The sequence below is a fragment of the Pseudomonas sp. LFM046 genome (assembly GCF_000949385.2).
In the GTDB taxonomy this organism is placed as follows: domain Bacteria; phylum Pseudomonadota; class Gammaproteobacteria; order Pseudomonadales; family Pseudomonadaceae; genus Metapseudomonas.
Map to the genome: position 1 here is coordinate 2,364,659 of NZ_JYKO02000001.1, position 922,746 is coordinate 3,287,404.

General features: G+C 62.4%; 795 protein-coding genes, 4 tRNA genes and 17 pseudogenes (2 of these 816 only partly in view). 395 read left to right on the top strand and 421 right to left on the bottom strand.

Features of this window, described 5'->3' with window-relative positions:
• Window positions 1–297, bottom strand: partial view of a LysR family transcriptional regulator gene (locus tag TQ98_RS10960; protein WP_044872872.1) — the start only. The gene continues 627 nt to the left of window position 1, outside the view; the window shows 297 of its 924 coding nt (coding positions 1–297); the start codon lies at window positions 295–297; its stop codon lies off the left edge, out of view.
• Between the two features lie 153 nt (window positions 298–450).
• Here TQ98_RS10960 and TQ98_RS10965 point away from each other — a divergent pair, with 153 nt between their 5' ends.
• On the top strand, window positions 451–1,680 hold the full coding sequence (locus TQ98_RS10965; protein ID WP_044872873.1) for an acyl-CoA dehydrogenase: 1,230 nt from the start codon (window positions 451–453) through the stop codon (window positions 1,678–1,680).
• A gap of 138 nt (window positions 1,681–1,818) precedes the next feature.
• Here TQ98_RS10965 and TQ98_RS27895 read toward each other — a convergent pair whose 3' ends face one another.
• The 3 genes from TQ98_RS27895 to TQ98_RS10975 all read right to left on the bottom strand — a co-directional run bounded on the left by TQ98_RS27895 (window position 1,819) and on the right by TQ98_RS10975 (window position 4,698).
• Window positions 1,819–1,992, bottom strand: a complete 174-nt coding sequence (locus TQ98_RS27895; protein ID WP_177410168.1) for a hypothetical protein — start codon at window positions 1,990–1,992, stop codon at window positions 1,819–1,821.
• Window positions 1,985–2,995, bottom strand: a complete 1,011-nt coding sequence (locus TQ98_RS10970; RefSeq protein WP_044872874.1) for a TerC family protein — start codon at window positions 2,993–2,995, stop codon at window positions 1,985–1,987. Before TQ98_RS10970 ends, TQ98_RS27895 begins: the two co-directional genes overlap by 8 nt.
• A 335-nt stretch (window positions 2,996–3,330) precedes the next feature.
• Entirely contained in the window at window positions 3,331–4,698 is a 1,368-nt protein-coding gene (locus tag TQ98_RS10975) for a phosphate ABC transporter substrate-binding/OmpA family protein (protein ID WP_044872875.1), read from the bottom strand.
• A 275-nt stretch (window positions 4,699–4,973) separates the two neighbouring features.
• On the opposite strand from TQ98_RS10975, the gene TQ98_RS10980 reads away from it, so the two are divergent.
• Entirely contained in the window at window positions 4,974–5,303 is a 330-nt protein-coding gene (locus TQ98_RS10980; protein WP_044872876.1) for a YegP family protein, read from the top strand.
• 70 nt (window positions 5,304–5,373) lie between these two features.
• Here TQ98_RS10980 and xthA read toward each other — a convergent pair whose 3' ends face one another.
• Window positions 5,374–6,186, bottom strand: coding sequence for an exodeoxyribonuclease III (gene xthA, locus TQ98_RS10985; RefSeq protein WP_044872877.1), 813 nt, complete (start codon window positions 6,184–6,186; stop codon window positions 5,374–5,376).
• A 188-nt stretch (window positions 6,187–6,374) separates the two neighbouring features.
• Between xthA and TQ98_RS10990 the strand changes: the two genes are divergently transcribed.
• The 3 genes from TQ98_RS10990 to TQ98_RS11000 are packed head-to-tail and all read left to right on the top strand — an operon-like array spanning window position 6,375 to window position 12,448.
• On the top strand, window positions 6,375–7,028 hold the full coding sequence (locus TQ98_RS10990) for a GNAT family N-acetyltransferase (RefSeq protein ID WP_044872878.1): 654 nt from the start codon (window positions 6,375–6,377) through the stop codon (window positions 7,026–7,028).
• A 48-nt stretch (window positions 7,029–7,076) separates the two neighbouring features.
• Window positions 7,077–8,807, top strand: coding sequence for an autotransporter assembly complex family protein (locus TQ98_RS10995; RefSeq protein ID WP_044872985.1), 1,731 nt, complete (start codon window positions 7,077–7,079; stop codon window positions 8,805–8,807).
• A complete protein-coding gene (locus TQ98_RS11000) occupies window positions 8,804–12,448 on the top strand; it encodes a translocation/assembly module TamB domain-containing protein (RefSeq protein ID WP_044872879.1) in 3,645 nt (1,214 codons plus the stop codon). Before TQ98_RS10995 ends, TQ98_RS11000 begins: the two co-directional genes overlap by 4 nt.
• A gap of 186 nt (window positions 12,449–12,634) precedes the next feature.
• Here TQ98_RS11000 and TQ98_RS11005 read toward each other — a convergent pair whose 3' ends face one another.
• The 4 genes from TQ98_RS11005 to TQ98_RS11020 all read right to left on the bottom strand — a co-directional run bounded on the left by TQ98_RS11005 (window position 12,635) and on the right by TQ98_RS11020 (window position 17,622).
• Window positions 12,635–14,137, bottom strand: coding sequence for an aldehyde dehydrogenase (locus TQ98_RS11005; protein ID WP_044872880.1), 1,503 nt, complete (start codon window positions 14,135–14,137; stop codon window positions 12,635–12,637).
• 27 nt (window positions 14,138–14,164) lie between these two features.
• Window positions 14,165–15,493 carry an FAD-binding oxidoreductase gene (locus tag TQ98_RS11010; RefSeq protein ID WP_044872881.1) on the bottom strand — a complete coding sequence of 443 codons (1,329 nt, stop codon included), beginning with the start codon at window positions 15,491–15,493 and terminating at the stop codon, window positions 14,165–14,167.
• A gap of 23 nt (window positions 15,494–15,516) precedes the next feature.
• Window positions 15,517–16,407, bottom strand: coding sequence for a dihydrodipicolinate synthase family protein (locus TQ98_RS11015; protein ID WP_044872882.1), 891 nt, complete (start codon window positions 16,405–16,407; stop codon window positions 15,517–15,519).
• A gap of 264 nt (window positions 16,408–16,671) precedes the next feature.
• On the bottom strand, window positions 16,672–17,622 hold the full coding sequence (locus TQ98_RS11020; protein WP_044872883.1) for a LysR family transcriptional regulator: 951 nt from the start codon (window positions 17,620–17,622) through the stop codon (window positions 16,672–16,674).
• 235 nt (window positions 17,623–17,857) lie between these two features.
• On the opposite strand from TQ98_RS11020, the gene TQ98_RS11025 reads away from it, so the two are divergent.
• The 8 genes from TQ98_RS11025 (at window position 17,858) to tpx (ending at window position 26,820) form a co-directional block, all read left to right on the top strand.
• Complete coding sequence (locus TQ98_RS11025; protein WP_103102941.1) at window positions 17,858–19,072, top strand: aromatic ring-hydroxylating dioxygenase subunit alpha; 1,215 nt, start codon at window positions 17,858–17,860, stop codon at window positions 19,070–19,072.
• Window positions 19,073–19,165: 93 nt separating this feature from the next.
• Window positions 19,166–20,095: a DMT family transporter gene (locus TQ98_RS11030; RefSeq protein ID WP_044872886.1), complete on the top strand. Its 930-nt coding sequence runs from the start codon at window positions 19,166–19,168 to the stop codon at window positions 20,093–20,095.
• A gap of 240 nt (window positions 20,096–20,335) precedes the next feature.
• Window positions 20,336–21,508 carry a glycine betaine/L-proline ABC transporter ATP-binding protein ProV gene (gene proV / locus TQ98_RS11035; RefSeq protein WP_044872887.1) on the top strand — a complete coding sequence of 391 codons (1,173 nt, stop codon included), beginning with the start codon at window positions 20,336–20,338 and terminating at the stop codon, window positions 21,506–21,508.
• Window positions 21,509–21,561: 53 nt separating this feature from the next.
• Window positions 21,562–22,515 carry a glycine betaine/L-proline ABC transporter permease ProW gene (proW, locus tag TQ98_RS11040; RefSeq protein ID WP_044872888.1) on the top strand — a complete coding sequence of 318 codons (954 nt, stop codon included), beginning with the start codon at window positions 21,562–21,564 and terminating at the stop codon, window positions 22,513–22,515.
• Between the two features lie 55 nt (window positions 22,516–22,570).
• Window positions 22,571–23,605, top strand: a complete 1,035-nt coding sequence (gene proX / locus TQ98_RS11045; protein WP_044872889.1) for a glycine betaine/L-proline ABC transporter substrate-binding protein ProX — start codon at window positions 22,571–22,573, stop codon at window positions 23,603–23,605.
• Window positions 23,606–23,679: 74 nt separating this feature from the next.
• The gene (locus TQ98_RS11050; RefSeq protein WP_044872890.1) at window positions 23,680–25,032 is read left to right on the top strand and encodes an MmgE/PrpD family protein; all 1,353 of its coding nucleotides are present in this window, start codon (window positions 23,680–23,682) and stop codon (window positions 25,030–25,032) included.
• Between the two features lie 86 nt (window positions 25,033–25,118).
• Window positions 25,119–26,156: a GlxA family transcriptional regulator gene (locus TQ98_RS11055; protein WP_044872891.1), complete on the top strand. Its 1,038-nt coding sequence runs from the start codon at window positions 25,119–25,121 to the stop codon at window positions 26,154–26,156.
• 166 nt (window positions 26,157–26,322) lie between these two features.
• A complete protein-coding gene (gene tpx / locus TQ98_RS11060; RefSeq protein ID WP_044872892.1) occupies window positions 26,323–26,820 on the top strand; it encodes a thiol peroxidase in 498 nt (165 codons plus the stop codon).
• Between the two features lie 194 nt (window positions 26,821–27,014).
• On the opposite strand, the gene TQ98_RS11065 is transcribed toward tpx, so the two are convergent.
• Window positions 27,015–28,343, bottom strand: a complete 1,329-nt coding sequence (locus TQ98_RS11065) for a metallopeptidase TldD-related protein (protein WP_044872893.1) — start codon at window positions 28,341–28,343, stop codon at window positions 27,015–27,017.
• Window positions 28,343–29,776, bottom strand: a complete 1,434-nt coding sequence (locus TQ98_RS11070) for a TldD/PmbA family protein (protein ID WP_044872894.1) — start codon at window positions 29,774–29,776, stop codon at window positions 28,343–28,345. The genes TQ98_RS11065 and TQ98_RS11070 overlap by 1 nt, the downstream gene beginning before the upstream one ends.
• Before the next feature lie 171 nt (window positions 29,777–29,947).
• On the opposite strand from TQ98_RS11070, the gene TQ98_RS11075 reads away from it, so the two are divergent.
• From TQ98_RS11075 to TQ98_RS11090, 4 genes are all read left to right on the top strand, one after another.
• Window positions 29,948–31,216 (top strand): MdtA/MuxA family multidrug efflux RND transporter periplasmic adaptor subunit, encoded by a 1,269-nt coding sequence (locus tag TQ98_RS11075; protein ID WP_044872895.1) that lies wholly within the window; start codon window positions 29,948–29,950, stop codon window positions 31,214–31,216.
• Entirely contained in the window at window positions 31,213–34,305 is a 3,093-nt protein-coding gene (locus tag TQ98_RS11080) for an MdtB/MuxB family multidrug efflux RND transporter permease subunit (protein ID WP_044872896.1), read from the top strand. The genes TQ98_RS11075 and TQ98_RS11080 overlap by 4 nt, the downstream gene beginning before the upstream one ends.
• Window positions 34,306–34,435: 130 nt before the next feature.
• The gene (locus TQ98_RS11085) at window positions 34,436–37,543 is read left to right on the top strand and encodes a multidrug efflux RND transporter permease subunit (protein WP_044872897.1); all 3,108 of its coding nucleotides are present in this window, start codon (window positions 34,436–34,438) and stop codon (window positions 37,541–37,543) included.
• Window positions 37,540–39,039: an efflux transporter outer membrane subunit gene (locus TQ98_RS11090; protein ID WP_044872898.1), complete on the top strand. Its 1,500-nt coding sequence runs from the start codon at window positions 37,540–37,542 to the stop codon at window positions 39,037–39,039. The genes TQ98_RS11085 and TQ98_RS11090 overlap by 4 nt, the downstream gene beginning before the upstream one ends.
• Window positions 39,040–39,179: 140 nt before the next feature.
• On the opposite strand, the gene TQ98_RS11095 is transcribed toward TQ98_RS11090, so the two are convergent.
• Window positions 39,180–40,037, bottom strand: a complete 858-nt coding sequence (locus TQ98_RS11095; RefSeq protein ID WP_044872899.1) for a LysR substrate-binding domain-containing protein — start codon at window positions 40,035–40,037, stop codon at window positions 39,180–39,182.
• Window positions 40,038–40,142: 105 nt separating this feature from the next.
• Here TQ98_RS11095 and TQ98_RS11100 point away from each other — a divergent pair, with 105 nt between their 5' ends.
• The 6 genes from TQ98_RS11100 (at window position 40,143) to TQ98_RS11125 (ending at window position 44,069) form a co-directional block, all read left to right on the top strand.
• Window positions 40,143–40,811 (top strand): ankyrin repeat domain-containing protein, encoded by a 669-nt coding sequence (locus tag TQ98_RS11100; RefSeq protein ID WP_044872900.1) that lies wholly within the window; start codon window positions 40,143–40,145, stop codon window positions 40,809–40,811.
• A 16-nt stretch (window positions 40,812–40,827) separates the two neighbouring features.
• Window positions 40,828–41,289, top strand: a complete 462-nt coding sequence (locus TQ98_RS11105) for a nucleoside deaminase (protein ID WP_044872901.1) — start codon at window positions 40,828–40,830, stop codon at window positions 41,287–41,289.
• Complete coding sequence (locus tag TQ98_RS11110) at window positions 41,276–42,472, top strand: CynX/NimT family MFS transporter (protein WP_044872902.1); 1,197 nt, start codon at window positions 41,276–41,278, stop codon at window positions 42,470–42,472. Before TQ98_RS11105 ends, TQ98_RS11110 begins: the two co-directional genes overlap by 14 nt.
• A 176-nt stretch (window positions 42,473–42,648) precedes the next feature.
• On the top strand, window positions 42,649–43,392 hold the full coding sequence (locus TQ98_RS11115) for an SDR family oxidoreductase (RefSeq protein WP_052659212.1): 744 nt from the start codon (window positions 42,649–42,651) through the stop codon (window positions 43,390–43,392).
• A gap of 69 nt (window positions 43,393–43,461) precedes the next feature.
• On the top strand, window positions 43,462–43,788 hold the full coding sequence (locus tag TQ98_RS11120) for a DUF190 domain-containing protein (protein ID WP_044872904.1): 327 nt from the start codon (window positions 43,462–43,464) through the stop codon (window positions 43,786–43,788).
• A gap of 50 nt (window positions 43,789–43,838) precedes the next feature.
• The gene (locus TQ98_RS11125) at window positions 43,839–44,069 is read left to right on the top strand and encodes a DUF3820 family protein (protein ID WP_044872905.1); all 231 of its coding nucleotides are present in this window, start codon (window positions 43,839–43,841) and stop codon (window positions 44,067–44,069) included.
• 6 nt (window positions 44,070–44,075) lie between these two features.
• Here TQ98_RS11125 and TQ98_RS11130 read toward each other — a convergent pair whose 3' ends face one another.
• Together TQ98_RS11130 and TQ98_RS11135 are read right to left on the bottom strand one after the other, a co-directional pair.
• Window positions 44,076–45,260: an MFS transporter gene (locus TQ98_RS11130; protein WP_044872906.1), complete on the bottom strand. Its 1,185-nt coding sequence runs from the start codon at window positions 45,258–45,260 to the stop codon at window positions 44,076–44,078.
• A gap of 145 nt (window positions 45,261–45,405) precedes the next feature.
• A complete protein-coding gene (locus TQ98_RS11135; protein WP_044872907.1) occupies window positions 45,406–46,089 on the bottom strand; it encodes a response regulator transcription factor in 684 nt (227 codons plus the stop codon).
• 117 nt (window positions 46,090–46,206) lie between these two features.
• On the opposite strand from TQ98_RS11135, the gene TQ98_RS11140 reads away from it, so the two are divergent.
• Window positions 46,207–46,932, top strand: a complete 726-nt coding sequence (locus tag TQ98_RS11140) for a phosphatase PAP2 family protein (RefSeq protein ID WP_044872908.1) — start codon at window positions 46,207–46,209, stop codon at window positions 46,930–46,932.
• Here TQ98_RS11140 and TQ98_RS11145 read toward each other — a convergent pair.
• The 13 genes from TQ98_RS11145 to TQ98_RS11205 all read right to left on the bottom strand — a co-directional run bounded on the left by TQ98_RS11145 (window position 46,919) and on the right by TQ98_RS11205 (window position 62,551).
• Window positions 46,919–47,878, bottom strand: coding sequence for an SdiA-regulated domain-containing protein (locus TQ98_RS11145; protein WP_082073238.1), 960 nt, complete (start codon window positions 47,876–47,878; stop codon window positions 46,919–46,921). The genes TQ98_RS11140 and TQ98_RS11145 overlap by 14 nt on opposite strands.
• Window positions 47,879–47,951: 73 nt before the next feature.
• Window positions 47,952–49,475: a glycosyltransferase family 39 protein gene (locus TQ98_RS11150; RefSeq protein ID WP_044872909.1), complete on the bottom strand. Its 1,524-nt coding sequence runs from the start codon at window positions 49,473–49,475 to the stop codon at window positions 47,952–47,954.
• Between the two features lie 45 nt (window positions 49,476–49,520).
• The gene (locus TQ98_RS11155) at window positions 49,521–50,261 is read right to left on the bottom strand and encodes a glycosyltransferase family 2 protein (protein ID WP_044872910.1); all 741 of its coding nucleotides are present in this window, start codon (window positions 50,259–50,261) and stop codon (window positions 49,521–49,523) included.
• A gap of 140 nt (window positions 50,262–50,401) precedes the next feature.
• Window positions 50,402–51,172, bottom strand: a complete 771-nt coding sequence (locus tag TQ98_RS11160) for a VTT domain-containing protein (RefSeq protein WP_242443087.1) — start codon at window positions 51,170–51,172, stop codon at window positions 50,402–50,404.
• Between the two features lie 6 nt (window positions 51,173–51,178).
• Entirely contained in the window at window positions 51,179–52,171 is a 993-nt protein-coding gene (locus TQ98_RS11165) for an NAD-dependent epimerase (RefSeq protein ID WP_044872911.1), read from the bottom strand.
• Window positions 52,171–53,511 carry a UDP-glucose/GDP-mannose dehydrogenase family protein gene (locus TQ98_RS11170; protein WP_044872912.1) on the bottom strand — a complete coding sequence of 447 codons (1,341 nt, stop codon included), beginning with the start codon at window positions 53,509–53,511 and terminating at the stop codon, window positions 52,171–52,173. The genes TQ98_RS11165 and TQ98_RS11170 overlap by 1 nt, the downstream gene beginning before the upstream one ends.
• A gap of 215 nt (window positions 53,512–53,726) precedes the next feature.
• Window positions 53,727–54,659 (bottom strand): hypothetical protein, encoded by a 933-nt coding sequence (locus TQ98_RS11175; RefSeq protein ID WP_082073239.1) that lies wholly within the window; start codon window positions 54,657–54,659, stop codon window positions 53,727–53,729.
• Window positions 54,660–54,810: 151 nt separating this feature from the next.
• Window positions 54,811–56,085 (bottom strand): HAMP domain-containing sensor histidine kinase, encoded by a 1,275-nt coding sequence (locus TQ98_RS11180; protein ID WP_044872913.1) that lies wholly within the window; start codon window positions 56,083–56,085, stop codon window positions 54,811–54,813.
• A gap of 9 nt (window positions 56,086–56,094) precedes the next feature.
• Window positions 56,095–57,738 (bottom strand): phosphoethanolamine--lipid A transferase, encoded by a 1,644-nt coding sequence (locus TQ98_RS11185; protein ID WP_044872914.1) that lies wholly within the window; start codon window positions 57,736–57,738, stop codon window positions 56,095–56,097.
• 254 nt (window positions 57,739–57,992) lie between these two features.
• The gene (locus TQ98_RS11190; RefSeq protein ID WP_044872915.1) at window positions 57,993–59,570 is read right to left on the bottom strand and encodes a malate:quinone oxidoreductase; all 1,578 of its coding nucleotides are present in this window, start codon (window positions 59,568–59,570) and stop codon (window positions 57,993–57,995) included.
• Between the two features lie 184 nt (window positions 59,571–59,754).
• Window positions 59,755–60,369, bottom strand: coding sequence for an HTH domain-containing protein (locus tag TQ98_RS11195; RefSeq protein ID WP_044872916.1), 615 nt, complete (start codon window positions 60,367–60,369; stop codon window positions 59,755–59,757).
• A 24-nt stretch (window positions 60,370–60,393) separates the two neighbouring features.
• A complete protein-coding gene (locus tag TQ98_RS11200) occupies window positions 60,394–61,026 on the bottom strand; it encodes a hypothetical protein (RefSeq protein WP_044872917.1) in 633 nt (210 codons plus the stop codon).
• Window positions 61,027–61,123: 97 nt separating this feature from the next.
• Entirely contained in the window at window positions 61,124–62,551 is a 1,428-nt protein-coding gene (locus tag TQ98_RS11205; RefSeq protein WP_044872989.1) for a mechanosensitive ion channel domain-containing protein, read from the bottom strand.
• A gap of 229 nt (window positions 62,552–62,780) precedes the next feature.
• Here TQ98_RS11205 and TQ98_RS11210 point away from each other — a divergent pair, with 229 nt between their 5' ends.
• Complete coding sequence (locus TQ98_RS11210) at window positions 62,781–63,272, top strand: DUF4157 domain-containing protein (protein ID WP_242443089.1); 492 nt, start codon at window positions 62,781–62,783, stop codon at window positions 63,270–63,272.
• Window positions 63,273–63,327: 55 nt separating this feature from the next.
• On the opposite strand, the gene TQ98_RS11215 is transcribed toward TQ98_RS11210, so the two are convergent.
• The 3 genes from TQ98_RS11215 to TQ98_RS11225 all read right to left on the bottom strand — a co-directional run bounded on the left by TQ98_RS11215 (window position 63,328) and on the right by TQ98_RS11225 (window position 65,435).
• Window positions 63,328–64,032, bottom strand: a complete 705-nt coding sequence (locus TQ98_RS11215) for a glutathione S-transferase N-terminal domain-containing protein (protein WP_044872918.1) — start codon at window positions 64,030–64,032, stop codon at window positions 63,328–63,330.
• A gap of 98 nt (window positions 64,033–64,130) precedes the next feature.
• On the bottom strand, window positions 64,131–64,790 hold the full coding sequence (locus TQ98_RS11220; RefSeq protein WP_044872919.1) for a glutathione S-transferase family protein: 660 nt from the start codon (window positions 64,788–64,790) through the stop codon (window positions 64,131–64,133).
• Between the two features lie 303 nt (window positions 64,791–65,093).
• Window positions 65,094–65,435, bottom strand: a complete 342-nt coding sequence (locus TQ98_RS11225; protein WP_044872920.1) for an FKBP-type peptidyl-prolyl cis-trans isomerase — start codon at window positions 65,433–65,435, stop codon at window positions 65,094–65,096.
• Window positions 65,436–65,705: 270 nt separating this feature from the next.
• Here TQ98_RS11225 and TQ98_RS11230 point away from each other — a divergent pair, with 270 nt between their 5' ends.
• A complete protein-coding gene (locus tag TQ98_RS11230; protein ID WP_044872921.1) occupies window positions 65,706–66,059 on the top strand; it encodes a DUF3509 domain-containing protein in 354 nt (117 codons plus the stop codon).
• Window position 66,060: 1 nt separating this feature from the next.
• On the opposite strand, the gene TQ98_RS11235 is transcribed toward TQ98_RS11230, so the two are convergent.
• From TQ98_RS11235 to TQ98_RS11260, 6 genes are all read right to left on the bottom strand, one after another.
• Complete coding sequence (locus TQ98_RS11235) at window positions 66,061–66,531, bottom strand: hypothetical protein (protein ID WP_052659214.1); 471 nt, start codon at window positions 66,529–66,531, stop codon at window positions 66,061–66,063.
• Window positions 66,532–66,703: 172 nt separating this feature from the next.
• A complete protein-coding gene (locus tag TQ98_RS11240) occupies window positions 66,704–66,898 on the bottom strand; it encodes a hypothetical protein (RefSeq protein ID WP_044872922.1) in 195 nt (64 codons plus the stop codon).
• 210 nt (window positions 66,899–67,108) lie between these two features.
• Window positions 67,109–68,503, bottom strand: coding sequence for a TolC family protein (locus tag TQ98_RS11245; protein ID WP_044872923.1), 1,395 nt, complete (start codon window positions 68,501–68,503; stop codon window positions 67,109–67,111).
• Entirely contained in the window at window positions 68,500–71,688 is a 3,189-nt protein-coding gene (locus TQ98_RS11250) for an efflux RND transporter permease subunit (RefSeq protein WP_044872924.1), read from the bottom strand. Before TQ98_RS11250 ends, TQ98_RS11245 begins: the two co-directional genes overlap by 4 nt.
• Before the next feature lie 11 nt (window positions 71,689–71,699).
• The gene (mexE, locus tag TQ98_RS11255) at window positions 71,700–72,941 is read right to left on the bottom strand and encodes a multidrug efflux RND transporter periplasmic adaptor subunit MexE (RefSeq protein WP_044872925.1); all 1,242 of its coding nucleotides are present in this window, start codon (window positions 72,939–72,941) and stop codon (window positions 71,700–71,702) included.
• Window positions 72,942–73,219: 278 nt separating this feature from the next.
• Window positions 73,220–74,137, bottom strand: coding sequence for a LysR substrate-binding domain-containing protein (locus TQ98_RS11260; protein ID WP_044872926.1), 918 nt, complete (start codon window positions 74,135–74,137; stop codon window positions 73,220–73,222).
• A gap of 162 nt (window positions 74,138–74,299) precedes the next feature.
• Here TQ98_RS11260 and TQ98_RS11265 point away from each other — a divergent pair, with 162 nt between their 5' ends.
• The 4 genes from TQ98_RS11265 to TQ98_RS11280 all read left to right on the top strand — a co-directional run bounded on the left by TQ98_RS11265 (window position 74,300) and on the right by TQ98_RS11280 (window position 79,259).
• The gene (locus TQ98_RS11265) at window positions 74,300–75,322 is read left to right on the top strand and encodes a zinc-dependent alcohol dehydrogenase family protein (RefSeq protein WP_044872927.1); all 1,023 of its coding nucleotides are present in this window, start codon (window positions 74,300–74,302) and stop codon (window positions 75,320–75,322) included.
• 197 nt (window positions 75,323–75,519) lie between these two features.
• Window positions 75,520–76,449 (top strand): AraC family transcriptional regulator, encoded by a 930-nt coding sequence (locus TQ98_RS11270; protein ID WP_082073240.1) that lies wholly within the window; start codon window positions 75,520–75,522, stop codon window positions 76,447–76,449.
• A gap of 99 nt (window positions 76,450–76,548) precedes the next feature.
• Complete coding sequence (locus tag TQ98_RS11275) at window positions 76,549–77,007, top strand: (2Fe-2S)-binding protein (protein ID WP_044872928.1); 459 nt, start codon at window positions 76,549–76,551, stop codon at window positions 77,005–77,007.
• Window positions 77,008–77,018: 11 nt separating this feature from the next.
• Entirely contained in the window at window positions 77,019–79,259 is a 2,241-nt protein-coding gene (locus tag TQ98_RS11280) for a xanthine dehydrogenase family protein molybdopterin-binding subunit (protein ID WP_044872929.1), read from the top strand.
• 1 nt (window position 79,260) lies between these two features.
• Here the strand turns inward: TQ98_RS11280 and ptrC are convergent, their stop codons facing one another.
• On the bottom strand, window positions 79,261–79,455 hold the full coding sequence (gene ptrC, locus TQ98_RS11285; RefSeq protein ID WP_044872930.1) for a type III secretion system co-regulatory protein PtrC: 195 nt from the start codon (window positions 79,453–79,455) through the stop codon (window positions 79,261–79,263).
• Window positions 79,456–79,695: 240 nt separating this feature from the next.
• The gene (locus TQ98_RS11290; protein ID WP_044872931.1) at window positions 79,696–79,926 is read right to left on the bottom strand and encodes a DUF2789 domain-containing protein; all 231 of its coding nucleotides are present in this window, start codon (window positions 79,924–79,926) and stop codon (window positions 79,696–79,698) included.
• A 187-nt stretch (window positions 79,927–80,113) separates the two neighbouring features.
• Between TQ98_RS11290 and TQ98_RS11295 the strand changes: the two genes are divergently transcribed.
• Both TQ98_RS11295 and TQ98_RS11300 read left to right on the top strand, forming a co-directional pair.
• Window positions 80,114–80,437, top strand: coding sequence for a hypothetical protein (locus tag TQ98_RS11295; protein WP_146036005.1), 324 nt, complete (start codon window positions 80,114–80,116; stop codon window positions 80,435–80,437).
• 85 nt (window positions 80,438–80,522) lie between these two features.
• Window positions 80,523–80,813: a hypothetical protein gene (locus TQ98_RS11300; RefSeq protein ID WP_044872933.1), complete on the top strand. Its 291-nt coding sequence runs from the start codon at window positions 80,523–80,525 to the stop codon at window positions 80,811–80,813.
• 246 nt (window positions 80,814–81,059) lie between these two features.
• Here TQ98_RS11300 and TQ98_RS11305 read toward each other — a convergent pair whose 3' ends face one another.
• Window positions 81,060–81,407 carry a hypothetical protein gene (locus TQ98_RS11305; RefSeq protein WP_044872934.1) on the bottom strand — a complete coding sequence of 116 codons (348 nt, stop codon included), beginning with the start codon at window positions 81,405–81,407 and terminating at the stop codon, window positions 81,060–81,062.
• Between the two features lie 377 nt (window positions 81,408–81,784).
• On the opposite strand from TQ98_RS11305, the gene TQ98_RS11310 reads away from it, so the two are divergent.
• Together TQ98_RS11310 and TQ98_RS11315 are read left to right on the top strand one after the other, a co-directional pair.
• The gene (locus TQ98_RS11310; protein WP_044872935.1) at window positions 81,785–82,444 is read left to right on the top strand and encodes a DUF480 domain-containing protein; all 660 of its coding nucleotides are present in this window, start codon (window positions 81,785–81,787) and stop codon (window positions 82,442–82,444) included.
• Between the two features lie 106 nt (window positions 82,445–82,550).
• A complete protein-coding gene (locus TQ98_RS11315; protein WP_044872936.1) occupies window positions 82,551–83,681 on the top strand; it encodes a M14-type cytosolic carboxypeptidase in 1,131 nt (376 codons plus the stop codon).
• Between the two features lie 157 nt (window positions 83,682–83,838).
• Here the strand turns inward: TQ98_RS11315 and epsC are convergent, their stop codons facing one another.
• Both epsC and rhtA read right to left on the bottom strand, forming a co-directional pair.
• The gene (gene epsC / locus TQ98_RS11320; protein WP_044872937.1) at window positions 83,839–84,780 is read right to left on the bottom strand and encodes a serine O-acetyltransferase EpsC; all 942 of its coding nucleotides are present in this window, start codon (window positions 84,778–84,780) and stop codon (window positions 83,839–83,841) included.
• A gap of 91 nt (window positions 84,781–84,871) precedes the next feature.
• A complete protein-coding gene (gene rhtA, locus TQ98_RS11325; RefSeq protein WP_044872938.1) occupies window positions 84,872–85,765 on the bottom strand; it encodes a threonine/homoserine exporter RhtA in 894 nt (297 codons plus the stop codon).
• A gap of 59 nt (window positions 85,766–85,824) precedes the next feature.
• Between rhtA and TQ98_RS11330 the strand changes: the two genes are divergently transcribed.
• Window positions 85,825–86,415: an XRE family transcriptional regulator gene (locus TQ98_RS11330; RefSeq protein WP_082073241.1), complete on the top strand. Its 591-nt coding sequence runs from the start codon at window positions 85,825–85,827 to the stop codon at window positions 86,413–86,415.
• Between the two features lie 54 nt (window positions 86,416–86,469).
• Here the strand turns inward: TQ98_RS11330 and TQ98_RS11335 are convergent, their stop codons facing one another.
• Both TQ98_RS11335 and TQ98_RS11340 read right to left on the bottom strand, forming a co-directional pair.
• Window positions 86,470–86,799: a DUF5629 family protein gene (locus TQ98_RS11335; RefSeq protein WP_044872940.1), complete on the bottom strand. Its 330-nt coding sequence runs from the start codon at window positions 86,797–86,799 to the stop codon at window positions 86,470–86,472.
• A gap of 55 nt (window positions 86,800–86,854) precedes the next feature.
• Window positions 86,855–87,955, bottom strand: a complete 1,101-nt coding sequence (locus TQ98_RS11340; RefSeq protein WP_044872941.1) for a 2OG-Fe(II) oxygenase — start codon at window positions 87,953–87,955, stop codon at window positions 86,855–86,857.
• 130 nt (window positions 87,956–88,085) lie between these two features.
• On the opposite strand from TQ98_RS11340, the gene TQ98_RS11345 reads away from it, so the two are divergent.
• Window positions 88,086–89,066 (top strand): magnesium transporter CorA family protein, encoded by a 981-nt coding sequence (locus TQ98_RS11345; RefSeq protein WP_044872942.1) that lies wholly within the window; start codon window positions 88,086–88,088, stop codon window positions 89,064–89,066.
• A gap of 139 nt (window positions 89,067–89,205) precedes the next feature.
• Here TQ98_RS11345 and TQ98_RS11350 read toward each other — a convergent pair whose 3' ends face one another.
• Genes TQ98_RS11350 through TQ98_RS11360 form a run of 3 tightly spaced genes read right to left on the bottom strand, consistent with a single transcriptional unit; the run spans window position 89,206 to window position 91,124 of the window.
• Entirely contained in the window at window positions 89,206–89,463 is a 258-nt protein-coding gene (locus TQ98_RS11350) for a DUF2790 domain-containing protein (RefSeq protein WP_044872943.1), read from the bottom strand.
• 45 nt (window positions 89,464–89,508) lie between these two features.
• Window positions 89,509–90,069: a cytochrome b/b6 domain-containing protein gene (locus TQ98_RS11355; protein WP_044872944.1), complete on the bottom strand. Its 561-nt coding sequence runs from the start codon at window positions 90,067–90,069 to the stop codon at window positions 89,509–89,511.
• Entirely contained in the window at window positions 90,066–91,124 is a 1,059-nt protein-coding gene (locus TQ98_RS11360; RefSeq protein WP_044872945.1) for a catalase family peroxidase, read from the bottom strand. The genes TQ98_RS11355 and TQ98_RS11360 overlap by 4 nt, the downstream gene beginning before the upstream one ends.
• 141 nt (window positions 91,125–91,265) lie before the next feature.
• On the opposite strand from TQ98_RS11360, the gene TQ98_RS11365 reads away from it, so the two are divergent.
• Both TQ98_RS11365 and TQ98_RS11370 read left to right on the top strand, forming a co-directional pair.
• A complete protein-coding gene (locus TQ98_RS11365) occupies window positions 91,266–91,775 on the top strand; it encodes a sigma-70 family RNA polymerase sigma factor (RefSeq protein ID WP_044872946.1) in 510 nt (169 codons plus the stop codon).
• On the top strand, window positions 91,772–92,515 hold the full coding sequence (locus tag TQ98_RS11370) for an anti-sigma factor (protein ID WP_044872947.1): 744 nt from the start codon (window positions 91,772–91,774) through the stop codon (window positions 92,513–92,515). Before TQ98_RS11365 ends, TQ98_RS11370 begins: the two co-directional genes overlap by 4 nt.
• A gap of 226 nt (window positions 92,516–92,741) precedes the next feature.
• Here the strand turns inward: TQ98_RS11370 and TQ98_RS11375 are convergent, their stop codons facing one another.
• Complete coding sequence (locus TQ98_RS11375; protein WP_044872948.1) at window positions 92,742–92,999, bottom strand: hypothetical protein; 258 nt, start codon at window positions 92,997–92,999, stop codon at window positions 92,742–92,744.
• Window positions 92,996–93,463: a BRO family protein gene (locus TQ98_RS11380; protein WP_044872949.1), complete on the bottom strand. Its 468-nt coding sequence runs from the start codon at window positions 93,461–93,463 to the stop codon at window positions 92,996–92,998. Before TQ98_RS11380 ends, TQ98_RS11375 begins: the two co-directional genes overlap by 4 nt.
• A gap of 1,139 nt (window positions 93,464–94,602) precedes the next feature.
• On the opposite strand from TQ98_RS11380, the gene TQ98_RS11390 reads away from it, so the two are divergent.
• Entirely contained in the window at window positions 94,603–95,001 is a 399-nt protein-coding gene (locus tag TQ98_RS11390) for a DoxX family protein (protein ID WP_044872951.1), read from the top strand.
• A gap of 317 nt (window positions 95,002–95,318) precedes the next feature.
• Here the strand turns inward: TQ98_RS11390 and TQ98_RS11395 are convergent, their stop codons facing one another.
• Entirely contained in the window at window positions 95,319–95,606 is a 288-nt protein-coding gene (locus TQ98_RS11395; RefSeq protein WP_044872952.1) for a hypothetical protein, read from the bottom strand.
• 414 nt (window positions 95,607–96,020) lie between these two features.
• Between TQ98_RS11395 and TQ98_RS11400 the strand changes: the two genes are divergently transcribed.
• The 5 genes from TQ98_RS11400 (at window position 96,021) to TQ98_RS11420 (ending at window position 101,420) form a co-directional block, all read left to right on the top strand.
• Window positions 96,021–98,255 carry a multicopper oxidase domain-containing protein gene (locus tag TQ98_RS11400; RefSeq protein ID WP_044872953.1) on the top strand — a complete coding sequence of 745 codons (2,235 nt, stop codon included), beginning with the start codon at window positions 96,021–96,023 and terminating at the stop codon, window positions 98,253–98,255.
• Window positions 98,256–98,396: 141 nt separating this feature from the next.
• Window positions 98,397–98,927, top strand: a complete 531-nt coding sequence (locus TQ98_RS11405) for a hypothetical protein (RefSeq protein WP_044872954.1) — start codon at window positions 98,397–98,399, stop codon at window positions 98,925–98,927.
• Window positions 98,928–99,116: 189 nt separating this feature from the next.
• Window positions 99,117–99,869 carry a helix-turn-helix domain-containing protein gene (locus TQ98_RS11410; protein ID WP_044872955.1) on the top strand — a complete coding sequence of 251 codons (753 nt, stop codon included), beginning with the start codon at window positions 99,117–99,119 and terminating at the stop codon, window positions 99,867–99,869.
• 170 nt (window positions 99,870–100,039) lie between these two features.
• Window positions 100,040–100,813, top strand: coding sequence for an SDR family oxidoreductase (locus tag TQ98_RS11415; RefSeq protein WP_044872956.1), 774 nt, complete (start codon window positions 100,040–100,042; stop codon window positions 100,811–100,813).
• 10 nt (window positions 100,814–100,823) lie between these two features.
• Window positions 100,824–101,420, top strand: a complete 597-nt coding sequence (locus tag TQ98_RS11420; protein WP_052659215.1) for a nuclear transport factor 2 family protein — start codon at window positions 100,824–100,826, stop codon at window positions 101,418–101,420.
• Between the two features lie 104 nt (window positions 101,421–101,524).
• Here the strand turns inward: TQ98_RS11420 and TQ98_RS11425 are convergent, their stop codons facing one another.
• The 3 genes from TQ98_RS11425 to TQ98_RS11435 all read right to left on the bottom strand — a co-directional run bounded on the left by TQ98_RS11425 (window position 101,525) and on the right by TQ98_RS11435 (window position 105,256).
• Window positions 101,525–102,541 (bottom strand): alpha/beta hydrolase, encoded by a 1,017-nt coding sequence (locus TQ98_RS11425; RefSeq protein WP_242443195.1) that lies wholly within the window; start codon window positions 102,539–102,541, stop codon window positions 101,525–101,527.
• A 282-nt stretch (window positions 102,542–102,823) separates the two neighbouring features.
• Entirely contained in the window at window positions 102,824–104,224 is a 1,401-nt protein-coding gene (gene lpdA, locus TQ98_RS11430; RefSeq protein ID WP_103102942.1) for a dihydrolipoyl dehydrogenase, read from the bottom strand.
• A 150-nt stretch (window positions 104,225–104,374) separates the two neighbouring features.
• Entirely contained in the window at window positions 104,375–105,256 is an 882-nt protein-coding gene (locus TQ98_RS11435; protein ID WP_044872960.1) for a pseudouridine synthase, read from the bottom strand.
• A 171-nt stretch (window positions 105,257–105,427) separates the two neighbouring features.
• Here TQ98_RS11435 and TQ98_RS11440 point away from each other — a divergent pair, with 171 nt between their 5' ends.
• Window positions 105,428–105,766: an I78 family peptidase inhibitor gene (locus tag TQ98_RS11440; protein WP_044872961.1), complete on the top strand. Its 339-nt coding sequence runs from the start codon at window positions 105,428–105,430 to the stop codon at window positions 105,764–105,766.
• A 255-nt stretch (window positions 105,767–106,021) separates the two neighbouring features.
• Here TQ98_RS11440 and ald read toward each other — a convergent pair whose 3' ends face one another.
• From ald to TQ98_RS11475, 7 genes are all read right to left on the bottom strand, one after another.
• The gene (ald, locus tag TQ98_RS11445; protein ID WP_044872962.1) at window positions 106,022–107,143 is read right to left on the bottom strand and encodes an alanine dehydrogenase; all 1,122 of its coding nucleotides are present in this window, start codon (window positions 107,141–107,143) and stop codon (window positions 106,022–106,024) included.
• Between the two features lie 134 nt (window positions 107,144–107,277).
• Window positions 107,278–108,045 (bottom strand): slipin family protein, encoded by a 768-nt coding sequence (locus TQ98_RS11450; protein WP_044872963.1) that lies wholly within the window; start codon window positions 108,043–108,045, stop codon window positions 107,278–107,280.
• A 2-nt stretch (window positions 108,046–108,047) separates the two neighbouring features.
• The gene (locus TQ98_RS11455) at window positions 108,048–109,427 is read right to left on the bottom strand and encodes a nodulation protein NfeD (RefSeq protein ID WP_103102943.1); all 1,380 of its coding nucleotides are present in this window, start codon (window positions 109,425–109,427) and stop codon (window positions 108,048–108,050) included.
• A gap of 226 nt (window positions 109,428–109,653) precedes the next feature.
• Entirely contained in the window at window positions 109,654–110,613 is a 960-nt protein-coding gene (locus tag TQ98_RS11460; protein WP_044872966.1) for a homocysteine S-methyltransferase family protein, read from the bottom strand.
• A gap of 298 nt (window positions 110,614–110,911) precedes the next feature.
• The gene (locus tag TQ98_RS11465; RefSeq protein ID WP_044872967.1) at window positions 110,912–112,063 is read right to left on the bottom strand and encodes a catalase family protein; all 1,152 of its coding nucleotides are present in this window, start codon (window positions 112,061–112,063) and stop codon (window positions 110,912–110,914) included.
• 41 nt (window positions 112,064–112,104) lie between these two features.
• Window positions 112,105–113,979 carry a di-heme-cytochrome C peroxidase gene (locus TQ98_RS11470; RefSeq protein WP_044872968.1) on the bottom strand — a complete coding sequence of 625 codons (1,875 nt, stop codon included), beginning with the start codon at window positions 113,977–113,979 and terminating at the stop codon, window positions 112,105–112,107.
• 84 nt (window positions 113,980–114,063) lie between these two features.
• The gene (locus TQ98_RS11475) at window positions 114,064–115,161 is read right to left on the bottom strand and encodes a peptidase C39 family protein (RefSeq protein ID WP_044872969.1); all 1,098 of its coding nucleotides are present in this window, start codon (window positions 115,159–115,161) and stop codon (window positions 114,064–114,066) included.
• A 223-nt stretch (window positions 115,162–115,384) separates the two neighbouring features.
• On the opposite strand from TQ98_RS11475, the gene TQ98_RS11480 reads away from it, so the two are divergent.
• Complete coding sequence (locus tag TQ98_RS11480; protein ID WP_044872970.1) at window positions 115,385–116,671, top strand: sigma-54 dependent transcriptional regulator; 1,287 nt, start codon at window positions 115,385–115,387, stop codon at window positions 116,669–116,671.
• A gap of 48 nt (window positions 116,672–116,719) precedes the next feature.
• On the opposite strand, the gene TQ98_RS11485 is transcribed toward TQ98_RS11480, so the two are convergent.
• Window positions 116,720–117,316 (bottom strand): NAD(P)H-dependent oxidoreductase, encoded by a 597-nt coding sequence (locus TQ98_RS11485; RefSeq protein WP_044872971.1) that lies wholly within the window; start codon window positions 117,314–117,316, stop codon window positions 116,720–116,722.
• Between the two features lie 422 nt (window positions 117,317–117,738).
• On the bottom strand, window positions 117,739–119,883 hold the full coding sequence (locus TQ98_RS11490; RefSeq protein ID WP_103102945.1) for a methyl-accepting chemotaxis protein: 2,145 nt from the start codon (window positions 119,881–119,883) through the stop codon (window positions 117,739–117,741).
• A gap of 241 nt (window positions 119,884–120,124) precedes the next feature.
• Here TQ98_RS11490 and TQ98_RS11495 point away from each other — a divergent pair, with 241 nt between their 5' ends.
• Window positions 120,125–121,444 carry a Na+/H+ antiporter NhaC family protein gene (locus TQ98_RS11495; RefSeq protein WP_044872865.1) on the top strand — a complete coding sequence of 440 codons (1,320 nt, stop codon included), beginning with the start codon at window positions 120,125–120,127 and terminating at the stop codon, window positions 121,442–121,444.
• Window positions 121,445–121,637: 193 nt separating this feature from the next.
• Here the strand turns inward: TQ98_RS11495 and nuoN are convergent, their stop codons facing one another.
• From nuoN to TQ98_RS11620, 25 genes are all read right to left on the bottom strand, one after another.
• The gene (nuoN, locus tag TQ98_RS11500) at window positions 121,638–123,113 is read right to left on the bottom strand and encodes an NADH-quinone oxidoreductase subunit NuoN (RefSeq protein ID WP_044872864.1); all 1,476 of its coding nucleotides are present in this window, start codon (window positions 123,111–123,113) and stop codon (window positions 121,638–121,640) included.
• 7 nt (window positions 123,114–123,120) lie between these two features.
• A complete protein-coding gene (gene nuoM, locus TQ98_RS11505) occupies window positions 123,121–124,647 on the bottom strand; it encodes an NADH-quinone oxidoreductase subunit M (protein ID WP_044872863.1) in 1,527 nt (508 codons plus the stop codon).
• Between the two features lie 25 nt (window positions 124,648–124,672).
• The gene (nuoL, locus tag TQ98_RS11510) at window positions 124,673–126,520 is read right to left on the bottom strand and encodes an NADH-quinone oxidoreductase subunit L (protein ID WP_103102946.1); all 1,848 of its coding nucleotides are present in this window, start codon (window positions 126,518–126,520) and stop codon (window positions 124,673–124,675) included.
• Window positions 126,517–126,825, bottom strand: a complete 309-nt coding sequence (gene nuoK, locus TQ98_RS11515) for an NADH-quinone oxidoreductase subunit NuoK (RefSeq protein WP_044872859.1) — start codon at window positions 126,823–126,825, stop codon at window positions 126,517–126,519. The genes nuoL and nuoK overlap by 4 nt, the downstream gene beginning before the upstream one ends.
• A 4-nt stretch (window positions 126,826–126,829) precedes the next feature.
• On the bottom strand, window positions 126,830–127,330 hold the full coding sequence (gene nuoJ, locus TQ98_RS11520; protein ID WP_044872858.1) for an NADH-quinone oxidoreductase subunit J: 501 nt from the start codon (window positions 127,328–127,330) through the stop codon (window positions 126,830–126,832).
• 10 nt (window positions 127,331–127,340) lie between these two features.
• Window positions 127,341–127,889: an NADH-quinone oxidoreductase subunit NuoI gene (gene nuoI / locus TQ98_RS11525; protein ID WP_044872857.1), complete on the bottom strand. Its 549-nt coding sequence runs from the start codon at window positions 127,887–127,889 to the stop codon at window positions 127,341–127,343.
• An 11-nt stretch (window positions 127,890–127,900) separates the two neighbouring features.
• A complete protein-coding gene (nuoH, locus tag TQ98_RS11530) occupies window positions 127,901–128,893 on the bottom strand; it encodes an NADH-quinone oxidoreductase subunit NuoH (protein ID WP_044872856.1) in 993 nt (330 codons plus the stop codon).
• On the bottom strand, window positions 128,890–131,598 hold the full coding sequence (gene nuoG, locus TQ98_RS11535; RefSeq protein ID WP_103102947.1) for an NADH-quinone oxidoreductase subunit NuoG: 2,709 nt from the start codon (window positions 131,596–131,598) through the stop codon (window positions 128,890–128,892). The genes nuoH and nuoG overlap by 4 nt, the downstream gene beginning before the upstream one ends.
• Window positions 131,599–131,697: 99 nt before the next feature.
• Window positions 131,698–133,044 (bottom strand): NADH-quinone oxidoreductase subunit NuoF, encoded by a 1,347-nt coding sequence (nuoF, locus tag TQ98_RS11540; protein ID WP_044872853.1) that lies wholly within the window; start codon window positions 133,042–133,044, stop codon window positions 131,698–131,700.
• Window positions 133,041–133,535, bottom strand: a complete 495-nt coding sequence (gene nuoE, locus TQ98_RS11545; RefSeq protein WP_044872852.1) for an NADH-quinone oxidoreductase subunit NuoE — start codon at window positions 133,533–133,535, stop codon at window positions 133,041–133,043. Before nuoE ends, nuoF begins: the two co-directional genes overlap by 4 nt.
• A 1-nt stretch (window position 133,536) precedes the next feature.
• On the bottom strand, window positions 133,537–135,318 hold the full coding sequence (nuoC, locus tag TQ98_RS11550) for an NADH-quinone oxidoreductase subunit C/D (RefSeq protein WP_044872851.1): 1,782 nt from the start codon (window positions 135,316–135,318) through the stop codon (window positions 133,537–133,539).
• A gap of 62 nt (window positions 135,319–135,380) precedes the next feature.
• Window positions 135,381–136,058 carry an NADH-quinone oxidoreductase subunit B gene (locus tag TQ98_RS11555; RefSeq protein ID WP_044872850.1) on the bottom strand — a complete coding sequence of 226 codons (678 nt, stop codon included), beginning with the start codon at window positions 136,056–136,058 and terminating at the stop codon, window positions 135,381–135,383.
• A 10-nt stretch (window positions 136,059–136,068) separates the two neighbouring features.
• Window positions 136,069–136,482, bottom strand: a complete 414-nt coding sequence (locus tag TQ98_RS11560; protein ID WP_044872849.1) for an NADH-quinone oxidoreductase subunit A — start codon at window positions 136,480–136,482, stop codon at window positions 136,069–136,071.
• 490 nt (window positions 136,483–136,972) lie between these two features.
• Window positions 136,973–138,967 carry a PhoX family phosphatase gene (locus TQ98_RS11565; RefSeq protein ID WP_044872848.1) on the bottom strand — a complete coding sequence of 665 codons (1,995 nt, stop codon included), beginning with the start codon at window positions 138,965–138,967 and terminating at the stop codon, window positions 136,973–136,975.
• Window positions 138,968–139,086: 119 nt separating this feature from the next.
• A complete protein-coding gene (locus TQ98_RS11570; RefSeq protein ID WP_044872847.1) occupies window positions 139,087–139,686 on the bottom strand; it encodes a murein L,D-transpeptidase catalytic domain-containing protein in 600 nt (199 codons plus the stop codon).
• 153 nt (window positions 139,687–139,839) lie between these two features.
• A complete protein-coding gene (locus TQ98_RS11575) occupies window positions 139,840–141,435 on the bottom strand; it encodes an isocitrate lyase (protein WP_044872846.1) in 1,596 nt (531 codons plus the stop codon).
• A gap of 509 nt (window positions 141,436–141,944) precedes the next feature.
• A complete protein-coding gene (locus tag TQ98_RS11580; protein WP_044872845.1) occupies window positions 141,945–142,754 on the bottom strand; it encodes a secretin N-terminal domain-containing protein in 810 nt (269 codons plus the stop codon).
• Complete coding sequence (locus tag TQ98_RS11585; protein ID WP_044872844.1) at window positions 142,751–143,380, bottom strand: hypothetical protein; 630 nt, start codon at window positions 143,378–143,380, stop codon at window positions 142,751–142,753. Before TQ98_RS11585 ends, TQ98_RS11580 begins: the two co-directional genes overlap by 4 nt.
• Window positions 143,381–143,388: 8 nt before the next feature.
• Complete coding sequence (locus tag TQ98_RS11590; RefSeq protein ID WP_044872843.1) at window positions 143,389–143,814, bottom strand: GNAT family N-acetyltransferase; 426 nt, start codon at window positions 143,812–143,814, stop codon at window positions 143,389–143,391.
• Complete coding sequence (locus TQ98_RS11595; RefSeq protein ID WP_044872842.1) at window positions 143,807–144,973, bottom strand: cupin domain-containing protein; 1,167 nt, start codon at window positions 144,971–144,973, stop codon at window positions 143,807–143,809. Before TQ98_RS11595 ends, TQ98_RS11590 begins: the two co-directional genes overlap by 8 nt.
• Before the next feature lie 60 nt (window positions 144,974–145,033).
• Window positions 145,034–146,404, bottom strand: coding sequence for an adenylosuccinate lyase (gene purB, locus TQ98_RS11600; protein WP_103103139.1), 1,371 nt, complete (start codon window positions 146,402–146,404; stop codon window positions 145,034–145,036).
• Between the two features lie 110 nt (window positions 146,405–146,514).
• The gene (gene hflD, locus TQ98_RS11605) at window positions 146,515–147,135 is read right to left on the bottom strand and encodes a high frequency lysogenization protein HflD (RefSeq protein WP_044872839.1); all 621 of its coding nucleotides are present in this window, start codon (window positions 147,133–147,135) and stop codon (window positions 146,515–146,517) included.
• A complete protein-coding gene (gene mnmA / locus TQ98_RS11610) occupies window positions 147,132–148,250 on the bottom strand; it encodes a tRNA 2-thiouridine(34) synthase MnmA (protein ID WP_044872838.1) in 1,119 nt (372 codons plus the stop codon). Before mnmA ends, hflD begins: the two co-directional genes overlap by 4 nt.
• A 54-nt stretch (window positions 148,251–148,304) precedes the next feature.
• Window positions 148,305–148,748 carry an NUDIX hydrolase gene (locus TQ98_RS11615; RefSeq protein ID WP_044872837.1) on the bottom strand — a complete coding sequence of 148 codons (444 nt, stop codon included), beginning with the start codon at window positions 148,746–148,748 and terminating at the stop codon, window positions 148,305–148,307.
• A 100-nt stretch (window positions 148,749–148,848) separates the two neighbouring features.
• Window positions 148,849–151,077, bottom strand: a complete 2,229-nt coding sequence (locus TQ98_RS11620) for an NADP-dependent isocitrate dehydrogenase (protein WP_044872836.1) — start codon at window positions 151,075–151,077, stop codon at window positions 148,849–148,851.
• Between the two features lie 355 nt (window positions 151,078–151,432).
• Between TQ98_RS11620 and icd the strand changes: the two genes are divergently transcribed.
• Window positions 151,433–152,689: an NADP-dependent isocitrate dehydrogenase gene (icd, locus tag TQ98_RS11625; protein WP_044872835.1), complete on the top strand. Its 1,257-nt coding sequence runs from the start codon at window positions 151,433–151,435 to the stop codon at window positions 152,687–152,689.
• 68 nt (window positions 152,690–152,757) lie between these two features.
• Here icd and cspD read toward each other — a convergent pair whose 3' ends face one another.
• On the bottom strand, window positions 152,758–153,021 hold the full coding sequence (gene cspD, locus TQ98_RS11630) for a cold shock domain-containing protein CspD (protein WP_044872984.1): 264 nt from the start codon (window positions 153,019–153,021) through the stop codon (window positions 152,758–152,760).
• Window positions 153,022–153,252: 231 nt separating this feature from the next.
• On the opposite strand from cspD, the gene clpS reads away from it, so the two are divergent.
• Both clpS and clpA read left to right on the top strand, forming a co-directional pair.
• Window positions 153,253–153,615 (top strand): ATP-dependent Clp protease adapter ClpS, encoded by a 363-nt coding sequence (clpS, locus tag TQ98_RS11635; protein WP_044872983.1) that lies wholly within the window; start codon window positions 153,253–153,255, stop codon window positions 153,613–153,615.
• 28 nt (window positions 153,616–153,643) lie between these two features.
• A complete protein-coding gene (clpA, locus tag TQ98_RS11640) occupies window positions 153,644–155,914 on the top strand; it encodes an ATP-dependent Clp protease ATP-binding subunit ClpA (protein WP_044872834.1) in 2,271 nt (756 codons plus the stop codon).
• A gap of 53 nt (window positions 155,915–155,967) precedes the next feature.
• Here the strand turns inward: clpA and infA are convergent, their stop codons facing one another.
• The 4 genes from infA to trxB all read right to left on the bottom strand — a co-directional run bounded on the left by infA (window position 155,968) and on the right by trxB (window position 158,718).
• A complete protein-coding gene (infA, locus tag TQ98_RS11645; protein WP_016492441.1) occupies window positions 155,968–156,186 on the bottom strand; it encodes a translation initiation factor IF-1 in 219 nt (72 codons plus the stop codon).
• A 101-nt stretch (window positions 156,187–156,287) separates the two neighbouring features.
• Window positions 156,288–156,995: an arginyltransferase gene (locus TQ98_RS11650; protein WP_044872833.1), complete on the bottom strand. Its 708-nt coding sequence runs from the start codon at window positions 156,993–156,995 to the stop codon at window positions 156,288–156,290.
• A 54-nt stretch (window positions 156,996–157,049) separates the two neighbouring features.
• A complete protein-coding gene (aat, locus tag TQ98_RS11655) occupies window positions 157,050–157,730 on the bottom strand; it encodes a leucyl/phenylalanyl-tRNA--protein transferase (protein ID WP_044872832.1) in 681 nt (226 codons plus the stop codon).
• 37 nt (window positions 157,731–157,767) lie between these two features.
• Complete coding sequence (trxB, locus tag TQ98_RS11660) at window positions 157,768–158,718, bottom strand: thioredoxin-disulfide reductase (RefSeq protein ID WP_044872831.1); 951 nt, start codon at window positions 158,716–158,718, stop codon at window positions 157,768–157,770.
• Window positions 158,719–158,985: 267 nt separating this feature from the next.
• On the opposite strand from trxB, the gene ftsK reads away from it, so the two are divergent.
• From ftsK to cysG, 6 genes are all read left to right on the top strand, one after another.
• Window positions 158,986–161,394 carry a DNA translocase FtsK gene (ftsK, locus tag TQ98_RS11665; protein ID WP_044872830.1) on the top strand — a complete coding sequence of 803 codons (2,409 nt, stop codon included), beginning with the start codon at window positions 158,986–158,988 and terminating at the stop codon, window positions 161,392–161,394.
• A gap of 29 nt (window positions 161,395–161,423) precedes the next feature.
• Window positions 161,424–162,050 (top strand): outer membrane lipoprotein chaperone LolA, encoded by a 627-nt coding sequence (gene lolA, locus TQ98_RS11670; RefSeq protein WP_044872829.1) that lies wholly within the window; start codon window positions 161,424–161,426, stop codon window positions 162,048–162,050.
• An 11-nt stretch (window positions 162,051–162,061) separates the two neighbouring features.
• Complete coding sequence (locus TQ98_RS11675) at window positions 162,062–163,387, top strand: replication-associated recombination protein A (RefSeq protein WP_044872828.1); 1,326 nt, start codon at window positions 162,062–162,064, stop codon at window positions 163,385–163,387.
• Window positions 163,384–163,758 (top strand): fluoride efflux transporter CrcB, encoded by a 375-nt coding sequence (gene crcB, locus TQ98_RS11680; protein WP_044872827.1) that lies wholly within the window; start codon window positions 163,384–163,386, stop codon window positions 163,756–163,758. The genes TQ98_RS11675 and crcB overlap by 4 nt, the downstream gene beginning before the upstream one ends.
• A gap of 16 nt (window positions 163,759–163,774) precedes the next feature.
• Complete coding sequence (serS, locus tag TQ98_RS11685) at window positions 163,775–165,055, top strand: serine--tRNA ligase (RefSeq protein WP_044872826.1); 1,281 nt, start codon at window positions 163,775–163,777, stop codon at window positions 165,053–165,055.
• A gap of 124 nt (window positions 165,056–165,179) precedes the next feature.
• Window positions 165,180–166,574, top strand: coding sequence for a siroheme synthase CysG (cysG, locus tag TQ98_RS11690; RefSeq protein ID WP_044872825.1), 1,395 nt, complete (start codon window positions 165,180–165,182; stop codon window positions 166,572–166,574).
• Here the strand turns inward: cysG and TQ98_RS11695 are convergent.
• From TQ98_RS11695 to TQ98_RS11725, 7 genes are all read right to left on the bottom strand, one after another.
• Window positions 166,559–167,572, bottom strand: coding sequence for a glutathione S-transferase family protein (locus TQ98_RS11695; protein WP_044872824.1), 1,014 nt, complete (start codon window positions 167,570–167,572; stop codon window positions 166,559–166,561). The two genes, cysG and TQ98_RS11695, sit on opposite strands and share 16 nt — an antisense overlap.
• A gap of 85 nt (window positions 167,573–167,657) precedes the next feature.
• On the bottom strand, window positions 167,658–168,641 hold the full coding sequence (locus TQ98_RS11700; RefSeq protein ID WP_044872823.1) for a glycosyl transferase family protein: 984 nt from the start codon (window positions 168,639–168,641) through the stop codon (window positions 167,658–167,660).
• Window positions 168,638–168,973 (bottom strand): TusE/DsrC/DsvC family sulfur relay protein, encoded by a 336-nt coding sequence (locus TQ98_RS11705; protein WP_044872822.1) that lies wholly within the window; start codon window positions 168,971–168,973, stop codon window positions 168,638–168,640. Before TQ98_RS11705 ends, TQ98_RS11700 begins: the two co-directional genes overlap by 4 nt.
• Window positions 168,970–169,272, bottom strand: a complete 303-nt coding sequence (gene tusB / locus TQ98_RS11710) for a sulfurtransferase complex subunit TusB (protein ID WP_044872821.1) — start codon at window positions 169,270–169,272, stop codon at window positions 168,970–168,972. Before tusB ends, TQ98_RS11705 begins: the two co-directional genes overlap by 4 nt.
• The gene (gene tusC, locus TQ98_RS11715; protein ID WP_044872820.1) at window positions 169,272–169,628 is read right to left on the bottom strand and encodes a sulfurtransferase complex subunit TusC; all 357 of its coding nucleotides are present in this window, start codon (window positions 169,626–169,628) and stop codon (window positions 169,272–169,274) included. Before tusC ends, tusB begins: the two co-directional genes overlap by 1 nt.
• 1 nt (window position 169,629) lies before the next feature.
• Window positions 169,630–170,022: a sulfurtransferase complex subunit TusD gene (tusD, locus tag TQ98_RS11720; protein ID WP_044872819.1), complete on the bottom strand. Its 393-nt coding sequence runs from the start codon at window positions 170,020–170,022 to the stop codon at window positions 169,630–169,632.
• Between the two features lie 115 nt (window positions 170,023–170,137).
• Complete coding sequence (locus TQ98_RS11725; protein ID WP_044872818.1) at window positions 170,138–170,806, bottom strand: Bax inhibitor-1/YccA family protein; 669 nt, start codon at window positions 170,804–170,806, stop codon at window positions 170,138–170,140.
• 127 nt (window positions 170,807–170,933) lie between these two features.
• Between TQ98_RS11725 and TQ98_RS11730 the strand changes: the two genes are divergently transcribed.
• A tRNA-Ser gene (locus TQ98_RS11730) sits at window positions 170,934–171,023 on the top strand.
• A gap of 240 nt (window positions 171,024–171,263) precedes the next feature.
• Here TQ98_RS11730 and TQ98_RS11735 read toward each other — a convergent pair.
• Window positions 171,264–171,626: a hypothetical protein gene (locus TQ98_RS11735; protein ID WP_242443196.1), complete on the bottom strand. Its 363-nt coding sequence runs from the start codon at window positions 171,624–171,626 to the stop codon at window positions 171,264–171,266.
• Window positions 171,627–172,045: 419 nt separating this feature from the next.
• Between TQ98_RS11735 and TQ98_RS11745 the strand changes: the two genes are divergently transcribed.
• Complete coding sequence (locus TQ98_RS11745; RefSeq protein WP_044872816.1) at window positions 172,046–172,297, top strand: hypothetical protein; 252 nt, start codon at window positions 172,046–172,048, stop codon at window positions 172,295–172,297.
• Window positions 172,298–172,560: 263 nt separating this feature from the next.
• Window positions 172,561–173,325: a membrane protein gene (locus TQ98_RS11750; protein WP_044872815.1), complete on the top strand. Its 765-nt coding sequence runs from the start codon at window positions 172,561–172,563 to the stop codon at window positions 173,323–173,325.
• A 167-nt stretch (window positions 173,326–173,492) separates the two neighbouring features.
• Here TQ98_RS11750 and TQ98_RS27755 read toward each other — a convergent pair whose 3' ends face one another.
• Window positions 173,493–173,669, bottom strand: a complete 177-nt coding sequence (locus tag TQ98_RS27755) for a hypothetical protein (protein ID WP_158249352.1) — start codon at window positions 173,667–173,669, stop codon at window positions 173,493–173,495.
• A 592-nt stretch (window positions 173,670–174,261) separates the two neighbouring features.
• Between TQ98_RS27755 and TQ98_RS11755 the strand changes: the two genes are divergently transcribed.
• From TQ98_RS11755 to galU, 12 genes are all read left to right on the top strand, one after another.
• Complete coding sequence (locus TQ98_RS11755; protein WP_044872814.1) at window positions 174,262–176,052, top strand: multicopper oxidase domain-containing protein; 1,791 nt, start codon at window positions 174,262–174,264, stop codon at window positions 176,050–176,052.
• A gap of 39 nt (window positions 176,053–176,091) precedes the next feature.
• The gene (locus TQ98_RS11760; RefSeq protein ID WP_044872813.1) at window positions 176,092–176,718 is read left to right on the top strand and encodes an SCO family protein; all 627 of its coding nucleotides are present in this window, start codon (window positions 176,092–176,094) and stop codon (window positions 176,716–176,718) included.
• Window positions 176,719–177,014: 296 nt separating this feature from the next.
• Window positions 177,015–177,659 carry a UvrY/SirA/GacA family response regulator transcription factor gene (gene uvrY / locus TQ98_RS11765; RefSeq protein ID WP_044872812.1) on the top strand — a complete coding sequence of 215 codons (645 nt, stop codon included), beginning with the start codon at window positions 177,015–177,017 and terminating at the stop codon, window positions 177,657–177,659.
• 1 nt (window position 177,660) lies between these two features.
• Window positions 177,661–179,484, top strand: a complete 1,824-nt coding sequence (gene uvrC, locus TQ98_RS11770; protein ID WP_044872811.1) for an excinuclease ABC subunit UvrC — start codon at window positions 177,661–177,663, stop codon at window positions 179,482–179,484.
• Between the two features lie 32 nt (window positions 179,485–179,516).
• Entirely contained in the window at window positions 179,517–180,077 is a 561-nt protein-coding gene (gene pgsA, locus TQ98_RS11775; RefSeq protein WP_044872810.1) for a CDP-diacylglycerol--glycerol-3-phosphate 3-phosphatidyltransferase, read from the top strand.
• Window positions 180,078–180,147: 70 nt separating this feature from the next.
• A tRNA-Gly gene (locus TQ98_RS11780) sits at window positions 180,148–180,223 on the top strand.
• A 41-nt stretch (window positions 180,224–180,264) separates the two neighbouring features.
• Window positions 180,265–180,338 (top strand) — tRNA-Cys (locus tag TQ98_RS11785).
• A 289-nt stretch (window positions 180,339–180,627) separates the two neighbouring features.
• Window positions 180,628–180,843 (top strand): hypothetical protein, encoded by a 216-nt coding sequence (locus TQ98_RS11790; RefSeq protein WP_044872809.1) that lies wholly within the window; start codon window positions 180,628–180,630, stop codon window positions 180,841–180,843.
• Between the two features lie 894 nt (window positions 180,844–181,737).
• A tRNA-Leu gene (locus TQ98_RS11795) sits at window positions 181,738–181,823 on the top strand.
• Between the two features lie 583 nt (window positions 181,824–182,406).
• Window positions 182,407–182,691, top strand: a complete 285-nt coding sequence (locus TQ98_RS11800; protein WP_044872808.1) for a hypothetical protein — start codon at window positions 182,407–182,409, stop codon at window positions 182,689–182,691.
• Entirely contained in the window at window positions 182,688–184,154 is a 1,467-nt protein-coding gene (locus TQ98_RS11805; protein ID WP_146036006.1) for a UDP-glucose/GDP-mannose dehydrogenase family protein, read from the top strand. Before TQ98_RS11800 ends, TQ98_RS11805 begins: the two co-directional genes overlap by 4 nt.
• Window positions 184,155–184,201: 47 nt before the next feature.
• Window positions 184,202–185,041, top strand: a complete 840-nt coding sequence (gene galU, locus TQ98_RS11810; protein ID WP_028628025.1) for a UTP--glucose-1-phosphate uridylyltransferase GalU — start codon at window positions 184,202–184,204, stop codon at window positions 185,039–185,041.
• 219 nt (window positions 185,042–185,260) lie between these two features.
• Here galU and TQ98_RS11815 read toward each other — a convergent pair whose 3' ends face one another.
• On the bottom strand, window positions 185,261–185,683 hold the full coding sequence (locus tag TQ98_RS11815) for a VOC family protein (RefSeq protein WP_044872806.1): 423 nt from the start codon (window positions 185,681–185,683) through the stop codon (window positions 185,261–185,263).
• Window positions 185,684–185,777: 94 nt separating this feature from the next.
• Between TQ98_RS11815 and gorA the strand changes: the two genes are divergently transcribed.
• The 6 genes from gorA to TQ98_RS11845 all read left to right on the top strand — a co-directional run bounded on the left by gorA (window position 185,778) and on the right by TQ98_RS11845 (window position 191,970).
• The gene (gene gorA / locus TQ98_RS11820; RefSeq protein WP_044872805.1) at window positions 185,778–187,136 is read left to right on the top strand and encodes a glutathione-disulfide reductase; all 1,359 of its coding nucleotides are present in this window, start codon (window positions 185,778–185,780) and stop codon (window positions 187,134–187,136) included.
• 6 nt (window positions 187,137–187,142) lie between these two features.
• Complete coding sequence (locus tag TQ98_RS11825; protein WP_044872804.1) at window positions 187,143–187,766, top strand: trimeric intracellular cation channel family protein; 624 nt, start codon at window positions 187,143–187,145, stop codon at window positions 187,764–187,766.
• Window positions 187,767–187,918: 152 nt separating this feature from the next.
• Window positions 187,919–188,725, top strand: coding sequence for a dienelactone hydrolase family protein (locus tag TQ98_RS11830; protein WP_044872803.1), 807 nt, complete (start codon window positions 187,919–187,921; stop codon window positions 188,723–188,725).
• Between the two features lie 44 nt (window positions 188,726–188,769).
• Window positions 188,770–190,161 (top strand): aldehyde dehydrogenase family protein, encoded by a 1,392-nt coding sequence (locus TQ98_RS11835; RefSeq protein ID WP_044872802.1) that lies wholly within the window; start codon window positions 188,770–188,772, stop codon window positions 190,159–190,161.
• An 8-nt stretch (window positions 190,162–190,169) separates the two neighbouring features.
• Entirely contained in the window at window positions 190,170–191,339 is a 1,170-nt protein-coding gene (locus tag TQ98_RS11840) for an iron-containing alcohol dehydrogenase (RefSeq protein ID WP_044872801.1), read from the top strand.
• A 172-nt stretch (window positions 191,340–191,511) separates the two neighbouring features.
• Window positions 191,512–191,970, top strand: a complete 459-nt coding sequence (locus TQ98_RS11845) for a GFA family protein (protein WP_052659210.1) — start codon at window positions 191,512–191,514, stop codon at window positions 191,968–191,970.
• A gap of 15 nt (window positions 191,971–191,985) precedes the next feature.
• Here the strand turns inward: TQ98_RS11845 and TQ98_RS11850 are convergent, their stop codons facing one another.
• Window positions 191,986–192,861, bottom strand: a complete 876-nt coding sequence (locus tag TQ98_RS11850; protein ID WP_044872800.1) for a LysR family transcriptional regulator — start codon at window positions 192,859–192,861, stop codon at window positions 191,986–191,988.
• Window positions 192,862–192,955: 94 nt separating this feature from the next.
• On the opposite strand from TQ98_RS11850, the gene TQ98_RS11855 reads away from it, so the two are divergent.
• Window positions 192,956–194,005: a nitronate monooxygenase gene (locus tag TQ98_RS11855; protein ID WP_044872799.1), complete on the top strand. Its 1,050-nt coding sequence runs from the start codon at window positions 192,956–192,958 to the stop codon at window positions 194,003–194,005.
• 159 nt (window positions 194,006–194,164) lie between these two features.
• Here the strand turns inward: TQ98_RS11855 and TQ98_RS11860 are convergent, their stop codons facing one another.
• Both TQ98_RS11860 and TQ98_RS11865 read right to left on the bottom strand, forming a co-directional pair.
• Window positions 194,165–194,371 (bottom strand): 4-oxalocrotonate tautomerase family protein, encoded by a 207-nt coding sequence (locus TQ98_RS11860; protein WP_044872798.1) that lies wholly within the window; start codon window positions 194,369–194,371, stop codon window positions 194,165–194,167.
• A 13-nt stretch (window positions 194,372–194,384) separates the two neighbouring features.
• Window positions 194,385–195,122 carry an SDR family oxidoreductase gene (locus tag TQ98_RS11865; RefSeq protein ID WP_044872797.1) on the bottom strand — a complete coding sequence of 246 codons (738 nt, stop codon included), beginning with the start codon at window positions 195,120–195,122 and terminating at the stop codon, window positions 194,385–194,387.
• A 244-nt stretch (window positions 195,123–195,366) separates the two neighbouring features.
• Here TQ98_RS11865 and TQ98_RS11870 point away from each other — a divergent pair, with 244 nt between their 5' ends.
• On the top strand, window positions 195,367–195,867 hold the full coding sequence (locus TQ98_RS11870) for a VOC family protein (RefSeq protein WP_044872796.1): 501 nt from the start codon (window positions 195,367–195,369) through the stop codon (window positions 195,865–195,867).
• A gap of 163 nt (window positions 195,868–196,030) precedes the next feature.
• On the opposite strand, the gene TQ98_RS11875 is transcribed toward TQ98_RS11870, so the two are convergent.
• The 3 genes from TQ98_RS11875 to TQ98_RS11885 all read right to left on the bottom strand — a co-directional run bounded on the left by TQ98_RS11875 (window position 196,031) and on the right by TQ98_RS11885 (window position 198,680).
• On the bottom strand, window positions 196,031–197,014 hold the full coding sequence (locus tag TQ98_RS11875; RefSeq protein WP_044872795.1) for an MDR family oxidoreductase: 984 nt from the start codon (window positions 197,012–197,014) through the stop codon (window positions 196,031–196,033).
• Between the two features lie 48 nt (window positions 197,015–197,062).
• Entirely contained in the window at window positions 197,063–197,695 is a 633-nt protein-coding gene (locus TQ98_RS11880; RefSeq protein WP_044872794.1) for a TetR/AcrR family transcriptional regulator, read from the bottom strand.
• Between the two features lie 97 nt (window positions 197,696–197,792).
• The gene (locus TQ98_RS11885; RefSeq protein WP_044872793.1) at window positions 197,793–198,680 is read right to left on the bottom strand and encodes an alpha/beta hydrolase; all 888 of its coding nucleotides are present in this window, start codon (window positions 198,678–198,680) and stop codon (window positions 197,793–197,795) included.
• 177 nt (window positions 198,681–198,857) lie between these two features.
• Here TQ98_RS11885 and TQ98_RS11890 point away from each other — a divergent pair, with 177 nt between their 5' ends.
• Window positions 198,858–199,436 carry an ABATE domain-containing protein gene (locus tag TQ98_RS11890; protein ID WP_044872792.1) on the top strand — a complete coding sequence of 193 codons (579 nt, stop codon included), beginning with the start codon at window positions 198,858–198,860 and terminating at the stop codon, window positions 199,434–199,436.
• 267 nt (window positions 199,437–199,703) lie between these two features.
• The gene (locus tag TQ98_RS27760) at window positions 199,704–199,847 is read left to right on the top strand and encodes a hypothetical protein (protein WP_158249353.1); all 144 of its coding nucleotides are present in this window, start codon (window positions 199,704–199,706) and stop codon (window positions 199,845–199,847) included.
• A 37-nt stretch (window positions 199,848–199,884) separates the two neighbouring features.
• Here the strand turns inward: TQ98_RS27760 and TQ98_RS11895 are convergent, their stop codons facing one another.
• Window positions 199,885–200,418 carry an Rrf2 family transcriptional regulator gene (locus TQ98_RS11895; RefSeq protein ID WP_044872791.1) on the bottom strand — a complete coding sequence of 178 codons (534 nt, stop codon included), beginning with the start codon at window positions 200,416–200,418 and terminating at the stop codon, window positions 199,885–199,887.
• 328 nt (window positions 200,419–200,746) lie between these two features.
• Between TQ98_RS11895 and TQ98_RS11900 the strand changes: the two genes are divergently transcribed.
• Complete coding sequence (locus tag TQ98_RS11900) at window positions 200,747–201,949, top strand: NAD(P)/FAD-dependent oxidoreductase (protein WP_044872790.1); 1,203 nt, start codon at window positions 200,747–200,749, stop codon at window positions 201,947–201,949.
• Window positions 201,950–202,122: 173 nt separating this feature from the next.
• A complete protein-coding gene (locus TQ98_RS11905) occupies window positions 202,123–203,004 on the top strand; it encodes a helix-turn-helix domain-containing protein (RefSeq protein ID WP_044872789.1) in 882 nt (293 codons plus the stop codon).
• A 211-nt stretch (window positions 203,005–203,215) separates the two neighbouring features.
• Here TQ98_RS11905 and TQ98_RS11910 read toward each other — a convergent pair whose 3' ends face one another.
• The 9 genes and pseudogenes from TQ98_RS11910 to TQ98_RS11950 form a co-directional block, all read right to left on the bottom strand.
• Window positions 203,216–204,511, bottom strand: coding sequence for an FAD-binding oxidoreductase (locus TQ98_RS11910; RefSeq protein ID WP_044872788.1), 1,296 nt, complete (start codon window positions 204,509–204,511; stop codon window positions 203,216–203,218).
• Window positions 204,512–204,525: 14 nt separating this feature from the next.
• Window positions 204,526–205,611: a polyamine ABC transporter substrate-binding protein gene (locus tag TQ98_RS11915; RefSeq protein WP_044872787.1), complete on the bottom strand. Its 1,086-nt coding sequence runs from the start codon at window positions 205,609–205,611 to the stop codon at window positions 204,526–204,528.
• Between the two features lie 45 nt (window positions 205,612–205,656).
• Window positions 205,657–207,015, bottom strand: coding sequence for a glutamine synthetase family protein (locus TQ98_RS11920; RefSeq protein WP_044872786.1), 1,359 nt, complete (start codon window positions 207,013–207,015; stop codon window positions 205,657–205,659).
• Window positions 207,016–207,330: 315 nt separating this feature from the next.
• A complete protein-coding gene (locus TQ98_RS11925) occupies window positions 207,331–208,893 on the bottom strand; it encodes a DHA2 family efflux MFS transporter permease subunit (protein WP_044872785.1) in 1,563 nt (520 codons plus the stop codon).
• Window positions 208,890–210,014 carry an HlyD family secretion protein gene (locus tag TQ98_RS11930; protein WP_044872784.1) on the bottom strand — a complete coding sequence of 375 codons (1,125 nt, stop codon included), beginning with the start codon at window positions 210,012–210,014 and terminating at the stop codon, window positions 208,890–208,892. Before TQ98_RS11930 ends, TQ98_RS11925 begins: the two co-directional genes overlap by 4 nt.
• Before the next feature lie 285 nt (window positions 210,015–210,299).
• Complete coding sequence (locus TQ98_RS11935) at window positions 210,300–210,794, bottom strand: helix-turn-helix domain-containing protein (protein ID WP_044872783.1); 495 nt, start codon at window positions 210,792–210,794, stop codon at window positions 210,300–210,302.
• A gap of 511 nt (window positions 210,795–211,305) precedes the next feature.
• Window positions 211,306–211,686 (bottom strand): annotated as a pseudogene (locus TQ98_RS11940) (alpha/beta hydrolase); the annotation flags it as partial.
• Window positions 211,687–211,729: 43 nt separating this feature from the next.
• The gene (locus tag TQ98_RS11945) at window positions 211,730–211,981 is read right to left on the bottom strand and encodes a hypothetical protein (RefSeq protein WP_044872782.1); all 252 of its coding nucleotides are present in this window, start codon (window positions 211,979–211,981) and stop codon (window positions 211,730–211,732) included.
• Between the two features lie 122 nt (window positions 211,982–212,103).
• Window positions 212,104–212,346, bottom strand: a complete 243-nt coding sequence (locus TQ98_RS11950; protein ID WP_044872781.1) for a hypothetical protein — start codon at window positions 212,344–212,346, stop codon at window positions 212,104–212,106.
• Between the two features lie 590 nt (window positions 212,347–212,936).
• Here TQ98_RS11950 and TQ98_RS11955 point away from each other — a divergent pair.
• Complete coding sequence (locus tag TQ98_RS11955) at window positions 212,937–213,707, top strand: enoyl-CoA hydratase (RefSeq protein ID WP_044872780.1); 771 nt, start codon at window positions 212,937–212,939, stop codon at window positions 213,705–213,707.
• A gap of 56 nt (window positions 213,708–213,763) precedes the next feature.
• Here the strand turns inward: TQ98_RS11955 and TQ98_RS11960 are convergent, their stop codons facing one another.
• Window positions 213,764–214,189, bottom strand: a complete 426-nt coding sequence (locus TQ98_RS11960; protein ID WP_044872779.1) for a MarR family winged helix-turn-helix transcriptional regulator — start codon at window positions 214,187–214,189, stop codon at window positions 213,764–213,766.
• Window positions 214,190–214,542: 353 nt separating this feature from the next.
• On the opposite strand from TQ98_RS11960, the gene TQ98_RS11965 reads away from it, so the two are divergent.
• The 16 genes from TQ98_RS11965 (at window position 214,543) to TQ98_RS12040 (ending at window position 230,409) form a co-directional block, all read left to right on the top strand.
• Window positions 214,543–215,538, top strand: a complete 996-nt coding sequence (locus tag TQ98_RS11965; RefSeq protein ID WP_044872778.1) for a catalase family peroxidase — start codon at window positions 214,543–214,545, stop codon at window positions 215,536–215,538.
• 460 nt (window positions 215,539–215,998) lie between these two features.
• The gene (locus TQ98_RS11970) at window positions 215,999–217,348 is read left to right on the top strand and encodes an outer membrane beta-barrel protein (protein ID WP_044872777.1); all 1,350 of its coding nucleotides are present in this window, start codon (window positions 215,999–216,001) and stop codon (window positions 217,346–217,348) included.
• 81 nt (window positions 217,349–217,429) lie between these two features.
• Window positions 217,430–218,740, top strand: coding sequence for an ABC transporter substrate-binding protein (locus TQ98_RS11975; RefSeq protein WP_044872776.1), 1,311 nt, complete (start codon window positions 217,430–217,432; stop codon window positions 218,738–218,740).
• 70 nt (window positions 218,741–218,810) lie between these two features.
• The gene (locus TQ98_RS11980) at window positions 218,811–219,533 is read left to right on the top strand and encodes an ABC transporter ATP-binding protein (RefSeq protein WP_044872775.1); all 723 of its coding nucleotides are present in this window, start codon (window positions 218,811–218,813) and stop codon (window positions 219,531–219,533) included.
• A gap of 4 nt (window positions 219,534–219,537) precedes the next feature.
• Window positions 219,538–220,239: an ABC transporter ATP-binding protein gene (locus tag TQ98_RS11985; RefSeq protein WP_044872774.1), complete on the top strand. Its 702-nt coding sequence runs from the start codon at window positions 219,538–219,540 to the stop codon at window positions 220,237–220,239.
• 2 nt (window positions 220,240–220,241) lie between these two features.
• A complete protein-coding gene (locus tag TQ98_RS11990) occupies window positions 220,242–221,105 on the top strand; it encodes a branched-chain amino acid ABC transporter permease (protein ID WP_044872773.1) in 864 nt (287 codons plus the stop codon).
• Window positions 221,105–222,121, top strand: coding sequence for a branched-chain amino acid ABC transporter permease (locus TQ98_RS11995; RefSeq protein ID WP_044872772.1), 1,017 nt, complete (start codon window positions 221,105–221,107; stop codon window positions 222,119–222,121). Before TQ98_RS11990 ends, TQ98_RS11995 begins: the two co-directional genes overlap by 1 nt.
• A 119-nt stretch (window positions 222,122–222,240) precedes the next feature.
• Window positions 222,241–223,170, top strand: coding sequence for a LysR family transcriptional regulator (locus TQ98_RS12000; RefSeq protein WP_044872771.1), 930 nt, complete (start codon window positions 222,241–222,243; stop codon window positions 223,168–223,170).
• Between the two features lie 450 nt (window positions 223,171–223,620).
• Window positions 223,621–224,115, top strand: a complete 495-nt coding sequence (locus tag TQ98_RS12005; RefSeq protein ID WP_044872770.1) for a hypothetical protein — start codon at window positions 223,621–223,623, stop codon at window positions 224,113–224,115.
• 38 nt (window positions 224,116–224,153) lie between these two features.
• Window positions 224,154–225,173, top strand: a complete 1,020-nt coding sequence (locus TQ98_RS12010; protein WP_044872769.1) for a hydroxyquinol 1,2-dioxygenase — start codon at window positions 224,154–224,156, stop codon at window positions 225,171–225,173.
• 101 nt (window positions 225,174–225,274) lie between these two features.
• The gene (locus TQ98_RS12015) at window positions 225,275–226,738 is read left to right on the top strand and encodes an aldehyde dehydrogenase family protein (RefSeq protein WP_044872768.1); all 1,464 of its coding nucleotides are present in this window, start codon (window positions 225,275–225,277) and stop codon (window positions 226,736–226,738) included.
• An 8-nt stretch (window positions 226,739–226,746) separates the two neighbouring features.
• Window positions 226,747–227,814, top strand: a complete 1,068-nt coding sequence (locus TQ98_RS12020; protein WP_044872767.1) for a maleylacetate reductase — start codon at window positions 226,747–226,749, stop codon at window positions 227,812–227,814.
• 74 nt (window positions 227,815–227,888) lie between these two features.
• Window positions 227,889–228,764: a dioxygenase gene (locus TQ98_RS12025; RefSeq protein ID WP_044872766.1), complete on the top strand. Its 876-nt coding sequence runs from the start codon at window positions 227,889–227,891 to the stop codon at window positions 228,762–228,764.
• On the top strand, window positions 228,761–229,072 hold the full coding sequence (locus TQ98_RS12030; protein ID WP_044872765.1) for a YciI family protein: 312 nt from the start codon (window positions 228,761–228,763) through the stop codon (window positions 229,070–229,072). Before TQ98_RS12025 ends, TQ98_RS12030 begins: the two co-directional genes overlap by 4 nt.
• A complete protein-coding gene (locus tag TQ98_RS12035; RefSeq protein WP_044872764.1) occupies window positions 229,069–229,398 on the top strand; it encodes a Rieske 2Fe-2S domain-containing protein in 330 nt (109 codons plus the stop codon). Before TQ98_RS12030 ends, TQ98_RS12035 begins: the two co-directional genes overlap by 4 nt.
• A 111-nt stretch (window positions 229,399–229,509) precedes the next feature.
• Window positions 229,510–230,409, top strand: a complete 900-nt coding sequence (locus tag TQ98_RS12040; protein WP_044872763.1) for a LysR family transcriptional regulator — start codon at window positions 229,510–229,512, stop codon at window positions 230,407–230,409.
• 140 nt (window positions 230,410–230,549) lie between these two features.
• Here TQ98_RS12040 and TQ98_RS12045 read toward each other — a convergent pair whose 3' ends face one another.
• Complete coding sequence (locus TQ98_RS12045; RefSeq protein WP_044872762.1) at window positions 230,550–230,963, bottom strand: cupin domain-containing protein; 414 nt, start codon at window positions 230,961–230,963, stop codon at window positions 230,550–230,552.
• Between the two features lie 98 nt (window positions 230,964–231,061).
• Window positions 231,062–231,811, bottom strand: a complete 750-nt coding sequence (locus TQ98_RS12050; protein ID WP_044872761.1) for an SDR family oxidoreductase — start codon at window positions 231,809–231,811, stop codon at window positions 231,062–231,064.
• Window positions 231,812–232,076: 265 nt separating this feature from the next.
• Between TQ98_RS12050 and TQ98_RS12055 the strand changes: the two genes are divergently transcribed.
• Window positions 232,077–233,675, top strand: coding sequence for a winged helix-turn-helix domain-containing tetratricopeptide repeat protein (locus TQ98_RS12055; protein WP_044872760.1), 1,599 nt, complete (start codon window positions 232,077–232,079; stop codon window positions 233,673–233,675).
• Window positions 233,676–233,971: 296 nt separating this feature from the next.
• On the opposite strand, the gene TQ98_RS12060 is transcribed toward TQ98_RS12055, so the two are convergent.
• From TQ98_RS12060 to speB, 6 genes are all read right to left on the bottom strand, one after another.
• Complete coding sequence (locus TQ98_RS12060) at window positions 233,972–234,916, bottom strand: transporter (RefSeq protein ID WP_044872759.1); 945 nt, start codon at window positions 234,914–234,916, stop codon at window positions 233,972–233,974.
• A 230-nt stretch (window positions 234,917–235,146) separates the two neighbouring features.
• A complete protein-coding gene (locus tag TQ98_RS12065; protein WP_044872758.1) occupies window positions 235,147–236,040 on the bottom strand; it encodes a LysR family transcriptional regulator in 894 nt (297 codons plus the stop codon).
• Between the two features lie 55 nt (window positions 236,041–236,095).
• A complete protein-coding gene (locus tag TQ98_RS12070) occupies window positions 236,096–236,821 on the bottom strand; it encodes an SDR family NAD(P)-dependent oxidoreductase (RefSeq protein ID WP_052659207.1) in 726 nt (241 codons plus the stop codon).
• A 14-nt stretch (window positions 236,822–236,835) separates the two neighbouring features.
• On the bottom strand, window positions 236,836–237,759 hold the full coding sequence (locus tag TQ98_RS12075) for an NAD(P)-dependent oxidoreductase (protein ID WP_044872756.1): 924 nt from the start codon (window positions 237,757–237,759) through the stop codon (window positions 236,836–236,838).
• 11 nt (window positions 237,760–237,770) lie between these two features.
• Window positions 237,771–238,601 carry a polysaccharide deacetylase gene (locus TQ98_RS12080; protein WP_044872755.1) on the bottom strand — a complete coding sequence of 277 codons (831 nt, stop codon included), beginning with the start codon at window positions 238,599–238,601 and terminating at the stop codon, window positions 237,771–237,773.
• A 93-nt stretch (window positions 238,602–238,694) separates the two neighbouring features.
• On the bottom strand, window positions 238,695–239,648 hold the full coding sequence (speB, locus tag TQ98_RS12085) for an agmatinase (protein WP_044872754.1): 954 nt from the start codon (window positions 239,646–239,648) through the stop codon (window positions 238,695–238,697).
• A gap of 361 nt (window positions 239,649–240,009) precedes the next feature.
• Between speB and TQ98_RS12090 the strand changes: the two genes are divergently transcribed.
• Entirely contained in the window at window positions 240,010–241,440 is a 1,431-nt protein-coding gene (locus TQ98_RS12090) for an APC family permease (protein WP_044872753.1), read from the top strand.
• 576 nt (window positions 241,441–242,016) lie between these two features.
• Complete coding sequence (locus TQ98_RS12100) at window positions 242,017–242,748, top strand: transporter substrate-binding domain-containing protein (protein WP_044872752.1); 732 nt, start codon at window positions 242,017–242,019, stop codon at window positions 242,746–242,748.
• Between the two features lie 158 nt (window positions 242,749–242,906).
• Here the strand turns inward: TQ98_RS12100 and TQ98_RS12105 are convergent, their stop codons facing one another.
• Window positions 242,907–243,698, bottom strand: coding sequence for an SDR family oxidoreductase (locus tag TQ98_RS12105; protein ID WP_044872751.1), 792 nt, complete (start codon window positions 243,696–243,698; stop codon window positions 242,907–242,909).
• A 123-nt stretch (window positions 243,699–243,821) separates the two neighbouring features.
• Between TQ98_RS12105 and TQ98_RS12110 the strand changes: the two genes are divergently transcribed.
• The 6 genes from TQ98_RS12110 to TQ98_RS27605 all read left to right on the top strand — a co-directional run bounded on the left by TQ98_RS12110 (window position 243,822) and on the right by TQ98_RS27605 (window position 250,916).
• Window positions 243,822–244,718 carry a LysR substrate-binding domain-containing protein gene (locus TQ98_RS12110; protein ID WP_044872750.1) on the top strand — a complete coding sequence of 299 codons (897 nt, stop codon included), beginning with the start codon at window positions 243,822–243,824 and terminating at the stop codon, window positions 244,716–244,718.
• Between the two features lie 139 nt (window positions 244,719–244,857).
• Window positions 244,858–245,868, top strand: coding sequence for an aldo/keto reductase (locus TQ98_RS12115; protein ID WP_044872749.1), 1,011 nt, complete (start codon window positions 244,858–244,860; stop codon window positions 245,866–245,868).
• 83 nt (window positions 245,869–245,951) lie between these two features.
• Complete coding sequence (locus TQ98_RS12120) at window positions 245,952–246,368, top strand: SRPBCC family protein (RefSeq protein WP_044872748.1); 417 nt, start codon at window positions 245,952–245,954, stop codon at window positions 246,366–246,368.
• 800 nt (window positions 246,369–247,168) lie between these two features.
• Window positions 247,169–249,016 (top strand): Mu transposase C-terminal domain-containing protein, encoded by a 1,848-nt coding sequence (locus TQ98_RS12130; protein ID WP_158249354.1) that lies wholly within the window; start codon window positions 247,169–247,171, stop codon window positions 249,014–249,016.
• Window positions 249,009–249,869, top strand: coding sequence for a TniB family NTP-binding protein (locus TQ98_RS12135; RefSeq protein ID WP_158249355.1), 861 nt, complete (start codon window positions 249,009–249,011; stop codon window positions 249,867–249,869). Before TQ98_RS12130 ends, TQ98_RS12135 begins: the two co-directional genes overlap by 8 nt.
• A 15-nt stretch (window positions 249,870–249,884) precedes the next feature.
• Window positions 249,885–250,916, top strand: coding sequence for a TniQ family protein (locus tag TQ98_RS27605; protein ID WP_146036007.1), 1,032 nt, complete (start codon window positions 249,885–249,887; stop codon window positions 250,914–250,916).
• 648 nt (window positions 250,917–251,564) lie between these two features.
• Here the strand turns inward: TQ98_RS27605 and TQ98_RS12140 are convergent.
• Both TQ98_RS12140 and TQ98_RS12145 read right to left on the bottom strand, forming a co-directional pair.
• On the bottom strand, window positions 251,565–252,398 hold the full coding sequence (locus TQ98_RS12140; protein ID WP_044872746.1) for an inositol monophosphatase family protein: 834 nt from the start codon (window positions 252,396–252,398) through the stop codon (window positions 251,565–251,567).
• Between the two features lie 28 nt (window positions 252,399–252,426).
• The gene (locus TQ98_RS12145; RefSeq protein WP_044872745.1) at window positions 252,427–253,416 is read right to left on the bottom strand and encodes a DNA-binding protein; all 990 of its coding nucleotides are present in this window, start codon (window positions 253,414–253,416) and stop codon (window positions 252,427–252,429) included.
• Between the two features lie 179 nt (window positions 253,417–253,595).
• Between TQ98_RS12145 and TQ98_RS12150 the strand changes: the two genes are divergently transcribed.
• From TQ98_RS12150 to TQ98_RS12165, 5 genes are all read left to right on the top strand, one after another.
• Window positions 253,596–253,985 (top strand): hypothetical protein, encoded by a 390-nt coding sequence (locus TQ98_RS12150; RefSeq protein WP_082073235.1) that lies wholly within the window; start codon window positions 253,596–253,598, stop codon window positions 253,983–253,985.
• Window positions 253,976–254,122, top strand: a complete 147-nt coding sequence (locus TQ98_RS27765; RefSeq protein ID WP_158249356.1) for a hypothetical protein — start codon at window positions 253,976–253,978, stop codon at window positions 254,120–254,122. The genes TQ98_RS12150 and TQ98_RS27765 overlap by 10 nt, the downstream gene beginning before the upstream one ends.
• A gap of 458 nt (window positions 254,123–254,580) precedes the next feature.
• Window positions 254,581–255,855 carry an acyl-CoA dehydrogenase family protein gene (locus TQ98_RS12155; RefSeq protein ID WP_044872744.1) on the top strand — a complete coding sequence of 425 codons (1,275 nt, stop codon included), beginning with the start codon at window positions 254,581–254,583 and terminating at the stop codon, window positions 255,853–255,855.
• 117 nt (window positions 255,856–255,972) lie between these two features.
• A complete protein-coding gene (locus tag TQ98_RS12160; protein WP_044872743.1) occupies window positions 255,973–257,541 on the top strand; it encodes an AMP-binding protein in 1,569 nt (522 codons plus the stop codon).
• A gap of 165 nt (window positions 257,542–257,706) precedes the next feature.
• Complete coding sequence (locus tag TQ98_RS12165) at window positions 257,707–258,732, top strand: AraC family transcriptional regulator (protein ID WP_044872742.1); 1,026 nt, start codon at window positions 257,707–257,709, stop codon at window positions 258,730–258,732.
• A gap of 49 nt (window positions 258,733–258,781) precedes the next feature.
• Here the strand turns inward: TQ98_RS12165 and TQ98_RS12170 are convergent, their stop codons facing one another.
• Window positions 258,782–259,969 carry a lipid-transfer protein gene (locus TQ98_RS12170; RefSeq protein WP_044872741.1) on the bottom strand — a complete coding sequence of 396 codons (1,188 nt, stop codon included), beginning with the start codon at window positions 259,967–259,969 and terminating at the stop codon, window positions 258,782–258,784.
• Window positions 259,970–260,227: 258 nt separating this feature from the next.
• Here TQ98_RS12170 and TQ98_RS12175 point away from each other — a divergent pair, with 258 nt between their 5' ends.
• The 7 genes from TQ98_RS12175 to TQ98_RS12205 all read left to right on the top strand — a co-directional run bounded on the left by TQ98_RS12175 (window position 260,228) and on the right by TQ98_RS12205 (window position 272,471).
• Window positions 260,228–260,986: an SDR family NAD(P)-dependent oxidoreductase gene (locus TQ98_RS12175; protein ID WP_052659206.1), complete on the top strand. Its 759-nt coding sequence runs from the start codon at window positions 260,228–260,230 to the stop codon at window positions 260,984–260,986.
• A 429-nt stretch (window positions 260,987–261,415) separates the two neighbouring features.
• Entirely contained in the window at window positions 261,416–264,019 is a 2,604-nt protein-coding gene (locus TQ98_RS12180; protein WP_242443095.1) for a LuxR C-terminal-related transcriptional regulator, read from the top strand.
• A gap of 383 nt (window positions 264,020–264,402) precedes the next feature.
• Window positions 264,403–265,572 carry an acetyl-CoA acetyltransferase gene (locus tag TQ98_RS12185; protein WP_044872739.1) on the top strand — a complete coding sequence of 390 codons (1,170 nt, stop codon included), beginning with the start codon at window positions 264,403–264,405 and terminating at the stop codon, window positions 265,570–265,572.
• Window positions 265,573–265,631: 59 nt separating this feature from the next.
• Window positions 265,632–267,470 (top strand): DUF1302 domain-containing protein, encoded by a 1,839-nt coding sequence (locus TQ98_RS12190; protein ID WP_044872738.1) that lies wholly within the window; start codon window positions 265,632–265,634, stop codon window positions 267,468–267,470.
• Window positions 267,471–267,502: 32 nt separating this feature from the next.
• Window positions 267,503–268,864: a DUF1329 domain-containing protein gene (locus tag TQ98_RS12195; RefSeq protein WP_044872737.1), complete on the top strand. Its 1,362-nt coding sequence runs from the start codon at window positions 267,503–267,505 to the stop codon at window positions 268,862–268,864.
• A 73-nt stretch (window positions 268,865–268,937) separates the two neighbouring features.
• Window positions 268,938–270,011 (top strand): YCF48-related protein, encoded by a 1,074-nt coding sequence (locus TQ98_RS12200; protein WP_044872736.1) that lies wholly within the window; start codon window positions 268,938–268,940, stop codon window positions 270,009–270,011.
• 30 nt (window positions 270,012–270,041) lie between these two features.
• Entirely contained in the window at window positions 270,042–272,471 is a 2,430-nt protein-coding gene (locus tag TQ98_RS12205; RefSeq protein ID WP_044872735.1) for an MMPL family transporter, read from the top strand.
• 87 nt (window positions 272,472–272,558) lie between these two features.
• Here the strand turns inward: TQ98_RS12205 and TQ98_RS12210 are convergent, their stop codons facing one another.
• From TQ98_RS12210 to TQ98_RS12235, 7 genes are all read right to left on the bottom strand, one after another.
• The gene (locus TQ98_RS12210) at window positions 272,559–273,833 is read right to left on the bottom strand and encodes an anaerobic sulfatase maturase (protein ID WP_052659205.1); all 1,275 of its coding nucleotides are present in this window, start codon (window positions 273,831–273,833) and stop codon (window positions 272,559–272,561) included.
• Between the two features lie 151 nt (window positions 273,834–273,984).
• Window positions 273,985–276,357, bottom strand: coding sequence for an arylsulfatase (locus TQ98_RS12215; protein ID WP_044872734.1), 2,373 nt, complete (start codon window positions 276,355–276,357; stop codon window positions 273,985–273,987).
• Window positions 276,358–276,429: 72 nt separating this feature from the next.
• A complete protein-coding gene (locus tag TQ98_RS12220; RefSeq protein WP_044872733.1) occupies window positions 276,430–276,906 on the bottom strand; it encodes a 2,4'-dihydroxyacetophenone dioxygenase family protein in 477 nt (158 codons plus the stop codon).
• Window positions 276,907–277,050: 144 nt separating this feature from the next.
• Window positions 277,051–277,455: a hypothetical protein gene (locus tag TQ98_RS12225; protein ID WP_044872732.1), complete on the bottom strand. Its 405-nt coding sequence runs from the start codon at window positions 277,453–277,455 to the stop codon at window positions 277,051–277,053.
• 56 nt (window positions 277,456–277,511) lie between these two features.
• Window positions 277,512–278,645: a DUF5938 domain-containing protein gene (locus tag TQ98_RS12230; protein ID WP_044872731.1), complete on the bottom strand. Its 1,134-nt coding sequence runs from the start codon at window positions 278,643–278,645 to the stop codon at window positions 277,512–277,514.
• A 62-nt stretch (window positions 278,646–278,707) separates the two neighbouring features.
• A complete protein-coding gene (locus TQ98_RS27770) occupies window positions 278,708–278,869 on the bottom strand; it encodes a hypothetical protein (RefSeq protein WP_158249357.1) in 162 nt (53 codons plus the stop codon).
• A 231-nt stretch (window positions 278,870–279,100) separates the two neighbouring features.
• Complete coding sequence (locus TQ98_RS12235; RefSeq protein WP_052659204.1) at window positions 279,101–280,123, bottom strand: AraC family transcriptional regulator; 1,023 nt, start codon at window positions 280,121–280,123, stop codon at window positions 279,101–279,103.
• A 540-nt stretch (window positions 280,124–280,663) separates the two neighbouring features.
• Here TQ98_RS12235 and TQ98_RS12240 point away from each other — a divergent pair.
• The 6 genes from TQ98_RS12240 to TQ98_RS12270 all read left to right on the top strand — a co-directional run bounded on the left by TQ98_RS12240 (window position 280,664) and on the right by TQ98_RS12270 (window position 288,337).
• The gene (locus TQ98_RS12240; RefSeq protein WP_242443097.1) at window positions 280,664–281,950 is read left to right on the top strand and encodes an OmpP1/FadL family transporter; all 1,287 of its coding nucleotides are present in this window, start codon (window positions 280,664–280,666) and stop codon (window positions 281,948–281,950) included.
• 97 nt (window positions 281,951–282,047) lie between these two features.
• Window positions 282,048–282,710, top strand: a complete 663-nt coding sequence (locus TQ98_RS12245; protein WP_197708594.1) for a DUF3313 domain-containing protein — start codon at window positions 282,048–282,050, stop codon at window positions 282,708–282,710.
• 95 nt (window positions 282,711–282,805) lie between these two features.
• Window positions 282,806–284,215, top strand: coding sequence for a DUF1254 domain-containing protein (locus tag TQ98_RS12250; RefSeq protein WP_052659203.1), 1,410 nt, complete (start codon window positions 282,806–282,808; stop codon window positions 284,213–284,215).
• Window positions 284,216–284,415: 200 nt separating this feature from the next.
• A complete protein-coding gene (locus TQ98_RS12255; protein WP_174688561.1) occupies window positions 284,416–284,688 on the top strand; it encodes a hypothetical protein in 273 nt (90 codons plus the stop codon).
• Between the two features lie 124 nt (window positions 284,689–284,812).
• Window positions 284,813–286,375, top strand: coding sequence for a DUF1254 domain-containing protein (locus TQ98_RS12260; protein WP_044872727.1), 1,563 nt, complete (start codon window positions 284,813–284,815; stop codon window positions 286,373–286,375).
• Between the two features lie 972 nt (window positions 286,376–287,347).
• Window positions 287,348–288,337, top strand: coding sequence for a tyrosine-type recombinase/integrase (locus TQ98_RS12270; RefSeq protein WP_044872725.1), 990 nt, complete (start codon window positions 287,348–287,350; stop codon window positions 288,335–288,337).
• Here the strand turns inward: TQ98_RS12270 and TQ98_RS12275 are convergent.
• The 5 genes from TQ98_RS12275 to otsB all read right to left on the bottom strand — a co-directional run bounded on the left by TQ98_RS12275 (window position 288,309) and on the right by otsB (window position 293,477).
• Window positions 288,309–288,500 carry a hypothetical protein gene (locus tag TQ98_RS12275; protein ID WP_044872724.1) on the bottom strand — a complete coding sequence of 64 codons (192 nt, stop codon included), beginning with the start codon at window positions 288,498–288,500 and terminating at the stop codon, window positions 288,309–288,311. The two genes, TQ98_RS12270 and TQ98_RS12275, sit on opposite strands and share 29 nt — an antisense overlap.
• Window positions 288,501–288,957: 457 nt before the next feature.
• The gene (locus TQ98_RS27610) at window positions 288,958–289,455 is read right to left on the bottom strand and encodes a hypothetical protein (RefSeq protein ID WP_146036008.1); all 498 of its coding nucleotides are present in this window, start codon (window positions 289,453–289,455) and stop codon (window positions 288,958–288,960) included.
• A gap of 7 nt (window positions 289,456–289,462) precedes the next feature.
• On the bottom strand, window positions 289,463–290,875 hold the full coding sequence (gene otsA / locus TQ98_RS12285; RefSeq protein ID WP_044872722.1) for an alpha,alpha-trehalose-phosphate synthase (UDP-forming): 1,413 nt from the start codon (window positions 290,873–290,875) through the stop codon (window positions 289,463–289,465).
• Entirely contained in the window at window positions 290,860–292,656 is a 1,797-nt protein-coding gene (locus tag TQ98_RS12290) for a glycoside hydrolase family 15 protein (protein ID WP_044872721.1), read from the bottom strand. Before TQ98_RS12290 ends, otsA begins: the two co-directional genes overlap by 16 nt.
• Window positions 292,653–293,477, bottom strand: coding sequence for a trehalose-phosphatase (gene otsB, locus TQ98_RS12295; protein ID WP_082073232.1), 825 nt, complete (start codon window positions 293,475–293,477; stop codon window positions 292,653–292,655). The genes TQ98_RS12290 and otsB overlap by 4 nt, the downstream gene beginning before the upstream one ends.
• Window positions 293,478–293,748: 271 nt before the next feature.
• On the opposite strand from otsB, the gene nhaA reads away from it, so the two are divergent.
• Window positions 293,749–295,116, top strand: coding sequence for a Na+/H+ antiporter NhaA (gene nhaA, locus TQ98_RS12300; protein WP_177410216.1), 1,368 nt, complete (start codon window positions 293,749–293,751; stop codon window positions 295,114–295,116).
• Window positions 295,117–295,521: 405 nt separating this feature from the next.
• On the top strand, window positions 295,522–295,932 hold the full coding sequence (locus TQ98_RS27615; RefSeq protein WP_146036009.1) for a hypothetical protein: 411 nt from the start codon (window positions 295,522–295,524) through the stop codon (window positions 295,930–295,932).
• A gap of 251 nt (window positions 295,933–296,183) precedes the next feature.
• Here TQ98_RS27615 and TQ98_RS27620 read toward each other — a convergent pair whose 3' ends face one another.
• Window positions 296,184–296,453, bottom strand: coding sequence for a hypothetical protein (locus TQ98_RS27620; RefSeq protein WP_146036010.1), 270 nt, complete (start codon window positions 296,451–296,453; stop codon window positions 296,184–296,186).
• A gap of 135 nt (window positions 296,454–296,588) precedes the next feature.
• On the opposite strand from TQ98_RS27620, the gene TQ98_RS12305 reads away from it, so the two are divergent.
• The 4 genes from TQ98_RS12305 (at window position 296,589) to TQ98_RS12320 (ending at window position 301,599) form a co-directional block, all read left to right on the top strand.
• The gene (locus TQ98_RS12305; protein ID WP_044872720.1) at window positions 296,589–298,478 is read left to right on the top strand and encodes a multicopper oxidase domain-containing protein; all 1,890 of its coding nucleotides are present in this window, start codon (window positions 296,589–296,591) and stop codon (window positions 298,476–298,478) included.
• A 22-nt stretch (window positions 298,479–298,500) separates the two neighbouring features.
• Complete coding sequence (locus TQ98_RS12310) at window positions 298,501–299,142, top strand: SCO family protein (protein WP_044872719.1); 642 nt, start codon at window positions 298,501–298,503, stop codon at window positions 299,140–299,142.
• A gap of 143 nt (window positions 299,143–299,285) precedes the next feature.
• Window positions 299,286–300,473, top strand: a complete 1,188-nt coding sequence (locus tag TQ98_RS12315; protein WP_044872718.1) for a cation:proton antiporter — start codon at window positions 299,286–299,288, stop codon at window positions 300,471–300,473.
• Between the two features lies 1 nt (window position 300,474).
• Window positions 300,475–301,599 (top strand): YbdK family carboxylate-amine ligase, encoded by a 1,125-nt coding sequence (locus TQ98_RS12320; protein ID WP_044872717.1) that lies wholly within the window; start codon window positions 300,475–300,477, stop codon window positions 301,597–301,599.
• Window positions 301,600–301,783: 184 nt separating this feature from the next.
• On the opposite strand, the gene TQ98_RS12325 is transcribed toward TQ98_RS12320, so the two are convergent.
• From TQ98_RS12325 to TQ98_RS12360, 8 genes are all read right to left on the bottom strand, one after another.
• Window positions 301,784–302,194 (bottom strand): DUF1850 domain-containing protein, encoded by a 411-nt coding sequence (locus TQ98_RS12325; RefSeq protein WP_044872716.1) that lies wholly within the window; start codon window positions 302,192–302,194, stop codon window positions 301,784–301,786.
• Window positions 302,191–304,218: a TRAP transporter permease gene (locus tag TQ98_RS12330; protein WP_044872715.1), complete on the bottom strand. Its 2,028-nt coding sequence runs from the start codon at window positions 304,216–304,218 to the stop codon at window positions 302,191–302,193. Before TQ98_RS12330 ends, TQ98_RS12325 begins: the two co-directional genes overlap by 4 nt.
• Window positions 304,219–304,264: 46 nt before the next feature.
• Window positions 304,265–305,218 carry a TAXI family TRAP transporter solute-binding subunit gene (locus TQ98_RS12335; RefSeq protein ID WP_044872714.1) on the bottom strand — a complete coding sequence of 318 codons (954 nt, stop codon included), beginning with the start codon at window positions 305,216–305,218 and terminating at the stop codon, window positions 304,265–304,267.
• Between the two features lie 243 nt (window positions 305,219–305,461).
• Window positions 305,462–306,745, bottom strand: a complete 1,284-nt coding sequence (dctM, locus tag TQ98_RS12340; protein ID WP_044872713.1) for a C4-dicarboxylate TRAP transporter large permease protein DctM — start codon at window positions 306,743–306,745, stop codon at window positions 305,462–305,464.
• Window positions 306,742–307,389, bottom strand: coding sequence for a TRAP transporter small permease (locus TQ98_RS12345; RefSeq protein ID WP_044872712.1), 648 nt, complete (start codon window positions 307,387–307,389; stop codon window positions 306,742–306,744). The genes dctM and TQ98_RS12345 overlap by 4 nt, the downstream gene beginning before the upstream one ends.
• A gap of 71 nt (window positions 307,390–307,460) precedes the next feature.
• Window positions 307,461–308,456, bottom strand: a complete 996-nt coding sequence (gene dctP / locus TQ98_RS12350; RefSeq protein ID WP_044872711.1) for a C4-dicarboxylate TRAP substrate-binding protein DctP — start codon at window positions 308,454–308,456, stop codon at window positions 307,461–307,463.
• Between the two features lie 454 nt (window positions 308,457–308,910).
• On the bottom strand, window positions 308,911–310,647 hold the full coding sequence (gene ngg, locus TQ98_RS12355) for an N-acetylglutaminylglutamine synthetase (protein ID WP_044872710.1): 1,737 nt from the start codon (window positions 310,645–310,647) through the stop codon (window positions 308,911–308,913).
• Between the two features lie 6 nt (window positions 310,648–310,653).
• Window positions 310,654–312,423, bottom strand: coding sequence for an N-acetylglutaminylglutamine amidotransferase (locus TQ98_RS12360; RefSeq protein WP_044872709.1), 1,770 nt, complete (start codon window positions 312,421–312,423; stop codon window positions 310,654–310,656).
• Window positions 312,424–312,561: 138 nt separating this feature from the next.
• On the opposite strand from TQ98_RS12360, the gene TQ98_RS12365 reads away from it, so the two are divergent.
• Complete coding sequence (locus TQ98_RS12365; protein WP_044872708.1) at window positions 312,562–313,041, top strand: MarR family transcriptional regulator; 480 nt, start codon at window positions 312,562–312,564, stop codon at window positions 313,039–313,041.
• 136 nt (window positions 313,042–313,177) lie between these two features.
• On the opposite strand, the gene TQ98_RS12370 is transcribed toward TQ98_RS12365, so the two are convergent.
• Window positions 313,178–313,423 (bottom strand): hypothetical protein, encoded by a 246-nt coding sequence (locus TQ98_RS12370; RefSeq protein ID WP_082073231.1) that lies wholly within the window; start codon window positions 313,421–313,423, stop codon window positions 313,178–313,180.
• Window positions 313,424–313,714: 291 nt separating this feature from the next.
• On the opposite strand from TQ98_RS12370, the gene TQ98_RS12375 reads away from it, so the two are divergent.
• The gene (locus TQ98_RS12375; RefSeq protein ID WP_044872706.1) at window positions 313,715–314,542 is read left to right on the top strand and encodes a universal stress protein; all 828 of its coding nucleotides are present in this window, start codon (window positions 313,715–313,717) and stop codon (window positions 314,540–314,542) included.
• A 219-nt stretch (window positions 314,543–314,761) separates the two neighbouring features.
• Window positions 314,762–315,529 carry a thiol:disulfide interchange protein DsbG gene (gene dsbG / locus TQ98_RS12380; protein ID WP_044872705.1) on the top strand — a complete coding sequence of 256 codons (768 nt, stop codon included), beginning with the start codon at window positions 314,762–314,764 and terminating at the stop codon, window positions 315,527–315,529.
• A gap of 339 nt (window positions 315,530–315,868) precedes the next feature.
• On the opposite strand, the gene TQ98_RS12385 is transcribed toward dsbG, so the two are convergent.
• The 11 genes and pseudogenes from TQ98_RS12385 to TQ98_RS12430 all read right to left on the bottom strand — a co-directional run bounded on the left by TQ98_RS12385 (window position 315,869) and on the right by TQ98_RS12430 (window position 327,144).
• Window positions 315,869–316,105, bottom strand: coding sequence for a potassium-transporting ATPase subunit C (locus TQ98_RS12385; protein WP_044872974.1), 237 nt, complete (start codon window positions 316,103–316,105; stop codon window positions 315,869–315,871).
• Between the two features lie 10 nt (window positions 316,106–316,115).
• Window positions 316,116–318,194, bottom strand: a complete 2,079-nt coding sequence (gene kdpB / locus TQ98_RS12390; RefSeq protein WP_044872704.1) for a potassium-transporting ATPase subunit KdpB — start codon at window positions 318,192–318,194, stop codon at window positions 316,116–316,118.
• Complete coding sequence (locus TQ98_RS12395; RefSeq protein ID WP_044872703.1) at window positions 318,191–318,589, bottom strand: potassium-transporting ATPase subunit KdpA; 399 nt, start codon at window positions 318,587–318,589, stop codon at window positions 318,191–318,193. Before TQ98_RS12395 ends, kdpB begins: the two co-directional genes overlap by 4 nt.
• A gap of 744 nt (window positions 318,590–319,333) precedes the next feature.
• Window positions 319,334–320,161 (bottom strand): potassium transporter TrkG, encoded by an 828-nt coding sequence (locus tag TQ98_RS28080; RefSeq protein WP_242443100.1) that lies wholly within the window; start codon window positions 320,159–320,161, stop codon window positions 319,334–319,336.
• Complete coding sequence (locus TQ98_RS28085; protein WP_242443102.1) at window positions 320,079–320,795, bottom strand: potassium transporter TrkG; 717 nt, start codon at window positions 320,793–320,795, stop codon at window positions 320,079–320,081. Before TQ98_RS28085 ends, TQ98_RS28080 begins: the two co-directional genes overlap by 83 nt.
• A 326-nt stretch (window positions 320,796–321,121) precedes the next feature.
• Window positions 321,122–323,044, bottom strand: a complete 1,923-nt coding sequence (locus tag TQ98_RS12405; RefSeq protein WP_044872702.1) for a potassium transporter Kup — start codon at window positions 323,042–323,044, stop codon at window positions 321,122–321,124.
• Window positions 323,045–323,795: 751 nt separating this feature from the next.
• Window positions 323,796–323,939, bottom strand: a pseudogene (locus TQ98_RS28300) (DUF2933 domain-containing protein); the annotation flags it as partial.
• Window positions 323,940–323,963: 24 nt separating this feature from the next.
• Complete coding sequence (locus TQ98_RS12415; protein ID WP_044872701.1) at window positions 323,964–324,428, bottom strand: hypothetical protein; 465 nt, start codon at window positions 324,426–324,428, stop codon at window positions 323,964–323,966.
• A 54-nt stretch (window positions 324,429–324,482) separates the two neighbouring features.
• The gene (locus tag TQ98_RS12420; protein WP_082073230.1) at window positions 324,483–325,607 is read right to left on the bottom strand and encodes a YncE family protein; all 1,125 of its coding nucleotides are present in this window, start codon (window positions 325,605–325,607) and stop codon (window positions 324,483–324,485) included.
• A 168-nt stretch (window positions 325,608–325,775) separates the two neighbouring features.
• The gene (locus tag TQ98_RS12425) at window positions 325,776–326,519 is read right to left on the bottom strand and encodes a cytochrome c biogenesis protein CcdA (RefSeq protein ID WP_044872700.1); all 744 of its coding nucleotides are present in this window, start codon (window positions 326,517–326,519) and stop codon (window positions 325,776–325,778) included.
• Complete coding sequence (locus TQ98_RS12430; protein ID WP_082073229.1) at window positions 326,509–327,144, bottom strand: TlpA disulfide reductase family protein; 636 nt, start codon at window positions 327,142–327,144, stop codon at window positions 326,509–326,511. The genes TQ98_RS12425 and TQ98_RS12430 overlap by 11 nt, the downstream gene beginning before the upstream one ends.
• A gap of 178 nt (window positions 327,145–327,322) precedes the next feature.
• Between TQ98_RS12430 and TQ98_RS12435 the strand changes: the two genes are divergently transcribed.
• The gene (locus TQ98_RS12435; protein WP_044872699.1) at window positions 327,323–330,007 is read left to right on the top strand and encodes an AAA family ATPase; all 2,685 of its coding nucleotides are present in this window, start codon (window positions 327,323–327,325) and stop codon (window positions 330,005–330,007) included.
• A gap of 60 nt (window positions 330,008–330,067) precedes the next feature.
• On the opposite strand, the gene TQ98_RS12440 is transcribed toward TQ98_RS12435, so the two are convergent.
• Complete coding sequence (locus tag TQ98_RS12440; RefSeq protein ID WP_177410169.1) at window positions 330,068–330,271, bottom strand: hypothetical protein; 204 nt, start codon at window positions 330,269–330,271, stop codon at window positions 330,068–330,070.
• Window positions 330,272–330,341: 70 nt separating this feature from the next.
• Between TQ98_RS12440 and TQ98_RS12445 the strand changes: the two genes are divergently transcribed.
• Window positions 330,342–330,605, top strand: a complete 264-nt coding sequence (locus tag TQ98_RS12445) for a type II toxin-antitoxin system Phd/YefM family antitoxin (protein WP_044872698.1) — start codon at window positions 330,342–330,344, stop codon at window positions 330,603–330,605.
• Window positions 330,606–330,889: 284 nt separating this feature from the next.
• Here TQ98_RS12445 and TQ98_RS12450 read toward each other — a convergent pair whose 3' ends face one another.
• Entirely contained in the window at window positions 330,890–331,177 is a 288-nt protein-coding gene (locus tag TQ98_RS12450) for a helix-turn-helix transcriptional regulator (RefSeq protein WP_044872697.1), read from the bottom strand.
• A gap of 85 nt (window positions 331,178–331,262) precedes the next feature.
• Here TQ98_RS12450 and TQ98_RS12455 point away from each other — a divergent pair, with 85 nt between their 5' ends.
• Both TQ98_RS12455 and TQ98_RS28305 read left to right on the top strand, forming a co-directional pair.
• On the top strand, window positions 331,263–331,691 hold the full coding sequence (locus tag TQ98_RS12455) for a hypothetical protein (protein ID WP_044872696.1): 429 nt from the start codon (window positions 331,263–331,265) through the stop codon (window positions 331,689–331,691).
• Between the two features lie 43 nt (window positions 331,692–331,734).
• On the top strand, window positions 331,735–332,115 hold the full coding sequence (locus tag TQ98_RS28305) for a BPSL0761 family protein (RefSeq protein ID WP_082073228.1): 381 nt from the start codon (window positions 331,735–331,737) through the stop codon (window positions 332,113–332,115).
• A 1,391-nt stretch (window positions 332,116–333,506) separates the two neighbouring features.
• Here TQ98_RS28305 and TQ98_RS12465 read toward each other — a convergent pair.
• From TQ98_RS12465 to TQ98_RS12480, 4 genes and pseudogenes are all read right to left on the bottom strand, one after another.
• Complete coding sequence (locus TQ98_RS12465) at window positions 333,507–334,349, bottom strand: DNA-binding protein (protein WP_044872695.1); 843 nt, start codon at window positions 334,347–334,349, stop codon at window positions 333,507–333,509.
• A gap of 330 nt (window positions 334,350–334,679) precedes the next feature.
• A complete protein-coding gene (locus tag TQ98_RS28095) occupies window positions 334,680–335,354 on the bottom strand; it encodes a hypothetical protein (protein WP_044872694.1) in 675 nt (224 codons plus the stop codon).
• Between the two features lie 349 nt (window positions 335,355–335,703).
• A pseudogene (locus TQ98_RS12475) lies at window positions 335,704–336,115 on the bottom strand (DDE-type integrase/transposase/recombinase); the annotation flags it as partial.
• A 73-nt stretch (window positions 336,116–336,188) separates the two neighbouring features.
• A pseudogene (locus TQ98_RS12480) lies at window positions 336,189–337,364 on the bottom strand (IS3 family transposase).
• 131 nt (window positions 337,365–337,495) lie between these two features.
• On the opposite strand from TQ98_RS12480, the gene TQ98_RS12485 reads away from it, so the two are divergent.
• The 3 genes from TQ98_RS12485 to TQ98_RS27625 all read left to right on the top strand — a co-directional run bounded on the left by TQ98_RS12485 (window position 337,496) and on the right by TQ98_RS27625 (window position 340,818).
• Entirely contained in the window at window positions 337,496–338,785 is a 1,290-nt protein-coding gene (locus tag TQ98_RS12485) for a TOPRIM nucleotidyl transferase/hydrolase domain-containing protein (RefSeq protein ID WP_242443104.1), read from the top strand.
• A complete protein-coding gene (locus TQ98_RS12490) occupies window positions 338,778–339,845 on the top strand; it encodes a UvrD-helicase domain-containing protein (protein WP_044872480.1) in 1,068 nt (355 codons plus the stop codon). Before TQ98_RS12485 ends, TQ98_RS12490 begins: the two co-directional genes overlap by 8 nt.
• A gap of 349 nt (window positions 339,846–340,194) precedes the next feature.
• Window positions 340,195–340,818, top strand: a complete 624-nt coding sequence (locus tag TQ98_RS27625; protein WP_052659194.1) for a competence protein CoiA family protein — start codon at window positions 340,195–340,197, stop codon at window positions 340,816–340,818.
• A gap of 141 nt (window positions 340,819–340,959) precedes the next feature.
• On the opposite strand, the gene TQ98_RS12495 is transcribed toward TQ98_RS27625, so the two are convergent.
• Window positions 340,960–341,253: a Dabb family protein gene (locus TQ98_RS12495; protein WP_044872481.1), complete on the bottom strand. Its 294-nt coding sequence runs from the start codon at window positions 341,251–341,253 to the stop codon at window positions 340,960–340,962.
• A gap of 10 nt (window positions 341,254–341,263) precedes the next feature.
• Complete coding sequence (locus TQ98_RS12500; RefSeq protein WP_044872482.1) at window positions 341,264–342,322, bottom strand: NAD(P)-dependent alcohol dehydrogenase; 1,059 nt, start codon at window positions 342,320–342,322, stop codon at window positions 341,264–341,266.
• 250 nt (window positions 342,323–342,572) lie between these two features.
• Between TQ98_RS12500 and TQ98_RS12505 the strand changes: the two genes are divergently transcribed.
• Complete coding sequence (locus TQ98_RS12505) at window positions 342,573–343,484, top strand: AraC family transcriptional regulator (RefSeq protein WP_044872483.1); 912 nt, start codon at window positions 342,573–342,575, stop codon at window positions 343,482–343,484.
• 4 nt (window positions 343,485–343,488) lie between these two features.
• On the opposite strand, the pseudogene TQ98_RS28310 reads toward TQ98_RS12505, so the two are convergent.
• The 6 genes and pseudogenes from TQ98_RS28310 to TQ98_RS12535 form a co-directional block, all read right to left on the bottom strand.
• Window positions 343,489–343,593: pseudogene (locus TQ98_RS28310) on the bottom strand (DNA repair protein RadC); the annotation flags it as partial.
• Between the two features lie 125 nt (window positions 343,594–343,718).
• The gene (locus TQ98_RS12515) at window positions 343,719–346,142 is read right to left on the bottom strand and encodes an MMPL family transporter (protein WP_044872484.1); all 2,424 of its coding nucleotides are present in this window, start codon (window positions 346,140–346,142) and stop codon (window positions 343,719–343,721) included.
• Window positions 346,132–347,250, bottom strand: coding sequence for a YCF48-related protein (locus tag TQ98_RS12520; protein WP_044872485.1), 1,119 nt, complete (start codon window positions 347,248–347,250; stop codon window positions 346,132–346,134). The genes TQ98_RS12515 and TQ98_RS12520 overlap by 11 nt, the downstream gene beginning before the upstream one ends.
• Before the next feature lie 64 nt (window positions 347,251–347,314).
• Window positions 347,315–348,667: a DUF1329 domain-containing protein gene (locus TQ98_RS12525; RefSeq protein WP_044872486.1), complete on the bottom strand. Its 1,353-nt coding sequence runs from the start codon at window positions 348,665–348,667 to the stop codon at window positions 347,315–347,317.
• 24 nt (window positions 348,668–348,691) lie between these two features.
• Window positions 348,692–350,344, bottom strand: a complete 1,653-nt coding sequence (locus tag TQ98_RS12530) for a DUF1302 domain-containing protein (protein WP_103102951.1) — start codon at window positions 350,342–350,344, stop codon at window positions 348,692–348,694.
• A 107-nt stretch (window positions 350,345–350,451) separates the two neighbouring features.
• The gene (locus tag TQ98_RS12535) at window positions 350,452–350,859 is read right to left on the bottom strand and encodes a heme-binding protein (RefSeq protein ID WP_044872487.1); all 408 of its coding nucleotides are present in this window, start codon (window positions 350,857–350,859) and stop codon (window positions 350,452–350,454) included.
• Window positions 350,860–351,029: 170 nt separating this feature from the next.
• Here TQ98_RS12535 and TQ98_RS12540 point away from each other — a divergent pair, with 170 nt between their 5' ends.
• Window positions 351,030–352,970: a methyl-accepting chemotaxis protein gene (locus TQ98_RS12540; RefSeq protein WP_242443106.1), complete on the top strand. Its 1,941-nt coding sequence runs from the start codon at window positions 351,030–351,032 to the stop codon at window positions 352,968–352,970.
• Between the two features lie 80 nt (window positions 352,971–353,050).
• Window positions 353,051–353,737: an FCD domain-containing protein gene (locus tag TQ98_RS12545; protein WP_044872488.1), complete on the top strand. Its 687-nt coding sequence runs from the start codon at window positions 353,051–353,053 to the stop codon at window positions 353,735–353,737.
• 157 nt (window positions 353,738–353,894) lie between these two features.
• On the opposite strand, the gene TQ98_RS12550 is transcribed toward TQ98_RS12545, so the two are convergent.
• From TQ98_RS12550 to TQ98_RS12565, 4 genes are read right to left on the bottom strand one after another with little or no spacing between them, the layout of a single operon-like run.
• A complete protein-coding gene (locus TQ98_RS12550; protein WP_044872489.1) occupies window positions 353,895–355,457 on the bottom strand; it encodes a bifunctional 3-(3-hydroxy-phenyl)propionate/3-hydroxycinnamic acid hydroxylase in 1,563 nt (520 codons plus the stop codon).
• Between the two features lie 44 nt (window positions 355,458–355,501).
• Complete coding sequence (locus TQ98_RS12555) at window positions 355,502–356,932, bottom strand: aldehyde dehydrogenase family protein (RefSeq protein WP_044872490.1); 1,431 nt, start codon at window positions 356,930–356,932, stop codon at window positions 355,502–355,504.
• A gap of 54 nt (window positions 356,933–356,986) precedes the next feature.
• The gene (locus TQ98_RS12560; RefSeq protein WP_044872491.1) at window positions 356,987–357,544 is read right to left on the bottom strand and encodes a VOC family protein; all 558 of its coding nucleotides are present in this window, start codon (window positions 357,542–357,544) and stop codon (window positions 356,987–356,989) included.
• 37 nt (window positions 357,545–357,581) lie between these two features.
• Entirely contained in the window at window positions 357,582–358,433 is an 852-nt protein-coding gene (locus TQ98_RS12565; RefSeq protein ID WP_044872492.1) for a fumarylacetoacetate hydrolase family protein, read from the bottom strand.
• Between the two features lie 123 nt (window positions 358,434–358,556).
• On the opposite strand from TQ98_RS12565, the gene TQ98_RS12570 reads away from it, so the two are divergent.
• From TQ98_RS12570 to TQ98_RS12595, 6 genes are all read left to right on the top strand, one after another.
• Window positions 358,557–359,138, top strand: a complete 582-nt coding sequence (locus tag TQ98_RS12570) for an amino acid synthesis family protein (protein ID WP_044872493.1) — start codon at window positions 358,557–358,559, stop codon at window positions 359,136–359,138.
• Window positions 359,139–359,222: 84 nt separating this feature from the next.
• Window positions 359,223–360,335, top strand: coding sequence for an alcohol dehydrogenase catalytic domain-containing protein (locus TQ98_RS12575; RefSeq protein WP_044872494.1), 1,113 nt, complete (start codon window positions 359,223–359,225; stop codon window positions 360,333–360,335).
• Between the two features lie 279 nt (window positions 360,336–360,614).
• On the top strand, window positions 360,615–360,929 hold the full coding sequence (locus TQ98_RS28100; protein WP_242443200.1) for a cupin domain-containing protein: 315 nt from the start codon (window positions 360,615–360,617) through the stop codon (window positions 360,927–360,929).
• A 62-nt stretch (window positions 360,930–360,991) separates the two neighbouring features.
• Window positions 360,992–362,173, top strand: coding sequence for an acetyl-CoA C-acetyltransferase (locus TQ98_RS12585; RefSeq protein WP_044872495.1), 1,182 nt, complete (start codon window positions 360,992–360,994; stop codon window positions 362,171–362,173).
• A 12-nt stretch (window positions 362,174–362,185) separates the two neighbouring features.
• Window positions 362,186–362,743 carry an NADPH-dependent FMN reductase gene (locus TQ98_RS12590; RefSeq protein ID WP_044872496.1) on the top strand — a complete coding sequence of 186 codons (558 nt, stop codon included), beginning with the start codon at window positions 362,186–362,188 and terminating at the stop codon, window positions 362,741–362,743.
• 52 nt (window positions 362,744–362,795) lie between these two features.
• The gene (locus TQ98_RS12595) at window positions 362,796–363,455 is read left to right on the top strand and encodes a hypothetical protein (protein ID WP_044872497.1); all 660 of its coding nucleotides are present in this window, start codon (window positions 362,796–362,798) and stop codon (window positions 363,453–363,455) included.
• Window positions 363,456–364,378: 923 nt separating this feature from the next.
• Here the strand turns inward: TQ98_RS12595 and TQ98_RS12600 are convergent.
• The 4 genes from TQ98_RS12600 to TQ98_RS12615 all read right to left on the bottom strand — a co-directional run bounded on the left by TQ98_RS12600 (window position 364,379) and on the right by TQ98_RS12615 (window position 368,963).
• Window positions 364,379–365,212 carry an SDR family oxidoreductase gene (locus TQ98_RS12600; protein WP_044872498.1) on the bottom strand — a complete coding sequence of 278 codons (834 nt, stop codon included), beginning with the start codon at window positions 365,210–365,212 and terminating at the stop codon, window positions 364,379–364,381.
• A gap of 150 nt (window positions 365,213–365,362) precedes the next feature.
• Window positions 365,363–366,679, bottom strand: coding sequence for a Bcr/CflA family multidrug efflux MFS transporter (locus TQ98_RS12605; RefSeq protein ID WP_082073206.1), 1,317 nt, complete (start codon window positions 366,677–366,679; stop codon window positions 365,363–365,365).
• Between the two features lie 49 nt (window positions 366,680–366,728).
• Window positions 366,729–367,781 (bottom strand): NAD(P)-dependent alcohol dehydrogenase, encoded by a 1,053-nt coding sequence (locus TQ98_RS12610; protein ID WP_044872499.1) that lies wholly within the window; start codon window positions 367,779–367,781, stop codon window positions 366,729–366,731.
• Between the two features lie 288 nt (window positions 367,782–368,069).
• A complete protein-coding gene (locus tag TQ98_RS12615) occupies window positions 368,070–368,963 on the bottom strand; it encodes a LysR family transcriptional regulator (RefSeq protein ID WP_044872500.1) in 894 nt (297 codons plus the stop codon).
• A gap of 244 nt (window positions 368,964–369,207) precedes the next feature.
• On the opposite strand from TQ98_RS12615, the gene TQ98_RS12620 reads away from it, so the two are divergent.
• The gene (locus TQ98_RS12620; protein WP_197708608.1) at window positions 369,208–372,408 is read left to right on the top strand and encodes an efflux RND transporter permease subunit; all 3,201 of its coding nucleotides are present in this window, start codon (window positions 369,208–369,210) and stop codon (window positions 372,406–372,408) included.
• A gap of 1 nt (window position 372,409) precedes the next feature.
• Window positions 372,410–373,555, top strand: a complete 1,146-nt coding sequence (locus tag TQ98_RS12625) for an efflux RND transporter periplasmic adaptor subunit (RefSeq protein ID WP_044872501.1) — start codon at window positions 372,410–372,412, stop codon at window positions 373,553–373,555.
• 21 nt (window positions 373,556–373,576) lie between these two features.
• On the opposite strand, the pseudogene TQ98_RS12630 reads toward TQ98_RS12625, so the two are convergent.
• Window positions 373,577–374,471 (bottom strand): annotated as a pseudogene (locus tag TQ98_RS12630) (LysR family transcriptional regulator).
• A 97-nt stretch (window positions 374,472–374,568) separates the two neighbouring features.
• Here TQ98_RS12630 and TQ98_RS12635 point away from each other — a divergent pair.
• From TQ98_RS12635 to TQ98_RS12710, 16 genes are all read left to right on the top strand, one after another.
• On the top strand, window positions 374,569–375,051 hold the full coding sequence (locus TQ98_RS12635; RefSeq protein ID WP_242443107.1) for a cupin domain-containing protein: 483 nt from the start codon (window positions 374,569–374,571) through the stop codon (window positions 375,049–375,051).
• A 446-nt stretch (window positions 375,052–375,497) separates the two neighbouring features.
• The gene (locus tag TQ98_RS12640) at window positions 375,498–375,965 is read left to right on the top strand and encodes a (2Fe-2S)-binding protein (RefSeq protein WP_044872503.1); all 468 of its coding nucleotides are present in this window, start codon (window positions 375,498–375,500) and stop codon (window positions 375,963–375,965) included.
• Window positions 375,966–375,975: 10 nt separating this feature from the next.
• Window positions 375,976–378,177, top strand: coding sequence for a molybdopterin cofactor-binding domain-containing protein (locus TQ98_RS12645; RefSeq protein ID WP_044872504.1), 2,202 nt, complete (start codon window positions 375,976–375,978; stop codon window positions 378,175–378,177).
• Window positions 378,178–378,499: 322 nt separating this feature from the next.
• Window positions 378,500–379,339, top strand: coding sequence for an SDR family oxidoreductase (locus tag TQ98_RS12650; RefSeq protein ID WP_044872505.1), 840 nt, complete (start codon window positions 378,500–378,502; stop codon window positions 379,337–379,339).
• A gap of 311 nt (window positions 379,340–379,650) precedes the next feature.
• On the top strand, window positions 379,651–381,408 hold the full coding sequence (locus TQ98_RS12655; RefSeq protein WP_044872506.1) for a monovalent cation:proton antiporter-2 (CPA2) family protein: 1,758 nt from the start codon (window positions 379,651–379,653) through the stop codon (window positions 381,406–381,408).
• Window positions 381,409–381,900: 492 nt separating this feature from the next.
• Entirely contained in the window at window positions 381,901–383,481 is a 1,581-nt protein-coding gene (locus TQ98_RS12660; RefSeq protein ID WP_052659195.1) for an ABC transporter substrate-binding protein, read from the top strand.
• A gap of 14 nt (window positions 383,482–383,495) precedes the next feature.
• Entirely contained in the window at window positions 383,496–384,500 is a 1,005-nt protein-coding gene (locus TQ98_RS12665) for a flavin reductase (protein ID WP_052659196.1), read from the top strand.
• Window positions 384,501–384,512: 12 nt separating this feature from the next.
• A complete protein-coding gene (locus TQ98_RS12670) occupies window positions 384,513–385,565 on the top strand; it encodes an LLM class flavin-dependent oxidoreductase (RefSeq protein WP_044872507.1) in 1,053 nt (350 codons plus the stop codon).
• Window positions 385,556–385,765: a 4-oxalocrotonate tautomerase family protein gene (locus tag TQ98_RS12675; RefSeq protein WP_044872508.1), complete on the top strand. Its 210-nt coding sequence runs from the start codon at window positions 385,556–385,558 to the stop codon at window positions 385,763–385,765. The genes TQ98_RS12670 and TQ98_RS12675 overlap by 10 nt, the downstream gene beginning before the upstream one ends.
• 12 nt (window positions 385,766–385,777) lie before the next feature.
• A complete protein-coding gene (locus TQ98_RS12680) occupies window positions 385,778–386,557 on the top strand; it encodes an alpha/beta fold hydrolase (protein WP_044872509.1) in 780 nt (259 codons plus the stop codon).
• A 93-nt stretch (window positions 386,558–386,650) separates the two neighbouring features.
• Window positions 386,651–387,607 carry an ABC transporter permease gene (locus TQ98_RS12685; RefSeq protein WP_044872510.1) on the top strand — a complete coding sequence of 319 codons (957 nt, stop codon included), beginning with the start codon at window positions 386,651–386,653 and terminating at the stop codon, window positions 387,605–387,607.
• A 10-nt stretch (window positions 387,608–387,617) separates the two neighbouring features.
• Window positions 387,618–388,433 carry an ABC transporter permease gene (locus TQ98_RS12690; RefSeq protein ID WP_044872511.1) on the top strand — a complete coding sequence of 272 codons (816 nt, stop codon included), beginning with the start codon at window positions 387,618–387,620 and terminating at the stop codon, window positions 388,431–388,433.
• Between the two features lie 35 nt (window positions 388,434–388,468).
• Entirely contained in the window at window positions 388,469–390,082 is a 1,614-nt protein-coding gene (locus TQ98_RS12695; protein WP_044872512.1) for an ABC transporter ATP-binding protein, read from the top strand.
• A 27-nt stretch (window positions 390,083–390,109) separates the two neighbouring features.
• Window positions 390,110–391,600, top strand: coding sequence for an aldehyde dehydrogenase (locus TQ98_RS12700; protein ID WP_044872513.1), 1,491 nt, complete (start codon window positions 390,110–390,112; stop codon window positions 391,598–391,600).
• 23 nt (window positions 391,601–391,623) lie between these two features.
• On the top strand, window positions 391,624–392,316 hold the full coding sequence (locus tag TQ98_RS12705; RefSeq protein WP_082073208.1) for a TetR family transcriptional regulator C-terminal domain-containing protein: 693 nt from the start codon (window positions 391,624–391,626) through the stop codon (window positions 392,314–392,316).
• Window positions 392,317–392,319: 3 nt separating this feature from the next.
• A complete protein-coding gene (locus TQ98_RS12710; RefSeq protein WP_044872515.1) occupies window positions 392,320–392,670 on the top strand; it encodes a cupin domain-containing protein in 351 nt (116 codons plus the stop codon).
• A gap of 418 nt (window positions 392,671–393,088) precedes the next feature.
• On the opposite strand, the gene TQ98_RS12715 is transcribed toward TQ98_RS12710, so the two are convergent.
• From TQ98_RS12715 to TQ98_RS12750, 8 genes are all read right to left on the bottom strand, one after another.
• On the bottom strand, window positions 393,089–393,766 hold the full coding sequence (locus tag TQ98_RS12715; RefSeq protein ID WP_242443109.1) for a hypothetical protein: 678 nt from the start codon (window positions 393,764–393,766) through the stop codon (window positions 393,089–393,091).
• On the bottom strand, window positions 393,763–394,749 hold the full coding sequence (locus TQ98_RS28260) for a methyl-accepting chemotaxis protein (RefSeq protein ID WP_277949288.1): 987 nt from the start codon (window positions 394,747–394,749) through the stop codon (window positions 393,763–393,765). The genes TQ98_RS12715 and TQ98_RS28260 overlap by 4 nt, the downstream gene beginning before the upstream one ends.
• 327 nt (window positions 394,750–395,076) lie before the next feature.
• The gene (locus tag TQ98_RS12725; RefSeq protein WP_044872516.1) at window positions 395,077–396,324 is read right to left on the bottom strand and encodes a hypothetical protein; all 1,248 of its coding nucleotides are present in this window, start codon (window positions 396,322–396,324) and stop codon (window positions 395,077–395,079) included.
• Window positions 396,325–396,672: 348 nt separating this feature from the next.
• The gene (locus TQ98_RS12730) at window positions 396,673–397,464 is read right to left on the bottom strand and encodes an ABC transporter ATP-binding protein (protein WP_044872517.1); all 792 of its coding nucleotides are present in this window, start codon (window positions 397,462–397,464) and stop codon (window positions 396,673–396,675) included.
• A 14-nt stretch (window positions 397,465–397,478) separates the two neighbouring features.
• Window positions 397,479–398,336: a nitrate ABC transporter permease gene (gene ntrB / locus TQ98_RS12735; RefSeq protein WP_044872518.1), complete on the bottom strand. Its 858-nt coding sequence runs from the start codon at window positions 398,334–398,336 to the stop codon at window positions 397,479–397,481.
• A gap of 14 nt (window positions 398,337–398,350) precedes the next feature.
• A complete protein-coding gene (locus tag TQ98_RS12740; RefSeq protein WP_044872519.1) occupies window positions 398,351–399,634 on the bottom strand; it encodes a CmpA/NrtA family ABC transporter substrate-binding protein in 1,284 nt (427 codons plus the stop codon).
• 502 nt (window positions 399,635–400,136) lie between these two features.
• On the bottom strand, window positions 400,137–400,715 hold the full coding sequence (locus TQ98_RS12745; protein WP_044872520.1) for an ANTAR domain-containing protein: 579 nt from the start codon (window positions 400,713–400,715) through the stop codon (window positions 400,137–400,139).
• Window positions 400,716–400,735: 20 nt separating this feature from the next.
• The gene (locus tag TQ98_RS12750) at window positions 400,736–401,950 is read right to left on the bottom strand and encodes a CmpA/NrtA family ABC transporter substrate-binding protein (protein ID WP_082073210.1); all 1,215 of its coding nucleotides are present in this window, start codon (window positions 401,948–401,950) and stop codon (window positions 400,736–400,738) included.
• A gap of 694 nt (window positions 401,951–402,644) precedes the next feature.
• Here TQ98_RS12750 and TQ98_RS12755 point away from each other — a divergent pair.
• Window positions 402,645–403,820 (top strand): annotated as a pseudogene (locus TQ98_RS12755) (IS3 family transposase).
• A gap of 5 nt (window positions 403,821–403,825) precedes the next feature.
• Here the strand turns inward: TQ98_RS12755 and TQ98_RS12760 are convergent.
• Together TQ98_RS12760 and TQ98_RS12765 are read right to left on the bottom strand one after the other, a co-directional pair.
• Entirely contained in the window at window positions 403,826–404,323 is a 498-nt protein-coding gene (locus TQ98_RS12760) for a thiamine pyrophosphate-binding protein (protein ID WP_206781051.1), read from the bottom strand.
• Window positions 404,324–404,389: 66 nt separating this feature from the next.
• Entirely contained in the window at window positions 404,390–405,055 is a 666-nt protein-coding gene (locus TQ98_RS12765; RefSeq protein WP_044870858.1) for a ThuA domain-containing protein, read from the bottom strand.
• A 1,122-nt stretch (window positions 405,056–406,177) separates the two neighbouring features.
• On the opposite strand from TQ98_RS12765, the gene TQ98_RS12775 reads away from it, so the two are divergent.
• From TQ98_RS12775 to TQ98_RS12800, 6 genes are all read left to right on the top strand, one after another.
• The gene (locus TQ98_RS12775; protein ID WP_197708595.1) at window positions 406,178–407,482 is read left to right on the top strand and encodes an ABC transporter substrate-binding protein; all 1,305 of its coding nucleotides are present in this window, start codon (window positions 406,178–406,180) and stop codon (window positions 407,480–407,482) included.
• 68 nt (window positions 407,483–407,550) lie between these two features.
• Window positions 407,551–408,462, top strand: a complete 912-nt coding sequence (locus TQ98_RS12780) for a sugar ABC transporter permease (RefSeq protein ID WP_242443203.1) — start codon at window positions 407,551–407,553, stop codon at window positions 408,460–408,462.
• Complete coding sequence (locus tag TQ98_RS12785) at window positions 408,452–409,327, top strand: carbohydrate ABC transporter permease (protein ID WP_044870861.1); 876 nt, start codon at window positions 408,452–408,454, stop codon at window positions 409,325–409,327. Before TQ98_RS12780 ends, TQ98_RS12785 begins: the two co-directional genes overlap by 11 nt.
• A gap of 6 nt (window positions 409,328–409,333) precedes the next feature.
• Entirely contained in the window at window positions 409,334–410,434 is a 1,101-nt protein-coding gene (ugpC, locus tag TQ98_RS12790; protein ID WP_044870862.1) for a sn-glycerol-3-phosphate ABC transporter ATP-binding protein UgpC, read from the top strand.
• A gap of 67 nt (window positions 410,435–410,501) precedes the next feature.
• Window positions 410,502–411,302, top strand: coding sequence for a histidinol-phosphatase (gene hisN / locus TQ98_RS12795; RefSeq protein ID WP_044870872.1), 801 nt, complete (start codon window positions 410,502–410,504; stop codon window positions 411,300–411,302).
• Window positions 411,303–411,541: 239 nt separating this feature from the next.
• Window positions 411,542–412,648: a LacI family DNA-binding transcriptional regulator gene (locus TQ98_RS12800; RefSeq protein ID WP_044870863.1), complete on the top strand. Its 1,107-nt coding sequence runs from the start codon at window positions 411,542–411,544 to the stop codon at window positions 412,646–412,648.
• Window positions 412,649–413,019: 371 nt separating this feature from the next.
• On the opposite strand, the gene TQ98_RS12805 is transcribed toward TQ98_RS12800, so the two are convergent.
• Window positions 413,020–415,131, bottom strand: coding sequence for a methyl-accepting chemotaxis protein (locus TQ98_RS12805; RefSeq protein ID WP_044870864.1), 2,112 nt, complete (start codon window positions 415,129–415,131; stop codon window positions 413,020–413,022).
• 494 nt (window positions 415,132–415,625) lie between these two features.
• Here TQ98_RS12805 and TQ98_RS12810 point away from each other — a divergent pair, with 494 nt between their 5' ends.
• From TQ98_RS12810 to TQ98_RS12890, 16 genes are all read left to right on the top strand, one after another.
• The gene (locus tag TQ98_RS12810) at window positions 415,626–416,318 is read left to right on the top strand and encodes a dienelactone hydrolase family protein (protein ID WP_044870865.1); all 693 of its coding nucleotides are present in this window, start codon (window positions 415,626–415,628) and stop codon (window positions 416,316–416,318) included.
• A 77-nt stretch (window positions 416,319–416,395) separates the two neighbouring features.
• Window positions 416,396–417,265 carry a DMT family transporter gene (locus tag TQ98_RS12815; protein ID WP_052659148.1) on the top strand — a complete coding sequence of 290 codons (870 nt, stop codon included), beginning with the start codon at window positions 416,396–416,398 and terminating at the stop codon, window positions 417,263–417,265.
• Window positions 417,266–417,287: 22 nt separating this feature from the next.
• On the top strand, window positions 417,288–417,659 hold the full coding sequence (locus tag TQ98_RS12820; protein WP_044870866.1) for a CidA/LrgA family protein: 372 nt from the start codon (window positions 417,288–417,290) through the stop codon (window positions 417,657–417,659).
• Window positions 417,649–418,365 carry an LrgB family protein gene (locus TQ98_RS12825; RefSeq protein ID WP_044870867.1) on the top strand — a complete coding sequence of 239 codons (717 nt, stop codon included), beginning with the start codon at window positions 417,649–417,651 and terminating at the stop codon, window positions 418,363–418,365. Before TQ98_RS12820 ends, TQ98_RS12825 begins: the two co-directional genes overlap by 11 nt.
• A 299-nt stretch (window positions 418,366–418,664) precedes the next feature.
• The gene (locus TQ98_RS12830; RefSeq protein ID WP_197708596.1) at window positions 418,665–420,320 is read left to right on the top strand and encodes a choline dehydrogenase; all 1,656 of its coding nucleotides are present in this window, start codon (window positions 418,665–418,667) and stop codon (window positions 420,318–420,320) included.
• An 82-nt stretch (window positions 420,321–420,402) separates the two neighbouring features.
• On the top strand, window positions 420,403–421,596 hold the full coding sequence (locus TQ98_RS12835) for an MFS transporter (protein ID WP_052659150.1): 1,194 nt from the start codon (window positions 420,403–420,405) through the stop codon (window positions 421,594–421,596).
• A gap of 105 nt (window positions 421,597–421,701) precedes the next feature.
• Complete coding sequence (locus TQ98_RS12840) at window positions 421,702–422,223, top strand: cupin domain-containing protein (protein ID WP_103102952.1); 522 nt, start codon at window positions 421,702–421,704, stop codon at window positions 422,221–422,223.
• Between the two features lie 14 nt (window positions 422,224–422,237).
• Complete coding sequence (locus TQ98_RS12845) at window positions 422,238–423,005, top strand: alpha/beta hydrolase (RefSeq protein WP_044870868.1); 768 nt, start codon at window positions 422,238–422,240, stop codon at window positions 423,003–423,005.
• Window positions 423,002–423,814: an aspartate dehydrogenase gene (locus TQ98_RS12850; protein WP_044870869.1), complete on the top strand. Its 813-nt coding sequence runs from the start codon at window positions 423,002–423,004 to the stop codon at window positions 423,812–423,814. The genes TQ98_RS12845 and TQ98_RS12850 overlap by 4 nt, the downstream gene beginning before the upstream one ends.
• A gap of 12 nt (window positions 423,815–423,826) precedes the next feature.
• Window positions 423,827–424,579 carry an SDR family oxidoreductase gene (locus tag TQ98_RS12855; RefSeq protein WP_103102953.1) on the top strand — a complete coding sequence of 251 codons (753 nt, stop codon included), beginning with the start codon at window positions 423,827–423,829 and terminating at the stop codon, window positions 424,577–424,579.
• A gap of 6 nt (window positions 424,580–424,585) precedes the next feature.
• Complete coding sequence (locus tag TQ98_RS12860) at window positions 424,586–425,149, top strand: NIPSNAP family protein (RefSeq protein WP_044870086.1); 564 nt, start codon at window positions 424,586–424,588, stop codon at window positions 425,147–425,149.
• Window positions 425,150–426,022: 873 nt separating this feature from the next.
• Window positions 426,023–426,832 carry a transporter substrate-binding domain-containing protein gene (locus TQ98_RS12870; RefSeq protein WP_044870087.1) on the top strand — a complete coding sequence of 270 codons (810 nt, stop codon included), beginning with the start codon at window positions 426,023–426,025 and terminating at the stop codon, window positions 426,830–426,832.
• A 46-nt stretch (window positions 426,833–426,878) separates the two neighbouring features.
• A complete protein-coding gene (locus TQ98_RS12875) occupies window positions 426,879–427,550 on the top strand; it encodes an amino acid ABC transporter permease (protein ID WP_242443111.1) in 672 nt (223 codons plus the stop codon).
• Window positions 427,547–428,203: an amino acid ABC transporter permease gene (locus tag TQ98_RS12880; RefSeq protein WP_044870088.1), complete on the top strand. Its 657-nt coding sequence runs from the start codon at window positions 427,547–427,549 to the stop codon at window positions 428,201–428,203. The genes TQ98_RS12875 and TQ98_RS12880 overlap by 4 nt, the downstream gene beginning before the upstream one ends.
• A complete protein-coding gene (locus TQ98_RS12885; RefSeq protein WP_044870089.1) occupies window positions 428,200–428,925 on the top strand; it encodes an amino acid ABC transporter ATP-binding protein in 726 nt (241 codons plus the stop codon). The genes TQ98_RS12880 and TQ98_RS12885 overlap by 4 nt, the downstream gene beginning before the upstream one ends.
• Window positions 428,926–429,467: 542 nt before the next feature.
• On the top strand, window positions 429,468–430,844 hold the full coding sequence (locus tag TQ98_RS12890; protein WP_044870090.1) for a cytosine permease: 1,377 nt from the start codon (window positions 429,468–429,470) through the stop codon (window positions 430,842–430,844).
• A 120-nt stretch (window positions 430,845–430,964) separates the two neighbouring features.
• On the opposite strand, the gene TQ98_RS12895 is transcribed toward TQ98_RS12890, so the two are convergent.
• Together TQ98_RS12895 and TQ98_RS12900 are read right to left on the bottom strand one after the other, a co-directional pair.
• The gene (locus TQ98_RS12895) at window positions 430,965–431,993 is read right to left on the bottom strand and encodes a LacI family DNA-binding transcriptional regulator (protein ID WP_044870146.1); all 1,029 of its coding nucleotides are present in this window, start codon (window positions 431,991–431,993) and stop codon (window positions 430,965–430,967) included.
• A 507-nt stretch (window positions 431,994–432,500) separates the two neighbouring features.
• The gene (locus tag TQ98_RS12900; protein WP_044870091.1) at window positions 432,501–432,722 is read right to left on the bottom strand and encodes a helix-turn-helix transcriptional regulator; all 222 of its coding nucleotides are present in this window, start codon (window positions 432,720–432,722) and stop codon (window positions 432,501–432,503) included.
• A gap of 104 nt (window positions 432,723–432,826) precedes the next feature.
• Here TQ98_RS12900 and TQ98_RS12905 point away from each other — a divergent pair, with 104 nt between their 5' ends.
• The 3 genes from TQ98_RS12905 (at window position 432,827) to TQ98_RS12915 (ending at window position 436,084) form a co-directional block, all read left to right on the top strand.
• Window positions 432,827–433,417 (top strand): hypothetical protein, encoded by a 591-nt coding sequence (locus TQ98_RS12905; protein WP_044870092.1) that lies wholly within the window; start codon window positions 432,827–432,829, stop codon window positions 433,415–433,417.
• The gene (locus TQ98_RS12910) at window positions 433,414–434,814 is read left to right on the top strand and encodes a DEAD/DEAH box helicase family protein (protein ID WP_044870093.1); all 1,401 of its coding nucleotides are present in this window, start codon (window positions 433,414–433,416) and stop codon (window positions 434,812–434,814) included. The genes TQ98_RS12905 and TQ98_RS12910 overlap by 4 nt, the downstream gene beginning before the upstream one ends.
• 325 nt (window positions 434,815–435,139) lie before the next feature.
• Window positions 435,140–436,084 carry a tyrosine-type recombinase/integrase gene (locus TQ98_RS12915; protein ID WP_044870094.1) on the top strand — a complete coding sequence of 315 codons (945 nt, stop codon included), beginning with the start codon at window positions 435,140–435,142 and terminating at the stop codon, window positions 436,082–436,084.
• A gap of 128 nt (window positions 436,085–436,212) precedes the next feature.
• Here TQ98_RS12915 and TQ98_RS28315 read toward each other — a convergent pair whose 3' ends face one another.
• The 4 genes and pseudogenes from TQ98_RS28315 to TQ98_RS12935 form a co-directional block, all read right to left on the bottom strand.
• The gene (locus TQ98_RS28315; RefSeq protein WP_347337824.1) at window positions 436,213–436,629 is read right to left on the bottom strand and encodes a BPSL0761 family protein; all 417 of its coding nucleotides are present in this window, start codon (window positions 436,627–436,629) and stop codon (window positions 436,213–436,215) included.
• Between the two features lie 660 nt (window positions 436,630–437,289).
• A pseudogene (gene tatA / locus TQ98_RS12925) lies at window positions 437,290–437,418 on the bottom strand (twin-arginine translocase TatA/TatE family subunit); the annotation flags it as partial.
• 154 nt (window positions 437,419–437,572) lie between these two features.
• Entirely contained in the window at window positions 437,573–438,430 is an 858-nt protein-coding gene (locus tag TQ98_RS12930; RefSeq protein ID WP_044870097.1) for a GNAT family N-acetyltransferase, read from the bottom strand.
• Window positions 438,431–438,961: 531 nt separating this feature from the next.
• Window positions 438,962–440,296 (bottom strand): OprD family porin, encoded by a 1,335-nt coding sequence (locus TQ98_RS12935; RefSeq protein WP_044870098.1) that lies wholly within the window; start codon window positions 440,294–440,296, stop codon window positions 438,962–438,964.
• A 432-nt stretch (window positions 440,297–440,728) separates the two neighbouring features.
• Here TQ98_RS12935 and TQ98_RS12940 point away from each other — a divergent pair, with 432 nt between their 5' ends.
• Entirely contained in the window at window positions 440,729–441,436 is a 708-nt protein-coding gene (locus TQ98_RS12940; RefSeq protein WP_044870099.1) for a cupin domain-containing protein, read from the top strand.
• Between the two features lie 352 nt (window positions 441,437–441,788).
• On the opposite strand, the gene TQ98_RS12945 is transcribed toward TQ98_RS12940, so the two are convergent.
• Window positions 441,789–443,114, bottom strand: coding sequence for an FAD-binding oxidoreductase (locus TQ98_RS12945; protein WP_044870100.1), 1,326 nt, complete (start codon window positions 443,112–443,114; stop codon window positions 441,789–441,791).
• Between the two features lie 609 nt (window positions 443,115–443,723).
• Between TQ98_RS12945 and TQ98_RS12950 the strand changes: the two genes are divergently transcribed.
• The 8 genes from TQ98_RS12950 to TQ98_RS12985 all read left to right on the top strand — a co-directional run bounded on the left by TQ98_RS12950 (window position 443,724) and on the right by TQ98_RS12985 (window position 451,981).
• On the top strand, window positions 443,724–444,713 hold the full coding sequence (locus TQ98_RS12950; protein ID WP_044870101.1) for an ornithine cyclodeaminase family protein: 990 nt from the start codon (window positions 443,724–443,726) through the stop codon (window positions 444,711–444,713).
• A gap of 38 nt (window positions 444,714–444,751) precedes the next feature.
• A complete protein-coding gene (locus tag TQ98_RS12955) occupies window positions 444,752–445,723 on the top strand; it encodes a threonine/serine dehydratase (RefSeq protein ID WP_044870102.1) in 972 nt (323 codons plus the stop codon).
• Between the two features lie 33 nt (window positions 445,724–445,756).
• Entirely contained in the window at window positions 445,757–446,494 is a 738-nt protein-coding gene (locus TQ98_RS12960) for a pyridoxine 5'-phosphate synthase (RefSeq protein ID WP_044870103.1), read from the top strand.
• Window positions 446,495–446,886: 392 nt separating this feature from the next.
• Window positions 446,887–447,699 carry a DMT family transporter gene (locus TQ98_RS12965; RefSeq protein ID WP_044870104.1) on the top strand — a complete coding sequence of 271 codons (813 nt, stop codon included), beginning with the start codon at window positions 446,887–446,889 and terminating at the stop codon, window positions 447,697–447,699.
• Window positions 447,700–448,290: 591 nt separating this feature from the next.
• Window positions 448,291–449,043 (top strand): haloacid dehalogenase type II, encoded by a 753-nt coding sequence (locus tag TQ98_RS12970; RefSeq protein ID WP_242443113.1) that lies wholly within the window; start codon window positions 448,291–448,293, stop codon window positions 449,041–449,043.
• Window positions 449,043–450,107 (top strand): phosphotransferase, encoded by a 1,065-nt coding sequence (locus TQ98_RS12975; protein ID WP_044870105.1) that lies wholly within the window; start codon window positions 449,043–449,045, stop codon window positions 450,105–450,107. Before TQ98_RS12970 ends, TQ98_RS12975 begins: the two co-directional genes overlap by 1 nt.
• The gene (locus TQ98_RS12980) at window positions 450,104–451,456 is read left to right on the top strand and encodes an aspartate aminotransferase family protein (RefSeq protein WP_044870106.1); all 1,353 of its coding nucleotides are present in this window, start codon (window positions 450,104–450,106) and stop codon (window positions 451,454–451,456) included. Before TQ98_RS12975 ends, TQ98_RS12980 begins: the two co-directional genes overlap by 4 nt.
• Window positions 451,457–451,477: 21 nt before the next feature.
• Complete coding sequence (locus tag TQ98_RS12985) at window positions 451,478–451,981, top strand: Lrp/AsnC family transcriptional regulator (RefSeq protein ID WP_044870107.1); 504 nt, start codon at window positions 451,478–451,480, stop codon at window positions 451,979–451,981.
• A 567-nt stretch (window positions 451,982–452,548) separates the two neighbouring features.
• On the opposite strand, the gene TQ98_RS12990 is transcribed toward TQ98_RS12985, so the two are convergent.
• Window positions 452,549–453,226, bottom strand: a complete 678-nt coding sequence (locus TQ98_RS12990; protein WP_044870108.1) for a haloacid dehalogenase type II — start codon at window positions 453,224–453,226, stop codon at window positions 452,549–452,551.
• An 898-nt stretch (window positions 453,227–454,124) separates the two neighbouring features.
• On the opposite strand from TQ98_RS12990, the gene TQ98_RS12995 reads away from it, so the two are divergent.
• The 4 genes from TQ98_RS12995 to acs all read left to right on the top strand — a co-directional run bounded on the left by TQ98_RS12995 (window position 454,125) and on the right by acs (window position 460,366).
• The gene (locus tag TQ98_RS12995) at window positions 454,125–455,882 is read left to right on the top strand and encodes a dihydroxy-acid dehydratase (RefSeq protein WP_044870109.1); all 1,758 of its coding nucleotides are present in this window, start codon (window positions 454,125–454,127) and stop codon (window positions 455,880–455,882) included.
• Window positions 455,883–455,890: 8 nt separating this feature from the next.
• On the top strand, window positions 455,891–456,817 hold the full coding sequence (locus TQ98_RS13000; RefSeq protein WP_044870110.1) for a glyoxylate/hydroxypyruvate reductase A: 927 nt from the start codon (window positions 455,891–455,893) through the stop codon (window positions 456,815–456,817).
• A gap of 13 nt (window positions 456,818–456,830) precedes the next feature.
• Window positions 456,831–458,135 carry an FAD-binding oxidoreductase gene (locus tag TQ98_RS13005; protein ID WP_044870111.1) on the top strand — a complete coding sequence of 435 codons (1,305 nt, stop codon included), beginning with the start codon at window positions 456,831–456,833 and terminating at the stop codon, window positions 458,133–458,135.
• 275 nt (window positions 458,136–458,410) lie between these two features.
• The gene (gene acs, locus TQ98_RS13010) at window positions 458,411–460,366 is read left to right on the top strand and encodes an acetate--CoA ligase (RefSeq protein WP_044870112.1); all 1,956 of its coding nucleotides are present in this window, start codon (window positions 458,411–458,413) and stop codon (window positions 460,364–460,366) included.
• Window positions 460,367–460,689: 323 nt separating this feature from the next.
• On the opposite strand, the gene TQ98_RS13015 is transcribed toward acs, so the two are convergent.
• Window positions 460,690–461,403 carry a cupin domain-containing protein gene (locus TQ98_RS13015; RefSeq protein ID WP_044870113.1) on the bottom strand — a complete coding sequence of 238 codons (714 nt, stop codon included), beginning with the start codon at window positions 461,401–461,403 and terminating at the stop codon, window positions 460,690–460,692.
• Between the two features lie 40 nt (window positions 461,404–461,443).
• Window positions 461,444–461,988 (bottom strand): annotated as a pseudogene (locus tag TQ98_RS13020) (GNAT family N-acetyltransferase); the annotation flags it as partial.
• 252 nt (window positions 461,989–462,240) lie between these two features.
• On the opposite strand from TQ98_RS13020, the gene TQ98_RS13025 reads away from it, so the two are divergent.
• From TQ98_RS13025 to TQ98_RS13095, 15 genes are all read left to right on the top strand, one after another.
• On the top strand, window positions 462,241–463,713 hold the full coding sequence (locus tag TQ98_RS13025) for an aldehyde dehydrogenase family protein (protein WP_044870114.1): 1,473 nt from the start codon (window positions 462,241–462,243) through the stop codon (window positions 463,711–463,713).
• Window positions 463,714–464,082: 369 nt separating this feature from the next.
• Window positions 464,083–464,751 carry a haloacid dehalogenase type II gene (locus TQ98_RS13030; protein ID WP_044870115.1) on the top strand — a complete coding sequence of 223 codons (669 nt, stop codon included), beginning with the start codon at window positions 464,083–464,085 and terminating at the stop codon, window positions 464,749–464,751.
• A 26-nt stretch (window positions 464,752–464,777) separates the two neighbouring features.
• Window positions 464,778–466,052, top strand: a complete 1,275-nt coding sequence (locus TQ98_RS13035; RefSeq protein WP_044870116.1) for an FAD-binding oxidoreductase — start codon at window positions 464,778–464,780, stop codon at window positions 466,050–466,052.
• 127 nt (window positions 466,053–466,179) lie between these two features.
• Window positions 466,180–467,829 (top strand): ABC transporter substrate-binding protein, encoded by a 1,650-nt coding sequence (locus TQ98_RS13040; RefSeq protein ID WP_044870117.1) that lies wholly within the window; start codon window positions 466,180–466,182, stop codon window positions 467,827–467,829.
• A 71-nt stretch (window positions 467,830–467,900) separates the two neighbouring features.
• Complete coding sequence (locus TQ98_RS13045) at window positions 467,901–468,854, top strand: ABC transporter permease (protein WP_044870118.1); 954 nt, start codon at window positions 467,901–467,903, stop codon at window positions 468,852–468,854.
• A 47-nt stretch (window positions 468,855–468,901) separates the two neighbouring features.
• The gene (locus TQ98_RS13050; RefSeq protein ID WP_242443115.1) at window positions 468,902–469,729 is read left to right on the top strand and encodes an ABC transporter permease; all 828 of its coding nucleotides are present in this window, start codon (window positions 468,902–468,904) and stop codon (window positions 469,727–469,729) included.
• Window position 469,730: 1 nt separating this feature from the next.
• Window positions 469,731–471,554 carry an ABC transporter ATP-binding protein gene (locus TQ98_RS13055; protein WP_044870120.1) on the top strand — a complete coding sequence of 608 codons (1,824 nt, stop codon included), beginning with the start codon at window positions 469,731–469,733 and terminating at the stop codon, window positions 471,552–471,554.
• Window positions 471,551–471,859 (top strand): (2Fe-2S)-binding protein, encoded by a 309-nt coding sequence (locus tag TQ98_RS13060; protein ID WP_044870121.1) that lies wholly within the window; start codon window positions 471,551–471,553, stop codon window positions 471,857–471,859. The genes TQ98_RS13055 and TQ98_RS13060 overlap by 4 nt, the downstream gene beginning before the upstream one ends.
• Window positions 471,841–473,265, top strand: a complete 1,425-nt coding sequence (locus TQ98_RS13065; RefSeq protein ID WP_044870122.1) for an FAD-dependent oxidoreductase — start codon at window positions 471,841–471,843, stop codon at window positions 473,263–473,265. The genes TQ98_RS13060 and TQ98_RS13065 overlap by 19 nt, the downstream gene beginning before the upstream one ends.
• Window positions 473,262–474,416: an FAD-binding oxidoreductase gene (locus tag TQ98_RS13070; protein ID WP_044870123.1), complete on the top strand. Its 1,155-nt coding sequence runs from the start codon at window positions 473,262–473,264 to the stop codon at window positions 474,414–474,416. The genes TQ98_RS13065 and TQ98_RS13070 overlap by 4 nt, the downstream gene beginning before the upstream one ends.
• Window positions 474,413–475,570 carry an acetylornithine deacetylase gene (gene argE, locus TQ98_RS13075; protein ID WP_044870124.1) on the top strand — a complete coding sequence of 386 codons (1,158 nt, stop codon included), beginning with the start codon at window positions 474,413–474,415 and terminating at the stop codon, window positions 475,568–475,570. Before TQ98_RS13070 ends, argE begins: the two co-directional genes overlap by 4 nt.
• Window positions 475,571–475,676: 106 nt before the next feature.
• Window positions 475,677–477,743 (top strand): methyl-accepting chemotaxis protein, encoded by a 2,067-nt coding sequence (locus TQ98_RS13080; protein ID WP_044870125.1) that lies wholly within the window; start codon window positions 475,677–475,679, stop codon window positions 477,741–477,743.
• Window positions 477,744–477,875: 132 nt separating this feature from the next.
• Window positions 477,876–479,351, top strand: coding sequence for an NAD-dependent succinate-semialdehyde dehydrogenase (locus tag TQ98_RS13085; protein WP_044870126.1), 1,476 nt, complete (start codon window positions 477,876–477,878; stop codon window positions 479,349–479,351).
• Window positions 479,352–479,363: 12 nt separating this feature from the next.
• Window positions 479,364–480,443 (top strand): tartrate dehydrogenase, encoded by a 1,080-nt coding sequence (locus tag TQ98_RS13090; protein ID WP_044870127.1) that lies wholly within the window; start codon window positions 479,364–479,366, stop codon window positions 480,441–480,443.
• Window positions 480,444–480,558: 115 nt separating this feature from the next.
• Window positions 480,559–481,398, top strand: a complete 840-nt coding sequence (locus tag TQ98_RS13095; protein ID WP_044870128.1) for a transporter substrate-binding domain-containing protein — start codon at window positions 480,559–480,561, stop codon at window positions 481,396–481,398.
• Between the two features lie 118 nt (window positions 481,399–481,516).
• Here TQ98_RS13095 and TQ98_RS13100 read toward each other — a convergent pair whose 3' ends face one another.
• Complete coding sequence (locus TQ98_RS13100; RefSeq protein ID WP_347337826.1) at window positions 481,517–481,915, bottom strand: OprD family outer membrane porin; 399 nt, start codon at window positions 481,913–481,915, stop codon at window positions 481,517–481,519.
• 150 nt (window positions 481,916–482,065) lie between these two features.
• The gene (locus TQ98_RS13105) at window positions 482,066–482,992 is read right to left on the bottom strand and encodes a glyoxylate/hydroxypyruvate reductase A (protein ID WP_044870130.1); all 927 of its coding nucleotides are present in this window, start codon (window positions 482,990–482,992) and stop codon (window positions 482,066–482,068) included.
• Window positions 482,993–483,264: 272 nt separating this feature from the next.
• Between TQ98_RS13105 and gabT the strand changes: the two genes are divergently transcribed.
• The 3 genes from gabT to TQ98_RS13120 all read left to right on the top strand — a co-directional run bounded on the left by gabT (window position 483,265) and on the right by TQ98_RS13120 (window position 485,845).
• Complete coding sequence (gene gabT, locus TQ98_RS13110; RefSeq protein WP_044870131.1) at window positions 483,265–484,554, top strand: 4-aminobutyrate--2-oxoglutarate transaminase; 1,290 nt, start codon at window positions 483,265–483,267, stop codon at window positions 484,552–484,554.
• Between the two features lie 96 nt (window positions 484,555–484,650).
• Entirely contained in the window at window positions 484,651–485,307 is a 657-nt protein-coding gene (locus TQ98_RS13115; protein WP_044870132.1) for a 2-haloalkanoic acid dehalogenase, read from the top strand.
• A 46-nt stretch (window positions 485,308–485,353) separates the two neighbouring features.
• On the top strand, window positions 485,354–485,845 hold the full coding sequence (locus TQ98_RS13120) for an Lrp/AsnC ligand binding domain-containing protein (RefSeq protein ID WP_044870133.1): 492 nt from the start codon (window positions 485,354–485,356) through the stop codon (window positions 485,843–485,845).
• Between the two features lie 28 nt (window positions 485,846–485,873).
• Here TQ98_RS13120 and TQ98_RS13125 read toward each other — a convergent pair whose 3' ends face one another.
• The 3 genes from TQ98_RS13125 to TQ98_RS13135 all read right to left on the bottom strand — a co-directional run bounded on the left by TQ98_RS13125 (window position 485,874) and on the right by TQ98_RS13135 (window position 488,528).
• Entirely contained in the window at window positions 485,874–486,695 is an 822-nt protein-coding gene (locus TQ98_RS13125; protein ID WP_052659128.1) for a transporter substrate-binding domain-containing protein, read from the bottom strand.
• Between the two features lie 129 nt (window positions 486,696–486,824).
• The gene (locus TQ98_RS13130) at window positions 486,825–487,268 is read right to left on the bottom strand and encodes a TonB-dependent receptor (RefSeq protein ID WP_082073122.1); all 444 of its coding nucleotides are present in this window, start codon (window positions 487,266–487,268) and stop codon (window positions 486,825–486,827) included.
• Window positions 487,269–487,529: 261 nt separating this feature from the next.
• Entirely contained in the window at window positions 487,530–488,528 is a 999-nt protein-coding gene (locus tag TQ98_RS13135) for a transposase (RefSeq protein ID WP_044870135.1), read from the bottom strand.
• A 597-nt stretch (window positions 488,529–489,125) separates the two neighbouring features.
• Between TQ98_RS13135 and gcvA the strand changes: the two genes are divergently transcribed.
• The 10 genes from gcvA (at window position 489,126) to TQ98_RS13185 (ending at window position 503,779) form a co-directional block, all read left to right on the top strand.
• Window positions 489,126–490,049 (top strand): transcriptional regulator GcvA, encoded by a 924-nt coding sequence (gcvA, locus tag TQ98_RS13140; protein WP_044870136.1) that lies wholly within the window; start codon window positions 489,126–489,128, stop codon window positions 490,047–490,049.
• Between the two features lie 216 nt (window positions 490,050–490,265).
• Window positions 490,266–492,764 carry a CoA transferase gene (locus tag TQ98_RS13145; protein ID WP_044870137.1) on the top strand — a complete coding sequence of 833 codons (2,499 nt, stop codon included), beginning with the start codon at window positions 490,266–490,268 and terminating at the stop codon, window positions 492,762–492,764.
• Between the two features lie 140 nt (window positions 492,765–492,904).
• The gene (locus tag TQ98_RS13150; RefSeq protein WP_044870138.1) at window positions 492,905–494,062 is read left to right on the top strand and encodes an iron-containing alcohol dehydrogenase; all 1,158 of its coding nucleotides are present in this window, start codon (window positions 492,905–492,907) and stop codon (window positions 494,060–494,062) included.
• Window positions 494,063–494,110: 48 nt separating this feature from the next.
• Entirely contained in the window at window positions 494,111–495,607 is a 1,497-nt protein-coding gene (locus TQ98_RS13155; protein WP_044870139.1) for a CoA-acylating methylmalonate-semialdehyde dehydrogenase, read from the top strand.
• 100 nt (window positions 495,608–495,707) lie between these two features.
• Window positions 495,708–497,357 carry a BCCT family transporter gene (locus tag TQ98_RS13160; RefSeq protein ID WP_044870140.1) on the top strand — a complete coding sequence of 550 codons (1,650 nt, stop codon included), beginning with the start codon at window positions 495,708–495,710 and terminating at the stop codon, window positions 497,355–497,357.
• A 503-nt stretch (window positions 497,358–497,860) separates the two neighbouring features.
• Window positions 497,861–498,916: an ABC transporter substrate-binding protein gene (locus TQ98_RS13165; RefSeq protein WP_044870074.1), complete on the top strand. Its 1,056-nt coding sequence runs from the start codon at window positions 497,861–497,863 to the stop codon at window positions 498,914–498,916.
• 247 nt (window positions 498,917–499,163) lie between these two features.
• Window positions 499,164–500,246: an ABC transporter ATP-binding protein gene (locus TQ98_RS13170; RefSeq protein ID WP_052659123.1), complete on the top strand. Its 1,083-nt coding sequence runs from the start codon at window positions 499,164–499,166 to the stop codon at window positions 500,244–500,246.
• Between the two features lie 41 nt (window positions 500,247–500,287).
• Entirely contained in the window at window positions 500,288–501,562 is a 1,275-nt protein-coding gene (locus TQ98_RS13175; protein WP_044870075.1) for an ABC transporter permease, read from the top strand.
• A gap of 5 nt (window positions 501,563–501,567) precedes the next feature.
• On the top strand, window positions 501,568–502,416 hold the full coding sequence (locus tag TQ98_RS13180; protein WP_044870076.1) for an ABC transporter permease: 849 nt from the start codon (window positions 501,568–501,570) through the stop codon (window positions 502,414–502,416).
• A 140-nt stretch (window positions 502,417–502,556) separates the two neighbouring features.
• A protein-coding gene (locus tag TQ98_RS13185; protein ID WP_197708597.1) for an IS3 family transposase occupies window positions 502,557–503,779 on the top strand; the annotation gives its coding sequence in 2 pieces (ribosomal slippage) (window positions 502,557–502,902 and window positions 502,902–503,779; 1,224 coding nt in all).
• A 376-nt stretch (window positions 503,780–504,155) separates the two neighbouring features.
• On the opposite strand, the gene TQ98_RS13190 is transcribed toward TQ98_RS13185, so the two are convergent.
• Both TQ98_RS13190 and umuD read right to left on the bottom strand, forming a co-directional pair.
• The gene (locus TQ98_RS13190; protein ID WP_044870078.1) at window positions 504,156–505,454 is read right to left on the bottom strand and encodes a Y-family DNA polymerase; all 1,299 of its coding nucleotides are present in this window, start codon (window positions 505,452–505,454) and stop codon (window positions 504,156–504,158) included.
• Window positions 505,441–505,872 carry a translesion error-prone DNA polymerase V autoproteolytic subunit gene (gene umuD / locus TQ98_RS13195; protein ID WP_044870079.1) on the bottom strand — a complete coding sequence of 144 codons (432 nt, stop codon included), beginning with the start codon at window positions 505,870–505,872 and terminating at the stop codon, window positions 505,441–505,443. Before umuD ends, TQ98_RS13190 begins: the two co-directional genes overlap by 14 nt.
• Window positions 505,873–505,968: 96 nt before the next feature.
• Here umuD and TQ98_RS13200 point away from each other — a divergent pair, with 96 nt between their 5' ends.
• The 3 genes from TQ98_RS13200 (at window position 505,969) to TQ98_RS13210 (ending at window position 508,822) form a co-directional block, all read left to right on the top strand.
• A complete protein-coding gene (locus TQ98_RS13200; RefSeq protein ID WP_044870080.1) occupies window positions 505,969–506,691 on the top strand; it encodes an SOS response-associated peptidase in 723 nt (240 codons plus the stop codon).
• Window positions 506,692–507,032: 341 nt separating this feature from the next.
• The gene (locus TQ98_RS13205; protein ID WP_044870081.1) at window positions 507,033–507,950 is read left to right on the top strand and encodes an SH3 domain-containing protein; all 918 of its coding nucleotides are present in this window, start codon (window positions 507,033–507,035) and stop codon (window positions 507,948–507,950) included.
• A gap of 68 nt (window positions 507,951–508,018) precedes the next feature.
• On the top strand, window positions 508,019–508,822 hold the full coding sequence (locus tag TQ98_RS13210) for a hypothetical protein (protein ID WP_044870082.1): 804 nt from the start codon (window positions 508,019–508,021) through the stop codon (window positions 508,820–508,822).
• Between the two features lie 150 nt (window positions 508,823–508,972).
• Here TQ98_RS13210 and TQ98_RS13215 read toward each other — a convergent pair whose 3' ends face one another.
• Together TQ98_RS13215 and TQ98_RS13220 are read right to left on the bottom strand one after the other, a co-directional pair.
• Complete coding sequence (locus TQ98_RS13215; protein ID WP_242443117.1) at window positions 508,973–509,806, bottom strand: C1 family peptidase; 834 nt, start codon at window positions 509,804–509,806, stop codon at window positions 508,973–508,975.
• Between the two features lie 36 nt (window positions 509,807–509,842).
• Entirely contained in the window at window positions 509,843–511,480 is a 1,638-nt protein-coding gene (locus tag TQ98_RS13220; protein ID WP_044870083.1) for a hypothetical protein, read from the bottom strand.
• A gap of 286 nt (window positions 511,481–511,766) precedes the next feature.
• On the opposite strand from TQ98_RS13220, the gene TQ98_RS28320 reads away from it, so the two are divergent.
• Window positions 511,767–512,006, top strand: coding sequence for a hypothetical protein (locus TQ98_RS28320; RefSeq protein ID WP_158249358.1), 240 nt, complete (start codon window positions 511,767–511,769; stop codon window positions 512,004–512,006).
• 230 nt (window positions 512,007–512,236) lie between these two features.
• Here TQ98_RS28320 and TQ98_RS13230 read toward each other — a convergent pair whose 3' ends face one another.
• Complete coding sequence (locus TQ98_RS13230) at window positions 512,237–512,773, bottom strand: WYL domain-containing protein (protein ID WP_146036012.1); 537 nt, start codon at window positions 512,771–512,773, stop codon at window positions 512,237–512,239.
• Window positions 512,774–512,924: 151 nt separating this feature from the next.
• On the opposite strand from TQ98_RS13230, the gene TQ98_RS27905 reads away from it, so the two are divergent.
• The 5 genes from TQ98_RS27905 to TQ98_RS13255 all read left to right on the top strand — a co-directional run bounded on the left by TQ98_RS27905 (window position 512,925) and on the right by TQ98_RS13255 (window position 518,594).
• Window positions 512,925–513,215, top strand: a complete 291-nt coding sequence (locus TQ98_RS27905; protein ID WP_044870084.1) for a hypothetical protein — start codon at window positions 512,925–512,927, stop codon at window positions 513,213–513,215.
• 73 nt (window positions 513,216–513,288) lie between these two features.
• Window positions 513,289–514,944 (top strand): choline dehydrogenase, encoded by a 1,656-nt coding sequence (locus TQ98_RS13240; protein WP_044870144.1) that lies wholly within the window; start codon window positions 513,289–513,291, stop codon window positions 514,942–514,944.
• 128 nt (window positions 514,945–515,072) lie between these two features.
• Window positions 515,073–515,825, top strand: a complete 753-nt coding sequence (locus TQ98_RS13245; protein WP_044870085.1) for an SDR family oxidoreductase — start codon at window positions 515,073–515,075, stop codon at window positions 515,823–515,825.
• A 157-nt stretch (window positions 515,826–515,982) separates the two neighbouring features.
• On the top strand, window positions 515,983–517,467 hold the full coding sequence (locus TQ98_RS13250; RefSeq protein ID WP_044871381.1) for an aldehyde dehydrogenase family protein: 1,485 nt from the start codon (window positions 515,983–515,985) through the stop codon (window positions 517,465–517,467).
• Between the two features lie 92 nt (window positions 517,468–517,559).
• Window positions 517,560–518,594, top strand: a complete 1,035-nt coding sequence (locus tag TQ98_RS13255) for a proline racemase family protein (RefSeq protein ID WP_044871380.1) — start codon at window positions 517,560–517,562, stop codon at window positions 518,592–518,594.
• A 91-nt stretch (window positions 518,595–518,685) separates the two neighbouring features.
• On the opposite strand, the gene glcC is transcribed toward TQ98_RS13255, so the two are convergent.
• Window positions 518,686–519,450 carry a transcriptional regulator GlcC gene (glcC, locus tag TQ98_RS13260; protein ID WP_177410217.1) on the bottom strand — a complete coding sequence of 255 codons (765 nt, stop codon included), beginning with the start codon at window positions 519,448–519,450 and terminating at the stop codon, window positions 518,686–518,688.
• Between the two features lie 242 nt (window positions 519,451–519,692).
• On the opposite strand from glcC, the gene glcD reads away from it, so the two are divergent.
• Genes glcD through TQ98_RS13285 form a run of 5 tightly spaced genes read left to right on the top strand, consistent with a single transcriptional unit; the run spans window position 519,693 to window position 526,105 of the window.
• The gene (gene glcD / locus TQ98_RS13265) at window positions 519,693–521,192 is read left to right on the top strand and encodes a glycolate oxidase subunit GlcD (protein ID WP_044871378.1); all 1,500 of its coding nucleotides are present in this window, start codon (window positions 519,693–519,695) and stop codon (window positions 521,190–521,192) included.
• Window positions 521,189–522,244, top strand: coding sequence for a glycolate oxidase subunit GlcE (gene glcE, locus TQ98_RS13270; protein WP_177410218.1), 1,056 nt, complete (start codon window positions 521,189–521,191; stop codon window positions 522,242–522,244). The genes glcD and glcE overlap by 4 nt, the downstream gene beginning before the upstream one ends.
• Before the next feature lie 8 nt (window positions 522,245–522,252).
• Window positions 522,253–523,470, top strand: coding sequence for a glycolate oxidase subunit GlcF (gene glcF / locus TQ98_RS13275; RefSeq protein ID WP_044871375.1), 1,218 nt, complete (start codon window positions 522,253–522,255; stop codon window positions 523,468–523,470).
• Between the two features lie 40 nt (window positions 523,471–523,510).
• Window positions 523,511–523,912: a heme-binding protein gene (locus TQ98_RS13280; protein WP_044871374.1), complete on the top strand. Its 402-nt coding sequence runs from the start codon at window positions 523,511–523,513 to the stop codon at window positions 523,910–523,912.
• A gap of 18 nt (window positions 523,913–523,930) precedes the next feature.
• Window positions 523,931–526,105, top strand: coding sequence for a malate synthase G (locus tag TQ98_RS13285; RefSeq protein WP_044871373.1), 2,175 nt, complete (start codon window positions 523,931–523,933; stop codon window positions 526,103–526,105).
• Window positions 526,106–527,209: 1,104 nt separating this feature from the next.
• Here TQ98_RS13285 and TQ98_RS13295 read toward each other — a convergent pair.
• The gene (locus tag TQ98_RS13295) at window positions 527,210–528,130 is read right to left on the bottom strand and encodes a LysR substrate-binding domain-containing protein (RefSeq protein WP_044871372.1); all 921 of its coding nucleotides are present in this window, start codon (window positions 528,128–528,130) and stop codon (window positions 527,210–527,212) included.
• A 195-nt stretch (window positions 528,131–528,325) separates the two neighbouring features.
• Here TQ98_RS13295 and TQ98_RS13300 point away from each other — a divergent pair, with 195 nt between their 5' ends.
• From TQ98_RS13300 to TQ98_RS13315, 4 genes are all read left to right on the top strand, one after another.
• The gene (locus TQ98_RS13300; protein ID WP_044871371.1) at window positions 528,326–529,075 is read left to right on the top strand and encodes an SDR family NAD(P)-dependent oxidoreductase; all 750 of its coding nucleotides are present in this window, start codon (window positions 528,326–528,328) and stop codon (window positions 529,073–529,075) included.
• A 95-nt stretch (window positions 529,076–529,170) separates the two neighbouring features.
• Window positions 529,171–530,469, top strand: coding sequence for an MFS transporter (locus tag TQ98_RS13305; protein ID WP_044871370.1), 1,299 nt, complete (start codon window positions 529,171–529,173; stop codon window positions 530,467–530,469).
• A gap of 19 nt (window positions 530,470–530,488) precedes the next feature.
• The gene (locus TQ98_RS13310) at window positions 530,489–531,337 is read left to right on the top strand and encodes a transketolase (protein WP_044871369.1); all 849 of its coding nucleotides are present in this window, start codon (window positions 530,489–530,491) and stop codon (window positions 531,335–531,337) included.
• Window positions 531,334–532,332 carry a transketolase family protein gene (locus TQ98_RS13315; RefSeq protein WP_044871368.1) on the top strand — a complete coding sequence of 333 codons (999 nt, stop codon included), beginning with the start codon at window positions 531,334–531,336 and terminating at the stop codon, window positions 532,330–532,332. Before TQ98_RS13310 ends, TQ98_RS13315 begins: the two co-directional genes overlap by 4 nt.
• Before the next feature lie 750 nt (window positions 532,333–533,082).
• On the opposite strand, the gene TQ98_RS13320 is transcribed toward TQ98_RS13315, so the two are convergent.
• The 5 genes from TQ98_RS13320 to TQ98_RS13335 all read right to left on the bottom strand — a co-directional run bounded on the left by TQ98_RS13320 (window position 533,083) and on the right by TQ98_RS13335 (window position 539,073).
• A complete protein-coding gene (locus TQ98_RS13320) occupies window positions 533,083–535,023 on the bottom strand; it encodes a TniQ family protein (protein ID WP_082073160.1) in 1,941 nt (646 codons plus the stop codon).
• The gene (locus TQ98_RS13325) at window positions 535,011–535,961 is read right to left on the bottom strand and encodes a TniB family NTP-binding protein (protein ID WP_082073159.1); all 951 of its coding nucleotides are present in this window, start codon (window positions 535,959–535,961) and stop codon (window positions 535,011–535,013) included. Before TQ98_RS13325 ends, TQ98_RS13320 begins: the two co-directional genes overlap by 13 nt.
• A 73-nt stretch (window positions 535,962–536,034) precedes the next feature.
• Window positions 536,035–538,002: a DDE-type integrase/transposase/recombinase gene (locus tag TQ98_RS13330; RefSeq protein WP_044871367.1), complete on the bottom strand. Its 1,968-nt coding sequence runs from the start codon at window positions 538,000–538,002 to the stop codon at window positions 536,035–536,037.
• Between the two features lie 35 nt (window positions 538,003–538,037).
• The gene (locus TQ98_RS27630; RefSeq protein WP_146036013.1) at window positions 538,038–538,427 is read right to left on the bottom strand and encodes a DDE-type integrase/transposase/recombinase; all 390 of its coding nucleotides are present in this window, start codon (window positions 538,425–538,427) and stop codon (window positions 538,038–538,040) included.
• Window positions 538,417–539,073 carry a TnsA endonuclease N-terminal domain-containing protein gene (locus tag TQ98_RS13335; protein ID WP_044871366.1) on the bottom strand — a complete coding sequence of 219 codons (657 nt, stop codon included), beginning with the start codon at window positions 539,071–539,073 and terminating at the stop codon, window positions 538,417–538,419. The genes TQ98_RS27630 and TQ98_RS13335 overlap by 11 nt, the downstream gene beginning before the upstream one ends.
• A 551-nt stretch (window positions 539,074–539,624) precedes the next feature.
• Here TQ98_RS13335 and TQ98_RS27635 point away from each other — a divergent pair.
• Window positions 539,625–540,413: a hypothetical protein gene (locus TQ98_RS27635; protein ID WP_146036014.1), complete on the top strand. Its 789-nt coding sequence runs from the start codon at window positions 539,625–539,627 to the stop codon at window positions 540,411–540,413.
• Between the two features lie 203 nt (window positions 540,414–540,616).
• Here the strand turns inward: TQ98_RS27635 and TQ98_RS13340 are convergent, their stop codons facing one another.
• On the bottom strand, window positions 540,617–541,597 hold the full coding sequence (locus TQ98_RS13340; protein ID WP_044871365.1) for a DNA-binding protein: 981 nt from the start codon (window positions 541,595–541,597) through the stop codon (window positions 540,617–540,619).
• 177 nt (window positions 541,598–541,774) lie between these two features.
• Between TQ98_RS13340 and TQ98_RS13345 the strand changes: the two genes are divergently transcribed.
• The 3 genes from TQ98_RS13345 (at window position 541,775) to TQ98_RS13355 (ending at window position 544,032) form a co-directional block, all read left to right on the top strand.
• Window positions 541,775–542,686: a site-specific integrase gene (locus TQ98_RS13345; protein WP_044871364.1), complete on the top strand. Its 912-nt coding sequence runs from the start codon at window positions 541,775–541,777 to the stop codon at window positions 542,684–542,686.
• Window positions 542,687–542,898: 212 nt separating this feature from the next.
• Window positions 542,899–543,105, top strand: a complete 207-nt coding sequence (locus TQ98_RS13350) for an antitoxin Xre/MbcA/ParS toxin-binding domain-containing protein (RefSeq protein WP_052659160.1) — start codon at window positions 542,899–542,901, stop codon at window positions 543,103–543,105.
• Window positions 543,106–543,234: 129 nt separating this feature from the next.
• On the top strand, window positions 543,235–544,032 hold the full coding sequence (locus tag TQ98_RS13355) for an inositol monophosphatase family protein (protein ID WP_044871363.1): 798 nt from the start codon (window positions 543,235–543,237) through the stop codon (window positions 544,030–544,032).
• Between the two features lie 239 nt (window positions 544,033–544,271).
• Here TQ98_RS13355 and TQ98_RS27640 read toward each other — a convergent pair whose 3' ends face one another.
• The 3 genes from TQ98_RS27640 to TQ98_RS13370 form a co-directional block, all read right to left on the bottom strand.
• A complete protein-coding gene (locus TQ98_RS27640; RefSeq protein ID WP_146036015.1) occupies window positions 544,272–545,132 on the bottom strand; it encodes a DUF6615 family protein in 861 nt (286 codons plus the stop codon).
• Window positions 545,133–545,208: 76 nt separating this feature from the next.
• Window positions 545,209–545,739 carry a hypothetical protein gene (locus tag TQ98_RS13365; protein ID WP_044871361.1) on the bottom strand — a complete coding sequence of 177 codons (531 nt, stop codon included), beginning with the start codon at window positions 545,737–545,739 and terminating at the stop codon, window positions 545,209–545,211.
• 70 nt (window positions 545,740–545,809) lie between these two features.
• Complete coding sequence (locus TQ98_RS13370) at window positions 545,810–546,742, bottom strand: hypothetical protein (RefSeq protein WP_052659159.1); 933 nt, start codon at window positions 546,740–546,742, stop codon at window positions 545,810–545,812.
• Between the two features lie 236 nt (window positions 546,743–546,978).
• Between TQ98_RS13370 and TQ98_RS13375 the strand changes: the two genes are divergently transcribed.
• Entirely contained in the window at window positions 546,979–547,320 is a 342-nt protein-coding gene (locus TQ98_RS13375) for a multidrug effflux MFS transporter (RefSeq protein ID WP_146036016.1), read from the top strand.
• A gap of 394 nt (window positions 547,321–547,714) precedes the next feature.
• On the opposite strand, the gene TQ98_RS13380 is transcribed toward TQ98_RS13375, so the two are convergent.
• The 8 genes and pseudogenes from TQ98_RS13380 to TQ98_RS13420 all read right to left on the bottom strand — a co-directional run bounded on the left by TQ98_RS13380 (window position 547,715) and on the right by TQ98_RS13420 (window position 556,046).
• On the bottom strand, window positions 547,715–548,218 hold the full coding sequence (locus TQ98_RS13380) for a DUF6602 domain-containing protein (RefSeq protein WP_177410170.1): 504 nt from the start codon (window positions 548,216–548,218) through the stop codon (window positions 547,715–547,717).
• 13 nt (window positions 548,219–548,231) lie between these two features.
• Window positions 548,232–548,894: pseudogene (locus TQ98_RS13385) on the bottom strand (CBASS oligonucleotide cyclase); the annotation flags it as partial.
• Entirely contained in the window at window positions 548,894–549,397 is a 504-nt protein-coding gene (locus TQ98_RS13390; RefSeq protein ID WP_044871359.1) for an HORMA domain containing protein, read from the bottom strand. The gene TQ98_RS13390 and the pseudogene TQ98_RS13385, both read right to left, overlap by 1 nt.
• On the bottom strand, window positions 549,394–551,292 hold the full coding sequence (locus tag TQ98_RS13395; protein WP_044871358.1) for a TniQ family protein: 1,899 nt from the start codon (window positions 551,290–551,292) through the stop codon (window positions 549,394–549,396). The genes TQ98_RS13390 and TQ98_RS13395 overlap by 4 nt, the downstream gene beginning before the upstream one ends.
• Entirely contained in the window at window positions 551,289–552,233 is a 945-nt protein-coding gene (locus TQ98_RS13400; protein WP_044871357.1) for a TniB family NTP-binding protein, read from the bottom strand. The genes TQ98_RS13395 and TQ98_RS13400 overlap by 4 nt, the downstream gene beginning before the upstream one ends.
• A complete protein-coding gene (locus TQ98_RS13405) occupies window positions 552,230–553,867 on the bottom strand; it encodes a DDE-type integrase/transposase/recombinase (protein ID WP_177410171.1) in 1,638 nt (545 codons plus the stop codon). Before TQ98_RS13405 ends, TQ98_RS13400 begins: the two co-directional genes overlap by 4 nt.
• Window positions 553,830–554,354, bottom strand: a complete 525-nt coding sequence (locus TQ98_RS13410; protein ID WP_177410172.1) for a TnsA endonuclease N-terminal domain-containing protein — start codon at window positions 554,352–554,354, stop codon at window positions 553,830–553,832. The genes TQ98_RS13405 and TQ98_RS13410 overlap by 38 nt, the downstream gene beginning before the upstream one ends.
• Window positions 554,355–555,692: 1,338 nt before the next feature.
• Window positions 555,693–556,046 (bottom strand): hypothetical protein, encoded by a 354-nt coding sequence (locus TQ98_RS13420; protein ID WP_082073155.1) that lies wholly within the window; start codon window positions 556,044–556,046, stop codon window positions 555,693–555,695.
• A gap of 182 nt (window positions 556,047–556,228) precedes the next feature.
• Between TQ98_RS13420 and TQ98_RS13425 the strand changes: the two are divergent.
• The 3 genes and pseudogenes from TQ98_RS13425 to TQ98_RS13435 all read left to right on the top strand — a co-directional run.
• Window positions 556,229–556,924: pseudogene (locus tag TQ98_RS13425) on the top strand (recombinase family protein); the annotation flags it as partial.
• On the top strand, window positions 556,887–557,651 hold the full coding sequence (locus TQ98_RS27985; protein WP_044871354.1) for a hypothetical protein: 765 nt from the start codon (window positions 556,887–556,889) through the stop codon (window positions 557,649–557,651). The pseudogene TQ98_RS13425 and the gene TQ98_RS27985, both read left to right, overlap by 38 nt.
• A 113-nt stretch (window positions 557,652–557,764) precedes the next feature.
• On the top strand, window positions 557,765–558,043 hold the full coding sequence (locus TQ98_RS13435) for a hypothetical protein (protein WP_044871353.1): 279 nt from the start codon (window positions 557,765–557,767) through the stop codon (window positions 558,041–558,043).
• A 355-nt stretch (window positions 558,044–558,398) separates the two neighbouring features.
• On the opposite strand, the gene TQ98_RS13440 is transcribed toward TQ98_RS13435, so the two are convergent.
• The 3 genes from TQ98_RS13440 to TQ98_RS13450 all read right to left on the bottom strand — a co-directional run bounded on the left by TQ98_RS13440 (window position 558,399) and on the right by TQ98_RS13450 (window position 560,132).
• Entirely contained in the window at window positions 558,399–559,109 is a 711-nt protein-coding gene (locus TQ98_RS13440) for a TetR/AcrR family transcriptional regulator (protein WP_052659158.1), read from the bottom strand.
• Window positions 559,110–559,541: 432 nt separating this feature from the next.
• Entirely contained in the window at window positions 559,542–559,745 is a 204-nt protein-coding gene (locus TQ98_RS28115; protein ID WP_082073154.1) for a GDCCVxC domain-containing (seleno)protein, read from the bottom strand.
• A gap of 39 nt (window positions 559,746–559,784) precedes the next feature.
• Window positions 559,785–560,132 carry a mercuric transporter MerT family protein gene (locus TQ98_RS13450; RefSeq protein WP_044871352.1) on the bottom strand — a complete coding sequence of 116 codons (348 nt, stop codon included), beginning with the start codon at window positions 560,130–560,132 and terminating at the stop codon, window positions 559,785–559,787.
• 74 nt (window positions 560,133–560,206) lie between these two features.
• Here TQ98_RS13450 and TQ98_RS13455 point away from each other — a divergent pair, with 74 nt between their 5' ends.
• Window positions 560,207–560,605, top strand: a complete 399-nt coding sequence (locus TQ98_RS13455) for a MerR family transcriptional regulator (protein WP_044871351.1) — start codon at window positions 560,207–560,209, stop codon at window positions 560,603–560,605.
• Between the two features lie 675 nt (window positions 560,606–561,280).
• On the opposite strand, the gene TQ98_RS13465 is transcribed toward TQ98_RS13455, so the two are convergent.
• From TQ98_RS13465 to TQ98_RS13490, 5 genes and pseudogenes are all read right to left on the bottom strand, one after another.
• Window positions 561,281–561,559, bottom strand: a complete 279-nt coding sequence (locus TQ98_RS13465) for a DNA binding protein (protein WP_044871349.1) — start codon at window positions 561,557–561,559, stop codon at window positions 561,281–561,283.
• Between the two features lie 336 nt (window positions 561,560–561,895).
• Window positions 561,896–562,141: a hypothetical protein gene (locus TQ98_RS13470; protein WP_044871348.1), complete on the bottom strand. Its 246-nt coding sequence runs from the start codon at window positions 562,139–562,141 to the stop codon at window positions 561,896–561,898.
• Between the two features lie 219 nt (window positions 562,142–562,360).
• Window positions 562,361–564,663 (bottom strand): annotated as a pseudogene (locus TQ98_RS13475) (EAL domain-containing protein).
• Window positions 564,660–566,333, bottom strand: coding sequence for an ATP-binding protein (locus TQ98_RS13480; protein ID WP_052659156.1), 1,674 nt, complete (start codon window positions 566,331–566,333; stop codon window positions 564,660–564,662). Before TQ98_RS13480 ends, TQ98_RS13475 begins: the two are co-directional and overlap by 4 nt.
• 606 nt (window positions 566,334–566,939) lie before the next feature.
• The gene (locus TQ98_RS13490) at window positions 566,940–569,510 is read right to left on the bottom strand and encodes an EAL domain-containing protein (RefSeq protein WP_044871346.1); all 2,571 of its coding nucleotides are present in this window, start codon (window positions 569,508–569,510) and stop codon (window positions 566,940–566,942) included.
• Between the two features lie 540 nt (window positions 569,511–570,050).
• Between TQ98_RS13490 and TQ98_RS13495 the strand changes: the two genes are divergently transcribed.
• The 5 genes from TQ98_RS13495 (at window position 570,051) to TQ98_RS13520 (ending at window position 576,965) form a co-directional block, all read left to right on the top strand.
• Window positions 570,051–571,931, top strand: a complete 1,881-nt coding sequence (locus TQ98_RS13495) for an EAL domain-containing protein (RefSeq protein ID WP_044871345.1) — start codon at window positions 570,051–570,053, stop codon at window positions 571,929–571,931.
• Between the two features lie 68 nt (window positions 571,932–571,999).
• Entirely contained in the window at window positions 572,000–572,938 is a 939-nt protein-coding gene (locus tag TQ98_RS13500) for a cytochrome c peroxidase (protein WP_242443204.1), read from the top strand.
• The gene (locus tag TQ98_RS13505) at window positions 572,935–574,755 is read left to right on the top strand and encodes a DAHL domain-containing protein (RefSeq protein WP_044871343.1); all 1,821 of its coding nucleotides are present in this window, start codon (window positions 572,935–572,937) and stop codon (window positions 574,753–574,755) included. The genes TQ98_RS13500 and TQ98_RS13505 overlap by 4 nt, the downstream gene beginning before the upstream one ends.
• Window positions 574,736–576,118 carry an ATP-binding protein gene (locus TQ98_RS13510; protein ID WP_103102955.1) on the top strand — a complete coding sequence of 461 codons (1,383 nt, stop codon included), beginning with the start codon at window positions 574,736–574,738 and terminating at the stop codon, window positions 576,116–576,118. Before TQ98_RS13505 ends, TQ98_RS13510 begins: the two co-directional genes overlap by 20 nt.
• A 613-nt stretch (window positions 576,119–576,731) precedes the next feature.
• Entirely contained in the window at window positions 576,732–576,965 is a 234-nt protein-coding gene (locus TQ98_RS13520) for a hypothetical protein (protein WP_146036017.1), read from the top strand.
• A gap of 352 nt (window positions 576,966–577,317) precedes the next feature.
• On the opposite strand, the gene TQ98_RS13530 is transcribed toward TQ98_RS13520, so the two are convergent.
• The 5 genes from TQ98_RS13530 to TQ98_RS13550 all read right to left on the bottom strand — a co-directional run bounded on the left by TQ98_RS13530 (window position 577,318) and on the right by TQ98_RS13550 (window position 583,325).
• Complete coding sequence (locus TQ98_RS13530; protein WP_044871338.1) at window positions 577,318–579,387, bottom strand: EAL domain-containing protein; 2,070 nt, start codon at window positions 579,385–579,387, stop codon at window positions 577,318–577,320.
• Window positions 579,371–580,336: an ATP-binding protein gene (locus tag TQ98_RS13535; RefSeq protein WP_052659155.1), complete on the bottom strand. Its 966-nt coding sequence runs from the start codon at window positions 580,334–580,336 to the stop codon at window positions 579,371–579,373. Before TQ98_RS13535 ends, TQ98_RS13530 begins: the two co-directional genes overlap by 17 nt.
• Window positions 580,333–580,878: a heme NO-binding domain-containing protein gene (locus TQ98_RS13540; RefSeq protein WP_044871337.1), complete on the bottom strand. Its 546-nt coding sequence runs from the start codon at window positions 580,876–580,878 to the stop codon at window positions 580,333–580,335. The genes TQ98_RS13535 and TQ98_RS13540 overlap by 4 nt, the downstream gene beginning before the upstream one ends.
• An 808-nt stretch (window positions 580,879–581,686) precedes the next feature.
• Window positions 581,687–582,298: a glutathione transferase GstA gene (gene gstA, locus TQ98_RS13545; protein ID WP_044871336.1), complete on the bottom strand. Its 612-nt coding sequence runs from the start codon at window positions 582,296–582,298 to the stop codon at window positions 581,687–581,689.
• 100 nt (window positions 582,299–582,398) lie between these two features.
• The gene (locus TQ98_RS13550; RefSeq protein WP_044871335.1) at window positions 582,399–583,325 is read right to left on the bottom strand and encodes a LysR family transcriptional regulator; all 927 of its coding nucleotides are present in this window, start codon (window positions 583,323–583,325) and stop codon (window positions 582,399–582,401) included.
• 115 nt (window positions 583,326–583,440) lie between these two features.
• Here TQ98_RS13550 and TQ98_RS28265 point away from each other — a divergent pair, with 115 nt between their 5' ends.
• Window positions 583,441–584,079 (top strand): MFS transporter, encoded by a 639-nt coding sequence (locus tag TQ98_RS28265; protein ID WP_277949289.1) that lies wholly within the window; start codon window positions 583,441–583,443, stop codon window positions 584,077–584,079.
• 70 nt (window positions 584,080–584,149) lie between these two features.
• On the opposite strand, the gene TQ98_RS13560 is transcribed toward TQ98_RS28265, so the two are convergent.
• Window positions 584,150–584,980 (bottom strand): S24 family peptidase, encoded by an 831-nt coding sequence (locus tag TQ98_RS13560; RefSeq protein ID WP_044871334.1) that lies wholly within the window; start codon window positions 584,978–584,980, stop codon window positions 584,150–584,152.
• A 100-nt stretch (window positions 584,981–585,080) separates the two neighbouring features.
• Between TQ98_RS13560 and TQ98_RS13565 the strand changes: the two genes are divergently transcribed.
• A complete protein-coding gene (locus tag TQ98_RS13565; protein WP_044871382.1) occupies window positions 585,081–585,869 on the top strand; it encodes a LuxR C-terminal-related transcriptional regulator in 789 nt (262 codons plus the stop codon).
• A 90-nt stretch (window positions 585,870–585,959) separates the two neighbouring features.
• Here the strand turns inward: TQ98_RS13565 and TQ98_RS13570 are convergent, their stop codons facing one another.
• Complete coding sequence (locus TQ98_RS13570) at window positions 585,960–586,169, bottom strand: hypothetical protein (RefSeq protein WP_044871333.1); 210 nt, start codon at window positions 586,167–586,169, stop codon at window positions 585,960–585,962.
• A gap of 264 nt (window positions 586,170–586,433) precedes the next feature.
• Between TQ98_RS13570 and TQ98_RS13575 the strand changes: the two genes are divergently transcribed.
• The 9 genes and pseudogenes from TQ98_RS13575 to TQ98_RS13620 all read left to right on the top strand — a co-directional run.
• Window positions 586,434–586,604 carry a YhfG family protein gene (locus TQ98_RS13575; RefSeq protein WP_103103148.1) on the top strand — a complete coding sequence of 57 codons (171 nt, stop codon included), beginning with the start codon at window positions 586,434–586,436 and terminating at the stop codon, window positions 586,602–586,604.
• Complete coding sequence (locus TQ98_RS13580; RefSeq protein ID WP_044871331.1) at window positions 586,604–586,948, top strand: hypothetical protein; 345 nt, start codon at window positions 586,604–586,606, stop codon at window positions 586,946–586,948. Before TQ98_RS13575 ends, TQ98_RS13580 begins: the two co-directional genes overlap by 1 nt.
• A 195-nt stretch (window positions 586,949–587,143) precedes the next feature.
• On the top strand, window positions 587,144–588,610 hold the full coding sequence (locus TQ98_RS13585) for an aldehyde dehydrogenase family protein (protein ID WP_044871330.1): 1,467 nt from the start codon (window positions 587,144–587,146) through the stop codon (window positions 588,608–588,610).
• Window positions 588,611–588,750: 140 nt separating this feature from the next.
• Window positions 588,751–589,116, top strand: a complete 366-nt coding sequence (locus TQ98_RS13590; protein ID WP_044871329.1) for an STAS/SEC14 domain-containing protein — start codon at window positions 588,751–588,753, stop codon at window positions 589,114–589,116.
• Between the two features lie 397 nt (window positions 589,117–589,513).
• The gene (locus tag TQ98_RS13595) at window positions 589,514–590,254 is read left to right on the top strand and encodes a hypothetical protein (RefSeq protein ID WP_044871328.1); all 741 of its coding nucleotides are present in this window, start codon (window positions 589,514–589,516) and stop codon (window positions 590,252–590,254) included.
• A 138-nt stretch (window positions 590,255–590,392) separates the two neighbouring features.
• Entirely contained in the window at window positions 590,393–593,809 is a 3,417-nt protein-coding gene (recC, locus tag TQ98_RS13600) for an exodeoxyribonuclease V subunit gamma (RefSeq protein WP_044871327.1), read from the top strand.
• Complete coding sequence (gene recB, locus TQ98_RS13605; protein WP_044871326.1) at window positions 593,806–597,438, top strand: exodeoxyribonuclease V subunit beta; 3,633 nt, start codon at window positions 593,806–593,808, stop codon at window positions 597,436–597,438. The genes recC and recB overlap by 4 nt, the downstream gene beginning before the upstream one ends.
• A complete protein-coding gene (recD, locus tag TQ98_RS13610) occupies window positions 597,435–599,462 on the top strand; it encodes an exodeoxyribonuclease V subunit alpha (protein WP_103102956.1) in 2,028 nt (675 codons plus the stop codon). Before recB ends, recD begins: the two co-directional genes overlap by 4 nt.
• 532 nt (window positions 599,463–599,994) lie before the next feature.
• A pseudogene (locus TQ98_RS13620) lies at window positions 599,995–600,252 on the top strand (integrase core domain-containing protein); the annotation flags it as partial.
• Here TQ98_RS13620 and TQ98_RS28120 read toward each other — a convergent pair.
• The 8 genes from TQ98_RS28120 to TQ98_RS13670 all read right to left on the bottom strand — a co-directional run bounded on the left by TQ98_RS28120 (window position 600,140) and on the right by TQ98_RS13670 (window position 616,878).
• A complete protein-coding gene (locus TQ98_RS28120; protein WP_242443119.1) occupies window positions 600,140–600,577 on the bottom strand; it encodes an AAA family ATPase in 438 nt (145 codons plus the stop codon). The pseudogene TQ98_RS13620 and the gene TQ98_RS28120 sit on opposite strands and share 113 nt — an antisense overlap.
• Before the next feature lie 437 nt (window positions 600,578–601,014).
• Window positions 601,015–605,574, bottom strand: a complete 4,560-nt coding sequence (locus tag TQ98_RS13630) for an ATP-binding protein (RefSeq protein WP_146036018.1) — start codon at window positions 605,572–605,574, stop codon at window positions 601,015–601,017.
• A 64-nt stretch (window positions 605,575–605,638) separates the two neighbouring features.
• Window positions 605,639–606,502 carry an HNH endonuclease gene (locus TQ98_RS13640; protein WP_044872475.1) on the bottom strand — a complete coding sequence of 288 codons (864 nt, stop codon included), beginning with the start codon at window positions 606,500–606,502 and terminating at the stop codon, window positions 605,639–605,641.
• Window positions 606,499–608,061 carry an AAA family ATPase gene (locus TQ98_RS13645; RefSeq protein WP_044872474.1) on the bottom strand — a complete coding sequence of 521 codons (1,563 nt, stop codon included), beginning with the start codon at window positions 608,059–608,061 and terminating at the stop codon, window positions 606,499–606,501. Before TQ98_RS13645 ends, TQ98_RS13640 begins: the two co-directional genes overlap by 4 nt.
• A gap of 106 nt (window positions 608,062–608,167) precedes the next feature.
• Window positions 608,168–609,403 carry an RES family NAD+ phosphorylase gene (locus TQ98_RS13650; protein ID WP_044872473.1) on the bottom strand — a complete coding sequence of 412 codons (1,236 nt, stop codon included), beginning with the start codon at window positions 609,401–609,403 and terminating at the stop codon, window positions 608,168–608,170.
• 495 nt (window positions 609,404–609,898) lie between these two features.
• On the bottom strand, window positions 609,899–611,341 hold the full coding sequence (locus TQ98_RS13655; protein WP_044872472.1) for a hypothetical protein: 1,443 nt from the start codon (window positions 611,339–611,341) through the stop codon (window positions 609,899–609,901).
• Window positions 611,341–615,762 carry an ATP-binding protein gene (locus tag TQ98_RS13660; protein WP_044872471.1) on the bottom strand — a complete coding sequence of 1,474 codons (4,422 nt, stop codon included), beginning with the start codon at window positions 615,760–615,762 and terminating at the stop codon, window positions 611,341–611,343. Before TQ98_RS13660 ends, TQ98_RS13655 begins: the two co-directional genes overlap by 1 nt.
• 249 nt (window positions 615,763–616,011) lie before the next feature.
• A complete protein-coding gene (locus TQ98_RS13670; protein ID WP_044872469.1) occupies window positions 616,012–616,878 on the bottom strand; it encodes a DNA-binding protein in 867 nt (288 codons plus the stop codon).
• Between the two features lie 87 nt (window positions 616,879–616,965).
• Between TQ98_RS13670 and TQ98_RS13675 the strand changes: the two genes are divergently transcribed.
• Window positions 616,966–618,090, top strand: a complete 1,125-nt coding sequence (locus TQ98_RS13675) for a tyrosine-type recombinase/integrase (protein ID WP_044872468.1) — start codon at window positions 616,966–616,968, stop codon at window positions 618,088–618,090.
• 162 nt (window positions 618,091–618,252) lie between these two features.
• Here TQ98_RS13675 and TQ98_RS13680 read toward each other — a convergent pair whose 3' ends face one another.
• From TQ98_RS13680 to TQ98_RS13715, 8 genes are all read right to left on the bottom strand, one after another.
• Window positions 618,253–619,644 (bottom strand): hypothetical protein, encoded by a 1,392-nt coding sequence (locus TQ98_RS13680; RefSeq protein WP_158249359.1) that lies wholly within the window; start codon window positions 619,642–619,644, stop codon window positions 618,253–618,255.
• On the bottom strand, window positions 619,595–620,518 hold the full coding sequence (locus TQ98_RS13685) for an AAA family ATPase (RefSeq protein ID WP_044872466.1): 924 nt from the start codon (window positions 620,516–620,518) through the stop codon (window positions 619,595–619,597). Before TQ98_RS13685 ends, TQ98_RS13680 begins: the two co-directional genes overlap by 50 nt.
• Complete coding sequence (locus TQ98_RS13690; RefSeq protein WP_044872465.1) at window positions 620,515–622,422, bottom strand: hypothetical protein; 1,908 nt, start codon at window positions 622,420–622,422, stop codon at window positions 620,515–620,517. The genes TQ98_RS13685 and TQ98_RS13690 overlap by 4 nt, the downstream gene beginning before the upstream one ends.
• The gene (locus TQ98_RS13695) at window positions 622,419–623,099 is read right to left on the bottom strand and encodes a hypothetical protein (RefSeq protein ID WP_146036019.1); all 681 of its coding nucleotides are present in this window, start codon (window positions 623,097–623,099) and stop codon (window positions 622,419–622,421) included. Before TQ98_RS13695 ends, TQ98_RS13690 begins: the two co-directional genes overlap by 4 nt.
• Window positions 623,100–624,875: 1,776 nt before the next feature.
• Complete coding sequence (locus tag TQ98_RS13700; RefSeq protein WP_044872463.1) at window positions 624,876–626,090, bottom strand: pyridoxal phosphate-dependent aminotransferase; 1,215 nt, start codon at window positions 626,088–626,090, stop codon at window positions 624,876–624,878.
• Window positions 626,090–626,722: a dimethylmenaquinone methyltransferase gene (locus tag TQ98_RS13705; protein WP_044872462.1), complete on the bottom strand. Its 633-nt coding sequence runs from the start codon at window positions 626,720–626,722 to the stop codon at window positions 626,090–626,092. Before TQ98_RS13705 ends, TQ98_RS13700 begins: the two co-directional genes overlap by 1 nt.
• Window positions 626,719–627,384: an RraA family protein gene (locus tag TQ98_RS13710; protein WP_044872461.1), complete on the bottom strand. Its 666-nt coding sequence runs from the start codon at window positions 627,382–627,384 to the stop codon at window positions 626,719–626,721. Before TQ98_RS13710 ends, TQ98_RS13705 begins: the two co-directional genes overlap by 4 nt.
• Window positions 627,384–628,046, bottom strand: coding sequence for an RraA family protein (locus TQ98_RS13715; protein WP_044872460.1), 663 nt, complete (start codon window positions 628,044–628,046; stop codon window positions 627,384–627,386). The genes TQ98_RS13710 and TQ98_RS13715 overlap by 1 nt, the downstream gene beginning before the upstream one ends.
• Window positions 628,047–628,151: 105 nt before the next feature.
• On the opposite strand from TQ98_RS13715, the gene TQ98_RS13720 reads away from it, so the two are divergent.
• From TQ98_RS13720 to TQ98_RS13730, 3 genes are all read left to right on the top strand, one after another.
• The gene (locus tag TQ98_RS13720) at window positions 628,152–629,051 is read left to right on the top strand and encodes a LysR family transcriptional regulator (protein ID WP_044872459.1); all 900 of its coding nucleotides are present in this window, start codon (window positions 628,152–628,154) and stop codon (window positions 629,049–629,051) included.
• Window positions 629,052–629,188: 137 nt separating this feature from the next.
• Window positions 629,189–630,007: an alpha/beta hydrolase gene (locus TQ98_RS13725; protein ID WP_044872458.1), complete on the top strand. Its 819-nt coding sequence runs from the start codon at window positions 629,189–629,191 to the stop codon at window positions 630,005–630,007.
• Between the two features lie 127 nt (window positions 630,008–630,134).
• Window positions 630,135–631,580, top strand: a complete 1,446-nt coding sequence (locus TQ98_RS13730) for an alanine/glycine:cation symporter family protein (protein WP_044872457.1) — start codon at window positions 630,135–630,137, stop codon at window positions 631,578–631,580.
• A gap of 582 nt (window positions 631,581–632,162) precedes the next feature.
• On the opposite strand, the gene TQ98_RS13735 is transcribed toward TQ98_RS13730, so the two are convergent.
• The 9 genes from TQ98_RS13735 to TQ98_RS13775 all read right to left on the bottom strand — a co-directional run bounded on the left by TQ98_RS13735 (window position 632,163) and on the right by TQ98_RS13775 (window position 640,452).
• Entirely contained in the window at window positions 632,163–632,897 is a 735-nt protein-coding gene (locus tag TQ98_RS13735) for a lipoate--protein ligase family protein (protein WP_044872456.1), read from the bottom strand.
• Window positions 632,894–633,598 (bottom strand): 2-oxo acid dehydrogenase subunit E2, encoded by a 705-nt coding sequence (locus TQ98_RS13740; protein WP_044872455.1) that lies wholly within the window; start codon window positions 633,596–633,598, stop codon window positions 632,894–632,896. Before TQ98_RS13740 ends, TQ98_RS13735 begins: the two co-directional genes overlap by 4 nt.
• Window positions 633,599–633,601: 3 nt before the next feature.
• The gene (locus tag TQ98_RS13745; RefSeq protein WP_044872454.1) at window positions 633,602–633,835 is read right to left on the bottom strand and encodes a lipoyl domain-containing protein; all 234 of its coding nucleotides are present in this window, start codon (window positions 633,833–633,835) and stop codon (window positions 633,602–633,604) included.
• A gap of 4 nt (window positions 633,836–633,839) precedes the next feature.
• The gene (locus tag TQ98_RS13750) at window positions 633,840–634,865 is read right to left on the bottom strand and encodes an alpha-ketoacid dehydrogenase subunit beta (protein WP_082073202.1); all 1,026 of its coding nucleotides are present in this window, start codon (window positions 634,863–634,865) and stop codon (window positions 633,840–633,842) included.
• Between the two features lie 24 nt (window positions 634,866–634,889).
• The gene (locus tag TQ98_RS13755; RefSeq protein WP_044872586.1) at window positions 634,890–635,969 is read right to left on the bottom strand and encodes a 2,3-butanediol dehydrogenase; all 1,080 of its coding nucleotides are present in this window, start codon (window positions 635,967–635,969) and stop codon (window positions 634,890–634,892) included.
• A 56-nt stretch (window positions 635,970–636,025) separates the two neighbouring features.
• Window positions 636,026–637,015, bottom strand: a complete 990-nt coding sequence (locus tag TQ98_RS13760) for a thiamine pyrophosphate-dependent dehydrogenase E1 component subunit alpha (protein WP_044872453.1) — start codon at window positions 637,013–637,015, stop codon at window positions 636,026–636,028.
• A 12-nt stretch (window positions 637,016–637,027) separates the two neighbouring features.
• Window positions 637,028–638,608 carry a GMC family oxidoreductase gene (locus TQ98_RS13765; protein ID WP_044872452.1) on the bottom strand — a complete coding sequence of 527 codons (1,581 nt, stop codon included), beginning with the start codon at window positions 638,606–638,608 and terminating at the stop codon, window positions 637,028–637,030.
• 51 nt (window positions 638,609–638,659) lie between these two features.
• Complete coding sequence (locus tag TQ98_RS13770) at window positions 638,660–639,178, bottom strand: transcriptional initiation protein Tat (RefSeq protein WP_044872451.1); 519 nt, start codon at window positions 639,176–639,178, stop codon at window positions 638,660–638,662.
• A 350-nt stretch (window positions 639,179–639,528) separates the two neighbouring features.
• A complete protein-coding gene (locus TQ98_RS13775) occupies window positions 639,529–640,452 on the bottom strand; it encodes a transporter (protein ID WP_052659193.1) in 924 nt (307 codons plus the stop codon).
• 329 nt (window positions 640,453–640,781) lie between these two features.
• On the opposite strand from TQ98_RS13775, the gene TQ98_RS13780 reads away from it, so the two are divergent.
• Entirely contained in the window at window positions 640,782–642,731 is a 1,950-nt protein-coding gene (locus TQ98_RS13780; RefSeq protein ID WP_044872450.1) for a sigma-54-dependent Fis family transcriptional regulator, read from the top strand.
• A gap of 61 nt (window positions 642,732–642,792) precedes the next feature.
• On the opposite strand, the gene TQ98_RS13785 is transcribed toward TQ98_RS13780, so the two are convergent.
• Complete coding sequence (locus TQ98_RS13785) at window positions 642,793–643,344, bottom strand: VOC family protein (protein WP_044872449.1); 552 nt, start codon at window positions 643,342–643,344, stop codon at window positions 642,793–642,795.
• Between the two features lie 263 nt (window positions 643,345–643,607).
• On the opposite strand from TQ98_RS13785, the gene lipA reads away from it, so the two are divergent.
• Window positions 643,608–644,582: a lipoyl synthase gene (gene lipA, locus TQ98_RS13790; RefSeq protein ID WP_044872448.1), complete on the top strand. Its 975-nt coding sequence runs from the start codon at window positions 643,608–643,610 to the stop codon at window positions 644,580–644,582.
• Window positions 644,583–644,602: 20 nt separating this feature from the next.
• Window positions 644,603–644,797 (top strand): twin-arginine translocase TatA/TatE family subunit, encoded by a 195-nt coding sequence (gene tatA, locus TQ98_RS13795; RefSeq protein WP_044872447.1) that lies wholly within the window; start codon window positions 644,603–644,605, stop codon window positions 644,795–644,797.
• A gap of 588 nt (window positions 644,798–645,385) precedes the next feature.
• Here the strand turns inward: tatA (TQ98_RS13795) and TQ98_RS13800 are convergent.
• Genes TQ98_RS13800 through TQ98_RS13810 form a run of 3 tightly spaced genes read right to left on the bottom strand, consistent with a single transcriptional unit; the run spans window position 645,386 to window position 646,188 of the window.
• Window positions 645,386–645,742 carry a YkgJ family cysteine cluster protein gene (locus tag TQ98_RS13800; protein ID WP_082073201.1) on the bottom strand — a complete coding sequence of 119 codons (357 nt, stop codon included), beginning with the start codon at window positions 645,740–645,742 and terminating at the stop codon, window positions 645,386–645,388.
• Complete coding sequence (locus tag TQ98_RS13805) at window positions 645,739–645,930, bottom strand: hypothetical protein (RefSeq protein WP_044872446.1); 192 nt, start codon at window positions 645,928–645,930, stop codon at window positions 645,739–645,741. Before TQ98_RS13805 ends, TQ98_RS13800 begins: the two co-directional genes overlap by 4 nt.
• Before the next feature lie 27 nt (window positions 645,931–645,957).
• Window positions 645,958–646,188: a hypothetical protein gene (locus TQ98_RS13810; protein WP_044872445.1), complete on the bottom strand. Its 231-nt coding sequence runs from the start codon at window positions 646,186–646,188 to the stop codon at window positions 645,958–645,960.
• A 176-nt stretch (window positions 646,189–646,364) separates the two neighbouring features.
• Here TQ98_RS13810 and TQ98_RS13815 point away from each other — a divergent pair, with 176 nt between their 5' ends.
• A complete protein-coding gene (locus TQ98_RS13815) occupies window positions 646,365–648,023 on the top strand; it encodes a SulP family inorganic anion transporter (RefSeq protein ID WP_044872444.1) in 1,659 nt (552 codons plus the stop codon).
• A 41-nt stretch (window positions 648,024–648,064) separates the two neighbouring features.
• Here the strand turns inward: TQ98_RS13815 and TQ98_RS13820 are convergent, their stop codons facing one another.
• From TQ98_RS13820 to TQ98_RS13830, 3 genes and pseudogenes are all read right to left on the bottom strand, one after another.
• Complete coding sequence (locus TQ98_RS13820; RefSeq protein WP_044872443.1) at window positions 648,065–648,253, bottom strand: ribbon-helix-helix protein, CopG family; 189 nt, start codon at window positions 648,251–648,253, stop codon at window positions 648,065–648,067.
• Window positions 648,254–648,384: 131 nt separating this feature from the next.
• A pseudogene (locus TQ98_RS13825) lies at window positions 648,385–649,073 on the bottom strand (malic enzyme-like NAD(P)-binding protein); the annotation flags it as partial.
• Between the two features lie 382 nt (window positions 649,074–649,455).
• A complete protein-coding gene (locus TQ98_RS13830; protein WP_044872442.1) occupies window positions 649,456–649,797 on the bottom strand; it encodes a hypothetical protein in 342 nt (113 codons plus the stop codon).
• A 250-nt stretch (window positions 649,798–650,047) separates the two neighbouring features.
• Between TQ98_RS13830 and TQ98_RS13835 the strand changes: the two genes are divergently transcribed.
• A complete protein-coding gene (locus TQ98_RS13835) occupies window positions 650,048–650,605 on the top strand; it encodes an AtpZ/AtpI family protein (RefSeq protein ID WP_044872441.1) in 558 nt (185 codons plus the stop codon).
• Between the two features lie 19 nt (window positions 650,606–650,624).
• Here the strand turns inward: TQ98_RS13835 and TQ98_RS13840 are convergent, their stop codons facing one another.
• The 5 genes from TQ98_RS13840 to TQ98_RS13860 are packed head-to-tail and all read right to left on the bottom strand — an operon-like array spanning window position 650,625 to window position 655,612.
• A complete protein-coding gene (locus tag TQ98_RS13840; protein WP_044872440.1) occupies window positions 650,625–650,942 on the bottom strand; it encodes a cytochrome C oxidase subunit IV family protein in 318 nt (105 codons plus the stop codon).
• An 18-nt stretch (window positions 650,943–650,960) separates the two neighbouring features.
• Entirely contained in the window at window positions 650,961–651,647 is a 687-nt protein-coding gene (locus TQ98_RS13845) for a heme-copper oxidase subunit III family protein (protein WP_044872439.1), read from the bottom strand.
• 4 nt (window positions 651,648–651,651) lie between these two features.
• Window positions 651,652–652,341 (bottom strand): cytochrome c oxidase subunit 3, encoded by a 690-nt coding sequence (locus tag TQ98_RS13850; RefSeq protein WP_044872438.1) that lies wholly within the window; start codon window positions 652,339–652,341, stop codon window positions 651,652–651,654.
• Window positions 652,338–654,113 carry a cytochrome c oxidase subunit I gene (ctaD, locus tag TQ98_RS13855; protein ID WP_044872437.1) on the bottom strand — a complete coding sequence of 592 codons (1,776 nt, stop codon included), beginning with the start codon at window positions 654,111–654,113 and terminating at the stop codon, window positions 652,338–652,340. Before ctaD ends, TQ98_RS13850 begins: the two co-directional genes overlap by 4 nt.
• A 35-nt stretch (window positions 654,114–654,148) precedes the next feature.
• Entirely contained in the window at window positions 654,149–655,612 is a 1,464-nt protein-coding gene (locus TQ98_RS13860; protein WP_044872436.1) for a cytochrome c oxidase subunit II, read from the bottom strand.
• A gap of 293 nt (window positions 655,613–655,905) precedes the next feature.
• Here TQ98_RS13860 and TQ98_RS13865 point away from each other — a divergent pair, with 293 nt between their 5' ends.
• The 3 genes from TQ98_RS13865 to TQ98_RS13875 all read left to right on the top strand — a co-directional run bounded on the left by TQ98_RS13865 (window position 655,906) and on the right by TQ98_RS13875 (window position 658,133).
• Window positions 655,906–656,469, top strand: coding sequence for a TetR/AcrR family transcriptional regulator (locus TQ98_RS13865; protein WP_044872584.1), 564 nt, complete (start codon window positions 655,906–655,908; stop codon window positions 656,467–656,469).
• Window positions 656,470–656,528: 59 nt separating this feature from the next.
• Entirely contained in the window at window positions 656,529–657,008 is a 480-nt protein-coding gene (locus TQ98_RS13870) for a nuclear transport factor 2 family protein (RefSeq protein WP_044872435.1), read from the top strand.
• A 225-nt stretch (window positions 657,009–657,233) separates the two neighbouring features.
• Entirely contained in the window at window positions 657,234–658,133 is a 900-nt protein-coding gene (locus TQ98_RS13875) for a bestrophin family protein (RefSeq protein ID WP_044872434.1), read from the top strand.
• A gap of 6 nt (window positions 658,134–658,139) precedes the next feature.
• Here the strand turns inward: TQ98_RS13875 and TQ98_RS13880 are convergent, their stop codons facing one another.
• The 3 genes from TQ98_RS13880 to TQ98_RS13890 all read right to left on the bottom strand — a co-directional run bounded on the left by TQ98_RS13880 (window position 658,140) and on the right by TQ98_RS13890 (window position 660,890).
• On the bottom strand, window positions 658,140–659,033 hold the full coding sequence (locus TQ98_RS13880) for a hypothetical protein (RefSeq protein ID WP_044872433.1): 894 nt from the start codon (window positions 659,031–659,033) through the stop codon (window positions 658,140–658,142).
• Window positions 659,034–659,196: 163 nt separating this feature from the next.
• On the bottom strand, window positions 659,197–659,997 hold the full coding sequence (locus tag TQ98_RS13885; protein ID WP_044872432.1) for a lipase family protein: 801 nt from the start codon (window positions 659,995–659,997) through the stop codon (window positions 659,197–659,199).
• 62 nt (window positions 659,998–660,059) lie between these two features.
• Window positions 660,060–660,890 carry an oxidoreductase gene (locus TQ98_RS13890; RefSeq protein WP_044872431.1) on the bottom strand — a complete coding sequence of 277 codons (831 nt, stop codon included), beginning with the start codon at window positions 660,888–660,890 and terminating at the stop codon, window positions 660,060–660,062.
• Between the two features lie 126 nt (window positions 660,891–661,016).
• Here TQ98_RS13890 and TQ98_RS13895 point away from each other — a divergent pair, with 126 nt between their 5' ends.
• Window positions 661,017–661,916, top strand: a complete 900-nt coding sequence (locus TQ98_RS13895) for a LysR family transcriptional regulator (protein WP_044872430.1) — start codon at window positions 661,017–661,019, stop codon at window positions 661,914–661,916.
• An 87-nt stretch (window positions 661,917–662,003) separates the two neighbouring features.
• Here the strand turns inward: TQ98_RS13895 and TQ98_RS13900 are convergent, their stop codons facing one another.
• Window positions 662,004–662,426 (bottom strand): cupin domain-containing protein, encoded by a 423-nt coding sequence (locus TQ98_RS13900; protein WP_044872429.1) that lies wholly within the window; start codon window positions 662,424–662,426, stop codon window positions 662,004–662,006.
• Between the two features lie 270 nt (window positions 662,427–662,696).
• Between TQ98_RS13900 and TQ98_RS13905 the strand changes: the two genes are divergently transcribed.
• The 5 genes from TQ98_RS13905 (at window position 662,697) to TQ98_RS13925 (ending at window position 668,350) form a co-directional block, all read left to right on the top strand.
• A complete protein-coding gene (locus tag TQ98_RS13905; RefSeq protein WP_044872428.1) occupies window positions 662,697–664,643 on the top strand; it encodes an alkaline phosphatase D family protein in 1,947 nt (648 codons plus the stop codon).
• Window positions 664,644–664,674: 31 nt separating this feature from the next.
• Window positions 664,675–665,094 (top strand): group II truncated hemoglobin, encoded by a 420-nt coding sequence (locus TQ98_RS13910; RefSeq protein ID WP_044872427.1) that lies wholly within the window; start codon window positions 664,675–664,677, stop codon window positions 665,092–665,094.
• Window positions 665,095–665,283: 189 nt separating this feature from the next.
• Window positions 665,284–665,712 carry a MarR family transcriptional regulator gene (locus TQ98_RS13915; RefSeq protein ID WP_044872426.1) on the top strand — a complete coding sequence of 143 codons (429 nt, stop codon included), beginning with the start codon at window positions 665,284–665,286 and terminating at the stop codon, window positions 665,710–665,712.
• Window positions 665,713–665,731: 19 nt separating this feature from the next.
• Complete coding sequence (locus tag TQ98_RS13920; RefSeq protein ID WP_044872425.1) at window positions 665,732–666,805, top strand: HlyD family secretion protein; 1,074 nt, start codon at window positions 665,732–665,734, stop codon at window positions 666,803–666,805.
• 3 nt (window positions 666,806–666,808) lie between these two features.
• A complete protein-coding gene (locus TQ98_RS13925) occupies window positions 666,809–668,350 on the top strand; it encodes a DHA2 family efflux MFS transporter permease subunit (protein WP_044872424.1) in 1,542 nt (513 codons plus the stop codon).
• Window positions 668,351–668,367: 17 nt separating this feature from the next.
• Here TQ98_RS13925 and TQ98_RS13930 read toward each other — a convergent pair whose 3' ends face one another.
• Entirely contained in the window at window positions 668,368–669,339 is a 972-nt protein-coding gene (locus TQ98_RS13930; RefSeq protein ID WP_044872423.1) for an AraC family transcriptional regulator, read from the bottom strand.
• A 216-nt stretch (window positions 669,340–669,555) separates the two neighbouring features.
• On the opposite strand from TQ98_RS13930, the gene TQ98_RS13935 reads away from it, so the two are divergent.
• From TQ98_RS13935 to TQ98_RS13950, 4 genes are all read left to right on the top strand, one after another.
• Entirely contained in the window at window positions 669,556–669,828 is a 273-nt protein-coding gene (locus TQ98_RS13935; RefSeq protein ID WP_044872422.1) for a DUF4242 domain-containing protein, read from the top strand.
• A gap of 8 nt (window positions 669,829–669,836) precedes the next feature.
• The gene (locus TQ98_RS13940; RefSeq protein ID WP_044872421.1) at window positions 669,837–670,649 is read left to right on the top strand and encodes a class I SAM-dependent methyltransferase; all 813 of its coding nucleotides are present in this window, start codon (window positions 669,837–669,839) and stop codon (window positions 670,647–670,649) included.
• 350 nt (window positions 670,650–670,999) lie between these two features.
• Complete coding sequence (gene aroQ, locus TQ98_RS13945; protein WP_044872420.1) at window positions 671,000–671,443, top strand: type II 3-dehydroquinate dehydratase; 444 nt, start codon at window positions 671,000–671,002, stop codon at window positions 671,441–671,443.
• A 5-nt stretch (window positions 671,444–671,448) separates the two neighbouring features.
• Entirely contained in the window at window positions 671,449–672,306 is an 858-nt protein-coding gene (locus TQ98_RS13950) for a shikimate dehydrogenase (protein WP_044872419.1), read from the top strand.
• 104 nt (window positions 672,307–672,410) lie between these two features.
• On the opposite strand, the gene TQ98_RS13955 is transcribed toward TQ98_RS13950, so the two are convergent.
• Window positions 672,411–673,079, bottom strand: coding sequence for a TetR family transcriptional regulator (locus TQ98_RS13955; RefSeq protein ID WP_044872418.1), 669 nt, complete (start codon window positions 673,077–673,079; stop codon window positions 672,411–672,413).
• Window positions 673,080–673,174: 95 nt separating this feature from the next.
• A complete protein-coding gene (gene quiC, locus TQ98_RS13960; RefSeq protein WP_044872417.1) occupies window positions 673,175–675,085 on the bottom strand; it encodes a 3-dehydroshikimate dehydratase QuiC in 1,911 nt (636 codons plus the stop codon).
• A 587-nt stretch (window positions 675,086–675,672) separates the two neighbouring features.
• On the opposite strand from quiC, the gene TQ98_RS13965 reads away from it, so the two are divergent.
• Window positions 675,673–677,049: an MFS transporter gene (locus tag TQ98_RS13965; RefSeq protein ID WP_044872416.1), complete on the top strand. Its 1,377-nt coding sequence runs from the start codon at window positions 675,673–675,675 to the stop codon at window positions 677,047–677,049.
• Window positions 677,050–677,269: 220 nt separating this feature from the next.
• Here the strand turns inward: TQ98_RS13965 and TQ98_RS13970 are convergent, their stop codons facing one another.
• The 3 genes from TQ98_RS13970 to TQ98_RS13980 all read right to left on the bottom strand — a co-directional run bounded on the left by TQ98_RS13970 (window position 677,270) and on the right by TQ98_RS13980 (window position 680,027).
• On the bottom strand, window positions 677,270–678,148 hold the full coding sequence (locus tag TQ98_RS13970) for a DMT family transporter (protein WP_044872415.1): 879 nt from the start codon (window positions 678,146–678,148) through the stop codon (window positions 677,270–677,272).
• 52 nt (window positions 678,149–678,200) lie between these two features.
• Complete coding sequence (locus TQ98_RS13975; RefSeq protein WP_044872583.1) at window positions 678,201–679,016, bottom strand: sugar phosphate isomerase/epimerase; 816 nt, start codon at window positions 679,014–679,016, stop codon at window positions 678,201–678,203.
• 234 nt (window positions 679,017–679,250) lie between these two features.
• On the bottom strand, window positions 679,251–680,027 hold the full coding sequence (locus TQ98_RS13980; protein ID WP_044872414.1) for an IclR family transcriptional regulator: 777 nt from the start codon (window positions 680,025–680,027) through the stop codon (window positions 679,251–679,253).
• 425 nt (window positions 680,028–680,452) lie between these two features.
• Between TQ98_RS13980 and TQ98_RS13985 the strand changes: the two genes are divergently transcribed.
• Both TQ98_RS13985 and TQ98_RS13990 read left to right on the top strand, forming a co-directional pair.
• Complete coding sequence (locus TQ98_RS13985) at window positions 680,453–681,724, top strand: OprD family porin (protein WP_044872413.1); 1,272 nt, start codon at window positions 680,453–680,455, stop codon at window positions 681,722–681,724.
• Between the two features lie 197 nt (window positions 681,725–681,921).
• Window positions 681,922–683,631: an FAD-dependent oxidoreductase gene (locus TQ98_RS13990; RefSeq protein WP_044872412.1), complete on the top strand. Its 1,710-nt coding sequence runs from the start codon at window positions 681,922–681,924 to the stop codon at window positions 683,629–683,631.
• Window positions 683,632–683,828: 197 nt separating this feature from the next.
• On the opposite strand, the gene pcaC is transcribed toward TQ98_RS13990, so the two are convergent.
• The 25 genes from pcaC to TQ98_RS14115 all read right to left on the bottom strand — a co-directional run bounded on the left by pcaC (window position 683,829) and on the right by TQ98_RS14115 (window position 708,742).
• Entirely contained in the window at window positions 683,829–684,224 is a 396-nt protein-coding gene (gene pcaC / locus TQ98_RS13995) for a 4-carboxymuconolactone decarboxylase (protein WP_044872411.1), read from the bottom strand.
• Window positions 684,225–684,293: 69 nt separating this feature from the next.
• Window positions 684,294–685,097, bottom strand: coding sequence for a 3-oxoadipate enol-lactonase (gene pcaD, locus TQ98_RS14000; protein WP_044872410.1), 804 nt, complete (start codon window positions 685,095–685,097; stop codon window positions 684,294–684,296).
• Window positions 685,098–685,106: 9 nt separating this feature from the next.
• Complete coding sequence (locus TQ98_RS14005; protein WP_082073200.1) at window positions 685,107–686,468, bottom strand: 3-carboxy-cis,cis-muconate cycloisomerase; 1,362 nt, start codon at window positions 686,466–686,468, stop codon at window positions 685,107–685,109.
• A 133-nt stretch (window positions 686,469–686,601) separates the two neighbouring features.
• Window positions 686,602–687,807 carry a 3-oxoadipyl-CoA thiolase gene (gene pcaF / locus TQ98_RS14010; RefSeq protein WP_044872409.1) on the bottom strand — a complete coding sequence of 402 codons (1,206 nt, stop codon included), beginning with the start codon at window positions 687,805–687,807 and terminating at the stop codon, window positions 686,602–686,604.
• Entirely contained in the window at window positions 687,804–688,601 is a 798-nt protein-coding gene (locus TQ98_RS14015; RefSeq protein WP_044872408.1) for a CoA-transferase subunit beta, read from the bottom strand. The genes pcaF and TQ98_RS14015 overlap by 4 nt, the downstream gene beginning before the upstream one ends.
• Window positions 688,601–689,449: a CoA transferase subunit A gene (locus tag TQ98_RS14020; RefSeq protein ID WP_044872407.1), complete on the bottom strand. Its 849-nt coding sequence runs from the start codon at window positions 689,447–689,449 to the stop codon at window positions 688,601–688,603. The genes TQ98_RS14015 and TQ98_RS14020 overlap by 1 nt, the downstream gene beginning before the upstream one ends.
• A gap of 178 nt (window positions 689,450–689,627) precedes the next feature.
• Entirely contained in the window at window positions 689,628–690,485 is an 858-nt protein-coding gene (locus TQ98_RS28270) for a methyl-accepting chemotaxis protein (RefSeq protein WP_044872406.1), read from the bottom strand.
• Window positions 690,486–690,664: 179 nt separating this feature from the next.
• On the bottom strand, window positions 690,665–691,924 hold the full coding sequence (locus tag TQ98_RS14030) for an OprD family porin (RefSeq protein ID WP_044872405.1): 1,260 nt from the start codon (window positions 691,922–691,924) through the stop codon (window positions 690,665–690,667).
• A gap of 125 nt (window positions 691,925–692,049) precedes the next feature.
• Window positions 692,050–693,264 carry a benzoate/H(+) symporter BenE family transporter gene (locus TQ98_RS14035; RefSeq protein WP_044872404.1) on the bottom strand — a complete coding sequence of 405 codons (1,215 nt, stop codon included), beginning with the start codon at window positions 693,262–693,264 and terminating at the stop codon, window positions 692,050–692,052.
• A 42-nt stretch (window positions 693,265–693,306) separates the two neighbouring features.
• A complete protein-coding gene (locus tag TQ98_RS14040; protein WP_103102959.1) occupies window positions 693,307–694,638 on the bottom strand; it encodes an MFS transporter in 1,332 nt (443 codons plus the stop codon).
• Window positions 694,639–694,863: 225 nt separating this feature from the next.
• Window positions 694,864–695,640, bottom strand: a complete 777-nt coding sequence (locus TQ98_RS14045) for a 1,6-dihydroxycyclohexa-2,4-diene-1-carboxylate dehydrogenase (RefSeq protein ID WP_044872401.1) — start codon at window positions 695,638–695,640, stop codon at window positions 694,864–694,866.
• A 70-nt stretch (window positions 695,641–695,710) separates the two neighbouring features.
• Entirely contained in the window at window positions 695,711–696,724 is a 1,014-nt protein-coding gene (gene benC, locus TQ98_RS14050; RefSeq protein ID WP_044872400.1) for a benzoate 1,2-dioxygenase electron transfer component BenC, read from the bottom strand.
• A gap of 10 nt (window positions 696,725–696,734) precedes the next feature.
• On the bottom strand, window positions 696,735–697,223 hold the full coding sequence (gene benB / locus TQ98_RS14055; RefSeq protein ID WP_044872399.1) for a benzoate 1,2-dioxygenase small subunit: 489 nt from the start codon (window positions 697,221–697,223) through the stop codon (window positions 696,735–696,737).
• The gene (gene benA / locus TQ98_RS14060; protein WP_044872398.1) at window positions 697,220–698,578 is read right to left on the bottom strand and encodes a benzoate 1,2-dioxygenase large subunit; all 1,359 of its coding nucleotides are present in this window, start codon (window positions 698,576–698,578) and stop codon (window positions 697,220–697,222) included. Before benA ends, benB begins: the two co-directional genes overlap by 4 nt.
• 274 nt (window positions 698,579–698,852) lie before the next feature.
• Window positions 698,853–699,815, bottom strand: coding sequence for an AraC family transcriptional regulator (locus TQ98_RS14065; RefSeq protein WP_177410174.1), 963 nt, complete (start codon window positions 699,813–699,815; stop codon window positions 698,853–698,855).
• Window positions 699,816–700,071: 256 nt separating this feature from the next.
• The gene (locus TQ98_RS14070) at window positions 700,072–701,421 is read right to left on the bottom strand and encodes an MFS transporter (protein WP_044872396.1); all 1,350 of its coding nucleotides are present in this window, start codon (window positions 701,419–701,421) and stop codon (window positions 700,072–700,074) included.
• A gap of 389 nt (window positions 701,422–701,810) precedes the next feature.
• Window positions 701,811–702,653, bottom strand: a complete 843-nt coding sequence (locus TQ98_RS14075) for an IclR family transcriptional regulator C-terminal domain-containing protein (protein WP_044872395.1) — start codon at window positions 702,651–702,653, stop codon at window positions 701,811–701,813.
• 266 nt (window positions 702,654–702,919) lie between these two features.
• On the bottom strand, window positions 702,920–703,552 hold the full coding sequence (locus TQ98_RS14080) for a malonic semialdehyde reductase (protein WP_044872394.1): 633 nt from the start codon (window positions 703,550–703,552) through the stop codon (window positions 702,920–702,922).
• A gap of 70 nt (window positions 703,553–703,622) precedes the next feature.
• Entirely contained in the window at window positions 703,623–704,552 is a 930-nt protein-coding gene (locus TQ98_RS14085) for an AEC family transporter (protein WP_044872393.1), read from the bottom strand.
• 17 nt (window positions 704,553–704,569) lie between these two features.
• Window positions 704,570–705,667 (bottom strand): cell division protein ZapE, encoded by a 1,098-nt coding sequence (gene zapE / locus TQ98_RS14090; protein ID WP_082073199.1) that lies wholly within the window; start codon window positions 705,665–705,667, stop codon window positions 704,570–704,572.
• Window positions 705,657–706,262 carry a protocatechuate 3,4-dioxygenase subunit alpha gene (gene pcaG / locus TQ98_RS14095; RefSeq protein ID WP_044872392.1) on the bottom strand — a complete coding sequence of 202 codons (606 nt, stop codon included), beginning with the start codon at window positions 706,260–706,262 and terminating at the stop codon, window positions 705,657–705,659. The genes zapE and pcaG overlap by 11 nt, the downstream gene beginning before the upstream one ends.
• Before the next feature lie 12 nt (window positions 706,263–706,274).
• Window positions 706,275–706,994, bottom strand: a complete 720-nt coding sequence (gene pcaH, locus TQ98_RS14100; RefSeq protein ID WP_044872391.1) for a protocatechuate 3,4-dioxygenase subunit beta — start codon at window positions 706,992–706,994, stop codon at window positions 706,275–706,277.
• Window positions 706,995–707,121: 127 nt separating this feature from the next.
• Window positions 707,122–708,051 (bottom strand): pca operon transcription factor PcaQ, encoded by a 930-nt coding sequence (pcaQ, locus tag TQ98_RS14105; RefSeq protein WP_044872390.1) that lies wholly within the window; start codon window positions 708,049–708,051, stop codon window positions 707,122–707,124.
• Window positions 708,052–708,228: 177 nt separating this feature from the next.
• Complete coding sequence (locus TQ98_RS14110; RefSeq protein ID WP_044872389.1) at window positions 708,229–708,501, bottom strand: Rho-binding antiterminator; 273 nt, start codon at window positions 708,499–708,501, stop codon at window positions 708,229–708,231.
• 10 nt (window positions 708,502–708,511) lie between these two features.
• Complete coding sequence (locus tag TQ98_RS14115; RefSeq protein WP_044872388.1) at window positions 708,512–708,742, bottom strand: glutaredoxin domain-containing protein; 231 nt, start codon at window positions 708,740–708,742, stop codon at window positions 708,512–708,514.
• Between the two features lie 110 nt (window positions 708,743–708,852).
• Between TQ98_RS14115 and TQ98_RS14120 the strand changes: the two genes are divergently transcribed.
• Window positions 708,853–709,416, top strand: coding sequence for a MarR family winged helix-turn-helix transcriptional regulator (locus TQ98_RS14120; RefSeq protein ID WP_044872387.1), 564 nt, complete (start codon window positions 708,853–708,855; stop codon window positions 709,414–709,416).
• A gap of 24 nt (window positions 709,417–709,440) precedes the next feature.
• Here TQ98_RS14120 and TQ98_RS14125 read toward each other — a convergent pair whose 3' ends face one another.
• Window positions 709,441–709,701: a hypothetical protein gene (locus tag TQ98_RS14125; RefSeq protein WP_044872386.1), complete on the bottom strand. Its 261-nt coding sequence runs from the start codon at window positions 709,699–709,701 to the stop codon at window positions 709,441–709,443.
• A gap of 259 nt (window positions 709,702–709,960) precedes the next feature.
• On the opposite strand from TQ98_RS14125, the gene TQ98_RS14130 reads away from it, so the two are divergent.
• Both TQ98_RS14130 and TQ98_RS14135 read left to right on the top strand, forming a co-directional pair.
• The gene (locus tag TQ98_RS14130; RefSeq protein WP_044872385.1) at window positions 709,961–710,395 is read left to right on the top strand and encodes a carboxymuconolactone decarboxylase family protein; all 435 of its coding nucleotides are present in this window, start codon (window positions 709,961–709,963) and stop codon (window positions 710,393–710,395) included.
• Window positions 710,396–710,572: 177 nt separating this feature from the next.
• Entirely contained in the window at window positions 710,573–712,006 is a 1,434-nt protein-coding gene (locus TQ98_RS14135) for a PLP-dependent aminotransferase family protein (RefSeq protein ID WP_044872384.1), read from the top strand.
• A 222-nt stretch (window positions 712,007–712,228) separates the two neighbouring features.
• On the opposite strand, the gene TQ98_RS14140 is transcribed toward TQ98_RS14135, so the two are convergent.
• Window positions 712,229–713,608, bottom strand: a complete 1,380-nt coding sequence (locus TQ98_RS14140) for an aldehyde dehydrogenase family protein (protein ID WP_044872383.1) — start codon at window positions 713,606–713,608, stop codon at window positions 712,229–712,231.
• A 192-nt stretch (window positions 713,609–713,800) separates the two neighbouring features.
• Window positions 713,801–714,274, bottom strand: coding sequence for a hypothetical protein (locus tag TQ98_RS14145; protein WP_044872382.1), 474 nt, complete (start codon window positions 714,272–714,274; stop codon window positions 713,801–713,803).
• A gap of 570 nt (window positions 714,275–714,844) precedes the next feature.
• On the opposite strand from TQ98_RS14145, the gene TQ98_RS14150 reads away from it, so the two are divergent.
• From TQ98_RS14150 to TQ98_RS14175, 6 genes are all read left to right on the top strand, one after another.
• Entirely contained in the window at window positions 714,845–716,650 is a 1,806-nt protein-coding gene (locus TQ98_RS14150; RefSeq protein ID WP_347337825.1) for a multicopper oxidase domain-containing protein, read from the top strand.
• Window positions 716,647–717,282, top strand: coding sequence for an SCO family protein (locus TQ98_RS14155; protein ID WP_044872381.1), 636 nt, complete (start codon window positions 716,647–716,649; stop codon window positions 717,280–717,282). The genes TQ98_RS14150 and TQ98_RS14155 overlap by 4 nt, the downstream gene beginning before the upstream one ends.
• Before the next feature lie 267 nt (window positions 717,283–717,549).
• Window positions 717,550–717,861: a DUF2282 domain-containing protein gene (locus TQ98_RS14160; protein ID WP_044872380.1), complete on the top strand. Its 312-nt coding sequence runs from the start codon at window positions 717,550–717,552 to the stop codon at window positions 717,859–717,861.
• 25 nt (window positions 717,862–717,886) lie between these two features.
• A complete protein-coding gene (locus TQ98_RS14165; RefSeq protein ID WP_044872379.1) occupies window positions 717,887–718,753 on the top strand; it encodes a DUF692 domain-containing protein in 867 nt (288 codons plus the stop codon).
• Window positions 718,750–719,526: a putative DNA-binding domain-containing protein gene (locus TQ98_RS14170; RefSeq protein ID WP_044872378.1), complete on the top strand. Its 777-nt coding sequence runs from the start codon at window positions 718,750–718,752 to the stop codon at window positions 719,524–719,526. The genes TQ98_RS14165 and TQ98_RS14170 overlap by 4 nt, the downstream gene beginning before the upstream one ends.
• Window positions 719,523–720,035: a DoxX family protein gene (locus TQ98_RS14175; RefSeq protein ID WP_044872377.1), complete on the top strand. Its 513-nt coding sequence runs from the start codon at window positions 719,523–719,525 to the stop codon at window positions 720,033–720,035. Before TQ98_RS14170 ends, TQ98_RS14175 begins: the two co-directional genes overlap by 4 nt.
• Before the next feature lie 51 nt (window positions 720,036–720,086).
• Here TQ98_RS14175 and TQ98_RS14180 read toward each other — a convergent pair whose 3' ends face one another.
• Window positions 720,087–720,956 (bottom strand): helix-turn-helix domain-containing protein, encoded by an 870-nt coding sequence (locus tag TQ98_RS14180; RefSeq protein ID WP_044872376.1) that lies wholly within the window; start codon window positions 720,954–720,956, stop codon window positions 720,087–720,089.
• 151 nt (window positions 720,957–721,107) lie between these two features.
• Here TQ98_RS14180 and pobA point away from each other — a divergent pair, with 151 nt between their 5' ends.
• Both pobA and TQ98_RS14190 read left to right on the top strand, forming a co-directional pair.
• Complete coding sequence (pobA, locus tag TQ98_RS14185; RefSeq protein WP_044872375.1) at window positions 721,108–722,292, top strand: 4-hydroxybenzoate 3-monooxygenase; 1,185 nt, start codon at window positions 721,108–721,110, stop codon at window positions 722,290–722,292.
• A gap of 281 nt (window positions 722,293–722,573) precedes the next feature.
• Window positions 722,574–723,701 carry a cellulase family glycosylhydrolase gene (locus tag TQ98_RS14190; RefSeq protein ID WP_044872374.1) on the top strand — a complete coding sequence of 376 codons (1,128 nt, stop codon included), beginning with the start codon at window positions 722,574–722,576 and terminating at the stop codon, window positions 723,699–723,701.
• Here TQ98_RS14190 and TQ98_RS14195 read toward each other — a convergent pair.
• From TQ98_RS14195 to TQ98_RS14245, 11 genes are all read right to left on the bottom strand, one after another.
• Window positions 723,687–725,438: an SbmA/BacA-like family transporter gene (locus TQ98_RS14195; protein ID WP_044872373.1), complete on the bottom strand. Its 1,752-nt coding sequence runs from the start codon at window positions 725,436–725,438 to the stop codon at window positions 723,687–723,689. The genes TQ98_RS14190 and TQ98_RS14195 overlap by 15 nt on opposite strands.
• A gap of 449 nt (window positions 725,439–725,887) precedes the next feature.
• A complete protein-coding gene (locus tag TQ98_RS14200) occupies window positions 725,888–727,582 on the bottom strand; it encodes a NahK/ErcS family hybrid sensor histidine kinase/response regulator (protein WP_044872372.1) in 1,695 nt (564 codons plus the stop codon).
• Window positions 727,566–728,729 carry an alcohol dehydrogenase-like regulatory protein ErcA gene (ercA, locus tag TQ98_RS14205; RefSeq protein WP_044872371.1) on the bottom strand — a complete coding sequence of 388 codons (1,164 nt, stop codon included), beginning with the start codon at window positions 728,727–728,729 and terminating at the stop codon, window positions 727,566–727,568. Before ercA ends, TQ98_RS14200 begins: the two co-directional genes overlap by 17 nt.
• A gap of 231 nt (window positions 728,730–728,960) precedes the next feature.
• Window positions 728,961–730,808, bottom strand: coding sequence for a prolyl oligopeptidase family serine peptidase (locus TQ98_RS14210; protein WP_044872370.1), 1,848 nt, complete (start codon window positions 730,806–730,808; stop codon window positions 728,961–728,963).
• Window positions 730,774–731,925, bottom strand: a complete 1,152-nt coding sequence (pqqE, locus tag TQ98_RS14215; RefSeq protein WP_044872369.1) for a pyrroloquinoline quinone biosynthesis protein PqqE — start codon at window positions 731,923–731,925, stop codon at window positions 730,774–730,776. Before pqqE ends, TQ98_RS14210 begins: the two co-directional genes overlap by 35 nt.
• Window positions 731,894–732,175: a pyrroloquinoline quinone biosynthesis peptide chaperone PqqD gene (gene pqqD, locus TQ98_RS14220; RefSeq protein WP_044872368.1), complete on the bottom strand. Its 282-nt coding sequence runs from the start codon at window positions 732,173–732,175 to the stop codon at window positions 731,894–731,896. The genes pqqE and pqqD overlap by 32 nt, the downstream gene beginning before the upstream one ends.
• Entirely contained in the window at window positions 732,172–732,924 is a 753-nt protein-coding gene (gene pqqC, locus TQ98_RS14225; protein ID WP_044872367.1) for a pyrroloquinoline-quinone synthase PqqC, read from the bottom strand. The genes pqqD and pqqC overlap by 4 nt, the downstream gene beginning before the upstream one ends.
• Window positions 732,925–732,977: 53 nt before the next feature.
• Window positions 732,978–733,892 carry a pyrroloquinoline quinone biosynthesis protein PqqB gene (gene pqqB / locus TQ98_RS14230; RefSeq protein WP_044872366.1) on the bottom strand — a complete coding sequence of 305 codons (915 nt, stop codon included), beginning with the start codon at window positions 733,890–733,892 and terminating at the stop codon, window positions 732,978–732,980.
• A gap of 49 nt (window positions 733,893–733,941) precedes the next feature.
• The gene (pqqA, locus tag TQ98_RS14235) at window positions 733,942–734,013 is read right to left on the bottom strand and encodes a pyrroloquinoline quinone precursor peptide PqqA (protein WP_072432761.1); all 72 of its coding nucleotides are present in this window, start codon (window positions 734,011–734,013) and stop codon (window positions 733,942–733,944) included.
• A 449-nt stretch (window positions 734,014–734,462) separates the two neighbouring features.
• A complete protein-coding gene (locus TQ98_RS14240; protein WP_103102960.1) occupies window positions 734,463–735,983 on the bottom strand; it encodes an aldehyde dehydrogenase family protein in 1,521 nt (506 codons plus the stop codon).
• Window positions 735,984–736,114: 131 nt separating this feature from the next.
• Window positions 736,115–737,692 (bottom strand): methyl-accepting chemotaxis protein, encoded by a 1,578-nt coding sequence (locus TQ98_RS14245; protein WP_044872359.1) that lies wholly within the window; start codon window positions 737,690–737,692, stop codon window positions 736,115–736,117.
• A gap of 518 nt (window positions 737,693–738,210) precedes the next feature.
• On the opposite strand from TQ98_RS14245, the gene TQ98_RS14250 reads away from it, so the two are divergent.
• Window positions 738,211–738,435, top strand: a complete 225-nt coding sequence (locus TQ98_RS14250) for a hypothetical protein (protein WP_242443123.1) — start codon at window positions 738,211–738,213, stop codon at window positions 738,433–738,435.
• A 209-nt stretch (window positions 738,436–738,644) separates the two neighbouring features.
• Here TQ98_RS14250 and TQ98_RS14255 read toward each other — a convergent pair whose 3' ends face one another.
• The gene (locus TQ98_RS14255) at window positions 738,645–740,429 is read right to left on the bottom strand and encodes a methanol/ethanol family PQQ-dependent dehydrogenase (protein WP_044872358.1); all 1,785 of its coding nucleotides are present in this window, start codon (window positions 740,427–740,429) and stop codon (window positions 738,645–738,647) included.
• A gap of 228 nt (window positions 740,430–740,657) precedes the next feature.
• On the opposite strand from TQ98_RS14255, the gene TQ98_RS14260 reads away from it, so the two are divergent.
• On the top strand, window positions 740,658–741,671 hold the full coding sequence (locus TQ98_RS14260; RefSeq protein WP_044872357.1) for a membrane protein: 1,014 nt from the start codon (window positions 740,658–740,660) through the stop codon (window positions 741,669–741,671).
• 285 nt (window positions 741,672–741,956) lie between these two features.
• Here the strand turns inward: TQ98_RS14260 and TQ98_RS14265 are convergent, their stop codons facing one another.
• From TQ98_RS14265 to TQ98_RS28275, 6 genes are all read right to left on the bottom strand, one after another.
• Window positions 741,957–742,892, bottom strand: coding sequence for a quinoprotein relay system zinc metallohydrolase 1 (locus TQ98_RS14265; protein ID WP_044872356.1), 936 nt, complete (start codon window positions 742,890–742,892; stop codon window positions 741,957–741,959).
• 9 nt (window positions 742,893–742,901) lie between these two features.
• Window positions 742,902–743,648 (bottom strand): quinoprotein dehydrogenase-associated SoxYZ-like carrier, encoded by a 747-nt coding sequence (locus TQ98_RS14270; protein ID WP_044872355.1) that lies wholly within the window; start codon window positions 743,646–743,648, stop codon window positions 742,902–742,904.
• A gap of 13 nt (window positions 743,649–743,661) precedes the next feature.
• Entirely contained in the window at window positions 743,662–744,540 is an 879-nt protein-coding gene (locus TQ98_RS14275) for a transporter substrate-binding domain-containing protein (RefSeq protein WP_044872578.1), read from the bottom strand.
• A 5-nt stretch (window positions 744,541–744,545) separates the two neighbouring features.
• On the bottom strand, window positions 744,546–744,983 hold the full coding sequence (pedF, locus tag TQ98_RS14280; RefSeq protein ID WP_044872354.1) for a cytochrome c-550 PedF: 438 nt from the start codon (window positions 744,981–744,983) through the stop codon (window positions 744,546–744,548).
• A gap of 251 nt (window positions 744,984–745,234) precedes the next feature.
• Window positions 745,235–745,390, bottom strand: a complete 156-nt coding sequence (locus TQ98_RS27780; protein ID WP_158249360.1) for a hypothetical protein — start codon at window positions 745,388–745,390, stop codon at window positions 745,235–745,237.
• 206 nt (window positions 745,391–745,596) lie between these two features.
• On the bottom strand, window positions 745,597–745,731 hold the full coding sequence (locus TQ98_RS28275) for a hypothetical protein (RefSeq protein ID WP_277949290.1): 135 nt from the start codon (window positions 745,729–745,731) through the stop codon (window positions 745,597–745,599).
• A gap of 152 nt (window positions 745,732–745,883) precedes the next feature.
• Here TQ98_RS28275 and TQ98_RS14285 point away from each other — a divergent pair, with 152 nt between their 5' ends.
• The 11 genes from TQ98_RS14285 (at window position 745,884) to TQ98_RS14335 (ending at window position 756,861) form a co-directional block, all read left to right on the top strand.
• Window positions 745,884–747,080, top strand: coding sequence for an ABC transporter substrate-binding protein (locus tag TQ98_RS14285; RefSeq protein ID WP_044872353.1), 1,197 nt, complete (start codon window positions 745,884–745,886; stop codon window positions 747,078–747,080).
• A gap of 20 nt (window positions 747,081–747,100) precedes the next feature.
• Window positions 747,101–748,069, top strand: a complete 969-nt coding sequence (locus TQ98_RS14290; RefSeq protein WP_044872352.1) for a YVTN family beta-propeller repeat protein — start codon at window positions 747,101–747,103, stop codon at window positions 748,067–748,069.
• Window positions 748,066–748,782, top strand: coding sequence for an ABC transporter ATP-binding protein (locus TQ98_RS14295; protein ID WP_044872351.1), 717 nt, complete (start codon window positions 748,066–748,068; stop codon window positions 748,780–748,782). The genes TQ98_RS14290 and TQ98_RS14295 overlap by 4 nt, the downstream gene beginning before the upstream one ends.
• A gap of 39 nt (window positions 748,783–748,821) precedes the next feature.
• Window positions 748,822–749,613, top strand: a complete 792-nt coding sequence (locus tag TQ98_RS14300; RefSeq protein WP_044872577.1) for an ABC transporter permease — start codon at window positions 748,822–748,824, stop codon at window positions 749,611–749,613.
• Window positions 749,614–749,969: 356 nt separating this feature from the next.
• Window positions 749,970–752,204 (top strand): multicopper oxidase domain-containing protein, encoded by a 2,235-nt coding sequence (locus tag TQ98_RS14305; RefSeq protein ID WP_044872350.1) that lies wholly within the window; start codon window positions 749,970–749,972, stop codon window positions 752,202–752,204.
• Between the two features lie 11 nt (window positions 752,205–752,215).
• The gene (locus TQ98_RS14310; protein ID WP_052659189.1) at window positions 752,216–753,172 is read left to right on the top strand and encodes an SCO family protein; all 957 of its coding nucleotides are present in this window, start codon (window positions 752,216–752,218) and stop codon (window positions 753,170–753,172) included.
• A gap of 29 nt (window positions 753,173–753,201) precedes the next feature.
• Window positions 753,202–753,696, top strand: a complete 495-nt coding sequence (locus TQ98_RS14315) for a hypothetical protein (protein ID WP_044872349.1) — start codon at window positions 753,202–753,204, stop codon at window positions 753,694–753,696.
• A 140-nt stretch (window positions 753,697–753,836) separates the two neighbouring features.
• Window positions 753,837–754,379, top strand: a complete 543-nt coding sequence (locus TQ98_RS14320; protein WP_044872348.1) for a PQQ-dependent catabolism-associated CXXCW motif protein — start codon at window positions 753,837–753,839, stop codon at window positions 754,377–754,379.
• A 53-nt stretch (window positions 754,380–754,432) separates the two neighbouring features.
• Window positions 754,433–755,095 carry a response regulator transcription factor gene (locus TQ98_RS14325; RefSeq protein WP_044872347.1) on the top strand — a complete coding sequence of 221 codons (663 nt, stop codon included), beginning with the start codon at window positions 754,433–754,435 and terminating at the stop codon, window positions 755,093–755,095.
• Window positions 755,096–755,117: 22 nt separating this feature from the next.
• Entirely contained in the window at window positions 755,118–755,975 is an 858-nt protein-coding gene (locus TQ98_RS14330) for an EamA family transporter (protein WP_044872346.1), read from the top strand.
• A gap of 355 nt (window positions 755,976–756,330) precedes the next feature.
• Entirely contained in the window at window positions 756,331–756,861 is a 531-nt protein-coding gene (locus TQ98_RS14335; protein ID WP_044872345.1) for a transposase, read from the top strand.
• A gap of 73 nt (window positions 756,862–756,934) precedes the next feature.
• On the opposite strand, the gene nahK is transcribed toward TQ98_RS14335, so the two are convergent.
• The 4 genes from nahK to pqqF all read right to left on the bottom strand — a co-directional run bounded on the left by nahK (window position 756,935) and on the right by pqqF (window position 764,780).
• Complete coding sequence (nahK, locus tag TQ98_RS14340) at window positions 756,935–759,562, bottom strand: hybrid sensor histidine kinase/response regulator NahK/ErcS' (RefSeq protein ID WP_103102961.1); 2,628 nt, start codon at window positions 759,560–759,562, stop codon at window positions 756,935–756,937.
• Window positions 759,492–760,658, bottom strand: a complete 1,167-nt coding sequence (gene nosP / locus TQ98_RS14345) for a nitric oxide-sensing protein NosP (RefSeq protein ID WP_044872343.1) — start codon at window positions 760,656–760,658, stop codon at window positions 759,492–759,494. Before nosP ends, nahK begins: the two co-directional genes overlap by 71 nt.
• 239 nt (window positions 760,659–760,897) lie before the next feature.
• On the bottom strand, window positions 760,898–762,046 hold the full coding sequence (locus tag TQ98_RS14350; protein ID WP_242443207.1) for a porin: 1,149 nt from the start codon (window positions 762,044–762,046) through the stop codon (window positions 760,898–760,900).
• Between the two features lie 277 nt (window positions 762,047–762,323).
• Window positions 762,324–764,780 (bottom strand): pyrroloquinoline quinone biosynthesis protein PqqF, encoded by a 2,457-nt coding sequence (gene pqqF / locus TQ98_RS14355; RefSeq protein ID WP_052659188.1) that lies wholly within the window; start codon window positions 764,778–764,780, stop codon window positions 762,324–762,326.
• Window positions 764,781–765,020: 240 nt separating this feature from the next.
• Here pqqF and TQ98_RS14360 point away from each other — a divergent pair, with 240 nt between their 5' ends.
• The 12 genes from TQ98_RS14360 (at window position 765,021) to TQ98_RS14415 (ending at window position 778,924) form a co-directional block, all read left to right on the top strand.
• Window positions 765,021–765,347: a hypothetical protein gene (locus TQ98_RS14360; protein WP_044872341.1), complete on the top strand. Its 327-nt coding sequence runs from the start codon at window positions 765,021–765,023 to the stop codon at window positions 765,345–765,347.
• A gap of 400 nt (window positions 765,348–765,747) precedes the next feature.
• Complete coding sequence (locus tag TQ98_RS14365) at window positions 765,748–765,972, top strand: hypothetical protein (protein WP_044872340.1); 225 nt, start codon at window positions 765,748–765,750, stop codon at window positions 765,970–765,972.
• A gap of 181 nt (window positions 765,973–766,153) precedes the next feature.
• Complete coding sequence (locus TQ98_RS14370; protein ID WP_044872339.1) at window positions 766,154–767,677, top strand: sigma-54-dependent transcriptional regulator; 1,524 nt, start codon at window positions 766,154–766,156, stop codon at window positions 767,675–767,677.
• Between the two features lie 478 nt (window positions 767,678–768,155).
• A complete protein-coding gene (gcvH, locus tag TQ98_RS14375) occupies window positions 768,156–768,533 on the top strand; it encodes a glycine cleavage system protein GcvH (RefSeq protein ID WP_044872338.1) in 378 nt (125 codons plus the stop codon).
• Window positions 768,534–768,542: 9 nt separating this feature from the next.
• Window positions 768,543–771,407, top strand: a complete 2,865-nt coding sequence (gcvP, locus tag TQ98_RS14380) for an aminomethyl-transferring glycine dehydrogenase (RefSeq protein WP_103102962.1) — start codon at window positions 768,543–768,545, stop codon at window positions 771,405–771,407.
• A gap of 157 nt (window positions 771,408–771,564) precedes the next feature.
• Window positions 771,565–772,941, top strand: coding sequence for an L-serine ammonia-lyase (locus TQ98_RS14385; RefSeq protein WP_044874554.1), 1,377 nt, complete (start codon window positions 771,565–771,567; stop codon window positions 772,939–772,941).
• Between the two features lie 77 nt (window positions 772,942–773,018).
• Window positions 773,019–774,143, top strand: a complete 1,125-nt coding sequence (gcvT, locus tag TQ98_RS14390) for a glycine cleavage system aminomethyltransferase GcvT (protein ID WP_103102963.1) — start codon at window positions 773,019–773,021, stop codon at window positions 774,141–774,143.
• Between the two features lie 245 nt (window positions 774,144–774,388).
• Entirely contained in the window at window positions 774,389–774,943 is a 555-nt protein-coding gene (locus TQ98_RS14395) for a hypothetical protein (protein WP_044874552.1), read from the top strand.
• Between the two features lie 360 nt (window positions 774,944–775,303).
• Window positions 775,304–777,073, top strand: a complete 1,770-nt coding sequence (locus TQ98_RS14400) for a multicopper oxidase domain-containing protein (protein WP_044874551.1) — start codon at window positions 775,304–775,306, stop codon at window positions 777,071–777,073.
• A gap of 19 nt (window positions 777,074–777,092) precedes the next feature.
• Window positions 777,093–777,722: an SCO family protein gene (locus TQ98_RS14405; RefSeq protein WP_044874550.1), complete on the top strand. Its 630-nt coding sequence runs from the start codon at window positions 777,093–777,095 to the stop codon at window positions 777,720–777,722.
• 118 nt (window positions 777,723–777,840) lie between these two features.
• The gene (locus TQ98_RS14410; protein WP_044874549.1) at window positions 777,841–778,023 is read left to right on the top strand and encodes a hypothetical protein; all 183 of its coding nucleotides are present in this window, start codon (window positions 777,841–777,843) and stop codon (window positions 778,021–778,023) included.
• A gap of 424 nt (window positions 778,024–778,447) precedes the next feature.
• A complete protein-coding gene (locus tag TQ98_RS14415) occupies window positions 778,448–778,924 on the top strand; it encodes a hypothetical protein (protein ID WP_103102964.1) in 477 nt (158 codons plus the stop codon).
• Window positions 778,925–779,103: 179 nt separating this feature from the next.
• Here the strand turns inward: TQ98_RS14415 and TQ98_RS14420 are convergent, their stop codons facing one another.
• From TQ98_RS14420 to TQ98_RS14440, 5 genes are read right to left on the bottom strand one after another with little or no spacing between them, the layout of a single operon-like run.
• Window positions 779,104–780,234 (bottom strand): CoA transferase, encoded by a 1,131-nt coding sequence (locus TQ98_RS14420; protein ID WP_044874548.1) that lies wholly within the window; start codon window positions 780,232–780,234, stop codon window positions 779,104–779,106.
• Window positions 780,235–780,245: 11 nt separating this feature from the next.
• Window positions 780,246–780,560 (bottom strand): DUF202 domain-containing protein, encoded by a 315-nt coding sequence (locus tag TQ98_RS14425; protein WP_044874547.1) that lies wholly within the window; start codon window positions 780,558–780,560, stop codon window positions 780,246–780,248.
• The gene (locus TQ98_RS14430) at window positions 780,557–780,916 is read right to left on the bottom strand and encodes a DUF202 domain-containing protein (protein ID WP_044874546.1); all 360 of its coding nucleotides are present in this window, start codon (window positions 780,914–780,916) and stop codon (window positions 780,557–780,559) included. The genes TQ98_RS14425 and TQ98_RS14430 overlap by 4 nt, the downstream gene beginning before the upstream one ends.
• Entirely contained in the window at window positions 780,917–782,287 is a 1,371-nt protein-coding gene (locus TQ98_RS14435) for a DUF1329 domain-containing protein (protein WP_103102965.1), read from the bottom strand. It lies immediately after the preceding gene.
• Window positions 782,288–782,300: 13 nt separating this feature from the next.
• Window positions 782,301–784,115, bottom strand: coding sequence for a DUF1302 domain-containing protein (locus TQ98_RS14440; protein WP_347337827.1), 1,815 nt, complete (start codon window positions 784,113–784,115; stop codon window positions 782,301–782,303).
• A 308-nt stretch (window positions 784,116–784,423) separates the two neighbouring features.
• Between TQ98_RS14440 and TQ98_RS14445 the strand changes: the two genes are divergently transcribed.
• Complete coding sequence (locus TQ98_RS14445) at window positions 784,424–785,362, top strand: LysR family transcriptional regulator (RefSeq protein WP_044874542.1); 939 nt, start codon at window positions 784,424–784,426, stop codon at window positions 785,360–785,362.
• Between the two features lies 1 nt (window position 785,363).
• On the opposite strand, the gene TQ98_RS14450 is transcribed toward TQ98_RS14445, so the two are convergent.
• The 3 genes from TQ98_RS14450 to TQ98_RS14460 form a co-directional block, all read right to left on the bottom strand.
• The gene (locus TQ98_RS14450; protein WP_044874541.1) at window positions 785,364–786,662 is read right to left on the bottom strand and encodes an MFS transporter; all 1,299 of its coding nucleotides are present in this window, start codon (window positions 786,660–786,662) and stop codon (window positions 785,364–785,366) included.
• A gap of 77 nt (window positions 786,663–786,739) precedes the next feature.
• Complete coding sequence (locus TQ98_RS14455; protein ID WP_044874540.1) at window positions 786,740–787,903, bottom strand: acyl-CoA dehydrogenase family protein; 1,164 nt, start codon at window positions 787,901–787,903, stop codon at window positions 786,740–786,742.
• A gap of 22 nt (window positions 787,904–787,925) precedes the next feature.
• Window positions 787,926–789,473: an AMP-binding protein gene (locus TQ98_RS14460; RefSeq protein ID WP_044874539.1), complete on the bottom strand. Its 1,548-nt coding sequence runs from the start codon at window positions 789,471–789,473 to the stop codon at window positions 787,926–787,928.
• Window positions 789,474–789,990: 517 nt separating this feature from the next.
• On the opposite strand from TQ98_RS14460, the gene TQ98_RS14465 reads away from it, so the two are divergent.
• The gene (locus tag TQ98_RS14465) at window positions 789,991–790,452 is read left to right on the top strand and encodes a hypothetical protein (protein WP_103102966.1); all 462 of its coding nucleotides are present in this window, start codon (window positions 789,991–789,993) and stop codon (window positions 790,450–790,452) included.
• Window positions 790,453–790,579: 127 nt separating this feature from the next.
• On the opposite strand, the gene TQ98_RS14470 is transcribed toward TQ98_RS14465, so the two are convergent.
• The 3 genes from TQ98_RS14470 to TQ98_RS14480 form a co-directional block, all read right to left on the bottom strand.
• The gene (locus TQ98_RS14470; protein WP_044874536.1) at window positions 790,580–791,569 is read right to left on the bottom strand and encodes a GTP-binding protein; all 990 of its coding nucleotides are present in this window, start codon (window positions 791,567–791,569) and stop codon (window positions 790,580–790,582) included.
• An 11-nt stretch (window positions 791,570–791,580) separates the two neighbouring features.
• The gene (locus TQ98_RS14475; RefSeq protein ID WP_044874535.1) at window positions 791,581–793,320 is read right to left on the bottom strand and encodes an amidohydrolase; all 1,740 of its coding nucleotides are present in this window, start codon (window positions 793,318–793,320) and stop codon (window positions 791,581–791,583) included.
• A gap of 87 nt (window positions 793,321–793,407) precedes the next feature.
• Complete coding sequence (locus TQ98_RS14480; RefSeq protein ID WP_044874534.1) at window positions 793,408–794,991, bottom strand: peptidase M20; 1,584 nt, start codon at window positions 794,989–794,991, stop codon at window positions 793,408–793,410.
• A 155-nt stretch (window positions 794,992–795,146) separates the two neighbouring features.
• Here TQ98_RS14480 and TQ98_RS14485 point away from each other — a divergent pair, with 155 nt between their 5' ends.
• From TQ98_RS14485 to TQ98_RS14505, 5 genes are all read left to right on the top strand, one after another.
• Window positions 795,147–796,052, top strand: coding sequence for a LysR substrate-binding domain-containing protein (locus TQ98_RS14485; protein WP_044874533.1), 906 nt, complete (start codon window positions 795,147–795,149; stop codon window positions 796,050–796,052).
• Between the two features lie 190 nt (window positions 796,053–796,242).
• Window positions 796,243–797,334: an ABC transporter ATP-binding protein gene (locus TQ98_RS14490; RefSeq protein WP_044874532.1), complete on the top strand. Its 1,092-nt coding sequence runs from the start codon at window positions 796,243–796,245 to the stop codon at window positions 797,332–797,334.
• 73 nt (window positions 797,335–797,407) lie between these two features.
• Window positions 797,408–798,523 (top strand): ABC transporter substrate-binding protein, encoded by a 1,116-nt coding sequence (locus tag TQ98_RS14495; protein WP_044874531.1) that lies wholly within the window; start codon window positions 797,408–797,410, stop codon window positions 798,521–798,523.
• Window positions 798,524–798,533: 10 nt separating this feature from the next.
• Window positions 798,534–799,370 (top strand): ABC transporter permease, encoded by an 837-nt coding sequence (locus TQ98_RS14500; protein WP_044874530.1) that lies wholly within the window; start codon window positions 798,534–798,536, stop codon window positions 799,368–799,370.
• A gap of 6 nt (window positions 799,371–799,376) precedes the next feature.
• Window positions 799,377–800,222: an ABC transporter permease gene (locus TQ98_RS14505; RefSeq protein WP_044874529.1), complete on the top strand. Its 846-nt coding sequence runs from the start codon at window positions 799,377–799,379 to the stop codon at window positions 800,220–800,222.
• A gap of 178 nt (window positions 800,223–800,400) precedes the next feature.
• Here the strand turns inward: TQ98_RS14505 and TQ98_RS14510 are convergent, their stop codons facing one another.
• Entirely contained in the window at window positions 800,401–801,138 is a 738-nt protein-coding gene (locus tag TQ98_RS14510) for a class II aldolase/adducin family protein (protein WP_044874528.1), read from the bottom strand.
• A 114-nt stretch (window positions 801,139–801,252) separates the two neighbouring features.
• On the opposite strand from TQ98_RS14510, the gene TQ98_RS14515 reads away from it, so the two are divergent.
• Window positions 801,253–802,149 carry a LysR substrate-binding domain-containing protein gene (locus tag TQ98_RS14515; RefSeq protein ID WP_044874527.1) on the top strand — a complete coding sequence of 299 codons (897 nt, stop codon included), beginning with the start codon at window positions 801,253–801,255 and terminating at the stop codon, window positions 802,147–802,149.
• 113 nt (window positions 802,150–802,262) lie between these two features.
• On the opposite strand, the gene TQ98_RS14520 is transcribed toward TQ98_RS14515, so the two are convergent.
• From TQ98_RS14520 to TQ98_RS14535, 4 genes are all read right to left on the bottom strand, one after another.
• Complete coding sequence (locus tag TQ98_RS14520; protein ID WP_103102967.1) at window positions 802,263–803,288, bottom strand: LacI family DNA-binding transcriptional regulator; 1,026 nt, start codon at window positions 803,286–803,288, stop codon at window positions 802,263–802,265.
• A gap of 209 nt (window positions 803,289–803,497) precedes the next feature.
• A complete protein-coding gene (locus tag TQ98_RS14525) occupies window positions 803,498–805,108 on the bottom strand; it encodes a 5-guanidino-2-oxopentanoate decarboxylase (RefSeq protein WP_044874525.1) in 1,611 nt (536 codons plus the stop codon).
• A 170-nt stretch (window positions 805,109–805,278) separates the two neighbouring features.
• Window positions 805,279–806,859: a threonine ammonia-lyase, biosynthetic gene (gene ilvA / locus TQ98_RS14530; RefSeq protein WP_277949291.1), complete on the bottom strand. Its 1,581-nt coding sequence runs from the start codon at window positions 806,857–806,859 to the stop codon at window positions 805,279–805,281.
• 222 nt (window positions 806,860–807,081) lie between these two features.
• Window positions 807,082–807,273, bottom strand: a complete 192-nt coding sequence (locus tag TQ98_RS14535) for a hypothetical protein (RefSeq protein WP_044874524.1) — start codon at window positions 807,271–807,273, stop codon at window positions 807,082–807,084.
• A 158-nt stretch (window positions 807,274–807,431) separates the two neighbouring features.
• Here TQ98_RS14535 and TQ98_RS14540 point away from each other — a divergent pair, with 158 nt between their 5' ends.
• The 3 genes from TQ98_RS14540 to TQ98_RS14550 all read left to right on the top strand — a co-directional run bounded on the left by TQ98_RS14540 (window position 807,432) and on the right by TQ98_RS14550 (window position 810,170).
• On the top strand, window positions 807,432–808,610 hold the full coding sequence (locus TQ98_RS14540) for a murein transglycosylase A (RefSeq protein WP_103102968.1): 1,179 nt from the start codon (window positions 807,432–807,434) through the stop codon (window positions 808,608–808,610).
• Window positions 808,607–809,113 (top strand): N-acetyltransferase, encoded by a 507-nt coding sequence (locus tag TQ98_RS14545; protein ID WP_044874523.1) that lies wholly within the window; start codon window positions 808,607–808,609, stop codon window positions 809,111–809,113. The genes TQ98_RS14540 and TQ98_RS14545 overlap by 4 nt, the downstream gene beginning before the upstream one ends.
• Before the next feature lie 76 nt (window positions 809,114–809,189).
• The gene (locus tag TQ98_RS14550) at window positions 809,190–810,170 is read left to right on the top strand and encodes a sensor domain-containing diguanylate cyclase (RefSeq protein WP_044874522.1); all 981 of its coding nucleotides are present in this window, start codon (window positions 809,190–809,192) and stop codon (window positions 810,168–810,170) included.
• Window positions 810,171–810,204: 34 nt separating this feature from the next.
• Here TQ98_RS14550 and TQ98_RS14555 read toward each other — a convergent pair whose 3' ends face one another.
• Window positions 810,205–811,308: a DUF2855 family protein gene (locus tag TQ98_RS14555; protein ID WP_044874521.1), complete on the bottom strand. Its 1,104-nt coding sequence runs from the start codon at window positions 811,306–811,308 to the stop codon at window positions 810,205–810,207.
• A gap of 152 nt (window positions 811,309–811,460) precedes the next feature.
• Window positions 811,461–812,417 carry a LysR family transcriptional regulator gene (locus TQ98_RS14560; protein ID WP_197708598.1) on the bottom strand — a complete coding sequence of 319 codons (957 nt, stop codon included), beginning with the start codon at window positions 812,415–812,417 and terminating at the stop codon, window positions 811,461–811,463.
• A gap of 271 nt (window positions 812,418–812,688) precedes the next feature.
• Here TQ98_RS14560 and TQ98_RS14565 point away from each other — a divergent pair, with 271 nt between their 5' ends.
• The 5 genes from TQ98_RS14565 to TQ98_RS14585 all read left to right on the top strand — a co-directional run bounded on the left by TQ98_RS14565 (window position 812,689) and on the right by TQ98_RS14585 (window position 819,098).
• Window positions 812,689–814,392: an AMP-binding protein gene (locus TQ98_RS14565; protein WP_044874520.1), complete on the top strand. Its 1,704-nt coding sequence runs from the start codon at window positions 812,689–812,691 to the stop codon at window positions 814,390–814,392.
• 86 nt (window positions 814,393–814,478) lie between these two features.
• The gene (locus TQ98_RS14570) at window positions 814,479–815,987 is read left to right on the top strand and encodes a CoA-acylating methylmalonate-semialdehyde dehydrogenase (RefSeq protein WP_044874519.1); all 1,509 of its coding nucleotides are present in this window, start codon (window positions 814,479–814,481) and stop codon (window positions 815,985–815,987) included.
• A gap of 46 nt (window positions 815,988–816,033) precedes the next feature.
• Window positions 816,034–816,924 (top strand): 3-hydroxyisobutyrate dehydrogenase, encoded by an 891-nt coding sequence (gene mmsB, locus TQ98_RS14575; protein ID WP_044874518.1) that lies wholly within the window; start codon window positions 816,034–816,036, stop codon window positions 816,922–816,924.
• A 79-nt stretch (window positions 816,925–817,003) separates the two neighbouring features.
• Window positions 817,004–818,155, top strand: coding sequence for an acyl-CoA dehydrogenase family protein (locus TQ98_RS14580; RefSeq protein ID WP_044874517.1), 1,152 nt, complete (start codon window positions 817,004–817,006; stop codon window positions 818,153–818,155).
• Between the two features lie 265 nt (window positions 818,156–818,420).
• The gene (locus tag TQ98_RS14585; protein WP_044874516.1) at window positions 818,421–819,098 is read left to right on the top strand and encodes a DUF3313 domain-containing protein; all 678 of its coding nucleotides are present in this window, start codon (window positions 818,421–818,423) and stop codon (window positions 819,096–819,098) included.
• Window positions 819,099–819,373: 275 nt separating this feature from the next.
• On the opposite strand, the gene TQ98_RS27785 is transcribed toward TQ98_RS14585, so the two are convergent.
• From TQ98_RS27785 to TQ98_RS14600, 4 genes are all read right to left on the bottom strand, one after another.
• On the bottom strand, window positions 819,374–819,511 hold the full coding sequence (locus TQ98_RS27785; protein ID WP_158249361.1) for a hypothetical protein: 138 nt from the start codon (window positions 819,509–819,511) through the stop codon (window positions 819,374–819,376).
• A 96-nt stretch (window positions 819,512–819,607) separates the two neighbouring features.
• Window positions 819,608–824,029 carry a response regulator gene (locus tag TQ98_RS14590; protein ID WP_044874719.1) on the bottom strand — a complete coding sequence of 1,474 codons (4,422 nt, stop codon included), beginning with the start codon at window positions 824,027–824,029 and terminating at the stop codon, window positions 819,608–819,610.
• Between the two features lie 63 nt (window positions 824,030–824,092).
• A complete protein-coding gene (locus TQ98_RS14595) occupies window positions 824,093–825,214 on the bottom strand; it encodes a two-component system response regulator (protein ID WP_044874515.1) in 1,122 nt (373 codons plus the stop codon).
• 81 nt (window positions 825,215–825,295) lie between these two features.
• The gene (locus TQ98_RS14600) at window positions 825,296–825,505 is read right to left on the bottom strand and encodes a hypothetical protein (RefSeq protein WP_044874514.1); all 210 of its coding nucleotides are present in this window, start codon (window positions 825,503–825,505) and stop codon (window positions 825,296–825,298) included.
• A 352-nt stretch (window positions 825,506–825,857) separates the two neighbouring features.
• On the opposite strand from TQ98_RS14600, the gene cax reads away from it, so the two are divergent.
• The 3 genes from cax (at window position 825,858) to TQ98_RS14615 (ending at window position 830,879) form a co-directional block, all read left to right on the top strand.
• On the top strand, window positions 825,858–826,931 hold the full coding sequence (gene cax, locus TQ98_RS14605) for a calcium/proton exchanger (protein ID WP_044874513.1): 1,074 nt from the start codon (window positions 825,858–825,860) through the stop codon (window positions 826,929–826,931).
• Window positions 826,932–827,057: 126 nt separating this feature from the next.
• Entirely contained in the window at window positions 827,058–828,722 is a 1,665-nt protein-coding gene (gene sulP, locus TQ98_RS14610) for a sulfate permease (protein ID WP_242443208.1), read from the top strand.
• A 243-nt stretch (window positions 828,723–828,965) separates the two neighbouring features.
• Window positions 828,966–830,879 carry a potassium transporter Kup gene (locus TQ98_RS14615; protein ID WP_044874511.1) on the top strand — a complete coding sequence of 638 codons (1,914 nt, stop codon included), beginning with the start codon at window positions 828,966–828,968 and terminating at the stop codon, window positions 830,877–830,879.
• Window positions 830,880–830,963: 84 nt separating this feature from the next.
• On the opposite strand, the gene TQ98_RS14620 is transcribed toward TQ98_RS14615, so the two are convergent.
• Complete coding sequence (locus TQ98_RS14620; protein WP_044874510.1) at window positions 830,964–831,443, bottom strand: Lrp/AsnC family transcriptional regulator; 480 nt, start codon at window positions 831,441–831,443, stop codon at window positions 830,964–830,966.
• Between the two features lie 143 nt (window positions 831,444–831,586).
• On the opposite strand from TQ98_RS14620, the gene TQ98_RS14625 reads away from it, so the two are divergent.
• Together TQ98_RS14625 and TQ98_RS14630 are read left to right on the top strand one after the other, a co-directional pair.
• Entirely contained in the window at window positions 831,587–832,837 is a 1,251-nt protein-coding gene (locus tag TQ98_RS14625) for a Zn-dependent hydrolase (RefSeq protein ID WP_044874509.1), read from the top strand.
• A gap of 33 nt (window positions 832,838–832,870) precedes the next feature.
• The gene (locus tag TQ98_RS14630) at window positions 832,871–834,076 is read left to right on the top strand and encodes a diaminopropionate ammonia-lyase (RefSeq protein ID WP_044874508.1); all 1,206 of its coding nucleotides are present in this window, start codon (window positions 832,871–832,873) and stop codon (window positions 834,074–834,076) included.
• A gap of 7 nt (window positions 834,077–834,083) precedes the next feature.
• Here TQ98_RS14630 and TQ98_RS14635 read toward each other — a convergent pair whose 3' ends face one another.
• Window positions 834,084–834,863 (bottom strand): CHAD domain-containing protein, encoded by a 780-nt coding sequence (locus tag TQ98_RS14635; RefSeq protein ID WP_044874507.1) that lies wholly within the window; start codon window positions 834,861–834,863, stop codon window positions 834,084–834,086.
• A gap of 146 nt (window positions 834,864–835,009) precedes the next feature.
• Here TQ98_RS14635 and TQ98_RS14640 point away from each other — a divergent pair, with 146 nt between their 5' ends.
• The 7 genes from TQ98_RS14640 to TQ98_RS14670 all read left to right on the top strand — a co-directional run bounded on the left by TQ98_RS14640 (window position 835,010) and on the right by TQ98_RS14670 (window position 841,876).
• Window positions 835,010–835,420 carry a PaaI family thioesterase gene (locus tag TQ98_RS14640; protein WP_044874506.1) on the top strand — a complete coding sequence of 137 codons (411 nt, stop codon included), beginning with the start codon at window positions 835,010–835,012 and terminating at the stop codon, window positions 835,418–835,420.
• Window positions 835,421–835,514: 94 nt separating this feature from the next.
• Window positions 835,515–837,518 (top strand): U32 family peptidase, encoded by a 2,004-nt coding sequence (locus tag TQ98_RS14645; RefSeq protein WP_044874505.1) that lies wholly within the window; start codon window positions 835,515–835,517, stop codon window positions 837,516–837,518.
• A gap of 220 nt (window positions 837,519–837,738) precedes the next feature.
• Window positions 837,739–838,683, top strand: coding sequence for a chromate resistance protein ChrB domain-containing protein (locus TQ98_RS14650; RefSeq protein ID WP_044874504.1), 945 nt, complete (start codon window positions 837,739–837,741; stop codon window positions 838,681–838,683).
• Window positions 838,676–840,040: a chromate efflux transporter gene (chrA, locus tag TQ98_RS14655; protein ID WP_044874503.1), complete on the top strand. Its 1,365-nt coding sequence runs from the start codon at window positions 838,676–838,678 to the stop codon at window positions 840,038–840,040. The genes TQ98_RS14650 and chrA overlap by 8 nt, the downstream gene beginning before the upstream one ends.
• Window positions 840,041–840,070: 30 nt before the next feature.
• Window positions 840,071–840,391 (top strand): rhodanese-like domain-containing protein, encoded by a 321-nt coding sequence (locus tag TQ98_RS14660; protein WP_044874502.1) that lies wholly within the window; start codon window positions 840,071–840,073, stop codon window positions 840,389–840,391.
• 20 nt (window positions 840,392–840,411) lie between these two features.
• Window positions 840,412–840,864 carry a chromate resistance protein ChrB domain-containing protein gene (locus tag TQ98_RS14665; protein ID WP_044874501.1) on the top strand — a complete coding sequence of 151 codons (453 nt, stop codon included), beginning with the start codon at window positions 840,412–840,414 and terminating at the stop codon, window positions 840,862–840,864.
• Window positions 840,865–841,096: 232 nt separating this feature from the next.
• Window positions 841,097–841,876 (top strand): response regulator transcription factor, encoded by a 780-nt coding sequence (locus TQ98_RS14670; RefSeq protein WP_103102969.1) that lies wholly within the window; start codon window positions 841,097–841,099, stop codon window positions 841,874–841,876.
• A 13-nt stretch (window positions 841,877–841,889) separates the two neighbouring features.
• Here the strand turns inward: TQ98_RS14670 and TQ98_RS14675 are convergent, their stop codons facing one another.
• Together TQ98_RS14675 and TQ98_RS14680 are read right to left on the bottom strand one after the other, a co-directional pair.
• On the bottom strand, window positions 841,890–842,648 hold the full coding sequence (locus TQ98_RS14675) for an SDR family oxidoreductase (protein ID WP_044874716.1): 759 nt from the start codon (window positions 842,646–842,648) through the stop codon (window positions 841,890–841,892).
• Window positions 842,649–842,665: 17 nt separating this feature from the next.
• Window positions 842,666–843,445, bottom strand: coding sequence for an SDR family NAD(P)-dependent oxidoreductase (locus TQ98_RS14680; RefSeq protein WP_044874500.1), 780 nt, complete (start codon window positions 843,443–843,445; stop codon window positions 842,666–842,668).
• Between the two features lie 95 nt (window positions 843,446–843,540).
• Here TQ98_RS14680 and TQ98_RS14685 point away from each other — a divergent pair, with 95 nt between their 5' ends.
• Window positions 843,541–844,443 carry a LysR family transcriptional regulator gene (locus TQ98_RS14685; protein WP_044874499.1) on the top strand — a complete coding sequence of 301 codons (903 nt, stop codon included), beginning with the start codon at window positions 843,541–843,543 and terminating at the stop codon, window positions 844,441–844,443.
• 12 nt (window positions 844,444–844,455) lie between these two features.
• Here the strand turns inward: TQ98_RS14685 and TQ98_RS14690 are convergent, their stop codons facing one another.
• Window positions 844,456–844,731 (bottom strand): metal/formaldehyde-sensitive transcriptional repressor, encoded by a 276-nt coding sequence (locus TQ98_RS14690; protein WP_044874498.1) that lies wholly within the window; start codon window positions 844,729–844,731, stop codon window positions 844,456–844,458.
• A 67-nt stretch (window positions 844,732–844,798) separates the two neighbouring features.
• On the opposite strand from TQ98_RS14690, the gene dmeF reads away from it, so the two are divergent.
• Together dmeF and acnB are read left to right on the top strand one after the other, a co-directional pair.
• Window positions 844,799–845,740 (top strand): CDF family Co(II)/Ni(II) efflux transporter DmeF, encoded by a 942-nt coding sequence (gene dmeF, locus TQ98_RS14695; protein ID WP_044874497.1) that lies wholly within the window; start codon window positions 844,799–844,801, stop codon window positions 845,738–845,740.
• Window positions 845,741–846,163: 423 nt separating this feature from the next.
• Window positions 846,164–848,773: a bifunctional aconitate hydratase 2/2-methylisocitrate dehydratase gene (gene acnB / locus TQ98_RS14700; RefSeq protein WP_103102970.1), complete on the top strand. Its 2,610-nt coding sequence runs from the start codon at window positions 846,164–846,166 to the stop codon at window positions 848,771–848,773.
• Window positions 848,774–848,845: 72 nt separating this feature from the next.
• Here the strand turns inward: acnB and TQ98_RS14705 are convergent, their stop codons facing one another.
• A complete protein-coding gene (locus TQ98_RS14705) occupies window positions 848,846–850,075 on the bottom strand; it encodes a cytochrome c biogenesis protein DipZ (RefSeq protein WP_103102971.1) in 1,230 nt (409 codons plus the stop codon).
• A 308-nt stretch (window positions 850,076–850,383) separates the two neighbouring features.
• On the opposite strand from TQ98_RS14705, the gene TQ98_RS14710 reads away from it, so the two are divergent.
• The 3 genes from TQ98_RS14710 (at window position 850,384) to TQ98_RS14720 (ending at window position 853,055) form a co-directional block, all read left to right on the top strand.
• Window positions 850,384–851,124, top strand: coding sequence for a response regulator (locus TQ98_RS14710; RefSeq protein ID WP_044874496.1), 741 nt, complete (start codon window positions 850,384–850,386; stop codon window positions 851,122–851,124).
• 8 nt (window positions 851,125–851,132) lie between these two features.
• Complete coding sequence (locus tag TQ98_RS14715; protein WP_044874714.1) at window positions 851,133–852,431, top strand: HAMP domain-containing sensor histidine kinase; 1,299 nt, start codon at window positions 851,133–851,135, stop codon at window positions 852,429–852,431.
• A gap of 123 nt (window positions 852,432–852,554) precedes the next feature.
• The gene (locus TQ98_RS14720) at window positions 852,555–853,055 is read left to right on the top strand and encodes a DoxX family protein (protein WP_044874495.1); all 501 of its coding nucleotides are present in this window, start codon (window positions 852,555–852,557) and stop codon (window positions 853,053–853,055) included.
• Window positions 853,056–853,591: 536 nt separating this feature from the next.
• On the opposite strand, the gene TQ98_RS14725 is transcribed toward TQ98_RS14720, so the two are convergent.
• The 5 genes from TQ98_RS14725 to TQ98_RS14745 form a co-directional block, all read right to left on the bottom strand.
• Window positions 853,592–854,014, bottom strand: a complete 423-nt coding sequence (locus tag TQ98_RS14725; RefSeq protein ID WP_044874494.1) for an organic hydroperoxide resistance protein — start codon at window positions 854,012–854,014, stop codon at window positions 853,592–853,594.
• A gap of 54 nt (window positions 854,015–854,068) precedes the next feature.
• Entirely contained in the window at window positions 854,069–854,815 is a 747-nt protein-coding gene (locus TQ98_RS14730) for a putative DNA-binding domain-containing protein (RefSeq protein ID WP_044874493.1), read from the bottom strand.
• Complete coding sequence (locus TQ98_RS14735; protein WP_044874492.1) at window positions 854,808–855,656, bottom strand: DUF692 domain-containing protein; 849 nt, start codon at window positions 855,654–855,656, stop codon at window positions 854,808–854,810. Before TQ98_RS14735 ends, TQ98_RS14730 begins: the two co-directional genes overlap by 8 nt.
• A 70-nt stretch (window positions 855,657–855,726) precedes the next feature.
• Window positions 855,727–856,191, bottom strand: coding sequence for a hypothetical protein (locus TQ98_RS14740; protein ID WP_044874491.1), 465 nt, complete (start codon window positions 856,189–856,191; stop codon window positions 855,727–855,729).
• A gap of 306 nt (window positions 856,192–856,497) precedes the next feature.
• Entirely contained in the window at window positions 856,498–857,166 is a 669-nt protein-coding gene (locus TQ98_RS14745; RefSeq protein ID WP_044874490.1) for a TIGR04211 family SH3 domain-containing protein, read from the bottom strand.
• A gap of 489 nt (window positions 857,167–857,655) precedes the next feature.
• Here TQ98_RS14745 and TQ98_RS14750 point away from each other — a divergent pair, with 489 nt between their 5' ends.
• Window positions 857,656–859,338, top strand: a complete 1,683-nt coding sequence (locus tag TQ98_RS14750) for a thiamine pyrophosphate-binding protein (protein ID WP_103102972.1) — start codon at window positions 857,656–857,658, stop codon at window positions 859,336–859,338.
• 225 nt (window positions 859,339–859,563) lie between these two features.
• Here the strand turns inward: TQ98_RS14750 and TQ98_RS14755 are convergent, their stop codons facing one another.
• Window positions 859,564–860,274: an SDR family NAD(P)-dependent oxidoreductase gene (locus TQ98_RS14755; protein ID WP_044874487.1), complete on the bottom strand. Its 711-nt coding sequence runs from the start codon at window positions 860,272–860,274 to the stop codon at window positions 859,564–859,566.
• Between the two features lie 129 nt (window positions 860,275–860,403).
• Window positions 860,404–861,324, bottom strand: coding sequence for a LysR family transcriptional regulator (locus TQ98_RS14760; protein WP_044874486.1), 921 nt, complete (start codon window positions 861,322–861,324; stop codon window positions 860,404–860,406).
• Between the two features lie 312 nt (window positions 861,325–861,636).
• Here TQ98_RS14760 and TQ98_RS14765 point away from each other — a divergent pair, with 312 nt between their 5' ends.
• The 3 genes from TQ98_RS14765 (at window position 861,637) to TQ98_RS14775 (ending at window position 863,659) form a co-directional block, all read left to right on the top strand.
• Window positions 861,637–861,843, top strand: coding sequence for a 4-oxalocrotonate tautomerase family protein (locus TQ98_RS14765; RefSeq protein ID WP_044874485.1), 207 nt, complete (start codon window positions 861,637–861,639; stop codon window positions 861,841–861,843).
• An 87-nt stretch (window positions 861,844–861,930) separates the two neighbouring features.
• Window positions 861,931–862,578, top strand: a complete 648-nt coding sequence (locus TQ98_RS14770; protein ID WP_044874484.1) for a DsbA family oxidoreductase — start codon at window positions 861,931–861,933, stop codon at window positions 862,576–862,578.
• Between the two features lie 52 nt (window positions 862,579–862,630).
• On the top strand, window positions 862,631–863,659 hold the full coding sequence (locus TQ98_RS14775; protein WP_044874483.1) for a D-cysteine desulfhydrase family protein: 1,029 nt from the start codon (window positions 862,631–862,633) through the stop codon (window positions 863,657–863,659).
• Between the two features lie 124 nt (window positions 863,660–863,783).
• On the opposite strand, the gene TQ98_RS14780 is transcribed toward TQ98_RS14775, so the two are convergent.
• The 4 genes from TQ98_RS14780 to arcD form a co-directional block, all read right to left on the bottom strand.
• The gene (locus TQ98_RS14780; RefSeq protein ID WP_044874482.1) at window positions 863,784–864,212 is read right to left on the bottom strand and encodes a nuclear transport factor 2 family protein; all 429 of its coding nucleotides are present in this window, start codon (window positions 864,210–864,212) and stop codon (window positions 863,784–863,786) included.
• Between the two features lie 160 nt (window positions 864,213–864,372).
• A complete protein-coding gene (locus tag TQ98_RS14785) occupies window positions 864,373–864,876 on the bottom strand; it encodes a GNAT family N-acetyltransferase (protein WP_044874481.1) in 504 nt (167 codons plus the stop codon).
• A 200-nt stretch (window positions 864,877–865,076) separates the two neighbouring features.
• Window positions 865,077–865,739 carry a hypothetical protein gene (locus tag TQ98_RS14790; protein WP_044874480.1) on the bottom strand — a complete coding sequence of 221 codons (663 nt, stop codon included), beginning with the start codon at window positions 865,737–865,739 and terminating at the stop codon, window positions 865,077–865,079.
• A gap of 73 nt (window positions 865,740–865,812) precedes the next feature.
• Window positions 865,813–867,303, bottom strand: a complete 1,491-nt coding sequence (arcD, locus tag TQ98_RS14795) for an arginine-ornithine antiporter (RefSeq protein WP_277949292.1) — start codon at window positions 867,301–867,303, stop codon at window positions 865,813–865,815.
• 412 nt (window positions 867,304–867,715) lie between these two features.
• On the opposite strand from arcD, the gene TQ98_RS14800 reads away from it, so the two are divergent.
• Entirely contained in the window at window positions 867,716–868,207 is a 492-nt protein-coding gene (locus TQ98_RS14800) for a GNAT family N-acetyltransferase (protein ID WP_044874479.1), read from the top strand.
• A gap of 41 nt (window positions 868,208–868,248) precedes the next feature.
• Here TQ98_RS14800 and TQ98_RS14805 read toward each other — a convergent pair whose 3' ends face one another.
• Both TQ98_RS14805 and TQ98_RS14810 read right to left on the bottom strand, forming a co-directional pair.
• Window positions 868,249–869,094, bottom strand: coding sequence for a nitrilase family protein (locus tag TQ98_RS14805; RefSeq protein ID WP_044874478.1), 846 nt, complete (start codon window positions 869,092–869,094; stop codon window positions 868,249–868,251).
• A gap of 23 nt (window positions 869,095–869,117) precedes the next feature.
• Window positions 869,118–870,623 (bottom strand): cytosine permease, encoded by a 1,506-nt coding sequence (locus TQ98_RS14810; protein WP_044874477.1) that lies wholly within the window; start codon window positions 870,621–870,623, stop codon window positions 869,118–869,120.
• A gap of 287 nt (window positions 870,624–870,910) precedes the next feature.
• Between TQ98_RS14810 and TQ98_RS14815 the strand changes: the two genes are divergently transcribed.
• On the top strand, window positions 870,911–871,840 hold the full coding sequence (locus TQ98_RS14815; protein WP_044874476.1) for a LysR family transcriptional regulator: 930 nt from the start codon (window positions 870,911–870,913) through the stop codon (window positions 871,838–871,840).
• Window positions 871,841–872,047: 207 nt separating this feature from the next.
• On the opposite strand, the gene TQ98_RS14820 is transcribed toward TQ98_RS14815, so the two are convergent.
• Both TQ98_RS14820 and TQ98_RS14825 read right to left on the bottom strand, forming a co-directional pair.
• Window positions 872,048–872,956 carry an alpha/beta hydrolase gene (locus TQ98_RS14820; protein WP_044874475.1) on the bottom strand — a complete coding sequence of 303 codons (909 nt, stop codon included), beginning with the start codon at window positions 872,954–872,956 and terminating at the stop codon, window positions 872,048–872,050.
• Between the two features lie 245 nt (window positions 872,957–873,201).
• Entirely contained in the window at window positions 873,202–873,699 is a 498-nt protein-coding gene (locus TQ98_RS14825) for a helix-turn-helix domain-containing protein (RefSeq protein ID WP_044874474.1), read from the bottom strand.
• Window positions 873,700–873,917: 218 nt separating this feature from the next.
• On the opposite strand from TQ98_RS14825, the gene TQ98_RS14830 reads away from it, so the two are divergent.
• Window positions 873,918–874,544, top strand: coding sequence for an isochorismatase family cysteine hydrolase (locus TQ98_RS14830; protein ID WP_044874473.1), 627 nt, complete (start codon window positions 873,918–873,920; stop codon window positions 874,542–874,544).
• A 12-nt stretch (window positions 874,545–874,556) separates the two neighbouring features.
• The gene (locus tag TQ98_RS14835) at window positions 874,557–875,765 is read left to right on the top strand and encodes an MFS transporter (RefSeq protein ID WP_044874472.1); all 1,209 of its coding nucleotides are present in this window, start codon (window positions 874,557–874,559) and stop codon (window positions 875,763–875,765) included.
• Between the two features lie 350 nt (window positions 875,766–876,115).
• Here the strand turns inward: TQ98_RS14835 and TQ98_RS14840 are convergent, their stop codons facing one another.
• The 3 genes from TQ98_RS14840 to TQ98_RS14850 form a co-directional block, all read right to left on the bottom strand.
• Window positions 876,116–877,165 (bottom strand): NAD(P)-dependent alcohol dehydrogenase, encoded by a 1,050-nt coding sequence (locus tag TQ98_RS14840; protein WP_044874471.1) that lies wholly within the window; start codon window positions 877,163–877,165, stop codon window positions 876,116–876,118.
• 217 nt (window positions 877,166–877,382) lie between these two features.
• Entirely contained in the window at window positions 877,383–878,147 is a 765-nt protein-coding gene (locus TQ98_RS14845; protein ID WP_044874470.1) for a glucose 1-dehydrogenase, read from the bottom strand.
• A gap of 68 nt (window positions 878,148–878,215) precedes the next feature.
• Window positions 878,216–879,238, bottom strand: a complete 1,023-nt coding sequence (locus TQ98_RS14850; protein WP_044874469.1) for an alpha/beta hydrolase — start codon at window positions 879,236–879,238, stop codon at window positions 878,216–878,218.
• A 256-nt stretch (window positions 879,239–879,494) separates the two neighbouring features.
• Here TQ98_RS14850 and TQ98_RS14855 point away from each other — a divergent pair, with 256 nt between their 5' ends.
• Together TQ98_RS14855 and TQ98_RS14860 are read left to right on the top strand one after the other, a co-directional pair.
• Window positions 879,495–880,388 (top strand): LysR family transcriptional regulator, encoded by an 894-nt coding sequence (locus tag TQ98_RS14855; protein ID WP_044874468.1) that lies wholly within the window; start codon window positions 879,495–879,497, stop codon window positions 880,386–880,388.
• Between the two features lie 15 nt (window positions 880,389–880,403).
• Window positions 880,404–881,297 (top strand): LysR family transcriptional regulator, encoded by an 894-nt coding sequence (locus TQ98_RS14860; RefSeq protein WP_044874467.1) that lies wholly within the window; start codon window positions 880,404–880,406, stop codon window positions 881,295–881,297.
• A 179-nt stretch (window positions 881,298–881,476) separates the two neighbouring features.
• Here the strand turns inward: TQ98_RS14860 and TQ98_RS14865 are convergent, their stop codons facing one another.
• From TQ98_RS14865 to TQ98_RS14925, 13 genes and pseudogenes are all read right to left on the bottom strand, one after another.
• The gene (locus TQ98_RS14865) at window positions 881,477–882,850 is read right to left on the bottom strand and encodes a cytosine permease (protein WP_103103149.1); all 1,374 of its coding nucleotides are present in this window, start codon (window positions 882,848–882,850) and stop codon (window positions 881,477–881,479) included.
• Between the two features lie 193 nt (window positions 882,851–883,043).
• Window positions 883,044–883,988, bottom strand: coding sequence for a choline ABC transporter substrate-binding protein (locus TQ98_RS14870; RefSeq protein WP_044874466.1), 945 nt, complete (start codon window positions 883,986–883,988; stop codon window positions 883,044–883,046).
• Complete coding sequence (locus TQ98_RS14875) at window positions 883,981–884,910, bottom strand: proline/glycine betaine ABC transporter permease (RefSeq protein ID WP_044874465.1); 930 nt, start codon at window positions 884,908–884,910, stop codon at window positions 883,981–883,983. The genes TQ98_RS14870 and TQ98_RS14875 overlap by 8 nt, the downstream gene beginning before the upstream one ends.
• 11 nt (window positions 884,911–884,921) lie before the next feature.
• Window positions 884,922–885,137 (bottom strand): annotated as a pseudogene (locus TQ98_RS14880) (glycine betaine/L-proline ABC transporter ATP-binding protein); the annotation flags it as partial.
• A 155-nt stretch (window positions 885,138–885,292) separates the two neighbouring features.
• Window positions 885,293–886,201, bottom strand: coding sequence for a LysR substrate-binding domain-containing protein (locus TQ98_RS14885; RefSeq protein WP_044874463.1), 909 nt, complete (start codon window positions 886,199–886,201; stop codon window positions 885,293–885,295).
• 61 nt (window positions 886,202–886,262) lie between these two features.
• Complete coding sequence (locus TQ98_RS14890; protein ID WP_044874462.1) at window positions 886,263–886,742, bottom strand: thioesterase family protein; 480 nt, start codon at window positions 886,740–886,742, stop codon at window positions 886,263–886,265.
• 132 nt (window positions 886,743–886,874) lie between these two features.
• On the bottom strand, window positions 886,875–887,879 hold the full coding sequence (locus TQ98_RS14895) for a 3-hydroxyacyl-CoA dehydrogenase NAD-binding domain-containing protein (protein ID WP_242443126.1): 1,005 nt from the start codon (window positions 887,877–887,879) through the stop codon (window positions 886,875–886,877).
• 44 nt (window positions 887,880–887,923) lie between these two features.
• On the bottom strand, window positions 887,924–888,625 hold the full coding sequence (locus tag TQ98_RS14900; protein ID WP_197708612.1) for an SDR family oxidoreductase: 702 nt from the start codon (window positions 888,623–888,625) through the stop codon (window positions 887,924–887,926).
• A 75-nt stretch (window positions 888,626–888,700) separates the two neighbouring features.
• A complete protein-coding gene (locus TQ98_RS14905; RefSeq protein ID WP_044874460.1) occupies window positions 888,701–889,678 on the bottom strand; it encodes a PDR/VanB family oxidoreductase in 978 nt (325 codons plus the stop codon).
• 98 nt (window positions 889,679–889,776) lie between these two features.
• Complete coding sequence (locus TQ98_RS14910) at window positions 889,777–891,204, bottom strand: gamma-aminobutyraldehyde dehydrogenase (protein WP_044874712.1); 1,428 nt, start codon at window positions 891,202–891,204, stop codon at window positions 889,777–889,779.
• Between the two features lie 22 nt (window positions 891,205–891,226).
• Window positions 891,227–892,156 (bottom strand): 3-keto-5-aminohexanoate cleavage protein, encoded by a 930-nt coding sequence (locus tag TQ98_RS14915; protein ID WP_044874459.1) that lies wholly within the window; start codon window positions 892,154–892,156, stop codon window positions 891,227–891,229.
• 99 nt (window positions 892,157–892,255) lie between these two features.
• Window positions 892,256–893,398 carry a ring-hydroxylating oxygenase subunit alpha gene (locus TQ98_RS14920; protein ID WP_044874458.1) on the bottom strand — a complete coding sequence of 381 codons (1,143 nt, stop codon included), beginning with the start codon at window positions 893,396–893,398 and terminating at the stop codon, window positions 892,256–892,258.
• Between the two features lie 309 nt (window positions 893,399–893,707).
• Complete coding sequence (locus TQ98_RS14925) at window positions 893,708–894,049, bottom strand: heme-binding protein (protein ID WP_103102973.1); 342 nt, start codon at window positions 894,047–894,049, stop codon at window positions 893,708–893,710.
• 636 nt (window positions 894,050–894,685) lie between these two features.
• Between TQ98_RS14925 and TQ98_RS14930 the strand changes: the two genes are divergently transcribed.
• The 5 genes from TQ98_RS14930 to TQ98_RS14950 all read left to right on the top strand — a co-directional run bounded on the left by TQ98_RS14930 (window position 894,686) and on the right by TQ98_RS14950 (window position 902,797).
• Window positions 894,686–895,606: a diguanylate cyclase gene (locus TQ98_RS14930; RefSeq protein WP_044874457.1), complete on the top strand. Its 921-nt coding sequence runs from the start codon at window positions 894,686–894,688 to the stop codon at window positions 895,604–895,606.
• A 29-nt stretch (window positions 895,607–895,635) separates the two neighbouring features.
• Window positions 895,636–900,318: a CHASE domain-containing protein gene (locus TQ98_RS14935; RefSeq protein ID WP_044874456.1), complete on the top strand. Its 4,683-nt coding sequence runs from the start codon at window positions 895,636–895,638 to the stop codon at window positions 900,316–900,318.
• A gap of 156 nt (window positions 900,319–900,474) precedes the next feature.
• Window positions 900,475–901,137 (top strand): dihydrofolate reductase family protein, encoded by a 663-nt coding sequence (locus TQ98_RS14940; protein WP_044874455.1) that lies wholly within the window; start codon window positions 900,475–900,477, stop codon window positions 901,135–901,137.
• 193 nt (window positions 901,138–901,330) lie between these two features.
• A complete protein-coding gene (locus TQ98_RS14945; protein WP_044874454.1) occupies window positions 901,331–901,975 on the top strand; it encodes a hypothetical protein in 645 nt (214 codons plus the stop codon).
• A gap of 312 nt (window positions 901,976–902,287) precedes the next feature.
• Entirely contained in the window at window positions 902,288–902,797 is a 510-nt protein-coding gene (locus tag TQ98_RS14950; RefSeq protein ID WP_242443128.1) for a BRO family protein, read from the top strand.
• Window positions 902,798–902,964: 167 nt separating this feature from the next.
• Here the strand turns inward: TQ98_RS14950 and TQ98_RS14955 are convergent, their stop codons facing one another.
• The 6 genes from TQ98_RS14955 to TQ98_RS14985 form a co-directional block, all read right to left on the bottom strand.
• Window positions 902,965–903,906 carry an HlyD family secretion protein gene (locus TQ98_RS14955; protein ID WP_044874710.1) on the bottom strand — a complete coding sequence of 314 codons (942 nt, stop codon included), beginning with the start codon at window positions 903,904–903,906 and terminating at the stop codon, window positions 902,965–902,967.
• Window positions 903,907–903,916: 10 nt separating this feature from the next.
• Window positions 903,917–904,123 (bottom strand): DUF1656 domain-containing protein, encoded by a 207-nt coding sequence (locus TQ98_RS14960; protein ID WP_044874451.1) that lies wholly within the window; start codon window positions 904,121–904,123, stop codon window positions 903,917–903,919.
• Window positions 904,113–906,269, bottom strand: a complete 2,157-nt coding sequence (locus TQ98_RS14965) for an FUSC family protein (RefSeq protein WP_044874450.1) — start codon at window positions 906,267–906,269, stop codon at window positions 904,113–904,115. Before TQ98_RS14965 ends, TQ98_RS14960 begins: the two co-directional genes overlap by 11 nt.
• A gap of 48 nt (window positions 906,270–906,317) precedes the next feature.
• The gene (locus tag TQ98_RS28130) at window positions 906,318–906,452 is read right to left on the bottom strand and encodes an NAD(P)H-dependent oxidoreductase (RefSeq protein WP_277949293.1); all 135 of its coding nucleotides are present in this window, start codon (window positions 906,450–906,452) and stop codon (window positions 906,318–906,320) included.
• Between the two features lie 122 nt (window positions 906,453–906,574).
• Entirely contained in the window at window positions 906,575–907,201 is a 627-nt protein-coding gene (gene ycaC, locus TQ98_RS14975) for an isochorismate family cysteine hydrolase YcaC (RefSeq protein WP_044874449.1), read from the bottom strand.
• A 319-nt stretch (window positions 907,202–907,520) separates the two neighbouring features.
• The gene (locus TQ98_RS14985) at window positions 907,521–908,387 is read right to left on the bottom strand and encodes a pirin family protein (RefSeq protein WP_044874448.1); all 867 of its coding nucleotides are present in this window, start codon (window positions 908,385–908,387) and stop codon (window positions 907,521–907,523) included.
• 224 nt (window positions 908,388–908,611) lie between these two features.
• Between TQ98_RS14985 and aceE the strand changes: the two genes are divergently transcribed.
• From aceE to TQ98_RS15005, 4 genes and pseudogenes are all read left to right on the top strand, one after another.
• Complete coding sequence (gene aceE, locus TQ98_RS14990) at window positions 908,612–911,257, top strand: pyruvate dehydrogenase (acetyl-transferring), homodimeric type (protein WP_103102974.1); 2,646 nt, start codon at window positions 908,612–908,614, stop codon at window positions 911,255–911,257.
• Window positions 911,258–911,349: 92 nt separating this feature from the next.
• Entirely contained in the window at window positions 911,350–912,243 is an 894-nt protein-coding gene (locus TQ98_RS14995; RefSeq protein WP_197708614.1) for a LysR family transcriptional regulator, read from the top strand.
• Window positions 912,244–912,258: 15 nt separating this feature from the next.
• Window positions 912,259–912,387, top strand: a pseudogene (locus TQ98_RS28135) (porin); the annotation flags it as partial.
• 1 nt (window position 912,388) lies between these two features.
• Window positions 912,389–913,975, top strand: coding sequence for an MFS transporter (locus tag TQ98_RS15005; RefSeq protein ID WP_044874445.1), 1,587 nt, complete (start codon window positions 912,389–912,391; stop codon window positions 913,973–913,975).
• A 428-nt stretch (window positions 913,976–914,403) separates the two neighbouring features.
• Here the strand turns inward: TQ98_RS15005 and TQ98_RS15015 are convergent, their stop codons facing one another.
• Together TQ98_RS15015 and TQ98_RS15020 are read right to left on the bottom strand one after the other, a co-directional pair.
• Window positions 914,404–915,783, bottom strand: a complete 1,380-nt coding sequence (locus tag TQ98_RS15015; protein WP_103103150.1) for a cytosine permease — start codon at window positions 915,781–915,783, stop codon at window positions 914,404–914,406.
• Between the two features lie 343 nt (window positions 915,784–916,126).
• Complete coding sequence (locus tag TQ98_RS15020) at window positions 916,127–917,035, bottom strand: LysR family transcriptional regulator (RefSeq protein ID WP_044874444.1); 909 nt, start codon at window positions 917,033–917,035, stop codon at window positions 916,127–916,129.
• 115 nt (window positions 917,036–917,150) lie between these two features.
• Here TQ98_RS15020 and TQ98_RS15025 point away from each other — a divergent pair, with 115 nt between their 5' ends.
• Window positions 917,151–918,221: an AbrB family transcriptional regulator gene (locus tag TQ98_RS15025; protein ID WP_044874709.1), complete on the top strand. Its 1,071-nt coding sequence runs from the start codon at window positions 917,151–917,153 to the stop codon at window positions 918,219–918,221.
• Window positions 918,222–918,229: 8 nt separating this feature from the next.
• Here TQ98_RS15025 and TQ98_RS15030 read toward each other — a convergent pair.
• The 5 genes and pseudogenes from TQ98_RS15030 to TQ98_RS15050 all read right to left on the bottom strand — a co-directional run.
• A pseudogene (locus tag TQ98_RS15030) lies at window positions 918,230–918,375 on the bottom strand (damage-inducible protein CinA); the annotation flags it as partial.
• A gap of 111 nt (window positions 918,376–918,486) precedes the next feature.
• Window positions 918,487–919,170: a TerC family protein gene (locus TQ98_RS15035; protein ID WP_044874443.1), complete on the bottom strand. Its 684-nt coding sequence runs from the start codon at window positions 919,168–919,170 to the stop codon at window positions 918,487–918,489.
• Window positions 919,171–919,373: 203 nt separating this feature from the next.
• Window positions 919,374–920,645 (bottom strand): OprD family porin, encoded by a 1,272-nt coding sequence (locus TQ98_RS15040; protein ID WP_044874442.1) that lies wholly within the window; start codon window positions 920,643–920,645, stop codon window positions 919,374–919,376.
• Between the two features lie 107 nt (window positions 920,646–920,752).
• Window positions 920,753–922,057, bottom strand: a complete 1,305-nt coding sequence (locus TQ98_RS15045; protein WP_044874441.1) for a citrate:proton symporter — start codon at window positions 922,055–922,057, stop codon at window positions 920,753–920,755.
• Window positions 922,058–922,293: 236 nt separating this feature from the next.
• Window positions 922,294–922,746, bottom strand: partial view of a 4-oxalomesaconate tautomerase gene (locus TQ98_RS15050; protein WP_197708615.1) — the 3' end only. The gene runs 645 nt beyond the window's last position; the window shows 453 of its 1,098 coding nt (coding positions 646–1,098); its start codon lies beyond the right edge, outside the window — the gene reads right to left on this strand; it ends in the stop codon at window positions 922,294–922,296.

The window sequence follows — 922,746 nt, forward strand, 5'->3', positions numbered from 1 at the left end:
GTAGGTCTTGTTCGCCTGGGCCGGGTTGAAGGTGCGGCTTTCCTGCACGGACACCCGCAGCAGCTGCAGAGCGTTGCGCACCGGGCCGATGATGTTCTGCGCCATGGGCGTCGGCACCATGCCCTGGGCGGTACGCACGAACAGCGGATCGTTGAAGGTTTCCCGCAGGCGGGCGAGGGCGTTGGAAACGGCGGGCTGGGTGATACCGACGATCTGGCCGGCGCGGGTCAGGTTGGCCTCGGTATAGATGGCGTCGAAGACGATGAAGAGGTTGAGGTCTACCTTGTTCAGATTCATGCCGGACGTGCTCCTGAAAATTGTTCTTATCAGCGGATCATATATCGGTGATGAATGTTCATAGATGCCGAAAATAGACTAGGGAAATCTTACGCCCTGTTCTAGCATCCTTACCAGACCTCACCACTAGTCACCGCAAAAAGGTAAGCCCGCATGGATTTCGCCTATTCCCCGAAGGTCCAGGAACTGCGTGAACGCGTCACCGCATTCATGGACGCCTATGTCTACCCGGCCGAGCCGGTATTCGAGCAGCAGGTTGCCGAGGGCGACCGTTGGCAGCCCACCGCGATCATGGAAGAGCTGAAGGCCAAGGCGAAGGCCGAGGGGTTGTGGAACCTGTTCCTGCCGGAGTCCGAATACGGCGCGGGCCTGACCAACATGGAATACGCGCCGCTGGCCGAGATCATGGGCCGCTCCCTGCTGGGGCCGGAGCCCTTCAACTGCTCCGCGCCGGATACCGGCAACATGGAAGTGCTGGTGCGCTATGCCAATGAAGAGCAGAAGCGCCGCTGGCTGGAGCCGCTGCTGCGTGGCGAGATCCGCTCTGCGTTCGCCATGACCGAGCCGGGCGTGGCCTCGTCCGACGCCACCAACATGGAAGCCCGCGCCGTGCGCCAGGGCGACGAGTGGGTGATCAATGGCCGCAAGTGGTGGACCTCCGGTGCCTGCGACCCGCGTTGCAAGGTGATGATCTTCATGGGCCTGACCAACCCGGACGCGCCGCGCCACCAGCAGCACTCGATGATCCTGGTACCCACCGACGCCCCCGGCGTGAAGATCGTCCGTCCGCTGCCGGTGTTCGGCTACGACGATGCGCCCCATGGCCACGCCGAAGTGCTGTTCGACAACGTGCGTGTGCCCTACGAGAACGTGCTGCTGGGCGAGGGCCGTGGCTTCGAGATCGCCCAGGGCCGCCTCGGCCCGGGCCGTATCCACCACTGCATGCGTTCCATCGGCATGGCTGAGCGCGCCCTGGAGCTGATGTGCAAGCGCGCCGTCAGCCGCACCGCCTTCGGCAAGCCCCTGGCGCGTCTGGGCGGCAACATCGACAAGATCGCCGACTCGCGCATGGAAATCGACATGGCCCGCCTGCTGACCCTGAAGGCGGCCTACATGATGGACACCGTGGGCAACAAGGTGGCCAAGAGCGAGATCGCCCAGATCAAGGTCGTGGCGCCCAATGTTGCCCTGCGGGTGATCGACCGCGCCATCCAGATCCATGGCGGCGCCGGCGTCTCCAACGACTTCCCGCTGGCGTACATGTATGCCATGCAGCGCACCCTGCGCCTGGCTGACGGCCCGGACGAAGTGCACCGCGCGGCCATCGGCAAGTACGAGGTCGGCAAGCACGTGCCCAAGGAAATGCTGCGCAGCGGTCACTGATCGCCAGCCAGAAAAAAGCCCCGCATTCGCGGGGCTTTTTTGTTGGTTCGTAGGGTGGATGTCGCTTTTCACGTCCACCATCGGCGCCACCGGGCCATCCGTTGGTGGACGTGAAAAGCGTGATCCACCCTACGGACTTCACTCGTCCGATTGCGGGTTCCGGGCCCTCAGCCACCCCATCCGCAGGTGCAACTGGGCGGCGAAGGCGCGGGCGGCCAGTTCCTCCTGGAAGGTCAGGGCGCGAGGTCCCATGCGGACGCGCCAGAATATCCGGCCATTTTTCTCGAAGGGCTCAATGCGCACTTCATCCATGTTTCTCCAGGTCTCCCGTGCTCTGGGCCGGGCGGTCGCGGGTCTTCAACAAGGAGAGGATCACACCGCCGGCAAGTAGACCGAAGGTTACGCCAAGGGACAGCAGCGGGGGAATCTTGCCGATGAAGCCGTGCAGGAAAATCTTGCCGCCGATGAAGATCAACACCAGGGCCAGGGCGTACTTCAGGTAGACGAAGCGGTGCATCAGCGCCGCCAGGGCAAAGTACAGGGCGCGCAGGCCGAGGATGGCGAAGATGTTCGAGGTGTAGACGATGAACGGGTCCTGGGTGATGGCGAAGATTGCCGGGACGCTGTCCACCGCGAACACCAGGTCAGCCAGCTCGATCAGCACCAGTGCCAGGAACAGCGGAGTGGCGTAGAGCAGGGCCTTGCTTTCGCCAACCGGCTTCAGGCGCACGAAGAAATGCGAGCCGTGCAGGTCATCGGTCACGCGGATGTGGCGGCGGACGAACTTCAGCACCGGATTCTTCGACAGGTCCGGATGCGCCTCTTCCCGCGCAAAGAGCATCTTCACGCCGGTGAACAACAGGAAGGCACCGAAGACGTAGAGGATCCAGTCGAACTCCTTCACCAGGGCGCTACCCAGACCGATCATGATGGCGCGCAGCACCACCACGCCGAGGATGCCCCAGAACAGCACGCGGTGCTGGTAGCGGCGGGGAATGGCGAAGAAGCCGAAGATCATGGCCATGACGAAGACGTTGTCCATCGACAACGACTGTTCGATCAGGAAGCCCGTGTAGAACTCCAGGGCACTTTGGGCACCCAGTTCGAACCAGACCCAGATACCGAACAGCACGCCCACGCTGAAGTAGCCGCCGTAGAGCAGCAGGCTTTCGCGCATTTCGATTTCGTGCTGGTCGCGATGAAGCACCCCGAGGTCGAAGACCAGCAGGGCGAGGACGATGCCGAGGAAGACGAGCCACAACCAGGTGGCGGTGCCGAGGAAGTCGGCGGTGAGAAAAGCATGTAGAGCTGCCATGAGCCCCTCCTTCTGTCGTTATAGAAAGGTGACTCCGACATGGCGGCTGGCAAGCCGTCAGAGGGGCCCGGCGTCACAGGGAAAAGCCTAACTGTTGGCCGGGGAAAGGAGGAATGGAGCTGCTGTAACAAATCTTTGCCCTTTGTACGAAATCTCCTAGGAACTGGGCGGATTGTCTGAGCTTTGCGCAGGAACATGCATCCGAGTTCGGCTTGCGGCTGTGCGCTGAAGATCGGCGGGATTTGGATCAGTGGTGGGCCGCAGGGGGGCGGGCGAGGCAGGCAAGGGGGAGGCGGGTGATGCCCCTCACCCGGGCAGGAGAGGGGCTCGCGGGATCAGTACACCCAGACTTCAACGCGGCGATTGCGGATCCGGCCTTCCTCAGCCGTGTTCGCCGCCACCGGCAATTCATCACCAAGGCCGGTGACCTCGCGCAAGGCAACGCCGCCCTTGGCCAGTTCACGGCGTACCGCCATGGCCCGCAGCTTGGACAGCAGTGCAGCGCGCTGCGGGTCCGCCTTGGGATCACCGAAGCCCACCAGCACCACCTTCTGCTGCAGCTTGTCGGTCTTTTTCAGGTAATCCAGCACGCGCTCCACGTCGTGCAGGGCCTTGTTGTCGAGGTTGGCGTTGCCTTCCTGGAAGCGGAAGTTCACCGACAGGCGCTGAGCTTGGCTGGCGAGTTCGCGGTAGCGGGGCGGCATGTCCGGCTGCGGCTGGACCTTGATTGCCTGCACCTGCTGGGCGACGAAGCCGCTCTGGTCGACGATCGCCTGGCCACGCGGGCTCTGGGCGAACTTCACCAGGGCCTTGGCCCAGCGATTCTCCTCGCCCGGCTTGATGTAGAAGAACAGTCGGCGCGACAGCGGGTAATCCTCGGTGGCAATCAGGTCGGTGCTGGGTGGCATGGCCTGGGATTCGCCATCGGCGATAGCCAGGGCGCGGGCCTTGTTGATCGAGGCGAGGCCGACGAAGCCGATGCCCTGCGGGTCGGCGCTGACGGCGGCGGACAGCTTGTCGCTGGATTCGAAGCGCTGGGCGCCAGCAGCCAGGCTCTTGCCCTGGCGGGCGAGCACCAGCTCCTTGAAGGTGTCGTAGGTGCCGGACTGGTCATCGCGGGCGTAGAGATGGATGGCACCGCCTTTGCCGCCGAGCTCTTCCCAGGTCTTCACCTCACCGGCGAACACTGCGGCCAGCTGGGTGGTGGTCAGCGCACGAAGGGGATTGTCCGGGTGCAGGATGATGGCCAGTCCGTCGATGGCGATCACTTGTTCGGCGTGGCGGCTGCGCAGATCGCCGAAGGTCGCAAGGTCATGAACTTCCGCATCCTTGATCGGACGGGAGGACGCGGCGAGGTCGGCGCTGCCGTCCTTCAGTGCAACGAAACCGGTGGAAGAGCCATGGGCTGCCAGTTCCACCTGCAATTCCTTGCCCTGGGCATCGTGGCCGAGGATGTGCACTTCGTTCTCGTGATCGCCTGGCGTCTGGTGAACGGCACGCAGGCCTTCCTCTTCGAGCATGCCCTTGACCAGTGCCGGACCCAACTTGGCGCCGACGGTGTTGGAGCCCTGGATACGCAGGACGGTCTCGGGTTGGGCGGCGAACACCGACCAGGGGAAGGCATAGCAGATGAAACCGAGCAGCAACATGCTGAGGGCATGGCCCCACAGGTCCTTGTCGCTGGCGGTCGTGGCGCGCGGCATGGGCAGACACCTTATTCGAGGGAGGAGAAGGGAGCCGCGAGATTAAGTCAGCAGGGTGACGGAGATATGACAGTAAGCGCTCTGTCCCGCAGCTTCGCGTCTGGATGGGGAAAAATCGCTGGCAGTGGCTTGGCGTTTCCTACGGATCAGTAAGTTCGCTCCTACAGCCCGGAAAATCCTGGCGGGGTAGGGTAGCCCGTTGCTGCAGGGCCCCCTCGGAGAGGCCCGCAGCGGCGCTTGTGCGCATTCCCTGAAATCCCTGAAGGAGTGTTGTGATGAGTGGTTGGTTCGAGCTGCGCAAGAACACGGCAGGCACCTGGCGCCTGCGCTTGAAAGCGGCCGACGCGCAGACCCTGCTGGATACCGGTATCTATGAGAGCCGCGCCGCGGCGGAGGAGGCCATCGTCCTGTTCCGCGAAAACAGCAGGCATGACGAGCGCTATACGAGGCGCATCGATTCGAGCGGCAAGAACTACTTCAAGCTGCGGGCGGCGAACAAGGAGATCATTGCCCGCAGCCACCTGTACGATTCCGAGCAGGCCCTCGAACGGGCCATCGAAACGATCAGCCGAGTGGGCGGAACCCAGCAGGTGAAGGAAGCCTGAGACAGGCGGTGAATGAAAGAAGGCCCATCAGTGATGGGCCTTTTTTCATACGAGCAGTTTCAGCGTCGACTCACGCCAACTCCAACCAGATCGGCGCATGGTCCGACGGTTTTTCCATCCCGCGCAATTCGTAGTCGATGCCGGCGTCCTTCAGTCGCGCCTGCAGCGGCTGGCTGGCGAGGATGACGTCGATGCGCAGTCCGCGCTTGGGGTTGTCCTCGAAGCCGCGGCTGCGGTAGTCGAACCAGCTGAAGCGGTCGTTCACTTCGGGGTTGAGGTGACGGAAGCTGTCCGCCAGGCCCCAGCTCTTCAGGCGGGCCAGCCATTCACGTTCTTCGGGCAGGAAGCTGCACTTGCCGGTCTTCAGCCAGCGCTTGCGGTTCTCTTCGCCGATGCCGATGTCGCAGTCTTCCGGCGAGATGTTGATGTCGCCCATCACCACCAGCGGCTGGCTGGGCTGGAACTGGCTTTCCAGCAGTTGCTGCAGATCGGCGTAGAAGCGCTCCTTGGCCGGGAACTTGACCGGATGATCGCGGTTTTCGCCCTGGGGGAAGTAGCCGTTCATCACGGTTACCGGGTTGCCCTGGGCATCGGCGAAGGTGCCGTAGATGAAGCGGCGCTGGGCATCCTCTGCATCGCCAGGGAAGCCCTTGGAAAGCGACAGCGGCTCCTGGCGGGAAAGCAGGGCGACGCCGTAGTGGCCTTTCTGGCCGTGGTAGTGCACGTGATAGCCGAGCTGGCGGATTTCCGCTTCCGGAAACTGGTCGTCGGAGACCTTGGTTTCCTGCAGGCCGATCACATCCGGCTGGTGCTTGGCGATCAGCGCTTCGAGTTGGTGGGGACGGGCGCGCAGGCCGTTGATATTGAAAGAAACGATTTTCATCGCGGAGGCATCCTGGGAAAAGGTGGATGCTAGCCCATGGCTCGCCATTGAAAAACCTCCCGGACAACGGACAGCGCTTGGATACTCACTCTTTGAAACCGCGCTGTGGCCGGAGCATGGCCGGGTAAGGGAACTGGTGCTAATTTCCCTCTTGGCCCGACAAACCCATAACAAATGAGGTGCCGCGAATGCCCGGTTACATTCCTACTGCGCCGGTCGAGGTGCGCATGCTGGACGGCGGTTATGCCCGCGAAGCGCGCTCGATGCTGTATCACGCCTATCGCCATGAACCTACCTTCGCCTACCTGTTCGAGGCCGAGCGCCCCGGATATGAACAGCGGGTACGGGCCACGATACGGGAGCTGGTGCAGCAACATTTCCTGGAAGACTTGCCGGCCATCGGCCTGCTGATCGAGGAGCGCCTGGTGGGAATCGCCCTGATCGCGCCCCCGCAGCGCCGCCTGGATATCACCGAAAGCTGGGGCTGGCGCCTGCGCATGCTGCTGACGACCGGTTTCCGCTGCACCCGCCGCTACCTCGATTACCACGACGCCGTGCTCGCCTGCCTGCCGCCCGGCCCGTATCACGTGCTGCCGCTGCTGGGCATTCACCCCGAATTCCAGGGTCGCCACCTCGGCGAGAAACTCTTGGAGGCGCTGCACAATTGGTGCGCCGAGGACGCCGGTTCCCAGGGCGTGGTGCTGGATACCGGCAATGCACGCTACCTCGACTTCTACAAGCGCCAGGGTTACGAAGAGGTGGGGGAGGTCGCCTTGGGCCCGTTGGTCGAGCACGTGTTCTTCCATCCCAATCCGCGGCCGGTGATGCAGGCCAGCGGCTGACAGGCTTTTGCGACGGAAGCGGCGGATTGCCGTGGTAGCATGCCGCGCATGAATTTTTGCCAAGGATTGCGCGGGCCGCTGCTGCTGGCCCTGCTCTGTACAAGCAGTCTGGCGCTGGCCAAGGCCACGCTGGATGTGAAGGTCGACCCTGCCAACTCGGCGCTGAAGGCCAATATCGAGGCCTATATCGGTGCCATTGGTGACCGTAATGAAGAGGCCCTGCGACGTTTCCGGCGTGCCGCCGAGGAACAGGCGCGCCTGGCCGCCCAGGCGTTGGGTTACTACCAGACCGAGATCGACAGCCGCGTCGAAGGCGGCAAGAACCCCTCCCTGCACCTGCTGGTGGTCCCTGGCGAACCGGTGCGGCTGCGCAAGGTGGATTTGCGCATCGAGGGCGAGGCCAGCGCGCACAAGGGGTTCCGGGTGCCCGAGAGCAAGGTGCTGAAGCCCGGTGCACAGCTCAACCACGGCGCCTACGAGGATGCCAAGAAACTGATCCAGAACCAGGCGCTGCGCTTCGGCTACTTCGACGGCCGTTTCACCCGCCAGCGACTGGCTATCGACCCGCGCGCCGGCGTGGCGGACATCGAACTGGTGTATGACAGCGGCCCGCGCTACAGCCTGGGCAAGGTGAGCTTCGAGGGCGACACGCCGTTCGACCCGGAACTGTTGGCGCGGCTGGTGCCCTTTCCGGCCAACACCCCCTACGACTCGGACCAGGTCGCCAAACTCAGCCAGAACCTCCAGGCCAGCGGCTACTTCGACGAAGTGCGGGTGGATGCCAGTCCGGTCAAGGACGCCGGCAAGCTGATACCGGTAAAGGTGAAACTGACGACGGTCAAGCCGAGTACCGTAGGCCTGGGCGCGGGTTTCTCCACTGACGTCGGCCCCCGTGCGCGGGCCAACTGGACGCGCCACTGGATCAACCCCCAGGGCCATCGCCTCGGTGCCGAGACCGAGGTGTCGCCGGTGCGGCAGAACGTCGGCACCTGGTACGAGATTCCCCTCGACCCGCCGCTGACCGATACCCTGCGCTTCACCAGCGGCCTGCAGCGGGAGGACCTGGTGGACGTCGAGAGCCAGCGCTTCACCCTGGGTGGCCAGTGGCAGTCAAAGCTGCCCAATGACTGGCAGCGCATCGTCTCCCTGCGTTGGGAGCAGGAAACCTTCGACTTCGGCGACGGCAGCGACGATGGCCGCAGCAGCTTCCTGATTCCCGGCATCAGTTATGGCGTGACCCGCAGCGACAACAAGCTCGATCCCAACCGCGGCTACTCCCTGCAATTCGATGTGCGGGGCGCCAAGGAAGGCATCCTCTCCGACACCGATTTCACCTACGCCAGCGCCATGGCCAAGGGTCTCTACACCTTGCCTGGCGGCCATCGCCTGCTGGGCCGGGCCCAGGCCGGCGGTATCGCCACCACCGATTTCGACGCCATCCCACCGTCCCTGCGCTTCTTCGCCGGCGGCGACCAGAGTGTGCGCGGCTATGACTACCAGACCCTCTCACCGGAAGACAGCAACGGCAAAAAGGTGGGCGGCCGCTACCTGCTGGTGGGCAGCGCCGAGTACCAGTACCCCATCACCGACCGCTGGCGCCTGGCCGCCTTCGTCGATCGTGGCAATGCCATGGATTCCCTCAACGCAGCGATGAAAACCGGCGCCGGCTTCGGCGTCCGCTGGGTCTCCCCGGTGGGGCCGATCCGCCTCGACCTGGCCAAGGCCCTGGATGATCCGGGTGGCTATCGCATCCACTTCTCGATGGGGCCGGAACTGTGAGGCGCGCGTTGAAGATCGGCCTGTCGGGCCTCGCTGTCGTCGTCGCGGCCGTGGTAGCGGTTCCCGCCGTACTGCTGTTCAGCGAAGCCGGTGGACGCTGGCTGCTGGGGCAGGTGCCCGGGCTGGAAGTGGAGGGCTACAGCGGCAGGCTCGGCGGGCGCTGGAGTGCCGAGCGGCTGGCGTGGAAGCAGGAAGGCACTGCCCTTGAAGTGAAGGCACCGTTGCTGGACTGGTCGCCCACCTGCCTGCTGCGCCGGACCCTGTGCATCGACGAGCTGGCCAGCGACAGCATCCGGCTCGATCTGCCCCCGTCGGAGTCTGATTCGGATTCCGGCCCGATCAGCCTGCCGGAACTGCGCCTGCCCCTGGCGCTGCAGGTCGGGCAAGTGCGCATCGGCCGCTTCATCCTCGATGGCACCGATCAGTTGCAGCAGCTCGAACTCGCCGCCCACTGGCAGGCTGACGGCTTGCAACTGGAACGCCTGAGCCTGCGCCGCGACAGCCTGGCCCTGGACCTGCAAGGCTCCCTGCACCCCGAAGGCGGCTGGCCGCTGTCGCTGCAGGGCAGCCTGCGCCTGCCCGCGCCAGGGGATGCGCCCTGGACGCTGGCGCTCAAGGCGGACGGTGACCTGCAAGGTGCGCTCAAGCTCCGGGCCGACAGCAGCGGCTATCTGGCCGGAACGCTCGACGGCGAGTTGCGCCCGCTGGCGGAACACCTGCCGGCCAGCGCCCGCCTGCGGGCGGATGGCTTCAAGGGCAGTGCCGACCTGCCGGATACCTTGACGCTCAACCAGGTGGAACTGAGCGCCACGGGCGACCTCGACAAGGGCTACGTCGTGCAGGGCAAGGCCACTTTGCCCGGCGACGGTGGCGCGGTGGCGCTGGGCCTGGACGGCCGGGTGGATGCCAAGGGCGCGGACGTCCAGCAACTGCTACTGACGGGGGAGCCCGAGCAGACCCTGGCGCTGCAGGGCCGGGTCGACTGGCAGCAGGCGCTGGTCATCGACAGCCGCCTGCAATGGCGCGATTTCCCCTGGCAGCGGCTGTTCCCCCAGGAGCAACCGCCACCGGTGGCGTTGCATCAGCTGGACGCCGAAATGCGTTACACGGAGGCCCGCTACGAGGGCAAATTCGACGCCAGTCTCAAGGGCCCGGCTGGCGATTTCAGCCTGGCCAGCCCGGTGGCCGGCGATCTGGCCAGCGTCAGCCTGCCCGACCTGCAGCTCAAGGCCGGGCAGGGCAGGGCTCAAGGCCAGGTGAAGATCGACTTCGCACAAGGCGTCGGCTGGGACAGCCAGCTGGCAGTGAGCGATCTGGACCCCTCCTACTGGCTGGCCGAGCTGCCGGGCAGGCTGGCCGGCCAATTGCAGTCGAAAGGTGCCTGGCGGAACCAGCGCCTGGAGCTAGCCGCCGACCTTGACCTCAAGGGCCAGCTGCGTGGCCAGCCGGCGCTGCTCCAGGCCAAGGCCGAAGGCGCGGGCGAGCGCTGGCTGCTCAATGCGCTGCAGGTGCGCCTGGGCGACAACAAGGTCGAAGGCAAGGCGCAGCTGGACCAGAAACTCAACGGTCACCTCGATCTCGCCCTGAACCGCCTCGGTCAGCTCTGGCCGAAGCTCTTCGGCAAGGCCCAGGGCCACCTCGACCTCGCCGGCACTCTGCAAGCGCCGCAAGGCAAGTTGACGCTGACTGGCGAACGCATGGGGCAGGGCGAGAACCGTCTCGACCGCCTCAAGCTGGATGCCCAACTGGACGCCGCCCAGCGTGGGCGGGTGCAGTTGCAGGTGGACGGCCTGGCCTCGGGCGACAACGAATTTGGCACCCTGACCGCCGACGGCTCCGGTGATCGCCAGCGTCAGCAACTGGACCTCAACCTCAAGGGCCCGCTGCTCGACCTGTTGCTCGCCCTGGAGGGCAAGCTCGACGGCAGCGACTGGCGTGGCCGCCTGGCGCGGGGCGAGGTCCAGGCCGGTGCCCAGGACTGGCGGCTGGAAGCCCCGGCCAAGCTGGAGCGGCTGGCTGGCGGCAAGATGAATTTCGGTGCCCATTGCTGGCGTTCAGGGCCGGCAAGCCTTTGTGGCGGCGAGCAGCGCCTGCTGCCCGAGCCGAAGCTGGACTACCGCCTGCGCGACTTCCCCCTCGCCAGCCTCGCGCGCTGGCTGCCGGAGGATTTCGCCTGGCAGGGGCAGCTCAACGGTGATCTCAAGCTCGATCTGCCGGCCAGCGGGCCCAACGGCCACATCACCCTGGACGCGGGCAGCGGCGTGCTGCGCCTGAAGGAAGAAGACCACTGGGTCGACTTCCCCTACCAGCGCCTGCTGCTGGACAGCACGCTGCGCCCGCAGCGCATCGACAGCCAGCTGGCGTTCCAGGGCCAGGGGCTCGGCCAGTTGCAGGTGGACGCCCGGATCGATCCGCGCCCGGCCAGTAAGCCGCTCTCCGGGCAGTTCCGCCTGGACGGGCTGGATCTCGCCGTGCTGCGCCCCTTCGTGTCCAAGGTGGAAAAACTGGAGGGCCGCCTGGAAGGGAGCGGGAGCCTGAGCGGGACGCTTCAGTCCCCCTATGTGCTGGGCAACCTGCGCCTGCGTGACGGCCGCATCAGCGGCGGCGAGCTGCCGATGAGCTTCGAGGCACTGGGTCTGAACGCCCGTATCGCCGGGGAGAGCCTGGAACTGAACGGCCAGTGGCGCAGCGGCGAGCAGGGCCAGGGCAGCCTTGCCGGCAACCTGGGCTGGGCCCGGGGGCTGGACCTCGACCTGACGCTGCGCGGCTCGCGCCTGCCTCTGGTGGTGGAGCCCTACGCCAACCTGGAGGTGGAGCCCGACCTGCGCCTCGGCCTGGCCGGGGAGCGCCTGGCGGTGAGCGGCAAGGTGCTGGTGCCGCGCGGCAGGATCAAGATCCGCGAACTGCCTCCGCAAGCGGTCAAGGTGTCGCCGGACGCCCGCGTGGTGGGCGAGCAGCAGGCCGAGCAGCAGCCGCTGCAGATGGCCATGAACGTGGATGTGGAGGTGGGCCAGGAGCGCCTGCAGTTCTCCGGTTTCGGCCTGACGGCGGACCTCCAGGGCCACCTCAAGGTGGGCGACAACCTGAGCGGGCGTGGTGAGCTGGTGTTAAAGAACGGGCGCTACCGGGCCTATGGCCAACGCCTCGATCTGCGCCGCGCTCGTCTGCTGTTCGCCGGCCCGCTGGACCAGCCTTACCTGGACGTGGAGGCTGTCCGCATCGTTGGTGATGTCACCGCTGGCCTGCGCCTGAACGGCCGCGCCGACGAGCCCAGCACCGAAGTCTTCTCCAACCCGGCCATGAGCCAGGAGCAGGCGCTGTCCTACCTCGTCCTCGGCCGGCCGATGGGGGGCGGCGGCGACGGCAACGCCGTGGGCCAGGCGGCCCTGGCCATGGGCCTGTCCGGCAGCGCGCCGCTGACCGGCGAACTGGCCGAGCGCCTGGGGCTCAAGGACCTGCATCTGGGCGACGACGGTGCCACCGGCCAGCTCACCGACCGCCTGAGCATCCGCTACGGCCTTGGCGTGGTGGACTCCACCAGCGTTGTGGCACTGCGCTACGAACTGACCAAGCGCCTTTACCTGGAAGCCGCCAGCGGCCTGGCCAGCTCTCTGGACCTGTTCTACAAGCGGGATTTCTAAGCGTGCGCGTGGAGGCGAATCCGTTCGCGAAAGGGCCGCGAGCAAGCCTGTAGGGGGCGCCGCGCGCACCGGCGGTTTGCTGAGGTGCCGAAGCCGATCCCGGAATCGGTGCGCACAGCACACCCCGTCAGCCAAGTGCTGGCGTCATGCCGCTGCCCGGCCGTTGCCGGCCGGGCAGGAGTGGCGTCAGGCCAGTTGGATCCAGGTGGTTTTCAGCTCGCAGTACTGGTCATGGGCGTAGACGGACTTGTCGCGACCGCCGAAGCCGGACTGCTTGTAACCGCCGAAGGGGGTGGAGATATCGCCTTCGGAGAAGCAGTTGACCGAGACGGTACCGGCACGAATGGCCGAGGCCATGCGATGGGCGGTGTTGATGTTGTCGGTCCAGAGCGAGGCGGCCAGGCCGTAGCAGGTGTCGTTGGCGATGGCGATGGCTTCTTCTTCGGTGTCGAAGGTGATCACCGCCAGGACCGGGCCGAAGATTTCGTCTCGAGCGACGGAAGAGGCATTGGTCACGTTGTCGAAAATCGTCGGTGCGACGAAGTAACCGCCACTTTCCGGATACAGGCGCACGCCGCCGTTAACCAGCCGGGCGCCTTCCGCCTTGGCCTGCTCGATATGGGCCAGCACCTTCTCCATATGGGCCTGCTCGATCAGCGCGCCGAGGCGAACGGACGGGTCCAGCGGGTCGCCGGTGGTCCAGTCCTCCAACTGACGCACCAGCTCGTCGAGCAGGGCGTCCTTGATGGAACGATGGACGATCAGGCGGGACCCCGCCGAGCAGTTTTCGCCCATGTTCCAGAACGCCGCGCTGAGCACATTGCTGGCCACGGTCTGCAGGTCAGAAGCGTCCGCCATGACCACCTGCGGGTTCTTGCCGCCGCACTCCAGCACGACGCGCTTGAGGTTGCTCCTGGCCGAGTATTCCAGGAACAGCCGGCCCACCTCGGTGGAGCCGGTGAAGGCGGCGAGGTCGATGTCCGGATGCAGGCCGATGGCCTTGCCGGCGGTGTGGCCGAGGCCGGGTACCACGTTGAGCACGCCGGCCGGAACACCGGCCTCGAAGGCCAGTTCGGCGAGGCGCAGGGTGGCCAGGGAGGTCAGCTCGGCAGGCTTGAGGATCACGCTGTTGCCGGTGATCAGCGCCGGGCCGAGCTTCCAGCCCGCCATCATGCAGGGGAAGTTCCAGGGCAGTACGGCGCCCACGACGCCAACCGGCTCGCGCTTGATCATGCCGATGTTGCTGGGGTTCGACGGCGAGATGGCGTCGTACAGCTTGTCGCCGGCTTCGGCGTGCCAGCGGATGGTCGCGGCGGTGTCGGGGATGTCGATGGCGAAGCACTCGCCGATCGGCTTGCCGGACTCCAGGGATTCCAGCACCGACAGTTCCAGGCGGTGCGCGTCGATCAGGTCGGCGAAGCGCTGCATGATCGCCTTGCGGCCGGCCGGCGCCAGTTTCGACCAGACGCCGGCTTCGAATGCCGCGCGGGCCGCCTTCACTGCCAGATCGATATCCTCGGCATCGCAGGCGGCGACGTCGGTCAGCACCTGTCCGGTGGAGGGGTTGAGCGTGGCGAACGTGGCGCCCGAGCGGGCGGAAACGAAGCGACCGTTGATGAAGGCCTGGTTGCGGAACTCGAGTCGTTCAAGCTGCTGATCGATGGCGCTGCGGGTGAGAGCGTCGGTCATTGTTGTTCTCCAGAATAGGTCGGGGTCTCAAAGTTCTGCGCCGGCGGTCCATTCCTTCCAGGCAATGGACGAGCGCACGCCAAGGCCCAGGAAGGGCTCGGGCGGGTTGCGGCAAGGTTTGGGTTGTTCGAGCATGCTGCGCAGCAGGTCGCTGTCCATGCCCAGCGCGTATTCGGCGATCAGCTTCCCGGAGATGGTGCCGCGAGTCAGGCCCAGGCCGTTGCAGCAGACCGCGCTGTAGACGCCGGGGGCGATCTCGCCGAACACCGAGCCGGAGTTGCGCGCCAGGCACAACGCGCCACCCCAGGTGTATTCGAACTCGACGCCGGGCAGCATCGGGAAGCGGTTCTCGAAGGACTTGCGATGGGCGCGCCGGACCCGTTCAAGCGTGCTGGCGCTGGCCTGGACCTGCGGGTTGTAGGTGAAGGAGTTGCGGATGCAAATCCGCCCGTTGGCCAGGCGTCGCACCGTGGTGCCCAGCGGGTCGGCCGGGATCAGGCCCCAGGAGTCCTCGCCGCCCAGGGTGGCCAGTTCCTGCGGGCTCAGGCGTCGCGTCATGCTCGCGTAGGTGTACACGGGCAGGATGCGCCCCTTCAGGCCCAACTGGCCGAAGGTGGAGGCGTAGGCGTTGTTCGCCAGCACCAGGCGCGGTGCCTTCACGCACCCTTGCGCGGTGGTCAGGGTGTGGGGTTTGCCGACTTCGATGGTCAGCACCGGGCTGTCTTCGAACAGCCTGACGTTACCCGGCAGGGTCTGCCCCAGACCTCTGGACAGCGCCGCCGGCTGCACCAGGACTGCGCCGGGCGCGTGCAAGCCGGCCTGATAGAAGCTGGTGCCGGTGACGGCCTTCATGTCCTGGGCGTTCAGCATCCTGTAGGGCTCGCCAAGGGCCGAAAGCCCCTTGGCGAACTCTTCCAGGGAGTGGGCACCCCGTTCGTTCACGGCGCCGTGCAGCTTGCCCTGTTCACGCCAGTCGCAGTCGATGCCGTGCTGCTTGACGATCCCGCGCACGTAGTCGATGGCACCACGGCACAGGCGGATGATCTTCTGATCGGCCTCCTGGCTGTTGGTGTAACTGTGCGAGGTGAGGTCGTGGGGCAGGTCGACCATGAAGCCGGAGTTGCGTCCGGCAGCGCCGAAGCCGACCCGCCGGGCGTCGATGAGGACGATCGACGCTTCCGGCTGCAGCTCCGCCAGGCGGCGGGCAGCGGCCAGCCCGGAAAGCCCGGCGCCCAGCACTACCCAATCCGCCTGCACGGTACCGCGCAGAGAGGTGCCGGGCGGTGGCGGCGGCAGGGTTTCATACCAACCGCAGCGGCCGTCATTCTGGGGCAGGAAATTGCATTGAAGCTGCATGGGACGCCTCCAGTACCAGCGAACTAACCGCGATGGGCAATCAGTTGCTCGTAGGTGCGAGCAAAGGTGGCTTTCTCGTTCGCGCTCAGTGGCAGCAGCGGACGGCGGGTCGGGCCTACCGGCAGGCCGGCCAGTTCGCAGCCGTACTTGATGTACTGGCAGAACTTCCCGCCTTGTTCGAGCAGGTTGAGCATCGGCAGCAGGCGGCTGGCCAGGTTCCGGCCGGCGATCATGTCCTGCTCCACTACGCAGGTGCGGTACAGCGCGATGTGCTCGGGGGCGAGGAAGTTGGAGGCGCCGGCAACCCAGCTACGGGCGCCCCAGGTGAAGAATTCCAGCACCTGGTCATCCATGCCGCAGCTGACCTGCAGCTGGCCGGCGTATTCCTGGGTCAGGGTGTGCATGCGCTCGATGGAGCCAGTGCTTTCCTTGATCGCCTGGAAGTTCGGACGCTGCTTGAGGGCGTCGATGAACTCGAAGCTCATGGCCGTGCCGGTACGGGCGGGGAAGTTGTAGAGCATGGTCGGCATGTCGAGGGCGTCGTCCACGGCGCAGGCATGGGCGAGCAGTTCATCCTGGGTCGGCTGGCAGTAGTAGGGCGCGGCCAGGAGGATGCAGTTGAAGCCGGCCGACTTGGCGTAGCGACCGAGGTCCAGGCTTTCTTCCGTGGTGGTGGCGTTGATGCCCGCCATCAGGGGGATGCGTCCCGCCGCCAGCTCTGCAATCGCGTCGAACAGCTTCTTCCTCTCACCATTGCTCAGGGCGTAGTACTCGCCGGTGGTGCCACCGACGATCAGGCCATGGATGCCGTGGCCGATCAGGCTGTCGATCACCGGGGTCAAGGCAGCGAAGTCAATGGAACCCTCTTGGGTGAAGGGCGTAACAACGGGGGTCCAGACACCATCAAAGTTCATGTAATCACCTAGCCGAACAAGTTGTATTTGTTGGGAATTTCGGCTTGAAGATTAATGACGCGATTCTTACGCCAACAAGCAACATTTAGGGCTGGCAATCAATGATCGGAGGTTATGGGTTTCTGATAGGAGTGCAGAAAATAAAAAACCTGCGCAAGGCAGGTCTTTTGGTTTTTAGCGATCAGATTGTTGCAGTCGATACTATCGAGTCGTGACTGCCGCTAATAACAACCAGAAGTTGGGGCTGACAATAACGCCAGGTATTCAAACCTGGGATATCAGCCAGTCGCGCAGACGACAGCAAGCCTCGTCATCCTCTTTGTCTTCGTTGAAGGTCAGGTAGTGCTGGCTGTCCTTGAGCACCAGTTCGTGTTCGACCGGCCGAACCAGCAGACCCTGGGCAACCAGGTGACCCACCAGGTGATTCCAGCCAAGGGCGACGCCCTGGTGGCTCAGGACCATCTGGATCAGCAGGTTGTAGTCGTTGGCGTTGAAGAAGTGGGGGGCATTGGCCGTGCGTGTCTCGATGTCGATGTCGTGGAAGGCCAGCCAGACTTTCCAGTCTACGTGCTCGGCCACCTGGGAGCGGCCATAGGGGCTGAGGTTCAGCAGCACGCTGTCGCGCAACCCTTCCAGGCTGCCCAGCTCCGGGTGCTGCTCCAGGTATTGGGGTGTGCACACCGGGTAGATCACATCGTGCATCAGCGGGTAGCTGCGATAGCCCTCCCGAATCTTGGCCATCTTGGTGACGAAGATGTCGGGGCGCACGCCGGGTTCCATCGAGAGGAAGTTCTGCGTGGTGATCAGGTTGAGGTCCACATCCGGGTTCGCGCTGAAGAAGCTCGGCAGGCGATGGGAAAGCCACAGCGCGGAAAACGCCGGCGAGCAGCAGAGGGTGAGCACGCGCTTGGTCGTGCTGTGGCTGCGGATTCGCTCGGCGGCCTGGGAGATGTTGACGAAGGATAACTGCACCGCATCGAAGAAGATCGAGCCGGCTGCAGTGAGCTCCACGGCGCGTCCCACACGCTTGAACAACTCCGCGCCCAGGTAGGTTTCCAGTTCGCGAATCTGGCGGCTGATCGCGGCCTGGGTCACGCACAGGGCTTCCGCCGCGCGGGTGAAGTTCTGGTACTTCGCCGCCGCGACGAACGACTTCACGGCGCGAAGGGAGGGCATTTTGATCAGGGTCTGATCGGGTTCGGTGTGTTTAACCATAACTTCAGGTAATCAAGAGCCTGGATAAAAAGTCGATTCTGCCGGCCGGCAACCTGATCCTAGACTGCGGGCAATCGCGGCGCAGTGGCTTTGCAGACAGCCTGGGTCTCCCGGCGGGTACTTGCGCATAAGCCTGACATCGGAAAATGCGAACTGTCGAGTCCGCACTCCGTGTTCGCCGCAATTGGCAAATCCCGACAAAACCTCCCGTGCCTGATCTGGAGTGCGCATGACAATGAACAATAACGCCGCCGCCGTACTGGACCTGATTCGCCAGCGCAAGGAGCGCCATGCCCTGCCTGGCGCTGCCTACAGCGCCGCCGAGGTGTATCGCCAGGACCTGGAACAGATCTGGCACAAGGAATGGATCTTCGCGGGCCATACCTTCGAACTGGAGAAGCCCGGCCAGTACCTGACCCTGCAGATCGGCGACTACCCCATTGCCGTGGTGCGGGGTGGCGATGGCCAGGTCCGTGCCTTCCACAATGCCTGCCGGCATCGCGGGTCCAAGGTGTGTACCGAAGCGAAGGGCAAGGTCGCCAGGCTGGTTTGCCCGTATCACAAGTGGGCGTTCGATCTGGATGGAAAGCTGCTGTTCGCCCGCAACATGGGCCCTGATTTCGACGCCGCCGACTACGGTCTGAAGCCGGCTCACTGTCAGGTCGTGAACAGCTACATCTACGTTTGCGTCGCCGAGACGGCGCCGGATTTCTCCCGGTTCCGCGACGCCGTTTCCCCGTTCATCACCCCGCACAACCTGGAAGACTGCAAGGTGGCGTTCGAGTCCAACCTGGTGGAGCGGGGCAACTGGAAGCTGGTCTTCGAGAACAACCGCGAGTGCTACCACTGCGACGGCAGCCATCCGGAACTGCTGAATTCCTTTGTCGAGAACCTGTCCGTTGCCGGTGTCGGCGGGGAAGAAGACCCGGAACTGGTCGCGCATTGGAACCGCTGTGAAGCGGCCGGGCTGCCCAGCCGACTGGTGATGGACGATGCCGGGCAGTACCGCATGACGCGTATTCCGCTTTCGACCGGGGCCGTCAGCTACACCATGGACGGCAAGCCTGCCGTGGCCAGGCGTCTGGATCGCAGCGGCGAGGAGAATATCGGTGCGCTGCTGTACTTCAACTATCCCTCGACCTGGAACCACTTCCTGGGCGATCACGCGTTGAGTTTCCGGGTGCTGCCGCAAGGCCCCAACGAGACCCTGGTCACCACCAAATGGCTGGTGCCGAAGGACGCCCAGGAAGGCATCGACTACGACATCGAGCGCCTGACCCGTGTCTGGATCGCCACCAATGACCAGGACCGGCGCCTGGTCGAGGGCGCCCAGGCCGGCGTCAGCTCGCCTGCCTATGAACCCGGTCCGTACTCATCGATTGCGGAGAACGGCGTGTGCCAGTTCGTGGATTGGTACTGCGCGACCATGACCGGCCGACTGGCCGACTGATCGCCCGCTTTCGCTCGATTCAGCCCTGTCTCATCGGTCCGGTGAGGCGGGGCTTTCGTCTGTCTGGATGGCCCTGCGGCCAAGGACCCGGTAATGCATTCGCTGAACTTCCTTTCTCGTCTCGACGGCCATGCCAGGGGCTTCTGCCTGGTGCTGCTGGCAGCGTTCTGCTACGGCCTGCAGCCGCTCTTCGCCCAATACGCCTACGCCGGCGGCGCCGACCCGGTGGGGTTATTGCTGGCGCGCTTCACCCTGGCCGCCGCGGTGTTACTGCTGATTCTGCGCGGTCGGGGAATCGGCCTGCCCAAAGGGCGGCTGGCGCGGCAAAACCTTTTGCTGGGCGTCGGTTATGGGCTGGCAGCACTGGGTTACTACAGCGCCTGTCATTCCACGTCGGTCAGCCTGGCGATCATCCTGGTGTACAGCTTCCCGGCATTCGTCACGGTGGTGTCCATCCTGTGCCTGGGTGAACGCCTCAGCATCTTCAAGCTGGCCAGTCTGGTGCTCGCACTGGGCGGCGTCCTGATGGCCACCGGACTCAGCCTGTCCGGCGTATCAATGGGTGCCCTCTGGGCGCTGTTCGCCGCCGTCTGCTACGGCGCCTCGATCATCTATGGCACGCACCGGATCACCCATGAGAACCCGTTGGCGTCCGCCGCCATGCTGCTTCTGGGGTGCGCGCTGACCTTCGCCGTGGCCGCGCTGCTTCAAGGCGCTGCCTTGCCTTCAACGGCCTCTGCCTGGTGGGCGACTCTGGGGTTGGCGGTGTTTGCCACGCTGGTGCCGGTCGCGGCCTTCCTGGCCGGCTCCCCGCAAATAGGCCCCTCTACGGCCGCGACGCTCTCGACCGTGGAACCCGTGGTGGCGGTGACCATTGCCGTCCTGCTCATGGGAGAAGCGTTCACGTACGCCATGTTCCTGGGCGGGGTGATGGTCATGCTCGCGGCGGTGTTTCTGGCCCGCCAGGGGGCGGCGGAGCGGGACGTGTCCACCGTGCAGGGAGGAGCCACTTCTGACCGATAACTTCAAGTTATGGTTTAGGGCGAACAAATGTCGTTGGACGCTGCGATAGGCAAAACCTAATTTGGAGTTGCAACGCGACATCTCATTTAGATGTCGTTTTTATAGGGCAGGAATTTCTGCACGCCGGTTCGCTCAAGTGAGCTCAGAAAGAATAACCGGCCGATCTGCTCCGCACTGTCACCGGTGAATGGTGAAAGTGGGAAGTTTCTAATTGGTTATAAGCATAAGAATGAGGGTTGTATGAGCCAGGCCGATGAGATTCTTTCGGTAAAGAACATCTTCAAGGTATTCGGGCCCCATCCCGAAGTTGCCATGGACATGTTGCGCAAAGGTGCCGACAAGAATGAAATTTTCCGTAAGACCGGGCATGTCGTCGGTGTGTTCGACGCCAGCTTCTCCGTCAAGCGCGGTGAGATCTTCGTGATCATGGGGCTGTCCGGTTCGGGCAAGTCCACCATGGTGCGGCTGTTCAACCGCCTGATCGAGCCCACCTCCGGCAGCATTCACCTGAACGGACGCGAGATCACCGGCCTGTCGGACAAGGCACTGCTCGATGTGCGTCGCAAGGAAATGGGCATGGTCTTCCAGTCCTTCGCGCTGATGCCACACATGAGCGTCCTGGAAAACACCGCCTTCGGCCTGGAAATCTCCGGCGTGGGTGAGCGCGAGCGTCATGCCCGTGCCTGTGAAGCCCTGCGTCAGGTGGGTCTGGGCGGGCATGAGCACAGCTACCCGCACCAGCTCTCCGGTGGGATGCAGCAGCGCGTCGGCCTGGCCCGTGCGCTGGCGAACGACCCCGCCATCCTGCTCATGGACGAAGCCTTCTCCGCCCTCGACCCGCTGATCCGCAGCGAGATGCAGGGCGAGCTGATACGCCTCCAGGCAGAGCAGCAGCGCACCATCATCTTCATCTCTCACGACATTGAGGAAGCGATCCGCATCGGCCATCGCATCGCGATCATGGAAGGCGGCCGGGTCGTGCAGATTGGCACTCCGCAGGAACTGCTGAACCAGCCCGCCAATGAGTACGTCGAGACCTTCTTCAAGGGCTTCGACAGCTCCCGTGTTCTCAAGGCCGGTGACGTGGCCCAGCTGGACCCGGCGACGGTCTGCCGGGTGAACGGCAAGGCCCCGCACTTCCAGGCCGGAGTGCCTTACGGCTACCTGATCGACGAGCGCGACCAACTGCTGGCCGTGGTGGGTGCAGACGAAACCGGCGGTGTGGCGAGCGGGCAGCCGGAGGAGCAGTTCAGCCTGCACAAGCAGAAACCCGTCTACACCGACACGCCTCTCCACGACGTGCTGGATATCGTCGCGGCACTGCCTTACCCGGTGCCCGTCCTGGATCACAGCGGTGCTCTGAAGGGCACTATTTCCAAGAATTTGCTGCTGCAGACCCTGAGCCGCCACTGAGCGCGCCCCATCGATCAAGCAGCAGCCGCAACGTCGGAGAGTAGGTAGCCAGCATGTCAGAGTTCAGTCTTCTCGATCCTTTCCAAACCGCGAACATCCCATTGGGTGACTGGGTGGAAACCACCCTGAATTTCCTGGTGCACAATTTCCGCGATGTATTCCGTGCCATCCGCTGGCCCATCGACCAGGTGCTCAATGGCATCGAGTACATCTTGCAGAGCATCCCGCCGACCATCGGCATCATCCTGTCCTCCTTGCTTGGCTGGCAGCTGGCCGGCAAGCGCATGGCACTGCTTTGCTTCGTCACCCTGACCCTGCTCGGCCTGATCGGCGTCTGGTCGGAGTCCATGACCACCCTGGCGCTGGTGCTGACCTCGGTGTTCTTCTGCGCCGTGATCGGCATCCCGCTGGGTATCCTCTGCGCCCGCAGCGACCACATGGAGCGAGTGGTGCGGCCTGTGCTCGACGCCATGCAGACCCTGCCGGCATTCGTCTACCTGGTGCCCGTGGTGATGCTGTTCGGCATCGGCGACGTGCCAGGCGTGCTGGTGACCATCGTGTTCGCCTTGCCGCCTCTGGTGCGCCTGACCAACCTGGGTATCCGCCAGGTGCCCGAAGACAAGATCGAGGCGGCCCGCGCCTTTGGCTGCACCCCACGGCAGATGCTGACCCGCGTGCAATTGCCGCTGGCCACCTCGACCATCATGGCCGGCATGAACCAGACCCTGATGCTGTCACTGTCGATGGTGGTGATCGCCTCGATGATCTCGGTTGGCGGCCTTGGACAGATGGTCCTGCGCGGCATCGGTCGCCTGGACATGGGCCTGGCCACCGTCGGCGGGGTAGGGCTGGTGTTGCTGGCCATCTTCCTCGACCGCCTTACCCAGGCCATGGGAGCGCGCACGAGCGCCGACCCGAGCCTGCGCTGGTACCACACCGGCCCCGTTGGCGCGCTGCTGCGTCTGTGCGGTGCCGGGCAATCCTCAGGGCGGCGCAAGACCGCCTGAGCCGACTGATTCGATCTGCCGAACCCGACAAAAGCCACAATATAGGTACGAGACGATGCATCGATCCAAGTTCTCCCGCAGCCTCCTGCAATGCGCCACGGCCCTGTCCCTGACGGTCGCCGCCCTGAGTGCCAGCGCTTCGGCCGACAAGCCCGGCGAGGGCGTCGAGGTCACGCCGATCTTCCCCTCCATCGCCGAAGAGCGCTTCCGCGGCGAGGTGGCGATGGAAGGCCTGCGTGAACTGGGCTACGACGTCCAGGAGCCGAAGGAAACCGAGTACGGCGTGATGATGGTGGCCCTGGCCAATGGCGATGCTGATTTCACCGTGCACCTGTGGGAAAAGCTGCACGACAAGTTCTACCAGCAGGCCGGCGGTGACGAGGTGATGGTCAAGACCGGCGACATCCTGCCGGGTGTCAGCCAGGGCTACCTGATCGATAAGAAAACCGCGGACCAATACAACATCAAGTACATCACCGACCTGAAAAAACCGGAGATCGCCAAGCTGTTCGACACCGACGGCGACGGCAAGGCCGATCTGACCGGCTGCAACCCGGGCTGGGGTTGCGAGTTGGTCATTTCCCACCACATGAAGGCGTATGACCTGGAAAAAAGCGTGCACGTCAACCAGGGCTCGTACTTCGCCCTGATGGCCGACACCATCACCCGCTACAAGGAAGGCAAGCCGATCCTGTACTTCACCTGGGTGCCGCAGTGGATCGCCAGCGTGCTGGTCGAGAACACGGACGTGGTCTGGCTGGAAGTGCCGAAGACCGACCTGCCGGACGGCAACAACGACGTGGACACCATGTACAAGGGCAAGAACCTCGGGTTTGCCGTGGACAAGGTCGTGGCCGTGCTGAACAAGGACTTCGCTGAGAAGAACCCGGCGGCTGTGAAGTTTCTCTCGCTGGTGCAGATCAGCACCGACGACGAGAGTGCACAGAACCTGAAGATGCAGCAGGGCGAGAAGAAGCCCGCCGACATCCAGCGTCATGCCAAGGAGTGGGTCGCCGCGCACCGCCAACAGTTCGATGCCTGGTTGCAGGACTCCCGTGCTGCCGCCAGCAAGGCGCAAGCAGCCAATTGACCGATGCACCGGGTGTCCGTTGCCGGGCACCCTATTTTCCCAAGCCAACCGAATCTCGATTGTGGAGTGTCCACATGTCGCTCTATTCGTTCGTTCGTGAGTTTCGTTTCAGCCAGGCACCGTCCCATACCCGCAACCTGCTGCAGACCTGTCTGCTGGATATCCTCGGGGTCGCCGCCGGTGCCCGCGACAACGACACCAGCCAAGCGCTCAAGCGCTATGCGCTGAATCATTACCCGGCCACGACGCTCGCCAGCCGCCTGCTCTTCGATGGCCGCCCGGTTCATCCGCTGGGCGCAGCGTGGGCGGGGGGCTTCAGCGTTGACAGCCTGGATGCCCATGAAGGCCACTTCACCTCCAAGGGACATGCCGGAGCGACCGTGGTGCCGGCGTTGCTGGCGTTGGTCGATGCCTGTCGGGATCAGGGCAGGGCCATCAGCGGTGAGGAGCTGCTCAGCGCCCTGTGCATCGGCTACGAGACCGCTCTGCGCGCCGGCGCCGCCTTGATGGCGACGGCGCCCGAATATCACGCCTCCGGCGCTTTTTCCGGGATCGGCGTTGTCTGTGGCGGCGCGCGCCTGCTCGGCCTGTGTGAGGAGCACTTCCGCCATGCCTTGGGCATTGCCGAGTACTTCGGCCCGCGCTGCCCGATGATGCGTCTGGTCGACTATCCCTCGATGCTGCGTGACGCCCATGGGGCAGGGGCCTTCGCCGGCCTCAATGCCCTGCTGCTGGCGCAAGCCGGTGTCACCGGCGCACCCGCCGTGTCGGTGGAAACCATGGCGGTGGCCGATCACTGGCGTGACCTGGGCGAGCGCTGGGAAATCGATGCCCAGTACTTCAAGCCCTGGCCCGTCTGCCGCTGGGCGCAGCCGGCCCTGACGGCGATGACCGCCCTGATGGCCGAGCATCCGCAGATTTGCGGCGAGAACGTCGAGAGGATTCAGGTGCAGACGTTCCATGAGTCCATGCGCCTTCAGGGCCATACGCCGGCCAACGCCGACGAGGCCCAGTACGCGCTGGCCTTCCCGCTTGCCGCCCTGGTGGTGCGGGGCCAGGTCGGCCCGTTGGAGGTGACCGGCGAAGCCATCCATGCGCCCGATATCCTGGCCGTCAGCCAGCGAATCGAAATCGTCGAGAGCGAAGAGCTCTCCGCGCGTTTCCCCACTGAAATCCTTTCGCGTGTCCTGGTGTGGCTCAAGGATGGCCAGGCGTTCAACAGCCCGATCACAGCGGCCAAGGGCGATCCCGAAACCGCCATGAGCCACGCGGAGTTCCGGGTGAAGTTCGATCTGCTGGCCGGCATCAACCTGGGGGTGGAGTCGCGACGGGCTATAGAGGAGGCGGTTGCGGCACTGCCTGGCAGTCCTGACTGTGCGAAGCTGTTTACGCTGCTGTTCGGCGCGGCAGAGGTTGCAGCCACCTGATACGGGCTTCAGCCCGCCAATGAGCGGTCTTGTTGCCCGGGAGCCGGGCACCGGCGGCAATCCGCAGAATTCCTGTGAGTCGAGCGATGAGAACGTCATTCGAAAGTGTCTTGAAGAGCAAGAACCTGGCCCATCTGGACAGGGCCAGTCGCGCCGGGCTGACCACCCCCGTCCGCCGCGTGTCGTTCATCTTGCGCGAGCACTTTTCGATGATGGCGTTTACCGGCGCGGTGGATGCCCTGGTCACGGCCAACCTGATGAGTTCGAAGCCGGTGTTCGAGGTCCAGGTGGTCGGCGGCGAGAACAACCTGGTCCTGAGCGACCTCGGGATCGCCATTGCCACTGACTGTTCCCTGGCGGAACTGGATGAAAAGCAGCAGGACATCATCGTCGTCTGCGGCGGCTTCCGTGTGCGCCTGGAAAGCGACCCCGTGCTGCGGGCCAAGCTGCGTCATGCCGATGCCGCGGGTTCTGTGCTCGGCGGGCTCTGGAATGGCTGCTACTTCCTGGCTGAGGCGGGCCTGCTGGATGGCCATGAGTGCGCCTTTCATCCAGATGGCCGGGCGATGATGTCCGAGCTTTTCCCCCTGGTGAGGGTGACCAGCAATTCCCAGGTCCTCGACCGCAAGCGGATCAGCTGTGCGGGCGCGAACAGTTCGCTCGGCATGATGCTCGAAGTGGTCAAGCACAGCGCAGGCCAGGAACTCGTGGACGCCGTCGAGGAAGTCCTGGGCTGCGACAAGATGCGGGAGGTCGTGGATGTTTCGGTCGTCTCGATCGACTTCGATCCGACCCTGCCAAGAACGCTCAAGCTCGCATTGGAGCTGATGCACAGCAACATCGAAGACCCGATCGATATCAACGAGATCGCCCGCTACGCCCGCATTTCCCGGCGCCACCTGGAACGCCTGTTCCGGCGCTACGTGAAGGCAACGCCCCCGCGCTACTACCTGGAACTTCGCCTCACCCACGCACGCCAGTTGTTGCAGCACACCAACAAGTCGCTGATCGAAATCGCCGTTGCCAGCGGCTTCGCCACGCTGCCGCACTTCCACCGCTGCTTCCGCGAGAAGTTCGACATCGCGCCGGGCCAGTTCCGCGCGCGTACTCATTTCAAGGTCTGAAACAGGCGTCTTCAGGGGAAGACACGGCATTCATCCGTGAGATCGAATGCGCTAGCATCCGGAAGGATTTTCTGGCGCTGGTTGACTCGAAAGTCAGGACATTTCCTGCCGCCCGTGCTTAACTTTGCGATCTCGTACAACCCCACCTGAAACAAGGACCTATGCAATGGCTCAAGTAACCCTCAAGGGCAACCCGATCAACGTCGAAGGCCAACTGCCGCAGAAAGGCCAGCAGGCCCCGGCATTCAGCCTGGTCGGCGGCGATCTGTCCGACGTGACCCTGGCCAGCCTGAGCGGCAAGCGCAAGGTGCTGAACATTTTCCCGAGCATCGACACCCCCACCTGCGCCACCTCCGTGCGCAAGTTCAACGTCGAAGCCAGCAAGCTGCCGAACACCGTGGTGCTGTGCATCTCCGCCGACCTGCCGTTCGCCCAGAAGCGCTTCTGCGGTGCTGAAGGCCTGGAAAACGTGGTGAACCTGTCCACCATGCGCGGCGCCAACTTCCTCAAGGACTACGGCGTTGCCATCGCCAACGGCCCGCTGGTCGGCGTCGCCGCCCGTGCCGTAGTGGTGCTGGACGAGAACGACAAGGTCCTGCACAGCGAGCTGGTCGCCGAGATCGCTGACGAGCCGAACTACGCGGCTGCGATCGCCGTTCTGTAAGAAGTGGCGAAATGAGAAAGGGAGGCCTTGGGCCTCCCTTTTTTTGCCTTGCGCGGGGACTGGTTTCCCTCACCCCGGCTCCCGGCAGCGGATTCGTAGGATGGGTGGAGCGAAGCGATACCCATCAATTCCGTTCGATGGGTTTCGTACCTCTACCCATCCTACGGCGAGGCAGCTTTCGCGAATGAAAGGGGTTAAAGCGTCAGCTTCAACCGCCCCACCAACGCCCCCGGCAACAGCGCCGACCAGGTCTGGCGTTCGCCGTAGGTACTGCTGGACAGGCGCAGCTGGCGTTCCCGGGTCAGGTCTTCCAACTGGTCGCCGAGCAGGCTGTACAGGCTGTCGTCGAAGCGCATGGTGTCCACTGGCGCCTGGATGCAGCCGTCCTCCACCCAGAAGGTGGCGAAGCGGGTCATGCCGGTCATGCGGGCGGCGGGTACGTCGGACCAGTTCAGGTACCAGAGGTTGCCGATATAAAGACCGCTGCCCAGGCGTTCCAGAACTTTGGCCTGTGGCATGGCACCGGCGCCCATGACCAGCGACTGGGTGGCTTCGTTGGCGTCGGCGCAGTTGGCGTCGAGGCCGTATTCGCGGGCGCTGCGCGGGTAGACCAGCTGGCCGGTGAGGCGGCCGTTTCGCACCAGGGCCACATCGCTGCGGGGCACGCCTTCGGGGCCGAAGGCGGGGCCGAGGGCGCCGGCCACCTGCTCGTCCAGGCTCAACATCGGGCTGAACTGGGCGCTGCCGTCCTGCAGGCGTTGCAGAGGGCTTTCCTTGTTGGCCAGGGCGCGGGCGGAGAAGCCGGTCCAGGACAGCATGCCGAGGATTTCATCGATTGCCGCCGGCGCCAGATAGGCGCGGTAGTCGCCGGGCTGTAGATGCCGTACCGGCTTGCCCAGGTGTTCCAGTTGCTGGCGGGCGCGGGTGAAGCGTGTGGCGAACTCGGCGGCGTCCCAGCGGGCGCCGGCGTAATCGGCTTTCACCGCCTGATGATTGGGGTGGAACAGGCTCCAGTCGAAGTTGAAGCAATGGGCGGCGTGCCAGCCGAGGGCGCCGAAACTGTTGGCGAAGCCCCGATAGAGCGGCCCGGCGGCGTAGATGCCCACCAGATCGAGGCCATCGGCGGCTGCGTTGATCTCTGCCAGCACGCTGTTGGTGTCGGGCAACGTGGCCTCGCCGGTCGAGCGGCGGTGCCAGGCCGAGCGCTCCAGTTGCAGGTACGGGTCCGGTGGCAACTGGGCGATGACCAGACGTAGCTGAATCAGGCCCTCTGCCAGGCGTTGGCGGTCGGTGTCGAGATCCCCGGAGAGGGTGATGGCGATTTCCGCGCTGCGGTCATCGCGGATCAGCTTGAGGCGCCCGGTGGCCTGGTTGACATGGCCGGCCTGACGCACCTGGGCGCGATTGAAGCGGATGAATTCGGACTCTTCGGCGCTGTACCAGAGGCTGAAGTCCTCGCCTGCCTGGAGGCTGGAGCCCAGGCTTTCGGCCAAGGCGGTGAAGCGGGATTCTGCGTCGGCCATCACTGGTCTCCTCCAAAGACTTCCACTTGTCTGAACACGCATGCCGGCGAAGCGTGGCCCACGCGCACCACCTGATTGGGCTCGCCCTTGCCGCAATAGGGCGTGCCGTGCACTTCGAAGGTACTGGCATCGCCCACCGCCGCCAGGCTGCGCCAGAAATGTGCGGATACGCCCCGGTAGTTGGGGTTTTTCACGACACCCTTGAGTTCACCATTCTCGATCAATCGGCCCCATTCGCAACCGAACTGGAACTTGTTGCGGGCGTCGTCGATGGACCAGGAACGGTTGGTGCTCATCAGTATGCCGCGCTCGATGCTGCCAATCATTTGCTGCAGGGACTGGTCGCCGGGCTCCAGATTGAGGTTGGCCATGCGGTCGATGGGGGCGCGGTTCCAGTTGCTGGCGCGGCTGTTGGCGACCCCCGGCAGGCCGCTGCGTTGCTGGGACAGCGCACCACCCAGTGGGCGCAGCAGCAGACCGTCCTGGATGAGCATTTCCTTGCGGGCCTGCTGTCCGTCGTCGTCGTGGCTGTAGCTGGCCAACTCTTCGGGAATACCGGGGTCGAAGCTGATATTCAGCAGCGGCGATCCGTACTGGTAGCGCCCGAAGTCTTCGAGCTTCACGAAGCTGGTGCCGGCGTAGTTGCGTTCGTCACCGAGGATGCGGTCCAGCTCCAGCGGGTGGCCGATGGACTCGTGGATTTGCAGCATCATTTGGTCGGGCATCAGTAACAGGTCGGTACGGCCGTTGGGGGTATTGGGTGCCAGCAGCAATTGCAGGGCCTCGTCCGCCACCCGCGCGGCGGCGCCTTCGAAGCCCAGGCGACTGAGTACTTCGGCGCCGCCCTGCTGGCCGCTGCCGTAACCGCCGAAGCTGCGGGTCTGGCTGTCGCCGCCGTCGAAGGCGGTGACGCTGATGCCGGGGTAGGTGAAGTGCAGGTCCTGCCATTGCTCGGCGCCGGCACTATTAAGGTAGAGCTGCTCGTGGCGCTGGCTGTCCAGGAAGAGATTCCAGTTGACCAGGCGCGAGTCGGTGGGGATCTGCGCCGACTCTTCAGCCAGCAGCTCGAAGCGCTCGGCGAGACCGGGAAAGGGTGTGTCCAGGCCCGGCGACTGGTAATGGGCGCTGCTGCGGGGCGGTTCCAGGCGGCTCTGGTCCACGAGGGCGTAGCGGGCGATTTGCCGCGCCAGTTCCTCGGCCCGCTCCAGGGCCCGTTGCAGGCCGGCAAGACTGAGGTCGGCGGTGGCTGCGTAGGCTTCGACGCCGGTCAGGCGCACACTGACCATGGCGCCCATGTCCTGACTGAGGAACGGCGGTTCGGCGACGCCGCGACGCAGCATGGCCTGCTCAGAAGTCTGGCGGACGATGCGCAGCGAATGGAACTCGGCGCGGCTGGCAAGGGCGGCAAAACGCTGCCTGAAACTGTCGAACACGGAACGCTCCATGGCCCGGATGAATCGGTGCTGGCGCCGCCGTCAACTCACGGCGGCAGGTCAGTAAGCATAGTAAGTAGCGTAAGCACTAGGTAAATAGCCGGTAAATTGACTTTGCCTCCTGCTTTCAACTGCTTATCGTTCACGCTTCCGTACAGCTCGACCTGAATCATGTCCCTGATCACTGAAAAATCCCCGAAGTCCCGCTCCCTCCGCCATTGGCTGACCATCGCGGTCGCACTGCTGGCGCTTCTTGCCCTGATCTGGTGGCTCTGGCCGGAGACGGTGGCCAAGCCCAATCACCAGGGTGGCCGGGGAGGGCCAGGCCGTCCGGGGTTCGGCGCGTTTTCCGGACCGGTCCCGGTGCGCGTGGCGACCATCACCCAGGGGGATTTCCCGGTCTATCTCAAGGCCCTCGGCACCGTGACCGCGTTGAACACCGTCAACGTGCGCGGCCGGGTGGATGGCGAGCTGGTCAAGCTGCAGTTCGAGGAAGGCCAGCAAGTGAAGGCCGGCGACCTGCTGGCGGTGATCGACCCGCGCCCCTATCAGGTGGCCCTGCAACAGGCCGAAGGCACCCTGGCGCAGAACCGCGCGCAGTTGAAGAACGCCGAGATCGACCTGGCCCGCTACCGTGGCCTCTATGCCGAAGACAGCATCGCCAAGCAGACCCTGGACACCCAGGAAGCCCTGGTGGCCCAGTACCGCGGCACCGTCAAGACCAATGAGGCAGCCGTCGCCGAGGCCAGCCTGAACCTCGGCTTCACCCAGGTGCGCGCGCCCATCTCCGGCCGCCTCGGCCTGCGTCAGGTGGACCTGGGCAACCTGGTGACCAGCGGGGACGCCACGCCGCTGGTGGTCATCACCCAGACCAAGCCCATCAGCGTTGCCTTCACCCTGCCCGAAGGCCAGTTGCCGACGGTGGTCAGCCGCTTCCGCTCCGGCCAGCCGCTGGTGGTGGAGGCCTGGGATCGCAACGACAAGGCCAAGCAGGCCGAAGGCGTGCTGCAGAGCCTGGACAACCAGATCGACACCACCACCGGCACCCTCAAGCTGAAGGCCCGTTTCGCCAACGACGACGAAACCCTGTTCCCCAACCAGTTCGTGAACATCCGCCTGCGCGCCGAAATGCTGCCCCAGGCCGTGCTCATCCCGTCGGCCGCAGTGCAGTTCGGCAGTCAGGGCTCCTTCGCCTACGTGATGGATGGCGAGAAGAAGGTCAAGGTGCGCATGCTGGAAACCGGCCCGGACGACGGCGAGCGCACGGTAGTCAGAAGCGGCCTGCAGCCGGGCGAGCGCGTGGTGCTGGAAGGCACCGACCGCCTGCGCGATGGCAGCGAAGTGGAAGTGGTCCACGACGCCGACCAGGTTCCCGCCCAGCCCGCCGAGCAGCTGCAGGGCGCCAAGCCTGAAGGCCAGGACGCGAAAGGCGGCGTATGAACCTCTCACGCCTGTTCATCCTGCGACCGGTCGCCACCACCCTGAGCATGCTGGCGATTCTCCTCGCCGGCCTGATCGCCTACCGCCTGCTGCCGGTTTCCGCGCTGCCGGAAGTGGACTACCCGACCATCCGCGTTCTCACCCTGTACCCGGGCGCGAGCCCGGATGTGATGACCAGCGCCGTCACCGCGCCGCTCGAACGCCAGTTCGGGCAGATGCCGGGGCTGACCCAGATGTCGTCCACCAGCTCTGGCGGGGCCTCGGTCATCACCCTGCGATTCAGCCTGGAAGTGAAGCTGGACGTGGCCGAGCAGGAGGTGCAGGCGGCCATCAACGCGGCCACCAACCTGCTGCCCAACGACCTGCCGGCGCCGCCGGTCTACAACAAGGTCAACCCGGCCGACACGCCGGTGCTGACCCTGGCCATCAGCTCGAAAACCATGCCGCTGCCCAAGCTGCATGACCTGGTGGACACCCGCATGGCGCAGAAGCTGGCGCAGATCAACGGCGTCGGCATGGTCAGCATCGCCGGCGGTCAGCGCCAGGCCGTGCGCATTCGCGTCAACCCCGAGGCCCTGGCCGCCAACGGCCTGAACCTGTCCGACGTGCGCAGCCTGGTGGGCGCTTCCAATGTCAACCAGCCCAAGGGCAACTTCGATGGCCCGACCCGCGTCTCCATGCTGGACGCCAATGACCAGCTGAAGTCCGCCGAGGAGTACGCCAACCTCATCCTCGCCTACAACAATGGCGCGGCCCTGCGTCTGAAGGATGTGGCGGAAATCGTCGACGGCGCCGAGAACGAACGCCTTGCCGCCTGGGCGAACCAGAACGAATCGGTGCTGCTGAACATCCAGCGCCAGCCCGGCGCCAACGTGATCGAAGTGGTGGACCGTATCCAGGCGCTGCTGCCCACCATCACCGCCAATCTGCCGGCGGGCCTGGACGTGGTGGTGCTCACCGACCGCACCCAGACCATCCGCGCCGCCATCACCGACGTGCGCCACGAGCTGTTCCTCGCCATCGCCCTGGTGGTGATGGTGACCTTCCTGTTCCTGCGTCGCCTGAGTGCCACCATCATCCCGTCCATTGCCGTGCCGCTGTCCCTGGTGGGTACCTTCGCGGTGATGTACCTGGCCGGTTTCTCCATCAACAACCTGACCCTGATGGCGCTCACCATCGCCACCGGCTTCGTGGTGGACGACGCCATCGTCATGCTGGAGAACATCGCCCGTCACCTGGAGGAGGGCGAGACGCCGCTCAACGCCGCGCTCAAGGGCGCCCGGCAGATCGGCTTCACCCTGATTTCCCTGACCTTCTCGCTGATCGCCGTGCTGATCCCCTTGTTGTTCATGGCGGATGTCGTGGGCCGGCTGTTCCGCGAATTCGCCATCACCCTGGCGGTGGCGATCCTGATCTCGCTGGTGGTTTCCCTGACCCTGACGCCGATGATGTGCGCGCGGCTGCTCAAGCGCGAAGCCAACGAAGAGGAGGGTGGTTTCTACAAGGCCAGCGGTGACTTCATCGACGGCATGATCGCCCGCTACGGCCGTGGCCTGACCTGGGTGCTCAAGCACCAGGGCCTGACCCTGCTGGTGGCCCTGGGCACCCTGGCGCTCACGGTGGTGCTCTACCTCGCCGTGCCCAAGGGCTTCTTCCCGGTGCAGGACACCGGCGTCATTCAGGGCATCACCGAGGCGCCGCAGTCGGTGTCGTTCCGTTCCATGAGCGAGCGCCAGCAGAAGGTCGCCGCGCTCATCCTCAAGGACCCGGCCGTGGCCAGCCTGACGTCCTACATTGGCGTCGACGGCGACAACGTCACCCTCAACAGCGGCCGCATGCTGATCAACCTCAAGCCCCACGGCGAGCGTGATGTGACCGCGACCGAGGTAATCCAGCGCCTGCAACCGGAGCTGGATCAGCAGAGCGACATTCGCCTGTACCTGCAGCCGGTGCAGGACCTGACCATCGAAGACCGGGTCAGCCGTACCCAGTTCCAGTTCAGCCTGGAGTCCCCCGACGCCGACCTGCTCAACGCGTGGACCGGCAAGCTGGTGGACGCCCTGCGCCAACAGCCGGAGCTCGCCGATGTGGCCAGCGACCTGCAGGACAAGGGCCTGCAGGTCTACCTGAACATCGACCGCGACATGGCCGGACGCCTGGGCGTGGAAATCTCCGCCATCACCGACGCGCTCTACGACGCCTTCGGCCAGCGGCAGATTTCCACCATCTTCACCCAGGCCAGCCAGTACCGCGTGGTGCTGGAGTCCGCCGCCGGCGAAGTGATCGGTCCGCAGGCGTTGCAGCAGATTCACGTCGCCAACCGCGACGGCGGGCAGGTTCCGCTGTCCACGCTGGCCCGTGTGGAGGAGCGCCAGACGCAACTGGCCATCAACCACATCGGCCAGTTCCCCGCCGTGACCCTGTCCTTCAACCTGGCACCGGGCGTGGCCCTGGGCGAGGCGGTGGCGGTGATCGAGCGGGTGCAGCAGGACATCGGCATGCCCGAAGGCATCCAGACCCGCTTCCAGGGCGCGGCGGCGGCCTTCCAGGCCTCGCTGTCCAGCACGCTGCTGCTGATCCTCGCCGCGGTGGTGACCATGTACATCGTGCTGGGCGTGCTCTACGAGAGCTACATCCACCCGGTGACCATCCTTTCCACGCTGCCCTCGGCAGGCGTCGGCGCCTTGCTGGCGCTGCTGCTGACCGGCAATGACCTGGGCCTGATCGCCATCATCGGCATCATCCTGCTCATCGGCATCGTGAAGAAGAACGCCATCATGATGATCGACTTCGCCCTGGAGGCGGAGCGGCACCAGGGCATGAGCCCTGAGGCGGCGATCTACCAGGCGGCGCTGCTGCGCTTCCGGCCGATCCTGATGACCACCCTGGCGGCCCTGTTCGGCGCCATCCCGCTGATGCTCGCCACCGGTTCCGGCGCCGAATTGCGTCAGCCGCTGGGTCTGGTGATGGTCGGCGGTCTGCTGCTGTCGCAGATCCTGACCCTGTTCACCACGCCGGTGATCTACCTGGCCTTCGATCGCCTGGCCCGCCGCTTCACCGGCCGCAGTGCGGCGGGGGTAGCGGTATGAGTCGCTTTTGCTCCCTCTCCCCTTGGGAGAGGGCTGGGGAGAGGGGTGCTATGCCCCGCTCGGAGTCCAGCAACGCCCACCATCCCTCATCCGACCCTTCGGGCCACCTTCTCCCAGAGGGAGAATGGAAATGAACCTCTCCGCCCCCTTCATCCACCGCCCGGTCGCCACCATGCTGCTGAGCCTGGCGATCCTGCTGCTGGGCAGCGTCAGCTTCGGCCTGCTGCCGGTGTCGCCGCTGCCGCAGATGGATTTCCCGGTGATCACCGTGCAGGCCAGCCTGCCCGGTGCGAGCCCGGAGATCATGGCGTCCAGCGTCACCACGCCGTTGGAGCGGTCCCTCGGCACCATCGCCGGCATCAGCCAGATGACCAGCCGCACCAGCCAGGGCTCGACGCGGATCATCGTGCAGTTCGACCTGGACCGGGACATCAACGGCGCCGCCCGCGACGTGCAGGCGGCCATCAACGCCTCGCGCAACCTGCTGCCCAGCGGCATGCGCAGCATGCCCACCTACAAGAAGGTCAACCCGTCCCAGGCGCCGATCATGGTGCTGTCGCTGACCTCCGACGTGCTGGAAAAAGGCCAGCTCTACGACATGGCGTCCACCATCCTGGCCCAGAGCCTGTCCCAGGTTAAGGGCGTGGGTGAGGTGCAGATCGGCGGCAGCTCCCTGCCGGCCGTGCGGGTGGAACTGGAGCCGCAACTGCTGACCCAGTACGGCATCGCCCTGGACGACGTGCGCAGCGCCATCGCCGCGGCCAACCAGCGTCGGCCCAAGGGTGCCGTGGAAGACGACAGCCGCCATTGGCAGGTGGGTGCCAATGACCAGTTGGAGAAGGCCGCCGACTATGCGCCGCTGATCCTCCGCTACCAGGACGGCGCGGCCCTGCGCCTGGGCGATGTGGCCAAGGTCCGCGACGCGGTGGAAGACCGCTACAACAGCGGCTTCTTCAACGACGATGCGGCGGTGCTGCTGGTGATCAACCGCCAGGCCGGCGCCAACATCATCGAGACCATCGAAAGCATCAAGCAGCAGTTGCCGGCCTTGCAGGCGGTGCTGCCGGCCACCGTCAAGCTGGACCTGGCCATGGACCGCTCGCCGGTGATCCGCGCCACCCTGCACGAGGCCGAACGCACCCTGCTGATCGCCGTGGGCCTGGTGATCCTGGTGGTCTACCTGTTCCTCGGCAACCTGCGCGCCTCGCTGATTCCGGCGCTGGCGGTGCCGGTCTCCCTGGTGGGCACCTTCGCCGCGATGTACCTGATGGGCTTCTCGCTCAACGTGCTGTCGCTGATGGCGCTGATCCTCGCCGCCGGCCTGGTGGTGGACGATGCCATCGTGGTGCTGGAGAACATCTCGCGGCACATCAATGACGGCATGGCGCCCTTCAAGGCGGCGTTGCAGGGCACCCGTGAAGTGGGCTTCACCCTCCTGTCGATGAACCTCTCGCTGGTGGCGGTGTTCGTCTCCATCCTCTTCATGGGCGGCATCATCGACCGGCTGTTCCGCGAGTTCTCCCTGACCCTGGCGGTGGCCATCCTGGTCTCGCTGCTGGTCTCCCTGACCCTGACGCCCATGCTCTGCGCCCGCTGGCTCAAGCCCCACGTGCCGAACAAGGACAGCCGCCTGCAACGCTGGAGCGAGGCGCTGCATCACCGCATGGTGGCCCTCTATGACCGCACCCTGGGCGTCGCCCTGCGCCATCCGCGCCTGACCCTGGCCAGCCTGCTGCTGACCATCGCCTGCAACGTTGCCCTCTATGTGCTGGTGCCCAAGACCTTCCTGCCGCAGCAGGACACCGGCCAGTTGATCGGCTTCATCCGTGGCGATGACGGCCTGTCCTTCAGCGTGATGCAGCCGAAGATGGAAACCTTCCGCCGCGCGGTGCTCAAGGACCCGGCGGTGGAAAGCGTGGCCGGCTTCATCGGTGGCAGTGGCGGCATCAACAACGCGTTCATGATCGTGCGCCTGAAGCCGATCAAGGAGCGCAAGGACTCGGCGCAGAAGGTCATCGAACGGCTGCGTGCCAATCTGCCCAAGGTGCCCGGCGGCCGGCTGATGCTGATGGCCGACCAGGACCTGCAATTCGGTGGGGGCCGTGAACAGCGCAGTTCACAGTACGAATACGTGCTGCAGACGGGCGAGCTGTCCGACCTGCGCACCTGGCTGCCGAAGGTCACCGCCGCGCTCAAGTCCCTGCCGGAACTCACCGCCATTGACGCCAACGAAGGCGAGGGCGCCCAGCAGATCACCCTGCACGTGGACCGCGACGCCGCCAAGCGCCTCGGGGTAGACATGGCGATGGTCAGCTCGGCGCTGAACAACGCCTACAGCCAGCGGCAGATCTCCACCATCTACGACACCCTGAACCAGTATCAGGTGGTGATGGAGGTCAACCCGAAATACGCCCGGGACCCGGAAACCCTCAAGCAGGTCCAACTGGTCACTGCCGATGGCCTGCGCGTGCCGCTGTCCAGCTTCGCCCGCTACGAACGCAGCCTGGAGGAGGACCGGGTCAACCACGAGGGCCAGTTCGCCTCGGAAAGCATCGCCTTCGACCTGGCCCCTGGCGTCAGCCTCGACAAGGCCACCGTGGCCGTCGAGAAAGCGGTGGCCGCCATCGGCCTGCCCAGTTCGGTGATCGCCCGCATGGGCGGCAGCGCGGATGCCTTCCAGGCCACCCAGCAGAACCAGCCGTGGATGATCCTCGCCGCGCTGGTGCTGGTGTACCTGGTGCTGGGCATCCTCTACGAGAGCTACATCCACCCGCTGACCATTCTCTCCACGCTGCCTTCGGCGGGCGTCGGCGCGCTGCTGGCGATCCTGCTCACCGGCGGGGAGTTCAGCCTGATCTCGCTGCTGGGCCTGTTCCTGCTGATCGGCGTGGTGAAGAAGAACGCCATCATGATGATTGACCTGGCCCTGCAACTGGAGCGCCACGACGGCCTGTCCCCGGACGAGTCCATCCGCCAGGCCTGCCTGTTGCGCCTGCGGCCGATCCTGATGACCACCATCGCCGCCATCCTCGGCGCCGTACCGCTGCTGATCGGCGGCGCCGAGGGGGCGGAAATGCGCCAACCCCTGGGCGTGGCCATCATCGGCGGTCTGGTGCTGAGCCAGTTGCTGACCCTCTACACCACCCCCGTGGTCTACCTCTACCTCGACCGCCTGCGCCATCGCTTCAACCGCTGGCGCGGTGTGCGCACTGACGCTGCTCTGGAAACACCGCTATGAACACCGCTGTTCCTTCCCTGAACCCCCTGCGTCGCGCCGTGGCCCTGGCCCTGGCGGGCCTGCTGCTCGGCGGCTGCGCCATCGGCCCGGATTACAAGCGCCCCGAGCAAGCGGTGCCGATGCAGTTCAAGCACGCCGAAGGCTGGACCCTGGCGAGCCCGGCGGACCTCGAACACCGTGGTCGCTGGTGGGAGCTGTACGGCGATGCGACCCTCAACGACCTGCAGCAGCGCCTGGAAATCTCCAACCAGACCCTGGCCCAGTCCGTCGCCCAGTACCGCCAGGCCCAGGCTCTGGCCCGTGGCGCCCGTTCCTCGTTCTTCCCCTCGGTCACCGGCAATGTCAGCAAGACTCGCTCGGGGCAGGGCGGTGGCGACAGCACCGTACGCCTTTCCGACGGTTCCACGGTCACCAGCTCCGGCGGCGGTGGTGTGTCCAAGAGCTACGACGCCAGCCTCGGGGTGAACTGGGAAATCGACCTCTGGGGCAAGCTGCGTCGCCAGCTGGAGTCCGACACCGCGAGCATGGAGGCCAGCGCCGCCGACCTCGCTGCCGCACGCCTCAGCCTGCAATCGGAGCTGGCGCAGAACTACCTGCAACTGCGGGTGCTGGACGCCCAGAAACGCCTGCTGGAGGCCACCGTTGCCGCCTACCAGCGCTCGTTGACCCTGACCGAGAACCAGTACAAGGCCGGCATCGTCACCCGCGCCGACGTGGCCCAGGCCACCACCCAGCTGAAGAGCACCCAGGCCCAGGCCATCGACCTCAAGTTCCAGCGTGCGCAGCTGGAGAACGCGATTGCCGTGCTGGTGGGCGTGCCGCCGGCGGACTTCAGCCTCGCCGAAGTGGACAGCGTGCCGGCGCTGCCCGACGTGCCGGCGCTGCTGCCGTCGCAATTGCTGGAGCGTCGCCCCGACGTGGCCTCCGCCGAGCGCAACGTCATGGCCGCCAACGCCCAAATCGGCGTCGCCAAGTCCGCCTACTTCCCCAGCCTGAGCCTGAGCGCTGCCGGGGGGTATCGCACTGGCAGCCTGCACGACTGGATCACCACGCCGAACCGCTTCTGGTCCATTGGTCCGGAATTCGCCATGACCCTGTTCGACGGCGGCCTGATCCGCTCCCAGGTAGCTCAGGCCGAAGCCAGCTACGACCAGACCGTGGCCGTCTACCGCCAGACCGTGCTGGACAGCTTCCGCGAGGCGGAGGACTACATGGTGCAGCTGGACGTGCTGGAAGAAGAGAGCGGGGTGCAGCAGGAAGCGCTGGACGCCGCCCGCGATGCCCTGCGCCTGATCACCAACCAGTACAAGGCCGGCACCGTGGACTACAACAGCGTGGTCACCAACCAGGCCACGGCGCTGAACAACGAACGCACCGTCCTGACCCTGACGGGCAGCCGCCTGACCACCAGTGTCCAACTGATCGCCGCGCTGGGCGGGGGCTGGGAGCAGGGGCAGCTTGAGGCGGTGGATTCGGATTCGGACGAGACGCCTTAGGCCGGTTTGGTCTGCCGTAGGATGCGGTGGAGCGAAGCGATACCCAACAGCACCGATTGATGGGTATCGCAAGCTCCACCCATCCTACGTTACTGCTCCCCCTGGGTGAGGGAGGCCAGGGTTGGCAGGGAATCACAGAGCTACCCGGTCATTACTGGCACCTCGCACAGCACCTTCAACCGCTCCACCAATTCCTCTCCCGCCCGCCCCAACCCCGCCCGCCCATACAATGCCAGGCGCAGCCCCTGGATCTCCGGCAGGTCCTCTGCCTCGCCAAGCAACCGATGCTCCGGCCCCAGCACCCGTAGCGGCAGCAGGCTGACCCCCAGGCCCGCCGCCACTGCCGCGCGTACGCTGGCCAGGCTGGCGCTGGAGTACGCGATGCGCCAGCGCCGGCCTTGCACATCGAGGCCGTGGAGCATTTCGCTGCGGTACAGGCCTCCGGCGGGGAACACCACCAGCGGCAAGGGTTCGCGGCCATAGGTGGGTCGACTTGCGCTGTCCACCCAGCCGAGGGGTTCCGGCCAGGAGGCCAGGCTGTCGCCGCCATCCCCCATGCGCTTGACCAGCAGCAGGTCGAATTCGCCGCCCTGGTACAGCCGCAGCAGCTCCGGGCTGAGACCGCTGGTCACCTCCAGGCGCACCCCGGGATGGGCGGCGGAAAATTCCGCCAGCACCGGCATCAGCCGTTCGGCGGCGAAGTCTTCGGGGACGCCCAGGCGCAGCACGCCGCCGCCGGGCTGGTGGCGCAGCATCTCTGTGGCTTCCTCCTGCAGGGCGAGGATGCGCCGCGCGTAGCCCAGCAATTGTTCGCCTTCGGGCGTGGCCACCACCTGGCGCTGGCTGCGGTCCAGCAGGCGGCAGTCGAGGCTTTCCTCCAGCCGGCGCAACTGCTGGCTGACGGTGGACTGGGTGAGGTGCAGCCGTTCGGCGGCGCGGGTGAAATTGCCGCAATCGGCCACCGCCACGAAGCTGCGCAGGAGGAGGGGATCGAACATGGTTGTATGCCTGTGTCCACTGGTAAGCATGGTTATATTTAATTTCAGAATACTTGACCAGCCAGACATAATTTCGCCCATTCGACCCCCGTGCGGAGGCAGCCCATGAGTAGCGGAATCATCACCAGCCTGTTCCTGGCCACCGGGCTCTTTCTGGCTGGCCAGGCAACCGCGGGCGATACCCCGGCCCAGCGTCTCCTGCAGGCGGCCGGCGAAGGCGACCTCGCCACGGTCAGCGCGTTGCTGGAACAGGGCGTGTCGGTGGATGTGCGCGATGACGCTGGCAATACGCCGCTGCTGCTGGCCACCGCCGCCAATCGGGTGGACGTGGCTCGCCGGCTGATGGACGCCGGTGCCGACGTCAACCTGCAGAACCGCATGCAGGACAGCGCCTACCTGCTGGCCGGTGCCAGCGGTCACCAGCAAATTCTCGAGATGACCCTGGCCCACGGCGCCGACCTGCGCAGCACCAACCGCTTTGGCGGCACGGCCCTGATCCCGGCCTGCGAGCGCGGGCATGTGGAGACGGTGCGGACCTTGATCGCCGCTGGTGTCGACCTCGATCACGTCAACAAGCTGGGTTGGACCTGCCTGCTGGAAGCCGTGCTGCTGGGTGACGGCGGCCCCGCTCACCAGCGCATCGTCGAGATGCTGATCGCCGCCGACGCGGACCTCGACCTGCCGGACAACGATGGCATCACCCCCTTGCAACACGCCGAACAGCGCGGCCAGCAGGCCATCGCCGCCAAGCTGCGCGCGGCCGGCGCCCGCTGAATGATGGAGCAACCCCATGTCTGAAGATCGCAACTATCTCGAACAGGCCGTGGAACTGGCGCGACAGAATGTCGAGCAGGGCGGCCGTCCTTTCGGCGCCTTGCTGGTGCGCGACGGCCAGGTACTGGCCCGCGCGGTGAACGAGATACACCTGACCCAGGACCCGACCTGCCACGCCGAACTCCAGGCCATCCGCGCCGCCAGCCGGCAACTCGGTCCGCGCCTGGACGGCTGCGTGATCTATGCCAGCGGGCAACCGTGCCCCATGTGCCTGGCGGCCATGCACTTGTGCGGCGTGAGCCGCGTGGTGTTTGCCGCGGCCAATGCCGTGGGCGAACCCTTTGGCCTGTCCACCGCTGCCGTCTATCAGCAGATGGCGCTGCCCCTGGACGCGCAGAAACTGGATATCCAGCACCTGCCGCAGCCGGCCATGGCCGAGATCTACGCCCGCTGGAAGGCCTTGCATGCCACGCGCTGATCGCTTCGAAAACCTGGCCGGCTGGGCGTTGCTGGTGGTCCTGGGGCTGAACCTGCGGCCCATCCTCGCCTCGGTCAGCCCGTTGCTGGCGGATATCCGCAACGCCACGGGAATGGGCTTCCAGACCGCCTCGCTGCTCACCACGCTGCCGGTGATCTGCATGGGCCTGGTGGCGCTGCTGAGCAATCGACTGGGTGGCCTGGGCGAGCGGCGGGGCATCGGCTTCGGGCTCGCACTGATCGCCGGCGCCTGCCTGGCGCGCCTGCTGTGCGGCCAAGCCGGCCCGCTATTGGCCACGGCCTTGCTGGGGGGCGCCGGGGTGGCGTTGATCCAGGCGCTGCTGCCGGCCGTCATCAAGCGTCGCTTCGAGGGACGGGTGGCCCTGGCCATGGGCGTCTATTCGGCCTCCCTGATGGGGGGCGGGGGCATGGCGGCACTGACCAGCCCGCTGCTGGCCCATCACTTCGAGCATTGGCAGGCGGGCCTTGGGCTCTGGCTGGTGCCCGCGTCGCTGGCCCTGGTGCTCTGGCTGGCGCGGCCCCTGCCGAGTTCTGCGCCCGTCGCCGCAGGGCGATCCGTGAGCTTCATACGTAACCGCCGTGCCTGGTTGCTGGCCCTCTATTTCGGCCTGGTGAACTGCGGCTACATGAGCATGGTGGCCTGGCTGCCGGCCTACTATCAGCAGCTGGGTTGGAGCCCGACCCGCAGCGGCTCGCTGCTGGCGTTCATGACCCTCTTCCAGGTGCTGGCGGCCCTGACCATGCCGGCCCTGGCCCAGCGTGGTACCGACCGCCGACCGCTGCTCTCGGTCAGTTTGATTGCCCAGGCGGTGGGTTTTGCCGGGCTGATCTGGGCGCCGCTGGAGCTGTTCGCCCTGTGGATCGCCCTGATCGGCTTCGGTCTGGGCGCCTGCTTCGCCCTCAGTCTGATTCTTACCCTCGACCACCGCCGCGACCCCCGCGAGGCCGGCCAACTGGCTGCGTTCGTCCAGGGCGTGGGATTCCTGATCAACGCGGTGTCGCCCTGGCTCAGCGGCTGGCTGCGGGAGCTGACGGGAGGCTTCACCGCGGCCTGGCTGGTGCTGGTGGTGGGTGTGGTGCTGATGCTCGGCGTCACCCGGCTGTTCAGCCCGGCCAGTTATCGGCCGATGGTCGGCCAGGCACCTTTGGCAGAACCGGCGTAGGTCACTCCCGGGGTCGCTGTGCTGCCCATGGCGAATGGATTCGCCCCGGCAGGGTACGGAGCGTCGCTACCCCCTGATAACCGGTCCCGCACAACACGATAACTGCGGCTATACCACTGAAAAGGCCCTGAAATCGGCACTAGCCGTGGCTTGGAGGGCCTGTAGGGGAGATCCGCATGCCACAAGCTGCCAGAACCGCGATTGTCACCGGGGCGTCCCGTGGCATCGGCGCTGCCATCGCGCGGCGCCTTGCTGCGGAAGGTATCCAGGTAGTGGTCAATTACGCCTCGCGACCGGAGGCTGCAGAACAGGTGGTGGACGACATCAGGCGGGCCGGAGGGCGGGCCTATCCGGTGCTGGCCGATGTCAGCGACCCGGTGGCGGTCACCGTCCTCTTCGACCAGACGGAAATGGAGTTCGGAGGCGTCGACATCCTGGTCAACAACGCCGGGGTGATCCAGCCCGGACTGGTCCCCCTCGCCGATACCGAGATGGCGCTCTACGACCGGCTCTTTGCCATCAACACCCGGGGCACCTTCAATACCCTGAAACTCGCTGCCACGCGTCTGCGCAGTGGCGGGCGCATCGTCAACCTGTCCAGCAGCGTCGTGGGGCTGAGCCTGCCGGGCTACGCCATCTACGCGGCGTCCAAGGCGGCGGTGGAAACCATGAGCGCAATCTTCGCCCGCGAGCTGCGCGGGCGGAATATCTCGGTCAACTGCGTTGCGCCGGGCCCCACGGCGTCCAATCTGTTCCTGGAAGGCAAGCCGCAGGAGATCGTGGAGCGCCTGGTCAAGCAGGCTCCGCTGGAGCGGCTGGGCAACCCCGAGGACATCGCCAACCTGGTGGCCTTCCTGGTCGGGCCGGAAGGCGCCTGGGTGAATGGTCAGACCTTGCGGGTCAATGGCGGGATCGTCTGAGAGTCTGCGCCACGACCGGCTGCGCGTCGCTGGCTCGATCGTGGTCAGGCTCCAGGAAGGAGGTCAATCATGAACGGCTACCAGCTCACCCTCTACACCCAGCAGAACCGCCGGCATGAGGGCAAGATGCTGGCTGACTGGATCGTCAGCCTCGCCATGGAGATGGGCTTGCGCGGTGCCACCCTGGTGTCCGGCATCGAGGGCTTCGGCCACACCCGGCAATTCCATTCCCACCACTTCTTCGAGATGGCCGACCAGCCGATGCTGATCGTCATGGCCCTGACCGAAGCCGAATGCGACGCCCTGCTGCAGCGTCTGGAGCTGGCGGGCTTGACCCTGTTCTACGTGAAGGTGGCAGCCGAGTTCGGCGTGTTGGGGGCACCGGTGGATGCCTGAGCGGCGGCTCTGCGACAATCGCCGCCTTCATCTCCTGACAAGGCTTCCTGATGAACCCCGAAGACCTGCTGCTCCTGGTCACCCGAGAAATGCCCTATGGCAAGTACAAGGGCCGCCTGATCGCCGACCTGCCCGGGCACTACCTCAACTGGTTCGCCCGCGAGGGCTTTCCCAAGGGGGAGATCGGCCGGCTGCTGATGCTGATGCAGGAGATCGACCACAACGGGCTGAAGCCGCTGCTGGAGCCGCTGCGCAAGGGTAGGGGGCCGGTTCGCGGCTGAGCCCGACTACCCGGCGCGCCTCCGCAGTACCAGCAACACCAGCGTTGCCACACAGAAGCCCGCACCAGCGAGGAAGGTGCTCGCCGCGCCCAGGCTCTGCCAGAGCCACCCGGCCAGCACGCTGGCCAGCAGCAGGGCGACGCCGCTTGCGAGGTTGAACAGGCCGAACGCGGTGCCCTTGAGATCGGGTGGTGTGGTTTGCGCCACCAGCGCGGCGAGGATGCCCTGGCTGAACCCCATGTGCAGGCCCCAGAAGGCCACGCCGGCCAGCAGCAGGGCGGGCGAATCGGCCCGAGCCAGCAGGAGGTCCGCGACGATCAGCAGGACCAGGGAGAAGGCCAGCAGCCGGGTGCGGCTGAGGCGATCGGACCAGTGGCCGGCGGGGTAGGCGGACAGCATGTAGAAGCCCGCCATCACCACCATCACCAGGGGCACCCAGGTAGCGGAGAAACCCGCGTCCTGCGCCCGCAGCACCAGGAAGGCCTCGCTGAAGCGGGCGAGGCTGAACAGGGCGCCCAGGCCCACCACCCACCCGTAGGCCGGCGGGAAGCGGCGCCAGACCGAGAGCCGGATGGGCGAGCGCATGCGGTGGGTGCCGTGGCCGACGGAGGGTTCCTGTACGCCGACCACGATCAGCCCCACGGAGACCAGCGCCGGAAGCACGGCGAACCAGAGCACCAGACCGATATCGCCCGCCAGCAGGGTCATCAGCAGGATCGCCAGCAGTGGCCCGAGGAAGGCTCCGACGGTGTCCATGGCCTGGCGCAGGCCGAAGCAGGCACCACGAATTTCCGGCGGGGCGACATCCGCCACCAGGGCATCCCGTGGTGCACCGCGAATGCCCTTGCCGACGCGGTCCAGCAGTCGGGCCACCAGTACCTGGTCGGCGGAGGCGGCAAGGGGGAAGAGCGGCTTGGTCAGGGCCGCCAGGCCATAGCCGAACAGCAGCAGCCCCTTGCGCTTGCCCAGGTAGTCGCTGATGGCCCCCGAGAAGACTTTTACGATCAGCGCCGTGGCCTCCGCCAGGCCTTCGATCAGGCCCACCGCGAGCATGCTCGCGCCCAGGCTGCCCACCAGAAACAGCGGCAGCAGGCTGTGCACCAGCTCGGAAGAAAGGTCCATGAACAGGCTGACGAAGCCCAGTGCCCAGACCGTGCGCGGGATGCTGCGGGTGGTGGCGGAGATGGGCATGTCCCTGTCCTGTCGGGGCGGCTGGTCTCAGGTTAGCAAGAGGGCGGTGAGGCGCCTGTGACGACTCGAATGCCTGGCTAGCAGGGTAGGGTGTGCCGTGCGCACCCTACGAGGTTGGATCCGTCGCACCCAATGAAGCCCGCCGTCAGTCCCGCTCTTCCAGCTCCGCCAGTCGGTAACCCACGCCATGGATCGTGTGCAGCAGCGGCCGGTCGAAGGGCTTGTCCAGCACCTGGCGCAGCTGGTGGATGTGGCTGCGCAGGCTGTCGCTGTCCGGGCAGTTGTCGCCCCAGAGGGCTTCTTCCAGCACTTCGCGGCGTACCACCGCCGGGCTCTTGCGCATCAGGGTGGTGAGCAGCTTGTGGCCGATGGGGTTGAGTTTCAGCGGCTGGCCGGATCGGGTGGCTTCCAGGGTGTCCAGGTCGTAGCAGAGGTCGGCCACTTGCAGGCGGGTCTTGCGCCCGCCCTGGCTGCGGCGCACGACGGCCTCGATGCGGGCCACCAGCTCGGACAAGGCGAAGGGCTTGACCAGGTAGTCGTCGGCACCGGCTTTCAGTCCGGCCAGGCGGTCGTCCAGGGTGTCGCGGGCGGTGAGCATGATGATCGGCGTGTCGCGCCGGGCGTCCTGGCGCAGGCGGTTGCACAGCTGCAGGCCGTCGATACCGGGCAGCATGATGTCCAGCACGATCAGGTCGTAGTGCTGGGTGGTCGCCAGGTGCAGGCCGCTGAGGCCGTCCTGGGCGCAATCGACGACGTAGCCCTTGAGCTGGAGGTAGTCCAGCACGTTGGCGAGGATGTCGCGATTGTCTTCGATGATCAGTACGCGCACGGATGTCCCCCTGTACAGCGCCGTGGCGCCGTTTATGGATTTTTCACAAGTCCTTTACCGACTGCTCACGCAGGGGCGGGCAGACTGCGGCGGTCCTACTCGCACAAGGCCCCCACAATGCCCCACTCGCGTCCCTTCAACTTCCTGCTCTGGAGCGTCCTGCCCCTGACGGTCATGGCGCTCCTGCTGTTCCTCGACGTGCCCCGGCTGGACTTCGCCCTGGCACATCTGTTCTACGACCCCCAGGGGGGCTTCATCGGTCGCCACAGCGCCTTCCTCGAAGACGTACTGCACGACCGCGCCAAACAGGCGGTGATCTTTCTCGGCGTGCTGGCGGTGGTGGGCTTTGTCGTCAGCCTGATGCCCACCCGCCTGCGCCGGTTGCGCCGCCCCCTGGGCTATCTGGTGCTGGCCCTGGGCCTTTCCACCGCCATCGTCACGCCGCTGAAGGCGGTGACCGCCGTCCAGTGCCCCTGGAGCCTGGCGGAGTTCGGCGGCGTCGAGCCCTACGCGCCGCTGCTGGGGCATCACCCCTACGTCGACAAGCCCGGCCGCTGCTGGCCCGGTGGCCACGCTTCAGCCGGTTTCTCCCTGCTGGCCCTGTTCTTCGCCCTGCGGGATCGCCGTCCGCGCCTGGCTCGGGCCGCGCTCGTGGGCGCCCTGGCCCTGGGCAGCCTGTTCTCCGTTGGCCGGATGATGCAGGGAGCGCATTTCCTCTCCCACAACGTCTGGACGCTGCTGTTCGACTGGATGATCTGCCTGGTCTGCTACCGCCTGGTGCTCTATCGCCCGGCACCGGTGGAAGCGGCCGTCATAGGCGCGGCCGAGGTCAGCGTTTCGTGAAGCGGTAGAACAGATTGGGCTCGCTGACCACGTAGAGCCTGCCTTCGTCGTCCAGGGTCAGGCCTTCGGCCTGGCCCGCACTTTCCTTCAGGTCGCCGACGTGCCCGAGCAGGGTGCGGAAGCTGACCATTTCGCCGTTTTCGCCCAGTTCGATCACCAGCCTCGACTCATGGCTGAGCACCAGCAGGTGCCCGGTCCTGGCGTCGAAGTGCAGGTCGGAAATGTCCGTGGCGAAGACGCTGCGATCGATCCAGTCGCTGAGGTCCTGCACCTTGATCTGCATCTTTCCGCCCAGGCTCGCCTTGACCCCGGTGACCGCGAGGAGCTCCCGAGGGTCGCGTTCCTTGGCGACGAAGATGCGGTCGTGGGCAGCGTCGTAGGCCACGCCTTCGAAACCCTTGTTATGGGCGCTGGAGGCCATGTCGAGGGAGAGCGTCTGGGCATCCTTCTTGTCGATGGCCTGGCCCGGCTGTTCAGGGAGCTTGATGATCACCAGCTGTTGCAGGACTTCATCGGTGATGACCGCCATGCCGTCGCCCATGTAGGCCAGGGCTTCCACGTCTTCGAAACCCACCAGCGGGTACTGGGCGGTGATGGTGCCCTCGGTGTCCAGCTCCAGCAGCTTCATGGGGGCGGCGTTGGTCACCGCCAGCAGGCGCTTGCGATCGGAGGCGTAGTCGATGGCGGACAGGTCGTCGTCGATGCCGGAGACGGGGCGCGCCTCGATCTCCACCTGGTAATCCGGCAGCCAGACGCTGCGACCTGCCCATTCATCGGCATGGAGGCGGCTCACGGCGTAGAACCAGGCCCGTTCATGCCAATGGAATTTCACGGAGGCCACTCCGGCCAGGATCAGTGCCGCCAGTCCCGCGCCGTAGACGGCGCGGTTGCGCAGCCGGCGTACCGGCTTGATGTTCATATTGTTGTTTTCCACTGCACTGTGCATCGGGGTGTCCTGTCCGAGGTCGAGGCCTGCCCCAGCCCCCGCTCAAGTCGGGGGCTGGGCGGCCTGCGGTACATCAATCTAGCGGGGTGTTCCAGGTGAAGCGGTAAGGCGCGGTGGCCTCGCTGTCGTGGCACTGGCCGTTGTCGGCATCGGCCTGCACCAGGTACCAGTCTTCATCGTCGCCATCGCCGACCCGCTTGGCCTTGTCGGCCTTGAAACAACGCTCGAGGTCGGCGGGGCGGATCAGGGCATGGCTGGTGGGGTTGTTGCGCAGCCATTCGGCGGCCTTTTCAGCCTGGTGCGACGCGTTCACGCCAAAGTGCACCAGCGGCTGGCGGGCGAAGAGCCAGTGGCCCTCGCGCCAGTTGGTCAGCACCAGATCGCCACCGCCGCTGGTATCGGCCACTTGCTGCATCAGGGCCTGGCGCGCGTTGACCCCTTCCTTGACGGGCTCGATGAATCCGCGGGCGAACCAGGCGAAGAACCACAGAACGGCCAGGCCGATGAAGATCTGCCGTCCGCGCGGGCGCTGGGCGAACCAGCGGCGCAGCAGCCAGGGCACCAGGGGTGCGACCGCCAGGATCAGGCCTGGCAAGGCCGGGTAGATGTAGAGCTTGCGCTTGCCGCTGCTGAGGCTGAAGAACAGCAGCACCAACACCACCCAGCCCAGCAGCACCAGGTAGCGGCCGTCCTTGCCGGCCAGCTTGCGGCGCCAGGCGGGAACCAGCCACGGCAGGGCGAGGACCATGGGCAGCCAGTACTTGGGAATCACCTGGGTGAAGAAGAACCAGAAAGGCTCGCGGTGATGCCAGGCGCTGGCGTAACGCTTGGCGGTCTGCTTCAGGAGGATCTCGCTGAGGTACGCGCGGCTGGCTTCATCGCCGAACAGCGCCACCTTCACCACCAGGGGCACGAGCCAGGTGGCGATCGCCGCCAGGGCGACCAGCAGGCCGAGCAGCCAGGCACGGCTTTCGCCCGGCATCCGCGCCACGCCGCTCCAGCCCTTGCGGGCCGCATAGGCGTAGGGAATCAGCATCAGCGCCGGGAGGAAGCCCACGCCCTTGCTGATGATGCCGAAGCCCATGGCTGCGCAGGCGGCGTAGAACCAGCCCCAGGCCGGGCCGAGCAAGAGGTGCCGGGCCATGCCGTAGAGGCCGATGGCGGTCCAGAGGCAGAGGAACCCGTCGATCTGTCCGGCGCGCTGGATGCTGTAGGTCTGGTAAGTGGCGAGGAACAGCAGGCCGGCGATCATCCCCACCCGGCGGTTCCACAGGCGCGAGGCCAGGTCGTGCAGGCAGGCGGTGGTGACCACCCCGGCCAGCAGGGCCGGCAGGAACAGGGCGATGGTCGGCGACACGCCGAGCTGGTTCAGCAGGGCGATGGCCCACATGAACAGCGGCGGCTTGTCCGGGTAGATCTCGGCGGCGCGATGGGGGATCAGCCAGTCGCCGCTCTGGATCATTTCCAGGGCGACGCCCAGGAAGCGCTCCTCGTCCACGTTGGACGGCTGGCGCATGCCCAGGCCGGCGCTGATCATGGCTGCGGCCAGCAACAGCAGGAGCAGCAGGGAGCTGCGTTGGGAACGGATCAAGCGCATGGGCTCATTGCTCCTTGTCCAGGAGCAGCGTGCTGCCGGCCATGCTCAACCCTCCAGTTCGCGGGGGGTGGTGTTGAAGCGGGTGCGGCGGATCAGCCACCAGACCCCGAAGAGGTCGAGGATGCCCACCAGTGCGCGGTCCAGGTTGCCGTACTTGGAGATGCCGGCGCCGCGCGGGCGGTGGTTGACCGGGTGTACCAGCATGCCGCCCTGGTGGCGCTGGATCAGCGCGGGGATGAAGCGGTGCATGTGGTCGAAGTAGGGGAGCTGGAGGAAGGCTTCGCGCTCGATCATCTTGAGCCCGCAACCGGTGTCCGGCGTGTTGTCCTTGAGCAGGTAGCCGCGCAGGCGGTTGGCGAAGCGCGAGGCCCAGCGCTTGCTGGCGGTGTCGCGGCGATTCACCCGGTGACCGGCGATCAGCTTGAGGTTCAGCGGCGCTTCCGGCGCGCGGACGATGGCCAGCATGCCGGGGATGTCCGCCGGGTCGTTCTGGCCGTCGCCGTCGAGGGTGACCAGCCAGGTGCCCCGGGCGGCCTTGGCGGCGTGATAGATCGACGTGCTCTGGCCCAGCGAGCGGTCATGGCTGAGCACGCGCAGTTGCGGATAGCCGGCGCGCTTCATGGCCAGCAGGTGCGACGCGGTGTTATCGGTGCTGCCGTCGTCGACCACGATCACCTCGAAGGATTCGCCGGACAGCGCCTGGCGAACCTCTTCCAGAAGCGAGGGCAGGTTCTCGGCCTCGTTCTTGGCCGGGATCAATACGGAGAGGTAGGGCGTGTTCGACATTCTGGATCCATTCCTTGATGTGTTCGTTTGGGTCAGCGGACGGTATCGAGGGTCCGAAGCCCATGAAAGTTATTCGGTGCAGGCCGATCCGCTGCACGGCCGACCTGCTGGCCATCGATCAGCACGGCGCGGTTTGGGCATCACGATTGATTCGCTTCTCCCAGCGCGGCGTCAACCTTGTCATCGATGCTCAGGCCGTGGCGATGGCGGTGATACAGGTAGGCGCCGAGCATCCCGGAGACCAGGAACAGCACGACCGCCAGGCCGATTCGCAGCGTCGGCGCGACGTTGATGCCGCTGCCCACGAGGGCGAAGACCAGGGACTGCGGCAGGAAACCTGCGAAGCTGGCGGCCAGGAACGGCGCCATGCGGGTGCTGGAGATGCCGGCGGCCAGGTTGGTCAGCACATTGCTGCCCACCGGCAGGAGACGGATCAGCAGCGTCATCGAGAACGGATGTTCGTGGATGAACTGGTCGAAGCGGGCAGCACGCTTGCCGAGGCGGTCGCGCAGCAGGCCGCGGCCGAACAGCCGGGCGTAGAGGAAGGTGGTGAGGCAGCCCAGCAGCGCCGCGAGGGTCCCCAGCAGGGTGCCGGGGAGCAGGCCGAAGGCATAGCCGGCGAGGAAGGCGATGATCTGCCGGGGCAGGCCTACCGCGGTGAACAGAGCGCCCATGGCCAGGAATAGCAGGGTGCCTTCGAGGCCGTGGCCGCGAATGTGGGCATCGATCCAGGCTTCATTGATCGCGTTGCCGAGGTCGCTGGTGTCGAACAGATAGCCCAACAGGGCCAGGCTGAGGATCAGCCCGAGCCCCTTGAGGATGATGCGCACACTCATCATGGATGTGGCCTGCTTCGGCTGGGCGTCATCCGCGCGAGCGGAGAGTGCCAACTGACCGGATTGGTTTTCCATGTCACATCACACTCCGTAGAACGACCGGTACCAGTCGACGAAATGTGCGACGCCTTCCGCCAGCGGAGTGGCGGGACGGAACCCGGTCCGATGGGCGAGGGCGCTCGCATCGGCCCAGGTCTGCGGCACGTCGCCGGGTTGCATGGGCTTCATCTGCTTGATGGCCTGGACGCCTGTGGCCGCCTCGATGCAGCCGACGAAGTCGAGGAGTCGGACCGGCGAGCCGAGGCCGATATTGAACAGGCGGGCCGGCGGGCCGTTCCTGACCTCGTCCGATTCGTCGGCATAGGGTGCCGGGCAGTCCTGGATGCGGACGATGCCTTCCACCACGTCATCGACGTAGGTGAAGTCCCGCGACATGTCGCCACCGTTGTAGATGTCGATGGGTTGGCCTTCCAGGATCGCCTTGGTGAACTTGAACGGCGCCATGTCCGGGCGTCCCCAGGGGCCGTAGACCGTGAAGAACCGCAGGCCGGTGACGGGAATGCCGTAGAGGTGCGCGTAGGTATGGGCCATCAGCTCGTTGGCGCGCTTGGTGGCGGCATAGAGCGAGACCGGGCTGTCCACGGCGTCTTCGGTGGAGAAGGGTACCTTGCTGTTCATGCCGTAGACGGAGCTGCTGGAGGCGTACACCAGATGCTTGACGTCGCCGTGGCGGCAGCCTTCCAGGATGTTGACGAAGCCCGTCAGGTTGGAATCGGCGTAAGCGTGGGGGTTGTCCAGGGAGTAGCGCACCCCGGCCTGCGCCGCGAGGTGGATGACGCGCTCGAAGCGGTGCTCCCGGAACAGCGTGGCCATGGCCTCGCGGTTGGCGATATCCAGCTTGAGGAAGCTGAAGCCGGGAAGGCTCTGCAGCCGTTCCAGGCGGGCGAGCTTGAGCTCGACGCTGTAGTAGTCGTTGAGATTGTCGACGCCGACGACTTCATGGCCGGCCTCGCACAGGCGCCGGGTCGTATGGAAGCCGATGAAACCGGCGGCGCCGGTGACCAGGATCTTCATTACAGCTTCACCCCGACAGCGTTGCGCCCGATGGGGTAGTAGGCCAGGCCTGCGCGGACGAGATGCGCCGGCTCGAAGATATTGCGGCCGTCGAAGACGACCTGGTCGGCGAGCTGGTCGCGGATCAGGCTGAAGTCGGCAACGCGGAAGTTGAGCCACTCGGTGAGGATCACCAGGGCATCGGCGCCTTCCAGGGCCGCCTCCTTGGAGTCGACCAGCAGCAGGTCGCTACGTTCGCCGTAGATGCGCCGGGCTTCGTGCATGGCTTCGGGGTCGTAGGCGCGGACCTGCGCACCAGCGGCCCAGAGGGCTTCCAGCAGCACGCGGCTGGGCGCTTCGCGCATGTCGTCGGTATTGGGTTTGAAGGCCAGGCCCCAGAGGGCGAAGGTCTTGCCGCTGAGGTCGCCGTTGTAGTGGCGGCTGATGTTCTCGAAGACCTTGTGCTTCTGCCGGTGGTTGACCGCTTCCACCGCTTCCAGCAACTGCGGGCGATAGCCCACCTCGAGCGCGGTGCGTTGCAGTGCCTGGATGTCCTTGGGGAAACAGGAACCGCCGTAGCCGCAGCCGGCGTAGATGAAGTCGTAGCCGATGCGCGAGTCGGAGCCGATGCCCTTGCGCACCATCTCGATATCCGCGCCGAGGCGTTCGGCCAGGTTGGCCATCTCGTTGATGAAGGAAATCTTGGTCGCCAGCATGCTGTTGGCTGCGTACTTGGTCAGCTCGGCGCTGCGGCTGTCCATGACGATCAGCTTTTCATGGTTGCGGCTGAAGGGCTTGTAGAGCTCGCGGAAGAGGTCGATGTCCTGGTCGCCGTCCACGCCGATGATGATGCGCTCGGGGCGCATGCAATCTTCTACCGCCGAACCTTCCTTGAGGAACTCGGGGTTGGACACCACCCGCATGTCCAGGGCACGGCCTTGGCCGGCCAGCACCTCGTCCATGCGCGCCTTGATGCGCTGGGCGGTGCCTACGGGGGAGGTGGACTTGTTGATCACCAGCTTGCCCTCTTGGGCAAACCCGGCGATGGATTCCGCTACGGCGAACACGTACTTCATGTCCGCGCTGCCATCCTCATCCGGCGGCGTACCCACGGCGATGAAGATGACGCTGGCGAAGGCCACGCCTTCGGCGGCGTCCGTGGTGAAGCGCAGGCGGCCGGCAGCGAGGTTGCTGTGCAACAGGGGCTCAAGACCGGGTTCGTAGATGGGCGAGTGGCCCTGATTGAGGAGTTCGATGCGGTTGGCATCGATATCGACGCAGCAGACTGTGTGGCCGACTTCCGCCAGGCATGCAGCCTGGACCAGACCGACGTAACCGGTACCAAAAATGGTGATCTTCATTCAGAGCCTGTTTGTTTTTCTTTCCATCGTACGCTCGGCGTCCCGACGAGACTGCCGACCCAAATCCCCTCCGACCGGGCCGGCTCCCGGGCGTGAAGGTAACCTAACGATACAATTGTGAAAATTGTGTTGTGACAATTTCAAATGGTTGATTTTTTTCCGGTATCTACCACAAACCGGCGATGCAGTTGCCGGAAGCAAAGCATTTGGGGCCATCAGCGTTGCTCTTGTTGCAGTTCGAGGACGCGGTTGCGCCCCTGTTCGGCCACCAGGTAGCGCCCTGGTGCAACCTCGACCATGGATTGGGGCGAGCGCAGGTGAGACAGCACGGTGCTCAGGTGGTCTGCGCCGTCCAGCAGGAGGACGCGAGCCATATGGGTGGCGTCTTCGGTGATCCACAAGCCGTCCCGGTTGCACAGCAGAAAGCCCGGCTCACGCAATCCGTCCAGGACCACCGGGTCCTTTCCGTCCGGCTGCATCAGTCGGACCTGGCCGCGCGCTTTTTCGGTGTAGAACAGGCGGCCGTCCGGGCAGGACGCCACGCCCTCGGGCTGGTCCAGGCCACTGCGCAGGGTAGTGACACTGTCGGACTCGGGGTCATAGCGCAGTAGCCGGCCGTTGCCGTGCAGATCCTCGACTCCATAGAGGTAATGCCCATCGGTGGCCAGGCCCTCGACGCTGTTGGCGGTGAACAGCTGCCGGGTGCCGTGGCCGTTCATCCAGTACACCGGGTATTCGCCCTGTTCCTGGCTGAAGGCTACGCCGCCCCGATAACGCACCATGCCGTCGGGCTTGGAGAGTCCGGATTGCACCTCGCTGCGGCTGTCGCCTTTGCCTGTCCGGAGGATTCGGCCGTTGCCGTCCTGCATCTCCTGGCTGATGTAGAGACCGCCCTGGTCGTCCGGAACCAGCGCGCTGACCCTTTCCACCTCATCGATTTTGACCCGGTAGCTCCAGCCTGGGGCGGCGCTGACCGGGTAAAGGTGGCGCCAGGCCGGAATACCGGCGCCTGCCAGCAGGAGCAGCGCGACGGTCGCCAGCAGCCAGCGACTCGAGCGGCGGTCGAGCAGCAGCATCAGTGGCAGCAGGTTATGGCGCGGCCGCCGGCCGATACGGTGTCGGGATACGGGGGTGGTTTCAACGACCATGGCAGGCGTTTGCGTCCGGGGCGCCTCGCGGGAGGGAAGGCCGTGCGAGGTTCAGGGATTGAGGCATCGAGGCCGGCTCCTGGAATTACGGAGGCTTTGCAATCTATCGGCTGGGGCGTGGTGGGCTGGTCAAAAGGCTGTGAAAAAAATGTCAATCGCCGTCGCCCAGGGTCACCGAGAAGCAACTGCCCGACTCCGCACCGGATTCCACCCGCACGTCCCAGCCCTGCTGGTGACAAATGCGCCTGACCAAGGATAGCCCCAGCCCGAGGCCTTCGCCCCGCGCCCGCTGGCCCCGGACGAAGCTGTGGAAGATCAGCTCCGTTTCCTCCTGAGGGATACCCAGGCCGCTGTCTTCGACACGGAAACCCTCGGCTCCCAGGATCAGTTTCACCTCGCCGTGCTCGGTGTAGTGCAAGGCATTGCGCAGGAGGTTGGACATCACGGTGCGCAGTTGCGGTGCCGCGTAGCGGCCTTGCGCCGGGCCTTCATCCCGCAACTCGAAGGCCAGCCCCTTGGTCTGGAACTGCGGCGCCCACTGCCGGTACTGCTCGGCGGCGAGGTCCGGGAGAGCGATCTTTTCTGAAATGGAAACATCGCCCTCGTCAGCCCGCGCCAGATGCAGGAAGGTCTGGACCAGATCGCACATCTCGGCGCTGGCCCGTGCGATGCGCGCCACCTGGGCACGCTCCGCGGGGCTCAGGTGCGGGGCGTTCTGAAGCAACTCGCAGGAACTGCCGATCACCATCAGCGGCGTGCGCAGCTCATGGCTGACGTCGCTGGTGAACAGCCGCTCGCGCTCCAGGGAATGGCGCAGCTGGCCGAGGGTCTCGTCGAACGAGGCGGCCAGGTGACCGATCTCGTCGTCGGGATAGTCCGGGGCGAGCTTCGGCGCCATGGGCAGCAACTGGTCGCGGTGGCGGACCTGCTGCGCCAAGCGACGGACCGGTGCCATGACCTTGTGGGCCAGCAGCCGACCCAGACCCCAGGCGCCCAGCACGCTGAACAGAAAGCCGGCCAGCACCACGTCGAACAGCACCCGTTCCCGGGCTTCGAACTCCCGCTGCTCCTGCACGATCACGTCGTCGTGGCCGCTGTGGCTGCGTTTGAACACGTAGTAGGCGTCGTCGCCGCTTACGACTTCGGAGAAGCCTTCGGGCAGATGGCGAAAGCGGGGCGGCACGTCGTCGTGGCCGGCGTGGTCGCTGAAGAAACGGGTATTGGCGTCGATCCGTGCCGGCTGGTCATGCTGGAGCTCTTCGTTGATGGCGATTTCCAGCTCATGACCGAGCTCATCCGACACCAGGTGCTCCTCGATGAAGTGCACGATGGCGACGATGCCCAGGGAAAAGGTGCCGCTGACGATCAGGGTCATCAGGACGAACGCGATGATGATCCGCCGTTCCAGCGGCTGCTTCCCTAGCATGGCGGGTTCCTAGCGCTTGGCCAGGGCCGAGTCCGCGGTGCGGCAGGGGGCGAACAGGTCCAGGCCTTCCTTGTACTCGTCGGTCTGCACCTGCAGCAGGCCCAGCACCGAATGGAAGAAGTTGTCCTGGCTCAGCGGTTTGTCACGCTCGTTGCCCAGGCAGCGGTTGTCCAGGGCGAAGTCCCGCCGGTAGCTGTCGGAGAACCAGGTGAGCATGGCCACGTGCTTCTGCTGGTCGGGGGCCATCAGGTAAGGCGTGCCGTGGAGGAAGAGGTTGTACTCGCCGAGGGATTCGCCGTGGTCGGAGATGTAGAGCATCGCGGTGTCCAGCTTGTCCTGGTTCCGCCGCAGCACATCGATCAGGCTCGACAGCACGTAGTCAGTGTAGACGAGGGTGTTGTCGTAGGCATTGACGATGCTTTCGCGGCTGCAGTCGTTCAGGGCATTGCTGGTGCACACCGGGGAGAACTTCTGGAAGCGCGCGGGATAACGCTTGAAGTAATCCGGGCCGTGGCTGCCCATCTGGTGCAGCACCAGCACCGAGTCGTCCTTCAACTGGTCGATGTAGGCCTGCAGGTTCTTCAGCAGGACTTCGTCGTGGCATTCGCCATCGATGCAGAGCGTTGGGTCCTTCAGATGGCTGAGGTTTTCCTGGGAGACGCGGTTGCAGGTGCCCTTGCAGCCGGACTGGTTGTCATGCCAGCTCACCGCGAGGCCGGCGTGCTTGAGTACGTCCAGCAGGCCTTCCTGGCTGCGGGCCTCGGTGGCGTCGTAGTCGCCGCGCCCCATGTTGGAGAACATGCAAGGCACCGAGACGGCGGTTTCAGTGCCGCAGGAGCGTACATTGCTGAAGGCGGTGACGCCGGCTTGGCCCTTGAGCAGGGGCGTGGTGTCGCGGGAATAGCCAAGGAGGCCGAAATTTTCCGCCCGCGCGCTTTCACCGATTACCAGCACGGTCAGCGACTTGCGCTGGTGGGCCTGCCAGGACGGCGCCTTGTGGGCGTCAGTGCCGATCTGCCGCAGCGGTTCCTTGGCCAGGGCCAGCTCCTCCCGCACATAGCCGTAGGAAGCGTTCAGGTAGTTGCTGGGCACCACCAGCAGGCGCAACTCGTGGTGGTTGCGGAACAGCGAGGCCAGGCCTTGGTAATTGAGCAGCGCGACGGCACCCAGCACCGCCACCGAACCGACGGCCAGTCCCAACTTGCCCAGCAGCTCGCGGCGCAGCGGCCGGTGGCGGACCGGCAGCTTCCACAGCAACCAGCTGGGCAGCACCCCCAGGAGCAGGACGAACAGCACCAGCTTGATGGAGAGCAGGTCGCGCACTTCGTTGACGTCGGTTTCCGCGACATTGCGCAGCATGTTGGCGTCGATCAGCACGCCGTACTGGCTCATGAAATAGGCCACGCCGGAACTGGCCAGGAACAGGAAGATCAGGACTGGCTTGAACACCCAGCGGAACGACACCAGCACCAGTACGAAGTTGAAGATGGCCAGCACCATGACGCCAAACGCCACACGCATGCCAAAGCCGCCGGAATCTGCCGGGACGATGGAAAAGATGTGCTGCCAGAGCGGGATGTTGTAGAGCGACAGGAGGAGAAGGCTGGCCAGGAAGGTCAGGCTTTCCGGACGTAGTGAAATGCGTTTGAACATGGACCGCTCGCTGATCGATGCATCCCTCATGGATACAGCGCCAAGTCTGGAAACGGCGGGGTCAATTTTTTGTGAAGAAAACCTAGGGAATTTGTTGGGTTTGTGAAGGGAGTGTTGGGGGGAAGGGCAGGACTGTGTCCTGCCTGGCGAATGAATTCGCCCCTACAGGGAAGGCGGGCACGAAGGCGCCGGTGCGAGTCACCCCTCGCCCGCGTGCGGGAGAGGGGTTGGGAGAGAGGGCAGTGCGGAATGCCTTACTGCACAGCCACCTCAGGCAGCACGGGCACGTACTCCAACTGCAAGCGCTCGCTGCTCCAGGCGCGGACCTGGTTGGTCAGTTCCAGGTCGTTGTTCAGCTTGCGGCCGTAGGAGGGAATGATCGCCTTCAGGCGGGCCTGCCATTCGGGGGTCTGGACCTTGTCCTTGAAGGTCTTCTCCAGGACGTTGAGCATGATCGGCGCGGCGGTGGACGCGCCCGGCGAGGCGCCCAGCAGGGCGGCGATGCTGCCGTCGGCGGAGCTGACGACTTCGGTGCCGAACTGCAGGACGCCGCCTTTCTCGGCGTCCTTCTTGATCACCTGCACGCGTTGGCCGGCGGTCAGCAGTTCCCAGTCCTCGTCCTTGGCTTGCGGGAAGTACTCGCGCAGTTCCTGCATGCGGTCGGCCTGGCTCAGCATCAGCTGGCCCATGAGGTAGGTGCTCAGCGGAATATTGTCCAGGCCCGCGTGGGTCATGGGCCCGATGTTGTCGGTGGTCAGGGCGCTGAACATGTCCAGCAGCGAGCCGTTCTTCAGGAACTTGGTGGAGAAGGTGGCGAAAGGTCCGAACAGCAGCACCTTCTGGCCATCGATCACGCGGGTATCCAGGTGCGGCACGGACATGGGCGGCGAGCCCACTGAGGCCTTGCCATAGAGCTTGGCCTGGTGCTGGGCGACTACGTCGGGATTGCGGGTGACCAGGAACTGACCCCCCACCGGGAAGCCGGCGTAGCCCTCGGCCTCTGGGATGCCGGACATCTGCAGCAGCCTGAGGGCGCCACCGCCGGCGCCGATGAAGACGAACTTCGCCCTGACGCTGGTTTCGGCCTCGTGGTTGCCCAGATCGGCCACGGTGACGGTCCAGGTGCCGTCGTCGTTGCGCTTGATGTCACGCACTTCGTGCTTGAGGTGCAGCTTGACCTTGTCGCTGTGGGTCAGCGAGGAGACCAACTGGCGGGTGATCTCGCCGAAGTTCACGTCGGTGCCGATGGACATGCGGGTGGCGGCCACCTTCTGGTCGGCGGGGCGGCCTTCCATCACCAGGGGCACCCATTGGGCGATCTGCGCAGGGTCCTCGGAGTACTCCATGCCACGGAACAGCGAGCTGTGCTGCAGGGCGGCGTGGCGCTTCTTGAGGAAGGCGATGTTGTCGTCCCCCCAGACGAAGCTCATGTGCGGCACGCCGTTGATGAAGGACTTCGGGTTGCTCAGCACATTGCGCTCGACCTGGTAGGCCCAGAACTGCTTGGAGATCTCGAAGGATTCGTTGATCGCCACGGCCTTGCTGATGTCGATGCCGCCATCGGCGGTTTCCGGGGTGTAGTTCAGCTCGCAGAAGGCGGAGTGGCCGGTGCCGGCATTGTTCCAGGGGTTGGAGCTTTCAGTGGCCACCTGGTCCTGGCGTTCATAGATGTCGATGGACCAGCCCGGTTCCAGCTCGTTGAGGTAGGTGCCGAGGCTGGCACTCATGATGCCGGCGCCGATCAGCAGCACGTCGACGGTTTTCTCCGGTTCCGGTTGCTTGGCACAACCCAGCAGCGCAAGACACAGGAGTCCTGTGAGGACTTTCTTCATGGGGGACGTTCCCTTTGCTTTTCTCGAAAAGGGCGGTCCGTAGGCAAGGGGCGTGCCGGAATGGCCGGAAGCCGGCGAATCCGTGCATTACGCGAGGTTCAGGGGGGTGGAAACGGCTGGACGGTGGCGAAAGTCCGCCATGAGGCGCCGCTTTTGCAGGGGGTGGAGGGCGGAAATCCGCCGGCTAGCCCTTGCGATCCACCCGGAAGCGACAGACGTGGCCGTGGCGGACCATGCATTCGACGTGTTCCACCTCGCCGCCGCCCAGGGCGCCGATCAGTGCAAGGTCCAGCTCGCAGACCTCCGGGTGGGTCACGGCCAGGTGATGGAAGATGCAGTTGTGGGCGACGATTTCCGGTTCGCCCGTGGAACGGAAGAAGACTTCGGCCTCGTAGCCGGCTTCGTGCATGTGCTGGGCAATGCGTGCCTCGTCCACCACTTGCCGCTCCATCTCGGCAGCCAGCCTGCGGCCAAGGCCGCGCATCAGCCGGACCAGGGCGTCGTGGCCGATCAGGCCGGCCACTTCGCCAATCAGCAGGTCTGCCAACAGATGGTACTGGCGCGGAAACAGCTCCCGGCCGCCGCTGCTGAGCACATAAAGCTGCTCGGGGCGGCGGCCGGTGGGCCGCGTTTCGCCCCGCAGGATCAGCCCATCGCGCTCCAGCGCGGCCAGGTGCTGGCGGATCGCCGTCCGGGTCACCGCCAGGTGGTTGGCCAGTTCGTCGATGCTCATGCCACCAGGCTGGTAAAGCAGGGCACCGAGCAGATCCTGTTGGGTACGTCCCAGTCCTTGAAACATTCGGCTACCTCGAAATTCCGCCGTTTAGAACTTGTCCGGAAACTGCTTGACCAGTGCAGCGGTCAGGGTGTCCGCCAGGACCAGCATATGCTGGCGCATCGCTGCCCAGTTCTTCGCTTCGCCTGCGTAGTCGCCTTTGGCCAGGGCGTCGATCTGCGCCACGTGGTGTCCGCCGTGGGCACCCAGCATGCTGACCAGGGTGTCTTCCGGCAGGTTGGGGTTGGCGCTGGACAGGAACTTGGCAATGCCCTTGGCGTTGCGGGTCAGGTCGTTGACCGCGGCCTTCTTGCCATCGGCGTCCTTGGCCACGCTGGCATCGCTGTAGTGCTTCACGGCGCTCCAGTGGCCGGCCAGCAGTTCCAGCAACTGGTCAGCCGCCGGCTGCCCGTAGAGCGGGGCGATGCTGTTGGCGATGGACTTGGCGTTGGCGACCACTTCGGTGGCGGCTGCTTCGGCTTCCTTCTTCTGGTGCTGCTGGTTGGCGAAGGCGTAGTTCCGGGTCCAGAAAATGTGTTCCACCCAGAGGTCGCGCAGGGCCAGGCGGGTGGTCAGTGCAGGGGTATCGGATGTGGCCTTGGCCGTTTCCTGTGCGGCCTGGGCCCAGAGGGGTTGGACGAGCGTGACAAGCAGTAGTAAAGCCAGTGTCCTGAATTTCATGACGGGCTCCTCGCGTTGCGGATTGTCCTACAAAATCAATTAAAGCATAAAAAAATGCCATTATTGGTTTTGTCGGGAAATCCGCCGAACGGTCGCTCTAGTACTTCTTGTGCAGCCAGCTCAGGAAGCCGCCTTTCTTGATCGCCTGGGGTTTCTGCAGCAGGAGATTGCGGCTGGCCTGCTCGCGGAAGGCCAGCAGGCGGGTGAGGGCGGCGCGAACCTCGACACGTTGCTCCAGGCAACTGCGGATGGCGTCCTTCTCGATGCGATAGAGCACGCAGGAGCTGAGGGCGGTGAACTGCGCGCGGGACGGTGAGTCGCTGGTGATGCCTTCCTCGCCGAGGATTTCCCCGGGGCCCATGCGCCCGGCTTCCACCAGGGTGGCGCCGTCCGGCACCGACGCGGAGATCACGCCCGTACCGATCACCAGCAGGCTGTCGGATACATCACCCAGGCCCAGCACCACCTGGCCGGCGGAAAAGGCCAGGGGCGCCATGAGCTGGCTGAGCCGGTCCTTCTCCTCGCTGCTCAGGGCACGGAAGATCTTCACCTCCTCCAGCAGCAGGCGTGGCCGCGACCAGGGCTGCAGCGCGGCTTCGCTGGTGAAGGCGATGCCGGCGGCTTCCAGGTGGCGGTGCGCCAGGTCATACATCAGGTTGCGGACTTCCGTCTTGTTCTCGCCGGTGCGGATGAAGCCGCTGGCTTCGTATTCCATGAACTCCAGATCGGAGCCTTTGACCGCGACTTTGGCCGGGGGCGACACGAGCAGGGCGCTGATGCCCTGAACAGTCTTCTCCAGCGCGTCCAGCACGCGGCGAGGGCGCACCTGGGCGGACACCTTGAGGCTGATGGACACGCCGGTCAGTTCGTAAGGGCGGCTGAAGTTGTGCACCTTGGTCTTGGCTGCCACCGAGTTCGGAATCACCACCGTGCTGCCCAGGTTGGTGAGCAGGTGGGTGGCGCGCCAGTCGATCTCCACCACCTTGCCTTCGGTGCCGTCGATGGAGATCCAGTCATCCAGTTGGTAGGGCTTGGTGGTGTTGAGGACGATGCCGGAGAACACGTCGCTCAGGGTGCTCTGCAACGCCAGGCCGATGACGATGGCCATGACCCCGGAGGTGGCCAGCAGGCCCTTTACCGGCAGCTGCATCACGTAGGCTGCCGCGGCCACCACCGCCACCAGGAAGATCACCGCACCCAGTACGTCCTGCAGCAACCGGCCGGCATGGCCGATGCGCGGCATCAGCAGCCCCAGCACCACGGTGAGGGTGCGTGCACAGAACAGCCACCAGACGATCTCCAGCACCGTGGCCACCAGATTGAGGGTGGTGTCCTGCCAGGGCGGCGGCTGCAGCGGGTTCAGGCCGGCTTCGATGATCACCGTGCTGAACAGCAGGAACAGGGCCACGCGGGCGAGTACCTGCCAGGTGCGCTGCGTGGCCGCGAGTGCGCGCCAGACGAGCAGGTCGATCAGCAGCAGGGAAGCACCGGATACGAGGGGGTGGTTCTGGATGAGTGCGAGCATGAATTCCGTTCCACGGTTGGCCTGCATCACGTTAGCAGAGGCCTGGGCCATCCTGTAATGACGGATGACGGCGTCGTTCTCACCGGAATGCTGTCAGAACGGATGCGGGTCAGCATTTGCAGGAGAGGGGCACATGGCCAATCTGGTTCCGGGGCTCGTGATGGCGCTCGCTGTCTGTTGCCCCAGCGCCGTCGCACAGGGTTGCCCACCTGGGCAGTACGAGGTCTGCATGACCGTCTGCCTCTGCCTGCCTGACCCCAGGGAGGTAGCGGGGCCGCTGTCAGGCGAAGCGGCCCGGGTGGCTTCCGCGCCTCTGCACAAATGGCTGCTGCAGGAACGCGCTGCTGCCGAGGCCCGTGGCGTCGAGCCGATCCCGGCGGACATGCGGCGCCGGCTGGGGCCTTACTTCACCGCCGACCTGCTCGACGCCGTGCGCTACCGGGTCGGCGGCAGCGACGAACTCGGCGCCGCCAGCACCATGCTTCAGAATTCGGATATCCAGGCGGTGACCCTGATCGACATCATCGTCTTCCGTACCCCGGAAGGGGCGGCGGATGACGTGGCGCTCTGGGCTCACGAGCTGGTCCATGTGCAGCAGTATCGGGACTGGGGCGTCGAGGAGTTCACCGCACGCTATGCACTGGACCCGGACAGCGTCGAAGGGCCGGCCTACGAGCTGCAGTTCCGGGTCTCGAAGGAACTGAGGGAGAAGGGGTTGTAAGGCCATTCATGTGGGAGCGCGTGAATTCGCCCCCACAACAAGCGCGCGGCAGGACTCAATCCCGCTTCGGAATGCCCAGCCCGCGAACCACCGCCGGACGGAACAGGAAGCTCGTCAGCACCCGCTCCACATTCTTGAAGCGTTCGAAGTGCACCAGTTCGCTCGCTTCATAGAAGCCGATCAGGTTGCGCACCCAGGGAAAGATGGCGATATCGGCGATGCTGTAGTCGTCACCCATGATCCATTCGCGGCCTTCCAGGCGCTGGTCCAGCACCGCCAGCAGGCGCGCCGATTCCTGCACGTAACGGTCGAGAGGGCGTTTGTCCTCATAGGCCTTGCCGGCGAATTTGTTGAAGAAGCCGACCTGCCCGAACATCGGGCCGATTCCACCCATCTGGAACATCAGCCACTGGATGCACTCGTAGCGGCGGGCGGGGTCCTGGGGGATCAACTGGCCAGTCTTGTCCGCCAGGTAGATCAGGATGGCGCCGGACTCGAACAGCGGCAGCGGGCGGCCGTCCGGGCCATTGGGGTCGATGATGGCGGGAATCTTGTTGTTCGGATTGAGGGAGAGGAATTCCGGCGACATCTGGTCGTTGCGCTCGAAACTCACCAGGTGCGGTTCGTAGGGCAGGCCGGTCTCCTCCAGCATGATGGAGACCTTGACGCCGTTGGGCGTCGGCAGGGAATAGAGCTGCAGCACGTCAGGCCGGGTGGCGGGCCATTTGCGGGTGATGGGGAAAACCGACAGATCGGACATGGGAACTCCCTGTTCGAGATTGAGAGGTAGACGGGCAACCTTACCTGTCGGTGGCTGTCCGGCGGAAGATTCAGGGTTATTGAATCGGCGACGGCGGTTCAGTCGCGATCCGGCGCCCCCAGCGGGAACAGCGGCCGATAGGGCCGTGCTTCGTCCACCGCACGGGCGACCGACGGGTGCGCCAGCAGGCGTTGCCGATAGGCGCGGAGATTGGCCAAGGTCTCATCGATCGGCAGCACCCAGTCGGCATAGAACAACGACGGTGCCGCCGCACAGTCCGCCAGGCTGAAGGCATTGCCGGCGGCCCAGGTGCGGCCAGCGAGCTTCTCGTCCAGCCAGACATAGCTGCGTCTGAGCAGACGCTTCGCTTCCTCCACGCCGAACGCATCGCGTTGCTCCTCCTGACGCAGACGGTCGGCCACCGGCTTCTGCATCGGCGTCATCACATAGAGGTCGAAGAAGCGATCCAGCATCCGCACTTCCAGCGCCGCATCCGGCGCTTCGGGGATCAGCCTCACAGGCCCGGCATGGTGCTGCTGCAGGTACTCGATGATGATGCTCGACTCCATCACCGCCCGCTCGCCGTCCAGCAGCAGCGGGAACCGCTGGAGCGGCCACAGGCGCTGAAACTCTTCAAAGGTTGCCGGATCGTCTGGTGACAGGAGCCGCATCTGGAACGGAATGTCGTTCTCGTAGAGCGCGATCAGGACCTTCTGGCAGTAGGAGGAGAAGGGATGGGAGAAGAGTTGCAGGGACATGGGGCGACTCCTGGGACGGGGTTGGATTCGCTGATTGGTCGTTTGCCGCCTGAAGAATTCGACAGTCGTACACCTGCTGGCGGTCGACTGCCGGAGCGGGACTGTCTGGAGTGTCGTTGAGATATTGTTCGGCGCAAGCCGGAAGGGTGCGGCAGGGCAGGCCTTCGACCTGCTTGGTGAATGAATTCGCCCCTACAACGCCCCCCTACCGTCCCCCTGGGTGCACGGCGTAACTGACTTGGTAGGGTGCGCCGTGCGCACCAGCGGTTGGACGTAGGTCCACCCCTTGGCTGCGGCGGCGGATCAATCGTCCCGCGTCAGCACTTCCAGCAGTTCGATTTCGAACAGCAGGTTGGAGTTGGGCTTGATATGGGCGCCGACCTGGCGTTCGCCGTAGGCGAGGTGTGCCGGAACGAAGAGCGTGCGCTTGCCTCCCACCTTCATCCCCATGAGTCCGATGTCCCAGCCCTTGATAACGCGGCCGGTGCCGATCACGCACTGGAACGGCTTGCCGCGGCTGTAGGAGGAATCGAACTCCGTGCCGTCTTCCAGGGTGCCCCGGTACTGGGTGGTGATCAGGGCGCCCTTGACCACCTCCTTGCCGTCGCCCAACTGGATATCGGTGATCTGCAGTTCGTCGCTCATGGATCGTGCTCCTTGGTTCTTCAGCCGAGTCCGGCCATTGGGGGCAGCCTTTTCGCAGGAATTCGGCGAGCTGGCAACAGGCGCCCCCAGTCACGCATCGCTCATCGTGCGCAATGCACGGCTCCAAAGGTGTTGATCGTGCAAGTTGCCCGTGCGGGCCATGGCGAAACTCAGGGCATGTAACTGATCCGCAAGAGATTTCGGTGTCCGGCTGATCAGGCACGGCAGCTGCTTGGAAATAGGATTGAAGCCCACGGCAGGAGTCACCCGATGAAGCTGCCATTCACTGCGTTCTACGACGCATTCCCCCAACATCGCGTCGTCATCAAATTGCGTCCGGACGGCTCATTGCTGCTGACGCTGAGCGATGAGGCCGGCAAGGTCATCCACAGGGCCATCGACAGTGAGGTGCTCTACAGGGAAGACCGCGTTCGCCAGGTGATTCGCGAGCTGCTGCGTGAAATGAAGCTGGAAGCGGGCGAGGCGATCTGGCACGGCCGGGGCATCGACTGGGTGTCCTGCGAACTGCCCACCTACCTGGGCGGCCCCGTTCACATGACCGCTGCCAAAACGCTGGTGGCGCGCCGCAAGCTGGAAGCCGAGCGCCGCACGCCTGGGCGCTGAGTCAGTGGGCGTTTGTGATGCCGGACCAGATTTCGTAGGCGCGTAGTACGTCGTCCACATCCAGTTCCAGCAACTCTGCACGGGTATCCACCAGATGGGCCAGTAGCGCGGCCACCGCCTGGCGCTGGGCGGCATCGCAATGGAGGAGCAGGCGGTTGTCGGCAGCGCCGTAATAGAGGTGGAAGACCAACTGCCAGCCGTACCAGTCCAGCTCCGGAGTCGGTTCTTCCAGCGCGAAGCGGGCCAGCGCCGGCAGGTAATAGGCGATGCCCTCGGCCGAACAGAAACAGAGCGGGTCCCAGCCAGCGTTGCCGACATCGGCGTGGCGCAGGGTTTCGCGGTCGCGGCTGCGGAGGGTTTCGTCGTGCTCGGCGCACTCGCAGCAGTGCCGGTAATCGGTGAAATGCTCCGGGCGCGGGCAGTCGCCGAAGGCGGCATCGAGGGTGGCGAGTATCTGGGCGTCGGTGGGCATGGGGCTGGCTTCGTCGGGTGTCGACAGGACGCTAGCCGGCAGCTGCCGCGCAGGCAAGGGCGAAGATATCAGTCGCGTTGCCCGGGGAGGGCGCCCGGCCAACCTGCCGGGCGTGAATGGAGGCGATGCTCAGGGCAGGAAGAGGCAGGCGAACCCACCTCTTCCCCAGGGCTTAGCCACGTTTCGCTTGTTCCGTGAGTTCCTTCTGCTGCACGACTTCTTGTTGCGCCTGTTCTTTCTTCAGTTCGACCTTGGCCAGTCGGGCCTGATAGCGAGAGATCGTGCGATCGCCGCCACCGGAAGCCATGGCCGAACCGGCGGAAAGGACGACGGCAAGCAAAGTGGCAGAGGTGATAAGGGTTTTCATGGGGTGTCTCCTGTCGAGATCAAGGGTTGGTTTATCCAGAGCAAGCTCCGAATCCGTTGCAGCCATCCCTGACGAGGTCGGTGGGTTTCGGGTGGCCGGTCGCGCCGGTCAGCCGTGGTAATCCCTGCGGACCTGAAAAAAAACCCGCGGCGGGGAACCGAGTGCCGCGGGGAAAGGTGCCCGGCCGGCGCCGGGCATGGGAGGAGAAGGTCAGGCCTGGGGCTGCCAGCCGCCGCCAAGGGCCTTGTAGATGGCGACTATGCCGCGATAGACGTCCACTTCGGCCTGGGCCTGGGCGTCCTCGGCGGCCAGCCGCTCACGTTCGGCGTCCAGCAGCACGAGGAAATCCTCGGTGCCTTCGCGGTAACGGGTGGCGGCCTGCTCGGCGGCGGCGCGAGTGGCCTCTGACTGGCGTACCAGCGAGACCAGGCGCTGCTGGCGCTTGCCGTAGTCGCTGAAGGCGTTCTCGGATTCCTCAAGGGCCAGTAGCACCTGCTGCTCGTAGCTCGCCAGCGCGCCCTCGGCGTCGGCTTCGGAGGCGCGGATCTGGGCCCGCACGCTGCCGAGGTCGAAGGCCGCCCAGGAAATGGTCGGCGCCACGGCCCAGGCACGGGCGGCGGAGGAGCCGATCTGCGAACCTCGCCCGGCGGTGAAGCCGAGGAAGCCCGACAAGCTCACGCGGGGGAACAGGTCCGCAGTCGCCACGCCCACGCCGGCAGTGGCGGCGGCCAGCTGGCGTTCCGCCGAGCGCACATCGGGGCGGCGGCGCAGCAACTCCGCCGGATCGCCGATGGGCAGGGCCTTGGCGATCACCGGCAACGGCTTGGGCGAAAGGTCCACGCTGAGCTGCTCCGGACGCTGGCCGAGCAAGGTGGCGATACGGTTGCGGGCGCGCGCTTCCTCGGCCTGCAGTTGCGGCACGGTGGCCTCGGTGGCGGCCAGGCGACCTTCGGCGCGCAGCACGTCCAGTTCGCTGCCGATGCCGGCTCCGCGCAGCTGTTCGGTCAGGTCACGGGATTCCCGCTGGTTCTCCAGGTTGTCGCGAGCGATGCGTTCGCGCAGTTGGGCGCCGCGCAGGCTGCCGTAGGCGTCCACCAGCTCGGCGATCAGGCTGACCTGCAACTGTTGCAGGTCGGCCTGGGCCGCGTCGGTCTCCGCTTCGCTGGCCTCGATCTGGCGCTGGATGCGGCCGAACAGGTCCAGCTCCCAGGCCATGTTCAGGCCCAGGTCGTAACGCTCGGAGTTGACGCGCTCCTCGGTGACGCCGGGCTGCTGGCCTTTGCCGATCTCGGCACTGGCACCGGCGGTGACCACTGGCAGCTGGTCGTTGCCGACGTCGTCGCGGATGGCGCGAGCCGACTTGAGGCGGGCAAAGGCCACGCGCAGCTCGCGGTTTTCCTTCAGGGACTCCTGCACCAACTGGTTCAGGGTCGGGTCGTCGAACTGTTGCCACCAGACACTTTCGAAGCGTGCGCGGTCGTAGTTGCCGGCATCCGCGGCGGCGAGCCGCGCGGGTGCGCTATCCGGGGCCTTGTAGTCCGGGCCCACGGCACAGGCGGAAAGGGCCAATGCCAGCAGGGCGGGGGCGAAAGCCTTGTGCATCATGCGTGTACTTCCTTCAGTTGCGGGGCACGGGCGGCCTTGCGGGCTTCGCGTTTTTCCACGAAGCCACGGATCAGGACGTAGAACACCGGGGTCAGCAGCAGGCCGAAGAAGGTCACGCCGATCATGCCGCTGAACACCGCCACGCCCATGGCATGGCGCATTTCCGCGCCGGCGCCGGAGGACAGCACCAGGGGCACCACGCCCATGATGAAGGCGATGGAGGTCATCAGGATCGGGCGCAGACGCAGGCGGCAGGCTTCCAGGACGGCGGAGACGCGGTCCAGGCCTTCTTCCTGTTTCTCCTTGGCGAACTCGACGATGAGGATGGCGTTCTTGCACGCCAGGCCCACCAGTACGATCAGGCCGATCTGGGTAAAGATGTTGTTGTCGCTGCCGGCCAGGATCACCCCGGCGATGGCGGACACCAGCACGGTCGGCACGATCAGGATCACCGCCAGCGGCAGGCTCCAGCTCTCGTACTGGGCGGCCAGCACCAGGAAGGCCAGGAGCACGCAGAGCGGGAAGATGAACACGGCGGTATTGCCGGCGAGGATCTGCTGGTAGGTCAGGTCCGTCCACTCGTAGGTCATGCCGTTGGGCAGTTCTTCCTTCAGCAGTTTCTCGATCGCCGCCTCGGCCTGGCCGGAGCTGTAGCCTGGGGCGGCCGCGCCGTTGATCTCGGCGGTGATGAAGCCGTTGTAGTGCATCACCCGGTCAGGGCCCGAGGTGCTGTCGATCTTGACGAAGGTGGACAGCGGGATCATCTCGCCACGGTTGTTGCGCACCTTCAGCTGGCCGATCTGTTCCGGCTCCATGCGGAACTGCTGGTCGGCCTGGACATTGACCTGGTAGGTGCGACCGAAACGGTTGAAGTCGTTGGCGTACAGCGAGCCCAGGTACACCTGCATGGTGTCGAAGATGTCGCTGATGGCCACGCCGTGGGTCTTGGCCTTTTCGCGGTCGATGGCGGCATCCACCTGGGGCACGTTGACCTGGTAGCTGGTGAACAGCGACATCGGGTTCAGCTCCGGCAGCTGCCGCGCCTTGGCGATGACGTTCTGGGTCTGCTTGTACAGCTCCTCGTAGCCCAGGTTGCCGCGATCCTCCACCTGCAGGCGGAAGCCGCCGATGGTGCCCAGGCCCCGCACTGGCGGCGGCGGGAAGATGGCGATATAGGCATCCTGGATGTCCGCGAACTGCTTGTTCAGCTCGGCGGCGATGGCGCCAGCGGACATGGACGGGTCCTTGCGCTCATCGAACGGCTTGAGCGGGGTGAACACGATGCCGCTGTTGGGGCTGTTGGTGAAGCCGTTGATGGACAGGCCCGGGAAGGCCACGGAGTTCTCCACGCCCGGGTGCTTGCCGGCGATTTCCGACATGCGCTTGATCACCGCTTCGGTGCGGTCCAGGGTCGCGGCGTCCGGCAGTTGGGCGAAGGCCACCAGGTATTGCTTGTCCTGGGGCGGCACGAAACCGGTGGGGGTGCTGGAGAAGCCCAGGTAGCCGAGCACCAGCAGGCCGCCGTAGACCAGCATGGCGACGCTGCTGCCGCGCAGCACGCGACGCACGGTGCCGACGTAGCCGAATCCGGCGCGATCGAACACGCGGTTGAACGGGTTGAACAGCCAGCGGCCCAGCAGTGTGTCGAGGATGCGCGAGAAGCGGTCCTTGGGCGCGTGGTGATCCTTCAGCAGCACGGCGGCCAGGGCCGGCGACAGGGTCAGGGAGTTGAAGGCCGAGATCACCGTGGAGATGGCGATGGTCAGGGCGAACTGCTGGAAGAACTGACCGGTGAGGCCGGAGATGAACGCGGTCGGCACGAACACGGCGCACAGCACCAGGGCGGTGGCGATGATCGGGCCGGTCACTTCCTTCATGGCCTGGCGGGTGGCCTCGATGGGCGACTTGCCGAGGCCGATGTTCCGTTCGACGTTTTCGACGACCACGATGGCGTCGTCCACCACGATGCCGATGGCCAGCACCAGGCCGAACAGCGACAAGGCGTTGAGGGAGAAGCCGAACAGGTGCATCACCGCGAAGGTGCCGATCAGCGAGACCGGCACGGCCGCCAGCGGGATGATCGACGCGCGCCAGGTCTGCAGGAACAGGATCACCACCAGCACCACGAGCACGATGGCTTCGAGCAGGGTGTGCACCACCGCCTCGATGGAGCCGCGCACGAAGATGGTCGGGTCATAGACGATTTCGTAGTCCATGCCCTGGGGGAACTTCTGCTTCAGCTCGGCCATGCGGGCGCGAACCGCATCGGAGATATCGATGGCGTTGGAACCCGGGCGCTGGAAGACCGGAATCGCGACCGCCGGCTTATTGTTCAGCAGCGAGCGCAGGGCGTACTGGTTGGAGCCCAGCTCGACGCGGGCGATGTCCTTCAGGCGCGTGATTTCGCCGTCGTCGCCGGCACGGATGATGATGTTCTCGAACTCTTCCTCGGTGACCAGGCGGCCCTGGGTGTTGATCGAGAGCTGGAAGCTGTTGCCACCGTCGACCGGCGGTGCGCCGAGGGCACCGGCGGCCACCTGGCGGTTCTGCTCGCGGATGGCGTTGATCACGTCGCTGGCGGTGAGGTTGCGCGAGGCCACCTTGTTCGGGTCGAGCCAGACGCGCAGGGAGTAGTTGCCCATGCCGAACAACTGCACGTCGCCCACGCCGTCCAGCCGCGCCAGCTCGTCCTTGATGTTGAGCGCCGCGTAGTTCGACAGATAGAGCATGTCGTAGCGGTCATCCGGCGAGGTCAGGTGCACCACCATGGTCAGGTCCGGCGAGGATTTGTCCACGGTCACGCCCAGACGCTGCACCTCGGTGGGCAGGGTGGGCAGGGTGCGGGTGACGCGGTTCTGCACCTGCACCTGGGCGTTGTCCAGGTCGGTACCCAGGGCGAAGGTGACGGTCAGGCTCAGCTTGCCGTCGTTGGTGGCCTGGGACGACATGTAGAGCATGCCTTCCACGCCCACGATGGCCTGTTCCAGGGGCGAGGCGACGGTCTCACCGATCACCTTGGGGTTGGCGCCGGGGAAGTTGGCGCGCACCACCACCGTCGGCGGTACCACTTCCGGGTATTCGCTGATGGGCAGCTGGAACAGCGAGATGGCGCCGCCGATCAGGATCAGCAGCGACAGCACGGCGGCGAAGATCGGCCGCTGGATGAAGAATTGGGAGAAATTCATGGCGTGCTACCTCAGCCGCGCGGGCCGACTGACGTTTTGGCGTTGCGCTCGGCCACACGCGGGGACTCGCGCTCTTCCACGGACTGGCGCAGGCGCGCCAACTGGTCGAGGGTGGATTCGTCGGCCATCGGAACCGCTTGCGGTTCCACCGGCGCGCCGGGCATCGCGCGCTGCAGGCCGTTGACGACGATCTTCTCGCCCTTGGCCAGGCCATGGCGGACGATGCGCAGGCCTTCCAGCTTCGGCCCCAGCTCGATGGCGCGGTAGCTCACCTTGTTGTCGTCACCCAGGACCAGGACGAATTTCTTGCCGAGGTCGGTGCCGATGGCCTCGTCCTTGATCAGCGCGGCCGGGTAGGTCTCGCTGCCCACCAGCTTGATGCGGGCGTAGAGGCCGGGGGTGAACTGGCCGTCCGCGTTGTCGAACACGGCGCGGCCACGGATGGTGCCGGTGCGCGGGTTGACCTGGTTGTCGAGGAAGTCCAGCTGGCCCAGGTGGGGGTTGCCGGTTTCGCTGGACAGGCCCATGTACACGGGGCTGGCGGCGCGGGTGTCGGAGCCGGACTTGCGGGCCAGTTCCACGTATTTCAGGAAGGCGCGCTCGTCAGCGTCAAAGTAGGCGTAGACCTTGTCGGTGGAGACCACGGATGTCAGCAGCGACTGGCCGGCGTTGACCAGGTTGCCTTCGGTGATCTCGGCACGGCTGACGCGGCCGTTGATGGGGGAGGTGACGCGGGTGAAGCTGAGGTTCAGTTTGGCGTTGTCCAGCTCGGCCTGTGTGGCGGCGACGGCGGCCTGGGCTTCGACAGCGGCAGTGGTGCGGGCGTCGGCCAGTTCGGCGGAAATGGCGTTGGTCTGGCGCAGGCGCTCGCCGCGACGGGCCTCATTGGCCGCGCGGTTCTGGTTGGCGCGTGCCTGCTGCAGCTGGGCTTCCAGGCGCTTGACCTCGGCCTCGAAGGGGCGCGGGTCGATCTGGAACAGCAGGTCACCCTTCTTCACCAGGCTGCCTTCATCGAAGGCCACGTGGTCGATGTAGCCGGAGACGCGCGGACGGACTTCGACGGACTCGGGGGCTTCCAGACGACCGGTGAACTCATCCCACTCGTTGAGGGGCTGCTCGATCACCTCGGCGACGCTGACCTTGGGGGCCGCATGGTTCAGGCCGGCTTCCGGTGCCTTGCCGCAGGCCACCAGCACTACCGCCGCCGCAAGGGTGAGGGGATAACGCCAGAGATTCTTGTGAAATGCTTCCATGGGACAGCTCCGCCATTTGGTTTTTTGATTGGGCGGAGTCTGCTTTCAGCGGTTGTGACAGACGAATCGAACGGCCTGAAGATGACTATCACTGGAAGTGATTGATTTGATCGGAGTTGTGGAATTGCTGATGTTTCGGGTGATGGGGGCGTGATGTTGTAGGGGCGAATTCATTCGCCAAGCAGGCCGAAGGTCTGCCTATCTGGGCTTCAGGGGGCTGCTGCGCAGCCCTTGGCGAATGAATTCGCCTCTACAAAAAAGCGTTCATGCGGGAGCGGTTATTCCAGGCTATCCGGATCGCCGCAATACATCTGGATGCGCGAGCGCAGCCAGCGCTCGGCGGGGTCGTTGTCCTGGGCGCCGCGCCAGGCCATGGAGAGTTCGAAAGGCTGGGTAGGGAGCGGCGGGTCTTCGGCGCGCAGGCCGCCAGCGGCGGTCAGGGCGGCGGCGGTGTAGTCCGGCACCATGGACACCAGGTCGGTGCCGGCCAGCAGGGTGGCGAGGCCATTGAATTGAGGCACCGCCAGCACCACCCGGCGCTTGCGGCCGACCTTGGCCAACTCGTCGTCGACGAAACCGTTCAGGTCGCCGGCGAAGGACACCAGGGCGTGGGGCCGCTCGCAGTAGTCGTCCAGGCTCAGCGCGCCGGGCACCGTGTCGGCGCGCAGCAACTTGGGCTTTGAGCGGCGCAGGGTCTTGCGCTTGGCGTTGGCCGGCAGTTCGTCGGTGTAGCTGACGCCCACGGAGATCTCGCCGGAAGCCAGCAGGTTGGGCATCAATAGATAGTTGGTGCGGCGCACCACCAGCACCACACCAGGGGCCTCGGCGCGCAGGCGGCGGAGCAGGGCGGGGAGCAGGGCGAATTCCACGTCGTCGGACAAGCCGACGCGGAACACGGCATTACTGGTGGCCGGGTCGAAGTCGGCGGCGCGGCTGACGGCGGTGGAGATGGAGTCCAGGGCCGGGGACAGCAGGGCGAAGATTTCCATGGCCCGGGCCGAGGGCTCCATGCTGCGGCCGGTGCGGACGAACAGCGGGTCGTCGAACAGGGTCCGCAGACGGGCCAGCGCCGCGCTGATGGCCGGTTGGCCGAGGAACAGCTTTTCTGCCGCCCGCGTCACGCTGCGCTCATGCATGAGCGTCTCGAACACGATTAGAAGGTTGAGGTCAACTCTTCGCAGGTCGTTCCGGTTCATGGAATCATCCGTAAATAATGTGTGAAAGGTGCAGTTCCCGTGTCCGAACGTCAAGGCTCGTATCAGCGACGTTTATGACAACTATCAATGGCCGCGGGTGGTTTTGTGGAAAAAGCCCGGATAGAGTCCGTGCCTATAGATGAGTCACAGGCGAGGTATGTGATGTCCCGCATGATCCGTTTTCACCAGTTCGGGGGCCCAGAGGTCCTGAAACTGGACGAACTGCCGACCCCTGTTCCGGGCCCGGGCGAAGTCCTGGTGCGCACCCAGGCTTTGGGTGTGGGCTGGAGGGACGTGCTCTGGCGGCAGAACCTGGCGGCCGAGCAACCGGCCCAACTACCTTCCGGCCTCGGCTCCGAGCTGGCTGGCATCGTGGAAGCCGTGGGCGAAGGCGTAGATGACCTGGCTCCGGGCACGCCCGTGGCCAGCTTCCCGGCCGGCACCCCCAGCCACCATCCGGCCTGGGGTGATCTGGTGCTGATGCCGCGCAATGGTCTGGTGGCCTATCCCGACGTCCTGACGCCGGAGGAGGCCAGCGTTCACTACACGCCGCTGCTGATGGCCTACTTCGCCCTGATGGACCTGGGTGGCCTGAAGCCCGGCCAGCATGTGCTGGTCACCGAGGCTGGCCATTGCCTGGCGCCGCAGACCGTGCAGATGGCCAAGGCTCTGGGTGCCCAGGTTGTCGCGTCGACCAGCTATCCCGAGAGTCGTGCCTTCCTCAAGGCGCTGGGGGCCGACAAGATCATCGTCACCGAAGAGCAGGACCTCGTCCTGGAGGTGGAGCGCTTCACCCAGGGCAAGGGCGTTGAAGTGGTCCTGGACCAGTGTGCCGGCCAGCAGATGAAGCTCCTGGGCGACGTCGCCGCGCAGCGCGGCAAGCTGGTGGTCTACGGCTGCAACGGTGGTAACGACACCGCGTTCCCGGCCTGCGCCGCGTTCAAGAAACATTTGCAGTTCTATCGCCATTGCGTACTCGACTTCACCGGTTCTCCGGAGCTGGGCATCGAGGCCAATGAGGCTTCAGTCAAGCGGGCGCTGGACCATATCAACCAGCTGACCCGTGATCATCTGCTGAAGCCGCCGATTGATCGCGTCTTCGCGTTCGAGGACTTCGTCGAGGCCAACCGTCACATGGAAACCTGCCCGGCGGGTGGCCGGGTGGTGATGAAGGTCGCCGACTGAGGAAGGCGGGGCGGGCCACTGGGTCCGCCCCGAATCTGTCTTGTTCTGGAATGGGAGGCAGTGTGCCGCGCGAGGCGGCCGGGCTGATAGCCGAATCCTGCTGGATTATTGCCTGATCCTCCTAACCGTCGCCAAAGGGCGAGACTAGCCAGCAAGCCGTGGGTAGAGTTGGCCCATCGACTTCGAGGGACCAAACCATGAATGCACACGCTTTCCTTGCCGCGCAGGAGTCCACCACCGCCGCGCGCCAGCAGCAGGAGCTGGTGCAGCTCATTGAACGATTCACTCGCCAGGATGGCCTGCAAGAGACGGCTGTTCCGGGCCTCATCCTGTACCGCACCACCCAGCCCAGCGAGCCGATTCACTGCCTCTACGAGCCTGCACTTGGCCTGACCGTGCAAGGTCGCAAGAAAGTGATGCTGGGCGAGGAAACCTTTGTCTACGGCCCCTCCCATTACCTGGTGGTCTCCGTGGACCTGCCGGTGATCGGCCAGGTCATCGAAGCCAGTCCCGAAGTGCCCTACCTCAGCCTGCGCCTGACCCTCGATCCCAAGGAAATCAGCGCGCTGCTGATGGAACTGTCGCTTCCCGCGCCGGCGCTCCAGTCCTGTCCGCGCTGCCTGGCTGTGAGTGGCCTGGGCGAATCCCTGCAGGACGCCGTGCTGCGTCTGGTGCGGCTGTTGGAGACCCCCGAAGACATCCCCGCACTGGCGCCGCTGGTGCGCCGCGAAATCCTCTATCGCCTGCTGCGCGGCGAGCAGTGCGCCCAGTTGCGCCAGATCGCCAGCAGCGGCACCCAGGGTCACCGCATCAGCCGGGCGGTGAACTGGCTGCGGCAGAATTTCCACCAGCCGCTGCAGATCGAGCGGCTGGCCAACGAGGTGAACATGAGCACCTCGGCCCTGCACCACCATTTCAAGGCCATGACGGCCATGAGCCCGCTGCAGTTCCAGAAGCAGCTGCGCTTGCAGGAAGCGCGCCGGCTGATGTTGGTGGAGGCCCTGGATGCCACCAGTGCCGGCGGCCGGGTGGGCTACGAGAGCCCGTCGCAATTCAGCCGCGAATACAGCCGGCTGTTCGGTGCTCCGCCGCTGCGGGACATCGCGCGGTTGCGTCAGTCGGCCTGAGACCTGCGCCCGTATCTGACGGGCTAGTCTTCAATGACTTGCCGGCACGGAATGTCCGGCCGGCTTCCCTGAACCATCCAGCCAGAGGTGGTGAGCCTGATGATTACCCTCAACCTGAACGGTAAGGACCACGAACTCGACGTGCCTGCGGACATGCCCCTGTTGTGGGCGCTGCGGGACGTCGCCAATCTCACGGGAACCAAGTACGGCTGCGGCATGGCCCTGTGCGGCGTCTGCACCGTGCATATCGACGGCCAGGCGACCCGCTCCTGCATTACCCCGGTGTCGGCGGTGGTGGGCAAGAAGGTCACCACCATCGAAGCCGTGGGCCAGGACAAGGTGGGCGAAGCGGTGCAGACCGCCTGGCGCAAGCTGGACGTGGTGCAGTGCGGCTACTGCCAGTCCGGGCAGATCATGTCGGCCACGGCGCTGCTGCGGGGCAATCCCAAGCCCAGCGATGCCGACATCGACGCGGCCATGAGCGGCAACATCTGCCGCTGCGCCACCTATGTGCGGATACGCGCCGCCATCCACGAAGCCGCCAGCAACCTGGCCTGAGGAGGTTTGCCATGGGCACATTCGAATCTGATACCCGGGCCGGCGGCAGCATCCTCAATGTCAGCCGGCGCATTTTCCTCAAAGGCAGTGGCGGGCTTGCCCTGGGCATGTTCTTTGCGCCGCTGATGCGCGGCGGGGAGGCGCTGGCTGCCAGCGAGTCCTTCATGCCCAACGCCTTTGTGCGCATCGCCAGCGACGGCAGCGTGACCATCCTGGCCAAGCACGTGGAAATGGGGCAGGGCACCTACACGGGCCTGGCCACCTTGCTGGCCGAGGAACTGGATGCCGACTGGAGCCAGGTCAAGGTCGAGGGCGCCCCGGCCAATGCCGGGCTCTACAACAACCTGGCCTTCGGCACTATCCAGGGCACCGGGGGCAGTACTGCCATCGCCAATTCCTTTGAACAGCTGCGCAAGGCCGGGGCTACCGCTCGCGCCATGCTGGTGGCCGCCGCCGCCGAGCAATGGAAGGTGCCGGCCGCGGAAATCACCGTGAGCAAGGGCGTGGTCAGCCATGCCGCGTCAGGGCACAAGGCCGGATTTGGCGAGTTGGCCGAGGCCGCAGGTCGTCAGCCCGTCCCTGCCGAGGTGACACTCAAGTCGCCGAAGGATTTCACCCTGATCGGCCAGGAGCGCCTGTCCCGCAAGGACAGCGCCGACAAGACGGACGGCAGCGCCACCTTCACCCAGGATATGAAGCTGCCCGGCATGCTGGTGGCCGTGGTGGCGTATCCCCCGCGCTTTGGCGGCGTGCCGAAGTCGGTGGATGCGAGCAAGGCCAAGGCGGTGCCGGGCGTGGTGGAAGTGGTGGAGTTCAAGGACACCCCCCACGGCCGCGCCGGGGTGGCGGTGCTGGCGAAGAACACCTGGGCCGCGCGCCAGGGCCGTGATGCCCTGGTGGTGGAATGGGACGAGAGCAAGGCGTTCAAGCTTGGCAGTGAGGAAATTTTCGCCCGCTACCGGGAGGCGGCCGGCAAGGAAGGCCTGATCGCCGACAAACAGGGCGATATCGCCGCCGCCATGGCCCAGCCTGCCAAGCTGATCGAGGCCGATTACGAGTTCCCCTACCTGGCCCATGCGGCCATGGAACCGATGAACTGCCTGGTGAAACTGTCCGCCGGTCAGTGCGAGGTGTGGAACGGCGAACAGTTGCAGACCGTGGATCAGTTGGCCATCGCCAAGTACCTGGGCATTCCGGTGGAGAAGGTCAGCCTTAACCAACTCTACGCGGGCGGCAGCTTCGGTCGCCGGGCCAATCCGCATTCGGACTACCTGCTGGAAGCGGTGGCCATTGCCAAGGCGGCACATGCCAAGGGGCAAGACGTGCCGGTGAAGCTGGTCTGGACCCGCGAGGATGACATGCATGCCGGCTTCTTCCGGCCGCTCTACCTGCACCGCGCGCGCCTGGCCCTGGACAACGAGGGCAAGCTACAGGGCTGGCACCAGCGGCTGGTGGGCCAGTCGATCCTCAAGGGGACGGCTTTCGAAGGGGCGCTGGTGAAGGAAGGCATCGACCACACGTCGGTGGAAGGCGCGGCCAACCTGTCCTATGAGGTGCCCAACCGGCAGGTGGAGTTGCATACGCCAGAAGGCATCGGCGTACCGGTCCAGTGGTGGCGTTCCGTGGGGCACACCCACACCGCATACGCCGTGGAGACCCTGATCGACCAGGCTGCCACGACGGCCGGCAAGGACCCCTACGAGTACCGCCGTGATCTGCTCGCCAAGCACCCTCGCCACCGTGGCGCGCTGGAGCTGGCAGCGCAGAAGGCGGGTTGGACGCAGCCGTTGAAAGCGGGCGCCGAGGGTGAGAAACGCGGGCGCGGGATTGCCGTGCACGAGTCCTTCGGCTCCTTCGTCGCCCAGGTGGCGGAGGTGACGGTGAAGGCGGACGGCAGCTTCAAGGTGGATCGGGTGGTTTGTGCGGTGGATTGCGGCCTGGCCATCAACCCGGACGTGATTCGCGCCCAGATGGAAGGTGGTATCGGCTACGGCCTGGCAGCGGCCCTGCACGGGGCCATCACCCTGAAGGACGGGGCGGTGGAGCAGTCCAACTTCCACGACTTCCAGGTGCTGCGGATCAACGAGATGCCGGTGGTGGAGGTACATATCGTGCCGTCCGAAGTCGCGCCCACCGGTGTCGGTGAGCCGGGCGTACCGCCCATCGCGCCGGCGGTGGCCAATGCCCTGTATGCGGCAGTGGGACAGCGGATCTACAAACTGCCGTTGCCACGGCAGGTGCAGCAGGCCTGAATCAGGCCGCGCGTGCGGCGCAGATCAGCTCGCGCAGGGCCTTGCGCTCGGCGACCGGAGTGGGGGCCGAGCGCACGGCCAGGCTGCCGTCCTCAAGGCTGACCGCCACTTCGGTTTCGAAGTGCAGGCGAAGTTCGTCCAGGGTCACGTGGGTGACCTGGTACAGGCTTTCACTGATACGGGGGTGGGCGGACATGGCGGTGGTCTCGTTCCGTTGGCCACAGGGCCGATGGAGTGATAGTGCCGCCGGGCAGTCCAGCGCGGAATTGAAAGGGGGTGATGGTGGACATCATTCCCGTCAATGGTTGCGACCTTTCTGCGTCTCTTCCGATAACTGAATTTCACCCTGGCCGCATGGCGCCGCCGAGGGCGTGACCGCCTTCGCGAATGAAGGCGCTCCCAGCAGGGCGCGTCTGCCGGGAGCGCGGGAGCGGTGTCACTTGCTCAGCATGACCGCCAGTTCGTCGGCTTCCTCGGCCCAGTCGGAATCGTCCAGCAGGGCATCCCGCAGGAAAGCGGATTGGGCCTTGTTCCAGAAGGGCGCGTCGGGCAGTGCCTGGCCCAGCGCCAGCCGATGGTTGGCGGCGAAGCGCTCTATCTCGCCTTTGCTCGAGGGCAGGCCGAGCTGGTCGAAGAGGGCGCTCAGGGAGTGATGGCTGGTGTCCATTTGGGGGCCTCCGTGTGGGCGTGGAACAAAAAAGACTTCCATCGACTATAGACGCTGTACCGGCCAGGGCCGCCCAGCGGCAGCATGTCGGCTACAGCCGGTGCGGGGTTGCGCCCTTGGCCAGCTTGGCTAGCCTCACAAAAAAAGAGCGGCTGCCAAACCCCGGGCCACCTGCACAGGGGGCGACATGAGCATCCAGAGCGAGCAGAAACGATCACTGTGGGACCCGGTGGAGGCAGCACTGCTGCTAGCTCCGATATGGTCCCCCGTGCTGTTCATTTTCCTGGCCGAATTCCTCCATGAGTTCTTCCAGATCCACTGGCTGTTCAATTCGAGTCTGAGCACCTTTGGCATGTACCTGGTCCCGGCGCTGTCGGCGTTGCCTTTGATCCACGATTCACCCCGCCCACTGGCCATAACGTTGTTGCTGGCGGGCGGTTACTACCTGGTCGGGCTGGCGGCAATCTTCCTGATGTCCTGGGGGCTGCTGCTCTATACCGGCTATTCCTGATCCGACCGCGGAACCCGGCGTGGGGCCATGGATCAAAGGCCCCGGGTCCGCATATTCGGCGGATCGTCCTACTACGGAGCTATCCATGTCGCCTTTGAAGAAACTCGCGCTGCTCGGTCTCGCCGCCCTGCCACTGGTCGGCTGCATGAAAGAGGAATCCGTCGATCAGGCGGTGCTCTGCACCTACAGCACCGATGCCGAGGCCAAGCTGTGCAAGCCCGGTCAGATGTCCTGGTTCAAGGCGGGTAAAGCGATCAACCAGGCACTGCCCCTGAGCGTGGCGGCGGCGTACTGCGACTTCAATCATCAGGTGATGTACAACGAGGCGGGGGTGATCTGCGTGTTCACCGACAAGCGCCTGAGCATGGTGAAGTAGGGGACGGTCTGCTGAATTCATTGCAGCAGTCCTTTTTGTAGGGGCGAATTCATTCGCCAAGGGCGGCGCAGCTGCCCCTGTCGAGGCCGAAGGGCGGACCTGCGGTCCGCTTGGCGATTGAAATCGCCCCTACAGGAAAAGCAGCTTTCCTGTCTCCCAAAAAGACTGAAGGCGCCACAAGTGGCGCCTTCTGCCTTTCGAGGGAATGCATACATCGTGATTGCCTGCCTCTGAACGGCTCCGGGATCAGCTGATGCGGTTGGCACCGCTGCGGTCAGCGCCACCTTCGGCTACGCGGAAGGCATTGGTGCGCTCGGAACCGTTTTCAGCCACGTCGAAGCCCTGGGTGCGGTCGGAGCCGCCTTCGGCTACGCGGAAGGAACCGGTGCGATCGGAACCACTTTCAGCTACGCGGACGCTCTGGGTGCGATCGGAGCCGCCTTCGGCAACGCGCAGGGACTCGGAGCGTTCGGCACCACTTTCAGCGACACGGTAGAGGTTGGTGTGGTCGGAGCCGCCCTCAGCGACAGTGAGCGCAAACGCAGAGGCGGACAGGCTGGCGAAGAACAGGCTGGCAAGGATTTGCTTTTTCATTTTCGGGCTCCTCGGTGAAGGGGGGTGAAATTCGTCTACGGGGCCCATGTTACGGATGTGATTTCGATGAAGAAGTGATCCTGCGTGATGGTTACCATTGATGCATATGATAGTTAGATTATTCCTTGTAAAAACAACGTATTAGATAAGTTTTTTGTGGATTTTTTGTGAGATCGAACAGCCTTCTGTCAGGCCTAAAAAAATCGATTAACTCGATCAGTAAGCGTGATAGAGGATCTCCATCGATGCCCCGTCCAGCGTTCGAGCAAAAACGTCCGGGGAGAAGACCGCCACCACGCTGACTTCCTGATGCAGTGCTTTTCTCGCTAGCCGGCGGGGACTAGGCTATTGGCACTTTTCAGCAGACGGATAGTGCTATGTCCACCGAGATCCATGCCCAGTTCGCCGACGCGCCCCTCAATGCCATCGAAGCCCGGCTCCTCGGCAGCCTGATCGAGAAGCAGGCCACCACCCCCGAGGCCTACCCGCTGACCCTCAATGCCCTGGTGCTGGCCTGCAACCAGAAGACCAGTCGTGAGCCGGTGATGAATGTCACCCCCGGCCAGGCCGGCCAGGCACTGCGCAACCTGGAGGCACGCGGGCTGGTGAAGCTCGTGATGGGCAGCCGCGCCGACCGCTGGGAGCAGCGCACGGACAAGGTGCTGGAGGTGGTGCAGCCGCAACTGATCCTGATCGGCCTGCTCCTGTTGCGTGGCCCGCAGACCCTGGGCGAGCTGCTGACCCGCAGCAACCGCATGTCCGACTTCGACGACACCGAGGATGTCCGCCACCAGCTGGAGCGCCTGATCGGTCGTGGCCTGGCGGTGCTGATGCCGCGCCAGGGCGGCCAGCGTGAAGATCGCTACATGCACTTGATGGGCGAGCCGGCCGACCTCGAGGCCCTGCTGGAAGCGCGTGCCAGTCAGCCGGAACGCGGCGAGTCCCGCGCCGCCGCCGAGGCCCGCATCGAAGAACTGGAAGCCCGGGTCGCCGACCTGGAGGCCCGCCTGGCCCGGCTGGAAGATCGGGGCGAATGAACCCCACGGGGCGCGCCGGCTGTCCGTCGATGTCGCCCCGACGATTTCCCCACACGACGCGACCTGCGATCCTTTTCCGACCGTGAAACACCGCCCTGAGGTATCCATGAAGATCAGCTCGGACTTCGACAGCGGCAATATCGAAGTGATTGACGCCAGCAACCCGCAACAGGTGCAGTTGGCCATCCGCCCGGACCTGAAAAGCCACCACTTCCAGTGGTTCCATTTCAAGGTCGAGGGCCTGACCCCCGGCCAGCGTTACGGCTTCAGCCTGACCAACGCAGGGCAGTCCGCCTACAGCCACGCCTGGACCGGCTACAACGCCGCCGCCTCCTACGACCAGGTCAACTGGTTCCGCGTGCCCAGCAGCTTCGACGACAAGGGCCTGCACTTCGCCCTGGAGCCCACCCACGAGCAGATCTGGTTCGCCTACTTTGAACCGTACAGCCGCGCCCGCCACGACTGGCTGCTCAGCGAGGCCCTGGACAAGGCCGGCGCCGAGGTGATTGCCGTCGGCAAGAGCGTCGAGGGCCGCGAAATCCCGCTGCTGCGCGTCAGCCGCAACCCCGCCGCCCAGCGCAAGGTCTGGATCATCGCCCAGCAGCACCCCGGCGAGCACATGGCCGAGTGGTACATGGAAGGGGTGATCGAGCGCCTGTCCAAAGAGGGCGACGCCGAGATGGACGCGCTGCTCAGCAAGGCCGACCTCTACCTGGTGCTGAACATGAACCCGGACGGCGCCTTCCGCGGGCACCTGCGCACCAACGCCGCGGGCAAGGACCTCAACCGTGCCTGGCAGTCGGCTGACGATACCGAGACGCCGGAGGTGTTCTTCGTCCAGCAGCAGATGCGCAAGGTGGGCGTGGACCTCTTCCTCGATATCCATGGCGACGAGGAGATTCCCCACGTCTTCACCGCGGGCTGCGAAGGCAACCCCGGCTACACGCCGCGCCTGGAGGCCCTGGAAACCGAGTTTCGCCAGCGCCTGGTGGACATGGGGGCAGAGTTCCAGACGGCGTTCGGCTACGCCCGCGACGAGCCGGGCAAGGCCAACACCACCCTGGCCTGCAACGCCGTGGGCATGGCGTTCGACTGCCTGTCCTTCACCATCGAGATGCCGTTCAAGGACCACGACGACAACCCGCACCCGCGCACGGCCTGGAACGGCGAGCGCTCCAAGCGACTGGGCAAGGATGTGCTCACGGTGATCGCGGCGATGGTGGACAAGCTGCGCTGAGGGCAGAGGGGAACCGGCTCCACAAATGGGCCGGTTTCACCGTTCGTAGCTGGCCTGGACGGCGGATGGTGGAAATGAAAAGCGATTTCCACCCTACGAAGCCGAGTCACAGGCACAAAAAAGCCGGCCCATCAGGGGCCGGCTTTTTGTTTCCGTATTACACCCCGGATTCGTTCTGCAGATTCGCCTGGGTGATGTTGCTGCCCGCCGGCACGTTGCGGGTCAGCCAGACGTTGCCGCCAATGGTGGAGCCTTTGCCGATGGTGATGCGGCCGAGGATGGTCGCGCCGGCGTAGATCACCACGTCGTCTTCCACGATCGGGTGGCGCGGTTGGCCCTTCTGCAGGTTGCCTTCCTCGTCGGCGGGGAAGCGCTTGGCGCCAAGGGTTACCGCCTGATAGATGCGCACACGCTCGCCGATGATGGCGGTTTCGCCGATGACGACACCGGTACCGTGGTCGATGAAGAAGCTCTTGCCGATCTGGGCGCCGGGGTGGATGTCGATGCCGGTGGCGGAGTGGGCGATCTCGGCGATCATCCGCGCCAGCAGCGGCAGGCCCGCTTGATAGAAGTAGTGGGCGAGACGGTGGTGGATCACCGCGTGGACGCCCGGATAGCAGATCAGCACTTCGTCGACGCTGCGGGCCGCCGGGTCGCCCTGGTAGGCGGCCAGCACGTCAGTATCCAGCAGCAGACGCAGCTTCGGCAGGGTGGCGGCGAATCCCTTGACGATTTCGATGGCCTGGCAGGCGATGTCATCGGCGCTGACGCCGTTCTGGCGTGCGGCATGGGAGAGCTCCCGGCGCACTTCGCCGGCCAGGGCGTTGAGGGCCAGGTCCAGGGTATGGCCCACGTAGAAGTCCTCGCTTTCCTCACGCAGGTCGGCCGGGCCGAGGCGCATGGGGAAGAGGGCGCCGGACAGGGCCTCGATGATGTGCCCGACCGTGACGCGGGAAGGCAGTTCGCGGCCGCCGCGGTCTTGCAGCCGGTCGTGCTGGCTGCGCCACTGGGCGCGGGCGCTGCGCAACTCACTGACGATCTGGTCGAGTTGCCAATTGACCGGCTGGCAGCCGGTGGCGACGTAGGGAAGTCTGTTCATGGGGGTACCTGTAATGCGCGGTCCGGAACGCTATAGCCTGAGGAGAATCACCTGATTTCTGCAAGAGGTGATTCACCGGAATCCGCTGCGATCAGTCGGCGGGTACGAGGGGCTTGGCCGGCTGGTTGGGCGTCGCGGTGGCGGTGCAGCCCACCGAGGCGAGGATGATGCAGCAGATGGCGAGCCACTGGAGCAAGGACAGATGCTCGCCCAGGAAGATCAGCCCGGAGAGCGCGCCGAAGGCCGGCTCGATGCTCATCAGTGTGCCGAAGGTCTGCGCCGGCAAGCGTGTCAGGGCGATCATCTCCAGGGTATAGGGAATCGCCGTGGAGAGCAGGGCCACGCTCAGGGCCACGGGCAGCAGTTCCGTCCGCAGCAGGTCGCTGCCCGCGTGGGCGATGCCGATCGGGGCAACGAACAGGGCCGCAATCAGCACACCCAGGGCCGCGCCCTGCATGCCGTGGTCGTTGCCGGCACGCTGGCCGTAGAGGATATAAGCCGCCCAGCAGACGCCCGCGCCCAGGGCGTAGGCCATGCCGGTCAGGTCCAGATGGCCTTCGCTCTTGCCCAGGGGCAGCAGAAGCCAGAGGCCCAGGGAGGCCAGGCCGATCCAGAGGAAGTCGATGGGCCGCCGCGAGGCGAACAGCGCCACCGCCAGCGGGCCGGTGAATTCCAGGGCGACGGCGATGCCCAGCGGGATGCTGCGCAGGGACATGTAGAACAGCAGGTTCATGCCGCCCAGTGCCAGGCCGTACATGACCAGCGGCCACAGCGATCCGGCGCTGATCCGCGTGCGCCAGGGGCGCAGGATCAGGGTGAGCATGATGGCGGCAAAGATCAGGCGCAGGGTGGTGGTGCCCTGGGCGCCGACTTCCGGGAACAGGCTCTTGGCGAGGGACGCGCCGCTCTGGATGGACGCCATGGCCACCATGAGTACGGCGACGGGCAACAGGGTCGAAGCAAGGCGACTCTTCAGGGAAGGCATTTGGGCTGATCCGGCAGGTTCAACAGGGCTGGCATGTTGCGATGGTTATGTGCAACATAATGCGCAAAAGCCAGGGTGTGAGCAATATGTTGCCCAAATCCGATGACCGTCCCAATGTGCTGGAACACGTCTCCGAAAATGTCCGCCGCCTGCGCCGCGCGGCGGGCCTCAGCCAGGAAGCCCTGGCCAGCGCGGCCGGTGTAAGCCGGCGAATGCTGGTGGGCATCGAGGGTGGCGACGTGAACGTCAGCCTGGCCACCCTGGACCGTATCGCCGCGGCCCTCGGTGTGCTCTTTCCCGACCTGGTGCAGCAGCCGGATCGCCCCGACCGTTCGCGGATCAACGTCCTGGCCTGGGTCGGCGCCGGGGAGGGCAGTCGCGCCACCTTGTTGGCCAGCGCCTCGGCCCGCCATGAAGTGGAACTCTGGAGCTGGTCCCTGGAACCGGGCGAACGCTACACCGCCGAGCCGGACAAGGAAGGCTGGCGGGAGATGATCTACGTGATCGAAGGCAGCCTGAGCGTCCTGCGTGGCGAGGAGCGGCAACGGGTGGCGGCGGGTGATTTCCTGGTCTTCGGCAGCGACCAGCCCTACACCTACGCCAACGAGGGCGAGGGCCTGGTGCGTTTTATCCGCAATGTGCTGACCTGAATTCTGCTTCGAGGCGCGACGTCTGTACCTGTCTCGACCGTCGGCGACGTCGTTCTACTCCTGCTCGTCTTCATCCTCGGCATCGCCGCCGAAGGCGTCCATGCAGCGCAGGGCGTGTTCGCCGTCGGCGCCGGCCAGCTTCCAGCAACCGCTCTCGGCGTCGAAGGTCGCGGCCTGAACGGCGGCCTGGGTGAAGCGCCATTCGCGGCGGGTGCGGCCGTCCATGCATTCCACCCGCAGCAGTTGGGCGTCAGGCTGGCCCGGCTGGCCGGCTTCGAGGGCGTCCAGCAGGGCTTCGTCCAGGTCGAATTCCCAGGCGTGGAGGTCGTCGATTTCCAGCATGTCGGCGGACAGCAGGGCGTCCAGCAGGGTCGGGTGAGTCATGGGCGTGCATCCATCAATGGGGTAACGGGCGCGGGATGATAAGCCAGGGCGCCCGTCATTGCTCGTCCGGGCTTTCCAGGAACTGCTGGTTCTCCTCGCGTATGCGTCGGCCCTCCTCGTCGTAAAGGAAGGGCAGGAACATGTAGCGGCGCCCTGCGGTAACAGCTGTGGCCTCGTGCAGCAGCGAGCAGGAAAACACCACCGCGCCGCCCTTGGGCGCGCTGTACAGGCTCTGGCCGAATTCCGGGAAGCGCAGCTGGCCGCCTTCGTATTCGCCGCTGTTGAGGAACAGGGACACGGCAAACCGACGATGGGCGGTGCCCTTGGTGGTGTTGTCGCGGTGCGGGCGGAAGTGGCCGCGTTCCTCGGCGTCGTAGCAGGCCACCAGATAGCGTTCCATGCGCGTGACGTTGAACTGGAAGGCCTTGTGAATCTCCGGCACCAGGCGCGCGGTGATGCGATGCATGCAGCTGCGGATCAGCGCCTCGTCCTCCAGGGCGCAGTCGCGGCGGCGCTTGTGGTCGTGCTTGACCACTTCGACGGTCTTGCCGTCCTGCTCGATCATGTATCCCGAGTCGGTTCCGCCGTGGCGGTCGTAGTAGTCGATCAGGGACTGGCACAGGGTCGGCTCGAAGATGCGCGGCACCACCAGGACCGGCGCCTGGGCACGGGCCGGAACGGCAGGCGGGATCGGCTCCTGGGCCTGGAGCAGGGCGAGCAGGGCGTCCACATGGCCTTCGCCGCCGGTCTGGATCGGCAACACGGTGATCACCCGCAAGCGCGGGTCCAGCAGGTAGGTCATCTGGCGAATCGCGCCGCTCGGCTGATGCACCCCGTAGAGGTTGCAGATGGCCCGGTCGAAGTCCCAGAAGAAGCGGATGCCTGGCAGCATGTCGCGGATCCGCTGCTGCTCACGGTCACGGGGGTCGACGCTGACACCGAAGAAGCTGGCCCGGACGTCGTCGAACCGCTCGCGACGGGCGAGCAGATCGGTCAGCACCCGCGCCGCGGTCGGGTCCGTAGCGGAGCCGAGGAAGCTCAGGGCGATGTAACGCCCGGCGACGGTGTCGAAGGTGAAGCGTTCTCGGCTGGGGGTGCTGCTGGTGAACCAGGGCACCGCTTCGCCCGGCTCCACGGGTGAACTGCGCTGGGTCATGGTTGCCTCCATTGGCCTGAACTCAAGCTAGACCAAATGCCCGCTGCGTGCCTCAGCCGGAGTTGCCGGCGTCTTCGCAGAGCCCTCCCGGTGCTTTACTCATTCCCAGACGCCCAAGGAGCAACGCTGGATGATCCACTACTACGCGCAGGACGGCGGCGTCCTGCACGCCACCGCCGGCCAGCCCGGCATGGCCATTCCCCCTGGCACCCTGTGGATCGACCTGATGGACCCTGAGCCGGAGGAAGCCGCCTTCATCGGCCAGGCCCTGGGGGTGGAAATTCCCGGCCGCGAGGCCATCGTCGAGATCGAGGAAACCTCCCGCCTCTACCAGCACACCGGCACCCTCTACATGAACGCCACCCTGGTAAGCGGTCTGCGCGCCAAGCGGCCGGTGTCCAGCGATGTGATGTTCGTGGTGGCGCCCGATCACCTGGTGACGGTGCGCTACGCCAATCTGTCGTTCTACGAATACCTGCAGGACAAGTTCCTCCGCGAGCCGGAAACCCATGCCTCCAGCGAGCAGATTTTCCTCTCTCTGTGCGGCAGTGTGGTGGACCATATCGCCGACTTGCTGGAGCTGATGCAGCGGGAGCTGGACGAGATGTCCGGCGAGGTGTTCAGCGACGAGCGCGGCGCCGCGCCCCAGCGCAATCGCACCGACCTGCAACAGGTGGTCAAGCGCCTGGGGCGGCATAACTCGGGGCTGGTGAAACTGCGGGAAAGCCTGATCAGCATGGCGCGGGTGCTGGACTACTCCATGCAGTGGGCGAGTCTCTGGCTGAGCGAATCGGGACTGGATCGCTCGCGCTCCATCGAGCGGGACATCCGTTCGCTGGTGGACTACGTGGCAAAGATGTTCGACGAAATCGCCTTCCTGCTCAGCGCCACCCTGGGACTGATCGACATCGAGCAGAACGGCATCATCAAGGTCTTCTCCATTGCCGCCGTGCTGTTCCTGCCGCTGACCCTGGTGGGCACGGTGTACGGCATGAACTTCCGCGCCATGCCGGAACTGGACTGGGCCTTCGGCTACCCGGTGGCGCTGGGGCTGATGGTGGTGTCGGCGATCCTGCCCTTCGCCTGGTTCAAGTGGAAAGGCTGGCTCTGATTCAGCGCTTGCGCGCGCCCAGCAGGGTACCTGCTACGGACCGCCGACGAGGGCCCGGGTTTCGTAGGTTGGCGCTGAGCCCGCGAAGCCCAACGATGCGCTGTTGGGCCTCGTCGCGCTCAGCCCAACCTACGGCTTCTCAGTACTCGTTCTTGCACCCGGTTCCCCACGCCAGGTACTCGATGGTCTGAAGCTGCATCTGGCTGTCCTCATAAGTCATCCGCGCCGGGCCCACTCCGCAATACGTAGAGAGATCGGTCATTTCCACGATCCGGGCGATGTCCAGGTGGACGCCGTACTCGTACTGCGTGACCGGAGGCGAGGACTGCTCGGTGCCCGCGGCGATGGCGACGGTGGAGGCGAGGCTGAGACTCAGGGCGATGACGAGGCTTTTCATGGTGCGTTCTCCAACTGGAGAGGGAAGTGGCGGGAGACCCCGCGCCTAACGACCATCAGGCTCCGGAGAAGCGCCATTGCCGGCGGTCATGCTCGACAGCACGCCATCCCTGCGGATGAGTGCGTGATAGAGGGCCGCCGCCAGGTGCGCCAGGATGCCGATGAACAGCAGGTACGCCAGTACAGTGTGGGCCAGGCGCAGCACGGCATAGAGCCGTGCGTCCGGCGGGGCGATGGGCGGCAGTACCAGCGAATCGTGAAGGACCAGCGGGTAACCGCCGGCGGCCTGCATGCTCCACCCCACCAGGGGCTGGGCGATCATCAGCGCGTACAGCAGCACGTGGGACAGCCTGGCGGCATGTTGCTGCCAGTTGGGCATGTCGCTGGGCAGCGGCGGCGTGGTCCAGGCCATGCGCACCGCCAGCCGAACGAGGGCCAGTACCAGCAGGATCAGGCCGAGGGGTTTGTGCAGCGCCACCAGGGCGTCATGGCGCGGGGACAGGTCGCCCACCATGCTGACGCCGATGAAGAGCATGGCCAGCAGCAGGATCGCCATCAGCCAGTGGAGTACCCGCAACAACGGGGTGAAATGCGTCGGAGTGTTCATGGCTGGGCTCCTTGTTCCGGGCTGGGCGCACCTTCGCGCGTGCGGCGATTGAAGGACAGCGCATAGGTGGCCGAACGGGCGGCGAGGATCGGGTCGTCGGACGCCTGGATGCCGTCCGGCAGCACCAGCGGGTCGAAGTTGATGTCGCGGCAGGCGCCCTGGTTCTGGGGCACGGCGCTTTCCACCACGAGGGTGCCGACGTCCAGCTGGCGGCGGTCGGCGGGCCAGGGGCGGGAGGCGTCGTTGGTGGGGTCGCCGGGCTCGGCCAGGGTCAGCACGAGGTGCCAGCGCAGCGGTGCTTTGACCAGGCGCTGTTGCAGGTCATGGCGGAGAAAGTCCGGGTCCTGCCCGGCCTCGCCCAGCGGCTCGAAGGGGGACTCCGGCTGCACTGACCAGCGCACGTACTGGGTGTCGCCGGCATCATTCACCAGACGAAAAGCGTTGATGCTGTGGTAGGCGACATTGGCGAAGCTGTTGCTGGGTTTGGCCCCCTGGGCCCATTGGCGGAAGGCTGCGCTTTCCGGGTGAGCGGCGAAAAAGGCCTGCATCTTTGCCGGGTCGGGCTTGCCGGTTGCGGGGTCCGGGCGTGAAGCCAGGATCTGCTCGTAGAAAGCCTCGGGCGTACTGACCGGCAGCACGGGCGGGGTGTTCATCGCCGTGCGCCACTGTTCGCCGCCGGGCAGCTGGAACAACAGCGCCATGCTCCGGACGGGCACGCCGGCGTCCGGGGCGTGGGGGTTGCTGCCGCCGATGGCCAGACGCCCGACCACCGGCACCAGGCCGGGCGCAAAGACGCTGGCGCGGGACAGGCGCTTGGCCTGGCCGTTGCTCTCGAAATAGCCGGTGATGCAGATGCCTTTTGCGTGGTTCTTGCGATAGCCGGGGAACTTCCCGGCGTTGGCCTCGAAGGCGTCGAGGATGCGTTGCGGGGTGAGGCGGTCGCCATCGAACCAGCCGGCGGCATAGCCGAATCCTGCCGCCAGTCCGCCGACGGCGAGGCCAATGAGGGCCAGCCGTGACGCCAGGTCGAATCCCTTGGGTGGTACCTTGCTCATGCGATACTCCCGGGCATTGTTGCCCTGTCCATGAGCCGGTGAGACGCAGGCTCCCGGGGCTTTATTCCCAGGCCGGGAATAAATTTCCTCGCCGCGCGTCTTCCTGTCGCATGTTTGGCGAGAGTGACGCAAGAACGGGCTATGAACATGATCGATGACGCGGAACTGCGGGAGATGTTGCAGCGGCTGCGGCGCTTTGCGCTGTGGCTGACGCGCAATGCCTCCAGTGCCGATGACCTGGTCCAGGCCACCCTGGAGCGGGCGCTTTCCAGATGGGGCAGCAAGGGTGACGGCAACCTCCGCGCCTGGCTGTTCGCCATCCTCTATCGGCAGTTCCTCGACGGGCAGCGCCGGGCTCGCCGCCATGCGCGGCTGCTGGAGTTCTTCAGCGGTGGGCGTAGCGAGGAGGCGCCATCCACCGAAGAACTGGTGGTCAACCAGTCCACACTGGAAGCGTTCGGCCAATTGCCGGCGGAGCAGCGCGCGCTTCTGCTGCTGGTGAGTGTGGAGGGGCTCAGCTACAAGGAGGCCGCCGAAACCCTCGGGATTCCCATCGGCACCGTGATGTCCAGGCTGTCCCGCGCCCGCAAGGCGCTGCGCGAACTGGCCGAAGGCGAGATGCCCAACCCTCAGCTCCGGGTACTCAAATGAACAGATTCCATCCCAGCGAAGACGACCTGCACGCCTACCTCGACGGCCAGCTCGATGCTGACCGGCGTCAAGCGGTGGAGGCCTACCTGGCGGCCAACCCCGAGGTCGCGGCTCAGGTGGAGGGTTGGCGAAAGGACGCCCAGCAGCTGCGCGCAGCCCTGGCCCTCCCGCGCCAGGCCCCCAACCCGCGCCTCGACCCGGTAGCGATTCGCGCCTCCCTGCGCGTGCGCAAGCAACGGCGCTTCGCCCTGGCGGCGTCCTTCCTGCTGGCCCTGGGCGCCGGTGGGCTGGGTGGCTGGCAGGCACGGGACATGAGCCTGCTGGCCGCCAACCCGCCCATGCAGGACGCCCTGCAGGCCCACCGTCTGTTCGCCGCCAGCCCGACCGTGGACATCCAGGTGCACCGGTCGGGTGAATTGCAGGCCTGGCTGGATCAGCGCTTCAGCCACGCGGCACGGATTCCCGATCTCACCCCCTACGGCTTCACCCCGGTGGGCGGCCGTTGGCTGGTCACCGAACAGGGGGCCGCCGCGCTGCTGGTGTTCGAGGACGGCCAGGGGCAGCGGGTCAGTCTCTACCTGCGGGCGCCGAGCACGCTCTATCCAAGCATGAAGAAGGGCCAGCGTCGCGACGGCGGGCTGGAGGCCAGGTACTGGTCGAGGGATGGCTATAACTACGCGCTGGTCAGCCAGGACGGTGACCCGCGTGGGGAGGTGCTGGGGAAAGCGCTTTCGTTCTGAGTCCGCCGGGCTCTTTTGCCGCAGGACGCACTCCGTGAGGGGAGCCGATGCGGTAGGGTCGTCGTGCGCACCGGCGGTTTGACGGGTCGAAATCGGTGCGCACAGCGCACCCTACGGTCCAGACCCTGCGAACGGGGGCTACCGCAAGTCCATGTTCGTTTAGTCGCAAAGGGCAATTCCGCTGCCCCAAATGCCCCTCTCCCCACACGGAAGAGGGGCCACTCACTCAAATCACGCTGCGCCCCAACGGCAACTCCTCCATCTGCACCAGCCGGCAGAAGTCCTCGTAGTTGCTGCGGGACAGATGGACCACCGCATCCATCAACGCCCCCTCCTTGTAGTCATTGGGGAAGGGCGCGGGGATGCCCTCTCGCAGCGCTGCATTTTCAAGGATTATCTCGGCGATCACCTGGGTCGTATGCAACCGCGCATCCAGGCGCTGCACCCATTGCTCCAGCCGCCACTGCTCATGATGGGCAGTCATGCCTGCACCTCCTTGCCGCTGGCCATCAGCGCCGGCAGGTCCCGCCAGGCCACCCAGACTTCTCCCTGCCACCGCACCACGTCGATCTGCCGGCCTTCACAACTCATGAAGGAACGGCGCGGCGACGCATCCGGTACGCGGTGATAGTCATGCAGCGTCGGCACCAGCACGTCACTCAGCCAGCGGGCGAGATCCCGACGCTCCGGGCGGGCGAAGCGATAGAGCGCCTTGTACGCGCCGGCATCGTTGATCGCCTGCACCTCTTCGTGGAAGTCGTCGGTGTATTCCAGGGTGACGGAGCGCCGCTCGTGTGGCTCCAGGGCACGGAGCAGGCGGCGGGGAGGGCGGATGCCGATCAACCGGGCGACATCCTGGGCGACGAACCAGGGCTGGTTGTCGATCATCAGGGCGCGCAGGCGTTGGTTGTGGTGAAAGAAAACGAGGGGGGTGTATGCGTCGTGCATGGTGGTTCTCCGTTATGGGTTCAGGAGCTGCCACCGTTCGCTGTCAATCGAAGGGCGGCAGACCGCGCGGGGTTGACAGACCGGCTAACGGGAACCGGCAGACCACGAGGATCTCCCCGCGCGATCTGCCATAGAGCAGTGCAGTTAAAAACTGCATGCGAGCAAGAGCCTGCAAAAAACGTCCGCCGTTTTTCGCATGCACCTTGCGGCGCAATCGCGCCCGTTAGTTTCAGGCTGTCAAACCCGGCCACGGGATTGACCGTGGCCGGGGCAGGATAGGGATGGGGGAGCGAGAGGGCAAGGGGAGGGGAGTTGATGGGGGCTGCGTTCGACCCGAACCAGCCATTTTATAAGAGCGGATTTCGACTCTAAGGGGACAGCTAGTGTTGATCTGACTAAGATCAATTCATCGCACCTTACAGCCTCTGGCCAGATATAGGCATGCCCCTCACTACCCGGTTGGCCCTATTGCTGTTAACCGCTCTCTGCATCAACTCGGTAGTGCGTCTTGGTAGCGCTGCGATCGAGTCGCTTGGGCCGGCACATCACGACCCTAATGCTCCGTTAGCGTGGTTGGCTATTGGCGCGCTCGTTGCCTTGCCCATTTGGCTAGCCGCACTAATACCCACCCGTTTCGCTCTCCTCCAAAAGTGCGTGCGCGGTATCTCTGTCTTGCTGCTAAGTATCCCTACCGCTCTATTTACCTGGATGGCTGCAGCACAGCTAAATAGCGTGCTCCATGACAGAGGGGAAGGCCTTCTGTTGTTAGCTCACACCCTTGCACTGACGCTTATCTGCATCACGACCTACGTGTTGCTACTTTGGCCCGAACTCAGGCGACTCACGTCTCGGTAGCAGCGGAAAAAGGGTACTACGTAAGTACGGGATAGACTTATTTTTCAATCTAAAACCTGAGATATCCCGCTTGAAAACACACGCCAGAGCCATTTCAAAGAATGGCAACTGCGACGGAGCCTGACGCGGAACTACCCACCGCTAACGATCCTAACGCCAATCTCCCCGAATGCTTTGGGCGCGAAGAAGAGATGTCTCGCCAGTGACTACAATCACTCTTGCGCGGTGTGCTTCGTCTTTTCGAGAGGGCGTCCAGCGCTCAACTTCACTCAGGAGATCAGTCCATGTCTGCATTCGTTTCCCAACTCAGTGAGCTTTGGGCGCCGCGCTTGCTCAGTGTGCTGCGGATCATCACGGCCTTCCTGTTTCTCCAGCACGGCACTTCAAAGTTGTTCGGCTTTCCGCATGTCGCGTTTTTCGATGAGTTGAGTCTGTTTTCCCTGATCGGCTTTGCCGGTGTGCTGGAAGTGGTCGGCGGACTGCTGTTGATGCTCGGTCTGTTCACGCGACCGGTCGCCTTTATCCTGTCCGGCGAAATGGCGTTTGCCTATTTCATCGGACATGCCCCCAAGGGGCTGCTCCCGCTGCTGAATGGCGGTGAACTGGCGATCGTGTTCTGCTTCGTATTCTTGTACCTGGCTGCGGCTGGTGGTGGCGCCTGGAGCCTTGACCGTCGGCCGTGAAGTGGCAGCCGGTCCAGGTAGATGGGTGGTTTTCTTGGGGAAATGGATGGAGCGGCAGTCGTCAGGTAGACGGCTAGGCTTTTTGGTGCCCCACCCTCATAGGGGGCGTCTGCGCCTCTGGCAGGCTGATGTACTGCCGGGGGCGCTTTCATTTGAACGTGGTCATGGGGCACCGGCTCTGCCTGTGACGCTTGCTGAAGGACATTTCGCAGGCCGGTGCTGAGCCTGCGAAGCCCAGCGATGTGTCGGTTGTTGGGCCTCGCTGCGCTCGGCACCAACCTACGGGGTCCGAGGTGACCACGCTCCAGGCGCTGATGTCACCGCAGCGCCTTGATCCGCTTCAGGACCAGGACCAGCGCGAACCCAAGGCCTCGGTCGTAATCCGTCTTGTGCAGCTGCTGCTTGGTAGTGGCGCCGGCTTTCCTGAGTTCTCTGACCAGGTCGAACAATTCCATGAGTGCCGGGCGGCCGTGGGGTGAGGCGATGGCTTCGTCGATCAGCGCGTCGAGCATGGCTGGCAGATCGCTGATGCATGTGCCTTCTCGGGTGACGACCTCTTTGGCCATCGCCAGGCCTGCTACGTGCTGTTGGGTGGGCTTTTTCATGATGCTCTCCGAAGGCGTCACACTGTTTGGACACCTTGCGCCTGGAGGCGATCAACTTAATTCCTGAATCAGGCTGAGGCGAGCTTTGGTAAGGCCAGCGATACACAATCAACCGCGATATCGCCGGCCGCGATCAATCTTTATTCCTAAGGCGCAATCAACCTGATGGCGGTCCTATGCCTGATTGACAGCATGTAGGAGGTGTAACAGGATGTTTCGTATTGAAGGGACAAGGTGAAAGCCGCAGCAGGACCCGTCTCGGCTCTACCACCCGTTACGGCCACAACCGTGACAGCGTTTGGTTCCCGCCTCGCGACACCGTGAGCGATCACTCGGTTTCAACTTCTTTGGCGCTCTTCGCCGATATCGTTCCCTGGCAATTTGCCTACAGGGGTCAATGGCGAGGAGGGGTTGATGTACCTTCCGAAAGATGCGTCCAAGGCACGCCTGCGCGAAGCGGAAATTGCCCGTCGGAATTTCGCGGAACTGGCCACTGCCTTATCCAAAGGGGAAGTCACGCGACGGGACTTCATAAAATGGGGCTTGGCCACTTCCAGCGGACTTCTGGTGCCCGTGCATGGCTTGAGCCCCTTCACCAGCAGCGCTTATGCGGGAACCTTCGACATCCCCACGGGGTTGTCACCCAGCCCGCTGTTCGGCGTGCTTCCCTTCACCCAGCCCATGCCGCGCTTCGACGTGCTGCCTCGCAAGGCATTCACCTTCGGCGCGGGCCTGATGAACCCCATACCCGCCTTCCCGGGCGTGCCCGGTCCTGATCCGGCCGAGCAGGCCAACACCACGCAGCAACCGGTACCGGCCGTGCTGGGTGGCGGTACCGGCCCGATCGAGGGTCGGCCACCGGGACCGATCTGGGCGCACCAGCACTGGGGCGAATTTCCGCCCAAGGTGGTGGTGGAGGTCACCCAGGAGGGTGCCAAGCCCAATACCGTCTACGATCCGGGTGTGCCCTCATCCCTGAATTCCGGCATCGACCCGGCGCAGGCTTTGCGCCCGGCGTTCCATCCCGACCTGCCGGATCAAGGGAAGCTGAAGCTCTGGACCTTCAACGGCACCCTGCCGCCCAAACTGCTGATCGGCCGTTACCACGAACACATCCTGCTGCGGCACCACAACCGCCTGCCTGAAGACCCGACCCAGAACGGCGGCTTCGGCATTCACACCATCACCACCCATGAGCACAACGGTCACCACGGCGCGGAGAACGATGGCTTCACCGGCGCCTACTTCTTCCCCGGCGAGTTCTACGACTACCACTACCCGATCTGCCACGGTGGCTACTTCAGCTTCAACCAGGGCGCCAACGACCCACGCTGCGGCTCACCCAACGACGCCGGTGGCATCGACAACCTTCAGGGTGACTTCCACGAAACCATGAGCACCCACTGGTTCCACGACCACATGTTCAGCTTCACCTCGCAGAACGTGTACAAGGGCAACGCCGGGATGTTCAACATCTACAGCAGCCTGGATCGTGGCAACGAAGAGATCGACGACGGCGTGAACCTGCGCCTGCCCAGTGGTTCGGCCAAATCGTTCGGCAACCTCGACTACGACGTGAATCTGATGCTCGCCGACAAGGCCTGGGACCAGGACGGTCAACTGGCGATGGATATCTTCGACTTCGACGGGTTCCTCGGTGATGTGATGACGGTGAACCTGGTCTACAAGCCCTTCTTCGAGGTCGAGCGGCGCAAGTACCGCTTCCGCATTCTCAACGCGGCGGTGGCGCGGTTCTTCAAGCTGTCCCTGAGCGATGCGTCGCCGATGGTCCAGATCGCCAATGACGGCAACCTGCTGCCGACCCCGGTGACGCTCACGACCCTCGACGAAATCGGTATCGCCGAGCGCTACGACATCGTCATCGATTTCTCCCGCTACAGAGTCGGGGACAAGGTCTGGATGGTGAATCTCGCCGAGCACGAGACTGGCCGTCGGCCCATGCAGGATCTCTCGCTCCGCGATGCGATGTCGGGCACGTCCGGCGATCCCTGTGTTGGCCGCTTCCTGGAATTCCGCATCGTCCGCGATCCGGCTCGACCCGATACCAGCCAGATTCCCGATTTCCTCGTACCGAATCCCGACCTGTCGCAAATTCCGGTGGCAGCCGAGCGCACCTTCGTGTTCGGTCGCGGCGCCATCCAGACCACCAGCGACCCGATCTCATCGTTCGTCGGCCCATGGGGCATCGGGACCGATGGCGGCGCCAAGCTTGACGCGGACTTTGGCCGCATCTCGGCGGCGCCACGCTTCGGCACCCGCGAGATCTGGACGCTGAAGAACGGCGGCGCGGGCTGGGACCACCCGATCCACATCCACTTCGAGGAGGGCCAGATCCTCGCTCGCAATGGACGGCCGGAAAATGTCCCGACCTGGGAACGCGGCCGCAAGGATGTCTATCGCCTGCACCCGGGTACCAGCGTCACCCTCACCATGCAATTCCGCGATTTCGGTGGGATGTTCATGGAGCACTGTCACAACACCACCCACGAGGACAACGCCATGTTGCTGCGCTGGGAAATCGACGACGCTGGCGGCGCCTTCCTGCGCCCGCTGCCAACGCCGATCCCGACGCCCCAGGGTGTGCGCTTCGTGGACCCGACCGAGATTTTGCCGACCGCCTTCAGATAGGAGGCACAACATGAGTGCTGCGAGGCGGTGGGCGAGGCTGGCGGCGTGCATGTCGCTGACGGGTGTCAGTGTGCCCCATTGCGCCTCACGGCCTCGTGGCCAACAACAATCACGACTCCGCCGGGAGCCCAGGAGCCAATCATGAACATCAAGCACGGAAGATTCCCGCCAGCACTGTTGGCATTCGCCGGGTTGGTGGCCGTCCTGGAGTCGAGCAGTGCGGCCTCCTCGCGCTCCTCCACGAACGCCTTCCAGCGCCGCACGGACGTGAAAACGGTCCCCATTGCCGGCACCCTGGCGGGTAAGACCGAGGACATCGACATCAACGGGACCGCGCGCATCATTTCCACCGCGTTCACCGATGACGACCCGGGCGCGCTGCCGGGGGTCTTTCTGCTGATCGACATCATCGAGGCGACCGGCGTCGGCCAGCAGAGCGGGACCCTCTATCTCGTCCATGGCGAGAACCAGGTGCTCCGCTTACTGGTCGCGACCGACGTGGTGGAGCTGACGTTCCCCATCTCGCCGGCAAACGCCAAGAAGTCCTCGGCCACGGAGACGGTGCTGGCCACCTTCCAACTGACCTTCGATGTCGACTCGGGCCAACTGACGGCGGCCACCGCCAGCTTCTCCACGCCCGGGTTTTCGGTAACGGAGCCAGCACCGGCTTGAGGCGTCGGCCCGCTGCTTCGGCGCGGAGCGCTGTAGGCTCTGCGCCGGGCATGCACGCAGGTGCGCATCGCCTACTCAGCCACGGTGGCTGGCGATATAGTGCGTGCCCACCCGTCATGCCCACCGAGTAGTGCAACTCGGCACGGCTTTGCGAACGTTCCGAATGTGCGACTGGAAGGACCCCCGACAATGCATCCGAAGAACCTCGATGGAGCCACCGATGAATCACTGCTGCTCGCGGAGCTGAAGCGCTTGTTGAAGGATCGCAATATCCGCTATTGCGATATCGCCGAGCAGTTGAACGTGAGCGAGACGACCATCAAGCGCAAGTTGACCGGGCATGGTCTGAGCGTCGCGATGCTGGAGTCGGTGTGTGCCATTGCAGGCGTCCGCCTCATCGATCTTGCCGAGCTGGCGGCGCGGCGCAGCGATAGCAAGATTCACGCATTGAGCGTCGAGCAGGAGCAGGGGCTGGCCGATGCCCCGTTCACGGCGTTCATCTTCCTGCTGTTGCGCTATGACTGGACACCCCGGGAGATCCAGCAGGAATTCGGCCTGGACGAGCCGGGCACCTTCCTTCACTTGCGGCGACTCGAAAAACTCCGTTTGCTCGACCTGTTTCCCGGCAACCGCGTCCGTCTGCTGACGGTGCGGCATCCGGAGTGGATTCCGGGAGGCCCGTTGCGACGGGCCGTTCACGACGCGATGCGCCGGCATTTTGAAGCGATGGATTTCCACGACCCACAGTCGCTTTGGCAGCTCGAAACCGTCAAGTTGTCGCGCGGATCGATCGACCAGTTGCGCCAGATGATGGCGTCGCTTTCGCAGCGCATGCGAGAACTCGCGACCGACGATCGCTCCCTGCCTGACGGGCAGACGGACTGGTACAGCATGCTGTGCATGGCTCGCCTTACCGATCCGCGAATCTTCTGGACCACGTGACACCGGCCGTGGTGCCGCCATTCGCGCGATGTACCGCAACGCGCCACCGCCAAGTATCACTCCGAGATACTTTATAGAAAGCCAAGCGTTGAACTGTTAGCTCAGGATCTGCTGCTGATACTTTTCCTCAACGACATCGTGTCGATATCCCGAGGACAGGAGAGGCAAAGATGAGAACGAGCGCATTCCCAGTTGGCGCCACCTTGGTTTTTGGCGGTAGCGGTGGCATCGGACAAGGCGTTGCCCTTGAGTTCGCACGCGCTGGAGTACCGGTCGCAGTCGGCTACCGGAGCAAGGCCGATGTGGCACAGCGCGTCGCCGACCAGATCCGGGAAGAGGGCGTCAACGCGAGCACCCACCAAGTCGACGTAACCGATGCCGCCCAGGTCAAGGCAACGCTGGACGCCGCCATTGAAGCTCACGGCCGCGTGCACACCATCGTCTGGGCGGCTGGCCCTTTCGTGAATCAGCTCCATATCAGCGAAATGAGCCGTGACGACTGGAAGCGCGCCATCGATGTCGAAGTCATGGGGTTCTTCAATGCCGCCAAGGCTGCGCTGCCGCACCTGCGCGCCTCGGGGGGCGGATCGTTCGTCACACTGGGCTCCGCCGGCCATTTGCGCTGGCCGGATCGCGACGGCTTGTCAGTCGCGCCGAAGGCCGCGAATGAATCGCTTGTGAAGGGCCTTGCCCGCGAGGAAGGCCGCTTCAACATCCGTGCGAATTCCGTCCTGGTCGGTGTCATCGAGGCCGGCATGTTCCCGCAGCTCCTGGAGCAGGGACAGTTCGACCAGCGGTGGATCGACGAAACGATGCACATGCTTGCACTCAAGCGCTGGGGAAAGCCCGAGGAAATCGGTCGTGCCGCCGTGTTCCTGGCATCCGACAACGCGGCCTACATCACCGGGCAGCAACTGAACGTGTCCGGCGGGTACGGCATCTAGGAGATTCGAGATGACTACATGGCGTAGTTCCGCGACCGGGACTGCGACGCTGGAGCCGCACGTCGTCGACCTGTCGGAAATGGTCGAAAAATTCGCGCTCCAGCAGCTCGCCTGGACCTATTGCCACGCGATCGACCGGGGAGATCTGAAGCTCGTGCGCAGCCTCTACCACGACGACGCGATTGACGATCACGGCCCGATGTTTCGCGGATCGCCCGATGAGTATGTCGCGTGGCTGCCCGGCATGCTCGCCAACTGGGAAGCCACCTCACACGTCATCTCGAACATGCTCTTCCTCATCGATGGGAATCAGGCCGAAGGCGAACTGGTGGTGCTGGCCTACCACCGCACGCCCGCCCCGAATTCGCGTGAGGTCATTGCCCGGGGACGCTACCTCGACCGCTACGAGAAGCGCGAGGGCATCTGGCGCTTTTTGCGGCGCTCGCTCGTACTCGATTCGATGGAGGAGCGCGCCACCCCGATAGGCAGCGGCCCTTCGCTGGATGAGGGCATGGAGAAGGGCAGGGCTGATGCGGGAGATGCCTGCTTTACGCGGCTTGCCATGTTTGCTCGGCAGCGGGGCCTGCTCGACGAGCATCGCCGGTAGTGCTGCCTTATCCGTGCTGAAGCTGCCCTCTCTCCTGGTAAGAGCCCTTGCCAAAAATGGCCGACTTCTCAGTCGGCCATTTGGATTGGATAGGTCATCGGACGTTAAAGCCTGTCTACGTCTACCACCGCCTGCGCAAATGCCTGCGGTGCTTCCTGGGGAAGATTGTGGCCGATGCCACCGGTGAGGGTTCGGTGCGCGTATTTACCGGTGAACTTGCCGGCGTAGGCGCTGGGCGGCACATGGAATGCCCCATTGGCATCGCCCTCCAGGGTGATGCTGGGAACGGTTATGGGCGGGGCTGAAACAAGTTTCCGCTCAAGGTCGTCGTATTTCGCTTCACCCTCGGCCAGGCCTTGCCGCCAGCGATAGTTGTGGATGGTGATGGCGACGTGGTCGGGATTGTCGAAGGCCTTGGCGCTGCGTTCGAACGTCGCGTCATCGAAGTTCCACTTGGGAGAGGCCTGCTTCCAGATCAACTTGGCAAACTCGTGCGTGTACTTCGCATAGCCGGCGCGGCCGCGTTCCGTTGCGAAGTAGAACTGGTACCACCACAGAAGCTCGCCCTCCGGAGTCAGCGGCTTCTTGCCGGCCTCCTGATTACCGATCAGGTAGCCGCTCACCGATACCAATCCCTTGCAACGCTCCGGCCACAGCACTGCAATGATGTCGGCGGTGCGTGCTCCCCAATCGAAAGCCGCAAGGATAGCCTTCTGAATCTTGAGCGCATCCATCAGGGCAATGATGTCGGATGCCACCGCGGTGGGTTGAGCATTGCGCATGGTCTGATCGGACAGGAAGCGCGTCGACCCATAGCCACGCAGATAGGGGACTATCACTCGGAACCCCTGAGACGCCAGCAGTGGCGCGACATCGACAAAGCTGTGGATGTCGTATGGCCAGCCGTGTAGCAGCAGGACCGGTGGCCCATCGGGCGGTCCTGCCTCGGCGTAGCCGACGTTGAGAAGCCCTGCGTCGATCTGCTTGATCGAGGCAAAAGATGTATGGGCGCCCGGCTTGACCGGCGGTAGCGACGCCGCTTCCGGCTGGCTGGTTTGAGCGCTTGCAGCTCGCGGCATCTCGAACTGTGCCGCTACTACAGCCAGTGCCGCCATACGCATGAAATCACGCCGATGCGAATCAAATGCCTCTGACATTTTCTTCTCCCGAATCATTTCGGCCAGGGGGCGATTACCCGCACGTGGAATCAATGAACAAGAGTAGGTTGGCGATCAGGGGGCCGCGAGCCCGCTGAAGAGAAACGCTTCGTTGGGCTTCGCTCTGCCACAACCTACGGAGCTGCATGGGGGCGAGTCCGTAGGATGGGTAGAGCGAAGCGAAACCCATGCGGAGCGAGGACGATGCGTTTCGTGGCTCAACCCGCCCTACGGGTCACCCACATATCAGGCCTGCATCGCCCCGCCATGCACATCCATCGCCGCCTGGCGCAGGGCCTCGGAGCGGGTCGGGTGGGGGTGGCAGATGAGGGCGATGTCTTCGGCCGAGGCGGAGAACTCCATGGCCACGCAGTATTCGCCGATCATCTCGCTGACGCTCGGGCCCACCATGTGCACGCCCAGGACTTCGTCGGTGCGTTCATCTGCCAGCACTTTCACGAAGCCTTCGGTCTCGTGGTTGATCTTGGCGCGGCTGTTGGCGGTGAAGGGGAACTTGCCGACCCGGTAGGGCCGCCCTTCGGCCTTCAGCTGTTCTTCGCTCTTGCCCACGGTGGCCACTTCCGGGCGGGTGTAGATCACGTTGGGAATGACGTTGTAGTTCACCTCGGCGGCCTGCCCGGCGATGCGCTCGATGCAGACGATGGCCTCGTCTTCGGCCTTGTGGGCGAGCATCGGGCCGGAGGTGACGTCGCCGATGACGTAGACGCCCGGCGCGCTGGTCTGGTGGCGTTCGTTGGCGAGCATGCCGCGGGTGTCGGTGGCCAGGCCCACGGTCTCCAGGCCAAGGCCTTCGGTGTAGGGGCGGCGGCCGATGGCCACCAGCACGTAGTCGGCCTTGAGGGTTTCCGCGAGCCCCCCGGCGGCAGGCTCGATGGACAGCTCCACGCCGCTCTTGCTGGCCTTGGCGCTGGTGACCTTGGAGCTGAGCTTGAAGTGCATGCCTTGTTTGGTCAGGGCGCGCTGCAGGGTTTTGCCGGTTTCGTCGTCGAGACCAGGGCAGATGCGGCCGAGGTATTCCACCACCGTCACCTGGGCACCCAGGCGGCGCCAGACCGAACCCAGTTCCAGGCCGATCACCCCGGCGCCGATTACCACCAGGTGCTTGGGTACTTCCGGCAGGGACAGGGCTCCGGTGGAGTCGAGGATGCGTTTGTTGTCGATGGTCACGCCGGGCAGGGGAGTGGGCTCGGACCCGGTGGCGATGACGATGTTGAGGGTCTCCAGGGTCTGTTGCTGGCCATCGGCGGCGGTCACCACCACCTTGCCGGCCCCGTCGATGCGGCCCCAGCCCTTGACCCATTCCACCTTGTTCTTGCGGAAGAGGAACTCGATGCCCTTGGTGAGGGCGGTCACGCTCTCGGCCTTCTGCTTCATCATCTGCGCCAGGTCGAGGGTCGGCTGGACCTGGATGCCGAGGGTGGCGAACTCCTTGCCGGCGGCGGCTTCATAGAGTTCGGAAGCGTGGAGCAGCGCCTTGGAGGGCATGCAGCCGACGTTCAGGCAGGTGCCGCCCAGGGTTTCGCGGCCTTCGACGCAGGCCACTTTCATCCCCAGCTGGCCGGCCTTGATCGCCGCGTTGTAGCCGCCCGGGCCGCCGCCTATCACCACTACGTCATATGCGCTCATGGGATCTACCTCGGTTGAATAGTCGTAAGGGGAATGGTGAAGCCTAGTGGACAACCACCAGCCTTCCAGCCCGGCAACATCCTGCTGGGATTATGTGCGTAATACCATTGCGCTGGCGTCCACCCCCTGAGGCGGCGTCAAACCGAGGGGTTACCAGTCCAGGCGCAGGTTGCTTTCGAATTGACGGTGTTCGCCGCTGATGGGGTCATCGAAGGCGAGACTGCGGGCCAGCAGCTTGAGCGGGCGCTGGTAGTCGTCCGGTCCGCCCTTGTCGGTCAGGTCGGGGTAGAAACCGTCGTTGCAGATGGGCGCGCCCAGGGCGGCGAGGTGTACGCGCAACTGGTGCTGCTTGCCGGTGATGGGGTAGAGGTCGTAACGCCAGAGGTCGCCGTTACGCTCCAGCACGTCGAGCCGGGTGCGGGTATTGGGCTCGCCGTCCACTTCCTGCATGCGGAAGAAGGGCTCGCCCTTGCCCAGGCGAGTTTCCCGCAGCAGCGGGAATGCCAGGCCGGGCAAGGCCGGGGCGATGGCTTCGTAGCGCTTGTGGATCTCCCGGTCACGGAACAGCGCGTGGTAGAGGTTGCGGCTGGCCGGATTGGCGGAGAACAGCACCAGGCCAGCTGTGTGGCGGTCGATGCGGTGCAGCGGCACCAGGTGCGGGTTGCCGAGGCGCCGGGTCAGGCGCGCCTGCAGGGTTTCCTCGACGTATTCGCCCGCGGGCATCACGGGCAGGAAGTGGGGTTTGTCGGCCACCACCAGGTGCTCATCGACATGCAGCACGTCCTCCTCGAAAGGAATCGGCTGTTCGTCCTTCACCTCACGGAAGTAATGCACCCGCAGTGCCAGCTGATAAGGGTGCTCCGGGCCGAGCGGCGTGCCCTCGCCATCGGTCACCTTGCCGCTCGCCATGCGCTCGAGCCAGGTCGCGCGAGGAATGGCGGGAAAGCGGTCGCAGAGGCAGTCCAGCACCGTGGACCAGGGGCCCTGGGGAAGGTGGAGGGTGCTGGGGCGGATGCTGGGGGTATGGGACATGGAGTGTTTCGGCGCGTTTCACGAGCGGGGCATTAGGCCGCACACAACTGACCGGAGTCAAAGGCAGAGGATAGAATGCACCGGTCGTGCGCCCGCGGGCAGGAGCCCCGCCGTGATGGCTGAACCATCGCAGGCGCACGCCAGGAAATTTGTTCAGAAGAGGACCTGTGTATGTATTTCAAATCTGTTTCCTTCGGTCTTGCCCTGGCTGGCCTGCTCCTGGCCGGCTGCAGCTCGACTGACAAGCCCGAGGCGCCCACCGCCGCCCCGGCCGCCGAGGAAAGCACCAGCGCCGCCGCGCCTTCCGACACCTGCGACTCTTCCGCCGTAGCGTCCCTGGTGGGCAAGACCGCCAATGTCGCCCTGGTCGAGCAGGCCAAGCGCCAGTCCGGTGCAGAGACCGCGCGCGTGCTGCGTCCTAATCAGCCGATCACCATGGACTACAACTCCCGCCGCCTGAATATCGAGGTAAACGAGACTGACGTCGTCAAACAGTTCACCTGCGGGTGAGGTTGGTTGGATTAGCAAAAAAGGCGCCTTAGGGCGCCTTTCCGGTTTCTAGGGGAACCGCTCTTGTAGGTTGGCGCTGAGCGAAGCGAAGCCCAACACGCGGAGCTGATTCCAGGCTCGTTGGGCCTCGCAGGCTCGGCGCCAACCTACGGTCTGCCTTGCAGTTTCGTAGGGACATAAAAATGACCACGGCGCAGTTGAGGGCCTAGGACTCCTGCTGCGACGTGGTCATCGGGGCCGGTCAGGGCCCCAAGGCTAGAGCTGTTTGAGCATGTCCTCCAGGTGGACGTAATCCATGTGGTGAGCGGCGGCGACGCTGCCGTTGGTCAAGCGCCCCTTGGCCACGTTCAGACCGTGGCGCAGGTGCAGGTCATCTTCCAGGGCCTTGCGCGTGCCCTTCTGCGCGAGGGCGAGAACGAAGGGCAGGGTGGCGTTGTTCAGCGCGAGGGTCGAGGTGCGCGCCACGGCGCCGGGCATGTTGGCCACGCAGTAGTGCACCACGCCGTCCACCAGATAGGTGGGTTCGGCATGGGTGGTGGCCCGCGAGGTTTCCGCGCAGCCGCCCTGGTCGATGGCCACGTCCACCAGCACCGCGCCTTCCTGCATCCGCGCGACCATTTCGGCGGTGACCAGCTTGGGCGCCGCCGCGCCGGGAATCAGCACGCCACCGATCACCAGGTCCGCCGCCAGCACCTGTTCGCGTACCGTGCCGTGGGTGGAGTAGAGGGTGGTGATGCGGTTGCCGTACAGGGAGTCCAGCCGGCGCAGGGCGTCGACATTCTTGTCCAGCACCGTGACATCGGCGCCCAGGCCAACCGCCATGGCCAGCGCATGGGTTCCTACCACGCCGCCGCCCAGGACCACCACTTTGGCCGGTGCTACGCCGGGCACGCCGCCCAGCAGCACGCCACGACCGCCCTTGGCCTTTTCGAGGCAGTTGGCGCCGGCCTGGATGGACATGCGCCCGGCCACTTCCGACATCGGCGCCAGCAGGGGCAGGCGGCCATGGCTGTCGGTGACGGTCTCGTAGGCGATGCAGGTGGCGCCAGAGGCGATCAGTTCGTCGGTCTGGGGCCGGTCAGGCGCCAGGTGCAGATAGGTGAAGAGGGTCTGGTCGGGCCGAAGGCGCGCGCGTTCCTGGGTCAGGGGTTCCTTTACCTTGACGATCAGTTGGGCCTGCTCGAAGACCTCGGCGGCGTTGCCGGCCACCTTGGCACCGGCTGCCTGGTAGTCCTCGTCGGAGAAGCCAATGGCCGCGCCTGCCTTGGTTTCTACCCAGACCTCGTGGCCGAGGCGGGTCAACTCGGCCACTGACAGTGGGGTCAGGCCGACACGGTATTCGTGGTTCTTGATCTCCTTCGGCACTCCGATACGCATGGCGATCTCCAGGGTTCTTGTTGTCCTTTGAACAAGTGTAGAAACCCGGTTGCCGTGCCCCCGCCGAATAGTGACGGGTTTTCAGGGGATCTCCCTGAAAACCCCGGGGAAAACAGGGCGTCGCAGGCAGCTCGTCAGTCTCCTTGGTTCTTTTGCTTCCCGTCGCGCAGACCCGCGAGCAAGTCCACTGGCAACGGGAAGACGATGGTGGTGGTCTTGTCGTTGGCGATGGAACCCAGGGTCTGCATGTACCGCAGCTGCATGGCGCCCTTCTGGCGGCTGAGCATTTCCGCCGCCTGCATCAGCTTTTCAGAGGCCTGGAGTTCGCCCTCGGCGTGGATCACCTTGGCCCGCCGTTCCCGCTCCGCCTCCGCCTGCCGGGCGATGGCGCGGACCATGGATTCGTTGATGTCCACGTGCTTGATCTCGACATTGGAGACTTTGATCCCCCACGCATCGGTCTGGGAGTCCAGGGCCTGCTGGATGTCGACGTTGAGGCGCTCGCGTTCGGCCAGCATCTCGTCCAGTTCGTGTTTGCCGAGCACGGCGCGCAGGGTGGTCTGGGCGAGCTGGCTGGTGGCCATGAGGAAGTTCTCCACCTGGATGATGGCGCGCTGCGGGTCGAGCACCCGGAAGTAGACGACCGCGTTCACCTTCACCGAGACGTTGTCGCGGGAAATCACGTCCTGGGGCGGCACGTCCAGCACCACGGTGCGCAGGTCCACCCGCACCACCTGCTGGATGGCCGGGATGATCAGCACCAGTCCCGGTCCCTTGACCTTCCAGAAGCGCCCGAGCTGGAAGACCACGCCGCGCTCGTATTCGCGGAAGATGCGGATGGCCGATACCGCCAGCACGATCAGCAGAAACAGTAGGGTGGCAAAACTGATCGGAAAGGCCATGTTCAGTCTCCTGTGGGCGGATGCTCATCCGCGGTCACGTCCAGCAACAGTCCATTGCGTGCCAGCACCCGTACGCGCTGGCCGCTCCTCAGGGGGGAATCGCTACGCACCTGCCAGCGCTCGCCCTGCAACTGCACCCAGCCGCTGCAGGGATCGTCCACGGACTGGTCGAGCAGGATGGTCTGGCTGCCTACCAGCCCGGCGTCGCCACTGACCAGCACACGTCGGCGGGCGCCGATGGCCATGGCGAGAATGGCGAAGATCAGCAGCGAACTGGACAGGGCGACGGTGATGATCACCGAGAGGGGAATGCCGAAGCCCGGCACTTCGGTGTCGATCAGGATCACCGCACCGACGATGAAGGCGGCGATGCCACCGAAGCCGATGATGCCGAAGCTGGGCATGAAGGCTTCCGCGGCCATGAAGATGATGCCGAGGAGGATCAGGGCGATGCCCGCGAAGTTCACCGGCAGGAGCTGCAGGGCATAGAGGGCGAGGATCAGGCAGATGCCACCGATCACACCGCCGACGCCGCTACCGGGATTGGAGAATTCGAAGATCAGGCCGTAGACGCCGATCATCATCAGGATCAGCGCCACGCTGGGGTTGGTGATCACCGAAAGGAGCTGCGCACGCCAGTCGGGCTCGCGCTGGATCAAGGGGGCGCTGGCGGTGCTCAGGGTGATGGACTGGCCGGCGATCTCGTAGGTCTTGCCGTCGAGTTTCTTGAGCAGGTCGTGGACGTCCTGGGCCAGGAGGTCCACCACTTTCAGCCGCTGGGCATCCTCTGCCGAGAGGCTGACGGATTCGCGCACCGCGCGTTCGGCCCAGTCGGCGTTGCGCCCGCGCATCTGGGCCAGGCCACGGATGTAGGCGGCCGCGTCGTTGACCTGCTTGCGGGCCAGGGTTTCCTCGTTGCTGGAGCCGCCGGCCTTGTCATCCTTCTTCTCGTCCTTTCCGCCGGTGGGCTTGTCGCCTTCGGGCTGGCCGGGCATTCCGCCGATCTGTACCGGGGTTGCGGCGCCGACGTTCGTGCCGGGTGCCATGGCGGCGATGTGGCTGGCGTAGAGGATGTAGGTGCCGGCACTGGCGGCCCGCGCGCCGCTGGGCGCGACGAAGCTGGCCACCGGAATCGGGCTGGAGAGGATCGCCTTGATGATGCTGCGCATGGAGGTGTCGAGGCCGCCGGGGGTATCGATCTGCACCACCACCAGTTGGGACTTGTCCTCCTCGGCGCGCTCGATACCCCGGGTCAGGTAGTCCGCTGTGGCCGGGCCGATAGGGCCATCGACGGTCAACACGGTGACGCTTCCGGCGGCCAGCAGGACGCCGGGCGAGAGCAGGGCCAGGTACAGGAGCCTGCGCAGCAGCCGGCCGATCATGGGAGCCTCCCGCTACACCGTGTTCACTTACAGCATAGTTGAGGGCCCTTGTCGGGTATTTACGCGGGGGCGTGCAGGTGCAACGGGATATGTGTGGGGGCGTTGCAGTTGGAGGCGTTTTGCAGGGGCGAATTCATTCGCCAAGCAGGCCGAAGGTCTGCCGATTCACGTTGGGGGCTGCTGCGCAGCCCTCAGCGATTGAAATCGCCCCCACACGTTTTGCGCGTCAGAGGGCCGCTCGGAACAGCGGCTTGCAGGCCCTGGCGATCTGCTCGATGTGGCGGTGGTCGGTGCCGCAGCAGCCCCCCATTACATTGATGTGCGGCAGGCGCTGGCGCAGCCGGGCGTACTGGGCGCCCAGTTCTTCAGGATCGCCGCTGTCCAGGGCGACGGCGTCATTCAACTCGGCGTGGCTCTGGCGTGAGGCATTGGCGCGCAGCCCGCGTATGCGCTGCACCCAGCGGCTGCCGGGGGTCAGCACATCCTCGAAGTGGTCGGGGTGGGCGCAGTTGATCATGTAGTAGGCGGGGTAGTGGGCGGTGGCGCTGTCGACCAGTTCGATGGCTTCCTTCAAGCCTTGGCCGGTGGGCAGCCTGCCGTCGGTTTCCAGGGTGAAGGAGATGACCACCGGAATGCGCGCCTCGCGGGCGGCCAGGGCGACGCCGAGGGCTTCTTCCACGTAGTTCATGGTGAGGGCGCTGACCATGTCAGCCGCAGTCTCCGCGAATATCCCGATCTGCTCGCTGTGGTACTGCTGGGCCTGGAACTCGTCCATGGCCTCGTCGGGGTCGTAGCCGTCACCACGCGGGCCGACGCAGCCGCTGATCACCACGGGCGTGCGTCCGCTTTCCACTTCCGAACGCAGCTCCTGCAGCAGGGTGATGGCTTGGCGATTGGCGTCGGCCAGTCCCTGGGGGGTGTAGCCGATGTGGTTGGCCCAGTCGGGATTGGCGCGCCAGGTGGGGCTCTCCAGGACAAGTCCCGTGCCGTAGTGGCTGGCGATTGCGCAGTAGGCGCGGAAGTACTTGCGCAACGCTTCCCTGCCGTCGGGATAGTTGAGCAATACAAAGGCGGCGAAATCGGGGAGGGCAATGCCCTCGTGGAAGACCAGCGAGGTCTCTATGCCGCCATCAGTCAGGAACAGTTCACCCTCCAGTTGCGGTAAGGCGCTGCGATATTGGGCCATGGCCTTGACTCCGTGACCTGTGGACGTTTGCTGTCCGGTCAGGCTTCGGATCGAAAGCGGGGCGGACAGCCAGGCTGGCCTCGGGCGGTTTCCGTAGTGTGTGGGCAGGCCCGCAGGCGGTGCGCCGGGCGGGCGCTGGGCGCCCGGTGCGTACCAAAAAAGGCTAGCACCAGCACGGAGCGCGGCTGAGATGGACTGATGGGTGGGACTTTGGTTGAGGCAGGTATGGATTGTGAGGGGAACCCAATAATGTGGGGGCGAATGAATTCGCCCCCACGCAAAGAGCCGTTGGTTTGCTTCAGGGCCTGGTCGCGTCGCTCGCCCCATTGCGTTCATGGCGATAGGCGCTCACGGCTTCATACACCGCCTTGCGCAGGCGGTTGATGCCGCCGATGGGGCGGTGCTCAGGCAAGCCGTGCCAGGGGTTGAAGGAGAGGTTGTCGCAGGCGACGTTCTGCTCGCGGCTGTCGAAGTCCTGCGCCGGGACCTTGATGGTGGCGATGGTCACGAAGGGCGAGACGGACTCGTCCCATTCGATGCTGGTGTCCTCGATGGGCATGTAGTGCTGGGCATTCTGCTTCTGCACCTGGAAGGCGAAGCAGGCCGGCACGCGGTCGAGGGACAACTGCTGGTAGAGGGCATTGCGCAGGAAGTTGGGCAGTGCGGTGTTCTGCTCGGGCACCTGGTAGGGCGGGCAGCTCTGCGGGTCGGGAATGACGCGGTATTTGATGTTCGCCTGCCCCAGCTTGTACGGCGAGATGGAGCTGTAGGTGGCATCGACCGGGCTGTCCGGTGCCGGGGCCAGGGTCTTGAGGGCGATGATCAGGTGACGGATTTCCCAGGTGCGCGGGTCCCAGCCGGGGAAGAAGGCCCCGATCTGCTCGCCGTTGGACTGGGCGTTGAAGTTCTGTCGGTACTCGGCCACGTCGCGGACGAAGAACACCGGGTGGTTGAACATCACGAAGTCCTGCTCGGCCTGGTGCACCGGGCTTTTCATCAGCTTCTCGCCGGGCACGTCCAGCAGCTTGATGGCCATGCCGCGCGCGTCGCGGGCGCTGTCGAACTGCGGGAAGGCGTTGCCGTTGGAGAGGCGCATCACCGCCTGCCAGGTCTTGCCCGGCTCGGCGAAGACACCGGCGCGCAGGTCGCTGTCGATCTCCGGCAGTACGGTGACTTCGGCTTTCACGCAGCCGTGGGCCTTGGCGTGGGCGTCGCGCTGCACGCGGGTGTTGTCGCGGTGCTGTTCGACGATGCGGACGGCGTCGCTGATGATCGCGCGGGTCTGCGCCGCTTCATCGGCGGGAATCACTTCTTCGGTCGGGACCGGGCCGGAATATTTCCAGCCGTAGTAGGCCTCGCCCACGAGCCAGCCGCCGAGGCCGACCACCAGCAGGATGACGAGTAGCTTGCCGAGTACTCGGCCGAGCCAGAGCCAGAAGCGCTTGAGCATGGGTGCTTGTGTCCTTTATGGGCTTCAGGGGCGGCGAGGGCTCAGCCCTCGCAGGGTGGGCCCGGATTCCAGGGGCGGGCTTCGACTGGGGTGAGCCGGCTTTCCAGTTCGGCATTGCCCAGCACCTTGAGGTATTCGATCAGGGCCAGGCGTTCATCGGGCTGCAGGAAGCGGCCGATCACGCCGTCCTTGCGGCAGCCGTCGCGGAACTCGTGGCCCTGGTTGCCGTTGCCCTTGATGCGGGTGTCCAGCAGGAAGCTGCCGGGGAAGGCCGAGGTCTGGAAACCGACGAACTTCGGGTCGTACTCGAAGCTGCCGACATGGAACTGGGTGGCCCTTTCGGAGGCCGGCGAGAGCAACTGGAACAGCGTGGGGACCGAACCGTTGTGGAGGAAGGGCGGGGTGGCCCAGATGCCATCCAGCGGGCGCGCCTTGTAGCCGCGCTTTTCCTGCACGCCGATGGGCAGGCCGAAACCGTCCATGCGGGCGCGCTCTTCACCGGAAATGCCGGCCTGCTTGTAGGCCTGTTCCGCGACGAAGGAGGTGATGTAGGCCAGGCCCTTGGCGCTGGAGATGCTGCGGAAGTCGACCTGTTCCAGGCTGGCGCCGAACAGCTTCACATCCAGCTTGGCCAGTTGCTCGCGGGTCCAGCCCAGCTTGCTGATGTCGTAGCGATGGTCGGCGATGTTGTCGGCGGTGGTGGAGTCGGTGCCGACGACGTCGACAGGCACGATGCGCATGTGCCACTCGGGATTGCGGCCGGGGGCCATGCGTTTGTCTGCCGGCACCACGTTGGGGGCGTGGCAGTAAGCGCAGTTCTCGACGAAGAGTGCGCGACCCTGGCTGGCGCGGGCCAGGTCGACCTTGCCGAATACCGCCTCCGGCCAGGTGGGCGGGGCGAGCTTCTTCAGGGTTTCTTCCAGGGTATGGAGGTCGCGCACGCGCACGCTGGATTCATAGCGGGCGGTTTCCGGCACCTGGCTGCCATCCGGCTGGTACAGGTGCAGGGTGGCGCCGACGCCCAGGGATTCGCCGATGTTGCGCGCCATGGGCTGCATGGCCGAGCCGTTCCACTGCACCCAGTCGAACTTCCAGATGTCCCAGAGGTGCGGGTAGCTCACCGGGCCATCGGCTACGCGGTAGTTGTCCGGGCTGATGGCATCGCCATAGACGCTGTTGGCGATGCGGCCGAAGGCATCGGTGCGGCCAAAGCCTTCCTCGGTGGGGTAGAGGCCGCGGTGCGTGTCGTTCCACGCCGTGCCCAGCAGGCGGTCGAGCACTTTCTTGAACTCGGCACGCAGCTCCTTTTTCCCTTCGGGGTAGCGCTCGCCCAGTACGGTTTCGGCAAAGCGGCTGAACTTCAGCGGGTTGTAGTAGGTGAAGGCCATGCTCATGCCCAGCGCCTGGCCGAAGCCGCCGCCGCGCAGGGTGGGTACGGTGGAGGCGAGGGAGTGCAGGGCGGCGCCACCGTCGATGCGCACGGCCTGGCCCTGATAGCGCAGCTCGCCGGTATGGCAGGCGGCGCAGCTGATGTCGAGGTAGTGCTCGCCGGTGCTTTCGTCTTCGTGGCGAGTGAGGCCCACCGGCAGGTTGCCGGGGTTCTGCGGCGTGGGTTTCTGCTGTGGGTCCACCAGGAAACCGAAGCGCGCCAGGTATTCCGGGCGGGTGAATCGATCGCGGGAGAAGGGCAGTTCCAGAGCGGTGAACCACTCGTAGCGCAGGCCCTTAACCGTGGTGCCCTGGGGCGTGTAGTAGTAGGTCTGGCGATCCTGCTCGGTCCATTGGCCGAGGTAGTGCAACTGGCTCGCCGGCTGGTAGGTCGGAAGGTTGGGATTGGCGACGTAATAAAGGACGACGGCCAGGCCTGCCAGGATCAGAACAAGCACCAGTTTCAGGACACGACGTAGGGCGTGCATCGGGTACTTCCTTGTAGCTCGGTGAAATTTCCTACCTTATGCCAATCGATGGGGGTGTTGGCAAGGTGCTATTACGCATTCGTCCTAAGAACGCGGATAGAGCACCACGGCGGCGCGCTGCTTGCCCTGGCCGAAACGGCTGATGCGCTCGAATTCGCTGTAGGTCACCGGTACGTGCTGGCAGTCCTGAGGCTGGCGCAACAGGCTGCGTTCGGCGTTGGGGTCGTGGAGATAGACGAAGGCGTGGTCGCAGTCGGTGACCAGCACCCAGTGGGGGGCACGACTGCGGCTACGGCGGTGGCCGTCCACCAGCACCAGGGGCTGGCCGCCGGTTTCCAGCACGTGGCAGAGGTCCAGCTCGTCGCCCAGGTGCTGTTCGACGTCGGTGTTCTGCAGGGCGCTGCAGAAGTCCTCATGGGCCTGGCGGATCACCTCGCGCTTTCCGGCGTTGCGGACCTCGTCGAGGAACAGTGGTCCCTGGTGGCTCAGGTGAAGCCGCACCCGATACCCCCGGCGCCAGGCGGCCAGGGCCAGGCCGTGGGGGCTGCATCCGCCGTGCCCACCGGGCATGTGCACGCTGCTGGCCTCGCGCCAGAGGCGCAGTTCGTCCTGGTCGTTGCCGGGAGAGGCGCCGCCCAGAGCGCCCATGGCCATCATCAGGCAGGCGGGGCCGCAGGTGAATTCGGTGGTCTGGTGGTAGTAGGGCACGTGCCGCTGGCGCGCCTGGGGATGGTGCGCCACGCGCTTCTCCAGGCGCAGGGCTTCCCGGTGATCGGGGAAGAAGTCCGGCAAAAGGCCCAGGCTGGTGTAGCCATTGCGTTCGAACAGCGACACGGCCTCACGGTTGTCCGGGCAGACCTCCAGCCGCAGGTAGGCGCAGTCGTGCTCCCGGGCGCTGGTCTCGGCCGCCTCCAGCAGGCGTTGGCCGATGCCGTTCCCGCGGGCGCGAGGATCGGTGGCGATGGAATGGAGGCGGGCCAGGGTGCTGGCCTGGCGAAACAGCACCAGGGTGTAGCCGAGGATCCGGCCATCTCCCTCCGCCACTGAGAGCCTGGCGTTGGCGCCCAGCACCATCCAGCGGAACTGCTGTCGATTGAGTCGAGGGACTTCGAAGCTGCGGCCTTCGAGTTCCACCAATGCCGACAGGTCGTCGAGCGCGGCGCGACGCAGGAGAAGGTTCATGGCTGGCCCCGCAAGGCAGGGAAGGAGTCGATCGAGTATTGGCCTGGATTGGAACGCTGTCGAGACGCTTCCGGACCTGGCCTGATCGGCTTCGTGTGGAAGAGTAATTGGCGTTATAGAGAATCGTTCCAAAGGCCTGGAAAGTTCTTGCTAGCGTTACAGATAGCTGTCTCAAGCTATTGTTTTTATTGATTTATCAAAATTTTGGCGTCAAGGAATCTGTATCTTGGAAGCCATCTCTTCCGCCCCGCGGCGGCTACTGCTGGTTGATGCGTGCGACCACTGCCGGCGCATCCTGCCGCATCTGGAGGAAGCCGGCTGGTCGGTTTCCAGCCAGTCGCTGGATCAGGCCCAGGCGGCGAGCTATGACATCGGCTTGCTGCGCTTGAGGAACGACCACCTGGAGCGCCCGGAGGGAATCAAGCAGCTGATCAGCCGCAGTGGCACCGAATGGATCGCCCTGATCGACCCTCTGGCCGATCCGTTGTCGGGCGTCGATGAGTTCATTGGCGAGTGGTTCTTCGATGCCCTGACGCTGCCCGTGGATGTGCCCCGGCTGCAGGGGTTGCTGGGGCGCGCCTTCGGTATTGCTCGGCTGCGCGGCATCGGCACCCGCCGGGGTGACCAGCATGAGCTGCTGGGCCAGAGCCGACCGCTGCGGGACCTCCGTAAGCAACTGGCGCGCCTCGGTCCGAGCGACAAGCCGGTGCTCATCTGCGGTGAAAGCGGCAGCGGCAAGGAGCTGGTGGCGCGCACCCTGCACCGCATGTCGCGGCGGGTGGCAGGGCCCTTCGTCAGCTTCAACTGCGGCGTGCTGCCTGAGCCGGAAACCGTGAACCTGCTGTTCGGCCATCAGGGCAAGCTGGCTACGGCCAGTGGCGGCACGTTATTCCTCGATGCCATTCACGAATTACCCCTCGCCCAGCAGGAACGGTTGCTGACCTGCCTGCGATCCCGATCACTGCGCCATGCAGATGGGGAGGTGGTGCCGCTGGACGTGCGGGTGCTGGCGTCGACGCGGGAAGAGATGGGCGAGTTGGTGGAACAGGAGCGCATCCATCCCGGGTTGCTCCATTGGCTGGAGCAGAACCGGCTGTCCATCATGCCGCTGCGCAAACGCCAGGGTGATATCGCGCTGCTGGCGGGCTATTTCGCCGATCTCTACAGCCTGGAAGCCGGGCGCCGGCCCACGCATTTCAGCGAGGAAGCCCTGGCGGCGATGGCGCGTCACCGCTGGCCCGGCAATGTACGGGAGTTGGCCGGCCGGGTAAGGCGCGGCTACGCCCTGGCGGAGAGCGGGCAGATCGAGGCGGATGACCTGGGGCTACAGAGCGCGCCGGTGGACGGTGCCCTGCTGGGCACGCTGGAGGACTACAAGCGGCGGGCTGAGTACCAGGCGCTCTGCGATGCGCTGGCCCATTACAGCAGCAACCTCAGCCATGCGGCCAAGGTGCTGGGGGTGTCACGGCCGACCTTCTACCGGCTGCTGCACAAGCATCAGTTGCTGTAGGGGCGGTGGGGTAGGAGCGAACCCGAAGGCGTTCGCTCCTGGCGGGGGTTACATGCCGTTGGTAAAGGCCGGGTTGCTCATGTCGATGGCAGCGCGCACCGGCTTCAGGGCTTCGGCGTAGCGGGCGAGGATGTCCAGGTCATAATCCATGCGGGCACGGATGCGCTGGTCGTCTTCACCCACGGCGTCGGCGTCGTTCAGCACTTTCTCCACACCACGAATGATCAGGTGCTCCGGCAGGTAGCAGAGGCGGCAGTTCTTGTAGCTGGACGCGCGCAGCTCGCTGATCGGGTAGCCGCCGCCGATACCGGAGGACACCCCCACCAGCAGCCCTGGCTTGTGGGCCAGTTCGGCCTTGCTGGCGTAGATGAAGAAGTTCTTGATGGCCGGGCAGGCCATGCCATTCCACTCGGGGGCGATCACCACCACGGCGTCGGCATCACGCAATTGCTGCTGGTAGCCGGACCAGGGGCCGGTGTCTTCGGCCGGCCACAGGGGCAGCGGGCCCTGGCCGAGGTCGATGATGCTGCAGGAGCTGGGACTGACCTTGTCGAGGTCGATCAGGCGCTGGCGGATGAAGCGGGCAACCTTGCCCGACTGGCTGTTGGCGCGGCTGGAGCCGGCGATCAGGACGATGTTCAGCATCTAGGGGTTCCTTGTTCAGACCGCGGGGGAGGCTAGCTGGCCGATTGCGTGTCGGCAAGGGAGAAGGCGCCAGAGTGAGACACGGATGGCGCCAGGGGGCAGGGCAGGACTGCGTGCTGCTCAGCAGAGGGTGCGATCCCCATCACCTCCGCCGGTGGGTTTCGCTCCGCTCTACCCATCCTACGAAGAGCCATGCCCCCGTCAGCCGGATGGCACGGAGGCGCCGGCGCGAGTCACCCCTCGCCCGCGTGCGGGAGAGGGGTTGGGGGAGAGGGCAGTCGGAGGTCCCTACAGGCGTAGGGTGGGTCACGCTTCACCGACCCACCATCGGCGCTGGGCCGGGCGACGAAGGTGGATGTAAAAAGCGACATCCACCCTACGTCTGGGCGAGGAGCCAGGCGATTCCCCTGCCGTTCCGCGGCTCAGGCGCGGAACTGCTGCATCAGCCCCTGCTGGTGGTTGGCCAGGCGGTTCAGCGCCTGGCTGACCTGCGCCGATTCCTCGGCCTGGCCGGAGAGGGATTCGGTGACGTCGCGGATCGCCGCGACGTTGCGGTTGATCTCCTCGGCCACCGCGCTCTGCTCCTCGGCGGCGCTGGCGATCTGCAGGTTCATGTCGGTGATCACGGTCACCGCGTCGCCGATGCGCTGCAAGGCCGCCACCGCCTGCTCGACCTGCGCGACGCTGCCCTGGGCCTGGCGGTGGCTGCTGTGCATCGAGCCGACCACCTCGCGGGTGCCGTGCTGCAGGCCTTCGATCACCTGGCGGATCTCCTCCACCGAGTCCTGGGTGCGCTTGGCCAGGTTGCGCACCTCGTCGGCGACCACGGCGAAACCGCGCCCGGCCTCGCCGGCGCGGGCCGCCTCGATGGCGGCGTTGAGCGCCAGCAGGTTGGTCTGCTCGGCGATGGCGCGGATCACCTCGAGCACCGAGCCGATCTGCTCGCTGCTGCTGGCCAGGGCCTGCACCTCCTCCATGGCGACGTTCATCTCGCTGGCCAGTTGCTCGATGGCGCTGGTGGTGCGGCCGATCACGCCGAGGCCCTCGCGGGTCGCCTGGTCGGCGCCCCGGGCGGCGTCGGCGGCCTGCGCGGCGCTGCGCGCGACGTCCTGGGCGGTGGCGCTCATCTCGTGGGAGGCGGTGGCCACCTGGTCGACTTCGCGGTACTGCTGCTGCATGCCGGCGCTGGTCTGGCTGGCGATGGCGGCGGACTGGTCGGCGGTGCTGCGGGCGTCCTGCACCGAACGTTTGACGTCGGCGATGATCGGCTGGAGCTTGTCGAGGAAGCGGTTGAACCAGCCGGCCAGCTCGCCCAGTTCGTCCTGACGGGCGTAGTCGAGGCGGCGGGTGAGGTCGCCCTCGCCGCTGGCGATGTCGCGGAGCATGGCGGCGACGCCCTGGATCGGCCGGGTCACGCCGCGGGCGGTGAGCCACACCAGCAGCAGGCCGGCGATGGCGGCGGCAAGGCCGATCAGCAGGCCAACAAAGTTTGCGGTGTGGTTCTGCTGGTCAAGCTTGGCGTCCAGTTCCAGGGCTGGGGCGAGCAGCACCTTCTCGGGGACTTCCAGCAGCACGCTCCAGGGCGCCGCAGTGGGAATCGGCTTGAAGGGCTCCATGACCCGCAGCATGCCGTTGTGGTCCATTTCCGCTGCCTTGCCGGCCTGGAGGTTGGCGGACAGTTCCCCGGCGTCCTCGCCGAAGGCTTTGTCCAGCTTGGCGCTGAGCAGGCCGGCGTCGCGGCTGTGGCCGGCGAGCAGGCCGGCGGGGCTGAGAATGCTGACGTGGCCATTGCCGTCGTACAGCTCGCGGTTACCGGACATGCTGAGCTGCTGCAGGCGTTCCAGGCTGATATCCAGACCCATGACACCCACGGCCTTGCCGTTGAGTTGCAGCGGGAAGGCGATGCTGGTCATCAGGGTCTTCTTGCCGCCGACAGTGTCGAAGTACGGGTCCAGTACGCAGGCCTGGCCGGTCTTCATCGGGCAGGTGTACCACGCGTTGTAGGGGGCGCCGCTGGGGCCGATGCTGCTGTCGGCCAGCAGCGATTCGGTCATGGATTCGGATTCCAGCTTGCCGGGGGAGGGTTGCGACCAATAGAGGGAGAAACGGCCCTTGTCGTTGCTGCCCAGTTCCGCCTGGCCGGCGAAGAGTTCGTCCTTGCCGTCCAGGGCGTTGGGCTCGAAGACCAGGTAGAGGCCCAGGATTTCCGGGTTGGCTTCCAGGCTGGTGCGGACCTGGCGGGTCAAGTCCTCGCGCAGGTCGAAGGCATCGAGGAAGCGTTTTTCCGCCTGTTCCTTGAGGAACAGGACCTGACGGGAGAAGCCCTTGCCGTACTGGTAGTTGTCCATGAAGTAGCGCTGGATGCGGATGGCCTGCAGCTCCGCCCGGGCTTGCAGGCGCAGGCGCGCGCTCTGGTCGAGCATCTGGCTGCTGTCGGCTTTCACCAACTCGGCACTGCGCTTGGCCTGATACAGGGACGATCCGATCAGCAGGGTCACGATGGCCAACAGGCAGAGGCCGGCCAGCAGGGTGATCTTCCACTGGATGGACAGGCGATTGAACGGCATTGGGGCTTCCTTCTCTCTCGTCGGTACTTCATTCGTTGTCGGCGCGGGCGGCAATTCCTTGACGCGAGGACCACGAATAGCCGTGCGAAATGCACGAGGGCGCAATTTGCAGGCAAGAATTGTGCACAATCCGCCCAATATTCTGAACGCTTTTGACAGAGGGGGTCGGTTTCGGCAGAGTGCGCGCTTTTTTTCGCGGAAAAGCCGCGGCTGGCGTGGTCTGGAACCCTGAGGAGAGGCAATGAATGCGGTTGTGGCGGCGGTGGGGATCATGCTGATTCTCAGCCTGTGCCGAGTGCATGTGGTGGTGGCGCTGATCATTGGCGCCGTGGTGGGTGGAATGGTCGGCGGCCTGGGTATCGAGGGCTCGCTGGCGGCCTTCAACAAGGGGCTTGGCGGTGGGGCGACCGTGGCGCTGTCCTACGCGCTGCTCGGGGCTTTCGCCGTGGCCATTGCGCGCTCCGGCCTGGCTCACGCGCTGGCGGACAAGGCCCTGGCCCTGGTGGGCCGGCAGGAGGCCAATGGCGGTGGTTTCCTGAAATGGCTGCTGGTGGCGTTGCTGCTGTGCGTGGCCATTTCCTCGCAGAACATCCTGCCGATCCACATCGCGTTCATCCCGCTGCTGGTGCCGCCTCTTCTGTATGTGCTGACGCGCCTGGCCATCGACCGCCGACTGATCGCTTGCGTGATTACCTTCGGCCTGATCACCCCGTACATGTTCCTGCCGGTGGGCTTCGGCAACATCTTCCTGAACGAAATCCTGCTGGCGAATGTGGTGAAAAGTGGCGTCGACGTTACCGGCGTGAGTGTCACCGAAGCCATGTTGATACCGGCAATGGGAATGGTGGCGGGGCTGCTGATCGCGGTGTTCGTCAGCTACCGTCGCAAGCGTGTTTATGACCTGGAACGGATCGCTCAGGCGGAGCAGGTGAGCATCGCCTACAACCCATTGAGCCTCGGTGTAGCAGGCGTCGCGATCCTGGTGGCCTTTGCGATGCAGTTGTGGCTGGACTCGATGATCATCGGCGCGCTGCTGGGCTTCGTGATCTTTTCGCTATCGGGCGTGGTGCGCTGGAAGGAGGCGGATGACCTCTTTACCGAAGGCATGAAGATGATGGCCATGATCGGCTTCATCATGATCGCCGCCTCGGGATTCGCCGAGGTGATGCGCGAGACCGGCCAGGTGGCCACGCTGGTGGACGCCTCAGCGGGATGGATCGGCCACAGCAAGGCACTCGGCGCCCTGTTGATGCTGCTGGTGGGCCTGCTGGTGACCATGGGCATCGGCTCATCCTTCTCCACCGTGCCCATCATCGCGGCCATCTTCGTGCCGCTTTGCGTGCAACTGGACTTCAGCCCGCTGGCCATCGTCAGCATCGTCGGCACCGCTGGTGCCCTTGGCGATGCCGGTTCACCAGCGTCCGACTCCACGCTGGGCCCGACCGCCGGCCTCAACGTGGACGGCCAGCACAACCACATCTGGGACACCGTGGTGCCCACCTTCCTGCACTACAACCTGCCGTTGCTGGCGTTTGGCTGGGTGGCGGCGATGGTGCTCTGAGCCGCGCGAGCCCTGGCCGGCGGTAAGGCACGTCTTCGACCTAGGTTGGTGCCGAGCCTGCGAGGCCTTGGGCGACGCAAGCGTCGCCTTGTTGGGCTTCGCTCAGCGCCAACCTACTTGGCACCCGCTGGTGGAAATGACGCCCACAAAAAACCCGGCACTTGGCCGGGTTTCTTGTTTCTCGGGCTTCGCCTTAGTTGGCCAGGGCCACCAGGCCGGAGTGCTGGACCAGGTCCAGCAGCGGCTGCGGGTAGACACCGAGGACGAAGGCCAGCAGGGCAACGAACAGCAGCATGATGCCGCCGGCGCGCTGGGCCCAGTGCATGTCGGCGTCGTGGCGGCGCAGGTTCGGCTCCACCAGGAACAGGGTGACCATGACGCGCAGGTAGTAGAACACGCCGATGGCGCTACCCAGGACCATGGCGCCCAGCAACCACCAGAGGCCGGACTGCACACCGGCAGCGATCACGAAGAACTTGCCGATGAAGCCAGCGGTCAGCGGGATGCCGGCCAGGGACAGCATCATCACGGTGAGTACGGCGGTCAGGTACGGACGGCGCCAGAACAGGCCGCGGTACTCGTACAGGGCGTCGCAGTCACGGCCGCTGTAGGGGGTGGACATCAGGGTCACCACACCGAAGGCGCCGAGGCTGGTCAGCACGTAGGTGGCCAGGTAGACGCCGATGGCCTCCACGGCCAGGCCCTTGCTCGCGATCAGTGCCACCAGCAGGTAGCCGAAGTGGGCGATGGAGGAGTAGCCGAGCAGACGCTTGAGGTTGTTCTGCACCAGTGCCAGCAGGTTGCCGAACAGGATGGAGGCGATGGCGATCACGGTCAGCAGGTCGTTCATCCAGCCGCCGGCAGTGGCCGGGGAGAGCTGGTACAGACGCAGCAGCACGGCGAACACGGCGACCTTGCTGGCAGTGGCCAGGAAGGCGGCCACCGGCGCCGGGGCGCCTTCGTACACGTCCGGGGTCCAGAGGTGGAACGGCACCAGGGACAGCTTGAACGCCAGGCCGATCAGCATCATGCCGATGCCCAGTTGGGACAGCACGCCCGGGCTACCGGCGGCGGCCAGACGGCTGCCCAGTTCAGTGAAGCTCATGCTGCCGGCATCGGCGTAGAGCAGCGCCATACCGAACAGCAGGAAGGCGGAGCCCGCGGCGGACAGCACCATGTATTTGATGCCGGCTTCCAGGGAGCGCTTGTTGAAGAAGGCGTACGCCACCAGGCCGTAGACCGGCACCGACAGCAGTTCCAGGCCGATGAACAGGCCGGCCAAGTGCTGCGCGGTAACCAGCACCAGACCGCCGGCGGCGGCGAGGAGGATCAGCAGGTACATCTCTTCGCGGTTGCCCGGATAGCCCTTGCCGGACTCACCACCCAGGTAAGCGTGAGTCAGGGTCACGCAGGCGAGGGTGGCCGCCAGGACGAGGGCCATGTAGTAGCAGCCGAAGTTGTCCACCATCATCAGCGGGGTGACCGCCAGCGGGGTGACCTTGAGGGCCGGCAGGATGGAAACCAGGGCCAGGTTGAGACCAATGACCGAGAGGCCGAAGGTCCAGGAGTGGTGGCGCTTCCAAGCGATGGCCAGCATGACCGCCACGATCGTGGCGCTGGTCACCAGCAGCGGTAGCAGGGCGATGAAGTGTTGAGTCGTGAATTCCATGAGCTGCTTACCGGGCAACGAGTTGATTGACGGCGGAGTCCAGCCACTGGTGCACGCCATGCATGCTTGCAGCGGAGGTATCCAGCACCGGTTGCGGGTAGATGCCGAGCAGGACCAGCAGGCCGGCAAGGCCCATGACCATGATCAGCTCGCGGTATCTCAGGCCTTCGTAGGTGTTCTCGTTCTTGCCCGGGCCGAAGTAGGCGCGGTGGATCATGATCAGCGAGTAGACGGAGCCGAAGACCAGGCCGGTGGAGGCCAGTACGGCAATCCAGGGCACTTGCTGGAAGGATCCGACCAGGATCAGGAACTCACCCACGAAGTTGCCGGTACCCGGCAGGCCCAGGGCGGCGGCGGCGAAGAACAGGCTGACGCCGGGCAGGTAGGGCATGCGATGCCAGATACCACCCATCTCGCGCATGTCACGGGTGTGCAGGCGCTCGTAGAGCTGGCCACACAGGATAAAGAGTGCGGCAGCGGAGAGGCCGTGGGCGATCATCTGGACCACCGCACCCTGCAGCGCGATCTGGCTGCCGGAGTAGATGGCGATCAGCACGAAGCCCATGTGGGACACGCTGGAGTAGGCCACCAGGCGCTTGATGTCGGTCTGGGCGAAGGACAGCAGGGCACCGTAGACGATGGCGAACACGCCAAGCCACTGGGCGATGGGCGCGAACTCGGCCGAGGCGTTGGGGAACAGCGGCAGGGCGAAGCGGATCATGCCGTAGGCGGCGGTCTTCAGCAGGATGCCGGCGAGGTCCACGGAACCCGCGGTCGGGGCCTGGGCGTGGGCATCGGGCAGCCAGGAGTGCACCGGCACCACCGGGAACTTCACCGCGAAGGCGGCGAAGAAGCCGAGCATCAGCAGGTACTCGGTACCGGGGGCGAGTTGGGCTTTCAGCAGGTCGGCGTAGTTGAAGGTCAGCACGCCGGTGTTGCTGTAGTTCACCAGTACCAGGCCGAGGATGGCCACCAGCATGATCAGGCCGCTGGCCTGGGTATAGATGAAGAACTTGGTGGCGGCGGTGATGCGGGTCTTGCCCTTGCTGCCGCTATGACCCCAGAGCGCGATGAGGAAGTACATCGGCACCAGCATCATTTCCCAGAAGAAGAAGAACAGGAACAGGTCGATCGCGAGGAACACGCCAACCACGCCGCCGAGGATCCACATCAGGTTGAGGTGGAAGAAGCCGACGCGGTTCTGGATCTCACGCCAGGAGCAGAGTACGGACAGCACGCCCAACAGGCCGGTGAGGACGATCATCAGGATGGAGATGCCGTCCAGGGCCAGGTGGATGGTGACGCCGAAACGCTCGATCCACTGCACCTTGAACTCTTCGGCCCACACCGGTTCGGTGCCGGGCGCGGGAGCCAGGGTGAAGTCGCCGGTCGCCCACAGCCAGAGGCCGAGGCCGAACAGCAGGGTCATGGTCAGCAGGGCGATCCAGCGAGGCAGGGTGGTGCCGAAGCGCTCACCTTGCCAGCAGAGCAGGCCGCCGATGAAGGGAATCAGGATTAGCCAGGGCAGAATCATGACGGGCTCAATTCCTTAAGAAGATTCAGGTCAGCAGCACGGCGCCGAGCACGAGCACGGCTCCGCCGACGATGGACACGGCGTACCAGCGCAGCTGGCCGGTCTGGCTACGGCTCAGGGCGAAGTTGCCACCCTTCACTACACGCGGGATCAGGCCGATGCTGCCGTCGATGGGATCGCGGCGGAGCAGGCGGCAGACCAGCAGGTAGGGTTTGACGAACAGCAGGTCGTAGAGCCAGTCGAAGCCCCAGGCGGCGAACCACCAGGCGCCGAGGAAGCGGCCCGGGGCGCTCTGGGCGACGGCGCTGACGAAGCGACGCTTGCCGAGGAAGAGCAGGGCGGCCAGCAGGATACCCGCCAGGGCGATGGCGCCCGAGGCGATTTCCAGGCTGTGCTTGGCTTCGCCACCGGCATGGCCGACGCTTTCCGGCAGCACACCCGCCAGCGGCGGAGTGATCAGGGCGCCGACGAAGGTGGAGAGCACCAGCAGCACGACCAGCGGCAGGGTGTGGGCGATGCCGTGGCCGGCATGGGCTTCGGTCTTCGCTTCACCGTGGAACGCGATGAAGATCAGGCGGAAGGTGTAGATCGAGGTCAGGAAGGCACCCACCAGACCGGCGTAGAGCAGGCCGGCATGGCCACTGGCGAAGGCTTCCCAGAGGATCTCGTCCTTGGAGTAGAAGCCTGCCGTGACCAGGGGCAGGGCAGCCAGGGCCGCGCCACCGACGATGAAGCAGGCGTAGGCCAGCGGCAACTTCTTCCAGAGACCACCCATGTTGAAGATGTTCTGCTCGTGGTGGCAGGCGTTGATGACTGCACCGGACGCGAGGAACAGCAGGGCCTTGAAGAAGGCGTGGGTCATCAGGTGGAAGATCGCCGCGTCCCATGCACCAACGCCGAGGGCGAGGAACATGTAGCCGATCTGGCTCATGGTGGAGTAGGCGAGGATGCGCTTGATGTCGGTCTGCACCAGGGCGGCGAAGCCCGCCAGTACCAGGGTCACGCCACCAACGATGCCCACCAGTTCGAGGATTTCCGGAGTCAGCAGGAACAGGCCGTGGGTACGGGCGATCAGGTAGACGCCCGCGGTCACCATGGTGGCCGCGTGGATCAGCGCGGAAACCGGAGTCGGGCCCGCCATCGCGTCGGCCAGCCAGGTCTGCAGCGGCAGCTGGGCGGATTTGCCCACGGCGCCGCCAAGCAGCATCAGGGTGGCGACCCAGAGCCAGGCATCACCGGCCGCGTACTTCTCGGGGGCCAGTTTCACCAGCTCCTGGATGTTCAGGGTGCCGAGGTGGAAGAACAGGATGAACAGGCCGATGGCCATGAAGACGTCACCCACGCGGGTAACGATGAAGGCCTTCAGCGCCGCGTTGCCGTTGGGCGTGTGCTTGAAGTAGAAGCCGATCAGCAGGTACGAGCACAGCCCCACGCCTTCCCAACCGAAGTAGAGGAACAGCAGGTTATCGCCCAGCACCAGGAACAGCATGCTGGCGATGAACAGGTTGGTGTAGGCGAAGAAGCGGGAGTAACCCTCTTCACCGCGCATGTACCAGGAGGCGAACAGGTGGATCAGGAAGCCGACGCCGGTGACCACGCCGAGCATGGTCAGGGACAGGCCGTCCAGGTAGAGGGTGAAGCTGGGGGCGAAGCCCGCCACGCTCATCCACTGCCAGAGCACCTGGGTATAGACGCCACCTTCCGGCGGGGCCACGTTGAATTGCCAGATGATCGAGGCGGCGACCAGGGCCGAAAGGCCCACGGAGCCCACGCCGATGACGGCGGAGGTGTTTTCGGAGAAACGCCCGCGGGAGAAGGCCAGGATGAACCAGCCGATCAGCGGGAACAGGCAAGTGAGGAATAGAAGGTTCATCCGCGCATCTCGCTGGCAGCGTCGATATCGAGGGTATGGAAGCGGCGATACAGCTGCAGCAGGATCGCCAGGCCGATACTGGCCTCGGCGGCTGCAAGGCTGATCACCAGAATGAACATGATCTGGCCGTCAGCCTGGGCCCAGCGGGCGCCTGCGACCACGAAGGCCAGGGCGGCGGCGTTCATCATGACTTCCAGGCTCATGAGCACGAAGAGGATGTTGCGGCGCACCATCAGGCCGGTCATGCCGAGGCAGAAGAGGATGCCCGCGACCGCCAGGCCATGTTCCATTGGGATTGCGTTCATGGCGTTATTCCTTAGCTTCGTGGCGGCCGAGGTGGAAGGCGGCGACCAGGGCTGCCAGGAGCAGCATGGAGGCGAGTTCCACGGCCAGCAGGTACGGGCCGAACAGGACGATGCCGACTGTCTTGGAGTCCACGGTGGTGTGGCCGATGGTGGCGCCGGTGGAGTTGCCGAACAGCACGTAGAGCAACTCGGCCAGCAGCGCCAGGGACAGCAGGGCAGGGCCGGTCCAGATGCCGGGTTTCAGCCACTTCTTCTCCTGCTCGGCGATGGCCGGGCCGAGGTTCAGCATCATCACCACGAAGACGAACAGCACCATGATGGCGCCGGCGTAGACGATGATTTCCAGGGCGCCCGCGAACGGGGCACCCAGGGCGAAGAAGGACATCGAAACCGCCAGCAGCGACACGATGAGGTAAAGCAGGGCGTGCACCGGGTTGGTGTTGGTGATCACCCGTACTGTGGAAGCCACCGCCACGGCGGCGGCGAGATAGAAAGCGAGTTCCACGCGCGTCTCCTTAAGGCAGCAGGCTCTTCACGTTGATCGGTTCGGCCTCATTCTGCGCGGCACCTTTCGGCTTGCCGGCGATGGCCATGCCCGCCACGCGATAGAAGTTGTAGTCCGGGTTCTTGCCGGGGCCGGAGATCAGCAGGTCTTCCTTCTCGTACACCAGGTCCTGACGCTTGAATTCGCCCATCTCGAAATCCGGGGTCAGCTGGATTGCGGTGGTGGGGCAGGCTTCTTCGCACAGGCCGCAGAAGATGCAGCGGGAGAAGTTGATCCGGAAGAACTCGGGGTACCAACGGCCGTCCTCGGTCTCGGCCTTCTGCAGGGAGATGCAGCCGACCGGGCAGGCCACGGCGCAGAGGTTGCAGGCTACGCAGCGCTCTTCGCCATCGGGATCGCGGGTGAGGACGATGCGGCCACGGTAGCGCGGCGGCAGGTATACCGGCTCTTCCGGGTACTGCAGGGTGTCACGCTTGCGGAAGGCATGGCCGAAAATCATCACCAGGCTTCTCAGCTGGGTGAAGGTGCCATGCACGATGTGGATGATTTCTTTGATCATGGCATTACTCCTTACTGGGCCGAGGCCAGCACCAGGGCACCGGTCACCAGCAGGTTGATCAGGGTCAGCGGCAGGCAGACCTTCCAGCTGAAGGCCATCACCTGGTCATAGCGCGGGCGCGGAATCGATGCGCGCAGCAGAATGAACAGCATGATGAAGAAGGCGGTCTTGAGCGCGAACCAGATGAACGGGATCTGCGGCAGGATGCCGAACGGGCCGTGCCAACCGCCGAAGAACAGGGTCACGAGCAGGGCGGAGACCAGCACGATGCCGATGTACTCACCCACGAAGAACATGCCCCACTTCATGCCGGCGTACTCGATGTGGTAGCCGTCGGCCAGTTCCTGTTCCGCTTCCGGCTGGTCGAACGGGTGACGGTGGGTCACGGCGACGCCAGCGATGATGAAGGTACAGAAGCCGAAGAACTGCGGAATGATGAACCACAGGTGCTGGGCCTGGTAATCAACAATGTCGCGCATGTTGAAGGAACCGACCTGGGCCACGATGCCCATCAGCGACAGGGCCAGGAACACCTCGTAGGAGATGGTCTGGGCCGAGGCGCGCAGGCTGCCCAGCAGGGCGAACTTGTTGTTGCTCGACCAGCCGGCGAAGAGCACCGCGTACACCGCGATGCCGGCCATGGCGAAGAAGAACAGGATGCCGATGTTCAGGTCGGCCACGCCCCAGGTGGGGGTGACCGGGATCACGGCGAACGCGATCAGCAGGGCACTCATGGCGATGATGGGCGCCAGGGTGAAGATCAGCTTGTCGGCGAACGGCGGAGTCCAGTCTTCCTTGAAGAACATCTTGATCATGTCCGCACCCAGCTGGAAGGCGCCGAAGGGGCCGACGCGGTTCGGACCGTAACGGTCTTGCCACAGGCCCAGCAGGCGGCGTTCCACCCAGGAGAGCAGCGCGCCGCTCACGACCACCGCCAGGAGAATGACGATGGACTTGAGGACGGCGACGATGATGTCGATCAGTTCGGGGGTCAGCCAGCTCATTGTGCGGACTCCTGTACGGCGGTGACGACTGCGCCGGCGAAGGCGGCCGGGATGCCCGGCAGGCCGACGGGCAGGCCCACCAGGCCGATGCCCATCTCTTCCTTGACGGCCAGCGGCAGACGCAGGGTCTGGCCATTGACGGTCAGGGCGAGCACGGCGCCGTCGTTGACGCCGAGGCGGTCGGCTTCATCCTTGGCCATGGCCACGTAGGGCTGCGGGATGCGTTCCTGCACCGGGGCGGCGCGGGAGCTGTTCTCTTCGCTGCCGAACAGGTGGTGCAGCGGAACGGCCTGCCAGGTGCCCTGGGTAGGGTTGAAGGCGGCATTGACGCTGAACCACGGCAGTACCTGGCCCTTGGCTTCAATCAGGCGTACGCCCGGATCGCCGGCGCGCAGGTGGCCGCCGACTTCGTCCTGGAACTTGTTCCAGGCCTGGGGCGAGTTCCAGCCCGGAGACCAGGCGAACGGAATCTGCTGACGGGGTTCGACAGTGCCGGCATAGCCTTCCATGGAGAAGGCGAAGGCGGAGTCCTTGTCCTGGGGCTGACGCGGCTCGTGCACGCTGATGTTGGCGCGCATGGCGGTCCGGCCGCTGTAGCGGTGCGGTTCGCGGGCGAGCTTCATGCCCTTGATGCGGAAGGACGCGGTCGGCGCGGCATCGCGGATGCCGGCCAGCAGCGGGCTGCTGTCGGCGCAGGCCGAGGTGACCTGGTCCAGTTGGGTCCAGTCCACGGGCTTGCCCTGCAGGGTGCTGTGCAGCGCGTGCATCCAGCGCCAGCCTTCGCGGACGAGGATGTTGGCGTCGTAGTAAGTCGGGTCGAAGACCTGGAAGAAGCGCTGGGCGCGGCCTTCCAGGCTGACCAGGGTGCCGTCGCCTTCGGCGAAGCTCGCGGCCGGCAGCACCAGATGGGCGCGTTCGACGGTAGCGGTCTGCTGGTGGTCAGCGACGATCACGACCTTGGCGGCGGCCAGGGCGGCATCCACCTTGGCGGCGTCGGCGCGGCGATACAGGTCGTTCTCGAGGACGACGACGGCATCGGCCTTGCCGGAGGTCAGGGCATCCAGGGCAGCGTCAGCGGACTCACCACCCAGCAGGGCCAGGCCCATGCTGTTGGCTTCCGGTACTACCAGGCTGAGGGAGCCGTTCTTCTCACGGTTCTTCAGTGCGCTGGCGATGTTGGCGGCGGCTTCGATCAGGGCCTTCTCGCCCAGGGACGCACCGGAGATCACCAGCGGGCGCTTGGCGGCCAGCAGGGCATCGGCGATGCGCTTGACCAGCTCGGCGGCTTCGCTCTCCAGGCCTTCAACGGCCGGGGCGCTCGGGTCGATAGCATGAGCCACGGCGAAACCGATGCGAGCGAGGTCGGCCGGTGCGGCGTGGACGCTTTCGGCGGCAACGTCATCCAGGCGAGTGGCGGCGACGCTGGCGATGAACAGCGGGTTCAGGGCGTCCTGAGCGACGTTCTGAACAGCAGCCATGTGCCAGTCCTGGATCTTCATCGAGGCGGCGATTTCGGTGGCCTTGCCCTTGACGGCCTGGCGCAGGGCGAGGGCCATGCGGGCGGCGGTCTGGGTCAGGTCTTCACCGAGCACGAAGATCGCATCGTGTTTCTCGACATCGCGCAGGGTGGGCACCGGCAGCGGGCCGTTCTGCAGGATGTCGCGGATCAGGCGCAGGTTGGCCAGCTCCTGGGCGGCGATACCGGAGTAGTAATTCTCGGCGCCGACCAGTTCGCGCAGGGCGAAGTTGCCTTCGAGGCTGGCACGGGGCGAACCGATGCCGATCACGCGCTTGCCCTTGAGGAGCTCGGCGGCTTTGTCCAGGGCGGCATCCAGGCTGAGTTGCTGGTTGCCCAGCAGCGGTTGGCGCGGACGGTCTTCGCGATTGACGTAGCCGTAGCCGAAGCGGCCGCGGTCGCAGAGGAAGTACTGGTTCACCGAGCCGTTGAAACGGTTCTCGATGCGGCGGATCTCGCCGTAGCGCTCACCGGGGCTGATGTTGCAGCCGCTGGAGCAGCCGTGGCAGATGCTCGGGGCGAACTGCATGTCCCACTTGCGGTTGTAGCGCTCGGAATGGGTCTTGTCGGTGAACACGCCGGTGGGGCAGACCTCCACCAGGTTGCCGGAGAATTCGCTCTCCAGCACGCCATCCTCGACACGGCCGAAGTAGACGTTGTCGTGGGCACCGTAGACGCCGAGGTCGGTACCGCCGGCGTAGTCCTTGTAGTAGCGCACGCAACGGTAGCAGGCGATGCAGCGGTTCATCTCGTGGGAGATGAACGGGCCGAGCTGCTGGTTCTGGTGGGTACGCTTGGTGAAGCGGTAGCGACGGGCGTTGTGGCCGGTCATTACCGTCATGTCCTGCAGGTGGCAGTGGCCGCCTTCCTCGCACACCGGGCAGTCGTGCGGGTGGTTGGTCATCAGCCATTCGACAACGCTGGCACGGAACTGCTTGGCCTCTTCGTCGTCGATGGAAATCCAGGTGTTGTCGGTGGCGGGGGTCATGCAGGACATGACGAGGCGACCACGCTTGTCGTTCTCGTCGGTGTACTGCTTGACCGCGCACTGGCGGCAGGCGCCGACGCTACCGAGCGCCGGGTGCCAGCAGAAGTAGGGGATGTCGAGTCCGAGGGACAGACAGGCCTGCAGGAGGTTGTCTGCACCATCGACTTCGAGCGTCTTGCCGTCTACGTGGATAGTGGCCATGGTTCAGTCTTCATCTGCCCGTGTGACCGGGCTTTGGCTAATGGAATCAGCGTGCGCGCGGGGCCGGGTGAGCGGCCGCCGCTGCGCGAATTCTTCTTCTCAGGCGCCGACAGGAATCGGTCGCGCTGCCGGAATCTGGCGGGCGATGCCTGCCTCGAACTCCGGACGGAAATACTTCATCGCACTGCCCAGCGGCTCGACAGCGCCCGGTGCGTGGGCGCAGAAGGTCTTGCCTGGGCCGAGGAAGCCGACGAGCTGCTCCAGGGTCTCCAGGTCGCCGGGTTGGCCTTCGCCACGTTCCAGGGCGCGCAGGAGCTTCACGCTCCAGGGCAGGCCGTCGCGGCAGGGAGTGCACCAGCCGCAGGACTCACGGGCGAAGAACTCTTCCATGTTGCGCAGCAGGGAGACCATGTTGATGCTGTCGTCCACGGCCAGCGCCAGGCCGGTACCCATACGGGTACCCACCTTGGCGATGCCGGCTGCGTACATGGGGGCGTCCAGGTGCTCGGGGAGCAGGAAACCGGTGCCGGCGCCGCCGGGCTGCCAAGCCTTCAGCTTGTAGCCGTCGCGCATTCCACCCGCGTAGTCCTCGAACAGTTCGCGGGCAGGGACGCCGAAGGGCAGTTCCCAGAGGCCGGGGTTCTTCACCTTGCCGGAGAAGCCCATGAGCTTGGTGCCCATGTCTTCGCTGCCCGGGCGGGCGAGGGTCTTGTACCAGTCTACGCCGTTGGCGACGATTGCCGGCACGTTGCACAGGGTCTCGACGTTGTTGACGCAGGTGGGCTTGCCCCAGACGCCGACAGCGGCGGGGAAGGGCGGCTTGGAGCGCGGGTTGGCGCGGCGGCCTTCCAGGGAGTTGATCAGTGCGGTCTCTTCACCACAGATGTAGCGGCCTGCGCCGGTGTGGACGAAGAGCTCGAAGTCGAAGCCGCTGCCGAGGATGTTCTTGCCCAGCAGGCCGGCGGCCTTGGCTTCCTCGATAGCGCGGTTCAGGTTGTTCGCCGCGTCGACGTACTCGCCACGCAGGAAGATGTAGCCACGATAGGCCTTGAGGGCGCGCGCGGAGATCAGCATGCCTTCCACCAGCAGGTGGGGCAGCTGTTCCATCAGCATGCGGTCCTTCCAGGTGTTGGGTTCCATTTCGTCCGCGTTGCACAGCAGGTAGCGGATGTTCATGGATTCGTCAGCCGGCATCAGGCCCCACTTCACGCCGGTGGGGAAGCCCGCACCGCCGCGGCCCTTGAGGCCGGAGTCCTTGACCTGCTGCACGATGTCGGCCTGGGCCATTTCGGTCAGGGCCTTGCGGGCAGCGGCATAGCCGTTCTTCTGCTGGTATTCCTCCAGCCATACCGGCTGTGCGTCTTCGCGCAGGCGCCAGGTCAGCGGATGGGTTTCTTCGCTGCGACTGATGCGGTTGGCCGGTCCGATGGACGTCAGGGTCTTCATTCGTAGGCCTCCAGCAGCTTGGCAACGCCGTTGGGCTGGACGTCGCCGAAGGTGTCGTCGTCGATCATCACGGCCGGGGCTTTGTCGCAGTTGCCCAGGCAGCAGACCGGCAGCAGGGTGAAGCGATTGTCGGTGGTGGTCTGGCCGAGGCCGATGCCGAGTTGCTTTTGCATCTCGGCCACGACGGACTCATGGCCGCCGACGTAGCAGGTCATGCTATCGCACACGCGGATCACGTGGCGGCCCACTGGCTGACGGAAGATCTGGCTATAGAAAGTCGCCACGCCTTCAACGTCGCTGGCAGGGATGCCGAGGATCTCGCCGATGGCGTCAGCGGCGCCGTCCGGCACCCAGCCACGCTCTTTCTGGACGATTTTCAGGGCTTCGATGGACGCCGCGCGCGGGTCCTCGTAGTGATGCATTTCGTGCTCGATGGCCGAGCGCTCGGTTTCGCTGAGAACGAAACGGTCGGTCTGGATAAGGGTGCTCATATCAGCGGTCCACGTCAGCCATTACGAAGTCGATACTGCCCAGGTAGGCGATCAGGTCTGCCACCATGCTGCCGCGGATCACCGAGGGGATCTGCTGCAGGTGGGGGAAGCTGGGCGTCCGGATCCGGGTGCGGTAGCTCATGGTGCTGCCGTCGCTGGTGAGGTAGTAGCTGTTGATGCCCTTGGTCGCCTCGATCATCTGGAAGGCTTCGTTGGCCGGCATGACCGGGCCCCAGGAAACCTGCAGGAAGTGGGTGATCAGGGTTTCGATGTGCTGCAGCGTGCGCTCTTTCGGCGGCGGCGTGGTCAGCGGGTGATCCGCCTTGTACGGGCCTTCCGGCATGTTCTTCAGGCACTGGTCGATGATGCGGACGCTCTGGCGCATTTCTTCCACGCGGACCATGCAGCGGTCGTAGGCGTCGCCGTTGTGGGCCAGCGGAACTTCGAACTCGAAGTTCTCGTAGCCGGAGTAGGGGCGGGCCTTGCGCAGGTCGAAGTTGCAGCCGGTGGAACGCAGGCCAGCACCGGTGACGCCCCACTCGAGGGCTTCTTTGGTGTTGTACTGGGCCACGCCGATGGTACGGCCACGCAGGATGCTGTTCTTCAGGGCGGCCTTTTCGTACTCGTCGAGGCGCTTGGGCAGCCATTCGACGAATTCCTTGACCAGCCCATCCCAACCGCGAGGCAGGTCGTGGGCGACGCCGCCGATGCGGTACCAGGCCGGGTGCAGGCGGAAGCCGGTAACGGCTTCGATCACCTTGTAGGCACGCTGGCGGTCGGTGAAGGTGAAGAACACCGGGGTCATGGCGCCCACGTCCTGGATGTAGGTACCCAGGAACAGCAGGTGGCTGGTGATCCGGAAGAACTCGGCCATCATCACGCGGATGAAATCGACGCGCTGCGGCACCTTGATGCCGGCGAGCTTCTCGACCGCGAGAACGTACGGCAGGTTGTTCATCACACCGCCGAGGTAATCGATACGGTCGGTGTACGGAATGAAGCTGTGCCAGGATTGGCGCTCGGCCATTTTCTCGGCACCGCGGTGGTGGTAACCGACTTCCGGCACGCAGTCGACGATCTCTTCGCCGTCGAGTTGCAGGATGATGCGGAAGGCACCGTGGGCGGAGGGGTGGTTCGGGCCGAGGTTGAGGAACATGTAGTCCTCGTTCTCGCCGTGGCGTTTCATGCCCCAGTCTTCCGGGCGGAAGCGCGCGGCTTCTTCTTCAAGCTGGTGCTTGGCCTGGGTCAGGCTGAAGGGGTCGAATTCGGTGGCGCGCGCCGGGTAATCCTTGCGCAGCGGGTGACCTTCCCAGGTGTTGGGCATCATGATCCGCGACAGGTGCGGATGGCCGGCGAAGGTGATGCCGTACATGTCCCAGACTTCCCGCTCGTACCAGTTGGCGTTCGGCCAGATACCGGTGACGGTGGGCAGGTTGAGGTCGCCCTCGGACAAGGCGACCTTGATCATTACGTCACTATTACGCTCCAGCGACATCAGGTGGTAGAACACCGTGAAGTCGGCGTTCGGCAGGCCGCGGCGCTGGGTGCGCAGGCGCTCGTCCACGCCATGCAGGTCGTACAGCATGACGTAGGGGCGCGGGAGATTGCGCAGGAATTTGAGGACGTCGATCAGCTTGTCACGGGCGACCCAGATCACCGGCATGCCGGTGCGGGTCGACTGGATGGTCAGGCTTTCGGCGCCAAAACGGGAGTTCAGCTCTACGACGACGTCTTGGTCGTCTGCCTTGTAAGGCGGAATGGACAGAACGGTGTCTGCAGTCATGGTCTCGGTCGCTATTCGTCAACGTAAAGAATGAGCCTGGGGTCTTCCGGGGAAGAACAGGCTCAGACTTCGTCGGGGCTGCGCAGGTTGGTGACCTGAATACGCTGTTCGCGGCGCTTTTCTCGCTCGGAGGGCATGTCGGCACGGTAGATGCCTTGGTCCCCCACGACCCAGGATAGCGGGCGGCGCTCCTGGCCGATGGATTCCTGCAGCAGCATCAGGCCTTGCAGGAACGCCTCCGGACGGGGCGGGCAGCCGGGAATGTAGACGTCCACGGGGAGGAACTTGTCCACGCCCTGAACGACCGAGTAAATATCGTACATGCCGCCGGAGTTAGCGCACGAACCCATGGAAATCACCCACTTGGGTTCCAGCATCTGCTCGTAGAGGCGCTGGATGACCGGCGCCATCTTGATGAAGCAGGTGCCGGCAATGACCATGAAGTCAGCCTGGCGCGGTGATGCACGAATAACCTCCGCACCGAACCGCGCGATGTCGTGCGGGGCAGTGAAGGCGGTGGTCATTTCCACGTAGCAGCAGGACAGGCCGAAGTTATACGGCCACAGGGAGTTCTTGCGACCCCAGTTGACTGCATTGCTGAGAACATCTTCGAGCTTGCCCAGGAAAATGTTCTTGTGCACCTGATCTTCTAGCAGCGGGTCGGAAACGGTCTCCCGTTCGCCGATCGGATACTGCTCGTACGTCGCATCCGGATCGATCCGAGTAAGTTTATATTGCATCGCCAAAGCCTCATTGTTTTAGCTTCGCCTGCCGCTTGCGACGACCTTCGGGAGCCCAATCAAGCGCCCCGATGCGCCAAAGGTAGACAAGACCTGCCAACAGAATTGCTATGAAAATGGTTGCTTCGATAAAACCGGCCCAACCGCTTTCACGGACGGAAACGGACCAAGCGAAGAGAAAGAGGGCTTCGACGTCGAAGATCACGAAGAGCATCGCGACCAGATAGAACTTGGCGGAGAGACGGAGGCGAGCGGTGCCGGTGGGGAGCATGCCGGATTCGAAGGGTTCGTTCTTGCTGCGACCGATGGCGCGGCTGCCCAGGAGGCTCGACACACCGATCATGAAGGCGCAGAGGCCGACGACACCAAGCAGGAAAACAGCAAAACCCCAGTTGTGGGACATGATGGCAGTAGCTTCCGACATGCCGGAACTCCTTAAGACAAGGAACGGCGTTCTCTTGTGTTTAAAGGTTTAATGCAGGGTATCAATGATGCCCTGGCAATCGATTCCGACAATTTTATGCCTGACCGGGTGTGCAAGTAAATTTTTCACGCCAAAAAATTGCCCGCGGAGCCCGTTTTTGAGCTGCGTGCTCGTCTGCAGGCCACGAGTGACGGGACTTTCAGGATTTCCTTAGGCCTTGGTCTGATTGCGGCCTTATGTCGCAGATGAGGTCGATCCAGGTGCCTTAATGATAGTCATTAGCGTTTGATTGGTGGTTAATTAGTCACTACACGGAAATTGCCCTGCAGAAGTAAGAAATTGCCTAATCAAATATCCTCGGCACGGCCCAAAGTTGTTATTCGGAGCTCTTTCATAATTGCGACAAATCCATTTGTTTTTGCTCTCGCGTCCTAAATTCCCGTAAGAAAAAATGGCCGACCCGAGTGGGTCGGCCAAGAGCCTCGAGGGGTCAGAGGAGCCGGCGCCCGTCCTCGCGGGTAATCACGACGGTGGAAGAGCGGGGGCGCTTGCCCGGGCCGTCCGGCCAGGTGCTGAGCAGGTTGGTGGCGGTGGAGCCCTCGCCCGGGTGCTGGATGTTGACGAACAGGGTGCGGAAGTCCGGCGTGGCGCTGATGCCGGTCACTTCTGCGCCCAGGGGGCCGACCAGGAAGCGTTTCAGCTCGCCGCTGCGCGGATCGGCTACCAGCATCTGGTTGTTGCCGAAGGGGCCGGCGCTCAGTTGGCTGCCGCTCATGTCGGTCTGGATCCAGAGGCGGCCTTCATCGTCGAACCAGAGCCCGTCCGGGCTGGCGAGAATGTTCTGGGCGCCCAGGGCCTTGCCGTCGGGACCGCGGCTGTCGGTTGCCGGGCCGGCGAGCAGGAAAATGTTCCAGTCGAAGCGGTTGCCGGCGTGGTCGCGGCTGTTCTCGCGCCAGCGGATGATGTGGCCGTAGGCGTTGGCGACGCGGGGGTTGGCCGCATCGGCGGTGGTGCGGGCGGTGTTGTTGGTGAGGGTGAAGTAGACCTCGCCATTTTCCGGGTTCACCGCGCCCCACTCGGGACGGTCCATGCGGGTGGCGCCGACGATGTCGGCGGCCAGGCGGGTGTTGATCAGCACTTCGCCCTGGTCGGCGAACGTGACGCCGGCGGCCTGGCAGGCTTTACGGAAGTTGCTGTCGTCGAGGCTCAGGGGCAGCCAGTCGCCACTGCCGTCAGCGTTGAAGCGGCCGACATAGAGGGTGCCTTCGTCCAGCAGGCGGCTAGTGGCCTGACCCGGGCGGTACTTGTCGCGGCTGACGTACTTGTAGATGTACTCGTTCTGGGAGTCGTCGCCGGAATAGCAGACCACGGGGCGGCCCGGTTTCACCGGTGCGAAGATCAGACCTTCATGGGCAAAGCGGCCAAGGGCGGTGTGCTTCACGGGTGTGGAGTCGGGGTCGAAGGGATCGATCTCGACGATCCAGCCGAAGTGGTTCGGTTCGTTGCGATAGTCGTCCTTGGCTTCAGCGGCCTTGCGGGTGGCGTCAAAGCGCTCGAACTCGTCGCCGGCCAGGGTTTCCCAGCCGAAGCGGCTGGCGTTCCGCAAGCCATAGCGCTTGAGTTCCCGCGGCAGGTCCGCGTCACGGGTGGCGAAGTAGCCGGACCAGTTTTCCTCGCAGGTCAGGTAGGTGCCCCAAGGCGTGAAGCCGTTGGAACAGTTGTTCTGGGTGCCGCGGGTGGCGGTGCCGGTCGGGCTGTAGCGGGTCTGCAGCAGTTTGTGGCCGCGGGCCGGGCCGGTGATTTCCATCGGCGTGGCGGCGGTGATGCGGCGGTTGCGGCTGCTGGGCACTACTTCCCAATCACCCACTACATTTCTGCGGATTTCCACGACCGAAACGCCGTGGGCGTTGATTTCCTTGCGCACTTCCTCGGCGCTGACCCGCTTGCCGCCTACCACGGTCGGGCCGTTGGGGTGCAGCAGCGGGGCGTCGATGTATTCGTGGTTGAGCACCAGCAGGCCGTGGTCGGAGCGCATGCCCGGGCCGCGACGAGCGTCGATGGGGAAGAAGTGCATGCCGTCATGGTGCATGCCGGTCTGCTCGGCCTGGTCCTGCGCGCTGTTGCTCGCGTCGTCGAGGAAGGCCGGGTAGCGTCCGGTGATCGGGGTGCCCCACGGAATGAAGGGTGTGGCCTTGTAGCCCGGAGGAACGCTGATGGTGTCCGCACGTCCAGTGGGGATGGCGTCGAAGGGCAGGCGCGAGCGCCGCTTGAACGGGAGTCCGCTGGCTTGGGTGTCGGCGGCCATGGCGTCGCCCGGCAGGGCGGCGCCGAGGAAGGCAAGGGCACTCATGGTGGCCCCACCAACCAGCACTTGGCGGCGGCTGAGGCCACCGATCAGGTCATTGATGTGCGGGTTGTTTGTGGGGTTGCTGGGAAGCTCGTCGCCGTTGCCAAAGAGCACGGCATTCTCGTTGTGTTGATTCAAGGTGGATCTCCATGCAGGCGAATCGACGGAGATCTGACGCTAATGTCTAAAGGCGACGGAACGGTGACAGTAGGATGGAGATGCTGTTGCATGGGAACTGTTGCACAGTCCCCCGACCTTCATCGGTGTGTAAGCGCCTGGGGCCTCTGATCGATGGAGAAGATCAGCGCGCCACCTTCCAGTTGCTCGATTACCCGGTCTCGGTCGTTGCTGGCCAGGACCATGCAGCCGTAGCTGCGCCCAGGTATCCCGTGCTTGCGGATGAAATCGTCCTCCATGTAGCCGTTGGCGTGGATGACGATGGCGCGTTCCTCCGCATTGCTGTTGCTGGGGCTGAGTCCGAGCAGGCGCATGGAGCGGCCGTGGCCCGGTTCGTCGCTGTCGAAGACCTCGGCGGTGCGGAACAGGCCAAGGGACGTGGCGCGACTGCCGAGGGCGTTCGAGAAGCTGTCGGCGATACTGTCGTGGTCTGGGTCCGAACCCTTGCCATGGGCGACGCGGAAGCTGGCCAGCAGGGCGTGGCTGCGGCTGTCGAACAGATAGAAGCGCGGCAGGGTGGAAGGGCGGCCATAGTCGATCACGGCAAAGTGCGGGTGCCGGTTCCGCTTGAGCGCGCTGAGGATTTCGTCCAGGGAAGGCTGGGAGACCAGCAGTTCCAGGTCGCCGGCGTGCAGCGCGGGGGAGATGAGCAGCAGTATCAAGAGCAGGGTTCGCGCCACGACCGGGTCTCCTCGGATTTGTGCCGATTCTAAGTATGCGCAGCGGCCTGGCAACCCGCCGTGGAGGAGACAAAAGAAAACCCCGGTGCAAGCACCGGGGTTCCTTGACTCGCCATGTCCAGCCGATGCGTGGTCGGCCGGTGGCAGTTCCGCTTAGTGGAACTGGTTCATGGTGTTGTCTTTACCGCTCGCCTTCAGAGCAGCTTCGCCAGCGAAGTACTCCTTGTGGTTGTCGCCGATGTCGGAGCCAGCCATGTTCTGGTGCTTGACGCAGGCGATGCCCTGACGCAGCTCCTGACGCTGTACGCCTTTGACGTAGGCCAGCATGCCCTGGTCGGCGAAGTACCCTTTGGCCAGGTTGTCGGTGGACAGCGCGGCGGTGTGGTAGGTCGGCAGGGTGATCAGGTGGTGGAAGATGCCGGCGTGGGCCGAACCGTCGCGCTGGAAGGTGCGGATCTTCTCGTCTGCAACCTGGGCCAGTTCGGTTTCGTCGTACTCGACGCTCATCAGTTTGGTGCGGTCGTAGGCGGAAACATCTTTGCCTTCGGCGACGAACGCATCGAACACTTGCTGACGGAAGTTCAGGGTCCAGTTGAAGGACGGGCTGTTGTTGTACACCAGCTTGGCGTTCGGGATGACCTGACGGATGCGGTCAACCATGCCCTTGATCTGGCCAACGTGGGGCTTCTCGGTTTCGATCCAGAGCAGGTCGGCGCCGTTCTGCAGCGAGGTGATGCAGTCCAGGACGCAGCGGTCTTCGCCGGTGCCCTTGCGGAACTGGAACAGGTTGCTCGGCAGACGCTTCGGACGCAGCAGCTTGCCACCGCGGTTGATCACCACGTCGCCATTCTGCAGTTCGGCCGGGCTGATTTCGTCGCAATCCAGGAAGGAGTTGTACTGGTCGCCCAGGTCGCCCGGTTGCTTGGTCACGGCGATCTGCTTGGTCAGGCCGGCACCCAGGGAGTCGGTACGGGCAACGATCACGCCGTCGTCAACGCCCAGCTCGAGGAAGGCGTAGCGAACAGCGTTGATCTTGGCGAGGAAGTCTTCGTGCGGAACGGTCACCTTGCCGTCCTGGTGGCCGCACTGCTTCTCGTCGGACACCTGGTTTTCGATCTGGATGCAGCAGGCACCCGCTTCGATCATTTTCTTGGCCAGCAGGTAAGTGGCTTCCGGGTTGCCGAAACCGGCGTCGATGTCAGCGATGATCGGTACAACGTGGGTTTCGTAGCCGTCGATCTGAGCCTGGATTTCGTCCTGCTTGGCTTTGTCGCCAGCGGCGCGGGCGGCGTCCAGCGCGGTGAACAGCAGGTCCAGTTCGCGGGCGTCAGCCTGGCGCAGGAAGGTGTAGAGCTCTTCGATCAGGCCGGAAACGGCAGTCTTTTCGTGCATGGACTGGTCGGGCAGCGGGCCGAAGTCGGAGCGCAGCGCGGCAACCATCCAGCCGGACAGGTAGAGGTAGCGCTTGTTGGTGGTCTTCAGGTGCTTCTTGATGGAGATCAGCTTCTGCTGACCAATGAAGCCGTGCCAGCAGCCCAGGGACTGGGTGTAAACGGAGGAGTCAGCGTCGTACTCGGCCATGTCCTTACGCATGATGGCTGCGGTGTACTTGGCGATATCCAGACCGGTCTTGAAGCGGTTCTGGGCGCGCATGCGGGCAACCGACTCGGGGTTGATAGCGCTCCAGCTGTTACCGTTCACTTCTTTCAGTGCGGCAATGGCCTTGATGTCGTTCTGATATGCGGACATGGTCAATCCTTCAAAGTGTGTATTGGTTGAGCACCGGCTTACCCACTCAAAAACCTGCTTTCTGAAGGTAATTGCGGGTTGCTCACCGCAGCGCGCGAAGGATGGACTGGAGGGAGGTGGAGCTGAAGGTAGGGTGATGAACTGCACACGCTCGCGCGATCGTCGGGTGGTTTTGCGCTCTTCGATCACTTGCCGGTTCGTGGTAACCGTTGGGCGATCTGCCGGGCACTGCCTTCGATCTTGCGATTGTTGCTGGTGCTTCCCCGTCCCTCAGGACAACTTCGTTCCAGTCGCAACCTCGTCGCACTGCCTTATGGGCTGTCGCAACACGGATCGGCTCGGCTGGTTGGCTGGGAGCGCGATCCGGAGGCCCTTTTCAGAGCCCCTGGCTAGCGGGAGCGAGGCCATCTTGCTCTTTCAAACAAGTGTTCGTCAATCGTTTTGTAGTGTTTTTTTTTGACTACTACATAAGACTTTAGGAGGGGACTGACCGGTCGAAAAAAGCGCGATCAGTCGACCGCGTCGACCTTGAGACGGAGGGTCATATCTTCGCGGCCCTGGGTGGTGCGGCGGCGCAGGAAGCCGCTCTGGTCGGATTGGCTGTCCTCGTTCACCGCGCCGATGGTGATCCACTCGCCGAGGCGGCCGCTGACCTTGGTGTCGGTGCTCTGCACGTCAATCACGCCAGGCTGATTGCTGTTGAGGCGGTCGCGGTTGCTGGAAATGCTGACGTGCACAAGTTCGCCAGAGACGGTGGCCGTGACGTAGAAGCCGCGTGTGACGTTGCGGTACTCGGTGTTGCTGTAGAGCTCACCGTAGGGGCCGGAGCTGGTGGTGGTGATGGGCACGCTCTGGCCCACTTGAATCAGGGCCGGATAGCCTTCGGTGGTCTGCACTTGCTGGACGCCGGCGCCGCGGCTGTCGGTGCTGCGGCGAATGATGCGCACCTGGTCGCGGCCGTTCACCTCGCCGCGCCCGGAGTGGACCTCCACGCCGCCAGCGCTGGCTGTGCCATTCACTGAGTAACCCCGATCACTCTGGAAATTGCTGTCGCTGGTGTCGACGCTGATCAGCAGGCGCCGGGGGCGGCTGTCCAGTTGTTCGAGCAGGTTGCGCAGTTCGGCGATCTTCGCCGGCTCGGCATTGACGATCAGCTGGTTGCCATAGGCGCTGACGCGGCCCTCGTTGCCCAGCACCGACTCCACCGTCGGCAGCAGCTCGTCCGCTGTGCGATAGCGCAGCTGGATGAGCTCCGTCGCCGCCTGCAGCGGCAGGCAGACCAGCAGGAGGAGGGCGGCGAACAGCGCGCGTGGGGTCATATCAGGAAACTCCGCAAATCAGGGTCGGTAATGCTCGTGTCCCAGGCCTGGTCGAAGCGGGTCTGCTGCAGCCGGGTTCTTCCGGGGTCGTTGTACAGGGTGTAGCCGGCGAACTGGTCGGGTTCGGGGCGAACCAGAAGGCCACGGTCGTCGGCGATGAGATAGGCCAGCTCCTCCGAGGGATGGTCGGGGTTGATCCGGCGAATCTGGAAATTGCTGGAAAGGCGCCGGCTCAGGTTGAGCAGGCGGTGGCCTTCTTTCACGGCGCGGCTCAGGTCGCGAACCAGGATGCGCAGCTGGCATTTCGGGTCGCTGATCAGGAAGCGCGTACAGGCGTGCTGAATGGCGCTGTTGTGATAGAGCCAGGGTTCGAGGTCAGGGCTGTAGATGCAGAGGTGGCGGCGAGCCTGTTGCATCAGCGCCAGGGCATGGGCGCGGGCCTGGTCCGGGGTACTGAAACGCTCCAGGTGATCGTGGCTGCCGAGGGCGAAGGGAGCTGGCTCCCAGTTGGAGGATTCGGGCTGGGCCGGGCCTGGGTTGTGAACGCTGAAACGCCCCGGCGACTGGAACTCGATGGCCGGTAATTCGACGTCGTTCTCAGCGGGTTCCGGGGCGTTTTCGTTCATCTGGGCCTCTATTGGCTTTCGCGCACCATGTCCACGTGAGGGATGCCAGCCTCGAGGAATTCGCTGCTGACGATCTTGAAGCCGTGGCGTTCATAGAACGCGGTGGCATGGACCTGGGCGGACAGCATCTGACGCTTCAGACCACGGTGTTCGGCTTCTGCGATGGCGGCCTGCAACAGGCGGTCACCGACCTTCAGTCCACGCCAGTCCTTGAGCACCGAGACACGGCCGATATGGCCGTCGGGAAGCAGGCGGGCGGTGCCGATAGCATAGTCCCGCTCGAAGGCGAGAAAGTGCACGGCGTCCGCATCTTCGGTATCCCACTCCAGCTCCGGCGCGACCGATTGCTCGGCGATGAATACGGCTTCACGGATGCGGCGGAGGTCGGCATTGTCCTTCTGCCAGTCGGCAACGCGGACGTGTATCTCACTCATCGGCAAACTCCAGACTTCCTTGCTTGATCAGTTCCAGAAGAAGCTTACGCCCCTCGTCGTCGGCCAGCCATTGGCCGAGATTCTCAAGATGCAGTGCGTCAGCTGCGCAGATGAGCTTCAGCAGTTCGCGCAGGTTGCTTGGCAGCAGTCGGCTCTGGCCGCTGGCGAACAGCACCAGGCCGATGTCGACCTCGGACCAGGCCAGGCGGGCGCTCGGGTTGCGCACCAGCACGGCACCATCCTCGATCGCGGCCAGGAAGTCGTCTTCTTCCACGTCCGCGCCGGCCACCAGCTCGGGGTAGCGCGGCTCGGTCATGAACTGGCCGAACCAGGTGAGCAGCAAGCGCTCGTCACTCATGTGCTCGGCGAGCAGGGTCTTGAGGCGATCGAGGGCGTCACGCTGGATCTCGTGCGGGTCGCTGACGGGAGCGCTGCCGGCGTCGCTGTAGCGCTCCTCGTCCGGCAGGAACTGGGCGAGGAAGTCGGTGAAATGGGTTAGCACTTCGGCGGCGCTGGGGGCGCGGAAGCCCACGGAGTAGGTCATGCAGTCGTCTTCGGCGATGCCGAAGTGGGCCAGGCGCGGTGGCAGATAGAGCATGTCGCCGGGCTCCAGCACCCATTCTTCGGTCTGCTGGAAGTCGGCGAGGATGCGCAGATCGGCGTGGGGCAGCAGGGCGCTGTCGGCGTCGCACATCTGGCCGATCTTCCAGCGACGGCGGCCGTGGCCCTGGAGCAGGAAGACATCGTAGTTGTCGAAATGCGGCCCTACACCACCACCGGGGGCGGCGAAGCTGATCATCACATCGTCGATGCGCCAGCTGGGCAGGAAACGGAAGTGCTCCAGCAGCTCGGCGACTTCCGGGACGAACTGGTCAACGGCTTGAACCAGCAGGGTCCATTCCTTCTCCGGCAGGTTCTGGTAGGTGTCCTCGGCAAAGGGGCCGCGACGCAGTTCCCAGGGGCGCTCGCCGTGCTCCAGGACCAGACGGGACTCGACTTCCTCTTCCAGGGAGAGGCCTGCCAATTCGTCGGGGGAGATGGGGCTTTCGAATCCAGGGATGGCCTGACGGATCAGCAGCGGCTTCTGCTGCCAGTAGTCACGCAGGAATTCGCGCGCGGTCAGGCCGCCCAGAAGTTGAAGAGGAGTATCAGGATTCATATCTAAGCCTTTGAAATAAAAACGCCCGGCACAGCCGGGCGTGCATTGGTTCGCTGCTGATCAGATGCGCTTGGCCTGGGCTACGGCGTTACCGATGTAGTTGGCAGGGGTGAGTTTGCGCAGTTCAGCCTTGGCCTCGGCCGGAATGTCCAGGCCGTCGATGAACGTCTGCAGGGCCTCAGGGCTGATGCCCTTGCCGCGGGTCAGTTCCTTGAGCTTCTCGTACGGGTTCTCGATCGCGTAGCGACGCATCACGGTCTGAATCGGCTCGGCCAGGACTTCCCAGCAGGCATCCAGGTCTTCAGCAATACGCTGAGCGTTCAGCTCCAACTTGCTGATGCCCTTGAGGGTTGCTTCGTACGCGATGACGCTGTGGGCGAAGCCGACACCGAGGTTGCGCAGCACGGTGGAGTCGGTCAGGTCGCGCTGCCAGCGGGAGATCGGCAGCTTGCTGGCCAGGTGCTGGAACAGGGCGTTGGCGATCCCCAGGTTGCCTTCGGAGTTTTCGAAGTCAATCGGGTTGACCTTGTGCGGCATGGTGGACGAGCCGATCTCGCCGGCGATGGTCTTCTGCTTGAAGTAGCCGAGGGAGATGTAGCCCCAGACGTCGCGGTCGAAGTCGATGAGGATGGTGTTGAAGCGCGCGATGGCGTCAAACAGCTCGGCGATGTAGTCGTGCGGCTCGATCTGGGTGGTGTAGGGGTTCCAGCTCAGGCCCAGGTCGCCTTCGATGAATTCGCGGGCGTTGGCTTCCCAGTCCACGTCCGGGTAGGCGGACAGGTGGGCGTTGTAGTTGCCCACGGCGCCGTTGATCTTGCCCAGCAGGGGCACGGCCGCTACCTGGGCGATCTGGCGTTCCAGGCGGTAGACGACGTTGGCCATTTCCTTGCCCAGGGTGGTGGGCGAGGCCGGCTGGCCGTGGGTGCGGGACAGCATGGGAACGTCGGCGAAGCGCACGGCCAGGTCGCGGATCGCGTCGGCCAGCTGGCGCATCAGGGGCAGGATCACCTGGTCGCGGCCTTCACGCAGCATCAGGGCGTGGGACAGGTTGTTGATGTCCTCGCTGGTGCAGGCGAAGTGGATGAATTCGCTGACCTTGGCCAGTTCGGGCAGCTTGGCGGCCTGCTCCTTGAGCAGGTACTCCACGGCTTTCACGTCGTGGTTGGTGGTGCGCTCGATTTCCTTGATGCGCTCGGCGTGCTCCAGCTGGAAGTTTTCGGCCAGCTGGTCGAGCAGGGCATCGGCTTCGGCGGAGAAGGGCGCGACTTCCGGGATGCCGGCATGGGCGGCAAGGCGCTGCAACCAGCGGACCTCTACCTGGACGCGGCAACGGATCAGGCCGTATTCGCTGAAGATCGGGCGCAGGGCGCTGGTTTTGCCGGCGTAGCGGCCGTCTACGGGGGAAACCGCGGTGAGCGAGGAAAGCTGCATGAGTGCGTTCTCGGACAATCGGTCAACGAAAAAGGGGCGCACATCATACATGGTTTTCGTCCCGATCGCCGCTTCCGCGCCACGGTCATTCGACACATGGCGCGTAGGGATCAGCCGCGAAGGAGGGGGTAGAGCTCGTTGAGCAGCTTGCGGCGGCTGAACAGCAACTGCCAGCGGTTGCCGCCCAGCTGACGCCAGAGGCGCGCGGCGCGGATGCCGGTGAGGAGCAGGGCGCGGATTTTCGCGGCGTTGCTGGATTGCTGCAGGTGTCGCATGTCGCCGTGCACCTGGATCCGCTGGCGGAAGGTGCTGAGGGTGTCTTGGTAGAGACTGGCGCAGGCGGCGATGACATTGTCGTGCACCAGGCCGAAGTGCTGTACCTGCTGCTGGATCTGGTCCAGGCGGTTGCCGATCACTTCCAGCATGTCGCCGCGCTTGGCCAGCTGACGTTCAAGGGTGAGCAGGGCGAGGGCGTAGCGCAGGGGCTCACGTTGCAGGCTGGATGGCTCGCGCTCCAGGGCGCTGACCAGGGCCTTGTAGCCTTCCCGCAGGTTGAAATCGTCGCCGCCGTAGACTTCCAGGGTGTCCTTGGGGTCGCGCACCAGCAGGCTGCCGAGCATGCAGCCCAGCGGTGGTTCGCTGATCTGGCCGGTCTTGGCGAGACGGTCCACCAGAGCGGCAGCCTCGAAGACCGCGCCCAGGGCGACCAGTTGTTCGCGGGTCTGGTTCATGGAAGCTTGACTCCCGCATCCCAGGGTTCGGTCGTCTCGATCACGCCGCCGCCGAGGCAGACTTCGCCATCATAGAAGACCACGGACTGGCCCGGGGTGACGGCGCGCTGGGGCTCGTCGAATACCGCGATGTACCCGTCGGCGGTCTTTTCCAGGGTGCAGGGCTGGTCGCTCTGACGATAGCGCACCTTGGCCTTGAGCCTGCGCGGCTGGCCAAGGTCGACGGGGTTGACCCAGTAGATCTCGGTCGCCTTGAGGGCGCGGGAGAAGAGCCAGGGGTTCTCGTTACCCTGACCAACGATCAGCACATTGCGGGAGAGGTCTTTGGCTAGGACGTACCAGGGATCGTCTGTGGCGTCCTTCATGCCGCCGATGCCCAGGCCCTGGCGCTGGCCGATGGTGTGGTACATCAGGCCGTGGTGGCGGCCGATGACCTCGCCTTCAGTGGTTTCGATGTTTCCCGGCTGGGCGGGCAGGTACTGCTTGAGAAAGTCGGTGAATCGACGCTCGCCGATAAAGCAGATCCCGGTGGAGTCCTTCTTCTTCGCGGTGGCCAGGCCATATTTCTCGGCGATGGCGCGTACTTCCGGCTTTTCCAGTTCGCCCACGGGGAACAGGGTGCGGGCGATCTGCTCGCCGCCCACCGCATGCAGGAAATAGCTCTGGTCCTTGTTCGGGTCCAGGCCCTTGAGCAGTTCGGTGCGGCCGTCGATGTCGCGGCGGCGCACGTAGTGCCCGGTGGCGATCAGGTCGGCGCCGAGGGACAGGGCGTAGTCGAGGAAGGCTTTGAACTTGATCTCGCGGTTGCAGAGGATGTCCGGGTTCGGTGTACGGCCGGCCTTGTATTCGGCGAGGAAGTGCTCGAACACGTTGTCCCAGTACTCGGCGGCGAAGTTGGCGGTGTGCAGCTTGATGCCAATGCGGTCGCAGACGGCCTGGGCGTCGGCCAGGTCTACCTTGGCGGTGCAATACTCGGTGCCGTCGTCCTCGTCCCAGTTCTTCATGAACAGGCCTTCGACCTGGTAGCCCTGCTCGAGGAGCAGGAGGGCGGAAACCGAGGAATCGACGCCGCCGGACATGCCGACTATGACGCGGGTATTGGCTGGATCACGCATGGGACTCTGCACTGACTGGTAAGCAAAAGCGGAATTCTATCAGGGCTGCGGTGCTCAGGCGACGCGGATCAGGCTGAGGGGGAAACGCTCGCCTGTCAGGTAATCGTCGATGCAGCGCAGGACCAGGTGGCTGCGCCAGCGGTCTTGTTCGGCGAGCAGTTCGTCACGGGTGAGCCAGCGCGGGCCAATGATGCCGTCGTCCAGTGGCTGATCCGGATGGTGGCGAAGGGGGCGGGCGGCGAAGCAGACACGTTGGTAGGTCACGCCGTTGCTGGGGGCGGTGTAGAGGTAGATGCCGGTCACGGCGGTGAGTTCGACCTCCCAGCCGGTCTCCTCGAAGGTTTCACGTACGGCCGCTTCGAGCAGGGTTTCGTCGGCTTCCAGGTGGCCGGCGGGCTGGTTGAACACGGCGCGACCATTGGCCAGTTCCTCCACCAGAAGGAAGCGGCCCTGGTCCTCGACTATGGTCGCGACGGTGATGTGGGGTTGCCAGGTCATGGGGAGGGCTCCGGGAAAAGGGGCGCCATGATACGGCGCGGCAGGCAGAAAAAAGAAACCCCGGGCAATGCCCGGGGTTTCTTTTACAGCGCTGTGGCGATTAAGCCAGCAGACCGTCGATTGCAGCGTTGAAGGTGGTGCTGGGGCGCATCACCTGGCTGGTCAGCTCCGGGTTCGAACGGTAGTAGCCGCCGATGTCCACAGCCTTGCCCTGGGCGCCGTTCAGCTCAGCGACGATGGTCGCTTCCTGTTCGGTCAGGGTCTTGGCCAGGGGAGCGAAGTGCGCCTTCAGTTCGGCGTTTTCGTTCTGCGCGGCCAGGGCCTGGGCCCAGTACAGTGCCAGGTAGAAATGGCTGCCACGGTTGTCCAGCTCGCCAACCTTGCGCGCCGGGGACTTGTTGTTGTCCAGCAGCTTGCCGGTGGCTTCGTCGAGGGTCTTGCCCAGGACCTTGGCCTTGGCGTTGCCGGTCTTGATACCGGTTTCTTCCAGGGAAACGGCCAGGGCCAGGAACTCGCCGAGGGAATCCCAGCGCAGGTAGTTTTCTTCAACCAGCTGCTGTACGTGCTTCGGAGCGGAGCCGCCGGCCCCGGTCTCGTACATGCCGCCGCCCGCCATCAGCGGAACGATGGACAGCATCTTGGCCGAGGTGCCCAGTTCCATGATCGGGAACAGGTCGGTCAGGTAGTCGCGCAGTACGTTGCCGGTCACCGAGATGGTGTCCTGGCCGCGCAGCTGACGCTCCATGCTGGTGCGGATGGCCTCGTTGTAGCCCTTGATGCTGATGTCCAGACCGGTCAGGTCGTGGTCCTGCAGGTACAGCTCGACCTTCTTGCGCAGTTCGCGGTCGTGGGCGCGCTCCGGGTCCAGCCAGAAGATGGCCGGGGTATTGGACAGACGGGCGCGGGTAACGGCCAGCTTGACCCAGTCACGGATCGGGGCGTCCTTGGTCTGGCAGGCGCGCCAGATGTCGCCGGCTTCCACTTCGTGCTGCATCAGCACGGTGCCATCGGCAGCCACGACGCGCATGGTGCCGTCGGCGGTCATCTCGAAGGTCTTGTCGTGGGAACCGTATTCCTCGGCCTTCTGGGCCATCAGGCCGACGTTCGGCACGGTGCCCATGGTGGTCGGGTCGAAGGCGCCGTTGGTCTTGCAGAAGTTGATCATCTCTTGGTAGATGCGGGCGTAGGTGCTCTCCGGCATCACCGCCTTGGTGTCCTTCTGCTTGCCATCCTTGCCCCACATCTGGCCGGAGTTGCGGATCATGGCCGGCATGGAGGCGTCGACGATCACGTCGCTCGGGATGTGCAGGTTGGTGATGCCCTTCACGGAGTCGACCATCGCCATTTCCGGGCGGTGGCTGTAGACCTCGTGAATGTCATGCAGGATTTCTTCCTGCTGGGAGGCGGGCAGGGCCTTGATCTTGTCGTAGACGCTGCTGATGCCGTTGTTCGGGTTGACGCCCAGTTCCTTGAACAGCTCGCCGTACTTGTCGAACACGTCCTTGTAGTAGACGGTCACGGCGTGGCCGAAGACGATCGGGTGGGAGACCTTCATCATGGTCGCCTTGACGTGCAGGGACCACATGACGCCGGATTCCTTGCAGTCCTGCAGGGTCGCCTCGAAGAAATCACGCAGCTTGCGGCAGCTCATGAACATGCTGTCCAGGACTTCGCCGTCCTGCAGGGAGAGCTGCTTCTTGACCTCGACCTTGCCGTCCTTGCCGACGAATTCGATGCGCACGTCGCCAGCCTTGCCCATGGTGATGGACTGCTCGCTGGAGAAGAAGTCGCCGCCACGCATGTAATCAGCGTGGGAGCGGGAGGCCATGCTCCACTTGCCCATGGAATGCGGGTGCTTGCGGGCGTAGGCCTTCACGGCGGCCGGAGCGCGGCGGTCGGAGTTGCCTTCGCGCAGAACCGGGTTCACGGCGCTGCCCAGTACCTTCGCGTAGCGGGCGCGGATTTCCTTCTCTTCGTCGGTTTGCGGGTCTTCCGGGAAGTTCGGAACGCTATAGCCCAGCGCTTGCAGCTCGGCGATGGCGCCCTTGAGCTGGGGTACGGAAGCACTGATGTTCGGCAGCTTGATGATGTTGGCGTCCGGCGCGGTGGCCAGGACTGCCAGGTAACCCAGGTCATCTTCGATGCGCTTGTCGGCGTCGAGCTTGTCAGCAAAGGTGGCGAGGATGCGTCCTGCAAGAGAGATGTCGCGGGTTTCGACGTCGATGTCGGCGGAGGCTGCGAAGGCTTTGACGATGGGGAGGAGGGAGTAGGTGGCGAGCGCGGGGGCTTCGTCGGTGAAGGTGTAGGTTATCTTCGGACGGTTGGACATTAGCGATTTACTCTCTTCTTTTCTGGGCGTGCACAGACTCTCGAAGCGCACTGGTGACGCACTCGCTCAATGTCGATGTTGAGCTCGGCCGAGAATTGCCGCGGGGGTAATGGAGCGCCAGTAGAGCTTTGCGCGATGGAACCGGGGTAATAGTTTCATCGCCACGAGGAGGGTGAGTCTGGTGCCAGACCGCCCGGACCCCGATGACTGTCAAGTCACGGCGCGCATTATACCACCGTATTGCGCGATGGGAGCCCGGCACTCACGTTCGACTAAGGAACATCTGGTCGATGACCGATCAACTGGTCTACCCTCAAGGGCTGCAACAGGGTTCAACCACAACACGGAGTTCAGCATGGGATACCAAAAGATCCAGGTGCCGGCAGCCGGTGACAAAATCACCGTCAATGCAGATATGTCCCTGAATGTACCGAACAACCCCATCATCCCGTTCATTGAGGGTGACGGCATTGGCGTCGACATCAGCCCGGTCATGATCAAGGTCGTGGACGCGGCTGTCGCCAAGGCCTACAGCAGTAGTCGCAAGATCTCCTGGATGGAGGTCTACGCAGGCGAGAAGGCTACCCAGGTCTACGACCAGGACACCTGGTTGCCGAAGGAAACCCTGGAAGCCGTGCGTGACTACGTGGTTTCCATCAAGGGCCCGCTGACCACGCCGGTGGGTGGTGGCATCCGTTCCCTGAACGTTGCGCTGCGCCAGGAGCTGGACCTTTACGTGTGCCAGCGTCCGGTTCGCTGGTTCGAAGGCGTGCCGAGCCCGGTCAAGAAGCCTGGTGACGTGGATATGGTGATCTTCCGCGAGAACTCCGAAGACATCTATGCCGGCGTCGAGTGGAAGGCTGGCAGCCCCGAGGCTGAGAAAGTCATCAAGTTCCTCACCGAGGAAATGGGCGTCAAGAAGATCCGCTTCACCGAAAACTGCGGCATCGGCATCAAGCCGGTATCGCTGGACGGCACCAAGCGCCTGGTGCGCAAGGCCCTGCAGTACGCCGTGGACAACGATCGCAGCTCTGTGACCATCGTCCACAAGGGCAACATCATGAAATTCACGGAGGGTGCCTTCAAGGAGTGGGGCTACGAAATCGCCCGTGACGAATTTGGTGCCGAGCTGCTGGACGGCGGCCCGTGGATGCAGTTCAAGAACCCGCGCACCGGCAAGAACATTGTGGTCAAGGACGTGATCGCAGACGCCATGCTGCAGCAGATTCTGCTGCGCCCGGCCGAGTACGATGTGATTGCCACCCTGAACCTGAACGGCGACTACCTGTCCGACGCCCTCGCGGCTGAGGTGGGCGGCATCGGTATCGCCCCCGGTGCCAACCTGTCTGACACCGTTGCCATGTTCGAGGCCACCCACGGTACCGCGCCGAAGTACGCTGGCCAGGACAAGGTGAATCCGGGCTCGGTCATCCTCTCCGCCGAGATGATGCTGCGCCACATGGGCTGGACCGAAGCGGCTGACCTGATCATCAAGGGCACCAACGGCGCCATTGCCGCGAAAACCGTGACCTACGACTTCGAGCGACTGATGGATGGCGCCAAGCTGCTGTCCTGCTCCGAGTTCGGGGATGCGATCATCGCCCACATGTGAGCCTGAAAGCGGAAACAAAAAGGCCGGTCAACTGACCGGCCTTTTTTATGCCCAAATATTGCAGGGGCTCAAACTTCTACTGTGCTGCCCTGGGGTTGGCTGATAGCGGCGGGTGCTTCGGTGGTTGCCGTGACCGGGCGAATATTCACGGCATGCAGCCCTTTCGGACCCTGAATGATATCGAAGCTTACCGGCTGTCCAGCCTTTAGCGTCTTATAGCCGTCCATCTGGATGGCCGAGTAGTGGGCGAACAGGTCCTCATCTCGGCCATCGGCAAGGATAAATCCATAGCCTTTGGCGTTGTTGAACCACTTGACCTTACCGCTAAGCATGCTGATATCCCTCTGCAAAGGACTCCATCACTGGAGTATCATCCACTTCGACTCCACGCCTTGGAGGCCTCACTGGCCGCGCACGTGGAACCCCTGATACCCGAAGACGGGTATCCACTGGTTGTAACACCGTTTTGCCGTTAGTCAAGGCGCTGTCCGCATCGCCTGAGAAGCGGATCAAAGTCTTTTCAACGACCGTTTTTCTTCCACTCCATGACCTTTATTTCCAGCATGCATGCAAGCAGCCAGATTCGACTAACATTCAATCAGGACGGTCCGCAGCATCATGAGGACGACTCCACCGGCCTGGCAGTGCAGGAGGCCAAGCCGGCCCTGCAGGCGCCACCTATGTATAAGGTGGTGATGTTTAACGATGACTACACCCCTATGGATTTCGTGGTCGAGGTGCTCGAAACGTTCTTCGGGATGAACCGGGAACTGGCCACCAAGATCATGCTGACCGTGCATACGGAGGGCCGGGCGGTTTGTGGCGTGTTCACTCGCGACATTGCCGAAACCAAGGCCATGCAGGTCAATCAATATGCGAGAGAGAGCCAGCACCCGCTGCTCTGTGAGATCGAGAAGGACGGTTAACGCCGCCGCTTGGGTATGAGGTGAAGCCATGTTGAACCGCGAGCTCGAAGTCACCCTCAATCTTGCCTTCAAGGAGGCCCGCGCCAAGCGTCACGAATTCATGACGGTCGAGCATCTTCTGCTCGCCCTGCTGGATAACGAAGCCGCTGCCACTGTACTGCGTGCATGTGGCGCAAATATGGACAAGCTGCGTCACGACCTGCAGGAGTTCATCGACTCCACAACGCCGCTGATCCCGCAGCACGATGAAGATCGCGAAACGCAGCCGACGCTCGGCTTCCAGCGCGTGCTTCAGCGTGCGGTGTTCCATGTGCAGAGTTCCGGCAAGCGTGAAGTGACGGGTGCCAACGTGCTGGTGGCCATCTTCAGTGAGCAAGAGAGCCAGGCCGTTTTCCTGCTGAAGCAGCAGAGTGTGGCCCGGATCGATGTTGTCAATTACATCGCCCACGGCATCTCGAAGGTGCCTGGTCATGGCGAGCAGCACGATCACGATCAGGAGATGCAGGACGAGGAGGGCGGGGAGTCTTCCTCCTCCGGTCATCCGCTGGATGCCTATGCCAGCAACCTGAACGAACTGGCCCGCATGGGGCGCATTGATCCGTTGGTGGGGCGCGAGAACGAGGTGGAACGCGTCGCCCAGATTCTCGCCCGCCGCCGGAAGAACAATCCGCTTCTGGTGGGTGAGGCCGGCGTGGGCAAGACCGCCATTGCCGAAGGCCTGGCCAAGCGCATCGTCGATAATCAGGTGCCGGACCTGCTGGCTGACAGTGTGGTCTACTCCCTGGACCTCGGCGCACTGCTGGCAGGTACCAAGTACCGCGGCGATTTCGAGAAGCGCTTCAAGGCGTTGCTCAATGAATTGCGCAAGCGTCCGCATGCCATCCTGTTCATCGACGAAATCCATACGATCATCGGTGCCGGTGCGGCGTCCGGTGGTGTGATGGATGCGTCCAACCTGCTCAAGCCGTTGCTGTCCTCCGGTGAGATCCGTTGCATTGGCTCCACCACCTTCCAGGAGTTCCGCGGCATCTTCGAGAAGGATCGCGCCCTGGCGCGACGCTTCCAGAAGGTTGATGTCACCGAGCCGTCGGTCGAAGACACCGTGGGCATCCTCAAGGGGCTCAAGGCGCGCTTCGAGCAGCACCACCACATCGAGTACAGCGATGAGGCGCTGCGTGCCGCGGCCGAATTGGCGGCTCGCTACATCAACGATCGCCATATGCCGGACAAGGCCATCGACGTGATCGACGAAGCCGGTGCCTATCAGCGCCTGCAGCCGGAAGAGAAGCGTGCCAAGCGCATCGAAGTGGCCCAGGTGGAAGACATTGTCGCCAAGATTGCGCGGATTCCTCCGAAGCACGTCAGCAGTTCCGACAAGGAATTGCTGCGTAATCTGGAGCGTGACCTGAAGCTGACGGTGTTCGGCCAGGATGCGGCTATCGATTCCCTGTCCACCGCGATCAAGCTGTCCCGTGCCGGCCTCAAGGCGCCGGACAAGCCGGTAGGTTCCTTCCTCTTCGCTGGTCCGACAGGCGTTGGCAAGACGGAAGTGGCGCGTCAGCTGGCGAAGGCCATGGGTATCGAACTGGTGCGCTTCGACATGTCCGAATACATGGAGCGGCACACTGTTTCGCGCCTGATCGGTGCGCCTCCCGGCTACGTCGGTTTCGACCAGGGCGGCCTGCTGACCGAGGCGATCACCAAAATGCCGCACTGCGTGCTGCTGCTGGATGAGATCGAGAAGGCTCACCCGGAAGTCTTCAACCTGCTGCTGCAGGTGATGGACCACGGCACGCTGACCGACAACAACGGTCGCAAGGCGGACTTCCGCAACGTGATCCTGATCATGACCACCAACGCCGGCGCTGAAACGGCCGCTCGGGCCTCCATTGGCTTCACCCTGCAGGATCACTCCTCGGATGCCATGGAAGTTATTCGCAAGAGCTTCACGCCGGAGTTCCGCAACCGCCTGGACACCGTCATCCAGTTTGGCCGTCTGAGCCACGAAGTGATCAAGAGCGTCGTGGACAAGTTCCTAACCGAACTTCAGGCGCAGTTGGAAGACAAGCGTGTGCAGCTGGTTGTCGGTGACGAAGCGCGTGGCTGGCTGGCCGAGCGCGGCTACGATGCGCAAATGGGCGCTCGCCCCATGGCTCGTCTGATTCAGGACAAGATCAAGCGGCCGCTGGCGGAGGAGATCCTGTTTGGTGAGCTGGCCGAGCACGGCGGCCTGGTGCACGTCGACGTCAAGGACGGAGAACTCGACTTCGAGTTCGAAACCACGGCAGAAATGGCCTGACGGCCACCCACAAAAAAGCCCGGCAATTGCCGGGCTTTTTTGTGACTATCCGATCAGCGGGCGCGGTAGGTAATGCGGCCCTTGCTCAGATCGTACGGCGTCAGCTCGACGCGAACTTTATCGCCGGTGAGGATGCGGATGTAGTTTTTGCGCATCTTGCCGGAAATGTGCGCGGTGACGACGTGCCCATTTTCCAACTCCACACGGAACATGGTGTTGGGCAGGGTGTCGATGACAGTGCCTTCCATTTCGAAGCTGTCTTCTTTCGACATGCAGTAAAGCCCTCGGTATTCAGAGATGGGCCCTGCCGCAAAGGGCGGCGGGCAAAAACGGCGTGCATTGTGCCCGAAAACAGCACTGCTCGCCAAGGGCTTCAGCTGAGCGTCACCCAGCGCTGATTGACGAACAGCTCGATCGGGCGGTATTGGGTCTTGTAGTTCATCTTCCTGCAATTCTTGATCCAGTAGCCGAGATAGACGGCCTGCAGGCCAAGGCGTGCGGTTTCCCCGATCTGCCAGAGAATCGCATAGCGACCGAGGCTACGCCGCTCCTCACTGGGGTCGTAGAAGGTGTAGACCGCAGAAAGCCCGTTGGGCAGCACATCCGTAACCGCGACTGCCTTCAGAACGCGATTCAGGCGGAACTCATAGAAGCGGGAGAAGGGCAGGTCGCGCACCAGGAACGTGGAGAATTGGTCCCGACTGGGCGGATACATGTCGCCGTCGGCATGGCGCTGCTCGATGTAGCGGACATAGAGCGCGTAATACTCCTCGGTAAAGGCGGGGCGAACGGCCGTGACCGTCAGGTCGGCGTTGCGCTTGAGGATGCGCTTCTGCTGGCGATTGGGGATGAACTGGTCGGCGGGAATGCGTGCTGGCACACAGGCATTGCAGCGCTGGCAGTGCGGTCGGTAGAGGTGGTCCCCGCTGCGGCGGAAACCCATTTCCGACAGCTCCGCGTAGACATCCACATCCATTGGCTGACTGGGGTCGAGGAACAGAGTGGTTGCCTGTTCCTCGGGCAGGTAGCTGCATGGATGCGGTTGAGTGGCGTAAAACTTGAGACGAGCCAACTCGGTCATGGTGAACCCCCGGGAGAACCCTTCAGCAAGTGTATGTCAGGCTGCGGGGCTCGCCTAGGCGCTCCAGTCAGCGACGTTCGGCTGGTCCAGATAGAGCTGGAGATAGCGGGAAAACTTCTCCCGGCTGATGGTGCGGGCGCCGAAGCTTTGCAAATGTTGAGTGGGCATCTGGCAGTCGATCAGAACGAAGCCCCATTTATGCAGGTGGTGCACCAGGGTCGCGAAACCAACCTTGGAGGCGTTGTCGGCTCGGCTGAACATGGACTCACCGAAAAACAGCTTGCCCATCGCCAGGCCGTACAGGCCGCCGACCAGTTCGTCATCGTTCCAGACTTCCACCGAGTGAACTACGCCACGGCGATGCAGTTCGATATACGCCGCCTGCATGGCTGAAGTGATCCACGTGCCGTCGGTGTAGTTGCGTGGGCCGGCACAGCCTTCAATGACCGCCGGGAAGGCCTGGTCAAAAGTTACGCGAAAGCGTTCCTGGCGCATCAGCTTGGCGAGGCTGCGGGAAATATGGATCTCCTGGGGCAGCAGGACGGTGCGCGGGTCGGGGGACCACCAGAGAATCGGCTGGCCTTCCTGATACCAGGGGAAGCAGCCATGGCGATACGCCTGGATCAACCGCTCTGGAGACAGGTCGCCACCAGCGGCAAGCAGGCCATTGGGCTCGCTCAGTGCGCGTCCAAGTGGAGGGAATTCGAGGGAATCGCGTCGTAGCCAGGTGAGCATGGGGAGGGGAGGGCGGGCCCGAGGCCCGCCTTTCCTGTCAGTTGTCGTCGAGGAACTTCTCGGCGTCCAGCGCAGCCATGCAGCCCGAGCCGGCGGAGGTGATCGCCTGGCGGTAGACGTGGTCCGCCACGTCGCCGGCGGCGAAGATGCCCGGAGTGCTGGTGGCGGTGGCGTTGCCTTCGAGGCCGCCCTGGACGATCAGGTAGCCGTCGCGCATTTCCAGCTGGCCCTGGAACAGGTCGGTGTTCGGCTTGTGGCCAATGGCGATGAAGACGCCGGCCAGGGACAGTTCCTTGGCGCTGCCGTCCTGGGTGTTCTTCAGGCGCACGCCGGTCACGCCGCTGTTGTCGCCCAGGACTTCATCCAGGGTGTGGTTCCAGTGGATGCGGATATTGCCGTTGGCGGCCTTCTCGAACAGCTTGTCCTGAAGGATTTTTTCGGAGCGCAGCTTGTCGCGACGATGGATCAGATGCACTTCCTTGGCGATGTTGGCCAGGTAAAGCGCTTCCTCGACCGCAGTGTTGCCGCCGCCGATCACGCAGACCACCTGGTTGCGATAGAAGAAGCCGTCGCAGGTGGCGCAGGCGGAAACGCCCTTGCCGGCGAAGGCTTCCTCGGACGGCAGGCCGAGGTACTGGGCGGACGCTCCGGTGGCGATGATCAGTGCGTCGCAGCTGTAGGTGCCGCTGTCACCCTTGAGGATGAACGGGCGCTTCTGCAACTCGGCAGTGTGGATGTGGTCGTAAACGATCTCGGTATCGAAACGCTCGGCGTGCTTCTGCATGCGCTCCATCAGGGCAGGGCCGGTGAGGCCTTCGACGTCACCCGGCCAGTTGTCCACTTCGGTGGTGGTGGTCAGTTGGCCACCGGGCTGGATGCCGGTGATGACCACGGGCTTCAGGTTGGCGCGGGCGGCATAGACAGCCGCGGTGTAACCCGCCGGGCCGGAGCCCAGTACGATCAATCGGGAATGCTTGACTTCACTCATAAAAAGGCCCCATAAGTCTTTGTCATGAAAGAGAATGCATGCTCCAATTGAGCATTGCGCAAATCGTTGGCGGCTATGCTACACCGAAGCGCAACACTGCGCCAAAACGCAGCGGCGGCATCCCATCCCCGCGTGGCATCGCGTGGGCAAATCCGTACAATGGGCAGCGTTCCGAATGGGCTGGACCCCGTTGATGGCACATCGTCAGGTGGTACTCCACCCTCGACCGACTCTTGAACGCGCCAGGGGCGCAGGAAAAGACGCGTTTTGAAGAATTCCACGACCAGAGCCCAGACACCCGTCTGGCGCCAGCAATTGCATTATCGCCTCAAGGAAGGTGCGTTGATCGCGCTTGGCGCAGTCTGCCTTTACCTGTGGATGGCGCTGCTCACCTACGATTCCTCAGACCCGGGCTGGACTCACACCAGCAACGTCGAGCAGGTGCAGAACGCAGCTGGCCGCCTCGGTGCCTGGTTCGCCGACATCCTGTTCATGGCGCTTGGTTACTTCGCCTACGTATTCCCGCTGTTGCTGGCCATCAAGACCCTGCAGGTTTTCCGTCACCGCCACGAACCCATCGACTGGAGCGGCTGGCTCTTTTCCTGGCGCCTGATCGGCCTGGTGTTCCTGGTGTTGTCCGGTGCCTCGCTGGCTGACATCCACTTCCAGGATCATTCCTGGCTTCCGGCCTCCGCCGGCGGCGCCCTCGGTGAAAGCCTCAGCCACCTGGCGGTCAACGCGCTCAACGTGCAAGGCAGCACCTTGCTGTTCTTTGCGCTGTTCCTCTTTGGCCTGACCGTCTTCACCGACCTGTCCTGGTTCAAGGTCATGGACCTGACGGGCAAGATCACCCTGGACCTTTTCGAACTCATCCAGAACGCTGTGAACCGCTGGTGGAGCGAGCGTCTTGAGCGCAAGCAGCTGGTGGCCAAGTTGCGTGAGGTGGATGTGCGCGTGAACGAGGTCGCAGCGCCGGTGGTGCCCGACCGGCGAGAGCAGGCCAAGGTCAAGGAACGTCTGATCGAGCGCGAAGACTCGCTTGAGAAGCACATGACCGAGCGTGAGAAGCGCCCGGCCCCGGTCATCACGCCGCCTCCGCCGCCCAAGCCAGCCGAGCCGAGCAAGCGTGTGCAGAAGGAAAAGCAGGCACCGCTGTTCGTCGACACCGCCGTGGAAGGTACCCTGCCGCCCATTTCCATCCTCGACGTGGCCGAGAAGAAGCAGAAGAGCTTCTCCCCGGAGTCGCTGGAGGCGATGTCGCGTCTGCTGGAGATCAAGCTGAAGGAATTCGGCGTCGAAGTGCTGGTGGAGTCGGTCCACCCCGGTCCGGTGATCACCCGTTTCGAGATCCAGCCTGCCGCAGGCGTCAAAGTCAGCCGCATCTCCAACCTGGCGAAAGACCTGGCGCGCTCTCTGGCCGTGATCAGCGTTCGCGTGGTGGAGGTGATTCCGGGCAAGACGACCGTCGGTATCGAGATCCCCAACGAGGATCGCCAGATCGTGCGGTTCTCCGAAGTGCTGTCCTCGTCGGAGTACGACGAGGCCAAATCGCCGGTCACCCTGGCCCTGGGCCACGACATCGGCGGCAAGCCAATCATCACCGATCTGGCCAAGATGCCTCACCTGCTGGTGGCCGGTACCACGGGTTCCGGTAAGTCGGTGGGCGTGAACGCCATGATTCTGTCGATCCTGTTCAAGTCCACGCCCGAGCAGGCGCGGATGATCATGATCGACCCGAAAATGCTGGAATTGTCGATCTACGAAGGCATCCCGCACCTGCTCTGCCCGGTAGTCACCGACATGAAGGAGGCCGCCAACGCGCTGCGCTGGAGCGTGGCCGAGATGGAGCGGCGCTACAAGCTGATGGCGGCCATGGGCGTGCGTAACCTGGCGGGCTTCAACCGCAAGGTGAAGGATGCCGAAGAGGCCGGTACACCGTTGACCGACCCGCTCTACCGCCGGGAGAGCATGGAAGACGAAGCACCCCTGTTGAAGACGCTGCCGACAATCGTGGTCGTCGTCGACGAATTCGCCGACATGATGATGATCGTCGGCAAGAAGGTGGAAGAGCTGATCGCGCGAATCGCCCAGAAGGCGCGTGCCGCCGGTATCCACCTGATTCTCGCCACACAGCGCCCCTCGGTGGATGTGATCACCGGCCTGATCAAGGCCAACATCCCCACCCGCATGGCGTTTCAGGTCTCCAGCAAGATCGACTCGCGCACCATCCTCGACCAGGGTGGCGCCGAACAGCTGCTGGGCCACGGTGACATGCTCTACCTGCCGCCAGGCACCGGCCTGCCTATCCGCGTCCATGGCGCCTTCGTCTCCGACGATGAAGTGCACCGGGTGGTGGAAGCCTGGAAGCTGCGTGGCGCGCCGGACTACATCGAAGACATTCTCGCCGGTGCGGAGGAGGGTGGTGGCTCGTCCGGTGGTTTCGACGGCGGTGAGGGCAGCGGCGAAGGCAGCGAGGACGACCCGCTGTACGACGAAGCCGTACGCTTCGTCACCGAAAGCCGCCGCGCTTCGATCTCCGCAGTGCAGCGCAAGCTGAAAATTGGCTACAACCGCGCCGCGCGCATGATCGAGGCGATGGAAATGGCTGGGGTGGTAAGCCCCATGAACGGCAACGGGTCGCGCGAAGTCATCGCGCCGTCACCGGTGCGAGACTGATCCGAAACGGATTCTTGATGAGGATTTCCATGCGACTGATCCGCATGCTGATGGTAGCGGTCCTTGGCCTGGCCGCCCTGCAGGTCCAGGCCGACGACAAGGTGGCCATCAGCCGCCTGACCGAAATGCTGAACAAGGCCCAGACCATTACCGGCCGCTTCTCCCAACTGACCCTGGATGGCTCCGGCACCCAGCTCCAGGAAACGTCCGGCGAGCTCTCGCTGAAGCGTCCGGGCCTGTTCCGCTGGCACACTGACGCACCAATGGAGCAGTTGCTGGTCTCCAATGGCGAAAAAGTCTGGCTTTACGACCCGGACCTGCAGCAAGTGACCATCCAGACCCTGGACCAGCGGCTGACCCACACGCCGGCACTGCTGCTGTCCGGTGATATCTCGAAAATCAGTGAGAACTTCGAGATCACCCACAAGGAAGGCGGCGACGTAGTGGACTTCATCCTCAAGCCGAAGGCCAAGGACACCCTGTTCGATACCCTGCGCCTGTCGTTCCGCAATGGTGTGATCAACGACATGCAACTGATCGACAGCGTTGGCCAGCGCACCAACATCCTCTTCCTCGGGATCAAGATGAACCAGGCGATCGATGCCTCCCAGTTCACCTTCAAGGTTCCGGAAGGCGCTGACGTCATCCAGGAATAAGCTGTACGCCAATGGACCTGTTTCGCTCCGAACCCATCGCCCAGCCCCTGGCGGCGCGCTTGCGCGCCACCTGTCTGGACGAGTACGTCGGCCAGGAGCACCTGCTGGCCCCGGGCAAGCCGTTGCGTGAGGCCCTGGAGCAGGGTGCGCTTCACTCGATGATCTTCTGGGGCCCGCCCGGGGTGGGCAAGACCACCCTGGCCAAACTGCTGGCCCAGGTCACCGACGCGCACTTCGAAACCATTTCCGCCGTGCTATCGGGGGTCAAGGAGATTCGCCAGTCGGTGGAGGTGGCCAAGCAGCAGGCCGCCCAGTACGGTCGCCGCACCATCCTCTTCGTCGATGAAGTGCACCGCTTCAACAAGTCCCAGCAGGATGCCTTCCTGCCCTATGTGGAAGACGGCACCCTGATCTTCATCGGCGCCACCACCGAGAATCCGTCCTTCGAACTCAACAACGCGCTGCTGTCCCGTGCCCGGGTCTATGTGCTGAAGAGCCTGGACGAGTCCGCCCTGCGCAAGCTGGTGGCGCGCGCACTGAACGAAGAGAAGGGCCTCGGCAAACGCAATCTGAGTCTGCCGGAAGAGAGTTTTGCCATCCTCATGGCTGCGGCAGACGGCGACGGTCGGCGTCTGCTGAACCTGCTGGAGAATGCCTCTGACTTGGCTGAGGATGGCGGTGAGATCGGCGTCGAGCTCCTGCAGAACCTGCTGGGAGACAGCCGTCGTCGTTTCGACAAGGGCGGTGAGGCCTTCTACGACCAGATATCCGCCCTGCACAAATCCGTGCGTGGCTCCGATCCGGATGCAGCGCTCTACTGGTACGCGCGAATGCTGGACGGCGGCTGCGACCCGCTCTATATCGCCCGCCGCGTGGTGCGTATGGCCAGCGAGGACATCGGCAACGCCGATCCCCGCGCCCTCAGCCTGTGCCTCTCGGCCTGGGATGTGCAGGAGCGCCTGGGGAGTCCCGAGGGCGAACTGGCGGTGGCCCAGGCCATTACGTACCTGGCGTGCGCGCCCAAGAGCAATGCCGTTTACATGGCCTTCAAGGCCGCCATGCGTGACGCCGCCGAGAACGGCTCGCTGGAAGTGCCCCTGCACCTGCGCAATGCGCCGACCCGGCTGATGAAGGAGCTGGGTTATGGCGAGGAATATCGCTACGCCCATGACGAGCCGGATGCTTACGCCGCGGGCGAGGACTACTTCCCCGAGCAGCTTGAGCCACGCCAGTACTACCAACCGGTGCCGCGCGGCCTGGAACTGAAGATTCGCGACAAGCTGCAGCACCTGAAAAGCCTCGACCGCAATAGCCCCTGGCAGCGGAGAAAGTCATGATCGGGCTGATCCTGGCCATCTCCGCGGGCGGCGTGGCGGGTACCTTGCTGCGCTTCGCGACGGGCAATCTCATTACTACCTACTGGCCACGCTACTTCTACGCCGGTACCCTTGCGGTCAATATCGTCGGTTGCCTGCTGATCGGTTATTTATATGGTCTTTTCCTGGTACGCCCAGAGATCCCGGTAGAAATTCGCTCCGGGCTTATGGTGGGATTCCTTGGCGGCCTGACGACCTTTTCATCCTTTTCCCTCGACACGCTGCGCCTGCTGGAAAGCGGCCAGTTGCCAACGGCCCTGGGCTACGCGGCGCTGAGCGTGTTGGGCGGCCTGCTCGCGACCTGGGCTGGCCTGATACTGACGAAAATCTGAGAGACGAGAACCTGACATGCTCGATGCCAAACTGGTCCGCACCCAGACTCGGGAAATCGCGGAACGCCTCGCCACCCGTGGCTTTGAACTGGACGTAGCGCGCCTGGACGCGCTGGAGAGCCAGCGCAAGTCCGTGCAGACCCGTACTGAACAGCTGCAGGCCGAGCGTAACGCCCGTTCCAAGGCGATCGGCCAGGCCAAGCAGCGCGGTGAGGACATTGCACCGCTGCTGGCGGATGTGGACCGTATGGGCAGCGAATTGGAAGAGGGCAAGCGCGAGCTGGAGAGCATCCAGGCCGAGCTGGACAACCTGCTGTTGAACATCCCGAACCTGCCTCACGAATCCGTGCCGGTAGGCGAGGACGAAGAAGCCAACGTCGAAGTCCGTCGCTGGGGTACTCCGCGCAGCTTCGATTTCGAGATCAAGGACCACGTTGCCCTGGGCGAGCAGCACGGCTGGCTGGACTTCGAGACCGCGGCCAAGCTTTCCGGCGCCCGTTTCGCTCTGCTGCGCGGTCCCATTGCCCGCCTGCATCGCGCCCTGGCGCAGTTCATGATCAACCTGCATGTCACCGACCACGGCTACGAAGAGGCCTACACGCCTTACCTGGTCCAGGCTCCGGCTCTGCAGGGCACGGGCCAGCTGCCCAAGTTCGAGGAAGATCTGTTCAAGATCACCCGCGAGAACGAGGCTGACTTCTACCTGATCCCGACCGCGGAAGTCTCTCTGACCAACATCGTGGCCGGCGAGATCGTCGACGCCAAGCAACTGCCGATCAAGTTCGTGGCCCACACCCCGTGCTTCCGCAGTGAGGCGGGCGCGTCTGGTCGTGATACCCGCGGCATGATCCGCCAGCACCAGTTCGATAAGGTGGAGATGGTCCAGATCGTCGAGCCGTCCAAGTCCTTTGAGGCCCTGGAAGGCATGACTGCCAACGCCGAGCGCGTACTGCAGCTGCTGGAACTGCCCTACCGCGTTCTGGCCCTGTGCACCGGCGACATGGGCTTTTCCGCCACCAAGACCTACGACCTGGAGGTCTGGGTGCCGAGCCAGGACAAGTACCGCGAGATTTCCTCCTGCTCCAACTGCGGCGACTTCCAGGCTCGCCGCATGCAGGCGCGCTACCGCAATCCGGAAACCGGCAAGCCTGAGCTGGTGCACACCCTGAACGGCTCCGGCCTGGCCGTTGGCCGGACCCTGGTAGCCGTGCTGGAGAACTACCAGCAAGCCGATGGCAGCATCCGTGTGCCCGAGGTGCTCAAGCCCTACATGGGCGGCCTCGAAGTCATCGGCTGATTGCCCTGTTCCCCTGCGTTGGCAGGGGCATAGGAAGGCCCACCGCCCGCGTCGCAGCCAGGCTGCACGCGGGCGGTGACCGTTAAAGCTCTGCTTCCACCTGTTATCGCAAGAAGGCGCTGCTATGGATTTCCTCCCGCTGTTCCACAATCTTCAAGGGCGTCAGGTGCTCGTGGTGGGTGGGGGCGAAGTGGCCCTGCGCAAGGCGCGCCTGTTGGCCGATGCCGGAGCCCAACTGAGGGTGGTGGCACCGCAGATCGATTCCGAACTGCTGGAAATGGTCGAGCGCAGCGGTGGCGAGTCCCGCCTGCGTGGCTACCAGGAACCCGACCTGGATGCGTGCGTGTTGGCTATTGCCGCCAGTGACGACCAGGCGCTGAATGCCCAGGTTTCAGCCCATGCGCAGGCCCGAGGAGTTCCGGTCAATGTGGTGGATGCTCCCAAACTCTGCAGCGTGATCTTCCCGGCCATCGTCGACCGCTCCCCACTGATCGTGGCGGTCTCCAGCGCGGGTGATGCCCCGGTGCTGGCACGGCTGATTCGCGCCAAGATCGAGACCTGGATTCCAGCGGCCTATGGCCAATTGGCGGGTCTTGCGAAGAAATTCCGTGATCAGGTGAAGGCACTGCTACCGGATGTCCAGCAGCGCCGGGTTTTCTGGGAGGAGGTGTTCCAGGGGCCCGTTGCCGAGCGGATGCTGGCCGGGCAGGGCGCCGAAGCCGAGCGCCTGTTGGCCGAGCGGGTGGCTGGAGGGGCTCCGAGAGCCTTGGGTGAGGTCTACCTGGTGGGGGCCGGCCCAGGCGATCCCGATCTGCTGACCTTCCGCGCGCTGCGGCTGATGCAGCAAGCCGATGTGGTGCTCTACGACCGCCTGGTGGCCTCGCCAATCATCGAACTGTGCCGCCGCGATGCAGAGCGCATCTATGTCGGCAAGCGACGCGCAGACCATGCCGTGCCCCAGGACGAGATCAATCGACTGCTGATCGAACAAGCCAAGCTGGGCAAACGGGTACTGAGGCTGAAGGGCGGCGACCCCTTCATTTTCGGCCGTGGTGGCGAGGAGATCGAAGAGCTGGCTGCCAATGGCATTCCCTTCCAGGTGGTGCCGGGCATTACCGCAGCGTCGGGCTGCGCTGCCTATGCCGGCATTCCCCTGACTCATCGTGACTACGCCCAGTCTGTACGCTTCGTCACCGGTCACCTGAAGGACGGCAGCTGTGATCTGCCCTGGGGCGACCTGACCGCGTCCGGCCAGACGCTGGTGTTCTACATGGGGCTGGTCGGTCTGCCGCTGATCTGCGAACAGTTGATCAAGCACGGACGCGCCGCTGAAACTCCTGCGGCTCTGGTGCAGCAAGGCACCACCAGCCGCCAGCGGGTGTTTACCGGCACCTTGGCGAACTTGCCGCAATTGGTTGCAGAGCACGAAGTCCACGCGCCCACGCTGGTGATCGTGGGCGAAGTGGTGACCCTGCGCGACAAGCTGGCCTGGTTCGAGGGCGATCAGGCCAACGCCTGATCCCTTCGTGCTACCGACATCGTCTTCAAGTGCCCACGGCCGTGGGGTCGGCTGAAGTCCTGGACCGGCCCCAGCGGCACTACACCGGTGGGGTTGATGGTGCGATGGCTGGCGTAATAGTGATGCTTGATATGGGTGAAGTTCACCGTTTCCGCCACGCCCGGCCATTGGTACAGCTCACGCAGCCAGCCTGACAGATTGGGGTAATCCTCCAGTCGACGCAGGTTGCACTTGAAGTGGCCGTGGTAGACAGCGTCGAAACGGATCAAGGTGGTGAACAGGCGCCAGTCGGCTTCGGTGATGTGCTCGCCCGTCAGAAAGCGCCGCGTTTCCAGTAGTGAATCCAGGCGGTCCAGCTCATTGAACAGGGTGTGGAAGGCCTCTTCGTACGCTTCCTGGGTGGTGGCGAAACCAGCACGGTAGACGCCGTTATTGATCGCGGGATAAATGCGCTCGTTGAGCCCATCGATTTCCGTGCGCAATGCCTCGGGATAGAAGTCCAGGTCATTGCCGGTCAGGTGGTCGAAGGCGCTGTTGAACATCCGGATGATCTCGGACGATTCATTGCTGACGATGCGCCCAGTCTGCTTGTCCCAGAGCAGGGGTACGGTGACCCGGCCGCTGTAGTCGGGAGTGTCCTGGGTATAGCGCTGGTGGAGGTACGTCAGGCCGTCGAGCTTGTCGCCGGTGGAGCCGAACTGTGGGTCGAAGGTCCAACCCTGTTCCAACATCAGCCAGCTGACCACCGAAACATCGATCAGGGATTCCAGACCTTTCAGCTTGCGAAAGATCAGGGTGCGGTGTGCCCAGGGGCAGGCCAGGGATACATAGAGGTGATAACGGCCGGCTTCTGCTTTAAAGCCACCTTCGCCCGAGGGGCCGGGCGCGCCATCGGCGGTGATCCAGTTGCGCCGCCGCGCACTTTCCCGTTGGAAACGTCCGTCCCTGGCCGTGTCGTACCATTTGTCATGCCATTTTCCATCGATCAACAGGCCCATGATCGACCTCCAAGGTTGGGTTTGCTGATCAGTCTATCGACGCTGGATCGATGGAAAAGCGCAATTTGATGGTTTTAATGATCGGTCAGGTCGATATCTTTCGATCCATCCAGCGTTTCCTGGCTTCCTCGAAAGCCTGGTCACGGTCCATTCCAAGGCCGCGAAGGGCCAGCGCCATGGTGGCAACGATGGCCAGTTGGCCGTAGGCATCCTCGGTCTCTCCACGCCAGACGGTGAGGAGCGGGTTGGTATCGAGACTTTCCGGCTTTACGTGGCGCAATGCAGATAGCGCCGGCCATTCCTCGTCCCAGGCTTCCCCGCCAGTGGCCCCATAGAGGTGGCAGGTAGCGTCGGGGTTCACCTCGATTTCGCCGCCTTCGCCCTTGATCACGATGGCGTGATCGCCGAGCAACTGACTGGCTTCGCGATGGACCGCTTGGTAGCCCGGATGGAAGATGCTCTGCAGTCCGCAACGGGCTTGCAGCGGGTTGAGAAGGCGGGCCAGAGAGTGGATGGGGGAGCGCAGACCCAGCGTGTTGCGCAGGTCAATCATCCTCTGAAATTGCGGCGCCCAGGCACCCAGGGGGATGAAGGCGAGCCGGCGTTCGTCCAGGGCGTTGGCGACCTGGTTCCAGTCCTGACACAGGGGAATGTCGAGCACGTTCAGCAACTGCTCGCTGTAGAGCCGGCCAGCCGTGTGGGCGCCGCCGCCATGGAGCAGGATGCGAACACCGCTGTCGGCCAGGGCCTTGGCCGACAGCAGGTACCAGGGCAGGTGACGTTTCTTCCCGGCATAGCTCGGCCAGTCCAGGTCGACATCGATTTTCGGTGCCGGGTTTCGCTGGCGGAAGGCTTCGGTAAAGCCGGCCAGTTCCTCAGCGTTCTCTTCCTTGTGCCTGAGCAACATGAGGAAGGCGCCGAGTTGGGTGTCTTCCACTTTGCCATCTAGGAGCATACCCATGGCTTCACGGGCTTCCTCGCGGGTCATGTTGCGGGCACCGCGCTTGCCTTTGCCGAGGATGCGAACGAACTGGGCGAAGGGGTGTTCCGATGGCGTGACGAGGTTCATAGGCAATTGGTCGGCTTTGGCAGGCCGGCGAGCTTGGCGGCAAGCTTGGCCGGGGCGCCCTTGAACAGGCGGTTGAGGTGCAGGCTGTTACCCTTTTCCGGGCCGAGCTTCTGCGCCACGTACTTGACCATCGGGCGATTGGCCGGGGAAAGCTGGAATTCGGCATAGAAGCCGCGCAGCAGGTCGAGGATCTCCCAGTGTTCCGGCAGCAGCGCCAGCTCTTCGCGTTCGGCCAGGGCCTGGGCGACTGCAGGGCTCCAGTCGGCCAGTTCCTGAAGATAGCCGTCCTTGTCCAGGGCGATGCTGCGGCCTTCGATCAACAGTTCGCTCATAGCCAGCTGTTCACCTTGTCGTAGTGGCAGCAGAGTTCGACGAAGGCCGGGTAATCCAGCGGCTTCGCACGCTGCGGAAGATCGGTCAGGGCGCGGGCGTCGAGGTCTTCGGACAGCGCGTACAGGGCGACGGCGTCCGACATCAGTTCCAGTGCCTGGCGGGCAATGCTTCCGGGCTGCAGGGCGTACGTGGCGTCACCACACAGGAGCAGGCCGTCGTTTGGCCCCAGCAGGCGCAGGCAGCTGCCGAGGCGGCTGTCGGCGAAGGGGGAGTGGGAAAGGATGTGCAGGGTGGCCATCAGAGTGTGAGCACCTGGTCATAACGGTCGATAAGGGCGGTCAGGGCAGCGTCGTCGAGGACTTCCACTGCAAGGCCCAGGGCGGTCGGCGCAAGGCCACGCTCCTCCAAGCTACGCGCAGAAACATACAGCGATTCCACGCCGAACAGGGGCAGCGCCTGGAGGTTGGCGGTCAGGTCCTTCTGCTGGAGCGCAGTCGGCTGCTGAGCCGTGGGCAGCTGGAACACGCCGTCATCGAGGAAGAGCAGGCCTAGGGGCAGATCGAACGCGCCGCCGGCGAGGGCAATATCCAGTGCCTCGCGAGCGCCGGGACCACTCCAGGGCGCCTGGCGGCTGATAATCAGCATGGACTTCATCTCAACAGCCTCCAAAGCTGACCAGTCGATCGGCCATTTGCGCTGCTTCGTGCAGTTGCCCCAGCCCAGAGAGTTCCCAGCCCTCGGCCAGGTTGGCGGCAGGGCGGTCGTAGCGCTGTGCCTCTTCCGTATTCAGCACGCCACGGCGCAGTGCTGCTGCGATGCAGACGACGCCGTCCAGCTGATGCTCGCGGATAAAGGCGCTCCATTCCGCGGAGAGATTCGGCTCATCCTGAGGGGCAACGACATTGGCGGAGGCACTGTGGACGCCGTCCTGGTAGAAGAACAGGCGAACGATCTCATGGCCGCCCGCGAGGCAGGCTTCAGCGAAACGCAGGGCGCGCCGAGAAGAGGGCGCGTGGGGCGGGGCGAACAGGGCGATGGCGAATTTCATGGTCGCTCGGGCGAGTGGAAAACAGCTGGAATGATACGGCCAGACGCATTCTTTTGCCCGTCCGGGCAGAAAAAAGCCCGCCGAAGCGGGCTAGTTCCGAGGATGCGGTTGGCGATCAATCGTCGCTGCTCATTACGCCAACCAATTGCAGCAAGCTGATGAAGAGGTTGTAGATGGAGATGTAGAGGCTGATGGTGGCCATGATGTAGTTGCGCTCGCCGCCATGGATGATGGCGCTGGTCTGAAAAAGGATGCAGACCGAGGAAAACACCACGAAGCCAGCGCTGATTGCCAACTGAAGGCCGCTGACGTTGAAGGAGAAGCTGACCAGCATGGCGCCCAGCAGCACGAAGAAGCCCGCGGTAATGAAGCCGCCGAGGAAGCTCATGTCCTTACGGGTGGTCAGCACGTAGGCGGAAAGGCCGAAGAACACCAGGGCGGTCATGGCGAAGGCCGAGCTGACCACCTCGCCGCCATTGGGCAGGCCGAGGTACATGTTGAGGATCGGGCCCAGGGTGTAGCCCATGAAACCGGTGAGCGCGAAGGTGGAAACCAGGCCCCAGGCCGAGTCGCGCAGCTTCACGGTGAGGAAGAACAGGCCGTAGAAGCCGATCAGCACCACGAAGACGCTGGGGTAGGGGACGCGCATTTGTTGGGCGACGTAGGCGACCAGGCCACTGAAGGCGAGGGTCATGGCCAGCAGGCCGTAGGTATTGCGCAGGACGCGGCTGACTTCCAGCTGCTCGGCCTGCGAGGGGTTGAGGGCGTAGTTCTGTTCGTTCATCACGACACTCCCGAAATTGATATCCGTAACCTGAGTCAGTTCCGGATGATAGCAGAGGGCCCGAAGGCGCCAATTACAAGAGTTTGACAGTGTGTTGCGTTCCGGTACTATGGCGCCCCGCGCAAGCGGAGGTGTGGCCGAGTGGTTTAAGGCAGCGGTCTTGAAAACCGCCGAAGGGGAGACTCTTCCGTGAGTTCGAATCTCACCGCCTCCGCCATCTAACTAGCTGACCCCTATAGATTTCTTCTTAGAAAAGTCCCTGGAAGGGAATGTTTCGGGAACAAAATGGGATATAGCGCAAAAAGGGCCTCTCTGGAGGCCCTTTTTTGTATCCGTAGCGAGGAGCGTGGTCGCGCTCTATGCGCTTTCAACTGCGTCTCCTGGCTTACAGATGCCTCGTCGATGCGGCCAAGCTATTCCTCGCAATAGAGGTGGCGAACGGCGAGGCCGGTGCGGATCAGTTGAGGTCGTATTTCTGATCGATCTTGCGTTTTTCCAGGGCGTACTGGGCCACGTCGATCTGGCCGCTCTGAAGGTTGGTGTCGAGTGCGCTCAGTTCCTTCTCACGGTTCTCACGCACTTGCTCCTTCGTGGCGTAGTAGTTAATGGCCTCAGCAGCTTCGTGTCCGCTCACCGGATCCCAGAGGATCGAAAGCGGCCAGAACAGGAGGTTCGCTACGCCCAAGCCGTACTCGCGGCCATAGAAGGAACCACCACCAGGAAGCAGCCCAAGGGCTGCAGCAGTGCCCGGGTTCTTCTCTTGGACCGCCTGACCACGGGCTTCATACTGCCGCAGCTCGGCTTTCTGATGAGAGTTCAGGCCGGTTGCACAACCCGTGCAAGCTACAGCTTATCCAACGGCCAGAATCAAACGATGCGCTTTGATGCGCCAACTCCTTGTAGTTATTCGGTATCGCTCTAAGCAGTATCTTTATAATATCAATATGATATCACTTGAAGAAGCTCTCCAGTACGTCAAGGGCGGGCTTTTGGAGTGCGGGGAATGCGGCGCGCACCACATTGTGGCGGGCTCAATGTCGGTCCCGTCCTTGCTGATGAACTAGGCGTAGCTCCATTACTTCCCGAACTTCGCTGGTCCCCTGGTCTTGGACAGCCGATCAATTACCTCTCCGCCGGCGGCGGCAGGTCGTTCGTTAGGGGCGTGGGTGTGCCAGGTCTCCGGGCCGACGCTGGCCTAGGGGCTGCTATGCTCAGGCGCATCACGGAAGGAAGCGCACAATGAACAAGGCCCAGAAATTGTTTGTTGATCAGTCGTTAATGGTGGCCATATCGCTTGCCTGGATTTCATGGACTGTCGTCATCATCTTGGGAGTCGGTGCTCCCTTTCCGGCCGAAAGTGACTCGCTCCGCGGATTGATCGAAGAAATTCTTGTGCTGGATCGGTCGCTCGTTCTGGAGGTGACCAAGCTTCTGGGTGTGTGTCTCTGGGGGTGGCTCTGTTTTTATGTCCGCTTGGGGCGCCGGAAGTAGTTGATCAACTCAGCTGCGGGGTGTCGCCGCTCCCTGGAATCTGTTTTCAAAAAAAGTGCCGTGGTTGAGTTGGAAGAACGCCAATCACGCCACGATGCGTCGGTGCTGTGCGAAAGTGAGTGTCTGTCTTCGTCTGCAAGCGAAGAAGTTCTTCCTGCGTTTTGACGAAATTTTGAGGCCGGTTTGACCCGGGATTGACAACGTCCTCTCTAGAGTCCTTGTGCACCCTGCAGTTTGCAGGCTTACGCGAGGATTGCGCTCCGATGAATAAACTGCCTCAGATCACCCTGGCGTTCTGGGTGATGAAGATCTGTGCAACAACGCTCGGTGAAACAGCCGGCGATCTGCTGTCGATGACTTTGAATGTCGGCTATGCCCTTAGCTCGCTGATTCTGATCAGCCTGTTCCTGGTGTCACTGGTCGGCCAGTTGCGTGCAAGCACTTTCCACCCTGCGCTTTACTGGACGGTGATTCTGACCACCAGCACTGCGGGAACTACCATGTCCGATTTCATGGATCGGACCCTGGGATTGGGCTACGCCAGTGGATCGGCGATTCTGGTCACGCTCCTGCTGGTCGTGCTGGCCGTGTGGCGCCTTAGTGAAAGATCACTCGCTGTAGACCATATCGACAGTCGTCGCGGCGAACTCTTCTACTGGGGCGCGATCCTGGTTTCCAATACCCTGGGCACCGCCTTGGGCGACTATCTGGCTGACGACTCCGGGCTTGGCTTTGCTGGGGGTGCACTGCTGATTGGCAGCCTGATTACCGTTGTCGCGCTGGCGTACTACTACACCCGAATCTCTCGTGTCTTGCTCTTCTGGCTGGCGTTTGTGTTGACTCGCCCGTTTGGCGCAACGCTTGGTGATGTGTTGACCAAGGCCCACGACAAAGGAGGTTTGGATTTCGGAACCATTGGTTCGTCTTCAATCCTTGCGGTGGTGCTGATAGCACTGGTGCTCATCTCACTACGTAACCAACGTAGCGAGCCTGCGCTGGCTGTGGTGCCGGTGAGTCGACGTCGGTAAGCGACAGCGGATTATGCTGTAGGACGATAAGCTCGAGACTCAGCACATCCGCCCTATGAGTTCCTGCTCCAAGGACGCTGGGGTCGACCTCGAATGAGGGGCCCCAGTGTCGTTTCAAGGAACAAGCGTTTTGGATGCGGCGCTTTCCAGTTGCCGCGTTTGCGTGATCAGGTTCTGGTGTTCAGCCTCTCGCATTCACCCATCGCAAAAGCCTCCTCTTGATGCTTGCCGCCGACATAGTCGCCGGTAGCCCTGTCGATAATTCGGTACCAGTACGCATCACCATTTCTTATCCCTTTGATCTGGACTCGCGGGACCCTTTTCACCGAGAAGCGTGCACTCATGGTGGAACTCCTTGTGTAGGTAGAAGTGGAACACTCTTGATAGTCGCGACTTCTCGACCTCGCAACCTTGAAGTCGATTCGGATCGTTTCAGATGTCCAGGCAGCGGCCGCAGCCCACCCAGGGTGTCGGGGCCGAGCTGGGTGATGAAATCTGCATTGATTCCCCGTCATCGGATCGACACGCGCACCCGTGAGTGCGCCTGCTTGCTTCTTTGTCGCCAAACAATCGTCGTTTTGGCCGCTTTTCGGTCTGCACCCTGGTATCTGGTTTCCTCGCCTCGCTCCCTCAACAGTCACTTCGCGCATTCAATTCGACCGCTCATCCTCGGATGAGCGCTGAGATTTCTCGTCTTCTCTCAATAAACCGCTCTAAATCGAGCATTTCAGGCATTCCTGACGAGCGCGCCAATTCGCTGGCTAGGTGTCATTTACAACCTGTAACACCTGCTCTTTAGTCATGTTATTGACGCTACACGGTGCAAAACAACAACGAGCCAACGCGAAAACCAGCCCGTAACCTCACTGGTGCAGTTCCATTAGAGATGCCTTAAAGCGTCCGTCCAGTGTCGAGGGCCAGCAACTGGAGAGAGAGATGAAACGCCCTGACTGCGAGCACGCTACAGGTCGGTCGGAGGATTCGGCTGACGGCGAGGGGAGAAGGACATTTCTGAAACTGACAGCGGTGACGATGGCGGCGCCCCTGCTGATGACCGGTCGAGTGAGCCGGGCAGCCGAGCCACCACCTCCTGTGTTTCCACCGAGTCCACCGACGGTGCCCTGGGCCCACGAATTGCCCAAGCAGGTAAATCCGATCGTTCCAGTGTCCTCCCTCAATCCGGCGCCCACGGAAGTGGCCAACGTCCGCGCCGGGGAAGCGGGGCGTAATCCCCACCAGCGTTGGGCGCAGTTTTCGCCAGGTGCGTTGCTCTACGAGATCAGTGCGACGGAGCGAAAGGATTGGGTCTACAGCCCTTCTTATCCCGCTCAGTCGATCTGGGGCTACCACGCCAACAACGGTCCGGATCTGACCATGCCCAGCGCCACTTTTTTTGCGCGCTACGGGCAGCCGTTGATCTGCCGCATCCATAACAAGTTGCCGCAGAATCACGTGGGCTTTGGCACGCCGGAGATCTCGACCCACTTGCACAATTTGCATTGCGGGTCGGAAAGCGACGGTTTTCCCGGTGACTACTACAGCCCCAACAAGCATGGTCCGACCTTGTCGGCCAACGGCGAATACAAGGATCACTTGTATTCCAACGTGAAGGCCGGATTCGAAGCCCGCCAAGACCTGGTGGGTGACCCTACCGAAGCGTTGGGGACGCTCTTCTATCACGACCACACCCTGGACTTCACGGCGCCGAATCTCTACAGGGGGCTGGCCGGCTTCTACTACCTGTTCGATGAGCTGGACTCGGGCAACGAAGCTGATCCGAATCCCAACGCGCTGCGTCTGCCCAGTCATCCTTATGATTACCCGCTGAACTTCAATGACCGACGCTTCGACGCCAGCGGCAAGCTGTTCTACGACCAGGTCAATCCGGAAGGGGTGCTGGGAGACAAGGTGCTGGTGAATGGCCGGATCGAGCCCGTGCTGAGGGTGGCCAAACGCAAATACCGTTTCCGCCTGCTGAATACGGGGCCGAGTCGCTTCTATACCTTCTCGCTGGTCACGCCGACCGATGTGATGCAGAAGTTCACCCACATCGCCAACGACGGCAATCTGTTTCCGGCGCCGCTGCTGAATCAGACCGCAGTGAGCATTGGCGTGGCCGAGCGCGCGGACATCGTGGTCGATTTCACCAACTACGTGATCGGCACCCAGCTGTACCTGGTCAACCGCGCGCGCCAGGAACTGACCCGTGGACCCAAGGACATCAAGGACCCCGGTGTGCGTGTGCTGAAGATCATTGTTGATCGCTATCCGAGTGCGCCGGACCTCAGTCGGGTTCCAGCAACCCTTCGCCCACTGCCGATCATCACGCAGGACGAGATCAAGTCTGCACCGGTGCGGCGCTGGATCTTTGAGCGCGACAAAGGAATGTGGGCTATCAACGGCCAGTTCGTCGACGTGAACAAGGCAAGGGCGCAGATACCCAAGGGCGGCTATGAGATTTGGGAGCTCTCGAACGTGGATGACGGCTGGACGCACCCGATCCATATCCACTTCGAGGAAGGTCGCATCCTCCAGAAACTCGTCAGGGGTGTCAGCGTTCCCATCCCGCCCCATGAGCAAGGGCGCAAGGACGTCTATGTGATCGAACCGTTCACCACGCTGCGGATATTCCTGCGCTTCAGGGACTACAAGGGCAAGTACCCCATGCACTGCCACAACCTGATCCACGAAGACCACGCGATGATGCTGCGCTGGGACATCGTCTGACGCCAGCTGCGAAGCACCCTTGAGGTGGGAGGATTCATCATGAGTACTCGAAGAACGATGCTGGCTGGACTGGGCGGTGCGGCTGCGTTGCTGGCCGGCTGGGCGGCGACCCTCAGGAGCGCCGATCTGGGCAAGGTTGCTCCGGAGCGAGGCGCGGGGGCGATCCCGTTCCCCAATGTCACGCTCTATACCCACGAAGGCCGCAAGGTGAGGTTTTACGACGACTTGATTCGCGGCAAGGTCGTCACCTTCAACATGATGTACACCCAATGCGCTGGCAAATGTCCAACGATGACGGCGAACCTGCGTCAGGTTCAGCAGCTGCTGGGAGACAGGGCAGGGCGGAGCGTGTTCATGCACTCCATTACCTTGCAGCCGCTCCTGGATACGCCGGATGTGCTCAAGGCCTATGTCGACAAGTACCACATAGGTCCGGGGTGGCAATTTCTGACGGGTGATCCGGATGACATTGAAGCCATTCGCTTCAGTCTGGGTTTCTACGACATCAATCCGGAAATCGATCGCAACCTGACCACTCACACCGGCGTGGTCCGCATGGGTGACGACAACTTCCAGCGCTGGACCATGGCGCCGGCGTTGACCGGGCCGCAGCACATTCTGTCCACCCTTGATCATGTTGACAGACAATGGCGTGGATCGGTCTGACAGCCCCCCCGAAGGGTGTCTCTGTATCAAAACAGAGACACCCTTGACCCTCTGATACCTGGCTTGCCAGGCGACACTTCAGCCGATTGGCGCAACTGGCTGTAAACTACGCGCTTTGGAAATCCGCTCGCGTCCGATTTTCATCCCTGTTGAACATTCCTGGGTGATAAATTGGCGCTTGTTATCTGACGTTCACTGCATCTGGCGCTAGGTCATTCTCGGGTCATTTGCTAATGTGGACTTCATTCGAACAAGCTTGCTGCCATGGCAGCGCGCGATGCACTGAGAGGTGTCGCTTGATTAGGGTGCTGGTGGTCGACGACCACGATCTGGTAAGAACGGGGATCACCCGCATGCTGGCCGATGTGGACGGCTTGCAGGTGGTGGGGCAGGCTGACAGCGGCGAGGAAGCCCTGAAAAAGGCGCGGGAACTCAAGCCTGATGTAGTCCTGATGGACGTCAAGATGCCGGGTATTGGCGGCCTGGAAGCCACCCGCAAACTCCTGCGCAGCCATACCGATCTCAAGGTAGTTGCGGTGACTGCCTGCGAAGAGGATCCGTTTCCGACGCGACTGTTGCAGGCCGGTGCGGCAGGTTATCTGACCAAGGGGGCGGGGCTGGAGGAAATGATCCAGGCGATTCGCCAGGTCTTCGCCGGTCAGCGCTTCATCAGCCCGCAGATCGCCCAGCAACTGGCGCTCAAATCGTTCCAGCCGCAGGCTTCCGGTTCGCCTTTCGATCTGTTGTCCGAGCGTGAAATCCAGATCGCTCTGATGATCGCCAACTGCCAGAAAGTGCAGAGCATTTCCGACAAGCTCTGCCTGTCGCCGAAGACGGTAAACACCTACCGGTACCGGATCTTCGACAAGCTTTCCATTTCCAGCGACGTTGAACTGGCGTTGCTGGCAGTCCGACACGGCATGGTAGACGCCGTCAGCTAAGATGTCCGACTCCTTCGACGCAAGTGCTTTCCTTGCCGCCTGCAGCGGTCGTCCGGGTGTTTACCGGATGCTCGATGCAAGCGGCAAGCTGCTTTATGTGGGCAAGGCGAAGAACCTGAAGAAGCGCCTTGCCAGCTATTTCCGCAAGACAGGCCTGGCGCCGAAGACCGCCGCGCTGGTGGCGCGAATCGCTCAGGTCGAGACCACCATCACCGCCAACGAGACCGAAGCCCTGCTTCTCGAGCAGACGCTGATCAAGGAATGGCGGCCGCCCTACAACATCCTGCTGCGGGACGATAAGTCCTATCCGTACGTGCATCTCAGTGACGGCGATTTCCCGCGCCTGAGCATCCACCGTGGGGCGAAAAAGCAGAAGGGGCGTTACTTCGGGCCTTACCCCAGTGCCGGGGCGATTCGCGAAAGCCTCAATCTGCTGCAGAAGGCTTTCCTGGTCCGCCAGTGCGAGGACAGCTACTACAAGAACCGCACCCGACCCTGCCTGCAATACCAGATCAAGCGCTGCAAAGGCCCGTGTGTGGGACTGGTGGACCCGACCGAGTACGCCGAGGACGTGCGTCATTCGGTGATGTTCCTGGAAGGGCGCAGCAATGCGCTGAGCCAGGAACTCTCCACCGGGATGGAAGAAGCGGCGCAACGGCTGGATTTCGAGCGGGCGGCCGAACTTCGTGATCAAATCGCCATCCTGCGCCGGGTCCAGGATCAGCAGAGCATGGAAGGCGGCACGGGCGACATTGATGTCGTCGCAGCCATCGCTACGCCGGGCGGTGCATGCGTCCATCTGATCAGCGTGCGCGGCGGCCGAGTGCTGGGCAGCAAGAATTTCTTCCCGCAGGTGGGGATAGAGGAAGAGGCGGGCGAAGTCCTGGTGGCCTTCATTGGTCAGTACTACCTGGGCAACCAGGAGCGGGATCTGCCCAGCGAGTTGATCGTCAACACCCTCCATGAAGATTTCCCCACCCTGATCTCGGCGCTGGCCGAACTGCGTGGCCGCGAACTGGATATCAGCCACAGGGTGCGGGGCACTCGCGCGCGCTGGCAGCAACTGGCCGTTACCAATGCCGAGCAGGCCCTGGCGGCGCGCTTGGCCAACCGGCAGCACACCGCGGCGCGCTTCGAGGCCCTGGCTGAAGCGTTGGGTCTCGACGAAGCACCTCAGCGCCTGGAGTGCTACGACATCAGTCATTCCAGCGGTGAGGCCACCGTTGCTTCCTGCGTGGTATTCGGCCCTGAAGGTCCGCTGAAGTCGGACTACCGCCGCTACAACATCGAAGGCGTTACTGCCGGCGACGACTATGCGGCCATGCACCAGGCGCTGTCCCGCAGGTTCAGCAAGCTGAAGGACGGAGAGGGCAAGCTTCCGGACGTGCTGCTGGTAGACGGCGGCAAGGGCCAACTGGCCATGGCGCAGGAAGTGCTGCAGGAACTGGCGGTGCCGGAGCTCATCCTGCTGGGCGTCGCCAAGGGGGTTACCCGCAAGCCGGGTTTCGAGACGCTTTACCTGAACGACGCCGCGCACGAATTCACCCTGCCGGCGGACTCGCCTGCGCTGCACCTGATCCAGCAGATCCGCGACGAGGCTCACCGCTTTGCGATCACCGGGCACCGGGCGCGACGCGGCAAGGCCAGGCGCACATCCAGCCTGGAAGACGTGGCCGGGGTAGGGCCGAAGCGTCGCCGCGAGCTGCTCAAGCACTTCGGTGGGCTGCAGGAACTGAACCGCGCCAGCATCGAGGAAATCGCCAAGGCGCCTGGTATCAGCAAAAAGCTTGCTGAGTCGATTTATGCGGCCTTGCACAGCGAGTAGAATGCGGCCTTCCTTCAGAACCAGCCGTAACGATGAATATTCCTAACCTGCTCACCGTTCTGCGCGTACTGCTCATCCCTGTCTTCATCCTGCTGTTCTATCTGCCGTTCTCCTGGAGCTATCTGGCAGCCAGTGCAGTCTTCGCTATCGCGGCGGTCACCGACTGGTTCGATGGCTACCTGGCTCGCCGCTGGCAGCAGAGCACACCCTTTGGCGCTTTCCTCGACCCGGTCGCAGACAAGCTGATGGTGGCGGTGGCGCTGGTACTGCTGGTGGAAGAGCACCACAACCTCTGGCTGACCCTGCCGGCCGCCACCATTATCGGGCGCGAGATCGTGGTCTCGGCCCTGCGCGAATGGATGGCTGAACTCGGTGCCCGTGCCCACGTTGCGGTGTCGAACCTCGGGAAATGGAAAACCGCTGCGCAGATGCTGGCGCTGGTCATCCTGCTGGCAAACCCGCCGCTGCTTAACTTCTGGGTGGCAATCGGATATTTCCTGCTGATCCTGGCAGCAGCCCTGACCCTCTGGTCGATGCTGCATTACCTGCTGGCCGCGTTGCCGCACCTCAGCACTGACCCGAAGGAAAAATAAAAGTTTTTTTGAATCAAGGGGTTGACGGCAGTTCATGAATCTATAGAATGGCGCCCGTCAACACGACAAAGCGGGAATAGCTCAGTTGGTAGAGCACGACCTTGCCAAGGTCGGGGTCGCGAGTTCGAGTCTCGTTTCCCGCTCCAGTTTCACGCGATGACGCCGCCGAAAGCGGCGTCATCGTTTAGGCCGGATGGCAGAGTGGTCATGCAGCGGATTGCAAATCCGTGTACGCCGGTTCGATTCCGACTTCGGCCTCCATCTAAAAAGCCCCGTAGATCAAAAGTCTACGGGGCTTTTTTCATGCCTTGCGAAAGTTCGTAGCACGGATGGTTTTGGGACGCGTCCCATAACGTCCGTCACTTCGACGGCTTCGCAACGGCACCGGCACGGCGGTAAACGCGCTCCGTGATTCCTTCCTTGCTATGGCCCAGCAGCCAGCTGGCATCGTCTTCCTTTCATCGGAGCATTAGAGCACCGCGTCGCAAGGCGCTGTCGCATCTTTTGGGTTCCTTGATTTGCGGCGTGGCGCCGTATTGCGGAGGTTTCGATGGCACGCGATAAAGAGTTTGCTTTGAAGCAGGCATTGGTGGCGGTGCTGGCTGCTGCGAGGGAGCTAGGTGTGGGCGACCAGATAGTGGCTAAGGCAACTGCTGGTCTGGTCAGCGACAACCCCAGATACCGTTGGCTCCAGCAATCGCATATCAAGTCGCCGGTCTCAGAGATCGAGCAAACGGCAGGGTGGATCGAGCGACAAGCCAGTTAAGTGTTCTGATCGAGTGGTGCTTTCTCCAGATTGAGTGATGCCGTGTCGCTTGTCCGGCCGGCGAATGGTGCGTGTGATTGTTGAGCTCGCCCTCCAGGCCATGGGGGCGGCCAATGCCAGACGCCGGCCGTGACAGGCGAGCACGTCCCCGTAGTCGATCAACTACAGGCACCTGGCTGAAATCGCCACAGCAGGTGGCTGTGAACGACGATATTTGGCCCTGCCCGGATTCAATACATTGACCCCCTCATGGAGTTGATCCATGGGCGTTAACCATTCAGTCGAACGTTAGGGGCACCGTATGAATCTCTCGAATCTGCGAACTGAGTCGGTCTACCAGACTTGGGACTTACTGGTTGGATTATCCCGTGACACCAATCTGCCACATGATGTCCGGCGGGGAGCGAATTGGTTGCTGAGGCACTATTCATTCTCCCAGAAGGTCCACCGAAGCTCTCCGGTCTTACCTGACACGCAGGATGAGGGGGTAGTGCAACGCGAACAGCGCGCCGATCGGTCGACCGACTCAATGCCGCTCATGCGCCTGCCGGTGGGTCGCAGGCATCGGTAGACCGCCTTGCCTGAGCAGGGTTGCGCAAGAAGCAATGGGTTGGCTTCACATTGCGAAAACGATTGTTTCGTAAGGTGGTTATTGGAAATGTTTTAGTAATCGGGCTACGAATCTGCGTACACCGGTTCGATTCCCGCTCCGTATTCCATCAAAAAGCCCCTGGATCAAACATCTACGGGGCTTTTTTCATGCGTTCTTGATCGGTACGGCAGGTCGACCAGGGGTGAAGTCAGTGGTGAGACTGGCTGGCGATCCACGCCTAAGTGATTGATTCGGAATTTTATTTGGGCTTAAATCAGCGCCCTGCATCAGTACCCCCTCCTGCCCGGATGGCGAAATCGGTATACGCAGAGCACTTAAAATGCTTCGCCCTTTGGGCTTGCGGGTTCGAGTCCCGCTCCGGGCACCATTGAAATCAATGCCTTGCGCACCTTTCTTCAAGTTATTTCCCGTCAGCATTGACGGGCTTTTCGCGTTCAGTTCCTGCCCGCAGCGGGGCCGGAAGAAAACGATCTAATAACTCGCAGCCAGCATCCAGAGCCTTTGCTACCCTGAATTTCAGTAGGTGGATACGCAGACTGATGCGCGAGGAGGGTAGTGAGAAGACGTGGGGCGCGTTCCCTGGGGTACACGGTTAGAAAGATCTCCCTACTGAGATCAAGCCCTTGCGCCGTGTGAAGCAGAAGAGATGACATGCTTCTGTCAGATGCCCGAAAAATCTTGCAAGCCGGAAACCAGCACCGGCCACCTACTACGAATTCCAGGCCCGCCTCGTGCGGGCCTGTTCGTTTCACGCGGTGATAGGTGGGAAATCATTCCTTCCTATATCATCGGTGAACGCCCGGTCGTAGGAACATTCCGATACTGGTGTTGAACCTTACTTGCAGCTAAACGGACCAAGGCTGTAAGCATGGTGCACGTCCGCATCGAATCCGGAGTGCGAATCCGCGGGCACCCAAAGGCCTGAATGGATCAGGCGAGAGAGGAAACGAATGGAATCGAAAGAGCAGCAACTGGTGCGTTTGCTCAGCCTGACCACCCGCAGTCTCACTCATCTCACGGCAGCGATGAGTGAAATGTCCTTCGAGATGATGCGCAGTGAAGACCCCGCAGTGAAAACCGCAGGGCGGCGCATGATTGATCACCTGGCGTTCATTGGCGCTGGCCTCGACCAGCATTGGGAGGCGCTGGCGGCCTTCGGCGACATGCCCATTCCCTACGAAGTCGCCGAGGCTTTGGTCGAAATGGAGCTGAATGAACTTCCGCTGGAATCCTGAAACCAGGCGCTCCCGGCGTTTCTCGTTACTGTCATTCCGTTGTCACGTCCCTGCCATCAGGCTTGGATGGAATCCGCCTATCACTGGCGGAGGTGCTTTCCATGCGGATATGCGTGATTGGTGCGGGTTACGTGGGATTGGTGACGGCGACCTGCTTTGCCGAAATGGGTAACCAGGTGAGTTGCGTGGAGCGGGACCCCTTCCGTCTGTCGCGCTTGGCCCGAGGCCAGGTGCCCATCTACGAGCCCGGCCTTGAGCCCATGCTCCAGGCCCATCTCGCCAGCGGCCAGTTGAGCTTCACCTCACACATGGATGAAGGCGCCGACCAGGCTGACATCGTCTTTATCGCGGTCGGCACACCCAGCGGCGAGGACGGCTCGGCCGACCTGAGTCATGTGCTGGCGGTGGCCGAGGAACTCGGCGCCTGCCTCAAGCGGTCATGCCTGGTGGTGGACAAGTCCACGGTGCCGGTAGGGACGGCGGAGCGGGTGGCCCAGCACATCAACGCCGGCGTGACGGCGCGTGGCCTGGGATTCCAGGTCCACGTGGCGAGCAATCCGGAATTCCTCAAAGAAGGCTCGGCCATCGATGACTTCATGCGCCCGGACCGGGTCATCATCGGCTGCGACGACCCGGAAGCCACCGAACAACTCCGCCGCCTCTACGCGCCGTTCCTGCGCAACCACGAGCGGGTACTCGCCATGGGTGTGCGGGCTGCTGAATTCACCAAGTACGCCTCCAACGCTTTCCTCGCCACCAAGATTTCCTTCATGAACGAGATGGCCAGCATCTGCGCGCGGCTGGGCGTGGATATCGAGGACGTGCGCCGCGGCGTCGGCAGCGACAAGCGCATCGGCACCCACTTCATCTACGCCGGCTGCGGCTATGGCGGCTCCTGCTTCCCCAAGGACGTGCGGGCGCTGATCCGTGCCGCCGAGCAAGAGGGCATGGAGCCTGGCATCCTGCGCGCCGTGGAGGCACGCAACGCGCTGCAGAAGACCCTGCTGTTCCAGGCGCTGCGCGAGCACTTCAACGGTTTCCTGCAGGGCAGGGTGGTGGCGCTCTGGGGGCTGGCATTCAAGCCGGGCACCGACGACCTGCGCGAAGCGCCCAGCCTGGTACTGCTGGATGCACTGCTGCAAGCCGGCGCGCGCGTCCAGGCCCATGACCCGGCGGCCAATGCCGGTGTCGCTGCGCGCTACCCCAAGGCGGTGGAGTCCGGCCAGTTGCGCCTGATGGACTCGCCATACAGCGCAGCCGAAGGCGCTGATGCTCTGGTGTTGGTCACTGAATGGAAGCAATTCCGCCAGCCGAACTTCGAGCGGATTCGCGGTCTTATGCGCATGCCCGTGATCTTTGATGGACGCAACCTCTACGAGCCGGCGCAGCTGGCTAAAGCAGGGTTCCTGTATCGAGGCATAGGACGGCCCGCAAGCGGCCATTGTAAGGCGCGTGCCGCGTGATTAGACTGCGCGGCAATTCGCCATAACACCCACCCCAAAGGATCGAAATGATCAAGAAATGCCTGTTCCCCGCCGCCGGTTACGGCACCCGCTTCCTGCCGGCCACCAAGGCGATGCCCAAGGAAATGCTGCCAGTGGTCAACAAGCCGCTGATCCAGTACGGCGTTGAAGAGGCCCTGGATGCTGGCCTGAGCGAGATCTCCATCGTTACCGGCCGCGGCAAGCGCGCTCTGGAAGACCATTTCGACATCAGCTACGAGCTGGAGCACCAGATCAAGGGGACCGACAAGGAGAAATACCTGGTCGGCATCCGTCGCCTGATCGACGAATGCAGCTTCTCCTACACCCGTCAGGTGGAAATGAAAGGCCTGGGCCACGCCATCCTCAGCGGTCGTCCGCTGATCGGTGACGAGCCCTTCGCCGTGGTGCTGGCGGACGACCTTTGCCTGAACCTGGAAGGCGACGGCGTACTGACCCAGATGGTCAAGCTGTACAACCAGTTCCGTTGCTCCATCGTGGCCATCCAGGAAGTGCCCCGCGAGGAAACGTCCAAGTACGGTGTGATCGCCGGCGAGATGATCCGCGACGACATCTTCCGTGTGAACAGCATGGTCGAGAAGCCCAAGCCCGAAGACGCCCCCTCCAACCTGGCGATCATCGGCCGCTACATCCTGACTCCGGACATCTTCGATCTCATCGAGCAGACCGAGCCGGGCAAGGGCGGTGAAATCCAGATCACCGACGCCCTGATGAAGCAGGCCCAGGACGGCTGCGTGCTGGCCTACAAGTTCAAGGGCAAGCGTTTCGACTGCGGTGGCGCGGAAGGCTACATCGAAGCGACCAACTACTGCTTCGAGAATCTGTATAAGACCGGCAAGGCCTACTGATCGGGCTGAACCTGCGAAAAGGCCGCCTTCGGGCGGCCTTTTTCGTTTTCTCGGTTGGTGGTTTTCCTTGGGGGCTACCCAGCACTTGTAGGGTGGACCACGCGCCATCAGTCCACCTTTCGAGGCTCGGCCAGGCACCGGTGGTGGATGATAAGCGCGTCATCCACCCTCCAGCAGGGCTGCGCGCTGCATGTGTTTCCACTGGAATGAACGGGCGTGCTACGGAATCGGCATGGCCTCCGACCCCGGCCCCAGCGGTTGGCCGTAGCTGAACTCGACATAGTTGCCCGCCGGGTCGCGCAGGCCGCAGTAGTAACCCACCGGATAAGGCTCGTCCCGCGGTGGCCAGATCAGGCAGCCGACGGCCTCGGCCTGGACGGCGATGGCATCCACCCGTTCGCGGCTGTCCACGGCGAAGCCGAAGTGGCTGTAGTCATCGGGGGCGAGATGGCGGTCCTGGCCGCCGGGCATGATGACGAAGATGAACCGGTGCTCCTTGCCGGGTTCCGCCATCCAGACGATCTTCGAACCTTTGGCGCAACGCTCGTGGATCACCCGCATGCCGCAGAAGTCTTCGTAGAAACGGATGCACGACTCCAGTTCCGGCACATGCAGGGCCACATGGGTGAGGGTGGGGCGCATGGGATTCTCCTCCTCGATGCCTCAAGAATAGGCCCGGCAACTGGTCAGAGACAGATCTTCCGGTATGCTGGCGGCTTGTTTCTGGAGACTTGCCATGGCTTACGACTTCGATCTTTTCGTCATCGGTGCCGGTTCCGGCGGTGTGCGTGCGGCGCGCTTTGCGGCCGGCTTCGGGGCCCGCGTGGCCATCGCCGAAAGCCGCTACCTGGGCGGCACCTGCGTCAACGTCGGCTGCGTGCCGAAGAAGCTGCTGGTCTACGGTGCGCACTTCGCAGATGACTTCGAGCAGGCGCAAGGTTTCGGCTGGTCCCTGGGCGATGCCGGCTTCGACTGGGCGACCCTGATCGCCAACAAGAACCGCGAAATCCACCGCCTCAACGGCATCTACCGCAACCTGCTGGTGAACAGTGGCGTCACCCTGCTGGAAGGCCACGCGAAGCTGGTGGACCCGCACACGGTTGAAGTCGCCGGCCAGCGCTGCACGGCCAAGCACATCCTCGTCGCCACGGGCGGCTGGCCGCAGATTCCCGATATCCCGGGCCGCGAGCATGCCATCAGCTCCAACGAGGCCTTCTTCCTCAAACAGCTGCCCAAGCGTGTGCTGGTGGTGGGCGGCGGCTACATCGCCGTCGAGTTCGCCTCCATCTTCCATGGCCTGGGTGCCCAGACCACGCTGATTTATCGCCGTGAGCTGTTCCTGCGCGGCTTCGACAGCGCCGTGCGCAACCACCTGCGCGATGAGCTGGGCAAGAAAGGCATGAACCTGCAGTTCAACGCCGACATCGCCAGTATCGAAAAGCAGCCCGACGGCACCCTGCTGGCCACCCTCAAGGATGGTCGCCACCTGGAAACCGACTGCGTCTTCTACGCCACCGGCCGCCGCCCCATGCTCGATAACCTCGGCCTGGAGAACACCAGCGTCGAACTGGACGAGCGCGGCTTCATCAAGGTGGACGACCAGTACCAGACCACCGAGCCCTCGATCCTCGCCCTGGGTGATGTGATCGGCCGCGTCCAGCTCACCCCGGTGGCCCTGGCCGAAGGCATGGCCGTCGCCCGGCGCCTGTTCAAGCCGGAGGAATACCGCGCGGTGGATTACGAGCACATTCCCACCGCCGTATTCAGCCTGCCGAACATCGGCACTGTTGGCCTGACCGAGGAGCAGGCCCGCGCCAAGGGCCACAAGGTGACGATCTTCGAAAGCCGCTTCCGTCCCATGAAGTTGACCCTGACCGAGAACCAGGAGCGCACCCTCATGAAGCTGGTGGTGGATGCCGACACCGACCGCGTCCTCGGCTGCCATATGGTGGGCCCGGAGGCGGGCGAGATCGTCCAGGGTCTGGCCGTGGCAATCAAGGCCGGCGCCACCAAACGCATCTTCGACGAAACCATCGGCGTGCATCCCACGGCCGCTGAGGAGTTCGTCACCATGCGTACCCCGGTTGGTGCCTGACCCTGAATGACGCAGCTCTTCTACCTTTCCGACTTGTTCGGCGTGGCGGTCTTCGCCATCACCGGTGCGCTGATGGCGGGGCGCAAATCCATGGACCTGTTCGGCGTGCTGGTCATCGCCGTCATCACCGCGTTGGGCGGCGGCACCCTGCGTGACGTCATCCTCGGCAACCACCCGGTGAGCTGGATCAGGGATGACACCTACATTCTTGTGGCGTCCCTGGCCGCCGTGGGCACGGTGCTCTGGGTACGCCTGACCCGGCCCATCAACGAAACCGGCCTGCTGCTGGCGGATGCCTTCGGCCTCGCCGTATTCACCGTCTACGGCACCCAGGTTGCGCTGCAGCACCATCTGGAACCGGGCACCGCGGTGATCATGGGTGTGATCACCGCGGTCGGCGGCGGCGTCCTGCGGGACATCATCTGCAACGAAGTGCCGCTGATCTTTCAGAAGGAGATCTACGCCATCGCCTGCATCGCGGGTTCCCTGGTTTTCATCGGCCTGCGCGAGGTGGCGCTGCCAGACTGGCTGGGCACTGCCGTGGCCATGCTGGTGGTGCTGTTGATCCGGCTGGCGGCCATCCACTGGAGACTCTCACTGCCGCGCTTCCACCTGCTGGACCGGGAGTGACATCAGGCTCGAGCGCCGCGATGGCCTTGTGCTGAGCGGCGTCCTCGGCCCCATCGAGTAGACGTTTTTCACTGCAATTTCTGGCGAATTTCGCCAAACCCGCGACACTGGATGCTGCTGCTCGTTACCAACCCAGGTTGGAGGAAAGCATCATGTCCAGAGTCGCTTTGCTGCTTGCGCTGCTCCTCGGCGCCGGTCTCGCCCAGGCCGAAATCAAGACCAGTGAAATGCCCTACAAGGGGCCGGACGGCACGACCCTCATCGGTTACTTCGCCTACGACGACGCCATTGCCGGTAAGCGTCCAGGTGTCGTGGTGGTCCACGAGTGGTGGGGCCTCGACAGCTATATCAAGCGCCGCGCCCGCGATCTGGCGGCCCTCGGCTACAGCGCACTGGCCATCGACATGTACGGCGATGGCAAGAACACCGAGCACCCGGCTGAAGCCCAGGCCTTCATGCAGGCTGCGATGTCCAGCGCCCCGGCGGCCAAGGGGCGTTTCCTCGCCGGGCTCGACCTGCTCAAGGCGCAACCCCAGACCGACCCCGACAAACTGGCTGCCATTGGCTACTGCCTTGGCGGCAAGGTGGTGCTGGACATGGTTCGCCAGGGCGTGCCCCTGGCCGCAGCGGTCAGTTTTCACGGCCCCTTGGCCACCACCACCCCGGCTACGCCCGGCAGCGTCAAGGCGAAGGTACTGGTGGAGCATGGTGCGAAGGACACCCTCGTGCCCATGTCGGCGGTAAACGCGTTCAAGGAAGAGTTCGACAAGGCCCAGGCCGACTACCGCGTGGTCATCCAGCCCAAGGCCAAGCACAGCTTCACCAACCCGGATGCCGACCGCCTCAGCCATGCCGGCCACGGCAGCGAGAAGGGCCCGGACCTCGGGTACAGCAAGGTCGCCGACGAGAACTCCTGGGCCGACATGCAGGCGCTGTTCAAGGAGACCCTCGGTCAGTAGCGCGTTGGCTAGGCTGAAAATTAGACAAACAAGGGAGCCGTACCATGAGCAAGCTGCTGCAGACCCTTTCGCCCATCGATGGCTCGGTCTATGTCGAGCGGCCCTGGGCCTCGTCCGCAGAGGTCGCGGCAGCACTGGAGCGAGCCGAAGTCGCACGTAACACCTGGAAGGCCACGCCGGTGGCCGAGCGCGTCGCCATCGCCCGCCGAGCCATTGCCGCTTTCGCCGCGCGCGAGGCGCAGCTGGCCGAGGAGCTCAGCTGGATGATGGGGCGGCCGATCCGTTACGCACCGGGGGAGATTCGCGGCTTCGTCGAACGCGCCAGCTACATGGCGGATATCGCCGAAGAAGCCCTGGCAGATATCCGACTGCCGGACAAACCGGGCTTCACCCGCCTGATCCGCCGCGAACCCCTGGGGCTTGCGCTGGTCATCGCGCCCTGGAACTACCCCTACCTGACGGCGGTGAATGCCGTTGTCCCGGCTTTGCTGGCGGGCAATTGCGTGTTGCTCAAACACTCGGCCCAGACGCCGCTCTGCGCTGAACGCATGGTGGAGGCTTTCGCCGAAGCCGGCCTGCCGCCGGGCGTGTTGCAGTACCTGCACCTGACCCATGCCGACACGGAGCGGCTGATCCAGGCCGAACCGGTCCGGCACGTGGCCTTTACCGGCTCGGTGGCAGGCGGCGCCATGGTGGAGCGCGCCGCCGCCGGACGCTTCATCAGTTCAGGATTGGAGCTGGGCGGCAAGGACCCGGCCTATGTGCGCGCCGACGCCAATCTCGCCCACGCCGTGGAAACCGCCATCGATGGTGCCTTCTTCAATAGCGGGCAGTCCTGCTGTGGCATCGAGCGCATCTACGTGCACGCCGATCTCTTTGATGCCTTCGTCGAACAGGCCGTGGCCCTGGTGGGTGCGTATCGCCTGGGCCGTTCCGACGACCCGGAGACCACCCTCGGCCCGCTGGTCCGCGCCGAGGCGGCGGACTTCGTCCGTGCCCAGGTGAGGGAGGCTGTGGGGCAGGGCGCCAGGGCGCATCTGGACCCGGCCGCCTTCCCGCTGGAGAAGACCGGCAGCGCCTACTTGGCGCCCCAGGTGCTCACCGGCGTGCACCACGGCATGCGCGTCATGAGCGAGGAATCCTTCGGCCCGGTGGTGGGCATCCAGAAGGTTCGCAACGACGAGGAAGCCCTGGCGCTGATGAATGACAGCTCCTACGGCCTGACCGCCGCCATCTTCAGCCAGGACGAGGCCAGCGCCCTGGCACTGGCGGACCGGGTGGAGGCGGGCACCGTCTTCCTCAATCGATGCGACTACCTGGACCCGGCCCTGGCCTGGACCGGCGTCAAACAGTCCGGGCGCGGCTGCAGCCTGTCGCGGGTGGGCTACGAACACCTGACCCGGCCCAAGTCCTTCCACTTCAAGACCCAGCTGTGAGGAGCGCCATGGACGCGAGCAAATTCCGCATGAACTGGAACTATCCGACCTCGGTGCGGGTGGGCGTCGGCCGCATCGCCGAGCTGAACCTGGCCTGCCGCGAACTGGGCATGCAGGCGCCGCTGCTGGTGACCGACCCGGGTCTCGCCGCGTTGCCGATGATCGAGTCGGCCCTGCGCCAATGCCGCGATGCCGGGCTCAAGGCGGGGCTGTTCCACCAGATCAAGGGCAACCCGACCGGGCCGAACGTGATGGACGGTGTGGCGGCCTTCAAGGCGCGTGGCCACGACGGTGTGATCGCCTTCGGCGGCGGCTCGGCGCTGGATGCCGGCAAGGCCATTGCGCTGATGGTCGGGCAGGACCGCCCGCTCTGGGATTTCGAAGACGTCGGTGACAATGCCTCGCGGGTGAACGTCGCCGGGATGGCGCCGGTAGTTGCGGTGCCCACCACGGCCGGTACCGGTTCGGAAGTGGGGCGTGCAGCGGTCATCACCGACGATCAGGCGCACATCAAACGCATCATCTTCCATGCGCGGATGCTCCCCGCCATCGTCATCCTCGACCCTGAACTCACCGTCGGCCTGCCGCCAAAGATCACTGCTGCCACCGGAATGGACGCGCTGTCCCACAGCCTGGAAGCCTACTGTTCGCCGCTCTACCACCCCATGGCCGAAGGGATTGCGCTGGAGGGCATGCGCCTGGTCAAGGACTACCTGCCGCGCGCCACCAGCAGGGGCGGGGACGTGGAAGCCCGGCTGCAGATGCTGGTGGCTTCCAGCATGGGGGCTACCGCTTTCCAGCGTGGCCTTGGCGCCATGCATGCACTGGCCCACCCCCTGGGGGCGCTTTACGACGCTCACCACGGCTTGCTCAATGCCGTGCTCATGCCCTACGTGCTGCAGGCCAACCGCGCCTACATCGAAGGGCCGATGGCACGCCTGGCGCGTTACCTCGGTCTGCCTCAGGCAGGCTTCGCCGGGGTGCTCGACTGGGTGGTGAACCTGCGCAGCGAACTGGACATCCCCCACAGCCTGGGGGATATCGGCATCGACGATGCGCGCATAGAACAGGTCGGGCGCATGGCCGAGGTCGATCCGTCGGCCGGTACCAATCCGGTCCCGTACGACGCGAAGACCTACAGCCGCATCTTCGAGAAGGCGCTCCACGGTCGGCTCTGAACTAATCTGATCAATGCAGCGGTAAGGTCCACCTGATCCGTGGTCACACGGATCGAGGCTCGCTTCGGGTGATTTTCGGGACTCTTCTCATTTCCACGAACCAGACCTTTGCCGGTGCACGCTGGCGCGGACCGGCGTTGTCTGTGGGTTCAACCTCGTAGGGAGAACAACGATGACCGAGTCATTCAAGGCGGTCGGCGGCTGCCGCTGTGACGATAACCCCGTGCGCTACCAATACACCTCGCGGCCCTTGGAAGTGCATTACTGCCTGTGCACCGACTGCACCGATATCTGCGGCGGCGCCATGGCCATCATCGCGGTGGTGGAGCTGAAGTCCTTCACGATCACCGCCAACGCCGACAAGCTGAAGTGCTACCACTCCAAGGCGACCTGCCACCGTTACTTCTGCTCCGAGTGCGGCTGCCACATGTACCTGCACGTGGACGGTGCCCCTGACGTCGAGCTGGTGCACGTCCCCACCCTGGACCGCGACTCCGACCCGGGCGGCAAACCCGACCGCTACGTCTTCGTGCGCTCAAAACACCCGCTCCTGACCTTGCCGGACGACGGCCTGCCACGTCACGAGGGCTGGGCCGACAGCGGTGAGCCGGTAGCCTGGCAGGCTGGATAACGCCGGCGCCGGGCGTCAGTTGGCGCTGTGCAGTACCTCGCGGAATGCCTCGAAGGAGGCGGTCGCGTAGCCCTGACGCCAGACCAGCAGGGTCACCACCCGCATCAGCGGCAATTGGCCGAGGCGGGGTGGCTCGCGCTGCAGTTCCAGCACCGAGCGCGGCAGGACGCCGACGCTGGAGCCGGCCGCCACGCAGGCGAGGATGGCGTGGTAGGAACCCACCTGCTGCACTTTCGGTGGTGTGCGTCCGTCGGCGGATAGCCAGTTCTCGGCGATCTGCCGGTAGGTGCAGCCCTCGGCGAAGCCTGCCAGGCCGTTCACCTGGACATCGGCGGCGCTTTTCACGGGCGGATGGCTGGCAGGCAGCACCAGCAGCAACTCCTCCTCGAACACTGGCAGGGCCTCCAGCCCAAGGGCAGCGACTTCCTCCTGCCAGGTGGCCTTGCCCTCGGGCCAGGCCACCAGGGCGCAATCCAGGCGACGGGCGAGTACACCCTCCACCAGCGCCTGGCTGGTGCCCGTGCTCACCTCCAGTTCCACATCGGGACACTGGCCGTGGAATTGCGAAAGCGGGCCGGGAAGGCGACTGGCTGCGGTGCTCTCCATGCTGCCCAGGCGCAGGCGCCCACCCGGCTGTTGCGGGTGCATTGCCTGGCGGGCTTCGTCGGCCAGGGCCATCAGGCGTTCGCTGTAGTCGAGGAAGGTCTGCCCTCTGTCGGTGAGGGTCATGCGTTTGCCATCGCGGAGAAAGAGCGGGACGCCCAGCGCTTCCTCCAACTGGCGAATTCGCGTGGTGACGTTGGATTGCGCCCGCTGCAGGCGCTGGGCCGCACGGGTCACGCTGTGTTCCAGCGCGACCGCGCGGAAGATCTCCAGGCTGGATAGATCCATGGCTTACGATCTCATATAGAGAATGAATGGTTAAAATTATTCTCCATATGAGATAGATTGGCCAGGTTTTCACGTGTAGGGGAGTTGCCGCGACATGTCCATCACCCACCTGCTCGGTATCGAGCACCCGATCATCCAGGCCCCCATGGTGGGCGTTTCCACACCGGCCCTGGCGGCTGCCGTGTCCAATGCGGGGGCCCTGGGGTCCATCGGCATCGGTGCGAGCACCCCGGCTCAGGCTCGCGCCATGATCGCGGAAACCCGTGCCCTGACCGATCGGCCCTTCAATGTGAACCTCTTCTGTCACCGTCCAGCCCGCGCTGACGCCCAGCGCGAGGCGGCTTGGCTGGACTTCCTGCGGCCCCTGTTCGCCGAGTTCGGCGCCGAGCCGCCGGCCGCCATTCGCGAGATCTACAAGAGCTTTCTCGATGACCCGGACATGCTGCAGATGCTGCTGGAGGAGCGCCCGGCGGTGGTGAGCTTCCATTTCGGGTTGCCGCCGAGAGCGTGGATCGATGCCCTGAAGACTGCCGGCATTGGCCTGCTGGCCAGTGCCACCACGCTGGAAGAAGCCCGTTTGGTAGAAGACGCCGGCGTGGACGCGATTGTCGCCCAGGGCGTGGAAGCCGGCGGTCACCGCGGCGTCTTCGAGCCGGAGAAGGGGGATGCCGGCATCGGCACCCTGGCGCTGGTGCGCCTGATCGCTCGCCACTGCCACCTGCCGGTGATCGCCGCCGGCGGCATCATGGATGGGCAGGGCATTGGTGCCGCGATGATGCTGGGCGCGCAGGGCGCACAACTGGGAACGGCGTTCGTCCCCAGCCTGGAGTCTTCCGCCAATGCCGCCTACCGCGCCGCCCTCAAGAGCGAGCGTGCCCACCACACCCGTATCACCGCCGCCATCTCCGGCCGCGCGGCGCGGGGAATGGTCAACCGTCTGTGGGCTGATCTGGACACTCCGGATGCACCGACGCTGCCGGACTACCCAACGACCTACGACGCCGCCAAGGCCTTGCACGCCGCCGCCAGCGCCAAGGGCTGCAACGACTTCGCCGTGCAGTGGGCTGGCCAGGGCGCGCCGCTGGCGCGTGAGATGCCGGCCGCCGAACTGGTGAAGCTGCTGGTGCAGGAAATGAAGGGCTGATCGCAACGACCACTCCCTCTCCCTCTCCCGCTCGCGGGAGAGGGTTGGGGAACGGGAAGGGAATGCACGCCAACGACGTAAATCACCCTCCATAAAAAAGCCCGAACAACCTCTCGGTCATTCGGGCAAGGGGGCGAGCCCCCTGGCGGATCGGTTCGCTCAGCCAGGTTGCTGCCGGCGGTATTCGGTCGTGGTGATCCCGGAGTAGCCCCAGTTATCGGTGTCGACTTCTTCGATCACGATGTGGGTCAGGTCCGGGCGTTTGCCCAGGACCCGTTGCAGGGTCTCGGTGATTTCGGCGATGACCTGGGCTTTCTGCTCGCGGGTCACGCCATCGCGGGTAATGCGTACGCTGACGAAAGGCATGGTGTTTTCCTCCTTACCAGGTGCCGGTGCTCATGCCGCCGTCAACCGGCAGTACCACGCCGGTGGTGAAGCTGGCGTCCGAGAGGTAGAGCACCGCGTCGGCGATGTCCTGGACCTGGCCGATATGGCCTACCGGCTGCAGGCCATTGAGGAAGTCGCGGATCGACGGATCGTGCATCGGTGTCTCGATGATGCCGGGGGCCACGGCGTTGACCTTGATGTCATGGGGCGACAATTCCAGGGCCAGGGCACGGGTGAACTGGTTCAGGCCGCCCTTGATCAGGGTCGGCAACGAAGCCGGTACGTCCCGGTTAGGCTGAATGCCGACAGACGCGGTGATGGTGATGATGTGCCCCTGGCGACGCGGAATCATGTGTCGGGCTGCTTCCTGGGAGGCGTAGACCACGCCCTTGAGGTTGGTGCCGAGCATCGACTCCAGGTCCTCTTCGCTGTAGTCGGTGATCGGGCTGGGAATGAAGATGCCCGCGTTGTTCACCAGCACATCGACCTGGCCGAAACGCTCGATGGCGCGGTCGAACAGACGCTTGGCGGTGTCCGGTCTGGCGATATCGCCTGCCACGCCGATGAAGTTGGCGGGATTGCCCAGTTGTTCGGCGGCGGCTGCCAGGCGTTCTTCACTGCGGGCCGAGCCGACGACGTTGAAGCCGCGTGCCAGGTAGGCCTGGGCCAGGCCAAGTCCGATGCCGCTGGAAGCGCCCGTGATCACGACAGTTCTGTTGGTGCCTTGCATGACGATGATCCTCGATTGGAGGGAGAAGACTCAGGATGTGCAGAGGGCGCCGCTCTGTTGGAACCGACTATATTTGTGCCGGATTTGCGGATAAATAAGTCATCCAGCACTTCAGTTGATACCTCGTGTAATGAGTCGCTTCGCGGCAAGTGCGCTATCTGGGGGGCGGGCTGTCGATTCGCCGGACGGCCAATCGACCAGTGAGTGATTGGCTATCGTCTTTCAACTCACCAGGAGGTGCGCCATGAGCAAACGGATCAACACCATCACCCCATGCCTGTGGTTCGACGACCAGGCCGAAGCCGCCGCCAACTTCTACGTCGGCATCTTTCCAAACTCGAAGATCAACGCCATCAGCCGCTACGGCGAGGCGGGCAAGGAGGTTCATGGCAAGGAAGCGGGCTCGGTGCTGACCGTCGAGTTCGAGCTGGACGGCCAGACCTTCACCGCCCTGAACGGCGGGCCGGTCTTCAGCCTGACCGAGGCGGTGTCCTTCCAGATCAACTGCGAGACCCAGGACGAAGTGGACTTTTACTGGGACCGGCTTTCCGCCGGAGGGGACAAGAACGCCCAGCAATGTGGGTGGCTCAAGGACAGGTTCGGCCTGTCCTGGCAGGTAGTGCCCAGCGTGCTGATGGCCATGATGCTCGACCCGGACACCGCGAAGTCCCAGCGCGCCTTCACCGCGATGCTGAAGATGCAAAAACTGGATATCGCCACGCTGAAGAAGGCCTACGACGGCTGAATGTCGGAACCTGCCTGGTCGTAGGGTGGATCGCGCTCCATCGATCCACCTTTCGCGCTTACCGGCGGCTCCGCCTGGCGGGCTGTCCACCAGGCGGCGGGTCACCGCGAGTCGTTGGGCTTCGCTGCGCCCTGCACCAACCTACGAAACGCGATGGCGCCCATCAGGCCTCCACATTGACCACCACGCGGCCACGTACATGGCCCGCCAGCAGGTCGCCGGCCACCGCGATGGCCTCCCCCAGGCCGATCTCGCGGGTGATGGCATCCAGTTGGGCGATGTCCAGGTCCCGAACCAGGCGGTTCCAGGCCTCGATCCGCTCGGCGCGGGGGCGGGTGACGCTGTTGATTCCCAGCAGGCTCACACCGCGCAGGATGAATGGCGCCACGGTGGCCGGGAAGTCCATCCCCTGGGCCAGGCCACAGGCGGCTACCGCGCCATCGGCATGCAGGCCGGCGCAGACATTGGCCAGGGTATGGCTGCCCACCGAGTCGATGGCGGCGACCCAGCGCTCCTTGCCCAGCGGGCGGCCAGGCTCGGACAGCTCGCTGCGATCGATGATCTCCGCAGCGCCCAGACTCTTCAGGTAATCCGCCTCGCTGGTGCGGCCGGTGGCGGCCACCACCCGGTAGCCGAGGCGGGCGAGCAGGGCGATGGAGAAGCTGCCGACGCCACCGTTGGCGCCGGTCACCAGCACGTCGCCCTGGCCGGGTTTCAGGCCGTGGCGCTCCAGGGCCAGCAGGCAGAGCATGGCGGTGTAGCCAGCGGTGCCGATGGCCATGGCTTGGCGCGGGCTGAAGGCGGAGGGCAGGGGGATCAGCCAGTCGCCGTTCAATCGCGCTTTCTGCGCCAGCCCGCCCCAATGGGTTTCGCCCACTCCCCAGCCGTTCAGCAGCACCAGGTCGCCCACCTTGTAGTCGGGGTGGCTGCTGGCTTCCACCGTGCCGGCCAGGTCGATGCCCGGCACCATGGGGAACTGACGCACCACCGGAATCTTGCCGCTAATGGCCAGGCCGTCCTTGTAGTTGAGGGTGCTGTAGGCCACCCGCACGGTCACGTCGCCCTCGGGCAGCTGGGCGTCGTCCAGTTGGGTGTTGCTGGCGCGGTAACCGGCTTCGTCTTTCTCGATCAGGATTGCGTTGAACATGCTCACACCTCCATTTAGACCAGTTGTCTATAAATAGGCCCGGAAAACCTAGCGCGGTAATCCGGCGAGAAAACCCTTGATGAATACATCCAGCGGGACATTGTCCCGCGTCAGCCGCGCGCGCTGCACGGCGCCTTCCCAGCCGATCCAGAAGAACGCCGCCAGCGCGTCGCAATCGGCCCCGGCTGCCAACTCACCCGCGTCCTGCGCCGTGCGCAAGACGCGAGCGAGGCGGTCCTGCCAACTGCGCAGCGTGCCTTCCAGCTCCAGGCGGAAACTGTCCGGAAGAATGGCCACTTCCTGGCCCAGGTTGCCCACCAGGCAGCCCCGCGTGAACTGAAAGCGGGTCATGCCGGCCTTGGCGTCCTCGACGAAATTCTCCAGGCGTTGGAGCGGGGGGACCTCGTCCTGCAGGAACCAGCGATCCAGTTTATGGGCGAAGTAGCTGGAATAGCTGTCCAGCACCGCCTGGCCGAACGCCTCCTTGCTGGCGAAGTAGTGATAGAAGGAGCCCTTGGGAACGCCCACGCGCTTCAGCACCGTGTCGATGCCGGTGGACATGAAACCCTGCTCGGTGAGGATTTCCATGCCGCAGCGGATCAGCGCGTCACGGGTGTCTGGGTAGTCGCGGTCCACCTTGGGCGGTCGGCCGCGGCGTGGTTTGGAAAGGGCGTCGGTCATGGCGGGGGATTTTAGACCGATTGTCTAGAGAATCAATCAGAGAAAGGTAGTGGGGGCGAATCAACTCGCCCCCACCCCCTCTTCGCCTTGGCAAGCGTTAGGCGGGGATATCGCCCAACACCGCCCGGATTCGCTGGGCGATATGGCCGACGTGGGTCTCCAGGGCGAAGTGCCCGGTATCCAGCAGCTCCACGACCGCGTTGGGGTTGTCGCGTTTGTAGGCCTCGGCGCCCGGCGGGATGAAGAAGGGATCGTGTTCGCCCCAGATCGCCAGTGTCGGCAGCCGTGTATCACGGAAGAACGCCTGGAACGCAGGGTAGAGCGCAAGGTTGTTTGCGTAGTCGAGGAACAGATCCAATTGAATGTCCTTGTTGCCAGGGCGTTCCAGCAACAAGGCATCCAGGTAGTACGACTCGGGGGCGATCAATTCGACGTCCTTCACGCCGTGAACGTATTGCCAGCGGGTGCCTTCCAGGTTCAGCACGGCGTCGTGCACCATTTTCCGGCGCTCGGGATTGTTCGGTTCGGCCCAGTAGGCGCGGATAGGTTCCCAGGCATCGCCCAGGCCTTCCAGATAAGCGTTGCCATTCTGCGATACCAGTCCGGTGACGCGTTCCGGGTGGGCCAGCGCCAGTCGCAGGCCGGTAGGGGCGCCGTAGTCGAAGACATAGAGGGCATAGCGCTTCAGGCCCAGTTTCTCGACGAAGGCACCTAGGGTGACGGCCAGGACGTCGAAGCTATAGCGGTATTCGCGCTCCGCCGGCACTTCGGTGAATCCGAAGCCTGGCAGGTCCGGGGCGACGATGTGGAACCGGTCGGCCAGCAGTGGAATCAGGTCGCGGAATTGGTGGGAGGAACTGGGATAGCCGTGGATCAACAGTAGGGTGGGGGACGCCGGGTCTCCAGCTTCGCGATAGAAGACACGAACGCCATCGGCTTCTACGAAGCGGTTGCGGACCGGGATATGGGCGAGGGGCGAGGTCATGGCGGCTTTTTCTCCGTAACTGGTGTTGCGTTGATGAATGGTTACAAGGTCTGAGTATGATCTCAGCATGTAACCTGTCAACGTTTTTTATAAAGGTTACCTTGGTCGCTCGTCGTAACTGCACATGGACGTCTTATGGGGTTACACTTCAAGGCATTCCTTTCACGGAGTGCCACCATGACTGACACCACAGTTACCGCCCCAAGCGAGCCCCTGGTGCTGGCTGACCATCCGGTCCTCGACATGCTCAATACGCGAGCCGTGGTAGACAGTGCTCCATTCGAGTTCTGGCGCAGCGATGCAGATGTGCAGGCGTGGCTGGTGCGCACGGGATGGAAATTGCCTGCCGCGAGCTTTCCTCAAGGGGAGTTGCTGCAAGCGGCGTTGACCCTGCGGGAAGCGGTGCGCGAGCTGGTAGAACAGCGCAAGGCCGGCGAACACGGCCGCCCCACCGTACTCAATCGGTTCCTGGCCACCCCCAGTCGGCTGTGCCTGGACTGGTCAGTTGACGGTGAACCTCGCCTGCATAGGCTGCGCGACCGTGCAACGGCCGAGCAGTATCTGGCGCCCCTGGCGGAGGCAGCGGCGGAATTACTCGTGGAAGGCGACTTCAACCTGGTGAGGGTCTGTGAGCACCCGGACTGCGTGCTGTGGTTCTACGATCGCACTAAATCTCATCGGCGCCGGTGGTGCAGCATGGCCCTGTGCGGAAACCGCCATAAGGTTGCTGAGTTCCGCAAGCGCAAGCAGCAGTGAGGGGGAGGTAGGGCGCCGCGCCGGACTTCTAGCCGGGGTATTCCTGATTTTTCGATTGCGATAGGGAGGGCCGGCGATCCCGGCCGACCTGCGGCTGATTCAGGTCAGGCCACAACTGCAACTCCGATGAACGGTCGGCTATTGGCGCGATTTGCGAAGGCACTGACACGCAATGAAAAGTCTCGAGGTGGCGATGGCGGCACACTGGGCGCACCTACAACAAGAAATTGCTCCATGCCGGTTCGGCCGGGATGGCGGAGGACCACCATGCGCCACTATCTCGCTTTCCTCATTGCACCTGCTCTGCTGGGCGCCATGCTTCTGGCTTCTCTGCTGAGCGACCCGCAAGCTCACTACTCGAACGCTGCCTTCGGCGTTCCACTGGTCAGCCTCGGCGAGATCTTCCAGTAACCGTCGTTACCGCCCAGACGGTCGCACTGAAGCCGGTTCAGAGCGGCCCGACTTCCGTCTTGCCATCACTTCGATCGTTCATCCAGCGCAGGACCTGCTCGCCGAATTCCGGGGGAGCCTTGCGCGCCACGCGGCGGACCAGATCGAGCACGGTCTGCTGGGCCAGCGCTTCTTCCATGCGCTGCTGGGCCTGCATCATCACCGCGTGAATGGAGCAGGGGCCCATCGTGGCCCAATCCGGCGCAGGGCAGTTGCCGTCGAAAAGCGCACAGCGCTCCCGCACGTCCCGACACTCGAAAATCTGCTTGTCCCCGTCGATGGCGCGGACGATGTCCAGCACCGTGATCTCGTCCGCCGGCCGTGCCAGGCGGAAACCGCCGCGCACGCCTTCGGTGGCCTTCACCAGTCCCGCCTTGGCCAGGCGGGTGAAGACCTTGGCCAGCAATTCCGGGGGAACGCCCTGCAGCTCAGCCAGGGCGCGCACGCTGGCTTCGCGGCCATCGCCTTTCTCGTCTGTCAGGTAGAGGAGGCAGTGGATGCCGTACTCAACCCCCGCGCTATACAACGCCATTTATAACTCCGACTACTACAATCGCCTTTATTGGGCCTTTCTTTGACGCCATGCCGTTTTCAGGATGGCTTGCACGCGGTGCTATCACGTCCGGCAATGGCTCAATGCTAATGGGTCTGCGGTAATAGACCCAGATTTATTGAGGTCTGGAAACGATGATGGCGACGAGCGGGGCACCGGGCAAGAAAAAAAGCTTGCCGATTTTAACTGCGATCAATACAGTCGTAGTTAGTCGGTGTGGTTCGAGACAAGAACCTCAGAATCCGGCAGGACCATGTCGGGCGTGCCTGCCCGCGAGAACCTCACTTTTCGCCTTGTGGAGATACCCATGAAACAACGCATCCTGATCGTCGGCGCCGGCTTCGGCGGCATGTGGAGTGCCCTGAGCGCAGCCCGTCTGCTGGACCAGCATGGTCGCGACGATGTCGAGGTGGCGGTACTTGCGCCCCAGGCCGAACTGCGGATCCGTCCGCGCTTCTATGAGCCGGACGTACACAAGATGGTGGCGCCGCTGGGCGAGCTGTTCGACGCGGTGGGCGTGAGCTTCGTGCAGGGCTCTGCCGAGCGCATTGACGTTGAAGGCAAACGGGTGGGCTATCGCAACGCCCATGGCCAGTTCGCCGAACTGGGGTATGACCGCCTGATCCTGGCCACCGGCAGCCAGGTGGTACGTCCGGCGCTTGCCGGTGTCGAGCATGCGTTCGATGTGGATCAGTTGGAAGAAGCCGTGCGCCTGGAACGCCATATACAGAACCTGGCCGAGCGTCCGGCATCGAACAGCCGCAATACCGTGATCGTGGCTGGCGGAGGTTTCACCGGTATCGAGGCCGCCGCGGAAATGCCGGCGCGTCTGCGAGCAGCGCTGGGGGAGGGCGCCGATGTGCGGGTGATCGTCGTTGACCGTGGCAGTGAGATCGGCGCGGCACTGGGCGAAGGGCCGCGTGGCGCCATCGCCGAGGCATCCGCCGAACTGGGCCTGGAATGGCGCCTGAACAGCGCCGTGGCCTCTGTTGATACCCGTGGCGTGACGCTGGCCAGCGGTGAGCGCATCGACGCCGACACCGTGGTCTGGACCGTGGGCGTGCGAGCCAGCTCGCTGACCGAGCAGGTTCCGGCGGAGCGTGATGGCCAGGGCCGCCTGCACGTCGACGCCAACCTGCAAGTGCCGGGATTCGGCGGCCTGTTCGCCACCGGCGACGTGGCCAAGGCGGCGTGCGATGACGAGGGGAACCACGCACTGATGTCCTGCCAGCACGCCATCGCCCTGGGGCGTTCGGCCGGCAACAACGCGGCGGCGAGCCTGCTGGGCGTGGAGCCCATCCCGTATAGCCAGCCCAAATACGTGACCTGCCTGGACCTCGGCGCCTGGGGGGCGGTATTCACCGAAGGCTGGGACCGCCAGATCAAGTTCGAGCGCCAGGAAGGCAAGGCCATCAAGCAGCAGATCAACGGCTTCTGGATCTACCCGCCGGCGGCTGATCGCGCTGTCGCACTGGCCGCAGCTGATCCACTGATCCCGGTTGTGGCCTGATCACTGACGGGTAACCACTCGCTGCCACGCCGTCCTGCGCGGTGTGGCAGCCGGTTTCTGGGCGGGGCTGCGGCTGGCCGGGTTGCCCGAATGACCTAGGCCATGCTTCCCGACTTGCACGCGGCTCATGGCGATTGATAGCCTTCCGGGCCTGAAAACAAGCAGGCCCGGGTATGGTGATCAGGGTTGTCGAAGCACAAGAAGTAGATCAGCAGCGGATAGCCATTCCGGGTTGGGAGCAGCAGTACACGCAGATGTCTGCCGGGCGATTTTCGGGGCGGATCCTGCATGCCGAAGTCGAGGGGATCGAGCTCTATGAAGAGCAGATGAACCTCCGCGTGGAGCAGGAGTTCCATGCGCCGTCCGGCGCCCTGGTCTTCAGCTTCGACATGTCGGAGAACACGCTCTACCTGCTCGATGGCGAGACCCGCAACGCCTGGGTCACGCCGGAGAACTATCGCGAGGTGGCCGTGGTGATCAAGGAGGCGGTGCAGTGGGGCCAGCCGCTCGATGCATTCGCCGACCTGGTGCTGACACCGCTTCGGTCCGATAGCTGCAGGTCGGTCGCGGCCTCACTCAGTAACATGCTCACCGGCGCATCCAGCGGCCAGCATCCTATGGATGCCCCCGGTATCGCGCAAACCATCGTGTCCGACTGTTTCTCCCTGCTCTGCGAGGCTCCGCTCGGCGACGAGCACCGGTCGCGTTCCAGCGTCCAGGCCAAGCGTGTCGTGCAACGGGTCAAGGAAGTGGTGAACGATTGTCCCGAAGAGAACTTCGGGATGACCGAGTTGGCCGCGAAAGTAGGCGTCTCGCCGCGTAGCCTGCAGCAGTGCTTCCTGCGCTATGCCGGCGTTCCGCCCATCGTGTGGCTCAGAAACCGTCGACTGAACGCGGCTCGCCGCGATTTGCTCGGGGCCGCTGAGTCGGGCATGAGCGTGGCCGAGGTGGCCATGAAATGGTCGTTCTGGCACCTGGGCCGCTTCTCCCAGTCCTACCACGCGCTCTTCGGCGAGTACCCCAAGACGACCATCAAGCAGCGCTGCCGGCCCTAAGGGGCCGCGCACAGCAAGAATTCATCTCTGAGTTCAGATCGTAGGATGGGTAGAGCGGAGCGAAACCCATGCTGTCGGCTCGATTTCGGCGGGTTTCGCAGGCTCGCGAAACACCGCTCGACCCATCCTGCTTGAGCGTCTTTGCCGCCAGCGGATGCACAAAGAAAAGCCCCCTTGTCGGGGGCTTTTCAGTACGTGGCGCGGGTATTCGTCAGCCCAGTATTTCCCGTATCCGATACCACGCCATACCCAGCGCCAGCAGCGGGGAGCGCAGCAGCTTGCCGCCGGGGAACGTCAGATGCGGCACCGCACTGAACAGGTCCAGGCCCTGGCTTTGACCGGCATGGATGGCCTCGGCCAGGAGCTTGGCTGACCAGTGCGTGACGTTCAGGCCGTGACCGGAATACCCCTGGGCAAAGAACACATTCGGATGCGCCTTGAGTCGCCCCACCTGCGGGAAGCGATTGGCGGTGATACCGATCATGCCGCCCCACTGGTAGTCGATCCTGACCTGCGCGAGCTGCGGAAAGACCTTGAGCACCTTGGGCCGCATGTAGGCGCCGATGTCCTTCGGGTCCCGCCCCGAGTAGTGGCAGGCCCCGCCGAAGAGCAGGCGCCGATCGGCCGTCAGGCGGTAGTAGTCCAGCCCCACTTTCTGGTCGCACAGCGCCATGTTCTGCGGTATCAGCTCCGAGGCGAGCGACTCGGGAAGCGGTTCGGTGGCCACCACGTAGCTGCCGGCCGGCAGAACCCTGCCGGTCAGCCGCGGCTCGAGTTCATCCAGGTGCGCATTGCAGCCGAGCACGAGGTTATCCGCGATCACCCGGCCTCTGGCGCAGTGGATGACCACGGACTTCCCATGCTCGATGCGCAGGACCGGGCTCTGCTCGAAAATCCGCGCGCCGAACGCGCTCGCCGCCCGGGCCTCGCCTTTCACCAGGTCCAGCGGATGCAGGTGACCCGAGCCCATGTCGACCAGGCCGCCGGCGTAGCAATCGCTGGCCACGACCTCATGCATCTGGCCGGCCCCTACCAGCCGGGTCTGATGCGGGTAGCCCAGCGCATTCAGCTCCTCTTGCTCCTGAGCCATGGCGGCGAACTGAGCAGGGGTGTTGGCCAGCTCGCAGAAGCCCCAGCGCAGGTCGCAGTCGATGTTCAGGTCGCGGATGCGCTCCGCGACCAGGGTCACCGAGTCGAGGCCCGCGCGCTCCAGATAGCGGACACCTTCTTCACCTACGTATTTGGCGAAGCCACTGACATCGTGGCCGATACCGCGTATCAGCTGGCCGCCGTTGCGCCCGCTCGCGCCCCAACCGATTCGCCGGGCTTCCAGCAGCACGACGGAGTGGCCACGCTGGGCCAGCTCCAGTGCGGTGTTGACGCCGGTGAGGCCACCGCCGACGACGCAAACGTCCGCGCGAATGTCCTCCGCGAGCGAGGGATACAGCTGTTTGTCTCGGGCGGTTGCGGCGTAGTAGGACGCCGCATGTTCCTCGGTGCGAGTCATGGGTCGGTCTCGATTCATCGGTTGAACTTGATCTTGCTCCAGCTGCGGGTCATCAGGCGCATGATCCGGGGCGGCGGCGCCTTGGCGATGTACAGCTTGTCGAGCACTTCCTGGCTCGGATAGACCTCCGGGTTGTTCAGCGTGGCGGGGTCCAGGAGCGCCTTCGAGTCGGCGTTGGCATTGGGGTATCCGACGTACTCGCTGATACCGGCGATCACCTTGGGTTCCAGGATGTAGTTGATGAACGCGAACGCCTGGTCCGGGTTCTTGGCATCGGCAGGGATGGCCATCAGGTCGAACCAGAGGTTGGCGCCTTCCTTGGGAATGCTGTAGGCGATCTGGATGCCGTTGTTGGCTTCCTTGGCCCGCGCGGCGGCCTGGAACACGTCTCCGGAGTAGCCGAAGGCCACGCAGATATCGCCGTTGGCGAGGTCGGAGATGTACTTGGACGAATGGAAGTAGGTGACGTAGGGGCGCAGCTCAAGGAGCTTGGCCTCGACCTTGGCGTAGTCGGCCGGGTTCGTGCTGTTGGGGTCGAGCCCCAGGTAGTTGAGCATCGAGGGGATCAGCTCGTCGGCCGAGTCCATGAACGCGACGCCGCACGCCTGGAGCTTCTTGAGGTTCTCCGTTTCGTACAGCACGGACCAGGAGTCGATACGGTCGACGCCCAGCACCTGCTTGACCTTCTCGACGTTGTAGCCGATGCCGTTGGTGCCCCACAGGTAGGGCACCGAGTGGCGGTTGCCCGGGTCGTTCTGTTCGAGCAGCTTGAGCAGCGCCGGGTCGAGGTGCTTCCAGTTGGGCAGCTTGCTCCGGTCGAGCTCCAGGAATACCCCTGCATCCACTTGCCGGGTGAGGAAGTGGTTGGAGGGGACGACGACGTCGTAACCGGTTCTTCCCGCGAGCAGTTTCCCTTCCAGCGTTTCGTTGGAGTCGAAGACGTCGTAGATCGGCTTGATGCCGGTGGTCTTCTGGAATTCGCCCAGGGTGTCGGGGGCAATGTAGTCGGTCCAGTTGTAGACGCTGACCGTCGGTTCAGCGTGGGCGACCTGGGCCATCGTGGCCAGGGCGAAGGGCGCAAGGTAGCGTAGCAGTCTCATATCGACTCCCGTAATTGTTGTTGTGAACGGCGGAGTGGGGGCGGGTTAGACGCTCAGCAGGAGGAACTCTCGCTCCCAGGAGCTGATCACGCGCTTGTAGTTCTCGTGTTCGGTGCGTTTCACGGCGACGTAGCCCTGGACGAACTTGCGACCCAGGTACTCCCCGAGCACTTCGCAGTCCTCCATCTGGGCCAGCGCGTCCTCGATGGTGATCGGCAGGCGCAGGTTGCGGCGCTCGTAGCCACGCCCTTGCACCGGGTTGCTTGGGGCAACCTTCTCGATCATGCCCAGGTATCCGCAAAGCAGGCTGGCGGCCAGTGCGAGGTAGGGGTTGGCATCGGCGCCGGGCAGGCGGTTCTCGACCCGCGTCGCCTCGGCCGAGGCGGGCGGAACGCGCAGCCCCACGGTACGGTTTTCCTCGCCCCACTCGACGTTCACTGGAGCCGAGGTGTCCGGCAGGAAGCGGCGGAAGGAGTTCACGTTCGGCGCGAACATGGGCAGCACCTTCGGAATGTATTTCTGCAGGCCGCCGATGAAGTGGAGGAACAGCTCGCTCTTGGAGCCATCCGCATTGGCGAAGATGTTCTTGCCGGTGGCGACATCCAGCACGCTCTGGTGAATGTGCATCGCGCTGCCCGGCTCATCGGTGATCGGCTTCGCCATGAAGGTCGCGCTCACATCGTGCTTGAGCGCGGCCTCGCGCATGGTGCGCTTGAACACGGTGATCTGGTCGGCCAGGCTCAGCGCGTTGCCGTGACGGAAATTGATCTCCATCTGCGCGGGGCCGTCTTCATGGATCAGCGTGTCCAGGTCCAATCCCTGCGCTTCGCACCAGTCGTAGACATCTTCGAACAGCGGGTCGAACTCGTTGGTGGCATCGATGGAGAAGCTCTGACGGCCGCTCTCCGGGCGCCCCGATCGGCCCACGGGCGCCTCGAGGGGGAAGTCCGGGTCGCCGCTGCGCTTGGTCAGATAGAACTCCATCTCCGGCGCCACGACCGGGCTCCAGCCGTTATCCGCATACAGCTTCAGGACGCGCTTGAGCACGTTGCGCGGCGACAGCTCGATCGGGTTGCCGTACTTGTCGACGGTGTCGTGGATGACCATGGCGGTCGGTTCGAGGGCCCAGGGCACGAGGAAGACGGCGTCGGGGTCGGGGCGGCAGACCATGTCGATGTCGGCTTCGTCCAGCAGGTCGTAGTAGACGTCGTCGTCGACGAAATCACCGGTGACCGTTTGCAGCAGGACGCTTTCCGGGAGTCGCATTCCGCCTTCGCCGAGGAACTTGTTGGTAGGGGAAATCTTGCCGCGGGCGATGCCGGTCAGGTCGCTGACCACGCATTCGACTTCGGTGATTTTTTGTTGTTTCAGCCGTTGCTCCAGTTGCTCGGCGGGGGTGTTCATACAAGCCTCGGAAGGTTCATGGTTGCGGAATGAGAACGCGCCTGCAGCGTTCTGCTGCCAGGCCGCGGGGATAGTTTCGTTCGCAGGGGCGAGCACGTTCTATCCACTTTCCGCACGCATGACCGAGCTGTGTGACAGCTCATCCGGCTAATCTGGCCTGATCACTCCAGCAACTCGCGCTCGAACTCAGCCGCCCCCTGAGTGCTCACGGCCAACAGGGTCAGGGCCGACCGTGCAGCCGGCGAGCGGGTGCAGCAACACGCCAATTGCGGTGCTTCTTGTGAGGGACGATGGCATGGCGGGAGGCCCTCGGGGTCAGTGGGCGTCAGCCGACGGCTGAGAGGGCGGGGCGATCTTGTGCAGCAGGGGAATCAGTGCGACGGCGACCGCGAAGCAGGCACCGATGATCAAAAAAGCGTCGGAGAAGGTGAGCGTCTGAGCCTCACGGAACGTGAGGTTCCAGAGCTGTCGCAAGGCTTGTTCGCTGTACTGCCCGGACGCATCCAGATGCGGTGCCAGCCAGTTGTTGAGCGCTTCGTTGCTGGCGTTCAGGTGCTCGGCCAGGCGCAGGAAGTGCAGGTTGGTGCGGTCGTTGAGGATGGTGGCGCAAGCGGCGATTCCAATCGCACCACCCAGGTTGCGCATCAGGTTGAACAAACCCGAGGCGAGCTTGAGTCGTGCGGGTGGCAACGAGCCCAGGGCCAGGGTGACGGTGGGTGCCACGGCGAATTGCTGGGCCATGCCGCGCAGGGCCTGAGGGAGCAGGAGTTGAGCCGCACCCCAATCGTGGGTGATCGGAGAAAACTCCCACATCGACAGGCAGAACAGGACCATGCCCAGCGCCAGCAGCCAGCGCAGGTCGAAGCGCCGCGCCAGGGCTGCGTACAGCGGAATGGTCATGACCTGGAAAATGCCCGTGGAGAACACCGCCAGGCCGATGTCCAGGGCGCCGTAGCCGCGTACCCGGCCGAGGAACAACGGGGTGAGGTAGATGGTGGCGAAGATGCCGATACCGGTGATGAAGGAGAACAGGCAGCCCAGGGCGAAGTTGCGTTCGCGCAGAGCGCGCAGGTCGACAATCGGGTTGGTCGAGGTGAGGCTGCGGTAGATGAAGGCGATACCGCAGAGGCCGGAGATCCACGCGGTGAGCAGGATGGTGTCATCGCTGAACCAGTTCCAGCGCGGGCCTTCTTCCATGGTGTATTCGAGGCAGCCGAGGAACACCGCCATGAGCAGCATGGCCGGGTAGTCGGCGCCCTTGAGCAGAGACAGGTCAGGCTTGTCGAGGCGCACAACGATCGGCACCACGATGGTCACGAGCAGCCCCGGTACCAGGTTGACGTAGAACAGCCAGGGCCAGGAGGCGATGTCGGTGATCCAGCCACCGACCACCGGGCCCAGGGTCGGGGCCAGGGAGGCGATGGCGCCGATGGTGGCGGCCACCAGCACGCGCTGGCGGCCGTCGAAATAGATGAAGCCGGTGGTGAACACCATGGGGATCATCGAGCCGCCGAGGAAGCCCTGCAGGGCGCGGAAGGCGATCATGCTCTGGATGTTCCAGGCCACGGCGCAGAGCAGGCTGGCCAGGGTGAAGCCGAGGGCCGAGCCAGCGAACAGCCAGCGCGTGGAGAACACCTTCGACAGCCAGCCCGACAGCGGGATCACGATGATTTCGGCAATCAGGTAACTGGTCTGTACCCAGGCGGTGTCATCGGCTCCCGCCGATAGACCGCCGCCGATATCACGCAGAGAGGCGGAGACAATCTGGATGTCGATCAGGGCGATGAACATGCCCACGCACATGCAGGCGAAGGCAATTATCTTCTGCCGGGTCGAGAGCTGTTCGACCGGCACCACCTCCGATGACCAGAAGTTCACGGCCGCTGCTCCAGTGCGAGCGCGTCACCGTGCTGCCGCTGTTGTGCCTTGGTATCCACCTCGACCACGACCGAGAGCCCCGGGCGCAGTGCGCCGAGGCGATTGTCGGCCGGGTCGAGTTGGATGCGCACGGGCACGCGCTGAACGATCTTGGTGAAGTTCCCGGTCGCGTTTTCCGGCGGGAGGATGCTGAACTGCGCGCCGGTTGCCGGTGCCAGGCTGTCGAGGTGCCCGTGGAATACCTTGCCTGGCAGTACGTCGGCTTCGACGGTGACGGCTTGTCCGGCCGTCATCCTCGCCAGTTGGTCTTCCTTGAAATTGGCATCGATCCACAGCCCCTGGGCCGGGACGACGGCCAGCAGTTGCGTGCCGGCAGACACATAGCCGCCGACCCGGCCACGGCGATTGCCGATATAGCCGTCTACCGGTGCGCGGAGTTCGGTGTAGCCAAGTTCGAGGCGCGCCAGATCGCGCTTGGCGATGGCTTGCTCAAGAGCGGCGACGGCTTGCTGGCGCTGGCTGTGTATGACGTCGAGCTGACGCTGGGCTGCAAGCAATGTGGCCTGTGCTTTCTCACTGTTGGCGCGTGCAGTCTTCCAGGTCGCTTCGGCACGTTGGGCGCTTTCCACGGAGACAGCGGCACGTTGGACCAGGGTGCGGTAGCGCTTGTCATCGTTCCGTGCCCGGGACTCTTCGGCGGCGGTGGCATCAATGTCGGCCTCGCCCTGGCGGATCACCGCCTGCTGCAACGCGGCCTGGGCATCGATGTTGCCCAGCAGGGCCTCCTCGGCGTGCACCTCACCTTCGGCCTGGGCCAGGGCGGCGCGGTAATCGCGGTCGTCGATGCGCGCGAGCAGGTCGCCGGCGTGGACGAACTGGTTATCGGTCACTGCCAGCTCAGCGATATAGCCGGCCACTCGCGGGCTGATGACGGTGACATCGCCACCCACGTATGCATCGTCCGTTTCTTCGAGGTAACGGCCCGAGGTCCACCAATGGGTGCCATACAGGCCGGCGCCGACCAGGACCAGGCTGGCGGCGGCCAGTTTGAGGAGCGTGCGGGATTTCGGCCGAGCCACGGTGGTGGCCTCGCTGGCGGGGATCTGAGCGGGCTGGTTCATGGCGGTCTCCGGTGAAGTAATTCAGGTGGACGTTGGTCGGGACAGGTCCGTTGGTGACTCGGCAGCGGCTCTTTAACATGTTGCATATCATTCAATCGGGCGAATCGAAGGCGGCTTTCTGATGGAGAAAGTGCGGAGCGCTCGATGAATATGATGGATGTAATTCCATCACGGTTACTTCCATGATGCAAGTGACCTGAAAGTGCTGGGGACAGGCGGTAGGTCTCGGCGGGACAGAGATGGGGAGGCCGAGAAGAACGGTTGCTCCAGGCGCTTTCGCAGCGATCAGCTCAGCGCTGTCTCTGGCTCGGGAAACGCGAAAGAGCGGGCAGGGGTGCTGTCGCGGCTAGGGCGAAGTACGCGATGCCGCGAGCTGACAGGCAGTCCGGTGACACGGTCCACCAGGACAAGGTCCGCAGGCTCCCCGGTGAGGCTGTCCACCAGGATGGTTTGCGCGACGTCCACATTGCCATGGCGATTACCCCATTGAAGCAGGACGAGCATCAGGGAGCGCAGTTCCCGCGCCTTGGCGCTGAGCAGGTACTCGTAACGTGTCGGCTTTTCACTGTAGGCCTGGCGTTCCAGGAGGCCGCCAGCCACCAGATCCTTGAGTCGCCGGGTCAGGGTATTGGTTGGAATCCCCAGGGCCTGGACGAAATCATCGAAGCGGGACGCGCCGTAAAAGGCTTCTCGAAGGATCAGCACATTCCAACTGTCACCGATGACCTCCAGGGCTTGGGCGACGGGGCAGGGCATGTGCTGGAAACTGGTTTTTTTCATGGGGCCTCCGCAAGGGCAGGGGATCGATATCGCGTCGCCGTTGGCGCAATCCGATCTCGGTTTGAGACCTCGAAGGGAGTCGCTTATAGCCCCTCTGCACCGCTACGGAAGGACTGCGGATCAGCATTAGATTATGGTCAAAATATAATTACGACACTTCCATCACGCAAGTGACCATTCATCACCCGCACTCCACCAATCTTCACGTTACTTGCCGTATGGCCGTATCCGCTGCAATCAAGGCTCCTTCCATGTAACCGCCTTGATCTCCGCCGGCCTCGCTGCCGATGAGTTGCAGCCGCTTCTGTCAGGGGGGCATCAGTCATGGGCGCTGTGCCAGCGGGGCGGAGCCTGATCGACACGGGTCGCCAAACAGGCGAGTCAACTGGGCTCGGCAAAGCGCCTTGAGGTCCGCTTCATCCATCGCTCGCCTGCGCTGGGCGCCGATTGCGAAGAAACCGAACAGCGCTGCTGCCTCGTCATCGCTGGCGTCGTGAATCTCACCGAGCTGGCCGCTGGCAACATCCAGATAGAACTGCGCTCTGTTGGCTGCCAGTTGCTTGCGGAAGTCGTCGAACACTTCGATGGGAAGACCGCCTGGATTTGCCGGGGTCTTCACCATGATCGGTGGCACCGCTATGCACAACGTTGCGCAGATCCAGGTGTTGCACCAATGCCGCGACGTCTGCCGCGTAGTGGTCCATGTCGTGGCCGTCGGTCACCTGAGAAGACCGGCCGTGACCGCGCCGATCGTGCACGATGACGCGATAGCCTTGCCCAACGAAGACCAGGGCCTGGCTATCCCATTCGTCACTGCTGAGGGGCCAGCATGGTGGAGCACGATTGGCTGGCCGCTCTTCGGACCCCAGTCCTTGTAGAAGAGGTCAACGCCATGGAGTCAGTCCGCGATCTGATGTTTCGAAGTCAGCTGAAGGTCAGGCTTGCCGCCTACTGGAACGATGAAACGCTTGACGTGGAGTCGGATAGCCGCCGCGAATGCGTTCGAAGAAACTGCGGTATTCGTCGAGCGCCGCTGCTTTCGCGGCGGAAAGGCGTTCGAATTCCAGAACCTGGGCAGCCGTCCAAGGCACCATCGCCTGCTCAAGAAAATCCACCATGGCGATGTGGCACGCAGAGGCGTTCAACGAGAGGCGGCGCGGTTCGGCCCAACTGAAAGGATTGTCCACTGGAGGCTCCTCCTACGCCGTTGAAGTTCCGGCACGCATTCAAAGCCCTAGACCACAACCGGCTGGCCGTACCAGGCCGCATGTCGAAATACGACCAAAGTCTGATGCGGCGAGTTCGACCTTCACCTTGTCCTCTGGCGATCCAGGACCAGATTGATAGTTCCATCCGCATCGGATGAGACATAGGGATCAAGTGTCGGAAACCTCTCCGCTGCGCGCTCCAACAGGAATTCTCCGGCTTGCCGGATGCGCTCGCGGGTCGGGTTGGCAAGCCGGATGCTTGTCCTCACGAACCCGCTCGCCTCCACATCAGCAGCCGCTTGTTCGAACAGTTCTTCCAGAAGGACCAAGGTCTTTCTATCCATGCGTTTGCCCTTAGACGCGATGCTCCGCGTCGATCCCAGGTTGCCGGGATCGATGCTCTACGCCCTGGGTATCGGGAAGCCATGGCGGTCTGACTGCTGCCCATGCAAGGGACGCACCTGAACTGATCGTTGGGGAACAGCGGTCAGCGCGAATACCGGCAGCCGCTCAGGCAGGCCGAGCAGCAGAGGAGGGGCGGGGCGTGGTTCCGGACCTGCAAGTCGAACGCTGGGTGTGGAGGCCCGATTCCGGTCAGGGGTTACCCCATCTTCGGGGACAGAAAGTCGGAATCCATGCGGGCTTTGGGAGTCCCAGCATTTTGGCGAGCGTCTCTGTTCAGGCGTTGGCGACCCGCTTCTTCAACGTGTTCTGTGTCTTCCAAGCTTGTTGCGCTTGGAGGCGCCGAATGGAGACCGGTACATCCAGGCTATGCCGTAGGTCGAGGTCGGAGATCGCCGCTTGCGCATATTTGGTTCGCGTGCGAATCTTTTACATACTTCGTATGCGAAGTATGTTTGCGATCAGCGGCGCCTCCCGGTTACCGGTTGTTCCGCCGCCACCCCCAGCACCAAAAATCCAGGAGACTTGGGCCATGACATCTGAAGTGACTACCGAGCTGGTTGGCGGCGTACTGGCCGTCACGCTATCGAGACTGGACAAGAAGAACGCGCTCACGAATGGCATGTACGGCGCCCTGGCAGACGCCATCCAACGAGCCGAGAGCGACGCAGACGTGCGCGTCGTGCTGATCCAGGCCGATGGCGAGCTCTTCACGTCAGGAAACGACCTGGGCGAGTTCGCCGAGCAGGCCACGGGCAAGGGGCCGGCTGAACTGAATGTTCTGCGTTTCCTCCAGAACCTCGCAGTGACCACGATTCCGATCGTCGCAGCCGTGCAAGGCAAGGCGGTGGGTGTGGGTACAACCATGCTCCTGCACTGCGATTACGTAGTGCTCAGCGAGGATGCGCAGCTCTCCGCGCCCTTTGTGAATCTGGCTCTGGTTCCGGAAGCTGGGTCGAGCTACCTCTTGCCGGCACGCACCGGTCATGTGCGGGCCTTCCAATTGTTCTCGCTGGGCGAGTCGATTGATGCGAAGAGCGCCGTGGCGTGGGGCATCGCGAACACTGTGGTTCCTGGCGAGGACCTACGCACCGAGGCCAGGCGTGTTGCAGAGAAGCTGGCGACCAAGCCACTCGGGTCGTTGAAGGCAACGAAACAGCTCATGCGGGATCCGCAACGGCTACTCGCTCAAATCGATGCAGAGTCGCTCGTTTTCGCCGAGCGATTGAAGAGTGCGGAAGCCAGAGAGGCGTTCACGGCCTTTGCGCAGAAGCGTCAGCCCGACTTCTCGACGATTCGCTAGCTACGCGGGTGCCTCGCCGGCTCACGCACAGGGCGGTCGCGTGGCCGGCGGGATTACTACTCGTCCGCAGCGGGAAACTTGTCCTGCAGGCTCTGCAGCCACCTTGCGACCACCTCGATTTCAGCTTCGCTGAAGCCGTCGGCCAGCAACGCGTTCATCTTTGCGAGATTCGCCTTGGAACGCTCGGCTGCAGTCTTTCCTTGATCGGTCAACCATAGCCGCCAGACTCGACCATCAGTTTCGTCGCGCCGCCGCTCGATCAACCCCAGGACTTCCATTCGGTCTGCCAGGCCGCTCATGCCGGGCAGGCCGAGATCCAACGCTGCGGCTGCCTCGCTCATCAAGGCTCCGTCCTGCTTATCAAGAAAGAACAGGAGGCCTGACTGCGAGGGAGTCACGCCGCCTTCGGGGGTGCTTGCCTGGGACCAGCGGTGCAATCTTCGTTGCCCTGCGTTGAGTAGGTAAACCAATCGATGTTTCATCGTTTTCTCGCCGCGTTGTCATGCTTGCTTCGGACAGACGCCGTGGGTTGCTGTTATTAGCTTCAGCGATGTGGGTCGCAGAACCCGGTTGTGCTGTAGCGCTTCTCACGAGCAGAGAAAACTTCGCACGCGAATAAGTGATCTCATTTTCGTAAGGGGGAAAGGTCGGGTCAAGTCAGGCAGCTTGAGGGGCGAAGCAAGGCTGGCGTGACGGGAAGCGCGTCTTTGGTCGATGGTGGGGCGTCCAACACTCGAACCTGGGGAAGTGGACCCGGGTAGTGGTGGCAGCGGATCAGGTTCAGGAGATTGACCTAAACTCCATCTTCCACCCATTCCAGTGCGGAGAAACCCCCATGACACAGGCCGGCACTCTTCTCGCCAGTGCGCTGCTCACAGTTCTTTCGCAAGTTGCCTACGCCGCTGAGGAAGCAGCGTTCAACCCCGTGGAAATGATCAGCGCCTTCGAAGGCACATTCGGCGTCCACCCGGGACTCAGGCGCAATCACGCCAAGGGGACCTGTGCAGTAGGGGAGTTCATCGGCATCGCGGACGGCGCCAAGTACAGCCGATCGGCCTTGTTCAGCGGCCAGGCCATTCCGGTAATTGCGCGCTTCTCCCTGGATGGCGGCAATCCCCAGCAATCGGATGCCGCCAAGGCCGTGCAGGGCATGGCCCTGGAATTCAAGCTGCCCGGCGGAGGGCTCCAGCACATGACCATGGTCAACGTGCCGGTTTTCTTCGCCACGCCGGAAGGCTTTCGCGACCTGGTCCTGGCGTTGAAGCCTGATCCGACCACCGGCGCGCCCAATCCCGAGGTGTTCAAGGCGTTTACGGCCAAGCACCCGGACTTCAATCCGCTGGGAGCAGCGATACAGGGCCGCAATCCCTTTGTGGGCTTTGACACCAGTTTCTACAACAGCCTCCATGCGTTCTGGTTTGTCGACAAGAACGACAAAAAGACCCTCGTGCGTTGGCATTTCGAGCCCGTGGACGGGGTGAAGAACCTCACCGACGAGGAAGCCAGCAAGGCGCCGGCCAACTACCTGGAGCCAGCGCTGATCGCCCGTACCCAGAAGTCCCCAGCGAAATGGGACATGTACATCACCCTCGGCCAGCCGGGGGACGCCGAGAATGATCCTTCCAAGCTCTGGCCGGCCGATCGCCAGAAGGTCAAGGTTGGCACCCTGGCGATCACCCAGGCCATGGCTCAGAAAGACGGCAGCTGCGGCCCCATCAATTTCGACCCCATTGTGGTGGCTGACGGCATCCAGATCACTGACGACCCGGTCCTGAAGGCACGCTCTTCGTCCTATGCCGTGTCGTTCGGCAAGCGCATGTCCGGGCAGTAGCCGGGTTCGCTGATCGACACTGCGTACCTCAAACGCCAAGCCAACTCGGGCATACGCATCTGTGAGGCGTTGCCCGAGACAGGGGCCACCACACAAGCCAGAGGCACGTGTTTATCCGTTCTCCTCGGGCATACCTTTCAGGTTCGCAGGATTCAGATCAGCACTGGTCGACATCCACAACGGCCTGGGCGAAGGCCTGCGGTGCTTTTCCCCGCGCCTGCGGGAGCCGTCTAATCCGTCCGATAACCGCCCACTCCGCCTCACTTTCTGTCCTCTCCAACCGCTCTAGATCGGGCGCGCACGCCATTGTTCGCGAAGCACGAACACTCAAATCGCTGAAACCGGAATTGTTGGCGGAGGAGGGCACTTGTAGCTTGCGAACCAACCGGACAGCCAGGCCTGCACTGCCAGCAGGGCCTGCGCCGGCATCAGGCTGACTAATAACAACAAGGTAGCTGCCATGATTCCTCGCAAGCATCGTTCTGCAATCTCCCTGTTCGCCCCGGTCCTGGCGGCCGCCGCGTTGTTTCCCCATGTTACCCAGGCTGCCGAGCCGGGGCCGTCCGGCTCGCTGTTCCGCAGTGCCTTTGGCGATGCCCTGGAAAAGGATTACGGCATCAAGGTCCATGGCTGGGCCCAGGCCGGCTGGATCTACAACGACAACGGCAGTGATGACGTGAGCAAGCAGGCCTTCTTCAACAACGACGAAGGCTTCAACCTCAACCAGTTCGCTCTGGCCATCGAGAAGACGCCCAAGGGCAACGTGGTGGGCCGTGTCGGACCGTTCCCGGGACCGATGCCGCAGGAAGCCGACTGGGGCTTCAACGTCACCGCGCTCTACGGCAAGGACGCGCGCTTCTTCAAGACCTACGGGTTCGACGAAGACTTCGGCGTCAACCGCAGCGCCGACGCCAACGACGAGAATTTCAACATCGCCCAGGCGTACCTGGACTTCTACATCCCGGTGCTCGGCGGCTCCAACCTGATGCTCGGTGTCTTCCACACCCCGCTGGAGAACGAGATCGGCTTCGCCCTGGGCAGCCCGGCCCCGGCGGACTTCTACAGCCACACCTATTCCTTCATGCATGGCCCGGCCAAGCACACCGGCGCGCTGTACTCCTTCAAGCTGCCCCAGGAAGAGGGCGGCAGCATGCTCGGCTTCGAGTTGGGCGTGGTGCAGGGGTGGAACAACATGCAGGACCCCAATGGCGACCCGGACGTGATCGCCAACGTGCGCTGGCGCTCGGCGGACTTCCGTACCTGGGTGGACTGGGAAAACATCTACGGTAACGGCGCGGGCGACAGTTTTGCCGAGTGCGCCTGCGGCTCGCCCATCCCGGCTGGGACCGAGGACGATGACCTGACCCGCTACGCCTCCTACCTGACGGTTTCCCATGTGCTCGACGAGCGCAACCGTGTCGCCGTCGAGTTCAACTACGGCCAGCAGGAAGACGCCGCCTTGGCCGGTTTTGCCAACAAGCACAACGCCCACTGGTACGGCACGGACGTCAACTGGTACCACCGCCTGGGCGGCAATCTGATGTGGAACAGCCGCGCCGAGTGGTTCTACACCGATGCCCCGGTGCACGTGGTAATGGCCAACATCGACCCACAGACCGGCATCCCCGATCCGAGCTGGGGCAGCTTCTACGGCATCACCACCAACCTGGCGTGGACGCCGGTGCCCAACGTCCGCCTGCGCCCCGAGCTGCGCTACGACATTCACAGCGGCAGCGGCCGCGACGCGTTCGGCGACGGCCGCGAAGACAGCCAACTGGTCGGTTCCTTCGACATCACCGTCTTCTTCTGATCCGGCACCCACCCAACTGCCATCCCGGCTGGCCCCTGTGGGTGCCGTGCCGGACCTCATCCTCCAGTCGAGGTCTCCATCATGGACAACAACAAGAAACTCCTCGGTGCCGGGCTCTCCCGGCGTGATTTCCTGCGGGCCAGCGGCGTCGTGGCTGGCGGCTCGTTGCTCGCAGGCTTTTCTTCAGCCCCGCTGCTGGCGGCGGAAAAGGTCATCCGCATTGGTTACGTCAGTCCGCAGACCGGGCCGCTGGCCCCCTTCGCCGCAGCGGACACGTACATCATCGAGAGCCTGGCGTCGGTGCTGAAGAACAGCATCACCGTGGGCGGCCAGCGCTGCCGCCTTGAGGTGATCGTCAAGGACAGCCAGTCCAACCCCAACCGCGCCGCCGAAGTGGCCAACGAACTGATCCTCTCCGACGGCGTCGACTTGATGCTGGTGTCGTCCACCCCGGAGACCACCAACCCGGTGTCGGATCAGTGTGAGATCAACGAGGTCCCCTGCATCTCCACCGTGGCGCCCTGGCAGCCCTGGTTCTTCACCCGCGGTGGCAAGCCTGACGAAGGCTTCCAGTGGACGTACCACTTCTTCTGGGGCCTGGAAGACGTGATCGCCACTTACACCGCCATGTGGGGCGGAATGGGCAGCAACAAGGTGATCGGTGGTCTGTTCCCCAATGACGGCGACGGCAATGCCTGGGGCGACAGCAAGCTGGGCTTCCCGCCGGTGCTGGCGCAGAAGGGTTTCCAACTGGTGGACCCGGGCCGCTTCCAGAGCCTGACCGACGACTTCTCCGCGCAGATTTCCGCCTTCAAGAAGGCTGAGGCAGAGATCGTCACCGGCGTGGTCATTCCGCCGGACCTCACCACCTTCTGGACCCAGGCGCGCCAGCAGGGCTTCCAGCCAAAGGCCATGTCGGTGGGCAAGGCGCTGCTGTTCCCCTCGGCAGTAGAGGCCCTGGGCAAGGACGGGCACAACCTCTCCACGGAAATCTGGTGGAGCCCGAGTCATCCCTTCGCGTCCTCGCTCAATGGTCTCACCGCCGGGCAACTGGCCGAGCGTTACACCAAGGCCACCGGCAAACAGTGGACCCAGCCGCTGGGCTTCGTCCATGCGCTGTTCGAGCTGGCGGTGGACATCCTCCAGCGCACCGAGGAAGTGGGTAATCCCGAAGCCACCCGCGATGCGCTGCTGAAGACGGAACTCAATACCGTGGTCGGTCCTGTGAGCTGGAAGAACGGCCCGGTGAAGAACGTCGCCAAGACCCCGCTGGTGTCCGGCCAGTGGCGCCTGGGTGGGCCCTTCACCTACGACCTGGTGATCACCAGCAACCAGACCGCGCCGCAGATTCCCCTCGGAGGGGAGATGCAGGCGATCACCTACGGCGGCTGATTTCCTACCCCCTCTCCCCAGCCCTCTCCCCCATGGGGGAGAGGGAGTCGTATGAAGCAGGTAACAACCTATGCAACAACTCCTCGTACTGGAGCAGGTGCACAAGAGCTACGGCTCGGTGAAGGTGACCGACGATCTCAGCCTGGCCCTGGCGCCGGGCGAGGCGCTGGGCATCATCGGGCCGAATGGCGCAGGCAAGAGCACGCTGTTCAACCTGATCGCCGGGGGTGTGGCCGCCGACAGCGGACGCATTCATTTTCAGGGAGACGATGTCACCCGCGAGCCAGTGTTCAAGCGCTGCCAGCGTGGCATTGGCCGCTCTCACCAGATCCCCCATCCGTTCGTGAAAATGACGGTGTTCGAGAACCTGCTGGTGGGCGCCACTTTCGGTGCTGGGCAGTCGGAGAAGGACAGCTACGCCTGGTGCGCGCACATCCTCGAACTCACCGGCCTGATGAAGAAGGCCAACGTCCTGGCCGGTTCGCTCACGCTGCTGGAGCGCAAGCGCCTGGAAATGGCCCGTGCCCTGGCCACCCGGCCGCAACTGTTGTTGTTGGACGAGATCGCCGGCGGCCTCACTGAACCGGAGTGCCACGAACTCGTGGGGACCATCCAGGGCATCCACCGTTCCGGCACCGCGATCATCTGGATCGAGCACATCGTCCATGCGCTGCTGGCGGTGGTCGGCCGTCTGGCGGTGATCAACTTCGGCCGCAAGCTGGACGAGGGCGAGCCCAATGCGGTGATGGCCAATCCGAAGGTCCAGGAAATCTACATGGGCATCGGGAGCTGAAGCCATGCTGACGATCCGCAAACTGCGCGCCGGCTACGGCGACTTCCAGGCGCTGTTCGGCATCGACCTGGACCTGGCGGCAGGGGAAACCGTCGCCATCATCGGCTCCAATGGCGCCGGCAAATCCACCTTCCTGCGCTCTCTGGCCGGGCTGATCCGAAACGATCCCGGCGCCATTCGCTTCAAGGACGAGTACATCGGCAGCCTGCCGGCCAACCGGGTACTGGAGCGCGGCATCGCCCTGGTGCCGGAGGGCCGCAAGCTGTTCCCCTCGCTGAGTGTCGAGGAGAACCTGCTGATCGGCGCCTACAGCAAGCGCCAGGGCGCCTGGAACCTGCAGCGCATCTACGGCCTGTTCCCGGTGTTGGAGAAGCTGCGCAAGCGCCCGGGTACCGCGCTGTCCGGCGGCCAGCAGCAGATGGTCGCCATCGGCCGCGCGCTGATGTCGAGCCCGAGCCTGCTGCTCTGCGACGAGATCAGCCTTGGTCTCGCGCCCACCACCATCAAGGACATCTACGCCGCGCTGCCATCGATCAAGGCCGATGGCACGGCGGTGATCCTGGTCGAGCAGGACATCAACCAGGCCCTCAGCGTCGCGGACCGCTTCTACTGCTTCCAGGAAGGGCGCATTTCCCTGTCCGGCAAGCCCGGCGAGGTGAGCAAGGATCAGATCAAGGCGGCCTATTTCGGCCTGGCGGAGGCATGACGATGGAATGGCTCAATACCCTGGTGCAGGGCGTGCTGCTCGGCGGCCTCTACGCGATGTTCGCGGTCGGTCTGTCGTTGATGTTCGGCATCATGCGCCTGGTCAACATCGCCCATGGCGACTTCATCGTGCTGGCGTCCTACTTGGCCCTGGTGGTGGTGGAAGTGCTCGGACTGTCGCCCTTGGCCAGCCTGGTGCTGGTGGTGCCGGTGATGTTCGTGGTCGGCTACTGCCTGCAGCGCCAATTGCTCAACCGCACCCTCGGCAATGACATCCTGCCGCCACTGCTGGTGACCTTCGGCCTGTCGATCATCCTGCAGAACGTGCTGTTGGAGTTCTTTAGCGCCGACAGCCAGAAACTCTCCCAGGGTGAGTTGGAAGTTGCCAGCGTGGCCGTGGGCGGGCTCAGCCTCGGCGTGATGCCGCTGCTGGTGTTTGGCTGTGCCCTGGCGGTGATCGGTGGATTGCAGTTGCTGTTCTACAAGACCCGCCTGGGCCGCGCCTTCCGCGCCACCTCGGATGACCAGTCCACCGCGCAACTGATGGGCATCGACAACCGCCATATCTTCGGCCTGGCCATGGCGCTGGCGATGGCGGTGGTGTCCATCGCAGGGGTGTTCCTGGCAGTCCGTACCAGCTTCGACCCCAGCGTCGGCCCGGCGCGCCTGCTTTACGGTTTCGAGGCGGTGATCATCGGCGGCCTCGGCAGCCTCTGGGGCACCCTGGCCGGTGGCGTGATCCTCGGCGTCGCCCAGGCGGTGGGCGCGCGCATCGATCCGGGCTGGCAGATCCTGGCGGGCCACCTGGTGTTCCTGCTGATCCTGGTTTTCCGCCCGCGTGGCCTATTTCCCCGGAGTGTCGACTGATGAATGCGATGAACAATGCCTACGCCGTCCAGCGGGCCACCCGCAGCAGCCAGGTGGGCCTGGCGATGCTGGGCGTGCTGGTCCTGCTGCTGGCATCCCTGCCGTTCTGGGCCGACCGCGCCGTGCTCCGGCTGGTCGTGGAGTTCGCTTACTACCTGGCGCTGGCGCAGATGTGGAACCTGCTGGCGGGCTATGCCGGAATGGTTTCGGTGGGCCAGCAGGCCTTCGTCGGCCTCGGCGGCTACCTGCTGTTCGTGCTGGCCTCGCAGCTGGGCGTTCCGCCGCTGGCGGCGGTGTTCCTGTCCGGCCTTGTCGTGGCGCTGCTGGCCGTGCCCACGGCCCTGGTGCTGTTCCGCCTGCGCGGCGCTTACTTCGCCATTGGCACCTGGGTGGTGGCCGAGGTGTTCCGCCTGGGGCTTGCCCAGGTGGGGAGCCTGGGCGGCGGTTCCGGGCAAAGCCTGCCGGCGTCCATCGTTCGGCAGATCGGCAGCAGCCGCGATGGCCGCGAGATGCTGCTGTACTTCAGCGCCCTGGCCATCGCCGTGGCGGCCGTACTGGTGGTGTACCTGCTGCTGCGTTCGCGTCAGGGCCTGGCCCTGACGGCCATCCGCGATTCGGAGCCTGCCTCCGGCAGCCTGGGTATCAACGTATTCCGCACCAAACTGATGGTCTACGTGCTGGCTGCGTGCTGCACCGGCGTGGTGGGCGCACTGATCTTCCTGCAGAAGCTGCGCATCTCCCCTGACGCCGCCTTCAGCGTGCAGGACTGGACCGCCGCGGTGATATTCATCGTCATCATTGGCGGCATCGGGACACTGGAGGGGCCGCTGATCGGCACCCTGATCTACTTCGTGCTGCGCAGTTGCTTTGCCGAATTCGGCGCGCTGTACATGATCATCCTCGGCAGTGTGGCGGTGGTGATGATGCTGAAAGCGCCCCAGGGCGTCTGGGGGCTGGTGAGCGAACGGTTGGGCTGGCAGTTGTTCCCGATGCAGCGGCGGTTGGTGAGCGGCTGAGGTCTTGGCTTTTACCTTGCGGGAGCGAATCGATTCGCGATGGGCAATACCGGGCTGCATTGCTGCCCTTTCGCGAATAAATTTGCTCCTACAAGAACAAATACCGTCGAGAAACGAATATGGACCGCTTGCTCAGCATCGAAGCCTTCGTCCGCGTCGCGGAAACCGGCAACTTCGCCAAGGCCGCCCAGCAACTGGGGGTGACCCGCTCAGTCATCAGTCACCGCATCCAGCAGTTGGAGGACTACATCAGCGCGCCGCTGTTCCACCGCAGCACCCGCCATGTGCGGCTGTCGGAGGTAGGGGAGACCTACTACAAGGAATGCGCCGATATGGTGGCGAGCTTCAACAGCCTCACCGAGCAGATGCGCGACCTACGCGCCAAGCCGACCGGCAAGTTGCGCATTCAGATGCTGCCGGGCTTCGCCCTCGGCCACTTCGGCGGTCTGCTGGCCGAATTCACCGAGCGCTACCCGGACATCGAGGTCGACGTCATCGTCAACGACCGGGTGGTGGACCCGATTGAAGAAGGCTTCGACGTCGCCTTCCAGATGTTCCCGCCGATGGCCGAGTCGTTGATCGAGCGCAAGCTGTTTTCCGTGCGCCGGTTGTTCTGTGCTTCCCCGGAATACCTGGAGCGCCATGCGGCGCCCGAAGTGCCGGCGGACCTGCAGGCTCACAAGGTGGCACTCTACGAGGGCTACCCGTCGCGCAACCGATGGGTGTTCAACGGCGACGAGCAGGTTGAGCTCAACCTCACCGGCCAGGTGCGTTCCAATTCCGTGCACCTGCTGCGGGACTACGCCATCACCGGTGCCTGCGTGGTCTGCCTGCCGACATTGGTCGCCAGTGACGACTTGCTGGAAGGCCGCCTGGTGCCGGTGCTGACCGACTATTCGCTGACGGCCTTCAACTTCTCCGCCGTCTACCCAGCCACCCAGCGCCAGGCGCTGAAGGTGCGCACCCTGATCGACTTCCTGGTGGAGCGCACCAGCAATGAGCCAGCCTGGGACCGGCCTCTGCTGGAGCGAGGGTGGGTGAAGGAGTAGGGCGGGTCTCGCCCAATTCCCAGGCCCAGAAAGACTGAAGGCGCCACACGTGGCGCCTTCTGCCTTTCGAGGGTTTGCATACATCGAGATTGCCTGCCTCTGAACGGCTCCGGGATCAGCTGATGCGGTTGGCAGCGGTACGGTCGGAACCCGTTGTGTGCCTACCATTTCCGGCGTTGCTGGCGTCATTGCGCAAAGTTGGAAGGCATCTTGCTCGATTGGTGTAATCGATTCATTCGGCCGATCCGGCGAGCAGCGTCTGTCCATAAGCGACGGCCAGGGATTTCTTCTTGCCGAATCGAATGGTGATCCCGCTGTAAGCGCCGTGCTAGAGCCGCTTCGTCACTGTTCGCGTTTTGCAAACACTGTTGTCGCCTGGCTTGGAATTGTTGGTTGCAGTTGCTGCTCGTAACGTTCACTCACCCACTACAACAACAAACGGTGAATGAAATGAGCACTGCCGCATTCCGTACCGTCTTCGGCTCACTCGACGACCATCGCAAGGGCTCGATCGAGATCATCCAGGGCGAAGCCCGCCACTACGTGTTCTCCAATATCTTCGACGTCGCCAGCCGCTCCACCCCCTACGAAAAGGTGGTGGTCGGCCTGAATCTCGGCTACGTCATCGAGACCTTGCGTGCCGAAGGCACTTCTCCCTGGTACACCGCCGCCCACGACGAATTTGCCATTTCGGTCGACGGCGAAGTGCGGGTGGATTTCCTCAAGCTGGATGAGCCGCTCGCCGATGGCGAGGGCACCCGGCTGGCTGGTGAGCAGCCCAAGGGCCGGCCCATGGGTTACGTGCTGCTAAAGCGCGGCCACCAGACGCTGTTGCCAGCCGGCTGCGCCTATCGCTTTGAAAGTGCACGCCCCGGCGTGTTGCTGCTGCAGACCATCAAGGGACCGCTGTCGGTGGAGAAGTGGGCAGACATCTGCCTGAAGTGACAGCCCCGACCGACGACCAGAAAAAGAGGATATCCACCATGGCCATGCTCGAAACGCCCGACACTTCCGTCAGCTTCGCCGCCGATGAAGTCGAAGCCAGCTTGCCCGATTCCATTACCGGCTACCGCACCTTCAAGCTGGGTGCCTTTACCCTGTCCCGCGACGAATACTTCGTGCGTATCCAGTGGCCGGCCAAGGGCCAGGAACGCTCCCATCTGATTCCCGCCGACGCCTTCCTGCGCGCCACCATGCGTGATGTGGCCTGGGGCTTTTTCTATGGCTGGGTGAACTTCGATGACGTCATCGGCACCCGCAACCACTACGGCAAAGTCGACCTCTACGCCGGTAGTTTCAACGGCGTGCTCAAGGCAGCCGGGGTGGACTACACCGAGCAGTTCGAAACGCCGAAGATCATGGCCACCTTCAAGGCCATCCTGCGCGACTGGACCAACGCCGGATTCGACCCCTTCGCCGCACCGGAAGAAACCGGTAGTGCCTTCGGCCGCAAGAACGGCGACAACATAGAGGCCATCGACCGCTTCCGCGTCGCGACCAAGCGCATGCCCGGTCTGCCGGATGATTCGCCGCTGCGTAACGACCTGCCGGTGAACCGCCAATTCGCCGATGTGCCCCAGGACGAGCCGGAAATCCATGCGGCCGAGGGCTTCGAGGGCGAACTGCATGCATTCAATCTCTACAAGTACCTGTCCCGCTCGGACGTAACCTGGAATCCCTCGGTCAGCTCGGTGTGCAAGGCCAGCCTGTTCTGCCCGACCACTGAGGAATTCATCCTTCCGGTGTTCCACGGCAACGACCGTGTGGAGTGGTTCCTGCAACTGTCCGACGAAATCATCTGGGATGTGGCGGACAAGGACGATGGCACGCCACGCGCTCGCATCACCATGCGTCCCGGCGACATCTGTGCCATGCCGGCGGACATCCGTCACCAGGGTTACTCCACCAAACGCTCCATGTTGCTGGTGTGGGAGAACGCGACGCCGAACCTGCCGCAACGCTACGAGAGCGGTGAGCTGAAGCCGTATCCGGTGGAGTTCTGAGGCCCGCTTTACCCGCTTCCCATCCCTCTCCTCACAGGGGAGGGAGTCCGTCCAACCTACTGGCGCCGCCCTTCGCCTGCGGCGCCCGGAGAGCTTTTTCCATGCAAAACCAACTCTTCATCGGCGGCCGATTCGTTCCGGCCCTGAAGGGCGGGACGATCGAAGTCCTGTCGCCCCACGACGGCTCGCTGATCACCCATATAGCCGCCGCCGAGGCTGAGGACGTGGACCTGGCCGTGGCAGCCGCCAAGCGCGCCTTTCCTGCCTGGGCGGCGCTGTCCGGCGCTGAGCGTGGGCGTCTGTTGCTGAAGCTGGCGGACAAGATCGAAGAACACGCCGAAGAACTGGCCCAACTCGAATCGCTGGACACTGGCCACCCGATCCGCGATTCCCGCAACCTCGACGTGCCGCGCACCGCCGCCTGTTTCCGCTACTTCGGTGGCATGGCCGACAAGATCGAGGGGGCGGTGATTCCGGTGGAAACCGGCTTCCTCAATTACGTGCAGCGCAAGCCCGTTGGTGTCGTCGGACAGATCGTGCCGTGGAACTTCCCGCTGATGTTCACCAGCTGGAAGATGGGACCGGCCCTGGCTGCTGGTAACACAGTGGTGATCAAGCCCTCGGAAATCACGCCACTGTCCACCCTGCGCATCGCTGAACTGATGAAGGAAGTGGGCTTCCCCGATGGCGTGGTCAACGTTGTGCCGGGTTACGGGCAGACCGCCGGCCAGCGCCTGGCCGAGCACGAAGACGTGAGCAAGATCGCCTTCACCGGTTCCACTGCGACCGGTCGGCGCATCGTCGAAGCCTCCCAGGGCAACCTCAAGCGGGTGCAGCTGGAACTGGGCGGGAAGGGCGCCAACATCGTCTTCGAAGATGCTGATCTGGACGCGGCCGTGAACGGCGCGGCCTGGGCCATCTTCCACAACCAGGGCCAGGCCTGCATCGCCGGCTCTCGGCTGGTCCTGCATGAGCGCATCGCCGACGAGTTCCTGGAACGCTTCATCGGCCTGGCCCGCACCATCCGCCTGGGCAGTCCGCTGGACCCGAACACCGAAATGGGGCCATTGACCTCCACGCAGCATCGCGACCGTGTATTGGCCTACGTGGACATCGCCCGTGCCGAGGGCGGCCGTATCCTGACCGGCGGCAAGGCGCCTTCCGATCCGGCCCTGGCTGAGGGCTACTACATCGAGCCGACCGTGGTCGAAGCCCAGCCTGACCATCGTGTGGCCCAGGAAGAGGTGTTCGGTCCCTTCGTCACCGTGCTGCGCTTCTCCACCGATGAAGAGGCACTGGCCATCGCCAATGGCACCCAGTACGGCCTGGGGAGCGGCCTGTGGACTCGTGACCTGCAGCGTGCTCACCGCATGGCGGCGAACATCCATGCCGGTATGTGCTGGATCAACTGCTACAAGCGCGTCAGCCCCGGCAGCCCGTTCGGTGGCGTGGGCCAGTCCGGCTATGGCCGCGAGATGGGCTTCGAGGCCATCCACGATTACACCGAGGCCCGCTCCGTGTGGGTCAATGTGGACGCGAAGATTCCGCCGCATTTCAAACGCTGAGGTCGATCATGAATCCATTCGTTTATCAGGGGTTGGCCTCACGCGTGGTGTTTGGCCGGGGCAAGCTGGAAACACTGGCCGAGGAGCTGGACAAGCTCGGCGCCCGCCGCGCGCTGATTCTCACCACTCCTGAGCAGTGTCACTTGGGCGGCCGTGTCGCTGGCATCCTCGGCGAGCGTGCTGCCGGGGTCTACCCGCAAGCAGTGATGCACGTGCCGGTGGAAGTGGCGCGTGCCGCCCGCGTCGAAGCGGCTCGGCTGGACGCGGATTGCTGCGTAGCCATTGGCGGTGGCTCCACCATCGGTCTGGGCAAGGCCATCGCCCTGGAGTCTGGCTTGCCGATCCTGGCGGTGCCGACCACCTACGCCGGTTCGGAAATGACGCCGATCTACGGGTTGACCGAGAACCGTTTGAAGAAGACCGGGCGTGACGTCCGTGTGCTGCCGAAGACGGTGGTCTACGACCCGCAGCTGACGCTGAGCCTGCCGGCGGCGATTTCTGCCTGCTCAGGCATGAATGCCATGGCCCACGCGGTGGAAGCACTCTACGCCCAGGACGCCAACCCCATCATCACGCTGATGGCGGAGGAGTCCATCCGTGCCCTGGCCGAAGCGCTGCCAGGCGTGGTAACCAACCCAGAAGACGTCGAGGCTCGCAGCCGCGCCCTCTATGGCGCCTGGCTGGCCGGCATCTGCCTGGGGTCGGTCGGCATGGCCATCCATCACAAGCTCTGCCACACCCTCGGCGGCACCTTCAATCTGCCTCATGCCCAGGCTCACGCAGTGGTGCTGCCCCATGCCGCCCATTACAACTGCGAAGCCGCCGCTGATTCCCTGCGCCGCGCAGCCCGCGCCCTGGGTGGCCGTGAGGCGGAGGAGGTGGGGCCGCTGCTCTTCGCCCTCAACCAGAAGCTGGGCATCCCGGCCTCCTTGGCCGAGATCGGCCTGCCCACGGAAGGTCCGGCACAAACGGCGGTGATCGCCTGTTCCAGTCCGTACTACAACCCGCGCCCCTTCGAGCAGGAGGCCATCGAGGCAATGCTCGTGCGGGCCTGGAAGGGCCTGCCACCGGCATGACTCGTTCTCGTAGGGTGCGCACGGCGCACCCTACGGAACACCGCCGCCAGAACTGATTTCAATGGGAGCACAAGATGAACAACATCCCGGCCAACGAAGCGAAAATCTCTGCCCAGGCCGTAGCTGCTTTCGCCAGCACACCCAACCCGCGCCTGCGCCAGGTGGTGCAGGGTCTGGTGCGCCACCTGCACGCCTTCGCCAGCGAGGTGGAGTTGACTGAGGAGGAGTGGTTGGAGGGCATTCGTTTTCTCACCGACACCGGGAGGATGTGTGACGGCGCGGTACGCCAGGAATTCATCCTGCTGTCGGATGTAATCGGCCTGTCGATGCTAGTGGACGCCATCAACCACCGCGCCACCGAAACGGCTACTGAAACCACAGTATTCGGGCCGTTCTACATCGCCGGTATGCCCGAGCGCAGCCACGGCGAGAACATGGCCTTCACCCCGGGCGACCAGGCCCTGGTAGTTGGCCGGGTGCTGGATGCCGGTGGTGAGCCGATTGCCAACGCTGTGCTGGATGTCTGGCAGACGGCGGAAAACGGCATGTATTCAGGGCAGGACCCGGAGCAGCCCCCGACCAACCTGCGCGGACGCTACCGTACGGACGCCACAGGGCACTTCGCCATTCGAACCATCATGCCGGTGAGCTATCCCATCCCTACCGATGGGCCGGTGGGCCGCCTGCTGCAGGCCAGCGACCGTCACCCGTGGCGCCCGGCGCACCTGCATTTCATGGTCATGGCACCGGGGCATCGCACTCTGGTCACCCACCTGTTCAACCATGACGACCCTTATCTGGACTCGGATGTGGTGTTCGGCGTGAAGGACTCTCTCAAGGTGGTCTACCAACCTTGCCAGGCGAACCATGCCCTGGCGTCCGTTCATGACATCAATGGCACGTTCCGCCTGGCCAGCTACGACTTCGTATTGGAGCGTGAAACCCCATGAGCCAGTACTTCGCCGTCTTCGCCACCGACAAGCCGGACCACGCCATCTTGCGCAACCAGGTGCGCCCGGCCCATCGCGAGCATTTGCGCAATCCCTACCCGCACCGGGTGGTGGTGCGCCTGGGCGGGCCGACCCTGGACAGCGGTAACGGTCGCATGAATGGCACGTTGCTGGTGGTGGAGGCCATGAGCCTGGCCGAGGTGCAGGCCTTTCTGGGCGATGACCCCTACGTGCGCGCCGGGCTGTTCGAACACATCGAGATCCGCCCCTGGAACTGGGGCCTGGGTAATCCGGAGCTACGTGGATGATGGAACTCTGCGCGCTGGACGCCATCGCCGACGGCGGCGCCCTGGCCCTGATCGCCGAGCTGGAAGGGCATCGCCACCCTTTGGTGCTGGTACGTCGGGGCAACCAGGTCTGGGGCTATCACAACCGCTGCCCGCACTTCTCCGTGGGTCTGGACTTTCGTCCCGGCGAGTTCTGCACCTACCGTCGTCAAATGTTGATGTGTGCCCACCACAGCGCCATGTTCCGTTTCGAGGACGGTCATTGTGTCGAAGGCCCCTGCAAAGGTAGCCGACTGGATGCGGTGCCAATGCGGGTCGTGGAGGGGAGGGTGGTGCTGGTGGGGTGAGGCTGGCCACCATTTTGTAGGGGCGCTGCCGTCCTGGTGTGTCTTGGCAAACGCCAATGCCCATTCCCGCCTAACCTGCAAAAGCTGATCGTCCCTCAAAGGCAGCAAGAGATGAACCTGTTCGAAGATATGCGGGTATTCACGGTGGTGGTGGAGGCCGGTGGCTTTTCGGCGGCGGCACAGCGCCTGAACATCGCCAAGTCTGTTGTCAGCCGGCGCATGAGTGCCCTGGAGCGGCATTTGGAGTGTCGATTGTTCAACCGTACAACCCGCCGGCTGAGCCTGACTGAAACCGGGCTGGACTATTTCGAGCGCGCCCAGCGAATCCTCCGTGAGGTTTCGGAGGCCGAAGAGGCAACCCGCAGCCTGCAGAGCGAGTTACGTGGGCGGCTGCGCCTGGCGGCGCCAATGTCCTTCGGGTTGAAGTATCTGTCGCCGGTCCTCAACGAATTCATGCAGGTCCACCCTGGGCTTGAGGTCGAGCTGGATCTGAACGACCGCTTCGTGGATCTGGTCAACGAGGGCTACGACCTGACCCTTCGCATAGGCCGCCTGCCCGATTCGACACTAGTGGCCCGTGAGCTGGGGCCTTGTCCCCATGCCATATGCGCGAGCCCCGGTTACCTCGACGCCCATGGGACGCCCCAGGGGCCGGACGACCTGCGCGAGCACCAGTGCCTGGGCTACAAGAACCGCGCCAACAGCAGCCAGTGGCAATTCCTCGTGGGACAGGAATGGCGCTCGATAGCGGTCCGACCACGGTTGATCGCGAACAATGGCGAGGTTCTGGTGCAGGCCGCGCTGGATGGCCTGGGGCTGGTGTCTTTGCCACGCTTTCTGCTGGAGGAGAGTTTGGCCAGCGGTCAACTAGTGGAGGTGTTGCCAGGCTTTCCGCTGCCCAGTTCGCAGATCTATGCGGTCTGCCCGCCGGGACGGCGGCTGCCGGCCAAGGTCCGAGCCTTCATCGATTTCCTGGCGAAGCGTCTTACTCGTGCTGCGGAATCCGCCTAGGGCTCTGAGCTTTCGACGGTGGCGCTGGTGATCTCGTGCTCGCACGCTTTCATTTCTCGTTACCTGTTATTCCGATGACCTCCAGCAGCCCCAGGCGGGCGTAGCCTGGAGCTGCCGGGCTCCCTCAGCCCGTTGAACGGTCACTTTTTGGCGGGCGTGACGAGTTCTTTCTCGTTGCTGTTGAGGACGAACACGGCCATCAGGCGTGCGGGTTCGGTTTCACTGGCGTTCGCGCTGACGCCGTGAAAGGAGCCAGGTTCTTCGACGAAGTGCTCGCCAGCCTTGTAGACCTTTTCCGGGGAGCCGTTGACGCTGCTGCGTACCTGGCCCTCAAGGACCGTTGCATAGATGAAGGCCGATTTGGGGTGGGTGTGGGACGGTGAAGCGGCGCCCGGCCCGTACTCGACGAGCACAACCTTCATGCTTTTGCCAGGGGCGTTCGGCAGGGGTTGATCGAATACCACCGTCACCTTGCCCGGCGGCCGGTCGCCGGCAGACGCTGTGGTGATCGAGAGCGCTGCAAAGGCAGCGGCCAGGAAAGCTTTTGTGAACATGACAATTCTCCCGCGCGTGTATGTGCTGTGAAGGCGCGATCTGTACGGGGGCTACGCCTTCCTGTCTTGTCCCTGGGTGCGATTTGCCCCTGTGAGCCTCAGCCCCGTGACTGCCCGAGCCAGTCCTCGAAACGGATCGCACCGAGGCGCGGGTTCTTGCCGGGGGTCAGCGACTGATCGTCGAGAAGGGCGCCGAAGTAGCGGGCGTGTACGTCCGGCACCACCTTGCGTGTGTCTTGCGTGCCCCGCAGGTGGCGCCGGATCAGTTCGTCTATGGGCATGGCCTCGGGGCCGGCGACTTCGACGGTGCCATTGGCCGGCGCTTCGAGGGTGACGTCGGCGAGGACTGCCGCTACGTCATCGGACGCGATCGGCTGGATCAGCGCCGGTGACACATGCAGCTCTGTGCCGACGGCAAAGGATTCGGCAATTCCGCCGACGAATTCGAAGAACTGCGTGGCACGCAGGATGGTGTAGGGGATGCCGGACGCCTTGATGAGGTTTTCCTGCGCAACCTTGGCCCGGAAGTAGCCGCTGTCGGGCAGGCGTTCAGTGCCGACGATCGAAAGTGCGACGTGATGGCGGACGCCGGCGGCGGCTTCGGCCGCCAGCAGGTTGCGGGTGGAGGTTTCAAAGAAGTCGAGAACTGCCTGGTCCTCCCACACGGGCGCATTGGCCACGTCGACGACGATGTCCGTACCATCCATCGCCTGGGCCAGGCCCTCGCGGGTGATGCTGTTCACGCCCGTGCTGGGGGAGGCCGCGAGCACGTCATGGCCGCGCTCGCGGAGGTGCTTCACAAGTTTCGAGCCGATGAGGCCGGTGCCTCCGATGACGACGATCTTCATGGTTTCTCTCCGTTTCTATCGACGGCAGCCATTGCTGTCGGTGTAGGTGGAGAGTGCGCGCGCGCTGCAGGGAAGTCCTTGTGTCGGTCTTGAGTTGTCCTTCGGGAAAGCTTGGATTTTCGTCCAAGGAAGCTGTTGCCCGCCCGGTATCCCTTGTCGTGGATGGTGCGAGCCTGTTACTCGCTGCCGTGTTATCAATATCAGTCACTAATCGCTGGCCGTCGGGGACACGGAACCGAAGGCGCTCGTCCAGGGGATACTGATTTTGCAATTCATGTTTGGAGACTACGTGCTCGATCAGGGGCGCCGGGAACTGACCTTGCGCGGGCAAGTTGTGGCCGTCGGGCCGCAGGTCTTCGATCTGTTATTGCATCTCGTCAGCAACCGCGAGCGCGTTGTCAGCAAGGACGACCTGCTCAACGCGGTGTGGAGTGGCCGGATCGTCTCGGAATCGACGATCACCAGCCACATCAACGCGGTTCGCAAGGCTGTCGGCGACACCGGAGAAGAGCAGCGGCTGGTTCGGACGGTCGCCCGCAAGGGTTACCGCTTCGTCGGCGAAATCAAGGTCGGCGAGCCAGCGGACGCGGCGCAGCCTGACGGGCCAGGCGCCGACGAACCCGCTCCCGTCGATTCGAAGGCGACGCCACCCTCCGCGCTCCTCCTGCCGGACAAACCGTCCATCACCGTCCTGCCGTTCCAGAACCTGGTCGGGGACCCGGAGCAGGACTATTTCGCCGACGGCGTGGTGGAGGACATCATCGCCGCCCTGTCGCGCATCCGCTGGCTGTTCGTCATCGCGCGCAATTCGAGCTTCACCTACAAGGGGAGGGCGGTGGACGTCAAAGACGTCGGCCAGGCGCTCGGCGTGCGCTACGTGCTGGAAGGTAGCGTGCGAAAGTCCGGGAACAAGGTGCGAATCACCGGACAACTCATCGACGCGACGACCGGGATGCATATCTGGGCGGAGCGATTCGAAGGCCTGCTCGACAACCTCTTCGACCTGCAGGATCAAATCGCCGAAAGCGTCGTCGGCGCGATCGCGCCGCAGCTCGAACGGGCGGAAATCGAGCGCGCCAAGCGCAAACCCACGGAAAGCCTGGACGCCTACGACTATTACCTGCGCGGCATGGCGAAACTGCACAACGGAACCCGGGAAGCCATCGCGGAGGCGCTGCCGTTGTTCTACAAGGCTACCGAGCTCGATCCGGAGTTCGCGTCGGCCTATGGCATGGAGGCCTGGTGCTACTTCTGGCGCAAAGTGAATGGCTGGATGGCCGATCGGCCCCGAGAGATCGCCGAGGGGACGAGGCTCGCGCGTCTGGCAGTGGAGCTCGGCCGGAACGATGCAGTGGCGCTGACCCGCGGCGGACACGCACTGGGTCATCTTGCTGGCGATCTCGATGGTGGTATCGCGCTCATTGACAGGGCACGCCTGCTCAATCCCAATCTCGCCCCCGCCTGGTACCTGGGCGGCATCCTGCGCGCGCTCCGAGGGGAAACAGACGCCGCGATCGAAAACCTGACCCATGCCACGCGCTTGAGTCCGCTGGATCCGGAAATGTTCAGGATGCAGGTGGGGATGGCGATCGCGCATTTCTTCGCCCGGCGCTTCGATACCGCTGCGGACTGGGCGGACAAGGCGCTGGGGAACCTGCCCAGTCTCCTGCCCGCGGTTGCGCTGCTGGCGGCCAGTCATGCCCATAGCGGGCGAATGGACAAGGCGAAACTGGCGATGCAGCGGCTGCAGGAGCTGGATCCCTCCTTGCGTATCTCGGGGCTTAAGGATTGGTTGCCGATTCACCGGGCGGAGGATCTTGCGCTGTTCGCCGATGGACTGCGGCTGGCCGGGTTGCCCGAGTGACCGCCACGATGGCGTGCTGAACGACGCTGCCGCAGACGGCGAACACCGGTGGACGGGGAGGGAAGGGCGGTCACCGATTCAGCAGCGATCTCGAGGTGGCGATGGCCGTGCTGAACGGACGCCATTCGCGATTGAGTACATAGGCGTCCTATTCCAGTTTTTCCTGCTACCGGTTCGTAGGAAGGGGGTGCGCGAAATCGCCAGGCGCTGGCCCGTTACGCCCGAGGCGTGGCGGGCGGTCCGCTGCACGCTGGGGCAGCCCGGTGTCCTCTGGGCTGCCGGACCCTCCCGGAGTGTCAGAGCTCGAATGGAATGCTGAGCTTGGCCCACAGCATGTCGCCCTCCGGGCGGTTCTCCACGTCGAACTCCTTGGCCCAGCGGATCTCAGCGCTGCAGTACTCGAGGAAGGTGTAGTGCAGTGCCGGACCGACGGCGAAGACCTGGCCGCGCACGCCGTCGTCCACATCCTCGCCGAGGAACTGCACGGTCCGTCCATGCTGTTTGTCGTCGGTGGTCTGCTTGAGGTAGTAGCCATTCAGGCCCAGGTGCAGGTCTTCAGCCACCAGGTAGCTGGCCGAGTAGTCGAAATGGAAGATCTGCCCGGAGCGATAGTCGGTGTCGTGGTTTTCCTCGTTGAAGCTGTAGGTCGCCTTCAGCGACAGCTCGGTGCGTTCCGTGGGTAGCCAGGTGAAGGAAAACAGCGGCTTGTACGTGTAGAAGTTGGTGCTGGTGTTGGCCAGCCGGTCGGCATCGTAATGGCCGGTGGGAATGGTGATTTCCAGCGCGGCACCCAGCGTGAGGCTCTTGCCCATGTCCCAGAGGATGATCGGGGCCAGGGTGGTGTCACCGATGCTTCCCCGCTCGTCGTTCAGGCCGAAGGCGGAGACCCGCTGCCGTACGTAGGGCACGGCGACGTAGCCCCCCAGCCGCCCGCCGAAGACCCGCAGCGGGCTCACGTAGTCCAGGCGTGCGGTGATCGAGTCCGAGGTGATCTCGGCGCCGGGCACCTCGCCTCCCTGGGAGCTGATGTTCAGCTTTCTGGCTTTGTAGTGGTTGTAGTAGACGACGAAGGCGAACAGGTGGTCGGGCAGGTTGTTCACGTCCAGGGGCAGGGTGAAGAAGCCATCGGTTCCCGGCGCGATGTTGTCCACGCCGTTCTCGGTGGCGTAGGCGGAGGCGCTGACGGCCAGGATGAGGCAGGTCGCCACGCGCAGCGGCGTATGCGCAAGGGTCGAAGTCATGTTTGCGCTCATCATTATTGGATACGGAGTGGCGGGTTTTGGCCCTGCTGTAGGTATAGGCCGAATATGTGGACAGCGTCGGGGGCTTTCCATGTAACCGCCTTGATCGCCGCCGGCCTCGCTGCCGATGAGTTGGAGGCGTTTTTGCCAGGGAGCTCAGGTCCGGGGTCACACCAAAGTACTCGGCGCCGGTCCATTTGCCCGAAACAGGTCGGAGGGTCATCGAATCATCAGCAAACGAATAAGCACTTCAAGAACTTCGTCAGTGCGGGTTTCGCCTCTTGCCCCTGGCGTGTCGCGCAATGAAATTCGGAGCGATAGGACAAACTCTCCGGTTGCAGCGCGCGCAGTTTGCCTGCGGCGACCCAGGCTGCGGCGTAGTGCGTGGGCAGGTAGCCGATGTAGGTGCCTGACAAGAGCAAGGTTGCGATCGCCTCCATGGAGAAGGCCTTTACCGAGCGGCTGAAGCGCAGATCGTGAGGGCGTCGGTTCTCTGCCATGTAGCCGCGATCCACGTAATCCGCCGCACAGATTTCTTCGACCCCGAGGGTCGCATCGTCCCGGCCGAAGAGCGGGTGGTCAGCGCTGCAATACAGGTTCTGCTCTTCCTCGAACATCGGCAGGTAATCCAGGCCGGAGAGTCGATGATGAAAGGCCCCGATGGCCAGCTGCAGGCGTCCCTCCAGGACCGCCTGCTCCAGTTCGTCAGGGCGCATGATGTGCAGTTCGAGGCGCGTATTGGGGCACTCCTTCCTGTACAGGGCTATCGCCCTCGGGAGCGGCGCTTCCTGGCACGTGGTGAGGCTGTCGACCGTGCCGATTTGCAGGAAGTCAGGCAGGCCGCCGTGCAGAGCGGTGGTGCGCTGGCGGAAACGATTGATGTCGGTGAACAGTTCCTGGGCGGCCGCGTAGGTGGCCTGGCCTTCTTCCGTGAGCTGGAATCCGGCCTTGCCACGGGTACAAAGGGAGTATCCGAGGCGAATTTCCAGGTCACGAACCAGCACGCTCAAGCGTGGCAGGCTGGTGTTCAAGCGAACCTGGGCAGCGGTGAAGCCGCCCGCTTCGACGATGGAGCAGAAAATCCGCAACATCCGAAGGTCAATGTCAGTCAGATTGCCCAGCATAATTTCTGCTCATCGTTATGGTTTGGCCTGCGACAGGTCCGCCTGGGTGGCAGCATCAGCCAACCATCGCACCGCCGCCATTCACGCCAAGGATCTGACCCGTCATGAAACTCGCCTGGTCCGAGGCCAGGAACGCCACGACGTTGGCAATCTCGTCGGCAGATCCCAATCGTTGCAAAGGATAGCGCGCAGCCTCTTCGCGAATGTAGTCCTCACCCATACGCTCGACCATGGGGGTCAGGGTGCCGCCAGGGGCCACGGAGTTCACCCGCACCTGCCAGGGTGCCAACTCCCTTGCCAATGCCTTGCTGAAGGCAATGATGCCCCCCTTCGCTGCCGAGTAGTGGCAGAGGTTGGCACAGCCAAGCTGGCCGAGATCCGAAGCGATATTGATGATCGACCCGCTGCCCTGACGCTTCATCAAGGCTGCGGCCCCCTTGGCGAACAGGAAGGCGCCATGAAGATGGACGCGAATCATCCGGTCCCACTGTTCCAGGCTCAGCTCGGTGATCGGCGCTTCGAAGAGAATGCCGGCGTTATTGACCAAGACATCCAGGCGATCCAGACCTTCGAACGCGTGGGCGGCCGTGTTTGGGTCGGAGACGTCTCCCAACGCCACGCACGCCTGGACCCCACGCGCCCGCAGCGCTTCGACGACCGCCTGCAGGTCCGCGCTATCGGCGAGGTCATTCAGAATCGCGATGTCACCGGCCTCCCCCAAACGGAGTGCGACGGCCTTGCCGATGCCATGTGCGGCACCGGTTACGAGGTAGGTTTTCATGAGTGATTCCTTGCTCAGTAAGGATGTTCGACGAGCCAGTCGGCGTAGCTGGCGAGGCCTTCGCCAAGGCTGTATCGAGGCTGATAGGCCAGCTGTTCGATCGCGGCCGTGATATCGAAGCGTGCGTTGGCATCAAGAACGGGGATCGTGCCCGGACCGATGTCGAACTGGGCCTGGGGGAACAGGCCGAGCACCCGCTGAGCCACATCACGGTAGCTTTCCTGCTCGCCAGCGGTCACGTTGAACACCCGCTGCTTGAGGCGTTCTGCCGGTACCTGCGTTGCGAGGATGCAGGCTTGCGCGACATCACTGACATGTACGTACTGAAAGAGGTAGTCGCCGCCCTCGGCTTCGTAGAGGGCAACACGATCAATGGCGTGGCGCAGCAGAGATTTCAGGTAGCACTGCATGAACTGCCCAGGTCCATAAATCCAGCCGGGACGCAGCGAGATCACATCGATCCCGTACAAGTCGCCGTACACCTTGCCGAGCTTCTCAGTGAAGACCTTGGTGCAGCCATAGGGCGTCGTAGGCTCCAGGGCGGCGGATTCATCGATCACACTGAGGTCCAGGTTATTCCCGTACGCGCATTCCGAGCTGAGATTGACGATCCGGCCGATCCCGCTCAGGCGCGCGCATTCGAAGACATGGGTAGTGCCCAGTGCGTTGGTGAGCACCGTCTGCAGCGGAATCCGTCGGGAGTCGACGGGGTGAGAGATCGCCGCGGTATGGATGATCGCCGAAGGCTTGAACGCCTGGCACGCCTGGAGCAGCGTGGCCAGATCAGCGAGGTCCCCTTGCACATAGCTATAGCCTTTGTCGGCTATCGCGCTGCTGAGGCTTCGATCGAATCCCAGTACGGCGTGGCCCGCTGCCAGCAACTGCCGGACCACTTCCTGGCCCAGGAAACCATTGGAGCCGGTTACCAGATAGTTCATCTACGGATTCCTCAGTAAGGATGCACGGGAAGCTCGATGTTCCCGGCACGCCAGTGGGCGTGGACAGTGTCCGGGGTGCAGAACCACAGGTCTTCGTGGGAGCGCATCAGCTGAATCAGGCGCTCCAGCATCATCAGCCGTGACGGTCTCCCGATCACCTCAGGGTGCATGGTGAGCATGAAGTGACTGCCGAACTCACGCATGCCGGCAAGCTCGGCCGCCCACAGTCGGTAAACCTTGTCGGGCTCTTCGATCACGCCACCGACGGCGGGCTCGGCGGAATAGGCAAACTGCTCGAAATCATCGAGCAACCAGCTGACGGGCAACTCGAGCAGACTGTGTTCAGGCCCACCGACGAGGTAGGGACGGTCATCCCCCATGAGGCTGCTGTCGGTATGGAAGCCCAGTTCGATCAGGGACTGGACCACATCCGGCGTGATTTCCCAGAGCGGGGCCCGGTAGTGGCGGACCTCACGGTCGATGGTCTGCTCCAGAATGGCCTTGCTGTCCTTCAGGATCTGCAGGTTCTGAACCGGGTCCATTTCATCCACGCGCTCGTGAAAGAAACCGTGGCAGCCGATTCCGTGTCCGGCCTTGGCGATGCTGCGCACGACCTCCGGATCGATCTGCGCGATACGGCCAGGGATGTAGAAGTGGGCCCGGATGTCGTACCGCTCGAGCAGGTCAAGCAAGCGCGGTACGGCGACCCGCCGGCCGTACGCGCCCATGGACAGCAATGAAAGACGGCGGCCGTTCAGGCTGGACGATTCCCAGGCAGATTCCGCATCGAGGTCGAAGGAGAGGGTGGCGGCGAAGCGCTTGTTGTTTGGCCAGATGACCATTCGAGGACGTCCTTTTTATTGGCTGCGCTCGTGCCTGGCCGGTCGGCCTTCGCCATCCCGGCCAGGCGAGGTGCTGATAGACAGGTCGAGCGGTCACCGCTTGGCGATGGACTCGGCGAGGATGCACATCAGTTCGAACATCATCGTCGCCCCCACCAGGGCGGTGGAGCCGCCCTGGTCAAACGGCGGGGACACTTCCACCACGTCGGCGCCGACCAGATTCAGGCCACGAAGGCCGCGAATCATTTGCTGGGCCTCGAGCGTGGTCATGCCGCCAATCTCGGGGGTGCCAGTGCCTGGCGCGAATGCCGGGTCCAGCACATCGACATCGAACGTGATGTAGGTCGGGCCATCGCCCACGACCCGACGCGCCTCGGCAAGCGTCGCCTCGACACCGATGTCCGCGAACTCTTCCATGTGGATGACGCGAATCCCGCATTCCTCCGCGAATGCCTCATCGTCAGCCGAGTAGATGGAACCGCGGATACCGATCTGGACCGTCCGTTTCGGGTCCAGCAGGCCTTCCTCGATGGCCCGGCGGAAGGGCGTTCCGTGGGTGTAGGGGTTGTCGCCAAAGTAGCGGTCGTTGGTATCGGAGTGCGCGTCGAAGTGCACCATCCCGATGGGGCGTTCACGCGCCAGGGCTCGGAAGATGGGCAGGGTGACCAAATGGTCGCCCCCGACCGACAGGGGAACGGTGCCCACTTCGTGGATCTGCCGGAAGAAGCCTTCGATGCGCTTCAGGGAATCGAGCAGGTCAATCGGGTTGACCGGGGCGTCGCCCAGGTCGCCAATTCGCACCAGGTCATAGGGAGCGATGCGGCTCACGTGATGAACCTTGCGCATCAGGCTCGACATGTTTCGTACTTCGCGCGGCCCATGACGAGCGCCGGCGCGATTGGTCGTGCCACCGTCCCAGGGGACCCCCACCAGGGCGAGTTGCACTTGGCTCGGGTCTTCGAAGATGGGTAGACGCATGAAGCTCGGAATGCCGGCGAAGCGAGGAATCAGAGCGGCGTCCATCGGCTGGGGAAAGTCATTGTGCATACGATTACTCCATGCGTGCTGGTCAGACGGCAGCGCGCATTCGGGTATTGAAAGTCCGATAAGCGGTACCCGGAGCTCTCAGCGGCACAAGACCAAACAAGGCGCATTCGCTGGTCCCATGCGCATTTATGGCATTTGTTGAGAGCTCCATGGGCCAGGACAGGATGGTGCGAGCCTCTGGGGGAATAAATCCCGCGATGCGCAACCTGACTTTCACCAAAGCGAAAGTGCGTTGATGGGGGCGTTAACTTTCGCTTCTGCGGAAGCTGACTTTCGGAGCTCAGGATTTTTGCTTGGACGATAGGACCGTACGTTTCATCGAGGCGCCTCCCGACTAAAAACAACAGCGAGACCGCATGACATGAAACTCCACGACCTCATCGGTTATGACCGGCACGGTACGATCAAGGAGCTCGACACGGGCTTGAACAAAGGCAAGCTCGGCACAAAGGACGTCGTTTTTTCCGCACTGGGTTTCAATGCCCCCGCATGGGTGGCGGCTTCATCCATGTCCATCCTGTATTCCATCTCCGGTAAACAGGCGCCGCTGGCGATTCTGATCGCGTTCTTCTTCCCGATGCTGGTTCTGGCGGTGTGCATGGTTTCCCTCACACGGCATGCTCCGTCAGCCGGCGGCATCTTCACCTTCTGCTCCCGCTTTCTGCATCCGAACTGCGGTGTCGTTCTGGGCTGGACCTACGCCATCGCGTGCATGGCAGTCACGCCGATGTGCGCGGTGATCGGTACGCAGTACGTTCAGGCGCTGTTTCCGGCGCTTCAAGGCGAGTTGCAGGCGAAGGTCATCAGCACCCTGCTGATCCTGACGTTCCTCGTCGTCTCGTCGCGTGGAGTTGGAGTAACGGCGCGGGTTGCCGCCACCTTCCTGATTTTCGAGATCGCCGTCGTTGCCGGCCTGGGGTTGCTGGGGATCGCCAATCCCCAGACCACAGGGCTATCGATCGCGACCATGTATTCCCTGGAGAGCGCCGGCGGGCTCGCCGCGATCGGCCCTGGCGTGCTGTTCGGCGTATGGATGCTGGCGAACTTCGACTCGGCCATCAATTACATCGAGGAGGCTCGCGTACCGGTGCGCACCGTGCAGCGCTCGCTTTTGATTGTCCTGAGCTCGGCCTTCCTCATTTACAGCCTTGCGGCTATTGGCTGGCAGTTCGCGGTACCGGTCGAGCAGCTCGCCGCGATCGTCGAAAATGGCAATGGCGGCCCCATCGCGGTAGTCGCCGAGACCTACCTGCCGCCGGCGATGGCCTGGATTGCCTTGTTCGTCGTCATCACGTCCGCGTGTGCCGGACTGCAGATTTCCTCCAATTCGGCTGCGCGGACGCTCTACCGAATGAGCGAAGAAGGGCACCTGCCTTCCGTGCTGCGAGTGGTCAATCGCTTCAAGGCGCCCTGGATCACCCTGGTGCTGGTGTCGGCGGTGGGAATCGTGCTGGTCTGGTGGAAGCCAATCGGCAAGATCATCTGGTACTACGACGTCATTACCATCACGCTGGTGCTGTCCTACGTTTCCGCCCTTGCCGCATTCATCGTGATGTGCTGGAAAAAACAGAAGCCGCTGGTTGCGGCTGGGCTTTCAGCTTTGGCGCTCATGGCCATCCTGGTGCTCGCCTACATCGGTTACATGGCTGGGGCGAGTCCGGTTTCACCGGAAGACATCTACACGGCCTGGTACCTCGGTGCGTTTGCGATCGTCAGCGGTGCCTTAATCGCGCTGCTGAGTCGTTTTTTCGGTGCCAATAAGTTCCAGGGAAGCTCTCTGAAAGTCTCGTAATCGTCCGGGGCTTCGTCGTGCGAGAGAGGCCGCCTTGTGGGAGCAGGGCAGTCTTTCTTGCACGCCGGCCCGCAGAGCCTGTCGCCAGTGATCCGAATCGGGAACCGAGCGTTCCTCCAGCGCACGGATTAGGCGTCGCGGGCCCGGGGCTCGGGGCTCGGATGACACGGGTGTCCATTCGGCGATTACGGTTTTAGCTTCAGGCTTCTCACCGAATGCGCGCGCTTCATGGGCGGAGGGCAGGGGAGGGAGCTGCAGGTTTTCCCGCCGGCTCTGGTCCTCGTCGAGCATGGAGGGGAGGCGGGCGCTGAAGTGGCAGTTGAACAGGCGCGACAGGTCCTTGGCGCTGAACCAGGCCTAATGGCTGATCAGCAGGGCGCGCAATTGGCGGTGGTAGCGCAGGTAGGTGCGGGGGATGTTGCAAGTGTTGATCATCGCGGTTCCATCCATGTCGGGGATCGGGGAACCGCCACCCGTAACTTCCAAATTGACGCGTTCGCATTCAACCCCGGTTCCATGGCAGGACCTGACTAAACTACCTACCGGGGCTTCTCTCCACGGTTGAGGAGAAAGCGTATGCCGCGTGTTCTTATCCTGGTGCTCGGTCTGTTGTTCTCCGCCTCTGCCTGGACGCAGACAATCATTGCGGCAGCTGACGTCTATCCCCCCTTTGCCGACCCGGCCCACCCTTCGCAGGGTATCTGCTTACAAATTGTTCGGGCGGCGTATGCCAGTCAGGGCTACACGGTCGACATGCGATTCGTTCCCTGGGCGCGAGCGGTCAACGGTGTGAAAAGCGGCGAGTATGACATCCTGCCCAATGCCTGGTGGACGCAAGAGCGGGCGGCGTTCCTGCTGTATAGCGAGCCCTATATGAGGAGCGAGATCAAGTTCATCAAGCGCAAGGGCGATCCGTTTGAATACCATGGATTAGGGAGCCTGACCGGAAAAACAGTGGGGATTGTCAAAGGGTATGGCTACAGCGACGAATTCCTCAATTCCACCAACTTCACTCGGCCCGAAGTTACCCACACGCTGCAAAACATCAAGAAGTTGGCACTCGGCCGGATCGACTTGACACTGGAGGATGAGGTCGTTGCTCGTTGGGTCATCAACCACAATGCCCCCACGCTTATGCAACAGCTCGAGTTCACCCAAAACGGCTTGTCCAGCCAACAGATGCACGTGACCAGCAGTTTGAACAGCCCGCGTCACAAACTCATCATCGACGTGTTCAACAAAGGGCTGGCCACCATCAAGGCGAATGGCACCTACGACCATATTCTCCGGGAGAACGGACTGAAATAGTCCCTGTGCGCTAGCTGCGCGCGCGGCCGAGCAGGATAGGGCGGGGGTTGAAGATCTGCTTTAAGCCGGCGATTTCCGTTGTGTGACGAAACCCAGTTGCTGACGAAATGGCAAAAGGCCCCGGGAGGAGAACGCTCGGGGCCTTCTGTTTGCCGGCATCAGATGGCCATGCTGTCCACCACGCCACCATCTACGCGCAAGGCGGCGCCGGTGGTCGCGGAAGAGTAGGGCGAGGCGACGTAGGTCACCAGTGCGGCGACTTCGTCCACCTCGGCCACCCGCTGGATGATGGAGCTGGGGCGCTCGCGGCGCACGAATTCATCCGCTTCCTCGCGCGCGGTGCGGCCGGACTGGCGTACGGCGTCGGCCACGAGATTCGCCACGCCTTCGGTGAAGGTCGGGCCGGGGAGGATGGCGTTGACGGTGACGCCAGTGCCCGCCAGGCGCTTGGCCAGGCCATGGGAGACAGCGAGGTTGGCGGCCTTGGTGACGCCGTAGTTGATCATCTGCGCCGGGATGGCCACGCCCGATTCGGAAGACAGGAAGATCACCCGACCCCAGCCGCGCTCGACCATGCCGGGGGTGTAGTGGCGGGCCAGGCGCACGCCGGAGAGCACGTTGATCTCGTAGAAGTCCAGCCACTCCTGGTCGTTGGTCTCATAGAAATCGACGTCGTTATAGATGCCCAGGTTGTTCACCAGAATGTCGGTGTGGGGCTCGGCGGCGAACAGGGTTTCGGCACCGGCGGCGTTGCCCAGGTCGGCGACCACGCCACGGGCCTTGCCCTTGGCTTCGCGGATGCCGGCCACGGCCTGGTCGACGGAAGCTGCGTTGCGGCCAACGATGACCACCTCGGCGCCGGAGGCGGCCAACTGGCGGGCGATGCCCAGGCCGATGCCGCCGGTGGAGCCACTGATGATGGCGGTCTTGCCGCCGAGATCGATCTGCATGTCGGGGTCCTCTTTCAGGGGCACGGGATGTGCCGGTAATCGACTGGATCTGGCGACATCCTAGGGATGGCCGGTAAGATCGTACATAACTTAATTCGACATACTTGAGTCCTGGAAGGTCATATGCTGGATCTCAGACAACTTCGTTATTTCGTCGCCGTGGCCGAAGTCGAGCACGTGGGCAAGGCAGCGGAGCAGTTGCACATTTCCCAGTCACCGCTGAGCCGGCAGATCGCCCAGCTGGAAGAGCGCCTCGGCCTGCAACTGTTCGAGCGTAGCCAACAGCGACTGCGCCTGACGTCCGACGGGCGCACTTTCCTGCACGAGACCAAGGCGCTGCTCAAGCATGCCGAGCGTCTGGAGTCCCTGGGTCGTCGCCTGGGCCGGGGCGAGACGGGCGGGCTGTGTATCGGCTACGTCAGCCATGCCATCCATGCCGGCGTGCTGCCCGATGCCTTGCGCCGGGTGCGCGAGGAGCGACCGGGCATCCATATCGCCCTCTACAACCTTTCGGCCCGGGAGCAGTTCGAGGGCCTGCGCCAGCGCAGCCTGGACATTGCCCTGGTCTGCGAGCCGCCGGAAGCTGACGACCCTGACCTGCTGGCCTCGCCGGTGTTCAACGACCCGCTGCACCTCGCCTTGCCGCTGGGGCACCCGCTGGCGGACAAGGCGGCGATCGAGCCGGCGGACCTGCACGAGCAGGACTGGATCATGGTTGAGGGCCACTTGCAGCAGAGCCGTCGCGAGCATTTTCTGGCCAGTTGCGTGGAAGCCGGGTTCACCCCGCAGATCCGCCTGGAGGCCGCCGAGCCGCTGAGCGCCCTCGGGTTGGTATCAGCCGGTCTGGGCCTGGCGCTGATCCAGCAAAGCATCGGAGGCGAGCGCAATCCCAACGTGGTGCTGCGCGAGTTGCCCTGGCTGGGGCAGAGCACCGGGCTATGGGCTGCCTGGCATCGCGTCGACCTGCGGCCGATCGTGGGGGACTTCCGCGAAATGGTGCTGGCGGGCGCCCAGGTCTGACGAACAGATGGAAGAGACTTGATGATGTGTTAGGTCTCAAGTCTGTCGAATTATGACTTGGACGGTCTCAGTTGGGCAGGCATAGGATTGCCGCCACTGGAGTTCACAAGCGACTCCCCCCAACCCGGAGAACCCCGTCATGAGTCTGAAGTCCCTGATCCCCACCCGCCTTGGTTTCGGCACCGCGCCGCTGGGCAACATGTTCCGCGCCGTGCCCGCCGAGGAAGTGCAGACCACCGTCGACGCCGCCTGGAACAATGGCGTTCGCTATTTCGATACCGCTCCCTTCTACGGCGCCGGCCTCTCCGAGACCCGCCTGGGTGCCGCCCTGGCCAACCGCCCGCGTGGCGAGTACGTACTGAGCACCAAGGTCGGCCGCGTCATCCTCGACGAACTGGAAGACCCGGCCGCCCGCGAGCTGGGCGAGAAGAGCGGCCTGTTCGAGCACGGCAACCGCAACCGCATCGTCAACGACTACAGCGCCGACGCCACCCTGCGCTCCATCGAGGACAGCCTGAAGCGCCTGGGCACCGACCACCTCGATATCGTGTGGATCCACGACATCGCCCAGGACTTCTACGGCGACGAATGGCTGACCCAGTTCGAGATCGCCCGTACCGGCGCCTTCCGCGTGCTCACCCGCCTGCGTGAAGAAGGCGTGATCAAGGCCTGGGGGCTGGGCGTGAACCGCGTCGAGCCCATCGAGCTGACCCTGGACCTGGACGAGCCGCGCCCCGACGGCTTCCTGCTCGCCGGCCGCTACTCGCTGCTGGACCATGAGCGCGCGTTGCAGCGGGTGATGCCGCAGGCGGTGGAGCAAGGCGTCGGCATCGTCGTCGGCGGCCCTTACAGCTCGGGCGTGACTGCCGGCGGTGAACACTTCGAGTACCAGAAGGCCAGCCCGGCCGTGCTGGCGAAGCTGGAGCGCATCCGCTCGGTGGCCCGCGACCACGGCGTCGACGTGAAAGCCGCCGCCCTGCAGTTCGCCCTGGCCCACCCGGCCGTGGTCGCCGCGATTCCCGGTTCGACCCGTCCGCTGCACGCCAACGAAGACCATGCAGCGCTCAGCGCCGTCATCCCGGCCGCGTTCTGGAACGACCTGCGCGCCCAGGGCCTGATCAGCACCGTGGCGCCTGTCCCGACTGTTTGAACCCTCAGTCGCCGGGCCTCGCGGCCCGGTGCATCACAGCCCATCATCGAATCATTTGGGGCCAATGCCCCGGGAGAAACATCATGGCCAAGGCCACTGCTTTCATCGACCTCAACACCGACATCGACCAGGTCTGGCAACTGATCGGCGGCTTCGACTCGCTGCCCGACTGGCTGCCGTTCATTCCGCAGAGCGCGCTCAGCGAGGGCGGCCGCGTGCGCACCCTGAAGAGCGTCGCCGGCGACACCATCATCGAGCGCCTGCTGGACTTCAACGAAGCCGAGCGTCGCTACAGCTACACCATCCTCCGCGGGCCCGCCCCGGTCCGCGACTACGAAGCGACCCTGCGTGTCCTGCCCGGAAACGATGGCCAGGGTTCCCGCGTGGAATGGTTCGGTTCCTTCATCCCCGAGGGCATCAGCGACGCGGAAGCCACTGCGCTATTCACCACCATCTACGAGGATGGCCTGGCAGCGCTGAAGCGAGCCATCGAGAGCTGATGGATTGAGGCGCCCTGTGTGACGGCAAGGTGTTCGCCGCCGGGCAGGGTGCTTTCATCTGAGCGACCAGACGCGCACCGACGGCCAGCCAATCATCGGCCACTGGCGCCTTCAGCAGCACGAAATACGCGAGTGCGGATACCGAGGCCACGGCGGCGCTGATGACGAAGGCCGAGAAGAATGATCCGCTGAACTGGACACTGATGACTTTCCGTGCAGGCCAGCGCAGCGGACCGCGAACCTTGATGCCTAAGGATGGAGTTAAGGAGGCGTCAGTGAACATAACGTCGATTATGCGAAGCAAAATCCTGTCGCGATTTCTTGAAGAGTGGACTTAGGTAAGTGGCTGAAAAATAAATAATAAGTTTTTGAAAGCTGGAGTCTAGACGTTGAAAGTCGCCTCTCTTCCAGCTTTTGAAAATCATCCCCCTGTTCCTTGAAGTCCCAGTCTGGGACTGGCGGTTAACAGTCCCAGACTGGGACTACCTAGTGCTACAGAATAATCGGCTCCGAATAAGCAGTCTGGCGGCGTAAAGCTAAAAAACTCCCTCAATTTGTTTTGACTGAATTGAGCTAATTGCAATGCTGGCGATTTCTCCCGTCATTGCATCGAAAAAATACGCTGATCTCACCTCGGCAAATCTTCTATCAAATCAAATTCTGAAGATTCTTGACTGCGGGACCTATATGGTCTCTAAGTTAATTATGAGGCTCCTGATTCACTTTCTAAGTTGAGGGCGCAGCGTCATCATTTTTTCAAGTTGATGGAAATAACTGTGCATTTCATGGGGGCACATGTCATGAGTCGCGTCGACTTAAGGGAAGGGCTTGTGGTGGTGGCCAAGGGGGCGGTCTGTAAGGTTTCTAGGGTTATTAACGTCGATAATATTTCGGTCGTCAGCCAGAAGGAGGGCAAGCGGTTCATAGTTTCTCTTGATGAAATAGAGTTTTTCCCGGCGGTCACTGATGAAGGGATTGCATTGATTTCGCCGGAACTTGATGAGTTGGCTAGCAATGTGTCCGAAGATGAGATCACCCTAACAGAATTGCGCTTTGATGTAATGGGGCGATATTTGCGTGGGGAGATTGGTCTAGCGGAGGCTCTCACCGCCCTGGAAATGAAGAAGTCGAATTTTTACAGATTAAGGAAAAATTATAGCGAGGAAATTGGGGTGATTTCGCTCTTAAGATATAGCAGGGGGAATTCAAAGGGCTCTCTAAAACTTACGGGTGTAGTTGAAAAATATATTCAGGAAAGCATTGATGAGGTTTATTCAGGATCATCCGCCTCAATTTCTAAAGTCTGGAGTGATGTTGAGTCTAAATGCTTGAGGGACGGCATTCCATATCCCTCAATGACTGCAGTTAGAAAGAGAATAAAAATGCGGGACGAAAAAGAGCTTTGCAAGAAAAAGCACGGCGCTGATGCAGCGAGTCAACGGCATGATGCTAGACCAGGTAAGAAAATTTTTTCTCGCCCCTTGGAAAGAGTGCAAATGGATCACACGCTGGTGGATGTTATCCTGGTTGATAATGTTCGACGCCAACCTCTTGGAAGGCCATGGCTAACAGTAATCATCGATCAGTACACTAGGGTTATTCTTGGGTACTACCTCAGTTTGCATCCCCCGTCTGCTGTTTCTGTTTCAAGTGCAATTTATCATGCCGCATTGCCGAAAATCTCATTCTTGCAGAAATTGGGCATCGATATTGAAAGGTATCCGTACTACGGGGTTCCTGAAATCATTCATATGGATAATGCGAAAGAATTTAGAAGTAAGAAATTCGAAAGTGCATGTATTAGGAATGGTATAAAGTCAGAGTGGAGGCCAAAAGGAAAGAAGCACTATGGTGGCCACGTGGAAAGGCTTATCGGAACTTTTATGACCAGCAAGGTACATTTTTTACCAGGAGCGACATATTCAAATGTCGTAAAGCGGCGTGGTCACGATAGCGATAAAGCATCGGCCTTGACTTTCAAGGAGTTCACGAAATGGTTTGCCAAGGAAGTGTGCATATACCATGGGCGAAAGCACTCAGAACTAGGTTGTTCACCTGCATCAAAGTGGGCTGAGCATTTTGGCGCTGGCGGCGATACGCCTATGCACCCACCTATAGTTTCAAATCCATTTAAATTTAAGCTTGATTTTATGCCCGAGGAAACTAGAAAGATCGGTCGAGAAGGCATCAAATTCAATAAATGCCTCTACTGGGATGCGGCGTTGCGGTTCCACGTGGGGAAGGCGGCGATAATGATTAAATATGACCCTTTTTCTTTGGGTACAATATGGGCATATCTCAATGGGGAATATATCCCTGTCCATTTCTCTGATGTTACAAAGGCTGACTTCAGCCTCGAAGAATATCGTGCTCAAAAGAAACATAGTCGAGGTGGAGGGCGCACGCCCGCTGGTGGGCTGGAGGATCATTCCTTGGCCGAGTATGTGCACGAAAACAAGGAGCTGGTGAAGCGTAGTCAGAGCGAAACGAAAAGGGCTCGCAAGGCAGAGGCTGCGCGCACTGAGTATCTTTCGTCTCAGCACAAAGAATCGAATGAAATTGATGTGCCTGCCGATAAAGCAGACAGGGCTGATCGGCCGAACTACTCGAGAAGAGCGACCCTATTCAAGGGTAAGAGTTATGATTAATGGTCAGCATTTGGATTCCTGTCGGAGAAAACTTCTGAGTTTAAGTGATGATCTTCGTATAATTGAGATTCAGAAGGATCAATCCTGGATAGATTATCCGCAGTCCGAGGATGTATTCAGGGTTATAGATAATATACTGAGCGTTCCCGACAGGAATCAGGCTCCTTGTCTGCTGGTTCACGGAGAGGGTGGTACGGGAAAGTCTAGTATTGTCAGAAGATTACAAACCTTTAAGCGGTTTAGTGACAAGCTGGTTTTCCTTGATCTGTCGGTGAAGCCGGATGGACTTAAGTTTCCAGAGTTGATTGCTCGTGCACTAGGAATGCCAGGGGGGCTTATAAAGTACTCGAGATCAAATCCCAATGCTTTGCCTGTTGAGTTATTGCAGATAATCAAACTTAGAAAAATCAAAGGAATTGTTCTTGATGAGTTGCATGATGCATTTTTAGTGATGCGTAACGATCAGTTGAGAAATCTTTCGTTGATCAAGGGGCTTTCGAACGCGCCGTATGGCCTTTCCATTCTTGGCTTTGGAACATCGTCTGCTCTCAGTTCACTGCAGAGCGACAGTCAGTTTTACCGAAGATTTAATACGATTAAGCTTCATGATTGGTCGGATAGCAATGATTTCCGATCTTTCCTTCTTGGAATCGAAAGCCATATCCCTCTGAAATTGCCTTCTTTGCTGGATTCAGAGGAAATTACCGGCTTTCTGCTGGAAAGAACTGGAGGTAGGATGGACTCTGTTGTTCAGATAATTCGTTCCGCAGCATGTTATGCAATTAGAAGTGGCGAAGAAAAGATCACGCTGAGCCTGATGCGTAAGGCGTACTCAAGCCCTTGGGGTTATTAGTTGCAGGGAGATTCAATGAAAATATTTGGCCTTCCAATTGTTAGGTATGACGAGTGCTTGGCGTCATGGCTGGTTAGGTCGGCAAGTGTCATTGGTGAAGAGGATGTATTGCGTTTTTCACAATCTCTTGAGGATCCTGATTTTGATCTCAATAATGAGATGGTAATTGACTTTCTTTCAAGGGTGGGGGTGGATCCTGAGTCTGCTAGGCGCTGTTTTGGGGCTCAGACTAACTGGCTATTCCCTTGGGAAAATCGCGCAGCCTATTGTCTTCTGTGCATGCAGGAAGACGTTGCCTCTGGCAGATCTCCTTATTGGAGAAAAAGTTGGTGCTACCTCCATTGCCCAATATGTGTAAAGCACAGGACTTTATTGGTGCTCGCTGATCCTAATAGTATTGGCTTGCAAAAATCCTGGATTGTATTTGTCGAGGAGTGCAATGATAAGTACGATCGAAAAACAAGAAATGAGGTGCAGTGGAGACAGCCAGGTGCACCAACTAAAGCAGTGATTTTGGCCTTGAGAGTTCAGGGCTTTCTAACTGCCGTGCACAAAGCCGGTTTTATAAAGATAAGAGGAATGGATCGTCCTGTTCGTGGGGCAGATATCCTGGCGGTGGCACGCCTACTGTTGGAGAACTTTCTATTTCCACGCTTGCGCCCACCTTGCGGTGATGGTGTTGCTAGGGCCATGCAATCTGGATTTCCACGAATTAGCGGGATCAGATCAATAGAGCACGCTAAATTGTTAGGGTGTTCGGATTGTAATGTCTATTCGCGAATGACAGCGCTCATCTTGGTGGGTTGCGTGTTTAAGCTCTTTCCGGCGTCGCGATTTATTGATGTGCGAATGTCACTTGGCCTGCATAGTGACGTCTATAGTGGCGAAGCTTACGATATAGCGCGCTACGGTATGAGGTTGTCGTCGAGAAGGGAGATTGGTTATGCAATGGAGATATTGAATGCACTTCCGGAAGACTTGAAGATATATTTGGAGGATTTTATTAATGGTCTTGCGCGAAGCAGGCCAGAATTGTTATTCGGCTGAGTAGTTCTCTTTATTCAAAGGAGTTCCACTGGATTCTTCTGGAGTTGCTCGGTGAATCTGCACATCTCCCTCGGAGGATACGCTCCATTGGACTTGGTGCTGAGGAGCCTGCGGGCACTGTCTCGAACATCATCAGATTGGCAAGCACTGCTAAGGCATGCGTTATCGTCTTCACGCGTGCGGAGGGGGCGAATAGACATCGGCTGGCTGGGGGCGCAGCAGGCGCGCTAAGCCGCATCGCGCCACCGGAGGGCAATAGCGAACCCTTCTGGTCCCATGCGTCGCCTGAGGAGTGCCTATAACTCTCCTGGTGTAGTTCCCTACATGGCGGTTAGTTTCACCACCTTCAACGATCTCGAAATAAAATACTGCAAATCAAGAAGTTATTGGCTGATTATTCAGATTTGACTGAGCTATGCGAAATTATGCGAAATTTCACAATTTCCAGCGTAAGAGAATGCACACATCGCCGTTAGCACGCCCCTCGTTTCCCGCGACGCATCCGCATGTGGTGTGTGCGCCGATTGACGGTGCAGCTACCGTCCAATACCCTAAGGCCAAGACCATAACCCCCACGCCTCGGACAGGATTCTTCCCGAACTGCGCACCAGGGGGTTTGTTGTTAATAGGGAGCTCAGATTGCCTCCCTTAAGCTAGGTGTTGTGGTGCGCTCAGTACACGCTCCCAATTGCGGACGCAAAGGTCCCGGCAGGCCTGCTCCGCCCCGCCAAAGCAGCGCTTCGACACCATGGCCATAGCGGTTTCGGTTCGGTAACTGATTGGTTGCCCATACTCGTCCAACAGCACGCCCCCACTGGCCCGCAATAGCGCGTGGCCGGCCGCCACGTCATGGGCTGACACCGGGTACAACGACACCGCGCATACCGCATCGCCGGCAGCGACCCGTGCTAGGCGATATGCGATGCTTGGCATGCCATGAAATCGAGCGGGTGCGCAGAGTTCGGCATTAAGCTGCGGCTTGGTCGCTGCAGCAGCACTGACCATGACGGTTGTCTGCGTGTCCAGGCGTTGCTGACGCAAATCGACCGAGACGGGATCACCGTTCCGCAAGAGGTACCCCATCCCTTCAGTCCAGGCGATGCAATCGGCGCCACGGTCCTCGGTGACTGGCGCATATACGATACCGAGCACTGGAAGTGCATCGCGCAACAGGCCAACCGAGATTGCCGAGCCGTTCCGGCCTTTCAGGAAATCGCTGGTCCCGTCGTTGGGATCGACCACCCAGCACCACCGGTGTCCAGTGAGGGTATGCCCGGTTTCTTCGCCCCAGTAGTCGCAATCCAGTAGATCCAGGAGTACCTTGCGCAGGCGCTGCTCAATCTCCATGTCTACAGCAGCCTTGTCATCCTGACCGCGCGGACCGTCAGGGCGGAGCCATTCTTCGACCAAGAGTTGCCCCGCCAGAAGTACCTGGCTCATAGCCTGGCTGAGCAGGGCGGGAAGGTTGAGTTGGCGTGTCATCAGCACCTCTATACAGAGCCGATTTAGCTCATTGGGGGGCAGCATCCTCTGGAGGATGACCTAAGATCTTCAGCTGCGTGTGGGCTTCGACCAGGCGTTCTTGGAGGCTCTGTACCTGCTGGTCGTGAGCGTCCTTGGCTTCCCTCAGGCGAGCTACTTCACCTTGCAGCGTATCGCAGCGCTCCCGCAAAGCACCGTTCTCCTGCTCGACCTGTGTGCGGGTCTGCATCTCACTGGCCAGGGTCTGTTGGCGCTGCTCCAGTTGCTGCTGCAACGAGTGCAGGTCTTTCTGTTGCTGACGAGCTTCCGCCAGCAGGCGGGCGTTGTCGCGGTTCAGTTGGGTTAGTTCGTCCTGCTTGATCATCAGCGTTTGTTGCAGCTGCCGCAGTTCCAATTGCAGCTGCTGCACCTGCGTCTCGTGACGGCGCTGGTCTTGCTCACGCTGCTCTTTAGCGGCTTGACGGTAGTGCTCCAAAGCATCGCGCGCATGCTGATGCTTCTCCGCCAGCGAACGAATTTGTCCGTCACGATCCTGTAACCGTGCTTCCAGGTCGCGGTTGGCCTGGAGAAAGCGAGCGTTCTCGACCTCGGCCTGCTGGCGGACCTGTCGCTCCTGCTGAAGTGCCTGCTGCGCAACCTGCAACTGCTCGGTGAGGCCTGCGCATTGGGCTTCGGACTGGTGGCAACGCTCCTCTGCTTGGCTGAGGCGATCTTGGTAGCCTCGACGCTCGCTGGCCAACTGCTCGCGCTCTGCGGTTACCGCCGCCTGTGCTTCTTCCTGCAGCCGCTCTGCCAGCTGCGCGACCAAATTGGCCAACTGACCACTGAATGGTATGGGGGCAGCGCTGCGTCCCTGATCAGCAGCCTCCAGTTCCTTCAGATAACGGTGAATGGTGGTCTTCGAACCGGTATTGCCCAGTTCGATACGCACTGCATCGATGCTCGGGTGCTCGCCACGGGCGAGGAGGGCGGTACGGGCTTTCTGCACCACCGCCTTGTTGATACCACCACGTGCCATGCCAGTCTCCTACGATTTCGTACTGTTCTACATACTATGTATTTACATTCTATTTGTGCTGCATTCTTCTCGCCAGATCGTGTCTAGATTAAGATTGGATAATCACGAATTATCCAAGGGGAGGCTGCGTCTTCCCCGATTCGGGGTCGAATCGCGGTACGCCAAGCGGGGGAGGGGCGGTGAATCACAACGTTGAGCGCTACCTGCAGGCGGGCACCCGGGCTAACACCCGACGCAGCTACCAGCAGGCGATCGAGCACTTCGAGGTGAGCTTGGGCGGCTTCTTGCCGGCGACCAGCGACCCCATCGTGCGCTACCTGGTCGACCACGCCGGCACCCTGGCCAGCAGCACCCTCAAGCTGCGCCTGGCCGCCCTGGCGAAGTGGCATGTCAGCCAAGGCTTTCCCGACCCGACCAAGACCCCGCTGGTGCGCCAGGTGCTGAAGGGCATCCGCACCCTGCACCTTGAAGCCGAACAAGCTGGCTGGAGCGGGCCGGGACGCAAGCGCGGGCCGAGGGAGACCTGCCGCGCCTGCTGCGCTGTTGGCGTAATCGCGCGTTGCTGCTGATCAGTTTCTGGCGCGCCTTCCGCAGCGACGAGCTGTGCCGGCCGCAGGTCGAGCAAATCCAGGTGCGGCCGGGGGACGGCATGCAACTGTTCCTGCCCTGGAGCAAGGGCGACCGTGACAACCAGGGACAGACCTAGAGTGCGCCGGCGCTGGCCCGCCGGTGCCCGGTGCAGGCTTACAACGACTGGATCAGCCTGGCGGGGATTGCCCGCGCGCAGGCCAGTTCCCGCTGCATGGGGTGTCTAGCCTAGCCCTGCGCGACTAATAGCCCCGATGAATTCCGGGCAAACTCCAATTCCCGCTCCCCGATCTCCCGGCCTGCTCCGCGAGGCCCCTTACAGGGCGCCTGATGGCCTTTCAGGTTCGACGGGCATTGACGCTGCATAGCGCTCGCCGGGACAACCTATCTGCCCGATACGATAAGCCTGCCGATCCATGGCCAGTTAGGCTTCAGCCCATGCAATCGGGAATCCGCAGGTGCATGCCTAGGGGTGCTATCCGATGCCTTTACATCGGTCCTTTCTGTTCGTCCTGATGACGACCAGTGCGGATCCTCACCGTGTCGCTACGGGGCAAGAACAAGAGGAAACGGCAAATGTTTGATCTGAACAAAATCGTCGAGCCCGTGCTCGGCCTTCAAGGGCTGGAAGCTGATCTGACCGAAGAAGAACGTGCCATTCAGGAGGCGGCTCACGGCTTCGCCCGAGACGTGATGCGTCCGCTCGGAGCCACGCTGGACAAGATGACCGCCGAAGAAGTGGTCGCCCCGGGATCGCCGCTGTTCGAATACCTGCGGCAGGTGCATGAGTCGGGTCTCCTTGACCTCGCCGCAATTGCCGGCATGGACAACCAGCAGAAAGCCCGCATCATGCCGATCATCTTCGAAGAGCTTGGCTGGGGTGACTCCGGCCTGGCCATCGCCGCCCTGGCGTCTTCCTTCCCCGCATTCGCGGCGCACAATACCGGCGATGCGGAAATCATCGAGCGATTCGGCTCGCTTCCCGGCTGCTGGCTGGCGACCCAGCCCGATCGCGGCAGCGATGCCGCCGACATGGACGGCAGCATCGTTCAGCCCGGAACCCGGCAGTCGCGCGGCAATCTGTATGCGCGGGTTGTCGGCGACGAGGTCATCGTGCAGGGCCAATCCTCCGCCTGGGTCTCCTATGCGCCCCTTGCGCAGACAGCGCTGGCTTACATTCCCTGCGACTACGGCCAGGGCCTGGAGCATGAGAATGGCCGAGGGCTGAACCACATCGGCATCCTGATTCCGCTCGACCTGCCGGGCGTCTCCAAGGGCAAACCGCTGGAGAAGCTGGGCCAGCGACCACTGCCCCAGGGGGAGCTGTTCTTCAATGAGGTGCATGTGCCGAAGAAGTACGTGATCGCCGAGGGCGATGCGGCCATCACCAGCTTCCTCAGCGCCCTGACGTTCGGCAACATGGAAATGGCGGCGACCTTCACTGGGGTCGCCCGCGCGGCCTACGAACATGCCTTGGCCTATGTGCACGAACGCAAGCAGGGCGGAACACCGATCATCAATCACCAGAGCGTGCAACTGCGCACCTTTGACCTGTGGCAGAAAGTCGAGCTGTCGCGCGCCATCACCCAGCGGGTGTTTGCCTACAACTACAGCGACAAGGGCCCGCACCTGGCCGCGTCGATCACCAGCAAGACCTATGTCACCGAGACCGCCTTCCAGGTGGCCAGCGAAGCGCTGCAACTCTTCGGTGGCAATGGCCTGACCTGCGAGTACCCGATCGAGAAGCTTCTGCGTGATGCACGGGCATCGATGATCGAAGACGGCGAGACCAACACCCTCAAGCTCAAGGCCATGCATTGGCTGAGCCGCGCTTACCAGCGCAACCACTGACCATCCGATAGCCCTCCGAAAAAACTTCCTCGGGACTGCCTAAGTGCGGCCCCGGGGAGACGGCTGCGCCGACGAAAGCCGGCCGTCGCGGCACTCTTGCACGGGAGCACAGTCGCCATGCGCATCATCGAACACTTCGATAACGCGGTCCGTTTCTATCCGAACAACCTGGCCTTCGTCGACGTCGGCAACGACGCCGGGGCGCTCACCTATGCCCAGGCGGCAACCGTGACCCAGGCGATCGCAGGCGCGATCGCCCATAACGGGTTCAACGAAGGCGGCCACGTGGGCATCCTGGCGCCCAACTGCAGCGTCGCGTTTCTCGCCCTGCTGGGCGTGTTCCGCGCCCGCTGCGTCTGGCTACCGGTCAATCCGCGCAATACGGTGGCGGCCAACGCGGAGCTGTTCAGTGACTTCGACGGCGAGCTGCTGTTGTTCCACAGCGTCTACGCCAAGGAAGCCGCGCAACTTAAAGCGAGCTGCCCCGGCCTGCGTGAGCTGGTGTGTATCGATGGCGATTGCGGCGTGGGCATCTCCCTCGCGGCCTGGTCGGAAGGCGCGCGGCCGAGCTACACCCCGGAACCGGGTAGCGGCAGCCTGGACGACATTTTCGCGCTCTATCCCACCGGCGGCACCACCGGGCGCTCAAAGGGCGTGATGATCACCCATCGCAACGTCCACACCTTCTTCAGCAATTTCTACGCGCATTTTTCCTATCACGACGATACCCGCCACCTGGTGGTGGCGCCGATGACGCATACGGCGGGGCTCAGCGGTTGCCTGCACTTCGCCCGTGGCGGCACCAACGTCATCATGGCCGTGGCCCAGCCCGAGGCCATTGTCGATGCGATCGAGCGCTATCGGGTGACCCATCTGTTCCTGCCGCCGACCGTGCTTTACATGCTCCTGGCGCTGCCGGAGATCCGCCAGCGCGATTTCAGCTCCCTGAAGCACTTCCTGGTGGGCGCCGCGCCGACCTCGCTGGAGAAACTGAAGGAAGCCGTGCAGGTTTTCGGCCCGGTGATGTCCGAGGCCTTCGGCCAGTCCGAAGCACCGGCAGCGATCACCGCCAAGGCGCCCTGGGACTACCTGCAGGCCGATGGCTCGATCAATGAGGCACGCCTGCAATCCATCGGCCGGCCGTGCGTGCTCAACAGCGTGGTCATCCTCGATGACGAAGGGGTGGAAGTGGCGCGCGGCGAAGCGGGGGAGGTCTGCATTCGCGGGGATCTGGTGACGCCGGGCTACTACAAGAACGCGCAGGCCACCGCCGAGGTGCGCACCCATGGCTGGCACCACACCGGCGATGTCGGGGTCATGTCCGAGGACGGCTACATCACTATCGTCGACCGCAAGAAGGACATGATCATCACCGGCGGTTTCAACGTCTATCCGAACGAGATCGAGCAGGTGCTGACCGGCCACGAGGCCGTGCAGGATTGCTCGGTGATCGGCATCCCCGACGAGAAGTGGGGCGAGGCGGTGAAGGCCATTGTCCAGCTCAAGCCCGGCAAGGTCTGTGCGGAGGATGATCTGATCGCCCTGGTCAAGGAGCGCCTTGGCAGCGTCAAGACGCCCAAGAGCGTCGACTTCATCGAACAGCTACCGCGCAGCCCGGCCGGCAAGGTGCTGAAGACCGAGCTGCGCAAGGCGTACTGGTCGGGAAAGGCTCGCGCGGTGAATTGACCCGCCGCTCCGTCGCAGCCCCCCAGCCAAGGGGGGCGGCCTCCAGCCGCCGCTGACCTATGGTGGCGCCGACAACGCTGCGTCACCGGACCTGCTTCCCCAGCTTTCCCAGGCCCCATGCGCAGTGACTGATACTCGCACTGAGCACTGGCGGAGAGCAGCCGAATGAAAGAGGTCACGCACAACTCATCGATCATCGGCGCCTACGCCATCGCGATTGCCGAAGCCCTGGAAAACCTGGGTGTCGTCGCCGAGGACATCTTCCACACCTGCGGCCTGTCATTGCCCACCACCACCGATCCTCTGGTCCGCATCGACAACCAGACTATCTCGCGACTCTACGCCGCTGCGGTGCAGGCCAGCGGCGATCCCGGTTTCGGCTTGCGAGTCGGAGAAACGATGCGTCCGGCCAATCTGCACGCCATGGGCTTCGCATTGCTGTCCAGCATCTCGATTCGAGATTTTGCCCAGCGCCTGAGTGCCTTCTACCGGGTCGTTTCGCAGAACGCCGATATCCGTTGTGAAGAGCGCGGCAATCAGTTCCTGCTAATCAGTACCAGCACAAAAGGGGCAGACACCTGTTTCGAGACGCAGGATGCCTACATTGCCCTGGTCACCAACCTGCTGCGAACCATTTCCGGCAATCGCTTCCAATTAAGGACGCTCGAACTGACGCGGCCGCAGCCGGAAGGCCAGGCACAGAGGTATAGAGACTATTTCCAGTGCGATATCGGATTCGATCGGCCTGAGATCATCATGGTGATGGACGTCGCACAGGTGGACAAGCGGTTGCCGGGTGCCAACGAGGAACTCGCCCTTGGCCATGATCGAACGGTGATGGAGTATCTGCAGCGGATCGACCGCAGCGACATCGTCAATCGCGTACGGTCGCTCATCAGCGAAGAGTTGCCCGTGCGGGCCCTGAACAAGGACCGGGTGGCCGAGCAGCTGCACATCAGCACCCGCAACCTGCAGTTGAAGCTTGCTGCGCGGGACACTAGTTTCCAGGAGATTCTCGACAGTACCCGCCGCGCGCAGGCCCTGGCGATGATGTCGCGCAGCTCGGTGTCGGTAACCGAAGCGGCCTTCTCCCTCGGCTACACTGAAGTGAGCAATTTCACTCGCGCCTTCAAACGCTGGACAAACCAGTCGCCACGACAGTACCGCCAAGGCCTCGGGCTGGAGCGCTGAGCCGGGTGGGCCGGGCGGCTCGGCGCTCCAGCCCCCCCCCCCTGGCAGGTCAGTACTTTTTCAGAATATGCACGAAGCCGGCGCTGCCCAGGCCGCCGTTGTGCTGCAGCGCGACCCGGGCCCCCGGCACCTGCCGTGGGCCGGCCTCACCGCGCAGCTGCCAGGTCAGCTCGGTCAGCTGGGCCAGTCCCGTCGCGCCCAGTGGATGCCCCTTGGCCAGCAGGCCGCCCGAGGGGTTGATCACCCAGTCGCCGCCATAGGTGCCGCGCCCGGCTGCGACAAAAGCGTTCAGCTCCTCCTGCCGGCACAGCCCCAGCGCGACATAGGTGGCCAGTTCGTTGCTGGCGAAACAGTCGTGCAGTTCGATGACGTCGACATCTTCCGGGCCGATGCCGGCATCCTCATAGGCTTTGTTCGCCGCATCGCGACTCAGGGCCTGGAACATGACATCCATCACGCTGCCTTCGAAGAAAATGCTGCGGTCGCTGCTCCATCCGCGACCCGCCAGGCGTACGTCGGCGCGGACGCCATGGGCACGGGCGAACTCCGGGGTGCAGACGATCACGGCGGCGGCGCCGCAACTCGGCGGGCAGGCGTAGTTCTTGCGCAGCCCACGGAAGAGGGGAGCTGTAGAAAGTATCTCTTCGACCGTCAGTGGCGTACGGAAGATGGCATTTTCGTTGTTGGCGGCGTGCCTGCGGGAATTGACGCAAACCGCCGCCAGGGTCTGCTCGGTCACGCCCATCCCGAGCATGGCATCGACCTGGGCGCCGAACATGCCGACCGCCGGCGGCACGGCGCGCTCCTCGGGGCTCATGTCCATCATCCTGAAGATGGCCTGCTCATGCCGCGCGATCGGGCTCGGCTTGTCGGGGAAGAGCATGTTGATCGCCCCCGGCGCCATCTGCTCGAAGCCCAGCGCCAGCGCGCACTCCACCTGCTGCCCCTGGACTGCCTGGACAGCCAGGGCGAAGGCCGACGAGCCGCTGGCGCAGTTGTTGTTCACGTTGAAGATCGGGATGCCGCTGATATCCACCCGGTAGAGCGCCGCCTGCCCCGCGCAACTGTCGCCGTAGACGTAGCCGCAGAAAGCCTGCTCGATCAGCGCATAGTCGATGCCCGCGTCCTTGAGTGCCGCACGCGCGGCCTGTTCGCCCATGACATCGTAGCTTTCCGATTGACCCGGCTTGCGGAAGGGCACCATGCCCACCCCGGCGATAACGATTTCGGTACTCATAGTGACCTCTTGGCTGTTCGTGGACGCTGGTTCTGCCTGCGTGCAACCGAGTATCCACAAAGCCCCGCGCCTTGGAGCCCGCGCGTGTCGAGCTGATAACAAGTCAGGCCTCCAGGGACAAATCCGTCTGCCGGGCGCCCGCAATCTGCTCGTTTCGGGATAAGCGTTCTGCTTGGAAGGACAAGTCCGGGGGCCGGGCGCGGGATTAACGTCAGGGCCAACAAGAACGCCAATGTGGCCTGTGTGAGGAGAATCAACGTGGATTTCACTGGAAAAGTTGTCATCGTGACCGGCGCGGCCGGTGGCATTGGCCGTGCTTCGGCGATCCAGTTTGCGCGCCTCGGCGCCAAGGTGGTGCTGGCGGATGTCAATGAACGAGGCCTTCAGGAAACCCTGGAGCTGACCGGCGGCGAAGCCCTGGTGGTGCTTACCAACGTGGCCGATGAGGCGGCCTGCCAGGCCATGGTCGACAGCGCCATGAACACCTTCGGGCGCATTGATGTGCTGTTCAGCAATGCCGGTATCTCTGGTGTGCGCGGGCGGACCGCCGAGTTGACCCCGGCACAATGGCGCCGGGTCATCGACATCAATCTCAACGGTGTCTTCTACTGCGCCCACGCGGCGATTCCGGCCATGCTCGCCGGTGGCGGCGGCGTGATCATCAACACCGCCTCCGTCGACGGTCTGGTGGGCATGTCCACCCTGTCGCATTACACCGCGGCGAAACACGGTGTGATCGGTCTGACCAAGGCCTGCGCGCTGGAGTACGGCAAGCGAAACATCCGCAGCGTCGCCATCGCGCCCGGCTTCATCCAGACCTCGATGACCACCGACAACCTCAGCGAGAGCGAGCGTGCGCTGTTCGCCTCGCTGGCCTCCCACGTGAGCCGCGCGGGTCAGCCGGAAGACGTGGCCAACCTGGTCACCTGGCTGGCTTCGGACCAGGCGGCCTATGTGAATGGTTCGGTCCACACGGTGGATTCTGGCCTGATTGCGGGATTCGCTCTGCCGGAATGACTCCGCGCGTCCGCTGCCGTCCCCTGGAGGACGGCGGTGGCCGTTTCTGCTTCGCATGCTTCTCGCCGCTAGGGGGGACAGATGTGCGGAGCTGCTTTATTCTCGTGCGGCTAGCCCCTGGAGAAGAGTCCGCGCACATCAGGCTGTTGCAATGCCCAGAAACCTTTCCCGCCAGGATACAGCCTGGATAAAGTGGCGGGCCGAGGCATCGCGTGCCACGCTGAGCAGCGGTGCAAGATCGCAAAGTGCCCAGAGCATGACCTTCTCCCCATAACAAGAAAATGCCCAGGCATTGGAGTCGTCGGCCATCGCTGGCGCGGCCCGATCACCCAGTGCACGGGACCGCAGAGAGGCATCGCCAACGTGGATCGGATAGAGCCCGAACTGGTTCTCAAGACAACGCCACCGCGCAATCAGAAGGGTACTCAGATGCGCGAGCGGCTCAGCATTGACTCGCCCGAGCTGGCTGACCGCTTGGCCATTTCGGTGCACGCTCCGGCCGGTTTCGGCAAGACCCTGCTGCTGGCGCAATGGCGCCGCGAGTTCCTCTCCCGCGGTGCGGTGGTCGCCTGGCTGACCCTCGATGCCCATGACGATGGCAGCCGCTTCGTCCATGGCCTGGCCGCTGCCATGGCGCTGGGCAGCGGGCGGCAGTCTTTTGCGGTGAACGCCGGGCGGACGATGCCCCCTGCCAGGGACGGGCTCGACGGCCTGACCGACTGGCTGGCGGAAGTCGCTGACCTCGGCGTGGAAACCGTGCTGATCCTCGATGAGGTCGATACGCTGCCCGAAACCACCACCCGTTATTCGTTGACCTATCTCCTGCACAACGCACCGGCCAACCTGCGTGTGATCATGGCTTCGCGCAGCCGTCTGAAGTTGCAGGTGGCGGATTTGCTGGCGCGCGGACTGTATGTTGGCATCGCGGCCGATGCCCTGCGTTTCCGTGTCGAGGAGACCGTGGCGATACTCGCCAGCCGCTTTGGATCGCGCATCGATCCGGACGGTTGCGTGCATCTGCACGAGATAACTGAAGGTTGGCCGTTGGGCCTGCAACTGGCGGTTGCCGCCATTGAGAAGAGCAGCAATCTGATAGCCGCCATTGACGAGTTCTCGGCCTGTTCGGGCGATATCCAGCGTTACTTCGTCGATAGCCTGGTCGCCCAGTTGCCGGCCGAGCAGGTGGAGTTTCTTACCTGTATTTCGCTGCTGGACATGGTCCATCCATCGCTGTGCGCGGCGCTCACCGGCGATGAGCGCGCGGATCAGCTGTTGCGCGGCTTGTGCGCGTCGACGCCAATTTTTGCCGAAGGGCTCGACAGCGACTGGGTGCGTATCCATCCCCTGGCGCGGGAGTTTCTCCAAGCACGCTTTGCCGGCCTGTCGGCCGAGCACCGCCAGTTGCTGCATGAACGGGCGGCCAACTGGCTCGAGGAACACGCATTCTTTGAGGAGGCTGCGCGCCAGTCCCTGCAGGCCGGCCAGACGGAACAGGCTTATCGAAACATCGAACGCTGTCTGTACGAGATCACGATACGTGGCCAGTTCGGCCGGGTTAAGGACTGGCTCGACGAACTTCCCGCCGAGGAGGTGGAGTCGCGCCCGAGGATGTGCGTGGCCGCCGCGTGGGTTCTTGCGCTGAGCGAGCGTCATGTGGAGGCGCTGTGCCTGGTGGACCGTATCCAGCAGGACCCGGCCGCCGACGAGGACATGCGCGGGGAAGCAACGGCCATCGCCGCCGCGGCCTATTACTTTGCCGACCGCCCGGACGAGTCGTTGCGAATCGCCGCGCCGTGGATGGAAAAGCTGCCGGCCGGCTCGATCAAGCTGCAAGCCATGCTCGCCAACCAGGTCGCCGTACTCCTGCTGCTCCAGGGGCAGCCCGAGAAGGCGCGGCGGGTCTATCAGCGGACCCCAAACTACGTCTGGACGCCACAGCTCGATGCCATCCGTGGATTCGGTAAATGGGTGTTCGGCATGTCGTATCTGTGCGAGGGGCGCATCCTGCAGGCCGAAGCCGCGTTTCGCGACAGCCTGGCGCACGCCGAAAAGGACATCGGGCGGCGCAGTTCGATGGCGGTGATCCTGGCCTGTGGCCTGGCCACGGCGTTGCTCGAACGTGGTGAGATTCAGGAAGCGACCACTGTGCTGGCCAACCGGCTGGATGTGATCGAGCGCCTCGCGTCGCCGGATGCGATCTCAATGGGTTTTCTCACCGCGGCGCGGCTGGCCGCGTTGCAAGGGCAGCCGCATCGTGGCCACGACCTGCTGGAAGCCTTGTCGGCTTTGGGCGAAGAGCGCGGCATCCCGCGCTTCTGCATAGTCGCCCTCGGCGAGCAGATCCGCCTGAATGCATTGCATGGCCGGGGCGACACCTGCCAGGCACTGTGGCGACGATTGGAGAAATGGATACCCGAAGCGGTGCGCCAGGTGCACGGGCTGCTCGGATCGGAGCTGGGCATCTCGGTCGGCCTGGCCAGGATCTATGTCCACCTTGCGGCGCGGGACTGGCCGGCCATGCTGTTGGAGCTGAACATGACCAACGAGATCGCCGAGCGCTTGCGTCGGGGCCGCGAAGTGGTCCAGTTGAAGCTACTCAAGGCGTTGGCCCTCAAGGAATCCCGGCTGGACGGGCTGCCTAGCCTGAAGGAAGCGATCAGCCTCGCCGATGAATACGGTTTGCGGCGCATCGTTCAGGACAGCCACCCTGACCTGGCCCGCTGGGCAGAGCAGATTCGTCTCGACGGCACCCCGTCACCGACGGAGAACCTAACTCCAGCGGCACAGCCTGCGCGTCTGGAGGCGGTTCCCATGGCCGTGTCGCCTAGCCGCCTGCTCACCCCCAAGGAGCGCGAAGTCCTCCAACTGCTGGCGCGCAATCTGTCGAACAAGCAGATCGCCCAGGCGCTGAATGTCGGCGAGGAAACCGTGAAGTGGCACCTGAAGAACCTCTTCGGCAAGTTCCAGGCCGGCACCCGCAAGCATGTGGTGGATCGCGCCTACATGCTGGGCATTCTCGAATCGGCAGGTTGAGCTGGCCACTGTGGGAGCGACTTCAGTCGCGATGCGGGCCTGACGCGACGATTCGCGAATGAATTCGCTCCCACAGTAGGGTGCGCTGTCTGGCGCACCCTACAACCGCGCTCGGTGGCCCGGATGCCATCCGGGGAAATCCAACCGCCGCTCCTGGATTTCATCCGGGCTACTGTTCTCTCCTGCCTCCTGCACAAGCCCCCGAAATCCATGCCCCCCAGGCACCACCCATACCCCCTGCCGTTGGGGGTGGCGACAGCGGGAACTACCCATAGTCTGACTCGCAAGTCGAGGCACTGCTCCCCTAAAGGCGGGCGGGGTGCCTCTTGTATCGGGTCGGCGAACGACTTTCCGCTGAATGCGGGTAATCGAGGGGTAGGGTCATGGCAGATAGCGTGCTGGTCGCAGGGGTGGGGATGACGCCGTTCGTTCCGCTCGGCACTTGCGACAGTACCGCTGCGCTGGCAGGCCGGGCGATTCGCGCGGCGCTCGAAGATGCCCGCATCGACTACGACCTGGTCGACCAGGTGTTCACCTCGTGCGTGCAGTGCGAGGCAGGAAGCGGCGAGCGGGTACTCGCCCACGTTGGCCTGACCGGCGTGCCGATTTTCAATGTCAGCGATGGCTGCGCGTCGGGCAGTAGCGCCCTTCAGTTGGCGCGCCACGCGGTGCTCTGCGGCGAGGCCGAATGTGTCTTGGTCCTGGGCTACGAATGCATGCCGGCAGGTGTGACCAACCGCGCATTCTTCGGCATGGATGAATACCCCAGCGTGGAGTGGGACAGCCTGCACCATCGCAGCGACCCCTTGGCATCCCTTCACCGCCGGCAGCATCCGGCGGCGCTGTTCGCCTCCCAGACCAACTGGCTGCTGACCCGCATGGGGATTGCCGAAAGCAGTTTCGAGCAAGTGCTCGGCCATGCCCGAGGCCAGGCCAGGATCAATCCCTATGCCGTGCTGAATCGCTCGTCCTGCTTCGACGGCTGGCTCGCTCCCTACCTTTGCCCGCCGGCCTGCGGAGCTGCGGCGGTGCTGCTCTGTTCACGGAGCTTCGTGGCCCGCTACGGCGCCCGTCGCGATGTGGCCCTGCTGAGCTGCGCGCGCAGCAGCGACACAACCTCGGAACTGGAGTCTGCCAGCGTGCTCGACGTGCTCGGGCGCGCCGCCACCCGCCGGGTGGCGCAAAAGGCCTACGAGCAGGCCGGTATCGGGCCCGACGAGATCGAAGTGGTGGAACTCCATGACCAGAGCGTCGGTGATTTCATGATCAACAGCGCCGCCCTGGGTTTTTGCCGTGAGGAGGAGCTGGACCAGTTCCTCCTGCAGAACTTCAGCACGCGTGGCCGCCAGGTCGCGGTATGTCCCTCGGGCGGCCTGCTGGGACGCGGCCACGCGCCCGGCGCCACGGGGCTGGCGCAGATCACCGAGCTGGTCTGGCAACTGCGCGGCCAAGCCGAGGGCCGCCAGATTGCAGGCGCGCGTACCGCGCTGCAACACAGTTCGGCATTGGGCCGATCGGTATCGGTAACCGTCCTGCAACGCACATTGGGCTGAGCGGGCACGGGACGCGTGAATGTCGTTTGGTGAAACAACAGAGAAGGTGAGCAAGCTAGATGAACAACAACAATAAGACCTGTCACACGAATCTGCACCGGGGCCTGCTGGCGACCGCAATCACGGCGGGGCTCGGACTCTCGCCGGTGCACGCGTTCCAGTTCGACACCGGGAGCGAAGACTGGGCCGTGCGTTTCGACAACACCCTCAAGCTGAACTACGCGCAGCGGGTGGAAAGCGCCAACTCCAAGCTGGCCAATTCCTTCAACAACAATGACGGTAACCGCAACTTCTCCGCCGGCAGCGCGGTGTCCCAACGCATCGACCTGCTCACTGAACTGGACGTGATCTACAAAGAGCAGATGGGCTTCCGGGTCAGCAGCAACAGCTGGTATGACCATGCCTATGACAAGGTCGGCAGCGCCAACGCCGCGACCAACCAGCTCAATGACGGTCGCCCGGATTCCCGCAGCCTGAGCGGCTATGCCGACCGTTACTACAACGGCCCTTCCGCCGAGATTCTCGACGCCTTCGTCTTCGGCAGTGTGGAGTTCGGTGAGCAATCCCTGCTCAGCGCCAAGCTCGGCAGCCATACCCAGTACTGGGGCGAAGCCATCCTCGCCTTCGCCCACGGCAACAGCTACGGCCAATCCGGCCTGGATATCTCCAAGGCGCTGGCGGTGCCTGGCACCGAGGCCAAGGAGCTGTTCATCCCGCGCAATCAGCTGTCCGCCAACCTGACGGTGACGCCGGAATTCAGTCTAGGCGCGCAGTACTTCCTCGACTGGGACCCGTCGCGACTGCCGGAGTCCGGCACTTATCTCGGCTTCAACGACGGCATCCAGCACGGCGGCGACGACCTCTCGCTGATCGGCGGCGTCAACCCGTTCTTCGGCGCGCCGGGGCCGATCGGCGCCAACCAGTTCCTGCGCCTGACCAATGGCCACGCTTTCACCCCGGACAAGCGTGGCGACTTCGGCCTGATGGCCAAGTGGAGCCCGGAATGGCTCGACGGCACCCTGGGCGTCTACTACCGCAATACCTCCGACGTGCTGCCGAACCTGGCCCTGCAGCCTGTCACCGTCGGGCCTGTCCAGCTGGTCTCCGGCAACATCGGTACCTACAACCAGTTCTACGTCGACGACATCGACGTCTACGGCATCAGTCTGTCGAAAAGCATCGCCGGGGTCAGCGTTGGCTTCGACCTGAACTACCGCGAAAACATGCCGCTGGCCAGTGTGCCGGCCACGGTCAGTCCGGCGGGGGCGGCGGCCGGGCTGCCCGGGTTCATTTCCAGCTTCGACGGCGACAACGCCGTGGCCCGGGGCAACACACTGCACGCGGTGCTAAATGGCCTGGCCACCTTCGGCGACACGCCGGTCTGGGACTCCGCGTCGCTCCTGGTGGAACTGGCCTACAGCCGCTGGCTGGACGTGACCGAGAACGAGCAGCTGTTCAAGGGCGAGAGCTGGTACCGCGGCGTCGACAAGGTGACCAAGGACAACTATGTCCTGGGCATCAACTTCAACCCGACCTGGTACCAGGTCTTCCCCGGCATCGATATGTACTTGCCGGTCAACTACAACGTCGGCCTCAAGGGACATTCCGCCGTTCAACTGGGCGGCAACGAGGATGCCGGCAGCTACTCGGTCGGGGTTGGCATGGATGTGCGCAACCAGTACCGCTTCGACCTGAAGTACGTGGACAACTTCGGGCCCTTCGACACCTGCGACGTGCCCGGAACTGCCCCTGCAGGTCGCATCCAGGGTGAGGGCGCCACCCCCGGCGCCAACGGCATGTACAACTGCACGGTGGGGCAGCCCACGGCATTCGCCGGCGTTCCGTCGCAGCTCAAGGATCGCGGCATGGTCACCCTGACCTTCAAAACGACCTTCTGATCGAACCACTGCCTGATCGCAGGAGAATACCGATGAAACTCGTCAATACACTGCTGGCCGCCAGCCTTGCGGTTGCCTTTGCCAACGTCGCCCACGCGGCGGTATCCCCGGAGGTCGCTGCGAAGCTTGGCACCACCCTGACCGCGGTCGGCGCGGAGAAAGCGGGCAACGCCGATGGCAGCATCCCCGAGTACCAGGGCGGCCTGACCACTCCACCACCCAGCTACCAGCAAGGCAGCACCATGCGCCCCGATCCCTTCGCCGGTGAATCGCCGAAGCTGGTGATCGATGGCAAGAACGCTGCCGAGCAAGCGAGCAAGCTGACTGCGACGACCCTGGAACTGCTCAAGCGCTTCCCCAGCTTCCGTGTCGACGTCTTCCCGACACACCGCACCGTGGGCCTGCCGCAGAAGCTGCTCGACAACACGGCGAAGAATGCCGTCGGCACCCGCATCGCCGAAGGTGGCCTGGCCCTGGAGAACGCTCTGCCAGGCGTGCCGTTCCCGATTCCCAATGACGGCAATGAAGCCATGTGGAACCACCTGCTGCGCTACCAGGGGCATGCCACCAGCCTCAAGTACGACTCCTGGAACGTCGATTCCTCCGGCCACGCGACCTTGGCGACCACCGGAAACGTCTTCATCGAGTACCCGCTGTACGACCCGAGCCGCAACGAACCGGCGAAGGCCAGCGATCTCTTCTTCAGGACCAAGATCAGCTACACCGGACCGGCTCGTCGCGCTGGCGAGGCGATCCTGGTGCAGGATGCGGTCAACCCGCTCAAGCAGCCCCGTCGCGGCTGGCAATACCTGCCAGGGCAGCGTCGCGTGAAGCTGGCGCCGGATATCGCCTACGACACGCCGAACCCCGGTTCCTCCGGCAGCTCCACCTATGACGATGCCTGGGTGTTCAACGGTGCGCTGGATCGCTACGACTTCAAGCTGCTGGGCAAGAAGGAGATGTACGTCCCCTACAACACCTACAAGCTGAACTACCACGAGCAAGCGGCCGATATCACCACGCCGAACCACGTCAATCCCGACCTGGTGCGCTGGGAGCTGCACCGCGTGTGGGTGGTCGAGGCGAAACTGAAACCCGGCAAGCGCCACATCTACAGCAAGCGCACCTTCTACCTCGACGAGGACAGCTGGATCGCCCTGGCGTCCGACGAGTATGACGCCAACGGCCAGCTCTACCGGGGCTCCTTCGCCCACCTGGCCTTCAGCTACGACGTGCAGGCGCCCAACTCGGACAACCACATGATCTACGACCTGGTCTCCGGCAGTTACAACATCACCGGTATCTACGGCCCCCATGGCGGCCTGAAGTACATCCAGCCCTTGTCGAAGGCGCAATGGTCGCCTGAGTCCCTGGCCGGCACGGGCATCCGCTGATGCGACACCTTTGAGCGTGGTTTTCGTCACCGCGGGGCGTGCTCCCGGTGGCGCATTTTTTCGAGATCAGCCGATGAATATCTACAAGTGGATGGTGCTTGCCGCGCTGGCCCTGGCCGTGGCGCTGCCTTTCACCCGGCAGGTGGTGGCAGGGGAGTTCGCGGATACGCTGGACACCCCGGCCCTGCACAGCAACCTGGCCGCCCAGGGCCCGCTGACCGGGCTGGCAAGTGCGGGCGAGCGTCTGGTGGTGGTTGGCCAGCGCGGGCACATTCTTTATTCCGATGACGCCGGGCAGCGTTGGCAGCAGGCCGAGGTGCCGGTCAGCTCCGACCTGGTAGCGGTGCACTTTCCAAGCGCCAGCCAGGGGTGGGCGGTCGGCCACGATGGCGTGGTCCTGCACAGCGCCGACGCTGGCACCACCTGGACCCGGCTGTTCGACGGCCGCCAGATCGGCCCACGGATGCTCGCGCATTACCAGGCCATGGCCGCGGCCGAGCCGCAGAACGAGGCCATCGCCGCACTGGTCGCCGAAGCGCAGCGGATGACGGAGGAGGGCGCGGATAAACCCTTCCTCGATGTCTGGTTCGAGAACGAGCGAGTCGGCTATGTGGTCGGCGCCTTCAACCTGATCTTCCGTACCGACGACGGCGGCCGCAGCTGGACGCCCTGGATGGAGCGCACCGAGAACCCCGGCGCATTGAACCTCTATGGGCTGCGTGCGGTGGGCGATGACCTCTACATCGTCGGCGAGCAGGGCCTGGTGCTGAAGTTGGATGCGGCCAGTGGGCGTTTCAAGGCTGTGGTAACGCCCTACGAGGGCTCCTATTTCGGTGTCATCGGCAAGCCGGGGATGGCCCTGGTCTACGGCCTGCGCGGCAACCTCTATCGGAGCCTCGACCGTGGCGCCAACTGGCACAAGGTCGAGCTCGGTCTGCCGGTTAGCATCGTTGCCGCCACCCTCGACTCCGCTGGACGGGTCGTCCTGCTCAGCCAGGCCGGCCATGTGCTGGTTAGCACCGACGACGGTGCCAGCTTCGCCGTGCAGCCGCAGGATACCCTCGCCCCGGCCTCGGCAGTGTTAGCCAGCGGCGACTCGCTGGTGCTGGTGGGGACCCGTGGCGTACACCTGCTGCCCCTCCAATGAGCTAACTCGACTTTCAGAGAGCCACCAACCATGGGCAACTACGAACTCGACACCATGCCGGTGATCCAGGAGCTGAAGGGCTTCGATGTGCGCTCCGGCAATCTGTTGGAGCGCCTGATCTTCAACAACCGGCTACTGGTAGTGCTGGCGTGCCTGCTCGCCACCCTGACGCTGGGCTACTACGCCGCCACGCGCCTGACCCTCAGCGCCAGCTTCGAAAAAATGCTTCCGCAGAGTCATCCTTTCATCAAGAACTACCTGGATAACCGCCAGTCTCTGCGGGGGCTGGGCAACTCGGTGCGGGTCGTGGTGGAGAATAGCGGCGGCGATATCTTCGACCCGCGCTATCTGCAGGTGCTCAAGGAGGTCAATGACGAGCTGTTCGTCACCCCCGGTGTGGACCGCGCCTGGATGAAGTCGCTGTGGACGCCGGCCGTGCGCTGGACCGAAGTGACCGAGGAAGGCTTCCGTGGTGGCCCGGTCATGCCGGACGCCTACGATGGTTCGGCGCAGGGCATGGAGCAACTGCGGATGAACATCGCCCGCTCCGGCATCGTCGGCAGCCTGGTGGGCAACAACTTCAAGTCGAGCATGATCTTCGTGCCGCTGCTGGAGAAGGACCCGGTCACCGGCAAGGCCATGGACTACCACGCGTTCTCCCGCACCCTGGAAGAGAAGCTGCGCGACAAGTACGAGTTCGACGGCGCGGCGCGGGTGGCGGGCGAGGAGGGCACGGGGCCGATCAAGGTCCGCGTCATCGGTTTCGCCAAGCTGATCGGCGACCTGCTCGACGGCCTGGTACAGGTGATGATGTATTTCGGCGCCGCCGCGCTGATCGCCACCGCCATCATCTACTTCTACACCCGCTGCGTGCGCAGCACCGCGCTGGTGATCTTCTGTTCGGTGATCGCAGTGGCCTGGCAGCTGGGGCTGGTGGCGCTGCTCGGTTATAACCTCGATCCCTTCTCGATCCTCGTGCCGTTCCTGGTGTTCGCCATTGGCGTGTCCCACGGCGCGCAGAAGATGAACGGCATCATGCAGGATGTCGGGCGTGGCACCCACCAGTTGGTGGCGGCGCGCTACACCTTCCGCCGGCTGTTCCTCGCCGGGCTCACCGCGCTGCTGGCTGACGCCGTGGGCTTCGCCGTGCTAATGCTGATCGATATCCCGGTGATCCAGGACCTGGCGATCACCGCCAGCATCGGTGTGGCGGTATTGATCTTCACCAACCTGGTGCTGCTGCCCGTGCTGCTGTCCTACTTCGGCGTCAGCCGCCAGGCCGCCGAGCGCAGCCTGCGTGGCGAGAACGACGAGCTGCGCGGCAAGGGCCTGGGAGCGCTGTGGAGCTTGCTCGACCGCTTCACCGAGCGCCGTTGGGCCGGCGCGGCCCTGGTAGTGGCCGGCCTGCTCGCCGTGCTCGGCTTCGTGGTCAGCCTGCAGTTGAAGATCGGCGACCTCGACCCCGGTGCGCCGGAGTTGCGCCCGGACTCGCGCTACAACCGCGACAATGCCTACATCACCTCCAACTATTCGCTGTCCAGTGACCTCTTCGCGGTGATGCTGAAGACCCCCACGGAGGGGTGCCTGAAGTACGAGAGCCTGGTGGAGGCCGATCGCCTCGGTTGGCTGCTGCAACAGCAGCCGGGTGTGCAGACCACGGTGTCGCTGGTGAACGCCGTGCGCCAGATCACCGCCGGCTCCTACGAGGGCAACCCGAAGTGGCTGACCATCGCGCGCAACCAGAACGTCCTCAACTACGGCGCCCAGCAAGCGTCGGTAAATAACCCGGAACTGTTCAACAACGACTGCTCGATGATGCCGGTGGTGGCCTACCTGACCGACCACAAGGCCGAGACCCTCGACCACGTGGTGAAGGTGGCCGAAGGCTTTGCCCGCGAGCACAGCACCGAGGACCGCCAGTTCATGCTCGCCGCCGGCAGCGCCGGGATCGAGGCCGCGACCAATATCGTCGTGCGCGAGGCTAACCGCACCATGCTGCTCTATGTGTACGGCGCGGTGATCCTGCTCTGCTTCATCACTTTCCGCAGCTGGCGCGCGGTGGTGGTGGCGGTGGTGCCGCTGATGCTCACCTCGATCCTCTGCGAAGCCCTGATGGTCTGGCTGGGCATGGGTGTGAAGGTGGCCACGTTGCCGGTGATCGCGCTGGGCGTGGGCATCGGCGTCGACTATGCCCTGTACCTGCTCAGCGTCCAGCTGGCCCAGCAGCGCGCCGGACTCTCCCTGGGCGTGGCGTACCGCAATGCGGTGGCCTTCACCGGCAAGGTGGTGGCGCTGGTGGGTATCACCTTGGCCGCCGGGGTGGTCACCTGGGCCTGGTCGCCGATCAAGTTCCAGGCCGACATGGGCATCCTGCTGACCTTCATGTTCATCTGGAACATGGTCGGTGCCCTGGTGTTGATCCCGGCGCTGTCGCACTTCCTGTTGAAGAAGGTGCGCTGATCCATAAGCAATGAAGCCCGGCATGCGATCACATGCCGGGCTTTGTCGTTTTTTGGAGTCAGCGCAACGTTGGACGCGGCCAGAGCCTCAGGCTCTGGTCCCCAGCGGCACCAGCAGCGGTCCCGAAAACGCCTGCATGATCAGCGAGGCTGGTTGGCCGTGGCTGACCAGCTTGGCCATGGTGTTCAAGTAGGGCGTCAGGTGGCGGAAATACTTCTTGTACGCCGGGCACAGGTAGTTCAGGCCGGGTTCGCCATCGGGCGTGGTCATGAAACGGTTCTTCGGGCATTCGCCATGGCAGGCGAAGCGGTAGTCGCAGTCGCGGCAATAAGCCGGCAACGCCTCTTCCTTGGCCGCGCCGAAGGCCTGCTGCGCGGGGGAAGCGAGGAGAGTGGCGGGATCGTCAGTCTGGATGTTGCCCAGTCGGTACTCCGGGTACATGTAGTGATCGCAGGAGTAGAGGCTGCCGTCATGCTCGACGATCGCCGCCTTGCCACAACGCGCGGCGAACAGGCAGACCGAAGGTGGCAGCTGGCACCAGGAGGCCAGTGCCCATTCGAAGTTCATCACGTGGACCTGGCCGACATCCTGGCGCACCCATTCGTCGAAGATGGCGATCAGGAAGTCGCCATAGCGCTCGGGCTCGACTGTCTGCGGCGTGACCGGCGCCGACTCAGGCAAGACACGCAGGTGCAGCTCTGGCGGTGTGGCGAAGTGCAGGCCGCGGCCCTGCTCGGGGGCGGAGGGCTGTCGCTCCACCACTGGATTGAACTGGATATGCCGCACTCCCTCAGCCTTGAGGAAGCGGTAGACCTCTAGCGGGTAGCGGGCGACCTCGCGGGCCACTGTAACCAGCACGTTGAATTCGACCCCGTACCTTTGCAGCACACTGAGACCTCGCATCACCTGGTCGAAGCTGGAGCGACCGCGCTTGTCCGGACGATGGAGGTCATGCACCTCCTGCGGGCCATCGAGGCTGAGACCGACCAGGAAACCCTCGCGGGCGAGGAAGTCGCCCCAGTCGTCGTCGAGAAGGGTGCCATTGGTCTGCAGAGTATTGCGGATGACCTTGCCGCCGGCGAAGCGGCGCTGGTAGTCACAGGCGCGCTGGAAGAATTCCAGGCCGAGCAGGGTCGGCTCGCCACCTTGCCAGGTGAATTCCACTTCTGGGCCGGATTGTGCCGCGATGTAGCGCTGCACGTAGTCGCGCAAGACCTTGTCGTCCATGCGGAAGTGCTCGCGAGGTGGAAACTGCTGCTCCTTCTCCAAGTAGAAACAGTAGCTGCAATCGAGGTTGCAGATTGGCCCGACCGGCTTGGCCATGAGGTGCAGGCCCTGGGGCATGGCTTCGGGATTGTGCATCGTTGGGTCACCGCTGTGCCGACCGCCTGGCGAGCTGCCGCAGTCCGATGCAAAAGACTAGGCGGCAGTTGCTCGGCGGCCACCCCCCATGGCCGGGGGGATGGGCGAACGGCTGACCGCTCCCGGCCAGGCCGGGGCGGTCATGAACGCGTCAGGGGGTATAGGCGATGCGCACCTGATTGACCTTGCCGTTGAGCGCGAAGGGCGCGCGCTCGAAGTAGTCCAGGGTCACCGGCGAGCCCAGATCCACGGCCACATCGAAGGTTTCGCTGGCGGTGAAGGTCAAGGGGGGCGTGAAGGGCGTGGCGCCCTTGGCCACTTCCCGGCCATCCAGCAGCAGGCTGAGGTTAGCTCCGGCGCCGGGTTTTGACGATGCCATACGGGTCAGCACCTCGATGCTGGCCTTGCCTGCTGGCAGGCGGTCCGCCGAGCGCAGGATGGTGCGGGAAATCGCTAGCGAGTTGTATTCGTAGACCAGGTAGCCGTCGTCCAGGTACAGGCTCACGCCGCCACCGATACCGCCCATGGCGTAGAGCACGCCGCTGGCGTTCGCCGGCAGGTCGGCCTCCACCAGCACCTTGTTGTCCTGGCAGCGCAAGTTGGGCGCGGCGAACTCCGGCAGGCGCGTGACCCGGTCGCTGAAGGTCCATTCCCGTTGATGGGTGGCAATCCGCTCGTTCGGGTGGAGGAGAGGGTAGAGCCCAGCGCCGATCGGGTAGACCTTGTTGGACCTGGCCTGGGCGTCGAACTCCGCCTTCAGCTCGGCCAGCTTTTGCGGGTTGCTGGCGGCCACGTCGGTGGCTTGCGAATAATCCTTGCTCAGGTCGTAGAGAGCCCACTGGTCATTGGCCGGATTCCAGCCCATGACCTGGGAAAAACCTTGCACCCAGGGCTTGCGTGGGCCGAACACCGAGGCCATCCAGCCGTCCTTGTAGATACCGCGGCTTCCGAGCACTTCGAAGTACTGCGCGGTCTTGCGCGACTTGGACTCGGCGTCGTCGAAGCTGTAGCGCATGCTGACGCCGTCCAGCGGGTCCTGTGCGATGCCGTTGACCTGCTTGGGCGGGGTGATGGCGAGGATGTCATAGACGGTGGGTGCGATGTCGTTGACATGGTGGAACTGGCCCCGGACGTTCTGGTCTGCCTTGATCCCTTTCGGCCAGGACACCGCCAGCGGTGTACGCGTGCCGCCGAAGTAGCCGGCGACCAGCTTGGTGCCTGGGAAGGGACCGGAGCCAGCCCAGGCCCAGGCCGCATTGTACATGCTCTCCAGCTTCGGCCCTCCGAGGGCCGGGAGGCCGCCGTACATGCCGTCGAGCACCTTCAGTTGCTGCTCTTTGGGCACCGGGATGCCGTTCTGCGCCAGCAGTTCGTTGATGGTGCCTTCCATGCCTTCGGCCGAGGCGCCGTTGTCTCCCAGCACGTAGAAGATCAGGGTGTTGGCGCGCTGGCCGGAGCGTTCCAGCTCGTCGATGATCTTGCCGGCCTGGGTGTCGGTGTGTTCGAGAAAACCCGCGAACACCTCCATCAGACGTGCTTGGTAGCGCTGCTGCTCGGGGCTCAGGCTGTTCCAGGCCGGCAGTTCGGCGGGGCGCGGGGTGAGTTTTGCATCGGCCGGGATGAAGCCGAGGGCCTTCTGCCGGACGAAGGTCTGTTCGCGATAGACATCCCAGCCGGCGTCGAACTTGCCCTTGTATTTGTCCGCCCATTCGGCATTCACCTGATGCGGACCGTGCACGGCGCCGGGCGCCCAGTACATGAAGAAGGGCTTGCTCGGCGCGTAGGTCTGGTGATCCTGCAGCCAGTCCACCGCCTGTGCCGCGAGATCCTCGCTGAGGTGGTAGCGCGGATCACGGGGCGGTTCAATCGGCGTGGTATTGCGGTACAGACGCGGTTCGTACTGCGAGGTCTCGCCTGCCAGGAAGCCGTAGAAATGCTCGAAGCCGTAACCGGTCGGCCAGGTATCGAAGGGACCGGCGGCGGTGGTGTGCAGTGGTGGTGTGTTGTGCCATTTGCCGAAGGCGGCGGTGTTGTAGCCGTACTGCTTGAGCACCTCTGCCATGGTCGCGGAGCTTTTCGGTATCTCGCCCGTGTAACCGTCCCAGTCCGTGGCCAGTTCGGCGATCACGCCGTTGCCGACCCGGTGATGATTGCGCCCGGTGAGCAGCGCGGCGCGGGTGGCGGAGCTGATCGCCGAGGTATGGAAGGCGTTGTAGCGCACGCCGCTGTTGGCGATGCGGCTCAGGGTCGGCGTATGGATACTGCCACCGACGGTATCAGCCTGGGCGAAGCCGGCATCGTCGAGCATGATCACCAGGATATTCGGCGTATCGGCCGGCAGGTGCGACTGTTGCTCGCGTTTCTGGTGCCGGGAATCCTGCAGCGTTGGCTTGGCGTCGCTGGCTGAAGGCGTCGGCGGGAATGGCAAGGTGTCCTGGGCGCCAGCGATGGAGCTGATGGAGCTGGCGAGCAGCAGGCTCAGCTTCACGCTGAAGTGCCCGGGCAGTGGCAGCTTCTGGGTCATGGGCGGGTCCGTTCTTGTTGTGTATGGCACTGGCGAGTGGGGCCTGCGCACCAGGCGCGGCCCCCACGACGATCAGATCGAGAAACTGGTGATATCTCGGGCTTCGATACCATTGGCTGCGCAGAAGGCTCGGTAGCGCTCGACCCCGGATTTCCAGTTCTCGATGGCGAAGAGGTTGTCGTTGTCGTCGAAGTACAGGAGGTCGCCCTGGGTGATGTTCAGGGTGATGATCTCGTCGCCGTACTCAGGCAGGGTGGTGGGGGTGTGGCTGGTGCCGGCTGTTTCGAACACCACGCCACCCTCGCGGGAAACCCAGTCGTGTTCCAGATACTTCCAACCGCCCTTGATGGTGTAGACGATGACCGTACCCGAGTGGTGGTGACGGGGCAGGGTAGTGCCGGCAGGCGCCTTGAGCAGTGTGATGGTCTCTCCGCGCACCGGATCGCACTTGATGTATTTGAGCAATACCTCGTTGCTGTAGGGCGCGAATGGTACCCAGGGCAGGTCTTCGTCGTTGATGGCGGCGGTATCGATGCTTTCGTACAACATTTTTGTCGTTCCTTGGGATGGGTTGGAATCGGTCGCCCGCCAGGGCGATTACCCAGACATGCTGGGCGTAGCCTCCAGGCATCACCCCCCCAACGAAGAGTAGGGTGGGCGGCGTCGGGCTCCGGGTGTGGTTGCGTGTGAAGTTCAGGTTCTGCCGTGCAGTGCCGGTGCCGGCAGGGCGGTGTGCTGGTAGTAGCGCCAGAACAGCAGCGCATAGACGATGTCGCCGATTGCCAGCGCGGCCAGGGGCCAGTCGAGATTTCCTGCCAGCCAGTGGCCGTGGATGACCAGGACGACGAGCAGCTTCAGGACTATCCCCAGCGGGATGTAAGGGCGGTAGCGCACCGGGTCGCGGGCGATCATCCAGTAGACGAGGGCGAACACAAGCACGACTCCCATGGTGATCTGGATGAACAGTGTGGAGGTGGGTGTTATCTCCAACCCCATAACCCCGGCGACAGAGCGCATGGCCACCAGTAAGGGCAGCCCGGCCACCAGGTTGAACCCGGCGGCGGAAAGAAACAGCCAACGAACATGACCGTCGGACATGGGGTATTCCTCGGCAGGAGACGGCGGCGGGGCTGGCCGCCGTCAGGTCGGCGAGATCAGAGCTTGCTGACGGTGGCGCGGGCCAGGCCGCGCTCTTCGCAGAAGCCCAGTAGATAGCGGTGGCCGAAGGCTTTGGAACCGGAGGCGAAGCCGACCCTGGCGACCTCGCCGTCGAGCAGCTTGATAACGCCTGCGGTCTGCAGCGCACCGGTGGTGATGTAGGGCGTGGTGCCGAACACTTCGGCGCGCACGGCAGAAAGCTGGCCACGGCCGATGGCGGTATCGACGGTGCGCGTCAGGGTAGTGCGCTCACGTGGCGGCATGCTCGGGGTGGTCGCCTCGACAATGCCCTTAAGTACCTGATCCTGGGCTTCGATTGGCAGGTGCTTGTACTCGGCCTCCCACTTTTCGCCGAGCGCATGGACCATCTTCATCGCATCGTTGTCGTAGAAGCCGACACAGGAGACGCAGGAACGCACGCGCGGATCGTTCTCAAGGTAGATCGGCAGCGAAGTGCCGCCCCAGGGCAGAGCGAATACCGGTTGCATGAAGTGCGGTGAGTGGATCTGGAACGAAGCGCCGACCGGGTGCGGTACCAGTTTCTTCTCCCAGAGGTAGCAAGGCTCGGCGCGGTACATCTCGAAGATCGACGCAGTGGACCCCACGGTCACCCCGGCACCTACACCGCGAGGGCCACGGCACAGGGCCGAGGTTTCCAGGGCGTCGATACCGGGCTGTTCCAGCGCGAGTTCGGCGGCGATTTCCGAAAAGGTGTTCATGTACGCAAGCGAAGGGGAGACCAGCAGCCCGGCCTGGCGGTAGAGCTCGCCGAATTGATCGCGGACTTGCCGCACGTAGGCTTGCTCGCCCGTGGTGTCGAGGTGGTGGCAGCCAGCCTTGAGTGCCGCCTCCACAGCGGTCAGGCCGAACTTGGAGAAGGGGCCGACGGTGTTGCAGACGACCTTGGCACCCTTGAACACGTCGACCAACGACTCGACATTGTGCTCGGCCTCGATGATCTCGTAGGTGGCCGACTCCAGGCGTACCACGCGTTGCGCCATCATTTCGCGCACCCGCCCGGCGTTGCGCGCCACGGCGGTGAAGGGGATGTTCTGGTCGATCAGCCAATCCATGGTCAGCATGCCAGTGTAGCCACTGGCGCCGTAGACAACGACGGGGTACTTAGCCATTTCGTGTGTTCTCTTGTTCTTGCTGCTGTTGAAGGAATACGGGCAGGGGAGCGATGCAGGTTTCAGTGAGGGAACGCAAAACTCACTGCAGGCGGGAAACAGGCAATTCGGTTCGCCTGGCATTCATTCGCGGCAATTTGGCGGGACGGTATCCACGCGGCGCCCAGGAAGGTGGCAATCACGACCAGTGAGGCGGCGGCCGATAGCACGATTGTCGTTTTCATCTTCTTCACCTGCTGTTCAAGCAATGTCTGAGCTCAGCAGGTGCGGCTCGCCGCGCCAGGTGGAGTCGAATCCAGCACCTGTTGACTGGACTCAAAGATAGAGAACGGGTGTTTTTTGAACCCCCCCACGCCGAGGGGGACCATGGACGCACGCATCCGGCGCGCGAGTGCCGTCGGAGATGTTTCCGCAAGCGCAGATTTCAGTGACTTCTCGAACGCAGAGGGGCGGGCTCAGCGCGCAGCTTGCTCAGTTGGGGTTGTCGAACTCCATGCGGACTTCACCGTACTCGACGGAAGTTCACCGAACGCTCTGCGATAGTCCATTGCGAAATTGCCCAGATTACCGAATCCGCACTTATAGGCGACCGCCGCTACGGTCGTCCCCGGTTGGCCGCTCAGTAGCATCTGGCGCGCGTGGCGAAGGCGCACCTGCTTCACGAAGCCCATCGGAGAGTAACCGCGATTCTTCTTGAAGGAATGAAACAAGCTGCGCACGCTGACATTGGTAAGCTGCGCCAGGCGTTCCACTGTGATGGGCTGGTCCCAGTGAGCCTCGATGTACTCTTCCGCAAGCCGGACTGTTCTGGGTGCGACATCGCGGTGCGGACCATTCAACAAGTGACTGAGACTATGGCGGCTGGCCTTGAGGAACATGACGATCAGCGCCTGCTCAATCTCACTCAATGAGGTCAGCGGAATGCCGACCTCGCACGCCTCGGCCTCCCCGATGAGAAAGCACAACAGCCGCCACCATTGTCGGCCGACCGGATTTTCGAAGTCGAAGGCCGGGTCGAAGATGACGCCCCCGTTGACTTCAGCGCCGACCAGGCAGGCGAGCTTTCGCTCTACTACAGAGGCGTCCAGCAAGACTGCGATCTCCTCGAAGTCGGGATCGGAGTGCAACTCGGTTCGCTCACCCGGTGATGCAATCAAGCCTTGTCGTCCGGCAAGACTCACCTTTTGGCCCCGCGTTTTGCCCCAGCCGGTTCCGGCAATGGCAATCGGTACGGCGTAGCTGGCCGAAGTGTCAGGGTAATAGGCCTGATCGACTGCGCTCCCAAAACTCACATAGGAGATTGCCATATCGTTGAGCTGGCAATGGTTGGCTCGGGCGCGAAAGTCTCTGTAGTCATCGGCGACGGAAAAATACAGCTCACCGTAAAATGGGCTGGCCGCCACTCTCATCTCTTCGACGTCGTCGGTCCGGATGACCGCAAATCGATCGAGTGGTTTCCTTTCTATCTGAGTATCCATTGGTGTCCCCAGCGACCTGACGCTGTCGTCTGCAACCGGATGGCAACCTCCGGTGCGAATCACGTGTTACGCAAACCCTTTCACAATTCGGGCAAAGTTTGCACTCGAATGGTAGACGGGGTCTTTCCCCCGGCGAAAGAATATGGCGGCTAGTTGCCATATGCACGGCACCCCTCGAATCAAGACGGAATGTGCTTTTGACCAGCGCCAGGAACAGGCGGTAGCTACGATAACGGCTCAGTTGCACTACGCTGGCAGAGGGGTACGTACTGTCCCCATATTTCAAAAAGGGGAGTTCGTACGAGTGACGGGGCTACGGGTAGCGCAGAAGGGTCAGTTGCGCACGCCGAATCGGACTGGAGCCTCACTCACAGGAAACTCGGATTGTTCAACGCCGGATTTCTGACCAGCTATATACCTATCTTGCGTCTCTTCAACCCGCTATAGGCTGACTTCGACACGTCCTGGCCACCAGGTGACATCGAGTTGGTGAAGCAGGAGAGGCGCATCGCTGCACGTATCGCAAACAAGGATAAAAGGATGACTCCACGTCTTTACATGGCAGTTTCAGCCGCCCTCATGGTGTTGCCCGGTCAATTGCTGGCCGGAGGCCTGATGCTCTATGAGATCGGCACGGACAACGTGGGGCTGGCCAATGCGGGAGCCGCAGCCAGAGCCCAGGGGCCTGCCACCCTCGCCAGCAACGTGGCGGGTATGGCCTGGTTGCCCGGTACGCAGATCACCGCTGGCGCCCAGGTGCTGCACAGCAACCTGGACTTCGAGTTGGACGCAAACACCAACGTCGCAGGGGGAGACAGCGGCAACGCGATGGAGTGGTCCCCAGGCGGGAGCTTGTTCGTGACCCGGGAAATCGGCGATGGCTGGTCGGTCGGGTTTGCCAGCTACGGTGACTTCGGCCTCAATCTCAATTATGAGAATGACTGGAGCGGCCGCTACTTCCTGCAGAACGGCGAATTGCTCGGTATGTCGCTCATGCCGGCACTGGCCTATCGCCTCAACGAGCAGTGGGCATTCGGCGTTGGCCTGCGTGCTTTCTATGCCACGCTGGATACCCAGTTGGCCGTGAACAACGATCCGCTGGGACTGCTCCAGCGCCCGGACGGCCAGTTGAAATACCAGGATCATGATTGGGGCTATGGCGGCAATCTGGGGGTTGTCTATGCCCCTGCTCCCGGGACGCGATTGGGCCTGAGCTATACGAGCGAGATCGACATCGAGTTCGAGGATGGCCTGGACCTTCAGGGTGTCGGCCCCGTGACGACGCGCTTGCTGCGCGATCGCGGGCTGCTCGATGCCGCCACCCGCATCGATATGCATGTGCCACAAACCCTGACCTTCAGCCTCTACCACCAGCTCGATGAGCAGTGGGCACTCCTGGCCAGTGCCAATTGGCAAGACTGGTCCAGGTTTGGTGAGGTGGGCGTCGATCTGGACAGCAATCAGCCTCGCTCAGCAACGCTTGAGGCGAATTATCACGATACCTGGCATCTCTCTGTCGGCACCCAGTACCGGTTCGATCCACGGTGGATGTGGAGTTTCGGCGTGGGCTACGACAGCTCGCCGGTGGATGACGAGGATCGCACGCTCACGGTGCCGATGGCCGAAACCTGGCGCATCGGCACGGGCCTGACCTATGCATTGGATGCCCAGACCGAGATGAACCTGAGCTATGAAATGGTCTGGCTCGGGGACATGGAGATCAGCCAGGAGAAGTCGCTTCCCGTGAATGACCCCCAGCGGGTCTCCGGCGAATTCGACAATGCCTGGATCCAGGCGCTCAGTGCCAGCGCTACCTGGCGCTTCTGAGTGTTGTGAGTGGTGGTCCGTGACGCGGTTGGATGCACAACGCATGCATGTACAGGGACTCGTAGAACCTAATGTCCAACAAGGAGAGAGCACGATCATGATGAAGACCAGGACCCTGATGGCAGGCAGCCTCGTGGCTGCAGCAATACTCCTGAATGGATGCACCAGTAAAACGGTGAGCCAGGAGCAGTATTCGGGATTTCTTCCCAGCTACGACGGGTTGGAAACCGTCGAAACCGCCAGCGGCCAGAAGGCCCTGCGCTGGGTGGATCCCGCGTTCAATGTGGCCAACTACGACAAGCTGATCTTTCAGCCGCTGCGCTTTTACCCCACCCCGCAAACGACAGATCGCATTGGGCAGCAGACCTACGACGAACTGTTGAAGTACGCCAACGCGCGCCTGGGCGAGGCGTTGTCCAGCAGGTTCCAACTGGTGGGCTTCTCCACCGGGCCTCGCACCCTCGAGTTTCGCGGGGCCATTACCGGCGTCAGTGCCAACACCGAGGGGCTCAAGCCCTATGAGGTCATCCCCATCGCTCTGGTGGTGGCCGGCACCATGGCCGCCACCGGCGAGCGCGACCAGGATACCGAGTTGTACCTGGAAGGGGAGCTGATCGACACCAGCACCGGCAAGGCCGTGATGCGCGTCGTGCGCAAGGGCTTTGGGAAGACGCTGAGCAATGACCGTCAGGCTATTGGATTCGCCGATCTCAAGCCGGTTGTCGACGAACTCACCACCGACGTTTTGAAGTTCCGTTAGCCCTGCAGGGGACTGTGCGCGAGTAAGTGATTCGATATCCAGACCGCGCTGTGTTCCTGTGCGCAAAAACCGTCTCATAGCCAAGGAGAATGCATATGAAAATTGCATCTACAGCCATGCTGGCTGCCGCTATCAGCCAGGGGCTAGCCGGCCATGCATCGGCTGCCGATCAGGACGAACTCCTGCAGATTGCCAAGGACGCCTACGTCTACGGCTATTCGTTGATGACTACCGAGGTCACCCGTGTGCAGATGACCAACGTAGACAAGGTGGACAACGAACATGCCCCCATGGGGCAGTTCTTCAACGTCAAGCGTTATCCGCCGGCGGGGTACCGCGGCGTGTCGGCACCGAATGCCGACACGCTCTACTCGATTGCTTGGGCGGATCTGAGCGAGCCGCAGGTATTCAGTCATCCCGACATGGGCGATCGTTATTACCTGATGCCGATGTACAACCTGTGGATGACCATCTTCGACTCGCCTGGGGCGCGCACCGCAGGCGGCGCTGCGGCCAACTATCTGCTGACCGGGCCGGGCTGGGAGGGCAAGGTGCCCGAGGGTATGAAGCAGATCAAATCCGCCACCCGAAAGATGTTGATTCTGGGGCGCACCTACGCCAACGGCACCGACAAGGATTACGGGACCGTCAATGCCTTACAGGCGCAATTGAAGCTCACCCCGCTGTCGGCCTGGGGTAAACCCTATACGCCCAAGGCTCCAGCAGTGGATCCGAATCCGGCCTTCAGCATGACGGCCAAACCGCAGGAAGTCATTCTCGGCATGAGTACCGAGACCTATTTCAACAAGCTCGCCGAACTGATGTGTGAAGCGGCGCCTCCCGCCGCTGAGGACGGCGCTATCCTGGTCCGCATGGCCAAGCTTGGCATCGAACCCTGCAAGCCGTTCAAACTCGGCAACCTGGACTCGGCGCTGCAAGCGAAGTTGAGCGACCTGCCAGAGGTCGCCCTGAAGGAGATCGGGGCCAACCAAGGCACCCTGGGACACAAGGTCAACGGCTGGACCTACACCAAGGGGCTTGGTGTATACGGCACTGACTATATGAAGCGTGCCGTAGTCGCAGCCTTCGGCTGGCCCGCAAACGTGGAGAGGGACGCGGTGTATCCCTACACCGAGGTGGACAGCGACGGACAGAAACTCAACGGCGCAAACAAGTACACCCTGACGTTCCCCAAGGGGCAGACGCCCCCGGCGAACGGCTTCTGGTCCATCACCATGTATGAGATCGACAAAGGTTGGTGGTTCGTGCCGAACCCGCTCAGCAAGTTCACCGTCAGCGCGCGCAACGATCTGCAATACAACGCCGACGGCTCGCTTACGCTGTACTTCCAACACCATTCTCCCGGCAAGGACAAGGAGGCCAACTGGCTGCCGGCACCTCAAGGTGATTTCCTGCCAATGATGCGAATGTACTGGCCGAAGGAGGGCAACCCCTCGATCCTGGATGGTAGCTGGACTCCGCCGCAGATCGTCCGCGTCAATTAGCTGCCTTGGTGAGATGCCCCAATGCAGTTGGCATTGGGGCCCATTGGGCTACTCGTTGTTCGCAAGCCTGATTCGGAGGGGGCGGTAATCCCCTTGTCTCACCTTCGGCACTCCCAGATACCACGCGGCCGCGTATGTCATGGCCTCATCCTAGTACAGCGTCGGCGCCCCGAGGCCTGAGCTCTGGTTGCTTTCCCGTCTTGTTCAACGTCATGCCCCCTCGTTGCTGGGGGTGGAACCTGAGCCATGGCTTTTTATGTTTTGCAGAATGCTGTCGCGCTTTGCCGGTGGCTGCCGCTAGTGAGCGCGACGAGGATGCCGAGTTGTATATGGAAGGGGAACTGATCGACACCAGCGCTGGCAAGGCCGTGCTGCGCGTCGTGCGCAAGGGCTTTGGGAAGACGCTGTTCAACGACAGTGCTGATCTCAAGCCTCTCATTGATGAGCTCACCACCGAGGTTTTGAGGTCTTGAAGGGGGGAAGACTGGCCCCGGTCAGGGGCTGCACCGATTGTGTGACGCCCATATAACGTAGTGCCGCTGAGCCGTCTCAGCGTGCCCTGTCAGATAGCCAAGCGAATAAAGAGAGCGAGTTCCGATGACGCCCAAATACAGGATGTGCCTGGCCGCGTTGGCCATGCTGAGTTGCGGATCAGTTGCCGTAGCGCAGGACAAGACACCGGGTTACAACTACCGGATTCCCGACAAGGTCATGACCCCGGACTCCGTCGAAACCCGACTGGGCACATTGCGTTTCTTCGACGGAATGCCGGATGCGGCGACGGTCGAGGCGCTGTATGACAACCTCGACCTCATGCGAGGCGTGGAGACCTTCCTCAATGGTATCCCCGCCACCTCCATTGAAGGGCTGCGCCTGGGTCACCTCAGCATGGGGGTGGATGCCTCGAACAAGGCACTCATCATGGACAAGTTGCTGGATTCGGCTCCTCTGATGCTGACCGGCAACACCGACACGGTCTATTTGTCGGTGTTCCTGAATCTCGAGAAGGACGGCGCAACCGTTGTCGAGATTCCACCAGGGTCGGGCCCTGGGACTGTCAACGACGCGTACTTCCGCTTCGTAACGGACATGGGCGCCCCCGGCCCTGACCGCGGCAAGGGGGGTAAGTACCTGATCCTGCCACCGGACTATAAGGGGGATCTCGATCCGCCAGTGGGTGGTATGGAAGCTGTCGTCGAAGGTGAGAAATACTTCGTTTCCAGGTCGACCAGTTACGTCAACTGGCTGATCCTGCGCGGCTTCCTGGTGGACGGCAAACCCGATGCCGCAACCAAGATGTTCGAAAGCGGAGTAAAGGTCTATCCGTTGTCCAGCAAGGGCAATCCTCCGAAGATGGAGTTTGTCAGCGCCTCGCGGAAATTCTTCAACACCATCCACGCCAACAACTTCAAGTTCTACGAAGAGCTGCATACCGTGATCGATCGCGAGCCGGTGTCGATGCTTGACCCGGAACTCCGTGGGCTGTTCGCCGCTATCGGCATCGAGAAGGGTAAACCCTTCGCACCGGACGCGCGGATGCGGAAGATCCTCACCGAGGCGGTCGCCATCGGCAACGCGACCGCCCGGGCAATCAGCTTCCGGCCGCGCTTTAAAGACGCCCCTCTCTATCCGGGTAGTGCATGGACGCATGCATTCATCGGCGGCGATTATCAGTGGCTATCAGACAAAGGCATGGGCGGCCGCAATCTGGATGCGCGGACGCTGTTCTTCTACCAGGCCACCGTCAACACCCCGGCCATGGTGTTGAAGATGGTCGGGGCGGGCTCGCAGTACGCCTATGCGGCGACTGACAGGAAGGGTGCCTACCTGGACGGCAGCAAAACCTACAGGCTGAACATCCCCGCCAACGCACCCGCCAAGAATTTCTGGTCCATAGTGGTCTACGACCCGCAAACCCGGTCCGAGCTGCAAACAGGACAGACATTTCCCAGCAAGAACAACAAGCGCGATGACCTGATCGCCAACGCAGACGGCTCCGTTGACCTGTATTTCGGCCCGAAGGCGCCGGAAGGCAAGGACGCTAACTGGATCCAGACCGTACCTGGAAAAGCCTGGTACACGCTGTTCCGGCTGTACGGTCCGCTCGAGCCCTGGTTCGACCAGACCTGGCGCCCTGGTGAAATCGAAGAGGTGAAATAGAGACGCCGATAGCCGTTCAGCTGAATACGCAGGGCCGGGGGCTCTTCATCGTTTGGCTTTTCCCCTGTGCCTGCGGTTCTGGTGGAGTCGCGGTAGTGCTCGACAGCACTCCAGCGGAGTCGTCATATGGCCAAGTCTGCGGTAGACACTCGAATGGATGCCTACAAGCAGGTTAGCGAGCCATACTTGGCCAGCCTGAGGAATGGGTATTCCTTGGCTCGAACGAATCGGTACGAAAGGCCATTGCCGAGGTAGAGGTACTGCGTGAACCGCTTGGTTAAGCGGTGGAGGCGGGGAGATCGATGTTGGCCTTCTACGAATCTCTTCCCAGAACCGACTACGCCGGCCTGACCCGCCAGGTCGTTGAGAGGGGCAATCCGAGAGATCCGTACCTACGGCTCGGAGCTGCCCAGGCTATCCAGGAGTACCAGATGAGCCAGAACTCCGGGCCCCTTGGAATCACTCGAACCGCGTTGAATCAGTTTGAGGTGCTTCAAGAATCAGTCATAACACCGATTACAGCCCAGTTCGAGCAGCAACGGCAAATAGCATCCATCGAGGGAGAAAAAACCGGCGCGAGAACGTAAGTTTGCAGAAGTAATATGACGCGACCAGCAAGGCACAAGGTGGGAGTTGCTCCTGCGCCGGAGGGAATGTCTATTACGGGCCTCGAGGGGGACGGTTCTGCAGAACTTCAGGCGGATATAAGCGCTACAGAATCTAACGTCAGTCATCCTTTGACCCGGATGCGCTTTCTCAAATCATGATGTGGACGGCATCTATATACTTCGCACACTGCCTTGCCTCTCGATCTCAGTAGTACGTTGGCCCCGAGAACGTTGGCAGGAAAAGTATGGTGGCATGATGTTGTAGGGAATTCATTAGCGATTGAAAATCACGAATTATCCAAGATCAGGCCGCTTTTCGATTAAGTTGCGGTCGAAATGCAGTACGCCGAGGCGGGGAGGGGCAGTGAGTCAGGAAATCGAGCGCTACCTGCAGGCGGGCACCCGGGCGAATACCCGGCGCAGCTACCAGCAGGCGATCGAGCACTTCGAGGTGAGTTGGGGCGGCTTCCTGCCGGCCACCAGCGATGCCATCGTGCGCTACCTGGTCGACCATGCCGGCAGCCTGGCCAGCAGCACCCTCAAGCTGCGCCTGGCGGCCCTGGCGCAGTGGCATGTCAGCCAGGGCTTTCCCGACCCGACCAAGACGCCGCTGGTGCGCCAGGTGCTGAAGGGCATCCGCACCCTGCACCCGAAGCCGGATAAGCAGGCCGAGCCGCTGCAACTGCGCGAGCTGGAACAGTGCATCACCTGGTTGGAGCATGCGGGGGAGACCGCGCGGGCGGATGGTGACTTGCCGCGGCTGCTGCGCTGCTGGCGCGACCGCGCGCTGCTGCTGATCGGCTTCTGGCGCGCCTTCCGCAGCGACGAGCTGTGCCGGCTGCAGGTCGAGCACATCCAGGTGCGGCCGGGGCAGGGCATGCAGCTGTTCCTGCCCTGGAGCAAGGGCGACCGCGACAACCAGGGCCAGACCTATCAGGCGCCGGCGCTGGCCCGGCTCTGTCCGGTGCAGGCCTACAGCGACTGGATCAGCCTGGCGGGGATTGCCCGCGGGCCGGTGTTCCGCGGCATCGATCGTTGGGGCCACCTGAGCGAGCAGGGGCTGCACCCGCACAGCGTCATCCCACTGCTACGATCGGTCTTGAAGGAGGCTGGATTTTCCGCCGAGCTGTATAGCAGCCATTCCTTGCGTCGCGGCTTCGCCACCTGGGCCACGCGCAGCGGCTGGGACCAGAAGGCCTTGATGGGCTATGTGGGGTGGCGTGATGCCAAGTCGGCGATGCGCTACGTGGACAGCACCGGCTTCTTCCCCGGGCAATTGCGGCCGTTTACGCCAAGCCTGGAGGCTGAAGAGCGTCCGGGTCCACCTAGTCCAGGTGCTCGGCCAGGTAGTTGACCAGGCGGAGCGGCTCGCTGCTGTCGACAATGGCGTACATCAGGTCGCGCTTGCTACGCGGCAGCAGTTTGGCGCAGCGCTTGGCGGTGGCCTTGATCGCGGAGTTGCTGCCGTGGAGGCGGGCGGCGAGGAAGAGGGCGAGGGTGGCGTCCTGAAGGTTCACAGTCCCATGCTCATTCAATGTCGGCGGGGAGTATGCCGGGTGTTTTCTACCCTACTCAATACGATTGATGTGGCAAGGCGCTGATGCAGTATGTCGGTTGGAGCGATGGGCAATCTGCCTTGTGCTATGTCGAAAGCGCCGGGATATTCCCTGGGCACTTGGGCATCCCACAGCCCTTGACCGCTGTGGGGCCCATCAACCCAGAGAAAGTGCAGTAGCTACTCTGCTGGCGATCCAACTGCTGTCTTCAGCGGGAACACTAGTTCGTCGTGAAAGGTGCAAATAAGCCTATGGTCCAGCACATGGAACAGCGCAGGGGAGAAGGACATGCTTCAGGTCTGAGCGACGTACCGCCTTCCACACAGGATTAACGACCGCTAGGTCTCAAGTTAGACGCGAGGAAGCCTTCAAATCAGGAAGGTATCGAGGGAGTTGACCGCAGGCAAATCGGCCACAGTCAAACAGGGGCGAGCAACATCCATTCCACCCACAGCGTTGCCACGATGCCGGGTAGATAGAGAGCAATCCCAATGACACACAACACTGCTAGCACAAGCCAGGGATGGTGCTCTCCGACTCCGGTGTACCTCACGAAGCCGTCCATAGCGAGGAAAGCCACGACGATCGCAGGGAACGCTTTGACACCTTGGAACCAAATGCCGTCGGTCGGATCCTGCCGATGTGCGATCCACCACGAACTGGCCATCGCAAAAGTCAGCCAAACGGTAGCGAAAATCATCACCCTGATCACCCACACAAGCTGCACCTTTCTCCCTGCCTTTACGGCAAGTGTGGCATATGGGCACCATGTGCTCTCTGGTGCAGCTTTGCCGATTAGATGGCAGGACATGTAATGCCGGCGCACTGACACGTTTTCCAATCGGGTGATGCCTCGCGATGCAATGGAGCATTGATCAGTTGCGCCACTATTCAAAACTGTCGCTTCGACGCTCACCGCGAGGTCAATTGGCGATGAAGCGATTCGACAACCAGTTTGATGCCCCGCCAGGACGTCTCAGGGCGTCGATGAAGCTCCGTCCCCAGTCGCGGATGTCATTGTCCTCCAGCACGGCGTACATCTCCTGATGGCGAGCGCAGCGTTCCTCGAGCGGCATGAGCAACGCGGTATTGATGGCATCGGCCACGGTATCGCGGTCATGAGGATTGATGATCAGCGCCGCCCTCAGCTCAGCTGCGGCGCCGGCGAACTGCGAAAGGATCAGCACACCAGGGTCGGTCGGGTCTTGGGCTGCGACGAATTCCTTGGCGACCAAGTTCATTCCATCGCGCAGCGGCGTGACCAGGCCAATTCGTGCTAGGCGCAGTACCATCGCGATGTCCTCACGTCGATGGTTGCGGCTCACGTAGCGTAGCGGCACCCAGGATACCGCTCCGAAACGGCCATTAATGTGTCCGACTCTGGCGTTGACCAGTGCGTCGATATCGGCGTATTCGGGAATCTCCTGGCGGCTACCGGGGGCAATCTGCAGGTAAGTGACCCGGCTGTGCCACTCGGGATATTTCTCGAGGAAGCGCTCGTAGCTGTCGATCCGGCTGACGATGCCCTTCGAGTAATCGAGACGATCCACGCCCACCACCAAGGCGCGGCCAGCAAGGCTTTCCTCTAACTCCATGGCGCAGGCAGTGCGAACTGAGGCCTCCGCCATGCGGCGGAAACCGTCGGTGTCGACCCCTACGGGGAACACCCCGACGCGAAAATGCTGATGGCCCAGGTGATAGTCCCGGCCGTCAGGCGTTGCCGCGCCGACCACGCGGGTCAAATAGCGGGCGAAATTGCCTGCGTCGTTCTCGGTCTGAAAACCAATCAGGTTGTATTCCGTGAGCGCCCGGACCAGCTCTGCATGGTGAGGTAAGGTGGTCAGCAGGTCAGGCGGCGGCATGGGGATATGTAGGAAGAATCCGATACGGTTAGCACGCCCTCGCGCGCGTAGTGCTTGGGCCAGAGGAATCAGATGGTAGTCGTGCACCCAGAGTACGTCGTCCGTTTCGAGCAACTGGTCCAAACGTTCGGCGAAGAATTCATTGACGCGCAGATAGCCGCCGAAATCCGCTTCGCTGAATTCTGCGAGATCGACCCGATAATGCAGGATCGGCCACAGGACGCGATTGGCAAAGCCGTTGTAATACTCCTGGAAGTCCTGGGGACGCACATCAGTCAGGACGTATTTCACTGTCCCGCGCTCGGTAGTCGTGAAGGCTGGGGGCTCGTCCGCCACCTGGCCACTCCAGCCGAACCAAAGCCCATCACGCCCGCGCATAGTGGCCTCTACCGCTACGGCCAGACCGCCGGGGGCACTGGGGTTGCCCTCCTCAGGCACCACCACCCGGTTGGAAACTACTACGAGCCGAGGCACAGACCTTCCTCCCAACTGATGGACAGGCGCATCGCGGAATTGATCAGGCCCGCCATTGAGTAGGTCTGGGGAATATTGCCCCACAGTTCGCCGGAAAGCGGGTGGAGATCCTCCGACAGCAAGCCGTAACCGTTGCGCGTAGCTACCAGTTCAGTGTAGAGCGCGCGAGCTTGGTCACGCCGACCGATCGCAGCGAGAGCGTCCAGGTACCAGAATTTCACCACCAGGAAGGCCGTCTCAGGGACGCCGAAATCGTCGGCGGCAGCGTAGCGTAGGAGGTGACCGTTGACGTTGAGTTCGCGCCCTACGCAGTCCACAGTGGCAATGAAGCGTGGGTCATTGGCTTCGATGATGCCGAGTTCATGCATGAGCAACACGCTGGCATCCAGGTCGTCGCTGTCGAAACTGCCGGTGAAGGACTGCCGTCGCTCGTTCCAGGCTCCGCGCAGGATTCGTTCGCGCAGGCGAACTGCTTCTTTACGCCAAGTGGTCGCCGCCTGAGTAAATCCGAGCCGCGTGGCGATGCGTCCAACCCGATCGCAGGCCGCCCAGCACAATAGGGCCGAGTGTGTGTGCACGCGCTGGCGGCCACGATACTCCCAGATCCCGGCGTCCGGCACGAAGGCGCAGCGGGCCGCTCGCGAAGCCAGCGATTCCAGTAGGCGCAGCATGCCCGCATCGCTCGGATTCGGTAGTCGTTGGTCGACGAAGCTCTGCAGTACGGCCAGCACGACGGAGCCGAACACGTCGTGCTGGACCTGCTCGGCGGCTTGGTTGCCGACCCGCACCGGCCCGTGGCCGAGGTAGCCAGCCAAGTCGGGCTCGACCCGCTCGTGCAGATCCAGGTCGGGAACGACACCGTACAGGGGCCGCAGGTCAACGTCGCCGGTGGCCACCGTGGTGATGAAATCGACGTAGCGTTCCATGGTCTTGGTCGCGCCCAGGCGGTTGAGTGCCAGGATCACGAAATAGGCGTCGCGCAACCAGCAGTAGCGATAATCCCAATTGCGTTGTGAACCCGGCGCCTCGGGAATCGAGGTGGTCACCGCGGCGATGATGGCACCGGTCTCTTCGAAGCTGCATAGCTTGAGAGTGATGGCGGAGCGGATGACCACCTCCTGCCACTCGAAGGGAATTGCCAGGGAGCGCACCCACTCGTGCCAGTTGGCGTAGGTCCGTTGGAGAAAGGCCTTGACCACCTCGCACGGGGCGTTGTCGAGCGACTCGTCCACCCCCATGACCATACTGATGGGACGCCTGAGCACGAATGGCGTTTCGTGCAGGATGTAGGACAGCGGTGCATCCGTAGTGAGGCGGATCGCTTCGACGCTGCCCAGATAGCGGATATGGCTGGACCCAGCAATGGCCTGGCAAGGCTTGCCGTAATCATGGGTCGGGCGGACGCGCAGGGTTACCCGGGGCAGCCCCTGCAATGGCTCGATCAGGCGACACAGTTGTGCCGGCCGGTAGTATCGGCCGTATTGGAGGAATCGCGGGGCGAAATCGGTGATACGCACGGCATTGCCTTCCGCATCCTGGAGGGTGGTACTGATGATCGCCGTATTGCGCAGGTACTCCGAGCGGCTGCTGCTCATGCCTTCGAGCAGGCAGTCACTGAAGCCCTTCTCTTCGTCGCCGGCCAGCAGGCGCGAAAAGGCCGGATCGCCATCGAAGTTGGGGTAGCACCACCACACCAGCCGCCCCTGGGCGTTGACCAGTGCGGCGACGCGGCAATTGCCGATGAGCCCGAGCTCCAGTGCGCCGTGGTGCGGATGAGTCATCGCTGCAGGCCTCCCGCCGCCTTGATCAGTGCCGAACGAACCTCTGCGGCATCGGCGAAGGCAGCGCTCGCTCCGGGCAGCAGCTTCCCGACCGAGAGGCCCAGCCCGCCTAAGGCAGGCATCAGGGCCAAGGCGGCCTCATCGGTTACGTCGTCACCTATGAATAACGGACGCCTCCCGGCGAATGGCGCGAATTCGAGAAAGCGTCTTATCGCTTGGGACTTGTCACCACTGTGGGCGACTACCTCGAATACCATCTTGCCGGGCAGCAGACGCAATCCTCGATTTCCAGGTTCGTCCAGCAGGTCACGCAGGGCAGCAGCGAGGGTTTCGCCGGCTGCTGGCACGCGGCGATAGTGCATGGCGACGCTGCTGCCCTTGTCCTCGCAGATTACGCCGGGCTGCGAACATGCCAGGGCCATCAGCTTTTCGCGCAGCGTGGAGCTAAGGACCGTCGTCGTCTCATGGCACAGGGGGGCGTCGGCGCGCACTCGCCAGTGGGCGCCATGGCCTCCAGAGGCCGGTAGCCGCATAGGGGGAAAGAGGCAATCCAGATTGTCGACCGAGCGCCCGCTGACCAGCGCCAGTGCGCCGTCGAGCCGGCGATGTAGAACTTTCAGGGCCGCAGGTAACACCTGGGGCACACGGACTGCGTCAGGGGTGTCGGCAATATCCAGAAGGGTGCCGTCGACATCGAGAAACAACGCGCACGCTTGCCCGCACTCGCTTAGCCAGTCGTCCAGCAGGGCACTCGCCGAAGCATCACAGTGAGTGGCAGCCACGGCTGGATCGACTTGCCCTTCAACCATCGAGTTGTGCATGGGCCAGTCTCCACCTTGCTGCGCCGCTGCGCTTCGAGGAGCAGCGACGGAAAGGAAGAGATTAAAAGCCTAGCACAGATATTGGAGGGGCCGACCTGCGGTGCTTCTGGCGCGCCAGTATATTCAGGAGCACTCTGCTACCACAGGTGGCCGGTAGTCGACCTAGGGGCATGTGTGTAAAGTGTTGCTCGGGTGTCGTTTCTGCGCAGTGCAGTCAGACAGGTTTCTTGTGTTGGTCGGGCCGCCGCACAGTTGTCGAGAACGAGCGACCATGAACCTACATCCTTCCCGCGAGGCGTTGCCGGCTGCGCAACGGGTGGCTGATAAGGCCTTCAATACCCTCGAAAAATTCCTGCACATTGAAGCGCTCAGTGGCGTTGTCCTACTGATCGCTGCCGCCATCGCGCTGATCTGGGCCAACTCGCCCGCCGCTGCTAGCTATGAACACCTCTGGCACCTGCCGCTGTCCTTCTCACTGGGCGAACATGTCCTCTCGCACTCCCTGCATTTCTGGATCAACGATGCGCTGATGACGGTGTTCTTCCTGGTGGTCGGCATGGAAATCCGCCGGGAGAGCCACGAAGGCGCGTTAGCCGATATCAAGCTGGCCGCCTTGCCGGTGGTCGCCGCCTGCGGCGGCGTCCTGGTCCCGGCCCTGCTGTATCTCTCGCTCAACGGCGCCGAAGAGTTGCGCCCGGGTTGGGCAGTGCCGACTGCCACCGACATCGCCTTCGCGGTGGGTGTCCTGGCCCTGCTGGGGCGCTCCGTGCCGGCTTCGGTGCGGGTATTCCTGCTGGCCCTCGCAATCATCGACGACATCGTCGCCGTGGTGATCATCGCCGTGTTTTATTCAGGGGGGCTGGATGCGCTGGGCTTCGTCTTCGCCGGTGCGGGCATCTTGCTCGTACTGGTCTTGCAGTGGATTGGTGTCGGCTCGGCCTATGCCTACGTGGCGCCCGGCGCACTGCTGTGGTTCGGCCTGCTGAAAACCGGCGCCCATCCGGCCCTGGCAGGCGTGGTACTAGGCCTGATGACTCCGGTTCGCCCCGTAAAGGTCATGGAACAGCCCCTGCAGCTGGCGAAGCGGGCGATCAGCGATTTTGCTGAACGCGAGCAGGCCACCAACGGTGATGCCAACGAGCTGATGGCACCGATCAAGCAGCTGCGACAGGCACAGCGCGAGCTGCTGCCGCCGGTGACGCGTGTACAAATGGCGCTGCACCCCTGGGTCGCCTTTCTGGTGATGCCACTGTTTGCGCTGGCCAATGCGGGCGTGAATCTCAACGGTGTGGATCTGGGCGAAGGCAGCTCCCTGGCCATGCTTTCCGGTGTTGCACTGGCCCTGGTACTAGGCAAGCCCGTGGGCGTGCTGTGCAGCAGCTGGCTGGTGGTGCGCCTGGGTTGGTGCAGCCTGCCACCGGGCACAACCTGGCCGTGGATGGTCTTGATCGGCTGCCTGGCTGGGATCGGATTTACCATGTCAATCTTCATCGCCAATCTTGCCTTCCCCCAACAGGAACTGTTGAGCGCCGCCAAACTAGGCGTACTGGTCGGTTCGGCGACCGCCGGGATTGCCGGGCTGGCCTATGGTCGCGTGCTGGTTGCTCGCACACAGTCGGCCGATACGCCGGTGCGCTAGCAAGTTCCCTGCGGCGCATTGAGGGCGACACGATAGGCGCAGCGTGGATCAAAGCTGCTTTCGTCAGGAGCCAACGAATAATCAGGGGATGCCGGGGCGGCCCGATGCAGAGGGAAAACCACCACGGTCGGGCCCTCACGAAGGAGGCCGTGGTGGCTTCCACCAAGTCCCTTTTCAAGGACAAGAAAAGCGTAGTTGAAGTTCTGGTCATTTTCCGCAAATCCGGAAGGCGGGTATACCCACTCCAGATCTTTTGGTGATCTGGGGTGTTAGATGGACTCTGACGCGGGCGATTCCCGCGCTGCGGGCCAAGCGGTCGCATTTGCCGTCCGAATGACAAGATTGAAATCACACTGAGGCCATATAATTTAAGGCTCAACAGAGGCCACCCGATGAGAGTCAGCCATGCGCATTTCCAAAGTCCTCTGGCTATTCCCTGTATCTCTGCTGCTTTACTCGGATCTATTGGCGGCACATGGAGCGTCAAATACTAACGCCGAGGCGGCAGTGACAGTGCATCCACCAAGGAAGACCGCATCGGACAAATCTCTCAGCGCTCAGGGAGTCGATATTGGCGCGGACCATCAGAAGGCAATCGAGGCACACGTCAGGCATTCAAACCATCAAATCAGACTACTACTGAGATCCGCTTCCATGTCAAATATTGACGCAGTGCTCAAGTCAATGGATGCAATACGGCAAGGCAATGAAGCTTGTGCCCAGCATATTGAACAGTGCAGAAAACTTGATGCGTCCTCCCGTACTGCGGATGTTTCCGAACAGCTATCACCAGCCGGGGCCAACTCGAAACTGTGATGATTGCCGCATATTCCCGCCGCTCCAGGGAGCGAATCCCACGCAGCGGTATCGTGCCCCTCCGGCTCAAAGGTCCGGTAAGCAACGGCAATTCAGGCGAAACGACGGCCACAGAGCGCCTCTCCGATCTGTCAAGACTGAGGAAATAAACAGCTTACCTGGCCGGAGCGACTTGCTACACTCGGGCTTCATCCGTGATACCCCCTCTTTGGCCGTCTTTTGGGCGGCTTTTCTTTTTCGCCTAAGATACTTCAAAATTTCTTGGATTTTAGTGCAATTTTTCCGCAGTATATAAAGTGAGTTCCGAGCCAAGGTTTCACTATTGCCTTCAGTCCTGAAGGATAGATATTATTATTTTCCCCACCCAGATCCGCCACCAGATTGACGGCTTTAATTTGCCTAAATATCAATAGTAATTTATCGGCTCGGCGATCGATCGGTTGTAGTATATAAACGAGCATCTGATAGTCACGGTCAATCGCGCGCGGCAGGAAAATTGCTATTATTTTTATAAATGCCATTTACAGATGGCTCTGGTGATGCTTTGGTAAGTTTGTAGCCGGCGTCATCTGGTGTGCGCTTTCTCGCAGACTGACGTCATTCCTTGAAATCATCAATACATAGAAGAACTACAGATTGGGGGGGCAGGAGACCCCATGAAAACACCAACTAGGGCAACATCTCCAACTAAGAATACAGCTAGGGCAAACAACCAATCCTTCAGAAGAGGCTTCCTCAAGTTAACCGCGACAGCACTGGCATTCTCCGCCGTCGCCGCGCCTCTGAGCCTAGGCGCGAAAAGCAGCCGCGATGACGAAGAAGAAGATGTTGTCCGTCCGTTCATCCCGCCAAGCCCAGCCACCATCCCCTGGCAGATCGATCTCCCAGAGGAAATTACGGTACTCCAGCCGGTTACCCTGGACCCGGAGCCAACAGAGCAAGCGAATACCTCCGCCGGTGAGGCGGGCCGTGCCCCTCACCAGCGATTTGCCGAACTGGGTGTTGCGGTCACGTACGAACTGAGGGCCAAGGAACGACCGGACTGGGTGTTCAATCCGGCCTATCCACCTCAGCGAGTCTGGGGTTACGAGGGCAATGTGCCGGGCGCTACAGCTCCGGGTCCAACGATTTTTGCGCGTTACGGCCAGCCAATAATCCTGCGCATCCACAATGCGCTGCCCCAGGATCATGTCGGCTTCGGTACTCCAGAAATCTCCACGCACCTGCACAACGCTCATACGGCGTCGGAAAGCGACGGTTTCCCGGGAGACTACTACAGTGCAGTCAAAGCCGGTCCAACGCTGGCGTCGCCGGGCGAGTTCAAGGATCACCACTATGGGAACATCTACGCCGGATTCGATGAGTTCCAGAATGGAATCGGCGACCCGCGCGAGGCGCTGGGAACGCTGTTCTACCACGACCACACGTTCGACTTTACGGCACCTAATGTGTACCGCGGCCTGGCGGGATTCTTCCTGCTTTTCGACGACCTTGATTCGGGCAATGAGCACGACCCGAACCCAAGTGCCCTACGCTTGCCGAGCCACCCCTACGACTATCCGTTGATCTTCAACGACAAGCGCTTCGATCCGGACGGAATCCTCTTCTGGGACCAAGTCAGCCCCGAGGGTGTGCTCGGCGACAAGGTCACCGTCAATGGCCACATAGAGCCAGTATTGCGAGTTGCAGCCCGGAAGTATCGGTTCCGCCTGCTCAATGGCGGTCCCAGCCGCTTTTATGAGTTCTACCTGGTGTCGCCAAGCGACGTGGAGCAGAAGTTCATCTACATCGGCAATGACGGCAACCTCTTACCGGCGCCGCTGCTGAACCAGACCAAGGTTCGTCTTGGGGTCACCGAGCGAGCGGATATCGTCGTCGACTTTTCCCGCTACGTGGTCGGCACGGAGTTGTACCTGGTGAATCGCCTCACGCACCGACCTGACGATACACGGCAGCCCAAGGATGTCCGGAAACCAGGCGTCCGGGTGCTGAAGATCATTGTTGATCGCTTCCCCACCGAGCAGGACGTCAGCCATGTGCCGCCGGTGTTGCGGCCGTTGCGTCCACTCGATCCTGAAGAGATTGCCGCGGCACCAGTGCGACGCTGGGTTTTTGAACGCAAGAATGGAATGTGGGCCGTGAATGGCCGGTTCTTTGACCCCACTTTCGTCAGTGCGCGAATACGCCAGGGCAGTGCAGAGGTTTGGGAGCTGGTTAATCCGGAGGATGGTTGGGACCACCCCATCCACATCCACTTCGAGGAAGGGCGAATTATCAGCAAGACAGTGAAAGGCCAGAACGTCCCCATCCCACCCCACGAGCAAGGTCGCAAAGACGTTTATGTGCTGGGCGAGGATATGACCATCAAGGTCTTCCTGCGTTTCCGCGACTTCCTCGGCAAGCATCCCATGCACTGCCACAACCTTATCCATGAAGACCACGCGATGATGGTGCGTTGGGATATCGAAGCAGATACCAGCGGTCCATCGCCAAACAGTGGCAGCGCCGATACCAATCAACCGCCAGGCAAACGGCGCATCAGCTGATCCGGGAATTGGAGATCTCCGTATGAACACACGACGCGACTTGATAGCCGGACTGGGTGTCGCGACTCTGGGTGGCGCGCTCTGGTACACCATTCCGCAGGTGGCTGATGAATCGAGGCCCGCCAGGAAAGCGAAAACACTATTCGCCAACGTGCCGCTGTATACCCAGGATGGAACAAAGGTCCGTTTCTATGATGACCTGATCCACGGCAAGGTCGTGGTGATCAACATGATGTACGTCATGTGCGAAGGCATCTGCCCGACCATGACGGTCAATATGCGCAGGGTCCAATGGCTGCTGGGCGATCGCCTTGGCAGGGAGGTTCAGCTGTATTCGATCACGCTGCAGCCGCAACTGGATTCGCCTGAGGTGCTTAAGGCCTATGCCGATAGGCACGGCGCGAGACCTGGCTGGATGTTCCTGACGGGGGAACCAGCTGACATCCGACGACTGCGCTACAGCCTCGGCTTCTTCGATCCAGTACCGGAGGTGGACGAGAACCTGTCTACCCACACCGGGATGCTGCGCATCGGCAATGACCGCACTCAGCGCTGGACGATGGCGCCGGCGCTCTGTGACGCGAAGCGGATCATCACCACCATCAACCATGTGGATACCAGGATGGTCGCCACACGCTACGACGCCGCGTCGAATCTCGGTTGAGGTGAGGCGGCGTGAGGTAGTGCAGGTTTCCTGCGGCGCATGGTGCCGTCTACTACGCCGCAGGGCCGATTTCGGGCAAAGACGGACGCAAAGTTGATCCCAGGGGCCAATACTCAATGTTCGAGCCTTAAGGGAGAACTGCGGTGCCGGATATCAGCACGCTTGCCCGGGAGATGGCGTGGCCACTGGCAATCCTCTTCGCCTGGTTGGCCGGTGAAGCAGCCTTCCGCTGGGCGCGCCTGTCACGCATCAGCATTTACGGCCTGGGCGGGTTCCTCATGGCTTCGTCACAACTCGGGCTTCTACCAAGTTCATCGGAGCCGGGGATTTTCCTGTTAGCCCATATCGCCTTCGCCCTGATCCTGTTCGAGGTTGGCTACCGCTTCAACTTGCGCTGGCTGCGGACCAATCCCTGGCTGGGTGTCACCTGCTTGGCAGAGGCCGGCCTGACGTTTGGGGCGGTCTATCTGTTGGCCCTCGCCTTTGACACGTCGCGGCTGACGGCGTTGTTGCTGGCCTCAGTCTCCATGGCCACGTCGCCGGCCACGGTGTTGCGGGTAATCAACGAGCAGTGCGGCTCCGGACAAGTCACCGAGCGCCTGCTTCACCTTTCGGCGCTCAACTGTGTGCTGGCGGTCTTCGTGTTCAAAGTGGTGGTTGGCTTGGCGGTGTTCCGGACCTCCGGCAATCTCTGGGACGCCATTTCCAGCAGCCTGTACCTGCTGTTGCTTTCCGCGGCGCTGGGGGCCGTTCCCGGGCTGCTGATGCCGACACTCTTTCGCTGGCTGGGGCGGGCAACTCAGGACGCCACGCTGGCCTTTGCGATTGCCATCATCGCGCTGGTGGCCTTGGTTCACGCCTTGAAGCTTTCCCCTGTGCTGGCCGCGCTCACCTTCGGACTGGTGGCCCGCCACCGCCGCCTTGTGATGAGCCAGACGCAGCGAAACTTTGGGCCCCTGGGCGATCTCCTGGCGGTACTGTTGTTCGTGTTCATTGCCGCCACGCTGGAATGGCGTGTCGTGATGGCAGGGCTGGGAATTGGCTTGTCGCTGGTCCTGGTTCGTGCGCTGGCCAAGCTGGCGGGGGTGTTGCTGTTCGCGCACCTGAGCGGGATATCTTTGTACAAGGGGGTTCTGCTGGGTATCGCGTTAGGCCCTTTTTCGGCATTCGTCATTCTGGTACTCGAGCAAACCCGCTATTTGGGTATCAATCTCTTCGACCAGTTGGCCCCTTTGGCAACCGCTGCCTTAGTGCTGGAGATTGTGGGGCCACTGCTTACGCAAAGTGCTTTGGTCCTGGCTCATGAGGTGCAGGTAAAGGGAGAACACTGAGATGCCGTTAGAGGCCTTCAAACAGTCTGACGCGCTCAGCCTGGGCGTCGAGCTGGAATTGCAGCTGGTCAGTCTGAGCGACTTCGACTTGATCGCTGCCAGCCCCGACCTGCTTTCCCTGCTGGAACGCAAAGCCTTTCCCGGGAATGTCACGCCGGAAGTCACGGAAAGCATGATCGAGGTATCCACTGACGTTCACCGCGAACATGACAGCCTGCTGATGCAGTTACGCCAGATGAGGGACACCCTCATTCACGCAAGTGGCCAGCTAAACGTGGGCATCTGTGGTGGCGGCACCCATCCGTTCCAGCTGTGGTCGGAACGTAGAATCTACCCCAAGCCCAGGTACCGCGAAGTATCAGCCCTATATGGTTACCTCATTGAGCAATTCACCGTATTCGGCCTGCATATCCATGTGGGCTGTGGCAATGGCAGCGAGGCACTCTACCTGTTGCATGCCCTCAATCGATACGTACCCCAGTTCATCGCACTGTCCGCTTCTTCACCCTTCGTGCAACGACGCGACACGCTCTTCAATTCCGCTCGACTGAACTCCGTCTTTGCCTTTCCACTTAGCGGCCGTGCGCCATTCATCCTCGACTGGGACAGCTTCTCTGACCAGTATTTTGCCAAGATGGAACTCACGGGCATCGTCAAGAGCATGAAGGACTTCTATTGGGATATCCGGCCCAAACCCGAGTACGGCACGCTCGAGTTGCGGGTGTGTGATATGCCGCTGTCGGTGGAACGAGCAGCTGCGCTGGCTTGTTATCTTCAGTGTCTCTGCCGATATCTGCTGGAGCGAAGTGAAGTCGCCCCGGTGGAGGATGACTACCTCGTTTACAACTACAACCGCTTTCAAGCCTGCCGCTTTGGCCTTGATGGCACCATCGTTCACCCCAGAACGTATGAATACCTCCCACTACGCGAGGACATCCTGACAACAATTCGCCACCTTCAGCCCCAGGCCGAAGTTTTGAAGTGCCCGGCCGCTCTCGAGCACGTCTATCGCATTACCCATGAGGGCAGCGACGCAACGCTGTTGCGCCGCGAATACCAATCCCGGGGCAGCGTCGAAGGCATGGTCGATGCCGCGCTCGCGCGATTTTGCAGCGACGCGCCATGACTTCGGCCCCCCTATGCCGTCGCGCTGTGGCTGGACGTACTGGGTACGTCACGGAAGTGCACGAGGAGAACGCGCACGAATTGTCCGGACGGGATTGCCGTGGGTCCTGCGATTGGTGCCTCCAAATAGAACTGGCATGAGAAGGTTGGCATCGCCCACTGACGGAACAAAAAGTTCAGGCAGCTCAGTGGGACTTGTTGTTGCCTATTACAGGCAATTCGCAAGCCCATAGATCTACCGCCGGTTGGGCGGCGTCAGGTGGGCCCAGCCAGTACGCCAGCTCTTTACAGCCCCACGGGCTACAGATCTCGTAGTCACCGGCCTCGGGTGTTCGCCCCACGTGCAGGGGTTGCAGCGGCGGCAACTGGCGGTGGTAATGCCAGGCGCCGTCGAACGCCACGGCGCCGTCCGGTATCTCCATCCCGGCGCCGCTACCTCGTACCCGCGCTTCTCCCAGCACCAGACCGGAGGATGTCACTTGATAGTCCTCCTCCCAGCGGATTTTCTCGATGCTGTGCTGCCAGGCCAAGGTGAACTGCTGCAGCGGCAGGCTGGCCCAAACCAGGCCGGCCAGCCCCAGGCACAGGCCGGTCATGCCGGTTGCCCAGAGGTCGCACGATGCCGCCACAGGTGCCAGCCGATCACCGCGGCACCCAGCGCGAAGCCGGCCTCGTCAGTAATCGGCAGGGAGAGGATCAGCAGCAGTCCGGCGGCGAATGCCAGGCCACGCTCCCACCAGGGCACGGGGCCGACGAAGTGGCCAATCGAGGCCATGCCCCAGAGCACGATGGCGAGCACCGCTTTGATCAACATGTACACCGTGGCTACCCAGCTGTCGCCCTGCATCATCAGTGCCGGGTCGTATACCGCCATGAAGGGCACGACGAAACCGGCCAGGGCAATGCGCACCGCCCAGAAGCTGATCTTCAGCCCTTTCTCCTGGGCGATGGGCGCTGCCGCAAAGCAGGCCAGGGCCACCGGTGGGGTGAGGTCGGCGAGAATGCCGAAATAAAACACGAACATGTGGGAAACGATCAACGGCACACCCAGCTCCAGCAATGCCGGGGCGGCGATGGAGCTGGTGATGATGTAGTTAGGGATGGTGGGAATGCCCATGCCCAATACCAGACAAGTAAGCATGGTCAGCAGCAGCGAGAGGAACAGGTTGTCGCGGCCCAGGTCAAGAATGTAGCCGGCGAAAGTAGTAGCTACCCCGGTCAGTGTGATGATGCCAATGATCACCCCGACCAGGGTGCAAGCGATGCCCACCGGCACAGCATGACGCGCTCCCTCGGCCAAGGCCATGACGCAGGCGTGCAGGGTCGTGCGGCCGCCGTGAATGAAAAAGCAGGTCAGGGCAAGGGCTGCGATAACCAGCAGGATCACCCCGATACCCAGGCGGAAGAAACCTGAACAGAGCACGCCAAGCGCCGCCCAGAAGGCGACGCGTAGCCAGGTGTTGTTGGCGTGCAGGATGATCGCCGAGCCGAGGATGACAATCGCAGTTAAGGCCAGGCCGACCATGCCTGAGTACAGTGGCGTGCGTCCGGAGAACAATAAAATGATCAATACCACTAGAGGGATCAGCAGGAACCAGCGTTGGCGTAAAGCGCCGATGGCGCTGGGGCACTGATCCCGCGGCAGACCGTGTAGATGGCTGCGCCGCGCTTCCAGGTGCACCATCCAGTACACCGAGCCGAAATAGAGCAGCGCTGGGATCAACGCAGCCTTGGCCACCTCGGCGTAAGGTACGTTGATGGTCTCGGCCATGATGAAGGCCACGGCTCCCATCACCGGAGGCATGATCTGGCTACCCATGCTGGAGGTGGCCTCGACGCCACCGGCGAAGGCCGGCAAGTAGCCAAAGCGCTTCATCAACGGGATGGTGAACTGCCCCGTGGTGACCACGTTGGCCACCCCGGACCCAGTAATGGTGCCCATGAGTGCCGAAGAGAAAACCGAGACCTTGGCGGGACCGCCACTGCGGTGACCGAACAGCCCCATCGCGAAATCGGTGAACAGGCGGATCATCCCGGCCTGCTCGAGGAAGGCGCCGAACAGGATGAACAGATAGATGTAGGTGGCCGACACGTAGGTGGGCGTGCCGTATAAGCCCTCAGTGCCGAACGACAGCTGGTTGACGATCTGGTCGAAGCCGTAGCCACGGTGCGCCAAATCGCCCGGCAAGTATTCCCCGAACAGGCCATAGGCCAGGAAGAGCGAGCAGATGATCGGCAGGGCGATACCCATGACCCGGCGCGCGGCTTCGAATACCAGCACGATCAGCAGCAGGCCGATCACCATGTCGGTTTGGGTAAGCTCGCCGGATCTCTGGATCAGCTCGCCCTCGAAGATCCACTGGTAGGCAGCTGTTGCCATGCCCGCAAGACCGAGCAGCCAGGCCAGCGGCTGCCAGGGGCGACTATGGCCGTGGGCGGGGTAGCACAGGTAGACCACCAGCAGCAGGAAGCCCACGTGTACCGCGCGCAGGATTTGAGTGGAAATCAACGGGAAAGCTGCAGTAGCGACCTGGAAGATCGAGAACGCCAGGGCGACAGCGAACAGACTGGTAGGCCAGCGCGCAGTGTCGACGTGTAGGCCATGAGAGGTATCGCTCATGCGGGGTCTCCTGCAGCGGCCTTCCCGGTGTGGGCAGGCCCTTCGGTCAGGGAAGCAGACCTTTCTCCCTATAGAATCGCTCGGCGCCTGGGTGCAGAGGAATTGGTAGGTTCATCGCCGCGCTTTCCAGCTTGATGTCCTTGGCAGCAGCGTGGGCGGTGACCAGGCGTGGCAGGTTTTCGAACAGCAGTTTAGTCATCTGATAGGCCAGATCGTCGCTTACACTCTCGCGGGTCACCAGGATGTTGGTGATGACTGCAGTGGGGACGTCAACGTCCTGACCGTCATAGGTCCCGGCCGGGATGGCGGCGCTCTGGTAGGCGTTGTTGCCAATTTTCGCCACAACCTCGGCGGGAATCGGGACGAAGACCACTGGAAGGGTCGCCGCCAGGTCGCGGATCGATGCTTGCCCCAGGCCCGAGGACTGCAGAGTGGCGTCAAGCTGACGGTTCTTGATCAATTCCACGGACTCGGCGAAGGGCAGGTATTCGACCTTGCCCATGTCCTGGTAGGTCAGGCCGGCGGCCTTGAAAATGGCACGACTGTTAAGCTCAGTGCCGGACTTGGGCGCGCCCACCGAGATACGTTTGCCCCTGAGGTCGGCCAGCGAGCGGATGCCGGAGTCCTTGCTCGCGACGATCTGGATGTAGTTCGGATAGGTACTGGCGATAACCCTCAATTTCGTCAATGGATTCAAGAAACCGGCCTCAGCGTCGCCGTTCCAGGCATCAGCCACCGAATCGCCCAGGGCAAAAGCCAGCTCGCCACGGCCCGCCTGCAGCAGGTTGAGATTTTCCACCGAGGCTTTTGTGGCCTGCACCGAGGTCTTGCTGTCCTCGATGCCGTGACTATAGATCTGCGACAGGCCGACGCCTACGGGGTAGTAAACACCGCTGGTACCGCCGGTGAGGATGTTGATGAAGATCGGCGCTGCTTGAGCAGTGGCGCCGACGGCGAGGAAAGCGGCGCCTGCCAGCGCCAGGCGGATGCTTTGAATCATGATTCGGTCTCCAGTTCTTGTTCTTCTGCCTGAAAGACTAAACCTAGAACGGCCAGGCGCGAGCCGCCCAATTTTTTAGCCGAAAGTCCAAAAAGATCGGTTGGACTCAGGTGCGCCGCTTCGGCCTGCGGCCTGCCTCTCATCCTCGCTAACAGCGGGTTTCCGCCGGTTGCGTCCTCCAGTCAAAAGAAAGCCCGGCACAAGGCCGGGCTGAAACACATCACGGGGGAGACGCGCAAGGGATCAGCTCATACCCAACCAATTGGGTAATGCGAGGGATATCCAGGGCACGTAGGTGACCAGGACGAGGAAGGCCAGCAGGATCATCAGCCAAGGCATCGCGGCGCGGATGGTCGACGTCAATGGCATTCCGGTCACGGCCGACGTGACGAACAAGTTGAGCCCCACCGGCGGGGTCACCAACCCAATCTCCAGGTTGACCACCATGATGATGCCGAGATGGATGGGGTCGATGCCCAGCTTCATGGCGATGGGGAACAGGATCGGTGCCAGGATCAGGATGATCGCCGAAGGCTCCATGAAGGCACCGGCGATCAGCAGCACGATGTTCACCACCAGCAGGAAGGTCACCGGAGTCAGCCCGGCGTTGATCACCCAGGCGGTGATCTGTTGCGGCAGCTGTTCGGTAGTCAGCACATGGGCGAAGAGCATGGCGTTGGCGATGATGAACATCAGCATGATCGACAACTTGCCAGACTCCAGCAGCACCTTGGGCGCTTCGCTGAGCTTCATGTCCTTGTAGACGAACAAGGCGATGAAGGCCGAATACACTGCGGCCACCGCTGCGGCTTCTGTGGGTGTGAACATGCCGGAGTAGATACCGCCGAGGATGATCAGCATCAGCAGAAGGCCCCAGATGGCCTTGCGTCCGGCCGTAAGCCATTCGAGGAAGGTGGCCCGGGGCAGAGAGGGCAGATTTTTCTTAACGGCGATCGCATAGATCGCCACCATCAGCACCACACCCAGCATGATCCCCGGGACCACCCCGGCCATGAACAACTTGCCCACCGAGGTTTCGGTCGCGGCGGCGTAGACCACCATGACGATCGAAGGCGGGATCAGGATGCCCAGGGTGCCGGCATTGCAGACGATGCCAGCGCCGAACGCCTGCGGGTAGCCGGAGCGGACCATGCCGGCGATGGCGATGGAGCCAACGGCGGCCACCGTGGCCGGGCTGGAGCCGGACAGCGCAGCGAAGAGCATGCAGGCCAGTACCGCGGCAATCGCCAGTCCGCCACGAATGTGGCCGACGCAGGCGTTGGCGAAATCGATCAGGCGGCGGGCGACGCCGCCGGTGGTCATGAAGGCGCCCGCCAGCAAGAAGAACGGGATCGCCAGTAGGGTGTAGTGTTCGGAGGTCTCGAACAGCTTGATCGCCAGGGAGCGTACCGAGTCCGGGCTGAACAGGATGATGGTCATGGAACCCGCCAAGCCCAGGGAGATGGCGATAGGCACGCCGATGAACATTAGCAGGAACAGCAGGAAGAAAAGGAACAGGACGGTCATTTCGCGTCTTCCTTGTGCTGTGGCTCGTCGTGTTCGGTGAGTTTCAGCACCTCGGCAGCCTCATCGGCGAGGCCCAGGCCGGTCTGCTGACCCTTGAGGATGCGCACCAAAATCTCGGCGAAACGGATGAACACCAGGCTGAAGCCCAACGGCAGGATCAGGCCGATATGCCATTGCTGCACGCCGTAGTGACCGAGGTCCTCGGCACCGATGGCGGCGGTGAAGAGGGTCTGGGTCCACTCGAAGCTGGCCACGGCCATCAGGCCGGCATAGCCCAGGCTACACAGGCAGGCGATGACCCCGATGATGCGCTGGATGTGGCGCGGGGCCAGCTTGACCAGCGCGTCGACGCCAATGTGGCCGGCGGTACGCACGCCATAGGCCAGACCGAAGAAAATCAGCCAGGCGAACAGAGCCTTGGTCAGGGAATTGCTCCAGGTCATGGCCTGAGCCATGGCGAGGATGGCATCGCCAATGGCGAACAGCGTGGCGCTGGCAGCCTCCCAACGATCGGCCAGGTTGTAGAACAGGGTGTAGAGGTTGTTGAGGATGACGTAAACGAAGGTCACCAGCGTCATCGCCGCCAGGAGGAAGGCGATGAAGCCTTCCTCGAAGTGGTCCCAGACGCGCCGCAGGGCGTTCATGGATGGCATCTCCCGATGGCAGAAGCGTCGTAGAGCCAGGGAGGCGAAAATCCGCCACCCTGGCTGGCGTCTTACTGAGCCTGGTTCGCGGCTTCAGCAGCCTTGATCAGGTCAGGGCCGATCTCGCCTTCGAACTTCTTCCACACCGGTTTCATGGCTTCACGCCACTCATTGCGCTGCTCGGGAGTCAGCTCGATGATTTCGCTGGTCTTGGCCTCGATGATGCGCTGCTTGTCGCCCTGGTTCAGCGCGTCTGCCTGCTTGTTCACTTCGTTGGTCACTTCCACCGTGATCTTTTCCAACTCGGAGCGCACATCAGGCGGCAGACCGTTCCAGAACTTGGTGTTGGTGATCAGCATGTAGTCGAGGACGCCGTGGTTGGATTCGGTGATGTACTTCTGCACCTCGTGCATCTTCTGTGAGTAGATGTTCGACCAGGGATTCTCGGCACCGTTTACCACGCCGGTCTGCAGCCCTTGGTACACCTCTGCAAAGCTCATCTTGCGTGGGTTGGCACGCACGGCCTTGAACTGCTCCTCGAGCACGGCCGAGGCCTGCACGCGGAACTTCAGGCCACGGGCGTCCTTGGGTTCACGCAAGGGCTTGTTGGCCGAGAGCTGCTTCATCCCATTGTGCCAATAGCCCAGGCCAGTGATGTTCTTACTCTCCATGGACTTGAGCAGGGACTGGCCTTCCGGGCTGTGCTGGAAGCGGTCCACTGCTTGGATGTCGTTGAACAGGAAAGGCAGGTCGAACAACTGCACTTGTTTGGTGTACTGCTCGAACTTGGCCAGGGACGGCGCGATGAGCTGCACATCGCCCAGCAACAGGGCCTCCATTTCCTTGCCGTCGCCGAACAGTGAAGAGTTAGGGTAGACCTCGACCTTCACCTTACCGGGCAGGCGTTCTTCCGCGAGCTTCTTGAACAGCAAGGCGCCCTGGCCCTTGGGCGTGTGCTCCGCCACCACGTGGGAGAACTTGATCACGATAGGATCAGCGGCCTGGGCCAGGCCGCCGATGCCCAGCGCGAGGGCACAGGCGAGTGCTTTCAGTGCAGGTTTGAACATTGATGCGTCCTCTTGTTGTTCTTGGTCGGACTCGGGCAGGCAACGTCGGCCCGAGCGAAGCAACAAGAAGAAGTCTAGGGGGCAACCGCGAATTGCGCGGGTGGATCGTGCAAATGCAGCCTGGCTTGTTCTTGTTGTTACGCTTGGTGGACAGATGGCAAGCACCGTGCCAGTGCGCTGAAGATTAGAACTTCCGCGAGAGGAAGGGTGATCGTGGCTATTCACTGCTCGGAAAAGATGGCGGATGTCCGCCGGCTTTCGGATGGAAGGTGGCGAAGTTCCGCCAGGTTCGTCGATTCTTCATTTCCAAAAATTTTTAGCCAAAAGTCAACGTGCAGGAGGAAGCCTCGCCGAAGGAGCCAAGCCGCAGTCACGTGCCGCGTAGACCTTTGCCTCTCAGCCAGCTGTGACGATGCTCTGAGTTGAAACCCCTGTCCTTATTGACATTGCTCCGTTACGTCCTGCTAAAGGGAAACAGGAGGTCGATGAAGCGCTCTGCCGTGGGCTGTGGCTGGTGGTTAGCCAGGCCGACCCGTTCGTTGGCTTCGATCAGCACGTAATCCGGCTGGTCGGCAGCGGGCACCAGCAGGTCCAGGCCCACTACCGGGATTTCCAGGGTACGCGCGGCGAGGATAGAGGCCTCGGCCAGGGCCGGGTGGAGGGTCGCGGTGACGTCTTCCAGGGTACCGCCGGTGTGCAGGTTGGCAGTGCGGCGCACGGCCAGGCGGGTGCCGGAGGGCAACACATCGTCATAGCCGTAGCCGGCGGCGCGCAGCGTACGCTCGGTCTCGCCGTCGATGGGGATGCGGCTTTCGCCCTGGGTCGCGGCCTGGCGTCGGCGGCTCTGGCGCTCAATCAGCTGGAGCAGGGTGCGCTGGCCGTCGCCGACCACTTCCGCCGGACGCCGGATAGCGGCGGCCACCACTTCATAGTTGATCACCACAACCCGCAAGTCGAAGCCCTGGTGGCAACTTTCCAGAATCACGCGGCTGTCGAAGTGCTCGGCCGTGGCGATGGCGGTCTTCACCTCGTCCAGGCTGCGCAGGTCCACCGCCACGCCCTGGCCCTGTTCACCGTTTACCGGCTTGACCACCAAGCTGCCATGCTCGACGAGGAAGGCGGCGTTGTCATCGTCCGTGCCGGCCGGGCGCTGCTCGGGCTGCCTGATGCCGACGCGGGCCAGCGCTCGGTGGGTCAGCTGCTTGTCCTGGCAGAGGGTCATGCTCACCGCGCTGGTGAGGTCGGACAGCGACTCCCGGCAGCGGATGTGGCGGCCGCCCAGACTGAGGCTGAAGAGCCCACCCTCCGCGTCATCCACCTGGACGCCGATACCGCGGCGCAGGGCTTCGTCGACGATGATGCGGGCATAGGGATTAAGTTTCTCTTCGGGGCCGGGACCGATAAATAGGGTCTGGTTGATGCTGTTCTTGTTCTTCACCGCAAAGGTGGCCAAGTCGCGAAAGCCCAGCTTGGAATAGAGCGCCTTGGCCTGGCGGTTGTCGTGCAGCACCGAGAGGTCGAGGTAGTTGAGCCCGCGGCTCATGAAGTGTTCGATCAAGTGACGTGCCAAAGCTTCACCCACGCCGGGGCGGCTGCATTGCGGGTCAACCGCCAGGCACCAAAGGCTGGAGCCGCCGTCCGGATCGTCGAAAGACTTCTGGTGGTTGAGGCCCATGACCGCGCCGATTACCTGGCCATTGCGCTCGTCCTCGGCTAACCAGTACACCGGACCGCCCTGATGGTGGGGCGTTATGGCGGCCTGATTCACCGGGAGCATGCCGCGGCAACGGTAGAGCTGGTTGACCGCTTGCCAGTCGGCGTCGCCCAGAGTGCGACGGATGCGAAAACCACGGAAGGACTGGTGTGCGGGACGGTAGTCGGTGAACCAGAGACGCAGGGTGTCGGATGGGTCGAGGAAGAGTTGCTGTGGCGCCTGAGCCAGCACCTGCTGGGGCGCGGCGACGTAGAGGGCGATGTCGCGCTCGCCGGGTTGTTCGGAAAGTAGTTCCTGGGCAAGGCTGCTGGGGGTTGCGAAGGTGTGGCCAAGCAGCAGGCGGCCCCAACCACAGTGGAGGACCTTGGGTTCTTCTTGTGGGTCGTGTCGGCCTTCGGCTAGACGCGCTAGCAGGCGCTGGTAGGACGGTGCCTGGCCACGCAGCAGGCGCTGACTGTGGAGGGTATGGGCTTTCATTGTTGTTCAGAGTCCCTGTTGATGGAGCCAGAGATTGAGCGCGGCCATCTGCCAGAGCTTCGAGCCCCGGAGCGGGGTGATGTCTTCCGTGGGACTGGCCAGCAGGCGTTCGAGCATGGCTGGCCGGAACAGGCCGCGATCCTGGCTCGGGTCCAGCAGGAGTTCGCGTACCCAGTCGCGGGTGCGGCCTTCCAGGTACTTGAGACCGGGCACCGGGAAGTAACCCTTGGGCCGGTCGATCACCTGGTGGGGAATGACCTGGCGGGCGGCGGCCTTGAGCACCGCCTTGCCACCGTCACCGAGCTTGAAACGCGAGGGAATCCGCGCCGACAGCTCGGCCACCCGGTAGTCGAGGAACGGCACCCGCGCCTCCAGGCCCCAGGCCATGGTCATGTTGTCCACCCGCTTCACCGGGTCGTCCACCAGCATCACCGTGCTGTCCAGGCGCAGCGCCTTGTCCACCGGGTCGAGGGCACCGGGGTGCTCGAAGTGCTGGCGCACGAATTCGCCGGCCAGGTCGCCGGTGAGCCAGCCCGGCTGCACCGTGGCCTCGTACTCGGTGTGGGCGCGGTCGAAGAAGGCTGTGCGGTAGCTGTTGAACGGATCGCGGGTGTCGGCCAGCGGCGGGTACCAGTGATAGCCGCCGAAGAGTTCGTCGGCACCCTGGCCGCTCTGCACCACCTTGCAGTGCCGGGACACCTCGCGGGACAGCAGGTAGAAGGCGATGCAGTCGTGACTGACCATGGGCTCGCTCATGGCGGCGAAGGCGGCAGGCAATTGCTCCAGCACTTCGTGCTCATCGATGCGCAGCTGCTGGTGGCGGGTGCCGTAATGGTTGACGATCAGGTCGGAGAACTCAAACTCGTCGCCGCGCTCGCCGCCGGCATCCTCGAAGCCGATGGAGAAGGTCGCAAGTTGTTCGATACCGGACTCCGCCAGCAAGCCCACCAGCAGGCTGGAGTCCACCCCGCCGGAAAGCAGGACGCCCACCTCACGGGCGGCGCGCTGGCGTATGTCAACGGCGTCGCGCAGACTGTCCAGCAATGAATCGCGCCAGTCCTCCGGGCCGAGTCGTTGTTCGTCTTCGCGCGGCCCGTACTCCAACTGCCACCACGAGCCAAAGTCACAGTTGCCAAAGACATCAAGCATCATCCAACTGGCCGGGGGGAGCTTTTCGATTCCCTTGACCAGGGTGCGCGGCGCTGGGACCACGGCGTGGAAGTTGAGATAAAAGTTGAGCGCTTCCGGATCCAGCGTCGTGTCCACGTCGCCGCCCTGAAGCAAGGCCGGCAGGCTGGAAGCGAAACGCAGGCGCTGGTCGGTGCGCGTCAGGTACAGCGGCTTGATGCCGAGGCGGTCGCGGGCAAGGAACAGGCGTTGTGTATCCCGTTCCCAGATGGCTAGGGCAAACATGCCATTGAGCCTGGGCAGCATGTCTTTGCCCCAAGCGTGCCAGGCCTTGAGCAGCACCTCGGTGTCGCCGTCGGAAAAAAAGCGGTAGCCCAGGCGCTGCAGTTCTACACGCAGCTCAGGATAGTTATAGATGGAACCATTAAATACCATGCTCAGTCCCAACTGAGGGTCCAGCATGGGCTGCCCGGACGCTTCAGCCAGATCCATGATCTTCAGCCGTCGGTGGCCAAACGCGAGTGGTCCCTGACTGTGAAAACCGCAGCCATTAGGGCCGCGAGGCTTCATGTGATGAGTGATACGTTCAATCGCAGCGAGGTCGGCCGGATTGTTGTCGAAACGTAATTCTCCAGAAATTCCGCACATGAGTCCTTACCGGATTGCCGTTGGGGATGAGGCGTTTGCTCGGGGTACTTTTTTTTACCTAAGCAGATAAATCCTTTCAGGTCAAAGTATATTGGGCAGGCTTTTCATGACAAAACAACCATTTAAAGGGCCGATTCCATGAGTGAGAGCCTCTACGAAGGGGTATTGGCGGATGCCTACGCACTCGCGGTATTCAAAGGTCTGCGACGTTTGCAGCAGGCCACCGAAGTGCATGCCAAACGCCTGGCTCGATACGGTGGGCTGACACCACTGCAGTTATTGATCTTGCGCATCATGGCCGGACAGGGCGAGCTGACCGCCAGCCACCTGGCCCGGGAGGTCAGCCTGACCCAAGCGTCTCTATCAGGGGTATTGGATCGCTTGGAGAGCCGAGGCCTCCTAAGCAGGCGACGGGATGAGCGTGACCGTCGCAAGCACTGGCTGGTGCTGACCGAGATGGGGGCGGATGCCTTGGCCGCAGCCCCAGCTTTGCTGCCGGAGCATGTATTGGCGCGATTTGCCGCGCTCGCCGAATGGGAACGTCATGCCTTGCTAGCCGCACTGCTGCGAGCCGCGGAGCTATTTGACACACCAGAGGACGACGACGAAGAGGAGTAGCCCTGCCGCGACGCCTCCTTCGGCTTTTCACCAAAATGAGGTCGATCAGCGCGAATGGTCGATCTTGTCTCGGTAACTCGCCTTTCTTTCGCCGTGTGCTGCAGGCAGGACCGTCGGTGTTGCAACCACCAAACAATCAAAAATCTTGCGGACTGAATACCGGCCTTCCTTGTTCGTCAATGCGCATCAATCGGCCCAGCGCTTCCTCAGCGGCTGCCAGTGCGTCGGAACGACGGATGAAATACGACTGATGGTAAACCAGATGGAATTGCGGCTCGGCATTGGCAGCGATTGGCTGGATCACAACAAATGCCAGTGCATGGTCACCATTGAGGCGGGTTTCGGTCCAGGCGACATGCCCTGGGAAGTCTCGGCTCTTCATCGCGACCTCCGGCGTTTGGCTGCTCGATTGGCGACTTCCCACTATTGGAGCGAGAAGGCACAGGCTGGTGAAAGAACTGACGGACTGTCCGAAAAACAGCAAACCCGGCGCGAGGCCGGGCTTGTTGCGGAGCTCAATGGGTGCTAATCCGTTAGCTGACAAGACAATAGCTCAAGCAATTGCATTGTGCCGCGATTGAGGCAACGTCTTTGTAGGGCGTTCTGCTCATCAGTCCTTATCGCCTATGCGATATTGTCCAGGATGAGAGGGCCATTACAGAGGAGAACTACGATGTCGGAGGTGGTGGCTAGCATCGATGGTTCCAGTTCTACCCCTGCGGTCTGCGACTACGCCGTGTGGGCCAGCTCGCGTCTGCGGGCACCCCTGGTGCTCCTGCATGTGCTGGACCGTCTGCTGGATTGGACAACGGCGGATATCAGCGGTGACGCCGATCTGGTTGACCGCGAACAATTGCACGTTGAGGACGCGACGCTAGACGAACGCCTAGCGCAAAGTCAGATGATTCTGGCTGCGGCGAAGGCCCGCATCATGTCCAGTGGCATCGACGAACCTGAGACGCGGCAGCGAATAGGTGAGCTGTCAGACACGCTTTGCGAATTGGACGCTGAGATTCGACTGCTGGTTATGGGCAGGCAGGGTGAGGGCCCGGGAACTGACGTCGGCAAACACGTAGAAAGGGTCGTGCGGACGCTGCACCGGCCCATTCTTCTGACGCCCAGCACGTTCACGGTGCCCCAGAACCTCATGATTGCCTTCGATGGCAGTCCTCCGGCGTGCAGGGCTGTTGAGATGTTGACCACCAACTCGCTGTTTCTCGGTCTGCCGGTTCATTTGGTCATGGTCGGTACAGCGACTGCCGTGATGAGGGTTAGGCTAAATGCGGCGTGCGCCACGCTGACGTCCGGCGGCTTCACCGTTACCAAGGCTGTTCTTTCGGGCGAAACCGAGCCGACCTTGAACGACTATCAGGTCACGCAAGGTATCGACCTACTGGTCATGGGCGCGTATGGGCACTCGCGAATCCACCAACTGCTGATCGGAAGCACGACAAACACCATGCTGCGAACCGCATCAGTACCACTTCTCATAGTGCGCTGACATCGGATAGCGCATTAGCTCTCGCGACGGCTACTAAGCCTTCGCCGCGCACTGATGTGTTTAACGCGCTTGCCCATGGCGAGATGCACCAGGTTGCAGTGAATACATCGCAGGTCTGTCGCAACAGAGGCGAACGGACGATCGCCAGCCTTTTCGGCCAACTGTCCCGCACGAGTTCCGCTCGTGCGCGGAAAGATCTGAGGAGAGTAGCCAGCCGTGATGAAATTCAGAGACGTGCTTTCATCGGTGACACTAATGAGCTTACTCGTCTGGCCAGGGCCAGTCATTCAACCTCAGGAGTTGCCCGCGCCAATAAAGGCAATGGAGGCCCGTGGGGCGACTATTATCGGCCCATTCGACGCGCCAAGCGGTCTGCGAGGTTACGCCGCCCGCTACGGCGGTAAGAGCATAGCGCTCTATCTCACGGCAGATGACAAGCATGTTCTGATCGGTACTCTGTACGATGCCCAGGGACAGGACCTGACTCGCGCACCATTGGACAAACTGGTGTATGAGTTGCTGACCATGGAAATGTGGGGGCGGCTGGGGAGCAGTACCTGGATCGCCGATGGCCGCGCCGATGCCCCGCGCATCGTCTACATCTTCAACGACCCGAACTGCTTCTCTTGCAACAGGTTTTGGAAGCATGCGCGGCCCTGGGTTGAATCTGGCGAGGTACAAGTCCGCCATATCATCGTCGGCATGCGGCGCCTCGACAGCGCCGGCAAGTCCGCCGCACTGCTGACTGCTAAACACCCGGAAGCGGCGCTTAAGGCGCATCAAACGGCCGGCACCGGCAGTACGCTGAAACCGCTGAAAAGGATTCCTGCAGAGGTCCAGAAGCAACTCGACGCCAACCTAGCGCTGATGAGCGAACTTGGCGCTTTGTCGACGCCGTTAATTCTCTATCTGGATGCACGCGGCCGTTTGAAAATGCAGCAAGGGGTGCCACAGGGGAAGGGGCTGGCGGAGGTCATGGGGCAGTAATCTACGGCACATGGATACTCTTGCATCTTGCCGACTCGCTTGCCTGATGGACTGCCCATACTGCTTTACACAGCAGACGCTATTGAGCGCCGCCAAACTGGGTGTGCGGGCGGCGCCTGTAACCGCTGGCCTGATCGGCCCGCCCCACGGCCGCGTATTGGTGGCATGCGCACTCTCCGCTGTTTCACGCGAGCGGTTCTGCCCCGGACTATTCAGGGGAAGCCCCTCTGTTCTCACAGTGAGGCCAGGAAGCAAAGATTTATCAGGCCAGCCGCGATCGATAGCGTCTCCTAATACCTGCATCGGCCCTAGGTAGGAACCTCCGGAGGTGCTGGCGTTTTAGGCCTTGGGCGTCGTAGCAGAGGGTCGGCTCCAGAAGTAGCGGGGGTCGCTGAATGCCTGGCCGATCAGTTCGGAGCCGAGTGCCTCGCCATCCCTGAACATCAGGCCGCCGGCCGCCCGGTGGTGAGACAGCGCCTGCGCGACACCTGTGGTGTGCGGGTACGCCACTCCGGTGAGCAACGACAAGAGGCTAAGCCGCTGCCGTGCGGGACGGGGACGGAGGATGGAAACCATGGCGAGCGGCTCAGGCCAGGCCAACGACTGACAACGCTATGTCGATCAGCTTGATGCCAATGAACGGCACCATCACACCGCCTAGACCATAGATCAGCAAGTTGCGCGGTAGCAGTGACGCGACACCGACCGGGCGATAGCGCAGGCCCTTCAGCGCAAGGGGGATCAGGAACACGATGATCAGCGCGTTGAAGATCACTGTCGAGAGAATCGCCGAGTTCGGGCTGGCCAGGCCCATGACATTGAGCGCGCCCAGTTCCGGGTAAGTGGTGACGAAGGCCGCCGGGATGACGGCGAAATACTTGGCGATATCGTTGGCGATCGCGAACAGGGTGAGCGAACCACGGGCCATCCGCATCTGTTTGCCGGTCTCGACCACCTCGATCAGCTTGGTCGGAGTGCTGTCCAGATCAACCATGTTGCCGGCTTCCTTGGCCGCCTGGGTGCCCGAGTTCATCACCACCGCGACATCAGCCTGGGCTAAGGCCGGCGCGTCCTTGGCACCGTCGCCGGCCATCGCCACCAATCGGCCTTCGCTCTGGTGGCGACGAACCAGTGCCAGTTTGTCGTCGGGCGTGGCCTCGGCGAGAAAGTCGTCGACGCCTGCCTCGGCGGCAATGGTCGCGGCAGTCATATGTTTATCGCCGGTGACCATCACCGTCTTGACTCCCATCCGCCGCAGCTCGGCAAAACGCTCCTTGATCCCGCCCTCGACCACGTACTTAAGCTCGATGACGCCCAGCACATGGGTGCCCTCGGCAACCACCAATGGCGTACTACCACGCCGGGCGACCTCTTCTAACGTGGCCAGGACTCTGGGAGGAAAGGTTCCCCCCAAAGATTCGACATAAGCGCGAATCGCCTCGGCCGCGCCCTTGCGTACCTGGCGTTCACCCATATCGACGCCACTCATGCGGGTATGGGCAGAAAAGTGCAGGAAGTGGGGGTCCAGGGCGTGGATATCCCGTTGACGCAGGTCGAACTGCTGTTGGGTCAGCCGCACGATGCTGCGCCCTTCCGGGGTTTCATCGGCCAGGGATGCGAGCTGCGCAGCATCCGCCAGTTCCACTTCCTTGACCCCTGGAGCGGCCAGGAAGGCCGAGGCATGGCGGTTACCGGAGGTGATGGTGCCTGTCTTGTCCAGCAGTAACACATCGACGTCGCCGGCGGCCTCAACGGCGCGGCCCGAAGTCGCGATGACGTTGGCCTGCCGCATGCCGCTCATACCTGCCACTCTTACCGCCGACAACAAATTGGCGATGGTGGTCGGGATCAGACAGACGAGCAACGCCACCAGCACCGTGAGGCTTATCGGAGTCCCTGATTCGGCGGCCGCCACAATGAACGATGAATACGGTAGTAGCTTCACGATCACGCCGTAAAACACCATGGTCAGGGCCACCAGCAAGATGGACAGCGCGACCTCGTTCGGCGTCTTCTGCCGTTTGGCGTTTTCCACCATGGCGATCATGCGGTCGATGAAGGTTTCCCCAGGGTTGGCGGTGATACGCACCACCATCCAGTCCGAAATCACCCGCGTGCCACCGGTCACAGCAGAGAAATCTCCCCCAGCTTCACGTATCACCGGTGCCGATTCACCGGTAATCGCCGATTCATCCACCGAAGCGACACCTTCAATCACCTCGCCATCGACCGGGATCAGTGAGTTGGCCAGGTCGCCCACCTCAACCACCACCACATCGCCTCTGCGTAGATCACTGGTATGAACCAACTGCCACTCAGCGCCGTAGCGGGGTTCGCGCAGCCTTTTTGCCCAAGTCTCCTTCTTTAATTCCTTCAAGAACGCGGCTTGTGCCTTGCTGCGGCCCTCGGTAAGCGCTTCGGCGAAGTTTGCGAATAGCACGGTGAACCAGAGCCAGAACGAAACCGTGAGAATGAAACCGGCACTGGCGTCTCCCTCTCGGCTCAGCGCCTGCACCCACAGCCCGGTGGTGACGATTGCGGCGGCATAGACCACGAACATCACCGGGTTGTGCCAAAGCACCCGGGGGTCAAGGTTACGCAGTGCGTCAATCGCTGCCGGCCGAACCAGCGAGGAAACGAACGGCGTGAAGGTTTTCCGCGTCATTTTTGCAGCTCACTTGGCGTGACAAACAGCATGCTATGGGTCGGAATAGTCCCTGCGGTGGGAGCCGGACGTTTCTTCGCCGCCAGACTGCCGGCAATCGCCAGTATTGGGACAATGACGCCAAAGCGGCCGAACCAGGTGGCCAGACCAAGGACACTGTTATAGAACGGCGTCTCGGCTGAGAGAGCGGCCAAGGTATTGCCGTTGTTGTTAGCGGCCGAGCTGAAGAGATAGCGGATTTCCGAGTACCCGTGACTGCCGGGGGTGGCGACGTCGATGCGGCCTGTATCCGCAGTTGCGGCGATGACCGGACCGTATCGCACCAGTAGAGCGGCAGCGAGGAGCCCCCGTAGGAACGCGGCCACCAGTGCGCCGAAGACATAAAGGCCGGTCATAGTCGCCTCCACTTCAGGGCTGAGCAGCCAACGCTAGACCGACTATCGTGGCGAAACTCACGACAATCAGAATGAAGTATGCGACGTCTCAGTAGCCCTCCCATGACCATTACCATCCTAGGGAGCCGCCTATAAAAATGCTGAAAAAGTTGTGGGTACTGGTATAAAAAAAATGAAAAGTACGCCGATACGAGCGTTGCCCAAGTGCCCACCTGCACGGATGACCAGTCTAATTAAGCCACGTCAGCAGGCCTGATCACGGTATCAAGCGAAGTTCAGTTGACCGTCCAAAGTTCCCAGGAAAGTGCCATTCCTCAAGGCCTTGAAGTGCCGGCTAGCAGCAGTGCTCCCCCGTCCTGGCACCTTCGACTGCCGCTGTATGGTCCCGACCTGTTCTCAGTCGGCCGCTCGGGCCGCGGAACTTGGATGCCGCCGCCTGGCGAGGGGCTTACGCGGTGAACTCCCTTGCCCAACTGGCGGAACGGCCCGGTTATGGCCGCACCCACGGGAGCACCAGTTGAACTGGATCTTGGCGCAATAAAAAAGGAAAGCCTCCACGGCCTCCCCACGGAAGCCATGGCGGCCTTCCATTTCGTCCTCTTGCGAGGACGATTTAAGTGTAGTCGATTAGACCAGTTTTTCCAGCAAACCAACTACTCAGATTGGTTGAGTCTGTGTCATTAGGCAGTCGAGATGCTGAACTGGGGCAAGAAGTAGTGGCTGCAGAGAGCATATTTCCTCATGTCAAAATCTCCAAAATGCCCTAGAGCACACGATCAATATCGGAAATATCTCCAAGCGACCAAAAATCATCGCAAGACACATCAACCACTTCGCGGGCTCCTTGAGCGTACCGAAACTTCCAGACGTCTCACCATAGCCAATGCCCATGTTGTTTATACAGGCTGCCACCGTGCCGAAAGCGGTGACCAGATCATGCCCAATCGCGACCAACCCCCAGACAAAAATACACGCAAAGAAGATATATAAGAAAAACAGCCCCCATATCGAGCGAATAACTCTATCGGGAACCGAATAACCGCCCACCTTCGTCGCAAAAACCGCATTGGGGTGGATGAGTTGCTTGATCTCTTGAGTGCCCTGACGGTACAGCAAAAGAAAGCGCATGGCCTTGATCCCGCCACACGTCGACCCAACGCAACCGCCAAAAAAACTGGCTCCCAATAGGAGCAGTACCACATGCGGGGGCCAAGACGGATAATTGGCGGCTCCCAAGCCGTTGTCGCTCATCACCGACGTAGCCTGAAAGAAACCGTGCACCAGGGAATCTTGAAACCCAAACGTTTCCGTTCGATATAACTCAATGCAGGTGGCGAACACCACCAGAGACAGAATCACCAGAAAGAATCTGAATTCCGGATTGCTAAGAATCGGCAACAAGCTGCGCCGGGTAATCGCAAAGAAATACAGAGAAAAATTGATGGCAGCCAATATGGAGAAGAAGCCCCCCACCAACTCTATCGGGGTGCTATTGTAGTACCCTAAACTGCTTCCGTGAGTAGAGAAGCCCCCCCAACGAAACCGTCGAAAGGCCATGGCATAGCGCGTCAAACCAGTTCATCCCTGCCAGGAAATAAGATATTGCACACGCCAACGCCAAGCTGACATAAATCGCCCACAAATTCTTGGCGGTATCCGCCAGCCGCGGCGTTAGTTTTTCTTCCTTCAATGGACCAGGCATTTCGGACTGATAGAGCTTAGCGCCACCAATGCCCAAGAAAGGCATGATCGCCACCGCCAGAACAATAATGCCAAGACCGCCCAAGAAGTTTAGCTGCGCACGATAATAGAGGACCGACTTGGGCAGGTTGTCTATGTCATTAAGTACCGATGCACCAGTCGTTGTGATGCCAGATACTCCTTCAAACGCAGCATCCGCCAAGGAAAGGTTAAGGCGGCTGTCAAAATACAGGGGCATGGTGCTGATGACGGAAAAAATTACCCAAAACAGCACCGCCACCACAAACCCATCCTTCGTCTTGAGGGCCTTCTCGCCACCTTTAGTCAGAATCCAGCCGGCCATGCCAATTGAAAAGGAAATAGCAAAGGTCGCAAAGAATGAGGTGAGTTGCTTTTCACCGAAAGTTAATCCGATGACGGCGGGCACTGGCATCGACAGGCTGTACAAAACAACCAGAAAGCTGCAGAGATGCAAGATTGTATTGAGTCGAGAGCTTTTCTGCATTTATTGACTCGAACCTCTGATTCGGGGCCAGCATGCTAACCCCGACGCGTTACTGACGATCTCTGTTCGCCGTAAAGAATGCGTAAATTTTCACAACTCGAACGGCTTGGGCCTGCGTTACATTCCTTGGGGAAACGTGTACGAGTCCAGCGTGCTACCGATATAACGAATAGCCTTGGCGGTGGCGCTCTAATGGTTTCTTACAAATCGTATTGAAGCGCCGGGGTTATCGTCGGAGCGAATTCAAACCGCGTCTCGGACGCCCGCGATGTCATCCGTGCGCGGTGCGACTCGATGTCCTTGACTCGGATGACGAACGACCGAGCCTAAATTTGAATTTGAGTGCCGATCTCGATCACGCGGTTCGGCGGGATGTTGAAATACTCGGCCGGACTGCCGGCATTCCTGTTCATCGTCGCGAACAACTGTTCCCGCCACAATGCCATCCCACTGGGCACTGTCGCTGCCGGGATGACGGTCTCGCGGCTCACAAAGAATGACGTTTCCATCATCTCGAAGTCGAGGTCTGACACCTGGGGTAAGTTAGCGAGCGCCTGCGGAACATCGAGCTGATCCATGAAGCCGAAGTCCAGCATGACCCGATAACAGTCGTGCCCGAGCAGCTCAACGGTGATGCGCTCGTTGAATGGCACCCAGGGGACCTCCTTCATGCTCACGGTGAGGAAGAGGATGCGCTCGTGTAGCACCTTGTTGTGGTTGAGGTTATGGGTCAGTGCATGCGGTACCAGGTCGGGGGTGGCGGTGAGGAACACCGCTGTGCCACTGACCCGCGGTGGGGGCTGAAGAAATAGCAGGTCCAAGAATAGTTTCAGCTGAACATCGGAAGCATGCAGCCGGTTGAACAGGATGTGCCGCCCACGCAGCCAGGTCAGCATCACGATGAACATCCCCATGCCGACTATGAGCGGGAACCAACCGCCCTCGGCCACTTTCAGCAAGCTCGAGGAGAGAAACGCCGCATCCACGACGACAAAGAAGCTGGTTGCGAACAGGCTGAGCGGCAGACTGAAGCCCCAGCCATAACGGATCACGAAAAAGGTCAGGAGGGTTGTCGTCAGCATGGTTCCGGTAACCGCGACCCCATATGCAGAGGCCAGGTTCGACGAGGAGCCAAAGCCGAGCACGGCAGCCAGGACCGCCACGAGCAACATGGCGTTGACACCCGGGATGTAGATTTGGCCGATCGCCTTGGCGGAGGTCTGCACCACATTCAGGCGTGGCAGGTAGCCGAGCTGGACGGCCTGCCTGGTCAGCGAGTAGGCACCCGATATGGTCGCCTGTGAAGCGATCACCGTGGCCGCAGTCGCGAGTGCCACCATCGGAAACAGTGCCCACGAAGGATACAGCAGGTAGAAGGGGTTCTTGATCGCTTCGGCATTGACCGCGAGGAGCGCCCCCTGTCCCAGGTAGTTGAGCGCCAATGCCGGGAACACTAGGCCGAACCATGCCAGCCGAATCGGACCACTGCCGAAATGCCCCATGTCGGCATACAGCGCTTCGGCGCCGGTGAAGGCGAGCAGCACGGCGCCCAGGACGGCAAACGAGGCGAACCCGTGCAGGGTAACGAAACCCAGGGCATGCAGAGGATTAAGCGCACCGAGGATACCTGGGTACTGCAGGATGCCGTGAAGGCCTGCCGCGGCCAGCGCGAGGAACCACATTAGGGTGATGGGCCCGAATAAGGCGCCTATGGTGGCGGTGCCGTGGCGCTGGACCAGGAACAGCGCGATCAACACGCCCACCGATACCGGCAGGACGTAGGGCTTGAGCGCGGAAGTGCCCACTTCGAGGCCTTCAACCGCAGAGAGTACCGAGATGGCCGGGGTTAATACCGCATCACCATAGAAAAGTGCCGCGCCGAACAAACCTGCGATCAGGATCGGCGTCAGTGGGCGCCCCAGCTTTTTGACGGAAAAGGATGCAAGTGCGAGTAGCGCCATGATGCCGCCTTCGCCCTTATTGTTCGCGCGCATGATGAGTATCACGTACTTGAACGAAACGATCAGCATGAGCGCCCAGAATATTGCAGAAATACCGCCCAGGATGTTTTCGACACCCAGTGGAATCCCATGTGCGGGATTGAACGTCTCCTTGACCGCATAGAGGGGGCTGGTGCCGATGTCGCCATAGACGACCCCCAGTGCAGCCAGCGTCAGGACTGCGCGAGATTGCTGCAGATGTGTGTCACTGGGCGATTGCTGGCTCTGAGGGCGGGAATCCATGCTCATCGTTCGCACCGTTTTGCGCACCTGGCGCGAAATGGAAGGCGGGCGATCCGTAGCAACAATCCGCCCGCCTGCGAGGCGCCCATTGTCTGAGATGAGTATAGGAGTGAAAGATCGACCGATGGAGCCGCCACCAGGGCACTATTTACGCTGGCTCCAGTGGCCCTTGAATGGGACCTAGCTCATTGGCTGGCAAGTGTTCATCGGCGAGCTGGCCTATCGTCGTGCGCAACGCGAGAAGTCTTGGGCGGCTAGCGTGCCCCGAGCAGGCCCGGCTTGGGGCTCGGCTTGATCGAAGCCATGCCTGGGTTACTGCTCGTGGTCGGGCACCCTATGGGAAGCGCCGTTTCAGGCCGCACATCCGACACCGTCGAGATGACCGGAGGCTCTCATTGGCCGTGAGCATCGAGGCCCACAGAAGCCACACTGAGACTGATCGTTGCGAGTTGCATCTTCTCGGCCGAGCAGTTGCCACAATCTTAGACCGCTCCAAATCGATCCAATTGCCAGAAGGACCAGGAAGAGCAGCTGCTGGGTGCTCAAGTTGAGAGCGAGCAATGAAGCACTTTCGGGGGAATAGCGGGATGTCGGCGCAGTGGTCAGGATTCCGACAAAGCCAAGCAGGATCAGTACCATCGGAGCTGCCAGTCTGCGCAAGGCGATGCTTATGGCCATGGAATCATCCCTCGTTCCAAGCAATCGATTCGAGCCAGGTCGGCTCAGCGAACTAGCTATTCCAGCCTAGTCAAGCCGGGGGCAGTAGGGCGCCGACCACATGGGCGAGATGCTCGGTTAGCAGGAAATAGCCGGCGATTCCACCAATCACTACAAGGCCGATTGAGTAGCGCGAACGCTAGAAACTGGGTGTCGAGCCGTGTTCATCGGAATGAGGGTTCATAGCGCCTCCTCGGCATGGAAAGGGCTACTTCGGCGGTGCGGAAGGCATGCGGTCCATCATCATCTGCATCATGGATTCCATCATGTCCATGCGCTTTTCCATCATCTGCTGACGGGCAGCCATATCCCCGTCCCTATCTTTGCCGCCTTGCATTCCCCCCATACCCGACATTCCACCCCCCATGGCCTTCATCATGGTCATGCCGTCCTTCATCAGCGTCATGTGCTCGGCCATCAGCGCCTGACGCTCTTCCGGGGTTTTCGCGGCCGCCATCTTTTCGTGCATGGCTTGCATGGCCTTCATGTGCTGGTCCATCGCCGTCATTTGCCCTTTGTCCATTTGCTGGGCAGGGGACATCTTCTCGGTGGTCGTTGATCCTGGAGCATCGGCCGGGTGATGTGCCGAGTGTTCATCAGTGTTTTGCGCCATGGCCCCCACAGACGCAGCAGCCAAACAAAGACCGATCAGTACATTACGAACGTTGGACATCATCATCTCCTTAACCGTGCTCGAACATTTTGTGTGGCGGTCGCAGCAATATGGCTATCGGTTGAGCCGTAGGCAGGTCGCATGAACTTGGTTCAATCGACCCCATCCATGCCTCAAGACTTTGTCTTGGTGCCATCCCCACCGCATCTCAAAGAGCCACTGGGCACTCGACGGCTTGAAGCTGATGCCGTTCGGCCCGGCGCCGACCTTGTGGGTGCCAACGACCTTGCGGCTGTTCGTATCGATGACCGATACGGTGCCTGCTTCAATGTTGCTGACAAACACATAAGCGCCATCGGTGCTGATAGCCACGCCATGGGCGCCTTTTCCGGTGGTCACGGTGCCAATGCTGCTACGCGTTTGGGGATCGACGATGGAGACTCGATCGTCCGGATTTTGGCCACTGCCCTGGTTCGCGACATAGACCTGGCGACCGTCAGCGGTGGCCATCATCTGGATCGGCGTGCGGCCCACATCAACCTTGCCGATCGCCTTGCGTCCGGCTGTGTCGATGAGGCCAAGCTGGTTCGCGGCACTGAGCGACACGAACGCAAGGCGACCATCGGGGGCGAAGCCGACCTGGACCGGACCCTTTCCGACCGGTATCTGCACAGTCTCCTTGAGCGTGGCGACGTCAATCAGCGAGACGCTGTCGCTCCGCATATTGGCGACGTAGAGCGTTTGGCCATCCGGGCTCAAACGCAGCCCATGGGGGTAGCGCCCAGTCGGAATGCCAGGCAGCTCGATCCGCCGTTTGAGGTCGAAGACGCGCACTTGGTTGGCGGCGGAATCGGTCACAAAGGCCCGCTGTCCAGTTGAATCGGTAACCACATGAGCCGGGTGCTCGCCTGCCGGTAGGCTGAACTGGGGTCTATCCAGCGCGGTGGTACTGAATACCAGCAACTGCCCACCGGCCTTTTCACCACTCGAATGCCCGGCATGGCCGGATATCCCAACCACGAGCAGCAAGCTGCCGTCGGGTGAAACCTGCACGTTGTGCGGTGCAATTGGCAAGGCGACCGTGCTCACCTCACCCGTTGCCAGATCTACCTGGCTGATGGAGGAAGCCCGTTCATTGGCCGTGTAGACGTTGCCAGTCGGACTTGCCATGGCCAGCCCCAGATGGGTGACCAGGGATAAACCCAAGGCCAGAGAGGTAAACCGCTTAGCGCTCATCATGATGGATCAGCTCTAACGAGGGGCGGGGTACAGAGCCAGACAGGCCTATGTCTTGGCTCAAGCTAAACGCCAAGCGCGAAGCGATTTCTTGATCACCGTCAACGATCTCTACCAGGCTCGATACGGAGTGATCGAAAGCGCCAAATTTTTCTAGGGGAGTACCGCTAGCTAGCCGATCCTGCCGAGGATGGGGAACACCTCCAGCAACCACCAGGCAAAGTTGGTCAACTGGCCCATAACCATGGCCGCCCCCATGAGAATCAGGATGACGCCAGCGCCTATGTGAATGACCCGACTCCAACGGCGCAAGCGCTTCATATGGGCAAGGAAGTGGTTGGTGAACCAGGCCGTCAGCAAGAATGGCAGCCCCAGGCCGAGCGAGTAGATCGACAGCAAGGCAACCCCGCTGGCACCAGTACGGCCGGTGGCGGCGCTCAGCGTCAGGATGCTGCCCAGGATGGGGCCGATACAGGGTGTCCAGCCAAATGCGAACGCCATGCCCAACACATAGGCGGCCAGCGGTCCGCCGCTGGACTTGAACTGGTGGACGAAGCGCACGTCCCTATTCAGCCAACGCGGGTTGATCAGACCAGTGATGAACAGGCCGAAGGCGATCACGATGATGCCGCCAACCAGGTTGGTTTCCTGCCGATAGGCGATCAGCCACCGGCTAATGGCAGTGGCACTGGCCCCCAGCGCAATGAAGATGGTGGAAAAGCCCAGCACGAAGCTTAGGCTCATGCCGATCACCGCCAGCCGCTCCCGGCGGCTTTCCAGGATCTGCAATTCGTCCACCGAGCGGCCGGCGATGAAGGACATATAACCTGGTACCAATGGCAGTACACAGGGCGACAGGAACGAAATCATTCCCGCGGCAAACGCGCTCAGGATGCCGATGTCGCTAAGGCTCATCCGGAATATTCCTCGGCGTGGACGCCATGACTTCCTGCACCAAGGCAATCACTTCCGGGCTGTCCCACTCAGCCGCACCGGCTTTGCGGCCGATCTCCTGTCCCTGGCGGTCCAGCAGCAGAGTGACTGGCAAGCCAAAGGCGCCGAGGCTTTGGATGGCTCGCATCTGCTCATCAAGGTAGATCGGGAGGTGCTGGATACCGATCTCCAGGTAAAAGTCCCGTACCACCTGCAGGCCGCCTTGATCGAGCGAGAGCGCCACCACCTGGAAGTCGTTGCCACCAAGCTTCGCCTGCAGGCGGTCCAAGGTTGGCATTTCCTGACGGCAGGGGACGCACCAGGTGGCCCAGAGGTTGAGGAGAACCACCTTGCTGCGGAAGTCGGCCAGGCTGCGAGGCTTTCCTTCGCCATCGACGAAACTCACATCATCAATCGGCTTGGGCGCGGACCAGACGACCAACCCCGCCCGGGTGCCGGATTCAGCAGCAGGCTCGGCGGCGAACGAAAGGCGTGCCGCGACCAAAGGTAGGAGAAGGCCCAGCAACAGCCAGCAGGTCCGGTGATACCACGACAGCCCCGTGCAACCTGAGGCCAGGTGCGTGGGGCGGTGAAAGACGCAGGTCATGGCACACCTCACGAGCAGCTGTCGTTTTGAACTGCTGAATCGGCGCTGGCTGGCCGCAATCACCTAGGAGCAAGGCTGCTCTTGGCACTATAGCAGTGCCTACACGCCGTTTATGTGGCCCCTTGCCATTCCTCGTCGCGAACCTCTTTAATCGACGTGTCGGGCAAAGGAGGCTGCTATGGCACTGTTGGATGAGATTGTCGGATGGGCCGGTGGGTTGCGACCGTGGCAGCAAGAGGCACTGCGTCGAATTTTTACGCGACCGGAGCTTTCTCAGGCTGACATTGATGCCGTCTTGCAGTTGGTTCGCGAGCAGGAAGGAGACGGCACGGCTCCCGCGGAGTTGCGACCTTTCACCACGGACGACGTCCCGGGTACAGGTAGTGGCGCCACCGTGAGGCTGGCGGGGCTATCCGGCCTCGATCAAGTCAACGGTTTCCCATCCGGCCGCGCCTTTGATTTGGCGCCGGAGGGCATGACCATCTTGTTCGGCCACAATGGTGCCGGCAAATCTGGCTATGCCCGTGTGCTGAAGAACGCGTGCAAGGCCCGGCATCGGGTAGACGTTCTGCCTAACGCGTTTGATCCGGCGCCTGGGCCACCTTCTGCAGACTTCGCCATCCTGGTGGACGGGGAGCCAGATACCGCACGTTGGGTCCAAAATGGTCCGCCACATCCTCACCTGAGTTCTGTCTCGGTGTACGACGTTGCCTGTGCCAACGACTACATCGATGCCGAAGGCGTTCCCGCCTTTCAACCCTATGGGTTGCCGCATCTGACACGTCTGGTCGCGCTACAGCGCGACCTCCAGGCCCGCATCAATAGCGAGCGTGGCGCGCTTGCGCTGGATCCCCGGCAGTTCGAGCCGTTGAAGGGGGAGACTGAGGTTGGCCGTTTCATTGCCAACCTGGGAGAAAGCTCCGACCTGACAGTTCTAGCTCAGCTGGGTACGGTCAGTGACGCGGAAGCCCAGCGGTTGACGTTTCTCAAGCAGACACTGCTAGAAACTGATCCTGGGCCCAAGGCGCTGGCCCTGGAGCGCCTGGCCACTCGTTTGGACCAGGCACAGCAACGCGCTGCGGCTGCCCAACGCTGGGTGAGCGACCGGGCCATCACGCGTGCGAAAGAGTTGCTCGACGCCGAAAAAGCGGCCAACTTCGCTATGACCCTGGCGCAAGCCCGGCTTCACGGCACTGTCGTGCAGCCGGGAGCACCAGCTTTCCAAGGGGCCGCACCCGTCGTCCCCTTACTGGACGGGACCGGGAATGCACTCTGGCAATCCCTTTACCGCGCCGCAGAGGCATTCTCACAGCAGTCAGCGTACCCTGATCACCCATTTCCGCACCTCAATGCCGATGCGCACTGTGTGCTCTGCCAACAACCTTATGTGGCCGATGCCGCCGAGCGCATGCGTAGATTTGCGGCCTTCGTCGCCGATAGCGCGACTGCCGAAGCCCAGGCTGCGTACAACGCGCGACAGGAGGCTCTCGGCAGGGTAAAAGCCGTTGATCTCAGTGTGCTGGACGAGCCGACGCTGGCTGATGTGCGGGAGCGCTTGCCCGAGCTGCATACAGCAGTAACGCAAGCGACGTCGGCATGGGCAGCTCGGCATGCCTGGGTGACTCAGGCATTGGAGTCCGGCAATTGGCCCGCCGAGGTCGAGGCACTGTCGCCCGAGACCAACTTGGACCAGTCATTCGCTGCCAGTGCCGCCGCGCTGCGAGCCGACGCCAACACCTTACGAACTTCGGCCGATCCTGCGGTACGTCAGGCATTGACAATAGAACGGGCGGGACTGGAGGCGCGGCAGCTGCTTACGGGGCACCGCGCCGCCGTGGAGCGTTTTGTTCAGGACAGCCGGACCCACCAGAAACTGAGTCGATGCCATGCCGCCCTTAACCCACAGGCCGTGTCGCGCAAGCTGACAGCACTCGCCACGACGCATGTCACCGATGCACTGGCAGCCGCTATGAATGCGGAACTGAAAGCCTTGGGCTATCGGCGCCGGGTGAAACCAGAGCTGACCGGCCGCACAGACCTCGGCCTGACCAAGGTCACGCTTCGGCTCAGCGACATTACCCTGAAGGCCTCCAAGGTGCTGTCCGAAGGTGAGCAACGGGCGATGGGATTGGCCATGTTCCTCGCCGAGATCGAATCACAGCCCCATACATCCACGGTCGTGTTTGACGACCCCTCCACCTCACTGGACCACGTTTACCGTCGGGCCATTGCCCGGCGGTTGGTCGCGATGGCAGCCACGCGCCAGGTACTGGTGTTCACCCACGACGCGGTGTTCTTGACCGAACTCGCCATGGCGCTCCAGCAGGCTGATCGCCCCGCCAGTTACAAGACGATCAGTTGGGATGAAGCGCCCGGGTTAGTGAGCGATGGGCTGACCTGGGCCACGATGGACACCAAGACCCGCCTGGCTGATCTGCGGGCGCGGACAAAAGCGCTGAACGCCGATCTTCGTGAGTACCCGGCTGATGAAATTGAGCGCCAGATCTCAGCCGGTTACACCAGCCTCAGAGGGACGATCGAGCGAGCGATTCGTGAGGTTTTCCTGAACAACACGGTCCAGCCGTTCAGTGACGTCGTCAGCGTTGATTCGTTCGGTGCCGTGGTGGGGCACCCTCAGGACGAGTGGGAGGCGTTGCAGGCCGCCTATGCTCGGGCCTGCGAGGCGACCGAGGCTCACGATACCCCCGGGGAACGTCAACTCCCGCTGCCACCGCGTGAGGACCTGCTCCGCGACATCGCCTTGGTCGTTGACCTGGTTGACCGTGCGACGGCACGTCGTAAGGCCTACGAGACTCAGCGCGGTGAGCGGACGGTTCAACGCAAGAAGGTTTTCGGCGGCTAGTCCTCCCGAGCGCAAGCCGAACGCTGTTCGGGGCTCGGCTTGTGCGAAGGCGAGGCTGGGTCACTGCTCGCGGTCGGGCGCAAGATTGACCAAGGGCGTGAGGCAGGCCTGGGCTGAGCGAACCCATGCAGCCAGCGCCTCAAGGTCCAGTTGCACGGATTCCGCTTCGGCCCAGATACAAGCCCCCTCGGTGGGCACTGCCGGGGCGACGCCCTCGACAATGGTCAGCGCCATCGCGTGAAGCCTCAGCAACTCGTCGCGCAATGCGATCGCGCCCTGGATTGAAATCCCGTCTATTTTTAGTTTTCGGTTTGCTTTCGTGGAGGCTTTGCCAATGCGTATCCAAACGATCAGCTACCTCAAGCAGCATGCGGCAACGCTGGATCTCGACGAACCGCTTTGCATCACTCAGAACGGCCTTTCCACGATGGTCGTCCAATCCTACGAGCAGTATCAACAAACCCAGGAGGCCATCGCACTGGTGAAGCTGCTCAGCAAGGGTGACAAAGACCTCGAGAGCGGCCAACTCTTTACCGGCGACGAACTCCTGCAGAAACTGGCGAGTCGAACCCCTCGCACTAACAACTCAGGCCTCTGAAAAGGAAGCCGGAACCGGTTGCTTTCGACCAAAAGTCGGCCGTCGAGAGGCCACTTGTCGATCAACCAGCAGTTTTCAGGCAAAACAAACCCCCTGGTGCGCAGTACGGAATAAACTCCGCCCGAGGCGTGGGGGTTATGGTCGAGCGCTAAGCCTATTCTGATATCGCCGTAGGGGTCAATCCGTGCCCACCGGCAGCTAGCCCCGTTGATCTAGCCACAGCCATTATGGTGGGTAGATCGCGCCCTTAAGGCGGCCCGGTAGCAGGAACAACGAAGAGCGTCCTAGGAGGCTTCAAATCCTAAGGCTCTTAGCTCCTCAGCGACCCTCCGTAACAGTCCATCAGCAGTCATCTCATCTTTGAGCAAGTACGCGGCTGCCAAGAGAGACACTGGGTGCGTCCCCAAAAGCTCACACAGCTCGGCAAGCTTCTCCAGCGTAGGAGATTGAAGGCCTCGCTCCAAGGCGCTCATGTAGGTACGACTGCTAATTGCAGAAAAATCGACCTGCGTTTTACCGGCAGCCGCACGTGATCGCTTGAGAGCTTTTCCGACAGCGAGATTCAGTTCCATTTGCTGTACCTGCAAAAGGAACCGATAAGGCGACAATGCACACTATAAGGCGACCAGTTATAATGTGCATTTTAGGGGATTCCAGATGTTTCTCACCTTTGAGCACGCCGAGGTACCCGTCGGCGCCCTTGTGAAGGGAGCGCATTCATGGCGCTATGTTGAATACATCTCCTCCTATCCCTACTTTCATGTCACCGCTCTGGATAGGGACGGGGAGGGGGAGAGCTTGACAACACTACTCATCTACACTGTTCCAGACCTCTTGGACCTGGCCGCGTCCGAATCTCAAGGCTGGCTGATCCAGCAGGTGCAATTGGTCAGTCCAGGGCACATGAATGGCACGGGACAATGGAAGATGGAGGAACTAGGGGCGATCGAAGCCGTTGAATTCTCCCGGCGCACAAGCTACGCCTATCTACTCGCCGGCGGAGGCGAGTACGTTGAGCGTAAGGAGGCGGCATCGCAACCACAGTCACACCGGCGAGTCGTCTACAGGTCAAGGAGTGGCGGCTAACACCGACTTGTGCGCCTTCTTTTGGACCGCTGGAGGAGATCAAATGACCCTACCGTATGAACGGACGCGCGCTATTTTGCAGACGCGTCGGTTCCTTGAGGAGCTTGAACTCGATACCTACCAGAGCGAAGAAATGCGTAGCACTGCAACTCAACTGCTCCGGCATTTCCCTAGCAGGGGAGAGGTACTACTACACGGTAGAATCGAAGAGTCCTTGAGTGATCGATATGGCCACGATCCCTTCATAGTTGGGCGCACACGTCCTAGTAAGCGAGGGGAGGGGAGAGAGCTCGCTTGGAGGGTCAAAAATTTAACTTTCCTGCCTGATCGGTCGAAGACACATGCAGAGAATAAAGCGTCAAGGCTTGTCAAATTCCTTCGAACATTTTTCCGTATTGAGAAAGTTCTTTCAAAACGAAAGTGACGCTGCTTATACCACGACTAATAGCGTTTGCAGGAATACAAGAAGGAACTCCGGTATCTCTCCGATTTTCTACTCTTGATCAAAGATCCCGACCACCATCGACAACATTCCGCCTACTGGAGCTTACCGCTGTACGAACAGGCTAGCGGGAGTGGATGGATGTCTAGTGATCGAATCTCGGCTCAGGCAAAAATAGCGCAGCCCATTGAAAGAAAAGGCTTTATTTAACATAAGGTGTGTTATGCGAAATTGCAGATGGAGCAAGTAGGGCGCGATTGCAACGCAGGAATTTGAGCTTTCTAAGCCAAAACTCCCAAAAGGAAGTGAGTGTGACGATATTCAGAAAATAGGACACCGTGAATAGAAGCATGCTTTACGTGTTTTGGCAATCGCCCCTAGATCAACTCGAGCCGTCAGAAAATATCTATCGCAGGATAAAAGAACTGAGGATGGCGTAGCTGAAGTCGATGACGCCTTGGAAACTTCGGAGCGGGCCGAAGACTAATGGAACCGTTAGCCCAGGAGATGGAGAACGGAAACCTCAGGCCAGTTCTCTTGAAAAGCTCCACCACAATTTTTAGCCACCAATGAGCATTAGTGACGTTGAAATCTGGACCGTTCGGAAGGTGGGCTGCCTTGCCTATTTACGTAGCTACGCCTAAGTCGTGTGCTTTTTTGAGCTGCCGAGGTGTAGTCACTGGAAGGCGGCTTTTTCAACAGAGTCGCCCGCAAACGGACCACTGGGTGGAGAGAACCTGCAGGGCCTGCATCCATCTGACGTGGCGCCCGAGTTACTCCAAAGCCCTGTGCGCAATAACTGGATCGACTAACGTTGCGATGGCTCGATCAGAGCTCTGGTAACACTCGAGCGGACCGGTGTCCTGGTCTTCCGACGTTTTGCTCTAGACGAGTAACCGCAGTTGTACCATCTTCGGAAAGTTCCAGATTTCCCATTACTCGGGCTGTGCAGAAGATATAGCGCCGGTCCAGTTTTCAAAAAACGAGGCTCAACCGATCCTGAGAGCAAGAGCACCGCAATCACCCGTAAGCTTTTGAAATCTAAGGGTCCAGTTTTCAAAAAACGAAAGTCCAGTTTTTAGAAAACGGCGACAAATCCGCAGCCCTGGGCCTGGTCCGTACGCAACCATGACTTCCTATAATCTATATTATGTTAAATTACGAATGCCTTGGTTGTCCCCACTGTCCCCATAGTCCGGTGAACTAGCGCTCCGAACTAAAGAGCTGAAATCTAGAGAACTCATTTCTTGAAAAATCGGCTGCCGCAATTTCGAGAACTTTTAGTTCCACTTCTACGGAGCTATTGGAAACCAATGTGAAAATATTGACCTCCCCCGATCCATGGGCTTCCCGCGTATCCACTATTCAGCCATTTAGCTTTCAGGATCCTGCTGGGTTTGGACGTGGCACTGCGCACTCGCGTCCCCAGCACCTGTGCTGGTGCAATTCAAGTGGCGCGAAATGTTGCTCAGGCGCTGCACCTCAGCAACCAGACGTTGGTTCGTGAGTTCCATTTCGTGCTGTGTAGTTTGAGCCGATGCAAGCTTAGCTTGCATCATTTCAAGAGACGTTGACCTTTCCTCAACCAAGCGTTGCTGTGCTAGCAAGTCATATATTTCCGAGACCAGGCGTTCGTTATCACGGTTGAGGCGCGTGAGATCATCCTGCTTGTTTGACAGTGCTTCCCGCAGTTGCCTGATCTCGCGCTGCAGGTCTTTTACTTGGCCCTCCTGGTAGCGAATATCCTGGCTTTGAAGGAACAGTGAGGACCTGAGGTAATGATCGAGCCTATCGCGCTCTGTCTGATTCCTCCCTTCGAGCGCCTGGATCCGACGTTCATGTTCCTCACGGAGTGTTGCCTGATTGAGTTGGATCTCCTCAAGACGAGCCAAGGCTGTCTCGGTCTGTTGCCTGAGCTCATGCTCTAACTGCAAAACCTGGCGTGCCGCGTCGAGTTCCGAGGTTACGTTTTCAATGCGGGCCTGTAGCAGCTGTTCCCTACCTTCCGCGCCATGCACCCGGGTCTGAAGGTTTCGGCGCTCAAGCGCCAAGACTTCTTGCTCCTGAGCTACAGCCTCCTCCGCGTCTTGCCTCAGCCGTTCCGCCAGTAATCCAATCAAATCGGTCAATTCTTCTGCCAGAGTCGGAGCGGCTGCAGGGCGGCCGCTATCGGTAGCGGTCAGTTTCTTAAGCAGTTGCGTGACTGTGCGCTTCATCAGCACCTCCTCAGGCTCAGGGCAACACCATCACACGCTCTGTCCTCGATGCAAATTATGTGTCTTCACATAATTGCGCATAACCAAATGTGCGCGCAATCAACCGCCAAACTGTTAGGTGTCTTGGCAATCAGCGACCAAGAACTATCAACAAAAGTCACATCTGAAAGGCGATGCGATCCTGCTAGCAACGCCCTCCTCCTCTCCCCATTGTTGAACGCCTGCTCTCCCCCCCAAGAGCACCATGAAGGCCGTTTCACTGCTGAGCAGTTGCGACGTTAATCGTCCGGAATGGCTATCGCGTCCGTTAGACCTCGCGGGCGCAGTCGATTAGCCGTGGACAATGCCCGCAACCTCGTCCGCTGCAGCCGCTACGACGCGGTCCGATTCGGTAATGAGCAGGTCCTGAGGCCGACTGCCGGAAAGGAAGCTGTTTACTGAGGCGAACCAGTAAGCCAGGCCCCAGCCGTCCTTCTGACCGGCGAACATTTTCAGGACCTCGGCCATCGCTGGATGCGGGCGAAACCCCGAATCCTTGGACAAGGCGTAGATTGGGAAGTAGTCGTAGCCATTGTGGCGGATAGCGAAGATCCGTCCTTCTCGTTTCCATCGGCTGGGGCGAGAGCTTGGATTCTCCGAGGTCAATCCGGCCAGAGTTGCAATGTCTCGCGCAGACAGCCAGTCGCCACTTTCCAGGATGGCCTTTTTGGCCATGGCCAGCATCTGCGCCTCCTTGAGTGCTCCCGGTCGGATCGGTACCTTTGGCAGCAGCAGCGTAACTAGCTGCTCAACGGTAGCCTGTTGAGGGTTGAGCATCGTTTCGGTCATGAAACGCGCGGCAGCTTCTAGGGCTGCACCTAGCGCGGCCAATGTCTCACCTGAGGCATGGTCCACCGTAATGGCAACGACTTGCTCAGCATTCTCGGCACTCAGTCGAGCCGATACCGCTTTCAAGTCTCCCGTCACGGTAGATCGAATGCCGACGCGTTCAGTGATCTGGCTCATATCACCTCCCAAACCTGGCGAGAGCGGATGCCGCGACAGCTGGGTAAGTAATCAATCCTCACCTTGCCAGGATGGTACCTACGGGCTGCGGGTTCGATGGCGGTCGGAGTGTAATTCCCATGCTGTGGCACGACCTGCTGCGGCAGCGTCTGGCCCCAAGCGTCAGGGGTTATTCGGTCCGGCGAGCCGCCCCAACGGCTCAAGCGTTTTGCCTTTGCTCAAACCGACCTTTAAGAAGCGGTGTTGATTCTCAGATACTTGCCCGGCCAAGCGACGTGCCTCCGCTTCAAACTGGGCGATAACAGAAGGATCGGAGCTCGCGGCTTTGTGCGTCATGTGAATGAAGTGGTCAAGTAAAACTGGACACCGGTTTAGGTCTATCCAGCCAGCGCTTCGCGCTGTGCCGGTGTCTGGTAGCTGTTGTAGCTGTGTGGCCGTCGGTGGTTGTAGTAGTCGGTCAGGTAGCGCAGTACATCAGCCTCTGCTTCGGCTTGGCTGGCGTAACCCGAAGCCGGTATCCATTCGGATTTGAGGCTCCGGAAGAAACGCTCCATCGGGGCGTTGTCCCAGCAATTGCCGCGACGACTCATGCTCTGGCGGATTCGATGCCGCCAGAGCAATTGTCGAAATTCCTGACTGCTGTAGTGGCTGCCCTGGTCGGAGTGAAACAGCACGCCGGCGGGGCAACCGCGAGCCTCATAGGCTACGCGCAAAGCGCGTCCGGTAAGCTGCGAGTCCGGACGATCGGACATTGCCCAACCCANCTGGTTCAACACCGAGGTGGTGGCAGAGTTTCTTTCCCTCAGGAAAGCTGGGAAGAAGCCAGTGAAGTGGTCAAGTAAAACTGGACACCGGTTTAGGTCTATCCAGCCAGCGCTTCGCGCTGTGCCGGTGTCTGGTAGCTGTTGTAGCTGTGTGGCCGTCGGTGGTTGTAGTAGTCGGTCAGGTAGCGCAGTACATCAGCCTCTGCTTCGGCTTGGCTGGCGTAACCCGAAGCCGGTATCCATTCGGATTTGAGGCTCCGGAAGAAACGCTCCATCGGGGCGTTGTCCCAGCAATTGCCGCGACGACTCATGCTCTGGCGGATTCGATGCCGCCAGAGCAATTGTCGAAATTCCTGACTGCTGTAGTGGCTGCCCTGGTCGGAGTGAAACAGCACGCCGGCGGGGCAACCGCGAGCCTCATAGGCTACGCGCAAAGCGCGTCCGGTAAGCTGCGAGTCCGGACGATCGGACATTGCCCAACCCACAATCCGCCGCGCATACAGGTCCATGATCGCGGCCAAGTAGATCCAGCGCCCGCCGGCCCAGATGTACGTCACGTCACCGCACCACACCTGATTGGGGCCGTGGGTGCGGAATTGCCGGTCCAGTTCGTTCGACGCTTTGGCACTCTCACCCTCAGTTGGGCGGTAACGGTGTCGACGGCGTTGCGAGCTGAACAACTGGGCCTCTTTCATCAGACGGCCGGCCAGGAATCGACCCACTGCCCAGCCTTCCTGGCGCAAAGCCGCCGCGAGCGTCCGGGCGCCTGCCGAACGCCGACTCTGGACATGCAGCTCCACCAAGCGCTGTCGCAACCTGGCGTGCGGCTGATTACCGCGAGCTGCTGACTTAGCGGCGGCATAGACACTGCTGCGATTGATGCCGAACAGCCGGCAAAGCTCTGCCCGTGGATAGTGCTCACCCAATGACTCGACTAAGCGCACTAATCGAGGGCGTCTGACATCAAGAGAGCGGTAGCCTTTTTTAAGATCTCTTTCTCCCGCTCCAGCCGCCGCACCTGGGCCTCCAGCTCCTGGATTCGCCGCTGCTCCGGCGTCATGGCCTTGCTGTGCTCCGGCGTCTTGCCATGGCGCTCCAGGGTCAATTGCTCGACCCAGCGCCGCATGGCAGTTGGGCCTACCCCCATCGCCTTGCAGGCTGCCGGTATGGAATAGCCTTGATCGAGCACCAGGCTGGCGGCCTCGAGTTTGAATTCCGGACTGAATGATCTTCTGCTCATGAACACCTCTTGCTTGGGCGCAGCTTAACGCCCTATCGGGGTGTCCAGAATCATTAGGCCACTTCACAGCCCTCCCGGAAATCCTCATTGAGCTCTACCTGCAAGACATAGATGAGCTGCAGGGGCTACTCGGCGCAGTGAATGCCGACGTCCCAACCAACGCCTGTCCCGGCGTCTTTCTCTCGATCTTCCCCAGCGAGGAGTACCAAGACGAACTAGATGAGTGGCTCAAACATCCATCCTCGCTGCTCCCCGTCGAGTATTACACCTACGAATGGCGATCGTTCGCCGACAATGAACTCACTCGGCGGCCCCGGGCTCTCTCGGTGGCCACCATAGACTCCCGGACGGTTAAATCAGCCGCCGGCGTTGACTATCACCTTCGCCAGATCCTAAACGACCACTTGGAGTCATCCGAGAAAGCACAGATCTCTCTGGATTACCGCACCATCAAAGCATCCATGACTGATGGCGCGCTGGCGTCGGTGAATAAGCGACTCTCCAATATTGGCGCCGCGTTGCAGCAAGAGCCAATGGCCCTAGCGATGGATCAGACATCTCGAACGTCCTGGGAAAGCGTGGTCACTCCACATGTCGACGGTCTCCCATTTGCAATGGCTGGCCAAGGCCAACAGGCTGCTATCAAGATTTCACTCGCGATGAAGCGTCACTCCTCGAAGGCGAGGATCGTGATGATCGAAGAGCCGGAGAACCACCTCTCGCATACCAGCCTGACGACCTTGCTGGATCGTATCGAAGCCCTTAAGACGGAAGAACAACAACTCTTCGTTTCAACTCACAGCACTTACGTACTGAACCGCCTTGGCCTAGACGCTTTGCTCCTACTACATCGCAATAGCGCCTCTAAAATCACGGAGCTTGATCCAACCACGGTGAGCTATTTCCAGAGGCTACCGGGCTACGACACTTTGCGTCTGGTGCTTGCCAAGAAAGTCGTTCTGGTTGAAGGCCCATCAGACGAAATCATCTTCGAACGCGTCTACAAGGATTGCTTCGGTCAACGCCCAATGGGCCACGGTATAGATGTCATCAGTATGCGAGGGCTGGCTCTGGCTCGATGCCTTGAGCTTTGTGCTGCGATCAATAAGCCTGTAGCTGTAATGCGCGACAACGACGGCGTTGAGCCTGGCGAGCTATCTAAACCAGTTGAAAAATGGCTGGATGAGAAACGTCGAGCGCTGTTCATCGGCGACGTCGCCGATGGCCGAACGCTTGAGCCGCAACTCATAACCGCAAATGGCGAGCCTCATTTGCGAAAGATGCTCGGCATCACTGCAGCAGCACAGCTGGAAACGTGGATGGCTCGTGAAAAAACGGAAGGGGCAATTCGGCTCGCTGAATCAGCCGAGCAACTCAGCCCTCCTGCCTATATGAAGGCAGCAGCGGAGTTCATCCACGATGCCTAACCATCTGACTCTGGCTGTCGCTGGTGGTAGAAAAACTCAAGGATTGGTCGATTATTGCAAAGCGTTGCCTACCGATCGGCGAGTGCTCATCGTCACGTTCACTCAGACCAATCAGCAGGAGCTGATTCATCGCCTCGGTTCTCAGGTCGGTGATCGCCACAACCTGGAGGTCTTGGGCTGGTACACCTTCTTGCTGCGCCACTTCGCAAAGCCGTTCTTGCCGCTCAAATTCACAGGCGAGCGGGTAGGCGGCTTCAACTTCGAAGGCCGTCCTGGGCAGTACGCGAAAGGCAGGCACAGGTTTATGGACGGCAGCAATCATCTGTATGCCTGCGAGCTCGGCCGGCTCGCGAGTGAGCTGATGGCCGCGACGCCAGCATTACTACGCAGGCTGGCATGTCTTTACGACGAGATCCTGATCGACGAAGTCCAGGATCTCAGTGGCTATGACTGGGAGATCGTGCATGAGCTACTGCAGTCAAGAATCGACATTCGGATGGTGGGTGACGTACGCCAGGCGGTGCTCTCGACTAACCCGAGGGGGCAGAAAAACAAGCAGTACGGCTACGCAGGTGCACTCGAGTGGTTCCTAGAGCGCGAAGCGGATGGCCTGCTTAACATCAACTACGCGACCACAACCTACCGCTGCCGGACCGAGATCGCGAAGTTCTCGGACACTATTTTTGATAAGTCGTGGGGCTTCCCGGATACCACCTCAGAGAACCACGTGGCGTCTGAACACGATGGAGTGTTCTTGGTGCACTCAAAGCATGTCGACCAGTACGTAGAGCGGTACCAGCCCCAATGCCTGCGTAACGCCGCATCTTCGGGCAAAGAGTTCACTTTAGACTTCATGAATTTCAAGGTCTCGAAGGGAGCCACATTTGAGCGCGTGTTGATCGTGCCGACAGCGCCGATCAAAGCATTTATCCAGAAGCAGGGGTGTTTGGAGGCGACGCCCGCGGCAGCATTCTATGTCGCTGCGACGAGGGCAAAGCAAAGCTTGGCGATCATTATCGACAATCCAGGTAGCTCGAAACTGCCGGTATGGGTGCCATGACAACGCAGCGCGAAAACGTCTCACATTCTCCTTGTAACGCCAGGGGAGGCGTGAAGGAGAGTGTAGATCGCTGAGGCTGGGGTTGCCGGGGAGGCTGGTTGTACTGTGCAGCTCCCGTTGGCAATGATCGGGGATGCAGTGGCAAATGGTGAGAGGCATGACATGTCCCTTCAAACGTGTACGCCTTGATGGTTCGTTGGCTGACGTGCCAGTCGGGGCGCAGAAAAGTCGGGCTAGGTACCCGTGACGATGGCCAGGCTGTCTGCGGTACCACCGCCTGCGTGGTTTCTACTGGACCCAATGCCACTGATCTTATACTTGGGCGCCTAGCACCAAGGATGGCCCAACCATGCCAGTTCGTTGCCTCAATCAGGATGGACAGAGCATCCATGCATTCGGGCTCGACGCTGCTCAACGGGAAGAGCTCAGGGCAGAAAACACCCGTGATCACCAACTACGCACGCCCTGCTGCGGTAACGGCGCCGTCCTGAAGACCTCCAAGCTCGGCACGCTGTTCTTCGCACATCAGCGACGGGGCCCATGCATGACGAAACCTGAAAGTGAGGAGCACATCACCATCAAGTCCCTGGTGCGTATGGCGCTTTCCAGGGCGGGGTGGGGCGTGGCCACCAAAGTTCGGGGGCAAACGCCGGACGGGCAGGAATGGATCGCCGATGTGATGGCCACATGCGCAACGTCACGCTTCGTCGCCGAAGTGCAGTGGTCAACCCAGACCGATGTCGAAAGGCATGCCCGACAAAAACGGTACCGCGCGTCCGGTATCAAGGCGCTGTGGCTGTTTAGCCAAGAACACTTCCCCAACAGTGCATCCGTCCCTGGTGTACGTGTCGGGCGCACGGAGGATGGCAAGTTCGTGGCCTATATCCGTCACTACGAACTCCATCACTACGAGGAAGTACATTTCGAGGTTCGTAGTAACCCCGTCTCGAACCGCGTTTCCGTCAGTTGCTGACTTTGCCTAGCGATCTCCAAATTCTGCCTCGCGACCGCAAGCTTCGCCTGCACACCCCGAAGTCGTATGTACCGCTCAACGATCGTGTTGACATACCGAACCTCCTGTTTGGAATGACTCATGAACAGGGAGCGGAAACATCTAGGCACCCGTTTGAACAACGACCATCCTGGGAAGATCGATGGCGTCCTTGATCTTCTCGCCTAATGCCAAATGTCCCGGTTCGTGCATGTAGCGTTCCCAGTCGGCCCGCGAATCGAATTCGGCGATCAGCACAATCGCCTTGCTCTCACACCAGGCAACGGTTTTCTCCACTGATAGCTTGCGTATCCCCGGTACGATACTGGGCAGCGTGCGCAAGACATCGACGACGTTGGACAGTCGCTCGTCAGTACAGCCCGGAAAGACCGGGCCAATGAAGATATGCCGAATCACTGCGGTTTCCTCAGTTATTTCCGAGCGTGGAAATGTCGATCACGAAGCGGTACTTCACATCGCCCTTGAGCATCCGGGCGTATGCATTGTTGATGTCCTTCATGTCGATCAACTCGATGTCCGAGGTGATCCCAGAACGCCCGCAGAAATCGAGCATCTCCTGAGTCTCCGCCAAACCGCCGATCAAAGAGGTTCCGAGAGAACGACCACGGAACACCATGGGAGCAGTGTTGAGTGCGTCCTCCAGCGGACCGAGATAGCCGACAAGTACGATCGAGCCTTGCGCAGCTAGCGTTGCAATGTACGGATTCAGATCGTGGGCGTAGGGAACGGTGTCGATAATCAGATCGAATGCACTTGCTGCGGCTTTCATCTGCTCATCGCTACTGGAGATGACAATGTGGTCTGCACCCAGCCGGCGCGCGTCTTCTTCTTTGCCCGGGGAGCGGCTGAATAGCGTGACATCAGCGCCCATCGCCTTGGCGAGTTTCAAGGCCATGTGACCCAGGCCGCCAAGGCCAACAACGGCGACCTTTTTGCCGGGGCCTGCGCCCCAACGCCGCAGTGGCGAATAGGTCGTGATGCCAGCGCAGAGCAGCGGGGCAGCACCGGCGAGATCAAGGCCATCCGGAATGCGCAACACAAATCTATCGCTGACGACAATCTTGTTCGAGTAGCCACCATAAGTCGGCGATCCATCGTGACGATCCTTACCGGCGTAGGTCAGCGTGCTTCCGTGCTCGCAATACTGCTCCAGATCGTGCTCACACGATGAACAGTGACGACAAGAATCGACCAAGCAGCCCACACCCACGGTATCGCCAACCTTGTAGCGGGTCACCTCCGGGCCGATACGGGTCACGGTGCCGACGATTTCGTGGCCGGGAACGATCGGGTAGGTTTCACCGCCCCAATCGTTGCGAACGTGATGGATGTCGGAATGACAGACGCCGCAGAACAGAATGTCCAATTCCACATCATCTGGACGCAAATCGCGGCGCTTGAACGACCATGGAACCAGGTCAGCATCGGAGGAGTGGGCGGCGTAGCCGTGAACCGGGGTCGGCATATTAGACTCCTTTGTCTAGGGAAAGCGGCTTTGAAGAACAGGACACAAGCTGCCGCATTGAACGTCGAATAGTGGTGCCGTTGATGACGTTCAAATTTTCCAACCGAGCCGTGGTGGATAGTTGCCAGTTCCGACGTACTTCTTGCCTATTTCAACGATCCTTCGTCACAAATGCCCCTGCCACACCTATGAAGGCTATAGTTGGCAATGTCCGCAAACACCCCGGAAGCCATGTGCATCAGTGACTTTTATGCACCCTGCCACTTACGCAGAAAAAGATGTGTTGGCGCGCCTCGTAGCACGATTTGTTCATCACGATGGGGATTTTGCTACCGCGATTCCCGAGTTGACCTTCTACCGCCGTAGTAAGGTCAGCGAACCCATGCCTTGCATTTATGGACTTGGCGTGACGGTCGCTGTGCAGGGCAGAAAGCGGCTCATCCTAGGCGACGAGACCATCGAATATGGAGCTGGCGAGTCACTGTTGACCACCATTGATGTGCCGGTCGTCTCTCGAATCTGCGAGGCCAGCGCGGCAACCCCCTACTTGGGATTATTGCTGACGCTCGATCCAAAACTGATTGCACAGATCTCCGCTGAAATGGAATTTCCGGCAGGCAGAAAAGAGGAGTCTCGCCGAGCCTTGTCCAGCTTTCGGATCGGCGCAGGTCTGCACGACGCCATTTGCCGCTTGGTCTTATCCTTGGAGGAGCCGCAAGCGCTAAGGTCTCAGCTTGCGCCGCTGATTCAGCGGGAAATTTGTGCACGGCTGCTGGTCAGCGAACACGGATCGAAGCTTCGCCAAATCATTGCCGCAGGCTCCCCCACGCAGCAGATTGCACGTGCGGTCTCCTGGGTGAAGCAAAACTTTCAAAAACCCATTGAGATAGATTTCTTGGCCTCCCAGGCCAACATGAGCCCATCAACATTCAGGCTACATTTTCGTGCGGTCTGCGGCATGAGTCCGCTTCAGTACATCAAGCAAATCCGGCTGCAAGAAGCCCGTCAAATGCTGTGGACTCAGCGGGTCAATGCGGGGGAAGTCGCTCATCGGGTTGGCTACGAAAGCGTCTCGCAATTCACGCGCGAGTACAAACGGCTCTTTGGCAATCCTCCGCTGCGGGATGCGAAAACGCTTCAAGAGATGCCGGATAAGAGCTAATTCGATATTCCTTGACCGCCGACTGCGAAGTGAATTTGGCACCACGCTGCATCTTCTGGGTGATGACCAAGTGTGCCCCCAAGGCTTCCAGGATCTGATCTGCCAACGCCAATGTTTAGCCCCCCTGGGTCACGCACCAGCAGGGGACTCGCACCTCCGAGTGAATGCGTCCTGACGGGCACACAAAAAAAAGCCGCCCATTGGGCGGCCAAAGTCTCCAGCGAGTGCTTTTGACTAAGTTGCGGAGCGCGTGCAACCGCTCTGTTCAGCCTGGCTCCGTGGAAACAACAGGAACCTGGCCAGGGCCGGGGTGAGGATAAGGGCGCCAAGCATGTTCCAAATGAACATGAAGGCCAGCAGGATGCCCATGTCTGCTTGGAACTTGATCGGAGAGAGCGCCCAGGTAGCCACAGCAATGCCCAAGGTGACGCCGGTGAGGATCACCACCTTGCCGGTGGAGAGCAGCGCCAAGTAGTAGGCTTGGGACAGGGCCATGCCCTGGCGTAGGTTGGCTAGGGTGATACTGAGGATATACAGCGAGTAGTCCACGCCGATGCCCACACCTAGGGCGATCACCGGCAGCGTCGCAACCTTCAGTCCAATATCCAGACCGACCATGAGCGCCTCGCAAAGCACCGAGGTCAGCATCAGCGGCAGCACGGTGCAGACCACGGCGCGCCACGACCGGAAGGTGACAAAACACAGGGCGATCACCGCCGCGTAGACCATCAGCAGCATCTGCAGGTTGGCTTTCTTCACCACGATATTGGTCGCTGCCTCAATCCCGGCATTGCCGGCGGCGGACATGAATTGAAGCGTCTCCGTATTGTGCTCAGCTGCGAACTGTTCCACGGTGGCGACCACGCGGTTGAGGGTGTCTGCTTTGTGGTCGGCAAGGAACACGTTGACGGTCAGCAAGTCGCAGTTCTGGTTGAACAGCTCCCGGGGCGCACGGGTGATGATGGCGTTGAGCAATCCCTGGTTACGTGGGATCTCGTACCAGGTCAGGCTACCTTCGTTCATGCCTGCCGCCGCCTGCTTGCTCAGCGCCGCCAGGGAAGTGGTGGACACCACGCCGGGCAGTTGTTGCAGCCGTGCCTCCAGGGCGTCGACAGTGACCAGGGTGTCGTAGTTGGCACAGTAGTACTGTGGGGTCTTGACCATGACCACGTACTTGTCACTGCTGGCCGCGTAGTTGCTGATCATGAAGCCATTGTCGAGGTTGTAGCGGGAGTCGGCTCGCAGCTCGGGGGCTCCCGGATTGAGGTCCCCGACTTTGACCTGCAGGCTGATCAGGAAGCCGACCAGACCCAGAACGCCAGCGATTGCGAGGGCAATAGTTGCCCACTTCAGCTGAGTGAAACGGTCGAGGAAAGCCCAGAGCGGATGCCGGCTGTGCTCCGGATCGTTCAGAGCCAGGCGCTCTGCTTCGGCTTCGCGCCGGGCGGCGGTCTTGTTGACCCCGGTGTAGGACAGCAGCACGGGCAGCAACACTAGGTTGGTCAGGACGAGGACCATGACGCCCAGGGTTGCGGTGACCGCGAGGTCCTGAATCACCGGGATGTTGATGATCATCAGCACGGCGAAGCCCACCGCATCCGCTAGCAAGGCCATGGCGCCGGTGAGGAATAGGCGGCGGAAGGTGAAGCGTGCGGCTATTAGCTTGTCCGCACCACGCCCGATGTCCTGCATGATCCCGTTCATCTTCTGCGCGCCGTGGCTGAGGCCGATGGCGAACACAAGGAAGGGGACGAGGATCGAGTAGGGGTCCAGGTCATAGCCCAGGGTGGGAAGCAAGCCAAGCAACCAGACCACCGCCACCAGGGAGCAGCTCAGAACCAGCAGGGTGCTCCGTACGCAACGGGTGTACCAGAACAGCACCAGGGCGCAAATCACCAGGGTCCCGGCAAAAAACACCTGCATCAGTCGCAGGCCATCCATCAAGTCGCCCACCACCTTGGCGAAGCCGGTGATGGAGATCTTCACATTGTCGCTTTCGTACTTCTGGCGCAGCGATTCCAGTTGGCTGGACAACTGGTGGTAGTCGATGGGGGCTGCGCCATTGGTGCTGGCATCCTGCAGGGGCAGGAGGATCACACTGGAGCGCATGTTCGCCGCCACCAGACGCCCAATCTCACCGGAGCGCTCGACGTTCTGGCGCACCTGCTCAAGGCTTGCCGGAGAACCGTCGTAATCGTCGGGAATCACCGGACCACCGTCGAAGCCGTCTTCGGTGACCCCGATCCAGCGCGTAGCTGGGGTCCACAACGACTTCATGTAAGGGCGATCGACGCCGCCCAGCAGGAACAACTCGTCGTTGAGCTTCTTGAGGGTTTCCAGGTACTCCGCGGTGTAGATGGTGCCCTCGTTTACCTTGAGCGCAATACGCAGGGTATTGCCGCCTTCACCGAGCTGGGCGCGGTACTGGAAGTAGTTCTGGATGTAGGGGTGATCCACCGGGATCATCTTCTCAAACGCCGCACTCAGGCGCAGGTTGGTTGCCTGGTAGGCAAACAGGCAACTGAGCAGCAGGCAGACCGCCACGACCAAACCACGATGGTTGAAGAGGAGGCGTTCGACCAGGCTGCCGGACTGCCGGTCGAACGGTAGCAGGGAGCTTTCGACGTCCGGCTGGTGATGGGTCACTTTACTGTTCACGGCCGGTGCTCCGATTCAGGTCTTGATTGGCAATGCGGATAACGCCATGGGTGCTGGAGACAGCCAGTTGGCCATCGGGCAGCTCGCTTATGCCGGAGAGGAAGCCGGACTCTGGGATGGGCAGCACCTGGAAGGACCTGCCGTCATCGCGGGACAGCTGAAGGCTGCCGGTCTCGTCAGCGAGGATCAGTTCGCCACTGCTCAGCCGGGTACCAGCAGTGAGCGTGGCCGATTGGTGGCTGGGCAATGGTCGCCAGGTCGCCCCCAGGTCATCGGTGCGGTAAGCCTTACCGCGAAGACCGAAGGCAATTAGGCCGTTCGAGCCAGCCGCGACCATGCCGAACAGGGTTCCACTCGCGGGAGTCTCCAGTGCCTGGAAACTCGCACCGCCGTCGGTGGAGCGAAGCATCAGGCCTTGCTCGCCGCAGATGAACAGCGCGTTCTCGAGTTCAAGAACGTCGTAGAGGTGCAGGGCCGATGGGTTGTCCAGGCGGGCACTGATGGACTTCCAGCTCTTGCCACCGTCATCGGTAGCGAAGGCCAAGCCGTAAGCGCCAACCACGAGGCCGCGCTGCGCGTCGAAGAAGTGCAGGTTGAGGAACGGCTTGTCGGGCCCGTCGTCCACGAGACGCTGTGCTTCGGCGAGTCGATCCTCAGCATCTTCGCCCGTCTCGGCCTGTGCAGCCGCGAGCGCTAGCTGCGCCGCCGCCACGCCGTCCAACTGCCGTTTCCAGGTGCGGCCACCGTCACTGCTGTGCAGGACTACGCCGGCGTGCCCAACGGCCCAACCGTCCGCGGGGGACGCGAATCGTACACGCGTAAGCGTGACGCTAACCGGCGACTCCACCTGTTGCCAGCTGTTACCGTGGTCCTCTGAGATCAGGATGAAGCCGCGCTCACCGACAGCGACCAGCCTCTCACCCGCTTGGGTCACACTGAGCATCAGGGAGCGGCCCGCCAGGTTGCTCTGCAGAGCAGGCTGCTCGAAGAGGTTGCGCTGCGGGGGAGCATTGTCCGCTGCAGCCACGCCGATCGCGCCCATGGCTACAACGAGCGCGGCCGCTACCGCCAGGCGCCCGATCCGGGGCCCGCGTTGGGAGATATACATTTCAATGAACCTCGGAGAGTCAGCAAGGGGCGGGCGGCCCTGAAAAGCCAGCCCGCCTGGGCATTCAACGCACGGAACCGGATGCCACCGCGTTGCCGGTGAAGAATTTCTCCGACTTGGTCGGCACTACCTTGTAGCTCTCACCGTTAAGTCCCTGAACCATGCTGTAGGTGTTGGCCTGCAGGTTGTAGATGACTACCGGTTTCACCACCACTGCGGGGATGGCGGGTACAACGAACGGGAGGACCTGGGATACGCGCCACAGCTTGCCCTGTGCGTCATAGCCGTCGGCCAGCGCAATGGTCCAGCTGTCCTCGTCAATGTAGAAGCGGCGTTTCGGAACCGCGTGACGCTTGCCGGGCGCGACGGTGGCCTCAACCTCCCAGACCCGGTGCAGTTCCCAGCGCATCTTGTCGGACGCCAGCGTGTTCTTGGTGTAGACGTCGTCGCGCTTCTCGGCGTGGAACTTGTTGGTGTTGTAGGGGATATACATCTCCTTCTTGCCAATCAGCTTCCACTGGTAACGGTCCGGGTGGCCGATGAAGCCGTGCACTTCATCGAAGTAGTTGGCCCCCGAGGCCACGAAGTCCGGCGTGTCATAGCCCACGGTGGGGGCGCGGCGCACGCGACGCTGGCCCACCAGGTATTGCCAGGCCTCACGGGGCGTCCCCGGATCCACGCTGTCATGAGTCACGAGGGATTCACCGGCCTTGAACGGTGGTTCATTGGTGAGGAAGCGCAGCAAGACGTACTGGCCCGACCATTTATCGAGCCCACCATCCTTGTAGTAGTAGGGGTACTGCCAGTTTTCGATGCCACGGCTGGCCATGGTGCGGGAGCCGTCCGCATTACCAATCATGTTGACGTAGCCCATCTCGATGGATGGCGCTTCGACGCGCAGGAGGAAGTTCCAAATCGCCTCGCTGCCATCCTTCGGGATTGGGAAAGGGATACCGCCATAGCAGCCTTCAACGGACAGGCCACCCTGGGTCAGCTTGCAGCGCGTGGCATTTGCGAAGGTGTTGTCGTACACCGATTGGGGGGCGGCAGCAGTGCGATGCGACGGATAGACATCGAGAAAGAAGCTGTCCGGGTACTTCGCCAGCAATGCCTTGGTGCCCTCGTTGAGCTTGTCGCCATACTGAGCGGCGTTCTTGGCATCGATTCGGAACAGCGGCTTTTCGCCTGGGAAGGGGTCTACCGGGACGTCACCAAAACGTGCGCCGGAAACCTCTCCGGTGAGTCCGCCGGTCCAGGCAGGAATGGTGCCGTCGCTGTTGCCGGCCTTCTCTGCGCCCATTGGCGTCAGGTTGCCTTTCAGCGCGTTGGCTTCTTCTGGGGTGGCTGCGGCAGTGGCATGGTTGGCCAGGAGGGCAGCTGTGAGGGTCGCGGACAGAAACAGGGCATGCTTTTTCATACTTGTTCTCCTAGGCATGACTGATCAGAAGGTGCGCTGGATCGAGAACGCGATGAAATCGCGATCCTTGAGCGTCTGCTTGAAGGTGAATGCATTGGTGTTGTCGATGGTCGAGCCGCCCTCGCCAAAGAAGTTGGTGTAGCTGAGGGAGGCGTACCAGGCCTTCTGGTAGTCGGCCTTCAGGCCGATGGTGAAGTCACCGCCATGCTCGGGGCCGAAGGCTTGCGGGGTAACTGAAGAACGGCCATGCGGGTTGTAGCCCACGGTGATCGGCACCTGCATGTCCACTCCCGGGAAGACTTGGAAGTACTGCGGCTCGAAGGTAAAGCGCAGCGAATAGGCGTCGCGCGTGGTATTGGGATCGAGTTGGTCGCCGTTCTCCTTCACCTTCAGCCGGCGGTTGACGGCCAGCTCACCGACGAGGCTCGCGCCATCCCAAAGCGCCGAGCCACCATAGATGTTGATCATCGACAGGTTGGCGTGCAGCGAGTCACCGATCGGGTAGGCGGGATTGTTGTTGTTGTCAGCATCCATGCCGGTGATGACCACGCCGCCGGTGGGCGCCAGCGGCGTGTCCACGCGCATCGACACCTCGCCGGCAACGTTGGCCTCACCGACCAGGGTGCTGAAGCTCGCGCCATAGACCTTCACATCTTCCGGATAGACGCTGACATAGGTGTCGTCCGCGCCGGGCACCAGGGCCGCCGGACGGAGGTAGAAGATGGGGGTCTTCTCGTGATAGCGCGCTGCATAGAGGCCGAACTCCCAGTCCTCCAAGCTGAACTTCAGCTGGGCACCGAACTGACCAGAATCGCGGGCGCGGATGCTATGGTCGCGGAGCAGTCGACCGGTCGGGAAGAAGAAGCTTTCGGCGCCATCGCCAACGAAATCGCCGCCGCTGAAATAGCTGCCCGAAGCGGGCAGGCGCGTCTTGTTCCACTCGAACTGGTAGTAGGCGCCGACACTGACAGTATCGGTCAGCTGCCAGTTGCCGGAAAGCTGTTCGGTAGGCAGCAGGATTTCCTTGAACTGCGAACCGGGTACCGACTGCAGTTTCACCAAGTCTACCGTCGATTGAGCATTGGCTATGCCGTTGGCGCCGAAGAACAGACTTTCCCCGTAGATCTGGGTGAACTGGCCCAAGCGACCGGACAGGCGCGTGGAACCGACGTCGGTTGCGCCGTAGACGAAAGCATCGAGCAGTTCCGCCTTGCGTCCGTGCAGCTTCTCGGTGCCGTCTGTGAAGTGATCATGAGGCACGCTGACCGCGTTCGCACTACCTGGGGAATTGTTGTCGTTGTTCTCGTTGTAGACCGTGTCGTACCAGGCGGCACCGCTCAGGCGCGCGCCGACATCGCCGTACTTGACGTCCAGTTCGGAAAGCAAGTCGAAGCGGTTCGAGATGAGGCCAGTGCTGAAGTTGCGGTCCCCATCATCCATGTTGGGATTGGCCACAGTACTGCCCGGTCCAGCAGAAACGCTGGCTTCTCGGCCGTGCAGGCGAAAGGCGTTGCTGTACTTAACGGTGTTGTCCCAGCTGGTAGAAAGGCCGTCGATACCAGTGTCGAACTGAAAGGCCAGGGAGTGGGCGGACATCAGTGCGATTGCGGCGCCGATGGCATTCAGTGCGAAAGCTGGTACCGCCGGCGAAACCGGACGACGTTGCTGCTTGTTCATGGATACCTCTTTTGCATTTTTTGTTTTTGTTGCAAGTGGCTCCATCCGTAGATGCGGATGAGTTCGGGGTGAAGTGCGGTTCTCTCCTCGGATCGGGATCTAGGGATCTATTCCAGGTTCAGCGCGGCTAGCCCGGCAGTGGCTATCAGCACGTCGAATTCGGATTTCACGCCGCTTGCGGCAATGCCTCCCAGGGCATAACTGCCCTGCAACACCGGTAGGCCGCCACCCATGGGAATCACATCCCTCAGGGAACTGGTTCCGAGCTCGCCGGCGGCCAGCATGTCGGCGAAGAAACGGGTCGGGCGGCGGGTGAGTGCGGCACTACGCGCCTTGTCGATTGCGATTTGTGCAGAAGACGGTGTGGCCCCCGGGAGGCGGCGAAAGGCGAGAAGGTGTCCACCTTCGTCTACGACGGCTATTGAAACCCCCCAGCCGTTCTCCTGGGCCTCTTTGGTCGCGGCAGTAAGCATCTGGTCGATGTCATTTGCATCGAGTACTGGGCGGTGCTGCATGGGCTGTCTCCTGATTTTATTTTTGTGCGCAAACATATTTATTTGCACCAAGACACGCTTTGTGCACAAAAATAGGATCCCTGCAGACTCAAAGTCAAGAAAAATAATGCTGCCCCGACGTCCCTCGCAGGGGGCCATTCGATCAGTCGAGGTCGGGCGATGGGGAAGCCATGGATTACGGGAATAACAACAAGATGAAATTCGTGTCCGAGGCGCTGGCGCGCCTTTCCATCGGGAAACTTCTGGCCATGGGCTTTAGCCTGCTTGGCGGGCTCTCTGCCTTTTTGGCTGTGGTGGCTGTGGCCAGCCTGCAAGCGGTGTTCAACGGCGAATCACACCTGCAGGTCATCGCCGACGTGCATGCCGGAATTCTCGGTGCGCGCAGCTTGGAAAAAAGCTACAGGCTGGATGGCGTGGCGACGGCTCGTGAAGAGGTGCATCGAATCGTCAACGGAATTCCGGCGCAACTCACCGCATTGGGCGAGGTGATGGAACCCCTGATCCAGTCTTGCGAGCGGTATCTCAATCAGTTCGAGCGTCTGGCAGATGCCCATGACCAGGTCGCCCGAACGAAGGCGGTCATGGCTCGTGAGGCAGATTCGGCGCGCATCGGATTTGAGGGCGTCGAGCAGGATCTGATCGAGTCGGCCATGGTTGACGGTCCGGAAGGACGCGCTTCATTGATGTTGCTGGACGGAGCGACGTCGCTGATGCGCAAATTGATGGTGTTGCGCAACGCCGAATGGGAATACGACCGCAACTCCGACCAAGGTCGCTATGACCAATGGGTTTTGCTCATGAGCGATATGCGTTCATCCACCCAGGCTTTGGCGGCAGGCGCCGCGGATCGACAACGCGAGGTGCTTGAGAGCGCCTCGCGCTCACTTGAAACCTATCGCTCGGCCTTCGAAGAGTATCGGTCCAGCACGCTGATAAGCCACGAGGCTGAGTTGGAAATGGATCGGATCGCGGGGGAGATGATGGATATGGCCACCCGTGCCCGGCAATCCGTGAATGACCGCCAGAGAGTACTTAATCGAGACGTCTACATCTCGCTCGTGGCGATGGCCGCCTTGACCCTGTTGCTGGGGGCGGGGGCAGCACTGCTGATCAGGCGGCAGATCATCCACCCCCTTCGCTATACCGCAGAAGTTGTGAACCAGATCGCTGGCGGACAATTAAATCGACCGATCCATGTAGGGCGTACGGACGAGTTGGGACGCGTCCTGGAGGCGATGGAGCGGATGAAAGATAGCCTGCACACCATTGTCAGCCGAATCGAACTGGGTAGCGCTCAACTGGAGGGGGCGGCGGGCTCTTTGGCGCTGGTGACTGAGGACTTGGCGTCGGGCGCGGTGGCGCAATCACATGAGACCGACCTCGTGGTGGTGGCAATGCTCAGGATGAGCGAATCACTGGGAGAGGTTGCAGTCCGGACAGAGCAAGCTTCGGGATCGGCCAGTTCGGCCCGTCGGGAGGCAGTCGAGGGAAGTGAGAGTGCGGCAGCCGTACTGCGGCAGGTCGATCTCTTGGATGAACAGATTCAGGAAGTCAGCCATGGCATGGCTGTGTTGGATGTGCAAAGCGAACGTATTGGTCGCGTTCTGGAGGTCATTCGGGGGCTGGCTGAGCAGACGAACCTGCTCGCGCTGAATGCTGCAATCGAAGCGGCAAGGGCGGGGGAGATGGGGCGAGGCTTCTCGGTAGTAGCGGACGAGGTACGGAACCTTGCTAATCGGACCCAGGACTCGGCAGGCGAGATTGCCGGCATGATTGAAGCATTGCAGCGGGAGAGCAAGGAGGGACTACGAAGAGTAGCCCGTGCGCAGCAAGATTCGGCCTGTGCCCGAGAGCATTCATCCAGAGCAAGCGCGGCACTTGCGCGAGTCAGTGAAGACGTTGCGAATATTCATGCGATGAACCTGCAAGTCGCTGCCGAGACCGAAATTCAAAGCCGTATGTCGGGCGATGTCAGCCAGAGCATGGTCCGTGTTCGCGAGGCTGCCGAGCAAGGCAAGGAGCGAGGAGACCGGCTCCTGCGGGCGTCGCGGGAGCTTGCCCAGCTGGCGGAGCAACTGAGGGTGGTTCTGAAGCACTTCACCCTTTCGTAAAGCGCGGCGCTTGAAATTGCACAATTCTATCTTTGTGCATAAAATTGCTTGTCGTGCAACTTTTATGGACTTGTCATCTTATGCAAACCACACAAAGTAGCCCCCTGATCGAGGTGGCGCTGCAGCAGATGAAGCGTTCAATCATCTGCTGCGAGATTGCGCCTGGTGAAAAACTCAAGGTTGCAGAGCTTTCCAAGGCCTATGGCCTCAGCAGCTCCCCAATTCGCGAGGCGCTCAATCGTTTGGCGCAAGAGGGAATTGTGGATGCCAGCGAGAACAAGGGCTTTCGCGTGGCGGGCTTGTCGGTTGACGATTTCGAGCAGATAACTCGACTGCGCTGCCTGCTGGAGGGAGAGGCCCTCGCAGACTCGATCCGCTGTGGTGATGATGCGTGGGAGGCCGATGTATTGGGCGCCTTCCACCGTCTGGGGGTGGTCGAGAAGAAGCTTGGCAGTATTGGTGTTGCACTGGACGACGATTGGTCGGCCCGCCACAAGGCGTTCCACTTTGCACTGATGTCGGCATGCCCGTCGCCCCTTATGCTGGGAATCATTGATTCGCTGTTCGATCGAGCGGAGCGTTATCGCCGCTTCTGCGCCCTTCGTCGCAAGGTGGAGCGGAGAAAGGGAGACGAGCACAAACGTCTGATGGAAGCCGTGCTGGCTCGGGACTCGGCAAAAGCTGTTGCAATGCTCCAGGCTCACATCAACCATACGCTTGCACGCGTATCTGATGTACTGCTTGACCAGCATTCAACCTTGCAATAACGCCTATGCACCCGGATAGGGTGCATAGGACTTCTACGGAATGAAACACTTAGGAGTGGACGCGCTCTCCTTGTGAGTGAACGCGTCAGGATTGCTGTGGCGAGCAACCCTTGAATAAAACGCGCAGCCCCGAAACCTCATTGGGGCTGCGCAACGCTCAACCTTCCAGTCTGCTCAGGCAACGATCCAGCATTGCAATTGCCTCTCTCAGGGATTGGGCGCCTCCGAACACATAGTGGTCAGGGCGAACCAACAGGACCTTGCAGTTTTTCTGCGTCATCCAGCTCCCCAGGACATCGTCGAGTTCACGGTACTGGTTTACTTCCTGCGGATCGTCGCTGGTGAGGCGAACCAGCGCCATGGAAAGACCTCGCTTCTTCAGGATCTGCTCAGTGAGCGAGATCAGTTCTTCCGTCTGCTCGAACGACTCGGCAACGACCAGGCGGAATTGCTGCCCTGTGAAGCGATCCAGGAGGTTTTCCTCACCGAAGCAGTTGATGACCCTGGGTTGCGGGAAGAGCTCACCAGCGGGTGCCTGGTGATCGATAAATCCGCTAGTAAGACCCGGAATCAGGGCCTGACGAATGGTGCCACCCGGATTGGCGCGCATCTCCGCCAGGAGGCGTTCATCGCGTAAGAGGGCCCTCTGTGCATTGCGCTCACAAATGGTTTGGCCGAACTCCTTGGCGACCTCGGTGGTGCGCCGCACATGCGGAATGCGCTCTTCTTGATACGAGTCGAGCAACCTCGGCGACGCCTGGCCGCGGCGAACCAGGGCGAGCTTCCAGATCAGGTTCATCGCATCGCGAATGCCCTGACACATGCCTTGAGCCAGGAAGGGTGGCGTCATGTGGGCAGCGTCGCCCATGAACAGTAAATTGCCAACGCGCCAGCGTTCGAGAATCAACGCGTGGAACCGGTAGGTCGAGGCGCGCCAGATGTCGTAATCCTCAGCTGGTAGCCAGCGCGAGATGAGCTGCTGTATGGAGTCGGTGCGAACGATGTCGGACGGCAGTTCACCAGGATTGATCATGAACTCCCAGCGGCGATGTCGCCCTGGTCCCACAACGAAGGTGCAGGGACGCTCGGTATCGCAGTACTGAACGTTGGTTTCGGGAAGGGCGGCTCCGGCTCCGTCTTTGAGTAGCACGTCCACTACCAGCCAGGGTTCATCGAACTCCAGATCCTCCATTTGAAGCTGCAGGCGAGTTCGAATCGGGCTGGTGCCGCCGTCACAGGCCAGCACATAGGCGCTAGTGAGGTCCTGGGTGGTACCGTCTTTGCGGACGATCCGAACCGTGCAAACGCCGTTCTCTTCCGAAACTTCCTGTACTTCAGTCCCCAGCCAGACATCCACGTTGCTGAAGAACTGGATGTTCTCGCGCAACGCGCGTTCGAGCGGCGGCTGAGAGAAGACGTAGTTCGGTGCCCAGCCCAGAGTGAACGGTGCCTTGGCGGCATCGATGCGCTTGATCAGTTGGCCCTGGCCATTGATGTAGTGCGAGGCGCGGTAGGGCATGACGTGGGATTCGATGGCATCGGCCAAGCCAATGTTGTCGAACGTCCGCATGACCTCTTGGTCGAGCCCCATCGCCCTGGGGTTTTGGTAAATGGTGTCACTTTTGTCCAGCACGAGGGTTTTCAGGCCCCACTGGCCGGCGAGGTTGGCAGTAGTTGCGCCGACGGGGCCCATGCCCACGATGATCAGGTCGTAATTCATAGTGGTTACCATCTTGTTGTTGTCGTTGAGGCCGAGCGCTGTGCTCAGGCTTGGGTGTATGCGGTCTTCACTGTTGTGAAGAACTCCATGGCCTGATGGCCCTGCTCTCGCGGGCCGTAGCTGGAGGCTTTGGTGCCGCCGAAAGGCACGTGGTAGTCCACGCCCGCCGTCGGTGTGTTCACCATCACCATGCCGCTCTGCACATATCGCTTGAAGTGCGTGGCGTGTTTCAGCGAGCGCGTACAAATTCCGGCGGACAGCCCAAATTGTGTGCCGTTGGCGATGTCCAGGGCGTGTTCGTAGTTGTCGGCAGGAATGACGCAGGCGACCGGACCGAAGATTTCCTCCTGCGCAATACGCATGTTCGCGTCCGCGTCGACGAAGAGTGCGGGACTCATGTAGTAGCCCTCCGTCTGTCGGCTCAACGGTTGCCCTCCATAAACGAGTCGAGCGCCCTCAGCCCGGCCGATGTCCACATAGTCGAGGTTCTGACGGAGCTGTGCGGCTTCCGCAACCGGACCGATGTGGGTGTCATCGTGCAGCGCATGGCCAACCCGGAGTTCGTCCAGGCGAACCTCAACGGCCTCGATGAAGCGCTGATAGATGCCTTTCTCCACGACGAAACGGGACGAGGCCGTGCAACGCTGTCCGGTCGAAAAGTAGGCACCTTGCACCGCACACTCCACGGCCTGATCAAGGTCAGCGTCATCCAGTACCACCAGTGGATTCTTGCCTCCCATCTCCAACTGCAGGCGAGCCAACCGGTTGCCGGCGACGTGCATCAGCTGGCGACCAGTGGAAGTGGACCCTGTGAAGCTGATTGCTCGCACGTCAGCAGATTCAGCCAATGCCTGCCCAACGACACTGCCGCGCCCCATCACGAGATTGAAGGTACCGGCCGGCAGGCCGGCCCGACTGATGATCTCGGCAAGTGCCCAGGCGCTGCCCGGAACCAGGTCCGCCGGCTTGAACACCACGCTGTTTCCGTAGGCCAGGGCAGGGGCGATCTTCCAGGCCGGAATCGCGATGGGGAAGTTCCAAGGTGTGATGATACCTACCACGCCAACCGGTTGGCGTAGGATGTCGACTTCAATGCCGGGCCGGACCGAGTCCAGGTGTTCGCCGGTCATTCTCAGGGCTTCGCCAGCGAAGAACTTGAAGATGTGGCCTGCGCGGCTGACTTCCGCGACAGCCTCAGGCAGCACCTTTCCTTCTTCGCTCGCCAGTAATCGCCCGAGTTCCTCCCGGCGGACCAGAATTTCTGTGCCTATCTGATCAAGCGCTTCGGCGCGTCGTTGCGGACCGTACGCCGCCCAGAGCGGTTGAGCATACGCAGCAGCCTGGATGGCCTGCTGTGTCTGCTGCGAATCCGCTTGTGCGTAGAGTCCGACCAGATTGGAGAGGTCTGAAGGGTTCCGGTTCTCGCGAACGCCAGGCCCCTCGCACCAGACTCCTTCGATGTAGTTCTTGTGCATAGCCAAATTTCTACCCGCAGAGGTGCGCGGCCCGTACGGACCGCGCGGGGTGGGTTACCAGCGAACGCGCTGTTCGGCGATACGCTGACGCGTGGACTCGATCCACTCTTCGCGGGTTTGGAAGCCCGGCCGTCTGCGGCACATCGCCTCGGTGCGGGCGAGGATTTCTTCGCTGCTCTGATCCAAGTCCAGCGGCTCGCGGCACGGCTGGTTGGTATAGAACGGTGAGTCCACGTACATCTCGATCGGATTGCCCTCGGGGTCCTTGAAGTACATGGACCAGGCATTGCCATGGTCCACCTGGTCGATGTTCTGGATGCCGTTGGCCTTGGCAAAGGCGTAGTAGCTCTTGAGATCATCCAGCGAGTCGAGCAGGAACGACAGCTGGTTGATAGGGTTGAACGGCAGGTCGATCGGCTTGCCATCGAACAGCACCAACTGGTGATGGATCTCGGGGTTTTGGGTCATGAAGAAGAGCCGGTGGCCGGTGGAGGCCACGCCCTTGTCGCTGACGATAAACCCGAGCTTTTGGCAGTAGAACTCGACCATGTTGTCCAGATCGGCACAGAAGGTTCCGGTATGGGTGAAGTTGATCCGTGGAAGAGTGGCCATGTGCTATGTCCTATTCTTGTGATTGTGGGATGGAAGATCAGACTTCGTCGATGACAGGGTTCGAGAGCGTTCCGATCTGGGAAATGACCACCTCGAATACATCGCCCGGCTTGAGGAAGATCGGCGGCGTGCGTTTGAAGCCGATTCCGCTTGGGGTGCCGGTGGCGAGAATGTCGCCGGGGTTCCAGTCCAGTGCTTGCGAGACGTACGAGATCAGGTGGGGAATATCGAACGCCAGTTCGGACAGGCTGCCCTCTTGCATCTGCTCGCCGTTGAGGATCCCGCGGACTTGGAGCTGGCGATAGTCGGCGATTTCATCTGCCGTCACCAGCCACGGGCCCAGCGAGCCAGTGCTGCGGAACGTCTTGCCCATACCGTACTGGTGGGTGTGGAACTGCCAATCACGGACGCTGGCATCGTTGAAGCAGGTGTAGCCGGCCACGTGGTCCATTGCGTTCTCGGGGGCGATGTGCGACCCGCCCTTGCCGATGACTACTGCCAGTTCTGCTTCGAAATCAAACTCCTCCGAGACAGTCGGACGAACCAACGGGGCGCCATGGGCCAGCAGCGTTTCAGCGAAGCGCTGGAAAATGACAGGGTGCTTGCCCACCTTGCGACCTGCCTCCTCGGCGTGAGCCACGTAGTTGATACCTACGCAGATAACCTTGCCGGGCGCGGGAATTACGGGGTCGAGGCGCACCTCATCCAATGCGTGATCGCTGGGTGCATTGGCGGCCAGCAGCTTGGCCTGGGCCAGCTTCTCGGAGTTGGAGATCAGGGTGGCCAGATTCGGTACGCCAGGCAAGTGCTTGGCGAGGTTCACAACCCGATCCCCAACGACAGCACCGAAGCTGGCTTGGCCGTTGAACTGGTAAGAGATGAGTTTCATTAGGTGTCCTCCAGGGTGTTTTTGTGCACAAAACATAATTCCTTGCACAATAAACCGCAAGATGCATAATGCGAAAGCCCCGTCGTGAAAATCTTTCTCGGCAGTACCAGCAGGAGAACGCGCATGTCTTTGGTGAAAGTTCGCAAGTACAAACTGGACGTGGAGGAGATCCTCCATGAAGGAGGCCCAATCGCCGCGCAGCCACTGAGAATTGCTGTCGCTGTGGCGGTAGTCGAAAACCCCTATGCAGGCCGTTATGTCGAAGACCTGCTGCCATTCATGCAGGAGCTGCGCACGCTTGGTCGCGACCTGTCGGGCCGTCTGATCGATGCACTCGGTGGCAGGGAAGTGGTTCAGGCGTATGGCAAGGCCGCGATCGTGGGTGAGGATGGTGAGCTGGAGCATGGCGCCGTCTGGCACGAGGCGGGGGGCTGGGCGATGCGCGAGGCTCTGGGTGAGCCCAAGGCCATCGTGCCGTCAGCGAAGACCATCGGCGGTCCTGGCTGCCGTCTGGTGCTACCCCTGGGGCATATCCAGGCGGCCTACGTCCGCAGCCACTTCGGCGTTGCCGAAATGACGCTCTGGGATGGCCCACGCCGCAACGAGATTGCATTCGGTCTGGCGATGGCTACCGGTGGGCGAATTCATGCGCGCCTGGGTGGCCTGGCTGCGGCCGATGTGAAGGGTGAGGATGGCCTGCGCTAGCCGCTCGTAACCCTAATAGAACTGCCGCGCTCGGCTTGTTGCCGAGGCGTATCTGCACAACAAGAACAAAAGTTGGAGATATCCATGACGAAAATGATGCGTGCTGCCCGTATGTATGAATGCGGCAAACCCATGGAGCTTGAGAACATTCCGGTTCCGACCATTCGTCCGACTGAGGTGCTGGTTCGGGTCAAGGCCTGTGGCATCGTGCCTAACCTGCACAATATTCTGACCAATTGGACCACCTGGTTCCCTCATCTGCCTTTGCCGAAACTGCCTGCCATCTTCGGCCTCGATCCTGCCGGGGTCGTCGAACAGGTAGGTGAGCAGGTCTACGACTTCAAACCCGGTGATCGTGTTTACGTCAATCCGGCCCGCTACTGCGGTTCCTGTCGTGCCTGTCGTTCTGGCAATACCACCGGCTGCAGTGCCTACACGTTTAACGGCTACTTCGGCTTCACACCGCGCAGTCCCCAGATGTTTGAGCACTATCCCTACGGTGGGCTGTGCGAATTCATGCCGGCGCCGCAGTACAGCCTGGTGAAAATCCCGGACAGCATGAGCTTCGAAACGGCCGCGCGGCTGGGCTACCTCGGTACGGCGTACCGTGCTCTCAAGAAGGCGAATGTTGGCCCGGGCAGCACGGTGCTTATCAACGGCATCAGCGGCACCCTGGGGCTTGGTGCAGTTGCGCTGGCCCTCGCCATGGGCGCGCGCAAGATCCTCGGGACCGCCCGCAATGAGGCGTTGTTCCAGAAGGTGAAGGATCTGGCTGCGCCGGGACGGATCGAGATTCATACCCTCGGTAATGGCTCCATCGCACAATGGGCAGACAAAGTCACTCACGGGGAAGGTGTTGACGTTGTCATCGACGCTCTCGGCCCTGGTGCGTCCTACGAACCGCTGGTTGATGCACTGCGCGCGCTTCATCGCTCCGGCCAACTGGTCAACATCGGTGCTGTGGCCGGTGATGTACCGCTCGACCTGCACTGGATCATGGACAATGACATCCATGTATGCGGCTCGGCGTGGTTCACCACCGGGCAAGGCCAGGAGATGGCCGATATGGTCGAGTCGGGCGTGCTGGACCTTTCGTTCTACGAGCACACTGTTTTCCCGCTCGAGCAGGTCAATCAGGCGATTAGCGGCATCGAGAATCGCCATGGCGGCTTCAGCAACTACGTCATCGCACCCTGAACAGATGCCGGACAGGGGCTGCCCCTGTCCGGCATTACTATCTACATGAGATGAGTGGTGTCGAGCATGCAAATAAGAAGAGTTGTGACCGGGCGCGATGAATCGGGGCGTTCGGTATTCCTTTCCGATGGTCCGGCCCCACGGCATAAGGATTTCCAGGATCTACCGGGGCACGGTGTAGCTCAGATTTGGTGTTCTGGTGCTGGGACTGAGGAGGCCGGAGATCCGACCCTACGCTACGGATCGCTCATTCCTGGTCCAGGTGCTACGTCGTTGCTGATGGTCAATTTCCCACCAGACACCGTTATGGCGGCTCCTCTCGATCCTGACCGTGCGCTGAGCGAGCTGTCTGCTGCTCTGCCCGGTCTGTTCGAATGCTTCGAACCTGACCAGCCAGGTATGCACCGGACCCCCACGATCGACTACGGCATCTTGCTGGAAGGCGAGCTCTGGCTGGAACTCGATGACGGCCAGGAGAGGCTGCTGCGTGCTGGTGATGTGATCATCCAGAACGCAACGCGGCATGCGTGGCGCAACCGCTCGCACGCTGTCGCCAAGGCCGCCTTTTTCATGGTGGGTTGTTCCACCACCTGATCCATCAGGGCCTAGTTACCTCTGCCTTCGGGCGGGGGGACGGGTTAGTTCAGAGAAGTGCAATGACTGAAGTTGTGATTGTTGCTGCTGTCCGCACGCCCATCGGACGGTTCGGCGGAATGCTGTCCCAAGTTCCAGCCACCGAACTGGGAGCCGTGAGTTTACGTGCCCTGTTGGACCGCACCAGGGTGCCGGTGAAGGATGTCGATGAGGTCATCATGGGGCAGGTCCTGGCAGCCGCCGCCGGGCAGAATCCCGCTCGCCAGAGCGCAGTAGGTGCCGGACTGCCGTTCACGGTTCCAGCCTTTACCCTCAACAAGGTTTGTGGGTCTGGGCTGAAGGCCGTCCATCTGGCCGTCCAAGCTATTCGCAGCGGAGATGCGGAAATTGTCTTGGCTGGTGGGCAGGAGAATATGAGCGCCGCCCCTTTTCTGCTGGAGCGCGCACGGCAGGGGCTGCGCATGGGGCATGCCCAGTTACTGGACAGCATGATCCATGACGGATTGTGGGATGCCTTCAATGACTATCACATGGGCATGACCGCGGAGAACCTGGCCGAACAGTATGGGATCACTCGTGAACAGCAAGACGCCTATGCGCTGTCGTCTCATCGACGAGCAGCTAACGCGCGACTTGCTGGTCGGTTCGAAGCAGAGGTCGTTCCGGTGACTGTGGTGGGACGGAAAGGTGAATCCCGAACACTTGTGGAGGATGAATCGCCCGCTATCGAACCTACATTGGAAGGCTTGAGCAGGCTCCGACCAGCCTTTCATAAGGACGGCTCGGTCACTGCAGGAAATGCTTCACCGCTGAACGACGGAGCCGCCGCAGTCATGGTCATGAGTGCAGATCGGGCCCGGGCCTATGGGCTGCCGGTGTTGGCGACGATCAGAGCCTTTGCGAGCGTTGGAGTCGAACCTTCGGTAATGGGGATCGGGCCGGTATTCGCTACCGATCTGTGCCTTCAGAAGGCCGGCTGGCACGTGGATCAGTTGGATCTTGTCGAAGCGAACGAGGCTTTCGCCGTTCAGACCCTGGCGGTTAGTCGGGAGCTGGGGTGGGACACTGGCAAGGTCAATGTGAATGGCGGCGCCATTGCACTGGGCCACCCACTGGGGGCATCGGGTTGCCGCATCCTGGTGTCGCTCCTGCACGAAATGGGCAGGCGCGATGCACGGCGTGGACTCGCCACGCTATGTATCGGTGGCGGGCAGGGCGTTGCTCTTGCCTTGGAACGTGGCTGAGGAGAAATCTGGATGAGAACAGTCCAATTTGTGGGGCTTTCAGGAAGCTTGAGAGCCAACTCAGCTCACGACGTGATCCTTCGTACGATCTCCGAGGAGCTTTTGCCGGTGGATACCCGGTTAATCGTGCATTGCCTCCACGAGATTCCCCTGTACAACGAGGATCTGGACGGCGAAGGCGCCAAGGCTCCTGAACCGGTCCGGCGACTCCGGCAAGTTGTCCTCGAAGCGGATGGTCTAGTGATTGGGTCTCCGGAGTACAACCATGGCATGTCGGGCGTGATGAAGAACGCGCTTGATTGGCTGTCTCGCCCCCACGGCAAGTCGGTACTCAAAGGCAAGCCCGTTCTAACTTTCACTGCATCTCCTGCATTTACGGGCGGCGTCCGCGCCCAACAGCAACTCAACGAAACTCTTTGGGCTATGCCGGTGGAGTTGGTTCGCTATCCCCAGATAGTGATTGGTGGCGTGAACGCGAAGATCGCCCAGGGACGGCTTGTGGATGACGCCGTGCGGCAGTTTATGGAAAAGGGGTTGCTGGAACTTCGAGCAATGATCCCGCGCTTCTAGACAGCAAGTGGTACCGCGCTTTAGCTGCCCCGTACACCTGAGGTGAATAGATATGGACAAGCCATCGACCGTTCGAGCCCTGGAAGACTTAAGCCGCGAGCGGCTGTCGAAGAGCTTCTTCATGCGTGACTTCCTTTATTCGGAAATCAGCCAGATAGAGGGTATCCCCAACATCCCGGATTATCCCGAAAGGGCGATCGAGGCGGGGCGAAAGCTGTGTGAAGAGCTACTCGAGCCGCTACAGGATCGTTTCGGCCGAATTGCCATCCGGTCGGCATACCGTGCGCCTGCCATCAATGCCAAGGGGGCAGAGAACAATCGGCAGTACAGCTGTGCCGACAACGAGCGGAACTTCGCATCTCATATCTGGGACTACCCCGACTCTGAGGGCTACCTTGGCGCAACGGCCTGCATTGTTGTTCCTGCCTTACTACCGTGGTACGAGCGGTATGGTGACTGGACCCCATTGGCTTGGTGGATTCATGACCACCTGCCTTACACCAGCCAGTTCTGGTTTCCACGTCTGGCGGCATTTAATTTGCGCTGGAGCGCAAATCCAAACACCCGGCAAAGCATCGGAACCAACGTGGTGAATCCACACACCGGAGGCAACGAAGCGCTAGTGGCTGAAGGTATTGCGTCGCTCTCGCGTGACGAGAGATGCGTGCTGGTTGATCGCTGGATATCGAGCTTGAGTGGCAATCAACGCTAGTGCGCGATGCGCTTCTTTCGAACCCAAGTGATATGCCTGGGGGGCGCTTTTGGCCCAGGCTGTGCGACAACAGTGCCAACACCAGAACCGTATGCAAGATGTGCCCGAGCGCTCGTGAGGTTAAGTCAACAGTGTGCTGCTGACCGCGGCTTGAGTCTCCTAACGCGTTTCTACAGCACTTGGAGGCGGGGAGGGCATGGCAACTGTTTCTGCTCTCCGGAGCAAGAGCGACCGCGTCAACCAGGGACCTGCGCTAGGGGCCTCTAGGCGAGCAGGGGCTGCACCCGCGAAACGTCACACCGATACTGCAGGTAGTGCTGAAAGCGGCTGAGTTGTCCAGCAGGCACTGGTTGTGCTGCGGATTTGCTACCTGGGCGATGCGCAGTGGCTAGGAGCAAAACCCTAGTGCTTTTCTTCGGTTGGCGTGGCCCGAAGTCAGCGCCGCGTTCGTGGACAGCATCGGGAGCATTCCCGGGCAATTGTGGCCGCCCTCGCCGAACCTGGAGGTTGAAGGACTGCCGGGCCCATCTGGTTCAGCAGTTCAGCCAGGAAGCTGACCAGTTTGAACGGTTCAGCGCTGTTCACGATGGCAAACATCAGGCTGCGCGGAAGAAATTGACGCAGTTGGCCGCGGGCCTTGTTCCATCGGGCGATCGCTCAGCAGTGATGACCAGGATGCCCGGTTCGGTAGAGGGGCCGGAGGTGCAGCTGCCGATCTGGTCAATGCCCAAGGGGCGGATGTACGTATTACTGGCGGGATTGGTGTTGGGTAACACAGGTCCGTGTTGGTTACCGGAAACCGAAAAGGCGTGGGTCCAGAAGCCCCCCAAGGTTCAACTCCCAACACCGTGTCCCGGCCGACCTCTCGGCTTCTGCGCTGAAAGGCCGGACGGGACCGGGACTGCATAACCCCGACGCGTGGATCAGTCCGGTGTCGGCAGCTTGCCAGTGCGCATCGCGGCAATTACGCCACCGTCGATTAGCAGGTCGCTGCCGGTGATGAATCCTGCATCGGGGCCCAGCAGGAAGGATGCCGCGATCGCAATTTCCTCCGGCGGTGCCATTCGCTGGGACGGTGAGGCAGACACCATGGCACGATACATGTCGCCAATCTCCGAATTCAGTTCGTGTTGCGCCAGAGGCGTGACGATGATGCCGGGGCTGATCGAATTGACGCGCGCACCGCGCTCGCCCCAGGTGATAGCCGAGGCCTGCACGCGCAAATGGTTGGCGCGCTTGGCCAGCATGTAGGCAACGACCGAATTGGGAACGACATCACTCTGCAGAAACGGAAGCTTGAGCAGCTCCTCGGTAGGGGTATGGATTAGTGCCTGGTCCTGCTCCGGCGGCAGCGCTGGCATCATGTGTCCGGCCATGCTGGAGATGATCAGACCGGCTCCGCCCGGTGCGACAACCTTTTGGAACTCGTCGAACACGACTGCGGCGCCATACAGATCCACTTCCAGGACGCGCTCGACCGGGGCCATATTCGGGGAAAGCCCTGCGGTATTGATAACTTGAGTCACCCGACCCAGAGCAGCGGCGGCAGTGGCAAGCGCCTGAACTGACTCGCGCGAGGATACGTCTACAGGATGAGTCTCGACGGCGTAGCTGGCGTTGCGCATATCCTCAGCGGCTGCACTCAACGTCTTCTCGTTGAAATCAGCCAGTAGCACGACCTTGCCGAATCCCTGCCGGCGTGCGATGGCGAGGCCGATTCCGCCCGCACCGATTACAACAACGACTTCTTTGGTCACTTCAGTTCTCCTTGCCTATCTTCGAAGCTGCTGCGCCCTAGAACCCTGGGGAGGGGGCGCAGCGCGAATGCTGCAATTGCCGCTGGCCAGCCACAGATACTGCTCATGTCCGATTCCTCTGGAACCGTGTAGTGGTGCCACTGCGCTGGACTATGGAGACTCCCTAAAAATAATGATGCTTCGTGTGCCCTTCAGGGCAAAGTCGAGGTGTTTATTGTTGTCCTTGAGGGGGCTGGTGCTGAGGGCTACCTGCAGGGGACTCCGTGTGGCGAACCAAGCCATGGCGAGGCAGCCCAGCCCTGATACGGCAATAATCCAACTCATCGTCCAGGGCGTTCCATCGGATAACCAGCCCACCATCGCCGCGCTAAGAATTCCGCTGCCATAGTGCATTGCCCCAATCAATGCTGACGCTGCACCGGCCTGATGTGGGAAGTCAGCTAAGGCAGATGCCACGGAATTGGCGACAATCAAGCCGTTCATCGACATGTAGAAGAATACCGGCAGAGCAAGGCCGACCAAACCGCCCCAGCCCAGGTGGGCATCGAGCGCCATCAGAACGCCCGTTCCAGCGGCAATCGCTGCACCGAGCCTGAATAGGGTTTGGCTACCGAGCTTTGTGACCACGCGGGAATTGATAAAGTTAGCCAGCATGATTCCTGCAATATTTACCGCGAAAAGCAGGCCGTATGCTTGTGGGCTGACTTGATAGTAATCGATGTATGCGAAAGGGGTTCCGGCAATAAAGGCATAGGCTCCGGCGTAGAAGAACCCACCGGCAATTGCGTAGCTCATCAGCTTGGGTGAGCGAATGAGTGCTACATAAGCTCTGACAGAGTTGAGCAAAGGCTCATTGTTGCGACGGCTGGCGGGCAGGGTTTCAGGTAGCGCCAGCAGCATGAGCAAAGTCAAAAGTCCAACGCTGGCCAGAATCCAGAAAATTGTATGCCACGACCAAGCCAAGAGAATCTGACCGCCAAGAATAGGGCCGAGAAGCGGGGCTGCCCCCATAAAAAGAATCAAGGTAGAAAGCATGCGTGCCGACTGTTCTCTCGCGTACAGGTCTCTCACCATGGCACGCGCCAGAACCGGACCAGCGCATGCCCCTATGGCCTGCACAACCCGCCAAACTAACATTTGCCAGACTGACTCAGACAGGGCGCAGCCAATCGAGCCGAGCACGAACAGAATCAGGCCGATGGCAATAGGAAGACGACGGCCGTAGCGGTCACTGATGGGCCCCCAGAACAGTTGGCCAACACTGAACCCGATCAGGAAGCTGGACAAAGTCAGCTCCATCAGGCCTTGAGCGGCGTGGAATTCGGCCGCCAAAGCCGGCAAAGCGGGAAGATAGAGGTCTGTCGATATCGAGGCGAATGACATAAGCGCGCTCAGAATGATCAGAATGCGCATTTCGTTGGGGTGCTTGGATTCCTTAGCTGCATTGGCAGCATGGCTCGAGAGCATTGGGGTAACTCCAGAAAGGGAAGCGGGCGCGAGGCGCCCGCTGTACAAGTCATTTCGCCGCTTTCAGAGAGGCCATGTCGATGACGAAACGGTAGCGAACATCCGCGCGCTCCAGGCGCTCGAAGGCTTCGTTGATCTGATCCATACGGATCATTTCGCACTCCGGAAGAATGTTCTTTTTCGCGCAGAAATCGAGCAGCTCCTGGGTCTCTTCGATACCCCCGATCAACGAACCGGCGATACTTCTGCGCCCCAGAACCAGGGGGACAGTGCTGGGTTCGCTGAGCTGACCGACCTGGCCGACCAGCACCAGAGTTCCGTCTACCTTCAGCAATGGGAGATAAGGATTGATGTCGTGCTTGACCGGTACGGTATCGATGATCAGGTCGAAGCTGGAGGCAGCCGCCTCCATGGCCTTGGCGTCTGAAGACACCAGTAGGTGCTTTGCACCGAGTGCAAGAGCATCGTTTTCTTTATCCCGGGTTCGGCTCAGTACCGCGACATCCGCCCCCAGGCCGACAGCAAGCTTGACTGCCATGTGACCCAATCCGCCAAGCCCGACCACGGCTACACGACTGCCCGGGCCGGCTTTCCAAGTGCGCAGCGGCGAGTATGTCGTGATACCGGCACAGAGGAGCGGTGCCGCTTTGGCCAGATCCAGGCCAGCCGGTACGCGCAGCACAAATTCTTCGCGAACTACGATGTGGGTCGAGTAGCCGCCCAGGTTGTTTTCGCCAGTAGTGCGATCAGGCGAGTTGTAGGTATCGGTTCTGCCATTGAGGCAGAACTGCTCTTCGCCATGGTGGCAGTGGTGGCACTCCTGGCAGCTGTCTACCAGGCAGCCGACGGCGACCGAATCACCGACCTTGTATCGACTGACCTTGCTCCCTACAGCCGTGACGCGGCCAACGATTTCGTGGCCGGGTACCAGCGGATAGACACTGTAGCCCCAGTCGTCACGTGCTTGGTGCAGGTCCGAATGGCACACACCGCAGTAGAGGATCTCGATCAGCACATCGTTGGGGCGCAGAGCACGGCGCTCGAACTCGAACGGTGCCAGTGGGGTGGTGGAGCTTTGTGCGGCGTAGCCGAGGATCTTCATGTTCAAACTCCGTGTTCTAGGTGCCAGCGTGGTAAGTACGAACGCGGCAACATTGGCTTGAACATCAGAGTAAGGAATTCATTACCATCGATTAAGACTAGATAGCCGCATGGAGTCATGAGGACTATTCATTAATGCCGCTTTTTCCAATCAAGGCACGTTCAGTGGTTAGTTGGCGCGATCAACCGCTGGTGCCTGGACTAGCATCGCGTTCACCAGGAGTACCACTCGGTGGGGCCGCTATCAGCGATCACCCAAATCGTGCTGTGACCAGTTGAATCGCCGACCTCATGTGTGATGGCGCAATGCATCGACAACGATAGTGAGGGCTCGCGAGAACTGGCGGCGGTTGGGGTAGTAGAGGTGATAACCGGGGAAGGGCTCGCACCAGTCTTCCAGCACTCGCTGCAGCGCGCCCTGGGCAATCGCCTCGGCCGCCAGGTCCTCCGGCACATAGGCCAAGCCGCATCCGGCGAGGGCTGCGCGGATGATCTGGCTGCTGCTATTGAACGTCCACTGTCCCTCTACTTTTGCCTTGAGCTCATGTCCGTTCTTCTCGAACTCCCAGGCGAGAAGACTCCCATAGGTGGGGAGCCGAAGGTTTATGCAGTTGTGTTGCGCGAGGTCCCGCGGGCTTTTCGGCGGGGCGTACTCGCTGAAATAGCTGGGCGTCGCCACGACGGCCATGCGCATGTCAGGTCCGATTCGAACGGCGATCATATCCTTGGCGACCTGATCGCCAAGGCGCACACCCGCATCGTATCGGTGCTGGACAATGTCCGTGAGGGTGTAGTCGACATTGATCTCGACTCTGACGTCAGGGTATTCGCCCATTACCTTGAGCAGCTTTGGCCAAAGAACCTGATTGGCGGCATGCTCGGATGCAGTGATACGCACGATACCGGCTGGCTTATCACGGAACTCGCTGACTGCCGCAAGCTCCGTTTCGATCTCTTCGAAACGGGGAGCCAGGGTTTGGTAAAGGCGCTCGCCGGCCTCCGTGGGCGAGACACTGCGGGTGGTGCGCGTCAGCAGGCGGACACCCAGTCGCTCCTCCAGCCCCCGGATGGTATGGCTTAGCGCCGACTGTGAGACCCCCAGTTGAGCAGCTGCCCGAGTAAAACTCCCCTCGCGCGCAACGGCTGCGAATGCTTGGAGATCGTTGAAATTCTCGCGAGGCATTTATGGTCCCAGCTCATAGTGGCATGCAAATTATGCCATCTAATCATGAGTGACACTGCCCTGTAATGTCATGGCACAGATCAATTCTGCCTAGCTCGCCAGTAGCCTGTTGACGCCAATCCCATTCCGGCGGCGGTGGTGCGCTTGGCGTTACGTGCCTGGAATGCTCGCAGATGAACCCAATTCGCCGCTATAACAGAGCCGCAGCACTAGCTGCCTCAGACGTGCTAGGAGGCTAGCTATGTTGATGGGTGCTGTCCTTGTCGCGCTGCGCCGCCCCTACACTTTTGTCGTCATGGCCTTGTTGTTGATGATTGGGGGCGTGCTGGCGGCGCTTCGCACTCCAACAGATATTTTTCCTGATATCCGCATCCCGGTTATTGCAACCGCTTGGCAGTACACTGGTTTGCCCCCGGATGAGATGGGGGGGCGCATCACTTCTCCATTCCAGCGCCTCCTCAGCGCCTCGGTGAACGACATCCAGCGGATCGAGGCAAACACCTACCCTGGCGTCGGTATCGTCAAGATCTTCTTCCAGCCAGGCGTTGATGTGGCTACCGCTAACGCTCAGATCACGGCTGCTTCTCAGGTAGCGCTGCGTCAGATGCCTGCCGGCACTCAACCGCCGGTGATCTTGAACTACAACGCAGCGACCGTGCCGATTGTTCAACTGGCCCTTTCCGGTAGCGGCATGTCAGAGCAGGCGCTGTTCGACCAGGCAATGAACGTCGTACGCACCCCGCTGATCACGGTGCCTGGCGCGGTCATTCCGCTGCCGTATGGGGGTAAGCAACGCCAGATACAGATTGATCTAAATCCTGAAGCCTTGCAGGCCCGTGGGCTCTCCGCGCAAGACGTATCCGCAGCGCTGGCGGCACACAATGTGCTCACCCCCATCGGTACGCAGAAGATCGATGACCGCGAGTACACCTTGCAGCTCAACAGTGCCCCCGTCGCCATTGAAGAGATTGGCCGCATTCCGATCAAGGTGGTCGAGGGCGCGACCATCTATCTGCATGACGTGGCCGATGTGCGTGACGGCAACGCGCCGCAGACGAATATCGTACATGTCGATGGCAATCGTTCCGTGCTCATGACGGTGCTCAAGAGCGGAACGGCTTCCACACTGGCAATCGTCGACGGTATTCGCGCCAAGCTGGTGGAAATGCGCGATGCATTACCCGAGGCTCTGCGTGTGGTGCCGATCAACGACCAGTCGGTGTTTGTGCGAGCTGCCGTGAAGGGCGTCGCGCTCGAGGGTGCGATTGCCGCCACGCTCACAAGTTTGATGATTCTGCTGTTCCTGGGGAGCTGGCGCTCGTCTCTGATCATCGCCGTGTCCATTCCGCTCTCTGTGCTTGGGTCGATCATGGCCCTTGCGGCGTTTGGTCAAACGCTAAACCTGATGACGCTCGGCGGTCTGGCGTTGGCTATCGGCATCTTGGTCGATGATGCGACGGTGACCATCGAGAATGTCAACTGGCACCTCGAGCAGGGCAAGGATGTGGAGACGGCGATCCTTGATGGGGCGAGGCAGATCGTGACGCCTGCTTTCGTCTCGCTCCTCTGTATCTGCATCGCCTTCGTCCCGATGTTCTTTCTGGAAGGCGTATCGCGCTTTCTGTTCGTGCCGATGGCGATGTCGGTGATCTTCGCCATGGTGTGCTCATTCATCCTGTCGCGAACGCTTGTGCCAACCATGGCCAAGTACCTGCTAAAGCCCCATGCGCCGCATACGGACATGCACGGCAATGACGAATCCTTGCCGCCTTCACGCAACCCGCTGGTGCGCTTTCAGCGTCGCTTCGAAGACCACTTTGAGCGGTTCAGGGAAGGCTATCGGCGCAGGCTGGAAACTGCGCTTAAGCATCGCAAGACATTCCTGGCCAGCTTCGCTGCTGTGGTGATGGCATCCTTTGGGCTGGTGCCGTTTCTGGGGGCCAATTTCTTCCCTTCCGTGGATTCTGGTCAGGTGCTGATGCATGTGCGCTTGCCAGTTGGCACGCGGGTTGAGGAGACAGCGGCACGCTTTGCCGATGTAGAGCGGGCGATTCGTCGCATCATCCCGGCGGAGGAGATCGAAACCCTGGTCGACAATATTGGTCTGCCCCCGAGCAATATTAACCTGACCTACAACAACACCGGCGTCATGGGCGCTCAGGACGGTGACTTCCAAATTGCTCTCCGTGAAGGCCATCGTCCAACTGTCGAATATGTGAAAGAACTGCGCAGGGTATTACCGGAGCAATTTCCCGAAGCAACCTTCTCGTTCCCGCCTGCCGACATAGTCAGTCAGATCCTCAATTTTGGTGCGCCCGCTCCAATCGACATACAGATACGAGGCGCCAACCTCGACGCAAATTTCGCGTATGCCCAGGACTTGCTCAAACGCATTCGCACCATTCCTGGCGTTGTCGATGCGCGTATCCAGCAATCCAATCAAGCACCGAAATTCAGTGTCGAGCTGGATCGCACCCAAGCTCAGCAACTTGGTCTGAACACGCGGGACGTGACCAATAGCCTCGTGACCAATCTGGCCGGCAGCGGCCAGGTAGCACCGACCTACTGGCTGAACCCAGCCAACGGGGTCAGCTATCCCATAGTGATTCAGACGCCGCAATACCGGATCGACTCACTCAGTACGTTGGCCAACTTGCCAGTCGGCAATGGCGCGACCACCGCTGATACCACTTTGGGGGGCGTAGCCAGTTTCACTCGATCCACCGGTAATGCACTGGTTAGCCAGTACAACATCCAACCCCTGGTGCAGATACATGCGGCCATTCAGGACCGAGACTTGGCCGCTGTGGCTGCGGACATCCGCAAGGTGCTTACTGAGACCGGTGCACAGGTGCCTAAAGGCAGCAGTGTGCAGCTGATGGGGCAGGTCGAGACCATGGATCGCGCGTTCTCGGGACTGTTCATCGGGCTTATCGGCGCCATAGTGCTGATCTACTTCCTGATCGTGGTGAACTTCCAGTCCTGGCTAGACCCAGCCGTGATCGTTTCCGCGCTGTCGGCAGCCCTTGCCGGCATTGCGTGGATGTTGTTCGCCACCGATACGACACTGTCCGTCCCGGCCCTGACCGGCGCCATCATGTGCATGGGGGTCGCCACTGCCAACAGCGTCCTGGTGATCAGCTTCGCGCGGGAGCGCCTGGCGGAGCTGGGGGATGCTACTGCTGCGGCCCTTGAAGCTGGCTTCGTGCGTTTTCGTCCCGTGCTGATGACGGCTCTGGCGATGATCATCGGCATGCTGCCCATGGCCCTGGGGATAGGCGAGGGCGGTGAGCAAAACGCACCGCTGGGACGCGCTGTAATCGGCGGACTCCTGTTCGCCACTGTCGCGACGCTGATGTTTGTGCCGGTGCTGTTCAGTCTCGTGCATGCACGTGATTCCCGTCACTCTGAACCTGCAGCGCAGGCCGCATTAGGAGTTTCCTGACATGCGCATCAACCTTCCTTATTTGCGCTCCCAGCTGTTACCGCTGGTGTTAATTGCTCTGGCCCTAGTCGTTGTGGTGACAGGGCTATCGACTCGCTGGTCGCGTGCCGAACAGCTGGAGAAAATGGCGGCCGAGCAAGCAGTACGCACGGTTGCGGTGATCTCGCCATCACGTGTCCTCGCTACGACGATCGAGCTGCCGGGGCGTATTGAGGCCTGGGCGAGGGCGCCGATCTATGCACGGATAAGCGGCTACCTGAAAAGCTGGGAGGTTGAAATCGGCGATAGGGTCACGGCTGGGCAGGTCCTGGCCGAGATCGAAACCCCCGATCTTGACCACGAAATCCAGCAGGCGCGAGCTGAACTGGAGCGAGCCCGTAGCGAGGCTGCCTTGGCTGAAACCACTGCGGGTCGTTGGCAGCGACTGCTAGGCAGTAATGCGGTCTCGCGCCAAGAGGTTGAAGAGCGCACAGCTGACCGTGCCGTCAAGCAAGCAGTGGTAAATGCGCTGCAGGCGAACCTGCAGCGAGTTCAGGCGCTCCAGGGATTCAGACGTCTTGTGGCGCCCTTTGATGGTGTTGTTACAGCTCGTAATACCGACGTGGGGGCGTTGATCAACGTCGGGATGGCCCCGGGCAGCGAATTGTTTGTCGTCGCGGATGTGAGCCGTTTACGCGTGTATGTGAACGTGCCGCAGCGCGAAGTAGCTGCCGTAGCCCCGGGTGGGCGTGCAGTGTTGAAGGTGCCCGAACGCCCCGGCACGACTTACACGGCCATCGTGCAGTCGCTGTCTCGGTCCATCGATGTGGAATCAGGGGCAATGCGTGTGCAGTTGAGCGTAGAGAATCCTGAAGGGGAATTGCTGCCGGGGTCCTACGCGACCGTCAGCTTCCAGGCTGATCCTGATCTGGCTCGCCTCGGTGTTCCACCCAGTGCCCTGATTATTGGTAAGGAGGGCACTCAGGTCGCTACGGTAGACAGCGATGGCTCGGTTTCGCTCAGGGCTGTTTCGATCTCCAGAGACCTGGGAAACATCATCGAATTGGCAGATGGACTCAGCGAAGGAGATCAGATTATCGACAGTCCTCCCGACGGTATCGCTACCGGCGATCGAGTACGTATTGCTGAGCGGACTGCTTCGCTATAGGTCGAATACCCATAACTCTGCCTATTCACGATACCGCAGGGCTTCGATCAGCACAGCCATGGCGCGCGAGGACTGGCGGCGGCTTGGATAGTACAGGTGATATCCGGGAAAGCGCGGGCTCCAGTCGTCGAGCACCAGTTGCAATCGTCCAGCTACGACATGAGGCATGGCGATATCCCTAGGAACGAAGGCCACGCCAAGCCCCACCAGGGATGCGTTGAGAATCTGGGTGATGTTGTTGAGCACCAGCTGGCCTTCGACGCGCACCTTCAGTTCCTGTCCGGCGTTTTCGAACTCCCAGGCATAGAGACCGCCGTACGTCGGCAGTCGGAGATTGATGCAACAGTGGGGCAGGGAGTTCGTGAGGCGTATTCGGCTGAGCATGCTGTGCGAAGTAAGCTGGCGCGGCGACTACAGCCATTGGCATATCAGGTGCGATTCTGACCGCGATCATGTCTTTGGCGACCTGATCCCCCAGGCGGATACCAGCGTCGAAGCGTTGGGCAGCAATATCCGTCAAGCCGTAATCGATACTGACTTCGATCTTAATGTCCGGATAGCGGGGAAGAACTGACGAGAGCTTTGGCCAAAGGATGGTTTCGGCAGCGTGCTCTGCAGTCGTGATCCGAAGAGTGCCTGCGGGCTTGTCGCGCAGCTCGCTCAGCGCCGCCAGCTCGACCTCGATTTCTTCAAACTGCGGGGCCACTGTACGCAGCAAATGCTCCCCGGCGGCTGTCGCGGAAACGCTACGGGTGGTACGCATGAGTAATCGCACGCCGAGCCGGCTCTCCAAGCCTCTGATGGTATGGCTCAGCGCAGATTGGGATACCCCCAACTGCGCCGCAGCCCGTGTGAAGTTCTTCTCACGGGCTACCGCGATAAAGGCGACCAGATCGTTCAGATTCTCTCGCGGCATTTATGAGATCCATTCATGACGTTTAGCCGATTTTACTCTCTAGTTCTGGCTGACCACTGCCTCTAGATTCATTCAGTCTGTTTAGAACCCTCGGAGTGTGCGTATGAAGCTCTTTCCCGTACTGGCGACCTCTCTGTTGTTAGGGGCGCCTGCACTGCAGGCCGAAAATGAGTCCTCAGTCAGGGTTATGCATCCTGATGCCCAACCGTCGCAGCTCGGTTCAGCGAAAAACTTCACCGGAACCGTTCGCGTCGATTCCCTATTCCAGGCGCAGGCACCGGGGCGAGTCGGTGGTGGAACGGTCACATTTGAACCAGGTAGCCGCACGGCGTGGCACACCCATCCACTTGGTCAAACCCTAATCGTTACTGCTGGGGTCGGGCTGGTGCAGCAGTGGGGCGGTCCGGTTCAAGAAATCAGGCCCGGCGATATAGTCTGGATTCCGGCAGGCGCCAAACACTGGCATGGAGCTTCGCCAAACAACGGCATGACCCACATCGCCATTGCCGAATCGCTCGACGGAAAAGCGGTTGATTGGTTGGAGCAGGTCAGTGATACCCAGTACAGGCAGTCGCCCTGACCGGGAACTATGCCATTGCCTCTTCCCCTCGTGCCGCAAGCCCGTACCGCAGCCAGGAACCCGGCTTTGCACGACAGCGTCTGAGTTGAACCGACGGATGGGACAGGTCCGATGGCAATCGGCCCCGCTGTGCTGACCTGCGTTAATGAGCCTGGCTCATAGCCCTAATCGAATAATTGTGGCTAATCGCTGAACAGAGACCCCCTTATAGTCTCTATCGCTCGCCAGAGTGTCTGGCGTTCTGTGCGGTATGGGCGGCCATTTGCGTAGCACGTTCGATTGACTTCGAGCGTTGGCATTGGGGTGGTCGGACGTTTCGCGGACCGACACCATGGCCGTTTGTGTATCGGGGAATTGATCTCGACCGATCTCTTCGTATCGGGTGACCACCGTTTTAGATCGGGATAGCCGCTACCCGTAGCCCAAGCTGAAACCTGGAGTTTGAAATGGCAACACTCAAGATCAACGGGAAGGTGTTGGAAGTGGATGTCGAGGGCGACACCCCTCTGCTGTGGGTGATTCGTGAACAGCTTGGCATGACGGGAACGAAGTACGGTTGCGGCATGGCCCAATGTGGCGCCTGCACCGTACACATCGACGGGGCGGCGACTCGATCCTGCGTGCTGCCGATTAGCGCCATTTCTGCGAGTCAGGCCGTTACCACCATCGAAGGACTGGGTGCCGAGGCCCCCCATCCGGTTCAACAGGCGTGGGCAGAGCTCGACGTCGCCCAGTGCGGCTACTGTCAGCCAGGGATGATCATGGCTGCTTCTGCGCTGTTGGCGCAGAACCCCAACCCCAGCGAGCAACAGATCCGCCAGCAAGTCACCAATATTTGTCGCTGCGGTACCTACCTGCGGGTAATCGAAGGTATCAAGTTGGCGGCCGAGCGCATGGCCGCATCCCGTGGCTGAGGAGATTAGGATGTCGACTACCAATCAGATCGAATCGCACGGCATTCAGCCGGTGCTTTCTCGCCGTCGTTTTCTCCAGGGTACAACGGCTGCGGCTGCTGGAGCATTTGTCTTCGGCTTCTCCTTTCCGATGGCCAGCTCGGCTGTCGCCGCGTCGGCGGGTCTGAGCGAAGTCAATGCCTGGGTGGTCATCCAACCGGACGAGACGGTGTTGATCCGCATAGCGCGAATCGAGATGGGGCAGGGCGCACTGACCGGCCTCGCCCAGTTGGTTGCCGAAGAGCTGGAGTGCGACTGGGACAAGGTTCGCTTCGAGCTCGTCAAGCCGGGGGCCAACCGCCAGCGCGAAAACGTCTGGCGGACTCAATCTACCGGCGGCTCGCGTGCCATCCGCGAATCGCACGAATACGTACGCATGGGGGGCGCGGCTGCGCGCATGATGCTGGTCGAGGCGGCGGCTCGCCAGTGGGATGTCGCGGCAGGTGAATGCAGTGTGGCCAAGGGGGTGATTACTCACCGACCGAGTGGCCGGACCACTACCTATGGCGCGGTCGCCCAGGCGGCGAACGCGATCACGCCACCGTCGAACGTTACCCTGAAGGAGCCCGCCCAATGGATCATCGCTGGCCAGCCACTCAAGCGCATCGATACCCTGGATAAGCTCGACGGCTCGCTGGTTTACGGCGTGGACTTCACCTTGCCGGATATGCTGGTGGCAGTACCCAAGGCCTGTCCGGTGCATGGCGGCAAGCTGCACCGCTTCGATGCCGCGGCCATTACGCAGATGCCGGGCGTCAAGCAGGTATTACGGGTGGACGACGAGACCGTGGCGGTGGTCGCCACTACTTTCTGGCGCGCCAGAAAGGCACTTGAGGCGCTGCCAATCGAGTGGGACGAGGGGCCGAATGCGGCGGTCTCCAGCGAAACCATTGCGCAGATGCTGCATGAAGGCTTGAGTGCCGATACGCCTTATGTCGGGAACCGAGTCGGTGATGCCGAGGCGCTACTTGCTGGCGCCGCGAAGGTGATCGAGGCCGACTACAGCTTTCCCTATCAAAATCACGCACAGATGGAGACGCTCTGCGCCACGGTGCGCTGGACTCCCGAACGCTGCGAGATGTGGGGGGCGACCCAAGTACCTGAAGCGGCCTTGAATACCCTGGCGGGGGCCGCTGAGTTACCGGTGGACGCCTGTGAGGTCCACACCACGCGCATCGGCGGAAGCTTCGGCCGACGCCTGGCCACCGACTACGTGCGAATGGCCGCGCTGATTGCCAAGCAGATACCCGGCGTTCCGGTAAAAATGATGTGGACCCGCGAAGAGGATATGGCCCAGGGCCGTTTCCACCCAGTCACTCAGTGTCGCCTGCGTGCGGCGCTCGATGCGCAGGGCAATGTCGAGGCACTGCATATGCGCATCTCCGGGCAATCAATCACTGCATACGCGATCCCCGGTGCGATGACCGACAATGGCGACCCGCATGTCTTCCAAGGCCTTGTGCCGGAGGGCGACATGGCCATCGGCTACAGCGTGCCGAATCTTTTGGTCGATCATGCTATGCGTAACCCGCACATTCGTCCTGGCTTCTGGCGCGGTGTGAATCTCAATCAGAATGCCCTGTACCTGGAATGCTTTATTGACGAGTTAGCTCACGCGGCTGGTCAGGATCCGCTGGCCTTCCGCCGCAAGCTGATGGCCAACCATCCCAAGCACCTGGCGGTACTTGAAGCAGCAGCCAAGGGCATTGGCTGGAGCACTCCGCCTGCGAAGGGTGTCTACCGGGGAATTGCGCAGGTCAAGGGATTCGGCAGCTATGTCGCGGCGGCCGCCGAGGTGTCGGTGGCAGACGGAAAGCTGACGATACACCGCATCGTTGCGGCAACCGATCCAGGGCACGTGGTCAACCCGCAACAGGTCGAGGCACAGGTCGCTGGGTCCTTCGTTTACGGCCTGTCGCCGATGCTCTACAGCGAGTGCACGGTAAAAGATGGGCGTGTCGAGCAGCAGAACTTCCACGCCTACAACGTGATGCGCTTGGCCGACATGCCGAAGGTAGAGGTAATCACGGTTCCCTCGGGTGGCTTCTGGGGCGGTGTCGGCGAACCCACCATCGCGGTGGCCGCACCGGCCGTGCTCAATGCGGTGTTCGCGGCGACGGGCAAACGGATTCGGGCCATACCGATCAAGAACGGGGATCTGGTGCCAGCGTAAATCTTCCTGCGCGGGTCATGGTTGAGCCCAGTGCGTGACAGAACCGGGTCAGGCGGACACGAATTCAGCCGCAGGGAAACCAAAATTTGCGGCCTCCAATTGGCACTGCAGGGAACCAGGGCTTTGCCCTGGCTTCTTCATTGATTCATGAATTGTCGTCATCAACCTATGCAGAGATCGATGGGTAGTCGCTGCGCATGTGCGGGTCTACAGTCGCAACAACTAATCCCGGTTGTTTCGTCGGGGGCACAACGCACCCCAAGGTTTCCGTTGGGTACCTACCCCAAAACTCCGGCCCTTCTGAGATAGGTGAGAGGTCAGCATGGGCAACATCGAAAACGACGTAATTGTAGTCATCGGTCCCGGCTCTATCGGCCAAGCAATCGCAAGGCGCGTGGGTATTGGGAAGCACATCCTGCTGGCGGATCTGCGTGAGGAAAACGCCAACGCTGCAGCCCAGATATTGGGTAACGCTGGGTACAAAACCAGCGTTACCAGCGTCGATGTTTCCTCCCGAGAGTCCGTGCACGCGCTGGTCGAGAAAGCCATTGCGCTGGGCAAAGTCACCGGCGTAATCCACGCAGCGGGGGTCTCTCCGTCGCAGGCGACGCCAGAAGTCATCCTTGCCGTCGATTTGTACGGCACAGCGTTGGTGCTCGAGGAGTTCGGGAACGTGATTGCTACTGGCGGTGCGGCGGTGGTCATCGCTTCTCAATCGGGGCATCGCCTCGGCGCACTGACAGAAGAACAAAACCGTGCGCTGGCCTTGACGCCAACTGACCAGTTGCTGGCCCTGCCATTTCTGCAACGGGACCAGGTGACAGACTCTCTGCATGCCTACCAACTCTCGAAACGAGGCAATTCGCTGCGAGTCATGGCTGAAGCGGTGCGCTGGGGCAAACGTGGGGCCCGCGTTAACACTATCAGTCCGGGGATCGTCATTACTCCGCTGGCCAAGGACGAACTGACCGGCCCTCGTGGTGAAGGCTACCGGCGCATGATTGAGCTTTGTCCCGTCGGCCGCGCGGGCACGCCGGACGAGGTCGGAGCAGTTGGCGCTTTGCTCATGGGGCAGGATGGCACCTTCATCACCGGCAGCGACTTCCTGATGGACGGCGGTGTCACCGCGTCTTACTGGTTTGGCGATCTGGCGAGCAAATAGCGGAGACCAACAACGCAATGATCGGGCTGCCGCTGTCGCCCTGGAGGCGCGGCGGCGACGCTGTACCGTAACCGGCCTATCCGCGGTTAAGGCGACTTTTTGCGTGAGCCCGTTATTTAGAGCGTACGGCCACCTTGGGCGGTATTTACGACATGACGTCGGTGGCGAGACGTATTGTGTCGAAAGGCACGCCTATTGCGCCCGCGATGATCACTGCGATACCGCGAGAGTGAGCATATCTGCGTATGGAGCGTGCACCGCAAGCAGACCGGATAGCCTCGGGCCAAATCTCTTAGGACGGTGTCACTGCAATGGCAGTCGAATCCCACAGCCTACAACTCCTACCTGTTATTACGCTCCTCGCAGCTGCGGTCATCGCCGCTCCTATCTCGAAGAGACTGGGCCTGGGGGCTGTTCTTGGTTATCTGGTCGCTGGAGTCATCATCGGTCCTTTCGGGGGCAAGGTCTTCAACGACCCAGAATCAATCCTCCAAATCGCCGAGTTAGGCGTCGTAATGTTCCTCTTCCTGATTGGTTTGGAGATGCGACCATCGAGGCTCTGGGGACTGCGCCACCAGATCTTGGGACTTGGGCTGTCGCAGGTAGCCACCTGCTCCCTGTTACTCACTGTCATTGGACTGAGCTTTGGACTAACCGCCGCTCAGGCATTCGTTGCGGCGGCCGGTTTCGTGCTGACCTCAACGGCTGTTGTCATGCAGATGCTGAGCGAGCGGGGAGATATTGCTTCTATCGCAGGTCAACGCGTCGTTTCGGTACTGCTGCTCGAAGATCTGATGATCGTCCCATTGCTTGCACTTGTCGCCTTCCTAGCGCCCATCGCGCCTGAATCTGGCAGCTCTGACGGCATTCATTGGGTAGGGATAGGGACAGCTCTCGTGTCGATTTGCGGCTTGATCATCGCTGGCAGATATCTCCTCAATCCACTATTCGGACTGCTGGCGAACACTGGGGCGCGTGAGGTTATGACGGCTGCCGCTTTGCTTGTTGTCCTTGGCTCGGCTTATGCCATGCAACTGGGAGGACTGTCGATGGCGATGGGTGCCTTTGTTGCTGGTGTACTGCTATCGGAGTCCAGTTATCGGCACCAACTGGAGGTCGATATAGAGCCCTTTCGAGGAGTACTACTGGGGCTATTCTTCCTCGCAGTTGGCATGTCGTTGGACCTCGGTATCGTGGTTGCAAGCTGGAAAACCGTTGCGCTCTACGTTGCGGCGTACATGGCCACGAAAGCCGTAGCGATCTACCTGGTTGCACGCGTGTTCCGCTCGTCGCACCGCGAGGCATTGGAGCGAGCGCTGAGCATGGCCCAAGGAGGAGAGTTCGCGTTTGTACTGTATGCCGCCGCTGCGGCTTCCGGAATCATCGATACCCAACAGCATGCACTTTTGACCGCAGTCGTGGTGTTATCCATGGCGGTCACTCCTTTGACTGTTGCGGCGTTCAAGGCAGCATCCGGTCTCCATAACGCCTCCATCGAAGGATACCCAACTCCTGCAGGAGAAACAGGGGCGGCGCTGATTATTGGCTTTGGTCGAGTGGGGCAGATCGCCAGCCAGTTTTTACTCGAGCGCGGATTCGACATCTCGATAATCGACACGGATGTCGAGATGATCGACGTCGCACGAGAATTCGACTTCAAGGTTTACTACGGCGACGGTACCCGCCTGGACATCCTGCGTGCATCGGGGGCAAGCCAGGCTGATGTAGCTCTAGTCTGCATCGACAATGCTGACGGAAGCACTCGAATCACCTCCTTACTGAAATCCGAGTTTCCGTTGCTACCTGTCCTGGTGCGTTCGGTTGATCGTGTCCACAGCCTCGCCCTGGTGAAAGCTGGTGCTGATTATCAGGTTCGCGAGACCTTCGAATCTGCAATGGTGTTGGGATGTCGGGCGCTGGAAAGCCTCGGTGTGGGCGTCGACGAGATTGATGCAATATGCACCCGTATTCGCGAGCGGGATCAGTGTCGGCTGGATTTGCAGGTTCTCGGCGGGCTCAATGCGGGGCGCGAACTGTTCAGTGGCAAGCCTGGGAGAGACCCAGAGTAGAACGGTAATGCCCGTCCCGCGTTTCCCAGGGCACCGAGTATCTGCCGAGTTCTCCTGCAGTGCTCGATCGTCAATGGGTGCTGACGCGAGTTTCGGCGCTTGCTTTGAGAGAGCACTTGCCTGATCCCACGCTCACTGAATGTAACAGTCAGTGGCTGGCGAATGGCTTTCGTACCTGCCAAGAAACGAGACCGCTCAGACTTGCGCAGCGGATATTGAGAGCCTCCCAAGCGGATTTGATTCGGCTCGACACGGGTTAGGGGGAATCCTCTGCTCTGAAGGGCATTCAGGAAATAAATTTCCGTACACATGTACAAATTCTTCTTGCGCCACCCCCAAGACCTTGCTAATAATCTGTACACCTGTACAGAATCAATCGCATATAGCGCTTCCGTACAGAGCATCTAGCACAAACCGATAAGCAACCAGCCGTAGGTGTTCGTTTGCCCTTAACCTGTACGGTTGTACAACAAATATCTTGCGAGGTGTGGCATGAAGGGAAAGCAACCGGGGGAGCAAAACCTTGGCGTAACGCGCCGTGATGTCATCAAAGGCACGGTAGGGCTGCTGTGGGCGGGTGTGGCGCTCGGCGGCTTGCCGCTGTCGACGTTGTCCGCACCCAGGAATGGAGGGCGTCTGGTGTTCGGCCTGGCGGGGGCATCGACCACCGACAGCCTGGACCCTGGGCTGGCGGAAGACGACTTCATGATGCTGCTGACCCAGGCCTTGCGGGGCAACCTGGTGGAAATCGACAGCGCCGGCAACGCGATTCCCGAACTGGCGGAGTCCTGGGAGTCCTCGCCGGATGCCAGCGTCTGGACGTTCCGGCTGCGCAGTGGCGTGCAGTTCCACAATGGCAAGCCCTTTGCCGCCGACGACGTCGTGGCCACGCTCGACTACCACCGCAAGGACGGTTCGAAATCCCTGTCGAAATCCATCGTCTCGCAGATCGATAGCGTCAAGGCGCTGGATGACCGCACTGTCGAAGTCGCCCTGAAAGGCGGCAACGCCGATTTCCCGGTGCTCATGAGCGACTACCACCTGGGCATCCTCCCGCGCGGTGTGGATGGCCAGGTCGACTGGCGCTCCGGTGTCGGCACCGGCGGCTACATGCTCAAGGAGTACAACCCCGGCGTGCGTGCCTTCGTGGTGCGCAACCCGAACTACTGGAAGCAGGGCCGGGCGCACGTCGACGAAGCCGAGCTGATCGCGATCGCCGACTCCGTGGCCCGGCAGAACGCGCTCATCACCGGCAAGGTGCACGTGATCAACCGGGTGGAGATCAAGACGCTGTCGTTGCTGCAGCGAAGCAACAAGGTGCGCATTGCCGAAGTGACCGGCCTGAACCACGCGACCATGCCGATGATCGCCCAGGTCAGCCCGTTCCAGGACAACAACGTGCGGCTCGCCCTGAAGTACGCGGTGGATCGCGAGCAATGGGTGAAGTCGATCCTGCGGGGCCACGGCAGCGTCGGCAACGATCATCCCATCGGCGCCCAGCAGAAGTACTTCAACAGCGAGCTGCCGCAGCGCCAGTACGATGCGGACAAGGCGCGCTTCTATCTCAAGCAGGCCGGGCTCGATCGCCTGGACATCAGCATCAGCGCCGCCGACGCGGCCTTCGCCGGTGCCGTGGACGCCGGCGTGCTGTTCGAGGAGAGCGCGCGCAAGGCGGGCATCAACCTCAAGGTGGTGCGCGAGTCCAACGACGGCTACTGGATCAATGTTTGGTCCAAAAAACCGATGTGCATGTGCTACTGGACCGGCCGCCCGACGCCTGACTGGATCTTCAGCCAGATCTACGCCACCGGTGCGTCCTGGGGCGATACCCAGTGGAACAACGACCGCTTCGACAAGCTGATGCTGCAGGCCAGGTCCGAGCTCGATGAGGCGCGTCGCAAGGCGATCTACTGGGACATGCAGAAAATGCTCCATGACGAGGGCTCGACCGTCGTCCCGATGTTCATGAACCACATCATGGGCATGAGCAACGACGTGGTCACGACTGAAACCATTTCCGGAGAAATGGCGCTGGATGGTATGCGTGCCATCGAGCGCTGGTCGCTGGCGTAAGCGCGGGGGTGAGCATGAGCAATCTGGATTGGCATGCAGTCAGCGCGGAAAACACCCGCAGCCTGCGCAATGTCTTCGGCACTTTCATGACTGGCGTGACCGTGGTAACGGCGTGGGATGCGGACGGCATCCCACGGGGCTTCACCGCCAACTCGTTCACCTCGGTTTCCCTGAGCCCGGCGCTGGTGCTGGTGTGCATCGCCAAGACGGCGGGCAGCCTGCCAGTGTTCAGCGAGGCGCCGCGCTTCGCCATCAACATCCTCGGTGACTGGCAACGGGAGACGTCGAACGCCTTCGCCGGTCGCTCGGCCAACAAGTTCGAGGGTGTGGAACTGCTGGCCTCGGAGCCTGCGGCGCCCTGCCTGGCGGACAGCCTGAGCGTACTGTGCTGCGCCAGGCACAGCCTGGTGGAAGCCGGCGACCACGTGATCCTGATCGGTGAGGTGCTGCGCTACAGGAGCAGCGTAGGCAGCCCCCTGGGCTACTTCCGGGGTAGCTACGTGGATTTTGCCGAAGGGGCCAGGGCGATCCAGGTCGAGCGCGGCAGCGCACTGAAGGTGGGCTGCCTGATCGCCCATGACAGTGGCCTGGTGATGGTTCGCGAGCCCGGCTGTGAGCACTGGAGCATCCCCGAAGTGTTCTGGCGTGCAGGCGTCAGCCAGAAGGCTGTCATCGAAGAGGTCTTCCGCCGTGTCGGGATGGATGGTGACGTGTCGTTCATCTACTCGATGTTCGCGGAGGAGGGCGATGACTTCGCCCGGCTGGTGTTCCGCGGCGACGCGCGGGATGGCGTAGCGGCACCGCTGTCGAGGAGCCTGGAGGTCCGCGTCTTCCACGCGCACGAACAGCCGTGGCGCCTGGTGAAGGGCGAGTACACGGTGAGCATGATCCATCGCTTCTTCACCGAGCGCGAGGCCGATGCCTTCGGCATCTATTGCGACACTGCCGACGGTGGACGAATCGCCGGCATAGCGGGCCAGCCCGTGCATTGGCTGGACTGGAAACATCAAGCCCAATAAGTGGACTCATACATGGAATTCAATCATTTCCTCAGCTCCTACCTGCCCGACCCCAATGCTTCGGGCAAAGAGCTCTACGACTGCATGGTCGAACAGGCGGTGGTGGCGGAGCAGGTCGGCTACGCGGGGATCTCCATTCCTGAACACCACCTGATCAACATCCTGCTGGTGCCGTCGCCATTGCAGATGGCCGTGAAGATCGCCTCGGTCACGAAAAGGATCGAGCTGGTGACCTCCATCGCCGTGCTGCCGATACGGGACATGCGCGTCTTCGCCGGTGAGGTCGTGCAGGCGGACGCGATGACCGACCACAGGCTGGTCCTGGGAGTAGGGCGGGGCGCCTTCAGGTACGAGATCGAGAAACTCGGCGTGCCCATGGACACGACCCGCGAACGCTTCGACGAATCCTTTGCCGTGCTTCAGGCATTGCTGACGCGCAAGGAAGTGTCCTGGGACGGCAAGTACTACCAGTTCAGCCCGCTCACTGTCATGCCCCGGCCGGAGCGCGAGATTCCGCTGATGGTCGCCACCATGGCGCCGGAAGGCATTCGGGCATGCGCGGCGCAGGGTTTCTCGGTCCAGACGACACCGTTGAGCGGCGACCACGGGATGCTGCTGGAGCAGGTGAACGCGTTCCGTGAAGGGAAGGCCGGCTCTCGATTCAAGAACGCCAACACCCGTCTCTCCCTGCAGCGGGCCACCTACCTGGCGCGTGACGAGGCGGATGCCCGCGAGAAGCTGCAGTTGGCCCATGAGTACTACATGCGCTTCGACAACGTCTTCACCGGTCCGGGCGTGGTGCATGGCGGAGGGATCGAGCCGCTGCCGCGCAAACAGTCCATCGAAGAACTGGGCGAGAACCTGCTCATCTGCACCAGGGAACGGATGCTCGACCAGCTCGCCACCTATGCCGAAGCCGGGATAGACGAAGTGATCATGACCGCGAACTTCGGCCAGTCACAGGAAGACACCCTGGACATGATTCAGCGCTTCGGCGAGGAAATCATTCCGTACTTCAGCTCCAACCAAGCATCGATGAAAAAGAGGATCGGCCAATGCCATTGATCACCGTTGAACTCTTCCCCGGGCGTACCACTGAAAAGAAGCGTGAGCTCATCAAGGCCCTGACGGACACCTATGTCGAGGTCTGCGGCGGCAAGGCCCAGGCGGTCACCATCCTGTTGAAGGAAGTGGACCCGGGCGACTGGGGCGTGGCCGGCAAGTCCTACGCGGAAATCATCGCCGAATCCAAGGTCCAGGCGTAGCGAGGTGAAGCCATGAGCAAGGCAATCGATTGCGCCTATCGCGTGGACGGCCAGGGCCCGGCGCTGGTGATGATCCATGGGATCGGTGCACGCAAGACCGGCTGGGACAAGGTCACCGACGCACTGAAAGACCGCTTCACCTGCATTCGCTATGACCTGCGCGGCCATGGTGACTCGCCGGTGGCCCAGGCGCCGTTCGGCCTGGACGAGCTGGTCGAGGACCTGGAAGCGCTGCGTGCCCGCCTGGGTGTGGAGCGGATGCACCTGGTCGGCCATTCCCTCGGCGGCATGATCGGCCCGGCGTACGCGCGCAAGTATCCGCAGCACGTCCTCAGCATCGGCCTGCTGTCGACCGCGGCGTTTCGCTCCCCTCAGGACAGCGAGAACGTGCGCAAGGTGGTGCAGGCCATGGAGGAAAAGGGAATCGGCCCGGTACTCGATACCCTGACCCAGCGCTGGTTCACCGAAGCCTTCTGCCAGGCGCACCCCGAGGTGATCGAGTGGCGCAAGCAGCAGGTCATCGATACCCCTGCGGAGATCTTTCTCAATGTGTTCCGCATCTACGCGGAAACCGAAATGTCGCCCTGGCTGCACGAGGTCGAAAAACCGTGCCTGGTCCTTACCGGCGAATTCGACGGCGGATGCAATCCGGGACTGAACCGGAAGATCGCGGACGCGTTGCCACATTCGGAGCTGGTGGTACTACCTGACCTGAAACACGCGATCCTGATCGAAGCGAGCGACAAAGTCGTACCGCATATAGAGGCCTTCCTGGAAAAGGCTTCCCGTTAACTCCTGCCGATACCGGGGACAGGGCAAGCCCTGCTTGGCCTCGTCCCCGTCACCAAGAAAAACAAATGTCCAACAGGTCAGCAGGTTGACGTTATGGCACTGATATATCCCATTGTCTTGCGACGCATTTTTCTCGGAGCCTTGACCCTGCTGGGGGTCTCCGCGCTCATCTTCGCGGCGGTTCAGCTGCTGCCGGGCGACATGGCACAGAAGCTTCTGGGCCAGTCCGCCACTCCGGAGGCATTGACCGCGCTTCGGCACGAAATGGGGCTGGACCAGCCCGCACTCACGCGTTATCTCAACTGGTTGCTGGGAAGCCTGCAGGGCGACTTCGGCGTATCGTTGTCCAACGGCCGGGCGGTCTCCGAGCTGATCGGTCAGCGGTTGCTCAACACGCTCTTCCTGGCCAGCTATACCGCCATCATCGCGGTTCCCCTGGCTCTGCTGCTGGGCCTTTTCGCCGCGCTGTACAAGGACTCGCTCTATGATCGCGTGGTCAACGTGATCTCCCTGGCAGCGGTGTCGCTCCCCGAGTTCTTCATCGGCTACATCCTGATCCTGCTGTTGGCGGTGAAGTTCCCCGTGTTCCCCTCCATCGCCGATGTCCCGCCATCCGCTAGCCTCATCGAGCATCTGCACGCGGCCTTCCTGCCGGCATTGACGCTCACCCTAGTCATCACCGCGCACATGATGCGCATGACCCGGATCGCGGTGCTGGACCTGCTTCAGTTGCCCTACATCGAGATGGCGAAGCTCAAAGGGCTTTCGCGGCTCAGGATCGTCCTGCGTCATGCGCTTCCCAATGCGTGGGCCCCAATCGTCAACGTGATCGCGGTGAACCTGGCGTACCTGATCACCGGGGTGGTGGTCGTCGAGGTGGTCTTCGTCTACCCGGGCCTCGGGCAACTGATGGTGGACTCGGTGATCAAGCGCGACGTCATGGTGGTCCAGGCCTGCTGCTGCATCTTCGCAGTGGTCTACATCGGCATCAACCTGCTTGCCGACGTGCTCTCCATCGTGACCAACCCACGCCTGCTGCACCGCAAATGAGGGCAACGCCATGAATGCCTTGTACAACACCTTCATGCAGATGACGTGGACCGCCCGGATCGGCATGATGATCATCCTCGCCTACGCCTTCCTCGCCCTGTTCGGCCCCTTCATCGCCCCCTACGGCGAAACCCAGATCGTCGGCAGCGAGTACGATCCGTGGAGCGCGCAGAACTGGCTGGGCACCGACAACCTCGGCCGCGACATGCTGTCCAGGTTGATCTTCGCCGCCCGCAACACCATCGGCATCGCGCTGGTTTCCACGGCGCTGGCATTCTTTATCGGTGGCGCGCTGGGCCTGATCGCGGCGACGCTCGGTGGTTGGGTCGACGGCGTGCTGTCGCGCTTGGTCGACGTGCTGATGGCGGTTCCACAACTCATCTGTGCGCTCCTGCTGCTGACCATCTTCGGTACCAGCATTGCCACGCTCATCGTCGTCATCGCCCTGGTGGACGCCACACGGATATTCCGCCTGGCTCGATCCGTGTCGCTGAACGTGGTGGTCACGGACTACATGGAGGTGGCGCGGCTGCGTGGGGAAGGGCTGTTCTGGCTGGTGGCGGCCGAGCTGCTACCCAACGTCCGCGCGCCACTGGTGGCCGAGTTCGGACTGCGCTTCTGCTTCGTGTTCCTCACCATCTCCTCGTTGTCGTTCCTGGGGCTCGGCCTGCAACCGCCCCTGGCGGATTGGGGCAGCATGGTGCGCGAGAACGCCTCGCTGATCTCGTTCGGCGACCTCACTCCGCTGATTCCCGCCGCAGCCATTGGCGTGCTGGCCATTGCCGTCAACTTCGTCGCCGACTGGTTCCTCGCCCAACGGCGATGAGCAGCCCGCCCAAGACTTGTGTGAGGACGTTCAGCATGACTGAAGCACTCTTGAAAATGACTGGCCTGCGTATCGAGGCCGCCACCGCCAAAGGCTGGAGCGAGATCGTCCATGGGGTCGACCTAGAGCTCCAACGAGGGAAAATCCTCGGCCTGGTCGGGGAGTCGGGCGCCGGCAAGTCCACCATCGGGCTCGCGGCGATGGGGTATACCCGCGAAGGCTGCCGGATCTCCGGCGGTGAAATCCTCTTCGATGGCCTGAACCTGCGCGATATCCCCGAAGCCAGGCATCGGGAGCTCCTCGGCGCCCGGATCGCCTACGTGGCACAGTCGGCGGCGGCGAGCTTCAACCCGGCGCATCGGCTGATCGACCAGCATTGTGAAAGTGCGCTGGAGCACCAGCTGGCCGGGCGCGAAGAGGCTCGCCGGGATGCCATCGAGCTGTACCGCAAGATTTCCCTCCCGGAACCGGAGTCCATCGGCGACCGCTATCCCCACCAGGTTTCCGGAGGGCAGCTGCAACGCATCATGACCGCGATGGCCATGTCCTGCCGGCCGGACCTGATCATTTTCGACGAGCCCACCACGGCACTGGACGTCACGACGCAGATCGACGTCCTGCTGACCATTCGCGAGCTGGTGCGCGAATTCCAGGTGGCGGCGATCTACATCTCCCACGACCTCGCAGTCGTCGCCCAGATGGCGGACCAGGTGATGGTGCTCAAGGATGGCGCGGTGGTGGAGGAGGGCGACAAACGCCGGGTTCTCGAACAGCCTCAAGCGGATTACACCAAGTCGCTCTGGGCGGTACGGAACCTCTCCTGCGAAGCGCGCCCGCCAGCGGACCGGGGCCAGCCCCCCATCCTCGAGTTGCGTGACCTGCGGGCCGGCTATGGCAACACGCCGGTGCTCCAGGATGTTTCGCTCAAGGTCTACCCCGGACGCACCTTGGCCATCGTCGGCGAATCCGGCTCCGGCAAGTCCACCCTGGGGCGCTGCATTACCGGTGCCTTGCCGAGCAAGGCGGGCAGTGTGCATTTCCAGGGGCAGCCCCTGGCTCCCCACTACGGCAAGCGCTCGCGCGAGCAGCTGCGGTCGATCCAGATGATCTATCAGATGGCGGATACCGCCCTTAATCCCCGCCATCGGGTTGCCGACCTGATCGGGCGGCCACTGACGTTCTACGGCGGGGCACGCGGCGCGCAGCGAGAGGCTCGTGTTCGCGAGCTGCTGGCCGCCGTGGGGCTGGAGCCGGACCGCTTCATGTCGCGGTACCCGGCGGAGCTATCCGGCGGACAGAAACAGCGCGTGGGCATCGCCCGCGCCCTGGCCGCCAACCCGGCGGTGATCATCTGCGACGAGATCACCAGCGCCCTCGATCAACTGGTGGCCGAGGGCATCCTGCGTCTGATCGACGATCTGAAGAAAGGCCTGGGCATTACCTACCTGTTCATCACCCATGACCTGTCCGTGGTCAAGTCGATTGCCGATGACGTGTTGGTCCTCAAGGCGGGCAGCGTGGTCGACTTTGGCGACAGGGAGCGGGTCTTCACCCCGCCGTGCGACAGCTATGTCACGCGTCTGCTCGAAAGCATGCCGCAAATGGACCCGGACTGGCTCGATGGCCTGGCGCAACGCGGCGTGGCCTGAACCTCATTTCGAACAAGGAAAATTACCGTGGCAGCCAAATCACTTCACGATTGGACAAGTATTGCCGAGCGGCTTCAGATTGAAGGACGATGCTTCATCGATGGCCGATACCAGGACGCGGCGGAGCAGTGCACGTTCGATAAGGTCAGTCCACTGGACGGCCGGAAACTCGCCGCCGTGGCGCGCTGCGGCGGGGCCGACGTGGACCTTGCCGTCGCCGCCGCGCGCAAGGCGTTCGAGGCGGGTCATTGGTCCCGCATGGCGCCGGCACAGCGCAAGCGCGTCCTGTCGCGCTTCGCCGACCTGCTGGAGGCCAATGCCGAAGAGCTGGCCTTGCTGGAAACCCTGGACATGGGCAAGCCGATCGCCCACGCCCTGTCCACCGACATTCCTGGTGCCGCCAATGCCATCCGCTGGTGCGCCGAGGCGATCGACAAGGTCTATGGCGAGATCGCCGCGACCGCAGCGGACCAGCTGGGCTTGATCACCCGTGAGGCGGTGGGTGTGGTCGGGGTGATCGTGCCCTGGAACTTCCCGCTGCTGATGGCCAGTTGGAAACTGGGGCCTGCACTGGCGTGCGGCAATTCGGTGGTGCTCAAACCGTCGGAGCGCTCGCCTCTCACGGCCATACGCGTCGCCCGCCTGGCCAGCGAAGCGGGTATTCCGGATGGCGTCTTCAGCGTGCTCCCCGGCTTCGGCACGGAGGCGGGAAGCCCGCTTTCCCTGCATATGGATGTCGACGCCATCGCCTTCACCGGCTCGACCAACATCGCCAAGCAACTCATGGTGGCGTCCGGAAAATCCAACCTCAAGCGGGTCTGGACCGAGGCCGGAGGCAAGAGCCCCAACATCGTCTTCGCGGATGCCCCCGACCTGGCCGCTGCGGCCACAAGCGCGGCGGCGGCCATCGCCTACAACCAGGGCCAGGTGTGCACGGCGGGTTCCAGGCTGCTGGTTCAGCGTTCCGTGCGCGAAGCCTTCCTGGATCACTTGCGCCAAGCGCTCGGGAGCTGGTCGCCGATCAACGCCCTGGATCCGTCGAGCCGCTACGGGGCCATGGTGGATGCGCAGCACCTGCAGCAGGTAAAAGGCTATGTGGCCGCGGGGATGGAGGAGGGCGCCCGGATGATCGTCGGCGACAAGGGAGAAAGCCTCGCTCAAGGCTGTTACCTCGGCCCGGTGGTCTTCGAGGGTGTGCGCAACGATATGCGCATAGCCCGCGAGGAAATCTTCGGCGCGGTGCTGGCGGTGATCGACTTCGAGGATGCCGAAGAAGCCGTAGCCATCGCCAACGATACGCCTTACGGACTGGCTGCCGGGCTCTGGACCTCGAACCTGTCGCGCGCCCACCAGGTCGCTCGCGCACTGCGGGCGGGCTCGGTCTGGGTCAACCAATACTCCGGAGGTGACATGACCGCGCCCTTTGGTGGGTTCAAGCAATCCGGCAACGGGCGTGACAGATCCCTGCACGCCTTCGACAAGTACACCGAACTCAAGGCCACCTGGATAAGACTCTGAGTGGCCCGGGCCTTTTGACCGAAATGGATAGGGGGCAGGATAATCGCCTGTCCCGAACCGCCAACCTCAGGAACGGCAACATGGCGCGAGCAACACCGAAGAAGATCTACGATCCGGAACTGCGCCGGGAAGAAATCATCAAGGCAGCTTTCCTTTGTCTGAGCGAGGAGGGCTACGCGAAGCTTTCTGCGCGCAAGATCGCCGCCCGGGCGGAAATGGCCCTGGGCCATATCAGCTACCACTTCAAGGACATGAACGAGCTGCTGGTGGAGGCTTACAAGTACGCCTCGCGCAAGCTCTACGAGGCGACTTACGCCGGCCTGGCAGCCGAATCCAGGACCCCGATGGCGCAACTGGAGGTATTCCTTCGCAGTGGCTTCACCGGGACATTCCTAGATCGCAGCTATCTCTCCGTGCGCATCGACCTGTGGTCGGCATCCCTGTTCCAGGAAGACATCGCCGAGACCGAGCGCAAGCTGTACGCGGTGTACCGCGAACGCCTGGTTGAGGTACTGGCCCGTATAGCTGAGGAACGCCAATCGGACGACAACCGTATCGAAAAGTCGGCCGACGCGATCATGGCGATGCTCGACGGGCTTTGGTTGGATTGGCAACGGCGAAAAAACATGAAAGCCATCGAACATGGCATTACCGCCTGCCTCGACCTGGTTACCTTCTATATGCCCAAGCCCACTGGTCCCCTGATCGGGAGATAGAAAATGCCAAACACAATCACCGTCATCAGGCATGCGGAAGGCTCTGCGCTTGGCGATGCGACCCCGGCAAAGTTTCCAGTTGGTGATGTCGTCGCCCACGCAAGGCTTGGCCAGGCTGTGACACTCGAAGAGTCGACTGCCTCGGTCGGTGTCTGGGAGTGCAGTCCTGGAATGTTTCGCCGTGCCGTTATGAACCGCGAGTTCAGTCACATCATTTCTGGCTGGTGCACTTTTACTCCGGATGGTGGTGAGACTATCGAGTTGAGGGCAGGCGATGCTGTGCTGTTTCCGGCCGACTGCGAAGGCGTTTGGGACATCCGGGAGAAGCTTCGCAAAACCTACGTCATTTTCTGACGTGTGAATCGTGCCATCGAAGCAAGAAGAGTCCACCCTCATGGCCCGGTGTCATACCTTCGCTTTGGGACAGTGGCATGGCCCGGGCTATCCCAGAGCCATTCCCGCAGCCGTAGCTATCAGCAGCCCGACACCTCCCAGGTTGGGCATGGGCAGAGACTCTGCGCTGGAGGCGTACTTGAAGAACAATACCGGCCATTGCGAAGAACGGCACAATGGCATCTTTGCCACGGGACAGACGTTTCGAGACGCAGCAATAAGCTGAGCTCACCCGCCAGGGACGCCGGACAAGACCTGAGCACCATTGTGTTCTCAACTGCATCGGCCGATGGTGGACGTCGGTTTGTCGGGCGCGCGCACCTCGCTTCATCGCTCCCGCTGAAGAGTTTCCTTAAAGGGCCTGAAAGTGCCCACGAAGTCAGATACTGCTTTGGATGGCTTCAATTCGTGCGTCGATCAACGGAGTGAACAAGGCATACAGTTCGGTAGGCTGGAGAGTGGTTCGTTGTACGGCCAGTAGCTCATCGGACAGGCGCCCCAGAGCCGTGCGAAGGGGGGCGTCCGCATCCTTGAGAAGGTGATCGTGCAAGTACTGCAACTGGATGTGAAGCTCCAGCGGACAGTGTTGCCGGCCAGCGGCGCGAATCGAAAGCCCTCGCAGTCGACCGAGCTCTTCGACTTGCCAGCACCGCTCGGCGACTTCCGGTGTCAGCTTGAGCAAATGGCAACGTTGCAAATCCAGAAGCTGGATGTGGGCAAGCAGTTGTTCCAGCAGACGGCAATGCCCGTCGAAGTCTTCCGGCGTGCGCAGCAGGCCTTGCCAAGCTCGGTCGTTTCCAGCATCGACCCAGGCCCGCCAGGAATGTCCCAGTTGGGCTTCGAGCTTCCGGCGGTTGTTTATGGCCTCGGCACTGGTCTGAGCACCCAGCGCACGATGGCGTTGGATGCCCTGCATGAGTACCAAGCCGAGCTGCAACCTTGCGCGCAGTGCTTCTTGCCGGCGATGCTGCCGACGTCGATCGGCCCACAGCAGAGCCATGCACGACGCGGCCAGAGCCGTCAGTACGGCCAGTGCAGGTAGGCTCTGTATGATCATGGCGTTGCGTCGCCTGTGAGTCGGGTGAGGTAGCGGGTCAGGTCATGCAGGTCGTGGGTCTGTCTGCTTTGCACCTGAAGACTGGTGCTGATCTGCTGCAGCTGTTCGCCGAGGTCTTGGTTCGCCTGGTGATGTTCGACCAGTGCCTGTTGCATGTTGTCGAAGCGCTGCAGGTTTTCCTGGCTTTTGCGGGCCAGCCGATCAAGGCTCTCGGCGAGGCTGTTGCTCTGGCCGCTGCCACGCTCCAACAGCTCGCGGTGATGCTCAACTTCCTTGCTCACCTGATTCACGGCCCCTACGATGGCCGAGGCGGCGGCGATGATGTCACGCGTAGTCCTGTCGGTAGCGGTTGCCATCTGCCGGACTTCGTCCGCCACCACCGCGAAACCGCGGCCTTGCTCGCCGGCACGAGCAGCCTCGATCGAGGCGTTCAGCGCCAGTAGCTGGGTCTGCTTGGCCAGGTCCTGGATGCCTTGCACTGACTGCTCGACGAGCGCGGTGCTCTGCAGCAACTGCGTCACCGCTCGGGCGGTGTCGCCCAGGCTGCTGCGTATGTCAGCCATCCCCGATCCCAGTTCCCGCGCCGCCCGGCAGCCGTCCTCACCCTGGGCATGGGCGGCCGCGAAATCCGAGCGGGCGCTGCTGGCCATTTCGTCCACGCTGGCCAGGCTGCGTTCAATTTGTTCGCTAGCGGCCGCGATCATGTTCACCCGCTGGCTTTGCTCGCCGCCCTGGACACTGGCTTGCTGCGCCAACTGTTCCAGCGCCTGGCTGGCGAAGCGCACCTCACTGTTCAGGCGATCATTGCCACGCAGTCGCTCACTGCACTCGACCAGCAGGGTGGCCTGATCGCTGGCGGACTGGGTACGCAGCAGGCGCGCCAGTTCGTCGAACCAGAAGGCTTCGCTGCGGCATTGGCGCGCCTGGTGAAGCTGCTGGGAGATGGCCAGGTAGAGCGTTCCCAGGACAAGCCCAAGTGCCATGGCCGGCTGACCTGCATACGCACTGGCTGCCGCACCGAGTGCCGTACCGATGGGTAGCCACGCGCCAGACTGAATGCTGGCGACTAACGCGATACCTGGCTCGAATGGCAGGCAGGTTGTTCGTTGCCCAGACGTTTGCCGGACGTCCCAAACGGGTGTGGTCGCGCCATCGATACGGCGTACATCGGTGCCAGCGAGATTGCTCATGGTTGGGCTCCCGGATGGAGTAAAGGCTGTCCGTTGTTCAGGGTGATGCGGCCCGGCAGGATCGGTGTGGGGCAGGGCGCCCGCACACCGATGTACCTGCCAGATACGGGTAAGGGACGGTCAGTAGGTGTATTGCACCTGCACCCAGAGCTTGTCGGTATCGACCGTGCGGGCTCGATCATCCGAGTCGTAGCTGGCGTACTTGAGCAGTCCGACCAAGCCTTTCACACCCGGTATCGGATGGGCATAGGACAGGTCGATCTCATTGCCGTAGTCATCGCTGCCCTGCTCGGTGTCGAAGTCGTGGTACCAGGCTTGCAGGCTGCCGCCGGCCAAGGGCGCAGTGAAGCCCAGGTAGGCGTCCTCGATGCCGTCGGCCGGCGTAGTGAGGAACTGGTCGGCCCAGCCCTGGAAGATGTGCTTGGTCGCCAGCGGCGTCTGGAACGCACGGTTACCCGGACCGCTGTCGCCACCCAGCACCTCGTAGCCGCCCTTGAACTGCACGCCCTTGAACACATACCCCAGTTCCGCCAGGTAGTACTCACTGTCCAGGTCCAGCGGGTTATCGGCGTAGTCCTGCTGGCGTGCGTAGTCCAGCGCGTAGCTGAAACCGGCCAGCGCACCGGTCAGGCGCAGGCCGCTGGTCCGACTGGACAGGCTGCCGAGCGGGGAGGTCGCGGTGATCGCAATGTTGTCCAGGCCGAGCAGGTAGCTATAGGCGGTTACCGCGAGTTCCGGCCGCACCAGGTACTGGGCATTGAACAGGTGGCTGTGGCCTTCGATGTTGGCCGGATTGCTGCGGTTGTCGAAACGACCGTTGTCCGGACCGAAGATGGTGTTGATGTTGTCCAGGTAGCTGTAGGTCAGCGTCAGCCCGTCGAGGGGTTTGAGTTGAGCGAGAGCCGCGTCGTAGGTCTGCTCGTTCTGCCGCCAGGCGGAGCCGCCGACGAAGCGCTGGTTGTCCAGGTTAATGCGCTGACGGCCCAGTACGGCGCTGCCGAAGGCCTGGTCATAGCGGAGCAGGGCCTGGTTGACTTCAGTGCCGTCGGGGTCGACCACCATGGCGTAGTTGGTCTGGCCATTGCGGGTGCTGTTGTAGGCGGCATCGCCGAGGCGGCTGACGTTGTCCACTTCCATCAGGCCCGAGAGGCCGTACCACTTGCCGGTCTGGAAGCCAACGCGGGTCCGCAGGGTCTGGGCATTGGCGTCGCGCAGGTTGTTGTTCTGGTCGACGTTCTCAAAGCGGTAGCGGGCATCGAGGATGGCCTTGCCCCCAGTGAACAGGTTGCTAACGTCCTCTGCGGCCAGGGCGGCGTGACTGGTGCCGGCAACGGCCAGCGACAGCAGAGCGGGTTTCAGCATGTGCATAGCGGTCTTTCCTAGGTCTGAAAAACGCAAAAAAAAACGTCACGGTGTCCGCGCTCCGGGTGGAGAGGGGATTCCGCGACGTCGTTGTCGGTTGAGTGGCAGACACGCCGTTGTGCTGACCGGAGAAGGTCTTAGCAGGCACTGTGCCAGTTTGTTCAATGCATTGATTTATAAGGTGTTTATTCAGCTCAAAGAACATTTGGCGATTACGCCATGCACATGCGCGGGCAAGGTTGCATTGGTGGGGTGCGAAGCCAGGTACGGGGGCCCCTGCATGGGGCATGCGAGCAGGCGAAAACGCGAAAGCCCGGCACGGGGCCGGGCTTTCGCAAAGGGCAGGGCGGCTACCTAGGCGGCGGGGCGCTGCTGGCGTTGGTAGAGGAACTCCAGCACCGCGGTGCGGTACTCGTGGTAGTGGGCATCGTTGGCCAGGGCCAGGCGGTTGCGTGGGCGCGGCAGCTCGACTCGGACGATATCGCCGATGGTGGCCGCCGGGCCGTTGGTCATCATCACGATGCGGTCGGAGAGCAGCACGGCCTCGTCCACGTCATGGGTGACCATCACCACGGTACTTTGGGTCTCGCCGACGATGCGCAGCAGCTCATCCTGCAGGTGCGCGCGGGTGAGCGCATCCAGCGCCCCGAAGGGCTCGTCCATCAGCAGCACCTTGGGTTCCATCGCCAGCGCGCGGGCGATGCCCACGCGCTGCTTCATGCCGCCGGAGATTTCACTGGGGTGCTTGTGCGCCGCATGGTCCAGGCCGACCATCTGCAACGCCGCGGCGGTACGTTCCTTGAGCCGGGCCTTGCTTTCGCGGGCGCCGAAGACCCGCTCCACGGCCAGGTGGACGTTGCCGAAGCAGGTCATCCAGGGCAGCAGGCTGTGGTTCTGGAACACCACGGCGCGCTCCGGGCCAGGGCCATCGATTTCCCGGCCATTGCAGATCAGCCCGCCTTCGCTGGCGTCCAGCAGGCCGGCGATCAGGTTGAGCACGGTGGACTTGCCGCAGCCGGAGTGGCCGATCAGCGAGACGAACTCGCCACGGGCGATGCTCAGGTTGACGTCGCTGAGGGCCTGGAAGCGCCCTTTGCGTGTATCGAAGTGTTTGCTGACACCGGTCAGCTCGACGAACTTGTTCATGGTCTCTCTCCGGGTCAGTTGCTGTAGTCGAAGCGCTTGGCCAGCCACAGCAGGGTCTGTTCCAGGGCCAGGCCCACCAGACCGACGATGATGATGGCGATGAGGATGTGCTCGACGTTGAGGTTGTTCCATTCGTCCCACACCCAGAAGCCCAGGCCGGTGCCGCCGGTGAGCATTTCCGCCGCCACGATCACCAGCCAGGCGACGCCGATGGCCAGGCGGATACCGGTCATCAGATGGGGCAGCACGGCGGGGAACAGGATGTGGGTGAGGACCTTGAACTCGGAGAGCTTCAGTACCCGCGCCACGTTGAGGTAGTCCTGCGGCACGCTGGCCACCCCGGCGGCGGTGTTGAGGATGATCGGCCAGATCGAGCTGATGAAGATCACCCAGATCGACGCCGGACCGGCAGCCTCGAACACCAGCAGGCCGATGGGCAGCCAGGCCAGCGGCGACACCGGGCGCAGCAAGCTGATGATGGGAGAGAGCATCCCGGCCAGGAAGGTGAAGCGGCCGATGGCGAAACCCAGGGGAATGCCGACCAGCGCCGCCATGCTGAAACCCAGGCCGACCCGGCCGAGCGAGTGCAGGATGTTCCAGCCGATGCCCATGTCGTTGGGACCGTTGTCGTAGAAGGGATCGGCAAAGAGTTCCAGCGCCGAATGCCAGGTCGACAATGGCCCCGGCAACCCTTCGCTGCGCGCCGCCACCAGGGCCCAGAGGCCGATGAACAGCAGCAGGCCGAGCAGCGGTGGGAGCAGTGCCCGTGCCAGGTTGTTGAAGAACTCCGCGGCTGGCCTGGCCAGTCGTGGAGCCGAGCTGGGTGCGGTCTTGGCCGGCAGCGACAGCGGAGGGGTTACCGGAGCGTTCATCGTTACCTCCCGGGTCAGGCTTTGATGGCGAAGGACTGGGCGTAGGCGGCGGGGTTCGAACCGTCCCACAACTTGCCGTCCATCAGGGTGCTGCCGCGCATCTGGCTGGTCGGCACCGGCAGGCCGAGGGCGCTGGCTGCCTCACTGAACAGCTTGGTCTGGTTGACCTGGGCGGCGACGGCCGCGTAGTCCGGATCCTGTTTGATCAGGCCCCAGCGCTTGAACTGGGTCATGAACCACATGCCGTCGGAGAGCCAAGGGAAGTTGACGTTGCAGTCCTTGCAGAAGGCCATGGCGTGCTGGTCTTGCCATTTGTTGCCCAGGCCGTCTTCGTAGTGGCCGAGGAAGCGCTGTTCGATGACGTCCACCGGGGCGTTCACGTAGGCCTTGCCGGCGATGAGTTTGGCGGTGGCCTTCTTGTTCTCGTCGCTGGCCTCGATGAAGCGGCTGGCGTCGAGCAGGGCCATTACCAGGGCCCGTGCGGTGTTGGGGTTCTGCTCGACAAAGTCGCGCGAGCAGCCCAGCACCTTCTCCGGATGGTCCGCCCAAATCTGCTGGGTGGTGGTGGCGGTGAAACCGATCTTGTCGAAGATGGCCCGCGCGCCCCAAGGCTCGCCGACGCAGAAGCCGTCCATGTTGCCGACGCGCATGTTGGCGACCATCTGCGGCGGCGGAACGGTGATGGTCTTCACGTCGTTCATGGGGTTGATGCCGTGACTGGCCAGCCAGTAGTAGAGCCACATGGCGTGGGTACCGGTAGGGAAGGTCTGGGCGAAGGTCAGCGGGTTACCGCCTTTCTTGATATGGGCCGCGAGCTGTTCGCCGTTGGTCACGCCGGCTTCTTTCAACTGGCGGGAGAGGGTGATGGCCTGGCCGTTCTGGTTCAGCCCCATGAGCACCGCCATGTTCTTCTGCGGACCGGCGACCCCGAGCTGGGAGCTGTACATCATGCCGTAGAGCACATGAGAGGCATCCAGTTCGCCGGTGTTCAGCTTGTCGCGCACGCCGGCCCAGGAAGCTTCCTTGCTGGGTTCGATAGAGAGACCGTACTTGGCGGCGAAGCCCTGAGTGGCGGCCACGACCACCGAGGCGCAGTCGGTGAGGGGAATGAAACCGACCTTCAGGGCGGTCTTTTCCGGTGCATCCGAGCCGGCGGCCCAGGCCGCGCTGCGCAGGAAGCCGGGGGCGGAGAGGCCGAGGGCGGTCACGCCACCGACCGTGCCGGCAATGGCGATGGACTGCTTGAGGAAGTTGCGGCGGCTGTTGTTTACCGGGTCTTTGGAATCACGTTCGCTCATGGTGTTGTCCTTGTTGGAAGGCAAAACAAAAACGGCGCACGCCAGAGCTCCCGAGAAGGAAAGGAGCTCTGACGGACGCCGTTGTCCGTGATCCGCGGCCCACCGCCGTTGGCGTGCTACGCAAGAATCTGCAGGTGAGATTGCAAACGCCTTGCCAGCTTGCCCAGCAGCCCGAAGTCATAGCCTTGGCAGGCTGCTTTCGGCCGTTATTGTCTTTTAAATCAGCAGCTTGACTCTTTGGGTAATGGGGCGGGCTAGCTGGCCTCAATGAGCCATGTTCGTGCGGCGCAGAGGTGGCCTGAACGGTTTTGGTTCGCTTGGAACAGGAGAAGGCAGCGAGGGCGGATGCCAGGAACGTTGTTCTGTATTAGGGGGAACGAAGAACAGCACCACGTGCGCCTGCGTACGGTGTGTGGCGAGAGATTGTTGCGAGCGTTGGCCCCGTCCATGGGGAGCGAATGAATTCGCCCCGACATGGACTTGACCGATTTCTGGTTGACGCTCAGACGCCAAGCATCTCGTGCGTGGCGATGATCTGCTCGGCCACCTGGATCAATCGTTGTTGGCGTCCCATGGCCTGGCGACGCATCAAGGTGTAGGCGGCATCCTCGTCACAGCTTTTCATCTTCATCAGCAGGCCCTTGGCCAACTCGATGCGCTTGCGTTCTGCCAATTGGCTGTCTCGCTCCAGCAGTTGGGTGCGCAGGGCCTGGTCGCTCTCGAAGCGGGCCATGGCCACGTCCAGGATCGGTCGTAGGCGCTCGGTGTGAATGCCCTCGATCACGTAGGCGCTGACGCCGGCCCGGATCGCCTGGCGCATCAGGTGGGGATCGTGATCGTCAGTGAACATGACGATGGGGTGGGGCCGGTCGCGGCTGACCATCACTACCTGTTCCATCATGTCGCGGCCCGCGGACTCGGTGTCGATCAGTACGACATCGGGGCGCGCCGCTTCGATCCGCTCAGGCAAGTTGATGGTCAGGCCGGTTTCGTCCATGACGTCGAAACCGGCCTCCACCAGGGCATTGCGCAGACGGCCGACTTTCTTCGGGGTGTCATCGATCAGGAGAATGCGGAGCATGCTGTGGTCAACTCCTGGCGTCAGAGGGCAGCGGCCGCAGGGGCGGAGCTGCGGGCGTGGATGGCGAAGCTGCGGGCATAGCCGGCCGGGTCGGTGCCGTCCCAGATCCGGCCGTCGAACAGCCTGGAGCTGCGCATGGGGTGCTCGGGGACCGCTATGCCCAGCGCTTCGGCCGCTTCGCGGTAGAGCGCAAGCTGGTGGACTCGACGGGCCACGCCGAGGTAGTCCGGGTCGTCTCTGAGCAGCCCCCAGCGGCGGAACTGGGTCATGAACCACATGCCATCGGACAGCCAGGGCATGGTGGCCTCGCCGCCGGCAAAGAAGCGCAGTGGGTGAGCATCGCGCCAGGCGTAGCCGAGGCCGTCCTCGTAGTAACCGAGAAAACGCGGCTCGATGGCCGAGAGTGGTGCATCGAGGTACTCGCCACCGCTGATCAGCCGGGCGGTGCTGCACTTGTTCTCGTCGCTGGCGTCGATGAAGCGGCTGGCCTCCAGCACCGCCATGGTCAGGGCGCGGGCCGTGTTGGGGTACTGCTCCACGAAGGCGCGCGTGCAGGCGAGCACCTTTTCCGGGTGATCGGGCCAGATCATCTGGCTGGTTGCCAGGGTGAAACCCTGCTTCTCATCCACCGCCAGTGCGCCCCAGGGGCCGCCGGCACAGAAACCGTCGATGTGCCCTGTCTTGAGATGCTGGACCATCTGCGCGGGCGGCAGCACCACTGTGTTCACATCTTCCAACGGGTGGATACCCTGCGCCGCCAGCCAGTAGTGAAGCCACATGGCATGGGTCCCGGTGGGAAAGGTCTGGGCGAAGGTCAGTTTCGCGCTGTGCTGGCGTACACGGGCGGCGAGGGCGTCAGCACGGGTCACCCCGGCCTGACGCAGTGGTTCGGATAGGTTGATCGCCTGGCCGTTCTGACACAGTCCCATGAGGATCGCCATTTCGGTGGGGGCGCCGCCCAGTCCCAGCTGGGCCCCATAAACCTGGCCGTAGAGCGAATGTGCGGCGTCCAGTTCACCGCTCAACAGTCTGTCGCGCAGGCCGGCCCAGGAGGTCTGCCGCTTCAGTTCCAGGGTCAGCCCGTAGGGCTGGGCGAAGCCCTGGGTGGCCGCGACGATCAACGAGGCGGTGTCGGAAAGGGCCATGAAGCCCAGGTTCACTGTGCGCTTTTCCGGGGCATCGCTGCCCGCGACCCAGGCGAGGCTGTCGTTACGGGTGCAACTCTTGTCGGTCATGTTGTTTGTCCCACCACTGAACGAAAAAGGCGCCGCCCCAGTCACCATGGGATTGGTGACCGGGAGCGACGCCATCGTCTATGAACTGTCTCCGCCGTTGGAGGGAGTTCGGAGTGTTGGTAACAGCAAACGACATGCCATCGTTCAACGGGGAATCGGATCCAAGGGCAGGCGGCAATGCCTCGTGCTTGTATGCGCTGACGCCGGCTTTCGATCGAAGCTTTAGGGCGCCGCAAGGCGCCCTTATCGTTTCGCAGCGGGACAACCGCTATCTATGCCCGAAACTGATGCCTACCGATCTTCGGTCGTTTGTTCGGCGATCGTTCGAATAACATCGAGTACCTTGCCAATGCTGGTTGCCTCAGCCACAAAGTCGCTCTCATAGTGCACTTTGCGCGCGGCGACAGACTCTTGCCTGAGCGTCCCAGGGCACTGTGTGTCCACACCACGACCATGTGGGTTGCCAGAGGCGGTCTTTGAGTGCATCGAGCGGGGGTGTAAAGACTGTCCCAGGAGTTGCATACAAAGCACGCGGCCACGAAATAGGAGAGGAGGAGGGGAGTGCGGGCGCGGTGCGCTTGCGATCGCATTGAGTCCGTGGGAGGCTCAATCCTATCTGTCTATTGGTTCATTCTGAAGTGGCCTAATGATTCTGGACACCCCGATAGGGCGTTAAGCTGCGCCCAAGCAAGAGGTGTTCATGAGCAGAAGATCATTCAGTCCGGAATTCAAACTCGAGGCCGCCAGCCTGGTGCTCGATCAAGGCTATTCCATACCGGCAGCCTGCAAGGCGATGGGGGTAGGCCCAACTGCCATGCGGCGCTGGGTCGAGCAATTGACCCTGGAGCGCCATGGCAAGACGCCGGAGCACAGCAAGGCCATGACGCCGGAGCAGCGGCGAATCCAGGAGCTGGAGGCCCAGGTGCGGCGGCTGGAGCGGGAGAAAGAGATCTTAAAAAAGGCTACCGCTCTCTTGATGTCAGACGCCCTCGATTAGTGCGCTTAGTCGAGTCATTGGGTGAGCACTATCCACGGGCAGAGCTTTGCCGGCTGTTCGGCATCAATCGCAGCAGTGTCTATGCCGCCGCTAAGTCAGCAGCTCGCGGTAATCAGCCGCACGCCAGGTTGCGACAGCGCTTGGTGGAGCTGCATGTCCAGAGTCGGCGTTCGGCAGGCGCCCGGACGCTCGCGGCGGCTTTGCGCCAGGAAGGCTGGGCAGTGGGTCGATTCCTGGCCGGCCGTCTGATGAAAGAGGCCCAGTTGTTCAGCTCGCAACGCCGTCGACACCGTTACCGCCCAACTGAGGGTGAGAGTGCCAAAGCGTCGAACGAACTGGACCGGCAATTCCGCACCCACGGCCCCAATCAGGTGTGGTGCGGTGACGTGACGTACATCTGGGCCGGCGGGCGCTGGATCTACTTGGCCGCGATCATGGACCTGTATGCGCGGCGGATTGTGGGTTGGGCAATGTCCGATCGTCCGGACTCGCAGCTTACCGGACGCGCTTTGCGCGTAGCCTATGAGGCTCGCGGTTGCCCCGCCGGCGTGCTGTTTCACTCCGACCAGGGCAGCCACTACAGCAGTCAGGAATTTCGACAATTGCTCTGGCGGCATCGAATCCGCCAGAGCATGAGTCGTCGCGGCAATTGCTGGGACAACGCCCCGATGGAGCGTTTCTTCCGGAGCCTCAAATCCGAATGGATACCGGCTTCGGGTTACGCCAGCCAAGCCGAAGCAGAGGCTGATGTACTGCGCTACCTGACCGACTACTACAACCACCGACGGCCACACAGCTACAACAGCTACCAGACACCGGCACAGCGCGAAGCGCTGGCTGGATAGACCTAAACCGGTGTCCAGTTTTACTTGACCACTTCANTGCACGGGGCCCGGGCGGCCGGTCATCATCGAGCTCCAGGCACGGTGCATGATGAAGGGCATTTCCTCCACGCGGGTGGCGACCCAGTGACGCTTGGACACGGCTTCGGCAATCTTCGGGAAGTCGTTGTCGGTGTAGCGCTCCAGTTCCTGCAGCAGGCCGTGGCCACGCATGTGAGTGGGCGGGCCACCGGTGATCAGCATCAGGCTGGTGGAGTCGGTGAAGGCGGTGGCCATGCCGATCACGGTGTTGCTCGCGCCGGCGCCGATGGAGGTCACCGCCGCCATCGGCTTGCCGGAAACGCGGTAGTAGCCGTCGGCCAGGTGCACGGCACTCTGCTCGTGGAACACCTGGATGAACTTGATCTTCGACTCTTCCTCGAGGAAGGCGTCGGTGAGGGTCCAGATACCGTGGCCGGGGATACCGGCGACGTACTCGACGCCGTAGTTCTTCAGGGTTTGGGCAACCACTTGGCTGCCAGTCAACTTGGGCATGGTTGTGCTCCTTGGAGTACTGGTGAAAGCGGCGTGGGAATTGGCCGCTAACCGGGTGGTCAAGGGTTACGAATTCTTGCGCGCGGCCCAAGCCAGGCCCTGCTTGGTCAAGCGGCGGATGTTCGGATCGGCCAGATTGCTCGTGTCATGGCCGATGGAGTGATAGAAGACGCGGCCTTCACCCCAGTTGCGCACCCAGGCGACCGGACTGCGATGCCCCTTGAGCCAGGGCATCGGGTTGCCATCGAAGGTGGTTTCGGCGAGCACGTGAACGTTGGGGTCGACCTGCATGTAGTACTGCTCGGAGCGCACCTCGAAGTCCTCAACGCCTTGGGCGACTTCATGTTCACGGTCGATGAAGTTCACCATGTAGGGGTGCGGATAGCCTTCGCCGGCCGGGTGTTCCAGGAAGGAGCCGCCGAGTACGAAGTGGTACTTCAGGCTAGCGCGGAAGGCCGCGCCGGCGCCGTGCCAACCCACCAGGCCCGTGCCGCTCTCGATGGCCTCCAGCAGGCGGTTTTCCTGGGCAGCGGTCAGCGTCTCGGTGGTTACTGCGTTGTTCCAGCCGATCACGATCAGGTCATAGCCGGTCAGGTCGCGGTCCAGGGTGAAGATGTCGGTGGACTCCTCAACCTGGAAGTCGAGTTCCTGGAACAGTTCGCGCGCCCACGCTGCGATTTCGTAGGGGAAATGGCCGGGCCAGCCGCCATACAGGTAGAGGACACGAGTCACGGTTGATTACCTCCGGTTGTTGTTACTGCTTGTCGTAGGCCTGAGGCCGAATTCTTTGTTGGGCTGCTGCCTGCTTTTCTGCGAGCAGCACTTCTCCGCCGCTGGGTGCAATCCCAGTTGCTTACGTCGAAATGGTTGGCGGTAGTCCGCCGTCCTTCAGGACGCCTGTTTGGCATTCCCGCAGTTGTAGAGCCGCTATTCGCTGGCCATGGCTAGGCCGGACAATTGCTGCCGGTCCGAGGTCTCCCGTTGTTGGAGGCCGGGCGCTTGCAAGGATCTGGCGATCTCACTGGGGGTAGGCATGAAAGCGAAAAAGTGACCGAGGATGAGCTCGTGTCTTTGCGAGCCGTCTTGCTTCAGCGCGCGCTGATGCGGAGAAGGGCTGTTTTGGCACCGTAGGACCTGAGTCATGGTGTTCACCTCGATCTTGTTGTTGGCGTGGTGTCATGGCGATCGGGTTATACGTATAACCTTGATTCAACATTATCACCACAAGCGACGCTGTCAATCCCTTCTGTCAGCTACCTGCTAGGGAGTCATCAGCTGGTCAAAATCAGGGGAAATAGGCCGATCTACCAGGACATCCATGGAGCGGTATGTCGCTTTTTGAAATGCCGATCGTCAGCGGCGTTCAAGCCCTTATTAGTCCGATAGCCCTATTTACAGGAGAGAGCTTCAAGCGCGCCGATTGATTCCTGACTGAGTGGTTATGGGGTGGCATTTCTGAAAGCGACAATTTTGAGGAAGGTGGATTGACAAGCGAAAAGAGGGTGGTAGCTTCGCAATCAGGTTATACGAATAACTCGAATAACAAGACACAACCGAGGTGACCGACCATGAGAACGAATCCCGTACCAGTAAAGGACTCGCTTATCGTCGAATCGCCCTCTCTGCTGAGGGGGCTTGAACCCGAGTCTGTGCTTTCCCCTGTCGCCAGAGCGCATTCGCCTGGTGCTCCGTTCCGGCTCCGGCCGAGGCTGTAGCAACTCCGCATTCCAACCAATCAACGCGCCGGCCTGCCGGCCGAATTGACGCTCAGCATGACGTTTTACCTGTCATGTCGAGTCCGTGCCTGGTCGTTTCATCGCTTCAACCAAAACCAACAAGATAGGAGCAACGAAGGTGAAAACTTTCAAACCAGCAAAGTCCCGTAGCCTCAATAAATCGCGCAAGAACAGCATCTCGGTGGTTATCGCCGCCGCAACGTCGTTGGCCATCGGGATGGGTAGTGCGGCAGCGGCCGAGCAGCGCCTTGAGGTTCTGCACTCCTGGGTGTCTGACAGCGAGGTCAAGGCTGTCAATGTGATCAAGGAGCGGCTCTCCACCCAGCAAGTCACCTGGGTGGACTCCGCCGTCGGTGGCATGAGCGGCAGCAATGCCCAGCAGGCCCTGCGCGCCAGGGTTACGGCAGGTGATCCGCCCGGTGCGATGCAGTTCCTCGGCCACGAGGCCATGATCTGGGCCGACCAGGGCGTGCTCAGCAACCTCAATCAGGACGCCAGCGCCAATAACTGGGAACAGGTGGTTCCGGATGCGGTAAAGCCTTTCCTGAAGCACGGCAATGACTGGGTTGCGGTTCCGGTGAACATGCATCGGCAGAACTGGCTCTGGGCCAACGCCAAGGCGTTCGAGAAGGCTGGCGTGACCCCCCCGCGCTCCTGGGACGAACTATTCGTCGCCGGTGACAAACTGCGGGCCGCTGGTTTCATTCCGCTGGCGATCAGCGATGAGCCCTGGCAGATCGGTATTGTCTTCGACGCCATCCTGATCGATCTGTACGGCGCCGACTTTTACAAGAAGACCGCCATCGACCTGGACGAAAAGGCGCTCTCCAGCCCGGAAATGGTCAAGGTGTTCGATACGCTGCGCAAAGTCCGTGGCCTGGCTGACGCGAATTTCCCCGGCCGCGACTGGGCCGTCGCCACCGGCATGGTGATCAACGGTAAGGCCGCCATGCAGTTCATGGGCGACTGGGCGAAAGGCGAGTTCCTGGCAAAGGGGCTCAAGCCCGGCACTGATTTCCTCTGCCTGGAAACCCCCGGCAAGGAAGTGTCCTTCCAGTTCGTGATGGACACCTTCGGCATGTTCAAGGTGGACAACGCCGGTACCCAGAAGGCCCAAGTGGCCCTGGCCGACACCACAATGGACAAGGCTACGCAGCACGACTTCAGCCTGATCAAAGGCTCGATCCCTGCGCGCACCGATGTCGATATTTCGGACTACGACAGCTGCGGCATCAAGTCCGCAGAAGACCGTGCCACCTCTGAGAAGAGTGGCAGTCTCGTGGGGGCCTTGACCCATGGCTTCGCCAGCCAATCCGAGTTCGCCAGTGTCTTCCAGGATGTTATCAGCCAGTTCTTTGTGACTGACATGAGTTCGCAGGATGCGGTGGATCTGCTTGTCCAGAGCATCAATAACGCGCGGTGAATGTCATGCAAGATACTCCTCTAAAGCCACTAAGCGCCCCGGCTGCATCAGCTGCCGGCAAGCGCGGGGTGGGCTCGTCCGTCGCGGTACCGCAAACCAGCGCAAAGCGCTGGCTAGCCCAGCATCTGCCGAAGCTGGTGTTGGCGCCGAGCTCACTGCTAATCCTCGTTGCGGTCTACGCTTTCATCGCCTGGACGGCATGGATCTCGTTGACCTCGTCCAAAGTCGTGCCGATCTACGACTTCGTCGGTCTGGAACAGTACATCCGGCTCTGGTCCACGGAGCGCTGGCACACAGCGGTAGGCAACCTGTTCATCTTCAGTAGCCTGTTCCTCGTTGGTGCCATCGCCATCGGTCTGTTGCTGGCGATCCTGCTGGACCAGCGGGTCCGGGCGGAAGGCGCGCTACGCGCAATCTATCTGTACCCGATGGCACTTTCTTTCATCGTCACCGGTACCGCCTGGAAGTGGATCCTCAATCCGGGGCTCGGCATCCAGAAAGTGGTCAATGACCTTGGCTGGGACAACTTCGTCTTCAACTGGATCGTCGACCCGAACTACGCCATCTACACGGTGGTCATTGCCGGCATCTGGCAATCGTCCGGTTTCGCCATGGCGGTGTTCCTCGCCGGCTTGCGCGGCATCGACAACTCCATCATCAAGGCGGCCCAGATCGAGGGCGCGACTCTGCCGCAGATCTACCGCCGCATCATCGTCCCGATGCTGCGACCGGCAATGCTCAGTGTGGTCGTACTGCTCAGCCACATCGCGATCAAGAGCTTCGACCTAGTGCTGGCGCTGACCAACGCTGGCCCCGGTGGCTCCACCGAGCTTCCCTCGACATTCATGTTCGCGGCGAGCTTCAGGCGCAACCAGCTGGGCGTCGGCGCGGCCAGCGCCATGATGATGCTGATGACCGTCGCCGCGATCATCGTTCCCTACCTGTACTCGGAGCTGCGAGGTCGCCGCGATGAACACTAATACTCGGGCGCTCACTGGATTCGTTACTGGCAGGTTGTTCATCTACCTGGCCCTCGGGCTGGTTGCGTTGGTCTACCTGATGCCGCTCTGGGTGATGGTGGTGACGTCAGTGAAGGACCTCGATGAGATCTACCAGGGCTCGTTCATTGGACTGCCGGAGCAGATCACTTTCGCTGCCTGGGAGAAGGCGTGGTCCAGTGCTTGTATCGGCACCGAGTGCGTTGGTCTGCGTGGCTACTTCGTCAACTCAATGATGATGGTGGTACCGGCGGTAGTGCTTTCCACGCTGATCGGCGCGCTCAACGGCTACACCTTGACCAAATGGACCTTCAAAGGCGCCAACGTGCTGTTCGGTCTATTGCTGTTCGGGTGCTTCCTGCCTTTCCAGGCTGTGCTGCTGCCTATTGCCCAGTCGCTCGGCTTCCTGGGCCTGGCAGGCTCCATCAAGGGGCTGATCCTGGTGCACACCGTGTACGGCATCAGCTTCACCACGCTGTTCTTCCGCAATTACTTCATCGGACTGCCGAACGACCTTACTCGGGCGGCCCTGGTGGATGGTGCGGGATTCTTCCGGATCTTCTGGAGCATCATGCTGCCGGCGTCGATCCCGATCATCGTAGTGTCCTGCATCTGGCAGTTCACTCAGATCTGGAACGACTTCCTCTTCGGGGTCTCCTTCACCTCCGGCTCCAACACGCCCATCACCGTTGCGCTGAACAACATCGTCAACGTCACCGCAGGGCGCAAGCAATACAACGTTGACATGGCGGCGGCCATGATCGCGGGCATTCCAACTCTGGTCGTTTATGTCCTGGCAGGTCGCTACTTCGTGCGTGGTCTGACCGCTGGCGCAGTCAAGGGGTAATGAACAATGGCAACTCTTCAGATTGATGGCGTGAGCAAGAGCTACGGCGATCTCAATATCCTTAAGCGCGTCGACATCGAGATCGATCCGGGTGATTTTCTCGTCCTTCTCGGGCCGTCTGGCTGCGGCAAGTCCACGTTGCTGAACCTGATCGCCGGCCTTGACGAGATTACCGATGGTGAAATCCGCATTGCTGGCGAGCGGGTGAACGAGCTGTCACCGAAGGATCGCGACATCGCCATGGTGTTCCAGTCCTACGCCCTGTATCCAACCATGAGCGTGCGCGAAAACATTGAGTTCGGCATGAAGATCCGCAAGGTACCGGACGCCGAGCGCGCGGAAGCGGTGAAACGCGTCGCTGCTCTGTTGCAGATCGAGGCCCTGCTGGAGCGCAAGCCCTCGCAGCTATCTGGTGGCCAGCGCCAACGTGTAGCGATGGGCCGGGCACTGGTGCGTAATCCCAAGCTGTTCCTCTTCGACGAGCCGCTGTCCAACCTCGACGCCAAGCTCCGAGTCGACATGCGTACCGAGATCAAGAAGCTGCACCAGCGTCTGGGCACCACCATCGTCTACGTCACCCACGATCAGATCGAGGCCATGACCATGGCCACCAAGGTGGCGGTGATGAAGGACGGTTATGTGCAGCAACTGGCGGATCCCGAGACCATCTATGACACCCCGGCTTCGGTGTACGTGGCGAAGTTCGTCGGCTCTCCGGCGATGAATATCATCCCAGCCACATTCCGACTGACTGACCAGGGCACAGAGGTGCGTCTGAATCGACCAGACGGAAGCGTGATCAGTCTCCGAGATGTCGCCATCTCAACCGAGGCGGCGCGCCAGTACTCCGGGCGCGACGTTCTGGTTGGCATCCGTCCGGAAACCTTCCACACCGCGTTGCCCACTGAGCAGGGCGCCTTCGAAGTAGAGGTCGAGGTGGTGGAACCCACCGGCCCCGACACTCTGGCGTTCTTCACCTTGGGCGGCACGGATGTGATCGCGCGCCTGGAACCGAGAAGTGTCCAGTCCGGCCGCAGCGCCCGCCTGAACGTCAACATGGCAAAGGTCGTGCTTTTCGATCGCGAGACTGAAAAGCGCATCCAGTGAGGGACGCGCCCGGGGGGAATTGTCCTCCCGGGACACCTGGCCAATGCTACAAGGGGATCAACTTCACATGCATCTATCCGATCGGGAGCTTGCCGAGTACTTGGTATTCGCCCATGAACTGGCCGACGCGGCGGGCTCCGAGATTCTGCCGTTCTTTCGTACTGCCTATGAACTGGAGGACAAGTGCACGCGGGGGTTCGACCCGGTCACCAGTGCCGACCGCGCAGCCGAACGCGTTATGCGCAGGTTGATCGCGCAGCGCTATTCCGAGCACGGCATCCTGGGGGAGGAGGAGGGCGTGACGGAGGGGCGCGCCAGGGTTTCCTGGGTCCTGGACCCGATAGATGGCACTCGCGCCTTCATCACCGGTCTGCCGTTGTGGGGCACGTTGATCGCCTTGAACGACGGTGAGCGGCCACGCTTAGGTGTGGTCGACCAGCCATTCATGGGGGAGCGTTTCGTTGGTGACGGCCAGTCAGCTTGGCTGAACGATCGGCCCATCCGCTCGCGACCCTGCGACCTGCTGGGCAGCGCCAGCCTGATGTCCACCAGCCCCGAGAATTTCCGCAGTGCCGGCCAGCTCGAACGCTTCCACGCGGTCACGGATCAGGCCCGCATGCTGCGCTACGGCGGCGATTGCTACGCGTTCTGCATGGTGGCGCTAGGGCAGGTGGATGCAGTGCTCGAACCGGCGCTGAAGCCCTACGACATCCAGGCGCTGATCCCAATCATCGAGGGCGCGGGCGGCGTCGTGACCGCTTGGGACGGCGGCGACCCGCAGCACGGGGGAGCAGTGGTGGCCAGTGGTGATGCGCGTTTGCATGAGCAGATTCTCGCGACCCTGGCAGAACGCGGCGCTGCGAGTTAAAGCGGGCATGAACGTTTGGCGGCAATGGTCTCGTCGTCTCGTCTGCGGCGTTTGGCGGCTGACGCTGGCACCGCAGGCGATAGCGGGGCATCGCGTGCTAGTCGGTTCCGGTTTCTGCTGCTTTGTTTCTCGAGTTTAGGCACCCAGGTTGATTCACCGTGTCGGCAGTTGGCCTGGGTGCCTTTTTTAATCGATGGGCCACAGTCTGGCGACTTGCTGACTTGGCAGAGGTGGACTGAATGGTTTCGATGAAGGATGTTGCGCGAGAAGCAGGAGTGTCCCAGCCAGCAGTCTCCTACGCCTACAGTGGCTCGCCCAAGGTTTCCGCAGCTCAGCGTGAACATATTCTCGCGGTAGCGGAGCGTCTTGGATACCCGGGCCCGGATCTGCGGGCGAGAGGCCTGAGATCGGGGCGTATCGGTGCCATTGGCCTGGTGGTCATGGACCAACTCTCCTACGCATGTGACGACCCTTGGGCGACGGCGCTGCTACGTGGCATCAGTAGCGTTAACGAACTGTCTAACGTCGCCCTTACGCTATTTCCTATGAACAGCCGACGCTTGGAGGACGATAGCCACGGTAATGATGTACACATGGCCGTACGGGGGCTAGTGGATGGGCTGATCATCTCGACCCTACCTGATGACCATCCGACCGTGCAGTACGTGCTCAAGCGCAAGGTCCCCTTCGTGGTGGTCGACTCTCCCCGGATCGAGGGCGTTCACTACGTCGGTATTGATGATCGCAGCGCCGCCCGTGAACAGATGCGCCACGTGTTGGAACTGGGACACCGCAAGATCGGCGTGCTGCTTGAGCGTCTCAAGCCCGATGGATATCGCGGCATGGTGGACCAACGCCGTTTCAACCATTCCACTGAGATGATCGTTCGCGAGCGTCTCACTGGCTACTTGGAGGCGGCTGCAGAAGTCGGCCTTGGTTTCGATGATCTACGGATCATCGAGGCTGGCGGTTTTGACACTCTTGTCGGGCGTGCTGCTGCGACCGCCCTTCTGCGTAAGCAGGAGGTCACGGCTGTTGTGGCCTGCTCGGATGTCATGGCGCTTTCCTGCATGACTGCAGCGCGTGAGCTCGACTTGGACGTACCCAATGACGTCTCCATCATCGGGTTCGATGACATTCCCGAGGCTGCGAGCAAGGGGTTGACCACTATCCGTCAACCGCTGGTGGAGAAGGGCGAGTGCGCAGCCCGCTTCCTCACCGAAATTTTGCAGTCTCCACCGGGCCCTGACGACCCCCCGAAGATCAAGATCTACCCTACACGCTTGATTGTACGTGCCTCTACTGCGAAACCATTAGCGAAAGATGGGCAGGGAAGATTGCTCTAAGGCGAGCATTTAAACAACGTTGCGTAGCGAGTGCTGAAGTTGGCTTGAGCGGCGGTTTCAACGACTCGGAATCGGGTAAGAGGATCATTAGCGAGCGTGATTTCTACAGGGGGTTTGAGGCCGGTGCTATAGCGCCCGAGGCGCTTCTATGTAACGTCCGTCAGGGGGCGTTCATCGTACTGCACCTGTGGATCAGGGCAGGTTTTCTATGTTCGACAGAGGCAGCGGTCTCTGTCGAACGCGAATTATTCTTTAGCTGAAATTCCGACCGAGCGTTTGTTGTAGCACAAATTTCCTGGGGACCAGGCTTGCGGGCAACTCGCGAAGCCTGGGTAGCTACTCGCCAGTGCCAGAGATAACTTAGTGCAGTCCTATGCGCTGAAATTCTCCATCAATCGCTGCTGCTGATCCGCCAGGCTGTTCAGTGCCCGACTGATCTTGGCCGACTCCTCGGCCTGCTGAGCCAGGGAAGCGGTGACATCGCGAATGGCAGAGACATTCCTGTTCACTTCCTCGGAGACGGCACTTTGTTCTTCAGCTGCGCTGGCGATCTGGAGGTTCATGTCTCCAATCACGTCGATGCCACTGCTGACCTTTTGCAATGCTCTGGTCGCATCCTCAACATGCTGAACACTTGAGCCAGCGCGCTGGTGGCTGGTCTGCATCGACTCAACCACTGCGCGAGTTTCGCTTTGAAGGCTCTGGATAACGCCCTGGATTTCGCTAACCGATTCCTGGGTGCGCTTGGCCAGGTGTCTCACTTCGTCAGCGACCACCGCGAAGCCGCGACCACTCTCTCCAGCGCGAGCTGCTTCAATGGCTGCGTTCAATGCCAGCAGGTTTGTTTGCTCCGCCACTGAACGGATGACGTCCAGAACACTTCCGATACGCGCGCTGCTGCCAGAGAGCGCTTCAACTTGCTCCATTGCCAGGTTCATTTCACCGGCCAGCAAAGTGATTGACTCGTTGGTGCGTTCGATCACGTGCATGCAGGATCGAGCCGCCTGCTCTACGTCTTGGGCGGCATCCGCAGCAAGAGCTGCACTACGTGCCACGTCCGATGCTGTAGCGCTCATCTCATGGGCTGCGGTTGCAACCTGATCGACCTCTCTGAACTGGTGCTGCATCCCTGCACTGGCCTCGCTGGATATCTTCGCGGCCTGGTCCGCGGTGGCTCGCGTATCCGAGACAGACGCGCTCACTTCCGCGATGACAGGCTGAAGCTTGTCGAGGAATCGGTTGAACCACGAAGCCAACGTACCCATCTCGTCCTGGCGCCCGTATTGGAGTCGGTGGGTGAGGTTTCCATCACCGTTGGCGAATTCCTCCAGCATGTGTGCGACTTGAAGGATGGGGCGCGTGATGCTCTTGGCCAGTATCCACATGACCATCATCCCCAGTGCTGCAACTATCGCCCCGAGGCCGATCTGGGACAGGATGGTGGAGCGATTTGCCTTGGTGAGTGTTTCTTGTAATGCAAGGGCAGGGGCCAGCAGAACGGACTCTGGCACCTCAATCATCACTCCCCAGTGACTAGCACCTGGGATCGGGGCAAACGGTGTAACGACGCCCAGCTCGTCCCCATCCTCCAGGAGAGTGGGATTGCTTCCAGGTAGCGCGGCGACAATTTTCGCGCCTCGGTCAGGTTCCTTCAGGGATATTGGTTTGCCTAATCCGTTCTTCCCCGCGCTCTGGCCTGCAACCGTGCCGTTGGAGCTGATGAAACTGAGGTGGCCGTGCCCTTCGTAAAGCGTGCTTGCTGCGTCTTCGGCGAGCTGCTGCAAGCTCTCCAGCGTCAGATCGAGGCTCACGACACCGACCAGTTTGTCTCCGTCCAGCAAAGGTATTGCGATGCTCGACATCAGAGTGTCAACGCCATTGAGTGGGTAGCTGTATGGCTCAATCAAGCAGCTGCGCCTGCTCTTCTGCGGGCATACGAACCAAGTGTTGGCGGGGTTTCCGTTGTCCTGGAGATCCTTTTCTCCAATCGAAAAGTCTTCGACGTGAGACACGTAAACCGCAAAGCGCCCACTGTCATTACCGCGCTCCATTCCTTGCTCGATGAAGCGCGAGTCCTGGCCATCGAGCGCGTCCGGATTGAAAGCAAGTGCAATCCCCAGGATCTCGAGGTTCCCGTGCACCTGTGCCTTCAAGAACCGAAAGAGGTCCTCACGGAGAATCGCCGGGTCCGTTCCTCTGCTAATGGCTTGCTGCCGGAATGCCAGGATCTGATTGGAGACGGTGTTGGCGAACATGTAGCTGGTACTGAATCGCTCACTGACTCGTACCGCTTGGTGGCGGCCGGCCTCGCGTAGAAACTCCATGGCGTCTTCCTTCAACGTGCTGGAGCTGGCCGCATGGACTTGGTTGGCAAGGTCTTGTATGCGTTGGATGGAGAAACAGACCAGGCCGAGAACCACAGCAAGCAGGCAGCATCCCGCCAATGCGACTGTCTTGATCTGAATGGATAGGCGATGGGGCATGCCGGGCCTCGCGTGAGCTATTGTTATGAATTTGTGTAAACGATTACGTTATTTGAGCCCTTTTGCAATGCCTTGTGAGGTCCAACCGCATCCGCAATGGGGAAATGTATCTCTAACGCGCTGCACGTCGGACCCAGCACTTTGGTCGTGCACACCGCACGCAGACTGCTTTGAGCGCGCTTTGACGAAAGGAATTGACAGCCGGGCTTGGATTTGGGAAATTGTCGGTGTCCTGTAAACGATTACATTGCTCGCACAACGATCAACAGAATGTGGGGTAGAAACACATGAACTGGATCGCTGATCGAAAACGTGAGGGCAGCAGGGCGGCGACGCTCATCAATTTTTAGCGACTCGTCGCTGGGTTGCATGAGCGTCACTTTGTTTTGACAAGGCTTTGCGGCAACTGAGTTGGATGTCGAAGTTTCGTCACCTCTTACCCGCTTCACACTGGCGGGTTTTTTTATTCGGTTACTGATTCGAGCAGGTGAGTCATGGGTCAATGGGTCGCGATCAGGCAGGAAGAGCAGAATGTCTTTTCCGGCTACCTGGCTGTGCCACCGAAGGGGTATGGCCCGGGCCTCCTGCTGCTTCAGGAGATATGGGGGGTCAACCCTCACATTCGCAGCCTGGCTGACCAATATGCAGCGGATGGCTATGTCGTTCTTGCCCCTGACGTATTCTGGCGGCAGCAGAATCGTGTGGCTCTGGAATACAGCCAGGTCGGAACAGAACAAGCCTATCGGCACTACGGGGCACTGGATTTTGCCCAGACGGCACAAGACCTCGCGTCTGCAATCGAGCATCTATCCGCTTACCCGATAGTGCAGGGAGGGATAGGCGCCATGGGCTTCTGTCTCGGGGGGCGCCTCGCCTTTCTACTGGGGGCTGATCCTCGGCTTTCGGCTGTTGTGTCGTATTACGGCAGCGGGCTTGGCAACCACCTGGACCTCATCCCTGACCTCAAATGCCCGCTGCTTTTCCACTTTGCAGGAGAAGATCATCTGATTCCGTTGAGTGAAGTGGATGCGCTGATGCCGAAGATTCAGGCGTCAGTCGAGGCGTCGAATCACATCTACGACGGGCAGAAACACGGATTCAACTGTCCTGAGCGAGCAAGCTACTCCCAGCGTTCGGCTGCGTTAGCCAAAGCGAGAACCCTGGAGTTTCTCTCTCGTCACCTGTGACGGATCCATTGAGTTGTGTTTCGGCCGCCATCTGACTAGTTCGGGTTGGCGCGGTTAGTTCTTTGCGTGGTGCTGAGATGAATGCTGCTGTCGATGTGAGGGTAAACGCGCGGATCCTGGCGATCCTTTCCATCTGCGCCACGGCATTCTTCTTGGCCAGTCATGATGCACTCGCCAAGCGGTTGACTATGGAGTACCCCATCGCGCTTATGGTCTGGGTGCGTTATCTGGTGCATTTCCTGGTCATGGGAGTGACCGCTGCGCAGTCTGGTGGGGCGCGAGCCTTTCACTCGGGCTGCTACCACCTGCACTTCATGCGTGCGGCGTGCCTGGTTGCTCTGAGCTTCTGTTTCATCTTTGGCCTTCGCTTCATTCCTCTGGCGGAGGCCACTGCGGTCAACTTCCTGTCGCCCATGTTCGTGCTGATGCTGACGGTGATGTTCTTCTCGGAGCGGGTTCAGGGGAAGCAATGGTTCTCGGTGATTCTGGGGCTCGCTGGGGTTTTGCTGATCGTTCGACCCGGGGGGGAACTGTTCACTCCTGCCATCCTTCTTCCATGCGCAGCTGCCGCATTCTTCAGCGTCTATCAGGTGCTCACGCGAGTTGCCGGCAAGGTAGACAGCCCCACCACCTCGAATCTGATGGTTGGTCTTATTGGGCTGCTGATCAGTTCGGTGCTTTTGCCGTTCTTCTGGGTGGTCCCAACTGGTGAAGGTCTGGCACTGATGATCCTGCTGGGTCTCATGGGGACCGCAGCTCATCTATTCCTCGCGCATGCATACAAGCTGTCGAGCCCTGCGCTCCTTGCGCCGTTCAGCTATGCGCAGATCCTTTTCGCCGGATTGCTGGGCTTCATTTTCTACGGCCATATCCCAGATATCGGCGCCATCGTCGGCATGGTGCTGATTGTCGTCGGCGGCCTGCTCGCAGCGATTCGTTTCAAATAGTTGAAAGAGGAGGGCTGTCGAGATGCTCCTGAATGGCATCACCTGGCTGGTGATTTTTCAGATCCTGGGCTCCGGCCTGAGCGCAGTTTTTCTGCCCTTCGTGCCGGGGCCGATCATTGGGCTCGTATTGCTCCTCGCTTACTTCCAATGGTCGGGTGGCATCGAGGAGTCGCTGGAGACTGCCTCCACCAGCTTGCTCAAGTACATGCCGCTGCTGCTGGTGCCGGCAGCAACAGGAGTGATGGCCTATTTCCAGGTCATCGAGAAACAGCTCTGGCCAATCGTTGGAACCTTGGTCCTGTCGTTGCTGCCTTCGATGTACTTCGCGGGCTGGCTGATGCAGCGCTTGATCAAACGCCAGCAGCCTGGTGAGGAGGAAAGAAATGAACGCTGATATCGGAAAGGGCTGGTCCTTGGTCATTCATCATCCGTTGTTTGGTCTCGGGATGACTCTGCTGGCGTTTCAGATCGCTCTGAAGATCAACCAGCGGACTGGGCTGGTGTTCCTTCAGCCGGTCCTCGTGTCCGGGGCGCTCATCGTGTGCATGCTGTATGCGCTGGGAATCGACTATGCGGAATACCGAGACAGCGTGTCGATGATCTCCGTCCTGCTCGGTCCCGCAACGGTTGCTCTGGCGGTGCCGCTCTATCAGAACCTCAAACGCATCCGTCAGCTGTTCTGGCCGATCCTGCTGACGCTGTCCATCGGCGGAACATTTACCACAGTGATCGCACTTCTTTTGGGTGAGGTCTTTGGAGTCGACCATTCGATGCTGATGACGCTGGCGCCAAAATCCGTTACTTCTCCGATAGCCATGCTCGTGGCCGAACAGGTCGGAGGTGTAGCAGCGCTGGCGGCGGTTTTTGTCTTGATTACCGGCATCATCGGCGCAGTGGTGGGGCCGTTCTTGCTGCGTCGGCTGCGGATCGATCATCCGGCTGCCGTTGGCATGGCGCTTGGGCTGACGGCGCACGCTGTGGGGACTGCCAGAGCATTGCAGGAGGGCAGGGAAACTGGAGCCTTCGCTGCGCTGGCTATGAGCCTGATGGGCGTATCCACTGCGGTACTGCTGCCCATGGTGATCAATTTCTTCGGGTAAAGAGGGCCACCACCGTGGTGGGAGTGCCTGTCTCCACTCTGATTGTGCGCCTGTGAGAGTCCTGGTCCCGATTCGTGCCCCGGCATTGGTAGTGCTCGGGGACATTGGTCGGGTCTGGCATGAAGTCTGCTTGTAAACGTTTTCTGTTGATTGGGATCCGGTTACCGCCGATCACCAGGAACTCGTGAGTGACAAGCGGTACATAGCTAGTGTTGCAAGTGTTGCTGTAATCGTTTACAAAATAGTTAACGGCTCCCAAGCTTGCTCCATTCCAAAAACAATTCCTTCGGGAGAAAAACGTGCGTGATATCTACGGTCGGGCTGCCCTCAAAGCCTATGATTACGTGGTTGTGGGTTCGGGCTCTGCGGGCAGCGTGATGGCTGCCAGGTTGGCCGAGGAGCAGGGCGTAAAGGTCCTGCTGCTGGAGGCTGGCCCTTCCGACCAGAGCCTTTACATCCGGATGCCGGCAGCGCTCGGTTTCCCGCTGATGAACGACCGGTTCAACTGGTACATGCACTCCGAGCCCGAGAAGGAACTGGGTAATCGCACCATCTATGAGGCCCGTGGCCGCGTGCTGGGTGGTTCGTCGAGCATCAACGGCATGAACTGGGTGCGTGGCAACCCCTGGGACTACGACAACTGGGGGGCGATGGGGCTGGACGGCTGGAGCTACGCCGAATGCCTGCCGTACTTCCGCAAGGCCGAAAGCTTCGACAAGGGTTCGAACACCTATCGCGGCGGAAATGGCCCGATGAAGGTGGAGACCTGTAAAGCGGAGAACCCGCTGTACCACGCCTTCCTCGAAGCTGGTGTGCAGGCTGGCCACCAGCGTGTTGACGACCACAATGGTTTTCGCCAGGAAGGGGTGCACATCACCCAGCGCAATATCCACAAGGGGATCCGCTGGAGCACTTCCCAGGCCTACCTGCACGCCAATCCGGACCGTGAGCGCCTGCATGTCTGCGACCGGGCCCAGGTTACCCGTATCGAGTTCGCTGGCCGTCGCGCAGTTCGCGTGCATCTGCACTGGGCCGGTGAGCCCCACACTATAGAAATCGGCCGTGAGATCATCCTCTGCGCCGGCGCACTGCACTCGCCGCACCTGCTGATGCTGTCGGGTGTTGGCGAAGCCAGCCATTTGGAAGAGAAGGGCATCAAGGTCGTTGCCGATCTTCCTGGCGTAGGCAAGGGCATGAAGGATCATATCGCAGCGCCAGTGCAGTACCGCGCCACCCAGAATGTGTCGATTGCTAAGGATCTGACACTGCTGGGCAAGGCGAAGCTCGGTCTGATGTGGCAGTTGTTTAAGAAGGGACTGGGCGCGACCAACTTCTTCGAGGTCGGCGCCTTCATTCGCACCGACGAGTCGATCAAGGTGCCGAACGTCCAGTTCGAGTTCATTCCGATGCTGGGTGAGTTCCAGCATGGCAGTGTGAAACTGGAGAACGGCTTCCAGTACTTCTTCAGTCTGATGCGCCCGACCAGCACTGGTCAGGTTTGGCTTGGCAGTGCCAATCCGCTGGAAGCGCCGAAGTTCAACTTCAACTTCCTCTCCACTGTCGAGGATCAGCGCGAAGCGATTGCCGCCGTAAAAGCCATCCGCCACGTCGTTTCCCAGCCGGCCTGGGATCCGTATCGCGGTGAGGAAGTCACTCCCGGTGCAGCGACCCAGTCGGATGCTCAAATCCTGGAAATGCTGCGTCAGAGCGCTGGTACCAACTACCACCCCAGCTGCTCTTGCCGCATGGGGGTAGACGATCTCAGCGTGGTGAATGCCTGGGGACAGGTGCACGAAACTGACAACGTGCGTGTTGTCGATGCCTCGATCATGCCCGAGATCGTCAGCGGCAACCTGAACGCCCCCGTCATCATGATGGCGGAGAAGATCGCCGACCACGTGCGAGGACGTCCGCAACTCAAGCGTGAGAACGCTGACTACTACCGAGTGGCCTGACGGCACGGCCGCAAGCATGGCCGGGTACTTCGAACGGTGTACCCGGCCAGCAGAACAAGAATCAAAGCGTTCGGAGGTGATGATGTTTTACGCCAAGGTACTGAGAAAGGCACGGGTGGCGACGTCCGCCGTGTTCTTCGCCAACGGCATGCTGCTGGCAATCTGGGCCACCAACATTCCTGGCATGAAGCAGGCGCTTGAGCTGACCGACCAGGAGTTGGGATTTGCCCTGGGAGCGTTTGCCGCAGGCACCATGCTGACCATGGCACTCGCCGGCACCCTGGTTACACGTCTGGGTAGCCGGAATGCACTGATGCTGGGTGGGCTGCTGGTGTCCCTGGTGCTGCCGCTTTCGGCGGTGGCACGTACGGCCCTTGGGTTCGCCTTGGCGATCTTCTCGCTGGGTGTTGTCAACAGCGTCCTGGACGTGGCGATGAATACCCATGGCTCCATCATCGAAGCTGAGCGTAAGAAATCGATGATGGCGTCGTTTCATGCCGTGTTCAGCTTCGGCGGTCTGGCGGGCGCTTCGACGGTGGCTACTTTGCTGGCCGATGCGTTCGGCCCTGTGCAGTGCCTGATTCTGGCTGCGGCTGTCATGGCTGGAGTGACCATTCTTGCAGCGCCGTTCCTTGGCAACCTGACTCCGGTTCCAAGCGAGAACCAGGAGCCGGTCCGGAACTTCGCCTGGCCGAATCGGGCGCTGCTGTGCATCGCCGCGTTGACGTTCCTGGCTCTGTTCATCGAGCGCACGGTCATCGACTGGAGTTCGCTCTACCTGACCGACGTCAGCCATGCGAGTGGCAGCATCGCGGCCTTTGCCTTCGGTGCTTTCAGTTTGGCGATGGCCATCGGGCGACTGCTGGGTGACTTCCTGATTCGTCGATTTGGCGCCCGGGTAGTTCTTGGCTGTTCCGGTGCCCTTGGTGGAGCAGGGCTGGGCATCGCGATTCTGGTGCCGGTTCCGATGGTTTCCATCACCGGTTTCATCCTGGTCGGCATCGGCCTCTCGAACATGATTCCGCTGTTGTATAGCCGTGCCAGCCGGGCGTACCCCGGTGCGCCAGGTCTTGGCCTGGCCATGAATGGCACGTTGGGTTACCTGGGATTCCTGATGGCTCCACCCATCATCGGCTACACCTCCGGGCTGTTCGGCTTGCAAGCCGCAATGCTGATTCCGGTTGCTGCGTTCATTGCTCTGACCGTGAGCAACCTGCGCAGTGGTCGTCCAAAGAGAGAACACCCCGTAGATCGATTCGTGCCCGTGCATTTGTGAGAAGACCTGTCGGAGGTTTCGTTCGGCCTGAAATGAAAACGTTTTCCAAAAGCCATGCCAACGCCCCGACTCCCCAAACCAATTCATCCCACGAGGAGAACCAAAATGTCCGATTCGACCAATACCGCCGTTCCCGCCGACAAGGGCACCGTTTACTACTTCAATCGCGAGACCGAAGTGAGTTACTGGCAGCCCAAGCCGGCCAATGGTTACGTGACCGTCTGCGTCTCGCCCACCATGATCAAAATGGAGCGTGACTTTGCGATGGGGACTCAGCTGTTGCCGCCGGGCGGTCGTGTTCGCGAACACGCTCATCCGGCCAACGAGGAGATCATTCACGTGATGTCCGGCACCGGTACCGCCACAGTCGATGGCGTGGAATACAAGATGGAGCCGGGTGCGACCTTCTTCCTGGGCAAGCACAACTCCCACACCTTCCTGAACGACGGCGACACCGATCTGCACTGGGTCTGGTTCATGACCCCGAGCGGCCTGGAAACCTTCTTCCGTGACATCGGCCGGCCGCGCAAAGACGGCGATGCCACGCCTGAGCCTTTCGAGCGTCCGACCAACATCGCCCAGATCGAAAGCAGCGATAACGGCGTATTCACCTACACCAAGAACTAAGAGAGCGAAGCGACATGGCAATTGAAGTCTTCGCCCTCGAAAGCGGACATGGGCATCCCGTCGTGCTGGTCTCGGGACTGGGTGGTCAGGCTTCCTTCTGGAAGCCGGTCATGGAACGCCTTGAGCAGTCCCACCACGTAATCACCTTCGACCATCCAGGTGTCGGCGGTAGCTCGCTGTCTGGGCGTCCGACCATCCCTGGCATCGTTGAAGCTGTGCTTCATGTGCTGGAGCAGAAGGGGATTGAGCGTGCTCATTTCGTGGGTCACTCGACCGGATCGCTGGTGGTGCAAACGCTCGCGCTCGATTTTCCGGAACGGGTCGAAAGCATTGTTCTGAGCAGCGGCTGGGCTCGACCCGACAAGCGCTTCGAAGACTTCTTTGCCTATCGCAAGCTGGTTCTGAATCGCCTCGGGGGCACCGCTTACACCGCTCTGACGCGGCTGGCGGCGTACCCCTCGGAATGGTACGGCGAGAACTTCGCTACCGAGGAGGCGCTGGATTTCGATGCGCCCTCCCCGGTCGACGTCGACATGGTGCTCGCCCGTATCGACATGCTGCTGTCCTACAACCGTCTGGATGAGCTGCATCGCATTAGTGCCAAGACCCTCGTCGTAGGCGCTGAAGATGACTACGTCATCCCTTACCACCACTCCCGCGAACTGGCTCGCCGCATCCCCGGTGCGCAGCTTGTGGAACTGAGCGGTGGGCATTTCTCACCCGTTACGCGCACCGATGATTTCGTGTCGCTCTTACGCAATTTCTGGGAGTCACTCGCATGAGCACTCAACACATTTCTCGCGTCGGCATCATTGGCCTGGGCGCGATGGGCAAGCGGGTTCTGACTGCCTTGCAGAACGATCATCTGCCGCAAGCATCCTTCGCTGCGATTGACCACGCCGTCCACAGCGATGAATTCATCCAGGCGCACCGTCTGGAAGTCTTCACCGATGTGCAGGGCCTGATTGACTGGCGTCCGGACATCGTTGTCGAGTGCGCGGGTCACTCTGCTGTCACCGGTCCGGTATTGGAGATCCTGCGAGCCGGTATCGACGTAGTCATCGCATCCATCGGCGCTCTAGCTGACAAGCAAATCAACGCTGCCTTGGACCAGGCCGCTCACGACGGTGAGTCCCGACTGATTCTGGTGTCCGGCGCTATCGGTGGTCTGGACGCGCTGCGCTCGGCTCGCTCGGCCGGTCTGGAAGCGGTCGTTTACGTCGGCCGCAAGCCGCCGCGGGCTTGGGCTGGTTCCCCGGCCGAGGAAGAGTTCGATCTCAGCAAAATTACTGAGCCCACCACCATCTTCCGCGGAACCGCAGCAGAGGCATCCATTCGTTTTCCGAAGAATGCCAACGTCACTGCCGCGGTGGCGCTCTCCGGCGTCGGCTTCGAGAACACCCAGGTCGAGTTGGTTGCTGACCCCGGCGTCGATCGCAATGTGCATGAGGTTCAAGCCTCCGGTGCATTTGGCGAACTGAGCATTCGTCTGGCTAACAACCCGCTCCCCGACAATCCCCGCACCTCTTGGCTGGCTGCTCTGAGCATCGAAGAAGCCGTCGCCAAACAACTCCACTGCCTGGTTTTCTAAGGAGCACTCATCATGAAACTGCAAAACAAAGTTGCCCTGATCACTGGTGCAGGTGCGGGTATCGGTGAAGCCACGGCCATTCTCTTTGCCCAACAGGGCGCCAAGGTTGTCGTGGCTGACAAGAACTATGCCCTCGCGCAGGCTGTCGCCGAACGTATCGGTGAGAACGCCTTCGCGCTGGAAGTGGACGTTGCCAAGGCCGAGCAGGCTAAAGCCATGGTGGAAAAGGCCGTTGAGCATTTCGGCGGCCTGGACATCTTGGTGAACAACGCCGGCTTCGGCACCCTGGGCACTGTGGTGACCCTGGAAGAGGACACCTGGGACCAGGTGGTCGATGTGAACCTGAAGGGTGTGTTCCTCTGCTCGAAGTACGCGATTCCGGAGATCGTCCGTCGCGGCGGTGGCGCCGTGGTGAACCTGGCTTCGACCATCTCCGTGGTCGGTATCAAGGACCGCGCCGCCTATGTCGCCGCCAAGGGTGGCGTTGCCGCACTGACCCGCGCGATGGCCCTGGATCATGCCCTGGAAGGCGTGCGGGTCAATAGCGTAGCCCCCGGTGTAATCGCCTCCAGCTACTACGACCGCATGTTCGAGCAGGTAGCGGACCCGGTGGCTTTCAAGAAGGGCCTGGAAGCGCGCTCGCCGCTGAACAAGATGGGTGAGCCGACCGACATCGCCAACATGATCCTGTTCCTCGCCTCCGACGATTCGAGCTTCGCCACCGGTGCGATGTTCACCGTCGATGGCGGCTACACCGCCTGGTAAGCCGAAATGATTCATGAACTACGAGAGTACCGGATTCAGCCTGAGGCTTGGCCGGTTTACTGGAAGCTCTTCAACCAGGTGTGCATGCCAATTCGCGGTGACGAGTTTGGTCGGCTGCGCGGAATGTGGACGGAGATGGACAGCCGCCAGGTGCGCTTCTTTCATCTCTGGGAATACGCTTCGCTGGATGATCGGACGCGTCTGCGAATGGCACTACTGGACAAGCCGGGTTGGCGCGATTCGTTCCTGGCCAAAGCAGCACCGCAGATCCATAAGCAGCATCTGCGGGTGCTGAATCCGCTACGGGTGGCGGAAGATCTGATGTCGCAGGACGACGAGGTCCACCTCATTCGCTATGGCTGTGAAGTTGGCCGAGCCAACGAGTTCCGTCAGCGGTTGGAAGAGTCTGGTATCGAGGCTTATGCGCTGTGGGGTATGGAGTTCCCTGACCCGAACCAAGTGGTCGTGCTGACATCGAAGGGGGATTTTGCTCTATCGGCAGATGCCGAATCCTGCCTGCAATGCACCGAGGTCACTCGGCTCAAGCCTCTCGCCCTAGAGAGAGGCTGATATCGGTACTCTGCCTCAAGACTGGGGCAGAGGTACCCAAGTCAAAGCGGCGCGCCCTAGAGGCGCGCCGTTTTGCTTTCAGAGTCAGTCGGAAGAGGTGTCCGCAGGCGCTTGAACTAGAGAAGAAGGAACTGAGCCGTCGCCAGAGCGGTGCTCTGGACTTTCGGCCTAACAGCCGCAGCGAGACAGGTTCTTTGCGAGGTAGTCGGTGACGGTCAGTGGGTCCGGGCTGGCCATGATCGAGAACATCAAATACCGATGTCGTCGTGGAAGGCGCTTGGCACAGCGTTGAGCGGTAGCCCTGATTGCGTCCGCATTGTCGTGGATGTGGGCGGCAAGCAGCAGAGCAAGGATGGCATCTCTGACGTTCATGGCGCTCTCGCAAATCGTCGGTAATGGAGCTTGTTGTGACTGCAATGATAACGTTTACATTGAGATTCCCCAACTACCCTTGAGCGGTTCTCCTGGGCTCTTACTCTTCTGATTCTCCCTTTCGACACCGCGCCAAATCACGGCGACCCTGGCGGGTAACGGCTCTATTCTGGGGTATCCAGCCATCGATGAGTTTGCCCGAAGATGGTGTAACCGTTGGCTTTAAGGCTACCGTTTCTCCCCAGTCGCATGCGTTACCGCCGGTGACAGGCGCCGCTTCTCCAGTTCATCGCCCCTCTGTGCAATCGCCTGACAGCCCTAGGTTGTGCCGCTTTCCTACTCTGTGGCCCAATCCTTGCTGTGATGAAAACGTTTACAATAAATGGAGGTAATCGTTACCAGACGGCACAGAAAGCAGATGCGTAGAACACAACAGAAAAACGCAACGCACGTACTCAGATTTGGGACTTCCGTCTCTCGATTTATCTACAGGGGAAATCCATGAAATTTCAGGCCAAGGTTCATGCTCTCGTAATCGCATGCGCAGTATCTGCAAGTGGAAGTTCTGCATTTGCAGACAAGCTGGACGACATCATTTCCGCCGGAGAGTTGAAATGTGGCGTCATGCTGGACTACCCGCCGAATGGATTCCGCGATACCAATAACAAGCCGGCTGGTTACGATGTGGAGTATTGCCAGGACATGGCAAAGGCTCTCGGGGTGGAGCCGAACATCGTGGAGACTTCGTCTCCGGACCGGATTCCCGCGCTTATCTCGAATCGTGTCGATATCTCTATCGCCAGTGCAACCATTACACTCGAACGCGCCAAGACCATCGCTTTTTCGCAACCTTATTCGAGTTACAGCTTCGTTGTGATGGCGAGGAAGGACTCGGGCATAAATTCGTTCGAGGATTTGAAGGGTAAGAAGGTCGGCAGCGTTAAAGGGGCGGCAGAAGATATTCTGTTCCAAGAGTACTTCAAGCAGTGGAACGATCCCCAGGGTAAGTATCTAACCCTCACCAACGATAGTGATCGAAACCTTGCCCTGGCCCAAGGAAAGATCGAAGCGTTCATTGTCAATATTCAGGCTGCCAATGAACTGCAAAAGCTTCCTCAGTATGCCGATTTCCATACCTGCTGTGATGCTCCATTCCCGAAAGACACGGTGGGCATCATGGTGGGGCGGCAGGATGAGTCGCTGCTCCGTTGGATAAACCTCTTTGTCCACAATCAGGAGCAGAGTGGGCGATATGCAGAACTCTACAAGAAGTGGTACTCGGCTACTGCGCCACAACTGAGCAAGTACTGATTGGAAGGCGGCCTTCGTGGCCGCCTTTTTTGTTGGGAGGGGACATATGCTGAACTACAACTTTCAATGGAATCCTGTGCTGAAGTCCATGCCGGATCTTCTGGATGGCTTGCTCATGACGGTTGAGTTGACCCTGATTTCGTTCTTGCTGGGGATCGTCATTTCCTTCCTCCTGGCTTGGGCGAAACAATCGGGAGTTAAAGGCGTCAGGTGCATCGCAAGCAGCTGGATCGAGATCGCCCGCAACACTCCATGTCTGTTTCAGATCTACATGGCGTACTTCGGCCTGGGTGCATTTGGCATCGACGTTGATTCCTATGCCGCCGTACTGGGTGCCATTGCTTTCAACACCGCAGGGTACATGGCGGAAATCGTGCGCGGTGGCTTGCGAGGGATCGATCCGAGGCAGCGCCGGGCTGCCGCTGCTCTGGGGATGAATCGATGGCAGACGTTCCGTCACATCATCCTTCCGCAGCTTGTGCCGCTGATTGCTCCGGCAACCAGCAATCAACTGATCTGGAGTTTGCTGAATACCTCTTTGGGAATGGTCGTCGGGTTGCAAGAGCTTACCGGCGCAACCTATGCCGCCCAATCGCTCACATTCAGATCATTCGAGTTCTTCATTGTTGCGGCGGTGGCTTACTACGTTCTGGTGAAGGCCGTGCTGCTCGTGACAAATCTTTCTTCTTGGATGCTGTTTAGAAAGAGGAATGCATGATGGGGTCTGCGATGTTCTCCAGCCTACAGATCAGTGATCTGTACTTCATCTTGGATGGCGCGCTAAAGACCGTCTGGCTTGCCGCCTTCGTGATCGTTGTTGGTACCCTGATCGGCTTCTTGATGGGCTGGCTGCGATCTATCTCGAAGATCATCAACCTGCTGCTGTCTCCGATAGTTGACCTCTCTCGGTCAATTCCTCTGATTATCCAGCTAATTGTCACTAACTCTGCTCTGGCAATTCTGGGGAGTCCGGTTAGTCCCTTTGTGTGTAGTGGCGTGGTGCTCTCTCTGTATATGGCTGCTTACTGTTCAGAAATCTACAAGGGTGGATTCGAGGCAGTGCCGTCAAAGCTTCAGAGAGCAGCACGGTCTCTGGGAATGTCCTATATACAGAGCTTTCGCCATATCACTGTGCCGATCATGTTACAAAACACATTTCCAGCCTGGGTTGGAATCATGTTGGGCGTGCTGAAAGACACCTCTCTGGCGGCAGTGATTGGCTACATCGAACTACTCAGATCCTCTCAGATTGTCATTACCAGAACCCAGGAGCCTTTAATCATTCTCTTGGGGGTTGGATTGTTCTACTTCGTGATCTGCTATCCGGTATCGCGTTACAGCCAGAAACTTGAAGAAGGATTCCAGAAATGATTGAGATCAAGAATGTCCAGAAGTCCTTTGGCGATGTCAGTATCCTCAAGGGTATCGATATGACAGTTCAGAAGGGTGAGGTCGTTTCGATCATTGGGCCCAGCGGTTCCGGAAAATCGACCCTCCTTCAGTGCCTGAACGCGTTGGAGCCAATCAACAGTGGCAGCATTGTCGTCGATGGCACGGATGTCTTCTCGAAGAAGACGGATCTGAATGCTCTTCGGACAACCATCGGAATCGTTTTCCAGCAATACAACATCTTTCCGCACCTGTCGGTTCTGGAGAACACTGCCCTGGCTCTTAAGGTCGTGCAGAAGGTACCGAAGCAGGAGGCGGAACAGCGTGCCTATGACCAACTCGTGAAAGTGGGGCTTGGCGCGAAGGCGAAGATGTCGCCCACGCAGTTGTCCGGGGGCCAACAGCAGCGCCTGGCTATCGCGCGGGCGTTGGCGATGCGCCCGCGGTACATGCTCTTTGACGAGGTGACCTCGGCGCTCGATCCGGAGCTGGTTCGGGAAGTGCTGGACACGTTGCGCATGCTGTCGGAGGAGGGCATGACGATGGTCCTGGTCACCCACGAAATCGCATTCGCCAGAGAGGTGTCCAGTCGCGTTGCATTCTTCGATGCTGGCCTCATCGCTGAGATCGGCGAGCCGCGCCAGGTCATCGATGCCCCCTTGAACGAGCGGACGCGGCAGTTCCTCGCGAAGCAGATCCACTGACGTTCGACGCTCAGTGGTCGTACGGGGTGTGCCGCTGCCAGCGGCACACCTTTCCTGGCTCCAGAAAGGTGCGTATTCCCCCGAGCTGCACCGTTTCTTTTCACCCTGCACCAGGCGGAAAAGAAACATGCCCTGTTACAGATTTATACAGGGTACCGCGCGTCGATCACTCCCTTTCTACTCCGACCTACGACCGTCCAGGGCTGGAAACCAGGCCAGACACGCTCTGATGGCCACTTGGCGTGAGGAAGTCTACGGGTGGCATGAATACTGCCTGTAAACCTTTACATTGAGATTGAGAGACGGGCTGCTGAATCAGCGCGATTTCCTCCGATGCACCGCCTCTGGAATGGGGGTTGTGGAGGGGGTCAGGCTGCTAGGGAGCTGGTCTGAGCAGAATTGTCCGTTTAACCTCACTTCGAAATGTAAACCTTTACATTGGCTTGTTGAAAAACTTCAAAAAACTGCTCTAGCTAATAAGAGCGTCATCAAGACGGTGGATCACGCCTTGCAATCGGTGTGGATCCCGCAAGAGGTAAGTCATGGACATCGAGAAAAGAAGCATCGAGTTCGTTCCCCACTCAGAGCGCTATGGGCATCCGCGGCGGCTGTTCACGATCTGGTTCAGTGCAAACATGCAGGTCACCACGCTGGTGGTGGGTACGCTGGGTATCGTCGCTGGGCTGAGTTTGATCTGGACCTGTATTGCGCTGGTTCTGGGTTGTGTGATCGGCACTGTGTTCATGGCCGCGCACTCCACCCAGGGGCCACATCTGGGGATCCCGCAGATGATCCAGAGCCGGGCGCAATTCGGCGTCCTGGGGGCTGGCTTCCCCTTGCTGATCAACTACCTGGCGTTTGTGCTCTTCACTGCGGCCAACGGTGTGGTGATGCGGGATTCCGTCCAGGCGTTCCTGGATGTAGGCGATAACACGGCCATCATTCTGTTTGGCGTGGTGTCCTTCATCGTGGGCTTTATCGGCTATGAGCTGATTCACCGTCTCGGCGCGTTGATGTCGGCGCTATCCGGGATCATCTTCCTGATTGTTGCCGGGCTGGCTCTTCAGCAACCTCTGCCGGCGGGGGCGATGGATGTCTCTCAAGGATTCACCTTGGCTGCCTTCGCCCTAACCGTTACTCAGGCTGCGTCGTGGACACTGGGCTTCGGTCCTTATGTGGCTGACTATTCTCGTTATCTTCCAGCCAATATCTCCAGCCGTCAGACCTTCTGGTTTAGCTACATCGGCAACCTGCTCGGCGCGGGCCTGGTCATGCTGCTGGGTGCGCTGCTGGCCGTCCTGATCAAGGACGTCACCTCTGATCCGGGGACTGCGATTGGTAGCTTCTTCGGCCCTTGGTCAAAAGTGGCAATGGTGATCGTGGTGCTCGGTGTGTTGGAGATCAACTCGCTGAACCTGTACAGCGCCTACATGTCCTTCATGACCATGTTCACCGGCATGCGCGGTATGACGCGAATCAGCCGCAAGACCAAGTTCATCGCGATGGGCCTCACCGCAATTGCTGCGACCTGGATCGCCACCGCTACCCAGTACAATTTCTTCGCCTATTTCTCTGACATCCTGATTGCCCAGGTCTACTTCCTGGTGCCCTGGAGTTCGATCAACCTCGCGGACTTCTACCTGGTCCGCAAAGGCAAGTACTCGGTGGACGCCATGTACGACGTGAACGGCGAGTACGGCAAGTACAGCTGGTCCACCATGGCGATCTTCATGATCGGCGTCCTCTCCACTGTGCCGTTCATGGACCTGTCGTTCTATCACAGCTACTTCGCTCAGATGATCGGTACCGACATCAGTTGGATCCCGGCCTTGATCGTTCCGGGCGGGCTGTACTACCTGTACAACCGCAATCGCTTTCAGTCGAAAAGCCCGAATATGACCCTGCAAAAGGCTGCCTGACCTTCACGCCTATCCCTGATGTGAAAGAGCCCGCGCTTAATGCGCGGGCTCTTTTTTAGTGGCTGGCCAGCAGTTGGAAAGGGCTGGGTGTTGGCTCGGCGGAGCTGGCCCTTGCGTATGTCAAATCGCGTGGCTGGACTGGCGAATGATCAGTTGCGTACCCAGCAGGGCAGGCTTGATCTCCGTTCCGTTCTTGAGGTGTGCAAGAAGCGCTTCAGCGCTCAACTGGCCCATTTCCGTGGCCGGTATGGCCAGAGTCGTCAGTGGCGGGTCCAGATATTCGGCGAACTCAAGGTTGTCATAGCCAACAACGGTCATGCGCTTGGGTACGTCGACACCGAGTTTCTTGCAGGCAGAAAGGACGCCAAAGGCAATGACATCACTGTTGCAGATGACCGCGGTGACTTCCGGCTTCTCCATATGGATCCGTCGCATCGTGGTATCGCCGAACTCTATGCTGTAACCCGCAGTGCTTTCATAGATGGCATGGGTACAGCCGCCCGATGAATCGTTCAGCGTTTCGACGAAAGCTTTGACCCGGGCCTGCTGCCGGTCATTGCCCTGGATTGGCCCGGTCAGCATGGCCATATGGCGATGTCCCAGGCCATGTAGGTACTGGACGAGTTGCTGAGTCGCGATGTAGTTGTCGAAGCCGATGAAGGGAAATTCTTTCCCTTCAAAGTAGGAATACGTGCAGATGACCGGCATCCGGTACTCCTTGAGGTACTTGGTCAGCTCCGGATCCGCGATGTCCCCAACCACGAGCAGGCCCTCGGCGCCGCGCTCAACCAGCAACCTTACTTTCTCGTAGATGGTCCTGGAGTCGAATCCGCAGGACAGGACGTGTACCACGTAGCCGTACTGCGCCAGCTTGGCTTGGAAGCTGTTGATCATCTTGGCGTAGATGGCGTGATCGAGCGTAGGGATGATGGCGCCAATCACATTGGTCTTGCGCGAGCGCAGTGCCTTGGCCGCCGAATTTGGCGTATAGCCCATCTTCCTGGCGACTTCGAGGACCTTTTCGCGAACGTCATCCCTCACGTGGTGCGGGAGGTTGAAGCTTCGCGACACCGTAGCAACTGACACGCCAGCTGCCTTGGCTACGTCGATAACGTTTACGCGAGATGGCGACTTCTTGGTGGTACTCACGAATCCCTGGGCCTCTATGGATGTCAGGATGACGGGGATGGCTAGCGCCAACTGCTCTCGAAATACGCCACTCAACTGGGCATCTGACGGTAGTTTCGGCCCTATGGGAGGGGAGGGAAATCCCGCGCCCGTTCGGTGCTCTGCTCTCCACAAGCCGCAAAGCTAGAGGCTTAGCCTAGTGTTCTGACCTTAAATTCACAAGGGGGCAGTAGTCCGGTTGGTAGTCGGGTGTAGTCAGAATTCGTGGGTTGGATGGGCTGATTTTCTGTAGGCATGGTCTGGTTGTTTTTCGACCACTGCTTCCGGAACCCTACTAACTGTTAGGTAAGATTTATTTCTTAAAAATTAATCGCTTACCAGATTTAACTTTTTTCGAGTTTTTTGTGCAGAGCGTGTCAGCCTACAGGAGGCCACGCGCTAACGACTGGCGGTGAAAGCTTCCGGGCAAGGTAAGAGCGGTGGTAATTTCAGGCGTTTTTACGTGCTGGTCTCGATCAGATACTGGGGCTACAGCTCTGACATCTGAGGCAGAAGAGAGGATGGGTCACAGGCAAGCTCGTTGGCGATCCGATATAGCTTTTCGACGGTAATGTTTACTTCACCCCGCTCGATCCGTCCCATGTAGCTGCGGTCGATACTGCAGGCCAGCGCTAGAGCATCTTGCGAAATCCGGGAGGCCTTCCTCTGTGCCCGGATGCGTCCCCCTAACGCTTTCGCCAAGTTGTCCATGACCGTCTCAATTTCACTTGAGGCGGAACTATCGTGCGTTTGCGGACGAACAGGCCACGGATTATAATCCGTATTTCTTTCGCGTTAACTCTTGTGGTTCCTCGATGAAAACGGCCTCGTTTACCTTCGACAGGCGTCTGTATGAGCTGCTTCAGGAGGAAGCGCGGGCAAGGTTCACAACACGTGAACTGCGTGATGCCTATGCCAAGCGCTTGGGTGGCATGACTTTCCGTATCGGCGATCTACGTCGCTATGTGTACGAGCAAATTCGCCGAATGCTGCGCATCGGCTGGGTTGTACTCGACGAGGAGCGTCGGTCGCGGGGACAGGTCTACTGCCTGCAACCCACGCCGGCCCATCTGCAGCTGGAGCTGATCGACAATGGGTTCGAGAACAGTCTCAAAACTGCATCTGAGCCTATGCAGGAATCTTCAGGTCCTGATGATCCGCCTAAACCGCTGGAACCTTCATCCGATGCGGAGCAGCACTTAGAAGCGCTCCACAACGAGATCCGGTTGGACTTCCTGTCGTCGATGGGCGAGGCGGAGCGATACAAGCTGCTCCTGGATGAGTTGCCGCATCTGCGTGACAAGGTCGAAGCCGAGTACCTGGAGGCTAGAGACCGCAGTTCACGCCTGCTGGGGCATCTCCGGGCTATCGAGAAGACACTCAAGACGCTTGCTGCTGCACGATGACTAGATCGCTACGAGACTGGCAGTTCAGCTGCATCAAAAGGGCGTTGGAGCACTTTACCGTCACGCCGCACTTCTTCTGCCAGGCAACGCCGGGTGCCGGCAAGACGCGTATGGCGGCAGAGCTGGCCGGCAGACTGCTTGAGCAGGACAAGATCGATCTGGTGTTGTGCTTTGCGCCATCTTGCCAAGTTGTTGAAGGCTTTCGCTCGACCTTTGCGGCGGTGCTCGGCAGGCGTCTGGATGGCCGGATGGGCGCAGTGGGAGCGGCGTTCACCTACCAGGCCATGGAGTACCGAGATGAGGGGTTCTGGCAGCTTCTTGATGACTATCGAGTGCTCGTGGTCTTCGATGAAATTCACCACTGTGCTGGTCATGACCCACTGCTCAGCAACGCCTGGGGTCAGCAGATACTCCGCCGGATACAAGACCGGGCGGCCTTCACCTTGGCTCTCTCCGGCACACCATGGCGTTCGGACGACAGGGCCATTGCACTGGCACGTTATTCGACGCCCGAAAGGCACTTGATATGCGACTACCGCTACGGCCTGAAAGAAGCCATCGCCGACGGAGTGTGCCGTTCTCCTCGCATTGTCCTGCTCGACAATCAGAAAGTGAAACTCACCGAGGAGGTGGGCACTGATAGCACTGTGAGGATGTTTCCCAGCATCGTGAAGCTGTTGGGGGAATCACCCGTTACCTACGAAGAACTGCTGCGGCACGACGAGGTGATCGAGCAACTGCTTGACCTCGGCTGCAGCAAACTGGATGAGCTTCGCCAGATCAAACCTGATGCGGCTGGTTTGGTGGTTGCCACCGATATTGAGCACGCCCAGCAAATTGCTCAAGCCCTGGGCGCCAGGGGTGAAGGCTGCCATATCGTGACCAACAAAACCCCCGATGCGCAGCAGATAATCAATGCGTTCAGGCACGGCGCCTGCCGGTGGATTGTCGCGGTTGGAATGATCAGCGAAGGCACGGACATCCCACGGCTGCAAGTGTGCTGCTATCTCAGCCGCATTCGCACCGAGTTGCACTACCGGCAAGTGCTGGGACGAGTGCTTCGGCGCACAGGCGAGTCCGATGATCAGGCTTGGTTGTTTATGCTCGCGGAGTTGACGTTGCAGGGTTTTGCGGAGCGCATTGCGGATGACCTGCCGGAAGACCTGGCGGTGCTAAAGGCGGTGCAGATACCAGCCTTCACCACGGATGCAAAGCCTGGTTCGATTGGTACTGTTGGCAATATCAGTGGACTAGAACGAAACATTGGAAGTAACTCCGATCAGCCTATTGGAACAGGCCCTGCGGGTATAGTTTCTCTTGGGAGCTTTATAGCCGAGGCAAGTTACCACGTGAGTTTTTCTCAGCATTACAGGCAGCAGCTACTCGCTTGCTTTTAATACTGCGACGCCTTGCTCAATTCGAGTCGTGTCCACTTTGGAGAGTGGACAAGATCGTCTACTCCATTGGTTAGCTAATGATCGGGAGAGTTGGGGAATCAAAATTCAGGCGCTAATGCTGTTTGGATTCCGCCGCGGGCCCTGATGCCTGCCCTCTGGCGATTTCGTGCTGTGTTACGGAGTATGGAAGTACGCCGGTAATGATGCCTGTTGTATTCCAATTGGGCTGACGGACTAACATGGGATAATGCGGAGTTATCTCATGTGAGACAGCAATTCGACCCAATTCCGGCTTGGAAGCGGTATGCCGCGGTGAGATGGGGCCATGAACGAGACGGTGGACCGCTACCTGCAGGCCGGCACGCGGGCGAATACCCGGCGCAGCTACCAGCAGGCGATCGAGCACTTCGAGGTGAGCTGGGGCGGCTTCCTACCCGCCACCAGCGACAGCATCGTGCGCTACCTGGTCGACCACGCCGGCACGCTGGCGGCCAATACGCTGAAGTTGCGCCTCGCGGCGTTGGCCCAGTGGCACGTCACGCAGGGCTTTCCCGACCCGACCAAGGCACCGCTGGTGCGCCAGGTACTCAAGGGCATTCGCACCCTGCACCCGAAACCGGAGAAGCGGGCAGAACCGCTGCAACTACGCGAGCTGGAGCAATGCGTGGCCTGGCTGGAGAGGGAGGGGGAGGCGGCCCGAGTCGCAGGGGACCACCCGCGCTTGCTGCGCTGTTGGCGGGACCGGGCCTTGTTGCTCATCGGCTTCTGGCGGGCCTTTCGCAGCGACGAACTGTGCCGCCTGCGAGTCGAGCATATCCAGGCGCGCGCCGGGGAGGGCATGCAGCTGTTTCTGCCGTGGAGCAAGGGCGACCGCGATAACCAGGGCCAGACCTTTAGCGCGCCAGCGCTCGCACGCCTATGTCCAGTTGCGGCCTATCTCGACTGGGTCGAAGTGGCAGAGGTGACCGATGGGCCGGTGTTCCTCGGCATCGATCGGTGGGGGCACTTGAGTAAGCAAGCCTTGCACCCGCATAGCGTGATTCCGTTGGTGCGGGCTGTCTTGTTGAACGCGGGTTTGCCCGCGGAGTTGTACAGCAGCCATTCACTGCGGCGCGGCTTCGCCACCTGGGCTACGCGGAGTGGCTGGGATCAGAAGGCCTTGATGGACTATGTCGGATGGCGGGATACCAAGTCTGCACTGCGCTACATAGAGAGCACGGGGCAATTTCCGGGACAGCTTCGTCCGGTGACGGGTCTTGAATCCAAATAGGTACCAGCGCTGCCTGGTCCATTAGTTCCACAAGGTCATTGACTAACTTGCGTGAAACGGCTCGAACGACCGTGAGGACTGACCTACCAAGGGATTTGGTGCCAGCGGAGCCGCGACTCCGCAACCGGTTATCGCAGACTGCTCAGCAAAATTTTCGCTAGGCCACTGCAGAGCCGGTTCCACACGGACTGGCTTGAGCGAGAGCTGGAAGACGGAGATGCCTGCGTCGATGAAAAGAATGGGGAGATTCGAAGATTTACGGGCAGCGTTTCTTCGAACATGCCCTGCAAAAGCACTTCACTCCGGGTGGGATAGTGCCGCAGCAGCTGCGTGGCCATGCTGCGCGTCTCTTCCCCTACCGACGCGTCTTGCTCTAGCTGCTGCAGAAAGTCGTGGGTCTGTATGATGGCTCGGGTTCGTTCGTGAGGCATTGTCACGGACAATCTCCTCTCAGGGATGCGTACGGGCCGGCAAAAAATAAACCCCCTGGTGCGCAGTACGGGAGAAATCCCGCCCGAGGCGTGGGGGTTATGGTCTGTCGTCATCCTAACCGAGGGGCGCCAGGCTTTCTACTTATGGCGACCAAATGCTGAAGACCATCTGTGGGTAGGAGCTGCTCCGGACAGACCATACAGTCCTTCAGACCGTCAAGTTCCCCGACCCGCTGGATGCATAAGCTTTAGCTCAAATGCCTTGTTTAGCTGTGCAGCTAAACAAGGCATTTGAGCTAAGCAGAGCCCGCAGTGTCGGCGAATATGGCCGCGAAAAGGTGATGGAGCGGGAAGCACCTCAACCGTGATCGAAGGTCAGTCATCGCTGACCGTTCGAAGCGCAACTTCACTGAGACCAGGATGCCCCATACTCGGCTTTCCTGGCGTTCAATGACCGACGCGGCCGATCCTGAATTGCCGAGAGGCAGCTTGAAGTGGCCTACAGCTGCTTCGAAAGCTGAAGCACTTGCCCTTCTGGCCACCGCCGAACCGTCTTTTTCAACAGAGTTGGCCGATTGCTGCTGTTTACAGCGGGCAATTTCCGACCGAGTTATGCCGGTCAAGACCGGCGGAAACCGGCCTTTGATCGAGGAAAGCAGAACGGTATCCGGGGGCATTCTTCCGTGTATTGGCTACCGGCGCGGGCTAATCATCCTTTCGGTTAATGACTGACGCCATTGGCTCTGATTCGCCCGAGTCGCAAGGCAAGTCGGTCATCGATCTGCGAAAACCCCTTATAGCCTCACCCAGGTCACCGCCGAGGTGCCTCAGGCGCTTGCCGCCGAAAAGCACCAGTGCGACCAGAAGAATCACTGCCCAGTGTTTCCAATCAAATATGCCCATTCTTGATTCTCCTCTGGGTGTGCGACTGAATATTTCCCGCTCCTAGTGCTGCCGGAAAGCGCTGGCGTGAAGTCATGTGCGCAAACCGATAGCGACGCGATAAGGTCGGAGCTGAATCCTGTCCCCAACACTGAAGTGTCTGATCAAGCACGGATCATCCGATGGCCTGGGTAACAAGCGCGAACTGTTGGACACCGCCGACGGGTAAGGGCGGCGTACCTCGAGCCATCTGCGCCACGCTATCAACGTGTTGCAGGCCCGCATCGCCCAACCAATCGTTGAGTCCGCTGTCCGCCAGGACATCCAGTCGCACGAACTCCCCCTGGACTGGGCCAAGAAGTTCGGCAATCAAGCATTTGGCTTGCTCCGGGGTCTCCGCGACAATTGGGCCGATGACGTGGCCACGGCCGAAGGCGCGGAGCATCGCGAAGCCACGCAATTGGCCGTTACGCTCTATGACACTCGTCTGTTCGATAGCGCCGTGGAGATTCTGGAATACGCGGGTTCTGTCCAGGCCGCTACCGGCATGGGCCAGTTCGAGTATCTGTGGCCAGTCCTCGACGCTGGGAGCTCGACACTGTTCGCCATCCGCCAGGGCAGGACTCGCCACGTACTTCACGTGGCCCTGGTGCTGATGAATCTGACCGAACTCGACAAAGCCCTGGCTGGCATACAGTGGCACGCCAGCCAGGGTGGCATTGAGAATCGCGATTGTCGAACCGCAGGCTTGCAACGCCTGCTCCATCAGCTTTCGACCGATACCTTGTCCCTGATACGCGTCGCTCACGATGACCAGGCCGATGGTGGCGTAGTCCCCTTGCCGGCAGGTGAACGCTGTTCCGATCAGGCGTCCGGCATCTTCCACGACGAACCCTTCAGCGACCTGTTGAAGCATGGCCCAGTCGTCTAGGCGATGCGGCCATTTGAGCTGAACAGACAAGGCATGGGCTGCCGGTACGTCGGCGGCGGTCATGGGGCGATAGGTATACGGATGATTCTGCGAGACGGGCATGAAAGGTCTCCCTGAAGTGGTCGCACGGCTTTGATTCCGTGTTGGATGGAGCCTGTATCCCATCTGCGTCGTAGCGTGGCAATAGGCTTGGGTCAATTCGACATATTCGCCAAGCAGACAGCTCCACAGCCCATAGTTACTGCTCGAGCAGGCGCTAGGATCGGCAGTAAATGCCGTGAGAGATTCTGCCCTTGTAGCACTCGCATGCCGCCGTCCGGAAGGACATGACGCTACCTTCGGTGGGTCCCGTGGCGAGCTGTGTTTCATCCATGATTGATAGGCGGACCTTTCGTCATCAAGGCCATCCCTGCCAACCCGCTCGAGAGTGGATTACCTGAGTCGGCAGGGTGTTATTCGCAGGGAGGCAATAGCCGTACAAATCTCCCTTGTCATCACGTACCCATCTCTTGGTGCGCTGCCTTGCCCATAAAAAAAGACGCCCGATAAGGCGTCTTAAGGCAAAGGAGCATGGGGGATGGATGCCTTGAAAAGAATTGGCCAGGTCTTGGCAAAACAATAGGACCGCGGCGCTTACAGGATGCTCAGCGGATACTCGATGATCAGGCGGACCTCGTCGATATCACTATCGAACGAGCTGGAGCGATGGGTGGCCTGGCGTAGGCGGAAGGACAGGTCTTTTGCCGATCCTTCCTGGACCACATACTTGGCCTCCAGGTCACGCTCCCAATGGTGTTCATCGTCCGCTCCGGCGCGGAAGGAGGTGCCCGTGGGGTCGGCCTGGGTGAAGTCGATCTGATCGCCTTTGATGTAGCGCGCCATCAAGGTAAGGCCCGGCACGCCGAAGCTTGCCATGTTGAGATCGTAGCGGATCTGCATTGACCGCTCGTTGGGGGCATTGAAGTCGGAGTATTGAACGGAGTTGGCCAGCCAGATCGAGTCAACGCCGATATAGTCGAAGGTCTCGTCGCCATCAATCTTCTGGTAGGCCAGCGTGACCTTATGTGGGCCGAATGCATACGCGGCTTTGGCCGACCAACTGGTAGTGTCCAGTTCACCCGCACGTGCTTCTCCTTCGTCACTGGTCTTGTACGCAGTTAGACCGAACGACAGGGCGTGTTGGTCGGCAAGCGGGAGGGTGTACGAGGCGCTGCCGAAGTATTGTCGCCAGACCTCCTCGGCTTCGCTGGCGTAGGCCATGAAAACGAGCCTGTCGTTGACCTTGTAGGAACCCCCGAGAAAGTCGACGCTGTCCGCTTCTACGCCGCCGTACGTGGTTAGCAGTTTGTCGTCGGAGTTGGTCGAGTTTCTACCGTTGTACGCTGTGAAGTGGCCAGCCTCGAGGAGGAGGTTGTCGAGCTCGCTGCTGGACAGTTGGAAGCCGGTGGCCACTTCCGGCAGCAGGCGGTTGTCGCCCATTGCGAATACCGGTGCGGTCGGGCGTTGTTCGCCGTACTTCAGCACGGTGGAGGAGACGCGCATCTTCACTGCGCCACCGATCTCACCGTAAGCATCAGGTACTTCGGCATCAGCAGTCTGGTTGTTGCTGATTGGCAGTAGACCAGCGCCGGCGCGACCGCGACCGGTATCAAGCTTGACCCCTCCGTAGGCGAAGGTATCCGCGCCGAACCCTACCGTGCCCTGGGTGAAGCCGGAAGTGAAGTTGAGCATGGCGCCGTGCGCCCACTCCTCACGATACCCATTGCGCTCGCTGACAGGTTTCGAGCGATTGATCCCTTGGCTATTGCTGCCGCCGTGACGGAAATCCCGGTTCATGTAGAAGTTGCGATTGAGCAGAGTGAGGCTGCTGTCTTCGATGAAGCCTTTAGCCTGTTCCTGGCCAGCTACGGCCAATTGCGAGACAGCAGTTATCGCCAGTGCAAGACAGCACGGTTTAAGGGCGCTCATGGAGTACTCCATTGATCTTATTAGTGTTCATTGCCCAGGTGGTGGGCAACGCTTATATGGCAGCTCAGATGAATCGCGTCGGTTCGAGGTGTGAGGACGGGCTCGTTCAGCCATTGCAATCGACATAGAACGAGGCTGAGCGGTGAGGATCACGCCTGTCCTCTCCCCGAGCGCGGTGGCTATATCTCAGTTGCGAATGAGCGCTGGCAAGAGGGCTAAATCAATTCGGTTGATTGCATAAGTTTCAGCCTCATCGGCCGCATCTAATGCTTGGGCAAGGGCTGAAGTCCGCAGCAAATATCGGGCGATATTTCCTAGCATGGAGGCCCGGCTGGGCAGCGCAGCAAGCCGCTGCCAAGTCGTTCTTGCCAACCCCTTATGAGCGCTTCGCCGCTCGTCTCGCCGACACGTTCACCCTTGGAGGTTCCATCGATGTCACACCCTATCGCTTCGCTGCTGGCGTATGCCGACGGCTCTCCTGCCGCTGCGTTCACCCCCGCCGCCCTGGACTCGTCCGATCCCTTCGGCAACGTCCGTCACGTGGCCTATCGGGGCGATGAAGGCGTCAGCGCCGGCTTCGTTCAGGCCAGCGCAGAGCTGGTGGTCGAGGACTACCCCTACACCGAAATGCTGGTGGTGCACGCCGGACAGGTCAGCCTGCAGGACGAGCAGCAGACGCTTGATCTGGGTGTCGGCGACAGCGTGGTGATCGGCCGTGGCACGGCGCTGCGCGTGCAGGCGCAGGTCGGTAGCCTGTGGGCGTTCTGCGCGCTGAGCCAGGGCGCCGAGCGCAAACCCGGCCTGACCCAGATCAATCAGCGTGCGACGCTCAATCCCTCGCAGGGGCTGGATGCGCAGATCCTGATCAGCGCTGCTCCGCAATGCCGCTCCCATAACGCCTTCTCCGACGACACCAGCAATCTGCAGGTCGGCGTGTGGGATTCGACGCCCTACGCACGTCGCGCCCGCCCGCACAAGATGCATGAACTGATGCACCTGATCGAGGGTAGCGTCACCCTGCAGCTGGCCAACGGCGTCAAGCTGAAGGTCAACACCGGCGATACGGTATTCGTGGCCCAAGGCACGCCCTGCGCCTGGGAGAGCAACGTTTATGTGCGCAAGCTGTACGTCGTCAAATAAGCCGTAGCAGTTGGCGCCTGCGCAATGCTCATGCGCGCGGGCGCCTCACCCATTGATTAGCCGCCGGCGCACCTGTGCCGAGCAGCGCGCGACTGCTGGCGTTTCAAGCAATCGAAGAGGATGCGGAGGGCGAGCGAAAGAGCTGCCAAGGCAACCGATACGCGCTCGCTGGTTCGAGCGGCTCGGTCGATGACGAGGAGAAGGCGGGAGGCCGTTAGGCCTTGTCTGGTACGGATCACCTTCCGCGGGGTGCCCAGGCCATGCGCACCTCTGACCGAGGCGTCGGCGTTTTGATGCGCGCGGTGCACCCTACGTCGGCGGGAGCCGAGCTCCCGCCTGGGCCCAGAGGGAGTCAGAACTCCGAGACCTTGCCCCACGCACCTTTGTTCAGCCGGGCGAGGCTGTACTGGCTGTGGTCCACGAACGGCGTCTTGCCCTGCGCCAGTTCGGCGATCAGGCGCCCGGCGCCGGGGCCGATGCCGAAGCCGTGGCCTGAGAAGCCGGCGGCCAGAATGAAGCCGGGCAGGTTTGCCGCTTCGTCGATGACCGGCACGCCGTCAGGGGTGCTATCGATATAGCCGGCCCAACCTGCCTGAACGGGCACGCTGCCCAGGGCCGGCAGCAGGCGGCGGGCGCGGGCGAGGGTATCGCGCAGTATCGATTCCGACGGGCGCGGATCGAGGATGCGCACGCGTTCCATCGGCGTAGGCCGGTCGAGCGCCCATTTGCGACGCGTCTCATGTCCGTATTGCCAACCCTGCAGGTCGCCGGGTGAGAGCATTTGCCAGCGTTTGGCGAACATCGGCAGAAAGTACGAGGAGAACCTGAGTTGTTGCGGCGTCGGATCCACGCACGCACGTCCGGAAATGGCCAGGGTATAGCCGCCGTCCCCGCGCCGGGTGACGGTAACTTCACTGGTATGCAGCGCATCGGGAAGACCCTGGGCACCTGGCATGACCGACAGAATGGTCGAACGCACCGACGCTTGCGGAAAGCGAATGCCGAGCTGGGCGCAGAAGGACGAGGCCCAGGCGCCGCCGGCCATCACTACCTGGCGGGTCTTGATCACGCCCTTTTCGGTGATGACCCCCGATACCCGTCCTGCCTCGGTCTCGATACCGCGAGCTGCGCAGAACTGGTGGATCGACCCGCCATGCTTGAGCACGCCCTTGGCGATCAAGGGTGCCGCCCGTGCCGGGTCAGCGATGCCGTCTGACGGCGAGAACACGCCACCCAGCCAGGACTTGCCAGTGACGGCGCCGCGTTGCGTGGCCTCGGCGCTGCTCAGCATATGGGTGGTAACGCCCTGGGTGATGGCGAAGTCGCGCCACTTGGCCCAGCCGTCCAGTTCGGCCTGGTTGTCCGACAGATAGAACAGCCCGCAGCGGCGGAAACCGAGGTCCTCGCCGAGATCGGCGGTGATCTCCTCCCAGAGCGCGAGGCTTTTGGTCGACAGCGGCAGTTCGCGCGCGTCGCGGTTCTGCTGGCGGCACCAGCCCCAGTTGCGGCTGGACTGCTCCGCGCCAATCCGGCCCTTCTCCAGCAGGGCGACGCTCACGCCCTGACGGGCCATGAAATAGGCGGCGCATACGCCAATAATGCCGCCGCCGATGACGACGACATCGGTGCTTTTCGGCAGCTCCGGGTTGGACTGCATGGTGATCAAGGGGGCTGGCATTCTGTTCTCCTGGTCTGAAACCTGTTGTTGTTACGGCTGTGCAGCGAGCGATGCAGACCAGCGCTGCAAGGCCGCGTCGGAGCGCACCAGATCGGATGATCGACGCTGAGATTCGGGTCTGCCGCCTGGTCGCTCGATTCGGTGCGGTAGGCCGGGCTCCGACAATTACCGATGCCGTTGTGCCGATCCCATCTTAGGCATCGTGTCCCGATGAGGCTGTTGTATTGGCAGTGTGCAATCGCAGAATCGGGCGTTTTCCAAAGGGGGTCTGGAAGTTTCTGCTGCTGCGCTTGGCGCAGCGGTTTCTGCAGCCTCATCCGCCCTCGACGTAGTTGCGGAAATGCTTACTTCAGGGTTTTTGCGGGCGATCCGTGAGTTGAAGGAGCAGGCGTTAGCTTTCGTGAAAGGTGAGGAAAAGGTGCGGAAATAGCGCATTAACCCGGTATTCGAAATTTTCTGCCAAGCGCTCGCCAGCATAATTCTTACAGCGAACCGGCACTCCCTCGCCGAGCTAATTGCGCCGCACAGGGAGAGCAGTTCCGGCATCGATGCTTGCGTAAGCTCGGTCAATTTCGGCTGCCCCGATTAAAAGAACAGTGAGGTCTGTAGATGAAAACTCTGCTGCTCAACAAAGCAGAAGTCGGCAGATTGATATCCATGGAGGAGGTCATCGGAACGGTGGAGGAGGCCTACAAGGCCTTCAGCGCTGGGCAGGTGGTACAGCCCGATTACATAGGAATACATCTGCCGGAGCCGCGCGGGGAGATCGACTTCAAGGTCGGTTACTGCAAGACCAATGAAATCATCTCGATGAAGGCCTCGTCCGGCGGCTTCCTCGATAACCCGGCCGCGCACGGTGTGCCCAACGGCATGGGAACCGTCCTGCTGTTCGATGCCAGGAGCTGTGCGCTGATCTGCGTAATGGATGGAAGTCTGCTCACCGGCCTCAGGACGGGCGCGTCGGGCGCCGTCTCGGTCAAGGCGCTGGCGAGAAAGAACGCCAAGAAGATCACCTGCATAGGCACCGGCAACCAGGCGCGGATGCAGATTCGCGCCATCAGCCTGGTGATGCAGATCGAAGAGATCCATGCTTGGAGCAGAAGCCCGGAAACGCGCGAGCGCTTCAAGGCGGATATCGAAGGTGAGTTCGGTATCCCGGTGCATCTGGCGGACTCGAAGCAGGAGGCGGTCGAGCAGGCCGACATCCTCATCACCACCACCCGTGGCAAGGGCTCGCTGGTGGAGGCGAGTTGGGTGAAACCCGGCACTCATATCGTCGCCATTGGCACGGATATGAAAGGCAAGCAGGAGCTGGATCCCGAGATATTCAGGCACGCCAAGATAGTCAACGACTCGATCTCGCAGTGCATCGAAAAAGGGGAAACCTGGCATCCGCTGAACGCGAAGATCATCGGCCTGGACGACATCCACGGCGAGCTCGGCGAGATTCTGCTGGGTACCAAGCCCGGCCGGGAGAACGATGAAGAAATCACCATCTTCGACTCCACCGGCATGGCCATCCAGGACAACACCACCGCCGAAAAAATCTATCGCAATGCGCTGGAAAACAACGTTGGAACCTTCTTCGCGTTCCTTTGAGACGTGATTTTTTTCAGCACTAGGAGAGAGGACATCATATGCGCGACCATCCGACCATTCAGGACATTCGAGAAGCCCAAGAACGGCTCAAACCCCATATCAAACATACGCCGCTACTGCGCGCGGAGAAGATAGAGAAAGCCGCCGGTTGCCAGCTCTATCTGAAGCCGGAAACCCTGCAGATTACCGGGGCGTTCAAGATTCGCGGCGCGCTGAACAAGACGCTCTCGCTGCCCCGGGAAGAGATCGCCAACGGCATCATCGCCACCTCGTCGGGCAATCACGCCCAGGGGCTCGCCTACGCCGCACGCATGCTCGGGGTGAAAGCTATTCTGGTGCTGCCGGTGACCACCCCGAAGATCAAGATCGCCAATACCGAAGCCCTCGGTGCGGAGGTGATTCTCTTCGATGGCGACAACGCTGCCCGCTGGAAAAGGGTGTACGAAATCGCCGAGGAGAACGGCTATGTGCCCGTCCATGCCTTCGAGGATCCGCTGGTGATGGCTGGCCAGGGCACCATCGGCTGCGAGATCCTGGAGGATCTGCAGGACGTGGATACCGTCATCGTCCCCATGGGCGGCGGCGGTCTGATTTCCGGCATCGCTACCGCCATCAAGGAAACCAAGCCGACGGTGCGGGTGGTCGGCGCCGAGCCGGCGCTGACGCCCAAGTACTACCACAGCCGCTTGAACAAGGAGCGCACCTCACTGCCGTTGCTGAACACCATCGCCGACGGCTTGCGCTTGAGCGTGCCGGGGCGGAATCCCTTTCCGATCATCGAGCGCTACGTCGACGAGATCGTCCTGGTCGAGGACGAGCACATCATTGCGGGCATGCGCGCCCTGGCCAAGGACGCGAAGCTGATTGCCGAACCCGCCGCCGCAATCGGCATCGGTGCCCTGCTGGCGGGCGTGGTCAAGGTCCGGCCGGATGAAAAGGTCTGCGTGGTGCTGAGCGGCGGCAACTGGGATCTGGGCGATCTGGCCGAGGTGTACGGCGCGACTGAGTAAGCGATCGGCGCGCTGCGAAACGAGCGGAATGCGATGACGAGTCTTTCCATCAACCTCAACAAGATCGCATTGCTGCGAAACTCCCGTGCCAGGAACTATCCGGACCTGGGGGCTTTCGCGGCGCGCCTGCTTTCGCTGGGCGCGGATGGAATTACCCTTCATCCTCGCCCCGACCAGCGACATGCCCGCTATCAGGACGTCAAGGACCTGGCTTCCATCTGCGACGAGTATGGTAAGGAGCTCAACGTAGAAGGCTATCCAACGCCGGAGTTCCTGGCCGTGGTCAAGCAGGTCTTTCCGGCGCAATGCACCTTGGTGCCGGACAGTCCCGAACAGCTGACATCCGATCATGGATGGGATTTCGCCAGAGATCAGCTTTTCCTGCGCGACGTGGTCGCGCAGCTGAAAGACCTGGGCATTCGCACCAGTCTGTTCGCTGACCATGACGGCACGACCCTCGAGTTGGCTGCGGCCACCGGTACTGACAGGATCGAGCTGTATACCGGCCCCTATGCGCAAGGCTACGGCTCATCCAGCGGCGAGATGCTCCTCGAGCGCTACTGCGATGCAGCACGAGCGGTGCAGGAGGCTGGAATGGGGGTCAATGCCGGGCATGATCTGAACCTGCAGAATCTGCCGCGCTTTCTTGCTATTGCGGACTTCCTCGAGGTTTCGATCGGGCATGCCTTCGTCGTCGAGTGTATCGAGCAGGGAGTGGAGAGTGTAATGACTCAATACCTCGACATATGCCGCCGTCTAGGCAAGGGATAGTCCGCCTATGACGCCGTGATGGTACCGCGCAGCACCGGTGACGAACGCCCTTCCCTTATGGAGGGCGATTTTTGAACGAGAAGACTGAGTCATCCTGCCCGCGGGTGCACGAATGATACTGCGATCCTTGCCGATGACCTCGCCAGCGCGGCAGCTTTCGTTGCCCATGGCCTGACGGCGTCGATCGGAAGGTGCCTGTTTTCGGGGCAGCCAGCGGCAGTCGTCGCTTTCGCCGCCGATGCCGAGCTCCAGTACTACAACCGCTAATTGAGCCTGGTCTGCGCTTCGATCAAGGCCGGGCACTGATTCTCATGCAATCTACTTCCGCTTCGAGCAATGCGCTCCCTCTTGCCGAAAGCCCGGCACCGCGCCGTGGCCTGGGTTCAGCCTGGATGATCGTCGCCGCCATGCTGTTCGCACTGATGGGGATATTCGTCAAGCAAGGCGCGCAGAGCTTCACTCCAATCGAGCTGGTATTCTGGCGCACCCTGTTCGGGGTCCTGATGCTGGGCATCCCGGTCTGCCTGCACAGTCAGCGCTTTTTAACGCCGCACCTAAAGGTCCATCTTGTCCGCGGTTGCACCGGTTATATGGCGCTGCTGCTCATCTTCTATGCGATGGTGCATCTGCCGCTCGCCACCGCAATAACGCTTAACTACACCTCGCCGATGTTTCTGGCGCTGCTGTCGGTGTTGTGGCTCAAGGAGCGCTTTTCGGGGCGCATGGCTGCCGCGCTGGCGCTCGGTTTCGTCGGTGTGGCCCTCCTGTTGCGTCCTGCCATGGGGGGGGATCTGTGGTTCTATGGACTGGTGGGGTTGGCATCCGGCGCCATGTCCGGGGTCGCTTATCTGCATGTACGTGAGCTGGGCCAGCTCGGCGAGCCAGAGTGGCGGGTGGTGTTCTACTTCGCTTTACTGTCGACCGTGCTCGGGGCGGCTTTAGTAACCTGCACCGGCTGGCATGCCTTGACGCTGCACAATATCGGTCCGCTGGTCGGGATCGGGCTGACCGCCACCTTGGGCCAATTGGCGATGACCCGTGCCTACAAGGTAGGGCGGAAACTGGTGGCGGCCAATCTGTCCTACCTGACGGTGGTGTTTTCCAGCCTGCTCGGTGCCCTGCTGTGGGGCGATAAGCTGTCGCTGGACAGCTATGTGGCGATCGTGGTGATCCTCTGCAGCGGCTTCGTCGCCAGTCGGCGCTGAGGGTGCGGCTGGCTGGGCGTACCTCGCCTGTCTTGAGATCAACTAGGGGCTGTTGCCGTTTGGGCAAGAGGTGCCGAGCGCTGCTCCCGTAGGCTGGATTTGCGGAGCCGATTGCCGGTCTTGCGGGCGCGGATGAAGGCCGTGCGTCGCGTAACCCACCAGGCGATGGACTGCGTTGCGCCGATGGTGGGCTGCGCTGCACCCGGCTCAGCGGTCGATTGATAAACGCAACAGGCGGCTAACCCACCCTACATGGGCAAGAGGCGCCGCGCGCCGCTCCCGTAGGGCAGTAGCGCGTAGGGTGCGCCATGCGCACCGACTCAGGCGGCGAAGCACTGATGCGCACGACCTAGGCGGCCCCGCGCACCCTACGGTGAACAGTGCTCACTCGGCGGCGCAGAACCTGCTGTTTCGCTGCACAGCTAACACCGACACCTTGTTTGCAGAGGCAGCCCCGGGAGCACAAAGTCGTGCGAGCGCGGGCCTTTCGAGGCCGGCCGCAGATCCTGCCAGCAGGCTCCGGATCGAGCAGGAATCTGCCTGAATCACCCACCTATAGAGCATTTCCCCAGGGCCGAGATTCTTAGACTTGTGGATACCAACCTCATCCACTCCCTGGAGATCGCTCAAGTGACTTACAAACCGAAATTCATCAGCTTCGATTGCTACGGCACGCTCATCAACTTCGAAATGGGCCCGACCGCGAAAAGACTCTTCGCAGATCGCGTTTCGAGCGAGCGGATGCAGGCTTTTCTAGAGAGTTTTGGCTTCTACCGCCTCGATGAAGTATTGGGTGAGTGGAAACCGTTCTTCAACGTGGTGGAAAACTCCATTCAACGGGCATGCAAGGCACACGGGGTGGAATATCGTCCTTCCGATGCGCTGGCCCTGTACCAGGCCGTGCCGACCTGGCAGCCGCACCCGAACGTGGTCGAGACGCTGCAAGCCATCGCGCTGCATGTCCCGCTGGTGATCCTGTCGAACTCGATGGTCGATCTGATCCCGCACAGCGTCGCCCACCTCAAGGCGCCTTTCCACGCGGTCTACACCGCCGAGGAAGCGCGTGCCTACAAGCCGCGCGCGCAGATGTTCGAATACATGTTCGATCAGCTCGGCTGCGGGCCGGAGCAGATGATGCACGTCTCCTCGAGTTATCGTTACGACCTCATGACCGCGAACGACCTGGGGTTCATGGCCAAGGCTTTCATCGATCGCGGTCACGAGCCCTCGTTCGAAGGTTTCGAGGGTTATGGTGTCAACCGCCTGACCGACATTCGCCAGCTTCCCGGTTTGCTCGGCCTCGATGGGCTGGCCCAGACCTCCGCGCTGAAACGGGGGGCGTGATGACGACGGGTCGTCCAATGGCGGCAGCGGCGTTGAGCACGGCGGCACCCAGTCTCGCACCGGACGAGGTCCGGGCCCTGGTCCGTCGTCTCTACGGCATCGATGGCAGCGTCAGGTCACTGGTGGGCGAGCGCGACCAGAACTGTTGCCTGGAAACGGCCGACGGCAGGCGTTATGTCGTCAAGATCAGCAATCCATCCGAGCCGCTTGCGGTAGTGGATTTTCAGATCGCGGCGCTCGAGCACATCGCCCGTGTCGCGCCCGGCCTGCCGGCGCCGCGGGTGGTGCGCATGCTCGATGGACGTGCGCGCGACAGCGTGGCGTTGGCGGGCGGGGTAGAGACCTGCGTGCGGATGCTGACCTATCTCGACGGCGTGCAGATCCGCGAGACCCCGCGCACCGCCGCGCAGCGGCGGGCGATGGGGACGTTCCTCGCCGAGCTGAACCTGGCGATGCGCGAATTCAGCCACCCTTCGGCGACGCACGATCTGCTGTGGAACGTTTCTGCGGCGCACCGCCTGGCAGCCAAGCTCGATGCCATCGAAAACGGCCCACGGCGCGCGCTCGCCGAGTCGTTCATGACGCGCTTTACCGAGCATGTGCTACCGCGTCTGCCGGCGCTGAGGTCGCAGGTCATCCACAACGATTACCACCTCTACAACGTGCTGGTCGCACCGAAGGACCATGAGCGCATAGTCGGGATCATCGACTTCGGCGACATGCTGCATGCCCCGCTGGTTGGGGAGGTCGCCACGGCGGCGGCCTTTCACATGGCTGGCAACGCCGATCCGTTCGAGGGCCCGGCGCAACTCGTCGGCGCTTATCACGCCATGCTGCCGCTCAGCGCGATGGAGCAGGAGGTCGTTGCCGACCTCATGGCCACACGTCACCTGATCACCGTGTTGATTTCGGAATGGCGGGCCAAGCGCTACCCGGAGAACCGCGCCTACATCATGCGTCACAACCCCGCCTCGTGGGAGGCGCTGGCCCTGATGGCCGATCTTTCCCGCGATCAGGCGCGCGACCTATTACTCAGCGAAGTACGCAAAGGACAAAACCAATGAAGAGCACCACTGACCTCAACATGGTCAACGCCTACATCCCCGGACGCGCCGATCTGAGCCCCGCCACCGCGGCGATGATCGAGCGGCGCGACGCCTTGCTCGGCCCGGCCTATCGGCTGATGTACGAACACCCGCTGCATATCGTGCGCGGCGAGGGCGTGTGGCTGATCGATCCGGAGGGGCGCCGTTACCTCGACGTGTACAACAACGTGGCCTCGCTCGGCCATTGCCACCCGGCGGTGAGCGAGGCCATCTGCCGGCAGGTGCAGACCCTGGCGACCAACACCCGCTATCTGCACGACACCATTCTCGAACTGGCCGAGCGCCTGCTCGCCACCGTGCCCGAGACCGAACTCGCGCATCTGATGCTGACCTGCACGGGTAGCGAGGCCAACGACGTCGCCTATCGCATCGCCCAGGAGCACACCGGCGGCACCGGCGTGATCGTCACCGAGACCGCCTATCACGGCTTCACCGATGCGGTGTCGAAGTTCTCGCCTTCACTCGGCGTGACGGTCGATCTCGGCGCCCACGTTCGCCTGGTGCCGGCGCCGCGCCTCTACCACGCCGAGGGCGCGGATCTGGGCGAGCGCTTCACCCGCGACGTCGAGGCGGCGATCGCCGATCTGCAGCGTCACGGCATCAAGCCGGCGGCCCTGATCGTCGACTCGCTGTTCACCAGCGACGGCATCCTGCCCGAGCCCGCGGGCCTGTTGCAGGGCGCGGTCGAGGCGATCAAGCGGGCCGGTGGCATTTTCATCGCCGACGAGGTCCAGCCCGGCTTCGGCCGCACAGGCGAATACATGTGGGGCTTCCAGCGTCATGGCGTGATCCCAGACATCGTCACCCTGGGCAAACCGATGGGCAACGGGCAACCCATCGCGGGGCTGCTGGCCACCGCCGAGGTGTTGGCCGAGTTCGGCCAGAACTCCCGGTACTTCAACACCTTCGCCGGCAACACCGTCTCCTGCGCGGCAGCGCTGGCGGTGCTCGATACGATCGAGAAGGAAGGCCTGCTGCAGCATGCCGCCATGGTCGGGAAGATCCTGCGCGACGGTATCGCGGCGCTTGCCGAGCGGCACGACGCGATCGGCGACGTGCGCGGTGCGGGCATGTTCGTCGGCGTGGAACTGGTCGCGGACCGCGTAACGCGAGCCCCGGATCGCGAGCTCACCACCCGGGTGGTCAATCTGATGCGCGACAAGGGCGTGTTGATCAGCGCCTGTGCGATGGGGCACAACGTGCTGAAGATTCGCCCGCCGCTGGTGCTGACGGCCGAACAGGCCGCTATGGTGGTCGAGACGCTCGACGCAGCGCTGACTGAAGCGCAATCTGCAAAGGCGCGCTAACCGGCCTCGAAGGTAATCGACATGCGACCTACGGCACCTCTCGACCCGTTCGATATCAAGATTCTCGTGCATCTTCAGCGCGAGGGACGCTGTTCGAACGTCGATCTGTCGGCGGCCATCGCCCTCAGTGAGAGTCCGTGTCTGCTGCGCACCAAACGTCTGCAGGATGCCGGCGTCATCCGCGGCTACCGCGCGGAGGTCGCGCTGGAGAAGCTGGGCAGCCACGTCATGGTGTTTTCCGAGGTGACCATCAGCAGCCATCGACCCCGCGACTTCCGCAAGTTCGAAGCCGGGGTCGGCAAGTATCAGGAGATCGTCGAGTGCTACAACGTCAGCGGTGGTTACGACTACCTGCTGAAAATCGTGGCGCCCAGCATTACCTGGTTCCAGGCGCTGATGGATCGGCTGCTGGAGGACGATATCGGCATCGAAAAATTTGCCAGCCGGATCGTGCTGCGTCAGCCGCTCGAGCAACGCGGATATCCGCTGACTACCATCGCAAGCGGAAGGCCAAGTTGGGACTGATCCAGTGCGGAGCCATGTATCACTTGGGGCTGTTGCCGTTTGGGTAAGAGGTGCTGACCGCTATTTCCGGAGGGTAGCTTAGCCGCCTGTTGCGATTGTCGATCTACTCGTTATGGCTGCTGTGGTGTAACCCAGCATCGGCGCAACGCTATCCATCGCCTGGTGGGTTACGCGGCGCATGAGCCTCATCTTCGCCGCTAGGACCAGCATTCGCGCCGCTTATCCACCAAGCTGAGCCAGTGCTTCAACCATATGAGCTTGCTCTGATAGATCTATTGACTGGTTCAAAACGGGATCAGACCCCTGGCTTCCGTAGTGTTTCAACCTGCCGCAACCTGAGACAAGTCGTCGAGAGGGTGTGCTCGAAAACAGCAATGCGACGAATGTTGAGTCCGAATTCCATTCGGCCCCGTTTTGTGCGTGTGGATAGTTCTGTCGGGCACGCTGGGACTCTCATTTTTCATCACCAAACAGATCCGCCTTTAGGCGTTCCGCGAGCGAACCGTACCGCGGCGAAGGCAAAAAGCGCGCCTCTCTCGTGAGCAAGGCGCGCTTCGTCTCTCTCATTCAGAGACCGAACAGACCCGGCAGACCACCGATGTCCTTGATCTCGTGGGTCGCGTATTGCGAATGAGCCGTCAGGGAGGCCTCATGGCCGCGTGCAACGAAAACGCGGGCGCCGTAGCCGAGATCCGCAGCGGACATGTGGTCGTAACGGAAGCTGGAGGAGACGTGCATCATCTCTTCCGGACCGCAGCCGAGCTGGTCGAACATGTACTCCCAGGCCTGGAGGCGGGGTTTGTAAGCCTGGGCTTGCTCGGCAGTGAAGACATGCGCGAACGGTGCACCGAGCTTGTCGACGTTGTGGTGGATCTGGCAGTTGTCGGCATTCGACAGGATTACCAGCGGGATTTCCTTGGCGACCTTTGCAAGCCCTTCCGGCACGTCCGCGTGCGGGCCCCAGGTCGGCACGGCGTTATAGATCTGCAGAGCGTCCTCTTCCCGATACGGGAGCTTCCACTTGCGGCAGGTGCGCTCAATCGAATTACACACGACTTCGCGGAACGGTTTCCAAGCACCCAGAACTTCGTCGAGGCGATAGGCGCGGAAGTCCTGTACGAATGCTTCCATCTGTTCCGGCTTGATACGGTCTGCAAAGATCTTGCGGGCCGAAGGCGCCATCTCGAAGTTTGTCAGCGTGCCATAGCAATCAAAGGTAATGTACTTGGGCGTAAATTTGCTCATGAGTTGAGTTTCCTGCCTTCGGGCCTGTGTCGTAATTGTTTACTCGGTGTAAGCGGCATTCCGAAGCAATGGCTCCAGAGTAGGCTGCATTCACATTCACACCGTGGAGAGGATTAAACAGCGAAAGGAATAAAAGATGCTTTCGATGCGAGGGGGTAGAACCGCAAAAAACACCGTTTTTCGAGGGCGCACAGCATACGGCCCCATTCCCCCCCTCTTGCGGGTAGCTGGATAGCCTGCAGTCATCTGTGCTGATTGGGCATGGACAGCCCATTGATGCCAGCCATATGGACAGGCGGCCTGAGTACGGGGCGATTCGCCCCTTAGAGCTTGGGAGTCCTGGGCGATTTACCACGAAGACCCGCGTCGCTCCTGGTGCTGCGGCAGAGAGCAGGGGCCTTTGATGCCCATCCAGAAGTCGTGGAAGTCAGGCGTTTTTACGTGGATGCCTCGGCTTCAAACCCCGATCGAAATGAACGGTACGGTGTTGAAAAGGGCGCCCAAGCTGTGTGCTGCGCGGACACCGGAAGCCAATCCGGCGGGAGATTCTGTCGCGATTTTCAGCTAGCGCCACGAGCCCGCAAGACCTAAGCAGCTGTGGCTGACCGAAGATTAATCTACTGACTCTTTTCAGGATCCTGGCGACAGGTTATTGAAGGCCATCAGACGTTCCAGATTTCGCCTTCATGGGGGGATCAATATAAAAGTGCGTAGCGCTGTCGATAATGCGACGGGTAGCTGAAGGCCTATTTCAGCATATGTTTGTTCGTCGCCAGCATGTGCTGATTGCGTTGCTTCTTATGCGCCTTCGTGCTGAATGCTTGGCGCAAACGGCAGATGATTCTCTCGGGGTTCGAATATAGTTGCTCTCACCATAGTTTCTAAAAGGCATGAAGTCATGGGCGATAATGAATCTAACAAGAGTCGGTCGCTGCGCAGCGCGCGCTGGTTCCGAAAGGACGACCTGCCCGGCTTCGTTCACCGCTCGACCCTGGCGGCATCTGGGTGGAGCCGCGAGGACCTGATGGAGCGTCCCGTCATTGGGATCCTGAACACCTGGTCCGACATCAATCCATGCAATCTCAATCTTCGCGCCCTGGCGGAAGAGGTGAGGGTGGGGATTCTCGAAGCGGGTGGTATCCCGTTCGAGGCGCCGCTGATGTCGCTGAGCGAGAACATCATCAAGCCGACCTCCTTCCCATTCCGCAACCTGCTGTCGATGGAGGCCGAAGAGTCCATTCGTGCCTATCCATTCGATGCGGTAGTGCTGCTTGGCGGTTGTGACAAGACCCAGCCGGCGTTGTTGATGGGTGCCGCGAGTGCCGGAGTACCGTGCATCTTCCTCGCCAGCGGCCCGGCGACGCCGCGTTCGTCTACCGGTGGGGACCTGGCGAACGCCACCGGCGTCTGGCGCCTGGTGGACAAGCTGCGCGCTGGCGAGCTTTCCGAAGGCGATTTCGCGGCGTTCGAACGTACCGTGATGGGAACGGCGGGTCACTGCGCCGAGATGGGCACCGCCTCTTCCATGGCCGCAGTTTGCGAGGCGCTGGGTCTGTCGCTGCCGGGCAGCAGCCTGGTTCCGGCGGTCGACCGGCTGCGCATTCAGTTCGCCCGCGAAGTGGGTCGTCGCAGTGTGCGCATGGCGAATGAAGGCGCGCCGCGTCCGGACGAGATCCTCGACGCGCGCGCCTTCGACAACGCCATCACTCTCCTCTGCGCAGTGGGTGGTTCGACCAACGTCATCATTCACCTGCTGGCGCTGGCCGGACGCGTTGGCGTGCCGCTGACCCTGGAACGTTTCGACGAGATCGCCCGCCGTGTGCCGCTGATCGCCAACGTCCAACCTGCCGGCGAGCACCTGACCGAGCGGTTGATGACCGCGGGCGGCGTACCTGCGCTGCTGAAGACCCTCAAACCGTTGCTGCACCTGGATGCGCGGACCGTCGATGGACGCACCATCGGCGAGATCATCGAGACCGTCGAAGTCGTCGATGCGGATGTCATTCGCCCGCTGGACAAGCCGGTGAAACCTGGCGAGACATTGGTCGTGGTGAAGGGCAACCTGGCGCCGGACGGGGCGGTGATGAAGACCTGCGCCGCCGACCCGAAACTGTTCCGGCATCGTGGCCGTGCGGTGGTCTTTGAAGATGTGCAGACGATTGCCGACCGTATCGACGATCCGGCGCTTGGTATCGACGAGAACAGCGTGCTCATTCTGCGCAACGCCGGTCCTGTGGGGGCGGCAATGCCGGAGTGGGGCATGCTGCCCTTGCCGCGTCACCTGATGGAGCGTGGTGTTCGCGACATGCTCCGCGTCTCGGACGCGCGAATGAGTGGTACCGCCTACGGCGCCGCGGTGCTGCACGTTTCCCCCGAGGCCGCTATCGGTGGTCCGCTCGCCCTGGTGCGCGATGGCGACATCATCGAGCTGGATGTTTCCGCTCGCCGGCTGGAACTCTGCGTGGAGCCGGAAGAGCTCGAGCGTCGACGTCAGGCGTGGCAGCCACCGCTGTCGCAGCACGTGCGCGGCTATCGCAACCTCTACAACCAACACATCGAGCAGGCGCACCGCGGCTGCGACTTCGACTTTCTCCGCGGTGCCGACGAAGAGACCCTTCCCGAAGGGCTGTTCGACGGCTGGGTAGGAGGCTGGTAGGTATCCACATGAGCATTCTCTATCGATCCGATGCACCACGTGCGGCTGCCTGGGCGGACTACTTCGCCGAGCACGCTGCGGACCTTGACTTCCGCGTCTGGCCTGACGCCGGTGACCTCAGCGAAATTGAGTACCTGATCGCCTGGCAGGCGCCGGCGGAATTCATCGCCAAACTGCCCAAGCTGAAGGTGCTCTTCTCCTCGGGAGCGGGAATCGATCATGTCGATTTTTCCGCCGTGCCTGCACACATTCCCATCGTCAGAATGGTCGAGCCAGGCATCATCAACGGCATGGTGGAATATGTGAGCCTCGCCGTCCTGGCCCTGCACCGGGACTTCTTCGACTATGTGGCGGCGAAGGCGGCGCGCACCTGGGAACCCCTTGAAGTTCCGCCTGCCTCATCCCGCACGATTGGCGTCATGGGCATGGGCTCCCTCGGCAGCGCCGTTCTGCAGCGGCTGGCGGCCTACGGCTTCCGGCTACGCGGTTGGAATCGCTCGCCGCGCCACGTCGACGGCGTCGAGAGTTTCGCCGGCCCCGACCAGTTGCAGCCGTTTCTCGAGGGGTGCGACATCCTGATCTGCTTGCTGCCGCTCACTCCGGCCACCAAGGGTATCCTGAACCGCGAGTTGTTCTCGGCATTGCCCGCCGGGGCAGCGCTGATCAACGTTGGCCGTGGTCCTCACCTGGTCGATGCTGATCTGCTCGAGGCGCTGGATTCGGGTCAGATTTCCCGGGCGATTCTTGACGTTACCGAACCCGAGCCTCTGCCAGCGGATCACCCTTTCTGGGCGCATCCACGGATGTTTCTGACGCCCCATGTGGCGAGCATGACCCAGCCAGAGACGGCGGCCCCCATCCTGATGGAGAACGTTCGCCGTCATCAACGGGGTGAGCCACTCACAGACGTTATCGATCGGTCCCGCGGATATTGAATCGAGCAGCGCCATGCATGAGTCGAAGATTGCAGACAAAAGCACGCCCTATTGGTGGGAATCGGCACCGGTAATGCCGCTGCAGTCCCAGCCGTTGGCCAGGATGCTTGACGTGGCGATCGTTGGGGCGGGCTATGCGGGGCTTTCAGCTGGGCTGGCACTGGCGCGGGAGGGGCGGTCGGTTGCCGCGTTCGATGCGATGAATCCGGGCGAGGGGGCATCCTCTCGCAACGGCGGCATGACGAGCGGCAGCATCCGCCCGGATTACGTCACCATCACCCGGCGTTTCGGCGAACGGAAGGCGATGGAAGTCGAGGCGGAAGGCAAGGTCGCGCGCGACTTCCTCTATGACTTCATCAGCAGCGAAAGGCTCGAGTGCGACTTTCAACTGGTCGGCCAGTTCAAAGGTGCAATCGGGTTCGAACAGTACGAGAAGATGGCCCGGGGTGCCGAAGCGTTGGCGAAGAAGCTCGGGATCGAGGCATATGCGGTCCCCTATGCCGAGCAGCGTAACTACGTCGGTACCGACTTCTACCGCGGCGGCACTGTCCGAATGGACATCGGAGGGCTGCATCCGGCCAAATTCCATGCGGAGCTCCTGCGGGTGGCGCTCGCTTCAGGGGTGACTGTTCATTCGTCAACATCAGTGATCTCGATAGAGCGGGATGGTTCGGTGTTTCGCGTCAAAACTTCCGCAGGGACAGTGCAGGCGCGGCAGGTCCTGGTCTGCACGAACGGCTATACCGATGGCGCCGTGCCCTTTTTGAGGCGCCGCCTGGTGCCGGTTCGCAGCCGGATGATTGCCACCGAGGAGCTCGCGCCCGAGCTGATGGCACGGCTGATGCCAAAGCAGATGATGATGATCGAGGGGCGCCAACTGGGCTTCTATTACCGCCCCTCGCCCGATGGCAAGCGCATTCTGTTGGGGGGGCGCGACAGTTCTCGCACAGGTGATCCGGAGGCGCCGAAGCTCTATTTGCGGCAAGGGCTGGTGAGCCTGTTCCCGGAACTGGCGAACGTTCGCCTCTCACATAGTTGGTTCGGCAATGTGGCGATGAACCGGCACATGCTGCCCAGGATTTTCGAGAAAGACGGCATCGTCTATGCCACGGGTTTCTGTGGTTCGGGTGTGGTCTGGGGGCCCTGGATTGGTATGCGTGCAGCCCACAAGCTGATGGGAAATAACGAGCGCGCGCGCACCACCTTCGATTTCGCACCGCCTCCCGCGATCCCTTTCTATCGCGGCAATCCCTGGTTTCTGCCAGTCATGATCGGCAGTTATCGGATCCAGGACCGCATAGCGCAGTGGCGTGCTTGACGCTAACTGGCTGCCATGGGTGCTTGTTTGGTGGGCCACAGTATTGGCTGCGTTATCCGAGTGCAGCAGCACCTCCGCGTTTGGCTTTCGGCGTGCCATGGCCATCTCCTGCTAGGCAATCAATTGTTCGCCTGGTACGAGCGAGTCATTGGTACGGGTATCCGCCTGCGCTTGGCGATCACGGGAGTTTTCGATAGGGCGAGTCCCGCCCCGGATACTGCGAAATAGGCGGCGTGCAGCCGCATCAACAACAACTATTCCCCAAGGTAAGAAAGATGAGTGCTGCTTCCCTGTACCCGGTCCGCCCTGAAGTGGCCGCCCAGTCCCTCACCGACGAAGCGACCTACAAAGCCATGTACCAGCAATCCGTCATCAACCCCGACGGCTTCTGGCGCGAGCAGGCCAAGCGCCTGGACTGGATCAAGCCCTTCACCAAGGTGAAGCAGACCTCCTTCGACGATCACCACGTCGACATCAAGTGGTTCGCCGACGGCACCCTCAACGTCTCCGCCAACTGCCTGGACCGCCACCTGGAAACCCGTGGTGACCAGGCCGCGATCATCTGGGAAGGCGACGACCCGTCCCAGAGCCGCACCATCACCTACCGCGAACTGCATGAGCAGGTCTGCAAGTTCGCCAACGCCCTGCGTGGCCAGGACGTGCATCGCGGTGATGTGGTGACCCTCTACATGCCGATGATTCCGGAAGCCGTGGTGGCCGTGCTGGCTTGCACCCGCATCGGCGCCATCCATTCCGTGGTGTTCGGTGGCTTCTCCCCCGAGGCGCTGGCCGGCCGCATCATCGACTGCGGCTCCAAGGTGGTGATCACCGCCGACGAGGGGCTGCGGGGTGGCAAGAAGGTGCCGCTGAAAGCCAATGTCGACGACGCGCTGACCAACCCGGAAACCAGCAGCGTGCAGAAGATCATCGTCTGCAAGCGCACCGGTGCCGACATCAAGTGGAACCCGCATCGCGACATCTGGTTCGAGGACCTGATGAAGGTGGCCAGCTCCACCTGCCTGCCGAAGGAAATGGGCGCCGAGGACCCGCTGTTCATCCTCTACACCTCCGGCTCCACCGGCAAGCCGAAGGGCGTCATGCACACTACCGGCGGTTACCTGGTCTACGCCTCGCTGACCCACGAGCGCGTGTTCGACTACCGTCCGGGCGAGGTCTTCTGGTGCACCGCCGACATCGGCTGGGTCACCGGCCACACCTACCTGGTCTACGGCCCGCTGGCCAATGGCGCCACCACCCTGATGTTCGAGGGCGTACCGAACTACCCGGACGTGACTCGCGTGGCGAAGATCGTCGACAAGCACAAGGTCAACATCCTCTACACCGCCCCCACCGCCATCCGCGCCATGATGGCCGAGGGCAAGGCCGCGGTCGAAGGTGCCGACGGCTCCAGCCTGCGCCTGCTGGGTTCGGTGGGTGAGCCGATCAACCCGGAAGCCTGGCACTGGTACTACGAGAACGTCGGTCAGAGCCGCTGCCCGATCGTGGACACCTGGTGGCAGACCGAGACCGGCGCCTGCCTGATGACCCCGCTGCCGGGGGCTCACCCGCTGAAACCGGGTTCCGCGGCGCGTCCCTTCTTCGGCGTGCAGCCGGCGCTTGTGGATAACCTCGGCAACCTCATCGAGGGCGCCGCCGAGGGCAATCTGGTGATCATCGATTCCTGGCCGGGTCAGGCCCGTACCCTCTATGGCGACCACGACCGCTTCGTCGACACCTACTTCAAGACCTTCAAGGGCATGTACTTCACTGGTGACGGCGCTCGTCGCGATGAAGACGGCTACTTCTGGATCACCGGTCGCGTGGACGACGTGCTGAACGTCTCCGGCCACCGCATGGGCACCGCCGAGATTGAAAGCGCCATGGTCGCCCACTCGAAAGTGGCCGAAGCGGCGGTGGTCGGTGTGCCCCATGACATCAAGGGCCAGGGCATCTATGTCTACGTCACCCTGAACGCTGGCGAAGTGGCGTCCGAGCAACTCCGCCAGGAACTGAAAGCCTGGGTGCGCAAGGCGATCGGTCCGATCGCCACCCCGGACGTGATCCAGTGGGCGCCGGGCCTCCCGAAAACCCGCTCGGGCAAGATCATGCGCCGTATCCTGCGCAAGATCGCCGTCGCCGAGTACGACGCCCTCGGCGACATCTCCACGCTGGCTGATCCCGGAGTGGTGCAGCACCTGATCGACACTAACAAAGCCATGAACGCAGCCTGATCAATCAGGCTGAGCCCAAGCCCTTTCCGGTAATTTGCTGGAGGGGCTTTCTACTGTGCGCCGGGCTTGGCGCGCTGGGTAAGCGTGGTTGTAACGACCACGCTGGTAGCTTGGCTACCTCACCGGCCAGGTGCCGTTTTAGCGAAGCGGTTGAGCTTCCTGGGCAACAAAGGCGCGCAAGTGCTCTACGAAGCATTCCTGAAAGAGTGAGCGTGCCTAGGGCAGCTGCAGTGCCAGTTGAAGCCACTCTAGCCAGTCGGCTACCCGCCAACTCATGCTGCTGGCGTGCAGGTCGCTTCGTAGTTAGTGCTTAAGTCGGAGGGTCACTTCACTACATAGATCTTGCGTACGTAGATATCGCTCTGCCAGGCGCAGTGCGCGCCGCGCGGCACGTAGATAGTGTCGCCGGTGTTCACGACCAGCTCGATGCCGTTTGCATCGCGCAGGATGATGCGCCCCTCGATCAGGTGCATCAGCTCGTGCAGCTTGTGCGGACGACCATGGCGCGTGTAGGGCGTGGAGTCCCAGATGCCGACGCGTACATTGGTCGGATCTTCGATGAAGGCACTGTGTGAGCGGCACTGCGGTGCGGGGCTGATCAGGATCTCCGCGTCCGGGCCGCCCGAAGGGGCCAGATGCTGCAGCGGGTTGAGGGCGGTGAGCCCGGGCTGGCGCTGGGCGACGGACTGAATGTCGGCGCAGAAGACCCAGCGCGAGCCCGCTTCCGCCTCAAGCAGCAGCACCGTGCCGCGGCCGATCACTGCGCCGTCGCCGGGCTTGAGTAGCAGGCTCTGGCCCGCACTCTTCAGGGTGAGCTGCCCAGCGTGGACCACGACCGTCTCCGAGTAGGGGTATTCGGCGATGCTGAAGGTGCCGCTCGCTTCGATCAGGCCGGCGGCCATGTCATTGGCGGCGGCGAAGGCCAACTGGCGCACTGCGCCGAACGGGTCCTCAGGACCCAGGGGTTCTGCGGTGAAGCGGGTGGCATTGGCGCTGCCGTCGGCGCGGGCCAGCATCAGGACGGTGAGTTCTGACATGGAATGATTTCTCCAGAGTGACGTTGAAAAGGGGGGGGCAGCCGATGGCCTGGGTCACCAGGGCGAACTGGCGGACCCCACCGGTCGCCTGGGGCGGCGTACCGCGAGCCATCTGCGCGGCCTGGTCGACACGCTTCAGTCCAGCCTTCTCCAGCCAGGCGCCGAGGCCGCTGTTGGCGGGAATATCAATGCGTACGTATTCACCCGGTACCCGTGCGAGCAGGGTGGCGATTAGCTGCTGGGCCTGCTCGTCGCCCCGGCCAGGGTGGCATTGCGCACTGCAGTGCTCGGCCCGCAGGTGTCGAGCGCCAGTTCCATCAGCCGGCGGCCGATACCGCGCCTCTGGTACTCGTCACTAACGATCACCATGCCAATTGTGGCGAACTCGCCCTGCGGGCAGGTGACAACGCTGCCAATCAACTTGCCTTGGTCCTCCACTACATACCCCTCGCCGAGGCGCTGCAGCATGGCCCCGTTCTCTTGGCGATGCGGCCAATTCAGGCGGACGGAAAGGGCGTGGGTGGCTGCGACGTCGGCAGCGTTCATCGAGCGATAGGGATAGTCGGGGCGACGTGCTTCAGACATGAATGCTCTCCGTGACGGGTGGCGGCAAACGGCGGCGATCCGCTTCATTGGAGGCTATATCCCACCCGAAATGGGCAGTGACAAGGAGGTGGTAGCAATTCGGCAGATTCGGCGCGGGAGGGGCCTCGAAACCACAGTTGCTACTCAAGGGGGTGTCAAGGTCGGCAGCAAATGCTTGAGGGATTTTTCTAGCATGGAGGCCTGGCGTTCCACCGGCCGAACAGGGGCTTGGCCCCCCATCTGGAGTACCTCATGAATAGTTTCGACCCCAGCATCGTCAAGGTGCGCAGTGCCCATTTCATCGGCGGGAGATACCGCGAAGCTCTGCCTGGGCTGGAAGTCGTTCGGCCCTCGGACGGCCGGTACTACGCCCCGCTTCCGATCGCCGATGCAATGATGGTCGACGAGGCTGTGGAGAGTGCCTGGACGGCTTTCCGCCGGAGCGATTGGGCCACCCGACCACCCCGCGAGCGGACCCGGGCCATGCGCCGTTGGGCGGATCTGATCGAGGCAGATGCGGCGACGCTGGCGCCGCTGGAGGCGATCGGCTCGACCCGACCGCATAAGGATGTGCTGGGCTGGGACATCCCCTACGTGGCCGAAGTGCTGCGCTTCTTTGCGGAGCTGGCCGACAAGCACGGCGGCCAGGTCGCGGCGACCCAGCGTGATCGCCTCGGCATGCAGATTGCCGAGCCCTACGGGGTAGTTGCGGCCATCGCGCCCTGGAACTTCCCGCTGAGCATGGCCAACTGGAAGGTCGCGCCGGCGCTGGCGGCAGGCAACGCGGTGGTCCTCAAACCCTCGGAGCTGACTCCTTTCTCCATTCTGCGCTATGCCGAACTGGCGGTGCAGGCGGGGATTCCGGCGGGCATCTTCAACGTGGTGCAGGGCAACGGGCAGATCACCGGCGACGCTCTGTGCCGTCACCCGCGAGTCGGCAAGGTGACCTTCACCGGCTCCACTGCTACCGGTTCGAGCATCATGTCGACCTGTGCGCAGGTCGGGCCGAAGCCGGTGACCCTCGAACTCGGCGGCAAGAGCCCGCAGTTGGTGTTCGCCGACGTTCCGGATCTGGAGAAGACGGCGCGCAGTGTGGCCATGGGTATCACCGGCAATGCCGGGCAGGTTTGCGTGTCGGGTTCGCGGCTGATCATCGAGCGCTCGATCCTTGAGCCGTTCGTGGCTTACCTGCAGGGCTACTTCCGAGAGCTGCGCCCCGGCCATACCTGGTCGGCGGAAACCACCCTGTCTCCGATCATTTCCAGCCAGCAGGCCGAGCGGATCGACGGCATCGTCCAGCGTTCGCGGCAGGCCGGCGCCGAGGTGCTGGCAGGTGGCGGGATGATCGAGGGGCTGGGCGGCGCCTACTACCAGCCGACACTGCTCAGCGTGGGTGACAGCCAGAGCCCGGCGGTCCGCGAGGAGATCTTCGGCCCTGTGCTGACGGTGCAGACCTTCGAAGACGAGGGGCAGGCCCTGCACTTGGCCGAGCATCCTACTTACGGGCTGGCTGCTGGCGTGCACACGGCCGACCTCAATCGCGCGCTGCGCCTGATTCGTGGCCTGGAAACCGGCACGGTGTGGGTCAATCGCTACGGGCGCAGCAACGATCACGTCCTGCCAACCGGCGGATTCAAGCGTTCAGGTATCGGTAAGGATCTGGGGCGCGAGGCATTCGAAGCCAACCTGCGCTTCAAGAGCGTGCTGATCGACATTGCCGATTGAGGGCGCCGGGCAGGCGCTTGCTACCCCCAGTGATCGTGCATTTGCCGCGGGCGCCCTGAGTGGCGCCCGTTTTATTTGGGCTCGGCGCAGCATCTGCCGTTCCTCGATTGAGAAGAGCACTCGGACGCGCGCTGGAAGGCCCCGTAAGGGTGCGTAGACCGGGGCTTTGCCCGCCTCTGGAGCGCTCCGCAAAGTCTGCTGGCGCCGGCCCGTAAAACGGTGCTTTGTATCGAGGGCTGAGTTTTTTTAACGTCATCTGCTGGATTCGCGGTGCTGTAATTATCTGGCAGTGCAGCGTCGCTTCAGGCCCCGCCCCGACCGGAGCCGATGCCGGACGCGACCACACCAACAAGACACCAGGACTGCGCCATGAGCATTCTTCGCCCCAAGTACATCACATTCGACTGTTACGGAACCCTGACCAATTTCCAGATGGGCGACATGACCCGAGAGCTGTTCGCCGATCGCGTGCCCGCTCGGCAGATGGATCAGTTCGTCAAGGATTTCGCCGCTTATCGCCTGGACGAGGTGATGGGGGACTGGCGGCCTTACGATGAAATTCTCAGGAGCGCTATCTCTCGCACTTGCAAGCGCTGGGGGATCGAGTGCCGCGACGAGGGGCAGCATTACTACGATGCCGTGCCGACCTGGGGTCCCCATCCTGACGTGCCGGCCGGCTTGTCGAAGATCGCCGACAAGATCCCCCTGGTGATCTTCTCGAACGCGATGGACGAGCAGATCATGTCCAACGTCGACAAGCTCGGTGCGCCTTTCCACAAGGTGTTTACCGCCCAGCAAGCCCAGGCCTACAAGCCACGTCTGGCTGCCTTCGAGTTCATGCTGGACAGCCTCGGTTGCAGCCCGGAAGACGTGCTGCACGTGTCCTCGAGCTTCCGCTACGACCTGATGCCCGCCGACGACATGAAGATCAAGAACAAGGCCTTCGTCGCCCGCGGCCACGAGCAGCCCGGTAACGCCTGCTACAGCTACCGGCAGATTGCGGACATCGGCGGACTGGCTGCTCTGGTCGGTCTCTAATCGCAACATTGCACGAGGGGTTGGAGATGCATAGCGATTCCTATTGGCTCGACACCGCACCGGCGTTCACTGGGGCGCAGACGGGTGCGTTGCCGGCGCAGGTCGACGTGGTTGTCGTCGGTGGTGGCTTTACCGGTCTGTCGGCCGCCCGCGCACTGGCCCTCAAGGGTGCGAGCGTGGTCGTGCTCGAGGCCGGGCGGGTGGTCGGTGAAGCTTCAGGGCGCAACGGCGGGCATTGCAACACTGGGGTGGCCCAAGACTACTCCGGGCTCGTCGCCAGTCTTGGTGCCGAGCGCGCGCGCGATTATTACCTCGCCTATGAAAGTGCGGTGCAGAGTGTCGTCACGTTGGTCGAGCAGGAGCATATTTCCTGTGACCTGAGGCGCAGCGGCAAGCTCAAGCTCGCGGCCAAGCCCCAGCATTACGAGGGGCTGGCGCGGACCTGTGAGCTGATTCGCCGAGAGGTCGATGCCAACGTCGAGCTGCTGTCCGCCTCGCAGATTCGTGACGAAGTGGATTCACCTGGGTTCCACGGTGGCCTGCTGCAGCGCAATGGTGTGCAGATGCACATCGGCCGCTTCGGCATCGGTCTGGCCGAAGCCGCGGCGCGGCGCGGCGCGCTGGTCTATGAGCGGACCACCGTGCAGGGCTGGAAGGCCAGCGCTGCTGGCTATCGGGTCGACACCAGCCGGGGCAGTCTGCAGGCCGGGCAAATCCTGATGGCAACTGGCGCGAGCCAGCACGGCGGATTGGGCTGGTACCGGCGGCGCATCGTACCGGTGGGCAGCTTCATCATCGCCACCGAAGTGCTGCCCGAGGATGTGCTGGCCCGCTTGCTTCCGCAACAGCGTTCGTACGTCACCAGTCGGATGATCGGGAACTACTTCCGGGTAACCCCGGACAACCGCCTGCTATTCGGCGGCAGGGCTCGCTTCGCCATGTCCGGCGGCAACTCCGACGCGAAGAGCGGCAAAGTGCTGCAGGCGGCGTTGGCACAGATGTTCCCGCAACTGGGTGATGTGCGCATCGACTACTGCTGGGGCGGGCTGGTGGACATGACGTCGGATCGGCTGCCTCGGGCAGGTCAGCACGGCGGTATCTACCACTCCATGGGCTACAGCGGCCACGGTGTGCAGATGTCGGTGCACATGGGCCAGGTGATGGCCGACGTCATGGGGGGGCGAGCCGAGGCCAACCCCTGGCGGGAACTCAATTGGCCGGCGATTCCCGGGCACTTCGGCAAGCCCTGGTTCCTGCCGTTGGTGGGCGCCTATTACCGGGTTCAGGACTACTTGCACTGAGCATGTTCTGGTTAAGGAGAGTTATCCCGAACGAGCTGGATTGTTGATTCACCGTCGTTTGCGTTACCAGGTCGCTCCGCTTGATCGCGGACATTCGAACCTTCCAATTATCGACAGGTAGAACGATATGACTGACAACAAGAACAATATCGAAACCCAACTGATTAGCGGTGAGCAGAGCCAACGTATTTTCGAAGGGCTCAATCGCGGCATGTCGCGCCGCGATGCGCTGCGCATGCTGGGGCTGGCGGGTATGGCGGTGGCAGGCGCAGGTAGCCTGTTCGGCTCGGCGGGCCAGGCCTTCGCTGCCACTTCCACGGCTACGGCTGCAGGGAAGGGCAAGCGCGGCGGCCGCATCAAGGTCGCCAGCGCCACCAGTTCCACCGCCGATACGCTGGATCCGGCCAAGGGCGGGAACTACACCGACTATTGCCGCCACAACATGTTCTACAACGGTCTGACTACGCTGGACGATCAGCTGGCGCCGCAGATGGCCCTGGCCGAGTCGTTCGACACCAGCGACGCAACTTCCTGGACCATCAAGCTGCGCAAGGATGTGGTGTTCCACGACGGCAAGCCGTTCACCTCGGCCGACGTGGTCTATTCGCTGAACCGTCACAAGGTGCCGGAGCTCGGTTCCAAGGTGCTGACCATCGCCAAGCAGCTCGAGGAAGTGAAGGCCGTCGGCCCGCACGAGGTGCAGATCCGCCTGGGCAGCGCCAACGCCGACCTGCCGTCCCTGCTCGCCACCACGCATTTCCTTATCGTGCGCGACGGCACCACCGATTTCACTCTCGCCAATGGCACCGGGCCGTTCAAGTGCGCCGAGTTCCAGCCCGGCGTGCGCTCGATCGCCAAGCGCAACGACAGCTACTGGAAGCCGGGCCTGCCCTACCTCGACGAGATCGAATTCTTTGCCATCCCCGACGAGGCAGCGCGCATCAGTGCCCTGCTGGCCGGTGACGTGGATCTGATCAACCCGGTCAACCCGCGTTCGGTTTCGCGCATCCAGGATAACCCCAAGGTCGCCCTGATGGAGACCAAGACCGGTGGCTACACCGACCTGGTGCTGCGCGACGAACTGGGCCCGTTACAGAATCCGGACTTCGTCCTGGCGATGAAGCACCTGCTCGATCGCAAGCAGATCAATCGGGTCGCCTTCCGCGGTTACGGCACCATCGCCAACGATCAACCGATCGCCCCGAGCAACCGCTACTACTTCGCCGGTTTGCCGCAACGCGAGCTCGACCCGGAGAAGGCCAAGTACCATCTGCAGAAATCCGGCATGGCCGGGCGCACCCTGCCCCTTGTGTGTTCAGAAGCCGCGACCGGCTCGGTGGATATCGCCCAGTTGCTGCAGCTCTCGGGCCAGCAGATCGGCCTCAAGCTCGATATCAAGCGAGTGCCGTCCGACGGCTACTGGTCCAACCATTGGATGAAGCACCCGCTGGGCTTCGGCAACGTCGGTACGCGGCCGACCGCGGATCTGCTGTTCAGCCTGTTCTTCCAGTCCGACGCGGGCATGAACGAATCGGGTTGGAAGAACGAGCAGTTCGACCAGCTGCTGCTGGCCGCCCGCGGCGAGACCGACGAGGCCAAGCGCAAGCAGATGTACGCCGACATGCAGGTGCTGGTGCATGAGCACTGTGGCATCGGTATCCCGCAGTTCAACAGCAGCCTCGACGGCCACAACGCCAAGCTGAAAGGGCTCTCGCCGCATCCGCTCGGCGGCCTGATGGGCTACATGTTCGCCGAACGCGTCTGGCTGGATGCCTGACGCAGGTTCGATAACCAAGGCGCCGCCTGCAGGGTCGTGCAGGCGGCGTCATATAAGAAAAGGGTTCAGTTATGAACAGCACCATTGCGCGCCTTGTGATTGGTCGATTGGCGGTAGGCGTGCTCACGCTGCTTATCGTGTCGCTGGTGGTCTACTTCCTCACCAGCCTGCTGCCCGGCGATGCGGTTCAGGAGCAGCTCGGTCAGGAAGCGACCCCGGAAGCGGTGGCGGCCCTGCGCGCGCAGCTCGGCCTGGACCAGCCGGTGTACTTGCGTTACCTCTTCTGGCTGGGCGGGCTGGTCACCGGCGATCCCGGTATCTCCCTGGTCAACGGCATGGCGGTCGACGAAATGATCGCAGGCCGGCTACCTAACAGCCTGCGTCTGGCCGCGATCGCGGCGTTGGTCTCGGTGCCGCTGGCGTTGACCATCGGCATTCTCTCGGCGATGTACCGCGGCTCGATCTTCGACCGCTACAGCAACATGGCGGCGGTGTTCGCCGTGTCCGTCCCGGAATTTCTGATCGCCACCGTCGCTGTGCTGATCTTCGCCGTGAAGCTAGGTTGGTTGTCGGCGCTGTCGCGCGATGTCGAGGTTGAAACGCTGGGCGAACTGGTCCGGGTCTACGCCATGCCGGTGCTGACCCTGTGCTGCGTGCTGACCGCGCAGATGGCGCGTATGACCCGCGCCGCGGTGATCGATCAGCTCAGCGCTTCCTATGTCGAAATGGCAATTCTCAAAGGGGCACGGCCGATCCGCGTGGTGCTGCGCCACGCGCTGCCCAATGCCATCGGGCCGATCGTCAACGCCGTCGCCCTTAGCCTGTCGTACCTGCTCGGCGGCGTGGTCATCGTCGAGTCGATTTTCAACTATCCGGGTGTCGCGACGCTATTGGTCAACGGCGTGATCACCCGTGACTTGCCACTGGTACAGGCATGCGTGATGTTGTTCAGCCTAGGTTTTCTGGTGCTGGTGCTGCTCGCCGACCTCTGTGCAATTCTGTCCAACCCGAGGCTGCGCAAATGAAACTGAGCACTAATCCAGCGAAACCAAACGCAGGGGATGGGGCCGTCGTGCCCCGCAAGCGCCGCTTCCGTCTGTCCGTCGGCGGACTTATAGGGCTGCTGATCGTTCTGTTCTGGGCCCTGATGGCCTTCATCGGTCCGCTGATCGCGCCCCACGACGCCAATGCCTTGGTCAGCGACGAGTTCTTCGGCCCTCTCAGCCTGGAGTATCCGCTGGGTACCGATTTCCTGGGCCGCGACATCCTCAGCCGGCTGCTGCATGGCGCCCCCTACACCATCGGCGTGGCATTGGTGGGGACCCTACTGGCCTGCACGGCCGGCTTGGTGCTGGCCCTGGTGGCGGCTGCCTCCGGTGGCTGGATCGATGCAGCCATAAGCCGTATCCAGGACACGCTGATCGCGATTCCGAACAAGATCTTCGCTCTGCTCATGGTGGCCTCGTTCGGCTCCTCGGTGCCGGTGCTGCTGTTGATGGCGGCCTTCGCCTATATGCCAGGCTCCTTCCGCATCGCCCGTGCCTCGGCGGTGAACGTAATGACCATGGACTTCGTCCGGGTCGCCCGCACCCGTGGCGAAGGTATGCCCTACATCATCTTCATCGAAGTGCTGCCAAACATGCTGCGCCCGGTGCTGACCGATTTCGGCCTGCGATTCGTGTATGTGGTGCTGCTGCTCAGCGCGATGAGCTTCCTCGGCCTGGGCATCCAGCCGCCGGACGCCGACTGGGGCTCGCTGGTGCGCGAGAACATTCTGGGTCTGGGCGAGGGTGCCCCGGCCGTGCTGGTACCCGCGGTCGCCATCGCCACCCTGACCATGGGGGTCAATCTGCTCATCGACAGTTTCGGCGGTCGGTCCAAGCGTGAGATGGAGAAGTGAGATGAACGAAATCGTCAAGGTAAGCGGTCTGCGAGTGGCCGCACGCAACGATGAGGGCATCGACATACCTATCGTGCACGGTGCCGATTTCAGCCTGAACAAGGGCGAGGTACTGGCGTTGATCGGTGAGTCCGGCTCGGGCAAGAGCACCATCGCGCTGTCGTTGATGGGCTATGCACGCTCCGGCTGCCGCATCGTCGGCGGCTCGGTGCGCATCGGCGACGTCGACGTGCTGAAGCTGTCGAATGCCGAGCTGGCAAAGTTGCGCGGGCGCACTGTGGCCTACATCGCACAGAGCGCAGCTGCGGCATTCAATCCGTCCAAAAGCATCATGGAACAGGTGATTGAAAGCGCACTGATCCATGGCGTGCTGACGCGGCAGGAGGCGCAGGCCAAGGCCGTCGAGCTGTTCCGGGAGCTGGCGCTGCCGGAACCTGAACGCATCGGCGCGCGTTATCCGCACCAGGTCTCGGGCGGGCAGCTGCAGCGGCTGATGGCCGCCATGGCGCTGATCACCGATCCGGCGCTGGTGATTCTCGACGAGCCGACCACCGCGCTTGATGTCACCACGCAGATCGAAGTATTGCGGGCCTTCAAGCGGGTGGTCCGTGAGCGCGGCGCTACCGCGGTGTACGTCTCTCATGACTTGGCGGTGGTCGCACAGATGGCTGATCGTATCGTCGTGTTGCGCGGTGGCGAGATCCAGGAAAACAACCGTACTGAACAGATTCTGGCGGCTGCGGAGCATCCCTATACCCGCAGCCTCCTGGCTGCGTTGAAGCCGGAGGCGCTGCCGAGCGCGAGCGATCAAGCGACTGCACCCTCGGCCGATGTTCCGCTGATCGACGTCCGAGGCCTGGAGCTTTGCTACGGCCCGAAGAAGGTGCTTCAGGATGTAGACCTTCAGGTCCGACGCGGCGCCGCAGTCGGCGTGATCGGCGAGTCCGGGTCGGGGAAAACCACCCTGGCGATGGCTATCGCAGGCCTGGCGGACCCGTCGGCTGGGCAGATCCTGCTGGACGGCCAGCCCCTCAGTAGAACGCTGGCCGGTCGTACCCGTGAGCAACTGCGGCGTGTTCAGTATGTCTTCCAGAACGCCGATACGGCGCTGAACCCGCGGCACACCATCGAAGAGATCCTGGGGCGCCCGCTGCGCTTCTATCACGGCATGAAGGGGCAGCAGCAGCGACGGCGGGTAGCCGAGCTGCTGGAGCTGGTACAACTGCCCGCAAGCATCGCACAACGTCTGCCCGGAGAGTTGTCCGGTGGCCAGAAGCAGCGCATCAACCTGGCGCGGGCTCTGGCGGCGGAGCCGGATCTGATCCTGTGTGACGAAGTGACCTCGGCACTGGATACGGTAGTGGGGGCCGCGATCTTGGAACTGTTGCGCGATCTGCGCCGCGAGCTGGGGGTTTCCTACCTGTTCATCAGTCACGACATCTCCACTGTGCGTGCCCTGTGCGACGAGGTCGTGGTGATGTACAGCGGCCACAAGGTGGAGACAGGCGATTGCGAGTCGTTCGCCCAGGCTCCGTTCCATCCTTACACCGATCTGCTGATTCATTCGGTACCTGAACTGCGCCAGGGCTGGCTGGAGAGCTGCGGAAGCAAATGCGGGCCTCTGCCGCCGGTCACCGCGCCGTCCCGCACAGCGGATCTCTGCACCTTCCTCGATCGTTGCCCAGTGCGCATCGAAGGTCGCTGCAACCACAGCGCGCCGCCGCGCCGGCAAATCGGTGGGGGCGAGGTGCTCTGCCATCACACCGGCGATGAATTGCTCAAGGTGCAGCAGATCGCCGAGAAGATCTCAAGGACATACGCATGAACGGACGATTCGTACGGCTCGCCGAGCGCGAGCGCGCCACCGTCCGCCTGACGGTTGACGGCACGCCAATCGAGGCGCTGCAGGGCGATACCCTGATGGTGGCAATCCTCAGCCAGCGCGCGGCGCTGCGCCAGTCGGAGTTCGATGACGGCCGGCGCGCCGGCTTCTGCCTGATGGGGGCCTGCCAGGATTGCTGGGTCTGGACCCGCGATGGCGGGCGGTTGCGGGCCTGCTCCAGCGAAGTTCGCGAGGGCCTGGATATTCTCACCAAACAACCGGAGGCAGTATGGCCACTGCGCGGCTGAATAATCTTCGAAAGGACCAGGCCCGGGTAGTGATCGTCGGTGCCGGGCCGGCCGGTACGCGCTGTGCCGAGGCGTTGGTGGCGGCTGGTATCCGGCCGATCCTGATCGACGAGAACCGTCGCGACGGCGGGCAGATCTATCGCCGCCAACCCGAGGGCTTCACCCGCGACTATGCGACGCTCTATGGCAGCGAGGCGGACAAGGCCCGTGCGCTTCACGAAACCTTTGACCGACTGCGCGGGCGTATCGACTACCGGCCTGACACCCTGGTCTGGAACCTCACCCCGGGGCAGCTGTGCTGCGTCAGCCAGGGCAAGCATTGCACGGTCGATTACGATGCGCTGATCCTCTGCACGGGGGCCAGCGACCGACTGATGCCGATGCCCGGTTGGCAGTTGGCCGGCACCTACAGCCTGGGCGGCGCACAGATCGCCCTCAAGTCGCAAGCGGTATCGATCGGCCGGCGTGTGGTGTTCATGGGCAGTGGACCGCTGCTCTATCTGGTGGCCAGCCAATACGTGAAGGCGGGAGCTGAGGTCGCGGCCGTGCTGGATACCTCGCCGCTGAGCAAGCGCATCGCCGCCCTGCCGAAGCTGTTGGCGCGTCCGCGCGTGCTGTTCACCGGGATGAAACTGCTGGCCCAGCTCTTGCTGAAGGGTATTCCGGTGCACCTCGGCGTCGAGGCGCTGGAAATTCTCGGCGATCCGGAGCGCGGTGTCAGCGCGGTACGGGTCCGCAGCACCAATGGAGATTCCCTCTCATTCTCCTGCGATGCCCTGGCGCTCGGTTATCACCTGCGTCCGGAAACCCAGTTGGCCGATATGGCCGGCTGCGGCTTCCGTTTCCAGGAAGCCTCTCGGCAGTGGGTGCTGGACATCGATGAGCAGGGTAGGACTACCGCGGCTGGTGTGTATGCGGCCGGCGACGGGACACGTATTCGCGGTGCCGATGCCGCCGAGCTCGCCGGTCGTCTGGCTGCGCTGACCCTGCTGCAGGACTTGAACGAACCGGTGGATCTGGCACGGATCGCCGAACAGCAGCAGGCTTTGGCGACGATGGAGACCTTCAGCCTTGGCCTCTACCAGGCCTTCCCCTGGCCGGCCGGGCAGGCCAAGGCACTGCCCGACAAGGCCATAGTCTGCCGCTGCGAGATGATCAGCGCCGGCGAGCTGCGCAACACGGTGCGCGAGAAGGGCGCCTGCGAGGTCAACCGTGCCAAGGCGTTCAGCCGGGTCGGCATGGGCCGCTGCCAGGGCCGTTACTGCTCGCAAGCCGGTGCCGAGGTGATTGCCGCGGCAGCCGGCGTGGCAGTTGAACTGGTCGGCCGTCAGCGTGGCCAAGCGCCGGTCAAGCCGCTGTCGATGCTGACCGAGGAAGTAACGCCGAGCGAGGAGGTAACGCAGTGAGTGTGCACAAGAGTGATGTACTGATCGTCGGCGGTGGCCTGATGGGGGCGGCCTCGGCGTTTTTCTTGCGCCAACGCGGGCGCTCGGTAGTCCTGCTCGAGCGGGACATGGTTGGCCAGTACGCCAGCGGGGTGAACTTTGGCAACGTGCGCCGCCAGGGGCGCTTCCTCGGACAGTTGGAGCTGGCCAACCGCTCCTGGGCGCTATGGCATCGCCTGCCGGAACTGATCGACGACGACCTTGAATTCATTGCCAGCGGGCATATGCGGGTCTGTTACCGGGAGGACGAGATCGCCGAACTAGAGGCGTACGCCGCGGCGCCCGAGGCGCGCGAACTGGATCTGCGCATCTATAGCGGTCGCGAACTGCACGAACGTTTTCCCTTCCTCGGCCCGGAGGTCAAGGGCGGCTCCTATGCGCCGCACGACGGTCACGCCAACCCGCGACTGGCCGCGCCTGCCTTTGCCCGTGCTGCGCGGCGCGCTGGGGCGATAGTTGAGGAGCGCACCGAGGTGTCCACAGTGCAGAAGGTCGGTGGGCAGTTCCATGTGACGACCCGCGACGGTCGCGAGTACCGCGCCGAGCAACTGTTGATCACCGCTGGCGCCTGGGGTGAGAAGCTTTCCGCGCAGTTCGGTGAGCCGGTGCCGCTGGTCACCAAAGGCCCGCAGATGTCGGTCACCGAGCCGGTACCCTATGCGCTGAAGACGGTGATTGGTGTGTACACCAAGCATCCCGAGGAAATGCTGTACTTCCGGCAGATTCCGCGCGGCAACATCATCATCGGCGGTTGCAGTCACACCACGCCGGACATGCTCAACCGAAGGGCGCATTTCGATCCGCAGAGCCTCCTCAAGCAGTTGCAACAGATGCACCGACTCGCGCCGCACATGTGCAACCTGAACATCATCCGGACCTGGAGCGGCATCGAGAGCTACCTGCCGGACTCGCTGCCAATCATGGGGCCGAGCTGCCAGGTTGACGGGCTGTTCTACGCCTTCGCCTTCTGCGGTCACGGCTTCCAGCTCGGCCCCGGGGTCGGTGACGTGATGGCCGAGTTGATGAGCACCGGTAGCACCAGCACCTCGATTGCGCCGTTCAGCATCGGCCGCTTCGCCGAGGCTCCCGAGCAGCGGAGCAAGGCGTCATGAAGCCGCGGGTCCTGGAGATTCTCAAGCGGTTGATCGCCTTCGAGACGGTGTCTGTCGATTCCAACCTGGCGCTCATCGAGTACGTGCGCGACCTGCTGCTCAGCAAGGGCATCGAGTCGTTGATCGTCAAGGACGAGAGCGGTCGCAAGGCCAATCTGTTTGCCAGCACCGGCCCGCGTGAGGTGCCGGGCATGCTGCTGTCCGGGCACACCGACGTGGTGCCGGCGGCGGGCCAGGCCTGGACGGTCCCGGCGTTCCAGGCAACCGTGCGCGACGGCAGGCTCTACGGCCGTGGCAGCTGCGACATGAAGGGCTTCATCGCCCTGGCCATCGACGCGATGCTTGAGGCGGCAGACAACTCCCTCAGCCGGCCGCTGCAACTGGCCCTGTCCCATGATGAGGAGATCGGTTGCGTTGGCGTGCGTCGTTTGCTCGACGTGCTGCACCTGGCCCCAGTGCGACCCTTCCTGTGCATCGTTGGTGAGCCGACCGATATGCAGTTCGTGCTTGGCCACAAGGGCAAGGGTTCCTACCGCACCCACTGCCGTGGTCAAGAGGCCCATTCCTCGCTGGCGCCACGCGCGGCCAATGCCATCCACCTGGCCTGCGACTTCATCACCGCGCTGCGCGAGGGCCAGCAACGGTTGATGCTGCATGGCGCCCAGGACAGTGCCTACGATATTCCCTACAGCACCGTGCACGTCGGCGTGATCGATGGAGGCAAGGCGCTGAACATCGTCCCCAATCAGTGCAGCCTCGAATTCGAGGTGCGCAACCTTCCGGGCGACGACCTGGAGCAATTCCTCGACGGCATCCGTGAGCGCGCAGACGCGCTGGCTCTCGAGGCGCGCCTCGTGTCCCCCGTGGCGTCCATCGAGATCGAGACCCTGAACGTCTACCCGGGCCTCGACACCCACCCCAGCGCCGAAGCGGTGCGCTTGTTGCAGGCCTTCGCGCCGCCGGACACCGGCACCACAAAGGTGTCGTTCGGCACCGAGGGCGGTCTGTTCAATCAGCGCCTGAACGTGCCGGTGGTGGTCTGCGGGCCGGGTTCCATCGAGCAGGCACACAAGCCCGACGAATACGTCGAGGTCAGCCAGATGGACGCTGGCGAGCGTTTCCTCGGCGCGTTGCTGGGTTCGCTGAAAAGCTAGCCGCAGTCGCGTGGCGCTACGTTTCGAGCAGCGGATAACAATTCACAAGGAATCGGCAGCGCGGCGACCTCGTCGCGTTTGCCCAGCATGCTCCGGGAGTCTTCCGATGAAATCCCTTGATCGCCTGAGTTTCTCCGGCAAGTTCGCCCTGCTTGGAGCGCTGGCCCTGGTCCTGATCGGCGTGCCGACAGTGCTGTACGTGCTCTCCGCGCTGGAGAACGGTCGCCAGACCAACCAGGAGCTGCGCGGCATTGGCCCGGTTCAGCAACTGCTGAAGATGATCGAGCTCACCCAGCGGCATCGCGACCTGGCGTCGGCAGTGCTGGGTGGCTCGAGCGATCTGGAGGCGGCCCGGCAGACCACCCAGGATGAACTGGAAAGGGCCTTCGAGGCGAGTGAGCGGGCCCTGCACGAGGCGGAGGTCGAGCCGGAGCTTTTGGCCGCCTGGGGCAAGGTGCGTGAGCAATGGCATGCCCTGTCCAGGGAGGTGGGCCAGCGCACCCTTCAGGCCAGGCAGAGCCTGCAACGGCATTCGCAGCTTATTGCCTCCAGCCTGCTGATCGAGGATGCCTTGCTCGATCATTTCGAACTGGCTCTGGATCCGGTTCTGGAAACCTACTCGCTGATGAGCGCCGTGCTGATCGAAATGCCGCAAACCGCCGAGCTGTTCGGCCAGTTGCGAGGTTTCGGTGCTCTGTATTTGGTACAAGGGCGGATTCTGCCCGAGCAACAGGGCGCCCTGATGGGGCTGACGGCCCAGGCACTCGCCAGTTTCGAGAAGATGAATCGGGCCTTCGCCAAGGCCGCTACTGCCGATCCGGCGATCGCAGCCGCGCTGGAAGAGCCGCTCGTGGCACTCCGCCCACAGATCAAACAGGCCCTGGCATTGACCGACACGCAACTGATCTCGGCTCTCGAGATGGATCTCTCCAACGAGGGTGGTAGCGGTGGTTCCGGCTCGGCTGTATACGGCTTGAAGGTGGTCTATCCGGTTGCCGACTACCTGGCTGCATACGACCGGGCCACTGTCGCTCTGAATGCGGTTGGCGGCGTCGCGCAGGCGGAGCTCGAGAAGCGGGTCGCGGCGCGCCACGACGACAACCAGCGGAAGCTGTTGCTGATCTGTGGTGGGCTGCTGACGCTGCTACTGGTCGGGGGCGGACTGGTGGCGCTGATCGTGGCGCGTCTGCTCGGCCAATTGGGGATAGCCATCGGCGCTGCCGAACGAATCGCTCGCGGTGATCTGAGCGAACCGTTGCAGATCGACGGTAGCGATGAGGCGGCGCGTTTGCTGCAGGCGTTGGACCGCATGCAGGGCGATCTGCGTGGCACGGTGTGCCAGGTGGTGACCAGCGCCGAGCAGTTGGCGGCAGCGTCCGCAGTATTGAGCGAAGTGACGACCGAGGCTTCGACGGACCTGCAACGGCAGAGTGCCGAGCTCGATCAGGCGGCCAGCGCCGTGACAGAACTGACCAGTGCGGTAGAAGAGGTGGCACGCAATGCGGCATCTGCCTCGGAAGTTTCCCATAGCGCAGGCCAGTGTTCGCAGCAGGGTCGCCTGAGCGTCAGCCGCACGGCCGGCGCTATCGAGGTGTTGAACGGCGACATCCAGGAGACCGCAGGTGCACTTCAGGTGCTGGCCGGACGGATCGGCGAGATCGGTAGTGTGCTTGAAGTGATTCGGGGCGTCGCCGAGCAAACCAACCTGTTGGCCCTGAATGCGGCAATCGAGGCGGCTCGCGCTGGCGAGAGCGGTCGCGGTTTCGCGGTGGTCGCCGATGAAGTGCGCGCCCTGGCACAGCGGACAGGGGAGTCGACCCAGCAGATCGAGGCAATCATCGGCGCAGTGCAGCAGAGCAGCCAGGAGGCACTGCGTGCCATGCGCGGCAGTGAGAGTCGTACCCACGAAACCCTGGAGCTCGCCCGAACCGCAGGTGCAGCGCTGGATGCCATCGTCGAGGCGATCACCCAGATCAACGAGCGCAACCTGTGCATCGCCAGTGCCACCGAGCAGCAGTCGCAGGTGGCTCGCGAAGTGGATCGCAACCTGTCGAACATCCACGATGTTGCCCAGCGGGCCGCGGGTGGCGCAACGCTGACCCAGTCCTCCAGCGGGGAGCTGGCCGTCCTGGCGGCTGATCTGCGGGGCATGGTAGCGCGCTTCAAGGTCTGATCGCCGCATACGACAGAGCCTGCCGTCGGCAAGCGATTTTCAGCATCTGACGCTGCCTGGCTGGCGTCTTCGGCATCCTTATCTGTAACGCCTCCGTAGACTCGAAACCACTCTCGGAACAGGACTCGACCCATGCTCAAGACTCGATTGAAAGACCCAAGCTTGTTGGTAGAACACGCCTATGTCGACGGTCAGTGGATCGCCGCCGATGATGGGGCAACGCTGGATGTGATCAACCCGGCAACCGGGGAATGCCTGGCCCGTGTGCCGGCCCTGCAGGGCGCGGAGACCCGTCGCGCCATCGAAGCGGCCGAACGTGCCTGGCCGGCATGGCGGGCGCGTACTGCCGCCGAGCGTGCCGCGGTGCTGGAGCGCTGGTACCAGGCGATGATCGACAACCTCGAAGACCTGGCGTTGATCATGACGTGCGAACAGGGCAAACCTCTCAACGAAGCGCGTGGTGAAATCCGTTACGGCGCCAGCTTCGTCAAGTGGTTCGCCGAAGAAGCCCGACGTGTCTATGGCGAGACCATCCCGGCGCCGGGAAATGACCGCCGCCTGCTCACCTTGAAGCAACCGGTTGGCGTCTGCGCAGCCATCACCCCGTGGAACTTCCCGAACGCGATGATCACCCGCAAGTGTGCGCCGGCTCTCGCCGCTGGTTGCCCTGTGGTGGTCAAGCCTTCAGAGCTGACCCCACTGTCGGCGCTGGCGCTGGCGGTGCTCGCCGAGCGGGTCGGCATTCCGGCGGGGCTGTTCAACGTGCTCACCGGAATGCCGGTGGGCGTCGGCGAAGAGCTGACCAGCAATCCGACGGTACGCAAGATTTCCTTCACTGGCTCGACTGGAGTTGGCCGTCTGCTGATGCGCCAGAGCGCCGAGCACATCAAGCGGCTCAGTCTGGAGCTGGGGGGCAACGCGCCCTTTGTGGTGTTCGACGACGCCGACCTCGAGCAGGCGGTGGCCGGGGTCATGCAGAGCAAGTTCCGTAATGCCGGGCAGACCTGTGTGTGCGCCAACCGCATCCTGGTACAGGATGGTATCTACGATCGCTTCGCCGCGCGCCTGGTCGAGGAGGTCAGCAAGCTCAAGATCGGTAACGGCCTGGATGAAGGTGTGACCATCGGTCCGCTCATCAACGCCGCGGCGGTCGAGAAAGTCGCCCAGCACATCGACGACGCCTTGGGCAAGGGTGCAAAACTGCTTTGCGGCGGTATTCCCGCCGGTGATAGCCAGTTCGTCCGGCCCACAGTGCTGGCCGCCGCGCACCCCGAGATGCGCTTGGCCAACGAGGAAACCTTTGGGCCGGTCGCACCGCTGATGCGCTTCAGTGACGAGTCCGAGGCCCTGGCCATTGCCAATGCCACGCCCTATGGGTTGGGGGCCTACTACTTCACTCAGGACCTGCGTCGCTCCTGGCGCTTCGGTGAGGCGCTGGAGTTCGGCATGATTGGCCTGAATACCGGGTTGATTTCCATGGAGGTAGCACCCTTCGGCGGAATGAAGCAGTCGGGTTTGGGGCGCGAGGGCTCCAAGTACGGCCTGGACGAGTACCTGGAGATCAAGGCCTTCCACATTGGTGGTCTGTTGGGCGGTCAAGGGATTTGAGGGGTTAGTGAGATGAGTAAAACGTTCAAGATCGCCGCCATCCCGGGCGACGGCATCGGCAACGAAGTTCTCCCCGAAGGCCTGCGCGTGGTCGAAGCGGCCGCGCGCAAGTGGGGCCTGGACCTTTCCTTCGAGACCATCGAGTGGGCCAGCTGCGACTACTACCTGCAGCACGGCAAGATGATGCCGGACGACTGGTTCCAGCAGCTCCAGGGCTTCGACGCCCTTTACTTCGGCGCCGTGGGCTGGCCGGACAAGGTGCCCGACCATATCTCCCTGTGGGGCTCGCTGCTGAAGTTCCGCCGCGAGTTCGACCAGTACGTGAACATCCGCCCGGTGCGCCTGTTCCCCGGCGTGCCGTGCCCCCTGGCCGGGCGCAAGCCGGGCGATATCGACTTCGTGGTGATCCGTGAGAACACCGAGGGCGAGTACTCCTCCCTGGGGGGGCGCATGTTCGAGGGCACCGAGCACGAATTCGTGCTGCAGGAGTCGGTCTTCACCCGTCGTGGCGTCGACCGCATCCTCAAGTACGCCTTCGACCTGGCCCAGACCCGCGAGCGCAAGCAGGTGACCGCCGCCACCAAGTCCAACGGCATGGCGGTGAGCATGCCTTACTGGGACGAGCGGGTCGCTGCGATGGCGGAGAAGTACCCGGAAATCAAATGGGACAAGCAGCACATCGACATCCTCTGTGCGCGCTTCGTGCTGCAACCGGATCGCTTCGACGTGGTGGTGGCCTCGAACCTGTTCGGCGACATCCTCTCCGACCTCGGCCCGGCCTGCGCCGGCACCATCGGCATCGCGCCCTCGGCCAACCTCAACCCGGAGCGCAACTTCCCGTCGCTGTTCGAGCCGGTGCACGGATCGGCGCCGGACATCTACGGCCGGAATATCGCCAACCCCATCGCCATGATCTGGTCCGGGGCCCTGATGCTGGACTTCCTCGGCAACGGCGACGAGCGCTACAAGGCCGCCCACGACGGCATCCTGCGCGCCATCGAGCAGGTGATTGCCGAAGGCCGCGTGACCCCTGACCTGGGCGGCAAGGCGTCGACCCAGGACGTGGGCAAGGCCATCGCCGACGCGCTCTAGTCGAGTATCGACGACGGATCGCCGCAAACCTTCCAAAACGCTGTGCGTCACCCTTTTTGCCCGCTCACACTGCGGGCTTTTTTTTTGCGACAACGTAGCTTGAAGGAGTCCAGGCATGCGTCGGCTGCTGCCATTGTCATTGGCGTTCGCTCTGCACGCTACGAGCTGGGCCAACTCGGCGATTGATGTGGTCATCCTTTGCGACGCCGGCTATCCGCCCTACAGCTATGCTGAGGGCGGCGAAGCGAAGGGAATTTACACGGATATTCTGCGCGAGGCCTTTCTTCGTATGCCGGACTATCGCGTGGAAGTTCGTCCAGTGGCTTGGGCCCGTGGACTGGCGGAATTGGCCAGTGGAAAGGCCTTTGCCCTTTTTCCTCCCTATTACCGGCCACGCGAGCGACCATGGATGGACTATTCGAGGCCCTTAGTAATGGAGAGTGTCGCTGTCTTCGTGCGCGCCGAGTTGGTTCGCGAACTCCCGGTTGAAGACTTTCCGTATGGTTATGGTGGTCTTCGCGTCGGCGTTAACCGGGGATTCAGAAGCATTGTTGATCCCGACTACCAGACCATGGTGGAGAGCGGTGTATTGCGCGAGAGCTACGCCAACGATAACCGCACGAACTTGCTCAAGCTCTACCGTCGGCGAATAGATGTCTACATTAATGATCGCCGCGCAGTGCTCTGGCAGTTGAGCAAGATGCAGCGTGAAGGGGTCTTTGCGGCAGACGAATTGGACTGGTTGGTCGAGGGGCCTTGGTTGTCCGGCGAGGCTGGATATCTTGGTTACACTCGCGTTAATACCTCTTCTTATCCGTACAAAGATGCATTCAAACAGCGCCTCGACCAAATCTTGGTAGCGCTGGAACGCGACGGCACTGTCTATCGAATAGTGAAGGGATATGATCTGGATGCTGCGTTGTTTGTTCGACGCACGAAAGATGGTCTGAGATAGCGACCTATGTCTGACTGATAAAAATGGCGCTGGTGAGGTGCCATGAGCCCAAAGGCGCATTGAAAAGGACCTGCTGAAAGGAAAGCAGTCTCGGGGAAGTTCAAGACGGCAGTCGTGATTACAGAATGCTCATCGGGTACTCGATGATCAGGTGTGCCTCGTCGAGATCGCTGTCGAACGAGGTGGAGCGGTGGGTGGCTTGTCGTACGCGGAAGGGCAGGTTCTTGGCCGCCCCTGACTGGATCACATACTTGGTTTCCAGGTTGCGTTCCCAAAGCTTCTCGTCATCTACGCCAGTGCGGAAGGAGCTGCCGGTCGGATCGGCCTTGGTGAAATCGATCTGGTCACCTTTCATGTTGCGCGTCATGAAGTTCAAGTCCGGTTCTCCGAAAGCAGCCGAGCCCGTGACGCTTGACGGCAGCGCAGGAGAACCGCACCGGTTCTGGTGTGGAAGCGACTGTATGTCGTCCGCCGCCGTAAGGCCGCGGTTTGGCCTATGGCATTTGCGCGCTACCAGTTGCGGGTGCGGGGTGCTTTATTGCAGCGGCGAAGAGACTCGACAAGAGAGAGGGACATTCGGCGTATTCGAGAACTCGGCGAAAATGGCCCAGATTTGCTGCCCCAATCTGGCTGGTTCCCGGCAGCAAACGCTGGGTGGGTGGCTGCTTCAGTAGCCACGTGTGCGGTCGATCAGCCCGAGCATTGGTTCGCCACGCTGGTGCCGGCGGATGTTCTCCAGCAGCACACTGAAGGCGCTGTCCGGCTGGGTCATTGCGGCAATGTGCGGCGTCAGCAGGATCTGCGGATGATTCCAGAACGAGTGCTCCGTGGCCGCAGGTTCCTCCTGCAGGACATCCAGCACTGCGGCGCTGAGCTGGCCGCTGGCCAGAGCGTCGAGCAGGTCCTGCTCGACCAGATGGCCGCCGCGGCCAATGTTGATCAGCGCGGCACCGCGCGGCAATTGGTCAAACAACTCACGGTCGAGGATGCCTTGCGTCTCTGCGGTCAGCGGTAGGACACACAGCAGAATGTCGCACTGGGCGAGGAACTCCGGCAGTTGCCCGGCACCTGCGTAGCAGTCGACGCCGTCGATATGCTGCTCGCTGCGTGCCCAGCCGGACAGGGCGAAACCGAAGCCACGGAGGCTGGCGAGAATTGCCTTCGCCTGCTCGCCGAGCCCCATGACGCCGATGCGCCGCCGCGGTGCAGGCACCAGTCGATGCGCCTGCCAACGCCGTTCAACCTGTTGTTGGCGGTAGTGCAACATATCGCGATGTAGGCTGAGCACCGCCCAGCAGGCGTATTCGCACATGCCCTGGGTGATGCCAGGGTCGAGTAGGCGCACTACCGGGAGATCTTCGGGCAAGCGAGCGAGATCCAGCTGATCGACCCCCGCCGACAGGGCGAACAGCACTTCGAGATTCGGCAGCAGCGTGGCGATGTTCTCTGGCACCTGCCAGGCAGCGAGGTAGCGGATATCCGCGGATTCACCGAGCTCCGGCCAGGCGCGCCATTCGATATCCGGCGCCTGTTCGGCGAATAGTGCCTGCCAACGCTCGCCGCGTACCGGGTCTGCTTTATAGAGAAGGGACATGGGTGATTCCTGATAGAGGAGGGGAAACGCCATGATGCCGACGGGGCGGCGCAGGATCTGTCGAATCGGTGTGGCCGAACAGCCGCTGTTGCTCTATCCGTCATGAGCCCCGGCAGTTTCCACGGCCTAAAGGATTCTGCCGTTTGCGTGGGTTAAAACAGTCGATCTGCGCGCATGGGCGGGCAAGTTCGGCGTAGATCATTTTGCCAAAGGCTTAACCTGATCAAAGTCGCAGCCAACGACCGGCTGCCGAGTTCTTATTGGGAGAAGCCATGAACAGCAAATGTGAAGAAACCCCTTATTTCCTCGGTCAGCGTGACCAGTTCGTGCCACGCGGCCTGGTAACCGCCCACCCGCTGGTGATCGACCGCGCGCTGGGTGCGGAGATGTGGGATGTCGAAGGGAAGCGTTACCTGGACTTCGTCGGCGGGATCGGCGTGCTGAATATCGGCCATAACCACCCTAGCGTAGTGGCAGCGGTCCAGGCGCAGCTGCAGAAGCTCTCCCATGCCTGCTTCCAGGTCGTGAACTACCGTCCCTATCTCGACCTGGTTCAAAAGCTTTGCAAGCTGGTGGGCGGTGAAGAGGCTTACAAGGCAGCGCTGTTCACCTCCGGTGCAGAGGCCGTCGAGAACGCGGTGAAGATTGCCCGGGCTTATACCAATCGCCCTGCGGTGATTGCCTTCCGCGGTGGTTTCCACGGCCGTACCCTGCTCGGCAGCACGCTGACCGGGATGAGCCAACCCTACAAGCAGAACTTCGGTATGGCGCCGGAGGTTTTCCATACCCCTTATCCGAACGCCTATCGCGGGTTCACTGCTGAGATGGCTCTGCAGGCGTTGAAAGAGCTCCTGGCCACCCAGGTCGCGCCGGAGCGAGTCGCAGCGATCATTATTGAACCGGTGCAGGGTGACGGTGGCTTCCTGTCCGCGCCGGCGGAGTTCCTCCAGGCGCTGCGTGGGCTGACCGAGCAGCACGGCATCGTGCTTATTCTCGACGAGGTGCAAACCGGCTTCGGTCGGACCGGCAAGTGGTTTGGCTTCCAGCACGCCGGCATCCAGCCGGACCTGGTTACCGTCGCCAAGAGCCTGGCCGGTGGTTTGCCGATTTCTGGTGTCGTCGGCCGTGCCGAAATCATGGACGGGCCGGCCCCCGGTGGCTTGGGCGGCACCTACGGCGGTAACGCACTGGGTTGCGCGGCTGCTCTGGCTGTGATCGACACATACGAGCGCGATCAGCTGCCGGCGCGCGGAGAGCAACTTGGTGCGCGTCTGCGCAAAGGTCTGTTGGGCCTTCAGGTGCGATACCCGCAAATCGGTGATGTGCGCGGCACTGGCTTCATGCTTGCCATCGAGTTGGTCAAGGACGACGCGGCACGAAGCCCTGACGCCGAACTCACCCAGCAGTTGATCGACGAAGCGCGCTCCGGTGGCCTGCTGGTCATCAAGTGCGGTGTGTACCGTAACGTCATGCGCTTCCTGGCACCGCTGGTTGTTGAAGAAGAGCAGATCGACGAGGCTCTAGATATTCTCGAGGCGGCGCTGGCGCGCGTGCTAGGTTGAGTTATGCCCTCGCGCAGCGCACTTCCGAGTGCGCTGTCGCGGGTTTCTTCTTTTGACAAGGATCGGTCGATCGCAAATCTGGAGGCTTTATCCGCCATGGACCTGACTGATTTCCGTGCCCTGCTGATCGACTGCGACGACGTGCTCGTTGACCGTGACTCAAGCGTCTGGACAGCTTTGCAACCGCTGGTACAGAGCTTGAGTCGGGGTCTCGACAGAGACGAGGTGCTTGCTGAGTATCACGAAGCGGTGCGCTCACTTCAGCCGCGTTATGACGAGCTGGGATTCAGCGGACTCCTGTGCTTTGCCTACCGCCGTATGGCAGAGCGGCTCGGGGTGGAGGCCAGTTGGGAGGAGGGCATGCGCTTTGCACGTTCTGCGGCCAGTTGGGTGCTGTTCGAGGACGCCCCAGGGGCGATGCTGTACCTGCGCAAGTTCTATCGGTTGCTGGTGTGCGTTGATCGCGACATGGAGGACCGTGAACAGCTTTGCGAGCGTTTGGGGATTTCCTTCGAAGATTTGTTGCCCCGATCAAACAGCGCCTTGGAGAATCGCGCCTGGCTACGGGCCAACGGCCTTGAGCCGAATGATGTCCTGCATATCTGTCGACCGCCGGCTGAATCGCTGGGGGTAGGAGCTGTTTGTCTGATCTACAGAGATGGAATTCAGCGTGAAACAGGTTGCCCGGCTGCTTTTTGCATCAGCAGCATGGCTAACCTTGTTGCCAAGCATCAAATGTTCTTGCGTCGGTGATTCTGCTAAAAAAGAAATAACATCTGCAGGCAGTTAGAGGCACGCAATGGAAGGTTTAGTCAAACTGGACCGAATTGATATCAACATCCTGGTTGAGCTGCAGAAAGACGGTCGCATGACCAACGTATGCCTTGCCGATGCAGTGGGCCTGTCTGCCAGTCCTTGCCTGCAACGGGTAAAGCGCCTGGAGGCAGCGGGCTTCATTTGCGGCTATCGGGCCCAACTCAATCTGACCAAGATCACCGAGTCGGTGACTGTGTTCACTGAGATCACTCTCAGCGACCACAAGCGCGAGGACTTCGCCAAATTCGAGTCAAACATCCGCCAGGTAGATGAAGTGCTGGAATGCCATTTGATCAGTGGCGGCTACGATTACCTGCTTCGCTTCATGACCCGCAGCATCCAGCACTACCAGGAAGTGATGGAGGGGCTACTGGACAAGAATATCGGCATTGCGAAGTACTTCAGCTACATCGTTATCAAGTCGCCGGTGCTCAAGGATGGCGTGCCGCTGCGCAAGCTGCTGAGTCACCACTGACCGGCGGCCGCCGGCTCGCGCCGGACCTTCAGTCCGTGTAGCGTTGGACGATCCGTTCAATCTCCCCTGAGCGGCGCATCGCGTCGAGTGCCCTGTCCAGTTGCGTGGCGAAGTCTTCCTTGAATGGGAAGCGGTCTTGGTCACGGTTGGTGTAGCCGACGTGTGCAGTATCCTTGTTGAGGATCGGTCCTTCGGTAATGGGCTCGTCCCTCGCCTCGTCGTAATCGCCGCTGCGCTTGAGCTCAGCCAACGCGTTGAGAGTGGATATGCGGTCAAATGCGAAGCAATCGATCCGCCCGCGGAGCATCTTGAGCAGGTTGGAACGTGTTCCTGGAGCCTCCTCGATCTTGATCATATTGTTCGATTTCGCTTGCCAGAACGCCGTACCAGCCGAGAGCGAGCCCAAGTTGACGCCGAAGCGCAGCCCCTGAAAGTCCTCGGGCCAGCGTTGGCGTGGGCGCTTGGCAAGCACCGATTGGCGGCAGAATACCGCCACCCGTTCTTCCAGGAGTGGGCTGGAATAGCGGCCGATGAAAGGGCGCTCCTGGGGGCGGTAGGCGGGCGGTACCACTGCAAGTGCTCGACCGGATTCGACCTCGGCCAGCGCGCGACGCCATCGCGTAGGTTTGAGCTTCAAGCGGTAGCCCTGCAGCTGCGCCTCGGCCGCGCGGAGAATGTCGGGGTATATACCGGTGGCCGTTCCATCGGCCGCCCGGTATGCGTAGGGCGGGTAGTTCTCGTCGACCAGCAGCGTGACCAAGGTCTCGCCCGGGGCAGAAAAGGTTGTCGCGCTCAGTAACACCCCCAGCCACCAGGGCATGGTTAGCCTGTGGCGTAGGTAGTCGAGCATCACTGACCCTCCGAGACATCACATGGTCCACCTCGATGGTCCAAGGCGCAGCGATTGATGTCGGGCCGTTGGCGTTAAGAGGAGTAGGGCGTCACGCACCCTACTCGCTTACTGGTCTTGCTGTCGTGTTCAGTAAGTGTAGGTGAAGCCCGCCTGTACGGTTCGCGGCGTGCCGGGGTAGGCGTAGTTGAGGTATGCCCCTTCCTCGTATTCCTCGTCGAAGAGGTTTTTCAAGTCGAGGTTCAGGCGCAGATGCTCGTTCACCTGGTAGTAGCTGAGCAGATCGACGACGGTGTAGTCCTGCATTTCGAACGAATCCGGCAAGGTCTTGCCGGCGCGGTCGTCGACGTACTTCACGCCCATGCCAAGTCCCAGGCCTTTCGTGAGGCCGTTCTGGAATTCGTAGACGTTCAGCAGGCTGAAGCTATTGCGGGGAACGTTGGCCAGGCGAGTGCCGTCGGGAACAGTGCTGTCCTTGGTGACCTCGGCATCGACGTATGCGTAGCCGCCGATATTGCTGCGCAATCTGGAATGTCTGCGCCAACCTGTTTGTGGGATAAGGCACACGCTCAAGTTGTCCCTTCAATTGGAGAACCCCTTATCCCGGACGTTGCAGACATCTTCTAGCAACTGGAAAGGGCGGAAGCGGGCTTCGGTGAGCGACTGCTATTGGCCGATTCTGTTGAAAAAGGCGGTTCTGCGGCAGCCAGTCGGCCGGGTGCGCCAGCTTTCGAAGTGGCTGCAAGCCACTTCAAGTTGCCTTTCGGCGTTTCACTGGCGTCCGGGCTCAGGTTTGAGGGTTAATTCGAGGGTTTCTGCTCGCCGCAGGCGGACCTATCCCGTGAGCGGTGGCCCGTGCGGCATGAGCTTGGCCATGCGTCGCAGGTTCTGCACCGTCGCGGCCAGGGTGAATTCGTCAGTGGCGCCCGTCAGGCCGCGCAGCCGTAAGCGGTCGAGTTTCATGATCCGTTTGAGGTGGGCGAAGAGCATCTCCACCTTCTTGCGCTCGCAGCGGGAGCGGAGGTACTCCGGCGTCTTGGCGATGCGTCGCGCCACGTCGCGGGCAGCTTCATGGGGGCTGCGGACGATCTTGCGGTTCGGCGTATTGGGGCAGCACTTGGCTTTCAGTGGGCAGGTGGCGCAGTCGGCTTGGCTGGAGCGGTAGATGATGGTGTTGGCCTTGGTCACCCGCGTTCTTGGTTGAGTGACGGCGCGCCATTCACTGCGTAGGGGCTTGCCGGTGGGGCAGCGGTATTCATTGGCCTCCTGATTCCAGTGAAAGTCGTTGCTGGAGAGGCTGTCGTCCTTGCGCTCGGTCTTGTCCCACACCGGCACATGCGGCTCGATGTTCTTTTCCTCGACCATCCAGGCCAGCATCGGGGCGGTGCCATAAGCGGTATCGCCGAAGCCTTCACCCTTGACCAAGCCGGCCGCCATGCAGCGCCGCAGCACCTCATTGAATAACCAGCGGAACAGGCCGCTGTCACGGAAACGGCCGTGGCGATTCTTCGAGAAGGTCGAGTGATTGGGCACTTCGTCTTCCAGGCCCAGCCGGCAGAACCAGCGATAGGCCAGGTTGAGATGCACCTCTTCGCACAACCGCCGCTCGGAACGGATGCCGTAGCAGTAGCCGACGACCAGCATGCGCACCATCAACTCCGGATCAATCGAGGGGCGCCCAATGTGGCTGTAGAAGTCGGCCAGGTGGGCGAGCAGATCGCTGAGATCCAGGCACTGGTCGATGTTGCGCAGGAGGTGTTGCGGCGGGACGTGCTCTTCCAGATTGAACGCGTAGAACAGGCGCGCTTGTCCCCCCGGTAACCGCCCCATCATGCTGTCTGCCCCCATGCTCGCTGAGCGCGTGATTTTGCCGGCGGCAGGGGGCGGCAGCTACCGGCCGATTTTGTTGAAAAAGTCGGTGTCGGCCAGAGTCGCCTGTCCATAGGCCCAAAAGCGGCTGATTTGCGCGTTGCTACGTGAAATTCAAGACAGTTCTACCCCGGAAATGGCTCAGATTTCAGCGTAAGCAATGCACTTTTGTGGGCAGAAATCTCGAAAGGAGTTTTTAAACAGAATCGGCCAATAGCAGTCCTTCGCTACCGGCTCCTTCCGGCCATTAAGCGGACCTTTCCTATGATGGAAATGCGCAGTCCGATGAGAGCCCTTGGCTTAGGTTGGAAACGCAACCAGGGGTAGGTGGGTGAGTAGCAGCCTGGATAGGCATTCGGATAGATTAGACCAATTGCCTCCATAACTGCCCTGCCACGTGGACGACTGGGCACACTAGGACGCAGGGGCCTTATGGAGCGACGGGGTTGTGTTGCCCGATCTTGACTCGGTTAACACGGCCAGCGTTTCAGCGTCTTGCGCTGAAACCGTTGCGCGTTCCCTTATCGGCCACTCTTGGTCCTTGATCCATATGAGCGGGATATGAAAAAGCGCCTTCCACCATTGAACTGGCTGCGTGCCTTTGAGGCGTCTGCCCGCCTTCTGAACTTCACGCACGCAGCCCAGGAGCTGAACCTCACCCAGGCTGCTATCAGTCAACAGCTGAAGGCGCTGGAGTCGCAATTGGGCACCGCGCTGTTTAAACGCCTGCCGCGCGGGCTGGAGCTGACTGAAGCCGGCATGTCTTACTTTCCGGTGGTAAGAGAGTCGGTTGAACGCCTGGCCGCAGCGACTGACGAAATCTTTGGCCAGGGGCATCGCAGCGCCCTGATAGTGCGGACAAGCCTGGTCTTTTTCACGCACTGGCTGGCAATGCGGTTACCGCGTTTCCGAGCTCTGCATCCTCAGGTCAATCTTCGTATTGCCAGCAACATCTGGGTTGACGACTCTGACTCGGATGCAGATCTGGATATCCGTTATGGGCAGGGGCGTTGGCCTGGCCTGAAGGCGGAGCGCCTGACCTGGGACACCTTGCAACCGGTGTGTTCGCCCAGCCTGCCTACGCCTGAGAGGCCGCTGAGCCGCCCTCTCGACCTAAACCGGCACGAATTACTGCATGTTCTTGGCTATGAGGAAGGCTGGGGATACTGGCTGAAGAAGAATCGCGCAGAGAGTGTGGATTCATCGCAGGGGCTGCAGTTCGATACGCTGATCTCCGCACTTGAGGTGGCCGAATTGGGGCAGGGTGTGGCATTGGCGCGTTCGTCCCTGGTACGCCATCTGTTAGACAGCGGTCGGCTCATTGCACCCTTAGCAAATACGGTGGCCACCCAGGAAGCGTTCTATCTCGTGTATGCCCCGCACAGCATGGTAAACCCCGACGCAGCGGCGTTTGCCGAATGGTTGTGCCAAGAGGCTTTGGCGTTTCGTGACGAAGCCTCGTCCGGGAGTGCGGAAGACTGCTAGCGATAAGCTGTTGCGCGTAACCATAAAAAAAATGGCCCCATAGGGCCATTTTTTATTGCTTTTCCCAGTCGGGCGTTTTTCTGAAAGTAGCGTCCAGATCGCAAGCCAACGGTCCTGTTCAGCAGGCCGGGGGACCGGTTAAAGCAAGGTATCGACAACAACAATTAACCGGGCACGGCCGTATCTGGCTGGCTCGGCGCTAGACAGGGTTACCTCATGGGAAACGCTAAGCAACTGCCCCTGCAGGGCGTCAATGTTATCGACTTCGGCCAGTACATCGCCGGTCCCGCGGTAGCGATGATCCTCGCCGATCTCGGTGCCACCGTCATTCACATCGATCCCCCAACGGGCCCGCTTTGGGACAGTCCGGCCAACGCCACACTCAACCGCAACAAGCTGTGCATGCGCTTGGATCTGAAGAGTGCCGATGGACTGCGCCAGGCACGCGAACTGGTAGCGAAGGCGGATGTGGTGATCGAAAACTTCCGCCCGGGTGTGATGGCAGGCCTAGGCCTGAATTTCTCTGAGCTGCGGCGTAGCCGCCCGGAACTGATCACACTTTCCATCCCCGGTTTCGCCAGCAACGATGAGTTGCGTCGTGAGTGGCGCGCCACCGAGGCAGTAATCGCGTCAGCCTCTGGCGTGTTCACCGACATGGGCCAGAATCGGGTGCTGATGGGGATCAACCCAAGCTTCTCTCCGCTGCCGTTGGCCTCCGCCTACGGCACCATGCTCGCAGTGTCGGCCGTGGTATTGGCTCTGCAGGCGCGCGAAAAAAGTGGCGTAGGTGATGAGATTGAAGTGCCGCTTTCCTCGGCGGTGATGGAAGGGCTTTCTTACAACTCCATCAAGATCGACGGCTATCCGCTGCGATACAAGACCTTGCGCGAGAAGGAGAGCGAGCGGCGCAGGGCGGAGAACCTGCCGATGAACCTCAGCTATGAGGAGCTGCAGGAGTACCTGGATCCCTTCTATCGCACCTACGAATGCGCCGATGGCCGCAAGTTCTATGCGGTCTGTCCTTCGCACCGAGATCATGCCAAGCGCTGCCTGCAGGCAATGGGGCTGTACGAGGAAATGCTCGCCGCTGGCCTGCCCAAGGTGGACAACCCGTACCTGCCGATCGATCAGTGGGAAGGCGATGCTTCCCTAGGTGTCTACCCGCTGCCCGCAGATTGGGCCGCGCGTATCTCCGCACGGATGAAGGAAGTGTTCCTCACGAAGACTGCTGCCGAGTGGGAAGTGATCTTCGGCGAGGGGCGATTCCCTGGGGCTCCACACCGTTCCACTCAGGAATGGCTACACGACGAGCACTCCAACACTGCTGGTCTGGTAGTCGAGGTGACGGACCGCGAGTACGGGCTAATGAAACAACCAGGGCCGGTGGCATGGTTGGAAGGCTGTGCAGAACCGATGCTCAAGCCGGTTTCCCGGCGTGACGTTACTTTCGATGAGGCGCTGGCAACGCTGCAGGAACGTCCGACCCCGACCCTGCCGGCACCGAAATTGGACGGTCAGAGTGGTTGGCTGGACGGTGTGAAGATCCTCGACCTTACCAACGTCATCGCCGGTCCGCACTCCACCTCGTTCCTCGGCCGCTTCGGCGCAGATGTCATCAAGCTTGATCCGGCAGTGCCCAACTACGATCCGTGGAACACAGTCGTCTTCGGCCTGTCCTCCGCACGCGGCAAGGAAAGCATCCTGGTCGACCTCAACACCGTTGCCGGTCGCGAGGTGTTCAACCGCCTGGTTCGCGAAGTGGACGTAATTGTGATGAACGCCCCGGATCGTCAGTTGGCCCCGCTGGGCCTGGACGAGGCCAGCCTGCAGGCGGTCAATCCTGGTGTGATCTTCTGCCAGCTCGATTGCTTCGGTGGCCCGCGCCGTGGACCGCGTACCGACTACCTGGGCTACGACGATCTGATCCAGGCCACCACCGGCATCATGCTGCGCTTTGGCGGCGGCATGCAGACCCCAGAAGAACACGCCCACGTCGGTACCATCGATGTGATGTGCGGCTTCGCTGCAGCCCTGGGTGTGGCCACTGCGCTGTATCGTAAGCATCGCTCCGGCGAAGCCCACCGTGCGCGCACCTCTCTGGCGGCACTGGGTAACCTGGTCCAGATACCGTTCTGCTACGACTACGCAGGTCGCGGCCCCTTCGATGAACCTTCTGGTCGTGACGCCGTAGGTTACAGCGAGCTGTCGCGCTTCTACCGCACGGCAGACGGCTGGATCTACCTGGATGCTGACGAGAGTGACCTGGACAAGTTCGGTGCTATTGCCGAACTGGCAGGAGTGGCTTCGGCGACCGATCGTGAGGCCTTCCTTGGCCAAGCCATCGGCCGCATGTCCAGTGCAACGCTGCAAGAGCGTCTGCAAGCGGCCAACATCGCTGCTGCGGTGCCGGACAACATTGACAATCTGCGTCAACGTTATAGCCGCGCAGCCGATGGTCAGCCGGGCACGAGCATCGGCAGCTACGCCTTCAGCGTGTATGGCGATCATCCCAGCGGCCATCGGATTACGCAGCTCGACCCTTACGCGATTCGCCCGCGCGTCTCGCGCATTCGCGCCCTTCCGCCGGCAGAGAAGTTTGGTGCCTCTACCCGCAGGGTTCTTGAACGACTGGGTTACAGCGCTGAGCAGATTCGCACGCTGCTGGATATCGGAGCGATCAGCGAAAGCTGGAGTGACGAGTACCTGCCTACCTAACCGGTAGGACCACCCAGTACGCGGTTCAGGCCTATTCCTCGTATCGGGTCTGAACCGCCCCAGGATGCCCTCACCCTCTCTAAGAACGAGCGTCGAAGCCCGCTCGCGGGCTCGCTCATGCCGCGAAAAGAGATTTCATCATGACTTACTCAAGCATTCTCCCCCGCGTTCTGCAGACCGGAGCCGGGGCCAGCCTGCAGATCCCGCAGATCCTCGCCAGCCTGGGATGCATGCGCCCGCTGATCATTACCGACCGCATGATGGTTGAACTGGGCTACGCCGGGCGCATTCAAAATGCCCTCGCCGATACCGGTCTGTATGCAGACGTCTTCTCCGATACCGTACCTGAACCCACGGTTGCCTCAATCCAGGCAGGTGTCGAAACCGCTCGGAGTGGTGGCTACGACAGCATCATCGCACTGGGCGGCGGTAGCCCGATCGATAGTGCCAAGGCCATCGGCATCCTCGCCAAGCACGGTGGCGAAATGCGCGACTACAAGTTCCCGCGCAACGTCACCGAGGCCGGTCTGCCGATCATCGCCATTCCAACCACTGCCGGCACCGGTTCGGAAGTGACTCGCTTCACCATCATCACCGACGAGAAAAGCGACGAGAAGATGCTCTGCGTCGGGGCAGGCTTCATGCCCGTGGCCGCACTGGTGGACTTCGAGCTGACCCTGAGCTTGCCTCCGAGGGTCACTGCCGATACCGGAATCGATGCGCTGACCCATGCCATCGAGGCCTATGTCAGCAAGAAGGCGAACCTGTTCAGCGATGCACAGGCGCTGGCCGCAATGCGTCTGATCGGACCGAACCTGCGTCGGGTCTATGCAAAGGGTGATGATCGCGCGGCACGTGAAGCGGTGATGCTGGGTTCGACCCTGGCGGGTTTGGCGTTCTCGGCCGCCTCGGTCGCTTTGGTGCATGGAATGAGCCGCCCGATCGGCGCGTTCTTCCATGTGCCGCATGGCCTTTCGAACGCCATGCTGCTGCCTGCTGTTACTGCGTTCTCCATCCCCTCGGCCCGGGATCGCTACGCCGACTGTGCGCGAGCGATGGGGGTAGCTACCGCCTCAGACAGCGACAACATCGCTGTTGAGAAGCTCCTCGCTGAACTGGAGGCGATCAACGCTGAGTTGAACGTGCCAACACCGGCGCAGTTCGGCATCGATCGTAATCAGTTCTTTGAGCTCATGCCGACCATGGCTCGTCAGGCGCTGGCCTCCGGCTCGCCTGGCAATAACCCGCGCGTACCAAGCGAGGCCGAGATGGTCGAGCTGTACCGCAGCCTCTGGTAAGTCCTTTCGCCCTTTTCGAACCTGTCTGAACATACGAGGAATCCGCTCATGAACACTGTAGGCCACCTGATCAACGGCCAGATCACAACTGCCGCCAAGCGCACCCAGGATGTCTTCAACCCGGCTACTGGTGAAGTTTCCCGCCAGGTCGCACTGGCCACCGCCCAGACCGTGGATTGTGCGATTGCCGCGGCTGAAGCAGCCTTCCCGGCCTGGCGCGATACGCCGCCGATCAAACGTGCCCGAGTGATGTTCCGCTTCAAGGAACTGTTGGAGAAGAACGCCGACACCATCTGCCAGATGATTGGTGAGGAGCACGGCAAGATCTCCCATGACGCCGCCGGTGAGCTGCAGCGCGGCATCGAGAACGTCGAATACGCCTGTGGCATCGCCGAGCTTCTCAAGGGGGAACACAGCAAGAACGTTGGACCGAACATTGACTCCTGGAGCGAGTTCCAGCCGTTGGGCGTGGTGGCCGGCATCACCCCGTTCAACTTCCCGGTGATGGTGCCGCTGTGGATGTTCCCGATGGCGATTGCCAGCGGCAACTGCTTCATCCTCAAGCCTTCCGAGCGCGATCCGAGCTCCACCCTGTTCATTGCCCAGCTGCTGCAAGAAGCGGGTCTGCCCAATGGTGTGCTGAACGTGGTGAACGGTGACAAGGAAGCGGTGGACATCCTCCTGCGCGACCCTCGCGTTCAGGCGGTGAGTTTTGTCGGTTCGACTCCGGTGGCCGAGTACATCTATTCCACCGCGACTGCCCATGGCAAACGTTGCCAAGCGCTGGGTGGTGCCAAGAACCACGCCATCGTGATGCCCGACGCAGACATGGACAACGCTGTTAACCAACTGCTCGGGGCAGCCTTCGGCTCTTCCGGCGAGCGCTGCATGGCCTTGTCGGTCGCCGTGGCGGTGGGTGATGCAGCTGCGGATGCGCTGGTCGAGAAAATGCAGGCGGCCATGCAGAACCTGAAAGTCGGCGTCTACACCGACAGCAAGAACGATTTCGGTCCTGTTATCACCCGCCAGCATCAGCAGAAGGTGATTGGCTACATCGACAGCGCGGAAGAGCAGGGCGCCACTGTTGTGGTCGACGGTCGTCAGCCCTGTGTCGAAGGCTACGAGAACGGTTTCTTCGTGGGCGGCACTCTGATCGATCGGGTGACGCCGGAAATGGTCAGCTACAAGGAAGAGATCTTTGGCCCCGTGCTGCAGGTTGTTCGCGTCAACAGCATGCAAGAAGCCATGGCGCTGATCGACAACCACGAGTACGGCAACGGCACCTGCATCTTCACCCGCGACGGTGAAGCCGCTCGGTACTTCTCCGACAACATCAAGGTCGGCATGGTCGGTATCAACGTCCCGCTGCCGGTGCCGGTGGCTTACCACAGCTTCGGTGGCTGGAAGCGTTCGTTGTTCGGCGACCTGCACGCCTATGGCCCGGATGCAGTTCGTTTCTATACCCGCCGTAAGACCGTGACCCAGCGTTGGCCGTCGTCCGGTGTGCGTGAAGGCGTCGAGTTCTCCATGCCGACGATGAAGTAAGGCACGGCACCAAGGCAGGGGCTGCCCAATCACCCTTGCCTTGGTGACCTTGTGTCACCCGATTCAAGTTTCACCTTATAAGAACAATGGAAAGGTTGTAATGCTTGATTCCACCTCGAAAAGCTCTGCATCTCTCAAGAGCAGGATGGATGTACCACTCATTCTGTTCAGCATCCTGGTAATCGGTTTGAGCGTCGCGGGCCTGATGCTCTTCCCCCAACAGTCACTGATCCTCGCGGACAAGGCTTTCGTCTCGACGACCAGTCTTTTCGGCTCCACCGTTCAAATGGTCGGCTTCCTCTGCGTGCTGCTCATCGCCTGGATTGCGTGCAGCAAGTACGGGAACATTCGGCTCGGCGAAGGAAAGCCTCAGTACAGCAATATCAGTTGGGTGTTCATGTTCATCTGCGCTGGTCTGGGATCGGCAACCATGTACTGGGCTTTCATGGAGTGGACCTACTACTACATGACCCCGGGGCTAGATATCGCGCCGCGCAGCAAGGAGGCGATCGAGTACAGCATTGCCTACTCATTCTTTCACTGGGGCATCACGCCCTGGGCTATTTATGGCATTGCCTCCCTGGCGATGGCCTATCACTTCCATGTTCGCAAGAATCCAGGCCTTCGCTTGTCCTCGGCGGTGGAAGCGATAACCGGTTTGAAGTCCACCAGCCTGGTCGGTCGTAGCATCGACGTGATCTTCCTGTTATCCACCTTCGGCGGCCTGGTACTGACGATTACGCTTTCGTCGTCCACTGTGGCGAAGGGCCTGTCGATGCTCTTTGACGTGACCGACAGTTTTGCCCTCAAAGCCTCGCTGGTGATCATGGTCACATTGGTCTTCTCCCTCAGTTCCTACATCGGTATCGGTGAGGGGATGCAGCGATTGGCGCACGCAGCGTGCGGACTGACCCTGGTGTTCGCCTTAGTTGTTTTGGTCCTGGGGCCCACAGCGTTCACATTGAACAACATCTCCAACGGCATCGGTCTCATGCTGCAGAACTTCGTTCACATGAGCCTGGCAACCGATCCGGTAGGCAGTGGAGAGTTTGCGCGCGGATGGACGGTCTTCTATTGGTTGTACTGGATCACCTACACACCCGGCGTGGCGCTCTTCGTCACACGGGTATCGCAGGGACGCAAAATCAGGGAGGTAGTCTTTGCCATGGTGCTGGGTGGCTGCGGTGGATGCTGGCTCTTCTTCGGCAGCCTGCAGAGCTTTGCCATTCACCAGTTTCTCACTGGCGTCATCGACTCTCCTTCCTTGCTCGATGCTTCGGGTGGGGAGGCAGTGGTTTCCATGTTGTTGGCGAGCTTGCCATTTGGCAAGTTCTTGGCGGCCGGCTACTTCCTGCTGATGCTGGTCTTCCTGGCTTCGCACCTGGATGCGGTCGCCTTCTCGGTTGCAGCGACCAGCACTCGAAACCTCCAGGAAGGGGAAGACCCTTCACCGAAACTCCGGTTGTTCTGGTGCTTGATGCTCGCCGCCATTCCGCTCGCGATGCTCTACATCAACGCCCCCCTGCATACGTTGAAAACGGTGGTGACCTTGGCTGCAATTCCATTTGTCGTCGTACTGGCCATCAAGATGTATGGCTTGTTCAAATGGATGCGCGAGGACTACGGGGATATACCTGCACATATCATCGAGTTGAATCCCGAGATTGCAGTTGCGGAACATACGGTTGCAGAAGATAGGTCTTCGGTTGGTCGCCGCGTTGGAGTTAAAGGCGAAAATGTAACGGCTTAGGTTGGACGACCTAATTTAGCGGATTACGCGACTTGCGTAGTCCGCTTTTTTGTTTTTAGAGGTTTTGGTTTCTCATGCTTTTGATGGCAACTCATATTTTTAGTGGATTTTGCGATTTCCATCAGCACTCGTCCTAGCGTGAGAACCTGCCATCCGTCATGGAAAGCTGGCGTCAGATTTTCGGCGGTCACCAGGGTTGACTGATAGCGGGCTGGCCACCGTGAGGCGCTCTATTCACCGGGGTGTGTCATAAAAAAAATTGGGACTTTGCCCCTTTTTTTATTGCTTCCGCGCGCCGTTTTTTTCGCTGAAAGTAAGTCGCGGTCGCTTCTTGGAGAGTCGAGAGGAGAACTTTTGAAAGTGGTTGGTTAGTTGAAGATTTCTCCTGAAGTCTGCCAATGAGAAATTGTTTATCTAGATCGACGAGGTGTTGGTAGAAATACAAGCATGTGTTCCAAGAAACTTTTAAAGCTCCATCTCATAGAATAATAGGGGTAAATATCATGTATCGAGCAACTGCGTTGTTGATTGCAAGCCTTTCCTGCACTTCTGCGTTTGCCGAAAAAGCGCTTACCGTGGTTTCTTATGGCGGCAGCCTCGCCGAAGCACAGGTGGAGTCGGCCCATAAGCCGTACACCAAGGCTACGGGTATCAAAGTGATCTCCGAGGACTACTCCGGTGGCATCGCTCCCATCAAAACCCAGGTTGACAGCCAAAAGGTGACTTGGGACGTGGTCGACGCGGAGCTGCTGAACGTCTACCGGGCCTGCAGCACCGGACTCCTTGAACGTATCGACCCGAAGACCCTGGCTCCGGCACCCGACGGAACTCCTGCGGAGAAAGATTTCATTCCCGGCGCACTCAGTGAATGCGGCGTTGCCAGCTATGTCTGGTCTACAGTGGTCGCCTACAACACCAACGCCTTCCCAGGTGAGAAACCAACCAGTCTGAAGGACTTCTTCGATGTCCAGCGGTTCCCCGGAAAGCGAGCGCTCCGTAAGGCTCCGCAGGTAAACCTGGAGTGGGCGCTGATGGCTGATGGAGTTCCGCGTGACCAGGTCTACGCGACGCTGGAGACCGAGGAAGGCCTGGAGCGAGCCTTCCGAAAGCTCGACACCATCAAAGATCAGGTTGTCTGGTGGGAGGCGGGGGCACAGCCGCCGCAGTTGCTGGCCGACGGCCAAGTCAGCCTGGCGTCCGCCTACAGCGGTCGTATCGTGATCGCAAGCCGCAAAGAAAATCAGCCTTTCAAGATCGTTTGGGATGGCCAGGTCTATGACATGGAAGCCTGGGTAATGCCTGCAGGTAATCCGAATAAGGCGCAGGCGTTCGACTTCCTCAAGTTCGCCACTCAGAGCTCGGTGTTAGCTGATCAGTCTAACTACATCCCCTACGGACCGACGCGCTACTCCGCCCAGAAGCTCGTCAGCCCTGAAGTCCAGGCAGACCTCCCGACCAGCCCCGAGAACTTCGCCACGGCGCTGCAGGTTGACTCCGAATGGTGGGGCGATCACGCCGATGAGCTGAACGAGCGCTTCAACGCTTGGTTGGCGAAATAACCGGGCTCCATAGCACGCAGGCTAACTGACCGGTGAGGCTGGTCGGGCTGAAGCAGCTCGGCCATCCGCTGTGTAGCCAAGCCTTTTTCGCGACGAGCTGACACTGCTCCCCATCCACTCCCGACGTAGGGCGTTGCCCTACTGGGGATGGGCGTCTTCCGCCCAAGCAAGATCAGCGCTATGCGAAACGGTATGTGCACCGGCAGCAGATATCCACACGCTATTCGAACAAGAAACAGGTGCATCCATGGATTCACAATCTTTTGTCAGCTTCCGCAATGTCCAGAAGAGCTACGACGGTGAGTCGCTCGTCGTGAAAAATTTCAATCTGGAGATCGAGCAAGGTGAGTTCGTCACCATGCTCGGGCCGTCGGGCTCAGGCAAGACCACTTGCCTGATGATGCTGGCGGGATTCGAGACTGTCACCCACGGGCAGATCTGCATCGACCGCAAGCCGGTCAACGACATCGCCCCGCAGAAGCGTGGCATCGGCATGGTCTTCCAGAACTACGCGCTGTTCCCGCACATGACCATCGAGGAAAACCTGGCCTTCCCGCTGAAGGTGCGCAACCTATCCCGCAGCGAGATCCAGGAGAGGGTCCGCAAGGCCTTGGACATGGTCGCGCTGGGCAAGCTTGGCAGCCGTATGCCGGCCCAGCTTTCCGGCGGACAGAAGCAGCGAGTGGCATTGGCTCGCGCGTTAATCTTCGAACCGCGTCTGGTGCTGATGGACGAACCTCTCGGCGCGCTCGACAAGCAGCTGCGCGAGCAGATGCAGTACGAGATCAAGCGTCTCTCCAAGCAACTGGGCATCACGGTGGTGTACGTCACCCACGATCAGAGTGAGGCGCTGACCATGTCCGACCGCATCGCTGTGTTCAACGAGGGCATCGTGCAGCAACTGGCCAACCCGTCAGATCTCTACGAGAAGCCGGAGACCGCTTTCGTCGCTAGCTTCATCGGCGAGAACAATCGCCTACACGGCGAGGTTGTCGAGCAGCAGGACGGATACTGCACCGTGCGGGTTGGTGAACACATGGTGAAAGCGCTAGCGGTAAAGGTGGCGGGCGTAGGTGCACCGGCCACGCTGTCGATTCGCCCGGAGCGGATCCTGATCAATCCGGGGCAGTGGGAGTGCGAGAACCGCATGCCTGCACGCATCCTGGAAGTGATTTATCACGGCGATCACCTACGCGCACGACTGGAGTTGGCCGGGCACCAGGAGTTCATTGTCAAAGTAGTGAATGCTGCCGGCATGGCCTGCCCGAGCCTGGGCGAAAGGATCTACGTTGGTTGGGCCGTTGAGGACTGCCGGGCACTGGACGCCTGACCCGTTTCCCCCTGCATTCCAGTATCTCTCCGGAGCTTCAAATGAGCAGTTCGTACCCAGTGAATCCGACACTCGACGCTGTGAGCGTGGAACTCGGCCAGGCGAGCCTGAAGAACAAGCTTGCGCAGGCAGAGCGCATCAACAAGACCCGGTCATTCCTCCTGGTCCTGCCGTTGCTGGCGTTCATCGTAGTGTTCTTCCTCTTGCCGATCGGCAACATGCTGATCCGCAGCGTTCAGAACACCACAATGTCGACCTACATGCCGCAAACCACGCAGGCTCTGCAGGCTTGGGACGGTGAAGCAATACCCTCGGAGCAGGTGTTCTCCGTGCTAGGCAAGGAGATGCTGAGCCTTGCGCGGGAACAGCAACTCGACCGCGTCGGCACGGACCTGAATCGTGTCAAAAGTGGACTGAAGAGCCTGATCAGTAAAACAGCGCGTGAACTGGGTAAGGCGCCGCCGCTACAGGGCGCTTATGCCTCCAGCATGATGAGGATCGACGGTCGCTGGGGCAAGCTGGACACCTGGACCCAGCTCAAGAGCATGGCGCCGGCTTACTCCGCAATCCACTATCTGTCCGCACTCGACCTCCAGTATGACGACCGCGGCAATGTGGTACGGCAGCCTGAGTCCAGGCAGATCTACGTCGATGTGCTACTGAAGACCCTGGCCATCACATTCGGCATCACCGTGCTGTGCATGATCTTGGGCTACCCGCTGGCCTACATGCTCGCCACGCTGCCGGCAAAGATCAGCAATGTCTTGATGATTCTGGTGCTGCTGCCGTTCTGGACCTCGTTGCTGGTCCGCACCACCGCCTGGATGGTGATCCTGCAGTCCAATGGGGTGCTAAACAGCACGCTGCTCAAGCTCGGCCTCATCGGACAGCCGCTCGACCTCATGTTCAACATGTGGGGCACCGTGATTGCCATGACGCACATCTTGCTGCCGTTCATGGTGCTGCCGATGTACAGCGTGATGAAAAGCATCGACAGCACTTACATCCGGGCCGCGCACTCAATGGGGGCCAGCTCGTTCCGTACCTTCTTCCGCATCTATTTCCCGCTGTCGCTGCCTGGACTGAGCGCTGGCGGCATCCTCGTGTTCATCCTGGCCATCGGGTACTACATCACTCCAGCTCTGGTCGGTGGGCGCACGGGGCAAGTCATCAGCAACTTCATCGCCTACCACATGCAGACCTCCCTCAACTGGGGCCTGGCCGCCGCCATCGGCAGCATCCTGCTGATGATCGTTCTGCTGCTCTATTGGCTCTATGACCGTGTCGTCGGCATCAGCAACATGAAACTGGGGTAATCAAGATGAGCCTTCCAAGCTACACCGGCCCGCTGGGGCGCATGTGGTTCTACAGCGTTCGTGGCTTCGCCTCGCTGGTTCTGTTGTTTCTCGTGTTGCCGATCCTCGTCGTCACGCCATTGTCGTTCAACGTTGAGCCGTACTTCAGCTTCACCAGCGGGATGCTCAGCCTCGATCCCGACGCGTTCTCACTGCGCTGGTATCACCAGTTGCTCGAGGACCCGTTGTGGTTGTTGTCCTTCAAGAACAGCCTGCTCATTGCGGTCTGCTCCACCGCTATTGCAACGGGATTGGGAACCCTGGCAGCTCTAGGACTGAGTCGGTCGAACCTGCCCTTCAAAGGCCTGCTGATGGGGACACTTATCTCGCCGATGATTGTTCCGGTGATCATCTCGTCCGCGGGAATGTACTTTTTCTACAGCACGCTCGGCATTGCCCAGAGCCACCTGGGTATCATCCTGGCGCATGCGGTGTTGGGCATTCCGTTCGTGATCATCACCGTCACCGCGACCCTGGTCGGATTTGATCATTCTCTGACTCGCGCTGCTTCCAGCCTTGGTGCGTCACCGGCCTACACCTTCTTCAGGGTCACCTTTCCGATCATTCGACCGGGGATCATTTCGGGAGCCCTGTTCGCGCTGGTCACTTCGTTCGATGAGGCCGTAGTCGTGCTGTTCCTAGGTGGTGTGGAGCAACGCACCATCCCACGGCAAATGTGGTCGGGCATGCGCGAGCAGATCAGCCCGACCATCCTTGCGGCCGCCACCTTGCTCATACTCGGCTCCGTGTTGCTTCTGGTCGCAATTGAGGTCATGCGGCGGCGTTCTCTACGCTTGAGGGGTATCAAGGAGTAGATCTCCGGTGCCAACTTTCAGATTACGTCAGGCAGCGACTCATATTCAGTTGGCGGATAAATCCTAGGGGCCCATTGGGCCCCTTTTATACATGCCTACCAGTTGCAGATCTGTACGCGCACCGGCAAACGACTGTGTTTATGACTACCAGCAAAGACAAAACCATCGAAGTACTCGGCCAGGAGCGGCGGCGCCGCTGGAGCGTCGAGGAAAAACTGGCCATGGTGCGCGAGAGTCTCGAGCCCGGGCAAAGCGTCTCGGTGGTGGCCCGGCGCAACGGCATCAACCCCAACCAACTGTTCCACTGGCGCAAGCTCTACCAGGACGGCAGCCTGTCGGCGGTCAGTGCCGGTGAAGCGGTGGTGCCCGCCTCCGAGTTGGCCGATGCGCTGAAGCAGATCCGCGAACTGCAACGGATGCTGGGCAAGAAGACCATGGAGGCCGAGATCCTCAAGGAAGCGGTGGAGATCGCCCGCTCGCGAAAATGGATTGCGCACTCACCCTTGTTGCCGGGGGACGACCAGTGAAGGTGGTCAGTGAGAGTCTCGGTGTGGCGCGCTCGCAATTGACGGCTCGACTCAAACAACCCGCTCCAGGGCTGCGGCCTCGTCGGCGCCGAGCGTTCAACGATGTGACCTTGGTCGAGCAGATCCAGCAGGCAGTCGGCGCCCTGCCCAGCTATGGCTATCGTCGGGTCTGGGGTCTGTTGCGTCGGCAGCATGAGCAACAGGCCCTGCCACCGGTCAACGTGAAGCGGGTTTACCGCGTCATGCGTGATCACGATCTGTTGCTGGAACGCCGGCGTAAGCAGCCGGGTGTGGCGCGGCGTCACGAAGGTCGTGTCGCCGTGGATACAAGCAACACCCGCTGGTGTTCGGATGGCTTCGAGTTCCGCTGCGAGGATGGTGACAAACTGCGCGTGACCTTCGCTCTGGACTGCTGCGACCGCGAAGCCATCAGCTGGGTAGCCAGCCCACACGGCTACAGTGGCGACGATGTCCGCGACGTGATGCTGGAAGCCGTCGAGCAACGCTTCGGTAGCGAGCTGCCTGCGGCGCCGGTGCAATGGCTGAGCGATAACGGCTCGGCCTATACCGCCGAACAGACCCGGGCCTTTGCCCGGCAGATCGGCCTGCTACCTCTGACAACACCGGTGTGCAGCCCACAGAGCAACGGGATGGCGGAGAGCTTCGTGAAGACCATGAAGCGCGACTATATCCGCCACATGCCCAAGCCCGACCGAGCGACGGCCCTGCGCAACCTGGCCATCGCCTTCGAGCATTACAACGAGGAACATCCGCACAGCGCACTGAACTACCGCTCACCTCGGGAGTTCAGACGCTTGGCTGAGGCATCAACTTAACGGGGTGCCTATCCCTTATGGTAAGGGGGAAACGGTGTCCTGTGTTTCAAGGGGCTCGTTCACAGCCCTTTCCATCGATCACCTCTGCCGTGGGGGACCATTGGCAGCATGGCGATGGCCGCTTTCTTTAGCTGTTAAGGCTTGTTTAGCTGGACAGCTAAACAAGCGTTTTTCGCTAATGATTAGGTCGGATGGCTAGATTTGCTGGTAACAAATCGATTGGCCGATCGGGTCTTGCCGGCCAGAAGCGGCTGTTCATGGCCGCGATCCAACACTCAGAACGGGCCTCGGTAGCCTTCGCATTTATCCAGCGCTAGCAAGGTGTCTAAATCGGGCTTTCCGATGACGCGGCCAACAGTCTCCTTCGCATTTAATTTCACATTTTCTGGTCGTGTCTGCCGACCTCCCAGAGCTGATCGAGGCGGGTTGTATAGCTCAGCCTCATCAGTTCTCGCCGCATGCCCCAGTCCGGCGCTGCGGGCACGCCACCTGGTCGGACCGTTCCACGCCCCCATCGCGAGTTAATGGCATCCATCACGGCCATGGTCTTGCTGGCCCGTTCAGACTGGACCGGGGCAAACAGATCGAGAGTGAACTCGCCAGGCTGTCGCAGATCCATCAGCAGCACCTCGGCCTTTCTGAAGGCGTAGCCGGGTCGGTACACGATCTCCAGGCCCTCCGCCGCGGCCTTGGTGATCAGGCGAGTGTCGTCGGTGGGGTAAGGCAACTCCACCGCCACGCCCTTGGCAAACTTGGGTTCGTCTGGATTGAACATGCCGGTGCGGATGCTCACGCGTACTTGCTTGCACATTGAGCCCTGAGCACGGAGCTTTTCGCAGGCCCGCGCCGCATAGGTAGCCACCGCCTCGCGGATCGGTGCTAAGTCGTGCAGACGTTTTCCAAACATCCGGCTGCAGCAGATCTCCTGCTTCGGTGGTGCAGCGTCTTCCAGTTCCAGGCAAGCGATGCCGCGCAGCTCGCGTGCAGTCTTCTCTACCACCACGCTAAACTTGTTTCGCAGTGTCCAGGCGTCGGCGTGGGCCAGGTCCCAGGCAGTCTTGATTCCCATCTCATTGAGGTGCGCGGTCATGCGCCGGCCAATGCCCCACACATCGCTCACCTCGCAGATCCTGAGCAATCGATCACGCCGTGCAGGATCGCGGATATCCAGTACACCGCCGGTTTGTTGCTGCCATTTCTTCGCGCCATAGTTCGCTAATTTGGCCAGAGTCTTGGAGCTGCCGATGCCGACCCCAACCGGGATACCCGTGCAGCGCAGTACCCGAGCACGCATCTCGCGGCCAACGCGCACCAGGTCACCCGGCAACCCCGTCAGGTCGGCGAAGCATTCGTCGATGCTGTAGATCTCCACCGTCGGTGCCATCTCCTCGAGCAGCGTCATGACCCGCTCACTCATGTCGCCGTAGAGCGCGTAATTGCTGGAGAAGGCCAGGATGCCATGGCGGCGCAGGGTGTTCTTGATCTGGAAGTATGGCTCGCCCATCTTCACGAATGGCTTGGCGTCCGCGCTGCGCGCAATCACGCAGCCGTCATTGTTCGACAGCACGACGATGGGCGTGCGCACGAGGTCAGGCCGGAATACCCGCTCACAGCTGGCATAGAACGAGTTGCAGTCGATCAGGGCGATGGCCCTGGAGTGATCAGCGCTTGCCATGGCAACGAATGCTGTAGTCGACCACGCCCCAGAACAGCAACTCGTCCCCCTCCAAGATGTAGCGTGAGGCATATCGAGGATTCTCCGGACAGAGGACCCACTGCTCACCGTCCTTCTTCAGCCGCTTCACCGTCGGCTCGCCATTCACGGCAGCAATCACGATGTCGCCTGGTACCGCCTGCTTCGAGCGATCCACCACCATGAGGTCGCCGTCATGAATGCCGGCGCCGACCATGCTGTCTCCCGCGCATCGAACCAGGTAAGTCTGGGGCGCTCGAATGTTCAGGATCTCATCGAGCGAAATAGTCCGCTCCAGGTGATCCTGGGCGGGAGAGGGAAAGCCGGCCGGCACGCGAAACGAATAGAGCGGGAGTCGGCAACTACGTGCGACTAGGCGCGCAACAACATCCAAAGTAATGGGAAAGGCTCATCACCATACTACTGTATATAATTACAGTAATAGACGACGGCCATTTCCTACAATGGGAAGGGTGACGAGCGGAGGACAAAGGGTATGTGCGGCCGGTACGTGAGCCCATCAGATCGAGCGATTGAAGACTACTGGCATATCGGCGCTCGGAATTCGGGCGGCTGGGTCCAATCATTCAACGTGGCACCGACCACCCAGGTGCCGTTGCTACGCTTGGACCAACAGGGCGAACTCGAGCTGCGCGCGGCGCGTTGGGGTCTGATTCCTTTCTGGTGGAAACAACCAAAGCCGCCAGCTTTCGGCTTCAACGCGCGCAGCGAGGAAGCAGCGGCGAAACCCATGTGGCGTGAAAGTCTGCGCACTCATCGCTGCCTGATGCCGGCGCAGGGCTGGTACGAATGGAATGAGCGACAACACACATGGAGCCGCTCCGGCCGCAAGGTCAACCAGCCGTACTACCACCATGCCCTGGATAACTCAGTGCTGGCGGTTGCCGGCATCTGGTCCACCTGGTGCAATACGCATGGTGAGGAGGTACTTTCCTGCGCCTTGCTGACCAAAGATGCCCTCGGTCCGGTGGCAGCCGTTCACCACCGTATGCCGGTCATCCTGGCGCCGGAGCAGTTCGATCTCTGGCTGTCTCCCGACACCACGACCGAACAAGTTCATAGCGCCATTGCCCTCAGCCGCCAGGACCTCGCTGCTTATCCCGTCACCACAGATGTCGGCAACACCCGGAACAATTTCCCCGAGCTAATCGAGCCCGTATCGGAGCCGCGAATCGATGAATCGATGGGGCCCCGATAGCGATTGCGATGGAAGAGAGATGCGCGGGTTAGCTGTTGCCAGGATTATGCTGCGCCTATCGTTTCTATCCACCCCTCGAGCCCATTGGCCTTCGCGCGAGACTTTCGCATCTGCGGCATCGTTATTTCCGGAAAAATCCCGAGAAAAAACTCACCTCACCATGAGGTAAATGTGGCTGTGATCCGCACGCAATCAACGCCCTTATTTAGTCAGTAGCTCTCCGCTGGCTTTATGCGCAACTATGTGAAAATCCATAGTTTGCAAAGCCCCCGAAATACAACAGCAATCCCAAGCCATCGGCGGCTCGCGCTACGGGCGAATCACGGAGGAGACAACGGCGAATGGATGATCACAGAACGATAACGTCGCTGCTGGGCGGTACTACCTCCATGCGGGATCTCGACGTGGATACGGTAGCGCTGGTCCTGAATTCGATTTCGCGCTTGAGCGCTTCCCTGCGTACCAATGAGGGCGCAGAGAAAACGCTGTCCAAGCACTATCACTACTACTACTCCGACGACAGCTTCACCAGGCCAGCCCAGCGCTTGGCGTCCGCCGCCATCAGGCAATTGCTGAAGAACCCAAAATTCCACAAGGGCATCGAGGAAGCCGGCGGGGCTCCACAGGGTAACTTTGAATCGACGCTGGCCGGCATCTTCGCCGCCTCGATTTCCTCGGAGTCCGTGGACAGCTTTGTAAGCGCACTTACGACACGCCTGCAGCAGGATGCTCCGAAACCACCGACCCAGCACGTCCATCTCCACGGATTCGAAGCGACTGAGTTCGGTACCCCTACGATCACAACTGCCAGTCCCACGACTGCTCAGAACCCCAGCGTTACCGTCACCACGGTTACCAGTCCCACGCTGCCTATTGCATCCAACTCCATTCCTACATGGGTTTGGTTTTTCCTTCTGATGCTGCTCCAGGTGCTGGTGAACTGGAATGTCGCGCGAGAGGGGCTGGCCGACATCCTTGGCCGGTTGCCGCCCAACGGAGTCTTGGCGGAATTGCGCAAGGAACTCCGAGTCCAGTTGAGCGGTAAGCCTGGCGACTACCGGCTGGTCAAAGGCGATCGTGTGAACCTGCGCGCCGGACCTTCGATGAAGGCAGAAGCACTCATCCAGCTCAACAAAGGGGATCTGGTTGCTGTGCTGGGAAAAGAGGACCGTACCTGGTTAAACGTCCTTTACAAGAAGGACGGCGTCTTGATTGAAGGTTACATGTCAACCAAGTACCTGAAGCGCACCCGACCATAGGGCTGTGCAGGGAAGATCTGCGCTACTGAGCGCTCGACTGCAGCAGCATCATCCGCAACGAGAGAACGATGACCGACGACACCACCTCGAAAGACAGGCCCTGGGAAGACACGCTCATCCTGGCGTTCAGGGACATGCAGTGGATCCACAAGATTCAGCATTCGACCAGCACCGTGAAGACGCACCTCGCTCGACCGCCGGGACTCATGATCAAGCTTGATGGCAACGCTGAGGCAGCTGCTGGCGACGTCATCACCAGCGTCGGTCGGCGCTACTTCCTGCTCGAATTCAAATCCGCAGCCTCGCTTTTCTACACAGAGAAGAGCAAGCGCGTTCACGACCTACTCAATGCGATCGCGTATGTACGCGATGATTGGCAGGACCTGATCGGGCTCTCTGAGCGCGGCCATTTCATGGTCTTCCCGCGCTCGAAAATCGGTGGCGACCATGTGGATAAGCCATTTGCCCAGCTGCATCACCTCGACCTGCGATGCCTACCCTATTACCGCGCGATTCAAGAAGAGGGCCGTGCAGATCTCGTAGCCGAGGCACCAAAGCTCGGATCGGTTTTCTACGGTAAAGGCGCAGGGTTGAGCCTGAATGAGATCTCTCAGTACCTCAGCGCACTCGCGGAGAAGGGTACAGAAAGCGAGGGTGATGACGCGCCGTTCAAAGCGGTAATCGCAGACTCGAAGGGATTGTTTTGGCCGGTCGGAAAGCTCTCCGATTTCAGAGGATTCGTAAACAGCTTCAGCTCATACCAGATGCCCGAGCCCACTGCGGAGCCGCTCAAAGAATCGCTTGCGCTGGCTTTGCGGCGCCGCGGCGATGATTGGGATTCCGGCGACGGTCCTGGCGGTATGGGTAGCTGATCAAACCAGGTCGATAGGGCTGTGTGGTGCGAAGCGCATTCATTCTGCTCAACCTCGACTGGAAGACTGCACTGCATCTACGAAGAGAGTGGCGCCGCGCTGCCGGTTCGTCGGCGTAAAAACCGGGCATGGGCCCGGTTCTTCATGCGCTCAGACCTGCACCGTGTAAGCCGGTCTAGGTGCCAACTCACCAGGCGGGTTGTCGGTGAGAAGCCCGCAGGTGCCCATTTTGATGCGGCCGAACCCCGTGCCATCCCCCCAATTGGTGCCGAGGCTGTTCTTGATCGTCCATGCATCCGGCGTGTAGCCCACCACGCATACAGAATGCAGCCTCGGCACACCTAGGGCCATGTTCGGCGAATAGCTTGGCGCACGATTCGTGGTGTAGTCGAAGAAGTCATCCCAAACATACATGTCGGTGACAATCGGCTCTTGTGTGAGGCGAGTTCGCGCGGCCGCTAACGGTACGTCAGAGAATCCCTGCAATGTGGCGTAGATGCCGACGGCAGGACAGGACATCGACGGGAAGGGAGTCGCATCGGAAAGCGAGACTGCATACCCGATTTCCTCCAGGAGCATCAGCAATCGCCGAGGCTCAATTCCGAAAGAGCAAATCTCCTTTGGGTTGTTGTTTCCACGATGCACAACGCACGTGTGCATATGCTGCGCGGCAACATCGGGTGCCTGCGTGCCGTACGTGATGATCGTCGCGATCTCTATGGCCGCCGCTGCCGCGAAGCTCGTGCAGCTGTTGCAGCCACCCTGGAATTTTACGGGCGGGATCGATACGTGCTCACGCAAATCGTAGGCTTTGGGCGGACGCTCCAGCGCGAATTCGACATAGCCCTTTAGTTCCTTCCACTTCGACGGCTCGTAGGGCTCCGGTGTCGGTTTGGCAAAGGTTGCGTAAGCAGCCCGCAAGCGCTCCGCCTGTTCACGAAGCTCCGCTTCCTGCTGATCACTGGGATAGGTGAGAGGCATCATGGGGCAATCCTTTGCAGGTAATAGCGCGTCATGGCACTAGGGCAGCGACTGCGTCTGAGCTTTAACCTTTGCGTTCATAGCGTTTAGCAGCGCCGTCTGGGCGTTGATGAGCGTAGTTTGCGCCCCCAGTGCGCTGGTCTGATCCACCACCTGGGAGTTCGCCTGAGCGGTCGCGAGAACGGCCTGGGCCTGCATGACCGAAGCTTGCGCATTGAGGCTACCCGCTTGCTGCTGGAAGCCCTGGATGGAAGCGTTCTGCTGGGCCGCCGAGTTGGCCACCTGCGCATTGATCAACGCTGTCTGGGCGTTGAGAGTGCCGGTCTGCCCCTGCAAGCCTGCTGTCTGCTTTGCGGTTTGGAGAGCGATATCCGCGTTAGCCTGATCGATTTCCGCCTTGGTCTTCGCAAGCTCAGCAGCGCGCAGCCCGGCAGGTAGCGCCGCCACTTGCGTCGCCGCATCCTTGGTGGCACCGGTAAGTGCCGAGGCGGCGGCAACCTTTTGCGTGGTTTGCAGTACAGTCGGAGCGCCATTGGCGTCGAGCGTGATGGCCGCACTCTCGGATCGGAATGCGCCGCCTGAAATCGGCAATGCATAGGCAGGGCCGACCTGAAGCACGGCAAACTCGGCGACGGTTTGGCTTTCTGCCAGCGATTGCCCAGCGGTGAAACTGGCTGGGCAGGGCTTACCGGTGCACATCGCCAACATAGCGGTGCGAGGCAGCCGAACCGGAAGACCGAGTTTCACGTTGGCATCCGTCGCAACTGGCGGTGCGTTCCAATTGCCCCCTACCGGCTGTGTGTACAAAGCCAGGTGGACACCGAGCTGTTTGGTGGCGTTGGGTCCATCGACACCCGTCACAAGCCACTTATCCAGCACGCTCTGATTGATCGAGAAGGGCTTGCTCGTGTGGAACTCGGAAGATTTATCAGGCCAAGTCACCGTCTGAATGTTGGTCGAGGCCTTCACCGCGCCAGCGAAATCGCTTTGGAACTTCTCCAGGTCAATTCGCGCGGTCTCCTGTTCACCGAGCGCCTTGACGAGCTTCTTCTTGAGGTCCTTGTCGCCCTTGTTTGCAGAGGCTTGTGCAGACAAAACAGCAACGTCGGCGGTTTTCTGCGCCAAGGTCGCGGTGGCCTCGTCCACAGTCTTCTTAAGTGGGGTCCCGCCAGCGGGGTAAAGCGTGTCGACCGCCGTCTTGAGCGCCGCAGAGCAAATCTCGCTTGGCCCAACCACAGCGGGTTTTTGCCCTGCGGCACCAGCTGCAGCAAAAGCGATCGCAATCTGCGCCGCGGTCCCGATCACATTACCAATGACCGCCGCTGTCGCATCCGCCGTTTCCGCGTTCAGAGCGGTATTGTACCCCCCGGTTGAAAGTGTGGACTTGATGTCGCTGGTGGCGAACCAACCGTTGGATGTCAGGAGGAAACGCTGCTCGGGATCGGCAACCGTACTAGCCGACGCCAGCGTCTCGACCTTGCCTTTGATAGTTGGGCCGCACTGCGTGATATGGCGCGTAATTGTGACCGTGAAACGCGTCATGGCCATGTTCCAGGGCGCGCCTTGCATCTGGGCCGTGGAGTCGAGCGAGGGTGCCTTGGTGACGGTAATTCCTGCGCATCCAGCGATGAGCGCAGCGCACGCGGTGACAAGAGCCGAACTAACTCGATTGCCCATATCCTGCTCCTCCAATGAGCCCTCTGGATCGGAACATCGCGCTCGACACCGCTCGGTGGTGAACGCCAATGAGATATGCGCTCGGCCTGCCTTTCCTTGGACAACTCAATTGATGGCCAATTGCCAGAACGCGCGCCAGCGCAAGTCAAGTTCAGCTCAAGGACGCGGTCAAGTCTGGTAACGACTCACAGGAATATCCGACATGGGCTAATGGCACACGTGCTTCGTCCAAACCTAAGCGGGTCAACTACAACCCCTGCGCTAGAAATTTCACGAGTGCAAGCGGATGGCGACTTTCAACGACCTGGAAGAAAACAGCTCGCTTACTGCGTGGCAGCAATTTTACGCAACGCTTGGCCGTCGCCTTCACGGCAGCGCCAGTCCCGTGAATTTTTGCCACCAACAGCAGCGCGAGGGTGGCATCAAGAAGCGTCATAAAGATTGGTCTGAGCAATCACAAAGTCGGTTCGATGGAGATCGCGTGTGGGCACGTCGCATTACCAAGGCCATCACATGCCTGGTGTGAGCCCCGCGCGAACTCCAGCGAGTGAGTTCAGAGCAGACATGCGAGCCAGAGGATACGCCGGGCGGTAATTTGCTTCAGCCACATAGTTCCTCGCGAGGCCAATGTGGAATGAGAAAGCTCCTACTCCTGCCACCGCGCTTCCTTGGGCAGATCAATTGGCTGCTGCAGCATGAGCAAATGCTCCGGCGCACGCTCACGCTCAGGGTCGACCGCAGCCCGGAACGACTGGATTACGTATTTGGCGAGGGATGCCCGGACATTGAACACGATCGCAGTGGTCCCCCCATGTATTCCTCGCGCACCATTTGCGCCTGCTCGGCGGAGAGGCCTCTGTGCGGGACCAAGCGCACCGAAACCATTCGGTGCCAGTTTTGATCCTGCTCGACGCCCGGCAACATCCGATCGTCCGCCAGGCTGACGGCCGAGATCCGCCCCCGGTTGAAATCCCGATAATCACCCGCTTTCTCGCAGTAGGCCCGCAGGTGCCATCGCGGTCCCGCTTGAATCAACGAGTGGGGACGAATCAGCCGTTCGTGAGCCTCTGGGTTGTTCATCGAGCGATACACCAGCTTCACGCAGAGCCCCAGACGCATCGCACGATGAAGCCGCGAAAACGGTGTGGGGAGAATGGCCGTGGCATCGAGTTGCGAGCTCTCAAAAGGGACGCCGGCGGAAATCGCATCCAGGGATCCAGCAGCTCCGATAAGCCGCTGGTACTCGCTAAACACGCCGCGCGTCAGTGTCGGTTGAAGGTTCGCCGCACTCACATAGCTTTTGCTGCTTGTCTCTGCCTCACAGGCGTTCGGGTATTCAGCTCTGAAGCCGGCAATGTCCCGGCTGGCCAGCGTTTCATGGATGTGGAACAGGTCGAGTAAACGAGATCGGGAGACTCTTCCCTCCCAAAGAAGGAGTGTCTCGATGGCTTCGAAGCGTTCTTGCCCGACGGTGCAGGCCTTTGATCACGCGCTCGCGGTACCGCTGCTCATAGTGATCGGCACCAAGATCCTGATAGGCCATATCGAAACGCATCGCGTTGTAGAACGGGATGACGATCTTGCGCGCAGTGGCGGTCACGGCCTTGGCCAACCATTACCTCACGGCAAAGACCTCGTCAGGGACGATTTCTCAATAGAACGGGAATCTAACCTTTGTAAAGTACCAGATCACTGGTTGGTTCCGAGTGAGTTGTCCCTGTTTCATTTTTACTAAGATCCTGTCATTCTCTGTAAACGTTTACTAGATGCCGTTTCTTCGATGAACGGCGGACTTCTTGGGTGACATCATGCGTGACATCAACGGGCGGGCAATCCAGAAAACCTACGACTACATCGTCATCGGCTCAGGCTCTGCTGGCAGCGTCGTGGCGGGCCGTCTTTCGGAAGACACCAGTAGCTCCGTCTTGATGCTTGAGGCCGGTCCCTCCGACCAGAGTCTCTACATCCGGATGCCGGCTGCGCTTGGCTTCCCGCTGATGAGTGATCGTTTCAACTGGTACATGCATTCCGAACCCGAGAAGGAACTGGGAAATCGCACCATCTACGAAGCGCGTGGCCGTGTTCTGGGTGGCTCCAGCTCCATCAACGGGATGAACTGGGTGCGTGGCAATCCCTGGGACTACGACAACTGGGGGGCTATGGGGCTTGAGGGTTGGAGCTACGCCGAATGCCTGCCGTACTTCCGTAAGGCTGAGACGTTCGACAAAGGCGAGGACGCCTACCGTGGTGGGAATGGCCCGATGCACATCGAGACGTGCAAAGCGGACAACCCCCTTTATCACGCCTTCCTCGATGCTGGTGTTCAGGCTGGCTATCAACGGGTGGATGATCACAACGGCTTCCGGCAGGAAGGTGTGCACATAACTCAGCGCAATGTCCACAAAGGCATTCGCTGGAGCACCTCCCAGGCATACATCCATACCAACGCTGATCGCTTGAACCTGCATGTTCTTGATCGTGCGCAGGTCACTCGAATCGAGTTCGCGGGCAAGCGTGCAGTGCGAGTCCACTATGTGCGCCAAGGGCAACCCTACGTAGTGGAAGTGGGTAAGGAAGCCATCCTGTGTGCCGGCGCTATCCACTCCCCACATCTGCTGCAACTTTCAGGGATCGGCAATGCGGATCACCTGTCGCAGTTCTCGATCAAGAGTGTCGTGCATTTGCCAGGCGTCGGTGAGGGCATGAAGGACCACATCGCTTCGCCGGTACAATTCCGGGCGACCCAGAACGTCTCCATTGCCAAGCAACTCACCCCGCTCGGTAAAGCCAAGCTTGGTCTGCTCTGGACGCTGTTCAAGAAGGGCCTGGGGGCTACCAACTTTTTTGAGGTTGGAGCGTTCATCCGTACCCATGATGACGTGAAAGTCCCGAACGTTCAGTTCGAGTTCATCCCTATGCTGGGCGAGTTCCAACATGGCAGCGTCCAGCTGGAGAACGGCTTCCAGTACTTCTTCAGCCTGATGCGTCCGACCAGTACGGGACGTGTCTGGCTGGGCTCGGCCGATCCGCTAGCGGCACCCAAGTTCAGCTTCAACTTCCTCTCCACCGAAGAGGACAAGCGAGACGCAATTGCCGCGGTCAAGGCGATTCGTCACGTGGTGTCGCAGCAGGCCTGGGACCCTTATCGCGGCGAGGAAGTAACTCCGGGTGCGGGTGTCAGCAGCGACGAGCAGATCCTTGCGAGCCTGCGTGCGCTGGCCGGTACCAACTATCACCCCTCGTGTTCCTGCCGCATGGGCAACGACGCCAACAGCGTGGTGGATGCCTGGGGGCGCGTACACGAAACCGAAAACCTTCGTGTCATCGACGCCTCGATCATGCCGGAGATCGTCAGCGGCAATCTCAACGCGCCGATCATCATGATGGCGGAGAAGCTTTCGGATCACATTCGGGGCCGGGCGCCCCTGCCCAAGTCCAACGCATCCTATTACCTGCCGACCTGAGGGCCAGCAGGAGTCGCCATCGGCTGCGGTCGATTGGTTGAGGATATGAGTTATCTCTTCGTCCAGGCGCTGCCAGGGCGGATCTACAACACCAATGTTCGACATTTAGTTCCAAGGGAGCATCAGTCATGAAGCTGAAGAACAAAATCGCACTGATCACCGGTGCCGGTGCTGGTATCGGCGAGGCCACCGCCAAGCTTTTCGCTCAACAGGGTGCCAAGGTCGTAGTTGCCGACCGCAATATTGAGCAGGCGCAGGCAGTAGCCGATGCCATTGGCGAGCAAGCCGTGGCGGTGCAGGCTGATGTGGCCAATGCCGAGCAGGTGAAGGCAATGGTCGAGGCGGCTGTTGGCCACTTCGGTGGCCTGGACATCCTGGTCAACAACGCCGGCTTCGGCACCCTGGGCACCGTGGTGACCCTGGAAGAGGACACCTGGGACCAGGTGGTCGACGTCAACCTGAAGGGCGTGTTCCTCTGCTCGAAGTACGCCATCCCGGAAATCGTTCGTCGCGGCGGCGGTGCGGTGGTCAACCTGGCCTCGACCATCTCCGTGGTCGGCATCAAGGATCGCGCCGCCTATGTCGCCGCTAAGGGTGGCGTGGCTGCGCTGACCCGCGCCATGGCCCTGGATCATGCGCTGGAAGGAGTGCGGGTGAACAGCGTGGCACCGGGTGTGATCGCCTCCAGCTACTACGACCGCATGTTCGAGCAGGTGCCGGACCCGGTGGCTTTCAAGAAGGGCCTGGAAGCGCGCTCGCCGCTGAACAAGATGGGTGAGCCGACCGACATCGCCAACATGATCCTGTTCCTCGCCTCCGACGATTCGAGCTTCGCCACCGGTGCGATGTTCACCGTCGATGGCGGCTACACCGCCTGGTAAGGGACGAGACGATGAGTGCTGGGTGCCTGTCGATTACCGCCGAGCTTCCCGGATCTTCCGGCAGCCCGTCAGTCGGGCTCATTGGCGCTTGACAGCTCGTTTTTCGAACCTCAAATTGTAAACGTATACATTGCAGATCAACTGCGGGACCAACCTCATGACTAGAAGCTATCAGCATTGGATCAACGGCGCGGAACAGGCACCTTCCTCGGGTGCCTACATCGAGCGCACCTCTCCGGCTCACGGCGAACTGCTCGCCAAGTTTGCAGCGGGTACCGAGAAGGACGTCGATGCGGCCGTTGAGCACGCCCATCGCGTGCATACCTCCGGTGCCTGGTCCAACGTGCCAGCCTCCGAACGTGCTCGCCTGCTGAACAAGTGGGCCGACCTGATCGAGCGTGATGCGGATCGTCTGGCGGTCATCGAAGCGGAAGAGGTGGGCAAGCCCATCGTCTATGCCAAGGGTGAAGTGCTCTGGTCGGCGGAGCTGACCCGTTTTGCTGCGTCCCTGGCCTGGCAGATTCCCGGTGAGGCTCACACTCACCTGGGTGAGAACAAGCTCGGCCTGGTCACTCGCGAGCCGCGCGGCGTTGTTGGCCTGATCGTACCGTGGAACTTCCCCATGGTGTGCCTGTTCCAGAAGCTGCCCTATGCGCTGGCTGCCGGTTGCCCGGTGGTGATCAAACCCTCCGAGCTGACCTCCGGTACTGCTCTTGAAGTGGCCAAACTGGCTGCCGAGGCCGGCCTGCCGGCGGGCATCATCAACATCGTCACCGGCAAGGGTTCGGTGGTTGGTGAGCGTCTGACTCGCCATCCGAACGTGTCGATGATCTCCTTCACTGGCTCCACTCGTGTGGGCAAGCAGATCGCTGCCACCGCAGCCCAGGACCTTACCCGCGTAGCCCTCGAACTGGGTGGCAAGGCCGCCAACGTGGTATTTGCCGATGCGGACCTGGATGCTGCGCTCGACGGCGTGCTGTTCGGTGTAATCCTCAACCAGGGCGAAGAGTGCGTTGCCGGTACCCGACTGCTGATCGAGGAATCGGTGGCTGACGAGTTCGTCTCGCGACTGGTGGAGCGTGCGAAGAAGGTCGTGATTGGTATGCCCCTGGACGAGAAAGTTCAGATCGGTGCGCTGATCCACGAGGGCCATCTGGAGAGCGTGCTGGAATACATCCGCATTGGCCAGGAGGAGGGCGCCACGCTGGCATACGGCGGCCAGCGTTTGACCGATGGCGAATTGGCCAAGGGCCTGTTTGTCGGTCCGACCATCTTCACCAATGTGAAGCCCAGCCATCGCATCTTCCGTGAGGAAATCTTTGCTCCGGTGCTGGCGGTTACTACCTTCAAGACTGTGGAAGAAGCCATCGAGCTGGCCAACGATACCGAATACGGCCTGGGCAACGGTCTGTGGACCAAGGACGTGGACAAGGCGCTCAATGTGTCCCGCAAGCTCCAGAGCGGCACTGTGTTCGTCAACACCTACCTGGAGAGCGCGGCGCAAATGCCGTTCGGTGGTTACAAGCAGAGCGGTTACGGCCGCGAGAATGGCGTGGATGGGCTGCTTGAATTCATGGAGGTGAAATCGACCTTCATCAAGCTCGGCGCGCGCACTCCGGTACTGCCCAACACTCTGGACTGAATACCGAGCACCGGCGTCACGGATCATCGTGGCGCCGGTGTTGGAGCGGATTTGGTAGATACCCGTATTCACTTCAACTGACGAGTTGAGCCATGAATTTCAAGCGAATGATCAACGTTGTAGGCGTTCACGCAGCCGGTGAGCGGAATGACGTCATCACTGGTGGCGTTCTCGACGTCCCCGGCAACACCATCTTCGACAAGATGAAGTACCTCGAAACCCAGGCGGACGACATTCGCAAGATGCTCCTCCAGGAGCCTCGTGGAAGCGTTACCCAGTGCGTCAACCTGGTGCTGCCTTCCTCCAACCCGGAAGCAGACGCCGGCTTCGTGATCATGGAGTCCGAGTTCTACCCGCCCATGTCCGGCACCAATACCATCTGCACCGTTACGGCGTTGCTGGAAACCGGCATGATCCCGATGCAGGAGCCCGTCACTCGTCTGACGCTGGAGGCCCCTGGCGGTTTGGTCCGTGTCGAGGCTCAGTGCAAGGACGGCAAGTGCGTCAGCGTCAAGTTTTCCAACGTGCCGTGCTTCGTCTTCGCACTGGACAAGTTCATCGAGGTTCCTGGCCTTGGCACCCTCAAGGTCGATGTCTCCTACGGCGGCATGATCTACGTGCTGGCCGATGCCCAGGCTCTGGGCTTCTCCATCAGCCCGGATGAAGCCGCAGATCTGGTGAGCGTCGGTGAGAACATCAAGGCCGCCGCGGCCGAACAGGTGCCGGCTGTCCATCCGGAGAATCCGGAGATCCATACCATCAACCAGACCCTGTTCGCCGGCCCCGTGCGGGACGACCCCGAGGGCAAGCGTTCGCGCAATGGTGTAATTGTTTCCCCTGGCCGCCTTGATCGTTCGCCGTGCGGTACTGGCACTAGCGCTCGTCTCGCGGTTATGCATGCGCGCGGTCAGATCAAGCCGGGCGAGCGTTTGATCCATGAATCGATCATTGGCACCGAGTTTATCGGTGAGATTGCCGAGACGCTGACTATCGGTGATCGCCAGGGTATTCGCCCCAACATCACCGGCAGTGCCTGGATCACTGGTTTCCACCAGTACGTCCTTGATCGCACTGATCCGTTCCCGACTGGCTTCACCCTGAGTGATACCTGGCGTAAGAACAAATGAATCCTTGAATATCGGCGGCTCCCCATCGCCGCTGATGTGCCCCCAAAAAGGTGCTACTACCGTATTTGCCCATGCTTGCATGGGCTTTTTTTTAGCTCCAACCCTCCAAGCGAAGGGTAGCCCGCACCAGTCGTTGTTCTTCTTGCTCAATCTCTTTGAGACTGTCACGAATGCCATGGATGTGGTCACGGGCGGCGCGCTGGGCTTGGTCCGGAAGCCGCTCGATGACAGCGTGGTAGAGCCGTGAGTGCTGTCGGTCCAGTTGCTTCAGGCTGAGCGGTCGGTGGTAGAGGTTGTTCACCGAGGCAAAGACCGAACTCAGCATCAGGTCGGTGAGCGATTGCAGGGTATGGACCAGCACCGGATTGTGCGAGGCCTCGCAGATGGCTAGGTGGAAAGCATGGTCCAGTCTCGCGTGCTCCTGGGAGTCCAAGCCCTCCGGGCTCTGGTGGGCAGCGAGCATTTCCTCGTAACGCCGTGTGATCAGTATGAAGTCGGCGTCTGTTCCGCGCAGGGCAGCCAACCGCGCCGATTCACCTTCTAGCAAGGCGCGTACTTCCAGCAGGTCGTAGAGCGTGCGGGGCTGCGAGCTGAACAGGTGCATCAAGGGGCTCGCATCCCGAGGTCCGGTCAGTTCGGCGACGAAAGAGCCGCGTCCCTGGCTGGTCTCGATGATTCCGCGTCCGCGAAGCACCCGCAGGCCTTCGCGGAGGGCCGAGCGGGAGATACCCAGCTTGTCGCATAGGCGGCGCTCCGAAGGCAGTGCCTGCCCGGTCTTGAGCACGCCATCGACAATCAGTTGCTCAATGCGCTCAGCCACCACATCGGCTACCTGGCGCCGTTCACCGTCTTTCATGCTAGGCATTTCGTCTATTCCAAACTGGTAGGACCAGTCAAAAAGTGAGGCGCGCCCACATCGTGGATGTGCTCTCTAGCATAGAGAAATGCTGGAATTCCAATAAGAGTAAATACGTACTGCGTTTCAAAAACTGGTAGGACCAGTGTGCGGTGTAATGGACGGTAGGGCAGGGCGGTCTGATGATGGCTCTTACCGACGGTCACCGCCGGCATCAAAACAACAAGACCAAAGAGCCTGCCATGAACATCCTCTACGACGAGCGCGTCGACGGCGTGCTGCCGAGAGTCGACAAAGCCGCGCTGCTGACCGAAATGCGCGAGTGTTTGCCGGATCTCGAAATCCTCCATCGCGAGGAGGACCTCCGCCCCTACGAATGCGACGGCCTTTCCGCCTACCGCACTACGCCCATGCTGGTTGTCCTGCCGGAGCGCGTCGAGCAGGTGGAGACCCTGCTCAAGCTCTGCCATGAACGTCGCGTGCCGGTGGTGGCTCGGGGCGCTGGTACGGGTCTGTCCGGTGGGGCGCTCCCCCTGGAACAGGGCATCCTGCTGGTGATGGCACGCTTCAACCGCATCCTCGAAGTGAATGCGGCCGGGCGCTACGCCCGTGTCCAGCCGGGTGTGCGCAACCTGGCTATCTCCCAGGCGGCGGCGCCTTTCGATCTCTATTACGCCCCGGACCCGTCCTCGCAGATTGCCTGTTCCATCGGCGGCAATGTCGCGGAGAACGCCGGTGGCGTTCATTGCCTGAAATACGGCCTGACCGTGCACAACCTGCTCAAGGTGGACATCCTTACCGTCGAAGGCGAGCGCCTGACCCTGGGCTCCGACGCCCTGGACAGCCCCGGCTTCGACCTGCTGGCCCTGTTCACCGGCTCCGAAGGCATGCTCGGCGTGGTCACCGAAGTCACCGTCAAACTGCTGCCCAAGCCCCAGGTGGCCAAGGTGCTGCTGGCGGCCTTCGACTCGGTGGAGAAGGCCGGCCGCGCGGTGGGCGACATCATCGCCGCCGGCATCATCCCGGGTGGTCTGGAGATGATGGACAACCTGGCCATTCGTGCCGCCGAGGACTTCATCCACGCCGGCTACCCGGTGGACGCCGAAGCCATCCTGCTCTGCGAACTGGACGGGGTGGAGGCGGACGTCCACGACGACTGCCAACGGGTGCGCCAGGTGCTGGAAGCCGCCGGTGCCGCCGAGGTGCGGCAGGCCCGGGACGAAGCCGAGCGGGTGCGATTCTGGGCCGGGCGCAAGAATGCCTTCCCGGCGGTGGGGCGAATCTCACCGGACTACTACTGCATGGACGGCACCATCCCCCGTCGCGAATTGCCTGGCGTGCTGCGTGGTATTGCCGACCTTTCCGCCGAATACGGCCTGCGGGTAGCCAACGTGTTCCATGCCGGCGACGGCAACATGCACCCGCTGATCCTCTTCGATGCCAACCAGCCGGGTGAGCTGGAACGCGCCGAAGCCCTCGGCGGGAAAATCCTCGAACTCTGCGTGGCGGTGGGCGGCAGCATCACCGGCGAGCACGGTGTGGGGCGCGAGAAGATCAACCAGATGTGCGCCCAGTTCAACGCGGACGAGATCACGCTGTTTCACGCCGTGAAGGCGGCCTTCGACCCCACCGGGTTGCTCAACCCCGGCAAGAACATCCCGACCCTGCATCGTTGCGCCGAGTTTGGCGCGATGCATGTGCACATGGGGCAGCTGCCTTTCCCGGAACTGGAGCGCTTCTGATGCGCCACGCACTTGACGCCAGCAACCACCTTCTCGAGCAGGTCCGCGCGGCGCTTGCCGAAGGCAACGCCCTGCGCATCCGCGGTGGTGACAGCAAGGCCCGCATCGGCAGGCAGGTGACGGGCCTGGAACTGGATACCCGCGAGCACCGAGGAATCGTCAGCTATGACCCCACCGAGCTGGTGGTCACCGTGCGCGCCGGTACGCCTCTGGCAGAACTGGAGCGGGTTCTGGACGAGAAAAGCCAGTGGCTGGCCTGTGAGCCGCCACACCTGGGCGCTGGCGCCACGGTGGGTGGCATGGTCGCTGCGGGCTTGTCCGGTCCACGTCGGCCCTGGGCGGGATCGGTGCGCGACTTCGTCCTCGGCACCCGTGTCATCACCGGCCTGGGTAAGCACCTGCGCTTCGGCGGCGAGGTGATGAAGAACGTCGCCGGCTACGACCTTTCTCGGCTGATGGCCGGCAGCTTCGGCTGCCTGGGCGTCCTGACCGAGGTCTCTCTCAAGGTGCTGCCCAAGCCCCGTGCCGTGGCCAATCTGCGCCTGACGGTGGATCTGCCTGAAGCCCTGCGCAAGCTGGCCGAGTGGGGCCAGCAACCGCTGCCCATCAGCGCCGCCTGCCATGACGGCGAGGCCCTGCACCTGCGCCTGGAGGGCGGTGAAGGTTCGGTGGCCGCAGCCCGCGAACGCCTGGGGTGCGAAACCGTCGAGCCTGGCTTCTGGGAGGCGCTCAAGGAGCAGCGCTTGCCGTTCTTCGATGACCCGCGTCCGCTCTGGCGGCTGTCGCTGCCCAACGCCTGTCCGGTCCTGGATCTGCCCGGTACTCAGCTGGTGGATTGGGGCGGGGCGCAGCGTTGGTTGAAATCCGATGCTTCGGCCGAGGACATCCGCTCCATCGCCCAGAAGGCCGGAGGGCACGCGATCTGTTTCGACGGTGGTGAAAGTCCCTTCCATCCGTTGCCGGAGCCGCTGCTGCGCTACCACCGCCAGCTCAAGGCACAACTGGACCCGCAGGGGATATTCAACCCCGGGCGTATGTACGCGGAGGTTTGAGGCGACCCATGCAAACCCATTTGAGCGAACAGGCGCGCGCCCTGCCGCGCGGTGAAGAAGCCGAAGCCATCCTGCGGAGCTGCGTGCACTGTGGCTTCTGCAACGCGACTTGTCCCACCTACCAGTTGCTGGGGGACGAGCTGGACGGCCCACGTGGGCGTATCTACCTGATGAAGCAGGTCCTGGAGGGCCATGAACCCAGTGCCAGTACCTTGCAACATCTGGACCGCTGCCTGACTTGCCGCAACTGCGAAACCACCTGTCCCTCCGGCGTGCAGTATCACAACCTCCTGGATATCGGCCGCGCCGTGGTCGAAGAGCAGGTGTCGCGTTCTCTGGGCGAACGCTTGCTTCGTGGCGGATTGCGCGTAGTGGTACCCCACGCCGGGCTGTTCAAGGCACTGGTGAAGACCGGCAGCGCCTTTCGACCGCTGTTGCCTGAGAGCCTCAAGGCCAAGTTGCCGCGCGAGGTTCGCCCTGCACGACCGCGTCCCAACCTGCGACATGACCGTCGTGTGCTGATGCTGGAGGGGTGCGTGCAGCCGGGTCTGTCGCCCAATACCAATGCCGCCGCCGCGCGGGTGCTGGACCGCCTGGGGATCAGTGTGGTTCCGGCCCGTGAGGCCGGCTGCTGCGGCGCAGTGGATTATCACCTCAATGCCCAGGAGGCAGGTCTGGACCGGGCCCGGCGCAATATCGACGCATGGTGGCCTGCCATCGAAGCCGGCGCCGAAGCGATCATCCAAACCGCCAGCGGTTGCGGAGCCTTCGTCAAGGATTACGGCCACCTGCTGATGCACGATCCGGATTACGCCGCACGCGCAGAGCGGGTCAGTTCGTTGGCCAAGGATCTGGTGGAAGTGCTACGCGATGCGCCATTGGAAAGCCTGGGCATCCGAACTGACCTGCGCCTGGCCTTCCACTGCCCGTGCACCCTGCAACATGCCCAGAAGCTGGGTGGCGCCGTGGAAGCTGTGCTGACTCGCCTGGGGTTCCATCTCACGTCGGTACCCGACTCCCACCTGTGTTGTGGCTCTGCCGGCAGCTATTCGATCACCCAGCCGGAGCTGTCGCGGCAGCTGCGCGACAACAAGCTCAACGCCCTGGAAAGCGGTCAGCCTCAAGTGATCGCCACCGCCAACATCGGTTGTCAGACCCATCTCGACGGCGCCGGCCGGACGCCCGTGAGGCACTGGATCGAATTGGTGGATGAAGCGCTTGGCTAGGCCAACCCATGCAAACTCAATGAGTACTCGAGGACATCCCATGCACACCAAATCCGTGCTCAGCCAGAGCGACGTTACCCGCATCCTTGCCGCCGCCCGTGCCGAGGCCCAAAGCCACCAATGGAATGTGGCCATCGCTGTAGTGGATGACGGTGGCCATCCACTGGCCCTGGAGCGCCTCGATGGCTGCGCTCCTATCGGCGCCTACATCGCCATTGAAAAGGCGCGGACTTCGGCGCTTGGCCGACGCGAGTCCAAGGGCTACGAGGACATGGTCAACGGCGGGCGAAATGCGTTCCTTTCCGCACCGCTGCTCACCTCCCTGGAGGGCGGTGTGCCGGTGCTGGTGGATGGCCAGGTAGTAGGGGCTGTCGGCGTTTCCGGTGTGAAGGCCGATCAGGATGCCCAGATCGCTCGCGCTGGCGCCCAATGCCTGGCCTGAATTGGAACGGAGAAAGCCATGACTGACTACATTGCTCGCCATCGCCTGCACGTTGCCGCTGAACTGGTCGCCTTCATCGAACAGGAGGCGCTGCCCGGCACCGGGGTGGACCCAGCTGCCTTCTGGCTGGGGTTCGATGCCCTGGTCCACGATCTGGCCCCCAGGAACCGCGCCCTGCTGGCTGAGCGAGATCGATTGCAGGCTGAGCTGGATACCTGGCATCGCGCGAACCCGGGGCCAATTCGCGACATGGCCGCGTACCGGGCTTTCCTGGGAGGCATCGGCTACCTGGTGCCGCAGCCAGAGCGCGTGCAGGTCAGCACGGCCAATGTCGACTCGGAACTGGCCGAACAGGCAGGCCCGCAATTGGTGGTGCCGGTGTCCAACTCCCGCTATGCGCTGAACGCTGCCAATGCGCGCTGGGGTTCGCTGTACGACGCGCTCTACGGTACCGATGTGATTCCCGAGACGGATGGCGCCGAGAAGGGCAGTGGCTATAACCCAACGCGCGGCGCGAGAGTGATCGTCTTCGCCCGAGCCTTCCTCGATCAAGCGGCGCCATTGGCCGAGGGCTCCCATGCAGAGGCAACCGGCTATCGAGTCGAGGGCGGGCGCCTGCTTGTCAGCCTGGGGGAGAGTCAGACCGGACTACGCGAGCCTGATCAGTTCATCGGCTACCAGGGCACCGCCGAATCTCCGGCCACCATCCTGCTGAAGAACCATGGCCTGCATTTCGAAATTCAGATCGATCACAGCCATCCTATCGGTCAGACCGACGCCGCTGGCGTGAAGGATGTGGTTCTGGAAGCTGCCCTCAGCACCATCATGGACTGCGAGGACTCGGTAGCGGCGGTGGATGCAGCCGACAAAGTGCAGGTCTACCGCAATTGGTTGGGTCTGATGAAGGGCGACCTGGTCGAGGAGGTCAGCAAGGGCGGAAAGACCTTCACGCGGAGCCTCAATCCCGACCGCCGTTACATGGCTGCCGATGGTTCCGAATTGCTGTTGCCGGGGCGCTCCTTGATGTTCGTACGCAACGTCGGCCACCTGATGACCAACCCAGCCATCCATGATGCTGACGGCCACGAGATTCCCGAAGGCATCCTGGACGCCGTGCTGACGACTCTGGCTTCGCTGCACGATCAGAAGCGCCGCCGCAATTCGCGGCGCGGGTCCATCTACATCGTCAAACCGAAGATGCATGGACCCTTCGAAGTCGCTTTTGCTGATGAACTCTTCGGCCGCGCGGAAGATCTGCTGGGGCTTCAGCGTCACACCCTGAAGATGGGGATCATGGACGAGGAGCGTCGCACCAGCGTCAACCTTCAGGCCTGTATCGCTGCCGCGTCCGCGCGGGTGGCCTTCATCAACACCGGCTTTCTCGACCGCACCGGTGACGAGATGCACTCCGCCATGGAAGCGGGGCCGATGCTGCGCAAGGGCGATATGAAATCCACGGCCTGGATCCAGGCATACGAGCGCAACAATGTGCTGGTCGGCCTGGCCAGCGGCCTGCGGGGGCGCGCGCAGATTGGCAAGGGAATGTGGGCCATGCCTGACCTGATGGCTGCGATGCTGGAACAGAAGATCGCCCATCCCAGGGCAGGCGCGAACACTGCCTGGGTTCCATCGCCGACCGCTGCGACCTTGCATGCGTTGCATTACCACCAGGTGGACGTACAAGCGGTTCAGCGAGAGTTGGAGCAGGTCGACGTCGCTACCGAGCGAGAGGGATTGCTGAGCGGCTTGCTCACGGTGCCGGTCGCCGGGAAAGCGGAGTGGACTGCGGATGCGGTACGCGAGGAACTGGAAAACAACGCCCAGGGTCTGCTCGGCTATGTGGTGCGTTGGGTAGAGCAGGGCATTGGTTGTTCCAAGGTGCCGGACATCCATGATGTGGGGCTGATGGAAGACCGTGCCACCTTACGCATTTCCAGCCAGCACATGGCCAACTGGCTGCGTCATGGCGTGGTCAGTCGAGAGCAGGTGCTGGAGGTGCTGCAGCGCATGGCCAGGGTAGTGGATCAACAGAATGCCGATGATCCCAACTACCGCCCCATGGCTCCCGACTTCGAGCGCTCAACGGCCTTCCAGGCGGCTTGCGCCTTGGTGTTTGAAGGCTGCGCGCAACCCAGTGGCTATACCGAACCGCTGCTGCATCGATTCCGTTTGGAGTTCAAAAGGTCCAACTAAATTAGAGAAATTTGCAGTCCGTGCTTGCTGAGCAGCCAGCACGGACATTCTTCACAGCAAGCAGCCGATGTCGGCTTCTCCAAACTATGCAAAACGAGTGGACTTGTTTTCTCCTCCTGATAGCTGGGCCCGATGCCGACCTGATAGACGGCTGACCAATTGATAATCAAAGTGCTGGCAAAGAAATAACGTAAACGATTACATTAGGTGGTGGCCGTTTCATGCAGCTACGAACTACCAGATTTGCCAGTCCATGAGGAATCACCCGATGAAAGCCCTTATCAGAATGGCACGCACAAAGGCACCTCTCCGCTGGCTCGGCCGTGCAGTAAGCTTGCTTTCGCGTTTGGTCTGCACGCCATTTTCTACCAGCATGACGAACACCTCTCCAAAGGACAGCTCCCGCCCCAGCATTGGGTGTCGTCTAAGCCAGTGCCGTATTCCCGCGCACCCTGCAATCAGCTGAATCATTCTGGCGAGGGCAAGCTCTGCAACGTAGTTGATCCAATAGCATCAGCGCTGGATATCAGCCACGGCCAGCGCGGGCGCGTCGCCATAGGTGCCCCCACGGCGTTTCAGTTGCTGTCCCAGGTCGTGCTGGATGTCATCCTTGATTTTCTGCCAATAGAACGCATCCCTGCTACGAGGTCCGGGAGGCGGGAAAGTGATCTTGATGGGATGGTCGAAGGCCGTTAGGTCATCTCCTCACTCGGGTGAGTCGGGCCACCTTTAGCGAAGCCTCACAAAGAGCACAACTGGTCTCAGTCTCTCCGGGCCAGCTCCCTAGAGGCATCTAGGGCTCCGCCAAAGCACCCTGAGGACGCTCTCGTCATCTGTGCTTCGGATTCGTAGACGATCGTTGAAAAACTCCCTTTGCGACTTTCGCGCACAGAAGTACGTGGCTGAGGTTGAAATTTTAGTCGTTGCCGAGGCTGAACTTGCTCCGGATTTCGCGTAGCAACGCCTAAAACGGACGTTTTTTGCGATTCCGTGCGGGTGGAGCGGAGCAACACCGACTTTTTCAACACAATCGGCCAGAAGCAGTTACTCAGCGTCTACAGGCTAAGGGGCGATTCAGCAGCCATGCACCGAATTTGCCGATGATCAGTAATTGAAGTCGTGTCCAAGCTGTTGCTGCATCCATTCCAGGAAGCGCCGCACCCTCGGTAGCTCCGCATGCGTTCGGGGGAAGACCAGATGATGAGCGCTGACGGAACTCCGGAGCCGTTTCTCGAAGACTGGCACCAATCTGCCTTGACTCACGTAATCCTGGGAAAGCAATGAGCTTTCCAGTGCGAAGCCGAACCCGTGGCTGGCGGCTTCCAGGCTCATGTACGAACGGTCGAAACTCAGCGCATAAGGGGCTTCAGGCAGCGAAAGTCCCTGTTGTGCAAACCATTGGGGCCATTGCACCAACGCTGCCTCTGACAGGATCAGATTTTGTCGCAGCAACTCCTGCGGCTCCTGGATCGGCGCCCGTGCCAGCAGCGAAGGCGAAGCCAATACCGTCAACTGTTCGTGGCGAATAGTGCGCACTTCCAGGCTCGGCCAGTTCGGATAACCGTGACGGATATCCAGATCGATCTGATTGCGGCCGAAGTGCAACGACTCGTAGGAACAGGACAGATTGATCTGGATATCGGGGTGGCTGGCGCGGAACTGTTCGAGGCGCGGCAACAACCAAAGCAGGCCGAAGCTGGGCGCCGAGTGCAGGCGCAGATAGTCAGAGCTTGTCGCGCTGCCCGCCCGCTCGGTGGCGATGGCAAGGCTCTGTAGCGCGCCAGACACGTCCCGCAGGTACTGCTCGCCAGCTGGGGTGAGCGTCACGCCTTTGGCCGTGCGCAGGAACAGCGGGCGGCCGATCAAGCTTTCGAGATTGGCGATTTGATGGCTAACGGCAGAGGGCGTGAGGTTGAGTTGTTCGGCGGCGCGGGCGACGTTGCCGAACCGCGCTGCCTGCTCGAAGGCCTGAATCGCTTTGAACGGCGGTAGCTGAATGGGCTTTTTATCCGACTCGTGTTGCATCTCATCTCCTTTATCTTTCGGGGCTTTGCGGCGACGCGCGAACTTTGCACCTCTGCCACGGGACTGCCCAGTGCTGAATTTTTTTCAGCATAGGTTGAGTCGGGCTGCGTTGCCCGGATGGGGTTGTGGACTGAATCTGTGCCCATCGGTTCTCCATGAACCGGCGTCCATAACAACAAGTATCCGGAGCAAAAAATGCTACTCGAAAGCAAAATCGCAATTGTCACTGGCGCTGCCTCTGCACGCGGTATCGGCCGCGCTACCGCCAAGGTCTTCGCCGAGCAAGGTGCTCGTGTGGCCATCCTGGACCTGGACTTGGAGGCTGCCCGCCAGGCGGCAGCGGAACTGGGAGAAGGTCATCTCGGCCTGGCCGCTAACGTGGCCGACGAAGCTCAAGTGCGCGACGCCGTAGCCCAGGTGTTGGCCCAGTACGGCCGGATCGATGTGCTGGTGAACAACGCTGGCATCACCCAGCCGGTGAAGACCCTGGAAATCACTGGCAAGGATTTCGACCGCATCCTGGATGTAAACCTGCGTGGCACGCTGCTGATGTCCCAGGCTGTGATCCCCGCCATGCGCGTGCAGAAGTCCGGCAGCATCATTTGCATGTCATCGGTTTCCGCCCAGCGTGGCGGCGGCATCTTCGGTGGTCCTCACTACAGCGCCGCCAAGGCCGGAGTACTGGGTCTGGGTAAAGCCATGGCCCGCGAGTTGGGTGCGGACAATATCCGAGTGAACTCAATCACCCCGGGATTGATCCAGACTGATATCACCGGCGGCCTCATGCATGACGAGCGTCGCCACGCCATCATCGAGGGCATTCCCCTCGGCCGCCTGGGTGCGGCAAGCGACGTCGCCAACGCGGCGCTGTTCCTGGCCAGTGACCTGTCCAGCTACCTGACCGGCATCACGCTGGATGTGAACGGTGGAATGCTGATCCACTGACGAGCCCTGCCTTTCGGCTCGCGATGTTCGAAATCTGAGGCCCGGCGTGCCTACAGCCGCCGGGATCTTCAATAAAAACAAGAGATCAGATCAACATGACGACGATAGCCCTCGATGCGGCTTCGGCCGCACGCAGCAATGCCTACCGCAAGACGGCGTGGCGGCTGATGCCCTTCCTGATGCTGTGCTACCTCTGCGCCTACCTCGACCGTGTCAATGTTGGTTTCGCCAAGCTGCAGATGATGGACGATCTGGCCCTGAGCGAGGCCGTTTACGGCCTGGGTGCCGGCATGTTCTTTATCGGCTACTTCCTCTGTGAGGTACCCAGCAACATCATCCTGCACAAGGTCGGAGCACGACGCTGGATCGCCCGCATCATGATCACCTGGGGCATCATTTCCGGTCTTTTCGCCTTTGTAGAAACCGCATGGCAGTTCTACACCCTGCGCTTCCTGCTTGGGGTGGCTGAAGCGGGCCTGGCACCGGGCCTGTTGCTTTATCTCACCTACTGGTTCCCGTCCTATCGTCGCGCCAAGATGACCGCGCTCTGGTTTATCGCCATTCCGCTATCGGGAATGATTGGCGGGCCGCTGTCAGGTTGGATCATGGAGCGTTTCGCTGGTGTCCACGGCTGGGCCGGCTGGCAGTGGATGTTCGTGCTGGAGGCCATTCCCACGGTGCTAGTCGGCCTGCTGGTGCTGAGCTACCTGAAGGACGGGGTGGATAAGGCAACCTGGCTCAACGACGACGAGAAAGCGCTAATCCGCAGGGAGCTGGCCGAGGACGAGAAGCACAAAGTGACACATGCTTCGCCGGCCGCCTTCATCCGCGATCGACGCCTGTGGCTGCTGGCGGGTATCTACTTCTGCGTGGTGATGGGGCAGTACGCAATCACCTTTTGGCTGCCGACCCTAGTGCGCAACGCCGGTGTGTCCGAACCTTTGCATATCGGACTGCTGACCAGCGTGCCCTACCTCTGCGCCATCGTGGCGATGCTGCTGGCTGGTCGTAGTGGCGACAAGCACCGGGAACGTCGCTGGCACCTGGCGATTCCGATGCTCGCCGGTGCCCTGGGCCTCTCACTGGCCGCTGCGCTCGGTAGCAGCCTGACACTGTCGATTCTCAGTCTGTGCCTGGCAGCGGCCGGAATCCTCTCGGCGTCCTCACTGTTCTGGATGCTTCCCACCACCCTGCTGGGTGGTGTCTCAGCCGCGGCGGGTATCGCCGCAGTCAATAGCTTTGCAAACCTTGCCGGCTTCTGCTCGCCGTACCTGATCGGCTGGGTGACGACTACCCTCGGCAGCAACGCCATTGGCATGTACCTCATAACCGCCGTGCTGGTATTCGGAGCCTTCCTGGTCTCCCGCGTGCCAGCCAATCTGGTCAACCGTTGAGATCGAAGGAGTCCCGACGATGAGTTCCGTTTCTACCGATACCGGTTCGCTCTCCCTCGCAGAGCGCGCCTACAACATCCGGCGCAACGCCTTGCGCATGGGCCAGGTGCAGGGCCAGGGCTACATCGGCCAGGCCCTTGGTGCCGCCGACCTGCTGGCCGTCTCCTACTTCCACGCGCTGCGCTACGACGCCGCCAACCCGGAGTGGGAAGGTCGCGATCGTTTCTACCTGTCGATCGGCCATTACGCGATCGCTCTCTATGCGGCACTGATCGAGGCCCGGATCATTCCGGAGGAGGAGCTGGAAACCTACGGCAGCGACGACAGCCGCCTGCCCATGTCCGGCATGGCCGCCTACACCCCCGGCATGGAGATCACCGGCGGTTCGCTGGGCCACGGATTGGGCATCGCGGTGGGGGCCTGCCTGGGCCTGAAGCGCAAGGGAGCTGACCAATTCGTCTACAACTTGCTGTCCGATGGCGAATTGAACGAGGGCTCCACTTGGGAAGCGGCGATGTCCGCCTCTCACTGGAAGCTGGACAACCTGATCGCCATTGTCGACGTGAACAACCAGCAGGCCGATGGCTACGCCACCGAGGTACTCGCTTTCGAGCCCATCGTCGACCGTTGGCAGGCATTCGGCTGGTTCGTCCAGCGCGTGGATGGCAACGACCTGGAGCAGTTGGTGCAGGCCTTCGACGCCGCACGCGATCATGACGGGCCACAGCCCCGGGTAATCATCTGCGACACCCGCATGGGTAAGGGCGTGCCCTTCCTCGAAAGCCGCGAAAAAACTCACTTCATCCGCGTCGACGAAAACGAGTGGGACCTTGCCCTGGAAGCCCTTGAAGCTGGGAGCCGTCAATGAACATCGCTACCCCCCCGAAGAAGCGCCTGACCACCTCGGCGATGATCGCCTCCATCGCCTCCGAGGGGCAGCCCACCCGTCCGGCCCCCTTCGGCCATGCGCTGGCGGGGCTGGCCCGCGAACGCGCCGACATCGTCGGCCTGTCGGCGGATCTGTCCAAGTACACCGACCTGCATATCTTCGCCAAAGAACATCCGGAACGCTTCTACCAAATGGGCATGGCCGAGCAGTTGCTGATGAGTGCCGCCGCCGGCATGGCCCGCGAAGGCTTCACGCCCTTCGCCACCACCTACGCAGTATTCGCCTCGCGCCGAGCCTATGACTTCATCTGCATGGCCATCGCCGAAGAAAACCTCAACGTGAAGATCGTCTGCGGTCTGCCGGGGCTGACCACCGGCTACGGTCCAAGTCACCAGGCCACTGACGACCTGGCGATCTTCCGCGCCATGCCCAACCTGATGATCATCGACCCTTGCGACGCACTGGAGATCGAGCAGGCAGTTCCTGCCATCGCCGCGCATCAGGGCCCGGTGTACATGCGGCTGTTGCGAGGCAACGTGCCCCTGGTGCTAGACCGCTACGACTACAAATTCCAGATCGGTAAGGCGCAAACCCTGCGGGGCGGACGCGACGTGCTGATTATCTCCACTGGTTTGCTGACCATGCGCGCTCTGGAAGCGGCCGAGAAGCTCCAGGCAGATGGCGTCGACGTATCCGTGTTGCACGTGCCAACGATCAAGCCCCTGGACCAGGCCACTATTCTCGCCGAGACCCGAAAGCCAGGCCGGCTGGTGGTCACGGCGGAGAACCACTCCATCGTGGGGGGGCTGGGAGAAGCCGTCGCCGGGCTGTTGATGCGCAATGGCGTTACCCCCACCTTCCGCCAGATCGCCCTTCCTGATGCCTTCCTCGATGCTGGTGCTCTACCAACCCTGCACGACCGCTACGGCATTTCGACCGATGCTGTGGCAAGCCAGATCAAGGGTTGGTTGTAGTTGTTCAAGGCCCTCCCTGCACCGGGAGGGTCACTCCATTCCGGGGCCGGATTTACCGATGGCTGTTTCGAGATGAAAGCGCTCGAGCTTCGTAGACGACTTGGAACCTTATTGGATGGCCGCTTGTGGCTGTTTGCGGCAATTCCCAAACGTCCGCTATGGGCTTGACGACTGACTGCTCCTAGCCGAAATTGGAGCTGCCCACCAATGAAAAAGGGCCGGTGAGCGTTGCCCACCGGCCCTTTCGCTTACTCTCTTCTACCCCAATTCCTTTTGGGGCTAAGGGCCTTGCCCTATTACCAAGCGCCAGCCTGGACCGGCGCCGCTGCCTCCCCAGGCAGCGGTTGTGCACCGTCTCGGTGCATCCGTTTCAGCATTCAGTGAAAAAGCTTCAGTGTTTGTTGAAAAACTACGCGGCCTTCCTGCACCAGCAAAAACTGAAACGTGCTAATCGGAAAACCCCGCGCTAGAGGAGTTGTGATCGCCAGGTTGAAATGAGATGTGCAACAAAAATCGAAATTTGCCCGAACTGTTCCACCAAATATTGAAACGACGGGGGGAAGTCGTTAGGAGCAAGAGGCTGTGTGGAGAACCAGCTAGAGCTAGGGAAACCCAGAAGAGGACCTCCCGAATCTGATGAGATACGCCGAGGCCGAAGGGAGAGAAATGCAGCAGGAAGAGCAGACGTGGTGAGCGCGAATGAGAATCCTGGTGTAGGAAAACGGAGAGAGTTGAGCCCCGCCAAGGATCCTAGGTAATAGCGTTGGCTAGGTGTTCTACGTCATTACGGCGAATCAAGGTGAAGTTCAGAATTCCGCCGCATTCACTGGGAGGAACTGCTTGGAGTACACCTGTTCTTAAGTAGTAATGAATGCGAGCTGTTGTGACATTTAAGAATTTTGCCGCTTGGAGTGATGAAAAAAATTCGTAGAGGTGGTCTCGCATTCTTTGGGCGTCATCCTTATGAATGAAAACATAATTCATGATTCTAATCACCGGGACGTAGTAGCAAGAAAGAAATCGTCGTGATAATTCCGCGCAATTTATGCCGAATTCTTGGGATAACTCTTTCAGCGTGCAATGGTTGGATCTCCATTCTAAAGCTGCCACTAGTTGAGATTCATTGATTTTTGTTTTCATGCCATTTGCGTCCGTGAGGTCAACTTCTAGAATCTTGCCTTCAATCAATTTCTTAATAACAGAGCCTTGAATGTTTAACTCTTGAGAAAGGAAGCGGATGCCGCTCGTATTGATTTGGCGATCGTCATGTGCCCTTATGCTAAGTAAAAAATCAGTTATAACTTTCGTGTCGCTCTTAAGGTAGATCTCTCCCCATCTACGATAAGTTTCTCCATGGCCGGATGATAGTGTTCGAAAAGGACGCACGTTAGCAAAGTCGAATAATTCAGCAAGCGCAGCGGGTTTTATCCTTAGTTGCCTAGCTAGGCTGCCATGAAAGACGTACTGTTTGGCAAAAAGCTCCAGTTCAGCTGTTGGGATGACTCGTATAAAGTCTGGAGGGAATCGGTAGCAGCTTAGCAGGTTCAACTTTATTGCCAGCGTTATTTGCTCGCCCGATGCCCCAAGGTATTTAATCGAATTCGGATAATTCGTATATTCACCCTTTCGGAACATTGATGATGGAATAATTGTGTTAAATTTTAGAATTGAATTCAGTCGTCGATTAAGGCTCTTGCATAAAGAGTCGCAGCTATAGTACTTGGTTGCCTTGTTTTTGGTTAATTTGAATTTTTCTGCGCCAAGCTGTTCGTGCATTCTCGTGTGAGAAAGTTTATAAGCCAGGCATAGTTCGTTCAATGTTAATCGTAGCGTATGGCAGACGCATTCTGGGGGGCACTCCTCTGGGTATACTTCAGTATGGTTTCTCACGAATCCTGCAGCAACATTGCTAAGCAGTTGGTCTCCTGAACATAGCCAGGGCGAGCAATAGGCTAATGGGTTTAACGAAGGAAGAAGTTTCTTTCTGGCCAGCAAGTGATTCAATAATTCGTTTGTGTCGCCACATGCGATTCTGGCTGAAACTCTTATGCATTTGGATTGGTCACAGAATAGTTCAGACTCATTGCTTAATATTTTTAATGTTTTAATGAATCGATTAATGAATAGCTGATCGCCTCTCGCGGCATGTTCGACAAATGTTCTGGATAATTCTATGTCGCCAGGAGTTGAGGTGGCGGCGCGAAAATCGAAGCGACATTTGCAAATGCAATAGTCAAGTTTTGTCCAGTCAATGGGCTTGCCGCATTGGGGGCAGGCTTCTATATATTTGGAGCCATGAATTGGACAGGCATCAAGCCATGGGAGGTGGAAGCTTTTTTCAAAAAAGCCATTCCTTGCGCACTCGGGACAGATTCTAAGTTGAAATGACAATTTTCTATATGGGATGACAATTTTCCCAAACTGAACGTTCGGTTGTCTACTGTCTCCGATGAACCCAAAGAATGCCGATTCAAAACGACTAGAGTGCCTCTCACTCGAGTGCTCCTTAACATATTGTATGAAGGTGGACTTCCTCAGTTGCCAACCGTTTTTCTTGACATCCACTGCCAAGTCGAATCCGACTGCCAACGCATGCACATTTAAGTACCCGTTGCCAGCCGCTGTCCTCATCAGTACGCTGATGGGGCTTTCGTTCTTATGCGGTAATGCGACATATGTCATTTCCGACATTTCTTTTCCCCTTTGATAATTTTATGAAGTTCTTGCATGTCCAAGGTAAACGGGTCCACGGAGGCGAGTCGTGTGCGAAGAAGTGTTCGGCTCAATGCGATGCTGAAGTCACTAATCTGTAATATTCGGTCTGATCGCTTAGCTGATATTTTTAAGGCGCGCTGTAAGAGAAACCTCATGGCTCGCATATTTCCCCCGGTGGCGACAAAAAAAGCCATCTCGAGTTTTTGATCGGTAAGGCAGGGAACTGATTCAAAATAGTTCCAACTTACTATTTCACTAAGGAGGGTGCTGAGCATGGTTCGTAGTACTGATCGTGATGAGTCGATTGAACACGGTAGCGGATGAAGTTCTGCTCGTAATGGATATCTTAATGAGAGTTGTTCGTTGTTCTCTACAATGGATGCGCATGTGGGTAGGCCGACCAAAATCACCGGTTTGTTGAACTCGTTGCAAAACCAATTGATCCAGTCGCAGACTTTTCCGCGTGTTGCTTCCTGCCCTTTTTCGAGCAAATTCTGAAGTTCATCGAAGAATACTAATTCGGTTTGGCATTCCCGTAGCCTTGCAAATAACCGATGCTCTAAAATTGGGCGATGCTCAACGTTTTTAGTGGACCCAAGTTTTCCAAGCATTTCTGATACCAGATGCTTTAGAGTGGTATCTGCCGGTACTCTGCAGTAAAGTGTTGGAATGATCGATCTGACTCCGCCCTCGGATTCCCTGATCTCAGGAGGGGGGTACATAGATATCAGAGTATTACAGACGGTGGTCTTTCCGGTGCCGGAGACGCCGGTCAATACAACCCCAGATTGCTCACCTCGTTCCAATGTTAAATCGATACTTTCCTGGAGTAATGCTAGCGCATTGTCAAAGTCAGGATGCCTGGCGGTATAATTTTTGAATTCGGTAAGCTTCAGCTGAATGTCGACTTCCATGATTGCATACCCATGCTGCCAATTTTAATTGGAATAGATTGACCGACGGGATTAATCCTGGGGCCAAAAAGGCCTATGTAGGTCTTATGCGGTAAGATTTGTATAGGTTGGGTTCATCTTCGAAGTGCTGGGCAGCAATTTTTTCTGCTATGGGCATGCCGCTGTCGTTCTCTTTGTCGTGAGATTGCTGGGCAACTTTCTTCGCGTCCTTGGCCTTCGTGGTTTTCGTGATCTTCGTGGTCTTCTTGGTAGTGGTGGTCTTCTTGGTTTTCGGGGGGGTCTTAGTCTTATTGTTTTTCTTGGCCTTCTTGCGATCCTCAATAATTTCCTCTATTTCACTATAGATTTCTCTCAATGCCTCGTGCGCGGCAGTGTTAGTGAATTCTTTTCCTTCTTCAGCGAGACGCTTTTGTACTGCATTGTGGTCTTGCAGTGAGAGGCCTTCTTGATATTGTGGATTGGTTGCAATAGCGGGAAACAGGTGGCGGGGTTCTTCTGGGTGAGCAACCCATACTGTTCCTAGGTTTGTTGGGTCGTAATAGACGATGGCGTATTCACCCTCAAGCCGTCGTGCTACGTCGGGAAGGCTGGCGCCAGTCCAAGTTAGAGTGAAGATTTCCACTCTTCCCCCCTTTATTGCTCTTCTTTTTGAGCATAAACAAGCGAAATCAAGGTCTTCACGTGAGAAGCGCTCGGGTGGCATTTGATTTGCGCTCATTTCTTTGAGTGCTTGCTTGGGCGACATATGAAGTGATGAATGTACGGTCTCGTGATAGACCTCATCGAGCCAGCGTTTGAAAAAATATCTCAATTCATTCAAGGTCAGAGTCGCGTGCTTCATAGAATCGTAGTCTTCGCGTTCAAGCGGACTCGATTTTGTTGTGCCTGGAATAAAATGAGTCAGACCGGTGTCTACCGTTCTGAAAAAGCGTTCGATAAATGATTTGGCGTTTGGTTGGCCAGGAGGCACGTAACGCAGTTCGATGCCTAGTAGGCGTGCGATGAGTTTGACCCGGTCGTTTCTCACCTCCGGACCATTATCGACGCCAAGCTCTAGCGGTTTTCCCCCAATGGCTCCCTCCGGCTTGGCCTCTACCGCCATCTTAATTGCCTTAATGAAGCTTTCCGCATTGGGTGCACCGAGTGAAATATCCCAGCCCGTACATGCTCGGCATCCTAAGTCCAAAATGGCACTGAGTATTGGTCTTCCCATGACAATGCCATGCTCATCGACTACGAAAAGATTCATTAGGGCGGTGTCTCCTTGAGCCTGGCCGTACAACAATTCGGAGACTTCGGATTTGACGCCAAAATGGTATTTTTTATTGACGAAATCGCGGCTGTGCCTGTGAGAGTCAACCAGATAGCCATCAAGTTTCATGATTTCGCGCCTCACGGTGGAGTAGGAGGGGGCTCTTAAACCCACAGCGTTGTACTTGAAGCGTTCCAAGTTTGTTGCCTGTATCTCTCCGCAGATCAGTTTGTGTATGGTCTTGACGTTGGGTCGCTCAGCTTTAAAGAACTCGGTGTGGATGAAGTGTTGGATTAGTTCATGTGCTTCTTCGGACAACAAATTCCCTCTTGGTCTATTGGGGGCGGCCCTAATCAGGGCCAATGGATTTCGATTGTTCCCGTCAAAAATCCTCTTCCAGTTATAAACGGTTGAGTAATTGGGTGGTTTCGGATCGTTTATTTCAGTGGCTATTGATTTAATCGCGGCCTCAGTTTTTTTGCGGGGAAGGCGGCCTGCGAACAGGTGTTCAAGCTTTTGAATGTACGCATGCTTTCTGATGTATCTGGATTGGTGAATCTTGTTTAATGCAAGCAGGAGTGGTGCTGAGGTCAAATCGATGGGGGCATTCTGGTATTTCGTAATAGTTTTATTTGCCAGCATTGCGGCAAAGTCATTAATGCCGATATGCCTATGTAGTTTCGTGTTGATGGAGCGAAGGGTAATCAAATCGGACGAGGTTACGACCTCGTAAATGTCATTGTTAAACGAGTATTGCGCGCCAGGGATGACCTGCAGTTCATTGCTCATGATGCGTGTCCCCAGTTGAGGTCGCACTGATTGGTTCATCTAGGTTCATATCCAAACCGGTGTCGGCCGTTCTGAAAAAAACGCTCAGTAAATGCCTTTGCGTTTGGTTGGCCTGGAGGCACGTAGCGCAGTTCAATACCTAGTAGGCGTGCGATAATTTTTACGCGCTCATTTCTAACCTCGGCACCGTTATCAACGACAAACTCTTCCATCTTTGGTGCTGAGGTCAAATCGATGGGGGCATTCTGGTATTTCGTAATGGTTTGATTTGCCAGCATTGCGGTGAAGTCATCTACGCCAATGTGCCTATGAATTTTTGTGTTGATCGATCGGATGGTGATTAAGTCGTCAGAGGTTACGACCTCGTAGATGTCATTGTTAAATTTGTACTGCGCGCCTGGAACTATTTTTAGTTCATTGTTCATGATTTGAGTCCACGGTCGAAGACAAGCTGATTGGTTCGTTCAGGTTGACATAAAGTTTGTGCGTAAAAATGGCTTTGAGTATGGCGTTCAGCGTTGGCGCGTTCGGGGTTGAGATGAGGCGTTCTATCGAACAGGGAAATACGTTCTCTTTGATAAAGTCCTGTAGGTAGTCATCTTCGAGTTTTGTCGTATTGTGTATACGGCTGTAGATCGTCCTGAGGTTGTTCAGTTTGTGGTGGGTACGGATTTTTTTAGCGTCTATTAGCAGGAGATCTGCCCCTCTTTTCTGGAATTTCGCTTTCGCCTGAAGGATATACTCGAGATAGTTATTGCTCAGCAGTTGGGCGTCAGGCTTTATTTCGACGTAAAGGTCGTGTTGATAACGTCGTTTTACGAGGAAGTCCGGGGTGTATCTTCTCTTTTTGTCGCCCACCACCGTACTAATAGTGATTGGCTGTGGGTGGTAGGAAATGATGTTTTGGTCGAATTCTAAGAGTAGGCAAAAGTCAGCTTCGAGTTTGCTTTCGCAGACGATTTGGCGACAGTTCTTTAATGAAGGAAAGTAGACGAGATGCTTGCCAAAGTGCCCGCTTTCAATGTTTCTGGATGGCGGGTTTAGTTTGGGAGAGTTGTTTTTAAGGCCCATGATGGAGCTCCCGAATTATCACATGATCGGTTATTTTTTATTGCAAAAGTGCTTAGCTAATGTCTGCGGTTTTACGTGGATTCTTCTGCTTTACGCAGCGGCGGCCGACGTGTGATCAGCGAGGGGATCCAGAGCGTTTCGGCGCCCTCTAGCGAAGGGAGCAAGCGTGCGCGAGCTTTTAAGTAATGGAGACTTACGCTCTCCCATTGGGTTTGGAAGTAAGGCTCTAGTTAAGATGTGCATGATGCCTACCTCAAACTGTACCTGGCATTGGGCTTTTCAGCCCTGAACCGCATTCCTTGTCTATTGCCGAGGACGAATAAACAGCGAAGCCTTAGAACACATCCTGCTAAGGAGTCGGTGATGAATACCTTGCTCCCAATACTACGTACCAACAAGACCGTTGACTAAATGCGTAAACCCGTCTAGAACGCTGCGTATCATGATTCTCAGTGGCTCGGAGTATTTTTATGTGGGAATCTGGGAGGGTTCCCGGCGAGCGAAGTCTCGATCGGGGCGCTCGCGTCTTGAGAGGTATGTTTTTTGCGCACATGTTGGCTGATTTGGCATGTTCTAAGCATAACGGGACCTACTTAGCGCGCTGCTTCGAACGACTTTGCAACCAGCTTCCGGGAACACAGCGGGATCAGCAGTGGCGTGAGTTCTTTGTGGGGCGTTTCCCCAAAGGCGGGTTACTGAATCAAATCCTCGATCTCTTTGAAGAACTTCGTGAAGTTCCTAAGAATTTGCTTTGGTTGAGTTTAGTGATTTATCCGAGTAACAAGATAAACTGGGACGTATTGGCCAACTCTGCAGCTGTCAATTTGTTTACCTCGCCAGGCTTTCGTGGCGAGCTTCCGGCGTTCTTTTGTCCCGATTGGAAGCGATTGGGCGCTTTATTGATTTTGTTGCGCACACGGTCCACTCGGTTTTCTCTGCATCGCAGATGGGCTGCAAAATCTATCCTCCCTTATTTGCAGATTGCCTGTATATCGCCACCGCTTTCGTATATCGGTCTGGTGCTCTTTCGCCGAATTTTAGAGATTTATGGCACGGGCCAATTTGGACAGCTTTATCTTTCTCATTGGCCGGAAAACGAGCGTGAGTTTCGGCATAATGTCCGCTTATACCGGTTGATTGCAGGCCGTGCTGTTCAGAGGGGATGGGTGTCAGAGTTAATGCCAGGTGGGAGACTGCTCTTGATGATTTTATTGACGCAGCCTAGGGAGCTTAGCGTTGAGGCACTTTATGCATTAAGTAAGCATCGCGGTGACCCACGCTGTCCGCGTAACCTTCGTCGACAATTGGACCGCGCTCGTAGGGCCTACGTGGCGAATTGATCTAGCCGGAAATTTCCCCCAGGAGCAGGGGCTAGTTAACGAGTAGGGATGGACATCGAACCACGGCCCTGCGCTTCGGCCGGGTGTTCGGCAGATAGCGGACGTTAGAGGGTAGAAGCTCGACAATGCTGATCACTCGCAGCACCGCATTTGGGGCGCGTGATCGGCAGACTTCGGCTCGGTCGAAGAGGAGGATGCGCCCGTTACCTTGCAGGGGAGGGTAGGGGAACGACCTCGCGAGGGGGGGCTACTGCTGCTAGGGTGACCAGTCGATCTTGTAACACTTCGAGCTGCCGGGCCTGCTGCTGCACCTGATGCTTCAGTCGTAAGCGCTCCACATTATGCTGTTTCAATCGCTCCTCCAATGCGGCTTTCTCCGTGCTCCGTGCCGTCAGTTCTTGGCGAAGCGTTTGTAACGCGCTGCGTTGCATCGCCAGTTCACTCTCGATCGCCGATTGGTGTTTCACCAAGTTTCGGGCTTCGACCAGGAGGCGCTCGTTGTCGCGATTTAGCGTGGAAAGCTCGTCCTGTTTACTCAGCAAACTCTGACGAAGCTGGCGCAGCTCTGCCTGCAGCTGTTGCACTTGCGCGTCATGATGTTGGTGTTCTTGCTCACGCTGCTCTTTTCGGGCCTCTCGATAGTGGTCCAGGGCATAGCGGGCCATCTGGTGCTTATCCTCCAGCGACCGCAACTGGTTGGCGCGCTCCTCCAGCAGTTCCTGCAAGCCGTGGAGGCTTTGCTCGGCGCGCCCACGTTCAAACTCGCTGGTCTGGTACCGCTCTCGCAGTTGCTCCAGGTCCTGTTGGCACTCGTTCAATTGCTCGGTCAAGCGCATATTTCCTGCTTGCAGTTCTTGAATTCGCTCCTCGCTGTAACGCCGTTGGGCGAGATTTTCGTTGTGCTGCCGGGCAACGGCTTCCCGTGCCGTACTCACTTTGGCCTCAGCCTCCAGAACCAGGCGGTCGGCTACATGGGCAATCAAAGACCCAAGCTCTTCGCTAAGCGAGGGCGGGGGTACTTCCGGCAACCTTGCCAGTTCTTGCAGGTAGCGATGAATGGTGGACTTAGAACCCGTATTGCCCAGCTCTGTCCGCACTGCATCGATGGTCGGCCGGGCGCCGCGCGCCTGCAGTGCTTGCTTGGCCTTCAGGACCAGGGCTTTGTTGATGCCGCCGCGTGCCATAGCACCCTCCGACGATTTCGTAGTGTGTTCCAGAGTATGGGAGTACAGCTGTATGGACGGGAGGCGGTTGGCTCAGGAGGGCGACAGGCTAACTGTGGATAAACTAGATTTATCCACAGTTAGGGGACTTTTCTGGCCAATCGACCGGGACGGGCGGTACAGCGTAGAGGAATCACCATGACCGAGCTCGATCGTTACCTCGAGGCCGCCGAACGGGACAACACGCGTCGCTCGTACCGGACCGCGCTGGCACATTACGAGCTGGTCTGGGGCGGACTCCTACCGGCCAGCAGCGAAAGCGTGGCGCGCTACCTGGCTAGTTACGCTGAGTCACTGTCGACCAACACCCTGCGCCATCGACTCGCGGCGTTGGCGCGCTGGCATCGGCAGAATGGCTTCAGCGATCCGACCAAGACCGAACTGGTGCGCCAGGTGTTCAAGGGCATCCGTGCACTACACCCTAACCAAGAAAAACAGGCAGCCCCCCTGCAACTCAAGCAGTTGGAGGCAGGAATCGGCTGGCTGGAGCGACAAGCCGAAATTGCCAAAGAGACCGGCCAACGCGGTCTCTATCGCCGCAGCTTGCGTGACCGCGCGCTAATCCTGATCGGTTTCTGGCGGGCCTTCCGCAGTGACGAGTTATGCCGCTTGCGGATCGAACTGATTCAGGCGCGCGCCGGCGAGGGCATGCAGCTCTTTCTGCCGCAGAGCAAGGGCGATCGCGAGAACTTAGGGGTGACCTACAAGGCCCCGGCGCTCCAGCGACTATGCCCCGTGCAGGCCTATCTCGACTGGTTGGAGGCGGCGCAGTTGCGGGAAGGGCCGGTGTTTCGGGCAATCAACCGATGGGGACAGGTGCAGGTGGCCGGGCTGCACCCCAACAGTGTGGTGCCGATCTTGCGCCAAGCGCTCCACGGAGGCGAGGTGGACGCCCAAGCGTTTAGCAGCCATTCCCTACGTCGCGGCTTTGCGACTTGGGCGACACGTAATGGCTGGGATCAGAAGGCGCTCATGGAATATGTCGGATGGCGCGATGCCAAGTCGGCTCTGCGTTATATCGAAGCTGCACCTGCGTTCCTGCTGAGTTAGGGGTACACGGATCGCCTTGGCACCTGCTGCGCCGGGCTTGGTCTGTTAGGCAATGGCGCATGACTGGTGCATCCGGTAGACGAGGGGCGGTCCTGCAAGCAGATCTCAAGTGGGGCAAATGTTTTGTCAGCTCATGAGCGTAGGATGGGCATGTGGTTTAGCTTGGCTAACCTGGACTGTGCCGCTGCATAGCCCGACGAGGAGAGTCCATCATGACTGGTACTTTCGATGTGCGTTACGCCGAAATGCTGGAGCGCGCAGCGCAGATTCTGGGGAGTCGGGAGAAAGCCGAGCGATGGATGGCCACGCCTGCGCTGGGGCTCGAGGGGCGCCGCCCTATCGACTTGCTCGGCAGCCCAGAGGACCTGGAACTGCTTGCAACCTTTCTCGGACGAATCGAGTACGGGGTCTACCACTGACGCTGAGTGTCCCGCAGCTAAGGCTGCGGCCCAACCCATTCGACAGCGCACTGTGAGGGTATCGGCATGCGTGAACGACCCGGCCCGTTGTCACCCGCGGTGCCAGCTCTCCAGGCAGTCGATCGAGCCATGCTCGATGCGGTGATCGCGTTGGTGATGGAGGCTGGACGCCTGATCGCTGCTGAACTGTTGCGACCCGGGGGGCCGAGAGGCGCCGGGGACAAGGCGAACATTGATGGCGAGGTCGAGGTCCTGCTGCGCCAGGCCTTGGGGAAGATACTGGCCTGCGACTTTGTCGGTGAGGAAACAGGTGTCCTGCTGAGTGGCCACCGCTATTGCTGGGTCGTGGATCCGAACGATGGCACCAGCGACTTCCTGCAAGGGCACCTAGGTTCGGCGATTTCGGTTGGCTTGCTGCGAGAGTGTGTGCCGGTACTGGGTGTCGTCTATGCCCCGCTGACGGAGCGGGGGGCGGATTGCATTGCATGGGCCGAGGGGCTGCCGCACCTGCTGCGCAATGGCGAGTTGACCGCGCCGAATGTCGCGGCAGGAGCGCTGGCGGTGGGTGTCGACGTCTTTGTCAGCCTTGCGGCGCGCGCCCGGCCCACCCAGAACACTGAGCTCTGTGCCCCAGCGTCCTTCCACCCCATGCCGAGCATTGCCTATCGACTCGCCCGGGTGGCCGCGGGGGATGGGGTCGCCGCGGTGTCGTTGTATGCGGTGTCGCCGCACGATGTGGTGGCGGGTCATGCGTTGCTGCGGGCAGGCGGCGGCGATCTCTGGAACGAAAAGGGACAGGCATTGGGATACGCGACACCCGTTGCGTTCAATCAACCCGTCAGGTTTTGTTTCGGCGGTAGGGAGACTGCCTGTCGGGAGCTGATAAAGCGCCCGTGGCAGATCGTCTTTCACGATTCTCAAGAATAGCTATAAGCCGCCTTAGCTGCTTGAGTATCGGGTACTTCTTATAGAAGCCAATGTTGATCGGTACCGACGCTTGCAAATCTAGTGGACTGTAGAATGTACTACTTATGGTGAACTATTGACTGGTGCCGTAGGCAGATCGACTTGTTTCGTTGATTTCGTTCTGAGAGAACCCCGCGTGGGTTGATCGGCTTGTAATGATAGATTTTTCTATTGGTATGTTTCGCCCGTAATGACGCGAATCACCTGGTGTGCTGCTCCTGATTAAGAAAATCCGGCTCGTTATTGATAACGTCACCAATGATAACGAGGATTCCCCTAACTTGCTTGCCTAAGCCAGTTAAAGGCTCTCCTTCCATCAACGCGGAAACGTACGGTGGAGGTTGTAAACGTACGCTGGAGTATAATCGATTGGCCGGAATATCACTTTCGCAATCGGGGAGTTGTGAAATTTTTGGCATTGAATTCGGTTCGCCAAAGAGAGATGCAGAAATATCAGGTAGAGTGAGGTGCGATCCATCGGAGGAAAAGGCACTTTCGATGCAGACCAACGTGTGCCAGGGAACGCTTTTGGGCATTACGCTTTCAAAGTCATTGAGTTTTCCTTTGCGCCGCAGACGCTCAATATCTTTAGCGCGAACCAGGGCGCAACCGTAGGCGTCTTCAGCGAATAAAGGAGGAGTCCAAGAGCTGCTAGATGGACTGTGAGTGTATAGGCAATACAATGGTATCAGGCCGTCATCTTCAGCCGCTTTTCGAAGGCGCGTTGATTGATAGGCACGCCCCGCCCTTGATTTGTAATGAAGGTGAGCAAACGTGTCGGTATTAAGTTCAAGAACCTTGGCCTGCACGCGAAACCCAATCCATCTGGAACGAGTCCGATCGGTCAGCCACCATTCCCAATCTGCACCATTCAGAGATTCTTCTGCGTTGGTGAAGGTTTGGCAGTAAATTCGGTCTGGATGGCTGTGCTTCAGTTCAAGAATATTGATGTCCGTGAGGGTTTCTTCGCGAAGTTGATGCTGCGCAACTCGCGCTTCTCCGAGTTTCTTGTGCGTTTGGCGAGCAAGGCTGCGAAATGAACTACAAAGGGACGGTCTCATGCTCAAATTTAGAGGTCCGAAAAGAGTGAATTATGAATAAGAGTGTGGGGGCGCTTGCGCGACTGCAGTCGGCCAGTTACTGGCGCAAGGGGAGGGGCGTGTATCCGATTCTCAGCAAATTAACGACGGAGCCAATGCCATAGAAGGTGACGAGGGAAATGATCAATAATATTGCTTGAGCGGCTGTGGCAGCCCAGTGGACGGATTTTGCTTGGAAGACAAAAATTAGACTAGTGAGTGAGATCGCTTGAAGGATTATGACTAGCCTTGAGACGACTGCTGCTTTCGACTTGGGGATTGTTACGTTGTGGTTGATGCTGATTCCGCAGGCCAGTTCATGCATTGTCATAGTGAAAAAGCTAAATGCGGCAGCTGAAAATGCCACGCCCGAGAGAAGCTTCTCCCATCCACCCTGGTATACAGAGATGGCGCAATACAGGACGATCAGTGCGAGGCCTTTTACGCATTTCCACTGAAATGAGGAGACGACTTCAATGTATTCTGCTCCAAATTTTTCCTTTGCAGCTTTTACGCTTTTGAGGTAGGCGGCGATTGCAATGAATGGAAGGATAAGTATAGCTATCCATTGAACTGTTTCGTTGGTCATATGGCTGCTTCTGTCTAATAAAAAGGTGGGGCGGGAGAGTTTGAGTCGGTTGGGTTTTCTTATGTTTGGGCTAGGCTGGGGGCTGAGCCTCGTTCTTTAACTTTTCGTAGTCATAGGTGATGACATCGGTCTTGAAGGAAAACTCCGCAGAAATTGCTCTTATGGCTTTTTCCATCCTTGCAATTCTGTCTGGCTCTGCAGCCTGTGCGTGCACAATGATGAATTTAAACTCAAATTTTGTGCGCATTTTTGACGGAAGGTGTTCCCAGAAAAGCCGCGCATGATTAAAGCTGTGCCGGATGTTGTCTTTGGCGTACATGCCGGTTCGGGTGTATTTGACTTCAACTACTATGGATTGGTCTTTTGAGATGAAGGCGCCATCGTATACGGTTGAAGAGAGGCCTTTTATGCTAGTGTTGCGATTGAAGATTACGCCTAGTGACTGACCTAGGCGGTCAATTGCAAGCTCCTCGGCGGCTAAGGCGATTTCAAGTGACTTTGAATTTGCTGGGGTTAATTGGGGGCTTTGCTGGATGTGCTCTGGGTTGTCAAAGTCGACCACTTCCCTGTCTTGAGTGGGTATGGCTTCGTTGCCTAGGCTAGGGCTCTCGGGTCGGAGTACTGCTGGTGTCGTTGTAGTTTCAGGTTCAACGCTACCCATCGAGGTCGCTTGATCTTGTTCCGAGGGTGTTGTTGCTTCCGATTGAATCTCTCGCTGCAGCTTTTCATACTTAGCCGAAATGGTGCCACTTACCAGTATGTCCGCAAAAATTTGATCGTTACTGAAGTCAGACGGAGCGTACAGAACCACGTGGTTCTTCCAGAGCGTTATAAAAAATAGGCCGACCAGCAGGCAGGGAAATCCCATCAAGAACCAGACATAGATGTGCTGGATATCCCTTTCCAGCAGAGGCAAAACACCCGTCCCGCTGACTTCAGCAAGTCCGGCAAAAATGGCAATTACTGACAGTGGGTTCTTGATGTGACTGAGTTTTTCTAACATTCCACTTCCCTATGCTTTAGCCGGAACATCAAGGCAAAGTGCCATTATCTTCCGAATGGCCTGTATAAACCAGTCGCGATGTCGCCTACTCGATCCGGTCTGGCCTGGCCGAACTCCTCGAGCTGCACGCCAATAACGACTCTTTCAATGACGATGGCGAAGATTTCAACGCCTCGGCGCGCAAGGAGCTCCGCATTGACGCCGGCATCGCTGCCCTGTTTGGCGTGATGCTGGTAGTGGACACCCGTTTCGGCTGGGGCGGCATAGTCGGCGTGGCGCTGCCGGCGTTCTTCTTCATTTCCATGAACGGGTTGATCGTAGCCAACTCTGTCTCCGCCGCGCTGGCGGATTTTCCGCATCGTGCAGGGGCCGCCTCCGCGCTGCTGGGCGCTACGCATTACGGCAGCGGCATCCTCAGCGCCGCGTTAGTCGGCTGGTTTGCGGATGAAACACCGTGGACCATGGGCTGGGTCATCGGACTCTACGGCATCAACTTGCTTGCGATTATGCCAAGCCCTCGGACTGTGTTGGAGGTGTGGCTAAGCTTGTTCTTGCGTGTGGGTACGTTGAGGCCATGAAGCATGCTGCCTTGCAGGATTTGAGCGCGCCAGATTCGCTGCCGCCATCGCCCAGAGGCTGGCCGACGGCGGGTCCCTGCTGTGCAGCGGCGAGCCGCCGGGGGCGTGACTAGGGCTGATTCATGCAGGCCACGGTATTCGCCGGCGTGCCGCTCGATAGCGTCCTGTGGTGCGGGCTAAGCTTCGACCCGGAGGTCGGCGTTCGATGCACCTCTTCGATGAATTGTGGGCTCGGCGTGCAGCGTCCCTTTAACGCACAGCCTTGGCAGTCCGAACTCCAGTAGGATTTTGGCTCGAATACCGCGGCTGGAGCAGATACTCAGTTGCACCGGGCGGACGAGACTCCGATTGAGGCTCAGGCGGCAAAAGCCAGTCACTGAATTTACCGAGTTTTCTATCTGTTTATCACGGTGGCATAAGCGGACCAATCAATGGCCGGCACCGTCCCGAGAGATTGCAGCTTGGATAGCAGCCGAAAGAGAAAATAGATCAAGGCGCCTTCGGATGGCACGGTCTTCAAATCACCACCGAATAAGTCGAATGCGCCATCGGCTAATGCGCACCCACAGTCGAGCCGTTCCAGCTCGCTGGTGGGCAGGTGCTTCTGGAACGATTCTCCCAAGCCGTCAGCCCAACTGGATTTAGGCGCAACTATCCCCGCCAGAATTGGGAAGAGTGCTTTGGGTTGGTAGGTGCCGCCGGCGTGCGCTATGGCCACCGAGGTCCGATGTAGTTTGCGTACGGAGGCCGCCTTGTTGCCAGCGTACTCAAGATAGCTCTTGTCGACGTGGGGCTTAGATTCAAACACTGCATAGACCGCTTCGGCGGGAATGTAGCGGTGCTTCTGTTGGTCAAGCAACGTGGGCGTGAAATGCCGATCGAAAACCACGACATCCATCTGTTCGCTGCGATTCACGGTCAAACGAACCGCCCCATCCCCCGTATAAACACTCCAGCGCCATGACCTCAATCAGAAACGAGGGTTTCACGGGCTTGTCGCTGCCATGCTTGGGATTGTTGTTCCAGTACTTGACCATCCGGACCAAACCTTTCCACTCGCTGCCATAAGCTTGGTGTGCGGCGACGGCTTTACTGGCATGTATCTCGGGGTCTGTCTTGATCCACTTGCCAGAAGCGGAATCGGGAATTTCGTATTCACTACCGGTATCAAAGGCAGGCACGGCGTCGATGCTGACAACCCGGTAGTCGGTGTTGTCCTCGGCGTCGATAACTACCCCAAAGTCCACGTTGACTGAACGAGCCTGCTTGCGTACCGAATCCTTGCCATACTTCTCGGCTAGGGCAGCATGGAAATCGTCCAGCACTACCGATGCGGCCTTGCCATGGTAGTGCTCCTCGGACTCCTTCAGCACAAAGAAGATATCAATGTCCTTAAGCGGTTTAGTCTTCGTGTGGCGCGCGTAGGACCCCGTCAGGAAGCTGCGCGCAATACCGAATTTCGTTCCCAGATAGTCACGCACCTCGTTCTGACGTTGCGAGGCGTTCTTTTGCTCGCGATCGTTCAGTTCCAGTCGAGATTTGAATTTTCGAAAAGCTTCATCAGTGGTCAACATTAGCGTTGCCTCCAGTAGCCGGCTTGGCCTCCCAAACCGTTGTGTTCGACCGTCGTTCCGAGACTCTGCTTGACCATGCCATCAGTTGACCGGTAACTCCCCTTGCTCCAGCCGGGAACATCCGGACGCCCCTGTTTGGTATGGAGCATCAGTTTGTACTTGGCTTGGGACGGCATAAGACCGGCTTTGCGGATCGCGTACTGCAGCTGCTCAGTGTCGGTCCAGAAACTGCCATCGCCCGAGGAAGACCAGCTGTAGACAATGTCGATGTCCCAACGGGTAATCAGCGTGTCAGTCGTCGGGTTGTAGATCTCGAGAACAACCCGCTCCAGGTCTCCGGAATCCAACCAAGTTTTGACAGCTAACAGGTTGCTGGACCAACCCTCGACGAAATTTGACGGATCAAGCCCGCTGAGCCGGATGATGTCTTTCAGGCTCTTGAGGATATTGTCAGCCACATAAGTAACGGAATGGGTATACGAGTAGGTAGCAACAGCGCTCATGATTTCAGGAAACCTCCCACATCCAAGGTGAGCGACTCCGCCCGGGCGTCCGTATCGCTGCCAGTCGAAATGCCGAGGGAAAGATCTCGGGCAGTGATTCGGCTGCTGTGCTTCTTCAACGCTGTTTGTACCCATGCCAAATCGTCCTTCTGGCAGGGGATAAGGGTTTTACTTCCCAGGCGCCAATGCTCAATGAATCCGCTTTGGACGAAGCGCCGAGAGAACGTCTGCGATGACATTGCCACCTCGTCGGCGCAATTCTTCAGCGTTAGCATTTCCTCCAGCAGACTCTTGGTGGTGAGGACTGAATTTGTTGTGAAGCGACGCTTGGAGCCCACTGCGCGCTTGAGGTACCCAAGTTCGTGCAAGTGTCTGAGGTCATGAAGAGACACCTCCAGCATGCGTGCGGCAACAGCGCTCACGCACGAATCGTCTGGCGGTAGCGTGTCGCAGCTAATGGGGCATTTCTTTCTACCGGAATTTGATTTGTAACGATCCAGGTCTTGGAGTGCTTGCAACAGCTGTGGGCCAAGATCCGCACGTCGATAGATAGTCACCAGTCCACCGTCGATCAAAGGGCCTGATACAGGCTGCACTCCTAGGTGAAGCAACTTGGCTGAGAGAGTGGTGCGAGGAAGATCTATTTCATCGGCAAGCTGACCGATGAACGCGAAGTCAGTCGTGAACTGATCAACAGCCGCTGCATGGAGCATTGTTCTGCCACGGGCGCCTTTTTGCAGGTTGGTCTGCATAAAACCGTGTGAGAGGGCATTGCGCACCGCGTCGGGATAAACGCCCAGGCGGACTGCGGCCTCCTCAATAGTGACCATGTCGTTGTCGGCTTCGGTGGGAGGAACCTCCGGAGCGTTGTCTGCCGCAAGCGGAATGCTCGTATGCGTCTCCAACAATTTGCAGAGGTTGATCGCGGAGTAGAGCCAGCGCACTTTCCCCTGTTTTCCACGCTGGACCAGATTGCGCAGCAGCAGAGAGCGGAGTTTCTTGGAAGAGGCCTGCAATGCCTTGAGCATTTCGTCTTGGTAAAGCTTTAGCTCTGAGCAATGGCACGTGCCGACCGCCTTGCTCATGGGCGCATTGGCCTGTAGCAAACGCGCGACCTGGCCGCTGATCCACTCGTCGCTAGATATCATCCAGGGAGCGATGAGTGCGCGAACTGGCAAGCAGGGGTAGCGTTCGCTAGCGATAACGAGCAGTTCATCGAGCGCTTGCTCTTCACAATTGGCCACGCGTGCTGCCATTTCGAGGACACTGGAGCGGTCCGATTGTGTCTCGTAGCGAAGTGCCCGCAGTGCAAAGATGAAACGATCCAACGCTGCCTGGTCCCTGGTTCTGAAGAAATTTAGAACCAGACGGGAGGCCTTGGATTGAGATGCTACGGTGGGACCATTGCAGAGGTCATAACCGCATCGGCACAGATTGCCCACCAACTGCGTCCAGTGGATGGTTCTCTGGCAGTTAGGGCAGGCAGCCCCGTACTGGCACCCATGGTAGGGGCAGGTCTCCAGCCAGATGAGGTCCTGTATAGATCGATGGCCTCCGTCCCGGAGGCATTCTGGACAGAAGTTGTAAGCATCGGCTCTGATCGCCGCTGCTGGAACCTTCAGCCCCATGATCTCAACCGGACTCTCACTGGTGGGACCGTTCTGGGTATAGAAGCTACCCTGGAACTGACCGCCATTGAGATCGCTATTTCTGCTGAGTTCAGTGATTAGCTTGGAGTGGCGCATTTGCCATGCGATTGGTTGCCGAGAGTCCTTGGACCCGAATGCTCTGGCCATGGCGGAGACTGAGCCGAAACCATTGGCCACTGCGGTGCGGATCAGAACACTGCGAGGACTTTCCTCATGACGGCCATGAGCAAGGAAGAAGATCTTCATTGGCTCATCCTCCCGGAGATGATTCGGTCCAGCGACGCTGTAGTCAGACGGAAGGGATTCTTGGGGCACTTGGCGGTGGGGATGAATGACAGGTCTACCGCCTTTGCGAGATCTTCGTCGTTAAAGCAGCCATCGCCTCGCAGGAGTGCGACTTTAAGGGCATCGCTGAGCAGTTGCCGAATGCCATTCATATTGCCGCCCGTTGCCAGGTACATGGCCTTCAGGTGTTGGTCGGCGCAGAAATTCATGCAGCTTTCGAATTCGCCAATCTCCTTTAGCGCATTGCCGAGTACACGCAGGGTTTTGCTGAACGTTGACTTCGGGTCTAGCGTCGAATAGGTGAACTCCGTCATCTGATGGCGATAAGGGTAGCGCCGGGATAGTTGCGGATGGGCGTTGATAATCTCTTCGCAACGTGGAATGCCGACAATTGCCACTGGAACGAGCGTTTCGTTCAATAGGGTACGGACCCAGTCGCAGACTTGTTCCCTGGACTTTTCCGCACCCTTTCTGAGCAGATTATCAAACTCATCGAGGACAATGAGTTGTGTTTGGCAAGTCTTCAGGAGAGTTACAAGGCGATTGAACAGCGTCGAGTTGTTACCTGAATAGTTGGTGGATCCCAACTGCTGCAACATGCTGACGGTCAGTGTCTTGATCGTCGCTCCTGCGTTCAGCGAGCAATAGAAGGTCGGTACAACCTCTCTTGTTCCATGCTCGTCGGTAATGGTCTTTCTATCTCCGAACCGGCTCATTGCGACTTTGCAAACAGTGGATTTTCCTGTTCCCGGCTCGCCCACGATGAGCGCAGAAGCAGGCTCGCCACGTACTTGCGTGGTTTCTACGCTGCGATAAATGCACTCAAGAGCTTGGGTGTACTCAGGGTGGCTGACAATGCACTCTGCGAACTGCGAGAGCTTGTTGGTGATTATTTCGTTCATGGTTTCCTCTTAGGCATCCAGGTTGTTGCGTAGTCGTCTTCTGCGAAGTCGTCGGTTTCAGTTCTAGTTTCTTGAGTGATAAGTCCACTGGTGTTTTCCTCGCTATCTAGTTCGTAGTTTTCGTCTGGGGAGAATTCGTTCGTGGAGTCGACAGTACTTTGCCGCGCGAGAAGATCTTGCAGCTGCTGACGCTTGCGGCGTTGGTTCCGTTTTTTGCAGTTGCTGATTTCTTTGTGTATTCTGAGAAGCGCCTGTCTTGCCTCTCTCTCATCATATTTTTTGCTCTCTTCTTTTAGCTTTTCTTGTACAAGAAGGTGCTCAAACATGGATAGGCCGTATTGGTAATCACTAACAGCATCTGCCGGATAGAAGTCATTGCTTCCAGGGGCGTGTACATACGCGGTTCCTAGATCAGAGCGGTCATACAGTACTTCTACGGACTCACCAGGGCCGACAATGTCTGCAAGGTGCGATAGGCTTGGGCCAGTCCAGGCCAAGTTGTTATACCGGACCCGGCCCTTGTTAATCTTGCACCGGAATGTTGCCATGCATAGAAAGCTAACGTCTTCTAGAGAGAAGACCTTTGGTGGAGAGATCGGGTCAATGCTCTGCTTCCACATTTCTATGGTGGGAAGACTGCGCTGACCATGTCTGCGCTCGTGGTAATAGTTGTTTACCCAGTCGTCAAAAATATTCCGTAGCTCGTCCAGGGTGAGTGTCGCTTCACTTTCGGAGTCATAGTCACCTTTAGCTGTTGGGTTGGACTTTGTGGTGCCGTCTATGCAATGAATTAGCTGCACGTTGAGCGTCTTGAAGAACGACTCTATGGCTGATTTCTGATCAGGTTGTCCTTCTGAGCAAAAGCGGATCACCATGCCCAATCGCTGAGCGGCAGCCAGAAGCGAGGCGTTATAGAATTCGGAACCGTTGTCGACGACCAATTCCTCCGGCAGTCCGGCCGGGGAGCCGTCTTCGCGCTCTGTGAGCGCATGACGCAAAGCGCTCGCTGTTTTCTCATAGCAAGGAGGTGTCATCGACAAACACCAGCCGATCAGCGCACCGGTGTACGTGTCGATGAGTATGGTCAGATGGGGGCGCCCGATATTGAAGCCAAAGTCATCGACTAGTTCGAGATCTACTTCTTGCGTGTCGGCCTCTACCCTTGCCAGTAGGCGGCGCGGGCAATGAATGCTTTTTCCGAACTTGTGTTTCTTGGCGGCGGCTTTTTTGCCCAAACGTGCGACATCAACATCGTACGCAGGGATGGCGTTCACTGCCCGGTAAACCGTCGCTGGGGATGGAATCTCCAGTTTGAGATTTCGCTCCTCATTCAGCGCCTCAATATGGGCTTTTATAAGTTGGTAGACACCGGCTGCGGGTAGCCCATTCCGCTTTAGGTAGTGATTCCGGATGTAATCATGCATAACGTCAAGGGACTCGGCGCACAGCCGCTTTGCACGAAATCGCTTCTCTTCAGACGATTTCAAGATTGCAAAGATATTCTGACCGCTCTCAACGTAGCGCTTCATGAGCTTGTATAGCTTTGTGTACCTCGGAGGTTTCGGGTCACCGCGCTCCGCAGCGAGCTTTTGCAGTTCATTGAGGGTTTGCTTGCGGGGCAGCGAGCTGGTCACGCAGGAAGTCGAGTTCGAGCGGCAATACACCACGCGACTGGTTGTAGGTTCGGATGAGGTTGTTCAGCAGTGGCTGGCGGCGAATCTTCCGCTCAGTCAGCAGTTCGAAGTCAGCGCCTCGGGTCTTGAGGAGCTGCTTGGCTGCCCGGTAGAGGGCAAGGTACTTCGGTTTCTGGTAGACGTTGTCCGGCTTGACTTCCACAAAGCGAATTGGCCGATCAGCGTACTGCACGACGAAATCCGGTACGTAGGTACGAGCCTTGCCCTCTACCACTAGGTGCAGCCGTTCGGGCTGTTCACGGTAGGCAATGACATTGCGATCCTGCTCCCAATGGAAACAGGCGTCTGCTTCTAGGCGCGTCTCGCAGATGATCAGCGAGCCATTTTTTCGGGAAGGGAAAACAGTTGTTTGTTTTCCGTACTTGCTGCGGCCAATGGATCTTTCGGGCGGAAGAGTGCCTCCGCTGGAACTGCGGATTTTTTTCATGATGTGTGCTCTATCAGTAATGAGAATCAGGCTGGTAGTTAGTCACCAGCTTGTCAAACGGCTATCAGATAGAGGGTCGTAACATCATGAAAAGTGTCATATTCAGAATGTTTCCTATATTGACGACTTTGTAAAAGTCGCAACTCCATCAATGATTTGGAGTATTAGTTTTTTGGGTTTTTTTAAATTTATATGCGAAAAGGAAAATTTTGTCGGCCTGACGAATGGCTAGCCAGGATTCCTAATGGAGTCCGCAAAATTTATCGTCGCAGTAAATTTTTCGCCGAATAGGCAATAGTCAGCAATGAGCTGAGCGGCCGCTGATCAGCAGCTGAGGGAGGGTAATAAGCGGTGCGGAGCAGGGAAGACTTTCGTCATGTTTTGAGATTTTTTGGCGCAAGAGAAAGATGCTGCCCAATGATAACGAGGCTTGTTGAGAAAGTCAATAGGAAGTTGTGCTTCGGAGCAGGCCGCCTTATTGCCAGAGTTTCGCCAAGGATTGTCTGTGCACCCGTAAGATGCCCGGAATAGATGGGTTTCTTGGCTGTGATGTGCTGCCCAAGGTAGCCAGCGGTGTCTGCGGCACCCCAATCATGTGACGGTTGCCTGGGAGGGCATGAACCTCGGTAACTGGTAATCGTGCATCGCTCTGTAGAGTAAAAACTGAACAGGGCTGACGAAGTTGACAGGCAACTTCCACGTACTAGCTTTTTCTAAAGCTCACCAAGGGCAATCTCTTTCCGGGTAAATCAGCATGTTGATGCCGCGTCAAAATATTGTCCTTCTTCTCTTCTGCTCCGATATTCGGAAGTTGACGATTCGGGATCCGGATATTTTGCTGGTCCAGCCCCATGATCTCCCCGATTTCCCCGAGCGCGGGGTCGAGCTGATCTCGTTCAGATACAGGCGTGAAACGGTGCAGCTAAGTTTGCAGTTAACTCTGTTGTTGGGGACGTATGTCAGGATCTATCCCATTGGTGACTGTACCAAGGGTAAGCTCAAGAGGAAGTTAGCGTCAGCGCAAGGGCTGTATCGAGTCCTGACTCTTTGGCACCTTGACCAGAACTCCACCCGTCATTGAATAGCTAGGATCGTAAACCTGGTCTCATCGTAAACCTGCCAAGTTTACGATGAGACCAGGTTTACGATCTGAAAAGAGGTGAGCCAATGGAGGAGAAGGATTGGAGCCAACAGATTGAGGCGTTGGACCTCGACCTTGGACCTGATTTTGCCGGCTGGCAACGCTTCGCCAACCAGACGGTATTCCCTTCGGGCTCATCTGATCAGGGCGTTTTTGCTGACTGCCTCGCGACTGCCCACGGCCGCAGCTATGGGCAATCAGTGAGAGCCGCTAGGGCTCAGGCAAGTCTCAATCAGCTCTGCGGTATCCAGCAATCGCTCGCGCAGGGCGGGAAGCCAGACGACTGCCACGGATGAGTTTCGTTGGGCCAATTCGAGTACCGCCTGGAGGGCGTGGTCGGAATGCCGAATCAGTTCAAGCAAGTGAAGGCCGCTAGGGCCATGACTGCCCGCGAGCCAATGCTTGGCGGTGCGTTCACTGGCATCGGTCCAGTGGCGCAGCGTCTTGATCGCACGATGTGATGTGCCCAACTCGGTGCGTAAGGCAGCGGCCAGGGCGCTGGCATAGGTTTCTGCGCTGATTGGAAATGGATTGCCCATTTTCGCGATCATTTTTCCGTTTCCCCTCTCTAGATTCGTTAGTGGTGCATCCGTCAAAGACCGGTAGACGGGGCGCGGCCTACGGCTCGGCATGGGTGTAGACCCAAAGCCGCTAAGGGGGCATCGATCTGAAAATGAGACGAACGAATCTATCCACGGCAGAGGGCAGCAATAGGGCTGCGGCCTATGTCCGTATGTCAACGGAGCATCAGCAGTACTCGACGGAGAATCAGTTGGACGCCATTCGCGTCTACGCAGCGGCGCATGAGTTGGACATCGTCCGGGTGTACACCGATGCGGGGAAAAGTGGCTTGAGCCTGGACGGTCGAGACGCTCTTCAACATCTGCTTCGGGACGTTGACGCGGGCCAGTCCGACTTCTCTGTGGTCCTGGTCTATGACGTGAGTCGCTGGGGGCGCTTTCAGGATCCTGATGTGAGCGCCAGCTACGAAGTCCGCTGTCGGCAGGCTGGGGTTCGGGTCGAGTATTGTGCCGAACAGTTCGTCAACGATGGCTCACCCGTTTCCAGCATCATCAAAAGCGTTAAGCGCATGATGGCAGGTGAGTACAGCCGTGAGCTATCCGTCAAGGTATTTGCGGGGCAGTCGCACCTGATCGAGTTGGGCTACCGACAGGGCGGGCCCGCCGGATATGGTCTGCGACGCCAGCTGATCGATCAGACCGGGCAGCCCAAAACGCTCCTGAGTCGTGGTGAGCACAAGAGCCTTCAGACGGATCGGGTGATTCTCACGCCTGGGCCGGAACACGAACGGCAGGTGATTCAGGGCATTTATCAGGCCTTTGTCAAAGAAGGCCGCAGCGAAGCCGACATTGCAGAGCAGCTGAATCGGCGTGGACTTCGCACCGACTGGGAGCGACCCTGGACACGAAGCGTACAAACGCTACGAAAAGCAGGTCGAGGAAGGCTTTATCAAGGCCGCCAAATTTCTCCACACCCTGCACATCTACCGCATCTTCGATCTTCCATACCAATCTCAGATCGTGCCCCTGGCGGCGATTCTGGCCGACATTGGAGACGCCTGGGAGCACGAGTCCAATCGCGCCAAGCTGATGCAGTGGTATTGGAACGGGGTATTCGGTGAGCTGTATGGTTCGGCCGTCGACACACGCATCGCCCGAGACTTCATGGAGGTCCCGGCGTGGCTAAAGGGCGGACCGGAACCCTCGACCGTCAGCGACACCATTTTCCGCGCAGATCGACTCAAGAGCATGCGCATGCGCCTTTCGGCCGCCTACAAGGGGGTCAACGCCCTGCTTATGAAGGAAGGCGCCCAGGACTTCCGCTCGGGCCAGAAATTTGATCATACGATCTTCTTCGGTGAGTCCGTCGACATTCATCACATCTTCCCGCAGGAGTGGTTGGAGCAAGACCTCCCTTGCAAGCGAATAAACAAGCGATTCCCCAACGGCAAAGAAGTGGATGTCCGCGTCAGAGAGACCCCGTTCGGCGAGATCCAGTGGTTCATTGGGGTGTATGACCGGGACGGCAGCATCCTTATTGAGCAATACAACGGTGACGTGAGTGCAAGGAGCCTCGATGCGGCTCTTGCCGCTGCATTCGCCAGGGCCTGTGGTTTTGCCGGCGTCGAGGACTAGCTAGCCAATCTGCAGCGCTATGCCTGTGCCCCGCTGCATACTGTAGTGGCGCTATGGCATGAGCGTGGGGTAGGTTCTAGAGCTCGGCATTGGGCCGGTGAAGGAAGAGTTGAATGGCCGTCCGTATGTATAAAGTCCTGGAAGAGCATCTCTTCGAGGTGGAAGGGCTCGATTTCATGGTTAAAGGAAGAATCTCTCATTCAGATCAGCTTCCACCAGAGGTCGGCGGCTACTACTGGGAGATCAGCCATTTTTACAAACCAACTGAAGGAGCCACCGGCCCCTATTACCCCTCGGTGCGGAACGGGAAAATACTCGAAGCCGCTAGGCAAGGGCTCTTCTTCTACGCGAAGTCGTTCCGAAACATTGGAGTGGTTGCAGCGAAGTACTGATGGGACGAGTTGCTCACACCACCCTGGCAATGCGATGACTGCGCCAGCAATGACTCGACCTTTGCTTTGTGGAAGGATGCCGCCTACGTACCCATCTCTTGCCGACTAATGCGATGAGCAGAGAGTGGAGGTAGCGTATGCAGAGTCCTTTCGATGAGAGGCCATCCTAGCCAACGCGTGAACACTAGAGTTCCTTTGACGATGGAGCCAAGCCAGAGCACCCCGGGCCCAGGTAGTTCGATACTTCCTTATCGTGAGCCACTCTGCGGAGGGCGACTTTTCCGTGCTGACTTTGCACGAAGGAACGGAATGGTCTATGGCCTTATGGCCATTGTTGCCGTTGGGACTGACCTGCTCACCCATACACGCCAAACAGGGTCAGTCCTGACATGACTTCTTCCACAAGTCCATTCAGCATTGCGGCCACCAGCAGGCCCCCGCCGCTTATGGATACGGACGTGATTTTCGACACCGTCCGGCGTGGCGGAGCGCAACTGGCGATGATTGAGGTAAGGCTGTTAACTGCATGATCCTGGTGAATATGGCCCCGAACCATTTCGTGAAAAATGGCTTCTGCCGCACCTCGGATGCTCATACAACGCAAATGTAACTCCTCGCGTGTAAGCCCCGAATAAGGCGCCAAGGCATTCACGCAAATCTCGGAATAATGGTACGTCAGCTGTTGTCGAATGACGTCTAGTTCTTCACTGCCGAGCAGCGCCGCAGAAAGTGCGTGCCACTCCCTTCCACCATCATCAATGCTACTCATGTAGGCTTCACTGATTGCGCGCGCAATGCCTTCCAGACTGGGTGCTGCATGCGACAGCTTGGTCAGTAGACGCTCCACTTGCAGCGGTTCGAGTTGCTGGAAGAGCGCAGTGATGAGCCCCGTGCGTGTTTTGAAATGTCGGTAGGCAAGTGCGTGCGTGACGCCGGCCTTGTGGGCTAACGCGCACAAGGTCAGTCCCTCAGTGCCGTGTTCGCTCACCATTGCGAAAGCTGTTTCAAGTAACTGCTTCTTTCGCCGCCCCTTCGTCAGGCGTACCGCAGCGTAGGCACTCATCATTGGAACCAACCATTGGCAAACGCGGTTCTTTTAATATTCCAAACAGCGTAGAGATGCTCGGCGGACTTGCACGACCGGCCACGTTGCCAGGTCGACGAAAGTTGACCGTTCGCTAAATCAGGCAGGATGGCCGGAATCGTTGCACGGTGAGGCCCTTGACGGTCAACGCGGAGTGCTTGCGCTCCACCGTGGCCGCGCCAAACAGATTTGAGAACAGTCTCCAGGCATGGGCTGGTGTTTCGCGATTCATGGTCTCTTGCTTGAAGGCTCAGCCTGCTGGCTCGAATGCACGGGCAGCGTGCCGTGCTTTTGGGGGGCGCTACCCATTTGGTGTGGGCGATTTGGGTTGTCCACTCGCTTTCCATGGTTACCTCCGTTTCTGGATGCGTTCTGGTGTAACGCTTGCCGGTTTGACAGTGGATGCCATTCGGCTCAATACCGTTGCTGCTGGCGCGGCGGACATTTCTCGGACCCATAGGAGCAAAAGACGCAGCAATCGCCCGGCTTGGGCCGCAGGAGGGCTTTGCACTGGCTGCATTCATGGAAGTACACGCAGGCGTCGGTGGGCATCGTCACCCGCATAGTGAAGCCACAGGTCGGGCACTTGAGGACTGATTCGAGCCTAATGTCAGGCATCGCGACCTCCCTCGCTGCTAACGGAAAGATTTTCCATACTTAGCGTAGCAACGGCGCGAACCAAGGCGCCGCGAGCAAGACCAGTAGAAGGGTTGTCGTCCACCAAAACCACTGGCGCTGCCGTACCAGTGCCCGGCGCTGCACCGCTGACCCGTTTACAACACAGGGCGGTACCAGATAGAGGCGAGTGAGCGCTAGCCCGAGGCAGAGCAAGGTCAACCCGGCCAGCGCGGGGCGATAGGGCGAGACCTTGGATAAGGCCAGCACCCAAGCGCTACTACCCCTCCCCAGCGCTATGAGTACTGCGGGGATGTAGCAGCACGCCGAAGCACCGACCCCGGCCAGCAGGCCGGCCAACAACGCGCGAGTCACCGTGATGACGGCCATGGCGAATGTCTGGCGATTACGTATCGACGATCTAGTCTAAATCCTGTACCTAGGTACGGATTCAAGAGGCTGCTATGACCGAACAACTCAGTATTGGTGGGCTGGCTGCGTTGGCTGGCATTGGGGTTGAGACAGTCCGCTACTACCAGCGTCAGGGTCTACTAGAGCAGCCAAGCAAGGCAGCGGGTGGGCAGCGACGTTATGCGCCCGACCAGGTCAAGCGGCTGCGCTTCATCAAGCGAGCCCAGTCACTGGGGTTCACCTTGGCAGAGATCAGCGGTCTCCTCCAGTTGGCCGATGGCCATTGTTGTGCGGAGGTTCGGTCACTGGCCATCCACAAGGTACAACTGATCGAAACGAAGCTGACCGCGCTCTTAGCAATGCATCAAGCGCTGAATGGGTTGATACACAAGTGTGACGCGAACTCAGATACCATGAGTTGCCCGATCATCGACCTGCTCAACCGGAATTGATCGCGAGCGGCCGGCAAGGTCGCCAGAACTCCCGAGGAAACCCCGCAGGCCTCCGGATTTCCTGGGGAACCGACCGCCTCTCAGGCCCCACCATGACCGTAGTCGACATCACGGTCAGCCCCATCATCGGCGCCACGGCCCACACGAAAAGCTTTGCCCACATCATGCCCCGGGCCGTCATCTGCAGCATGCCCGGCATCATGCGGTGCGCCGGCCTCATGGCTAGCACCTTGATCGTCGCCGTCCTGCGCCCCGCGCTATTCCCACCGTGTCCTGAACCGCGGTGCCCCCGTACTTTCCGGAGCCGGAGAGCCTGACGTGCTTCAGCTGTTGCGAGCCGATTGATCACGCGGCAGTTCGTTTTGATGGGTATGACGCGCCAGGCCTTGGGCGATCACTGTATCTCCACCGCGTCTGCGCCTCGGAAATGGGCCAACGCCTCATCTGTGATGGCTCGCCGAACCGCAAGGTGAAATGATCTTCGCGCTGCCATCAGCTGCAATTCGGCCCCCGATAGAGGGGGGTATCTTTGCCCACCCTCTCAGGGGGCAACTGCGCTTCCGGCAGGTTAAACCGCTGTCGGGAGCGCTTTCATGTTGGGCGGCACCATCCAGTGTGTTGCCTGCGCGGGTCGAGCCAGGTCTACCACCGCGCGTGTATCGCTCTGCCTAAAGGCTAGATTGGCTCGATCAGCCAGCTTTCCACGGTCGCCTCGCCATACTGCAAGATCCAAGCTCGGTAGGTCAGATTTTTGCCTGCCCGGAGGTGAATGCAGTGGCCGTTGAATGGGTTCCGGTAGGTCTTTTTAGCTTGGCGCTTGGGGCCGGTCGTCTGCTGTGGCGGCGGGCGGCCAGTCAGGATGTGCAGGGTTTCGCGAGGTCCGAATTGATATTCGGTCATGAGGGCCTGGAGAGCGGACAGGAACTGGCGATCAGCTTCCGAGAGAGTAGGCATCCTTTCCCTCCTAAACGCGCTGCCACGGCGACATGGGCGCCGTGGCAGCCAGGGGAGACACGCTTAGCACTTTACAGCGTAGTCTAAGTTTCGGTCATCAGGACCACGATGGCCTCGCCAATGAAATCAGCGTTGGCCTCAAGGATGTCGAGTTGCCGGCGTACGGCATCGCAGGTTTCGGTGGAGCCTCGCTGCTCAATTCAGATGCCTAACTCCGTGACGGCGGCGCCCAGGGCGAGCTGGTTCATGTGCAGGCGGTGAAGCAGGGCGGGGAGCAGGTCGGGATCGACCCTGGCAACCTCCGGAGCAGAGGTTGAAAGTTAGTCCAATGGTTGCTCAGCACTCCGCCGAACTGAACCATGGTCTGCCGCATTGATCGATCTGATTCAACTTGCGCAGAGCATCTTCGGCCGCCTCAACGGCATCGGCACGGCGGATGAAATAGGAACGGTCGTAGACCTGGTGGAAGCGAGGCTCGTCCTCACTGTTGTGCGCTTTGATGGCAACGAAGGCCAACACGTGGTCGCCATTTATGCGGGTCTCGGTCCAGGCGGAATGCCCTGGGAAGTCGTGTCTGATCATCGGGAACCCTCCTCTTGAGGGTTAAATAGGTCCCCACTATCTACCCGATGATGTCACATTGCTCTCAGTCATTTTTCTATCTGACGAAGGGTACAAGGACGCCATTAACGCAAAGCCCCGCACCGGCAGGCGAGGCTTTTCGTACTTCGTCTGAAAGCTGTATCGAAGGCGCGAAGTCGATCACGAGGATGCCCTCGTTGGCGATTCCAGCAGCGATGCTCACGCTAAGGACTCCGGAGGAACCCGCAAAATTCCGTGGGGAAGGCTCGTCTCGCCGCATGGTGTATTGGGAACGATGCTGCCCTGTTGTAGGAGCTCAGTGGCGCGCTGACCGTCTACGGCTTCGCTGAAGTAATAACCCTGTGCCTGCGTTGTAGACCCTGTCGAAATCAGCAAGGCACGTTGCTCGAGGGTTTCTACTCCCTCGGCGATGATTCCAATACCGAGCTCACGGGCGAAGTTGATGATGGCTCGTATCGTCGTTGCACTTTCAGGATTTTTAGTGGCCTCGTGAATGAACGACTGGGCGATCTTGAGATGGTTAACGCGATAGGTCTTTAGGTAATCGAACGACGAATACTCGGTACCGAAATCGTCAATGGCGATCTTTACGCCGAGCTCACGTAACTGCGGGAGCACATCGTTTCGTGTCCATTTGGTCTGGGCCAGCGTGGCTTCGGTCACATCGAACTCCAGGTCGGATGGGGCCAGCCCCCACTTCTGGATAGTGCTGGCAACGTCATGGACGAGTTCACGGCCGCGCTTGATCTGGGCGAGCGAAAGATTGATTGCGATTACCGGCGGCGCCGTTCCGCTATCGCGCCAGGACCGCATTTGCCGGCACGCACGCTCAAGCACCCAATGCCCGAGCGCCACGATAGTGCCGGTTCTTTCCGCTACGGGGATAAAAGAGCTGGCCGGGAGAAGGCCCTGCGTGGGGTGGTTCCACCGAACCAGAGCTTCCATGCCCAAGATTTTTCCGGAAGACAACTCGACCTCGGGCAGGTAGTAGAGCTCTAACTCGTCCTGATCGATCGCTCTTTTCAAGTCATTGGCAAGCGTCACGCGGTTGAACACTTCCTGGTCGAGGTCTTCGGAGTGGAAGTGGTACTGGTTGCGCCCCTCGTCCTTGGAGCGGTAGAGCGCCAGGTCGGCCTGCGCCAACATGGTGTCGGCTCCCAGACTACTGGCTACATAAGGGCAGATCCCGATGCTGGCGGAGATATGAACCTCGTTGCCGTTGAGCGAGTAGGGAAGGGCCAGTGAAGCCTGAATTTTTTCCGCCAGTGCTGCGGCATTTGCCGGCTCAGACATGTCCAGCTGCAGTATTGCAAACTCATCGCCGCCCAAGCGCGCGATCACATCGCTCGCTCGTGTGCAGCTCCTAATGCGCTCGGACACTTCCTGCAGCAGTAAATCGCCGACTGGATGTCCCAAGGTATCGTTGACTGTCTTGAAGTGGTCGAGGTCCAGGTAAAAGATCGCAAATGGGGTAGCACCGCGCTTGCTCGCTGCGAAGGCTTGCCTTAGGCGCTCGATGAAGGTCGCCCGGTTTGCCAAACCAGTGAGGCCATCAGTGCGCGCAAGCAGGGCGATTTTTTCCTCTGCTGCTTTGCGCTCAGTGATATCCAGAATGATCCCTTCGACCTCGATTAGTCGTCCTTCCTTGTTACGAACAGGGATGTAGCGGTTTTCAACCCAGCGATAGGTGCCTTCGCCGGTCCGCAGACGAAACTCGATGGACGCGCCATGGGCGTCCTTTTCCAATACGCGCTCCATTGCCGCGTCGACCTTGGCTTGATCCGCAGGATCGATGAGGTCTTTCGCCCAGTTCGCCGAAGCCACCAGTTGGGCCGCATCGTGGCCAAATTTCGTGATGTTGTGCGAGATGTACATCAGCGGGAAGCGGGCTCACCTCGCAAGCGGTAGAGGATTGTCGGGCTGTTCTGAACAATGATGTTGGCATCGGAGAGTTCTCTGGTTCTCTCTTCGACAGCCTGCTCCAGGGTATTCATTTTGAAGGCGGCGTCTTGCGTCATCTGCCATTTGACGGTCAGAGCGCTGGCCATTTGACGGATTTCGATCGCATCAAACGGTTTTTTCAAGATGAGCAACCGGTCGCCCAGTTCCAACTGCTCGGTTATCTCTTCCCACGAGTAATCGGAATAGGCAGTGCAAAGCGCAATCTGTAGTAAGGGATCGACTTGCCAAAGACGTTTAATCGTCTCAACTCCGTCCCAACCGGGAGGCATGCGCATGTCGATAAAGGCCATGGCAAACGGACTGTTTTCCGCCTGCGCATGCTCGACCATGGCCAGGGCTTCCTGCCCTTGATGCGCATAATAGAGTTCGAAGAGTTGCCGTGTTGGCGGGGCATCGCCAAACAGCACGGCCTCGGCCGAGAGCAATGCGGATTCGCTTTCCAGGCTGGGAGCGAGAATTTTCTGGAAGTCCTGGTGAATCGCTGAATTGTCGTCGACTATCAGGATGCGCCGATTGCCAGTGCAGGGCTGATGGTTCACGTGGCAACCTCCAGCGGAGTAAGTGGCAGCTCTAGGGTGAAGGTCGCTCCAAGGCCAGGGCCGTCACTGTCGACCCTTAGCGATCCACCCAGCTCCTTGGCGGCCAAGGCGCCGCTGTGCAAGCCGAAGCCATGTCCGTCCTTGCGAGTGGTGAAACCGTGATTGAAGATCCGGGTGAGGTTTTCGGCGGTAATCCCTATACCGTTGTCGGCGACCAGTACCCTGACTTGGCCATCACCGCTCGTCAGGCGTATTTTCAGGCGTTTGTCCGTACGCCCTGAGTCATCGCAAGCCTGCCTGGCATTGGTCACCAGGTTCACCAGGATCTGCAGGACCTTGTGCTTGTCGAGCGTGACTGGAGGTACCTCTTCAAGGTCCAGAGTCACAGCCACGCCATGACGGTTTAACGAGCTCTGGTTCAGGCGCAAGCTGTCTTCCAGTAACTCTCTGATGTTGACGATTTCCTTGACGCCAGAGGCAGTGGCAAAGCTTTGTTGCATCGCCACAATTCCCTTGATGTGCTCGATATTCTGGCGCAGGAAATTCAGCTCTCTGACGCTGTCTGCCTGCTCGCAGCGCAGGTGTTCGGAGAGTTGAAGCAAATAGCTTGGCAGAAGCTTGCCGCGAGGGTCGTCGGTCAGGTAGGTCCCCAGCTCAGGCTCGTGCTCCTGGAGTAAGGCAACAGCTTTGATCAGCCCCGAGAGCTTTGACTTGCCGATATTGTCTGTCACGAGTGTGGCGGAGATATTGACGCTATTGAGTACGTTACCGACGTTGTGCAAGACCCCCGTGGCAACTTCTGCCATACCGGCCTTTCGTGAGGCTTCAACCAGCTGTTTGTGTGCATGCTCCAACTGCTCGGTGCGCTCTTTTACACGGTTCTCCAACTCATCATGGGCGATCTGGAGAGCTGTTTCAGCTTCTGTAAGTGCGGCAAAGCTGGTCGCTTGCTCTGAGCGCCAACGGTGCAACTTGCTCCAGACCAGTAGCCAGGTGATGAATAAGGTGATGATGGAGAGGATTGCCGCGGTGACGAAGAAAACAGCTTGGTTGTGCTTGTCTCGTTGGCTAGCGGCGAGCTCTGCCCGGATAGACTGAACGAACTGGGCGATTCCCTTGGCGTAGATGCTCTTTTGGGCCTCATATTCTTGGCCAAGCAAGAGCGACTCTGCTTGGTCGGGGTGGTCAGCTCGAACCAGATCGAAGGCCAGATTCTCCATTTCTACGAGTCTTAGATTTGCAGCATCCATCTGTTTGGTCGCCTCGGCGCGCTCAGGCAAGGTCGCGAGCTTGAGGACTTCTTTGATCATTGCATCCAATTGGGGTTCGAACTGGCGGTAGCGCCTCTCCCACTGCAGATCACCTGTGGTTGCCGCCATGCGGGCGGACATGGTTAGCACCTCATCCAGGTGGACGATGCCTCCGCTCAGCTCCTGAAGGTGCAGATCGCGCACCTGAACTGCAGTGACATTGCGCAGCGAATCGAGCGCGAACAACAGCAAAGTGAGCAGCACCACTACTGTGAGTGTTAAACCGATGGCCAGCCATTTGAGCGGAAACGGGGTGCCGGTGCTGGTTTCCAGCCCGCTTGAGGTCTGAGCAGAGGGGAGAATGTTTTTCAGACCGAGAAATACCGGCGAGCCTTTTTCTCCATTGAACGAGAGATGCATGCTGGCTTCCCTTCCAACTGATGCTGCGGCCACTGGGCAACTCGGGCACTCTGGCGCATGCTTGCGTGGTATGAGTGAAACGAACCTCCAAGCTTTGTCTCGCCAGAAAACACGGTACAACTCCCGATCAGTGTAGGCGCTGTGCGTGAGTTTGCTCGTTACGGATTCTGAGAGGCCTTATCGCCAAGCAGCACGCTGCAATGTTGGTGCACACAGGATTGAACGGTTCTCCCGCGCGCCGTTGATAACCCATTGGAACATTCCCGTCAGTTGGTACCCCGGGACACGGAGCGGCCAGCTAGATTGGAACCAACATCTGAAGGGGAATGCCGACGGTGAAATGTCCGGTTTGCGGTGAGGAAGCGAAAGAACAGCCAGCGATAGCCGGGCGGCGCGCAATCTCGTGTCCGGGCTGCGGCGCTTACGGGGTGTCCGACGGCCTTCAATTCATGCTGGACCTCGGGCACTGCTCGTTTCATGTCAGGCAGACGAGAATGCGGCTGATGGAGAGGGTGGCCCGAGGACTAGACCCGCTCCTGACAGTCGGGGACGACGACCTTCTGCGCTTCGACTAGGCAACCTCTCGATCGTCCCTAACCCCTTGGGTTATGCCTCGTCTCGCGACAGGGCTTCCCGGCTTAGCAACGGCTGAAGTTCCTCCAGGGGCAGGGGGCGGCTCAATAGGTACCCTTGCACTTCGTCGCAACCCATCTCCTTGAGCGTCCCGAGCTGCTGGGTGTTTTCCACCCCTTCGGCAGTGACCTCCATGGACAGGGCATGGCCAAGCCACACAATGGCCAGGATGATGGCCAGCCCTTTATCCGACTCTTCCATCTGCGCAACGAAGCTCTTGTCGATCTTCAGGGTGTCGAATGGGTATTTGCGCAGATAACTGAGCGAGGAATACCCGGTCCCGAAGTCATCCATGGACAAGCGGACGCCGAGGGCTTTCAGATCTTGCAGGGTCGACAAGGCAAGCTGTGCATCCTCCAGCATCATGCCTTCAGTGATTTCGAGCTCCAGGCGACCAGCGGGAAGGCCGGTTTCCTCCAGGGTGGTTCGCACCAGTTCGACTAAGTCGGGGCTGCGGAATTGGTCGGGTGAGAGGTTCACCGAGACAAAGATGGGCTCGGGCAAGTTCGCTGTCTGCCGGCAGGCGTGCTTCAGAACCCAAGTGCCCAGAGCGGAGATGAGATCCGTTTTTTCCGCCAGAGAAATGAAATGGCTAGGACCCAGCAGTCCGAGTCGAGGATGCTGCCAGCGCACCAGCGCCTCGATACCAATCAATTGTTGGTCGCTTGCCCGATAACGCGGCTGGTAATGCAGACGCAGCTCTTGCCTGCCGATGGCTGAGCGCAGTTCGTGTTCCAGCTGCTTCTCCTCGACAATGCGCCGTTCCATCTCGGGTGTGTAGAAACACCAGCGCCGGTCCTTCTCGTTCCTGGCCTGATAGAGCGCGACTTCCGCGGCACGAATCAACTCGGCGGCGCTGCCTCCTGGCGAGGGCAGGGCGATACCGATGCGCACGCTGAGAAACACCTGCTGCTCGCCAACCCAGAAAGGCTGCTCCACACACTTGATGAGACTCCCGCACAACGGCTCGACATACTCGGCCAGTCCGAAACTGCCATTGAGCACGACAGTGAATTCATCACTGCAATGTCGGGCAAGCATGTCCTCTTGGCGCAAGAAGCTTTCCAGGCGCTGTGAAAGGCCGATCAGCATCTGGTCGCCCACACCACTACCGAAACTCTCGGCAACATTTCGCAAGCGATCGAAACCTATGCTCAGCACGGCGATCGAAGCGCCCGAATCGCCCTGATTCTTAAGGAAGCCCGCGAGTTGCTCCTTGAGGTAGCTGCGGTTAGGCAGGCCGGTCAAGGGGTCGTACCGCTGGAGCTGCTGAATGCGGGCCTGATTCTCGACCTCCGCCGTGATGTCGCGGGCAGCCCCTCGGTACCCCTGTACGGTAGTCTCTCCGATCACTCGGACCACCACGCTGCAGAGGCAGTACTTGCCGCCCGCCGAACGGTAGCTGCAGGGCTGTGGCGTGTGAGGGGCGATTTTCGCGAGTGGACTGGAAGCCCAACTGGGCAAGGACTCGGACTTGAATGTCAGCAAGTCATTCAGGGGGCGGCCGAGCCAGGCCTCAGGCGCATGACCGGTTACGGACTGGAAACGACCGGACAGGTAGGTCAGACAAAGTTGCGCATCGGTTTCCCAGAACCAGTCGGAACTGATTTCGGCGATGTCCTGGAACCGCGCTTCGCTTTCCGCCAACGACCTGTAACTCGCATCCAATTTTCGAGCGGCCGCCAGGAACTGACGCATGGCCAACCCGGCGAGTACCGCCACGATTAAGGTCACGGCGCCAATCAACGGCAGCATGACGGTCAGCAGAAGCTCCCCCGGGCGCCCAGGATTCCAACTCAGGTTCAGGTTCGTGTCACCGTCCACAAGCAGCGGGAAAGCCGGAGCGTCCTCCTGATCGGCTACGGCCCCCTGGGTCACCTGAAGCCCCGGCAGCGCGTATTCCTCGGCCAGTTTCTGCAGTTTTGCGGGAGTCAGGACGTCGATGAACACCAGAACGGATGACTTCCCCGGCACCGCCTGCACCAGAGGATCCCCGCCGGTGGTCAGGGCGGCGGCAGCTACCAGGGCTGCCCCCCCTTCCACAGGGAGCACCGCTACGGCCGTGCCTTCATCGCCAGCCCGGGTCCTGGCCTGCTCCAGCAAGGCGGACGCCGAGCCCTTTATCCAGTGTTGGAGTTGCATCGTCTGCAACTTGCCCTGGATGACGGAATAGACGGTGCGGTCATCAGGGCCGATCACAAAGACACCTTCGTAACCGAATTTCTCGTAGAGCGTGTCGCCAAGATTGCGTCGCGTGTAGGCCCAGTCGAGATCGACACTGGCGTGCAGGTTACGGTAGGCGTCGCCCCAGAACGCGTAGTCGGCGATGGATTTCTGAAGGTTCGCCTGCCGGGTATTCAGCGCTTTTTCGACGAAGAATCGACCTTGCTCGCTGGCCTGCTTGTCCAGTTGATGGGCGATCCTGATCAGCATGGAGCAGGCCAGGACCAGAACCAGGACCAATAGGCTGCCGAACAGGAGGGCCGCTCTGCATGCAACGCCGACGTTTGCACCTTTTCCTGGTAGACCGGTTCTGACATCCATGTCCTGGCTTCCTTTATCGCAGAAGACACTGCGTGACATGTGGGGGAGGCATGTGCCGACAGAGAATTCGCTCGCCAAAGCGTCCCAGCGTCCCGTCGCAAGCATGCCGCACGGGTGGGGCAGAGATGGCCCCGCCGCCCATGATGTGTAGCACTCTAGGTGATGTCAAAGTAATTGCCCTGCAGGTGTCCACTGCAGTCTTTTCGTACTGTGGGGTGCTGCGCATTAGGGAAGCGATTTGGCTCGGCACATCCTGAAACGTGCAAGAGGTCCATCCGATGCTGTAAGGGGGATAGGGGAGTCTTCCGGTATCTGGCTAGAGAGCACTGGCCCCTGGTACAGCGAACTGGCGCCAAGACACTGCAACGCCAACAAAGCGCAATGTCGATTGGCCATTGCCCGAATCCGTCTACACTGGTCGTAGCCTAAGGCGCTTCTCACTGGACGCGCAGTTCGCATTTCGAGGGGCGAGCGAATTCCAGCGAATCGTCGTCGGAAGATGGCACCGAGATGCCGCCGCGTTCCAGGGAGAGGGCTCCGATGCAGCCTGCAGGAACCATCAATCGCAGGATTCTCGTGGTGGATGACACGCCGTCCATTCATCGGGACTACCGCAAGATTCTCTGTCCGGAAGCCGATGGGACAGGGACTTTGTCATCGCTGGAGGCGACCCTGTTCGGGTCGTCGCGAAAGTCCATGACCACCGATTTCGACGTGGACTTCTCCTTCCAGGGGCAAGATGCGCTGGCATTGGTGGAGACCGCACTGGCCGAAGGCAATCCCTATGCGATGGCATTCGTTGATATGCGGATGCCGCCGGGTTGGGACGGACTGGAGACCATCGAGCGACTCTGGCAGGCGGATCCGCTCCTACAGGTTGCACTCTGCACCGCCTATTCCGACCACTCCTGGGAAGTCATTGCACAGCGCCTGGAGCTGGCGGATCGGCTGCTGATCCTGAAAAAGCCCTTCGATGCGATCGAGATTCATCAGATGGCCTGCACGCTGACGGCGAAATGGCAGCTGAGCCACGAAGCGGCAATCCGGATGAGGGGCCTGGAACGGCTGGTAGAGGAAAGGGCGCTGGAGTTGCTGCAGCTTTCCCGGCAGTTGCGCTACGACATCCTGACTGAATTGCCCAATCAGACGGCCCTGCACGACTGTCTCAGCGAACTGCTGGCGGAGCATGGGGGCAGTGGGGAGCGTCTCGCGGCGATCTTCCTGGGTATCGATCGATTCAGACGTATCAACCATGCCCTGGGCAACGCGATGGGAGACGAGTTACTGAAGTCCGTCGCCGATTTCCTGAGCCGCTGGACGGGCAAGGCGGAAACAGTTTTTCGTATTGGCGGCGACCAGTTCGTGGTGCTGCTGCCAAGACTCGGCAGTCGGCCATCCATTAGCGACCTGGCCGAAAGTCTGCTGGCGAGTCTACGGATGCCCCAGACCATCGCGGGGCAGAGCCTCAGCATCACCGCCAGCCTGGGTATCGGCCTTTATCCGGACCACGGCGTCGAGCCCGCCAGCCTGCTCCGCAGTGCAGAGGTCGCTATGCACGCAGCCAAGGCGGATGGCCGTGATGGCTTGCGATTCTTTTCGGCAGAGATGAACGCCCAGGCTCGCCAGCAGCAGTCACTGGAAGCGGGGCTCCGCCAGGCACTGGAGCATCAGGAGTTCGTCCTCAACTATCAGCCCAAAGTGCTCCTCGAGACAGGGGCGATCGTCGGCGCGGAGGCGTTGATTCGCTGGAACCGCCCCGGCCATGGGATGGTTTCTCCGGCGCTGTTCATCCCGTTTGCAGAGGAAAGTGGCTTGATCGTGCCCATCAGTAGGTGGGTGATGCACGAGGCCTGCCGGCAAGCCCGTGCTTGGCAGGATGCTGGGTTGTCCGGCGTCATTCTGTCGTTGAACGTGTCGGCCCTGGACTTTCACCAGAAGGACTTTCTCCAGGGGCTCCGCCAGGCGCTGGAGGAATCCGGTATCGAGGCCGGTTGCCTGGAGCTGGAAATCACCGAGGGCGCCTTGATGCGGGACATCCAGGCGACTATCGGCGTGCTCTACGCCATCAAGGAAATGGGATTGCGACTCGCGATCGACGATTTCGGCACGGGATATTCCAGCCTCAGTTACCTGCGGCATTTCCCGGTGGATGTGCTGAAGATCGACCAGTCCTTTGTGCGCGATATCGCTACGGACGCCAACGATGCGGCATTGGTACGGGCCATCATCAGTATGGGACGCAGCCTCGGGCTGGGCACCATTGCAGAAGGCGTGGAAACCCGGGAGCAACTGGCATTCCTGCGGGAGCACCACTGCGACGAAGGTCAGGGCTATCTGTTTGGTCGTCCGGTGGACGCCGAAGCATTCAAATTGCTCCTGCAGCAGGAGCACGCAGGCCGCCCATTGGTTCCATTGGCTTGAGCCGCCCGGTCGCCACCAAGCGGGCTGGGTAATGACGAGGAAGAACACAGATGTTCGTGCGCACACTGATGATGTCCGCGCTCCTCCCCGGCCTGATTGGCCAGGCAGATGCCGCTGGCGTTGACGAACCCATCAAACCCGTTTCACGGCACCAGGAGCAAGATCCTGCCCGAGTCGAACTGGGAAGGCGCCTGTTCCACGATGTCCGCCTTTCCGTCAATGACTCGACTTCCTGCGCCAGTTGCCACCATCTCGACCAGGGTGGCGCCGATACCCGGCCGTTTTCCGTGGGATTCGACGGGCAGCGGACGGAGGTTAACGCGCCCACGGTGTTCAATGCTGGTCTGAACTTTCGGCAGTTCTGGGACGGCCGGGCAGACTCGCTGGAAGCGCAGGTGGACGAAGTGGTGCGTAGCCCTGTGGAAATGGGCTCCACCTGGGCCGGTATTCTCGCCAAGCTCGCTGCCGAAGACCACTATCGCCGGGCCTTCGAGGCGGCCTATGTGGATGGCCTGACGGCCGCGAACGTGCAGAACGCCATCGCCAGCTTCGAACGTACCCTGACCACGCCCGATTCTCGATTCGACAGGTTTCTGGAAGGTGATGCCTCTGCCTTGACGGTCGAGGAAAAGGCCGGCTACCAGAAGTTCAAACAGTACGGCTGTGTCGCTTGCCACCAAGGGGTGAACATCGGCGGAAACATGTTCCAGAAGTTCGGTGTGATGGAGGACTACTTCAAGGGGCAGCAGCGAGGCCGGCGGGCGGACGAAGGACGCTTCGCGGTCACCGGCGATGAGGGCGATCGTCACGTCTTCAAGGTGCCCAGCTTGCGCAACGTCGAACTCACCGCGCCCTATTTCCATGACGCATCGGCCGCGACGCTGGAAGAGGCGGTGGATGTCATGTTCCGTTATCAACTGGGGCGCGTGGCATCCGATGGGGACAAGGCCCTAATCGTCCGCTTCCTCAAAACCCTTACCGCCAGACCATCAGAGGCACCGCTATGATCTTCTCGCGCAAGTGGAGCTGGCTTTGGCTGAGTGTAATCGGCGTGGTCCTGGCATCGGTATTGCTCTTCCTTTACCTCAAGAGCAGAGACTACGCGCCAGATACCTACTTCGAGTCGCTGGCTCTGCTCCGGCAGATTCGCCAGCTCGACGCCCAGTGGGAGCTCGCAGTCCTGCGGTCCAAGACCGGCGTGAACAAGGACTACGACGCCTTGGTCGACCCGCTGGCCGAGATGGACCGTCAATGGCCCAAGCTCGATGCGCTGGAGAGTGGCCGCATGCCCGTCGAGACCGAGAGATGGGGGCAGTATCGGGCCGCTTACCTGAACGACCTGAAAGAGAAGACCAGGCTGATCGAAGCGTTCAAGTCCCATAACGCGGTGCTACGCAACTCCCTGGCATTCCTGCCCACCGCGGAAGGCGACGTCCAGGACTCGCTCAAGGCCTTGAACAACTCTGGCAATGGGGCTTACCTGCAGGCGTCCATGGATGTTTACGACATTACCCTGACTACCTTTGAGTTCGTGCAGTCCAGCACCGACGACAGGAAGGCGGAGGTGGAGGCGGGCATTGCGCGCCTGCTCACCCAGCGCGAACACCTGCCGGTTGAGTTGCAAGGGCGCATAGACGTCTTGGTTTCGCATGTCCGCGCGGTGCTTCGCGAGCTACCGATCGTTTTCGACCTGATGGGCCGTATCAGCCAGGTGCCCATTGCCCGGCATCTCGACGAAATCGGCGACTATTTGGGACGCGAGCAACTGGTAGCGTCCCAACAGGATCAACGCTATCGCCACTTCCTGCTGACCTTCGCCACGGTGCTGGCCCTGCTGCTCTTGTACTTGGCGAGCCGGCTGATCCGCAGTTACACCATCATCCAGCGGGTGAACCGTGAGCTGCAGGCCGCTAATGAGGGGTTGGAAATGCGTGTGGCAGACCGCACCCGTGATCTGCAGCGGGTCCAGAGCGAGCTGATGACGGCCGCCCGACATGCGGGCATGGCCGAGATCGCCACCAACGTGTTGCACAACGTCGGCAACGTTCTCAATAGCGTGAACATCTCAGCCGACCTGGTCAGCCGTACTGTGCGCGGATCGAGGGCCCAGGGGTTGGTCAAGGCGGTTCAGATGATGAACGACAATGCCGATAATCTTGGCGAATTCCTGAGTCACGACGAACGAGGCAAGCTACTGCCCGGCTACCTGAACCAACTCGTCGAAGCGATGGAGCTGGAGCGCAAGGGCATGATCGATGAATTGGCGCAACTGACCACCAGCGTGGACCACATCAAGGACATCGTCGCCACACAGCAGTCCTATGCGGGCTCATCGAGCCTGATCGAACCGCTGTACCTCGATCACGTGATCGAAGACGCGTTGCGCATGAACTCGGCTGCGCTGGTCCGGCACCATGTCGATGTGGTGAAGGACTACAACGAGATGCCCCGTATGTTGCTGGACAAGCATCGGATGCTGCTCATTCTGATCAACCTGATCAGCAATGCGAAGTACGCAATGAGTAACCACACGGAAGGTGCACGGGTGATGACCATCAGCGCTGCCCTGGTCGCGGGCAACCACTTGCGGATCAGTGTGAAGGACCAGGGAGAGGGTATCTCGGCGGAGAATCTGAAGCGGATCTTCACCCATGGCTTTACCACCCGGAAAGAGGGCCATGGCTTCGGCCTGCACAGTTGCGCGCTGGCCGCCAGGGAGATGAACGGAGTCCTCAGCGTTCACAGCGACGGCGTGGGGCTGGGTGCCGTCTTCACCCTGGAGATACCTGTGGAAATCCAGGAGCTTGCCCATGCTCATCAATAGACGCGTGTTGCTGGTGGACGATGCGCCGGCCATTCATGAGGACTTCCGCAAGATCCTGGCGCCCGACAAGTCCGCGCACCAGGACCTGGATGCGACCGAGGCGCTGATATTCGGGGCGGCGCCGCGGCCCACCGCCAGCTTCGAACTGGCATCGGCCTTCCAGGGGCAGCAAGCCCTAGAAATGGTCGAGAACGCCCTGCAAGAGCAACGCCCTTACGCGTTGGCCTTCATCGATATGCGCATGCCGCCGGGTTGGGATGGGGTGGAAACCATCGCGCGGCTCTGGGAGCGTGACCCGGACCTGCAGGTAGTCATCTGCACGGCCTATTCCGATTACACCTGGGAGGACGTGCTTGAACGGCTGGATGTGCGCGACCGCTTACTGGTGCTGAAGAAACCCTTCGACAACATCGAGGTGCTGCAAATGGCCAACACGTTGGCCGCCAAATGGGAAATGGCCAGGCAGGTCGCCTGGCAGATGGGTGAGCTCGAGTCCGAAGTCAGGAAAGGCGTGGCACGAATCAGCCATGTGGAACAGGCATTGGAGCGTGGGGCGCAGGAGCGGGAACAACTGGAGGGGCAATTGCTGCATGCCGAGAAACTCGCTGCAGTGGGGCAACTGGCGGCCGGTGTTGCCCACGAGATCAACAGCCCGATGGGTTATGTCTCATCCAATCTAACGGCATTGGAAGACTATCTCGGCCGGTTAATGGCCTACCTGGAGGCGACCGAACGCATGGCCGACGGCGACCTTGGCGACCGCCTGCGCATACTGCGTGACGAACTGGAAATCGACGTGCTGCGGGAGGAGTTACCGCAGGTGGTGCAGGAAAGCCGAGAAGGTGTGATGCGGGTGCGCCAGATTGTCCGGGACATGAAGGACCTTTCGCGTATCGACGCCGGTCAGGAATGGTGCTGGGCCGACCTGCACCCTGGTATCGAGTCGACGTTGAACATTCTCTCGAGCCAGTTGAAGTACAAGGTCGAGGTCGTCCGGGACTTCGCGACGTTGCCTTCGATCCAGTGCCTGCCATCGCAGATCAACCAGGTGATCATGAATCTTGTCGTGAATGCTGTGCAGGCGCTGGGGGAGGAAGGGGGGCGCCTCACGTTGCGCACCCGCACCGAGGATGGGCGGGTGAGCCTGGAGGTGGAAGATACCGGCTGCGGCATCAGCGTCGAGAGCCTTCCACGGATATTCGACCCGTTCTTCACCACCAAACCGCCGGAGTCGGGCACCGGGCTGGGTCTGACACTGTCCTATGGCATCGTCAAGAAACACGGGGGAAGCCTCTCGGTGCAAAGCGAGCCGGGCAAGGGAACGACGTTTCGGATGGAACTCCCGGTGCTGGCTGGTGCTTGAGGCCTGTTCGTCTACTCCCCCGGCGTTGCACCCTCATTTCAATAAGCTCGCGAGATGAGATGAGATGAGGTGAGTGGTGTGGGACTGAGTCGGTGGGGGAGGCCTGCCTGTCCGGCGCTAGATTTCTAGCCCACCACCCAGTGCTAAGGGCACGACCACTGAGGGGGCAGCACGACGCTTTGCTTGGTGACGACCGCTCGTTGGAGCGACAGCGGCGAGCTCGACGCTTTGCTCGGTACTTCCGTGAATGCCCACACCTATCTGCCCCTCGCAGCCTCTGTTGAGCTGAGTGTCGATACGGTATTGGGGCTCATCGGAGACGGAGCCGTTTTCGAGCTGAACTTTCATGAGGGTGCCGGCAGGGTATCCGGCGGCGTGCTGCGACCTGATGGTCATAGTGGCCTTAATGAGGATTGCGGAGGCCTAGCCAGGGACCTCAGCGACTTACCCACGATTTTACGATCTGTCTTTTTTGACGGCCCGGTATGGCGCGCTCGCGCATAGTAGAGCGATGGTCAGGCATGGCCGATCCTTCTCCGTAGTGGCGCTATGGCATTGCGTGGTCTAGGTTCTGGGGAACTGGCAAGGAGCCGACTCAACGGGGGATTGCGTGTTGAAGGACTACAGCAAGGGTCGGTATGCCGTACTTGGCCATGGCCCGGGTGCGGCACTCAAGGGATGGATCGATAATGACGAATATGTCCGAGCGGTCAGTGGCGAGATTCTCTACCAGATCGAAGGAGAAGCCGTTTATTCGGCAGGCCGCACGGAGCGGCTCGGACATATTTCGCAGGGGGTTGCTTTCACTGACAGCGGGATGTTCCTGTTCAGGCTCGAGGAAGACTGAGCCGAGCTCGAAGTAACCAGTTGGGGAGCTGAAGGAGCCGGATATGGGATGTCTTATCTGCGGTCAGGCAGCCAAAGCACTGCCCAGCCATAAGGGACAGGATGGAGTGGGATGGAATTGTTCCGTCTGCGGGCAGTACTGGGTATCTAATTCCCTTCTCCAGACAATGCACGGGATGAGGTTCAATGTGGAGGCTACCCGGTACTACTTGGCCCTCGTACGTGAGCTGGGTGACGAGGTCCCGATTCTCTCCAGCCACGACCGCTCACTGCTGGATGCCCAACGCCCCTAATCAGGCCCCACTATTTTGGAACGGAAGTGCACGCGAGCGTTCGTAGGCGTATTTCCTTCTTTACCAATGCGGGCCCTGGGCCAACAGCGTTTGCGCATCCGCTGCGTTCAAGGGCTTGGCGAACAGATAGCCCTGCCCGTAATGGCACCCCAACTGCCGCAGCAACTCGAGCTGGCTGGGGGTTTCTACGCCTTCGGCCACTACCTTCAATTCCAGCACCTGGGCCAGGGCGATGATGGTGCGCACGATTTCCAGTCCCTGTCGGTCCAGGTCCATCTTGCCGACAAAGGATCGGTCGATCTTCAGCACGTCGAAGGGAAAGCGATGTAAGTAACTCAGGGATGAATAACCGGTGCCGAAGTCATCAATGCTGAGTTGGACATCCAGTTCCTTGAGACGGTCCAACAACAACTTGGCATTGTCGGCGTCGTTCATGATTGCGCTTTCGGTGATCTCCAGCTTCAAGCTATGGCGAGACACGCCGGACTCCTCCAAGGTGCGGCCGATATCGTCCAGCAGTCCTTTATCGGTGAACTGCTTTCCCGACAGATTGACGCTCATCCCCAGTTCTGCGACCTCGGGAAAGCGCCGCTGCCAGTCACGCAGCTGCGTCACTGCCTCTTGGAGCACCCAGAGCCCGAGTGGAACAATCAGCCCGGTGCTTTCTGCCAACGGAATGAAGAGCTCGGGGGAGACCATGCCCTGGTGCGGGTGCCGCCAGCGACACAATGCTTCGAAGCCGGCCATTCGGCCGCTACCGAGATCGACAATGGGTTGGTAATACAGCTCGAATTCCCGGTATTCCAAGGCGCGGCGCAGATCGCTTTCCAGACGCATGCGCGCCATCACCTGCACCTGCATGGCGTTGTCGAACATCTGGTAGGTATTGCCGCCTTTCTCCTTGGCCCGCCCCAAGGCGGTTTCCGCCGCTTGTAGCAGGTTGCCTTCCGGGCATTGATTGGCGGCCGCGACGCCCATGCTGGCGGTGACGAAGAGTTCCTGGCCGTCGTAATGGAATTGTTCGGAAAAGGCGCTCTGCATGCGTTCGGCGACACGCAGGGCATCCTCCTGTCGGGTGAGATTATCGATCAACACGACGAACTTCACCCCGCCCAGGTAGGCCAGGGTGTCGGAGAGACGTGTCAGTTGCAGGAGGCGGCGCGCCAAGGTGACCAGCAGTTGGTTGGTGGCGTACTGGCCCAGGCTCTCGTGGATCAGGTGAAAGCGATCAGGTTCGATCAGCAACAGGGCGAAGAGCGACTCGTGATGGCGTGCGCGGCGGATCTGACAGCGTTCCAGGCGGTCATCGAAGAGTATGCGGTTTGGCAAATTGGTCAGCGCATCCACCGTCTTGCGTTCGGTGAGGTCGGTGCAGGATCCCGCGAGGCGTACTACGCGACCGGCAGCGTTGCGCTTGACCTGGCCACGGCAGAGTAACCAGCAGCAATCCCCGGTCTGGGTGTAGGCCCGCACCTCCACTTGGAATTGCGGTGTGCGGCCGGCCAGATGCGCCTTGAACGCATCCTTGAGTACCCCCAGGTCATTCTCGTAAACGCGCGCCAACCAACGATCCAGGCGATCTGGAAGCTGCTCTTCGCTGTAACCGAGGATCTCCCGAAGGCGCGGTGAGAAAAAGATTCGGCGTGAACGTCGGTTCCAGTCCCACATACCGTCATTGCTGGAGTGGGCGATCAGTTGGTAGAACTCCCGGCTCTCCTCGATGGCCTGTTCCGCACGCTTGAAAGCCAATTGGGTGCGTACCCGTGCCAGGGCCACGGCGAAGTCGAAGGGTTTGACCAGATAGTCGTTGGCGCCGCGGGCGAGGGCATCGACTATCACTTCGCTCTGGCTACGGGCGGTGACCATGATGATCGGCAGTGCTTGCTGGGTATGGGCTTCGCGCAAGCGGCCCAGCACTTCGAGACCATCCATGTCGGGCATCATGATGTCGAGCAGGATCAGATCCGGCGCGGCAGTGGTCACCAGGTCCAGCGCCTCCTGGCCACTGGCGGCGAGCCGCACACGGTAGCCCTGCCGCTCCAGGCGGCGGCTGAGGATATCGCGATTGGTTTCCTGGTCGTCCACCACCAGCAGGGTGGGCGCCTGGTCCAGATCAGGACGCGGTGGCATCGTGGTCCTCCTTGAGCATCGGCACCACTTCACTCGAGCGGACCGGTGCCACTGCTGGTATGCGGAGCACAAATACAGAACCCTGGCCCGGCTGGCTAGTGACACTGATGTCACCGCCCAGCAGTTGACTGAGGCCACGCGAGATCACCAAGCCTAGGCCGGTGCCACCGTACTTGCGGGTAATGGAACTGTCGCCTTGGCTGAAAGGCTGGAACAGACGGCTCAATTGCCCAGCATCCATACCGATACCGGTGTCGCTGACCTGGAAGCAGAGCCACTCTTGTTCGTCGTCCCCTTCGCGACGGACGTCCAGCGTGACCAAGCCGTTCTGGGTGAACTTGAAGGCGTTGCTCAGTAGGTTGTACAGGCACTGGCTCAGCTTGAGCTTGTCGCTGAGCAACCGGCCGGCGTCAACCGCCAAGCGAATTTCGAAGCGGTTGGCATTTGCCTGGGCCAGGGGTGCTAGGGTGTCCTGTAGGTTGGCAACTAGTTCATCAAGTTGGATGGCGCTGACATCCAATTCCACCTTGCCGGCTTCCAGCTTGGTGAAGTCCAGCACGTCGTTGATCAGTATCTGCAGGTGCCGGGCTGCGTCGTGGATCTTGCGTTGATCCTTGACCAGTTGCGTTAGCCCGGCGTCTTCCAGGTCTTCCAGCAGCATTTCGCTGTAGCTGATCACCGCATGCAGGGGGGTGCGTAGCTCATGGCTGACAGAAGCGATGAACTGGCTCTTGATGCGGCTGGCACCCAGCGCCTCGTCCCGCGCCTCCTCCAACTCCTGGGTGCGTTGGCGCACCCGCTCCTCCAGCGTGGCGTTGAGTTGGAGCAGATCCTGATTGGCCTGGTAGAGCTCCAGACTCTTGCTCTCCAGCAGTGTTTCCGCGCTCTTGCGCGCCGAGCGCTCACGCTGCAACTGGCGCAACAGAATGTCCGGGTTGGGCGTATTCATGGTCGGCGGACGAGGGTGAAGCGGCTGCGGTTGATTGCGCCAGATTCAAGGTCCTCGCGCTGCACCTCGATGGATTCGTCGTAGTGCTCGATGCAGCCACGGATCAGCCCTTCGGCAAGGTCGGCGAAGGGGCGACGCGACTGGTAGATCATCACCAGTCGGTCCGGCCCCTGGCTTTCATAAGCGAAGGTGGGCAACTCGGCGTCCGGGTAGAGCTTGCGCACTTCCACGTGGATGTGGTGCTCGATGCTGCTCAGGAAATCGAAGGTGGAGTTCACACCCTGAAACAACCGGGGGTAGCCGAGCGTGAAGCGTTTGAACAGGTACTCGCCGAAGGTCCTGATCAGGTCAGGAACGGTTACCCCTGTCACTTCGCTGAGGGCCACGACCAGCTTGACCATGTCCTGGTGTTCGTAGGTGCCCACTGCGGTATAGGCGCCATCGTTGTCCAGGTGCGCCCGATTGATGACGTCGTCCAGTGCCTCCAGGCCAAAACGGTTCTCGACCAATTCCAGGAACTCTGTGAACACCACGCCTTTCATGCCGTCCTCCCTGCCCAGCCATTGGGGCGTTTGTGTCGCGCGTGGGAGATACCTGCCTCGCGCTTACTCACTATAGAAGAGGGAAATGCAGGTCGCACTTGGCCGTGAAAGGCGAGCCTCTGCTGCACGTTCTACCAGCAGCTCATCGGCACGTCGCACCCGTTCACGGGACAGGGTTGCGAGCATGATGCTCTCTATCGCGAAGCCATTGGCTTCAAGTGCAGTGGCAAGCCACAGTGACTAGTACTACTGCCGCACGGCTGATCTGCGTTGGGTGGGGCGCACACCGTACTTGACGCACAGCAATGGGGGTTGATCCTCCAATGCATCCCTGTGCGCACATTCACACAACACGAGGCACAGCCGCGAAACACCCCAATGGAGAAGGCACGAGCGCAGGCCATCAATCACATGGTGATCTTCCCTGGCGGGCTGACATGCTCATTCAGCGCTGGTGGTCTACTCGAGGCCCTGGAATGGCAGACGATCAACCTGGTACTCATTCTCTGGCCTAGTCTGGCCGCAGCCTCACTGGGGTGACGGCGAGTGAAGCAGCGAGCGCACATGATTGCGGAGGGTAGAACTTAAGCATCAAAGTTGGACCAGTTGGCAAGGCGCAGTTGCATCTAATGGAGATTGAGCCGCGCCCTGCGAGTAGTAACTCCTAACTCGCTGTCCACCAGCGTCGGTACACACCAAAGAGCACATTGGCGCTGACAATGGCTCGAGCTTGGTGCACGGCGTGGCGGTCAATCAACATGGGTATCTCCTGGGGAGAGCTGCTGGATGGTTTTCCGGCAGTTCGGCCTCAAACCGGGGCTGTCGCTTCTTCCGCGGCAATCGCTGCCTGGACGGCTGGTCGCTTTTCCATGCGCTGCACGAACCGGGCGAGGACCGGCCATTTCTGGATGTCGATCTGCAACACTGGCAGCCATTTGAGGACGGTAAAGAGGTACGCGTCTGCGACGCTGAAGCGGCCGGTGAGGTAGTCCTGTTCGCCCATGAGCTGCGAGAGGTAGTCGAGGCGCTTGAACAGCTTCTCCCGGAAGATGGCCTTCGCTTCCTCCGGAAGGTCACTGTTGAACAGCGGGGCCGAGCCTGCATGCACCTCGGAAGTGATGAAGTTCAGTAGCTCCTGCAGGCGAACCCGTTCCCAGGTGCCGTTGGCAGGGGCCAGGCCGGCTTCCGGATACGTGTCGGCGATGAACTGGAGGATGGCCGGCCCCTCGGTCAACACTTCGCCGTTATCGAGCACCAGCGCCGCCACATACCCTTTGGGATTGATCTCGCGGAAATCGCGGTCGTCGGCGGTTCGTTTGGTCTTGTTGTTGACCCGGATCAGCTCGAACGGAGTCCCCAGCTCACGGAGCACGATGTGGGGTGACAGCGAACACGCCATGGGGGCGAAGTAGAGTTTCATGTCGATCTCCTGACTTGGTCTTGGAGGTCACATCCTCGTGCTCGCCCGGATGACGCGTAAATTTAGATTTCCAGTTCGTTGGTATTAGCAGCACTTATGGTCAGGCCGCCTGCACCGATGCGGCTTCCACCACCATCGGCAGTTCCACACCAAGCGCCGACTTGCGGACCTGTTTAAGGAATTCCTGCGCGGCTGCGGACTCCTGGCCGCTTGCCGAGCAGACGAGTCCGAAACGGCGATAGATTGGCGGACTCAATTCATAGATGCGCATGCTGTGGAGGTCTTTGGGGAGGGTGGAAGCCGGGACCATGGATACCCCCATGCCTTCGCCAATTAGTGCGAATGCGGTGGTCCAGTCACGCACGGTCAGGCGGATATCGGACAGCGCGAGCCCCTCGCGTTCCATGAGGCTCCTTCCATGCAGGTGGCAGCCTCCGGTGGCTACGATGAAGGGCTCATTGACCAGTTCGGACAATGCTACGGTGCTCGAACTCGCCCTGCGAGCCAGGTAATGGTTGGTGGGTACCGCCGCCACCCAGGAGTCGTATCCGATCATCACAGGATCCCGTTCAGGAGCGGGATTCATGACAATGCCCAGGTCGATGCTGTCGCTCGCCAACCAGTCTTCGACTTCTTCGTCTGTGCCCTCCAGGGAAACGATCTCGATACCGGGGTGGAGGCGCGTGAAGGCCAGGAGCAGGGGGGAAAGAAGGGAAGCGAACACCGACGGGAAGCTCGCCAGTTTGATGCGGCCCAGGTGACAGCCGCGACTGGCGTCCACCAAATTCTGGATCGATTCGAGTTCGCCCAGCATGCGCCGGGCCCTGACCACGATCTGCTCGCCGATGGCGGTCACCGTCGTCTTCCGGCGCTCACGTACAAACACCTTCACACCCAGGGCTTCTTCCATCTGGGTGATTGCCTGGCTGGCTCCAGACTGCGTGATGCCAAAGCGTTCTGCGGCTCGCGAGACATTCTCTGCATCCGCAACCGCCACCAGCAGTTTCCAATGCATCAGGTTCATCATGGTTAGTAGATTTCCTTATGCCGTGAGGCTGAATCATTAACTTTACCTCTATTGTGGGCGCCGCTCAGCATTGGGGTCTTTTTCATTGACATGGTGCAATGGCAGGTTAGCCGAGATGTCCAGAATCCCATGCTGCTCCACACCATCCTCCCCCAGGCGGGTACTGCTTGCTTGCGGTATAGCCCCCGATTTGTCTTACCTGATTGCGGCTCGGGTCGCCCAGGGGATTGGTGCGGCCTTCATGCTTCCGAGTTCCATGGCGCTGTTGGCATCGGCTTATCCATCGCCAACTGAGCGCGGCTGGGCGATGGCCGTGTGGGGCGACGTATCGGCATGCGCTTTGGTGGCCGGGCCCGTCGTGGGTGGGGCTGATCGAATGGGTGGGCTGGAAGTGGATCTTCTTCCTCAACCTGCCGGCGGGCGTGGTGGCGCGGCCTACGCCGTGGCCGCCACCAGCACCCGCAACCTGCAGGAAGGCCAGGACCCGACTCCGACCCACCGCCTGTTCTGGTGCGTGATGCTGACCCTGATCCCGCTGGCGATGCTCTTCGCCAAGGTCTCCCTCTCCACCATGAAAACCGCGGTGGTGCTGACCTCCATTCCGTTCATGGTGATCCTGTTGACGATGATCTACGGATTTTTCAGGTGGATGCGCAGGACTACGGCGCCAAGCAGGCTCACGTCATCGAGGAAGAGTCGGAGCGCCTTGGGCTGGAGGAGGGGACTGAGGCGCAGAAGGCGGAGGAAGGCGTGAGTCTGGAGACCGCCACGGCGCGGTGAATTGTGCGGGGTTCCTTTCTCAGTCCAGGACGCTGCGGAAACGCTCAGAGACGGAAAGTGCCCCAACCCAGTAGCGCCTTGGCGTGAATCAGGATTTCGCTCATCGGCACGACCCGCGCCTTGTGCGCCGGATTATCCGCAATCAACTCCACCTGATCTTTCGCCGCCAGCTGCAGTCGCCGAATGAACAGATGTCCCGCCCAACTGACCAGGTAGATTCCGTCCCCGACATACTCTCTTATCCCGCGATCAACCAGCACCAGATCCTTGTCATTGATAGTCCCCTCCATCGACTGTCCCCAGGCGGTGATGACGGAGAGGTTGGCGGGTGAGCTGTAGTCGATACCCAGCCTTTCCAGTTGCTGTGCGCTGACGGTGATGGTGCGGACGAGTTCGGAGTAGTCGGATGGCGCCTGACCGTGGCCATCGGTACTCAGGTCGTATGGGGAGATGAGGAGATCGCCCGCCGAGGCATTTGCATCGGAGCAGGTGGCGGGTTCACCGGAATAATTCGCGCTGCGGGTTTCTTCTATTGCGTTGACGATCTTCCGCCGCGTTTCCTCAGTGAGCCCCTTCCCATATTTCTCCAGAACCTTCCGGGTGAGGTCGACGGGGGAGGCCGTTTCGCGGGGATTGCCGTTACGTCTTGGCGGCTCACCTTTGCCCGAAAGCAGCCAGTCGACAGTCGTGTCGTAGCCTTCGGCGAGGGCGATCAGGTTCTCGTTCTTGATGTTCTCGGTTTCACCCGCATACCACCGACGCACCGCTTCGTAGCTCACCTTGCAGGTATCGGCGATATCTCGTTTGACGTTACGGGCGCCGAGGTTTGGCTTCCTTGCCAGCACAAGCTTGGTGATGCGGTCAGTCGTTTTCATGGCCAGCAATCTACAAGAGCGCTTGACAATCATAATTGTGTTGTATATGCAATTATGGTTGTATATGCGGCTTAGTTTGCTGGTAGGGAGAGATCAACCGATGCACGGACAGCTAACCGAATGGACCCGCGACATCGCCGACGTACTGGCGCAACCTCCCGGCCAACCACAATTGCAGGCACTGGTCGACTGGCTTCGGCACCAGACCTCCACCGATCACTTCCTGCTCTTCATCTATGAAGGTCGCTGCCCGCCGCAGCCGCTCTTCGACACCTTGCCGGAGCGCCTACGGACTCAGTTCGTCAGCGATTACCAGGACGGGCCCTATCTGCTGGACCCGTTCTACCTGGCCTGTGCATTCGGGCAGGCCGATGGGCTGTACAGCCTGCGGCGGCTGGCGCCGGAGCGCTTCTATGCCACTCAGTACTTCTGCACCTATTACCAATACCTGGCGTTGAGCGAGCAGCTGGGCTTTATCGTCAGCCTGGGGCCGGAGAGCAGGGCGGTGCTGTCGCTGATGCGGATGAAGGGCCAGGCGGCTTTTGGTGGTGAGGAGATGCAGCTGTTGCGCAGCGCGGCGCCCGTGGTGGAGCGGGTGGTGCGTGCGGCGTGGAAGGCCCATCAACCGAAAGAGCAGCATATTGCGTATGACCTGGATGAGCAGGTTTGCAACGCGTTCGAGCAGTTCGGGCAGGGCGTGTTGAGCCCGCGAGAGTGTCAGGTCGCCAGGTTGGTATTGAAGGGGTTCACCAATGGCTCGATTGCGGAGCTGTTGGGCATCCAGCGAGGAACGGTGAAGGTCCACCGCAGGAACCTCTACGACAAGCTGGAGATAGGCAGCCACGCGGAGTTGCTGGCGTTGTTTGTGCGGGAGTTGCGGAGGGCTTGAGGGGGCTGTGGGTGTGAAGACGGGCGGAGGAGGGGGGCGTTGCCCTTGGCGAAAGCCCCGTACGAAACGGGGCTTTACCGGGTAGCGCAATTACGCACATCGCGTCCTGTTGTTCAGCCGCTCGCACTCATCATGTGCCACGGCTTGTTCTGCATGCCTTCCACCGACGTAGTCGCCGGTTGCTCGGTCGATGATCATGTACCAGCAGGCATCCAGCGGGTTTGCTGCGTGACCCTCACCCTTCTTGATCCCTATCGCGCCTACGCGCCGGACTCGTTTCACCGAAAAGCGTGCACTCATGGCGGACCTCCTGATTTGGGGTGATGAACTGAACAATGCGGATAGCTGCGAAAAGCCGACGTTGCGGACATGAAGTCGAAACCGATCGTTTCCGAACCGTGGACATCGCCTTCGTATCTGCACATGGAGCATGTCATGGTTCTGCGACGTATCCATTGCGACCAGGTGTCGCATCCATGGACGAAGCTCGCTGATCTCGGCGCTCGCAAGCTCCAGGTGGTCATCCGCTATAACTGCGTCCTTGAATGCGAGAGAGGCCAGCCCTTGCCAACCCCGTCCCTGCAGGCCAAGAAGGCCTTCTACGCCAAGGCACGCCAGTCCAATTACGCGGCCAGTTTGCGTCGGAAGGGTTTTGACACGACTCCGGCCGATGCCGAGCGCAAGCTGCCCTCCCGCGAGTCCGTCCTGAGTGCCTACCGCGCCAGGCAGGGCTGATGGTCGACAAGTACGGCACAGGCCAGGACCCGTACTGCTACCCCGGTACCACGGTTCTTCGCAATCGCCTGGGCCTGCTTGATGACGACGCGCTCAACGAAGCGGAGCGCAGCCTCTCCGAAATCGCCGCCAGCGAAATCGAATTCTCCCCACCGCCCTACGATCTGCCCGCGCTCCAGCGCATCCTGTTCGAGCACCTCATCATCAATAATGCCGGCTACGAGATCAGTTGGTGGCCGGTGGAGGAGGGCGAGTGGTTGCAGGCGAATATTGATGCGGTGGTTTGCGATTACCGCGCGTTGATCCGCATCTTCGATCGCTGCATCGGCCAGCCGATCGCCTGAGTGTTCAGTCCTGGCCCGCGACCTTTGGCACGGGCGCCCCTGGCCGGCATGTCGCGCCTCGGAATACGCCTGAATCCAACCTTGAGAAATGTCCTACGGCGCTTCGGGATGCCCCATACCTCCGTCGGCAGAGGGGCCCTGGGAAGGGCCTTTGATAACGTTGCCCCAGCTATGAGATGCGGGAGGAAAACCACCATGAGCGAGGCAACGCTCTATATCGACGGGCGCTGGACAGCGCCAAGGAGGGGCCATCGGTTTTGCAGTTGTGATCCAGCAACCGGCGAGCGGCTTGCTGAGTTGTCGGGGGCCGACGCGCGGGATGTGGACTTGGCCGTGAAAGCTGCCCGCAACGCCCTTGAGCGGGATTGGGGGCGGATGCGGGGGGGCGAGCGGGCGGGTTATCTGGAGGCGCTGGCCAATAATCTGGAGCTGCGCCAGAAGGAGCTGGCGGTGCTGGAGGCTCGGGACAACGGCAAGCCGTTGCCCGAGGCCGAGTGTGACGTCGCGGACGCCATCGCGTGCTTTCGCTACTACGCCAGCGTGGCCCGGGCGATGGATGAGTGCGATGGCCAGCCGCCGGCCCCTGGAGCCTTTGCCCACCACTTCGGTATTCGCCATGAGCCGGTGGGCGTGGCGGGGCAGATCATGCCGTGGAGTTACCCGTTGCTGATGGCGGCGTGGAAGGTCGCTCCGGCGTTGGCGGCAGGCGCGACGTGCGTACTCGTACCGTCGGAGTTCACGCCATTGAGCGCGCTTGAGCTCGGCGTGGCGGCAAGCTGCGTGGGCCTTCCGCCCGGGGTGCTGAACATCCTGCCGGGCTTCGAGCTTCAGGCGGGCATGGCCCTGGCCCGGCATCCAGGGCTGGACAGGGTGGACTTCACCGGTAATCCGCCCACCCAGGGGAAGGGGACGTTGACCGCTGCTGTTGCCCTCAACGGCATGCGGCAACCGCTGCGTGGGAAGTCGGTCTGCATCGTGTTCGATGACGTTGATGTCGAGGCCGCGGTGGAGTGGATCCTGTTCAGCAGCTTTCGAAACCAGGGCCAGATACGCAGTGCCACGTCGCGGCTGCTGGTGCACCAGGACATTGCACCGCGTCTGGTGGAATGTCTGGTGCACGCCGTTCGTGGCCTTCGCATCGGTCCGGGATTGGACGCGGGCGTGCAACTGGGGCCTCTGGTCAGCCCTGGGCAATGCCGCAGGGTCATGGAGGCCATCGATCAGGGCCTGAAGGTGGCTCAGGTGTTGACCGGCGGGAAGCGCTTTCCGTACTCGCCGACGGAGAACTTTGTGGAGCCCACGCTGTTTGATGAGCCCGACATCCACAGCTCGATCTGGCGGGAGAGTGTCCTCGGCCCGGTGCTCTGTGTGAAACGCTTCCGAACCGAGGCGGAGGCGCTGGACTTGGCCGAGGGCGGCGGCAATGGCTCGGTGGCCTGGGTGATGTCCGCTGACCAGGGTCGTGCGGAGCGCGTCGCCAATGGATTGCGCGCCGGCGTCCTCTGGTCCGACGGCTCACAAAGCGTCTTTATCGGGGAGCGGTGGAACAGCATGGAACACGGTGCTGCCGGCCTTGAGCTGAGCGGCTGGGAGTTGGAGAGCTGCCTGGGGATCGGGCAGGCCACCCGCCATCGCCGTGATCAGCGGTGGGCTGCTGCCTGAATGACGCCTGGTTCGGCGTGTCGCCCGGATGCTCACCCTGCACGGTTCCGGCGGCGGGAGTGGGCTGGCGGCCACGGGGCACTTTTCATTTCCGACATGGGGCGTATCGTAAAAAAGCGCATTCCCGAGGAGGTGGCGTTATGTTCCAGATCATGCGAAATGGTGATAACCGGGTCGACCTCGACTTGGCCGGGAAGCTCGATAGCGATGAGATGCAAGCCGTCATTGACCAACTGACGAAGCAGTCCGAAGGCATCTCCCATGGCCGGATGCTTTATCGGGTCGGCGAACTCAAGATGCCTACGTTGGGCGCTGTGGCCGTCGAGCTGTCGCACATTCCACAGCTGTTCCGCCTCTTTCGGCAGTTCGATCGCATGGCGGTCGTGGCCGACAAGCAATGGATCAGGACAGCCAGTGAAGTCGAGGGCTCATTGTTCCCTGGCCTGACGGTCAAGGCATTCGATTCGACGCAGGAGGCGGAAGCGGAGGCTTGGCTACTGCACTAGCCTCGGGAAGGGCAAGGGGCGATATCCCTCACCCCTCTCGATCAGGCTCCTGAGGCAAAATAGAACGGGGCGGTCTGCGGACCGCCCCTTTTTGTCGTGCGCGATGAAAAGGCCTGCCGCTGGCAGAGGTTTCCGCTGACTAGCAGGATGAAGCTGATCCGTTAGGGTGCGCCGCGCGCACCGGCAGTTTGATGTGGTGCTGGGGCCGATCCCGGAGTCGGTGCGCAGAGCGCACCCTACGGCCTGCTCAGCGGAAAATGGAATAGCGACCGGATTCATTGAAGATGTTTGGGAAACGTTCGGATTCGAAGTGGGGGGATGAGCCCGTGGCGGTTCATGCGGATGAAGGCGTGGCAGACGAGAGTCTCGCCATCCGCCGCCCATTCGGGACGCGGTCATGACGGCTGCCGCAGCACAGGCGCTGTTCATCGGTTGGGATGTCGGCGGTTGGAACTGCGAACAGAACCGGGCCAGTCGCGATGCGCTGGTGGTACTGGATGACCAGCGCAAGGTCCTCGGCAAGCCCTGGCGCGGCAACTTGCGTCGCTTGATCAACCAGTCGGGCGACACCGAAGGCTTCATCGGTCGCCTGCTGGGGTTGTGTGAGCTCGATGCCCAGGCCTATGCAGCCGCCCCTGTGGTCCTGGCCATCGACACGCCGCTGGGATTCTCGACTGACTTCATCGAGCTGCTGGTGCACGGGCGGGCCGTGGAATCGATAGAGGGCTCGTCCAGCAATCCCTACCTGTTCCGCCGCACCGAGCGCTTTCTGTTCGATAAGGGCCTGAGCCCGCTGTCGCCAGTCAAGGACATGATCGGCAGCCAGGCCACCAAGGGCATGCACGTGCTGGCCCGGTTTGCGCCGCACATCGAGCGTTGCGGCGTCTGGTCCGACCTCCAGCGCCTGCGAGCCATCGAGGCCTACCCCTCGGCGTGCAAGCGATCAGCGCAGATGGCCGCGCTTCGCCGGGGATGCCTGCGAGGCGTGGAGCTGGAGCACGCCGATCAGCAGGACGCACTGACCTGTGCGCTGATCGCCTGGCTGTTCCATTTCCAGCCTGAGCACCTTGCCCAGCCCATCTCCGATATCCCGCTGCGCGAAGGCTGGATATTTTTTCCGGCGGACGTGCTGGCGTGACAAGGCGGATTTAACGGGCGCGTATAAGTAAGGCCCCGATGTAGGGGTATTTCGCCTCGCGGACCAAGCGACCACGACGCACCTTGTCGCGAAATGCTGGCAAACTTCGCCATCGGTTTTTTCGACAGGAGTCAGTCGATGCCCTCAAGCCCGGAGCTGTCCCCCGGCCTCATCGTCATCCACGGCAACCATCTGGAAGAGTTGCGCACCCTGGCGGTGGAGTGGATGCGCCGTTATCCGCTGCGTCCGCTGGAAAACGAGGTGCTGTTGGTGCAGAGCAACGGCATCGCCCAGTGGCTCAAGCTGGCGCTGGCCGAGCGGGATGGCTGTGGCATCGCGGCGGCACTCGACGTGGACCTGCCGGCGCGTTTCCTCTGGCAGGCCTATCGCAGTGTGCTGGGGCGTGACGCCATTCCGCAGCAGTCACCGCTGGACAAGGCGCCGCTGACCTGGCGCCTGATGCGGCTCTTGCCGAGCCTGCTAGCGGAGGACGCCTTCGCGCCGCTGCGCCGTTTCCTCGCCGATGACAATGACCTGCGCAAGCGTCACCAACTGGCCGAGCGCCTAGCCGACCTGTTCGACCAGTATCAGGTCTACCGCGCCGACTGGCTGGCGGACTGGGCCGAAGGGCATGACCGCTTGCGTACCTCGCGCGGTGGCGAGCGTGAGCTGGATGAAGCCTCGCGCTGGCAGCCGGCGCTGTGGCGTGCGCTGCTGGCCGATGTGGGGGAGGAGCACCTGGCGGAAAGCCGTGCCGGTGTTCACCCGCGCTTTGTCGCCCGCCTGCGGGAGCTGGACGCGCCGCCCCCCGGCCTGCCACGCCGCGTCACGGTGTTCGGCATCTCCTCACTGCCGGCCCAGGTACTGGAAGCGCTGGCCGCCATGGCGCGCTTCAGCCAGGTGATGCTCTACGTGCACAACCCCTGTCAGCATCACTGGGGCGATATCGTCGAAGACAAGGACCTGCTGCGCCACGAGTACCGTCGCCAACAGCGCAAGGGCGCGTCCTCCGGCCAGATCGGTCTGTTCGACCAGGAGGAGATGCACCAGCACGCCCAGCCGCTGCTGGCCGCCTGGGGCAAGCAGGGCCGCGACTACATCAACTTGCTGGATCAGTATGACGAGCCGCAGCGCTACCGCGAGGACTTCGAGCGCATCGACCTGTTCAGCCCGGCGGCGGAGGACACCCTGCTTGGCCAGTTGCAGAACGATATTCTCGACCTGCGTCCGCTGGCGGAAACCCGCGAGACGTGGCCACCGGTGAACCCGGCGCGTGACCGCTCCCTGCGCTTCCATGTCGCCCACAGCGCCCAGCGCGAGGTGGAGGTGCTGCACGACCAGCTGTTGGCTTGCTTCAGCGAGGACCCGACCCTGCGTCCGCGCGACGTGATCGTCATGGTGCCGGACGTGAACACCTACGCGCCGCACATCCAGGCGGTGTTTGGCCAGTTCGCCAGCGAGGACCCGCGCCACATACCGTTTACGCTGGCGGACCAGGGCCTGCGGGGGAAAGACCCGCTGGTGATCGCCCTGGAACACCTGCTGCAACTGCCCGACAGCCGCTTCAGCGTCAGTGAGGTGCTGGACCTGTTGGATGTCGTTGCGCTGCGTGCGCGTTTTGGCATCAGGGAAGAAGAACTGCCCACCCTGCGCCGTTGGCTGGAAGGTGCTGGCATCCGCTGGGGCCTGGACGCCCGCCAGCGCGAAGCGCTCGGGCTTGGCCCGGGCCTGGAGCAGAACACCTGGCGCTTCGGTCTGCGCCGCATGCTGCTGGGCTATGCCGTGGGTGGCGCCGGGGCTTACGCCGGTATCGAGCCCTATGACGAGATCGGTGGCCTCGACGCTGCCCTGATCGGCCCGCTGACCCGTCTGCTGGAAGCCCTCGAAATCCAGTTGGAGCAACTCCGCGAGCCGGCCACGCCCGTCGTGTGGGGTGAGCGTCTGCGCGGGCTGCTGGACAGCTTCTTCCTGCCGCAGGGCGAACGCGACGAAGTGCTGCGCAACCAGTTGCTGGACGCCCTCGATGCCTGGCTGGAGCTCTGCGAAGCCGCCGGGCTTGAAGCATTGCTGCCGCTGCCGGTGGTGCGCGAGGCCTGGCTCGGTGACCTCGATCAGGGCCGCCTCAGCCAACGCTTCCTGGCCGGCGCGGTGAACTTCTGCACCCTGATGCCCATGCGCGCGATTCCCTTCCGCCACGTCTGCCTGCTGGGCATGAACGACGGCGACTACCCCCGCAGCCAGGCACCGCTGGACTTCGACCTGATGGCGGGCGACTACCGCCCCGGCGACCGTTCCCGCCGCGAGGACGATCGCTACCTGTTGCTGGAAGCGCTGCTCGCCGCGCGGGACCGTCTCTACATCAGCTGGGTAGGGCGCAGCATCCGTGATAACAGCGAGCGGCCGCCGTCGGTGCTGGTGGGCCAGTTGCGTGACCACCTTGGCACGGGCTGGACGCTGGCCGGGGAGGGCGATCTGCTTCACGCGCTGACCACCGAACATCCGCTGCAGCCCTTCAGCCGCCGCTATTTCGGCGCTGAGCCGGAGCTGTTCAGCTACGTCCATGAATGGGCTGCTCTGCATCGCCAAGCGACGCCGAGCGAGCCCGCTGGCAGTTTGCCGGCTTGGGAGGAGGGGCTGCAGGTCACGCCCGAGCTGCTGCAGAGCTTCCTGCGGGACCCGGTGAAATGCTTCTTCACCCGGCGGCTCAAGGTGCATCTGGATGAAGAAGAGCAGGCCCAACTGGACAGCGAACCGTTCGCCCTCGACGGCCTGGAGCGTTTCCAATTGCAGGACCGCTTGCTCAAATCCGCCGTGCTGGCGCGAGGCGGCGATACCCAGAACGCCCTGGTGGATGCGGCCGACCGTCTCCAGCGCAGCGGCGTGCTGCCGTTGGCCGGCTTTGGCGAGCAATACCGCAATGCCTTGCTGGAGCCTTTGCCGGCGCAAGTGCAGCGCTATGAGGGGCTTTGCCTGCTGTGGCCGGAACGGGTGGAGTCTCCGCGGCGGCTCAGCTTCAGTGCGGGTGCCGTGCAGCTGGAGGGCTGGCTGGGTGGCCTGAGGCAGAAGGCCGATGGCAGCTTCGCGCGCCTGGAGCTGTTGCCTGGCGCATTGGCCAAGGACAGCGCCTGGAAATGGCATCGCCTTCTGCGGCCCTATGTGTTGCATGTGGTGGCCGCCGCCTGCGAGGTGCCCATTACCACGTTGCTGGTGGGCGAGGACCAGGCCCTGGCCTTCGAACCGCTGCCGGTCGATCACGCCGCCCGGCTGTTGACCGCCTGGCTGGAAGCCTGGACAGCCGGCATGCAGGCCCCGCTGCCGGTGGCGCTGAAAACGTCGCTTTCCTGGCTGCAGGATGCCAATGACGACAAGGCCCAGGCTGTATATGAGGGGGGCTACAACGTCACGGGAGAGGTGGCGGGCAGCGCGAGTCTGGCGCGGCAGTTCCCTCATTACGCCGCCCTGAACGCCGATGGCCAATTCCCCGCGTGGAGCGAACGGCTCTACCGGCCGCTGCTGGACAGCCAGCCCACCGCCCTCAAGGAGGCCCAGGCATGAGCCAGCCCCAACGCCCCCTGGCGCTCAGCTTCCCACTGCATGGCAGTCGTCTGATCGAGGCGAGCGCCGGTACCGGCAAGACCTTCACCATCTCCGCGCTCTATCTGCGGCTGATCCTCTGTCATGGAGGCGAGGCCGCCTTTCGTGAGCCGCTGTTGCCGCCACAGATCCTGGTGGTGACCTTCACCGATGCCGCCACCCGCGAGCTGCGCGACCGTATCCGCGCGCGCCTGGTGGAGGCGGCGGCCGTCTTCCGTGGCGACGGTCAGCCGGATGCCTTGTTGGCCGAGCTCCGCGGTGACGTGCCTCAGGGCGAGTGGGCGGACTGCGCCCGGCGCCTGGAGCTGGCTGCGCAGTGGATGGACGAGGCGGCGGTCTCCACCATTCACGGCTGGTGCCAGCGCATGTTGCGGGAGCACGCCTTCGACAGCGGCAGCTTGTTCAGCCAGACGCTCGAAACCGACCACAGCGAACTGTTGGCCGAAGTGGTACGGGACTACTGGCGTCAGCACTGCTACCCACTTGAAGGCGCTGCTCTGGAATGGGCGGTGCGGAGCTGGGGCACCCCGGCCAATCTCGGCGCGCGGCTGCGGCCATTGCTGGGCGAGGAGGGCGCGGTCAGTCAGCAGTCCCTTGGCGAATTGCTGGAATTCGCGCTGCAGGATCGTGAACGGAACCTGGCCTCGCTCAAGGCACCCTGGCGGGTTTGGGCCGATGAGCTGCAAGGCATTCTGGAAGCGGGCGCCGCCGCCAAGCAGGTGGACGGGCGCAAGATTCAGGCGCGCTACTTCCTGCCCTGGTTCGACAAGCTGCGGGCCTGGGCCAGCGGCGACGACGCTGCGCTGGACCTCGGCGGCGGCTTTACCCGTCTTACCCCCGAGGGTCTTGCCGAGGCCTGGAAGGGCGAGCCGCCGAAGCACCCGGCGCTGGAGGCCATGGCCATCCTGAAGGATCAGTTGGACAACCTGCCGGACCCGGCCGAGGCGGCGCTGCGCCACGCAGCGGCCTGGGTTCGTCAGCGCTTCGACCGGGAGAAGCGCCAACGCGCGGAGATGGGCTTCGACGACATGCTCACGCGCCTTGATGCCGCCCTGCAGAGTGAAAGCGGTCCGCGCCTGGCCGAGGTGATTCGTCGCCAGTTCCCGGTGGCCTTGATCGATGAATTCCAGGACACAGATCCCCTGCAGTACCGCATCTTCGACACCCTTTATGAGGTGGAGGCCAATCGCGACGACTGCGGCCTGTTCATGATCGGCGACCCCAAGCAGGCCATCTATTCCTTCCGGGGTGCAGACATCCACACCTATTTGCGCGCGCGCCGCGCCACCCTGGGGCGGCACTACAACCTGGAGAAGAACTTCCGTTCCAGCCAGCACATGGTGGATGCGGTGAACAACCTGTTCCTGCGGGCCGAAAACCGGGAGGGCGGGGCGGGGGCCTTCCTCTTCCGTGATGACTTGCCCTTCTTCCCGGTGGGCGCCCAGGGGCGCAAGGAGGTCTGGACGGTGGAGGGGCAGGCGCAGTCCGCCCTCAACCTCTGGCAGCTGGCGACCGAGGAACCGGTGGCCAAGGGCACCTACCTCGACGCCCTGGCTGGTGGCGCCGCCAGCGAGATCGTGCGCCTGCTGGAGTTGGGCCAGCGGCAGCGCGCCGGCTTCAGCAAGGACGGAACGCTGAAGCCGTTGCAGCCCAGCGATATCGCCGTGCTGGTGCGCGACTTCAACGAGGCCCAAGCCATTCGTGGCGAGTTGGCCGCGCGTGGCGTGCGCAGCGTTTATCTGTCGGACAAGGATTCGGTATTTGCCGCCCAGGAAGCCCGCGACCTGCTGCTCTGGCTGCGCGCCTGTGCCGAGCCGGACCAGGACCGCCCGCTGCGCGCGGCCCTGGCCAGCGCCACCCTCGGCCTGGATCTGGCCGAGCTGGAACAGCTCAACCTCGACGAGCGCACCTGGGAACGGCGCGTGATGCAGTTCCGCGATTACCGCCAGCGCTGGCAGCGCCAGGGCGTGCTGCCGATGCTGCGCCAGTTGCTGCAGGACTTCGAACTGCCGCAGCGGTTGATGGGGCGTGAGGACGGCGAGCGGGTGCTGACCAACCTGCTGCATCTGGCCGAGTTGCTGCAACAGGCAGCCGCCGAGCTGGACGGCGAGCTGGCGCTGATCCGCCATCTGGGTGAGCTGCTGGCCGGGGAGGGGCAGGCCGCCGAAGAGCAGGTGCTGCGTCTGGAAAGTGATGAGGCCCTGGTGCGGGTCGTGACCATCCACAAATCCAAGGGCCTGGAATACCCGCTGGTGTTTCTACCCTTTATCTGTGCCTTCCGCCCGGTGGACGACAAGAAGCCCTTGCAGGTCCATGACGGCGAGCGCCGTCGGCTGGTGCTCAAGGCCGACGAGGCCACCGTCGAGCGTGCCGAGCTGGAACGCCTGGGCGAGGACCTGCGTCTGCTGTATGTCGCGCTGACCCGTGCCCGTCACGCCTGCTGGCTGGGCGTCGCCGACCTGAAGATCGGCAACGCCAGGAAGTCGCGGCTGCACGAGTCCGCCCTCGGCTACCTGCTGGGCGGTGGTCAGGCGCTGGCGCAGAGTGCCGATCTGACCGCTTGGCTGGAACCCTTCAAGGATGCGTTGCGCAGCGACCTGCTGCCGGCCCCTGAAGCCAGCGAACAGCACTACCAGCCACAGGATGCCGCGCAGTTCGAGCCGCATTGGCGCACGCCGGCCCGCCGTGCCGGTGAGCATTGGTGGATCGCTTCCTACAGTGCATTGCGTCTGGAGGAGGGCGAGGTGCAGCAGCCCAGTCGATACGACGATGCCGCACCGGACAGCGCGGCGATGCAGAACTCCACCGATGACGAAAGCCCGGCGCTGGCGCAGGTGCAATTGCCGGCTTCGGCTCAGGGGCTGCACCGGTTCCCGCGCGGGCCCAACCCCGGCACCTTCCTCCATGGCTTGCTGGAGATGGCAGCGGATGAAGGTTTCGCCCACCTCGCCAGCGGCCCGGAGGCGTTGCGCGAATTGCTGGCGCGCCGTTGCCAACGGCGGGGCCTCGAAAGCTGGATCGATCCGCTGCACCAGTGGCTGCAAGCGCTGCTGACGCAGCCCCTGGGTCTCGGTGAGGGCCGGGCGGTGCGGCTGGCGGATCTGGTCGAGTACCAGCCTGAGCTGGAGTTCTGGTTCGAGGCCAGTCGTGTCGATGTGCAGCGTCTGGACGCGCTGGTGCAGCGCCATGAGCTGCCTGGCATTGCCCGGCAGCCCCTGCGCGCCGACACGCTGAACGGCATGTTCAAAGGCTTTATCGACCTGGTGTTCGAGCATGAGGGCCGCTATTACGTGGCTGACTACAAGTCCAACTGGTTGGGGGCCGATGACGCCGCCTACACCCGCGAGGCCATGACCGCTGCCGTCGCCAGTCACCGCTACGACCTGCAGTACGTGCTCTACGTGCTGGCGCTTCACCGGCAGCTGAGCCTGCGTCTGCCGGGCTACGACTACGACCGTCACCTGGGCGGCGCGCTCTACCTGTTCCTCCGTGCGCCTGGCACGGGGCTGTATCTGGCGCGGCCGTCGCGCGAGCTGATCGAACAGCTGGATGCCTTGTTCCACGGTGATCCTGAGGAGGCCGCGGCATGAGCCCGACCCTATCCCCGGCGCTGCGCGATCGCGCCGAACTTTTCACCCTGCTGGCGGCCTGGAGCGAGCGCGGCTGGCTGCGGGAGCTGGACCGCGCGTTGGCGCAGTTCCTCGCCGAGCTGGACCCGCAGGCTTCGCCGTTACTGATCCTCGGTGCGGCATTGGCCAGCCACCAACTGGGGCAGGGCCATGTCTGCCTTGATCTGGCGGCGACCCTGGCCGACCCGGACTTCGCTCTGTCCCTGCCGCCGGAAGGCGAGGACGCCGAGCAGGCCGCGCAGCTGCCGTCTCAGGTGTTGGCCGGTCTGACCCTGGATGAATGGCTGGCTGCCTGCGCGGGTAGCGGGCTGCTGGATGGCGAGGGGGCGCCGCTGGTGCTCGCGGGGCCGTGCCTTTATCTGCGCCGCTATTGGGATTACGAACGCCGCGTGGCCGGCTGCATCGATGAGCGCCTGCGCGCGGCGGCCGATGCGCCGGTGGACCTGGCGGAGCGATTGGCGACGCTCTTCCCCGAGCCGCTGGTGCTGGATGGCGAGCGGCTGACCGACTGGCAGAAACTGGCCTGTGCCCTGGCCGCTCAGGGGCGGTTCACGCTGATTACCGGCGGCCCCGGTACGGGCAAGACCACCACGGTGGTGCGCCTGTTGGCGTTATTGCAGGAAGCGGCGCTGGCCTCAGGGGCGCCGCTACGCCTGAGCCTGGCTGCACCCACCGGCAAAGCCGCCGCGCGTCTCACGGAGTCCATCGGCGCCCAGGTGGCGTCGTTGCCGGTGGACGAGGCGGTGCGGCAGCACATTCCCAGCAGTGTCACGACCCTGCACCGGCTGCTGGGCAGTCGCCCGGACAGCCGTCACTTCCGCCATGACGCGGGCAATCCGCTGCCCCTGGATGTGTTGGTGGTGGACGAGGCGTCGATGATCGATCTGGAGATGATGGCCAATCTGCTTGACGCGCTGCCGGGACATGCTCGGTTGATCCTCCTGGGCGACAAGGATCAGTTGGCGTCGGTCGAGGCGGGGGCTGTGCTGGGCGACCTGTGTCGCGACGCCGAGTCCGGTGGCTACAGTGCGGGCACCCGTCAGTGGCTGGAAGGTTGCACGGGCGAGCGATTGGCCGACCCAGCGCTTGTTCCCGGCGAGAAAGCCTTGGCGCAACACATTGTCATGCTTCGGCACTCGCGGCGTTTCGGTAGCGGCTCCGGCATTGGACGGCTGGCGCGTGCGGTGAACGCCGGCGACGCTGGCGCTGCGCGGGGTACGTTGGCGGCCGGCAGCGATGACCTGCATGTTTTGCGTCTCGCTGGAGAGCAGGACCGAGGCCTTGAACGTCTCCTGCTCGATGGTCTGCCCGGTACGGAGGAGCGAGCTCAGGGATACGTCCACTACCTGGAGGTAATGCGCGATCTACGACCGACGCTCGGCGATGATGCGGCCGCCTGGGATGCTTGGGCCGCCGGTGTCCTGGCTGCCTTCGACCGCTTCCAGTTGCTCTGTGCCGTGCGCAAGGGGCCGTGGGGCGTCGAGGCGCTGAACGAGCGTGTTGCACAGGCCCTGCAACGTCGAGGGTTGCTGGAGCAGGATCACGGCTGGTATGAGGGGCGTCCGGTGCTGGTGACCCGCAACGACTACAGCCTGGGACTCATGAACGGTGACATCGGAATCGCGCTGCGCCTGCCGGAGCCGCCGGAGTTCCCCGGTGCGCAGCCGCGTCAGGTGCTGCGGGTGGTGTTTCCTCGCAATGACGGCAGCGGCGGGCTGCGGCATATCCTGCCAAGCCGGCTGGGGGCGGTGGAGACGGTGTTCGCGATGACGGTGCACAAGTCCCAGGGCTCGGAGTTTGCTCATTGCGCGCTGATCCTGCCGGACACCCTGAATCCGGTACTGACCAAGGAGCTGGTCTACACGGGTATCACCCGCGCGCGTCACTGGTTCAGCCTGGTGGAAAGCCGCGCAGGCATCTTCGAGCAGGCGGTGCAGCGGCGCTTAGAGCGACGCAGCGGGCTGCGCGAAGCACTTGAAGCCTGAAGCAGGGGAGGGGCACCTCTCTATATATAAGAGGCGTTCGAGCTGCTTCGGTAAATAGTTGAAATTGGGTGTTGACGACAGATTTCAGATCCCTATAATGCGCGCCTCTTCCGGCGCAGTCGCCAGGCAGAACTCCTTGATAATCAATGAGTTAGGTCGTTGGTAAGTGGGCTTGAAGAGAGGTGTTGACAGCGAGTTTGAACGCTGTAGAATGCGCCTCCCGCTGACGAGAAGAGTGAATCGGATCGGAAGCGCAAGCGGTTGAGTAGAAACGAAAATTTCGAAAAAACAGCTTGACAGCAAGAACGGCTAGCGTAGAATGCGCGGCCTCGGTTGAGACGAAAGACTTGATCGAAACGCTCTTTAACAACTGAATCAAGCAATTCGTGTGGGTGCTTGTGAGGTAAGACTGATAGTCAACTGATTATCAGCATCACAAGTAACACTCGTGAATTCGAGAGTTTATTTGCGATTGCTGAGCCAAGTTTAGGGTTTTCTCAAAACCCAAGCAGTATTGAACTGAAGANCCGCCGGCGTGCTGTTTCACTCCGACCAGGGCAGCCACTACAGCAGTCAGGAATTTCGACAATTGCTCTGGCGGCATCGAATCCGCCAGAGCATGAGTCGTCGCGGCAATTGCTGGGACAACGCCCCGATGGAGCGTTTCTTCCGGAGCCTCAAATCCGAATGGATACCGGCTTCGGGTTACGCCAGCCAAGCCGAAGCAGAGGCTGATGTACTGCGCTACCTGACCGACTACTACAACCACCGACGGCCACACAGCTACAACAGCTACCAGACACCGGCACAGCGCGAAGCGCTGGCTGGATAGACCTAAACCGGTGTCCAGTTTTACTTGACCACTTCACTGGCTTCTTCCCAGCTTTCCTGAGGGAAAGAAACTCTGCCACCACCTCGGTGTTGAACCAGTGGGGGTTGAGCTCCTCTAGGATTCCTCGCCCCCCCATTCGGCCGTTGAGCGCCAGCGAAATCGCCTCCATTAGAGTGGATTTACCGGCGTCGTTGTCTCCTACCAGGATGTTCACGCCTGCGTTTGGCTTCAGAAGAAAATCCTTGTAAATACGGTAACCACGGATTCGGATTTTGGTGATCACGGTCGACGTTCCTTGACGAATTGCGGCTGCATGGCGCTTTGATAGCTGCGTGGCCTGATGCTATAAGCGAAGCGCTAATTTTGTCGATCCTGTCACGCTTCCGCCTGCTGACCCGACGTCGCACTCTCTCGTTCTGCAACCCACCGCGCAGGTTCTGTTTAGCCTGGCCGGCGACTTGATCCTCCCAGGAGCACATCAGCATCAGAACCGGCTCCGTATGGTCCCAGGAAGTCTACTGGTTCGCCGTGGCTTTACGGGTAGGCGCTTGGGTGTTCTTGATAGAAACCGCAGACCATGATCGCATATGGCACTTCGCCATTCCTGCGACATACCCCTGCGCCCTAGGGCGCAAGAACTGCATGCCCTCTACCCTGCGTAGATTTGAATGGGCTCGACAAGCGGAGCGATCCAAATGAGCGAGTGCCGCCCTCCTCCGGCTAAGGATGAGTGAGAAACTCCGCCATTTGCTCGGCTCGGGCGTCTTGGCAGTCGAAGTGGAGCGCACCCTGGATAGTGTTGCCGTCGAATTGGTAGATCCCCCAGTAACTGAGCTCCCCACCCCATCCATTTCCATGATGCCGCCCCCCATGTGCACTCTTCTCGCCTGAGAAGACCCAAACCAGCTCTTGCTCTGTTTCATCGAGGAACGCACGCATGACATTACGATCGACCAGCGCCGCACTAAACCCGGGTTCGTCGACAGAGGGGTCCTTGAAGAGGATCTCTCCACCTGCACTGGCATATGCAAGCGAACGCCCTTCCGCGAGACGAAGGTTAAGACCTCGCACGAGTGCCGGTGCAGGGACTGTAAGATTGAAACTTTCTTCGACCGAAAAATCGTGGCCTGAACGCTCGATAAGCCAGTTGGCCACAGTGGCTTGGATCGGGATGTTCCCGAACCTGTCAATTTCCCAGCCGCCATCAACCTCCGCGAACACCGGGTGCCAAGGGTACTCGCCGAGATAGCCGTCACTTGGCATATCAACTTCGGGGAAGTGATCGCGGTTGCTAGCCGAACGGGAAAGCCGGTGGCCCAGGCGCTCGACATCACCACGTGCGACCAGCATCGATTTCACCTTGTGCCAAGTCATCCGGTGGATCAGCCGCTCGCCATTAACCATGACCCACTGATTTCGTCCCACACTGGTGTCCAGCACAAGCCAACGTCGACCGCCAGGATCAGTGACGTCAATCTGCTTAACCGGATCAGGCACATCCCGGCTCTGATCTTGCATCCATGCGAGGCGGGCCTCGGGCGGATCTTCCCGCCAATGTGAAGCATGGGGTGACCACCAGGTTGCGACTTGCCGATCTGAGTCGCGCTGCTTGGTACGAGTCACGAGAATGGTTGGGTCCATTTCGCGCGCACCGACTTGCCAGGGGCCTTGATAGAGCGCCGGAACGTCTCCGTGTCGTTCCTCAATGAGGGCAGTATCAGATAAGCGCCCAGTCAGTTCGTGATAGGCAATCCACTGATATTTTTTACCGATGCGCTCAATGCGATGCTCCATCCGGCCATGACTGATCATCTGGCGATCGAATTCGGCGAAGCGCTCGGCAGTCCAACCTAGCTCATGTGCCCGCCATGCAACCCAGCGACGCGACCTATCGCGTGCATAAGTCGGATGCCAGGCCGGAGCGCTCTCGTGCCACATGCGGCCACAGACATAACCTTCGGCTCGGACGCGGAACGCTTCAGCCTCAGTCTCACCCAAAAAGTTCTTAAATTGTTCAATCGCCTCGTTGCGTTCGTTCTCTGCCGCACGGCGCACCTCGGCCAGTCCAGTGGAACGACTACTCCGACTGATAAATTCGCTGAACCCGGAGGGCATTGAATGCGCCCGTTCGGCTAGCTCAACGACACGAGAAAACGCTGCTTGGCGTTCGGGATTCGATGCAACCGTTTCGGCGTACCACGCGTCGAAGATCTCGCGCATGGATTTGCCGTGCTCTTCACGAGGTAGAAGCAGAAAGTTGCTCGCAAGCGAGTCGATCTTGTAGCGCGCGAAGTCTCCGTCTTCGACCGCAGAGCTGCAGATTTCATCACGAAACCAATGCCCCCCATAGTCGTCCCCGTACGCTTCAAGCGTCTCGTCGGAGATCGTTTCAAGAGCAATACCGCGTTGGTATGGGGGCCTAATTCGCTCCAGTGGTATGTCCGCAGGTAGCACACCTCGGCTGGCAGCGAGTTCAATGATGCCACGCGCGTGATCACGAACGAGCGCATGGGATGGCAATGGATTGCGCTCGAAGACCGCCTTGAAGGCAGCACGGGCAAGCTCGGCTAGTCCCTCATCACTTGAGCGACGAGTCGCCGCGCCATATGCGGCGCCGAGCACGCGGTCCAGTACATAGGCATCACCAACGCCGGCGAACTGCTCAATCAGCGTCGCCGCGAGGTCTCGTCGATTGACCAATAGCGTCGCCAGTGCCTTGGTTGCCATGTCGCGCACCCAACGATGACTGAGGCTGGTGAACCAAGCGAGCGTGATCGCGGCAAGACGGGCACGAGGAAGGTCAATTGGTTCAAGGCCATTGGCAAGTACCCATTCAATCAATGTGCTGATCGCGCCATCGCCATCGCCATCGCCATCGCCATCGTCGCCGTTGGCGGCGAGTTCCGCCACACGTGTAGACCACTGAACATCACGCTCCGGCATTGATAGCGGTCTCAACCAACGGTCGAGATAGTCCGCGTTGAAACGGTTGCTGGGCTCGGTGGCGATCGCCAACAATGTTTCGAGCACGATGTCACCACCCATAGCATCCGCCCACTTTTCAAGCAACTCCAGCGTCCGCGCGGTAAAGACCTCTTGGCGGCGCCAGAGCAGGCTGAGTTGGAAGGCGTGAAGGAGGTCCCAGCGGTCTGCCTTGTTGGTGATCATATCGAGTAGCTCAACGCCGTAGCGCTCGGGCAGCTGGACTGCCCATGCCTCGGCGATGCCAGCGAAGCGATACGATCCTGCACCGATTGCATAGGGTGCGAGTGGGCCGCCAGGAGTGAAAGCCAACGCAGGATCACCCTCTCCGACATGGGTATCGAGCAGCCTTTGAGCGATACGATGATCGCTTATCCGCTCGAAGGTGAAACGTACCATTTCAACCGGTGCACCGTTGTCATCGTGGACTAGTTCAACCGCGAGCACTCCCTCGCTTTCCAGCTGAAAGAACAGCGATTGCTCGGCGCGGCCGTTTGAGCCGTGAATCCTCTCGAGGATCGCGTTTGCCTTCTCGATCAAGAGATAGCCAGTCCCTGCGACGACCATTGCCTCGGCGAGTGCCTCAAGGGCAGCCTCAACACGCTTGAGCCTGGGGGCTAGCCCCATACGGTGATTGAGTGCCTCGACAACCGCGCCAAAATAGAAATCGAAGACACTCGATACGCCGTCGAGGCCCTTCGGAAACTCTCTCGAGCCTCGGCGTTCAAGCATGTCACAGCAGGTACGCAGGAACAGCGGGTTTTCAAACTCGACGGCGAAGTGCGGAGCCGCCATACGCACAATGCCGCGCTGGTCGAGATAACGGCGCGCGGCCTCGGCTGCTCTCCCGGCAAAACCTGGGTGCTCAAGCCGAGGCAGCGTCGTCGAATCAAGGTCGCGCACAATGTAAGGGACAAAGGTGGTACGGCACGAGACCAAAAGCACGACATGACTGAAGCGGTCGGCAACCGCGAGGAACGCGGCCAGTCGCTCAGACCAGACGGCAACACCATTCCGTTCATTTATCGCATCCACCATCACCAGCGCGCGCGTGCCCATAGCCTCAGCCGCCGCGTCCAGGGCACCGAGGATCGCATCCGGAGAAGCATGGGTCAGTCCAAGTTGCTCGGCGATCTGCCGCCAGGGCTCGGCGTCGCTGAAGGCACCGCCAAGCATGAGCACGGCGGGAAAGCCGCGGGCGATGTGCTGCTCGGCAACGTCACCGAGCAAGTGCGACTTGCCGACACCTGCCTCGCCGACAAGCAGCAATCGACGCACATTGGCTAAGCGGGCTCCAGGCGCATCAATCGCCTCGGCAACACTATCGAGACCATCGCGCAGAAGCTCGATGGCACGCGAACCGTTGCGCACCGTCTCTCGATCACCTTCGGGCTGGCGACGCAGCCCCCAGATCGCCGTGGAACAGCGGCTAAGGGTTGCGCGCGCGGTTGCCAGCAATGCGCGCCATTCGACCAGCGGGAGCGGATCTGTAGGCCCCAACCGTGCGGTGCGAATCGCCGCTGAAATCGCAGCCGATTGCTCAACGAGCCTCGTCACATCTTCTGCGTGAGCAGCTTCCAGCGCCGCACTGATGTCGCGTAACGCACGATGCCTTGCCTCATCGAGATCATTCGCCCAATCAATGATGCGGCGCATAAAGTCGGGGTCGCGGGCGAACGCTGACAAACCCTGGCGTATATCCAACTCGACGTTCAGCTCGGGCGTGTAGCGACGACCGAGTGCGGCACGAGAGATAGCGAACCGCTCAGCCAGCCAGTCGGCGCCGAAATGCGGCAGATCAAACCAGTAGGTGCGACGCCCTACGTGCAGAGGGTCATTTCGCGACAACCTCTCGATCAGTTCAAAGCTCCCCCAGAGTTGAATCTCAACCCTTCGGGGTGCGATTGAAGACTGCCGCGCGGCCACCCAGTCGTTCCAGCGATCGCGCTCAGACTTTCGCCCGTCGACACGCCCGTCCGATAGGTCGAACGGTAGACAGACGACGAAACGAGCCAATGCCGGATGCTTGGCTACAGCGTTGTCGAAAGACTCTTTGAGCTGCGCAGCCTCACCGCTGCCCAGCGCGAAGAAATACTTGGCCTGCCAGCCAGTCTCAGAACCATCGCGATCGACGCGGTAGCATTCGAGCCCCGCATCAGCCCCGGCTCCTTTGCGATGAAAAGGGACGCCAGCAGGCGTATCGAGCACAGCGAGCTGGCATACGAGCTCTTCAAATCCACCGTGTTGGCTGCCGAGATGAGGGCGGATGGCTCGGAAGTCGATCGTCGGTGATGGCATGGACAAAATCTCGGCGCAAAATGGGATGGCAGGTACTAGCGTGACTCATGCTGGCTACGGTCCTCTAGGTGAAAGGACGATTTCGGATCAGACGATACCCCTCGGAGCAGAACCAGTCTGAGTCTCGAAGCCCTTCATACAGGGCTGTCTTCCAGGAATTAGCATCACTGAAGTAGCGCGAACGGAACTGCACATCGAGATGCTCGCGGACTCCTCGGGAGCCCGCACTGGCCCCTACCCCGTCAAGGGCGTAAGAGATATCAGCCATCTCACTGGCAGCTTGTGCGGCGTAGAGTTCACCGAGTCCCATCACTCTGAAGTGGTGTCGTACTCGAGCAGTGAGTACGTCACTCCATGTGGCTGCGGGCCTGATTGTGAAGACAATTGTCGGCGGTGAGGAAGGTTGGACTTCGACAACGAGCCAACGATCATTGCCGAGGTTGTCAAAGTATGGGTGAAGAGTTTGATCCTCCGCCCCCGTCGGAACTCCAGCCAGCTTCTGCTTATTGCAGTCCGAGCATGCGGGGACAAGATTCACTGGTGTCAAATTGAACCTTGGATAGCGTGCCTGGGGCAGATAGTGATCAACCGTCGCGACCGTCCGCTGACCACACAGCGGGCAGATGCCGAATTCAGGCGCCATCTTGATCTGCTCATAGAGTCCTCTCGAAGGTGATCCCTTCCGGACAAAGTGTGACTTGTAGATCACGCCCATCAGCTCCGTATCTATCTCTGGAGTAACGCTGGCACTTTCCGCAAGTCGGTAGAGCTGTCCGATTGATCCAAGCTCCTGGTACTCGACCTCCGACGCTTGAATGATAGGCAGGGCATTCACAAGGGCCTGCGCACGCTCCGCAATCGTAATCCCTGAAGCGCAGGCCTCGACCGCCCTGGCCGCGTCGAACGGAGGCGGAGGAAGGCGCTTCATCGGATATCTCTTCGTATGACGAGGCTACGCGCCAGCGCCTGTGCTTCGGCGCCCAGCTGCCCTCCAAAGTGATGTTCGACACCTCCGTAAGTGACACCCGGCCTGCTGGCAACGGCGGAAACAAGCTGGTGGAAGCCGGAGTGTGTGACCTCCAGGCCAAATACCTCGCGGGTTAGCACGCCCGCGCTTTCGCCAAAGGTCTCAATGGAGGGGCGCTCAACGGCTGAATGCGCCCTGGTCCTCCTCAACATCCACACGCAACTGCGCGGTACTTCTTGCAGCACCACTGGGGAATGTGTCGAGATCAGTGCCACACCATTCCTGGCTACGAGGAGGTCGGCCACGGTGCGTACAAAAGCGGAAAGCAGTGGCGGGTGCAGGTGTCCTTCAGGCTCATCCAGCACCACTAGAGTGCGTTCCTCGACGAGCTCGACAAGGCGGGTAGTGGTCAGCAGGACAATTGCATGCCCCGAGCTCAGGAGCCCAAAAAAATTAGAGGCCCGTTCTCTCCAATTGTGAGCTGGCTCTATGAGCTGCTCGACTCCTGTTTCGCCAAACAACGGATCTGTCGATAGAGTTGCCACTGCATTGAGCCAGCGACTTCGTCGAGGTTCATTTCGGCATTGATCTAAGCTTTGTACAAAGTCGTTTGCCAGGTCTGCGGTGCTTTTCAGCTCCTCGATAATTTGCCCATTCTCTTCTCGCTGTGATCGCAAGCCTACGAAGGTTGCACGAGTTCGTTGAGTCGCCGCCGAGGGTAGTTGGAAGCTGTCGAAGGCACTGAAAGAAACCGAGACCAGGCCAGAGAACGTCCACTCTTCCTGGTTTGTTCCCAGGCGCTGCAGCACGCCCCGAGGAGCTATATCGCTATCACGCTCCAAGAGCGTGTTGATGATGCTCTGGATGCATCGTGTTTTGCCCACTCCATTCCGGCCCACAAGCACATGAAGATTTGTTGGCGGCTCGGCGCCAGGAATCACCCTGAACTGCATCGTGGGTGGTAGATGCGAAGTGCCTCCCTCAGAGGCGTGCGCAACGGGCAACGTGTACTGGAACTCAAACCGCGTCAGCACCGGATTTCCATGAGCAAGGCGATGCAGGCGATGGCGTACGTTGGGCTCATGAACAGATCGCAGTAGCGACTCCCCCATGACCAACTCCAACCGGTGCCGATCGAAAGTACTCAGGTCATAAGCGCAGTCGCAGAGTGCATTGAGAATGGAGATGCCGAAGCCATATGGGAGTGATCGAAGCGTCGCGTAGTAGTCCTCATCCTGGCCAAGCGAGAAAAATTGCTCTGGATCTAGCGAATTGAAAGTCTCGGGCAGAACCGGAGTGCGGGTGCCAGGCGGAGTTTGTGATCCTCCTTGTCCAGGGAGTAGGCCAGCCTGGCCAATTTTGACGGATCCCGGCCTGTGTCGAGTTCCGTGCGCATCGAACACAAAGAGCGTGAACATCGTCCGGAACTTGAACCAATCGTCCCAATAGTCAGTGAGCAGGTACACCTGGGAGCGCGCCTGCTGAGGTATCTGCTGTACTGAGTTGACTACCGTGAACATCGGTTCCGAACCTCTTTTCTTTCACTCCAGGTGATCGACAGCGGGAGTCGGTCTGACCTGCCAGTACTTCCCTTTGCTTCGTGCCGCGCAGCAGGCGCTAATGGGCCTACCGCCACGGCTCATCCGTTTCGTATTTGACGGAGCGAATGTGGTGAATTCTCGTGGCTTCAGGGGAAATATCCAGGTTGAATGTTGGGCGCCACTCGGGCGCATGCATGCTTTCGGGACAGCCTTTGTCGAAGAATACAAAGTTGACGCCTCCGTCGTGCTGCACCGAACGGAACATGATGCCGTCAAATGGCTGTAGCTCGTTGTAGCGAATAAACTCCGCCAGTGCCTGGGTCATCACGTAATCCGTGTCTTGTGCTCTGGAGGGGCGAGCGATTTCGTCATGCAAGTACTCCAGCATGCGCCGATGGTCAGCCTTCATTTGAAAACTGGGGTTGAACATGCTGAGAGGGGCATGGTCGAGCCGATTGTCGAGGGCGGTGAAGTCGAAAAGCTTAAGGGGGGCCGTAGTCGTGAACTCTCCCACCACAACTGAATCGCCAATGGAAGGACGTACTTCGGCGATAGATGTTGACGGGTCACTCGCAACGTACAGCAGAGGCACTCCAGCGGGGCTCATTCGATTGTTTGCGGCACGTTTCTTTGGTGGCGCACCTAGCTCGTAGGCCGGGTTCCCAGCGAATTTGACGGCCTCACGGGGGTCGTTGGCTATTCGAGCGCGGTACAAGAATGTGCCGACGGGAAGGGTAGTGATTACGGCAGGCGTTTTTGGGTTCTCAGCGCTTTTCGCATTGACGGCCTCAGAAATGAGCGATTCGAAGAATGTTCTTGCCTTGTCATTGAAAAAGCGACGGCCGTGGGTCAGCTCGTGCGCGATATTTTCCCATTCCGACACGACATTCCAGCGTTCCTCTGTTTCGGAGCTGTAAGGGCTGGGCTTTCGACAGTAGTCCTGTGATGGGCTGTAGAACTCATCCTCGCCAGCGTTGGGATCGACCAAATGCTCCGCAATAGCATTGCAGACGTCCTGACTGCTGCATCCGATCGCACGGCTGACTACTTCTGCCAGGTTCATCTCATGACCAGGAAAACGTCCGAAATCCACCATGAAATGGCTAGGCAAGTAGACGCGAATGAAGTGGGCAATGCGTTTCGGTGTGAGGGCTTCGCGCGTACTTTCTCTGCAAGCCATGCAGCTCTTGTCCGCTATCAGCATCGGCTGGAGTCGTTTCAGAATAGGATCGTCCAAGCACCGCTGGCAGACATACATTTCTTCGTTATTTTCGATTTCCAGAAACGTCTGCTGAAGCAGGTGACGATGTCTGAGGTGCATTTCGATTCCGTTCGCTGGTTAGTGGTTGGTCCCGGTGCAGGTGGACAGCCCAACCCCACCTACGAAGCATCCAAGGGAATGCCGTACTCTCGAAAAACGGCACGCGTGGCAGCAAGATAGGGTTCTCGCTCGCCTAGATGTAGCTTCGCTTCGATGAGCAGTTATGCTGCAAGAGCTTCGATGCGCGGCCTTCTTCTATTATCCGACGCGTTGCCAGTAGCACTTAGCGTAGCTTAGGGCCCAGGACGAATCATGTCATTATGACATCACCTGGATGTGCGACTAAACCAGATTGGACCAAGATGCTAATGATGGATGCTACAGGACGAGCCAGGAAGCTCAGCGAAAGGCCAAAAAAGCAACTTGCAACCACTTCGAGAGCTCGCGCCCCCGCCGGCTGGCTGCTGTAAAACCGCCTTTTTCAACAGAATCGGCCAAAAGCAACCTAGAGCGACGGCTGCTTCTGACCGCTATCCACTTCTCGGTGGCGATACGCTAGACGAACATAGCTCCCATCGTCAGCGTTTGGCTAAACCGATCACAAGTGTTGTCTCGGTGTAGCGTTTTCACCTGCCAAAGATAGAACGAGCGCACCGTCCGTTCCGTCGAGACTGGCCCTTCCCGGTAGCCCGTGCCTCGCGAAGTGAGCGCGGTACCGCAGTTACCACCGAACTGCATCGGCCGCGCGGCTCCCCAGCCCGTATTCCAATAACAGAGATCCGCAACGACCTGCTCGTCTACCTTAATCTCCAGGTGCCCGTCACGGGGGGTGAGTTCGGCCTGGTCCGAGCCTGGTAGCGTTGGAAGGAAGAGCCGCCCCGGATACAGGTCGTGCTGAAGATAGCCTAAGCGGTCGAGGCCGAGCGGCGCGGCAAGCGGCCAGGCCCTGCTCTTCTCCTCCAGGAGTCCGTGAAGACGGGGTGGTGTCAGGAGGGTCGTCGTGCACAGTGGCTCTGGAGCCGCACTGCGAAGCATCTGCCCGAGAGACCAGAAATCATCCAAATGTGCAGCCAAGTCCGCATCGGCGATGTTGCTGCCTGCCGCTTGCGACCATCGGGCGATCGAAACCTCCACACAGCGCTCCATCGACATCACGATTGGCGAGCTGAACGCGATAAGTTCGTCACCCGGCCGCGCTGTTTGTACGCGGTCAACCAAGGCTCGCAAGGAAGCTTCGATCGCCTCGGTATCGCCGTCGAAGTCAGTTGTCGCAGGGAACCAAAGCGGGCGCTGAGGTCTGAGCAAAGCCAAGGTCGGATGGACAGGCAATGCCAAGAGTGCCTTTTCTTCCGCCAGATCCGTTGGCATGGCCCAGAACTCCTCGGCAACCTCCAGCGTACGAAGGTAGGCGGAGATGGCACGAAGGGCCGTCCGTGAAGATAGATGTCCGATGAAACCTTCGCCCATGGGCCGTAAGAAGTGCCAGGGGTCTCCTTGGAACGGAGCTTCTGGGTAGGCGGCGCGGTTCGACGTCCACTCAAAGGCCATCTGCCGAACGAAAGGCAGCCGAGTATGGTTCTCGAGCTCGCCCATGGAAGTACGGAAGATCCGGGGCAGATCTATGCCTTGCACGCCATCAAAGTCCTGGGGGATCTCAAATTCCTCGGGAACCTCCTTCAACTCGCCGTCGTCTCCTTCTCTCAACAGACCAAGGCTTTCCAGTAGCAGGTCCGAAAGGATGGATGATCTCGGGATGCTCCCAGCCAGCTTGGTCGTGGGTGAGTAACCGTATGCTTGTGCCGCCATCCAGAAGATACACAGGACCTCGACCGCTTCAGCCTCAAGCTTGCGTGAGCTCAGCAGCTGGATCAACGCGGTCTCGGTTTCGGCCCTCGAGCCTGACTCACCTAACAGGGCTGCCAGCTCCTGTATGGTCCACCACCGTGTAGACGTCGACGGCCAACCAAGCCGGGCAATGAGGATGCGAAGCTCGTCCATCAAGCCTCCGATCCGGTAGAAGAGATCAACTCAGCCGCCCAGCGAGGCCGCTCTAACGGCAGGGTGCGGGTGTCGTCAATGACGCAGTTGACCATCGTCTCCGCAAACTTCACGGCCTCCGCGATCCGCTTTTGTCGTGCGTAGAAGTAGACCATCACTTCCGAGGGCGCCACACGTGGCAGTTCGGGGTCGCCAAACATGCCATAGGTCGTCGCAGCCACGAACTCGTCACAGCGCTGCGGATAGTGCTTGACGACCAAATCGAGTCTGCTGAGGGTCTTCTCTTCTTTCTCCGCAAACCCGACCCAGGCCCCGTTTCGGATGTGCGCCTGGACAAGGTACTTCCATGCCGCCTTCACGCCACTTAGCTTGCGCCTCGTCTGAAAGGCCAGGTCAGACAGTACCAGGACTCCCCTGGGCCAGCCCTTTTCTGACAGAAGCAAGCCGTCGAGCGCCGCGAGCAGTCGCATTCCCTGCCCCGCTTTGTCCCAGTGCTGATACCAGTCGCGAAGAAGTCTCGCTTGCTCGTTGTAGCTGGCCGATAGGCTGTCGAGCAGGTCGCCGAATTGCTCCGGCGCAAAGGTCGTGACATCCCCCGTGTAAGGCTTGCTCTCGCTACCGCTGCCGGGATACTCCGATCGCTGCAGCAGGCCAATGTCCCAACCGACGTGCTCCCGAAGGACGCGAAGTCGCTCCGCAGCACTTGAGCTGCCTTCCAGTGCAAGTCTACTCAGCACGTCATGGATCGCAGGATGCAGTCCGGTTCGCATTAACGCGTCCAGGGGCCAACCGTCCTTGATGCCTTGCACCACGTATTCCCGCAGACTGTCTTCTGCTTGCGACCAGTCGCCTGCGTGCGTGTGCTCCTCGTACTTAATCACCAGAGCGGACGGCTTCAACTTCGCAAGCAGCCGATCGGCGGCCGTCAGAACATGCCTGGTGCCCTTCCCGTCGGTGTAGTCCAGGACGTGGTGGACCTGCGGCGCAATACGGCCGAGCAATCGACGAGCGTCGTTCGGCGCGACATCGACCAAGTAGCCGATGGCGTCGACAGTGTTGTTCAGCGTAGGGTCCTTGCGATGCGCATAGCCAGTGGTCAGCTCCCACGTCTGCTTGCACAACTCACGAGCGCTGGTGCTCAACCCATGGGCTAGCGCAATGGCACAGAGCTGGAGCGGCGTCTGAAGATGTACGCTGGTTTCATGGCGGATCTCTGCATCAAGCAGGACACGCTGGGACTCGACGAACGCCGCCGCCGCATCGTCGCTCATCCTCGTCAGCAATCCGGCCGCGTACTGGGTGCGGAAGGACTCGCTGTCAAACCAAACGTACTGCCCGGCCGCCGCCATGGTTTCTTTGGTCAGGGCCACATTGTCGAAGTGGTCCAGCAGGACGCTGCCCAGGCGGATGTCGCAGGCAATGCGATGCAGCGCGTTCCGGAAGTCTTCGGCTGCAGAGCTCTCGTCATGGCCTTGCCTGAAACGCCTGAACTCCACCGCCTTGAGTAACTCGAACAGTTCATGGAAGTCCACCAACTCCCCCCGCCACCAGTGCTGCGCAACCTGCGCCGCAGCCACAGAGAGCGCGTTGAGGAAGTCGGTGATGTTCTTCCGGTCTTCGTAGACGGGAGCCCGCACGAACTCAAAGGCGGTCTGCCCTTCCGCAGCCATGCACAGGCTCAACTGAACGGCGCTGAAAAACCAGTGGTGCGCGAGCGTCGCCAGATCTTCCTTGCGCTCGTAGTAGCCGCCTTTGAGCCACTCGGTAGGGATAGGTGCGTTCAACGGCTTGGAAGCCCGCATGCTGGCTGTCTCCACGGCAGCGACCAAGGGGGTTCGGCCGAGCTCGCTGAAGTCATCGCGACCTGCGATGCTCACTCCAGCGGTCGCTGCCGCGCGGACGCACGCATCACTGATGAGACTCTTGCTCTCACCAGGGGCAAGCGAAGCCGCGACCGCCATCAAGTCATCCACATTGCCTTCCTCAACCAGCATCTGGACGCGCGGGAGCCAAACGACCGGCCCGTTTTCGGAAACTAGCCGGGCCAGCGCTGTTGGGGTCGCGCCGATGGCATTAAGCCGTGCAAATGCGTCGACCAGGAACTGGAACTCATCAGAGCCGGCGCTCGACGAGTACCTGCTGGAGAAACGGTTCACGCCTCTGAATCGACGAAGCGCTTCTTCACCGCACGCTTCGGCGACAACTTGGTCGCCCCGCGCACGCAAGGCCAACCCGAGCGCGGCTAGCCGCAGGATGTCCGCCTCATGCCTGGAAGCCACAGCCTCGCGCACGACGCCCTCCTCTGCGGTCAGGATCAACGTGAACGAGATCAGCCTGGCCGCGTCGTCGTTCTGCATCTGATACTGGCTGCCACCGACCATCCGTGCCTTGAGGTGCTCCAGTCGACAGGCTTCAGCGAACTCGTGGATGTCCAGCGCTGCGACCAGAGCATCGGACAACAGCGTGTCAAAGAGCGACTCTGGATATCCCTCCTCCAGGCGGAGCATGATCCAGTCGCGGGTGAGGCCGGCGATGAGGTTTTTGGGGTCACCTAGCCTCGCCTGGACCGTCCAAAGCCAGTTCACGCGTAGCGAGGTGGGTGCAGTGGTCTCCAACCAACTTGCCACCGCCGGCATCAGCTCGTTGATGCGGTCGGTGTAGCCGGCGGTTGTACGCACGAAGACCGCCAGGCTCTCGTGAAAAACCTTCAGGCCAGCCGCTGAAGAGTGAAGCAGATGCTCCACTTTCGCGACCTCCGGTTCCGCCGCGCCGACATTCGCCGCAATCTCTGCGAATGCAGGCTTCGGCCAGAAGAACGAAAAGGCACATACGAGCCGCAATGTGTCCTTGAGGCTTGGGGGGAGGCGTTCCCAAAGCGATGCGTAGTAGAACTTTGCATCCTGACTCAAGTCGCCCTTCAACTGCTCGACATCCCACCTCGACAAGCTGCGACGGGCATGCTCAAGCTCAGCGACGGCATAGATGACATGCAGAGGATGGCCATTGGTCTTTGTGCGAAGCGCGGTTGCAGCCTCCTGCAGTTGCCCTTCCGCACCATCCTCGCCCTCGAATCCAGTCGTAAGCCTGCCCTCCTGAAGCGCCCTGCGCAAATAGGACAGGACTGCGTTCTCAGACATCGCCGGCAGCGTACGCCACTCAGCCTTGGGCGCGAAGGCAAGCAGGTCCGTCGGCAACTGGGCGTCGTCCACAGGTTGAGTGCCGACGAGCAGCACCATGTTGTCCGGGCATGGGATCAGTTGGGAGAACACATCGTCCAGCGGCCGCTTGTCCTCGGCGTTAATGCGCCAGACGTGGTCCAGTCCATCCAGGACGAGAACGAACGGTTTGGCCAGCTTTTTGTAGTGAGAAGCACACGCTTCAAGGAGCGAGCGCAGGTCGCCCGCTGGTACCTGAACATCGGGATGAAACCGTTTGACCTGCGCTTCGATGGACTGCTCGACCACATAGCTGTTCACCCGATCGCGCCCCCGCTCCGTCGTCGAGAGGAAGTAATGATGTCGGACCGTGGGGATGTCCCGCTCGGCGAGCGTGTCGCACAACGCGCTCAGATAGGTGCTCTTTCCACGCCCCGGTGGTCCTGTGAGCACGATCGCACTCCCGGTAGCACCGATGGCGTCACGGACAAACTCCGAATGGAACGTCTCATCAGGTACCTCGTAGCCCAGCGGGACAACGAAGTCCTCAGGCAAAGGCGCCGGTGGCGTCGAGCGCAGGATGGTGCGGACCTGCTCCACCGTGATCCAACCGTCAGGGCGAGGGAAGTTTGTCCGCGTCGCCCAGTTCAACGCTACGTTCTTGAGGGTGGCAATGCCCTCAGGAGTGCCGTGCTTGCGAAGTCGTGCATCGACCTCTTGCTCTAGCGTGTCGAACCCCTTGTCGCTGTGAAGAATGTGCAGTTGACTGAAGAACGCCTCGCAGTCTTGTTCACCACCAAGTTCGGCGATGACCTGAGAACGCCTGGGCTCGGGGATCTTCGCGAAGGAGATCTTGCCGCTGTTCAGGCAAGCTTCGATATCGGCATCCGGTCGGCGGTTGGTCGTCAGCGAAAGCACGCCAGTACGCGCCGGCTCCAGCGCCTTGAAGGCATCGAACCATTTGCGCAGCATCGACCTCGATCGCGCCGTCTTGCCGGTCTTCTCCAGCATCCAATCCCAGCAGAGCGGATGCGCGTGTGGCGCCGGGGTATACTTGACCTGCTGGAGGTCAACCAGGCCATCCGCACGTTCGACAACGATGTCATCCAGCCCCGTCGGCGCGACGGCCTCGTCGTCGCACTCAAACTTCACCCGGGTGTAGCGAGCCGGCGCGTCAAGCCAATCGCAGAGAATTCTGAGGCCTTGCCGGTTCTGGTAGATGTAACCGGCGGCAGTGATCGCGGTGTTCTTGATGTCTTCAGACATGGGTGGACTCAACTTGAGAAGTCACCAGGACACCATTGGACTGCACCGCGAATTCGGCGATGTAGCAAAAGGCAACGATACGTGGATTGCCTGTTGCCCCTCGGAAGCGCAAGACCGGCACTTGCTCCACGGGCACGACGCCCAACGTCCCCCTCAGATGCCCGCGATTATGTTCCGTCATCAAGGTCCTCTCACCCCCGCTTTCGTCTATCTCCATAGTCACGCCCCAACTCAGGTAAAGCCCGTTCGCTAGCCCGAGGCTGCCGGTTTTCGCGGCCGTTTCACCGGCGTGGCACGGGCGCGTTTGGTGCGCGCCGGCTGAGCGAGCTGCTCAAGGGTGGACGCCCTGGCCTTCTCGGCGGCAGCGACTTGCTGCGCCTCGCTGAGTTGAGTCAGTGCCGTATCCAGCCGCTGGCGCAGTAGCTCCTGCTGCTTCCCGGCCGTCTTCAGTTGAGCGGCGGCCGCCCTGCTCTCCTCACGGGCGCGATCGACCTCGCGATGGGCGCGATCCTCCACACCTTGTACGTAGGCGGCCGACGACTCGCGCTCCTGCGTCAGCTGACGCTGCGCCGCCTGCAGCTCCTGGCGCAGGGTGCTGGCGTCGTGCAGGGCCGCCTGGCGCTCCTCGGTGAGCACCGTGCAGCGGTTCTGCAGGTCGTCCAGCTGCGCTTGGCGTTGCGCGAGCAAGCGCTCCAGGTCGGCCAAGCGGGTCTCCGCGGCCTGCTGCGCGGCCTGGGCCGCCGCCACCTGCTGCCGCGCCTGGGCCGCGGTCTGGCGCGCGGCCTCCTCCACCGCAGCGACGCGCAGGCGCTCGGCATCCAGCACGGCGCGCTGTTCGCTCAGGCCCTGCTCGGCCACACCCTGCGCCAATAGGATCGCCTGCTGCCACACCGCGACAAAGGCCTGCGCCACCTCCGTCGGCAGCCCGGGCAGGCGAGTCTCGCCGCGCAGACGCTGGGCCAACTGGTCCCACCACTGGTCCAGCAGCGCCCCGACCCGGGCCGGACTGCCGCGACCGAGCTCCAGGCGCACGCGTTCCACGGTGGGCCGCTCGCCGCGCGCCAACACCGCATCCGCCGCGGTGAACACCTCGCTTTCCGGTACGCCTACCGCCATGCCCTGCCTCCTGCTAAATTAGGTCTGATAATCGGATGTTATCCGACCTTATTGGATAAAAACTTCATTTACCATACGTTGAACGTAATGAATCATACACTTCTATTACCGCCGAGCGACAAAGCCCTGCTCGCCGTCGATCGCCTGGATACTGAGGCCCGCGCCGCCGCCGCGGCCTTCGTTGCCGCCGGCACCGCAGCCAATACCCTGCGCAGCTACCGCAGCGCCCTCGCCTACTGGGCCGCCTGGTTGCAGCTGCGCTACGGCCGCACCCTGGAGACCGGGCCACTGGAGGGCGCGGTGGCGGTGCAATTCGCCCTCGACCACCTGGCGCGTCCCGAGGCCGGCGGTTGGCAGCACCTGCTGCCGCCGGCGCTGGATGCCGCATTGGTCGACGCCGGCGTCAAGGCCAAGCTCGGTGCCCTGAGCCACAACACCGTGCGTCAGCGGTTGGCGGTACTCGCCAAGTGGCATGCGCTGAAGGACTGGCCGAGCCCAACTGAGGCCGTGGCGGTGAAGACCCTGTTGCGCGAGGCGCGCAAGGCACAGGCGCGCCACGGCGTCGCCGTACGCAAGAAGACCGCGGCGGTGCGCGAACCATTGGAGGCGCTGCTCGCCACCTGCAGCGATGGCGTGCGCGGATTGCGTGACCGCGCCCTCCTCCTCCTGGCCTGGAGTGGCGGCGGCCGCCGGCGCTCCGAAGTGGTCGGCCTGCAGGTGACCGATCTCCGTCAGCTGGACGCGGACACCTGGCTGTACGCCCTGGGCACGACTAAGACGGAAACGGGCGGTGTGCGCCGGGAAAAGCCGCTGCGCGGGGCGGCGGCGCAGGCGCTCACGGCCTGGCTGGAGGTGGCACCGGCCGACCACGGGCCGTTGTTTCGCCGCGTGTATAAAGGCGGCCGCGTCGGCACGGCCGGACTCTCGGGGGATCAGGTCGCGCGCATCGTGCAGCGCCGCGCCCAACTGGCTGGGCTCGCCGGCGACTGGGCGGCGCATAGCCTCAGGTCCGGCTTTGTCAGCGAAGCCGGACGCCAGGGCGTGCCGCTCGGCGAGGTGATGGCGATGACCGAGCACCGTAGCGTCAGTACGGTGATGGGCTATTTCCAGGCCGGCGCCTTGCTCGGCAGTCGGGCCAGTCGACTCCTGGAATTCCCGGAAAGCCTCGCGGACCGCTCCGAGGACAGCCAGGATTCGCCCAGCAAAGGGTAGCTCCGAGGCTGAAGGCGCGGGCCTGCTGAGATTGCGCCCCACCGAGCCCCTTGGCTCGCTCCCAGCGCCACCAAGCAGCAGGAAGTCGACTCGATCGATTAGCGGAGACGTAGCCCCTATAGGGAGTGAAATGGCCGGGCACGGTCCTTTCAGGCGACGCAGTTAGAAGTAAAACATCGCTGTAGCCGGGAGCGTGCCATAGAACAGCCTAGGGGTTGCCGGGGCGGTCAATTCTGCGCGGGTACCGAGATTGCGTATTCGGAGGGTCTGCCTGAACTGGGCAGGCCCCATCAGCTGCCGCATCGCCGCACGATCAGCAGGCAGGTCGAACTCACAGCTATAGCGCCCCTGCAACCCCTCCCCGAGCAGCCGAGCCAACCGAATCGGGGAGCGGCCTGTGTCCAACACCCCCCAAAAATGCCGCGGATCAATGTGCACGACAAACCGCGACGCCGCACGACTCCAGAACCATAAGCGCGCGATCAACTGGTAGAACGTGCATTGAAAAAAGCATCGCGCCACCCTGGGCGCCATCTGGAGTTCTGCCAACTGCTCCAGGGCTGCCTCGGCAAGGTGCGTCACCGCTTCAGCATTGTCGGGAGATTCAAATTTTTGCCGAAATATCGACAAGGCCACGGAATACACGCACATGCTACGCGATGCCTCGCCGAAGTCGGGTCGTGAAAGAACGGCACCGCAGGGGCAATCACGATGTGCCTTAAGCAGATGCATTTGATGAAATCGGACAAAACGTTGGTAGCACTCCTCGGGCGAGCCTGGCGCCGCCCCCCCGCCGCTCAGGTCGAGCGTCCGGTACCAGACTTTACTGGTGTTATCGCGAGTAAATTCCGGGATCACTCCGCAGTCTGCGAGCGCTGGCACACGACCATCGGTCAACCCAGAAAAATGGAGGACATCCAGCACTCCTAATCGCTGCAGTCGCAGCGTATTCGTCAGGAAGTGGAAGCAAGCGGACTCGGCAATGTCGTTGCTGTAGGACCGACAGACGGCAAAGAGCGCGCGGCGGTTCGGCACCCAGTAGCCGCAGTCCGCGCAGCGATAGCCGACCGGACTCCCGAACGGGGTGGGGATGAATCGCCAAATGTCGTGGCAACGTTTACACAAGGGCTTCAGCGGTTGGTGATGCCATGGGCAGCTGGCTACCAGGCGCAAGGAGAAGATTGCCGGAACAAGTCCTGTCTCAGCCAGGCATTGCGCACAATACTTGATGGGGCCGAACACACTTTTCGGAAAGTACTCGGTGGCGAAATTGACGCTGCTGTGGAGCCGAGAATAGCCAGGAGTGGAACCGTACATCTCCTCCAGGACGCTTTCGATATGCATTTCCCGGCCGTTTTTTGTGTGCCGCCGGGCTGCCAGCGTTAAGGGCACCGTTCCCAGCACTACCCTCCCGCAGACGCCATTCATCACGGCAGTTTTGTGCAGAATGGCAATCGCATGATCACACGGCCACGGAAAATTGTCGGGAAAAAACAGCCCGTGTTTATAGTGCATCGCAAAACGTCGCAATACCCGAGCGGTAAACCGCTTCATTGATCAGCCGGTCATCGGCTTCGAATAAGGCACTGTCATGCGGCGCGATGAGCAGCAACAGGTCGAGGATCGCCTCGCGTACGTGCTGCATGGGAAGATTGTTGATGTACTGACCTTTCACTTGTTCCGCGAAGGCCTTCCAGAATCCCGCTGCCAGGGGAGCCAGCCTGAATCCGGCGGCAAAAGCCTCAGGCGCGAAGAAGGCGGTATAGCTGATGCCCGAGTCCACCGGGAATTCGGAGCCCTCGTCACACGCGTGCAGGATTACCCTCAGTTCTTCGACGCTCTGACACCCTTTGAACTCGAGGATCTCTGAAAAGAAGCGAGCCACGATCTGATCGTGCTTTAGTGCACGAAACCCAGTGAGTCGCTCATGGATGGCCCCCGACTGGGCAAAACCGATCATCGTTAGCTGAATGCCTGGCAGCTGCAGATAATCGTAGAGGCACGCCAACACGTGAAAGTCGTTTTGAAGCCAATGCTGAACCTGATCGACGACCAAGACACATTGCGGCGCGGGTTGACCGGTCACCTGCCCTTCGATGTGCGCCAGTAGATGCTGCAGATAATCGACCCTAGGCGCAGGGGGACTCAGGTGCTCCGAGTCGCACAACTCCTTGAGCACTGAGTGCCGCCTGCCGGCCTGACGGAACACGGCGATGTGGAGCATCGTGAACACGTCCGGCCACTGCTCCCTTATTTGCTCGGCGACATATTCGGCGCAACGGGATTTACCGACGCGCGACGGCCCCTGGAACAACACGGCGGATCGCCTGGCGGCGACTCGATCGAGACTCAAGTGCAGGACACGCACCATCTGCTGCGTGATGAACAGCGCCCGGTTGGCCCTGAGCGGATGCGCGCGGGCGTTCATCGTTTTCGGTTCAGCGCGCGACCCGGCGTAAGTAGCTCACCGTAGTCGGTCTCCGCCTGGATAAAATAGTCCGGCCGCACGGCCTTGCGTTTTCGGGGCTGCTGGCTTTCCGCCTCATCGCTTGCTGCTTCGCGACTGATGGCCAACGCCACCCCCGCTTGACCCTGTTGAATAAAATAGTCACAGAGTTGCTGGCCCGGAGGGCTATCCCCATCGAGCTTCAGATCCCCGGAACGGATCAAGCTGTTCACCTTGCGCCGCACGGCGGGGGTGTGCTTGAACTCGCCCCACCAGCCTTGGGCGCGGAGAAAACCGATGCATTCACCATTGGGCAGAAAGGCTTTGACGGCGCGGTAATCGTGATTGTCGACTTCGATCAACAACTCCATGCCGACAAAGCCAAAATCACTGGCCAGGACCTCGTTGGTGTAATGCACCCGATCGAGTTGGATGTAGGGACGACGCCCACTGTCGGGGCCACCACGCACAGTCGCTTTACAAGTGGTGAGGTCTGCCTGCAGCCGCTCCTGCTGCTCGGCTGTATACCTCGGCACCAGTGCGCCCTGGCGGAAGAACTGCTCCAGGTAACCTAAGGGCGTAAAGTATCCCAGCCCTTCACTGGGCGTGACATTGTAGTTGGTCAACATCACGTCCATCGCGTCCTCCATCAGCGTGAAGTCTATTTCGTACTTCACAGCTTTTTGCTCGGCGTCCTTGGCCCGCCCGGCATGCGGATGACTGCCAGTGGAAGACACCAATAGGTGAACTTTGCGTACCACCTCCAGAAAGGAACGTTCGATTTCTGCGCGCGCTTCGAAGTGCCCCACCGGTCCGATGCAAACCTGATAACCGAAGTCGCGGCGTGCCTCGGTGGTAATTTTTTTGGCGAGATTGGATAGATGGGCGTCAGCAAAAAATACCCCGAAGCTGACACCCTGGCACTCTTCGAGGATGCCGGAGGGCAGGCCTGCGCCTGGCTTGTACCCATAATCATCGTTGACCAACGCTCTGGGGTGCCAAACTCCAAGACAGGCTTGGGCGATCACCTCACGCACATCGGCCGCTGAGACCTCACTTCTCAGGACAAGCTTGTAGGCTAGGACCGCATGACAAAAGGCGTCGATGATCGACAATAGCCAGATCCGGTCTATCACGACCCATTGATAAACTCCCGGCGCTTCTTCGACTCGCAGCGCAAAGAAGGCGTCGATGCTGTGGCCATCCAGTTGTGCGCAGTCGAACGGGCGCTTCGCCTTGATGAAACGTCGATGGCCGGTGCCCGTCGCTAGATGCGCCACGGCAACTTCATCACCGTGGGCATGGATGTATTGGGCCGCGAACCTTTCCCGCAGCTCTTTTAGGTATTTGCGGATGCTCGTCCGGCCTTTGTGCTTGGTATTAAACGGCCAAGCCGGGTAAACAATGCCTGCCTTATCCAGCAGTCGATAAAAGGTGGAGACTAAGAAACTCATTCCTCCGCGTTCGTCGTTTAATACCGCGCCCGGCGTACGAAGGAGGTCGATCATGGCCGCTTCAATGTCGGTGTGCTCAGACAAGAACAGGTTGAGCACGCCGGTCAGGCCCCCCTGCTGCTCACTGCGTTTCATGCCAATGGGCTTGCGTCGCTCATAGGGAACAACCCGGGCGTTCGCCAACAACGCCCGCTCGCCAAGATAATGTCCCTCATCATCCATGGTGCAGAAGCGCTGCGCATTCCGGTTGACCTCGTTGGCCGCCATTCCGGTCCGCAGCCGGATCTCCTTCATTGACGCGCCGGCTATGTACAGTGATACGGCGAGCCGTTTGCGGGCGAACTCCGGCCATTCCGCGAGTGGTACCGTCGCTGGCTCAACACGCGGATAGTCACCGTCTCGGACGGCCTGCGGGACAGCTGTACGCTTCATGAGGAGACCCTCAGCCACCATGTTGTCTGTCGCGCGGGGGTGGAGTCTTCAATCTCAAGCGCCACGTGTCCTTCAATGGTGAGGCGCACCAGGGCACAAATCAGGTGGGTGGGCGCCAGCATGGGATAGGCCTGTAGCAACCCGCCGAATGTCCCCGCCCGCTCCTCATTCACGTAGTCGCGGACGGTCACCGTCACGTGATCCACCAAGGGCTGGGTACGCCCAACCGCGATGAAATGCATAAGGCGGAGACGGGGCAGCAGCTCATAGTAACGGGCAACTCGCGTGGACTCATCGAACAAGCGATACAACATCCCGTTATTCGCGGCTAATTCGTGCTGTATTTTGATCTGTTCGCTGGCATTGACTTCGTCTACATGTCCGGCTTTGACTTCATGCCACTCCGACACGCCGTCAGCGTTTCTGGCCACAACATCGGGCCGAGTCCGACGACCGCCGCGTAAGTCACCATACAACTCGTTCGCCGTTGGGATCCAAAAATCAACGACTTGGGGATCAAACTCGATATTTAGCAGCCAATGCGCCAATTCATGGTTGCTTTCCAGAATGAGGTCAGACCGAATCTTATGGCTGTAGACCAGCCACAAATAGCTGCGGGTTGATCGCCGGCTGCGAATCCTTGCTAGCAAAGCATTCGCTGGAGTTTTATTAGGCATAGCCGCCCCCTCAATGACTTGAGTCGTGGGGGTGACTTGCCGGCCCCTCACGTGAATTCCCTTTAATTGGGGGTGCAGCACCAAGATATAATTATAGTCGTCGATATTTAGAGTTGACTGGCAAAAAAAATTAAACCTTAGATTCTTTATGCGCTCCGGGCATAAGTACACGATACCCTACCGAGAAGCAACGCGCCCTGACGGCAGAAACTGCATGGAAAAGGATAAGGTTAAACCCAGCAGCGGTGGCCTATCTTCCAGGCAAGCAGCTCAGCGCCGCTGCGCCTTGCGCCACTACATTGAATGGCAAGAACGCGATTTACCGTCGCTGCCCTACGAAGTTTGTCTCTACCTCGCGCACCGATATAGCTGCGGTAAAGGAGGGATAAATTTAACGCTTGCCGCGCTCAGTGCTTGGCACACGCAGAACGGTTTTCCTGATCCTACCCAATGCCCGTCAGTGGTCCGACTCGCGCATCACATCAATCGCTGCCTGTCCCCGAGATTCCATCCCACACTGCAACCGCCGCCTTCAATACTGGATGTGATGCTACTAGCCGAAGCACATAAACGCTGTTTATGCGCTGAGACGTCGCCAGACGGCAAGGCACGTGAAGATTTGGCACCACCAAAACCTCCCTCCGAACTTATTATTTACCGCAATAAAGCAATTTTGCTCATAGGGTTTTGGTTCGGGTTGACTACCGCAGAGGTGTGCGAGCTAAAGAGGAGTGATATCAAAATAACAAAAAACTCTCTCGAAATTACCACTAATCGTATCACTGAAGGCCGAGCGAGATACTCCTACCGTATTGGCCGCCTCCCGATTCTTTGCCCTGTCGCGGCGTTAGAAGAGTGGCTGAATTATCCAGGCAGCTCGAGCGACCATCTCTTCCCTCGGGCGAGCCGGAAAGTCTTGCCTGGCCAGGTGAGTTCTCGCGGCGTGCTCGTTTTCTTTAACAAATTAATGGCTGCGCAAAATAGACCGACACTCAACAAGCGATCGCTTCGCTACAGCCTCTACTTCTTCCTAATGGAAATCGGGTGGTCTCGCAGAAAGATATTGAAACATGTGCCATTTTATAGGGGGAATGCATCGAGGAAACGCCTTGCCAAGACATCTCGAGACACTTCCAGCCATCGAATCCCGCCAGTCATAGCAACCCAGGTTTTGTCAGCCATAACCTTGGCATTCGAGAAAAGCCGATACCAACCGGCTTAGAATCCATCGAAATAAAAATATATGGAATCGTCTATCTCTTAATGCTCGTTTGTGAATCTTTAGTTTCCGAGAAAAGAGAAAGGTCTCACAGGGTCGAGTTTTTGCGAACAAACTCTTTGAAAATCCTGTGGCGTAGCAACGGAGGGACTTGATTCTTAGAGAGTTTTTGGCGTTGGCTTGTTCAGCATGTTAGTTCTGAGGGCTGAACTAAAAGTGGAAAAACCGAGCAAGTAAAACTGGAAACAGCCCTGCCCGCCGACAACACCCAGATTTACTTCCCCACTCATGCCGGCTGTGCGCGAGCTTGAATCTAAGATGCTCGGCGAGTTGCTGACCCGCTACCCGAATGGAAAAACTGCGATAAGGCACCGGCTGACATATCAGGTATGCCGAAAAGCAATGGGCGCGAGCCAAGATAGCTTTGCTCGCCCCGGCTAATTTGGGGAGGTTTGCGCGAGAAACCAGGGACAGGCAGGAGCCTTTTGAGCGCCTGCACTGCTCCTGGCCGACCGGACAGCCTGTGTTGCTACCCAGTCTTAGACGTTACCCGCAAGCTACCTGAGGCTTTGACAGAACCGACGGATTGCCTCGCAAGCCTGCTTCAGGGAATTGTCATCCAGCGCATAGGCAATGCGGATGTAACCCGCCAGCCCAAAGGCGCTGCCGGGCACCACCGCCACATTGGCCTCATCCAGCAGTGCGTGGGCCACGTCTTCATCGCTGAACAGTCCTCGCCCGCCGGCGGACACCTTTCCGACGAGCGCCGAGCAGTCGGTGAAGGCGTAGAAGGCACCAGCCGGCAAATCGCACTGCAGGCCGGGGGTGTCATTGAGCATGGCCACCATGAAGTCGCGGCGCCGCTGGAACACCGCGCGGCTTTCCTGGATGAAGTCCTTGGGACCACGCAGGGCCGCCAGCGCCGCGTGCTGAGAGATGGAGCAGGCACCGGAAGTCTGCTGCCCCTGAAGCTTCTCCATGGCTTCCAGCAGCCAGCGTGGCCCGGTGGCGAAGCCGATCCGCCAGCCGGTCATGGCATAAGCTTTGGACACCCCGTTCATGGTCAGGGTGCGTTCGGCCAGGCGCGGTTCGACCTGAGCCAGGGTATGGAACTCGGCACCATCGAAGATCAGGTGCTCATAGATATCGTCGGAAAGAATCAGCACCTGCGGGTGATCCAGCAGCACATCCGCCAGGGCTCGCAGTTCTTCGCGACTGTACACCGCGCCGGTCGGGTTCGACGGCGAGTTCAGGATCAACCAGCGAGTATCCGGGCTGATCGCGCCCTCCAGCGCCTGCGGGGTCAACTTGAAGCCAGTGTTGGCACCACAGGTGACGATATGCGAACGGCCTCCGTAGAGCTGCACCATCTCTGGATAGCTCACCCAGTAAGGTGCAGGGATGATCACTTCGTCCCCCTCATTGAGGGTGGCGGCCAGTGCGTTGTAGATCACCTGCTTGCCACCGCTGCAAACCAAGGTGTCTTCCCACCCCACCGCGAGGCCGTTCTCGTCCCGATACTTCGCGGCGACTGCTTCGCGCAGGGCACGCAGGCCTGCGACCTGGGTGTAACGGGTGTGACCCGCCTCTATCGCGGCGACAGCGGCCTGGCGGATGTGCGCAGGCGTGTCGAAGTCGGGCTCTCCCGCGCACAAGGAGATGATGGTGGCACCTTCCGCGCGACGTGCGGCGACACGATCAATGATTCGATAAGTTGCTGAGGGCTGAGCAGCTGCAACGCGCCGATTAAGGCTCTGAAAGTCCCGGCTCACTAGCCCACCTCCGGACGTTTCAGTCCCATCAACTCGACGGTTGTGTTGCCTTCGCGCAGGGCCGCCATCATCCGCGACTCCTTCTCGGCACGGGCTTCGCCGTCAGCCAGGGTTCGTGCGACTTCGTCCTGGGGAATGATCACGATGCCGTCGTCATCGGCCACCACCAGATCTCCGACGGCGACCTGGGCACCATTGAAGGGAATGGGCTGACCAATGGAAGGGGCGGTGGCCTTGACGGTGCCTTTTACCGACACGCCGCGGGTATACACCGGAAAGCCCAGCTTCTCGATGGCCTGGATATCCCGCACGCCTCCATCGATGATCAGTCCCACTACGCCAGCCGCCTGGGCGGCGACAGTGAGCACTTCACCCCAGTAACCAGCGATGAAGTTGCCGGTGCTCACCACCAGCACACTACCCTTCGGTGCTCGCTCCAGCGCCAGGTGCAGACCCAGGTTGTCCCCCGGGGAACACTCCAGTGGATAGGCTGGTGCCGCGATGAACGCGCCGCGCCAGATGGGGCGAATGGCCGGGTCGACGGCAGTGGGCAGTCCCGAAGCCTCATACAGGGTGGAACTGCCGAGCACCTTGGCGCGCGCTGCAACTGCTTGAATATCGTAGGCACTCATTGGGACTTCCTCTGCAGGTCGTGGTAGCCAAGCGCATTTCGCGCTTCCTTGAGGGTCTTGCCGTGGGCGATCTGCTCGCGGATCTGCGCCTCGACCTGTTCGATCTGGCGGGCACATTCCGCGACAGCCCGGGCGCGCTCACGCGGCACGATCACTACGCCATTGGCATCAGCTACGACGATGTCACGAGCGCAGGCCCGGGCGCTGCCAATGCTTAATGGCTGGTTCACCGCCACCACTTCGACGCGATCCTTGCCGGTGCGCATGAAGCGCCCCTTGGTGAACAGTGGATAGCCCTCGCCCAACGCCTTATTCACATCACGGCAGACGCCATCGATAACGGTGCCGGCGATGCCGCGCGCCAGTGCGTACTGGGTCATGATGTCGCCCCAGACGGTGCAGTCGGTACGGCCGCCGTTAGCAATGACGACCACATCTCCCGGGGCCACGTCGTCGATGAAGTCGCCGACGGTACCGGGTGGAGTGCTGGCAGAAACGTACTGCACAGTGAAGGCCGGGCCCACGGTCACTTTCTGGTAGTCAGCCAGAGGTGCGATATCCAGGCACTGACCAGGCAGACCCAGCTTGTCCATGGCGTCGGAAACCGCTGGGGTATCCAGCCCTTCGAACAGGGCGACCAGATCCTTATCTTCGAGATTCATCAGTGCTGCTCCGCTTTGATGGCTTCGAACTGACTGTCGTGCATCACGCTCTCCACCGAGCGCCCTGCCCTCACCGCCTCCACCATGCCCGCCTGCCGACGGTCAATGCGCTCCGCGAGATCAAGCACCTGCTCGATCACCTCGGCAGGCACGAAAACGGTGCCGCACTCGTCGGCGATGACGTAGTCGTCTTCGTTCACCGCCACACCGGCCATGGTCACAGCACACCCGGAGTCCACCTGCACCAGTCGATTGCGCGCGCTGATCATGGTCACGCCGCGGCCATACACCGGGTAGCCGATGTCTTCGCTACCTTTGATGTCGCGGCTGAAGCCATCGATCACCGAGCCACGAATACCTTTCTGGCGAGCGGCATTGGCGAGGATGTCACCCCAGCTGGAAATACCTTCCACGCCGCCGGCGATGACCAGCACGCGGTCATCGGATTCGATGCTGGCCACGACCGGGGTGATGAGGTGCACGGTGGGGGCGGAATCCTGCTTGGGGGCGAGCTGCACTGTGCTGGCCCGGCCTACGATCTTCGGACAATTCCACAGCGGGCGCAGGCCGACCGTGGCGCCGGGCAGTCCGAGGAAGTCCAGCGCGTCCGACACCGTATTGGTGTCCAGGGCGGACAGTCGGCTCAGGAGAGGTGTGTTCATGGAAAGCGAACCTTGTTGTTTGGAGTCCCGAGTATCGGCAGTCAATTTCCATAGGTATATTACTAATCAAGTAAGGCTCCCATAGCCTCCACATATGGTAAAACCATGATCAACTTTCGCTTGGTTCGACACCTCTGGCTGTTCCTCGCGGTGGCCGAGGAGCAGAGTTTCAGTCGCGCAGCCAAGCGCCTGGGCATGTCTCAGCCACCGTTGACCGAGCAGATCCAGATCCTCGAGCACTCGTTGAAATTGCGATTGTTCGAACGATCTCGCCAAGGCGCAAAGCTCACGCCTGCCGGTGCCGCTATCCTCCCGGCCGTACGCAAGTTCGCCGATCAGTTGGAGCGCCTGGAGCTTGCCGTACTTGAAGCGGTGTCTGGCCAGGCCGGGGTGCTGACCATCGGTGCCATCACCAATGCGATGATCGACGTGCTACCGCCGCTGATTGACCGTTTCAAGGCCCAGCATCTGCAGATAACCGTCACCGTGCGGGAAATCGACAGTGCCGAGGCCATCCCCGCGCTGGAGGCCGGCGATATCGATCTGGCCTTCGCCCGACTGGAGGGGAATCTGGGCAAGGACATTCGCTCCATGCCCCTCACCGAAGACCGACTGGCCGTGGCGATCCCGCGGGAGCATCCGCTGGCGGCCCGCTCCCGCCTGACGCTGGCCAGCCTTTCGGATGAAGCCCTGGTGATGTCATCCCGGCAGGTCAGCCCGAACTACTTCGATTACCTGATCGGTGTATGCAAGGCTAATGGCCTCAACCCCAGGGTGCTTCACGAGGTGCGCTCAGTCTCGTCGCAGATCGCTTTCGTCAGCTGTGGCCAGGGTGTCGCCCTGGTTCCGGCCTCAATGAAGAAGCTGGCGCCCGAAAACGTGGTGCTGCGCCCGGTATCGCCCAGGCTGAGCATCGTTACCACCGCAGTCGTTTGGAACAGTGCCCGCTCCAATCCACTGGTGGATGCCCTGCTGGAACAGTTGCGAGGCAGCGTTCCAGGCTGATGATGCTGGAGAATTTTCCATACCTGAAACCTATGGAATCGTTACTTGATTAGGAATTTACAGAAGGATTCCCCGATCGGAGACTCGACGAACAACGCATCCAGAGCACCATCGCAAAGGTTCCAGGAGCCACCCACGTGACGACACAACAAGAGTTCGACCGATCCTTCGTGCCACTGACCCTCGACGGCGTCGATCTGCAGGTCGCAGCCTTGCACCGAGCGGGGGACAAGGCACCTATCCTGTTCCTCCACGGCTTCGGCTCCACCAAGGAGGACTACGCTGACATCGTGCGTTACGCCGCCTTCAATGGGCATCCGTTCCTTGCCTACGATGCACCTGGCTGCGGTGAAACCACCTGCTCGGACCTCGCGCGTATCGGCATCCCGCTCCTGGTGAAAACAGCGCTGGCGATGCTGGATCAATTCGGCATCCAGCGCTTCCACCTGGTCGGACACTCCATGGGAGGCCTCACCTCATTGATGCTGGCCCATCAGCACCCCGCGCGCGTCCTGAGCTTCGTCGATATCGAGGGCAATATCGCCCCAGAAGACTGCTTCCTCAGCCGTCAGATCCACGACTACGCCCAGGACGACGCCGAGCGCTTCTTCAATGATTTCATCGAGCGCACCCGCCATGCCCCGGCCTATGCCAGCGCGCTCTACGCCGCCAGCCTCCGCCACAAGGTTCGGGCAGGAGCGGTTCGCGGGATATTCGAATCCATGGTCGCGCTGTCGGACCATGGCGAGCTGATGGAAAAGTTCCTCGCCCTGCCCTGCCCTCGCATGTTCATGTATGGCGAGCAGAATGCCCATCTTTCCTACCTGGCCTACATCCAGAGCCAAGGCGTGCATCTCGCGGAAATCCGCAATTGCGGCCACTTCCCCATGTATTCCAATCCGACGGCGATGTGGGAGCGAATCGCCCATCTGCATCATCTCAGCCCTACGAGCTAATGACCTGAGGAGCGCTCTCGGCGCGCTCTTCTCCTAACCCTACGGATAACCACTGCGGTCGATCTGACGACTGCAGAGTTTCCGTGCGCCTATGAATGTGCATTACAACAATAACGAGGTAACTCCTATGCTCGAAGCCATCAATGACTTTATGTCAGGCAAGGTCCTCATAGTCCTCATCGTGGGCCTGGGCACCTACTTCACCATCAGTTCTCGCTTCGTCCAGTTCCGCCATTTCGGCCACATGTTCAGCGTGTTCAAGGAATCCATCCGTGGCCAGGCTGGCCAGCTGAGTTCCTTCCAGGCCCTGATGCTGAGTCTCGCCGGCCGCGTCGGCGCCGGGAACATCGCCGGTGTCGGCCTGGCCGTAACCCTCGGTGGTCCGGGCGCGGTGTTCTGGATGTGGGTCACTGCGCTGGTTGGCATGTCCAGCAGCTTCTTCGAGTGCACCCTGGCCCAGGTCTACAAGCGTGCCGATGGCGATGGCCTGTACCGTGGCGGCCCGGCCTACTACATCCAGCACGGCCTGAAACTGCGCTGGATGGCGCTGACCTTCGCCGTGCTGCTGCTGGTGACCTACGGCTTCGCCTTCAACGGCCTGCAAGCCTTCACCGTGACCCACTCCCTGGAAAACGCCTTCGGTCTGCCGGTGCAGTACACCGGTATCGGCCTGGCCGTGCTCCTGGGCCTGGTGTTCATCGGCGGCATCAAGCGCATCGCCTCGGTGTCCGACCTGCTGGTACCGGTCAAGACCCTGGCCTACATCGCCGTCACCTGCTACGTGATCATTTCCCAGATCGAGCTGGTGCCGGACATGCTGGTCACCATCGTGAAGAGCGCCTTCGGCCTTGAGCCGGCCTTCGCCGGCCTGCTGGGCAGCGCCATCGTGATGGGCGTGAAGCGCGGCGTGTTCGCCAACGAAGCGGGTCTGGGCAGCGCCCCGAACGTCGCCGCCGTGGCCGCCGTTAAGCACCCGGCCGCCCAGGGCGTGGTCCAGGCGTTCAGCGTGTTCCTCGACACCTTCGTGATCTGCACCTGCACCGCACTGCTGATCCTGCTGTCCGGCTTCTACACCCCGGGCTTCGAAGGCGACGGCATCGTGCTGACCCAGAACTCCCTGGCCGCCGTGGTCGGTGAGTGGGGCCGCGTGTTCATCAGCGTCGCGCTGAGCCTCTTCGTCTTCACCTGCATCCTCTACAACTACTACCTCGGCGAGAACGCCCTGAAGTTCCTCGCCGGCCGCAGCCGCACCGCCCTGCTCGGCTACCGTGGTCTGGTGCTGACTCTGATTTATTGGGGCTCGATGCAGAACCTCGGTACCGTGTTCGCCTTCGCCGACATCACCATGACCTGCCTGGCCTTCGTCAACCTGACGGCCTTGGCCATGCTGGTCAAGGTCGGCCTGCGAGTGATGCGCGACTATGACGAGCAGCGCAAGGCCGGCATGGACCAGCCGGTGTTCGACGTCTCGAAGTTCGCTGACCTAGACCTGGACCGCAACGCTTGGCCATCGCGAGCCACTGAAGAGAATGAGCTTCTCTCTGTAGCCCCAACGTCAATAAATCGCGCCTGAGAACTGGCTAACCATACCAGCCAACCGCTGCAGACATGTCGCTAAAAGCCTGGGCTCTAACCCAGGCTTTTGTGCTTCACAGGACTCCGATTACCTAGCGCAGAGCATATAAGACAGCAGAACCAACGGCCCAATTTGATGACCATTGGGACCAATGTGGTAGTCGTGGTGGTCAGTCCAATTGTGGGCGAAGCGGTTCGACACCAACTCCGGACCTCGCCGGTCTCCTCAGGGCGATGAAGTGTGGCACCGGGGGAACGAAACACCCCGAAATACACGTCTGCTTCTTGGCCGGAAGCTGCCAGTTGCGAGAGGCAGTTACTGGGACCTGAATGCGGAATCGCTAAACGCTGCAGGTAAAAAGCGACAGGAAAAGCTCAAGGACACGTTGTTCTGGGCCAGGACCATGAAACATTTTCAATGGCCCTGGATCCAGGGCCGGCAAGCAGGGGCAGACCAGAGCGAACCACAAGCCATGCGCCGCTTATACCTGGCCGGGGCCCATAGCAGGCGCTTCCTTGCGCCCACTACGACAGGAACGTCTTTAGAGGTTCGTGCTTTGCTTGGAAACCAGGCGACGGATCAACAGAAAGCTATCTGATCGCCAGAGCCCTTGTCGGGTGACCATGCCTCCCAAGGAGCTTCAAACCAGTCAGCGAGGCTTTCCGCTTCCTGCCACGCTGGAGCCAACCACTCATCCAGAGACACGTGGCTGGCAGCTCGACATCGTTGCTCCAGACCACAGCTCTGGTAGAAGCGATTGACCACATCGACCATGGCCTCTCGCTGGTCCTCGAACAGGATTGCGCCATGAACCAGCACCACCAGGCGATTATCTGCTGCACGCCGCCGCCAACGTTGCGCGGTTCCCACCAGCTTGCGGCGCCCCAGGGTCACGTTGAACCGACCGTCACAGAACGCGCCGGGAACCTCCCCGAGGCCAGGTAGCAGCCCCATACTGCTCAACCACTGGCGGATGGGTTCACACAGTCGCAGATAGGCAGCCTCCATCCGCGACTGTTCGTCGTCCTCCAGCGGCACGACGTAGGCCAAGGCCACATTGAGCACCGCAGGCGACTGCGGTACTGGTTCGCCACCGGTGTCTCGCAATGCTATAGGCCAGCCCAACGCGGCACAGCTGATGTCTGCCGCTATGAACCCAGGAAGCCGGCTCAGCCTGCGAGGCATGACCAAGGCGGAATCAGAGGGCCGCCATAACAACACGCCCCACTCTTCCTCGCCGGCGTGCACGCGGTCGAACAGCTGCCGCTCAGCTTCCAGGCCAGCCTCGACACTGACACGCCAGATCTGGCTCATGACAGTTCGCCTCCTTCGATTCGCTGGCACAGGTCATCGATGAAGTCCGCGGCAGGTGCGCCGTTGACAGCCCGGTGATCGAAGGTCAGCGACAGCCCCATGAAATCGCGCTCCACCAACGAACCATCGGTGTCCCGTTGTAGACGACGCTGGACGCCTCCTAGTCCGATGATGGCCACCTGGGGAACATTGAGAATGGGGGTGAAAAAACGCACCCGCGACAGCCCCAGGTTGGTCACGGTCACCGTGGCACCCGTTAGCTCCTTCACCGAGAGTTTTCCGGACAGTGCCTTGTCCACCAGGGCCCGGCGTGCCAGCGCCAGGCCCTCCGCATCCAGCTGATCGGCATCGAACAGTGCAGGCGCCACCAGGAGATCGTCCGGCAGCGGGATCGCAAACCCCAAATGCACCGAACCGTGCCGCGTGATCTGATTATCCGTCAGGGTTGCATTGAGTCCCGGATGGTCCTTCAGGGTTCGTACGATCTCGAACAGCAGCAGGTCCTGGAGCGACACCACGCTACCCGCAGCCTTCAGCTCCGCTCTTTTAGCCTGAAGGGCAGTCAGTTCGCACTCGGCATGGTGAGTGAGTTGTGCTGCGGTCTGCAGGCTCTCGCTCATCTTCGCAGCGATCATTTTTCGCATGCCTTTCAAGGGCACGGTGCTACCGGTACCGGCAGTTGGAGTCTGCATTTGCCCCATGGCTCACTCCACCAATCCGATGGTCGCGCCCTTACCGACCACCGCGTCTTCTTCTTCCAGGATCTTCAGCAAACCGGAAGCGGGAGCCTCGATCTCGAATTGCGCCTTCTCAGACATGATCTCGGCCACCAGGTCGCCCTGGCCAACTTCGGCGCCGTCACTGACCAGCCAGGAGGTGATCACGGCTTCGGCATCGCCTTCCCAGAGGTCGGTTGGAATCAGGATTGGGTTAGACATGGTGTTATTCCTCGTTCTTCAGGTTTTGGTAGGCCGCGACAATCTTGGCGGCGGAAGGCAGTGCCCACTGTTCCATGGGCGGCGTGAAGGGAATCGGGATATCGGGGAAGGCGACCCGCTGCGGCCGCGCCTTGAGCATGCCGATATCGTGCTCGACGACGCTGGCGATGATTTCGCCGCTGACACCGAAGCTGTGGTAGTCCTCGTCGACCACGATCAGCCGCCCGGTCTTGTGCACCGACTCGATGACGTGCTCGCGATCCAGCGGCACGAGACTGCGCAGGTCCACCACTTCAGCACTGACGCCCTGCTGCTCCAGTTGCTGGGCGGCGCGCAGTGCGTGGTGCACGCCGGCGCCGAGGCTGACGATGCTGACGTCGCGGCCCTCACGCACGGTCTTGGCCTTGCCGATCTCTACCGTATAGGGGGCTTCCGGCACCGCCACCGTCGCGCCCTTCTCGGTACCCAGCCAGCCCATGCCCTGCAGGGCCTTGTGGAACAGGTAGATCACCGGGTTGTCATCGCGGATGGCGGCGGTCATCAGACCCTTGGCGTCATAGGCATTGCTCGGCACCACCACCTTCATCCCCGGTAGGTGCGCGAAGGTGCCGTAGAGGCACTGGGAGTGCTGGCCGGCGTCTGAATAGCCGGCGCCGGTGGAGGCCATCAGCACCATGGGCACGCTGACCTTGCCGCCGGAGAAGTAGGTGTTCTTCGCCATCAGGTTGTAGATGGCGTCCATGCACACGCCGAAGAAGTCGACGAACATCAGTTCGACGATTGGCCGCATGCCGTCGGAAGCCGCGCCCACGGCGGCGCCGATAAAGGCGGTTTCCGAAATCGGCGTGTCGCGGATGCGCGCGCTCCCGAACTCTTCGTGCAGGCCACGGGTATTGCCGAACACCCCGCCGAGCTGGCCGATATCCTCACCCATCACGAACACGCGCGGGTCCAGGCGCATTTCCTGGGCCACCGCCTCGGCCATGGCGCGGGCGATGGTGAGTTTGCGTTCTTTGATCGCTGCGGACATTTCTCGATTCCTCCGTCTATGGGATCAGTGACGGGCAGCGGCAGGCGCGCTCGGCCTGACGATGATCTTCACGTTCTGGTCCTTGTTGTTCACCAGTTCCTCGAAGCCCTGTTCGAGGATGTGTTCAAGTTCGATCCGCCCGGTGATCAGCGGGGTGACGTCCAGGCGACCGTCGGCAATCAGCGCGATCACATCGGCGAACTCCCCGTTGTAGGCCAGCGCGCCTATGACCTGTTTCTCGGTGGCGACTATCTCGAAGAAGTTGAATTCGCTGGGCTCCTCGAAGATGCCTACCATCACGCAACGGCCACCCTTGCGGATGACATCGATGGCCAGCTTGGCGGTGGCCTTGTGGCCAATGCACTCGAAGGACACGGCAGCGCCGTAGCCCTCGGTGAGCTCGCGCACGGCGGCGATGGCGTCGCACTGGCTGGGGTCGATGACTTCAGTGGCACCCACTTCGAGGGCCTTGGCCTTGCGCGCCGTGGACATTTCCAGGGCGATGATTCGCGCCGCACCGGCGGCGCGGGCGCACATGATGGTGCACAGTCCGATGGTACCGGCGCCGACCACCACCACCGTCTGGCCGAGCAGGCTGCCCGCCTTCTTCACTGCGTGCATGCCCACCGCCAAAGGCTCAATCAACGCACCGGCTTCGGTGGGGAAGCCTTCCGGCAAGCGGTACAGCAGGTTGGCGGGAACGTTGACACGTTCGGCAAAGGCGCCGTTGTTCATCAGCCCGGTGAAGGCAAGGTTCTCGCACAGGTTGTACTGGCCCTGCTGGCAGAACCAGCACTGGCCGCAGTGCTGGCAAGCGTCGGCGGCGACGCGCTCGCCCACGGTGAAATGCGAGACGCCCTCGCCCAAGGCGACGATCTCGCCACAGAACTCGTGGCCGAGGATGCACTGGCCCTTCAGGCCGGTGAGCGGATGGGCTGTGTCGGTGGGAATGAATACCGGACCGGCCAGGTATTCATGGAGGTCCGAGCCGCAGATACCGCACCACTCGACGCGGATCTGCACCCAGCCGGCCTGCGGTTGCGGCGGGAGGGCGACATCCTGCAGGCGGATGTCGCGACGGCCGTGCCAGACTGCCGCCTTCATGGTTGGTTGTCGGTACATATCGGTCTCCGTTTTGTCGTTGTTATGCCGAGTTCCGTTCACACGAACACCATTTCCAAAGCCTCTTCCGGTGCCGGATAAACGCTGTCGCGGGCGAACTGCACGGCGGCATCGACACGGCTGCGAGCGCGCTCGTCGATGTCGGCTGCGGCGATTTCGTCCAGCACCCCCAGCTCCAGCAGGCGCTGGCGGTAAGCGGGGATCGGGTCCTTGGCCAACAGGGCCTCCTTCTCGCCGGCCGGGCGGTAGGTTTCGCCGTCGCCCATGAAGTGGCCGGCCAGGCGGTGGGTCTCGATCTCGATCAGGGTCGGCCCTTCCCCAGCGCGGGCACGGGCGATGGCCTCACCGGCGGCAGCGAATATGGCGTCGGCGTCGTTGCCGGGGACGAACACGCCGGGCATGCCATAGGCGGCGGCACGCAAGTAATTGCGCTCGATGGCGGTGGAAGCGGCCTTGGCCACCGAGATGCCCCAAGCGTTGTCCTCGATGACGAACACCACCGGCAGCTTCCACAGCGCTGCCAGGTTCAGCGTTTCGTGGAAGGCGCCCTGGTTCGCAGCGCCTTCGCCCAGATAGGCCACGGCGACGCCGGACTTCCCCTGCAGCTGGCGCGACAGTGCAGCCCCCACGGCTGGGCCCATGCCTTGGGCAATGATGCCGGAGCAGGAGAAATTCACCCTGGCGTCGAACAGGTGCATGTGACCGCCCCGGCCACCGGACAGGCCGGTCTTCTTGCCAAAGATTTCGGCGACCATCTCGTCCAGGTCGACGCCCTTGGCCACGGCTATGTGGTGCGGACGATGGGTGGCGGTGACGATGTCTTCGGCCGTCAGATGGGCGCAGACACCCACGGCGCAAGGTTCCTGGCCGTTGGACAAGTGCATTTCGCCGGGGATGGGCCCGTTGGCCATGTTGAAGACCGGCGTTTTGCCTTCCATGTAGATGCGTTCGATGGACTCTTCCAGGTAGCGGCTGACGAGCATCTGCTCGAGCATCCAGCGGCGCTGGTCGTTACTGGGTGTGGTCATGGGGTCGGCTCCTCAGAGGGCGCGCTGATTGATCAGCGAGCCGATGTGCTCGGCCTGGCGCAGGGCCAGGGCGACAATGGTCAACGTCGGGTTCTGCCCGCCGCTGGTGGTGAACTGGCTGCCGTCGGAGACGAACAGGTTGGGGATGTCGTGGCTCTGGCCCCACTTGTTCACCACGCCGTCGGCGGCCTTGGCGCTCATGCGGTTGGTGCCCATGTTGTGGCTGGCCGGGTAGGACGGCAGGCGGATGACTTCCGTGGCGCCGACCGCCTCGTAGCACTTGCGGGTCTGCTCCACGCCGTGGTCACGCATGGCGTTGTCGAAGGGATGGTCGTCCTTGTGCACCACCGGAATCGGCAGGCCGTACTGATCTTTCTCGGTGCCGTGGAGGGTGATGCGGTTGCTCTCCATGGGCAGGTCCTCGCCGCACAGCCAGACGCCGGACATGTGGTCGTAGCGCTCCATCTTCGCTGTGAAGGCACGGCCCCAGCCCTGCGGGGTCGGGTCGAGGAAGGCGGACATGAACGGCAGGCCGAGAGAGAGGATTTCCAGCCGGTAACCGCCTACGAATCCGCGCGAGGTGTTGTTGTAGGACTCGTCCGAAATGATCCCGGCGCAGGTGGTCCCCCTGTACATGTGAACCGGCTTGGGAAGAACCGCATAGATCCCAGCGGTGGTGTGGCACATGTAGTTGCGCCCCACCTGGCCAGAGGAGTTGGCCAGGCCATCCTTGAACATCGAGGATTCCGAGTTGAGCAGCAGGCGCGGCGACTCGATGGAGTTGCCGGCCACGCACACCACTCTGGCCTTCTGCCGTTGTTGGCGGCCCTGGGCATCGGCGTAGACAACTCCGGTGACCCGGCCGCGGGCGTCATGCTCGATACGCAGCGCCATGCTCTGCGGGCGCACCTCGCAGTTGCCGGTGGCCTCAGCGCGGGGGATGTCGGTGTAGAGAGTCGACCACTTGGCACCGATGCGGCAGCCCTGCATGCAGAAGCCGATCTGCATGCAACCCGGCCGGCTGTCGTACGGCTGGGTGTTGATCGCCATCGGTCCGGACTGGATTTCCTTGTAGCCGATGCGCTGAGCCCCGGCGGCCAGCACCTTGAAGGAGTTGTGCCACTGGTGGTACGGCATCCCGGTGCTCGGACCGGTCACCCCCATGTGCTTCTCGGCCTTGACGTACCAGGGCTCCAGCTCCTCATAGCTGATCGGCCAGTCCAGCATGTTGGCGCCCTTGATTTCGCCATTCTCGGTGCGCATGCGGAATTCGAAATCGCGAAAGCGCAGGGCGACGCCGGCCCAGTGCACCGAACTGCCGCCGACCGCCTTGACGATCCAGGCCGGCAGATTCGGATGGTTGCGCGCCACGTCCCAACCGCCGGTGGCGATACGTTTGTCGAGCCAGGAAATCTTGTTGAACATGGCCCACTCATCGTTCTCGATGTCGGACATCTCGTAACGTTTGCCAGCTTCCAGTACCACGGTACGGATACCTTGCCGGGCCAGGGCGTGGGCCAGTGTGCCGCCGCCGGCACCCGAACCGATGATGACGACGACGTCGCTGTCGTCCTGGGAGAATTTCGCTGCCATGGGGTTAACCCTCATTGTTGGAATGGATGGAGCCGCGAAGGGAGTGGCCGCTCAGAGCCAGTCGAGGTCGTTGAAGCCACGCGCGATGTAACCGCCCTTCTCCACCGACGAGCCCTCGTAGCCGAACAGAGGGAACAGGGTCTTGTTGTCGTAGAGGCCGAACATCAGCGCGCTGCGGGTTTCACGGAAGAAGGGGGTGGTTTCGATCTCGCGCAACAGCGCAACGCGGTCGTCTTCGCTGGCGATGTCCTCGAAGGCTCGGTCATGCACGGCTCGGGCCCGGGCCTGTAACGCGTTGATGCCTTCACGAACCAGGTCCGGTTTCTTGCCAACCAGCTCGAACAGCGACTTGGCGTATGGCGCATCGCCGAGGCGGTCGTGGGGATAGATGTCGCGACCCATGCGCAGCAGGCCGGCGGGCAGTTGGGGCAGCACGTCGTCGGCGAGGACTTTGACCGGGATGAGCTGGCCGGCGACGACGGTGGCGCCGATGATCAGCGCGGACTGGCCCGATAGGCTGAGGAAGCGTCGGCGGCTCAGAGGGCCGCTCAGAGAAGAAGAGTCATGCATGGCAGAGCTCCAGGCTATTGCCGGCACGCCTGCAAGGTGGGAACAGGTGTGGCGACGTTGTTGTTATTCGTCCGGGTGCCTTTTCGGCCCCTCGATAGCCATGGAGCAGCTTGTGTGCCAACGCAGGGTTTTATCCCTAACCATCTGTTTTTATGAGTATTTATCCAAATAGCCAGACGTCTTTGAGGCAGGATCTGTAAAGCGACGGCTTTACACCTGTAAGCATCCTTCCAATCGGTTTACAGCCGCATGGAAGTCAGTTTGGTGTCATGGATGCTTTCCCTGACCCACGAGAAGAACCCGTAAAAAAGGGGCCCGCGGGCCCCAAGAGAACGGACCGTCCAGACCGTTCAGAACACCTGCATCAGGCGTATGTTCAACCTGTGCTCTTCGCGAAAGCCGTTTTCCACCGCGAAATCCCGCCCGTAGGTAGCTGCGAGCTGAGTCTTCGGCAGGAAAAACCAGGAGAAGCCAAGGTTCCACTTGCCGGTCTCCTGGCGGTCATCCAGTTGGAGGTCATCGACGCGGCTAGCGCCGCCGTCGAGCCACGACAGGCCGGCGCGCACGTCCGCCTGGGGGGTCAACTGGTAGCGCAGGAAGCCCTGGTACTGGTAGCTGGGTTTCTGCCGCTGGGTCCAGCGGCCACTGCCGTAATGGTTGTTGCGCCCGTAAAACATGACATCGGCGGCCAGGTCCAGAGAGAGGTTGTCGGTCAGCCCGGTAACGTAGGCGGCCTGCAAGTTCAGCTTCCAGCGGTTCTCGCCGAGGTTGAGATCGTCATCGGCGTCGTACTCGCCCAAGGGGAGGAATAGATAGGGAGTGATGCCCAAGTAGCGGCGGCGCTCCGGTTCATTGATCAGCCAGAGAGGCATGGCCAGGATCGGATCGGCCAGGCCACTGGAGTCACCCAAGCCCTGGCGCCCGTCCAGGCGCCCGAATGGCAGCAGCACTTGAGGCGCCACGCGAAAGCCTCCGATGTCGGAATAGTGGACCAGGCGCAATATCCCGATCTCCGAGTCCAGCCCCGGCGCGTCGGGTAGGCTGTGCCCCGCGCGGTACAGCCGATCACGCTCGGCCCCTTGCAGGTAGAGCAGACCCAATGTGGTGCCGGCAGGTGCAGCCACATAGTCACCGGCATCGAGATCCAACGCCCTGGCCGGCCACGTTGCAGAGAGTCCGCTGGCAAGCAGCACGAGGCCCCACGCAGCGGCCCAGGTTCGGTTGTCGAGTGACGAGGGACCAGTCACGCTGGTCCGTTGCAGGTAAGGCAGCATCGAGCATCCTCGTTTCTTGTTGTAGTACCCCGGTGGGGGCCGAGGTAGCGCGGCGCAGAATGCGTGCCAAACCGTTGGATGATCCTTCAAGGCTATGAATCAAAAGGTTTTCTCAGCCACGAGAAGAAAGCCCGATGATCTCCTTCGCGTGTTCGGGGTATTACAGGTGTAAGAAAGATGCGTCTGACCTCGACTAACAGGCAGGTGACGCCGGAGGGCTAAACTCGTAAGGTGATTGCGCCGGTGCCAGGCAGCTCTCTGTGCAACCGGTCAACAAGAACAAGATCGTCACGGATCTCGGGGCCTCACCCTCGAGTCCGGGAGGCCGCATGAGCATCATTTCGACCCCCAGCCTGCATATCGACACCGTGCTGTCCTACGCCAGTGACGGTGCCGGGCACGAATCCATCATCACCCGCTCCTGGAAACGCTGTATCCAGGATTACGGCCTGGATCCGGCAAAGCCAGCGCCTCCGCGTTTCGTCCCGCGTCAGGTATTGCGAGAACACCAGGACCATGCAGACGAGCTGATCAATGTGGCGCGGGCCGGTGTCGAGCAGTTGTACCGGCACATCGCCGAACTCGGCTACGTCATACTCCTCACCGACAACCGGGGTATCACCGTACAGTTTCTCGGTGATCCGCTGGATGAAGCGGCACATCGCAAAACCGGCCTTTATCTGGGTGCTGACTGGAGTGAGGATCATGCCGGGACCTGCGCAGTGGGAACCTGCATCAAGGAGCAGCAGCCGCTGACCTGTCACCACCATGACCATTTCAGCGCTCACCACGTCGCGCTGACCTGTACTGCCGTCCCCATTTTCAATCCCCAGGGGCAGCTGCTGGCTGTGCTTGATATCTCGGCATTGAAATCGCCGCCGTCCAAGGACTCGCAGCTATTTGCCCTGCAGCTGGTCAAGCAGTACGCGCGGATGATCGAAGATGCCTACTTCCTGCGTCGCTACCGTGAAGCACACATCCTCTGCTTCGACCGATCCCGCGAGTTCGTCCTGATCAATCGCCAGTACCTGCTGGCGCTTGCCGGGGACGGCAGTCTTCTGGCAGCCAACACCGCGGCCCGGGGGTTGCTCGGCGATTGTGGCCTGCAGTTGGCGGAGCGACCGTCGGCTCTGGCAAGAAGGATTGGCATCCAGGATCTGTTCGACTGCGTGCCTGAAGATATCTTCAGCATTCCTCACGCCAGTCCCGACCAAGTACGAGCCTTCCGCACTCACCGACAGAACGCCCTGTTCTTTGCCGCATTGATGGAACCCAGCCGTGCGCCTGCGGCCCCTCAGGCCCAGCGCACCAATCAGGAAAGCTGCCCACTGGACGAGTTGGCCGACGACGACCCTGTCATGCGCAAAATGCTGGCACGTGCCAAGCGACTGTGCAGCGAGCCGCTGAACGTACTGCTCAATGGCGAAACCGGTACAGGCAAAGAGCGCCTTGCCCGCGCCTTGCACGACAGCAGCAACAGGCGCAAAGCCCCCTTCGTCGCCATCAACTGCGCTGCGATGCCCGAATCATTGATCGAGAGCGAACTCTTCGGTTACCAGCCCGGCACCTTCACTGGGGCACGCAGCAAGGGTATGCGAGGACTGATCCAGCAAGCCGATGGCGGCACGCTCTTCCTGGATGAAATCGGTGACATGCCACTGCACCTGCAGACACGGCTGCTGCGCGTGCTTGCCGAGCAGGAAGTGATGCCGCTGGGCGGCGAGAAGCCGATCAAGGTCGATATCCGTGTCATCGCGGCGAGTCACCGCGACCTGCGGCAAATGATCGAACAAAGCGAGTTCCGCGAAGACCTCTACTACCGCCTCAATGGCGCAATCCTGCGCCTGCCTGCACTGCGCGAACGGGCCGACAAGAATTACCTGATAGAACGCATATTCAGAGAGCTCTGTGATCAACGCCAACGTCCCGCTCGAATCCGGGGCGACGCCATGAGTGCTCTCCTCGGCTATGCCTGGCCAGGCAATATTCGCGAGTTACGCAATGCGCTGCAGTATGCCCTGGCCACCGCCGAGACTGATGAAATCACGGTAAACGACCTGCCCGAAGAATGCCTGCCGAGCGTCAATCCAAGGCAGGTCATGAATTCTATTTCAGGCCTAGAGCAGCAGACATCCCATGGGCGTGCAATCGAAGATTGCTTGCGCCGACAGCGCTGGAATGTCAGCGCTGCAGCGCGTGAGTTGGGTATGTCGCGCCCGACCCTCTATCGCTGGATGAAACTTCATCACATCGTTCCGCCCAACGCCCTGGACAGCTAAGCGATGACCTCAAGTGCCCTGGCCGGCTCCATGCGGGGCCGGCCGGGGCACTTGCGCCGAATCAGTGCTCAGGCGTGCGCGGATCCCACAAAAGACGCGTCAATCCTCTCTCATAGCCCATCCCATCGGGGAAGCTGACCAGTTCCAGCTGCAGACCCCAGGGCGCCAGAAAGTACACCCACGTCAGTCCTTTGGCTGGGCCTTCGGTAAAGGTCGATGGAGTATCCAGTACCTGTACGCCACGAGACTTGAGGTAGTCGACCGCAGCCGCCATATCGTCGACATAGAACGCCAGATGGTGTCCACCGACATCACTGTTACGGGGCAACCGGCGATTCTGGTCTGGCGCCGAGTACTCGAAAATCTCCAGGTTGGTGCCATTGCCGCAGCGAACCATCTGGAAGTCGCGAATGGCTGCTCGCGGATGCACGTTGAGGTGCCGCTCCATCCAGTCGTCTTCAAAACGGAACTCGCCGAACGTGAAATATGGTTCGCAGCCAAGCACCTCGACGAAGAAGGCAACGGCCTCTGAAAGGTTTGGCACTGTGATGCCGATATGTTGCATTCCGCGCATGCCGGGCAGAGCGCCATTCGGATTGTAATTTTGGGTCATGAGGGCCTCGATTGTTGTTGTCGGAGACTCAGTAGCTCGGTGCTACCAGACTCCCTGTTGCACACTCGATACCAAAAGCTAACCCATTGATTTAAAAGATAGCCTCGCTTACCAACAGCCTTGGCGGTGTAAAGATCTTTACAACTGTAAGGTGTTACAACGATGTCATTTCATGGCTCCCGCCCCCGCCAATCGGCCTTGCACAAGCTGGCCCGGCTCTTGCGTAAGACGTATCGACCTGCTCTGAATGATGGAGATCGACGGTGGAGTCTCGACACACTGAGTTTGGGCCGAGGAGCGTGCAGACCGGAGTGAAGTTACGCGGCGCTGAGAAAGTAGCGCGTATTCCGGTGAAGATAATCCCGGCCGAAGAACTGCCGAAGAAACCGGACTGGATCCGCGTGCGCATCCCGGTGTCTCCCGAGGTGGAACGCATCAAGCAATTGCTGCGCAAGCACAAGCTGCACAGCGTCTGCGAGGAAGCCTCCTGCCCGAACCTGGGCGAGTGTTTCTCCGGAGGTACCGCCACCTTCATGATCATGGGCGACATCTGCACCCGTCGCTGCCCCTTCTGCGACGTCGGCCATGGTCGGCCGAAGCCGCTGGATGCCGATGAGCCGAAGAACCTGGCCATCGCCATCGCCGACCTGCGCCTGAAGTACGTGGTGATCACCTCGGTGGACCGCGACGACCTGCGCGACGGCGGTGCCCGGCACTTCGTCGATTGCCTGCGCGAGATCCGCAAACTGTCCCCCGGCATCCAGCTGGAAACCCTGGTGCCGGACTACCGCGGCCGCATGGACGTGGCGCTGGCTATCACCGAGCAGGAGCCGCCGGATGTGTTCAACCACAACCTGGAAACCGTGCCGCGCCTGTACAAGGCTGTGCGCCCGGGCTCTGACTTCGAGTGGTCACTGGACCTGCTGGAGAACTTCAAGCAGCGTGTACCCCACGTGCCGACCAAGTCCGGGTTGATGCTGGGCCTGGGCGAGACCGATGACGAAGTGATCGAAGTGATGCAGCGCATGCGCGAGCACGGGATCGACATGCTCACCCTCGGCCAATACTTGCAGCCCTCGCGCAATCACCTACCAGTGCAGCGTTTCGTGCACCCGGACAGCTTCGCGCGGTTCGCCGAACTGGGCGCCGAGATGGGCTTTTCGAATGTGGCCTCAGGCCCCCTGGTGCGCTCCTCCTCCCACGCGGACCGGCAGGCTCACGGGCAAAAGATCACTTGACCTGGAGAGGAGAACTGCAAATGGGTATTTTCGATTGGAAGCACTGGGCAGTCATTCTTCTGATCGCTCTGGTGCTATTTGGCGGTAAACGTCTGCGGCACCTCGGTGGTGACCTGGGTGAATCGATCAAGGGTTTTCGCCGATCGATGACAGACGCCACGGACACGAATGAAATCAAGCCGATGGTTTCTTCTCGCAGCCAAGATGAGAGTTAGCCCGGCCCCCGGAAACCATTGCACGAAAAACTATCCATGGGTGTCGCTAATGTCTTCTCTTGGCCGATTCTGTTGAAAAACCCCCTTCGAGATTTCTGCCCACAAAAGTGCATTGTGTACGCTGAAATCTGAGCCATTTCCGGGGCAGAACTGCCTTGAATTTCACGTAGCAACGCGCAAATCAGCCGCTTTTGGGGCTATGGACAGGCGAATCTGGCCAACACCGACTTTTTCAACAGAATCGGCCGATTTCTGCCGGTTCCCACCGGCAGCTTCGGGTCGGTTACCGGTCGTGGACTTTGGCTGATCTACCCTTGTCCTCCCTTAACGCTGAGGACCAGCCATGAGCACCAATTCCACGTACAGCCATCAAGCTTGGAGCAAGGGAAAGCTGGTCGGGCAGAAAACCCCACTTCGACTCAGGATTGGGCTTCTTCTTCGGAAGGCGCTCACTATCTTTTCATATCTAGCGATATAAGCTTTCTCGTCAAGAGACATAGCCGGGCACTATCCCATGGCACTGCGATGTCGGCCGCTGCGGGTATCGTGCTGTGGTTACTACCGCACAATGCTCCTCGCGCAGGCCGACTAAACCAACACTTGGCGGGTGCTCGCAATCAGCTCATGCACCTGGCGTACAACATGCGCCTCCGTCGGCGTTTCCGGTCCACGACCGCGTGGGCATGGCAAGCTCGGGGTGGTCCCGAATAGGCGGCAGATTAATGGGCGCTGCTCATAGGCTTCGCAGCCTTGCGTACCGAGATGCACGCAGTTCCATTGCGCCAGAGCCGCGTCATGCTCGGCGTCGCTTTTCTCGGGCAGTCGTGACATTTCCTCGGACGACGCGGTCACCGGCCCGCAGCAATCGTGGCAGCCTGGCACGCAGGCGAAAGCCGGAATCTGCCGGCGCAACTGGTCGATCTTGCGACTGGTCATACAGCTCACGTGATTGGCCAACCTGTGCCGGTGCTCGCGCTTCGCGGATAGCTATGCGGCGCCTCGATCCGCTCCTTGAGTTTGGTTGCGAACTCCCTGGCGCAACGCTCGTGGCGGAACTGCACCCGGCGGACACCGAAGCGGACCGTCCAGAGCTCTTCACTTTGACTGGTCAGATGCTCGACTTTCACTGACATGACAGTGCCTCTAGATTTGCCTGCGGGTCAAAAATGGATTTCTGCGCTCTTGATCCCGAGGTCGCGGAGTTCGTGAATCAGATCGTCCAGATGCGCAAATGACTCGACTTCCTCGTTGTCATCGACCAAGAAAAAACTTCGTCCGGCGTTCTTCTTGAAGAACACGATCCACTCTTTGGTGTTGGTGGGATTGGCGATCACATGGGTGTCGAAGAATACGCCTTCGGCGTGCCGGGCCTTCACATCAGTTCGCTTCATTCAAGTCACCACGCTACGTCCGCGCTCGCACATTTCTACACAAAGGCCCCGGCTGACGAGCCGCCGTGGCACTGAATTCGCCTAGCTGGTCTTCCCGCTGGTTCCACCGGGTCCGGGTATTGAATATTATCACTGCATGATAATGCTATGCACATATTCCGATTAAGGATCCAGTCATGATTGCCGTACGCGAAGCGTGGAAGGCCGGGTTGTTCGGGCGGGAACACTGGGTGCGCAACTTGGTGTCCGGCGTGATTGTGGGCGTCGTGGCGCTGCCCCTGTCCATGGCCTTCGCCATCGCCTCCGGGGTCAAGCCGGAACAAGGCATCTACACGGCGATCATCGGCGGCTTGCTGGTTTCCCTGCTGGGTGGCAGCCGCCTGCAGATTGCCGGCCCAACCGGCGCCTTCATCGTGATTCTCGCGGGGGTCACCGCCCGGTACGGCGTGGATGGCCTGCAGCTTGCCACCATGATGGCTGGCGCCATCCTGCTGCTCCTCGGGGTCACCCGCCTTGGCGCGATCATCAAGTTCATCCCCGACCCGGTGATCGTCGGCTTCACCGCCGGGATCGGGGTGATCATTTGGGTCGGGCAGTGGCAGGACTTTTTCGGCCTGCCCAAGGTCGGTGGTGGGCACTTCCACGAGAAGCTCTGGCACCTGCTGCAGGCGCTGCCAGATCTGCATGTCGCCACCACGCTACTTGCGACGGCCAGTCTCGCCCTGGTCATCGCGGCACCCAGGCTTCCCGGTCTGACGCGCGTACCCGGGCCGCTGGCGGCGATGGTGTTCGCCACGGCGGTCCAGTCACTGTTCCACTTCGAGGGAGTCGCCACCATCGGCAGTGCCTTCGGCGGCATTCCTCAGGGACTGCCCGACCTGGCCTGGCCGGAGATCACCCTGTCGCGGGTGATCGAGCTCATCGGTCCGGCCTTCGCCATCGCCATGCTCGGCGCCATCGAGTCGTTGCTGTCTGCGGTGGTCGCCGATGGTATGGCCGGCACCAAGCACGACTCCAATCAGGAACTGATCGGTCAGGGCATCGCCAATCTGGCCGTCCCACTGTTCGGCGGGTTCGCCGCCACTGGTGCCATCGCCCGAACCGCCACCAATATCCGCAACGGCGCCACCGGGCCGCTGGCCGGCGTGACCCATGCCCTGACTTTGGTGCTGATCCTTCTGTTCCTGGCGCCACTGGCCTCGAACATTCCGCTCTGCGCCTTGGCGGCGATCCTGTTCGTCGTCGCCTACAACATGAGCGAGCTGAAACACTTCCAGCGCATGGTGCAGCGCGCGCCGCGGGCCGACGTGGCAATCCTGCTGATTACCTTCGGCCTGACCGTGTTCAGCGACCTGGTGATCGCGGTGAACATCGGCGTCATCCTGGCCATGCTGCAGTTCATGCGCCGCATGGCCTCGTCGGTCGAGGTGCAGCAGGTCGTCGAGGAGGAATTGGCCAGTGAACTGCGCGCCAATGGCCAGCTCCGGGTACCACCCGGGGTGCTGGTCTATACGGTTGAAGGGCCGTTGTTCTTTGGTGCGGCGGAAACCTTCGAGCGCGTCCTGGCGCAGACTCACACTGATCCACGCCTATTGGTGATTCGCCTGAAGCGGGTGCCGTTCATGGACATCACCGGCCTGCAGACGCTGGAGGAAGTCATTCAGCAGTTGCACAAGCGGAAGATCGTGGTGAAGCTCTGCGAAGCGAACCGCAAGGTGCTCAGCAAGCTCGACAAGGCGGGTATCCTGCAAACCCTCGGGACGGCGCATTATCACGCCGAATTCGCCGCCGCGCTGGCGACGGATGAGGTGCCAGAAATACCTCCCTCGCCCTAGAGCGGGCCCTTGGCCCGCTGACGGTCAAGGCTCACCGGGCGTCAAGATTTGGCGTTGGCCGCCAACGTGCTCTTGGTCGCATAGGTGACGCCATGCTGGTCCAGGTAATCCCGGATCAGTTGTCGCACCACCTGCGACGGCGTCAGATCTTGCGCGGCGCACAGTTCTTCGAACGCTTTCTTCTTGTGCGGATCGATGAGAACGGTGAGGCGGGCGGTCTTGCTTTCCATAGAGTATCGGCTCATTCCAGGCGTCGGATGTTAATCAAATTATAATTAACGGGTCCGGGACTGTCACCGTAGGCGCCATTGGGGGGGACAAGGCGGATCGGGCCCGGTCCTGGAGCCCGATCCCAGGTCGGTCACAGTTGGTTAGGGGCGGGGTAAGGCAGCCGCGCGACTCCGGAGTCCACTGCCACCTGGGCAACCGCGTCAAGCAGTCGAGCATCCAGCGGTTTCGGCAGGATGTAGTCCGACCCGCACTCCAGGCGATCGATGTTGAACGCGCGCAACACCTCCACCGGCGTCGGTTCCTTGGCCAACTGACGCAGCGCTTCCACGGCGGCAATTTTCATCGCCTCGTTGATCCACGAAGCACGAACATCCAAGGCGCCGCGGAAGATGAACGGGAAGCCGAGGACATTGTTGACCTGATTCGGGTAGTCGGAGCGGCCGGTCGCCAGGATCAGGTCGTCGCGAGTCGCCTTTGCCAGTTCAGGCTTGATCTCTGGATCGGGGCTCGAGCAGGCGAACACGATCGGCTTGGGTGCCATGGCCAGCAGCGCCTCCGGCGTCAGTAGGTTGGCCCAGGACAGCCCGACGAACACATAGGCGTCCTGCATGGCGTCCAGCAGCATGCGGGCGCCCCCATCGTTGGCGAACTCAGTATTCCCGCGGCGGTCACGATTGCGGTGCCATGCTGGTCGTCATGGAACACCGGGATGTGGCATTGCTCGATCAGCACCTGCTCGATCTCGAAGCATTCGGGTGCCTTGATGTCTTTCAGGTTGATCCCGCCGAAGGTGTCGGCGATCCGCTCCACGGTATCGATACAGCTGAAGTTAGCAGCCCATGTCCCGCCAAAGCATGGGGAAGAAAGCCAAAGCTGATGCGGCGCGAATGACACGGAGCCTATTTGGGAGACGAGCGCCCTAGCCCCCTGGAGACAGAGGGCAACGGCGCCCTGAATCTGTTACAAAACATTTGCAACAGCGCAGGCCATTTGGGGTGCAACGGCCTCGCCAATCGAGAAACAGCGGGAGGTGCTGTAGTGACGCTGCGCGAAGGCGTCCAAAGGGCGCAACACTCAGCGAAACGACCCGCACTGTTAAATTACGAATGCCTTGGTTGTCCCCACTGTCCCCATTGCTCCACCACACTGATCTCCTCCCCCCCGGCCCGATTGATGGCGAATCCGGCCGGGAGCGTTCGGGCTACCCGAGCTGATCGATCATCACCGAGTTCGTGTAGATCAGGCTGCCGTCGCTTTCGCGGTGTCCTACCAGGTGGAACTGGCCACGATCGTCGCCCTTGCTCAGGTAGACGCGGAACTGTAGGTCGGAAAGCGAGCCGCATTCCACAGGCGTAATCAACTCCATGGTCGTCATGTCGGCGTCGAACATCATGTCCGGCTCATGGGTTTTCTGCAGGTGCTCTTCGGCTTCTTCCAGCCGCAGGTGGTCGGCGTCATTGACGTGGAAATGAAGGTCGCCCATGGCAATGGACTTCTCTGCGCCCTGGGGTTTGTACCAGCTCTTGATGGTCAAGGTATTCATCTGGCTGCCTCCTGACCCCGAACTTTGCCGGGGCTCATGTTCACTCACCATTTTAGACAAGGCGTGCATCAGGAATGCGGCAACTGTCGGCCTGGCGGCGCTCTTTTCCGAGGGTAATAAAGGCCGGTGCTATAATTTTTCAGGGAAAGAACCATGAAGTTTTATTCATGTTTCGCAGATAACCACCGGGAATAAAGGACGGTTTCCAGGAGAACGCTAACAAGTTCGAGCCAGAGTCCGGAGGCCCGTCATGAATCGGCACTACTACATCAGCAACAACCTCGATGACCTGGAAACCGTTGAGACCGAACTTGAGGCCAACGGAATCAATACCGAGCAGATTCATGTGCTCAGCGACCGGGATGCTGATGTGGAACAGCATCACCACCTCCATGACGTGAATTCCTTCATGAAGCAGGACGTCGTCCACTCCGGTGAAATCGGCGCGGTCATAGGCGTGCCGCTGGCCGCCCTGGTGCTCCTGGGGGCTTGGCTGGCGGGCTGGACGGACACTCCGGCAGGCTGGGTGCCATTCGTTTTCCTGGCCATCGTGATCCTGGGCTTTTGCATCTGGGAAGGCGGATTCTTTGGAATCCAGGTACCCAATGCCCACTTCCGCAACCTCAAGGACAAGATCAAGGACGGCGAACACATCTTTTTCGTTGATGTCGAGCCTGACCAGGAATCCGCACTCGATCGGGTGATTACCCATCATCCGCAGCTGAGACTTGCCGGAACAGGCTCGGCCTCACCCCACTGGATAGTTTCCTGGCTGCATCGCTGGCATCAGTTCAAGCGGACCATCTAGTGACGACAACTGTTGGGACTTATTGCCCGAGGAATATTCCTCTTGTGAGGAATACATAATCCGACTCGGCCGCCATAAGTCCCACCAGTACCAGCAGACATAACGGCGGCACCAATATGGCGTAGACCAGCGCCAGGCGTTCCCATGCCATGTGCATGAAGATCGAAACGATGAGCCCGGCCTTCAACAGCATCAGGATGACGATCAAGGACCAGCGGAAAAGTCCCACGAAGTGGAAGTAGTCGACCAGATAGGACAGGGTGCTGAGGATGAACAGCAGTCCCCATATCTTCAGGTACAGGCTGATCGGGTGTTGTTGTCCTTGGGTGTGGGCCATGTGCATCACTCCCCTGCTCTACCACAGATAGAAAAACGCGAAGATGAATACCCAGACCAGGTCCACGAAGTGCCAGTAAAGCCCGGCGATTTCGACGATCTGGTAGTTCCCGCGCTTCTCGTAATCTCCACGCAGCACCTTGAAGGCCACCGTGCTGAGATAGATCACGCCCACGGACACGTGCAGCCCGTGGAAGCCTGTGATCATGAAGAAGCACGCCCCGAACTGCGGCGCCCCCATGGGATTGCCCCAGGGGCGCACGCCCTCGGCAATCAGCTTGCTCCATTCGAACGCCTGCATGCTGACGAAGGTGGCGCCGAAGGCCGCCGTAGCCAGCATCAGTGCGGCACTGCGGGCGCGGTCACGGCGGTAGCCATAGTTCACGGCCATGGCCATGGTGCCGCTGCTGCTGATGAGCACGAACGTCATGATCGCGATCAGGATCAGCGGAATGTGCGCGCCGCCGATGTTCAGGGCGAATACTTCGCTGGGATTCGGCCAGGTGGCGGTGGTGCTGATACGTACCGACATGTAGCCGGTGAGGAAGCAGGTAAAGATGAAGGTGTCGCTGAGCAGGAAGATCCACATCATCGCCTTGCCCCAAGGCACCTGCTTGAAGGCGTCGCGGTCCGAGGACCAGTCCTGCGCGATGGATCTCCAGGCGGATGGGTTGCCGGCCGGTGTCTCCCTGGTTGTCATGGCCATGGCGTCACCTCAGCCCGCAGAAGGCCGCGATGGCCTGGTAGGTTTCCGGCGTGCTGGTGAGCAGCGCGAAGAGCACCAGCCACAGGCCGAGCAGGTAGTGCCAGTAGATGGCACAGAGCTCCATGCCGGACTTGAGTCGTGCCTCCGGGCCGTGGCGTAGCAACCGCAGCCCCACCCTCCCCCACGCCACCAGCCCGCCGGTCAGGTGCAGGCCATGCAGACCGGTAAGCAGGAAGAAGAAGCTGTTGGCCGGGTTGCCCGCCACCAGGTAGCCCCAGTCGACGAATTGCTGCCAGACCCACAACTGCCCACCGAGGAAGGCCAGGGCGAACGCGCCGCCCAGCACAAAGGCCAGGGACGCCGTATCCCGTTGGCCGCGCCCTATCGCCACTTTCGCCCATTGCAGGCAGACGCTGCCGAGGGCCAGCAGCGTGGTGTTCACCCAGAGCATCCAGGGATGGGCCAGGGGTGCCAGCGGATCGGTCAGGGGCCGCCAGTCCGACACCTGGGAGCGCACGACGAAAGCCAGCAGGAAGAGCATGAAGAGCGAGGTCACCACCCCCAGGAACACACTCAGACCCACCTTGGCTGCCCGGCTCCGGTCATGGATCGGAGCTTCGGGTCCGGCCGAGTCGCCCCGGCTCCAGCCGCCCGGTTCGGCGCCACCGATGCTCTTCCAGAATTGCGTGCTCATGGCCGTTTCTCCGCCGTGGCCGCCTGGCTGCCCGCTTCGCGCATGCGTTCCAGCTCTTCCTCGGAGACAGTCTGCGGCACGAAGTCCTGCTGGACGCCCGGCACGCTGTAGTCATAGGCCCAGCGATGCACGACCGGCAGTTCCTCCCGCCAGTTGCCGTGCACGGGCGGCGTGTCCGGTGTCTGCCATTCGAGGCTAGTGGCCTTCCACGGGTTGCTGCCAGCCGGCCGCCCCTTGAAGGTGCTCCAGGCCAGGTTGAACAGGAAGAGCAACTGGGAGGCGCCCACGATCAGCGCCGCCACGGTGATGAAGGCATTCAGGTCCTGGGCCGAGTGTGGGATGAACTGGTAGTCGGGATAGGCGTAATAACGCCGCGGCATGCCGAGGAACCCCAGGTAGTGCATGGGGAAGTAGATGGCGTAGGTGCCGAGGAAGGTGATCCAGAAATGCAGCTTGCCGAGGTGGTCGTTCAACATCCGCCCGGTGATCTTCGGGAACCAGTGGTAGATGGAGCCGAACACCACGAGGATCGGCGCCACGCCCATCACCATGTGGAAGTGCGCCACCACGAAATAGGTGTCCGACAGCGGGATATCGACGATCACGTTGCCAAGGAACAGCCCGGTCAGCCCGCCGACCAGGAAGGTGACGATGAAGGCCAGGGCGAACAGCATCGGCACCGTCAGGTGGATATCGCCATGCCAGAGGGTCAGGGTCCAGTTGTAGACCTTCAGCGCCGTGGGCACGGCGATCACCAGGGTGGTGACGGCGAAGAAGAAGCCGAAGTACGGGTTCATCCCGCTCACGTACATGTGGTGGGCCCACACCACGAAGCTCAGTACGCCGATCGCGATAATGGCCCAGACCATCATCCGGTAGCCGAAGATGTTCTTGCGCGCGTGGGTGCTGATCAGGTCCGACACCAGCCCGAAGGCCGGCAGCGCGACGATGTACACCTCCGGGTGGCCGAAGAACCAGAACAAGTGCTGAAAGAGGATCGGGCTCCCGCCCTGATGGTTAAGCGGCTGCCCCATGGAGACGACCGCCGGCATGAAGAAGCTGGTGCCCAGCAGGCGGTCGAACAGCATCATCACCGCACTGACGAACAGCGCCGGGAAGGCCAGCAGCGCGAGGATCGAGGCCATGAAAATGCCCCAGACCGAGAGCGGCATGCGGAACAGCGTCATGCCGTGGGTCCGCGACTGCAGCACGGTGGTCACGTAGTTCAGGCCGCCCATGGTGGCCGCGACGATGAAGATCGCCAGGGACACCAGCATCAACACGATGCCCCATTCCGTGCCCGGCGTGCCCTGGGTGATGGCCTGTGGCGGATAGAGCGTCCAGCCGGCCCCCGTCGGGCCTCCCGGCACGAAGAAACCCGCCAGCAGCACCAGCACCGAGAGCAGGTAGAACCAGTAGCTCAGCATGTTCACGTAGGGGAAGACCATGTCCCGCGCGCCCACCATCAGCGGGATCAGGTAGTTGCCGAAGCCGCCGAGGAAAAGCGCCGTCAGCAGGTAGATCACCATGATCATTCCGTGCATGGTCACGGCCTGGTAGTACGTGCTGGGGTCCATGAATTCCAGGCTGCCGGGGAAGCCGATCTGCATGCGCATCAAACCGGACAGCACCAGGGCGATCAGGCCGACGAAGATCGCGGTCAGGGAATACTGGATCGCAATGACCTTGTGGTCCTGGCTCCAGATGTAGCGGGTCAGGAAGCTCTTTGGCTCGTGCAGCACATGGTCTTCGGTCTGCTCGACTTGGGCCATCGGAAACCCTCCGTACGGTCGGAGTCCCTCCGGATTTACGGCGCCTGTTCCTGCTTCGTGGCGTCGGGATTCGCCTTGGACTTGATGAACGCGATCAGCGCCTCCAGCTCTTGCGGGGTCGGGGTGAAGGCCGGCATTGCCGGCGGGAAACCCTTGACCACCGCGGCTGCGGGCGTGAGGACGGAGTCCCTGAGGTAGGCATCATCCACTTTGACCTGGCTGCCGTCCGCCATGGTCTCGGTCCTGCCGTACAGCCCCTGCCAGCTGGGCCCCACGCCCTTGCTGCCATCGACGCTGTGGCAGGCCAGGCAACCCAGGGATTGCGCCAGTCTCTGCCCTTGCGCCACTGCATTACCGCCCTCGCCCGCCGCTCCTGCGGCGCCTTGTTCCTGCTGGCCGGCGGCGCTGAGCGACTGGATGAAGGCCACCAGGGCGGCCAGCTCATCCTGGTTGAAAGTATAGGGCACCATCACCGGCGGATAGCCCAGTACCAGACGGGCCCTGGGGTCGAGGATGGACTCTTTCAGGTAGGCCTCGTCGACTTTGACGCCGCTGCCATCCGCGAGTTTCTCCTCGCGTCCGTAAAGGTCCTTCCAACCCGGTCCCAGGCTGGTGGTGCCGTCCTGACTGTGACAGGCGTGACAACCGTAGGTCTCCGCCAGTTGGCGGCCCTTTTCGATCAGGCCGCTCGGGCTCGCCTTGTTGGCGGCCGCAAGGGTCTGGGCGAAGGTGGGCTGCGCGGCCAGCCACTGCTGGAATTCCTCGGGCGATTCGACCACCAGCATTCCGCGCATATTGAAGTGCCCTACCCCGCAGAACTCCGCGCAGAGAATCTCGTACTGGCCGGGCACCGTCGGGGTGAACCAGAAGTGCGACACCATGCCCGGCACCATGTCCATCTTTCCGCGGATCTGCGGGATATAGAAGTCGTGCAGCACGTCCTTGGAACGCAGCAGCACCTTGACCGGCTTATCCAGCGGCAGGCGCACCTCGTTGTTGCGGATCAGCACGTCGTCCTGGCCCGCCGGGTCGTCAGGGTCCAGTCCCAGCGGATTTTCCGCACTGATCCACTTCACATCGGAGCGGCCCAACTGCCCGTCCTGGCCGGGGAAGCGGAAGGCCCACTGCCATTGCTGCGCAACCACTTCCATCTGTGCGGCATCCGGGGGCACGCGGACGAAATCGTTGTAGACCACCAGCCCCGGAGCCAGCATGCCGATGATCCCAAGGGACGTGGCCACAATCAGCCAAAACTCCAGCTTGCGGTTTTCCGGTTGGTAGGCGGCCCGGGAACCTTCGCGATGACGGAAGCGGATGATCGCCACCACCATGAAACCGACGATGGCGATGAAGAAGATGCCGGTGATGACCAGGGTGATGAGCAGCGTGGTGTCGATGGAGCCCCAGTTGGACGCAGGCGGGGTCAGGTGCCAGGGCGCCAGGAGGTGAAACAGCACAGACGCGACAACGATAATGATCAGGATGATTGCTATCGCCATGTTCCCGTCGTCCGGTTCCAGATGCTCGTGCGCTGGTGAAGCGTGCGACGGTCATCAAGCAGTGCAACCCACCCCCGTTCCGGCCTCCGCGACTGGCGGAAGCGCGCCTTTCATCCCCGCATGACAAGGCTCGTGGGAAGTATAGTCGCGGGCTTTTCAGGTATTGGCCGGAAATGGGCAAGGTCATAGACAGTTGGAATCGGGCCATTGGCCGAGCTGATCAAGATGACCGTTCATACCTTCTCCCGGAAAAAGGCTTGATGGTGGAGAACGGTCGTTCTACCATCGCCGACATGGACAGCAAATCAACTTCCGATGTCAGAGAAAGACTTCTCGAAACCGCTGAAGACCTGATCTACAGAAACGGTATCAATGCCACGGGCATGGATCTTCTGGTCAAGACTTCCGGCGTCGCGAGAAAGACTATCTATAAATACTTCGGAACCAAGGACGAGCTGGTGGCCGCGGTACTGAAGCAGCGTGACGAGCGCTGGATGAGCTGGTTCAGGGCCGAAGTGGAGAAGGCCCAAACCCCTGCGGCGAAGCTGCTGGACCTCTTCAGCGTGCTCAAGGGCTGGTTCCTTTCCCCGGGCTTCCGAGGCTGTGCCTTTATCAATACCGCAGGTGAAACGGGCGATCCCGCCGATCCTGTCCGCCAGGTTGCCAAGGAGCACAAGGAGAAGCTGCTCAGCTTCGTTCGCGAGATTTGCCAGGAATATGGCGCCGCTGATCCGGATGCCCTGGCCAGGCAGCTGTTAGTCCTGATCGACGGTGCCATTACTGTTGCCCATGTGCTTGGTGATTCCAGCTCGGCAGATAGTGCGCAAGCAATAGCGCGCAATCTTCTGGGCGAATAGGAACGGCATCGAGCGGGCAACTTCAAACTTTGAGCCTCTACCCGTATTGGAGACTGGTCATGTCCTCTAACGCTGAAGTTCGTCCGCCGCTTCCCCCGTTCACCCGCGAAACCGCCATTCTGAAAGTTCGCCTGGCCGAAGATGGCTGGAACAGCCGTGACCCGGAGAAGGTATCCCTGGCCTACACCCTGGATACCAAGTGGCGGAACCGCTCTGAATTCCCTTCCAACCGCGCCGAAGCCAAGGCCTTCCTCACCCGCAAGTGGGCCAAGGAACTCGATTACCGCCTGATCAAGGAACTCTGGGCCTATGACGGGAACCGCATCGCCGTGCGCTACGCCTACGAGTGGCACGACGACTCCGGCAACTGGTTCCGCTCCTATGGCAATGAGAACTGGGAGTTCGACGAGAACGGCCTGATGGCCAATCGTTACGCCTCCATCAACGACTTGCCGATCAAAGAGTCTGAGCGCAAGTTCCGCTGGCCCCTGGGCCGCCGCCCGGACGACCACCCGGGGCTGTCCGAACTGGGCCTCTGACCCGAACCAGGACAGGGACGTCCAGTCCGCTCCCCGACATTTCCCCTCCGACGTGGCGCCGCGCCTTTTTTCATCGACCCTGTCTATGTGCGGTCCATGCTGGAGGGCTCTTTTCGGCCGCGCCGATAGATGGAGCTGATCACCCAGTCATCACTAGCGATTGGACGTAATGCCTGGCACCGCCTTAGCTTTCGCCTCACGAACTCCTTCGTGCCGGGAAACTCGATGATCGTCCGCCCCAAGCCAACCCTGCTCAACATCCTCACCACGCTCAAGGGTTCCATCGCGCGCCACATTGCCCTGCGCACAGTGATGGTCACCTTGTTGGCCTGCCTGATCGTCGTCGTCGAGAACCTGCATCCCGACTGGTTCACCAAGGTCAACGCCATGCCCTTCACGCTGCTCGGGCTGTCGCTGTCGATCTTCCTGAGCTTTCGCAACAACGCCTGTTATGACCGTTGGTGGGAAGGTCGCAAGGCCTGGGGCCAGATCATCATCGAAGTCAGATCCTTCATCCGGCAGAGCGTGGCCATTTGCGATGAGCCCCAGCGCGAGGCGGTGCTGCGCGAATTGTGCGGATTCGTCCATGCACTCAATGCCCGCCTGCGTGAAGAAGATGAACAGAAGGCGGCACAGCCCTGGCTCGCCAACCCGCCAGACACCTACGGCCTCACCCTGAGCGACGGCATCCTGCGGCACATCGGTTACCAGTGCGCCCGGCTGGCCGACCGGGGCGAGATCAACGAATGGCGTCATACGCTTCTGGAGACGCGTCTGACCGGTCTCAGCGCGGCACAGGCCACGTGCGAGCGGATCAAGGGCACGCCACTGCCCTTCCCCTACACCCTCCTGCTGCACCGCACCAGCTACATCTTCTGTGTGGCCCTGCCCTTCGCCATGGCCGAGCCCTTGGGCTGGTTGGCGCCGATCATCACCACCATCGTCGCGTACACCTTCTTCGGCCTGGATGCCATCGGCGACCAGTTGGAAGACCCATTCGGCCGCGACGAGAACGACCTGGCGACCGACGCCATGGTGCGCAATCTGGAGCGGGAAATACTCGATGCCCTCGGCCAGCGCGACCTGCCGCCGGCCTTGAAACCGGTGGACTACGTCCTGAGCTGATGCCGCTCAGGGTGCGGCGTAGGGCTCGATGAACCGGCAGCCGAGCAGGTCGTCCAGTCGCTTGCCGTCGCTCAGGCGACGGAACAGGCCCGGCGTCATCCAGGGGGCGTGGCCGTCGACATTGGGCGCGCCCCGGCCCGCTTCCAGATCCGGGATAAACAGTGTCCGGGTCTCGAACGATATTCGTGTAAGGCCACTGGTATTGCCCACCCCGGCATGGGCATGAGCGCCGGAAAAGGCGATCACTTCGCCGGGCTCGATCAACACCGGCACGCCTTGCTCTCCCGGCTCGCCGAGCAGATGGGGAATGGCCTCGTCCGCATTCACCGAATTGCGTCCATCGCGGTGGGAGCGCCGAAGGATGGCCTGCATGTCGAAGTCCGCGCTGGTGTTGGGCAGGGTCTTGCTCCACAGGCCAGGGTAGATCGCAAAGGTGCGCTCCTCCGTGATCGGGTAGATCGGTGCCCACCAGTTGGTCTGTGCGTAGAGATTCGAGCCCCAGGTGTCCCGGTGAAAGGCGATGGTGGCGGTCGTCCGGGATCGCGGAGCCAGCTGGGCCACTTGCTGGTGGGGTTGGAAGCGCAGGTGCAGCCGATCGCAGGCGATCCGTTCAGCGTTGAAGCCCAGCTCCTCCATCAGGCCCTGCCACAGATTGCGTACCTCGGGCGACGCCGCGAACGCCCGCTGGCATTGTTCGAAGCAACGGGTCTGTTCGACGTGGGAGAGGTACTGGTGGATTTTTTCCGGTCGGTACGGATGTAGCTGCACTTCCAGCCACTCACGGGTGAAGGCCACCCACTTGGCCATGGCCGGTGAGTGGCCGAAGCGCAGGATGTCTCCGGCATAGATGCGCGATTGGAAGCTGTGCGGGTCGAACGGCGTGGCGAGCGTGCTGTACATGGGACTCGATCCTGAGGCGGCAGCGCCTTGACTCTAGACACCGTTCACGCCTGGAAACAGCGGCAGAAGCACGCGCAAAAAACAGATCAGGCGGCCCCTGAAGGCTGGCGTGGGAACCTTTCCACGCCGGCGGAGATTTACGAAGCGGATCGAGGAAGCGCGCTCACCCCTTCATGGGCGCGTTTGGATTATTCAACGCATAGAGGTAGCAATCCGCCAGGCTGTGATCGGCTACCGGGCTGGAATAGCTGGCCGTGAAGGTGATGGCCACGCCCAGGTGCTGATAGGTCCGCTTGTCCATCACGCCTGGCGGTACATCGGGCACCAGGTCGCTGTCATTGACCACGCGATAGGTGGGGATACCCAGGCCGTTGTAATGGGCGGCGAATGCCGGATCGCCCAGACGAGGGCTGGCAAAGGTGTAGTGCTGCAGCGGCTGATCCGGCCAGCGTTCAAGCAAATCCAGCACCGCCAGGCTCGAGAGCGCGCACCCCAGGCTGTGGCCGCACGACCAGAGGGCTCCCGAAGGCTGGAGGCTGTCCACGACCTGCAACGCCTGGTCCCGCAGGGAGGTATAGAGCCGGAGGAAGCCCTTGTGCACCTGGCCGGCGCCGCACTGCCAGGGATAGTCGACCTGATCGGCCTCCAGATCGTCCACCCAGTCCTGGGGTGATTCCGTACCGCGGAACACCAGGTAGACCGCGCCATCCGGAGCCCGCGCGGCGAAGCCGAAGGGTTCGGATTCGTTGAGGAAATACAGCTCGCTGAGAATGCTCCAGATCGGAACCGAGAACGCCCAGCCGGTGAGGCTCGGTGCCTGCCAATGGAAATCGGCGGGTTTGCGCGGCTTGTCCTGCTGCAGCCATTGCTCGTACTGATCGTAGGCGGCCGCCACCAGGTCCGCGCACTGCAAGGCCTGGGGCAAGGAAAAGTCCGTGGGGAAGTACATGGGAAGACTGGGCATGGTGGCCTCCTTGCCGGCTGGAGTGGTGTGCCACTCTAGACCATGCCCGTCCGCAGTAAAGGTCAGTCCGCGAAATCGGTGGACATCGACAGGGGCTTCCACTGCTCCAGTTCGCCTTCCACCAGGCTGTGCTTGGCGGAGATACGTGCTACCGCATCGCTGCCCAGCGGCAGGCGCTGAGGCGGATTCGGCGCACTCACCAGTTCCATGATGGCCCCGGCCAGCTTGCTCGGATCGCCCGGCTGGGCATGGTTGGCACTGTGGGCGAAGCGGCGCATGGCGCCTACGGTTTCGTCGTAGTCCGGCAGCTCCAGGGCGGTCTTCACCAGGGACTGGTCATCGAGGAAGTCGGTGCGGAAGAAGCCCGGCTCGACCACGGTGACCTTGATACCCAGCGGCGCCAGTTCCTGATGCAGCGCTTCGCTGATGCCTTCCACCGCGAATTTGGTGGAACCGTACACGCCCCAGCCGTGATAGGACTGGTAGCCGCCCAGGGAGGAAATGTTGATCACGTGGCCGGCACGCTGGCGGCGCATGCGCGGCAGTACGGCGCGCGTGACATTGAGCAGGCCGAAGACATTGGTGGCGTAGATGCGCTCCACCTCGGCGGCGCTGGTTTCTTCCACCGCGCCGAGGATGCCGTAGCCGGCGTTGTTCACCAGCACATCGATACGGCCGAAGCGACCGACGCCCGCCTCCACCGCCTCGTGGGCCTCACTTTCGCGGGTCACGTCCAGGCGAACCGCCAGCAGGTTGGGATGGTCGCCCAGGCGAGCGATGACCTCCTCCGGCTTGCGGGCGGTGGCGATGACGGCATCGCCGGCCTCCAGGGCCTTTGCTGCGATGAGTGCGCCGAAACCACGGGAAGCTCCAGTAATGAACCAGGTACGCATAGCAACTCCTCCTGTGTGGGAACCCGCACCGCGCGGGTTATCTGGTGAGTTGACATCACTCTAAGGCTCGATTACTCCTGCGATAATCCCAATAAAATCGCATGAGCTTTTGAATGGAGTTCATCAATGAAGCCGGTATCCGCCGCTGACCTCGACGTCTTCCTCAGCATCGCCGCCCACCTGAGTTTCAGCCGTGCAGCCGTGGAGCTGGGCCTCTCCCCGTCGGCCCTGAGCCATGCCCTGCGCGCGCTGGAAGAACGCCTGGGGGTGCGCCTGTTCAACCGCACCACCCGCAGCGTGGCCCTGACCGAAGCCGGCGAGCGCCTTTACGCACGCATCCGGCCGGCCTTCCGTGACATCGACGACGCCCTGGAAGACCTCAACCAGTTCCGCGATACCCCTTCCGGCACCTTGCGCATCAGTGCTGGCCGCGCAGCGGTTCAACTGGTGCTGCTGCCGCTGGCCAGCCGCTTTCTTGCGGCCTACCCGGACGTGCGGCTGGAGATTTCTGCCGAGGACGCGTTGGTGGATGTGGTATCCGCCGGCTTCGATGCGGGCGTGCGTTTCGGCGAGCGGCTGGAGGCTGACATGGTGTCTCTGCCCATCGGCCCCTACATGCGCTCGGTCGTGGTGGCGGCGCCGGCGTTCTTCGAGCGTCATCCTGTGCCGCAGAATCCACATGACCTCCACGGCCTGCCCTGCATCCGCCACCGCTTTCCCAGCGGCAACCTGTACCACTGGGAGTTCGAGCGGGAAGGCAAACGGCTGGAGATCGAAGTGGACGGCCCCCTCACCCTCGGCGATGTGGCGCTGATGGTGGAGCCGGCCCTGCACGGAACCGGCCTGGCCTACGTGTTCGAGGAAATGGTCGCCGCCCACCTGGCCGAGGGCCGGTTGGTCCAGGTGCTGGAAGACTGGTGCCCCTACTACCCCGGCCTGCACCTCTACTACCCGAGCCGCCGCCAGGTGCCGGCGGCGATGAAGGCCTTCATCGAGTTCGCCCGGTCGGCGCGACAGGAGAAGTGACCGCGAAGCCGGCGCGAATCTTTCGGTGCGCAAGGCGCACCCTACGACACGGCGCCGGGACTCTGACACATTCGCGGTTTTGGACGGTCACTGCTCCAGCTTCAGCAGCGGCTCCTCGCCCTTGCGCACCGTATAGGTCGCCAACTCGGACGCTGGTTCGTTGCCGATGTTCTTCGCCACATGGGGAACCCCGTCGGGAATGAACAGCGACTCGCCGGCCTTGAGGATGACCGGTTCGCGGCCCGCCAACTGGTACTCGAAGGTCCCGCTGATCACATAGGCCACTTCCTCCCCCGGATGGGAGTGCCGGGGCGATGCGACGCCCGGATCGATATCGACGCGGGCCTGAATGACTTCATGCCCATGGACACGGATGTCCTGTTTGACCAGGTCGGTACGGTGGATGCCGTTCTTCCAGCTGGCGTTCGCCTGTGCAGCTTCTCCGGCCTGGGCCAGGCCCGAGAATGCGGCGATTGCCGCGGCGGTTGCGAAAAGATGGATGCAGCGCATGGTCTTGCCCCTTCGGCTGGATTGCTTTGGAGGCCTCACCCTATTCGGTGCAGGTTCCGGCGATGTGTCGGCAGCGCAGCGTTTTGAAAGCCTGTATGTGCGTGAGTGGCCCGAATACACAGGGATACAACCAGAGCCGCTCCGTGAGCCGGCCTCTACCCGCCGGTTCCAGCACCGTCGTTCTGAGCTTTTTGCAATCCATTTCGAGGCTTCAACCGTCATTCGTCGCGCTATCCTGTTGCGCTCGCTCGTACAGGTCCGACCGTTCCGATGTCCGCACTCTCCACCCCGCAGAACCTCCCATCCGTCCTCGCCGGCCCCATGCTGCGCCGGCTCGAATCCCATCGACTGGTCCTTTGGCTGGTGGGGTCACGCAAGCTGACGCCAGTGCTGCGACTGATGGTGGGTGGAGAAAGTACCGAGCATCGGTTGGACGACGAGGCCTGCCGTGTGATTCCGATGGGGCGACACGCCTTCGTGCACCTGATCGACCTGCGCCTGGAGTCCCCGTTGCCGCTGGATCAGCAGGTCGACTATGACCTGCTGATCGACGGCGAAGGCATCAGCCAATGGGCGCCGCACCTGATCCACGAGCATGCCGCGCAGCCGAGCTTCGTGCTGCGTTCGCGCATCGACCAACTGCTCCACGGTTCCTGCCGCAAGCCCCACTGCCCGGCGCACGACGGCTTGCTCTGCGCCGACCGTCTGCTGGCGGCGGGGCCAGCCCCCGAGCAGCGCCCTGCCTTGCTGATGCTGAGTGGCGACCAGGTCTACGTCGACGACGTCGCCGGCCCCATGCTGCGAGCCATCCACGTGCTGATCGCCCGACTTGGCCTATTCGACGAACGCCTCGAAGGTGCGGTGGTGAGTGACAGCGCAGCGCTCTACGGACACCCTGCGAGTTACTACCACCGCGCTGACCTGCTACCAGCGCTGGAAAGCAATGAAACCCTCCGCGAGCGCTTCTTCCGTGGAGCCCGCAAGCCCATCTTCACCAGCAGCAATGCCGACAACCACCTGGTGACCCTGGCGGAAGTGCTGGCCATGTACCTGCTGGTCTGGTCGCCGGTGCCCTGGACACTGATCCAGCTGCAAATGCCGGCCTTGGGGCCGGCAGAAGCGGCGCGATACCGTCTGGAGGCCGCGCACCTGGAAGGATTTTGCGCGGGCCTTCCCGGCGTTGCGCGGGTGTTCGCTCACCTGCCGACGCTGATGATCTTCGATGACCACGACATCACCGACGACTGGAACCTCTCAGCCCAGTGGGAGCTGACCGCCTACGGTCATCCCTTCTCCAAGCGCATCATCGGTAACGCGCTGGTGGCCTACATGCTCTGCCAGGGCTGGGGTAACGACCCGGACGCCTTCGTCGAACCGCTGGAACGGATGGAAGCCCTGAGCGCCACAGCCGCCGCCGACAACCACCTGGCCAGCCCGGTGCTGGACGGGCTGATTGACCGCCTGCTGGGCTTCAACCGCTGGCAATACGTTCTGCCCACCACCCCGGCGCTGGTGGTGCTGGATACCCGCACTCGCCGCTGGCGCAGCGAAATCAACCTGAAGCGCCCGTCCGGCCTGCTGGACTGGGAGGCGCTGAGCGAACTGCAGCAGGAGCTGCTGGACCATCCCTCGGCCATCGTCGTATCCCCGGCGCCGATATTTGGGGTAAAGCTGATCGAGACGGTGCAGCGGGCCTTCAGCTGGCTCGGTTACCCGCTGCTGGTGGACGCGGAAAACTGGATGGCCCATCGCGGGTCCGCCCAGGTGATCCTCAATATCTTTCGCCACTCGCGCACCCCGGGCGACTACGTGATCCTCTCCGGCGACGTGCACTACTCCTTCGTCTACGAAGTGACGATCCGCCACCGGCAGCGGGGGCCGAAGATCTGGCAGATCACCAGCAGCGGCGTGAAGAACGAGTTCCCCCGGCGCCTGCTGGATGTGTTCGACCGCCTCAACCGCTGGCTCTACTCGCCCCGTTCTCCCCTGAATTGGCTGACCCGGCGCCGCCCCATGAAGGTGGCGCCGCGCACGCCGGAACACAGCAAGGCCGGGGAGCGGCTGTGGAACTCGGCGGGGCTCGGACAGGTGTTCTTCGACCCGCAGGGCCGGCCGACGCGCATCTTCCAGCTGAATGCAGACGGCTCGGCGCCCACCGAATTCCTTGAAGACCGCGACGATGTGACCGCTGAACATCCGGTGCCTCGGCAGGTATGATTCGCGCTCCTGACTTCTCCAGGTCCAAGCCATGAGTACGATTCCTCCCTTCGGAACCGGCGATGCCTCCTACCAGGCCGCCGGCGGCATCGACGGCCTGCGCCGCCTGGTGGACGACTTCTACCGGCTGATGGACGAACTGCCCGAAGCCGCCGACCTGCGCCGCCTCCACCCGGAAAGCCTGGAGCAGTCCCGCGACAAGCTCGCCTGCTTCCTCAGCGGCTGGCTGGGCGGGCCCAAGCTGTTCAGCGAGAAGTACGGTTCCATATCCATCCCCTCCTTCCACGCCCAGTGGCCCATCGGCGAAGCCCTCAGCGGCGCCTGGCTGGGCTGTATGGAGCGCGCCATCGCCCTGCAACCCTTCTCACCCGAGTTCGCCGAATACCTGCTGGCCCAGCTGCGCGTACCCGCCCACCGCGTGGTGCAGGCGAGCCAGGCGCGGCATGGTTAGTCGGTCGGAAGGCTTGTTGTAGGGGCGAATTCATTTGCGATTCGGACCCTGGGTCCGCCGGGATAACCCGGCCGCTTCGCAGCCTTTCGCGAATGAATTCGCTCCTACAAGACTTTGCAAATCCACCTTTTGACGACTGCACGGTCACGCCCATATAGTAAGCAATGCTTATTATATGGAGCGCTTAATATGCCTGCCCTCGAAGACAGCCTCGGTTTCGTCCTGGCCGATGTCTCACGCCTGATGCGCCGGGCTTTTGAACGGAATCTATCGGGCAGCCCGCTGACCCTCAGCCAGGCGCGCGCCCTTGCCCACGTGGCGCGGAGCGAGGGGTGCCGACAGGTCGAACTGGCCGAGCAGCTGGAGATCAAACCCATCACCCTGGCCCGTTTGCTGGATCAGTTGGAGGAGGCCGAGCTGGTGGAGCGGCGCCCTGATCCGGAAGACCGCCGTGCCTATCGGCTCCATCTCCGCGAGCAGGCCAATCAGGCCCTGATCGACATCCGCGCCGCGGGTGTCGCGCTCCATGCCGAAGCCCTGGAGGGCATCAGCGAGTCGGAGATCGCCGCCCTCACCAGCGCCCTGCGCAAGATGCGCGCAAACCTGTCCGCCCGTTGAGCCATCGAGTAACGCTGCCATGAACACCCATACGGTCATCGCCCCGGAGCAGGAAGCCCCGATCGCCACCCCACCGCGCCGCAAGCGCCTGCTGCTGATGGGCGCTGTCCCGCTGCTGGCTACGGTGCTCGGCTTGGCCGTCTACCTGCATGGCGGTCGTTATGTTGAAACCGATAACGCCTACGCCAAGGCCGACAAGGTGCCAGTGAGCGCCGATGTGTCGGGCACCATCACCGAAGTGCTGGCCCACGAAAACGACCAGGTCGCCGCCGGCCAGTTGCTGTTCCGCATCGACCCCGCCAGTTTCCGTATCGCCGTTGCCAAGGCCGAAGCCCGACTGGCCCAGGTGCGCACCGATCTTGCCGCACTGAAGGCCAGCTACCAGGAGAAATCCTCCGAACTGGCGCTGGCCCGAACGCGCGAATCCTTCGCCCGGAAGGACCTGGAGCGCCAGGCCAATCTGGCGCAAAAAGGCTATCTCTCCCCTTCCCGCCTGGACGAATCCCGCCAGGCCGCCCTGATAGCGTCCCAGGAGATCGATGCCCGCGAGCACGACCTGAACCGCATCGCCGAGAACCTGGGCGGCAGCCCGGAAATGCCCATCGAGCAGCACCCCAGCTACCTCACCGCCGAGGCTGAACTGGAACAGGCCCGACTCGACTTGCAGCGCGCCGACGTGCACGCCTCCCTGCCCGGAAGCGTCAGCAAGGTGCCCCAGCCCGGCCAGTACATCACTGCGGGCAACACCGCCATGACCCTGGTGGCGGACGGCAACCTCTGGGTCGAAGCCAACTTCCCGGAAAAGGACCTGACCTACGTGCGGCCCGGCCAGGCCGTCGACGTGCGATTCGATACCTACCCCGATCGCACCTGGCGCGGCGAGGTGGAAAGCCTGAGCCCCGCCACTGGCTCGGAGTTCTCGGTGCTGCCGGCGCAGAACGCCACCGGCAACTGGGTGAAAGTGGCCCAGCGCGTGCCCGTGCGTATCCACCTGCTGCCCGCTCCGGACCTGCCGCGCCTGCGTGCCGGACTCAGCGCGGTGGTGGAAATCGACACCGGCCACCGCCGCAGCCTCGCCAGCCTGCTGCCCTGAGCCATGAACGCCTCCGTCGCCCGCGACTCCGCCTCGCATCGTGGCCTGATCACCCTGTCGGTGATGCTGGCCACCATCATCCAGGCGCTGGACACCACCATCGCCAACGTCGCCCTGCCCCACATGCAGGGCAGCATGGGCACCACCCAGGACCAGATCAGTTGGGTCCTGACCTCCTACATCGTCGCGGCCGCGATCTGCATGCCGCTGACCGGTTTCGTCGCCGCACGCTTCGGCCGCAAGCGGCTGTTCATGTGGTCCATCGTCGGCTTCACCGTCACCTCCATGCTCTGCGGTGCGGCCCAGAGCCTGGAGCAGATCGTGTTGTTCCGTCTGCTCCAGGGGGTGTTCGGGGCGAGCCTGGTGCCCTTGTCCCAGGCCGTGCTGCTGGACACCTACCCCACTGAACAGCACGGTTCGGCCATGGCGATCTGGGGCGTGGGCGTCATGGTCGGGCCCATCCTCGGCCCGAGCCTGGGCGGCTGGCTCACCGAGTATTACAACTGGCGCTGGGTGTTCTACATCAACCTGCCCTTCGGGCTTCTGGCCTGGTTCGGCCTGGCGGCCTTCCTCAAGGAAACCCCGATCGAGCGCGAGCGACGTTTCGACCTGCTGGGTTTCTCCCTGCTCGCCCTGGCCATCGGCGCCTTGCAGCTGATGCTGGACCGCGGCGAGTCCCAGGACTGGTTCCACAGCCGCGAGATTCTCGTCGAGGCGGCGCTCGCCGGCCTTGGCCTCTATCTGTTCGTCGTCCATGTGCTGACCAGCCGCCAGCCGTTCATCGAGCCGGCGATGTTCCGCGACCGCAACCTCAGTATCGGCCTGCTGTTCATCTTCATGGTCGGCATCATGCTGTACGCCACCATGACCCTGCTGCCGCCCTTCATGCAGAACCTGATGGGCTACCCGGTACTGGACGTGGGCAACCTGCTCGCCCCGCGCGGCGTTGGCACCATGGTGGCGATGATGCTGGTGGGGCGGCTGATCGTCCGCGTCGACCCGCGCTGGATGATCGGTACAGGCCTGCTGCTCACGGCGTTTGCCCTGTGGGAGATGACGCTCTTCACCGCCGAAGTGTCCGCCTTTGAAATCGCGCGCACCGGGGTGATTCAGGGCTTCGGCCTGGGGCTGATCTTCGTGCCGCTGTCCACCCTGACCTTCTCCACCCTGGCGCCGCGCTACCGCAACGACGGCACCGCGCTGTTCAGCCTGACGCGCAACGTCGGCAGCGGGATCGGCATCTCCGTGGTGATCAGCTACCTGGCCCAGCGCACCCAGATCAACCACGCCGTGTTCAGCGACTTCGTCACCCCCTTCAACCAGGCCCTGGTCCAGGCCACGGAAAACGGTGCCATCGACCTTTCCACCCCCGCCGGGCTGGTCGCCCTGAACGTCGAGGTGACGCGCCAGGCCGCGATCCTGGCCTACCTGCAGGATTTCCGCCTGATGATGTTCGTCACCCTCGCTTCCCTGCCCTTGCTGCTGCTCCTGCGCAAGCCGCCAAAGACTGCCGTGAAGCCGGACCCCCACGCCGCGATGGACTGAACCAAATGGACTGAGCTCTAGCCCGCCGGCTGACGCCGTAGCTGGTTGCGCCGCCAGGCGGCGGGTGGCGCGCCGAACTCCCGGCGAAAGGCCCGGCTGAAAGCGGCATCGGTCTGATAGCCGACGTCTTCGGCAATGCGCGCCAACGGCGCATTGCTGCGACACAGGAGATTGGCCGCCAGCAGCATCCGCCACTGGGTGAGGTACTGCATGGGCGAGCTGCCCACCAGTTGCTGGAAGCGCTCAGCGAGTACCGAGCGCGACGTGCCGGCGGTACGCGCCAGTTCCTCCAGGGTCCAGGCCTGGGCCGGACACCGGTGCAACGCATTCAGGGCCGCGCCGACGATCCGGTCCCCAAGCCCCGCCAGCCAACCCGTACGCCCTTCAGCCTGTTCATTCATGTAAAGCCGCAGCACCTCGATGAACAGCACCTCGGCCAGCTTGGCCAGCACCCCTTCGCCGCCTGGTCTGGGTGATTTCGCTTCGCTCAGCGCATAGCGCACCGACGCCTCCAGCCAGGGGCCGGCACTGGAGTCGCGCACGTTGACCCGCACGAGGGATGGCAGGCCGGCCAGGAGAATCTCCGCCAGCCGGGCATCGCAGGCCATGTAACCGCAGACCAGGCGGGTGATCGGCCCCCCGCCGCCGTAGGCCAATTGCCGTGGCCGGCGTGACAGGACCTGGTCCAGCCGCGCGCCGCTGGCGGGCGCCAGGCCGGGTTGGGAGGTCATGCGATGGGCGTCGCCCTGGGGAAACAGCACGACATCCCCCGCGACCAGGTGTACCGGGCACTCGCGACCGAGTTCGACGAAGCATTCCCCTTGGGTGATCAGGTGGAAGATCACCACGCGCTCGGCTCCGGGCTCCAGCAGGGAGGCCACTGAATCGGCGCGGGGCGACTGGTAGCACCAGGGCGCGCTGAACCGGGCATTGATGAAGATGGCGCCGACCAGGCGGACGACGCGCAGGGTTTCCGAGAGAGCGTCCATCAGCCTTCACCTCAGGCGGCAGTCCTGAAATTCTGGGCGCTCGGGCCTTTTTGCACCGCCTGGCCGGATAAATGGCCATTAACACGGACGATCGGACAAGCCTTGCCGACGCTCGGACAGGACGTCGCTTTGCCGTAGGCGGATAGTTTCCCTGCACGCCCCTTGCTGCCCAATCCACCCAAGGCGTGCCCGCTAGCCAACAACAACGAGGTCACCATGCCCAAGTTCCTCATTGAAAGAGAGATACCGGACGCTGGAAAACTCACGGAACGAGACCTCAAGGCCATTTCGCAGAAGTCCTGCCGAGTGCTCAGAAACATCGGACCAGAGGTGCAGTGGGTCCAGAGCTACGTCACCGACGACAAGCTGTACTGCGTGTACATCGCCGACAGCGAGGAGCTGGTCCGCGAACACGCCCGCCAGGGCGGTTTCCCGGCCACGCGTGTTTCCCGCATCAGCTCCACCATCGACCCGACCACCGCTGAATGAGCCCTCAAATGACCACCGCTATTGATCTCGATGCCCTGAAAAGCCGGCAGATGGCCTCCTGGGCCAGCGGCGACTACGCCGTGATCGGCACCACCCTGCAACTGGTCGGCGAATTGCTGGCCGAGGCCTGCGATATCCGCCACGGCGCCGCCGTGCTGGACGTTGCCGCCGGCAATGGCAACGCCACGCTTGCCGCCGCGCGGCGGGGTGGCCGGGTGACCTCCACCGACTACGTGCCTGCGCTGCTGGAACGGGGCCAGGAACGCGCCCGCGCCGAACGCCTGGAAGTGACCTTCCTGGCCGCCGACGCCGAGAACCTGCCCTTCCCGGACGCCTGCTTCGACGTGGTGCTGTCCACCTTCGGCGTGATGTTCACCCCCAACCAGGCCAGGGCCGCCGCCGAACTGGCGCGGGCCTGCCGTCCCGGTGGGCGCATCGGCCTGGCCAACTGGACCCCCGATGGCTTCATCGGCCAGGTGTTCAAGACCCTGGGTCGCCACCTGCCGCCGCCTCCCGGCGTACAGCCGCCGTCGCTCTGGGGTGTGGAAAGCCATCTGCGCGAACTGTTCGACGACAGCGCCCGGGAAATTTCCGTGGCGCGCCGCCTGTTTAATTTTCGCTATCAGTCGGCCGCCCACTTCATCGAGGTCTTTCGCACGTGGTACGGACCGGTCCACAAAGCCTTCGCCGCCCTCCCCCCTGACGGCGCCGAGGCCCTGGAGCGCGACCTGACCGAACTGCTGGAGCGCTACAACCGCGCCGGACCGGAGTCGCTGATCGTGCCGAGCGAGTACCTGGAGGTGGTGATCACCCGAAGCTGAGGTGAAGGTCGTACTGGCTCCTGTGGGGGCGAATTCATTCGCAAAGGGCGCGCAGCGTCCCCTGAGATTTCGAGGGTCAACCCGTCGGTCCGGTTAGCGAATGAATTCGCCCCCACAATTACGGTACGCATCCCACGAAGCGGGACTTAGAGCCAGGATCACTACCGCATGACACCTGACCCCAGGAGCGCATGGCGCACCCTACCAGCACCTTTGCTACGGCGTTCCCGTCCGATAACCGCACAGAACCCCTTGCGGCAAATTGACCAAATTAACTAACTGGTACATTTTCATCTCCATTCCCTCCCGGTCGCCCGACCGGGACAGTTCAACGATGGAGATTCGCTGTAATGACCCGCACCGTCCTGGTCCTCAACGGACCGAACCTCAACATGCTCGGCACCCGTGAGCCCGCCGCCTACGGCCACGAAACCCTCGCCGACATTTCCGCCCTGTGCAGCCGAACCGCAGCCGGGCTGGGCTTTGAGGTGGACTTCCGCCAAACCAACCATGAAGGCGAGCTGATCGACTGGATCCACCAGGCCCGAGGCCGGTGTGCCGGCATCCTGATCAATCCCGCCGCCTGGACCCACACTTCCGTGGCCATTCGTGACGCCCTGGTAGCCGCCGAGCTGCCGGTGATCGAGGTGCACCTGTCCAACGTGCACAAGCGCGAGGAATTCCGTCACCACTCCTTCGTGTCGGCCATCGCCGTCGGCGTGATCTGCGGTCTCGGCAGCCAGGGCTACAGCCTGGCTCTGCAGCACTTCGGCCAACTGTTCTCCAGGGGTTGAGCACCATGTCTCAGTACACTCAATCGATTCTCGCCGGCCTGATCGGCGCCGGCATCCAGGCCTCCCGCACCCCCGCCATGCACGAGCACGAGGGCGACGCCCAGGGCCTGCGCTACCTCTATCGCCTGATCGACCTGGACCAACTGAAACTGGACACCACCGCCCTCCCCGACCTGCTTCGCGGCGCTGAGCAGATGGGCTACACCGGCCTGAACATCACGTTCCCGTGCAAGCAGGCGATCATCCCGCTGCTGGACGAACTGTCTCCCGAAGCCGCCGGCATCGGCGCCGTGAACACCGTGGTGCTGAAGGATGGCAAACGCATCGGTCACAACACCGACTGCCTGGGCTTCGGCGAAGGTTTCCGCCGTGGCCTGCCCGATGTGCAGCGACGCCAGGTGGTGCAGATGGGGGCCGGCGGTGCCGGTTCGGCCGTGGCCCACGCGCTACTGGCTGAAGGCGTCGAGCGCCTGACTCTGTTCGAAGTGGATGCCGTTCGTGGCCAGGCCCTGGTGGACAACCTCAACCAGCATTTCGGCGCTGGTCGTGCCGCCCTGGGTACTGACCTGCGCAGCGCCATGGCCGAAGCCGACGGCCTGGTGAACACCACCCCCATCGGCATGGCCAAGCTGCCGGGCACCCCGGTGCCGGCGGAATTGCTGCGCCCTGAGCTGTGGGTGGCGGAGATCATCTATTTCCCGCTCGAAACCGAGTTGCTGCGCGACGCCCGCGCCATCGGCTGCCGCACCATCGATGGCGGCACCATGGCGGTGTTCCAGGCGGTGAAAGCGTTCGAACTGTTCAGCGGCCGTAGCGCCGATGCCCAACGCATGATGGATCACTTCGCCAGCATGAATGCCTGATGGAGACAGGAGGGAACTCTGCTGGCAAATCTTCGCGAGCAGAGCTCGCTCCTACGGGAATCCCCCCGTAGGGTGGGCTTTTCAGCCCACCATCAAAGCGCCGGTCACGCCTGCAGGTAGCGCAGCACCGAATCGCAGATCATTTCCTTGTGCCGGGCCTTGACCTGCTCGTCCACCAGGTCGATCTGGAAGATCTCGCCGAAAGTGTTGCGGTTGGAGACGCGGTAGAAGCAGAAGGAGCTGATCAGCAGGTGCAGGTCGAGGGGGTTCAGACCCGGTCGGAACACGCCCTCGGCTTCGCCACGGCGGAGGATTTCCCCGAGGGAGTCGAGGATGGTGGTGCTCATGGAGCGGATGGCGTTGGACTGCTTCACGTACTCGCCATGGTGGATGTTCTCGATGCTGACGATGCGCACGAAATCCACATTGCGGTCGTGGTGGTCGAAGGTGAATTCCACCAGCCGGCGGATCGCCTCGCGGGGTTCGAGTTCGGCCAGGTGCAGCTTGCCTTCGGTGCTGCGGATATCGCCGTAGAGCTTTTCCAGTACCTCGACGTAGAGCTGCTCCTTGCTGCCGAAGTAGTAGTAGATCATCCGCTTGGAGGTATGCATGCGCTCGGCGATGGCGTCGACGCGGGCGCCGGACAGACCCTGCTGGACGAATTCGACGATGGCGGCCTGGAGGATGTTCTCGCGGGTTTTTTCCGGATTGTTCTTGCGCCCTTTGCGAGGGGCCTCTGCGGGCAGGTCTTGTAGTTCGGCAGTTGTTGTCATCATGGGCTCACGGCCAGCGGAAACTGGTTCGATTATGGGTTGGGCTGCGGCCGTAAGGAAGCCTGGCGCTGGGGTGGCGCCAGGCTTCGTGCGGTCTACAACTTGGCCTTGGCGGCGGCGCCGCTGCGGGCTTTGGCCATGGCCGCCAGGCGTACCGCAACGTTGGCCGCACCGTAGCCGGTATAGCCATTCTTGCGCTGCAGGATTTCGAAGAAGAAGCGCCCCTCGAACGGCTCCGTGTAGACGTGGAACAGCTCGCCACCCTGGGCGTCGCGGTCGTAGAGCACGTTGTAGTAGGCCAGTTCGCTGAGGAACTCGTCGTCGAAATCGAAGCGCGCCGCGAGGTCGTCGTAGTAGTTCAGCGGAATGTCCAGCAACGGCACGCCGGCATCCTTGGCGCGGCTCACCTCGGCGAAGATGTCCTCGCAGGAGAAGGCGATGTGGTGCGCCCCGGACCCGCGATAGCTGGACAGCGCATGGGAGATCGCGGTGTTGCGGTTTTCCGAGATGTTCAGCGGCAGGCGGATGCTGCTGCAACGGCTGCGGATGGCGCGGCTCTTCACCAGGCCGTAAGGGTCCGGCAGCACCACTTCGTCGTCGGCTTCGAAGTCCAGCACGCTCTTGTAGAACAGCACCCAGCTGTCCAGTCCATCGGCCGGCAACGCCAGGGCCATGTGGTCGATGCGGTCGAGCTGGCCGCCCTGGCTGGCCTGGGGATCGAGGATGAAGTCGCTGTCGTAGATGGTCTGCCCGGCCTGGGCCCGCTCCACCAGATAGATGAGGCTGCCGTCCGGCGCGCGCACGGCAGGAATCTCACGCTCGTTCGGGCCGACGAGGCCGCGATAGGGCTGGCCTTTGAACTCCCGGGCGCGCTCCAGGGCGCTTGCGCTGTCCTTGACCCGCAGGGCGGTGGCGCAGAGCGACGGACCGTGGGCTTCGAAATAGCCGTGAGCGAAGGAATAGGGTTCGGCATTGAGCACGATATTGATGTCGCCCTGGCGCATCAGGCTCACGTCCTTGGAACGGTGTTGGCCGGCGCGGGCAAAGCCCAGGCGCTCCAGCCAGCTGGCGAGCTTGGCGCCCTGGGCTTCGTCCACGGCGAATTCGAGGAATTCGACACCGTCGTAGCGGCTGGCCGGCGGTGGCGAGAGAAGGATGTCCAGATTGGCCGGCGGGGCCGGGTCCTTGGCCAACAGCTTGCGGGTCTTCTCTTCCAGATAAAGCAGAGAGCGCAGACCGTCGGCAGCGTTGGCCCTGGGCGGTGCGGCGCGGAAGCCGTCATTGAAGATTTCCAGGGACAGCGGGCCCTTGTAGCCACTGCGGATGATGGGCGCGAGGAAGCCCGGCAGATCGAATTCACCCTGTCCGGGGAAGCAGCGGAAGTGGCGGCTCCACTCCAGGACGTCCATGGCCAGTACGGGGGCGTCGGCCATCTGCACGAAGAAGATCTTGTCTCCGGGAATCTCGGCAATGCCGCTCGGGTCGCCCTTTATTGACAGGGTATGGAAGCTGTCCAGCAGCACACCGAGGGCGGGGTGGTCGGCCTGGCGTACCAGGTTCCAGACCTGCTGCCAGCTGTTCACATGGCGGCCCCAGGCCAGGGCCTCGTAACCGATGCGCAGGTTGCGGGCGCCTGCCCGTTCGGCCAGGAGGCGCAGGTCGTCCACCAGGATTTCCTCCTCCGGCAACGCATCGGGCTGGACGTTGCTGCACACCAGCACCAGGTCGGTCCCCAGCTCCTGCATCAGATCGAATTTGCGCTCGGCGCGGTCGAGGTTCTTCTGCAGGCGTTCGCGGCGGCAGCCTTCGAAATCGCGGAAAGGCTGGAACAGCGTGATGGCAATGCCAAGGTCGGCGCACATCTGGCGGATTTCGCGCGGGCTGCCGGCGTAATACAGGAGGTCGTTCTCGAAGATTTCGACACCGTCGAAACCGGCAGCGGCGATGGCTTCGAGTTTTTCCGGCAGGGTACCGCTCAGGGAGACGGTGGCAATGGAACGCTGCATGCTTGAGCTCCTTGTGGGTGGGCGCGGTAAATACCTGTAGGGGCGAATTCATTCGCCCCTACAAAAGACAGGCAAAGCCCTTCGTTTTCGTAGTCGGATTGATTATTCGCGCGTAAAGTCAGCCCATCAATCCAATATGTACGAACCAGTTAGTTTTGCGTTCGATTACCGAACAAAAGGCCGGTTATCGAATTGACGCTTTTTCGATCACTCCGCAACATGAACCCCATGTTGCAGACCAGCCGCCGGGTGGCATCACTGCCAGCCCAGTCATCCGGAAGGCCCTGCGATGGCAACCACGCGTCACGACATAACAATTTCAAGAAACGGGTAACTGCTCATGCTCACATCCAACTCCCTGATCGAAGCCCCTCCCCTGGTCCGCGCACGTTGGCGCCGAGATCGAGTGCGACCTGCCACGTCGTCTCTCTGACCTGACTCCCCCGACCTCACCCGGACAGCGCTAGCCGGTCAGTCCCCCGACCCGACCACCAGCCCTGTCACGCCAGCGTGCACGCGTGCCGCTCCGGCCCAGCGCCGGGCGAATCTGCTCGTCTGGCGTCCAAACAAAAACAACGGAGACAACGATGGCTACTCCCTCCAGCTCCCAAGCCAAGAAAGCAACTGCCAGCGGATGGATAGGTTCCGCCCTGGAGTACTACGACTTCTTCATCTACGCCCAGGCGGCGGCGTTGATCTTCCCGCAGATCTTCTTCCCGTCCACCGATCCGAAGATGGCCATCATCGCCTCCCTTGCAACCTACGGCGTCGGCTACCTCGCCCGCCCCGTAGGCGCCTTCGTGCTCGGCCACTGGGGCGACACCCGCGGCCGCAAGAACGTCCTGCTGCTGTGCATGTTCCTGATGGGCCTCTCGACCATGGCGGTTGGCCTGCTGCCCACCTACCACGACATCGGCATCCTCGCGCCGGTGCTGCTGGTGGTCCTGCGCCTGATCCAGGGCTTTGCCGTGGCCGGTGAGATTTCCGGTGCCAGTTCGATGATCCTCGAACATGCGCCATTCGGACGGCGCGGCTACTACGCCAGCTTCACCCTGCAGGGCGTACAGGCCGGCCAGGTCATGGCAGCCGCGGTGTTCCTGCCGCTGGCCTACTTCATGCCGAGCGAGGCCTTCAACGAGTGGGGCTGGCGGATTCCGTTCCTGATGAGTGCCATGGTCCTGGTGGCGGGCTTCATCATCCGTCGCGAAGTCCACGAGACCCCGGCCTTCGTCAATGAAGAGAACCAGCAGAAAGTCGCCAAGTCGCCGATTTCCGAAGCCTTCCGCCATAGCTGGAAGTGCATGGTGCTGGTGATGTTCATGGCCCTGATGAATGTCATCCCGGTAGTCGCCACCATCTTCGGCGCGGCCTACGCGGTGCAGCCCGCCTACGGCATCGGCTTCGACAAGAGCGTCTACCTGTGGATTCCGGTGGTGGGCAACATCGTCGCCGTGCTGGTGATCCCCTTCGTCGGCAATCTCTCCGACAAGATCGGCCGCCGTCCCACCATGATCGCCGGCTGCCTGGGTTCCGGCCTGCTGGCCTTCATCTACCTCTACGCCATCAGCATCCAGAACGTGCCCCTGGCCTTCTGCATGTCGATCCTGATGTGGGGCATGATGTACCAGGGTTACAACGCGGTATTCCCGAGCTTCTACCCGGAGCTGTTCCAGACCCGCTACCGCGTCTCGGCCATGGCCATCGCCCAGAACGTCGGCACCATGCTGACCGCCATGCTGCCGGCCCTGTTCGCCGCCGTTGCACCGCCCGGTTCGGACAACATTCCGCTGGTCATCGGCAGCCTGGCCTTCATCATCACCTGCATGTGCGCCCTGGCCGCCTACATCGCGCCGGAGACCCACCGCCTGTCCATGGAAGACCTGGGCAACCCGAACGCCAAGCCGATGGAAAAAGGCCAGTACGACGCCAGCCGCGAGAGCAGCATGCGCGCCGTCAGCCACTGATCGAGCAACCAGAAAGAAGAGGGCCCCATGCGGGGCCTTTTTCTTTTGTGGCGGATTTGGCGACACGACTCCGGCACCTGGCTGACCGCTGGTGCGCTCAGGGCACCCTACAAGGGCGGCCTCGTCGCCCGGTCCAGACAATGGTCGGGTCAAGTGGTGAATCCGGAGCTCGCTCGTGGCTCCACCGTAGGGTGCGCTGCGCGCACCGCCATCCCGCGTGTCACGCACGCCGCTGCATCCATGCCGCGCCCAGGCCGCTCAGGCAGATAACGGCGATCCCGGACAGGGTGGTGGCTTCAGGCGTGTGGGAGAAGATCACGAAGCCCAGCAGCCCGGCGAACACGATCTGGCAGTAGCCAAATGGTGCCAGCAAGGCCGGTGCAGCCAGGCGGAAGGCTTGGGTCAGCAACAGGTGTGCCGTCATGCCCGCACCGCCAAGCGCCAACAGCAACAGGCCATGGTTCAGGCTCGGCAGTTGCCAGAAGAACGGCACCACAGCGCTCATCGCCAGGGTGTTGCACAACCCCGCGAAGAAGTTGCTGGTGGTCGGGCTGTCATGGGCCGCCACCTTGCGCGTGAGTAACTGGTAGAAGCAGAAACCCAGGGCCGAGCCGAAAGGAAAGAGGATGGCCGGGGTGAACAACTCCCCGCCGGGATGCACGATCACCAGCACCCCGATGAATCCCATGACCACCGCCGCCCATTGGCCAAGGCTGACCTTTTCCTTGAGCAGCGGGACGGACAGCGCGGTCACCAGCACCGGCGCGAGGAAGTTGACCGCCGTGGCCTCCGCCAGCGGGATGTACTGCAGGCCGGCCGTGAACAGCAGGCTGGTGCTGAGCAGGCTCAGGGCGCGCAGTACCTGCAGCAGCGGCCGTTTCGTGCGCAGCACCCGCAGGCCCGCGCCGGGCAGGAAGATGCCGGCCATCAACAGCGTGTGAACCAGGTAGCGGGCCCACACCACCATCACCACCGGGTAGAGGCCGCCGAGGAATTTGGACAGGGCGTCGTGCCCCGCGAAGAGGAAAGTGGCCAACACCACCAGCAGGATGCCCCGCAGCGGTTGGTTGGCTCCGGAAAGCGGGGTATTGACGCTCATGGGGGTCTCGAAAAAAGAACGCGGCCCAGCCGGCCGCGCAAAGGGTGAAAGGTCAGATCTGCTCGATCAGTGTTCGCGCCTTGTCCAGCGCCGTGCGGGCACGGTCCAGGGCACTGACGCCCTGCTCCATCAATTGCCGCGTGGGGATTTCCAGGCTCAGCGGAATGTTCGCTGGCAGCGTGCGCAGCAGGCCTTTCAGGTCGCAGTCGCCGTCACCGGGGAAGCGTCGCTCGGTGCGCGCCTGGCGGAGGATTTCGCCCATGTCGTCCGGGCGTGGGCCAGCCACGTCGCAGAGCTGGGCGTAGCGCAGCCGGGCCGGCGCCACCCGGGCAAGGTCCTCCAGGCGCGACGCGGAGCGATTGAAGTGGAAGGCATCCACCAGCACCGCGCCGTTGGCCCGGTCGGCGTTCTCCACGATGCGTGCCGCCTGGAGGAGGTCGCGGGCATCGGTCCAGGGCATGAATTCGAGGCTCGGATAAATGCCAAAGGTGGCGGCGAGGTCGCAGAACGCGGCGAAATTGTCCGTCAGGCGAGCCTCATCGCTGTCATTGCCCGCCACCAGCACTTCCGTGGCGCCGAATTCGGCGCCGGCTTCCAGTACCGGGGCGAAATCGGCCACCCGGGTTTCCTCCTTCAGACGCAGGATCTCGATATCCAGCACCTTCACCCCGGTGTCACGCAGGCGCTCCAAGGTCTGGCGGCGCAGCCCGGCATCGGCCACCACCGGGAAGTGGTATTCCTCCGGGGTCGCCGGCATCAGGCGCAGCCCAACATGGCTGTAGCCGGCACGCGCGGCCACTTCCACCATCTCCGGTGGCGAGAGTTCGAGGACGGTCAGGGCTGCGAGGGAGAAACGTCGGTCTGTCATGCTTTTCTCGGAATCCGATTCCACAATTTGATTCGCGATATTTAGAACTACGTTCCATAAATACACAAGTGCAAACAACCGCCGTCTGGCGACAAACAGAATCGCCAGGGCGCGGAGCCAATTGGCTCTGGGGGAATGGTGCGGTGGGGGTTTCGAAGGGGAGCACAGCTGCCCCGGCGAGTCAGGCCCGTAGGCTGGGCTTCAGCCCGCCCGCAGAGGTCAGCGCGGGCTGAATCAGACGAAGAACTCCGACGCCTGGCTCGCGGCCGACAGTTCTTCGGTAGCGGCCAGCAGCAGCGGCGCCAGTTCGTGCATGCGCGGCTCCGGCAGGCGCGCAGTCGGGCCGGCAACGCTGAGGACACCGATGGCTTTGCCGCTGAGCGGATCGCGCACTACTGCCGCCAGGGCCGACATGCCGACCGAGGAGCTTTCCACCACCCAGGCGTAGCCATGTTCACGGGCAAGGCGCAGGCGCTCCAGCAGTTCGATGTTCGAGCGCGGCGCATTGGGGCCGAAGTCCGCCGGGTCGGCCACGCCCTGGCGCTCCACCAGCACAAGGGCCTCGGCATCGCTCAGGCTGGCCAGCCAGGCATGACCGGAAGCGGTGTAGAACAGCGGCGCGTCGCGACCCATGTCGGGGTCGTAGCGCAGGCCGGAACGCGCGCCCTGGGATTTGACGATCCAGGTCAGGCGGTCATCCTCGATCACCCCCAGACGCACCAGTTCACCGGTTTCCTGGGCCAGTCGGTCGAGGATCGGCTGGACAATATCCGCGCCGCTGCTGGCGAGGTAGCGAAACGCCATGGCCACCAGCCGGGTGGACAACTGGTAGCGGCTGTTTTCCTGGTTCTGGCGCACATAGCCGAGGCGTATCAGCTCGGCCAGCATGCGGTGCGTCGCGCTCTTGGGAATCTCCAGTTCATCGGCCAGGGTCTGCATGGGCAGACCCCGTGGGTCGCTGGTGAGGCGTTCGAGGAGGTTGAAGGCGCGTTCGATCTGGCTACCGGCCATGGGAGGTGATCCTTGTGAATGTGCGCCGATTCTAGAAGACAACGCTCCCTGCGCAAATCCTGGAACTGCAGCTGGGGCTGATCCCATCGACAGAAATAATGTACGAAATGGTTAGTATCTGTTCGCTGATCGAACAAAAGCGCTCCAGACGAATTGAACCCAGGGCCGGCCAATTCCACTATCGACGCCAGGTCCGAAGCGTTGCCGCAACCAGCCTGCGACTTCAGCAACGCTTCGACCTTCCATAAATACAAGAAAGGTTTCCAGCGATGTCCCAGCCCAGCGTCCCCCTCTCATCGTCCGCCTCCGGGCCCGCTAAAGCCCGCTGACGCACCCGTAACTCCGTCCCAGAACCGCATTCGCGCTCAGGCCGCGAAGGGGTTTCTGCGCACCTGAAAACAACAATTCAAGAGGCAAGACCGAGCATGAACCGCACCAGCCGCCCGTCCCAGCACTTCGTCCACGGCATCCTCGCCGCTGCCGTGACCCTGGCCGCCCTGCCCCTCCAGGCCGCCGAGGAAGGCGGGTTCGTCGAGGACTCCAAGGCGGTCCTGAACCTGCGCAACTTCTACATGAACCGCAATTTCGTCAGTGATTCCGCTACCCAGGGCAAGGCCGAGGAATGGACCCAGAGCTTCATCCTCGACGCCCGCTCCGGCTATACCCAGGGCACCGTGGGTGTCGGCGTCGACGTGCTCGGCCTGCTCGCGGTCAAGCTCGACGGTGGCCGTGGCACCAAGGGCACCCAGTTGCTGCCGGTGCATGACGACGGCCGCCCCGCGGACGACTTCGGCCGCCTCGGCGTGGCCGGCAAGATGCGCATTTCGGACACCGAATTGAAGGTCGGCGAATGGATGCCGGTGCTGCCGATCCTGCGCTCCGACGATGGCCGCTCGCTGCCCCAGACCTTCGAGGGTGGCCAGGTCACGTCCAAGGAAATCGACGGCCTGACCCTCTACGGCGGCCAGTTCCGCGGCAACAGCCCGCGCAACGACGCGAGCATGGAAGACATGTCCATGAACGGCAAAGCCGCCTTCACCTCGGACCGCTTCAACTTCGTCGGCGGCGAATACAGCTTCAATGACAACCGCACCCTGGTCGGGCTGTGGAATGCGGAGCTGAAGGACATCTACCAGCAGCAGTTCGTCCAACTGGTGCACAGCCAGCCCATCGGCGACTGGACCCTGGGCGCCACCCTCGGCTACTTCACCGGCAAGGACGACGGAAGCGCGCTGGCCGGCGATCTGGACAACCAGACCTGGTCCGGCCTGTTCTCCGCCCGGTACGGTGCCAATACCTTCTATGTCGGCTTGCAGAAGCTCAGCGGTGACGATGCCTGGATGCGGGTGAACGGCACCAGCGGCGGCACGCTGGCCAACGACAGCTACAACTCCAGCTACGACAACGCCCAGGAGAAATCCTGGCAGGTGCGCCACGACTTCAACTTCGCCGGCGTCGGCATCCCCGGGCTGACCCTGATGAACCGCTACCTCAGCGGCGACAACGTGCACGTGGGTGCTGTCACCGATGGCAAGGAATGGGGACGCGAGACCGAGCTGGCCTATGTGGTGCAGTCCGGCGCGTTCAAGGCCCTTACGGTCAAGTGGCGTAACTCCACCCAGCGCCGCGACTGGGGTAGCAACACCAGCTTCGACGAGAACCGGCTGATCATCAGCTACCCGCTCTCGATCCTCTGATCCTTTGGTTAGCGTGCGTTAAGTCCCTCGGCCCGCCTTCTGGCGGGCTTTTTTCTTCCAGGCAGCCCGTGCGCATGGGGCATCGAGGAGGCCTTTTCTGTTCGCTGACCGGCCATTTGTCGAAGCCCGGTCTTGGTCAGGATCAAGGTGACTCATAAAATACGGAACATGGTTCCAGTTTTTGAGGATTTTTCTAAATGCCTGCCACACACCCAACTCCCCACAGCCTCGATTGCGACCTGCTGGTCATTGGCTCCGGCGCTGCGGGACTGGCCGCCGCGGTTACCGCCGCCCACCACGGGCAAAGGGTGATCCTGGTGGAGAAGGACGCCGTCTTCGGTGGTGCCACCGCCTGGTCCGGCGGCTGGATGTGGCTGCCGCGCAATCCGCTGGCGCGGCGCGCAGGTATCGAGGAAGGCATCGAACAACCCCGCACGTACTTGCGCAACGAGCTGGGCGAGCACTACCGCCCCGAGTTGGTGAATGCCTTCCTGGAAGCCTGCCCGGAGATGGTGAGCTTTTTCGAACAGCACACCGCCCTGCAGTTCGTCGATGGCAACGGCATTCCCGACATGCACGGCGATACGCCTGGCGCTGCCACCGGTGGCCACCAGGTGATCGCCGCGCCCTATGACGCCCGTGAGGTCGGCAACCTGCTGCCGCGCCTGCGCAAGACCATGCGGGAAACTTCCTTCCTGGGCATGCCCATCATGGCGGGCGCCGACTTGGCCGCCTTCCTCGGCATGACCCGATCCCTGCGCGCATTCGCCTACGTCACCCGACGCTTCACGACGCACCTCTACCATCTGGCCCGCTACGGCCGGGCCATGCATTTGGTCAACGGCGTGGCCCTGGTGGCGCGCCTGGCCAAGTCCGCTGACGATCTTGGCGTACAGCTGATGGAATCCACACCTGCGACGCGGTTGCTTATCGAAAAGGGCAACCTGCGCGGCGCCGTGGTGATGCGCAATGGCGTGGAAGTGGCGATTCACGCTCGGGCCGTGGTGCTGGCGGCCGGCGGTTACCCCAATGATCCGGAGCGACGCAAGGCGACCTTCCCCCGGGACGCCAGCGGTCACGACAACCTCGCCCTCCCCCCGCTGTCCTGCTCCGGCGACGGCCTGCGCCTGGGCGAATCCGCCGGCGGCGTGGTGGCAGACGACCTGCGCTCCCCCGTCGCCTGGGCGCCGGTGTCGAAGGTGCCCTACCCCGACGGCACCTTCGGTCATTTCCCTCACATCATCGATCGCGGCAAGCCCGGCATCATCGGCGTGCTGAAAAACGGTCGGCGTTTCGTCAACGAGGCTGGCGGCTACTACGACTATGTCGATGCGATGAACCAGGCCGTGCCGGAGGGTGAGGAAAGCTGCTCCTGGCTGATCTGCGACCACCGCTTCCAGCGTCGCTATGGCCTGGGCTTCGCCCGCCCCGCCCCCGTGCCGCTGTGGCCGCACCTGCGCAACGGCTACCTCAAGCGCGGGCGGACCCTCGCCGAGCTGGCCGACGCGTGCGGCATCGACCCGGCGGGCCTGACCACCACGGTGGAAGAATTCAACCACCATGCCCGCCAAGGCGAAGACCCGGCCTTCGGCCGTGGCCGCACGCCCTTCAACCGCCGCAGCGGAGACGCCCTGCACAGCGGTCCCAACCCCTGCGTCGCCCCCATCGAACGGGGCCCCTTCTACGCCGTGAAAGTACAGCCGGGTTGCTTCGGCACCTTCGCCGGCCTGCGCACGGACGGCAATGCCCGCGTACTGGATGGCGCCGGGCTGCCCATTCCCGGCCTCTACGCCGCAGGCACCGATATGGCGAGCGTGCTGGGCGGACACTACCCGTCCGGCGGGATCAACCTGGGCCCGGCCATGACCTTCGGCTATATCGCCGGGAAGCATGCGGCGGGGGTTTGAGCTGAATTTGGGCAAGATCCTGTAGAGGCGATTTCAATCGCCAAGCAGACCGAAGGCCTCCCCTGTCGGGGCACCTGGGGGCAACTGCGTTGCCCATGGCGAATGAATTCGCCCCTACAGGTGAAGCCCATGGCCCGGCCCCATAAAAAACGCCGCCCGGATGCGTGGTCCGGGCGGCGTCTTTGTCCTGCGGCGGGTCAGCCTTGCAGCGACTCCACCCCAAGCTCGTCCCACACGGCCTCAGCCAGGTGGAAGGTGGCATTGGCCGCTGGAATACCGCAGTAAATGGCGCTCTGCATGATCACTTCCTTGATCTCCTCGCGGGTCACGCCGTTGTTCTTCGCGGCCCGCAGGTGCAGCTTCAGCTCGCCCTCACGGTTCATGCCGATGAGCATGGCGATGGTGATCAGGCTGCGGGTGTGGCGCGGCAGCCCCGGGCGGGTCCAGATATCACCCCAGGCATGGCGGGTGATCATTTCCTGGAACTCTTCATTGAACGGCGTGAGGTTTTGCAGGCTGCGGTCCACATGGGCATCGCCCAGCACCGCGCGGCGCACCTTCATGCCGGCTTCGTAGCGTTCTTTTTCGTCCATTCAGGAGTCCTCGAAGGGTCTCGTAGGAGCGAGCTCTGCTCGCGAAGCTTTCACGAGCAGAGCCCGCTCCTACAAAAAGCAGGGATCAGCGGTCAGGAACGCCAGCACCCGCTGGCTGAAGTCATCACCGGCCTGCACGTTGGACAGGTGCGCGGCGTGGAACTCCACCAGCTCGGCGCCGGCAATGCGCTCCTTCATGAAGCGGCCGTGCTCAGGGGTGGTCACCGGGTCGCCGCTGCCGCAGACGATCAGGGTCGGCGCGCGAACGGCGCCCAGTTGCTCGCGGTAATCGGCGTCACGCACGGCGGCGCAGTTGGCGGCGTAACCCTCGGGAGACGTCTGGGCCAGCATGCCGACGATGGGCTCCACCTTGGCCGGCTGGGCTTCGGCGAAATCCGGGGTGAACCAGCGGGAAATGGACGCATCGCGCAGGTCGCGCATGGCCTGCGCGCCGCCGGACAGCACGGTGTCGATGCGCGGGTTCCAGACTTCCGGGGCGCCGATCTTGGCGGCAGTGTTGCACAGCACCAGACGCTCAATGCGCTCCGGGGCGTTGATCCCCAGCCACTGGCCGATCAGGCCACCCATGGACAGGCCGCAGAAGCTGGCCTTCGGGATGTCCAGGGCATCCAGCAGGGCCAGTACGTCACGGCCCAGTTGCTCGATGCTGTAGGGACCTTCGCTGACCAGGGACTTGCCGTGACCGCGGGTGTCATAGCGCAGCACCTGGAAATGCTGGGTGAAAGCCGGGATCTGGGCGTCCCACATGTGCAGGTCGGTGCCCAGGGAGTTGGACAGGACCAGCACCGGCGCACCGGCCGGGCCTTCGAGGAGGTAGTTCAGATCGCCATCGGCGAGACGTACGGCAGGCATGGAAAACTCCTAGCGCGAGAATTGCTTGTGTTCAGCGAGGGCCCGGTCCACCCAGCGGCGGGCCTGGCCAAGGTAATGGGCCGGGTCGAGCAGGCGATCCAGCTCGGCGGCGGACAGTTCGGCGGTGACTGCCGCATCGGCGCCGAGCACCGCGCGCAAGTGGACGCCCTCCTTCACCGCCTGGCGGCAGCACTGCTCCACCCGATGGTGGGCGGCGTCGCGGCCGATGCGCTGAGCCAGCGCGATGCTGACGGCTTCGGCCAGCACCAGGCCCTGGGTCAGGTCGAGGTTCTGGCGCATGCGCGCCGCGTCCACTTCCAGGCCGGGGACCACCAGCAACGCTTGTTGCAAGGCACCGGAGACCAGGCAGCAGAGCTCCGGAAGGGTTTCCCACTCGGCGTGCCAGAGCCCGAGGCTGCGCTCGTGCTCCTGGGGCATGGCGGCGAACATGGTGGACACTAGGCCCGGCGCGCGGGTGGCGGCGCCGATCAGCACGGCGGCACTCACCGGATTGCGCTTGTGGGGCATGGTGGAGGAGCCACCCTTGCCTGGCGCGGACGGTTCGAAGACTTCACCCGCTTCGGTCTGCATCAGCAGGCTGAGGTCGCGCCCCAGCTTGCCCAGGCTGCCGGCGATCAGGCCCAGCAGGCTGGCGAACTCCACCAGACGGTCGCGCTGGGTATGCCACGGCTGGTCGGGCAGGTTCAGGTCCAGTTCACGGGCCAGGGCTTCAGCCACCGGCCAAGCCTGCTCGCCCAGGGCGGCGAGACTGCCGGAGGCGCCGCCGAACTGCAGGCAGAACAGGCGCGGCTTCAGTTCGGCCAGGCGCTGGCGGTGACGGGTGATGGCGCCCAGCACCCCGGCCAACTTCATGCCCAGGGTCACGGGGGTCGCCTGTTGCAACCAGGTGCGGCCGGCCAGCGGGGTATCGGCAAAGCGTTCGGCCTGTAGGGCCAGGGCATGGGCGAGACCGGCAAGGTCCTGCTCCAGCAGCTCCGCCGCAGCACGCAACTGCAGCACCAGACCGCTGTCCATGGCGTCCTGGCTGGTCGCGCCCAGGTGCACGAAACGTTCGGCTTCGCTGCTTTGGGCGGCGACTCGCTTACCCAGGGCCTTGACCAGCGGAATGGCGGAATTACCGGCCGTGGTGATGGCCAGGGCCAGCGCGGAATAGTCATAGAAATCGGCCTTGCAGGCCGCTTCGATGGGGGCGACGGCTGCGGCGGGGATCAGCCCCACGCTCGCCTCCGCGCGGGCCAGCGCGGCCTCGAAGTCCAGCATGCCCTGCACGCGCCCGTGGTCGGAGAACACCGCGCGCATGGCGGGCGCCGTGAAGTAGGCATCGAAGAGTTGGTTGCTCGGGCTGTTCAAGCCAGTGCTCCGGAATGCGGGATGGTCTTTCGTTTTATAGCAGCCGGCCCTTTGGAGCCAGCCTTGACGTCGAGGAAAGGCCGGTGCGCACAGCGCACCCTACGGTAGGGTGTGCCGTGCGCACCAGAAGGCATCAGACGCGTTCAATAGCCAGGGCGAGGCCTTGGCCTACCCCCACGCACATGGTCGCCAGACCCAGCTTGCCGCCGGACTTCTCCAGCTGGTGCAGGGCGGTCTGGACCAGGCGCGCGCCGCTGGCACCCAGGGGGTGGCCGAGGGCGATGGCGCCGCCGTTGGGGTTGACCTTGTCGCTGTCGTCGGCGATGCCGAGTTCGCGCATCACGGCCAGACCCTGCGCCGCGAAGGCTTCGTTCAGTTCGATCACGTCGAAATCGCCGACGGCCAGGTTCAGGCGCTCCATCAGCTTGCGCACCGCCGGGACCGGGCCGATGCCCATCACACGTGGGGCGACACCGGCGCTGGCCATGCCGAGCACTTTCGCGCGCGGGGTCAGGCCGTGCTTCTTCACCGCTTCGGCGGACGCCAGGATCAACGCAACCGAACCGTCGTTGACCCCGGAGGCATTGCCGGCGGTGACGGTCTTGCCTTCACCGTTGACCGGCTTCAGCTTGGTCAGGGCTTCCAGGGTGGTGTCGGGACGCAGGTGCTCGTCCTGATCGACCACAGTGTCACTTTTCTTGCCCTTGATCACCACCGGAACGATTTCCTCGGCAAAGAAACCTTCAGCCTGTGCGCGGCCGGCGCGTTGCTGGCTGCGCAGGGCGAACAGGTCCTGGTCCTCGCGGGAAACCTTGTAGTCATCGGCGACGTTGTCGGCGGTCTGAGGCATGGCGTCGACGCCGTACTGGGCTTTCATCAGCGGGTTGATGAAGCGCCAGCCGATGGTGGTGTCTTCGATCTTCTGGCTACGGCCAAAGGCGCTGTCGGCCTTGCCCATCACGTAAGGCGCGCGGGACATGGATTCCACGCCGCCGGCGATGGCCAGTTCCATTTCGCCCGAGGCGATGGCGCGGAAGGCGGTGCCCACCGCGTCCATGCCGGAGGCGCAGAGGCGGTTCAGGGTCACACCGGGAATGCTGTCCGGCAAGCCGGCCAGCAGCAGCGCCATGCGCGCGACGTTGCGGTTGTCCTCGCCGGCCTGGTTGGCGCAGCCGAGGAACACTTCATCCAGCTCATCCCATTTGACCTGGGGATTGCGCTCCACCAGGGCCTTGATCGGGATGGCGGCCAGGTCGTCGGCGCGCACCGGGGCCAGGGAGCCGCCGAAGCGGCCGATGGGCGTGCGGATGGCGTCGCAGATGTAGACCTCGCGGCTCATTCGTCACCCCCTTTCTGGCCATGGGCGGCGGCGGTGCGCTCTTCCAGGGCACGCAGGGCGGTCAGCTCCACTTCGGTGGGCACCGGGGTTTCGGCCACGTCCGGGGCGAAGCGGATGGCCCAGCCGGTGGCTTCCACCACCTGCTCGCGGGTCACGCCCGGGTGCAGGGTGGTCACGATGAATTCGTTGGTGCCGGCTTCCGGCTCCATGATGCAGAGGTCGGTGATGATCGCCACGGGGCCCTTTCCGGGAAGGCCCAGTTGCTGGCGGTGGTCACCACCTTCGCCATGGCCCACGGAGGTGATGAAGGCCAGCTTGTCGACGAAGGTACGGTGGGACTGCTTGAGGATGATCAGCACTTCCTTGGCGGAACCGGCGATTTCCGGTGCGCCACCCGCACCCGGCAGACGGACTTTCGGGTTGTTGTAGTCGCCGATCACGGTGGTGTTGATGTTGCCGAAGCGGTCCACCTGGGCGGCGCCGAGGAAGCCCACGTCAATGCGGCCGCCTTGCAGCCAGTAGCGGAAGATCTCGCCGGTGGGCACCACGGTGTCGGCGGTTTCGGCCAGCTCGCCGTCACCGATGGACAGCGGCAGCACGCTCGGCTTGGCGCCGATGGGGCCGGATTCGTAGATCAGCACCACGTCCGGGGACGAGGTCAGGCGGGCCAGGTTGGCGGCCTTGGACGGCAGGCCGATGCCGACGAAGCAGACGGCGCCGTTCTTCAGGCGGCGGGCAGCCGCCACGGTCATCATTTCATTGGTGCTGTAGTCACTGGTGGATTGAGCGTTCATCACTTGGCCTCCGCAATCTTGGCTTGGAACGCTGCGAAATCCTTGGTGCCACGGATGTACTCATCGATCCAGGCGGTGAAGGTTTCGCGGTCGCGGGCAATCGGGTCCCAGTCCTGATAGAAGCGGTTGTCGCGCTCGTAGTAACCGTGGGCATAGGACGGATGGGCGCCACCGGGTACGTGGCAGACGGCGGTCAGGGCCCAGGTGGGCAGGACGCAGGCGTTCATCGGCGCATTCAGGTCGTCGACGATTTCTTCCACGGTGACGATGCAGCGCTTGGCCGCCAGGGCCGCTTCCTTCTGCACACCGAGGATGCCCCACAGCAGCACGTTGCCTTTGCGGTCGGCCTTCTGAGCGTGGATCACGGTGACGTCCGGGCGAACGGAAGGCACGGCGGCCAGCTTTTCGCCGGTGAAGGGGCAATCGATGAACTTGATGTTCGGATTGACCTTCGGCAGGTCGGAGCCGACGTAGGCGCGCAGGACCGCGAACGGCAGGCCCGAAGCACCGGCCACATAGGAGTTGGCCAGGTCGGCATGGCTGTGCTCGTCGATTTCCAGGGCGTTCGGCCACTGCTTCTCGACGGCGTCGCGCAGTCGGTGCAGGGAGCCTACGCCGGGGTTGCCGCCCCAGGAGAAGGTCAGCTTGCGGGCGCAGCCGGCGCCGATCAGCAGGTCGTACACCAGGTCCGGAGTCATGCGTACCAGGTGCAGGTCTTTCTTGCCCTGGCGGATGATCTCGTGGGAAGCGGCGGTGGGAATCAGATGGGTGAAGCCCTCAAGGGCTACCTTGTCGCCGTCGTTGATGAAACGCTCGACGGCTTCGCGGAGGGAAATGATTTCAGCCATGGTCGATCTCGTGTTGTTATCCAGGGCGTTTGGGGCGCCGGGGTGAGGAGAAATTACCGCCGGCCCCACCCCGAAACAATCCGATAATCGACTATGCGTGCGGTTATCGAACAGATGTGTGCGAAGCTAACGACTGCGCATTGGGGCGCAATTGCTGTAGGGGCGAATGAATTCGCCCCTACAAGATCTGATCCACCATCTTCTGCGCCAGGACGCGCTGCCCGGCCAGACGCTGGACGATGCGCTCGACGATCTCCAACCGTGCTGCTGCTCCGGCGCGCATCTCGCCCATGGCGTTGAGGGCTGCAGCGGACTTCTCCAGTCCGGCGCGGGTGGAGCCGCTGACATGCTCCATCCCTGCCCTCGCCTCCTCGGCAGCCTTTTGCAGGCCTTCGGCGATCAGGCGGATCTGACCGCTGGATTCGTTGGCCCGCAGTGAGAGGCTGCGGACTTCGTCAGCCACCACCGCGAACCCTCGCCCGTGAGCACCCGCCCGCGCCGCTTCGATGGCGGCGTTCAGGGCCAGCAGGTTGGTCTGTTTGGCGATGTCCTGGATGCTGCCAACGATGGCGCCGATCTGCATGGACTGGCTGCCCAGTTCGTTGAAGACCTGACTGATGTGGGCCATGTAGGCATCCAGCTCGCCGATGGCGCCGGCAGTGGCCTGCATGCTTTCGGCACCCAGCAGCACCTTCTCCCCTGCCGCGCGGGCCAACTGGTTGGCGTACTGCATGTCCGCCTCACAGTGGAGAATGGCGTCCAGCAGCTCGGCCAGGGGCGCGTGCAGGTGAGTGGCCGGTTTGACCACGGCGGGTTCGGGGCGGGGCTCGACAACGACGGGGGCGATGGGTGTGCGGACCGGCACCTCTACCCGGATCTCGACCGGCTCGGGCGGCATGAGGTGGTACAGCACCCCTCCCCCGGCAAGGCCGAACAGGGCGAAGATCAACAACAATCCGCTGCCCTGCAGGAAGGCGATCAAGCAAAGCAGGCCGCCACTGCCCAGAAGCAGTGCGGCCGTGAGTTTGCGGGACATGGATGGAACTCCTTTTACATCGGCGAGTAGAAGATCCTGCAGGGGCGAATTCATTCGCCAAGGGACAGCGCAGCTGCCCCCATCTGGGCCTGAACGTGGCGGGCCTCCCACCCGCTTGGCGATTGAAATCGCCCCCACAGGTAAAGCAGCCGTGCCCATGCGAGGGACGGCGCTCGAAATCAGAACAGCGTCCAGGTGTAGGAGAGGATCAGCCGGTTCTCATCGATATCGGAGCGGTAGTTGGAACGGGCCGTGACGTTGCGCACGCGCACGCCGAGACCCTTCAGTGTGCCGCCCTGGACGACGTAGCTGACATCCAGGTCGCGCTCCCAGTCCTTGCCTTCGAAGCCCTGGCCGGTATCCACGTTGTCGCCGGTGATGTAGCGGGTGCTCGCCACCAGGCCGGGCACACCGAGGGCGGCGAAGTCGTAGTCGTACCGCGCCTGCCAGGAGCGCTCGTCGGCGAAGGCGAACTCGTAGGTGGGCACCTCGTTGCCCAGCGGGCTGACGTTGGCGAACACGCGCGGGAAGGAGCTGTCGCCATAAATGGCCTGGTAGCCGACATAGAAGGTGTGGCCGCCGTGCCTGGCCGACAGCAACGAGTAGAAGGCCTGGTTGTCGATCGCGCCGATCAGCTGCTTGCCGTCCTCGCTGGCGTCGAAATAGCCGAGGTTCGCGCCCAGCACCCAGTCCCCCAGCGGTTCGCTGTGCTTGAGCCCGACGAAGCGCTGGTCGTAGATGTCTTCCAGCTGCGCGTACCAGGCGCTGACCGTGGTGCGGTTTGAGTTGAAGGCATAGTCGCCACCGGCGTAGTTGAAGGCGTCGCTCGATGCCTGGCGCTGCGGCAGGTGGCCGAGCATGGCCTGCATCTTCTCGTCACCCGCCTCGTTGCGCAGGCTGGTGGAGGTCAGGTGACCGCCCTGCAAGGTCAAACCGGCAATCTCGTTGGAGGTGACGCTGGCCCCCTGGTAGCTGGGCGGCAGCAGGCGGATGTCGCTGAACACCAGCACCGGCAGGTTCGGTTGCAGTTCGCCCACCTTCAGCTCGGTCTTCGACAGCCGCATCTTACCGGCCACGCCCAGGCGGCTGTATTCGTCGGCGGCCTCGCCGTCGTCCTGCACCGGCAGCAGACCGGTGTTCACCCGACCAGGGCTGCTGTCCAGCTTGATACCCAACGTGCCGATGGCGTCCAGGCCGAACCCCACCACGCCGGGGGTGTAGCCGGATTTGAAATTGAGGATGAAGCCCTGGGCCCACTCCTCGGCCTTGGACTGCTTGTTCGGGCCGACGATGTCGGAGAAGTCCCGGCTGAAGTAGTAGTTACGCGCCTGCAGGGTGGCGGTGGAGTCCTGGACGAAGCCGGACTCGGCGGCCTGGGCGAGACCGGCGCTCACGCCGGCGGACAGCAGTACACACAGCTTGCTCGAATGGTTGGTCATGTTGTCGCTCTTGTTTTTATTGGGACAAATCTCCCCCGAGGGCCCTCTTCCGGAGCCCTGCACGTAAGGTGGGGAGATGGATGGCGTCGCTTACGGACAGCTCCCGTGGGCGACGCCCGGATCGGTCAGGGATTGGGTTCCAGCACCTTCTCCCTTTCCGGTGTTGCCTTCGGCACGCGGCGCGCCGTCAGCAGCAGATGGGCGAGGATGCCGAAGATCAGCCCCCAGAACGCCGCCGAGAGTCCGAGAAAGGACATGCCCGAGGCGGTGACGAGGAAGGTGATCAGGGCCGCCTCGCGGTCCTCCGGCACCGCCATGGAACCGGCCAGCGCACCGGCGATGGCGCCGAACAGGGCCAGGCCGGCCAGGGCGGCGATCAGTTCCTTGGGCAGTGCGGTAAAGATCGATACCAGCGTGGCGCCGAAGATGCCCAGTAGCAGGTAGAACACCCCGCCCACCACGCCGGAGACGTAGCGTTTGGCCGGGTCTTCATGGGCCTCACGGCCGGTGCAGATGGCAGCGGTGATGGCCGCCAGGGTCAGGCCATGGCAACCGAAGGGTGCCAGCAGGAGGCTACCAAGGCCGCTGGCGGAGATGATGGGGCTGGCCGGCGTCGGATAGCCCGCATTGCGCAGCACCGCCACCCCCGGCACGAACTGCCCGGTGAGGGCCACCATCACCAGCGGCAGGGCGATGTTGAACAGGCCATGCCAGGTGAACGACGGCGTCACCCATTCCGGGGTGGCGAAGCCGATCACCAGGGCCGAAGCATTGAGCTGTCCGCTACCGGCGGCAATGGCGCAACCTACCAGCAGCACCGCCATCACCGCATAGCGCGGCGCCAGGCGCCGCACCAGCAGGTAGGTGATGAACATGGCCATCACCATCACCGGCTCGTCCTTCAGGGAGGTGAACAGGCGGGTGCCGAAGCTGAACAGGATGCCCGCCAGCATCGCCGCCGAGATGGCCGCTGGCAGCTTGCCGACGATGCGGTCGAAAGCGCCGGATAGCCCCACCAGCAGGATGATGGCGTTGGCCATCACATAGGCGCCCACGGCTTCGGCGGCACTGATGCCCGGCAGCATGGAGACCAGCAGCGCCGAGCCCGGCGCCGACCAGGCGATGATCACCGGCACCTTGTAGCGCAGGCTGAGGGCGATCCCCAGCACGCCGCTGCCGATGGAAATCGCCCAGACCCAGGAGGACAGCAGCTCGGCCGGCAAGCCTCCGCTCTCCGCCGCCTGGAACACGATCACCAGGGGACCGGCGTAGGAAATCATGGTGGCGATGAAACCCGCCACCACGGCGGACAGTGAACAGTCCTTGAACAACGTGCGCATGCTGCCTCCAGGCCAGTGTTGCGATTGCAGGTGGAGCAAGGGTCAGCCTTGGGCGGCAGTCGCTAGCGGCGCAGCCTTGGGCTGACGCTGGTGGACGAAGCACATGGCCAGGGCGGCGATGGCGCCCGGAATGGCGAAGGCCATGAAGTTCAGCTGCAGCGGCAGGTTGATGCCCAGCAGCGCCCCGCCCAGCAACGGACCGACGATGGCGCCATTACGACCGATGCCCGACGCCCAGCCCAGGCCCGTGGAGCGGAACGCCAGGCCGTAGAGCTGCGCGGCGGTGGCGTAGAGCAGGATCTGGGTGCCGATGGTGGTGGCGCCGGCAATGCCGATCAGCAGGTAGAGCACCGGGGTCGGGCTCTTGAAGCCGAGCAGGCTGATGGACAGCGCCGCGACGATGAAGAAAGCCACCACCACCCTGGGCAGATTGTAGCGGTCTCCCAGCCAGCCACCGGCGATGGCGCCGAACATGCCGCCGAAGTTAAGGGCCAGCAGGAAGGACAGACTGGAACCCAGGCTGTAGCCGGCGTTGGCCATCAGTTTCGGCAGCCAGGAGCTCAGGGCGTAGACCATCAGCAGGCAGCAGAAGAAGGCTACCCAGATCATCAGGGTGCGCAGGCCACGGCCTTCACGGAAGAGCTCCAGTACCGGGGCGCCCTGCACTTTCACGTCGTTCAGCACCAGTTCGTCGCGGTCGCTGATCTCGGCGTGCGGGTCGATGCGCTTGAGTATTGCGCGAGCTTTGTCGACGCGGCCCTGGCGCAGCAGGAAACCGACGGATTCCGGCAGGTGCCAGAGGATCAGCGGCAGCAGCAGGAGCGGCAACAGCGCGGCGAAGAACATCGCCTCCCAGCCGAAGCGCGGCAGCATGTAGATGCCGACACCCGCGGACAGCATGCCGCCCAGGGAGTAGCCGCTGAACATCACGGCCACCAGGGTGCTGCGCAGTTTCTTCGGCGCGTATTCATTCATCAGCGCCACCACGTTGGGCATCAGGCCGCCGATGCCGAGGCCGGCCACGAACCGGCAAATGCCGAATTCCGTGGGGCTGGAGGCGAAGCCATTGAGCACAGTGAAGCCGGAGAAGAGCACGAAGCAGATGGCGATCCCCTTCTTGCGGCCGATCTTGTCAGCCAGGGAACCGAAGGTCAGGGCGCCGAACATCATGCCGAACAGCGCGTAGCTGCCCAGGGCACCGGCCTCCAGCGGAGTCAGGCCCCACTCTTTCATCAGCACGGGCAAGACCACGCCGTAGATGAACAGGTCATAGCCGTCGAAGATGAGCAGAAGCGCGCACCAGCACATGACCATCCAGTGGAAGGGCGTGAAGCGCGCGTTGTCGATGATCTCGTGTACGTCGAGTTTTCGCATGGCATGTGTCTCTTTTGTTGTTTTTGTGTAGAAACCGCAGGGACGGGCGCGTGACGGTGCCCGGCCGGGAACATCTTTGGGGGGCGATTTCAATCGCGAATGAATTCGCCCCCACAGGTTTGAAACAGCCCGGACCGTAGGATGGGTGGAGTTCAACGATACCCATCGCCGTTGGAACGATGGGTATCGCTCCGCTCCACCCATCCTACGGGTTGGCTTTGCTGCTTAACCCAGGTCGCCTCCGCCTACCGGCAGGGTCACGCCGGTGATGTAGGAGGCCTCGTCCGAGGCGAGGAAGAGGATGGCTCCGGCCTGTTCGTCGATGGTGCCGTAGCGCTTCATCAGGCTGCTGTCGACGGTCTGGTCAACGATCTGCTGGTACCAGGCCTTCTCTTGATCGTTCTGCTGCGCGGTGTTGCGCGGGATTCGGCGCGGTGGTGCCTCGGTGCCGCCCGGCGCGGTGGCGTTGACGCGGATGCCGCGCTCGGCGTTTTCGAAGGCCAGGCAGGCGGTCAGGGCGTTCACTCCGCCCTTGGCCGCGCCGTAGGGCACGCGGTTCACGCCACGGGTGGCGATGGACGACACATTGACGATGGCGCCTGCGCCCTGCTCCAGCATGTAGGGCAGCGCGGCATGGCAGCACCACAGGGTCGGGAACAGCGAGCGACGCACTTCGGCCTCGATCTCGTGCTCCTGGTAGTGCTCGTAGGGCTTGGCCCAGATAGTCCCGCCCACGTTATTGATGAGGATGTCCAGCCGGCCGAAGCGCTCCACCGCAGCAGCGGCCACGCGATGGCAGTCGGCGAACTGTTCGAGGTCGGCGGTCAGGGCCAGCAGCGGGGCGTCCGCCTCCAGCTGATCGACCAGTTCGAAGACCAGCTCGGAACGGTCCACGGCGACGACCCGCGCGCCCTCCTCCACCAGCCGCTCGGCGACCCGGCGGCCGATACCCTGGGCCGCGCCGGTGACCAGCGCGACCTTGTCCTGGAATCTCTTGTACATGGCAGCCCCTTGAAATGGTGTGTGCCCTGCTTCCCGGATTTCATCCGGGCTACGGTTTCATCGCGTGGCGTCAGGCCGCGCTGGCGGCGAACTTCTCGTAGTAGAAGTTGGCCGGCTGGATGCCCTGCTCGCGGATGTACTGGCTGACCGCCTCGACCATGGGCGGCGGGCCGCACAGGTAGACATCCACGTCGCCGTCGTTCAGGTGCTTCGGCTCGATGTGCTGGGTCACGTAGCCCTTCTGCGGGTAGCTGCTCTCGGGGCTGGCCACACAGGCGCTGAAGGTGAAGTTGGGGATGCGCGCGGCGAAGGCTTCGAGCTTGTCCATCTCCACCAGATCGAAGTCGTTGGTGACGCCGTAGATCAGGTGCAGGGAATGGTCGCTGCCCTCCTCCGCGATCTTCTCCAGCATTGCGGTGAAGGGCGCCAGGCCCGTGCCGCCGGCCAGCAACAGTAGCGGGCGGCGGATGTCGCGCAGGTAGAAGCTGCCCAGCGGGCCGGCCAGGGACAGGCTGTCGCCGGCCTTGGCGAGACCGGTGAGGAAGCTGCTCATCAGGCCGCCCGGCACATTGCGGATCAGGAAGCTGACTTCGCCGTCCTTCTGCAGGGAGCTGAAGGAATAGGCGCGGGTCTGGTCGCTGCCCGGTACCTGGAGGTTGACGTACTGGCCCGGCAGGAAGGCCAGTTTCGACAGCGACTCGCCCTTGATGGACAGGGAAATGGTGCTGTCGGAGAGCTGGCGGACTGCGCTGATGCTCGCCTCATAGCTGGCCTGCTGGGTCTTGCAGACATCGGAGGACGCCGGCACGCGCACCACGCAATCGCTTTCCGCGCGCATCTGGCAGGTGAGCACGTAGCCCTGGCCGGCTTCCTCTTCGCTCAGCGCATCCTCGATGTAGTCCTGGCCCATGTCATAGCGGCCGGCTTCGGCGAAGCACTTGCAGGTGCCGCAGGCGCCGTCGCGGCAGTCCAGCGGGATGTTGATGCCCTGGCGATAGGCCGCATCGGCCACGGTTTCGCTGGGATTGGCGTCGATGAAACGGGTGACGCCGTCTTCGAAAGTCAGTGCGATCTTGTGGGACATGGCGCTCACCCTAGATGTGGTAGATGTCGATGACCTGGCGTACGTAATCGTTCTTCAGGACCACTTTCTTCGCCTTGACCAGCGGGCTCTCGCCCCGGATGTCGAGGGTGTAGAAGCTGGTGCCGAAGTAGCTGTCCACGGTCTTGTAGCGGAAGCTCAGGGTGTGCCAGTTGAAACGCACCTTGCACTCGCCATCGGCCACTTCGAGGATCTCGATGTTGCTGATGTTGTGGGAGGTGCGGGTGTCCGGCATGGTCGCGCTGGAGCGGTCGGTCTTGATGCGGAACACGCGGTCTTCCAGGCCGCCACGGGTGCCGTACCAGATCAGCGAGATTTCGGTCTGCGGGTCTTCGGTCAGCTCGTCGCGGTCATCCCAGGACGGCATCCAGAAGCTGGCGTCGGCGGCGTACAGCTCCAGCCAGTTGTCCCAGTCCTTGTCATCCAGGTAGCGCGCTTCGCGATAGAGAAAGTCGCGCACGGCGTCGTAAGAGATGCTCATTGCACGGCCTCCACGGGGATCAGTTGCTGCTCGGCCTCAGCGGCCTTGAGCATGGTTTCCTGCCAGTACTTGTGTTGCAGCACGAACAGGCCTTCGTCCTCGGTGCGCACGCCCGACAACAGCGGATGCAGTTCGATCTCCTTGGCGGCCTCGTCGGCACCTTCCACCCAGTGGGCGGCGCCGCGGGACATGTCGTTCCAGCCACGGCTGCCCTGGTAGCCCAGCTGGCAGGAGCGGAACTCTTCCAGGTCGTCCGGCGTAGCCATGCCGCTGACGTTGAAGAAGTCTTCGTACTGGCGGATGCGCTTGGCGCGGGCGTCTGCGCTCTCGCCCTTGGGCGCGATGCAGTAGATGGTGATTTCGGTCTGGTTGACGGAGATCGGCCGCGCGATGCGGATCTGCGAGCTGAACTGGTCCATCAGGTACACGTTCGGGTACAGGCAGAGGTTGCGCGAGTTCTGGATCATCCAGTCGGCGCGGGCCTGGCCGAAGTCCTGGGCCAGCTCGTCGCGGCGCTCGTACAACGGACGGTCTTCGGGGTTGGCCCAGCGGGTCCAGAGCAGCAGGTGGCCGTGGTCGAAGGAGTAGAAGCCCCCGCCATTCTTGGCCCAGGCGCCGGCGCTCATGGTCTTGATCTCTTCACCCGCCTCGCGCTGCTTGCGCTGGTTCTGGGTGGCGGCGTAGTTCCAGTGCACGGAGCTCACGTGGTAGCCGTCGGCGCCGTTCTCGGCGGTCAGCTTCCAGTTGCCTTCGTAGATGTAGCTGGAGGAACCGCGCAGGACTTCCAGGCCCTCGGGGGACTGGTCGACGATCATGTCGATGATCTTGGCGGACTCACCGAGGTGCTCGACCAGGGGCTTCACCTCAGGGTTCAGGCTGCCGAACAGGAAGCCGCGATAGGACTCGAAACGGGCGACCTTGGTCAGGTCGTGGGAGCCTTCGCAGTTGAAGCTGGACGGGTAACCGGCTTCGGCCGGGTCCTTCACCTTCAGCAGCTTGCCGGAGTTGTTGAAGGTCCAGCCGTGGAACGGGCAGGTATAGGAGGAACGGTTGCCGCTCTTGTGACGGCACAGCTGTGCGCCCCGGTGGCTGCAGGCATTGAGGAAGGCATTGAGCTCACCGTCCTTGTTGCGCGCGATGAAGACCGGCTGGCGCCCCATGTTGAGGGTGAGGTAGTCGTTCTTCTCGGGAATCTGGCTCTCGTGGGCGAGATAGATCCAGTTGCCTTCGAAGATGTGCTTCATCTCCAGTTCGAACAGACGCGGGTCAGTGAACATCTCACGCTTGCAGCGGTAGATGCCTTTCTCCTTGTCTTCCTCAAGCAGGGAATGCAGAAAGTCGAATCCCAGGGACATGGCCAGGGCCTCCGTTGTTATTGTTCAGGCCAGGTCAGGTTAGGGATGCGGCGGGAACGGCAATATCCGCTTTTTGCAGACCGTTATCCGTTTTTTGCAGGGTGGTGAAAGCTGTAACAGATCACTGGAGGCGGAGAACCGTTGTAGGGGCGAATTCATTCGCCACGGGCGGCGCAGTTGCCCCCTGCAATCCCCCCAGGGCACACCTGCGGTCTGCTTGGCGAATGAGTTCGCCCCTACAGAAAGGCATTCGCCCTGGGGATGGACGCCCCGATCAGAGCCCCCGCCGCTTCAACGTGTCGGAAGGCAACTCACCAAACAGGCTCTTGTAGCTCTCGGAGAACCGCCCCAGGTGCAGGAAGCCGTAATCCAGGGCCATCTCGGTGACGTTGCGCACGTTGCAGCTCGGGTCGGCCAGGCAGGCGCGGATACGCTCCAGCTTCTTCTGGCGGATGTAGTGCTTGGGCGTGGTGCCCAGGTGGCGCTCGAACAGCGCATAGAGGGAACGCAGGCTCATGCTGGCCTGGCGGGCCAGGAATTCGCTGCTGATGTCCTGCTTCAGGTTGTGCTCGATGTAGGCCAGGATGCGGTCGAAGGACGCCTCCTGGCAGCCCAGGCTCTCGCGGCTGACGTTGGTCTTCATCAGGCTGAGCATCTTGCTCGCGACGATCTGGGCGTAATGCTCCTGCACCCGCAGCAGCGGATCGCTGGCCTCGGCTTCCTGGCAGACCATGGCCAGCAGGTTGACGAAGCCTTCCAGTTCATCGAGCCGGTAGTTGTTCTGCATGAAGCGCACGCCGGAGCTGGGGCGGTGCCAACGCTGCTCGTCGCAGATGGCTTCCAGCAATGTGGTCGGCATTTTCAGGATGAACTTCTCGCAGTCATCCGAGTAGGTCAGGTCGACCGGGTCGTCGGGGTTGATCAGCAGCAGTTCGCCGGGGGCGAGGTAATGCTCCTGCTTGTGGCCACGCCACAGGCAATGGCCGCTGAGGAGAATCTGCAGGTGGTAGATGGTTTCCAGTGCCGGCGAGGTGACACGCACGGCGCCGCCGTAGCTGATGCGGCAAAGGTCGAGGTTGGCGAACTTGCGGTGGTTGAGGCTGGCCTGGGGATGGCCGGCGGCGGGCAGGCGAATGCAGTGTGACCCGACATGCTGATTCACATATCCGGACACGGCATAGGGGTCTGCACGTTCAAACACCCTACTGCGTTCACTCAGCAGACGACTATCCATCAAGCGGCACTCTTGTCGTTGTTATAGGCCTCGGGCGTCATGCCGCAGGGCAAGCGCCCGAGGTCCGGTTACGGGATTCTATGTGAGCCTTTTCCTACATGCGTCAGCTGGAGATAAACGGTTACGAATCAGCATGATCGGCTGCGCCTCGGAATAACTGCGTTGAGACGTGCTTCGGACTTGTCATTTACAGGTCGTAAACTCCGCGCCCTCAGCCCTTCTCGCCTTGTCCTTCTCTAGCTCGCTCGATCATGGGACTTCATGTCGCGTCGGCGTGGCTGACCAGTCCCTTGATGATCACCGCTGTCGTGGCGATGGCGGCGGGCACCACCAGCGCCGTCAGCACTTGTTCGAAATTCCAGCCCAGGCCCAACAGGGTCGCGCCAATCCAGGCTCCGAGGATGGCGCCGAATCGACCGATGCCGAGCATCCAGGACACGCCGGTGGCACGGCCCTGGGTCGGGTAGAAACGCGCTGCCAGGGACGGCATGGCCGATTGCGCGCCGTTGACGCACATACCCGCGGCCAGCACCAGCGTAGCCAGCAGGGTCGTCGCGCCCAGGCTCTGGCCCACGCAGTAGGCGAAGAATCCGGCCATCAGGTAGAAGACACCGATCACCTTGTGCGGATTGAAACGGTCCATGGCCCAGCCCACGCCCACGGCGCTGAGCACGCCACCGAGCTGGAACAGCGCGCCGATGAACGCGGCCTGTTCCATGCTCGCCCCGCTGTCACGCATCAGCGTGGGCAGCCAACTGGTGAGCAGGTACACGATCACCAGCCCCATGAAGTAGGTCAGCCAGAGCAGCAGGGTGCCGGCGCTGTAGGTGCCGGAGAAGATCACCTTGAAGACGTTGCGGCTCTGTACGGTCTTCTGCTCCGGCACGCTGAAGCCGGCAGCCACCGCCACTTCGCCGGGCGCAATGGGCGAAAGGGCCTTGCGCACCTTTTCCGTGCCCTTGTTGCGCACCACCAGGAAGCGCGCCGATTCCGGCAGCCAGACCAGCAGCACCACCGCCAGAACCAGGGGCAGCACGCCGCCGAGCAGCAGCAGGCTGTGCCAGCCGTAGGCCGGGATCATCTTGGCCGAAACGAAACCGCCCGAGGCCATGCCGAGGTTGAAGCCGCAGAACATGCTGGTCACCAGCAGGGACTTGAGGCGCTCCGGGGTGTATTCGGACAGCAGCGTGGTGGCGTTGGGCATCGCGGCGCCCAGGCCCAGGCCGGTGAGGAAGCGCAGAACGAGCAATTGTTCGAGGTTGGCGCTGAAGGCGGAAATCAGGCTGAACACCCCGAACAGGAACACGGCGCTGACCAGCACCACCTTGCGGCCGAAGCGGTCGGCCATCGGGCCGGAGCCCAGGGCGCCGAACACCATGCCGATCAGCGCGGCGCTCATCACCGGGCCCAGGCTGGCACGGTCGATACCCCAATCCTGGGTGAGCGCCGGGGCGATGAAGCCCATGGCGGCGGTATCGAGGCCATCGAGGAAAACGATGAGGAAGCACAGCAGCACAACGCGCCATTGGTAGGCGGACAGCGGCTGTGTGTTGATGAAGGACTGGACATCGAGGGTGCCCGTGGCGGGCAAGTGGGCTGGGCTGGTCATGCAAGAATTCCTGCTTTGGCCCTCCTCCGCATGCGGGCCGTTCTCTGCGGCCTCTGACGGGGAAGACTCGGACGGGACAGGAATGAGGGCGTGTCCGGTGCTTCTGGCGTCACCGAAACGGACTCTCATTGTTGTTATTGGCCGCGCCGGCTGGTGGCAAGGCTGTGCAGACCTTACGAAGAGTCGACAGGCGGTTCAATTCGATAATCGGCAAAGCGTTCGATAGTCGAACGATGTTTGGGCGTGCGGTGCGCTGCCGGAGGCTGGGCTCCTGTAGGGGCGAATTCATTCGCCAAGCAGGCCGAAGGTCTGCCCTGGGCCTGAAGGGGCCGCTTCGCAGCCCTTGGCGATTGAAGTCGCCCCTACAACAGCTGATTTCGCCGCAGCGCTCAATGGAACAACCGCGTACTCAGCTCCTTGCTCGCCTCCAGCAGCGCCGGCAGGAAGCGGGTTTCCAGCTCCTGGCGGCTGACCCGGCCGACGTGGGTGCCGACGTTCAGCGCGGCCAGCACCTGGCCGGCGGAATCGCGCACCGGCACGGCCACCGAGCGCAGGCCCATTTCCAGTTCCTGGTCGATGATCACCCAGCCCTGGCGGCGGATCTCATCGATGCTGGCCCGCAGCCCGTCGGGGGTATGCACAGTGCGGCTGGTCTTCACCTGCAGGTCGGCATGCTCCAGGTAGTCGTCCAGGGCGGCGTCATCCAGCGCCGCCAGGAGGATGCGACCCATGGAGGTGCAATAAGCCGGCAGGCGGCTGCCCACGCTGAGGTCCACCGAGATCAGCCGGTTGGGCGTGGCCGAACGGGCGATGTAGAGGATTTCGTCGCCTTCCAGGGTCGCCATGGAGCAGGCCTCGTGGAGCTGGTCGCTCAGGCGGTCGAGGATCGGCTGGGCGGTGACTGCCAGCGGCGTCGAGGACAGGTAGGCGTGACCCAGTGTCAGCACTTTCGGCAGCAGCGAATAGGTACGTCCGTCGGTGGTGACATAGCCGAGTTTCATCAGGGTGTGCAGGCAGCGGCGCACGGCGGCGCGTGGAATCTCGGTGCGGTGGCTGATCTGGGCGATGGTCAGGTGGCGCTTGCGCTCCTGGAACGCATGAATGACCGCCAGGCCCCGGGCCAGGGAGGTCATGAAGTTGGGGTCACCGGTAAAGGCTTCGATGCGCTTGGCCGGCGAGGCAATGATCGGAGGGGCCATGGGCGCCAACGGGGCACGTAGTTCTTCGGTCATTCTTGTTGTCCTTGGGGGATCGCAGTCACGGCAAATGCGGCCGATTATCGAACCAAAGTTCGATAATCGCAATTGACCCTGATATCCCCGGGTCTTACTTTTGCCCCCGCCATGCGGCGCCCCGGTCTGATCAGGTGCCTCGGCGCCCGGCAACGGCTTCGCTCAAGAGGCGCAGCCGGAATCCCCCCACCGAGGCAAACGCCACCACCCCGGCGAGCCATGTGGGGGCGAATTCATTCGCCCCCACAACTCCCGGTGCCCGCTCCTTAGAGCAGCTTGCACGCCTCAGCGAACTCCAGGCGCGGTCCGCGCGGGTGTACCTTGGCCGGGTCGCCATAACCCAGGTTGCAGAGGAAGTTGGACTTCACGTGGCTGTCCGGGAAGTGCTCCAGCTGGAAGGCATCGGCCTGCCCGTCGGCTGGGAAGAACTCATGGTCCACCATGGCGTTGTCGAAGCCGGACATGGGTCCGCAGTCCAGCCCCACCGCCCTGGCCGCCAGCATGAAATAGGCGCCCTGCAGTGAGCTGTTGCGCCGCGCGGTGATGCCCGCCAGCTCGGGGGTATCGGCGAACCAGGCGCGGGCGTCGGTATGGGGGAAGAGCTTGGGCAGCTGTTCGTAGAACTTCGTGTCGTAGGCGATGATCGCGGTGACCGGCGCCGCCATGGTCTTGTCCACATTGCCCGGCGCCAGCGCAGGCAGGAGCCGTCGCTTGGCCTCCTCCGTACGCAGGAAAAGGATGCGCGCCGGACAGCAGTTGGCGCTGGTGGGCCCCCACTTCATCAACTCATAGAGCTGGCGCAGGGTGTCGTCGCTGACCGCTTTCTCCAGCCAGGCACTGTGGGTACGTGCTTGCCGGAAAAGCAGGTCCATGCCTTCCTCGCTCAATCGCTTGCTCATCGTCGCCTCCTCCTCACGGTCGTGCGGATGTCCCTTAGAGGATAGCCAGCACGACACGCGTGCCGAGGTACTAGACGAGCAGCCCGAGGAAGCTGCTGATCGTGACGAAGGCCAGTACGGTGCAGACCACCAGTGCCGCGGCACAGCGGCCTTCGAGCCCGAAGCGTTGGCCCAGGATGGGGTAGATGCTCATCATCGGCGCACAGGCGAAGAGCACGCCGGCCACACGCAGGACAGGGTCCACCGGCGGCAGCAATTGAAAGCTCAGCCATACCGCCAATGGATGCAGCAGCAACTTACCGATGCTGAGCTGCGCAACGTCCTTCACCAGCCCGCCAGCCTTGAGGCCGTAGAGGCTGGCACCTATGACGAAGAGCGCCACCGGCGCCGAAGCCGAGGCCAGCATCTCCACTACCCTGGCCGGTACAGCCGGCAGGCGAACCCCGAGCAGGGCCAGTGCGAGGCCTATGCTGATGGCGATGATTATCGGGTTGCGCAACAGGCGCATGAAGGTGTCCAGCAAGGCCGCGCGCAGGCTTCCTCCGTTCTGCCGGCCCAGTTCGGCAATCGCCAGGGCCAGGGGAATCATCAGCAGGTTCTCCACCAGCATCCCAAGGGCAAGGGCCACCGCGGCCGGCGCTCCCAGCACCATGGCGACGATGGGATAGCCGATGAAACCGCTGTTGGAAACCGACATGCCCAGGCCGCTCAGCGCGCTGCCGGTGACGCTGTCCTTGCGTATCCACCGGGAGAACAGAAAGCCGCCCCAGAACACCGCCTGGGAGCCGATCCCGTAGGCCAGCAGGTAGGTGGCGTCGAACACCTGGTCCAGGGGCTTTTCCAACAGGGCGCGAATTACCAGCGCCGGAAGGGCGAAGGTAATGACGAACTTGCCGAGGCCCAGAACCTGCTCGGGGTTGACCAGCCGCCCACGGGCGGACAGATAGCCAATACCGATCAGGATGAAGATAGGCGCGGTAATTCCAAGTATTTCGAGCATTCAGGACTCTTCAGCAATCAGTTCCCACCGCCCGGCTGCATCGGCTTCAACTGCTGTAACCGACTGCGGGTGCGGGAAAAATCCATGTGGGGTTTGCCTCGGCAGAGGTCGTCGAGGCACGCCTCGCTGGCCAGCAGCAGACGGGTTCCGGCGTCGTAGGCGATGTCGATCAGGTTGACGAAGCGTTGCTGCACGTCGATGGCTTCCTCCCCCAGGCAGGGCACGCCGCTGATGGCCAGGTGACGGAAGCGCTGGCAGAGCCAGAGGAAGTCGGCGCTGGAATGGGGGCGCCGGCATAGCTCGTCGAAATCCAGCCAGGCGCGATTCTCTTCGCTCGCCCTCAAGCGCAACGGGTGGTGATTGACCACAACGTCAATGTCCCGCTCCACGGCGGCGGTCAGGGCCAGTTGGCGCTCGATCCAGCCCTCGGCAAAGCCCGACAGTGGCCAGCAATAGCAGCCCCAGGCCTCCAGCTCACCGCGCCGCTGGCGGTAGTCCTCGCCGCCATCCAGGTTCATCACCTCGAAGCGTCTTTCGAGCAACGCGATGGCGGGCTTGAAGCGTTCCCGGTACAGCGGGTTGGGGCATAGCCCCTCGGGTGGGTAGTTGGAGGTGCAGACCAGGCCGACGCCCTCCTCCACCAGCACCCTGAGCAGGCGACCGAGGAGCACGGCGTCACCGATGTCGTGGACGTGGAACTCATCGAAGCAGAGCAGCTTCGTTTCCACCGCCAGGGCTTTCGCGGCGAGGGCCAGCGGATCGGGCTGGCCCGCGAAGCCGCGCATCCGCGCCTGCAGTTCCTGGAGAAAGGCATGGAAATGCACACGGCGCTTCCCGTTCAGCGGTGCGGCGGCGAAGAAGGCATCCATGACGAAGCTCTTGCCGCGCCCTACCCCGCCCCAGAGGTAGAGGCCGGCGGGTGGACGACGCAGCCAGCCTTTCTTCCCGGCCAGAAGCGACTCCAGCCATTGCCCGAGACGGACAATGGCGGTGCGTTGCGCGCTGTCGGCCCGGTAGCCCCGGGCGTCCAGCAGCGCGTCGAAGTGCCGTTCGATGCGCTGGCCGACGGGTTCGGCCAGTTCATCAAGAGCGGGTTCGCGTTCCCTAGAAGTCAAAGAACACCGTCTCGGCTTCTCCCTGGATGCGGATGTCGAAGCGGTAGGCCAGCTTGCCGTCCACCTCGCAACGGCGGGCCACCAGGGTCTGGCGGCGTTCCGGTTGCTCGATCAGGTTGAGTACCGGATCGGCGGCGTTGGCGGCGGCCTCGTCATCGAAGTAGATGCGGGTCTGCAGGTGGATGTTGATGCCACGGGCAAACAGCGACACGTTGATGTGCGGCGCCATGGGCACGCCGGCGGCGTTTTTCACCACGCCGGGCTTGATGGTGCGCAGGGTCCACTCGCCGGCGTCGAAGGTGGTGGCGGTACGGCCGAAGCTGTTGAACGGCTTCTCCAGGTCGAAGGCCGCGTCATACACGCCTTCGTGGTTGGCCTGCCAGAACTCCAGGAAGGAGTCGCGCACCAGGTGGCCGTTGCCGTCGTAGACGTTGCCCAGCAGCAGGATGTGCTCGCCGGGCGCATCGGCCTTGGCCATCTGGTTCCAGATTTCCTGGTCGCGGGTGGGGTTGCCGGCGGCCGCCAGGGCCAGACCGATGTGAACGTACGGGCCGGCGGTCTGCGAGGGAGTTTCCGGCAGCAGTTCGATAGGCATGCGGGTATCTCCTCAGCGGTTCTCGAAGTGGGTCTTGCGCTGGCCGCGCAGCACGATGTCGAAGCGGTACGCCAGGCAATCCATGGGATTGGCGTTGCTCATGTCGAGTCTGGCGATCAGCGTCTGCACCGCGTCAGGGTTGGCGATGGATTTGACGATGGGGCACATCGGGATCAACGGATCGCCTTCGAAATACAGCTGGGTGATCAGGCGGGTGGAGATGGACGGCCCGCTGATGGAGAAGTGGATATGGGCCGGACGCCAGTCGTTCGGACCGTTGCGCCACGGGTACGGACCCGGCTTGATGGTGCGGAAGACGTAGCGGCCTTCACTGTCGGTCAGGGCGCGGCCGACACCGCCAAAGTTCGGGTCCAGGGGCGCCAGGTAGCGGTCGTTCTTGTGGCGGTAGCGGCCGCCGGCGTTGGCCTGCCACATCTCCACCAGGGTGTGGGGAACCGGCTTGCCGTACTGGTCCATGACCCGGCCGGAAACGATGATGCGCTCGCCGATGGGCAGCCCGCCGTGGTTGAAGTTGAGCAGCAGGTCGTTGTCGTGCTCGCCCATCTTCAGGTGAGAGAAGTCCGGGCCGCTGGTCTCGGAAACGGACTGCGCAATGCTCACCAGCGCCTGGCGCGGCGACCGGGCGATGGACGTCTTGTAGTCAGGCGTGAAGGCTTTGGGGTGCCAGTTTCGGTCACGAATGACGAAGCGGCTGTTTTCCGCATCGGACATCTTGGTTTCCTCTTCTTGGAGTTGTCAGACGGCCCATCGGGATCAGGCAGGAGGCCGTGGGACGCAGTGTCATCCAGGAGAGACCGGCGGAAAATTGAAATCATGCCCGCCGTCCATAACCAAATGGTTATGTAAGACGCCCTTCTCGATAGTCCAGGGCCGCTTCCCGCAGGGTCTCCGCCGCCCATTGCGCCGACAGGGAGAGCGGCAGGGAGGCATTGCTGCAGATGCCGACCGAGCCGCCGGGCTCCTTGAAGCCCAGATCCAGCTCCACCAGCTCGCCCTTGCTGAGGTCCAGGCGTACCGCGTCCAGCGGCGCGATCCATACCGCGTCGCCGGCCAGCACGTAGCGCCGGCTGAGCGCCAGGGACAGGGTCTCCAGGCGCTGGCGCGGCGGGCTGATGCCGCTCTGCACGAAAAAGCCGTCGGCATGCTTGCGGATGGTGGTGCCGGCCAGCGGCAGCACCAGGGGGAAACCGTCCAGGGAGCGGCGGTCGGCACCCTCCGCCAGCAGCGGATGCCCCGCGCGCACCACCAGGGTCATGGATTCGCTGTACAAGTGCTCGAAGGTCAGACCGTGGATCTCCGGGTTATCCGTCATCCGCCCAACCACCAGGTCCAGCTCGCCGACGCGCAATTGCGACAGCAGGTAGGCGCCCGGCCCGGTGAGCACGCTGACCACCAGCGATGGATGGCGCTGATGCAGCCGCCGCACCATTTCCGGCACCAGCAGGCCTTCCACCGTGGACAGCACGCCCAGGCGGACCGTACCGGCGGCGTACTCACCTTCCCGCAGGCTGTTCACCCCATCCCGCAGCGCCTGCACGCAGGGCCCGGCGTAGCGCATGAAGGCCAGCCCCGCCTCGGTCAGGCTGACGCCGCTCTTGCTGCGTTCGAACAGGCTGGCGTCGAGGACTTCCTCCAGCTCCTTGAGGGTCTTGGAAATGGCCGGCTGGGTCACCGCCATCTGGTCGGCCGCACGCGCCAGGCTGCCCTGACGCGCGACTTCGAGAAAGCACAACAGATGGCGGAATTTGATGCGGTTATCGATGTTCAACGGCAGGTCCTGATCACGGCTGGCCTGCGAAGGCTAGCTCAAGGACGGGGCCTCGAACACCCGGGGAAGAGCTGATTGGAGCCGTAGGGTGGATAGCGCTCTTCTATCCACCATCGACGTCCGGTCGAAACCTCGCTGGTGGAAATGGAAAGCGATTTCCACCCTACGTCGTGCCACCTAGAGGGCGCACACTTTGCCCGCCAGCTCCACCCGGCCGAAACGCGCACTCGCCTCCAGCGGTGTGATCACCAGCAGCCTGTCCATGCGCACGGAACAAGGCCCGTCCTCCACCTCCAGCACGAAGAACTCCTCCTTCTCTGCGCTGGTGTAAGTGGTCAGCGCCCTGGCCTCGAATCCACCCCCGCCCACCAATTCCACCCGCACGAGGTAGCGATAGAGGCAGGCGATTTCCAGGAGGTCGTGCAAGTCGCAGTCCAGGGGCTGGTACATGTTCCGCTCCTTACTTCAGGTCAGCGATGGCGGCGCCGAAGTTGATGTGCAGCACCTGGCCGCCCACCACCAGGGCCGGGACCGACTGCACGCCGGCGGCTTCAGCCTCGGCAATACGGGCGGGACGCTCGCCCAGGTGAACCACCTCCACCTTCACTTCGGGGGCGAGCAGGTGGAGCAGGTTCTGTTCAGCGGACACGCATACCGGGCAACCGGCGTGGTAGAAGCGGGCGTTGGTCATTTTCGCTCTCCGAGCAATTGGTATCGAATCGATACGTTATCCAGGTTACCCGCGCGCCTCCCTTTGTCAATATAGTTTTTATTCGATACTATCTGTCGACGGAGGTGATCATGACGACCCTATTCGACCTGTTCGAGCGACTGACCAGCCTGATGCGCATCTGGCATCGCGAGCAGCCCCTGCTGGCGGAGCTGCAGCCGGTGCAGCTCAGTGCCCTGGAATACCTGGCGCGCTGCAACCACTACTCGGATACGCCCCTGGCCGTGACCGAGTACCTGGGGCTGACCAAGGGAACGGTGTCGCAATCGCTGAAAGCCCTGGAAGCCAAGGGGCTGATCGAGAAGCGCCAGGACCAGCACGACAAGCGCAGCGTGCACCTGGTCCTCACCCCCGCCGCGCGGGAGCTGCTGGGCGCCGTGACGCCACCGGATTTCCTGGCCAATGCCGCCGCCGAAATGGGCGCGGATGCGACGGAGCTGGAGCGGCTGCTGGGTGAGTTGCTGCGGACCGTCCAGCGCCAGGTGGATGTGCCGGGCTTCGGCTTGTGCAAGACCTGCCGTTTCCACCAGCAACGGGACGGCGAACCCTTCTGTGGGCTGACCCAGGAGCCCCTGAGCCGCCCGTCCATCGAACTGATCTGTCGCGAACACCAACCCCGCGACGATGCAGCCTGAAGGGGCCTCCCTGCCCCACCGGCCTCAGGCGGTCTTCAGGAACAGCTCGCTCCCCTGATCCAGATACTGGTCCACCAGCCACTTGCCGTGGGCGATGGACGCATGCTGCGCCTTGTCCAGTTCCGAGAGGAAGGCATACCGCACCGGCAGTGCAATGCGCCGGGAGGTCACGCCATCAGGCGAGGTGATGTAACAGCCGGCGGCCCAGGGCGTCGGGATGCCCGGGTGCTCGACCACATCGGCGACGATGGTGTAGTTGCGATGGACGCATTGCAGAGTGCTCATGGGGATCACCTCTTTGTCGAAGGCCGGGGCCACGGGTCGTCAGGCCCGGCGGGCGTGGCATGGGGGTTCAACTGAAGGTCGGCACGTGCCTTGCTCACCCCCGGATATAGCACAGGGAGCTGGCCGGGACGTTTCACCCGACCGAGGGTCGACCATTGGCCTGCCGGGTTTTCCGCGAATTGGCTATTCGGCGTGGCCGGCTGCAGCGCTAACGTAGGCCCAACGCCGCAGTTCGCGGAACCCACCTGGAGATAGCCTGATGAGCACACGAATCGAATGGGCCAAGCAAGTTCCCGAAGCCTTCAAGGCCATGCTCGGCCTGGAGCAGGTACTGGCGAAGTCCGGCCTGGAAACCTCGCTGCTGGAACTGATCCGCCTGCGTGCCTCGCAGATCAACGGCTGCGCCTACTGCGTCAACATGCATGCCAACGACGCCCGCAAGGCCGGTGAAACCGAGGCTCGCCTGCAGACGCTCAGCGTATGGGAGGAGACCAACTTCTTCACCGAAAAGGAGCGCGCCACCCTGGCCTGGGTCGAGAGTCTGACCCTGCTGCCCGAACGTCATGCTCCCCAGCACCAGTTCAATGCCCTGCGCGAGCATTTCAGCGAGTCCGAGATCGTCAACCTGACCCTGGCCATCGCCACCATCAACGCCTGGAACCGTTTCGGCGTGGGCTTCGCAATGATGCCCTGAGGCACACCCTGCCCCACCGGAAAGGGCCGCACCTAGCGGCCCTTTTTATTTGAGCTCGGAACGCCACGCCCTGTGTGTCGCGCCACCCACGCCAGCGGAGGCTTCAATGCAGGATTCATGGTTCGAGTTCGAGGCTTTGCGGTATTTTTCTGTCATTCACTCCCGCCGGAGCCAGGCATGGAATTGCACATCGTCATCCAGGGCAGCAAGGACCTGTCCGGGCAGCTGTATCGGCAGCTGCGCGAGGCCATCGAGTCTGGCCGCCTGAAGCCCGGCACACGCTTGCCGCCCAGCCGTCTGCTGGCCGAGCAACTGGGTATTTCCCGCAAGACGGTGTCCGATACCTACGCCCTGCTCACCTACGACAACCTCCTCACCGGCAAAGTCGGATCGGGCACGTTCGTCAATGCCCAGGCTTCCGTCCAGCGCCGCAAGCAGGGGCACGAATCCCTGGCCAGCGCCGCGATCATTTCCAAGTGGCGGAATATCTCCACGGCGCTGGGCCATCCGTCGATGGACGCGATCCTGCGCTACGACTTCATCGGCGGCGCCACCATCCGCAACCAATTCCCCCAGGATGACTGGCGTCGTTGCGCCCAGCACGCCCTGCGCCAGACGGCGAAATCCCGCGGCCTGTACAGCCAGCCCGCCGGCCTGCCGGCCCTGCGCGACGCCATCGCCCGTCACGTCGCCTTTTCCCGAGGTGTGCACTGCAATGCCGAAGAGGTGGTGGTCTGTCACGGTGCCCAGCAGGCGCTGGACCTCCTCGCGCGGGTGCTGATCGAGCCCGGCTGCAGCGTGGCGGTAGAAGACCCTGGCTACCCACCGGCCCGACAGCTGTTCGCCTCCCAGGGCGCGGAGGTGATCGGCGTGCCGGTGGATGCCGAAGGTATCTGCGTCGACGCAATTCCCGAGCATGTGCGGCTGATCTACGTGACACCCTCCCACCAGTTCCCCCTGGGCATGTCCATGAGCCAGGCCCGGCGCGAGGCATTGCTGGAAAAGGCCCTGCGCATCGGCGCGGTGATCATCGAAGACGACTACGACTGCGAATTCCGCTACGAAGGGCGTCCCACCGACACCCTGCAGAGCCTCGATAGCCAGGGCGCGGTGGCCTACGTCGGCACCTTCTCCAAGACCCTTCAGCCGGAGCTGCGGCTGGGTTACTGCATCCTGCCGCCGGCGCTGATCGAAGCGGTCACCGCCGCCAAGCAGATCACCGACTTGCACTGCTCCACCCTGACCCAGTGGACCCTGGCCAAGTTCATCGAAGAAGGTTGCCTGCTCAAGCACATCCGCCGCTGCCACACCATCTACGCCAGCCGGCGGGAGCGCATCCTCGAACGCTTCCAGGGCGACCTCTCGCCCTGGTTCGAGCCCGTGCCCTCGGTGGCCGGTTTCCACCTCGCCGCCCTGGCCAAGGTGCCGCTGGACATCCCGCTGCTGGTGGATCTGGCGCGGAAGGTGGATGTGGGGCTCTACACCCTCGCGGGCTTCTCCTACCAGGTACCGCCGCGCGATGGCCTGTTCCTCGGCTACGGCGCCATCGAGACCCTGGACCTCGACCCGGCGCTGGATCGGGTGCGGGATATACTCGAACAGATTGCGTAGCTTCGGACGCTGGGCTGCTTTCCTGTGGGGACCTTCAGGCCGTAGGGTGCGCTGTGCGCACCGATTCCGGGATCGTCCCCGGCACCCTGTCAAACCGCCGGTGCGCACGGCGCACCCTACCCGATTGGCTTCACCCTGCTTGGGCGCCTGAGCCATCAGCGGACGCGCGTAATGAAAAAGGGGCTGATCCGGTCAGCCCCTTTCTTCATTCAGCCCGGACGATCAGCGACGATCGCGCCAGATGGTCTGCACATTGAGGAACTCGCGCAGGCCGAAGTGGGAGAGCTCGCGGCCGTAGCCGCTCTTCTTCACGCCACCGATCGGTACGCGCGGGTCGGAGGCGGTGAAACCGTTGATGAACACCGCACCGCTGACGATTCGGCGGGCCAGTTTCTGCGCCTTGGCCGCATCAGTGGTCCAGAGGGCGCCGCCCAGGCCGAACTCGCTGTCGTTGGCCAGTTCCACCGCATGCTCGGCATCGCGGGCGACGATCAGGGATGCCACCGGGCCGAAGATTTCCTTGCGGAAGGCGGTCATGTCCGGGGTCACGTCTGCCAGAACGGTCGGCGCGTAGTAGTTGCCCGTACCGATCAGCTTGTGGCCGCCCAGCAGCAGGGTCGCGCCCTCAGCCAGGGTGGCCTGGACCTGGCCATCCAGCTCGTCGCGCAGGTCGAAGCGGGCCATGGGGCCGATGAAGGTGGAATCCGCCTGCGGATCGCCGATCTGCAGGGCCTTGACCGCCGCCACGAAGCGCTCGGTGAAGGCTTCGGCAATCGGTGCCTCGAGGATGATGCGCTTGGCCGCGATGCAGACCTGGCCGGCATTGTTGAAGCGGCTGGTAACCGCCGCCTTCACGGCCTGGTCCAGATCAGCGTCGGCCAGCACGATGAAGGGGTCGGAACCGCCCAGCTCCAGCACGCACTTCTTCAGTGCTGCACCAGCCTGGGAGGCAATGGCGGCACCCGCGCCGACGCTACCGGTCACCGCGACCATGGCGATACGCGGGTCGGCGATGGCCACCGACACCAGCGGCGGCTCGACGTTGATGACTTCGAACACGCCTTCCGGCAGACCAGCCTCGGCCCAGGCAGCGGCCAGCAGACGGGCGCAGCCCATGACGTTCGGGGCGTGCTTCAACACGTAGCTGTTGCCGCCGAAAATGATCGGCACGGCGCCGCGCATGACCTGCCACACCGGGAAGTTCCAGGGCATCACGGCCAGTACCGGGCCCAGCGGCAGGTAGGCCACCACTGCCTTCTCTTCCTCCACCAGAGTGGGTTCGTCGGCCACCATGGCCGGACCGTGCTCGGCGTACCACTCGCAGAGCTTGGCGCACTTCTCGATCTCGCCACGGGACTGGCTGATCGGCATGCCCATTTCAGTGGTGGTCATCCGCGCCATGGCCTCGGCATTGGCGCGCAGCGCCTTGGCCATACGCAGCAGGCCATCGGCACGCGCCTCGACGCTGAACTGGCTCCAGGTGTCGAAGCCGCGCTTTGCGGAAGCCAGGCTGGCTTCCAGGGCGGCGGCGTCCTGGTAGGGATAGCGGGCGATTTCTTCGCCGGTGGCCGGGTTGCGGGAAATGGCAGCAGGCTGGGTCATGGTGGCCTCGTTATACGTAAGAGCCGGTCAGGGCTCGCAATCAGACTTGCGGCGAAATTAAGGCAGCAGTTGATTCACGTAAAACGAATAATCGAGAAGAAATTCTTCACGAAAAAAGAACGGTAAGCGGCAGACCCCTCTCGCTTGCTCTGGATCGTAGGGTGCGCTGTGCGCACCGATTCCGGGATCGGCTTAATACAAGGGCGGTGCCACACGGGGCTGATGGCCATTCAGCCGCCACCCCCTGCCCCCATGCCCCCGCGTCAGTGGCCAGCTCCGATGCTCCGGATCGGACAATTGGGTGGTGACCACATAGACCCGCTGTTCATGACCATGGCGCAGCAGCAGGCATTGCAGTGATTGGCCATCTTCCACCTTGACCCAGCGCGGCTCGCCTTCCCGGGTCATCTCCATGAAGCGGGTCACCCGGGCCAGCACCGAAGCCGGGCAGAAGCGGCCCCAGCCTTCCGGGACCGTGCCGTCGTCCGGCAGCCAGCCGGTGATGGGCAATTCGCCCTGCTCGTGACTGCGTCGCCCCCAGGGAATCCACACCACGCCCCGCACCGGGTCGTGGATGGGCAATGCCGCATCGGCGTCGGGGTAGTTGATGAGTTGCCGTGATCCTTCGGCGGTGTAAAGCCCACTGACCTCCACGGAATGACACATGACTGCCTCCCCTAGCCGACGCAACTGCCATCGCTGGCAGTACTGCAGGTGCAGGGCCGATCGTTGGCGAACGGTTTTTTTCAACCCCTGATGCCTGAGTTTCGTGGGCGGCCAACAGGAGTCAAGACGCCCCGACGGCACCCTTGACGGGAGGGCAAGAGACGCGACGAAACGCGTGAGGCCCGAAAATGGGGGGCAGGGCGCAACCCCGGATGGGTGTTGGAACCGTTACGTTCGTCGGGATTCATGAACGAATTTTTCAGCCTCCAAGTCCATCCCCTGAGGAGGTTGAGACACCCGTGTTCCAGCCATTCCAACCCATGACGCGTATCTCCCATCAACTGAGCCAAACAACTGACGTGCCGCTTTTCAAGCGTGATTGCACGAGGGCACGTTCGTACTTTTTTCACTGACAAGAACAATGCTTGGGGGGACGGAGTAGCCATGAACCGTTCCAATGCATTTCACAATGGCCCCCGACGGACATTCGGCGCAGCGCATGTCGAATCCCGAAGGTCCTTTCTCAAGATTTCCGCCGCCGCGATGGCGACACCTCTCCTGGTCCGGTCGTTGCCAGCCGCCAGCGAAGGCAGTGGCGCATCCAGTCCACCGAGCACGCCCTGGGCGATCGAGCTGCCCACCGAGATCACACCGCTAGCAGCGACAACGCTTGATCCGGCCCCCACTGAAGCGGCCAATACCGCCGCCGGGGAGGCGGGTCGCGTACCCCACCAGCGCTTCAACGAGTTGGGCGTTCAAGAGACCTATGAACTGAGCGCCGCGGAGCGCCCCGACTGGGTGTTCAACCCGGCCTATCCGCCCCAACCCATCTGGGGCTTCAAGGGCAATGGCGAAGTCACCACCCCGGGGCCGGTCATCGTCGGCCACTACGGGCGACCGAGCATCGTGCGCTTCCGTAATCAACTGCCCCAGGATCACCAGGGCTTCGGTTCTCCCGAAATCTCGATACACCTGCACAACGCGCACACCGCGTCGGAAAGCGACGGGTTCCCCGCTGACTTCTTCAGCCCGATCAAGGCCGGTCCCACCCTGGGTGGCCCCGGTCAATTCAAGGACCATCACTACGGCAATATCTGCGCCGGCCTCGACGAATTCCAGAATGGCATCGGAGACCTGCGGGAGGCCCTGGGGACGCTGTTCTACCACGGCCACACCATGGATTTCACAGGGCCCAATGTCTACAAGGGACTGCTGGGGTTCTACCTGCTGTACGACGAGATCGACTCGGGCGACGAGCGAGACCCCAACCCTTCCGCGCTGCGTCTGCCCAGCCACCCTTACGACTATCCCCTGGCCTTTGCGGACAAGCGCTTCGACGCCGACGGCATCCTGTTCTGGGACCAGGTGGACCCGGACGGCGTGCTGGGCGACAAGATCGCGGTCAATGGTGTGATTGAACCGCTCCTGCGGGTTGCGGCGCGCAAATACCGCTTCCGCCTGCTCGACGGCGGCCCCAGCCGTTTCTACGAGTTCCACCTGACGGACGCCAACGGTGCGGATCAGACCTTCACCTACATCGCCAATGACGGCAACCTGCTGCCGGCGCCCCTGCGCAACCAGACCAGCGTCAGCCTCGGCGTGGCCGAACGGGCCGACATCGTCGTGGACTTCTCGGCGTTTCCGATCGGTACCGAACTCTTCCTGGTCAACCGGCTGGAGCAGACCAGCACCCGCAAGCCTGATGGGACGACCAGCCCGGGCACGCCCGTGCTGAAATTCGTCGTTGATCGCGCGCCACCGGAACAGGACCTCAGCCAGGTACCCGACACGCTGCGGGAACTGCGCCCACTGGACCCGGCCGAGATCGACTCGGCGCAGGTGCGGCGCTGGGACTTCGAACGTCGCAACGGCATGTGGGCGGTCAATGGCCAGTTCTTCGACCCCACCCGGGCCAGCGCCACGGTTCGCCAAGGTTCCTTCGAGATCTGGGAACTCGCCAACGACCACGGCGGCTGGGTACACCCGGTCCATATCCACTTCGAAGAAGGGCGGATCCTCAGCAAGGTCGTGGACGACGTCGAGGTGCCCATCCCGCCCCATGAACAGGGGCGCAAGGACGTCTACGTGCTCGGCGAGAACACGATCCTGAGGGTGTTCCTGCGTTTCCGCGACTTCGTCGGCAAGCACCCGATCCACTGCCACAACATGATCCACGAGGACCACGCGATGATGGCCAGGTGGGATATCGAACTCGACCCGCAAGGCCCGTCCGCCAGCGCCGGCCCCTCCAGTTCGGGCACGCCGACCGCCCCGGCTACTCCGGCCCCTTCGACCGGCCCGGCTCCTTCAGCAAACCCGGCCAGTCCGAGCACCCCGAATAACCCGGACACCCCGGGTACAGGAGGCAGCTTATGAATACTCGACGCACACTCCTGGGCGGCGTAGGGCTTGCCGCATTGGGTAGCGCACTCTGGTACGCCGTTCCGAATACGGACGATGACAGCGTAAGGTCCGGCGCCACCCCCTTCCCCAACGTGTGGCTTTACACCCAGGACGGGGACAGGGTGCGCTTCTATGACGACCTGATCCGCGACAAGGTCGTTGCGCTCAACATGATGTACGTGATGTGCGAAGGCATCTGCCCGACCATGACCAGCAACCTGCGCAAGCTGCAGACACTGCTGGGCAGTCGTGTGGGCCGGGACGTCTTCATGTACTCCATTACCCTCCGCCCGGAGATGGATTCGCCCCAGGTACTAAAGGATTACGCCACCAAGCACAGGGTGCTGCCCGGCTGGTTGTTCCTGACCGGGGAGCCGGCGGATATCAAGCGCGTGCGCTATAGCCTGGGCTTCTACGACCCGGTGCCGGAAGTGGACGCCAACCTCGCCACCCACACCGGCATGGTGCGTATCGGCAACGACCGCACCCGGCGCTGGACCATGGCGCCGGCACTGTGTGACGCAGAACGCATCATCACCACCATCAACCATGTGGACACAACGATGATCGCGACGGCCTATCAGCGTGACACCGCTCCCGCATGACGATTGAGACGCCAACCTGCCGCCTCACCCCGGTCCTCTTCGCGTTCCGGGGTGAGGCAGGATGGCCGTTTCAGAGAACAGTTCCGACGTGACTGTCCCTCAAGGACGCCCCTCCGAAGCAACCCTCAAAAAAATTCTTTGCACGCTGTAACGGCCGGCGCTCGGCCTTGTCTCCTATTTCGAAGGCGGTGCGTCCCAGCAGTGCGGGAAAGCCCGCCATACTTGGGCAACCAGCCCTTGCTGCCCTCAGAAACGGAGATAAGAACCATGAAAACCTCAACTGCTTCTGTCGTATCCGCAACCAGCCTCGCCCTTGCACTGAGCACCGCCATCGGCTTGGCCACGGCTCCCATGAGCGTGCAGGCCGCCGATAAAGAGAAGTGCTATGGCGTGGCCATGAAAGGCAAGAACGACTGCGCCGCCGGTGCCGGCACCTCCTGCGCGGGCACCGCGAAGATGGACTACGAAGGCAGCCACTGGAAATACGTACCGTCCGGCACCTGCGAGAAGACCGCTTCGCCCTCCTCGCCCACCGGTTACGGCCAGCTCCAGGCGTTCAAGGAAGAGAAGAAGAGCTGATCCATACCGGCAGGAGCGCTGACCCATGACCCCCTCCCCTCGCCCTCACGCTCCTGCCGGCCGATTGCCGGCCCGGGCCGGCATCGGGCTCAAGTCCCAGCATTACCGGGACATCCTCGACACCCGACCGGCCTTGGGCTTCTTCGAGATACACGCCGAGAACTACATGGTGGACGGCGGTCCCTTCCACCACTACCTGGGCCTGATCCGGGAGGCCTACTCGCTGTCCATTCACGGCGTCGGCCTGTCCATCGGCGCCGACCAGCCCCTGAATACGGCCCATCTTGATCGCCTCGCCGCGTTGATCCAGCGCTACCAGCCGGCGTCCTTTTCCGAGCACCTGGCCTGGTCCACCCACGGCGACGTTTTTCTCAATGACCTGCTGCCGCTGGCCTACGACCAGGACAGCCTGGAGCGGGTCTGCCGCCATATCGACCAGGTGCAGACGCACCTCAAGCGCCCGATGCTGCTGGAGAATCCGGCCACCTACGTCGAATTCGAAAGCTCCAGCCTGGATGAAGCCGAGTTCATCAGCGAAGTGGTGCAGCGTACCGGCTGCGGCCTGTTGCTGGACCTCAACAACGCCTACGTGTCCTGCATCAACCACCAGCGCGATCTACGCGCCTATATCAATGCCCTGCCGCTGCACGCGGTGGGTGAAATCCACCTGGCCGGTTTCGCCGAAGACAGCGATGCCGCCGGTGCCCGGCTGCTGATCGACCATCACGGTTCGCCGGTGGATGCTGCCGTCTGGGCCCTTTACCGCGAAACCCTGGAGCGCCTCGGCCCGTTGCCCACGCTGATCGAGCGGGACAACGACATCCCCGCCTTTGAGGTGCTCGCCGAGGAAGCCGCCCGTGCCGACCGGTTGCTGCAGCGGGAGGCGGCATGAACACCGAGACCTTCGCCAGCGCCCTGCTCGACCCGGAGCTACCCTGCCCTCCCGGCCTGCGCGCCTGGAATGGCTCCGACCCGGCGCGGCGCTTCGCCGTCTACCGCAATAACGTGCTGGCCTCCCTGACCGGAGCCCTGGCCGAGACCTTCCCCGTGGTCCAGCAACTGGTGGGGGACGAATTCTTCCGCGCCATGGCCCGCCTGTATGTCCAGGCGAATCCGCCACGCTCGGCCTTGCTGGCGTTCTATGGCGACGGTTTTCCCGATTTCATCGGCGCCTTCCCACCGGCCACCGGCCTGCCCTACCTGGCCGATGTGGCGCGGCTGGAACTGGCGCGGGTTCACGCCTACCACGCCGCCGACCGGGCACCGCTGGATGGCGCCAGCCTGGCCCTCGCCCTGGGGGACCCCGATCAGCTTCCGGGGATGCGCCTGGTGCTGCATCCCTCGGTGGCGGTCCTCGATTCCGACTTCGCCATCCTGTCCCTCTGGGCCGCCCATCAGGGGTTGGGGGAACTGGCTGAGGTCGAGCTGGGCCAGCCCGAATGCGCGCTGGTCCTGCGCAACGGACTTGAAGTCGAAGTCAGCCGGATCGGCCCCGGCGCCATGGCCTTCATCCAGGCGCTGGGCGCCGGTGTGCCGCTCGGCCAGGCCGTCGCCGCGGCACTGGCGATCGACACCGGATTCGACCTCGGCACCACCCTCGCGCAGCTCCTTGCGGGCGGCGCCATCACCCAGTTCGCCCTTCAGGGCGGGAGACCGGCCACATGAACGCGACCATCCAGATCCAATACAGCCATCTGCCGGTGAAACTGGTGCATCAGGCCATTGAGCTGTGCAAGCGGATTCCCTATAGCCTGGTGGCCTTCGTGGCCCGCTTCTCCATCGCCGCGATCTTCTGGAAGTCTGGACAGACCAAGGTGGAAGGCCTGGTCATCGATCTGGTGGACGGCACCTTCCAATTGGGCGTGCCCCGTCTTTCCGAGTCAGCCATCCCGCTCTTCACCGACGAATACAAGCTGCCCTTGCTCTCCCCGGAAATCGCCGCCCACCTGGCGGCCTTCGGCGAGCACTTTTTCCCGGTGCTGATCCTGTTCGGCCTGGCCACGCGTTTCTCGGCCCTGGCCCTGCTGGGCATGACTCTGGTGATCGAGATTTTCGTCTACCCCGACGCCTACCCGACCCACGGCGTCTGGGCCGCGACCCTGCTGCTGCTGATCACCCGGGGGCCCGGTGTGCTCTCGCTGGATCACCTGATCGCCAAACGCTACCAGCTGTAGGGGCACATTCATTCGCCCCTACAGCTGGTAGCGGGTTCTGCCACACATCCTTCAACGGCTGATCCGAAACGCCTTCGGCGACTGCCCCGTACCGCGCTTGAAGAAGCGCGAAAAATACGCCGGCTCGGAAAACCCCAGGCTGTCCGACACCTGATTGATGGTCATCGCCGTGTAGACCAGGCAGCGCTTGGCCTCCAGCAGCAGCCGCTGGTTGATCATCTGCAAGGCGGACTGCCCGGCAAGGCGCCGGCACAGGGCATTGAGATGGGCGGCGCTGATGCCCAGGCGCCCAGCGTACTGCTCGATGGGCAGGTGCTCGCGAAAGTGCTGTTCCAGCAGCCGGGTGAACTCCTGCAGGTGCAGACGGCCACGGTCCTGCTGCTGGGCGTCGGACTGGGTCTGGGCCAGCGACCGGCGGCCGATCCACACCAGCAGCACGCTGATCAGCGATTGCAGCATCAGCTCCCTGCCCGGCGCCTGCTGGGCGTACTCCCGGCTGATGGCCTCGAACAGGGTGTCCAGGTACGGCTGGCTGTCGCCGGCCTCGAAGCATGCCGGCGTCAGCAACGCCTGGCTATCCAGCAGGCCGGCCACCTGCTCCACCAGCGGCAGCGCCAGGGTCAGCACATGGCCGTCCACGTCGCTGGAGAAGCGGAAGCCATGCACACACAGGGTCGGGACCACCTGCAGGGCTGCGCGTTCGATGTGGTTCACCTGGCCCTCCACCTCCAACTCGGCGGTACCCGAGCGCACATAGAGCAGCTGCACCAGATCGCCGTGCTGATGGGGCCGGATCTCCCATTCGTGCAAGCGACTGCGGGACTCGATGGACTCCCAGTGAATCAGGTCCGGCGTCGGCCAGGCCGCCGTCTCGCCGTACAGCTTGAACACCGGAACGGGATTGGCGGTGAGTTTCGACATGACCCAGCGATCCTCGAAAAATCCATGAAAGTCGTTGGATATTGCCTTCAAAGCCAGTGCTCATCCACAAAAAATACAGGCGCATCACAACAACAGGTGAGCCGACACCGCCTTGAGCCGGCCACTGGAACTCTTCGAGAGGACAAGAACAATGAAAACTCAGGTCGCCATCATCGGCGCCGGCCCGTCCGGCCTTCTCCTTGGCCAGCTGCTGCAAAAAGCTGGTATCGACAACGTCATCATCGAACGCCAGAGCCCGGACTACGTCCTCGGCCGCATCCGCGCCGGGGTGCTGGAACAGGGCATGGTGGAACTGCTGCGGGAAGCCGGCGTCAGCGCACGCATGGACCGTGAAGGTCTGGTGCACGACGGCTTCGAACTGGCCTTCGACGGCCGCCGCGAACACATCGACCTCAAGGGCCTGACCGGCGGCAAGACCGTGATGATCTACGGCCAGACCGAAGTCACCCGCGACCTGATGGAAGCCCGCGAGGCCTGCGGCGCGCGCACCTTCTACACCGCCGCCAACGTGCAGCCCCACGACCTGAAGTCCGACGCGCCCTACGTCACCTTCGAGCAGAACGGCGAGACCCTGCGCATCGACTGCGACTACATCGCCGGCTGCGACGGCTTCCACGGGGTGTCGCGCCAATCCATACCCGCCGGCGTCCTCAAGGAGTTCGAGCGGGTCTACCCCTTCGGCTGGCTGGGTGTACTGGCCGATACGCCGCCGGTGAACGACGAGCTGATCTATGCCAACCATGAGCGCGGCTTCGCCCTGTGCAGCATGCGTTCGCCCACCCGCACCCGCTACTACGTGCAGGTCTCCACCGACGAGAAGGTGGACGACTGGTCCGACGAGCGCTTCTGGGAGGAGCTAAAGAGTCGGCTGCCGGAGCAGACCGCGGCAAAACTGGTCACCGGCCCCTCCATCGAAAAGAGCATCGCGCCCCTGCGCAGCTTCGTGGTGGAGCCCATGCAGTACGGCCGCCTGTTCCTGCTGGGCGACGCCGCCCACATCGTCCCGCCCACCGGCGCCAAAGGGCTGAACCTGGCCGCCAGCGACGTGAACACCCTGTTCCGTATCCTGGTGAAGGTCTACGGCGAAGGCCGCCTTGAGCTTCTGGAGCAGTACTCCGCCATCTGCCTGCGACGCATCTGGAAGGCCGAGCGCTTCTCCTGGTGGATGACCTCCCTGCTCCACCGCTTCCCGGAAACCGACGCCTTCGGCCGCCGCATGCAGCAGACCGAACTGGACTACTACGTCGGCTCCGAAGCCGGCCGCCGGACCATTGCGGAGAACTATGTGGGCTTGCCGTACGAAGCGATTGGCTGAGCCACAAGCGGCCTCGCGCAACGCCATTTCGCGGGATGGATCGAGCCTGCGAAACTTATCCATCGGAGGCTCGTAGGGTGAACCACGCTTCATCACCAACACGCCTGGCAGCCCCGCGCCCATGACCTAGGCTTGCACAGGCAAGCCGGAAGAATTCCAGAGGTTCGGGAACGGAGCAGCGCGATAACGGATTGGCCAGAGAACGGCCGGCATTTCCCGGAACCCGGAGTGATTCTGCCCTCGTATTTCATGCAGTTCTTGCAGACCTCAGGAGTGCAGTCATGGCGCAGCAGAATTCCATTCATGCCAATCCCGGCCAGAAACTTCGCGGTGTGAACCTCGGCGGTTGGCTGGTGCTCGAGAAGTGGATGACCCCCAGCCTTTTCGAAGGCTTGCAGGCCACCGATGAAACCACCTGGTGTGCCGAGATGGGCAAACGTGCCCCGGACCGGTTGAAGCAACACTGGAACAGCTTCATCACCCGCGATGACTTCGTCTGGCTCAGCGAGCGCGGCATCAACGCCGTGCGCATCCCCCTGGGCCACTGGATCTTCGGGCCGGATTACCCCTACCACACCAAGTACGGCGAAGCCCGCCATCCCTTCGTCGAGGGCGGTATCGAGGTGCTTGACCGCGCCTTTGGTTGGGCGGCTGAACTGGGACTGCGGATCGTCCTGGACCTGCACGCCGCGCCCGGCTGCCAGAACGGCTTCGACAACGGCGGCATCAAGGATGTCTGCGAATGGCACACTCAGGACCAGTACCGCGAGCATTCGCTGAGCGTCCTGGAACGCCTGGCCGAGCGTTACCGCGACCAGCCCGCCCTGCACGCCATCGAGGTCCTCAACGAACCCCGCTGGGATGTGCCGACCGACTACCTCAAGGGCTACAACCTCGACGCCTACCAGCGCATTCGCCGGCATTGCAGCGCGGACAAGGTCAGCGTGGTCTTCCACGACGGCTTCCGTGCCTACGAGGAGTACCTGGGGTTCATGCAGGCGCCGGAATTCGCCAACGTGGTGTTCGATATCCATCGTTACCAGTGCTTCGAGCGCATCGATATCGACAGCGACATCTACACCCACGTGCACAAGGCCAGCGGCCAGTGGAAGACCGAGGCCGATGGGATCATCCAGCGGCTGAAGATTCCCGCCTACTGTGGTGAGTGGAGCCTGGGCCTGGACCTGAAAGTGGTCTCGCTCTGGGCCGAAGGCCCGTTCAACCACGCCCTGGAAAACATGGACAGCTTCCAGAAGGACGTCGCCTATCGCGGCTATGCCGCCGCGCAACTGCTGACCTTCGAAAAATACCTGGGCTGGTTCTTCTGGAGCTACAAGACCGAAACCACGCCGGCCTGGTGTTTCCGCGAATGCGTCCGGCGCGGCTGGTTGCCCTCAACTTTTTCGTAGTGCACGCAGGGGCGTGCCATAGCCGACCATAGCGTCATCCGGCAGGTGATGGAGCAGGAGCTTGCGTTGGTAGTTCCGCTCCAGACCTGCCTGGAAGCTGATGGCCATCAGCGTCGTGTCCGGCAGTTCGCGGTGCAGCAGGTCCATCAGGTATTCCTCACCCTTGGGTTCAAAGGCGCTGGTGGCTTCTTCGATGAAGACCCAGGCAGGCTGCTGCAGGAACAGGCGGGCGATGGCCAACTGCTGTTGGGCCCGCAGCGGCAATACGCTCTGCCAGTTCTCCGCTTCGTCCAGGCGCTTGGCCAACCAGGCGAGCCCGGCGCATTCCAGGGCGCCGTACATGGCATTGGCGGCGTAGGTGTCGGTCGGGTGCGGGTAGCTCAACACGGCCCGCAGGCTGCCAACCGGCAGGAACGGGCGTTGCGGCAGGAAGCAGATCGCCGGGCCCGCAGGCAGCCAGACCTCCCCATGCCCCCACGGCCACAGGCCGGCCATCACCTTGAACAGGCCGATGGTGATGGTGGGGTCGCCTGAGATCAGCACCCGCTCGCCACGCTGGATCACCACATTGAGCCCTTCGATCAGGACCTTGCCGTCGGGGTTGGAGATGCACAGGTCACGCAGCACGATTTCAGTCTTCTGCGACTGCGCCAGGCAGATGCGGTCGACCTGCGGCCCGGCGGCCTGCTCCTCCAGGTACAGCAGGTCGCCGTAGAGGCTCATTACCCGATCCGCCGAGGCCCGGCAGCGTGCCAGTTCGGCCAGGTTGTCGATCGGCCAGGAGAGTGCCGAGGTCAGTTGCTGGAACGCCTGCGCGGCCTGCATCAGCACCCCGAGGGTCATGCTGCCGGCGACGTACTGGGGCGCCATGACCAGGATCGGGAAGACCGGCAGCAGGACGCCGTAGCCCGAAGAGAAGGACACGATGCCGAGATACGCGAGGGTCTGGCGATAGAAGCGGCGCCCCAGTTCCGCGAAGTACGCCGTTGAATTCCGGCGCTCTGCGGCTTCTCCCTGCATCAGCGCGATGGACTCGGAGCTTTCCCGCGCATGGGCCAGCCCGAAGCGGAAATCCGCCTCGGCGGACTGCAACTTGTTGGTCGCCTTGATCAACGGGCGCCCCAGCAGCAGGCCGAACAACGTGCCGGTACCGGCATAGGCAACCGCCAGGATCACCATGTAGCCCGGCACCATCAGGGCAGTTCCGGGGACATTCATGCTGCCGGTCACCGTCAGCAGGATGTCGGCAAAGGTGCCGAAAATCAGCAGCGAGTAGACCAGCGAGTGCGTCAGGGAAATCGAGCTTTCGGTGACGACGTGAATGTCTTCGGCGATCCGGCCATCCGGGTTGTCATGCTCGCCCTCGGTCAATTGCAGCTGGTAGTGATGCCCGTGGGCCATCCATTTCTCGAGGACCTTGGCCGTGAGCCACTTGCGCCAGTCCAGTTGCAGCCAGCGCTTGACCCGCATGTGCAATGCCGTGACGCCCACGGTCAGCAGGAGGATCACCACGAAGGTGCCGATCTGCACCATCAGGCGATTCAGTGATCGGGCTTCAAGGGCATCGAAGAGCGCGCGGTTCCAGTAGTTGATGCAGATCACCAGCGCGACCTGGGCCAGGGTGAGCAGGAGCAGCGCCACGGTGTAGCCGCGCGCCTTCCACTTCTCTTCGGCGTTCCAGTACGGCATCACCAGCCGCAGGAACTGCCAGCGTCTTGTAGCGATTGGCCGGGACATCAGTCGCCACTCCGTGCGGGGTGCAAGGGTGCGGCAACTCCCGGACCATCGGCGACCACTCGCCGCAGCACTCGAACGACGCGGCGTGTTCCCCATGATAGGCGGGTCCGACTTCCCGCCCTGAACAACATTGAAATAATCATTTGACCCCCTGCTGCTAGAGGCCGAAGCCTCAGGTTCCTCAGCGAACTCCGGGGAGTGCGTTATGTGCCCTTCCGAACATTTCAGGTCCGGTCAGGGACTGACGCAGGGCGTCGCCACAGCAGGCGAATTGCGATCAGCCGGTCAGGGAATCGCGGCTCGTCGAACTCGGCGCGCGGCTGCACCAGGTATCTAGATTCAAGCACATGGAATTGGAGCTGGACGTTTTTTCCGGACCGTCGCGCGCCTGGGGCCGACAAAGGTCGATGGGCAATCAGGACCGGACGCCCCCGGTTGCCCGTTTCCAGTCAGCCCGCCTTGCCGATCAGCTGGCTGATTACCGCCCGCAATTTGCCCGGCTTCACCGGCTTGTTCAGCAGCGGCACGCTCAAGTCCTGCAGCTTGCGGCGGCACTGGTCGCTGCGGTCGGCGGTGATGATCACCGCTGGCAGCTCACGCGCGAAACGCTGACGCACGGCCTGGATCAGGTCGCAGCCCACCACGCCATGATCCAGGTGGTAATCCACCAGGATCAGGTCCGGCGCCTGTTCGCCAAGGGCCTCCAGTGCGCCGTCCACGTCCGTGGCGGTGAGCACCTGGCAGCCCCACTGGGCCAGCAACGCAGACATGCTTTCGAGAATCCCCGGCTCGTTGTCCACCACCAGCAGGCGCTGGCCGGGAAGCGGGTCGCCGGTCACCGGGCGCGGCTCCGGATTCGCTCGCGCCTGGGGCTGCGCCTGCACCAGGGGCACGTCGATGCTGAACACCGATCCACGGCCCGGTTGCGAACGCACCTGGACACGGTACTCCAGCATGCTGGCGATGCGGTCGACGATGGCCAGGCCCAGACCCACGCCCTTGCGCTCCGCGGCACGGCCCACATCCAGCTGGTTGAACTCGAGGAAGATCGCTTCCAGCTTGTCTGCCGGAATCCCCCGCCCGGTGTCCCAGACTTCCAGCCGCAACCTATCCCCGCAGCGACGCGCGCCGAGCAGGATGCGCCCACGCTCGGTGTAGCGGCAGGCATTGCTGAGGAAGTTGCGCAGGATGCGCGTCAACAAGCGGAAGTCAGTGCGGATGCACAGGTGTGGAATGCGCACCCGCAGGCCCAGGCCGGCGGCTTCGGCCACACTCTGGAATTCCGACGCCAGGGGGCCGAGCACGTCCTCCAGCGCGTAGGTATCCAGGTCCGGTTTGATGGCGCTCTGGTCCAGCTTGGAAATGTCCAGCAGGTCGGTCAGCAGGTCCTCGGCCCCTTCCAGGGCCTGGTGCGTCCGCTCCACCAGTTGCTTTTCAGAGCCCGGCAGTTCGCGTTCGCGCAGGGTGGAGACCAGCAGCCGCGCGGCGTTCAGCGGTTGCAGCAGGTCGTGGCTGGCCGCAGCCAGGTATTTGTCCTTGCTCAGGTTGGCCGCTTCGGCGGCATCCCGTGCTTCGCGCAGCTGTTCATTCAGGCCCTGGAGTTCCCGCGTGCGCTCCAGCACACGCTGCTCCAGTTCGTCATTGAGGGTCTGCAGGCGCTGCTGGGCGAGGATGCGCTCAGTGATATCGGCGACGAAGCCTTCCACGAGCCCTTCTTCGTCGGGCTTCAGCAGCAGGTTCATCAGCACATCCACGTGGCTGCCGTCCTTGCGCACCAATCGGGTTTCGTAGCCGAACAGACCACCCTCCCGTTGCAGGGCGCGGCGGATCTCCACCAGTTCGGCGGCACCTCCGGCGAACAGGTGGCTGGCGAGGTCCGTGAGGCTCCACAGGCAGTCCTGGGGCGAGTCGTAGCCAAGCATCCGCGCCAGGGCCGGGTTCGCCGCGCGCAGCCCCTGCTGCAGGCTGGCCTGGAAGATGCCGTGCACCGCGTGCTCGAAGAGCCATTTGTAGCGGTTGCGCTCGGTCTCCAGCTCCTCCAGCCGTGCCAGCAGCTCCGGGTAATGGCTCTTGCGCGCGGAGTGGCTGCCCAGTCCCAGCAGGCCGGTCAGGGCATCGCGCTGATCGTCAGAGGGCCTCTTCATAGACCACCTCGACATCCCGCTGGCTGGATTCGCGCGGGTTGGTGAGGATGCAGGGGTCGTGCATGGCGTGGTGCGAGAGGAAAGGAATGTCCGAAGTCCCGACACCGTGCAGGCGCAGGGTCTCGTGGAAGCCCACCGCGTGTTTGAGCGTCACCAGATGCTCCACCAGCCGCTGGCGCACCTGGTTCTGGTTCAGGCCACGGCAGTCGATGCCGAGGGTTTCGGCGATCACCTTGAAGCGATCCGGCGCAGCGCTGTAGTTGAACGCCACCACATGCTCCACCAGCACCGCGTTGCACAGCCCGTGGGGCAGGTCGAGGAAGCCACCGAGGCTGTGGGACATGGCGTGCACCGCGCCGAGGATGGCGTTGGAGAAGGCCAGCCCGGCCTGCATGCTGCCGAGCATGATCTTCTCGCGCAGAGCGATGTCCTGGGGGTTGGCGATCATCGCCACCAGGTTGCCGTTGATCAGCCGCATCGCCTCCAGGGCGTGGGGGTCGGTCAGCGGGCCGTGGCCGGTGGAGACGAAGGCTTCAATCGCATGCACCAGGGCGTCGATGCCGGTACAGGCGGAGAGGAAGGGGTCCATGCTCAGGGTGGTTTCCGGGTCGATCAGCGACACGTCCGGCACCACCGCCTTGCTGACGATGGAGAACTTCATCCGCTCCTGCTGGTTGGAAATGATCACGAACTGCGACACGTCGGCAGACGTGCCGGCGGTGGTCGGAATGAGGATCAGCGGCGGGCTGGGCACGGTCAGGGTGTCCACGCCTTCGAATTCCAGGATGCTGCGGCCATGGGCGGCCACGATGCCAATGCCCTTGGCGCAGTCCATGGGACTGCCGCCACCCACGGCGACAATCACGTTGCAGCCCATGGAACGGTAGAACTCGGCGCCCTGCATCACTTCTTCGACGCGGGGGTTGGGGGATACCTGGGTGTAGAGGCAGTAGTCGATGCCCTGGGCCTGCAGGCTGGCTTCGATATCCGCCACCCAGCCGGCGGCCTGCACACCGGGGTCGGACACCACCAGCACCTTGCGCGCGCCAAAGGTGCTGGCGTAGTTGCCGACGTTATGCCGGCAACCGGCGCCGAAAATGATCTCGGGAGACACGAACTTGCGAAGCGGGCTGATATCGTGACGCATCAAACAGCTCTTCTTGTATTTATGGGGTGAGTAGGACCCAGCCTACTGGATTCCGAGGGCATTTCAATCAGACCTTTGGGCGCTTTCCTGGTCCAGGGGCCGCAATCTCCTGTAGGGACGAATTCATTCGCCAAGGGCGGCGAAGCTGCCCCCCGGTGATCCTCAAGGGCGAACCTGCGGTCCGCTTGGCGATTGAAATCGCCCCTACACAAAGCCGCCCCGGGCAGTTCGTTACTCCAGCAACCGCCGATAGAACGCCAACTCCGCCTCCAGCGCATGGGCCAGGTTCGCGGCCTGGCGGAAGCCGTGGCGCTCCTCCGGGTAGACATGGCATTCCACCTGGCGCCCTGCCTCTTTCAATGCGGTCACCATGCTGGCGGTCTGCTCCGGCACCACCACGGCGTCCTGCCCACCCTGGAAGAAGATCACCGGTGCGCCGATCTCCCGCGCCCGCAACACAGGCGTGCGCCGGCGATAGCGCTCGACATCTCGCACCGGGTCGCCGATCAGCCAGTCCAGGTAGTCGGCCTCGAACTTGTGGGTGTTCTCCCGCAGCGCCAAGGGGGCGCTCACGCCGTAGTAACTGGCACCGCCGCAAAACGGCGTATCCCCGACCAGCGCCAGCAGGGTGGTGAAGCCACCGGCGCTGGAACCGCGAATGAATGCCCTGTCCGGGTCCACCAGACCCAGCCCGGCGAGATGGAACAACAGCGCCTTGGCGTCCTCCACATCCAGCTCCCCCCAGCCCCCGGCCAGACGCTGCCGATAGGCGCGGCCGTATCCGCTGCTGCCCCGGTAATCGAGGTCAGCCACGGCGAAGCCGCGCTGGGTCCAGAACTGAACGCGCGGGTCGAAGACCGGCTGGCAGGCGGAGGTCGGACCGCCATGGCAGAACACCAGCAGCGGTGGGCGCTGGTCGTCGGGGCCGCGATAGGCCGTGTTGCAAGGCGGATAGAAGAATCCGTACGCCGACTCCCCGGCTCCCACGGGGAATCGCAAGGGCCGAGGCCGTGCGATCTCGTCGAGTGGGAGTTCGGCACTGCCGCCGGCCAGGACCTGCATGCTGGCGTCCCGGCGGTCAATGGACAGCACAGCGCTGGCGTTTTCCGGCCCGGCGGCGATGCAGTAGTAATGCCCCCCATCCGCCGCCAGTTGGCGGAAGCGGCTGTAGCCGGTCGCCAGCAGTTGGCAATCATCCCCGACCAGGTCGCACTGGCCATCCACCAGCCAACACCGCAGCCCGGCTTCCGGCAGATAGCTGCAAGCACCCAATTGCCAAGGCGCCGGACCATGGTCGGCATGGGCCGCCGCCAAGGGCCGCAGCTGATCGTTCTCAAGCGCCCACGGCTGCCACCAACCGTTGCGATCACTGAGGCAATGCAGACGCCCATCGGCATCGAAGCGCGGCTGTTGCAGGGACACACCGCCCTCCCCTCCAGCCAGGATTTCAGCTGCCCCCCAACCCGCCCCCACGCGGCGCCGCAGGCACAGGCGGGTCTCGGTCCAGGGCTGGGCGGGACGGCTCCATTCGATCCAGACAAGCGTCTGGCCATCCGGGCTGATGCGTGGCGCGGCATAGAAGTCCGCACCCTCGACCAGCACCTCGCGTGCGCCATCGGCCAGGGCGATCGCCACCAGCCGGTGGGTGCCCTGCTCTTCCTCGACCGCCAACACACCCTGCGCCCCACTCCAGAGATCGCCATAGCGACAATCGGGGTTCCGGGTCAGCACGACAGGAGCGCCGGACATTGGCTGGAAATACAGCTGCTGGTCAGCCTCGTTGACGAACACTACGCCGCCGGGCACCAGGCAGAAGGCGCCGCCGCCATATTCGTAGACCCGGCTGCGCAACGAGAAATCGGCCGGCGTCAGGCAGCTTGCCTCCCCCGCCTGCCAGCGCCAGAGCGTGGTGCGGCCATCGGCGGGGTCGAACAGGGTCCAGAACAGCCCGGACGGTCCGCAGCGCAGCTCGACGAAGTCGCGACTGGCGGCGACGGCGCGTTCCGCGCTCCAGGGGCTGTCCCAGAAACCGAAGGGACGGATTTCAGGCGCGGCAAATGATTTTTGAAGTTCGCTCATTGCGGTAGGTCAGCTGCTCCAGGGTTCCAGCAGCATGGTCCGCCTCCTCCCGCGCCGCCAGTATTTTCCCGTGGTGGGCGGACTTGGCGCACACCGGGTCGGCGTTGCTGGCGTCTCCGGTGAGCATGAAGGCCTGGCAGCGGCAGCCGCCGAAGTCCCGCTCCTTCTCATCGCAGGAGCGGCACGGCTCGGGCATCCAGTCGTAACCGCGAAAGCGGTTGAAACCGAAGGAGTCGTACCAGATGTGCCGCAGGCTGTGGTCCTTCACATTGGGGAACTGCACCGGCAGCTGCCGCGCGCTGTGGCACGGCAAGGCAGTGCCGTCCGGGGTGATGTCGAGGAACAGGCTGCCCCAGCCGTTCATGCAGGCCTTGGGGCGCTCCTCGTAGTAATCGGGGGTGACGAAGATCAGCTTGCAGGGGTGTTTTTCCGCCGCCAGCTTCGCCCGGTACTCATTGGTAATGCGTTCGGCGCGCTCCAGTTGGGCGCGGGTCGGCAGCAGGCCGGCGCGGTTCAGCTCGGCCCAGCCGTAGAACTGGCAGGTGGCGAGTTCGACGAAGTCCGCTTCCAGCTCGATGCACAGCTCGATGATTCGCTCGATCTGGTCGATGTTGTGCCGGTGGGTGACGAAGTTCAGCACCATCGGGTAACCCGCCGCCTTTACCGCACGGGCCATGGCCAGCTTGTGGGCGAAAGCCTTGCGCGAGCCGGCGAGCAGGTTGTTCACCTCCTCGTCGGCGGCCTGGAAGCTGACCTGGATATGGTCCAGACCGGCCTGGCTGAGGGCGGCGATGCGTGCTTCGGTCAGGCCGATGCCGGAGGTGATGAGGTTGGTGTAGTAGCCCAGGTCGCGGGCAGCGCGGACCAGTTCTTCCAGGTCCTGGCGCCCCAGCGGCTCGCCTCCGGAAAAACCCAGCTGCGCCGCACCCAGTTCGCGGGCCTGGCGGAACACCTCGATCCACTGCGCGGTGGTCAGCTCCTCGCTGTGCTTGGCGAAGTCCAGCGGGTTGGAGCAGTACGGGCACTGCAGCGGGCAGCGGTAGGTCAGCTCGGCCAGCAGCCAGAACGGCGGCCCCGGCGGGTTCTCAGGCTTCGAGTTGCAACCAGAACTGGGCATGGGCCACCTCGATGAACGCCAGGATGTCTTCGTTGAGTCCGGGAACGTCCGGGAAGCGTCGGCGCAGGTCGAAAATGATCTGCGCCACTGAACGCTCGCCATCCACCAGCCGGAGTATTTCCCCGGCGCTCTCGTTCAGCCGCACCATGCCCTCCGGGTAGAGCAGCACGTGGCAGCCCTGGGCCGGTTCCCATTGCAGGCGAAAGCCCCGGCGCAGGTGGGGTACTTGCTGGATATCGAAGTCACTCATAGGGCGATCCCCCGGTGCCAGATCCGCTCGCGGGTCACAGTGTGGTAAGGCGGACGCTCCAGCTCGTAGGCCATGCTCATGGCGTCGAGCATGCTCCAGAGCACGTCCAGCTTGAATTGCAGGATTTCCAGCATGCGCTGCTGGGCTTCCCAGGTGCGGTAGTGGTCGAGGGTGATGCGCAGACCGTGCTCGACATCGCGCCGCGCTTCTTTCAGGCGCTTCCTGAAGTAGTCGTAGCCGGTCGGGTCGATCCACGGGTAGTGCTGCGGCCAGCTGTCCAGCCGCGACTGATGGATCTGCGGGGCGAACAGCTCGGTCAGCGAACTGCTCGCCGCCTCCTGCCAGGTGGCGCGGCGGGCGAAGTTGACGTAGGCGTCCACCGCGAAGCGCACCCCCGGCAGCACCAGCTCCTGGGACAGCACCTGCTCGCGGTCCAGCCCCACCGCCTCGGCCAGGCGCAGCCAGGCCTCGATTCCGCCGTCCTCGCCGGGTGCACCGTCATGGTCCTGGATGCGCTGAATCCATTCGCGGCGGGTGTCGCGGTCCGGGCAGTTGGCGAGGATGGCGGCATCCTTCAGCGGGATGTTCACCTGGTAGTAGAAGCGGTTGGCCACCCAGCCCTGGATCTGCTCGCGGCTGGCGTGCCCTTCGTACATGGCGCGGTGGTACGGGTGGTGGATGTGATAGCAGGCGCCCTTGGCGCGCAGGGCCTGCTCGAATTCCGTGGGGCTCATGGCGCTCTGGCTCATGCTCGGTTCCCTCGTAGGGTGCGCCGTGCGCACCTTGAATGGTTCGGCGTGCGTTACAACTCGATGCTCATGCCATCCCAGGCCACTTCGATGTCATGGCGGCCCAGTTCGGCGCGCTCGGCGGAATCGACATCAAGAATCGGGTTGGTGTTGTTGATGTGGATGAGCACCTTGCGCGGTCCGTCGAGGCCGTCGAGCACCTCGAGCATTCCGCCTGGGCCGCTCTGCGGCAGGTGGCCCATCTCGCTGCCGAGCTTGTCGCCCACCTCGCAGTGGCGCATTTCGTCGTCGCGCCAGAGCGTGCCGTCCACCAGCACGCAGTCGGCGCGGCGCATCCAGCCAAGCAGTGCCTCATCCACCTGTCCGAGGCCGGGGGCGTAGAACAGGCGTCCGCCGGTGTTCAGGTCCTCGATGAACAGGCCGATGTTGTCGCCCGGGTGCGGGTTGCCCCGGTGCGGCGAATACGGCGGCGCGCTGCTGCGCAAGGGAATGGCGGTGAATTGCAGGCCCGGACAGGCAGGAATCTCGAAGGCCGGGCTGGCGAGGTCGATGCGCTGCCAATCCAGGCCACCATTCCAGTGCTGGAGCATGGTGAACAGCGGGAAACCGCTGGTGAGGTCCTGGTGGACCATGTCGGTGCACCAGACGCTGTGCGGGCAGCCCTCGCGCAGGCTGAGCAGGCCGGTGACGTGGTCGATCTGGCTGTCCAGCAGGATGATCGCGGAGATGCCGGTGTCCCGCACCCGGCGCGCCGGTTGCAGCGGCGGGAAGGCCTCCAGCTGGGCACGAATGTCGGGCGAGGCATTGCACAGCACCCAGTCGATGCCGTTGGCGCTGAGGGCGATGGAGGACTGGGTACGCGGCTGGGCGCGCACCTTGCCACTGCGCACGCCCCGGCAGTTGCGGCAGTTGCAGTTCCACTGGGGGAAGCCGCCACCGGCGGCCGAGCCGAGAATCTGGATATGCATGGGATGGGCCCTGGGCGGGGGCCCCGGCACAGGGCCGGGGCGATGCGGATCAGCGGTTGGCGAAGTACAGGGTGACTTCGAAACCAATGCGCAGATCGGTAAAGGCGGGTTTAGTCCACATGGAGCCATCCTCTTGTTATGACGCCGGAGGATTCCGGCAAGTCCAGTTAACCACTGGGCCGGAGGGGCCCGAATGGTACTTTCGGAGGAGATTCGCTCGTGAATTGGTAGGGGCCGCGAAATGGGTTGGCATGATGATTTGTGGGGACGAACTCATTCGCTGCGCAGACTACCAACTGCCGCATAGGTCCCTCGTAGGATGGGTCGGGCGGCGTTCCGCGAGCTTGCGATACCCATCACCCTGTCCGCATGGGTATCGCTCCGCTCCACCCATCCTACGAAAGGCACAGTGAATGAAATCACCCCCGAAAAAAGAAAAACGCGGCCGAGGCCGCGTCGCGATAAAGCCCTGCAGGGTATGGGATGGAGGTGCGCAGTTCCCGCTGACAGGGCGCCATCGGCAAAGGCAGTGTGGCGCCCGTCCGGCGCGCCGCACTGGTCGACAATGGATCAGAAGAAGCCCAGCGGGTTGATGTCGTAGCTGACCAGCAGGTTCTTGGTCTGCTGGTAGTGGTCGAGCATCATCTTGTGGGTTTCGCGGCCGACACCGGACTTCTTGTAGCCGCCGAAGGCGGCGTGCGCCGGGTACAGGTGGTAGCAGTTGGTCCACACGCGGCCGGCCTTGATGCCACGGCCCATGCGGTAGGCGCGGTTGATGTCGCGGGTCCACAGGCCGGCGCCGAGGCCGAACTCGGTGTCGTTGGCGATCGCCAGGGCTTCGGCTTCGTCCTTGAAGGTGGTGACGCCCACCACCGGGCCGAAGATTTCTTCCTGGAACACGCGCATCTTGTTGTGGCCCTTCAGCAGGGTCGGCTGGATGTAGTAGCCGGTCGCCAGGCTGCCCTCCAGCTTCTCCACGGCGCCGCCGGTGAGCACTTCCGCGCCTTCCTGCTGGGCGATGTCGAGGTAGGAGAGGATCTTCTCGAACTGCTGCTGCGAGGCCTGGGCGCCGACCATGGTCTCGGTGTCCAGCGGGTCGCCGCGCTTGATGGCTTTGACCTTCTTCATCACCTCGGCCATGAACGCCGGGTAGATGGATTCCTGCACCAGCGCGCGGGACGGGCAGGTGCACACCTCGCCCTGGTTGAAGAACGCCAGCACCAGGCCTTCGGCGGCCTTTTCGATGAAGGCCGGCTCGGCCTGCATGATGTCTTCGAAGTAGATGTTCGGGCTCTTGCCGCCCAGCTCGACGGTGGAGGGGATGATGTTCTCCGCGGCGCACTTGAGGATGTGCGAGCCCACCGGGGTGGAGCCGGTGAAGGCGATCTTGGCGATGCGCTTGCTGGTGGCCAGCGCTTCGCCGGCCTCCTTGCCGAAGCCTTGCACCACGTTGAGCACGCCGGCCGGCAGCAGGTCGCCGATCAGCTCCATCAGTACGGCGATGCCCAGCGGGGTCTGCTCGGCGGGTTTGAGCACGATGCAGTTGCCGGCGGCCAGGGCCGGGGCCAGCTTCCAGGCGGCCATCAGCAGCGGGAAGTTCCACGGGATGATCTGCCCGACCACGCCCAGCGGCTCATGGATGTGGTAGGCGACGGTGTTCTCGTTGATCTCGGCGGCGCCGCCTTCCTGGGCGCGGATGCAGCCGGCGAAGTAACGGAAGTGGTCGGCGGCCAGGGGGATGTCGGCGTTCAGGGTTTCGCGCACGGCCTTGCCGTTGTCCCAGGTCTCGGTGACGGCGAGCACTTCCAGGTTCTGTTCGATGCGGTCGGCGATCTTCAGCAGGATGTTCGCGCGGTCCTGCACCGAGGTACGACCCCAGGCATCGGCGGCGGCATGGGCGGCGTCCAGCGCCTTCTCGACGTCTTCGGCGGTGGAACGGGGGAATTCGGCGATCGGCTGGCCATTCACCGGAGAGGTGTTGGTGAAGTACTGGCCTTTGACCGGGGCGACGAACTCGCCGCCGATGAAGTTGCCGTAACGCGGCTTGAAGCTGACGACGGCGCCCGGAGTGCCTGGTTGTGCGTAGATCATGGCGTTGCTCTCTCTGGTCGGTGCCTGCCCGGTTGGGCAGGTTGTGGACCGATCTTAGTCAGCGCCTGCCGCCCCCCGGTATGCGCCCATGGGAGCGAGGCTCTCGTCATTTGGTAGTAGTCGACTCGCGCTCAGGCCCGTGCCAGAGCGGCCCTGCGCGAAGCCTGGGTCGCCGGTGCAGCGGCCTGTTCCGGCCGGTAGCCCAGGCGCAGGCCGCCCCAGTGGCGACCCTGGACGACGATGGGCACCGACAGGTCGTGCATCAACTCGCCGGTATCGCGGGTGTAGGTCTGCAGCAGCAGCGGCTGCTGGTGACTGCCGCAGCGGATGCCGGTGCGGTCGTTGAACATGCGCTTGCTGCGGCTGCGGGCCATGTCCTGCTCGCGATTCCCCGTGGGCGCCTGGCTGAAGGCCAGGTTGTGGGTCGGCACATAGCCTTCCTGGGTGCAGGCGATGGCGAATACCAGCCCCTCGTGCTGCTTGAGCAAGGGTTCCTGGATATCCGGCAGGACCTGGTCGGTGTAGCGGTCGAAGCGCGAGCCGTACTTCTGCGGGTAAGTGCCGGGCACCACCTGCAAACGCCGGTCGAACAGGTCGTCGAGGCTGATTCGTCCGTCCTGCACATCCCGCTCGAAGCGCTCGACGATGGCCGCCGCACCTTGGCGGGCCAAGTCGTAGACCCGCTGGTGGTAGTCGTCCAGGCCGACTTCAGCCAGGCGCTCGCTGATGGTTTCCGCCTGGGTTTGCAACTGGCTGGCGGCCTCCGCCAGGTGGCGCGTCTGTTCGTCACTGACGCCCAGGTCGCTGCGCATCTGCCCCACCGCCTCGAACAGGCTGGCCAACTGGTCGCGATTGGTCCGCGCGCCACGGGCAATTTCGTCCACCTGCCCCTCCACCGCTGCGGCGAGGCCGGCGATTTTTTCCAGTTGGCGGCCCGTCAGTTCCACCTGGCCAACACCCGCGTCCAGGTCGGCGGAGAGCTGCTGGATCTGCTCCACCACCAGGGCGGTCTGGCGCTGGATATCGGCCACCATCTGCCCCACTTCCTCGGTGGCGCTAGCCGTGCGCCCGGCCAGGCCACGAACTTCATCAGCCACCACGGCGAAGCCCCGCCCGTGCTCACCGGCCCGCGCAGCCTCGATGGCGGCGTTCAGGGCCAGCAGGTTGGTCTGGCTGGCGATGGATTGGATCACCTGGGCGACCTGCTGGATTTCCTCACTGCGCTGGCTGAGCGCGGCAATCAGCTCGCGGCTGGCGCCGGCGCGGGCGCTCAGTTGGTGCATGAGTTCCATGGCCTGTTGCAGGACTTCGCTGCCCTCGTCGCTGCTGCGGCGGGCGTCATGGGCGGCGGCGAACGCCTGCTGGCTGAGCGCGGACGTGGCGGCCTCCGTTCCGATCATGACTTCGGCGCTGCCAACGATGCGCTCGGCGGATTGCAGCTGGGATTTCAGGCGCTCGGCCAGGTGACCGACCGACCAGGCCACCCCGGCGGCGGACAAGGCGTTGACGCTGGTGCTGCGAGAAAGGTCGCGGGTCAGCCGCGCGACATCGGTGCCCTCCTCGGCCATCGGCTGGCCCGGCTGCCTGGCGCGGAACAACCAGGGCAAGGGCAGCAACAGGAGAATGCCCAGCCAGGGCGGCAGGTCCGCCAGGGTCGCGGTGCCGGCGATAGTGAGGATCAGGAAGCTTTGAATCAGGCAGTAACGCATCGCTTACCCCTTTCTTGTCATTGTTTGGGGCGTATTAAGCGGTCTTTGCCCAGTACAAAACCATGGTTCCTTGGTCGTAGAGCCCGAGGGTTCGCCCTCAGCACGAAGGAAAATCGCGCTCCTGAACAGGAAATGGGCCTACGCGGAGACGGCATTGCTGGACTACAGAGGGCTTGGATAGGGTTTGCGCCGTTGCGCCCCTCGGGTCGCAACCGGGTGTGGAAGCCCGTTCACTGATAATCAGCACGCCATAGCGACGGGTCTCACGTCGGCAGTCTATGGCGGACCGTGCGAGCGGGCTCCGGCCCGACCGGTCTTGCTGATTATCCCGGTACTTCCACACTCGCACGGTCCGCCGCCCTTCAAGGATTTGGTGGCGGCTCCCCAACCCAATGGACGGAGCTCTCCCTATGACCCTTCCCGAAATCACTCCGCAGGTCTTCCGGCGCCACCGCCGCTAACTGCGCGCCTTCCTCATCGGCCACGAAGCCTGGTTCTCCACCCGTGACCTGCGCCGCGTGGTCAATGCCAACATCAACGACTGCATCATCCGCCAACTCTGTGACGACCAACGTCAGTGCGTACTGCTGCGGACCGCCAATGGCTGGTTCGACGAGGAAGTGGTGATCAGCGAATCCGGCCTCCACGCCTTGCTCTACGTGTACTGCTACCACCCGGAGAACCGGATGCCGAGGCAGTGGATCAGCCAGGAAGTGGTCGCGGGGTTGTGGAGCGGCCGATAAATCTGTCCGGCCCAGTTCGGCCATGCTGGAGAAGTGCGCGGTAGAGGCCATATTTTTCCCGATAGGTAAAAAAATGGGTGACGGCTGGGGAAAAGCCGAAAATTTTCCCAATCGGGAAAATTGACCGCCCCAGCCATCTACCACGCCAGGGTATCGGGAGTATCCCCAAGAAACGACAAGGCCCGCCGAAGCGGGCCTTGTCAGTGGGATCAGCGCTTGGCGACCACTGCCTCCTTCGGCAGTTTGAAGGTCCAGAGCATGCCGCCCTGGTTCAGGTCCTTGATGCGCTTGGCCACTTCGCCACCCCACAGCGGTACGGCGCCGCCCCAGCCGGAGAGCACGGAAACGTACTGCTCACCGTCCATTTCCCAGGTGATGGGGGAGCCGATGACGCCGGAGCCGGTGTTGAACTCATAGAGTTTCTTGCCGGTCTTGGCATCGAAGGCCATCAGGAAGCCCTCGGGGTTGCCGGTGAACACCAGGTTGCCCTTGGTAGCCAGCACACCGCCCCACAGCGGCGCGTAGTTCTTGTAGCGCCAGACTTCCTTGCCGGACTTCGGATCGATGGCGCGCAGCACGCCGATGTAGTCCTCGTTCAGCGGCTTGATGGTGAAGCCCGCGCCCAGGTAGGCCGCGCCTTTCTTGTAGGCGACGCCCTCGTTCCACATGTCCATGCCCCACTCGTTGGACGGCACGTAGAACAGGCCGGTGTCCTGGCTGTAGGCCATGGGCATCCAGTTCTTGCCGCCGAGGAAGGACGGTGCCACGAAGACCGGGCTGCCGTGCTTGCCGTCGGCACCCGGCGCGCCCGGACGCTTGCTGTCGTCGTAGATGGGGCGGCCGTCCTTGTCCAGGCCCTTGGCCCAGGTCACGACATCGACGAAGGGGAAGCCGCGGATGAACTTGCCGTTGGTGCGGTCCAGGACATAGAAGAAGCCGTTGCGGTCGGCGGTGGCCGCAGCCTTCACGGTCTTGCCGCCGTCCTTGTAGTCGAAGGACACCAGCTCGTTGACGCCGTCGAAGTCCCAGCCGTCGTGGGGCGTGGTCTGGAAGTGCCACTTGATGGAGCCGTCATCCGGATTCAGCGCCAGGCGCGAGGAGGAGAACAGGTTGTCCCCCGGACGCAGGTGGGAGTTCCACGGCGACGGGTTGCCGGTGCCGAACAGCAGGGAGTCGGTTTCCGCGTCGTAGTAACCACCCAGCCAGGGCGCGGCGCCACCGGTCTTCCACAGGTCGCCCGGCCAGGTCTTGCCGGCTTCGCCGCCGGAAATGCCGTTCTCGACCTGCTTGCCGTCCTTGTAGACGTAGCCCATGTGGCCTTCAACGGTCGGACGGGTCCAGAGCAGTTCGCCGTTGTTCGGGTCGTAGGCTTCAATCTTGCCCACCACGCCGAATTCGCCACCGGCGACGCCAGTGATCAGCTTGCCCTTGACCACCATGGGCGCGGCGGAGATGGAATAGCCGGCCTTGTAGTCCGCCACGGTCTTGCGCCAGACGACCTTGCCGGTGTCCTTGTTCAGGGCGACCAGCTTGGCGTCCAGGGTGCCGAAGATCACCAGGTCGCCATAGAGGGCAACGCCCCGGTTGATCACGTCGCAGCAGGGCATGATGCCGTCGGGCAGGCGCGCGTCGTACTGCCAGAGCTTCTTGCCGGTGCGGGCATCCACGGCAAATACCCGCGAGTAGGAGCCGGTGACGTACATCACGCCATCCTTCACCAGGGGCTGGGCCTGCTGGCCGCGCTGCTTCTCGCCACCGAAGGACAGCGCCCACACCGGGCGCAGCTGCTGCACGTTGTCGCTGTTCAGAGCTTCCAGGGTGCTGTAGCGCTGGCCCTGCAGGCCCAGGCCGTTGGTGACCACCTCCTTGGTGGACTTGGCGTCATCGAGGATTTCCTCGTCGGTGACGCCGGCCAGGGCCAGGCTGCTGGAGAGCAACAGGGCGAGGCACATCAGCGTCCGGGCGAAAGGCGGGTTGTGTGTGGCGAGCTTCATTAGCGGCTACCTCTGCGGGCTTGTTGTTGTGATCCGGAAAAATTCCCGGTCTGCCGCAAATTCTTGGTTCGCCACGAATGGCCAACAATTGGACGCAGTGCGGATTTTCCTACTCCGTTGGTAGCAATACCGCCACGCCCCTGCATACTTCAGCTGCCGATTGTGCGGCGGACCCACTCGCTGGCAGACTGCCGCCCCTTGCCTCGCTGACCAATGCCCCTGGGAACTATGCAACTGTTTACCGATCGTCAATTGCTCCTGGCCAGCTGGGCCATCGCCTTCATTGGCCTGCTGCTGGTGCTGCCCTTCCACATGCTGCCGTGCCTGCTGTCGGGCCTCTTGGTCTACGAGCTGGTGATCAGCCTGGCCCCGCGCCTGCAGCCGGTGATTCCGGGCGGACGCCGCGCCCGCTGGCTGGCCGTGGCCCTGCTGGGCACCCTGGTGGTGAGCCTGCTGTCGCTGTTCTTCGTCTGGATTGCCGGCGTCGTGACACAGGAATTGCACAACCCCGGCCAGCTGCTGGAGAAGTTCATCGCCCTGACCGAACAGGCCCGGGCGCAGTTGCCGGCCTCCATCGAGAACTACCTGCCGGCCAGTGCCGATGACCTGCGCCGGGAACTGACGGACTGGTTGCGCTCCCACGTCGGCCAGCTGCAACTGCTGGGCAAGGGAGCGGCGCATACCTTCGTGACCATGCTGATCGGCATGATCCTCGGCGCCATCATTGCCCTGCAGCCGATCCCCAATTTCGAGGGCCTGCGCCCGCTCAGCCGCGTGCTGATGGCACGCATGGCCCTGCTGGTCACCGCGTTCCGCAACATCGTCTTCGCGCAGATCAAGATTTCCCTGGTCAACACCACCCTGACCGGCATCTTTCTCGGCGTGGTGCTGCCGCTGATGGACGTCCACCTGCCGCTGACCAAGGTGCTGATCCTGCTGACCTTCATCTTTGGATTGATGCCGGTGATCGGCAACCTGATGTCCAACACCCTGATCTTCATCGCCGGGTTTTCGGTCTCCCTCTGGGTGGCACTCGGCGCCCTGGGCTACCTGATCGCCATCCACAAGCTGGAATACTTCCTCAATGCCCGCATCGTCGGCGGGCAGATCAGCGCCCGGGCCTGGGAACTGCTGCTGGCGATGCTGGCGTTCGAGTCGATCTTCGGCCTGCAGGGGCTGGTGGCGGCGCCGATCTACTACGCCTACCTGAAGAGCGAGCTGAAGCACGCGGAGTTGGTGTAAGGCCTGAGCTCGGAACGGTGCGCACGGCGCGCCCTACGAGGCAACCCCGGCACTCGGGCTCGACCGTAGGGTGCGCCGCGCGCACCAATGAGCCCGGTCACTCCGCTACCTGAAGACCGATCTGAAGAACGGGGAGTTGGTGTAAGGCGGGGCGTTCGTAGGATGTGGTAGAGCGGAGCGAAACCCATCAGCGGGGATCGCGACGGTGCGCACGGCGCTCCCTACGAGGCAAACCCGGCACTCGGGCTCGACCGTAGGGTGCGCCGCGCGCACCAATGAGCCCGGTCACTCCGCCGCGCCATCCACCCTCGGCAGCCGCTGCAGTTCGTACTTCGGATACAGGTGGCTGACGCTGCGAATCAGCTCATACCGACTCAGATTCACCGACGCGAACCGCTCCGGAATCGGCGACCGGATCACTTCGTTCATCTCCTCCCCCTTCCCCGCCGCCTCTTTCAGCAAGCCATCCAGCCAGCCCAGGTAGTCACGCATCTGCGCAAAGGGCGCGGAGTCCTGGCTGATGGGTCCGTGGCCGGGCACGAGGGTTTTCCAGGGCAGCCTCTCCAGGGTGTCGAGGTCTGCCAGCCAGGCACCGAGGCCCGGGCTGTTCGGTGTGGTCAGGGCGCGCTGGTAGAACACCAGGTCCCCGGCGAAGAGCACGCCGGTGCGCTCGTCCAGCACCGCCAGGTCGGCGCCGGTGTGACCGCGCAGGGCCAGAAGCCGAAGCCGATGGTCACCGATGTCGCGTACGCCGGGCTCCAGGGTTTCCGTCGGCAGCACGACTTCCGTGCCGCGCATCCAGTCCCCGACCAGGCGGTACAGGTTCTCCGCCATGGCCTCGCCCTGCTCTTCCAGCAGCGTCCGCGTGCCGGCCAGCGCGGCGATGGGTACGTCGGCGAAGGCCTGGTTGCCCAGCACATGATCCGGGTGATGGTGCGTCAGCAGGACCCGCACCACCGGCTTGTCGGTCACGACGGCAATGGCCCGGCGCATGGCCTCGCCATAGGCCTTCGAGGGGCCCGTGTCGATCACCACCACACCGGCCTCGGTGACGATGAACCCCGTATTGACGATGTTGCCGCCATTGGCCTTGTCGAAATTGTCGGTGCTGCCTTCCAGCAGCCAGGTGCCTTCGGCGACCTGCCGGGGCGCAAGCGAATAGTCCTGGCCAGCCTGTGCGGCGAAGGCCAGACCGGCCAGCACCAGTGCGAACAGTCGCATACCCCCTCCTTAGAAACTGGCCTCGAATTCGTTGCCGTTGTTGTCCCGCAACCACAAGCGGGCCTCCTCCCTGCCCTGCACATCCAGGCTGATGGTGGGGTTCTCGCTGACTGCCGGAAACAGCTCCAGGGTCGCCAGGGCCTTGCCGCTGGCATCCCGCAGTTCGGCCTGATTGAGGAAGAACTCCGGGATGCCGCCGACCAGGCCGTTGTCCATGGGGTGGTCGATGCGCAGGCGCAGCCGGCTGGTCTCCCCATGGGGGAAGCGTCCGCCGTGAACCTGACCCAGCCTGTCTTCCCAGCCCGCCTGGGCCCGCACCACGCTGGGCGCGGTGCAGCCGCCACCAGCGGCATCGATCCGGATTGAGCCGATGTGCCAGAGCCCATCGCGGGTCAGTACGGCAGCGCGGATGGGCGTGGCCTGCTCGATGCGAATGCGGATGGCCAGCATGGGCGCCACCCGCTCACCGGGCTGGAAGATGAATATCCGTGGGATCGGGTTGAGCTCGGCCCAGGCCATGATCTTCACCACCTGCCCGGCATAGGCCCGCGCATCCACCTGGATCGGCACCTGCCGCGAATCCTCGGCGAATGGCGGCGCTTCCAGTACCACCTTCGGGTCGTGGACGTAGGGTTGGCCACCGAGCAGGCGCTGGTGGAAGTAGTCCCACATCACCGATTCCACCGGGTCCTGCGCGGCCCGGAGGGGCGCCGCGCAGCCCAGCAGGCCCAACAGCAACAACTTTCGCCTGTGCATCCCGCACCTCCGGTCATTGAACGTCCTGATAGAGCCCCGGCAATTCGTAGCGCAGGCCGTAGCCCGCGTAGAGCTTTTCCATGCGGCCATCGTGGACCATGACGTCGACGGTTTCTTCCAGGGCATTGGCCAGCTGGCGATTGCTTTCGTGCACCGCCATGCCGATATCCCAATCCGGCTGGCCGAGGTTGGGGTAGGTGTTGTCCGCATTCAGGATCTGCGGGTCGTGGGCCTGGTGCTCCAGCCAGTCCAGCTCGCCGCGCAGGGCCATCACCGCGTCCACCTCGGCCTTTCGCATGCCCTCGAACGCCGCGCCCGGCCCCGGATAGTGATGGGTATTGCGCGAAAGGCGCCCGGCGAAGACCGAGGTGAGGTAGAAGGACGGCACGCTGTCCAGTTCCACGCCAATGGGGTGGAACTGGAACACGCCCATGCTCGGCACCTCGGGCAGGCGTCGGCTGTCATAGGCGACCTGCCAGCGCTCGCGCTGGTAGGGGCCGAACATCACCACCTGGTCATTGGAGATTTCCCCCACATCATTTCGCTTCTGCGCGAAATCGCGGTCGTAGGGCACCCGCAGCATCACATCGGCGAGCACGCCCGGACGCATGTAGTGCCCCTTCCAGATGAAGTTGCGCAGGTCGTCGTCGAGCTTTTCGCCGGGGGTGATCCAGAGCAGCTCCAGCTTCAGGTCCAGGCTTTCGGCCAGGGCCTGCGCGAGGTCGACATCCACGCCCCGCGCCTGCCCGTTCTCCTGGAAGCTGTAGGGCGGGAAGTTTTCGTAGACGGCCACCTTGAGCACACCGGAGTCGATGATGTCGTCAAAGGGCCGCACCTGTGCCTGCGCCAGAGGCAGGCACAGCAGCCAGCACAGCAGGACGAGCAGGCGCATGGCGATCACTCGTCCACGTGGACGCTTTCCAGGTAGGTACGGATCGCCCAGAGGGCTTCCTGGCTGAGGTAGTCGGCCATCTTCGGCATGTACACGGCGCCATCGCGCACCGCGCCATTGATCACCCGCTCCTTGAACCACTCGTCGCCATCAGCGCTGACTTCCAGGTAGCGCAGGTCGGGGGCGATGCCGCCGGACTTGGCTTCCAAACCGTGGCAGCGGGCGCAGTTCTGGTTGTAGGCCGAGGAGCCGATCTCCACCGCCAGATCATGCTTGGCATAGGGCGCGCGATAGGGGTTTTCGTCACGCCATTCCTTGCCCAGCGGGTCCAGGCCTTCGGTGTTCACGGCCTGGGGCACCACGTCGCCATGGGCCAGGACGATTCCGCTCAGGGTCAGACCGGCCAGGAGTGCGAGGCCGCGAAGTGCGCTGTTCTTGTTCATCACGTACATCCTCATTTGCTGTGCAAGGCGGCGCCCCGATCAGAGCGCTGTGGGGTCATGGTATGAAGCTCCCGGCAACGCCCCCATCCTGCTTTGGTGGCCTGACCCTCCTCCCTTGGTAGTAGTGCGGGCGTAGGCGTGTGAACGGCCTGCCCGGCGCCCGCCAACGCACAGGCAGCCGCCGGCTGGCGGACGGTGGGAGACCGTCGCCAGCCGGCGGGTTTCAACGGGAGAGGAAAAGGTCGGGTGAATCAGCCGGCACTGGGCTGCAGTGCCGGGAGGGAGAGAGTCTGTTCTGGCACAGACGGGGTGTGGCGCGGCAGGTCGCTGGCGGCCCGAGCCACTTCGAACTCGAGCAGGCAGCAGATCATCAGTAGGGGCAGCAGCAGGTGCTTGATGATGGCCATGACGGAGTCCTCATGCAGGTTCCTTTGACGGTCATGCTAGGGCGGCGTGCCCGGCGTGGCTCTTCTACCTTGGTACTTCCAGACCTGTACCTTCGGAGGAGTGCCCCTCCGCCGCCAGTAGCAAATCCACGGATGAAGCCGATCCGGTAGGTCCAGACCCGGCGAAGGGGGGCGACCGAAAATCCACGCTCCACGAGCACGGATGCTCACTCATCCAGCCAGATGACCGGCAGCATTGGCGCACTGCCCCGCTGGTGAATATCGGAGGGCCCGACGCGGTCGAAGCCGACCAGGCTGAGAATCAGGATCAACGGCAACAGCAAGTGTTTGAGGATGCGCATGGACGGCTTCCTTCTGGTTTTTGTGCGGCCATCCTAGGGCGTAATCGCTGGCCGATTTCTACTACCTTGGTACCGCCCGACCGGTACTTTCTTCATATTTCCCAGGCCCTGCCCCATTCCTATGCTGGCTCCACGTTCAGAGGAGCCACGAAATGCGCCATTACCTGCTTCACGGCCTAGCGTACTTGCTGGCACTGTCCGGCTCCGCCCTGGTCGCGACACACGTCCATGCCGAAGACGACAGCCTGGACGTGCGCATCGGCTACCTGGCCTGGGCGCCGGCCCGTGGGCCGCTGCTGTCCAACGTCATCCCCGAACCGGAGGACGCGGGGCTGCGCGGCGCCGAACTGGCCATCACCGACAGCAACAGCACCGGCCGCTTCCTCAAGCACAGCTACACCCTGACGGCGGTCCGCACCGCCACCGCCGAAGGACTGCTGACCCAGGCCCGCGCCCTGCATGACCAGGGCTTGCGGCTGTTCGTGATCAATGCCCCGGCGGAACAGGTGGTGCAGCTGGCCGACGCCCTGCCCGACAGCCTGCTGTTCAACGCCGGCAGCCCCAGTGACGAGCTGCGCGGCGAACAGTGCCGGGCCAACCTGCTGCACAGCCTGCCGAACCGCGCCATGCTGGCCGACGCCCTGGCCCAGTTCCTCGCTACCCGCCGTTGGCAGCGCTGGTTGCTGGTGAACGGGCAGACGCCGGACGACCAGGCCTACGCCGCAGCGGTACGCCGAGCCGCCGGGCGCTTCGGTGCCAAGATCGTCGAGGAGAAACCCTGGAGCTTCGACAATGACCAGCGCCGCAGCGCCCAGGCCGACATGCCGCTGTTCACCCAGGCCCCGGAATACGACGTGGTGCTGGTGGCCGATGAGCGCGGCGATTTCGGCGAATACCTGCCCTACAACACCTGGTACCCGCGCCCGGTCGCCGGCACCCAGGGGCTGACGCCCACCGGCTGGCACAAGACGGTGGAAACCTACGGCGCCGCCCAATTGCAGAAGCGCTTCGAGGAACTGACCGGGCGCTGGATGAACGACCGGGACTTCGCCGCCTGGATTGCCGTGCGCAGCATCGCCAGCGCCGTGACTCACCTGAAGAAGACCGATGCCAGCGCCATCCGCGCGCTGGCGCTGTCCGCCGACCTGCCCCTGGACGGTTTCAAGGGCCGCAAGCTGAGCTACCGCGACTGGGACGGCCAGCTGCGCCAACCCATTCCCCTGGTGCATCCACGGGCCCTGGTCAGCACCTCGCCGCAAGACGGCTTCCTGCACCCGGTGAGCGAACTGGACAGCCTCGGCTTCGACCGTCCGGAAAGCACCTGCCGGAAGTTCGCCTCGGCCGACTGACAACAAGAAGGACAACCACCATGCCCACGCCCCTCGCCACTGCCGTCGGCTCCGCCCTGCTGGTCATCGCCAGCCAGGCCCTGGCCGCCACCGCCTATGTCTCCAACGAGAAGGACGACAGCATCAGCGTCATCGACCTGGACAGCCTGGAAGTCACCGCGAGCCTGGCCGTGGGCGCGCGGCCCCGTGGCCTGGCGCTGTCCAGCGACAACAAGCTGCTCTACATCTGCGCCAGTGACTCGGACACGGTGCAGGTGATGGACCTGGCCACCCGCAAGATCATCAAGGAACTGCCCTCCGGCGCCGACCCCGAGCAGTTCGCCCTGCATCCCAACGACCGCTGGCTGTACATCTCCAACGAAGACGATGCCCTGGTGACGGTGGTGGATACCCAGTCCGACCAGGTGCTGGGCCAGATCGACGTGGGGGTGGAGCCGGAAGGCATGGCCGTCAGCCCGGATGGCAAGTGGGCGGTGAACACCAGCGAAACCACCAACATGGTGCACTGGATCGATACCGCAACGCAGAAGCTGGTAGACAACACCCTGGTGGACCAACGCCCGCGACACGTGGAGTTCAGCCAGGACGGCAAGCTGCTGTGGACCTCGGCAGAGATCGGCGGCACCGTGACCGTGGTGGACGTGGCCAGCCGCCAGGTGCAGAAGGTGCTGAAGTTCCAGATCAAGGGCGTGCACCCGGACAAGGTGCAGCCGGTGGGTGTGAAGCTGACCCGCGATGGCAAGTACGCCTTCGTCGCCCTGGGCCCGGCCAACCATGTGGCGGTGCTGGACGCGAAAACCTATGAAGTCCTCGACTACCTGCTGGTGGGCCGGCGTGTCTGGCACCTGGCCTTTACCCCGGATGAGAAGCAGCTGCTGGCGACCAATGGCATCAGCGGCGACGTCTCGGTCATCGACGTGGACAGCCTCAAGGTGACGAAGTCGATCAAGGTCGGCCGTTATCCCTGGGGCGTGGTGGTGACCCCATGAGCGCCCTGGAACTGACTGGGGTCGGGTTTTCCTACGGCGCGCGCCGTGCCCTGGAGCAGGTGGGTTTCATCTTGGAACCGGGCAGCTTCACCGCCCTGCTCGGGCCTAATGGCGCGGGGAAATCTACCCTGGTCGCCCTGCTCACCCGCCTCTACGACCTGCAACAGGGCGAGATAGCCGTGTGTGGCCATTCCTTGCGCCGCGAACCGCGCAAGGCCCTGGCGAAGCTCGGCGTGGTGTTCCAGCAGAGCACGCTGGACCTCGATCTGTCCGTGGAGCAGAACCTTGCCTACCACGCCTGCCTGCACGGCTTGCCGCGACGCCTGGCGCAGGCGCGCATCGAGCGGGAGCTGGAGCGCCAGCAACTGGTTCCACGCCGGCGCGACAAGGTGCGCCTGCTCAATGGCGGCCACCGCCGCCGGGTGGAGATCGCCCGCGCCCTGCTTCATGAACCGAGTTTGTTGCTGCTGGATGAAGCCAGCGCCGGCCTGGACCCGGCCAGCCGCGACGGCCTCAACCGCCACGTCCGGCAGCTCTGTAGCGACCGGCGTATGGCGGTGCTCTGGACCACTCACCTGCTGGATGAGGTGCGGCCCGAGGATCGACTGCTGCTGCTGCACCAGGGGCGGATCATTGCCAATGACAGCGCTGCCAGCCTCGGCTCACGCCACGCAGGCGGGCTTGCCGGCGCCTTCGAGCGGTTGACCGCATGAACGCATCCTACCCATGGCCATTTCGGAGCCGATCCCATGCTGACCGCCTACTGGCAATGCCTGCGCGGCATCCTGCTGCGCGAATGGTTGCGCTTCGTGCTGCAGCGCACACGATTCCTCAGCGCCCTGGTGCGCCCGCTGCTCTGGCTGCTGGTGTTCGCCGCCGGCTTCCGCGCGGCACTGGGGATCGCCATCATCGAGCCCTACGACACCTACATCACCTACGAGACCTACATCGTCCCGGGCCTGGCCTGCATGATCCTGCTGTTCAACGGCATGCAGGGTTCGCTGTCCATGGTCTATGACCGGGAAATGGGCAGCATGCGACTACTGCTCACCAGCCCCCTGCCCCGGCCTTTCCTGCTGGCGGCCAGGTTGCTGGCGACGTCGCTGGTGTCCCTGCTTCAGGTCTATGCGTTCCTCGCCATCGCCTGGCTCTACGGCGTTCAGCCGCCCGCCTTCGGCTTGCTGGCCGTGCTGCCCGCGCTGCTGCTGGCGGCCCTGTTGCTCAGCGCACTGGGGCTGCTGTTGTCCAACGGCATCCGCCAATTGGAGAACTTCGCCGGAGTGATGAATTTTGTGATCTTCCCGCTGTTCTTCCTCTCGTCCGCGCTTTATCCGCTGTGGAAGATGCGCGAGGCCAGCGAGTGGTTGTATTGGCTGTGCGCGCTCAATCCGTTCAGTCATGCGGTGGAGATGGTGCGCTTTGCCCTGTACGAGCGCTTCAACGGAATGGCCATTGCAATCTGCCTGGCCCTGACACTGCTCTTCGCAGTGGCGGCTGTACTGAGTTTCAACCCCCAGCACGCCGCACTGCGCAAGGCCGGGTAGCCCGCCAATTAGACCCCCTTTGTCAGGCAATAGTTACAGCTAAAACCTGCATGCTTCCTTTAGGAATCAAAGCCAACGACTTAGGTATAAAGAGCCTGACAGCGGTCCGCTGGCTGATTGACAGCACCTGGGGTGGGTAACAGCATGTTTCTTATCAATGGAGAGGGTGACGTTGCAGGAAGCTTTCGTGCCGCTTCTGCAGTCTCTCGGCCCTGTGCATGAGGCCGCGGGTAGTTTTTTGCGCCCCTCGAAAGCCCGAATGCACCCGAACCCGATTCTTCGGCTTCCTCCTTGGCCGAAGATCTTGCCTGGAGCTGCATAGGCCCAAGGGGGAGATCAAAAACAAGGAGGGGTGCATGTACCTCCCGAAAGAAACGTCAAAGGCACGTGTCAGAGATGCGGAAATTGCCAAGCAGAATTTCGCGGAACTGGCCAATGCCTTGATCAAGGGGGAAGTCACACGACGCGACTTCATCAAATGGGGGTTGGCCACTTCCAGCGGTCTGCTGGTTCCGGTCCATGGACTGAGCCCTTTCACCAGCAGCGCCTACGCCGCCACGTTCGACATTCCCACCGGGCTCCCACCCAGCCCGCTGTTCGGCGTGCAAGCCTTCACCCAACCCATGCCACGTTTCGACGTGCTGCCACGCAAGCCTCTCGTCTTCGGCGCCAACGTGATGGACCCGCTGCGGCATGCTCCGAACACGCCGGGGCCGGACCCGTTGAAGGAGGCCAACCAGACCCAGCGCCCGGTTCCCGCTGTCCTGGGTGGCAAGACCGGCCCCATCGAGGGGCGGCCTCCGGGCCCCATCTGGGCCCACCAGCAATGGGAGAGCTTTCTCCCCACCATTGCGGTGGAGGTCACTCAGGAAGGTGCAAAGCCCAACACCCAGTACCACCCCGGTGTGCCTTCCAACCTCAACTCCGGCATCCTGGAAACCGATGACTTCCCGGCAGCCTTCCATCCCGACCTGCCAGCGCAGGACGCACTGAAACTGTGGACCTTCAACGGCACACTGCCGCCCAAGCTGCTGATCGGCCGTTACCACGAGTCGATCCTGTTCCGTCACCACAACCATTTGCCGGACGACCCGACCCAGAATGGCGGCTTCGGCATCCACACCATCACCACCCATGAGCACAACGGCCACCACGGGGCGGAGAACGACGGGTTCACCGGCGCCTACTTCTTCCCCGGCCAGTTCTACGACTACCACTATCCGATCTGCCACGGCGGCTACAACACCGTCAACACGGGCGCCACCGACGCGCGTTGCGGCTCACCCACCGATGCCGGCGGTATCGACAATGTCCAGGGTGACTACCACGAGACCATGAGCACCCACTGGTTCCACGACCACATGTTCAGCTTCACCTCGCAGAACGTGTACAAGGGCAACGCCGGGATGTTCAACATCTACAGCAGCCTGGATCGTGGCAACGAGGAGCTCAACGACGGGGTCAACCTGCGGCTGCCCAGCGGCTCGGACAAGTCGTACGGCAACCTCGATTACGACGTGAACCTGATGCTCGCCGACAAGGCGTGGGATGGTGACGGCCAGTTGGCCATGAACATCTTCGACTTCGATGGGTTCCTCGGCGACGTGATGACCGTGAACCTGGTCTACAAACCCTTCTTCGAGGTCGAGCGGCGCAAGTACCGCTTCCGCATCCTCAATGCGGCAGTGGCGCGGTTCTTCAAGCTGTCCCTGAGCGATGCGTCGCCGATGATCCAGATCGCCAACGACGGCAACCTGTTGCCGGCCCCGGTGGTGCTCACCACGCTGGACGAGATGGGTATCGCCGAGCGCTACGACATCATCATCGACTTCTCCCGCTACAAGGTCGGCGACAAGGTCTGGCTGGTGAACCTCGCCGAGCATGAGAACGGTCGCCGGCCGAAGGAAGACCTGACCCTGCGGGAAGCCCAGTCGGGCACCTCCAGCGACCCCTGTGTCGGACGCTTCCTGGAGTTCCGCATCGTGCGTGACCCGGCCAAGCCCGACACCAGCCAGGTGCCATCGCAGCTGATCCAGAATCCCGACCTGTCGAAGATTCCGGTGGCGGCCCAGCGCGTCTTCGAGTTCGGCCGTGGCGCCAAGCAGACCACCACTGACCCGATCACCAGTTTCTTCGGGCCGTGGGGTGTTGGAGCCGAAGGCGGCGCCAAGCTGGCCGCGGACTTCGGCCGTGTCTCGGCGGCCCCGCGCTTCGGCACCCGCGAAATCTGGACCCTGAAGAACGGCGGCGGCGGTTGGGACCACCCGGTCCATATCCACTTCGAGGAGGGCCAGATCCTCGCCCGCGATGGCAGCCCAAACAATGTTCCGGCCTGGGAACGCGGCCGCAAGGACGTGTATCGCCTGCGCCCGGGGGGCAGCGTCACCCTCACCATGCAGTTCCGCGACTTCGGTGGGATGTTCATGGAGCACTGTCACAACACTACCCACGAGGACAACGCCATGCTGCTGCGCTGGGAAATCGACGACGCCGGCGGCGCCTTCCTGCGTCCGCTGCCAACACCGATCCCGACGCCACAGGGCGTCACCTTCGTACCGCCGGATGAAGTTCTGCCGACGGCGTTCAGGTAGGAGGCGAAACCATGGGCTGCGTGAAGTGGTTAGCCACGCTGGTGGCAGTCGTGTTGCTGTCCGGCGAGGCCGCCCTGGGCGCGCAGCCCTGGGGGCCGGGCTACTTTCCGGATGTGCCGCTGGTGACCCAGGACGGCAAGACGGTGCATCTCTACCAGGACCTGCTCAAGGGCAAGAAGGTGGCGATCAACATGATCTTCACCTCCTGCGCGGACAGCTGCCCCCTCAGCACCGCCAACCTGGCACGGGTCCAGAAGGAGTTGGGCGACCAGGCGGCCGACATCCATTTCTACTCCATCACCGTCGATCCCGAGACCGATACCCCGCAGGTGCTCAAGGCCTATGCGGAGAAATTCCATGCCGGTCCCAACTGGCTGTTCCTCACCGGCAAGGAAGACGACATCCGCCTGGCCCAGAAGAAGCTGGGCCTCTGGTCCAGCACCGATGCCGAGGACCCGGACGCGCACCTGACCAGCCTGACGGTCGGCAACGAACCCACCGGCCAGTGGATGCGCCAGTCGACCCTGGACAACCCGCGCTTCCTCGCGGCCAAGCTCAGCACCTTCCTGATGGGCTGGCAGAACCAGCGCGGCGTGGCAGCCCAGGGCTACTCAGCCGTTCCGGCCATCGAGGACAAGGGCGCGGGGTTCTTCCTGTTCCGCAGGACCTGCGCCGCCTGTCACACCATCGGCAAGGGCGAGGCGCTTGGCCCCGACCTGAAAGGCGTGACCACCCGGCGCGACAAGGACTGGCTGCGGCGCTTCATCAAGGCGCCCGACCAGATGCTGGAACAGCGGGACCCCATCGCCGTAGAACTCTTCAATCGCTACAACCAGGTCCGAATGCCCAACCTGAAGCTGGGCGACGAGGACGTGGAGGCCTTGATCCACTATCTCGAACAACAGGGGGCGACACCGCCGGGGCAGGCGGATTCGCTACCCGCACCCCCTCCACCCGGGGGCGGCTAGCGGCTCCATGAGGAGTCGAGGAGGCTCAGATGAACATCGCTCGAAGGCATCTTCCCACCGTCCTGCTGACGCTGGCCGGGCTGGCGGCGGCCACAGCCTCCGACATCGCCAGGGCCGTGCCGCTGTTCCCGCGCAGGGCTGACCAACTGATTGTCCCGATCGCCGGCACCCTGACGACGCCCACGGAAGATATCAACATCAAGGGGCAGGCGCGCATCCGGAGCACCAGCTTCAGCGACCCGGACTTCAACGGCGCGGCGGGGGTTCTCCTGGTGATCGACTTCCTCAATGTGCTGGGCGTTGGCGCGACCAGCGGTACCCGGTTCCTGGCCCATGGCGAAAACCAGGTGGTCCGGGAACTGCGCCCCACCGATGTGGTGGAGCTGACGTTCCCCATGACGCCGGTGGGCGCCAGGCCCACGGTTGCGGCCATTTCCGTGCTGGCGACCTTCCAGCTGACCTTCGATGTCGACTCGGGCCAGATGACGGCCGCCACGGCAAGCTTCTCCACCCCGGGCGTCTGACCGACCGATGACCGCCGCCGGACAACTGGCCCGGTGGCGGCATCTACTACTTTGGTACGGGTTACCCCCTCTCAACGTCGAATTCCAAAAGCAGCGGCGGTGGCCTGTAATGGCTCCATAAAAAGAACTGAGAGCTCGCCATGAAGCGCCTCCTCGCCTGCGTGACCTGCCTTGTCCTGGCCCTGCCCGTCTTGGCCGAAGAGGCCAACGCGCCGCTGTTTTCCGCCGACGGCTACCGTGTCGCCCGCTATCGCAGCCCGACCCCGGCAGCCGCCGAGCCCGCCCGCACCCTGGACACGCCCAGTCTCCAGGCCTTGCTCCAGAAGCAGCCCGACACCTTGCTGGTGGATGTCTACCGCCGCCAGTGGCTGCATGACCGCTTCATCGAGGACGAGCCCCACGCCAACCTGCCCGGCAGCCTCTGGCTGGCCAATACCGGCGACGGCACGCTCGCGCCCGAATGGCAGGCGTACTTCAGCCGCCACCTGCAGCAGGCCAGCCAGGGCCGACTCGACCGCCCGGTGGTGTTCTACTGCCGCTCCGACTGCTGGCTCAGCTGGAACGCGGTAAAGCGCGCAGCCGCGCTGGGCTACACCAACCTCTACTGGTACCGTGACGGCATCGATGCCTGGGAACAGGCCGGTCTGCCCCTGCAGCCCGCCCGTCCCCTGCCGTTCCCCTGATCCGAATGCACCGGGCGCGCCGCACCATAATGAAAACAATGAGGTGAAAGGCCATGTACAAAATACTGATTGCCGACGACCACCCGCTTTTCCGCGAAGCCATCCACAACGTCATCAGTGACGGTTTTCCGGAGAGCGAAGTGATGGAAACCGCCGACCTGGACAGCGCCCTGGCGCTGACCCAGGAACACGACGATCTGGACCTGATCCTGCTCGACCTGAACATGCCCGGCATGCACGGCCTGAACGGGCTGATCAACCTGCGCAACGAGGCGCCCACCGTGCCGGTGGTGATCGTCTCCGCCGAACAGGACAAACAGGTGGTGCTGCAGGCCATCACCTACGGCGCCGTGGGCTTCATCACCAAGTCCTCGCCCCGCGCGCAGATGACCGACGCCATCGAGCAGATCCTCAACGGCAACGTCTACCTGCCCTCCGACATCATCCGCACGCAGAAAGCCTCGCCCCGCCGTCATCACGAAGAGCCCGCCATCCCGCCGGAACTGCTCCAGGCGCTGACCCGCAAGCAGCTGCTGGTGCTGGAGCGCATGACCAAGGGCGAATCGAACAAGCAGATCGCCTACAACCTGGATATCGCCGAGACCACGGTGAAGGCCCATGTTTCGGCCATCCTGCGCAAGCTCAACGTGCACAACCGGGTGCAGGCGATCCTGTCGGCCAGCGATATCGACTTCACCGCCTACCTGCGTCGCTGACGCCCCGCCCACAAGGACGACCATGCCCGCCGCCCGCACACTGCTGCTCACGGCCCTGGCCATGCTGGCCTTTGCCGGAAACTCCCTGCTCTGCCGTATCGCCCTGAAGGAAACCGCCATCGACGCGGTGAGCTTCACCGCCGTTCGCCTGTGTTCCGGGGCCCTGATGCTCTGGCTGCTGCTGCGACTGCGCCGTGAGCCCCTGGCCGCCACCGGCAACTGGCGCGGCGCCGCGGCACTGTTCGTCTATGCCGCCGCGTTCTCCTACGCCTACCTGCAACTGGACGCGGGGGCCGGCGCGCTGCTGCTGTTCGGGGCCGTGCAGCTGTGCATGGTGGTGTTCGGGCTGGTGCGGGGCGAACGCCTGAACACCCAGCAGGCGCTGGGCTTCGCCCTGGCCACCGGTGGGCTGGTGGTCCTCCTGCTGCCCGGCGCCAGTGCGCCGCCGCTGGTGGGCGGGCTGCTGATGCTACTTTCGGGCCTGGCCTGGGGCGCCTACACCTTGCTCGGCCGCCAGGCCGGCCTGCCCCTGGCGGCCACCGCCGGCAACTTCATCCGCGCCGTGCCGTTCGCTGTCCTGCTCCTGCTGCCCTTTCTCGGCCAGCTCAGCTGGGACCTGCCGGGGCTGATCTACGCCCTGCTCTCCGGCGCCCTCACCTCTGGCATCGGCTACGCCATCTGGTACAGCGCCCTCCCCGGCCTCGGCGCCCTCCAGGCCGCCAGCGTGCAACTGAGCGTCCCCGTCCTCGCGGCCCTGGGCGGTGCCCTGCTGCTGGGCGAGCACATCAGCTTGCGCCTGGCCTTGGTGTCCGTGGCCGTCCTGGGCGGCATCGCCCTGGTGCTGCGAGCGAAGTTCCAGGCGGTGCCACAAAGGGCCTGACACCGCTGGTGCGCGCAGCGCACCCTACCGTCGACTCCGCGCCCGACCGTAGGGTGCGCCGTGCGCACCAGCCCTTTCCTACAATCCGGTTGGTGTGCGCGGTGCCCCTCTGGCATTGATGTCCATGGCCGTCCTGGGCGGCATCGCCCTGGTGCTGCGAGCGAAGTTCCAGGCCGTGCCGCAAAGGGCCTGACACCGCTGGTGCGCGCGGCGCACCCTACCGTCGACTCCGCGCCCGACCGTAGGGTGCGCCGTGCGCACCAGCCCTTTCCTACAATCCGGTGGGTGCTTGCGGCGTCCCCACTGATCTGGTGATGTCTATGCTGGCCTCCCCATACCCGGCAGGAGGCCAGGCATGTCCAATTACCGTCGCGCCAGGGACGCGGGCGCGCTGTATTTCTTCACCCTGGTAACCCACCAGCGGCAACCGCTGCTGACCCGTCCCGATGTCCGCCAGCAGCTTCGCGCAGCCATCGTCCATACCCGTGCGCGCTATCCCTTCGTCATTCACGGCTGGGTACTGCTTCCCGACCACCTTCACTGTGTCTGGCAACTTCCCACGAACGACCATGATTTCGGTCGCCGCTGGTCCATCATCAAACGTCGAGTGAGCCAACATTGCACTGGGGCAAATCAGCTCAGCGGCAGCCAACTCGCGCGCGGCGAACTGGCGTTCTGGCAACGTCGCTTCTGGGAACACCGGATTCGTGACGAGGACGACTACCGGCGACACATGGACTACCTGCACTGGAACCCGGTCAAGCATGGCCTGGTGGGTCGGGTAGCGGATTGGTCCTGGTCGAGCTTTCATCGCTTGGTTGGCGAAGGCGTCTATCCGAATGACTGGGGCGGTACAGGCGATATCGACGGCGTTTTTGGCGAGTGACCAAGCGGTGCGCGCAGCGCACCCTACCGGGACACCCCGAGCCCGACCGTAGGGTGCGCCGGGCACACCAATCTCACCGCTCCAGCAAATGACTCATCGCCGTCTTCAGCTTCATGGGCCGCACGGGTTTGTGCATGAGGGTGTGGCCCAGTTCGCGCATCTGTTGCTTCAGTTCGTTGCTGTAGTTGGCGGTGATCATCAGGGCCGGGAGCGGTGTGCTGCGGCGGGCGTTGATGGTGGCGACCGCATCGACGCCATTGCAGCCGCTGTCCAGGTGGTAGTCGGCGATCAGCAGATCGGCGTCCGCGTGGAAGTTGTCCACCTGGCGCGCCAGGTCTTCCTCGGAAAGCGCGGTGGTGACACGGCACCCCCAGCCTTCCAGCAAGGTGCGCATGCCGGCGCAGATGGCGGCGTCGTTGTCGAGCACCCAGACCCGCGCGCCCTCCAGGCGCTCCAGCACCGCCTGGGGCTCGTCGCGTTCCGGTTTCTGCCGGGGCATGCGCCGGGCCAAGGGCACTTCCACCGCGAACAGCGAGCCCTTGCCCGGCGTGGAGGCCACATGGATGCGATGGCCCAGCATCCGGGCGATCTTGTCGACGATGGCCAGCCCCAGGCCGAGGCCGCGGTCCTGCTTCTCCCGCACCACCTCGCCACGCTTGAACTCCTGGAAGATCTCCCCGAGCTTGTCCTGGGCGATGCCGATGCCGGTGTCGCGCACCTCGATCCACAGGCTCTGCCGCCGGCGCCGGCAGCCCAGCAGAATCCGTCCCCGTGGCGTGTAGCGAATGGCATTGCTGAGCAGATTCCGGAGAATGCGCGCCAGGAGTTGCAGGTCGCTGCGCACCAGGGCCGAGCTGGGCACGAAGTCCAGTTGAAGGCCCTCGCTGGCGGCGATCTGGCGGTATTCCACGGCGAGGTTGTCCAGCAATTCGCTGACGGCAAAAGGCGCGATATCCGGTCTGATCACCCCGGCATCCAGCTTGGAAATGTCCACCAGCGTGCCCAGCAGGTTCTCCACGTCTTCCAGGGAGTTGCTGACATTGCGCACCAGGGCCAGGTTGCAGGTCTGAGTCCGCTGCTCCAACAAGGCGCTGGTGAACAGCCGCGCGGCATTCAGGGGCTGCAACAGGTCATGGCTGACGGCCGCGAGGAATTTGGTCTTGGACAGGTTGGCGCGTTCGGCCTCGAACTTGGCTTCCCGCAGGCGCAGCTCCGCCTGGGTGCGTTCCTCGATCTCATGACGCAGCTGATTGTTCAGGGTGGTGAGCTCGGAGGTGCGCTCGCGCACCCGCTGTTCCAGGTTCTGGTAGGCCTGGTGCAGGGCCTCGGCCGTGCGACGGCGCTCGGTGATGTCACGGATCAGCACGAAGATGCCCACCACCTCGCCATTGGCCAGGCGGTTGGGCACGTAGGAGCGCAGCATGCAGCGCTCCTGGCCGTTGTAGTTGGTCTCGGTGACCTCGAAGGACAGGCTCTCCCCGCTCAGCGCCCGCTCCACGTAGGGCTCCAGCCGCCGCCAGTGCTCGTCGCTGTGCACGTCCCGCAGGTTCTGGCCGAGCATGGCGCCACGGGGCCAGCGGTACCACTCCTCGTACACCTTGTTGGTGAATTCGTAGACCAGATCGGCGCTGAGGTAGGCGATCAGCGCCGGCACGTGGTCGGTGATCAGGCGAATCCAGCGCTCGCTCTCCGCCAGTGCCTCCGCGTGGCGGTAACGCTCGGTGATGTCGGTGAAGGTGTTGACGAAGCCACCGGTGGGCAGCGGATGGGTGCGGACTTCCAGCACCCGGCCGCTGTACAGGCGCTGCTCCATCTCGCGGATGGGGCGGCCGTTGATATCGCGGGTGTCGGGGGTGAGCAGGCCAACCTCGCTGTCGGCCATGACGCCGGCGAAGGAGCGGTGGGCCTCCAGCGGCGCCAGGCCGCAGAGTTCCAGGAACCGGTGGTTCCAGAGTTCCAGGGTGCCCTCGGCGCCGACCATGGCCACGCCTTGCGACAGGTTGTCCACGGCTCGCTGCAACAGCCGCGATTTCTGCGCCAGGGCCTGCTCGCGGCGGGCGGTCTCGTTTTGCTTCACCTCGGTGATATCGGTGTAGAGGATCACCAGCCCGCCTTCGCGGGTGGGGCGCTCGCTGACCTGCACCCAGCGCCCGTCGTGCAGGCGATAGAGGATGTTGTCGTCGCTGCCGCGATGCTCCTCCACGATCAGCCCGGTGCTTTCCGCCAGACGACGGATTTCCGCGAGACGCGTACCGCTGCCGATACGGGCGCGGGTGCGCGCCCAGAAGGACTTGAAGCGGCTATTGAAAAGGACGATGCGCTGGTCGCGGTCAAACAGCACGAACGCGTCGGAAATGCTCTCGATGGCATCGATCAGGTGCTGGTGAGCGGTTTCCGCCCGCAGCCGGGCGTCACTCAGCAGCCGGTTGCTGGCCTTGAGCTCAGCCATGGCCTGGTTCAGGGCATCGGTGCGTTCGCGCACCTGCTCGGCCAGCACCACCGAGTGCTGGAACGCGGCATAGCTGTCGTCGCGGCGCGAAGCGCTGGACTCCACCCGCTCGATCAGCGCCGCGTTGATGCACCTGAGCTTGCGATTCTCCTCCTCCAGGGCCGCCAGGCGTGCCTGGTGTTCAGCGCAATCCATTGCGACCCCGGCGGCCAATGGCGACTCCGGTGAAGGTCTGGTTGATGTGCATGCCATTGAACTGCTCTCCGTAGGAGTTGAAGCCGATGACCCGTTGTAGGCGCAGGACGTCGGAGGTGCGCGCCACGGCCTCGGCGTCGTCCTCGATTTCCAGGCGGCGCAGGAAGCAGTCGCAGCCGATGGTCAGCAGCGGCGGGCCAAGGCGTTCGCCCAGCTGCTGGAACAGGGTTTCCAGGTTGGGTAGAAGCGGCCCGGTACGCATGGCGGTGAGGACGATGCCGTTTTCCACCGCGCAGTAGAACGTCAGGCTGAGGTCCGGATTCACCCGCTGGATCGAGCGCACGTAGTACTGCTCGCCCAGGCGCACCGCCAGGGGGTGGGCGGCGAAACAGCGCAGGTCCAGGGCCGCCACCGGCACGCCGATCATCCGCGCATAAACCTCCGCCGCCGGCTCGGCGTTGAGTTCAAAGACCCGGCGGCTGGCGTTGTCGGCTCGGGTCACCACCAGCTTTTCGTTGCCGGGCTGGATGTGATGGGTGCTGAACACCTCGAAATCCAGGGCGGTATTGACCAGCACCACCACCGCCGCGCCGGCATGGAAGCGCCCTTCGTAATAGACGTGGGTGTGCTTGAGGTGGTTGTCGTCAGCGGCGGAGCCGCCGAAGTGCGGGATGCTGCCGAACGCCGCACCGAGGGCGGCGAGAACCACTTCCTCGCGGCTGGACAGGCCGTCCAGCAGGGTCAGGGCGAAGCAGTGGCCCTTGATCGGGGCCAAGGAGTTGACCCGGCAGTCCTGCACCAGGCGTTCCACCAGTTGCTGGGCGTCGATCAGGCCGAAGCGGTCCATTTCGTCCACCAGGGCGCTGGCGATGGAGAAGCTGCGATGGTCGAAGCCGACGGCGCTGACGCAGTTGCGACCGTAACCCTGGGGCGTGATCTCGCCGGCACTGGTGCAGCCCACCAGGCGCACGCCGCCGAAATACTGCTCCAGAGCCTGACCCAGGGCTTCCAGGTCGTACTCGGCGGAGCAGAAGAACAGCACGAAGCCCAGGTGCGGATGAATGAGCTGACGCGCCAGGTCCTGGGCCACCGCCTCCGCCTCACTGGCCAGGGACATGGCGGTGACGACGCCTTCTGCCGGTTCCTCGAGCATCCCGGTTCTCACTCAATAAGCCTGCTGTTGATGGGGAAATTCTACGGAGGGGTTCCGGGACGCCCCATCCTTCTTGGGTAGCGCCGGACTAGTCCTAAGGTAGGAACCCGATGCCTGGCACACCGTGGGGAGAATGAATTCGCATCCACAAGAGAGCGGCGCCCACTGCGTCCTTCAAAATAAAAAAGGCGGGAGGACAACTGCCTCTCCCGCCAAAACCGGAGCAATTCGGGTTGGGTTTACCAGGTCAACACGGCACCCAGGGCGACGGTGTCGGTGTCTTCGTTCTGGCTGTCGCCTTCATGGCCATCGATCTCGAACTGGTTGTACTCGGCCACCAGCTTGAGGTTGTCGTTGACGTCGTGGAACAGCGCGATGCCGCGGGTTTCGTAGTCGGCGCCGGTGTTGACCACGCCGTTGCCGTCGTCCTTGGTCTTGCCGTAGGACAGCGCCAGGCGGTTCTTGCCGAAGCGGTAGGAGCCCTGGACCAGGTAGCCGTCGCTGTCCACTTCGCGCAGGGTCGGCTCGCCCGCGTTGTTGGTGAAGAAGGGGTTGATGCCCTTGGCGTGGAAGCCCGACCCCACCAGGGTGAAGGCGCCCATCTTGGCCTGAACGCCGTAGCCCAGGCCCTTGGACGTGACGGTGTCGACGTTGGGGTCGGTGTTTTCCGAGGTCTGGTAGGCGCCGTTGACCCAGGAATAGATCTGCGAGCCGCCCAGGTCGAACTCGTAGGTGACTTCGCTCTCGAAACGCGGGTTCTCCTGGTAGGCCTTGCCGGTGGGGCTGTCGTCGTTGGTGTCCACCGGGTCCATGATGCCCACGGCGGCGCGCAGGCCGTCGGTCTTCGGACTGCGGTAGGTGATCTGCGAGGTCGGGAACGGGTACGGGTAGCCGCTGCCGATGTTGCCGAAGGAGACGCCGCCGCCATCCACCAGGCCCAGGGTGTCACTCACCTGGCCGTAACCGGCGAGCAGTTCGTCCAGCAGGATGTTGGAGCGGGCGAACAGACCGAAGTCCTTGCCGATCAGCACCTCGCCCCAATCCGCGCCGGCGGTGCCGTAGAACTGGCGAACGTCGATGGCGGTGGCCGTGCCATTGGTTTCGCTGTCGTTGATGGTGACCCAGAAGGAAGAGCGGGCGCCGAGTTTCAGGTCATCCACCTGCTTGCCCATGTTGAAGCCGATCCAGTTGGGCAGGAAACCCATCTTGACCCGCGCCTGGCGGCGGTCGAACTGTTCTCCGGCGCGGTCCACATCGCTGTTGACGTAGAAGGCGTTGATGTAGCCGTCGGTGGAGAAGGTGGTCTCGTCCTTGTCGTAGAGGACGATCTCGGCGGCGGCCTGCTGGGTGGCCAGGGCTACCGCCGCCGCAAGGGCGAGGCGGGACATACGGGCTTGGGCGATGTTCTTGTTGTGCATGACGCTCTCCGCTGTGGATGGACGACCGGGCGGGCCAGTCGAGTCGGAGGCGATTATCGAAACGCCATCAGGGCCGCCATACGCTGCAATGGCAGGGGTTTTCCGCTGCTTTGGCCGGGTCGTGGAGGCCGCGTCGGCAAGTCCTAAGACCGGGGGGTGCCGAGGTCGTAGAACCCTCGAATAACGAGCAGGCACGAAAGGACCGGGCCCGGAGGACCGACCTGAGAGGAAGGCTTGAGGAGGAGGATCAGTGCGGGAGGTGCCAGTCCGGCGAGGGGGCTGCGGCGTTGGCCAGGGCGAGGCAGGACTGTCCGGCGCAGAGCTGGTCGTGGGCCATCAACAGGTGGGACGGCTGGAGACGGGTCAGGGCGTCGCGCACGCGCTGCGCGTGACCGTCGGGCATTCCCGCGAGGCGATCGAGCCAGCATTGGCGGGCATGGTCGGGGAAGCTCGCGGCCTGGCGGGACAGTTGCAGGTCGAGGGACCGCACCCGCTCTCCCCATTCCCCGGCGCTCAGGTGCGCCAACCGTTTGCGCTGACGGGCGAGGAAATCCCGAATCGCATCGAGGAGACCGGCCACCGGCACGCGAGGCGACTGGACGGCGAACAGCAGGCCACGCTGCCGGCCCAGTTGGCGGAAGCCACAGGCCAGTGCGTAGCCCAGTTGCAGTTCCCCGCGCAGACGCTGGTGGAAGGCGGGCTCCAGGAGGCTGGCCAGTAGTCGCCAGGCGGCTTCGGTGGCGGGGCTGGCCGGTTGGAGTAGATGGAAGAGCAGCAAGGCGTTATCGCCAGCGGGCATTTCCAATGGGTGCCATCGACGGTCGCCCTCCCCGGCCTGGACCTCGCGGCTCATCGGCAGACCAGGCGGTTCGACCTCCAGCCCCACATCGCCCAGACCAAGGCCCTGCCAGCGCGCCTGCGACCAGAAGCACACAAGGGCTTGCGGGTCGAGCGCGGGCGGGGCTTCGGTCGGTGGCTGCTCCAGCAGGTCCGGCAGGCGCTGGAGCATCTGGCGGATGGGCAGTTCGGCGGTGGCGCGATGCAGCGCCGCCTGCTGCAGGCGCGGCCCCTGGGCCAGCGTCCAGCGCGGCGGTGCTTGCAGGATCGGCAGCAGGTCTGTGGCGGCCTGCCGTAGCAGGCTGGCATTACCCAGCAGGCTCAAGGTCAATCCGCCTTGCTCCTGCTGCAATCGTCCGTCCAGCCCGGCCAGTGAGGCAGGCCCCAGGACGGGCCGCAAAGCCTGCTGCAGGCTTTGGGCGAGCCCCAGTGGCAGCCCACCCTGCCCCGGCAGCCAGCGCAAGAACAGGGCGCCCTGATCGGGATATCCCGACAGGCACGGCAGTAACGGCACGACTGAACGCCTCGTCGGCGCGGGAGGCTCCGGGTGCAGGTAGGGATTGGCCGGTGGCAGGCGCCAATGGGTGCTGGATCTGGCGGCTGGCCGGGTGTCCAGCCGCTCCAGGTTCAGGGGAAAGCCTGCCACTTCAAGGTTGGGGCCGGCGTCGGATTCACAGGTCTCAAGCCGTATCAGGCGTTCAGGCCGCAGTTGTTCCAGAAACGCGCGGACGTCGACTTTGCTGGGTGCCGCAGGCGCCATTGCGGTTTCCAGCGGCCCGAAAGTGGCGGTCCTTCGGCGCAGGATTTCTTCCTGTTCCTCCCAGAGGCCCGGCCAGGGGACGCTGGCACGGAGGAAGGCCAGCCAGGCCAGCAGCTCAGCCTCCAGTTGCGAACGGTCAGCACCGTGCACCGGTTCGAACTCCATCAGCAGCAGCCCCTGGCCAGCCTGGGCATAGGGCAACCGCAGGCGCACGCCGTCGCTCAGCCCGAGGAGCGCCAGGCGTGCCTGGAGGCCGGCGAAGGACTCATCATTCAGCAGGCGCTGGAGAAACCCCGCGGCCGCTTCCAGTCCATCACCCTGCCCCTCCAGTGCAAACGCGATGATCAGCCGCCCCGGGTCACGGGGTAATCCGAGGCGGAGCCGGTCTGCCCGCAACGGCAGCATGGGCGGCACAGATGGCTCGGGCAGAGACCGGCCGGGTTCGAGCGGGTTACCCAATCGCCGAGCCAGCTCCAGCAGCTCCTCAGGAGATTGCGGCCCGACCAGGGTCAGGCGCATTCGGCCCGGTTGGTATTGGTCATGGTGGAATCGTTGCAGCGTTGGGATGAAGTCCGGCGACTCAAGCGCCAGGCTGGCAGCGTTGCCGGCGTGGAAGTCCGCCAGCGGGTGGCCGGGAGCCAGGGCATACGCCAGGGCGGCCTCGCAGAGGGTTTGCGGGTCGCACGCACGGGCGCTGTATTCGGCTTCCAGCACCGCGCGCTCACGGTGAAGCGCAGTCGAATCCAGCAATGGGGTGGCGAGCATGTCCAGCAGCCGCGCCAGGGCTTGCTCCAAATGCGTCGCCGGCACTTCGCAGAAGAACTCGGTGCTGCGCGCGCGGGTGCTGGCATTGACCCGGCCGCCCAGGCCCTGGACGAACGGAATCAGTCCCTCGCCCGGAGGGAAATCGCGACTGCCGAGGAAGACGCAATGTTCGAGGAAGTGCGCCAACCCCGGGTACTCGCCCGGCTCGTCATGGCTGCCGCCGCGCACCTCCACCCGAGCCGCAGCCATCCGCGCGCCGGCCTGGTGCGCAATGCGCACCTCCAGGCCGTTGGGCAGTTGCAGGTTCAGCGGCTGCTTGGAGGGCTCGATCAGAGTGGACATGGCGACCACGCATCCAGGGAATCGCCTGTAGCTTCGGTTCCGACCAAAGTCCCGACAATGCTGCTTTGGGCCTAGTCCTCTAGTACCTGTGGCTTGTTCTTCTTGTTGATGGGAGATTTCCTACAAGCCATTCAGATATTTGCCAGCACCCGGCATCGGCGTGACTCCATCGTGGACGATGTCATCTCAAACCGATAATGGCCCGATGCCATATCGGCGGATCGCCACACTGGAGCGCACATGGACGAGACTCCTCCCCAACAGATTCCGCAAAGCGAAATCGCCCTGCTGGCCAATATCCTGGCCCTCACCACCCGCAACATGACGGCCCTCACCACAGTGTTGGCGCAGGTCACGGCCAACCTGGCCGGTTCCACGGACAGCAACCTCCAGGCCTCATCGGTGGGGCTGCTGGACAAGATCACCGGCCTTGGCCACGACCTCGAACTGCAGTGGGACCTGATCCAGTCGCTGGAACGCTTCTGCCCCTTGCTCGCCCGCACGCCGCCGGCCCGCACCGCTCTGGTCACCGAGATCACGATCAGCCAGTTACCCCACACCCACTAAAATGGCTTGATTTTTGCTCAGTGATCCGTTAGGGTCGCCGCCGTTAGTACCAAGTTGTAAGTCAATCGGCCTTCCGATCCCTCGCCCTCCGAGGGCTCCCACAAAGGGACCCGGCCACCCCCCGATGCCTCACCGACCGCGCGCTCGCCCCTTCCGGGCGATGCAGTAAAGCTGTCATGAGCACTCGGTAGATTGACCAGGACTGCCAGCCAGGCCCAGACCCTTGCCCGGCGCAGTACCTGGCATCCCAAGTACCAGCTGCCAGAGCCAGATCCCCGACGGGAACTTAGTGCCGGCACCCTTGCTCCGATAAGGATCATCTGACCAGCGCCCGTTGCCTGGCGGATTCGGAGTCATTTGTCTGGCGGCCGATTGGCCGCAATACGAAGGAAGCAACACGATGACCATCCATCATCAAGCCCAAGCTGCCATCAGCACCCTGACCAGCGCCTTTGCGCCGTTTACCTGCCACATCACTGCCGCTCGCAACGGCAACTTCAGCTTCACCGTCGTCAATGAATTCGGTGTCGCCCGTCACAGCGAGCGTCTGTACCCTGAGCAATACGGCGATGCCGATCACATGAAGAACGTGATCGACCGGGCGCAGAAAGCCCTGACCTGCTGATGCAGTCCCCAACGAAAAGCCCCGCAAACGCGGGGCTTTTTCATTTCCGGGCGCCTTTTGCCTGCGGGGACGGATGCAGGGCCACTCTCATGCCTGGCAGCGAGACGCACGACGGCCTGTTACCTAAGGGCGACAGACCGGGCATAATTCGCCCCTTTCAAACCGCCAGCCCAGCGTCCACATGCGAATTCACGTCACCTTCATCGACCGCGTCGGCATCACCCAGGAGGTTCTGGCGCTGCTCGGCGGCCGCAACCTCAACCTGGATGCGGTGGAGATGGTGCCGCCCAACGTCTACATCGACGCCCCCACCCTCAGCCCCGAAGTGCTCGACGAATTGCGCGACGCCCTGCATGCCGTTCGCGGCGTGCAGGAAGTGACGGTGGTCGACATCCTCCCCGGCCAGCGCCGGCGCCTGCAACTCGACGCCCTGCTGGCCGCGATGAGCGACCCGGTGCTGGCGGTGGACGGACACGGCCGCATCCTGCTGGCCAACCCGGCGCTGATCACCCTGTACGGCTCGGAGCCCGAAGGCCAACCGCTGTCACAGCTGTTCGGCGACGACAGCCTGCACAGCGCGCTGCTCGAGCAGGGCTTCCGCCTGCCGCTGCGGGAAGTGACGCTCAAGGGTCAGGCCCTGCTGCTGGATGCCGTCCCCATTACCGAAGGTGAGCACCTGACGGGCGCCCTGCTCACCCTGTACCAGCCCAACCGCATCGGCGAACGCCTCTCGGCCCTGCACCACGACCACGCCGCCGGAGGCTTCGACTCCCTGCTGGGCGAATCCGCCGCCATGGCCACCCTCAAGGCCCGTGCCCAGCGGGTGGCGTCCCTCGATGCCCCGCTGCTGATTCGCGGCGAAACCGGCACCGGCAAGGAACTGGTGGCCCGTGCCTGCCACGCTGCCAGTACCCGCCGCAACCAGCCTTTCCTCGCCCTGAACTGCGCCGCACTGCCGGAGAATCTGGCCGAGAGCGAACTGTTCGGCTACGCCCCCGGTGCCTTCACCGGCGCTCAGCGTGGCGGCAAACCGGGCCTGCTGGAATTGGCCCACCAGGGCACCGTCTTCCTCGACGAGATCGGCGAGATGTCGCCCTACCTGCAGGCCAAGCTGTTGCGCTTCCTCAGTGACGGCAGCTTCCGCCGCGTGGGCGGCGATCGCGAGATCAAGGTGGACGTGCGCATCCTCAGTGCCACCCACCGCAATCTGGAAAAGATGGTCAGCGAAAGCGCCTTCCGCGAGGACCTCTTCTACCGCCTCAATGTGCTCAACCTGGAAGTGCCGCCCCTGCGCGAGCGCGGCCAGGACATCCTGCTGCTGGCCCGCTTCTTCATGCAGCAGGCCTGCACCCAGATCCAGCGCCCCGCCTGCCGACTGGCACCCGGCACCTTCCAGGCACTGCTGGGCAACCGCTGGCCGGGCAACGTCCGCCAGTTGCAGAACGTGATCTTCCGAGCCGCCGCCATCTGCGAAAGCAACCTGGTGGAAATCGGCGACCTGGACATCGCCGGCACCGCCGTGGCTCGGCAAAGCGACGGCGAAGTCAGCAGCCTGGAAGAGGCCGTGGAGAACTTCGAGCGCGCCCTGCTGGAAAAGCTCTTCGTCACCTACCCCTCGACCCGCCAACTGGCTGCCCGACTGCAAACCTCCCACACCGCCATCGCCCATCGTTTGCGCAAGTACGGAATTCCGGGCAAAAGCTGAGTGCATTTCTAGATTTACTCACTATCCAATTGAAAATATTGGATATTCATCTTTCAAATCACCTCCCGCAGGGTGGGCTGAAGCGCAGCGCTGGCCCACCCCAGGATGGAAATTCTTCACATTCAACATCACATTTAATCGTTATTTGCCTGATTTATAACGATTAATGAGCCAGCCTCAGCGCGCCCGTAGCGAAATCGATACATCGTAGCGATTTCGCTACAGCAGCCTGAAACCCGCGCCCGCTCTGGGCTTCTTCCCTCTCACGGGTATCAGCCCTCTCCCCCTGTAGCGATTTCAATACGGGAAGATTCATCCCGTTTCTTCATAAATCCCCTCAATCCCTTGATAGAAAAGGCTTACAGCCTTCTGGCATCCCCTTTGCTAATGCGGGGGCGACAGCGCGCAGCCAAGACTGCGTGCGGGGCTAAGCGCCTGGCAGAAGAAACAGGCGCGTCATACGAGTTGAGGACCAAAGATGAGCGAATTGCGTTTCACCGCCGACCACGAGTGGCTGCGCCTTGAAGAAGACGGTCGCGTCACCGTCGGCATTACCGAGTACGCGCAAGACGCGCTGGGCGACGTGGTGTTCGTTCAACTTCCGGAGCTGCAGGCTTACACCCAGGGCGAGGAAGTCGCCGTGCTGGAATCGGTGAAGGCCGCCAGCAACATCGTCATGCCGCTGGACGGCGAGGTGGTGGAAATCAACCAGGCGCTGGTGGACAGCCCTGAACTGGTCAACGAAGAACCCCTGGGCAAGGGCTGGTTCTTCCGCATGCAGCTGGCCGACACCAGCGTCCTCGACGGCCTCCTCGACCAGGCCGGCTACGAAAACCTGCTGAAAGCCAACGGCTGAGGTACGTCCATGAGCATCGAAACCCCGGCCCTCGCCACCACCAACGAATTCATCGCCCGCCACATCGGCCCGCGCGAGGCCGACATCAAGGCCATGCTGCAACTGCTCGGCTATGAAGACATCGAAGCCCTGACCGACAGCGTCATCCCCGACAGCATCAAGGGCACCAGCGTACTCGACCTGCCGGCCGGCCAGGGCGAGGCCGAAGCCCTCGCCGCGATCAAGGCCATCGCCAGCAAGAACCAGCTGTTCAAGAGCTACATCGGCCAGGGCTACTACCCCTGCCACACCCCCAGCCCGATCCTGCGCAACCTGCTGGAAAACCCGGCCTGGTACACCGCCTACACCCCCTACCAGCCGGAAATCTCCCAGGGCCGCCTGGAAGCCCTGCTGAACTTCCAGACCCTGGTCAGCGACCTCGCCGGCCTGCCGGTGGCCAACGCCTCGCTGCTCGACGAAGGCACCGCCGCCGCCGAAGCCATGACCTTCTGCAAGCGCCTGGCGAAGAACAAGGCCAGCCACGCCTTCTTCGCCTCGCAGCACTGCCACCCGCAGACCCTCGACGTGCTGCGCACCCGCGCCGAGCCGCTGGGCATCGAGGTGGTGATCGGCGACGAGCGTGAAATCACCGACGCCAGCGCCTACTTCGGCGCCCTGCTGCAGTACCCGGCCGCCAACGGCGACCTCTTCGACTACCGCGAACTGGTGGCGCGCTTCCACGCCGTGGGCGCGCTGGTGGCGGTGGCCGCCGACCTGCTGGCGCTGACCCTGCTGACCCCGCCCGGCGAGTTCGGCGCCGACGTCGCCCTCGGCAGCGCCCAGCGCTTCGGCGTGCCGCTCGGCTTCGGCGGCCCGCACGCGGCCTACTTCGCCACCCGCGACGCGTTCAAGCGCGACATGCCCGGCCGCCTGGTCGGCGTCTCCATCGACCGCCACGGCCAGCCGGCCCTGCGCCTGGCCATGCAGACCCGCGAGCAGCACATCCGCCGCGAGAAGGCCACCAGCAACATCTGCACCGCGCAGGTGCTGCTGGCCAACATCGCCAGCATGTACGCCGTCTACCACGGCCCGCAGGGCCTGACCCGCATCGCCCAGCGCGTGCACCAGCTGACCGCGATCCTCGCCGCGGGCCTGACCCAGCTCGGCGTGACCGTCGAGCAGGAAGCCTTCTTCGACACCCTGACCCTGGCCACCGGCAGCCAGACCGCCGAGCGCCACGCCCAGGCCCGTGCCCAGCGCCTCAACCTGCGCGAAGTGGACGCCGCGCGCCTCGGCCTGTCGCTGGACGAAACCACCACCCCGGCCGACGTCGAGCAGCTCTGGGCGCTGTTCGCCGACGGCCAGGCCCTGCCGGTCTTCGCCGAGCTGGCCGCCCGCGTCGGCAGCCGCCTGCCGGCCGCCCTGCGGCGCCAGAGCGCCATCCTCAGCCACCCGGTGTTCAACCGCTACCACTCGGAAACCGAGCTGATGCGCTACCTGCGCAAGCTCGCCGACAAGGACCTGGCGCTGGACCGCAGCATGATCCCGCTGGGCTCCTGCACCATGAAGCTGAACGCCGCCAGCGAGATGATCCCGGTGACCTGGGCCGAGTTCGGCGCGCTGCACCCCTTCGCCCCGGCCGAGCAGTCCCAGGGCTACCAGGAGCTGACCAGCGAGCTGGAAGCCATGCTCTGCCAGGCCACCGGCTATGACGCCGTGTCGCTGCAGCCGAACGCCGGCTCCCAGGGCGAATACGCCGGCCTGCTGGCGATCCGCGCCTACCACCACAGCCGCGGCGACGACCAGCGCGACATCTGCCTGATCCCGCAATCGGCCCACGGCACCAACCCGGCCACCGCCGCCATGGTCGGCATGCGCGTGGTGGTCACCGCCTGCGACGCCCGCGGCAACGTCGACCTCGCCGACCTCAAGGCCAAGGCCGAGGAGCACCAGGAGCGCCTCGCCGCGCTGATGATCACCTACCCGTCGACCCACGGCGTGTTCGAGGAAGGCATCCGCGAGATCTGCGCGATCATCCACGCCAACGGCGGCCAGGTGTACATCGACGGCGCCAACATGAACGCCATGGTCGGCCTCTGCGCCCCGGGCCAGTTCGGCGGCGACGTCTCCCACCTGAACCTGCACAAGACCTTCTGCATCCCCCACGGCGGCGGCGGCCCGGGCGTCGGCCCGATCGGCGTGAAGGCGCACCTGGCGCCCTTCCTGCCCGGCCACGCGCACATGGCGCGCAAGGACGGCGCGGTGAGCGCCGCGCCCTTCGGCAGCGCCAGCATCCTGCCGATCACCTGGATGTACATCCGCCTGATGGGCGGCGAGGGCCTGCGTCGCGCCACCCAGCTGGCGATCCTCAACGCCAACTACATCGCCCGCCGCCTGGAGGAGCACTACCCGGTGCTCTACACCGGCAGCAACGGCCTGGTGGCCCACGAGTGCATCCTCGACCTGCGCCCGCTCAAGGAGACCAGCGGCATCAGCGTCGACGACGTCGCCAAGCGCCTGATCGACTTCGGCTTCCACGCCCCGACCATGAGCTTCCCGGTGCCCGGCACGCTGATGATCGAGCCCACCGAGAGCGAATCGAAGGAAGAGCTGGACCGCTTCTGCGACGCCATGATCCGCATCCGCGAGGAAATCCGCGCGGTGGAAAGCGGCGAACTGGACAAGGACGACAACCCGCTGAAGAACGCCCCGCACACCGCCCGCGAACTGGTCGGCGAGTGGACCCACCACTACAGCCGCGAACTGGCCGTGTACCCCACCGCCAGCCTGGTGGACGGCAAGTACTGGCCGCCGGTGGGCCGCGTGGACAACGTCTACGGCGACCGCAACCTGGTCTGCGCCTGCCCGTCCATCGAGGCTTATCAGGACGCCTGATTCAGGCTCCTGTGGGGGCGAATTCATTCGCGAATGAATTCGCCCCACCATCCTGGACAAGACATGGATGCTCGGCGGTCGGGCCTTTGGGCCCGATCCGTCCAGCTGTCTACGCTGACTAATAAGAAAGAGCCGAGCGCACGCTCAGGAGCGCGACATGTCCCTCAGTGTCTTCGACCTGTTCAAGATCGGCATTGGCCCCTCCAGCTCCCACACCGTTGGGCCGATGCGCGCTGCCGCACGTTTCGTCGAGGGGCTGCGCAGGGAAAACCTGCTGGACGACACCTGCATGGTGAAAGTCGAGCTGTACGGCTCCCTCGGCGCCACCGGCAAGGGCCACGGCAGTGACAAGGCCGTGCTGCTCGGGCTGGAGGGCGAGCAGCCGGATACTGTCGATACCGGAAGCGTCGACGCCCGTCTGGCGACCATCCGCCAGAGCGGCGAACTGCATCTGGGCGGCGACAAGTCGATCCACTTCGTGGAGAAGGAGCACCTGGCGATGATTCGCAAGCCGCTCCCCTACCACCCCAACGGCATGATCTTCCGCGCCTTCGACGACGCCGGTATCCAGATCCGCGCCCGCGAGTACTACTCGGTGGGCGGCGGCTTCGTGGTCGACGAGGAAGCCGCCGGCCTCGACCGCATCGTCGAGGACCGCACGCCGCTGCCCTACCCGTTCAAGACCGCCAAGGACCTGCTCGCCCACTGCACCGCCACCGGGCTGTCGATCAGCAGCCTGATGCGCGAGAACGAACAGGCCTGGCGCCGCCCGGAGGAGACCAGCGCCGGGCTGCTGAAGATCTGGCGGGTGATGCAGGACTGCGTGACCGCCGGCTGCCGCAAGGAAGGCATCATGCCCGGCGGGCTCAAGGTCAAGCGCCGCGCCGCCGCGCTGTACCGCCAGCTCAGCGAGCACCCGGAGGCCAACCTCAAGGACAGCCTGTCGGTGCTCGACTGGGTCAACCTCTACGCGCTGGCGGTGAACGAGGAGAACGCCACCGGCGGCCGCGTGGTCACCGCGCCCACCAACGGCGCGGCCGGCATCGTCCCGGCGGTGCTGCACTACTACAGCCGCTTCGTCCCCGGCGCCAACGACGACGGCGTCGAGCGCTTCCTGCTCACCGCCGCCGCGATCGGCATCCTCTACAAGGAGAACGCCTCGATCTCCGGTGCCGAGGTCGGCTGCCAGGGCGAGGTCGGCGTGGCCTGCTCGATGGCCGCCGGCGCGCTCTGCGAAGTCCTCGGCGGCACCCCGCAGCAGGTGGAGAACGCCGCCGAGATCGGCATGGAACACAACCTCGGCCTCACCTGCGACCCGGTCGGCGGCCTGGTCCAGGTGCCCTGCATCGAGCGCAACGCGATGGGCTCGGTGAAGGCGATCAACGCCGCGCGCATGGCCCTGCGCGGCGACGGCCAGCACTTCATCTCGCTGGACAAGGTGATCCGCACCATGCGCCAGACCGGCGCCGACATGAAGAGCAAGTACAAGGAAACCGCCCGCGGCGGCCTCGCCGTGAACATCATCGAATGCTGAGCAACCGTCCGTAGGGTGCGCCGCGCGCACCACAGACGTTCATCGGTGCGCATGGCGCACCCTACTGGAGATTCCGCGTGACTACCGAAACCCTCGCCCAAACCCCGCTGCATGCCCTGCACCTCGAACTCGGCGCGCGCATGGTGCCCTTCGCCGGCTACGACATGCCGGTGCAGTACCCCCTCGGCGTGCTCAAGGAGCACCTGCACACCCGCGCGCAGGCCGGCCTGTTCGACGTCTCGCACATGGGCCAGATCCGCCTGCGCGGCGAGCGCGCCGCCCAGGCCCTGGAAAGCCTGGTGCCGGTCGACATCCTCGACCTGCCGGTCGGCCTGCAGCGCTACGCGCTGTTCACCGACGCCAACGGCGGCATCCTCGACGACCTGATGGTCGCCCGCCTGGCCGACGACGAGCTGTTCCTGGTGGTCAACGCCGCCTGCAAGGCGCAGGACCTGGCCCACCTGCAGGCGAAGATCGGCGCGCAGTGCGATATCGAATCGCTGTTCGACAGCCGCGCCCTGCTCGCCCTGCAAGGCCCGGCCGCCGCCACGGTGCTCGGCCGCCTGGCGCCGGAGGTGCAGGCGATGACCTTCATGCAGTTCCGCGCCGTGCGCCTGGCCGGCGTCGACTGCTACGTCAGCCGCTCCGGCTACACCGGCGAGGACGGCTACGAGATCTCCGTGCCCGTGGCCGACGCCGACGCCCTGGCCCGTGCCCTGCTGGCGCAGCCGGAAGTCCAGCCGATCGGCCTCGGCGCGCGCGACTCGCTGCGCCTGGAAGCCGGCCTGTGCCTCTACGGCCACGACATGAGCAGCGCCACCACGCCGGTCGAGGCCAGCCTCACCTGGGCCATCTCCAAGGCCCGCCGCGCCGACGGCGTGCGCGCCGGCGGCTTCCCCGGCGCCGCGCAGGTATTCGCCCAGCAGCAGGCCGGCGTGGCGCGCAAGCGCGTCGGCCTGCTGCCGCAGGAGCGCGTGCCGGTGCGCGAAGGCGCGGAGATCGTCGACGCCGACGGCGCGGTGATCGGCCAGGTGTGCAGCGGCGGCTTCGGCCCCAGCCTGGGCGCGCCGGTGGCCCTGGGTTACCTGGACGCCGCGCATGCCGCCCTGGACCACGAAGTCTGGGCCGTCGTGCGCGGCAAGCGGGTGGCCATGAAGGTGGCCAAGACCCCCTTCGTGCCGCAGCGCTACTACCGCGGCTGATACAAAGTCCCTCGACTGCCCCGCCTCGGCGGGGCCTTGAAGGGTGGAGGCGCAGGCCTTCACCCTTTTTCTTTGCCCGAACCGCAGCGATTGGGCTCGCAGGGCCTATACCCACGCTGAAGAAACGACGCTAAGCACCTGAAAAACAAAGCCTTCAGCCTTAACCATCACGACACATTCCCGTCATCATTCGGTCATCCGCCGCAGGCAGATTCTCTGCTCAACTTTCCTGGGGAGGATCTCCGATGAACGACAAAAAGAACCTGATCAAGCCACTGGCAGCTGCCCTGCTGGCCGCCGCCCTCGGTGCATGCGCCGTGCAGGCTCCGGCTCCGGCCAAGCCGGTGGCTCTGGATAACGAAGACTGGTACCAGATCCGCACCGAGAAGGAACTGTTCGTCTTCGACGACTACGCCACCTACCGCGAATACGTGAAGAGCGGCACCGCTCCGGTGAAGCAGAACCTCGGCAAGAAGGACGGCTTCGGGCGCGACATCGTTCTGGTGCTGAAAGCCGCTGACCAGGGCAAGGATTTGAACACCCTGTCCGCCAAACGCTTCATCGATGTGAGCATGCCGCCGGCGCAGCCCTTCTACGGCGAACTGCGCGACGAAGACGGCATCATCTACGTGTTCAGCCGCTACGGCGACATGATGGACATGTACAAGATCGGCGAGCCCACCTTCAGCTACGTCGACATCGGCGGCGGCCCGGACGGCCAGCGCGTGGTCTACGTCCTGACCAAGGAAGAGCCGAAGCCGGTCAAGCAGATCGCCCTGTTCCACTCGAAGTACCAGTAACACCCCGGAACGCGGCCGGAATCCCCCCTCCATTCCGGCCGCTTCCACCTCCGCTCCAGCCGCCCTACCGCCTGCCTTCCGATTCGCGCCGCCCGTCCTCGTGACACATCCTGAAACACTCAGCCCCGCGCCTAGAGCCAGAAGCCACTGGCCAGCATATGCGGCATTTTCTTGTCATTTCTCAAATTGCGCTCACCAAGTGACGGGTCTTTAGTCGCTTTATTGGCGCCTTGGCCGAACACGTGACGCAATTCTGCGGCCAGCACCTTCGTGTGAGCGGATGGGGAAAACGAGCCCTGGGGCATTGCATCCATGGCGGGCCGTTCGCACGAGTTCGCTGTGGGGAGGTGGAGCACACCCATGCAAGGCAAGAATCCGAAAGCCGGCAAGAACAAGAAAGACAGTCTGGCGGACTCATCGCGACGCGACTTCCTCAAGCTCACGGCTGCCGCTGCCGCAACACCCGCCCTCCTTCGCGCCCCGGCAAGCCAGGCCGCCGTGCCGATCCTGCCGCCCAGCCCGGCGACAACGCCATGGGTCATGCAATTGCCCAATCAGATCGTGCCGGCGGCCAGCGTCCCACTCCTGGACCCCGCCCCCACCGAACTGGCCAATAGCAGCCGCAGGGAGGCCGGGCGCCAACGGCACCAGCACTGGAACCGATTCAACCTCGGCGCCGAATTTATCGTGCTGCGCGCACAGGAGCGCAACTGGGTATTCAACCCGGCGTACCCGGCACAGAAGGTCTGGAACTACCTCGCGGCGAACACGCCGGCCAACGAGTTCAATGCAACCCTGACAGCCCGCTACGGCCGCCCGTTGATCTGCCGCATCTTCAACGAGCTGCCGGCCGGGCACACCGGCTTCGGCACACCGGAGATTTCCACCCACCTGCACAACATGCACGCCGGATCGGAGAGCGACGGCTTCCCAGGTGATTACTACAGCCCGACCAAGGCGGGGCCGACCCTGACCGGCTCGGGGGAGTTCAAGGACCACCTCTATCCCAACGCCTATGCCGGCTTCGAGCAGGACGGCATCGGGGATTCCCGCGAGGCCCTGGGCACGCTCTTCTACCATGACCACACCCTGGACTTCACAGCCCCCAACCTCTACCGGGGCCTGGTCGGCTTTTATCTGCTCTACGACCCGCTGGACTCGGGCGATGAGGCCGACGCGAAGCCAGGTGCGCTGCGCCTGCCGAGTGGCCCCTACGATTACCCGCTGATGTTTGCCGACCGCCGCTTCGACGCCGCCGGCAAGCTCTTCTACGACGAGATCAACCCCGAGGGCGTGCTGGGCGACAAGGTGTTGGTCAACGGCATGATCGAACCGGTGCTCAAGGTGGCCGCCAGGCGATATCGCTTCCGCCTGCTCAATACCGGGCCGAGCCGGTTCTATGCCTTCTCCCTGGTCAGCGCGACCAACGTGAAGCAGCTCTTCACCTACATCGCCAACGACGGCAATCTGCTGCCCGCGCCCCTGCCCAACCAGACCACCGTCACCCTCGGCGTGGCCGAGCGCGGCGACATCGTGGTCGACTTCTCCAAGTACCCGGTGGGCACCACGCTCTACCTCGTCAACCGGATGCGGCAGGAAGAAACCCGTGGCCCCAAGGACGTCAAGGACCCCGGCGTGCGGGTGCTGAAAATCATGGTCGATCGCTTTCCGCCCTCCCAGGACCTCAGCAGGGTTCCTGCAGTCCTGCGCACACTGCCGCCGCTCCCGACCCCGCAAGAACTGGCCGCTGCGCCGGTGCGCACCTTCGTCTTCGAGCGCTCCAACAACATGTGGGCCATCAACGGCCAGTTCGTGAACGTCAAGTCGCCGCGTTTCAAGGTGCCCAAGGGACGCGGCGAGATCTGGGAGCTGATGAACATCGATGACGGCTGGTCGCACCCGATCCATATCCATCTGGAAGAAGGCCGCATCCTCTCCCGCGTCCTCGACGGCAAGTCGATCCCCGTCCCTGCCCATGAAATGGGCCGCAAGGACGTCTTCGTCATCCATGAAAATGAAACCGTCCGCATCTTCATCCGCTTCCGGGATTACGTGGGCAAGTACGTGATGCACTGCCACAACCTGATCCACGAAGACCACGCGATGATGTTGCGCTTCGACGTCGAATGACGGCGCCGGGAGGATTTCCATGAACACTCGCAGAAAGCTGATCGGCACCCTCGGCGCAGGCGCATTGGGACTAGCGACCCTGGGTGCCCTCGGCGTCACGATGGACCACCAGCAGAAGCCCCGATCAGGCGGCGCCAGGTTCCCGAACCCGACCCTCTTCACCCACCAGGGCAGGAAGGTCGCGTTCTACGAGGACCTGATACGCGGCAAGGTGGTGGTGCTCAACATGATGTACGCCAATTGCGGCAGGACCTGCCCCACCGCAACCGCGAACCTGCGCAAGGTCCAGCAGATGCTGGGCGAGCGGATGGGGCGGGACGTCTTCATGTACTCCATCACCCTGCAGCCTGAACTGGACCAGCCGCGCCACCTGCAGGAGTACGTCGACAAATTCCACATAGGCCCCGGCTGGCAGCTCCTGACCGGTGACCCGCAGGATGTCCTCGACCTGCGCTACGCCCTGGGCTTCTATGACACGGACCCACTGGTGGACGGCAACCAGTTGACCCACACCGGCATGGTGCGGATCGGCAACGAACCCATCGACCGCTGGACCATGGCGCCCTCATTGACCGACCCGGAGCACATCCTGTCTGCCATCAACCATGTGGACCACCGCATGGAGCTGACAGGCTGGCTGCCAGGTTAGGAAGAAGCCTGAATCAGCCGGCCACCGGGCACCCCGGGAGGCCGGCCGCCCGGTACTTGGTGTATCATGCGCGCCCTCAGCCCCGCAGCGGGCCAAGCCCAGATACAGCAGAACCAACATGACCAGCCAAGACCACGACCAGGCCGAAACCCAGCCCCAGGAAACCCCGGCAGCCGAAGCCGCCCCGGCCAAGCCCAAGAAGCAGAACATCCCGTGGTACCAGACCCTCAAGGGTCACGACCGCGGCCAGCGCCCCGGTCCGCATCCGCGCGGCTCCCGCCGCTCCATGGGCAAGCGCTGATCCTCGCACTACTGCAGAAGGCGAACCGCTTCGCCAGCCGGGCCCCAGGCCCGGCCTGTTACTACCCCTTCCCGCACCCGCTACGCCTTTCCCCGTCTTCTCCAGAACGAACGCCCCCAGCGCATCGATGATTGGCCGCCCAGCCGCTCTGGAATGGGCCTTTCATGCCGCACAGGCCATATGTGTACGAAGTTTGTCCGCCTTGTAATCGAATATTTCGATTATATATTTCCATGCAAAAGGCCCTTTCCACCCACGCAAAAGCGACCTTTATTTCGCCCTAACTCTTTGTTTTTATTAGGCACCACCTAACTATTATTGGCATCGATGGTAACCATCACTCAGGATCACTTCTTCATCGAAATCACATCCGTAACATGGGCTCCGTAGACGAATTTCACCCCCCTCACCGAGGTGCCCGAAAATGAAAAAGCAAATCCTTGCCAGCCTGTTCATCGCCAGCCTGTCCGCCACTGCCTTCGCCCTGCCCCAGGGTGCCGTGGTCGCTGAAGGCGGTGCCGATCGCACCCAGAGCGTCCGTGTAGCTGAAGGTGGTTCCGACCGTACCAAGGGCTTCGATGTCGCTGAAAACGGTTCCGACCGCACCAACGCCTTCCGCGTCGCCGAAGGTGGTTCCGACCGTACCAAGGGCTTCGATGTCGCTGAAAACGGTTCCGACCGCACCAACGCCTTCCGCGTCGCCGAAGGTGGCTCCGACCGCACCAAGGGCTTCGACGTGGCTGAAAACGGTTCCGACCGCACCAAGGGCTTCGATGTCGCTGAAGGCGGTTCCGATCGCACCAAGGGCTTCGACGTCGCTGAAAACGGTTCCGACCGCACCAATGCCTTCCGCGTTGCCGAAGGCGGTTCCGACCGCAGCGGTGCCAACCGCATCAGCTGATCCCGGAGCCGTTCAGAGGCAGGCAATCACGATGTATGCAAACCCTCGAAAGGCAGAAGGCGCCACTTGTGGCGCCTTCAGTCTTTTTGGGGAACAGGAAAGCGGACGGGCTGGGAGCGGCTTTTCCTGTAGGGGCGATTTCAATCGCCAAGCGGACCGCAGGTCCGCCCTTCTGCGACTCATCCCTCATCCGCAAATACCCGCCTGGCCGCCGCCAGCGACAGTTCACCCAGCTCCGGAACCCGCTCGCTGGCATCGGGTAGCCCCAGGGAAAACTTCACCGGGAAGCGCACCCCGATGCCCTGCTCCGCCGGGAGCTGGCGCACCGTGCCGCGTGCCGTCACATGCGGGTCATCGAACAGTTCGCGGGCATTCAGTACCGGCGAAACGGGAAGCTCCAGCCCGCTAAAGGCGTGGTCCCATTCCGCGAGAGTTCGGGACTTGAATACCGTTTTCAGCAGCGCATTGACCTCCCCCTTGTTCCGGTAGCGGCCGGCGCGCGTGGCAAAGCGCTCGTCCAGGAGCGCCGGGAACTCGCCACCCAGCGCATCGCGCAGGCCCAGCCAGAACTTGTTCTCCAGTATGCCCAGGGCGAGATGGCGGCCGTCCCAGGTCTCGAAGAGATCGTTATCTGGCAGCACGGTCGGCGAGGCCGTGGGGTCGGCCTCGAAGCCACGGGCCAGCCAGGCCATCGGCGCACTCCAGGAGAGAATCGAATCGTGGATCGAGACGTCGAGGTGCTGCCCCTGACCATGCTGTCGGGCGCTCATGATCGCCACCGCCAGGGCCAGCGCGGCATGGCAGGAGGCCGCATGGTCCGAGAGCCGCACGCGCGGGCGCGAAATACGGTCCTCCACCTGCACGGGCACCGCCCAATAGCCCGCCAGCGCCAGGTAGTTCAGGTCATGACCCGGACGGTCCGCATAGGGGCCAGACTCGCCGAAGCCTGAAATCGAACAGAGCACGATTGCCGGATTGACCTTGGCCAACGCCTCGTAACCGAGCCCGAGGCGGCTCATCACCCCCGGGCGGAAGCCTTCCACCACGGCATCACAGCCGCGCACCAGGTCGAGGAACACCTCGCGGTCGGCGGCATTTCCAAGATCCAGCGCCAGCGAGCGCTTGCCTCGATTGAACATGGCGAACACGGAGGCGCCCAGGGACCGCGAGCCATCACCCGATTCCGGCGGCTCGACCTTGATGACATCCGCGCCGAGCTGCAACAGCAGCGATGTCGCGTGCGGGCCGGGCAGCAGTTGGCTGAGATCAAGGATTCTCACGTCGTTCAGACAGGACCATTGGGGTTTCATATCGAACTCCGTCAGGGGAGAAGAATCGCCGTCATACCTGCGGCGGCGATAGCGGCGACGCCCAGGGCAAGGCTGGCCGTAGCCGCCACGCTCGCCGATGCACGCCGCCCGGCGAGGCCGTCCCGGCAACGCGCGTAGCAACGCTGCTTTCCGCTGCAGATCAGGTGAGCCACCAGCAGCGAGAGAAACAGGGTCGCCATCGCCATCCGCCCCTCTTGCGGCAGGCCGCGCAGGGCCAGGCAGGCCACCAGCGTCAGCGCCAACTGCGTGCGCCGCCAGGCCAGCACGGTGCGTTCCGCCTGCAGGCCCTCATCGGCTTCACTCATCCAGCCCGACTCCAGAGCACGCCGATCAGCACGCCCCCCATCAGCAGGCAGCCCAGTGACAACACCGGCGCAAGCACTGGCAACGGCAGCGACTCCTTCCGCCGCAGCGCCCGCTCTACTCCCAGCCAGCGAATGAACGCGCAAAGGCTCACCAGCAGACTCATCGCCAACAGGCCGAGGGCCAGGCCGTCCTTGAGCGCCACCGCGAACACCCCATCGGCGAACGCCTCCATGCCGACCCCGCCGGCCAACAGGGCCAGAGCAGTGCGAATCCAGGCGAGGAAGGTCCGCTCGTTGGCCAGGGAAAAGCGTGGGTCGGGGTCCTCGCCGCCCAGCAGCACCCTGATTCGGCTCACCTAGCGCACCCCCGCACTGCGCAGGGCTCCGGGCGAGTAGTCCGAGGCGCTGGCGCGATAGCCGAAGTCGTAGGCCCGGCGCTGCTGATTGGTCATCCCAGAGGCGATGTAGCGACCGCCCTGCAGGTCGTAGAACACTTCCATCGCGGTCAGTGGCACCTGCGCTTCGTAGTGGAAATAGCCGTGGTTTTCTCCGACACGCCACAACTCGCCGCGGCTGTCGTAGTGGTCGGCCTCGGCGATGGCCCAGGTGTCTTCATCGATGAAGTAGTGGCGCTTCGAGTAGATGTGTCGGGCGCCTGGCTTGAGGGTGGCAACGACCTCCCAGACCCGGTGCAGCTCGTAGCGGGTGGGATCGGGAGCGATGTGCCCGGGACGGATGATTTCCGTGTAAGGCAGATCGGTGGCGAGCAGCCGGTAGCTGTTGTAGGGGATGTACAGCTCACGCTTGCCCACCAGCTTCCAGTCGTATCGGTCCGGCGCGCCATTGAACATGTCGCGGCTGTCGGCGGTGCGCAATCCTGCAGTGGTCACCCCGGTGGCATCGTAGGAAACGTCCGGAGCTCGACGCACGCGGCGCTGCCCGGCGTTGTAGACCCAGGACATGCGCGGCTCCCGGACCTGGTCGAGGGTTTCGTGCACCAGCAGCACTTCCCCCGCCTGGCGCGCCGGCGCGGTGACCTTGTGGCTGTAGTAGAAGAGCAGGTTGTCCCCCTGCCCTGGCTTGTAGTCGCTGATCCAGTCGCGCAGGGTGAAGCGTTGCTCGGTCGTGGTGATGGCGTAGTCGCCGCCGGGCTGCGGCGCCGCGCTGTCGGTGGTAGCGAGGAAGCTGCCGCCACGGTAGCGGGTGACGTGGTTCCAGATCACCTCCAGGCCGTTCTGCGGAATGGGGAAGGCCACCGCGCCCTGGAAATTCTCCAGGCCGTTGCCGTCGTTGATCAGGCGGGTGGCGCCGGCGTTGTGCGCCGCCGCCCGCTTGATCTCGTCTGACACGGCGACCGTACGCCGGCTGGGGTAGACCGGCAGGCGGTAACTGTCCGGATAACGTTTGAGCATCGCGACCTGTCCGGGGCTGAGCCGGTCGCGGTACTGCTCGAGGTTGGCTGCGGTGATGGTGAACAGTGGCTGGTCTGCGGCGAAGGGATCAGCCGGCGTGCCATTGGCCTGCGCCTTGCCGGCCGCCGGGGCCAGACCGCCGTCCCAGGCGGGGATCGCACCATCGGCAGAGGCCGCGTGCTCGGCACCAATTGGTGTCAGTTGTGCGCCCAGCCTCGCGGCTTCGTCCGGCGCAACGGCAGCCAGGGCATGGCCGGCCAGCAGGGTCGCGGACAGCAGCAGGCCGCCGCGCCGCAGGTGAATGCAGTCGTTCATCGAATCGCTCCGCTCAGAAGTTGATGCCCAGGCTCAGGGCCACGAAATCCCGGTCGCCACGAGTGCCGTAGTCGCCATCGAAGTAGTTGGTGTACGACAGGCTGGCGTAGTAGGTGCTGTTGAGTTCGGCATCCAGGCCGACGCTGACGGCCGTGGAACCCTCGCTGAAGCCGGAACCCTCTGCCGGTCCGTAACCCTCCACGTCGTGGGACCAGGACAGGTTGGGCCTGAGGTCGATGCCGGCGATGGCATTGGCGTAACTCCAGACTGCGCGGGCTCGATAGCCCCAGGAGAACGTCGTGGTAAAGCCCTTGTCATTGCAGTGCTGCGGCGTCTTTGAACTGGCCAGACAGACACTGTTGTCCGCCAGTTCGCCGGGGCCGAAGGTGCTGTTGCGCCCGTAGCGCGGACCGAACCTGCCCTCCAGGCCACCCACATGGGTCGCGCCGACCTCACCGATCAGCACCAGTTGGTCGGCGCCCATGACCTGGCTGAAGGAGTGCGTAGCGGTGACCTGCGCCTGGGTCACCTCCTTGCGCCGATAACCGTTGTTCCGGTGACTGTCGAGCGCCGGCAGTACCCCATTGGCAACCAGCGGCGAGCGCGACGGATCGTTCAGCGCCGCCTGGACCAGGTCGACGCCATTGAACTGCAGCGGCAGGTTCGGCCGATAACTTAGCTCGCCCTGCAACGCCGTGCCGCTGGCGAGGGTGGTGGCGAAGCTCAGGCCGTACAGGCGGATGTCCTCCGGATACTGCACGAAGTACTGCGAGGTGCCGGTGCGCAGTGCGCCCACGATCTGGCGCCCCCCAGCCGAGCCGAGCAGCCTGGCGCAGGAAGCCAGCGGCAGCCCGAGGTTGGCGCACAGTTGCGGGACGAAGTCGTTGTTGGTCAGGAAGGGACTGCTGATCGATCCGGTATAGGGCAGGCGGCTGTGGTAGTTGGCCACGTAGGCCCCGAACTCGGTATCCAGCGCCGGCACGAACCAGCGCATGGACAGGCCCCACTGGCCGCTGTTGCGGGCGTCCTGGTCACCGGCGCGACCGAGCCGGATGCCTTCTTCGTTGAGCTGGACGCCGAAGGGTGTCAGACCGGCCACCGCCAGGGGGTTGCCGGTCAGGTTGGCGCCGACGTCCAGCCCGACGCAGCCGTCAGGTACGTAATCGTTGCCGGAAAAGAAGGTGCCGCAGTTGTCCAGATTGGTCTGTTCCCAGTCCAACTGGTAGAAGGCATCAGCCGAGAGGTTTTCGCTGAGGTTCTGCGACAGGTAGAACATGTTCACCGGCACCAGGCCTTCCTTGACCTCGGAGCCCGGCCGGCGCAGCGCCGCCAGGTTGGCCGGGTTGATCACGTTGAGCCCGCCCTGGATGAAGGTGCTTTCGCCCCAGTTCACCACCTGTTTGCCGAGGCGCGCCGAACCGGGCTGATCGGCGATGGCGTAGTTGTGGTAGAGAAACGCGTCGAGCAACTGTGTGCCTGCGGACTTGATGGCGGTCTTGCGCCCGGCATCCTCGACGTCCTTGAAGCGCTGGCCCTCATCACGCAGGGCGTAGTCGTACCAATAGCTGCCGCGCAGGAACAGGCCACTGTCGCCGTACTTCAGCTCGAGGTCATGCACACCCTTGAAGAGTTTCGAGAACACATCGCCGGCACGGTAGTTGCGGCGCCCGTCGTCACCGTTGGCGCTGCGCATCAGGTCGTGCTCCGGGTCCTCGGTGGAAACACTCGCGCCGATGGTTAGCGAAGAATCCAGCTGACCATCCACTTCACCGAGGCGGAAGTTCAAGGCCGAAGCCGGAGCGCTCATGCAACCGAGCGAAAGAAGCAGTAATGGATATCGTGTTGCCCCGCAAATCTTAATTATCAAAACCCTTATCCTCTTATTATTTTAAAACTAAGCATCCCCTCACTTAACCAGCACATCTTTCAGGCAATAAACCAACAACCTCTCGACAAACCTGAAAGTTCAAGAGAGAAAATTCAAAGAAGGATTTCTTGCACCAACTTGCCAGATCAATTTATCTGGCAGTGGTATGTTCAAAGTTTCGAGGCCATACTAAGAGCCCATTTACGGCCCTACAAATATCGTCTTTCGATAGATGCCATATCACTTCGGCATAGCCTGGAAACCGCACCATGACGCTCAAACAACTCCGCTACCTCATCGCCATTGCAGAAGCCGGAAGTTTCTCGGCCGCAGCGCGGCGGGCCTATATTGCGCAACCGGCCCTGAGCCGGCAGATCGGGCTGCTGGAAAGCGAACTGGAGATGCAACTGCTTGAGCGACTGCACGACGGCGTGACCCTCACCGACGCCGGTCGCCGGCTCTATGAGGTCGCCCGGTCGGTAGTGCAGAAGATCGATTCGGTGAAGGACGAGCTGGAGTCGACCAAGGGCAACCCGAAGGGCCATGTGTCCATCTCCATCCCGGTCACGGCCTCCGCATTGCTGCTGCCGGCCATCATCACCCGGGCGAAAGCGAAATTCCCGGGCATTGAACTGACCGTGCGCGATGGCCTGAGCAAGGAAGGTGGCCAGGCCATCGAGTTGGGCAAGGTGGACTTCGGCATCGTGCCGAACGCCGAGGATCTGGAGCACGTCGCCGTCGAACCGGTGTTCATCGAGGACCTGTACTGGATCGGCCCGGAAGGGACGGCCACAGGTGGCGACACCACCACCCTCGCCGAGGCAGCGGCCAGCCGCCTGGTTCTGGTGCCCCGGACGCTGCATCTGCGCCGCCGCCTCGAACAGGCCGCGCTGGAGGCCGGCGTGGAGTTGAACGTGGTCTACGAGCAGTACTCCACCCACGGCATCGGCAGCATGGTGCGCAACGGGCTGGCCGCGACCATCAGCAACTGGCCAGCGGTCGAAGAACTGCAGAACGCGGTGGCGCGGCGGATCGTCGAGCCACCCATCCGCCGCACCGTTGCCATCGCTCACTCGATCCACAGGCCGCTGTCATTCGCCGCGTCCTGCATGCGCGAACTGGTCCGCGCGATATTGGTGGAGGCGGTGCAATCCGGCCGCTGGCGGGGCGAGCTGATCCAGCAGCGCGCGCCCGTCGACGATCTGTGACTCAGCGGGCGGCGCCGGCCGCGACGGTATACCTGCCCTGCAATTGCTCGCGAGACTTCTGCGGGTTCATTCCGGCCAGCCCGACCACGCCGGCGATCACCAGAATCGCGCCGCAAACCAGGTAGCCTCGGGCATAGCCGCTACCATCCAGACCGCCAGCGGCCTGGACCAGAATGCCGGTGACCACCGGGGCCGACAGTCCGGCCAGGGAGGCGAAGGCATTACCGATAGCCAGAATGCTGCCGCGCTGCGCAGTCGGCGTCACCTCCGCGAGCATCGCCGGACCGACCGAATACATCACCAACGCAAAACCACTGCCCAGGGTCATGCAGACCAGCCGTTCGACCATCGACAACCCCGGAAGGATCAGGGCCGCCGTCAGCAACCCGCTGAGGAGCAGGCAGATCGAGACGAACATCCCGCGGGCTACGCGGGAGGGCAATCCCCGGCGCAGCAGGCGCTCCGACCACCAGGCCATGAACAGGCTCATCGGCGTGGTGACCAGCACGAACAGGCCGAAAAGGCGTCCCGAATTCAACGCATCGATGCCCATACCCACCTCCAGGTAGGACGGCAACCAGGTCAGGGTCAGGGCCAGCGACCAGTTGGCGGCGAAATGGCAGAAATAGTTGCTCAGCACGGTGCCGTCGCCGAGCAGGCGGCGGTAGGGAATCCGCTCGACGCTCATACTGGCGCCAGGCAGCGCTTGCGCGTTGTCCAGCTGGCCTTCCCGCCCCAGGTGGAACCAGGCGACGCACCAGACCAGACCGACTGCGGCCAGCACCGCGAAATTCGCCCGCCAACCGTAGTGCAGGCTGATCAGCGGAATCAGCACCCCGGCCAGCAGCAGGCCCATGGCGCTGCCGGAATGCAGCAGGGCCACCGGCATGCTGCGCTTGTCGTCGGGAAACCACTTGTACAGGGCATGGGTGGCAACCGGCGAAGCCGGGCCCTCCCCGACGCCGAGCAACACTCGGCAGGCGATGATTGCCCATAACGAAGTGGTGAACAGCATCGGCAGCTGAACCACTGCCCAGAACGCGCCCATGCCCAGCAGCAGGATGCGGGCGGGATGGCGGTTGGCAAGGAAGCCACCGGCGACCGCGGCCATGGAGAACAGCCAATGCAGGCTGCCGCCGATCAGGCCGAACTGCGCCGGTGTCAGCGCCAACTCCTTCATCATCGGAACCGCGACCAGGCCGATGACCACCTTGTCGAGGAAGTTGACCAACATCATCACCGCCAACAGGGCGGCGATTGTCCAGGCAGCCCTGGGGTTGTAGGCAGTTTCGCTGCGCATCTGAAATCCCTGCTTGTTGTTATCAGCGACAGGAGCACGAAAACGTGGCCGCCCAGGAATCTGGGCGGCCGAAGGGGCTAGCCCGGCATCAGGAGGCCCTTGGCGATGGTGTTGCGCTGGATCTCGCTGGTACCGGTCAGGACGCGCATCATCCGGGTGGCGCGGAACAGCCATTCCACCGGGTTGCCGCGAATCAGCCCGGCGCCGCCGTGTACCTGCACCGCGCGGTCGACGATACGGAAGGCCGCCTCCGAGGCGAACAGCTTGCACATTGGCGCCTGGACCTTGATATCGCCACCGGCGTCGTTCAGTGCGGCCGTGGCGAACATCATGCTGCGCGCGGCATGCAACTCGGTGGCCATGTCAGCGATCATGTGGTTGACCGCCTGGAACATGGCAATGGGCTTGCCGAACTGGACGCGGGTACGGGCGTAATCGATCGACAGGTTCAGCGCCAGGCCGGCCATGCCGAGCATGGTCGGGCAATGCAGCAGGCGGTTGAGGGTGATACGCCCCATCGCCAGCTTGAACCCCGCCCCCTCCTCGCCGAGCAGGTTCTGGGCCGGGACCCGGACGTTATCCAGCAGGATGTTGCCGTGGCTACCCGCCCCGGACATCACCTGGTAGTCCGACTCGACTCGCACCCCCGATGACTTGAGGTCGACGAAGAAGGCCGAGATGCCTGCTGCCCCACTCCCCGGCCCTGTGACCGCCAGCAGCACGGCGAAGTCCGCGTAGGGGGCACCGGAGATATAGCGCTTGGCGCCATCGAGCACGTAGAAGTCACCGTCGCGCCGCGCGCTGGTCTTGATCGCCGAAGCATCGGAACCGGCCTCCGCTTCAGTGAGGGCGAAGCACACCGCCTTCTCCGCCCGGCACACCGGCTGCAGGAACTTCTCCACCTGGACGCCACTGGCGACGCGGAACAGGTGACCTATGCGCGGCGGGCCGCTCAACTCGCCGAGCACGTGCGGGGCAAGCATCGAGCCGGTGAGAATGGCGGACTCCTTCACCGCGCACAGGTCGACGACGTTCAGCCCCGCGCCACCCAGGTCTTCAGGCAGCATCACGTTGTAGAAACCCAGTTCGCAGGAACGCTTCCAGACGTCCCTGAGGATTTCCCTCGGATGTGCCTCGCCCCATTCGAGGTTTTCCTGCTTCTCCAGCGGGATGATTTCGTCGCGGATGAAGGCGCCGAGACCGGCGATGATGTCTTTGGCTTTTTCGCTTGGTTCGATCATTTCAGTTCAACTCTCCGCGGCTTCAAATCTTGCGATCGCTGTCTTTCCAATAGGCGTTTCGAACCAGGCGGCGCACGACCTTGCCGTTAGGGTTCTTCGGCAGCTCATCGACGAAATCGACGCTGCGGGGCTTCTTGAAGCCGGCCAGGTGCCGGCCGCAATGCTCGATGACCTCGGCCTCGTCGAGAGACTGGCCGGGCTTGATCACCACCACCGCCTTGATCGCCTCGCCCCACTGCTCGTCGGGCACGCCAACCACCGCCGCCTCGAAGACCTGCGGCAGGCTGTAGAGCACTTGTTCAACCTCGGAGGGATACACGTTGAATCCGCCGGAAATGATCATTTCCTTCTTGCGATCAACGATGAAGACGTAACCGTGCTCGTCGACCGTGGCGAGGTCGCCGGTCAGGTAGTAGCCGTCCCGCATGACTTCGGCGGTGAGTTCGGGGGCCTGCCAGTAGCCCTTCATGATGTCCGGACCCTTCACCACGATCTCGCCGATTTCGCCGGGCCCCACATCCTCGAACTGCTCGTTGACCACCCTCAGGTCAGTCTCGAAGTAGCAGCGCCCGCAAGACGCCAGGCGCTGGTAGTTGCCGTCCTCCACCAGATGGTCCTGCTCGGTGAGGATGGTCACCAGCGAGCAGGTCTCGCCCGCGCCATAGCCTTGGGCCAGGATCGGCCCGAACACCTCGATGGCGCGCTTGACCAGCGCCGGCGCCATGGGTGCGGCGCCGTACATCACCAGGCTCAGGCTGCTCAGGTCGTAGCGCTCGACCCCGGGGAGGTTGACGAGCCGGTTGATCATCGCCGGCACCAGGAACAGGCGAGTGACCCGTTCGCGCTGGATGGTTTCCAGCAGGGCCTGGTCGTCGTAGCGCTCGATCAGCAGGTTGCAGGCCCCCGCCACCAGCAGCGGCATGATCTGCATGCCGCTGGCATGGGTGATGGGGCCGACGTGGGCCATGACGTCGCCCGGCCCGGCGCGGCGCGTCGGACTCGCAATGCTCTTGCGGACCAGTGCCTTGCGGTTGCCGAAGGTGAGCATGGCGGCCTTGAGCACACCGGAGCTGCCGGAGGTGTAATGCAGCACGGCCAACTGGTCATCATCGGGGTCGCAATTGACAGGCGTCTCATCGCCCAGCGCCAGCACCTTCCCGTAGGTAATGTCACCACCCTCCTCGGCCAGCGCGATCACCCACTTCAGATGAGGCAACGCCTGGCGGTTCTGCATCAGCGCGGTAGCGAATACCGGGCCGGTAATAACGGCCTCGCTGCGCGAATCGTTCAATACCTGGACAATTTCGTCTGGAGACAGGCGAGCATTGATCGGAACTTTGACCATCGCATTCTTGTAAAACGCAACTTCCGCTTCGACCAACTCCACCCGATTGAACGCCAATATCGCGACATGCGCCCCCTGGGGCAGGCCAAGTTTCAATAAGCCAGACGACAAGCGATTGGTTCTTTTTTCAAGCTCCGCATAAGTCACACGCTGCCTTGAATCAACGACAGCTTCCTGATCAGGCCAATACAGCGCACTTCGGCTTAATAATTTCCCGAGGTTCAATTGTTATTCTCTGATTAAGTAGGACGGTGTTTTAAATCCTACAAGTGCGCTTCGAACGTGCGCTAATACAACAACCTGATGCGTTCCATGCCGGAATTGAATACCCCACAGGAACCCGGACGCTGGGAACGGAAACACCGATGCTGGCCCGCGTGACTGCCTTGTTCGACCGCATGCGGGAAATGCCGAAGATGAAGCGCGCTCCTCCGCTGGCTGAGGTGGAGCGAAGGCACCCACGGTCACTGACGGATGGGGTGACCTGTAGTCATGCAGGAATGGGTCGCGTCTATCGAGCCGATAAATCGAATAAATCGATTATGCGAGTTCTGCGGACACACCATTGATACACACGAATACACGCCAGAAACAAAGCGCTATCTCTTTGTTTTTATTGTATTTAACCAACTATTATTGGCATCGATGGCAACCATCACTCAGGATCACTTCTTCATCGAAATCACATCCGTAACATGGGCCCCGTAGACGAATTTCACCCCCCTCACCGAGGTGCCCGAAAATGAAAAAGCAAATCCTTGCCAGCCTGTTCATCGCCAGCCTGTCCGCCACTGCCTTCGCCCTGCCCCAGGGTGCCGTGGTCGCTGAAGGCGGTGCCGATCGCACCCAGAGCGTCCGTGTAGCTGAAGGTGGTTCCGACCGTACCAAGGGCTTCGATGTCGCTGAAAACGGTTCCGACCGCACCAACGCCTTCCGCGTCGCCGAAGGTGGCTCCGACCGCACCAAGGGCTTCGATGTGGCTGAGAACGGTTCCGACCGTACCAATGCCTTCCGCGTTGCCGAAGGTGGCTCTGATCGCACCAAGGGCTTCGACGTCGCTGAAAACGGTTCCGACCGCACCAATGCTTTCCGTGTCGCCGAAAGTGGCTCTGATCGCACCAAGGGCTTCGGTTCCGACCGCACCAATGCCTTCCGCGTTGCCGAAGGCGGTTCCGACCGCAGCGGTGCCAACCGCATCAGCTGATCCCGGAGCCGTTCAGAGGCAGGCAATCACGATGTATGCAAACCCTCGAAAGGCAGAAGGCGCCACTTGTGGCGCCTTCAGTCTTTTTGGGGGACAGGAAAAGTGGGCGGACTGGGCGCGGCTTTTCCTACAGGCCGTCGGTGCCCTCGATCACGCACCCCGCAAACAAGGTCTTCATCCCCTCCGGATCAATGGACCCACGCCTGCCGATGAAAATCAGCTGCGTATAGGGCTCGCTACCCTCCCACCCCGGTTCCGGCTTGATCTCATTGCGGCTGCCCACCAAGTGGAGAATGCAGCGCTTGCCCGGCGCTTCGGCGATCTGGCACACGCCCTTGGCGCGATAGATATCGGTGGGCAACGCGGACAATGCCCGGCGCAGGCCCTTGAGGGATAACGGACGATCGCTGGAAAAACTCCAGGTATCGAAGATCGCCGCGTGGTCTTCTTCCCGTGCCGTGGTCAGCACCGGAGCCTGCACAGCGGCAGCCGGGCGGAAACTCCAGCCACCCTTGAACCGCCCGACGCCCAGCACCAGTTCCAGCGGCACCTCACCGTACTCGCACTCCAGCAACCGGGCGTTGGGGTAGAGCCAGCGCGCCTTGAGCGCATCAAGCTGCTCACGGCTGACCCGGTCCACCTTGTTCAGGACGATGATGTCGGCCACATCCAGCTGTTCCATGGCCAGCTGCGCCATTTCCCCTTCCAGCGTTTCGAACTGCTCGGCGTCCACTACCGTCAGGATGCTGTCGATGGCCAGCGCCTCACGGAACTGCGGGTAGCGAAGGGTATTGGCGATCTTGCCCGGATTGGACACGCCACTGGCCTCGATCACGATGTACTCGGGGCGGTTCTGGCGGTCGTCCAGCAGGCGCCCCAACTGCTCGATCAGGTCGCTCTCCACGGTGCAGCAGATGCAGCCGTTGGCCAGGCTGACGGTGGTCTGCGTCTGGCTGACGATCAGCTGACTGTCGATGTTGATGGCACCGAAGTCGTTGACCATCACCGCCATGCGCAGGCCGTGATCACTGTTGAGGATGCGGTTCAGCAAGGTGGTCTTGCCGGCGCCGAGGAAGCCGGACACCAGTGTCACCGGAATGGGGACCTGTCTGCTCATGGTCCTGCCTCTTAGAGGATGTCCGGCAGTTCGCCGCGCCAGGTAGCGGCGTAGGTCGTATCGTCGAACTCGCCATGGCGGTCCCAGGTCACTTCGCCTTCCAGCAGGGTCAGCTGCACCTGGGTGTTGTGGATGTTGCCCTTGGGCGCCACCTCGAACAGGTTGCGGTCCAGCACGATGAGGTCGGCGGACTTGCCCACTTCGATGGAACCGGCCTTGTCCTCGATGCCCATGCACCAGGCGCCGTTGAGCGTCATCACGCGGATGGCCTGTTCCAGGCTGATGGGATTGCCGTAGAAGCGGCCCTCCTCCTCGCCGTAGGGGTTCTCGCGGGTGACCATGGCCTCGAAGCCGATCCAGGGGTTGATGCTGGACACTGGCCAGTCGGTGCCCATCACCGCCACGCCGCCGTGTTCCAGTACGCCCTTGAAGTTGTAGGCGCGCTGCATACGGTCCTCGCCGAACACCGCGCGGGCGTAGGCGAAGGAAGACGGGAACCAGCCCACAGGAGAGAACTCGGCGGTAACGTTCAGCTCGGCGAAGCGCGGCAGGTTGCCGTCCAGCAGCGTGGTGCTGTGGGCGCACTGGTGGCGCACGCCGCTGTAGCCATTGCGCCGGCGGGCTTCGGCCACGGCGTCGAGGAACAGGTCGGAGGCGCCGTCGCCGGTGCAATGGGCGATCACGCGGATGCCACGGCGGTCCATGTCCACCACCATGTCGGTGATGTGTTCCGGTGTCAGGTTGAGGTGGCCACGCCAACTGCTGTCTCCCGGCCAGGCGCTGGACAGGTAGGACGAGCGGGACTCATGGGTGCCGTCGAAATGGAATTTCACCGCGTTGGCATTGAGGCGGGCGCTGCGATAGAAATGCCGCTCGCCGGCCAGCAGCTCCCAGCGGCGCTTCACCGGAAAAATGTCGTCCTGCCAACTGATGGCCGCTTCCACCCGCACCGACAACTCGCCCACCTGATCGATGGACTTCAGCGCATTCAGGCGATGCTCGCAGACGTGCACGTACTTGGTGCCCACCACGCCATGGCCGCTCTGGAACCACACGCCTTCGCGATAGGCGCGTTTCAGGGCGTGCTGCGGAGTGGGCGGCATGGCGGCGTGGATCATGGCGTAGGCGCCGTCTACCAGGATGCCGGTGGGCTCGCCAGTCACGCTGTCGCGCTCGATGTAGCCGTGGCGCGGGTCCAGGGTCTCGGCGTCGATCCCGGCCAGCTCCAGGGCTTTGGAGTTGACCATCATGCAGCCCCAGGAGCGGTCGAGGATGGCCACCGGGCGATCCGGCAAAACGCTGTCCAGCCAATCGCGGTCCGGCACCAGGCCGGCCTGCTTGAAGGTGTAGCGGACGAAATACTGGCCGTAGACCCAGCCGTCGCCCGGGTGAGCAGCGGCGTAGTCGAGGATGGCTTGCCTGACCTGCTCGGGCGTCGGGTCCTCCACCCCCACTTCCAGATAGCCCGCGTAGCCAGGGGCCAGCTTGAGGTCCGGGTGGGTGTGCATATCGTAGAGGCCGGGCATGACGAAGCGGCCCTTGAGGTCGAGCACCTGGGTGTGGGCACCGATCAGCCCGTCCATATCGCCAGTGGCGCCGACGGCGATGAAACGCCCGCCACGGATGGCCACGGCCTCGGCCCAGGAGTTGGCGGCATCCACCGTGTAGATGCGGCCGTTGGTGAGCACCAGGTCGGCGGCGCCGGTCGGACCGGGAACATGGCTGGAGCGGTAATCGGTGGAGTGACCCATGGCAGTGACACCTTGTTTGATGGAACGCGGGCTTCCCGCCCGTGTTGGGAAAGTCGTTCGAGGTAAGTGGCTGGCGGCGCGCGCGCCTCACTCGTCGTCGCGTGCGGGAATCCACCACTCTTCGCCACGCACGGTGCGGATGTATTCCGGCCAGCGGTAGCGATGGGGAGCCTGGAAGTCCTTCGGCAACAGCGGCGCCTGCCAGCGGCTGCCACCGATGCCACCGCCGGTGCGTTCGACGAACTCGGCGCGGGCGGCGGCCAGTAGATCGGGACGGGTGAGCAGGTCCACCAGGGTGGCGGCGATGGTCTTGGCGGCCACCTGAATCATCGGGTCGATGGTCTGGCGGATGCCGCCCAAGGCGTTGGCCACCCAATCCGGGTAGGTGAAGCCGGCCGGCGCCGACAACATCGGCCGGGCTACCAGCAGGCGCACGGTAGGGCAATGCCAGGTGTATTCCGGGTAGTCGTCGGAGGTCAGGTGCTTTTGCCAGGCCGGCATCTGCAGGCGCAGCTGACGCTCGCACTCCTGCGGCTCGATCAGTTCCTCGGTGGCCGGCAGGAAGGGTTTCTCCATCGGTTCCAGGCCCAGGTTGACCTGGATTTCCTGGGCGATCTCGATGGCTTCATTGCCCCAGCGCGGCGCGCCGACCATGGCCAGGTTGTCGTAGGTGGCCTGGGCCATCACGTGGTTCGGCAGGCCGCCACGGGACTTGCACACCCAGGTCTTCTTCCACTGGCAGCCGGTGGCGAGGGCGGCCGCAGCGGCGTTGTTGTCCATCACCTGGGCGATGGTCTCGGCCTGCTCGATGGAGTCGCAGCGCAGCAGGTACTGGATCTGCGAAATGTGCGGCGGCAGGTTGTCGGCGGTCGCCTGGCCGGCGGTGAGGATGGCCTCGTTGTAGCTCCACAGGCCGGTGAACGGCAGCGTGGAACGGCGCAGGCTCTCGTTCAGGGTGTAGAAGTGCACCAGCGCGTCATTCGCGCCGGGTGCCCGTGCCGCCAGGTGGTTCTGCGGGATCGGGCTGTATTTGTCCGAGGCGATCCAGTTCTGCGGGTCATCGCAGGTAAAGGTGTAGATGTAGGCGTAGGCGATGCCGCAGTGCGTGTCCCAGGTGGTGGTGTTGTTCAGCGGCAGCATGTAGGTGGGGTGGAAGCTGATGGCCGCGTCGAGGTCGTCGTAGTAACCCTTGGCCGCGTGCACCGGCTTGGAGGCGCGCAGCTTTTCCGCCGGCTCGCCAAAGAACTTCAGGGTGCCCTGGATGCCGTGCTCCAGCATCGCGGCCTTGGCCGCCAGCAGGCCGCCCAGGGCACTGATGCCCAGGGCCGAATGCGGGTCGGTATGACCAGGGGCGAAGCGCGACAGGCCTTCGCGCGGCATCTTGCGGGTAGCGGCCGCCTGGCAGTTGCCCGGCACGGCGTCGTATTCGCCGTAAGTGGCCAGCACTGGGCCTTCGCCATTGTTGAAGGTGGCACAGAAGGCGGTGGGCATGCCGCCGCTGCCCTCTTCCACTTCGAACCCTTCCTTGCGCAGCAGCTCGACGTACCAGGCGCAGGACTTGTACTCGCGGAACGCGGGCTCGGCGTAGTGCCAGATCACCTGGTGCCAGTCCGACAGGGTCTTGTGCTGCTGTTCCACCCAGTTCAGGGCGAATTGCTTGGGCTCGTGCATGAACAGGATTCCTTGATGGCGTGACAAGGCCCGTTCGCGACGGTCGGCCAGCGGCGGGCTGGCCTTAGTATTGTTGAGTAGAGCGATACAACAATCGATTTATTTCGCCACTAATGTTTAGATATTTTCACCATAACCCCTCATCCGGAGCCCTCATGCGTATTCCCTCGATGACCGCCCTGCGTGCACTGGATGCCGTCGCGCGGCTGGGCAGTGTCTCCGCCGCCGCCCAGGAACTGAGCCTTACCCGCAGCGCCATCAGCCACCAGATCAGCAGCCTGGAGGAGAGCCTGGGCTTTGTCCTGACCGAGCGTATCGGCCGCGGCATCGGCCTCACCTACCGAGGCGAGCGTTACGCCCGCGAGGTGCACCGCATCCTCTCCAATCTGGAAGAAGCCGGCCGCCGCCTGGATGACCAGGAAATCTCCGGCCGGCTCTGCGTCAGCTGCAATCCCGGTTTCGCCACCTACTGGCTGTGCCACCACATCGGCAGCTTCCTGCGGGAATACCCGCAGATCCAGTTGCAGCTGATTTCGCCGCGCACGCCGGACGATGTGAGCAGCGCCAACGTCGACCTGTTCATCGCCTACGGCATCGGGGACTGGCCCGATATGACGGTGGACCAGATCGTCGCGCTGCGCTTCTTCCCGGTGTGCAGCCCGCGTCTGATCAACGCCATGGGCGGCCTGAAGAGTCCCCAGGAGCTCCGCGACGTTCCCTTGCTGCACATGAGCGACTACAGCGACTGGCGCGTCTGGCTGGCCGCCGCCGGCGCCTCCGGGCTGGACGTGGGCCGTGGCATTGTCTTTTCCGACGCCCACTGCGCCCAGTCCGCCTGCATCGCCGCCCAGGGCGTGGCCATGGGCGACAACCTGATCAGCGGCGACGCCCTGGCCCGAGGCCTGCTGGTGCGCCCCTTCGAGATCGCCATCGACTCCCACCGTGGCTACTACCTGGTGGCCGACCCGCAGAAGGCCGACCGCCCTGCTGTGCAGGCTTTCAGCAATTGGGTGAAGACCCAGCTGCAGGCCTCGACCCAGATCTGGCAGGAGCATCGTTGAATCGCGTTACGCCATGACGTAAGCGACAGTCCGTAGGATGGATGCTAATCCGGCCCGTAAATGTCCAAAAAAACTAAACATTCATGCTGAAATAAATCGATTGTTGTAGCGCTGGCTTTGACAATAATGGCCAAAAAACGCCCAATCCGGGCTCGTCCGCGAGCCCGGCCCAACCAGGGGAGACACCAGCGTGCCCAGCAGTCAGGCCATCCAGCTCAGTGCCCAGGGGATCAGGAAGCAGTACGGACATTTCACCGCCCTGGACGGCATCGATCTGGACATCCGCCAGGGTGAATTCCTCACCCTGCTCGGCCCCTCCGGCTCGGGCAAGACCACCTTGCTGATGATCCTCGCCGGCTTCCTCGAAGCCACCTCCGGCACGCTGATGGAGAACGGCGTCGACATCAGCCGTCGCCCCGCGGAAAAGCGCAATTTCGGCATGGTGTTCCAGGGCTATGCCCTGTTCCCGCACATGAGCGTGGAAGACAACGTCGCCTACCCGCTGCGCATCCGGGGTATGAAACCGGAGGAACGCCAGCGCCGGGTCAAGCACATCCTCGACGTGGTGGGCCTCGGTGCCCATATGAAGAAGAAGCCGTCGGAGCTCTCTGGCGGCCAGCAGCAGCGTGTCGCCATCGCCCGCGCCCTGGTGTTCGAGCCGGACCTGCTGCTGCTCGACGAGCCCCTCTCGGCGCTGGACAAGAACCTGCGCGAGCAGCTCCAGGCCGAACTGCAGCGCATCCACCGCCAGGTGGGCACCAGCTTCGTCTTCGTCACCCATGACCAGGGCGAGGCCCTGGCGCTGTCGACCCGCATCGCCATCTTCAACCAGGGCCGTCTGGCCCAGGTGGATACGCCGGAAGACATCTACGACCGGCCCAACAGCCGCTTCGTCGCCGAATTCCTCGGCAAGATGAACCTCTTCCCGCTGGCCGACGTGACCCGTAATGGCGCCCATGCCAGCGGCCGCTGCGGCGACAGCCATCTCCATGCCGCCGCACCCCAGGTCCTGGGTGGCCAGCCGCTGTTGCTGGCCGTGCGTCCCGAGCACATGGACCTGCACACCGAACGTCCCGATCTCAGTGGCCACAACGTGGTGCCCGCGCACCTCACCGAGAAGGTCTACCAGGGCGCCAGTACGCACCTCGCGCTCAAGGTCGGCATGGACCTGCCTGCCATCAACCTGGCGGTGCCCGGCAACCACCCGGGCGCCCAGCTGGCCAGCGGCACGCCGGTCTGGCTGAGCTGGCCGGTGCAACGAAGCTTCCTGCTGGAAGCCTGATCCCGCCCCACAGCGTTTCCCTACAACAACAATCGGCCTGCCCCAACGGAGCGGGCCACGCGAGGACTTGCCAATGAGCCAGGAACATCAACGCGACTGCATCGAAATCCTCATCGAGAAAGCCCGTGGCGGCCAGATCAACCGCCGTACCTTCATCCAGGCCATGGGCTTGCTGGCGGCCGCGCCGCTCGCCATGCGCAGTGGCATCAGCTGGGCGTCGGACGGCAAGCCGCTGGTGGTGGTGAACTGGGGTGGCGACGCCCTCGACGCCTTCCGCCGCGCCTGGACCGATAGCTTCAGCCAGAGCACCGGCATCCAGGTGCGCATCGACGGCACCGGTCCCACTGAAGGCGCCATCCGCTCACAACTGGCCAGCGGCAAGCCCAGCTGGGACGTGGTGGACGTTGAAAGCTTCAGCGCCATGACCCTGGGCCGCGACAAGATCCTCCAGCCCCTGGACTACGGCGTCATCCAGCGCGGCCAGGTAGCCTCCGGCCTGTCCCATGACTACGGCATCGCCGGCTACCTGTTCAGCTATGTGATGGCCTGGGACAGCGAGCAGTTCGGTGACCAGGGCCCGGCCACCTGGGCGGATTTCTGGAACGTGGAGAAATTCCCCGGCAAGCGCACCCTCTACAAGTGGATGAACGGCATGCTGGAAGCCGCCTTGCTGGCCGACGGCGTGCCCGCCGACCAGCTCTACCCGCTGGACGTGGCGCGCGCCCTGCGCAAGATCGACGAGATCAAGCCGCACGTCCTGTCCTTCTGGAGCTCGGGCGCGGAAAGCCAGCAGCTGCTGATCGAAGGCGAAGTCTCGGTAGGCGCCATCTGGAGCACCCGCGCCAAGCTGCTCGCCGAAGACAGCGAGGGCCGCGTCCGCTGGGGCTATGACAATGCCTTCCTCAACTCCAGCAGCTGGGCGGTACTCCAGAACAACCCCGGCGGCAGCCAGGAGGCCATGCGCTTCATCCAGCACGCGCTGCAGCCCGAGGGCCAGCTGAAGCTGTTCGAACTGCTGGGTAACGGCCCGTCCAACAGCGCCACCCAGAAGCTGATGACGGCGGAACAGCGCGAGGCCGACTGCGCGTCCGAGGAAAACTTCAAAAAGCAGATCTTCCTCAACACCGAGTGGTACGCCGACCACTACGCCACCACCCTGGAACAGTACCTGACCCACCTTTCCAAGTGAGCCGCCGCGCATGAGCACAACCCACTCCGCCAACCTGGAGCGCAGCCTGCTGCTGATCCCCCTGCCCCTGCTGCTGGTGGTCTTCTACCTGCTGCCGTTCCTCGGCGTGGTGGGTTGGAGCTTCACCCTGCCGGAGCCCGGCATCGAGCAGTACCAGCGCATCGCCACCGATCCCGCGATCCACGACATGCTCTGGCGCACCCTGCGCCTGTGCCTGACGGTCAGCACCCTGGCGCTGGTCATCGGTTACCTGCTGGCCTACTGCTGGGTGTTCAGCCCGCCGTTCTGGCAACGCATGGTGGAGATCTGCATCTTCATCCCGTTCTGGATCTCGGTGCTGGTGCGGGCCTTCGGCTGGCTGATCGCCCTGCGCAGCAACGGCGTGCTGAACGGCGGGCTGATGGGCCTCGGCCTGATCGATTCGCCGCTGCAGCTGACCCGCAACGAGACGGGCGTGGTCATCGGCATGCTCCACTTCATGGTGCCGTACGCCCTGTTCCCGCTGCTTTCCAGCATGCGCCAGCTCGACCAGCGTGTGCTGCTGGCCTCCCGTGGCCTCGGTGCCGGGGCGCTGCGCACCTTCTGGCAAGTGCTGCTGCCGCAGACCGTGCCGGGCCTGCTGGGCGCCTTCATCATGGTCTTCGTGTTCTGCCTGGGCTTCTTCATCACCCCGGTGCTGCTGGGCGGCGGGCAGACGGTGATGATTGCCGAGTACGTCTTCCTGCAGATGTTCCAGACCAGCAACTGGGGCCTGGGCGCCGCCCTCAGCGTGGTCCTGCTGGCCCTGGTCAGCGCGCTGATCTGGCTGCTGCTGCGCATAACCCGTGTCAACCGACTGGTGGGCTGATCGACCATGAATACACATCAAACGGGCCTTTCCACCCGCCTGCTGGCCACCCTGGCCATGGCCTTCATGCTGTTCCCGCTGCTGACGGTCATTCCGGTGTCCTTCACCAGCAAGCGCTACCTGTCCATGCCCAACGGCAGTTGGTCGCTGCGCCACTATGAGGCCCTGCTGGGCAATCCGGAGTGGATGGCGAGCATCCTCCAGAGCCTGGGCATCGCTTTGGCCACCAGCATCATCGCCACCGCCCTGGCGGTGAGCTTCAGCCTCGGCATCTGGTACCTGCGCTCGCGCCTGGCCACGGTGCTGATCGGACTGGTGCTGCTGCCCATGGCCATCCCGCCGGTGATCTCGGCCCTGGTCCTCTACTTCATGGAGACCAACCTCGGCCGCATCGCCCCCGGCTTCGGCTACGACACGCTCCCCGGCGTGGTCATCGCCCACGTGGTGATGGTGGTGCCCTACGGCGTGGTGACCATGCTGGTGGCGCTGAGCCAGATCGACCGACGCATCGAACTGGCCTCCCGCAACCTGGGGGCCAGCCTGATGCAGACCACCTTCCTGGTGGTGATGCCGAACCTCAAGCTGGGCATCGCTTCGACTGCCCTGCTGAGCTTTGCGCTGTCCTGGGAGGAAGTGGCGGTGACGCTGTTCATCACCAGCGTCGACGTCAACACCCTGCCCCGCCGCATCTGGGGCGGTCTGCGGGACAACGTCGACCCCAGCGTGGCAGCCATCTCGGTGCTGCTGATCGGTATCACCCTGCTGGTGCTCTGTGCGCGGTTGCTGTTGCAGTACGTGGCAGCGCGCAAGGCCAGGGAGGCAGCAGGTTCAGCGGCGACGGCGCCGGCCTGATGCGAAAAAGCCCGGACAATGTCCGGGCTTTTTGTTTTGCGATGGCACATTGGGGCAATGAGTCCTGTAGGGGCGAATCCATTCGCCAACCGAACCGCCGGTTCGGCCTTCAAGACCTCAGGGGGCAGCTTCGCCGCCCTTGGCGAATGAATTCGCCCCTACAAGGCCTATCGGCCCATCAATCGCGGAACGACGGATCGATCCGATCCAGCCGGCGCAGCTCCGCTTTCCAGACGAGGTCCACGCTTTCCAGGTGATAGCGCTCGTTGTTCAACTGGCGCGCGGTGAATTCGCAGGCCTCGTGGTCCGGCACGATCAGCGGCCGGCCGGCCTTCATGGCTGCCAACTGGATGCGGCAGGCCTGGTCCAGGTAGTACATCAGGAAGTAGGCCTCGGCGACGCTGCGCCCCACGGTGAGCAGGCCGTGGTTGCGCAGGATCATGGCCTTGCTGCTGCCCAGGGCGTCGACGATGCGCTGGCGTACCTCCAGGTCCAATGGCACGCCTTCGTAGTCGTAGTAAGCGAGGCGGTTGTAGAAGGTCATGTTGGTCTGGTTCAGCGGCAACAGCCCTTCTTCCAGGGCCGCCACCGCCATGCCGGCCAAGGTGTGGGTGTGCATCACGCAGACGGCGTCGTGGCGGTTCATGTGGACGGCGCTGTGGATGGTGAAACCGGCGGGATTCACCTCGGGAGAATCGGCGCTCAACGTGTTGCCGTCGACATCGATCGCCACCAGGTTGGAGGCGCTGATTTCCTCCGGTAGCAGGCCGTACTGGTTGATCAGGAAGACAGGCTCTTCCCCGGGCAGGCGCACCGAGATATGGGTGAAGACCTGGTCGCTCCAGCCATTCAGATCCAGCAGGCGGTACGCGGCAGCAAGGTCAGTGCGCAGTGCTTGTTCGGTGGTCGTGTTCATCGGTTCTCCCGCAGGCAAATGACGTGGTCAAAGGCGGCCAGCCTAGGACCGCTTGTTGACCGCGGGATATCGATTTATCTTGCTGCCACTCATTCCAAAACGTAATGAACTGCCATGCGCCGACACCTGCCCAGCATGATTTCGCTCACCTGCTTTGCCGCGTTCGCCCGGCACATGAGCGTCACCCGCGCCGCCGAGGAACTCAGCCTGACCCAGGGCGCCGTCAGCCGGCAGATCAAGAACCTGGAAGACCTGCTCGGCCAGCCCCTGGTGGAGAAGGTGCGCCAGCGCCTGCTGCTCACCGAGGAAGGCCGTCGCTATGTGGAGGAAATCAGCCCCCTGCTGGACCAGCTGGAAGCCGCTACCCAGCTCATCAGCGGCAAGGGAGCGGGTCGTCTGCGCGTCGGTGCCGAACCCTCGCTCACCACCCGTTGGCTACTGCCCAGGCTCAAGGACTACGGGCAACTGCACCCTGAAGTCGAACTGCAGGTGATGAACGACCTGCACCGCCTCTACGAACAGCTGGAAGGTTTTGAACTCGCCATCCTCTTTGGCGACGGCCACTGGCCCGGGTTCGACGCGCAGCGGCTGATGACGGGTGAGATGGTCGCGGTCTGTACACCGGCGCTGTTGCAGCGCCATGGCCCCATCGTCGAACGGCGGGACATCCTGCGCTATCCCCTGCTCCACCACAGCGCCCTGAGTGCCCAGGGCAAGTCCTCCACCCAGATCTGGCTGCTCAGCGCCGGGCTGACCCCAAGGGAGATCGATGCCCTGCCCGGCCAGCGCCTGGAGCACTTCCAGTTCGTGCTGGATGCGGCCCTGCACGGGCTCGGCGTCACGGTGCTGCCGCGCTACTTCGTCGCACCGGAACTGGAAGAGGGCCGGCTGGTGGTCGCCAGCCAGGAGCCGCTGCTGTCTGGGGATTACTACCTGGTGGTGCCGGAGGGCTGTCGGGATCGCAACGTGTTGGCATTCGCAGATTGGTTGCTCGGGGCGAATAACCTGTAGGGGCGAATTCATTCGCCAATCGGACCGAAGGTTCGGCCTCAGGGCCTCAGGGAGCAGCTTCGCCGCCCTTGGCGAATGAATTCGCCCCCACAGAAGAGCGCCCCTACGCCGGGTCAGCACTGCAGCGCCGTCGACTCCCGCGCCACCAGTTCGCTGCCCACATCCACCTGCGAGTTCCACTCGCCCTCGCCACGGATGCGCTGGCACAGCAGTTCCACCGTGGCATTGGCCACCCGCTCGGCGGGAATGCGCACGCTGGTCAGCGACGGCATCGCCACCCGGGCGATGGGCAGATCACCGAAGCCGCAGATGCCCAGTTGGTCCGGCACCCGGATGCCCAGGCGCTGGCAGGTGAAGAGCGCACCGATGGCGGGCATGTCGTTGGTGAAGAAGGCGCCATCGCAGTCGATCTCGCCACGGGCAAAGCGTTGGATCACGTCCACGCCGTCGTCGATATGGGGTACGGGCGAGGTGTTCAACCGCAGCGGCTCGATGCCCAGCCCGTCCCACACCGCCTGGCGAAAACCGGCGAAACGCAGGTTTTCCCGCGCGTCGTCGTAGCCGAAGAAAGCCGGTTTGCGGTAGCCGCATTCCACCAGGTGACGCCCGGCCGCGGCGCCGGCGGCCCAGTTGGAGAAACCCACCACCTGCCCCACCGGTTGCCGGGGTACATCGCCTTCGGGCAAGTCCCAGAGTTCGATCAGGGGAATGTCGGTGGACTGGAGCAGTTCCAGGGTTTCCGGCGCGTGATAACCATAGGCGAGGATCAGGCCGTCCAGTTGGCGGCCGAGGAAGGCCCGCAGCAGCTTGCCCTCTTCCTCCTGGGAGAATCGCGTTTCACCGATCAGCAAGTGAAAGCCTGCCCGCGCCAGCCCCTGCTGAAGGACTTCGATGGTGGTGGCGAGGATGGGGTTGGTGATGGTGGTGATCAGCGCACCGATGATGCCGCTGCGCCGGGTCACCAATTGGCTGGCGGCCAGGTTGGGCACATAGCCCAGTTCGCGCACCGCCTGCTCGACCTTCTGCCGGGTCTGCTCCGAGACCATGTCCGGCTTGGACAGGGCGCGGGATACCGTCATCCCGGAAACTCCGGCCAGCCGGGCGACATCCTGCAGGGTGGGTTTGCTCTTGGTGGACATCCTGGCCTCGTGCGTCTATCGGGGAGGGGCATTATCCCTGAACAGCCCATGTCGAAGCGATTCCCGGCCTGTAGGAGCGATTTCAATCGCCAAGCGAGCCGCAGGTTCGCCCTGCTGCCTGCCAGGGGGCGGCTACGCCGCCCTTGGCGAATGAATTCGCCCCTACCAGGAAGGTTTCGCCTTCACCCATGTGCGAAGGCTTTCCCCGATTACTGCAGGAACTCCGCGTGCTCCCACACCTCGATCACAGTCGGGCGGTCAGCCTTTGCGGCTGTCTTCAGCAGCTCGGCCAGATGTTCCAGGCTCTCGGCCTTCTCGGCATTGCAGCCGAAGGCGCGGGCCAGGCCCTGGAAGTCCGGGGTGTAGATGTCGACGCCGATGGTGGGAATGTCACGGTTCTTCATGTAGCGCTTGATCTCGCCGTAACCGCTGTTGTTCCACAGCAGCACGATGATGGGCGCGCCGGCTTCCACGGCGGAGGCCAGTTCCGGCAGGGTGAACTGGATGCCACCGTCGCCGATCAGGGCAATCACCGGGCGTTCCGGGGCAGCCAGCTTGGCGCCCACGGCGGCCGGCAGCCCGTAGCCGAGGGTGCCGTAGCCGGTGGCGGAGTTGAACCAGCTGCGGGGGCGCGTGGCTTCGAACAGGTGGTTGCCGGAGTACACGGGTTGGGTGGAGTCGCCGGCGACGATCAGGTCCGGCAGGGTCTGCTGGAGAGTTTCCAGCACCTTGCGCTGGCCGTTCCAGGATTCCGGCCACTGGGCATCCAGTTGCTCACGGACGGCGGCGGCGCGCTTGGAGCCCGCGCTGTCTGCGCTGAAGGCGGCACCGGCGCCCACGGCATCGGCCAGGGCGGCCAGGGCCTTGCGGGCATCGCTGAGGATGGCCAGGTCAGCCGGGTAATTGCGGTTCAACTGCTCAGGATCGATGTCGACGCGGATCAACGGGCTTTCGATGCGGAAGTTGCCATCGAACACCACGTCATAGTCGGTCTCGCCCAGCTCGGTGCCGATGGCCAGGATCAGGTCGGACTCCAGCACCATCTGGCGCACCGGCACCCAGGCCTGGTTGCAGCCCAGTGCCAGCGGGTGGCCCTTGGGCAGCACGCCCTTGGCGTTGATGGTGTAGGCAGTCGGGGCATCCAGGGCTTCCACCAGGCGCTGGGCCTCGGCGCCGGCGTCGGCACAGCCGCCACCCAGCAGCACCAGCGGGCGCTTGGCCGCCTTGAGCATCCCGGCAGCGCGGGCGATGGCGTCGGCGCACGGGGCCGGACGGCTCGGCTGCGCGCCCAGCTTGCGGCTCACGTGGTCCGCCGGGGCGGTGATCACGTCAATCGGGATCTCGATGTGCACCGGGCGCGGACGGGAGCCGTTGAACACGGCGAAGGCGCGGGACAGCACTTCCGGCAGCTCGTCGGGGCGCATCAGGGTGTGGCTGAAGGCGGCGACGCCGGAGACCAGATTGCGCTGGGAGGGCAGCTCATGGAGGCGGCCGCCGCCCATGCCCAGTTGCTCGGTGTTGTTGACGCTGGAGATCACCAGCATGGGGATGGAATCGGCGTAGGCCTGGCCCATGGCGGTGGTGATGTTGGTCATGCCCGGACCGGTGATGATGAAGCACACGCCCGGTTTGCCGGAAACACGGGCATAGCCGTCGGCCATGAAGCCGGCGCCCTGCTCGTGGCGCGGCGTCACGTGACGGATGCGGGTGTTGGGCAGGCCGCGATACAGCTCGACCGTGTGCACACCAGGGATACCGAACACGGTATCCACGCCAAAGCCTTCCAGCAGCTCAACCAGCAGCTCTCCGCAGGTCAACATGGGCAGTCCTCCAAAGGAAATCAGGTTTCGAATGGCGGGCACTCTAACATGGCGATGTTAGCGTTAACATCACTTTTGTCGGAATTGTCTGACAGGGTCTTTCTGCTGAGGTGGAAACTGGGTTGTGGGGGCGCATTCATCCGCCCCCACAGGGGTGAGGCGACTGTGCGCTAGCCCAGGAACAGCTTGCAGGCCGGGTTGTCGCTTTCGTCCCAGTACGGATAGCCGATCTCGTCCAGCGCGGCGCGGACGTCCGCCCGCTCCTCCGGCGGCACCGCGAGGCCCGCCAGCACGCGGCCGTCGGCGGCGCCATGGTTGCGGTAATGGAACAGGGTGATGTTCCAGCGCCCGCCCAGCTTGTTGAGGAAGTTGAACAAGGCGCCGGGGCGCTCGGGGAACTCGAAGCGCAGCAGCATCTCATCGCCGATCTGCGGCGCATGGCCGCCCACCATGTGGCGCACGTGCAGCTTGGCCAGCTCGTTATCGGTCAGGTCCAGCACCGGGAATCCCTGGGCTTGCAGGTTTTCAACCAGCACCGCGCGGGGATCGTTGACCGGATGGGTCTGCACGCCGACGAAGATGTGCGCCTCGTCCCCGGAGCTGTAGCGATAGTTGAACTCGGTGATCTGACGACGGCCCAGGGCCTCACAGAACGCCTTGAAAGCCCCCGGCCGCTCCGGCAGCGTCACGGCGATGATCGCCTCGCGCTTCTCCCCCAGTTCGGCGCGCTCGGCCACGTGGCGCAGGCGGTCGAAGTTGATGTTGGCGCCGGAATCGATGGCGACCAGGGTCTGGCCATTGACGCCCTCGCGCTCCACGTACCGCTTGATCCCGGCCACGGCGAGCGCGCCGGCAGGCTCGGTGATGGAGCGGGTGTCGTCGTAGATGTCCTTGATCGCGGCGCAGATCTCGTCGGTGCTGACCGTCAGCACCTCGTCGACGAAGTGCCGGCAGACGTCGAAGTTGTGCGCGCCGATCTGGGCCACCGCCACCCCATCGGCAAACAGCCCCACCTGGTTCAGCACCACGCGCTCGCCCGCGGCCAGGGCCGCCTGCAGACAGTTGGAATCCTCGGGCTCGACGCCGATCACCTTGATCTCGGGGCGCAAGTACTTCACGTAGGCGGCGATGCCGGCAATCAGGCTGCCGCCGCCCACGGGCACGAAGATGGCGTCCAGCCGGCCCGCGTGCTGACGCAGGATTTCCATGGCCACGGTGCCCTGCCCGGCAATCACATCCGGGTCGTCGTAGGGCGGCACGAAGGTGAGGCCCTGCTCCTCCGCCAGTTTCAGCGCATGGGCCAGGGCATCGGGGAAGGCATCGCCGTGGAGCACCACCTTGCCGCCACGGGAGCGCACGCCCTGCACTTTCAGCTCCGGGGTGGTGCGCGGCATCACGATGGTCGCCTTCACCCCCAGCTCCCGCGCCGCCAGGGCCAGGCCCTGGGCATGGTTGCCGGCCGAGGCGGCGATCACCCCGCGCGCCCGTTCCTCGTCGCTCAGTTGCACCACGCGGTTGTAGGCGCCGCGAATCTTGAAGGAGAACACCGGCTGCAGGTCCTCGCGCTTGAGCAGCACCTGGTTGCCCAGGCGCTCGGTGAGCTGGCGGGCGGGCTGCAGGGGCGTCTCGATGGCGACGTCATACACCGGCGCCGCGAGGATCTTGCGCACGTAGTGCTTGAGCAGGCTGTCGCGCTCGTCCAGCGGGCGCTCGGTCAGGGGGACGGCGGATCGGGTGGTGAAGGTGGTCATGCTGGGCTCCTGGTTTCGATCTTGGCGCCCAGGAGACAGAAGGAAAAAACCCGCCTCGAGGGCGGGTTTCTGTTTGGTCGTCGGCTAACCCGCCACTGCTGGAATGGCGGTAATAATCGAGGGGCCGGACAACCAAGGGAATTGATTCATGGCGGGCAATCTAGAGGGGCGGAGTCCTTCAGGTCAAGCGGCAATTTCGGATAGGCGAAAAGAATTCATCCTTCAGACGTGATCCCGGACCACCCGCAATTCGGCGGCATCCTGGTTCATCCGCTGGATCACATTGAACAACTGCTCCTTCAGGGCCTGGTCGCCGATGCGGTCGGCGGCGCGCATCACGGCAATGGCAGCCGCTTCGTTGTTCATGGCCACTGCATCCAGGGTCTTGCGAAAGTTTCTTACGGTACGCGTCACGACTGGGGTCCTTCCTTAAGCTGCGAACACCCTATTGGATAATTATTTCCTTTTGATTTCATCGACTTGGATCAACGCATCCGTCCGACGAAATTGACGTCGCCCCGGTCATTCACCAAGCTACCCCGCTTTGAATCACTCACCAGGAACACCACGACGTGATTGCCCTCTCCTTCCGTCGGGGCCGGCTGGCGCTGTGCGTCGCCGCCCTGCTCTCGCTGGTCGCCGGTTGCGACAAGGAACCCGCGAAACCCATACAACCCAAGGTCGAGACCTACACCCGGGCGACCTGGGAAGAGCTGCCCGCCACCAACGACGCCGACCTCCTGGCCGGTTTCAACGCCTGGCGCTCGGCTTGCGCCCGACTGGCCCGTGACCCGATCTGGGCGGCCCCCTGCGGCAGCGCCGGCCAGGTGCCGGAAGACCCCACTGCCGTCCGCGCCTGGCTCAAGGCCCAACTGGACGTCTACAGTCTGCGCAACGCCCACAACAGCCCGCAGGGCCTGATCACCGGCTACTACGAACCGGTCTATGCCGGCAGCCTGAGACGCACCAAGGAAACCGAGGTACCGGTGTACGGCACCCCGGAAGACATGATCATCGTCGCCCTGGACAGCCTCTACCCGGAACTCAAGGGCAAGCGCCTGCGCGGGCGCCTGGAAGGCCGCGTGCTCAAGCCCTATGACGACGCCGCCACCATCCGCGCCAACGGCGTCAAGGCGCCGGTACTGGCCTGGCTCTCCGACCCCATGGACCTGCAATTCCTGCAGATCCAGGGCTCCGGGCGTATCCAGTTGGAGAACGGCCGCCAACTGCGCATCGGCTACGCCGACCAGAACGGTCACCCCTACCGCCCGGTGGGCCGCTGGCTGGTGGAACAGGGCCTGCTGAAGCAGGAAGACGTCAGCATGAGCAGCATTCGCGACTGGGCCAGGGCCAACCCGCAGCGGGTCCAGGAGCTGCTCGCGACCAACCCGAGCTATGTGTTCTTCGGCCTCAATCCGGACAGCAACGAAGGTCCTCGCGGGTCCCTCAACGTGCCCCTGACCGCCGGCTACAGCGTGGCCATCGACCGCAAGGTGATCCCGCTGGGCAGCCTGCTCTGGCTCTCCACCACCCGCCCCGACGGCAGCCCGGTCACTCGTCCGGTGGCTGCCCAGGACACCGGCGGCGCCATCGCAGGTGAAGTGCGCGCCGACCTCTTCTGGGGCACCGGCGCCGAAGCCGGCGAACTGGCCGGCAACATGAAGCAGGCGGGGCAACTCTGGATGCTCTGGCCGAAGGGCGCGCCGTTGCCCGGCGCAGCCACTGCGCCAGCACAGGGGGGCAAATCATGAGCCTGGTCATCCGCGCGGAAGCGCCCGCCGATATCCCCGCCATCGAAGCCCTGACCGTCGCCGCATTTGCCCAGGCGCCCCACAGCAGCGGCACCGAGCAGTTCATCGTCAACGGCTTGCGGCGTGCCGGGCAGCTGTCGCTGTCCCTGGTGGCGGAGGACGGCGGCGAGCTCGTCGGCCACGTGGCCCTGTCGCCGGTGCGCATCTCCTCCGGAGCCACGAGCTGGTACGGCCTGGGCCCCATTTCCGTGGCGCCGGCACGCCAGGGTGCGGGCATCGGTTCCCGCCTCATGGGCGCCGCCCTGGCCGGATTGCGTGAGCTTGGGGCGGAAGGCTGCGTGCTGCTGGGCGACCCCGCCTACTACAGCCGTTTCGGCTTCATCGTGCGCCCGGGCCTGGTGCTGCCCGGCGTGCCTGCGGAGTATTTCCAGGCCTTCTCGTTCAGCGGCGAATGGCCCGTGGGGGATGTCAGCTATCACCTGGCGTTCGAAGCCACTGACTGAAACCCCATCTGATTAGGTATAAGAGAGCTTTGCGCAAAGGAAGGCGCCAACCGATTCGGTCAGTACGGGGGCAGCCATGAGAGACGACGCCGAAACCACCCACGAGGTCTACAAAGCGCTACTGGAGTCCACCCGGGCGATCCCCTGGAAGATCGACTGGAAGACCATGACCTTTGCCTACATCGGTCCGCAGATCGAAGCGTTGCTGGGCTGGAGCCAGTCCAGTTGGGTTGGCGTCAATGACTGGGCCGAGCGCATGCACCCCGATGACCGCGATGCCGTGGTCGCCTTCTGCGTCGCCCAGTCCCAGGCGGGCACCGACCACGAAGCGGACTACCGTGCCCTCACCCCCCAGGGCGACTACGTCTGGATTCGCGACGTGGTGCACGTCATGCGCAATGCCGAGGGCGAGGTGGAAGCCCTGGTCGGCTTCATGTTCGACATCAGCGAGCGCAAGAAGGCCGAGCAGCAGCTCATCGACCTGCAGAAGCAACTGGAGGAGTACTCCTACCAGGACGGCCTGACCGGCGTGGCCAACCGGCGCATGTTCGACTCCATGCTGGACATGGAATGGGCCAACGCCCAGCGCACCGGCGAGCCGCTGTCGCTGATCCTGCTCGATATCGACTACTTCAAGCAGTACAACGACCACTACGGCCATATCCAGGGCGATGACTGCCTGAGAAGCGTGGGCAAGGCACTGAAGAACGCCGCCATCCGCCCCCGGGACTTCGTCGCTCGCTTTGGCGGGGAAGAGTTCGTGCTGATCCTCCCGGCCACCGACGAACCCGCCGCCCGCCAGGTGGCCGAGCGCTGCCGCAAGCTGATCCGCGAACAGTGCATCCCCCACGAGAAATCCGGGGTCGCCTCGCTCCTGACCATCAGCCTGGGCGTCGGCACCCTGGTTCCCAGCCACCAGGACCAGCCCTTGCCCTTCATCCAGGCCGTGGACAAGCTGCTCTATCAGGCCAAGCAGCGCGGGCGCGACCGCCTGGAGTCGGCCCACTTTGGCGGCCGCCGGGACCTGGCCCAGAAACGAGAAGGCGAAGGTCACTGACCTTCGCCCATGCTCGCGTGCGACGACTGACCCGCTACATCGACAGCAGGTGCCCCGCCCTCGGGGCCGCGTGGCCCTGCAGCACCTGCTGGTAGATCGCCTCCACGGCCGCCGGTCCGTGCCCATATTCCAGGTCCATCCACTGCTGGGCGTAGCCCGCGAAGGCGCGCCAGCGATCCACCATGGCCTGTTGGAAGGCCTGGTTGCCCACCTTGTGGATCAGCTTCTGCGCCTCGGTCGGGGCGAAGAACATCGTGGGCTTCGGTCCCGGCATGTCCGGCGAGCGCCCTTGGCGCTGGTCCCAGTGGGCGGCGCCCACCAGGCAGCTGTACTTCAGCTCTGAACCCAGCTTGCGGTGGACCTGGTCCAGCAACGGGCCGTTGCCGGCGAAATCCACCAGTACCGACGGGACATTGCCCGGAAGCTGGTCCAGCTCGTCGTAGCCCAGCACCCGGTCATAGCACTTTAGCGCCTCGACGAAAGCCCGATTTCCCGGAGAGGTCAGGCCGATCACCTGATAGTCCATGCCCCGGCCCTTCCGGCTGCGGTTCAGCAGATAGGCCATGCCGATGGCGGTCTTGCTCGACGCGCTGGTCACCACCACGTCATGGGCACCGAAGAACTGCTCCGCGGCCAGAAAGCCGTCCAGCAGGAAGGAGGTGGTGAACAGCGGACGCAGGAGCATCTGCAACGCCTCGTCATCCTCGTGATAGAGGGCGTCGTTGGCGCAGTTCAGATAATGGTTGTAGAGCGGCGGCAAGGCCTGCCGATGGGGCGCCGCATCCACGAAGCCGTTGGGACGCACCTTGTCCGGCGTGACCCGGAGATGGGTGGACATGGGGTAGTAGCCGAAGAAGCGCTGGCCGATCTCCAGCTCCGGGCAGTGGGACTGCACCACTTCGGCAAAGCCCCAGACGGGGATGATCCCCATCCCTTCTTCGCCGGTGGGAAAGAATTGCCAATAGCCCAGGGTCTCGCCCAGCGCGGCATAGGTGATGTTGTTGGCGGTGAAGGCAAAGCGGTCGACCCGCAGCAGCGCCTGCCCCTGCCCCAGGTCGCCGGCCTTCAGCAGGCCCTCACGAACCCGGCACTCGGTAATCCGGTCGCGCTTGACCAGCAGATCCAGGGTGGTGCCCATCGATGCTCTCCTTCGGCTGAACCTTCATCCCCGCGCAGGCCTGCCCCGCGCCGTGCACACCAGCATAGTCGCGCAGCAGCGAGCGGCCAGGGCATCATTCCGACTTCCGGACGAGCCTGTGAAGCAGGCCGACTACCAGTCATCGGGCAAGGTTACGCCGGGTCCGGAATCCGCAGTTCGGTCTCCTCGCCCAGCAGCCAGGCGCGGTTGAGGTCGGCACAGGCGTGCAGGTACTCCGCCACCAGGGTGATGCGCTTCAGCCGGCGCAGGTCCTCGCTGTAGTACATCCAGAACTGCCGGGTGACTTCCACATCAGCGGGCAGCACGGCCTGCAAGCGCGGGTCGCCGGCCACCAGGAAGCACGGCAGGATCGCCAGCGCCCGCCCCTGCAGCGCCGCCTGGTACTGGGCGATGACGCTGGTGCTGCGCAACTGACTCACGGCGCCGGGCAGCAGGTCGTTCAGGTAAAGCAGCTTGGGACTGAACGCCAGGTCTTCCACGTAGGTGATGAAGGGATGCCCGGCCAGGTCCTCCCGCGTCTGGATCGGCGGATGCTTCGCCAGGTACTCGGGCGAGGCATAGAGGCGCAGGCGGTAATCACAGAGTTTCGAGCAGACATAAGGCCCACGCTCCGGCCGTTCGAGGGTGATGGCGATGTCCGCCTCGCGGCGGGACAGGCTGACGAAGTGCGGAACCGGCAGGATGTCCGCCGAAATATGCGGATAACGCTCCAGGAAGCGGCTCATCTGCGCGGTCACGAAATAGGAGCCGAAGCCCTCGGTGCAGCCGATGCGCACATGCCCCGACAACCCCAGGCGTGTGCCCGACACCTGCTCGCACGCCGCCTGCAGCGTGCTCTCCAGGGTCTCGGCGTGCCCCAGCAGGCGCTGCCCCTCGACCGTGAGCACGAAGCCCGCCGCGCGTGACTTCTCGAACAGCAGCGCCCCCAACGCCTGCTCCAGGGCGCGCACCCGCCGCGACACCGTCGTGTAGTCCACACCCAGCCGGCGAGCCGCGCCGCTGGCGGTCCGGGTGCGGGCCACCTCCAGGAAAAAGCGCAAGTCGTCCCACTTCACCTGGTCGAGGGTGGGGCTTTTTTGCATGTTCATTTGGATATTTGCCAGGTCAATGGTGGATGAATGCCTCTATGTACGCATGCCCGGTGCAGGGTGGCCAAGGGATTTCTGTGCGGCGGCCTCAGGTCAGCGAGCCTACGGCTTCAGCCCTCCCCCGTTATCCCGCGCGCCATGGCTATGACTTTTTTGCACATCGCACCGGTTTTTCTGCGCGTTCTTATCTGATTCACGCCTACCTATACTCGATCCAACAGGCCGGCCACTGTCCGGCAAGACCCGACAAGAACAATCAAGGGCACTCACGATGACCAACAACTGCCTCCCCTTCCTTGCCGCCCGTGACTTCCTGCTGGCCCACCGCACCGACTACGACACCGCCGTGCGCGATTTCCGTTGGCCGCAGCTCACCGAATTCAACTGGGCGCTGGACTACTTCGACACCATGGCCAAGGGCAACCAGGCCAACGCGCTCTGGATCGTCGAAGAGGATGGCAGCGAACGCCGCTACAGCTTCCAGGAGCTGGCACAACGTTCCAACCGTGTCGCCAATCACCTGCGCGCACTCGGTGTGCAGCGTGGCGAACGCATTCTGATGATGCTCGGCAATGACATCGCCCTCTGGGAAACCATGCTCGCGGCCTTCAAGCTGGGCGCCGTGGTGATTCCCGCCACCGCCCTGCTCACCCCCGAAGACCTGCGCGACCGCATCGAGCGCGGCCACGTCCGCCACCTGGTGGTGGGTAGCGCCAACCTCGACAAGTTCAACGGCCTCGCCGAAGGCTGCACCCGCATCAGCGTCGGCCGGGGGGCTCCGGGTTGGACCCCGCACAGTTCAGCGCTGGAATATTCCGCCGAGTTCGAGGCCGACGGCGTGACTCTGGCCACGGACCCGATGCTGCTCTACTTCACCTCCGGCACCACCTCCAAGCCGAAGATGGTGCTGCACAGCCACCAGAGCTACCCGGTCGGGCATCTCTCCACCATGTACTGGATTGGCCTGCAGCCCGGCGACCTGCACCTGAACATCTCCTCCCCCGGCTGGGCCAAGCATGCGTGGAGCTGCTTCTTCGCGCCCTGGAACGCCGGCGCCTGCATCTTCATCCACAACACCTCGCGCTTCAGTGCCCCGGCCCTGCTCGGCGTGCTGGAACGCTACGGCGTCACCAGCCTCTGCGCCCCGCCCACCGTCTGGCGCATGCTGATCCAGGAGGACCTGGCCAGCTACCGTGGCCGCCTGCGTCTGCGAGAACTGGTGGGCGCCGGCGAACCGCTCAACCCGGAAATCATCGAGCAGATCCAGCACGCCTGGGGCATGAACCTGCGCGACGGCTTCGGCCAGACGGAGACCACCGCCCAGGTGGGCAACACCCCCGGCCAGACGCTCAAGCCGGGCTCCATGGGCCGCCCGCTGCCCGGATACCGGGTAACCATGCTCGACCCCGACGGCATGCCCGGCAACGAGGGTGAAGTCGCCCTGCCGCTGGATGTCCGCCCCCTGGGCCTGATGCTCCGCTACGAGGACAGCCCGGAGAAAACCGCCGAAGTGATGCGCGATGGCTACTACCGCACCGGCGACACGGCCCTGATCGACGACGACGGCTATATCACCTTCGTCGGCCGTGCCGATGACGTGTTCAAGGCCTCGGACTACCGCATCAGCCCCTTCGAGCTGGAAAGCGCCCTGATCGAACACCCCTCGGTGATGGAAGTGGCCGTGGTCCCCAGCCCCGACCCGGTGCGCCTGGCGGTGCCCAAGGCCTTTCTGATCCTGGCCCATGGCGAGACCGGCAGCGCCGAACTGGCCAGCAGCATCCTCGCCTTCGCTCGCGAGCACCTGGCGCCCTACAAGCGGGTGCGCCGCATCGAGTTCGTCAGCGAACTGCCCAAGACCATCTCCGGAAAGATCCGCCGGGTGGAACTGCGGCAGATCGAAGTGCAACGCCGCCAGAGCGATGCACGCCACCCGCAGGAATTCTTCGAGGAAGACTTCCCGCACCTCAAGGGCTGAGCCCGCACCGTTCTCTGAAATCCCGACCGCTCGGACACCCCGTCCGAGCGTTCCCACCCGACCCAACGAAAGCAGGCAGGACCACCATGACCTCTTCCAGCGTTCCCAGCGTCAAGTTGCTCATCAACGGCGAATTCGTCGAATCCCGCACCACCCAGTGGCGCGACATCGTCAACCCGGCCACCCAGGAGGTCCTGGCCCGCGTGCCCTTCGCCACTGCCGAGGAAATGGACGCCGCCGTGGCCAGCGCCAAGGAGGCCTTCAAGACCTGGCGCAAGACGCCCATCGGCGCTCGTGCGCGCATCTTCCTCAAGTACCAGCAGCTGATCCGCGAAAACATGAAGGAACTGGCCGCGATCCTCACCGCCGAGCAGGGCAAGACCCTGCCGGACGCCGAGGGCGACATCTTCCGCGGCCTGGAGGTGGTGGAGCACGCCGCCAACATCGGCACCCTGCAGATGGGTGAGCTGGCCAACAACGTTGCCAGCGGCGTGGACACCTATACCGTCAACCAGCCGCTGGGCGTATGCGCCGGCATCACGCCCTTCAACTTCCCGGCGATGATCCCGCTGTGGATGTTCCCGATGGCCATCGCCACCGGCAACACCTTCGTCCTCAAGCCCTCCGAGCAGGACCCCATGGTCACCATGCGCCTGGCTGAACTGGCCCTGGAAGCCGGTGTGCCCAAGGGTGTGCTCAACGTCATCCACGGCGGCGCCGATGCCGTGAACCTGATCTGCGACCACCCGGACATCAAGGCCGTGTCCTTCGTCGGCTCCACCAAGGTCGGCACCCACGTCTACAACCGCGCCTCGCTGAACGGCAAACGCGTCCAGTGCATGATGGGCGCGAAGAACCACGCCATCATCCTGCCCGACGCCCACAAGCAGCAGACCCTGAACAACCTCGCCGGTGCCGCCTTCGGCGCAGCAGGCCAGCGTTGCATGGCGCTCTCGGTGGCGATCCTGGTGGGCGAGGCGCAGACCTGGCTGCCGGAGCTGGTGGAAAAGGCCAAGTCGCTGCGAATCGGCGCCGGCGGCGAGCCGGGCACGGATGTCGGCCCGGTGGTGTCGTGCGCCGCCCTGGACCGTGTCAGCGGCCTGATCGCCACTGGCCTGAACGAAGGCGCCAAGCTGGAGCTGGACGGCCGCAGCCCGAGCGTGCCGGGCTACCAGGACGGCAACTTCGTCGGCCCGACCATCTTCTCCGGCGTGACCCCGGACATGAGCATCTACCGCGAGGAGATCTTCGGGCCGGTGCTGTGCGTGGTGAACGCCGCCACCCTCGACGAAGCCATCGCCTTCATCAACGCCAACCCGAACGGCAACGGCACCGCCCTCTTCACCCGCTCCGGCGCTGCCGCGCGGCACTTCCAGGAGGAGATCGACGTCGGCCAGGTGGGCATCAACGTGCCGATCCCGGTGCCGGTGCCGCTGTTCTCCTTCACCGGCTCCCGTGCCTCGAAGCTCGGCGACCTCGGCCCCTACGGCAAGCAGGTGGTGCAGTTCTACACCCAGACCAAGACCGTCACCGAGCGCTGGTTCGACGAGGACGAAGTCGGCGGCGCCGTGAACACCACCATCACCCTGAAATGACCAACTCCGGGCCGGCACCACACGCCGGCCCGTCTGGAGCAGCACCATGCATATCGGATTCCTTGGCCTCGGCAACATGGGCGGCCCCATGGCCCGCAACCTGCTGAAGGCCGGTCACAGCCTCACCGTATTCGACCCGTCGCCCCAGGCCACCGCCGCACTGGTGGAACTGGGCGCCCGTTCCGCCAGCAGCCCGGCGGAGGTTGCCCGTGACGGCGTCGCCGTGATCGTCACCATGCTGCCCGCGGCGGCCCATGTGAAAGAGGTCTACCTGGGCGGCAACGGTCTGCTGGCGAACGTCAGCCGTGGCGTGCTGCTGATCGACAGCTCCACCATCGACCCGCTGAGCGCCCGTGAGGTGTCCAGGCAGGCCGAGGCGCAGGGCAACCCCATGCTCGACGCCCCGGTCTCGGGCGGTACGGGCGGTGCCGCCGCCGGCACGCTGACCTTCATGGTCGGCGGCACCGAGGTTGCCTTCAGCCAGGCCCAGCCACTGCTATCCGCCATGGGCAAGAACATCGTCCACTGCGGCGCTTCCGGAAACGGCCAGGTGGCCAAGATCGCCAACAACATGCTGCTGGGCATCTCCATGGTGGGCGTCGCCGAAGCCATGGCCCTGGGCGTCTCCCTCGGCATGGATGCCAAGGTCCTGGCCGGCATCATCAACACCTCCAGCGGCCGCTGCTGGAGCTCCGAGATCAACAACCCCTTCCCCGGCGTGCTGGAAAACGCCCCGGCGTCCCGTGGCTACAGCGGCGGCTTCGGCAGCGATCTGATGCTCAAGGACCTGGGCCTGGCCACCGAAGCCGCGCGTCATGCGAAACAACCGGTGGTGCTGGGCGCGGCGGCCCAGCAGCTCTATCAGACCTTCAGCCTGCAGGGTCACGGCGGCCTGGACTTCTCCGCCATCATCAACCTGTTCCGCCGGGAAGCCTGAGCCTGAGCATGAGCAGCACGCAGTTCCCGTCAGCACCCTCGGTGGTGCCTGACGGTTTCACCGGCGGGAGACCCGTTTGATGCACGATCTCGAACTCACCGAAGAACAACGCATGATCCGCGACATGGCCCGGGACTTCGCCCGATCCGAAGTGGCACCTCGGGCCCAGGCCTGGGAAAAGGCCGGCTGGATCGACGAGGACCTGGTGCAACAGATGGGCGCGCTGGGCTTTCTCGGCATGGTGGTGCCCGAGGCCTGGGGCGGCAGCTACATCGACTACGTCGCCTACGCCCTGGCGGTGGAGGAGATTTCCGCCGGCGACGGCGCCCTCGGCGCGTTGATGAGCATCCACAATTCCGTTGGTTGTGGCCCCATCCTCAACTACGGCAGCGAGGCGCAGAAGGACCATTGGCTGCCCGACCTGGCCGCCGGCGCTGCCATTGGCTGCTTCTGTCTGACCGAACCCCAGGCCGGCTCGGAGGCGCACAACCTGCGCACCCGTGCGGAACTGCAAGACGGCCACTGGGTGCTCAACGGCGCCAAGCAGTTCGTCAGCAACGGCAAGCGCGCCAGGCTCGCCATCGTTTTCGCGGTGACCGACCCGGACCTGGGCAAGAAGGGAATCTCCGCTTTCCTGGTGCCCACCGACACGCCCGGCTTCGCGGTCGACCGCAGTGAACACAAGATGGGGATCAAGGCGTCCGATACCTGCGCCGTGACCCTCAGCAACTGCCGCATCCCGGAAGAGAACTTGCTGGGCCGGCGTGGCAAGGGCCTGGCCATTGCCCTGTCGAACCTGGAAGGCGGCCGCATCGGCATCGCCGCCCAGGCCCTCGGCATCGCCCGCGCGGCTTTCGAGGCCGCCCTGGGCTACGCACGGGAACGGGTGCAGTTCGGCAAGCCGATCATCGAGCACCAGAGCATCGGCAACCTGCTGGCAGATATGCAGGTCCGCCTCAACGCCGCGCGCCTGATGATCCTTCACGCCGCCCGGTTGAAGAGCGCCGGCCTGCCCTGCCTGTCCGAAGCCTCCCAGGCCAAGCTATTCGCCTCGGAAATCGCCGAGCAGGTGTGCTCCAGCGCCATCCAGGTCCACGGCGGCTATGGCTACCTGGAGGATTACCCGGTGGAGAAGTACTACCGCGATGCGCGCATCACCCAGATCTACGAAGGGTCAAGCGAAGTACAGCGTCTGCTGATCGCGCGCGAACTGGCCAACCTGCAACTCTGAGTAACCCACGTTTTCCGGGCACCCTTTCCCGAGGGGCGCCCGGTTTTTTTTGCGCGCTGCCCCGGGCTTCGCGTGCCCGCCATGACCTGCCGGCGACCGCAGAAAATTTCCCGCCGACTCACCGGGCGTCAACTAGGCTGGAACTAGTCTCCGCGACTGGGAGACATGTCCCTGTTTCCCCCGATTGGTTTCCACACCCGGTTCAGCAGAAAACCGGGGGCGAACTGCGGGGAACGCCTTGGATTACCCAACTAGGAAGTGAGGAATGACCATGCGATCCATGTCCGGTGTTTTGGCATTTGCAGCGTTGATGGCGCTGGGGGGCTGCTCCAGCACCATGGTTGAGCCCGAGCACTATTCGGGCTTCCTGCCTGATTACCAACGCCTCAAGGAAGAAGAATCCGCCAGCGGCGCGAAAGTGGCCCGCTGGGTCGATCCGTCGCTGAACCTGTCGCGCTACAACAGCGTGTACATCGAGCCCAGCCAGTTCTACCCACGCCCCCAGCCCACCGACCAGATTTCCCAGAACACCCTCAAGGACATCGCTCAGTACTACGACACGGCCCTCAAGCGTGAGCTCGGGAAAGTGATTCGGGTCGTCAATTCTCCCGCTGCCGACAGCCTGGTGATCCGCCCAGCCATCACGGCGGTGTCGAGTTCCACTGAAGGGCTAAAACCCTACGAAGTCATTCCGATCGCCCTGGTCGTAGCGGCCACGACCACCGCCGTCGGCGCCCGGGACCAGGAAGTGCAAATCGCCACCGAAGCCATGTTCCTTGACGGCGGCAACAGCAAGCTGCTGGCTGAAGTCGTGCGCAAAGGCACCGGCACCGCCCTGGAGAACAAGGAAACCGCCCTGACCGTGCAGAACATCAAGCCGGTGGTGGACGGTTGGGCGCAGGACCTGCGTCTCGCCTACGAGCGGTTGAAGCCCCGTCAGTAAGCCGGACGGCATCCCTCTCCTCCGCGGACGCCGGACGGGAGGAGAGGACAGCCGGACACGCATCCCCCCTGTCACCTGATCTCGACCGTAGCGTGCGCTGCGCGCACCGATTCCGGGATCGACTTCGGCACCCGGTCTAACCGCCGGTGCGCACGGCGCACCCTACCGGATCGGCTTGCAGCGCCGGTGATTCATGACCACATCCTCAGGACAACACTTCCTGATTCGCCTCCCGAAACAATCAGCCCCTCATTCGAGGGGCTGTGTGCGGGGCCTCAACGGAAATGGGGCCAATGCCAGTGGTGCTCGTCCATCCAGGCCTTGATGGCCGGACGGTTGGACCATAACGCCATGCCGATGCACAGAAGGATCAGGCAAGCGACGATGATCAGGCCCAAGGTGTTAACGCTCATGGCGCACCTCCTCATCATGCGTCTGACTACGATTTCAACGTAGCAAGCCCCTTTTCCCCCTACAAGTGGCTGGCGTCAGACGGTATCGATGCAGGATCAGGCACCACTTCCCGGCTCTTCCTCGGCGATCACGAACTGCTGCAGACGCTCCAGCGCGAGGTCGAAATCGAAGGCATCGATGGCGGTCGCGATTCGCTCCAGCGCCCCATATTCCGGTTTTCCGTGGAACAGCGTGCAGAGCTCGGCAATGTACTCCATGGCGGCGGTATCGCTGTCGGCCAAACAGGTTCGCAGCTGCCGCAGCCGTTCACCAAGCTGCTGTTGGTCCGAGATGGCGGGTTGCGCCGGTTCCGGGAGGTCAGGTGCGAGCGCATCGAGTCCGGCGATCACCGGGGCCAGGACGAACAATACGCCCGCAAGCAGCTCTTCGATTCGCGCTTCAGCAGCGCCTTCACGGCAGGCGGTCTCCAGCTGCTTCGCCGCCTCCGCCACGGCCATCGCGCCGATGGTGGCGGCCGTGCCGCGCAAGGTGTGGGCGCCGCGCTGGGCCGCGCTGGGGTCAGCATCCCGCCGGCCTGCGGCGAACTGCTCAGCAAAGTCCCGCTGGCCATCGCGGAATTTCAGCAGCATGCGCCGATACAGGTCAGCCTTGCCGGCGCAGGTGGCGAGCCCTGCCTGCTCATCGATGCCGGGTAACCCCATGGGAGCACCCTGCCCTGTCGGTCCTCCCCTGGTCGTGCCCGGTCGCGGTTTGATCCAGCGGGCCAGGGTGCTGAACATTGCGTCCACGTGCAGCGGCTTGGCGATATGGTCGTTCATGCCGGCGGCCAGGGCCTGGTCACGGTCGCCCGCCATGGTGTTGGCGGTCATCGCAATGATGGGAAGGGTCGCCAGACCAGGCTGCTGGCGAATGGCGCGGGTCGTGGCATAGCCGTCCATGACCGGCATCTGGCAATCCATCAGGATGCCGTCGAAGTCCTGGTCGGTTGCCAGCAGGTCCAATGCCTCCTGGCCGTTGTTGGCGGTGGATACGGTGATGCCTGCACCGTTCAGCAGATCCAGCGCCAGTTCCCGGTTCAGCGCGTTGTCTTCCACCAACAGCAGGCGGCTGCCGGCGACAGCCGCGCGGCTGTCCGCGCCCTGGTCTCGCCGCTCGGTGCTGCGGGGGCCGGCCAACCTGCCCTTGCCCAGGACTTCGCCCACGGCTTCCAGCAAGGTGGAAGGGGTAATCGGTTTGGTCAGCACGAAGTTCAGCGCCACGCCCCGGCCATGGGCCGCTTCCAGCGCCTCTTCACGGCCGAAGGCGGTCACCATGATGACGGCCGGCACCGTACCGACTTCGCCGACCTGCATGCGCCGCACCGCCTCGATGCCATCCATGCCGGGCATTTTCCAGTCCATCAGCACCAGCTCGTAGGGCAGCCCCCGCCGATCCGCGTCGGCCAGGAAGCGCAGGGCCTCCTCGCCCGTCCGGGCCACATCCACCTCCAGGCCGAACCCGGCGGCCATGCTGGCCAGGATTTCCCGCGCCATGGCGTTGTCATCCACCACCAGCACCCGCAATCCAAGCAGCTCATCAGCCCGGAACATCCGACGCGGATGGACGTTGAGCTGGCGACCGAAGCGGGCATGGAAGTGGAAGGTGGAACCCGCGCCGAGCTCGCTGTCGACCCAGATACGCCCGTCCATCAACTCCACCAGGTTCTTCGAGATGGCGAGTCCCAGGCCGGTGCCTCCGTACTTGCGGGAGGTGGAAGAGTCGGCCTGGATGAAGGACTGAAACATGCGCTCGCATTGCTCCGGAGACAACCCGATGCCGGTGTCCTGCACCCAGAAGTGCAACTCCAGCTGCCCTTCGGCCAGTCCGGGTGCTTCCACCTGCTCGACGCCCACCACCACTTCGCCCCGCTCGGTGAACTTGACCGCGTTGTTGCCCAGGTTGATCAGTACCTGGCCAAGGCGCAGCGGATCGCCCACCAGGGCTGTCGGCAGGTCGTGGCGGGTCTGGAACAGGAGCTCCAGGCCTTTTTCCTCGGCACGGAACCCCACCAGACTGGCAACGTGGTCCAGCACGTCTTCCAGGCGGAACTCGATCCGCTCGATACTCATCCAGCCCGCCTCGATCTTAGAGAAGTCGAGGATGTCGTTGATGATGCCGAGCAAGCCCTCGGCAGAGCGGTGGACCTTCTCGATGTAGTTGCGCTGGCGCTTATCCAGCTCGGTCTTCAGCGCCAGGTAGCTCATGCCGATGATGACGTTCATCGGCGTGCGGATTTCGTGGCTCATGTTGGCGAGGAAGTCGCTCTTGGCTTGGGTGGCCTCCTCAGCCAGTTCCTTGGCACGCACAGTCTCCAGTTCCGCCAGCTTGCGATCGGTAATGTCGAACAGCCAGGCCAGGGAGCCCGCTTCCCCGCGATATTGAATCGGCAGGTAGGTCGCCAGAATGTGCCGTTCCTGCCGGTCCCGGTCGTACATCAACACCTCCCGGTGGTACACGGCTTTGCCTGCCTGCAAGTGCTCCCAGATTGCCTCGCGTTCGCCGGGCCGGACATAAAGGTCGGGGGCCATGTCGCCGGGCACCACGCCGAAGGTCTCAACGAACATGGGGTTGGCGAAGTGGATGCGTCCCTGGGTCGAGAACGCAACGCTGACGGGGCTGTTGTCGAGGATGTACTGCAGCCGCTCCTCACTCTCCTGCACCGCAGCTTCCATGGCTCGGCGATGGCTGATGTCCCGCACCGAGGCACAGACGCAGAGGCCCTGCTCCTCCGATTCGGGCAGCAATGAAAGGCCGATTTCCACGGAGAAGGTGCTGCCGTCCTTGCGCACGCCGTGCAGGTCGGCGTTGGTGCCGCCCATCTGCCGGCTCTGGCCCTGGGCCATGAAGCCCTCGCGCAGCCCGGCATGGCGAGCGCTGGATGCGGCAGGCACCAGTTGCTCCACCAGCGTGCCGATCAACTCGCCCTCGGCATAACCGAACAGCTCCTCCAGCTTGGGGTTGGCCAGGATGATCTGGCCTTGGCGACTGACCACCATCATGCCGTCAGGAGCGGACTCGATGATCCCCCGGTACCAGGCTTTGGTGGTCTCGATGACGCGCTGCTGGGCTTCCAGCTTCAGCGTTTGCACCTTCAGGCTGGCCGCCTGGCGTTCCATCAGGTCGGCCTGCTGGCGGGTTTCGGCGAGCAGCCGCTGGGTGTGCAGCGTACGTTCAAGAATCTCCACGTTCATCGCCAACAGCGGCATCAACTCCTCCAGCAACGCGTGCTGATCCGTGCTGAACGGCTGGAAGCTGGCCAGTTCGATCACCCCCAGCAGGCGCTCACCCCGTACCAGTGGCAACACCGTCACTTCGCTGGGGATCGCTGCGCCCAGGCTGGAGCCGATGCGCGGGTAGTTCTCCGGCAGCGCCCGCAGGTTCATGGGCCGGCGATCCTTCGCGCACTGGCCTAGCAGCCCTTCGCCCAGCTGGAAATGCCGTGGCAACGAAGCACCATCGGGAATGGCATAGCTGCCCAGCAATGTCAGCCGACCAGCGTCCTCCTCATGGCCAAAGGCAGTGGCGTAGCCCACCTGCAGCAGTGGCGCGATGCCCGCCAGGAAGCGATCGCCCAGCTCGGCGTAGCTGTTGGCGGACTGGAGGTCGCGGGATATGGCCGCCACATTGGTCTTGATCCAGCGCTGCTCGGCCATTTGCCGGGCTTCTGCCTGCAGGGCGAGGACGGCCCTGGCCAGATCGCCGATTTCGTTCGGGTAGTCCTGGAACGGAATGGCCGTATCCAGCCTGCCGGCACTCAGGGATTCCACCGCGCGTCGCAGCCGCTCGGCCGGCCGCCGGATCGAAAGGCTGATCAAGGTACTGAACAAGAGGCCGCCACCCACCCCGAATGCGAGGAGCCAGAGCGTCAGTCGCACGCTCTGCTGATAACGGGCGCCTGCCTGGATCACCTCCCCGTCGGCTCGGGCACGAATGATTTTTGCCATCTCGGCCAGGGCATTGTTCGCGGTGATGCGAATGCGCTTGAACGCTGGAGATGTCGTCAGCGCAATCGCCTGCCTGCGGCTGAGGAGGCCTGAGGAACCCGCGGACGGCCTGTTGAACGCCGTCGCCTGCTCGACCGTGCGCTGGTAGTCGGCAAAAACCTGCTCGAAACGCGCCAGGTGAGCCTGACCCTGTTCACTGATAATGAGCGGACGCGCCAACCCGATTTCCTGCCACAGTGAGGCCCGGGCTTCGGCCAGCAGGTCCAGGGCTTCATCCACCTCGTTCTGGTCCTCCACCAGCATTGCCTGGCGCAGGCTTCGCCCCATTTCAGCCAGGGCGACCCGGGCCGCTTCCACATGGGCCAGCGCCATCATCTCCCGCTGGTAGATCCGGCTGATCTGGGCGTTCTGCACGTACTGGGCGCGAAGGCTGAAGAGCCCCTGGATCAGCGCCAGCAGGAGCACCACGCCGAAGCCGAGCAGCAGCCTCCTGCGCAGAGGCAGGCGCTGCAGGAATGCGAGCAGTGATGACATGGTCGGCCCCCCGGTCTGGTCGAATGTCAGGCGGTCCCGCGTCACAATCCGGGCCGCTGCGTTTCAGCTGTTCTCCAGGTCGTCGTCGCTGTCGGCGTAGCGCTGGGCAATGGCGCGGAACTCGTCCTGCAAGGTCAGGAAGGCGTCGGCGATGTCCGGATCGAAATGCGTGCCGCGCCCTTCGCGGATGATCGCCACCGCCTGCTCGTGGGACATACCCGCCTTGTAGACCCGCCGACTGATCAGCGCATCGTAGACATCGGCCACCGCCATCAACCGCGCGGACAGCGGAATCGCCTCCCCCGCCCGGCCCTCGGGATAGCCGCTGCCGTCCCATTTTTCCTGGTGGCTGTAGGCGATCTCCTTGGCCAGGCGCAGGAACGGTACGTCCATGCCGAGCTGGTTCTCCGCATGTTGCAGCGCATCCCGTCCCAGTGTGGTGTGGGTCTTCATGATCTCGAACTCGTCCGGGGTGAGCCGGCCGGGCTTGAGCAGGATGTGGTCGGGAATGCCGATCTTGCCGATGTCGTGCAGCGGGGCGGACTTGTAGAGCAGTTTGCGGGTGTCCTCGTCCAGCTCGGCGGCGAAGCGCGGATGGTCCTTCAGGTACTCCGCGAGGGCCTCGATGTAGGACTGAGTACGGCGGATGTGGTTGCCCGTCTCGTTGTCGCGGGTTTCCGCCAGGGAGGCCATGGCCAGGATGGTCACGTCCTGGATCGCCGTGACCTCCCGTGTACGGCGGGCGACTTCCTGTTCCAGGTATTCGTTCTTGTCGCGAAGGAAGTCGGCGGCGGCCTTGATCCGCAGGTGGTTGTCCACCCGCAGCAACACGCTGGGCGGGTTGATCGGCTTGGTGATGTAGTCCACCGCGCCCAACTCGAGGCCGCGCATCTCGTCCTCGATGGCGCCCTGGGTGGTCAGGAAGATGACCGGGATATTTCGGGTATGCGCCTGCGCCTTGAGTTGCCGGCAGACGTCGAACCCGGACAGGCCCGGCATCATCACGTCCAGCAGGATCAGGTCCGGCGGGTCCTCCGCGCCGGCGATCTGCAACGCCTTCTCACCATTGCGGGCGGCTTTCACCCGGTAGAGCACCTTCAACAAGTCCGACAACAGGATCAGGTTGTCGGGGGTGTCATCCACGATCAGTACCGTGGGTCTCTCGGCGATACCGGACGAAGACATGGCTGTTCCCTCTTGATCTGGCGTATTCGAATCCTGATACCGCCGATTCCCCATCAGGCGGTTTGTTCAGCCTTGATAACGCTACGGGTCCCGAAGCATGCGCTCGTGCTCAACCGCCCAGCGCTGCAACACCTCATCCGGAATTCGATGGGGTGCGTCTACCCTTTCCCGCAGTTTCTCGGCGAAGGCTTGCGCAGCGGCACGGCTGGAAAAAAGAAAGGTCCTGCCGCAAGCCTCCACCATCCAGACCTGACCTCCTTGTCCAGCGATCTCCTGGATGGACAGGTCCATGTTCGCTCCCCGGAAAGCACGTTTGCGATGGTGTAACTGCTTCAGCATAGCCAGTGCAGCGGGGTCCGATGGGGGCGTTGAAAAAGACTTCCGACGCGGCCGAACACGGCGGCGTCAACGCGGGTTGATCCGGGTCATTACGCCTGTGCCTGGTGCACCGTAGGGTTCGCGCCGCGCGCCTCGCCCGTGCCCTTTCCTCCGATGGCCCATGCCTTTCTTCCGACAGAAAGGCGGCTAGGCTTCGAAATAGTCAGGCGATGAGCGCGGAAGAGCGGAGGCACATCCGCCAGCCGTCCTTGTAAAGGCTCCACCACCTGAGAATCACCCAGGCACTGTTCGGGGAACTGTTCCAATGCGCTACTGGCTCCTGCCATTCATTCCAGTGGCCATCGTCCTGGAGTGGGCGATGCCACACCTCCACCTGCTGGTCTTCCTCGCCGCCGCGCTGGCCATCGTGCCGCTGGCGGGTTGGCTCGGTCATGCCACTGAACAGCTGGCCGAGCGTTTCGGCGAAGGGGTGGGCGGGCTGCTCAACGCCACGTTCGGCAACGCTACCGAGCTGATCATCGCCCTCAGCGCCCTACACGCCGGGCTGTTCGACGTGGTGAAGGCCTCCATCGCGGGTTCCATCGTCGGCAACATCCTGCTGGTGCTGGGCGCCGCGATGCTGGCCGGCGGCCTGCGTCACCGCGAGCAGCAGTACAACGCCTCGGCCGCCCGTTCCCAGGCCACCCTGCTGACCCTGGCCGCTATCGCCCTGATCCTTCCCGCCGCCTACAACGCCGCCATTGCCACTCGCGCCCCGCAAGGGCTGCAGTCACTGAGCACGACCATCTCCTACGTGCTGCTGGTGGTCTATGGACTCTTCCTGGTGTTCTCGCTGATCACCCACAAGTCGCTGTTCGCCGGTACGGCCTCGGAGGAACACGCCGAGGAACAGTCGCCTCCCTGGCCGATCCCCAAGGCGCTGGCGATCCTCGGCGTGGCCACGGCGCTGATCGCCTGGATCAGCGAGATCCTGGTGGGCGCGATCGAACCCAGCGCCCGGCAACTGGGCCTCAGCAATCTCTTCGTCGGGGTGTTCGTGGTGGCGATCCTCGGTAACGCCGCCGAGCATGCCTCGGCGATCTCCGCCGCCATGAAGGACCGCATGGACCTTTCGCTGTCCATTGCCATCGGCTCCAGCGTGCAGGTGGCCCTGTTCGTTGCGCCCTTCCTCGTGCTGGCCAGCCATTTCCTCGGCCCGGCGCCCATGGACCTCGCCTTCTCCGGTGGTCTGGTGCTGAGCGTGCTGCTGGCGGTCCTGATCACCGGGCAGGTGGCGGGTGACGGACGCTCGGACTGGCTCAAGGGCGTTCAGCTGCTCGCGGTCTACCTGATCCTGGCCCTCGCCTTCTTCTTTACCCCTGATCCATCGGTGTCCTGATATGACCCCAACCGGGAGCGCCCCATGAACGAAACCCTGTCCCACCCGCCCGTGGAGCCGGATCAGCTGCCGCCCCCCTCCTCCGCCGTGCAATCGGGCTGGAAGCGCTGGCTGCCGGGCCTGAAGATGCTGCGGGAATACCAGAGTGCCTGGCTGCCCAAGGACCTGGTCGCCGGACTGGTGCTGACCACCATGCTGGTGCCGGTGGGTATCGCCTATGCCGAAGCCTCCGGGGTGCCGGGCATCTACGGGTTGTACGCCACCATCGTTCCGCTGCTGGCCTATGCGTTGTTCGGGCCCAGCCGCATCCTGGTCCTCGGCCCGGACTCGGCGCTTGCCGCGATCATTCTCGCCGTGGTGCTGCCGTTGTCCGGAGGCGACCCGATGCGCGCCATCACCGTCGCCAGTGCCATGGCGCTGGTGTCCGGCCTGGTGTGCATCGGCGCCGGCCTGCTCCGGCTGGGGTTCATCACCGAGCTGCTGTCCAAGCCGATCCGCTACGGCTACATGAACGGCATCGCCTTTACCGTGCTGATCAGCCAGACGCCGAAGCTGTTCGGCGTTTCCGTCGACAGCGCCGGCCCCCTGCGGGACATCCTCGCGCTGACCAGGGCCCTGATGGCGGGCCAGGCCAACTGGGCTGCCTTTACCGTGGGCGCCGGGACCCTCGTGCTGATCCTGGCGCTCAAGCGCTTCGACCGGATACCCGGCATCCTCGTCGCCGTGGTGGTGGCAACCCTCGTGGTGGGCGGGTTCGATCTGGGCGCCACCCACCATGTGAAGGTGCTGGGCACGGTCCCCGAGGGCCTGCCCAGTTTCGCCTTCCCCTGGCTCCGCCCGGAGGACCTGGTAACGGTGCTGGTGGGCGGCATCGCCGTGGCCCTGGTGTCTTTCGCCGATACCAGCGTGCTGTCCCGCACCTACGCGGCAAAGACCCGCACGCCGGTGGACCCTAACCAGGAAATGGTCGGCCTCGGCATCGCCAACCTGTCGGCGGGCCTGTTCCAGGGGTTCCCCATCAGCAGCAGTTCCTCGCGCACCCCGGTGGCCGAGGCCGCGGGCTCGAAAACCCAGATTACCGGCGTGTTCGGCGCCCTGGGCGTCGCGCTGCTGTTGCTGCTGGCCCCCAACCTGCTGAAGAACCTGCCCAACAGCGCCCTGGCCGCCGTGGTGATCGCCGCCGCGATCGGGCTGTTCGAATTCAAGGACCTGAAGCGCATCTACCGCATCCAGCAATGGGAATTCTGGCTGTCGATCACCTGCTTCGTCGGTGTCGCGGTGCTGGGGGCGGTGCCCGGCATCGGCCTGGCCGTGGTGGTCGCGGTGATCGAATTCCTCTGGGATGGCTGGCGTCCCCACTACGCCGTGCTCGGCCGTGTGGACGGCATTCGCGGCTACCACGACGTGTCCCGCTACCCGCAGGCCCGCCGGGTACCCGGCCTGCTGTTGTTCCGCTGGGACGCACCGCTGTTCTTCGCCAATGCCGAGCTGTTCCAGAACTGCGTCGTCGAAGCCATCGCCCAGTCGCCGACACCGGTACGCCGCGTCCTGGTGGCGGCCGAGCCGGTGACCAGCGTGGACGTGACCTCGGCCGACATGCTGGTGGAGCTGGAACATTCGCTGCGCGAGGCTGGTATCGAGCTGCGCTTCGCGGAGATGAAGGACCCGGTGAAAGACAAGCTCCTGCGCCTGGAGGTGCTGGCACACATCGGCGACGACGTCTTCCAACCCACCGTGGGCGCGGCCGTCGACGCCTACCTTGAAGAACACAATGTGGACTGGACACCCTGACGCACCGTCAGTGCCGCAGCCATTTCAGTGCGCCCGGCAACTGCCGGCTTCCGCTCGGAAAGCCCCGACTGACGGCGCTTTCCGGCATTTTTTTACGCATTTTTTACGCCGCAATCACAATCCAGGCGGGATACTTTGCGCCCTTTCGTGGCAGGCCCCTCCTGCGGCTTGCGCGCTTCATTCCCCTGGATCACAACCACCCCACATGCCCCTCTGCCGCCACCTCTTCTCAGGAGTTGATCGATGAGCTCTGGAACCCTGGAGCCAAATGCTCATTCGCATGCCCATGGGCATTCCCAATCCTCGGCCTTGAGCCTTCTGGTGGCCGCTGCCGGCGTGGTCTACGGCGATATCGGCACCAGCCCGCTGTACACCCTCAAGGAAGTCTTCTCGGGTCATTACGGCGTTGAAGTCAGCACAGCCGGTGTCTACGGGGTGCTGTCCCTGGTGCTCTGGTCCCTGCTCTGGGTGGTTTCGCTCAAGTACGTGGTGTTCATGCTGCGTGCCGACAACGGCGGCGAAGGCGGTGTGATGGCGCTGACCGCCTTGGCCCGTCGCGCGACCGCGGCCTACCCGAAGCTCAGTGGCGTACTGGTCCTGCTCGGGTTGTTCGGCACGGCGCTGTTCTACGGCGACAGCATGATCACCCCCGCGATTTCCGTGCTGTCGGCGGTGGAAGGTCTGGATGTCGCATTGCCCGGCGTCGGCCACTGGGTGGTGCCGATCACCGTGGTGCTGCTGATCGGCCTGTTCCTGTTGCAGAAACACGGCACGGCCCGCATCGGCATCCTCTTCGGTCCGGTGATGCTCATCTGGTTCGTGGTGCTGGGCGTGCTCGGCGCCTACGGCATTTCCCGGCACCCTGAAGTGCTCCAGGCGATCAACCCCTGGTGGGCCTTCAACTTCTTCGTGGCCCACCCGGGCGTTGGCGTGACCATCCTCGGTGCCGTGGTGCTGGCCCTGACCGGTGCCGAAGCGCTGTATGCCGACATGGGCCATTTCGGCCGCACCCCCATCGCCCGCGCCTGGTTCTCCCTGGTGCTCCCGGGCCTGGTGCTGAACTACTTCGGCCAGGGCGCCCTGCTGCTGGACAACCCGTCGGCAGCGCGCAACCCCTTCTACCTGCTGGCTCCCGACTGGGCGCTGCTGCCCATGATCGGCCTGGCCACCCTGGCCACCATCATCGCGTCCCAGGCGGTGATTTCCGGCGCCTTCTCCCTGAGCCAGCAAGCCATCCAGCTTGGTTTCATCCCGCGCATGCAGGTCCAGCACACCTCCAGCGCCGCCCAGGGCCAGATCTATATCGGCGTGGTGAACTGGGCACTGATGACCTGCGTGGTGCTGCTGGTGATCGGCTTCGGCTCCTCCGGCGCCCTGGCCGCCGCCTACGGCGTGGCCGTGACCACCACCATGCTGATCGACACCCTCCTGGTGTCCTCGGTGATGCTCCTGCTGTGGCGCGCACCGCGCTGGCTGGCGGTTCCGCTGCTGCTGGGCTTCCTGACGGTGGACGGGCTGTTCTTCACCGCCAACGTGCCGAAGATTCTCCAGGGCGGCGCCTTCCCGGTGATCGCCGGGGTGATCCTCTTCGTACTGATGACCACCTGGAAAGGCGGCAAGAAGATCCTGATCGAGCGCCTGGACGAAACCGCCCTGCCCCTGAAGGTCTTCCTCGACAGCATTCGCCTGCAGCCGCCCCATCGCGTCGACGGCACCGCGATCTTCCTCACCGCCAGCCCCGATGCCGTGCCCCACGCCCTGCTGCACAACATGCTGCACAACCAGGTGCTGCATCAGCAGGTGGTGCTCCTGACAGTGCTGACCCGGGACACGCCCCGCATCGAGGATTCGCAACGCTTCGAGGTCACGCCCTACGGCGACGGGTTCTTCCGCGTGTTGCTGAATTTCGGCTTCATGGAGGAGCCCAACGTGCCGGACGCGCTGCAGGACTGCGTCGTCGAGGGCCTGGACTTCGCCCCGATGCGCACGACCTACTTCCTCAGCCGGGAAACCGTGATTCCCACCAAGCGGCTCGGCATGGCGCTCTGGCGGGAGGCGCTGTTCGCCTTCCTGCACAAGAACGCCAACAGCAGCATGCGTTACTTCCAGCTGCCGGTTAACCGGGTGATCGAGCTGGGCACCCAGGTGGAAATCTGACACAGCGGGCAGGCTGCCATCCAGGCAGTGCCTGCCCGCCCCCTTGTCCCGCTACAGCGCCTGGCCGGCCACGGCATGCGGCGCTCAGGACGCGCCGGCCGCCCCCGCCACCGGCACCTCCAGCCCCACCTTCACATTGCTCATCGACACCAGGGTGCGGAAGCGCTTGACGTTATTGTTCTCGAAGAACAGCTCCCGCGTCAGTTCGGTGTATTGCTCCATGCTGCGTACCGCCAGCACCAGCACGAAGTCGCACTCCCCCGCCACGTAGTAGCACTGCTGCACCTGAGGGCAGGCGAGGAAGCCACGCTTCATCGCATCCAGCAGGTCCAGCCGTTCGCTCTCCACTTCCACCTCGACGATGATGGTCAACGGGTGACCCAGCCGGCCCGCATCCACCAGCGCCACCGTCTTGCGGATGACGCCCTCGTCCGTCAGCCGCTTCAGCCGCCGATTGACCGCCGCCGCAGAAAGATTGACCCGCTCACCCAGTTCGGCCTGGGGCAGCCCGGCGTCCTGCTGGACTTCATGGATCAGCTTGAGGTCGAAGGCATCCAGGTTCATGGTCAGTACTCGCAATGAAATTGATCAGGCTGCGCGAATCGCTCAATGAAATTCCGCCGATTGCCGAAACTTCGCGAAATTGCTGTGCCCTGCGAGAAATATTATTACGCCGTCACTGGAATCACCCCATCGGAGATCACGCGATGAGCCAACATGCCGCCCCGGCTGCGCCCCTTCTCGATGGCGAGACGTTGCTCCGGCAGATCCAGGTCCTCGGCGAAATCGGTCGCGAGGCCGGGCAGCCGGGGCGCACCCGGATCGCCCTGACCGACGCCGACAAGGCCGCCCGGGACCAACTGGTGCGGTGGATGGAGGAGCTGGGCCTTGAGGTGCGGATCGACCGCATCGGTAACCTCTTCGGCACCCTGGCCGGCCACAGGGACCAGCAGGCCCCGCTGATGATTGGCTCCCACATCGACAGCGTCGCCAATGCCGGCGCCCTGGACGGCTGCTACGGCGTACTGGCCGGGCTTGCCGTGGTGCGCGCCTTCCGCGACGCCGGGCAGTTGCCGGCCCGTCCGCTCACGGTGGCGGCCTTCACCAATGAAGAAGGCGTGCGCTACCAGCCGGACATGATGGGCTCGCTGGTGTACGCCGGGGGCCTTGCCGTCGGCGAGGCGCTGGACCGCATCGGCACGGACGGCACCCGCCTCGGCGACGAGCTGGCACGGATCGGTTACGCCGGCGACCTGGAGCCCGGCGCCCGGGTCCCCCACGAATACCTGGAGCTCCACGTCGAGCAGGGGCCGATCCTGGAAGCCGAGGGCCTCCGCATTGGCGTGGTGGAGAACCTGCAAGGCATTTCCTGGCAGCAGGTCACCATCACTGGCACCGCCAACCACGCCGGCACCACGCCGATGCGCCTGCGTCACGACGCCGGCTGGGCAGCGGCGGCGGTGATCCATCAGCTGCGCGAAATCGCTACTGACGGCACCCTGGCCACGGCGGGCTGCATGCGCTTCGAACCAGATTTGATCAATGTGATTCCGCGCAAGGCGGTGTTCAGCGTGGACCTGCGCGACCCCGACGAGGCCCGCCTGCAGGCCGCCGAAGCGCGCTTGGGTGCCTTCCTCGAACGGATTGCCCGGGACGAAGGCGTCGAGATCGGCTGCCAGCAGCTGGTGCGTTTCCAGCCGGTCACCTTCGATGCGGGGCTGGCCGACGCCATCGAAGGCTCCGCCGTTCGCCTCGGCCTGTCCCATCGGCGCATGACCTCGGGCGCCGGGCACGACGCCCAGATGATCGCCCGCATCGCGCCGGCAGCCATGATCTTCGTGCCCAGTCGGGGCGGGATCAGCCACAACCCCCGCGAACACACCGACGACGACCAGCTTCTGGATGGCGCCAGGGTGCTGCTGGACGTGGTCCTGCACCGGCTCGCCGGCCGTTCCTGATCGTCCGCCCTTTTCCCCTGCCTGGAGTCCGCCATGCTCATCGCCAACCCCAATGCCACGCGCGGTGCCTATCCCGAAGACCTGCGCGCCCTCATGAACACGCAACTGGCCGACGAGAACCGCGCCTGGCTGTCCACCTGGAGCCACCTCAGCGGGTCCGCCACGCCACTCTGGGACATGCCCGGCCTGGCCCGGCAATTGGGCGTTGGCCAGCTGCTGATCAAGGATGAGTCGGTGCGGTCCGACCTGGGCAGCTTCAAGGCACTGGGCGCCCCGATCGCCCTGTTGCGACTGATCCTCCGCCGCTTTCCCGAGCACGATTTCGAGCCCCGCGCACTTCTGGCTGGCAAGCATCGCGACGCCCTCGCCGACTTCAGCGTGATCAGCGCCACCGACGGCAACCATGGCCGCGCGCTGGCGGCTGCGGCGCAGAGCATCGGCTGCCGCTGCGTGATCGTCCTCCACGCCCACGTCAGCCAGGAGCGGGAGCAGGCCATCGCCGCCTACGGTGCGGTGATCGTGCGCATTCGCGGCAACTACGACGACTCCGTGCAGGAAGCGGCAGCGCTGGCCGCCCGCAATGGCTGGACCGTGGTATCCGACACCTCCTACGAGAGGTACGAGGAAATTCCCCGTGACGTGATGCAGGGCTACGGCACCATCGCCGCCGAACTGATCGAAGCGGGCGGCCCCTTCACCCACGTCTTGCTCCAGGGCGGCGTCGGCGGCCTGGCCGCTGGCGTCGTCAGCTACTTCTGGGAACGCTGCGGCGCCGATCGACCGACCTTCATCGTCGTGGAGCCCCGGCAGGCCGACTGCCTGTACCAGAGCGCCCTGGCCGGCCACCCCACACGGGCCAGCGGCTCGGTGGATTCGGTCATGGCGGGGCTGGCTTGCGGCGAGACGTCTCCGCTGGCCTGGAAATTCCTCGCCGGCGGCGTCGACCACTTCATGACCATCGAGGACGAGGCGGCCGTTTCCGCCATGCGCCAGTTGGCGGCCGGCGCGGCAGGTGACGTTCCGTTGGTGGCGGGTGAGTCTGCCGCGGCCGGCCTGGCCGGGCTTGCACAACTGATGGCGTCTGCGCCGCTGGCAGCCCAAGTGGGGCTGGATGGCAATTCCCGCGTCGTGCTGCTCAGCACCGAGGGAGCCACTGCGCCGGACCTTTATGCGGAGCTGGTGGGCTCGACTGCCGAAGCGGTGCTGCAACGCCAACGCGCCTGGCTGCAGGCGCGCTAGCTATGCCCTACGCCACCTTGGGGGCAGCCGGCTCCAGGCATTCGGCCAGGATCGAGAGTTCCACTTCGGCCGCCTTCAGCTCCGCTGCGCCAGCGATTTCCCAGCGATCCTTGAGGACCAGGAGGTCCATTTCCTGATCGGCCTTCAGGCACCACTGGAAGTGGTCGTGCCAGTCCCCCAAAGCGGACTGCACGGCCTTCAAGGCATGGATGGCCTCGCCCGGAATCGGCGAAAGCCGGGGGTAGGCTTCATGGGCATAGCGCATGCGCTTGACCAGCAGGCGCAGCGCATGCCGATCAAACGCCGGATCGGCCAGGGCCTGGCGCAACCGCAGGAGTTGGCGTTGCAGGCGGATTCGCACCCGTTCGCGGAGATCGCCCAGCTCGCCTTCGCGCTCGGCCTCGCGCATCCGCTCGGGCCAGGCATCCAGCACGGCCATGAAGCGCTGCAGCGTGGCGCTGGACTCGATGGCGCCATAGCTGGATTCGAGCAGGTGGCGCCGACGCTCGGCCTGGTCGTGGAAGCCCTGGCGATCCAGCTCGACGATCAGCACTTCCAGATCGCGTACGGGCGTGGTCAGGCGGCCTACATCAGCCGCCGCTGCGTCCAGTTCTCTCGGTGCATCCAGGCGCCGCATCGGTCGCAACAGGCTGCGCAGCTTGCGCAGGTTGATACGCAGGTCGTGGAGGGCTTCTCCATCGGTCCGGCAGGCAAGGCGCGCATAGGCGTGGTGAAGTCCGACTTCCAGCCCAAGCACCTGGGCGACGATTGAATCGATGAAAGACATCCTGACTACCCTTCGACGACTGGTGCCAAGAGCCTAGCCAAGAAAGATGTGAATGGTGTTGCACCAGGTCAACACCTCTCAGCGTGGACAGGACCGGCTGGCCTGTGGCAGCGTCCGGGACGATCACGCCAACCCGGGAGCCCCGTATGAACGACAGGAAAGAAGCCATTGCCCGATTCATCCGCGAGGAGTTCCCCCAGGCGCGGGTCGAAGTGGATGCCGTGGGCGACCGCTGCGCCACGGTCTCCCAGGCGGTGGACGACTCCGACCTGCGCCCCGGCGGAACCATCTCCGGGCCGACGCTGATGGCGCTCGCGGATGTGGCGCTCTACGTGGCGCTGCTGGGCGAGATAGGCATCGTGCCCCTGGCCGTCACCACCAGCCTGACCATCAACTTCCTGCGCAAGCCCGAAGCCGGCAAACGCATCATCGGCGAGTGCCGGCTGATGAAGGTGGGCAAGACCCTGGCCATGGGCGAGGTTTCCCTCTACTCGGAGGGGCTGGACGACCCGGTCGCCCACGTGGTGGGCACCTACTCCATTCCCCCGGCCCGCTGACCGGCGCCGATCCACCATCCGGCACCCCATGGGTGCCGACGCCGCACTTGCCCGCTACAATGCGCCCCCTGCTTTAGTGCCGGATGCCATTGCCATGTCCCTACCCAAACACCACCTCGAACTCCTCAGCCCCGCCCGCGACGTCGAAATCGCCCGCGAGGCCATCCTGCATGGGGCCGATGCCGTGTACATCGGCGGCCCGAGCTTCGGGGCCCGGCACAACGCGTGCAACGAGGTGGCGGACATCGCGAAGCTGGTGGAATTCGCCCATCGCTTCCATGTGCGGGTGTTCGTCACCATCAACACCATCCTCCATGACGACGAACTGGAGCCGGCGCGCAAGCTGATCCACGAGCTCTATGACGCCGGCGTCGACGCGCTGATCGTGCAGGACGTGGGCGTCCTCGAACTGGACATCCCGCCGATCGAACTCCATGCCAGCACCCAGACCGACATCCGCACCCTGGAGCGCGCCAAGTTCCTCGACAAGGCCGGCTTCTCCCAGCTGGTCCTGGCCCGCGAGCTGAACCTGAACCAGATCCGCGCCATCGCCGACGAGACCGACGCCGCCATCGAGTTCTTCATCCACGGCGCGCTGTGCGTGGCCTTCTCCGGCCAGTGCAACATCTCCCACGCCCAGACCGGCCGCAGCGCCAACCGCGGCGACTGCTCCCAGGCCTGCCGCCTGCCGTACACCCTGAAGGACGACCAGGGCCGCGTCGTGGCCTTCGAGAAGCACCTGCTGTCGATGAAAGACAACAACCAGAGCGCCAACCTCAGCGCCCTGGTGGATGCCGGCGTGCGCTCCTTCAAGATCGAAGGGCGCTACAAGGATGCGAGCTACGTCAAGAACATCACCTCCTACTACCGCCAGCGTCTGGACGGCATCCTGGAAAGTCGCCCGGACCTCGCCCGCGCCTCCAGCGGCCGCACGGACCACTTCTTCGTCCCGGACCCGGACAAGACCTTCCACCGTGGCAGCACCGACTACTTCGTCACCGATCGCAAGATCGACATCGGCGCCTTCGACACCCCCACCTTCACCGGCCTGCCGGTGGGCCAGGTGGAGAAAGTGGGCAAGCGCGACCTGATCGCCGTGACCCATGAACCGCTGACCAACGGCGACGGCCTCAACGTGCTGGTCAAGCGTGAGGTGGTGGGCTTCCGCGCCAACATCGCCGAGCTGAAGGATGAGTTCGAGGAAGACGGCGAGAAGCGCTGGCGCTATCGCGTCGAGCCCAACGAGATGCCGGAAGGCCTTTCCCGCCTGCGCCCGAACCATCCGCTCTCCCGCAATCTGGACCACAACTGGCAGCAGGCCCTGCTGAAGACGTCCGCCGAACGCCGCGTTGGCGTCAGCTGGAAAGCCACTCTGCGCGAAGCGCGCCTGGAACTGACCGCCACCAGCGAAGAAGGCGTGAGCGCCACCGTCGCCCTGGACGGCCCGTTCGGCGCCGCCAACAAGCCGGACCAGGCGCTGGAGCAACTGCACGACCTGCTGGGCCAGTTGGGCACCACCCAGTACCACGCCGAAACCATCGAGCTGGACGCACCGCAGGCGTTCTTCATCCCGAACTCGCAGCTCAAGGCCCTGCGCCGCGAAGCCATCGAGCAGCTCACCGAAGCCCGCGTCGCCGCCCATCCCCGTGGCAGCCGCAAGGCCGAGAGCAACCCGCCGCCGGTGTATCCGGAGTCGCACCTGTCGTTCCTGTACAACGTGTACAACCAGAAGGCCCGCGACTTCTACCACCGCCACGGTGTGCAGCTGATCGACGCCGCCTACGAGGCCCACGAGGAAACGGGCGAGGTGCCGGTGATGATTACCAAGCACTGCCTGCGCTTCTCCTTCAACCTCTGCCCCAAGCAGGCCAAAGGCGTGACCGGCGTGCGCACCAAAGTGGCGCCGATGCAGCTGGTGCATGGCGATGAAGTGCTGACCCTGAAGTTCGACTGCAAACCCTGCGAGATGCATGTGGTGGGCAAGATCAAGGGCCACATCCTCGACCTGCCCCAACCCGGCAGCGCCGCCACCCAGGTGGTCGGCCACATCACCCCGGATGACCTGCTGAAGACCATCCGCAACCGCGCGCCGCACTGACGTCGCCACCTGGCTGACCGTAGGGTGCGCTGTGCGCACCGCTTCCGGAGTCAGGTCCGGCGCCAGGTCCAACCGCTGATGCGCACGGCGCACCCGACAGGCTCGAATCCTTCGCTTTCGCCCACCGGCATAGGTCGGCGCATTCTCGACAATCAGAGCTTGCGAATTCTCGCTACAGGCTTAATGTAGAGGCTCAAACATTTTTTGTTAGAGACGCTACATGGAACGCTGGCTCTCCCTGGTCATCGGCCTGCCCACCGCCAACGCCACCGCGCGCATGCGGGCCTGGCGCGCCTTGAAAGGCTGTGGCGCGGCAGTCTTGCGTGATGGCGTGTACCTGCTGCCGAACACGCCCGGCTGCCGCGACGAACTGGCCGCCATCGAGCGGGACATCCTGTCCATCAATGGCACCGCCTACCTGCTGCCCATCGAGGACCCGGAAGGCGCACGCTTCATCCCGCTGTTCGACCGCAGCCAGGACTACGCCAACCTGCGCGCCGAGATCGAGGCCTGCCGCAACCAACTGAGCGCGGACAACGCCCTGGCCTCCACCCGGCAGATCCGCAAGCTGCGCAAGGCCTTCACCCAGCTCGCGGACATCGATTTCTTCCCCGGCGAAGCCCGGCAGCAGGTGGATTCAGCCCTGCAGGACCTGGAAACCGCCATCAGCCGCACGCTGTCGGCGGACGAACCCAGCAGCCACGAGCAATCCATCGCGGCGCTGCGGCGCTCCGATTACCAGGGCCGCCTCTGGGCCACCCGCAAGCGCCCCTGGGTGGACCGCCTGGCCAGCGCCTGGCTCATTCGCCGCTTCATCGATCGGGACGCCCGCTTCCTCTGGCTGGAGTCACCTCGGGACTGCCCGCAGGACGCCCTGGGTTTCGACTTCGACGGCGCCACCTTCAGCCATGTCGGCCAGCGCGTCACCTTCGAGACCCTGCTGGCCAGCTTCCAACTGGACGAACCGGCCCTGAGCAAGGTCGCGACCCTGGTGCACTACCTGGACGTGGGCGGCATCCAGCCGGCGGAGGCCGCCGGCATCGAGCGGGTCCTGGCCGGCCTGCGGGAGAGCGTCACCGACGACGACCAGCTCCTGGCCGCCGCCAGCGCCATCTTCGATAGCCTCCTGACCGCCTTTGCGAATGACGAGAAAGACCATGAGTGAGACCACCGTGCGCAGCGCCGAGCAGTCCCCCGCCTCCAGCGCGCCCATCGGCCTGTTCGAGGCCTTCCTGTTCTGGCTGAAGCTCGGCTTCATCAGCTTTGGCGGCCCGGCCGGGCAAATCGCGATCATGCACCAGGAGCTGGTGGAGCGACGCCGCTGGATCAGCGAGCGGCGTTTCCTCCACGCGTTGAACTACTGCATGTTGCTCCCCGGCCCGGAGGCCCAGCAGCTCGCCACCTACATCGGCTGGCTGATGCACCGCACCTGGGGCGGCGTCATCGCCGGGGCGCTGTTCGTGCTGCCCTCGCTGTTCATCCTCATTGCCCTGTCCTGGGTCTACATCGCCTTCGGTGAAGTGCCGGTGGTGGCCGGGCTGTTCTACGGCATCAAGCCGGCGGTGACCGCCATCGTCGTCCAGGCGGCCCACCGCATCGGCTCGCGGGCGCTCAAGAACAACTGGCTGTGGGGCATCGCCGCGGCGTCCTTCGTGGCCATCTTCGCCCTCAACCTGCCCTTCCCGCTGATCGTCGTGGGAGCCGCCCTGGCGGGCTACATCGGCGGCCGCCTGGCACCGGAGAAATTCAGCCTGGGTGGCGGTCACGGTGCCGCACAGGCCGACTACGGCCCGGCCCTCATCGACGACGACACGCCAACGCCGGAACACGCGCGCTTTCGCTGGTCGCGCCTGCTGTTGCTGATCCTCGTCGGCGCCCTGCTCTGGCTGCTGCCCATGGGCCTGCTGACCGCCTGCTTCGGCTGGCAGGGCACCCTGACCCAGATGGGCTGGTTCTTCACCAAGGCGGCGCTGCTCACCTTCGGCGGCGCCTATGCCGTGCTCCCCTACGTCTACCAGGGGGCGGTGGACCACTACGGCTGGCTGACCCCCTCCCAGATGATCGACGGCCTGGCCCTGGGCGAAACCACGCCCGGGCCGCTGATCATGGTGGTGGCGTTCGTCGCCTTCGTCGGCGCCTACGTGCAGCCGGTGTTTGGCGCCGACCAGGCGTTCCTCGCGGGCGCCCTGGCTGCCACGCTGGTCACCTGGTTCACCTTCCTGCCCTCCTTCCTCTTCATCCTGGCGGGCGGGCCCCTGGTGGAATCCACCCACAACGAGCTGAGGTTCACCGCGCCGCTGACCGGCATCACCGCCGCCGTGGTCGGGGTCATCCTCAACCTGGCCCTGTTCTTCGGTTACCACGTGCTCTGGCCGGAAGGCTTCGAAGGCCGTTTCGACTGGCCCTCGGCGCTGATCGCGCTGGCGGCGGCCGTCGCCCTGTTCCGCTTCAAGCGCGGCGTGATCCCGGTGCTGCTCGCCTGTGCGCTGGTCGGGCTGATGGTGCATCTATTGCAGGGCTGAACAAGGTCCTGCGGGGCCGGGAGGTGAGCGATGAGCCGGATCACCCGTTGCGAACTGGCGGAGTGGCAGGCCGCAGGACGCGCCTTCACCTTGCTGGATGTGCGTCGGGCTGGCGTACGCACCGATGATGGATTGGACATTGCCGGCTCGCGCTGGCTGGACCCCGAGGCGGTCTTTTCCTGGAAGGACAGCGTGCCACGGGACCGGCCGGTGGTGCTCTATTGCGCCCATGGCCATGAGATCAGCCAGGGCATCGCCGGGACGCTCGAAGCCATGGGGCTCGATGCCCGCTACCTGATCGACGGATTCTCCGGCTGGCAGGAGGCCGGCCACCCCACCCGGAGCCTGTAGAACCAGGCGGGAGGTGCAGCATGAAATGGGTCACCCGTGAACGCCCGAAGATCGACCGGATCGCCTGCCCCTGGCTGATCCTGCGCTTCATCGATCCACAACCCGAGTTTCTCTACGTGCCGGCCGCCGAGGTGTTGCGGGTTGCCGCCGAGCAGGACGCGGCGCCCTACGACATCCCCGGCGTCGAGCTCAGCCACGAAGGCGAGTTCTGCAGCTTCGACGCCTTCCTCAAGAAATACCGGCTCGACGACCCGGCCCTGCGCCAGTTGGCGGCCATCGTGCGCGGCGCCGACACCTCGCGCCTCGATCTCACACCGCAGTCCGCCGGCCTCTATGCCATCTCCCTCGGGCTGTCGCACACCTTCGCCGATGACCACGCAATGCTCGCCCAGGGCCTGGTCATCTACGACGCGCTCTACGCCTGGTGCCGGGACTGCCAGGGAGAGACCCACAACTGGCCGCCTCAGATGTGAGGCGACCAGTTGCACCCTGGCGCGATTCATTTGGCACGAAATGCGAAGTGCAAGTCATGGAATGAAAAGCTTGTGCCTGCATGCGACCGCAGACTTGCAGCCCTACATAACAAGAATTCAGGCCATCCGGGCCCCTTTCGGACTGACATGTTTCGCGACCTTTCCCAGGCATTGAGCCCTGCCCGCACGACCTCAATCTCTGTCCACAACCCGCTTGGCGAGGTGAAACACCATGCCGAGTGAACAGCTGAATCGACCCACCAATGTCCTGCTGGTGGCGGCCGACCAGGACGATGGCCGGAGCACGTTGCGACAGTTCCTGACCTCCGCCGGCTATCAGTGCAGCACCTGCGGTTCCGGCCGCGAGGCTGTGCAGCGGTTCGTCGATAACCCGGACATCGACATCGTGCTCTGCGACCTGCATGCCCCGGAACTCGACGGCGTCCGCCTGGTGGACGAGCTCATGCAGGCCTGTCAGGCACCACGGGTCTTCGAAGCCATCGTCTTCGCCGAGCAGCTCGTCCAGCAGTGTGCATTCGGCGCTTTGCGCCTGGGTGCTGCCGACTACCTGCAAAGGCCAGCCGACCCCGTTCAAATCCTGCGGACGATTCGCTGCCTGGAGCAAAGGTTGGAACAGCGGCGGCAGGGCGAGCGGGAAAGGGCCGAACTGAATCGGCGCATGAGCGCACTGGCCCGGGCCATCGACGAACTCCAGACCGATCTCGGCAAGCTCAACGGCGCGGCCGACGACCCGTCCGCTCCCGCCGGCGCCAATCCGGAAAGCTCCCTACCAGCGCCCTTCGACCGGCTTACACAGCGCCAGCAGGATGTTGCCCGCCTGGTCGGCCGTGGCATGGCCAACCAGACGATTGCCGGCGAACTCGGTCTGAGCCCGAACACCGTGAAGCTGTATGTCTCCCAGATCATGAGGATCACCGGCGCGCGGAACCGCACCCAGATTGCCCTGGACCTGGGGCGCGGTCTGCCGCCGGTCAGGCAGCCGGGCGCCTGAGGGCTTCCGGCACTCAGTTACCCGCCGATACCCCGCAGTCGATGGCCATGTCCGCCCCCGTGATCGAGCGGGCGCCCGGCTGGCAGAGGTAAAAGACCAGCTCGGCCACTTCCTCCGGTTGAATGAAGCGCGCCCGCTCGCCCTGGGGGTACTTCGCCAGTAGCTCCCGGTAATAGGCCTCCGGGTCGCCCTGCCCATAGCGTTCGGCCTGGAACTTCAGCATGGGCGTCTGGATGTCCCCCGGTGACACCGCATTGCAGCGCACGCCGAAGGGGGCCAGGTCCAGGGCCAGCGCCTTGGTCAGCAGACTCACCCCGCCCTTGCTCGCGCAGTAGGCCGCCGCGTTCCGGTTGCCCTGGCGGCCGGCATCGCTGGAAATGTTCACGATGGCCCCTTCCGACAGCTTCAGGTGCGGAATCGCCGCCGCGCACATGAAGAAGGCGGCCTTCAGGTTCACCTCCATGACAATGTCGAAGTCCGCTTCGCTGAAGGTCTCCACCGGCCCCTCCCGCCACACGCCCGCCGCATTGACCAGCGCGTCCAGCCGGCCGCTCGCCGACACTGCGGCCGCTACCGTTTCCTCGCAAACCGCCGGCAGGCGGATATCGGCGGTGTAGGTGCCGCAGAGCGGATGACCGGCCTGCAGCTCCGCCAGGCCGATGGCATCCACATCGGTGGCGAAGACCTGCCAGTTGCCCTGGATGAATCGCTCCACGAGGGCGCGGCCGACGCCACCCGCAGCCCCCGTGATGAGTACGACCGGAGTCGCCATGATCATCGCCCTCCCGCTCACGGAGCCTTGTTTTCGATCAGGCAATTGCCACCGTCCACCACCAGCAGCTCGCCGGTGATGTAGCTCGCCTCCGGCGACGCCAGGAAGGCAACGGCAGCGGCCACTTCCTCAGGGCGACCCGCGCGGCCGACCGGGACGTAGCGCGCGGCGTCCACTTCTTCCGGTGAACTGGAGCCGGTGGCGATCCACCCCGGCGCCACGCTGTTCACGGTGATGCCCTGGCGCGCCACTTCCAGCGCCAGGCCCATGTTCAGGCCCACCATGCCAGCCTTGGCCGCACTGTAGGCTGCCTCCCCGGGGTTACTGCCGCGGGTGCCAGTCGTCGAGCTGATGTTCACGATGCGCCCATAACCCCGGACCTGCATACCCGGCAGCACAGCGCGGATGAGCAGGAAGGCGGTGGTGAGGTTGCGGGCGATGGAGAGGTTCCAGATGCCCAGGTCCATGGACGCCACGTCGGCGAAGGGCTCGGGGCTGCCCTGCATGGCCATGCCCGCGTTGTTCACCAGGATATCGATGCGTCCCCAGACCGATTCGGCCCAGCGCGCGAACTCATTCACCTGTGCCTCGTCGGTGAGGTCCACCGCCCTGCCCTCGGCTTCGAAGCCGGCGGCGCGCAGTTCCGCCACCCGATCGGCGATCCGCGCGCTGCTCGCCGTGACGATCAGCTTCGCACCGCAGGCGCCCAGCCGACGGGCGATTGCCATACCGATGCCGACCTCGCTGCCGGCGCCGCTCACCAGCGCCACCTGTCCTTGCCACCCTGTCGTGCTCATCTCCGTCTCCCAAGCGTTGTTGTCGTTGGACTAGAACTTAGGTTCACGGGACTGATAAAAAAAGACGACTGTCATCAGCAAAACTGAAAACTGCCATGGCCTTCACCAGCGAATCACTCAAGGTATTCCTCGCCGTCCTCGACGGTGGCTCCTTCTCCGCTGCCGCCCGCAAGCTCGGCCGCGTGCCGTCCGCCGTGAGCATGGCGATCTCCCAGCTCGAAGCCGAACTGGACATGGTGCTGTTCGACCGCTCCACCCGGAAGGCGCTGCCAACCGCAGCGGCCTTCGCCCTGGAACCCCAGGCCAGACGGGTCGCCAGCCAGCTCAACCTGCTGGATGCCCATGCGCTGCAACTGCACCAGGGGCTGGAGCGCCGCCTGACGCTGGCCATGGCGCCGGAGCTGCAAACGGGCGCGTGGAGCCGTCCCCTGGCGACCCTTGCCCGGGAGTTCCCCACCCTGGAGATCGAAGTGCGCTCGGCGTCCCAGGCCGAGGCCGTGCGCATGCTCCACGAAGGCAGTGTGCAACTGGCGCTGGTCTTCGAGCGTCCGGGAATCGATGAGCGCGAGACCTTTCTGGAAGCGGGGAGCCAGCTGTTGGTGGCGGTGGCCGCGCCGGGATCGCCAGGCGCGGACCAGGACCACCCGCTGGCGGAAGAACAGATGTCCAACCTCCGCCAGATCATCGTGGCCACGGGCGAGCCAACGGGCTCGGACCCGAGGGTCGTGCTGTCGCACCGCGTCTGGCTGACGGACAGCTACCTGGCGACCCTCGACCTGGTGCAGGCCGGCCTGGGTTGGGCCTACCTGCCGCAGCCGCTGATCCAGCCCCTGATCGCCTCGGGTGCGCTGAGCGAAGTGGTGTTCGATAACATGGCCAGCCGAATGCGCCTGTGGGTGGACATCGTCTGGATCAAGAACCGTGCCCTCGGCTTGGGGGCCAAGCGCTATCTGGAGCTGATTCGGGAACAGGTCAAGGCGGAACCGCGCAGGTCCTGAAGGCCGCACCGACTACTTCAGGTATGAGCGCAGCAGGGTGGCGATCTGGTCCACCTCGACCTGACGCTGCTCCGCCGTCACGTCATCCGCGCCAAGGTGGTCGCGAATGTGGCCTTCCATCACCTCTGCCATCAGGCCATTCACCGCACCTCTGATGGCCGCGATCTGCTGGAGCACCGCCAGACAGTCCTTGTCCTGATCCAACGCCGTTTCCAGGGCGGCTGCCTGGCCTTTGATCTTGCGCACCCGCGTCAGTAGTTGCTTCTTGCCTTTGATCGTATGGGCCATGGGGAAACTCGCTCCAATAGGATACTGGGGTATAGTATGCGAAGCCTTTTATTGGAGCATGATAGCCATGATTTCGCGGACTCCGGAACGTTGGGTGCATTCCCACGCGTTTCACCAGGGAAATCCCATCGCCGAACGCAAAACCCGCCTCGCCGTATGGCTGACCGCCTGCATGATGGTCGCCGAGATCGCCGGCGGCTGGCTGTTCAACTCCATGGCTTTGCTGGCGGACGGTTGGCACATGAGTTCCCACGCCCTGGCCCTGGGGTTGTCGGTGTTCGCCTACTCGGCGGCCCGCCGATACGCCCGCGACCAGCGCTTTGCCTTCGGCACCTGGAAAATCGAGATTCTGGGCGGCTACTCCAGCGCGATCCTGCTCCTGGGCGTCGCCGGACTGATGATCTTCCAATCGGTGGAGCGCCTGTTCTCGCCGGGCCCCATCCACTATGACGAAGCGATCGCCATCGCTCTGATTGGCCTGGTGGTCAACCTCGCCTGTGCCTGGCTGCTACGGGACGACCACCACCATCACCACCACGAAGGCCACGACCACCCTCATCACCACGACCATCACCACCACGATCTCAACCTGCGTTCCGCCTACCTGCACGTCATTGCCGATGCCGCCACGTCCGTCCTGGCGGTGATCGCCCTGCTGGCCGGCAAGTTCTGGGGCGCGGCCTGGCTCGACCCTGTGATGGGGCTGGTGGGCGCGGCGCTAGTGGCGAGCTGGGCCAAAGGGCTGTTGCGGGACACCGCGCGGATCTTGCTGGACGCGGAAATGGACGCGCCGGTGGTGGCGGAAATCCGTGAAGTCATCGAACAGGGCCCGGTGCCCGCGACCATCACCGACCTGCACGTCTGGCGGGTCGCCAAGGGCAAGTACGCCTGCGTCCTCAGCCTGGCCACAGCGGGCACGCTGGATGCCGACAGCGTGCGCGAGCAGCTCAGCATCCACGAGGAACTGGCCCACGTGACCGTGGAAATCAACCGGGTTATCGCCGCCTGACGGCCCCCCTTCCCCTCCGGGCGTCCTCCCCTGCGCCCGCGCCATCGCTCGCTGCCTTCCGGGCCAACCCCGCCCGGAAGGTCCGCCTCACGCCCCGCCCCGCAGCCCCTGATCGGGTGTCGACAATCCCTGTGCCGACCAGATGCGTTCGCCCCGAATCCTGGAGCGCGCCCAGCGCCAACGCCGCCGTTTGGTGGAGCCATAACGGTTAAATCAGACGAAGTGTCGACAATGCACTTGCACAAAATCCTGTTTGCCAATATTTTCCGCATCCACAAGAACGCATTGTCAACAATCTAGATTAGCCGTCTACCCAACAAGAACGCGTACCCGGGAACGGACATCCGGCTGGCAACTCGAGTGGCCTCCTCGCTTGCCTGCCCTGCTCCCGGGTTCAGTTCGCGTCCGACAGGAGAAATCGCTGTGCTCGAAACCTACGCCCAACACAAGAACGCGCGTGCCGAGGAAGGCCTGCCGCCCCTCGCGCTGAACGCCGAACAGACCGCAGGCCTGGTCGAGCTGCTGAAGAACCCGCCGGTTGGCGAGGAGTCCGTTCTCCTGGACCTGATCACCAACCGCGTTCCGCCGGGCGTGGACGAAGCCGCCTACGTCAAGGCCGGCTTCCTCACCGCCATCGTCAAGGGTGAAGCCGAGTCCCCGCTGATCAGCAAGAACCGCGCGGTCGAACTGCTGGGCACCATGCAGGGCGGCTACAACATCGCCACCCTGGTCGAGCTGCTGGACAACGCCGAGCTGGCCGGTGTCGCCGCCGAACAGCTGAAGCACACCCTGCTGATGTTCGATGCCTTCCACGATGTCGCCGAGCGCGCCAAGAAGGGCAATGCTTCCGCCCAGGCCGTGCTGCAGTCCTGGGCCGATGGCGAGTGGTTCAAGGCCAAGCCGGCGCTCGCCGAGAAGATCACCCTGACCGTGTTCAAGGTGCCTGGCGAAACCAACACCGACGACCTGTCCCCCGCCCCGGACGCCTGGTCCCGCCCCGACATCCCGCTGCACGCCCTGGCCATGCTGAAGATGGCCCGCGACGGCATCGAGCCGATCCAGCCGGGCTCCGTCGGCCCGCTGCAGCAGATCGAAGCGGTCAAGGCCAAGGGCTTCCCGGTCGCCTACGTCGGTGACGTGGTCGGTACCGGTTCGTCCCGCAAGTCCGCCACCAACTCCGTGCTGTGGTTCTTCGGTGACGACATCCCGTTCGTGCCGAACAAGCGCGCCGGTGGTTTCTGCTTCGGCAACAAGATCGCGCCGATCTTCTACAACACCATGGAAGACGCCGGCGCCCTGCCGATCGAATTCGACGTCGCCAACCTCAACATGGGCGATGTGATCGACGTGTATCCCTACGCCGGGAAAGTCTGCCGTCATGGCAGCGACGAGGAACTGGCCAGCTTCGAACTGAAGACCCCGGTGCTGCTGGACGAAGTCCGCGCCGGCGGCCGTATCCCGCTGATCATCGGCCGTGGCCTGACCGAGAAGGCCCGTGCCGAACTGGGCCTGGGCGCCTCCGACCTGTTCAACATGCCGGAATCCCCGGCCGACAGCGGCAAGGGTTTCACCCTGGCGCAGAAGATGGTGGGCCGTGCCTGCGGTCTGGCAGAAGGCCAGGGCGTGCGTCCGGGCACTTATTGCGAGCCGAAGATGACCACCGTCGGCTCCCAGGACACCACCGGCCCGATGACCCGCGACGAGCTGAAAGACCTCGCCTGCCTCGGCTTCTCCGCCGACCTGGTGATGCAGTCCTTCTGCCACACCGCCGCCTATCCGAAGCCGGTGGATGTGCGCACCCACCACAGCCTGCCTGACTTCATGCGCAATCGCGGTGGCGTCTCGCTCAAGGTGGGCGACGGCATCATCCACAGCTGGCTGAACCGCATGCTGCTGCCGGACACCGTCGGCACCGGCGGTGACTCCCACACCCGCTTCCCGATCGGCATTTCCTTCCCGGCCGGCTCCGGCCTGGTCGCCTTCGCCGCCGCCACCGGCGTGATGCCGCTGGACATGCCGGAATCCGTGCTGGTGCGCTTCAAGGGCAAGATGCAGCCCGGGATCACCCTGCGTGACCTGGTGCATGCCATCCCCTACTACGCCATCCAGGCCGGCCTGCTGACCGTCGAGAAGAAGGGCAAGAAGAACATCTTCTCCGGCCGCATCCTCGAAATCGAAGGCCTCAACGAGCTGACCGTCGAGCAAGCCTTCGAACTGTCCGACGCCTCTGCCGAGCGTTCCGCCGCCGGTTGCACCATCAAGCTGCCGGAGTCGGCCATCGCCGAATACCTGCAGTCCAACATCACCCTGCTGCGCTGGATGATCGGTGAAGGCTACGGCGACGCCCGCACCCTGGAGCGTCGCGCCCAGGCGATGGAAGCCTGGCTGGCCAACCCGCAACTGCTGGAAGCCGACAAGGACGCCGAATACGCCGCGGTCATCGAGATCGACCTGGCCGACGTGAAAGAGCCCGTGCTCTGCGCGCCGAACGACCCGGACGACGCCCGCCTGCTGTCCACCGTGGCCGGCGACAAGATCGACGAGGTGTTCATCGGCTCCTGCATGACCAACATCGGTCACTTCCGCGCGGCCGGTAAGCTGCTGGACAAGGTCAAGGGCGGCATTCCGACCCGCCTGTGGCTGGCCCCGCCGACCAAGATGGACGCTCACCAGCTGACCGAGGAAGGCTACTACGGCATCTACGGCCGCGCCGGTGCGCGCATGGAAATGCCGGGCTGCTCGCTGTGCATGGGCAACCAGGCCCGCGTGCAGGCTGGCTCGACCGTGGTCTCCACCTCCACCCGTAACTTCCCCAACCGCCTGGGCGACGCCACCAACGTCTACCTGGCCTCCGCCGAGTTGGCGGCCGTGGCCTCGATCCTGGGCAAACTGCCGACCGTGGCCGAGTACATGGAATACGCGAAGAACATCGACAGCATGGCGGCCGATATCTACCGCTACCTGTCCTTCGACCAGATCGCCGAGTACAAGGAAGTCGCCGCCAACGCCAAGATCCCGGTGGTCCAGGCCTGAGCCTGACCCGGTATCCCGGCCATGAAAAAGCCCCGCCTTGAGCGGGGCTTTTTTGTCTCCGCCCAAAGACGGTCAGCCCTGGCTGCCGCCCGCCCCGGCCTGGGTCCGTTCCCGCAGCAGCGCCTGGATGATGGCTTCCTGCTCTTCGTAGTCGCCCTCACCCACGTGCAAGTGGCGCACACGCCCCTTGGCGTCGATGAAGTAATGGGCCGGCCAGTACTGGTTGGTGAAGGCATTCCAGATGCGGTACTGGTTGTCGACAGCCACCGGATGCTGAACGCCGAGCCGCTTGATGGCGTCGCGGACGTTGCTGATGATCCGCTCGAAGGGGTACTCCGGCGTGTGCACGCCAATCACCACCAGGCCCTGGTCCCCGTAGCGCTTCGCCCACTGGTTCACGTACGGCAGGCTGTTCCGGCAATTGATGCAGTCATAGGTCCAGAAATCCACCAGCACCACCTTGCCGCGCAGCGACTCCGCATCCAGCGGCGGGCCATTCAGCCATTCCGTGGCGCCGTCCAGGGACGGCATCGCGCCCAGGTCCGGCAGTTGCCCGACACCTTCCGCACGGGCGCTGCCGACCAGTTGTTCCAGCAAGGCCGGAATGCCCTCCAGCGCCTTGTGTTCCAGTGCGGTGACCAGCCGGGAAGAGCTCGCCCCGGCCAGTTGCGCGCTGGTGCCGGTGGCGATGCCGACGACCGCCAGCAGGGCCAGCACGCCAGCGCCACGTCGCAGCCATTCCACTACACCGAGGGACAGCCGCAAGCGCTGGTAAAGGCCCCGGCCGAGGAAGATCACCGCCCCGAGGGCCACGGCACTGCCCAATCCGAAGCTGAACAGCAGCAGGCTGGTATTCGCGGTCGGCCCTTGCAGCATGGCACCGGAGAGGATCAGGCCCAGAATGGGACCGGCACAGGGCGCCCACAGCAGGCCGGCAGCGCAGCCCAGCAGCCAGGACGAGAGCGCCGGGGGCAGTCGCCGGGCATCGCCCTGCAGGCGGTCACCCAGCCATACCCACGGCCGCGACAGCCAGGCGCCCACTCGCGGCGAAAGCAGGGCCAGCGCCGACAGGGCCAGCAGCCCCAGGGCCAGGTAGCGGCCGATCTGGCTGGCCCCCACCACCCACTCGCTGGACACGGTCGCCAGGCTGGCGAGCACGGCGAAGCCCGAGGCCAGGCCGGCCAGGGTCATCACCGGTGACCAGGCCGGCCCGCCTGCGCGTGACAGCAACAGGGGCAATACAGGAAGGATGCAGGGGCTGAGCAGCGTCAGCACCCCGCCGAGAAACGCAACGAGCAGCATGGGGCACCTCACGGAAAAGGGTTCAGGATCAGGCCAGCAGGCCTCGATCCAGGTAACTGCAGGGCGGATGCGCCACGGCATCCACTGGGTGCCCATTCCAGCGGTGGGAGATATCGCGGATGTGTCCGCGGCCACCGGTGATTGCCACGCCAGGTATCGGCACCTGTCCCTGATACAGGCGGATACGCAGGACGATTGTGAAAGCCCAGGTATCCAGCGGCGGCTGGATACACTGGAATACAAAGGGCGGCGGGCAAGCGTCGTGGTGCCCGATACACTAGGCCTCAACGAAATGACGAGGACTGACCATGGACCATGTCGATCACATCCTGATCGTCGACGATGATCGCGAAATCCGCGAGCTGGTCGGCAACTACCTAAAAAAGAACGGCCTGCGCGTCAGCCTGGCAGCGGATGGCCGGCAGATGCGCGCCTTCCTCGACGGCAATGCGGTGGACCTGATCGTCCTCGACATCATGATGCCGGGCGACGACGGCCTGCGCCTGTGCCGCGAGCTGCGCGTGGGCAAGCACAAGGCCACGCCGATTCTGATGCTGACGGCGCGCAACGACGAGACCGACCGCATCATCGGCCTGGAAATGGGCGCCGACGACTACCTGACCAAGCCCTTCTCCGCCCGCGAGTTGCTGGCCCGGATCAACGCCGTGCTGCGGCGGACCCGCATGCTGCCGCCGAACCTGCAGATCAGCGAGAGCAGCCGGCTGATCGGCTTCGGCCAGTGGCGCCTGGACACCAGCGCGCGCCATCTGCTGGACGAACAGGGCACCATGGTCGCCCTGAGTGGCGCCGAATACCGGCTGCTGCGGGTATTCGTCGACCACCCGCAGCGGGTGCTCAGCCGCGAGCAACTGCTCAACCTCACCCAGGGCCGCGAGGCGGACATCTTCGACCGTTCCATCGATCTGTTGGTCAGCCGGTTGCGCCAGCGCCTGCAGGACGACGCCCGCGAGCCCGCCTACATCAAGACGGTGCGCAGCGAGGGCTACGTCTTCTCGCTGCCCGTGCAACTGATCGAGCCGAGCGAATGATGTCGCCGCTGCGCTGGCCGCGCACCCTGGCCGCTCGCCTGGCGCTGATCTTCTTCAGCGGCCTGGTGCTCGCCTACGGGCTGTCCTTCGGCTCGCAGTTCTACGAGCGCTACCAGACCGGGCGCGACGTGATGCTGGGCAACCTGGAAACCGACGTCAGCACCGCCGTCGCCCTGCTCGACCGCCTGCCGGCGGAGGAACGGGCCGCCTGGCTGCCGATGCTGGAGCGGCGCAATTACCGCTATCGGCTGGACGAAGGCCTGCCCGGAAAACCGATTGAGACGGCAGAGGCGCCGATGGCGGCGAACACCATCCAGCGGGCCGTTGGCGAGCGCTTCCCCCTGCGCTTCGAGAGCATTCCCGGGCCGACCCCGCACTTCCAGGCCCACCTGCGCCTCAGCGACGGCCGCCCCCTGACCCTGGACGTCACGCCCGGTCCCATACCGGTGGCCAAGTGGCTGCCCGTGGTGTTGCTGGTGCAACTCGCCCTGCTGCTGTTCTGCACCTGGGTGGCGGTGCGCATGGCGATCCGCCCGCTGACCCGGCTCGCCCATGCCGTAGACCACCTCGACCCGGACAGCCCCGGCCCGCAACTGGACGAGCACGGCCCACAGGAGGTGGTTTATGCCGCCCGTGCCTTCAATGCCCTGCAGGACCGCATCGCCGCCTACCTGAAGGAACGTATCCAGTTGCTGGCGGCCATCTCCCACGATCTGCAGACCCCCATCACACGAATGAAGCTACGTGTCGAACAGATGGACACCTCCACCGAGCGCGAGCGCCTGTGGAGCGACCTGAACGAAATGCAGCACCTCGTGAAGGAAGGCGTCGCCTATGCACGCAGCATGGACGGTGGCAGCGAGGCCGTCTGCCGGGTGGACCTCGATGCGTTTCTCGACAGTCTGGTCTGCGACTACCAGGACAGCGGCCAGGCGGTCAGCCTCGAAGGCAGCAGCGGCGTGTTGCTGGAAACCCGCCCCCACGCCCTGCGCCGGGTGCTGGGCAACCTGATCGACAACGCCCTGAAATTCGGTGGCAGCGCCCACCTGGAAGTGCAACCTGATGTACAGGGCAAGGTGCAGGTGCGGGTGCTGGACAACGGCCCCGGCATCCCCGAAGACGCGCTGGTCGAGGTGTTCAAACCCTTCTACCGGGTGGAAAGCTCGCGCAACCGCAGCACCGGCGGCACCGGCCTGGGCCTGGCCATCGCCCAACAGTTGAGCCTGGCCCTGGGCGGCCAGCTCAGCCTGCAAAACCGCGAAAGCGGCGGCCTGTGCGCACAACTGGAACTGCGGCCCGCGCCCTGAACGCGTTGTACAAAGCCATACACAGAGCCCCCTGCCAGACACATCCGGGACAAGCCGCCCTGAGAGCATGCAACCACCCGCAACGGCATCCCGCCGTCGCACTCCGGCCAAGGAGCATGCCCCATGAACAGCGTTGCACTGTCCCCGATCAGAAATGCCTTTACTCAGCTCGACCGTCTCGGCGCCTGGAGCGCCGACCTGCCCCTGCGCCTGTTCCTGGCCTGGGAATTCCTGGAATCCGGCCTGGAAAAATGGAACGGCGAAAACTGGTTCACGGACATCCAGTCCGCCTTTCCCTTCCCCTTCGACCTCCTGCCCGCTGGCCTGAACTGGCAGATGTCCATGTGGATCGAACTGATCGCCCCCGCGCTGCTGCTGCTCGGGCTGGGCACTCGCCTTGCATCCGCGGTGCTGATGGTGATGACGGTGGTGGCCATCGCCGCCGTGCACTGGCCGGCTCACTGGTCGAGCCTGGCGGAACTGGCCATGGGTTACTCCATCAGCGACAAGGGCTTCGGCAACTACAAGCTGCCCCTGATCTACCTGGTGGCCCTGGTACCCCTGGTGCTCAAGGGCTCCGGCCGACTCAGCCTGGACGCCCTGCTGTTCCGCCAAAAGGCCTGACCCGATTCAACAAAAAAGCCCGCGCATCCCTTGGGGTGCGCGGGCTTTTTATTGGCAGGATCGACACCGCGTAACGCTAAACCACCGGTGCGCACGGCGCACCCTACCGACCCGGCTCCTCCGCTCCCATGCCCTCGGCACATGGCCAACCGCAGGGTGCGCTGCGCGCACCAATAACGGAATCAACACCGCGTAACGTCCAACCACCGCTGCACACGGCACACCCTACCGACCCGGCTCCTCCGCTCCTATGCCCTCGGCACATGGCCAACCGTAGGGTGCGCTGCGCGCACCAATAACGGAATCAACACCGCGTAACGTCCAACCACCGCTGCACACGGCACACCCTACCGACCCGGCTCCTCCGCTCCTATGCCCTCGGCACATGGCCAACCGTAGGGTGCGCTGCGCGCACCAATAGCAGACCCCACACCGAGAAACGTTCAACCCCCGATGCGCAAAAAGGCCTTACCCCATCCAGCAAAAAGCCCGCGCATCTGGACGGATGCGCGGGCTTTTTTGTTCGCAACGGCCACTCAGGGAATGTTGAAGGTCACCTCGATATTGCCGCGAGTCGCCTTGGAATACGGGCAGAGCTGGTGCGCTGCATCCACCAGCTTCGCCTTGTCTTCCGCCGCCAGGCCCGGCAGCTCCACGGTCAAGGTCGCCGCCAGGGCGAAGCCGCCGTCGGCCGTGTTTCCCAGGGCGATGTCGGCCGCTACCGCCACGTCGTCGGGCAGGCGAATCGACAGGCTCTGCCCGGCGCGGCGCAGGGCGCCGATAAAGCAGGCCGACCAGCCGACGCCGAGCAGCTGTTCCGGATTGGTGCCGGGACGTCCCGAGCCGGGCGGGCTCAGACGCACTTGCAGCTCGCCGTCAGAGGATTTGCCCTGGCCATCGCGGCCACCGGTGGTGCGGGTCTGGCCGGTGTAGAGGGTTTTCTCCAGGATTGCGGTCATCTCAGTGTCTCCAGTGGTGAAGTGGGCCGGGGAAAATCGGCACCGGGTTGCGTGTCAGGCGCGGGTGCCCAGCACCACGCCCTGCTCGCGCAGGTTTACCAGCAAGGCCAGGCCCTGCGACAGGATGGCTTGGCGGTCGGCGCCAATGGCGTCGGCCAGCTGGTGCAGGTGTTCGCGGCCGCTGCATGCCTGTTCCTGCAACGAGGACAGCAGTGCATGGGCCAGGGGGGCCAGGCGCGAGAAATGCACCTTGTGGTCGGCCTTGCGCTGGGCCAGCAACAGGCTGGGCTGGGCCGGCGCCTGGTCGGGCTGATAGCCGGGGCTGATCTCACTCACCGGCCACTGATAGGCCAAGGGCCAGGCCAGGCTGGATACCAGCGGCACACCCTCCAGCAAATCGCCGTCCGGGTCATGTGCCGGTTCGTCCGCGTCGCTGAGCAGCAGCGCACTTTCCACCCACTCGTAATGGGCCAGTTCCGCCAGCCACGCCGGCAGGCCCGCAAGCTCGCCCGCACCCTCGTCGAGGAAGGCAACGAACTCGCCGGCCATTTCGGTGAACAACGGCGTGCTGCAGCGATAGTCGGCATAGAAGGTTCGCACCAGCAACTGCCATTGCCCCGCCGGCAGGCTCGCGCGGATCACCGGGAAGCCCCCTGACAGCAGGGATTCGACATTGCCGAAAAACAGCTCCCGGTACACCGCCAGCCGGCGCGCCTCGATGCCCGGTGGTGGTTCATGGTGCTCTGGGTCGCGCACGTGGCGGGCCATGGTCATCAGCTGTTGGTGGAGGAGCTCAGGCATAACGCACCTCCGGCAGCACCAGCGTGGCCCTCTGCCGGGAGCGGATCTGCTCCACCTCGGCCAGCAGTTCGCCCAGGGGCGGGAAATTGAAATCACGCTCCAGCAAGGTCGGCAGAGGGCCGAACCGCTGGTAGGCCTGCTCCAGCAGGGTCCAGACATCGCCTTTCACGGTTGCGCCGTGGGTGTCGATCTTCAGGTCCGGCGCCTCGTCGTAATGCCCCGCCACATGCAGGCTGACCACCCGCTGCGCCGGAATCGCAGCCAGGTACTGGCCGGCGTCATAGCCATGGTTGATGGCGTTGACGAAGAGGTTGTTGACGTCCAGCAGCAGGTCGCAGTCGGCCTCCTCCAACACCGCGCGGAGGAAATCGATCTCGCTCAGCGCCTGGTAAGGCGCGGCGTAGTAGGAAATGTTCTCCACCGCGATGCGCCGGCCCAGGGCGTCCTGTGCCTGGCGGATGCGCGCGGCGACGTGGCGCACCGCCTCGTCGGTAAAGGGCAACGGCAGCAGGTCGTAGAGCTGGCCGTCATCGGAGCAGTAGCTCAGGTGTTCGCTGTACAGGGCGACGCGGTGGCGGTCGAGAAACTGCCGGGTGCGCCGCAGCAGGTGGCCATCCAGCGGCGATGGGCCGCCAAGGGACAACGACAGTCCATGGCAACTCAGGGGGATGCGTTCGGCGAGTGTCGCCAGGGATTCGCCGTAGGCGCCGCCGACATCGATCCAGTTGTCCGGGGCGCACTCCAGGAAATCCACGGCGCCGGCGTCCATCGCGAGCAGTTCGGGGATCAGGGCACGGCGCAGCCCCAGGCCGGCACCGTGGATGGATGGGACAGAGGTCATGGGCATTCTCCTGAAGGCGAAGTCCCCCTCCCCGGCACGCGCACAGGGAGGGAGGTACGACGGAGCCGGATCAGTTCTTGGCCTGGCTCAGCTTGGTGAACAGCTCGGTGGGCACTTTCTTGCCGTTGGAGATGTACTGGTTGGTGCGGAACTTGTAGACCTCGCCCTCGGACAGGTAACCGTCCTTGTTGGTGTCCATGGCGATGAATTCCGCCTCACCCTGCGGGGCCACGGTCAGGAGTTCCTGGCGGGAAACGCGACCGTCGTCATCGGTGTCGGTGCGGGCGAAGGACGCATCGCCGCACTTGCCTTCACCACACTTGCCTTCGGCCTGGGTGGCCTTGGCGCTGGCGCCGCTGGCACCACACTTGCCTTCGCCACACTTGCCCTCGCCGGCTTTATCCGCGGCGGCGAGTTGGTAGCCCTGGGGCAGCGCCTCCACGGCGAAAGCGCTGGAGGCCATGTTGATGCCGCCGGCCAGGGCGACAGCGATCAGGCCAATACGAGTCTTGGTCGAGAACTGGTTACGGGACATGGTGTTTCTCCGGATGCTGTGCGCGGCGGTGCCGCGCGGGTCATGCCACAAGGGCGTTGAAACCCTGGACCGAGGCGCTTGGGCTTCCTCGTTCGGGTGTGGCTATTTCGCCTCAGGCGTGTATCCGCGGCGTATCCGGGAGACGGAACATTTGTATGCCAACCCGCGGGCAACGAATCCGGATACAAAGGGATACGTCGCAGCTGGGGCGGGTCAGGGAAGTCGTGCGGGAGAGAGGAGATCGGGCCGCGTCAACGGCCCCGGGATGGGCATTGCGCCCATCCCGATGGATCGGTTGTCAGCGAGTCAGACCCACTGATCATTACGCTTGCGCCGCACCCGCAGCAGGGTCGGCAGGATCAGACCGGCGAGCAGCCCGGCACCGGCGATGCTGCCGCCATAGACCATGTAGCGCATCAGCACTTGTTTGTTTTCATCGCCCAGTTGGGCCTGAGCGTCGCGCAGTTCGGAGCGGGCCTGGTTGAGCTCCCCGTCCAGCTTCGCACGCGCCGCCTGCAACTCGTCGATCAGCGCCTTGCGCGAATCCAGCGTCTCCTGCATGCCCTGCACGCGGGTCTTCCAGGTGTCGTTGATGCCTGCCAGCTCGGTGGTGAGTGCAGCGACCTTCTGTTCCAGCTGCGGCAGGCGCTCCACCTGGCCGGGCACCTCCTGCAGATCGCGACTGGCGATCCACACGGCGTTGCCGCTCTCGCCGCGCACCTGGCTGTAATCCCCCTGGGTGCGCAACAGTTCCACCTTCTGCCCGGAGGTGAGCGTGCCGACGATGCGGTAGCCATCAGTCGGGCCGCTGCGCACATAGGTACTCAGGCTATCACTCACCCAGCGCGCGTTGCCGGCGGTTTCCTCGGCCTGCGCCGGGGCACCGGCCGCCAGCAGCCCCCCAAGCAGGCAGGCACCGAGGGCGCGGGTCTGGAGCGTGGAAACACGGGCGGAGAAAAGACGGGATAGGGACATGGGTAATCTTCACTTGGCGATGGGACGAAACCCCGCGAACGGGCAAGTTAAACGCCGGCCAGGCGAATGGGTCGTGAACAGGGACGCGATCAAGGTGGAGCGGGACGCGGCGCAGTCGCCCAGCTAGCGAATGGCCATGCAATCCGCCCGGCGGGCCGACTGCTGACAGACATCGCGTGATTGGAATGAGTTCAGTCGGGGCGATGGGCGTGAAATGGGAGGTGTTCCCGGCCGGCGCGGCATGCGCTGGGCTCCGATCGCCGTTGGAGGCTGATGCGCCCCGCGCTCCACTTATTCCCGGTTGGAATGGAATGGTGAGGAGATGTCGTTTGTGCAGGGCACGGATGCTGCGGAGAATCCGGGCAATGCCGCCGGTTCGATGGAGCGCCCCGGGGTGGTCCGGCTATCGACAATCACGCGATGGCCGGCAGAACGCCGGGGAGCCCAGATCGCAACCGACTCAACTGCCCATCTGCCCAAGGAGCCCCCATGAACCTGCCCATCGAAAGCCGCAACGGCGGCCGAATTCTGGTCGATGCCCTGCGTATCCACGGCGTCGAACGCGCCTTCTGCGTGCCCGGTGAAAGCTACCTGGCGGTGCTGGACGCACTCTACGACGCCCGGGAGCAGATCGATCTTGTGGTCTGCCGGCAGGAAGGCGGCGCCGCCTACATGGCCGAAGCCTACGGCAAGCTGACGGGCAAGCCCGGCATCTGCTTCGTGACCCGCGGCCCCGGCGCCACCAACGCATCCGTGGGTGTGCACACGGCCTTCCAGGATTCGACGCCGATGATCCTCTTCATCGGCCAGGTGGCACGGGACCAGCGGGACCGCGAGGCCTTCCAGGAAATCGACTTCCGCGCCATGTATGCGCCCCTCGCCAAATGGGTGGTGGAGATCGACGACGCCCGACGCATTCCCGAACTGGTGAGCCAGGCCTTCCACCGCGCCATGAACGGCCGCCCCGGCCCGGTGGTGGTGGCGCTGCCGGAGGACATGCTGACCGAGGTGGTGGAGGTGGCCGACGCCGGTCCCGCCCGTGCGATCGAACCCCAGGCCAGCGCGACGGACATCCAGGCACTCGGCCAACTGCTGCAGCAGGCTGAGCGCCCGCTGATGATTGTCGGCGGTGGTGGCTGGAACGCCGGTGCGGTCGCGGACATCCGCCGCTTCGCGGAGCGCCACGACCTGCCAGTCGCCGCCTCCTTCCGCTGCCAGGACCTGTTCGACAACACCCACCCCAACTACGCCGGCGACCTGGGCTTCGCCGCCGGGCCGAAGCTGGTCCAGGCGGTGAAGGACGCCGACCTGCTGCTGGTGGTTGGCGCACGGCTGGGCGAGGTGTCCACCAACGGCTACACCTCCGTGGAAATTCCGGTGCCCCGACAAAACCTGGTGCATGTCCACGCCGGCATCGAGGAACTGGGCCGGGTCTATCAGCCCGCTCTCGGCATCAATAGCGGCATGACTGCCTTCGCCAAACTGGCGGCCGAGCTGCCTGCAACCGACAGCGCACGCCGGGCGGACTGGACCCGCACACTCAATCGCAACTACCGGGACAACCTCGTGGCCACGCCCTCCCCGGGCCCTGTGCAGATGGCCGAGATCATCGGCTGGCTACGCGACCACCTGCCCACCGACGCCATCCTCACCAATGGCGCGGGCAACTATGCGGTGTGGGTGCAGCGCTTCTACCAGTTCCGCCAGTTCCGCACCCAGCTCGGGCCTACCAACGGTTCCATGGGCTATGGCGTACCAGCGGCGGTGGCGGCCAAGATCACCTGCCCGGAGCGCATGGTGGTGTCGTTCTCCGGCGATGGCTGCTTCCTCATGAATGGCCAGGAAATCGCCACGGCGGCGCACTACGGCGCCAATGTCATTTTCATCGTGGTCAACAATGGCATGTACGGCACCATCCGCATGCACCAGGAGCGCAATTACCCCGGGCGGGTCAGCGGCACCGACCTGCACAACCCGGACTTCGCCGCCCTGGCGCAGGCTTATGGGCTGCACGGGGAAACCGTGGAAAGCACGGACGCGTTCGCGGCGGCCTTCGAGCGCAGCGCCAAGGCCGGCCGCCCGGCCCTGATCGAAGTCCGCATCGACCCGGAAGCCATCACGCCCCGCCAGTCCCTCAGCCAGATCCGCAGCGAAGCGCAGGGCAAGCGCTGACGCAGAAAGCCCCGGCGCCATAAGCGCCGGGGCTTGCCGGTCGAGCCGCTATTCCAGGTGGTATTTCTCCCGGACCAGATGGCCGATGCCCATGCGGTCGGGGGTGTCCATGTGACCATCGGTCCTGGCCGCGTGAAGTTCTTCATGGGTCAGGCCATGAGGCATCTGCCAGCCCACCCAAAAAACAGCGCCGCCGACCTCGATCGGCGACGCTGCGCACCGGCCTCAATGACCGGCGCTCTGGCCTCCATCCACGTGCAGGATTTCACCGGTGACGAAACCGGCGGTGTCCAGATAGACGATGGCCTGCGCGATGTCACTCATCTCGCCCATGTGCCCGACCGGGTGCAGCCGGCCCAGCGCCTCATGGGTTTCCACGGCGTGCATTGGGGTCTTGATGATGCCGGGAGACACCGCGTTCACCCGAATGCCGCGCTTGGCGTATTCGATGGCCAGGGACTTGGTGGCCGCGTTGATGCCGCCCTTGGTCAACGACGCCAGGACCGAGGGCACACCGTCGATAGCGTGGTCCACCAGCGTGGTGGTGATGCTGACAATGTGGCCGCTACCCTGCTTTTCCATCTCACGGATCGCGTGTTGGGAAATGTGGAAGAAGCCACCGAGGTTCACCGCCAGCACCGCGGCATAATCTTCGGCGGTGTAGTCGGTGAACGGCTTGGCGACGAAGATCCCGGCGTTGTTGACCAGGCTGTCGATGCGGCCGAAACGCGCCACGCCTTCACGGATCACGCGTTCGGCGGTCGCCGGGTCGGCGATGTCGCCCGCCACGGCGAGGATGTCCGGGTCATCGGACGGCTTGATCGAACGCGACGTGGCGACCACCCGGTAATCGAGATCACGGAAGGCCTTTACCACGGCGGCGCCAATACCTTGGGAAGCACCGGTGACGACAACGACTTTGCTTGAATTGCTCATGATCAACCTCCGAACGTACTGGGGATGGACAGGTGTTGGAGGCGACTGTAGGACGCAGTCTCAGAGCGATAAAGGCGGGTTTTTACACATCATTAGTGACGTGATGTAACGAGTTCGCAGGAGGGCCGTTCAGACCTTCCACTCGCGCTTGCACTCCATCAGGAAGTCGACGAAGGCGCGCAGGCGTAGCGGGACATGGCGGCCGTGGGGGTACAGCAGGGTGTACGGACGGGAACGTCCGCCGAATTCCTGGAGAACTTCCACCAGCGAGCCCTCTTCCAGCTCCCGATCGACGATGAAGCGATAGGTCTGGAACAGGCCGGCGCCGTGCTTGGCCAGCGTCACGCCGCCGAGGACGTCGTCGGAGCAACAGTAATTGCCGCTGGCGAAGATCTCCCTCTCCTTGCCGTTCTCGGTGAACAGCCAGGAAATGCGCCGCCCGCTGCTGGGCAGTTCGAACTGGATGCAATCGTGCTGTTCGAGGTCCTCCAGGGCGGTGGGGGTGCCAGCCCTGGCCAGGTATTCCGGGGTGGCGATCACCACCAGCCGTGCATCTTCGAGGTGCCGGGCGATGAGCGTCGAGTCGGGCTGGGCGCGCACGCGGATCGCCAGATCGTAGCCCTCGGCCACGAAATCGATGTTGCGGTTGCTCAGGTTGACATCGATCTTCACGCCCGGATGCCGCTCCCTGAAGCGCGCCAGGAGCGGCAGGATGCGGTAGTGGCCGTAGGTCGTGGGAATGCTGATGCGCAACTCGCCGGAAGGTTCGAGCTGCTTGCCCATCACTTCGCGTTCAGCCTCCACCAGTTGGGTCAGTGCCTGGCGGCATTGCTCGAAGTAGGCACGACCGCTTTCGGTCAGGCGAATGCTGCGGGTCGTCCTGACGAACAGACGCGTTCCCAGGCGTTCCTCCAGCCTTGAAATCGACCGGCTGACCGCCGCCGGGGTAACCCCCGCCGACAGCGCCGCAGCCGTGAAACTGCCCTCCTCCGCGGCGAGACAGAAGAGTTCGATACTGCCCAACTGGATGTCATCGAAGTGGCGCTTCATGATTCATTACACCGCGTATCAACTGAAGTATTTGAGCCTATATTTATTCACCAAACCGGCACAAATATAGTTCAGCCCAAGCCGTCACAGCCCTACTGCTACCGCACACGTCCAGCATGCCTGATGGCGGATAGCGAGGATCTGAAAGCCTGGACGCAGCGCGCCTCCACGAGGCCAGTCAAACCCGTGGTGGATACGTTGCTTCCTCTCAGCGAAGCCGCCCTGGCCCATGAGCGGGTGGCGGCAATCCCTGCCAAGGGCGGCGTTGTCCTGCTGCCCTGGTGTCACTCGTCTCCTCCAAGGAGGTTCAAGATGCCGTTCGTAAGCGTTCGTATCACCCGTGACGGAGTTACCCGGGAACAAAAGGCCCAGGTCATCGCCGAGATCACCGAAACCCTGCAGCGCGTGCTGGGCAAGCGCCCCGACCTCACCCATATCGTCATCGAGGAAGTCGACACCGATAACTGGGGCTACGCCGGGATGACCACCACCGAGTACCGAAAGAACCAGCCTGGCTGACCGGTATCCCACCCTTCCCGCCCGGCCTCTGGTCGGGCGGGAAACCGGCCCGTTCCATCGATCCGCAGACGCAACAGAGCAACCGCCATGAGCACAGCCATACGCATCGATTTCATCTCCGACCTGGTCTGCCCCTGGTGCGCCATCGCCCTCGGCGCACTGGAACAGGCCCTGGAGCGCCTGCCGCCGGACCTGGCGGTGGACCTCAACTTCGAGCCGTTCGAGCTGAATCCGAGCATGCCTGCCGCCGGCCAGAACGCGGTCGAGCACATCATGCAGAAGTACGGCAGCAGCGCCGAAGACATCGCCCGCAGCCAGGAACACATCCGCGCGCTTGGGCGAGACGTGGGTATCCAGTTCGATCTTGCGAAGCGAACGCACTTCTTCAACACCTTCGACAGCCATCGGCTGATGCACTGGGCGAAGACCAGGGGCCAGGAGCACCGCCTTGCCCAGGCGCTGTTCCGCGCCTACTTCACCGATGGCCGGAACATCAGCGACCACGAGACGTTGGCCGAACTGGCCGACGAGGCCGGTCTTCCCCGCGAACAGGCACTGGAGGTGTTGACCTCCGGCCAGTTTGGCGAGGAGGTGAAGGCGCGCGAGCACTTCTACACCAGCCGAGGCGTCCACGGCGTTCCCGCCATCCTCCTCAACGGCCGGCAACTGATCAGCGGTGCCCAACCGGCGGACTACTTCGAGCAGGCGTTGCTTCAGGTCGCCGCAGGTACCTGAGCGCCAAGTGCCCCTCCCCTCCAGCGCCCCTTTCATCCAGGAGAAAACGTCCATGTCACATGACCTGACTCGCCTCGAAGCGGCGCTTGCGCGCTACCCAAGGGTGACGTTGCTGGAGGGCCCGACACCCCTCCAGAAGCTGTCCCGATTGAGTGCGCTGCCGGACATGAATGGCTGCACGCTCTACGTGAAGCGCGATGACCTGACCGGCCTGGGTGGTGGCGGCAACAAGCTGCGCAAGCTGGAGTTCCTCCTTGGCGAAGCGCTGGCCCAAGGTGCCGACACCCTGGTCACCTGGGGCGGCCTGCAATCCAACCATGCGCGGCTGACCGCCGCAGTCGCAGCGCGCCAAGGCCTCGCCTGTGAACTGATCCTGACCCAATCCGGGGTCCGGACGGACGACGACTACCGCCTGAACGGTAACGTCCTGCTGGACGGATTGTTCGGCCCAACGATCCACCGCCTGCCCCAGGGCGCCGCCCCCGAGCCGTTTGCTGCCGACCTGGTGGAGCAGCTGGAACGGCAAGGCAGGAAGCCCTTCGTCATGCCGCTGGGTGGGTCCAGTCCCACGGGTTGTCTGGGCTATGCCGCGTGCGCCGCCGAAATCCTCCATCAGGGCAATGCCCTTGGGCTTCAATTCGACCGGATCATCGTCCCCAACGGCAGCAGCGGGACCCACTCCGGCCTGTTGGCGGGTCTCACCGAAGCGCGGTCATCGACTCGAATCACCGGATTCACGGTCCTGGGAACCCAGGAGCAGGCATACGCCGCGACCCTCGACAAGACCCGGCAAGTCCTGCAGTTGCTCGACGATTCCACGTCGCTGTCGGGCGAAACACTCAGCATCGACGGCAGCCAGCGGGGCGACGCCTACGGCGTTCCAACCGAAGCGATGCGAGAAGCAACCCGGCTGCTGGCGTCCCATGAAGGCCTGCTGACAGACCCCGTGTACGGCGGGAAGGCCTTCGCCGGTCTGCTGGCATCCGTGCGCAACGGAGCGTTCCCGGCGGGCAGCCATCTGCTCTTCCTGATGACGGGTGGGCTGCCGGGCATTTTTGCCTATCGCTCTGCCTATGACTGAGCGAGCGCCCAGCACTTGGCTGGCCGTAGGGTGCGCTATGCGCACCAATAGCGACGTTCAACCACCGGTGCGCACGGCGCACCCTACCCGGTCGGCTTCGTCGCGCCACCCGAACGACGCGAAGTCAGGCCTTGGCGGCCGCCAGGTAAGCGCCCAGGCGCCGGCCCATCTCTTCGCCCAGCGCCTGCAGGCCGCTCATGGGACGGACCATGACCTCGAAGTCGACGATCTTGCCGTGCTCGTCGAAACGGATCATGTCGATGCCCTTCAGCTCGCGCCCATTGACCCGGGCGCTGAATTCCAGCACCACGCTGAGGCTGTCAGCGGTCGCCAGCTGGCGGTGATAGGTGAAGTCGCCGAATACCTGCAGCACGGTGTTGAGGATGGTCGAAACCACCACCGGCCCCGGATACGGCGTGTGGGCCATGGGCGAACGGAACACCACATTCGGCCCCAGGAGCTGGGGCAGCTCGGTGAGGTCGCTCCGGGCGATCATGTCGTGCCAGCGTTGCAGCGAAGCGGCGGCCTGGGGATGCAGGGTCAGTTCGGACATCGTGTCTTCCTCTCGATCATTCTTGTTGTGGCGGCCCGCGCGGCGCCCGTGGAGGCGCGTGGCAATCCGGTGCGAAAGGACGATACGACCCGCAATCCTCCCGGCTCAATGATCGAAATTGACAGTTGAATGATCGTGCCGAACAACCGTTCCGGCCCGTTCAGTGGAGCGCTCGCGTCACCAGGAAGCTCAGCAGTTGCGGATCGTCATCCAGGTCGATGGTGTGCGCCGGACGCGGCAGTCCGTCCAGCACGGCCAGCCAGAAGGCCAGGGCCGCTTCATCCTGCTGGTAGAAACGCACCAGCCAGTCCTCCTCCCCACTGGTCAGTACCTGCGTGACCACAGCCCGGCCGATGCCCTGACGACGGTACTTCTTGAGGATGAACAGGTCCGCCAGCTCCAGGGCATCGAGCCCCGGCAACTCGCTACGCTCGACCAGCAGGAAGCCGGCAATGAAGCCGTCCACCAGGATCAGGTTGGCGCTCCATTGCGGCTCCTGCCAGTAGCGCACCAGATGATCTTCGTGGATGTAGAAGCGGCCGTCGGCCTCCACGTCTTCCTGCTCCCAGTCCGAGGACTCGTAGGCATAGAACTGGTAGAGGTTGCGGATCAGATCGGCATGTTCCGGGCCGGTCTGCACCAGTTCGACCGGGGCGCCGGTCATGGTTGTGCCTCGTGGAGGGGGGCGTCTGGAATCGATGGCATAAACGTCTCGATGCTGGGGTTGGAGGGCGAAGGCCCCGTGCGGGGCCCGCCGTCTTGCGTTGCGATATTTTTTACGAATCCGATTGCCGATGCCATCGGAAACAGCTACGGCCTTCGCACTGGGAACCGGCGGCCGATCGAGGCAAACCAACGCGCCTGTCAGCCCCCCAGCGCGATGATCGCGAACAACAGCGCAGTCCCGAAGATCGCCAGCCCCGCCCCGCCCGCCCAGGGACTCCCGCCGGAATAACGGGCGAGCACCCAGCCGGCCACGAACAGCATCCCCAGTGCCACCAGGTTGGAGGTGCGAATCGCCCTTCCCGTTTCGTCGATCAGCAGAAACGGGATGACCAGCGGGAAGGTTGAAGCCACCACCAGCAGGAAGGTACCCAGCGCGCCGAGCAGGTCATCGAACGTCAGCCGTGCCCGGATTGGCGGACCGGCATCTTCCGCCAGACGACGGCGCAACGCCTCCAGGCCCTCGGCACCTGCCGCCATGGCAATGCGCTCGGGCAGGACGCCGGAGATCAGGGCCTGGCCCTCCGCCGGGCCGGCATTGCCCTTCAATCGGGCCAGCAGCGTGCGGTTGCGGGTCCGGTCCGTCCAGGTCCGCAGGAGATACATGGCCGCATCGGCCAATCCCCAGGCCAGGTTGCAGCCGAGTGCCGCGATCAACATGGTTCGCGCTTCTTCCTGTCCGGACGTGGCCACGCTCAGCGACCCCACGAACGTCATCGCCATCAGCAGTCCGAAAATCACTTCGGTCACGCGGTCAACGGGGTCGAGAATCCGCCTCCGTCCCTCTCCTTCGGGTGTAGCCATTGCAACCTCCTTCTAATCAATGGAACCGCCAGGGACCGGTGGGTGGCCCCGTGCGCCACCCACCCTGCCCTTGTCAGAGACTGAGGAAGCCGCTGTAGAGGCCATACCCCGCAACCAGGGCACCGATGACCACCACCACGAAGATCAGCTTCTCGACACCGGTGAACACCGGCTGTCCCAGTTCTCGTTTCGCCTTGGCGAACAGGATCGCCCCCGGCGCATAAAGCAGCGCCGACAGCAGCAGGTACTGCACGCCAGCCGCGTACACCAGCCAGACGGCATAGAGCACCGCAATCAGGGCAATCATCAGGTCCTTGTTACGTTCGCCGGGGGCCTGCTCGTAGCTCTCGTGCCGGAACGCCAGCAGCAAGGCATAGGCCGCAGACCAGAAGTACGGCACCAGGATCATCGAAGTCGCCAGGTACAGCAGGCTGAGGTAGGTGGAGCTGTTGAACAGGGTGATGATCAGGAACAGCTGGATCAGCCCGTTGGACAGCCACAGCGCGTTGGCCGGCACCTGGTTGGCGTTCTCCTTGCGCAGGAACTCCGGCATGGTGTGGTCACGGGCGCTGGCGAACAGGATTTCCGCACAGAGCAGCGTCCAGGACAGCAGCGCTCCGGCCAGGGAGATGATCAGGCCGATGCTGATCAGCACCGCGCCCCAGTGGCCGACCACGCTTTCCAGCACCCCGGCCATGGAGGGGTTCTTCAGACCGGACAGCTGGGCCTGGGCCAGGATCCCCTGGGACAGCACATTGACCAGCACCAGCAGCAGAAGCACGCCGACGAACCCCACCACGGTGGCCTTGCCCACATCGCTCCGCTTCTCGGCGCGTGCGGAGAAGATGCTCGCGCCCTCGATGCCGATGAACACCCAGACGGTGACCAGCATCATGTTGCGCACCTGGTTCATCACCGTGCCCAGGTCGCTGTTGCCGGCGCCCCAGAAGTCCGTGGTGAACACGTCCATCTTGAACGCCACCGCGGCGATGACGATGAACAGCGCCAGCGGAACCATCTTGGCGATGGTGGTGATGGTGTTGATGAAGGCCGCTTCCTTGATCCCGCGCAGCACAAGGAAGTGCAGGAACCACAGCAGCACCGAGGCACAGATGATCGCCGGCAGGGTGTTGCCTTCACCGAACATGGGGAAGAAGAAGCCCAGGGTGCTGAACAGCAGCACCATGTAGCTGACGTTGCCGATCCAGGCACTGATCCAGTAACCCCACGCCGACGAGAAGCCCATGTAGTCGCCGAATCCGGCCTTGGCGTAGGCGTACACACCGCCGTCGAGGTTGGGCTTGCGGTTGGCCAGGGTCTGGAACACGAACGCCAGCATCAGCATGCCGACGCCGGTGATCAGCCAGCCGATCAGGGTCGCGCCGGCACTGGCGCTGGCGGCGATGTTCTGCGGTAGGGAGAAGATCCCGCCACCCACCATGGAGCCGACAACCAGGGCGATCAACGCCCCGACTTTCAGCTTGTCGCTGGCGGCAGCGGTCTGCGTCTGTTTATCGGGTTCAGTCTGTTTACCCAAGTGGACGTTGCTCGTGGAGTCAACCATTTGAAGCTCCTTGCCGTGTTGGTATCGCAGAGTTGAATGTTGCTCGCCCGCAACGACTTCACTTGCAACTTCCATTTCGAGCGACGCGCCTGAATGAATCCGATGGGGACAAGTGCCCAGGCCCAACGGCCGCCCCCAAGAACATTCCCGTACAAAGTGTACGTAGTTGAGAATTACGTTCAGCGTAGTTCGGGGATATGAACGCGACCAGACGCGTCAAACCGAAACACCCCCGGCTCCACGACACCATCCCGTCTGGTGCGCCACGTAGCTCACGGGCTTGTTCACGGGGTGGTCCCATCCCAGGTCCGAGGTCCGTCGCTGTATGGATGTTTTCCTCAGGATCTGAACCTGTCGTTCACCTTTCCTCCGCCCTAGCATCAGCATCGACCACTGCAAATGGGCCACTGCGATGAACGAGATGCTCGGCGAAATCGACTGTTCCGGTTTGAAGGCGCGTCAGCTGGAACTCAATGACCTTGAGATGATCTGTGCCCACCGCGAAACCATGTTCCTGGAGGCTGGAGGCGTTCCCTCGGAGTTGCGGGTGATGACCGAGCACTTCCGGCCTTGGCTACGCCAGCGTCTGGCCGACGGTCGTTACTACGGGTTTGCGCTGATGGACGCTGGGCAGCCCGTCGCGGCAATAGGCCTGATGAATATCGACTGGCCTCCTCATCCGACCCATCCGAACCTGGACCAGCGTGGCTATGTGCTGAATGTGTTCGTCGAACCGGCCTATCGGCGCCGGGGCCTGGCGTCGACCCTCATGAAGCTGGCGGAAGCCGAGTTTGCGCAGCGCGGGTTGAGCTTTGCCGTGCTGCACGCCACTCAGGCCGGCAAGCCGGTGTATGAAGACCTGGGCTGGGCGGCCACCACCGAAATGGCCAAGACGATCGGCTGACCTGGGCGGACGCGAGGTCTCCCTCGGGGGTGACGAGCACTTCAGCCCAACAAGCCTTCCTCGCCATAGAGCGCCGGTCGGCGGTCCTGGTGGAGATGGTTGTGGCGGCTGATGCGCTTGTTACGCGCCTCCGCCAGATTCAATGAAGCCAGCACGATCTGCTCGCCGCCGCCCTCCTCCGGTCCAGCCAACGGATAACCGTCCATATCGACGATCACCGAGCCCTGCACCCAATCCACGCCTCGTTCATTGCCGTGGCGGTCGCACGCGGCGATGAACAGACGGTTGACCGACGCGTTGGCCTGCACCCGCACGACTTCCGCCGGGCGTTCCTGAACCGGGCGCGGGCCCCACGGCCAGTTCACGGGTGCGCAAAGCAGCTCGGCACCGGCCAGAGCCGGCAGGCGCACCCATTCGGGGAACTCCAGGTCGTAGCAGATCATCACCGCGATCCGCCCGAAGGCGGTCTCCACCACCGGCGGCGCCTCGGTGCCGGCGGTGAAGATCGTATTCTCGGCATCCCACAGATGCGCTTTGCGGTAGACGGTCCGCACGCCCCCGGCATCGACCAGCGCCGCACTGTTGGCCACGCGATCACCCTCCAGCCACTCGCAGAAACCGCCGACGATGACGATGTCCAGCTCCCGAGCCAACGCCTGCCACAGCTGGAGGGTCGGCCCCTCCAGCGTTTCGGACAGAGCCAGCGCCTCGGCCAGGTCGTGAAAGACGTAGCCGCTCTGTGCGAGTTCCGGCAGCACCACCACCTGCGCGCCGCGCAACGCCGCTTCGCGGATCGCCCGCTCGCCGAGGTGGCGGTTGTGGGCCAGGTCGCCCACCCTGGGCGCGATCTGGCAGCAGGCCACGGTGACGGGTCTGGAAGCATTCATTGACGGGTCTCCTGCGGATGGGTTCAAGGCTGCGACTCGCCGGCCTCGCGGGCCATGGCGAGGATGTCGCGTTCACTGATGGCGTCGACTACGCGGCGCTCCGCCTCCAGGTCCAGCGAGCGGCTGAGCAGGAAGTAGGTCAGGCCCGATACCAGCAGACCCACCAGCCAGGCGATGTCCACGCCGTCGAGCATCCGCGCGATGGGGCCGGCGAACACTTCCTTACCCGCGGCGGCATCGTAGATGTAGAAGAACGGGATCATGCAGACGAAGCCCACCGCGTAGGCGAGGATGCCGCGCATCTGCCAGGCTCCGTAGATGCCATTGGGCGTGAAGAAGTGCGGGATGGCGTAGCGGCCCTTGCGCACGCCGAAGTAGTCCACCAGGTTCACCGCGGTCCAGGGCACCAGGAAATACAGCATCAGCACCAGGAACGTGTTGAGGATCGAGATGCCGTTGCCACGGATCGACAGCACGCAGGCCAGCAGCACCAGGGTGATGACCAGGATCGACAGCACCCGTGCGCGCGGCGTGGGATTGATGCGGCGCACGGAATCGACGCCGGTGAGCAGCGTCAGCATGGCGCTGTAAGTATTGAGGGCAATCACCGGGAGGAAGCCGGCCACCGAGACCAGCACCAACACATGGCCGAGGCCAGGCATCAGCGAAGAACCCACGCGGTCCAGCGCCACCAGGGCGTCGGAAGCCTGCAGCAGCTGCGCCAGCCAGGCGCCGAGACCGATCATCCAGGCCCCCGACAGCGAGGCGCCGAGGAACACCGCCGCAATCAGCTTGGCGCGGCTGGTGTGCCTGGGCAGGTAGCGCGAGTAATCCGACACATAGGGCGCGTAGGAGATGTTGTAGCTGGCAGCGATGGCGAACTGGGTGGCAAAGGCGACCCAGCTGAAGCCCAGGTTGCTCGGTTGCGCGGCGGGCGCATCGCCCTGCCCGGCGCCGAACATCAGCGCGATCGTCACCAGCGAGTAGAGCGGCAGGGTCAGCATCAACGCCCATTTGAAGGCCTTGTGCATCAGGTCGTGGCCGTAGATCGAGAGCAAGGCACCCACGGCGATCACCGCGCAGGCCACCGGCACTGGCTCGATGCCGAAGACGTTGTGCAGGCCGTCCATGATCAGCGAGACGTTCACCACGTTGAAGCCGACGAACACGAAGAGCGTGGCCAGCAGCGCCAGCACGACCCCGCGATAACCGAACTGGGCCCGCGACTGGATCATCTGCGGCAGCCCCATCTCCGGCCCCTGGGAACCGTGGAAGGCCATGAACAGGGTGCCGAACATGATGCCCAGCGCCCCCGCCAGGGTCGTCCACAAGGCGGACAGGCCCAGGCTCGGCCCGACGAAGCCGATGGAGATGGTGAAGAAGTGGAAGTTGCCGAGGAACCAGAACGGCCCCTGGCTGGAGAGCCGGGCATGGCGCTCGGACTCGGGGATGTAATCGATGGAATGGCCTTCGATGGCCAGCCCAGCGCCGGTCTCGGCGGTGCGGGCGGAATGGCTGGACCCAGACATGGGGACGCTCCTGCTCTGCGCGATATTGTTCTTGTGGAGGGTTCGAGACGGTCGTTTACCCATGGAGTCCATCTATGCTGCGCACGGTGCTGCACACGGCGACGGGAGATGGCGCGCTTCGCGCGTGACCTACCCTGAACGCCCGTGACAGCTGCCTCTCGCATCCCTACACTCGCGCAAATCCATGCCGTCGAAGGCAGAATCTAGGCCTCGCCAGAGCGCCGTAAAATACCGAACACCCACTGTTCACATAGATCGCGACCTATATGAGTCGCCCGAGGTTCGAGATGCTGGGCAACGTAACGGAACTGGACATCCGCCTGATCCGCGTCTTTCTCGCCGTGGTCGAGGCTGGCGGTATTTCTGCCGCCCAGGGCGCGCTCAATACCACCCAGCCGACCATCAGCACCCAATTGTCATCGCTGGAAACCCGCCTGGGTTTCCGGCTCTGCCAACGCGGCCGCGCAGGCTTCGCCCTGACGCCCAAGGGCAACCAGTTCCTCGACGCCGCGCGGCGCCTACTGGCTGCCGCTGAAGGCTTTAGGCTCGAAGTGCAACAGATCAACCGCACCCTCAGCGGTACCCTCAACATCGGCCTGCTCGGGCAGATCGATCCGCAGGCCAACAAGCGCATCGCCTTGGCCATCGCCCGCCTGCGCGCCCGTCACCAGGGTCTTTTCTTCCAGTTCACCGAATTGTCCTCGCCCGTTCTTGAAGAAAAGCTCATCAACGGTCATCTCGACCTCGCAATCGGCTACTTCTGGCGACGCCTCGACACGCTCGACTACCTGCCGCTATTCCGCGAAACCCAGATCGCCTACTGCGGCGCCGCTCATCCGTTGTTTGCCGGAGCCGGCGAGCTGGGCAGCGAGGATGTGGCAGAGCACGAGTGGGTCTGGCCCAGCCACCCGCTGCCCGAAATGTCCGCCCCCGCCGCCCTGGAGCACCTCACCGCCCTGACCGACAGCATGGACGGCGCCGCGCTGCTGATCCTTTCCGGCCAGCACCTGGGATTCCTGCCGCAGCACTACGCGACCAAGCACGTTGAACAGGACCAGCTGCGCGCCCTGAATCCCGCGCAGCTGCGCTACGAAGTGGACTTCCAGGCCGCCATGCGCCGCTCGGCCCGGCTTGGGGAACTGGTGAGCGCGTTCCTTGAGGAACTGATGGACGTGTTCGAGGTGGAGCAGCGGGCGCGCTTCGGCGGTGAGCACTGAAAAACCCGAGGCTGCCCGGCAGGCGGTCATTCAGGCGGGTGGACTCATGGTGTTGCATCCCTCGATTGACTCCGCGGCCGAAAGCAGATCCTGGTCCGTCTTGCTAAGACGAACCATAGCCACAGGCAGACCCGGAGCGAACGCTCACGACAGTCCGGTAGGTAAAGGTGATCAGGTGTAAGTGAGCCAGTGCTGCTGCGCCAGGCTTCACTTCTTCAGGAAGTCCCGAATGGCTTTCTCGGTCGGCACCGGCGCTTCTTCCATCAGCCAGTGGCCGGCTCCAGGAATCACCACCTCCGTAACGTTGTCGGCGGCGTTTCGCATCACAATGGCTTCGTTGCTACCGAAGGACTTTTCACCACCCACCGCTAGCACCGGCATTTTCAGCCGCGTTTTCATCGATGCTTCGTTGGCCACTGCGTCCTGGCGAATACTGCGGAACTGGGCGAATGCCGCGTGCATGGCGCCCGGGCGGGCGTAGAGCTTGGTGTAATGCTGACGAGTGGCTTCATCCACCTTGGTCGGGTCGCCGGCGAACTCGTTCCAGAAGCGATCCAGGTACATGCGCTCACGCCCGGCAACCAGTCGCTCCATATCCGGGCCGCCAAAGTCGAAGTGCCACAGCATCGGTGAGCGGACTATGTCGTTCCACGGCGGAATGCCGGGAACGGGTGCATCCATCACCACCAGAGCGTCGGTCTGTTGCGGATAACGCGAGGCGTAGGCGAAGGCGACCATGGTGCCGATATCGTGGCCGATGACTATCGAATGTTCGATACCCAGCGAGCCCAGCACGGCGTGGATGTCGCCTGCCTGCGTATGCTTGTCGTAACCGCCGGCGGGGATCGACGACAAGCCCATGCCGCGCAGGTCCGGTACCACCACAGTGTGATCCTTGGCCAGGTTGGCGGCCAGCGGCGCCCACATGTCGCCGGTGTCGCCGAAACCATGCAACAGCACAACGGCCGGTCCTTTGCCGCCCACGCGCACATGGATGGTGGCACCGTCGACCGCGATGTCCTGGGTACGAAATGATGGGGGGAATGGCGTCACGTCGGCGCAGACCGGGAAACTCATGGCCAACAAGATGGAAACCGTCGATAGGATGCGGATCATCGCAATGACTCCAGGTGCCTCAATCGAAGGTGAATGGAGTGCCTTGCGACATTCCAATGGCGAAACGGAGCATTGATCGGGAGGCGTCCAACCGCTCAAGGGACGGTCCATTTCACTGCGCCAGGAGTCTAGATCACTGCGGGCACACAACATGGCGAAGTTCACACCTTGGCAATCGATGGTCCGCGAACGGCCTCCTGCGAATTCAAGGCACTCGCCAGCACGGGCAGGCCTCTCGGCGTCAGCTACTTCCGCTTGAAGGCCTCCCGGCGAGACTCGCGTTCGCCCAGGAAGCGATTGCTGATCGACGCTTCCAGGTCCTTGCGTTCCACTGGCGTGCCGCAGTGAGGACAAACGCTGGCAACGCCAACGTCATGGCCGCACGCGCGATGCACGAAATGCACGGCCAAGCCTTCATCCGCATTCTTGCACCACTTTTCGCCCCAGGCGCGCAGTGCGTAGATCACGGGATAGAAGTCCCATCCCTTGTCGGTCAGGTGGTATTCGTAGCGCAGCGGCTTTTCGCTGTAGGGCCGGCGTTCGACCAGGCCGTCGGCTTCTAGCGCTTTCAGGCGCGAGGTCAGCATCTGCGGCGTAGCCCCGGTCTGGATCTGCATTTCCTCGAAGCGTGTCGCGCCCATGTACAGCTCACGCAGGACCAGGATGGTCCATTTGTCGCCCACCACATCCACCGAGCGCGCCACTGGGCATACGGTATCGGTTGTCTCGTCCTGCATTGGCATCACGCTGTTCGCTCCGTTGAAACTATTGTTTTCATAGTAACACGACCAGGACTGCAATACCCCAAGGAGTACCCATCAAAGCCCCGTGCCCGTTGACACTATGATTATCATAGTTAATATGAGGCCTGTTGAGGCTCGCGCCATCGCAATGGGCAATCGAGGCAGATTCCCGTGCAGCAGAAGCCCCGGAACTCTCTCCTTTCAATTGGAGCACCGTCATGACCCATCCTGTGTATTCCCCGGAGCGGACCGGCCTGCTGCTGGTCGACCCCTACAACGACTTCCTGTCCGATGGCGGCAAGCTGTTCCCCATGCTCAGAAGCGTCGCGGACGACGTTCATCTGCTCGACAACCTGCGCACGTCCGTTGCCGCCGCGCGGGAGCATGGCATCCAGGTGTTCTACGTACCGCATCGTCGCTGGCAGCCCGGCGACTACGACCACTGGGATCACCCCAACCCGACCCAACGCCTGATCCAGCAGCGCCATACCTTCGCCAAGGGCACCTGGGGAGGCGAATGGCATCCCGACTTCGTGCCACAGGAGGGCGACATCATCATCCAGGAGCACTGGGGGCAAAGCGGGTTCGCCAATACCGACCTCGACTTCCAGCTCAAACAGCAGGGCATCACACATGTGATCGTCGTTGGTCTGCTGGCGAACACCTGTATCGAATCAACCGCGCGCTTCGCCATGGAACTCGGTTATCACGTCACGCTGGTACGCGATGCGACAGCGGCCTTCAGCAAGGAAATGATGCACGCGGCGCACGAACTGAACGGGCCGACGTTTGCCCACAGCATCGTCGACACCCGCGGGCTCGTGCTGGCCCTGCAGCAGCAGTGAAGGGGCGGCGCCATGTCTGCCTCTTCCGCAGCTCCGATGGGAGTTTCCAATCGCCTTGTCACCCTGATGGCCGCGTGCTGCGCGCTGGCCGTATCGACTATCTACTACCACCAGCCGCTGTTGCCGCAGATGGCCGCGTCGTTTGGCCTGGCGCCGACGCAGGCCGGCCTGGTCGCCACGTTGACGCAGCTTGGCTATGCGGCGGGCCTGCTGCTCATCGTACCGCTCGCCGATTGCCGGCAGCCACGCCAGCTCGCGCTGCTGGCCATCGCTGCGAATGCCGTCGCCTTGATCCTCTGCGCCGTGGCGCCGAGCTTCACAGTGCTGTGCGTGAGCAGCCTCCTGGTCGGCGTGACGGCGATCACTGCGCAGATCATCATTCCCGCCCTGTCGGGGTTGGCCACTCCGGCTGAGCGCGGCCGCATCGTCGGCAGCCTGCTCAGTGGCCTCTCGGCAGGCCTTTTGCTGGCGCGCACAATCGGGGGTTTCGTCGGTGCGCACACGGGGTGGCGAGCCGTCTTCGTACTGGCCTCGCTCATCGATGCCTTGCTGCTGGTCATCGTTGCCAAGAACCTGGCCACCACCACGAGCCTGACGACGATCAGCTATGCCCGGCTCCTGCGTTCGCTGGGCAGCCTGGTCCGCGAGGAAGGAATACTGCGTTACTGCGCGGCGAGCGGCCTGCTGATGTTCGCCGCGTTCAGCGCGCTGTGGGCCTCGCTTGCCGCGCTGCTGGCACAACCACCCTACGAGTTCGACTCCGCCACCATCGGCCTGTTTGGCCTGGTCGCACTGCTGGGCATCGTCGTGTCACCACATATCGGCGCACTGGCCGATCGTCTGGGCAAACGCACCATGGTCCTCGCTGGCGCGATGGCCCTCGCCGTGGGTTTCGCCTTCATCGCCGCGGGCGGACAAAGTCTTGGCTGGCTGATTGTCGGCATGGTGCTGCTCGACTTCGGCAGTCGTGCCGGGCTGGTTGCCAACCAGGCACGCGTATTCACCCTGCGTCCCGAGGCCCGAAGCCGGCTCAATACCGTATTCATGGGATCGTATTTCCTGGGCGGAGCGATCGGCGCCGCATTGGGGAACTACGGCGTACACCGGGCAGGCTGGAACGGTCTTGCCGCTGTTGGCATCCTGCTGTCCTGTGCGGCCACGGTGATCAATGCCCTTTCTCCCCGTGAGTCGAGCGCGACGATCGCCGAGGTTCGCCCATGAGCCATTCGAAGGCGATGCTGCGGCGCACCTCATCCTTGAGTTCCTGAAAGAAAAACCCCTCGCGCTGCAGTTGGCGGCGAAAACTGGCGATGCTCATCCCATGCTCGTTCGTCATCTGCAATGTTCGCTTCTGGCCGCCCGATGCCATTGGCAATCTGACCCAACACACACCTCAGGGGATCTGGTTGGAATGGCCCGGTCGTAGAACGACCCACGGATTCGCCCTCACGGTAAGCTGCCTAGGTATTTCACAGCGAGAATGGGAGTGTCGACGGCCAGCGATTTGCACCTTGGCCGGCGGCTCCCGTCCTTCATTACGGTCTACTGATTGTGCTTCGAGGAAGATGGGCTCACCCGGCCAGGCTGGTGTTATCCATAACGAACCGGTACTTCACCTCCCCGTGCAGCATTCGCTCATAGGCCTCATTGATCTGCTCGGCGCGGATCAGCTCGATGTTCGCGACGATTCCGTGCTCGGCGCAGAAATCGAGCATCTCCTGGGTTTCGGCAATGCCACCGATCATCGAGCCGGCCAGCGTGCGGCGTTTCATGATCAGGTTGAAGACATTGACTGCGGGATGCGGTGAGGCCGGCGCACCCACCAGGGTCATGGCTCCATCGCGTTTGAGCAGGACCAGGAAGGCATCCAGATCATGGGGCGCCGCCACGGTGTTGAGGATGAAGTCGAAGCTCTTTGTATGGGCCGCCATCTGGCTGGCGTCTCGGGAAACCACCACCTCGTTTGCGCCCAGCTCCAAGGCCGCTTCGCGCTTGCTCTCGGACGTGGTGAAGGCCACCACATGAGCTCCCATCGCGTGGGCCAGCTTGATGCCCATGTGGCCGAGGCCGCCGATGCCGACCACGCCGACTTTCTTGCCGGGCCCGGCTTTCCAGTAACGCAGCGGCGAGTAGGTGGTGATGCCTGCGCACAGCAGCGGCGCGACCGCAGCCAATTGCTCCTCGGGGTGGCCGATGCGCAGGACATAGCGTTCGTGCACGACAATCGCCTGGGAATAGCCACCCAGCGTCCAGCCCGGCGCATCCGGGGTTGGGAAGTTGTAAGTGCCGATCATGTCGTCGCAATAATTCTCCAGCCCGGCGTCGCAGTCGTCGCAGTGCTTGCAGCTGTCGACGATGCAGCCAACGCCGACCAGGTCGCCCGGCTTGAAGGACGAAACATGGGCGCCGACCTGAGTCACCCGACCGACGATTTCATGGCCAGGAACGCAGGGATATTGCGTGCCTTCCCACTCGGAGCGCACCTGGTGCAGGTCCGAGTGGCAAATGCCACAGAATGCGATTTCGATCTGCACATCGTGGGCGCCCGGTGCGCGTCGGGTGATGCGCAGCGGCTCCAGGGGCTGGTGGCCCGCGTGGGCGCCGTAAGCATTGATTTTCATTGAAGGAAGCTCCTGCACCGCATGAGAAAAAGTTGTCGAGGGAGGCTGTCAGGGGAATGGCCGATAGGATTTGCAGGGTATGCGGCCCGTCCGGTTCTCCGCCCGGGCCCAAGCAAAGTCGATCGAGGTGGTGCGATCCGCTACGAAAGGACGTGCGAGGTGGCCGCCACCTACCGTTTGGGGCGCAGACCTGATCAAGCCCCGGAAGCAGTGCCCGTCAGCGCATGATGAGGCCGCCGTCGACGGAGATGGATTGACCTGTCACATAGCTGGAGGCCGAACTGCAAAGCCACAGCACAACGTCGGCGATTTCCTCGGGGCGACCGTGGCGGTGCATCGGAATGGCGGGCAGCATGGCGTCCAATGCTTCCTTCTGGCCGGCGGCAACCATTTGATCAACCATCGGCGTCCAGATCAGGCCAGGGCAGACCGCGTTTACCCGGATGTTTCGAGTCGCATACTCCAGCGCGGCGCTTTTGGTCAGACCGAGAACACCGTGTTTGGCAGCGTGGTAGGTTCCACGTTCAGCCCCGCCCACCAAACCGCCCAGGGAAGAACAGTTAACGATTGCCCCACTGCCTTGCTGACGCATCTGAAGCAACTCGTACTTCATGCAGGCCCAGATGCCCCGCAGGTTCACCGAGTTCACGCGGTCGAAATCCTCGAACGAAGTGTCTGCAGTTTCGGCAAGAACGTTCTGCACACCCGCATTGTTGAAGGCCACATCAAGGCGACCAAATGTCGCGACGGTTTCTTTTACCATCGCTTCGACTTCACCGAGATCGGCTACATCGCAACGGATACCGATAGCTTTGTAGCCGGCCGTGGCAAGTTCTGCTGCCGCAGCGCGCGCGCCTTCACCATTCACGTCTGCCAATGCCACCGATGCGCCTGCCTGCGCAAAAGCTTTCGCGGTTGCCAGTCCAATACCCGACGCCGCGCCAGTTACCAAGGCGACTTGGTTTTCAAACGAAATGTTCATGATGTCGATTACTCAAGCTAGAAGAAGTGGGGTTGCGAGCGATTCGGCGCTTCTCCGCCAAGCGCCCGCTATAGATTCTTGCCAAAGAATTCCGCCAGTTTTTCTACGGCTGGATTCACATACTCGGGCTGGTCATACAGGTCGAAGTGCGAGGCACCAGGAACAATCATCAGCTCCTTGGGCTGGAGCGATTTTGAGAATGCTGCTTCGCTGAATTTGCGGGTTTCGGCGTTCTCCCCTGCGATCAGCAGTACCGGGCGGGGTGAGATCAGCTCCATGTGCTCCAGCGGGTAATACGCGATGTGCAGTCCTGGAGTTGTCACCACGTAGCGGTTACGAGCATTCGGATGCGCGCCGCGCGGTGTGAGGTAGTACTCGGTGGCCTCGCGAATGAATTGGGGGGTAGCTGCGTTCACTTCTTCCCGAGGCGGCAGAAGCTGTTGAACGAGCACTGGGGCACCGGCAGCCTCCTTGTTCAGTTGCGCAGCGACATGCTCCAGGAGTTTCTGGCGATCGCTGGCCGACACTGGCAAGCCTTCGATGCCGTTACGGGTTGCGTCACCTATGTCATACGCAACAACACCCGCCACCGCCTTCACGCGCAGATCGGTCTGAGCTTCATTCAAGGCGTAGCCGCCGCCGGCGCACACACCCATGGCGCCGATGCGACTCGCATCGACCTCAGCGAGGCTGGCCAGGTAGCCCACGGCACTGCGAATGTCCTGAACGCGTTCCGCAGGGTCTTCCAGGTCACGCGGTTTGCCGCCGCTTTCACCGTGATGGGAGGCGTCAAACGCCAGGGTCACGAAGCCCTTTTTGGCCAGTTGCTGTGCATACAGCCCAGAGGTCTGCTCCTTCACGCCACCCCATGGGTGGGCCACGACAATCGCGGGGTATTTCTTGCTCCGGTCATACTCGACGGGCAGATAAAGATTCCCCGCCATTCGTACGTCACCACTGATGAACGTGACCTTCTGTGAGCCAACCACGTTGGCTCCTTTTGCCACCGATGTGGCGTGTGCTTCTCCTGCCATAACCGGTAGAGCGATCGCGATGGCCGCTGACTTCAGCGCGTTTTTCAACGTCGACATTTCATGCCTCTCAACGATATTCGAGACGCTTGGAACTCCTCACCGCCGCTGAACCGCACGTGGCGGACCAGCATCGTTCAGCACACTGGCTTCTGCTGTCGTGATGAGACTTTAAGTCGCCGCTTGGCTATCGAGTAGACTGGATAATGGGCATTCCAATATAAGATTCACTCATCAATTGGTTTCGCCTCGATCGGAGGGTTGCAGTACGCGTTGAAGCGAAACCATCATTCCCAGCGCCCAGTGAGGTTCACCTATGCGGCGTGATCACATCAGTGACCTTCTGATTTTCGTAACGGTTGCCAGGGCGCGGAGCTTTACTCGTGCTGCAGCCTCGATGCGCACCACTCAGCCCGCCTTGAGCCTGGCCGTTCGGGAATTGGAGGAACGGTTGGGGGTCGAGTTGCTAGCGCGCAGCCCGCGAGGCGTTTCGCCAACGGAGGCCGGACAAAGACTGTTGGATCGGCTCGCCCCGGAATTTGATGAAATCGAGAACGAGCTTCAGTCACTGCGAGAACTTCGTGAGGAAGCCGTCGGGACGATCCGAATAACGGCGATTGACTACGCGATTCGAAGCACCCTCTGGCCCAAGCTTGCAAAGTTTCTTCCCGCGTACCCGAAGCTCAACGTCGAGCTGATCAATGAATACGAAAGCGTTGATATCGCAGCACGGGGCTACGATGCGGGCGTACGGTTCGGTCAGGAGCTCGCCAAAGACATGATCTCTGTGCGGATTGGCCCGGACGTGCAGAACAGGGTGGTCGGAACCCCGGGCTATTTTGAAGGCAGACAACGCCCCCGGACGCCAGCCGATCTCACATCCCATGTCTGCATCAACCTCCGCACGTCTACCTATGGAGGTCTCTATGAGTGGGAGTTCGTCAAGGGCAAACAGACGATCAATGCCCGCGTGAACGGCGCGGTCACATTCAACAACGCCTACGACATCTTCGAGGCAGCGAAAGCAGGCTTCGGATTAGCCTATCTTCCGGAAGATTTGGTTCGCCCATGCATCGCGGAGGGCTCACTGATTTCCGTCTTGGAGGATTGGTGCCCCGTTTGGCCCGGACTCCATCTCTACTATCCCAATCGACACCAGCATTCGCGTGCGATGTCCCTTTTGGTTGAGGCCTTACGGCACAAACCATGACGGCGGAGAATCCCTATGCCGGGTGAAAGCTTTCGCGACATCCTCGACTTCATAGCCGTTGCCAACGAGCGAAGCTTCACACGCGCCGCCGCTCATCTTGGCGTGTCTCAGTCCGCGCTCAGTCATACCATCCGCTCACTTGAGGCAAGGTTGGGGTTGCGACTACTGACGCGCACTACTCGCAGCGTGTCGCTGACCGAAGCTGGGGAACGATTGATCCGGCGAATTGGGCCTCGCCTCCAAACCATAACGGATGAATTGGCAGCCTTTGAGGAGCTACGTAGCGAGCCGGCCGGAACCGTGCGTATCGCCGCGTCAGATTTTGCGGCGAAGAACATCCTTTGGCCAAAGCTGTCTCCGCTGCTGCTCCAGCACCCCGATGTCCGAATCGACCTCGTCATTGAACAGCGAGCAGTGGACATAGTGGCCGAGCACTTCGACGCCGGTGTTCGCTTTGGTGACCAGGTTTCCCAGGGTTTGCTGGCCTCTCGAATCTCATCGGATTTCCGAATGGCGATTGTGGGAGCGCCCGAGTACCTGCACAAACGCAAACGCCCCAAGAATCCGTCAGATTTGACCCATCACGCCGGTATCAACCTCTGCATTTCGAATGCCGGCGAGGCGCAGGCCTGGACATTGCAAAAAGGCGATCAGCAGCTCCAGGTGCGAGTACATGGCTCATGGATGTTCAATGGCAGCTATCCCGCGCTCGAGGCGGCGCTCGCAGGGTTTGGCTTGGCCTATCTACCAGAACCGCTAGTGCGCGCTCATATTGAAGATGGCAGTCTCTTTCCCGTTTTAACAGACTGGTGGCCCACTGTGCCTGGCTTGCATATTTGCTTTGCAAAGCAGCGCCAGTCCTGGCCGGCGCTCTCTTTGATAGTTGAAGCGCTTCGGTATCGAAGCTAACCGGCGTTCCGTCTAAGCGGCGACCCTCGAACCGCAATTGCTGGACAGCCCTCAACGCATGCCCAACAAGCGGATGTCCGTTTCCGACCCAATATAGCTGCCGCTCGCGAACGGCAGCGCAGACCATAGACAAGCTGCTAGCGGCTTCATATCTCCGCATAGCCCACGTCGCTAAGGAATCAGGAGCGAGATTGGAATTGATGTTGCTTGATTGAGAGCCGGCTGTTCACCATGCAGTAGAGTGCCCCGGCGAGTACCAAGCCCACAGCCCAACTGATGTCCGCCCCTAGCCAGTCCACTACAAAGCCGGTGTAGAACGACAGCTTCATGAACGGGATCGTGCCGACGATCGAGACGGCGTACACCGCTAGCGTTCGTCGATTGAAGCGCCCGTACCGACCTTTAGAGTCATACAGCTCGCCCACCTCATAGTGACCGCGACACACCCAGTAGTAGTCAGCCAGATTGATCGCACTCCAGGGGATCAGCAGATAGAGCTGTCCAATCAAAATGTCTGCAAAGAAGGTGTCAAACCGATACTGGGTGGCGATGGCGATCAGGGTTGCGGCTACGGTCAGCACTGCCATCACCAACGCTTTTGCAGAAGCGGTGACGTATCGCAGCCCACCAAAGGCTCCGAAGATCGTCACCGAAGACATGTAGGCGCTGTACAGGCAGAGCACGTTGTACTGGATCACCCCGAGCGCGATCACGCCCAACGCCAAGGGTGCCCACGGGCCGAACAGCGTGGCAATTGCGGTTGCCGGGTCATGCCCAAGCGCTGCTGGGATCGCAACGGCCACTAGAGCGCCCAAGGCCATCATGGCGAAAGAGCCTAGCGCGCAGCCGCAGTAAGTTGTCCAGAACGTGGCGCGTGTGCTGACATGGGCCGGAAGGTAACGCGAGTAATCCGCCACGTAGGGGCCGTAACCCAATGTCCAGGATGCCGCCTGCGCAACCACCAGGTTAAAGGCGATCAGCGAAAAGCCCTCGCCTGTTGCCGTTGTCGATATCGCGTCGCTGGGGTGTAGCAGGATCAAAGCCAGCGCGCTGGCAAATACCAGCGTTGACATCAGGCTCATCCACGCCCCTAGACGGTGGATCAGCTCGTAGCCTACGAAACCGATAATGAAGGTCAGAATGCCCACCGCCACGATGGCCTGGTCATCGCTGATGGGTACCAGTGCCTTCAAGGCATCGCGCATCAGGACGCCACTGGCGGCCAGGAATAGCACCGCCGCCGTGACCATTACCAGTAAGGGAATCGCAGCGCCATAGACACCGAATTGTGCGCGGCTCTGAATCATCTGCGGGACGCCTAAATGCGGGCCCTGGGCGGAGTGTGCGGCCATGAAGATGGTGCCGACGAGATTGCCGATCAGCAGGCCGAGCAATGTCCAGGCGAAGCTCAATCCTGAGGCGATACCCAGCGTACCGACCATCAGAGCAGTCACTTGGAAATTGGAGCTGAACCAGATAGTGAACAACCGTCTGGGTGTGCCATAGCGCTCAGCGTGAGGGACAAACTCGATACTTCGCTTTTCAAGCTTCACGACCGTCTCCTGATTCATTAATCAGATTATTGTTTTGTGATTGAGGGCTCGTCGGGCTGCCCACGAACACCTCGTAGCTACTAACGACCCACCCGAGCAGCGGTTCGTCTAGCCAGTGATTGGAGATGGAGAATGTGCGCTGGCGGCCTTTTTCGGACCGCCAAGCGTCCCTTTGTACGGGAGAGAGCGGGGATTACAGGCCGATGTGTCTCTTCACTGCGGTGGCACCGTCCTGGCCATCGAAGGTGGTGACGCCGGCGAGCCACTTGTCCAGCATGGCCGGGTTGGCCTTGAGCCAGGTGGTGGCGACCTTCACCGGGTCTTCCTTCTCGAGGATCTTCTCCATCAACTGGCTTTCCATCTCGACATTGAACTGCAGGTTGTTCAGCAGCTTGCCGACGTTGGCGCAACGCTGTTCATAGTCCGACGGGACCACGGTAAACACCTTGGCGGCGCCGTAGTCCGGGCCGAACAGGTCATCACCGCCCTTGAGGTAGGTAATGTCGTACTGGGTGTTCATCGGGTGCGGGGCCCAGGCGAGGAACACCACCGGCTCCTGCTTTTTCACCGCGCGCTGCACCTGGACCAACATGCCGGCCTCGGACGACTCGATCATGCGGAATCCGTTCAGGCCGAACTGGTTCTCCTTGATCATCTTGTCGATCAGCCCATTCCCTTCGTTACCCGGCTCGATGCCGTAGATCTTGCCGCCGAGCTGATCCTTGAACTTGGCGATGTCCTGGAAGCTCTTAAGGCCGGCGTTAGCCGCGTAGGTGGGGACCGCCAGGGTGTACTTGGCGCCCACCAGGTTAGGAGTGGACAGAACTTTCACACCATCGCCCTTGGTGAAGGGCTCGATTACTGGATCCATTGAGGGAGACCAGTAGCCGAGGAAGACGTCGATCTGCTTGTTCTTCACCCCAGTAAAGGCGATGGGCACCGACGCCATGATCTTGCGAGTTGAGTAGCCCAGCCCTTCAGCCAGAACTGTGGTCATCCCTGTGGTGGCTGCGATGTCGGCCCAGCCGATTTCGGCGAAGCGGATCTGCTTGCAGCTCTGTGGCTCCTGGGCCCAGGCGCTTTGTACTATCGCGCAAACCAAGAAGCCCAGCGCAGCGAGTTTCGTAACGTTATTCATCGTTGACTCCCATAAATGGAACGAAGGTGGTGCGTTGCTTATTGCGCTTACCGCTTACCATCGCGCTGAGCCGAACAAAGGCTCTGTCGCGAATGGAGGTTTGCCGCGTTCCGAAACTTTCGGTGATGCGGTCAAGAATGATCGCCAGCAGCACCACGGCCATGCCGCTTTCGAAGCCCAGGCCGATGTCCAGTCGCTGGATACTGGCGAGCACGTCGTTACCCAGACCGCCAGCGCCGACCATCGAGGCGATGATCACCATGGACAACGCCATCATGATGGTCTGGTTCACCCCAGCCATGATCGACGGCATTGCATTGGGCAGCTGCACCTTGAACAGCAACTGCCGGGGGGTGCAGCCGAAGGACTGGCCGGCTTCAACGATTTCCTTGTTCACCTGGCGGATACCCAGTGCGGTCAGGCGTACTGCCGGGGGCATGGCGAAGATCACGGTGGCGATGATCCCAGGCACGCGGCCGAGGCCGAAGAGCATGGCGGCCGGGATCAGGTAGACGAACGCCGGCATGGTCTGCATGAAGTCCAGTACCGGACGGATCACGTAGGCCACGCGCTCGCTCTTGGCGGCCCAGATGCCCAGCGGAATACCGAGTAGCAGGCTGATCAAGGTCGCAGAGACGGTTAGGCCGAGGGTGACTACCGTCTGTTCCCAGAAGCCGGTCATCACGATCAGGATTAGCGAGGCCGCGGTGAAGGCGGCGAACTTGGCGCCGATGCGCCAGAAGCCCAGCGCGACGAAGACCGCGATCAGCATCCAGGCCGGCGGCCAGAGCAGGAAGCGTTCGATCAGCTCGGCGAAGCCGCTGACCACGTTGCCGACGCTTTCGAAGGCGCCGCTGTAGTTCTCTAGCAGGTGCTGGACGACGTCATTCACCCAGCTGCCAAGATCCAGTTTCTCGCTCATCGTCATTCTCCCCGCAGGCGGCTCGACTTGCCCGAACCCGAGCCCATCAGCACGAAGATTTCACCTTCGTTGACGCTGAAGGACACGTTGCTGACGCCGATTACGGCGCCACGTTCGGCGAGGATTTTTTCCTTGCTCCAGCCTTGCTTGAGGAGATCGATTGCTTCTTGTGGTTGTTGTCCGAAAACCTTGTAGAGGTTTTGAACCACGATCTTTCCAGACTGCATGGGATATTTCCCCTTCAGTAAATGCCGGCTATACGGAAACAGATCGACATCAAACAAAGTCGATGCCGACTGTGTTACTTTTATTAAGTAAGTCTTGTTAAATGCTGTGGCGTTGTGCGTCGTTGCTTTTTGTGAAAACTCACCAGTTCGGATTATCAGCGAGTATTTTTGCACTCATCAATTATCCACTCGCAAAATGTGCGGGCTTCATCAGAAAGCAAACTGTCACTAGGGTGTACAAGGTAAAAACCACGTTTGGTGTGAACCGACGCTTCGATAGGTCGGACGAGCACTCCTGTCGCAAGCAAATCATCGACTAAATGCCGCCATCCCATTGCAATACCCTGACCGCCTAGCGCCGCTTGAATAACGGCTGGATAACTATTGATATAGAGATCCTGGCGATCCTTCGGAAGAGTGGTGTTTATGTGTGCAAACCATGTTTTCCAGTCCATCCAATCCCAATGTTGAGTCTCGAAATGAATGAGTGTCGAAGAAAGCAAATCTTCTGGATTACTCAATGACGAAGACTTGGACAGATAAGCCGGGCTGCACACTGGAAAGATTTCCTCCTCAAGGAGGAAACGAGCATTGCAGCCGGTCCAATAGCCATCACCAAACTGGATGCCTACATCAACTCCCTCGTTTATCCGATGAGTGTCTTCGTCGGAGGCGTCGACGTGGACCGCAATTTCCGGATGGGCCACGCGGAACTTCGGCAGCTTGGGAATTAGCCAGAAGGAAGCGAACGCGAGGTCGACCGAAACGGTGACCGAAGGTGTACGTTTGGCCTTTAGTTCATGCGCAGAGACCGCGAGGAGCTCCAGTGCTGCTGTGACCGCACGTTGAAACTTCTTCCCATCGCTGGTCAGCGTGACTGCCTTGTGAGACCGATTGAATAGCGTACAGCCCAGGGTCTCTTCCAGAAGTTTGATCTGGCGGCTGATAGCACTCTGGGTGACGCAGAGTTCGTCGGCTGCATAGGTAAAGCTTTCGTGTCGAGCTGCAGACTCGAAAGCTGCCAGGTACGCCAAAGGAGGCAGGTGTTTAGCGGGGCTTGCCATCGTCAGGAACCCTCTTCTTCACGTCGTGCTACCAGAGCATGACGCCCGGATCAGCCAGAGATCAGCGTCGCTTTTGCAGCGACACACCATGACCAGCTTCTGCTGGCCACCCCAGGTCGCGTTGCTGGTTCGCGAGCGTCTCGAGCTTGTCGAGCGTTTCAGGGCGAAATGCTGCTGCCCGCCTGACGCTCATGTCGACATGCAGCAGGAGCGTTTCCATTGTCGAGAGTCTGGAATGACTGGAGGCGTGTTGCATGGTCAGGAACAGCCGGATTTTCTTGCTGTCATGCTCCAGTACATGCGCTACCACCTGAAGAGGTTCACCTTCGCCAACTTCTTGCAGGTAATGCACAACGCTCTGAAGTGTATAAATGGAGAGCTGCTGCTGGGATCTGAAGCTCTCATCCAGGCCGATGTAGTCCATGAAGGCGTCGATAGCCTTGCTGAACACGTTGACGTAGCAGGCATCGTTCATGTGGCCGTTGTAGTCAATCCACTCCGGCAGAACGCAGCCCTCGTACACGGTTGGCTGAATTTTCATACTGGTCTCTTCTTATTGTTGGTCCGCAGGTCCCGTTCCATTAGGCGTTCAGCCTAGGACCGGTCCCTTGGATCGCTACGCAAGTGATCGACGAGCCGCCCCATGAGTTGTGGGACGGCCGCCGACGGTCCATCAACGTGCGGTGACCAACCGCGCCTTTTTGGCCGCACTTTCAACGACGGCAGATTCTGCCTGACCCATGGCGCGGCTCGCCTCTACGATTTTGCGGTCGCGTTCGGCGGCCAAATCATCAAAGCTTCTGCCGTTTTCTTCCACTTTGACACCCGCAGCCAGCTTGGCAATGACGTCGGGAGTGAGTCTCGGATTCCCCAGATCGTCCCACCAGCGGTGGAACGACGGACCGAAACGCTCACAAAAGACTCCCAGGCCGTGACCGCCACTGCCCAAGTTGAACAGCATGTGGGGACCCATAACCGACCAGCGCAGACCAGGGCCGGCGAACACGGCTTTGTCCACGTCTTCGACGCTGGCCACGCCTTCTACCACCAGGTGGATAGCCTCGCGCCAGAGAGCCGCCTGAAGGCGGTTGGCAACGTGCCCGGGCACTTCCTTGTTGACGCGAATGGTGGTCTTCCCGCATGCCGCGTAAAACTGCTCGGCCCACTCCAGCACACCTTCCTCGGTCTTTTCGTTGGCCAGCAATTCCACCAGGGGAATCAGGTGCGGAGGATTGAAAGGATGGCCGAGGATGAAGCGACCCGGGTTCTTCCAGCCCTGCTGCATTTCCTTGACCAGAAGGCCCGAGGCGCTGGAGGCGACTACTGCTTGAGGGTGCAGCTTGTTCTCAATGCGCTGATAGAGCTCGTGCTTGATCTCGATTCGCTCCGGCACGCTTTCCTGCACGAACTGAGCGCGAGCCACCGCTTCTTCAGGCGTCTTGAAAAAACGGACACGATCCGGATTTCCACGCGAGGCCAACCCCAGTCGCTCCAGGCTGGGCCACGCATGCTCGATGTAGTCACGCACAAAGGCTTCTACCTGTTCGGACGGGTCATACACGTCCACTTCCAGGCCCGAGGCCAGGAAGAGTGCAGTCCAGCTTGCGCCGATGGTTCCGGCGCCCAGAATGCTGGCGACCTCTACGCCCTGCGGAAACTCACGTACTTTCGTCATCATTGTTGTCCTTCTTACTGCATCAGAAATTAAGCCTTGGTTTTTGCTCAAAACAGGCGTGGTTGCAGGGGGGATGCTGCCGTTAAACCGCCATCAACGACGAAGGTCTGTCCGGTGAGATAGGCCGAGTCATCGGACGACAACCAGAGCGCCACATTGGCCACGTCTTGGGGGGTGCCGAATCGGCCCAGGGCATGACGAGCCAACGCATCTTTCTTCGCGGCGTCTGGATTCCTGGCGACATCAAAGCCTGCCTCGAGCATCTCGGTCTGAATCCAGCCTGGGCAAATTGCGTTGCACCGAATGCCCTCCGCGCCATGATCCACTGCGATGGACCGTGTGAGGCCATGGACAAAGGCTTTGGAGGCGTTGTACAGGGCCATGCCAGGGTCAGACACATTGCCGCTGATGGAGCCGATGTTGATGATCGCGCCCCCGCCGGATGCGGCCATCAACGGAATGAATTCGCGACAGCATAGGAAGACTGCTTTCGCATTGATCTCCATGACCAGATCCCAGTCTTGGTCAGTGGATTCCGTCACCTTCTTTTCCACCTGGACGCCAGCGTTGTTGACGAGAATGTCCAGGCGTCCAAAGGACTCCGACGCTGTCTTGTGAAGGGCCGCGCCCCCTTCCTGCCGGGTGAGGTCGGCGTGCACCCAGGCTACGGCTGTCGGCAGATCGGCTGGCCGCTCGCCGCGGCCGCAGGTGATTACCTGGGCACCGGACGCGTGCAGTTTTTCAACAATCGCTCACCCGATGCCTCTGCCACCACCGGTGACCAACGCCACCTTTCCGTCTAAGGCTGACATAAGCATGCCCCTTTAGAGGTCCAATACCAGGCGACCAGATTTCGCACGCGAACAACAGACTGCGATCACGTCGTTGGCGCTCTTCTCATCGTCGGTGAGGATTTGATCCCGGTGCTCCGGAACGCCCTCCAGAACATCAGTCAGGCAGGAGCCGCAGACCCCTTCTTCACAGACAGTGTCGATCTCGAAGCCGGCTTCCTTGAGCACCTTGAGGATGCTCTTGTCACAAGGGACCACCAGTTCCACTTTGGATCGGGCCAGGTAGACCTTGAACTCTGTGTTTGCGGCAGTCGTTACCGGGTCAGCCTTGAAGCGCTCGAAGTGAACCGTGTCGGCAGGCCAGTGTGATGAGGCGGCTTCAACTGCATTCATAAGTCCACCGGGACCGCAGCAATACAGGTGCCGACCTTCCACCACCGTTGCCAGTAGTGCCTTCACATCCAGGCCTTTGCTCGGATCACCACCGTCAAAGTACATCTCCACGGATTCCTTGAACGGCACGGAGTCCCTCAGCAAATCCACGAAGGCCGCTTCCTGCAGGTTGCGCGCGCAGTAATACAGCTCGAAAGACGTGCCGCAGCGATGGAGGTGATGGGCCATCGACAGAATGGGTGTCACCCCAATTCCCCCTGCGATGAGCAGCGCGGAGGCAGAATTCGGCGACAACGGAAAGTTGTTGAAGGGGCCGCTGACAGACAGCTTGTCCCCAACCTTCACTTGTTCATGCAGGTACTGAGAACCTCCCCGGCTCTGGGGATCTTTGAGTACGGCAACCCGGTAGCTGTTCTTGATACCCGGTGCGTCGAAAAGCGAGTACTGCCTCGTCAGTCCATTGCTCAGGTGAACGGCCAGGTGCGCGCCAGCCTCCACCACCGGTAGATCTCCCCGGTCGCCCAAGGCCAGTTCAAAACTGCGGATATTGTTTGCCTCGTCCTTGATGGCAAGCACGACCAATTCTTGCTTATTGAGTGTTGCGTTTTGGCTGGGCATCGTCGTTACCTCTCGACAGCGGCGAGCACCTCGACAGTCAGTCCAGGTGCTCGCTGCGAACATCCAGGACTGCCTGCCTTGGCGGACGCGTGATTTCGTTAGCGATGAGCGAACTGGACATGGCGAACGGTGGTGTAGTCCTCCAGCGCGTACACCGACATATCGCTGCCATACCCCGAGGCCTTCATTCCGCCATGGGGCATTTCCGCGGTTGAAACACCGTGCGTATTCACCCAAGTAATGCCGCAACGCAATTCCGAGGTCACCTTCATGGCTTTGCCCACATCCTTGGTCCATACCGAGGAAGCAAGGCCATACTCACTGTCATTGGCATAGGCGATGGCCTGCTCTACGCCCTTGAAGCGCGTGACCGAAATAACCGGTCCAAAGACTTCCTTCTGGACAATTTCGTCCTGCTGGAGGGCGTTGGCGACCACGGTAGGGGCATAGAAGAAACCGTCTCGATCCAACCGATGACCGCCGGTGACTATCTCCGTGTGTCGCAGAGACTTGGCCCGTTCGACAAAGCCCGACACATGGTCCAGATGCCTCGCCGAGATAACGGGGCCCATTTCGACGTCGACATCGGTCGGACCTCCGACTTGAATGGACGACACTCGCATGGCCAGATCCGCCACGAAGTTGTCGTAGATCTTGTCCTCGACGTAGAGGCGGCAGGGTTGTGTACAGTCCTGGCCGGCATTGAAGAACGAGGCTCCTCGAATGCCTTCCACTACGGCGTTCACGTCCGCGTCATCGAAGATGAGCACCGGTGCCTTACCACCCAATTCCATGTGGGTGTGCATCAGACTGCGCGATGAGGCCTCCAGAATCCTGCTCGCCGTGGCAGGCCCACCCGTCAGCGAGACGAACTCCAGCTGCGGATGGTTGATCAAGGCATTGCCGGTCGTAGAGCCACTGCCGGCAATCACATTGATCACACCCTTCGGGAAGATGTCTGCCGCGATTTCAGCCAAACGCAGCGTGGTCAGAGGCGTGAGCTCCGCAGGCTTCAGAATCAGCGGACAGCCGGCAGCCAATGCAGGCGCCATCTTCCAGGCGGCCATCATCAACGGGTAGTTCCAGGGAGCGATCGACCCCACAATCCCTACCGGATCACGACGGATCATCGAGGTGAATCCTTCGACGTACTCGCCAGCTCGGGTGCCATTGATGCAACGTGCCGCTCCTGCCATGAAGCGGATGACATCAATCGTCAACGGCATCTCATCCGACTTCACCGAGTGCAGCGGCTTGCCGCAGTTGAGGGATTCCAGCTCGGCAAATTCATCGATCCGCGCTTCCAATGCATCGGCCAGTGCCAGCAGGAGCGCCGAACGCTCACCAGGTGTAGATCGTGCCCACTTAGGAAACGCGGCAGCCGCGGCAGCTACTGCCGCATTGACCTGCTCGGCCGACGCCGCCGGCACCTCGGCAATAATCTTTCCTGTGGCGGGATTGATCACGGGAGCGATCGGGCCCTCGCCAGATACCAAGACGCCGTCAATCAGACTCTTTATTTGCATCATGATGACCTCCGCAAAGTTGTTAGAACCCGACCTGATCCTTGCCTTTGAGCCCCAAGCGCTCGCGCGCTTCAGCGGGGGTGGCCACGGTAAAGCCAAGTTCCTCGACAATGCGGCGAATCTTTTTGACCTGTTCGGCGTTGGATGTCGCGAGCTGGCCACGGCCGATATAGAGGTTGTCTTCCAGCCCCACTCGAACGTTGCCGCCCATGACCGCCGACTGCGTGGCGAACGGCATCTGGTTACGACCGGCTGCCAGCACCGACCATTCAAAACGGTCGCCAAACAGCTTCTGGGCAACGCTATGCATATGCGCAAGGTTGTCGGGATCGGCGCCCACGCCGCCAAGAATCCCGTAAATCATTTGGATGAAGAACGGCGGTTTCACCAGGCCCTTGTCTACGAAGTAGGCCAGGTTGTAGAGGTGACCGAGGTCGTAGCACTCAAACTCGAATCGAGTGCCATGGGTTTCACCCAGTTCACGCAGTGTGTACTCGATGTCTTTGAAGGTGTTCTTGAAAACGAAGTCCCGAGTCATGTCCAGGAAGGCGGGTTCCCAGGCGTGCTGCCATTCGGAGTGCTTCTGCAGCATCGGGAAAATGCCGAAGTTGATGGAGCCGCAGTTGAGCGAGGCCATCTCCGGTTTTGTCACCAGTGCGGCTTCCAACCGTTGCTCCAGTGACATGCCAAGGCCGCCACCGGTGGACACGTTGATCACCGCATCACAGTTGTTCTTGATCACGGGCAGGAACTGCATGAAGACCTTCGGGTCAGGCGTCGGGCGCCCGGTCTCCGGATCACGTGCATGCAGGTGAATAATCGAGGCGCCGGCTTCTGCCGCGGCAATGGATTCCGCCGCGATCTGGTCGGGGGTAATCGGCAAGTGCTTGGACATGGTCGGCGTGTGGATGCCACCAGTTACCGCACAGGTGATGATGATACTTTTGGCCATCTTGGAATCCTCACTACAAACGCATTTGTTGAACTTGTGCGGTCGGGCCGTCGTCCAGCATCAAAGCCAGAGCACACCGGCCACCGCTTTGGTTAGTGATTACTTGACGATGCTTTTGTAGGCATCCAGTAGCAGGCCATGGAAGTGATGCAGAGCATGCTCGCTCAGCCCCGAACCAGCAGGATCATTTACAATTCGTCCACTCTGGAACGCCGGGGTATTCATGCCGCGCTGCACGCTCTCAACCAGATCAATATCTTCTTGCTGGAGTACATCGCGAACGTAGGCGATGGCTTCCTCTTCCTGGGGAGTGGGCTCAGCGGTTTCGAAATAGAAGTCGTAAGTCTCGATGGTGCGATCCGGACCGACGGGGATAATGGTGAGCACCAGGAAGTTTGCGCGCCCCGGGTAGCGCAGCAGGCAGGTGTTCGGCCAGAGCCACCAAACCGCATGATCGTCACAGGTAGCGCCTTCGACGCTGTAGGCCGTGTTGTTGGCGTTGCCGCCTTTGGCCATATGGCTGGAGTAGATGCCGTGGGTCGTAACTTTGTAAGTCTCGAACTTCAGCAGAGAGCAGAAATCCTTGTGCGCAGTCGGGCAGTGGTAGCACTCCAGGAAGTTATCAACCACGTTCTTCCAGTTCGACTTGATGTCGAAGGTCAGTCGCCGGGCAAAAGTAAGTTCGGAGATGTCGGGGGCGAACTTGTTGATTTCCTCAGCCAGGCTACCGCTTTGCTCGGCCAGGGATTTAGCGTTAGCGTCGAGATTGACATAGATAAAGCCGCAGAACTCTTCTACGCGGACTTGATCGAGGCAAATCTCGCCTTTATCGAAGTTCTCGAGGGCGTCAGTTTGGGGAGCCTGGCGCAGTTTTCCATCCAGGTTATAACTCCAGGCATGATATGGGCAGGTCATGACTCTGGCCTTGCCCTCACCTACCAGAAGATGATGCGCGCGATGTTTGCAAACATTGTAGAACGCACGCAGGTCGCCATTGCGATCACGCACTACAGCGATACTGCGACCCTGGATATCAGCCACATAGTAAGCGCCCGGCTCGGAAACTTTCTCGATATGGCACACCAGCTGCCAGCTGCGGAAGAAGATGGCTTCGCGCTCGGCATCAAAGTATTTCTGATCCGTATAGCACTGGGCGTTCAGTGTGTAGGAGGCCCCGGGATTCTTCTCGTCATACTTTCCCTTGGCCAGCTGGAAGTCTTCGGTCGAAATATATGCGCTCATTATTGTTTCCTTATTCAGGCTATCGCAGTAATGCCTAACAAATGATTGGCCTAATCAAGTAGCGCCAAACATCCGTTGGTGAGTTCGATGTGAGTCAATCTACATAGGCCAATCTCATCTCCTCAAACGATTTATACAAAGGCAAATGCATCTAAAAAACTAATGCACGCATTTTGTTGTCCATGAAGGGGGCACTGCAGAAGCTGCGGGTTTCGATCGCGCTGGTACGACTGGAAAGGTTCGAGGGAGGGCGCTCCCGATGATCCGGGACATTTCACGGCTCGGAATCGCCAGCCAGATCCCGATGTTTCAGGTCATGCTTTGGGCGCCGGCGGGGGCAATCTGCGCATCCTGGTCTGACTTGATGCCCCACACGCCAATGGCGCTGACGATCTGGCCGCCCACCACCACCGGCACGCCACCTTCCAAGGCGGTAAGAAGCGGAGCCGAAAAGAATGCGTTGCGCCCACCGTTAACCATGTCCTCGTAGGTCTTGGATTCATGGCGACCTAGGGCGGAAGTGCGAGCTTTCTCGATGGCGATGTAGGCGCTAATCGGGGCGCACCCGTCCAAGCGCACCACGGCGACCGGCCACTGATGCTGCTCAGCCTCACTACGGGCTACAGCGAGGAAGCGGGTGACATCGCTCATGTCGAGAGCGGTTTTGGTACGATGGCGCACCCCACCTGTATCGGCACGTGCTCGACGCTGCACGGCGCGGATTCCATTGGCGGCCGTCCGTACTTGCCGGTCTGCAAGCACAGCTCTCGTAGGACTCGAGCGTCCGATCTTGCCATCTTCCTGAGCGGCAGCATTCGGCTGTGAAACAGTCATTTTCTACCGACCGCTCTTGGCCGGTTCCCGCCAGTTGCATCAGGCAGGAACCGGCCAAAAGCAGCCTCTTGAAAGCGGCAACCAGCGCCAATGGCTGGCATTTGCTATCGGCCGACCGAGGCCTGATTGGCTCGATACGATGCCTAACAGTAATCTACTGTTGCAGCGATTTTTCTGGCCCGGGAAGACGCGAAGCTGTGAGCTGTTCAATGAGATGAGCAACTTGCGGAAAGGGCTGGGCAGAATCAAAGGCTGGAAGCTACCCAATGGGCTGGGTCTTGCAGATCTGCCTTCAGCTAGCTTCACTTCGAAGGCACACCGCAGTCGAAGGCTAATTACGACGTTCGGCGACATAAAGTCGACGCGGCTGCAGCAAACAACGCCAAGGCGGCGCTTGGTGCTACCGGGTGGTTAACCCCAGGGCGAAGAGCAATATACGAAAAGGATGTCGCAATGCCCGAGCTACATGCCGATCCGAGCCTCATTCTCATCGTTGACGACAGCGTCGACACCATTCGTCTGCTGAGCGGCATGCTCAAGGACCAATGCCAGATCCTGTTCGCCACCAGCGGAGAAAAGGGCATTGGCTTGGCGCGATTGCATCAGCCGGCGCTGATTCTGCTGGATGTGGAGATGACCGGCTTGAACGGCTATGAGGTCTGCGCCGCGCTCAAAGCCGATCCAACCACCAAGGATTGCGCCGTCATCATCGTCACGGCGCATACCGGCATGGACAGCGAAATCAGGGCGCTGGAAGCCGGTGCCGTGGACTTCATCACCAAACCCTTCAATCCGCCGGTGGTGCGGGCACGTGTCCAGACCCACCTGCGTTTGCAGCAACACACGGCCATGATGCGCCAGCTCGCCAACCGTGATGGATTGACCGGGTTGTACAACCGTCGTTGTTTCGATGAAGCCTTGACGCAGGAATTCGAGCGGCACCGGCGGCAGTCGTTGCCATTGGCGCTGGCCCTGATCGACATTGACCATTTCAAGGCCTACAACGATCACTACGGTCACCCGCAGGGCGATGTCTGCCTGCAGCGTGTCGCCACAGCCATCGAAACTGCTGCCCGTCGCCCTGGTGAACTGGTTGCGCGCTATGGCGGCGAAGAGTTCGTCACCATCCTGCCGCACTGCGATGCCCATGACGCAAAAAAATTCGCCGAGCGGCTCTGTGAGGTCGTACGGAGTCTGCAGCTCGCCCATCGAACGTCCGAAACTGCCGAGCTGGTTACCATCAGCGTTGGCGTGGCTTCCCTGGTGCCGTCAGTGGAGAGCACCACGCTACAGCTGATTGCCTTGGCCGATCAGGCGCTCTACCAGGCGAAGGCCGCAGGCCGTAACCGCGCCACCGTAAGTACTCGGCCATGACTCCTGGCAAAAACGGAAAGGACCTTCCCATGCGGCCTGGCGCCTTGCACCCGACCACCCCTGTACGCTGGCTGGGCGTCGTCCTGGCGCTTGCCGCCCTTTACTACGGCGCCGCCCGCCTGGGGCTGCTCCTGGCCTTCGCCCACACCAACGCATCGCCGGTCTGGCCGCCATCCGGCATTGCCTTCGCCGCGCTGCTGCTGTTCGGCTATCGCGTGTGGCCGGCGATTGCCATCGGTGCCTTTGCCGCCAACTTTGCCGTGTTCGCCGCCAATCAGGTCGCTGCCGACGGCACGGTGGTCGTCGCATCAATAAGCATTGCCGCCGGTAATACGCTTGAAGCCGTGCTCGGTTGTTACCTGTTGCGCACCTGGGTGAAATCCGGGCACTTCCTGGCGTCACCGCAAGCGGTCGCCCAATTCGTGCTGGTCACCCTGCTGATGTGCACGGTCAGCGCGGGTATTGGCACCAGCAGCCTGATCCTCAGCGGCATCGCGCCGGCGTCTGCGCAAACGATCGTCGCCACGACCTGGTGGCTGGGCGATACCACCGGCATCCTCATGCTGACGCCCTTGCTGCTCAGTTGGGACGCTCGATCCCGGGCAGCCGGAGCGAGGCGTTCCGTCCTCGAAATGGCGCTGTCGGTGGCAGGGCTGGCGGGGGTGCTGCTGGCCCTGTTCGGTCGGCGTTTCCCCAGCGACACCAGCAACCATGCATTGGTGTATCTGCTGTTGCCAGCCATCGCCTGGACCGCGTATCGCTACGGGGTACGCGGCGTGACGGCGGTGGTGTTGCTGGTGACCGGCAGCGCCGTCTGGAGCACGACCCAGGGCTTCGGCCCCTTTACCAGCGGCACGCTGCATGAGTCCCTGCTGACCCTGGAAATATTCATTGCACTCACCAGCGTCACCGGTCTGGTGCTGGCGGCTGATCTCGCTGAACGGTCCAGGAGCGCCCAGGGAGCGACGCTCGCTGTGACGTTTCGTCAAGTTCGCCCGTATTGGTTGGCGCTGGCCGTCAGCCTCAGCCTGACCGTGCTGGCCTGGCATTTCATGGCGTCACAGGCTGACGCTAATGCCTCGGCTCGGTTCGCGCACCTGGAAGACGATGTCAAACAGCGTATCGGCGAACGCCTGAAGGCCTACGAACAAGTGCTGCGCAGCGGCCAAGGGTTGTTCCGCGCGCCCCAGTCGGTCGAGCGTGACGAATGGCGGCAGTTCGTGCAGGCCCAGGATGTCGAACAAACCTATCCGGGTATCCAGGGCATCGGTTACGCGACGCAATTCGCGCCTGAGCACAAGGCTGCGCTGGAGAGTCGTGTGCAGGCCGACGGCTTCCCCGATTTCCGGGTCTGGCCGCCCGGCGAGCGCGAGGAATACAGCTCGATCCTTTTCCTCGAACCGTTCAGCGGCCGGAATCTGCGGGCCTTTGGTTACGACATGCTGACCGAGTCGGTGCGCCGCGCTGCCATGACCCAGTCCAGGGATTCAGGCCGGGCCACCCTCTCGGGCAAGGTCAGGTTGGTGCAGGAAACGGAGAACGACGTACAGGTCGGCGCACTGCTGTATTTGCCGGTCTATCGCAACGGTTTGCCGATCGCGACGGTGGCCGAACGCCGCCTGGCACTGGAAGGCTATGTATACAGTGCGTTGCGGATCAACGATTTCATGGCGGGTACGCTTGGCACCGGCCCCGCTGAATATGCCTTGCAAATCTTTGATGGCGATGGGGACTCCGAGTCGACCCAGATGTACTCCCCGGGCTCGCTGTCGGCGCAGCAACAAGCCCAGTACCCCAATCCGCTCACCCACCAATCGACCATTACCCTGGCGGACCATCAATGGACCCTCAGATTCACGACGCTGCCAGCATTCGAAACGTCGATCGACCGGCAGAAAGCGAATGTCATCCTGATCTGCGGCTCGCTCATCAGCCTGCTGCTGTTCTTTGTCGTGCGGAACCTGACCACCTTGCGCGAGGACGCTCGGGCGCTCGCGGAGAAATTGACCGTGGCGTTCACCGAGTCGGAGATCCGCTTCGGCACCCTGGTCGACGCTGCCAGTGAGTTCGCGATCATCGCCACCGATGTCACCGGCACCATCAAGACGTTCAATACCGGGGCTGAGCGGATGCTGGGCTATCGCGCCGACGAGCTGGTCGATCAGCACCGGACCTCCGTACTGCATCTCAGCGAGGAGGTGGAGACCCGCGGCATCGAGTTGAGCCAGGAGCTGGGTTGTCCGATTGCAGGGTTCGAGGTGTTCGTAGCCAAGGCACGCCAGGGCCAGGCCGAAACGCACGAATGGACCTACGTGCGCAAAGATGGCTCACGACTCCCCGTTCAACTGACGGTCACCGCCGTGCGAAATTCGGCTGACGCCATCGTGGGTTTCCTTGGCATTGGCAAGGACATCAGCCAGGAGCGGGAAGCGGCGCAGCAGCTACGCAACGCCAAGGAGCGTGCGGAGCTCGCCAGTCGCTCAAAGAGCGAATTCGTCGCCAGCATGAGCCACGAGATCCGCACACCGATGGGGGCGGTGCTGGGCATCGCCCAACTGCTGACGAACACCTCCCTGTCCGCCGATCAGCGCAAGTACGTGCAGATGCTGCGGGGCGCTGGTGAGTCCTTGCTGGTCATTCTCAATGACGTACTGGACTTCTCCAAGCTGGAGGCCGGGCAACTGGCAATCAACCCCGCTCCGTTCCGCCTGGACAATGTGCTCAATGCGCTGGCCACCGTCATGTCGGTCAATGCTGCCCACAAGGACCTGGAGCTGGTGATCGGGGTCGAGCCCGACGTGCCGCAAGCCTGCATCGGCGATGCTCAGCGCTTGCAGCAGGTGTTGGTCAATCTGGTGGGCAACGCCATCAAGTTCACGGAGCGCGGCGAGGTCGCAGTACTCGTGCAGCGGGTGGGGGGCGACGCGGAAACGGTCACGCTGTGCTTCCGGGTGCGCGATACCGGCATCGGCATGACCGCCGAACAAATGGAGCGCTTGTTCGCGCCATTCGCCCAGGCCGACAGCTCAATCGCGCGGCGCTTTGGGGGAACAGGGCTGGGTCTGGCGATTTCGAAACGCCTGGTGACCCTCATGGATGGCAGCATCAGCGTAGACAGCACGGTCAACTCCGGCAGTGAATTCCGCGTTGTGCTTCCGCTTCAGCTGCAATCGAGTCAGGCCAGCGAAGACGCTGCGCAACGCTCACGAACCAGCTTGGGCGATTTGCGCATTCTGGTCGTCGACGACAGCCCGACCAATCGAGAGTACCTGTGCAAGATGATCGCCGGCTGGCACTGGCAAGTGGACGGTGTGGGGTCAGGTAAGCAGGCAGTGGAACTGGTGCGCAGGCTGCAACTGCGCAACGAGTTCTACGACCTGGTCATAGCGGATTGGCAAATGCCCGAGATGGATGGCCTCAGTACCCTGCAGGCGATCCGTGCGCTGTTCCCCGCGCGCGCTCTACCCACGGTTGTCATGGTCAGTGCGTTCGCGCAGGGCCAACTGATGCAGTCACCCTCGGCGACCCTAGCCGATGCGGTGCTGATCAAACCTGTCACCAGTTCCAACCTCTTCGATACCCTGCTTGAAGCACTGGCAGCACGGACAGAGCTGCATATCGCTGAGCTCCCCGAGAGCGGCACCACGGGTTCAGCCAAACCCTTGCAGGGTGTGCGCCTGCTGCTGGTCGAAGACAATGCGCTGAATCAGGCAGTGGCCAAAGGCATGTTGGAGCACGCCGGCGCGACAGTGGAGGTCGCCGACAATGGTCAGCAGGCTGTCGACAAATTGCGCGCCGATTCGCAGCGCTATCAGATGGTCCTGATGGACGTGCATATGCCGGTGCTGGATGGTTTCTCGGCGACTCGGGTGATTCGCCAGGAGTTGCAATTGAGTCTCCCCATACTCGCTATTTCCGCAGGCGTGTTGGACTACGAACGTGATCAGTGCGCAGCAGCAGGTATGGATGGTTTTATCGCCAAGCCCATTAACGTCGAGCAGATGCTGGAGACCATCCGTCAACATCTACCCACTGACATCCACACGACGCCTTCGCTCCCCCCTGTCCGGATGCCCGTGTCCTCGACGCTCCCGGAGGAAGTCGAAGAACTGGCGACCTTTGATGTCGGGCCGTTGATTGCCCTCAGCAAGAAGGATCATGCCTATCGCGCCACCCTCCTGGCATTGGTCAAGGAAATGGTGGCCCACGGGCTAACGCCCATCGCCGAGGCGCAACGTGCCTGGGCGGAAGGGCAGCACCGTGACGCGGCGATATCGCTCCACACGCTACGGGGCTCCCTGGGCAGCCTGGGCGCACGGCGCTTTGCCGCGACCGCACTGCAACTGGAATCGGCCATTCGTGCCGGCAACCGCGCAGAGGCCGAGAAGTTGTTTCCCGTGATCACGGAGGACCTGGACGCCACGCTCACGGCTGCGAAAGCCTGGCTAGCCGGTCATGCCATCGCGGAGCCAGATGAGCATGCCCCTGCAGACTTCGCACCGATCAAGGTGTCTCGGTTTTACGACCTCCTGCAGCAACAGAATTTCGAGGCCTGCTCGCTCTACGGACGGATGCGACCGTCATTGCTGGCTCAGTTGGGCAGTGAAAAGCTGACCGAGCTGGACCTGGCCATGGACCGCTTGGACTTCCACGCCGCCATCGTGGTTATTCAGCCCCTACTGGAAGGACAGCCTGACCCACGTCTCGCGTGAAATGGCCGGAAGCTGCCGTATGCCAGCGGCTGCAATCGGCCACCGGCAGTCGTTGAGCGTTGTTTCTGGCCGTTCTCTAAACTGGCATTGATGCGGATTGACTGCCTTCACCGGCGTCCGTTGATGACCGGCCAGGCGTCCAAACGGAGGCAAACGATGACACGGGTTCGCGTTGAGGGCTTCACCATCTCGCTCGACGGATACGGAGCAGGTCCGCAGCAAGACATCGACAATCCGCTCGGCGTTGGCGGGACGGAGCTGCACCAGTGGCTGGTCCCGACCCGCACGTTCCAGCGGGCCTTGTTCGGCAACGACGACGGTACGACCGGGATTGACGATGATTTCGCCGCCCGTGGCTTTCAGAATGTCGGGGCCTGGATTCTTGGGAGGAACATGTTCGGGCCCATTCGTGGGAATTGGCCGGACACCGACTGGAAAGGCTGGTGGGGCGATAATCCGCCGTATCACGTGCCAGCCTTCATCCTGACCCATCACGCTCGTCCCTCCATCGAGATGGAAGGCGGCACGACGTTCCACTTCATAACAGGCGGCATTCGCGAGGCGCTCGACCGTGCACGCGAGGCCGCCGCCGGAATGGACGTGCGAATCGGCGGTGGGCCGGCCACCATCCGGCAGTACCTTCGTGAAGGCCTCATCGATGAACTGCACATTGCTATCTCGCCGGTCCTGCTCGGCCGGGGAGAATCGCTGTTCGAAGGGCTGGACTTGCGGGCTCTGGGATACGAATGCGTTGAATTCGTCGCGTCGGAGAAAGCCACGCATGTCGTCCTCCGGCGCCAAGGGCACACGGCCGCCTAAGACCGACCTCCCTGCGGGCGCCCTTCCCGGCTGGCGGGGAAACGAATGCCGGAGGGGGTTCGACTATGCTCAGGTGAACTGAATCTGCTTCGATCGCATCGCGCAGATCAGTTGTGGGCTGCCCGTGATGTCCCTGGAAGGGGCGCGTGGCAACCCTCCAGCCACTCCAGATGCCTGTCGGAGGGGGGTCTTCTTGCGCAGCCTGCAATCGCTCGAAGCATTCCTCTGGAAGGTCGCGACCTGGCCCGTTTCCTTTTCGCGAACGCTCTGGCGAGTGCTACGCAACCCCATCGCCGTTTCGCTCTACACCCGACGACAGCTCGAGCAGCAGCCTGACCGGCGCTTCAGCGGCCTGCTCAGCCCACCGCTGATGCTGATCCTGTCCATCGTCCTTGCCCATTTCCTTGGCTTCGCCATACCGGATCGACCTTCGCCATGGGTTTCCGGCGAGTGGCTGACGCTGCTGGTGCGCAGCATCAGCTACGGCCTGTACGCGTTGATGCCGGCCATGGCCATGCTGCGGGTACGACGAGTCCGCGTAAGCCGCACCAGCCTGCGCGAGCCCTTCTACATCCAGTGCTACCTGGCCTCCCCGCTTTCCATCCTGCTGATCGGAGCCAACTTGCTGGCAGGCATCCAGGTAGCGCTGGCGATGCTGCTCACCGCCCTCGCCTGCATCTGGTACTTGTTCTCGCAGATCGCCCTGCTGCGCCGGCTCCTGGACTTGCCCCTGCTGCCGGCCACCTTCATCGCCATATCCAGGTTCGTCGTCGCCACCCTGATCGTCCTGGCCCTGATGGATCTGCTGCGGTCCGCATCCCTTACGCATATCGGGTAACCAACGGAACGCCATCCGATGAAGGCGGCTAATCAGCCGAATCCCACGCGCTAACGGCGTTGCTCCTGCCCCGCTCCGCCCATAGCCTCTGTCCCCGGCGCCTAAGAAACGCCCTAACCAGAGCGGTCCTCCGCACCCGACAGCCATGCGGCTTTTTTGTGCTCGCGGCATAATCGCGCCCGCAAAAACCTCTGCTCTGTCGGGAGTGGACTAATACAAGACCCGAAAGGGAAATACGTCCGGCCCGTCTCTGGTGGGTTTCTTAGCTCCCGACTCCAACCACGCCCTAAGAAGCGACCAGAGGTAATGGATATGCCCGACTTTCCCCAGTTCCACCCCGCCCCGTCCCCGGACGCCGAAGTCCTGATGCCCGCCACTTTCATCCGCCACAAGCTCCAGTTGCGTGCCGTGATGCTGGATGGAGAACCCTGGTTTTCCTCCAGCGACCTGGCCCGGCTGATCAACCATCCACTGGTGCCCGAACGGGTGCAGCGCAACCTGGACGACGACCAGGTGCAACGCGCCTGGATGCGCAACAGCCATGGCGACTTCGAACAGGAACTGCTGATCAGCGAATCCGGCGTCTATGCCGTGCTGATCTTCTATTACCACCCGGAGAACCGCGGCCTCCGCCACTGGATCAACCGCGAGGTGATCCCGCGTCTGCGGCAGGAGGAACGCTTCGACGAAAAAGGCCCTTACCGCGAGGTCATCCAGTGGCTCGACCGGGAACTCGAAGTCCTGCACTGGCAAGGCAAGGCCTGGCTGCACCTGGGCGATTGCCCGAACCTGCTGCAACGTCCACCGCAGGTGATCGGCTGATTCACCAGTAGGTTGGCGCCGAGGAACGAGGCCCAACGTCGGAGCCCGACCAAGGCTCCGCATCGTTGGGCTTCGTGCCTCCGCCCACGAGAAGACTCCGCTGAACTGAAACGTGAGCACCGACCGGGGCTTCCGCGTGCGGTAGTACTCCAGGCCGAATTGCGGACCTACTCGATAATAGTGACGGTGGCGGTGGTTCCGGCCCGCAGCGGCTGGGCCCCGTCAGGGCGCGGGGCCAGGCGCAGGCGGACCGGGACCCGTTGGGCGAGCTTTATCCAGGTGTAACTCGGGTTGACGTTCGCGAGCAGGCGGCTGCCTGGGAGGTTCTCGCGATCGGTGATGGCGAAGGCGATGCTTTCCACCGTTCCCTCCAGCTTCTCCCCGCTCATCAGCTCTATCCGGGCCCGGCTACCGACGTGGATGCGCGGCAGCTTGGTTTCCTCGAAGTACCCGCTGACATGGAAGGAGTCGCTGTCCACCAGGGCCAGCAGCGGGGCTCCCGGCTGTGCGAAATCGCCCTTGCGCGTCAGCAGGTTGGTGACATAGCCGCTCACCGGCGCCAGCAACCGGGTGTGCTCCAGGTCCAGGCGCGCCTGTTGCAATGAAGCCTCGGCAAGCTGCACGTTGGCCTGTGCCAGGCCCAGGTTGGACTGTTCTCTGAGCAGGCCGGCCTCTGCGACGTCAACATCGGTGCGGGCCTTTTCCCACTCTTCGTTGGATATCGCCGAGCTCAACCTCAGCTTCTGGCGGCGCTGCTCCTCGCTTCGCCGCTGCCTCAGCAGCGCCTGGTTGGCGACTATGGATGCCTGCGATTGCCCCAGTGCCGCGCGCGCCACTTCCACCGCCCGCTGCGCATGCAACACGGCCAGCTCGTAGCGGGCGGGATCGATCTGCAGGAGCAGGTCGCCCTTCTTGACGAACTGGTTGTCACTCAACGGCAGCTCGACAATGCGCCCGCTCACCTCGGCAGCAAGCGTCACCACGTCGGCTCGCACCCGGGCATCACGGGTCCATGGGGACCGGGTGTAATGCTCCCAGGCGTACCAGCCAAGGCCGAATGCAACGAGCACGGTGACAAGGGTCAGCGTCCTGGACAGCAAGGGTTTCATCGCAGGCATTTCAGACACTCACTCCCATCAATAGCACCAGAACCGCGCAGATCGCTGCATACAAGGCGCCCTGGAACAACGCCGGATGCCAGGCGAACGCGAGGACGCCAAGACGCCGCAACAGGGCGTCAAGCACCAGGAACAGCGGCAGGCTCAGCAGCAGCACCTGGGCAATCGGCGGCAGGTAGACGCCGCCCAGTTCGAAATCAGCGGGCATAGGCGCCCTCCTCTCGCGGCAACGGCGCCGGCATATCCATCAGAGGGTAGTAGCGCTGCAGCAACGCCACCGCGATCGACAGCGCAACGCGCATGATGAACAGCCTTCTCAACTCTTCACGGCCATGGCTCAGGTGCGCCTCATGAAGCGCGTCCATTGCCTGGCCTATCTGCTGTATCTCATGCAGCAGCCTGTTCAGGTCGACGAACCGCAATCCGCCTATGTAATCGGCCATGTCGCGCAGTCCCTGCTGCAGCGCCGCGCGCAGCTCCGCTGGCAGCGCCTTGCTGCTTGCGAGTTGGGCGTTCGCTTGCACCAGGGCCACCGCCAGGCCGACGCACATCAGGTTGCATTCGAAGACTTCTCGTGAGCGTGGGTCGGTGGTTGCCGGCAACAGACTGATCATGATCGCGAGTCGATCCAGCATGCGGCTCTCGAAATCGAATTGGCCGGCCGGGCCTGTCGTGCCGGTGACCTGCCGGCTGACATCCTCGCGGGACGAGCGGAACAGCCAGGCGATCCGTTGCTCCGGATTGAAGGGAAACACCAGTGCGAACACCACCATCGAGAGGAGCCCGCCTGCCAGATAGGCCCCGGCGAACTCGAACCACTGCATCGCGGTGTTGTGATAGATCAGGACATTCTGCGGACCGACCATCAACAGGGTGACCAGACCGATGCCCATGCCGATGCCCGCGGTCATGGGGCTGGCCAATCCAACCGCCACCAGATAGAGCAAGGGCGCCAGACACAGCGCGAGCATCTCGAAATCACCAAAGATCGGCAGCAAGGCGAACTGATAGATCGCCGACAGACCGATGGCCACCACCAGCCCTCTGTTGTAGTTCTGGCTGGCCAGCAGCGGGCGCGGGAAAGTGGCCATCAGCGAGCACATGACCGCCACCAGGATCAGACCGGCCCGCGCCCCGTCCCATGCCGTCTCGATCCAGAGGTAGCCCGCGAGCGAAAGCGCCAGGAAGGCACGCACGGCATTCATGCCGGCCAGGCGGAAGTCCAGGTGGAGTGCATTCAGGCCGCCCCGTCCATAGGGGCAACTGGCCGCCCGCCCCTGCTGGATGGCCTCGTTGAGCTCTATCAGTTCATCCAGTTGCTGCAGCAGGCGGGCTTGCTCCCAGCGCAACGCCCAGGCCAGAGAGTGCAGGTGGGTGGGCAGCGGTTCGGAGAGGAACTCGGCCCTGTCGGCAGATTCATCGAAACCCTGGTGAATACTCCGAAGCGCGGCTCGGCTGGCCGGTGGCAGGGCCATGCCATCACGCCCCAGCTCGTCCAGGCTGGCCAGTTCGCGCTGGCGCAGCAGCTGGATGTCGGCTGGCAGCGGCCCCTGCCAGTGCTGTTGGATCAGTTCGCGCTGCTGCCGCAGGACCAGCAGGCGTGACGTCAGCAGGACCAGTTGATTGGCGAACAGTTGCACCAGGCCATCGGCGCTGCGCAGGTGCGGCGCGTCGAAGTAGAGATGCCGGCGCAGGCTTTCCAGCGCGCTGATCTCGGTGACCAGTTGTGCCTGCCGCTGGCGAAAGGCGGCCTCATCCTCGTCGGTTCGGACCACCGCGGCGGCGTGAACGGCGATGAGCTTGACCAGGCTGTCGACCTTGGCGAAGTAACCTTTGGCTACGGCCTGCGGGCGAGCGGTGAGCAGGCTGACGAAACCGACACAGGCCACTGCCAGGAGGGTTTCCGTCAAGCGCGTGATGGCCAGCAGAAGCGTCCCGTCCGGCTCTGGAATAGCCAGAGTGGCGACAATCACGGCGGTGAATCCGCTCAGTACGAAGGCATGGGAATCCGTGTAACGCAGCAGCGTGCCGCCCGCCGTACAGAATGCCAGCCACAATGCCAGACAGATCAGGAACGGCTCCGGCGCCTGCGGGAACGCCGCCATGATCGCCACCGCCACGGCGGCGCCCGCTCCGGTCCCCAGCACCTGGGCGAAGCTGCGCTTCAGCGTCATGCCGGCCAACGGCAGGCTGATGATGACCACCGTCATCAGGGCCCACTTCGGTTGATCCAGATCGAAGATGAAGGCCAGGTACAGGCACAGCAAGCCGGCTGCCACGGTACGCAACGCAAACAGCAGCACCTCACGACCGGGGCGCAGGGCGATCTTGAAGTAGGCGATCAACGGGTTCATGCAGTGCCTTAGAGCAGACTGATCGGGTAATCCACGATCAGGCGGTATTCATCTGTCGGCAAGCTCGATGACCATGCCCGCTGGCGCCAGGCGCCTGGCCTCTCGCAGCGCCTCGGTATTGAAGGAGCCGCGCCGCAAACTGCCGGAGATACCCAATACCTTGATCCGGGGTGCATCGGCCATGTCCGCTCTCCTCACTCGATGAGTTGGCTGGTGATGACGATCTCGCCGCTCAGGACATTGTGGATGGGAAAAGTGGAAGGCCCGGTAGCCATGCCCTGGGGCATGGCTACCGGGGTTGAGGGTTACTTGCCCGCCGTCAGGGTGTTGAAGGCGGTGATGAGGTTGCGGTAATCGGGGATGTGGTTGGAGAACAGCGCCGCCAGACCTTCGATGTCGTTGCGCCAGTCGCGGTGCAGCTCGCAGGCCACGCCGAACCAGGTCATCAGCTGGGCGCCGGCGGCCTCCATGCGGCGCCAGGCGGCGTCACGGGTGACTTCGTTGAAGGTGCCGGAAGCGTCGGCAACGACGAAGACGTCGTAGCCTTCCGCGAGCGCCGACAGTGCCGGGAAGGCCACGCAGACCTCGGTGACCACGCCGGCGATGATCAGTTGCTTCTTGCCGGTGGCTTTAACGGCCTTGACGAAGTCTTCGTTGTCCCAGGCGTTGATGTTGCCGGGGCGGGCGATGTAGGGCGCGTTGGGGAACTGCTCTTTAAGTTCCGGTACCAGCGGGCCGTTGGGGCCGGTTTCGAAGCTGGTGGTGAGGATGGTGGGCAGCTTGAAGTACTTGGCCAGGTCACCCAGGGCCAGCACGTTGTTCTTGAACTTGTCGGGCTCGATATCCCGCACCAGCGAAAGCAGGCCGGCCTGGTGGTCGACCAGCAGCACGGCGGCATCGTTCTTGTCCAGGCGCTTGTATTGGAAAGACATGGTGAGTCTCCTTGCTTCGGTTGAGAACTCGCCTTTGTGAGGCGAGTCAGGGGATCACTTGCGTTGCGATTCCGGTACGTCGTTGTCCCTGGCGATCTACCGGGCCTTCCTGTCGCTCTCGATCAGCAGCATCGCTGCATCATCGCGGTCACTAATGGGAGTCTTGCCGTTGAAATTGGCGACTTGGGCAAATCTGCTCATAGTCCTCTCCTCTTTTTCGGGAACACGCCATCCTGGCCATGGCGGTCGAACCGCGGGCCCACAAATCCACAGTGGGGACTATTCAGACTAGGCAAAGACCCGGCCTGAAATCTGACCGTCAGTCGCTCATCTGGCCGAAGCGGCCGGCCTGGAAATCTTCGACTGCCTGGCGTATCTCGGCTTCGCTGTTCATCACGAAAGGACCGTAGCCAATGATGGGTTCATCGATGGGATCGCCGGAGAGCACCAGCACCAGGGCCTCATCGTTGGCCTCCAGCAGAACCTCGTCGCCAGCCCGATCAAAAAGCACTGTCTGCGCCTCGCGTACCACTTGGTAACCATTCACCTGCACCGTGCCGCGCAGCACCGCCAGGACAGAGGTGCGCCCCTCGATCAGCGGCAACTGCACCGGCTTTTCGCGCTTGAGCCGCAGGTCCCAGACATCGATCGGCGTGAAGGTCTGTGCCGGCCCTCGGCGACCCTGGAATTCCCCGGCAATCACCCGCAGTGTCCCGGCGCCGCCTGCAAGGGAAATAGCCGGAATTGATTGGTCGAGGATGGTCTGATAGCGCGGTGCCGACATCTTGTCTCGGGCCGGCAGGTTCACCCAGAGCTGGACCATTTCCAGCGTGCCGCCGCTGCGGGCAAAGGACTCGGAATGGAATTCTTCGTGGAGGATGCCCGAGGCCGCCGTCATCCACTGCACGTCGCCGGGGCCGATCAGCCCGCCGGCACCGGTGGAATCGCGGTGCGCCAATTCACCCTGGTAGACGATGGTCACCGTCTCGAAGCCGCGGTGCGGATGCTGACCTACACCCCGGCGCTGGGAGGTAGCCGGGAAATCTTGGGGCCCGGCAAAGTCGAGCAGCAGGAAGGGACTCACATGCTTGCCCATACTGTCGTAGGAAAACAGCGTGCGAACCGGGAACCCGTCACCCACCCAATGGGGCCGAGGACTGGTGTATACGCCGAGGATCTTCTTCATCGCCGACCTCCTGAAGCCAATGGCAGAAACGTTATCTCCGCAACGATGGCCTCGGTAGCCCCATTGATTCGCCCTCAGAGTTCTATTTGCTGAACACTGAACCCGCCCACATCGGTGGTAAAAACGGAGTCCTTCAGTCGCCGGCGTAAGGGTGCTCGACCCGATTCGGGCACAGACGATGACATCAGCCCTGCGTCAGTGGGGCCAAACCTGTGGAGCTCGTCATGCAAGACTTCGATCCCGTCGAAACCCAGGAATGGCTGGATTCCCTGGAGTCCGTACTCGACAAGGAAGGCGAAGACCGCGCGCACTACCTGCTGACGCGGCTGGGTGAACTGGCCACCCGCAGCGGCACCCAACTCCCGTACGCCATCACCACGCCGTACCGCAACACCATTCCGGTGACCCACGAAGCGCGCATGACCGGCGACCTGTTCATGGAACGCCGCATCCGCTCGCTGATCCGCTGGAACGCGGTGGCCATGGTGATGCGTGCCAACCGGCTGGATCCGGACCTGGGCGGCCACATCTCGACCTTCGCCTCCTCGGCCACCCTTTACGATGTTGGTTTCAACTATTTCTTCCAGGCTCCCACCGACGAGCATGGCGGCGACCTGATCTTCATCCAGGGGCCAATCGCCCCCGGCATCTACGCCCGCGCCTTCCTCGAAGGCCGCATCAGCGAAGCGCAGTTGAATGACTTCCGCCAGGAAGTGGACGGCAAGGGCCTGTCCTCCTACCCGCACCCCTGGCTGATGCCGGACTTCTGGCAGTTCCCCACCGTTTCCATGGGCCTCGGTCCGATCCAGGCGATCTACCAGGCCCGCTTCATGAAGTACCTGGAAAGCCGCGGCTTCATCCCCGCCGGCAAGCAGCGGGTCTGGTGCTTCCTCGGTGACGGGGAGTGTGATGAGCCCGAGGCGCTGGGTGCCATTTCCCTGGCAGGCCGTGAGAAGCTGGATAACCTGATCTTCGTCATCAACTGCAACCTGCAGCGCCTCGACGGCCCGGTTCGCGGCAACGGCAAGATCATCCAGGAACTGGAAGGCGTCTTCCGTGGCGCCCAGTGGAACGTCAACAAGGTGGTCTGGGGCCGCTTCTGGGACCCGCTGTTCGCCAAGGACACCAATGGCGCCCTGCAGCGCCGCATGGACGAAGTGGTCGACGGCGAGTACCAGAACTACAAGGCGAAAGACGGCGCCTACGTCCGCGAAAGCTTCTTCAACACCCCGGAACTCAAGGAGATGGTCAAGGACCTGTCCGACGATGAGATCTGGCGGCTCAACCGTGGTGGCCACGACCCCTACAAGCTCTATGCGGCCTACCACCAGGCGGTCAACCACAAAGGCCAGCCCACCGTCGTCCTGGCCAAGACGGTGAAGGGTTATGGCACTGGCGCGGGCGAAGCGAAGAACATCGCGCACAACGTCAAGAAGGTCGATATCGAAAGCCTGAAGCTGTTCCGCGACCGCTTCGACATCCCGGTCAACGACGCCGACCTGGAACAACTGCCCTTCGTGCGCTTCGCCGAGGACAGCCCCGAGTTCAAGTACATGCAGGCCCGCCGCGCCGCACTGGGCGGTTTCATGCCAAAGCGCCGCGCCAACAGTTTCAGCATCCCAACCCCGCCGCTGGACAGCCTGAAAGCCATCCTTGATGGCAGCGGTGATCGCGAGATCTCCACCACCATGGCTTTCGTGCGCATCCTCTCGCAGCTGGTCAAGGACAAGGAGCTCGGCCAGCGCATCGTCCCCATCATCCCGGACGAAGCCCGCACCTTCGGTATGGAAGGCATGTTCCGCCAGCTGGGCATCTACTCCTCCGTCGGCCAGCTCTACGAGCCTGTCGACAAGGACCAGGTGATGTTCTACCGCGAGGACAAGAAGGGCCAGATCCTCGAAGAAGGCATCAACGAGGCAGGCGCCATGTCCTCGTTCATCGCGGCCGGGACCTCCTACAGCAACCACAACCAGCCGATGCTGCCGTTCTACATCTTCTATTCGATGTTCGGCCTGCAACGCGTGGGCGACCTGGCCTGGGCGGCCGGTGACAGCCGCGCCCGCGGCTTCCTGGTCGGCGGCACCTCCGGCCGGACCACCCTCAATGGCGAAGGCCTGCAGCACGAGGATGGCCACAGCCATATCCTGGCCTCAGTGATCCCGAACTGCCGCAGTTACGACCCCACCTACGGCTACGAGCTGGCGGTGATCATCCGCGAAGGCATTCGCCAGATGATCGAAGAACAGCAGCACGTCTTCTACTACATCACCGTGATGAACGAGGCCTACCAGCAGCCCGCGCTGCCGGAGGGCGTCGAGGAAGGCATCATCAAGGGCATGTACCTGCTGGAAGAAGACAAGAAAGACGCCGCGCACCACGTGCAGCTGCTGGGCTCGGGCACCATCCTGCGCGAAGTCCGCGAAGCGGCGAAGATCCTCCGCGATGAGTTCAACGTCGGCGCCGACGTCTGGAGCGTCACCAGCTTCAACGAACTGCGTCGCAACGGCCTGGCCGTCGAGCGTCACAACCGCCTGCACCCGGAGCAGAAGCCGCAGCAGACCTACGTCGAGCAGTGCCTGGCCGGCCGCAAGGGCCCGGTCGTGGCTTCCACCGACTACATGAAGCTGTTCGCTGACCAGATCCGCCAGTGGGTACCGAGCAAGGAATACAAGGTCCTCGGCACCGACGGCTTCGGCCGCAGCGACTCCCGCAAGAAACTGCGCCATTTCTTCGAAGTGGACCGTTACTGGGTGGTCCTGGCGACCCTGGAAGCCCTGGCCGATCGCGGCGAAATCGAACCCAAGGTCGTGGCCCAGGCCATCGCCACGTTCGGCATCGACCCTGAAAAACGCAACCCGCTGGACTGCTGAGGAACAAGGCCACAGAAATCGGTAACCACAGGATTGCAACGCCAGCGCCACTTGAGCTGCTAAATTGCCTGCACAGTTCTATTTGGTGAACGATCGTGGACGACCTCAACGACCTCTACTACTTCGCCCAGGTAGTCGAACACGGCGGCTTTGCACCGGCCGGTCGTGCCTTGAACACTCCCAAGTCCAAGCTCAGCCGGCGGATCTCCACGCTGGAAGAGCGCCTGGGCGTACGCCTGCTACAGCGCTCCACCCGGCATTTCTCCGTGACCGAAACGGGCCAGGAATATTACCGGCACTGCGTGGCGATGCTGGTGGAGGCCGAGGCGGCACGTCAGGTGATCGAACGTAACCGTGCCGAGCCTCAGGGCGTTGTCAGGATGAGTTGCCCCACGGCCCTGCTCCACTATCGGATCGGCGACCTGGTCAGCCAATTCATGGCCGAGAACCAGAAGGTCCAGGTGCATCTGGACGCGACCAACCGACGGGTCGATGTCATCGGCGAAGGACTGGATCTGGCATTGCGCGTGCGTTTTCCGCCGCTGGAAGACAGTGGCCTGGTGATGCGCACCCTGGCGGCAAGCCCGCAACGCCTGGTGGCGAGTCCGGACTTCCTGAGAGACCTTGACCTGCCGCTGGTGCCGGCCGATCTCAGCAAGCTGCCCAGCCTGGACTGGGGGCCGCCACGGGATCATATGTGGCACCTGGAAGGCCCGAACGGCGCGAATGCCGAAGTACGACACACGCCCCGCTACATCACCGACGACATGACCGCGTTGCGTCAGGCCGCATTGCGCGGTGTGGGCATCGTGCAGCTACCGCTGATGGTGGTCGATCAGGACCTGGATCAGGGGAGGCTGGTGGACATCATTCCGCAGTGGGTGCCCCGCAGCGGTATTGTCCACGCCGTGTTCCCGTCCCGCCGGGGCTTGCTGCCGTCAGTGAGAACGCTGATCGACTTCCTGGCGGAGCACATCAGGCAATAGCCGTCAGCGTTTGCCTCCGCCCCGGCGAACGATCACTCCCTCTTTCTGTCCCACGTCAGCCATCGCGCCAACGATGCCCATGCCGGGGCCGACATCGACCGTCTATACCTGATTCTGCAATACCCACTCAAAAGATGGTTCTGACATGACCGCACCCACCACCTCTCCGTGGAGCCCACTGCGCAATGTCCTGTTCCGTTGGCTGTGGCTGGCCAGCATCGCCTCCAACATCGGCACCTGGATGCACGAGGTGGGCGCCGGCTGGCTGATGACCTCGCTCTCGGCCAGCCCGCTGAACGTGGCGCTGGTCCAGGTGGCCGGCTCCCTGCCGATGTTCGTCCTGGCGCTGCCGGCCGGCGCCCTGGCGGACATCGTCGACAAGCGCCGTTACCTGCTCGGCGTGCAGCTGTGGATGGCGGCGGTGGCCACCGTGCTGGCGGCGCTCACCCTGCTCGGGCTGACCACGGTCTGGCTGCTGTTGGTACTCACCCTGTGCATGGGCATCGGCACCGCGCTGATGATGCCAGCCTGGAGCGCGACGACGCCGGAACTGGTGGGCAAGGACGAACTGCCGGCGGCGGTGGCGCTGTCCAGCGTCGGCGTCAACCTGGCACGGGCGGTCGGCCCCGCCATCGCCGGGGTCGTAGTGAGCCTGGTCGGCCCCTGGCTGACCTTCGCCCTGAACGCGGTCTCCTTCTTCGCGGTGATCGCCGTGCTGGTGGCCTGGAAGCGCGAGACCAGCCCTTCCGTGCTGCCCGCCGAGCGACTCTTCGGCGCGCTGCGTGCCGGCTGGCGCTACAGCCGCAGCTCCCGGCCGTTGCAGGCGGTGCTGGTGCGAGCGGCGGCGTTCTTCCTCGGCGCCAGCGCCGGCATGTCGTTGCTGCCGCTGATCGTGCGCGGCGAGCTGCGGGGCAGCGCCACCGACTTCGGCCTGCTGCTGGGCAGCGTCGGTGTCGGCGCGGTGCTCGGCGCCATGCTCCTGCCGCCCCTGCGCGAGCGGCTGGGCAGCAATCGCCTGGTGGTGTTGGCCAGCGCACTCTATGCCCTGGTGCTGGTCGCCCTGGCGCTGCTGCGCAACCTGTACCTGCTGGTGCCGGTGATGCTGGTGAGCGGCGCGGCCTGGATCGCCGTGCTGTCCAGCCTGCAAGTGGCGGCGCAGACCTCGGTGCCCGGCTGGGTGCGGGCACGAGGCCTGGCCGTGTACATCCTGGTGTTCTTCGGCAGCATGGCCGCTGGCGGCACCCTCTGGGGCCTGGTCGCCAGCCGCACCTCCATTCCCGTTGCGCTGCTGGGCGCCAGCGCCCTGCTGTTGCTGGGGCTGCTTGCTGCCCTGCGCTTCCGCCTGCCGGTAACCGCGGTGGAAGACCTGGCGCCCTCATTGCACTGGCCGGCGCCGATCCTCGCCGAAGGCATGGACCAGGAACGCGGCCCGGTGATGGTCACCCTGGAATACGACATCGACGCCGCCAAGGCGCCGGATTTCCAGGCCGCCATGGCGGAAGTGCGCAGCATGCGCCGACGCAACGGGGCGATTTCCTGGACCCTTGTGCAAGACAGCGAGAACCCGCGCCTGTGGCTGGAGTGCTTCGTCGACGAGTCCTGGCTGGAACACCTGCGCCACCACCAGCGGGTCACCCGTGGCGAACTGCGGATCGAGGCGGCCGCCCGGCAGTTCCAGACCCCGGGCGTGGAAATCCGCGTCCGCCACTACCTGCAGGGCGGCGCCCACTGACGGCACGGGCCTCTGCGCTGTCCAAATCGGCTTCATGACTCACGGCAAGCGGACCACTATCAACGCCGGTGGCGGCCATTCGGGATGCAGGAACCTGGGGCGAGTGAGCGGGATTGGCTCTGTCTGGTGGATGAGAAGAGCGTCATCCACCCTACCCGGCTAGAGCGCGGAGTGCTGCGGATTAACCCGTTGAACCACCAACCCGAAATGTTCCTTCGCAAGGCAAGAAGCTATCAGGAGCGGTGGCCGTGGCTGACAATAGCGTCTTGGGCGGTTCAACCTGTGGCGTGGATCGTTTGCAGCCATTCACTGCTGCCCGCTTCAGGCCGATAGCTGCCGTATTTGAGGGGCAGCTTCCGGCCAGAAGCAGCTCATGGGCAAGCTGCTAGCGACTTCATAATTTCCGTATAGCCCATGTCGCTAGGGAATCAGTCAGGAACCGGAGATGGGAATTGACGGTGCTTGATTGAGGGCTGGCTGTTCACCATGCAGTAGAGTGCCCCTGCGAGTACCAAGCCCACAGCCCAACTGATGTCCGCCCCTAGCCAGTCCGCTACAAAGCCGGTGTAGAACGAAAGCTTCATGAACGGGATCGTGCCGATGATAGAGACGGCGTACACCGCTAGCGTTCGTCCATTGAAGCGCCCGTACCGACCTTCGGGGTCGTACAGCTCGCCCACCTCATAGTGACCGCGACACACCCAGTAGTAGTCGGCCAGGTTGATCGCACTCCAGGGGATCAGCAGATAGAGCTGTCCAATCAAAATGTCTGCAAAGAAGGTGTCAAAACGATACTGGGTGGCGATGGCGATCAGGGTTGCGGCTACGGTCAGCGCTGCCATCACCAACGCTTTTGCAGAAGCGGTGACGTATCGCAGCCCACCAAAGGCCCCGAAGATCGTCACCGAAGACATGTAGGCGCTGTAAAGGCAGAGCACGTTGTACTGGATCACCCCGAGCGCGATCACGCCCAACGCCAAGGGTGCCCACGGGCCGAACAGCGTGGCAATTGCGGTTGCAGAGTCATGCCCAAGCGCTGCTGGGATCGCAACGGCCACTAGAGCGCCCAAGGCCATCATGGCGAAAGAGCCTAGCGCGCAGCCGCAGTAAGTTGTCCAGAACGTGGCGCGTGTGCTGACATCAGCCGGAAGGTAACGCGAGTAATCCGCCACGTAGGGGCCGTAACCCAATGTCCAGGACGCCGCCTGCGCGACCACCAGGTTAAAGGCGATCAGCGAAAAGCCCTCGCCTGTTGCCGTTGTCGATATCGCGTCGCTGGGGTGTAGCAGGATCAAAGCCAGCGCGCTGGCAAATACCAGCGTTGACATCAGGCTCATCCACGCCCCTAGACGGTGGATCAGCTCATAGCCTACGAAACCGATAATGAAGGTCAGAATGCCCACCGCCACGATGGCCTGGTCATCGCTGATGGGCACCAGTGCCTTCAAGGCATCGCGCATCAGGACGCCACTGGCGGCCAGGAATAGCACCGCCGCCGTGACCATCACCAATAAGGGAATCGCAGCGCCATAGACACCGAATTGTGCGCGGCTCTGAATCATCTGCGGGACGCCCAAATGAGGGCCCTGGGCGGAGTGTGCGGCCATGAAGATGGTGCCGACGAGATTGCCGATCAGCAGGCCGAGCAATGTCCAGGCGAAGCTCAATCCTGAGGCGATACCCAACGTACCGACGATCAGAGCAGTCACTTGGAAATTGGAACTGAACCAGATAGTGAACAACCGTCTGGGTGTGCCATAGCGCTCAGCGTGAGGGACAAACTCGATACTTCGCTTTTCAAGCTTCACGACCACCTCCTGATTCATTCCCCCGATTATCAGTTGGTGATTGAGGGCTCGTCGGCCTGACCACGAACACCTCGTAGCTACTAACGACCCACGCGACCAGCGGTTCGTCTCCCCCTGGACTACCCCTGCTTTCGTAGGCGGATTTAATGGCAGCTTCTCGCCGAACTCTGCCCGTCGTGACCGCTCCATAGCGGTCGCTCGCGAACGGCAGCAATCGGCCAGAGCGGACGTAGACCTGTTGCTCGTGCTGGCGCAGGTATTCCAGATTGCGCAGCAATAGCCAGCACGCCTGCTTGATGCCCCGTCGCGTCGGCCTGCTATTCCGGAGTCGGTTGGCCGGACCTCACGGATCAAGCTGTAGGAATAGGTTGGCCTGATGAGTCAGTAGAATATCCAGGAGAGTTGCCGTCGCCGGCGACTTGTAACCCTCGGAGCGATAGCTCACCCCGATTACCCGCGTCATGGTGGTTTCCGCCAGAGGAATTTCCCGCAGACTGGCCTCCGCCTTTCCACCTAACAGGTGTTCACGGGCAATGAAACTGAGTAAGTCAGTACGGGCAATCAAACGTGGCATCAAGGAAATCGACGTGCTTTCCACCTGTACCATGGGTGCCGGCAGTTGCCGGCTGATGAAGGCATTATCAATCCACTTGCGCGCACTGGCTGAGAGAGGTGGCAGCACCCAGCGGTAACGGCACAGCTCGCGCTGGCCGATAGGCCCGCTGAAAAGCGGATGATCGCGGCGCGCCACAACCACAGCTTGATCCTCCAACAGAGCATGGGTTTCCAGCCCCTCTACCTTATCGACGAAGGGGCTAATGACCAGGTCCAGATTTCCCTGCAACAGCCCCTCTCGAAGTACATCGTCCATCCCAACCGTAAGTGTCAATGTCACATTGGGAGCAAGGCTCAGCAGCGTCGCTGTGAGCTGTGGCAGCAGGTATTCGGCCATAGAGACGGCACAGCCCAGTCGAATATTTCCTACCAAACCATTGGCGAAGTCGCGTACCTCACGGCGCGTCTCATCAACGCTGTGCCGTAGCTGACGGCTTCGCTCCAGGAGCAAATGCCCCGCTGGGGTCAGCTTGATGCGTCGGCCATCACGCTGGAACAAGCTGGCTCCAAGGGATTCCTCCAGGCGTTGAATGCTCTTGGTCAAGGCAGGTTGGCTACGACACAGGCGCTCCGCAGCGCGGCCTAGGTGGCCAAGCTCAGCAATGGTCTCGAAATAGGCAAGGTCTCGCAGATCCATAATCGATAACTCTGAATTATCGGTTTATCACAATTAGAAAATAGACTTGATGAATCAGCACCAGAATACTGCCGATGCGCGTTGGACACACCCGGCCCCACAGCGCGCACGGAGAATCACCTTGCCTACCCGTCCCTCTCTCGACTCCATTGCCCTCATGCGGCAGTGGCTGCTTCTGCTCGTTCTTGCGGTAATCGCTGGTCAAGTGCTGCGACTGATCGGAATGCCAGCGGCTGACTTCCTCGGCTCCATGCTGGTAGCCATTGGACTTGGCGTGCGGGGCGCGCGCATCCGCGTACCAGCGCTCGCATTCAAACTCGGTCAGGGTTGCATCGGCTTGCTGGTGGCTCATTCGCTAAACACCGAAACGCTTGCCAGCATTGCTCATGATTGGCCCGTCATGCTGCTGGCCACGGCGATAACGGTGCTTATAAGCTTGCTCGTCGCGCTTTTCCTCGTGCGCTACGGTGACCTGCCGGGTAGCGACGCGGCCTGGGGCCTGTCTCCCGGGGCGGCGTCCGCTATGGTGGCTCTGGCCGAGGATCACGGAGCAGACTCCCGAGTGGTCGCCACGATGCAGTACGTGCGAGTGGTCTGCGTAGTACTAATAGGTGCAGTCGTCAGCCACGCCCTCGGTAGTGAAGTTACTTCCCCCCAAATCCCGACTGGCACAGCCCCCCTCGGCTTCACTGTGCCTGCCAATGGCATCCTCACCATTCTTGTTCTGACCGGCAGTGTGTTGATCGGTGCTCGCTTCCCGGCAGGTGCTCTGCTCGTGCCGCTACTGGCTGGGTCGGCGATGCAATTGGGCGGAGTATTCATCATCGACCTACCACAGTGGCTGTTGTGCCTGGCCTACGGAGCCCTTGGTTGCTACGTGGGATTACGATTCGATCGCGAGACCTTCGACTTCGTCGTCCGTCGGCTGCCGTCCATGCTCCTCAGCGCACTTGCTCTGATTGCTCTTTGCGCCCTGTCCGCACTTTTCATTGCGAATCTGCTGAGCAAGGACTTCCTCTCCGTTTATCTCGCCACCAGTCCGGGAGGGCTGGACTCCATGGCAATCATTGCTCTGGATACCCAGGCGGATGTCGGTCTGGTGCTGGCTATGCAGACCATGCGCCTGTTTGGCGTCGTACTGATCGGCCCCTACTTAGCGCGACAGATCATCCGCCTGTCTCGATGAACGCACCGTCAATAATCTGGATTGATGGCGCCAGTAGGTAGGGCCAGGAGAGTCATCACCAGGGAAGTCAGATTGCCCACTTCCAGGTGAACGTCAGGAAGTCGCTGATATCGCGATCCAGCATCCCCACCAGCAACAGTGTGGAAGCTACAGGACCTCGGCGATGAGTAGAGGACAAGAGAGTAGCCGGAAAGCCAACGCTACCGCAGCCTGGATCCGACTACATACCTGGCGAGCACCGAGATCCTGGAAATCAGCCGTTCAACTAATCAACCACTGCTGATGCACGCGTGCGCAGCCATAGACCTGTGCCCATCACCAGGGCAGCGCCACTGGCTGCAGCCAGGTGCTTGGACCAGGCCTCGTTCGGAGTCCAGTTCACCAACGCGATGTCGGTTACAGCCATGCCCCCGGCAATCCAGCCCAGCAAGCCGCCCCCCAGCAGCACAACCTGCGGGAAGTGGTCCATCAGCTTAAGCACCAGTTGGCTGCCCCAGACGATGATCGGGATGCTGATCAGCACGCCCAGGCTGACGAGGACCAGGTTGCCGCCGGCAGCCCCAGCCACGGCAAGTACGTTGTCCAGACTCATGACAGCGTCGGCGATGATGATCGTTTTGATTGCAGCGAAGAAGCTCGCGCCTGCCTTTACTTCGTGCGCCTGTTCATCTTCGGGCAGCAGCAATTTCACGCCGATCCATAGCAACAGCGCCGCACCTAGCAGTTTCAGATACGGCAAGGCCAGTAGTTGCATGGCAAAGAACAACAACGCGATGCGCAACAGGATTGCCCCTGCTACTCCACCGACGATGGCTCGGCGTCGTTGTTCCTCCGGAAGATGCCGACACGCCAGTGCAATGACCACTGCGTTATCTCCGCCCAACAGGATGTCGATGGCGATAATCTGCATAAGTGCCATCCAGAAAACAGGCTCACTCAGCCACTCCATAAATCCGTATCTCCGCTATTGATAAAAAAATGCCGGGGGCAAAGCCCCCGGCTCCGGAACCTCCGCCGGCGCGACGGGTAGTCGAGACGGGTGGTCGGAAAAGCGTGGTTTGAGGAATAAGGGCCCGCGCGCCTTGTGAGCACGCGGGCGCGGCGCCCGCTCTTCTAAGCGCCACTTCGGGCTGGTAAGCCCGCATTCAGGACCTACCAGAGCGCGATGTCGTAGGTGAAATACAGGCGATTGTTGTCGCGGCCCCTGCTGTAGCTGGAGCGATAGGCGATGTTGCGCAGCTTCGCACCAAGCCCTTTGAGAGCCCCCTGCTGCACCACGTAGGCAAAGTCAATGTCCCGCTCCCACTCGTGGGCGTTCACCTCATTGCCGCGCAGTTCGGTCGTGCCATCCCGGCCTTTGAAATAGCGAACGCCAGCTGTCAGTCCAGGCACTCCGATGGCCGCAAAGTCGTAGGCATAGCCGAGCATCCAGGTGCGCTCGTCCTCCTCGACGAACTTGCCGACACCGGCATTACTGAAGCTGTAGACCGTGGCGCCGTTGACGAATGGCAGCCCGCCTTCGCCATTCAGTTGCTGGTAGCCTGCGCTTAAGGCATGGCCCTTCAGGGTGTAGGTCAACAGGCCGCTGTACATGTCGTTGTCCAACTCGCCATTGCGTGCCTCTCCTGCATCCTGGCTGTGGAAGTAGCGCAGGTCGGTGGTGAGGCTGCCTGGCCCCAGGGGCAGGCTGTGGACCAGGCCGATGAAGTGCTGCTGGTAGAACTCTTCCAGTTCGCCAGAGTAGTAACTCAGGGTCAGGGCCTTGCTGGGCTTGTAGTCGGCACCGGCGAACCAGAAGCCCTCACCGTCATCACCTGCGAATCCATCGGCAGTGATCGAGTGGTTGTCACTGGAGTCGCGCATGCGGAACTCGTCGAAGTAACCACCTGTGAGGCTTAGGTCGGCTATATCGGCGCTGGTGACCTGGGTGCCTTCGAAAGTCTGCGGCAACAAGCGCGCATCGTTGCGCACCAGCACCGGCAGCTTGGGCTGATGAGTGCCGTGCTTGAGCGTGGTACCGGCGAAGCGTGCCTTGGCGGTCAGGCCCAGGCTGGAAAATTCGTCCGCGGCCCGGCCGTCATCGTGCAGTGGCAAAAGCCCGGTACCGGCCCGGCCGGCGCCGGAATCCAGCTTCACACCCAGCAGTCCCAGGGCGTCCAAACCGAAACCGAAGCGGCCTGGGGTGAAGCCGGATTGCATATCCAGCAGGAAACCCTGGGCCCATTCTTCCTTCTTCGACTGTGCGTTGGCAGCGGACTTGGCGGACATGCCCGTCTCGTCCTTGAAGTCATCGTTGAAGTAGATGTTGCGCAATTGCAGGTTGGCTTTGCTGTCTTCGATGAAGCCGGCGGCCCCTGCGGCAGGTGCCAGGCAGGCGACTAGGCACGCCAGGGTGGAAGGCAGGGGCTTGGCGTTGGTTTTCATGGTGTCGTCACCTTTTTGTTCTGGACGCACTCGGCCAGCGGGCGTGCAGGAACACACCTCGTGGCCAGATTTCAGGGGGCTTGCCCGACTTCGCCGGGCGCGGAAACTCAGGCGAGCAGCGTGATGGCACCCGTCAGCAGGGCCAGCACGGTAATGACGAGCGAGGTGAGGATCGCCCACTTGTAGGTGAAGCGCTGGAAGTCGCCGATGTCAGTATCGACCATGCCCACCAGCAGGAGTGTCGAGGCCACCAGCGGACTCATCAGGTGCACCGGCTGGCCGAGGATGGAAGCGCGTGCGATTTCCACCGGATCGATGCCATAGGCCGCAGCGGCCTGGGCGAGGATGGGCACCATGCCGAAGTAGTACGCGTCGTTGGAGAGCACGAAGGTAAGCGGCATGCTGGTGATGGCCACCACCAGCGGGAAGAAACTGCCCCAGGAGGATGGGATCATCTCCACCAGGGAGTTGGCCAGGGAGTCCACCATCTTGGTGCCGGAGAATATGCCGGCGAATACCCCGGCGGCGAACACCAGCAGCACCACGGTCATGGCGTTGCCCGAGTGGGCGAGGATGCGCTCCTTCTGCAGGTCCAACTGCGGGTAGTTGATCATCAGCGCCACCACGAAGCCGAGCATGAACAGCACCGCTGCATTCATCAGTCCCATCACCAGCGCCACCATCACCGCGATCACCAGAAGCAGGTTGAGCCAGATCAACTTCGGTCGCTTGTTCGGGTTATCGGCCAGGATGGCCTTGATGTAGCAATCGTCACCGCCGGTTTTCAGGTGGGTGTTGCCGATCCGCTTCAGCTCTTTGCGCCCGAGAATGTAGGCGGTGAACACCACCCAGAGGGCGCCGCCCACCATGGTCGGTAGCATGGGGATGAAGTAGTCGCTGGCGTCCAGCCCGAGCACGGCGATAGCACGAGTGGCCGGACCGCCCCAAGGGCTCATGCCGCTCATGATGCTCAGTGACAGCATGGATACGCACGCGAGGATAAGCGGGTTCATACCGATGCGCTTGTATAGCGGCAGCATGGCAGCCACGGTGATCATGTAGGTGGTGGTGCCGTCACCATCCAGCGCCACCAGCAGCGACAGCACAGCGGTGCCCATGGCGATCTTCACCGGATTGCCGTTGACCGTCTGCAAGATGCGGCGAATCAGCGGGTCGAACAGCCCGGAGTCGATCATGATGCCGAAAAACAGGATGGCGAAAAGCAATAGAGCTGCCGAGGGCGCCACCGTCTTCAGGCCGTCGAGCATCATCTTGCCGAGCTCGGGCGCGAAGCCGCCGAGCAATGCGAAGACGATGGGTACTACGGTCAAGGCCACGACCGGAGACAGGCGTTTGGTCATGATCAGGTAAGTGAACACGACCACCATGGACAAACCGAGCAGAGAAAGCATGGCGTTGGACTCTTGTAATTATGGGTTCCAGCTCCATTTGGGCGTACGAGCCGCCGCACATGAAGCTGCTAATCGCCAGGGCGTGCAAGCGCCCCAGGCATCCTCACGACGAACGTGGATGACCGGTTGCAGCGCAGTTGTGATGTAAGCAGCGAGTGATGGAAGACTTCATTATTTTTGTTACCCGTCTTGTGATTGTTGTCTGGGCGCATCGAGACGCGGGACAGCGTTTGGAATCAGTGGATTGCATCCGGCATGCGGTAATAGAGACGACCATCCATGATCTTGCGGGCGGTACGGATCAGCGAGACTCGGGCGATATCCATCGGGTTGCCATCACGCAACTCGACTCGCAGGTCCAGATGACCTGAGGGGTGCTCGACACGTATGGACGCGAGGGGTTTGCCAGCTTCTACGCGACTGGTTTCCAGGGCGAGGCGATGGGCCACGCTACCGGGAACATTCACTGCGGCGCCAAGAGCGATCGCGCCAGTTACGGCAAGCGCCTTGTGGCAGCGCTGCGGTACGAAGTAGCGCGCACACAGCGTTCCGTCTTCGCCAACTGCCGGCGACAGCAGAATGGGTTTTGGCAGCACCGACTGGCTGACATCTCCCATGCCCATGCGGCGGCCCGCTTCACAGCGAATACGCTCCAGACGCTCAAGCATCGCGCTGTTGGCATCCAGTGC

Coding starts and splice junctions, on each gene's coding strand:
- TQ98_RS12985 (WP_044870107.1), top strand. CDS start 451,478: ATGCGACCTACGGCACCTCTCGACCCGTTCGATATCAAGATTCTCGTG.
- TQ98_RS11400 (WP_044872953.1), top strand. CDS start 96,021: ATGTACCTTCCGAAAGATGCGTCCAAGGCACGCCTGCGCGAAGCGGAA.
- TQ98_RS11745 (WP_044872816.1), top strand. CDS start 172,046: ATGAACAAGGCCCAGAAATTGTTTGTTGATCAGTCGTTAATGGTGGCC.
- hisN (WP_044870872.1), top strand. CDS start 410,502: ATGCATCTATCCGATCGGGAGCTTGCCGAGTACTTGGTATTCGCCCAT.
- TQ98_RS11885 (WP_044872793.1), bottom strand. CDS start 198,680: ATGACCTCGCCCCTCGCCCATATCCCGGTCCGCAACCGCTTCGTAGAA.
- TQ98_RS15035 (WP_044874443.1), bottom strand. CDS start 919,170: ATGGAGTGGCTGAGTGAGCCTGTTTTCTGGATGGCACTTATGCAGATT.
- ercA (WP_044872371.1), bottom strand. CDS start 728,729: ATGCGTCACGATATCAGCCCGCTTCGCAAGTTCGTGTCTCCCGAGATC.
- TQ98_RS12975 (WP_044870105.1), top strand. CDS start 449,043: ATGACGACGGGTCGTCCAATGGCGGCAGCGGCGTTGAGCACGGCGGCA.
- TQ98_RS13970 (WP_044872415.1), bottom strand. CDS start 678,148: ATGAGCGTCAATACCCCGCTTTCCGGAGCCAACCAACCGCTGCGGGGC.
- TQ98_RS11270 (WP_082073240.1), top strand. CDS start 75,520: ATGAATGCACACGCTTTCCTTGCCGCGCAGGAGTCCACCACCGCCGCG.
- TQ98_RS14740 (WP_044874491.1), bottom strand. CDS start 856,191: ATGTCCCGTAACCAGTTCTCGACCAAGACTCGTATTGGCCTGATCGCT.
- TQ98_RS13220 (WP_044870083.1), bottom strand. CDS start 511,480: ATGGGCAATCGAGTTAGTTCGGCTCTTGTCACCGCGTGCGCTGCGCTC.
- TQ98_RS12385 (WP_044872974.1), bottom strand. CDS start 316,105: ATGGTTTCCATCCTCCGTCCCCGTCCCGCACGGCAGCGGCTTAGCCTC.
- TQ98_RS28130 (WP_277949293.1), bottom strand. CDS start 906,452: ATGGCCGATGCACCCCGGATCAAGGTATTGGGTATCTCCGGCAGTTTG.
- TQ98_RS13285 (WP_044871373.1), top strand. CDS start 523,931: ATGACTGACTACATTGCTCGCCATCGCCTGCACGTTGCCGCTGAACTG.
- TQ98_RS14175 (WP_044872377.1), top strand. CDS start 719,523: ATGAACGCGACCATCCAGATCCAATACAGCCATCTGCCGGTGAAACTG.
- TQ98_RS13370 (WP_052659159.1), bottom strand. CDS start 546,742: ATGTTAGAAAAACTCAGTCACATCAAGAACCCACTGTCAGTAATTGCC.
- TQ98_RS11130 (WP_044872906.1), bottom strand. CDS start 45,260: ATGCCCATCTCCGCCACCACCCGCAGCATCCCGCGCACGGTCTGGGCA.
- TQ98_RS11150 (WP_044872909.1), bottom strand. CDS start 49,475: ATGCGCTTGATCCGTTCCCAACGCAGCTCCCTGCTGCTCCTGCTGTTG.
- TQ98_RS13320 (WP_082073160.1), bottom strand. CDS start 535,023: ATGTCGGAAATGACATATGTCGCATTACCGCATAAGAACGAAAGCCCC.
- acs (WP_044870112.1), top strand. CDS start 458,411: ATGAGTGCTGCTTCCCTGTACCCGGTCCGCCCTGAAGTGGCCGCCCAG.
- TQ98_RS13650 (WP_044872473.1), bottom strand. CDS start 609,403: ATGCACCTCAGACATCGTCACCTGCTTCAGCAGACGTTTCTGGAAATC.
- TQ98_RS14040 (WP_103102959.1), bottom strand. CDS start 694,638: ATGCGAAAACTCGACGTACACGAGATCATCGACAACGCGCGCTTCACG.
- gorA (WP_044872805.1), top strand. CDS start 185,778: ATGGCTTACGACTTCGATCTTTTCGTCATCGGTGCCGGTTCCGGCGGT.
- cax (WP_044874513.1), top strand. CDS start 825,858: ATGCGCTACTGGCTCCTGCCATTCATTCCAGTGGCCATCGTCCTGGAG.
- aceE (WP_103102974.1), top strand. CDS start 908,612: ATGCAAGACTTCGATCCCGTCGAAACCCAGGAATGGCTGGATTCCCTG.
- TQ98_RS11590 (WP_044872843.1), bottom strand. CDS start 143,814: ATGAGTGAGATACACGTCCGCGTTGCCGACTGGCAGAAGGACAATGCC.
- pqqF (WP_052659188.1), bottom strand. CDS start 764,780: ATGTCCACTCTGATCGAGCCCTCCAAGCAGCCGCTGAACCTGCAACTG.
- aroQ (WP_044872420.1), top strand. CDS start 671,000: ATGACCCGCACCGTCCTGGTCCTCAACGGACCGAACCTCAACATGCTC.
- rhtA (WP_044872938.1), bottom strand. CDS start 85,765: ATGCCTTCCCTGAAGAGTCGCCTTGCTTCGACCCTGTTGCCCGTCGCC.
- TQ98_RS11200 (WP_044872917.1), bottom strand. CDS start 61,026: ATGAAATTCAGGACACTGGCTTTACTACTGCTTGTCACGCTCGTCCAA.
- TQ98_RS14305 (WP_044872350.1), top strand. CDS start 749,970: ATGTACCTCCCGAAAGAAACGTCAAAGGCACGTGTCAGAGATGCGGAA.
- TQ98_RS14665 (WP_044874501.1), top strand. CDS start 840,412: ATGAAATGGGTCACCCGTGAACGCCCGAAGATCGACCGGATCGCCTGC.
- TQ98_RS13820 (WP_044872443.1), bottom strand. CDS start 648,253: ATGGAAAGCAAGACCGCCCGCCTCACCGTTCTCATCGATCCGCACAAG.
- TQ98_RS11465 (WP_044872967.1), bottom strand. CDS start 112,063: ATGCTCAAGCGCTTCTGGCTCTGGCTCGGCCGAGTACTCGGCAAGCTA.
- TQ98_RS11020 (WP_044872883.1), bottom strand. CDS start 17,622: ATGGTTAAACACACCGAACCCGATCAGACCCTGATCAAAATGCCCTCC.
- TQ98_RS14590 (WP_044874719.1), bottom strand. CDS start 824,029: ATGTCATCACTGCTCGCATTCCTGCAGCGCCTGCCTCTGCGCAGGAGG.
- TQ98_RS14735 (WP_044874492.1), bottom strand. CDS start 855,656: ATGACCTCTGTCCCATCCATCCACGGTGCCGGCCTGGGGCTGCGCCGT.
- TQ98_RS14720 (WP_044874495.1), top strand. CDS start 852,555: ATGAACAGCGTTGCACTGTCCCCGATCAGAAATGCCTTTACTCAGCTC.
- TQ98_RS12110 (WP_044872750.1), top strand. CDS start 243,822: ATGCTGGATCTCAGACAACTTCGTTATTTCGTCGCCGTGGCCGAAGTC.
- ptrC (WP_044872930.1), bottom strand. CDS start 79,455: ATGTCCGCCCACCCCCGTATCAGTGAAAGCCTGTACCAGGTCACCCAC.
- TQ98_RS14330 (WP_044872346.1), top strand. CDS start 755,118: ATGCCCGCCGCCCGCACACTGCTGCTCACGGCCCTGGCCATGCTGGCC.
- TQ98_RS13715 (WP_044872460.1), bottom strand. CDS start 628,046: ATGAACACACCTCTCCTGAGCCGACTGTCCGCCCTGGACACCAATACG.
- TQ98_RS13090 (WP_044870127.1), top strand. CDS start 479,364: ATGAGTAAAACGTTCAAGATCGCCGCCATCCCGGGCGACGGCATCGGC.
- TQ98_RS14905 (WP_044874460.1), bottom strand. CDS start 889,678: ATGCCCAGCCAAAACGCAACACTCAATAAGCAAGAATTGGTCGTGCTT.
- TQ98_RS14015 (WP_044872408.1), bottom strand. CDS start 688,601: ATGAACGCTCAATCCACCAGTGACTACAGCACCAATGAAATGATGACC.
- TQ98_RS13930 (WP_044872423.1), bottom strand. CDS start 669,339: ATGGACGCTCTCTCGGAAACCCTGCGCGTCGTCCGCCTGGTCGGCGCC.
- TQ98_RS11595 (WP_044872842.1), bottom strand. CDS start 144,973: ATGAATCCTGATACTCCTCTTCAACTTCTGGGCGGCCTGACCGCGCGC.
- TQ98_RS14290 (WP_044872352.1), top strand. CDS start 747,101: ATGCCCACGCCCCTCGCCACTGCCGTCGGCTCCGCCCTGCTGGTCATC.
- TQ98_RS13085 (WP_044870126.1), top strand. CDS start 477,876: ATGCTCAAGACTCGATTGAAAGACCCAAGCTTGTTGGTAGAACACGCC.
- TQ98_RS12345 (WP_044872712.1), bottom strand. CDS start 307,389: ATGAACGCCCTGCGGCGCGTCTGGGACCACTTCGAGGAAGGCTTCATC.
- ilvA (WP_277949291.1), bottom strand. CDS start 806,859: ATGACCACCTTCACCACCCGATCCGCCGTCCCCCTGACCGAGCGCCCG.
- TQ98_RS13420 (WP_082073155.1), bottom strand. CDS start 556,046: ATGATCGCGAAAATGGGCAATCCATTTCCAATCAGCGCAGAAACCTAT.
- TQ98_RS12740 (WP_044872519.1), bottom strand. CDS start 399,634: ATGAGCGAACGTGATTCCAAAGACCCGGTAAACAACAGCCGCCGCAAC.
- TQ98_RS12545 (WP_044872488.1), top strand. CDS start 353,051: ATGCAAACCACACAAAGTAGCCCCCTGATCGAGGTGGCGCTGCAGCAG.
- TQ98_RS13985 (WP_044872413.1), top strand. CDS start 680,453: ATGAACCGCACCAGCCGCCCGTCCCAGCACTTCGTCCACGGCATCCTC.
- TQ98_RS13120 (WP_044870133.1), top strand. CDS start 485,354: ATGGAAGGTTTAGTCAAACTGGACCGAATTGATATCAACATCCTGGTT.
- TQ98_RS13315 (WP_044871368.1), top strand. CDS start 531,334: ATGAACATCGCTACCCCCCCGAAGAAGCGCCTGACCACCTCGGCGATG.
- TQ98_RS27755 (WP_158249352.1), bottom strand. CDS start 173,669: ATGAGTGCACGCTTCTCGGTGAAAAGGGTCCCGCGAGTCCAGATCAAA.
- TQ98_RS11490 (WP_103102945.1), bottom strand. CDS start 119,883: ATGCCGTTCAATCGCCTGTCCATCCAGTGGAAGATCACCCTGCTGGCC.
- TQ98_RS13940 (WP_044872421.1), top strand. CDS start 669,837: ATGACCACCGCTATTGATCTCGATGCCCTGAAAAGCCGGCAGATGGCC.
- purB (WP_103103139.1), bottom strand. CDS start 146,404: ATGCAGCTTTCCTCGCTCACCGCGGTTTCCCCCGTAGACGGCCGCTAC.
- TQ98_RS13365 (WP_044871361.1), bottom strand. CDS start 545,739: ATGACCAACGAAACAGTTCAATGGATAGCTATACTTATCCTTCCATTC.
- TQ98_RS14165 (WP_044872379.1), top strand. CDS start 717,887: ATGACCCCCTCCCCTCGCCCTCACGCTCCTGCCGGCCGATTGCCGGCC.
- TQ98_RS14510 (WP_044874528.1), bottom strand. CDS start 801,138: ATGAACACGACCACCGAACAAGCACTGCGCACTGACCTTGCTGCCGCG.
- ctaD (WP_044872437.1), bottom strand. CDS start 654,113: ATGGCCCAAGTCGAGCAGACCGAAGACCATGTGCTGCACGAGCCAAAG.
- TQ98_RS14595 (WP_044874515.1), bottom strand. CDS start 825,214: ATGTCTTCGTCCGGTATCGCCGAGAGACCCACGGTACTGATCGTGGAT.
- TQ98_RS12900 (WP_044870091.1), bottom strand. CDS start 432,722: ATGGACAACTTGGCGAAAGCGTTAGGGGGACGCATCCGGGCACAGAGG.
- TQ98_RS11405 (WP_044872954.1), top strand. CDS start 98,397: ATGAACATCAAGCACGGAAGATTCCCGCCAGCACTGTTGGCATTCGCC.
- TQ98_RS14445 (WP_044874542.1), top strand. CDS start 784,424: ATGACGCTCAAACAACTCCGCTACCTCATCGCCATTGCAGAAGCCGGA.
- TQ98_RS11120 (WP_044872904.1), top strand. CDS start 43,462: ATGAACGGCTACCAGCTCACCCTCTACACCCAGCAGAACCGCCGGCAT.
- TQ98_RS13670 (WP_044872469.1), bottom strand. CDS start 616,878: ATGGCGGTAGGCGTACCGGAAAGCGAGGTGTTCACCGCGGCGGATGCG.
- argE (WP_044870124.1), top strand. CDS start 474,413: ATGAAGCCGCGGGTCCTGGAGATTCTCAAGCGGTTGATCGCCTTCGAG.
- TQ98_RS12930 (WP_044870097.1), bottom strand. CDS start 438,430: ATGCCCGTCTCGCAGAATCATCCGTATACCTATCGCCCCATGACCGCC.
- TQ98_RS13490 (WP_044871346.1), bottom strand. CDS start 569,510: ATGGATGTCAGAACCGGTCTACCAGGAAAAGGTGCAAACGTCGGCGTT.
- TQ98_RS11275 (WP_044872928.1), top strand. CDS start 76,549: ATGATTACCCTCAACCTGAACGGTAAGGACCACGAACTCGACGTGCCT.
- TQ98_RS12890 (WP_044870090.1), top strand. CDS start 429,468: ATGGACATCGAGAAAAGAAGCATCGAGTTCGTTCCCCACTCAGAGCGC.
- TQ98_RS12070 (WP_052659207.1), bottom strand. CDS start 236,821: ATGAAAACCTACCTCGTAACCGGTGCCGCACATGGCATCGGCAAGGCC.
- TQ98_RS11965 (WP_044872778.1), top strand. CDS start 214,543: ATGACACAGGCCGGCACTCTTCTCGCCAGTGCGCTGCTCACAGTTCTT.
- TQ98_RS11970 (WP_044872777.1), top strand. CDS start 215,999: ATGATTCCTCGCAAGCATCGTTCTGCAATCTCCCTGTTCGCCCCGGTC.
- TQ98_RS13935 (WP_044872422.1), top strand. CDS start 669,556: ATGCCCAAGTTCCTCATTGAAAGAGAGATACCGGACGCTGGAAAACTC.
- TQ98_RS13155 (WP_044870139.1), top strand. CDS start 494,111: ATGAACACTGTAGGCCACCTGATCAACGGCCAGATCACAACTGCCGCC.
- TQ98_RS14925 (WP_103102973.1), bottom strand. CDS start 894,049: ATGAGCGATGTCACCCGCTTCCTCGCTGTAGCCCGTAGTGAGGCTGAG.
- TQ98_RS11675 (WP_044872828.1), top strand. CDS start 162,062: ATGGACCTGTTTCGCTCCGAACCCATCGCCCAGCCCCTGGCGGCGCGC.
- TQ98_RS14525 (WP_044874525.1), bottom strand. CDS start 805,108: ATGTTGACCTGCGGAGAGCTGCTGGTTGAGCTGCTGGAAGGCTTTGGC.
- TQ98_RS14565 (WP_044874520.1), top strand. CDS start 812,689: ATGACCAACAACTGCCTCCCCTTCCTTGCCGCCCGTGACTTCCTGCTG.
- TQ98_RS11935 (WP_044872783.1), bottom strand. CDS start 210,794: ATGAAAAAAACCAGTTTCCAGCACATGCCCTGCCCCGTCGCCCAAGCC.
- TQ98_RS14955 (WP_044874710.1), bottom strand. CDS start 903,906: ATGAAACCCTTGCTGTCCAGGACGCTGACCCTTGTCACCGTGCTCGTT.
- TQ98_RS11140 (WP_044872908.1), top strand. CDS start 46,207: ATGCCCCACTCGCGTCCCTTCAACTTCCTGCTCTGGAGCGTCCTGCCC.
- proX (WP_044872889.1), top strand. CDS start 22,571: ATGCATCGATCCAAGTTCTCCCGCAGCCTCCTGCAATGCGCCACGGCC.
- TQ98_RS12130 (WP_158249354.1), top strand. CDS start 247,169: ATGAGTCGCGTCGACTTAAGGGAAGGGCTTGTGGTGGTGGCCAAGGGG.
- glcF (WP_044871375.1), top strand. CDS start 522,253: ATGCAAACCCATTTGAGCGAACAGGCGCGCGCCCTGCCGCGCGGTGAA.
- TQ98_RS10980 (WP_044872876.1), top strand. CDS start 4,974: ATGAGTGGTTGGTTCGAGCTGCGCAAGAACACGGCAGGCACCTGGCGC.
- TQ98_RS13845 (WP_044872439.1), bottom strand. CDS start 651,647: ATGGCCATGACAACCAGGGAGACACCGGCCGGCAACCCATCCGCCTGG.
- TQ98_RS14415 (WP_103102964.1), top strand. CDS start 778,448: ATGAAAAAGCAAATCCTTGCCAGCCTGTTCATCGCCAGCCTGTCCGCC.
- TQ98_RS14910 (WP_044874712.1), bottom strand. CDS start 891,204: ATGCAAATAAAGAGTCTGATTGACGGCGTCTTGGTATCTGGCGAGGGC.
- nuoH (WP_044872856.1), bottom strand. CDS start 128,893: ATGAGCTGGCTGACCCCCGAACTGATCGACATCATCGTCGCCGTCCTC.
- TQ98_RS27615 (WP_146036009.1), top strand. CDS start 295,522: ATGCGCATTTCCAAAGTCCTCTGGCTATTCCCTGTATCTCTGCTGCTT.
- dmeF (WP_044874497.1), top strand. CDS start 844,799: ATGATTTCGCGGACTCCGGAACGTTGGGTGCATTCCCACGCGTTTCAC.
- TQ98_RS14045 (WP_044872401.1), bottom strand. CDS start 695,640: ATGTACAAGAGATTCCAGGACAAGGTCGCGCTGGTCACCGGCGCGGCC.
- TQ98_RS13780 (WP_044872450.1), top strand. CDS start 640,782: ATGAGCATCATTTCGACCCCCAGCCTGCATATCGACACCGTGCTGTCC.
- TQ98_RS11650 (WP_044872833.1), bottom strand. CDS start 156,995: ATGACCGAGTTGGCTCGTCTCAAGTTTTACGCCACTCAACCGCATCCA.
- TQ98_RS14335 (WP_044872345.1), top strand. CDS start 756,331: ATGTCCAATTACCGTCGCGCCAGGGACGCGGGCGCGCTGTATTTCTTC.
- TQ98_RS14645 (WP_044874505.1), top strand. CDS start 835,515: ATGTCCCTACCCAAACACCACCTCGAACTCCTCAGCCCCGCCCGCGAC.
- TQ98_RS13710 (WP_044872461.1), bottom strand. CDS start 627,384: ATGAATCTCGAAGATAAGGATCTGGTCGCCCTGTTCGAAGGGCTGGAT.
- TQ98_RS14705 (WP_103102971.1), bottom strand. CDS start 850,075: ATGCTGCTCGTTGCGTTTCTCGGCGGGGTGCTGACGCTGCTCAGCCCC.
- TQ98_RS12535 (WP_044872487.1), bottom strand. CDS start 350,859: ATGCAGCACCGCCCAGTACTCGATGCAAATGACATCGACCAGATGCTT.
- TQ98_RS13910 (WP_044872427.1), top strand. CDS start 664,675: ATGAGTACGATTCCTCCCTTCGGAACCGGCGATGCCTCCTACCAGGCC.
- TQ98_RS14770 (WP_044874484.1), top strand. CDS start 861,931: ATGAGCACAGCCATACGCATCGATTTCATCTCCGACCTGGTCTGCCCC.
- TQ98_RS14885 (WP_044874463.1), bottom strand. CDS start 886,201: ATGGCAAGCCCCGCTAAACACCTGCCTCCTTTGGCGTACCTGGCAGCT.
- TQ98_RS12190 (WP_044872738.1), top strand. CDS start 265,632: ATGAACAACAACAATAAGACCTGTCACACGAATCTGCACCGGGGCCTG.
- TQ98_RS13150 (WP_044870138.1), top strand. CDS start 492,905: ATGACTTACTCAAGCATTCTCCCCCGCGTTCTGCAGACCGGAGCCGGG.
- TQ98_RS15045 (WP_044874441.1), bottom strand. CDS start 922,057: ATGCTTTCTCTGCTCGGTTTGTCCATGGTGGTCGTGTTCACTTACCTG.
- TQ98_RS13595 (WP_044871328.1), top strand. CDS start 589,514: ATGACGGCTGCCGCAGCACAGGCGCTGTTCATCGGTTGGGATGTCGGC.
- TQ98_RS14555 (WP_044874521.1), bottom strand. CDS start 811,308: ATGGGCACCACCCTGGATCTGCTGGTCAAGCGCGACCGGATTACCGAG.
- TQ98_RS11930 (WP_044872784.1), bottom strand. CDS start 210,014: ATGAACCAGCCCGCTCAGATCCCCGCCAGCGAGGCCACCACCGTGGCT.
- pgsA (WP_044872810.1), top strand. CDS start 179,517: ATGAATATTCCTAACCTGCTCACCGTTCTGCGCGTACTGCTCATCCCT.
- TQ98_RS12910 (WP_044870093.1), top strand. CDS start 433,414: ATGACTAGATCGCTACGAGACTGGCAGTTCAGCTGCATCAAAAGGGCG.
- TQ98_RS12185 (WP_044872739.1), top strand. CDS start 264,403: ATGGCAGATAGCGTGCTGGTCGCAGGGGTGGGGATGACGCCGTTCGTT.
- TQ98_RS13250 (WP_044871381.1), top strand. CDS start 515,983: ATGACTAGAAGCTATCAGCATTGGATCAACGGCGCGGAACAGGCACCT.
- TQ98_RS11915 (WP_044872787.1), bottom strand. CDS start 205,611: ATGAGACTGCTACGCTACCTTGCGCCCTTCGCCCTGGCCACGATGGCC.
- TQ98_RS13560 (WP_044871334.1), bottom strand. CDS start 584,980: ATGAAAACGACTGACCGCATCACCAAGCTTGTGCTGGCAAGGAAGCCA.
- nuoM (WP_044872863.1), bottom strand. CDS start 124,647: ATGATTCTGCCCTGGCTAATCCTGATTCCCTTCATCGGCGGCCTGCTC.
- TQ98_RS13390 (WP_044871359.1), bottom strand. CDS start 549,397: ATGAGCGCTGTTGCTACCTACTCGTATACCCATTCCGTTACTTATGTG.
- TQ98_RS11370 (WP_044872947.1), top strand. CDS start 91,772: ATGAACAGATTCCATCCCAGCGAAGACGACCTGCACGCCTACCTCGAC.
- TQ98_RS13410 (WP_177410172.1), bottom strand. CDS start 554,354: ATGAAAAAAATCCGCAGTTCCAGCGGAGGCACTCTTCCGCCCGAAAGA.
- TQ98_RS12805 (WP_044870864.1), bottom strand. CDS start 415,131: ATGCCCCATCGCCTATCCATTCAGATCAAGACAGTCGCATTGGCGGGA.
- TQ98_RS13035 (WP_044870116.1), top strand. CDS start 464,778: ATGCATAGCGATTCCTATTGGCTCGACACCGCACCGGCGTTCACTGGG.
- TQ98_RS11750 (WP_044872815.1), top strand. CDS start 172,561: ATGAATAAACTGCCTCAGATCACCCTGGCGTTCTGGGTGATGAAGATC.
- TQ98_RS14200 (WP_044872372.1), bottom strand. CDS start 727,582: ATGAAGAGGCCCTCTGACGATCAGCGCGATGCCCTGACCGGCCTGCTG.
- TQ98_RS14915 (WP_044874459.1), bottom strand. CDS start 892,156: ATGGCCAAAAGTATCATCATCACCTGTGCGGTAACTGGTGGCATCCAC.
- TQ98_RS13030 (WP_044870115.1), top strand. CDS start 464,083: ATGAGCATTCTTCGCCCCAAGTACATCACATTCGACTGTTACGGAACC.
- TQ98_RS13125 (WP_052659128.1), bottom strand. CDS start 486,695: ATGCTCGACTACCTACGCCACAGGCTAACCATGCCCTGGTGGCTGGGG.
- ngg (WP_044872710.1), bottom strand. CDS start 310,647: ATGAAAGCCCATACCCTCCACAGTCAGCGCCTGCTGCGTGGCCAGGCA.
- TQ98_RS12665 (WP_052659196.1), top strand. CDS start 383,496: ATGAGCAATCTGGATTGGCATGCAGTCAGCGCGGAAAACACCCGCAGC.
- TQ98_RS12180 (WP_242443095.1), top strand. CDS start 261,416: ATGCGCGAGCGGCTCAGCATTGACTCGCCCGAGCTGGCTGACCGCTTG.
- TQ98_RS14870 (WP_044874466.1), bottom strand. CDS start 883,988: ATGAATAACGTTACGAAACTCGCTGCGCTGGGCTTCTTGGTTTGCGCG.
- TQ98_RS13455 (WP_044871351.1), top strand. CDS start 560,207: ATGACCGAACAACTCAGTATTGGTGGGCTGGCTGCGTTGGCTGGCATT.
- TQ98_RS14190 (WP_044872374.1), top strand. CDS start 722,574: ATGGCGCAGCAGAATTCCATTCATGCCAATCCCGGCCAGAAACTTCGC.
- TQ98_RS14080 (WP_044872394.1), bottom strand. CDS start 703,552: ATGAGCAAGCGATTGAGCGAGGAAGGCATGGACCTGCTTTTCCGGCAA.
- TQ98_RS13745 (WP_044872454.1), bottom strand. CDS start 633,835: ATGTCTAACCCAATCCTGATTCCAACCGACCTCTGGGAAGGCGATGCC.
- TQ98_RS11825 (WP_044872804.1), top strand. CDS start 187,143: ATGACGCAGCTCTTCTACCTTTCCGACTTGTTCGGCGTGGCGGTCTTC.
- TQ98_RS13295 (WP_044871372.1), bottom strand. CDS start 528,130: ATGCAACACGAGTCGGATAAAAAGCCCATTCAGCTACCGCCGTTCAAA.
- TQ98_RS12430 (WP_082073229.1), bottom strand. CDS start 327,144: ATGACCTGCGTCTTTCACCGCCCCACGCACCTGGCCTCAGGTTGCACG.
- proV (WP_044872887.1), top strand. CDS start 20,336: ATGAGCCAGGCCGATGAGATTCTTTCGGTAAAGAACATCTTCAAGGTA.
- TQ98_RS13955 (WP_044872418.1), bottom strand. CDS start 673,079: ATGACAACAACTGCCGAACTACAAGACCTGCCCGCAGAGGCCCCTCGC.
- pqqC (WP_044872367.1), bottom strand. CDS start 732,924: ATGAGCCAGAGCGCCATGAGCCCCACGGAATTCGAGCAGGCCCTGCGC.
- TQ98_RS13355 (WP_044871363.1), top strand. CDS start 543,235: ATGCTCGATGCGGTGATCGCGTTGGTGATGGAGGCTGGACGCCTGATC.
- TQ98_RS13240 (WP_044870144.1), top strand. CDS start 513,289: ATGCGTGACATCAACGGGCGGGCAATCCAGAAAACCTACGACTACATC.
- TQ98_RS13255 (WP_044871380.1), top strand. CDS start 517,560: ATGAATTTCAAGCGAATGATCAACGTTGTAGGCGTTCACGCAGCCGGT.
- TQ98_RS14500 (WP_044874530.1), top strand. CDS start 798,534: ATGAGCACAACCCACTCCGCCAACCTGGAGCGCAGCCTGCTGCTGATC.
- TQ98_RS12965 (WP_044870104.1), top strand. CDS start 446,887: ATGATCGTCGCCGCCATGCTGTTCGCACTGATGGGGATATTCGTCAAG.
- TQ98_RS13015 (WP_044870113.1), bottom strand. CDS start 461,403: ATGTCAGAACTCACCGTCCTGATGCTGGCCCGCGCCGACGGCAGCGCC.
- TQ98_RS14930 (WP_044874457.1), top strand. CDS start 894,686: ATGCCCGAGCTACATGCCGATCCGAGCCTCATTCTCATCGTTGACGAC.
- icd (WP_044872835.1), top strand. CDS start 151,433: ATGGGATACCAAAAGATCCAGGTGCCGGCAGCCGGTGACAAAATCACC.
- tpx (WP_044872892.1), top strand. CDS start 26,323: ATGGCTCAAGTAACCCTCAAGGGCAACCCGATCAACGTCGAAGGCCAA.
- TQ98_RS13190 (WP_044870078.1), bottom strand. CDS start 505,454: ATGGCAAGCGCTGATCACTCCAGGGCCATCGCCCTGATCGACTGCAAC.
- TQ98_RS11840 (WP_044872801.1), top strand. CDS start 190,170: ATGGACGCGAGCAAATTCCGCATGAACTGGAACTATCCGACCTCGGTG.
- TQ98_RS13135 (WP_044870135.1), bottom strand. CDS start 488,528: ATGATGGGGCGGTTACCGGGGGGACAAGCGCGCCTGTTCTACGCGTTC.
- TQ98_RS13695 (WP_146036019.1), bottom strand. CDS start 623,099: ATGCCTAATAAAACTCCAGCGAATGCTTTGCTAGCAAGGATTCGCAGC.
- TQ98_RS12855 (WP_103102953.1), top strand. CDS start 423,827: ATGAAACTGCAAAACAAAGTTGCCCTGATCACTGGTGCAGGTGCGGGT.
- ald (WP_044872962.1), bottom strand. CDS start 107,143: ATGCGTATCGGAGTGCCGAAGGAGATCAAGAACCACGAATACCGTGTC.
- TQ98_RS13115 (WP_044870132.1), top strand. CDS start 484,651: ATGGACCTGACTGATTTCCGTGCCCTGCTGATCGACTGCGACGACGTG.
- TQ98_RS12870 (WP_044870087.1), top strand. CDS start 426,023: ATGAAATTTCAGGCCAAGGTTCATGCTCTCGTAATCGCATGCGCAGTA.
- TQ98_RS11865 (WP_044872797.1), bottom strand. CDS start 195,122: ATGCAAGGCACCAACAGAACTGTCGTGATCACGGGCGCTTCCAGCGGC.
- TQ98_RS14310 (WP_052659189.1), top strand. CDS start 752,216: ATGGGCTGCGTGAAGTGGTTAGCCACGCTGGTGGCAGTCGTGTTGCTG.
- TQ98_RS14385 (WP_044874554.1), top strand. CDS start 771,565: ATGTCCCTCAGTGTCTTCGACCTGTTCAAGATCGGCATTGGCCCCTCC.
- TQ98_RS12590 (WP_044872496.1), top strand. CDS start 362,186: ATGAGAACAGTCCAATTTGTGGGGCTTTCAGGAAGCTTGAGAGCCAAC.
- TQ98_RS14370 (WP_044872339.1), top strand. CDS start 766,154: ATGCGAATTCACGTCACCTTCATCGACCGCGTCGGCATCACCCAGGAG.
- TQ98_RS10970 (WP_044872874.1), bottom strand. CDS start 2,995: ATGGCAGCTCTACATGCTTTTCTCACCGCCGACTTCCTCGGCACCGCC.
- cysG (WP_044872825.1), top strand. CDS start 165,180: ATGGATTTCCTCCCGCTGTTCCACAATCTTCAAGGGCGTCAGGTGCTC.
- TQ98_RS12060 (WP_044872759.1), bottom strand. CDS start 234,916: ATGACTTCGACCCTTGCGCATACGCCGCTGCGCGTGGCGACCTGCCTC.
- TQ98_RS14775 (WP_044874483.1), top strand. CDS start 862,631: ATGTCACATGACCTGACTCGCCTCGAAGCGGCGCTTGCGCGCTACCCA.
- TQ98_RS11195 (WP_044872916.1), bottom strand. CDS start 60,369: ATGTTTCAAGGACTGGGACGTACCCAACAGGATCTGCTCGGTGCCCTG.
- TQ98_RS11460 (WP_044872966.1), bottom strand. CDS start 110,613: ATGGCCCAATATCGCAGCGCCTTACCGCAACTGGAGGGTGAACTGTTC.
- TQ98_RS12915 (WP_044870094.1), top strand. CDS start 435,140: ATGAACGAGACGGTGGACCGCTACCTGCAGGCCGGCACGCGGGCGAAT.
- TQ98_RS13215 (WP_242443117.1), bottom strand. CDS start 509,806: ATGATGCCTCTCACCTATCCCAGTGATCAGCAGGAAGCGGAGCTTCGT.
- TQ98_RS11830 (WP_044872803.1), top strand. CDS start 187,919: ATGTCCAGAGTCGCTTTGCTGCTTGCGCTGCTCCTCGGCGCCGGTCTC.
- TQ98_RS12525 (WP_044872486.1), bottom strand. CDS start 348,667: ATGAAAAAGCATGCCCTGTTTCTGTCCGCGACCCTCACAGCTGCCCTC.
- TQ98_RS12595 (WP_044872497.1), top strand. CDS start 362,796: ATGGACAAGCCATCGACCGTTCGAGCCCTGGAAGACTTAAGCCGCGAG.
- TQ98_RS12935 (WP_044870098.1), bottom strand. CDS start 440,296: ATGAGCGCCCTTAAACCGTGCTGTCTTGCACTGGCGATAACTGCTGTC.
- TQ98_RS14120 (WP_044872387.1), top strand. CDS start 708,853: ATGACGACCCTATTCGACCTGTTCGAGCGACTGACCAGCCTGATGCGC.
- TQ98_RS14690 (WP_044874498.1), bottom strand. CDS start 844,731: ATGGCCCATACGATCAAAGGCAAGAAGCAACTACTGACGCGGGTGCGC.
- TQ98_RS13540 (WP_044871337.1), bottom strand. CDS start 580,878: ATGAAAGGCGTGGTGTTCACAGAGTTCCTGGAATTGGTCGAGAACCGT.
- TQ98_RS12610 (WP_044872499.1), bottom strand. CDS start 367,781: ATGAAGATCCTCGGCTACGCCGCACAAAGCTCCACCACCCCACTGGCA.
- TQ98_RS13895 (WP_044872430.1), top strand. CDS start 661,017: ATGAAGCCGGTATCCGCCGCTGACCTCGACGTCTTCCTCAGCATCGCC.
- TQ98_RS14020 (WP_044872407.1), bottom strand. CDS start 689,449: ATGGCTGAAATCATTTCCCTCCGCGAAGCCGTCGAGCGTTTCATCAAC.
- TQ98_RS14710 (WP_044874496.1), top strand. CDS start 850,384: ATGGACCATGTCGATCACATCCTGATCGTCGACGATGATCGCGAAATC.
- TQ98_RS14730 (WP_044874493.1), bottom strand. CDS start 854,815: ATGCCTGAGCTCCTCCACCAACAGCTGATGACCATGGCCCGCCACGTG.
- TQ98_RS13770 (WP_044872451.1), bottom strand. CDS start 639,178: ATGCATGACTCTTCTTCTCTGAGCGGCCCTCTGAGCCGCCGACGCTTC.
- TQ98_RS14295 (WP_044872351.1), top strand. CDS start 748,066: ATGAGCGCCCTGGAACTGACTGGGGTCGGGTTTTCCTACGGCGCGCGC.
- TQ98_RS12560 (WP_044872491.1), bottom strand. CDS start 357,544: ATGGCCACTCTTCCACGGATCAACTTCACCCATACCGGAACCTTCTGT.
- TQ98_RS11310 (WP_044872935.1), top strand. CDS start 81,785: ATGTCCACCGAGATCCATGCCCAGTTCGCCGACGCGCCCCTCAATGCC.
- TQ98_RS14400 (WP_044874551.1), top strand. CDS start 775,304: ATGCAAGGCAAGAATCCGAAAGCCGGCAAGAACAAGAAAGACAGTCTG.
- TQ98_RS11990 (WP_044872773.1), top strand. CDS start 220,242: ATGGAATGGCTCAATACCCTGGTGCAGGGCGTGCTGCTCGGCGGCCTC.
- TQ98_RS12455 (WP_044872696.1), top strand. CDS start 331,263: ATGTTTCTCACCTTTGAGCACGCCGAGGTACCCGTCGGCGCCCTTGTG.
- TQ98_RS13565 (WP_044871382.1), top strand. CDS start 585,081: ATGCACGGACAGCTAACCGAATGGACCCGCGACATCGCCGACGTACTG.
- TQ98_RS13775 (WP_052659193.1), bottom strand. CDS start 640,452: ATGCTGCCTTACCTGCAACGGACCAGCGTGACTGGTCCCTCGTCACTC.
- TQ98_RS11705 (WP_044872822.1), bottom strand. CDS start 168,973: ATGAGCGAACTGTTGATCGAAGGCCGCAGCATCGCCCTGGACAAGGAC.
- TQ98_RS12725 (WP_044872516.1), bottom strand. CDS start 396,324: ATGCACATGCTGAAACCCGCTCTGCTGTCGCTGGCCGTTGCCGGCACC.
- TQ98_RS11845 (WP_052659210.1), top strand. CDS start 191,512: ATGACCGAGTCATTCAAGGCGGTCGGCGGCTGCCGCTGTGACGATAAC.
- TQ98_RS14680 (WP_044874500.1), bottom strand. CDS start 843,445: ATGAGCACGACAGGGTGGCAAGGACAGGTGGCGCTGGTGAGCGGCGCC.
- TQ98_RS14820 (WP_044874475.1), bottom strand. CDS start 872,956: ATGATCCGCATCCTATCGACGGTTTCCATCTTGTTGGCCATGAGTTTC.
- nosP (WP_044872343.1), bottom strand. CDS start 760,658: ATGCTCGAGGAACCGGCAGAAGGCGTCGTCACCGCCATGTCCCTGGCC.
- TQ98_RS12640 (WP_044872503.1), top strand. CDS start 375,498: ATGGCAACACTCAAGATCAACGGGAAGGTGTTGGAAGTGGATGTCGAG.
- TQ98_RS28260 (WP_277949288.1), bottom strand. CDS start 394,749: ATGGCACTTGGGCTTGTCCTGGGAACGCTCTACCTGGCCATCTCCCAG.
- TQ98_RS14145 (WP_044872382.1), bottom strand. CDS start 714,274: ATGTGTCATTCCGTGGAGGTCAGTGGGCTTTACACCGCCGAAGGATCA.
- quiC (WP_044872417.1), bottom strand. CDS start 675,085: ATGCAGCGTTCCATTGCCACCGTCTCCCTGAGCGGTACCCTGCCGGAA.
- arcD (WP_277949292.1), bottom strand. CDS start 867,303: ATGGTTGACTCCACGAGCAACGTCCACTTGGGTAAACAGACTGAACCC.
- sulP (WP_242443208.1), top strand. CDS start 827,058: ATGCTGCGGGAATACCAGAGTGCCTGGCTGCCCAAGGACCTGGTCGCC.
- TQ98_RS13210 (WP_044870082.1), top strand. CDS start 508,019: ATGACCGACGACACCACCTCGAAAGACAGGCCCTGGGAAGACACGCTC.
- TQ98_RS27905 (WP_044870084.1), top strand. CDS start 512,925: ATGGCTTCGAAGCGTTCTTGCCCGACGGTGCAGGCCTTTGATCACGCG.
- TQ98_RS11420 (WP_052659215.1), top strand. CDS start 100,824: ATGACTACATGGCGTAGTTCCGCGACCGGGACTGCGACGCTGGAGCCG.
- TQ98_RS12585 (WP_044872495.1), top strand. CDS start 360,992: ATGACTGAAGTTGTGATTGTTGCTGCTGTCCGCACGCCCATCGGACGG.
- TQ98_RS12680 (WP_044872509.1), top strand. CDS start 385,778: ATGAGCAAGGCAATCGATTGCGCCTATCGCGTGGACGGCCAGGGCCCG.
- TQ98_RS12035 (WP_044872764.1), top strand. CDS start 229,069: ATGATGGAACTCTGCGCGCTGGACGCCATCGCCGACGGCGGCGCCCTG.
- TQ98_RS13950 (WP_044872419.1), top strand. CDS start 671,449: ATGTCTCAGTACACTCAATCGATTCTCGCCGGCCTGATCGGCGCCGGC.
- TQ98_RS12860 (WP_044870086.1), top strand. CDS start 424,586: ATGATTCATGAACTACGAGAGTACCGGATTCAGCCTGAGGCTTGGCCG.
- TQ98_RS14195 (WP_044872373.1), bottom strand. CDS start 725,438: ATGTCCCGGCCAATCGCTACAAGACGCTGGCAGTTCCTGCGGCTGGTG.
- TQ98_RS14365 (WP_044872340.1), top strand. CDS start 765,748: ATGACCATCCATCATCAAGCCCAAGCTGCCATCAGCACCCTGACCAGC.
- pcaG (WP_044872392.1), bottom strand. CDS start 706,262: ATGCCTATCGAACTGCTGCCGGAAACTCCCTCGCAGACCGCCGGCCCG.
- TQ98_RS12375 (WP_044872706.1), top strand. CDS start 313,715: ATGTCGGAGGTGGTGGCTAGCATCGATGGTTCCAGTTCTACCCCTGCG.
- TQ98_RS11495 (WP_044872865.1), top strand. CDS start 120,125: ATGAATGCGGTTGTGGCGGCGGTGGGGATCATGCTGATTCTCAGCCTG.
- TQ98_RS11085 (WP_044872897.1), top strand. CDS start 34,436: ATGAACCTCTCCGCCCCCTTCATCCACCGCCCGGTCGCCACCATGCTG.
- chrA (WP_044874503.1), top strand. CDS start 838,676: ATGAGTGAGACCACCGTGCGCAGCGCCGAGCAGTCCCCCGCCTCCAGC.
- TQ98_RS12225 (WP_044872732.1), bottom strand. CDS start 277,455: ATGTCCGACGGTCATGTTCGTTGGCTGTTTCTTTCCGCCGCCGGGTTC.
- TQ98_RS14420 (WP_044874548.1), bottom strand. CDS start 780,234: ATGAAACCCCAATGGTCCTGTCTGAACGACGTGAGAATCCTTGATCTC.
- TQ98_RS12875 (WP_242443111.1), top strand. CDS start 426,879: ATGCTGAACTACAACTTTCAATGGAATCCTGTGCTGAAGTCCATGCCG.
- TQ98_RS14450 (WP_044874541.1), bottom strand. CDS start 786,662: ATGCGCAGCGAAACTGCCTACAACCCCAGGGCTGCCTGGACAATCGCC.
- TQ98_RS11335 (WP_044872940.1), bottom strand. CDS start 86,799: ATGACTCACCCGACCCTGCTGGACGCCCTGCTGTCCGCCGACATGCTG.
- TQ98_RS13885 (WP_044872432.1), bottom strand. CDS start 659,997: ATGCCCAGTCTTCCCATGTACTTCCCCACGGACTTTTCCTTGCCCCAG.
- TQ98_RS14360 (WP_044872341.1), top strand. CDS start 765,021: ATGGACGAGACTCCTCCCCAACAGATTCCGCAAAGCGAAATCGCCCTG.
- TQ98_RS14505 (WP_044874529.1), top strand. CDS start 799,377: ATGAATACACATCAAACGGGCCTTTCCACCCGCCTGCTGGCCACCCTG.
- TQ98_RS12090 (WP_044872753.1), top strand. CDS start 240,010: ATGAAACTCCACGACCTCATCGGTTATGACCGGCACGGTACGATCAAG.
- TQ98_RS14615 (WP_044874511.1), top strand. CDS start 828,966: ATGAGCTCTGGAACCCTGGAGCCAAATGCTCATTCGCATGCCCATGGG.
- TQ98_RS14920 (WP_044874458.1), bottom strand. CDS start 893,398: ATGAGCGCATATATTTCGACCGAAGACTTCCAGCTGGCCAAGGGAAAG.
- TQ98_RS12660 (WP_052659195.1), top strand. CDS start 381,901: ATGAAGGGAAAGCAACCGGGGGAGCAAAACCTTGGCGTAACGCGCCGT.
- TQ98_RS11145 (WP_082073238.1), bottom strand. CDS start 47,878: ATGCACAGTGCAGTGGAAAACAACAATATGAACATCAAGCCGGTACGC.
- nahK (WP_103102961.1), bottom strand. CDS start 759,562: ATGGCATGCACATCAACCAGACCTTCACCGGAGTCGCCATTGGCCGCC.
- TQ98_RS12195 (WP_044872737.1), top strand. CDS start 267,503: ATGAAACTCGTCAATACACTGCTGGCCGCCAGCCTTGCGGTTGCCTTT.
- TQ98_RS13640 (WP_044872475.1), bottom strand. CDS start 606,502: ATGAAGCGCCTTCCTCCGCCTCCGTTCGACGCGGCCAGGGCGGTCGAG.
- TQ98_RS14625 (WP_044874509.1), top strand. CDS start 831,587: ATGAGCCAACATGCCGCCCCGGCTGCGCCCCTTCTCGATGGCGAGACG.
- TQ98_RS12810 (WP_044870865.1), top strand. CDS start 415,626: ATGGGTCAATGGGTCGCGATCAGGCAGGAAGAGCAGAATGTCTTTTCC.
- TQ98_RS13920 (WP_044872425.1), top strand. CDS start 665,732: ATGAACACCCATACGGTCATCGCCCCGGAGCAGGAAGCCCCGATCGCC.
- TQ98_RS11585 (WP_044872844.1), bottom strand. CDS start 143,380: ATGAACGAAAACGCCCCGGAACCCGCTGAGAACGACGTCGAATTACCG.
- TQ98_RS14600 (WP_044874514.1), bottom strand. CDS start 825,505: ATGGACCTGTCCATCCAGGAGATCGCTGGACAAGGAGGTCAGGTCTGG.
- TQ98_RS13000 (WP_044870110.1), top strand. CDS start 455,891: ATGAGCATTCTCTATCGATCCGATGCACCACGTGCGGCTGCCTGGGCG.
- TQ98_RS12465 (WP_044872695.1), bottom strand. CDS start 334,349: ATGAAGCGCACAGTCACGCAACTGCTTAAGAAACTGACCGCTACCGAT.
- TQ98_RS12210 (WP_052659205.1), bottom strand. CDS start 273,833: ATGCACAATCCCGAAGCCATGCCCCAGGGCCTGCACCTCATGGCCAAG.
- TQ98_RS14985 (WP_044874448.1), bottom strand. CDS start 908,387: ATGAAGAAGATCCTCGGCGTATACACCAGTCCTCGGCCCCATTGGGTG.
- TQ98_RS11350 (WP_044872943.1), bottom strand. CDS start 89,463: ATGAAAAGCCTCGTCATCGCCCTGAGTCTCAGCCTCGCCTCCACCGTC.
- TQ98_RS12605 (WP_082073206.1), bottom strand. CDS start 366,679: ATGCTCTCGAGCCATGCTGCCAATGCAGCTAAGGAATCCAAGCACCCC.
- TQ98_RS14630 (WP_044874508.1), top strand. CDS start 832,871: ATGCTCATCGCCAACCCCAATGCCACGCGCGGTGCCTATCCCGAAGAC.
- TQ98_RS12490 (WP_044872480.1), top strand. CDS start 338,778: ATGCCTAACCATCTGACTCTGGCTGTCGCTGGTGGTAGAAAAACTCAA.
- TQ98_RS27625 (WP_052659194.1), top strand. CDS start 340,195: ATGCCAGTTCGTTGCCTCAATCAGGATGGACAGAGCATCCATGCATTC.
- TQ98_RS14850 (WP_044874469.1), bottom strand. CDS start 879,238: ATGTCGACGTTGAAAAACGCGCTGAAGTCAGCGGCCATCGCGATCGCT.
- TQ98_RS14640 (WP_044874506.1), top strand. CDS start 835,010: ATGAACGACAGGAAAGAAGCCATTGCCCGATTCATCCGCGAGGAGTTC.
- TQ98_RS14545 (WP_044874523.1), top strand. CDS start 808,607: ATGAGCCTGGTCATCCGCGCGGAAGCGCCCGCCGATATCCCCGCCATC.
- TQ98_RS12840 (WP_103102952.1), top strand. CDS start 421,702: ATGTCCGATTCGACCAATACCGCCGTTCCCGCCGACAAGGGCACCGTT.
- TQ98_RS11485 (WP_044872971.1), bottom strand. CDS start 117,316: ATGCTGAACATCGTCCTGATCGCCGGCTCCAGCCGCGCCAACAGCCAG.
- TQ98_RS11580 (WP_044872845.1), bottom strand. CDS start 142,754: ATGACCCCACGCGCGCTGTTCGCCGCCCTCCTCCTGCTGGTCTGCCTG.
- TQ98_RS14895 (WP_242443126.1), bottom strand. CDS start 887,879: ATGATGACGAAAGTACGTGAGTTTCCGCAGGGCGTAGAGGTCGCCAGC.
- TQ98_RS12140 (WP_044872746.1), bottom strand. CDS start 252,398: ATGACACGCCAACTCAACCTTCCCGCCCTGCTCAGCCAGGCTATGAGC.
- TQ98_RS14395 (WP_044874552.1), top strand. CDS start 774,389: ATGAACGACAAAAAGAACCTGATCAAGCCACTGGCAGCTGCCCTGCTG.
- gabT (WP_044870131.1), top strand. CDS start 483,265: ATGAACAGCAAATGTGAAGAAACCCCTTATTTCCTCGGTCAGCGTGAC.
- nuoF (WP_044872853.1), bottom strand. CDS start 133,044: ATGAAGACCCTGACGTCCATCGGACCGGCCAACCGCATCAGTCGCAGC.
- TQ98_RS11220 (WP_044872919.1), bottom strand. CDS start 64,790: ATGTCCCTGCAACTCTTCTCCCATCCCTTCTCCTCCTACTGCCAGAAG.
- TQ98_RS11380 (WP_044872949.1), bottom strand. CDS start 93,463: ATGCACGACGCATACACCCCCCTCGTTTTCTTTCACCACAACCAACGC.
- TQ98_RS13585 (WP_044871330.1), top strand. CDS start 587,144: ATGAGCGAGGCAACGCTCTATATCGACGGGCGCTGGACAGCGCCAAGG.
- TQ98_RS12710 (WP_044872515.1), top strand. CDS start 392,320: ATGCCAAACACAATCACCGTCATCAGGCATGCGGAAGGCTCTGCGCTT.
- TQ98_RS14210 (WP_044872370.1), bottom strand. CDS start 730,808: ATGAGCGAACTTCAAAAATCATTTGCCGCGCCTGAAATCCGTCCCTTC.
- TQ98_RS13760 (WP_044872453.1), bottom strand. CDS start 637,015: ATGACCACACCCAGTAACGACCAGCGCCGCTGGATGCTCGAGCAGATG.
- TQ98_RS14315 (WP_044872349.1), top strand. CDS start 753,202: ATGAACATCGCTCGAAGGCATCTTCCCACCGTCCTGCTGACGCTGGCC.
- gcvH (WP_044872338.1), top strand. CDS start 768,156: ATGAGCGAATTGCGTTTCACCGCCGACCACGAGTGGCTGCGCCTTGAA.
- TQ98_RS12220 (WP_044872733.1), bottom strand. CDS start 276,906: ATGTTGTACGAAAGCATCGATACCGCCGCCATCAACGACGAAGACCTG.
- TQ98_RS14035 (WP_044872404.1), bottom strand. CDS start 693,264: ATGCGCACGTTGTTCAAGGACTGTTCACTGTCCGCCGTGGTGGCGGGT.
- TQ98_RS13630 (WP_146036018.1), bottom strand. CDS start 605,574: ATGCCATCACCGACGATCGACTTCCGAGCCATCCGCCCTCATCTCGGC.
- TQ98_RS12370 (WP_082073231.1), bottom strand. CDS start 313,423: ATGAAGAGCCGAGACTTCCCAGGGCATGTCGCCTGGACCGAAACCCGC.
- TQ98_RS12995 (WP_044870109.1), top strand. CDS start 454,125: ATGGGCGATAATGAATCTAACAAGAGTCGGTCGCTGCGCAGCGCGCGC.
- TQ98_RS14675 (WP_044874716.1), bottom strand. CDS start 842,648: ATGGCGACTCCGGTCGTACTCATCACGGGGGCTGCGGGTGGCGTCGGC.
- ntrB (WP_044872518.1), bottom strand. CDS start 398,336: ATGAACGCTCCGGTAACCCCTCCGCTGTCGCTGCCGGCCAAGACCGCA.
- TQ98_RS12885 (WP_044870089.1), top strand. CDS start 428,200: ATGATTGAGATCAAGAATGTCCAGAAGTCCTTTGGCGATGTCAGTATC.
- TQ98_RS11280 (WP_044872929.1), top strand. CDS start 77,019: ATGGGCACATTCGAATCTGATACCCGGGCCGGCGGCAGCATCCTCAAT.
- TQ98_RS13840 (WP_044872440.1), bottom strand. CDS start 650,942: ATGGCCCACACCCAAGGACAACAACACCCGATCAGCCTGTACCTGAAG.
- TQ98_RS12025 (WP_044872766.1), top strand. CDS start 227,889: ATGAACAACATCCCGGCCAACGAAGCGAAAATCTCTGCCCAGGCCGTA.
- TQ98_RS13680 (WP_158249359.1), bottom strand. CDS start 619,644: ATGAAGCGGTTTACCGCTCGGGTATTGCGACGTTTTGCGATGCACTAT.
- TQ98_RS11415 (WP_044872956.1), top strand. CDS start 100,040: ATGAGAACGAGCGCATTCCCAGTTGGCGCCACCTTGGTTTTTGGCGGT.
- TQ98_RS11955 (WP_044872780.1), top strand. CDS start 212,937: ATGACATCTGAAGTGACTACCGAGCTGGTTGGCGGCGTACTGGCCGTC.
- TQ98_RS14425 (WP_044874547.1), bottom strand. CDS start 780,560: ATGAGTGAAGCCGATGAGGGCCTGCAGGCGGAACGCACCGTGCTGGCC.
- TQ98_RS13785 (WP_044872449.1), bottom strand. CDS start 643,344: ATGACCCAAAATTACAATCCGAATGGCGCTCTGCCCGGCATGCGCGGA.
- TQ98_RS13160 (WP_044870140.1), top strand. CDS start 495,708: ATGCTTGATTCCACCTCGAAAAGCTCTGCATCTCTCAAGAGCAGGATG.
- TQ98_RS12980 (WP_044870106.1), top strand. CDS start 450,104: ATGAAGAGCACCACTGACCTCAACATGGTCAACGCCTACATCCCCGGA.
- TQ98_RS11890 (WP_044872792.1), top strand. CDS start 198,858: ATGACTGACACCACAGTTACCGCCCCAAGCGAGCCCCTGGTGCTGGCT.
- TQ98_RS13815 (WP_044872444.1), top strand. CDS start 646,365: ATGATTGCCGTACGCGAAGCGTGGAAGGCCGGGTTGTTCGGGCGGGAA.
- TQ98_RS12450 (WP_044872697.1), bottom strand. CDS start 331,177: ATGGAACTGAATCTCGCTGTCGGAAAAGCTCTCAAGCGATCACGTGCG.
- TQ98_RS13875 (WP_044872434.1), top strand. CDS start 657,234: ATGATCGTCCGCCCCAAGCCAACCCTGCTCAACATCCTCACCACGCTC.
- TQ98_RS12730 (WP_044872517.1), bottom strand. CDS start 397,464: ATGAACAAGTTCGTCGAGCTGACCGGTGTCAGCAAACACTTCGATACA.
- TQ98_RS11115 (WP_052659212.1), top strand. CDS start 42,649: ATGCCACAAGCTGCCAGAACCGCGATTGTCACCGGGGCGTCCCGTGGC.
- TQ98_RS12240 (WP_242443097.1), top strand. CDS start 280,664: ATGACTCCACGTCTTTACATGGCAGTTTCAGCCGCCCTCATGGTGTTG.
- TQ98_RS14270 (WP_044872355.1), bottom strand. CDS start 743,648: ATGCACAGGCGAAAGTTGTTGCTGTTGGGCCTGCTGGGCTGCGCGGCG.
- TQ98_RS27780 (WP_158249360.1), bottom strand. CDS start 745,390: ATGGCCATCATCAAGCACCTGCTGCTGCCCCTACTGATGATCTGCTGC.
- TQ98_RS12135 (WP_158249355.1), top strand. CDS start 249,009: ATGATTAATGGTCAGCATTTGGATTCCTGTCGGAGAAAACTTCTGAGT.
- TQ98_RS11110 (WP_044872902.1), top strand. CDS start 41,276: ATGCCACGCGCTGATCGCTTCGAAAACCTGGCCGGCTGGGCGTTGCTG.
- TQ98_RS14875 (WP_044874465.1), bottom strand. CDS start 884,910: ATGAGCGAGAAACTGGATCTTGGCAGCTGGGTGAATGACGTCGTCCAG.
- TQ98_RS14170 (WP_044872378.1), top strand. CDS start 718,750: ATGAACACCGAGACCTTCGCCAGCGCCCTGCTCGACCCGGAGCTACCC.
- TQ98_RS13890 (WP_044872431.1), bottom strand. CDS start 660,890: ATGCGTACCTGGTTCATTACTGGAGCTTCCCGTGGTTTCGGCGCACTC.
- pcaD (WP_044872410.1), bottom strand. CDS start 685,097: ATGCCTGCCGTACGTCTCGCCGATGGCGATCTGAACTACCTCCTCGAA.
- TQ98_RS13465 (WP_044871349.1), bottom strand. CDS start 561,559: ATGCCTACTCTCTCGGAAGCTGATCGCCAGTTCCTGTCCGCTCTCCAG.
- tatA (WP_044872447.1), top strand. CDS start 644,603: ATGGGTATTTTCGATTGGAAGCACTGGGCAGTCATTCTTCTGATCGCT.
- clpS (WP_044872983.1), top strand. CDS start 153,253: ATGCATGCAAGCAGCCAGATTCGACTAACATTCAATCAGGACGGTCCG.
- pqqE (WP_044872369.1), bottom strand. CDS start 731,925: ATGCCCAGTTCTGGTTGCAACTCGAAGCCTGAGAACCCGCCGGGGCCG.
- TQ98_RS11005 (WP_044872880.1), bottom strand. CDS start 14,137: ATGACCGACGCTCTCACCCGCAGCGCCATCGATCAGCAGCTTGAACGA.
- TQ98_RS14785 (WP_044874481.1), bottom strand. CDS start 864,876: ATGACCGGCGCCCCGGTCGAACTGGTGCAGACCGGCCCGGAACATGCC.
- TQ98_RS14470 (WP_044874536.1), bottom strand. CDS start 791,569: ATGAGCAGACAGGTCCCCATTCCGGTGACACTGGTGTCCGGCTTCCTC.
- gcvP (WP_103102962.1), top strand. CDS start 768,543: ATGAGCATCGAAACCCCGGCCCTCGCCACCACCAACGAATTCATCGCC.
- dctM (WP_044872713.1), bottom strand. CDS start 306,745: ATGACCGTCCTGTTCCTTTTCTTCCTGCTGTTCCTGCTAATGTTCATC.
- TQ98_RS14810 (WP_044874477.1), bottom strand. CDS start 870,623: ATGTCTGGGTCCAGCCATTCCGCCCGCACCGCCGAGACCGGCGCTGGG.
- TQ98_RS11315 (WP_044872936.1), top strand. CDS start 82,551: ATGAAGATCAGCTCGGACTTCGACAGCGGCAATATCGAAGTGATTGAC.
- TQ98_RS14255 (WP_044872358.1), bottom strand. CDS start 740,429: ATGAAGCTCGCCACACACAACCCGCCTTTCGCCCGGACGCTGATGTGC.
- TQ98_RS14155 (WP_044872381.1), top strand. CDS start 716,647: ATGAATACTCGACGCACACTCCTGGGCGGCGTAGGGCTTGCCGCATTG.
- TQ98_RS14580 (WP_044874517.1), top strand. CDS start 817,004: ATGCACGATCTCGAACTCACCGAAGAACAACGCATGATCCGCGACATG.
- TQ98_RS11960 (WP_044872779.1), bottom strand. CDS start 214,189: ATGAAACATCGATTGGTTTACCTACTCAACGCAGGGCAACGAAGATTG.
- TQ98_RS11100 (WP_044872900.1), top strand. CDS start 40,143: ATGAGTAGCGGAATCATCACCAGCCTGTTCCTGGCCACCGGGCTCTTT.
- TQ98_RS13040 (WP_044870117.1), top strand. CDS start 466,180: ATGACTGACAACAAGAACAATATCGAAACCCAACTGATTAGCGGTGAG.
- TQ98_RS14660 (WP_044874502.1), top strand. CDS start 840,071: ATGAGCCGGATCACCCGTTGCGAACTGGCGGAGTGGCAGGCCGCAGGA.
- mnmA (WP_044872838.1), bottom strand. CDS start 148,250: ATGCGTGATCCAGCCAATACCCGCGTCATAGTCGGCATGTCCGGCGGC.
- TQ98_RS28275 (WP_277949290.1), bottom strand. CDS start 745,731: ATGCGCATCCTCAAACACTTGCTGTTGCCGTTGATCCTGATTCTCAGC.
- TQ98_RS11760 (WP_044872813.1), top strand. CDS start 176,092: ATGAGTACTCGAAGAACGATGCTGGCTGGACTGGGCGGTGCGGCTGCG.
- TQ98_RS11880 (WP_044872794.1), bottom strand. CDS start 197,695: ATGACCGACGCCCTTTCCAAACCACGCCGCGGCCGACCGCCCAAGGTG.
- TQ98_RS10990 (WP_044872878.1), top strand. CDS start 6,375: ATGCCCGGTTACATTCCTACTGCGCCGGTCGAGGTGCGCATGCTGGAC.
- TQ98_RS13335 (WP_044871366.1), bottom strand. CDS start 539,073: ATGGGCCTTAAAAACAACTCTCCCAAACTAAACCCGCCATCCAGAAAC.
- TQ98_RS28320 (WP_158249358.1), top strand. CDS start 511,767: ATGGCGACTTTCAACGACCTGGAAGAAAACAGCTCGCTTACTGCGTGG.
- TQ98_RS13965 (WP_044872416.1), top strand. CDS start 675,673: ATGGCTACTCCCTCCAGCTCCCAAGCCAAGAAAGCAACTGCCAGCGGA.
- TQ98_RS11355 (WP_044872944.1), bottom strand. CDS start 90,069: ATGAACACTCCGACGCATTTCACCCCGTTGTTGCGGGTACTCCACTGG.
- TQ98_RS12815 (WP_052659148.1), top strand. CDS start 416,396: ATGAATGCTGCTGTCGATGTGAGGGTAAACGCGCGGATCCTGGCGATC.
- TQ98_RS12395 (WP_044872703.1), bottom strand. CDS start 318,589: ATGACCGGCCTTTATGTCTTCGGCGCACTGGTGGCCGCGTTCCTACGG.
- TQ98_RS13660 (WP_044872471.1), bottom strand. CDS start 615,762: ATGTCTGAAGACATCAAGAACACCGCGATCACTGCCGCCGGTTACATC.
- nuoI (WP_044872857.1), bottom strand. CDS start 127,889: ATGATCAAAGAAATCATCCACATCGTGCATGGCACCTTCACCCAGCTG.
- TQ98_RS11175 (WP_082073239.1), bottom strand. CDS start 54,659: ATGGTCGTTGAAACCACCCCCGTATCCCGACACCGTATCGGCCGGCGG.
- TQ98_RS12415 (WP_044872701.1), bottom strand. CDS start 324,428: ATGTCCAACGTTCGTAATGTACTGATCGGTCTTTGTTTGGCTGCTGCG.
- pcaH (WP_044872391.1), bottom strand. CDS start 706,994: ATGTCCGATGCGGAAAACAGCCGCTTCGTCATTCGTGACCGAAACTGG.
- TQ98_RS28315 (WP_347337824.1), bottom strand. CDS start 436,629: ATGACGACAGACCATAACCCCCACGCCTCGGGCGGGATTTCTCCCGTA.
- TQ98_RS13205 (WP_044870081.1), top strand. CDS start 507,033: ATGGATGATCACAGAACGATAACGTCGCTGCTGGGCGGTACTACCTCC.
- TQ98_RS14030 (WP_044872405.1), bottom strand. CDS start 691,924: ATGACCAACCATTCGAGCAAGCTGTGTGTACTGCTGTCCGCCGGCGTG.
- TQ98_RS12050 (WP_044872761.1), bottom strand. CDS start 231,811: ATGAAGATCGTCGTCATCGGAGGCACCGGCCTCATCGGCTCGAAACTT.
- TQ98_RS13045 (WP_044870118.1), top strand. CDS start 467,901: ATGAACAGCACCATTGCGCGCCTTGTGATTGGTCGATTGGCGGTAGGC.
- TQ98_RS12785 (WP_044870861.1), top strand. CDS start 408,452: ATGAACACTAATACTCGGGCGCTCACTGGATTCGTTACTGGCAGGTTG.
- TQ98_RS12010 (WP_044872769.1), top strand. CDS start 224,154: ATGGCCATGCTCGAAACGCCCGACACTTCCGTCAGCTTCGCCGCCGAT.
- aat (WP_044872832.1), bottom strand. CDS start 157,730: ATGCTCACCTGGCTACGACGCGATTCCCTCGAATTCCCTCCACTTGGA.
- TQ98_RS14070 (WP_044872396.1), bottom strand. CDS start 701,421: ATGACCAGCCCAGCCCACTTGCCCGCCACGGGCACCCTCGATGTCCAG.
- TQ98_RS12575 (WP_044872494.1), top strand. CDS start 359,223: ATGACGAAAATGATGCGTGCTGCCCGTATGTATGAATGCGGCAAACCC.
- TQ98_RS12120 (WP_044872748.1), top strand. CDS start 245,952: ATGGCCAAGGCCACTGCTTTCATCGACCTCAACACCGACATCGACCAG.
- TQ98_RS28100 (WP_242443200.1), top strand. CDS start 360,615: ATGGTCAATTTCCCACCAGACACCGTTATGGCGGCTCCTCTCGATCCT.
- TQ98_RS14325 (WP_044872347.1), top strand. CDS start 754,433: ATGTACAAAATACTGATTGCCGACGACCACCCGCTTTTCCGCGAAGCC.
- TQ98_RS11450 (WP_044872963.1), bottom strand. CDS start 108,045: ATGGCCTTTCCGATCAGTTTTGCCACCCTACTGTTTCTGCTGATCGTG.
- TQ98_RS12160 (WP_044872743.1), top strand. CDS start 255,973: ATGCGCATCATCGAACACTTCGATAACGCGGTCCGTTTCTATCCGAAC.
- TQ98_RS11800 (WP_044872808.1), top strand. CDS start 182,407: ATGGAATCGAAAGAGCAGCAACTGGTGCGTTTGCTCAGCCTGACCACC.
- TQ98_RS27770 (WP_158249357.1), bottom strand. CDS start 278,869: ATGAAAACGACAATCGTGCTATCGGCCGCCGCCTCACTGGTCGTGATT.
- clpA (WP_044872834.1), top strand. CDS start 153,644: ATGTTGAACCGCGAGCTCGAAGTCACCCTCAATCTTGCCTTCAAGGAG.
- dctP (WP_044872711.1), bottom strand. CDS start 308,456: ATGTTCAAACCTGCACTGAAAGCACTCGCCTGTGCCCTCGCGCTGGGC.
- cspD (WP_044872984.1), bottom strand. CDS start 153,021: ATGCTTAGCGGTAAGGTCAAGTGGTTCAACAACGCCAAAGGCTATGGA.
- TQ98_RS13180 (WP_044870076.1), top strand. CDS start 501,568: ATGAGCCTTCCAAGCTACACCGGCCCGCTGGGGCGCATGTGGTTCTAC.
- TQ98_RS12365 (WP_044872708.1), top strand. CDS start 312,562: ATGAGTGAGAGCCTCTACGAAGGGGTATTGGCGGATGCCTACGCACTC.
- TQ98_RS13685 (WP_044872466.1), bottom strand. CDS start 620,518: ATGAACGCCCGCGCGCATCCGCTCAGGGCCAACCGGGCGCTGTTCATC.
- TQ98_RS11105 (WP_044872901.1), top strand. CDS start 40,828: ATGTCTGAAGATCGCAACTATCTCGAACAGGCCGTGGAACTGGCGCGA.
- TQ98_RS12905 (WP_044870092.1), top strand. CDS start 432,827: ATGAAAACGGCCTCGTTTACCTTCGACAGGCGTCTGTATGAGCTGCTT.
- TQ98_RS14860 (WP_044874467.1), top strand. CDS start 880,404: ATGCCGGGTGAAAGCTTTCGCGACATCCTCGACTTCATAGCCGTTGCC.
- TQ98_RS13880 (WP_044872433.1), bottom strand. CDS start 659,033: ATGTACAGCACGCTCGCCACGCCGTTCGACCCGCACAGCTTCCAATCG.
- TQ98_RS11090 (WP_044872898.1), top strand. CDS start 37,540: ATGAACACCGCTGTTCCTTCCCTGAACCCCCTGCGTCGCGCCGTGGCC.
- TQ98_RS13850 (WP_044872438.1), bottom strand. CDS start 652,341: ATGAGCACGCAATTCTGGAAGAGCATCGGTGGCGCCGAACCGGGCGGC.
- TQ98_RS13530 (WP_044871338.1), bottom strand. CDS start 579,387: ATGCCACCGCGTCCTGATCTGGACCAGGCGCCCACCCTGCTGGTGGTG.
- TQ98_RS14585 (WP_044874516.1), top strand. CDS start 818,421: ATGACCATGCGATCCATGTCCGGTGTTTTGGCATTTGCAGCGTTGATG.
- TQ98_RS13440 (WP_052659158.1), bottom strand. CDS start 559,109: ATGATGAGTGCCTACGCTGCGGTACGCCTGACGAAGGGGCGGCGAAAG.
- TQ98_RS10975 (WP_044872875.1), bottom strand. CDS start 4,698: ATGCCGCGCGCCACGACCGCCAGCGACAAGGACCTGTGGGGCCATGCC.
- TQ98_RS11125 (WP_044872905.1), top strand. CDS start 43,839: ATGAACCCCGAAGACCTGCTGCTCCTGGTCACCCGAGAAATGCCCTAT.
- TQ98_RS11700 (WP_044872823.1), bottom strand. CDS start 168,641: ATGAACCTCGTCACGCCATCGGAACACCCCTTCGCCCAGTTCGTTCGC.
- recB (WP_044871326.1), top strand. CDS start 593,806: ATGAGCCAGCCCCAACGCCCCCTGGCGCTCAGCTTCCCACTGCATGGC.
- TQ98_RS12335 (WP_044872714.1), bottom strand. CDS start 305,218: ATGATTCAAAGCATCCGCCTGGCGCTGGCAGGCGCCGCTTTCCTCGCC.
- TQ98_RS13980 (WP_044872414.1), bottom strand. CDS start 680,027: ATGGCCGGTAGCCAGATCGAACGCGCCTTCAACCTCCTCGAACGCCTC.
- TQ98_RS28085 (WP_242443102.1), bottom strand. CDS start 320,795: ATGCAGAAAAGCTCTCGACTCAATACAATCTTGCATCTCTGCAGCTTT.
- TQ98_RS14130 (WP_044872385.1), top strand. CDS start 709,961: ATGAGCACACGAATCGAATGGGCCAAGCAAGTTCCCGAAGCCTTCAAG.
- TQ98_RS13245 (WP_044870085.1), top strand. CDS start 515,073: ATGAAGCTGAAGAACAAAATCGCACTGATCACCGGTGCCGGTGCTGGT.
- TQ98_RS12675 (WP_044872508.1), top strand. CDS start 385,556: ATGCCATTGATCACCGTTGAACTCTTCCCCGGGCGTACCACTGAAAAG.
- TQ98_RS12960 (WP_044870103.1), top strand. CDS start 445,757: ATGACGAGTCTTTCCATCAACCTCAACAAGATCGCATTGCTGCGAAAC.
- TQ98_RS11240 (WP_044872922.1), bottom strand. CDS start 66,898: ATGAAAACCCTTATCACCTCTGCCACTTTGCTTGCCGTCGTCCTTTCC.
- TQ98_RS27620 (WP_146036010.1), bottom strand. CDS start 296,453: ATGGCATTTATAAAAATAATAGCAATTTTCCTGCCGCGCGCGATTGAC.
- TQ98_RS14935 (WP_044874456.1), top strand. CDS start 895,636: ATGCGGCCTGGCGCCTTGCACCCGACCACCCCTGTACGCTGGCTGGGC.
- TQ98_RS13860 (WP_044872436.1), bottom strand. CDS start 655,612: ATGGCGATAGCAATCATCCTGATCATTATCGTTGTCGCGTCTGTGCTG.
- TQ98_RS12670 (WP_044872507.1), top strand. CDS start 384,513: ATGGAATTCAATCATTTCCTCAGCTCCTACCTGCCCGACCCCAATGCT.
- TQ98_RS12305 (WP_044872720.1), top strand. CDS start 296,589: ATGAAAACACCAACTAGGGCAACATCTCCAACTAAGAATACAGCTAGG.
- TQ98_RS14890 (WP_044874462.1), bottom strand. CDS start 886,742: ATGAAAATTCAGCCAACCGTGTACGAGGGCTGCGTTCTGCCGGAGTGG.
- TQ98_RS14815 (WP_044874476.1), top strand. CDS start 870,911: ATGCTGGGCAACGTAACGGAACTGGACATCCGCCTGATCCGCGTCTTT.
- TQ98_RS12250 (WP_052659203.1), top strand. CDS start 282,806: ATGAAAATTGCATCTACAGCCATGCTGGCTGCCGCTATCAGCCAGGGG.
- lpdA (WP_103102942.1), bottom strand. CDS start 104,224: ATGAGCGCATATGACGTAGTGGTGATAGGCGGCGGCCCGGGCGGCTAC.
- TQ98_RS12235 (WP_052659204.1), bottom strand. CDS start 280,123: ATGGATACTCAGATAGAAAGGAAACCACTCGATCGATTTGCGGTCATC.
- TQ98_RS11835 (WP_044872802.1), top strand. CDS start 188,770: ATGAGCAAGCTGCTGCAGACCCTTTCGCCCATCGATGGCTCGGTCTAT.
- TQ98_RS12205 (WP_044872735.1), top strand. CDS start 270,042: ATGGGCAACTACGAACTCGACACCATGCCGGTGATCCAGGAGCTGAAG.
- TQ98_RS13165 (WP_044870074.1), top strand. CDS start 497,861: ATGTATCGAGCAACTGCGTTGTTGATTGCAAGCCTTTCCTGCACTTCT.
- TQ98_RS13870 (WP_044872435.1), top strand. CDS start 656,529: ATGTCCTCTAACGCTGAAGTTCGTCCGCCGCTTCCCCCGTTCACCCGC.
- TQ98_RS11065 (WP_044872893.1), bottom strand. CDS start 28,343: ATGGCCGACGCAGAATCCCGCTTCACCGCCTTGGCCGAAAGCCTGGGC.
- TQ98_RS13330 (WP_044871367.1), bottom strand. CDS start 538,002: ATGAGCAATGAACTGCAGGTCATCCCTGGCGCGCAATACTCGTTTAAC.
- TQ98_RS14405 (WP_044874550.1), top strand. CDS start 777,093: ATGAACACTCGCAGAAAGCTGATCGGCACCCTCGGCGCAGGCGCATTG.
- TQ98_RS11055 (WP_044872891.1), top strand. CDS start 25,119: ATGAGAACGTCATTCGAAAGTGTCTTGAAGAGCAAGAACCTGGCCCAT.
- TQ98_RS13905 (WP_044872428.1), top strand. CDS start 662,697: ATGTCCGCACTCTCCACCCCGCAGAACCTCCCATCCGTCCTCGCCGGC.
- TQ98_RS11475 (WP_044872969.1), bottom strand. CDS start 115,161: ATGAACCTTCTCCTGCGTCGCGCCGCGCTCGACGACCTGTCGGCATTG.
- TQ98_RS12360 (WP_044872709.1), bottom strand. CDS start 312,423: ATGTGCGGAATTTCTGGAGAATTACGTTTCGACAACAATCCGGCCGAC.
- TQ98_RS12645 (WP_044872504.1), top strand. CDS start 375,976: ATGTCGACTACCAATCAGATCGAATCGCACGGCATTCAGCCGGTGCTT.
- TQ98_RS11410 (WP_044872955.1), top strand. CDS start 99,117: ATGCATCCGAAGAACCTCGATGGAGCCACCGATGAATCACTGCTGCTC.
- pedF (WP_044872354.1), bottom strand. CDS start 744,983: ATGAACAAGAACAGCGCACTTCGCGGCCTCGCACTCCTGGCCGGTCTG.
- TQ98_RS14750 (WP_103102972.1), top strand. CDS start 857,656: ATGAACCTGCCCATCGAAAGCCGCAACGGCGGCCGAATTCTGGTCGAT.
- TQ98_RS14670 (WP_103102969.1), top strand. CDS start 841,097: ATGCCGAGTGAACAGCTGAATCGACCCACCAATGTCCTGCTGGTGGCG.
- TQ98_RS12045 (WP_044872762.1), bottom strand. CDS start 230,963: ATGTTCACAAAAGCTTTCCTGGCCGCTGCCTTTGCAGCGCTCTCGATC.
- proW (WP_044872888.1), top strand. CDS start 21,562: ATGTCAGAGTTCAGTCTTCTCGATCCTTTCCAAACCGCGAACATCCCA.
- TQ98_RS11860 (WP_044872798.1), bottom strand. CDS start 194,371: ATGCCTTTCGTCAGCGTACGCATTACCCGCGATGGCGTGACCCGCGAG.
- ycaC (WP_044874449.1), bottom strand. CDS start 907,201: ATGTCTTTCCAATACAAGCGCCTGGACAAGAACGATGCCGCCGTGCTG.
- TQ98_RS12520 (WP_044872485.1), bottom strand. CDS start 347,250: ATGTATATCTCCCAACGCGGGCCCCGGATCGGGCGCCTGGCGGTAGCG.
- TQ98_RS14755 (WP_044874487.1), bottom strand. CDS start 860,274: ATGAGCAATTCAAGCAAAGTCGTTGTCGTCACCGGTGCTTCCCAAGGT.
- TQ98_RS14240 (WP_103102960.1), bottom strand. CDS start 735,983: ATGATCTACGCACAACCAGGCACTCCGGGCGCCGTCGTCAGCTTCAAG.
- TQ98_RS12825 (WP_044870867.1), top strand. CDS start 417,649: ATGAACGCTGATATCGGAAAGGGCTGGTCCTTGGTCATTCATCATCCG.
- TQ98_RS11340 (WP_044872941.1), bottom strand. CDS start 87,955: ATGACCCAGCGCAGTTCACCCGTGGAGCCGGGCGAAGCGGTGCCCTGG.
- nuoL (WP_103102946.1), bottom strand. CDS start 126,520: ATGAACCTTCTATTCCTCACTTGCCTGTTCCCGCTGATCGGCTGGTTC.
- TQ98_RS11620 (WP_044872836.1), bottom strand. CDS start 151,077: ATGTCCAACCGTCCGAAGATAACCTACACCTTCACCGACGAAGCCCCC.
- benA (WP_044872398.1), bottom strand. CDS start 698,578: ATGTCCCTGGGATTCGACTTTCTGCATTCCCTGCTTGAGGAAGACAAG.
- TQ98_RS13325 (WP_082073159.1), bottom strand. CDS start 535,961: ATGGAAGTCGACATTCAGCTGAAGCTTACCGAATTCAAAAATTATACC.
- TQ98_RS12990 (WP_044870108.1), bottom strand. CDS start 453,226: ATGAGCAAATTTACGCCCAAGTACATTACCTTTGATTGCTATGGCACG.
- TQ98_RS12260 (WP_044872727.1), top strand. CDS start 284,813: ATGACGCCCAAATACAGGATGTGCCTGGCCGCGTTGGCCATGCTGAGT.
- TQ98_RS13590 (WP_044871329.1), top strand. CDS start 588,751: ATGTTCCAGATCATGCGAAATGGTGATAACCGGGTCGACCTCGACTTG.
- TQ98_RS15020 (WP_044874444.1), bottom strand. CDS start 917,035: ATGGATCTGCGAGACCTTGCCTATTTCGAGACCATTGCTGAGCTTGGC.
- TQ98_RS14790 (WP_044874480.1), bottom strand. CDS start 865,739: ATGGCTACACCCGAAGGAGAGGGACGGAGGCGGATTCTCGACCCCGTT.
- TQ98_RS13505 (WP_044871343.1), top strand. CDS start 572,935: ATGATCTTCTCGCGCAAGTGGAGCTGGCTTTGGCTGAGTGTAATCGGC.
- TQ98_RS11470 (WP_044872968.1), bottom strand. CDS start 113,979: ATGCACGCCCTACGTCGTGTCCTGAAACTGGTGCTTGTTCTGATCCTG.
- TQ98_RS13480 (WP_052659156.1), bottom strand. CDS start 566,333: ATGCATCTCTCGTTCAATGGAGAAAAAGGCTCGCCGGTATTTCTCGGT.
- TQ98_RS11365 (WP_044872946.1), top strand. CDS start 91,266: ATGAACATGATCGATGACGCGGAACTGCGGGAGATGTTGCAGCGGCTG.
- TQ98_RS13975 (WP_044872583.1), bottom strand. CDS start 679,016: ATGACAGACCGACGTTTCTCCCTCGCAGCCCTGACCGTCCTCGAACTC.
- TQ98_RS12955 (WP_044870102.1), top strand. CDS start 444,752: ATGCGCGACCATCCGACCATTCAGGACATTCGAGAAGCCCAAGAACGG.
- TQ98_RS13915 (WP_044872426.1), top strand. CDS start 665,284: ATGCCTGCCCTCGAAGACAGCCTCGGTTTCGTCCTGGCCGATGTCTCA.
- TQ98_RS12745 (WP_044872520.1), bottom strand. CDS start 400,715: ATGCTCCGCATTCTCCTGATCGATGACACCCCGAAGAAAGTCGGCCGT.
- TQ98_RS12320 (WP_044872717.1), top strand. CDS start 300,475: ATGCCGTTAGAGGCCTTCAAACAGTCTGACGCGCTCAGCCTGGGCGTC.
- TQ98_RS14180 (WP_044872376.1), bottom strand. CDS start 720,956: ATGTCGAAACTCACCGCCAATCCCGTTCCGGTGTTCAAGCTGTACGGC.
- TQ98_RS11985 (WP_044872774.1), top strand. CDS start 219,538: ATGCTGACGATCCGCAAACTGCGCGCCGGCTACGGCGACTTCCAGGCG.
- speB (WP_044872754.1), bottom strand. CDS start 239,648: ATGCACAATGACTTTCCCCAGCCGATGGACGCCGCTCTGATTCCTCGC.
- TQ98_RS13750 (WP_082073202.1), bottom strand. CDS start 634,865: ATGTCCGCAGCGATCAAAGAACGCAAACTCACCATCGCCCGCGCCATG.
- TQ98_RS14725 (WP_044874494.1), bottom strand. CDS start 854,014: ATGACCGCAATCCTGGAGAAAACCCTCTACACCGGCCAGACCCGCACC.
- TQ98_RS11250 (WP_044872924.1), bottom strand. CDS start 71,688: ATGAATTTCTCCCAATTCTTCATCCAGCGGCCGATCTTCGCCGCCGTG.
- TQ98_RS14620 (WP_044874510.1), bottom strand. CDS start 831,443: ATGAACCTGGATGCCTTCGACCTCAAGCTGATCCATGAAGTCCAGCAG.
- TQ98_RS27785 (WP_158249361.1), bottom strand. CDS start 819,511: ATGAGCGTTAACACCTTGGGCCTGATCATCGTCGCTTGCCTGATCCTT.
- TQ98_RS13080 (WP_044870125.1), top strand. CDS start 475,677: ATGAAATCCCTTGATCGCCTGAGTTTCTCCGGCAAGTTCGCCCTGCTT.
- TQ98_RS14745 (WP_044874490.1), bottom strand. CDS start 857,166: ATGTCCCTATCCCGTCTTTTCTCCGCCCGTGTTTCCACGCTCCAGACC.
- TQ98_RS11210 (WP_242443089.1), top strand. CDS start 62,781: ATGACCGTCTGCCTCTGCCTGCCTGACCCCAGGGAGGTAGCGGGGCCG.
- TQ98_RS14950 (WP_242443128.1), top strand. CDS start 902,288: ATGCCCGACTTTCCCCAGTTCCACCCCGCCCCGTCCCCGGACGCCGAA.
- TQ98_RS13550 (WP_044871335.1), bottom strand. CDS start 583,325: ATGATGAACCTGATGCATTGGAAACTGCTGGTGGCGGTTGCGGATGCA.
- TQ98_RS12445 (WP_044872698.1), top strand. CDS start 330,342: ATGCGTATCCAAACGATCAGCTACCTCAAGCAGCATGCGGCAACGCTG.
- TQ98_RS14840 (WP_044874471.1), bottom strand. CDS start 877,165: ATGAAAATCAATGCTTACGGCGCCCACGCGGGCCACCAGCCCCTGGAG.
- TQ98_RS12065 (WP_044872758.1), bottom strand. CDS start 236,040: ATGCTGGGCAATCTGACTGACATTGACCTTCGGATGTTGCGGATTTTC.
- TQ98_RS13305 (WP_044871370.1), top strand. CDS start 529,171: ATGACGACGATAGCCCTCGATGCGGCTTCGGCCGCACGCAGCAATGCC.
- TQ98_RS12015 (WP_044872768.1), top strand. CDS start 225,275: ATGCAAAACCAACTCTTCATCGGCGGCCGATTCGTTCCGGCCCTGAAG.
- TQ98_RS12530 (WP_103102951.1), bottom strand. CDS start 350,344: ATGAACAAGCAGCAACGTCGTCCGGTTTCGCCGGCGGTACCAGCTTTC.
- TQ98_RS11615 (WP_044872837.1), bottom strand. CDS start 148,748: ATGACCTGGCAACCCCACATCACCGTCGCGACCATAGTCGAGGACCAG.
- TQ98_RS11725 (WP_044872818.1), bottom strand. CDS start 170,806: ATGAACGAACAGAACTACGCCCTCAACCCCTCGCAGGCCGAGCAGCTG.
- TQ98_RS11995 (WP_044872772.1), top strand. CDS start 221,105: ATGAATGCGATGAACAATGCCTACGCCGTCCAGCGGGCCACCCGCAGC.
- TQ98_RS12075 (WP_044872756.1), bottom strand. CDS start 237,759: ATGAACTATCTGGTAACCGGCTCCAATGGTTTCCTGGGCCAGGAAGTG.
- TQ98_RS12435 (WP_044872699.1), top strand. CDS start 327,323: ATGGCACTGTTGGATGAGATTGTCGGATGGGCCGGTGGGTTGCGACCG.
- TQ98_RS12080 (WP_044872755.1), bottom strand. CDS start 238,601: ATGGTCATCTGGCCAAACAACAAGCGCTTCGCCGCCACCCTCTCCTTC.
- TQ98_RS13280 (WP_044871374.1), top strand. CDS start 523,511: ATGCACACCAAATCCGTGCTCAGCCAGAGCGACGTTACCCGCATCCTT.
- TQ98_RS12325 (WP_044872716.1), bottom strand. CDS start 302,194: ATGACCGGCCTGTGCCTGGGGCTGGCCGGCCTGGTTTGGGCCAGCCTG.
- TQ98_RS13400 (WP_044871357.1), bottom strand. CDS start 552,233: ATGAACGAAATAATCACCAACAAGCTCTCGCAGTTCGCAGAGTGCATT.
- TQ98_RS11375 (WP_044872948.1), bottom strand. CDS start 92,999: ATGACTGCCCATCATGAGCAGTGGCGGCTGGAGCAATGGGTGCAGCGC.
- TQ98_RS27895 (WP_177410168.1), bottom strand. CDS start 1,992: ATGGATGAAGTGCGCATTGAGCCCTTCGAGAAAAATGGCCGGATATTC.
- TQ98_RS14480 (WP_044874534.1), bottom strand. CDS start 794,991: ATGCACGAGCCCAAGCAATTCGCCCTGAACTGGGTGGAACAGCAGCAC.
- TQ98_RS12200 (WP_044872736.1), top strand. CDS start 268,938: ATGAATATCTACAAGTGGATGGTGCTTGCCGCGCTGGCCCTGGCCGTG.
- TQ98_RS12405 (WP_044872702.1), bottom strand. CDS start 323,044: ATGAGCATGGATTCCCGCCCTCAGAGCCAGCAATCGCCCAGTGACACA.
- gstA (WP_044871336.1), bottom strand. CDS start 582,298: ATGAAACTCTACTTCGCCCCCATGGCGTGTTCGCTGTCACCCCACATC.
- TQ98_RS11205 (WP_044872989.1), bottom strand. CDS start 62,551: ATGCTCGCACTCATCCAGAACCACCCCCTCGTATCCGGTGCTTCCCTG.
- TQ98_RS13060 (WP_044870121.1), top strand. CDS start 471,551: ATGAACGGACGATTCGTACGGCTCGCCGAGCGCGAGCGCGCCACCGTC.
- otsB (WP_082073232.1), bottom strand. CDS start 293,477: ATGCACAACTCGATGGTTGAAGGGCAAGTCGATCCAGCCGTGGCTGCC.
- TQ98_RS13340 (WP_044871365.1), bottom strand. CDS start 541,597: ATGGCACGCGGCGGCATCAACAAAGCCCTGGTCCTGAAGGCCAAGCAA.
- TQ98_RS11260 (WP_044872926.1), bottom strand. CDS start 74,137: ATGAACCGGAACGACCTGCGAAGAGTTGACCTCAACCTTCTAATCGTG.
- TQ98_RS13470 (WP_044871348.1), bottom strand. CDS start 562,141: ATGATCAGACACGACTTCCCAGGGCATTCCGCCTGGACCGAGACCCGC.
- TQ98_RS11875 (WP_044872795.1), bottom strand. CDS start 197,014: ATGTTCAACGCAATCCTGATCGAGAAAGACGAAGCCGGTTACCGCGCC.
- TQ98_RS14265 (WP_044872356.1), bottom strand. CDS start 742,892: ATGCGACTGTTCGCACTGGTGCTGGCCGGTCTGGCCTTCGCCGCACAG.
- TQ98_RS13765 (WP_044872452.1), bottom strand. CDS start 638,608: ATGGCAGCGAAATTCTCCCAGGACGACAGCGACGTCGTCGTCATCATC.
- TQ98_RS11815 (WP_044872806.1), bottom strand. CDS start 185,683: ATGCGCCCCACCCTCACCCATGTGGCCCTGCATGTGCCGGAACTGGAG.
- xthA (WP_044872877.1), bottom strand. CDS start 6,186: ATGAAAATCGTTTCTTTCAATATCAACGGCCTGCGCGCCCGTCCCCAC.
- TQ98_RS13495 (WP_044871345.1), top strand. CDS start 570,051: ATGCAGCCTGCAGGAACCATCAATCGCAGGATTCTCGTGGTGGATGAC.
- TQ98_RS11160 (WP_242443087.1), bottom strand. CDS start 51,172: ATGGAAAACCAATCCGGTCAGTTGGCACTCTCCGCTCGCGCGGATGAC.
- benC (WP_044872400.1), bottom strand. CDS start 696,724: ATGTCCCACAAGATCGCACTGACTTTCGAAGACGGCGTCACCCGTTTC.
- TQ98_RS13105 (WP_044870130.1), bottom strand. CDS start 482,992: ATGTCCCTTCTCTATAAAGCAGACCCGGTACGCGGCGAGCGTTGGCAG.
- TQ98_RS12850 (WP_044870869.1), top strand. CDS start 423,002: ATGAGCACTCAACACATTTCTCGCGTCGGCATCATTGGCCTGGGCGCG.
- kdpB (WP_044872704.1), bottom strand. CDS start 318,194: ATGACGCGGAAAACCTTCACGCCGTTCGTTTCCTCGCTGGTTCGGCCG.
- TQ98_RS13570 (WP_044871333.1), bottom strand. CDS start 586,169: ATGAGTGCACGCTTTTCGGTGAAACGAGTCCGGCGCGTAGGCGCGATA.
- TQ98_RS14550 (WP_044874522.1), top strand. CDS start 809,190: ATGAGAGACGACGCCGAAACCACCCACGAGGTCTACAAAGCGCTACTG.
- TQ98_RS11695 (WP_044872824.1), bottom strand. CDS start 167,572: ATGGGCCTGTTGATCGATGGAAAATGGCATGACAAATGGTACGACACG.
- TQ98_RS11900 (WP_044872790.1), top strand. CDS start 200,747: ATGAAACAACGCATCCTGATCGTCGGCGCCGGCTTCGGCGGCATGTGG.
- tusD (WP_044872819.1), bottom strand. CDS start 170,022: ATGAAATTCGCCATCGCCCTGTTCGCCCCGCCCCACGCGCCCTCTTCT.
- TQ98_RS15005 (WP_044874445.1), top strand. CDS start 912,389: ATGACCGCACCCACCACCTCTCCGTGGAGCCCACTGCGCAATGTCCTG.
- TQ98_RS13025 (WP_044870114.1), top strand. CDS start 462,241: ATGAATAGTTTCGACCCCAGCATCGTCAAGGTGCGCAGTGCCCATTTC.
- TQ98_RS12835 (WP_052659150.1), top strand. CDS start 420,403: ATGTTTTACGCCAAGGTACTGAGAAAGGCACGGGTGGCGACGTCCGCC.
- TQ98_RS14560 (WP_197708598.1), bottom strand. CDS start 812,417: ATGAACATGCAAAAAAGCCCCACCCTCGACCAGGTGAAGTGGGACGAC.
- TQ98_RS12005 (WP_044872770.1), top strand. CDS start 223,621: ATGAGCACTGCCGCATTCCGTACCGTCTTCGGCTCACTCGACGACCAT.
- TQ98_RS11850 (WP_044872800.1), bottom strand. CDS start 192,861: ATGGATCTATCCAGCCTGGAGATCTTCCGCGCGGTCGCGCTGGAACAC.
- nuoE (WP_044872852.1), bottom strand. CDS start 133,535: ATGAGCACCCTTATCCAGACCGACCGTTTCGTTCTCAGCGAAACCGAG.
- TQ98_RS13300 (WP_044871371.1), top strand. CDS start 528,326: ATGCTACTCGAAAGCAAAATCGCAATTGTCACTGGCGCTGCCTCTGCA.
- TQ98_RS12940 (WP_044870099.1), top strand. CDS start 440,729: ATGTCACACCCTATCGCTTCGCTGCTGGCGTATGCCGACGGCTCTCCT.
- TQ98_RS12245 (WP_197708594.1), top strand. CDS start 282,048: ATGATGAAGACCAGGACCCTGATGGCAGGCAGCCTCGTGGCTGCAGCA.
- TQ98_RS11190 (WP_044872915.1), bottom strand. CDS start 59,570: ATGAAGAAAGTCCTCACAGGACTCCTGTGTCTTGCGCTGCTGGGTTGT.
- crcB (WP_044872827.1), top strand. CDS start 163,384: ATGATCGGGCTGATCCTGGCCATCTCCGCGGGCGGCGTGGCGGGTACC.
- TQ98_RS11080 (WP_044872896.1), top strand. CDS start 31,213: ATGAACCTCTCACGCCTGTTCATCCTGCGACCGGTCGCCACCACCCTG.
- pobA (WP_044872375.1), top strand. CDS start 721,108: ATGAAAACTCAGGTCGCCATCATCGGCGCCGGCCCGTCCGGCCTTCTC.
- TQ98_RS13925 (WP_044872424.1), top strand. CDS start 666,809: ATGAACGCCTCCGTCGCCCGCGACTCCGCCTCGCATCGTGGCCTGATC.
- recD (WP_103102956.1), top strand. CDS start 597,435: ATGAGCCCGACCCTATCCCCGGCGCTGCGCGATCGCGCCGAACTTTTC.
- TQ98_RS13350 (WP_052659160.1), top strand. CDS start 542,899: ATGACTGGTACTTTCGATGTGCGTTACGCCGAAATGCTGGAGCGCGCA.
- TQ98_RS12555 (WP_044872490.1), bottom strand. CDS start 356,932: ATGCACAAGAACTACATCGAAGGAGTCTGGTGCGAGGGGCCTGGCGTT.
- TQ98_RS14085 (WP_044872393.1), bottom strand. CDS start 704,552: ATGCTCGAAATACTTGGAATTACCGCGCCTATCTTCATCCTGATCGGT.
- TQ98_RS12550 (WP_044872489.1), bottom strand. CDS start 355,457: ATGAATTACGACCTGATCATCGTGGGCATGGGCCCCGTCGGCGCAACT.
- TQ98_RS14475 (WP_044874535.1), bottom strand. CDS start 793,320: ATGGGTCACTCCACCGATTACCGCTCCAGCCATGTTCCCGGTCCGACC.
- TQ98_RS11435 (WP_044872960.1), bottom strand. CDS start 105,256: ATGTCCCATACCCCCAGCATCCGCCCCAGCACCCTCCACCTTCCCCAG.
- TQ98_RS11755 (WP_044872814.1), top strand. CDS start 174,262: ATGAAACGCCCTGACTGCGAGCACGCTACAGGTCGGTCGGAGGATTCG.
- lolA (WP_044872829.1), top strand. CDS start 161,424: ATGCGACTGATCCGCATGCTGATGGTAGCGGTCCTTGGCCTGGCCGCC.
- TQ98_RS11265 (WP_044872927.1), top strand. CDS start 74,300: ATGTCCCGCATGATCCGTTTTCACCAGTTCGGGGGCCCAGAGGTCCTG.
- TQ98_RS14285 (WP_044872353.1), top strand. CDS start 745,884: ATGCGCCATTACCTGCTTCACGGCCTAGCGTACTTGCTGGCACTGTCC.
- TQ98_RS14435 (WP_103102965.1), bottom strand. CDS start 782,287: ATGAACGACTGCATTCACCTGCGGCGCGGCGGCCTGCTGCTGTCCGCG.
- TQ98_RS27760 (WP_158249353.1), top strand. CDS start 199,704: ATGCGCCACTATCTCGCTTTCCTCATTGCACCTGCTCTGCTGGGCGCC.
- TQ98_RS14685 (WP_044874499.1), top strand. CDS start 843,541: ATGGCCTTCACCAGCGAATCACTCAAGGTATTCCTCGCCGTCCTCGAC.
- TQ98_RS13450 (WP_044871352.1), bottom strand. CDS start 560,132: ATGGCCGTCATCACGGTGACTCGCGCGTTGTTGGCCGGCCTGCTGGCC.
- TQ98_RS11360 (WP_044872945.1), bottom strand. CDS start 91,124: ATGAGCAAGGTACCACCCAAGGGATTCGACCTGGCGTCACGGCTGGCC.
- TQ98_RS13690 (WP_044872465.1), bottom strand. CDS start 622,422: ATGAAGCGTACAGCTGTCCCGCAGGCCGTCCGAGACGGTGACTATCCG.
- TQ98_RS12165 (WP_044872742.1), top strand. CDS start 257,707: ATGAAAGAGGTCACGCACAACTCATCGATCATCGGCGCCTACGCCATC.
- TQ98_RS14260 (WP_044872357.1), top strand. CDS start 740,658: ATGCAACTGTTTACCGATCGTCAATTGCTCCTGGCCAGCTGGGCCATC.
- TQ98_RS12100 (WP_044872752.1), top strand. CDS start 242,017: ATGCCGCGTGTTCTTATCCTGGTGCTCGGTCTGTTGTTCTCCGCCTCT.
- TQ98_RS11235 (WP_052659214.1), bottom strand. CDS start 66,531: ATGCCCACCGACGCCCAGATACTCGCCACCCTCGATGCCGCCTTCGGC.
- TQ98_RS14245 (WP_044872359.1), bottom strand. CDS start 737,692: ATGCGTTACTGCCTGATTCAAAGCTTCCTGATCCTCACTATCGCCGGC.
- pqqB (WP_044872366.1), bottom strand. CDS start 733,892: ATGCATATCCAGATTCTCGGCTCGGCCGCCGGTGGCGGCTTCCCCCAG.
- TQ98_RS12425 (WP_044872700.1), bottom strand. CDS start 326,519: ATGAGCCTTAGCGACATCGGCATCCTGAGCGCGTTTGCCGCGGGAATG.
- TQ98_RS10995 (WP_044872985.1), top strand. CDS start 7,077: ATGAATTTTTGCCAAGGATTGCGCGGGCCGCTGCTGCTGGCCCTGCTC.
- TQ98_RS11425 (WP_242443195.1), bottom strand. CDS start 102,541: ATGCGTATGGCGGCACTGGCTGTAGTAGCGGCACAGTTCGAGATGCCG.
- TQ98_RS14965 (WP_044874450.1), bottom strand. CDS start 906,269: ATGAACCCGTTGATCGCCTACTTCAAGATCGCCCTGCGCCCCGGTCGT.
- TQ98_RS14485 (WP_044874533.1), top strand. CDS start 795,147: ATGCGTATTCCCTCGATGACCGCCCTGCGTGCACTGGATGCCGTCGCG.
- TQ98_RS11395 (WP_044872952.1), bottom strand. CDS start 95,606: ATGAAAAAGCCCACCCAACAGCACGTAGCAGGCCTGGCGATGGCCAAA.
- TQ98_RS11905 (WP_044872789.1), top strand. CDS start 202,123: ATGGTGATCAGGGTTGTCGAAGCACAAGAAGTAGATCAGCAGCGGATA.
- TQ98_RS13170 (WP_052659123.1), top strand. CDS start 499,164: ATGGATTCACAATCTTTTGTCAGCTTCCGCAATGTCCAGAAGAGCTAC.
- TQ98_RS11305 (WP_044872934.1), bottom strand. CDS start 81,407: ATGAAAAAGCAAATCCTTGCCAGCCTGTTCTTCGCCAGCCTGTCCGCC.
- TQ98_RS11215 (WP_044872918.1), bottom strand. CDS start 64,032: ATGTCCGATCTGTCGGTTTTCCCCATCACCCGCAAATGGCCCGCCACC.
- TQ98_RS12330 (WP_044872715.1), bottom strand. CDS start 304,218: ATGAGCGATACCTCTCATGGCCTACACGTCGACACTGCGCGCTGGCCT.
- TQ98_RS11575 (WP_044872846.1), bottom strand. CDS start 141,435: ATGTCCGCATATCAGAACGACATCAAGGCCATTGCCGCACTGAAAGAA.
- TQ98_RS10965 (WP_044872873.1), top strand. CDS start 451: ATGGATTTCGCCTATTCCCCGAAGGTCCAGGAACTGCGTGAACGCGTC.
- TQ98_RS14845 (WP_044874470.1), bottom strand. CDS start 878,147: ATGAACATTTCGTTTGAAAACCAAGTCGCCTTGGTAACTGGCGCGGCG.
- TQ98_RS14075 (WP_044872395.1), bottom strand. CDS start 702,653: ATGACCGAAGAACTACGTGCCCCGTTGGCGCCCATGGCCCCTCCGATC.
- TQ98_RS28270 (WP_044872406.1), bottom strand. CDS start 690,485: ATGTCCCGCAAACTCACGGCCGCACTGCTTCTGGGCAGTGGCGGCCTG.
- TQ98_RS11300 (WP_044872933.1), top strand. CDS start 80,523: ATGTCGCCTTTGAAGAAACTCGCGCTGCTCGGTCTCGCCGCCCTGCCA.
- glcD (WP_044871378.1), top strand. CDS start 519,693: ATGAACATCCTCTACGACGAGCGCGTCGACGGCGTGCTGCCGAGAGTC.
- nuoN (WP_044872864.1), bottom strand. CDS start 123,113: ATGGAATTCACGACTCAACACTTCATCGCCCTGCTACCGCTGCTGGTG.
- TQ98_RS11980 (WP_044872775.1), top strand. CDS start 218,811: ATGCAACAACTCCTCGTACTGGAGCAGGTGCACAAGAGCTACGGCTCG.
- TQ98_RS12155 (WP_044872744.1), top strand. CDS start 254,581: ATGTTTGATCTGAACAAAATCGTCGAGCCCGTGCTCGGCCTTCAAGGG.
- TQ98_RS14940 (WP_044874455.1), top strand. CDS start 900,475: ATGACACGGGTTCGCGTTGAGGGCTTCACCATCTCGCTCGACGGATAC.
- TQ98_RS11015 (WP_044872882.1), bottom strand. CDS start 16,407: ATGAACTTTGATGGTGTCTGGACCCCCGTTGTTACGCCCTTCACCCAA.
- TQ98_RS11225 (WP_044872920.1), bottom strand. CDS start 65,435: ATGAGCGACGAACTGCAGATCACCGATATCCAGTTGGGCGACGGCAAG.
- dsbG (WP_044872705.1), top strand. CDS start 314,762: ATGAAATTCAGAGACGTGCTTTCATCGGTGACACTAATGAGCTTACTC.
- serS (WP_044872826.1), top strand. CDS start 163,775: ATGCTCGATGCCAAACTGGTCCGCACCCAGACTCGGGAAATCGCGGAA.
- TQ98_RS14125 (WP_044872386.1), bottom strand. CDS start 709,701: ATGAGCACTCTGCAATGCGTCCATCGCAACTACACCATCGTCGCCGAT.
- TQ98_RS12690 (WP_044872511.1), top strand. CDS start 387,618: ATGAATGCCTTGTACAACACCTTCATGCAGATGACGTGGACCGCCCGG.
- TQ98_RS13535 (WP_052659155.1), bottom strand. CDS start 580,336: ATGAATACGCCCAACCCGGACATTCTGTTGCGCCAGTTGCAGCGTGAG.
- TQ98_RS14830 (WP_044874473.1), top strand. CDS start 873,918: ATGACCCATCCTGTGTATTCCCCGGAGCGGACCGGCCTGCTGCTGGTC.
- TQ98_RS14520 (WP_103102967.1), bottom strand. CDS start 803,288: ATGTCCACCAAGAGCAAACCCACCCTGCAGGATGTCGCCCGGCTGGCC.
- TQ98_RS12845 (WP_044870868.1), top strand. CDS start 422,238: ATGGCAATTGAAGTCTTCGCCCTCGAAAGCGGACATGGGCATCCCGTC.
- TQ98_RS11010 (WP_044872881.1), bottom strand. CDS start 15,493: ATGCAGCTTCAATGCAATTTCCTGCCCCAGAATGACGGCCGCTGCGGT.
- TQ98_RS27640 (WP_146036015.1), bottom strand. CDS start 545,132: ATGAGACCGTCCCTTTGTAGTTCATTTCGCAGCCTTGCTCGCCAAACG.
- epsC (WP_044872937.1), bottom strand. CDS start 84,780: ATGAACAGACTTCCCTACGTCGCCACCGGCTGCCAGCCGGTCAATTGG.
- nhaA (WP_177410216.1), top strand. CDS start 293,749: ATGAACCTACATCCTTCCCGCGAGGCGTTGCCGGCTGCGCAACGGGTG.
- TQ98_RS14570 (WP_044874519.1), top strand. CDS start 814,479: ATGACCTCTTCCAGCGTTCCCAGCGTCAAGTTGCTCATCAACGGCGAA.
- TQ98_RS11870 (WP_044872796.1), top strand. CDS start 195,367: ATGAGCAAACGGATCAACACCATCACCCCATGCCTGTGGTTCGACGAC.
- TQ98_RS11910 (WP_044872788.1), bottom strand. CDS start 204,511: ATGACTCGCACCGAGGAACATGCGGCGTCCTACTACGCCGCAACCGCC.
- infA (WP_016492441.1), bottom strand. CDS start 156,186: ATGTCGAAAGAAGACAGCTTCGAAATGGAAGGCACTGTCATCGACACC.
- TQ98_RS14135 (WP_044872384.1), top strand. CDS start 710,573: ATGGAATTGCACATCGTCATCCAGGGCAGCAAGGACCTGTCCGGGCAG.
- TQ98_RS12115 (WP_044872749.1), top strand. CDS start 244,858: ATGAGTCTGAAGTCCCTGATCCCCACCCGCCTTGGTTTCGGCACCGCG.
- TQ98_RS14465 (WP_103102966.1), top strand. CDS start 789,991: ATGAAAAAGCAAATCCTTGCCAGCCTGTTCATCGCCAGCCTGTCCGCC.
- ugpC (WP_044870862.1), top strand. CDS start 409,334: ATGGCAACTCTTCAGATTGATGGCGTGAGCAAGAGCTACGGCGATCTC.
- TQ98_RS15040 (WP_044874442.1), bottom strand. CDS start 920,645: ATGAAAACCAACGCCAAGCCCCTGCCTTCCACCCTGGCGTGCCTAGTC.
- tusC (WP_044872820.1), bottom strand. CDS start 169,628: ATGAAGTCCATGCTGATTATCAGCCGCCAGGCGCCCTGGAGTGGTCCC.
- TQ98_RS28095 (WP_044872694.1), bottom strand. CDS start 335,354: ATGAGCCAGATCACTGAACGCGTCGGCATTCGATCTACCGTGACGGGA.
- TQ98_RS13145 (WP_044870137.1), top strand. CDS start 490,266: ATGGGAAACGCTAAGCAACTGCCCCTGCAGGGCGTCAATGTTATCGAC.
- TQ98_RS13810 (WP_044872445.1), bottom strand. CDS start 646,188: ATGAAGCGAACTGATGTGAAGGCCCGGCACGCCGAAGGCGTATTCTTC.
- TQ98_RS13345 (WP_044871364.1), top strand. CDS start 541,775: ATGACCGAGCTCGATCGTTACCTCGAGGCCGCCGAACGGGACAACACG.
- TQ98_RS11950 (WP_044872781.1), bottom strand. CDS start 212,346: ATGGATAGAAAGACCTTGGTCCTTCTGGAAGAACTGTTCGAACAAGCG.
- TQ98_RS14350 (WP_242443207.1), bottom strand. CDS start 762,046: ATGTCCCGCCTCGCCCTTGCGGCGGCGGTAGCCCTGGCCACCCAGCAG.
- TQ98_RS11025 (WP_103102941.1), top strand. CDS start 17,858: ATGAACAATAACGCCGCCGCCGTACTGGACCTGATTCGCCAGCGCAAG.
- TQ98_RS11290 (WP_044872931.1), bottom strand. CDS start 79,926: ATGGACACCAGCCATCACTCCCTGAGCGCCCTCTTCGACCAGCTCGGC.
- TQ98_RS11170 (WP_044872912.1), bottom strand. CDS start 53,511: ATGAAGATCACCATTTTTGGTACCGGTTACGTCGGTCTGGTCCAGGCT.
- TQ98_RS14800 (WP_044874479.1), top strand. CDS start 867,716: ATGAACGAGATGCTCGGCGAAATCGACTGTTCCGGTTTGAAGGCGCGT.
- TQ98_RS12105 (WP_044872751.1), bottom strand. CDS start 243,698: ATGCAGATCGATCTCGGCGGCAAGACCGCCATCATCAGTGGCTCCACC.
- TQ98_RS14760 (WP_044874486.1), bottom strand. CDS start 861,324: ATGAAGCGCCACTTCGATGACATCCAGTTGGGCAGTATCGAACTCTTC.
- TQ98_RS13655 (WP_044872472.1), bottom strand. CDS start 611,341: ATGGACGAGCTTCGCATCCTCATTGCCCGGCTTGGTTGGCCGTCGACG.
- TQ98_RS13005 (WP_044870111.1), top strand. CDS start 456,831: ATGCATGAGTCGAAGATTGCAGACAAAAGCACGCCCTATTGGTGGGAA.
- TQ98_RS12500 (WP_044872482.1), bottom strand. CDS start 342,322: ATGCCGACCCCGGTTCACGGCTACGCCGCCCACTCCTCCGATGCTGAC.
- TQ98_RS11345 (WP_044872942.1), top strand. CDS start 88,086: ATGATCCACTACTACGCGCAGGACGGCGGCGTCCTGCACGCCACCGCC.
- glcC (WP_177410217.1), bottom strand. CDS start 519,450: ATGAAAGACGGTGAACGGCGCCAGGTAGCCGATGTGGTGGCTGAGCGC.
- TQ98_RS12715 (WP_242443109.1), bottom strand. CDS start 393,766: ATGATCATACAGAGCCTACCTGCACTGGCCGTACTGACGGCTCTGGCC.
- TQ98_RS27630 (WP_146036013.1), bottom strand. CDS start 538,427: ATGAACAATGAACTAAAAATAGTTCCAGGCGCGCAGTACAAATTTAAC.
- TQ98_RS12820 (WP_044870866.1), top strand. CDS start 417,288: ATGCTCCTGAATGGCATCACCTGGCTGGTGATTTTTCAGATCCTGGGC.
- TQ98_RS11230 (WP_044872921.1), top strand. CDS start 65,706: ATGAAGCTGCCATTCACTGCGTTCTACGACGCATTCCCCCAACATCGC.
- TQ98_RS11330 (WP_082073241.1), top strand. CDS start 85,825: ATGCGCAAAAGCCAGGGTGTGAGCAATATGTTGCCCAAATCCGATGAC.
- TQ98_RS28115 (WP_082073154.1), bottom strand. CDS start 559,745: ATGCCTGACATTAGGCTCGAATCAGTCCTCAAGTGCCCGACCTGTGGC.
- TQ98_RS14835 (WP_044874472.1), top strand. CDS start 874,557: ATGTCTGCCTCTTCCGCAGCTCCGATGGGAGTTTCCAATCGCCTTGTC.
- TQ98_RS14635 (WP_044874507.1), bottom strand. CDS start 834,863: ATGTCTTTCATCGATTCAATCGTCGCCCAGGTGCTTGGGCTGGAAGTC.
- TQ98_RS12020 (WP_044872767.1), top strand. CDS start 226,747: ATGAATCCATTCGTTTATCAGGGGTTGGCCTCACGCGTGGTGTTTGGC.
- TQ98_RS12950 (WP_044870101.1), top strand. CDS start 443,724: ATGAAAACTCTGCTGCTCAACAAAGCAGAAGTCGGCAGATTGATATCC.
- TQ98_RS14110 (WP_044872389.1), bottom strand. CDS start 708,501: ATGTACCAGCCCCTGGACTGCGACTTGCACGACCTCCTGGAAATCGCC.
- TQ98_RS13865 (WP_044872584.1), top strand. CDS start 655,906: ATGGACAGCAAATCAACTTCCGATGTCAGAGAAAGACTTCTCGAAACC.
- TQ98_RS14140 (WP_044872383.1), bottom strand. CDS start 713,608: ATGACCCAGCCTGCTGCCATTTCCCGCAACCCGGCCACCGGCGAAGAA.
- TQ98_RS13735 (WP_044872456.1), bottom strand. CDS start 632,897: ATGAGCCAGATCTGGCGTGTCAGTGTCGAGGCTGGCCTGGAAGCTGAG.
- nuoC (WP_044872851.1), bottom strand. CDS start 135,318: ATGACTGCAGACACCGTTCTGTCCATTCCGCCTTACAAGGCAGACGAC.
- mexE (WP_044872925.1), bottom strand. CDS start 72,941: ATGGAAGCATTTCACAAGAATCTCTGGCGTTATCCCCTCACCCTTGCG.
- TQ98_RS11295 (WP_146036005.1), top strand. CDS start 80,114: ATGAGCATCCAGAGCGAGCAGAAACGATCACTGTGGGACCCGGTGGAG.
- TQ98_RS12685 (WP_044872510.1), top strand. CDS start 386,651: ATGGCACTGATATATCCCATTGTCTTGCGACGCATTTTTCTCGGAGCC.
- TQ98_RS13805 (WP_044872446.1), bottom strand. CDS start 645,930: ATGTCAGTGAAAGTCGAGCATCTGACCAGTCAAAGTGAAGAGCTCTGG.
- TQ98_RS13380 (WP_177410170.1), bottom strand. CDS start 548,218: ATGGATGTCGTGGTTTTCGATCGGCATTTCACGCCCACGTTGCTTGAC.
- TQ98_RS11455 (WP_103102943.1), bottom strand. CDS start 109,427: ATGATCGGCCGGCTGCTGCGCAGGCTCCTGTACCTGGCCCTGCTCTCG.
- TQ98_RS12170 (WP_044872741.1), bottom strand. CDS start 259,969: ATGAGTACCGAAATCGTTATCGCCGGGGTGGGCATGGTGCCCTTCCGC.
- TQ98_RS12565 (WP_044872492.1), bottom strand. CDS start 358,433: ATGAAACTCATCTCTTACCAGTTCAACGGCCAAGCCAGCTTCGGTGCT.
- pcaF (WP_044872409.1), bottom strand. CDS start 687,807: ATGAGCCGCGAGGTCTACATCTGCGACGCCATCCGCACGCCCATCGGC.
- TQ98_RS12000 (WP_044872771.1), top strand. CDS start 222,241: ATGGACCGCTTGCTCAGCATCGAAGCCTTCGTCCGCGTCGCGGAAACC.
- TQ98_RS13835 (WP_044872441.1), top strand. CDS start 650,048: ATGAATCGGCACTACTACATCAGCAACAACCTCGATGACCTGGAAACC.
- TQ98_RS28265 (WP_277949289.1), top strand. CDS start 583,441: ATGTCCAGAATCCCATGCTGCTCCACACCATCCTCCCCCAGGCGGGTA.
- TQ98_RS11165 (WP_044872911.1), bottom strand. CDS start 52,171: ATGAAGATCCTGGTCACCGGCGCCGCCGGTTTCATCGGCTTCCATACG.
- mmsB (WP_044874518.1), top strand. CDS start 816,034: ATGCATATCGGATTCCTTGGCCTCGGCAACATGGGCGGCCCCATGGCC.
- TQ98_RS12625 (WP_044872501.1), top strand. CDS start 372,410: ATGCGCATCAACCTTCCTTATTTGCGCTCCCAGCTGTTACCGCTGGTG.
- TQ98_RS11245 (WP_044872923.1), bottom strand. CDS start 68,503: ATGATGCACAAGGCTTTCGCCCCCGCCCTGCTGGCATTGGCCCTTTCC.
- TQ98_RS12655 (WP_044872506.1), top strand. CDS start 379,651: ATGGCAGTCGAATCCCACAGCCTACAACTCCTACCTGTTATTACGCTC.
- TQ98_RS11440 (WP_044872961.1), top strand. CDS start 105,428: ATGTATTTCAAATCTGTTTCCTTCGGTCTTGCCCTGGCTGGCCTGCTC.
- TQ98_RS12880 (WP_044870088.1), top strand. CDS start 427,547: ATGATGGGGTCTGCGATGTTCTCCAGCCTACAGATCAGTGATCTGTAC.
- TQ98_RS11180 (WP_044872913.1), bottom strand. CDS start 56,085: ATGCTAGGGAAGCAGCCGCTGGAACGGCGGATCATCATCGCGTTCGTC.
- TQ98_RS14825 (WP_044874474.1), bottom strand. CDS start 873,699: ATGCCAATGCAGGACGAGACAACCGATACCGTATGCCCAGTGGCGCGC.
- TQ98_RS14160 (WP_044872380.1), top strand. CDS start 717,550: ATGAAAACCTCAACTGCTTCTGTCGTATCCGCAACCAGCCTCGCCCTT.
- TQ98_RS14765 (WP_044874485.1), top strand. CDS start 861,637: ATGCCGTTCGTAAGCGTTCGTATCACCCGTGACGGAGTTACCCGGGAA.
- TQ98_RS12290 (WP_044872721.1), bottom strand. CDS start 292,656: ATGACTCATCCGCACCACGGCGCACTGGAGCTCGGGCTCATCGGCAAT.
- TQ98_RS13675 (WP_044872468.1), top strand. CDS start 616,966: ATGAATCATACACTTCTATTACCGCCGAGCGACAAAGCCCTGCTCGCC.
- TQ98_RS11555 (WP_044872850.1), bottom strand. CDS start 136,058: ATGCAATATAAACTTACTCGGATCGATCCGGATGCGACGTACGAGCAG.
- TQ98_RS11560 (WP_044872849.1), bottom strand. CDS start 136,482: ATGTCGGAAGCTACTGCCATCATGTCCCACAACTGGGGTTTTGCTGTT.
- pqqD (WP_044872368.1), bottom strand. CDS start 732,175: ATGAGTGACTTCGATATCCAGCAAGTACCCCACCTGCGCCGGGGCTTT.
- TQ98_RS12040 (WP_044872763.1), top strand. CDS start 229,510: ATGAACCTGTTCGAAGATATGCGGGTATTCACGGTGGTGGTGGAGGCC.
- TQ98_RS27605 (WP_146036007.1), top strand. CDS start 249,885: ATGAAAATATTTGGCCTTCCAATTGTTAGGTATGACGAGTGCTTGGCG.
- TQ98_RS11050 (WP_044872890.1), top strand. CDS start 23,680: ATGTCGCTCTATTCGTTCGTTCGTGAGTTTCGTTTCAGCCAGGCACCG.
- TQ98_RS13200 (WP_044870080.1), top strand. CDS start 505,969: ATGTGCGGCCGGTACGTGAGCCCATCAGATCGAGCGATTGAAGACTAC.
- hflD (WP_044872839.1), bottom strand. CDS start 147,135: ATGAACCAGACCCGCGAACAACTGGTCGCCCTGGGCGCGGTCTTCGAG.
- TQ98_RS12750 (WP_082073210.1), bottom strand. CDS start 401,950: ATGACCGACAAGAGTTGCACCCGTAACGACAGCCTCGCCTGGGTCGCG.
- TQ98_RS14455 (WP_044874540.1), bottom strand. CDS start 787,903: ATGATCGAACCAAGCGAAAAAGCCAAAGACATCATCGCCGGTCTCGGC.
- TQ98_RS13095 (WP_044870128.1), top strand. CDS start 480,559: ATGCGTCGGCTGCTGCCATTGTCATTGGCGTTCGCTCTGCACGCTACG.
- TQ98_RS12570 (WP_044872493.1), top strand. CDS start 358,557: ATGTCTTTGGTGAAAGTTCGCAAGTACAAACTGGACGTGGAGGAGATC.
- TQ98_RS12705 (WP_082073208.1), top strand. CDS start 391,624: ATGGATAGGGGGCAGGATAATCGCCTGTCCCGAACCGCCAACCTCAGG.
- TQ98_RS14805 (WP_044874478.1), bottom strand. CDS start 869,094: ATGAATGCTTCCAGACCCGTCACCGTGGCCTGCTGCCAGATCGCGCCC.
- TQ98_RS13055 (WP_044870120.1), top strand. CDS start 469,731: ATGAACGAAATCGTCAAGGTAAGCGGTCTGCGAGTGGCCGCACGCAAC.
- TQ98_RS12420 (WP_082073230.1), bottom strand. CDS start 325,607: ATGATGAGCGCTAAGCGGTTTACCTCTCTGGCCTTGGGTTTATCCCTG.
- TQ98_RS28305 (WP_082073228.1), top strand. CDS start 331,735: ATGACCCTACCGTATGAACGGACGCGCGCTATTTTGCAGACGCGTCGG.
- TQ98_RS13705 (WP_044872462.1), bottom strand. CDS start 626,722: ATGAGTGCCTACGATATTCAAGCAGTTGCAGCGCGCGCCAAGGTGCTC.
- TQ98_RS11895 (WP_044872791.1), bottom strand. CDS start 200,418: ATGGCGTTGTATAGCGCGGGGGTTGAGTACGGCATCCACTGCCTCCTC.
- TQ98_RS14515 (WP_044874527.1), top strand. CDS start 801,253: ATGCGCCGACACCTGCCCAGCATGATTTCGCTCACCTGCTTTGCCGCG.
- TQ98_RS13580 (WP_044871331.1), top strand. CDS start 586,604: ATGGTCGACAAGTACGGCACAGGCCAGGACCCGTACTGCTACCCCGGT.
- TQ98_RS14495 (WP_044874531.1), top strand. CDS start 797,408: ATGAGCCAGGAACATCAACGCGACTGCATCGAAATCCTCATCGAGAAA.
- TQ98_RS27635 (WP_146036014.1), top strand. CDS start 539,625: ATGTTGGCTGATTTGGCATGTTCTAAGCATAACGGGACCTACTTAGCG.
- TQ98_RS11855 (WP_044872799.1), top strand. CDS start 192,956: ATGTCCATCACCCACCTGCTCGGTATCGAGCACCCGATCATCCAGGCC.
- TQ98_RS11390 (WP_044872951.1), top strand. CDS start 94,603: ATGTCTGCATTCGTTTCCCAACTCAGTGAGCTTTGGGCGCCGCGCTTG.
- TQ98_RS12145 (WP_044872745.1), bottom strand. CDS start 253,416: ATGGCACGTGGTGGTATCAACAAGGCGGTGGTGCAGAAAGCCCGTACC.
- galU (WP_028628025.1), top strand. CDS start 184,202: ATGATCAAGAAATGCCTGTTCCCCGCCGCCGGTTACGGCACCCGCTTC.
- uvrC (WP_044872811.1), top strand. CDS start 177,661: ATGTCCGACTCCTTCGACGCAAGTGCTTTCCTTGCCGCCTGCAGCGGT.
- TQ98_RS14855 (WP_044874468.1), top strand. CDS start 879,495: ATGCGGCGTGATCACATCAGTGACCTTCTGATTTTCGTAACGGTTGCC.
- TQ98_RS12540 (WP_242443106.1), top strand. CDS start 351,030: ATGGATTACGGGAATAACAACAAGATGAAATTCGTGTCCGAGGCGCTG.
- TQ98_RS13900 (WP_044872429.1), bottom strand. CDS start 662,426: ATGCGCTGCATCCATCTTTTCGCAACCGCCGCGGCAATCGCCGCATTC.
- TQ98_RS14650 (WP_044874504.1), top strand. CDS start 837,739: ATGGAACGCTGGCTCTCCCTGGTCATCGGCCTGCCCACCGCCAACGCC.
- TQ98_RS13500 (WP_242443204.1), top strand. CDS start 572,000: ATGATGTCCGCGCTCCTCCCCGGCCTGATTGGCCAGGCAGATGCCGCT.
- TQ98_RS14320 (WP_044872348.1), top strand. CDS start 753,837: ATGAAGCGCCTCCTCGCCTGCGTGACCTGCCTTGTCCTGGCCCTGCCC.
- TQ98_RS14115 (WP_044872388.1), bottom strand. CDS start 708,742: ATGACCAACGCCCGCTTCTACCACGCCGGTTGCCCGGTATGCGTGTCC.
- TQ98_RS12030 (WP_044872765.1), top strand. CDS start 228,761: ATGAGCCAGTACTTCGCCGTCTTCGCCACCGACAAGCCGGACCACGCC.
- pcaC (WP_044872411.1), bottom strand. CDS start 684,224: ATGGACGAAAAAGAACGCTACGAAGCCGGCATGAAGGTGCGCCGCGCG.
- TQ98_RS11075 (WP_044872895.1), top strand. CDS start 29,948: ATGTCCCTGATCACTGAAAAATCCCCGAAGTCCCGCTCCCTCCGCCAT.
- TQ98_RS11185 (WP_044872914.1), bottom strand. CDS start 57,738: ATGTTCAAACGCATTTCACTACGTCCGGAAAGCCTGACCTTCCTGGCC.
- TQ98_RS14960 (WP_044874451.1), bottom strand. CDS start 904,123: ATGCCCGCTGATTTCGAACTGGGCGGCGTCTACCTGCCGCCGATTGCC.
- TQ98_RS12310 (WP_044872719.1), top strand. CDS start 298,501: ATGAACACACGACGCGACTTGATAGCCGGACTGGGTGTCGCGACTCTG.
- tusB (WP_044872821.1), bottom strand. CDS start 169,272: ATGGCCACCCTGCACATCCTTTCCCACTCCCCCTTCGCCGACAGCCGC.
- gcvA (WP_044870136.1), top strand. CDS start 489,126: ATGAAAAAGCGCCTTCCACCATTGAACTGGCTGCGTGCCTTTGAGGCG.
- TQ98_RS12695 (WP_044872512.1), top strand. CDS start 388,469: ATGACTGAAGCACTCTTGAAAATGACTGGCCTGCGTATCGAGGCCGCC.
- TQ98_RS13990 (WP_044872412.1), top strand. CDS start 681,922: ATGCCTGCCACACACCCAACTCCCCACAGCCTCGATTGCGACCTGCTG.
- TQ98_RS13740 (WP_044872455.1), bottom strand. CDS start 633,598: ATGGGGCAAATGCAGACTCCAACTGCCGGTACCGGTAGCACCGTGCCC.
- TQ98_RS12615 (WP_044872500.1), bottom strand. CDS start 368,963: ATGCCTCGCGAGAATTTCAACGATCTCCAAGCATTCGCAGCCGTTGCG.
- TQ98_RS13065 (WP_044870122.1), top strand. CDS start 471,841: ATGGCCACTGCGCGGCTGAATAATCTTCGAAAGGACCAGGCCCGGGTA.
- TQ98_RS12650 (WP_044872505.1), top strand. CDS start 378,500: ATGGGCAACATCGAAAACGACGTAATTGTAGTCATCGGTCCCGGCTCT.
- TQ98_RS14780 (WP_044874482.1), bottom strand. CDS start 864,212: ATGTCCGAACTGACCCTGCATCCCCAGGCCGCCGCTTCGCTGCAACGC.
- TQ98_RS11975 (WP_044872776.1), top strand. CDS start 217,430: ATGGACAACAACAAGAAACTCCTCGGTGCCGGGCTCTCCCGGCGTGAT.
- benB (WP_044872399.1), bottom strand. CDS start 697,223: ATGAGCATCTCTTACGACGCCGTGCGCGACTTTCTCTATCGCGAAGCG.
- TQ98_RS14410 (WP_044874549.1), top strand. CDS start 777,841: ATGACCAGCCAAGACCACGACCAGGCCGAAACCCAGCCCCAGGAAACC.
- TQ98_RS13175 (WP_044870075.1), top strand. CDS start 500,288: ATGAGCAGTTCGTACCCAGTGAATCCGACACTCGACGCTGTGAGCGTG.
- TQ98_RS13310 (WP_044871369.1), top strand. CDS start 530,489: ATGAGTTCCGTTTCTACCGATACCGGTTCGCTCTCCCTCGCAGAGCGC.
- TQ98_RS11920 (WP_044872786.1), bottom strand. CDS start 207,015: ATGAACACCCCCGCCGAGCAACTGGAGCAACGGCTGAAACAACAAAAA.
- TQ98_RS13435 (WP_044871353.1), top strand. CDS start 557,765: ATGGCCGTCCGTATGTATAAAGTCCTGGAAGAGCATCTCTTCGAGGTG.
- TQ98_RS11790 (WP_044872809.1), top strand. CDS start 180,628: ATGGCACGCGATAAAGAGTTTGCTTTGAAGCAGGCATTGGTGGCGGTG.
- TQ98_RS12505 (WP_044872483.1), top strand. CDS start 342,573: ATGCACCCTGCCACTTACGCAGAAAAAGATGTGTTGGCGCGCCTCGTA.
- TQ98_RS13645 (WP_044872474.1), bottom strand. CDS start 608,061: ATGTTCACGGTAGTCAACTCAGTACAGCAGATACCTCAGCAGGCGCGC.
- TQ98_RS12230 (WP_044872731.1), bottom strand. CDS start 278,645: ATGGCTAAGTACCCCGTCGTTGTCTACGGCGCCAGTGGCTACACTGGC.
- TQ98_RS13720 (WP_044872459.1), top strand. CDS start 628,152: ATGATCAACTTTCGCTTGGTTCGACACCTCTGGCTGTTCCTCGCGGTG.
- recC (WP_044871327.1), top strand. CDS start 590,393: ATGCCCTCAAGCCCGGAGCTGTCCCCCGGCCTCATCGTCATCCACGGC.
- TQ98_RS13395 (WP_044871358.1), bottom strand. CDS start 551,292: ATGAAGATCTTCTTCCTTGCTCATGGCCGTCATGAGGAAAGTCCTCGC.
- TQ98_RS12215 (WP_044872734.1), bottom strand. CDS start 276,357: ATGACCCAGAAGCTGCCACTGCCCGGGCACTTCAGCGTGAAGCTGAGC.
- nuoG (WP_103102947.1), bottom strand. CDS start 131,598: ATGGCCACTATCCACGTAGACGGCAAGACGCTCGAAGTCGATGGTGCA.
- nuoK (WP_044872859.1), bottom strand. CDS start 126,825: ATGAACGCAATCCCAATGGAACATGGCCTGGCGGTCGCGGGCATCCTC.
- TQ98_RS11155 (WP_044872910.1), bottom strand. CDS start 50,261: ATGTCGAACACGCCCTACCTCTCCGTATTGATCCCGGCCAAGAACGAG.
- TQ98_RS11030 (WP_044872886.1), top strand. CDS start 19,166: ATGCATTCGCTGAACTTCCTTTCTCGTCTCGACGGCCATGCCAGGGGC.
- TQ98_RS12800 (WP_044870863.1), top strand. CDS start 411,542: ATGGTTTCGATGAAGGATGTTGCGCGAGAAGCAGGAGTGTCCCAGCCA.
- TQ98_RS11095 (WP_044872899.1), bottom strand. CDS start 40,037: ATGTTCGATCCCCTCCTCCTGCGCAGCTTCGTGGCGGTGGCCGATTGC.
- TQ98_RS13755 (WP_044872586.1), bottom strand. CDS start 635,969: ATGAAGGCGGCAGTCTGGCACGGCCGTCGCGACATCCGCCTGCAGGAT.
- trxB (WP_044872831.1), bottom strand. CDS start 158,718: ATGAGTGAAGTCAAGCATTCCCGATTGATCGTACTGGGCTCCGGCCCG.
- TQ98_RS13830 (WP_044872442.1), bottom strand. CDS start 649,797: ATGAATACCTTGACCATCAAGAGCTGGTACAAACCCCAGGGCGCAGAG.
- TQ98_RS12945 (WP_044870100.1), bottom strand. CDS start 443,114: ATGCCAGCCCCCTTGATCACCATGCAGTCCAACCCGGAGCTGCCGAAA.
- TQ98_RS14275 (WP_044872578.1), bottom strand. CDS start 744,540: ATGCGCCTGCTCGTCCTGCTGTGCTGGCTGCTGTGCCTGCCTCTGGCG.
- TQ98_RS13730 (WP_044872457.1), top strand. CDS start 630,135: ATGCTCGAAGCCATCAATGACTTTATGTCAGGCAAGGTCCTCATAGTC.